We start from the raw sequence: 911,664 nt of genomic DNA, 5'->3' as shown, positions 1-911,664 counted from the left end.
TGCCTTTGGCCCGCGCCACCTGCTGCGGCGTTCCCTTCGCCACGATGGTGCCCCCTGCCCCGCCTGCGCCAGGCCCGACATCAATCACCCAGTCCGCCTGTGCAACCGCGCGCATGTCATGCTCGATCATCACCACCGTATTGCCCGCGTCCACAAGCCGCTGCAGCTGCACCAGCAGCCTGTCCGCATCCGAGGCATGCAGGCCGGTAGTGGGTTCGTCCAGCACGTACAGCGTGCGCCCGCGTTGGCTGCGCTGCAGTTCGGTGGCCAGCTTGATGCGTTGCGCTTCACCACCGGAAAGCTCGGTGGCCGGTTGGCCGAGCCGCAGGTAGCCCAGCCCGATCTCCTGCAGCAACTGCAGCGGCCGGGCAATGGCCTCTTCCTCGCTGAAGAACGCATGCGCCTGGTCAACCGTCATCTGCAGAACCTCGGCGATGTTGCGGTCATTCCATTGCACCTTCAGCGTGGCGTCGTTGTAACGGGCGCCGTGGCAGGTGGGGCACGGCGCATAGACGCTGGGCATGAACAGCAGTTCGACACTGACGAAGCCCTCGCCTTCGCAGGTCTCGCACCGACCCTTGGCCACGTTGAACGAGAAGCGACCCGCATCGAAACGACGGCGGCGCGCGGCGGGTGTCGCGGCGAACAGCTTGCGTACGTGATCGAACAACCCGGTATAGGTGGCCAGGTTGGAGCGTGGCGTGCGGCCGATGGGCTTCTGGTCGACCTGCACCACCCGCTGGATGGCGTCCATATCGCCTGCCAATGTGCCCCGCGTCGTTTCAATCACGGTCGGTCCGTCGGTGGGCGCGCTATCGGCGCTGTCGTCCGCGGGCTCATGCCCGAGGTGCAGCAGCAACAGCTCGGGCAGCGCCTGCGCCATCAGGCTGGACTTGCCGGAGCCGGAAATACCGGTCACCGCCGTCAGCAGCCCCAGCGGCACCTGCGCGTCCACGCCCCGCAGGTTGTGGCGGTGGATGCCCTTCAATTCCAGCCAGCGGTTGGCGCTGCGCTGTTGGCTGGCGGGTGCGGGCACCTGGTCGAACAGATACTGCGCCGTGCGCGACTCCTGGATCTGGCGCAGGCCGTCCGGCTCGCCACTGTAGAGGACCTGGCCACCGTGCTCGCCCGCCTGCGGCCCGACATCCACCAGCCACTGCGCGCGGCGCATCAGCTCCAGATCGTGTTCAACAACGAACACCGAGTTGCCGCCGTCGCGCAAGCGCTCAAGCGCGTCGTACAGCGCCTGGCTGTCGGCCGGATGCAGGCCGGCCGAGGGTTCGTCGAGCACGTACAGCACGCCAAACAGCAACGAGCTGAGCTGCGTGGCCAGCCGCAGGCGCTGCAGTTCGCCCGCCGACAGGGTTGGCGTCGCACGGTCCAGCGAGAGATAGCCCAGGCCGAGGTCACGCAATTGGCGTACCCGCGCCATGACCCCGCCTGCCAAGCGTTGTGCCGCCAGGCGCTTCTCTTCAGACAAGGCCGAGGTCAGGCGTACGTCCGGAGCGCCCTCGTGGGTCGCCTGGCCACTCGCGGCCCTCCGGGCGCGATCGCGGGGTGTCGCGCTCCTGCTGGTGCGAGCGCCCTTGCTGTGCGCGCCGAAATCACCTTGTGCGATGGGCTCCAGCAGCGCCGCCAGCTGGTCCAGCGGCAGCCGCATGAACTCACCGATATCCACGCCGGCGAAGGTGACCGAGAGTGCCTCCGGCTTCAGGCGTTTTCCGTGGCAGGCCGGGCACAGCCTGCCTTCCATGTAGCGCGAAACGCGCTTGCGCATCAGCGCACTCTGGGTGTTGGCAAAGGTGTGCAGCACGTAGCGGCGCGCGCCGGTATAGGTGCCCATGTAGCTGGGCTCCTGCTTGCGCTTGAGTGCGGCACGGGTCTCTGCGGGCGTGAAACCGGCATAGACCGGCACGCTGGGCGCTTCCTCGGTGAACAGGATCCAGTCCCGGTCCTTCTTCGGCAACTTCTTCCATGGCACGTCGATGTCGTAGCCCAGCGAGACCAGGATGTCGCGCAGGTTCTGGCCATGCCAGGCCGGCGGCCAGGAGGCGATGGCGCGCTCGCGGATGCTCAGCGAGGGGTCCGGAACCATCAGCGCTTCGGTCACTTCGTAGACATGCCCCAGGCCATGGCAGGTGCTGCAGGCACCCTGTGGCGTGTTGGGCGAGAAGTCCTCGGCGTACAGCATGGGCTGGTTGGCCGGGTACGCACCGGCACGCGAGTACATCATGCGCACCAGGCTGGACAGCGTAGTCACGCTGCCCACCGATGAACGTGCATTACTGGCGCCGCGCTGCTGCTGCAGCGCTACTGCCGGCGGCAACCCGTCGATGGCATCCACGTCCGGCACGCCCGCCTGGTCGATCAGGCGCCTGGCATACGGCGCAACGGACTCGAAGTAGCGCCGCTGCGCTTCGGCGAACACGGTACCGAAGGCCAACGATGACTTGCCCGACCCCGACACCCCGGAAAACACCACCAGTGCATTGCGCGGAATGGAGACGTCGACATTCTTGAGGTTGTGTTCGCGTGCACCACGCACCTCGACGCAGCCGCTGGCGGCGGCAGCACATGACGACTCACCAAAGGGGGTGTTGGACATCGTTACGATCCTGCAGGCAGTGAGCGGCGCGCTTCAGGGCGCCCAGTGGTGCATTTTCGCTGCTACCGGGTGAATGTGGCGAGGGTGAGCGCGGTCTTGGCGCTCATGATCCGCCGTGGGCGCCGCCACGCCATCAACCTAGACCCGCAATGCCTCCAGCACCAGGCTGAACGCCGGGGAAGGCTGCCGTCGGCTGGGGTAGTACAGGTGATAGCCGGGGAACAGCGGGCACCAGTCCTCCAGCACCCGCACCAGGCGGCCGCTTTCCAGATGGGGCGCCAGCTCATCAACGGGCAGGTGCACCAGGCCCAGGCCGTCAAGCGCGGCATCGACCATGTGCGGTGATGTGCTGAACACCAGCGGGCCATCCACGCGCACATTGATCTCGCGACCCTTTTTCTCGTACTCCCACACGTACAGTCCGCCACTGGTGGGTAGGCGGATGTTGATGCATCGATGACCGGTCAGATCGCCCGGCGCCTTCGGCGTTCCATGTGCAGCGAAGTAGGCCGGCGTCCCTGCGGTGGCCATGCGCAGGCGTGGGCCGATGGGCAGGGCGACCATGTCCTTGTCGATGGATTCGCCAAGGCGAACACCGGCGTCGAAGCGGTCGGCAACGATGTCACGCAGTGCATAGCTGACGTCGAACTCGATGCGGATGTCCGGATAGCGGTGCAGCAGCGGCATCAGCTTGGGCAGCAGCACCGTGCGCAGTACGTGGTCGCCGCTGGTGATCCTGACCTGCCCGGCCGGTGTGTCCCTCAATGCAGTAAGAGCTTCGAGCTCCATTTCGATGTCGTCGAAGTGGTTGCCGATCGACTGCAGCAGGCGCTCGCCGGCCGTGGTCGGCGAAACGCTGCGCGTCGTGCGCGTCAGCAGCCGAATACCGAGACTCTCTTCCAGGGTCTTGATGGCCTGACTCAGTGCGGACTGGGTAACCCCGAGTACACCTGCCGCACGGGTGAAGCTGCCCTCCCGCGCTACGGTCACGAAAGCCAGCAGGTCATTGAAGTTGCGTCGTGCCATGCGTGCAGTGTGTCACAGGGATTGATTAGCGCAACTAATTGACCCATTCGAAATTGATTATCTAATCAAACGCCAGCGTGTGGTCCAGACTGGCCCCCTCCCCCACCACGGGAGGTCCGGCCGCCGGAGCCTTCCGCCGTTGTCGCCCTTCTGGGCCTGGAAACCTTCATGAGTTCACTCAATCTCCCCCCGGCTGGGGCAGGCATGGCCGCGCCTGTCCGCTCGGCATCCCCCAGGGAATGGGGCGCGGTGTTGGCCCTGTCACTCGGCGCCTTCGCGCTGGTCGCTTCCGAATTCATGCCGGTCAGCCTGCTGACGCCCATCGCCACCGACCTGCAGGTCAGTGAAGGCCAGGCAGGCCAGGCGATCGCGGTGTCCGGTGCATTTGCACTGGTCACCAGCCTGCTGGTCTCGCCACTGGCCGGGCAGCTGGACCGCAAATGGCTGCTGCTGGGCCTCACTACCGCAATGATCCTCTCGGGAACGCTGGCGGCACTGGCGCCCAGCTTCCCGGTGTTCATGCTGGGCCGTGCGCTGATCGGCGTGGCCATCGGTGGCTTCTGGGCCATGTCGGCGGCCACCGCCATGCGCCTGGTTCCTTCGCACCAGGTGCCCCGTGCACTGGCCATCGTCAACGGCGGCAACGCGCTTGCCACGGTCATTGCAGCGCCGATGGGCAGCTACTTCGGCGCCATCATCGGTTGGCGCGGCGCGTTCTTCTCGCTGGTGCCGGTGGCTGTGGTGGCCCTGTTGTGGAAGATCGCCGCGCTGCCATCGATGAAGGCGACCGCCGGGCGCGCTTCGTGGAATGTGTTCGCGCTGTTGAAGCGCCCGCCGGTGGCGTGGGGCATGGTGGGCGTGAGCCTGTTCTTCATGGGCCAGTTCTCGCTGTTCACCTACCTTCGCCCATTCGTGGAAGCCACGCTGCACGTATCGCCTTCGACGTTGTCACTGTTGCTGCTGTTGATGGGTGCTGCGGGCCTGGCCGGCACGTTGTTGATCGAGCCCTTCGTGCACAAGGCACTCTTCCGCACACTGGTGCTGCTGCCCGCACTGATGGCCGTGGTGGCTGGGTGCATGATCCTGCTCGGCAACACGCTGCCGAGGGTGGCGGTGTTGTTCGCCCTGTGGGGCCTGCTTGGCACGTCGGCGCCCGTGGCCTGGTGGTCGTGGCTGGCCCGCACTTTGCCCGATGACGGCGAGGCCGGTGGCGGCCTGATGGTGGCCGTGGTGCAGATGGCCATCGCCATCGGTGCGACCGTGGGCGGCCTGCTGCTGGACCACCAGGGCTACCGCGCCACGTTCTGGTTCAGCGCTGTCCTGCTGCTGGGCTCGGTGGTCACCTTCTGCATCGCGGCGCGCTCGGCGCAGCACCATCGCCTGCCTGTGCATCCCTGAAGGAGTCCCCCATGCACTACAGCTCCCTGGGCCGATCGGGCCTGAAGATCAGCCGGCTGGGTCTTGGCACCATGAACTTCGGCGAGCTTGCCGACGAGCCAACCAGCTTCGCCATCATGGATGCCGCCGTGGACGCTGGCATCAACTTCTTCGACAGCGCCGACGTCTACGGCGGACCGCAGTCGCCGGACATGGCGCAGGGCTTCGGCGTATCGGAAGAGATCATCGGGCGCTGGTTGAAGCGCGGTGGCAAGCGTGACGGGCTGGTACTGGCGACCAAGGTGTACCAGCCGATGGGGCTGGGCCCGAATGATCGCCGGTTGTCGGCGTACCACATCCGCCGCGCCTGCGAGGCCAGCCTGCGCCGGCTACAGACCGACCACATCGATCTGTACCAGATGCACCACGTGGACCGGGCCACGCCATGGGAAGAAATCTGGCAGGCCATGGAACAGCTGATCCGCGAAGGCAAGATCACCTACGTGGGCAGCAGCAACTTTGCCGGCTGGGACATCGCCACCGCACAGGGCGTGGCCACCGCGCGGCACGCTTTTGGCCTGGTGGCCGAGCAGAGCCTGTACAACCTGACCCAGCGCACGGTGGAGCTGGAAGTAATCCCGGCACTGCGCTACCACGGGTTGGGCCTGATCCCCTGGAGCCCGATCGGCATGGGCCTGCTGGGAGGCGTGCTGAAGAAGGTCGCCAATGGCCGACGCGCTACCCCGCACCTCCTGCAGCGTATCGAACAGCTGCGCCCGCAGCTGGAAGCGTATGAAGCGTTCTGCGATGAGCTGGGCGAGGCGCCCGCCGACGTGGCGCTGGCCTGGCTGCTGCACAACCCGGTGGTGACCACCGCGCTGAGCGGGCCGCGCACGGTGGACCAGCTTTTGCAGAACCTGAAGGCCCCTGCCCTGAAGCTCTCAGATGCCTCACTGGCTCGACTGGATGCGATCTGGCCTGGCCCCGGTGGCGAGGCGCCCAATGCCTACGCCTGGTAATCCCCCAACTCCTGGAGTACTCCCCATGTCCATGCTTCTCGGCACGTTGATATCCATGGCCGCGCCTGCGACCGGCAGCGGCCCGGCCGGCGGCAATCTGAGCATAACGCCTGCTGGCAGCGCATCGTCCGTGGCGGGCCCCGCTGACTACTTCACCGGCAACGTGCGCATCGATGACGGCTTCCAACGCCCTGCGCCGGCCCGGGTTGGAGGTGCGACGGTCACCTTTGAGCCCGGCGCACGCACGGCCTGGCACACCCACCCGCTGGGCCAGACCCTCATCGTGACCGCGGGCGTGGGCTGGGTGCAGCAGTGGGGTCAGCCACGCGAGCAGATCCGTCCGGGGGACACCGTGTGGATCGCCCCGGGCGTGAAGCACTGGCATGGCGCAAGTGCCACAGTGGCGATGACCCACATCGCGATTGCCGAGGCGGTGGAGGGCAGCCCGGTGACGTGGCTGGAGAAAGTAAGCGACGAACAGTATTCGGAGATGAGCGAATGAGGACGCTGCTGCTTTCTCTGGTCCTCGCGACCATCCCCTTCACTGCAATTGGACAGGACATGACCCTCGGCGCCGACAACTTCTATCGAAGCACCCAGCTCATCACCGAAAAAGTGCACTTCAACAACCAGTACCACATGCAGATCGTCGGCAATCTGTACGTACCGAAGAACCGCAGGCCTGGGCAAGCATTGCCCGCCATCATCGTGGGCCATCCCATGGGTGCGGTGAAGGAGCAGAGTGCGGATCTCTACGCACAGAAGCTGGCTGAGCAAGGCTTCGTGACCCTGGCTATCGATCAGTCATTCTGGGGTGAAAGTGCGGGCGAGCCGCGCAATGCGGTTGCGCCGGACATCTATGCCGAAGCCTTCAGCGCAGCCGTCGACTACCTGGGCACGCAGCCACAGGTGGATCGCGAACGGATCGGCGTGCTTGGCATCTGTGGCAGTGGCAGTTTCGTGATCAGTGCGGCCAAGATCGACCCGCGCATGAAAGCCATTGCTACTGTCAGCATGTACGACATGGGCGCTGCGAACCGCAGTGCCCTCAACCGCTCGCAGAGCGTTGAGCAGCGCAAGGCCGTGATTGCTGCCGCCGCGCGCCAGCGTTGGATTGAAGCCGAGGGCGGCGCCACACAATACACCTCTGGCACCGTGCATGTGCTTGAGGCAGACACCCATCCGATCCAGCGCGAGTTCTACGACTTCTACCGAACGCCGCGTGGCGAATTCACGCCGGCCGGCTCATCACCGCAGCTCACCACCCACCCGACGCTGACCAGCAACGTGAAGTTCATGAACTTCTATCCGTTCAACGACATCGAGACCATTTCGCCGCGTCCGATGTTGTTCATTGCAGGTGATCAGGCGCATTCAAAGGAATTCAGTGAGGAGGCCTACCGGCTGGCGGGACAGCCGAAGGAACTGCTGTGGGTGAAGGGTGCGGGCCACGTGGATCTGTATGACCGGACCGATCTGATTCCGTTTGCAGCGCTGGCGGCGTTCTTCCGGAAGAGCCTGGACGGAAGCATGTGACAGGCCGACGCCCCTGCCCTCACCCTGTCCGAAGCATCGCCACCAGCAACCCCATCAGGGCACTCCCCGCCGCCAGACTCAGCCACACCTTTCCAACACTGCGGGCGCTGAAGACGCCCACAGCAACGGCAATCAACAGCACGAACCCCAGCAGTGAACTGGCGAGGACCGAAACGGACGTCCTTACCCCCACCAGCGCGGGCAACAACAACGCCAGTGCCGAAGCGGTAACGGCGGTGAACACGTAGCCGCCCAGCGAGGCGGCCAGCACACGGCTTGCCACCTGCCAGCGATAGGCCGCTTCCCACCCGGCCGGAGGCTTGGCAGGGCGCGCCGCCTCCGGCGCCCGTGGCCAGCGGCGCTGCAGCATCACGGCCACTCTGGCCAACATCAGCCCGAATGCCAGTGCGACCAGCTCCACGCCGGCCTGCTGCCATGCGCCCCGCTGCAGGTACATCAGCAGCCCCTGCCCGGTGGTTGCCAGATTCACCAGCGGCAGCGCCAGGCACAGTGCTGCGGCCAGCCACAACTGCTCGATCCAGGCCAGGCGCGGTGGGCGCCACAGTGCGTGTAGCACCGAGGCCGCGCAGGTCAAAAGGAAAATGCGTATTTCCCACGCACTGCGACCGCTCATTTCCAATGGCAGCAACCGATTGCCATACAGGTAGACGATGCTTGCCAGCGCCACCCCAGCCAGCGATGCGACGTTGAACGCTTCCACGCAGCGGTAGATGCCCGCCGTGGCCGCGCCGAACTCATGCTCGCTGCGCTTGCGCCGCTTGATCGAGAACAGCAGCGTGCCGATGGCGATCATCGCCGTGCCGAGCAGGCCGCTGATGAAGTACAGCCACTTCATCGGCCAGCCGCCGAAATCGGCCTTGTGCAGTGCTTCGATCGTCTCATGCACCTGCACCGCGCCAATCGCATGCGGGTGTGCGCCATGCTGTTGCAGCAGCGTGCCGCTGGCAGCATCGAACGCCGCCCGGCTGGCCTCGGTCAGCAGATGCCTGTCCGCACCCCCCTCGGTCTTGCGACCGATCACCTCCACCACGCTGTGCACGGTGCCGGGCGCCTGGATCACGATCAATGCCGGCGGCTGCCCGCTGATGGCCTGCGCGCGTGCCAGCAGGTGCTGCAGGTCCGGCAGTTGCGCGGTGGATACCAGGATGCCTGGCGGAGCCGGCTGCGCAGGCGACAGCTCGGCTTCGTAGCGCGCATAGGCATCATCGGCATCGCCATAGGCCGCATGCACCGGCCACGGCAGATAGCTGCTGTAGAAGAAGGTCAGCCCGGTGTAGCCGATCATGAACAGGAACGGCAGGGTCAGCACGGCACTCAGGTTGTGCGCATCCAGCCAGCTGCGCTGTCCCTTGCCCGGGCGGAAGGTGAAGAAGTCCTTGAAGATGCGTTTATGCACCACCACGCCGGACACCAGCGCCAGCAGCATGCAGGCGGTGATCCAGCCGACCAGCCAGTAGCCGGCCATGCCGCCGTGCAGGGTGTAGTGGAAGGACATGAAGTGGCGCCCGCCTTCGGTTTCCCGAAGACGAGGTGGAGGCTGTGGCATGCCGGTGCCGGCATCCACCCAGCGTTCGTGCGCGGCGCCGTCGCTATCCTCCCATGACAGCTCCAGTGGCCAGCCCTGCTGGACAGGCCAACGGATCTGCCATTCCCGGGCATCGGCGGCGTTTGCAGCCAGCCAGTGCTGCGCACGTACCGCCTGCATTCCCGTGTCCACCGCCGGCGAGGAGACCGGCACGGGGCCGGCCTCCATCCATCGCGTGATCGGCTCACGGAACACGCTGAGCGTGCCGGTCAGGAAAATCGCGCACAACAACCAGCCACAGGTGAGGCCGCACCAGGTGTGCAGCCACGACATGCTCTGCCGGAAGCCCGCTTTCATGCCTGCCCCGTGGCGGGCAGGCCGTTGCCCCGCCGGTTGCGGAAGATCACAGCGAGCCGCGCAGCGTCAGCATCACATTGCGGGGTTCGCCAAAGAAGTTGCCGCGGCGGATCTGGCTGATCATCGCGTAGTAGCGGGTGTCGAACAGGTTGGCCACGTTGACGCCTACGCTCCAGCGCGGATTGATCCGGTAGCCGGCGCGCAGGTCCCACACGGCACGTCCCGCTGCGCCCATGCGCCAGTCCGGGTCGTCGTAGGCCGGATAGGAGTAGCTGCTCTGTGCCGATACACCACCGCCCACAGAGAACGCGTTCCACTTGCCCGGCAGCTGGTAGGACGTCGACAGGCGCAGCAGGTGGCGGGGCGTCTCGGCGCTGATGGTCGCGCCCTCATCGTCGCGGCTGGTGACGTGGGTATAGCCCGCCATCATCTGCCAGCCCGGCGCCAGTTCGCCGCTGGCCTCCAGCTCAAAGCCCTTGCTGCGCAGCTTGCCGCCATTGCGGTAGCAATCGGACGACGCCAGCGAGCCACGGCAGCTGCCCGGGTCGGATTCGTCCACCACGGCGTTGCCGGTCTTGCGGATGGAGAACACTGCGGCGGAGACATTCAGGCGGCCATCGTTCAACTCACCCTTCACGCCCAGCTCGTAGTTGGCGCCGATGGCCGGATCCAGCACCGAGCCGGACGCGGTGACGTACGAGCTCTGCGGCTGGAACGTATCGGCGTAGCTGGCATAGACCGACCATTGCGGACCCAGGTCGTAGACAAGGCCGGCGTACGGGGTGAATTCGTGCTTCTGTTCGTAGTCGCGGCTCTTGGCGCCGGTGAAGCCATCGCTGGACTGGTACTTCACCCAGCTCAGCCGGCCACCCAGCGTGAGGTGCAGCGGTTCTGCCAGCTGCAGGCGCAGGTTGCTGTACACGCCGCTCTGCTGGGCGCGGGCGTTTTCTGACCAGTCCCACGCGGGCTGCAGCGGCTGCGCGATGGCGCTGTGGTCGGGTGCGTAGACATCAATCGGCACGTCGATGGCCAGGTCCGCCGAGCTCTGGCGGGTACGCTGGCGCGACCACATCGCGCCCAGCAGCAGCTGATGGCTGCGGCCGAAGGCGTCGAAACTGCCGGTGGTGTGCAGGTCGATGCCATCACTACGCACGCGCGAGCGGTTGAAATAGATGTCATAGAAGCGCGAACCGATGCCGGTGGCGCGATCCACCCCGCCCAGCGGAACCGCAACACGCTGGTCCAGGTCCGACTCGGTGCGGTTCACCGACAGGCGTGCCTTCCAGCGTTCGTTGAAGCGGTGCTCCGCCTCTGCAAAGGCTTCGTCGACGGAGCCCTCCTGCCGGTTCCAGTCCTGGATGAGCGAGGTGGAACGCTTGATGTCCAGCGCACCGCCATCGGTGTAGCGCGGCAGGCCGAACAGCCAGTAGCCGTCGGTGTCACTGGCCTGATGGCGCAGGCCGAAGGTCAGCGTGGTATCCGTGCCCAGATCGGCATCGATCACCCCATAGGCCACCGGCGTCTTCGATGAGGTGCCCCGCTGGAAGTAGTCGCGATCCTGATAGGCGGCGACCAGTCGGCCGCGCACGCTGCCGGTAGCATTGAGCGGGCCACCGCCATCCACCTCGACGCGGTAGTTGTCCCACGAGCCCACGGTTGCGGCCAGATCCAGATGAGCCTGGTCGCGCGGGCGCTTGCGCACCATGTTGATTGCTCCGCTGGGGTCGGCCGCACCCAGCATCATGCCACCGGCACCGCGCAGCACTTCAACGCGCTCCAGCACCGCGGTGTCGATCGGCAGCCAACCCACGGGGGCATACACGATGCCGGCCACGCCATCGACCAGATAGTTGCTGTCGTCCACGGTGAAGCTGCGGATCGAGAACTTGTGGTTGCCGAAGTTGCGGGCGGTCTTGGTCACACCCGTGGTCTGCGCCAGCGCCTCGTCCAGCGTGGTGAGGTTGCGATCGTCCAGCTGCTGGCGGGTGATCACGCTGACCGACTGCGGGGTCTGGCGGATGCTCTGTCCCAGCTTGCCCAGGCTCAGTTCACGTGCCGTGTAAGCGCCATCGCTTGGGGCATTGGCGGTCACGTTCACCGTCTGCAGGGTGGTCTGGGTGTCTTTGCTGCGCGCAGGTGCTGCTGCGTCCTGCGCCAGGGTGAACACGCCCGGACGCGTGGCATTGACACGCACCCCACTGCCCTCCAGCAGGCGCGCCAGTGCTTCCTGCGGCGTGTAGCTGCCGGTCAAGGCCGGGGCGCGACGGCCCGCCACCGCCGATTCGCTGAACAGCACCTGCTGCCGGGACTGCTCGGAAAAGCGGCGCAGTGCGGCATCCAGCGGTTGCGCCGGAATATTGAACTGCACGCGTGCAGCCGGCTGCGACTGTGCAATGGCCGGCGCTGCCAGCGCGCTGGAAATGCACAGTGCCAGCAACGGCAGCCGCTTGGCGTGTACCCCCGTAGAGAACGCGCCAGCAACAAGTGCGCGCTTGATCTTCATGTACCCCATTACCGCTCCATCATGCTTGGCCGCTACTGGCCTCACTGGGGTAAACGGAAAATGGCGGTGGGGTGGGAACCCGCGCCGGAAGAAATTTTCGTTTCGGCGTCAGCGGGTCACAGGCCGTTCGTCGATGCGGTAGCCGCCCTGGGCATTGCGGGTCACCTGCACCGGCAACAGATCCGGCAGTGCTTCCAGGAAGGTGGCCGGGGCATCGGTGGCTGCGTAGCCGGAGACCGGCAGGAACTTCAGCCCTGGCTGGCCCAGCGTGACGGGGTGGCCCAGATACTGCCCCACCTCCTGCGCCACTTCGTCCAGCGGCGTGCGCCGGAACACCAGGCGCCCGTTGCGCCAGCCGCCAATGCTGTCTGCACTGGCGGCAATGGAGCGGTAGGCGGCTGTGAGCGTGGTAACGGCCAGGCCCTGTTCGGCGTGCAGACTGACAGGCGCGGTGCCTTCGGCGCGATCCGGCTGCACCCGCACGTGCCCATGCAGCACCTTGACCACGACTTCGCCCGGCCCATTGCGCACATTGAAGGCCGTGCCGACCACCGTCACCCGGCTGCGCTGGGCATCCACGGTGAAGGGACGGTCGGCCGCCGGGGCGACCTCGAAGAACGCCTCGCCCTGGCTGAGCACCACTTCACGGCGGGATCGATAGAAATGCACGGCCAGCGTGCTGCGTGCATTGAGCGAAATCCGTGAGCCGTCCGGCAATTGCAGATCACGTATCTCGCCCGCGCCGGTGGCCACGTCCTGTACGTAGCTGGGCGCGGCGTACCAACCGTAGCCGACGTACCCCAAGGCCAGCATCGCCACGGCCGCAGCCGCCGCAACGCGTGGCAGGCGCCACGATCGTGCACGCCGCGCCGCCCTGCCCCGCCGTAGAGCGGCAGGTGCAGGTACTGCTGGGGTGATCACCGCATGCGCGTCCGAGGCCAGTACGGGGCGTGGCAGCTGGCCCAGGTCGTGCCAGGTTCTGGTCACATCGGCGAACGCCTGTCGATGTGCTTCGCTCCCGGCCAGCCAGTGCTGCAGGGCCGCCTCGTCCTTCGGTTGCCAGTCCGCATCCTGCCGCCGTACCAGCCACGCGGCCGCCGCCTCATGCAGGGCAAACGGGTCGGAACCTGCGGCAGAAGGGAGATCGGTCATCGGCAGGGAAAATCAGCATCGATGGCAGGCGCCAACGCCTCGCCCGCCTTGGTCGGACGATGCAGCTCCTGCATCTGTGTCAGAGACGCATAGCGTACCCGCACTTCGCAGTAGGCAACCGCTCGCGACAGGTGCTTGACCACCATGCGGCGGGAGATCTGCATGCGAGCGGCCACGTCCTCCTGGGTCAGCCCATCGAAGCGGCAGAGCACGAAGGCCTCGCGTTGACGTTCCGGCAGCTCGGCCAGTGCCTCTCGAAGGCGTTCCAGGCGCTGCCGCTGGGCGCTGAGCTGCAACGGGCACTGTGATTCATCGCTGGCCATGGCGTGGCCAGCCTCCTCCGCGTCTGCCAGCGGCAAGGTCTGAAGGCGTCGCCCAGCATGATGCTCGCGGTATTCGTCGGCCACGGTGTTCATCACCGTCCGGCGAAGGTAGGCGCCCTGTTGATCGCAGGATTCCAGTGCAGGGCATGCCGCAATCCACTTCACCGCACCGTCGTGCAGGGCGTCCTCACCGTCCGCACCTCTGACGCGTGCAAGACCACGGAGGATGGGTCCGCGCCAGCGGGCATAGGCTTTCGCAAGGAGGTTCCCGCCCGTTGGCAAGGCGTCTTCAGGAATGCCCGGCTCTGTGGAGGAGGCCTGTTCCGCGTTGCTGTCCGTGCCCCGGCCTAGCGTGGACACATCACCCTCAGGGCAAATGCCTGCGGTCTGCACAGGTGGCGCGGGGAATTCACGTTGGGAGCCGGAGTTCTGGCCGCCATAGGCGACGGAAGGGGTTGGATGCCGCAAGTGTAGTGAGAGTCATTTGCAATTGGAACTCCCCTGGCCCGCTCTTGCCGTAATGCGAAGGCGAATCCAGGTCGTGCGGGGATCAACCCGTCCAGCGCACGCGGATATCCGTTACCGCCCGTTACGAAACGTACTGTCCAGTCGCTGCGCTTCAGCCCACCGCGCTGAGTGCACGGACCGAACATGCGCCATCGCCAGCGCGGAGCAACTGCTCCTCCAACGCTTCCATCGCGGGTGTCCGGACGGCCGCACTGCGCATCAGCCGGAAGCTCGCGGCGGGGAGCACAGGAAGCCCCAATCCACTGCCCGCAATCATCAGGCCATCCTGGATGTCATCCTGAAGAGCGACAGTGATGGCGAGCCCGGACTTCGCAGCCGATCGCAGGCCCTGCTGGTTCGCCGAGGTAAAGGTGACGCGCCATTCCAGGCCGGCTTCAACAAGTGCTCCGATGCACACGTCGCGGTGCATGCACGGGCTGGGCGCGAGTGCGAGTGGCAGCGCCTTCTCCGGTTCGTACTCAAATCCCGAGCCGATGGCCCAGACGAAACGTGTCCGCCTCAGAACCGGCCACTCAACGCCCTCCCGCAGGAACAGGTTCACCGCCAGGTCGAGTGTTCCCGCCTGTATCTGTTCGTTCAGTGCCCCATAGGACTCCACGACTACATCCAGCCGCACCGCGGGGAACCTGCGGGAGAAGCGCGACAGCATTGCGGTCAGCCGGTCGCCGGCATAGGTCTCTGGCACACCCAGGCGCACTGCCCCGGTAACAGGAGCCCTCTGGAACCGGCGAACCAGCAGGCTCTGGGCAGCAAGAATCTGCTCGGCATGTCGCAGGAAGTCTTCGCCGTCTTCGGTGAGTGTCACGCTTCTCGTGGTCCGTTTCAGCAAGGCGCTGCCCGCCTGCTCTTCCAGCTTCCGGATCTGGTGGCTGATGGCGGATTGGCTGAGATTCATGCGCTCACCCGCCTTGGTGAAGCCGCCAGTCTCTACGACGGCGACAAAGGCACGCAGCAGGTCGGGGTCAAAGAACACCGGGGCAATCCATGATGAGGATTGATCAATTCTATTAAATCAAATCATTTTTATCATCATGGAAGTCCCTCCAAGATGGCCGCTCACTTGAAACGCGCAGCTGCAGTCGACCCGGCAGTGCGCCAGATCCCGGACCTGCCTGAGGAGACCCATGACTTCCCTTTCACCTGCCGCTCGAGACCGCCTGACGCTTTCTGCGGCGTGCTTGGCTTCCCTGATGTTCGGGCTGGAAATCTCCAGCGTGCCGGTCATCCTGCCGATTCTGGAGACAGAGCTTGGCAGCAGCTTCAGCGGCCTGCAGTGGATCATGAATGCCTACACCCTCGCCTGCACGACGGTGCTGATGGCGGCTGGCGCGCTGGCGGATCGGTACGGGCGCAAGCGCATCTTCGTGATCAGCCTGTTGCTGTTCGGCATCACATCCCTGGCCTGCGGCCTTGCTCGAAGCGGAATGGCGTTGATCGTGGCTCGATCGCTGCAGGGTGCGGCGGGAGGCGCAATGCTGGTCTGCGTGTTTACAGTGCTTTCCCATCAGTTCAGTGACTCCGCACAGCGCGCCAAGGCCTTTGGCATCTGGGGCGTGGTCTTTGGCATAGGGCTGGGTTTCGGACCGGTCATTGGTGCTGGCGTTGTTGTCATCAGCAGCTGGAGCTGGGTGTTCCTGGTGCATGCGCCCCTGGCAGTGGGCGCGACAGCTCTCGCCGTTCTGGGCATCCGGGAATCGCGGGCGCCAAGCCAGCGGAAACTGGACCTTGCAGGAATCGTCTCGCTGTCAGTGGCCGTCTTTTCCTTCACCTGGTACATCACCCAGGGCATTCCTGCAGGCCTTGAAAGCGCCTCTTCCATGGCGGCCGCTCTGGTTGCCGTCATCAGCCTGACGGTATTCATCGCGGTCGAGCGCAGGGTGCCGGACCCGATGTTCGATTTTTCCATCTTCGGCAACCGGCGCTTCTCGGGCGCATTGCTGGGCTCGATGGGCATGAACTTCAGTTTCTGGCCACTGATGGTGTACCTGCCACTGTTCTTCCAGCACGGACTTGGCTACTCAAGCATCGCGACCGGCCTGTCTGTCCTGGCATACACATTGCCGTCGCTGCTGCTGCCGCCTTACGGCGAGCGTCTCGCTGTGCGCTTCGGGCCTGAGCGCGTGATCCCCGTCGGGATGTTTGCCATGGGCGGCGGGATGCTCATGATGGCGATCGGTGCAGGCGCGGAAAACGCGAGCTGGCTGACCCTGCTGCCAGGCTGCATTCTTGCGGGCTCGGGCCTGGGGGTGATCAATACGCCCATCACCAACACGACGACCAGTTCCGTGCCCAGCGACCGCGCTGGCATGGCATCCGGCATGGATACCAGCGCCAGATTCATCAGCTTGGCCATCAACATCGCCGTGGTGGGGTTGATTCTGGTGAAAGGTACTTACTACGCACTTGAAACGAACCTGCCCGGGGGCGATCCTTCGCATCTGCGATCGCTTGCCGAGGGGTTGTCCGCTGGTACAGCGCGCCTGGATGGGCTGACGGCCGCGGCCCAGGTTGTGTCCAGCGACGTTGCGCACCAGTCGCTGCTTTTCGGCTATCGGCTTGCCATGGCCTACGCGGGCGCATGTGCCTGTGCCCTGGCCGTAGTCAGTGCGCTTACGTTCCGGGGCGATCATCCCGGGCCCACATCGTCCGCCGGGGAATCGAAACTGCCAGAAGACATCTGAGGATTGAGCAGAACATGCTGCGCCCATCCGTGCGGCGCCCCTTCGTAAAACTGGCCACGGTTATCGGCGGAATGGCAGAATGCCGTCAAGCCCGCCGCAACTTGATTGATGATGCGGCCGATGTTCTTTCGGGTCGGAAACAATCTGTGGCATGGAGGCAGGAGATGTCCATGATGCCGGGCAGGTTCTCAGCGAAGTTCGCGGCGCTCTTTGTTTTGATGGTTGCCGCCTGCACCTCCGTGCCCCCGCTGGCAGGTGCCAGGGAGGCCCGATCACCGGTCCTTGTCAAGCTCCCGCCTGAGCAGAGTGCGGTCCTTGCAACCGGGCTGCTAAGGGGAGTACTGCAGCCAATCAATGGCTGTGTCTACTTCGTGGACCCAGGTGGCACGGCTTATCTTGCGGCATGGCCCGATGGTTACTCGCTGGCCATGAGGGGAAACGTTCCCATAGGGGTGCAGGACGTACGATCGGGGAAAATGATGGCATTCGGAATCGCTGCATCATTCGGAGGAGGTCATGGAAATGATCTGCTCCGTTCGCGCCTTGCCGCGACCATCCCGGCGGGCTGCAGCGGCCCACTCATGACCATTCATTTGATACGCCAGGCAAAGGGGCAGCCATGACCCACATGTACGCGAGGGTATCCCTCCATGGACGGCCGCAAACGGCCGCCGGTTCATCGCAAGGCCGTTGATCCCCTCACCACGCACCGGCCCGTCATCACCAGCCGGCGTACCGGCAGCTCCGGCGCGCGCAGGCGCTCAAGCAACAGCGACATCGCTGCGCGCCCCATCTCTTCGACCGGCTGTTCGATCACGGTGATGCCCGGTTCGACCAGCTCGGTCCAGCGTTCGTTGTCAAAGCCCGCCAGCGCCAGCGCGTCCGGAATTGCCAGGCCTGCACTGCGGGCGGCCTTCAACGCTCCCATGAGCAGCAGGCTGTTGCTGGCGACCAGCGCCTCCGGCCGCGATGGGCCGGCCAGCCACTGATCGACCGTTGCAATGGCCGCTTCAGCCGTGGGCTCAACCTCGCGGTAATCCGGCTGAAGCCCATGTGTACGCATCGCAGCGAGATAGCCGTCGCGACGTTCGGCCGCCGTGGTGCTGGTGCTGCCGAACAGGCCGCCGATGCGGCGATAGCCGCGCGCGACCAGATGCTCGACCAGGCCCGCCATCGCGGCCGGATTGTCGAGCACCACGCTGTCGATCGATCCGCCGGGTGCGGCGCGGTCCACCAGCACCGTCGGATAGTCCAGTGTGAGCCGCTCCAGCCGGCCCACCGTGGTCCGGGTGGGCGCGAAGATCAGTCCACTGATGCGCTCCTCGTGCATCAACTGCAGATACAGCGCCTCGCGCTCGGGGTCCTCGTCGGTGTTGCAGAGGGTGACGCGCAGGCCTTCGCGATAGGCAACCTCCTCCACCGCTCGGATCAGCGCCGTGAAGAACGGGTTGCGGATGTCCGCCACGATCAGCCCGATGATGCCGGTGTGCCGGGCACGCAGGCGCCGTGCCTGCAGGTTGGGGTGATAGCCGGTCTGGCGGATCGCCGCCTCCACCCGGCCACGCACGGCCTCGCTGACCGGGCCGCCGCCGAGCACGCGCGACACCGTGGACTTGGAGACCCCCGCCACGCGCGCGACGTCGTTGATGCTGATGCTCATTGGAACCGTTCCCGGAAACTTTCACTGTTCGAGGCCGGATGGCCATTCAGGACAATGCTAACGCCAAAGGACTATTGGCTTTTTGTGCAGTGCACATTGAAATGATCAGTGGGAACGTTCCCAATACGCCACAGCACCCCCTTCCCGGAGCCCGCCTTGCAGCCCTTGACTACCCCTGCCCCCGTCAGCCGGGAATTGATCCGCCTGGATGCGCGGGCGCTCGACAAGGCCGACGCCATCGCCCAGGTGGCGCAGATGCTCGTCGCTGCCGGCTGCGTTGCGCCGGCTTACGAGGCCAGCATGGGGCGTCGCGAGGCGTTGGCGAACACCTTCCTCGGCCATGGCGTGGCCATTCCGCACGGGCTGGGCGAGGACCGTCACCTGGTGCGCCGCGATGGCATTGCCGTACTGCAGTTCCCGCAAGGCGTGGAGTGGAATCCGGGCCAGGTCACCCGCCTGGTGGTCGGCATTGCCGCCCAGTCCGATACCCACATCACCCTGCTGCGCCGGCTGACCCGACTGATCCAGGATGACGCAACGCTGCAGCGCCTGTTCACCACGGCAGATGCGAGCGAGATCATCAGTGCGCTGGCCGGCGATATTGCGACCACGGCCCCCACTGTGCCGGTGACTGACCTGGCCGACCGTTTCGACTGGACCATCGCCTATCCCAACGGGCTGCACGCACGCCCGGCCACGCGCTGGGCTGAAACAGCGCGCGGCTTCGCGGCCCGCGCACAGGTCCGCGCGGGCGATCAGGCTGCCGATGCCAAGAGCCTGGTGGCGCTGCTGCAGCTCGGGTTGCGCCATGGCGACGCGGTCAGCGTGTCTGCCGAGGGCGCCGATGCCCCTGCCTTGCTGGCCGCGCTGCGCAAGGTCATGGACGGGCTGGTGGCACAGGAAAGGGCCGATGCCGAGCGCGCGGCGCAGCGCAAGGCCGCGCCGGTTGCGGGCTGGAATCCGCCCGACGCACAGGCGGCGATCGTCGGCATCGGCGCCAGCCCAGGCCTGGCGATCGGCCCGGTGCATGTGCTGGCCAGCACGCATGCCGACGTTGCTGACCGCCCCACCCCGCTCGGCGAAGGCGGCGCACGCCTGCAGGAGGCGCTCAGCCGCACCCGCCAGCAGCTGGCTGCACTGCAGGACGACACCCAGCGCCGGCTCGGCGCCTCGGATGCGGCAATCTTCAAGGCGCAGGCCGCGCTGCTCGACGACACCGATCTGATTACCCGTACCTGCCAGCTGATGGTCGAAGGCCATGGCGTTGCGTGGTCCTGGCACCAGGCCATCGAGCAGATCGCCTCCGGCCTGGCGGCACTGGGCAACCCGGTGTTGGCCGCGCGCGCCGCCGACCTGCGTGACGTTGGCCGGCGCGTACTGGCACAGCTTGATCCGTCCGCGGCGGGTGGCGGCCTTGCCGACCTGCCTGCACATCCTTGCATCCTGCTCGCTGCTGATCTGTCGCCGTCCGACACGGCCAACCTCGATACCGGTCGCGTGCTCGGCCTCGCCACCGCGCTGGGCGGGCCGACCTCGCACACCGCGATCCTCTCGCGCACGTTGGGCCTGCCGGCGCTGGTCGCCGCTGGCGCGGAGCTGCTGACGATCAGCGCGGGGAGCGAGGCGATCATCGATGGCAGCAGCGGGCGCCTCTATCTGTCGCCGTCCGAGGCCGATCTCGCCTCGGCACGTGCGTGGATCGCCGAACAGCAGCAGATCCGCGAGCGTGAAGCGGCGCAACGCGCGCAGCCGGCACAGACCCCTGACGGCCACCGCATCGACATCGGCGCCAACGTCAACCTTCCCGAGCAGGTGCCGCTGGCACTGGAGCAAGGCGCGGAAGGCGTCGGCCTGATGCGCACCGAATTCCTGTTCCTCGAGCGCGGGAGCACGCCCAGCGAGGATGAGCAGTACGCCACGTACGTGGCGATGGCCAAGGCACTCGACGGCCGCCCGCTGATCGTGCGCGCGCTCGATATCGGTGGCGACAAGCAGGTCGCTCATCTGGAGCTGCCACGCGAGGAAAATCCGTTTCTCGGCGTGCGTGGCGCGCGCCTGCTGCTGCGCCGCCCCGACCTGCTGGAACCACAGCTGCGTGCGCTGTATCGCGCGGCGAAGGACGGCGCACGCCTGTCCATCATGTTCCCGATGATCACCTCGGTGCCCGAGCTGATCGCACTGCGCGCCATCTGCGAACGGTTGCGCGCCGCGCTCGAGGCACCCGAAGTGCCGATCGGGATCATGATTGAAGTCCCTGCCGCAGCAGCCCAGAGCGATGTGCTGGCGCGCCATGCCGACTTCTTCTCGATCGGCACCAACGACCTGACCCAGTATGTGCTGGCGATCGACCGCCAGAACCCGGAACTCGCGGCCGAGGCCGACAGCCTGCACCCGGCCGTGCTGCGCGCGATCCGCGCCACAGTGGAAGGCGCACGCCTGCATGGACGCTGGGTTGGCGTCTGCGGTGGCCTGGCCGGCGATCCCTTCGGCGCAATGCTGCTGGCCGGCCTGGGCGTGGACGAACTGTCGATGACCCCGAACGACATCCCGGCCGTGAAGGCACGCCTGCGTGGCAACGCGCTGGCCGATCTGCAAGCGCTGGCCACTACCGCGCTGGACTGCGAAACCGCCGAGCAGGTGCGTGCCCTTGATGGAGCGCACGCATGAGCGCCCAGGCCCTCACCGTTACCCTGAACCCGGCGATCGACCAGACCGTGCGGCTGGCGCACCTGCATCCGGGACAGGTGCATCGTGCCCACAGCTCCCGCGACGATGCCGGCGGCAAGGGCATCAACGTGGCCGCCTGCCTGGCCGATTGGGGCGTGCCGACCACTGCGATGGGCGTGCTCGGCGATGGCAACGACGGCGTGTTCAGCGCGTTGTTCGCCGAGCGCGGCATCGCAGACGCTTGCCTGCGCGTTGCGGGCCGCACCCGCACCAACATCAAGCTGGTCGAAGAGGCCAGCGGCGAGACCACCGACATCAACCTGCCCGGCCTGTCACTGTGTGACGCCGATCTGGACGCGGTATCGCGCCGGCTCGACGCCCTGCTCCAGCCGGACCAGCCAGTGGTGCTGTCCGGCAGCCTGCCGTCGGGGCTGCCAGCCGATGCATGGGCGAGACTGCAGGCGCAGGCGAGCGCCGCCGGTGCGCGCGTACTGCTGGACACCAGTGGCGACGCACTTGCCGCCGCGTTGAGCGGCGCACAGGGCGCACTGCCCTACGCGATCAAGCCCAACCGCCACGAACTGGAGGCCTGGACCGGCACGCCGCTGCCGGATCGCAGCGCCCTGCGGGCCGCAGGCCACGCCTTGGTCGAGCGCGGAGTCGCACTGGTAGCGATCTCGATGGGCACTGACGGCGCGCTGTTCATTGATCGCAGCGGCGCTCTGGTCGCGCGACCGGCGCGACTGGCACGCGGCAGCACGGTCGGTGCCGGCGATGCCATGGTCGCCGGCATTGCCGCCGCATTGCTGGAGCCCTCCCTGGATCTGACGGGTGGCGCCCGATTGGCGACGGCGTTCTCGATGAGCCGGCTGGAGAGCGGCGACGCGCGACGACTGGACCCGGCGCAGGTGCGCGCGTGGACCGGCGATGTACTGATCGAGCGGTTGGATTGAAACCCCTGCAGAGGGTGCTGCGGCTGGCCCGCCCCCTCCTGCAAGGACGAACCCGAAGAATTCCAGGAGTGCCCATGCAAGCTTCCACCGTAGTCATCGCCGCCGGCGAACGCAGCATCGAGGCGGTTCTTGCCGCCGAAGCGCTGCGTCGCGCTGCCCGCCAGCAAGGGCTCGAACTGGCGATCGAAATCCGCAGCGACCAGGGCGTGACCGGGGCACTGCCCGCCACGCAGGCCGCGGCCGCAACGCAGTTGCTGCTGGTGGGTGACGGCGAGGCGGATGCCGCACGCTTCGGCAACGCCCAGGTCGTACGCGCCAGCCTCGGTGAAGTGCTGGACGACCCGCTTGCCGTGCTGGCGCAGCTTGCCGCGACGTCGGCAACCGCGCCCACCGCGGATGCCGGCAAGCATATCGTCGCCGTTACCTCCTGCCCGACCGGCATCGCCCACACGTTCATGGCGGCCGAAGGCCTGCAGCAGGCGGCCAAGGCATTGGGCCACGCGATCCGGGTGGAAACCCAGGGCTCGGTCGGCGCGCAGGACGCATTGAGCGACGAAGAAATCGCTGCCGCCGACCTGGTGCTGATCGCCGCCGACCGCGAAGTCGATCTGTCGCGCTTTGCTGGCAAACGCCTGTTCAAGAGCGGCACCAAGCCGGCGATCAATGACGGCCAGAACCTGATCCGCAAGGCGCTGGCCGAGGCCGGCGTGCAGGCGGGTACGGCGGCTTCAGGCCGCACCACCGAAAAGGCCAGGGCCACCGGCCCCTACAAGCACCTGATGACCGGCGTGTCGTTCATGCTGCCGTTCGTCACTGCCGGTGGCCTGCTGATCGCACTGGCGTTCGCGCTCGGCGGCATCTATGCCTTCGACGATGCACACAAGGGCACGCTGGCCTGGTCGCTGTTCCAGATCGGCGCCAAGTCCGGCTTCATGTTGATGGTGCCGGCACTGGCCGGTTACATCGCCTACTCCATCGCCGATCGCCCGGGTATCGCGCCGGGCATGATCGGCGGACTGGTCGCGGTCAACATGGATGCAGGCTTCATTGGCGGCATCCTGGCCGGTTTCATCGCCGGCTACGGCGTGCATTGGATCAACCGTGCGCTGCGCCTGCCGCGCAGCCTGGAAGGCCTCAAGCCGGTGCTGATCCTGCCGGTGCTGGGCACGCTGCTGGTCGGCCTGTTGATGATGTACGTGATCGGCACGCCGGTTGCCGGGCTGCTGGCCTGGCTGACCGACTGGCTGCGCGGCATGCAGGGCAGCAGCGCGATTCTGCTGGGCCTGCTGCTGGGCGGAATGATGGCGGTGGACATGGGCGGGCCGGTCAACAAGGCCTCCTACGCGTTCTCCACCGCACTGATTTCCAGCCAGGTCTACACGCCGATGGCTGCGACGATGATCGGCGGCATGACGCCGCCGCTGGGTATCGCGTTGGCCACATGGCTGTTCAGCAACCGCTTCACTGCCGAGGAGCGTGGCACCGCCGGTGCCGCTGGCGTGCTCGGCCTCAGCTTCGTGACCGAGGGCGCAATCCCCTACGCCGCGCGCGACCCGTTGCGCACCATTCCGGCGCTGATTCTCGGCTCGGCCGTGGCCGGTGCGATCTCGATGGCCGCAGGTGTCGAGCTGAAGGTGCCGCACGGTGGTGTGTTCGTGCTGCCGATCCCGAACGCGGTCACCCACCTTGGCGTCTACCTGCTGGCACTGGTGGCCGGCGTGGCCGTCACCGCGGTCGCGCTGCGCGTCCTCAAGAAGCCGGTCACGGCTCCCACCCTGTAAACGGAACCTCGCCCATGACCTGCTCTTCCCGCCGCCTGTTGCCGGTAGCGATCCTGCTGGCCCTGCCGTCCGTGGCCGCAGCCGCCGACGCGAGCGACGTCTTCACCCCCAAGCTGGCGTACACCGGCGAAGCGGCTGCCACGCTCGACGGCGGCAAGCGCAGCGGCACGGCGTATGCCGGCCAGCTGATGTTCGGTGCCGACGTGAACCTGGATGCTGCGTTTGGCTGGCGGGGCGCGACGATCAAGGCCTACGGCATCAACCGCCATGGCACCAACCTGGCCAACAGCCGTACCGGCAACAGCACCTCGGTGCAGGAAATCTACGGCGGCCAGGGCACGCGCCTGGCCAACCTGACGCTTGAACAGAAACTGCTGAACGACCGTTTGGTGCTGGAAGCCGGGCGCAGCGTCGCCAACATCCATCACCTCGGTTCGGAGCTGTGCCAGTACTTCCAGGGTAATTCGGCCTGCGGCAACCCGACCTACGTGTTCCGCACCAGCAATTTCACCTGGTGGCCGGTATCGAGCTGGATGGCCGATGCCACGGCCTGGGTTACGCCCGATGTCTATGTGCGCGTCGGCGCCTACCAGGTCGATCCCAGCCAGGCCGAGGACGGCCAGCACGGCCTGAAATGGAGTACCAATCAGGCCACCGGCTGGATCGTGCCCTACACGCTCGGTTGGCGCAGCCCTGCTTCGGCGCGACTGAAAGCCCGCTACGAACTCGGTGGCTGGCAGGACAACTCGACCTATCTGGATCCACTGCGCGATGCCAACGGCACCCCGGCGCTGCTTAGTGGCCAGGACTACGCGAACCGCCGTGGTCGCTCCGGGGTGTTCGCCCGCTTCGAGCAGCAACTCACCGGGGATGGTGCTGGGCGCGGCCTGACCCTGTTCGGTGCGGCGCTCAAGGGCACCTCCGGCCAGCTGATCGAGGATCATTTCCTGCAGGCGGGCGTGGTGCAGAAAGGCACGTTCGCCGGCCGGCCGCAGGACAGCATCGCTTTCGTTGTGACCCAGCAGAAGTACAGCAGCATCGCCTTGGAGAACCTGCGCCTTGCCCGCGCCGCGGCCGGCGGTAGCGGCACGCCGCACGGGAGCCAGGTGATGATGGAACTGAGCTATGGCATCCAGCTCACCCCGCAGCTCCGGATCGCACCGAACCTGCACTACATCGTGCATCCGGACCAGTTCAACGAACCTGCCCGCCAGCGCGACCTGCCGAATGCGTTGATCGCCGGCATGCGGGTTGATTGGAGCCTGTAAGGACATCGGTGCCGGCCGGCGGCCGGCACCACCCTCCGGGGCTATTAACGGGGCTATTAATGTGACGCATCACGCCGGGGTGAGGCTCAGCCTGCGACCCCCAGCCCCCTCCCCGCTGCGTCCCGTCGCAGCGAGGCCAGATAGCGGCAGTACTTGCCGATGAAGAGGCCGGTGAATCCACCGGCAAGCAGCAGGTAGGCCGCACTGGCGCCGGCATTGGCGATCAATGACGGTGACACCGCGAATGCAACTTCGAAACCGTACTTCACCAGGAACGTGACCAGCAGCAGCGGCAATACGCTGTAGTCCGCGTTGCGCCAGAGCTTTCCGGTGGCGCCATCCAGGGTCAGCTTCACGTGGCCCAGCAGCAGCCACCCCAGTGCCGCGCCGGTGCCGATGCCGGCCAGCCACTCGCCCCAGGCGCTCCAGGACACTCCGTAGCGATGGCTGATCGACCAGGCGCCCCATACGGTGAACAGCGCAGGCACGACGGCCAGTTTCTGCAGTGACGTTTCGCCCGGCTTCATCGCGGCAATGCCGCGCGTGACCAGGAACGCCAGGAGAAGCCAGACCCACGCGGGTGTCTGCGAGACGATCTGCTGGAGCATGTTCACGAGCGGTCCCCTTGTGATGAGTGGTAGCGAGGTGTCCTCGCCATGGCGCTCACTATTGGCAATCACGCGGCCCGCGGCCAGTGACAGCTGTCAGTCTTCGGGTGTTACGGGGCGGTAGTCGGGCGCACCCAGGACGCTCTCGATCCAGCCCACATAGCGCGATACCCGCACGTTGTGCACCACCTGGCCATAGAAGCCGGCTTCAAGGGCATGCTCGGGGACGGCGCTGATCCACGAGCCCAGCCCCACCAGCTGCCACGCGCCGTGTTCGCCGATGACCAGCGGGCCGCCACTGTCGCCGTTGCCCAATACGCCTTCCAGTGGAAGCCCCTGTGGCGGGGCATCGAACCGATACCAGAGATAGCGATCATTGCCACCGGTAATGGTGTTGTATGCGCGCCGCAGCGATGTGCGATGCGGCCCGCCCGGCACCAGTCCAATCGCACCATTGCCAGTGGCGCCCTTTCCGATCAAGGCGGCGACCTGCGTGACCTCGGCACTGCCGCGATAGAGCGGCACGGGCTGCACATCGTTCACGGGGGCCGTGAGCCTGATCAGCGCAATGTCATCCGATCTGGCCAGGAACGCATGGATCTTCGCCGGGCTCCCCGTGGCCAGTGCTTCCTTGCCCAAGGCTTCCGGCATTCGCCTGTAGCCCGGATGCACGACCACACGTTCCACGCCGTAGTCCTTGCCGTTGATGGCGATGGTCTGCCCCATACCCTCCATCGGTGCGGCATGCGCTGCGGTCAGCACCCACTGCGGGGCGATCAGAACACCCTGCCCTTCACCCGGCATGTCGGCCAGGGCGGGAAATTCTGATCCCTCGATCCGGTAACGGGCATCGTCCACGTCGTGGCGGATGACTACGGCCCCGGCAGCAAGCGGCAGCGCGGCAAGCGCGAGGAACAGCCAGCGCATCATGGGTGCCTTCATCCTTGCGGTCAGTCGTTGCAGCCTAGCCGAACACGCCGGGCCAAGGGGAGGCATCCGACCAGACTCCCGTGTTCGACGACGAATGCGGGTGAACCTGCCCCGAAGCCGGGGCGGCCACAGGCCGTTAACAGCCCCGCTCTATGCTGGAGCCTCATTGGAGACCCATGAGGTACGCGGCATGACCAGACTGCACACCCTGATGTTGACCGGCTGCCTGTTGGCACTGAGCCCCCTCGCCTCCGCCGAGACCGTGAACCTGACCAACAGCGCCGACGGCGCCAATCGCGATGCGGGCATCGCGGCGGTCAAGAAGAAACTGCAGGACGCGTGCACCGACCGCAAGGGCTCGCCCGATGCGGCTTCGTTCGAGGTGGTCTTCGAGAAGACCAGCGAGAACCCGAACGTGCCCAAGCCGTACTACGTGGACGGCAGGATGAAGTGCGAACTGCCAGGCTGACGGGCCCAGCAGCGCGATCATCAATATGGCATCAGTCGCTGGCGGCCAGTGCGCGCCGCCGGTACCGCTCGATCCAGTCCAGTGATGGCGCAATGCCGCCGAAGGGGAAGAAGTGCGGGCTGACCGCGCCGTGGGCATCCGTCAGCCCACTCAGCAGGCGATCCACGAACACCTCCGGCCCCGCCGTTCCCAGCAGCCGGCCGATCGAGATGCCGTACCGCGCCAGCATCGATGCACTGGCACCCACGCCGCACATCGCGGCGTAGCGGGCCAGCCGCGCAATGCTGGCCGGGCCCGGCACGCCCACCAGTACCGGAACCGTGATGCCACGGGCGCGCAGCGCGTCCAGCCAGGCCAGCACGATATCGGCATCAAAGGCGAACTGGGTGATGATCAACGGCGCCATGCCCTGCGCTTCGATGGCCTGGCATTTGCGTTCCAACACGCGCCACCGATCCTCGGCGGTCATCGCCGGATGGCCTTCCGGATGCCCGCCGATGGCCACAACCTTGATGCTGTAACGCTCAAGAAGGCCGGTCTCGATGATCGAAATGCTGTCAGCAAACGGCCCGGCAGGCGTGGCCAGGTCACCGGCGATCAGCAGGCACTGCTCGACGCCGGCCTCGCTGGCGGCGCGTTCCAAGAACCGCGCAAGCGCCGCACGCGACCCGATGCGGCGGGCAGAGAGATGCGGCATCGGCTCGAAGCCGAGTTCGCGCACCGTGCGCGCGGCCGCCAGCCGGGCGTCGTCGTCCTCGCTCGCCAGGTAAGGGATCGAGATCGTCGTTCCCGGAGCGATGCGATCCGCTTCCGCGCGCAGTGCCTGCGTGGCCTTCGCGCTCACTTCCAGAGAAAACGCGTTGATGAAGGCTTCCGCCCGATCAGGCGCGCGTGCGGGCATCAACGGGCTCCGCCTGCATTGCCGGCGATCGGCGTGCTGTTCCGGGCCAGTTCGACGAAGGCCTGCAGATAGTCGATGCCGGTATCGGCCTCACGCGCCCCCAGGTAGATCTGCTTGGGAATGCCCTTCGCCCCCAGGCGCACCGGCACCACGTCCATGCGCGCGGCGTACTCTTCCACCAGCCAGCGCGGCATGGCGGCCACGCCGCGGCCGCTGGCCACCATCTGCATCATGATGTCGGTGGTTTCAATGGCCTTGTGGCGCCGCGGCGTGATGCCGGCCGGCAGCAGGAACTGGTTGTAGATGTCCAGGCGCTCGAACGGCACCGGGTAGCTGATCAGCACTTCCTGGCCGAGCTGGCGTGGCTTTACGTGATCCACCTTGGCCAGGGCGTGGCTCCTGGCCACCACCAGCACCTGCTCGTAGTCGAACACGGGCACGAACTTCAGGCCCGGCTTCAGCAGTGGATCGGGCGTGACCAGCAGGTCGATCTCGTAGCCGAACAGCGCGCCGATGCCACCAAACTGGAACTTCTGCTTGACGTCCACATCCACGTCCGGCCAGGCGGCCAGGTACGGCGAGACGATCTTCAGCAGCCACTGGTAGCAGGGATGGCATTCCATGCCGATGCGCAGTGCACCGCGCTCGCCCTGTGCGAACTGGCCCAGCCGCTCCTCGGCCAGGTCCAGCTGCGGCAGCACGCGATTGGCCACCGCCAGCAGGTACTGCCCGGCCTGGGTCAGGCGCAGGCTGCGGCCTTCGCGCAGCCAGACATCGGTGCCCAGCTGCTGTTCCAGCTTCTTCATGCTGTGGCTCAGGGCAGACTGGGTCAGGTTGAGTACGCCCGCGGCGGCGGTCAACGAGCCCTGCTGCTCGACCTGCTGCACGATGCTGAGGTGGATCCGTTCCAGCATGACGATGAATCCCGCTCATGGATTGGTGAAGTAATACCATTTTACGTCATGGAAGGGCATGGCTAGGATCGGGTCATGCCTTCGGTTGCCTGCCAGCCCGGTCACCTCGCCCGAAGGAGCTCCCTCCCCTGCTGAAAGCGAACAGATGACCCGCCCCCTCCGTATCGTCGCCGTTTCCGGCGGACTGCAGCGCCCCTCCAGGGCTGCAACCCTGGCCGAGCACCTGCTGGACCTGATCGGCGAGGACGTTGCCTGCGAACCGCACCTGATCGAGCTGGGCGAGCTGGCGCCGCAACTGGCCGGTGCGCTGTGGCGCTCGCAACTGCCTGCCAGCGTGGAGCAGCAGCTGGTGGCCGTTGAACAGGCGGACGTGCTGGTGGTGGTCACGCCGGTCTACCGCGGCTCGTACACCGGCCTGTTCAAGCACTTCTTCGATTTCATCCACCAGGACGCACTGGTCGACACCCCGATCCTGCTCGCCGCCACCGGCGGCAGTGAGCGCCACGCGCTGGTGATCGACCACCAGCTGCGGCCACTCTTCAGTTTCTTCCAGGCCCGCACCCTGCCCCTGGGCGTGTACGCCACCGACCGCGATTTCGCCGAGGGCCGCGTGCACAACGACGCCCTGATCCAGCGTGCACGGCTGGCGGTGCAGCGGGCGCTGCCTCTGCTTGCGCTGTCCCATCGTGCAGCGCCCGCTGCCGCCGAGGCCGCTGCAGTCCTCTGAATGCCGAATGCCAGCGACCTGCACTCGGATGTCACCCCCGCAACCCGGAACGCCGCCCATGACGACCGACACCTTCACTTTCAGCATCACGCGCATCCCCTTCAACGAGGACTACCAGCCCGCTGACGGCACGCGCATCACCACCAACTTCGCCAACCTGGCCCGTGGCGCATCCCGCCAGGAAAACCTGCGCAACACGATCAGCATGATCAACAACCGCTTCAACGACCTGGCGCACTGGGACAACCCGAGCGCGGACCGTTACGCCGTTGAGCTGGACATCATCTCGGTGGAGATGCACATCGATGGCGCCGATGGCAGCGATCCGTTCCCGCTGATCGAGGTGTTGCGCCCGACCATTGTCGACACGCGTACCGGCGCTCGCACCGAGGGCATCGTCGGCAACAACTTCTCGTCCTATGTGCGTGACTACGATTTCAGCGTGGTACTGCCGGCCAGCAACGAGGGCAAGGCGACCTTCGGCATTCCGGAAGGCTTCGGTGATCTTCACGGCAAACTGTTCCAGCACTTCCTGGAATCGGACGCCTACCGCGCCAATTTCAGCAAGGCGCCGGTGATCTGCATCAGCGTTTCCAGCAGCAAGACCTACCACCGCACCGAGAACCACCATCCCATCCTGGGCGTGGAGTACCGGCAAGGCGAGTTCTCCCCCACCGACCAGTACTTCGACAAGATGGGCCTGCAGGTGCGCTATTTCATGCCGCCGGGCAGCGTTGCGCCGCTGGCCTTCTATTTCCGCGGCGACCTGCTGGGCGACTACTCGAACCTGGAACTGATCGGCACCATCAGCACGATGGAGGCCTTCCAGAAGATCTATCGCCCGGAGATCTACAACGCCAACTCCGTGGCCGGCAAGGTCTACCAGCCCAGCCTGAAGCACCAGGACTACTCCTCCACCCGCATCGTCTACGACCGCGAAGAGCGCAGCCAGCTGGCGGTCAAGCAGGGTCGGTTCACCGAAGAGCACTTCATCAAGCCGTATCGCGCCGTGCTTGAACAGTGGGCTGCCCGCTGATCCATCGATTTCCCATTCGCCCCCAGGACACAAGACGCAATGTCGACGAAGAAACTGCTCCCCACCTCCACCGCCGGCAGCCTGCCAAAGCCCTCCTGGCTGGCAGAGCCCGAAAAGCTCTGGTCACCCTGGAAGCTGCAGGATGAAGGCCTGACCGAAGGCAAGCAGGATGCCCTGCGCCTGTCCCTGCAGGAACAGCAGCACGCCGGCATCGATATCGTCAGCGACGGTGAGCAGACCCGGCAGCACTTCGTCACCACCTTCATCGAGCATCTCAGCGGCGTCGACTTCGAGAAGCGCGAAACCGTGCGCATCCGCAACCGCTACGACGCCAGCGTGCCGACCGTGGTCGGCGCCGTGAGCCGGCCCAAGCCGGTGTTCGTGGAGGATGCGAAGTTCCTGCGCCGGCAGACCACGCAACCGATCAAGTGGGCCCTGCCCGGCCCGATGACCATGATCGACACCCTGTACGACGCGCATTACAAGAGCCGCGAGAAGCTGGCCTGGGAGTTCGCGAAGATCCTCAACGAGGAAGCGAAGGAGCTGGAAGCCGCTGGCGTCGACATCATCCAGTTCGATGAGCCCGCCTTCAACGTGTTCTTCGACGAAGTGAACGACTGGGGCGTGGCCGCACTGGAGCGTGCGATCGAAGGACTGAAGTGCGAGACTGCCGTGCATATCTGCTACGGCTACGGCATCAAGGCCAACACCGACTGGAAGCAGACGCTGGGCTCGGAATGGCGCCAGTATGAAGAGTCGTTCCCGAAGCTGCAGACCTCCAACCTCGACATCATCTCGCTGGAATGCCACAACTCGCACGTGCCGATCGATCTGATCGAGCTGGTGCGCGGCAAGAAGGTGATGGTGGGCGCCATCGACGTGGCCTCCAGCACGGTGGAGACGGCCGAGGAAGTGGCCAACACCCTGCGCAAGGCGCTGCAGTTCGTGGATGCCGACAAGCTCTACCCGAGCACCAACTGCGGCATGGCGCCGCTGGCCCGTGACGTGGCACGGGGCAAGCTGCGTGCGCTCAGCGAAGGGGCCAGGATCGTGCGCGAGGAGCTCTCGGCGTAACCGCTGCAAGCGATCTGCGTCCGGACCTCTGTGCGGGGTCCGGACGCATCTGCACTCAGCGCTTGCGCGCGCGCCGCTCGGGGCACTGCTTCGGATCGAACAGATCGTAGGTCTGCTTGATGGCCAGATTGCGGATCGCCCTGCGGTTTCCCTGCGCTGCAGCCTCACAGGTCCAGTAGATATCCTCATCCTGGTCCTTGGGCACCCCACGCCCGATGGAGTACAGGTATCCCAGCTCGGCCTGTGCAGGCGCGTAGCCCGCCATTGCCGCCTTGCGATAGAGGTCGGCGGATCGGGCCTCATCCTTCTCTACGCTGATACCCTTGGCATACATCAGGGCGAGCCTGGTCTGCGCCTCCACATCACCGCCATCGGCAGCCGCTGTGAATGCTTCAAGCGGGCCAAACGCGCCGGGCGTGTCCATCTCGGCACACCACACCTCGTTCTCCTTGCGATTCAGGCACAGCTCCAGACGGGCCTCCTTGACTCCCGCTAGGCCGAGCTCCTGCACGGCTGCCCTGGCATACCACTGCATGGCCTGGGCCTCGTCTTTCGTGAGGCCGGCGCGTCCCTTCTGATAGAGATTGGCAAGGCTGTACTGCCCGGCGGGCGAGCCGAGCTCAGCGGCTTGGCGGAGCCACAGGACAGCTTGGGCATCATCCTGCTGCGGGCCCAGGCCCTGCAGGTACATGATCCCGAGATCGGACTGTGCGTCCGCATTGCCCTGATCGGCAGCCTTGCGTACCCAGTGCAGGGCCTGAGCGGGATCCTTCGGCACGCCATTGCCTCGCAGATACAGCACACCCAGCATGGACTGTGCCGGCGCATAGCCCTGATCGGCCGCCTTGCGGTACCAGTCCGCTGCCTTCGCTGCGTCCCTGTCGACGCCTGCGCCGCGCAGATACCTGTCTCCAAGTTCATTCTGGGCTTCCGCGTTGCCGGCCTTCGCCGCAGCCATCACGCGATCCCGCTCCGCTGCGTTGTCATTGCCAAGTGCCGGCGTGCTGCAGGCCAGGGCAGCCAGCCCCGCACAGAGTGCAACGCGCCGCAGGGCGCCAATCCATTCTTCCGTGAACGTCTGCATTCTTGATCAACTCCAGATGGATGCCGCAGGTAGACCCGGCAGGTGCCTCGATCAGCAAGTGATCGAGGCTGGGGGCGGCATTATAGGTGCGCGCAGGACCACGTGGCCGAGGTTCTATCTGGGTAGCGGGCGTGCCTGCTCCTGCGCTCGCGACATCGCAGGGGTCCGTCTCAGCGCCAGCGCCTCCTTGATCCGGCCCATCTCACGCGACCCGGCCTCGGCCAGGCGGCGGGCCTGCTGCCGCTGCTCCCGCGTGAGCGCGGAAGGTGGTGGAGTACCGGCATCCAGCAGCCGCGCCACCGCATCGCGCAGCCGCAACTGCGGGCAGAGCCGGGCGGCGCACCAGCGTTCGGCGTAGCGCTTGGCCTGCCGCGCATTCGCGGCAGCCACCACCTTGGTCTGTGACATTTTCCGCGCGTCGAGGAACAGGCGGACACCGAGCACGGCATGCGGCACGACGTTGGCCACGCAGCGGCCGTTCCACCACAGGTCCCAGCGGTCACCGCTCTGCACCCAGCCGGAGGGCCGGCGGGTCGTCATGAAATCGGGAGGGCTGGAGGGCGAATGCATGGCCGGAAGAATACGGTCGGCCGTCGCATGGACTGAGATTGCGGAGTGGCGCTGGCAACCTCACAACGCTTCTGCCGCAGTGAAGCCCTCTTTACCACTCTGGGCCGAGCAGTTTCTCCACCTCGGTTTCGAGCCTCTTGGCGGCTTCCTCCTGCGAGGCCACCTTGATGCACAGCCCGGACTGGGCAGGCCCGGGGGACAGCCGGTAACGGTTGATGGTGCCGCCGCCGTCGCCATCCAGTTCCACCCGGGCCACCAGGGTTCGGCCATTGGCGTTGAAGGTCCAGTCCTGGTATTCGAACATCGTTGAGTCCACCGCAACGCCTTGAATGGCTCCCACCTTATGCGGGGTGGTGGTGAAGAACGCCCGAAGAAAACGTTTGCGGAGCGTGCGTGCCAGCGGCACGCGGCAAACAGCCGAGCCTGGGCTCGGCGCTACAGCCCAGGTGCGGCTCGCAGGGTATGATGCCGCCTTCCCCGAACCACCGTGATTGCAGCGGGCGCGTCCTGTTGAGGTACGCGTCGGCGCCACTGAGACACCCCGCCCGATGCTCGCTTCCTGCTCCTCTTTCCTCATCTGGGCGGCCGTGACCGTGGCGACCCTCGGCCTGCTGTTCCGGCCATTCCGCATTCCGGAGTACGTGTGGGCACTGGGGGCTGCTCTTCTGCTTCCACTGCTGGGAGCGGTGTCGTTCGGCACGACCTTGCACGCGGTGGCCGAGGGCCGCGATGTCTATCTGTTCCTGGTCGGCATGATGGTGCTGGCCGAGCTGGCCCGGCGCGAAGGCCTGTTCGACTGGCTGGCGTTGTACGCGGTCCGTCATGCGGGAGGCTCGGGACGACGCCTGTTCGACCTGGTGTTCCTGGTCGGCACGCTGGTGACTGTGTTCCTTTCCAACGATGCCACGGCGGTGGTGTTGACCCCGGCGGTCTACGCCGCCTGCAAGGCCGCCCGCGCCAACCCCCTGCCCTATCTGTTCGTCTGCGCCTTCATCGCCAATGCGGCCAGCTTCGTGCTGCCCATTTCCAACCCGGCCAACCTGGTGGTGTACGGCCAGCACATGCCCCCCTTGATGCAGTGGCTGGCGCAGTTCGCGTTGCCGTCACTGGCCGCGATCGGTGCCACCTATCTGGTGCTGCGCTGGGTGCATCGGCGCGAGATCGCGCAGCCGCTGGTGGCGGCGCCGGAGCATCGCCCGCTGACCGAAGGTGGCCGGCTGAGCGCGCTGGGCGTGTTGTTCACCGGCACCGTGCTGCTGGTGACGTCCGCACTGAATGGCCCGCTCGGCCTGGCCACGTTCTGCGCAGGCACGCTGAGTGTGGCAGTAGTGGCGATGCGCCAGCGGCGCAGTCCGTTGCCGCTGCTGCGCCATGTGTCCTGGGGCGTGCTGCCGCTGGTGGCCGGCCTGTTCGTGCTGGTGGAAGCAGTGGCCCAGACCGGTGTCATCCAGACGGCGGCCAGCGCGCTGCAGGCCGTTGCGCAGACTTCCCCACACCAGGCCAGCTGGCTGGCCGGTGGCGCGGCGGCATTGCTGAGCAACGTGGCCAACAATCTGCCGGTCGGCCTCGCCGCAGGCTCGCTGGGCCAGATGGCCGATCTGCCGGCACAGACCCGCGCCGCATTGCTGGTCGGCGTGGACCTGGGCCCCAACCTGTCGGTGACAGGCTCATTGGCCACGATGCTGTGGCTGGTGGCGCTGCGCCGCGAGGGCGAGCATGTCAGCGCGCTCGACTTCCTGCGCGTCGGCGCGCTGGTGATGCCGCCTGCGCTGATCGGGGCGCTGTTGCTGCTCTGATCGACGCAAGCGGCACGCAGATGCTAGAAGGCCACCTGCAGGCGGGTATTGAAGGTGGTCCCCTCGTCCCTGCCCTGCCCGGTGCCACTGCGATTGTGGGTCTGCCAGCGGATCGCTTCGAACATCACGCGGCTGAAATCGTTGAGATACCAGTTCGCGCCCAGCGTCCACGCATGCCCCGTTCCACCAGTGGGCAGCTCGGCATAGTCCACGTCCTCATAGCGGCCCTTCAACTCCCACGCGCCGGCACCGCCGCGGGTGACCGGATCGGCCACCTTCACCCGGCCCCATGTACCGGTCTTGCCCGAATAGGCCGGCATCGCACCGGCCAGGAACCAGCCGGCCGAGATCGCCCAGGCCTGATGGTCCAGATCGTAACGGCCGCTGGCGTCGGCGCCGCGCAGGTTGCGCGTGCCCCATTCGCCGGTCGCCCAGGCCGGGCCAAAGAAGCCGGCAAGCTCTGCGCCGTAGGCGGTGCTGCGATCAGCCCCCGACAAGGTGCCCGGCGCGATCTTCACCAGGTCGTTGAAGTGCCCTGCGATGGCCGAACTGCGAACGACGCCACTCGCGCCTGCGGCGATCTCCTCGTGGAAGGCCCAGGCGCCCAGGTGCACGGTGGCGCGGTCGCTGGCCACGGGATTCCAGTGCACGCGCGTGGCCCAGGTCTGGCTGTCGTTGTCGGTGCCTGCATTGTTGAGGTCATTGCCGGCCACCGACAGGCTGGCATGCCAACCCTTGCCGTAAACACGTTCAGTCAGGCCCACGCCGAACAGGCCGCGTTGCGGCAGCATCAACGTGCCCACGACGTTGCGGTCCTGGAACGGCGTGTTGGATGTGCTGCTGGAGCCGTCGATGCCGCGGTCGTTGAGGCGGTTGCCGACGGTGAGGTCGGCTGGCAACCCGAACAAGGTGTGATCCAGCGTGGCATAGACCGACTTCCAAGCCACTGCGTTGTCGGCGAAGTCGCCCTCCACCGCCCAGCCGAGGATGCCGTAGCGCCCTTCCGCACCCAGTCGCACCGAACGGATCTCGGTACCGGAAATGTTGCGATCGCCCACGGTGGCGCCGTCGGTACTGGAGGCATCGACGAACAGGCGTCCACGTGGGCGGAAAGCCACAGTGCCGTCAGCACTGCTGAATTCCGGGGCGCCCTTGGACCACGACACCTTGGGCAGCCTGGACTGGCTGGACTCCAGTGCGGCGACCCGCGCCTCCACTGCAGGCTCGGGCGGGGCGGGCCGCATGGCCGCAATGCCCTGTTCGCCCTCCACTGCCCGCAGGCGCGCTTCCAGCTGTTGGATCTGCAGTGCCTGCTGCTGCACCAGGCGTGACAGTTCTGCCTGGCTGAGGGGCACCGGCGGGGATGACACGGCCTGTGCACCTGCAGGGCCGCTGGCCAGCAGCAGGCCGAGCGCGACCGATAGCGCTGCGCGTGGCAGCACACTGGAGTGTTTCATGGGCTCTCTCTCCGGCCAGCCGGCCCCCTGGCCTGGCGCTGGCCTGTTGCGGTGATGCGGGGGAATGACGGGGAGGTGCGCGCCGCCGGATCAGGCCGGCGGCGCGACAGGCAGGCTCAGGCGGTCGTGCTCAGCTGGTGGCCTGTGCCTGGGCGTTGGGACGCCAGGTGATCAGCTTGTTCTCGACCACGTCCAGCAGTGCGTCGATGACCAGCACGAAGGCGGCCAGGATGATGATGCCGGCAAACACACCTACGGCATTGAAGTTGCCCTCGGCCTGAGCGATCAGGTAGCCGAGGCCGGCCGAAGCACCGAGGTACTCGCCGATGATGGCGCCGACGACGGCGAAGCCGACCGATGTGCGCAGCGAGGACAGGATCCAGCTGGCGGCCGCCGGGAAGTACACGTGGCGCAACAGGTCGCTGCGTCCGGCACCAAGGATGCGCGCATTGGCCAGCACCACCGGATTGACCTCGCGCACGCCCTGCATGGCGTTGAAGAACGTGGTGAAGAACACCAGGGTTACGGCCAGTGCGACCTTTGACCACAGACCAAGGCCCAGCCACAGCACGAAGATCGGCGCCAGCACCACGCGCGGGATCGCATTGAAGCCCTTGATGAAGGGATCCAGGATGCGTGCCGAGCGCCGGCTCAGGCCCAGCCAAACACCGCCGGCCACACCCAGCCCGGTGCCGATGATGTAGCCCAGCGCGGTCTCGGTCAGGGTGATGTAGACATGCTGGTAGAACGAGGTGTCGGACAGCCAGGTCCAGGCCTGCTGCACGATCGCCGTTGGCGACGGGAAGAAGAACGGATCGATCACGCCGAGCGCGATGCCGCCCTCCCAGCCACCGAACACGGCGACCACCAGGGCCAGTTGGATGAACTTGTCAGTCTTGGCGTGCATAGCTCTTCTCCACTTCACCGCGCAGGCAGGCCCAGATGTCGCGGTACAGGTCAGTGAAACGGTCATCCAGCTTGATCTCTGCGACGTTGCGCGGGCGCTCCAGATCCACATCGAAGCTGCGCACGACCCGGCTGGCCGGCCCGGACGACAGCACCACCACGCGGTCCCCCAGGGCAATGGCTTCTTCGAGGTCGTGGGTAATCAGGATCACCGAGCGCCGATCCTCCTGCCACAGGCGCAGCAGCTCGTTCTGCATCAGGTGGCGGGTGTGGATGTCCAGTGCCGAGAACGGTTCATCCATCAGGATCACCTTCGGCTCCACGATCAGTGCCTGCGCCATCTGCACGCGCTTGCGCTGGCCACCGGACAGCTGGTGCGGATAGCGATGCTCGAATCCGGTCAGGCCAACCTTGGCCAGCCAGGCATTGGCCTTGGCCTTGCGTTCGGCTTCGGCGACACCGCGGAAGCGCAGGCCCAGCTCGACGTTCTGGAATGCGGTCTTCCACGGCAGCAGTGCATCCTGCTGGAACAGGTAGCCCACCGATTCCTGCACGCCGCTGACCGCGCGGCCGTCGATGCTGACCTGCCCGCAAGAAGGCTTCAACAGGCCGGCCACGGAATTGAGGATGGTGCTCTTGCCGCAGCCGGTGGGCCCGACAATGGCGAGGAACTCGCCATTGCCCACCCGGATGTCGACATCACGGACGGCGGTGAATTCACCGAAGGACATGGTCACCTTGTTGATGGCGACCATGGTCTGTGCAGGCTCCAGCTGTGGCGCGCCGTTGAACTGGCGCACGGTGGCATTGAGGGCCATGGGATTACCTCCGCTTACGGTTGGGTTGCCGGCGCCGCAGCGTTGGCACGCTCGACGAAGGCATTGGTGTAGGTCCTGGAGAGATCGATGTTGGCGCTGGCCACATCCGTGTTGAACTCGCGCAGTACCTTCAGCGGTGTTTCCAGGTCGGCGGGGGTGAAACGGCCATCGCGGGTGAAGATCGCGCGCGCATTCTCCACGGCGCGTGCATAGGTGGCACGGTCGCCAGACACGTAGCTGTCCGGCAGTGCCGCAACGATGTCCTCGGCGCTGCTGTCGGCGATGAACTTCAGTGCCATCTGCTCGGCGCGGGCGATCTTCTCCGCCGCCTCGGGGCGCTTGTCGAGGAAGCTCTGGTTGGCATACATCACCGAGGTCGGATACAGGCCGCCATAGACCTGGCGGGCACCGTCGTCGCTACGTGCATCGATGATGATCCTGCCGACCTTGCGCTCGGTGATCAGGGTGGCGGCAGGGTCGTAGTTCACCAGCAGGTCGATCTTGCCCTGCTCCAGTGCGGCAACCGCTGCGGCGCCGGAGCCGACGCCGATCAGCGAGATGCTGTCGACCGGAATATCGTGTTGCGCCAGGAAATGGCGAACGAAGAAGTCCGACGACGAGCCGGGTGCGGTGATGCCCACCTTCTGGCCCTTGATGGTCTCCGGGCGTGCTGGATCGAAGGTTGCATTCTCGCGCCCCGCCATCACCAGGCCGGAGTTGCGCGAGAGCAGCACGAAGGCGACCACGTCCTTGCCCTTGGCCTGCATCTGGATGGTGTGGTCGTAGAAGCCGACCGCCACGTCGGTGGAGTTGGCCACGAGTGCCTGCAGCACCTTGGAGCCACCCTGGGCGAAGTTCTCGGTCTTCACTTCGAGGCCGACGTCCTTGAAATAGCCCTTGGCGTCGGCGATGAAGAACGGCAGGTTGTTGAGGTTGTAGGAGCCGACGCTGATACGCACCGGGGCACCTTCGCTGCTGCGTGCGGACGTGCCAGCTGCATCGCCGTCGGGCTTGCTGCACCCGGCCGCGGCCAGGCCCGCCGCGCACAGCGCGGCCATGAAGAACTGCTTGTACATCATCCCTCCCAGGAGTGAAGCATCTACGTTGTAATGGCAGACAGGCGCGCCTGCGCCGGCCGACCGCGTTCAGATCATGCCGCTGACGTCCATTGGCGGGCTTGGGTGGAACTGGCCACGGCAGATGCCGGCGTAGTCGCAAATACACGGCCCTCAAACAGGCGGCGTGCGGTACGCACCACGCTGGCAACCACTGGCGTGTCGCCCGAACTGCGACTGAGGCCCACCTCCAGGGCCCCGCTCGGATGTTCGAGGGTAATGCTGCCGGGCAACTGCACGCATCCGACCAAAGTGTGGGCCAGCGTGCCTGGGGTGACCGCCGCCGTGGCCAGGCCAACCGCGCCGGTGATCGCCAATGCGGTATGGCATTGGTGCGGCATGAAATAGCGCACCTGCATATCGCCCCCATGCTGCGGTGCCGACAGCAGCACCGGCTTCGGGATGACCTTGTTGCCGGCATCGGCGATGCCCATGCGGGTCCCCGCCTCGATGCGCAGCGCCTCCAGTCGCGCCAGCAGGGCGCTGTTCGCATTCAGCTCAACCGGCGAAGCATCACCGCGCACCCCCAGGTCTTCGGCGCGCACCAGCATCATCGGCATCGCGCAATCCACCAGGCTGACCGCCACGCCGTCAATGGTTTCCGCAGCATTGCCGCTGGGCAGCAGCTTGCCGGTACGGGCACCTGCCGCGTCAAGGAACGACAGCCGCACCGGCGAGGCCGAGCCCGGCGCGCCGGCAATGCGCGTGTCACCCCGATACACCACGGTGCCGCCAGGCGTTTCCACTGTGGCGATGATCAACTTGCCGGTATTGACGTTGTGGATGCGCACCTGCGTCTGCGGGTCCTGCGCCTGCACCAGTCCACGCTCGATGGCGTACGGACCCACGGCGGCCAGCATATTGCCGCAGTTCGGGGAGGTATCCACCACCTGCTGCTCCACCCGCACCTGGGCGAACAGGTAGTCCACGTCGGCCTCGGGCCGGTTGGAACGGTCGATGATGGCGACCTTGCTGGTAAGCGCGTTGCCACCACCGATGCCGTCGATCTGCAGCGGATGACCCGACCCCATCACTTCCAGCAGCAGGCGATCGCGCTCGGCGATGTCCGCAGGCAGGTCGCTGGCCAGGAAGAAGGGGCCTTTGGAGGTGCCGCCGCGCATGAGTACGCAGGGAATGCTGAGCAGATCGTTGGACATACGTGTGCTAGATTGATGCGTATAGGGGATGAATGACCCATCTGTGATTCGATACTGGCATGACGCCAATTGATCTGTGAATTGCTGATTTTTGGATGATTGATACCCAATGAGCATCAATTGCGAAATCCTGGATCTACGCGCGTTCCTGCTGGTGTCCGAGACCCGCAGCTTCCATCGCGCCGCCGAGATCCTGCATGTCTCCCAGCCGGCGCTCAGCCGACGCATCCAGAAACTCGAACAGGCCGTGGGGTCACCGTTGCTGGAGCGCACCACGCGCAGCGTCAGCACGACGGCGGTGGGCGAGAACCTGTTGCCGCTGGTGCGGCGCATGCTGGAAGAGTTCGATGGCTCGCTGTTCTCACTGCGCGGCCGCGAAGACACCCGCGGCGCGACGGTGACCATCGCCTGCCTGCCGACGGCAGCGTTCTACTTCCTGCCCAGCGTGATGGCGCGCTTCCATGAGGCGCATCCGAATGTGCGCTTCCGCATCCTGGACATTCCGGCCACCGAAGGCCTGCAGGCGGTCGAGCGTGGCGAAGTCGAGTTCGGCATCAACTTCATGGGCGCCAACGATCCCAATCTTGATTTCGACGTGCTCGCTGAAGATCCATTCGTGCTGGCATGTCGGCGCGATCATCCCCTGGCACGCAAGCGCAAAGTGGAATGGGCGGATCTGGCCGGGCACCAGCTGATCACCGTGCACCGCACCAGCGGCAACCGCACGCTGCTGGATGGTGCGTTGGCGCGTGAGAACCTCAAGCTCAGCTGGCACTACGAAGTGACGCACCTGTCCACGTCGCTGGGCATGGTCGAGGCAGGTATCGGCGTATCGGTGCTGCCGAAGATGGCCACGCCCGATGGTGATCATCCGAGTCTGGTGACACGTTCGATCGGCAACCCGGTGGTGTCGCGCACGATCGGCATCGTGCGCCGGCGGGGCGCCCTGCTCTCGCCCACTGCCGAGCGGTTCCTGCAGATGTTGATGAGCCAGTGGCGCGGTGATGCCTGAGCACGACGGCGGCCCTTGAACCTGCAGGAGGCCCGCATGCCGCCGCTGGCTCAGCGATCACTCTCCAGCTCGATCACCCGGTCAGCCGGGCTCACGATGCCGCGCCGATGGGTGATGGCCACGACGGTTACGTCATTCGCCAGTGCGCGGATGTGGTCCATGATCTCGCGTTCAGTGGCCTCATCCAGCGCGGAGCTGGCCTCGTCCAGGAACAGGATGGCCGGTTCGCCATACAGGGCACGGGCGATCGCGATGCGCTGGCGCTCACCACCGGACAACTTCAGGCCGCGCTCGCCCACCGTGGTTTCCAGCCCCTCGGGCAGTACTTCAATCAACGGCAGGATCGCAGCCTTGCGTGCTGCATGCCGCAGCCGATCATCATCACGCGCGCGCCCCAGCAGGATGTTGTCGGCCAGGCTTTCGTTGAGCAGGATGACATCCTGCGGAACCACCGCGACGGCGGCATGCCACGCCGCACGGTCGATCCGGGACAGGTCAACACCATCGACCAGGATCCGGCCACGCTGGGGATCGATCGACTTCAGGGCCAGCTTGAACAGCGTCGACTTCCCTGCCCCGGTCGGCCCGATCAGGAAATTGATGCCGCCACGTTCGGCCTCGAAGGACACATCGCTCACCCCGCGCCCATTGCCATAGCGGTGGCTGACCTGCTGGAACTCCAGGCGGCCGCCTTCCCCGGCGAAGCGCTGGGCATCGGCCACCTGCTGCTCCTCGGGCGCCGCCCACAGCGTTGAAAGCGGGCCCAGCATGCTCCAGGAGCGCGCGACGTCGTCGATCGAGCGGGCGATCATCTCGAATGGCATGTTGAGCTGGAGCAGCAGCAGGTTGAACAGCACGATGTCACCGATGCTGAGCGCGCCGCTCTGGTAGCGCGGCAGCAACAGCTGGAAGGTGACGATGAACTCGACCGCCAGGCCGGCGCCCAGCAGCGCGATGAAGCCGATGCGCTGCAGTACATAGGCACGCCAGCTGTCGCGCACCTCCTGGGCCTTCTGCTCGAAGCGCTGCACCATCCAGGCGCTGCCACCGAACTGCCGCAATGTCTCCATCGCATTCATGGCATTGCCGACGAAGCGGGCGTTCTGCTGCCCGGCCTCGACCGCGGCTTCGCGATGGATCCGCGCACGCCGGGTGGCAATCGCGGAAAGGGCGACAGCCACTGCGCCGTAGACCAGCACGATCAACACCACCTGCAGATTGATCAGCGCCCCCAGCGTGACCAGGGTCAGCACAATCTGCAGCGCACTGGGAATGAAGACCACCAATCCCAGCTGCACGACGATCTTCAGCGCCCCGCGGCCTTTTTCGCCAGCCACCTGCAGCTCGGCCGCGTTGTGGTCCAGGAAGAAACTGTTGGTCTTTTTCAGCAGGCGGGTGAAGTAGCGGGTGCTGGTGATGAAGCCAAGGTTCTCGCCACTGAGGAACGACAGGTACTGCACGGTGTTCTGCAGGGCGCTGCCAGCGCCAAGCATGACCGCATACAGCAGGAAGCCGCCCGCGAGGGCGCCGACCCCGTCGCTGGGCAGACGGTCGATCAGGCGCGAGAACAGATAGGGCGCCGCAACAGTGGCCAGGCTGGACAGCACGACACTGCTGGCGATCAGCAGCAACAGCCGACGATCAGTCTTCCAGTACGCACCCAGAATCTCCGCCACGGGGGGCGGAACGGCGTTCTTCGTCATCGGCCTCGTTCCAGCATGGGGTCGGCCCCTCTCCGTCGCTCGCCTGAATGATATGATATAACATCGCCATTCAGGAGCGGCGTGACCCTGCCGCAGGCCACACTCCAATGAGATCGATGGACCGGGGAATGACGAACGCATCCACTGCCATGGCGCGCGCGCGCCTGGCGATCAGCATCGCTGCAGGCTTGCTGGCCAGCCTGCCCGCACTGGCCCAGAACCCCCGCAATGACCGCGGCGCGAAAGCACAGGTCACACCGCCCGAGGCGCCGACCGCCACCCTGGACAAGGTGCTGGTGGTCGGCAGCAACATCCGCGATGCCGTTGGCGGCGGTGCATCGCCGGTGATCGTGATCGACAAGGAGGCCATCGACCGCACCGGCGTGGCCACCGTGCAGCAGCTGTTCGAGAAGCTGCCGCAGAACTTCGGTGGTGGCGCCAATGGTGCCAACGTCGCCAATCTCGGCGTCGACCGCGATACCGGCAACAACTTCGGCCAGGGCACCGCCCTCAATCTGCGCGGGCTGGGAACCGGCACCACGTTGACCCTGATCAACGGCCATCGCGTGACCTCATCGAACCGCTACCAGTACGTGGATGTCTCGCTGATTCCGCTCAGTGCCGTCGAGCGCGTGGAAATCCTCACCGATGGTGCCTCGGCCATCTACGGCACCGATGCGGTCGGCGGCGTGGTCAACATCATCCTGCGCCGCGACTTCACCGGGTACGAGACGGCTGTGCGCTACGGCGCTGTCACCGCCGGCAGCATGGAGGAGTACCAGGCATCGCAGTCGGCAGGCTGGTCATGGAATGGCGGCCATGTGCTGGCCAGCTATGAGTTCCTCAAGCAGAGCAACCTGCCGGCAGTGGACAAGGACTTTTCGAAGAACGTGCGGGTCAAGCCGTATGACCTCTACCCGGGATCCAAGCGTCACAGCCTGTATGTGGACGGTGTGCAGCAGCTCAGCGATGTGCTGACCCTGAACGTGACCGGCTCGTTCGCCAAGCGCGAGATGGACACCACCATTTCCGGCACCGCCGACGAAACCCGGTTGTTCCCGCACACGCGGCAGTTCGACCTGTTCGCCGGACTCACCCTGGATCTTCCACGCGGGTGGCAGGCGCGCCTGGATTCGGGGTTCGGCAGGAGCGATGTGTCCTATCAGCGCACCACCATCACTGGCAGCTCGGCCAGTACCGCGCCGCCCACGAATACCAACTCCGAATCGCGTTACCTGGACCTGGTCGCCGACGGCGAGCTGTTCAGCCTGCCCGCCGGTGGGGTCCGCGCGGCATTCGGTGCGGGCTACCGCCGCGACGGCTATGAACTGGTCGATCACCGCGGCCTGGAAAAGCCGCTCGACCTGCAGCGTACCGTGAGGTCCGCTTTTGCCGAGCTCAACGTTCCGCTGCTGAAGGATCTGCCGGGCGTGCGCAGCCTGTCACTGACCGCAGCAGCGCGCTATGACGACTACAGCGATTTCGGTTCCACGCTGAATCCCAAGTTCGGCCTGCTGTGGGAGGCGACCCAGGGGCTTTCGTTCCGTACCAGCTACGGCCGCTCCTACCGGGCGCCGGTGTACCAGGACATGCAGCTGAACAACACCGTGGTGGTGGCGAACGTGCCCAACCCAGGCGCGCCCGGTGGCAACACGATCCTGATGATGCTGTCCAATGGCAACCCGGATCTGGGGCCTGAGCGTGCCAAGACCTGGACCGGCGGCTTCTCGTTCGCGCCGCCGTCCATACCCGGCCTCAAGATCGACGCCAACTACTACCACATCGAATACGCCGACCGCATCGGCAGTGGCTTCGGCGGCAGCTTCCCGTCGCTGTTCCAGCAGTCCACCGCGCCCTACGCAGACATCCTGACCACCAATCCCACGCAACAGCAGATCCAGCAGGCGCGCCAGCTGGGCATCTCGGGCCTGGGCCTGTTTGTCTCACGCGTGGGGCCATACGCGCTGCCGGCTGGAATGGATGAGAGCAACAGCCAGGTGATCCTCGACAACCGCTTCCGCAACAACGCCTTTACCCGGCAGCGGGGTGTGGACTTCAGTGGGTCCTATGCCTTCGATGCCGGCCAGACCCACATCGCGGTGAACCTGGCCGGGCAGTACATCATCGAATCGAAGCGGCGCGTGACCAGTACCTCGCCCGAGGTGGATGCGGTGAACGCGGTGTACTACCCCGTGGATCTCAAGATGCGCGGCGGCATCATGCTCAGCCGGCAGCAGGCAGCGGGCGGGCTCTTCGTGAACTTCGTGGACAGTTATCGCGACCCTGCCAATGTCGCGCGGCCGCACGTCAGCTCCTGGACGACCGTCGATCTGAATCTCGCCTATCACTTCGGCCCATCGGCAGATACGCAGCGTGGCACATCGCTTGCGTTCAACGTGCAGAACCTGTTCGACCGGGATCCGCCGTTCATCGTCAACAGCATCAACACCGGCTATGACCCCACCAATGCAACAGCGCTGGGTCGCTTCCTGTCCATGACGCTGACGCACCGCTGGTAGGCCGCCGCATGCGCGCCGATACCCCTGCCCTGTCGCGGACCGTCATGGCCATCCAGCAGGCTCTCGCTGTCGCGGCAACCCAGCTTGCGCTGATGTGGCGCGAGCGGCGCGTGCTGTGGCTCGCCCTTGCCCTGTTGCTGATTGCGGGAGCATCGGTGCTGAGCGGTGCCGCACGCCTGACCCTGCAGGCGCAGGAGCGCCAGGCCGTGAGCGCGGAAGAGGCGCGGTTGTGGGACAGCCAGGGCACGATCGACCCGCACGGTGCCGCGCATGTCGGGCGTGCCATTCCGGCCCCCGTGCGGCCGCTGGCTGCACTGGACCCGGGGCTGACGGATTACCTGGGAACCTCGGTGTTCATCGAGGGCCACGCACAGAACCCGGCCCGGCACCGCGCGGTTGATGCCGGTACCGCACTCAGCCGCTTCGAGGGTTTCTCTGCAGCGTGGGCGCTGCAGGTGGTGGCGCCGCTGCTGATCATCCTGGCCGGGTTCGCGACACTGTCTGGCGATATTGCCCGCGAGACGCTGCGCCAGGAACTCGGCACCGGCGCCTCGGCGGGCGTGCTGATCTGCGGGCGCCTGATTGCCCTGGCGACTGCGTCGCTGCTGCTGGTGCTGGCCATGCTGCTGATCAGCCTTCCGGGGCTGTCCATCCAGTACGGCGGCGCCGCGGATCTCGCAGCCCTGCTTGCACTGGCTGCCGCCTACGTACTCTATCTGTTGGTGTTCTGCGCACTGACCGTGGGGGTCTCGGCGCTTGCAGGCTCCGCACGGACGTCACTGGTCGTGCTGCTGGGCTTCTGGGTGGTGTCCACGCTGCTGGTGCCGAGGGTGGCGCCTGCCATCGCCGAATCCCTGTACCCGACCCCTTCGGCACCGACGTTCAGGGCCAGCGTGACCGAGGAAGCGGAGAACGGCGCGGATGGCCACGATCCGGCCGACAAACGCCTCGATGCCCTGCGCGCAACGTTGATGGCGCGTTACCGGGTCGACAACGTGGACGACCTGCCGGTGAACTTCCGCGGCGTGGCCCTGGAGTTTGCCGAGGCCAACTCGACGCGCGTCTACAACCGCCACTTCGATCGCCTGCATGCCGCCTACCAGCAGCAGGACGCCACCCAGCGCCTGTTTGGCCTTGTCTCGCCGATGTTGGCGCTGCAGTCCTGGTCGCGCGCCTTTGCCGGCACGGATTTCCCGGCGCATCTGGCGTTCCTGCGTGGCGTGGAGGACTACCGCTATCGGTTGATCCAGGCACTCAACCAGGAAGTGAAGCTGCACAAGGCGCCGCAGGGCGGAAAGCATGTGGCCGACATCGCCGGCATCACCCGTTCAGTGCAGTACCGGCCGCCGCAACAGACCCTGGCCGGTACTGCTGCCGCGCAGCGCGGAAATCTCGTCATTCTGCTGGCCTGGCTGATGCTGGGCTGCGTGGTGGTGCTCATCTCCGCACGGAAGCTGGGGAGATCGCCATGAGCGGTGTGTCGATTGCCCGCTATGAGATCCGCCGACTGCTGCGTGATCGAGCGCTGCCGGTGCTGCTTGTCCTGCTGCTCGCGCTGGGTACCTACGCTGCATGGAACGGCCGCGCATGGGTGGGCCAGCGCGAGGCGGCCATCGCCCTGATCCAGCAGGAAGAACAGCAGACGAAGGAGCACAGCCGCGCATTCGTCGGCAAGGCGCCCTCGGTGCTGCCGCGTGCACAGCCGGTGCTTGCGCCCGGCGCCATGGCACCGCTGTCGATCGGCCAGGCAGACGCCTACCCCTACACCGCCGATGTGGTCGCGCTGGGCGATCCGACCCAGCTGCTCAAGCACGTCTGGGCCGACATCGGCAATCCAGCGGCACGGGCTGCGGGACGGTTCGACCTCGCCTTCGTCATCGTCTTCCTGCTGCCGCTGGTCATTCTCGTGGCCACCCACGATCTGTGGTCACGTGAGCGCGAGCGCGGCATCGCGGCGCTGGTGCTGTCGCAGCCGGTCTCGGCAACACGCCTGCTGGTGGTCAAGGTCCTGGCGCGCGGCCTGGTGGTGCTGTTGCCCGCGCTGGCCATCCTGCTGGTGGTGGCGATCGGGGCCGGAGCGCGCAGTCCAGAAGGCCTGGCCATGCTGGCGCTGACCGTCCTGCTGTACGGCGCCTTCTGGCTGGCCCTGGCACTGCTGATCGGCTGCCTTGCCCGGCGTACCACCGAGGCGGCCATCGCCGCCGGCGCGCTGTGGCTGCTGATCGTGGTCATGGCGCCGTCGCTGGCGCTGGCCACGGTGAACCTGATCGCGCCGCCGCCGTCACAGATGCAGTTCGCCACCGAAGTAAAGGCGATGCAGTCCGACATCGCCACGCGCCAGCAGCGCGAGCATGCGACGTCGGCGCCAGTGAATTCGCCGTCCGCCGTCATCTCCGACACTGTGCGCCAGGCCTACGCCGATCGGGTTGCAGCTGACCGGGAGCTGGCGCGCCTGATCGCCTCGCATGCGCAGGCCGAGGCCGCACACCGTCAGGTTCTGGACAAGGTGCGGCTGCTGCTGCCGGCCGTCGCGACACAGGACGCGCTCGACCGCATCGCAGGCTCGGATGCCGACCGCGCGCTCGACTTCCAGCATCAGGTCCACGGCTTCTGGCAGGCACGACGGCTGTTGCACAAGGACTATCTGGACCGTGACGCGCCGCAGACCCTTGAAGAGTACGACGCACTGCCCCGCTTCCAGTACCGCGAGCCTGTGGGCGTCGTCCAGCCCGGGGTCCTGGCCGATCTTGCTGCGTTGATCATTGCCACCCTGCTTGTCCTGCTTGCAGCCGGTGCATTGCGCAGCCGGCTGGCAACGCCCTGAGGAGACGTCCACATGCTGTCTGCAAAAAGCCTGGTCATGGAACACGGCGCACATCGGGCGTTGGATGACGTCAGTTTCGAGGTGAAGCCCGGCGAGATCTTCTGCCTGCTGGGCGCCAACGGCGCCGGCAAATCGACCACCATCAAACTGTTCCTTGGCTTTCTGAAACCCACCTCCGGTGCGGCCGAAGTGGACGGTCTCAGTGCGCACCGGCAGCCGCAGGAGGTACGCCGGCGGCTGCTGTACATCCCCGAGACCGTGGCGCTGTACGACGAGCTCACCGGCTATGAGAACCTGGACTACTTCGCCCGCCTGGCCGGTGTCGAGGAACGCTCGCCTGCGCGGCTGAAGGACGCGCTCAGGTCCGCCGGTCTGGCGACCGACGCATTCGGGCGACGCGTGGGCCTCTATTCCAAGGGCATGCGGCAGAAGGTCGGCATCGCACTGGCCATCGTCAAGGAAGCCAGCGCCCTGTTGCTGGATGAACCCACCTCGGGCCTGGACCCAACGGCGTCAGCCGAATTCCACGAGTTGATCGTGCGGCAACGCGATCGCGGCACGGCGATCCTGATGGCCACCCACGATCTGTTCCGTGCCCGTGAGGTGGCGACCACGATCGGCCTGATGCGGGCCGGTCGCCTGCGCAGGACGCTGGATGCGAGCACGATCACCGCGAACGATCTCGAGAGTCTCTATCTGGAAGAGATGAGCCGCAGCGCCTAGGCCACGGCGGCCGCCTGTGCGCCACGCTGGCCGGACCAGCGCCGCAGCCACGCTTCGATGTTGATCTGTGGGCCGAAGATGCCGAGCACCTGCGACGAGTGGTCCGGGCCGACCTGCTGGATGCCCGCATCGGCCAGCGCGCTGTCGAGATAGCCACGCCTGGCCAGCATTCCATCGACCAGCAGATTCCTGATGAAGTGCTGGTGCCCTTGGGTGACCGCCACGGAGTGATCATCCAGATAGGATTTCACCTTCCGCGACAGCAGCGCATCCGGCAACAGTCCCTTCATTGCACGCCGCGCGATGGTGCGGTCTTCCGCGTCCGCGATGAGCAGGTGCAGCGGAATGCGCGCGAACAGTTCGACAAGCGGCTGCGCACTGATCGGCGATACGCCATGCCAGTGGCCGGCACCTTCGAAGGGATCAAGGACGCTGGTCGGAAACACCATGCGGCCGATATGGGCCAGCTTGTAGGGTGATACGTGATGGCCCTGCGCCTGCGCATGCCGCAACCAGGCCGGCTGCAGGCCATCCTGTTCGGACAGGTCCACCCGCACCCATGGGCAGGGCTTTCCCCAACGACCATTGATGCTGGCCGGCCGCTTCAGCAGTCCCTGCACGACCGCATCCTTCAGCACGCCGTACAGTGAATCGCCGGACTGCGCGGTTTCGAAGGCGACCCGGAAGAAATCCCGGTCGATGCCGCGGCGCCAGGCATAGTCGATCGCAGCGGCGTTGCCCTTGAAGCGCAGGAACACCGCATCACCGCCGACACCGGTGAACTGCACGGTGTCACCGTCGAAGGCCACGTCACGGCGGTGGAGAAGATAGCCGGAACAATGCGCCGGCCGGGCCGTGCGTGGGAAGGCCATGATCTCTTCCAGCGCGCAGTGAGGCCGCCTTCGGTACTCGATGTATTCGCAACGCCTGCCCGAAGAATCACTGGCCCCTTGCACTGCCATCCGTGCGAACAGCCGTTCGTCGGCGCCAATGCCCTCATCGTAGTGATGGATGCACGTCACCTCGGGTGCAGACGGCGCCTGCAGCAGACCGGCCAGGATGATCGAGGAATCCAGCCCACCCGACAGCTGCAGCTGGATGCGCCGGTGCTGGCTGGCCAGTGCACCGATGCAGCCCAGCAGCGTGGAACGCGCCAGCGACACGGCTTCCTGAAGATCCTCGATCGGCGCGTCGCGGGCCAGTCGCACCACGTCCCACTGGCAGTAGCGGCCCACCGGCTCTCCATCGCGGATTGAAACCGCCTCGCCCGCTTCGACCGCCGTGACCTCCTCGAAGCCGGTCTGCAGGCCATCACGAAACGGGTACAGCAGCGAGTACGACAGGAAGGACCAGTCAACGCTGAAATCGCGCAGGCCCAGCATCAGGCAGTCTTCCATGTTGGAGAAGACCAGCGTCAACTGGCCCACCGTGGTCAGGTAGCACGGGATCTCCGCAGTGGGATCGCGCAGGACGAACCAGCTCGATGTTTCCTGCTGGAATCCGAACGCCACGTAGCGGCCCCAGTACTGTTCGATGATGCTGCGGCCCTGGCTGCTGCAGGCGGCATGCGCTGATGCGGCATCGAGGTCCACGCGAGCAGGCACGGCGCCTTCGCCGAACGTCTTGTGGAACAGCTTGCCCAATACCACCAGCGCGTTCGAGCGACCGCATTCGAAATAGCCGTGGTTGTCGCTCTGCACATGGATCGCCGCACCGTTGCCGTTCATCACGCAGGCGGTGCCAGGCAGCCTGGCGCCAATCCTTTCCACGATCCGTTCCGCCTGGGCCGTCGCGGATTCCGAGTGGGTGTTCCAGAGCACGGCGAGGTATCGGTACATGGCAGGTTTCGTTACAGCACCAGGATGGGAACCATCCGGCGCAGGTTGAAGGGAATGTCGGTCAGCACGTGATCGCCGTGCTGCAGCCAGCAGTGCGCGGCGAACGGCTGGGTTCCGACCGCGAACACCCAGGCCGGAACGATGCCGTACTTCGACAGGAATCCGTGCATTGCCAGGCAGTAGAGAAAGCACTCATCGGTCTTCCTGAAGGCCAGGGGTCGAAGCCAGTCGAACACCCGCACCCGTAGGGCCAGTTCTTCAATGCTCACCGGCCTGCCGTGGCCGCGATCCGCCCGACGGCGCACGGCCGACACCGTGGCACTGAAAGGAAGGACTGTTCTGCTGCAGGCGGCATAGGCGCACGAGGCGATGAATCGACGCAGGTCGCGCGCCATGATGGGTGGACGGCCACGCGGCGCGCCTTCGCGCGCCCAGTACCGTGGCAGCGCAATCGCGGGGCTGGCAGCGGATTTCCCCTGCTGCGGATCCGTGGTGATCAGGCGGCGGTCGATCAAGGCCTGCAGAAGCCTGGGGGCGCTTGCGTCATCGGACTGCAGGGGCCAATCGAGAACGAGCTTGCCAAGGCCTGCGGCGCCGCGTTTTTCAAGGGAAAGATACTTTCCCGTGGCCTGGTCCAGAATCACCATCGCATCGCCGGTGACACAGACGTGGGCGTGCTTTGACAGGAAATACGGGGCGGCAGCCTGCTCCATCATGCGCTCCTGCGCCGGAACCGGAGAAGCGGTGCATGCAGGGCATGCACCGCAGATGCAACATTGCGCGGTAGATCAGGGCGACGTGGTCGGGAACACGCCGTCCCACAACGTGCCGTGGTTGTGCGCCTTCGTTTCCGAAACCACCGAGCCCAGCTCGATCAGTTCGCCACCCACACCCTGATCCTCAGGGTTCTGCTGTCCTGCCACTACACCCAGCTCAATCAGCTCGTTCATGAACATCTCCTATCGTCAGTGGATGTACCCGCGCATTGCGTTGGATCGCGTTGCATTGGATACGGAGCAGCCAAGCCACCATCGCCGCCACATTGCAGGGCGATTGCCGCCAAGGCACCGAAATGTTACGATATAACATATTATTTTGGCGTGACGAATGACGCTGCCTGCCCGCTGTCGATGCGACCCATGAGAGGCAAGAGGGATGAACACCGAGATCAGTGATGACGGGCTGGATCCCACGCTTCTGCTGAAGGGGATGTTTCCCCTGCCGAAGTTCATCCGCTTCGTGCGGGAGCGTTGCCCGCCGGGCCGCTTCGACGAGGCTGCGCTGGTGGAGGACTGGCGGGCGGCGCGTGCCGAGGTGCTCAGGCTGCAGCAGGAGGAAGCCGGTGAGGCGGAAGCCATCAATGTCCATGCGTTGCCGGATGAGATGCTGCCGCTGGCTGAGCAGGCGCTGCGGCAACCCTCGATGCACCGCATGACGAGTGTTCTGCCGCGCAGTTGGCAGATGGTCGATATCGATCGACTGGTGATCTTCCAGGAGTGCATCAACCTGCGTCACATCGACCAGCTGGCGGCATCCCTGACCGCCTCGCCCACCGCGCAGGAGGTGATGCAGCTTGTCGCGCGAAGCGGCAGCCATGCACATCCGGAAGTGCGCTTCACCCAGTCCGATGGCAGCTACACCTTCGCGTCCACCTCGAACGACCTGCGTTTCCTCGATGTGGCGATCCTCGATCCGGCTGCCATCACCGACTACGAGCCGTTCGGCGCAGCCAGCCACGCCGTCGTCATCTATCTGGGTTTCAGTGACAACCTGATCAGCGCTACCCGGTTTGGCAAGCGCATGGTGCTGACCAATGGCTCCCATCGCCTGTACCTGCTGCGCCGGCTCGGGTTCCGCCATGCGCCCTGCCTCGTTACCGATGCCTCCGACAGCGACTTCAGCGAGGTTCTGCTGCCGGCAGCGGTCAAGCAGGATCGCGGATTCTACCTGTCTTCCCCGCGGCCGCCGCTGTTCAAGGACTATGTCGATCCCCGCCTGACCTGCGTCGTACCGGTCACCCGCAAGCACTACGCTCTGAGGGCCAAGCTCGACCTGCAGAGGATCACGGTTCCGGCGCTGTAATCCTGGGCCGAACCCTCCCTTTCCTGGGGCCACCTCGGCAGAGATGGCCGGATTGGTGAATCACCTGGCGGAACTGTCGAATGACGCCTGTCGGGTTGACCCATACGCTTCTCATCCTCAACCAGAGAGGATGTCAGCGTGATTGAACAGTCATGGGCTGCCGAACCCGCAGGAAAGGACGCTCCGATCGTCCATGTCCTGATGGGACTGATCTATGTCTGGCATAAGCGCGAACCGGGATCGGTACACGATGACGAGTAAGCGCCACCGTGCTGCCCGGCGTGGCTTTGGGGCGTAGGTACCAGCGTGGAGATTTCGATTGCGGGGCTGAGCGAGGTTGGGCCCGACTATCCGGACCGTGTCGATCTTCCGGTCATGGTGCTTGGGCTCGATCCCATTCCCGATGCCTGGGAAATGCCCTTCCATGCGCATCGGAAGGCACAGCTGCTGGTCGCCACGCGTGGCTTGATCATGCTGGAGACTGCAGCGGGCCTGTGGGTGGTTCCGCCACAGGGCGCGATCTGGATTCCCGGTGGTCTGTCCCATCGGGCCAGCAGCAGTGGACGGCCGCATGGCTTCGTGGTGTTCGTCGAACCCGGTGCTGTCCCGGGACTGCCGGCGCACTGCGCTGCGATGGCAATCACCCCGTTCATGCAGGCCCTGCTGGTGCGCGCATCCGCCCTTCCCCAGCACTATGAACCTGATAGCGCGCAGGACCGGCTGATGGCCGTGCTCCTGGATGAGCTGATCGCCGCGCCACCGGAGTGGCTCCATCTGCCCATGCCATCCGATGCGAGGTTGCGCCGGCTGGCCAATGCGATGCTGGACACGCCAGCCGAACGGGCAACGCTTGAGGTCTGGGCGAGCCGGATCGGAATGAGTGAGCGCAACATGTCGCGCCTGTTCTCTGGAGAAACTGGTTTGAGCGTAAGGCGCTGGCGCAGGCAGCTGCATGTGGTGGTGGCACTGCCGCTGCTGGCCAAGGGCCGGACAGTACAGGCCATCGCCGATGACCTGGGCTACGACAGTGCCGGGGCGTTCGTGACCATGTTCCGCAAGGCCGTGGGGGCACCACCCAAGCGCTTCCTGGCGGAACGAGGCACTCGGCAGCCGGTATCGGACGCCGACGATCAGCGGCCGCAGGAGCCACGTTGACGGATGCGGGAGCGCGTGTCTCCCGCACCGGCAAGGACTGCCCTTTCCTTCAGCGCTGGTAGTCCTTCAGGAACAACCAGGTGATCAGCGTGGCATCCGGCCCCTTCGGGTCGGTGAACGGCAGGCCGGACTGGCTGCCGCTCCACGCATGGCCCATGCCCTGCACCACATACTGCTGCACCAGCGTCCTGCCACCGTAGGCGTAGGTATCCACTGTGTACGCACGTCCACCCGGCACCTGGCCATGATAGGTGCTGGTCGGCACGTACTTCACCGAGTCGTTGTCCAGGCCGTCGTCGGCCAGATCATTGGTCTGCAGGAACTGGCGCACGGCCTGCTGGCCATTCACCGGATTGACGGTGAGATCGGCGCTGCCATGGAACACCAGCACCGGCAGCGGTCGCGGCGACGGCGATCCCGAGCACTGCCAGGCCAGACGACCATTGCTGTCCGGCGAATAGATGCTGCCAGCCAGCAACGCATAGGCGCTACCGGAAATCGTGGTCGCACCCTTGAACATGCCACCGGAATGGATGGCGCCGGCAGCGAACACATCCGAATAGCAGGCCAGCATGATCGAAGTCATCGCACCGCCTGCGGAAATGCCGGTGACATAGACCCGGTGCGGATCCACGCTGTAGCCCGCCTTCACCTTGTCCACGATGCCGGCCAGGATCGAGGCTTCGCCGCTGTCGCGGGCCTGGTTGATCGGCAGCTGCCAGTTCCAGCAGCGGGCCGGATTGGAGGTGACGTTCTGCCGGGGGTAGACCACAATGAACCCTTCGGTGTCGGCCACATCGTTGAAACCCGACGCCTCGCCCATCAGGTTCGGCCCGGTCACGCAGCCGTGCAGCACCAGCAGCAGGGGCAGTGGCTGGGCCGCGTCGTAGCCGGCTGGTACCCAGACCTGGTACTCACGGGCGCCGAACAGATTGCCGTACAGGCCGATATCCCAATGCCCGGCAGGGCCCGCGGCGAGCGCACTGCCCGCCGTTGCCAGCCAGGTGCACAGCACCAGCACTGTTGCCTTGATCGAATCGATTCCGGATTTCATGACCAGATCCTCATGCGTGAGTCGTGGATGAAGGAGTACCGGGGACCGCTTCCGGTTGGGGGCGCGCCCAGTATCCGCATCCACCGGCCGCTGCCGACTGGACCTAGGTCCACTCGCTGCCGGCCGATGACACCGCTAGCCTTGGCTGCAGGGGTGGCAATGGGCCATCCGCACGTTCATGCCTGGGGGAGGACCGAATGAAACGGAATTGTTTGAGTCTCATGATCGGCGCGCTGCTGGCCACGGGGCCGGTACTGGCACAGGACGCGCCGACGGCAGGCAGATCCGCTTCGCCGACCAACCTGGACAGCATCAAGGTCACTGCACGCAAGCGCGAGGAAACCCTGCAGGAAGTGCCGGTGGCCGTCACCGCCTTTACCTCGGAGGCGCTGGACAGGATGAATGTCCAGGACATCAGCGACCTGGACGCGCAGGTGCCCAACCTGACCATCTACGCGGCACGCGGCGCCAGCAGCACGGTCACTGCCTACATCCGTGGCATCGGCCAGTCCGACCCCACCTGGGGCGCGGACCCGGGCGTCGGCATCTATCTGGATGACGTCTACATCGCACGTCCGCAGGGCGCGCTGCTGGACGTGTTCGATGTCTCGCGCATCGAAGTGCTGCGCGGCCCGCAGGGCACGCTCTACGGCAAGAACACCATCGGCGGTGCCATCAAGTACATCTCGCGCGGCCTGCCGACCCAGACCGAGGGCTTCGCCCAGATCACCGTGGGCAACTACAGCCAGCTGGATGCAAAAGCGGCCATCGGCGGCCCGATTGGTGGTGCCGACAGTGGCCTGCGCGCCCGCGTGGCGGTGGCCAGCATGAACCACGACGGGTTTGGCGAGAACACCTTCAACGGCCAGCCGGTCAGCGACAAGCAGATCAATGCCGCGCGACTGAACGTCGGCGCGTACGCGGGCGATGACTTCGACGTGCAGTTCGCACTGGACTGGATCGATGACCAGTCCGGCATGCGCGGTTCGAAGATGCTGGCGCCCAATCCGTTCCTGCGCGCATACCCGCCGATGGACAGCCGCTATGACATCCGCTCGGGCATGCGCAACCTCAACAACGTGGAGAGCAAGGGTGCCTCGGCCACGGTGAACTGGCGGCCGAACGAGGACATTGCGCTGAAGTACGTGGTCGCCAAGCGTGAATCGGACAGCGAGGCCAACATCGACTTCGATACCGCGCCGGTCAAGCTGGCCGACGTGGGCGGCACCTATCACGACGACCAGGTCAGCAACGAGGTGCAGTTGAACTACGATGCCGGCGGCCGGGTGCGCGGTGTGGTCGGCCTGTACCAGTTCAGTGGCGAGGCCGGCGGGCAGATCCAGAACAACTACTTCAGTGCGCAGTTCGCCGACAACCAGGGCAAGGTGCTGACCGACAGCATCGCGCTGTACGCGGACTGGACCTTCGACCTGACCAGCAAACTCAAGCTGGATGTGGGCGCCCGTTACACCGACGAGGACAAGCGCGCGATCGTGCTCAACCGCCTCTACGCCGACCCGGGCTTCAGCCGGCCAGTGGCGGTGACCGCGGACTTCGACAAGAAGACCAACTTCAAGAACGTCTCGCCCAAGGTCTCGCTGGACTACCAGATCACCCCGGACATCATGGTCTACGGGCTGGCCACCCGTGGCTTCAAGTCAGGCGGCTACAACATCCGCGCCAACGCTGTGGCCGTGCCGCGCTCGGCCGAGCCGTTCGACGACGAGACCGTGGACAGCTACGAAGTCGGCAGCAAGATGGCCTTCCTCGACCAGCGCCTGTTCCTCAATCTGTCGGCCTTCTACAACAAGTACAAGGACATCCAGCTGTCAGTGTTCACCGGCCTGGATACCAATGGCGATGGCATCGACGATTCCTTCTTCGGCGACTTCACCAATGCCGGCGCGGGCACGGTCAAGGGCCTGGAAGTCGAATACCAGTACCTGCCCAGCCAGCACTGGCTGATCTCCGGCAACCTGGCCTGGCTGGACACCAAGTACGACGAGTACATGGATCGTGGCGTCAATGTGGCCAAGCAGATGAAGTTCACCAATGCACCGGAATTCTCCGGGGCGTTCAACGTGGAGTACCGTACCGAGCTGGCCAATGGCAGCAACCTGTCGGCACGGGTGAGCTACAGCTACCAGAGCGAAGTCTGGCCGACCACCGACCTGAGCCCGGTGATCAGGCAGAACGGCTACGGACTGGTCAATGCCGGTGTGATCTGGCGGCTGGATGATGCGTGGACCTTCTCGCTGCAGGGTACCAACCTGACGGACAAGGAATACCGCACCACCGGCTACAACATTCCTGCGGTCGGTACGCTGATTGGTTTCTATGGCCCGCCGCGCCAATATAGCCTCAGCGTCCGTTACGATTTCTAGAGCATCCGATTCGATTTCCAGGAAGCCCCTGCATGATGCAGTCTTACGTAGATCTGTACTGGAACAGTGACGATGGCCTGCGCCTGCACGCGCGTGACCATGCAGCGGACGCCGGGCAGGCGCCCCGCGGCACCGTGGTCTGCATTCCCGGCCTGACCCGCAATGGTGCCGATTTCGATGCACTGGCCGAGACACTCACCGCCGAGGGCTGGCGCGTGATCGCGGTCGATCTGCGCGGTCGCGCCGGTTCGGAGCGCGCACATGACCCCACCAGCTACAACCCGCGCACCTATGCGGACGACATGGTCGCGCTGCTGCGCTCGCAGAACATCGACAAGGCCGTGTTCGTCGGCACCTCGCTGGGCGTGCTGGTGACCATTACCCTCGCCTCGCGTGCGCCTGAGCGGATTGCCGGAGCGGTGCTCAACGATGCTGGCCCGAAGGTGCCACGCGAGGCGCTGGCACGGATCGGCAAGTACGCCGGCAAGCCGGTGCCACCGATGGATCTGGAGCAGGCCACGGCCTATGTGGCGTCGATCGGCAAGGCCGCGTTCCCGCGTTTCAGCAGCGATGACTGGCGAGCAATGGCGGTGCGTACCTTCCGCCCACGCAGCGATGGACTGCTGGAGCTGGACTACGACCCGGCGGTGATCCGAACGACGCGCCCTTGGCTGCTGTGGTTGCTGCGGCCGGTGCTGTGGCGTGCGGTACGCGGGCTGACCGCACGGGTGCCGGTACTGGTGGTGCGCGGTGCGCTGTCCGACATCCTGCCGGCCGATGTCGCGCGGCAGATGGCGGCCACCTCGGACAGCGCACGCCTGGTGGAAGTGCCGGACGTCGGCCATGCGCCGATGCTGTCCGAGCCGGAGGCGCGCGAGGCGATCCTGACCTTGCTGGAGCGTGTGGCGTGAGCATGGAGGACACCGGCATCGCCCTGCCTCCTGCTCTGCGGGCGTTGCAGCAATGGGCGGCCAGCGAGCGGGTGAGTGGCGTGAGCCGCGTGGACCAGGCGCGCATCGATGCCTTTGCCGACGCCACCGGCGACCACAACTGGATCCACGTCGATCCCGGCCGCGCGCAGGCGCAGCTGCCGGGCGGGCAGACCATCGCGCATGGTTTCCTGCTGCTCTCGCTCACCGTGCAGGACGATGTGGCCGCCCTCGCTGGCTTCCCCGGCATCGACCACGTGCTCAACTACGGCTTGAACAAGGTCCGCTTCCTGGCACCGGTGCCAAGCGGGTCCGGGGTGCGGGTACGCTCGCAGCTGGTGTCACTGGACGCGCGCCAGCCCGGCCAGTGGCTGCTGACCCAGCGCAAGGCCGTCGAACGGGTTGCCGATGGCGCGCTGGCACTGGTCGCTGAGCAGCTGTCACTGATCGTGGTCGCCCCCTAGCACCACCCTGCCCGGTTCTCTCCCTACACTGGAGCGATGTTGACGCCCTCCATCGTCCTCTTCGCCTGCATTGCATGGACCGCACTGCTGTTTGGCGTCGCGCTGTGGGGCGAACGCCGGGGGCATCGGCTGTCGAAGGCATGGCCGCTCATCTATGCGCTGTCGCTGGCGGTGCACTGCACCGCGTGGACCTACTACGGCGCGGCCTCGCAGGGCCTGCAATGGGGCTTCCCGATTCCACCCACCCTGGCCGGCATGGCGTTGATCTTTGCCTTCGGCCTGCCGTTCCTGCTCCGCCTGGGGCGGCTGGCCAAGCAGCACAACAGTGCCACCATCGCCGATCTGGTCGTCGCACGACTGCGTGCCGATCGCGGCCTCGGCTTCACCATCACGCTGGTGGCACTGTTCGGCATCATTCCCTACATCGCCCTGCAGTTGAAGGCTGTCAGCCAGGGCCTGGGCGCCCTGCTGGGCGATCGTTTCGCGCCTGCTGCCGCGCAGCTGGACATGTCGTTCTGGTTCGCGTTGACGATGGCCGCGTTCACCCTGCTGTTCGGTGCACGCAAGGCATCGGCCACCGAGCCCAATCGTGGCATCGTGGTCGCGCTGGGGCTGGAGTCGGTATTGAAGCTGGTGGCGCTGCTCGCCATTGGCCTCTATGCGGCGCTGTCGGTGCGCCAGGCGGGCACGCCGCTGCTGGAAAAGATGGCACAGCTGCCGCCGCCGGCCATCATGCCGGACTATCTCACCATGGTCGCGCTGGGCGCGATTTCCGCGTTTACCCTGCCGCACCAGTTCCATGTCGGTGTGGTCGAGCTGCGCCAGACCTCGGACCTGAGGACGGCACGCTGGATGTTCCCGGTCTACCTGCTGCTCATCGGGCTGCCGTCGGTGCCGATGGCGCTGGCCGGTGCCGCGCAGCTGCCCGCATCGGTGTCACCTGACCTGTACGTGCTGGCGCTGCCGCAGGCCGGTGGCCACCACCTGCTGGCGCTGCTGGCCTACCTGGGCAGCCTGAGCGCGGCCACCGGCATGATGATCCTGTCCGGGCTGACCCTGTCGATCATGCTCGGCAACCATGGCTTCGGCTCACGGTTGCTGGACGGCATTGCCGGCGGTGCCGCGGCAGCCGATCTGCGTCCACGCGTGCTGGCCTTCCGCCGTGCCGGCATCCTCGCCGTGTTCCTGATGGCGTGGCTGTACAGCCGGGCGATGAGTGACACCGAGGCACTCAGCGATTTCGGCCTGATGTCCTTCACCGCCCTCTCGCAGCTGGCGCCGGCGGTCCTGCTGGCGGTGTATCGCCCGCGCACGCCCTCCCCGGCCATCATCGCCGGCATCGTGCTGGGGTCGCTGGCCTGGTTGTGGCTGGTACTGCTGCCGATGGTGGTCCCTGCCACGCCCCCGGCCGCGGGCGCCGATGAACTGCACTGGCTGGCCGTCGTTTCGCTGCGCGTGCAGCCGGGGCACATCGCCCTCAGCATGGGCGCAAGCCTGGCGATCAACCTGTTGGCGGTTGTCCTGGTATCGCGGGCAGTGCGCCCATCGCAGCCCCGGCGGCGCGACGCGGTGGCTGCAGCTTCGTTGCGCAGGACCGCCGGACGCTTCCTCGGCCAGGAGCGTGCGCGCCAGCTGATGGAGGGGCCCGCCGGACAGATGCTGGATGACGACCGGGTCACTGCGGTCGAACGCGAGCTGACCGCCGTGGTCGGTGCGGGCATGGCACGCCTGCTGGTGGAGGCCGCTCGCGATGGCGGCACTGCGCCACTGGATGCGGTGACCCGTGCAGTTGGCGAAGCGACCCAGGTGCTGCGCTTCAACCAGCGCCTGCTGGAGGCGGCGCTGGAGAACATGAGCCAGGGCATCAGCGTGGTTGACGCACAGCTGCAACTGGTGGCGTGGAACAGCCAGTACGCGGCATTGTTCAAGTTCCCGCCCGAGCTGCTGCAGGTCGGGCAGCCGGTGGTCAACCTGACGGCGTGGGCACTGGCCGAACTGAAGATCGGCGACGGCCCCGGTGACTCCCGCGACAAGGCCTTGCTGCGTCGCGTTGCACACATGCGGCGTGGCACACCACACCTGTCCGAGCGGATCTTTCCTGACGACACCATCGTCGAGATCCGTGGCAACCCGATGCCGGGCGGTGGCTACGTGGCCACCTTCACCGACGTCACTGCGTTCCGCCGCGCCGAGGAAGCGCTCAAGCGCAGCAATGAAACCCTGGAGCGCCGCGTACAGGACCGCACCGCACGGCTGGAGCAGGCGGTGCACGCCGCCGAGCGTGCCAATGTGGCGAAAACGCGGTTCCTGACGGCGGTCGGCCACGACCTGATCCAGCCGCTGCATGCGGCACAGCTGTTGACCGATGCGATGTCGCAGCACATCGAATCGGAGTTCCTCGACAGCTTCCTGCGCCAGATCCGTGGTGCGCTGGACTCCACCGACGACCTGCTGTCCGGGTTGCTGGATATCTCCCGGCTTGAGGCGGGCGGGCTGGTCGCCGATCCGCGTCCGTTCGCGCTTTCGACCGTGCTCGATCCGCTCGCGCAGGAGTTCGCGGTGCTGGCGGCGGCGCGCGGGCTGCAGTTCCGCTACCTGCGGACCCGTGCCTGGGTCCACAGCGATCCGCTGCTGCTGCGCCGGGTGCTGCAGAACTTCCTCGCCAACGCCCTTCGCTACACCCGCCATGGCGGCGTCCTGCTGGGCGTGCGCCGCCAGGGGCACGCCCTGTCCATCGGCGTGCACGATACCGGCCCCGGCATCAGCGCCGAGCAGCAGGCGGCGGTGTTCGAGGAATTCCACCGCGTCGATCGCAGCAACGGCCAGGGCCTGGGGCTTGGCCTGACCATCGCACACCGCATCGCCGACCTGCTGCATGCCCCGTTGCGGCTGCACAGCACGGTGGACCGCGGCTCGGTGTTCTCCATCGCCGTGGCGCGGATCGCAGCACCAGCGGCACCGCGGATCGAACCGCCTGCCAGCGGCAGCAGCACGCTCAAGGGTATCCGCGTGCTGGTGGTCGACAACGATGCGGATGCGCTGGCGGCAATGCAGCAGTTGCTGCTGTCGTGGGGCTGCGACGTCATCGCGGTGCGTGATGCGGATGGCATCGGTTCGTCGGCGCGCGATGCGGCGCTGTGGCTGTTCGACTACCACCTCGATGACGGCGACACGGGTGTGTCACTGTTCACGCGGCTGGTTGCGGCGCACGGGGCACGGCCTACGGTGATCCTCAGTGCGGATACCGGCGGCGAGACCCGCGATGCCGTACGTGGCGCCGGTCTCTCGCTGTTGAACAAACCCTTCAAGCCACTGGCGCTGCGCTGGGCGATCAACCATCTGCTGACGGCCCGTTCCACAAACACGGCCTGACGAGTCAGGGGCTGCGCGACTCTTCGATCTGGCGGGAAGGGTCGGCCAGGCCCATTTCATGCAGCACCCGGATCGCCTGCGCACGATTGCGGACCCCGAGCCGTTCCATGATGCGGGTCATGTGCGCCTTTACCGTTCGCAGCTGCACCCCGAGCCGATCGGCAATCTGCTTGTTGAGCAGTCCCTCGGCCACCAGGCTCAGCACCCGGTACTGATGCGCGGACAGGCTGGCCAGCCGCGCAGCCAGATCAGCATCCTTGCTGAAGGGCACCACGCGTGCCACGGGCTCGCGCAGCAACGCCGGGATCCAGCGCTCACCATCCAGTACGGACTGCAGTGCCGCCTGCAGCTCGTTCAGGCCCGAACTCTTGGGCAGATAGCCAGCAGCACCCAGGTCGATGGCGCGGCGGATCACCTGCGGCTCTTCATTGGCCGAGACGATGATGATGGCCAGCCCTGGCTGCAGTGCGCGGATGGTGGCCAACCCAGCCAGGCCATGATTGCCCGGCATATGCAGGTCGAGCAGCATCAGGTCGATCTGTTGGCGTTCAAGCACCTCAAGCACGCTGTCCAGCGCGTCGGCCTCGCTGATCTGCAGATCGGCAACCGCCTCTTCGGCCGCGCGATGCAGTGCGGCGCGGAACAAGGGGTGATCGTCGGCAATGAGCAGGGTTGGCATGTCCAGGCGAGAGTAGCAAATCGTCCGCCTTTGGGAAGGCGTACCTAGGTACGCTGGCGTCACGCGGGCGTGCCGATAGTGTGGTGGCATGAAGGGCGTCATCCGATGCGTCGCCCACGAGGACTCACCATGTCATTCTCCCCTGCTCCCGACGCCTCCACCTGCCCGCTGCTGATCAAGCAGCTGCTGCACACACCGCTGGCAGTAAGCCCGGACCAGGAAATTGTCTACGGCGACTCGGTCCGCTTCGACTACCGGACGCTGCAGGCGCGCATCGGCCAGCTGGCAGGGCTGTTGACCTCGCTCGGGGTCAAGCAGGGTGACACCGTGGCGGTGATGGACTGGGACAGCCACCGCTATCTGGAGGCCTACTTCGCCGTTCCAATGATCGGTGCGGTGCTGATGATGGTGAACATCCGCCTGGCACCCGAACAGATTGCCTACACGCTCAACCACAGCGGCGCACGGGTCGTCCTCGCCAATCGCGAATTCCTGCCGATACTGCAGGCCATCGACGAACAGCTGCCGGACCTGCGCGTACGCGTTCTGTTGGATGATGCCGGCGGTCCACTGCCAGAGGGTTTCGTGACCGAGTACGAGGCCGGCCTGCGCGCAGCCTCTGCGGTCACCGATTTCCCGGACTTCGACGAGAACACCCGGGCCACGGTGTTCTACACCACCGGCACCACCGGCCTGCCCAAGGGGGTTTACTTCAGCCATCGGCAACTGGTCCTGCACTCACTGACGGGCATGGCGGCGCTGGGCAGTGCGGCCAACCAGGGACGCCTGCATCGCGGTGATGTCTACATGCCGATCACCCCCATGTTCCATGTGCACGCCTGGGGCCTGCCCTACGTCGCTACGCTGCTGGGCATCAAGCAGGTCTACCCCGGGCGCTACGTGCCTGCCCAGCTGCTGGCGCTGATCGCCCGCGAGAAGGTGACGTTCTCGCACTGCGTGCCGACCATCCTGCACATGCTGCTGGAACACCCGCTTGCGGCCGACACCGATCTCGGCAACTGGAAGGTGATCATCGGCGGTGCGGCCCTGCCGCGTGCACTGGCGCAGCGGGCTCTGGCTCGCGGCATCGACATCTTCGGTGGCTATGGCATGTCCGAGACCTGTCCGCTGCTCACGCTTGCCCAGATCGATGCGGACGCCGTGACGGATGCGGATGAGGTGCTTTCGCTGCGTACCAAGGCCGGCATTCCGGTGCCGCTGGTGCAGCTGCGCATCGTCGATCCGGACATGAACGACGTTCCCCACGATGGCATCGCCACCGGCGAGGTGGTGGTGCGCGCGCCCTGGCTCACCCAGGGCTACCTGCACGACCCGGATGCATCTGCAGCGCTGTGGGCAGGAGGCTATCTGCATACCGGGGACATCGGCAACATCGATGAAGGCGGCTACCTGAGGGTGACCGACCGCATCAAGGATGTAATCAAGACAGGAGGCGAGTGGATTTCCTCGCTCGCTCTGGAGGACATCATCGCCCTGCACCCGGCGGTCAGCGAAGTCGCAGTGATCGGCATCACCGACACGAAATGGGGCGAGCGGCCGCTGCCGCTGGTGGTCAGGATGCCCGGCACTGAAGTAAGCGAGGCGGAGATCATCGAGCTGATCGCAGCCCGCAGCCGCGCCGGGGATATCTCACGCTATGCGATTCCGGAGCAGGTCAGTTTCGTGGATTCGATCGAACGGACCAGCGTGGGCAAGATCAACAAGAAAAAGCTGCGTGGGCTGCATGATCCGGCGGCTGGCTTGGGCCGCGCGTGACGCTCGCCTGTTCGCCGACGTCACTGTTCGTCCGGCAAGGCGCGGAGTGGCGCCCCGGGTCGATGATCTCCTGGGGCGCCACTGTTCTGCAGCAGACTCGGATCGTGCCCTGACCAGGACAGGTCACGCTCAGTCGATGCAGGGCCCCTTCGCAGCAATCTCTGTGTTGGCCCCCTTCGCACTGATGCCGGCGGGGCCCTGGCATGCGTCAAAGCTGTACTTGATCAGCTTCCACGCCCCGCTCGACCACCGGTATGTCCACGACTCGGAGGCACCGCTCGGCAAGGTATTGGAGATCGAGATGACCTCGCCCTCCACTCCGCGTGCAGGCAATGGGACCGGCGGCCCCGCCGCGCCCGCGGGCTTGAGGTTGCCTGCAGGCTGATAGGTGTGCGAGATGGTCAGTTCGCCCGTCTGCAATGCGGGCGCATAGGCGGGTGAGTTCCGCTTGATCCAATCGACAATGTAGCCGGCTTCCAGCGAATCCGAAGCATACCTGGCCTTCGCAACCACAGTGGCGGACGTCGTGCCCGCAATCGGTCCCGCACTGACACTTGCGGCGGAGACTCCGCCCAACGCGATCACCAATGGCAACGCCACGCCCAACAGCGAGAACTTCATACCCTGCTCCTTGTGTGTATGCAGCTTTCCCAATGGGCCGTCGATGGCCCGGGGGCAGTGTAGGCATTGCGGGCAGGCCTGGCATCGGCGCAGTCATGCCCATTGCTCATATCCATCAGGCTCCGCGCATGATCCAGCGCGCCGATGGCCAGGGTGCTGATTGCATCACCTGCATCCGCACTGCCTGCATCAATGGCTGCCGGTCCGGCGCTACCACGCGGGAAGCGCCTTGACACCGAATCTGAAAAGCAGGTCACGCTTGCGGTCTGGATCGAGTTCGCTGTGATCCACGGTGCTCAGCGGCCAACGTTCGTACGTGCTGCACAGGCCGGCAGGTTCGGTCTGTGCGGACACATCCCTGGCCCAGTCGACGTCCCTCGGGTCGACACCCCGCTCAAGCCACCGCTCCACATCCCGGACAGTGCCATGGCGCAGCGCCGAATCGATGGCCAGCAGGCCGATCGCACGCCGCCCGTCCCCACGGGTCGCCTTGTTCCAGGCGGCCTCTGCGACGCCCTGCAGGAACCGGTATCGCTCTTCGGATACCGGCGGCAGGCCCTCATGGCCATGCCCCTCGATCACGTCGGTCCGCACCAGGCAGAGCAGCTGGGCCGGTGCCAGCGTCGGGTCGTTGGCGTCCAGTGCCGCCTGCAGAGCGGGGAGATCACCCTGCGCGATGGCCGGTTGCAGGCGCGCACGGTGTGCGCTCATCGCTTCCAGCTTCGCGTTCATGGCGGCCAGCTCCTGGCGCGACATCGCCGAGGGATCGAACCACGCCGAATCGCAGCCCGCGAAGAAGCTGACCGCGCTGACACCTGCGGCAAGCAACAGCACCAGCCCAAGGCCGATCCGTCTTACACCCACCCACCATGCAACCGCCGTAACCAGCGTGGCACCCAGCACTGCTGCCAATGCCGCGCACAGCAACAGGATCGGCAGCAGCATCATCACCCCCATCCCGGCGTACATGCCGCTCGGCCTGGCCAGCGGTACAAGTGCGCCGATCAGGTACATCAGCAGCGCCACGCCGAGCAATGCAGCGACTGTCAGCATCCAGCGACGGAAGGCTCCGAGCTGCAACGGCGGCCTGGCGGGATTGGGGGACGGGCTAGCCATGCGATCCTCTCCTTCGGAATTCATCCCTGTACGGCGCCCTGCGCGCACTCACAAGGTCAACAGCCACGCTTCCAGGGCCTGCGTATCGCGCATGTCGCCCTCGTAGCGATGATCCGGCACATGCGGTTCATTCGAACCCCGCACTCGCCCCCTGAAGACCTTCATCGGCACCGAGATCCTGGCCAGCCCGCTCGGCAGCCGTTCCGGTCGCACGTCCATGTAAAGACTGTCGGCCGAAGTCTCGACGCCGACCTGCACCGCGCCGAGCCGTTTCCACAGGTCCAGCGCATCCAGGCAGGCCGAGCCACAGGCAGCATCCGCCACGACCACGACCCTGCCCTTGCGCACAGGTGCGACCGGGCCTGCGGTGGGTGCTGCACCTGCGTTGGCCGCGTGTGGCTCGCGCCACAATGCCTCGCCCCTGCCCCTTGCCTGGGCCATTCCCGCCGTCACGGATTCCAGCATGCGACGCAGCGCCGGTGATGCGTCGGGCGCCTGTTCCAGCTTCTGCAGGAAGCCGCGAAGCTGGGCGATGTTGGCCTGGGAAGTCCGCCACTCCACCCAACTGTGGTCGGGCAGCGCGTCCACCGCGGCACGGCCCCAGATCAATCGCGCCAGTTCGATGCTCCATTGCGACGCACCGCCACTGTTGCCTCGCACGTCCAGCACAACCCATGGTGCCTGCTGCAGCGCTTCGGCTTTCGGAGCAAGCTGCTCAAGCAGCGCGGTCAGTTCCCTGAAGTTCTGCTCGGTCGGGTCGGCATTGAAGCTGCTGGTGGTGATCCAGTAACCGCCATCGGGCATCGCGTGCCAGCCGTTGGCCGGACGGACGCTGCGCCGGGTGTCAGCGAGCCGCTCCTTGCGCTGTGCAGCCTCCAGCGGTTGCCAGCGCAGTGCATAGGATTTCTCGCGACCATCCACCTGGAAAATGCAGGTGTGCAGTACTGGCACGTAAGGATTGCCCTGCTCCAGCAACACCTCGCCACCGCCATGGAGGCGGCTGGCCTGCAGGTTCCAGCGCCCGCTGAAGTCTCCGATCCGGCGCGCAGCCAGCGTCTGTGCATCGATGCCATCACACGACAGCAATCGCGCCCCCAGTGGCGGGTGAGCGGGGCCGCCGTCCACGGTCATGACCACCTGCGTGTCGCCATCGAAGCCGGTCAGGAAGCCGGGCCAGCGCGTCGGCAGCCCGGGGGCAGCGGCAAGCGTGTTGAGACTGACGTGGCCATCGTTGAAGGAGGCCGCATAGCCCTTCATGGCCCACCAGTAACCCGCGAAGCTCTCCGCCTTTCCAGTGCGGGAGCGTGCCAGTGCCAGGGCAGAGTCCAGCTGGGCGCCGAATCCGGGGTTCTGCCGATCAACGGCCCCTGGATGGCTGCCGCGCATCGCCGCATCGGCAGCCTCCAGATCCTTCTGCAGCGTACTCGGCCAGTCGATCGGCGCGTCCTGCGTGGCAGGTGCAGCCAGCACTGCACCCAGCAGCAGCCATGCAATGGCCATGGATTCATCCCTCTACCGGATCGACCTGCAGTCTCGCAGCTTTCCGCGCTGGCGTACCGTGCCCGCCGCAACGGGCACGGCACCACATCAATGCAGCGGCACCTTCAATACCGACGGCGCGTTGGTCGGCGAACTGAAGGTCACCGCCCCACCCAGCTGGCTGATGCCTGCATAGCGCAGGTCCACGGTATCAACCACCAAGGTCAGGCGGCTGCCGGCCGGTAGGTTCCAGCTGCTCGCTTCCAGCCGCAGGTCGAGCGTCTTCGGCTGGCCCGGCGTGGCACTGCGCAGCGTGTACGGCTTGTGGCTGATCAGCTGGCCGTTGCCCAGCACATCCTCGGCGTACAGGTAGGCATACAGCGTGGTATTGGCACGGCTGGGCGTGACCGTCAGGCGCACTTCCGGCGTACCGTCCAGCCGTTTGGCGCTCCACTGGATCGGCCCCTGCCAGACGCCGGCAGCACTGCGGCCAACAAACGGCACGTAGGCACCCGGCGGCAGATTGATCATCTGCAGCGCGCCGGAGGCCATCGCCACGCCGGAATTGGCTGCGGTCAGCAGCCCGCTGCCGATGCGGTAGTTCCAGCCAGTATTGCTGCCATTCTCGACCAGGCCACCGGTCGGCAGCAGCAGGCCAGAGGGTGCGGTCAGTCCGTAGCTGATGGCGCTCTTGCTGGTCGCCTGCCAATCCGGATAGCGGCTCCAGCTGCCCTTCTGTGACTTCAGCTGCACCGCCGGCTGGCGGTCGATGCCGTTGGCCACCGCCTTCAGATAATGATCGAACCAGTCGCCCACCTGGTCATAGACTTCATTGGGGATGCCCAGTGCACCGAACGCTTCGTTGAGCGCGTGGTCGCCGTGGCGCAGCTGCAGCTGCTTCGGGCCCTTCAGCCGGTTGAAGAAGTCAACCAGCTGGCCCGGCGGGAACAGGCTGTCGTTGAAGGCGTTGGCCAGGAACACCGCCGGCTGGTTGGCGTTGATCTCGTCGATGCTGGCCGCAGGACTGCGTTGCGCCGCCACTGGCAGCAGCGACTCCACGGCGCCCTGGTAGTTGCCGACCAGCACATTGCGGTTGATCGTGGCCAGCTCCGAGCCGGCGCGTCCGGTCACCAGTCCGGCCGCCACCAGCAGGGCGATGCCCTGTGCGCTGGGGGTGTCGTTGCTGTAGAGCGACGCCTGCAGATCAGCCCAGCCACTGAGCGCTGCCACGGCCTTGATGCGCGGATCGCGTGCCGCCGCCAGCAGGCTGGTGCCCGCACCGTAGGAGATGCCCGAAACGCCGATCCGGGCCGGGTCGGCGCGGGTGTTGTCCAGCGCCCAATCGATCAGGGCGCTGACATCTTCGACCGTGGCTGGCCCAGCGATGTCGATGCTGCCGCCGGATTCCCAGAAGCCACGCGAGCTGTAGCTGATCACCACATAGCCGCGCCGCGCCAGCGACTGCGCCACCCCCACGTATTCCACGCTGGGCACCGCCCAGCTGCTGGGCATCACCAGCAGCGGATAGCGCCCGCTGCCCGCGTCCTGCGGTTCGATGACGAAGGCCCCGAGAGGCGTTCCATCCCAGCTGGGAATGGTGCGGTGGGTGGTCTTGACCGTGGCGGCCCAGGCCGTCGGCGCCAGGCCGGTCAGCAGGATCAACAGCAGCAATACCTTGCGCATCGTCGTCTCTCCCCGTCGGTGGTGGTGCAACGGGTTGGACCGTACCAGTGCGAATGGTGGGTGGCACCTTGCGACGCAGCATGACGTTTGCTGCACGTTCGCAGCGGTTGTTGGCTGAACAGGGGGCGGAGGCCGCCCCCTGCCCCATCATCGCGTCACAGGTCCACGCCGAAGCCCATGCCTGCAGACTTCTCGCCATTGCTGAAGGCGCCACCCAGTGAGAAGGAGGCGCGTTCGCCGATGCGCTTGCCGTAGCCGATCGACAGCGCCTGCTCGCCCCCCTGGAAGCCGGCACCCACGGCAATACGACCACGCGGGCTCTGTGAGCCGGCAGCGTTGATGGCCATGTTCAACATCGCCGAACTCATCGCCCCCATGCGATCGATGCGCTGGTCCTGGTGGCGCAGGCGGCGCTCCATTTCCTGTTTCAACCCGTTGTTGTCCAGCGCGAACTGCGCCAGGCGCTGGTCGGTGTAGGCATTGGCCGTCGTCACCGCCTGCGCGGACTTGGTATCGGTATAGGAGTTGGCCGAAGAGAGCGTGGTTGCGCTGCTGGCATCGGTGTAGGCCTTCGAGGTCGTCACTGCCGCGGCGCTGCTCGCGTCGGTGTAGGCGTTGACGGAGTTGATGGTCGCGGTGGCCCGCGCATCGGCATAGCTGTTGGCCGAGGACAGCGTGTTGGCATTGGCGGTGTTCATCTGATTGAGGTTCACCGCATCGGTGCCCTGCGTGGCGGCGGCCACGTTGGTCAACTGGCGTTCGTTGCCGGCGCTGCCCACGGATACCGAATTGGCCCGGTCGGCGACGGAGCCATTGCCCAGTGCGACGCTGTCGTTCGCAGAAGCGATGGCACCATTGCCCACGGCGCTGCTGTTGTTGCCACTGGCTTCGGACAGGCTGCCCAGCGCGGTGCTGTTTTCGCCCGTGGCGTTGCTGCCAGCACCGGAGGCGGTGGAGAACGAGCCCGTCGCGGAGCTGCCGGAGCCGCTGGCACTGCTGAAGTCACCACTGGCAGTGGCGCTGTCGCCGATCGCCGCGCTGTTGGCGCCGGATGCCGAGGCGCCCACGCCCACGGCGGCGCTCTGGTCGCCAGAGGCGCTGCTGGCTGCACCGATCGCCGTGCTGCCGGTGCCGCTGGCACTGGCGCCGGTGCCGACGGCCGCCGACAGATCGCCGCTGGCATCGGCGCCATTGCCACAGGCCAGCGAGGCGGCACCACCGGCGCTGGCGCCGCCGTTGGACACGCCGCCGAAGCCATCGTCCAGCTGGCAGGTATCACCGGCCCACGCCGGTGCGGTTGCCATGGCCAGTGCCACGGCAAGGATGTGCTTGTGCATCGTCTTCACGGTACCCCCAAGGTCCATCAGGAAGGGTTCCCGGCAGGCGCCGGGAACGTTGGGAAACAGGCCGCCCCTGCACAGGGCGGCCTGGATGCTGCAGGCGCCTTACGGCGTTACGGTCAAGGCGACACGGACAGCAGTCTTCGGCGTGCTCGGGTCGTTGCTGCCGACACAGACGAAGCCTGAATAGCTGCCCGGCGCGAGGCCCCCGGCATTGATCTGCACCTGCGTGCTCTGGCTGCCGCCTGCGGAGATGCGGCCCAGGGCGCGGGTCGGTGTGCCGATCCAGCCGGCACCGCAGGCGTTGCTTCCGCCCAACCCATAGGCCAGCCCTGGGGCGCCGGTGGTGGCGGACCAGGCGCCACTGCCATCCGGGTTGATGATCGCGCTGCGGTACACGCTGTCGCCGCTGGTGGCGTTGAACCAGAACCAGCTGGTGGCCAGAGGCGCACGCACCGAGACCACCAGCCAGTAGCGGCCTGCGGGCAGGTTGACGTTCTGGCCCGCCGCGGCCATATCCAGGTTGATGGTGGCCAGCGTGGCTGACGTTCTTACGCCTGGGCCACTGACGGTGGAGGTATAGGTCCACAGTGCCACCTGCGGGCTCGATTCCGGATTGCCCTCCGGATTGCCGCCGACATCACGGAAGATCGACCAGTTGATGTTGGTCGATGTCGCCAGCGTGCCACCGTTGACGAAGCCGTCAGCGACGATACGGGTGATGCCGGTGGCCTCGCCCAGGGTGAAGTCATCTGCAGCGAGCTGTGCACGTGCACCCACAGACACGGCATCGGTGAAGCGTGTCGAGCGACGCCCGTTGGCGTTGTTTGCCGCCTGTGCGACCAGCGTGCGGGTACCTACTCCGGAATTGTCGATCTGCCACTCCAGCGGTGAGCCACCGGTATTGGCGATCTGCAGGTTCACCGCTCCGCTGCCACCGGTCGGCAGGGTCAGCGTGTTCGACGGCGGCGTGGCGGCAATCTGCGGCGGCGGCACCGACACAGCGATCGGCAGGCGCAGCAGTGGCTGGCTGGTATCCCCCCCCTGCGGCGCCAGGGTCAGCCTGGCAAAGCGCCAACTGCCATCGTTCGGTACCGAACCGGTGGTGACGATGATCCGCACCGACTTGCTCTCGCCCGGCGCCAGGGTGAACACCGATGGCGAGACGACCGCAGTCAGGCCCTGCACCTTCGCCGTCCAGGTCTGCCGGGTCGGCAGCACGTTGCGGAACACGCGGGTGAAGCTGCAGCTGTCGGGGCAACTGCGCTTGCCCAGGCTGGCGATGTTGAGCGACGACACTTCACCGCCATTGGCCGGATTGGCGCCCAGGAAGTTGGTCTTGGTCTCGTTCAGCACCAGGCCTGCACGCAGCGCCTGGTCCACCTGGATGCGGCCCGCGCCCATCGCGAATGGGTCGGCCGGAGTGACGCCGTCTTCTTTCAGCACTTCCTGGCGCGCGGTCATCATCAATGCCGAGCGTGTCTCCTGCACCGTCCAGTCCGGACGCGCCTGGCGCAACAGTGCGGCGGCGCCCGCGTGATGCGGCGATGCCATCGAGGTGCCGTCCATCAGGCCAACGGCGTTCTCCGAGCCGGTCACCTCGTTGCCCGCGATTACCGCCAACACGCGCACGCCCGGGGCGGTGACGTCAGGCTTGACCAGATCGAAGATCCCGGCCGGGCCACGCGAACTGAAGTCACCCAGCACGTCAGGCGTGTTGCTGATCTTGCTGGCCGGATAGGCGATGCCAGCGGTTGCGTTGTTGCCAGCGCTGGCGGCGAAGGTCCGCAGTGCATTGGCGTCCGACTGATCGATGGCGAAGGCGGGAATGGTGGCCCCCGCCACGTTGGGCAGGATGGGGGCCGGCTGGTTGTTGCCGATCAGCACGGCGATCGCACCCGCAGCGGCGGCGTTGTTGACCTTGTCGCTGAAGTTGCACGAGCCACGACGGATCACCGCAATGGCGCCCTGGAAGGTGTTGGCCGCGAACGGCGCGCACCCGTCGTTCGCGCTGTCGATGCCTGCACTGACGCGTAACGGCGTGGTCGCCGGAATCGGCGTTGCGAACGGCACGCCGCCCGAACCTTCGGTCAGCAGGATGGCGGTGAGCGCCGGCGGCACGCTGCCGGGGCCGCTGACCGCAGCGAACAACACGATGTCGCCGCGGCCATGCGTGGCCGCCGCGGTGCTGCCCGTCCAGGGCTCCAGATGACCCATCGTGTTCGGGCCCGGGCCGGAGTTGCCGGCGGATGTCGCCACGTAGATGCCGGCATCGGACGCATTGAGGAAGGCCAGCGAGACAGCTTCTCCCCACGGCGCGGTACCGCCGGCAATGGAGTAGTTGATGACGTCGACAACGCCATCGGCGAGGGCCTGGTTGACCGCTGCCAGCGTCGAGGTGTTCGGGCAGAAGCCGCGCCCGGTGGACACTTCGGTGTAGCAGGCGTCGTAGGCGATGATGTTGGCGCGCGGCGCAACGCCGGAAATGTGGATCTGGTTGCCCCGGTAGGACGCGGTGTGCGGGTTGCCCGCTGCAGTGGAAGCGGTATGGCTGCCGTGGCCGTTGGTGTCACCAAAGCCGGGCTCTTCGCGTACATCCGCAACGCCACACTGGTTGCCCGGCGCACCGCAGACAAAATCGTAGCCGCCGATCAGCTTGTTGTTGCAGCGGCCTTCGTCGATGCCACCCGGTGCGCAGGTGCCAAGATAGTTGCCCGCACCCAACGGATTGATGTGCTCGTAGCCATCCTCCGCACGGGCGGTGAAGGCCGGGCTGCCGAAGTTGATGCCCGAATCGATGACACCGATCACCACACCTTCGCCACGGAACGGCGTGGGGGTGCCGTTCCACAGCGCGGGTGCGCCGATCAGCCCCGGTCCGACATCGGTATCCTGCTCGTACTCCCGGTATTCCTCGACCAGCTCCACATCGGGAAGTGCGCGTACGCGCTCCGCTTCCTGCGGATTCATCTGCAGCACCGATGCGTTGATCGCATGCTGCATGCGCCGCTCGACCTTCACGCTGCGGCCCAGCGTGGCATTGATGCGGGCCTCGTGCTGTACCTGGCGATCCGCGAGGAAGCGCACATAGTCCTGTGAACGTGCCCCCCGCACCGCAATGCGCGGTGTCGGCGCATTGCCCGTGGCCGCCGCCGCGCGCGCGGCACTGGCGGACGGACGCATGCGTTCCGGTGCCGCGAGGCCCTGGATGTCCCCCTTGTAGGTGGCCAGCGGCTCCTCGCGATAGACCACGATGTAACGGTTGGAAAGTTCGGCGAAGCCGCTTCCCGGACCGGTCGCTGCAGGCCCGGCCGGATTGCCGGCGCGTGCATCCACGGAGGGATTGCCCGTCTTCGACTGGGCGCCGGTACTGCGTATGCCCACGGCTGCGGCGGCCAATGCAGCCCCCGCCACCAGGGTCAGTGCAACCCATTTGCTTCGTTTGATCCATGCATTGCGCATCGAATACCCCTTTTCATTGAAAGCCCGAGATGCACGCCGGCGTCAGCGCCGGCGCTGTGATGTCTGGTGCTTCAATTGCGGGTGCGGCGCGTAGTCCCCGACGCCTTGCACCCCGCTGCGCCCCGGCAGCAGAATCGACACTACCTCAAAATTTGACGTGGCGCACAGTTTTTCGTGACAACCGCAAGGCAGAGATCAGTACGCGAAAGTATGGATGCCTTCCTGCATTGCGTAGCTATGGCCTGGGCAGCCGAACCGGCACCGCGTTCGTTGTCCATCATTGAAGGGCAGCAGTGCCAAGTGCTATGACTGTCTGTGCCCATCAATGCACGGATGCCATGGACACTCTCCGCTTTGTACTGATCGCCTGCGCTGCCTGTGCGGCAGGACCGGCATGGTCCGTTGAATCACCGATCGCCGATGCGGACGCGAGTCGAATCTTCAGGGAAGCGCGGGCACTGTGCCAGGCCGATGGCGGACAGTTGTGGGGGCAATCCCTGTGCGGGCCGATGATGCTGGTTGATCCAGGGAGCCGGCAGGTCATCGCCTCGCACGCAGATGCACAGGGTGCGCTGAAGGCACGCGGCAACGTGTTCGCAGGCCAGCTTCCGGCCGATGCGATCGTCGCCAATACCGCCGTGGACTGGTCCGGCACACGCTGGACGCAGCTGCTCTGGCCATTGCCGCAGGACGCGTCCCGGCGCAGCACCCTGCTGGCTCACGAAATGTTCCATCGCCTGCAACCGGCGTTGCCCATCATCGCGCCGACCGAGGGCGGAAACGAACACCTCGACACGCTTGAAGGACGCTACTGGCTGCAGCTGGAATGGCGCGCACTGGTGGATGCGCTTGCGGCCACCGATGCAGTGGCGCAGCACACTGCGATGATGGATGCGCTTGCATTCCGCGCCGAACGCCACCGCCAGTTCCCTGCGACCGCGCAGGAGGAAGCGGCGCTGGAATTGAACGAGGGCCTGGCTGAATACACCGGCGTGGTCGTCGGCAACCCGTCGCCCGCGACACGCGTCCAGGCGGCGCTGCATGACCTCCGGGCGCACGTTGCTGATCGCAGCTTCGTCCGCTCTTTCGCCTACGCCACCGGCCCGGCCTATGGCCTGCTGCTGGACCAGGCGGCCCCCGGTTGGCGCAGCGATCTCGCCCACCACGCCCAGGATCTCGGCACGCGTCTGGCCGAAGCGACCGGTGCCCCTCCACAAACGGACGTGACCGCACTGCAGGCAGCTGCCGCGCGATACGACGGGCCAGTACTGCGCGAAGCTGAAACGCTGCGCGAACAGCAGCGCCTGGCGCAGCTGGAACACAATCGTGCGCGCTTCGTGACAGGCCCGGTGGTGCGCCTGGACCTGCGCAGCATGCGCATCCAGTTCAACCCCAACACGATGCAGCCGTTGCCTGGCCGTGGCACGGTGTATCCAACGATGCGACTGACCGACGTCTGGGGCAGCCTGGATGTCACCGACGGTGCGTTGATGCAGAGCGACTGGAAGGCGGTGTTCGTGCAGGCGCCCGCAAGTACTGAGCCGCCGCTGCAGGGGCCGGGATGGTCGCTGAACCTGAAACCGGAGTGGTCGCTGGTGCCGGGAACACGCAATGGCGACTACGTGTTGAAGGCGAACCCCTGACAACACCTGCAGGCATCGCGATGCTCTAGCACGCCTGCGTTTCAGCCACGCCCTGCTCCATCTGACACATCTCCAGTGCTTGCGCGCTGTCACAGCTTGGTCTTTTCGTCGTTCACCGAAAGACGACAGCTTGTGACGCTTACGACACCGCACGGCCTCCACGGCCCTGTCATCGCGGTCACGTCCCACCGCAATCCGCAGCACCCGTCTCCGCAACGTCCTCCCATGACTTCGCCCCGGCCCGGTCTTGGCGGACGGCTGCGCCCTGAACTTCTGCTGGAGAACCGCAATGCGCCTCGCAAGCTTCTTCTTCGCGTTCGTCCTCAGCGCCGTCGCCGGCGCAGCCCAGGCCCAGGTCGTCACCCTCAACAAGGGCGGCTTCGTGCTCACCTACGACTGCAGCATCCACAGCGCCACCCGCTACGAATACACGCTCACCGCAGACACCGGCTCGGAAGCGCGCCCTTCCAGCTTCTACAAGGACCCGGACCTGCCCGCCGGCTGCCTGGGCCAGACCAGCACGGCCTCGTATGCCAGCATCAAATCCGGCTATGACCGCGGTCATCTGGTGACCTCCAACCACATGGACTACAACGCGACCTACATCCGTCGCGCCAACTACATGACCAACATCGTTCCGCAGGTATCCAGCTTCAACCAGGGCATCTGGGTGAAGGCCGAGAACGTGGCCGAGTGCTACCGCGACATCGCGCCGGTGGATGTCTATGGCGGCGTGGTCTATGGCGATGCCTCCAATGACTACTTCCTGGCCAGCCACGGCATTCCCACGCCGGAGTTCTTCTGGAAGACGATCATCACCCGCGACCCGAACACCGGCACCGCCAAGGCGATCAGCTGGATCATCCCGAACGAAGCGAACCTGGGCAGCCTGGACAACTACCTCGTGACTATCGCCGACCTGGAAGAGCTGCTGGGCGCCAGCTATGTGGCCATCAACGCGCCGGCCTCGCTGAAGGCCATGCTGCCGACCACGACCTGGCCGCAGCCCGCGGGCTGTGATCTGAGCTGATCCGCCAGGACGCCCGACTCAGTGTGCTGGCGTTGCGAGCCGTCGCGACGCCAGCGTTCTGGCAACCCGGTACTGGGCAGCGCTGGCGGCCAGCATCGCCAGTGCCAACAGCGGCAGTCCGAACGGCCCAGGCACCTGCGCGATCATCAGCAGGACGCCAGACACGAGTATCACGATCAGCGAGGCCGTTCCAGTCAGCAGCGCTGCTGTGGCCAGCACGCGCCCCATTGCCGGAGCAGCGGAAGGCGTAATTCCGGTCACAACGCCCGCGGTTGAAGCCAGTGCCGCCAGCACCAACGTGAGCAGCAGAACGATCTGCAGCTCCAGCCAAAGGCCATCCCCCACCGTCGGGGAACCGGACTCCAGTGCCATCAGGCGAAGCTGCACGAGAATTGCTGGCAGGCACGCGCCACCGAGCAGCAGCATGCCGGCGCCCACCTGACTGGCGCTGACCACGCCGGTGTGCGGCCCCTGGATTGCGCGACCGCGTTGCAACAGGAGTGCGGGCAGCAGTGCGACCGCTGTCAGCAACAGCGTGTGCAGCAGTGAAGCGGCCACCACCCAGACCAGGGAATGTGCGTCCGGTGGGCCCATCTGCAGGTACATCCACACCGACAGATGATCCAGCACGATCAACATCAGGTAGAAGGACACGCCTGACGCGAGCGGATGCCGGATCCACAGTGCGCCTCCTCGCCCGAACAGAACGGTGGAAGCCAGCACGGCCGCCGCTGCGAAACAACACAGCCGGAACGCCAACGAAACCAGGGCATCGGCGAAGCCACTGGCCCCGATCTGCATGCCATGCCCGCGCGCCACGGCCATGCCTTCAATGAAGCCCGGCAGGAACAGGCTCAGCACGGACAGCTTCGCAGCCATTGCAAATACGACGGGATAGGCGCTGAAGAACAATCGCAGCCGGTTCAAGGCTCGCTCCTGTGCAACGGTATCGGTACGCAACCGTGGACAGTCTAGCGCTCTGTCCGGCAGCGTGCCCTGCCTGCGTGGCTATGGGAAAATGGCAGGCGCCCGCCCCTATCGCATGCCCCAGGAGTTGTAGATGTCCCGTTTTCCCTTCGATGCCGTGTTGTTCGACTGCGATGGCGTACTCGTTGATTCCGAGCCACTGGTGGCCCGCGTGCTCTCGGAAATGCTGACCGAACGTGGTTGGCCGCTGACCCCGGCGCAGGCCGGCGAGGTGTTCCTTGGCCAGTCCGTAGCCCATCTGGCGGGGCTGATCGAAGAGCGAACCGGCAAGCCGTTCACCGAGGAATGGCTGGAAGAATTCCGCCAGCAGCGCAACCGGGCGCTGGAGCGCGACCTGGTTGCGATCCAGGGCGCGCCTGAGGCCGTGCGCGCGATCGGCGCCGCCACCGGCGGCCGGATCGCCTGTGCGTCCGGCGCCGACCTGCACAAGGTGAAGCTGCAGCTGGGCAAGGTCGGCATCCTTGATGCCTTCGGTGCCTATGTGTTCAGTGGCCAGGACATGCCGAACACCAAGCCGCATCCAGATGTCTATCTGGCCGCTGCCGCAGCGCTGGGCGTGGACCCGAAGCGCTGCGCGGTGATCGAGGATACCGTGACCGGTGCAACGGCTGGCGTGGCAGCCGGAGCCACCGTATTCGGCTTCAGTGAGGGCGGTCCGCACCACAGCACGCCCGAAGCCCTGCGCGCTGCCGGTGCCAAGGTCATCTTCCAGCGCATGGAAGACCTGCCCGCCCTGCTTGCCGCCCACGCCATCGACGCCGTGGCCTGACGCGGCATCATCCCGCAGCGCCCAGCGAGGCGCTGCGGCGCTTGCCCGCGTAATGCAATGCAAACAGATACAGGCCGGTGAACAGCTGCAGGAACAGGGGGGGCAACGGCGAATACGTGAGCCACGCCGCAGGCTCGCCCTGCCCCATCCCACGGGCGACGAAGTTGGCGATCACCGCCAGGGTGAACACGATCGAGGTCCAGCGGTGCAGCGGCCGGGCCCAACGGCCGCGGCTCATTGACGGCGCCTCGCATCGGAGCGGGCTTCGATCATCTTCCAGCCGTTGCCCGAGGGGTCACGGAATCCGGCATCAATGGCGCCGAAGCGCTCGATCGGCTCCTGGGTGAACTCCACGCCCTGTGCCAACCATTGCGAGTAGCGCGCCTGGCAGTCATCCACGGCCAGCACCAGCGGTGGCATCGCCCCCTTGGCCACCAGCTGCTGCAGCGCCTGCGCCGTGGCAGCATCATGGGTCGGTGGCCCCGGCACGAACAGGCCCAGCTGGAAGCCGTCCTGGCCGGGGCTGCGCACGGTCAGCCAGCGATAGCTGCCATTGCGTACGTCGGTGTGTACTTCGAAGCCGAGCGTGTCGACGTAGAACGCAAGCGCTTCATCCTGGTCGCGTACGTACAGGCCGACCGTGTTCACAGTGTTCGTCATGGGACCTCCCTCAGGTGGGGCCCACGTTAGCAACGGCCTGGCGGCGGCGCTTCTCCAAAACTGCGATGTTGAGGTCGGGCCGCTGGGCGGCACGCGCATGGCACTCGGGCACTACGTGCTGTGGCTCCTGTGCTGCCCGTTCCCGCTCGCGCACGTTGCCGGGGCTGTCGCCGGTGATGTCTCGGAAGATACGGCCGAAGGTGCCGAGGCTGGCCCAGCCGGTCTGCGCTGCGATCTCGGTGACCGCCAGGTCGGTATCACGCAGCAGCGCCACAGCACGCTCGATGCGACGGCTGAGCAGGTAGCGGTGCGGCGGCAGCCCGAACGCCTGCTTGAACGAACGCGCGAAATGCGCCGGCGACACCGCACTGACCTCGGCCAGGCGCGCGACCGGCCACTCCTCGTGGCTGGCGCGGTCCATCCGGTCCTTGGCACGCAGCAGGCGTCGCAGCAGTTCGGGGCTCTGGTTCATCTGGCTCGCGTGGCCACACGGGGGCGTTGACCGAAGGGTGGGCGGAGCGCCCCGCCGCGTCAACCCGGCTCAACGCTGCGCCGGCAGCTCCAGCCGGTGCTTGCGGCACAGCCGGTACACCGTCACGCGCGAGATCTGCATCTGCCGCGCGCACTCGGAGACGTTGTAGCCGGTCTGGCGCAGGGTCTGCAGCAGTACATCGCGCTCGGCCTGGCCGCGGGCATCGTGCAGCATGGCGCTGGGCAGCGCCTGTACCGGCTCCCCCAGTTCCAGGTCACGCTCGCTGATCAGCTCGCCTTCGGCCATGATCGCCGCCCGCTGCACCCGGTTGAGCAGCTCACGAACATTGCCGGGCCAACCGAAACGCCGCATCGCCTGCAGCGCCATTGGCGAGAAACCACGCGCGCGCACGCTGTGGCGCAGCCGGAAGCAGCGCAGGAAGTGTTCGCCCAGCAGCTGCACATCAGCACCGCGTTCGCGCAGTGGTGGCATCAGCAGGCGCAGCACGTTCAGACGGTAGTACAGATCGCTGCGGAACCGCCCCTGTGCCACCGCCTGTTCCAGTTCCACGTGGGTGGCAGCCAGCACCCGCACATCCGCGCGCAACGACTGGCTGCTGCCGACGCGCTCGAAAGTGCCCTCCTGCAGTACGCGCAGCAGACTGGTCTGCGCCTCGGCGGGCAGGTCGCCGACTTCATCCAGGAACACCGTGCCGCCGTGCGCGGACTCGAACACGCCGATCTGGCGCTTGTCGGCGCCGGTGAACGAACCGCGTTCGTGGCCGAACAGCTCCGACTGCACCAGGCTGGCCGGAATGGCCCCGCAGTTGACCGCGATGAACGGCTTGCCCGCGCGACCCGACAGCGCGTGCAGCGCATGCGCCGCCAACTCCTTGCCAGTACCGGTCTCGCCAGTGACCAGCACCGGCAGTTCCACCGGGGCGAACTTTTGCAGCACTGCGCGCACCGCATGCAGCGCAGGACTCTCGCCAATCAGCGCACGCGGCCCTTGCCCGCCACAGGCCTCATCGATCGAGGGATCATCCGCATCGAACTGCTGGCGTATCGCGCACACCAGGTCCTGCAGCCCGAACGGCAGGGTGAACCGTGCAAGGCAGCGCTGCAGCAGGGGCAACCACGCCGGTGGTGTGACGCCGGCACCCGGTGGCAGAACCGCCAGCCACGGTAGATGCAGATGCTGCTCGATCCACGGCTCAAGCAAATGCAGGTCGGTGGCATCCAGATGGCGCAGATCCAGCACCGCAAGCAGTCGGTCACGCCCGCGCAAGCCGATCGCCATCGCAGGATCAGGGTGGATGCTGCGCACGTACCAGCCTGCAGCCGCCATCGCGCTGCGCTCGCTCGCCAGCGGCTGGCCAAACCAGAGCACGCAACGCGATGCAGAAACTTCCGGGACCGCTGCCATGCTTCCCCCAGCATCCGGACACCGTCGGCGGACTGTCAGCCAATCGCCGGCGTGCCGCCCTCCGCCGGGACCCCTACGGCCACCACGGCGGCCTTTGTTGGGCGGATGCTAGCGCCCCGCTAAACGGCGTTGCAATGAGCAGCGCGTCAAGAAATACGCACCTGAAGCTGCACCGTTGCACTCTGCGCCGGTCGCTGTAACAGGAATGCGACAGTCACCCCGCCGCCTTGCCCCGCAGCGCTTGGCGCTGCGGAATCCCAACATTTCTGCGACGCCGCTGTAACACACCGGGGCCACCCCATCGTGCCGTCGTTTTTCTCCCCGCTTGGCGCGCAGGAGTTTCGACGTTGGCACGGTTGATGCGTGGATCCGCCGCACCCATCGCGGGAGATCGGCATGGACGGCACCACCCTGATTCGTGGCTTGGCTGCGTCGCTGGGATTCACCCTGCTGGCGATCGTCACGAGCGCCTCCGCCTCCGGCGCACGCCAGGGCGTGAAGCCGCAGCCGGGCGAAATCGTCCTGTTGCGAGATGTCTCCGCGCGGCCGGCCTATCGCATGGCACCGCCGGGCATGGCGCTGATCGCCGATCCGAAGCCGCAGCGCGAAATCGCCGCTGCACTGGGAACGGGTGGCCCTGCCATCGGGATGGACGAACTCAGCGACGAGGACTACGCCGGAATGGGCGCGGGCCAGGCCAGGCCCCTGGCCGCACCTGGCGGCACCACGGTCGAACGGGTCACCCAGCAGGCCCTGGGCAGCACCCTGGGACGCAGCAGCGACGGCATGGTCGGCAGCAGCCTCGGCGGCGCCATGAGTGGACCGCTGGGCGCCGTCGGCAACAGTACCCGCGGCATTGCCGATACGGTGCGTGGCGCACTGGGTCAGTTCCCGCTGCAGGGCACGGCCCCGGCAGGTGGCAAATGAGGCGCCTGTGCTGGCTGCTGCTGGGGCTCGGGCTGGGTGCCACGCCCCTGCCGGCGATGGCCGACGACTACAGTGGCATGCTCGCGTACCTGGACGTGACCCGCATCGACGGCCGCGCCCTGGCCGGCTCGAGCGGGGCCATCGCCGTGAACCAGGCGGCGGGCGACCTGAACCTCCAGGCCAATCTGCGTGGCATCGCCCGGGGCGAACGCGCCGAGGTGGCGATCAGCACGCAACAACTGCAGCAAGGCAACCGGGTGCTGTCGGCACCGTTGGCTGCCTCCGCGCAGATCGGCGGTAACGCGCTGGCCGGTGCCAGCGGCATCGCTTCAATCAACCAGGCCAGCGGCATCGCCAACACGACGCTCAACGTCGTCAGCGCGACGCTGGCCCGACAGGGCATACGCGAAACCGACGACACGGCCCTGGCCGCAGAAGGTTCCGCGTTGGCAGGGGGGCGGGACGACGCCGGTCACGGCGTCGCGACGGGCACCCGCAGCGCCGGTGTAGCCAGCACCGCACTGCGGGGATTCGACGGGGTCCTGCAACTCAATCAGATCGCGGGCAGCGGCAACGACACGGCCAATGTGCTGGGCCTGGTCGTGCAGGACCGTCCGTGACAACCACCCACCGATGCACCACCCGATGAGAGAGAGGGCACCATGAAAGCGACCGTCAAACGGACCATGCTCGCCATGGCGATTGCCACTGCCTCGACCGCCGCTGCGGCCAATGGCTGGGACAACCAGAACGCCAACGCGAACATCAACCACAACCACACCGTCAGCGAAACCCGCAACGACGCCCACAACCATACTGACAACGACGTACGCAACCGCACCGTCAACGTCAATGTGCAGAAGCACAGCAACATCCAGGCCGACGAGCGCAAGGAAAAGAACAACCACGGCGTCGACGTGAACCTGGAGAAAGACCTGCGCCTCAGCACCGACGTCAATTTCTCCGGTGACCCGAACATCACCGGCGACATCGACCTCGACTCCGCGGCCATCGCGGTGATCGACAACCGCCAGTCGATCAGCAACAACGCCACCAGCAACAGCCTGGTCACCAACCGCGCTTCGATCGGTGACAGCGTCGGTGCCGGTGCCTCTGGCAATCTCGGCTTCAACGTGGTGTCCGGCGACAACAACGCCCAGGACAATGCCGCGTCGCTGTCCGCGGCCGACGCGTCCTTCAGCTTCGGCATGGCTGACGCCGAGGTGTTCGTCAACCAGGCTGGCTTCGGCAACGTCACCCAGAACTCGGGCGTCACCAATGCCGCCAGCCTCGGTGGCAATGCCTTCGGCGGCGCATCGGGCAACATCGGCGTGAACATCGCCTCGGGGAACAACAACGAGCAGAAGAACGCGCTCGCCGCCTCGGTCGCGACCACGGCGGTGGCGCAGTCGAGCATCAGCTCCAACCAGGTCTCCACCGGCAACACGGTCAGCAACGCCGGCTTCGTGAAGTCGTACACCGATACCGTGCAGGTCGGCATGCATGGCGGCGTCAGCGGCCTGACCCTGGCCTATGGCGCGGGCACCTACCGCGGTACCGGCAACGCCTACCAGATGGCCAACTACTACCTGGATACCTGGAATGGCGAGCTGCCGCACCCGGGTGGCAACAGCACCGGCCACATCGATCTGGACAACGAAATCCAGAACGCCACGATGAACCCGAATCGTCCGGGGGTCGGTGGCCTGGGCTTCGATACGCGTGAAAGCGGCACCAGCCAGTTCGTCGAACTGGGCGTGGCCGACCTGTACGCCAGCCTCAGCGGCACGGTCAGCACCACGCGCTGGGTGAACGTCGATGCCACCAATACCTCGGCATTGTCGGGCAGTGCCTTCTCCGGCGCTTCCGGCAACATCGGCGTGAACGTGGCGTCCGGCACCGGCAACCTGCAGGCCAACAGCCTGGCCCTGGCCGTCGCCCAGCCCAGCACCGGCGGCGGTGGTGGCAGCGGCGAGTAAGCGCAACGCCCCGGCCGTCCGCCAATGGCCGGGTTCCCGGGAGCCCCTGTTCCTCCTCCCCCTTGGGACAGGGGCTCCCCCCTGCTGCCGGAGAACGTGATGATCCTTTGCCGACGCTCACTGCGCCTGCTGCCCTGCCTGTTGCTGCTGGGTACGGCATCGGCATGGGCGGGCGATGTCCGCTTCAGTGGCGTGCTGCCCAACGGGGCACTGCTGCAGCAGAAGGTGGAGAGCATGCAGGAGCGGCGCTACCGCAACGTGGTGCGCCAGCACACCGACTACAGCTGCGGCGCGGCGGCTCTGGCGACGATCCTGCGCCATGCCTATCACCTGGATACCGATGAAGCAACGGTGATCGAGGGGATGATGGGGGTCTCCGATCCGGCGCTGGTGGCCGAGCGCGGCTTCTCACTGCTCGACATCAAGCGCTACGTGGAATCGCTGGGCATGCGCGGACGCGGCTACCGCATCGACGAGGCTCGCCTGCGCACCCTGCGCGTGCCGGGGCTGGTGCTGATGGACGTGCGCGGCTTCCGTCATTTCGTGGTGCTCAAGCAGGTTCGCGACGGTGTGGTCGAGGTCGCTGATCCCATCCTTGGCAACCGCAGCCTGGCGCTGCCCGAGTTCCTCGCTGCATGGCCATCGCGAGCGGTATTCGTGGTGATCGGCAGCGATTTCGATCGCAACACGGTTCTGCTGCAACCCAGCGAACGGCCAAGCGCCCGCGCGCTCTACGCGCGGCAAGGGCCGATCACCGATGCCGAACTGGTCGACTTCGGCTTCAGCCACGCCGACCTGTTCTGAAGGAGGTTCGACCATGTTCCGCCAACCGATGATGATGGCTCTGCTGCTGGCCTTCTCTTCCCTGCCCCTGCAGGCGGCAGAGGGCGCTCCCGGTCGCGGCCTGAAGGAAATTCCGGACCCGGAACTGAGCCTGATGCGGGGGCGCTACACCGTGGGTGGCAACAACGTTGCCTGGTTCGGGGTCACCATGGTGTCGCAGTGGCAGGCCAGCAACGGCGCGACGCTGCAGGGCAGCCTCACCCTGGGCATGGACTTCCGTGGTGGTGGCGCGCCGAAGCTGAGTTTCCAGCCCAGCGTGCATGTCACGGCAGCCGATGCGCCGCTGCCCGATACCCACGGACGCAGCATCGACAGCAGCGGCCTGGCCAACGCCAGCGGCCTGGTGCAGAGCGTGCAGGTGGCCGGCGATGGCAATGTCGCGCGCAACGTCACCACGCTGACCGTCCGCGAGGGTGGCGTGCCAGCCGTTCTCTCAGATGGCGCAGGCAACGTCACCGCGCAGCAGGCCGGCGCCAGCGCGACCGCCGTGCTGGAAGGCAACCAGGCACGCCTGCTGCTGCAGGTGGATGGCCAGGGGCTGGTGCAGCAGTGGATCCGCAATGGCAGCGTCGGCCAGGGTATCGCCCTCGCCGGTGACGGCCAGATCGCCAGTAACCAGCTGCGGCTGGAGCTGGTGCGCAACGCCGTGGGCAGCAACCTGCCGTTGAGCCAGAACGTGGCCCAGGCGATTGCGTTGAACCGCGGCATGGGGCCAGGCCAGTAACAGGGCCTGGCATTGGGGGAAACGCTCCACAACGCAGGACACCAACATGCACACCCTGATGAGGATCACCCCGTTGGCGCTGGCGGCGCTGGCGGGCACCGCCCTTGCCGCACCGCCGACGTCCGACGACGGCGCGGACGTGCAGGCCCTGGCCAACCAGCTGGAACAACTGAAGGCCAACTACGCACAGGAAGTGCGGCGGTTACGCGAACTGGACATGCAGGTGCAGGCCATGCAGGCGCGCTTGAGTGGGCGTACGGCGGCCATCGGGCAAGGATCGGCAGCGGGCACGGGCACGGGCACGGGCACGGCAGTCGAGCATGGCTCGACTCTACAGAGTGGTGCAGCCGTTCCGCCGGGCAGCGAGGGATACGCCAGCACCGCCGCCGAGGCGCAGCAGGCCAGGCAGGAGTCGCGGCGCAGCGTGGACGACGTGAAGCAGCAGCAGTCTGCGCTGTTCTCACGCCGCTTCACCATCGAGAACAGCCTCACCTACGCCCGCTACGACCGCAAGCAGCTCACCCTCAATGGCTTCCTGGCCCTGGACGCGATCTTCCTCGGCAACATCGCCATCGAGAACGTCGAATCCGATTCGCTCACCTACAACCTGGCCGCTCGCTGGGGCGTCAGCCCGAACCTGACTTTGAACCTGGACGTGCCCTACCTCGCACGGCGCACGGTGTACCAGAAAGGCGGCGCCGGCGGAGCAGCCGCCGCCATTGCACAGGAAGAGACCAACGGCAACGGCCTGGGTGATATCGGCCTGAGCGCGAACTACCGGTTGTTCGGCGAACGCGGCTGGCGCCCGGAGACCGTGCTCACCGCCGGTGTCACCGCCCCCACCGGGCGTGCGCCCTACGGCCTGGACTGGAAGGTGATCGAGCGCGATGACGACGACTACATCCGCTTCGCCGTGCCGCGCGAGCAACCCACCGGCAATGGTGTCTGGCAGGCCAACGTCGGCCTGTCGATGGTGAAGACCGCCGACCCGGCCATCCTGTTCGCCAACCTGGGCTACGTGCACTCGTTCCCGCGGGGCTTCAGTGACATCGACAGCAATCCGGACACGGTCAACCCGAGCGACGTGAAGCTGGGTGGTTCGGTGTACTTCGGCGCGGGCGTGGCATTCGCCTTCAACGAACGCACCAGCCTCAGCCTGTCCTTCAGTGACCGCATCAGTGCCCGCGCCTCCACCCGCTTCCAGGGCGGCAAGTGGATGAAGGTGATCGGCAGCGATGCCAACGCGGCATCACTGAACCTGGGCGTGACCTATGCGTTGAACCAGCACACCACGTTGGTGACGTTGCTCGGCATCGGGCTGACCCCGGATGCACCGGACTTCACGTTGGCGTTCAAGATCCCTTACATGCTCTAGAAATGAACTGAATGGTATCAATGGCCATGCTTCACGCGCCCCCATGCACTCAATCCGGCGCGGTTCTGGGTCATGATGGTCTTCCTTCCTGTCGCGTGGGTCGCACCATGTCCATCGGATTCATCGGTCTAGGCGTGATGGGGACGCCCATGGCCGTCAACCTGGCCCGCGCCGGGAACCGCGTACTGGCATGGTCACGCTCCAGCCGCAACGACGAGGCAGCGCGCTCGGCGGGCATAGAGCGCGCCGGATCCGTGCAGGAGGTATTCAACGCCTGCCACACGATCATCATGATGCTGGCCAACGATGAAGCCATCGACGCCGTGCTGCTGCGCGGTTCCGATGACTTCGACGCGCGCGTGCAAGGGCATCTGCTCATCAACATGGGCACAAGCTCCGCCGCCTACTCAAGGGCGCTGGCCGATCAGGTCCGTCGCGCAGGTGGGCGCTATGTCGAAGCGCCGGTCTCCGGGTCACGCCTGCAGGCCGAGGCGGCACAGCTGGTGGTCATGCTGGCAGGCAACGAAGCAGATCTGGCCGAGGCAGAGCCCTTGCTGGCCTCGTTGGGGCGGCAGATTGTCGCCTGTGGCGAGGTCCCGGCAGGCCTGCAGATGAAGCTTGCGGTGAACCTGTTCCTGATCACCCTGGTCACCGGTCTGGCCGAAGCCGTGCATTTCGCCGAGGCACATGGCATCGCGCTGGAGCGCTTTGCCCAGGTACTCAACGCCGGGCCGATGGCCAGTGAGGTTTCGCGGATCAAGCTGGACAAGATGATCCGCGACGACTTTACAGTGCAGGCTTCCATTACCGACGTGCTGAAGAACAGCCAGCTGGTGGCGGCAGCCGCCCGCAGCGCCGGCGTACAGGCGCCCTTGATCGAAGCAAGCGACGTGCTGTTCGCCCGCACTCAGCAGATGGGGCTGGGTGGGCTGGACATGGCAGCCGTCGTGCAGGCGATCCGGCAGGTCCAGGGCGCTGACAGCGGCGCTTGATACGGATTCATGTTCCGGCACCACAGCCGCCCCCGGCCGCTGCTATATTCAGCCAAGCTCGGCAGGCACGGTGCCTGCCCTCGAATCACAGGGAGTTGGACATGGGTCTGGTACAGGCGGTGAAGGGTGCGGTAGGCGGTGTGCTGGCCGACCAGTGGAAGGACTTCTACACCGTGCCGACGGGCCTGCCGTCCACGGCGGCCCTGTTCGCGGCGGTGCCGCAGGGCATCAATGCCGGCCGCGGTTCCAACACCAGCGGCTCGTCCAACATCATCACCAACGGTTCGAAGATCATCGTGCCGGAGGGCTATGGCCTGCTGCTGTTCCAGGACGGCGCGATCACGGCGTTTGTCGCCGAACCGGGCGGCTACGAGTGGCGTTCGGACGATCTCAACTCGCAGTCGATCTTCGCCGGAGACGGCCTGGTCAGCACCTTCATCAAGCAGAGCTGGGAGCGCTTCAAGTTCGGCGGCCAGCCGGGTTCGCAGCAGGCCGCGTACTTCGTCTCGCTGAAGGAGCTGCCGGACAACCGCTTCGGCACCCAGTCGGAAATCTACTGGGACGACGGCTTCCTCAATACCCAGGTCGGCGCGGTCACCCGCGGCTCCTACACGCTGAAGATCGTCGACCCGATCCTGTTCGTGAAGAACTTCGTGCCGGCCAGCTACCTGCAGCCGGGCCAGGTGTTCGATTTCACCGACCTGGACAACGCCGCCGCCAGCCAGCTGTTCAATGAAGTGGTCGGTTCGCTGGCTCCCGCCTTCAGCCTGTACACGAACGATCCGAGCAAGGGCAACCGCATCACCAAGCTGCAGCAGGACTCGCTGGGCTTCGCGCAGAGCCTGTCGGCCGCGGTCGAGCAGGGTTACCAGTGGAAGTCCGATCGCGGCCTGGCCATCGTCAAGACCGCCATCGTCTCGATCGAGTACGACGCCAATACCCGCGAACTGCTGAAGACCGTGCAGCGCGCCGATGCGCTGTCCGGTTCGCGCGGCAATTCCAACCTGCAGGCCAGCGTCGCCCAGGGCATCCAGTCAGCCGGTGAGAACGGCGGCGCGGCAGGCCTGGTCGGCGTCGGCATGGCCTCGGGCATGTTCGGTGTCGGCGGCATGCAGCAGCCGGTCACCCCGGTTGCCGACGATCCGGTCGCCAAGCTGAAGAAGGCCAAGGAAATGCTGGACCTGGGCCTGATCACCCAGAGCGACTACGACGCGCTCAAGGCCAAGGCACTGGGCCTGTAACCGGCAGGGCACGCAACCAACATGTCCGATCCCCGAAACGGCCCACCGCCGCTGCCCGGATCCGCGCCCGCGACGCCACCGCCCTTGCCGGCGGCGTCGTTGGACGGGCCGGGTTCGCCGCAGGACGTGCCTCCCCTGCCCGGCAGCTTCCCGCTGGACACCTCGACGCTGCCGCAGGCCATCCGCGATGAAGTGGAAGCGCCTGATCCGGTCGCCATCGATACTTCGGCCAGCGAGCTGAAGGACGGCCTCAACCGCTGCCCGAAGTGCGGCGCCACCGACATCCGGCCCAAGGCCGGTACCGATATCCTGGTCTGCCTGTACTGCCGTCACGAATGGCATGGTGCGCGGGTCGAGGAGGAGTTCGGGCTGGGCGAGGCCATCGACCAGCTGCGCGGCACCGTCATCGCCTCCGGCGCACGCGACATCGATGCCGACACCTCGGCGTTGATGACCTTCAAGTGCACGGGCTGTGGCGCCGAAGTCACGGTCAACACCGAGAGCACGATGACGGCGCGCTGCCACTGGTGCCGCCATGTGTTCGGCGTCAACGAACAGATCAGCAATGGCGCGGTGCCTGATGCGGTACTGCCCTTCCATATCAAGAAGGACGATGCGGTCGCGCGCATCCGCCAGTTCGTCGACAAGCGCCGGCTGTTCGCGCTGAAGGCGTTCAAGGAACAGTTCACCCCGGAAAACGTGGTGGGTGTGTTCCTGCCCTACATGATCGTCGACAGCAATGTCAGCGCGGCCGTGGCCGGCAAGGGCGAGATCCAGACCCGCCAGTACACGGTGGGCAGCGAAAAGAACAAGCGCACCGTGTATGACGCTGACATCTACCAGATCGAGCGCCAGGTCGACTTCACGGTCGATGATCTGCCGCTGGAATCGTCCGCAGAACGCGGCAATCTGGATATCCGCGCCAACACCAACAACATCATCAACACCATCCTGCCGTTCGATACCAAGAACGCGGTGAAGTGGAACGCCTCGTACCTGGCTGGCTTCACCTCGGAGAAGCGCAACCTGGACGTGGAGGCGCTGCGGCCACGATTGGAGGACCAGCTGCTGTCGATTGCTCGATCGCAGGTGGAGTCCTCGGTGCGCGGTTACAACCGCGGCGTGCGCTGGGAGCAGGAACAGCTGGAAGTGCATGGCACCCGCTGGGTGTCGATGTACCTGCCGGTCTGGCTCTACTCGTACCACCAGCCCGGCAAGAACGGCGGCATGCTGCACTACATCGCCGTGAACGGCCGCACCGGCGAGACCATGGGCAGCGTGCCCGTGCAGCAGTGGAAGATGCTGCTGGCGGCGCTGACGGCCGGCACGGTCATCGAAGCACTGGCAATCCTCATCCTGATGGCGACCTCATGAGCGACGATAGCGGCCTCTGGCTGTTGGCGGCAGGTCCGGCCGGCGCAACTGCGCTGTACTGGGCGCTGTACCGCTATTACCGCAACACCGACAAATCGCATTCCTTCGAACACGAAACCGAGGTGCAGGCGAAGCCGGTCACGGGCTCGAACCAGAAGGTCGGCCAGGTGCGCGGCACGGAGGCCACGCGCATCGAAGGCGACAACGTGTACCAGTACCGGATACGGGTTGCCAGGGTAAAGCCCGACCGGTAGGGCCAGGCCGTACCTGGCTGCGGCAATGCCGGCCGCTGGCCGGCATTGCCTCGTTCGCTTGACGTCACCGGGGAGCCGGCCAGCAGCCGGCACTACCCTCAGCCGGCCTGCCCCAGCCGCACCTTCAGCTGCTGGATCTCCTGCTCGCTGACCCCGATCGACTTCAGGTAGCCCTCCGCACCACCGTACTGGCTGTGCAGTGCCGCCAGGAACTGCTCCATGTTGTCCGGTGCGGTACCGGACATGCCAGCCATCTTGCGGGCGATCTGCGGGTTCTGCTTGATCAGCGCCATGATCTGCGCGTTCATCGCACTGTCCTTCGGCTGCCCTTCCAGATAGTGCGCGGAGATCGCGTAGTTGTGCACGATCTCGGCCTTCGGCACGCCTGCCAGGTCCAGCAGCAGGCCAGCGATGATGCCGGTACGGTCCTTGCCGGCCGTGCAATGGAACAGCACGGCTCCATCCTGTTGCGCGGCGATGCGCTGGAACACCTGCTTGAACTGCGGCTGGCTGTGGCCCAGCCACTGCACATAGGCTTCGCCGAGCGAATCGGGGAAGCTGGTCATCATCTTCTGCAGGTCCATCTTCTCCGTGCCCATCAGCGAGATGCGCTGGTAGTCGAAGCGATCATCCCTGGCCAGCAGGTCCGGTGACTGCGCTTCCTCATCGGCGGTGCGCAGGTCGATGTCCAGCTTCACGCCGGCCGCGGCCAGGGCGTCGCGGTCGGCATCGGTGAGGCGGCCGAGATCGGCGGTGCGCACGAACGCATCGGCCGGAATCGGGCCATGGCGGCCCTGCAGGCCGGCGAAGGTGCGCACGTTCCAGGCTCCCTGCAGCGGGATCACCCGCTGCGCGTCGGCAGCGACCGGCTTCACGTTGGCAGCGGCCGTCGGCTTTGCGGCGGTGGCCTGCGGTGCATCGGCAGCAATGGCGGTCACGGCCAGCGGCAGGCTGAGCATCAGGGCCAGGACAAGTTCGGTAGAGCGGTGCTTCATGGAGTTCTCCGTTCGAATCAGAAGTTGACGGCCACGTCCAGGCCGAAGGTGCGCGGGTCATTGAAGATGCCGGTCTGGCCCAGCGCCGGGCTGTTGAGCTTGTAGAACAGGTGCTGCTCATCCAGCAGGTTGCGTGCCCACAGCGAGAACGACATGGTGGTGCCGGTGCTGTTGACCGGCACATCCACCAGCGCCACCCGTGCATTCACCACGAACGAGCTGTCGGTCAGCATCTGGTCGTACTCGCTGGTGTAGTAGCCATCGGACCAGTTGCCGTCCACATGGAATTTCAGCGCCGAGAAGTTGGCGAACGGGACCAGATAGTCGACCGACAGGCTGCCCGCGTTCTTCGGCGCCAACAGCGGCTGCACGGTCACCTGCACGCCCGCACCGAACGGGTCGGTTGCTGTCTGCGCATCGATCTTCGTGTAGGCGTAGTTGAGGCCGAGCGTGAGGTTGTCGACCGGCATCACGTTGAACTCCAGCTCCGCACCCCGGGACTTGCCATCGCTCAGTGCATTGGTGGTGACCATGGTGGTGCGGGTTTCGCCGCTGTTCGGGTCGAACGGCAGCGAGAAGTCCATTTGTTTGTGCGCGATGGTCGAATCGAACAGCGCCAGGTTCAGGCGGGCGCGGTTGTCCCAGAACTGCGACTTGAAGCCGAGCTCGTAGGCGGTCACTTCTTCCGGACCGAACGCGGTGTAGTTGGTCGAGCGCGAGTTGGCACCACCGGCCTTGAAGCCCGTGCTGTACTTGGCGTAGACCATCGCGTGCTCGCCGAGGTCGTAGGCGATGTTGACCATCGGGTCGAAACGGCTCCAGCGGTCCTTGAAAGCGAGATTCGTCGCCGCGCCGTTGACGGTGTACAGACTGCCCTTCTTGTCGTCACGGGTGTAGCGACCGCCGGCAGTCAGGTGCAGGCGCTGCAGTGCTTCCGGCGTCCACGTGGCCTGGCCGAACACGCCCAGGCTGTCCGTCCACGCTTTGCTGGCGCGGTCGATGCGTACCCGCGAGAGATCCAGCGGGTTGGTCGCCGGATTCACAGTGTAGCTGTTGCCACCCGGCCCCCAGACCAGCATGTTCGGGGTCTGCGCATTGTCACCGGCAGTCTCGTGGTAGTAGAACGCTCCGCCGAGGAACTGCACCTGCGAGGTATTGCCGATCAGCTGGAATTCCTGGCTGTACTGGTGCTGATAGACCTGCGCCAGGCTGTAACGACCGAACGGCGTCCCTGCACCACCGTAAGCGGAAATCGCATCGACCAGGCCCATGTCGAACTGGCCCTGGGTGAGTTCACGGTATGAGCTGATCGACTTCAGCTCCAGGTTGTCATTCAGCGTCCACGACAGGTTCAACAGATGGCCGCTGGTACGCCCGATGTTGTCTTCCTGCGGTCCACCGAGGATAGCGCTGTCGCGGCGGTCCAGGCTGGCGCCGGCCTTCTGCAACGGGCTGAGGTACGCGCCCGGCACCAGCACCTGGGTGTGGTACGGCGTGGTGGCGTCGTAGGAGCGATCGAACGCGTACAGCAGCGAGAAGTCATCGCTCGGCTGCCACAGCGCACTCAGGCGTGCGCCGCGCTTGTCGTAGCTGTTGAAGTCGCGCTCGCCGCGCATCGGGTTGTCGGTGGTGCCGCCACGCTTGGCCTGCACGGCGTCGATCTTGAAGCTGACATCGCCCACCTTGGGCAGGTCCAGGTGCAGCGCACTGTTGTAGCCGCTGAAGTTGGACACGCCGGCGCTGACGCTGCCGCCGAATTCGCCGGTGGGTGCCTTGGTCACGATGCTCACTGCGCCGCCTTCGGTATTGCGGCCGAACAGCGTGCCCTGCGGGCCCTTCAGTACTTCAATACGCTCCACGTCGTAGAGCATGTTGCCCAGGCCCTGTGCGCGGCCCATGAACACCCCGTCGACGTAGATACCGACGCCGGCGTCGCGGGCCGGCTGGTTGGCGTCGCCGGAAGCGCCGATGCCACGGATGCCGATGTTCAGCGCCGAACTGCGGGTAGCGAACGGCGTGACCCGCAGCGACGGGATTGAGCCATCGGACAGGCTGCCCAGCGAAATCGCGCTGCGGTCCTTCAGCGCTTCGGCATCGACCACCGATACCGAGATCGGGGTCTCCTGCAGGTTGGTGGCGCGTTTCTGCGCGGTCACCATCACCTGGTCGAGGGCAACGACGGTGCGCGCGGCCTCGGCGGATGCCTCGGCGTCGGCACTGGGACTGTCTTCGGCATGGGCCAGTGCCGGCAGCGCGGCGGCAATGGCGAGGGTGAGCAGCGGGCGGTGCAGCAGGGCGTGGCGCATCGGACTCATTCGCGGAAGGAGAAGGCCGGCGCAGTCTGGGAGGCGGGAATTACAAATGAATGACCGTTCATTCACACCTTTTGTGACGTACTATCCCGCCTCTGGACGCCCCGACTTCACGCAATGACGCCGAAAACCGCCGTAGCCGTACCCGCTGACGCCCCTGCCGCCGCCCATGCCGAAGCCCAGCGCCGTCGCATCCTCGACGCCGCCCAGAAGTGCTTCATCACCCGCGGTTTCCATGCCGGCTCCATCGGCGATATCGCCGCCGAGGCCGAGATCAGCCAGGGGCTGATGTACCGCTATTTCGCCAACAAGCGCGCCCTGATCCTGGCCCTGATCGAACGCCAGCTGCGTCACGACCAGGCCTCGATCAGCGAGATGCCGGCGGCCTCGGATCTGGTCGATGGCCTGCTCGCTTGCTACCAGCAATGGGCACGCGGCGAGGTGCTGCCGATCCACGGCAATGCCATTGCCAGCGTGGCGCTGTATGCGGAAATCAACGCCGAGGCTCACCGCGACCCTGTGCTGGCCGAGGTGCTGCGCACCCACGACAAGCAGACCAGCGCCGCGATCCATGCCTGGCTGCGCCAGCGTGACCTCAATCTGGGCCGGCGCGTCGACGAGGAAGGCATCGCAGGACGCACCCTGCTGCTGCGGTTGCTGGTGGAAGGCCTGGCCATGCGTGCCGTGCGCGACCCCGACCTGCCGTCGGAACGGGTCCGCGCCCTGCTGGCCGATGCGATTGGTCGTGTAATGGAGTAGTGCCGGCCGCTGGCCGGCATCTGCAGTACCCCGGCGTCACGAAGTTGCCGGCCAGCGGCCGGCACTACCCAGCCTATGCAGCCCACCATTGCGGCTGCTGGCGGAAAGCTCCGTGATGCAGACGTTGCGTCGCCTGCCCGCCAATCGACCGGCATTACCCAACAGCTTCACCGCGAAGCCGCCACACTGCAGGCTTCTACCGCAACGTGAGCCTCAGTCGTGCTGGATGGGTTGCCCGAACATTGGAAGATTCTTCCCCGACAGTTCTACCAGCGTCCATCGACCGACGTTGCGCCGGAGCTGCTCAACAAGCTGCTCGTGCGCGACGATGGTCGCGCGGCGCGCATCGTCGAGGTCGAGGCCTATGCCGGCAGCATCGATCCAGCCGCACACTCCTACCGTGGGCAAACGCCGCGCACCGCCGCCATGTTCGGCGAGGCCGGCCATCTGTATGTCTACTTCACCTACGGCATGCACTGGGGCAGCAACGTGGTCTGCGGCGAAATCGGCGAAGGCGTCGCCGTCCTGCTGCGCGCGGCCGAGCCATTGACGGGGCTGGAGCGAATGCGTGAACTACGCCCCGCGGCCCGGCGCGACCACGATCTGGCCAGCGGTCCCGGCAAGCTCTCGCAGGCGTTCGGGCTGGACCGCAGCTTCGATGGCGCGGATCTGGTGACCGGCAGCCACGGCATTGTCATTGCCAGTGATGGCACCGCACCGCCACTCGACCCGGTCGTCGGGCCCCGTATCGGCATCACCCGTGCGGTGGACTTCCCCTGGCGCTGGCATGTTCGCGACCACCGTCACGTTTCGGCGCTTCCCCCGCGAGGGCTTCGCAAACCCTGACCGGGATGCGTCACGTCGGCATCACCCCGTCGTGGCGATACATAACGCGGTACGCACTAGCGTAGTGCCCGACAGCCGAAGCCGCCCTCGCCACCCTGCCCTGAAAAGCGCCATGGACGAAGCCGAACGACTGCTTGAACTCGACCGCCTGCACCTGCTCGACACGCCGCCAGAGCCTGTTTTCGATGCGATCGTCGCCGCCGCCCGTGCCGCCACCGGCATGACCATGGGGCTGATCTCGGTAGTGGCCGACGAGCGGCAGTGGTTCAAGGCCAACATCGGGCTGGAAGGCGTCAGCGAGACCGCACGCGAGATTTCGTTCTGCACCCATGCCATCCAGCAGGACACGCTGTTCGAGATTCCCGACGCGCGCCAGGACCCGCGCTTCGCCAGCAATCCGCTGGTCACCGCTGGTCCACGCATCCGCCATTACGCAGGCATCTCACTCGGCTCGGCGCACGGCGCACGCATCGGAACACTGTGCCTGCTCGACCCGATGCCCGGCGTGCTGTCGCCTTCGCAACGCGAACTGATGGTGCATCTGGCCCGGGTCACCACCCAGGTACTGGAGCAGCGCAGCACGCTGATGGCGCAGGTCGGCCAGGCCAAGGCCCTGCATCGCGAATTGAAGCGCAGCGAGGACTTCCTGGAGCGCACCAACCGCGCGGCGCGGGTGGGTGGCTGGGAAATGGACCTGGCCAGCAACGAGGTCCGCTGGACCCGCGAGACCAAGCAGATCCACGGCGTGCGCAGCAACTTCGAACCAACGCTCGAAACCGCGCTGTCGTTCTATCGCGAGGACAGCCGCAACATCATCCGCACAGCGGTGCAGCGCTGCATCGATGAAGGCATCTCCTGGGAAGTGCAGTTGCCGATGACCACCGCCGATGAACGGGCCATCTGGACCCGTGTGGTCGGCGGCCGGCAGCAGATCGATGGGCGGCCTCGGCTGGTCGGCGCCATCCAGGACATCACCGAGGAGCGCGCCGCGCTGGATGCACTGGAGGCCAGCGAAACCCGCTACCGGCGGCTGTTCCACTACAGCCTTGGCCTGATCTGCACGCACACGCTGGATGGCGTGCTGACCTCGGTGAACCCGGCAGCCGTGCAGTCGCTGGGATTCGATGAGAGCTACATGATCGGGCGCAGCCTGTGCGACCTGATGCCGCCGGAGAAGCGGGCCGCGTTCAAGGCCTATCTTGATCGCATCGCAGTCAACCACACCGATGCCGGCGTCATCGAGCTGATCGCCGCCGATGGTACCCGGCATTTCTGGGCGTATCACAACGTGCTCGACAACGAGGCCACCCCACCCTACGTGCTCGGCCATGCGCAGGACGTCACGGCGCTGCGGATGCAGGAACAGCAGTTGCGCGAGATGTCCTTCAAGGATCCACTCACCCAGAGCTACAACCGCCGCTTCCTGCCCCGCCTGGACGAACTGATCGACCAGCCTTGGGCCTGCCTGATGTTCGATCTGGATCATTTCAAGCAGATCAACGACACCCAGGGCCATGCGCGGGGCGACACGGTGCTGGTCGAATTCGCAGCCTTCCTGCGCTCGCCGCTGGGCGCGGCGGAGAACGTGGTGCGCATGGGCGGCGACGAATTCATGGTGGTGCTAACCGCACCGGAACCGGGTCGGTTGGCCGCGCTCGAGCAGTGGTATGCGCAGCAGGCTGCACAGTCACCCACACCGTTCTCACTGGGCGCGACCCATCACAGCCCCGGCGAGTCGGTGGCCGATACCCTGCAGCGTGCCGACAGCCGCCTGTATCGCGAGCGCGCACGCGTGCGCCAACATCCACGGCCAGCGCCCTGATACGCCCGCCGGTGTACCGGCGCCCCCGGCGTAGCGCTATGCTCGGCAGCGGCCACCGTCGGCCTGGGGGAACACGCATGATCCGCAGCGTCTGCCTGGCTCTGCTGCTGTTACTGCTTCCTTCCCTCACCCTGTCAGCGCCAGCACCTGCGCCGGTCGAAGCACGGGTGCCCTTCGTACCGACTCCCTTCGTTGGCAGCGACGGCCTGCGCCATCTGGCCTACGAGCTGCACATCACCAACTACTACGGCGACACCGGGGCGCTGCAGCCGCAATCGCTGCAGGTGTTCGGCGACGACGCCGAAACCCCGCTGCTGAGCCTGGATGCCCCTGCCCTGCGCCATTGGGTACGGCCGTCGCCTCCAGAGGATGGCGCCATCTCCATTGCAGCGGGAAAGCGCCTGGTGGTGTTCCTGTGGCTGTCCCTGCCAGCCACCGGTAACGTGCCGCACATCCTTCGCCACCGCATGCGGCTGGGCACCGAGCGCGGCGGCAGTGTGGAACTGGATGGCGCCCACGTTGCGGTCAACGCGGCGCCGGTGAGGACGCTCGGTCCGCCCCTGCAAGGCGGTCGATGGCTGGCCCATGAAGGGCCCGGCGCGGCGCAGTCACACCACTGGGGCAGCCTGGTGGCGGTGAATGGTGATCTGACCATTCCACAGCGCTTCGCGCTCGACCTGGTCGGCGTCGACGAACGTGGGCGCGCCGTGCGTCCAACGGCCCGGGATCTGCAGCACACCCACCATTCGGACTGGGTGGGTTATGCCGCCCCCGTACTGGCCGTGGCCGACGGCATCGTGCGTGCGGTCCGTGATGGGCAACCCGAGCATCCGCCGCTGACCGCGCAGCCGGAACCCGTTTCACTGACAGCGGATGGCCTGTTCGGTAACTACGTTGTCCTGGAAATCTCGCCGGGTGTGTTTGCCAGCTACGCCCATCTGCGAACCGGCAGCATCAAGATAGAGCCCGGGCAACGGGTCCAGCGCGGACAGGCGTTGGCCCAGCTCGGCCAGTCCGGCAATTCCGCCGCGCCTCATCTGCACTTCCAGCTTTCCAACAAGGCCACGTTCGAAGGCTCCGAGGGCATTCCGTACGTCTTCCAGGCCTTCGACGATTTCGGGCCTGAAAGCGAGGCGCAGCTGTTCGGCCAAGGGGAAGCCTGGAAGCACGGCATGGCCGTGCCACGTGAGAATCAGCTGCCGCTGAACGACATCGTCATTGCCTTCCCGCCACGCTGACACGTTCACTCCACCGCAAGAATGCTCCTGTAGAGCCGGAAAGCAGCCGAGCGCAGGCTCGGCTCTACAATGTCCTGCAGCGGCTGCGGCCGCTCGTGTAGAGCCGAGCCATGCTCGGCTTGCTGCTCGCAGCGCAGGATTCATCGTGGTCTGGCCGGAGAGCAGCCGAGCGCAGGCTCGGCTCTACAAGTCCTGCAGCGGGCCTGCGCCTACTCCGCTGCCAGCGCCTGGATCGGGTCGAGCTGTGCGGCACTGCGCGCCGGGAAGTAGCCGAAGCCAAGCCCGATCGCAGACGAACATGCCAGCGCGGCGAGCACCGGCCCCGCCGTGAACAGGAACGGCACACCCAGCGACAGCAGGCTGGACAGCGCCCCCACCCCGAACGCGAACAGCACCCCCAGCACGCCACCGAACAGGCAGATCAGCACCGCCTCGATCAGGAACTGGCGCAGGATGTCGCCCTGCCGCGCGCCCACCGCCAGGCGCACGCCGATCTCGCGCACGCGCTCCTTCACCGAGACCAGCATGATGTTCATCACCCCCACCCCGCCAACCACCAGCGCCACGGCGGCAATGGCGGAGACCAGCGCCGCCATGGTCTGGCTGGACTTCATCACCGCCTTGCGGATCTGGTCGGCGTTGTAGATGAAGAAGTCACGACGGCCATGCAACCGCTCCAGCTCGGCCCCCAGCGAGGCTTCGGCGGCGTTGGTGGGCACGTTGTCGCGCACGCGCACCGTGATGCTCTCCAGGCGCTCGCTGCCCAGCAGCCGCGAGGCCGCCGAGGTATACGGCACGTAGACCGTCGGGGTTGCACCGCCCGCGAACGCATTGGCCCCGACCACACCGATCACCTCCACCGGCATGCCGCCCAGCAGCACCGTGCTGCCGATCGGGCTGCCGCTGAACAGCGCTTTGGCCGCCTTCTGGTCGACCACGCCCACGGCACGGTGCGCATCCACTTCGGCGTCGGTGAAGAAGCGGCCGGCCTTCAGCCGCAGCCCACGCACGCGCGGCATGTCGGCGCCTACGCCCAGCACCTGGGTGTTGGCACGCCGGTTGCCTTGCAGCGCCGCCACCGATCCGCTCAGGTTCGGGCTCACGCTGTCCACGTAACTCAAGGCCGCAAGATGGTCCGCATCGCCCACCACCAGTGTCTCGATCTCCGCCGAGCGCGGGTCACCGAAATCGGCGCCCGGGAAGATCTCCAGCGTACTGGCGCCCAGTTCGTTGATCTGTGATTCGACCTGCGCCTGTGCACCCTTGCCCAGCGCAACCACAGTCACCACGGCCGCGACGCCGATGATGATGCCGAGCATGGTCAGCAGCGTGCGCAGGCGATGGGCCAGCATCGAGCGCACGGCCATGCGCGCGGCTTCGCGAACTGCGTCCATGCGTGCGCGGCGCTCGGTGACCTGCGACGCGCCGCATTCGGTCCCGGGAGTTTCAGCCGCAGCACGCGATCCCCGCTCGCCGCGGTCGGCCACCACCCGGCCGTCAGCGATCTCGATCACCCGCGCCGCGTTGGCGGCGATCGCTGCATCGTGCGTCACCAGGATCACCGTGTGGCCCTGTGCATGCAGGCGCTTCAGCTCGGCCATCACCTGCTGGCCACTGGCGTGATCGAGCGCGCCGGTGGGTTCATCGGCCAGCACGATCGCGCCGCCGTTCATCAGCGAACGGGCAATGGACACGCGCTGCTGCTGGCCTCCGGACAGCTGGCTCGGCCGGTTCGCGATGCGTTCGCCCAACCCCAGTGTTTCCAGCAGCGTGCGTGCACGGGCAGTGCGCACGTCCGCCTCCACGCCGGCATAGACTGCCGGCAGCGCCACGTTCTCGGTGGCACTCAGGTTCTCCATCAGGTTGTAGCGCTGGAAGATGAAGCCGAAATGCTCGCGGCGCAGACGTGCCAGCGCGTCCGGCGCCATCTGCTCGGTGGCCTCGCCGTTCACCCGATAGCTGCCCTCGGTCGGCCGGTCCAGGCAGCCAAGGATGTTCATCAGCGTGGACTTGCCCGAGCCCGAGGGGCCGATGATGGCGATGAACTCGCCGGCATCGATGCGCAGCGAAACGTCCTTCAGCACCACCACCTCGCCGGCAGCGGAGCGATAGGCGCGCGATACGCCATGCAGTTCCAGCAGTGCGTCGGCCATGCTCACATCCCCAGCAGGCTGGTCGGTTCGGATTCGCCGCCGCTGGGCGCCTGCCCGACCACCACGTTCTCGCCCTCGCGCAGGCCGGACAGGATCTGCACGGCGGTGGCGTTGCGCAGGCCGGTCGTCACCGCACGCTCCTGGGGGCGGCCCTTCGTGTCCACCACGCGCACGGTTCCGCGGCTGCCGTCCTTGCCATCCGAATCGGCCAGCGCCGTCAGTGGCACCTGCAGCGCGTTGGCGACCCGCGCCAGCTGCAGGGTCACCTTCACCGTCATCGAAGGCTTCAGCTTCAGGCCGGGATTGGCCACGTCGAACAGGCCGGCGTAGTACACCGCCTTCGGCGTCTGCGCAGAGCCACCCGCATTGCCGGTGGCGACGTCGGCAATCGAGGACGGCGCCGGTTCCAGCTGCTGCAGGTGGGATTCATAGCGGCGGCCGCTCGGCCCCAAGGTCGAGAACCACAGCGGTTGTCCCGGTGCCACCAGCTCGACGTCGGCCTCGGCGATCTCGGCGCGCACGGTCATCGTATCCATCTGCGCCAGCATCACGATGGTCGGCGTGGTCTGCATCGAGTTCAACGTCTGCCCGGCCTTGGTGACGATGGCCACGATGTAGCCGTCGCTGGGCGACACAATGCGGGTATAGCCCAGGTTGATCCGTGCGGTTTCGACCTGGGTCACGGCCTGGTCGATCTGCGCCTGCAGCGCGGCCACCTCTGAGCGTGCCGCATCGCGTGCCACGCGTGCGGCTTCGAAACCTTCCTGTGACACCAGGCGCGACGCCACCAGCTGCGACTGCCGCTGGTAAGCGCGACTGGCCTGCGCATAGCGGGCCTGGCTGGCGGCATGCTGGGCGCGCAGCGTGTTGGTGGCCGCCTCGGCACTGCGCAGCGCGATACGCTGCGGCTGCGAATCGACCTCGGCGATCAGGTCACCGGCCTGTACGCGTTGGCCCAGCACCACATGCAGGCGCTTGACCTGGCCGGACACCTGCGCACCCACCGCCACCAGCTCCTTGGGATGGACCCGGCCGACCGCCTGTACGGTCTTCTCCAGATCTGCCACCCTTGCCGGCGCGGTGATCAGCGCGGCATCATCGCCGCCGGCAAACGCCCACCATCCAGCGCCGGCGGCCAATGTGGCCACCGTAGCGGCAATGATCCAGGTCCTGCGGTTGCTCATCGAAACGCCCGGCTGCATGCAGTCGCCCAGTGCGACCGCCGAAACCGCAGTCTGGAAGCCGCGGATGGACGTTTCTTGGAGCCACTGTGGAGATTGCATGGAGGCGCGGCAGCCGTTCAGGCACCAGCCCCGCGCCTGAATGCTGCAGCCTGCGTCCACGCAATCTCGACACAATCTCGACCGAGTCTCCATCAACGGTCGCTAGCCTCGTCGGCCTCGCCGACTGCCCGCCTGCCGTGTCCCTTTCCCATCCAGACCTGCCACCCATCGATGTGCGCCGTGCCTACCTGGCGTGGTGTGCGCCTTCGCCGTGGTTGATCGCCGTCGTGTTGGCATCGACCACCAGCTGGATGCTGGCCGCGTCGGATCCGTTACCCCCGCTGCTGGCGGGCTTCGGGGCCGCCGCCCTGGTGGGGTTCCGCAGCGATGGGCCCGGTGGCACCGGCCGTTCCGGCGCTCTCGCGTCGCTGGCGCTGATGGGTCTGGCGGTCTGGGCGGCAACGCACCCGGTCGCCGACGTCACCCTGCATCTGCTGCTCGCCCTAGCCACTGTCGTGGTCGTCGCCCTGCTGGCACTGCGCCTGCGCGCCATCCTGGGCATGGCCTCGCGGCTGCAGGCCCGGGTAAACACCACCCCCATGGCATCGCGCTGGAGCAAGCTGCCGGCGGCGGCCTCCACCCTGGTGCTGCAGCAGCTGCGCGGTGCAGGTGCAGTGGAACCCAGCCTGCAGCGCACGCTGGTGCTGGCCACCCTGGCCTGGGCTGCCAACGAAGAGGCGCAGGACATGCAGCGCCGACGATGACCCTGCCCCTGATCCCACCCTTGCCCACCCTTGCCCCGAACCCGCAGCACGCGATGAAACACGATCTCCGTACCCGACAGGCACCCTTGGTGCTGATTGCCGAAGATGAGGGCGAAATCGCCGACATCCTCAGTGCTTACCTGGCCCGTTCCGGCCTGCGCAGCGCCCGCGCCGCCGACGGTGAGGCGGCACTCGCCAGCCATCGCCAACTGCGCCCGGACCTGGTGCTGCTGGATGTGCAGATGCCAAAACTGGATGGCTGGCAGGTGCTGAGCGAACTGCGACGGATCGGCAACACCCCGGTCATCATGCTCACCGCGCTCGACCAGGACGTGGACAAGCTGACCGGGCTGCGCGTGGGCGCCGACGACTACGTGGCCAAGCCATTCAATCCGGCCGAGATCGTCGCCCGCATCCAGGCCGTGCTGCGCCGGAGTTCCCGGACCGTAGTCGAAGCGCCCAACGGACTGATCCGCCAAGGGCCCTTCGAGATCGACCTGCGCAGCCACGAGGTGACCGTGCGCCATGGCGAGCAGGTGCACGAACTGAACTTCACCCTCACCGAGTTCCGGCTGCTGGTGCACATGGCGCGTGCGCCACGGCAGGTGCATGCGCGGGCCGATCTCCTGCATGCCTGCCTGCCCGAGGGCGACGCGCAGGAACGCACCGTCGACAGCCATGTCAGCAAACTGCGGCGCAAGCTGGAGGATGTCGGCGTGATCGGCATTCCCGCCACCATCCGCGGCGTCGGCTACCGCTTCCTGGACTGAATGATGAATCCCAAAGGCAAGAGCATCGGACGCCAGATCACGCTGTCCATCACGGTGGCCTCGCTGTGTTCGACAGTGCTGTCGATCAGCGGCTTCTACCTGTTCTATTACCTGATGGAGGTGTTCTACCCGCGCTGGTATGACGAGCCGGAAACGATCATGCCGTCCGGGCTGGAATGGCTGTGGATCGGATTGACCGCTACCGTGGTCGTCATCTTCGCCACACTGGTCGCCTCGCGCCTGACCCGGCGCATCATCACGCCGTTGAATTCGGTGGCCGAAAGCCTGCGCCGGGTCGCCAGTGGCGATCTGGAAGCGCGTGCACGCGGTGGTGATACCACGATGGCCGAAGCGGCCACGCTGGTCAGCGATTTCAACTCCATGGCAGAGCGGCTGAGCCGGATGTCGGAGAACCGGGTGTTCTGGAACGCCGCGATCGCGCATGAACTGCGCACGCCGATGACCATCCTGCGCGGCCGCCTGCAGGGCATCGCCGAAGGCGTGTTCGAGCCGGGCCCGGAGCAGTTCAACAGCATGCTCACCCAGTTGGAAGGCCTGACCCGCATCATCGAGGACCTGCGCGTGGTCAGCCTGGCCGAGAGTGGCCACCTGGATCTGCGCCTGCAGCGCAGCGATGTCAGCGTGCAGGTGGCCGCGGTGGTGGAAGCCATGTCCGAGGCACTGAACGAAAGCGGGTTCTCGGTAACGCTGGACGCGCGGCCGTCGCTGGCGGATTGCGATCCGGCGCGCATCCGCCAGGCGGTGCTGGCGCTGCTGGAGAACGCGCGTCGCCATGCCATTCCCTGCCCGCTGCGGGTGCGCGTCACGCTGGCGCAGGGTCATTGCACGGTGGCGGTGGAGGATGGCGGCCCCGGTGTGCCGGACGAACTGCGTGACAGCATTTTCGAAGCGTTCCAGCGCACCGACGTCTCGCGTTCGCGGCAGAGCGGTGGCTCCGGGCTGGGCCTGGCGGTGGTGCGTGCGATTGCCGTGGCCCATCACGGAACGGCGCTATGCCGGGCCACCGAACGTGGCGGCAGTTCGTTCGAGATCCGTTGGCCGGTGCATGCGCGCCGTTGAGGCGGTAGACACTGCCCTGGTAGCGGCCCACCTTGGTGGGCATTCGCATCGCTGAACGGCGCCGGTTCCTCCACGCAATCTCCATCGTCCCTCCATACCCGCTCCAAAGGGCCGCTGATACTGGGCGTGACCAGGGAGGCGGCAGGTATCCAGCCCCCTGCCCTGTCTCCACCTCGCCCAGGCACCCCCATGAAACATCCGCACGATCCGGCAGCCGCCGCCGGCAGCATCGGCCAGCAGAACGCGGCCGCCACCCTCAAGGCCATCCTGCGCACCTACCCCTGGCAGCTCACCGGCACCTTTTCGCTGGTGGCGCTGGAAAATGCGCTGCTGCTGGCCTATCCGCTGTTTGCCGGCTTCGCGGTGGACGCGATCATCCGCGGCAACATCGGCCACGCCATCTCCTACGCCGGCGTGGTGCTGCTGTTCTGGCTGGTCGGCGCCGCCCGCCGTGCGGTCGATACCCGCACCTTCACCCGCATCTATGCCGACCTGGCGGTGAACGTGGTGCAGGCGCAGCGCAGGCTGGGCCAGGCCACCTCCACCTCGGCCGCGCGCGTTGTACTGGCCCGTGAGTTCGTCGACTTCTTCGAGAAGCACGTGCCGATCATCGCCACTGCGCTGGTATCGATGTTCGGTGCGGCGGCGATGCTGCTGGCGATCGAACCGCTGGTGGGCGCTGCAAGCCTGGTCGCACTGCTGGGTGCATTGTTGCTGCTGCCATCGTTCGCACGCCGCAACGAACAGCTGCATGGACGCCTGAACAACCGGCTGGAACATGAGATCCGCCTGGTCGACCGGGTAAGTCCCTCGGTGCTGCGTCGCCACTACACCACGCTGTCGCGGCTGCGCATCCTGCTCTCCGATCGCGAAGCCGGTGCCTTCGTGGTCGTTGGCGCAGCGGCAGCGGTGTTGTTCGCTCTGACCATCGGCCGTCTCGCCACCACCGACGGAGTTACCCCGGGCCATGTGTACGCGGTGATGACCTACCTGTGGACGTTCGTCGGCAGCCTGGATGATGCACCGTCGATGGTGGATCAGCTGGCGCGGTTGAAGGACATCGGCCGCCGCGTCAGCCCCGGCATGGATGACACGGAGCACAAGGACGCCGCGTGACCGGTAGATGCCCACCTTGGTGGACACCGACGCATCACGGCGCCAACCAAGGTTGGCGACTACCGGGGCAACAGTGCCAACCAGGATTGGCGGTTACCTCGCGGAGGGACATCGGCCGCCGCGTCAGCCCGGGCATGGAAGATGCGGAGCACAAGGACGCCGCGTGACCGGTAGATGCCCACCTTGGTGGGCAACGATGTATCGCGGCGCCAACCAAGGTTGGCGACTACCGGGGCAACGGTGCCAACCAAGGTTGGCGGTTACCTCGCGGAAGGACATCGGCCGCCGCGTCAGCCCTGGCATGGAAGATGCGGAGTACAAGGATGCCGCGTGACCGGTAGATGCCCACCTTGGTGGGCAACGATGTATCGCGGCGCCAACCAAGGTTGGCGACTACGTTGCCGTGCGCCCGCACATCGCCAACGCACCGATGATCAACGCTTCCATGCTGCGGTCGAACTCGGCTTCCTGCGCCTTCCGATCCAACGGACGTCGCGTGGTATCCACCACCGCATGCCGCGAGTACACGGTGTCGGCCAACGCCACGGCGTGATAGGCCACGGTGGACAACAGCCACGCCGCCTGCTCCAGCGGCAGGCCATGCACGCGGCTGAATTCGGCATGGTGGCGCTGGATGCGCGCCAGCATCTCCGGTGTCTTCGCGCCGTGGCTGACCAGGAACGGCGCCAGGCCCGGATTCCCGTCCACCAGCGTCCGCAGTGAACGTTGGAACGCACGCAGATCCTCCTCGATGCTGCGCCGGCCAGCGGCATCCAGCGGCGGTGCCTGCCAACGCTCGAAGATCGCCTCGGCCACCAGCTCGCGCAGTGCCGCCAGATTCGCCACATGCTTGTACAGCGCGATGTGGCTGACCCCCAGCGCCGCCGCTACGCCCACGAAGCTCAGCCCCGGCAGCGTCATGGCAATACCGGCGTCGGCGATGCGCTCGCGGGTGATGCTGGGCGGCCGCCCACGGGCAGCGGTCTTTTTCGGTGCAGCCATGCGGTAACGGTTCCTGCGCGGTGCGCGGGCAAGGGCTGTCATGGTGGTCCGCAGCGACGCCGTGGTCAACGCGTCGCTGCAGTCCGTGGACAGGCCCCGGTTGCGGCGCGATCAATTTAGTTTACTATGATGTAACTAATTCGCATTTGCAGTGTCCAGGATCGTTGTCGATGTCCGCGTCCCCCACTTCAATCACCCCGGCCGGGCCGCTGCGCGGCGCCGACCATGATCGCGGCCTGCAGGCGCTGCAGGTCCAGGTGGTCGCGGTTGCACAGCCGTGCGCCAGCCTGCTGCGCCTCGTGGTCCAGCTGCCCGAGCGTGCAGAACTCGTGCCCTGGCAGCGTGCCAACACCGCCGTGCGCATCCAGCTTGGCGCCACGTTCGGCGATGTGTCACGGATCTACACCGTGCGCAGCGTGGATACGCAGACGCGCCGCTTCACGCTGGACGTGGTGCTGCACGAGGCGCCGGGGCCGATGCTGGCCTGGGTACGTGCGCTGCGCCCCGGTGATGCCTTCGATCTGAGCGGACCGCGCCCCCATCTGCAGGTACCGCAGCGCGAAGACACCTGCGCCCTGCTGTTCGCCGACCAAAGCGCCATTCCTGCCCTGTTTGCCCTGCTGCAGCAGTGGCCCACCGGACTGCATGCGCAGGCCTGGATCGCTTCGGATGATGCTTTTCCGGTAGACGAACTGCCCGCCATTGAAGGAATCCGCGTGCACCGCCTCGCCACCGGTGACGCGCCGTTGCTGCAGCAGGCGCGCCAACTGCGGCCGGAGCCCGGCAGCACGGTCTGGGCGGCCGGCGAGCGCGAGGAAATGCGTGCCCTGCGCCGCCACTTCATCGAAACGGTCGGCCTGCCACGCAGCGACGTTGCCGCGGCCGGCTACTGGAAACGTGGCGAGACCGCCACCGAGACCGACCAGCGTCGCCGCCGCAACTACGAGCGCGTGCTGGCACGCGGCGGTGGCCTGCAGGACCTCGACGACCTCGCCGACGATATCTGATCCACCCCGCAGCATCCGCGCCCTGCGCTTCGTTCCACCCAGCCACAGATCGCCCACGCACCTCGCGTGCAGCACTGCCACAGCGGCAGCGCCGTGCCCTCTGCCAGCCATTCCACAGCCCGCGTCGTCCTGCCCCTGCAGGTCACAGACGGCGCCGTGCTGGCCGATCGCACGACCCACCACACGAGAACCGCCATGTCCCTCCCCCTGCGAACCCTGCCCCTCCCACGCCGCTCGGCGCTGTCCCTGGCCGCCCGTGCAGCGTTGCTGCCCACCCTGTTGATCGCCATCGCCGCGCACGCCAACGATGCACCCGATGGCGCCCGCCAGTTGCCCACGGTGAACGTGCGCGCCGACAAGACCGCACCCACCGATGCCTATGCGGGTGGCCAGGTCACGCGCGGCAGCGGCGTCGGCCTGCTCGGCGAGCTCGACTTCATGGACACGCCGTTCAACACCACCCGCTACACCGCCGACTTCATCGACAACATCCAGGCGCCGGACCTGGTGCGGGTCATCGCACTGACCGACCCCAGCGTCTACAGCAGTGGCTCCAGCGGTGGCATCACCGACTACTTCAACATCCGCGGTTTCGGTGTCGCCTCGTCGGATATCGGCTTTGGTGGCCTGTACGGGCTGATCCCCTACTACCGCGTCACCCCGGAACTGGCCGAGAGCATCGAAGTGCTGAAGGGCCCGTCCGCGCTGCTCAACGGCATGCCGCCCGGTGGCTCGGTGGGCGGTGCGGTGAACGTGGTACCCAAGCGTGCAGGCGACACGCCGCTGACCCGCTTCACCGCCAGCTACGGCAGCGACGCGCAGTGGGGCGGTCATCTGGATGTCGGCCGCCGCTTCGGCGCGCACAAGCAGTTCGGCGTGCGCCTCAATGCCGTGCACCGCGACGGCGACACCGCCACCGACCACCAGCAGCACAAGACGCAGCTCGCATCGCTCGGCCTGGACTGGCGTGGTGAGCGCTCGCAGGTGTCGCTGGACCTGTTCAGCAGCCGCGACCATGTGGATGGCCTCAACCGTGGCGTCTCGCTGGCGCCCGGCCTGGCCGTGCCCCGCCCGCCGAAAGCCAACACCCTGTTCGCACCGGACTGGACCTTCAGCACCGTCAAGGACTCGGCCGCCGCGCTGCGCTGGTCGTTCGACATCAATGACCACCTGCAGGCGCATGCCAGCTACGGCCACGGCCATACCGATTTCGACTCCATCGCCAGTGCCACCACGCTGATCACCAACACCGCCGGCGACTTCCGCAACAACTTCGCCCACCAGCGCTTCATCTACAGCAAGGACACCGCCGAAGCCGGATTGTCGGCGCGTTTCCGCACCGGCGCGGTCGATCACGCGCTGGCCATCAGTGCAGCCTGGTACCACCACGACCAGACGTTCGGCTTCAAGCGCAACCTGCTGGCCCGCGATTGGGTAACCAATATCTACAACCCGCAGTGGGGCCCTGCCATCGACCGCAGCTTCAGTGATGCGTCGCTGCCGAAGACCGCGGAAGTGCGCACCACCAGCTTCGGCATCGCCGATACGCTGTCCTTCATCGATGATCGTGTGCAGCTGACCGTGGGCATCCGCCACCAGACCGTGCTGAGCGATACCTTCGACGGCAACACCGGAAAACGCACCGCACGCTACGACGCCAGCGCCAACACCCCGGCCGGTGCACTGCTGTTCAAGGCCAGCGACCGCCTGTCACTGTATGCCAATTACATCGAAGGCCTGAGCCAGGGCAGCACCGCCCCGGCAACCGCCGCCAACGCGGGCGACGTGTTCCCGCCGTTCAAGACCCGCCAGCGCGAGGTCGGTGCCAAGCTCGACTTCGGCCGCTTGGCCAGCGCATTGAGCGTGTACGAGATCGAAAAGCCCAGCTCCTATACCGACCCGACCACGAATGTCTTCTCGTTCGGAGGCCAGCAACGCAACCGGGGCGTGGAATGGACCGTGTTCGGCCAGGCCACCGAACAGCTGCGCGTGCTCGGTGGCATCGGCTGGCTGCAGCCGAAGCTGACCCGTACCCAGGGCGGTATCAACGAAGGCCGGCTGGCGACGGTCACACCGCAGTGGCAGGGCAAGCTGGGCGTGGAATGGGACGTGCCGGCCGTGGCCGGTCTCACCCTCACCAGCAATGCGGTCAGTATGTCCAAGGGCTATATCACTGCTGACAACAGCCAGTGGGTGGCGGGCCGCACCGTGTTCGATCTCGGTGCCCGCTATGCGACGCAAGCGGCTGGCCATCCGCTGGTACTGCGTGCCACCGTGCAGAACGTGACCAACAAGGCGTATTGGGCGGGCAGCCTCGGCTCGGGGCTGGGTACGCCACGCACCGCCCTGCTGTCGGCCACCGTCGATTTCTGATCCTCGTTTCAAGGGCACCCCGCCATTGCGCGTGGTGCCCTGGAGAAGTGCTTTGACCGTTTCCCGTACCGCCTCCGTGCTGACCTGGCTGCCCCTGGTCTCACGCATCATCGCCGCGTTGTTCGGCGGCTATGTGCTGGCCGCACTGTGCAGCATCGCGGCACTGGCGCTGCCCATCGATGGTCGCCAGGCCGTGTTCACTGGCATGCTGGCCAGCTTCCTGCTGTACGCCGGCGCCGTGGTCTGGGTGTTCGCGGTGCGCTCGGCGTGGCGCGCGTGGCTGGGCCTGCTCCTCGTCGCGTTGCCCTTGTGGTTGATCGCACAGACGGTCGGCAACGGAGGCGCTGCATGAGCACGGTCGATCGCACTCCGAAGCCACGCGGCATCCGCCAGACCATGTCCGACCTGCATATCTGGGTGGGGCTGCTGGCCGGATGGATCCTGTACGCGATGTTCCTCACCGGCACCGCCAGCTACTTCCGCGACGAGCTCTCGCGCTACACCCGCCCGGAAATCGCCACACCGTCCGTGTTGCCGGACGCCGCTGTGGTTGCGCAGCGTACCGTCACGGCGATCATGGCCGACACGCCTGCGGCCAGCCAGATCAACCTCAGCCTGCCGAGCACGCGCATGCCGTGGGTGTCGGCGATGTGGGCCAGCCCGGGCGGGCGTGGCCGGCATGGCTTCGACTCGGGCCTGTTCGACGCCAGCACCGGTGCACCGCTGCAGGCACGTGACACCGGCGGCGGCGACTTCTTCTATGCCTTCCACTTCAACCTGCACTACATGCCGGCGATGTGGGGCCGCTGGATCGTCGGCCTGTGTGCGATGTTCATGCTGGTCGCCATCGTCAGCGGCGTAATCACCCACAAGAAGATCTTCGCCGACTTCTTCACTTTCCGCTGGGGCAAGGGCCAGCGCTCTTGGCTGGATGGACACGCGGCGCTGTCGGTACTCGGCCTGCCGTTCCACTTCATGATCACCTGGAGCGGCCTGGTGATGCTGGCGGTACTGTACATGCCGTGGGGCCTGGCCAAGCTGCCGGACAAGCGCCAGCAGGCCGAGGTCGTCAGCGAGATGCGTCTGTTCCTGCTACCGCAGAAGGCCGCCGGCCACCCTGCTCCGCTCACCAACGTCGGTGCACTGGTGCAGCAGGCCGAGCAGCGCTGGGGAGCCGGCGCGGTGGGCAGCGTGCAGGTGCAGAATCCCGGCGACGAGAACGCACGCGTGGCCGTGGTGCGTGCGCAGTCCAGCCGTGTTTCGACCACCCCGAACTATCTGCTGTTCGACGGCAGCGGTGGGCAGCTGCTGCAGATCAAGGAACACTCGGGCGTTGCCGCCGATACCCAGGGCGTGCTGTATGGCCTGCACCTTGGCCGCTTCGCCGATGCCGCCCTACGCTGGCTGTACTTCATCGTCAGCCTGGCCGGCACGGCCATGGTCGGCACCGGGCTGGTGCTGTGGACGGTCAAGCGCCGTGCGCAGCTGCCTGATCCGCAGCGCCCCTACTTCGGCTTCCGCCTGGTCGAGCGTCTCAACATCGCCACCGTCGCCGGCCTGTCGGTGGCGATGGCGGCCTACCTGTGGGCGAACCGCCTGCTGCCCGTCACCATGGACGGGCGCGCGGCGTGGGAGGTGCATGCGTTCTTCCTGGCCTGGGCGGCCATGTTCGTGCACGCCACGCTGCGCACACCCAAGCGCGCATGGATCGAACAGTTCCTGCTGGCGGCGTTGCTGCTGGCGCTGCTGCCGGTGCTGACTGCGGTGACCACGCTGCATCCGCTGTGGCGCACGCTGGCCGCGGGCGACTGGGCATTCGCTGGCACCGACCTGACCCTACTGGCATTGGCCGCCCTGCACACGCTGCTGGCCTGGCGCACCTGGCGGCATGCGCCGAAGGTGAAGCGTGCACGGCCGTCTGCCGCGTCACGCACTGCGGCACCGGAGGCCAGCGCATGATCCACGTCATTCTGTTCGTGTTGTCGCTGGCCGCGTTCGCCTGCCTGGCACTGGCGATGGAGCGTCATCAGCGGGACGTATTGCGTCGTGTGCTGAGCGCGCAGGCAACCCAGCAGCTGCGCGCGATTGGCTGGGCACTGCTGGTGTTCAGTACCGTGTTTGCCATGCGCGGGTTGGGCGTGGGTTTCGGTCTGGCTGCGCTGTCCGGTCACACCAGCGTTGCCGCGGGCGTGGTGGTGTTGGCGATGGTGGTGCATGGGCGGTGGAATCGGTAGATGCCCACCTTGGTGGGCACCCATACACCACGGCGCCAACCAAGGTTGGCGGCTACCCGGGAAACGTATCGCGCTATGCCGGGAACGGCCGGGCGTCCAGCGTGATCTCGATGCGCTCCACGCCCTTGCCCTGGTTCTTCCGCTTCAGCGAGAGCGTGCCGATCTCTCCGGTACGGCGTGGATGGGTACCGCCACAACCCATCTGCGCGAACCCCTCCACCTGCCAGTAGCGACGGTGGTTGGTCTCATCGGAGAAGGCAGTGATGATTGGCATGTCGGCCGCAACCAGGGCTGCGGACCGGGCCTGCAACGCGTCAAACAACGCCGAAATGCTGCCATTCCGTGCGAAATCGATGCGGGCCTTGGCCGGGCCGATATGCGCGCCGACCTTGTCGATGCCCGGCTCCAACGCATACACCAGCTGCAGGATCATCTCTGCCGCGAAATGGTGGCGCATCAGGCCATAGCGGCGCAGGCCATCAATCTCGACCGCAACCGCATCGCCTGCAGCCAGGTCGTGCCCTTCGGGCAATCGATAGGCAATATCCAGGCCGTCCTTGCGGGCCTCCAGCACCGGATGGCCCCCAATGGACCCAGCGTCGCTCTCCTGGCCACCGGAGAACGCGAAGAAAATGGTTTCATCCAGCCAGATCTCATCACCCGAGACAGCACTGACCCGCGCCTCATGGCGCAGCCGATAGGGATCGTCCCAGAATGCCTTGATCGTCATCGTGACCTCCAATCCATGGACGCTAGCACGGTGCGGGCGTACGAACGCGTTGGCGGGAGCGTGAATGCCCGTGCGTGATGATCAACATGGCGGCAAACCATCGGCGGCTTCAGCTCTGGTAGATGCCCACCTTGGTGGGCAACGATGGAAGCCAGCGCCAACCAAGGTTGGCGACTACCGGGCCTGAGCGCTGTTGCTTTGGTAGATGCCCACCTTGGTGTGCACCGGTGGAAGCCAGCGCCAACCAAGGTTGGCGGCTACCGGGCCTGAGCGGCGTTGCTTTGGTAGATGCCCACCTTGGTGGGCAACGATGGAAGCCAGCGCCAACCAAGGTTGGCGGCTACCGGACCTGAGCGCTGTTGCTTTGGTAGCTGCCCACCTTGGTGGGCATTGGTGAAAGCGACGCCAACCAAGGTTGGCGGCTACCGGACCTGAGCGGTGTTGCTTTGGTAGCTGCCCACCTTGGTGGGCAACGATGGAAGCCAGCGCCAACCAAGGTTGGCGGCTACCGGGCCTGAGCGCTGTTGCTTTGGTAGATGCCCACCTTGGTGGGCACCGATGGAAACCAGCGCCAACCAAGGTTGGCGGCTACCGGGCCTGAGCGGCGTTGCTTTGGTAGCTGCCCACCTTGGTGGGCATTGGTGAAAGCAACGCCAACCAAGGTTGGCGGCTACCGGGAGCGATAGGTATCCATGCGCCGTTCGGCGCTACAGGAACTCCGCCATGCGCTGCAGTTCGTCTTCAAGCGCGCCACGAAATACCTTGTCGCGGGCCAGTGACTTGCCGGCGTAGCCCACGCTGGATGCCAACTCACCGTCGCGCACACTGAGATTGGCCCAGCCCACCACCTGGTCGTGCCACAGCACCGGCAGCGCGTAGTAGCCGTATTGCCGCTTCGGCGCAGGCGTGTAGGCCTCGAACTTGTAGACCCAGCCCCACAGCAGCTCGAAGCGGCGTCGGTCCCAGACCACCGGGTCGAACGGGGCCAGCAGCCGCACCTGTTCGTCCGGCGCATGCCGGCGCGAGCGCGGGTTCTCATCCGCCGGCCAGTACCAGGTGGTGCCGTCCAGCGTACAGCTGGCCAGCTGCTGCTTGGCCAGCTTCAATGCCTGCCGGGTCTGATCGGCCAGATGCGGTGCGCCGTAGCCCAGCAGGCGCACCAGGTAGGTCAGGCTGGCCGATGGCAGCGGCGCGTACTTGCGCACCACCAGGTCGATCAGGGCGGCGGCGCGTTCGATCTGCGCCTGCTCGCTGGCATCGGCTTCCGCGTGGTCGGCCACCGCGTAGATGCGGGTGCCGCTGTCGCGCCGCTGTACGCGCAGCAGGCCGCGATAGTGCATGCCGTCCAACAGGTGGGTGCTGGCATTGCTGGTGCCGCCCCAGTAGTTGGTCACCCGGCCATGCGCGAACGCCTGGTCGACCTCGCGCGGATGCACGCTGCCACGTTCGCGCACGAAGGCCAGCACATCTTCCGCGCGGCGCCGGGTCTCGGCATCCCATGCGCGCTTGGACACACGCGGATGCATCAACGCCAGATGCTCGCGCGGCAGGAAGCCGTAGTTCACCAGGCAATCTTCTTCCACCGGCAGGCGCGTATAGCGCCGCTCCAGATCACCGGCGCGGTAGTCCTTCACCCGGTGGCGCAGGGTCAGGTCCTGTGCGCGTGCCGGTGCGCGGATCGGGTCGGCCTGCACGAAGCCCAGGCGCCGGATCGCGGTCAGCAGCGTAGTCGGTTTGAACAGCGTACGCGCCACCGCATGGCGGCGCAGATCATCGAGGGTGGGCGTGGCAGGCATGGCCGCATTGTAGAGTCGAGCCATGCTCGACTGCATTCATCCGAAAGAGCAGTCGAGCATGGCTCGACTCTACAAGTTGCCATCCTCGTTCAACACCTCCAACGATCCGATCACCAGCGCACGCATGCCCTGCTTGAACTCGGTGATCACCTGGCCCTCTTCATCGTCTGCAATCCCATAGACCGTGTCGGCACCGGCAATGCAGTAGAACGCAATCGTGGCCAGCAGCCAGCGTGCCTTGTCCAGCGGCAGGCCGAACACCTCGGCCACATGCGCCTGGTGCGAGGCGATCTTGTCCAGCATCGGCGCGGTCGCCACCGAACGGCGCAACAGGTACGGCGGTAGCCCGGGGTGCGCTTTCACCACCCCGCACAGCGAATCGACGAACCCCAGCAGGTACGCCTGCAGCCCACCCGGCGCATCGGCCGAGGCGCGCGGAATCTGCCAGCGCTGGAACACCGTATCGGCCACCAGCCGCTTCAAGGCCTCCAGGTTGGCCACGCGCTTGTAGAGCGCGGCCTGGGTCACTGCCAGTTCGGCGGCCACGTTGGCCATGGTCAGGTTCGGCAGGCCCAGCTTGATGCCGATGTCGGCCAGACGATCGGGGGTGATGGTGGGCGGACGGCCGCGGGCCGACGCCGGGATCTCAGGGTGCATGTTCATACCGTAGCGAGGGTGCCAGCAAAGGGACCCTCTTGTCCGCTTCATATGGTTTAGTTTAATTTACTCAACTAATTCGGAATGCGTGTGGTTCGCAACCCCGCCGCCGTCCGCGATCGAGCCCATGGCTCACTTCCCGCCAGGTCCCCACCCAGCCGACAACCCTGCGCTGCGCCCTCCCCCGTGCTTGCCGTCAGCAGCGCGCCAGGCGCGTTCGCACCTGCGATTCACAGGAACCTGGCATGACCGTGTACCACCTTTCCTCTCCGCTGCAGCCCGCAGCGGCCGCCGCGACCCGCGTGCAGATGCATCCGCCGATGGCCCGGCGCTACCGGGTTTCGGCCCTGGCACTGGGGCTGCTGGCCTCGTTTGCTGCGCTGGCCGACTCCGCGCCGTCCACCCTGCCCTCGGTGCAGGTGCAGGAACAGCGCCGGGTGACCGGCGACTATGCCGGCGGCCAGGTGGCTTCCGGTAGCCGGGTTGGCCTGCTCGGCGACAAGGACTTCATGGACACGCCGTTCAGTACGGTCAGCTACACCGAAGCCTTCATCCGCGACCGCCAGGCCAAGGACCTCACTGACGTCATCGCCGCCACCGACCCGACGGTGTTCAGCAACGGCGTGACCGGCGCCTGGAGCGAGAACTACGCCATCCGCGGCTTCGCCTCCAGCACCAGCGATACCACCTTCAACGGCCTCAGCGGCATGGCGCCCTACTACCGCACCTCGCCGGAGATGTTCGAGCGCATCGAGGTGCTGAAGGGCCCGTCCGCCCTGCTCAACGGCATGCCACCGGGCGGCTCGGTTGGTGGCAGCGTCAACCTGGTGCCCAAGCGTGCCGGTGAGCAGCCGTTGCTGCGGATCAGCGCCAACTTCGCTTCCGACGCGCAATTCGGCACCCACGTCGATGTGGGCCGCCGTCTGGGCGCCGACAAGCAGTTCGGCATCCGCTTCAACGGTGCTTACCGTGATGGCGACGGTGCTGTCGGCAAGCAGAGCAAGAAGGTGCAGCTGGGTTCATTGGCGCTGGACTGGCGCGGCGAACGCGCCCGCCTCTCCGCCGATCTGTACAGCGCCGACGACCGCGTCGATGGCCCGGCCCGTGGCGTCGGCCTGGCACCGGGCGTGGCGATTCCGCGGCCACCGCGCGGCGACACGCTGATCAACCCGGACTGGGCCTATGTGGACAGCCAGGACAAGGGCGCGATGCTGCGCGGCGAGCTGGACATCAACGAACACCTGATGGCCTACCTGGCCTACGGCACCAGCAAGACCGACTACCGCTACAACGGTTCGATCAGCGCGCAGATCCTCAACCCGGCCGGTGACTTCACCACGGTGATGGGCCAGCTGGCGTTCGACATCAAGAAGCAATCAGGTGACGCCGGGCTACGCGGCAGCTTCCGTACCGGCCGCGTCGGCCACCAGTGGGCCGCCAACGTGACCCACTACCAGCACACCCAGAACGACTACGGCCGCCGCAGCGTGCCGGGCTGGGACTGGACCACCAACCTGTACAACCCGGCGTGGGGCCCGGCTGCGCCCTTCATCGCGCCGCATATCTCGCACACCGAGCTGCGGCTGGACAGCATCGGCTTCGCCGATACCCTCTCCTTCGCCGATGACCGCGTGCAGCTGACCGTAGGCGTACGCCGCCAGCAGGTGGTCAGCGAGACCTTCAATGTCGCCACCGGTGCGCGCACCTCGCGCTATGACGAGAGCGCCACCACCCCAGCCGCAGCCCTGCTGGTGAAGGCCACCGACTCGATCTCGGTCTACACCAACTACATCGAAGGCCTCAGCCAGGGCGCCACCGCGCCGATGACTGCTGCCAATGCCGGTGATGTGTTCGCACCTTTCCGCACCAAACAGAAGGAGCTGGGCCTGAAGCTGGACCTGGGCAGCTTCGCGCACACCTTCAGCGTGTACGAGATCAAGCGCCCGAGCAGCTACACCGACCCGGTCACGAATATCTTCTCGTTCGGTGGCGAACAGCGTAACCGTGGCGTCGAATGGGGCTTCTTCGGCTCACCGCTGGACGGCGTACGCCTGCTGGGTGGCGTGGCCTACGTGCAGCCGAAGCTGACCCGTACGGCGGGTGGTGTGAATGAAGGCCGCATTGCTACCGCCGTTGCGCAGCGGCAGGCGAAGCTGGGCGTGGAATGGGATGTGCCTGCGCTGGAGGGCTTGACCCTGACCGGCAATGCCACCGCGATGTCGAAGCAGTACATCAGTGCTGATAACCGCCTGTCGGTGCCGGGGCGTACGTTGTTCGATGTGGGTGCGCGCTACAACACCACGATGGCCGGGCGGCCGCTTGCGCTGCGCGCCAGCGTGAACAACGTGACCAACAAGGCGTATTGGGGCATGCCGTTGCTCTCCAGCCTGGCGCTGGGGGCGCCGAGGACGGTGCTGGTGTCGGCAACGATGGATTTCTGATCCGGGCGGCCTCCGTGCCCGACACGCCTCACCTGTAGAGTCGAGCCATGCTCGACTCCGATTTCCCCGATGAGTCGAGCATGGCTCGACTCTACAGAGAACCCGAATGCCGCTGGGCGTGGCGTAGTTCTATTCCGGGTGCAGGCGATAAACCGCCTGATTGGTCAACGCCAATGCGGCCAGCTTCAACCCCTCCATCACCCGGTCGCCCACGTAGTGCTCCGGGCCGCCGTTCTGCCGGGCGCGCTCGGCAGCCAACAGGATCTCGTTCACGATGCGCAGGCCCGCCAACGCGCCATCGGTATCGGCCAGCGCCAGGCAGCGGCCAGGCAGTTGATGGCGCTCGGGCCAGGGCTGGCCGTCGGCTGCGGCGCCGCGGCCAATCTGGTGTAGCAGGTTGATCAGGTTGTTCGGATCAGGCTTTGCGGCCTCGGCCTCTTCGGCATTGGCCGAGGCGTACTGGGCGCGCAGAGGGGGAATATCCGATGCGTTCATGACAGGTCTCCGTGCAAGGCATACGAGACCGCCGCGCTTAACAATGGCGGCGGACGGTACGTGGCTGGAAATCCGGTGGTCGCGTAAGCACTAACCGGCAGGTGGGTTTTCACCCACCTCCACGCACCGCCCGCCATAAAGCTCGAACGGAATGCCAGCCGACGCCGCACAAGGCGACGCCGGCTGGCGAGCGCAAACTACACGCGACCAACGGGGTTTCCAGGCCCCGGCCATCCTTTTTCGATGGCACCCCATCATGAGCACAACGGGGTGGCAGGCGCCAACAACCCAAGTGCAAAGACAGCAACGTTCACGCAGTGGCAGCATTGTCGCATATCGACAATCGAGCCGAAGATTCAACAACTTGCACCACGCCGATGACGGCATGCTTCACCCGCATCGGCATCGCGCATTCCTTGACCGCATCCGGCATTCAGGGACATGCCACATGCCAGTTCCGACATTACGCAAGCAGATGAGCAATCAACGCCAGTACCGCCAGATGCCCCACGTAGTATCCATAAAACGCCCAGCGCCAGCGCGGCAGTTGCCACGGCACCCGCGCCGCCAACAGCAACACAGGAACGGCCAGCAACGCCCAGCCGTTGTGGTTGGCCCAGCACACTGCAGCAAGCCCGATCAGCAGCAGCCACCACGCACCATGGCGGAACGCCAGCCATCCGAGCAGCACGAAGCCGACGCCCGCCCATTGGTAGTCCACCAGCATCGGCGCCATGCCCGCGGCCAGCAGCAACAGCAGTGGGCGATTGCTGGCCAGTGCATGCACTGCCACCGCAGCCAGGGCAAAAGTAAGCAGTATGTTGAGTGGCAACCAGGGACCGAAGGCAAGTGCATGCAGCGGTTGCGCGACCACGCCTCATACGGCCAGGCGACGGATCGACTTGCTCAGGTCTGCACCCGGCTGGGCGAGGTTGCAGGCCATTACCAGTGCAAACAGCGGGAACGCGATGCGCCCCAGTTCGCTGACCACCGGCACGTAGCCACCGAAGACCACCTTGGCCACGTGATCACCGGTCATGGTCAGCAGTGCGATCCACTTCAGCAGCTCGCGTGCGCCGCTGCCGAGGGTGAGGTTGAAGGTGGACGTCCCGGTCGTGGTCGCTTGCATCGCGGAAGCTTATGCGCATCGGCCAGCCCATTTCCAGCGCCGCGCAGGAGCCCGCCGCTGCAGGCGGCAGGCGGCGGCGCTATGCTGTCCGCCCCCGCTTGTGAGACGCCCACCATGCGTACCCTGTACCCCACCGTCGAACCCTACCGCGAGTTCACCCTGCCGGTGAGCGATCTGCATACCCTGCACATCGAAGAGTGCGGCACGCCAGAGGGCATCCCGGTGGTGTACCTGCATGGCGGCCCGGGCGCCGGTATCTCGCCCACCCATCGGCGCTTTTTCGACCCGGCGCGCTACCGCATCGTCTTGATCGACCAGCGGGGCAGCGGCCGCTCCACGCCGTTCGGCGAGCTGCGCGACAACACCACACAGCACCTGGTTGCCGACATCGAGAAGGTACGCGAGCACCTTGGCATCGAACGCTGGCTGGTCTATGGCGGTTCCTGGGGTTCAACCCTGTCGCTGGCCTATGCGCAGGCACATCCCGAACGCGCCACCGGCCTGATCGTGCGCGGCGTATTCCTCGGCCGCGAGATGGAAAACCGCTGGTTTGCGGAAGCCAACGGCGGTGCGCGCTGGATCTTCCCGGAGCGCTGGGACTGCTATGAGGCCTATATCCCGGAAGCCGAGCGTGGCGACATGATCGCGGCCTACTGGGCGCGCCTGGACAGCACCGATGAGGCCACCCGCATCGCCGCCGCGCAGGCCTGGCTGGGCTGGGAGGACAACGCCGCCACCCTGCAGCACGACGTGGATGCTGTTTCTACGGACGACCCGCTGGACACGCTGGCCAAGGCACGCATCGAAGCGCACTACTTCCGCAACGGCATCTTCCTGGAGCCCGACCAGCTGCTGCGCGACATCGACCGCATCCGCCACCTGCCCGGCGTGATCGTGCAGGGCCGCTACGACATCATCTGCCCGCCGCGCAGCGCCTGGGACCTGGCCAAGGCCTGGCCGGAAGCCAGGCTGGAGATGGTGACCTCGGGGCATAGCGCGAACGAACCGGCGACGGTGGATGCGCTGGTGCGCGCCACGGACGCGTTTGCTGATCGATTCTGAAGGCACGGGGTAGTGCCGGCCCCTGGCCGGCATCCCAGCGATCGCAGGTAGAGTCGACTGTCAGTCGACTGTCTTCGGCAGGAGACCGGAACCCCCGCGCTGCGCGCGATAGTCGACTAACAGTCGACTCTACCCAGCCGTCTCCGCACCGCCCCACGTGGTGAATGCCGGCCCACCGGCAGCTGGCCACCGTCCCCATTCTTCGCAACCCGCTTACAGTCCCGCGCAGAAGATCCGGCCATGGGCGCCACGGTGGCGAACCCAACCCTCTACAGGAGCACGCCATGACCGGTTTCCGCTACCTTCCTGCTGCCTTCGTCGTTGTCGCCGGCCTGCTGCTTGGGGCCTGCTCCAAACCGCAGGAGGCCAGCAAGGCCACTGCCGCCGAGGACGTGACCGAAGTGAAGCTGATTCCGTCCTATGAGTCGCTGGACAAGGACAAGGACGGCATTGTCACCCTGGCTGAAGTGGATGCCGTGGCACCCGACTGGGCCGAGCGCCTGCACGCCTGCGATACCGATCGCGACAAGAAACTGAGCCGCGGCGAGTACGACGTGTGCAAGCAGACCAGCACCGCGCATTGATTCCGTAATGCGCCATCGATTGGCGCGACGCGTACCCGGCTATACCAAGGTATAGCCGGGCTAACCCACGAGCCTCTAGGACTGCCCCATTCAGGGGCGGACAATAGCGCCACTGGCCAGGGCAATCCTGGCCGGCCCCTCCCCTCATGGAGACGCAGATGGACCCCGACCCTGCCGGGCGCACCGCGCCCCGTATGCCCGCCTGTTGCCCGTTCCTGGCGCCTGCCCGCCGGTCCCTGCCTGCCTGATTGACGGGGGATCGCCAGGTGCCGCCTGCCTGGAGATCGCCCCCATGTCCTACAAGATCCTCTACATCACCCTGCGCCGCCTGATCGGTGAGCGCGATGTTTCTGCCCTGCGCAGCCAGCTGCTGCAGCACGGCCCGGTCATGTTCGCCCGTTCGCTGTCGCTCGGCTCGCCCCGCGTAGTGGCCGACGCGCTGTCGCTGCTGCCGATCAGCGAGCGCATCAACGTGCTGCGCCACCTGCCCTACCCGCTGCGCGATGCGATGAAGCCGCTGTGCATTGGTGGCAGCCAGCGCCTGCACATGCAGCCGTGGTCGCCGGCGGTGCTGGCGATGCGCCACGCCTGATCTGTTCCATCCGTTCCGTTCGTGTTCCGGCCCCGGCCGGCTCTGACATTCGAGGAGAGTCCCATGAGCCTGCTCAACGCCTGGTTCAACGCCTTCCTGCGCAGCCGTCGCGCAGGCAATCTGTTCCGCCGCCGCGCGATGCCCGAAGCCGGCTTCGGCCCGGGCAGCGCCGAGGCCGCGCCGTTCGCGCTCACCACCGGCCTGGTCACCCTTGCCCAGCAGGATGAAACCCAGCTGTTGGCCACGCTGGAATCGCATGCCGATGGCCTCAGCCCGCATGAGGCCGAGGAGCGGCTGGCCACGCTCGGCCCCAACGAGGTGGATCACGAAAAGCCGCTGCCGTGGTGGCGGCACCTGTGGCAGTGCTACCGCAACCCGTTCAACCTGCTGCTGACCGTACTGGCGGCGGTATCCTGGCTGACCGAGGACATCAAGGCCACGATCGTGATCGGTGCCATGGTGCTGCTGTCCACGCTGATCCGCTTCGTGCAGGAAGGCCGCTCCAACCGTGCCGCCGAGCGGCTGAAGGCACTGGTCGGCAATACCGCACGCGTGCTGCGCCGCAATCCCGGCACCGAGGCGGCAGACGTGGCCGACCAGTACTTCGGTGCGCACCTGCACAGCCGTCGCCCGGCGCGATTGCTGGACCTGCCGATCCGCGAACTGGTGCCCGGTGATCACATCGTGCTGTCGGCCGGCGACATGATTCCGGCCGACTGCCGCGTGCTGACCGCCAAGGATCTGTTCGTGGCACAGGCGGCGATGACCGGCGAGTCGCTGCCGGTGGAGAAGTTCGCGCACCCGGGCGATGGCCTGGCCGGCCTGCTGGAGCAGCACAACCTGTTGTTCATGGGCACCAATGTGGTGTCCGGCACCGCCACCGCCGTGGTGCTGGCCACCGGCAACCGCACCTACTTCGGCACCCTGGCCCAGCGCAGCACCGCTACCGACCGTGCGCCCACCGCATTCCAGGCCGGCGTCAACAGTGTCAGCTGGCTGCTGATCCGCTTCGCACTGGTGATGGTGCCGTTCGTGCTGCTGATCAACGGCTGGACCAAGGGCGACTGGACCGAAGCGTTCCTGTTCGCACTGTCGGTGGCGGTGGGCCTGACCCCGGAAATGCTGCCGATGATCGTTACCTCCACCCTGGCCAAGGGTGCGGTGCTGTTGTCGCGGCGCAAGGTGATCGTCAAGCGCCTGGATGCGATCCAGAACTTCGGCGCGATGGAAGTGCTGTGCACCGACAAGACCGGCACCCTCACCCAGGACAAGATCGCGCTGGAACGGCACACCGACGTGTTCGGTCACGATTCGGAGGACGTGCTGAAGTTCGCCTACCTCAACAGCCACTTCCAGACCGGCCTGATCAACCTGCTCGACCGCGCGGTGCTGGAGCACGTGGAGCTGCAGAGCTCGTTGCGGCTGTCGCAGGACTACCACAAGGTGGATGAGATTCCGTTCGACTTCGAGCGCCGCCGCATGTCGGTGGTCGTATCCGAGCGCGAGGACCACCATGAGCTGATCTGCAAGGGCGCCGTGGAAGAGATGCTGGCGGTGTGCAGCACCGTGCGTGAGAACGGCCAGGACATGCCGTTGGACGAGCGCCGCCTGGCGCGGGTGCGGCAGACCACCGAGGAACTCAACGAACAGGGCCTGCGCGTGGTGGCGGTGGCCATGAAGGAGACCGCGGCCAGCCAGACCGCCTACTCGCAGGCGGACGAGTGCGGGTTGACCCTGGTCGGCTACGTGGCCTTTCTGGACCCGCCGAAGGAATCGGCTGCGCAGGCGCTGCAGGCGCTGGCCGCGCACGGCGTGGAAGTGAAGGTCTTCACCGGCGACAACGAACTGGTGACCGCCCGCGTCTGCGCACAGGTGGGGCTGGACGCGGACACCATCCTGACCGGCCCGCAGATCGAGCGCATGGATGACGGTGCGCTGTCGCGGGCGTTGCACCACCACCGCGTGTTTGCCCGCCTGACCCCGCTGCACAAGGAGCGCCTGGTACGCGAGCTGCGCGCACAGGGCAAGGTGGTCGGTTTCCTCGGCGACGGCATCAACGATGCACCGGCGCTGCGCGCGGCCGACATCGGCATCAGCGTGGATAGCGCGGTGGACATCGCCAAGGAGGCCGCCGACATCATCCTGCTGGAAAAGAACCTGATGGTGCTGGAGGAAGGCGTCATCCAGGGCCGGCGCACGTTCAACAACATGCTGAAGTACATCCGCATGACCGCCAGCTCCAACTTCGGCAACGTGTTCTCGGTGCTGGTGGCCTCGGCCTTCCTGCCGTTCCTGCCGATGCTGCCGCTGCAGCTGCTGGTGCAGAACCTGCTGTACGACATCTCGCAGATCGCCATTCCGTTCGACAACGTGGACGAAGAACTGGTGCGCAAGCCGCTGAAGTGGAACCCGGCGGACATCGGCCGCTTCATGGTGTTCTTCGGGCCGATCAGTTCGATCTTCGACCTGACCTGCTTCGCCTTGATGTGGTACGTGTTCGATGCACGCACGCCGGCCGACCAGGGCCTGTTCCAGTCCGGCTGGTTCGTGGTGGGCCTGCTGACCCAGACACTGATCGTGCACATGATCCGTACACCGAAGGTGCCGTTCCTGCAGAGCATCGCCGCACCGCCGCTGCTGGTGATGACCGGCCTGATCATGGCCATTGGCGTGGCCCTGCCGATGAGCCCGCTGGCCGGTTACTTCAAGCTGCAGGCCCTGCCGACCGGCTACTGGCCGTTCCTGGTGGCGATCCTGTTCGGCTATGCGGTGCTGACCACCGCACTGAAGAAGTTCTACATCCGTCGCTACGGCTGGCAGTAAGCGCCCGCCGCCTTGTCCAGGGAGAATCACAATGGACATCAATCCGAACCTGCCGGCGTTCAACGCCGGCGCAACCCTGAGTTCGCTGATCAGCCTGTCGGTGGCGTTCGTGCTGGGCACGGCCATCGGCCTGGAACGGCAGCTGCGCCAACGCACCGCCGGCCTGCGTACCAATACGCTGGTGGCAGTGGGTGCGGCGGTGTTCGTCGACCTGGCCGTGCGCTTCCATGACCTGTATGGCGGCCCGCCCTCACCGCTGCATGTGGTGGCCTATGTGATCTCCGGCGTCGGCTTCCTCGGCGCCGGTGCGATCATGAAGGACGGTGCGCAGGTGTCCGGCCTGAACACCGCCGCCACCCTGTGGGGCTCGGCGGCGGTCGGTGCCTGCGCGGGTATCAAGCTGCTGCCGGAGGCGGTGATGGCGGCGGTGTTCGTGCTGGCCGCCAACACCCTGCTGCGCCCAGTGGTGAACCGCATCCAGCGGCAGCCGTTGCCGGAGGCATTCAGCGAGGCGACCTATGCGATCAACGTGGTCTGCCAGCGCGAGCAGCAGGCCGAGGTGCTGGACCAGCTGTTGCTCCTGCTGGAACAGGCGCACTACCCGGTACGCGCGGTGGACCAGCGCCCGTTCGGCGAGCGCGACGTGGAGATCGAAGCGGTGCTGTATGCCACCACGGTGGATGCCGGTGAACTGGATGCGGTGCTGGCCACGCTGGCGACCACCCCCGGCGTGCTGCAGGGATTCTGGAACGCCAGCCTGGAGGAGTAGTGCCGGCCGCTGGCCGGCAACCTCATGGACGCCGGCAACATCGTGCACCGCTTGGTAGGTGCCGACCTTGGTCGGCACAGATCTATCAGATGCCAAGACTCCTGCCAGAGCCTGCCGACCAAGGTCGGCATCTACCAACAGCCCTCCTGCACCGCTTGGTAGGTGCCGACCTTGGTCGGCACAGACCCATCAGATGCCATGGCTCCTGCCAGAGCCTGCCGACCAAGGTCGGCATCTACCAACAGCCCTCATGCACCGCTCTGGTAGGTGCCGACCTTGGTCGGCACAGACCCATCAGATGCCATGGCTCCTGCCCAAGCCTGCCGACCAAGGTCGGCATCTACCAACAGCCCTCATGCACCGCTTGGTAGGTGCCGACCTTGGTCGGCACAATCCTGCAGCTGCCGGCCAGCGGCCGGCACTACCGGTCGGCATCCACCCGAGGCGGCTTTGCTATCCTTTCCCCCCACGCCCGGGAGCCGTTCCGATGCCATCGCTGTCGCCCCGTCGCCCGCTGGTGCTGCTGGCCCTGATCGTCGTGATGGCGGCGATCTTCCTGATCGATACCGTCACCGATTACGCCGTCGCCGCCGCCTGCTTCTACGCAGCGGTCATCCTCGCCGCATCGCGCGTACTGAGCGCGCGCGGGCTGATCACCCTGGCCATCGCCTGCATCGCGTTGACCGGGCTGAGTTTCTTCCTGACCCGCTTCGGCACCTACCGCATCGGCCTGGTCAACTCGGTGATCGGCATGCTGGTGATCGGCATCACCGCCTACCTCGCCCTGAACATGGAAGCGGCCAAGGCCGCCGTGCAGGAAGCGCAGGGCCGCCTGCTGCGGGTGGCGCGCGCGTCCACGGTGGGCGAGCTGACCACCTCCATCGCCCATGAAGTGAACCAGCCGCTGGCGGCCATCGCCAGCAGCGCCGAGGCCTGCCAGCGCTGGCTGGCACAGGACCCACCGAACGTGGACAAGGCGCGGCAGACCGTGGCCCGCATCCTGGCCGATGCGCATCGCGCCGGTGACGTGATCGCCCGTATCCGTGGCCTGACCCAGGGTGCCGCACCGGAACGGCGCGCCTTCGATCTGAACCAGGCCGTGGAGGAAATGCTGGCGCTGTCGCGCAGTGAACTGGACCAGCACGGCGTGGCCGTGGCCCTGCTGCTGGACGCCGACCTGCCACTGGTGCAGGCCGACCGCGTGCAGGTGCAGCAGGTGATCGGCAACCTGATCCTCAATGCGGTGGACGCGATGGAAGCGGTGCCGGCTGCTGATCGTCGCCTGTCGCTGCTGACCCGGCGTGACGGCCAGCGGGTCAGCCTCAGTGTGCGCGACCGTGGTGTCGGCCTGCCCGCCGATCACCCCGAGCGTGTGTTCGATGCGTTCTGGACCACCAAGTCGCATGGACTGGGCCTCGGTCTGAGCCTGAGCCGTTCGATGATCGAGGCCAACGACGGCCAGATCCGCGCCGAACGACCGGCAGGCGGCGGTGCCTGCTTCGTGTTCGACCTGCCCATCGCCACGGATGCTCCCCATGCGTAAGCCCGCTGCACCCATCACCGACCCGGCACCCATCGTCTACGTGATCGACGACGATCCGTCGGTGCGCGCCGCGCTGGAAGACCTGCTGGCCTCGATGGGCCTGCAGGTGCGGGCCTTCGCCTCCACCCAGGCGTTCCTCGAACACGAGCTGGAAGATGCACCGGCCTGCCTGGTGCTGGACGTACGCATGCCCGGCCAGAGCGGGCTGGAGTTCCATCGCACGATGGGCAGCCACGGCCTGCAGCTGCCGGTGGTGTTCATCACCGGCCACGGTGACATCGCGATGGGCGTCAACGCGATCAAGGACGGTGCCATCGAATTCCTGACCAAGCCGTTCCGTGACCAGGAACTGCTGGATGCGATCCACAAGGGCATCGAGATCGACCGCCAGCGCCGTCGCGACGGCGAGGCACTCGATGCCCTGCAGCAGCGCTGGAACACGCTCAACGCCGGCGAGCGCGAGGTGGTCGATGGCGTGGTGCGCGGCCGCCTCAACAAGCAGATCGCCGGAGACCTCGGGGTCAGCGAGATCACCGTGAAGGTGCGCCGCGCACAGGTGATGCGCAAAATGGGCGCGCGTACCCTGGTCGACCTGGTGCGGATGTATGACCGCTTGCAGGCCGGCAACAGCTGATTGCAACGCCGGCCAGTCCTACTCCGGGTCAGGCAGCGTGTACTGCAGCCGGTAGTCGTGGCGACCGTCGCTGATGGTGATCTCCAGCGTGCCGGTCAGGCCGAGCAGCCCTTCGCTGCCGGAATCGGGCACCACGATCACGCTCAGCTCCGGAACACCGCGGGTCATCACGCCGTTGTGCTGCAGGGTGAATGCACCCTCGCGCCCGGCCAGCGTGGCCCTCACCCGTTCCATCGCCACGTAGCCCGCCGAACCCTGCACCGGCGTGCGGAACGCCAGCATCTGGCCGACGCTGCTGCCCTGCAGGTCACCATGGAATGTCTTGTCGATGGACATCACCCCGATCGGACTGTCCTTGCCACCGATCGGCAGCAGCGTTACGTCAAAGGTGCCGCGTGCCTCGCCCTGCATCCTGCGCTCCCCCGTTGTTGGATGGAATGCTGCTACTTCTTCGTCGCCAGTACGATCACCCCGGCCACCACCAGGCCGATGCCGCTCCATTCCCGCAGGGTCGGACGTTCGCCCAGCAACAGATAGGCGAGCACGATCACCAGCACCACGCTGAATTTGTCGACCACCGCCACCTTGGCCAGCTCGCCACTCTGCAGCGCGCGGAAGTAGAACAGCCACGACGCACCGGTGGCCAGTGCCGAGAGCACCAGGAACAGCTGGGTGCGCCCGGGCAGCAGCAACGGATTGGACCACTTGCCAGTGACCACCACCAGCGGCAGGATCACCGCCGCCACCACCAGGGTGCGGATGGCCATGGCCAGGTCCGAGTCGACGCCCTTGACGCCCACCTTGGCGAACAGCGCCGTGAGCGCGGCGAAACAGGCTGACAGGCCGGCCCAGACCAGCCACTGCGGAACGTTCTGCATGCTGCGCCACTCCCGGTTCCCAGAGCACCCACTGCCCACGCTACTCCCATTGCCCGCCTGCGCAAGCAGTACCGGCCGCCGTGCGGATCAGGCGCGCTGCAGGCGCTGCTTCAAGCGCGTATCCATCAGCCCCACCGCCAGCAGCACCGCACTGGTCAGCCAACCGGCGGCCAGCAGATGGGTCTGCGGCAACAGCACGCCCAGCACCACCAGCGCCACGGCACCGAACAGATGCGACCAGGGCGCACGCCCATACACCACCCGCTTGTACAGGGCGCTCCCCAGCAGGTAGATCAACGGGCCCGCCACCAGCACGGTGGCGTACACCGGGGTGACCGCCGCGCCGGGATGATCCATGACCAGATCGTTGCCGACGGCCGTGGCGATGATGCCGGCGATCAGCAGTGCATGCACGTAGTGGAAGTTGGCGCCCATCCGACCGGGATCTTCGGCGTGGCTGATGGCCTCGGTGGCATCGTGGCTGGAGATGCCGAAGTACAGCCACCACATGGCGATGGTGCCGGCGAACGTGGCCAGCACCGCCGATACCACCTCCCCGCTCCAGTGCTCGACCTCACTGAGTACGCCGCCGGTGGCCAGCAGGGTCTCGCCCAGTGCGACGATGACGAACAGCTGGCAGCGTTCGGCCAGGTGGCCACCCTCGATGGTCCAGTCCCGGGTGTGCGAACGCCCCATGCCCGGGAATGCAAAGCCGAACATCGGCGAAATGTACTCGCAGGCCACCGCCATCGCCCACAACGCCAGCCGCAGAGGACCTTCGGCCGCAGCGCCCGCCAGCCAGAAGCAGGCCGAAACGCTCACCCAGGCCAGCATGCGGCGGAAGTTCGGCGCCAACGGATGATTGCGGCCAACCTCGAGCAGCACGAAGGCCGTTCGCCCGACCTGCATCGTGACGTAGGCACCGGCGAACATCCACGCACGATCGGCGAACGCCTCGGGGATGGATGAGGACATCAACAGCGCCAGCAGCATGGTGGCGAACAACAGGCCACGGATGCGTGGCGCCTGTGGATCAAACCAGTTGCTGACCCAGCAGGCGTATTGCCAGCCGAGCCAGACCGCGAACCACAGCACCAGCGTCTGCAGCACGCCGGCCAGATCCAGGTGGTGCAGCAGGTGGTGGCTGAGCTGGGTAACGGCAAACACGTAGACCAGGTCGAAGAACAGCTCTTCGTAGGTCACTCGGGCATGATGGCCATCGCGGTGGCGCAGCGCGGGCAGGCGCAGTCGGGGACTCATGGCACTCCTTCAGCGCGCCAGGCGCCAGTACAGGACACCGGCCAGCAATGCCGGCACCGCGAACACCAGCAGCAGGATCGGCAGCTCCTCGCGTACCGCATAGCCGGCCTTGCTGACGCCTACCCACATGTTGGCCACGGCCACCAGCAGCCAGGTGGCGATGAATGCGACCAGCGCGGTGGGCAGCTGCGAGCTGCCCACGCTCCAGAGATGGCCGAACAGCAGGAACACCCCCAGCAGCAGGATGCCCGCGGTGATCACCAGAAGCACATGCATGTATCGATCTCCTTGAGCCTGCAGGCAGGCTAGCCCGGGCCGATTCTGCGCTCCAGCCGATGATCGTGGCTTCACCTTCCAGCCGCCGCGAACAATCGGCAGGATCCGCCATACATGGCAAACGCGAACGGTTCCCATTAGTATTGCGTCATCGCGCAGGGATGCCTCCCCGCGCCCGCCCTTCGCCCTTGCTGCCCGTCCGGATGTCCCAGCTGCCCTCATCCCATCCGCCTGTGCTGCCACTGGTGTCTTCGCTGGTGCGCCACTACGAGGAACTGGTGGACTACCTGCGCCGTCGTTTCCGTTCGCCCGGACTGGCCCGCGAGGTGGTGCACGATGTCTGTGTGCGCCTGCTGGAGCGCCCGGCCGTGCCCGACGCACGGCAGCCGATCGCACTGCTGCGCCGGATCGCCCACGACGCTGCGGTTGATCGCTGCCGCGCCGAGGATCTGCGCCGGCATTGGGTGGAACCACGCGCCGAGCTGCCCGAAGGGGCCTGCCCCTGCCCGGGGCCCGAGCAGCAGGCCCATGGCCAGCAGGCGCTGGAGCGCCTGAGCGTCACCATTGCGCGGATGCCATGCCGGCGCCAGCAGGTCTTCATCCTGCACAAGATCCATGAACTGCCCCAGGCGGAGGTCGCGCAGCGAATGGGCATCGGCCTGAAGGCGGTAGAACGCCACCTGCGCCTGGCCATGGCCGACTGCCACCAGCAGGCCGCACGCTCATGAGCCGCGCACCCGAGCCCCCCGCGCGACCGCAGCCGTCGCAGGCTCCGTCCACCGACGAGGTGCTCGACCAGCATCGCGACGCCCTGAAGGAGCGCTTTCCGTTGCCGGACCCGCAGGTGCTCCAGCGTCGTCGCGGCGGCCGCACGGCCAGGGTTGTGCTGCCCGCACTTGGACTGGTGGTCACCGTCCTGCTGCTGATCGACCCAGCCTGGCAGGTGCAGGACCATCGCACCGCCGTGGGTGAACGTCGCGAACTGGATCTGGCCGACGGCAGCCACCTGCTGCTCGACGCCGGCACCCACCTGCAGGTGCGTCGTCATCTGCGTTCGCGGCAGGTGGTGCTGATGCAGGGGCGCGCACGATTCGAGGTGCAGCACTCGGGGTGGCGACGCTTCGAGGTGGACGCCGGGCCGGTGCATGTACGCAACTACGGCACGGTGTTCGACGTGGATCGCCAGGGCGAGCTGAGCGAAGTGACGCTCTGGCGCGGCGACGTGGGCGTGCGCGTTGAGGGCGGCACCAGCGAGCAGCGCCTGGCACCCGGGCAGCGCCTGCTGGCCCAGCCCGGGTCGATCTCTCCACCGGAAGCGATCGACCCGGACCAGGCCGACTGGACCCATGGCCGGCTGCAGTTCGATCACCTGCCGCTGGCCGAGGTGCTGCGGATCCTGCAGCGCTACCACGACCGTCCGATCGTGCTGGACGACCCGACGCTGGGCCCGCTGAAAGTCTCGGGTGTCTTCGATGCCGACCGCGCCGAGACCGCCGTGGCGTTGTTGCCGGACATCCTGCCGGTACAGGTGCATACGGCAGGCGATGGCAGCCTGCATCTGCGCCGACGCGATTGATCGGCATCACCAGGGTGGGTTGCGCGCCGTCCCATCCGGCAGGTGCTTGAACCCCTCCGAAGGACCCCGCATGACCCGCCCCGTTCTGCCCGCCGCCCTGCGCCGGCTGACCCCCACCCTGCTCGCCGCCTGCCTCTGCGCCGCACTGCCCGCTGCCGCGCAGACCACCGCGTCCGCGCCCGTGGAGCTGCATCTGCCAGCGGGTTCGCTGCAGGCCTCGCTCAACACACTGGCCCGTCATACTGGCATCCAGCTGTTGTTCGCGGCCGACAGCGTGAGCGGCCGCACGGCCCCGGCACTGGATGGCCGCTACACCCCGCGCGACGCGCTGCAGCGCCTGCTGGCCGGGCACGGTCTGACGCTGCAGGAGCGCTCGCCAGGCGTGTTCGTGGTGAGCGCCACCGCTGCGCCAATGAAAGCCAGCACCCCGGCGCGGACCACCGCCTCGACCGCGCCAACCTCGCTGGCCCGCGTCACGGTATCGGCCTCGACCGCGCGCATGCCACAGGGCGAGACCGCCATGCCGAACACCATCACCGTGCTGACCCGCGAAGACATTGCCCAGCAGCTGGCACTGGGTTCGGATGTCTCGCGTGTGCTGTCGTCGCAGATTCCGGCATTCGCACCGGCGCGCGAAAAGATGTCCAACTACGGCGAAACCATGCGTGGCCGCGGCATCCTGTACATGGTCGACGGCGTGCCACAGTCGACACCGCTGCGCGATGGCTCACGTGATTCCCACACCATCGATCCGGCGATGATCGAACGCATCGAGGTCATTCATGGTGCCAATGCGCTGCAGGGCATCGGCGGTACCGGTGGCATCGTCAACATCATCACCCGCAGCGCGCCCAGCGAGCCGGGCGCGTTCCTGCTCGACACCAACGTCAGCTACAGCTCTGCCCTGCCCCGCCGCAGCGATGACAATGGCCAGCGTGGTTCGGCACTGGTCGGCATGCGCGGCGAGCAGTTCGACCTGGTTGCCGGCCTCGCCTACGAGAAGCAGGGGCTGTTCCATGACGGCGAGGGCCGTTCGATCGGCACCAACGCGCAGGGCGAACTGATGGATTCAACCTCGTCGAACGTGTTCGCCAAGCTGGGCTGGAACATTGCCGAGGGCCACCGCCTGCAGTTGATGGCCAACCGCTACGAGCTGCGCGGGCTGGACAACTACCTGGCGGTGAACGGTGATTACCGCACCGGCCGCCCGACCCTTTCGGTGCCCGGCGACACTCCATTGGATCCGCCGATGAACCGCTCGCGTTCGCTGACCGTGGACTACAGCGCCGCTGAACTGCTGGGCGGCCGTTTCCAGGCACAAGCGTTCGCGGTCGACTTCGAAGGTCGCTATGGTGCCAGCCAGTGGGACCCGTGGGGCAATACCGGCGCCAATGCCGCCTGGGACCAGACCCAGAACGAATCGGACAAGCGCGGCTTCAAGCTGACCCAGAGCTGGACCCGCATTGCCGATACCACGCTGGATGTGACCCTGGGCCTGGACGGCCTGCGTGACCGCACCCACCAGGTGCTGCTGGCCAGTGGCATGAACTGGGTGCCGCAGACCACCTACCAGAGCCTGTCGCCACTGCTGCAGTTGCACTGGTGGCCAACCGACCATCTGATGCTGTCCGGCGGCCTGCGCTACGAAAAGGGCGAGCTGGACGTGGGCGACTACACCACCCTGCCGCGCTATGGCGCGCGCAAGGTGGCCGGCGGCAAGCCGACCATGAGCGAGACCCTGCCCAACTTCGGCGCGGTCTGGTACATCAACGATCGCCTCAATGCCTACGCTTCCTACTCCGAAGGCTACACCGTGGCCGACGTCGGCCGCGTGCTGCGCGCGATCAACCGCGACGGCCAGCGCGTCGACAATCTCATCGACCTGTCACCGGTGGTGTCGGACAACCGCGAGATCGGCCTGGAGTACGACGATGGCCGCTTCAGCGGCGACATCGCCTACTACACGTCCGAATCCAAGCTCGGCTCGGTGCTGATCTACGATCCGGGCATCGACGCCTATGCGGTGCAGCGCCAGGCCACCCGGGTGGAAGGCTTCGAAACCAACCTGCGCCTGCGCCTGGGCGACAGCCGGCTGGGCCTGGGCTACGCGCGCGCCAACGGCCGCTACGACGCCAACGTCGATGGGCGTCTCGACAGCGATCTGGCTGGCGTCAACATCGCGCCAAACCGGCTGACGGCATTCTGGGAACAGAACTGGACGCCGCAGCTGAGCACCCGCCTGCAGGCCAGCCATGCCTTCGACCGCGACTTCGACCTGCAGGGGGCACGCGTGGCCGAGTTCAAGGGCTACACCACCGTGGACCTGGTGGCCCGCTATACGCTGGACAAGCACGCCTTCACGCTGGGCGTGCAGAACCTGGCCAACAGGCAGTACATCAGCTACTACTCGCAGACCACGCCGTCGAACCCGAGCTACTTCTCCGGGCGCGGCCGGGTGCTGACGCTGGGGTGGCAGTACCGGTACTGAACCTGCACGGGGCCCGGGGCGGTGTCGCCCCGGGCCCAAGCCGCACGCCTCGGGTCACGCGGCATAGCGGCGCTCCCCCTGCAGCCAGGTCTCCATCACCTTCAGGTCGATGACCCTTGCCGGATCGATCATGAGCGGATCGCGGTCGAGGATGACCATGTCCGCATACTTGCCATGCTCCAGGCTGCCGACGATGTCGTCCACCCGGCATTGCCATGCCGCATCGATGGTCACCGCGCGCAGCGCCTGTTCGACACTGATGCACTCTTCCGGGTTCAACACTTCGCCGCCATCACGCATGCGGCGGTTCACCGCGTTGTCGATGTAGCGCAGCGGTTCGATGGTAGTGACGTTGAAATCGGAGTGCAGCGAAATGCGCAGCCCGCCCGCCAGCGCCGACCGGCAGGGATCGTAGAGATCGGCGCGCTGCGGGCCGAGGATGTTGTCGCGGAAGGCTTTCCCCCAGTAGTACACGTGTCCGATCAGGAACGAAGGCGAAACCTGGAGATCGCCCAGGCGCACGATCTGCTCAGGATGCAGCACGCTGCAGTGCTCGATGCGATGGCGATGATCGGCGCGCGGGGTCTTTGCCAGCACCGCCTGATAGACGTTCAGCGTGGTATCGATGGCCGCATCACCATTCGCATGGATTCCCACCTGCCAACCGAGGTCGTGGGCGCGCTGCACCCCGGCTATCAACTCGGCTTCGGTGTAGTTCAATGCCCCTCGCTTGTCCGAACCCAGATAGTTCTCGCGCTGATAGCCTGTCTGCGCCTGGTTGGAGCCATCGGACCAGAATTTGATACCGGTCAGGCGGAACCGATCATTGCCATCGCCCGGCCTGAGGCCGCGCTTGATCCAATCGTCCATCAGATCGGAGGTGAGGAATCCCGAGTAGCGGATGGGTGGATTCTTCGCCATCACTCCGTTGAGCACGTCCAGGTCCGTCGTGCCGCCGGTGCCAATGCCTGCGTCATGCAGGCTGGTGCAGCCGGCCTTGGTCGCGTCCGCGAACAACTGCTGGATCAGCTCGGTATAGCGTTCCGGGCTGGGCATCGGCATTACCGCCATGAACGGTTTCATCGCAGGAGATTCCTGCATGCGCCCCGTGAGCTTCCCGTGCGCTCGATCGTAGCGCCCCTGGTCGGGATCGGGCGTTGCATCGGTGACACCGGCTGCAGCGAATCCTTTCGTGTTGCTGTAGGCGATATGCCCATTGGACTCCAGCACGAATACCGGATTATGGGCCGCCACATCGTCCAGCGCCTGCATCGTGATGGCCTTGCCGGGCATCAGCGAGGGGTCGATGCCCTGCGCAACCACCCATTCGCCGGGCTTGCTCGCACTCGCGGCGGCACCGATCTTCGACAGCGCCTCGGCCAGCGTGCCGGTACTGAACGGCGTCACGTCCACCCAGTCGGACAGCATCGCCATCGCCGAGTGCATATGCGGATCAATGAAGCCTGGCAGCAGCGCCCTGCCGCGCAGGTCGATCACCTCGGTCTGGCGCCCCCGATGCAGCATGACCTCCTCGTGGCTGCCGGTGGCCAGGATCCGCCCCTGGCGAACCGCGACAGCCTGCACCTTGCCCTTGGGCCCGAGCGTATGGATCGGACCGCCATGGAAAATCCGATCCGCCGGCCCTGCCAGGTTCGGCGCAGGCGTAGCGGAGAACGCCGCCAGCGGTACGGCCGCCCCGGCCAGCACCGCCGCCCCCAACCCGACCATCCCGCCGAGAAACTCGCGACGTGCCTGCAGGAATGCTGCGGCCCCTGGATTGCACACAATGCACATGCGCCTGCTCCTTCCTTGTGGTCGCTGCAGGCTACCCCGTGCGATGCGAACACGTTGCGAACTGCATCGCCCTTTCACGGCAGTCTTTGCGCCAATATTCCGGCACCCGCAACCCCGGCTCATGGCAGGCATGAGGAATGATCGAAACGGCATCGGAAAGCACCGTGCTAGCCTCGATCCACCTTCCCGATATGCCTTTCACATGCGCCAGCACATGCTCGCCCTCACGCTTTCCGCAGTCCTCCCGATCGCCTACGCAACGGCTGCCGAAGCGCCACTGCCGCAGCTGCGGGCCTACACCGTGGACGCCTCGTGGCTGCAGCCGATGGCACCGCTGCAGATTGCCGACCACACCTGGCAGATCGGCACGCAGGACCTGACCGCCCTGCTGGTGCAGACCGCTGACGGCGCGGTACTGCTCGACGGCGGCATGCCACAGATGGCCGGCCACCTCATCAGCAACATGAAGGTGCGCGGCGTGGCGCCGCAGGACCTGCGGCTGATCCTGCTCAGCCACGCGCATGCCGACCATGCCGGGCCGGTGGCGGAGCTGAAGCGCCGTACCGGTGCCAAAGTAGCGGCCAACGCCGAATCGGCGGTGCTGCTGGCGCGCGGTGGCAGCGACGATCTGCACTTCGGCGATGGCATCACCTACCCGCCTGCCAGTGCAGACCGCATCGTCATGGATGGCGAAGTGATCACGGTGGGCGGCATCGCGTTCACTGCGCACTTCATGCCGGGGCACACCCCGGGCAGCACCGCGTGGACCTGGACCGATACCCGCGAGGGCAAGCCGGTGCGCATCGCCTACGCCGACAGCCTGAGTGCGCCGGGCTACCAACTGCAGGGCAACCCCCGTTATCCGCACCTGATCGAGGATTACAGGCGCAGCTTCGCGACGGTGCGGGCGCTGCCTTGCGATGTGTTGCTGACACCGCATCCGGGTGCCAGCAACTGGGACTACGCCGCCGGCAGCAAGGCCAGCGCCAAGGCACTGACCTGCAAGGCCTACGCGGATGCGGCCGAACAGAAGTTCGACGCACAGCTGGCCAAGGAAGCAGCCGGGGCCCGCTGATTCTGTAGAGTCGAGCTTGCTCGACTCTACCAAGAGCAAGCCGAGCGTGGGCTCGGCTCTACACGGGACGCGGCGCAGGGTGCCGGTCAGGACGACCGGCACCCGCGACCATCAGCCGCCCTGGCCGTGCTGCGCGAACGGCTCGGTGGTGCCATCGGTGCGTACCAGCTCGACGGTATACGGCTGCACGTAGCCGTCCGGCATTTCCATGCCCGGCGAACCGGCCGGCATGCCGGGCAGCACCAGCCCACGCGCCGCCGGACGTTCGGCCAGCAGTCGCTTGATGTCTTCGGCCGGGATATGGCCTTCAACCACGTAACCACCGATCTCGGCGGTGTGGCAGGAAGCCTTGCCAACCGGCACACCCAGCCGGACCTTGATCGGGTTCATGTCATCGGTATCGCGCACATCCACCTGGAAGCCTTCGGCCTTCAGGTGGTCGACCCAGATGCCGCAGCAGCCACAGCTGGCGGTCTTGTGCACGATGGCAATGGGCAGTGCCGGGTCCACCTGCGACGGGCTGGACTTGATCGGTGCGGCAGGGGCTTCGCTGGCAACCGGCGCGGCAGGCGATTCTTCGGCAGCGCGCGCGCAGGCGGTCGTGGCCAGTACGGTGCCCAGCAGCAGGCCGAGGGAGAGAGAACGGTTCATGGTGTTGATTCCTTTGCAGATGCGGGCAATGTGGCCCGCCGCCCACGCATCGAAGGCACAGGCAGGGTCGTAAGTAGGACGAGCAACTACGGCAGGCGCTTGAGGCCTGCAGGGAATCAACCGATGGGCGGCCGCAACGGATCCGGCAACGGCGGCGGTGCGCGTTGCTGGGCGCTGGCTGGTAAAGGTGCCTCACGCCAGGGTGACGCCGGCGTTCCGCTCAGGGTGGCCAGCATGCCGACGCTGGCCGGCGGGCATTCGCACTCATTGCCCTGGCAGACCGTAGATGCTGCCTCGTCACAGCACCCGGCCATGGCAGCGGAGTGCGGCGCGGCGCAGTGATCCGCATCGGCCGCCATGGCGTTCGACGATGAGGCAAGTGCCAGCGCCGGTGCATTCAGCACCAGGGCAACAAGCAACATCCATCGCAGCAGCAGGCCAGGCAGGTTCACCCGTTGATGATAGCCGATGCGCGCGTCACGCAATCACCGCCACCATTGCGCTCATCCGCACCGGGATCGACTTGGCCGCTGGGGTACCGCTGACCCGATCGTAATAGTCCAGCGGCAGCAGCGGGTTCAGTTCCGGGTAGTACCCGGCCAGGGCGCCGCGCGGCATCGGGTAGTCCAGTACGGTCAGGCCCTCGATGCGCCGCTGCACGCCATCACCGCAGATGGTCTCCAGGTAGACCAGCGCCTCCTTCTCCAGCCCGCGCGCCAGCCGATCCTCGATGTTCATGAACAGCACCATGCGATCGTTGTACACGCCGCGATAGCGGTCGTTGTAGCTGTAGATGGTGGTGTTGTACTGGTCGTGCGAGCGCACCGTGGCCAACCGCAGCATCTCGGGGTCGTCCACCGGCGCGTCCACGTCCAGGCCCGGCATCACCAGGATGTTGGCCTTGCCATTCGGCGTGGGCCACACGCGGCGGCGCGGTGGAATGTCCAGATGGAAGCCGTGCGGCTGCTGGATGCGCTCGTTGAAGCCGGTGTAGATCTCCGGGTACACCGCCGCGATCAGCTCGCGGATGGGGGTGTAGTCATGCATGCAGCCAGCCCAGTCGACCCTGCTGTGCGGCAGCGTGGCCATCGCCATGCGGCAGACGATTTCGACCTCGGGCAATACCTCTGCACTGACCGGTTCCAGCACACCGCGCGAGGCCGTAACGTTCGACATCGCGTCTTCGATGGTGACGAACTGCTCGCCGGCCGGCGTGACGATGCGCTCCGAGCGCGCCACCACCGGCAGGATCAGCGCATCGCGGCCATGTACCAGATGGCCGCGGTTGAGCTTGGTGGCGATGCCGACCGTCAGCTCCAGGCCGCGCATCGCCTCGTACGCACGCGGCGTGTCGGGCACCGCATGGATGAAATTGCCGCCCAGGCCGATGAACACCTTGGCGCTGCCATCCAGCATTGCCTCGATCGACTCGACCACGTGGTGACCATGCTCACGCGGCGGCTCGAAGCCGAACACCTGCTGCACGCGGTCCAGATAGGCCGGCTTGGGTTTCTCGTCAATGCCGACGGTGCGGTCGCCCTGCACGTTGGAGTGGCCACGGATCGGCCCGATGCCGGCACCGGGCTTGCCGAAGTTGCCACGCAGCATCAGCAGATTGGCCACCTGCTGCAGCAGGGTCGATCCATACTGATGCTGGGTCAGGCCCATGCCGTAGCAGATCACGGTGGCCTTGGAGCGGATGTAGATCTCGGCGCAGCGGCGGATCTGCGCCTGGGAGATGCCGGAGACCTGCACGATCTCCTCCCAGTGCTGCGCCAGCACATCCTCGCGCAATGCCTCCAGGCCTACGGTGTGTTCGGCCAGGAACTCATGGTCGAGCACACGCTCGCCCTGCGCCTCGCGTTCGAACATCACCTTCATCATGCCCTTGATCAGGGCCAGGTCGCCGCCGATGCGGATGTGCACGAACTCGCTGGTGATCTCGGTCGAACCGAACGTGGCCATCTGCACCACATCCTGCGGCTCGGCGAAACGGATCAGCGCGCGCTCGGGCATCGGGTTGACCGCCACGATCGGGATGCCGCGTTTGCGCGCCTCGACCAGGTTGCTCATCATCCGCGGCGAATTGGTGCCGGTGTTCTGGCCGATCACGAAGATCGCCTCGGCGTGCTCGAAATCCTGCAGCACGATGGTGCCCTTGCCCACCCCGATGGCCGGCGGCAGGCCGCGGCTGGTCGGCTCGTGGCACATGTTCGAGCAGTCCGGGAAATTGTTGGTGCCGAACTCGCGCACGAAGATCGAATACAGGAATGCAGCTTCGTTGGGCGTGCGGCCGGAGGTGTAGAACTCGGCCTGGTGCGGGCTGTCCAGCGCCTGCAGGTGGCGGCCGATCAGCGCGAAGGCGTCGTCCCAGCTGCACGGCACGTAATGGTCGGTCGCCGCGTCGTAGCGCATCGGCTCGGTCAGCCGGCCCTGCATTTCCAGCCAGTAGTCGGTCTGCGCCATCAGCTCGGTGACCGTGTGCTGGGCGAACAGCTCGCGGCCAGCACGGAACTGGGTGGCTTCCCAGGCCAACGCCTTGGCACCGTTCTCGCAGAATTCCAGTTTCTTGCGTTCGTCGGCATCGGGGAACGCACAGCTGGGGCACTTGAAGCCACCAGGCTGGTTCATCGCCAGCAGCGCCTTCGACCCCTTGCCGATCACGCTCTGCTGCAGCAGCACCTTGGCGGTAGCGCCGGCGGCACCCCAGCCACCGGCCGGCTGGTTGTAGGGCTTGTAGCGCGGCGGCTTCTGCTCGGACATGTTCGGGAACCTGGCGGGAGGAACACAACAACACACGTTTACTGCGGGCCAGCAGCCCTTTCGGCAGCCCGGCAAGCCCCACAGTCAAGCACGGCGCACGGCCCTGCGCCAGAGGCTGGCGCTGATTTCAGCACAGCGTGTCATGACAACGGTTACACCCGCGTCAGCGCCCGGCCACTGCGCTATTCTCGAAGCCGTGGGTGGTTCACCACCTGCGTATTTCCCTTGCCCGGACGCGCTGCATGCCTGACTCGACCCCGCCGCACACCCCGCCTGCCGGCACGGCGCAACGCCCGTTGCAGCGCTGGCGCAGCGAGGGGCACCAGCAGCAGGTCGACGTGGTGGCCGAGGAAGTACCGGTTGCACTGCGCTACAACGGCGCCGCCTTCGCGGTGATGATGGCCACCCCCTGCGATCTGGAAGACTTCGCGCTGGGTTTCTCGCTCAGCGAGGGGCTGATCACTTCGCCCTCGCAACTGCTGTTGATCGAGGTGCGTCCGCAGCTGGAGGGCATCGAGCTGCAGATGACCGTGACCGAGGATGCCCCCGGTGCCGATCTGGATCCGGCCAATGGCCGCCTGCTGCCCGGTCGCGGTGGCTGTGGCCTGTGCGGCACGCGCCAGCTGGAGGATGTGCTGCGGCCGCTGCCGCAGATCCGCGAGCGCCGCACCTATCCGCATGCCGCATTGCAGCGGGCACTGGCCACGCTGGCACAACATCAACCGATGAATGCGGTAAGCGGCTCCACCCACGCCGCCGCCTGGGCCGATGCCAGTGGGCGCATCGGCTGGGTGCGCGAGGACGTGGGCCGCCACAACGCGCTGGACAAACTGATCGGCGCCCTGCATCACAACGAGCACGCCATCGACGGTGGGTTGCTGGTGATTTCCAGCCGCGCCAGCTACGAAATGGTCAGCAAGGCGGTGCGCGCTGGTGCCAGCGTGCTGGCAGCGGTGTCGGCACCGACCGCGCTGGCGATCGACCTGGCCCGCAGCGCCGGCCTGTGCCTGGTCGGGTTCGCGCGGGAGAGCGGGTTCAATGTGTATACCCATCCCGAACGGCTGCAGGCGGACGACAGGTAGAACCGCCCCCCCCCGTCTGCTCCATTTCGACCGGCCCGGGCGGCCCACTGCCACCCGGGCCGAACCGCATCTCAGCGCAGCGCCACCTTCGGGAAGTCCACCGGCACGTCGAACGCGACGTTGACGTAGTTGGTGAACAGGTTGAGTGCCACATGGGCGAGGATCTCGACGATCTGCTCGTCATCGAAGCCAGCCGCGCGCAGCGCCTGCACGTCGCCGTCGGTGATCTGCGCACGTTGCTCGACCACCTTCAGCGCGAAGTCGAGCGCCGCCGAAGTGGCCGGATCGCTGGACTGGCCGATCTGCGCGGCGGCCATCTGCTCGCTGCTGGCGCCGGCCTTGCGGCCCAATGCCGTGTGCGCGGCGAGGCAGTACTCACAGGCATTGCGGTTGGCGATGGCCACGGCGATCTGCTCGCCCAGCAGCGGCGACAGGCGACCGCCGCCCAGTACGCCGAACGAACCCCACATGCTCTGCAGGGCGGCCGGCGAATTGGCCACGGCGCGGAACATGGCCGGGGTGGCGCCGAACGCGGCGTGGACCTGGCCCAGCAGGGCCTGGCGGTCGGCGGTGGTGTTGGCGGCATCGATCAGGGGGACACGGGACATGGTGGATCTCCTTGGGAAAGCGCCCGGGATTGGACGACCCGCTCATCCTAGGTAGACTCACTGGACGAATCAGGCCAAATCAGCCATACATTTTGTCCATACGTCCATGAGCATTCCCCTCGACGCCTCCGCGCCCGACCGCCTCTCCTCCCTGCTGGAACGCTTCCGGGTGCAGGCCGCGCTGTTCCACAGCGGCCCGCTGTGTGGACGGCAGGTGTTCGAGCCGCAACCCGGTCGTGCGTTCCTGCACATCCTGCGCCGGGGTGAAATGGAGGTGCGCCATCCCGATGGCGATACCGCGCTGCCGCGGTTGAAGATCGACACCCCCAGCCTGCTGCTGTACCCACAGCCGCTGCACCACGTGTTCTTCAATGCCCCACTGGATGGCCCGGACTTCACCTGCGCGACGCTCGATTTCGATGGCGGAGCGCGCAATCCCATCGTGCAGTCGCTGCCGCCGGTGATGGTGGTGCCGCTGGCCGCGATCACCGAACTGGACGACACCCTGCACCTGCTGTTCACCGAGGCCGACCGCCAGCGCTGCGGGTCGCGGCTGCTGACCAATCGCCTGTTCGAGGTGGCGCTGATCCAGGTCCTGCGCTGGGTGGTGGACCATCCTGATGCGGCGAATGTCAGCCATGGGCTGATGCGCGGGCTGTCCGACGCGCGGCTGGCACGCACGCTGGTGGCGATGCACCAGGCGCCGCAGGACGAATGGACACTGCCACGCATGGCGTCGACCGCCGGCATGTCGCGCAGTGCCTTCGCCGCGGTGTTCAAGGAGGTGATGCAGGCGACGCCGGCAAGCTATCTGCTCGACTGGCGGCTGAGCCTGGCCTGCGCACAGCTTCGGGCAGGCATGGCGGTCAAGCAGGTGGCGATCGAGGTCGGGTTTGCCGATACCGCATCGTTGTCGAAGGCGTTCCGCAAGCGGTTGGGGGCGTCGCCCAGGGCGTGGTTGGCGGCGACCGCAGCACAGGTCGGGTAAATGGGTGAGGGGTAGCGTCGACCGCGGGTCGACTATCGCGCGAAGCGCGGGATTTCGTTGTCTGACCGACGAGCAGTCGAGCATGGCTCGACTCTACAAGGGCGGTGACCCGTCGGGCTTCGCCAGCAGCCCCGCGATGCGTTCGGCCACCTGGGCGCGCACGCTTTCATCCAGCTGCCCTTCGTACATCGCTTCGTAGATCCACAGGCCATCGGCGGCCAGCCGCGCTACGAAATTGTCTAGCGCGGCCGGATCCTGTTCTCCGGCCGACGGCGGCAACGGCGCCCAGCGCCGCACTGCCGGTCCCCACGGGCGCTCGTCGGCGTCCGGGTCGGCGGATTCGAGCATGAACATCAGTTCGGCACGGGTGGCGCTCTGCGCCGAGACGCGCACGAAGGTCTGGTAGCGCTCCAGCGCCGATGCTTCCTCCGCACGCTTGCCCAGCAGCGTTTCCATCGACGTCTCCCAGGCCTGCACCAGATGCTCGTCGATGCCGCGCAGCAGCGCCTCGCGCGACGGGAAGTGATACAGCAGGCCGCCGCGGGTCAGCTTGGCCTCGGCCGCCACCGACTCGAAGGTCACCGCGCGCACGCCATCACGATTGATCACGTTGACGGCGGCGTCGAGGATGCGGTCGCGCTTGCTGGTTCTCATCGCGTCATTTTACGCGATCGGCCGCGCCCTCGCGGCTGCCGACGCGGCCGCGCAGCAGGCGCGCGATGATCGTCGCACCGAGCGCCAGCATCACCGTGATCACCAGCAGCACGATCTGGTAGCCGCGGTCATACGCGGCCGTGGCCAGCGCGAACCACTCGCCCTGCCCGCTTTCGCGTGCCACGTGCAGCGCCTGGGTGAAGCCTTCGCGGGCAAGCTCGGGCATATCGGCCGAGACCGGCAGGAAGGCGCCGTACATCGCCGCGCTCAAGCTGCCCAGAATCGCCACCGCCAGCAGGCCACCGAATTCGTAGGACACCTCTTCGACCGACGAGGCCATGCCTGCGCGGTGTGCCGGCACATTGTTGAGGATGGCGGTGGACGCCACCGAGATGGCCGAGCCCATGCCAAAGCCGGTAATGGCCATGCCAGCCACCACCCAGCCAAGGCCGTGCGGGAAACCGAACGCCACTACACCGACACCCACGGCGCCAGCCGCCAGACCACCACAGATCAGCGGACGCAGGCCGACACGGTGCAGGATGCTGCCGCCCAGCAGTGCACTCGGCAGGCTGCCCAGCGCCGCCACCGACACCAGCAGGCCCGCCTGCAGCGGAGTGAAGCCCGCCACCAGCTGGAAGCGCTGGGTGGTGACCAGCTGCAGGCCGGCCATCGCGAACAGGGTGAACACCGCCGACAGCGTGCCGGCCAGGAAAGCCGGATTGCGGAAGATCGCGAAGTCCAGCAGCGGGTACGGCAGCTGCTGCTGGCGGCGTGCGAACGCCGCGCCAGTGACGACGGCCAGCAGCAGCGCGCCTGCGCCCAGCGCATACGACGGCGGCGTAGCGATCAACGACTTGATTGCCAACACCAGGCCAGACAGTGCGGCCAGTGCCAGCAGCGAGGACACCATGTCCCAGGGGCGCGACGTGTCGCGCTGGCCCTCCGGCGCCAGCAGCAGCGTAGCGACGAAGGCCACCACCACCACCGGCACGTTGATCAGGAACACCGAGCCCCACCAGAAGTGCTGCAGCAGCCAGCCGCCGATGATCGGACCGAGCCCCGCACCGACGATCGCCACCGAACCCCAGATCGCGATGGCGATGTTGCGCTCACGCTCTTCGTGGAAGCTCAGGCCGATCAGGGCCAGCGTGGCCGGCATCATCGCCGCCGCGCCGACCGCCAGGAACGCGCGGGCAGCGATCAGCTGTGCGGCGCTATCGGCGAATGCCGCTGCCAGCGATGCAAGGCCGAACACGACCAGTCCGATCAGGAACATGCGGCGGTGGCCGATGCGGTCGCCGAGCGTACCCGCGCCCAGCAGCAGGCCAGCCATCACCAGCGGATAGGCGTTGATGATCCACAGCGCCTGGCCGGCACTGGCCGAGAGTTCCTCGGTCAGGGTGGGCAGTGCGGTGTAGAGCACGGAGTTGTCGAGCGTAACCAGCAGCAGGCCGGCGGCGACGGTGAACAACAGCGCCCAGCGACGGGCACGCGACAGGGCCGGAGCACCGGCCAGGGGCTGGGACAAAGCCATGGGAGAACCTGGTGGGGTGGAGTACAGCCATAACTATACAGGATGTCCTGTATAGTTATGATCCGAGAAATCAGTCGGTTCAGCTTTTGTAGAGGCGCGCTTGCTCGACTGAACCGCCAGCCAGGCATGGCCTGGCTCTACTGCGTCGGGCGACGCATGGCCCGGCCCCAGCGGGACGCGGCTAGCGGCAGTCTTCCGGCAACGCGGCAATCGCGGACACCACGGCTGCCTGCATGCCCTGCCCCACCGCCATGTCCAGTTCCCCGCCCGTTGCCCCATGCTGGCGCTGCAGTTCGTCCTCGCACAGCCCGCGCACCCGCGCACGGGCATTGGCGCGCAGGCTGCTGCACCGCCAATCGGTGCCGCCCAGCGGCAGTACCGAATACACCACGCTGTTGCAGGCATTCCCTGCGCGTTGCTGCAACGACAGGCCGCCGAAATCCCGCGGCTCAGTGCTGCGCTGCGGGTCGAAGTAGCTGTCCGGGAAGGTGCGCGCGTACTGCTCGATGTCCACCTCCATGCTGCGCCCACCGGCCAACGGCATCTGCAGCGGCTGGCCGCAGCGCGTGGCATCGGCGCGATGCTGGATGTACTGGTAGATCGGCCGGTCCAGCATTGGATCCTGCTGGGTCACCGCACTGACAGCGGCCAGCACCGGCAGCGATGCACGATTGGCCATGCGCGCCAGCAGCCCCGCCTGTGCCGGCACGCAGCGGTCGCGCAACGTGGCCGCCAGCAGGAACAGCACATCGTTGCGAAAAGCGTGGTCTTCGCCGAGACGTTGTTCGATGCGCTGGCTGGCATCGGCCGCGGGTGCCGGGAAGGCGATCGCCGGTGGCTCGGTGACGTCGGCGCGCAGGTGCCACCACACCAGCAACACCACGCTGGTGACCAACACCCCGGCAACCATGATCCAACGCGTGCGCATCAGTAGTGGATCGCCGTCAGTGTCGCCGCTGCGGCGTCGTAGGAAGCGCTGGCAATGTCCGCATCGAAGCGCTTCACCTGCAGGCGGCCGGCCAACCGGTACGGATCCCACAGGTCGCCCAGTGCGATCGGCGTGGCCAGGGTCACGTGGATGATCTGGTTCGGTGGCGGCGGCGGCACATGGATGCACGCACCGTAGAACGGCACGAACAGCAGTTCATCGACCAGGCCGGCATCGTTGGTACCCAGCGGCACCACGTAGCCATCCAGGTCCACGGCGCGGCCATCGGCAGCATCGACCACCTGCGAGGAGCCGAACTGTTTGGCGCGGTCCGGGCTGGAGTGGTCGATCTCCTGCCCCGGTGGCGTGCCCGAGCCGGTGTCGTCGATCAGCCCGCCCACCCCGTCCATGCCATTGCGTGACAGGCCGATCTGCGGCGGTGGGCGCTGGTAGGTCACTTCATCGGGCCGCAGCGCGTCCCAGCGATCGATGGGAGCCTCGGTCGTGGCCGGCCGCGCAGCGTCTGGTGCTGCGCTGGGGGCCATGGCGTCCCCACCCGCCTGCGCGCACCCCAACAGGCCCAGGCAGCAGGTCAGTCCGATCATGACACTACGGTTCATACGGCCTCAGCTGAGCGTCACGCATGGTGTAGGCCGAACCGGCCAGATCGTCATCCAGCCGTTCGGCACGCAGGGTGCCGGCCAGGAAGAACGGCGAGTACATGTCCGGCATCTCGATCGGGCGTGGCAGCACCACGTGCACGATCTGGTTCGGTGGCGGCGGCGGCACATGGATGCAGGCGCCGTAGTACGGCACGAACAGGAATTCGGTCAGGCGCCCGTCCTGTGCGTTGGCCAGCGGCACCACGTAGCCGGGCAGGCGCACCGGCCGCTGCAGTACGGTGTCCACGGTACGGAACGTACCGAACTGCGGCATGCGCCGGTTGCCGTTGTGCTCGACTTCCGGGCCCTCGCCGCGTTCCAGCGCGGCCAGCTCGTCCCTGGGCATCATCTGCAGCCAGTCCAGCTCCTGTTCTTCGGCGGCTGCCGAGGCATCGTGATCGACCACCGGTGACGGCGGCAGCGCCTGCACGCCGGTATCCACCGGGCGTTCGCAGGCGGTCAGCACCAGCAAGACTGGCAACAGCGGCAACCAGCGCATGCTCAGCCTCCCGGCGACAGGCCATCGGCCAGCGTGCGCCGATAGGCCAGCAGCGCCGGTACCAGCCCGGCCACCGCGCTGATTGCCAGCACGCCCGCGGCCCACGCCAGTTCGCGGCCATCCGGCCAGATGTGGGTGATCGACAGGCCGAAGTTGGCCAGCACATACGCGCGCCCGGCCAGGCTCGCCAGCACCAGCACCACGAGTGCCAGCACGCAGGCCACCGCACTGGTCGCCACCGCCTCCACAACCAGCAGGCAGGCGATGTAGCCCGGGCGTGCGCCGATGGCACGCAGCACCGCCATCTCGCGCCGGCGCTCCTGCAGCGTAGAGACCAGCAGCGCCACCAGCGAGACCATGCCCAGCAGCACCACCATCGCACTGATCAGTTGCAGTGCCCGCTCGGCGGTGCCCAGGGATTGCCACAGCTGCTGCAGGGTTACGCCGGGCAGGATCGCCAGCATCGCCTCGTCCGGGTACTCGTTGATCCTGCGCTGTACCGAGAACGTCGCGATGCGCGAATTCAGGCCGAGCATGAAGGCGGTGATGCTGGTCGGGGTCAGGTCGAGGTGGCGCGCCTGCTCGGCGCTGACGCTCTGGCTGCGCAGCTGCACACCAGAACGCCAGTCGACATGGATCGCCTCGATGGCCGGCAGCGAGACCAGCAGCGACGAATCCACTGGTGTGCCGGTGCGCTGCAGGATGCCGGCCACGCGGAACGGTTTGTCGGCGTGCGTGGCCAGGGTGACTGCGCCGGTGCCGTGCGCCAGCACGATCTCGTCGCCAACACCGACCTTCTGCGCGCGCGCCACCTCGGCACCGATCACTGCATCGTACAGATCATCGAATGGCCGCCCCTGCGCGAACGCAAGCGCATGGCCTGCGCCGTAGCGGTAGTGCTCGAAATAGCCACCACTGGTGCCGACCACCCGGTAGCCGCGCCAGGAATCGCCCAGCGACAGTGGCACCGTCCACTTCACCTGCGGCAGAGAGGACAGCTCCTGGTAGGACTGCCAGGACACGTTGTTGGTCGGGTCGCCGATATGGAACACCGAATACAGCAGCAGGTTCACCGGCCCTGATCGCGCGCCAACGATCAGGTCGGTGCCCGACACCGTACTGGCGAAGCCTTCATGCGCCTGCGTGCGTACACGCTCGACACCGAGCAGCAGCACGACGCTGAGGGCGATCACCAGCACGGTCAGGCTGACGCTCAACGCGCGGCTGCGCAGGCTCGCCCAGGCAAGTTCAAGCATGGGCGGCACCTGCGTGGTTGATTTCCGCCAGGGCGATGGTGCGGTCGAACAAGGGCTGCAGGCTGTCGTCATGGCTGACCACCAGCACCGTGGTGCCGGCGGCCTGGCATTGCACGGACATCAACTGCAGGAACGCGGTCGCGGCCTCGCGATCCAGTGCCGAGGTCGGCTCGTCGGCCAACAGCACCGCCGGCCGGCCGATCAGCGCACGTGCGGCCGCCACGCGCTGCTGCTGGCCGACACTCAGCGTACCGGCACGTCGCGGCATCAGCGCCGGGTCCAGCTGCAGCGCGCGCAGCAGGCGCTCGATCTCGGCATCCAGCGGACCGCTGATGCGTCCACTGCGCAGGCGCGAGAAGCGCAGGCCCATCGCGATGTTGTCGCGCACGCTGAGGAAGGGCAGCAGGTTGAACTGCTGGAAGATCACGCCCAGATGATCGGCACGGAAGCGATCCCGCGCCGCACCTCCCATGCCCTGCAATGCCTGGCCGGCCACCTCGACGCGGCCCTGGCTGGGCAGCAGCACGCCGGCCAGCAGGCCCAGCAGGGTGCTCTTGCCGCCACCACTGGCGCCGCGCAGCAGCACGCTGCTGCCCTGCGCGATGAGCAACCGGGGAATGTCCAGCACGGGCCGCGTTCCATAGCCGAACTGCACCTCGTCCAGCCTGATCACCGCCGCGCTGCTCACGGTGACAGCACCACGCGCAGGTTGTCCGTGGTCAGCACGGTGCGCCCCTGGCCACCGTCCGTCGCGGTGTTGACGATGACCTCGTGCAGGCCCGGGAACAGCTTGGGAAGACGCATCACCAGGGCACGAAGCGCTGCCGGATTCGCACAGTGGTACTGCAGGTTGGCACTGAAGCCGGCATGACGATGCTGCCCGGCCGTGGGCACGGCAACGGTCGCATCGAAGCCTTCGGCCCTGGCATCACCGCTGACCAGACGACAATGGGCCGCCGTGGGCAGGGTGACCCAGCTGCCGCTCTTCAGCACGGCGGTGGCACCTGCCAGCGATGCCTGCTCGGTTGCATTGGCCGGTGGGCGCTCGAAATCCACGATGCCGATGCCGGGCGCCTGCAGGGCGAATTCCAGCGTCTGCTGGTCAAGCGCGAGATCGACAGTGGCCTGGCCGTGCACATGTGCGCCCAGTTGGCGCACGTCATGGGCCTGCGCGGCGCTGGCGCCCAGCAGCAGGAAAAGAGCAGCAGGAAGCTTCATGGGGGAGACTCCAATTGTTACTATGTAACATAATGGACCACATCCCCCCGACCCCCGCAAGGGCTCTGGCCCAGCCGCCAACTTCGGCACGCTGGCATCCCCGTTTCGATCTGGCCGGTGCCTGGCTGTCACTGGCCTGCGCCGCCCATTGCATCGCCCTGCCCCTGCTGCTGGCCTTCGTGCCGGCCGCAATGATGGCGCTGCGCTCGTTCCAGCACCCCGGCCACGGCGTGATGACGCTGCTGTTGATGATGTCGCGCTGGGAATGGTTGTTCGCCTTGATGGCCTCGACGCTGGCGCTGGCCAGTACCACGGCCGGGCTGTACCGGCATGGGCGCGGGCTGCCGGTGCGACTGGCCGCAACGGGCGCCATCCTGCTGTTGTCGGCTTCGCTCTACCTGCCGCTGAAGGAATCGCTGCTCTGGCACGGCGTCGCCACGGCCTGTGGTGGCGTGCTGCTGGCATGCGCGCACATCGGCAACCGGCGGGCATTGCACGGCCACAGGTAGCGTTCCGAAGATGCCGGCCAGCGGCCGGCACTACCGTTCGTTGGAAGCGCAGGCCGTCTGCGCCGCACCACCACCGGTAGCGCCGGCCGCTGGCCGGCGCGCACCCCGCCTCCTCAGAAGCGGTACCCCACTTCCGCGCCGAAGATGCGTGGGCTGTCCACCGGGCCGTAGTAGTTGCCGTCGCGGCCGAAGGCCAGGTTGTCGAAGATCAGGCCGTTGATGCGGCGCTTGTTGGTCAGGTTCTGCACGAACACCCGCGCGCTCCACGGCCCGGTCTCATAACCCAGCTGTGCCCCCAGCACGACCACGGCCGGCTGGAACGCACGGTTGCGTTCATCCAGCGCGCTGGAGCCGGTGAACTGCGATTCCAGTCGCGCATAGACGCCCGAGTCGAACTGATAGCGCGCGGCCAGATAGCCAGTGTAGTGCGGCGTCAGCTTGACCCGCTTGCCATCCAGGTTCTGGTCCACGCTGACCCACAACCTGGTGTACTTCGCATCGACGTAGCCCACATTCGCCATCAGGGTGAAACCGGGCAGCACTTCGAACACGCCCTCCAGCTCGGCACCGCGCGAACGGATCGAGGCATCCGAACCCACGTAGTCCGACGAGATCGGGCGGCCGTTGGCATCGGTGGCCACCTGGATTTCCTGCCAGTTGTCCGAGGTGATGTGGAACAGCGCGCCGCCGATGTGGCCACGGCCGCCGGCCAGGTTCATCTTGAAGCCCAGCTCATGGCTCCACATGCGCTCGGATTCGTAGCGCAGTACCTTGTCGTTGACCACATCGCTCTGCGCCGCGGCCAGATTGAAGCCACCCGGAATATAGCCCTTCGCCGATGCCGCATAGAACGACAGATCGTCAGTGGCGTCGTAGCGCAGCGACACCCGCGGCAACGTGGCCGAGAAGGTGTGCGCCAGTGCGGCATCGCGATACAGCACGCGGCCACCGGCGCCCAGGTCCAGCGCACCGGCGCGCTGTTCGGTGGAACGCCGCGCCTGCTCATGGCGCAGGCCGGCGCTGGCGGTCAGCTTGGGCAGCCCCGGGAAGGTGTAGCTGGCGGTGGCGAACACGCTGTAGTCCACGCCCTTGGAGGTCTGCCGTGGCGCCAGGTTGTAGCTGTCCAGCCCATGCAGCGCCGGGCCGACGAAGGTGCCGAGGATCGAATCCTTGCTGTTGCGGTAGGTCGACACACCGGCCATCCAGGTCAGCGCCTGGTCGCTGGGCGAGCTGAAGCGCGCCTCGGCCGTCCATTCCTTCTTCCTGTCGTAGATGTGGCCGGCCAATGCCGGGCTGTTGGTCATGTCGAAGTCGTAGCCGGCCGAGGTCACCTCCTCGTCCCGCCAGGAAGCGGCCACGTCCAGCGTGCCGGCCTGCAGCTGCCACTGCGCACTGAGGCCGGCCGCCGTTTCATCCTTTTCGGTGCGTTTGGGCGCGTCGTTGATGTAGGTGAAATCGCCTGCACGCCGGCCACCATTGAGCGAGGCGCCGTAGGTACGGTTGTAGAGGCCGGTATCCAGCGGCAGGTACTCGTACTCGAACATGCCCGGTGCACGGGTGCGCAGATGGTAGGCCAGCGCATTCACCGAAACGTAGTCGCTGGGCCGCCAGCGCAGCTTGCCCTGCAGGTAGCCTTCACCCACCCTGCCGCGCGCACCGGAGGGCGTGAGGTTCTTCAGGTAGGCATCTTCGTCCGAGCCCATGAACGCCACCGAGCCGGACAGGCTGCCCGTCTTGCTCAGCGGCCCTGCCAGGAAGCCATCGAGAGCGGTGCCATTGCCGTTGCCGAACCAGGTGCTGCGCACGTTGATCTCGCCCTCGCGTGCATCAGCCGGGCCGCGTGTGCGCACCAGTACCAGGCCGGATTCGCTGTTGGCGCCGTACAGCGTGCCCTGCGGGCCGCGCAGCACCTCCACCGACTCCACCTGGTTGAGCACGGCATTGCTCAGTTCGCGGAACGGGATGCCGTCGATGTAGACCGAGGCGCGGTTGACCAGGAACGGATTGGACTCGATGCCGCGGATCGAGATGAACATGTTGCTGAGCTGGCCCATCGCATTGAACTTCACGTTCGGCGCGAGCTTGTCGAGATCACGGAATTCGGTGACACCTGCCTCCTTCAAGGCTTGCCGATCAAGCACCGTCACCGACAGATCGCTCTTCAGGTACGGGGTATCGCGCTTGGAACCGGTGACCCGGACACCATCAAGCGTGGCAGGGTCGGCCTGCTGGGCGAGCACGGGCATTGCAGGAATGAGCAGCGATGCCGCGACGAGCGCGGCGGCGGGCGTGGACGACTTCAACGGGGAACCTCGGCGAATGGAGTGGCGGACGCGCGAGCGGCGGCAGCGCGGGCAAGAGTGTTATCCTGTAACACTCACGCGGCGCCGCCACTCCATTTCCGGCAGTGCCGCTCCATTCCCGGATCCGTGATGCCCGCCCTCGCCGACCAGCTGCTGCAGGAAACCGGCCCGCAGGCCCCTGCGGCCTACGCCAGCGATGACGGTGCGGTGGTGCTGCTGCGCCATCGCTTCGATGCCAGCGAAGGTGAGATGGGACATCCGCAGCAACTGCGCCTGGGCATGGCCGTGGGCGGCGGCGGTCGGCTGCAGCAGCGCACCCTCAGCGGTCTTCTGCAGGCGCCGTGGCGGCCCGGCCAGTTCAACCTGGTATTGCCGGGAGAGTCTGGCACCTATGCCAGCCCTGCAGTCGATCTGCTCGGCATCGCCATCGATACCCGCATGTTGCCCCACGACGCGCCGACGCTGCAGCACCTGCAACCCCTGGCGGCGCGGCTGCACCGCGATCCGGTGGTGACTTCGGTGCTGCAGGCGCTGTGGTCCAGCGCACAGGCCGACGCCTGCCTGCCCGGCTTCCTCAAACATGGCGCGCAGGTGCTGCTGCACCGCCTGGGTCAGCTTGCCGGTCAGCCGTGCCAGGCGCGTGGCACGGTGTCCCCACTGTCGGCACGACGGTTGCGGCAACTGGAGGCCTACATCGACGCGCAACACGGCCAGGCGCTGACCGTTCCACAGCTGGCCGCTGCAGTGCAGATGGAGGCCGCGACGTTCAGCCGCGCGCTGCGTGCGGCCACTGGCCTGCCGCCCTATGCGTTCCTGACCCAGCACCGCATGCAGCGGGCGCGCGCCGAGCTTGCGCAGGGCCGGCGTGTCACCGACGTTGCGCTGGCCAGCGGGTATGCCAATCCCAGCAAGTTCAGCGCGGCGTTCCGGCGTGTGGTCGGTTGTTCGCCGTCGGCATGGATCGCGCAGTCACGGGCGCGGTAGTGCCGCCCGCAGGCCGGCTGCCAACATTACAAACCGGTAATGTCTAGGTCAGGGCCTCGAAAGGCGGTGGACGCCACCCTGCAGGCCACTTCCTCATCGGTGATCCGCATATGACCCGCTCCCTGTTCCGCGTCGCCCCGCTCGCCCTGCTGCTGTCCGGCCTTTCGGCCGCACCGCTGGCGCTGGCCCATCCCAGCCTGGTGCGTTCGACGCCAGCGGCCGATGCCACCGTGGCCCCGGCCAGCCAGATCGAGCTGCAGTTCAGTGAGAAGGTGATGCCGCGTGCCACCCGCATCGAACTGAGCATGGACCACGGCCGCATGAAGATGGCGATGCCGACCGCCGCGCAGGAGATCTCCGAGGACGGCCACACCCTGCGCGCGCGCTTTGCCAAGCCGCTGCCCGCCGGCAGTTACGCGCTGCAGTGGCGCGCGGTCGGCCAGGACAGCCATCCGATCACCGGCACCTACCGCTTCACCGTGAAGTAAGGCCATCGCTGTGGCCGAGCTTTCGCCATACGCGCTGCGGCTGGCGCTGTATCTGGCCCTGATGCTGCTGTTCGGGCGGATGCTGTTCATCCGCCCCGGACTGCCGCGCAGCGTCTCGCTGGCCCTCACTGTGGTGGCACTGGTGCTGGTCGGCATCGATGCGGTCACCCGATTGTCCGGCGTGCTTGGCATATCACCGGTCGACATCGATGGCGAGACAGCGCGCTGGTTTCTTACCGGTACGCCGGTGGGCAAGGCGGGACTGCTGCGCATCCTGGCCCTGCTGGCAATGCTGCCGCTGCTGGCAGTCAATCGCCCGGTGCAGGGCCTGCGCCGTCCTGCACTGCTGGCACTCTCGGCGGTGACCCTGGCCAGCCTCGCCTGGAACGGCCACGCCGCTGCTGGCGATGGGGTCGCTGGCAGGCTGCGTCTTGCTGCCGGCATCGTGCACCTGCTGGCGGCCGGCGCCTGGATCGGTGCGATCGCCGCCATCGTGCAGCTGGCACTGCGCCGCCAGGGCCTGCGCCTGCGCGAACGCACCCACGAGCTTTGGAAGGCCGCGCACGGCTTCGCCGTGCCCGGCACGATCATCGTCGCCCTGCTGGCGATGACCGGCACCTATACCTATGTCGATCTCGGCGGTTCCATACAGACCCTGACCGGCGCCGCGCATGGACGCTGGCTGCTGCTCAAGCTGGCGCTGGTGGGTGGCATGCTGGGCCTGGCCGCGCTGCATCGCTGGCGGCTGGTGCCGGCGCTGGCAGTCTCCATCCGTGGCGGCTGGCAGCCCAGGCCGCTGCGCTCACTCCGCCACAGCCTGGCCTGCGAATCGGTGCTGGCGCTGCTGGTGCTGGCCTGCGTCGCGGTGCTTGGCACGCTGGACCCGCTGGCATGACCGATCCGTTCCGGTGCGGGCCCAAGCTGCGATGATGGGCACACCATGAAACTGCTGATCGTCGAAGACGAACCCAAGACCGGCAACTACCTGCGCCAGGGCCTGATCGAGGCCGGCTACGTGGTCGACCTCGCCTGCAACGGTGTCGACGGGCTGCATCTGGCCGGTAGTGGCGAGTACCAGCTGGTCATCCTCGATGTGATGCTGCCTGGCCTGGATGGCTGGAACGTGCTGTCACGACTGCGCGCCGGAGGGTGGCAGACACCGGTGCTGTTCCTGACCGCTCGCAGCAGCATCGCCGACCGCGTGCAGGGCCTGGAACTGGGCGCCGACGACTACCTGGCCAAGCCGTTCGCCTTTGCCGAACTGCTGGCGCGCGTGCGCACCCTGCTGCGTCGCGGCCAGGCCGTGCCGCAGGCCGAACGCATCGTCATTGCCGACCTGGTGGTGGATACCCTGCGCCGCCGGGTGGAACGCGGCGGCCAGCGCATCTCCCTCAGCCAGAAGGAGTACACCCTGCTGGAGCTGCTGGCGCGCCGCCGTGGCGAAGTGTTGCCGCGGTCGCTGATCGCCTCGCAGGTATGGGACATGAACTTCGACAGCGACACCAACGTGATCGACGTGGCGATCCGCCGCCTGCGCGCGAAGATCGACGACGACTTCGATGCCAAGCTGATCGTCACGGTACGCGGCATGGGCTATGTGATGGAGGCGCCGGACGGCGGCGCCACGCCCGGCGGATGAGCCTGCGCTGTTCCATCGCGGTGCGGCTGACGCTGCTGTTCGCCACCGTGGCCACGCTGGTGCTGGCGGCACTGGGCGTGGCGATCTATGTCAGTGCCCGCCACGACCTGGTCGCCCAGGATTTCACCGAACTGGAAAACAAGGTTGCGCTGATCCGTGACCTGGCCGGCAATGGGCCCGCGCCGGCTCGCGGGCGGCGCCTGGCAGAGGCGCTGGGCCACCATCCGGACATCGCCTTCCATATTGTCGACGGGCGCGGCACCGTGCTGTTTTCCACCGCACCGGCACTGCTGCGCGAACACGCTCGCAGCCAGCCCATCGACACCACCCCGCGTCGGCACGACTGGATCCTTGCCGATGGCCGCTGCATGCATGCCCTGCACCTGCGCCAGACCCTTGCCGACGGCAGCCAGCTGGTCATCCTGCTGGCCATCGACGATGCCCGCCACGCCGACTTCCTGCAGCGCTTCCGCCACCTGCTGGCGATCGCGATCATCGGTGCCGCCGTGGCCAGCAGCCTGCTGGGGGGCTACGTCGTGCGACGCACGCTGCGACCGCTGCGCACGTTGGCCGATGAAGCCCGGCAGATCACCGCCGGCCGACTGCAGCGGCGCCTGAGCGCACGCAGCGCCCCGGCCGAGCTGGAACAGCTGGCGCAAACCCTGAACGGCATGCTGGCACGGCTTCAGCAGGATTTCGCGCGGTTGACCGAGTTCTCTGGTGATCTGGCCCATGAGCTGCGCACGCCGATCACCAACATGCTGACCCAGGTGCAGGTGGTGCTGGCCCACCCGCGCAGCAACGAGGCCTATCGCGAGACGCTGGCGTCCTGTGCCGAGGAGCTGCAGCAGCTGGCGCAGACCGTGGGCGACCTGCTGTATCTGGCGCAGGCCGAAGCGCCGGGGGCACTGCCTTCGCGCGAGCCGGTGGCACTGGATGCGGTGGTGGATTCGCTGCTGGAGTTCTACGAACTGCTGGCCGAGGACCGCCAGCTGAGCCTGCGCCGCGACGGCGTGGCGAGCGTGGAAGGCAACCGCTTGATGCTGCACCGTGCGATCGCCAATCTGCTGTCGAATGCGTTGAAGCATGCGGCGGCAGGCAGCGAAGTGCAGGTACGGCTGCACGAGGACGGCGGCCGCTGCCGGGTAAGCGTGCACAACGCGGGGGCACCGATTGCCAACGAAGCGCTGCCGCGCCTGTTCGACCGCTTCTATCGCGGCGAGCGTGGCCGCCACGAGGGCGCCGGCCTGGGCCTGGCGATCACCCGTGCGATTGCACAGGCACATGGCGGAACGGTGAGCGTGGCCTCCGACGACACCGGCACCGTGTTCGAGCTGGTGCTGCCCAGCGCAGCGGCCCGGTAGTGCCGGCCGCTGGCCGGCAACCTTGGCACATCAAGCGTGTTGCAGTTGCCGGCCAGCGGCCGGCACTACCTCATCTGGTCGAACACCCCGGCTACCCAGTCGATGAACACCCGCAGCCGCGGCGATGGCGTGCGGTTGCGCGGGTAGACCAGGCTCAACGGGCTCGGTGTCGGCGGTGTGTCCGGCAGCAGCTCGACCAGTTGCCCGCGCGCAATGTACGGATCCATCCGGTAGCGCGGCGCCTGGATGATGCCCAGCCCTGCCAGCGCGGCACCGAGGAAGGCATCCGCACCGGAAACACGCACCCGGGCCGGCAGTGGAACGTAACGCACCTGCGCGCCCTGCTGGAATTCCAGTGGAATCAGCTGGCCGGTGGCACTGGAGCGGTAGCCGACCATCTGGTGGCCTTGCTCCAGCGATTCGATGGTCTCGGGCACGCCGTGCACCTGCGCGTAGCCTGGCGAAGCCACGGTGACCTCGCGCAGCAGCGTCAACCGCCGCGCCGCCAGATCGCTGTCGGCCAGGGTACCGACACGCAGCGCCGCATCCACGCCCTCGCGCAACAGATCGACGTAGCGGTCCCCTTCGCTGACCTCCAGTTCGATCTCCGGGTAGCGCTGCAGGAACTCCGGCAGGCGCGGAAACAGCAGGTGCCGGCCCAGCGTGCCGTGCACTTCAATGCGCAGCGGGCCGCGCGGCGGCACGTCACGGAACGCGGCTTCGGCATCGTCCATGTCGGCGATCAGGCGCAGGCAACGGCCATAGAAGGCCTCGCCCTCCAGGGTGGGCACCACCAGCCGCGTGGTCCGGTGCAGCAGGCGCACGCCCAGCCGATTCTCCAGCGCCTTGATCGCGTCGGTCACTGTGGCCCGCGGCAGGCCGAGGTCCTCGGAGGCCCGGGTGAAGCTGCGGCGCTCGACGATACGGACGAAAGCGCGCATGGCCGTGAAGCGATCCATTATTCGGCTATCCGGATGATGTTGGCGGATTATGCATGATTATCCGGAACATGGATGTGGCGAAGATGGCCCTGCGCCACTCCGGCGTGCCTGCTGGACCGGATCATGCCCACCTCCCCCAATCGCATCGCCCTGGTCACCGGTGGTTCCCGCGGCATCGGTGCCGCCATTTCCCGGCGGCTCGCCGCCGATGGCCATGACGTGGTGATCAACTATGCCGGCCGCCGCGATGATGCCGAGGCACTGGCCGCCGAACTCAACGCCACCGGCGCACAGGCCATCGCGCTGCAGGCCGATGTGGCCGACCCGCAGGCGGTGCGCCAGCTGTTCGACGCCATCGAGGCGCGCTTCGGCGGTATCGACGTAGTGGTGAACAGTGCCGGCGTGCTGCAGTTGGCGCCGCTGGCCGACAGCGACGATGCCCTGTTCGAGCGGGTGATCGGGATCAATCTGAAAGGCGCCTTCAACGTGCTGCGCGAGAGCGCGCGACGGGTGCGCGACGGTGGCCGCCTGATCAGCCTGTCCACCAGCGTGGTCGGCATCAGACTGGAGCACTACAGCGTGTATGCCGCCAGCAAGGCGGCGGTGGAGACGATGGGCGCGATCCTCAGCAAGGAGCTGCGCGGGCGCAACATCACCGTGAATGCAGTGGCGCCCGGCCCGACCGCCACCGACCTGTTCCTGGAGGGCAAGTCACCGGAGCTGATCGAGCGGTTGGCGAAGATGAATCCCCTGGAGCGGCTGGGTACGCCGGAGGACATCGCCGGTGCGGTGGCCTTCCTGGCCGGTGCTGATGGCGGGTGGATCAACGGCCAGGTGCTGCGCGCCAATGGCGGGATGGTGTAAGGACCACCGGACTGGCTATGCTCGGCCAAACGGAGGGGGCACGCGCATGGAAAGGCCGGGCATCTGGTATCGACTCTGGATGATCACGTTTCTGCTGGGAGGCTTGTTGGCGCTGGCGACGCTGGTGCTGTGGTCCTCGCTGCGTGGCGACGTACGCAATCTGGCGATGGCGCTGATCTGGGTGCTGTGGGCACTGGCCACCCTTTGCTTCTTCCTGGGTGGCATCGCCGATGGCTTTACGATCTGGGGCGTCAACATCGCCAAGAAGGTATGGCGTGCTGAAACGCCAGGCCGTTTCTGGCTCTTCCACATCACCACGACGGTGCTGTGCGTCAGTTGCCTGGGCCTGTTGATCGTACCGATGATGATCGCCTGGCAGGGCGTGGCGCAGTAAGGCTGGCGGATCCGCTCGAGTCGTGGCGCTACTGTAGCCGAGCCCATGCTCGGCTGCGCTTCGCGCAGAAGCCAGAAGCCAGAAGCCAGAAGCAGCCGAGCATGGGCTCGGCTCTACACTATCGTCAGCCCGTCCGCGCCTCGCGGCGTCGGTGCACCCAGTAGTAAAGCGTCGGCAGTACCAGCAGGGTCAGCAGCATTGCCGACAGCAGGCCACCGATCACCACCACCGCCAGCGGCTTCTGGGTCTCTGCACCGATCGCATGCGAGGTCGCCATCGGCAGCAGGCCGAACATCGCCAGCAGTGCGGTCATCAGCACCGTACGCAGGCGCTGCAGCGAACCCTGCACCACCGACTGCAGCAGGTCCATGCCCTGCTCGCGCAGCTGGGCGAAGCGACTGAGCATCACCACGCCGTTCAGCACCGCCTGCCCGAACAATGCAATGAAGCCGATGGCCGCCGACACCGACAGCGGAATGCCGGTCAGCCACAGGGCCAGGATGCCGCCGATCATCGCCAGGGGAACGTTGGCCAGGATCAGTGCCGCGCTGCTGATGTCCTTGAAGGCATCGAACAGCAGCACGAAGATGATCAGCACCGACAGCGGAATCACCCAGCCCAGCCGCTTCATCGCACGCTGCTGGTTCTCGAACTCACCGGACCATTCCAGCCGGTAGCCTTCCGGCAGCTGCACGCTGGCATCCACGCGCTTACGCATGTCGGCCACCACGCTGCCCATGTCACGACCAGCGATGAAGATGCTGACCGCCTTGACCCGCTGTGCGTTCTCGCGCGAGATATTGATCGCGCCGCTGGCCATGCGGAAGTCGGCCACGTCGGACAACGTCACCGTGTGGCCATCGCCGATGCCCACCGGCACCGTACGCAGCCGTTGCAGGTCACGGTCGGCATCGTCCAGGCGCAACGTGATCGGGAACCTGCGGTCGCCCTCCCACAGCTCGCCGACCTGGCGCCCGCCCAGTGCAGTCTCGATCACTTCGTCGATGTCGCGCACGTTCAGGCCATAGCGCGCGGCGCGGTCGCGGTCGATCTCGATCTGCAGCTGCGGCAAGGAGCCATCACGGTCGATGAAGGCACTCTCCACGCCCTCCACGCCACGCACCTGGCCCAGGATCGCCTGCGCCTGCCGGTTCAGCACGTCAAGGTCCGAGCCACTGACCTTGATCACCACCTGGCCCTTGATCTGCGAGATGCTCTCCAGGATGTTGTCGCGCACCGGCTGCGAGATCGAGAACTCCGGCCCCGGAATTCGCTGCTCCAGCGTGCGCTGCAGGTCGCTCACCAGCTGCCGCTTGTCCACCCCCTTCGGCCATTCCTTCTCCGGCTTCAACGCCACCAGTGCCTCGATCTGGTTGGCGCCCTTGGCATCGGAGCCGTCTTCCGGCCGCCCCAGCTTGGCCACCACCGTCGATACCTGCGGGAAGGTTCCAACCAGCTCGCGGATGCGCCGCGACTGCTGCTGTGCTTCGGCCAGGCTGGTGCTGGGGTCAAGCGTGGCGGTCAGCCAGATCGAGCCCTCGTCCAGCTCGGGCAGGAACTCCGAGCCCAGGCGGGTACCCAATGCCAACGTACCCACCAGCAATGCGACCGCGGTCAGCACCACCGCACGCGGTCGGGCCAACGCACGCTCCAGGATCGGCCGGTACCAGCCGGTCAGGCGGTCCATCAGCGGATTGCCATCGCGCATGCGGTCCCGTCGCAGCCACCAGTAGCAGAACAGCGGCACCACGGTCAGCGCCAGGATCAACGCACCGATCAACGCCGAGGTCACCGAGTACGCCATCGGCGCGAACATGCGGCCTTCCTGGCGCTGCAGGGTGAAGATCGGGATGTGCGCGGCGATGATGATCAGCATCGAGAAGAACGTCGGCCGGCCCACTTCCGATGCGGCTGAAAGAATGGTCGAGAACCGTGTCTTCCGATCAGCCGTAGGTGGCAGCTTCGACAATCGCGAGACGATGTGCTCGGTGACGATCACCGCGCCATCGATGATGATGCCGAAGTCCATCGCACCCAAGGACAGCAGGTTGGCCGGCACGCCCCACAGGTGCAGGCCAAGGAAGGTCGACAACAGCGCCAGCGGCATCATCGCCGCCACGATCAGCGCGGCGCGGGCGTTGTACAGGAACAGCCACAGCACCAGGAACACCAGCACCGCACCTTCCAGCAGGTTGCGGAAGACGGTCTTCAAGGTGGTCGACACCAGCCAGGAGCGGTCGTAGAACGGCTCGATGCTGACCCCGGCCGGCAGCTGGTTCGCTTCGATCTCGGCGATGCGCGCATGCAGGGCGTCGAGCACGTCGGACGGATTCTCGCCCTTGCGCATCAGCACCATGCCGAACACCGCATCGTCATTGTCGTCCTGGCCGACCAGGCCCTGCCGTGGCAGGCCGGTATCGGCGATGCTGGCCAGGTCGCGCACCAGGATCGGCGTACCGCCGCGCTGCGCCACCACCACGTTGCCGATGTCACCCGGCGAACGCATCAGGCCCACGCCGCGGATCAGGAACTGCTGCTGGCCACGCTCCACGTAGCCGCCGCCGGCATTGGAGCTGCCTTTCTCCAGCGCCTCGGCGAATTCACCGAGGCTGATGCCGCGATCACGCAGCTTGTCCAGGTCCGGTTTGACCTGGAAGGTGCGCGCGAACCCGCCGAAGCTGATCACATCGGCCACGCCCGGCACGGTGCGCAGGCTGCGCTCCATCGTCCATTCCTGCACCGTGCGCAGCTGGGTCGGCGTCATGTGCGGGCCCTTGAGTACGTAGCGGTAGATCTCGCCCACCGCCGAACTCATCGCCTCCAGCTCCGGGGTCACGCCCTCCGGCAGCTCCACGCCCTGCAGGCGTTCAAGCACCTGCTGCCGCGCGAAATAGTCGTCGGCCTTGTCGTCGAAGGTCAGGATGATCATCGACAAGCCGAACTGCGTGTGCGAGAACACCCGCACCGAATGCGGAATGCCGGACAAGGCCACTTCCAGCGGCATCGTCACTTCGCGTTCCACCTCTTCGGCGGCGCGGCCCGGGTGCAGCGACACCACCGTCACCTGGGTGTCGGAGACGTCCGGGAAGGCCTCCACCGGCAGCACGCGGAACGCGGCGATGCCGCCGCCGATGAACAACAGCAGTGCCAGCATCACCATCAGCGGCTGGCGCAGGCAATAGGCAATCAGGCGATCGATCATGGGGCGGCATGCCCCGCGCCGGTGCTGGCGGCCGCTGGCGCGCTGTCGACCAGCTGCTGCAGCAGCAGGCCCCCTTCGACCACCACCCTGCTGCCAACCGCCAGGCCGTCACGCACCCAAAGTCGGCCGTCACCCAGCTCCTCGGCGTGCACGGCGTGGCGCACGTAGCGGCCCTTGCCCTCCTCCACGAACACCACCTGCTTGCCGTCGATCAACAGCACGGCCGCATCGGGCAGCGAGACGCCGCCCTCGGCCGGCAATGCTACCTGGGCACGCACGTACTGCCCGGCCTTGAAGCCCCGTGCGCGGTTGTCCAGCTCGGCGCGTGCCTGCACCACGCGGCGCTCGCTGTCGACGAAATCGTCCACATGCTGCAGGGTCGCCTGCAGCGGCTGGCCATCTGCGCCCGGCACGCTGACCGGCATGCCGGCCTTCAGCCGTCCTGCCAGGCTTTCGGGGATGTCCAGCAGCAACCACAGGCGGTCCGGATCGCCGATCACCGCCAAGGGTTGTTCACTGTCGGGGCTGACCGACATGCCCGGGCTCATCCGCCGCTCCACCAGCACGCCATCAATGGGCGCGCGCAGCGGCAGGCGCTGGTCCACACGCTGGCCATTGCCGTAGGCCCTGGCGAACGCGGTCGCGCGTGCATGATCAGCCTGGCTGCCAGCGAAATTCGCCTCGGCTTCATCCAGCTCACGGCCAGAGGCCACGCCCGCGGCATGCAGTTCACGGGTACGGTCCAGCTCCTTGCGCGCCTGCTGCAGCTCGGCACGGCCACGCACGCCCTCTGCCTGGGCCTGGCCGAACTCGGGCGAGGTGATCCAGGCAATCACCTCGCCGGCCTTCACGTTCTGCCCCGGCTGCGCCTCGATGCGCGCCACCTGACCCGGCAACGGCGTGTGCAGTGCGCTGGAGCGCGTCTCATCCCAGACCACCCGGCCCGGCAGCTGCAGGCTGGCGCTGGCGCCGGCGGTCACCGCCTCGCTGCGCAGCACGTCCAGCTGGCGGCTGTCGACGGGAAACTGGATCTGGCCCGCGCTGACCTGGGGCGCATCCTCGGTATAGGACGCTGGCTCGCGGCCACAGCCGCTCAGCAGGGCCAGCGCCAGCAACGCCGGCAGCACGGCATGTCGCGCCCGTGGGCGATGGGCGACGGTGGACTTCATCGGGATTCTCCTTCGGCAACGGATGTGGCGGCTTCCCAGCGCGCCAGGGCAATGGCATGGTCGGTGCGCGCCTCGATCAGCGCGCCCTCGAAGTCGCGCCAGCTGCGGCGCGCATCCAGCAGATCGGTCAGGTTGGCGGCACCGCGCCGGTACGCCAGTTCGATGCCCTGCACCGCCCTGCGTGCGGCGTCGGACTGCAGTCCCTCATAGTCGCTGCGGCGCTGTGCGGCGGACTGCGCGCTGGCCTGCAGCTGGTCCAGTTCGGCGCGTGCTTCGCGCTGCAGCACCTGCAGCTCCAGCGCGGCGCTGTCACGGTCGGCCTCGGCACGCTGGATCGCGCCGCGCGCGCGCGACGGCCCCCCCAGCGGAATGGTCAACGACACGCCCCAGGTAACACCGCTGATGTCCGTCGGCTCACGTTCGGCCTCCACACCCAGCTGGATATCGCGATGGCGCTCGCTGCGCGCCAGGGCCACGCCTGCGTCGGCCGCGACCAGGCGCGAACGCGCGGCACGCAGGTCGGCGCGCTGCTGCGGGTCGAACGCGCGTACATCGGCCACGCTGCTGGCATCCGGCCAGGGGTCATCGGCACTGAGGTCGCGGCTGTCATCACTGCCCAGCAGCAGGCCCAGCGCATGCCGTGCATCGCGCAGATCCAATGCTGCCTCGCGTGACGCGTCGGCGACGGCGAGGTCGTCCACCGCCAGCCGCGCGCGATCCACCGGTGCCATCGCCCCTGTCGCGACCTGCTTGTCGGCCGCCGCCATCTGCTCGGCCGAACTCTGCCGGTTGGCGTCGGCAATCTGCGCCCGCTCCTGCGCGCCCTTCAGGCCGAAATAGGCTTCATGCAGTGCCACCTGCTGGCGGCGCCGGGTATCGAGCATGTCCAGTCCGGCCACCGCCAGCAGCGCTTCCGCCTGGCGGACGCGCAATGCGCGCTTGCCACCGCGTTCCCAGGTCCAGCCCAGGCCCACGGTGCTGTCCACCCGCTTGTCCTGCCAACGTCCAGGGCCGATGCCGTGCTTGGGGCTGATCTTGCTGGTGCCGATCGACAGCTCGGTGGCCGGGCGCAGCGCCGCCGTCTGCGCGTCACCCTGCACCCCGCGCAGCTCCAGTGCCGCGGCGCGCAGGTCCGGGTTGTGCGCTTCCATTGCACGCTGCGCTTCTGCCAGGGACAGCGCCGAAGCCGCAGGCGCGCACAAAAGGGCGGCCAGCACGACCGCAAGACGAGGGGAGAAATTCATGCACGTCACGGTAAGGTGACGGACTTGCGCCAAACTTGCCCCAACCTTGCACGAAGCTTGCAATGCGAATCCTGCTGATCGAAGACGACGCCGCACTGGCCGATGGACTGATCCGTGCCCTGCAGGGCGCCGGTCATCTGTGCGACCACCTCCCGCGCGGGCTGCACGCGCCGGCCGCGCTGGCCAGTACCCCATATGACGTCATGGTGCTCGACCTTTCGTTGCCGGACGTGGATGGCCTCGACCTGCTCTCGCGACTGCGCAACGACGGCGCTACCCTGCCGGTGCTGATCCTCACTGCGCGCGATGGCGTGGAGGACCGCATCCTCGGTCTCGACCGCGGTGGCGATGATTACCTGGCCAAGCCATTCGCACTGGGTGAGCTGGAAGCCCGCCTGCGTGCGCTGTCACGCCGCCGCAGCGATGCGCCGGCACAGAAGCGACTCGGCCGGCTGTGCTTCGACAGCATCCGCAATGAAGTGCAGGTGGAAGGCCAGCGCATCGAGCTGACCGCACGCGAGCTGTCTCTGGTCGAAGCGTTGATGCAGCATCCGGGCCGCACCGTCACCAAGCAGCGGTTGTTCGATGCGTTGTACAGCTGGGACCACGAGGCCAACCTGTCGGTGATCGAGGTGCATGTCAGCCGCCTGCGCCGCAAGCTGGAACAGGCGCGCGCCGGCGTCGGCATCCGCATGTTGCGTGGCCTTGGCTACCGGCTGGAGGCCGTGGGTGACTGAGCGCGTGCACAGCCTGCGCGGCCTGCTGCTGCGACGCCTGTGGCTGCCGCTGCTGGTGCTGCTGCTGTGCAGCGCAGTAGGTTCGTTCGCGCTGGCGCGCTTCTACGCCGGCCAGGTCTACGACCGCTGGCTGCTGGACTCGGCGATGTCGTTGTCCGAGCTGGTGACCGTGCAGGATGGCCGCGCCTCGATCGAGATCACCCCGGCCGTATCGCGCATGTTCACCTGGGACACCGCCGACGAAGTGCATGGCGAGGTGGTCGACGCTGCAGGCGGGCGCCTGTATGGCGACCTGCCCGAAGCATTGCCGCGCCCGGCGAGCGCTGCCGCGGATGACGATGCGGTCTACTACGATGCCCGCCTGCGTGGGCAGCCGGTGCGCATGGTCGAAGTGGTGGTCAGCGCCGGGCCGGGCCATGACATCCGGTTGCGCGTGGCCGAGACGCTGCGCAAGCGTCACCGGCTGGAACGCAAGCTGCTGCTGACCAGCGTTCCGTTCCAGGCCGCGATCCTGGCACTGGCGGCGTGGCTGGCCTGGTCCGGCACCGGCGCCGCCGCACGCCACGCGAACCTGGTCGCACGGAAGCTGGCCAGCCCGCGGCCGGATCCATTGGCGCCGCTGGACCCGGCGCAGGAAGCTCCCCGCGAACTCTGGCCGGCGGTGGAGGCCTACAACGCCTTGCTGCAGCGCCTGGACGCGATGCAGGGGGCGCAACGCCGCTTCGTCAGCAACGCCGCACATCAGCTGCGCACACCGTTGGCGGCCATGCAGGTGGAGCTGGAGAGTTCATTGCGCCAGCACGATCCGCAGGCCCAGCAGCTGGCGTTGTCCGGCACGCTGGCCGGGCTGGCGCGGCTGCAGCACCTGGTCAACCAGCTGCTGATGCTCAGCCGTTCCGAAGACCCGCAGGGCAGCGCGCTGCCGCTGCAGCCGGTGGATCTGGCCGTGCTGGCACGTGGCGTGGTGGAGCGTTACGCCGACCGTGCGTTGGCGGCGGGCGTGGACCTGGGTTACGACGGACCCGACGACGGCGTGCAGGTACAGGGCGACCCGCAGCTGCTGCGCGAGGCACTCGGCAACCTGCTGGACAACGCACTGCGCTACGGTACCGTGCGTGGTGTGATCACCCTGGGCCTGCAGCAGAATGGCGAAGGCGTCCAGGCATGGGTGGATGATGACGGCGCCGGCATTGCCGAGGCCGAACGCGGACGCGTCACGGAACGCTTCTACCGGGCCAGCAGCGAAGGCGATGGCTGCGGGCTGGGTCTGGCGATCGTGGCCGAGATCGCACAGCGGCATGGTGCGACCCTGATGATTGATACCGCCCCGATCGGTGGCGCACGGGTGGGGTTGCGGTTTCGATCCCGCTGACGTCCTGCGTGCCCACCAAGGTTGGCACCTACCCGGTCACGCCACCCGGTAGTCGCCCACCTTGGTGGGCGCTGTTGACCTCCCGTGTGCCAACCAAGGTTGGCACCTACCAAAGCGGGATTCCTCGGGAGCATGGCTCGGTAGACGCCAACCTTGGTTGGCGCCGTTGACGTCCCGCGTGCCAACCAAGGTTGGCACCTACCAAAGCGGGATTCCTCGGGAGCATGGCTCGGTAGCGGCCAACCTCGGTTGGCGCCGTTGATGTCCCGTGTGCCAACCAAGGTTGGCACCTACCAAAGCGGGATTCCTCGGGAGCACGGCTCGGTAGCGGCCAACCTCGGTTGGCGCCATTGGTGTCCCGTGTGCCAACCAAGGTTGGCACCTACCAGAAGCGGGATCCCCGTACGCCAACTCGCAACCCATCACCGGCTCATCGAATACGGCGCCTGCGCGCCCTGCCCCGGCCAGTCCTTGTTCGGCTCGGCCTGCATGCTGAAGCGCAGCTCGCCACCGGCCAGGATCTCGTCATGGCGCAGGAAGGTGCGCTGTAGCGGCTTGCCGTTGAGGCTCACGCTGCCCACATAGGTGTGCCTGTCATCCAGCCCATCGGCCACGATGGTGAAGGTCTTGCCGTTCGGCAGTCGCATCGCGGTCTTCGGCAGGAACGGGCGCCCCAGGATGTACTCGCCCGAGCCGGGTGCCACCGGGTAGAAGCCCAGCGCGGTGAACACGTACCACGCCGACATCTGGCCGACGTCATCGTTGCCGGCGAGGCCATCGGGGCGGTCGGCGTACTGGGTGTCCATGATCTGCTTCAGGCGCGCCTGGGTGCGCCACGGCTGGCCGGCATACGAATACAGGTAGGCCACGTGGTGGCTGGGCTCGTTGCCATGCGCATACCAGCCGATCAGGCCGGTGATGTCTTCCATGTGCTCAAAGATGGATGGATCGACCTTGGCGTTGAACACTTCGTCCAGGCGCGCGAGCAGCTTGTCGCTGCCCCCGTGCGCGGCGGCCAGGCCGGCCACGTCCTGCGGCACGTACCAGGAGTACTGCCAGGCATTGCCCTCGGTGTAGTCGGTGCCGTAGCCACTGGCGCTGGGGTCGAATGGCGTGCGGAAGCTGCCATCGCGCTTGCGTGCGCGCATGAAGCCGGTGTCCTTGTCGAAGGCGTTGCGCCAGTTGCCGGCGCGCTTGTCGAAGGTGGCCGCAACATCGGTCTTGCCCATCGCCTGTGCCATGCGAGCAATGGTCCAGTCATCGAACGCGTATTCCAGCGTCTTGCTGGCCGCTTCGCCTTCCTCGTCGATCGGCACGTAGCCCAGCTCGCGGTACTGCGCGATGCCGTCGTAGGGACCGTAGTTGGCGGTCTCGACCATCGCCTTCAGCGCCTTGTCGGCGTCGAAGCCACGGATGCCCTTCACGTAGGCATCGGCGATCACTGGCACCGCGTGGTAGCCGATCATGCACCAGTCTTCCAGACCATGGAACGACCACACCGGCAGCATGCCGTACGGGCTGTGCTCATGGTGGGCCAGCATCGAATTGACGAAATCGCTGTTGCGCTGCTCCGGCTGCACCAGCGTCAGCAATGGGTGCAACGCACGGTAGGTATCCCACAGCGAGAAGGTGGAGTAGTTGGTGTAGCCCTTGGCCTGGTGAACGGCGTTGTCCGAGCCGCGGTACTGGCCATCGGCATCCATGAACAGCGTTGGCCCCAGCATCGTGTGGTACAGCGCGGTGTAGGCACTGCGCCGGGCATGTTCGGGGGCCTCGATATCCAGCACCGACAGCGCCTGCGTCCACTCCTGCCTTGCCTGCGCACGCACGCGGTCGAAATCGAAGCCGGCCACTTCCGCGTCGAGGTTGGCAATGGCACCGGCTTCGCTGACCGGCGAGATCGCCACCTTGACCACCAGCGGTGCGTCCAGCTTGCCGAACGCGAAGGTACCGACCAGCTGACGGCCTTCGATCTGCGCACGCTGCGCCGGATCCTTCTCGCCCGGCGGCGGGAAGCCCTTGTAGACGATGTCCTGCTCGGTGTTGTGCAGCTCATGCCCGGAAAGCGGCCGCGAGAAACGCATCGCGAAGTACAGCTGGCGGCCCGGCGCCCAGCCGCGCGTCTCGCGGAAGCCGGTCACGGTGCCATCGGCGCGCACCCGCACCCGCGACCACAGCACCTTGCCCGGGTAGTCGTACATGCTGGTGCGCATGTCCAGCAGCACCTTGGCATCGGTGCCCTTGGGGAAGGCATAGCGGTGCACGCCCACGCGCGCGCTGGTGGTCAGTTCGGCGCGCACCTTGTAGTCGTCCAGGGTGACCGCGTAGTAGCCCGGCTCAGCCTTCTCGTCATCGTGGCGGAAGCGCGACGCGTAACCGCTGCGCGGCTTTTCCGGGTCACCGCGCTCCAGGCCGGGATTGCCGGTGAACGGCATCAGCAGGATGTCGCCGAGGTCCGAATGACCGGTGCCGGAAAAATGCGTGTGCGAGAAGCCGACGATGCTGCTGTCGTCGTAACGGTAGCCGGCTGCCCAGCCATAGGCCTTTTCGCGCGGCTGGATGCGTGTGTCCGGGCTGAGCTGGACCATGCCGAATGGCACCGTGGCACCCGGGTAGGTGTGGCCTTCGCCACCGGTACCAATGAACGGGTCGACCGAAGCGTATGCCCTGTCGGCGGCCGTTTTGGCGGGAGCGGCCGACGCCAGGCCGGAAGCGAGCATCGCCGTGGCGGCGACAGCGATCAGGAGACGACGGTCCAGCGTGGGCATCGGCGTTTGGATCGATTCAGGTGGTTGCCGGATGCTAGCACCGGGCATCCCGTGCCGCATGTTGCAGTGCGGCCATCGGCCTTGCACCCGCTGCATGCCCTCGCGCGGCTGACGCCCGCAGGAAATGCGACCGGCCATGGCTCACCTCTACGGCTGTACCGGCACTTGCCGTGTACCCCGCCCCCTCCTACCCTGCGTCCACACCCGGGAGAGGACGCATGCTCATCCGCACTGCACGATGGATCGTGATGGCAAGCCTGCTGGGTGTCGTAACGCTCAGCCATGGCGCGCCGCCCACGCCCCCCGCCCCATCGCGTGCTGCCCAGGACGACTACACCATCCTGCGCCTGCTGGTCACCGACGACCAGGACCACCTGCTGCTGGAACACAACCGCAGCGGCTGGATGACACCCGCTGTACGCGCCAACCGCAAACAGAGCATCCAGCAGGCGCTGCAACAGCTCTCATCGGATCTCGGCCTGCAGGTATCGCCGTTCACGCTGGCGGCCATCTACAGCTATCGTTTCAACGAAGATCCGCCGGACCCAAGCCACGACGCGGTGTCGTTCCGGCAGCACTATCGCGCCACCCTGCGGGCCGGGCAGCCACCGGCGAGAACCGCGGACAAGGAATACCGGTGGGTGAGCCGCGACGAGGCAGCGACGCTGATCGGCATGGAAGCGCTGCGGATGGAAACCCTGCAGGTGCTCGATCACCCCGGAACGCTGTGGGGCGGTGCGTTCGAGCTGTCATTCAAGGGCGATGAGGCAACGGGCACCCGATTGATCGAACCGTTCTACCCGTTGCGGTGAGGTCAGCACCGACGGGATAGCGTCGGCTGCGTCTTGCGCGGCGCGGAACCGCCGCGCTCCGCGCGACAGCCGAGCATGGGCTCGGCGCTACGGCAGATCGATCGGCCTCGCTACGCCGCCAGTGCCTTCTGGATATCCGCCAACGGTGCGTTGGTCAGGTCCTTGGCGATATCGCCGAGCAGGCGTGCCTGGACCTCTTTGTGCAGCAACGGACGGATGCGGCCCAGCGTGGTCGGATCAGCGATCAACACCAGATGCGCATAGCGGTTCTTCAAGGCATCCTCGTTGAGCTGTTCGGCCACCTGCTTGGCGAACGTTGCCTCGTTGAGCTGCGAGACCGACATGTCCTTCGGCACTGCACCCGCAGGCCCCTGCCCGGACACGCCCTGCTCACTGATGTCCTGCAGACGCAGCTCGCCTTCCTGCTTCAGGGTCAACTGATGGTTGCTGCCCACGTTGGTGAACACCCGCGCCGAACCACCGTCGGCAACCACGATCAGCGTTCCTTCGGGAATCGTCCGCGCCATTGCATCCTCCATCAATCCAAAAAGTGGGTGTGCGCTCCACCTTATGCACGCCGATGTCACCAGAGCGCGTACAGGATGTGATTCCGTCATCGCAATCTGAAATCCGCCCTAAATTTGCCCGGAGGCCTGCCGCTATGGCCTCCATCATCGCGAGGAACCTCTGTGTACGCTGGCTCACTGTTCCACGTCTGCTTCGCCACCAGCCTGGCCATTGCCGGCTGCGCCGGTTGCATCCACCAGTTCCTGCAGGGCCAACCGTTCTTCGCCCTGGCCATCATGCTTTCGGTACTCACGATGATCGGCGCCGCATTGGTCACGCGGAAACTGGCACTGCCGGGCGCCCTGGCGATGGCCTGCACGGTGTTCGGCTTGATGGCGAAGTCGGCCTGAGCCTTCTGAACAGGCGAGATGGAACACAGCGTGCAGATCAGCCTGCTTCGCTGCATGCTCACGCCGATGCCGTTATGATGAACGGATGATCGACACGACCCACTACGTGACGGGCGCACCTGTTACGTGGGAAGCACTGCCGACCGGCGCTTCGCTTGCCACGAATGCTCCCGCCCTGCATTTCCATCGCCTCGCGCTGGATCCCGGCGGATGACGCCCGCAGGCCCACGGCCTGCCTTCCCCACACGCTGATGTGACACGCGGCTGCCAACTGCGCGACCGTTGTGATCCCGTTGCCGCGTTTCCGCCGTTGCGGCGGTGCTTTGCCGTGCGCGTGGCGTTGCGCCTGCACACGTTCCCCGGCCCCCACGCCGCCTTCCGATGCCCCTGCGCCACTTGCGCCTGCATCGCCGTTTCCGATTTCCGGGACACACCACGCCGCCCATTCCCCTATTCCATACCTACAAGGGAGCCCCCATGCAGGACACGCCCGAGGCACATGCCCATTTCGGCTGGTTCAAACGCCGCCGCCACCTGAAGGTCGATGAGATCACCGTCGTCGACAAGCCCATGCTCAAGCGCGCCGTGGGCGCCGCCGCACTCGGCAATGCCATGGAGTGGTTCGACTTCGGTGTCTACGGCTATCTCGCCGTCACCATCGGCCAGGTGTTCTTCCCGTCGAGCAATCCCACCGCACAGGTGATCGCAGCCTTCGCCACCTTCACCGTGGCATTCCTGGTGCGTCCACTCGGCGGTCTGGTGTTCGGCCCGCTCGGCGACCGCTATGGGCGCCAGAAAGTACTGGCGTTCACCATGATCCTGATGGCGCTGGGTACCTTTGCGATCGGCCTGATTCCTTCCTACGAGCGGATCGGCATCTGGGCACCGGTGCTGTTGCTGCTGGCGCGCGTGGTGCAGGGCTTTTCCACTGGCGGCGAGTATGGCGGTGCGGCCACCTTCATCGCCGAGTATTCCACCGACCGCAACCGCGGCCTGATGGGCAGCTGGCTGGAGTTCGGCACGCTGGGCGGCTACATCGCCGGCGCCGGTACCGTGACCGCGCTGCACATGCTGTTGAGCAGCGAACAGATGCTGGACTGGGGCTGGCGCATTCCATTCCTGGTGGCCGGCCCGCTGGGCCTGCTCGGCCTGTACATGCGCATGAAGCTGGAAGAGACCCCGGCATTCCGCGCCTTCGCCGAGGAAGCCGAGAAGCGCGAGCACGACCGGCCCGGGCTTGGCGCGCTGTTCCAGGTGCACGGCCGCCAGCTGCTGGTGTGCATGGGCCTGGTGCTGGTGTTCAACGTCACCGACTACATGCTGTTGACCTACATGCCCAGCTACCTCAGCGTCACCATGGGCTACGCCGAGAGCAAGGGCCTGCTGCTGATCATCATCGTGATGCTGGTGATGATGCCGTTGAACATTGTCGGCGGGTTGTTCAGTGACAAGCTGGGCCGCCGCCCGATGATCATCGGCGCCTGCATCGCGCTGCTGGTGCTGGCGATTCCGTGCCTGCTGCTGGTCGGCAGCGGCAACGACTGGATGATCTTCCTTGGCCTGATGCTGCTGGGCCTGGCGCTGGTGTGCTTCACCAGCTCGATGCCGTCCACGCTGCCGGCCCTGTTCTATACCCCGGTGCGCTACAGCGCGCTGTCGATCGCCTTCAACGTCTCGGTATCGCTGTTCGGTGGCACCACGCCGCTGGTTACTGCATGGCTGGTGGAACGTACCGGCGACCCGCTGGTGCCGGCCTACTACCTGATGGGCGCAGCGGTGATCGGCCTGGTCACCATGCTGTTCGTGAAGGAAACCGCGGGGCTGCCGCTGCGCGGTTCACCGCCGGCAGTCGGCAGCGACAAGGAAGCCGCCGCACTGCTGAAGAGCGATGTGCCAGTGACGGTGGACCCGAGCCTGCCGCCACTGCCGGAGGCTGCGGAACCTGAGCAGGTAAAGCCGGCCTGAGGCTCGGCGGAGCCGGCGTTGTAGAGCCACGCCCGCGCCCGGTTGCCTTACGGGGGATCAGCCGAGCGTGGGCTCGGCTCTACAACGCATGCGCCCTCAATCGCGCGCAGCGTTCAACTCCATCGCGCGCATTACGATGGGTTTGGCCCAGTCCGGCGTGTGCAGCAGTTCGGCCACCGAGACCGGGTATTGCAGCTGGCCATGTGCCATCGCCAGCACCGGCAGCGGTTCGACGCAGCCTTCGGCATCGGCGGGCGCGCTGTTGTCGTAGACATGCAGTTCGGCCAGGTGGGGCAGCAGTTCCAGCAGATTCTCGCGCGCCGAATCGAAGCGCGCATGGATCTTCTCCACCGGGATGTCATGGCCGCCGGCAGCCACCCGCGCCGCAACGCGGGCGATATGCAGCTCCACCGTGGCCAGGCCGCAGAACCAGATCGCAACGTGATGGCGTTCGCAGGCTTCGCGCAGCAGGCGGGGAATGGTGTTGCCGCCCAGCGTGGTCTCGAAGGCGAAGTCCGTGCCATCGGCCATGGCCTCGCGCAGGCGGCGGGTGCCTTCCTGCCAGGCCTCGGCATTGGCGTCAGGCAGCGGCCAGCCGGTCTCCACCAGGCGGCGGGTGAACGAATCGGGGTTGAACCAGCCCAGCCCTTCGGCTTCCAGCCAGGTGCCCAGCAGCGAACTCTTGCCGGCGCCGTTGACGCCGGCCAGCACCAGGATCCTCCCCATCGGTCAGAGCGGACGGCCGAGGGTGACCTTGCGACCGCGACGGATCGGCTGGCCGAGCACCTTGCCCAGCCCTTCCCCACGCTGCAGGCCGGCCAGGGTCTGGTCGAATTCGCTGCGCAGGCGCAGCAGCTCTTCGTTGCGCTCTCCGGCGTCTCCGCCAGCCGCCTTGGCCAGCAGCTCCTGGTAGGTGCGGATGTCGACGATCACCGCTTCGGGGTGATTGTGGTTGGTAATGACCAATGCCTGTTTCTCACGCACGGTACGCATCAGGCTCGGCCAGCCCCGGGTCTTCACCGACGAGGCCGGGGCCTTTTCAAGGCCAGGCAGATCCAGCGGCAGGGTCATGGCACGGCTCCAGGCGGCGACGGTTGTGGCCATTATGCCCAATTTGGCCCAATTGGGGATAAATGGACATTCAGCTGCCCGAACCGGGCCCCGACGCGCCCGGGGCATCGGTCTGCAGCAGGCTGTCACGCTCGCGCAGCGGGAAGCGGATCCAGGCATCCAGCCCCTGCGGGCCGAAGCGCAACTCGCCGCTGCCGGCCAGTTCATAGGGCACGCGCTGCTCGATCAGCGCCCGGCCCAGGCCACGCTGGCGTGGCAGCTCCCAGTCCTCCACCTCGGCATGGCGCTCGCACCAGTGCAGGCCCAGCCAGGGCTGCCCGGCCTGAACCTGCAGGTCCCAGGTCACCTCGATGCGACCGTCTTCATGGCTGAGCGCGCCATGCCTCAGGGCGTTGGTCGCCAATTCGTGGATCGCCAGGGACAGCACTTCGGCCGCCTTCGGTGGCAGCAGCACCTCCTCGCCCTGCAGGCGATAGGCGGCCGTGGCCGGCATCTGCGCTGCGATCTCCTCATCCAGCATGCCGCGCAGGCAGACCCCCGCATTGGCGCCACGGGTCAGCAGGCTCTGCGTGCGCGCCAACGACATCAATCGTCCGCACAGGCGCTCGGCATATTCGTCCACGCTGCTGACCGACGCGCGGGTCCGCCAGGCAATGGCGTGGATGGTCGACATGATGTTGCGCACCCGATGCTGCAGTTCGGCCAGCAGCACCGACTGGCGCTCGGTGGCGCGCTTGAGATCGTCGATGTCCACGGCAATGGCGAACACGCCGCTGACCTCGCCATCGGCATCGCGCAACGGCGCCGCAGCGACCCGCGTCCAGCGCGCGCGCCCATCATCATGCAGGTACTGGAACTCCAGCCCGGGCACCACCGTCTCGCCGCGCATCGCGCGGGCGATGGCGAAGTCGTCCGGCCCGATGAGGCTGCCGTCGGCATGCCAGCCCCGCCATCGATGCTGGTTGGCCTCATCGGTGGAAGGCACCTTGCCGCTGGGCAGATAGCCACGCATCTGGTCATTGGACAACAGCATGCGACCTTCAAGGTCGACGATGCACAGGCCCACCGGCAGCATCTTGAAGGCGAGCTCCAGACGGCGCTCGCTCTCGCGGCGACGCAACTCCTCGCGCTCGCGCGCTGCCTGCGCCACATGCGCGGCGGTGGTCTCGAACAGGGTCACCAGGACGCCATTGATGCGCCCTTCCTCACCACGGATCGGGCTGTAGGTGATGGTGAACCAGATGTCTTCCAGCCGGCCGTGGCGCGCCAGCGGGTACAGCTTGTCTTCGAAGGTGAGCGTCTCACCCTGCCAGACACGGGTATAGAGTGGGCCGTTGATGTGCCAGACCTCGGGCCAGCATTCACGGGTCGGCTGGCCGAGCCCGCCGGGATGCTTGTCGGCCAGGATCTCGGCATAGCCGTCGTTGTAGAGCTGCACCAGCTGCTCGCCCCACAGCACGATCATCGGGAAGCCGTGGGCCAGCATCAGGTCCACGGTGGCGCGCAGGTGTGGCGGCCACCGGTCCAGCGTACCCAATGGCGTGGACGACCAGTCGTGGCGGGCAATGCGGGCCGCCATGCCATCGTGGCGGGCATGCAGGCGCAGTGCGGGTGGCATCGCCCCGCGCGGTTCGGCAACCTGGAGACCTTCGATACGGCGCACCATGCGGCGCGATCAGGCGATGCCCGCAGAAGCCTGCGGCGTCGCCACCAGCCCGGCCAGCTGCTGGACCAGGGCTTCGATGTGATAGGGCTTGGTGCAGCGCGGGGCGGCAGCGAAACGACTGGGCAGATTGTCGTCGTAGCCGGAGGTCAGCAGGAACGGGGTGCCGGCCTCGGCCAGGCGGTCGGCCAGTGGATAGACCTGTTCGCCGCCCAGATTGATGTCCAGCAGGGCCACATCGATGGGATGTGCATCAACCAGCTGCCCCAACGCCTGCAGGTCACCGGCAGGCCCCACCACCTGCGCTCCCTTCAGTTCGAGGTAGTCGACCAGGAACATTGCAATGGCGAATTCATCTTCCGCCACCAGCACACGCAACCCTTTCAGGCCCTCTGGTTTGTTACCTGCTTCCAGCACGCCCTGCACTCCTCGATGCACGCGACCCGCCTGCGGTCGCCACGCGGGCAGGATGCGCGATCGGCCCTACAAGAGCGCGTGATGATCGATGAAGACTCCGCGCAGAGCGTATTCACTCCGTCGTTGCATGGACACCACTGGGCGCAGGCTCAGAACGCGCGCTCCCACTTCAGGCTGAGCAGGCTGCGGTCATGGCTGTACAGCCAGCCGACGTTGCTGTCGATGCGGGCGTAGCGCAGGCTCAGGCTGGGCACCAGCCCGGCCACGGCCAGGCGCTCGCTGCGCACGATGGCGATCAGGTTCTGTTCGTCGTCCTGCCGGCGCGCTTCCAGCAGGGGACTCCAGGCATCGTAATCGCGATGGCGCAGCGATATGAACACGGTGGCCGTGGTGCCGCTCCACTGCCGTGCCGCGCCCAGCCGCAGGCCGCGCTGGCGGTAGCCGTTGGCCGGGTCGGCAGCGCTGCTGTCGGTGACATCCAGCCCGGCAAAGACCGTCCAGCGCGGATTGAGCGCGCGGAACCAGGTGGCATACAGCGATGCCAGCTCGCCGTCGTAGTTGCTGGCCAGGCCCTGCTGGCGATACCGCTGGCGCTTCCAGTCGGCCTCCAGCTTGAGCAGGCTGCGTGCATCCAGGCCGTACTGCCATTCCCCGTGCACGCCACTGCCGCCCTGCAGCGCATGATTGCCCAGGCCCTGGTAGTCATAACTGGGGGCAAGCATCACGGTCTGCCGTGCACTACGCCAGCTGTAGCCCGCCTGCACGTTGGCATTGAGCTCGTTGTACGCACTATGCCCGCGCCATGCCTGACCGAAGGCAAGACCACGCACGTACAGCCCATGATGCCCGCCGAGTACCCAGCGCCGTTCCAGGCTGGCGTCGTAGTCGAGGCCCGCCGCGCGCTGTGCGTCGGGCAGTTTCCGTTCGATGATGCAGGCGTCGCCTACGCCGAACAGGCAGGTGCGACTGGCCGAGCTGCGGTTGATGTTGTCACTCCATGCCGGGCCGGCGGACAGCGCGCCTTTCCAGCGCTGGCGCGCCTGCAGGGCACCCAGGTAGCCGTCCACGCGGGCGCGGACGCCGGCCGTGGCTGGATCATCGGCATTGATGCCTGCAGCGATGGCCGTGAACAGCGCGACCGCATCACGATCGCGCTGGTCCTCGGCGTAGACGCGCGCCAGTTCAAGGCGGGCCGGTAGGAAGTCCGGCTGTGCCGCCAGCAGCGCTTCGTACTCCTCCGCCGCGCGGCGATGGTCGCCGGCCACCCGCGCCAGCGCCCCCTGCGCATAGTGGCGCAGCAGGGGATCATGCCACGGCAGTTCGATGTACTCCTCAAGGAACGCAGCGGCGGCCTGCCATTGCTGATGCTGCAGCGACAGGTAGAGCGCCTGGCCGAGATCATCGACGGTGCGCTCCACGCGCAGCGTCTGGCCGTCGATGGTGATGGTCGGCCGCTCGGACTCGGCCTGCTGCAGGCGCTGCTGGTCCTGCTGCTGGTGGCGCAGTTCGGTGCCCTGTTCAAGCACGCGTCGAAGGTCGTCCTGCTGGGCGCGCGCATCGGTGGCAGCCAACAGCAGTACGACAAGGAAGATGGAATGGCGCATGGTCGATCCGTGGTGGTGCATGCAGCGGGCCGAAGCAGGGACTGGCGGATCGCGGCTTGTCCCTGCCCTGCCCCATCAGGGGCGTGGCGATCAGTTCTTGCTGCCGCCGAAGGCGGTGTCGTACTGGCTGTTGCCGCTGAAGGTGGCGATACCGGCCAGGGCGGCCGCGTTGGCGCCGAAGAACTGGCCCTGGGTGGTGCCGGCAACGCTGCCGTTGGCGGTGGCCGAACCGGCGAACGACGCATTGGCGCTGTTGATGTTGGCGTTGACGTTGATCGCCAGGCCGCCACCGGTCAGGCCGCCGAGCAGCTTGCCGCTGCCGAAGTCCGCACGGAAGGTGCCCGACAGCAGGTTGCTGCCGTTGAACTTGTTCAGGCCCGCGACGCTGTAGGTGGCGACACCGGCCGGCAGCGTGGTGCCGGCACGGTCACCCACGAAGTAGACCTGGCGGTTGTTGAAGCCACCAGCGGCGCCATCCTTGGACCATTCGCCGAACCACACGTCACCACTGCCGACCTTGACGAAGTTGAAGTGGCCCATGCCGGAATGGCTGCCCGGGGTACCGGTGATCGGCATGGCCAGGGTGCGCACGGTGACGCCGTTGACGGTGGTCGGGGCCGAGTAGGCCGCCAGGCCCTGGAAATCGACCGGCTTGGCATTGGACACGGTACCGACGCCGATACCGGCCTTGCCGGCCGAGTGCGGGCCGCCGTTGACTTCCGACGCACCGACCTTGACGTACAGCTGCGCATCGGTCGCCGGGCTGGCAGCGCCGACGATGTCGGCCGCCTGCGCGGTACCGGCCAGGGCCAGCGCAGCGGCGACGGCCAGCAGGGAACGGTTGATCATTTTCATGGTATTGCTCCTTGGGTTGAGGGAACTACGGGTACAACACGAAGAGGAACGGCGGCGGATCAGTTGCGCTGACCGCCGAAGGACGTATCGAACTGGCTGTTGCCGGCGAAGGTGGCGATGCCGGTCACGGCACTGGCACCGGCGCCGAAGAACTGGCCGCTGCTGGTACCGATGATCGAACCGTTGGCAACGGCTGAACCGCTGAACGCACCGGTGCTGCGATCCAGCGTGGCGCTCGCGGCGAGCCTGTATCCGGTCCCGACCAGGCCGGCGGTGACGGTGCCGGTATCGAAATTCGCCCGCAACGCACCTTCCAGCACGCCGCTGCCGTCAAAGCGGTTGATGCCAGCCAGGGTGTAGGTAACGACGCCTGCTGGCAGCGAGGTACCGGCACGGTCACCGACGAAGAACACCTGGCGGTGATTGAAGCCCGCCTGCGCGCCACTGGATGACCATTCACCGAACCAGACATCTGCATTGCCCACCTGCACGAAGCTGAAGTGGCCCACGCCAGCGGCGGGGAACGGCAGGCCTGCGTCCGGGCCCAGCGTGCGGACCGTGGTCGCGCCACGCACCACCGTCGTGGCGTAGGGCACCAGGCTGGCCACGTCCACTCGTGCCGCGTTGGCATACGCCCCCAACGAAATGCCGGCGCGACCGGAACGGTGCGGACCGGCGTTGAGTGTCGATTCGCCGGCATTGATGTAATGGACGCCGTCCTGGGCCGGGCTCTGCCCGCCAGCGATATCGGCGGCCATGACCGGCATGGCGGCCAGCAGGCAGATCGAAAGTACAAGGGTGCGGTGCTGTTTCATGGATGCTTCTCCCTGTCGAAGGCGAACTCAGAAGCGCGCGGTGACGCCAAGCTTGATCGTGCGGCCCGGTGCAGGCAGCGTTGAGCGTGTTGCCGGGTCGACGTAGTAGCGGTTGCCGAGGTTGCTGCCGACCAGCTCGACGCTGGCGTGCTCGTTGAAGCGCCAGCGGGCGTAGGCATCCACCGTGGTGATGTTTCCCCAGGTGAACGGCACGTTCTGCCAGAGCAGGCTGCTGCCACCGGCGACCAGGCGGTCGCGGTAGGCCTGCAGGTCCGGATTGTCGTGCCGCTGGTAGTGCACGATGCGGCTGCCCAGTTCCAGACGCTCATCGAACAGGCGGGTGCCGAGTGACCAGTTCACCGACAGCTTCGGCGTGGCCTGGGTCAGCAGATAGCCGCTGACGAAGCCATCCTGGACGCAGTTGGGCACCCGCCCCTGGTCCGCATCCAGCCGTACCGCCGAGCTTTCATCGCAGACTTCGTTTTCAAGGATGCGGCTGATGCCCAGATCGGTGAAGAAGCGCCGGTTGTCGAAACGCGCCTGCAGTTCGAGGCCGCGGATGGTCTGCTTGTCGATGTTGTCGAACATGAAGTACGCATCGCGCTCGATCACGTTGCGGGTCTTGTGCACGTAGTAGGCCAACTTGACGTCGGCGTCGGCGGTATTGCCGAACAGGCTGGAAAGGTTGTGCACATACCCCAGCTCGTAGTTGTAGGCATGCTCCGGCTTGAGCGGATACAGCGGATTGAGGCTGCTGGAGAACGCAATGGTGCTTTCGAACATGCTGGGGAAGCGCACCGCCTCGCTGTAGCGCAGGTAGGCACGGGCGGCCGGCGAGAAACGCACCGTCGCCGAGAACGTGGGCAACCAGGCGTGATCGCGGTGCCGTTCATTGCGCCCGGCCACCGACTGCATCGCCCCGCCCCCGATCCTGCAGCGGATGTCGGTACCGAGCACCATCGGCAGCAGCCCGGGGATGGCAGCGACCTGGCCGTTGAGACAGGGATTGGTGGCCCGGCTGTAGTTGCCATTGGCATCGGGCAACCAGGGAATGCCGTGCTGGACCTCCATGGGTGTCTCGTACTTGCGCAGCAGGTCGGCCAGCGACTGATCGACGATCCAGCCCATGCCGATGCTGTTCCAGAATTCCCGCTCGCTCTCGATCGCGTCGATCTCGCCCTGCAGGCTGTCCGGGCGCGGCGGCAGTTCATTCACCCGGTACTGCGCTTCGCGCGGCACGATCGAGGTCGTCTGCAGTTCCGGGTGGGCCTGCAGGAAGTCGTCGAACGCCCAGTAACGGCTGTAGCGCACGCCGGCATTGAGGGTCAGGAAGTCGACCGGACGCCATTCCAGAGTGAGGTAGCCCTCGCCCTCCTGGCGACGGCCGGCACGCGGGTACATGCGCCAACCATCGGACGGGCCGAAATACGGGTCGCGCGAACCGAGCTTCTCGTATTGCCAGTTGCCGCCCAGGGTCAGGTCCAGGGTCGAATGCAGGGCGAAGCGGTTGCTCAGGGTCAGGCCGGTCCGGTCGTTGCTCGCATTCGCCAGCGCGGTGTTGCGCAGGATCGGGCTGGCACCGGCATTCCAGTCCGGATTGCCGGGGGCGAAGTTCGGGAAGCCGCCAGCGCTGTAGGTATCGCTGTCCGTCTCGGTGCGCCACAGGTTGGCGTAGAGGTCCAGCCAGCGGCTGCCGGCCGGCTGGAAGCGGTATTCCAGGTTCCAGGCATCGGACGCAACCCGGCTGAGCGGCCACTGGATGCGCCCATAGTCCGGCGCCGAGAGGATGCGCGACGGCATGATCTCGCCGTAGTGCGACAACGTGCGCCGCCAGGTGGCCTTCAGCTGCTGGTCGTCATTGATCTGCCAGCTGCCCTTGACCAGCCAGGACTCCTGTTCGCTGGAGGTATTGGGCACTTCATCGCCCGGTTTGAAGTAACGCGCCAGCGTGGTGATGTAGTCGATGCCCTGGTACTCGAACTGCTCACGCCGGTCCTGGTCGTAGTAGGCGCTGCCCTGGGTCCCGGAGAAATAGTTGCCGCGCTTGCGCCAGGCGTAGGCAGCCATCAGGTCGACGTTGTCGCCGCGTACGCCCAGTGCCAACCGCCAGGCCTGGTCTTCGCCATCGAAGGGGTTGTTGCCGCTGCGCGACTTCACCGGCACCACCAGGGTGCGGTCATCATAGGGCGAGTTCGGCGAGCCCTGCGGGAACCCCGGCACCGTGCGGTAATCCTCGCCGGTGTGCAGGCGCGGCAGGCGTGGCGCCACCGCATTGCTGCTGCCTTCGATCTTCAGCTCCCCGCCGAAGCGTTCGCCGGCAGCAACAATGTCGTCAACGTCGATGGTCTTGATCACCAGCGCACCACCGATCCCGCTGTGCACATCGCGCACCAGCCCTGGCCCCTTGATGACCTGGATGCCACCAATCAGGTTGGGATCGATGTAGTTGCGGTTGCTCACGCCGTTGTAGCCGCGCCAGACCGTGAGCGCCTGTTCGCCGCCGTCGATGCTGACCGGCACCCGCCCCGGCCCCTGGATGCCGCGGATGTTGATGTCCAGCGCGCCGCTGTTGCGCGCATCGCCACTGAACACGCCGACCAGATCCTTGACCACGTCGGCCGGGTTGGAGCCACGGTAGCGCTCCACCCGGTCGCGCCCCGAATACGCCGTGGTCAGGTCCAGCGCGAACACATCATCGTAGCCGCGCCGATCGCGGGCCTCGCCCCCTTCCGACTGCAGGCGACCGGCCACGTCCAGCGTCTCGGTCACCCGCACCCCTTCCCCTTCCCCTTCACCCGCCTCCGCTGCGGCCCGCAGGCTCCAGGTGCCGTCCATGCCGCGCTGCGCGCGCACGCCGCTGCCGCGCAACAGCTGCTGCAGGGCCTGCATCTGGCTGTACTCGCCTTTCACTGCACTGGAGCGGCGGCCTTCCACCAGGTCGCTGCGGAACACCACCTGCACGTCGGCCTGGCGGCCAAAGGCACGCACGGCATCAGCCAGTGGCTGCTCCGGAATGGTGTACTGGCGCAGCGGCGCGACGACCACCGGTTGCGCCTGCACGGCCGGCACCCAGGCCAGCGGCAGCAATGCGGTGGAGATGGCCAGGGCCAGGACGGTGGCGCGACGATGACAGGCGGATGCCGTGGACGGCATGGACAGGAACTCCTCAAGCGTGGCGGGACCACGGGCACATCCGGTGCCGGTGGTGTCTCTGGCTTGAGGAAAAACGGTGTTTCGCTCTGGCTATACCTCTATAGACAACGGGGCACTGCAGGTGCCCACGGTTTTTTCATGTTTTTTTCATGCGACCCGTTCATCCGGGTGCTGCGCGGGCCTCACCACAGCACCAGCGCGCCGCCGGGCAAGCGCTGCACGCGCAGTCCAGCCTGCGCGGCCACGGCATCAATGGCCGTCTCCGGTTGCTGCAGGTGGAACAGGCCACTGACCCGTACGCTTGCGCCCTGCCCGCCCAGTACCCAGACCGGGGCACGGCGGTAGCGCGCCAGATCGGCGATGGCCTGCGCGGCCGGCTGATCGTCGATCACCACCTCGCCACGCCGCCACGGCGCCATGGTCTCGCGATCTTCCAGCTGCACCGGCTGCAGCCAGCGACCGTCACGGAACACGCGTGACTGCCCCGCATGCAGGCGCTGTACGCTGCCATCGCCCGGACGCACGTCGACCACACCCTCGCTGACCTGGGTGGTGACCGTGGTATCCAGCATCGACACACTGAAGGCGGTACCGATGTCATGGACCAGGCCGCCCGCCGCCTCGACCTGGAACGGGCGCGCCTCGTGTGCCACCTGGAACCAGGCCTGGCCGCGCAGCAGGCGCAGGTGGCGCTGCTGGCCGTCGAACTCAATCGCCAGTGCGGTGCCAGCGTCAAGTACGGCGGTGCTGCCGTCGTCCAGCTGCACCACGCGCGGCGCATCACTGCTGCGCAGGTCACTGCGCGCCAGCAACAGCGCCTGCGGTGCGGCCGCGACCATCAGAACCACGGCGGCGGCGCTGGCCAACAGCCATGGCAGGCGACGGCGCGGTGCGACCGGACGCAATCCCTGGCGGTCGGCGGTCAGTTCAGGCAGCGCCGCCAGCACGTCGGGCCCGGCGGCATCCAGCCCCTGCCAGAAGGCCTGCTGCTGGCGCCAGGCCAGCGCATGGCGCGGATCGGCCTGCAGCCAGCGCTGCAGGGTTCGTTGCTGGCGTTCCGGCAGCGGGCCTGCACTGCACCGGATCACCCAGCGCAACGCCTGCCTGGCCTGACGCGGCGAGGGTTCGGACGTGGTCATGGTTGTGGCCTGCCGCACCGCGAACGGGTGCGCTTTCCTGTTGTGACAACGGCGGGCGCGATCTGCCCACGGCAAACGCCGGTCATCGGCGCGTTCCCTGTTGATGCTGCTGGATCAACAGCGCCGCGCGCAGCACGTGCTTGCCGACCAGGCTCTTGGAAATACCCAGCCGTGTGGCGATCTCGCGTTCGCTCAGGCCCAGGTAGCGGTTGAGCACGAAGCACTCGCGGACCTGCGCCGGCAGCGCGAGGATGGTCTGGGTGATCTCGCGCAGTTGTGCCTGGTCCAGCGCCTGGGCCTCGCCGTCGTGGCCCGCCTCGGCCATGTCGGTGGCGTACTCGGCCATCGCGCGCCGCTCGCGGGCGTCGGCCTGGCTGCGGTTGAGCGCATGGTGATAGGCCATCCGGTACAGATAACCGCGCGGCTCAAGGATCGGTGGATCACCGGGCACGCTGCTCGCCTTCAGGTACAGGTTCTGCAGGGTGTCCTCGGTACTGGCCGGGTCGAGATAGCGCGCGATGAAGCGAGACAACGCACGGCGCTCGCGGATCAGCAGCTCGACCAGCGCCAGGGCATTGGGAGACATAGGTGCCAAGGCCGGACCGGGGAATGATGGGCGTGATGGCGACGGTCCGGACGTGGATTGTGGGCTGCACGGCCGCAGGCGGCAAGCGAAGGCCGGTCGCGCGGCACCGGGATCATCCACGCATGGCGTGGATCTACCAGGCGGCGGCGGATCCAGTAGATCCACGCCGTGCGTGGATGCGGAGCCTACGGTTCGTCCAACGCCTCGAAACGCTCGGCGAGGTAATCGATCAACGCGCGTACCGCCGGCAGCAGCCCACGCCGCGACGGGAACACCGCATGCACGATGCCGTGTTTCGGCACCCACTCGGGGAGTACCGGCAGCAGCGCCCCGCTCTCCAGCTCATCGGTGATCATCATCCGCGGCAGCATCAACAGCCCGACCCCGGCCACCGCGGCTGCGCGCAACGCGATCATGTCATCGCTGACCAGGCGCGGGCGGTGATGCACGCTGGCCTGGACCTCGCCAGGCCCACTGTATTCCCACACATGCTGCTGACTGGGCGAGGCCAGATCGACAGTCGGCATCATCGCCAGGTCGGCCGGCACCTGCGGCGTGCCCAGCCGCTGCAGCAGCGCCGGGCTGGCACTGGTGCACCACACCCGGCGCGCCAGCACGCATACCACAAGGTCGCTGTCCTCCAGTGGCGGCGGCCGTACCCGGATCGCCACGTCCACGCCCTCGCCCACCACATCCACGCGGCGGTTGGTGGCGTCCAGCTGCACCGTCACCTGCGGGTGCAGGGCCAGGAAGTCGGCCAGCATCGGGCCAATGCGCGCGTGCAGGATCGCGATCGGGCACGCCAGGCGGATCGTGCCGCGCGGCTCGGCGCGCGACATCGCAATCGCTTCTTCGGCTGCTTCGGCCTCGACCAGCATCGCCTTGCAGTGGCGGTAGTAGTCCTGGCCGACCTCGGTGACCGAGAAACGCCGCGTCGAGCGCTGGATCAGGCGCACGCCCAACCGTTCCTCCAGCAGCGCGATGCGCCGGCTCAGTTTCGACTTCGGCATGGCCAGCGCCCGGCCGGCCTGCGAGAAGCCGCCGTGCTCGACCACCATGGCGAAGTAGAACAGGTCGTTGAGGTCGCAACGGCGGATATCAGCGATGAACACGGGGCGATCTCCTGTGGCGCAAGGCGCGCACCCATTGTTCACCAGATAGGACTATGACGGCAAATATTGGCGCCTACCGGCCCAATTGTCGCGGCGATATCGTCTCCTGCAACGAAGAACAGCGGCCGGCAGCCCCGGCCAGGAGATCGCCATGAAGCGTGTCACCGGTACCTACAGCGCCCCCCGCCCGCACTGGGTGGGCGACGGATTCCCCGCCCGCTCGATGTTTTCCTACAACACCCACGGCCAGCACCTGAGCCCGTTCCTGCTGCTGGACTATGCCGGCCCGTACAGCTTCGCGCCCAGCGAAACGCCGCGCGGCGTCGGCCAGCATCCGCATCGCGGTTTCGAGACGGTCACCATCGTCTATGAGGGTGAGGTCGCCCACCGCGATTCGACCGGGGCCGGCGGCACCATTGGCCCGGGTGACGTGCAGTGGATGACCGCTGCCTCCGGCATCCTCCACGAGGAATTCCACACGCCGGAATTCAGCAAGCGCGGCGGCACGCTGGACATGGTCCAGCTGTGGGTCAACCTGCCGGCGCGGGACAAGATGGGCGCACCGGGCTACCAGACCCTGCTCGACGCCGACATTCCCTCGGTGGATCTGCCTGAGGGCGCCGGCCGCGTGCGGGTCATCGCCGGCCGTTTCGACGGCCATGCCGGCCCGGCCCGCACCCACACGCCGATGGATGTCTGGGACATCCGCCTGCGGCAGGGTCGCCACGCCGAACTGCCGGTGGCCGATGGCCGCACGCTGGCGCTGGTGGTGTTGAAGGGCTCGGTCCGGATCAACGGCGGCCAGCCGGTCGGCGAGGCGCAGCTGGTCACCTTCGATCGCAGCGGCGAGGACGTGTTCGTCGACGCCGACAGCGACGCCACTGTGCTGCTGCTCAGCGGCGAGCCGATCGACGAGCCTGTGGTGGGCTATGGCCCGTTCGTGATGAACAGCCAGGCCGAGATCGCACAGGCGGTCAACGACTTCAACAGCGGCCGTTTCGGCCAGATCGCGCACTGAGCGCTTCCGCGCGGCGGGCGATGACCCGCCGCGCCAATGGGCAATCGCCCACTTTCCCCAGGAGACTGACCATGAGTACCCCCGCCAACTTCAACGGTGCGCGCCCGGTGATCGACCCGGACAACGCCGCGATGCTGCTGATCGACCATCAGAGCGGCCTGTTCCAGACCATTGGTGACATGCCGTTCACCCGCGTGCGCGCCCACGCCACCGCGCTGGCGAAGATGGCCACGCTGGCAAAGATGCCGGTGATCACCACCGCCTCCGTTCCGCAGGGCCCGAACGGCCCGCTGATCCCAGAGATCCACGACGCGGCCCCGCATGCCCAGTACGTGGCGCGCAAGGGTGAGATCAACGCCTGGGACAACCCGGAATTCGTTGCTGCGGTGAAGGCCACCGGCCGCAAGCAGCTGATCATTGCCGGCACCATCACCAGCGTGTGCATGGCCTTCCCGTCGATCGCCGCCGTGGCCGATGGCTACCAGGTGTTCGCGGTGATCGACGCCTCGGGCACCTATTCGAAGATGGCCGAAGAGATCACCCTGGCCCGCGTAGTGCAGGCCGGCGTGGTGCCGATGGACACCGCCGCGGCGGCCTCCGAGATCCAGCGCAGCTGGAACCGCGACGATGCCCAGCAATGGGCCGAGGTCTACACGAAGATCTTCCCGAACTACCAGCTGTTGATCGAGAGCTACCTGAAGGCGCAGGACGTGCAGAAGAACCACGAGCAGCTGGATTCGCAGCGCAGCTGAGCTGCCCCTGGGGTGCCGGCCCGCTGCCGGCACTCCTCCCAACCGGAGACCCATCATGTCCAGTGAACCGATCCGCGATCCGGCCAGCGACCACCTGCTGACCCCGCAGAATTCCGCCTTCATCATCATCGACTACCAGCCGGTGCAGGTGAACTCCATCGCCTCGATGGACCGCCAGCTGCTGGTCAACAACATCGTCGGCACCGCCAAGGCCGCTGTGGCTTACGGTCTGCCGATCGTGCATTCGACGGTCAACGTCAAGACCGGCCTGAACAAGCCGCCGATTCCGCAGCTGCGCAAGGTGCTGGGCGACTACTCCACCTACGACCGCACCACCATCAATTCCTGGGAGGACGTCGAGTTCCGCAAGGCGGTGGAGGCGACCGGCCGTCGCAAGCTGATCATGACTGCGCTGTGGACCGAGGCCTGCCTGACTTTCCCGGCCCTGGATGCGTTGAAGGAGGGCTATGAGGTGTATGTGGTGGTCGATGCCGTTGGCGGCACGTCACTGGCAGCGCATGATGCCGCGTTGCGCCGCATCGAACAGGCCGGTGGCCAGCTGATCAGCGTGCCGCAGCTGTTCTGCGAGCTGCAGCGCGACTGGGCCCGTTCGGAAACGGTACCGGCCTTCATGAACCTCTTCATTGAAACCGGTGGTACGGCGGGCATCCAGTTCTCGTACGATCGTACCGAGTGATTGGGTTGCGGCGCCGGTTCTGGCTGGCGCCGCCTTTGGGAGCAGTCGAGCATGGCTCGACGCTACAGACAGATGGAGAATGTGATGGCCTACGCGCGCATTGTTTCGACCGGCGACAACTACCTGCACCACATCAGCAATGGCAGCTTTGATGTGGATGCGGACGAACCCGCCTCACTGGGCGGCCAGGGCAAGGGCTTCGCGCCGTTCGATCTGTACCTGGCCTCGCTGGCGGCGTGCACCGCCATTACCCTGCGCATGTATGCGCAGCGCAAGGGCTGGGGGCTGGGCGAGTTCCATGCCGAGCTGCGTTCGGAACGCGACGAGGATGGACGCTTCCACGTGCACCGCGTGCTGCATGCCAGCGCCGAGCTGAGCGATGCGCAGTGGCAGCGATTGCTGGAGGTGGTGGAGAAGACCCCGGTGACGCTGGTGATGCGCGAAGGTGCGCGCATCACCAGTGAGCGCGGGGGCGCAGCGTAACCCCATCCACGCGTGGCGTGGATCTGCTTCAGCGCCGTGAATGCAGCACGGTACGCTGGCGCATGGCGTTGAATTCCTGCTCCACCTGCTGGATGTCCTCGGCCTGGAAGCCGGCCGCATCCAGCAGCTGGTCGGCGGCAGCCGCCGCCAGCGGATCATCGTCACGCTGGCGCCAGCAGCGCGCCGGCAGGAAATAGCCCACTTCGCTGCGCCCGCGCATGATCACCACCGGCCGGCCCGCATACAGCAGGAACTCGGCCAGGTGCTGGCGCAGGCCCTCCACTGAAACATAGGCCGGTCCAACACCCAGCATCTGGCTGGACGGTTCGGGACTCTCGAACAGCTTGCGACGGCTCATCCACTCCTCCTTTTGAACAACGCGTGGTCTCCTTTCCTTAGACGGGCGCATCGCTGCGCCCCCGCCACGCACTACGTGATCCGCATCACGCCCGCCACTCAGAACCCGGTGTTGAACTCCAGCTGGAACACGTCGATCGACAGCGGCGCGCCGGACACTTCCTTGGCCGCCATCCACTTGCCGCTGATCCAGCTGCGTGCATCCAGCGCGTAGGCGCCGCCCACGTAGTAGCCGCGGGCGTTGGTGCCGCCCAGGTGGAAGTTCGGATCGTTGTAGGCATCGGGCAGTGCGTCGGCCTCGATGTGCTTGTAGCCCAGCAGCGCCTGCCACTGGCCCTTCTCCTTCAGCTCGGTGGCACCGAAGGTGGCCTGCACCATCCATGCGGTGTCGCCACTGCGGAAGGTATCGATGCCGACAGTATCGCCGGCGCCGTAGTTGTTGACGATGCCGTTCTGGGCACGACTGAACATGGCCTGCTTGTCGTAGGCCAGGTTGCGGATGTAGTCGCCATCCAGGCGCAGACCGATGCCCTGCGCCAGCTGCGTGTCCCAGCGCAGGTTCAGCGTGGCCAGGCGGAAGGCCGAGGCCAGGCCGACATACTGCGGGGTCGGCGTACCGGCCGGATCCACCGGATTGCGCGCGATGTTGCGGATCAGCATCAGGGTGTTGCCCTTCTGCATGAACGCCGGGCGCGACCAGTCGGTGTCGCAGCCTACCGCGCCCGAATACAGCGAGCACGTTGAGGACAGGCGGCCGCTGATGTTCTTGAAGTCGTAGTAGCCCAGCGCGGCACGCAGCGCGTTGTCATCGTTGAAGCGCCAGTTCACGCCTACCTGGGCACCGGACAGCCACTTGTTCTCGTTCGGAGTCTTGACCTTGCTCTGGCTCGGCGAGCTGTCGGAGGTGTACTCCAGCGGCACCACCGCGAGGTTGCCGAACAGGTCGAGGTCGCCACCATCGAAGTCATACTTCAGGTTCGCGGCCAGGCCATCGAAGTTGAGATCGCTGGAGAACAGCGTGTCGCTGGTCCAGAACGGATTGCCGAAGCGGCCGCCACGCACCGTCACCCAGTCCGCCGGGCTGTAGGCCAGCCAGGCCTGGTCCAGCCACACGTCCTTCTTGCTCAAGCCGCCCCCCAGCTGCTCGGTGGTCGACACCGGGCCATTGCTGCTGCCGCTGGCCAGGCGCACGCCCGCCGTGGTGTGCTGGCCAATGGTGGCCTCGATGCCCAGGCGGGCACGGATGCGCCACAGGTTACGGCGGTCCTGGCGGGTGTTCAGCAGCGGCGGCAACTGCAGGTTGGTATTGGTGTTGGTGTCGAAGCCGTTGCCGGAGTTGATCGACGACCAGTTGCTCACGATGTCGCTGTTGCGCTCGGAGTAGAAGCGCGACTCGCTGCGCACACGCATGTCACCGGTGACCTTGATGCGCTTGGTCCACTCGGCCACTTCGTTGGGTGCCGCCCAGCCTTCCGACTTCGCCTGCGCCATCACGTCCTGGCGCACTTCGTCACGGATACCATCGCGCACGCTCTGCGGTACGTACGGCACGCGCACGTCACCGGCCTCCAGGGCCACGCCACCGCTCGCCGCGGTGCTGCCCGTGGTTGCAGTGCGCTGTGCGGCCGCCGCTTCGGCTTCGGCCTGTACCAGCAGTGCCTGGCCGTCTTCGGGTTTCAATGCACCGCTGGCGATCAGGCCCTTGATCAGCTTGACCATGGTGGTTTCGGCCGCCATCGCACCGGCCGGGGCGGCCAGGCTGAGCAGCACGGCGCAGCACAGCAGCGCCCGTCGGGCCGGCCGCGGGCGGCGGGAGTCGGTTCGTGCGCGGACGTGGTCGTTCATCACGGTTCTCATCGAAAGAAGGGAAATCATGGAAGTCGGAGTCAGGCCCCGGGCCGGCGGCCCTGGATCAGGACGCGGGCGGGGAAATCGAGTGACGGCGGCGGTGCCTGGTCAACCTTGCCGATGCGACGCAGGGCATCGAGCACGGCCGCGTCGGCCTCCTCGTTGCCACTGCCGCGTACCAGTTCGACCTTTTCCAAGCGGCCGTCGTTGGCCAGCCACACATTCACCTGCAGCTGGAACGCCAGGCGCTTGACCTTGTCGTCGCGCGAGATCGCCTGCTGCATCAGGTAGCCCAGGTAGCGGCCGTAGGTAGCGTTGCCGGCGCCACCACGGCCAACGCCGGACGAACCGCCACCACTGCCGGACTGGATACCGAAGTTGTCACCACCGGCCTGCGCGTCGGCATTCATCGTCACCGGATCGCTGTTATCCGGCGTCGGCGTCGGCTCTTCGGCCGGCGTCGGCTGATCCAGCGGCTCCGGTTCGGGCATCGTCTCTTCCGGCGGTGTCTCCGGCTCCGGTGGTTTTTCCGGGGGCGGCGGGGGCGGCGGCGGAGGGGGTGGCAGCGCCAGCATCGGCGGCTGCACCACCGGCCGACGGGTGCTGGCGGTGTCCTTGAACAACAGCCACCACACCGCGATGCCGAGCACCAGCAACGCGGCCAGCACCAGTGCCACGGTCACCAGCAACTGGCGACCGCGCATGCCGGGCTCCGGTCGAGGGGGTTGATGGGCCGTCATGCCTCAACCCTGCGCCTTGCCGGTGACCAGGCCGACCTGGGCCAGCTCCAGGCGCCGCAGCAGGTCCAGCACCTCGACCACGCGGGCGTACTGCACCTGCGCATCACCGCGCACGATCACCGGGAAATCCGGCGTGGTCGCGCGTTCGGTACGCAGCCGGTCTTCCAGCTCGGCCATCGTCACCGGGTAGGCATCCAGGAACACCTGGCCACTGGGGTCGATGGTGATCGCCTTGGTCTTCGGCTTTTCCAGGGCCACGCTGTTGCTGGCCTTCGGCAGATTGACCTCGATACCGGGGATGGAGGCGTTGCTGGTCAGGATGAAGATCACCAGCACCACCAGCAGCACGTCGACGAAGGGCGTTACGTTGATGCCCTTCTCGCGCTTCTTGATGCCGAACTTCGCCTTCTGGCCCATGGCGCGCCCCTCAGCCCTGGACCGCGGCCGGGCCGCGCCCGTCCTGCTCTTCGGCCAAGCGCGCGGCGAACTCGTCGATGAACACCGCCATGTCCGCGCCGATCGCTTCGGCACGCGCACCCAGGTAGTTGTAGCCGAACAGTGCCGGGATGGCGACGCCGAGGCCGGCAGCGGTACACAGCAGCGCCGCGGCCATGCCGGGCGCCACCGAGTTGATGTCCACTGCGCCGGCCATCGCCGCCACCACGAACACCAGCATGATGCCGATCACGGTGCCGAACAGGCCCACGTAGGGCGCACCTTCGATGGTGGTCGACAGCCAGTTCATGCGCCGCGCCATCGCCTCCTGCTCGCGCACCATCACCGCATCCATCGAGGCACGGATCGCGGCGATGGTGGCGCCACTCAGGTAGCCACTGTTGCCGTCGCGCTGGTGGCGCTGCTGCATTTCATCGATGGCCACCTGGTAGATGCGCCACAACGAGCCATCGTGCATCGCAGTCGGTGCCTTGCCCTGGCGATCCATGTCCGACAGGGTGCGCAGCGGCACGCCGGACAGCTTGCCGAAACTCTCGGTGAACACCGCATTGGCCTTGCTGGTACGGCCGAAGTGGCGGCTCTTGGCGATCATGATCGCCCACGACAGCAGCATCATCAGGCCAAGGATGGCGACCACCACCCAGGCATCGAACGGCATCGCCTTGAGGATGAAGGCGAAGTGGCTCTGGCCAGCCGACTGCTCGTCGGCACCGTAGCTGATCAGGCGTGAATCGGCGCCCTGCGCGGTGGCGTCGGCCAGCAGCAGCGCCGCCGGGCGTGCCACCCGCGAGACGCGCAGCTCATCCAGCGCTCCTTCGAAGTTGGCCAGCGGCTGCGCCGCACCCGGGGCATCGGCGCCGACCACCGGCGCGGTGCCCAGCGCCGGCAGCTCGCCGCTCAGCTGGGCCACCACACGGCCGTTGAGGTACAGCTGCAACGCGCCCTTCTCCGCCGTCAGCGCCACGTGCGCCCACTGCCCTTCCGGAATCGGCTGTGCAGGCGTGCTGCGCTGGCCGTTGAGCTGCACGAACGGCACCCGGTTCTCGATACCCAGCACCAGCTCGGACGCGCCATCACGACGGGCGTAGATCGCCTGCGCGGCATTGTTGCTGCCCGGCTTGATCCAGGCCGAGACGGTCAGCGGCGCACCCGCTTCCTGGGCCAGCGACGCGCTGGCGGGCAGTGGCAGCGGGCCCGCACCCAGCTGCACGCCACGACCGATCACCGCGCCCTCGGACGGCGGCACGACGGCGCCGGCGTTGTTGCCGTAAGCGGTGGTGTCGCGCGCCGGCGCATTGGCCTCGGCAAAGTGGTAGACCAGCGTGTAGTCCGGGTCGAACACCTGCTGGCCGTTGCCGCTGGCCGGTGCCTTCTCATTGCCGTAGTACATCCAGATCGTCTGCGGCGCGGCGGCGCTGACTGCCGGCACGTCCACCCAGACCAGGGCCAGGCCCAGCTTGGGATCGAACTGTTCGATCTGATGGGCCAGCACGGTGCGGCCATCGCCCAACACGAAGCGCAGGTCGTTGCCCGCGTCCTGGGTACCGTCGAAACCGAAGTTGCCGGTATGCAGGCGCAGCAGCAGCGGCGTGCGGCCCGGGTCACCGGCCAGGCCCGCGCCCTGCGGGCCGGCGTCGACGGTGATCGGCTTGCGGTACTTCCATTCGGCCTGCCACCAATTGGCATCGGCCGCAGCAGCAGGCAACGCAACCAGCGCGGCCAGCAGCAGCAACACTCGGGAAAGCAAACGGTCCATGCGAGGGGTCTCCGGAGAACGCATGTTCAAGGGATGGGTCAGTAACTGGTGCTGATGTTGAAATGCAGGCGCGGGTCGTCCTTGCGCGTGACCGGGCCATCGGCATAGGGCCAGGCGTAGTCCAGGCGCAGCTGCAGGTGCTCACCCAGGCGCAGCTGCGCGCCCAGGCCGACCGAGGCCAGGTTGTACTTGTCACGCTGTTCGGGCAGCGGCTGGCGCAGGCGCAGGTAGGCGGCGTCGGCAAAGCTGTAGACGCGCAGATCCGTGCCGCTCCACAGCGACCACGCCGGGGTACGCCATTCCAGGCTGGCCAGGCCGCCGTAGTCGCCGATCGCCTCGGCCGACAGATAGCCGCGCACGGTGTACATGCCACCGGCGGCGAACTGCTCGGCCGACACCAGCGGTGCGTCGGTCACCTGCAGCGAGCCGCGCGCGTACCACTGCCAGTCGTTGCCGAAGGTGTGGGTGTTGGCCACATCGGCCTTGAACGCGATGAAACTGGGGTCCGCCCAGTAGCGCTTCTGCCCGAATCCGATGGCATCGCTGCCATAGCCGAACAGGCGGCGGGTGCCGGCCACCAGCTGGGTGTTGATGCTCAACTGATCCTGCTCGCCCTGGCGCACACCGACAAACGCCAGGGTGATCGGCGCGTACTTCAGCGGCGTCTTCAGGCTTTCCTTGCCCATCTGCGTGTCTTCCTCGGTGTCCTTGAAGTCCACGCCGAGGCTGAGCTGGCGCCACCACTGGCTGCTGCCGGCCAGTCGATAGTTGAGCTTGAGACCGATCGAATGGCCGTTGCCGATCACATTGGTTCCGGTGCCGGTACCGACCTGTCCGCCCGCGTTCAGCACGCGGCTGTCGGACTTGTAGCCGGACGCTTCCAGGCTCCACGGCGTGCCCTCGAACGGCATCATGTACGAGGCCGAGAAGACCTTGGCCTGCTTGGTATCTTCCGGCGCCAGGTACACGCCGATGTTGGCGCTATGGCCGCGCTTCCACAGGTTGTCGTAGGCCAGCGATGCACTCAGGCGCAGCTTCTCGGTATCGGCGCTGTGGTCGTTGTTGAGCGCCGCGCTGGCACGCCACGGCGACTTCTCCTCGACCTGCAGGTCCACATCCATCGTGCCCGGCACCTGGCCCTCTCGCACCAGCGGCATCACCTGGCGACGTCCGCCTTCATTCAGCGCGGTCAGTTCCTTCTGCGCCTGGTCGAAGTCCGGCACCTTGCCCTCGGCAAGTGCCGGCACGCGTTCGCGGATGCGTTCGGGCGATTCGTGCTTCGTGCCTACGACCCGCAGCTGCCCGATCGGCGTCTGCTGCACCTTCAGCAGCACCACGCCACCACTGACCTGCTGCTCGGGCAGCTCGACGTAGACCGACTGGTAGCCTGCCTGCTGGTACAGCGCATTGACGGCATCGCGCGCCTTCTCGACATCGGCCAGGGTCTTGCCCGGGCCGAGGAACGGCTCCACCGCACGTTCGATCTGGCGCGGATCGAGCACGGTGTTGCCGCGCACGATGTATTCATTGATGTTCACGCTGGGCGCAGGCGCCGCGTCCTGCGCGAACAATGGCAGCGGCATCGCGGCCAGAGCCAGCACCAGCGGATGCAGGCGCAGCGGAAGGCGGACGGCTCGGCACGGAACAGGAGTCATCGAAGGCATCGCGTCGTATCGAAGGGAGTGGCCAGGGAGCGGCGCGTGGGTCTATCAACAGGACGTGTACGTCGCGTCAAAACCGCCAACAGTTTTGTGACAGTGCTGTCATCTTTTGACAGCGCCGGAACAGTTGCAGGCGGACACTGTCTTCGCCATACGTCTTCATTGCTGAGCGTCGGTTTTCGCAGGAGATTCAAGATGAGTGAGTCGTTGAAGGCGGGCCTTCGCCCTGCCCTCGCCCTTGCCTTGTTGCTGGCGTTGCCATCGGCCTGGGCCGGAGAGGCGAAGAAGCAGGACGATGCCGCACCCTGCATCGAAGTACAGGTCAACGGCGAGCGCATCCCCGCCTGGGAGTGCCTGCAACGCAAACTGGCCCCGGCGCCGAAATCGGCGAAGTCACCGGCGCTGCCTGAAGCCGAACGCCTGATGCGGCAGCCGGGCAACCAGCTGATGCAGTACAACCTGGAAGGCACACGACAGCGCATGGGCGATGCCTTTGGTCGTTCGGTGGAACCGCAGCGTCCGGCGCGTTGAGCCTGCGCAGCTGTAGAGCCGGGCCCGCGCTCGGCAGGATTTTGTAGAGTCGAGCCATGCTCGACTGTTCTTCCAGACGCAGCCGAGCGTGGGCTCGGCTCTACAGGGAGCCGGCGGGCACGATGCCATCGCTTGGCACCGGTGGCAGCGCGGGCACCGGCAGGCTGCGCGATTGCCCGGCCTGATTCAGTTCCACAGCGCTGGCGCTGATGCTGGCCAGTACCGTGCAGGGTCCGAGTCGTTGGCCGGGCGCATACGCTTCCGCTGGGCGTCCATCTACCGAGAGCAGGGCCAATGGCGCATGGTCACCCGCCATCACGCCCAGCACGACCACCTCGGTCTGCACCGCACCGGGAGACAGCAACCGCACCAGTGGCAGGCTGGCCACTGCATCGAACATCGGCCGTACCGGCGCCTCGGCATGCGCTTCGCTCGCCGCCGCCGCTGGCGCCACCGCAGACAGGGTGACGCTCCAATAGGCCACCACGGCCAGCAGCAGCGTCGCCGCCAGCAGGGTCAACATCCGATTCCGATCCCAGCGCCTGCCGTCCATGTTCCACATCATCGCCACGTTCGTGTCCGCCTACGCTAGCAGGTGCGGCTGACGCTTTTGTTTCATCATGCGGGCCTACGCTGGCACGCATCGGCAAGGGACAGGAGGCAATGTCGATGCGACGCATCCCGCGTGGTTTCACCCTGCTGGAACTGATGGTGGTGCTGGTGATCATCGGCATCTGCACGGCAGGCATCGGCCTGGGCCTGGGCAGTCTGCTCGACCCCGCGCGCCAGCTGCGGCAGGAAGGCGAACGACTGGCGCAGCGCCTGCAGGTGGCGCGCGACGAGGCCCGCATCGATGGCCGCCCCCTGCGCTGGCAGGCCGACGCCGCCGGCTATCGTTTCAGCCGCCTCGAAGGCAGCCGCTGGGTCACCGTTGAACGCGATGATCTGCTGCGTCCACAGAAGTGGCAGGCTGCAGGCATCGCGGTGCAGCCCACCAACGCCATCGAGCTGAGCCCGGAGTGGATCGGTACCGCCTGGGAGCTTGGACTGTCGCTGGACGGCCGCGCACTGCGTCTTCGTGATGATGGCAGCGGACAATTGCAGGTCGTGCAGTGAAGCAGACGGCGCGCGGATTCACCCTGATCGAGGTGTTGATCGCGCTGGCGATCGTATCGATTGCACTGGCTGCGGTGATGCGCTCGGTGGCAGTGGCGACCGACGATCAGTCACGGCTGCGCGACCGTCGCCTGGCGCTGTTGTGTGCGCAGGACCGCTGGCAGGAGCTGCGCCTCGCCGGGCAGCCGCCGCAGGATGCCCGGCAGCGCTGTGTGCAGGGACGCGGCAGCTTCCTGGTCCTGCAGCATCTGGGCACCGGCAGCGACGGGCAGCCGCAACTGGAATTGACCGTGGTGGCCGAAGATGCACCGCGACAGTCGCTGGCCCGGATGCAGCTGCCGTGGACTGCGACGCAATGAGGCGCGCCGTACGCGGCTTCACCCTGATCGAGGTGATGATCGCGATCACCATCATGGGCGTGCTGGCGCTGATCTGCTGGCGTGCGCTGGACAGCGTGGCCAACAGCGACCAGCGCCTGCGCCAGGCCGATGCCGAGACCACGACGGCGCTGCGCGTGCTGCAGCAGTTCCAGCGCGATATTGAAATGCGTGCCGACGATGCGCTGATGAATGGCGCAGTGCGCCCGGCAGATCGTCCGCAGCGATTGCTGCCCCCGTCGCTGGTAAGCGAGCGGCACCCGGATGGCAGCTTCGCGCTGGAAATCACCCGCAGTGTCGGCAGTGATGGGCGGCACTGGCAGCGGGTGCGCTGGTGGCGGCAGGGCAGCACGCTGTGGCGGGCCAGTGGCGCGGCTACAGACCGGTATCCCCTGCCCGCACCGGATCCGTCGAAGGGCCTTGCGGTGGCGCGCGATGTGCAGCGGTTCGAGGTGCGGGCGTGGCAGCCTGGAACGGGATGGGCCGTGTTGCCGAGCGAGGGCGATGTATTGCCGGCCACCGGACTTGAACTGCGGTTGGGCCTGCGCGATGGGCGTGGGCCGTTGAGTTACCGGCGGGTGCTGGAGCTTTAGGATTGGTTCGTGGCAATGCATCCACCTATGGCGTGGATCTACTGCCGAGCCTGTTCCTGCTGCGCGGCCTGCTCTGGTGGGTGCCGACCTTGGTCGGCACTGAAGCTGGCCAAGCCATCCACGCATGGCGTGGATCTACTGCCGACCAAGGTCGGCATCTACCGTGACACATGCGCGCGTCCCTCCTGCCGCCGGGTGCTCTCCTGCACCCGGCGGCGCTGTGTCGGTGGTCCTCACCGCTGATGGCCTCTCCCTGCCCTCCGTGCCGTCCTGGCTGGGGCCGCCACCGCTCCCTGGCGGCTGGCCCGATGCTGCAGCCCGATGCGGTGCACCGGGCAATGCGTGCCGACCAAGGTCGGCACCTACCGTGGCGTGCAATGCCTATCGGCGCTGCGTGCCGTCGTCGCGGCTGGCCTGCGGGAACTGGAACGCGCTGTTGGCGTCGTAGCCGCTGTTGGCAGTAGTGCCGCGTGCCGGCGGCGAAATGCTGCTGGTGCCACTGCCGAAACCGAGGATCTGCACGCTGATCACCGATGGCTGGTTGCGTCGTGCATCGTCCTGGCTCTTGCGCATCACGTCCTGTGCCGCCTGGCTGGCGCTGTTCGCCGCTGCACTGGCCGAAGCCAGCGCATTGACGTTCACCGTGGCCAGCACCGGCAGGCCCTTGCTCTCACCCTGCACCTGGATGTTGGCCGCGTTCAGCACCTGCAGCGCGGCGAGGTTGATGTTGCCCGAGACACGGATGCCTGCTTCGCCCGCATCGATGGTGCCCAGCGGCGCGATCAGGTCGACGTCGCCCGGCGGCACTTCGGCGATGGGGTTCAAGGTGGCGATGCCTGCGCCACTGGCGGGAGCCTGCGGCGACAGGATCACATTGCCCCAGCCGTCATAGACGCGACGCGGTGGCGTGTACAACAAGGTGGTCTGCGAACCGCGACCGGCATTGATGTCGCCCTGCTCCGACCAGGCCAGGATGTCACCGCCGAACGTCGTCATCACCCGCGACAGGCCCAGCAGCACGCTGTCTTGGCTGAACAGCCGGATGTCACCCTGCCCTTGGGTCACCAGCCCGGCACTGGCCGGTGGCACCACGCCCTGCACACCCACCACGATCTGTCCGCCCGGTGCCATCAGCTCGATATTGCCACCGGCTTCGGTACGTACGCCGGCGCCGCCATACATCAGGATATCGCCAGTACGGTTGATCGTTGCGCCATTGGCATCCTTGTCCGGCATCAGCGTGGCGATGGCCTCGCGGCCGCGCAGGTAAGAACCAACGCGTGGCCCATTCCGATCGTTGTACTCGCGGCCACCTTCGCGCAGCTCGGCGTAGTAGACCTGGCGCAGGAAGATCCGTTGCTGTTCGCTCGGCAACCGGTCGAACGCAGCCAGCGCCTCGGCGCCGTCGACGGCCAGGCCGAAGCGCTGCTGCAGCCACTGCTTCAACTCCTTGTCATAGATCTTCACCGCCTTGCCGGGCTGCGATGCCAGCGACTGCGCCGGATCGGCCAGGTTGGCCGGATCCAGGTAGCGCGTGCGCAGTGCATCGAAGTCAATGCCCTGATTGCCGGCAGTCACTGCGATGCTGGCACCGGGACGGGCATCGCCCTGGACGACGCCACCCAGGCTCACGATGCTTCCGGCCTCTTCCTGGCGCAGCTGCCGGCCCGCACTCACTTCAACGTTGCCGGGGCCGGCCACCGTCAGGTTGCTGCGGATGATGTCCCGGCCCGCCTCGATCCCGCTGATATCGGTACCGCTGGTGTTGAGCGCGGTGACGTTCGCATTGATCACGTCGCGACCGGCGCGCAGCTGTACGGCCGAGCCCGCTTCGTACCAGTCGAACAGTGTCCGGCTCTCCTCGCCGATGTTCCGCCTCAATTGCCTGCGCCCGCCGCTGCCCAACCCGATGATGTCACCGGCAACGGCATAGAAGCGGCTGGGCGACGTGGGCCGGGACGTCAGCGCACCCGTGGTCGGAGTACTGGGGCCGAACGCGAACAAGGGCAGGTTCGCCGACGGATCCGCTCCCTGCACCCCATCGTCGGAGAGATTGTGGCCGACCCGGGTCAGGCTGGCGCCCCGCTGGGCCATGAATGCAGGATCAAACGGACCAGGCAGGCGGGCGTCGCTACCGGAACGTGCAATGCCGGTGGCGTTGATCGCGGCATGGATCGAGCCTCCGGCCAGAACATCGAGCTGGCCGCTGGCCGAAGGCGCGAGCAGGATCACATCGCCCGTAGTCGCCCCTGGTCCGAGACCTCGAAGCGGGGCGCTGATGATGTCACCACTCGCTGCCACCGCGCTGAACCTGGACGGATACAGCCAGTAATTGATGCTGGCGGGAACGGATTGCTCGCGCAGCGCGATGCCTTCAGCGAACATGTTGCTACCGGTTGCATGCAGACTTCCGGCCAGGCTGGGTGCGAGATTTCCGCCTGCCGAGAACAGGTCCAGTGCCGTGCCTCGGGTCCAGAGCGAGAACCACGTCGTGCCAGCTGCATGCTGGCCATCGCCCAGAACCACGTCGTTGTAGTTGGCCGTCGGTACACGCCCTGCATCTGCGGCGCCACCGAGAACAATGTCACCACGGGCCTGCAGGCGGGCAGTGGAATCACCCAGAATGAGCAGGGGCCCCGCCATCGCCACCGGGGCGTCCGCCACGAACGGATCCATCAGGCCCAGCGTTCCGTAGCTGCTCTGTATCGCGCTGAGGCCACCGATGCGTGCCGCCTGCAGCAGGGTGCTGCCGCGCAGGTTGGTCACCGCGCCATTGAGATCCAGATCCTGCAGGAAACTCTCCGGCTGCTGCGCGCTGGCGCGCAGGCCAGGATTCAACGCACCGCCACTGCGCAGGGTCAGGTCGCCGCCACCGGTCAGATGCAGCTCACCATTGCTGACGCGCCCGGTCGACCCGACCGCAGCAACAATCGCGCTGGAATGAGGCGCGGTCAACAGCCCCAGGGCATTGCCCATCGGGTCGAGCACGCCCGCGTGGCGGCCCGCTTCCAGTGACAGATTGCCGCCTCCCAACGTGCCGAAGCCGGTGAACCCGACCATGCGGGGAGCTGCGTCCGCTTCGGCGCCCACGGTGCTGTACGTGCCGAAGTTGATCCACCAGCTCGTGGGTGTTGCCTGGACGCCTTCGGTGGTGCCCGTACCCTGCCGCCACAACCAGCCGCCCACGGCTGCGCTTGAATGCCCGGCCTGGTCGCGCTGCGCCGTACCGGATTCGGACCGGGCGGTCCAGGCGTCGCCGATGATGTCGCGTCCAGCTTCAACCCTGAGATCGCCGCCATGGTCGGGATACCACGCACGGTAACTGGCCAGCGCCGCATCATAGTTGCCCGACACCTGGTTCCTGCCCAGCAGCGAGGTGTGCCAGGGCGCAGCCGTACGCACCGGATTGAACTGGGGGTCGCTGCCATCGCCCAGTAGCGTCGGCGCACCTGCGGTGTACACGCCGAAGCCGGACTTCATGCGCACGTCCTGCGCGGCCAGCAGTGCCAGATCACCCTTCCCGGTACGCAGCACGCTCCAAGCCGGCGAGCCCAGGCGCTTGCCGTAGGTGGTCACCTCGGTCAGCGTGCCACCACCGTAGCAGTAGCCCATTGCCGCGCAGATCTCTTCCTCCGACATGCCCATCTCGGCGCCCAGTTCCGTAGCCGGGCGGCCGACCCAGGATTCATCGCCCCACCATGCCAGCGAGCCTTCCTTGTCCACCAGTCGCGGGGCGGGGCCGCAATTGGGTCCGGAGTCACAGACTTCGTTCTCGGTCAAACCCAGCTCCCGGGCCAGATCAGCCACGGGCTTCCCGACCCACGATTCGTCACCCCACAGATTCAGCGAGCCGTCCAAGGTGATCACGCGATCACCCTTCCATTCCGTCGTCGTGGTGACAGTGCCGATGGTGCTGTAGTGGCTGTCGGCCAGCACGATGCTGCCGTCGCTACCCCAACGGCGGGTACGCGGATCGGCAGCCGCCGTATCCGCACCGGCCACCGCGGTCAGATCCCACGAGGTGGTGCCGTCGGGCAGCATCGCCGCCAGCGCCCAGTTACGCCCCTGGCGCCCGCTGGCGTCGGCCGTTCGCAGCTTCACCGGCGCATCGCCGGCCAGCTCCACCTTGGTCATCGACGGGATGATGGCGCCGGCGTGCAGGTCCAGTGCGCCTGACAGCTTCATCGCCATCGGCAGCACGACGCCGGCCGGCCACACCTGTGCGGCCACCGGCGCCGGCGTGCGCAGCCGGAAGCCGGCGCCCAGGCGCGCACCCGCCTGCAACGACAATGCCTGGGCCAGCACGGTTCCAGCCGCAACCACCTCGCCACCCGCCGTCGTCACTGCTGCGCCCAGCACGGTACCGGCCGGCAGCAGCAACGGTCCCGACAGCCGCATCTCCGCAGGCAGCACGGTTCCGGCCGGCAGGGTCACGGCCTCGAAGGGCAGTGCATAGTTCAGCGTGGCGCCGGCACGGAATTCGGTGCCGCGCTGCAACTGGACACCCTCACCGGGCACGATCAGGTCGCCGCCGAACGCGGTGTTGGGCGTACCGCTACTGCGCCCTTCCAGCAGCACCCAGCCGTCCTCATCGGGATTGGCAGGCGGCGGCGCGAATCCATCGTTGATGCTGCCGTAGACGTTGATATCGCCTTCGGCGCGCAGCACCAGCGCTGCCGATTCACCGAACCCGCGCCGTGCCGGATCGGTCCGGTTCGACTGCGGTCCGTAGCGGTAGCCGGACAGATCGATATCGCCGGCCACGACCAGATCGCCACGCGGGTTGTCACTGCTGGTCCGCGCCACGATCTGCACGCCGGGGCGCAGGCGGTAGCTGCCCAGTGCGGCAGTGCGCTGCTGCAATCCCGCATTGGCCAGTGCGGCATTCATCCACTGGCTGTTGTCCGGGTCCACAACCGTGTCCAGCCAATGCTGGTTGATCACCTGCGGACGATGGCCATGCACGTCCGGAGCGCTTGCCAACGGCGCCGAATCATAGCTGCGGAAGGCGTTGACCTGGAGATCGGCGGCACCGGCGATGCGGAGTCCGCTGGCCACGTCAATCGCAGCGTCGTTGCTGCCCACGCGTGGCACGTTGAGCTTGACGCTGCCGCGTGCGCGGCCATCGTTCTGGCCAGGGCTGCTACCCGTGGCCACCGAGGTGCCGGCGCGCAGGTCCATCGATGAGGTCGCGCCCAGCTGCAGGCTGCCACTCGCCGAGGTCAGTTCGATCATCGCCCGGTTCGGGCTGTCGATGATCTTGCCGTAACTATCGACGCGCAAGGCGCTGCCATGCGCGTCCAATGTGCCGTCGATACGCAACACATCGCGGGCGGACAGGCGGATGCTGCCGACCTGTTCGCCACTGGCATCAATGCGGCCATTGACGAGCAGGCTGCCGCCATCGACGCTGATATCCACGTTGCGTGCCTTCACTTCATCGCCGATCACCAGGTCGCCTTCGCTCAACTGGAACGTCCGGCCACCGGTAATGCCACCGGCGGTAAGCCGGGTGTTCAGGCCGGAGAAGTCCTGCAACTGGCGTGCACGCACTACCAGCTCGCCGCCGTCGTAGGGCACTTCAGTGCCACCGGCGTCGTAGCGGCCGCTGGCTCCGCCAAGCAACGTGCCTGCCAGATCCACACGGCCGCCCTGCGCGCCCAGCGCAGCGACCGTCAAGCGGCCGCCGCGGTTGTTGCGGGCGGAAAGATCGATGCGCGACGCCGCGTCGGCAACGATGTCACCGTCACGGCTCGACAGCGCTACGTCGCCGCCCCAACTGTACTTGTCCACGTCGAACAGGCTGACCTTCCGCCCCGCCATGTCCAGCACTGCATTGCTGCCAAGCGCCACGCCCTGGCGGGCATTGGCTTCGAACCGGCCGGACGCCAGCGCCACCCGGCTGTCGATCACAACGCGTTCGGCCGTGATGGACAACTCCGCACCCAACGCATCGCTGCCCGCGGTTGCCGCAGCACCGCGCAACTGCACCGTACCGCCATTGCGGATTGCCAGCTGCGCGCCCGCACTGCCGGTCAGCAGCGGGGTAACGATATCCAGCGCGCCGCCGCTGAACTGCCAGCCGCTGCCTGCCACGTAATCGCCCTGCCGCTGGAAGACATCCAGACTGCCCTTGCCGGAGAACAACATGCGATCCGATGCTGCCAGGGTAACGCCGGCGAAGCCGAGCACCTGGCGATCCGCGGCCACCGACGAACTGGGCCGGGTAAAGGGCGCACGCCCCAGCTCCAGCGCCCTTGCATTGATTTCCAGCTGCCCTTGGCCAAGCCGGCCCACCATCGCCTCGCCGGCCGGCTGGGTCTGCTCACCGCCGGGCAACGTGGTGCCGGCCAGCGTACCGTCCCAGACCAGCGTATCGGCGAAGATGCGTGCGCGATCGGTAGCGGTGCCGTAACCGTGAATGGCCGGTGCGCCCAGCACCAGGCTGCGCAGGCTGCTGCGTCCGGTTGCGCCCTCACGGGTGTCCAGGTCCACGCTGCCGAAGACATTGATGGCATCGCGCGCGGTCAGGCTGAGGGCCTCCAGCGCCGGCGCGCCGGTGGCGGTGTTTCCCCGCAGCAATCGCTGCAACACCTCCTGGTTCATGGTCATGCCCGCCGGCAGGGCGCCGGCCGCCGCTGCCGCCGCAATGGCCTCGGCGCTGCCGAGATTGAGCGCCGACATGCCCAGGCCGAGCTGGCGCGTGCCGTAGCTCACCGAATCACCAATGTTCAAGGCACCGTCGGTGACCACATTGATGCTGCCTGCCGACAGCAACCGGGTCTGGCCATTGCAGTCCACCACGCATCCGCCGATGTCGATCGCCACCGGACCGGCGGCACTGCCGCCCTGCGCACTGAGCGCCGTCAAGCGCTGGTTGGACACGGCAAGCAGGCCGCCCGACACCAGATAGGGCGCCGTGGGCTGTGCCACGCGCGAGGTATTTGCCCCGGTCAAGGTATCGATCGAAGCGCCCTGCTCCACCAGGATTCCCTTGCCTCCGAACGCGGCCGACAGCAGCACTTCCTGCGCCGTCAGGTTGACTCCGTTGCGCACCACGATGTGCTGCGCCCTGCCCTCCAGCGAATGGGTCGTCGCGTCACGCCGCAGCACGCCGCCGATCAGCATCGTCTCCGGGCGGAACGCATTGAGCGCCGAGTCGAAGACGGTGGCGCCGCTACCGCTGCCGGCGCTGCCGCCTTCGGTGACAATCTCCAACATCGCGTCATTGGAGTTGAGCAGATTGACCGAAAGCGTGCCCCCGCGTCCGTCATTGCTGCCGGCGTTGAAGCGCGACACGCCTTGGAAGATCGCGGCTGGCACGCTCGAACGTCCGGCGCCCTCACCCAGTGCCAGGTTGAGGTTGCCGGCGTCCGTAGGCCGCCAGCGCAGCGCTTCGCCACGCCGTTCGGCCACGCCCTGTACGAACGTGCTGTAGGACGTTTCGTTGTAGTTGGCATGGCGGCGCACCGCTTCCGCTGGCGTCAGCACCAGATCGGTGAGCAGCGGCGACACTGCCCCGCCCAGGCTTTGCGCCCGGTGCCCGCTGACACGCCATGAGCCTGTGCCGGTCGCCACTGCCTGCCTGCTGCCGACGGCGCGTTCGGCGCCGACTTCGACGCGGAATGCGCCCTTCTGCAGTGCGTAGCTGGCCGGCAGCAGCGTGTAGGTTCCGGCCGGGAGGCCGGGGACCCCCGCAGGTATGACGATCTGCTGGCCGATGCGCGGGTCCGCGCTGCCATCAGCAATCGCCTGCGGCGCCTGCGTGCCAGAGCGTCCCGGCATGATCGCGTAGACCGCATTGTCACTGCCGCTGAAGCGGTAGCGCGGGTTCGCATCCGCCAGCGCATGCCGCAGGATGTCCACCGAGCCACCGCGCCCGGCCACGAATGCAGCGCCGGACAGCTCGCCTCCGCCGGACACGTCCAGCACGCTGCCCACCACGCCATCGACGGCGTTGGCGACGATGTCGATACCGATCGGGATGTTGGTCGAGCCGGGGCCCAGCACATCGAAGTCGGCACCGTTGCGGCGCCAGCCCACACCATCCACGGTACCGCCAAACGGCAGCTGCAGGCCGGCACCGCTCACCGACGTCACGCTGCCTGCAAGCAGGTCGACGCGGCTGGCCGCATCAGCGTTGAATTCCCTGCCACCCAGCTGCACATGGCCCCAAGGCGCCTGCACATTGCCGCCCTGCACCACCGTCGCTGCCACCAGCTCCAGGCTTCCGAACGCAGAGTCCGGTGCCGGTTGCGCGCCGCCTGCAATGCCATGGATGCGCAGTACGGCGTCGGGGTTCTGCCAGAACGGCAGGCCTGAAGGACCGATGTCGGGGACGCCCGCCACGATGCGTCCCTTGGCCCGGGCCGCCGGATACATGCGTGCGGCGCTGATATCGATCGAACCCGGGCTTGCCAGCGAGGACACGAGTGAACTGCTGGCGACCGGGGCCAGCAAGCGAATGTCGCCGCGGCTGCGCAGCGCGACCTGGTCAAAGCCCGCCAGCCAGGTGACGTCGCGCAGGTCAATCAGATCGGCACCCACCTCCAGGCGATGCTGGCGGCCGCTGTCGAACCCCGCTTCCTGCGGGCGCAACGTGCCTTCCCCGGCCGGCTGCCACCAGCGCCCCTGCGCAAGGCGGACATACGGCGCGTCCAGTTGCAGACGGTTGCCCTCGCTGTTGCCCGGGACGAAGCCGAGGTAACGCTCGTTCAAGCCCTGGAGGCGCAGGCTCTGGTCCATGCGCAGAGTGACATCTCCCTGGGCGCGGATATCGCCGAACAAGGCCAGATGATCGAAACCACCGGCCTCGATCTGCTCCACCGACAGTGCCGCATGGCCGTACTCAAGGCGTGCAGGCAGGTCGGTCGTCTGCGCGGCGTGCTGGGTCAGCGAGATCACCCTCGGCGCCAGCACTTCCTTGTTCATTGCCGTTCTGCCGTAGGTTCCGCCACCGAAGGCAACGCCGAGGGTGCCACCGCGCGCGCCGTCGCCGCCCGCTGCTGCGTCCAGGTCGCCCTGCAGGTACAGCGCATTGCCGGCGCGCAGCACGATGCTGCCGCCGTCGCTGTCCACCCGGGTGCGCCCGCTGCCATCAATGTCCAGCAGCGCCGAAGCACCGGACGCGTCCAGCCGCGCACCGCGCTCCACCACCACGAAGGTATCGGGCGGCAAGTGGCGTACGTTGTCCTGGTCTTCCCAGTCCAACGCCCCCCCGATCTCGATCGTTCCGCCCTTGCGCACCTGTCCGCGCAATGTCCCGCGCGCGTCGGGCAGGGAAACGCTATCGCCGCTCACGTCCAGCAGGGCGCCCTCGGCAATCGTCCAGCGACGTTCGCGGCGTTGATCGCCACGCACACCGGTCGGATCGAATGCCTCGTCCAGGTGGATACGGCCGCCGGCCGCCTTCAGACTGCCAGCCACGTCCAGGTTGCCGGCGCTGAACAGTTCGATCGACTGGCCGGCATCGACCTCGATCCTTGCGCCCTTGCCAACGCGCAGATCGGCCGTGGACAGCAGATGCCCTGCGCGCAGTGCCAGGCTCGCGCCGCCGCGCTGCGATACACGCCCGCTGGCCGGATCCGCCTCATACAGCGACGGCGTCCAGGCCTGAACGCCCTGCTCGCGGGCCAGTGCCTGCTGTGCGCCCTCGGCCAGGCGCAGCGCCGGTCGTTCCACCTGCAGCTGGGTACCTTCTTCAACCGTCAAACCGTTGTGCCCGGCGATGTCATAGCCGGCGAAGCCACTCCTGAACAGTGCTGACTGCAGTTGCAACGACGCCGCCGATGCATCCGTGCCAGGCGCGCCGATAGACACCGCACCGCCTGTTGCCAACGTGAAATTGCCGCTTCCATTGCCGAGCGCGCTGAAGCGTGCGCCATCGCCGATACGGATCCGCCCGCTGCCGTCGGTGGCAACCTCGGTGCTGGCCGCGAGCAGGCTGACACTGCCGCCCTTGCCTACGCGCCCTTTGCCACTGGCATCGATCGCGCCGCCGGCATCGACAAGAATCGCTGCCCCTTCACCCACACGGATGTCGTGACTGCTGTTGAAGCGCGTCTGTCCACCGTCGATCCACGCCTGCGCGGGGTCGCCATCCGGCGCAGCAAGCGCGTTGCTCCAACTGCCGCCAAGATCGATCCGTGCGCCCGCCGCAACATCCACCGCGCCGCGTCCGGACCTCAGCAGGGCCGAGGGCCCGCCGAGCGCCGGAAGCAGGTTGCCGGCCTCCACCTGCCCGCCGGCAATCTGCACCGTTCCACCGAAGCTGACGCGGCTTGCAGTGAGCCCAAGCCGACCGCCCTCCTGCAACCTGAGCGTGCCATCCAGGTCGATACGGCCCGCAGAAGCGAGGTCCACCTGCCCCCAACGCTGAGCGCTCAGGACCTCACTGTCCAACCACACGGTATTGCGCTGTGTTTCCCCGATCGGCGCCTGCAACGTCCATGACCGGGTGTCGGCCTGGAGCGCTCCGATGCGGATCTGCGAATCGAACACTGCACTTCGGCCGGTGTTGTCGAAACGCCCGAGCCAGAGCTGGGCGTTGCGGGCCGCCGCCGTCTGTGCCTGCGCGTACCCGTCCTGCCCCTGGTCGGGGCGGCGCGTCTGCTGCAGGCCCTGGAAGGCCACCGTATCCACCTGGCCCTGCAGGACAGCCGTGGGCGCCGAGATCAGCAGACGGCCAGCATCGCGTCCCACGATATAGCCATTGTCGAAACGCTGGGTGGGTGCCACCAGCGGATTGCGGAACGATTCGGTCACTCCCCACCGTTCCTGCTTCACTTCATAGCCCTGGTACAGACCGTCGTACAGCATCTCGGCCGGTGCATCATCAAGCCGGTACAACTGCCCGTCGCGGCCACGCAGCCAGCTCTGCTGCACCACGCCGGACTGCACATCCAGGCTGCCACCGGCCAGATTGATGCGCGAACCGGCGTGGCTGACGACTTCCTTGCCTGCCAGCTGGACGGTTCCACCCTGCGCTGCCCATTCGCTGATCGAATGCCCCTGATTGTCCAGGTAGCCCCCCACTTCCAGCAGGCCGCCGCCGGCATACCAGCGCGTACCTTCATAGCCGCCGGTACCGGCGGCGACTTCGGTCAACTGGCGGCGGTCGATCCACACCTCGCTGCTGATCAGCCTGCCGCTGTCACGGTTGTCTGGCGAATCGCGCAACTCATTGCCCTGCACCTTCACCTTGACGTTGTTGCTTTCCATCGCCACCTGCACGCCCACCGCACCGGAGACGTCCACGCGCGCGCCATCATCCAGATAGCTGCGCCGGCTGGCGTCGGCGATCACCTGGCCGCCGGTGGCCACCGCCAGCGCGCCGGCCTGGAAGTTCACATCGCCGCCGGAGACGACTTCGATGCGCGATTGCTCGCGGCGGTCCTGCAGGCGCGAGAGATTGTCGAAGGTGCCGCTGTTACTGGAACCGCGCAGCTTGTCCTGCTCGGTGGATTCCTTGATGAGCGCGTCGCGCTGGCTGTCCAGCGCCGTGCTCTTGCCATCGTCTTCCAGCAGTACTGCAGTGGTCGAGCCGGCAGCCAGGGTCACACTGCCCGCTGCATCGGACGCCGAGTTCAACAGGTGCACCGTACCGCGCTGATTCAGCGTGGTGGACGCGACTGCAACGCCAGCCTGTTCGACCCGGCGTCCAGCCAGGGTGATGTCACCTTCGCGCGCCTGGATCAGGCCACTGTTGCGAACGCCGCCCGCCGTGCTGTCAGCGATGAAGCGCGGGGCAATCTCATTGCCTCGGGTGGTGGACGCGGTGTTCTGGGCGGTGCCCATGCCGCGGCGGATCACGAAACTGTCACCGGCGGCGAGCTGGGCCTGGCCTTTTCGAGTCTCGATCTGTCCGGCGTTCTCCACACTGTGGCCGGCCAGCAGTACATAGCCACCGCCGCGGGTGGCCGTGGTCGGTTCGTGCGTGGTGATGCGTGCACCGCGCTCGACCATGACCTTGCCCACGGCGTCGGTCAGCGCAGAGGTGTTCGCGTCGGCACTGTACAGGCCGTGCTCACGGAACTGCGCGTCGCTGATGCGCGCCGCCGCCGCGACTAGGTTGCGGACATTGACCTGGCTGTTGTTGCCGAACACCACACCGTTGCGGTTGGCCACGAACACCGTGCCATTTGCCTTCAGCTGGCCAAGGATCTGGCTGGGCCTTGCGGTGGGATCATTGACCCGGTTCAACACGGCCCAGTCGGGGTTCTGCAGGAAATTCAGTGTGGTGTTGCCACCAATGTTGAAGGTTTCCCAGTTCAGGATCGCTTGGTCGGCTGTCTGCTCAATGTTGACCAGCACCCGCCCGTCGGCGGCCTGCGACTGGATCGCCTCGCGGGCGTTGATCCAGCCGCGGGTCAGCGGATTCTCGTCGACCTTCAGGCCATCCTTGCCCAGGCCATCGGCGACCACGAAGCCCGCCTCGCGGCGCGCCTGCCGTGCCTGTTCCTGCAGGCGCTGCTGCAGGGCGATGGCCTGCGCGGCCGTACCAAGGTTGTCGATCGACTGCTGCAGCTTCTGCCGTGCCGCATCCTGCTGCTGCGCGGGTAGCTGGAACTGGATCGGCACGCCATTGGGCATGCGCCCGCTCTGTGCCGCCGCGCCCTGCGCCGCACCGCGCTCGGCGAACCAGCCGGGGCTGAACGCCTGTTGGGCCTGAGTGGCCGGAGCCACCACGCTGCCCAGGGCCACTGCGACGGCCCAGGCCATCGGATGGCTGCGCCACAAGGCAGCAGGGAAACGGGCGGTGGGCGAATGCGGGTGCGACATCGGGGACCTCGTCAACCTGATGGGCCGCGTCGGCGGCGGCGTGTGTACGGATGGGCCTGCTCGAGGCACGCCCTGCACCTCATAGACGGTGGCGGCGGCGTGAAGGCGACAGGCGCATCACTGTCATGCAGCGGACATACGCAGAAGGCGCCGGCATTGCTGCCGGCGCCCTTGCGCATCTCCTGCACCTACAGAAGCAATGGCAGTTACAACGGACGACCGATGCCCGAGCAGGTGCCGGGATTGTTCAAAGCAGCGGGGTTGCTCGCGGCCACGAAACGCATACGGATCGCATCACGCCAGGCCTTGTTAAGCGGAATGAAATTGTGCGCGCCGATGGCGGCATCGTTCGGGCCCTGCTCGACGCCGTTGACCACGACACTGCCGTAGAGTCGCGAAAGCGCTCCGCGGACTCTTGCGGCCAACAGTACATCCTTGTAGCACTGCCCAAACAGGAGATTGGTGGTACCCACGATTGGATATCCTGAGCTTGGGTTGCCGAACACCGGCACCCAGTTCGCCGGACTCTCGGCAGCGGCACCGGACGGCGGCGCCACGGTATCCAGTGTCGCCAGAGTACTCACGTCCTTTGGAGAGAAGCCCTTGATCCGTGCAACTCGCGTGGCATCCGAGAGATCAAGAGACAGGTCTGGACCTGTGTATCCCATTGTCCCTTCGGTCGCCAGAATGGCGGCGTACACTGCCGCATCACCGGACGCCGGACCGGCAACAAAGTTCTCGGGAACACGAGTGAACAGATTGGCGAAGGTCGACTGCACCGAAAACGCCGGCACGCCGTTGGTCAGCTTCAGCGTAGTGCCGGATACGTCGGCCGGCTGGCAGGCGCTGGTCAGGAAGCGGGCCAGCAATTCAGTAGCGCCGCTACTCTCGCCACGGTAGACAACCCGAATGGTGCCGGTGCGGGCGCTGTCGATGCTCGACCAGTTGGTGATCTTGCCGGAGAATATCCCGCAGATCTGGGTGACCGACAGGTCAATCGCTGAACCAGGCTTGTTGAAGGGAATAATTACCGGAGCCAGCGCAACTGGAATCTGGATCAATGCCCCATAACGGTTGGGATCACCAGCCCGGTTGAAGGTGATGTTGTAGCCGTACAACTCGGTGCTGCTCAGTACCGCATCGCTGCCAGCAAAGTGGACAGTCCCCGTCGTCGAAAACAGTGATGGGTCATTGCTCAGGAATGCCCGCTTGCCGACGCCCGAGCCCCTGGGGGCATAGCTGAACGACGTCGGAAGAATGCTGTCCGGACTCCCTTGGTACAGGGCCGCGGGCATTGTCGCACCACCGCCCTGGACAAGAACCTGGGCATTCGCCTCTAGCGCTCCGACCAACACGCAACTGGCGAGCCAGAACGCCTTCAATAGCAAGTTCATGAGATTGGCAACTCCATGCCTTCTATAGGACGTGGCCGTTCATGCCGCAGTGCGCCGGCCTTGAGACCGGCGCACGCGGAAAACGTGGTTGATGTATCCGGCAGTTACAGCGGACGGCCGATTCCCGAGCAGGTGCTCGGATTGTTCACCGCACCGGCGTTGGTGGCGGTGGCGAAGCGAGCGCGGACGGCATCACGCCAGGCCTTGGTCAGCGGGATGAACTTGTGCGCGCGGATGGCGTCGTCGTTCGGACCCTGCTCCACACCGTTGACCACGGTGCTGCCGTAATGGCGGGTCAGGAAGCCGCGCACGTTGGCGCCCACGGTGGCGTTCTTGTAGCACTGGCCGAACACGAAGTTGGTGTAGCCAGCGATCGGATAGCCCGCGCTCGGGTTGCCGAACACCGGCACCCAGTTGGCGGGGTTCTCAGCAGCGGTGCCGGTCGGCGGCGCAGCGGTTTCCAGCGTGGCCTGCACGCTCACTTCATCCGGCGAGAAGCTCTTGACCTTGGCGACCTTGGTGGCATCGGTCAGGCTCGGGATGACGTCCGGGCCGACGTAGCCGACGCGGCCGTCAACGGCATAGACAGCGTTGTACAGCGCGGTGCCGCCGGTGGCCGGGGCAGCGACGAAGTTCGACGGCACGCTGGTGAACAGGTTGGCGAAGGTCGACTGCACCGAGAACGCCGGCACGCCGTTGGCCAGCTTCAGGTTGGTGCCCGACACGTCAGCCGGCTGGCAGGCGCTGGTCAGGAAGCGGGTCAGCAGTTCGCTGGTGCCGCTGCTCTCGCCACGGTAGACAACCTGGATGGCACCGGTACGGCCCAGGCCCGCCAGCTGGCTCCAGTTGTTGATCTTGCCGGAGAAGATGCCGCAGATCTGGGTCACCGACAGGTCAACGGCCGAACCAGCCTTGTTGAACGGAATCGTGACCGAGGTGGCCACCGACGGGATCTGCACCAGGGCGCCGTAGCGGTTGGCATCGCCGGACACGTTGTAAGTGCTGTTGTAGGTGTTCAGCTCGGTGCTGCTCAGCACCGAATCGCTACCGGCGAAGTGCACGGTACCGGTGGTGGAGAACAGCGCCGAGTTGTTTTCCAGGAAGGCCTTCTTGCCGGTACCCGAGCCGGTCACGGCGTAGCTGAAGTTGGCCGGCAGGATGCTGTCAGCCGAACCCTTGTAGAGGTCGGCCGGCAGCGAGGCGCCGCCACCGGTGACGGCAGTCTGCGCCGAAGCGGCACCGGCGGTGGCGAGCAGCGCGGTAGCAACCAGCGCGGCCAGGGTCTTGTACTTGTTCATGATCTTCTCCTGAAGGGTTTACTGCGAAGGGAAACACCAAGGGAGGAACGGTCACTACACGCCTGCTGCCGCCGAGGGCCTCCCAGCCCACTCTGCGGCGACGTGGCTATGCTGGTCCGCGCCGATGACAGGCCGCTTAAGAAACCTGTGGAAGATCGAAAAAAGGTGTGGAGGATTGTGTGGAGAAATCCAGGCATCAGTAGATCCACGCCATGCGTGGATGCACCGCATATGGCGCGCGTCGCGCAATCCGTCCACGCATGGCGTGGATCTACTGCACCAGCTGGTTCATTTCCATGATCGGCATCAGCACGGCCAGCACGATCGTCAGCACCACGCCGCCCATCACCAGGATCATGGCCGGTTCCAGCAGCGCGGTCAGCGCCATCGCACGACGCTCGATCTCGCGCGAGATCGTCTGCGCGGCGCGATCCAGTAGCGGCGCCAGCGATCCAGTCTTCTCGCCGCTGGCCACCAGGTGCACCAGGATCGGCGGATACACCTTCTGCACCTTCAGCGCAGCACCCAGCGCCGCACCTTCGCGCACGCGCGCAGACACGTCATCGGCACAGCGCGCCAGCAGCGCATTGCCAAGCGTCTGCCGCGCCGCCTCCAAGGCACGCAGCAGTGGCACACCGGCATCCAGCAGGATCGCCAGCGTCGAGGCAAAGCGCGCACTGTTCACGCCCAGCACGAAGCGCCCGACCATCGGCACCCGCAGCAGCATCGCGTCCCATCGCAGGCGCAGCTCGGGCTTGCGCAGGGCCAACCGCCATGCCACCACCAACGCAGCGATGCCGAGCCCTGCCCACACGCCCCAGCTGCGCACGAACGCGCTGGCGGCCAGCATCACCTGGGTCAGCATCGGCAGCGTCTGCCGCGCCTGCACGAACGCGGTCACAACCTGCGGCACCACGTAGCTGAGCAGGAAGATCACGATCGCCACCGACACCAGGCTGATCGCCGCTGGGTAGATGAAGGCGGTCAGTACTTTGGCCTGCAGCGCGTTGCGTTCTTCGATGTAGTCGGCAAGGCGCTCCATCACCCGTGCCAGGTCGCCGGAGTCTTCACCGGCGCCCACCAGCGCCCGATAGATCGGCGGAAAATCGCGCGGCCGCGCAGCCAGCGCAACGGTCAGGCGCTGGCCGGCACGCACGTCGGCGCGTACGGCGGTGAGTGCCTGGGCCACGTGCGGGCGCTCGGCCTGCTCGATCACCGCACTCAATGCAGCTTCCAACGGCAGGCTGGCGGCCAGCAGGCTGGCCAGCTGACGCGTGGCCCAGGCCAGCTCGCTGGCAGACAGTCGGCGGGCGCCCCAGCCACTGCCCGCACCGCGCGCCGCGCGGACCTGCACGGGTGTCAGCCCACGACCGCGCAGCAGCTGGCGTGCGCCGCGCGGGCTGTCGGCGTCCAGCTGACCCTTCTCGATGCGGCCCTGCGCGTTGGCGGCCTGGTAGTCGAACAGCGCCATGCAGGCCTCAGTCGTCGCCGGTGACGCGCAGGATCTCTTCCAGCGTGGTCACCCCGCTGTCGACCCAGCGCTGACCGTCCTGGCGCAACGTCCGCATGCCAGCACGTCGTGCCGCCTCGCGCAGCGCAGGTTCTCCCTGCCCTTCGTGGATCAGCGCACGCACGCGGTCGTCGACCACGAACAGTTCGTGGATACCGGTGCGTCCCCGGTAGCCGCTGTTGGCACAGGCCGCGCAGCCCACCGCACGCCACACGGCACGGCCCTCGTCGTCCACCTCGGCGCGCCGGCACTGCGTGCACAGCCGCCGCACCAGCCGCTGCGCCAGCACGCCGCGCAGCGACGAGGCCAGCAGGAACGGTTCCACGCCCATGTCGGCCAGGCGGGTCACCGCCGAGATCGCGTCGTTGGTGTGCAGGGAGGCCAGTACGCCATGGCCAGTCAGCGACGACTGCACCGCAATCTGCGCGGTCTCCAGGTCGCGGATCTCACCGATCATGATGGTGTCCGGGTCCTGGCGCAGGATCGCGCGCAGCGCCGTGCCGAAGCTCATGCCGATACGCGCGTTGACCTGGATCTGGCCGATGCCGGCGAAGTCATACTCCACCGGGTCCTCCACGGTGAGGATGTTGCTGGTGCTGCTGTCGAGCTGGCCCAGCGCGGCGTACAGCGAGGTGGTCTTGCCGCTGCCGGTCGGGCCGGTGACCAGCACGATGCCATGCGGCTGCCGGATCAATCCGGTGAACGTGGCCAGGGTGTCATCGGCCATGCCCAGGCGCTGCAGCTGCAGACGGCCGGCATCCTTCTCCAGCAGTCGCAGCACGGCGCGCTCGCCATGCCCGGTCGGCACCGTGGAGACGCGGATGTCCAACGGACGCCCACCCACCCGGATCGCGATGCGCCCGTCCTGCGGCAGCCGCTTCTCGGCGATGTCCAGGTGGGCCATGATCTTGATGCGCGACACCAGCGCCGCGTGCAGTGCGCGCCGTGGCTGCACCATGTCGCGCAGGGTACCGTCCACCCGGTAGCGCACCACCGAATGGGTCTCGAATGGCTCGATGTGCAGATCGCTGGCGCCATCGCGTGCGGCCTGTGCCAGCAGCGCGTTGATCATGCGGATCACCGGCGCATCGTCCTGTGCATCCAGCAGATCGGTGACCTCCGGCATGTCCTGCATCAGCCGGTCCAGATCCACTTCACTTTCAGCAGCCCCGACCACGGCAGCGGCATCGCCGCCGTCACGGTACTGCTCACCCAGCCGCTGCTGCCAGGTCGCGGCATCCAGCGCCTGGAACGGCAGTGGGCCATGCCGTCGGCGCAGTTCGGCCACGGCCCACGCCGCGGTGTCGGCGGTGCCCAGCAGCACCGACTCGCCGCCAACTTCGGACAGCATCACGCCATGGCTGCGCACCCAGGCGTACGGCAGTGGTGCGGCGGCACTCACGGCCCGATCACCAGTTCCGGCGTGTAGCCCAGCCCGCGCAGTTGCTGCAGCGCCGGGTCCAGCGTCGCCGGATCGCGCGGCAATCGCACGCGCAGGCGTTGCCCGCTCTCGCCGGGCGTCGCTTCGGCATAGGCCTGCAGGCCCAGTGCACGCACCTGCGCCACGCCCTGGCTGGCACGCGCCGGGTCCAGCCCCTGCGCGAACTGCACCAGCTGCGCATCGCCGTCACCGGACGGGTACAGCGCCGCCAGGCTGCTGTTCTGCAGCGGCTGGCCCTGGCCATCGCGTGCATTGCCCTGGCCGAGTACAGACAGGTCCTGCGGTGGCAGCTGCGGTGCCGACAGCGCCGGCAAGGCCCAGCTCTGTACCGGCTGCGCGCCGGCCTGCGCGTTGCGCATGTAGTCGTAGCGGTCGCGGGTCAGGCGCTGGCCGGCGGCCGGGTCACGCACCACGTGCGGGCGCAGGAACACCATCAGGTTGGTCTTGGCGCGCTTGCGCGTGTCGCTGCGGAACAAGGCACCCAGCACCGGGATCTTTCCCAGCCCCGGCACCGCATCACGGCCATGGCTGACGCTGTCTTCCAGCAGGCCACCCAGCACCATGATCTGGCCATCGTCCAGCAGCACGCTGGTATCCAGGGCGCGCTTGTTGGTGATGATGCCGGCCGTGCTGTTCGCGCTCTGCGCGTCGATGCTGCTGACTTCCTGGTAGATGTCCAGCTTCACCGTGCCGCCCTCGGAGATCTGCGGGCGCACCCGCAGCTTCAGGCCCACATCCTCGCGCACGATGGTCTGGAACGGGTTGTTGCTGCCACCACCACCGTCGGTCACGTAGCGGCCGCTGACGAACGGCACGGTCTGCCCGACCATGATGCTGGCCGCTTCATTGTCCAGCGTCATCAGGTTCGGCGTGGACAGGATGTTGGCACCGCCCTTGCTCTGCAGCGCGTTGGCCAACGCCTTCATGTTGAGGATCTGGCCGACGCCGGGCAGGTTGATGGTGCCGTCGATCACGCCGATCTTCAGGCCATCCTTGGGCAGCACGTCCAGGGTGGTGCGTGCGGTGGTGTTCAGCCCGCTGCCACCGGTGGTGCCGCCGAAGTGGGTGCCGCCGAAGGTGCGGCCATTGCCCAGCATCCACTGCACGCCCAGTTCGGCCGCGTCGGTCTGGTTGACCTCCACGATCAGGCTTTCCACCAGCACCTGTGCACGACGCTGGTCGAGCTGGTCGATCACCCGCCGCAGGTTGCGGTACACCGGCTCGGGGGCGGAGATCAGCAGCGTGTTGGTGGCCACGTCCGCCTGCACCGAAATGCCATTCTGGCTGAAGCCGGTGCTGCCGGCGTCGATCGGGTCGCGGCGGTTCGGGTCCAGCCGCTGCGATTCCAGCGCATTGCCACCGGTCTTGGGCTGCTGCGGCTGCGACGGCTGCGCCGGTGTGGCGCGGTTGGCGTCGCCGGGCAGTGGCGTGATGCCTTCGTTGCTGCCCATTGCCGGTGCATCGCTCTGCCCGGCCACCACGCCGCGCAGCACGCCGGCGAGCTGATTGGCCTGGGCATTGCGCAGGTAGACCACATGCAGGTTGCCGGACTCGTCCTGCGCGCGGTCCAGCTTCTCCACCAACTGCCGCGCCAGGCGCGTTCGGCCCGGGCTGCTGGAACGCAGCAGCACGCTGTTGCTGCGGGGGTCGGCCATCACCACCACCTTCTGGCTGGGCTCGGCGCCCTGGGCATCCAGCAGCGGCGCGACCATCGCAGCCACGTCCACCGCGATGCCCTGCTGCAGCTTCACCACGTCGGTGTCCATGCCGGCCGGTGTATCGACACTGGCGATCACCCGCGCAATGCGCTCCAGATTGTCGGCATAGTCGGTGATCACCAGGGTGTTGTTGCCCGGATTGGCAGTGATCGGGTTATCCGGGCTGATCATCGGCCGCAGCACCGCCACCAGCGCGGCCGCGTTCTCGTAGCGCAGCGCGAAGGTGCGCGTGGCGACCTCACCCCCTGCACCACCGGTGCCGACGCGCCCGCCCAACAGCTTGGCCTCGGCCTGCGGTACCACCCGGCTGACGCCGCCGTTCTCGACCACCGCAAAGCCACGCATGCGCAGCGCGCCCAGCAGCAACTGGTAGGCCTGGGTACGGCTGACCGGACCATCGGAAACCACGGTCATCTTGCCGGTCACCCGCGGGTCGACCAGGAACTGGCGGCCGGTGAACCGTGCTGCCATGCGCAGCACGCCACCGATATCGGTATCCACCAGGTTCAGCTGCACCGGCTCATCGGGGGCGTCCTGCGCCTGTGCCGGTGCAACAACGTGAGCGGCGCCCACGATCAGGGCCAGTACAGTGCTGCAGGCAAGGCTGCGCATCGCCCTCATGAATGGCCACCCGCAGTGAGTGCCATCACGATGTTTCCGGATATCCGTGCCGCCGGCATGTTCGCATCCCCTGTGCGTGTCAGTTGCAGCTGCTGCAGTTCGATGGCCGGATCGGCCAGCACGGGCAGCAGCCAGTTCCACAGTGCGTCAGCAGGTACGGCCTGCACCTGCAGGTGCCAACGCCCGTCGCGTGCTTCGACATGCAGTCCATCGGCGAGGCCGGCGGACTTGATTCCATTACGCAGCGCGGCCAGCGTCGGGCGCTGCCCCTGCACCTGCTGCTGGCGTTCGCGTGCACGCAGCAGCGGCGCCAGTGCGCGCGCCTGCGCCTGCAGCCGCGGCAGCTCAGCCTGCCAGTGCGCACGCTGTTTCAGCAGCGGCTCCAGCCAGAATGACCACAGCCCCGCTGCCAGCAGCGCCAGCACCATCACCCACAGCATCCAGCGGTCGCGCGGCGGCAGGTGCTGCCAGCGTCGCTGCAGACCGGCCACACCCTCGCCCAGGCGCACGGCTCTGGCGGTCACTGTCCGCCCCCGCTCACGCGCAGGCGTCCACCGGCCTCGCGCGCCAGCTGCAGGCCCTGCGCCTGCGCCGCCTGCTGCCACTGTTCCAGCCGCTGTGCGTCATCGGCTACCGCCTGCGCATCGGCGTCCAGCTCCAGTTCCAACTGGCCGGGTTGATAGTGCAGGCCGCGCACCTGGCCGCCCAACTCCGGAATCGCCTGCAGCATCGTTGCGACCTGCCGCTGCACCGGTGGCAACGGCGGCGCCGGCAACGGCACGGCCAGCGCGCGCCGCGCCTGCAGCACCGGGTCCACCACATCGGTGATCTCCGGAAAGTGCGAGCTGAACTGCCGCGCCATGTCCTGCTGCAACGCCTCGCCCTCGCTGCGCCAGCGCGAGACCTGCAGCTGCAGCCCAAGCGCAGCCAGCAACACCGCCGCCAATGCGAGGCCGATCGCCACGCGGGGTGCCTGCCTGCTGCGACCCGGCAGTGGCAACGACCACGCTGGCACGGGTCCGCACGCCTGCCGTTCATGCGCGACCACGGTGGCCGGCAGGTTCTCCGGCCACGCCGACGGCACGCTGTCGATCCACTGCACGGCCTGCACCCCGGATTGCTGAAGACGCGTCGCGAGCGACTGCAGCACCGCCGCTGTGTCGCGCCCACCGCACCACTGCACAAAACCACGATCGCGCCCGCAGCGCACCAGCAGATGCTCACCGGCAGCCTGCAGCGTTGCCTGGCCGTTCTGCCACGGCAGCAGCAGCGGCGTCGGATACAGGGCCTGAAGCTGCAGTGCGCACGAGGCCAGCAGCTGCTGCGCCTGCAGGACGGCCTGCTGGCCGAGCCAGGCCACCGGAACCGTGCCGTCCGCCGCCTGCGCACCGTGTGCCAACGCGACCTCCTGCAGGTCATCCAGTAGCATCGCCTCTACTTCGCCCTGCAGTGCGGCCTGCAGCCTGCGGCCCGACAGTGGCGGCAGCTGCAGTTCCAGCAGGATCAGGTCCTGCGGATCGAGACAGGCCAGCACCTCGGCCTGCGGATGACGTTGCCCGAGCACGGCCAAGCCCTCGCGGCCATGGGCCAGCACCGCACCCTTGTGCAACTGCGCCCACTCGACCGTACTGTCGGCGCGCAGGTGTTCCAGCGCCGGCAGGCGCACCCTCAGCTGCACGCTCATGCTCCAATCCTCGTCCACACACGCTGCACGCGCACACTGTCATCGCGGTACTCGCGCCAGATCAGGGCCCGGAAGTCGACCGCATTGCCATCGGCCTGTACCTGGCCGACGGCAAGGAACCACTCGCTATGAATGCCAAGCGGCACCACGGCCATCTGCGCGTTGCTCAGTTGCAGTCGATTGGCGATATCGCCGCGGTTGAGCAGCCAATGGCCACCGTCGCGCTCACCGAGCAGCGCCTGCAGGCGCCCCGGCTCCACGCCGGGAGTGACCGCCTGCAACACGCTGATGTCACTGGTGTTGGCATTGACCAGGGTCTGGGCCGGCAGCACCACGGTGCGCCGTGCCAGTGCCTGCACCGCCACTGGGTCGGCGCCCGCCAGGGCCTGCTCGATCACCGATTCACGCGGCAACGGCGCCTGCGCCTGCAGGTCGCCATCACGCAGCCGCGCCTGGATGTGATCGGCAGCAGATGCACAGGCACCCTGCCCCAGCCCCTGCCCGGCACACAGCGCGATGAACGCGCGCCGTGCCTCCGGGTCCGGCTTGCCATAGGCCAGCAGGTTGCGCAGGTTGAACATGGACTGTGCATCGACCAGCTGCAACTGCACCGGCAGCGGCGCCTGCAGCGTCAGTGGACGCGCCCAACGGCCGCTGCGCACCGTGGTCAACTGCTCCTTTACATCGTCACGCAGCTGCTGCGCCGCGCGCTCCAGGGTGGCATCGACCGCCATGCGCACCTGCGCACGCAGCTGGTCGCCACGCAGCGCACGCAGCTGTGCCGACTGCCGGGTCAGCAGTGCAGTGGCAATCACCGCCACCAATGCCACCACCAGCAGGGCGACGATCACCGCCATGCCGCGCTGGCGGGTGCACGGGACCGAACGCGTCCGGGCTGTCATCTGCACGCCTCACAGCTGCCAGGAGCCGATGTCTGCGTTCCCGGCGTCGCCACCGGGCTTGCTGTCCGCACCCAGCGAGAACACATCGATGTCGCCATGGGTTCCGGGAATCTGGTACTGGTACGGATGGCCCCATGGGTCATTCGGCAGGCGATCCAGATACGGTGTCACCGGCATCGCACCGCCGCCCTGCGGCGGCTTCACCAGCGCCTGCAGGCCCTGTTCGGCGCTGGGATAGCGCCCGTTGTCCAGCTTGAACAACTTCAATGCCTGCATCAGCGCCGCGATGTCCTGGCGCGCCGCCACCACGCGCGCCTGGTCGGGACGGTCCATCAACCGCGGCACGATCAATGCCGCGAGAATGCCGATGATCACCACCACCACCATGATCTCGATCAGGCTGAAGCCCTGCTGCCGAGCCCTGCGACCACCCACCTGCCTTGCCATTGTTCCGCCCTCGTCATCCTGGAAGAGACCGCTGCGCCATGGTCAGCGGTGCATGTGTCAGTACGATAAACATCCGCCTGCTATTCGCTGCGCGTGTGCCTGTGCAGGCGCAGCACGTGCCGCAGGTACACATGCAGACTCGAACAAGTGCTGCGGCACGCTGGCCAGCGCATCGTCGATGCAGCCGCGCAGCAACGGGTGCGCGCAGGCCTGCAGCAGGCGCACGCACTGCATCGGCGACCATGCGGTGCCATGGTCGAGGCCGATGAACATCCGGTAAGCCTGGTGGTAGCGCAGATCGTCGTACACGCGCTGCGCACTGTTGAGATCACGCACGACCACCAGCAACGCCGCACGTTGCAGCTGCCGCACATCGCCCGCGTCAAGCGGCAGCGCGTTCATGGCCGCTTCGGGCCAGGGCCGCAGCTGCAGATCGAGAGCGCGCCGCAGCGCGGCCAGCGGATGCGCGCTGCTGTCCAGTGCCGCCCAGCGCGCCGCATCGGCCCAGGCATCACTGGACAGCACCCAGACCCACGAGTGCCCATAGCGCTGCACGTTCACAGGCGTGTGCCGAGCCTGCTCCAGCGACTGGCTCAGGTGGCGATCCAGTTCCAGCATGCTGATCCTGCGACTATCTGCCATCGGCGCCGCCCGTGCTCCACGACGCGTGGTGCGTCGTACTCTGGAGAAGACGTCAGCAAGGCAGGTGAAGCGACAACGCGAATGCGTCTCTGTGCGCTGCGTGGCGCTTCATCAGCAACGTCATCGCAGCGTCATCTGCCTGCAGGCTTCGCGCTCCAGTCGCGGCGCTTCGCCCCCGCAACGGCGCGCCAGTATCGCCACATCGCTGCGTGCGGCGAACGTTGCCAGCGCATTGGACATATCCACGTCATCGCACCATGACGCCATCGCAACACGCAGCGCCGGCAGCTGCCAGCCATCCATCACGCCATGGGTGCCGGCCACGAACCAGTGCCAAAGACGATGGTGCTGCACCTGTTCGTGCAGTTGCACGAGATCGTCGATGCCGTGCATGCCCATCAGCAGCAGCACGCGCGCCATCGCCGCAGGCGGCAACGCACCGGTTTCAGCCAGCGGCAACACCTGCTGCTGCAGGCGCAACAGCATCGCCAGCGGGTGCGACTGCGGATCGAACTCCAGCAGAACGGCCTGTTGCTGCCATTGCGCATCGGATACCACGCACACCCACGGCGATCCATAGCGATGCACCATCAAGGGCCGTCGCTGCGTGGTTTCCAGCAACGCCGACAGATTGCGGCGCAGATCCAGCACACCGATGGTCTCGTTGCGCATCCTTGGCGTCTCCTTGCTTGCACCAGCCCTGCGCGGCGCGCACGGCCAGCGTCTTCATCTAACCAAGGACGGCAATGCCACCCGGAAAGCGACGCAGATCCAGCGACATCGTCAGTCGCAGCTGCTCCAGCGCCGCGTCCGGATCATCGATGCGGAAACGGCCGCTGACCGGGGCCCGCGCCAATGCCGATTCGCCCAGCAGCACCTTGCCGCGGCGGTAGCGGTTGATTTCATCCACCACCTCGCGCAATGGAGCGCGGCGGAACACCAGCATGCCCTCGGTCCAGGCGCTCACTTCCGAGGCCAGAGCTTCGGCCACCACGCCACTGAGGCGCTCGTCGTACTGGGTCTGCTGGCCCGCCTGCAGCTGCAGGCGGCCCTGCGGGTGCTCGATGCGGGCGCTGCCCTGCAGGCAGGTTACCCGTACCTGGCCGTGGGTGTTGCGGACGTCCAGGCGCACCGCACCTTCATCGGCAATCACGCAGCCCGGCCCCGCGAACAGGGCAAGGCGCAGGCCTGCCTGGGTTTCGATCGCGGCCTGGCCCTGCACCAGCTCGAAGCCTTCGCCCTGCGTGTCCGAACGACGGCGCAGGCTGCTCTGCGTATCCAGTTCGATCTTCAGCTGCGGCAAGGGCGCGATCTGCAGCCGTTCACCGGTGCCGGTGTGGAAATCGGCCGCCATCGCCGTCACCGAGGGCCACAGCCCCAGCGGCGGGCGGATCGCCGCCACCACCGCCAGGCTGGCCGGTGCGGCAATCGCGGCGCCCAGGAAGGCGCGCCGGCTCCAGCGCTGGGCCGGCGTCGGCGCGACCGGCTGGCGCGCTGCGGGGGGCAGCTGTTCGCCGGCCAGGCGTACCTGCTCCCATTGCCGGCGCGCACGGCCGAATGCTTCGCGATGACGCGGGTCAGCCTCGCACCACTCACGGAACCTGCGCCCATCGGCGGCGGTGGCCTCGCCCGAGGTCAGCCGCACCACCCACGCGTGGGCCTGACGCTCGACGGCATCCAGCGGGCGTTGCGGGCGATCGTCAGGATCCATGGGGGCTCATGCCGGACCCGCACGCTGCGGGGTTCTGCTCGGCGTCAAAGTGTAGACGGATGCCGCCGCTCAGAACCGCACCTGGCGCCCCTGCCCGCTGCGCTCGGCCAGGTAATCCTGGGCCGCCTTCAACTCACGCTGCACCAGCCGCAGCGACACGCCCAGCTGGTCGGCGACGTCGCGCTGCTGCAGGCCATCGACGCGGATCGCCAGCAGGATGCGGCGTCGGCGCTCGGGCATGCGCTGCAGCAGGCCGACCATGTCTTCCAGCGCGAAATCCAGCTCGGCCGCCTGCGCCGGGCCCGGTGCCGGGTCGGCCATCTCCATCAGCGTATCCACCTCTTCCAGGCTCAGCAGGCGGTGGTCGGCACGCTGGCGGTCGATCACCGTGTTCATCGCCATGCGCAACAGGTAGGCCGCGGGGTTCTGCACGGCATCCAGGCGGTCACGGCGCGCACTCAGGCGCATCCAGGTGTCCTGCAGCGCATCGCCGGCCAGCTCCTCCGAGCCCAGCTTGCGCACCAGCCGGCGCTTCAGCTCGTCGTAGGCCCCCAGAAGGTGGTCCATCAGGTCAACTGCCCCAGCCGTACCGTTGCTCATGTTCGAATCCTTGAAGTCATGGAAGGGGCGCGCGCCGGCCACAGTCGTGGTCGGCGCCGGAAGGACGGATCTGCAGGGTCACCGGCTGCGGCAGCGCAGCGGCATCGCGCGCCAGCACCAGGCCCTGCAGCGCCTGAAGCAGGCGCGCATCGCGGCGGGCACTGCCACTGCCGGACAGCAGCTCGGGCTGCTGCACCTGGCCCTCGCCGTCGACGTGGAAGCGCAGCGTTGCGGCATAGCGGCCGGGCGCGATCTCGGGGTCGTCACAGAACGCCGCACGCAGGCGCTGCTGCAGCCCGCCATAGCGGCGCCGACGCTCGGCATCCGGGAGCTCGGCGCCAATACCGGGTTCGGCTGCCGCGGGCGTGACCCGCCGCAGCACCACGCGCTGCTCGCCGATCACCTCGGCCTCGATACCGGAATCCTGCAGCAGCATCTGCAAGGCAGGCAGCGGCGCAAGGCTGGCGCGCAGCGCATGGCTGCTACGGCCCGCGGCAAGATCGCCCGGGTACATCACCGACCACCCGCTGATGACGCTGAAGCGCTCGACCGCCTGCTCCAGCGGCTGCGCGGGGATGTCGTAGGCATGAACACCGTCCTGCGCCACAGCGGCAAAGGACAGCAGCAGCCATGCGGCGATGGCCACCTTCCAAGTTCTGACCGCATGGTGTCCATTCAGCCCCCTGACGTAGAACACATGACCCTCGGCAGCGACAGCAGCTGCAGTGGACGCGCGCCACGACCGGAACCCCGACCCGCGCGCGACCAGCAAGCGGGCTCAAACCGTACCGGGGGCACATGTCATTGCGATGACCGCCGCCCACGGCCGACCGTCGGGCCAGCCTTCCTGGAGCCAGTCACGGATCAGGCATCAACGAATCGAACAGACCATGTCCTCCAGGCGTGGGGTCAGAGCCCGTTGCGCAGCAACGGGATCCAACCCCGTGCCGACCAAAACGTGTCGACCAAGGTCGACACCCACCAAGAGCGGCTAATGCACGCTGTTGCTTCGGCCGTTGCTCCTGACGTTGCCGGCCAGCGGCCGGCACTACCGCGGGTGCCGGGTGCAACCCGGCCGCCCCCCCCCCATCCTCAAAGCAGCAGCTGGGTGGTCTGCTTGATCCGCTGCATCGGGATCTCGGTCTTGGTGTTCTGCACCCCGGCAATCCGGTTCAGGTGCTGCATCTGGAACTGCCGGTAGGCATCAAGATCCGCCACCGCCACCCGCAGCAGGAAATCGCAGTCGCCCGCCATCAGATGGCATTCAAGCACTTCCGGGAAAGACTTGATGCTGTTGATGAAGTGGTTGGTGGTGTCCTCGTCCTGCCCGCGCAGCCAGACCCGCACGAACACCGTGAAGCCACGCCCCACCTTGGCCTCGTTCAGCAGGGCAACGTAGCGGTCGATGTAGCCGCCTTCCTCCAGCAGCCGCACCCGCCGCAGGCAGGCCGAGGGCGAAAGGCCCACCAGCCGGGCCAGCTCCAGGTTCTGCAGGCGTCCGTCACGCTGCAGGGCGTCGAGAATGCGGCGATCAAGGTTGTCGAGCTGGTACTGCATGGAATTTCACCGTTGGCGACATTGGCCGCATGGAATCTCAATATTCCCGAATCGAATGGCATCAACGCAACCCGATTTCGCGATCAGGCCGCTAGCATGGGCCACCCCCACCTCGTTGTGCCGTTCGATGGACGCCCGTACCACCCTCCCCCTGCCCGATACCTGCGATACCGCCCCGCGCGCCGAATTCCTGCGCGGCCTGCGCGCCGCCGTACCGGTGATGATCGGCTTCATTCCCTTCGCCCTGGTGCTCGGCGCCCAGGCCGCCCAGAAGGGCCTGAGCGCGCTGGAAGTGCCGCTGATGACCGGCCTCAACTTCGCCGGCGGCTCGGAGTTCGCCGCCGTCGAACTGTGGACCTCGCCGCCGCATATCGCGCTGATCGTGGCGATCACCGCGCTGGTCAACAGCCGTCACCTACTGATGGGTGCCAGCCTGGCCCCGCTGCTGCAGCACCTGCCGCGCCGCCGCGTGCTGCCGGCGCTGTTCTTCATGTGCGACGAAAGCTGGGCAATGGGCGTGGCCGATGCGCGCCGCCGTGCGCTCGGCTTCAGCCTGGCCTATTACCTGGGTGTGTCGGCAGGCCTGTACACGGTCTGGGTGGCCTGCACCGCGCTGGGCGCGATCGTTGGGCCGATGCTGGGCGACATCCACGCCTACGGCTTCGACATGGCCTTCCCCGCCGTGTTCCTGGTGCTGCTGCGTGGCATGTGGCAGGGCATGAAGGCCGCGCGCCCGTGGCTGGTCAGCCTGGTGGTGGCCGCTGCCACCTACCTGCTGGTGCCGGGTGCGTGGTACGTGGCCAGCGGCGCACTGGCGGGCCTGGCCGCGGCCTGGCTGCTGGCGGAGGACGCAGCATGATCTTCAACGGCCTGATCTTCAACGGCATGATCCACTGGACTTCGGTACTGACCATCGTGCTGATGGCCGCCGCCACCTACCTGACCCGCATCGTCGGCTTCCTCGCACTGCGCAACCGCACACTGAGCAAGCGCGCGGTAACGGTGATGGAAGCCGCGCCGGGCTGCGTGCTGATCTCGGTGATCGCGCCCGACTTCGTCGCCGACAAGCCCGCCGACCTCGCCGCGCTGGCGATCACCCTGCTGGCTGCCACGCGGCTGTCGATGCTGCCGACGGTGCTGATCGGCGTGGTCTCGGCGGGTGTACTGCGCTATCTGATGGTCTGACGCGCTCGCCGTTCCTGTAGAGCCGAGCCCATGCTCGGCTGCTGGCATTCCCGCTTGCCGCGTGAGCCGAGCATGGGCTCGTCTCTGCAGAGATTCTCCCTGCGACACCCGGTCGCAGCCGATCCCGGCATCCACTTGATCAATGTCAAACCGCCCGCCGCCGTGCGGGCGTATTTCTATGCAGGACCCGAACACGCCGGCGTTACCGGCATCCACAAGGACCCTGCGATGAGCTACACCCCCGACAACGCCCAGCTGCTGAATGCCATGCAGAACGTCATGGTGATCTCCACCACCGACCTGCAGGGCAACATTACCTACGCCAACGACCTGTTCTGCACGCTCACCGGCTTCGCCCGCGAGGAGCTGATCGGCCAGCCGCACAGCATCGTGCGTCATCCGGACGTGCCCAAGGCCGTCTACAAGGACATGTGGGACACCATCAAGGCCGGCAAGACCTGGACCGGCATCGTGCCCAACCTCGGCAAGGGCGGCGTGCTCTACGTGGTGGATACCACCGTGCAGCCGCTGTTCGATGCCGAGGGCAACATCACCTCGTACATCAGCATCCGCCGCGTGGTGAACGACCTGATGCAGAACTACGACCTGGTCGAGTTCAGCAAGGAAAAGTTCGACGACTTCTACGAGGCCGCGTGAACGCCCTCCCGACCAGTACGCCCTTCAGCCGCCTGCTGGTGGGTTTCGCGTCCGAGTCGGGCAATGCCCGCGCCCTGGCCCAGCGCCTGGGCGCGGACCTGCAGCCGCACGCGCCGCAGGTGCTCCCGTTCAACGATATCGACGTGGCCAGCCTCGGCCACGGCGATGTGCTGCTGGCGATCTCCAGTTCCTTCGGTGACGGCGAACCGCCAGCCAACGGCGAGCAGTTCTTCGAAACGCTGCGCCAGACCCCGACACTGAGTGGCCTGCGCTATGCGGTGTTCGGCCTCGGTGACACCGGCTACCCCAGCTTCTGTGGCTTCACCAAGGCGCTGGATGCCGCGCTGAGCGAGCGCCAGGCGCAGCCGCTGCTGCACCGCGTGGATGCCGACCTGGGCTACGAGCAGTTCTTCCAGCAATGGCAGCCAGTGCTGGGCCAGGTGCTGGACGGCGACGTGAACGCGGGCCAGGACCTGCACCTGCAGGTCACCGCCTATGGCGAAGACAACGCCTTTGCCGCCCCCATTCTGGAACGCCGCCGCTTGAACAGCAGCGAACCGGCCGCCTGGCACCTGCAGCTGGACATTGCCGGCAGTGGCATGGCGTACCGCGCGGGCGACACCCTGCACGTAGTACCCGAGAACGACCCTGCCCTGCTGCAGGCATTGGCCACCTGGTATGGCGACACTGCCGCCGTGACCGCCTTGCATGACCGCGAGCTGCGCCTGCTGAGCAAGGGCGTGCTGCGCGAACTGGCCAGGCTCGGCGGCAGCGAGCTGCTGAAGGGCCTGCTGAAGGTCAGCCAGAAACGCGAGCTGGAAGCCTACCTGCACGGGCTGGACCTGCTGGACGTGCTGCAGGACCACGCTACCCCGGACAGCGTGCCGCTGGCCCGCCTGCACGAGCTGCTGTCACCGCGCCTGCCGCGCGCCTATTCGATTGCCTCGCACCCCTGCAACGACCAGCTGAGCCTGTGCGTGCGCGAAGTACGCTACACCCTGCGCGGCCGCGAGCGCGTTGGCACAGCCACCGGCAGCCTGCTGCACGGTGGCGACCATGCCCGTGTGTACTGCCGCTCCAACCCCGGCTTCCATCTGCCCGATACCGGCGAAGCCCCCCTGTTGCTGGTCGGCACCGGCACCGGCATCGCACCGTTGATGGGGCTGATGCAGGAGCTGCAGGCCAGCGCCTGTGCGCGCGAAGTGCACCTGGTGTTCGGCGAGAAGCACAGCCAGCACGATTACCTGTACCGCGAACAGCTGCAGGACTGGCACACGCGAGGCGTGCTGGCCGGCCTGCATACCGCATTCTCGCGCGACGGCGCCGAAAAGGTCTATGTGCAGCATGTGCTGCAGCAGCGCGGCGATGACGTGCGCGATGTACTGGCCCGCGGCGGGCATCTGTACCTGTGCGGCAACAAGAGCCACCTGGAAGGCGCGGTGCGCGAGGCCATCGATGCCATCGGTGGCGAAGGGCGCTGGGACGCGCTGCGGGGCGAAGGCCGCACGCACTGCGAGTTGTATTGATCCATTCCACTGGATTGCACGAACGCTCGACTGGTAGAGCCGGCCGCTGGCCGGCTGCGCTTCGCACCATGAAGCTGCCGGCCAGCGGCCGGCACTACCAGACCGCTCTACATCGCCACGCCCACGATCACGCTCGACGCCTTGAACAGCGCTGCGGTACTGGCGCGGGTGATCACCGTCGGTGGCCAGGGGCACTGGGACACGCTACGAGGTGAAGGCCGCACGCACTGCGAGTTGTATTGATCCATCACCACTGGACCACACGAACCCTGGATCGGTAGAGCCGGCCGCTGGCCGGCTGCGCTTCGCACCACGAGCTGCCGGCCAGCGGCCGGCACTACCAGACCGCTCTACATCGGCACGCCCACGATCACGCTCGACGCCTTGAACAGTACTGTTGCCGTGCTGCCTTCGCGTAGTTCCAGCGCTGCGGTACTGGCACGGGTGATCACCGCCACCACGCTGCAGCCATGGCCGATGTCCACCACCACCTCGTCATTCACCGCGCCCTCGGTGATCCGCTCCACCGTGCCGGCGAACTGGTTGCGCGCCGAGTAGCGCGCGCCCTCGCCCTGCGCCACGATCACCGACGAAGCTTTCACCAGCGCATAGGCCGGCACGCCCACCGCCAGCCCCAGCGATTCCACGCTGCCATGGGTGATGGTAGCCACCAGCGCCAGGCCCGGTGCCACTTCGATCTGCACTTCATCATTCACCGCGCCGGTGGCCAGCGCGCTGACCCGGCCGTGGAACTGGTTGCGTGCACTGGTGATCATGCCGATTCTCCGGATCAGGGCCAGATCCTCGTCCAGCCCGGGGGTGGCCTGCAGCGACTGCAGGAACGTACGGTGCGCGCGCTCGACCTCCTCGAACCGCGCGATCAGCTTGTGGCCGCGCTCGGTCAGTCGCGCACCGCCACCACCACGGCCGCCCACACTGCGCGCGACCAAGGGTTCGCCGGCCGCGGTGTTCATCGCGTCCACCGCGTCCCAGGCGTTCTTGTAGGTCATGCCCATGCGCTTGGCGGCCTGGCTGATCGAGCCACACGCATCGATCAGGCCCAGCAGCGCGAAGCGTCCGCGGCCACCCACGCTCTGCCCGGCAATGCTCAGCCACAGGTTGCCCTGCAGCTCCAACGGCGGCTCGGCCTCACTCATCGTGCTTCGATCCCTGCGTTCGCGCGAGCGGCCAGTGTACGGCGTGGCCGCCCTGCACCGTGCTTGATATCGATCAAGGTGGCCGTGCCGGCCAGCGCCGAGAATCCCCGGGTCGGTCATCAAGTTGACCCCTGCCAACCGTTATATCATCTTGGATATAACGAACCCGAGGACTCGCGAGGATGCGTACCTGTCGTTTCGTTCTACCCCTGTCCGCCCTGCTGCTCCCGCTTGCCGCCACCGCGGCCGACACGGCCTCGCCGCCGGTGTTCACCCTGGGCACGATCGACGTGCATGCCGAGCGCGGCACGTCGCCCACCGTGGCCGAACGCAGCCTCGACGCCGAACGCATCCAGCAGCTCGACCGCAACACGGTCGGTGATGCGGTCAGCGTATTGCCGGGCGTGAGCCTGGCGCGCAACTCGCGCAACGAGGACATGGTCTACCTGCGCGGCTTCGATGCGCGCCAGGTGCCGGTGTTCCTCGACGGCATCCCGCTGTACGTGCCCTATGACGGCTACGTGGACTTCGGCCGCTTCACCACCTTCGACCTGGCCGAGATCCAGGTCGCCAGCGGCGGCGCCTCGCTGTTGTACGGACCGAACATCCTCGGCGGTGCGATCAACCTGGTCAGCCGCCGCCCCGAGCGCCCGCTGGAAGGCGACGTGCGGCTGGGCATCGCCGATGGCGGCGAGCGCAAGGCGGCGGTCAACCTCGGCGGGCGTCGTGGCGACTGGTACTTCCAGCTCGGTGCGTCGATCCTGAAGGCCGATGAGTTTCCGCTGCCGGATGGCTTCGTCGACTACAAGCGCGTACCCACCGACACCGGCAAGGACCGGCGCAATGCCTCGCGCGACGACCGTCGCCTGTCGTTCAAGCTGGGCTACACCCCGCGCGAGGGCGACGAGTACGCAATCGGCTACGCGCGCCAGGACGGCGAGAAGGACAACCCGGTCTACACCGGCACAGCGCGCAGCGGCATCCGCTACTGGCGCTGGCCGTGGTGGGACAAGGACAGCCTGTACTTCATCGGCAACACCCGCCTGGGCGAGCACACTACGCTGCGCACCCGCGTCTACCGCGATACCTATGGCAACGGCCTGGACGCCTACACCGACGGCAGCTACCAGGTGGCGATGGACAACAGCAGCTTCCCCAGCATCTACGATGACCGCACCGTGGGCGGCTCGGTGACCCTGGCCACCACGGCGCTGCCGCGCCAGGAACTGCAGTTCGCGATCCACTACAAGGAAGACCGGCACAGCGAGCGCAACCCGCACTCGCCGACCAAGGACTTCCGTGATGTCACCACTTCGGTCGCGATCGAAGACCGCATCGCGCTGACCGACACCTCGCACCTGCGCGTGGGCATCGGCCATGACCGTCGCGACGCCAAGCGCGTGTACTTCTGGCCGACCGGCAACACCAACGCTACCAACGCCGTGCTGGAGTACGTGCAGCAGCTGGCACCGGACCAGCAGTGGTACGCAAGCGCCGCGCGGCGCACGCGTTTCCCGACCATCAAGGACCGCTACTCGGCGCGCATGGGTGCGGCGCTGCCCAACCCGGACCTGAAGGCCGAACATGCCACGCATTTCGAAGTCGGCCTGCGTGGCCGCTGGTGGGACGGCGGCCAACTGCAGGCCGCCCTCTTCCAGAGCCGCATCGATGACCTGATCCAGAACGCGGTGGTGGCCTCGCGCGAATGTGGTGGCAGCACCTGCAACCAGGCGCAGAACATCGGCAAGGCCCGCCACCAGGGCGTGGAACTGGGCCTGCGCCAGCGCATCGGCGACGACTGGGACGTGCAGACCAGCTACACCTGGCTGCGCCGCACCAACCTGGAAGACCGCCGCGTGGCCCTGCTCGACAGTCCGCGCCAACGGCTGTTCATGGCGGTGGGCTGGCAGCTGCTGCCGCAGTTGAAGCTGCAGGCCACGCTGGAAGCCGAACAGGGCCGCAGGGTCAGCTACGCCGATGCCGCACGCCCGGTACGCGAGCTGCCCGGCTATGGCATCACCGGCCTGAAGGCCAGCTGGAGCCCGCGCGACGCCTGGGATTTCGACCTCGGCGTGCGCAACATCGGTGACAAATGGTACGAGCTGGCCGACGGCTATCCGATGCCGGGCCGCACCTGGTTTGCCAACGCCAACTGGAGGTTCTGAGCATGACCGCCATACAGGCCCCGCGCATTGCCGCGATCGTGCATGACCACAGCGGCGAGCCCGATGCCCTGCTGGCCGCGTTCGCCGCACGCCAGTTGGCCGCCGGCCACCGCGTGCGCGGGCTGGTGCACCTGCCGCACGAACCCACCGCCAACGGCAACAAGCGCATGGCACTGATGGACGTGACCGATCCCGGTTCGCGTTATCCGATCAGCCAGGCGCTGGGCCCGGCCTCCTGTGGCTGCAACCTGGACCCGGGCGGCATCGCCGATGCCAGCGTGGTGCTGCGCCGCGCGTTGCAGGACCACGCCGCGCTGGTCATCGCCAACCGTTTCGGCACGCTGGAATCGGAAGGCGGCGGCATGGCCGATGAGCTGCTGGCGCTGATGCTGGCCGGCATCCCGTTGTTGACTGCGGTGAAGCTGCCCTACCTCGACGCGTGGCACCAGTTCACCGGCGGCATGGCCGTCGAGCTGCCCGCCGATGACGCGGCGTTGCAGGCCTGGTGGGATGCCTGCCGGACCGCGCCGGAGGCCGCCGCATGAGGCGGCGCGCCCTGCTGCAGGCATTCGCGCTGGCACCGTTGCTGGTCGTCAATGCCAAGTTGCTGGCGATGCCGGCGCAGCGCGTGCTGCGGCTGGGTGCGCCCAAGGCCACGCCCAAGCGCGTGTTCGCGGCCGGTCCGCCGGCTGCGGTACTGCTCGCCGCCGTGGCACCCGAACGTCTGCTCGGTTGGCCGATGAAGGTATCGCCCGAAGCCCTGGCGCAGCTGCCGGCGTCGCTGCGCACGCTGCCGGTGGTCGGTCGCCTTGCCGGGCGCGGCAGCACGGTCAGCCTTGAACGCCTGCTGGCGATGCAGCCGGACCTGGTACTGGATGCCGGTGACTTCGATGCCAATTACCGCGACTCGGCCGAGCGGGTCTGGAAGCAGACCGCGATTCCGTTCGAGCTGATTGCCGGCCGCCTGCCCGATCATCCGGCGCAGCTGCGCCATGTCGGCAGGCTGCTGGGTGTTGCCGCACGTGGCGAAGCATTGGCGCAGGCGGCCGAAGCGCAGCTGGCACTGGTGCGTGAGGTGCTGGCGACGCGTCCCGCTGCGACGCGACCAACGGTGTACTACGGGCGTGGCAGCGACGGCCTGGAAAGCGGCCTGTCCGGCTCGATCAACACCGAAGTCATCGAGTTCTGTGGCGGCCGCAACGTAGCTGCCAGTGCCGGCGCCGGGGGCCTTGCCCGGGTGTCGTTCGAACAACTGCTGGCCTGGGATCCGGACGTGATCCTGACCCAGGATGCTGGCTTCGCCGCGCAGGCGGCACAGGACCCGCGCTGGCGCGCCCTGCGTGCCGTGCGCGAGCGCCGCCTGCACTGCGCACCGGTATTGCCATTCGGATGGCTGGATGGTCCGCCCGGTGTCAACCGCCTGCCCGGCCTGCCCTGGCTGCTGTCCAGGCTGCATCCGGGCGCAGTCCCCGCGCTGGCCCCGGCCGCGCTGCGTGCCCGCATCGGCACGCTGCATCAGCTGCTGTGGGGCCAGCCACTGCCCGCCGCGCTTGCACGCAGCCTGGATGCGAACGCCTGAACATGCGAACGCTTCCACGTTGGGCCTGGCATGCCGGTGGCTGGAGCCTGTTGCTCGCAATGCTGTTGCTGGCGTTCTCGGTCGGTCAGTTCCCGGTGCGCCCGGCGGCGCTGCTGAATGCCATCGGCTGGCAGCTGTTCGGCATCGGCGAACCCAGCGCGCCTGCAGTGCAGGCCGCGCTCTGGCACATCCGCCTGCCGCGCGTGCTCGCGGCCATGCTGATCGGCGCGGTACTGTCGGCAGCCGGTGCGGCCTACCAGGCCATGTTCCGCAATCCGCTGGTGTCGCCGGACATCCTCGGCGTCTCGGCCGGCGCGGGCCTTGGCGCTTCGCTGGGGCTGTTCCTCGGCCTGCCGATGCTGCTGGTGCAGGGCATCGCCTTCGCCGGTGGGCTGGGGGCCGTGGGCCTGGTCTGCCTGGTGGCAGCGCTGGTACGGCGGCATGATCCGGTCCTGGTGCTGGTGTTGGCCGGCGTTGCGGTGTCGGCACTGCTCGGCGCCGGCATCTCGCTGCTGAAGCTGCTGGCCGATCCGTACACGCAGCTGCCGTCGATCACCTTCTGGCTGCTGGGTGGCTTGAACGCGGTGGTCATCGACGACCTCAAGGTGACCGCGCCGCTGCTGCTGATCGGGCTGGTGCCGCTGGTGCTGCTGCGCTGGCGGGTGAACCTGCTCGGCCTGGGTGACGAGGAGGCCAGCGCGCTGGGTGTGGCGGTCACCCCGCTGCGCTGGACACTGATCGCCGCCGCCACGCTGTGCACGGCGGCAGCGGTGTCGCTGGCTGGCATCATCGGCTGGGTCGGGCTGGTGGTTCCACACATCGCGCGGCTGCTGGTCGGTGCTGATTTCCGCCGCCTGCTGCCGGCCAGCCTGCTGCTCGGCGCCAGCTTCCTGCTTGCCGCCGATACGCTGGCGCGCACCCTGGCGCCGATCGAACTGCCACTCGGCATCCTCACCGCCTTCGTCGGCGTGCCGTGTTTTCTGCTGGTGCTGGCACGCAGCGAGCGTCGCCCATGAATGCTGCGGCCCCGCTTCTGGAAGCACGTGGCCTGGTCATCGGCCATGCCGGCGTGGCACTGGGCGTGCCGTTTGCACTGTCGGTGCAGCCCGGCGAGGTGCTGTGCCTGCTTGGCCCGAACGGCTGTGGCAAGACCACCCTGTTCCGCACCCTGCTCGGCCTGCTGCCTGCGGTTCGCGGCGAAGTCGACCTGCAGGGCACGCCGCTGCGCGCGCATGATCGCGCCGCCCGCGCCCGCCGCATGGCGTACGTGCCGCAGGCCGCGCCGCTGCCCTTTGCCTGGCGCGTGCGCGAGGTGGTGGCCATGGGCCGCGCCGCGCACCTGGGCCTGCTGTCCGCACCCGGTCGCGCCGACGAGGCCATCGCCGATGACTGCCTGCGCGAACTGGGCCTGCAGGCGTTGGCGGACCGCACCGTCACTACGCTCAGTGGTGGTGAGCGCCAGCTGGTGCTGATCGCGCGCGCACTGGCCCAGCAGGCGCAACTGCTGGTGATGGACGAACCCACCGCCAGCCTCGACTTCGGCAACCAGCTGCGCATCCTCGATACCGTGCGCCGCCTGGCCGAGCGTGGCATCGGCGTGCTGCTGTCCACCCATCAACCGCAGCACGCGCTGCAGGTGGCCGACCGCATTGCGTTGATGTCCGCCGGTAGCCTGCAGGTGCTCGGTTCTGCCCGCGAGGTCGCAACGCCCGAGCGCCTCGCCACCCTGTATGGCGTCGATGCCACACGCGTCGCCGCCGCCCTGCCCGCTTCCGGAATTTCCACATGAGTACCCCGCTACCGACCCCGATCGACCACAGCGCACGCTACCGCCAACACCTGCAGGCCTGCGGCTTCCAGGCAAAGCCGGCCAGTGCCTGGGATGCGCGTGCCGCGCAGTCCAGCTGGAAGCGCCGCCACGATGACTACAGCGAGGCATTCCTCGACCGGCTTGATCTCAGTGGTGTCGCCACGGTGCTGGATGTCGGCTGTGGCCCCGGCCTGCTGAGCCTGCCGATTGCCGCACAGGTGGGCCATGTGCACGCGCTCGACTACAGCACCGGCATGCTCGACGGACTGCGCGCCGCGATCACCCGCGACGGCATCGGCAACATCACACCGTGGGCGCTGTCGTGGACCGACGACTGGGACGACGTGCCACGTTGCGATCTGGCCATTGCCTCGCGCTCGTTGATGGTGCCGGATCTGGAGGCCGCGCTGCGCAGGCTGGATGCGCACGCCCGCCAGCGCGCCTGCATTACTTTCGCCACCGGCCCTCGCGCCGGCGTACCAGAGCTGGCCGGGCTGCTTGGCCGTGACTGGGTGCCGATGCCCGACCACCGCTACCCGATCAACATGCTGCTGGACATGGGGCGCGAGCCGCAGGTGGATTACCTGCCCGAATCGGTACGTGATGTCGCACAGGATGCCGATGGCCTGGTGCGCCAGGCAGTAGAGCTGTTTGGTGCGTTGGATGCGGATGAGGAAGCACGCGTGCGCGCATGGCATGCTCGTTCGCCGCAGCACCGCTTCGGCATGGCGCCAACGCGACGCTGGGCGTTGATCCAGTGGGCGACGAACGGTTGAACCGGTAGAGCCGGCCGCTGGCCGGCTGCCCCGGATTCCGTGGTTGCCGGCCAGCGGCCGGCACTACCATCAGACGTAACCAACCATCGCCTGTACGTCACGGAACCCCTGAACCGGTAGAGCCGGCCGCTGGCCGGCTGCTCCGGAATCCGTGGTTGCCGGCCAGCGGCCGGCACTACCATCAGATGCAACCAACCATCGCCCGTGCGCCCATCACGGATCAACCGCCGACGATGCGGCCATCCACCACGCGTGCCACCTGATGGCCGAACATGGCCACATCCTGCGGGTCGTGGCTGATCAACAGCAACGGAATGCCAGTCTTGTCCAGCACGGTCTCAAGCTCCTGGCGCAGGTGCTGGCGCAGATCATGGTCCAGCGCCGAGAACGGCTCATCCAGCAGCAGCGCCTGCGGCTGTGTCACCAGGGCGCGCGCCAGTGCAGTGCGCTGGCGCTGTCCCCCGGATACCTGTGAGGGCAGCAGATCGCCCACCGTGTCGATGCGGAATGCGTGCAACCACTGCTCCACCGCTTCGAAGCGCTGCCCGGCGCGCGGATTCAACCAGCCCTTCTGCAGACCGAACGCCACGTTCTGGCGCACGCTCAGGTGCGGGAACAGCGCGTAATCCTGGAACACGTAGCCCAGCCGGCGGCGCTGCGGCGGCAGGTCCACGCCGGTCGCCGCGTCAAACAAGGTCTGCCCCTGCAGGCGCACGTGGCCCTGGCCCGGCCGCAGCAGCCCGGCCACCGCCTTCAGGGTCAGGCTCTTGCCGGCGCCCGAGGGGCCGAACAGCACTACCTGCCGCTGCGTGCACTGCAAAGCTACGTCCAGCATGAAATCCTGGCTGGCCGCCTGCAGTCGGCGCTGCACCTGCAGGTCAAGCCACATCACGCAGCTCCCGGCGACGCCCGCCCACCAACCGTGCGGCCAGCAGCAGGATCACGATGCACACCACCGAGGTCAGGATCACCAGCGCGTTGGCCTTGCCGTCCTGACCGGCCTGCACCGCCTCGTAGATGGCGATCGACAACGTCTGCGTGCGGCCCGGAATACTGCCTGCCACCATCAGTGTCGCGCCGAACTCGCCCATCGCACGTGCAAACGCCAGCAACAGGCCGGCGAGGATGCCACGCCAGGCCAGCGGCAGCGTGATGCGGAAGAACACCGCTGCTTCGGACACACCAAGCGTGCGTGCGGCCTGCTCCAGCTGTCCGTCCACTTCCTCGAACGCCGCGCGTGCCGGCTTGAACACCAGCGGCAGCGAGGCCACCGCCGCAGCGATCACCGCCGCCTGCCAGGTAAACACCAGGTTGATGCCGAACCACGACTGCAGCCACGCACCGATCGGTCCGTTACGGCCGATCAGCACCAGCAGGTAGTAGCCCAGCACCGTCGGCGGCAACACCATTGGCAGGGTCAGCAGTGAATCCAGCAGCTCACGGCCAGGAAATCGCCGACGCGCCAGCAGCGCACCCAGTGCCACGCCCAGCACCAGATTGATCGCGGTGGCCCAACCGGCCACCTTCAGCGACAACCACAGTGCGCTCCAGTCGAGATCCATGCCTCAGGGCTTGCCGAACCCATGTTTGGCCAGGATCGCCTGGCCCTGTGCGGAACGCACGAAGGCGGTGAAGCGCTTGGCTTCAGCCGGTTGCGCACTGGCCTTGGTCACCGCCAGCGGATAGGCGATACGCCCCGCCACAGGCACCGCGAAGGCGCGGCGCACGCGGTCGGGCATCGCCTGCGCATCGGTGGCATAGACGAAGCCGGCATCCACTTCACCGCGAGCCACGTAATCCAGCGACTGGCGCACGTTCTGCGTGGTGATGGTCTTGCCCTGCACCGACGACCACAGGCCTGCTGCTTCCAGCGCGCCCTTGGCATAGCGGCCGACCGGCACGCTGTCCGGGTTGCCCAGTGCGATGCGTTGCACGCCGGCACCGGCCAGGTCCTTCAAGGTACGCGGCGCGGCCTTGGCCTGCGGCGGCACCACCACCCACAGCGCATTCACCGCGAACACCTCGCGGGTACCGGCCGCCAGCAGGTCCTGCTGCTGGGCCTGGTCCATCGTGGCTTCATCGGCCGACGCGAACACATCCACCGGTGCACCACGGCTGATCTGCTGCAGCAGCACGCCGGACGCGGCGAAGTTGAAATCGACCTTGGTTCCCGGGTGCGCCTTCTCATAGGCGGCGCCCAGTTCGCGGAAGCTCTCGGTCAGGCTCGATGCCGCCGACACCGTCAGCTCGGCCGCCCAGGCCGGCAGCGTGGCCAGCAGTCCCAGCAACAACAGTCCAGCGCGCTTCATCGTCGGCTCCCGGCCAGGTTCAGTTCGGATCGGATTCGTCAGCCACCGCCAGCGCCGCCAGGCGCTCGGGCTGCAGCAGCAGGATCTCGCGCTGCTTCACCGCGATGATCCCATCATCGCTCAGGCGGCGCAGCACGCGGCTGGCGGTTTCCGGCGCCATCCGCAGGTAGTTGGCAATCTCGGTGCGTGCCATCGTCAGGTTGAAGCGCGTGGCGGAAAAGCCGCGGCGTGCGTAGCGCTCGGACATGTCCAGCAGGAACGCCGCCATGCGCTCTTCGGTACGGTGGTTGGCAGCCAGCGTGGCGACCTTGCCGATCTCCGCACTGAGCAGGCTGAACAGCTTGGCCTGCAGCCCCGGCATGCGCGTGGCCAGCAGGCTCAACTTGGGGAACGAGATGCGGCACAGGTGCACGGTGTCCAGCGCCACCGCATTGCAGGGGAAGCGCGAACCGTGGATCGCATTCAGGCCGATCACTTCGCCCGGCAGGCTGAAGCCCAGCACCTGCTCGTTGCCCTGGCTGTCATCGACGAAGGTCTTGACCATGCCAGCGCGCACCGCAGCGATCGAATCGAACGACTCACCGGCGCGGAAGATGTAGTCGCCGGCATGGAACGGGCCGACGTGGTCGACCAGCACATGCAGGTCGCCCAGCGCGGTCTTGTCGTAACCCTGCGACATGCAGGCATCGGAAAACGCACAGGTACTGCAGAAGTGCAGCGCGTCGCCATCATCGGCGGCGGCGGGGTTCGGCGTGGCCCGGCCGAGGCGACCCTGGGAAGGCGGAGTTGAAGACATCGGGGCAGGACTCAAGCGATGGCGGCCGCCGGCCGGAAGCATGCGGCCATCATACGCCACAGCAACCGCCCTTCTTCGGCCAGCCGCAGCACGCGTGCATCCCACTGCGCCCAGCCGCGCGCCAGCAGCGGCGACAGCGCCGGCAGCTGTTCGGCGAAGCATTCCTCGAACGGTTCATCATTGCGCCACTCGAAGGCGGCCGCATCGAGCGCATGATCGCAGGCGATGCTCTGTGCCACCTCGGCCGCCATCCGCTCGTCCTCGGACAGGATCAGGCCCGCGGCCACGCCCATGTGACCGGACTGCAATCGCGCCCGCCATTCGCCCAGCTCGTCCTCCAGCCGGTAGAACACTTCGCCGATCTGGCTGCAGGCGGACAGGCCAAGCCCGATGAAATCACTGCGGTCACGCCGTGGCACACCCGCCAGGTCGCAATGGCGCTGGCCGTCACCCGGCCCATGCGGGTTGGGCAGGTCGCCGCGCTGGTAGTGGTCACCACCGATCGGTTCGTAACCGGCCGCGCGCAGCAGCCGCCAGGCCTGCAGCCAGTGGGCCGCCGAGGGATCCCGCGGCAATGCACACGGCGCTGGCAACAGGATGCGCTCGGGCGCTTCGGCCAGCACCTCATGCAGACGCTCGATGAAGCCGATGTCCTCACTGGCGGGCACGCGCAGTTGGTAGTAGCGCGCGGTGAAGCCGACCTGCCGCGCCTGTGCCAGCAGGGTCGGCCCCGGCGCATCGGCACGGTCGATCACGTTCAGGCGGGTGCAGCCCACCGCCCGCAGCTGCGCCGGTGACAGCGCGCTGCCGGCGTCCAGCCGCACTTCCACCTGCGGGCGCGCCACCGTGCGCAGGTGCTGCGGCACGGCGTCCAGCAGCTGGCCCAGCTGGGGCGGTGGCAAGGTCTCGGCCAAGCCCAGCTGCAACACCATCGCCACCACTTCGCGGTCCTCGGCCAGGGCATCGGCCTGCAGCTGCAGGGCCAGCAGCAACGTGTCCAGATACGCCTGTGGCGGCACATCGCGCCCGCCACGACCGGCCTGGAAGCCGAGCGTCAAGCCACGCGGGATCAGGTGCTCGTTGCTGGCACGCACGGCGGCACGCCAGCCGCTTTCGCCAAACCCGGTGCTGAACTGGTCAGCCGCCGGAAACAGCACATGCCGGGGTTGCCGCAGCAATGCCGCCTGCAGCGCAGTGTCCTCACTCTCATCGACGTGGAAGCTCATGGCAGCCATCTTCGGGCGTTCCTCTTCGCGTGGCCCTGATTGAAATCAAGCGTGGCGCATCGGTGGGTTCATGCCGGCCAGCGGCCGGCACTACCCTTTCACCCGCTACCCGGTAGTGCCGGCCGCTGGCCGGCAACCCCCTCCACCCACCGCGCACCGTCCCGGTAGTGCCGGCCGCTGGCCGGCAACCCCCTCCACCCACCGCGCACCGTTCCGGTAGTGCCGGCCGCTGGCCGGCAACCCCGTTCACCTGCCGCGCACCCGCTCGGCCGCGGCCGCATCGATGGCTTCGGGCAGGTCGGTCTCGCGGTCGATCTGCGGGAAGTGACGGCGCTCCATGCGACGGATCGCAAAATGCATCCACGCCAGTGCAGCCGCCACCAGCACGAACAGCAGCATGAAACAGCTGCTCCAGATGCCCACGGCATCGTTCAATGCCCCGAACACGATCGGCAGGATGAAACCACCCAGGCCGCCGATCATGCCGACCACACCGCCCACCGCACCCACGTGCTGCGGGTAGTACACCGGAATGTGCTTGTAGACCGCCGCCTTGCCCAGCGACATGAAGAAGCCCAGCACGAACACCAGCACGGTGAACACCACCACACCGATGGCCAGATGGAAGTGGATCGGGCCATGGATGCCCTTCACCACGTACTCGGTATCCGGGTAGGCCAGCAGGAAGGTGCAGATGGCCGACACGCCGAAGGTCCAGTACATCACCCGGCGCGCCCCCATCCGGTCCGACATCCAGCCACCGACCACGCGGAACAGACTGGCCGGGATCGAGTAGCACGCCGCCAGCATGCCGGCGTGGCCCACGTCCATGCCGTAGGCGCCCACCAGGTAGTGCGGCAGCCACAGCGCCAACGCCACGAAACCGCCGAACACGAAGAAGTAGTACAGCGAGAACCGCCACACCTGCAGGTTCTTCAGCGGCGCCATCTGCTCGGCGAACGGCACCGGCTTCACGCCCTCGCGGCGACGCTGCTCCAGCGAGGGGTCTTCCTTGCTGAGGAGGAAGAACAACACCGCCGTGACGGCCAGCGCGACCGCCCAGACCTTGGCGACCATGGTCCAGCCGGCGGCCACCATCACCAGCGGCGCCAGCAGCTTGGTCACCGCCGAGCCGATGTTGCCGGCACCGAAGATGCCCAGCGCAGTGCCCTGCTTGCTGGCCGGGAACCACTTCGACACGTAGGCCACGCCCACCGAAAAGTTGCCGCCGGCAATGCCCACGCACAGCGCGGCGATCAGGAACTGGGTGTAGGTCTGCGCGTAGGTCAGCATCCAGGTGGCCACGGCGCCACACAGCATCACCAGCACCATCACCTTGCGGCCACCGAACTGGTCGGACCAGATGCCGAGGAAGACGCGACTGACCGAGCCGGTCAGCACCGGCGTGGCGATCAACAGGCCGAACTGAGTGTCGTTCAAACCGAGCTGCTGGCTGATCTGGATGCCGATGATTGAAAAGATCATCCACACCGCGAAGCACACGGTGAAGGCGAACGTGCTCAGCCACAGCGCACGTTGCTGCTGCCCGGCACTGGCGGGGGCAAGGGCCTGGTTCATGGGGTCTCCTCGTTCAATGGGGGTCAGCCGATATCCGCTTCGGCTTCGATCTCGTCCAGCCCGCGCACGGGGTAGCGTTCCTGCAGCTGCAGCAGGTAGGCCTGCACCTCGCGCTGGCGTACCTGCAGCTCCAGGTAATCACGCAGCTGCGGCAGCACCGCCTCGAACGGCTGTGGCTGGCCTTCCTCGCGAGCGTCGACGCAAACCACGTGGTAGCCCCAGCGCGATTCCACCGGGAAACCGGCCAGGCCCTCGCGCAGGCGGAACACCTGGCGGTCGAACTCCGGCGTGGTCTGCCCACGCTGCAACCAGCCCAGGTCGCCGCCCTCGCTGCTGGACGGGCAGCGCGAATGGCGCAGGGCGAAATCGGCGAACAGGTGCGGTGATTCCTTCAGCAGTCCGACCAGCCGCTCGCCTTCGGTGCGTGCGGCGAAGCGCCCGGCCACGTCGTCGGCCGGCGCAGCCAGCAGGATATGGCGCAGGCGCACGCGGTCAGGCGAGCGGAAGCGCTCCGGGTTCTGCTCGAAGTAGCGACGGCAGTCTTCGTCGGTCGGCACGCGGTCTTCGATCGCGTCTTCCAGCAGCTGCTGGATCAGCACTTCCTCGTCGCTGACCCGGTTGCCCTCCGGTGCCTGCAGGCCCAGCCGCTGTGCTTCCAGCCGCAGCAGCTCGCGCACCACCAGGGCACGTGCCGCTTCGGCGCGTGACTGTTCCGGGCGCATCGCCCGATGGTGCTGCATCTCGCGGGCGATATCGGCCTCGCTGATCGCGGTCTCGTCCACGAACAGCCGGCACGGTGCCGGCTGCCCGAGCGAGCGCGGCCCCTGCTCTGCCGCGTCGTGGTGGTGCGAATGCGCCTCGGCAGGCACCGGTGCGGCGGAGTCGATCACGGTGATCGGCAGGAATTTCGGCAGGCTGCCCATGGTTTACTCCCGCGGACCGTAACGCAGCGTGGCCTGGCGGCGGCGCACCACCTGGTAGGGCCGCCACAGGTAGCTGATCGGGATGCTCCACACGTGCACCAGGCGGGTGAACGGCGCGATCAGGAACAGGGTCAGGCCCAGGAAGATGTGCATCTTGTAGACCCAGCTGACGCCCTCGATGTAGTCGGCGGCACCGGCACGGAAGGTCACGATGTGCTGCGCCCATTCGGCCAGCTGCACCATCACTCCACCGTCGAGGTGGCCGGACGAGATGCGGATGCTGTACAGGCCCAGGCACAGCTGTGCGAACAGCAGCACCAGCACCAGGGTGTCACCGAAGCTGCCGGTGGCCCGTACCCGCGCATTGAACAAGCGGCGTACCAGCAGGATGCTGATGCCGATGAAGCACAGCGCGCCGAACACACCACCGACCACCATCGCCAGCATCTGCTTCTGCGACGAAGTGATGAAGTGCTCGTACACCGCGTGCGGGGTCAGCAGGCCGACCAGGTGGCCGCCGAGGATGGCCAGGATGCCGATGTGGAAGCAGTTGCTGCCGATCCGCATGCCCTTGTCCGAGAGCATCTGGCTGGAGCCGGTGCGCCAGGTGTACATGGCCTTGTCATAGCGCGCCCAGCTGCCGATCAGCAGCACCGCCACGGCGATGTACGGGTAGTACTGGAAGGCGAATTGATGCAGGGAGTAACTCATGGCTGGACCTCTCGATGCGAAGGACGGGCCGGCGAACGCACGGGTGGCTTGCAGTCTTCGGAGGGTGCTTCGGCGCCGAAGCGCACCGCCTCCTCCTCCCACAAGCGGTCCATGGCCTCGGCGGTATCGTCGCGGACTTCCTCGCTGGCACGCTGGCGCAGCGCCTGCAGATCGGCCTTGCCGTCACCGGCTTCGACCAGGATCTCGAACAGCACCCGGTGCGGCAGCTCACGCTCGGCGGCACGCGCCGCCAGCATCCCGGCGATATGGCCGATGTGATGCAGCCACTCGCGGGCCTCGCTGCCGGGGCGATGGGCGAGGAACTCCAGCAGCAGCGGCAGGTAGTCCGGCAGCTCGCGCGCATCCAGTTCAAAGCCGTTGCGGCGGTAGGTCTCGACCAGATCGACCATGGCCTGGCCGCGGTCGCGCGACTCGCCATGGATGTGTTCGAACAGCAGCAGGCTCATCGAGCGGCCACGGTCGAAACTGGCCAGCCACGCCGCCTGCGCATCCAGCGCATCGGTAGCCAGCAGCTGCTGCACGAAGCTTCGCAGCTGCTGGCGGCGGGCGGCGCTCAGCGCCGGGTCGTCGCAGGCGGCGAGCAGTTCCTCCCCGTGCTGCCACAGTTCTTCACGGGGGTAGTCCAGCAGCACCCCGACCAGCTTGAGCACGCTCATCACACCACCTCCTTGCGGCGGTGGTTCGGCCCCTTGTCCACCACGAAGGTGGTGCTCTTGCGCTGGCCGAACAGGTCGGCCGGGCTGTCACCGTTGCAGCCGTTGCCGAAGGTGAAGCCGCAGCCGCCGCGCTCGCCGAAGGCATCGTTGGCGTACTCGCGGTGGCCGGTCGGAATCACGAAACGGTCCTCGTAGTTGGCGATGGCCAGGTAGCGGTACATCTCTTCCACCTGGGCGATGCTCAGCCCGGTCTGTTCCAGCACCGCGGTGTCTTCCACGCCGTCCACGTTCTTGGCCCGGCGCCAGGCCCGCATCGCCATCAGCCGTTCCAGCGCGCGTACCACCGGCGCTTCGTCACCCGCCGTCAGCAGGTTGGCCAGGTAGCGCATCGGGATGCGCAGCGAGGCCACGTCCGGCAGCTCGCCGCTCATGCCCACCCGGCCACGTTCGGCAGCCGACTGGATCGGCGACAGCGGCGGTACGTACCAGACCATCGGCAACGTGCGGTATTCCGGGTGCAGCGGCAGCGCCAGCTTCCAGTCGATCGCCAGCTTGTACACCGGCGACTGCTTGGCCGCATCCAGCCAGCTGTCCGGGATGCCCTCCTTGCGCGCGGCGGCGATCACCGCCGGGTCGTTCGGGTCCAGGAAGATGTCCAGGTGGGCCTGGTAGAGGTCCTTCTCGGCGGCCACCGAAGCCGCCTCGGCGATGCGGTCGGCGTCGTACAGCATCACGCCGAGGTAGCGGATGCGGCCCACGCAGGTTTCCGAGCACACGGTCGGCTCGCCCATCTCGATGCGCGGGTAGCAGAAGATGCACTTCTCCGACTTGCCGCTCTTCCAGTTGTAGTAGATCTTCTTGTACGGGCAGGCCGAGACGCACATGCGCCAACCGCGGCACTTGTCCTGGTCGATCAGCACGATGCCATCTTCCTCGCGCTTGTAGATCGCGCCCGAGGGGCACGCCGACACGCACGCCGGGTTCAGGCAGTGCTCGCACAGGCGCGGCAGGTACATCATGAAGGTCTTCTCGAAGGCGCCGTAGATCTCCTTCTGCACCTGGTCGAAGTTGTAGTCGCGCGAGCGCTTGCTGAACTCCGAACCCAGGATCTCCTCCCAGTTCGGGCCCCACTCGATCTTCTGCATGCGCTCGCCACTGATCAGCGAGCGCGGCCGCGCGGTGGGCTGGTGCTGGCTGTCCTTGGCGGTGTGCAGGTTCTGGTAGTCGAAATCGAACGGCTCGTAGTAGTCGTCGATCTGCGGCAGGTCCGGGTTGGCGAAGATCTTGGCCAGCATGCGCCAGCGGCCACCTGCACGCGGTACCAGCTTGCCGGCGCGGGTACGCACCCAGCCGCCGTTCCACTTGTCCTGGTTTTCCCATTCCTTCGGGTAGCCGATGCCTGGCTTGGTTTCCACGTTGTTGAACCAGGCGTATTCGACGCCCTCGCGCGAGGTCCAGACGTTCTTGCAGGTGATCGAGCAGGTATGGCAGCCGATGCACTTGTCCAGGTTCAGCACCATCGCGATCTGTGCACGGACCTTCATCACACCACCTCCTTGCTGGCCGATGCCGAAGCACCAGCGGGCTGCTCATCGGTCGCTCCTGCGCGTCCTGCGCCCGCGACACTCGAACTTCCTTGTTCATCGTCCAGCCAATCGATCTTGTCCATCTTGCGCACGATCACGAACTCGTCGCGGTTGGTACCGCAGGTGCCGTAGTAGTTGAAACCGTAGGCCAGCTGCGCGTAGCCGCCGATCATGTGGGTGGGCTTGAGCACGATGCGGGTCACCGAGTTGTGGATGCCGCCGCGGGTCCCGGAAATCTCCGAGCCCGGCACGTTGATGATGCGTTCCTGGGCGTGGTACATCATCGCCATGCCCGGCATCACGCGCTGGCTGACCACCGCACGCGCGGCAATCGCACCGTTGACGTTGAACAGCTCGATCCAATCGTTGTCGACGATGCCGGCACTGCGCGCGTCGTCCTCGCTGATCCACACGATCGGGCCACCGCGCGACAGCGTCTGCATGATCAGGTTGTCGCTGTAGGTGCTGTGGATGCCCCACTTCTGGTGTGGCGTGATCCAGTTCAGCACAATCTCCTTGTTACCGTTCGGGCGCTGGTTCAGCAGCGGCTCCACCGTGCGTGTGTTGACCGGCGGCCGGTAGCCCATGAAGGCCTCGCCGAAGTCGATCATCCACTCGTGGTCCTGGTAGAACTGCTGGCGACCGGTCACCGTGCGCCACGGAATCAGCTCGTGCACGTTGGTATAGCCGGCGTTGTAGCTGACGTTGTCGTCCTCCAGGCCCGACCAGATCGGCGAAGAGATGATCTTGCGCGGCTGTGCCTGGATGTCACGGAAGCGGATCGCCTCGTGCTCCTTGCCCACCGCCAGGTGGGTATGCTCGCGGCCGGTGAAGGTCCCCAGCGATTCCCACGCCTTCACTGCGACGTGGCCATTGGTTTCCGGCGCCAGGTGCAGGATCACCTCGGCCGCGTCGATCGCGGTCGAAATGGCCGGGCGACCCTGGCTCACGCCCGCGTCGTGCACGGTGTGGTTGAGCTTGCCGAGGAATTCGACCTCGTGCTTCGTGTCCCAGCTCATGCCCTTGCCGCCGTTGCCCAGCGTGTCCAGCAGCGGGCCCAGCGAGGTGAACTTGCGGTACAGGTTCGGGTAGTCACGCTCCACCACCGTCATCGACGGCATGGTCTGGCCCGGGATGGCCTCGCATTCGCCCTTCTTCCAGTCGGCCACGCCGAACGGCATGCCCAGTTCGTTCGGGGTGTCGTGCAGGGTCGGCACCAGCACCAGATCCTTCTCCACGCCCAGCACGCCCGGCGCCATCTCGCTCACGGTGCGGGCGACCTCCTTGAAGATCTCCCAGTCGCTGCGCGATTCCCACGCCGGATCCACCGCCTTCGACAGCGGGTGGATGAACGGGTGCATGTCCGAGGTGTTGAGGTCGTCCTTCTCGTACCAGGTGGCCGTGGGCAGCACGATGTCCGAGTACAGCGCGGTGGTGCACATGCGGAAGTCGAGCGTGACCAGCAGGTCCAGCTTGCCTTCCGGTGCCTCGTCGCGCCACGTCACCTCCTCCGGCTTGATCGCCCCCATCTCGCCCAGGTCCTTGCCCTGCAGGCCATGGCGCGTACCCAGCAGGTGCCGCAGCATGTACTCGTGACCCTTGCCCGACGAACCCAGCAGGTTCGAGCGCCAGATGAACATCATCCGCGGATGGTTCTGCTGTGCATCCGGGTCAGCGAAGGCGAAGTCCAGCGAGCCGTCCTTGAACTTGCCCAGCGCGTAGTCGGCCGGGGCAACGCCCGCCGCGTCCGCCTCGCGTACCAGCTGCAACGGGTTGCGGTTCAGCTGCGGCGCACAGGGCAGCCAGCCCATGCGCACCGCGCGCAGGTTCAGGTCGGCGAGGCTGCCGCTGTACTTGCTGGCATCGGCCAGCGGCGACAGCAGCTCTTCCACCTGCAGCTTCTCGTAGCGCCACTGCCCGGTGTTGAAGTAGAAGAACGAGGTGCCGTTCATGTGGCGCGGCGGCCGGCTCCAGTCCAGGCCGAACGCCAGTGGCTGCCATCCGGTCTGCGGGCGCAGCTTCTCCTGGCCCACGTAGTGCGCCCAACCACCACCGGTCTGGCCCACGCAACCGCACATGATCAGCATGTTGATCAGGCCGCGGTAGTTCATGTCGTTGTGGAACCAGTGGTTCATGCCCGCGCCGACGATGATCATCGAACGGCCATGGGTCTTGTCGGCGGTACGCGCGAACTCGCGGGCGATCTCGATCACCTCGGCACGCGACACGCCAGTGATGCGTTCCTGCCAGGCAGGCGTGCCCGGCACCATGTCGTCGAAGCTCGATGCCACGTTGCCGCCGCCAAAGCCACGGTCCACGCCGTACTGGGCCAGCAGCAGGTCGTAGACCGTGGCCACCAGGGTCTCGCCACCGTCGGCGAGGGCCAAGCGACGCACCGGGATGTTGCGCTCAAGCACGTCGTCGGCCGGCGCGGCAGTCCAGCCATCGGTCTCGATGCCACCGAAGTACGGGAAGCTCACCGCTTCGATGCCCTCATGGCCATCGGCCAGGCTCAGGCGCAGGCGCGTCTCGGCGCCCTTGCTCTCCTTCTCCTCGATGTTCCACTTGCCCTTCTCGCCCCAGCGGAAGCCGATCGAGCCGTTGGGCACCACGATCTGGCCGCTGGTCTCGTCATAGGCCAGCGTCTTCCAGTCCGGGTTGTTGGCTTCGCCCAGCCCGCCCAGTTCACTGGCACGCAGGAAACGGCCCGGCACCAGGCGGCCGTCGTCGCGGCGCTCCAGGCGCACCAGCATCGGCATGTCCGAGTACTGGCGGCAGTAGTCCTGGAAGTACTGCGAGGGCGAATTGACGTGGAACTCGCGCAGGATCACATGGCCGAAGGCGAAGGCCAGCGCCGCATCGGTGCCCTGCTTGGGGTGCAGCCAATGGTCGGTCAGCTTGGCCAGCTCGGAATAGTCCGGGCAGATCGCCACCGTCTTGGTGCCGTTGTAGCGCGCCTCGGTGAAGAAATGCGCATCGGGCGTGCGCGTCTGCGGCACGTTCGAGCCCCAGGCGATGATGTAGCGGCTGTTGTACCAGTCGGCCGATTCGGGCACGTCGGTCTGCTCGCCCCAGATCTGCGGCGAGGCCGGCGGCAAATCGCAGTACCAGTCGTAGAAGGACAGGCAGGCGCCGCCCAGCAGCGACAGGTAGCGTGCACCGGCGGCGTAGGACACCATCGACATCGCCGGGATCGGCGAGAAGCCGACCACGCGATCCGGGCCGTACTGCTTCACCGTGTACAGGTTGGAGGCCGCAATGATCTCGTTGGCCTCTTCCCATTGCAGGCGCACGAAGCCGCCCATGCCGCGGCGGGTCTTGTACGAACGCGCCTTCTCCTTGTCCTCCACGATGCTGGCCCAGGCATCGACCGGGGCCTTGCTCTTGCGCGCTTCGCGCCACAGGCGCAGCAGCGTGCCGCGGATCAGCGGGTACTTCAGCCGGTTGGCGCTGTACAGGTACCAGGAATAGCTGGCGCCACGCGGGCAGCCACGCGGTTCATGGTTGGGCAGGTCCGGGCGCGTACGCGGGTAATCGGTCTGCTGGGTTTCCCAGGTGACCAGGCCGTTCTTGACGTAGATCTTCCAGCTGCACGAACCCGTGCAGTTCACGCCGTGGGTGGAGCGCACGATCTTGTCGTACTGCCAGCGGGCGCGGTAGCTGTTTTCCCAGTCACGGCCTTCGCTCTTGGCGAATCCGTGGCCATCGGCAAAGGTCTGGGGGCCACGCTTGAAGAACTGCAAGCGATCGAGGAAATAACTCATCGGGGGTCTCCCTTTGCGGACATCGGCATCGTGGCTGTGTGTGTCATCTGGCTGCGGTGCGTTTTCATGTCGTCAGCAGGGTGTCTCGGCACCGCGCCGGTAATACCACCACCAGGTCACGGCCAGGCAGGTGACGTAGAAAACAACGAATCCGTACAGCGCCATGTCGGGGCTGCCGGTCAAGGTGATGGACGAGCCGTAGCTCTTGGGAATGAAGAAACCGCCGTAGGCACCGATCGCACCGGAGAAACCGACCACCGCGGCCGACTCGATGCTGGCCTGGTGCGCGGCGGTAGCCTTGCCCTCGGCGTTGTCGTTGGCCGACCAGCGCTCATGCAGGGTGCGGAAGATCACCGGGATCATGCGGAAGGTGGTGCCGTTGCCGATGCCACTGAGCACGAACAGCGCCATGAAGCTGAGCAGGAAGCCATGGAAGTTCCCGCCCTGGCCGTGACTGGGCAGGAAGTGCAGCACGCCGAACACGGCCGCGATCATCAGCGCGAACACCCAGAAGGTCAGGCGTGCGCCGCCCCAGCGGTCGGCCATGCTGCCGCCCACCGAGCGCATCAGTGCGCCCAGCAGCGGGCCGATGAAGGCGTAGGCCAGCGGGTTCACATCCGGGAACTGGCTCTTCACCAGCATCGGGAAGCCGGCCGAGAAGCCGATGTAGGAACCGAAGGTGCCGATGTACAACCAGCACATCAGCCAGTTGTGCTTGCGGCGGAAGATCACCGCCTGCTCGGAGAACGACGAGCGGGCGCTGGTCAGGTCGTTCATGCCGAACCAGGCCGCGATGGCGCACAGCGCGATGGCCGGCACCCAGATGAAGCCGGCGTTCTGCAGGAACAACGGCGCCCCACCCTCCACCGTGGGCTGCGGTGCACCACCCAGCGCACCGAACACGCCCACGGTGATGACCAGCGGGATCACCGCCTGCGCCACCGACACGCCCACATTGCCCAGGCCGGCGTTCAGGCCCAGCGCCAGGCCCTGCTTCTGCTTGGGGTAGAAGAAGGAGATGTTGGACATCGACGACGAGAAGTTCGCGCCGCCGAACCCGCACAGGATCGCGATGGCCACGAACACCCCGTACGGCGTGGCCGGGTCCTGTACCGCAAAGCCGAGCCAGAGCGTCGGCGCCAGCAGCGAGGCCGTGGACAGCGCGGTCCAGCGGCGGCCACCGAAGATCGGAATCACGAACGAATAGAAGATGCGCAGCGTAGCGCCGGACAGGCTGGGCAGCGCCACCAGCCAGAACAGCTGGTCGGTACTGAAGTTGAAGCCGATCTTCGGCAGGCTGATCGACACCGCCGAGAACAGCACCCAGACCGAGAAGGCCAGCAGCAGCGAGGGAATCGAGATGACCAGGTTGCGGGTGGCGACCCGCTTGCCGGTGCGCGCCCAGTAGCCGGGGTCCTCCGGCGTCCAGTCGCTGATGACGCGACCCGGACGGGCAGTGCTGCGGACAACAGGATCGCTACCGACGGTCATACATGGCTCCAAGGCTGTGGAATGACGTGGGTACTGCGTTTCAAGTTGTGACCCGTCGTCATGCAGCCATTAGGCCGCGCAGCTACAACGACGGGGTTGATCTGGATCAATCAGGGGCAGGTTTCCACCGTGCCCCTGACAAATGTCAAACCGATGGTGCGGTGGTGCGGCGGGTCACCCCGCGCTGCCGCACGCTGTCGCGCACGTCCACATCGAACTGCAGCAGAAGCTGGCCGCCATCTTCCAGGGCAATGTCAAATGACAGCCCATCCCGGCACGGCAGCCGCGCCGCCAAGGCCTCGACTGCCGGGCGCGGCAGTACCAGGCGGCAGAAGGTGCCGCCATCGAGCAGCACCGGTTGATCACCGCCATGCAGCGACACCGCCATGCCCCAGCCCTCGATGCCGCCAAAGCGGGTCATGTTCTCGACCGATTCACCGGCCAGCAGGCGCGCCAGTTCGGCCTCGTCCAGGCGAAGCCGTACTGATTGATCCTGCAACTGCACTTTCATGACGCAACATCCTCCCATTGTTCGGGGGTATTGCAGTTGACCAGGCAGGCTTCGTCAACGCTTTCCAGCAGCAGCGCGTGCATCTGCAGGCGGCGCTGGAAGGCCTGTACCGAGCGCGGCCCGTCCGCATCATCCAGCATCGCGGCCAGCACGCTACGAGTGGCATTGTCCACATTCAACCGCATGGGAAAGGGATGCCCGTCAAAGATCGTGCATGCGCCCTGCCCCTCGGCAGCCAGCCGTTGCAGCAGCCGTGGCGCCAGCAACGGCGTATCCACCGCTACCACCCAGGCCGGGCTGTCGGGCATCTGCTGCATCACGCTGTGCAGTCCACCCAGGGGGCCGCAGCGCGCTACCTGATCGGGGATGCCGCCGAAGGCCGGATAGTCACCGCTCACCCAGACCCGACCGGCGCCAGCCTGCAGCAGCAGGCCACGCATGTGTTCCAGCAGGGTGCGCCCCTTCCACGGCAGCAGCGCCTTGTCGCGCCCCATCCGGCTGGACAGGCCACCGGCCAGCACGATGCCGTTGATGGTTCCATTCATGGTAGAGCCACGCCATGCGTGGCTGCAGCGGGCTCAATGCTGGTGGTCGTGCGCATGGTCATGGGCATGTGCGGGCTCGCTGTCCGCATGGCACAGGCTGCAACCCTCGCTCCACTCGCTGTCGCCGTCCTCGTAATGCTCCTGCTTCCAGATCGGGCACTGGTGCTTCACCACCTCGATCAACTGGCGGCAGGCACGGAACGCCTCGTCCCGGTGCGGGCTGCCCGCAGCCACCACCACCGCCACATCGCCAATGCCCAACCGGCCCTTGGCATGGGCCACATACAGCTTCAGCTTCGGACCGAACGTCGCCTCGACCTCCCCGGCCAAGCGCTTGAACTCGTTCAACACCAGCGGCTCGAACAGGTCGTAGGTGATCCCGGTCACCGGCCGGCCGATATTGACGTCGCGCACCTTGCCGATGAACACATCGATGCCACCGAAACCCGGATCGGACACCGCAGCGATGCCCTCGGCCGGATCGATCGCCGCCTGCGCGCGGTCCACCACCTTGGCGATGATCTTCTCGCTCATCGCTCAGCCCCCGCTTACCGGCGGCAGGATCGCCACCCGGCCATCGTCGGGCAGCGCTTCGTGGTCACGCAGCACGCGTTGCTGGTCGGCGAACGCCGAGTAGTCCAGCAGGCCAGCGCGGAAACCCGGCCAACGCGTCGGCAGCAGCTCGCGCAGCGCCTGGCGCAGATCGGCCACGGTGCCACCGGCCACCTCCACCGCGATCTCGCGGCTGGCATCCAGATCGGAGAACGCACCAAACAACTGCAGATTCACCTGTTTCATCATGACTCCTGGCTCGCCAGCTGCACCGGGTCATGGTGACCCCAGCCCTGCACGCGCACGTAGGTGCCAGCGTTGGCCAGGTCTCCCTCGGCCTCCAGCACCACCCAGGCGTTGGCCTGCAGCATGGACATCAAACGGAACGACTCCTGCCCGGACAGCACGCGCGCACTCAGGCGGCCCTGAGCGTCCACTTCCACCCGCGCACGCGCGTGGAAGCGCAGGCCCGGCGGCTTGCGCACGTCGGCCTGCAGCGGCAGCTGCAACACGGTTTCCGGTGCCAGCCCCAGCAGGCGCCGCAGCACCGGCTCGACGAAGAAGCGCTGGCCCACGGCGGCCGACACAGGGTTGCCGGGCAGACCGAAATACAGCGCACCATTGGGCAGCACCGCGAACAACAGCGGCTTGCCGGGGCGGATCGCTACCTTGTGGAACACGATGCGCGCACCACGTCCACGCAGCGCATCGGGAACGAAATCGTAGCGGCCGGCCGACACCGCGCCCGTGCTGATCAGCAGCTGCGCGCCGGCAGCCAGCGCGTCATCCAGCACCGCATTGAACGCCGCCACGTCATCACCCACCGTGCCCTGCCACACCACTTCGGCACCGGCGGCCTGCAGGCGGCCAACCAGATACGGCCGGTTGCTGTCACGAATCTGGCCGGATTCCAGCGTCTGCGCCGCCTCGGTCACCAACTCCTTGCCGGTAGCGATCACTGCCGCCTTCGGCCGCGCCACCACCGCCACCTGGCCCACGCCGATGGCATGCAGCAGGGTACGCGCATTGATATCCAGCACCTGCCCAGCCTGCAGCACGCGCTCGCCTTCGCGTACATCCTGGCCGCGCAGGCGCACGTTCTGGCCCGGCTTCACCGTGCCCTTCAGGGCGATGCGGGTCGGGCGGCCCTCCTCGCTGGCGAGGATCTCCACGTTCTCGACCGGCACCACCGTATCCAGCCCAACCGGCATGCGCGCACCGGTCATGATTTCCCAGGCACCCTCGCCACCTTCGGCGCCGGCATCGCCGGCCGCCTGCCAACCCTGCACCGCGAATTCGGTACCGGCTTCGAACGTCGTGCCGTTGGCGCGCAGCGCGAAACCGTCCATCGCAGAATTGTCGAACGGCGGCAGCGACTGCCCACTGATGATGTCACTGGCCAGAGTGCGGCCGCCGGCCTCATGCAACGGCAGGCGCTCGGCCGGCAGCGGCGTGGCCGCATCCAGCAGGTGCTGCAGGGCTTCGCTATAGGCAATCATCAGTGGCCACCACCATCGACCATCGCCAAAGCGTGGCCCAGCACCGGCGCCAGAATATCGAGGCACTGCGCCGCCGCCTTCGGGCTGCCCGGCAGTGCGAACACCAGCATGTTGCCCAGCTGCACCACCTCGGCGCGGCTCAGCCAGGCCATCGGCGTGTGCTGTGCGCTCAGTGCCCGCACCATCTGCGCCAGGCCATGCACCGGCCGTGCGTTCAAGGAACGCAGCGCCTCCGGGGTCAGGTCACGCGGGCCCAGCCCGGTACCGCCGGTGCACAGGCACAGGCGCACGCCCTCGGCGGCCAGTGCCTGCAGGCGGCCAGCCAACGGCTCGATGCCGTCGGGCAAGATCTCGGCGGCCACGACCTCACCGCCCAGCTTTTTCAGGCCGCTCACCAGGGTTGGGCCGGACACATCTTCATAGGTGCCCTCGCTGGCGCGATCGCTCAGCGTGATCACCGCGCAGGCCGCGCCCTCCAGCCCCTTCGGCGCGCGCGGCTTGAAACGCGCGCGCTCGGCATCGTCCATGCCATCCGGGTGCAGCCACACACCGCGCTTGCCGCCTTCCTTGAACAGCAGGCGGATGCCCTCGATGCGCAGGGCCGGCTCCACCGGCTTGCTCAGGTCGTACAGGGTCAGCAGCGCCGCGTTGACGCCAGCCAGTGCCTCCATCTCCACGCCAGTGCGCGCCTCGCTGGCGCACTCGCACCACACGCGGATCGCCTGCCGTTCCGGTACCGGCGCGCAGAACACCTGCACCAGTTCCAGCGGCAACGGGTGGCACAGCGGCATCAGCATCGAGGCCATCTTGGCGCCCTGCAGACCGGCAATCTCGGCCATCATCAGCGCATCGCCCTTGGGCAGGCGGCGCTCGACGATCAGCGGATAGGCCACCGGACCGGCATGCAGCTCGCCCACCGCCACCGCGCGGCGGCGGGTGATGCGCTTGTCGCGGACATCGGCCATGTGGAAGGCCGCTTTCAATTCCCCACTCATCGTGTTGCTCATCCTCCGATGGAGGCCAGGTGCGGGGTCAGCCCGGTCTGGCCCTGGTGCAGTCCATGCCCGGCCGCTTTCAGGCCGAGCTGCGTGGTGATGCGTGCCAGCAGCGCGTCGTGGTCATCGTCGCCCTGCAGCAGCGGGCGCAGCGGCACGCCGAACTCGCCGAACAGGCACAGCCGCAGGTCACCCTTGGCGGTCACCCGCAGGCGGTTGCAGCCCTTGCAGAAGTCACGCGAATACGGGGCGATGATGCCGATGCTGCCGCGATGGTCGGGGTGGCAGAACTCACGCGCTGGGCCGGCATCGGCCGCGCGTGGACGCTCGCACCAGCCGGCCGCCAGCAGCTGTTCGATCACCACGTCGGCGCGCAGGTGGTGGCGCTGGAAATAGGCCTCGTTGTCGCCGGTGCGCATCAGTTCGATGAAGCGCACGCTGAAGGGGCGGTCGCGCAGGTAGTCCATCCACTGCGGCAGCTCGTCGTCGTTCAGGCCGCGCAGCAGCACCGCGTTGAGCTTGATGGCCGGCAGGCCCAGCGCCTGTGCCAGGGCCAGGCCCTGTTCGATCTCCGGCAGGCGGTCATGCCCGGTGATGGTCTTGAACCGTTCGCGCTGCAGGCTGTCCATGCTCACGTTCAGCGCGGTCAGGCCGGCGCGATGCCAGCCCGGCAGGCGACGCGGCAGCAGCGTGCCATTGGTGGTGATGGCCACCTTGCGGATGCCCGGCACCGCCGCCACGGTGGCGATGATCTCGTCCAGGTCCTTGCGCAGGCTGGGCTCGCCACCGGTCAGGCGGATCTTGCTCATGCCCAACGCGGCAAACGCACGCACCAGGCGCGCGATTTCATCCACCTGCAGGAAGCGTGGGCGGCCATCGGCCTGGTAACCGTCGGGCAGGCAGTAGCTGCAACGGAAGTTGCAGGCTTCGGTCAGCGACAGGCGCAGGTACGGAAAGCTGCGTCCGAAACCGTCGGTGAGTTGGCTCATGGCTGGTCCACCTTGTTGCTCCACCGTCTTGCCTGTGCCCGGAACGGCCCGGAAACCCTCGTCTGCTGGAACGATTGCCAGAGTACGCGGCAGTCAGTTCCATGGGCATGACTTAAATCAATCGTCTTCGGCCCCGCGCGGCAGGCGTTATGGCAGCATGCGGCTTTCCGTGCAGCGGGCGTGTGACAACCCTCATGATGATGAACGATTTCCAGCAGCTGCTGCACGCCGCAGGCCAGCAGGCTGAACCGCAACGCTTGCTGTTCGTATTCGTGCGCGCCGAGCTGCCCGAATCGCCCACCAGCGACCAGCGCGACCGGCATGACCGCCGCGAGGGCGGCACCCTGTCGCCGGTGCTGTGCGTGGACAAGCTGCCGGCCGAGGTGCCCAGTTTCCTGGCGCTGGCGACCGAATCGACCACCACCGGCATCGAGTGGGATCTGGTGTTCGTGGCGGCGCTGGACGGCCGCGCCGGTTTCGCGCCCAACAGCGATGAAGCCGCTCGCCCGCTGCAGCTGATGGTCAACGCCATCCATGACGGTCAGATCGGCCGCTTCGCCGCCTTCGACCGGGGCGGCGAGCCTGTTCAGTTCTATTGAGCCACCAGCTGCAGGGTCAGGAAGAAGATCACCAGCACGGTGTTCAGCCCCCAGGCCACGGTCAGCCCGCGCGCGGCCACGCCCAGGTTGGGGTTGTGCGCAGTGGGCGCCGCCCGCCACACCGCCGGGATGATCCAGCCGGTATAGAGCAGCAACGCGGCGAACACCCCCAGCAGCAGCGACGTGCGCTGGTTGGCCAACGCCCAGAGGGCCACGGCCCACAGAATGTTGCTGGGAATGACGCCCTGCAGCCAGAACACACTCCAGAGCCGTGAACGCCCCGGGGTATCGGGCGCCGGGTGCAGGGAAGCGGTGGCAGTCATAAGTCTCCTTCTGGTTAGGAAACGTGCCTGACCAGCCTGCGCTTGGTGGCTGGGAACGTCAACCCGAGTCGCACGTCGCGCTTTGGCGCCGGCGGGACCCCGCCAGGCTCGACTCAGACTTGCGCGGAGCCTGTCGCTATCGCCCTTCCCCACCCGCACCCTTCCCTCCCCCAACCTCGACACCTGTCGCAGATTGCGCGGTTCGGGCGGATCACCACGCCAGCCCGCGCTGGCAGTGCTTAGCAGCGTGGGAGAATGCCGAAAGCGTCTCCAATCGAGTGATGTTTGCAACTCTTCTGATTGGCATTGCACAGCGCCAGGGGCTCAGATGGCGTGCCACCGGAAAAGGGTGGCCGGGCTTCGAATCCCGTGTTGGCTTTGAGTAAGTGCGCTTGCCAACCGGCGTCACCATGCGTGGCGCCGGTTGGCAATCCGTCTGCCGGCTATGGCGGGCGGTGCGTTGGGGGCGTTCGCGCCCGCCGGCTTGAAGCCAACCCGGATTCGAACCACGTACCGCCCGCCACCTTTCGGGTGGCGGCTACCGATTGCCCTGCACGGAGCCTTGCCATGAACAAATCGAACTTCCCGCACCTGCACGCCGACCACGGCACCACCCACGACGACGGTTCGCCACAGGCTGCGCCTGCAGTGGACAGGAACACCTTCATTGCCAATCTCAACCGCATCGGCTCCGGTGCGGCGGCCGATGGCCAACCCTGGCCGGAGCGGCATCAACTCCCCGGCCGCTGCCTGGCCCTGGCCGATGCCGATTGCGCGTTGAGCGGGTTGCGTGTGGTGCTGGAAATGCTGCTGGCGGCGGAGCGCACCCGCCAGAATGGCGAACCCGAGCAATACGTGGGCGACCGGCTGATGGAGGGGTTGGTACTGGCCTGTCAGTCGTTGTGCGCGCAGGCGGTGGGGCGGTTGCAGCCTGAAGGCTGATCGGCACCCGCTATCCGGAAGCGGTGATGGGCGCCCATGCACTGCAGGAAACGGTGATGCTGATCGACCAACGCAGTCAACACGTGGCGACCTGAGCGCGCAGCCACCACCGCAACTGAGTCACTGGCGGTGTGCTGCTCGCCATGCCGGCCACGCTTCAGCGATCACGCTCACTGCCGACCTCAGGAACAACAAGGCGATCACTGCGCCGACGACAATATCCGGCCAACCGCGCCCGGTCATGGCCACGCCACCTGCGGCCACCAGCACCCCCAGGTTCGCGGCCACGTCATTGCGCGAGCACTCGAACGTGCTCTTCATGTTGATGTTCAACCTGCGGAAACGCCACAGCAGCGCCACGCAGGTGAGGTTCGCCACCAGGGCAATGCCACCGAACACCAGCATCAGCGTGCTGGACGGTGGCACCCCGTTGACCAGCTTTCCGGCCACTTCGAACACGATGAACACGAAGAAGGCCAGGATCAGCAGGCCCTTGGCCAGCGCCGCGCCCGCTTCCCAGCGCGCGCCCCGGTTTACCGCCCACAGGCTCAGGCCATAGACGATGGCATCTCCCAGCATGTCGACCGCATCGGCCTGCAGGGCACTGGATCGCGCGGCAAGGCCCGCGCCGAACTCGATGAAGAACATCGCCAGATTGATTGCCAGCACCGCTACCAGCACCCGCCGCTGGGCGCTGTGCAGCGCTATCGATGCCAGCTCCTGGCGCTTGTGGCCGCAGCACTGGTCCATGGGGGCGCTCCGCCGGGCGTGCCCGGGCTTGAAATGAAAGGGAGCTGCCTTTATCAACCTTGTAGCCCCTACAAGGTCAAGCCCATGACAGCCCCACTTACCATCGGCCAACTGGCCCGCCACACCGGCACCAAGGCAGAGACCATCCGCTATTACGAAAAGATCGGGCTGCTGCAGCCGCCGTTGCGTTCGCAGGGCAACTACCGCTGCTACGGCGCGCAGGATCAACGGCGGCTGGCATTCGTGCGCCGTGCGCGCGAGCTGGGGTTCGCCATCGAGCAGATCCGCGAACTGATCGCCTTCGGCGAACAACGCGAGCACCAGTGCAGTTCGGTGGATGACGTGGTGAAGGCACACATTGCCGACATCGCGCGCAGGATTGCCGACCTGCAGGCGTTGCAGGGCGAACTGCAGCGGATGATCGGCAACTGCCCCGGCGGGCGCGTGGCCGACTGCCGGGTACTGGAAGCCCTGCAGCCTGCGCCGGCTAGCTGAGCAGGAACCGCACGCGATTCGGCACCCGCCTTAGACGCCGGTCGCTCCCGCCGCTTGCGCCAGCTCCGCCGCCAACGCATCGCCCTTGCGCTCGCTGTAACGGTCCACGAGGTAGTCTGCGCGGCCGCGGGTGAGCAGCGTGAACTTCACCAGTTCTTCGACCACATCCACCACGCGATCGTAGTAGGGCGAGGGCTTCATCCGTCCGACTTCGTCGAACTCCTGCCAGGCCTTGGCCACCGACGACTGGTTGGGAATGGTCAGCATGCGCATCCAGCGGCCCAGTACCCGCAACGTATTGACCGTGTTGAACGACTGCGAACCGCCGCAGACCTGCATCACCGCCAGCGTCCTGCCCTGGGTCGGCCGCACGCTGCCGTCTTCCAGTGGCAGCCAGTCGATCTGGTTCTTGAACACGCCGGTCACCGTGCCGTGCCGCTCCGGGCTGACCCACACCTGTCCTTCCGACCAGTGCGACCACTCGCGCAACCGCTGCACTTCCGGATGCCCCTTGTCCACGCTGTCCAGCAGCGGCAAGGCATGTGGATCGAACACGCGCGTTTCGCAGCCCAGATGCTGCAGCAGGCGTTCGGCCTCCAGTGCCAGCTTGCGGCTGAACGATTGCGGCCGCAGTGAGCCGTACAGCAGCAGGATGCGTGGCGGCCCCTGGCGTTCGGCCGCCAACCGCTGGTGATCCGGCTGGGGAAGTGAGGTTGCCCTCAGATGGGGCAGCGAAGGACTTGTGGTCGACTCATTCATTCGACTATTCTAGAAATATGGAAACATCAAATGCAATCGCTGCGCTCACCGCGCTCGGCCACGCCACCCGCCTGGCAGCCTTCCGCCTGCTGGTCGAAGCCGGCCCGGCCGGTCGCATGGCCGGCGACATCGCCGCAGCGCTCCAGGTTCCTCCCGCCACCCTCAGCTTCCACCTGAAGGAACTGGTACAGGCCGGCCTGGTCGAGAGCGAGAGCCAGGGCCGCCACGTCTGCTACCGCGCGAATTTCAGCGCAATGACCGGCCTGATCGAGTACCTCACGCACAACTGCTGCGCCGGTTCGCCCAGCGAACAATGCACCCCGTCAGGCAATCCCTGCAGCTGCTGATTCGGAAACGCCACCATGTCCCGCTCCATCCTGTTTCTCTGCACCGGCAACAGCGCCCGCAGCGTGCTGGCCGAAGCCACCCTGCGCGCATGGGGCGGCGACCGCTTCACGGCCTACAGTGCCGGCAGCCACCCGACCGGCCAGGTCAATCCGTTCGCGCTTGCACAGCTGCGCGCAGAAGGCATCCCGGTCGCGGGACTGCGCAGCAAATCCTGGGATGAGTTCGCTGATGCCGCCCCCATGGATCTTGTGATCACCGTCTGCGATGCGGCGGCAGCGGAAGCCTGCCCCGTGGTGTTCGGTGACTTCATCCGCAGCCATTGGGGCCTGCCGGACCCGGCCGAGGCAGAGGGCAGCGATGCCGACAAGGCCGCCGCCTTCGCCCGCGCGCATGCCATCGTGAAGGCACGCGTGCAGGCCCTGCTGGCGCTGCCCGGGCACGTGTGGCAAGACCGCGGAATGCTGCAGCGGGCACTGGACCAGATCGGCCACCTGCTGCCGGCAGCGCGCACGCCATGAGCACAGCGGCACCCATGGGCCTGTTCGAGCGCCACCTGACGCTCTGGGTCGCGCTGTGCATCATCACCGGCACGCTGCTCGGGCACTTCCTGCCCGTTGCTTTCGCCTCCCTGGCGGCGGCTGAAGTGGCCAAGGTCAACCTTCCGGTGGCGGTGCTGATCTGGCTGATGATCATTCCGATGCTGCTGAGGGTGGATTTCGGTGCGATGCGCCAGCTGGGGCAGCACTGGAAAGGCATCGGGGTGACGCTGTTCATCAACTGGGCGGTGAAGCCGTTCTCGATGGCGCTGCTGGGCTGGCTCTTCCTGCGCCACGTCTTTGCGGACTGGCTGCCCGCCGGCCAGATCGAGAGCTATATCGCCGGCCTGATCCTGCTGGCCGCCGCGCCTTGCACGGCCATGGTGTTCGTGTGGAGCAATCTGTGTCGCGGCGATGCCAACTTCACACTGAGCCAGGTGGCACTGAACGACGCGATCATGGTGGTGGCCTATGCGCCGATGGTGGCGCTGCTGCTGGGGCTGTCGGCCATCACCGTGCCGTGGGATACGTTGCTGCTGTCGGTCGGCCTGTACATCGTGGCGCCGGTGCTGGTGGCCGCGTTGCTGCGCCGCTGGATCCTGTCACGCCATGGCCAGCCCGGGCTGCAGGCGGCGCTGCGCCGGCTGGGGCCACTGTCACTGTCGGCACTGCTGCTGACGCTGGTGCTGCTGTTCGGGTTCCAGGGCCAGCAGATCGTGCAGCAGCCGCTGGTGATTGCGGTGATCGCGGTCCCGATCCTGATCCAGGTCTATTTCACCTCCGGCCTGGCGTACCTGCTCAACCGGCGCCTGGGTGTGGCGCACTGCGTGGCCGGGCCGTCGGCACTGATCGGCGCCAGCAACTTCTTCGAACTGGCGGTGGCGACGGCCGTGGGCCTGTTCGGTGTCCACTCCGGCGCGGCGCTGGCCACGGTGGTGGGGGTGCTGATTGAAGTGCCCGTGATGCTTTCGGTGGTGAAGATCGTGAACCGCTCACGCAACTGGTATGAGGCGCGCGAGCGCGCTTGAGGCGGCCATGCCGGAGGCGGCGGCGTCGCGCCCGAGCCGCCAGTTGCAGCGCAGTGGAAAGCGCCCTGCTGCGAAGGTGACAGTTCAGAAGTCCGTTCACGTTCCTTGATCCATACTCCACGGCACCACGCCGCATGCAGCGGCAAGGCCAGGAGGTTGCGATGAACACTGCACGCTTGTTCGCCATTGCGTTGACCACGGCTGCCGCGCTGGCCGCGGCACCCGCCTTCGCTGATCCGCCGCACCATGCGCGCGGCAACGGGCCACCGCCGCACGCCGGTGGCCCGCACAACCGTGATGCACCGCCGCCAGGCTGGCAGAAGAAGGCCTGGCGTCGCGGCGAGCGCCTGCCATGGGCGGAAGTGGACCGCCGCTACTGGGTGGACGACTACGCGCGCTATCACCTGCGCGAGCCGGGCCGCGACCGGCGCTGGGTGCGCCAGTCCGATAACGAGTACCTGTTGGTGGAGATCGCCACCGGCTTGATCATCGACGCGCTGCATCGCTGAAGCGACTTGCAGCTTCTCCACACGCGGCGAATTACCCCTGCGATGCGGCCCGGCATTCATGCTGGGCCGCAATGAGATGTTCCCGCACATCAACACCGCGGCAAAGAGCCCGATCACCAAAGAGCAGGCGGATGGATATCTCCCGTGTGCTCAGCCTACGGTGATGTCCAGCGCGACGTTGCGAGCACGCGATCAGAAGCATCCAGCTCCACCGACCAGGCTTCGGTATCCAGGCCCAACCGGTTCTCATACCACCATCGCTGCGCACAGCGACCACTGCATCCACTGCTTGCATAACAGGTAAAGGGAATACCGGCGTGCTCCACCACGTCAGGTTGCCCCAGCGCCCGAATGACCTGTGCCCTGCCCGCCCCGACCGGGACCAAGGCAAGCGCATGGCAATGCCTCGCCGAGATCGCCGAGCAACCGGCAATGTACGCCACGGACAGGCCGGCACCGGCCTGTTGCGCCGCCCAGCATCCGTGCTAGCGTGCGCCGTCAAACTCTCCATGAGGTGCAGGATGCGCAATGGAATGCGATGTGGCCTGGTCATGGCCTGCATGGCCCTCACGGCCGCCGCGGCGGCCGCATCACCGGCTGCAACGCCCGGTGATCGCAGCCAGGACTTCGTGCAGACACAGGCGATCGCCGCGCGCTGCCAGAAGACGCTGCCCGGCCTGAAACTGCAGTTGCAGGAGGGCCGCCAGCACTGGCTGTCGACGCTCGACGCTGCGCAACTGCAGGCCGCCGAGGCCTATGCCAGCAGCAAGGAAGGCAAGATTCTGGAAAAAGGCGTGGAACGGGATGCCTCCCGCGCATTCGGTCGCAATACCTTGTCCGCCGCGGCGACCTGCGTTGGCCTGCTCGCCGAATATGGCCCGGCTCATCCGCTGCCCGCCGGAACGGCAATGCCGGCCGACCGGGTGCAGCACTACATGCTGCACTTCGCGCCGATGGCGCTGGCCCGGCTGCAGTGCGCACGCCTGGAGGGCATCGACGTGACAGCCCAGCCCGATGGTTCGGAAACCTGGCAGTACCGGGCCTGCGGCCGGACCGAATCCGTTCGCATGGCCCCGCTCGGGCAGAGCTGGTCGATGAGCGATGCGGACCGCAATCGCCTGTTCGACGCGCTGACCCGATAGGTCGGACGGCATTCCACGGGGCCGCAAGGACGATGTTTCCACCCACCATCTGGACCAGGATGCGATCCATCCTTCCATTGACCGTCTGCACGGCGCTCAGCGCCTGCGGACTGGTGATGGACAGTTCGTTCGACACCCAGCAGCAGGCCATCGACGCCGACAGGGTGAACAAGGGATGGATTCCCGATTGGGTGCCCCACGAAGCGACCAACCTGCGTGAAGTACACGATCTGGATTCAAACACCAGCGCGCTGGCGTTCACCAAGCCCCGTGTGGTGCTGCTGAAGTTGCCTGCCGATTGCCAAGCGACCGCGTCCGGCGACAGCGATCCTGTTGCGTTCGATCGATACTGGTGGCCTGGCAACGCGACGCTCAGCGCGTCGTACCGCGTCTTTCGCTGCGCGCCAGAATCCGGAAAATCGGTCTTCGTCGCCATCAACAGGACCGAAGACCACGTGCTTTTCTGGCGAACTTACGCGCGGTGATGCGTTAGCGCCACCTCACTCCTCCCCAGGACGCCATGATGCCCAACGCACATGCACGCTTCGCCGCCCTCGCCCTCCTCCTCCCGGCGTGCCTGCCAGCCTACGCCGCGAAGAACGCTCCCGCCGACGTCAAGGCGATCGAACAGGTGGTCGAATCCTTCCGCACCTCGCTGATCAACAAGGACAAGCCGACCTACATGGGCCTGTTCTTCTCCGACAAACCGGAAGACATCGGCTGGCAGTTTGTCTCCGAGGATGTGCGCCTGCAGGACATCCGCAAGGCCAAGCCCGATGCGATCAAGGCACGGCGGATTCCCACCAACAACTTCATCGCGCTGATCGACGGCGTCGTTGCGTCGCCGAAACCGAAGGAGGAGACATTCTCCAACACGAAGATCGAGACGGATGGCGATGTGGCCTCGGTGTCGTTTGACTACAGCTTCCACGACGATGGGGTGAAGACCAACTGGGGCAAGGAGATGTGGCAGCTGATCCGCACCGAACAGGGCTGGAAGATCTTCTCGGTGGTCTATTCGATCCGCGATTCACGCAGCCCGGCCGAATAAGTGATCTGTCAGACTGGTGCCCACCGTTCGTCCATGCCAGCCAGACCCGATGACCCGGATTGCCGACCTCAACGCCGACCAGCTCGCCCACCACGCGCTCAACATCTTCATCGCCCAGGGCCGCCATGTGGAAGGCGCCCGCGTGATCTACCGTGCGCTGCAACTGGACCCGCATCATCCCGGTGTGCTGCGCTGCCTGAGCGATTTCCTGGCCCACCAGGGCACCGAGCCCTTCGCGGCGGTGACGCTGGAACACGCCCTGTCGGGTGCCGTTCCACTGAATGACGATGCGCGCCGGATGCTGGATGACCTGCGTTTCCTCGACATCTGGTCCTGGGGGTTTTCTCGGCACGTCTCCGGCGAAGCCAACCTCAGCGGTGAAGCCTTCCAGCAGCGCGAGGACTTCATCTTCGATGGCCCGGCCTATGCGGCTTTCCTCAACACGGTCACCGAGCCGGCCGGTTCGTTGCAGGGCGCCTTCCAGGCCGCAGTCCGTATCTGCGGGTTGATGTCGGGCCTGCTGCGCCATCCGCAGAAGGACAATCCAGCGTTCGATGATGTGCTGCGTTCCTCCGCCTTCATCGAGACCGAGGCATACCCGGCATGGCTGGCCTCGCCGACCGACGATCTGGATGCCCTCGACCAGGCCATCCAGGCGCAGCGCCAGGCCGGCTGAAGGAAAATCCAACGGGCGTCCGACGCTTTCCCGACGCCCGCCTGCACATCCTGTCGTGAGGTCAATTCATGGCAGAACCCGCATGCAGCCACCTCACCCCAGGGACAGCGGCAAGTACCCGCATGGCAAGACCGGCCTTCGCCGCATCTTCCACACGCTGATCCATTCGCGCGACGGTTTCATCGCCACCTTCCGTGGCGAAGCGGCCTTCCGGCAGCTGTTGCTGCTGCATGCACTGCTGATGGTCGCGGCGTTCGTGCTGGACATCAGCACGATCGAGCGGGCCGTGGTGCTGGCCGTCTGCTTCATCAGCCTGCTGGTGGAGCTGCTCAACTCGGCCATCGAAGCGGTGGTCGACCGCATCTCGTTGGACCACCACCCGCTGTCCAAGAACGCCAAGGACATGGGCAGCGCCGCCCAGACCACCGCGCTGCTCATGGTCGGCACGGTGTGGGGCGTGATCCTGCTGGGATAGCTCACGCCCGAGCCGCCGGCCATGACCCGGCGCGCCTCTGGACGGAGGTATTACTGCGCGGCCAGGGCGAAATCCAGACCCGCGCATACCGCTGCCACCTGGGCGTCGTTGCATTCCTGCGGGTTGGTGCGCGGGCTGTCCGGGTAGACCTCGGTGGTGGTGGCAAAGCGTGCGTCGGTGAAGCCGGCGCAGGCGCCGATCGAGCGCGACTCGCCCCAGACCACGCCCGGTGACTGCAGCGGCAGGCCGACCAAGTTGCCTTCGGCGTCGGCCGGGGCGATGTGGGTGACCGGGGCAACGGCGGTGATCAATGCCTTCTGGAATTCCGCCTGCGGATCTTCGCTGTTGCCGATCACGTAGAAGCCATCCGGAATGGTGTCGCGCTCGAACGGCTTGCCGTCGCGGGCGCAGCGCGCCGGATCGAACTCGTGCAGGTCGCTGTCGGTGGTCTCGTGCAGGTCCAGGTGCACCAGCAGGTTCGGCTTGCGCTCAGCCACCCAGCGCATCAGCGCGGCGGCCTCTTCGATCTGGCCGCCGTCACGGAAGCTGCGGTTCGGGTCGATGGCATCCGGGTTCCAGCGCTGGATGCGCTCGTAGCCCCACGGGCTGACGCACGGCGCCACGATCAGGTTCAGCCGGCCCAGGTAACGCTCGGCCTGCTGCTCCAGGAACTGCAGGGCGCCATGCACGCCGCTGGTCTCGTAGCCATGCACGCCGCCGGTGATCAGCGCGGTCGGCAGCGCCGGGTTCCAGTCGTGGTTGACCACGGCGAACAGCGGGTAATGGTCAGGTGCATAGTCCAACTGGCCGTACTGGATTACATCGAAGCTGTCGTCCAGGCGTTCAAGGGCGGCCACCACGTCGTCGTGGTAGCTGCGCTGGCGCTGCTGGCGGGCCCGCCACTGTGCGCGTTCCGCGTCGCCCCAGGGCTGTCCGGGGGTGCCGATCGGGTAGAACTGCGCAACAGTCATTGGGGAACTCCAAGGGTCGAACGGATGGGTGCAGCCGGTCATTCTAAGCCTTGTCGCGCCTGCGGGTCCCCTCCCCCGGCCCCGCCTTCATCCAGCCAAGGTCATCTGGTTGTAAAATCAACGGTTTTTGGCCCCTCACCCCTTGATGGCGAAAGCAGCGCAGCCGGTCCTGGGTGGACCGGAATTCCTCCGCCTGCTCGCCCGTCTCAGCGACGGCGCGATGCCGGCCAGCAGTCCCGCCCTGACCGATCGCCTCGGCCAGTGGGTGGACTGGAGCCGTGCCGTGGCCCTGTCCGGGGCCTTGGGCGGGCGCCTGCCCGAGCCGGGTGAGGCCACCGAAGCGGCCGGGGATGTGCTGGACGACTGCGCCCAGGCCCATGCCAGCCTGCTGGCCTCGATCAGCGAGGATGCCGAGGCCGAGCGCCTGCTCGACCTGGCCGAAGCCGCCGCCGCACCGAACTTCGCCTCGCTGCGCCAGCGCTACCGGGTGCTGCAGCAGGCGATCCAGACCGCCACCGGACGCCTGCGCGGCCGCCTGCGCGACCAGCTGGTGCAGGTTTCACCCGAGCTGGCACGGCTGGCCGAGGTCGATGCGGTGATGGAGCAGACCCTCACCCCGCGCGAGCACAGCCTGCTGGCCACTGCGCCGGCGGTGCTCGGCGCCCGTTTTGAACGCGTGCACGGCCAGCCCGGCTGGCGCGCGGCCTTCCGCCATGACATGCGCACCCTCCTGCTTGCCGAGCTGCAGCTGCGCTTCCACCCGATCGAAGGGCTGCAAGACGCCCTGCGCTCCCACTGACCAGAACACCATGTCCAGAACTGCTTTCCATGTCGTTGTTTTCCTTGTCGGCCTGCTGGCCGTGTGCTGGATCGGCATTGGCTACGTTTCGGTGCATCCGCTGGGTGCAGCGGTGGCGGCGATCATCGCGGCCTGCTACATCGCTGGCGGCGTGGAGCTGTACCGCTACCGCCAGGCCAGCAACGGCCTGCGCAGCGCACTGAGTGACCTGTCCAGCGCGAAGGAAAGCCTTGCCCCCTGGCTGGAACGCGTACCGGTGGGCCTGCGCAACGCCGTGCGCCTGCGCGTGGAAGGCGAGCGCACCGCCCTGCCCGCGCCGGTACTGACCCCGTACCTGGTTGGCCTGCTGGTGCTGCTGGGCATGCTCGGCACCCTGCTGGGCATGATGGACACCCTGCGCGGCACCGGCCTGGCCCTGCAGAGCGCGACCGACATGGCCGCCATCCGCGGCTCGCTGGCCTCGCCGGTCCAAGGCCTGGCGGTGGCATTCGGCACCTCGATCGCCGGTGTGGCCAGCTCGGCCATGCTCGGCCTGCTGGCGGCGCTGCTGCGCCGTGACCGCCTGCAGGCCGTGCAGCAGCTGGACCGTGCCATTACCGGCGACCTGCACCCGTACTCGCAGGCCTGGCAGCGCGCCGAATCGCTTCGACTGCTGCAGGCACAGTCCGCCGCGCTGCCCGCGCTGGTCGACCGCCTGCAGGCGATGACCAGCACCTTCGAACAGCACAGTGCGGCCGCCAATGAGCGCCTGCTGGCCGGCCAGGCCGAGTTCCTGACCCAGAGCCAGGCGCTGCAGGAACGCCTGGCCGTCTCGCTGCAGCAGTCGCTGCGCGAAGGCGCCGAGGCCAGCGCCGCTGCCATCGGTGGCGCGCTGCAGCCGATGGCCGAGAGCACGCTGGCCGGTCTGGCCCAGCATGGTGAGGCGTTGCACGCCCGTGTCGAGCAGGCGGTGCAGCAGCAGTTGTCTGGCCTGAGCGACGGTTTCGAACGCAGCCGCGTCGCCACCGAAGCCAGCTGGGCCAAGGTGGTGAGCGAGCAGACCCAGGCACAACAGGCGCTGGTGAGTGATCTGCGGCAGCACCTGCAGGCCTTCAGCGATGGCCAGGGCACCCAGGCCGAAGCACTGGTCGCGCGCATCGGCGAGCGCCTGCAGGCCGATGCCAGCGGCAATGCCGAGGCCTGGCGCGCCGCCGCCGAACAGCAGCAGGCATTGAATACCGCACTGGTCGAACGCCAGCAGCAGGCATTGCTGGACGCCAGCGAGCATCTGGACGCGCGTGCGCAGGCGCTGCTGCAGGCACTGGAACAGCACCACAGCGCCAGCCAGGCGCTGCTGCAGGATCACGAACTGCAGCGTTCGCAGGATTGGCAGGCCGCGCAGGCCGCCGCCGCGACCGCGCACGCCGAACTGCAGGCCAGCCTGGACAGCCGCGAGCAGCAGCGCCAGGCGCGCTGGGATGCGGTCAGCGCCGAACTGCAGCAGGCCCACGCCGCGCTGCAGGCCCAGCTGCAGGCCGGCGACGAACAGCGCCTGCAGCGCTGGAGCGATGCCCTGCAGCACGTTTCCACGGAGCTGGCCGAACGCCTGCAGGCCAACGGCGAACGCCTGGCCGCGCAGCAGCAGCAGGTCTGCGACACGCTGGCGGCCACCGCACAGCAGATCGGCGAAAACGGTCGCGCCCAGGCCAGTGCCACGCTGGCGGAAGTGTCCACCCTGCTGCAGACCGCGGCCGCTGCACCGAAGGCCGCCGCCGACGTCATCAACGAGCTGCGCAGCACGCTCTCCGAGAGCCTGGTGCGCGACAACGCGATGCTGGAAGAACGCGGCCGGCTGCTGGCCACCGTGCAGACCCTGCTCGATGCGATCAACCATGCCTCGCACGAACAGCGCACCGCCGTGGACGCGCTGGTCGGTGGTTCGGCCGAGCTGCTGGAACGCGTCGGCAACCGCTTCACCGACCATATCGCCGCCGAGACCGGCAAGCTGGATGGCATTGCCGCAGCGCTCAGCGGCAGCGCCGGCGACGTCGGCCAGCTGGCCGGCACCTTCGGTTCCGCTGTCGAGCAGTTCGGTACGGCCTCGGCTGAGCTGTCCGGCCGCCTGGAACAGATCGGCGGCGCACTGGATGCCTCGCTGGCCCGCAGCGACGAGCAACTGGCCTACTACGTGGCGCAGGCACGCGAGGTGGTCGACCTCAGCCTGCTGTCGCAGAAGCAGGTGATGGAAGAACTGCAGCAGCTGGCCACGCGCCGCGGCAAGGCCGGCAGCGCATGAGCGACGAGCTGGAGGTCGACGGCGGCTCACACGCCCCGATCTGGGCCGCCTTCGGCGACCTGATGTCGGTGCTGCTGGGCGCGTTCGTGCTGATACTGGTCGGTGTGGTTGCCGTGCAGCTGGAGCTGTCGCAGCGACTGGACCAGGAAGTGAAGCAGCGCCAGGCCGAAGCCAAGCGCCTGCAGACCCTGGAACAGGCGCTGGCGGGCCCGCTGGCCGCCGGTCGCGTGACCCTGGTCGATGGACGCATCGGCATCAGTGGCAGCGTGTTGTTTGCACTGAACTCGGACCAGCTGCAGCCGGAAGGCCAGGAGCTGCTGCGCAGCCTGGCTGCGCCGCTGGCCGCCTACCTGGGCACGCGCGAAGAGATCCTGATGGTCAGCGGCTTCACCGATGACGCGCCGGTGCGCGAAGGCAACCGGCGTTTCGCCGACAACTGGGAGCTGTCGGCACAGCGTTCGCTGACCGTGACCCGCACGCTGATTGCCGATGGCGTACCGGCTGACGCGGTATTCGCCGCCGCGTTCGGCAGCGAGCAGCCGGTCAGCTCCAATGCCAGCGAAGACGGCCGCGCGCGCAATCGTCGCGTGGAAATCGCGCCGATTCCCAAGCCCAGGGCCCCGGATGCCAAGTAAGCCGCCCGCACTGGAGGGCCTGCGCGCACTGGTGCGCGACCTCGATGCGGGGTCACGCTCGCTGCCGCATTACCCGCAGGTGCCGATGCTGCAGCAGGTGCAGCGCGAATGGTCGGAGCTGCGCAGCGAACTGCAGGTGCGCCGTTCGCTGCGCACCGAAGCCCCCGCCGATGGCGGCCCGCTGAACTCGGCGGTGCTGGTGCAGCGCATGCTGGACACGATGCAGGCAACCAGCCCCGGATACCTGCGCCACTTCATCGACTACGTGGACACCCTGTCCTGGTTGCAGGCGCTGCAGGATGGCGCCGCCAGCGGCGGTGATACCGCGAAGCCGAAGCGCACGCGCAAGCCGCGCTGAACACCGATTGGTAGTGCCGGCCGCTGGCCGGCAGCTGCACATTGCCAGATGGGTCCACGTGGCTGCCGGCCAGCGGCCGGCACTACACGTCCTGGTAGGCGCCTCACAACGAATGAACATGTCACCAGACAGTCATCTGTCTAGCGCACCATTTTCACGTTGACCCACGGCGCCTGCAGCGCCCGCTGGTCGCATCGGTTGTCTCCCCTTCTGAACTCCATGAGCTCCGCACCCCTGCGGTGGCTCGTGCCTGCCTGAGTGTCCGTAACATGACGAAGACTTTGTTGGCCGCTGCGCTGTCGATCGCGCTCGCTCCCGCGGCCTGGGCGCAGGATGCTGCCCCGACCTCCAGCTCGCCCTCCGCGACCAACCTCGATGCAGTCTCTGTGATCGGCAGCGGTGAAGCGCGCCAGGTGCAGCGCATCACCCGCGAGAACCTCGACATCCTGCCGCCAGGCACCAGCCTGCAGAAGACGCTGAACCTGCTTCCGGGTGTCAACGCGCAGTCGGCCGATGCGCTGGGCACCAACGAGCAGTCGATGACCCTCAGCCTGCGCGGCTTCAACTCCACCCGTCTCGGTTACACACTGGATGGCGTGCCGCTGGGCGATGGCGCGTACAACAACTACAACGGCCTGACCATCAACCGTGCGCTGATCAGCGAGAACATGGCCGGCGCCGAACTGGCGGTGGGCATCGGCAGCCTCGGCACGCCGTCCACCAGCAACCTCGGCGGCACCATTTCCTATACCTCCGACCGCCCGGCGCAGGAACTCGGCGGCCGCGTGGTGCAGACCTTCGGCAGCGATGCCAACCGCCGCACCTTCGTGCGCGTGGACAGCGGCGAGTACAACGGCTTCTCCGGCTACGTCTCCGGCATGAATGCCGTCTCCGATCTGTGGAACGACCAGACCGCCTACAACAAATCCACCACCAAGCAGTTCAACGCCAAGGGCGTGTGGAACTTTGGCCGCGGCCAGATCACCGGTTTCGTCGATACCTCGCGCACCACCCAGGCCGACTACTTCTACCTGTCCAAGGACGAGATGTCGCGCGGCCTGGGCTGGGACTGGGGCGGCTACGCGCCGGACTGGAACAAGGCGGTGGCCAAGGCCTACTGCAACACCGCCAGCTTCAATGCGAAGAAGTGCGACAACAGCGGCCCGGACAAGGATGCCGACGGTGCCTTCACCGCCGGCCAGATCCTGCGCGATGACAACCTGTACTACCTGGCCGGCGATTTCTTCCTGGCCGATGGCTTCAGCCTGCGGGCGCTGGCCTACCACCACGATGACCGTGGCGAAGGCCACAACTGGAACAGCGGCGCGTGGTCGAACAAGGGCACCGCGCAGGAGATCCCGATCATCTTCCGCAACACCATCTACACCATCGACCGCGATGGCGGCACGCTGTCGTTCGACTGGGAGCTGGGCGCACACCGCATCGAAGGCGGCGTCTGGTACGAGCGCAACGCCAGCAGCGCCGAGCGCTACCAGACCGCCGTGGACGGCCCGCGTGACCTGAGCGGCATGAATACCCTGCCCTCCGATGTGGGCGTGTTTGCCCAGCGCACCCGCTGGAAGACCCACCAGTTCTTCCTGAAGGACACCTGGCGCCTGCTCGATGACCGCCTGACCCTGGAGTTCGGCGCCAAGAGCCCGCACGCCACCTCCGATGCACAAGCACTGCCGGGCGATGCGAAGACGCCGATCTCGCCGACCTCCAACAACCAGTTCGCCACCGGTTCGTTGAAGGCCAGCAAGAATTTCCTGCCCAGCATCGGCGCCAACTTCCGCCTGGCCGAGCACCACGAGATCTTCGCCAGCTACGCCGAGAACATCGCCATGTTCCAGGGCGGCTTCAAGCTGGGCCCGCAGGCGGTCAGCCAGGCCACCTGGAATGCGCAGGGCAACCTGAAGCCGGAGGAGTCACGCTCGCTGGAAGCCGGCTACCGCTTCGTCACCGATACCCTGCAGGCCTCGATCGCGGCCTACAGCGTGCGCTTCGACAACCGCCTGCTGCAGTACAACCCCTGTGACTCGCGCCAACCGGTCGGCCCGACCTGCGGCAACCGCTTCTACAACGTTGGCGGCGTCGACAGCCGTGGCGCCGAGCTGACCGTGCTGTGGACCCCGAACGAGCACTTCAGCTGGTACACCTCGGCCTCGCTGAACCGTTCAACCTACGCCTCCAACTACGTGCAGGCCGGTGTCGAGCAGCAGATCAAGGGCAGGATCCAGACCGATACGCCCAAGCAGCTGCTGGCCACCGAGATCACCTGGCGCGACAACGGCTGGTTCGCCAGCCTGCGTGGCAAATACACCGGCGAGCGCTTCTACACCTACACCAACGACCAGGGCTTCGGTGGCTTCACCGTGTTCGATCTGGCCGGTGGCTATGACTTCGGCCAGGTCGGCTTCGCCAAGGGCATGCGCCTGTCGTTCAACGTGACCAACCTGACCAACAAGCGCTACGCCAGCAACCTGGATTCGAGCGTGTTCGCGCCCAGCGACCCGGCCGGCAAGCTGTATGTGTTCCATGCCTCGGCACCGCGCCAGGTGTTCGGTACGATCGACCTTCGCTTCTGATTGACCGCCCGGAGTCCACCGATGTTCGCGACCGCCCTGCTGCTGGCCACGCTCTCCGCCAGCGGATACTCCGCTCCCCACGAGGCCGCTGGCGCACCGCCACGCACCCTGCAGTTGGGCGGTCGTACCTACGTGGATAAAGGCCTGGTCGCCGCCGGGCGGCTGCCGGCGGGCACGGTGGACTTCCTCGGCGACACGCTGGGCTCGTTCTCGTCGCTGGCGGTACAGCCTGGCACCTGGAAGCGCACCGCCAGCGGCTACGAAGGCGTGCTGTGGACCCTGCCCGACCGCGGCCGCAACGACCCCGAGGCTGGCCTGTTCTACGACTACGCCGGCCGCGTGGAGCGCATGCAGCTGCGCATCGACATTGCCCCAGGCAAGCCCGGTGCGCTCGGCGCGCTGACGATGGTGCCCGACAAGGGCGTGGTACTGAAGGATTTCAACGGGCAGCCGTTCACCGGTGCTGACCCGGGTGAGCACACGATCACCCAGCGCGATGTGGTGCTGCCCTCGCCGGCCAGCGGCGCAGGCGCGGGCAAGGTCTCGCTGGATGCGGAATCGCTGCAGTTTACCGCCGATGGCCACTTCTACATCGGCGACGAGTACACCGCCAACGTCTACTACTTCGATGCGCAGGGTCAGCTGCAGGGTGTGATCGTGGCACCGCCCGCGATCAGGCCGCAGCGCGAGGGCAAGCCAGCGTTCGGTTCACTGGCGCCACCGCAGACCGGCCGCCGCAACAACCAGGGCGTGGAAGGCATGAGCCTTTCGCCCGACGGTACCCGCCTGTTTGTCGCCCTGCAGAGTGCAACGCTGCAGGACAGCGCGGAGGGCAATGCGGCCGGACGCATCAACACCCGCGTGCTGGTCTACGACGTGACGGTCTCGCCGACGCCACAGCAACCGATCGGCCATTACGTGATGGCCCTGCCCGCCTATGCACATGACGGCAAGGGCAAGCTGGACCGCACTGCCGCGCAGAGCGAGCTGCGCGCGCTGGATGCCCACCGCTTCCTGCTGCTGGCCCGCGACGGCAACGGTCTGGGCAAGGATGGCGACGACCCGATCGTCTTCAAGTCGGTGCTGCTGGTGGATGTGTCCGGTGCCAGCAACCTGGCCGGCAGCTCCTACGAAACCGGCACGACCTCGGTACTGGCTGATGCGGCGGACACCACGTTGAAGGCCGGCATCGTGCCCGCACGCAGCGATGAACTGCTGAACCTGCTCGACCGCCCGCAGCTCGCGCGTGCCGGCCTTGACCTGGACACCAAGCGCGGCCCGCATGTCGGTCTGCTCTCGGAAAAGTGGGAAGCCATGGACGTGCTGCCTGCCTTGGACCCGCAGCATCCCAACGACGTGCTGTTGCTGATCGGCAACGACAACGACTTCATCGCCCGCCACTGCCGCATGCAGGGCCAATCCTGCGACAGCCCGTACGACAACGACAACCGTGTACTGGTGTTCCGCCTGACGCTGCCCTGACTGCAACGGGTATTGCCGCAACCGTCTCGCTCGAAAGCCTGGTAGTGCCGGCCGCTGGCCGGCATCACGCCCAGACCGACCACGCATACGGATAATCGCCAATCTACCCAGCAACACCTGCGCGTACCGGACTCCCCACGATGTACAGCGCCTGCTCAGCCCTCACCGCAACGGATAGTGCCGGCCGCTGGCCGGCATCACGCCCAGACCGACCACGCATGTGGGTACTCGCCAATCTGCCCGGCAAGATCAGCGCGCACCGGATTCCCCAGGATATACAGGGCTTGCCGCGCCAGCGACTCCTCAGCCCTCACTGCATGATCGAAGTAGCCAGGCTGCCATACCGTACTTCGACGGCCAGCCAGGCGATTCAAGGCAAGCGCGCTCGACGACTTCATTCGGCGCGCAATGCCTGAAAGGGGACCTCCGCGCAGCTCGAACATCCAGTGGACGTGATCCGGCATGACGACCCATGCGAGTGACTGCACCAGCCCCCGACGTTCGATGTAATGGAACTGGTCGATTACACATGCCACTGCAGCTTCGCTTTCAAAGAGCCGGCGGCGCTGATGTGTGGCCGTTGTCAGAACGTAGACCTGACCGACAATGGAACGCCGGCCCAGGCGGAGGCGATGGCTGCTCATGCCCCATGGTGGAGCGATCATTGGGCGTTGAACGTCAGGCCATGCCTCGATGGATGTTCGGAGATGTCTGAAGTTGAATGAGGTTGCCGGCCAGCGGCCGGCACTACCGGGCCATGGGTTACCGGCAACTCACCCGCGCAGGGTGGCGCCGCCGTCCACGTACAGGTCACTCATCGCCACGTGCCCGGCCTGCTCGGAGAGCAGGAACATCACCGAATGAGCGATGTCTTCCGGGGTGGCCAGCTTGCGCAGCGGGATGCCGGCCTTGTACGTCTCCAGGCTGCCGGCGATCACCCGCTCTGCGCCATGCGCGTCCTGCCACATGCCGGTCTGCATCGGGGTCAGCGTTGAACCCGGGGCGACGATGTTGCAGCGGATGCCCAGCGGCGCCAGTTCCAGCCCGAGGCAGCGGGTGAACATCGTGGCAGCAGCCTTGGACGCGGCGTAGGCGGCCATGCCGTGCCGCGGCACGCCGGCGGCATTCGAACTGACGGTGACGATCGCACCCTGACCTCGCGGTGACATCACCCGCGCCAGCGCACGCCCGACATGGAACACACCATCGGCATTGACCGCGAATACCCGGCGCCAATCGGTATCGGTGGTCTCCGTAACAGCTCCCACATGCAGGACGCCCGCCACGCTGGCGGCGAGACCGATCGGCCCAATGCTGGCTTCCACACGATCCACCAGGGCGTCCACCGCTGCGCTGTCGGTCACATCGAGCGCAAATGCCTGTACACGTGCATCCATTACCACGGGCGCCTCGCGGTCGGTTGCCACCACCGTGCAGCCGGCCTCGGCCAACAGCCGTACCAGTGCCTCGCCGATGCCACCGGAGGCACCGGTCACCAGTGCCACGCGACCTTCAAAGCCGGTCAACTGCATGTTGCGATCTCCTGTTGCTCATCCCAGTGGCGCAGGCGCGCCGACAACCACGGTGCCAGCTGCGCCACCGCATCGCGGCCGGTCAGCTCGGCATGCAGGAACGGCAGTTCCAGCGCCTGCACCTTGCGCGCGTGCGAGCGCCACAGCGCGGACTGCAGCTGCGGCCGCGCCTGATGGTCCCGGCCAGCGCGCACGTGCACCAGCGTGCCGTCGAACGGTTGGTGGATGTGTTCGCGGATCAACCGGTTGGTGCCGGTCACCGCACGCACCACGCCATCGAGCACTACATCCGGCAGGCTGCCGAGCGCACTACCACCGCGACGCAGGAAGCCGAGAATGCGTTCACGGCTGTCCAGCTCCGGATGTGCATCCGGGTCATGGCCGGCAATCGCCAGCAGTGCGCGCAATGCGGCGATGGCATCGGGTTCCGGCTCAGCCCGCCAGCATTCGCTGGGGTAGGCGTCGAGCAGCACCAGTTCACCGACTTCACGGCCGATTTCATGCAGGCGCACCGCCATCGCCTGGGCGAGGATGCCGCCCACCGACCAGCCCAGCAGATGCACCGGTCCCTTCGATTGCAGCGTGATCACCCGCTGCACATAGTCATTGGCCATGGCTTCGACGCTGGACGGCAACGGTTGCTTCGGATCCAGCGCGGGCGACTGCAGGCCATATACCGGGCGTGCCGGCTGCAGGGCGCGCGCCAGCGTCCGGTAGTTCCAGGCGATGCCACCGGCCGGGTGCAGCACGAACAACGGAGTGGGCCCATCAGCGTCAGTCGCAGCCAGCGAGATCACCGGGCCCAATGCGTGGTCGGCCAGCGCCGGCGGTTCGCCAATGCGCGTCGCCAATGCGGCCACGGTCGGCTGCGCGAACAAGGCACCGAGGCCGAGGTCACAGCGCCAGCGTTGTTCGATCGCCAGCAGCAGGTGCACCGCGGACAGCGAGTCGCCGCCGAGGCTGAAGAAGTCCGCATCGACCGCCACGGGCGCTTCACGCCCGAGTGCCTGGGCAAACAGCACCGCCAGCTCCTGTTCCAGCGGCGTGCGCGGCGCCAGTCCGGCAATCTCGTTCTGCGGCGGCTTCGGCAACGCGTTGCGGTCGAGCTTGCCGTTGGCGGTCACCGGCCACTGATCCACGCCAACGAACGCCGACGGCACCATGTAGTCCGGCACGCGCGTGGCCAGGTGGCTGCGCAGCATCACGGCATCGGCAAGCGCCGCTGGCACATAGGCCACCAGCCGGGCATCGCCCGGCGTGTCCTGGCGCAGCAGCACTTCCACGCGCTCCATGCCCGGCAGCTCGCGCAGTGCCGCCTCGATCTCGCCCAGCTCGATGCGCAGGCCGCGCAGCTTCACCTGGTGGTCGCTGCGGCCCAGGTATTCGACTGCGCCGTCGCTCCGCCAACGCCCCACGTCGCCGGTGCGGTAGATGCGCTCCCCTGGCAGGAAGGGATCGGCCAGGAAGCGTTCGGCGGTCAGGTCATCGCGGCCGAGATAGCCACGCGCCAGCTGCACGCCGCCCAGATACAGATCGCCCGGCACACCCACCGGCAGCGGCTGCATCCGCGCGTCAAGCACGTACAGGCGTGTGTTCCAGACCGGGAAGCCGATCGGTACCGGCCGTGAGCGGTCCTGTGCAGAGGCCGGCCAGTAGCTCACGTCCACGGCCGCTTCGGTCGGGCCATACAGGTTGTGCAGTTCGGCCTGCATGCACCCATGGAAACGATCACGCAGCGATGCGTCCAGCGCCTCGCCACTGGTGAACACGCGGCGCAGCTGCAGGCCTTCGGAGGCAGGCGCGGCAAGGAACGCGTCGAGCATCGACGGCACGAAATGTGCGGTGGTGATGTCGTGGGCACGCACAAGCCGTGCCAGCTCGGTCGGATCACGATGCGCGTCCGGACCCGCCACCACCAGCGTCGCGCCGCACAGCAGCGGCAGGAAGAATTCCCAGACCGAAACATCGAACGTAGCCGGGGTCTTCTGCAGAACACGGTCATCGGAACGGATGCCGTAGTGCTCGCGCATCCACAGCAGGCGGTTGACGATGGCGCGGTGCTCGATGACGACGCCCTTCGGCTCGCCGGTCGAACCGGAGGTGTAGATCACATAGGCTGCATCGCTGGGCGCCGGATCGGCCCATGGTGCTGCGAAACTCAGCGCGGTCCATTGATCGGGGGCAAGCACCGGCACACCGTCCATTCGCGCAGATACCTCTGCCGCAGCCAGTACGCACGCCGGCTGCGCCGAGGAGAGAATGCGCGCGAGGCGCTCATCGGGATGGGCAAGGTCCAGCGGCAGGTAAGCGGCACCCGCACGCAGCACCGCCACCAGCGCGATCACCAGTTCCAGCGAGCGCGGCAATGCCACCGCCACCACACTGCCCGGACCGACCGCCATCGCGCGCAGTTGTGCCGCCAGCGCGAAACTCCGCGCTTCCAGCGTTGCGTAGTCCAGCGTGGTGTCGCCGAACACCAGCGCAGGCGCGTGCGGATCACGGTCCATGCCCTGCTGCAGCAGTTCAACCAACGTAGTCTGTGGCAGCGCATGCGCGGTGGCATTGAAGCCATGCACCACCTGCTGCGCCTCTTCGACGGTGGCCAGCGGCACGGCCTCGATCTCTTCAGCCTCCAGCGCCGCCGACACGAAATGCAGCAACCGCGCCGCGTGCGCCTCGACATCCTCGCGACTGTACAGCGCGGGATTGGCCTCGATCTCCAGATCCAGCAGGTGCTGGCCGTCTCCACGGAAGCCCAGCGTCAGATCATCCACCGGCCCGGTGCACAGCACCTCCAGCGTCGCCTGCACGCCGGTCAGTGCCAGTGGCTTGTAGAACGGCTGCACATTCACCAGCGGACCGTGCAGGCGCTGCTGCGCGCCGACCAGGCCCAGGTCCCGGCGCAACTGCTCACCGCGGTAACGGCCGTGCTTGCGGCCCTGGCTGAGCTGCCGGCCCAGGCCGCGGGTAAAGGCATCGACGCTGCCCTCACCGGCCGCCACACGCAGCGGCAAGACATTCATCACCATCGCCGGCACCCGCGCCGATGCGTTGCCGAGCCGCCCCATGTAGGGCATGCCCAGTACCACTTCATCGGCAGCGCTCATCCGCCGCAGGTACTCGGCCGACAACGCGGCCAGCACATCCGGCCAGGGCTGCAGCCAACGCACCGATGCCTGCAGCAGCCGCTCACGGAATGCAGCATCGAGCGGCTGCGCCCAGCGCAGCGCGTCGTCACTGGCCGCGAGCGTACCGGCCAGGCCCACGCCCGCCGGTGCGCCCTGCAACTGCTCGCACCACCACTGCCCCGCCTGCGCGCGGCGCGGGTCGGCGCGGTAGGCGGCATCATCGACCAGCACGCCCGCCAGCCCCGGCAGCGGCTCATCCGTACGACCGGCATACAAGGCGCACACGCGATCAGTAAACAGCGCCATGCCGTAACCATCCGCAGCCAGATGATGCACGCGCAGGTACCAGACCCATCGCTGCCCACCCAGATCGAACAACACCTGCTGGCTTATGCGGTCGCGGGTCGGATCGACCGCGCTGAGCCGGTCGGCCTGCATCAGGGCACGCGCCGCCGATGCCGGATCGGTCTCGCCGGATAGATCGCGCACTGACAGCAGCGGCACGTGCGACGGGTCATGCCACTGCAACGGCTGGCCATCGGCCCCCTCGGCAAAGCGCAGCGCGAAGGCCTCGGCTTCAACCGCCGCCCGGTTGGCAGCCGCCATGAACGCGGCCACGTCCAGCGGACCGTCGATCCACACCGCATGTGCGGTATTGAATGACGGATTGTCCGGTGCCAGCCGCTGCGCGAACCACAGTCCGGCCTGGGCCTCGGTCAGTGCCACCGGCGTGGCCAGCACAGCGACGTTCATGCGTTCTGCGCGGCCTGCAGCTTCTGCACCACACCCCACCACTGGCGCAGCGTGGTGCGTTCGGCCAACTGCGAGAACTCCAGCGGCAACCCGGTGTTGCCCCAGGCCAGGACCAGGCCCAGCATGCGCATCGAGTCCAGGTCCAGGTCGATCAGATTGTCGTCGTCACCGATCTCGGCCGGCGTGCACTCCAGCACGCGCGCAACGTCGGCACGCATCCGCTCCAGATCCAGCGCATCACCCGTGGCAGCCATCACAGCACCTCCAGCAGCTGATCGGTGGTCATCGGCACACCACAGGTGCGTGCGATCCAGTGCAGCGCCTGATCGTGATCGGCACGCGAGAAGTCCGCTACCGCATCGGCTGCGATGAAGGCCTCGATATCGCGCTGGAAGGCCTCGACCGCGGTCGCGGTGCAACCGATATGCGCGTACACGCCGGTGACCAGCAGCTGGTCGCGGCCACGTACCCGCATCAGCGTCTCCAGGTTGCTGCGCTGGAACGCGCTGTAGCGGTGCTTCACCAGCACATGCTCGCCCGGTTGCGGTGCCAGCGCCTCGATGATCGGCTCATGATCGGCACTGCGGCGCATACCCGGGCCCCACAGGTCGGCCTGCAGGCCACGGTCGCGGCGATCCTGGTCGCCATGCTGGGCGGTGTAGAACACCGGAATGCCGTGTGCGCGGCAATGCGCCAGCAGGCGCGCAATGTTGTCCACCGCCGGCCGCAGTGGCGCGTTTCCGGCATCGAACGCGGCCAGGAAGTAGCGCTGCATGTCGTGTACCAGCAGCGCGACACGATCGCGCTGCGGGCGCCAGGGCCCGCGCGCCAGCGGCAGTTCGGCAGCGGTCGGCAAGGAATAGTTGGTGATGCGGGGCAGCGCCATCAGCGCGTTCCTCCTGTCTGTTGCAGATGACGCGCACGCAGCTGCGCGCGCAGTTCGCGGCGGCTGATCTTGCCGACCGCGGTGGTATCGAAACTGTCGACGAACACGACCTGGTCCGGCACCTTGAACGCCGCCAGGCCGCGCGTACGCATCCAGGCTTTCAGTGCCGGCGCCTTGATCGGCTCCCCCTGCTGGATCACGAACGCGCAGCTGCGCTCACCGAGATACTCGTCAGGAATGGAGACCACGGCGGCGTCGAACACGCCGGGGTGGGCCAGCAGGTGATCTTCAATCTCCTCGGCGGAGATTTTCTCGCCCGCGCGGTTGATGTGGTCACCGGCACGGCCCTGCACCACCAGATAGCCGCCGGGCAACTGCTGCACGCGGTCACCGGTGCGGTAGAACCCATCGTCGGTGAACGAGCGCGCGTTGGCCACCGCATCGTTGTGGTAACCACGGATGGTGTACGGGCCGCGGGTCAGCAGATGACCCACTTCACCCTCAGTCACCGGCTGGTCGTGGTCATCGACCACGCGCACTTCGTCGTCCGGGCTGATCGGCCGGCCCTGGCAGGCCACGATCAGTTCCTCCGGATCATCCAGGCGGGTGTAGTTGACCAGGCCTTCGGCCATGCCGAACACCTGCTGCAGGGTACAGCCCAGGCCGTCGATCACGCGCCGCGCAGCTTCCGGCACCAGCTTGGCGCCGCCCACCTGCAGTACCTGCAGGCTGGACAGATCGTGCGGAGTGGTTGCCGCCGCCTGCGCCCACAGCAGCGCCAGCGGCGGCACCAGTCCGCAGCAGGTCACCTGTTCGCGGGCGATCAGCGGGAAGGCCGCATCCGGGCCGGGACCGGGGCTGAGCACCACGCGGGCGCCGGCATACAGCGCACCGAAGAAGCCGGGCGAACTCATCGGGAAGTTGTGCGCGGCCGGCAGCGCGACCAGGTAGACGCTGTCGCGGTCGATGCCGCAGAGGTCATTGCTGGCGCGGAACGAGTAGATGTAGTCGTCGTGCGTGCGCGGGATCAGCTTGGACAGGCCGGTGCTGCCACCGGAGATCTGCAGGAACGCCACCGACTGCGGGTCCGGGTCGGCCGGCAGCTCGCTGCGATCGCCCTGCAGCGCCTCCAGCGCGGTGAACTCCGCCGCATCGCCGTCGATGACCACGTGGCGCAGCGCCGGCACCTCGGCCTGCAGCGCCCGCGCCAGCCCGCGATGATCAAAGCCATCATGCAGGTCGGCAGTGATGTAGGCACTGGCCTCGGCCTTGTTGGCGAAGTGCACCAGTTCGGTGATGCGATGCGCCGGCAACGCGTATACCGGCACCAGGCCCGCACGGAACAGTCCGCATACGGTGGCGATGAACCCGGCAGTGTTGCCCAGCTGCACCAGCACCCGCTCACCCGGCTGCAGGCCGAGTGCCAGCAGGCCCGCGCCGATGCGTCCGGCTTCGTGCCACAGCTGCGCGTAGCTCAGGCGGACATCACCGGCGACCACCGCGATGTCATCCGCATAGCGTTCCGCGCGCTCGCGCAGGAACGCCGGGAAGGTCTCGCCACGCCAGTGGCCCGCCTCGCGATAGCGCGCCATCAGCGCATCGGGCCATACCTGCTGCAGTGGCAGGCGGGAGGAATCAGTGGAGGTAGTCATGCGGCAGGCTCGATGGCGGGCGCGGATTCATGGACACCCAGCGCGTTCAACAGGGCAGCGAACTTCGCTGCGGTTTCGGCGACCTCGGCCTCGGGCTGCGACTCGGCGACGATGCCGGCGCCGGCGTACAGGCGCAGCTGCGTGCCCTGCAGGCGTGCGCAGCGGATCGCCACGTACCAGTCGCCATCCCCTTGCGCATCCAGCCAGCCGACCGCGCCGGCATAGAAGCCACGCGGTACAGGTTCCAGCTCGCGGATGCGCTGCAGCGCCGCCAACCGCGGCGTACCGCAGACTGCTGGCGTGGGATGCAGCTGTGCCAACAGCTCGGCCGCCGATGTCTGCGGATCCTTCAGGGTGGCATGGATGCGGGTGCCCAGGTGCCACATGCTGGCGGTGGCATGCAGCACCGGCCGTGGCTGTGCATCGATGTGGCTGCAGTACGGTGCCAGGCCCTCGACGATGGCTTCGACCACGTGGCGGTGCTCGTCGTGGTCCTTGGTTGAAGCCAGCAATGCCTGCGCGGCACGCTCGTCCTCGATGGCATCGGCGCTGCGGCGTGCGGACCCGGCCAGCGGATGCGACAGCAGCTGCACGCCGCGCTTGCGCAGCAGCAGCTCCGGTGTTGCGCCGACCAGCCAGGCCGGTGCCTGCCCCAGTTCCACCGGCAGCGGCACCGCATAGGTGGCCACCGAGGGATCCGCGCCCAACCGCGCCAGCAGCACCTCCGGAGACAACGCCGCGCGGGTGCGTGCCAACAGGCTGCGCGCGAGCACCACTTTGTGCAGGTCCTGTTCGGGCGCGCGCAGCGCCGTCACTGCCGCGGCAACCGCGGCGGCATAGTCCTGCGCTGCGGGCTCCGCCTGCAGCGCGCCCTGCAGCGCCGGTGCCGCCTGCGGCTGCAACGGCAGCGCCGGCAGCAGGCGCTCGGGCTGGTACAACGCATCGTCGGCTCGCGGTTCGAACGGCACCGCACCCACCAGCAGGCCCGGACCGCCGCGCTGCTGGGCAAAGAATTCCGCAACACGCTCAGCCAGGGTCGCCAGCGCGCCACTCGGCAGCGTCGCCCGGCAACCACGTGCGTGCACGTGCTGGCCAGCATGCTGCAGCAGGAACAGCGACGCGTCATCGGTGTTTTCCGGCGCGGCCGACGCAGCCTCCGGCCACGCGCCCTGCATCAGGGAATCGTTCATGGGGTCTCCTTCATCCGATGCGCTGCAGCCAGCGCGCACAGCAACAGCAACAGCGCGCCGACCAGCAGGTAAGGCAGGCTTGGCCCGCCGCGATACAACAGCGTGCCGAGCATCGGCCCGGCCACCATGCCCAGCCCCTGCGCTGCCGCCACCGTGCCGGCGGCGGCGCCCTGCTCGTGCGCCTCCACCGCATCGGCGGCCAGCGCCTGGAACGAGGGGAATACGAAGCCCATGCCGAACGCGGCCAACGCGTACGCCGCCGGCAACTGCCAGGCCTGCTGCACGCCCGCCACCGAAGCGAAGCCGATGCCGGAAATGAGCGCGCCGAGGACGATCCAGCGGCGTGGATGTACCTCCAGCTTCATCACCAGTGCCTGCGCCAGGATCAGGCCGACGCCAACCGCTGTGAGTGCAATGCCGGCCATGCGCGCGCCGGCGGCCGCATCCAGGCCCAGGCGATCAATCGCGAAGAAGCCGACCGTCACCTGCGCGATGGTCACCGAAACCATCGCGATGAACGCTGCCAGCTGTGGCAGGCGCAGGCGCGGGTCGAGACGGCTCATCGGCGCGCGGCGCTGCGCGGAAGCACCCACCACCGGTGGCGTCGCTGGCAGCCGCCACGCCAGCAATGCCAGTGCCAGCAACGGCAGCAACGCGGCCACGTAGAGCGCCAGCGAAAGATTGGTATAGGCCAGCCAGCCGGCAGCGGCCGGACCCAGCACCATGCCCAGCGCGTTGGCACTGCCCAGCCGGGCGAGGAAACTGGCGCGCTGCCCGGTCGGTGCCTTGTCGGCAATCAGCGCAGCAGCCGTGGGCGGCACGGCCGCGTAGAACAGGCCGATCAGGCCACGCGCACCGACCAGCACCAGCACCGATACCAATACAGGCGGCACCGCCTGCAGGGCCACGTCGATGAACACCGCCAGTGCGATGTAGACCACCGTATAGGCACTCATCGCCAGCATCAGCACGCGCTTGCGGCCAATGCGGTCGCTGAGCTGGCCCCATGGGCGCGCCGCCAGCATCCACAGCACGCCGGCGGCGGTGACCGACAGGCCGGCATGCCACTCGGACAGGCCGAGCATGCGGACCACCGGACCGATCACGGCGACGAAGGACATCATCGCCATGGTGCCGATCAGGGCTGCCAACACCAGCGCCGGCAAGCCGGGAACGACGGGACGTGCGTGCATGGAACACCAGCCGTAACAGAAAGGGATCGCCGGGTGCCCATGCACCCTGCCGGCGTCAGTTCCGGTCAGGACCGGACGCCACCCTCAAATGATAACGGCTCGTATTTGCATTTGATACCCATTCTCTTGAATGGGCATGCAACAGTGGGTTCAGCGCATTGCACGCAGGCCCAGCAGACCACGGCGCTTGAACCACCACTCCAGCGGCAGCGTCACCAGCGGCGGGATCGCCGCCAGCAGCGCCAGGGCACTGGCCCACCACGGCCAGCGCAGGCGTATCGCCGCGAACAGGGTGACCGCCACGTAGACCAGGAAGGCCACGCCGTGCAGCGGTCCGAACAGCTTGACCAGCGCCACGTTGGCCATCGGGCCGTACTTCATCCACATGCCGATGAGCAGGCCGGCCCAGGTCAAAGCCTCGATGAAAGCGACCGCGGCGAACAGGCGTCCGGTCGGGTGCATGGGGGAACGTTGGGTCACGCGGGGCTCCGGCAGCGGGATATCAAATGCGAATGATACGCAGATGCGAACTGCATGTAGAGTCGAGCCGTGCTCGACTGCTGGAACGTGTCCACCAAGGTGGACATCTACCGGAGCACATCCGGCAGAACCTGCTCGCCGATCTCTCGCAGCACCGCGTCCATCGGTCGTCCGTTGTCGACCAGATTGAACATCACATGCGCCACGCCCTGCGCATGCACGCGCCGCAGATAGTCGCGCAGCCCGTCGCGGCCGACCTTCAGGCCCAGCGGCAATGGCTCGGCCGGCGCCTGCGGATCCGCCTGCAGGTCCAGCTGCATCGACTGCACGAACGGCTTGCTTGCCCCGCCGCGCTGCACCAGCGCCTGCTGCCACAGGCCGATGCGTCCTTCCTGCGCAACCTCCTCGCGGTGATAGGTGGCCCAACCTTCGGCCTCACGCGCGATCCACTGCAGGCTCTGCCGCGCGGTACCCACCACCAGCATCGGAATGCGCGTCGCCGGTGCCGGCAGCACATCGAAGCCACCGGTCGCCTGCAGTACGGCGGTCCGCTCATCGGCCTCCGGTGACAGTGCTGCGCGCAACAACGTCCAGCGCTCACGGAACGTCGCCGCCCTGCCCTCCAGATCCTCGCCGAACGCAGCAAATTCTTCCGGGCGGTCACCCGAACCCAGCCCGAGCACGAAACGTCCGCCACTGATCCGGTCCAGGCTCAGCGCCGACTTCGCCACCTGCAACGGCTGCCGCAGCGGCAGCACAATAGCTGCGCTGCCGACCACGATGCGCTCGGTCGCTGCAGCCAGCATGCCCAGCCACAGGAACGGGTCATCCAGCGCACTCGCTGTTGCATCCGGGCCCTGCGGCACCATCAATGGCACGTCGCGCGTCCATAGCGCGGCGAAGCCAAGATCATCGGCCAGCCGTGCGATGCGCCGCGCCTCGTCCAGGTCGGTCAGTCCATGCGCCGCAACCGGCGTCATCAGGCCCAGGCTCAGTCCTTGTTGAGGAAACAACGAAGCATGGGCGGGATTGAATTCACTCATGACGCCAGCTTAGCCTGCAGGTCTGCGGCAACGATGATGCGCCGCCCACTACAGGAAGAACACTGCATGCCAAGGATCCGCCCTGCCCACGTCGATGACCTGCCTGCGATCAGCGCGGTGTGCCTGGCCGCGTTCAACGAGGCAGTGGCGCCGTCTCTCAGCGCGGCCGGCATCGCCGCCTTCGGCAGTGTCGCAGCAGCCGATGCGTTTGGTGCGCGCCTGCAGGGTGACAACCACATCCTGGTGGCCGAACAGGATGCGCGCGTGGTCGGCGTGGTCGAACTGAAGGAGGGCCGGCACCTGGCAATGCTGTTCGTCGATCCCGCCTGCCAGGGCCAGGGCATCGGCCATGCCTTGCTCGAAGCCGTGCTGCCGCAGGTACGCGAGCCGGTCCTGACCGTGCGCGCCTCGCTCAACGCAGTGCCTGCCTACCTGCGCTATGGCTTTGTGCTGGATGGCGAGGTCGGCGAGATCAACGGGCTGGTATACCAGCAGATGGTGCGGGCAGCGGCCTGAAGGCATCCGCCCGGCAATGCCCGACGGGCGTCATGCCCTGCGGCACGCCTGTCATAAGCAAACTGAATCAGCAGGCTCCCCGGTGGTTCCTACAATGGCCTGTCACCCTGCCCTTCGAGATGCTGCCGATGCGCGTCGCGCTTTCCGTGTTGCTGCTGGCCTCGGCGCTGAGCGCCTGCACCCCGGCCCCGGTTCCAACCGCCAACTCCGCCGAGGCACCCGCACCGGCCACGGCCATCGCCTGGCGCCAGGGCGACGTCGATGATGCCTTCGCCGAAGCCGCCGACAGTGGCAAGCCGGTGCTGCTGTACTGGGGTGCCGTCTGGTGCCCACCGTGCAACCAGCTCAAGGCCGGCCTGTTCAAGGACCCGGCCTTCATCGCACTGACCAGCAAGTTCGTGCCGGTCTACCTGGATGGCGACGAGGAAGGTGCGCAGGCCTGGGGCGAGCGCTTCGGCGTGCGCGGCTACCCGACGCTGATCGTGCTGGACCCGCAGCGCAACGAAATCACCCGCGTCGCCGGTGGCAATGACGCCGCCGAACTGACCCGGGCCCTGACCGTCGCCGCAGGCCGCCGCAGTGCTGTTGCGGCCACCCTGGCCACCGCGCTGGCAACGCCGGACCGACTGGCCGCCGAAGACTGGCAGGTGCTGGGCGACTACGGCTGGGAAGTGGACGCCAACCGCCTGGCCGGCGAGCGCAGGAGCCAGGACGTGCTGCGGCAACTGTCCAAGGCCGCACCGGACGCTGCCCTGCAGCGTCGTTTCGCGTTGCTGGCCCTGGCTACAGCCGAAAAGCCCGATGCCTCGCCCACCGAAGTGCGCGAACTGCTGCAGGCGGTGCTGGCGCAGCCCGCCGAAGTACGCCGCAACCGCGAGCTGCTGGGCTATGCCGGCGCCAAGCTGGTGAAGCAGGCCAGCACAGGCCCGGCCACGTCCAACACCCTGGGCCAGCAACTGCTGGTCGCACTGGAGCGCGCCGATGCCGAGCGCGGTGACCGCGCCGACGATGCGTTGTCGCGTGCATTGACCGAAGTGTCGCTGGCCCGCCAGCAGCAACCCAAGGGCGCGTTGCCGGCGGCGCTGGTGGAACGGGTCAAGCAGCGCGTGGCCGCGGCCGATGCCGCCGCCACCGATGCGCATGCACGCCAGGCCACGATCAGCAGCGCGGTATATGCCCTGCGCGAAGCGGGCGATGACGCCGGTGCCGAGGCGCTGTTGCTGGCCGAGCTGAAGCGCAGCGAGCAGCCGTACTACTACATGCCCGAACTGGCCGAACTGGCCGAGCAGCGCGGCGACACCGCCGGTGCGCTGGAGTGGCTGAAGCGTGCCTACGACGGTGCACAGGGCCCGGCCACCCGCGTGCAGTGGGGCGTGCTGTACGTGGAAGGGTTGCTGCGGCTGGCCCCGGACGATGCGCCGCGCGTCGAGCAGGCCACTGCCTCGCTGATTGCCGAACTGGAAGCACAGCCGTCGGGCTACCACCAGCGCACCCGCCAGCGCTTCGAGCGCCTGGCCGGGGAGTTGAAGGCGTGGAGCGGCAAGCACCAGGGTGCGGAGACGCTGGCGCGATTGCAGCAGCGGATGCAGCAGGCATGCGGCGAGCAGGCGGATGGTGCATGCAAGGATTGGTTGAGTTGAGTTGATGAAAGCGCTGGCGGCTGGTTCGCCGGCCGGCGCTTTTGTTGATATCGGTTGTGGCGGGGGGAGGGACTGGCCGGGACACGCCGTAAACCCATCCTTGGGGGCTCGATGGCGCCATCCATGGCGCCAACGGTCCCGGCCAGCCCCTCCCCCCGCCACCGGACGGTTTCCTGTGAGCGCGGGCAGCGCATCAGCGCGCCGGTGAGGGTTCGGAACGCGGGTTCTGGTAGTGCCGGCCGCTGGCCGGCAACCCGACCTTCGCTGAACGCCGGCCAGCGGCCGGCACTACCATGCCTCCGTCTTGACCTCTTGATCTCTTGACCTCAACCAATGTTGAGGTGCGATAACAATCTCCCCACGGCCAGCCCTTCTGGCCTTCCCCACGGAGATTGCTTCGATGTCGTACTCGCTTCCCCCGCTCCCCTATACCTATGACGCCCTTGAGCCGCACTTCGATGCGCGCACGATGGAGATCCATCACAGCAAGCACCACCAGACCTACGTCAACAACCTCAATGCCGCCATCGAGCAGGCCGGCATCGCCGAGCAGCCGGTCGAGGCGCTGATCGCCAACCTCGATGCCGTGCCCGAGGCGCAGCGTGGCGCGGTCCGCAACAACGGCGGTGGCCACGCCAACCACAGCCTGTTCTGGACCGTACTCAGCACCAACGGCGGCGCACCCGATGATGAGCTGGCCGCCGCCATCGACCGCGATCTGGGTGGCTTCGATGCCTTCAAGGAGGCATTCACCAAGGCTGCGCAGACCCGCTTCGGCAGTGGCTGGGCCTGGCTGACCAGCGATCGCGATGGCCGCCTGCAGGTGGAAAGCAGTGCCAACCAGGACAGCCCGTTGATGGGCACGGCGGTCGGCCTGTCGGGCAATACCCCGATCCTCGCACTGGACGTCTGGGAACACGCCTACTACCTGCACTACCAGAACCGCCGCCCGGACTACATCGGCGCCTTCTTCAACATCATCAACTGGGCCGAGGTCGGCCGGCGCTACCGCCAGGCCCGGGCCTCATGAGCGGCGAGACACTGCCGTACGCCGGGCCGTGGGCGGGGGTCTTCCCCGCCCCGGCCCCGGTGCCGTCGGTCGAGATGCCGCCGCGTGCCCTGCGCCGGCTGCTCGGCCACTTTCCTACCGGCGTGGCCATCGTCTGCGCGCGCGATGCGCAGGGCAACCCCATCGGCCTGACCATCAATTCGTTCGTGCCGGTGTCATTGCAGCCGCCACTGGTGCTGTGGAACCTGGCGTTGCACGCGCAGAGCCTGTCCACCTTCCAGCGCGCCACCCGCTTTGCGATCAGCGTACTGGCGGCCGACCAGGAAGCACTGGCACGGCGCTTCGCCGATCCGCAGGTACGCAACCGCTTCGACGACCTGCCACTGCTGGACGACGACGAAGACGCGCCACCGCGCATCGCCGGTGCGGTGGCCCATCTCACCTGTACCCGCCACGCGCAGTGGCCGGTGGGTGATCACCTGCTGCTGGCCGGTCGCATCATCGCGGTACACGAGAGCGGTGGTGCGCCGCTGCTGTTCCACCGTGGCCGTTTCCAGCCCGGACCGGCCGAACTGCTGGTGGAGGTGCGCTGATGAACATCGAGGCTCTGGAATGCATGCTGGCCAGCGGCAAGGACGGCGCACTGCTGCGCTTCGGCCTGGGCAAGGGCTGGCTGGATGCCGGCAACCCGGTGCGCGCAGCGACCCATCTGGGCCGTTGCGTGGTCCTTGATCCGCAGTATTCGGCGGCATGGAAGCTGCTGGGCAAGGCCTGGCTGGCCAGTGGCCAGCCGCAGGCGGCGCGCGAAGCGTGGCAGCGCGGTATGAGCGTGGCCGGCAGCAAGGGCGACCAGCAGGCACGCAAGGAAATGCAGGTGTTCCTGCGACGCCTGGACCGCGATCAAGCGGCCCTGGCGAAAGCGGGCTGAGTCGATCAGCCCGCGTTGGCCGATGCCGGTGCGGACATGATGTCCGACATCGGCAGGCGGCGCGGCTTGCTCGGGAACGCGTGGCGCAGGATGCGCCAGACCACCTGGCCGAACTGGCGCGGCAGCGAGCCGTTGTTGTAGTGCTGGCCGTAGCGGCGGCAGATGTCCTTCACTTCCTTGGCGATGGCCGCATAGCGGTTGGCCGGCAGGTCCGGATAGAAGTGGTGCTCGATCTGGTGGCTGAGGTTGCCCGACAGCACATTGATCAGGAAGCCACCACTGATGTTCGACGAACCGCGCAGCTGGCGCAGGTACCAATGACCGCGCGACTCATTGCGCAGGCACTCCTTCGGGAAGGTTTCCGATTCAGCGGTGAAGTGGCCGCAGAAGATGATTACGTAGGTCCAGATGTTGCGCAGGCCGTTGGCGACCAGGTTGCCCAGCATCACGGTGAGGAAGAACGGACCGGCCAGCAGCGGGAAGAACACGTAGTCCTTCAGCACCTGGCGCAGCATCTTGCGCGCCACCGGACGGGTCTGCAGCCACATCGCACGGCTGCTCATGCGGCCCTTCATCCAGCGGCCCAGGCGCAGGTCCTGCGCGGCCACGCCCCACTGGAACAGCAGCGCGAAGATCGGCGCGATGATCGGCTGCAGCAGGTAGAACGGCTTCCAGCGCTGTTCCGGGAAGATGCGCAGCAGGCCGTAGCCGATGTCATCGTCCATGCCACGCACGTTGGTGTAGGTGTGGTGGCGGAAATTGTGGGTCTTGCGCCAGTTGTCGGCGGTGGCAACGATGTCCCACTCGTAGGTGTTGCCGTTGAGCTTGGGGTCGCCGGTCCAGTCGAACTGGCCGTGCATGACGTTGTGGCCCAGCTCCATGTTCTCCAGGATCTTCGACAGCGCCAGCAGCAGCGTGCCGGTGATCGCGGCCGGCCACAGCAGCGGCATCCAGAACAGTGGCGAGAACGCCGCCAGGAACAGCAGGCCACGGCCACCCACGCCGAACCAGCGCACGGCGGCGGCCACGCGGCGGATGTAGCGGGTATCGGAGGCGCCGAGGCTGCCGATCACGCGGTCGCGGATCGCGTCGAGTTCCTCGCCGAAGGCATGCATCTCGGCGGTGCTCAGGGCACGGTCGGTAGCGCGGGTCATGGCAGGCGTCCTCAGAGATCCAAAGTCAGGTCGGTGGTCGGTGCGCTCACGCAGATCCGTACCGGCTGCGCCGTTTCGGACTGCAGGTCGCCGGTGCGCAGGTGGCGAGTCGCACCACTTACACGGTCACAGGAGCAGGTGTTGCAGATACCCATGCGGCATCCATGTTTGGGCTTGATGCCATGGGCTTCGAGGCTTTCCAGCAGCGAGCGGCCACGCGGCACGCTCAGCTGGCGACCACTGCGCGCAAGCGTCAGCGACACTTCGCCTTCACTGTCGGCATCGCGAAGCGGCGCTGGCGGGGTGAAGGCTTCGGCCTGGAAACCGGCCACCTGGTGCGCCAGGCGCTCGCGCGCGGCGGCAACGAAGCCGTCCGGGCCGCAGGCCAGCACATGGCGCTGCGCCAACGGCGTGTCATCGCCGGCCACCTGCAGATCGTGGGTATCGATACGCGCGGCCGGTGCTTCGCCTTCTCGGGTGGTCAGCAGGTGCACGCGCAGGTTCGGGTTCGCTGCGGCCAGCGCCTGCAGTTCATCACGGAACTGCAGGTGGGCGGCGGTGCGTTCCCAGTAGAACAGGTCCACCGGCGCCGCCAGCGGGCGCTGGCAGGCCTCGCGCAGGAGGCTGCGCATCGGCGTGATGCCACTGCCGGCCGCCAGCAGCAGCACCGGCGCCGCGGCCGGCATGTGGAATTCGCCGAAAGCGGCATCGAGACGGAACAGTTCGCCCGGCTGCGCATGGTTGACCAGATGCTGGCTGACCCGCCCGCCATCGACCGCCTTGACGGTGATCGCCAGCTCGCGCCGACCCAGTGCGGTGGGACTGTAGCTGCGCTGCCACAGGCGTCCTTCAATCTCGACGCCGAGGGTGACGTGCTGGCCGGCACGCATGCCGGCCCAGTGCCGGTTGGTGCGCAGGACCAGGGTCGCCGCGCCCTCGCCGGCCGGCTCGCGCCGGACCAGGCGGGCCACTGGCTCGCGCAGGGTCCACAGGGGATTGAGCTGGCCCGCCCAGAAATCGAACAGCGACGGCGAGACCCAGCGGTACGGAGAGAACAGGGACGGACGGACGACAGCGCTCATGGGCGCACTATACGGGCGCACATACACCTGTGTATACATGTGTATATTGAACCGGATTGGGTATGATTCAGCCTCGTCCCACCGGAACCCCCATGGCCGCCGCCACCGCCTTGTCGACGCCCGAAGATGCCAACAGCCCGGCCCGCCGTACGGTGAGCCGCGAGGATCTGCTGGCTGCTGCCCTGAAACTGATCGGGCCGCACCGCAGCCTGTCCACGCTCAGCCTGCGCGAAGTGGCACGTGAGGCCGGCATCGCGCCGAACAGCTTCTACCGGCAGTTCCGCGACATGGACGAACTGGCCGTGGCGCTGATCGATGCGGCCGGCCGCTCGCTGCGCACCATCATCGGCGAGGCCCGGCAGCGCGCCACCTCCACCGCCACCAGCGTGGTGCGGGTCTCGGTGGAGACCTTCATGGAGCAGCTGCGCGCCGACGACAAGCTGCTGCACGTGCTGCTGCGCGAGGGCGCGGTCGGCTCGGACGACTTCAAGCACGCGGTCGAACGCGAGCTGCACTACTTCGAGGAAGAGCTGCAGCACGACCTGGTGCGCCTGGCCGCACTGGATGGCGCCGTACTGCATGCCCCGGAACTGGTGGCCAAGGCCATCACCCGGCTGGTGTTCGCGATGGGCGCCACCGCCATGGACCTGCCGCCGGAGAAGGATCCGGAGCTGGTCGAGCAGATCTCCACGATGATCCGCATGATCATCGTCGGCGCCCGTACCCCCGCCGCGTTCCGCCGCGGCTGATTCCTGCCCGATTGCCGGATCGATGGCGTCCGGCCCTGGCGGCAGACGCTGCGCTCCCCAGTGGGTCTTCACCTCGATTGTCGCAGCGCAGCGACGGACGCCCGCGCGCCCGAATGAACTGGATCACCCGTCACATATCTACATATGTGAATAGGGCTTCGCGTGGTTCCGACACGATCTTCATGACGCCCTCACCTGCCGTGCACTATTCCAGCACGGCGACCCATTCAGCTGAATACGTCAGTGAACGGCGTTTGAACCCAATCGGTGTCGCTGCAGACGTTTCAGATTAGTTGCATGGCCCAGGCAAGACCCGATCCGCACAGTGCCGCCTCCGGCCCTGCGGATGCAGGTCCCACCCAACGTTCCAAGGAGACACACCCATGCGCATGATGCAGTTCACGCCGTCGCTTTCTCTCCCCCACGCCTCCCACCGCCCGCTCAGCCTCGTCATTGCCTCGATGCTGCTTCTGGGTGCTGCGGGCTCACCCGTTTCTGCCCTTGCCGCAACCGTCAATCCCGGCCAGACAGTGACCGTAACCGCTGGAAGTCCTCTTGAGGGTCAGGTCTTCGCCGTAAATGGCGGCACACTGATTGTCCAGGGTGCCAGCACGTCCACGATCACGGGTCGCTACGCGAACAACGCCCCTGCCTCCATCGCGCTGCAGAACGCCACGGTCACCGGTGGAGGCATAAACAGCCTGGTCAACAGCAACGCCGTCATCCAGGACTCGAATATTGACGGCCGTATCACGCTGTCCACGACCGTGGGTGCTTCTGCGCTTCCACGCTCTCATGTGTCATTGATTCGAAGCACCGTCGCCGGAACAGGAGGCATCTCTTTCGCCGCATCGGCTGGTGGTCGCCTCGATAGCGAAGCCACCCTGTTCAACAGCCGAATTCTCGTCACCGGCGCCACGGTCAATCTCAACGCAGGGACGTCCGTCAAAGGGGATACCAACGGCATCTCCGTCAGCTACAACGGCGATACAAGATTTGCGGAGAACTTCAGCGAATGGGGACTGACAATCGATGGTTCCTCGGTCGCCGGAGCTGCGGGGAGCGCGATCCTCGTCACCCGCGGTAGCGGTGACGAGACCGTCCGCATCATCGCTCAGAACGGCGCCACGCTTACCGGCGGCAACGGCGTAATGATCGAAGCGCGTGACAACGCCCTGCTCGACTTCACCGCGCGCACCTCCATACTCAAGGGCGACATCACCATTGCCGATACCGCCACCGCAAAGATCAGCCTGCTCGACGGCCTCGACCTGACCGGCCGCATCCTCGGCCCGGCCGATGTCACCGTCGATCAGGGCGGCCGCTGGACGCTGTCCGGCGACAGCAACACCGGCAACCTCACCCTGGGTGCGGGCAGCGACATCTTCCTCGGTGCTGCGGGTACGGCGGCGTATCCGCAGCTGACCGTCAACGGCAACTACGCCGGCAACGGCGGCACCCTGCACTTCAACACGGTGCTGGCCGGCGACGACGCAGCAAGCTCGCGCATGCACGTGACCGGTGATACCAGCGGCACCACCCAGGTCACCGTCAACAACATTGCCGGCGCTGGCGCACAGACCGTCAACGGCATTCCGCTGGTGCAGGTGGACGGTGCCAGCAATGGCCACCTCGCACTGCAGGGCCGCGCCATCGGTGGCATGTACGAGTATTTCCTGCGCAAGGGCACACCCGGCGCGACCAACGGCAACTGGTACCTGACCTCGGCCTACACCGGCAATCCGTGCGACATCAATCCGGCGCTGCCGGAGTGCAAGCCTGTGGATCCGACCGACCCGACCGACCCGGTTGATCCGGTGGACCCGGAAGTGCCGGTCGACCCGGTCCCCGTGCTGCGTCCGGAGCCCGGCGCGTACCTGGCCAACCAGGCCGCGGCCGTGCAGATGTTCCAGCTGCGCCGCCATGACCGCGGCGAGCCCAGCTTCGACCGCGCCCGCATCGGCACCTGGGTGCGCGCCGGGCGTGACCAGCTGCAGGCGAACGTGGCCGGCCAGGTCGATGCCCGTACCCACATCAACACCCTGCAGCTGGGCAGCGATGTCTGGCGCTGGGGCGATGGCCGTGGCCAGGTCGGCGTGATGCTGGGCACCGGCGAGGCGACCACGCAGGCGGTGTCGACGCTGAGCGGTTATGGCACCCGCGGCAAGGTCAAGGGCAAGTCGGCCGGTGTCTACCTGGGTTGGGTGCAGGATGCACAGAGCAGTGCCGGCCTGTATGTGGACGGCTGGCTGCAGGCGGCACGCTTCGACAACGAGGTGCAGGGCGAAGGCATCGCCCGCGAGACCTACGATTCCAGGACTCGGAGCGCATCGCTGGAAGCCGGTTATGCCTGGGCCATCCGCAGCAGTGAGGCCAGCACGCTGTACCTGCAGCCGCAGGCGCAGCTGACCTGGACCGACTACGACGGCGACAGCCTGGTCGAAAACAATGGCACCACGGTCGAGGACGGCCGCGGCGGCGGCCTCAACAGCCGCCTCGGCGTACGCCTGTTTGGCCAGGGCACACTGCAGGGCAACCGCGTGCAGCCGTTCCTGGCGGCGAACTGGCTGCGTGGCCAGCGCGACGCGTCGATGCGCTTCAACAGCGAGTCGCTGAGCGCGAAGACGCCGGAGAACCGCTACGAGGTACAGGCCGGTGCCCAGCTGCAGCTGGGCCAGCGCTGGAGCGCATGGGGTGACCTGCGTGTGCAGCGTGGCGACAGCGGCTATCGCAACCACGGCGCCCAGGTCGGCCTGCGCGCCGCCTGGTAAGCCCCCTCGCCGCCCTGGGACCAGCCCGGGGCGGCGTCTCTCGATTCTCCATCGCACCCTGCCGGGCATGACATCCGGCAGGGTTTTGCTGACGCAATGTAATGTTATAACACTGTCGTCCGCGATGATCTGACCTGAGCCCTCGTCCTGATGATTGCCAGGACTCATCTATATAGCATTTGCTATATCTATGACCCTCTGCTTTCATATGCGTCAGCCAGGTCGCCCTCGCCGCCTTTCCTCTCCCAAGGACGACGCCCTCATGCCCGTTTCCAGACCCCTATCCCGCCGACTGCCTCTGGCTGCCGCCATCGCCCTGACCCTGCCGTTGCCCGCGCTGGCAGCCACACCGAAGCCGACCGAGCTGGACCGTGTGCAGGTCAAGGTCAGCACTGCTACCCGCAGCGAACGCCTGCTGTCGGACGTGCCGATCCGCACCGAGGTGCTGCGCAAGGAAGACATCGCGCTGCGTGCGGCCACCGACTTCTCGCGCGCCGCAGAGCTGATCAATGGCCTGCGCGTGGAAAGCAACTGCCAGAACTGCAACACCAGCGAAGTACAGCTGCTGGGCCTGCCCGGCGCCTACAACCAGCTGTTGTTCGATGGCATCCCGCTGCTGTCCACGTTGGGCAGTGTGTACGGCCTGGAACAGATCCCGGCAGGCTTCGTCGACCGCATCGAAGTGGTCAAGGGCGGCGGTTCGGCACTGTACGGCCCGGGCGCGGTGGCCGGAGTGATCAACCTGATCCCGCCGCTGCCGGCGCGCAGCGGTGGTCATGTACAGGCCGGCGTGGATGTACTGAAAGGCACGCCGCAGAAGAACGCCGACCTGCGCCTGGACCTGGTGGCCAAGGACGCCGATGCCGGGCTGTCGGTGATCGCCCAGCGCAACTGGAACAGTGGCATCGACTACAACGGCGACGGCTACACCGAGATCACCCGCAAAAATCTCAAGGTCGGCGGACTGCAGGCCTGGTACGCCCCCACGCCGGGCACACGACTGCGCCTGGACCTGCAGGTGACCGATGAAACCCGCCGCGGCGGCAACCGCCTGGACCAGCCGGAATACCTGGCCAACATCGCCGAATCGCTGGATACGAAGTACCGGCGCGGCAGCGTGTCGTGGGACCAGGAGATCAATGCCGACGTCGATTTCCGCCTGGCCTATGCCTTCGCCGACATCGACCGTGACAGCTTCTATGGCGGCCTGGGCGACGTGGTCACCGATCCGTCGGCGCCGGGCTATGACCCGTCGCAGCTGGACCCCAACGTGGCCGGCAGCGCGGCCTCGCGTTCGTGGCGCCAGTACGGCCGCACCCACAATCCGCTGCACTACATCGACAGCCAGTTGAACTGGCGGCTGGGCGCGCACGCGCTGGCCTTCGGCGTGCAGTACAAGCACGAGGCGCTGCGCGACGACAACCGCAGCGGTGACGGCCAGCGGCTGGCGGTGCTGGAAGACGCCACCTTCCACAACCTCGGCGCCTTCATCCAGGACGAGTGGAGCCTGCGCGACAACGTCGACCTGGTGCTGGGTGCGCGCGTGGACAAGAGCTCGGAGCTGGACAGCGCGGTGTTCTCGCCGCGCATCGCGCTGGCCTGGCAGGCCACGCCCAACCTGAAGTGGCGGGCAGGCGTTGCCACCGGCTTCCGTGCACCGGAGATCTTCGTCGAGGACGTACATGTCGATACGCTGGGTGGCGAACAGGTGCGCGTGCGCAACACCGACGGCCTGAAGGAAGAGCGCGCGTTGACCACCCTGTTCGGCTTCGACTGGCGATCGGACCCGGCCAATCCGGTGTGGAGCTGGGATGCCACAGCCTCGTATGCGCGCATCCGCGACACCTTCGCACTGGGCGAGATCCAGCGCGGCGATGACGGCCAGCTCAGCCAGCTGCGCTACAACGCGTCCGGTTCCAATGTGCTGGGCGCGGAAACCAACCTCGGCTGGCAGCCGTCGCCGCAGTGGCGCCTGACCGCGGGTGCCTCGTGGTACCGCTCGCGCTTCCGCGAACCGCAGCGCATCTTCGACGACACCGGCGACGGCGGCGACACCGTGATCGAAAGCCGCGACTATCTGAAGACCCCACGCTGGACCGGCCTGGCCCAGCTCAGCTGGATGCCGGCCGAGCCGTGGGAGACCTTCGTCGCGCTGCGCCACACCGGCCCGATGTCGGTGCTGAACAACCGGTTGGGCGAACTGCACCGCACGCGTTCATTCCTGGTGACCGACCTGGGTGCGCGCTGGCATCGTCACCTGGGCGCGCAGGCGCAGCAGGAAGTGTCGGTGGCCGCAGGCGTCAAGAACGTGTTCGATCAGCGCCAGAAGGATCTGGAAGTCGGCGCGCTGCGCGACAGCGACTATGTCTATGGGCCGCGTTTCGCGCGCTCGTGGTACGTCAACCTGCGCTATGCGTTCTGACCCACTACGAGCGTTGTTGCTGGCCTGTGCCGTGCTGCTGGCCGCACCGGCGATGGCTGCGGACCTGCATGCGCAGGTCTCGGCCTCGCTGATGCGGCCGGAACAGCGCTCGCTGCGGCCGATGCAGTGGCCATCGCCACCCAAGCTGGTGGCGTTGTACTTCGGCGCCGACTGGTGCGCGCCCTGCCATGCGTTCGTACCCACCCTGCGCAGCGTGCGTGACGCGTTGCGCGAGGCCGGCGCCGATACCGAAGTGGTGTACGTCAGCCTGGATGAGAGCGAGGCCGCGCTGCGCCGCTACATGCACGCGCAGGACATGCCGTGGCCGGTGCTGGACCCGCGCCGCGCCGCGCGCATGCCGGCACTGCAGGCGTTGGCGGGGCTGGCACCGCCGAATCTGGTGCTGATCGATGCCGACGGCGCCGTGCTGGCCAATGGCTGGCAAGGCCGGCGTTATGAAGGCCTGCAGCCGGTGTTGAAGGAATGGGCGAAGCAGGCGTGTGCGCAGCAGCAGGCCCGTTGTCCCAACGCCGGCATCCAATCGCGGTAGCGCCGGGCCATGCCCGGCGAAATGCGTGACGCAACATTACGGCCGCCGGGCATGGCCCGGCGCTACCGTTACGGCGCCTCGCCCTCGGCCTTGCGCACGAACGCTTCGAAGAGCGCCAGCGTCTGCTCGCTTACATGGTGCTCGATACCCTCGGCATCGCGCCGCGCGGTATCCGGGTCCACGCCCAGCGCCAGCAGGAAACGCTCCACTGTCTGATGACGCTGGCGACTGGCATGCGCCAGCGCCTCGCCTTCCGGGGTCAGGAACACGCCGCGGTACGGCCGCTGTACCACCCAGCCATCCCGGGCCAGCCGCCGCAGCATCTTCGCCACAGTGGGCTGGGCCACGCCCAGGCGGGTGGCGATGTCGACCTGGCGGGCCTCGCCGCCGTCGGCCAGCAGGTCCGAGATCAGCTCGACATAGTCCTCCACCAGCTCCATCCGGTGCGCCTCGCGCACTTGCCGGAAGCTCTCGACCTGGCGCTCGGCCTCGATCAAGGGGGTGCTTTTCAGCGATGTCGAATCGTCGGTCTTGCCCACGCCTGCGCCTGTCCTTCCGGTTGTTCCGGTGTTGAACCTGAATTCTGGACCAGTAACGCGATAAAGACGATTGTTTCACATTGCTAATGACTATAGCAGGAGCTATATTCGGAGCCATGAACACCCTGGCACCCCGCGACCCTTCGGCCTCCACTCCGGCCAGCCTGGGTGCGCTCAACGCCTCGGTGGCGGTGCCCGACAAGGGCCATTGGTGGTTCCGCCTGCTGGCCTTCCTCGGCCCGGGCTACATGATCTCGGTCGGCTACATGGACCCGGGCAACTGGGCCACCGACCTCGCCGGCGGTTCGCGCTTCGGCTACCTGCTGCTGTCGGTCATCCTCATTTCCAACCTGATGGCGGTGATCCTGCAGGCGCTGTCGGCGCGGCTCGGCATCGCCACCGGAATGGACCTGGCCCAGGCCTGCCGCGCGCGTTACCCCAGGCCGGTGAACCTGGCGCTGTGGGCGCTGTGCGAGGCGGCGATCATCGCCTGCGACCTGGCCGAAGTGATCGGCACCGCGATCGCGCTGAAGCTGCTGTTCGACCTGCCGCTGCTGTGGGGCGCGGTCATCACCGCGCTGGACACACTGCTGGTGCTGTTGCTGATGAACCGCGGTTTCCGTGCGCTGGAAGCCTTCGTGATCGCGCTGCTGATGGTGATCTTCGCCTGCTTCGTGGTGCAGATCGCGATGGCCGCACCACCGGTGATGGCGGTGCTGGGCGGCTTCATTCCGCGCGCGCAGGTGGTGACCGATCCGCATGCGCTGTACATCGCCATCGGCATCATTGGCGCCACGGTGATGCCGCACAACCTGTACCTGCATTCGTCGATCGTGCAGACCCGTGCCTACCCGCGCACCGATGAGGGCCGTCGCAGCGCGCTGCGCTGGGCGGTGACCGACAGCACCATTGCGCTGACCCTGGCACTGTTCATCAACGCCAGCATCCTGATCCTGGCGGCGGCGGTGTTCCATGCCAATGGCCGTTTCGACGTGGAAGACATCGAGCAGGCCCACCAGCTGCTGGCGCCGATGCTGGGCGTGGGCGCGGCGGCGACGCTGTTTGCGATTGCGCTGCTGGCCTCCGGCCTGAACTCGACGGTGACGGCCACGTTGGCCGGCCAGATCGTGATGGAAGGCTTCCTGCACCTGCGCCTGCCGCCGTGGCTGCGGCGGCTGATCACGCGGGCGCTGGCGATCATTCCGGTGGTGGTGGTGATCATGCTGTTCGGCGACCAGGGCGCGGTAAAGCTGCTGGTGCTGAGCCAGGTGGTGCTGTCGATGCAGCTGCCGTTCGCGATCATCCCGCTGGTGCGGATCGTGACCGACAAGGTGACGATGGGCGCGCTGGTGGCCCCGCGCTGGCTGGGCAGCATCGCCTGGGTGATCGCGCTGGTGATCGTGGTGTTGAACGTGAAGCTGCTGGTGGATACCTTCAGCGGCGCATAGCGCGAAATGCCTGGGACGCCGTTGTAGAGTCGAGCCATGCTCGACTCATCGCACACCGCACGAACAGCAGCCGAGCGTGGGCTCGGCTCTACAGGAAGCGGGGTCCACCCGTAGATCCACGCCATGCGTGGATGCCTTTACACGATGTGGGGTCAGAGCCCTTGCCTCTGGCAAGGGATCCGACCCCGCCATCTCCACGCTACAGATGCAACGCGATCGCGGCCTCGATCTGCTGCGGCGACTGGAACCCGGCCAGGCGGGTGCGTTCGTCGCCGTCACGGAACAGGGACAGCGTCGGCGTCTGCCGCAACCCCAGTCCCCTGAAGAACGCTTCACCCAGCACTTCCAGCTGCACGCGCAGCAGGGTGATGCCCTGCCCTGCACTGCTGGTCGCCACGCGGTGCAGCGACATCTCCAGCATCCGGCACCCCGGGCACTGGTCCTTGTGGAAATCCACCAGCACCCTCGGATGTTCGGCCAGCAGCTGCTGGAACTGCTCAGGCGTGGTGGCGTCGATGATCTGCATCGGTGTTGCTCCAGTAATGGGCCAGGACCGCGTCGGTCCAGGCCTCGATGGCCGCGGCATGGCGAACGCCATGCGGCATCTGTTCGATCTCCAGCGGCGGGTAGTCGCTGCGGAAGTAGCGGATCAGCCGGTGCACGGCGCCGCAGTAGTACTCCTGCCCCCACTGCGTTTCGCCGGTACCGAACACCGCCAGCTGCCGTGGCCGCTCGCCGCGCTCCGTAATACCGGCCACCCACGCCTTCATCTCCGCCGGCGTGCGGCCGGCGTTGTCGGTCCAGCAGCCCAGCAGCACCAGGTCGGCCTCATCGGCGGCCAGAGGCGGCGCCTGGCGCGGGTCGTCGGCCTCCTGCCAGTGCACCGCATGGCCCGCTGCGCGGCAACGCTCGGCAATCTGCCGGCCGAGCTCGCGGGTGTTGCCACTCAACGAGGCCACCACCAGCAGGATGCTCAGCGCTTCGCTGGGCTCAGAGGTCGTCGAAGCCGTTGTCGACGTTGGTCTTCTTGTAACTTGCATTGCGCATCTCGAAGAAGTCGGTCTTGGTCTCGGTAAAGTTGTCGGCGTAGGCCTTGATCCACGGCATCACGTTGTCGGTGGTATCGCTGTACAGGCGTTCGATGCCGAGCATGCCGGCCATCTTGTTGGCGCGGTACTTCACATAACGCGTCATTTCCTCCACGTCGATGCCGTCGATGCCATCCAGCACTTCCGACGACCACTGGGTTTCCAGTTCGATGGCATGCTCGAACGCCTGGTGCACATAGGCGGTCAGCTCGTTGGTCTGCAGCTCCGGGTTCTCGCCGATGATGGCGCGGATCAGCTCGCTGATGAACTTGGTATGCGCCAGCTCGTCGCGGTTGATGAAGCTGATGATCTTGCCGGTGCCGTTCATGCGGTTCTGCCGCACCATGTTGTAGAAGTAGGCGAAACCGGAATAGAAGTTGATGCCTTCCAGGATCGAGGACTGGATCAGCGACTTCAGCAGGGTCTCGGCGGTCTTCTCGCGCATGAAGTCGTCATACGCGCCCATGATCGGTGCGTTGCGCTTGATGATGGTCGGGTGGGTGCGGGCGATCTCGAAGATGCGGTTCTGGTTCGGCAGGTCGGTGATCGAGGCCAGCACGTAGCTGTAGCTCTCGTTGTGGATCACTTCCTGCTGGCCGATGATCGCTGCATTGGCATGCGCGGCGGGATCGGTGATGTACTCGGCCACGTTGTAGATGAAGCGGGTCTGCGGTGAGTCGAGCGTGGCCAGCAGGCCGATGATGGAGTCGTAGGCGTTCTTTTCGCGCGCATTGAGCTCGCCGTACTGGCGGGCATCGAGCTTCATGTCGACCTCGTCAGGAATCCAGAAGTTGGTCGACAGCTCCTTGTAGGCCCGATAGAACGACGGGTACGGGATGTCGTTCCAGTTGAGGATGCCGCTGGTGCGGCCGTTGATGATGCCGGTGCTGCGGTTGGGATGGCGCGGTTCGAGGATCTTGATGCGGTCGAGGGGGGTTGCCATGGGTTTCTGCCTTCGTTCTCTTTCTATCGTGTTGCCGGCCAGCGGCCGGCACTACCGTGGGTCGCCGGCGGTCAGCTGGAGCACCACTCGCATTCGCTGATGTCGATGTCGTTGGAGCGCACGTAGTAGGTGGTCTTCAGGCCCTCGCGCCAGGCACTCAGGTGCAGCTCCAGCAGGGTGCTGGCGCGGATCGTGCTGGGCACGTACAGGTTGAAGCTGATCGACTGGTCGACGTGGCGCTGGCGGCGCGCGTTCTGGCGCACGCTGGCGAACTGGTCGACCTTGTAGGCACCCTTCTCGTAGTACGGCCAGGTCTCCAGCGACAGGCCCGGAGCGGCCACCGGACGCCGGAAGTCTTTCTTTTCCTCGTAGTAGAACGCGCTGTAGATCGGGTCGATGGAGGCGGTGGAACCGGCAATCTGCGCCGTGCTCATGTTCGGCGCCACCGCCAGCAGCCAACCGTTGCGCAAGCCGTGCGTGGCCACCTCGCGGGCCAGGCTGTCCCACGCGGCGCCGCTGTAGTCGCGGTCACGGAAGTAGCGTCCGTTGTGCCAGTCGCTGCCGGCGAACATCGGGTAGCTGCCCTTCTCCTTCGCCAGCTGCGCGCTGGCCTGGATGGTCAGGAAGTTGATGCGCTCGTAGAGACGGTCGGCCAACGTTTCGGCATCCGGCGATTCCCATTGGATCGCCTGCTGCGCCAGCAGGTGGTGCCAACCGAAGGTGCCCAGACCGATAGCGCGGTATTTGCGGTTGGTGATGGTGGCCTGCGGCACCGGCAGCGCATTGAGGTCGATCACGTTGTCGAGCATGCGTACCTGGATCGGGATCAGGCGCTCCAGCACGTCGGTGGCCAGCAGGTCATCCGGCGCACTGATCGCACGTCCGAGGTTGATCGAGGACAGGTTGCAGACCACGAAGTCACCGGCGCGGCGCGTAGTCACGATCTGGTCGCCGCTGACGATCTCCTGGATCATCCGCGTCGGGCTCATGTTCTGCAGGATCTCGGTGCACAGGTTGCTGGAATAGATCATGCCCGCGTGCTTGTTCGGGTTCCTGCGGTTGACCTCGTCGCGGTAGAACAGGAACGGGTTGCCGGTCTCCAGCTGGCTGAGCATGATCCGCTTGAACAGATCGATGGCCTTCACCGTGCGGCGGCTGATGCGCTCATCGGCCACCAGCTCGGCGTAGCGGTCACGGAAGCTGCCAGAACCACGCTTCTCGTCGTAGAAGTCCTGCAGGTACCAGCCCTTGGCCTGCTTCACCTCGTGCGGATCGAACAGGTACCAGTCGGCGCGGCGTTCGACCGCTTCCATGAACAGGTCCGGCACGCAAACCGAAGTGAACACATCGTGCGCGCGCAGGCGCTGGTCGCCGTTGTTGAGGCGCAGGTCCATGAAGGCTTCGATATCGCGGTGCCAGATGTCCAGGTACACCGCCACCGCGCCCTTGCGCTGGCCGAGCTGATCAACCGACACCGCAGTGTTGTTGAGCTGCTTGATCCACGGCACCACGCCACCGGAGGAATTGGCCACGCCACGGATCGGCGCGCCGCTGCTGCGCACATAGCCCAGATAGGCACCCACACCACCGCCGTGCTTGGACACGCGGGCGATATCGGTGTTGGAGTCATAGATGCCCTGCAGGCTGTCGTCCACCGTGTCGATGAAGCAGCTCGACAGCTGGCCGCCCACCTTGCCGGCATTGGCCAGGGTCGGTGTGGCCACCGTCATGTACAGGTTGGACAGCGCCCAATACGCCTCGCCAACCAGCTGCATGCGCCGCTCACGCGGCTTTTCCTCCTGCATCAGGTACAGCGCGATGGTGAGCCAGCGCTCCTGCGGCAGTTCGTAGACCTCGCGGCTGCGGTCGCTGGCCAGGTAGCGCGTGGCCAGCAGGTACAGGCCGTTGTAGGCGAACAGGCGATCGCGTTCCGGATCGATCATCTCGCCGGCCTGCTGCAATTCTTCCTTCGAGTAGCAGCGCAGGATGTCGTTGCTGTAGATGCCGCGATCGGCCAGGCTTTCCTGCAGGCCCACGTAGGAGCCGTACTTCAGGCCCACGTCGTAGAAGCGGTTGCGGCTGGCGCGCTTGTACAGGCGACGCAGGTAGATGCGCGCGGCAAACCGTTCCCACTCGGGTGCAACCAGATCCACGCGCGATTCGGCCTCGCGGATCAGCAGATCGACCAGGTCATCGGCGCTGATGCTCGGTTTGCGTTCGACCATCGCCTGCACTACGCGGCGGTAGTCGCTCACATCCAGCTGCGGGAACTCGGCATGCACGGCGTCGATGCTGCGCTGCAGGCGCTCGGCCTCGAACGGCAGACGACGGTTGCCGGCCTCCTTGGTGATCCAGGTCGGCACGTGCTCGCCACCGGCGCGCAAGGCGTCGCCAGCGCCGGCCAGATCGGCCACGCGGAAGGTACTGTCGGTCATGGTGGTGAAACTCCAGGCTCGCACGCGCGTTGGCGGTCGATGCCATGGCGGCCCTGCACGCGATACCGGCGCACGGGGCGGTCGGGGTGGGATGCCAAAGCGCGGGAACACCAGATCGTCGGCAACAGCCTGCGCCTGCGGCCGGTATCCGGGCCGTGGGGGCGATCTGGGTCCGCACGATGGCGGCCGCGTCGACACGGCAAGCCTTCAGGGGCGGGCCGCGGGACGTTTGCTGCATGTCCGGCGGCGGCGGCTGACCGGGAGTGACGGACACAACATAGTGGGGATATTCCAACCCGTCAACACAAGATGCGGTAATCAATACCTGTCGCGACGATCAGTCGCAGGATGCCGTGTTGCACCTGCGGCGCCTTGTCGACAACGCCTGCGTCCCCAGTTCGGTACAACATCAACTTTCCCCGGAACACCGCCCATGCGCGCTGCCCTTTATTCTTCCTTCGGCGATCCGGCCGATGTCCTGGCCGTCGGCGAAACAACCCTGCCCGAGCCCGGCCCGGGCGAGGTGCGCATCCGCACCGTGCTGGCCTCGATCCACAACCACGACCTGCTGACCGTGCGCGGCCTGTATGGCTACAAGCCAACGCTGCCGGCGATCGGGGGCAGTGAAGCACTGGGCGTGGTCGATGCACTTGGCGACGGCGTCGACGGCCTGCAGATCGGCCAGCGGGTTGCCGCCGCCTCGGTACACGGCACCTGGGCTGAGGCCTTCATCGCACCGGCTCGCATGGTGATTCCGATGCCGGAGGCGATCCCCGACGAAATGGCCGCACAGCTGATCGCGATGCCGCTGAGCGCGCTGATGCTGCTGGAGTTCCTGCACGTCGAGGCGGGCCAGTGGATCGTGCAGAACACCGCCAACGGCGCGGTGGGCAAATCGCTGGCGATGCTGGCGCGGGCGCGTGGCGTGCATGTAGCCAACCTGGTGCGCAATGCCGATGCGGTCGCACAGTTGAAAGCGCTGGGCATCGATCATGTGTTCGACACCTCGGTGGACGGCTGGAAGGATCGCGTGCGTGAGGCGACCGGCGAAGCGCAGGCCGCGGCCGCGGTGGATTCCATTGGCGGCGACGCCAGCGGCGATCTGGTCGACCTGCTTGGCCACCACGGCACCCTGGTGTCGTTCGGTGTAATGAGCGGCGAGCCGATGCGCATTCCCGCCGGCGGCCTGATCTACAAGGAAGCCACGGTGAAGGGCTTCTGGGGCAGCAAGGTCAGCCAGGCGATGGCCGTGGAGGACAAGCGCCGGCTGGTTGGCGAGCTGCTGAAGCGTGCGGCGAGCGGCGAACTGACCCTGCCTGTGGAGCAGATCTTCGCACTGGACGACATCGCCCAGGCAGCAAAGGCCGGTGCGGGTTCGGGCCGCAATGGCAAGGTGCTGCTGCGGCCGTGATGGGCTGGCACTGCCTTCTGTAGAGCCGAGCCATGCTCGGCTGCTTTCCGGTCAGTGTGCGGAGCCGAGCGTGGGCTCGGCTCTACAGGAGGAGTGTGGACCAACGGTCCGCACCCACCGCACCGGTCGATAACAGGGCCGGTCATTTCGTTAAGAACCTGTGATGTATAACTGAATGCGCTTTCGTCATTGGAAGGCGCACGTGGCTGCGTGCGGTACTGACGGCTCCTCCCCCGTTTGGCGTTGTCGCTTCCATGTACCGCACCACCCTGAACCTGCTTGCCGGCGCGATCGCGCTGGGCCTCTCCGCCGGCGCTGCCGGCGCCGCTGAAACCGCCGACACCGGCAAGGACAGCACCACCCTCGGCACCGTGCTGGTGACCGGCTCCAACATCAAGCGCAGCGATACCGCCGGGCCCAACCCGGTGCAGATCGTCAGCCGCGAACAGATCGAACAGACCGGTCGTTCCACCCTCACCGACGTGCTGCGCAACCTGTCGGCCAATGCCGGCAACAGTTTCGACGAGCAGTACACCGGCAGCTTCGCCGCGGGCTCGGCCTCGATCGGCCTGCGCGGCCTGTCGCCGAAGAACACGCTGGTGCTGGTCAACGGCTACCGCGTCTCCAACTTCGGCTTCGCGCTCAACACCCAGGACACCTTCGTCGACCTCAATGCGCTGCCGATCAGTGCGGTCGAGCGCATCGAAGTGCTGAAGGACGGTGCCTCGGCGGTGTACGGCTCCGACGCCATCGCCGGCGTCATCAACATCATCCTGCGCAAGAACTTCCAGGGCGTGGAAGTCGGCGGTGGTTTCGGTACCGCCACCCAGGGTGGCCTGGACGAACGCAAGGCCAACCTGCTGGCCGGCTTTGGTGATCTGGAACAGCAGGGCTGGAACGTGCTGTTCGGGCTGGACCTGCTCAAGCGCGACCGCCTCGATGGCGATGACCGCGCCTATACCCGCAGTGGTGACTTCCGCGACAAGCCCGGTGGTCGCCTTGCCGGCTGGTCCACTGCCGGTGGTAATTGGCTGTCCAACCCACGCGCACCGCAGCCGTTCGCCAACTGCCCCGACGGCAGCCAGCTGCGCCCGTACAGCGACTTCGGCAGCACCCTGCCCGGCCAGGCCTGCGCTTTCAATGCCCAGCCGTTCAAGACCCTGCAGCCCGGCGCCGAGCGCCTGCAGGCGTCGTTGAGCGCGACCTACCGCTTCAATGACAGCATCGAAGCGTTCGCCGACGTCCTGTACAGCCACAACAAGGCCGACCAGATCTTCAGCGCGCCGCTGACCGTTGGTCCCGGCCTGCGCGCCTACAACCCGGCCACCGGTACCCTGATCGATGTGCCGGCGGTGCTGCCGGTCGGCCACCCGAACAACCCGGGCAGCACCCCGCTGCCGTTCGAGTACACCTTCTTCGACCTCGGCCCGCGCCTGAAGGACAACACCCAGGTGTTCTACCGTGCCCTGGCCGGCGTGCGTGGCAGTGGCGAGCGCTGGGACTGGGAAGTGGCGGCGCTGACCTCGCAGAGCGCACAGCGCGAGTACGTCGACAACTTCGTCAACCGTTACGCCTTCGAACAGATCCTGCGCGATGGCAGCTACAACTTCCTCAATCCGTCCAGCACGCCGGAGGCGCTGGATGCCCTGCGCCTGCAGACCAAACGCCCCGGCTGGTACAAGCTGCACTCGCTGAACGTGAAGGCGTCGACCACGCTGTGGGAGCTGCCGGCCGGTGCGGTCGGCTTCGCCTGGGGCGCCGAGTTCCGCAAGGAATCACTGGACGCGCGTACCAGCGCGCAGGTGCTGTCGGGCACCGAGCTGCGCCCGGCCATCAACGTGGTCAACGGCGAACGCCAGGTCAGTGCCGCCTACGCCGAACTGAGCGTGCCGCTGCACCGCACGCTGGAACTGCAGCTGGCCGGTCGCGGCGACCGCTACGATGACTTCGGCAAGGCGTTCTCGCCGAAGGTGGCATTGCGCTGGCAGCCGCTGGACAGCCTGCTGCTGCGCGGCTCGTTCTCGCGTGGCTTCCGTGCGCCGTCGCTGCCGGAGATCGCGCCGGGCCAGACCGTCAGCTACGGCTCGGTGATCGATCCGTTCGACCCACTGCAACCGGGTGGCAGCCGCGGCGTGACCAACATCCGCACCGGCAACCCGGACCTGAAGGCCGAGCGCTCGCGCAATTTCAACGTGGGTGCGGTGTGGTCGCCGGATGGCGATACCAGCATCGGCCTGGACTGGTACCGCATCGAACAGGACAACCTGGTCAAGCCTGACAGTGCGCAGTTCATCGTCGACAACCCGACCCTGTTCCCGGGCCGCGTACAACGCGAGAACGGACGCATCCAGTTCATCACCAACCAGTACGCCAATCAGGGCGAACTGACCACCTCGGGGCTGGACCTGGATGCCAGCCGTACCTTCCGCACCGACGGTTGGGGCAACTTCACCGTCGCCGGCAGCTGGACCCACCTGCTCAGCTTCAAGCAGCCGCTGGTGGCCGGCCAGGCGCCCTATGACGGCGCCGGCAACAACCGCCACGGCGCACTGCCCCGAACCCGCGGCACCACGTCGTTGAACTGGGCGGTGGGCGACTGGAGCAGCACGCTGAGCCTGCAGTACGTGAGTGGCTACGACCAGCGTGTGGCGACGGCCACCAGCAACCCGGGGTTGCGCGACCGCATCAAGCCGTATCACCAGTTGGATCTTTACGTGGCCTACGACGGTATTCCCAACACCACGCTGTCGCTGTCGGTGCTGAACCTGACCGACAAGGACCCGCCGTTCGACCCGGCCGGTGGCTCCAATGGTTTCGACATCAGCCAGTACAACCTGCGCGGGCAGTTCGTCTCGCTGGGGGCGCGCTACCGGTTCTGATGCGATATCGGGGCGGCGGTAATGCGCCGCCCCATTTGTGCTGCCGGCCAGCGGCCGGCACTACCACCGACCGCCGGGGGGATGCCCGGCGGTCGTGCATCAGCGGCTCAGGTGCAGGAACTGCAGGTGCCGTTCGTACTGGCTGATGATGTCGTTGATGATCTGCTTGCGGCTGTAGCCGACCAGGTCGTAGTCCTGGCTGCCTTCGAACAGGTGCACTTCAGCGCGGTAGTAGCGCTGGTTGCGCAGCTGCTGTGCGGCGAACGACGGCGTCAGGTAGCCACTCAGGATCACCCGGTACAGGAAGTCCTGCTGCTCGCCGTGGTTCACCGACAGCTCCATGTCGCCAGCCTCGAAGCGCGTCGCCACGTCCCAGCCCTGCCCGCGTAGCTGTTCGGCCACCGCTTCCATCGCCGGCTTCACCGTATCGTCCATGAAGCGGTAGACCTGGTCGCGCACCGGGAAGTGCATGGCCTGGCTCAGGCGCTGGCGCCAGCCCTGGTGGTGGCGGTCGTCACCGATCAGCGGCGAGGGCCGGTACTGCAGCGCGCGCTTGCGGTGCGATTCGTCACTGAAAGCGCGGGTCAGGCCCCACATCATCAGCAACAGCACCGCCGAGAACGGCAGCGAGGCCAGCACCACTGCCGATTTCAGCGCATCGATGCTGCCGGCCAACAGCAACCCAGCGGTCAGCACCGCGATCACCGTGCCCCAGAACACGCGCAGCCAACGCGGACCATCATCCTCCGGCGCCCCGCCATGCGAGGACAACGTGGACAGCACCACCGCGCCGGAATCCGCCGATGTCACGAAGAAAATGAAACTGACGAACACCGTCACCGCGATCACCGCCTTGCTCCACGGATACCCATCCAGCAGGGCATACAGCACGGTGGGTGGATCATCCACCGCCAGTTGCGCCAGTTGCTGCTGGCCATGGTGCAGCACCTGGTCCAGTGCACTGTTGCCGAAGATCGACAGCCACGCCAGGGTGAAACCGAGTGGAATCAGCAGCACGCCGAACACGAATTCGCGGATGGTGCGGCCACGCGAGATGCGCGCGATGAACAGGCCGACGAACGGCGCCCAGCCGATCCACCAGGCCCAGTAGAACACCGTCCAGCCGCCCAGCCATTCCGGTCGGCCGCCATAGGCGTACACGTCGAAACTCTTGCCGACCACGCTGCCAAGGTAGTCACCCAGGTTCTGCATCAGCGTGCTGAGCAGGTACTGGGTGGGGCCGGCGCACAGCATGAACAGCACCAGCGCGATCGCCAGCAGCATGTTGATGTTGGCCATCCAGCGCACGCCCTTCTCCACGCCTGAAACGGCCACGGCCACCGCCGCGCCCATCATGCTGACCACCAGGATGATCTGCACCAGGTTGGAGTGCGGGATGTTGAACAGGTGCGACAGGCCGGCGTTGAGGTGCAGCACGCCGAAGCCCATGTCGGCGCCGATGCCGAACACGGTGGCGACAATGCCCAGTGCGTCCACGGTGTAGCCGATCGGGCCATTGATGCGCTTGCCGATCAGCGGGTACAGCGCCGAACGCAGCGCCAGCGGCAGGTTGTGGCGATAGGCGAAGTAGGCCATCGCCATCGCAGCGAGTGCGAACACGCCCCAGCCATGCAGGCCCCAGTGCAGGAACAGCAGCTGCATGGCCTGGCGCGCGCCGGCCTCGCCCGCGGCCGGATCGCCTTGTGGCGGCTGCAGGTAATGGGTCAGCGGTTCGGAGACGCAGAAGAAGAACAGGGTGATGCTGATGCCGGCGGCGAACAGCATGCCGGCCCAGGAAAGGTAGCTGAACTCCGGCTCGTCATGGTCGGCGCCGAGCTTGATGCCACCGTACTTGGACAGCGCCACGCCGACCACGAACACCAGGTACAGGGTCATCGCCAGCAGGTAGTACCAGCCGACATTGAGTGCGGCCCAGTCCTGCGCCTTGACCAGAAGGCGGCCCGCACCGAGCGGGAACAGGCTGACAAACAGCGCGAACGCCACGACAACGATCGCCGCGAAGGCGAACACAGGTCGAAGGGTGCGCACCGGGGATTGTTGCGGCTCCAGTACTTCCATGGGGCGGCGTTCTCCGGTAGATCAAAGGGTTAGCCGACCGATTCTGGCTGAACCGCAGTGGACAGAGCATGAAGTTGCGGCCCGTGGTCGCAGGCCGCGCTGGCGATTCCGTGCTATCACGCGCGCGCACCGGTGCGTGCTGCTGCCCCGCGCTGCTGTGCTCAAGACATCACATGCACCGCGCACAGCTTGTTGCCATCCGGGTCGCGCAGGTAGGCCAGGAACAGCTGGCGCCCGGCCATGGTGCGGATGCCGGCCGGGTCTTCGATGGCGGTGCCACCATGGGCCACGCCCGCATCCTGCCAGCCACGCACCGCCTCGGCGCTGTCGAGGGTGAAACCAATCGTGCCGCCGTTGGCATGGCACGCCGGCTGCCCATCGATCGGTGCGGTGACGATGAACATGCGGCCGTCCTTGAAGTACACCAGCCGCCCCTTGTCATCGAAGACACCCGGACGGGCGCCCAATGCGATGAACAGGGCATCGTAGAAGCGATGCGCGACGTCCATATCGTTCGTTCCGACGGTGATGTGACTGAACATGCGGGCACTCCTTGTGGAAAGACCGCAGTGTCGGCGAGCCCGGCGGGCATCGCAAATGCACGCCTCCGGCCTGCTGCCACGTGCGCAGGGTTTGTCGTACACCGCTCGATCACCCCATAATGGGAATCATTCTCATTAATGATCGATGCCGATGGCCGTGCCCGCCGCCTCCAGCACCGCGCTGGCGGGGTTCTACCGCGAACACCATGGCTGGCTGCTGGGCTGGCTGCGCCGCCGCACCCACAACGCCGACTGCGCTGCCGACCTGACCCAGGACACCTTCGTGCGCCTGCTCAGCCGACGCGTCGATCCGTCCGAACTGCGCGTGCCACGCGCCTATCTCAGCACCATCGCGCACGCCCTGCTGGTCAACCACTGGCAGCGCGCGGACCTCGAGCGTGCCTACCTGGCCGCACTGGCCGCGCAACCGGAGCCAGTGCATCCATCGGCGGAAGAACGCACGCAGGCACTGCAACTGCTGCACGCCATCGCCGACATGCTGTCCGGTCTGGCCGAACGCCCACGCCGCGCGTTCCTGCTGGCACGACTGTCCGGATTGGGCTATGCGGAGATCGGCCAACAGCTGGGCGTGTCCGAGCGCATGGTCAAGAAGTACATGGCGCAGGCGATGCTGCATTGCCTGCGCCTGTCCGGCGATGCCACGGCATGAATGCCGCATTGGCCAGCCCGGCACTGGAGCAGGCGGCAGCGTGGTTCGCGCTGCGCCAACAGGGCTGGAGTGACGGCGACCAGCAGCGATGGCACGCATGGCTGCACGCCGATGCCCGTCATGCCGATGCGTGGCGCCGGGTCGAGTCGGTCTGGCAGTCCTTTGCACCCCTGTCGGCACCGGCTGCTGCCACGGCGCTGGATGCTGCCGGACGTCGCCGCCGCCGCGCGCTTCGCAGTCTCGGCGGCGCCCTCGGCATCGGCGCGGTTTCACTGCTGGGCCTGCATGGCCTGAAGGCGCAACGCGGCCTGCAGACGCAGCGCACCGTTGCCGGGCGCACCGGGCACTGGAGGCTGATTGATGGCAGCCAGTTGTGGCTCAACGCGGACAGCGAAGTCACCATCGACATCGGCAGCGGCCGCCGCGCCCTGCATCTGCTGCGTGGCGAACTGCTGCTGCAGACCGGCCACCATCCTGCATTCACCGGCCTGCCCCTGACCGTGCATGTGCCGGGCGCACGCCTGCAGCCGATCGGCACCCGCTTCGCCGTCGGTCGTGAGGCGCAGGCCAGCCGCTTGGATGTGTTCGAGGGCGCGGTGCGCTGCCTGCCGATGTTCGGTGCGGCGCTGGATGTGGCTGCGGGAGACGCGGTGCGGATCGGCCCGATGGGCGGGCTCACAACGGTCGCTGCCGATCCTCTGCGCGGTGACTGGCAGGACGGACGCCTGCAGGTACAGGACACACCTTTGATCCGTGTCATCGATGAGCTGGCCCGTCACCATCAGGGCTATCTCGGTTGTGATCCGGCGCTCGCCGCATTGAAGGTCACCGCGGTACTGCCACGCCTGGACAGCACCCAGGCACTGCATCTGCTGGCCCGCGCCCTGCCGATCCGTGTCGAGCAGCGCTGGCCGTGGTGGACCGTCGTGCGTCCGCTTTGAAATCGCGGTTCCCTTTTTGTGCGCTCACCGGGCACTACAAGGGAACCCATTGCGGATGTTGCCGCCCCCATGAAACTGCCCTGCCCCTCCCCTCGTCCCCTGGCCATCGCGCTGTGCCTGGCCCTGGCCTCCCCGTGCCTGTTGCCGGCCGCCCATGCACAAGACACTGCGGCCACTATCCGCTGGCAGATCCCGGCTGGCGCGCTCGACCGGGCCCTGACCGCATTCGGCCAGCAATCGGGCCTGTCCATCGCCGCCGACGCGCGCCTCACCCGCGGCCGCCACAGCAACGGCGTGCAGGCCACGCTCGGCGCGGATGCCGCGTTGGCGCAGCTGCTGGCCGGTACCGGCCTGACCTTCCAGCGTGATGCCAATGGCGTGGTGCTGCAGGCCGCACCCGACGCTGAAGCCGGCGTGCGTCAGATCGGCACGCTGCGCGTGGCCGGCCAGGCCAGCGAAGGTGCTTCGCCGTGGGGGCTTGCCGATGCCGATGCGGTCTACCGTGACAGCGGCTCGCGCGTGCACCTGGACCGCCAGCAGCTGGAACGCTTCCGCGGCCAGTCGATCGGCGACGTGCTGGCCGGTGCGGTGGGCGTGCACACCGCTGACGTTCGCAACGGCGGTGCGCTGGACGTCAACATCCGCGGCCTGCAGGGCCAGAACCGGGTGCCGGTGATCATCGACGGCGGCCAGCAGGCCATCGACGTGTATCGCGGCTATGCCGGCGTGCAGCAGCGCAGCTATCTCGACCCCGATCTGATCAGTGCGGTCAGCATCGAGAAGGGGCCGAGCCTGGCCGCCAATGCCGCCAGCGCGATCGGCGGCGTGGTCTACATGGAAACGTTGAACGTCGATGACATCCTCGATGATGGCCAGGCCTGGGGCCTGCGCGTACGCGGCGGCGTGGCCGACAACAGCATCGATCGCACCCGCACCTTCAAGCAGATCGCGCGCGGCAGCGACAACCGCAACAGCCTGCGCGACCCGCGCGACTGGAATGGCAGCGTGGCGTTCGCCCAGCGTGGTGAAGACTGGCAGCTGGTCGCGGCCTATGCGCGGCGCCGCCAGGGCAACTTCTTCGCCGGCAGCAACGGTGAGCATCGCTATGACAACCAGCACCTGTCCAGCGGCGGTACCGGCATGTCCAGCCAAGCGGTGTCCAAGCTCTTCCATCCGGGCGATGAAGTGCTCAACACGCATACCGACAACGAATCCGCACTGCTGAAATTCACCTGGACGCCCAGTCCGGACCAACGCCTGGAGCTGAGCCATCGCTACTTCAATTCGAGTTTCGGCGAGATCATGCCGTCGGCGATCGGACGCGTGGGTGAGTCCAATGAATGGGTGACCTACGTGGACAAGGCCAACACCATGTTCCAGTTCGAGCCGGGGAAAATGCGGGTCAACGCCACCTCGCTGCGCCACCGCTACCGACCCGAGGCACATCCGTGGCTGGACCTGAGCAGCACCCTGTGGTTCACCACCGCCACCAGCCGCATGTTCAACAGCAACATCGCCAACACGCCGCTGTTCAAGGACGTGCCCAACGACCAGATGCCGGACACGCTGGGCGAAACCTATGGCCCGGGCCTGCAGTCGGACGTGAAGACCCAGCGCTGGGGCGTGGACAGCAGCAACACCACGCGCTTCAGCAATGATCTGGGCGACTGGACGCTACGCTATGGCGCCTCCTTCCAGCACGAGGACACCGCGCCCAACTCACCGGTGCTGCCGGTGGATTTCAACAACAACCGCTACCTGCGCTCGGGCACGCGCCGCGAGGCCAGCGCCGTCGCCTCGCTGCAATGGCAGCCGTGGGACTGGCTGTCGCTGACCGCGGGCGGCCGCTTCACCGACTACCGCACCCGCGACCGCAACCGCGTCGCCTTCGTCAGCGAATCGCGTGACCTGCGCTACACCTTCGCGCGCCTGAGCAAGGGCGGCCAGCTGCTGCCGGGCTGGTACAAGGAGTGGTACCCGGATGCCCAGGGCAACTACACCTACGACTCGCTGCGCGCCACGCCCTATGGCGACAGCACGCTGGGCCAGGCCTACGATTTCGACGGCTTCATTCCTGATCCGCGCGGCGCCAACGGTTTCTATACCAAGCAGATTCCCACCGCCTGGGGCTACAAGCCGGCGATCCGCCGTTCCGGCCACGGCTTCGCGCCGTATGCAGAGGCGCGCTTCAACCTCGATCAGGACATGTTCTTCTACGTGAAGTACGCGCAGGGCTGGAAGATGCCCAGCCTGTTCGAGTCGACGCTGGGCAACAGCACCTCGGCGCCGGTGGCCGACCTCAAGCCGGAGAAGAACCGCTCGTGGGACATCGGCTTCAGCCTGCTCAAGCAGGACCTGTGGCGCGACGGTGACCGCCTGGCGTTCAAGGTGGCCTGGTTCAAGAACGATATCGACAACGCCATCACCCGCCGCTTCGATTCCAGCAACTGGGCGTTCTACGTCGACAACGTCGACAACTACACGGTGTCCGGCTACGAGCTGCAGTCCGGTTATGACGCCGGCATCGCCTACCTGGACCTGTCGGCCAGTTACTACCAGCGCGCGCGCACCTGCGACGCGGCCACCGCCAAGCGCCTGCGCGAAGACCCGTATGCGAAGTGGAGCAAGCTGGACACCACCCCGGACTGCGTGGACGGCGGCTTCGGCACCTCGTTCGTCAATGCACAGAACCCGCCGAAGTACTCGATCCACAGCACGTTGGGCTTCCGCCTGTTCGACAAGCGACTGGATACCGGCATCCGCCGCACCTACAACAGCGGCCCCACCCACGAACTGGACAAGCCCTGGAACACCACCGGCTCGACCGGCCTGCAGAACATCTACCTGCCCACCGCGATCTATGACTTCTACGCACGCTGGCAGTTCACCCCGCGCAGCGAAGTGGAGCTGGTGGTCAGCAACCTGCGCAACACCTACTACATGGACACGCTGGCGATGAGCCTGATGCCGGGCCCGGGCCGCACCACGCGGCTGAACTTCACCGCACGCTTCTGAGTGCTGCAGAAACAGCAACGCCCCGGGCAGATCATCCCCGGGGCGCTTGCTTGCGGCGGCTCACGCTCTGGTACATCCCAGCACGGCGACTCAGCACTGGTAGATGCCAACCTGGGTTGGCACAGTGACTCAGCACTGGTAGGCGCCAACCTTAGTTGGCGCAACGATGCATCACTTCGCGGTACTCAGCAGCAGCACCGCAACAGTGACCAGACCGATGCCGACCCAGCCGATCGGACGCAGGCGGTTGCCGAACAACAGGCGGCCGCAGGTGGCGGTACCGATCACGCCGATCGCCCCCCACATCGCATAGGCCGTGGCCAGATCCATGTAACGCACGGCCTGTCCCAGCAGGGCGAAGGCGATCCAGACCATGACGATCGCGCCGACGCCCCAGCGCCAGCGGCGGAAACCTTCCGACTTGGCCACCATCATGTTGGCGGCGACGTCGATCAAGGCCGAACAGATCACGAAAAACAGGGCCAGGGTATTCATCAGTGCGCCTCCCCGAGGGTGACGCAGACGATGCCGACCACCGCCAGCACCAGGCCGGCCAGCTGCTGCAGCGACAGGCTTTCACCAAAGACGGTGAGGCCGACCACGGTCAGCAGGGTCAGGCCGAGGCCCTCCCAGACCGCATAGGCCACGCCAACGGCGATACGGCGCACCGACTGCGCCAGGAAGAAGTAGGACAGCGCCAGCGCGCCGGCCATGATCAGGTAACCGGTCCAGCCGCCATCGCGGGCGGCATGGGCCATGAACGAGGTGCCGACCACTTCGGCGACGATCGCCACGGTCAGGCAGGCCCAGGCGACCAGCGCGCCACGGGCGGGAACAGTACGGGACATGTGAAGCTCCTTGCAGGGCGGGGACCACGCCGCCTCATCAATGGATCCACGCCGAGCGTGGAGGGTCCGGAACGCCCCGCAGACGGGGGCGACGGAAGCCAGTATTATCGTCTTTTACGGTGGTATCAAAATGGATTCCATCGACAGGAGCGATGGATCAATGCCCTACTCCCCTGAATCCCTGCAGGCCTTCGTAGAAGCCGCGGCGCTGGGCTCGTTCTCGGCGGCGGCGCGACGCCTGCACAAGACCCAGTCGACGGTCAGCACCGCCATCGCCCACCTGGAGGCGGACCTCGGCGTCAGCCTGTTCGACCGCAGCGGCCGCTACCCGCAGCTGACCGAGGCCGGGCGCCAGGTGCTCGGTCATGCCCAGGAAATCCTCGCCGCCGATACCCGCCTGCAGCAGTTGAGCGTGCGGCTGGCCGCCCCGGTCGAAGCGCGGCTGACCGTGGCGTTCTCCGACGTCTATCAGCTCGATCCGGAGCAGCGCGTGTTGCAGCGCTTTGCCGAGGCGTTCCCGGAGATCGAGCTGGAATGGCTGGATGCCGAGGGCGAGGACGTGCTCGAACTGGTGGGCAACGGACGCGCCGCGCTGGGCCTGCTGCCACGGCAGGAGCACTATCCGGATGGGCTGGTGGCACGGCCGCTGGCGCATCACAGCGAACTGTCGGTGTACGTGGCGCGCGAGCATCCGCTCGCCAGCGCTGGCCGTCGCGCCGCCGCTCAGCTGGCGCGGCATCGGCAGGTACGCTTGAGCGCCGAAGTCGACCAGGCGCGCGTGGTCACCGGCCTGGCCTGGACCGCCACCGACTACCTGATGGTGATGGAAATGGCCGAGGACGGCATCGGCTGGGCCGAACTGCCGCGGGCGCTGGTGCAGCGCTATGACCGCGGGCGGCTGGTGGAACTGGTACTGCCCGGCTGGCCACGGCGCATCCACAGCGACCTGCTGTGGCGCCGCGACACGCCTCCCGGACCGGCCGCACTATGGTGGGCCGACGCGTTGGGGTGAACCGAAGAAGGGGACGGAGGGGATTAAGTCGTTTGTGCCACAAACGACTTAATCCCCTCCGTCCCCTTTTTCAGTTGCCGGCCAGCGGCCGGCACTACCGGTCAACGATGGGCGAGCGCGTAATCCAGCGCCGAGCACACCGCCGCCACCTGTGCGTCGTTGCACTGCTCCGGGGTTGCGCGCGGGCTGTCCGGGTAGACTTCGGTGGTGGTGGTGTACTTCGCCCCGGTAATGCCGGCGCACAGGCCCAGCTTCACCAGCGGGTACTCGATCACGCCATGGGCCACCACCGGCGAACCGATGATCTCGCCCTTGTCGTCGGCCGGCGCGATGTGGGTGACCTTCTCCACCGCGGCGATCACTGCCTGCTGGAAGGCCGCCTGCGGGTTCTCGCTGTCGTCCACCAGATAGAAGCCATCCGGAATCAGGCCCGGCTCGAACGGCTTGCCGTCGCGCGCCGCCAGCGCCGGGCGGAACTCGCTCTCGTCGCTGTCGGTGGTTTCGTGCAGGTCGATGTGCAGCACGAACTGGCCCTTGATCGGTGTGATCAGCTCGATCAACGCGGTCGACTCACGGGCCGGGCCATCGACGCGGAAGTTGCGGTTCGGGTCGATCGCATCGAAGTTCCAGCGGTTGATGCGCTCGAAGCCCCACGGATTCACGCACGGCGCCACCAGCAGGTTGGCCTTGCCGGCATAGTCAGCAGCGTGCTTTTCGAGGAACTCCAGCGCGCCCATCACGCCGCTGGTCTCGTAGCCGTGCACGCCACCGGTGACCAGCGCGGCCGGCAGCGCCGGGTTCCAGTCGCGGCTGCGCAGGGCGAACAGGGTGTAGGTCTCGCCCGCGTAATCGAGCTGGCCATAGGCCACCTTGTCAAAGCGCGATGCCAGCGCTTCGATGCGCGGCAGCACCTCCTCGTCGTAGCGACGCAGGCGCTGCTGGCGGCCACGCCACACCTCCCGTTCCGCCGCTCCCCACGGCTGGCCAGGGGTTCCGACGGGGTAGAAGGCGGCTTGGGACATGGCAGATCTCAGCGAGTCAGGAAGCAATCGCTCACTCTACCACCGCGCCATCGGCATGACCCGGAGACGCATTCCATTGGCGAATGGAATCAGCAATAATTCTCATTTACGACCTTCCACAACCTGCACCGATGCCCATCAACGCCCTCCGACCGGCCCGCCTGCCCCTGGCCGCCACCCTCGCCCTGTGCCTGCTCCCGGCTGCCAGCGCCTTCGCCCAGGACAGTGCCACCACGCTGGACAGCATCCAGGTCTCCGGCAGCTGGCTGGGCACCGGCCTGCACGACAGCGTGAAGAGCTTCGCTGGCGCGCGCACCGTGGTGGACCGTCAGCGCATCGAAGCCAGCGGCGCGGCCAGCATCGGCGATGCCATGCGCCGCATCCCCGGCGTGCAGGTCACCGACAACTCCGGTACCGCCGGCAGCTCGGTGTCGCTGAACATCGGCGTGCGCGGCCTGACCGGGCGCTACTCGCCGCGCTCGACCGTGCTGCTGGACGGCGTACCGCTGGCGGTGGCGCCGTATGGCCAGCCGCAGCTGTCGTTCGCACCGACCAGCCTGTCCAACATCGAATCGATCGACGTGGTGCGCGGCGGCGGCGCGGTGCGCTACGGCCCGCAGAACGTGGGCGGCATCATCAACTTCAGTACCCGCGCCATTCCCACCGGTGCCGGCCTGCACGGTGAGGCCGGCGTGCGCTACACCGCCTACGACCATGGCGGCGGTGACAACACCCAGTACAACGCCTTCCTCGGCGGCACCGGCGACAACGGCCTGGGCGCGGCCCTGCTGTACTCCGGCCAGGACGGCCGCGGCTGGCGCCAGGGCAGCGATGACCGTTTCAACGACCTCGCGCTGAAGTTCGCCTACGCCATCGACGAGCAGCAGGAACTGCGCGCCAAGCTCTCCTACTACGATGTGCGCTCGCTGACGCCGGGCGGCCTGACCCGCGCCCAGTACGAGGCCGACCCGTTCCAGAACACCCGCCCCACCGACTTCTGGAAGGGCCACCGCACCGGCATCGACCTGGGCTACACCAACACCCTGTCGGCCAACAGCGAGTTCGAGGTGCTGGCCTATTACAACGAAAGCAGCCGTGCCAGCTCGCTGATCAACGCCGCCAATACCCAGCTGACCGTGCAGCCGCGCGACTACCGCGTGCTCGGCATCGAGCCGCGCTATACCCAGCGCCTGCACTGGGGCAGCACGGTGCATGACATCACCGCCGGCTACCGGTTCCTGCGCGAGCGCGGCAACGACCGCAGCTACACCGTCACCCGCCGCACCGGCGCGGCCAGCGCCACCACCCGCTTCGACAACGCCACCGACGCACACGCCTTCTACATCGACGACCGCATCGCGATCGGCCAGTGGCGGATCACCCCGGGCGTGCGCATGGAGTGGATCGACATGGACCGCCGCCAGGCGGGTGGCACGGCGACCTTCAGCAGCCGCAACGACAAGGCGCTGCCCTCGCTCAACATCGCCTACCTGCTGACCCCGCAGCTGACCGTGTTCGGCAACTACACCACCTCGTTCGGCCCGGTGCAGAACATCCAGCTCAATTCGCAGACCGCCAGCAACCCGCTGAACCCGGAAGTGGCCAAGACCACCGAACTCGGCGCACGCTGGCAGGACGGTGCCCTGCGCGCGGAAGTGACCGTGTTCAAGATGCGCTTCGACAACCAGATCCTGCAGGTGCCGGGCATCACCCCGCCAACCTTCCAGAACATCGGCGCCACCGACCACAAGGGCGTGGAGAGCGCGCTGGAGTACCACTTCGCCGAGGACAGTGCGCTGGCCGGGTTGGAGCTGTACGCCAACTACACCTGGACCAAGGCGATCCAGCAGTCCGGCGACAACCGTGGCCTGGACGTGCCGTTCTACTCGCGCGACACCGACAGCGTCGGCGCACGCTATGCACTGGCCGGCTGGACCTTCAATGTCTCCAGCACCCACCAGAGCGGCCAGTTCTCCGATGCGGCCAACACCTGGGCCGAGACCGCCGACGCGCGCGTGGGCCGCGTGCCGGGCGTGCGCCTGTGGAACGCGCAGGTGGCCTGGCAGGTGCCCGGGCTGGGCGACAGCGAGATCGCGCTGGGGGTCAACAACCTGGCCGACAAGCGCTGGTACACCCGCAACGTCGATGGCAACGCCGGGCGCATGGTGGCTGCGCCGCGCACCTTCTACGTGCAGGGCCGCTACCGCTTCTGACGCAGTAACCGCCCGATGCAGTGACGGCGGCGATCACGGTGGCGGCGTATCATGCCGCCACCATGTCATTGCCTGTTTCGCCATCGCGCCTGCATCTGGCCTTCCAGGGCCTGCGCCTGCGCCTGCGCGGCAGCGACTTGTGGTTCATTGCGCTTGCCCTGCTGGTCGGCCTGATCGCCGGCTACCTGACCCTGCTGCAGTCCGGCATCGCACGTTGGCTACAGGGCACCCTGTACGGGCTGGACGACGGCATGCGCCTGAGTTCCCTGCCCTCGCTGACCTGGACCGCGCTGCTGGTACTGCCACTGGGTGGCCTGCTGGTCGGCCTGGTCAGCCTGGCCGCGACCCGGCTCAAGCGGCCCCTGCTCGATGCGGTGGAAGCCAATGCCCTGCATGGCGGCCGCATGTCGATGCGCGACAACCTCATCGTGCTGACCCAGACCCTGCTGTCCAACGGCTGCGGCGCCTCGGTCGGGCTGGAGGCGTCGTATACGCAGATGGGCGCGGGCAGCGGCTCGCAACTGGGCCGGGTGATGCGCCTGCGCCGCAACGACGTGCGCATCCTGGTCGGCGCCGGTGCCGCCGGCGCCATCGCCGCCGCCTTCGGTGCACCGCTGGCTGGTGCGTTCTACGCCTTCGAGATCGTCATCGGCGCCTACACCCCGGCCGCGCTGGCCCCGGTGGCGGTCGCTGCATTGGCTGGCGCATTCGTCGCCGACCAGGCCGGCATCGAGGCCTACCTGCTGCCCGCCGCCTCGACGATTGATGTCGGCGCCGCCGACTACGCCATCTACGGGCTGCTGGGCTGCTGCTGCGCGATGGTCGGCATCGCGGTGATGCGGCTGATCGCCTCGATCGAGGGCGCGGTCAAGCGCAGCCCGTTGCCGTTGTGGGGCCGGCCGGTGGTGGGCGGCCTGCTGCTGATTCCGCTGGCACTGGCCAGCCCGCAGGTGCTGTCGTCCGGCCATGGCGCGCTGCACCTGGACCTGACCACGCATCTGCCACTGATCTGGATCGGCGGCCTGCTGACCCTGAAGTGCCTGGCCTCCGGCATCTCTCTCGGGTTCGGTTTCCGTGGCGGCCTGTTCTTCGCTTCGCTGTTCATGGGCACCCTGGTCGGCGCCTTGTTCGCCGGCCTGCTCGCCATGGCCACCGGCGTGCCGGTGATCGACGCCACCTCGGCCGCACTGGCCGGGATGGCAGCGCTGGCCGCCGCCGTGGTCGGCGCGCCAATGACCATGGCCATGCTGGTGCTGGAAGGCACCCACGACTTCCTGCTGACCAGCGTGGTGATGAGCGCGGTGCTGGTCTCCAGCACGCTGGTGCGGCAGTGGTTCGGCTATTCGTTCTCGACCTGGCGCATGCACCTGCGCGGCGAGACCATCAAGAGCGCCCGCGACGTGGGCTGGGTGCAGAACCTCAACGCCGGCCGGTTGATGCGCAAGGGCGTGGCCACCGCCTCGGCCGACCTCGACGCCGATGCCTTCCGCCAGCGCTTCCCACTGGGCTCGGGCAGCCGGGTGGTGCTGATCGACGGCGAAGGCCACTATGCCGGCATCGTACAGATCCCGCGCGTCTACGGCGACGGCGTGAAGCCGGAGACCGCGATCGGCGAGCTGGCCGAGAACCGTGACGTTTCGCTGTCGCCGGCCGCAGACGTGGTCAGCGTGATGCAACGCTTCGACCAGACCCAGGCCGACGAACTGGCCGTGGTCGCCGCCGACGGCCAGGTGCTGGGCGTGGTCTCCGAAGCCTTCGTACGCAAGCGCTACGCCGAGGAACTGGACAAGCGCCAGCGCGAACTGATGGGCGAGCGCGTCGAGGACGCCGACTGACCCCGCAAAAAGGGGACGGAGGGGATTAAGTCGTTTCTGGCCCCCTCGAAATCCACGTATGGCGTGGATCTACTGTCACCTCGACCGGGTAGACTCCGGCCATGCGCTTCATTGAAACCTTCCAGGCCGGCCCCTTCGCCGACACCGTGGTCAGCCTGCTGGCCGCCTTCGTGCTCGGCACGCTGATCGGCGCCGAGCGCCAGTACCGGCAACGCACCGCCGGCCTGCGCACCAACGTGCTGGTGGCGGTCGGCGCCGCCGCCTTCGTCGACCTGGGCATGCGCATCGCCGGCAGTGCCGAGGCGGTGCGGGTGATCTCCTACGTGGTCTCCGGGGTCGGCTTCCTCGGCGCCGGCGTAATCATGAAGGAAGGCATGAACGTGCGCGGCCTGAACACCGCCGCCACCCTGTGGTGCTCGGCGGCGGTCGGCAGCTGTACCGGCGCGGACATGCTGGCCGAAGGCGTGCTGCTGACCGTGCTGATCATCGCTGGCAACACCCTGCTGCGGCCGCTGGTGAATGCGATCAACCGCATCCCAATCAACGAGGCCGCCACCGAAGCGACCTACGAAGTGCGCCTGAGCGTGGATGCCGAAGCCGTGCCGCGCGTGCGCGAGCGCCTGGTCGATGCGCTGGAGGCCGCGCAGTATCCGGTCGGCGACGTACAGGTGGTCGAGCATGCCGACGCGCCCACCGATGTGATCGCGGTGCTGGTCAGTACCGCCGTCAGTGCCGACGAGCTGGACGTGGTGCTGGCACGGATGGAACACGTGCCGGGCGTGCTGCATGCCACCTGGGAAGTCAGCACCCGCGACTGATTCATCCACGCAGGGCGTGGACCTACCGAGGTCGCGGCGCAGCAGATCCACGCCATGCGTGGATGCTCGTCTCTCACCCACCCGCCATGCGCTGCTGTGCCCGCAGCAACTTGCGGAATGAACCGCACTGCCGCGCGTCCTGCGCTTCCGGGCAGGCCGCCGCACGTTGCAGGTGCCGGCGTACCCGCTGCAGCTGGCTGATCTGTTGCTGCAGCACATCAGCCTGCGCCAGCAGGGCCTCCCGGTCCAGCGTGAGGCATCCGCGCTGCGGCGGCAGCGATGCTCCAATCTGCTGCAGCGACAACCCCGCCGCCTGGCCGAGGCCGATCAGCGCCAGCCGCTCCAGCACCTGTTCGTCGTACTGCCGGCGCAGGCCACGACGGCCCAGCGACTGCAACAACCCGAGCTGCTCGTAGTAACGCAGGGTCGAGGCCGGCACGCCACTGCGCTTGACCACCTCGCCGATATCCAGTTCACGCACGGGCTTGACCTCAAGTGACCTTCAAGCGCCAACCTATGGGCAACTACCCGGCAGGACAAGGCCATGACCAGTACATCCCCCGTTGATCAGAATGCGCTCTGGAATGGCCCAGGCGGCCAGATCTGGGTCGCACAGCAGGCCATTCTCGACGGCCTGTTCCAGCCGATGGCCGACCTGCTGGTGGCCGAACTTCCGGATACCGTCACGCAACTGCTCGACATCGGCTGCGGTACCGGGGCCAGCCTGCTGGCCGCGGCCGCTGCTCGCCCGGCGACACACAGCACCGGCCTGGACATCTCCGCGCCGATGCTGGCGCTGGCCCGCCAGCGCGCCGGAGCGGCAGGACTGGACGCGGACTTCATCGTGGCCGATGCGCAGCAGCATCCGCTGCCCTCCGCGCACTTCGACTGGATCCAGTCGCGGCTGGGCGTGATGTTCTTCGAAGATACCGAGGCCGCCTTCGCCAACCTGCACCACGCCGCAACGCCAGGCGCGGGCCTGCGTTTCATCGCCTGGCGCAGTGCCGACGAGAACCCGTTCATGACCACGGCCGAACGCGCGATCGGCGATGCACTTGAGCTTCCGCCGCGCGTACCCGGCGCACCGGGCCAGTTCGCCTTTGCCGATGGCCAACACGTGCAGCGCCTGTTGCAGGCCGCCGGCTGGAAGGACGTCGAAGTGGTTGCGGTCGACCTGCCCTGTTCGATCGCCCGCGACGAGCTGCCAACCTATGTCGGCCAACTTGGCCCGCTGGGACTGGCGCTGCGCAATCTGCCCGAAGACCGCGCCACCTCGCTCCGGAACAAGGCTGTGGCGGGATTCACCCCGTTCATCGAGGGCGACCGTGTACGCGTGGATGCGGCGTGCTGGCTGGTCCGCGCCCGCGCCTGATACAAAAAAGGGGACGGAGGGGATTAGGTCGTTTCCGGCACTGCCGGGGCAAGAACGACTTAATCCCCTCCGTCCCCTTTTTCTTCTACAGCGCCTCGCCAGCGTCGGCCAGGCGCGACTCGATCAGCGCATACCACTGCTGGAGCACGTCGATCAGCATGTCCAGCTCGGCGTCGGTGCGCTGTGCACGGCCACTGCGCAGGCAGGCCTGGGCCTCCTGCAGCTGGGCCAGGAACCCGGCCACGGTATCGGCCTGCAGGATCAGCCCCGGCAGGCGCCGCCCGGGAATGCGTACCACGGCATGATTGCCGAGCTGGCCGTACACACTCAGTGTGGTTTCCGTCTTCATGGAAAGAGGCAGGAATTGGGCGTTCATCGCGTGCACCATGGAAAACCTGAGCCGCCGGCAGGCGCGGTCAACGGGGGAGACGTAACCACGTCCTGCCGACGGTCAGGGGGGACTCGGGATGCCGGAGCGATGCCCCGGCGCAGGAAACTCAGCGTGGCTGCGCCACCCCGGCGATCTGCACCCGCCGGTTCGGCGCCAGGCAGGCGATCAGCTCGCGACGGTTGCGCTGCTCGCACTGCACGATCGGCTCGGCCGCGCCGCGTCCTTCGGCACTGATGCTGGCTGCAGGCACGCCGCCCTGTACCAGCGCGCTGCGCACGGCGTCGGCGCGACGCTGCGACAGGGTCTGGTTGTAACTGGCACTACCGATCCGATCGGTGTAGCCGGTCACCCGGATCGACTGTACCTGCGCGGCTTCGCGTACCTGCGCCAGGATGCCCTGCACCGCCTGCTGGCCTTCAGCGCTGAGCACCGCGCTGTCGAAACCGAACAACGCATCGGCGGACAGGCGCAACGGCTGCTCCGGCAGCGGTGCCGGTGCCGGTGGCGGTGGCGCCGGAGGCCGCGGCGGGTCCAGCACCGCCGCACATGATTCAGGCTTCCAGTAGCCGCCCTGGGCGATGCCCTTGCTGTCGAAGCGGACCTGGAACTGGCAGGTGAAGTACTCCGCGCCCTGTGCGGTGCGGAAGTTGAACAGGTAGTTCCACTCACGCACGCCCCACATGCCTTCATTGAAATGCGGCGTGCCCAGCAGCGTGTACAACTGCCGCTTGGTCATGCCCGGCGCGAAGCGGCGCAGGTCGGCGACGTCGGGATAAATGCCTTCCTTCAGCGAGGCCTTCGAGGCCTCCGGGAAGTGCACGGCGGTGGCTTCGGCAGGAGCGTCGGCGGCCGGCGCATGGCTGCGGCAGGCGGCCAGCAGGCCCATCCCCAGGATCAGGCCCAGCATGGCGGCCATCTGGCCGCTGCGGGCGATGCGATGCTGTTTCATGTCATTCCCCCTATGGACGTTTGCGCGGTGCCGGGCCGCGCGTGCGGCCCGGCAACAGCGATCACCACTGGATGCCGGCACCGACGGCCACACCGGCCTCGCCACGGCTGTTGGTCGACCCGCTGAACTTGTAGATCCAGCGGCCTCCCTCGGAGACGCCGGAGATGCCCACCGCCACGCCCGACTCGCCGTTGTAGCTGCCGGCCGCGATCGAGGCCATGCTGCGGCCGGCCTCGCTGGGCTGCGGCAGCGCCGCGGTAGCCATCGCCGAAGCGATACCCGCCGAAGCACGGTTGTCGGTCTTGCGCAGGTCGCGCTCGAAGCCGCCCATGCGCTCGTCGGTGTAGGCCTTCGACCAGTCCAGGGTCTGCGCCATGCCCGACTTCAGCTGGTCGACGTTGACTGCATCGGTACCGGCGGTGCCGGCGGCGACGTTGCGCACCGTGGTCGGGCCACTGCTGGTGCTGCCCAGGGTGACGCTGTTGTAGTTGGTCGCGCCGTTCACCGTGGTGTCGTAGCGGATCGTGCCCTGCTGCGAAGCCTGCAGCTGGCGCACGTTGACCGCATCGGTGGCCTGCGAACCGTCGGCCACGTTGACCACCTGGCGTTCGGCGCCGGCGGCACCGACCGAGACCGTGTTGGCCCGGTTCGCCACCGAACCCGCACCCAGCGCCACCGAGTTGTCGGCCTGCGCCTGCGAACCATTGCCCAGCGCGGTCGAGCTGGCACCGGCGGCGGTGGAGCCTGCGCCACCGGCGGCCGAGTTGGCACCGCTGGCAGACGGATCGGCCAGGTTGTTGGTGTTGTTGGCACGGAAGCTGCCGGCCACGTTGGTGATGTTCTGGATCTTCTGGTCGGTGTACTTCTTCGACTCGTCGATGGCGTAGTTCACGCCGTTCTTCAGCTGGCCGACGTTGGTCGCGTCGTACGTATCGGAGCCATCGGCAACATGGGTGATCTTGCGCTCGCCGCCAGTGCTGCCGACCGAAACTTCACCGGCCGAGTTGCTGGCGCCGGTCTGGCCATACGCGCCGGTGTAGCCACTCTGTGCACCGACGCTGGCCACCGAACCGGCACCCAGGGCGACGCTGTTGCCGGCACTGGCGCTGGCACCGTTGCCGACCGCCACGCTGTTGGCACCGGCCGCACTGGCCTGCGGGCCGACCGCTACCGCTTCCGCACCCGCCGCCGTAGCGGCCGCTGCCGTCGAGTTCACCGCCAGGTAGGCACTGCCACCGCCGCCGTTGGTGATGCGCTGGTTGAGGACCTTCAGCGAGCCGTCCACCGCAGTGAAGGCGGCGGTGACATTGTTGTAGTCGCCGCTGGTGAAGGTGCCATCGGTGGCGATGCTGGAGATGCTGAACTTCGGCGCAGTCCACACGTTGGTGGTGCCGTTGTACGCGGTGGTGCCGCCGAAGTAGTTGGCAATGGTGCTGTTCGTGCTGAACAGCTGGTCGCCGGTGATGGCATCGCTGCTGCCAGCCTGGATGCTGCCGGCGGCGACGTTGGTGATCTTCACCGCACCAGTGCCGGCGCCCTTGAGCGTCACGCTGTTGAGTACGTTGCCAGCGCCATCGACGTCGTACTTCACCGCAAGCTTGTCGACCTCGCCGGTCTGGTCGGCAACGTTGGCCAGCGAATTGCTGACCGCGTCGAAAGCCGTACCGACGTCGTTGTAGCTGCCCTTGGTCACGGTGCCGTTGGCGGCGACGTTGTTGATCGAGTAGGTCGGTGCGGTCAGCACGCCGCTGGCGTTGACCGCCGCACCACCACCGAGGTGGGTGGCCACGGCCTGGTTGGCCGCAAACAGCTGGGCACCGTTGATGGCCTCGCTGCTGGTGGCACTGACCTGGCCCGGGCCGAGGTTGCGCAGCGTGGTGGCGGTGCCGCTCTGGCCCAGCGTGGCACTGGCGTAGTTGACGCTGCCGTCGCCGTTGAGGTCATAGCGCAGGGCACCCTGCTCCGACGCCTGCAGCTGGCCGACGTTGACCGCATCGGTGGCGGCGGTACCCGCGGCCAGGTTGGTGACCTGGCGTTCGGCACCGGCCGCACCGATAGACACGCTGTTGGCACGGTCGGCCAGGCTGCCGGCACCCACCGCGATGCTGTTCGCGGCGGTGGCGCGGGCATTGGTGCCGACCGCGATCGAATCGGCGCCACTGGCCAGGGCTTCGGTGCCGGTCGAGTTCACCCGCAGGTACTTGGTGCCACCGTTGCGGATATCGGTGATCTGCGTATTGAGGTTGACCAGCGAGCCGTCGACCGCCGCGAACGCATCGGTGGCGTTGGTATACAAGCCCTTGGCAATGGCGCCACCGGTGGAGATGGTGCTGATCTCGAACAGCGGCGCGGTGAAGGCGCCACTGGCCGGATCAAACGCTGCACGGCCGCCAAAGAAGCTGGCGATGGCGGCGTTGGTCGCGGCCAGCTGGCCGCCGTTGACCGCCTCCAGGCTGCCGGCGGTGACCGCGCCGCCGGCCAGGTTGCCGATGGTGGTGGTGCCGGTGCCCGCGCCAAGCGTGACACGACGGTAGTTCGGGTTGCCGCCAGCATCCAGGTCGTAGGTCACGGCGGCATCGGCCACGCCGTTGATCAGGCTGATCGCGCCCTTCAACTGCGCCACGTTGACTGCATCCGTGTTGACACTGCCGGCCGCGACGTTGGTGATCTGGCGCTCGCCGCCACCGGCGGTGCCCACCGACACTTCACCGGCCGAGACCTGCGGTGCGGTCAGCCCATAGGCGGTGTAGCTGGCCTGGGCCCCGCGCAGCGCAGCGGAGCGATAGCCCAGCGCGACCGAGTTGGCCTGGTTCGAGGTGGCCTCGGCACCGAGCAGGGTCTGCCCGTTGGCCGTACCCACCGCGCTGTCGCCGACGATCACCGAATGGCCCATGCGTGCGGCGTAGTCCGCGGTCGGCACGCCGGTCGGGTTGCTCGGGTCATTGGTGCCTGCACCCGGGAAGGCAACGTTGGCATCGACCTTCGGCAGTTCGTGCCGTGCATTGGCACCGATCACCACTTCCTTCGAACCGTTGGCGAAAGCACCGTCGCCCATCAGCACCTGGTAGTCCTGCGCTGCGTTGACGGCCCAGCAGGAAATGTCGGCCAGGGCGATGTCCAGGCACTTGGCCGCCCACGCCGGCGAGTCCTTCGGCAGCAGCAGGCCGAGCAGTCCACCCGGGTTGCCGTTGTTGATGTTGTAGATGTAGCTGTCGGAGGTGACACCACCGATCAGGGTCAGGTGCGAGCTGCCGCCAGTGACGGCACCGCCCAGGCCATTGAGCGTGCTGCCGACCGGCGACAGGTTCACCACCGGCAGGCCCAGCACGTTGACCGTCGAATAGGTCTGCATCACGTTGGCGTTGCTGAGCTTGAGATTGCCGTTGCTCAGGTAGCCGTTGCCGCCGAACAGGCTGGTGGTGGTCGGCCCGATCAGCTGGCCGACGTTGCCGACCAGCCCGCCGGTGCCGATGATCAGGCCCGCATTCGGATCAGCCGGAGCCGGCGCCTTCGGGCTGGTCGGTGGAATCGCCGAGGGCTTGGTCAGGCCGAGGCCGCTCAGCGTACCTCCGACCAGGCCGCCTACGGCACTGCCGAGATTGCCGATGGTGCCGTTGAGATTGCCGTTGAGCAGGTTGCCCACGGCGCTGCCGACGCTGCCAAGCGTGTTGCCCAGCAGGCCGCCCAAGCCCCCGCTGCTGCCGCCGGTAGCGCCATTGAGCACCCCGCCAACGGTGCTGCCCACCGCGCCCACCGTGTTGTTGAGCGTGCCGCCAACCGCGCTGCCGACGTTGCCGACCGTGCCGTTCAGTGCACCACCGACCGCACCGCCAACGGCACCGACAGTGCCAACTGCACCGTTGAGCGTGCCGCCCACTGCGCTGCCGACTGCACCAACGGTTCCGTTCAGCGCGCCGCCCACCGTACCGCCGACGTTGCCGACCGTGCCGTTCAGTGCACCACCCACCGCACTGCCAACGGCACCGACAGTGCCAACCGCACCGTCGAGCGTGCCACCTACCGCGCTGCCCACCGTGCCAACAGTGCCGTTGAGTGCACCGTCCACTGCGCCTCCGACGTTGCCGACGGTTCCATTCAGTGCGCCACCCACGGCGCCGCCGACGGCACCGACAGTACCAACCGCGCCGTTGAGCGTACCGCCCACTGCGCTGCCGACTGCACCAACGGTTCCGTTCAGCGCACCGCCCACCGTACCGCCGACGTTGCCGACCGTACCGTTCAGTGCACCACCTACCGCGCCGCCCACCGTGCCAACCGTGCCGTTGAGTGCACCGCCCACTGCGCTGTCAACCGTGCCGACGGTGCCATTCAAAGCACCGCCGACTGCACTTCCGACATTACCCACCGTGCCGTTCAGCGCGCCGCCGACTGCACTGCCAGCGGCGCCAACGACGCCGCCTACCAGGCCACCGACACCCAGCGCACTGTTCTGCGCCGCCACAGTGGCCTGGCCCGCCAGCTTGAGGTTGCGGTCGGCCACCACCTCCTGGCCGTCCGGTGCCTGTACGCGTACCTTGCCGGCCACGCCGGCATCGAAGGCGGCGGTGATCGCACGATCGTGGGTCTCGCCCGGCAGCTCTTCCTTGGCCGGCAACGTGACCGCCGCCGTTGCCCTGGCCTGGCCCCGGCCATCGACCTGGTGGCCCGCCACCTTCAACTGCGAATCAAGCGTGCCGTCAACCGAGGCCTTCAGGCCAGACACGGAGCCGGCGGATGCGCCGCTGATGGCGGCCGCCGCCTTGGCCCCGGCATCGATCGACGCCACCTGGCTGCCGGCGACACCGACATGGGCTTTCGCCCGCGCATCCGCAGCGACAGCGAGCGGCGCATGTGCGGACGGCGCAACCTGTGCCGCCAGCGATGCATCAACCTTCGCGCCATTGGCAGCCGCGTGACCCAACCCTACATTGGCACGGACATCGGCCGCCAGCGCCGGAACGGCAACTTGCTTCGGCGCGGCGTTCGCACCCAGCTTCACCTGCACCGTGGCCGGCAGCACGTCGCGCACCACAGGCAACGCGCTCGTGCTCAGCTGCAGGCCGACACGCGCATCAGCGCTGATTGCCGGGGTGCTCTGCGCCTGGCGCGAGGCGGCGGCCAACGCCACTTCGGCGTCGACCTTGACCGGCATCGGCTGCGCGTACTTGGCTGCGAGCGCCTGCAGGTCACGCAGCGATTGATTGGATTCGGATGCTCCCGCATGCCCGCTGGCCAGCGCGCACAGCAGGGCCAGGGCCAGAGCGGTGGGCATCAGCAGGGCACTGCGCGGATCGCGGGCGGCGCTGCCGCCGCTATCGCCGGTGGCCAGTTCCGAGGCCACAACCAGAGCATTGAGCTGGCGGTTCCATACACGCCGGTAGATGCGGTTCATGAGCATTTCCCCCGTAGGCGAACAACTGGAATGTCAGTGGACTTGCCGTTAGGCAGGTGACTGACATTTCAGCGTTTGCAACGGCGGCTGCGCACTTCATTCCGGCACGGCAATCGCGCATTCCGGCAAATCCACGGTCGGAATCGGCAGCCGGTTATGCAGAAGCGGCAACCATATCGGCAAGCGGATATGCAATTCCGGCAGGAACTGCCGGGAAACCCTTACGGGGCCTGGATCAGGCGGGCTGGCCGATCTGCGCGGGCGCGCGCATCAGCGTGTCACGCGGCAGCTCACCGAACACCTTGCGGTAGTTGTCGGCGAAACGCGACAGGTCCCACAGGCCACAACTGAGGGCGATGGCCTTGACCGAACGGCGGCTGGAATCGGCCATCGACAGGCTGCGGCAGGCAGCGCACAGGCGCAGCATCGACAGGTAGCGATTGGGCGAGGTACCGAACAGATCCTCGAAGGCGTAGCGCAGGCCGCGCTCGCTGACGCCTGCGGCATCGCAGATCTCGTTCATGTAGATATTGCGGCGCAGGTTGAGCCGCATGAAATTCTCCGCCCGCTGCGCGATCAGATAATGGGTGCGCCGTGCACGGCTGCATCCAGGCCGGTCTGCAGCACCGGCGCCGAGCAAAGCCTGCACGTGTTCGTGCAGCAGTTTCTCGGTTTCTTCCGGCTGCAGGTTCGCACCCTGCCCCAGTTGCAGGTGGAGCTGCTGGTAGTGCTGCGCAAGAGGCGTGCTTTCGCTGGCGAGATTGAACAACGACAACGCCTGGCCCGCCGGCGGCGTACTGCGAAGGCTCAGTTCGGTCAGCTTGCGTTGCACCCGCGCAACCGGCACCAGCATCAGGGTCATGTGCGTGCCCGGGCTCAGCGTGAACTCGCTGATGCCTTCCGGCATCACTGTCAGCGCCATGCCGGGGGTAAGCGGTACGCCGTGGCACCAGCTCAACGTTTCATCCGTTGCGTGCAGATACCCCAGCATCGCCCAGTCCGGTGGCAGCATGAAACGACCACGGCAATGGAACCCGCAGCTGATGCTGCAGAACAAGGCCTCTTCATGTACGCGCGACGCGAAGGCTGCCCGAGGGCCGTTGCCATCGAGCAGAAGCAGTTCGACATCACATACACGAAGCACGCCGCTCAGCGTCGCCAGGTCGATCGACCGCAGGCCGCTGTCGTCGCTGTCTCCTACCCCACCATCGACCATGACAGTGTCGTCCCCCCGTTGATCCGCCACACGGCGCGACCCCCACTGCCTGACAGGGCCACGCCATTCCAGGAACCGCCGCTGCTGCCGGGGCGGACGCGGCCAATGCCACGCAACCGCCCAGGAAAATACGAGAGCTTGAATACGAGTATGCCCGATAATCCATCCCGGTAAACCCGCAAGCCCCCGCTGAAGAAAACAGATACACAGGTGAAGAAAATGTCCCTGCCACTGGCACGGTTTTCGCATGCGCCGGCAGGCGGAATCACATTATCTGCACGTCGATGAATCGTTTTGCCAGGGAACGGATTTTCGTCACAGAAACCGACTGAAGTTTTAAGGTCCGACGATTTTCTGCCGAATTTGCATATAGGTTCCGGTTGCAGCCGGCCGCCATTCAGGCAAAGTCGATAACACGGTGATCCGGTCTTTGATAATGACCGCACCCAGGGGGACAGCATGACCATGCACGTATCGCTCGACACGTCGACCACCGGCCCCGCGCCGCGCGGTCGCGGTTGCGCGAACGACGTCCCACCTGGAGACAATCACCCTGCTTGAGCACAGCGGGTCCATCCCGCCGTGCCTCCTCCGCCAGGATGTGCGGAGGCCCACGGACGATCCCGGCGGAGCCGGGCCACCGCCCAACAGGTGTCCTGTAGCAGACAGGTAGAGGGAGACAAACGTCATGAACGCATCGATCCGCAAGTTCCTGAAAGAAGAAGATGGCGTCACTGCACTCGAGTACGGGCTGCTGGCCGCTGTGATTGCAGGTGTGCTGATCGCGCTGGGCAGCACGCAGATCCAGACGTTCTTCAGTACGCTCTTTGAGAATCTCACCAAGCTTGCCAACAAGGCATCAGGCACCACACCCGCCTGAGCCGCGTCCCAGGCTGGATCAGGGACAACAGCTGCTGACCGTCCACTGACGGACGATGGAGTGTGCGATGACACTGCTGGGATTGCTGGCCATCGGTGTATGCCTGCGGATCGTGATCAGCGATCTGTACGCCCGCCGGGTGCCCAACGCCTGGCTGCTGTCCGCGTCCGTCATCGCCATCGTACTGATCATCGCCGGCCAGTTCAGCGCGCCGCGCCTGCCGTGGGCTTCCCACGTTGCCGGCGCGGCGCTCGGCCTGGTCGCGCTGCTCCCGTTCTACGCGTTTCGCTGGATGGGCGCTGGCGACGTCAAATTCTTCTCGGTGCTGGGCCTGATGCTTGGCTGGAAAGCGCTGCTGCCGATCTGGATCGTCGCCAGCCTGGCGGCGGGCGCACATGCCGCACTGGTGCTGGTGTCGCGCCGGTTGGGCCCGGTACTGCCCATCGGCCTGCAGGCCCAGATGCACCGGGCGAGTTCGCAATGGCATTCGCACCCGGCGCTGCGCGGGATGCAGAGCGCCCGCCAGGGACGCCAGGGCATTCCCTACGCCGCCTACCTGGGAGTGTCCGCCATCGCTTGGGTCCTCATCAGCACGTACGGAGGTGTGGCATGAACATCCACAGTCCACGGCAGCAACGCGGCGTGGCCAGCATCGAGTTCGCATTGATGCTGATGCTGGGCCTGCTGCCGCTGCTGCTGTTCACCTTTTCCGGGGTCATGATCATGGCCGCGCAGCAGACCCTGGCGACGGCCTCGGCCGAGGGCGCGCGCGCCTCCCTGCGCTACGGCACCGCCAATGAGCGCCGTACTGCAGCCTGCGTCGCGGCCCGCAGCTCGATGCAGTGGCTGCTGAACTTCTCGGGACAGAGCGTCGACTGCAGCAACGGGGGCAGCAACGCCATCACCGTATCCGCTCAGGCCCCCTGCGCCGGCCTGGCCACGGCCCAATGCATGACCGTGACGGTCAGCTACGACTACGCCAGCCATCCCTTCCTGCCCGGCACCGCCACGCTCTACAAGTGGGTGATGACGGCTCCCATCCGCAGCATCGCGGTCGCGCAGCTCGACCTCGGCAGCGGCAACTGACGATCGCTGAAGGAGACGGTTCCATGCTCAAGTTGACCCGCATCGCCGCCGTCGCCCTGATCGGGCTGGCCGTGCTGCTGGCGGTGATCGCATTGATGATCGGGCACAAGCAGGCCACACCTGCCGCGGCCGCACCGGTCGCGCACAGCGAAGCGCAGGCGGTCACCGTGGTGGAAGCGGTCGCACGCCTGCCTGCCGGCGAGCCGATCAGCGCCAATGGGCTGCGCCTGGCGCAGCGGACCACGGCGGTTGCCGGTGCTGCCAGCAGCATCGCCGCGGTGGTCGGCAAGGTGCCGGTGCAGGATATCGCTGAAGGCACTGCGATCAGCAGCAGCGCACTGGCCCAGGGCTTCTCGCTGCAGCTTCGCCCTGGTGAGCGCGCGCTGGCGGTACCCGTCGACGAACTGGTCGGTGCCGGCAACCGCATCCTGCCGGGAGATTTCGTCGACGTCTTCCTCAACCTGCGCAACGCCCAGCCCAACGCCATCGGTCCGGCCGAAGCGGCCCAGACCCGCCTGCTGCTGTCACGCCTGCGCGTACTCAGCTATGGCCAGCAGGATATCGCCCCGGTTGCCAGTGATGCCGTCGCCAACACTGAAGGCGACACCCGCAACGATCCACGCGCTGCCGACATCACCGGCAACAGCAGCAACCACGCTGCGGGCAATGAAGCCACCCAGCCAGCGCGCAGCGCCGTGCTGGCCGTACCGGTGGCCGATGCCAACCGTCTGCTGCTGGGAGCGCAGCAGGGCAAGCTGTTCCTGGCCCTGCGCAATCCCGCCGACACCGGCCTTCCCGACCTCGCCCTGTTCCCCCAGGCGCGCGGCGTGATCGATCCGCTGCGCGGCCTCGACGCAGAACAGCAGCTCGCGCTGCAACGGCCGGAGAACAACGCTTTCGCAGGCATCGACGGCGACGCGCTGGCCGGTCGCGGCAACGCGCCTGCCCGCAGCACCCCGGATGCGCCCGCCCGCGCCCCGGCGCCTCGACGCAGCGCGCCACGCGGGTCCGCCGGCATCGAGATCATCCGCGGTGACAGTTCCACCCCTCGTGGTTCCCTTTGACCTGCATCGAGCGCATCCATGACCCAACGTCGCCACCGCCCACACCCCTCTCCCCGCCAGCGTTGGCTGGCCCTGCTGCTGGTGCTGCTGGCTCCGGCAACGAGTGTGGCCGCCGACGATCTGGTATTGCAGGCGCGTGAGCAACGCCCCTGGAACCTGCCGGCTGATCTGGAGCGGGTTGCCATCGCCGATCCCGGTGTCGCCGATGTCGTGATGCTGCGTGGGCGGCGCCAGGCATTGCTGGTCGGCAAGGCGCCGGGCACCACCACCCTGCTGCTCTGGCACCACAAGCAGGCCGAGCCACAGCGGTTGCAGGTACGCGTGCAGAGCGCGGTGCAGGGCGCGGCCGACGCCGGCACCAGCGGGCTGATGTTCACCCAGCAGGACAGCCAGGGCCTGCTCCAGGGCAGCACCGACAGCGTGCTTTCGCACATGCAGGAACAGAAGACCGCTGCCATGGCGCTGGGCAAGGATGGCCTGCTTGCCGACGCCTCTACCGTCAACAGTGGCGGCGTGGTCCAGGTCGAGGTCAAGGTGGTCGAGTTCAACAAGACCGCGCTGAAGCAGATCGGCATCAGCTTCCAGAACCGCAATGGCAACTTCGCCTATGGCTTCGCCCGACCTGGCGGCCAGCTGCCGGGCAATACCGGCATCCTGCCCGGCATGAAGGAAGGCAACTCCGGCAATGAAGCCGAATCGCCCATTTCCTCGGCCTTCCGCCTGGTGTTCGGCTCGACCAAGGGCCTGTGGAACGCCGATGTCGACCTGCTGCAGAGCAACGGCATGGCACGCGTGCTGGCCGAACCGACCCTGGTCGCCCTGTCCGGGCAGAGCGCCAGCTTCCTCGCCGGTGGCGAACTGCCGATCCTGGAGCCCCAGGGCCTTGGCACCACAACCATCACCTACAAGCCGTTCGGCATCGGCCTGACCGTGACCCCGACGGTGCTGGCCCCCAACCGCATCGCACTGAAGGTGGCGCCGGAAGCCAGTGATCTGGACTACAGCAACGCCATCGCCCTCAACGGCGTGCAGATTCCATCGATCACCACGCGCCGCGCCGACACCACGGTCGAGCTGGGCGACGGTGAGAGCTTCGTGATCGGCGGCCTGGTCAGCTCCAACGTCGTTTCCAACGTCGGCAAGATCCCGCTGCTGGGCGACCTTCCGATCATTGGCTCGTTCTTCCGCAACTTCGACTACAAGCGCCAGGACAAGGAGCTGGTGATCATCGTCACGCCACGGCTGGTCCAGCCGTTGGCCCGCAACACCGAGCTGCCGCTGCCTGGCGAGCGCGAGGCCAAGCCGCACCTGCCCGAATGGGGCGCGTGGCTGCTTGGCCCGATCAGCCAGGACCCGGTACCCGGCTTCTCACGCTGATTCCATGATGCCTGCGATACCACGCCCATGCCCTACGCCACCGCCCAGCCGCTGCATCCGCAAGGACCACCGATGAACCTGGTCCTGTACGGAATCGATCGCGAACTGCTGCCCCGGCTGGCGGCAAAGCTGCCGCCGACCACCACCCTGCACTGGCAGGACAGCAGTACCCCGACCTCTGCACAGGACCTGCAGCGAGGGCCGCAGAGCCTGGTGCTGCTCGACTTCCGCCCGGAGCATGCGGCCGCCTCAAGCGTGCTTGCACAGCAGCTGCAGCAGACCGAACCGGACCTGATGCTGGTTGCAGTCGGCGCCACCAGCGCAGGCCAGGTGGAAGGCGTGGTGATGGCCCTGCGCGTTGGACTGCGCGACGTGCTGGACCTGGACAGCGACAATATCGGCATCGAAGCAGCGTTGCGCCGGGCGCTGTCGCCACGGCCGGCCGCCGCAGCACAGCACGCGCACAAGGCACGCTTGATCGTGCTGCTGGGCGTGCGTGCCGGCGTCGGCACCAGCACCCTGGCCGCGCACCTGTCGGTGCTGGCACAACAGACGCGCGCGCTCGCCCAGGGCGAGGCCCTGCAGCAGGATGGCCTGCTGATGGAGCTGGCACAGCCTTCAGGCGATCTGGCGCTGTACCTCAACCTGGACAGCCGCTTCCACTACGAAGACGCACTGCGCAACGCCAGCCGCATTGATGCCACCCTCGCCCGCACCGCGATGGCACGTCACGATTCCGGGCTGGTCCTGCTGGACCGTGCGAGCGGTAGCGATGCGGTACCGCCGTCCGATCCCGGCGCGCTGCTGCAGCGCCTGCGCGGCGTCTTCGCCAGCGTGTTGTGCGATGCCGGTGGCTGCCCCTTGCGGCAGCTGCCACCGCTGCTGTTGGACCAGGCGGACGAGATCTGGCTGGTCACCGACGCTTCGATCGCGACCCTGGTGTCGCTCGACCAGGCCCTGAAGCATCTGGCCGGGCAACGCGAACGCGAAAAACGCCTGCAGCTGGTGATCAACCGCCACGACGACAGCAGCGGCATGAGCCCGGAGCAGATCGCGCGCCGCTTCGAGGTGCCTCTGCTGGCCACTCTGCCTGAGCGCCCGCGCGTGCGCCTGGCCGCAAGCCAGGGCCACCTGCTGCTGCAGGACGCGCCGCGCGACCCCTATCTGCGTGCCCTCGCCCCGCTCGTCTCGCGCCTGGACCCGGCGGCCTGCCCGGTCCAGGCGCAAGGCCTGCGGGAAAGACTCTCCCTTGCCCTGGGTGGATCGCAATGGAAGACAAGGTAACCCCGTTCCCGCATGCCGCCACCCGCCCGGTGCCGCCCGACAGTACACCGGGCCACCAGCCGTTCGCGCAGACCGAGCAGTACCAGAAGGTGCTGTCGGCCGCACATGAGCACCTGCTCAACAGCATCGAGGACGAGCGCATCGACATCGATTCCTGGGCCCCTGACACCATCGCCCGCTGGGTGCAGGTGCAGACCGTGGGCTTCATCCAGGAATGGCGCATTCCGATCAACGAGGAAGAGATGCAGGTGGTCGCCGAAGGGCTGGTCAAGGAACTGACCGGCTTCGGGCCGCTGGACGACCTGCTGCACGATCCGTCCATCGAAGACATCCTGATCAACGGCTTCAAGGACGTGCACGTCTCGCAGGGCGGCCAGCTCAAGCGCGCCACCCAGCGCTTCACCGATGACACGCACCTGCTGCGCATCCTGCGCCGCATCCTGGCCCCGCTCGGCCGCCGCCTGGATGACTCCAATCCGATGGTCGATGCGCGCCTGCCCAATGGTGGCCGCCTCAATGCGATCATCTCGCCACTGGCGGTGGACGGGCCGATGGTCTCCATCCGCAAGTTCCGCAAGGATCCGTTCACCCCCGACGAACTGTTGGCCAAGGGCACCTTCGATGCGCCGATGCAGGCCTTGCTGAAGGCCATGGTGCTGGGCCGCTGCAACATCCTGGTGTCCGGCGGCACCAGTTCGGGCAAGACCTCGCTGCTGAATGCACTGGCCAGCTACGTGCCCCCGAACGAGCGCGTGATCACCGTCGAAGATACCGCCGAACTGTCGCTCAACCACCCGCATGTAGTACGGCTGGAAAGCCGCATCGGCGGCGCCGAGGGCCACGGTGCGGTCAGCATCCGCGACCTGGTCCGCAACAGCCTGCGCATGCGCCCGGACCGTATCGTGGTCGGCGAGGTACGTGGCTCCGAGGTGCTGGAAATGCTGCAGGCGATGAACACCGGCCATGACGGCTCAATGGCCACCATCCATGCCAACTCGCCGCGCGACTGCCTGTACCGCATCGAGATGCTGGCCGGGTTCGCCGGGTTCCAGGGCAGCGAGGACAGCCTGCGCCGGCAGATCGCCAGTGCCATCGATTTCATCGTGCAGATCTCGCGCCTGGGCAGCGGGCGCCGTGTGCTGGTCTCGATCACCGAGATCACCGGCGTCAGCGACAACCTGATCACCACCCAGGAGATGTTCCGCCACGAGCTGCAGATCGACGGCAGCGGCAAGGAGACCGATCGCTGGATCGGGCTGGGCTTCCATCCGCATTCGCACAAGCTGGAGCCGTTCCGCCAGCAGCTGCGCGAATCGTTGTACGGAGACTTCTGAGCATGGGCACCGGCCTGCTGCTGGGCGTGTTGAGCATCATTTCGGTGCTGGTGGCGCTGGCGGTCTGGCTGTGGGGCACGGCCAGCAGCCGCGAACAGCGCCAGGCCTCGATGCAGCACGCCGAGCAGCAGCTGGCGCGTGGCAGTGCCGGCGGCGGGGTACCTGCCGGACCGTCCGTCACCGCGGCCAACGATCCTGCGCGACCCGCCGGCAGCGGGCGACGCGTGCTGCCACTGGACGGCCTGCTGCAGCGCGCAGGCCTGCAGACGGGTTGGAAGCTGCCGATCATGCTGCTGGTACCCGGCCTGGTGCTTGCGGTGGTGGCAACACTGCGGCTCGGCACCGCATGGATGTTCCCGCTGACCCTGCTGCTGTACCTGCTGGGCTGCTGGCTGTGGGTGATGCGGCGGACCACGAAACTGCGTGCGCAACTGCTGCACCAGTTGCCGGACTTCCTCGACAACCTGGTGCGGCTGACCGCACTGGGCAACAGCCTGCAGGCCGCGTTCCAGGTTGCGTCGATGCAGACCAGCGCGCCGCTGCGCGGCCTGCTGGACACCACGGTGCGCTTCGCGCGCAGTGGCATGGAGCTGGACCGCGCGCTCGCACAGGCCGCCCATCCCTATCGCATGGATGTGCTGAAGGTGCTGTCGGTAGTGATCGGTGTCAGCGTGCGCATCGGTGGCCGCTCCGACCAGATCCTCCAGCGCATGGGCGATTTCATGCGCGACCTGGAGCAGGCCCAGCAGGAGCTTTCAGCGACGACTTCGGAGACGCGCATGTCGGCCTGGGTGCTGGGCCTGCTGCCACCGGCCTGCGCCGTACTGATGGCGATCGCCAGCCCGGACTTCTTCCAGCCGGTGCTGCACGACCCACTCGGTCACAAGATCCTGTTGATTGCCTTGGGCATGGAGCTGGCCGGTGGCTTCCTGCTGTATCGCCTGGCCAAGTCGCTATGAACGACCACCACTCCCCTGGAGAAGACCGATGAGCGCCAGCGCCTGGTTCGCCCTCTCCCTTCTGGTACTGGCCGCCGGCGTCGCCCTGCTCGGTATCGGCGGCTGGATACGCAGCCATCGTGAGCAGCGTACAACGGCCACGCTGAAGACGGCCCTGCAGCCGCGCGAAGAGTCCCGTGACACCGAAGCTGCACGGCGCGATTCGCTGGGCTGGCTGGAACGCTTCGGCCGCGCCCTCAGTGGCGGTCGCCTGGAAACGGCATTGCTGGCCAATGAAGACCGCCTGCTGTTGGATCTGGCCGGGTGGAACACCCGCCGTGGTACCGCCATCTACCTCGGCCTGCGCCTGCTGCTGGCCGTGCTGGTGCTGGTGCTGGCGTTGACGTTCAGCAGCGTCACGGGGTGGGCCAGGATCATGATGATGATTGGTGCGCTCGCCGCGGGCCTGCTGCTGCCCAAGTTCATTCTCTCCTCCTGGGTAAAGCGGCGCCGGCGTGCGGTCGACAACGAGCTGCCGCTGCTGATCGACCTGCTGCGCCTGCTGCAGGGCGTGGGCTTCAGCATGGACCAGAGCCTGCAGACGCTGGGCGACAAGCTGCGCGATGCGCTGCCGGTACTCGGCACCGAGCTGCAGGAGGCCAACGTCGCCTACACCCATGGCCGCACGCGCGCGCAGTCGTTGCGGCGCCTGAGCGAAGTCTATGCCGACGATGACCTGACCAGCCTGATGCAGCTGATCCTGCAGGTGCACGCGCATGGCGGCGCGGTGCAGGAGCCGCTGCGGCAGTTCAGCATCCGGCTGCGCGAACAGCGTCGCAACACACTGAAGGAAAAGGTCGGCAAGCTCTCGGTGAAGATGACCGTGGTGATGATGCTGACTCTGCTGCCAGCGCTGATGCTGGTCCTTGCCGGCCCGGCGCTGGTCGCGCTGGCCACCACCATGTCCAAGATGGGATCGCCCTGATGCCTGCCCTGCGCACCTCCTGCCTGCTGCTTGTGCTCGCCGCCGCTGCCAGCGGCTGCGCGTCGACGACGCCGAAGTACCTGCGTGCACCCAGCCTGGCCGCACCCGAACCGGCGCCGCAGGACAGCCGCAACGCCTACCTGGAACTGATCGGGCGCATGCAGCTGCAGGGCGCCTGGTATGCCTCGCTGGCCCACGTGGACGCTTTCCGCCAGCGCTACGGCGATCCGCCGGCGCTGCGCCTGCTGCAGGCCGATGCGCTGCGCGAAACCGGCCAGGCCGACGCAGCGATCGCCCTGTACCGCGATCTTTCCAGTGGCCCCCAGGCCGCCGCGGCCGCACACGGGCTTGGCCTGATCGCCGCGCGCCGTGATGACGATGCCGGCAGTGAACAGGCGCTGGCCCGTGCCACGCAACTGCAACCGCTGAACACCGACTACCTGGGCGACCTCGGCTACGCGCGCCTGCGGGCCGGCCAGTTCGAACAGGCGCGGGAGCCGTTGGCCAAGGCGCTGGAACTGTCCCCGGGCAACGCCAAGGCCACCGCCAACCTCGCCCTGTGGGCCGTGCTGCGCGGCGATACCGCCACCGCCGAGCGCCTGGCCCAGCAGGCCAACCTCAACGAGGACACACGGCGCAGCATCCAGCAGCAGGCCGCGCAGATCCGCACCCGCCTGCAGCAGCGCCAGGCCACAACCGCAGCCTCGGCAACCGCCCCGCCACCGCCGCGTGCCGTCGCCAGCAGTACTGCAGGCAACACACGACTGGCCGTCGAGCCGCGCCGCGAGACCCGCGATGAGCGCGATCCGCAGCGCCTGCCGCCTTCGATGCTGGAACGCTTCAGCACCTCTGATCACCCGAACGGGAACACACCATGACCGCAACGCTCCTGACCCGACGCCTGTTGCCAGTGCTGGCCTGCCTGTTGATTGCAGGCACCGCGCAGGCGCAGCAACAGCCGTTGACCGGGCAGATGCTCGGCGGCAGCAGCCCCGCACCGGCCTCGCAACCGTTGCAGTCCGAGGCGCTGACGACTGTGGACCTGTCCGCGCCAGCCCCGCCGGCACCTGCCGCGATGCCGGCGGCGATCGCCGCCACTGATGCCGCCGCACCGGTGGTCCGCCCTGCACGCAGCCAGATCGGCGATACCGCCCGCAGCCTGTTCCGCCTGCAGGCATCGGGCCAGCAGGCCGGCCAGCGCCTGCCGATCCTCGGCGACCAGGCCACGTTGAGCTATGCCCGCTACATCAAGAGTTTCGAACACGAGATCCCGGACTTCTTTGAAACCGATGTCGCCAAGTCCAAGGGAACATCCTCATCCGGACGCTGAGGTAGGCCATGAAACGCCCACGCCAGTTCAGTTTCAACCGCCCGCGCGGTGGCATGTCGGTCACCATGATGCTGGTCATGCTGGCATTGCTGGCAATGCTGGGCCTGATCGAGATCGGCTACCTGTTCTGGGCCAAGCGTGACGCGCAGAAGGTCGCCGACCTGGCCGCGCTGGCCGGTGCGCAACGACTGGAGCTGTGCACCTCGGACAACAGCGACAACAGCGCAGCACGGCAGAGTGCAGTCACCCAGAACAAGTTCCCGGGCACCCTGCAGATCCGCTGCGGCAACTGGAGCGCCACACGCGCCACCACGAACCGCTTCATCACCAGCGTCGACGCCGCCAATCCGCGCAATGCGGTGCAGGTGGTCGCGCAGCGCAGCGTGCTGCCGTTCTTCGGCCAGAACACCAGCCTGCCCACCGTCAGCGTGCAGGCGGTAGCCCGACGTTCCGAACCGACTGCGGTATTCGCGGTCGGTTCGCAGCTGCTGCGCACCAATGGCGACTCGGTACTGCTGTCGACCCTGCGCCTGGTCGGCCTGGATGTCACCAACGCCACCGTGCTCTCCTATGACGGTCTGGCCCAGGCCAACATCACCCCGTCGGGCCTGCTCAAGGCGTTGAACATCCCGGTCACCGCCAATCTCAGCGTGGCCGACTTCAATCGCCTGCTGTCGGTCAACAAGATCTCGCTGGCGCAGCTGGTCGATGCCACGGCCACCGTGGTCGGCCGCGATACCACCGTGGGCGTGCAGCTGCGCGCCCTGTCCGACCTGGTCGCCACCCAGCTGGACATCAACAAGCTCAACATCGTGCTGGGCAGCCAGTCCGGCGGCGGTGGCCTGTTCGCGGAGGTTGTCTCACCCGATGGCACCGTCGGCAGCGCGCTGGAAACGAAGGTCAACGTGCTCAACCTGATCAGTACCGCCATCTCCATCGCCAACGATGGCAATGGCGTGGCGGTGAAGGGACTGGATCTGCTGGGCATCAACATCCAGGCCGGCGTGGTGGAGCCGCCCTCGATCGCCATCGGCGGCGTCGGCACGCGCGCGTACAACGCCCAGGTGCGGCTGATGGTAGACGTGGACAGCAATAACCTGTTCGCGGTGGGCCCGCTGCTGAATCTGCTCGGCACGCGCCTGCACCTGCCATTGCATGTCGATGTCGCCAATGCGATGGGCACGCTGACCGGCATCCAATGCGGCGCCAGCCCACAGAAGGCCACCATCCAGGTCGATTCGTCGGTGCTGCGCGCCTGTGTCGGCAATGTCGACCCGGCGCAACGCTTCTCCAAGAGCAATGTCTGCGACGCCACCCTGAAGAACGAGCAGTTGCTGAAGCTGCTCGGACAACCCTTGATCAATGACAAGATCACCCTGCCCGCCCTGACCAGCTCGCAGAAGCTGACTCTGGCCGCCGGCGAGACTGCATCGACCCGGATCAACCCGCTGGCAGTAGGCAACGCGGTGTCGGATCTGGTCAATGAACTGCTGCGGGTGCTGTCGGGCATGCTCAGCTCGCCCAAACAGGGCATGAGCGCCAACGACACGGCCAAGGCACTGGCCGACCGCTACCTGCAGGCGGCCTTTCCGCCCAACACGCGCTATGACGTCAACAAGCTGATTCCGCTGCTGCGCGATGGCGACCCCAGCCGGCAGCTGGCGCCGCTGAACAGCTGGAACGTACCCGGTGGCCTGCCCTACGCCTGCGGCCTGCTGAACCTGGTCACCTGCCACAAGGACGGGCCGGTCTGGGATGCGTTCAATGTCACCGTCACCGGCCAGGGCCTTGGCGTGCTCGACGGGCTGCTCGGCTCACTGGTCGGCGGCCTGCTGATCAACCGCTGCGACAGCCTGCTCGGCAACCTGATCGACTACAACGGCTGCGTGCGCAACAACCTGGCCTCGTACATCCAGACCGCACCGGCCGGCTTCCTCGATGGTGCCGGAGGAACAGGTGTCACCAACCCCGATGGCAGTGTCAGCTGCAGCGGGCTGCTGTGTACGCTGCTGAAGCCGATCCTGGCCGCGCTGCGCCCGGTCCTCAACAGTGTCGGCACCCTGCTGACCAACCTGCTGGCTAGCGTGCTGGGGCTGGAACTGGGGCGAACCGATGTCAACGTGCAATCGATCCAGTGCAGCGCCGCGCAGCTGGTCTATTGACCCGTGACGGGCGCCCTTGGCGGCGCCCGCGCCCATGCTAGACTCCCGGCGGGGAACCACCTTCATCTCAACCCACACTCATCCGTGGATGGTCTAGACATGCGAGAAACTTCAGGGGGCGCGGTCTTCGCCCGGCACGCGCGCGGCGCGGCACTGCTGGCCGTGGCCATGATGCTGGTGGCACCGGCGGCGATGGCTGCACGTGGCGACCGCGACGCTGCCGCCGAGCCGGCCACGCGCAGCGCGCCGGTGGTGCGCAACACCGTTGACGAGCTCAAGCAGCTGATGGATGCGCGCCAGCTGACCGAGCTGCGCACCACCTATAACGGCAACTACGGCGCCAGCCTGCTGTTCAACGCCAACACCCTGACCTACTACGTCGCGCTGTTCCAGGAGAAGAACTTCTGGCGGGTGATCAAGACCGACGCGGTGGACAACGCCGAACGTGTCTACCGCACCTTCGCGCAGCAGTCCGAGCAGCTGGCCCAGGTCTACATCGACACCACCCGCCTGGAAGCCGGCAAGCGCTACACCGAGCGCCTGGTGGCCTACAACGAAGAACGCCTGCGCACCCTGCAGCAGGAAATGGAACAGCAGCAGGCGCAGTCGGCGCAGGTCAGCGCCGCCCTGCAGCAGGCCCAGCAGCAGGCCGTGAGCCTCAGCACCGATGTGCAGAGCACCAACAGCCAGCTGGACGCCCTGCAACGCCGCATCCAGATCCTGCAGGCCGAACAGGGCAACCCGGAGCTGAGCCTGCCCAAGCCGGACAGCGTGCCCTCGCCGGCACCCGCCGCCGCCAGCGACGGTCGCTGAAGGCCAGCGCCCAGTAGTCCCGCACGACGGCGCCCCAGGGCGCCGTTGTCGTTTCCAGCATTACGGGATTCAGCGGCACGCGTCGTACACCGCGTCATCGAGCTGCCGACGCTGTACGAAGTCCAGGCGCTTGGCCTTGGCCAGCACCTTCCCGCGCTGCTGCCGCGCACGCTCACAGGCGCCGGGATCCGCGCTGATGGGTATCAGCGCGGCCCGTGCCCGTCCCACCCGCGCGGCACGAGGTCGAGCCGGAACCGCACTGGCCGTCCTGGCTGCCTCTGGCACCGGTCCACGCGACAGCGACGCCTCCGCCGGCACCTCCCAACGCCATTCCGCACGTCCCTGGCAGGGCGTCTGCTGGTACACCGCATGCGGTCCATCCACGCACTTGTAGACATTGCTCTGTGCCTGCGCTGCCGTGGCCAGCAGCAGGCACAACAGCGGGCTGCATCGCAGTCTCGGCATCGCGGGCTCCTCGACCAGGCTGCCGCCATCGTCGGCGCGGTGGCCGCTTCATGCCAGAGCGATATACGTCACAGCCCGGGCAATCCAGCACAGCCGTGCAAGCCGTCCGATGTGCGCTGCGATGTACTGCCGAAGGCACTGGCACCGCTGCCAGTACCTTCCCTCCCTTCCGCCAAGGAACCTGCAATGAGCAATTACGTCACCGTCGCCGATGGCGCCCGCATTTTCTACAAGGATTGGGGCAACGGCCAGCCGATCGTGTTCGCGCACGGCTGGCCACTGTCCTCTGATGCCTGGGACCCGCAGATGCTGTTCATGGGCCAGAACGGCTTCCGCGTGATCGCCCACGACCGTCGCAGCCACGGCCGTTCCAGCCAGACCTGGGACGGCAACAACATGGACACCTACGCCGACGACCTCGCTGCGGTCATCGAGACGCTGGACCTGAAGGACGCGATCCTGGTCGGCCATTCCACCGGTGGTGGCGAAGTGGCCCACTACATCGGCCGCCACGGCAGCAAGCGCGTGGCCAAGGTGGTGCTGGTCGGCGCCGTGCCGCCGCTGATGCTGAAGACCGACACCAATCCGGCCGGTACCCCGCTGGACGTCTTCGACGGCATCCGCAGGGGCACCGGCGGTGACCGCTCGCAGTTCTTCAAGGATCTGACCACGCCGTTCTTCGGCGCCAACCGCGACGGCAACAGCGTTACCCAGGGCATGCGTGATTCGTTCTGGCTGCAGGGCATGCTCGGCGGCGTCAAGGGCCAGTACGACTGCGTGCACGAATTCTCGGAGGTGGACTACACCGAGGATCTGAAGAAGATCGATGTGCCCGCGCTGGTGGTGCATGGCGATGACGACCAGATCGTGCCATTCGATGCCTCGGCCAAGCTGTCCTCGCAGATCATCAAGGACGCCGAACTGAAGGTGTACGCCGGAGCGCCGCACGGCCTGACCGTCACCCACGCCGACCGGTTCAACGCCGACCTGCTGGCGTTCGCACGCAGCTGATGTGCCGCGGCGGCGCCGTAATGGTGCCGCCGCCCCTTCGGTAGTGCCGGCCGCTGGCCGGCAACCCGATCATCCATCGCGATCCAGCGCAGCCGGCCAGCGGCCGGCTCTACCACGAGAACGTCAGATATCGCTGTGGTGGTGCGGGACACCGGTTTTCGGCAGCGGGTCATGCCCACCCACGAAGTGGCGCACCACCGGCGCACGTTCGCCACGATGCAGCCCGCGCAGCACTTCCTGGATCGCCTTGTCATCGGCTGTGATGCGTTCGTGCTGGCGCAGATGTTCCAGCCACGACGGGGTCACGAAATACTCCAGGTGGATGCCCGGGCTGGCCACGTCCTCCACCACACCCCAGACCACAGCGCCATCGCGGCGACGGATCGTGCCCAGTGCGCGCATCTGCGCCTGGAACGCGGCGCGATCAGCATCGTCAATGCGGTACTCGATGGTCACCAGCACCGGGCCGCGATCGTTGGATACCGGCACCGACAGTTCCGGTGCCGGCCAGTGTCCTGCCGGGCGCAGGTTCAGGTCTTCAGTACCGGCAATGCGCACGCGCCACACCAGCAATCCGCCGATCACCGCACCCGCGGCAGCCACCAGCAAGGCCAGCTCCGGCGAGGTGCGCTGCGCCAGTGCACCCCAGCTCAGGCCACCCGCCGCCATGCCAGCGGAAAACACCATGATGTACAGCGCCAGTGCACGCGCCCGTACCCACGCTGGCACTGCGGTCTGCGCGGCAATCTGCAGCGACGACAGCACGGTGATCCAGGCAAACCCATTGATCAGCATCACCAATGGCAGCACGTACCAGCTGCGGGTCAGCGCCAGCCCGACCAGGCTGAGCGCCAGCGACAGGGTGGCCAGCAGCACCAGCAGGTCACGGTCCATCTGCGCACGCAGCTTCGGCAGCAGCAACGCACCACCCACTGCACCGATCCCGATGCAGCCGAGCAGCATGCCGTACTGCCCCGCCCCACCCTGCATCTGGCCGCGCACCACCACCGGCAGCAGTGCATTCATTGCCGCAGCAAAGAAGAAGAAGCCGACCGACTTGATCAACACCGCCTGCAACCGTCCGGCACGGCTGGCATAGCGCAGGCCCGCCTTCAGGCCGGCACCGAAGCCTTCCGGCGGCAGGCTGGACTGCTTCGGGTCGCGCTTCCAGCCCCACACCACGAACAGCATCGCGGCGAAGGTGATGGCGTTGAAGCCGAACGCCCAGACCGCACCGAGCTGGGCGACGATCACGCCGCCGATGGCCGGGCCGATCGAGCGGGCGATGTTGATGCCGATCGAGTTCAGCGCCACTGCTGAAGCCAGCATCGGCTGCGGCACCAGTTCGGACACGATCGCCGCCTGTGCCGGCATCGCCATCGCCGCACCGCAGCCCATGCAGAAGGTCAGCAGCACCAGCAGTTGCGGGGTCAGCATGTCCATCGCGGTCAGTGCCGCCATCACCGCCGCGACCAGCAGCATCCAGCCCTGGGTGGCCAGCAGGTACCTGCGGCGGTCGACGATGTCGGCCAGGGTTCCGGCGGCCAGTGCCAGCAGCACGATCGGCACCGTGGTGGCCGATTGCACCAGGGCCACCATCAACGGCGAACCGGTACGCTCGGCCATCACCCAGGCGGCGGCCACGTCATTGACCCAGGTGCCGATGTTGCTGGCCAGGATCGCCAGCCAGATCGAGCGGAACATCCGGATTTTCAGCGGGGACCAGGCGCCTGCGGCCTGTGCGGAAGGTTGCGACGCGGTTGCGTTCACCATTGCCATGCTCCAACGATCGAGGCGAACAACGTGTCCTGGCCTCCGGCCTGCTTCAGCGCAGGACCGGCGTCGACCCAGGCCAGCTGCAGCTGCCATTGCCAGTGTTCGCCGGCCTGCCAGCGGGTTTCGGATTTGTACTGATTACCGATGCGGCGCGCGCCACCGGCGCTGCCCGGCAAGGCCACCAGCGGTGCCGGCGTGGTGTAGACCGCATCGGCGCGCCGATGCTTCCACGCCATCTGTACGCCCAGCTCCGTCGTCACCGCGTCGTGCAGGCGCAGGGTCAGGGTCGGCTGGATGTCCATCAGGTTGGCCGGGGCCAGCAGGCTGGCCTCGCTGAAATAGGCCGACTTCGGGAACAAGGCGTTGAAGGTTCCCAGCCGGCCGTCATGCAGGTTGCCATCGCCACTGGCGATGTCGGCCTTCAGCCCCAGCCGCGGCTGCAGCGGCAGGTTGGTCCAGCGCCACCCCGTATCGGTCGCCAGCGTCCAGGCGCGGATATCGAGCGTGCCGGCGGTCGTCCGCAGTTCACCGCCCTGCGCCACCAGCTCACTGTTCCAGTCCAGTACACCGGCCTGGCCGAACCAGCGCGTGCCCAGAGTGTGCCGACGTTCGGTACCGCTGCCTGCGGCGAAGCGCGCGCCGTCGCGGCGGTAGTCCAGCAGGTACATATCCCACTGTCCCGCACCCTGTCCACGTGCCGTGGTGGCATAGGCACCCCACAGGTGGGCGCCGTGTTCGCCGCGATCATCGAAGGCGCCCGGCCGGTTCTCCACCGGACGCAGCGCCATCAGATCCAACGTGCCGAAGCGGCCTTTCCAGCCTGCACGTGCACCGTCGAACGCCAGGCGGATGTTCGGCCCATCGCGCACCGACAGCAGCCGTGAGCTGCCATAGCCGGCTTCCTGCCGGCCCAGCTGCAGATGGAACGCGCCCTGCTGCCAGCGCCAATACGCCTGCTGCACATCCAGCGCGCTGCGGTCGGTACGGCCAGGGCCACCGGCCTTGCCACTTTCACCATGCACACCCAGCTGCAGCTTCGCCTGCCAGGTCTCTTCCACATAGGTGGCCGAGGCCAGCGCGCGCAGCAGGCCATAGCCATCCTCGCCACCGCCAATGCCGAACCGGCTCGGGTCGTAGTACAGCCCACGCACGCGCAGCGACGCCTCCCATTGCAGTTGGCCGTCGCCCGCGTCGCTGCAGCGGCCGCCGTCGCAGGCCTGCACCAGCGAGGGTGCGGCCAGCAGCGCCAGGCTCAGAACGCGAAGCACGAGCATCCCATCGCGCCCCAGAACGCGGTCAGGTCGTCGGTGGGTGCAGCATGCCGGGCCGCATGGCCGTGCGCGCCGTGGGTGCTGCAGGCCACACCGTGATGGTGATGGTGCGCGGCGGCCAATCCGGTGGCGGTACCGCCGACGTGGTAGCCACCGAACCTGTTGACCGGCGACCAGGTGGGCATCGCCGGCGGCAGCTGCGGCGCAAGCCCGGCATAGTCGGCGTCGGCATGCACGATGCGGCCACCGACCACGGTCAACACGCTGGTGATGTCGGCGATCTGCGCATCATCCACGCGGAAGAAATCGGCCGAGAGCAGGATGAAGTCGGCCAGCTGGCCGGCCTTCAGCGTGCCCTTGACCGCCTCGTCGCCGGAGAACCAGGCGCTGCCCTGGGTCCACAGGCGCAGCGCCTGCTCGCGTTCGAGCAGGTTCTCATCGCCATACAGGGCCAGCCCGCCCACGGTGCGTCCGGTCACCAGCCAGGACAACGCCACCCAGGGGTTGTAGCTGGCCACGCGGGTGGCGTCGGTACCGGCACCGACCGGCACGCCTTCGGCCAGCATGCGCTTGACCGGCGGTGTATGCCGCGCGGCCTGCACGCCGTAGCGCTCGACGAAGGCCTCGCCCTGGTAGGCCATGCGGTGCTGCACGGCGATGCCGCCGCCCAGCGCGCGGATGCGCTCGATGTTGCGCGGCGTGATCGTCTCAGCATGGTCGATGAACCAGTGCAGGCCATCGAACGGCACCTCGCGGTTGACCTGTTCGTACACATCGAGGATGCGGGTGATGCTCTCGTCGTACGTCGCATGGATGCGGAACGGCCAACGCTTCTCGACCAGCAGCTTCACCACATCGTGCAGTTCCGGCTCCAGCTCCGGCGGCAGTTCCGGGCGCGGCTCGTTGAACAACTCGAAGTCGGCCGCGGAGAACACCAGCATCTCGCCGGCACCGTTGTGGCGCAGCAGGTCATCACCCTGCCGCGGCTGCAGCATCTCGCTCCATCCGCGGAAGTCATCCACTTCCTTGCCCTTGTTCTGGGTGAACAGGTTGTAGGCGATGCGCACGGTCAGCTGGTCATCGCGGTGCAGCTGCTCGATGACCTGGTAGTCCTCGGGGTAGTTCTGGAAACCACCGCCGGCGTCGATCACCGAGGTGATGCCGAGCCGGTTCAGTTCGCGCATGAAGTGGCGCGTCGAATTGGCCTGGTACTCGATCGGCAGCTTCGGACCCTTGGCCAGGGTCGCGTACAGGATCAGCGCGTTGGGCTTGGCCAGCAGCAGCCCGGTCGGGTTGCCGAGCGAATCACGCACGATCTGCCCGCCCGGCGGATCCGGCGTGTCCTTGGTATAGCCGCAGGCGCGCAACGCGGCGCGGTTGAGCAGCGCCCGGTCGTACAGGTGCAGCAGGAATACCGGCGTATCCGGCGCGATGTCGTTGAGCTCCTGCAGCGTGGGCAGGCGCTTCTCGTTGAACTGGGTGGCGGTGAAGCCACCGACCACGCGCACCCACTGCGGTGCAGGCGTGCGGTCGACCTGCGCCTTCAGCATGTCCATGGCATCACCCAGCGAACGCAGGCCGTCCCAGCGCAGTTCCAGGTTGTAGTTCAGGCCACCACGTATCAGGTGGGTATGGCTGTCGTTGAGGCCAGGCAGCAGGCGCCGGCCCTGGGCGTCGATCAGGGTCGCTTCATTGCCCCAGCCACGCATGATCTCCTCGTCGCTGCCGACGGCAACGATGCGCCCTTCCTGCACGGCCAGCGCCTGTGCATGCGGCTGCTGTGGGTCAAGGGTGGTGATGCGGGCATTGCGGATGACCAGCGTGCTCATGCGACGCTCCTTGGAAGTGGAATCGAGTGCGGCACCGGCACGGCCGGCCAGGCCCAGCGCCACCGCGGCGCTGCCGGCCAGCACCACGTTGCGGCGGCCGTGATCGAGTGGATCGTGACTCATGCGAGGTCTCCCGGAAGGCGTTGGCCGTCCAGTGCCCAGGCGCCGGGCCCGGTCAGCGCGAGGGCCAGCAGTACCGTGGTCCACATCAACGGGTACTCGCTGCCGCCGCGCATCCAGAACCAGCCCTTGGGCAGGGCCAACAGTACGGTGAAGCCGATGAAGGCCGCCGCTGCAAGCGCGGCGACGCGGGTCTGCCAGCCCAGCAGCACGGCCAGCCCTGACAGCACCTGCAGCAGGGCCAGCAGCAGCGGCAGCGGTGCCACCGCTGGCAGGCCGAAGCCGCGCAGTTCGGTGGCGAAGCCGGCCAGCCCGGGGCCACCGAACCAGCCGAACAGCTTGCCCAGCGCGTGTGGCAGCAGGAATCCCCCGGCTGCCACGCGCAGCATCAGCAGGGCCAGGTCGAGGCCATGGCCAGCCAGCATGCTCAGTGCCCGCCTTCCTGCGCGCCGAACATGCGCTTGGCGTACTGGATGCCGATGCCATAGCCACCGGCGTGGTCGCGGGCGATGCCGGTGGTCAGGTCGTAGGTCTCACCACGCGCCCAGTCACGCTGCAGCTCCAACAGGTACTGCACGCTGGTCATCGGCACCGCACCGGCCTGCACCATGCGGGTGATCGCACGCTCGTGTGCTTCTTCGCTGACATCGCCGCAGGCATCGGTGATCACGTAGACCTCGAAACCCTGCGCCAGCGCCGACAGCGCCGGGCCGACGATGCAGACGCTGGTCCACAGGCCGGCAAGGACCAGGCGACGCTTGCCGATGCGGTTGATCTCATCGATCACCGGCTGGTCTTCCCAGGTGTTCATCGAGGTGCGGTCGAACACCGGCTGGCCCGGGAAGATCTCCGGCAGTTCCGGGAACATCGGGCCGGAGAACGACGCTTCGGCAACGGTGGTCAGCAGCACCGGCACGTTGAAGCCCTTGGCGCCCTTGCTGATCAGCGACACGTTGTTGCGCAGCGCGGAGATGTCGATGGTGTGGGTAGCGAATGCCATCTGCGACTGGAAGTCGATCAGCACCAGGGCATGGTCGGTAGGCGACAGCAGGGCCGGGGCGGGTGTGGCGGTGGCAAGGCTCATGGATGGACTCCGTTGGAAACACGATCAGGGGGCAACAACAGGGCGGCATCACCGGCCAGGTACTGGCCGGGGCTGCAGCCGGTCTCGGCGCGGAAGCTGCGGACGAAATGGCTCTGGTCGAAGAAGCCCAGCTGCTGCGCCAGGCAGGACATCGGCAGCTGCGCGACCGGCAACAACTGGCGCGCACGTTCGATGCGGCGACGGCGCACGTAGCGCAGCGGGCTTGCACCGGTGCCGCTGCGGAACAGGCGCACCAGATGGAAACGGCTGACACAGGCGGCCTGCGCCAGTTCGGTCACCCGCAACGGTTGTGACAGATGCTCGTCGACGTAGCGCAGGGCGCGCTGCAATGCCGCCGCCTGGTGCGGGGCCAGCGATGCAGCAGGCGAAGCCGACGGGGAAACAGTGGCCATGTGGGGCGCCGCGAAGGGGTGGCCCATGGTGCGTGTACGCCGGGCGATGCCCTACCCCCGTCGGTCGAGGCCAGCACCTACCCGAATGGGGGAGGCCGATGGCCGAGCCGGCGACGACCGAACAGCCGCGCATCCAGTGAATAGGCACCCGGGCCCAGCGCCAGCAAGGCCAGCGGCAACACCACCAGTGGCCACGGCAGTGCCTGTGCATACAGGCCCAGTGTTGCCGGCAGTACCGCCAGCGGCGTCAGTACGCCCAGCGCGAGCATTGCCACCGCCAGCAGGCACAGCGCCGACAGCCAGCCCGCGGCGTGCGTGCCCGGCGTGCACAACGCAGCAGCCACGCACAGCCGCAGCCACAGCAGGCCGATGCCCGGCCCGCGGTCGGGGAACATCACGAACAGGCGCTGCATGGCCGGGCTCCGCAGGATATGCCGGCGTGATAGCCGACCACGGCACCAGGCGCCTACCCCGATCGGGTCACCCGGAGCTGCCCCGCACCTGCCAGAATGCGCGCCATGCATGGCCGCCCCTTCTCGTTCCTGCGCCGCCTGCCGGCGCTGCTGACATGCCTGCTGCTGTGGACCGCCCTGCCCGCCCTTGCTGTGCAGCGACCGGCCGTGAGCAGCGGGTTGCCCGGCTACGAGCACACCGCGTGGCGGGTCGGCCAGGGTGCACCCGGTGACATCTGGGACATCAGCCAGGACCGTGACGGCCTGTTGTGGCTGGCCACCGGTTCGGGCCTGTACCGTTTCGATGGACGCCGCTTCGAACGGCAGGCGCCACCGGCTGGCACCCGCTACCCGTCCACCAACATGGTCACGTTGGAACACAGCGCCGATGGCGCACTGTGGATCGGCTACTTCCAGGCAGGCATCAGCCAGTTCGCGCGCGGCCAGCTGTACAACTACGGCCGCGGCCAGGGTGTGCCGGTTGGCGTGGTCCCGCACTTCAGCCAGGACCGCGACGGCCGGATGTGGGCGGCCATCAATGGAGGGCTGCGCGAGTTCGATGGCCAGCGCTGGCAGCCGCTGCCCGCGGGCACGGGGGTGCCGGAACACCGCGTGCAATGGGTGCTGCACGACAGCCGCGGCACCTTCTGGGTACTGGCCGACCTCAGGATCTGGATGCGCCCTGCAGGCCAGCCGCGTTTCGAGGACACCGGCATCGCCGTATCCCAGATGGCGACGCTGACCGAGAGCCCGCAGGGCGAAGTCTGGCTGGCCGACCGTGTGCGCGGCACCTCGCCGCTGGCCAACGCGCAGGGCCTGCTGCCGGACAGCGAACGCGAGGCGCGACGCCTGCCGGACCTGGTCGCCGCACGCCTGCAGTTCACTGCCGACGGCGCGTTATGGGCCACGATGAGCCCGCATGGCGGTGTCGCCCGGATCACCTTCGACGGCAGCCGCGCCGTGCGCATGGAGCGTTTCGATTCGCCGCACGGGCTGACCGCCACCTCGGCCGTGCCGATCATCGCCGACCGCGAAGGCAATCTCTGGGTTGGCACCAATCTCGGCCTCAACCGCTTCCGCGCGCGCAGCGTGCACACGCTGGCGGTCGGCCCCAGTGATCCCTATCGCTCGCTGGTGCGGGCCAGCGATGGGCGTGTGTACGGCTACGGCGAGGACCTCAAGCCGTACGACCTGCGCCGGCCACTGCTGGAAGGCAGCGCCGCACAACTGCAGGCGGCCGCGCGCCTGGCGCCCACGCCGATCTGGCAGTTCGACTGGGTCAACCTGGCACGCACGGTGGCTGGCCACACCACGCTGATTCCGCTGCCCGAGCCCTTCACCGGGCAACCGCTGCATGCCCTGCTGTTCGCCGATGACGACCAGGCCTGGGTCTGCACCGGTGAACGTGGCGTGCTGCATTATCTGCACGGCCAGTGGCAGCGCGAAACGCGCCTGCCCGAACAGGCCTGCTCATCACTGGCGCTGGATGCCAATGGCCAGCTGCTGCTCGGCTATGCCGACGGCCGGCTGCGCAGCATGGGCGCGACCCGCATCGAAACCTTCGACGCCAACCACGGGCTGTCGGTCGGCCCGGTCACCGCACTGCTACACCACGAGGATCTTTTGCTGGTGGCCGGTGAGGCCGGGCTGGCCGCCCGCATCGGCAATGGCCGCTTCATGCCGGTCAACACCGACATGGCCGGCGTGCTGGAGGGCATCACCGGCATGGTTGCCGATGCGCACGGTCACCAGTGGCTCAATGGCAGTCGTGGCCTGGTCCGGCTGGGGAGCGATCAGCTGCGACGGGCGCTGCGTACCGGGCAGCCGGTGACGCCACGCCTGTTCGATGCGGTGGATGGCATGCCGGGCATCGCCCTGCAGAGCGGGCCGATCGCCACCGCCGCGCTGGCCGATGACGGACTGCTGTGGCTGGCCACCAACCAGGGCCTGGCCTGGCTGGATACCACGCGCTCGCACATCAACACCATGGCGCCCAGCGTGCGCATCGGCGAAGTGCTGTACGGCAGCGCACACGAGCCCCTGCGTGACGGCCTGCGCCTGCCGGCCGGCACCAGCCAGCTGCAGATCGACTACGTGGCGCTGTCGCTGGCACGTCCGGAGCGCAACCGCTACCGCTATCGCCTGTCCGGCGTTGACGACGGCTGGCAGGATGCCGGCAGCAGCACGCGGGCGTACTACACCAACCTCGCCCCCGGCAACTACCGGTTCGAGGTGGAAGCCGCCAACGAAGACGGTATCTGGAGCACTACGCCTGCCAGCCGCAGCTTCCGCATCGCGCCCACCTTCATGCAGACCGTGTGGTTCAAGCTGCTGTGCGCAGCCGCGATCCTCGCGCTGCTGGTGATGGCGGTGCGCATCCGCAGCGGGCAACTGGCGGCCTTGTTCCGCGCACGCCTGCAGGAGCGCAACGGCGAACGCGAACGCATTGCCCGCGACCTGCACGACACCCTGCTGCAGGGCAGCCAGGGCCTGATCCTGCGCCTGCACGCGATCAGCCAGTCGCCGCAGACCCCGGACACGGTGCGCGGCCAGCTGGAATCGGCGATGCAACTGGCCGAGCGCAACCTGGCCGAGGGCCGTGAGCGGGTCAACGCACTGCGTGATGGTCCCTTCGCCGGCCGTGACCTCGCTTCAGCGCTGGCCGATGTGCATGCCGAGTACGCCGGGCATGGCACCAATCCACTGCGCCTGACCGTGGAAGGCGCAACCCCACCACTGCAGGCCGATGCCGCCGAAGAAGTGTTCCTGATCGGACGCGAAGCCATCCGCAATGCGTTGCGCCATGCCAACGCCAGCGCCATCGAAGTGGAGCTGTCATACGGCACGCGGTGCTTCCTGCTGCACGTGCGCGATGATGGCGTCGGCATCACCGATGAAGACGCCGGCCACGGCCATTGGGGGCTGCAGGGCATGCGTGAACGTGCACAACGTCTTGGCGCCGAACTGCAGCTGTGGACCCGGCCCGGCCTGGGCACCGAAGTGGCGCTGGCGGTCCCGGCACGGCGCCTGTATCACCGCCGTCCATCGCGCTGGCGCTGGCCCTGGAGTAAAGCAAACCATGACTGAGTCCCCTGCCCCGATCGGCGTGCTGGTGGTCGACGACCATCCACTGCTGCGCGACGGCCTGGCCGCCCTGCTGGGCGCACAACCCGATCTGCGCCTGCTCGGCGAAGCCGCCGATGGCGAGGAAGCCATCGCCTGCTACCAGCGGCTGCAGCCCGACGTGGTGCTGATGGACCTGCAGATGCCACGGCTGGATGGCGTCGAAGCGATCGTACGGATCCGCGCGATGGACCCGCGCGCGCGCATCATCGTGCTGACCACCTACCGTGGTGACGTACGCGCGGTCCGCGCGCTGCAGGCCGGTGCCAGCGCCTACCTGCTGAAGGACATGCTGCGTCACGAACTGATCGACACCATCCGCATCGTCGCCGGTGGCCGGCGAGCACCGATTCCGCCAGCGGTGGCGGCGAGCATTGCGGCGCATGTCGTCGAGGATCGGCTGTCACCGCGTGAAACCGAGGTGCTGCGGCACGTCGCCAGCGGGCTGTCGAACAAGCGCATCGGCGAGCGCATGCAGATTTCCGAGCAGACGGTGAAAGCGCACATGAAGAGCCTGATGGACAAGCTCGGCGTGGGTGATCGCACGCACGCGGTCACCCAGGCGCTGCGGCGCGGGATCATCAGCCTGGACGACAGCGGTCACGATTAGGGGGTTGTTCGGCAGGGCCTGCGGCCCTGCACCCGCGGTAGTGCCGGCCGCTGGCCGGCAACCTCAACAGCAACGGCAAAAGCGGGATTGGGCGTCCTGCCCAACCCGGCCGAGGCATGCCTCGGGCCCATGCGGCTGACACCCCGCACTCCGACACCGCCCCACCTTCGACAGGTTCACGCGGCTGTTGGTAGGTGTCGACCTTGGTCGAGACGATAGATCCACGCCATGCGTGGTTTCCGTTCAAGGCCATAGGGTCGGATCCCTTCCCGCCGGGAAGGGCTCTGACCCTGTCGATCACTGCGTCTTCGCCGCCTCGACATTCCACGCTGCGACCTTGGCCTTGGTGTCGGCCAGCATCTTGTCCAGCGCGGCGCGGTCATACACGTTGCCGCGCAGGATCACGCTGTCGATCTTTTCGGTGGCAGCAATGTCCTGCAGCGGGTTGGCGGTCAGCAGCACCAGATCGGCGGCCTTGCCCTGTGCGACACCACCGTAACGGTCCATCTGGCCGAACCAGGCCGGGCCGGAACGGGTTGCGGCCGACAGCGCCTGCGGTGCGCTCAGGCCCTCCTTCACAAACAGCTGCAGCTCCTGGTGCAGGGCGATGCCCGGGAAGTTGAACGAGTTGAGGAAGCCCGCATCGGTACCGGCGATGATCGTCACACCGGCCTCCTGCAGCATCGGCAGCACCGCCGCGACCTGGTGGTACTGCGCGTGGCGCGCTTCGATCTGTGCCGGCGTGGCCTTGGCCGCGCGGTCCACGCGCCACTGGTAGGTCGCGCGCAGGCCAGGGCCGATGTAGGCCAGGTACGGATCGTTGGCGTGGTCATCCTGGTCAAGGAAATCGAGGATGCGGCCCCCATTGAGGGTCGGGGTCACGAATACACCGCGCTTGGCGAAATCGCGGTAGGCGTGCATCGCCGTGTCACGGTCGAAGCTGGCGTCGAGGCGCCGGTTGGCTTCGGCGCGGTCGATGCGACCGGCACCGAAGTCGGCGGCGATCTGCGCTTCGTCCTTGCTGCCGGCCTTGAATGCGTAATCCAGATGCTCGATCGAGGCCAGGCCGGCATCGACCGCCTGCTCCACGGTCAGTGCCATCGGAATATGCCCCGAGGCCTTGAAGCCGGCCTTGCGCGCAGCACTGGCCGAGTACAGGAACAGTTCCGGCTTCAGCGTGCTGTCGGTGATCTTCACGAAATCAACCTTGTCGCGCTGCAGGCGGGTGATCGCCTTGTCGGAGTCAGCCTCGCTCCCCACCTCGATCGTGCCCTTCCAGACCGGCTTGATGCCTTCGATCTTCGCGCCCGAACTGAGCAGGCGCGGACCAAACAGCGTGCCCTTTGCGATCTCGCCGCGCCACTGCAGCACCTGCTCGGGCAGGTCACCGGAACAGTCGCGCACGGTGGTGATGCCGTGCGCGATATATAGCGGCAGCAGCGCCTTGTTCTCTTCGATCAGCGCCGTGCCACCGCCGAAATGCACGTGCATGTCCCACAGGCCCGGGATCAGGTACTTGCCCTTGGCATCGATCTGGCGGGCAGCGCTCCACTGGCTGCGCATCGTGGCGTCCGGGCCGACGGCGACGATGTCCTCGCCACGGATCACCACGCTCTGCCCAGCCAGGGTGCTGGCGTGCTCGACATCGACCACGGTGGCATTGCGGATCAACAGGTCAGCGCGCTCGGCGGCCGAGGCCGACAGCGGGGCCACCGCAAGGAGGATGGCAAGGGACAACGGACGGGAACGGAACATGGACAGCATCCTGGTGGGCACGCGCAGCGTGCAGGGTGGAAGGGGACGGTCTTCAGCGTGCCGCGCCGTGCTGGCGCAGCAGGGTTTCAATTCCGGTATAGCCGCGCTGGCGCGCGTGCGCCAGCGGCGTCACGCCGTCGCCGTCGGCCAGTTCGGGGTCGGCGCCGGCCTCCAGCAGCAGCTGCACGATCTGCACGTGGCGCGCGCCGCCGTCGCCGAGCAGGATGGCCTCCAGCAGCGCGGTCCAGTGCAGGCGGTTGACATGGTCCACAGCGACGCCGGCACGCAGCAGCGTGCGCACGGTGGCGACGTGGCCGCGCTCGGCGGCGGGAATCAAGGCGGTGCCGCCGTAGCGGTTGGTGCTGCGCAGGTCGGCGCCATGCGCCAGGGTCATCGCCAGGATCTCGTCCAGGCCGCGCGCACCGGCGTACAGATAGGCGCTGTCCTGCAGCGCATCCTTGGCATTGACGTCGGCACCGGCTTCGATCAGTTCACGCGCGGCATCCACGTTGTTGCCGTGCGTGGCCAGCAGCAGCGCGGTGCGGCCCTGGCCATCGCGCGCCTCCAGATCGGCGCCGTCTTCCAGCGCTCCGCGCACCGCCTCGGCATCGCCGCGGGTGGCGGCATCGCGCAGGCACGCATCCGCGTCGGCTTTGGACGTTGCGGTGCAGGCCGGGGTGACCATGGCCAGCAGGCACAACAGCAACACGCGCGTGAACGGCGTGGGCCAGCGAAGGGAACGATGGACGCGCATGACGGTGTCTCCTCATGGCCGTCGCCACGGAACGCCGGGCGACGGTAGCAACGGCCAGGCATTGCCGGCCCCTGCCCTGCATGGTAGAAGTCGGCCTGGGCATCCAGAAGTGAAATGTTCAAATGCAAGACAGTGCCAAATCGAATAGAACCCTGTTCGAACTGGACCTGCTGCGGGCGCTGGTGATGGTGGCCGACTGCGGCAGCTTCACAACCGCGGCCACGCGCCTGCATTCGACCCAGTCCACGGTCAGCCAGAAGGTGCGCCGGCTGGAGGAGCTGGCCGGGCATCGCCTGCTCGAGCGCGGCCACCGCGACGTGCACCCCACCGACGCCGGTCATACCCTGCTCGGCTACGCGCGGCGCATGCTCGACCTGAACGAGGAAATGGCACAGGCACTGGCCGGCGCTACCGTGGAAACCGCGGTGCGCATCGGTGTCCCCGAGGACTTCGTCAACGCACAGACCACGCGCATGCTGGCCGCTTTCAGCCGCCGCCACCCACAGGTGAAACTGGAGATCAGCAGCGGTCTCAGCCGCGACCTGGCGCACGGCTTCGACCACGGCGAGCTGGATCTTGTGCTGGTCAAGCAACGCCGCAACACGCGCCAGGCGGTGCACTGCCGGCGCGAGCCGATGCACTGGATCGACAGCCTGCGCAGCAGCTGCCTGCAGCAGGACCCGTTGCCGCTGGTCACCTTTCCGCCGCGCGGGTTGTACCGCGACGAGATGATCCACGCCGTGGAGGCGCTGGGCCTGCGCTGGCGCATCGCCTTCACCAGTTCGTCGCTGAGTGGCATCCAGGGCGCGGTGGCCGATGGCATCGGCATCAGCCTGCTGCCGCGCCGCGCGGTCACCCGCGATCACCGCATCATCGATGGCGAGCGCGAGCTGCCGGTGATCGACAACTACGAGATCGGCCTGCTGCATCGCGCCGATGCCGATGATGCGGTGCGTGCGCTGGCCAGCGAGCTGTGGCGCCAGGTGCAGCGCGAACCGGACTGACCACCGCACCAGAGGTAGTGCCGGCCGCTGGCCGGCAACCTCGACAGCCACATTGTCCAGCGCGGGCATGGATCTCGCGCATTGATCATCGATATCTGATCAGACCTGCCGCACCAGAGCACTACATCGCCGGCTACAGTGCCTGTTGTTTCCGTGCTCCACGGCGCCTTGCCATGTCCGACGAAATCCCCGCCCGCTTCGATCCCCTGCCCGCTGCCCTGCAGACACATCTGCAGCACCAGCGTTCGCTGATCGCTGCGCGCGTGGCCGCCGGCTTTCCGACGCTACCGGTGCAGTGGCCGCTGCCGGCCGCCACGCTGCAGCGCGTGGTCGATGCCGAGCTGATCGACCGCAACGACTGCGATGGCTGGGAAGCACTGGGCGTGGCATTCGGCGATACCCTGGCCCAGCGCGTGCCGGGCCTGGCCTGGATGCAGGTCACCGATGCCTGGGGCATTGATGCGGTGCTGCGTTATGCCGACAGCAGCCTGCAGATCGGCGCCAGCACGCTGCTGCTCAAGCGCGTCGAGCAGGGCGAGGTCATCGACATCGCCCATCTGCTGGCGTGGCTGGAAGAGTTCGTCGCCACCCGCGCCGACGACTACGTCTGAAAGGCCGCCGAGCATGGCTCGGCGCTACACGGGTTGGCCCGGCGTGGATCTACAGCCAGCGACCGTCGACCACTACGCGTCGTTCCACCGGCACCCCGGCCACAGCGGCCGGACCGTGATCGGCACGCGCCGCCACGAAAGTGGCCGGATGCCCTTCCACAAGACCGTACTGCGGCAGCCCGATCACCTGCGCGGCCTGGGTGGTCACCATGTCCAGCGCCAGCATCAGGTCGGCATCGGTATGGAAACCGGAGCGGTAGCCCAGCAGCATCGCCCGCTGCAGCAGGTCGCCGTTGCCATATGGCCACCAGCAGTCACGGATGTTGTCGTTGCCGGCAAACACGCGCACGCCGGCATCATGCAGCGCGCGCAGCGGCGGGAACGGATGATCACCCGGCGCGTTGCTCATGATCGCCACACCCGCCGTGGCCAGTGCTTCGCCCACCTGCAGCGCGCGCGCCAGCGGCACGTCACCCAGCGAATAGGCATGGCTGACCGCCACCCGCCCCTGCAGACCTGCCGCCCGCGTACGAGCAGCGATGCGCAGCAGCTGGGCCAGGCCGGTTTCGCCGGGCTCATGCAGGTGAATGTCCAGCTGCACGCCATAGCGCTCGGCCAGGCCGAACAGCAGCGCCAGCTGGCCTTCGGCATCGCCATCGAGCGTGGTGGGGTCGATGCCACCGAGCACCTCCACGCCAGTGGCAAGCGCCTGCTCCAGTACGGCGGCGGTACCCGGGCAGGACATCACGCCGGCCTGCGGGAACGCCACCAGCTGGACATGCATGATGTCGGCACAGCGCAGTGCGGCCTCGCGCACCGCTTCCAGATGACGCAGGCCGGTGCTGCCATCGATGTCGACATGGCAGCGCATCGCCACGGTGCCAAAGCCGCTGCACTGGCGGATCAGCGCCTCGGCACGATCGACCATCGGCGCCGCAGCCGCCACTGCCGCCTTTTCCACCGCCAGCCGCTCACGCAGGCTGTTCACCGGCTGATGCGGGTGCCAACGGTCGCCGACGAAGCTCTTGTCGAGGTGAATGTGGCCATCGACCAGCCCGGGCAGCACCGCGAAGCCCTTCAGATCGACGCATTCCGCCTCATCGGCAGGCGCAGCATCGCCATTGAGCCCGCTGATGCGGCCATCACGGATATGGAAATGCAGCGGTGCGCCATCGCGGTCAACGCCACCGTGGACGAACTGCAGGGTCATCGGGAACTCCAGGAAAGCCAGGACTGGCGCCATCCTGCGCCTCGACACAACCATCGGCCAACGAAATATCTGGATGGCACGCATTCACCAGAGCGATGAATGCCCCTGCGACCGCCGGTCGCAGCGACACCGTGCACACCGCTGAACGGGTACCATAGGCGCCTGTTTCCGCTGTGATGCCGCATGGGCCCGTCCGACCGCCACGATCGTCTCCGCCGCTGGCAGGCCGCGTCCCTGCTCGCCGCCGCGCCGATCGCCAGCCTGTCCGCCACTGATGCTGCGGCCGCTGCGCCGCTGCAGTCGCCGCCGGGCCAGCAGCGCATCGCCCCGGCTGCACTCGTCGAGCGCCTGCACCAGCGCGTGCTGTCCGGACAGAGCGCGACCGCCACCCTGGAACACTGGTGCGCCGAACATGGGCTGGCCGAACAGGCACGGGTCCGCGCGGTGCGCGTGCACGGCCAGGACAAGACGGCACCGGCCGACGTGCTGCAGGCACTGGGCGCGAAACCCGGCACCGACCTGCGCTATCGCCGCGTGCAGCTGGTCTGCGGCAGCCGCGTGCTGTCCGAGGCCGACAACTGGTACCTGCCTGGCCACCTCAGCCCGGCCATGAACCAGGTACTGGACAGCACCGACGAACCGTTCGGTCGCGTGGTCGGTCCGCTGGGCTTCCAGCGCCAGACCCTGGCCGACCAGACCTTCTGGCCGCCACGCGGGGAAGGCGACCACGGCGTGATCCTGGAAGTGCGCGCCCTGCTGCGTGACCGCCAGCAGCAGCCTTTCAGCTACGTCATCGAGTCGTACCTGCTGCAGGCGCTTCCGTAACGCGCCGTGGCGCCGGGCATCCGCCGGTGCTACGGGCCCGCCATGCCGTTGGCGGCCGGGTCCACCGAGAACACGAAACGCCCACCGTGCTGGTCCCTGCCCCATGTCATCGGCGCCGTGGCAAGGCTGTAGACCGGGGCTGCCTTGTCCATGCCGATTGCTTCGGACCAGGCGCTGAAATCCTCATCGGTGCGGCTGCGGATCTCGCCAACACACAGGCTGTAGCCGCAGGCAAGGGACACCAGCGTGCCGTCCTGGCCCATGAGACGGCTGGCGGCCGTCCTGTACAGGCGGGTCAGGTCCTGCACTTCGGGGTGGCCGGCCGCATCGCGCTCGAACTGGCTGATTGCCTGCGCGAAAGCCTTGTCGGAACCCAGCAGCGCCTCGCTCTTCTGCACGGACACCGCACCCTCGCTCAGCAGCATGCGCTCGCCCTCGAGGAAGTGCCCCTCCGTTCGCGCGGGCCCAGCGGCAGCCGTCGTGGCGCTCGATGCCGTTGCCGCGCGCGATGGCCCAGCGTGCTCCGCCGCCCGCGCGTGAGACTGCGCAGGCGCGGCATTGGCCACCTCCGTGGCATCGTCCACGCTGGCCGCCTGCTTGCCACTGCAACCTGTAACAGCCAGCACTGCAATCACGCTCCACACCCTGACATCCATGCGCATCCTCCTCCGGGTAGCGTCACAGCATGCCACGCACGCAGCGGCTGCACGGGTGCGCTGCACAAAGAAAAGCCCGGCAATACCGGGCCTTTCGTTCGCCTGCGGGATCAACGGAACCGGTAGTCCAGCTGCACCCAGTACTGGCGGCCATACGGATCGTAGTTGCCGACCGGATAGAACGGCCAGCCGCCTCCGTTCTTGTCCGCCGGTGGGCGGCTGTCACGCAGGTTGTTGACGATCACACCCACCGACAGATTCTCGCCGAACTGGCGGAACACGCTGGCGTTGTAGGTCATGTACGGCGCAATGCGGCCACTGCCATCGGTCTTCGGCAGCGAGCCGAAGCGGTTGCCGTACAGCGTGGTGGTCCAGTCACCCTGGTTCCAGGTGATGCTGCCGTTGGCCTTGCTGCGCCACTGGTAGTCGTCCAACGAATTGCGGATGTCACGCTCCGGATCATCGGAGAACTGTCGGTATTTGTGCTCCAGCACCACGGTGTAGGCCAGGCGCGTGGTGAAGCGGCCATAGCGGCCGGCATCGAAACGCCAGTTGCCCTTCAGGTCCAGGCCGCGAACCGATTCGGAGGCCGCATTGATCGGATTGATCAGCACACGGGTCACCTGGTCCGGCTGCACGGTGGCATTGGACGGATTGCGGATCACCCGCGACAGCGCGTCCTGGCACAGCGGCGAACCGATATCGCGCGCTTCGCCGCCCAGCGTGCGGCCCAGCCGGCAATCGGCCTCGTCGCGCAGGATACGGCTGGTATCGAGGCTGGTCACCTCGTTGTCGATGCGGATGTCGTAGTAGTCGGCACTGAAATCCAGCCCGGCCAGCGGCGACCAGACCACACCGAAGCCATACGACTTGGCCGTTTCCGGCTGCAGCTGCGCGTTGGCACGGTTGCTGTAGTCGATCGACAGGCCGTTGTAGTCGCAGTTGTCATACGACTGGCCGGCGGTGCGGCAGCGCCAGTAGTCGGTCATGCCCGGGTTGTAGCCACGGGTCTCGGTAGCGAACACGTAGTTCATGTCCGGCGCACGGAAGCTGGTCGCAGCAGAGCCGCGGATCAGCAGGCTCTCGATCGGGCGGAACTCGACGCCGAAGCTCCAGGTCGCCTTGCCGATGTGCTCGCCGCCGGCACGGTACTGGTCATAGCGTCCGGCCAGCGTGGTGGTCAGCGACTGCAGCAGCGGCAGCTGCAGTTCCACGCCCGCGGCGTAGCGGTCACGCTCGCCGCCGGCACCGATACCGGCGCTGGTGTTCCAGAACTCACCGGTTCCCAGCCGCGGGTCCGGGCGGTTGCGGTAGCCCTGGCTGCCGGCTTCGACCACCGCTGCCAACGCAGCGTCACCACCGGGCAGCGCGAACAGGCGGCCGTTGACGCTGGCGCTGAAGGTCTGCAGCCACGCCGCGTTGCGGCTTTCCTGGTAGCCGGACAGGCCCTGGTACTCCTCCGGCGTCAGCGGTTTGAACAGGCGTGCCGGGTCCGGTGCATAGATCTCGACGCCGTTGCGTACGCCCAGCTTCGGGCCAAGCAGGTATTCGTTGATGCCGGCCAGCAGCACCGGACGACGGGTACGGTTCTCGTAGCGCGAACGGCTGTAGACCGCTTCGTAGTCCCAGCCGCTGTCGCCGATCTGGCCACGCGCGCCGACATTGAACGACCACGAATTTTCCAGGAAACGGTTCGCGTTGCGCGGCAGGCCACCGATTTCTTCCGGCGCGAAGCGGCGGTACCAGCTTTCCAGGTTGCCGGTGGTCTGGTTGTAGAAGTAGTTGCGGGCCGAGGTCCAGGTAGGCGCACGGGTGTTGTTGGTGATGCGCGCACTGCCCACCGCCAGATCGGCGAACAGATCGGTGGTCTCGTTGACGTGGAAGGTCAGCAGGCCATAGCCGTTGAGGTTGCGCTTCTGGGTCTGCACGGTCCAGTAGCTGGCGGCGGCCTCGTTGCTGCCGCAGTACCACCCCTGGCGCGGGTTGTTGGCGCGGAACACGCTGCCGCCATAGATGCCCGACGCCGCGTCGCAGCCAGTGACGCCCGGATCGATGTTGCGACCGGTGGCGGCATTGCGGCGATAGGCGATCGCAGTCGCCTGCGGCGCCTTGCCGGCCGGATCATCGTCCAGCGAATCCATGAAGTCGCGCTGGCGCGCGTGGATCGCCTTGCGCACGTCGAACTCGAAGCCGAACAGCCCTTCCCAGCGCTCGCCGGAACTGCCACCGACCACCTGCACGCGCTGGTTGTCACCGCCGCCCTGCTGGGTGCCGCCGGCGCGCACGTTCACGTCCACGCCCTCAAAGCGGTCCTTGAGGATGATGTTGACCACGCCGGCGATCGCATCGGAGCCGTATACCGCCGACGCACCTGCCGCCAGGATCTCAATGCGCTCGATCAGCGCACTGGGAATGTTGGCCAGGTTGACCACGTTCACCGAGCCCTCGTAGGCCAGCGGGTAGTCGGCCTGGCGGCGGCCGTTGACCAGCACCAGCGTGCGGTTCGGGCCCAGCCCGCGCAGGTTGATGGTGTTGGCGGCCGGGGTGAAGGTGTTGCCGAAGTCCTCGCCCTGCACGTTGCCGGTGTTCTCGGTCAGCGCGCTCAGCGCATCGAACGCGTTGCGGTAGCCCTGCGCGTCGATCTGCTCGCGGCTGATCACCGTCACCGGCGACGGCCCTTCGACGCTGGCGCGTGGAATGCGCGAGCCGGTGACCTTCACTTCCTGCAGCGAGGTGGGTGCGCTTTCCTGCGCGAAGGCCGGCAACGAGACCAGCATCAGGGACGACAGCGCGAGCACCAGCGGACGCGGGCGCAGCGCCTTGTGAGAGGCGGACATGGGCTTCCTGGGGGAGTGGGTGGTGGTACGGGGCCAGCCGCCTGTGCGGCACATAACGATCCCGTAACGAAAGTGTCCTGAATGGGTGGTTTCAACGGAAATGACCAGCCCTGATGGGCTTATGCCTGAACCGAATCAGACCCGGCCCCAGGCCCGCCCCGTTTTTGCAATGTTTTGAATGGTCTGGCTCTGCAGGCGAGGCCATCGTTGCCGGGATGATGACCTCGTACCCGACCCCTACCCTTCCCCCCCTGCGCCCGGTGCTGCGCCGCCACCTGCTGCAGTTGCAGGCAGCGCCGGTCACCCTGCGTCCGTTCCAACGCACCGATCTGCCACGCTGGCGCCTGTTCGATGACCGCCGCCGGCGCGGCCGCCGTCACCCCGGCGGCATCGACGAGGAAGCCCGCTTTCTCGCCCACATGCATCGTTCCCGCCTGGAGCAGGACAACGACCAGCTGCTGCTGGGGGTGTTCGACGATGAACACAGCACGGTGCTGGACCAGCTGCACATCCGGCTGCAGTCGCTGCACGCGCGCAGCGCCGAACTGCTGTCGCTGCAGCATTGGCACCCTCATGCCGATGCCGCGCTGCGGGCACTGTGCCCGTTCCTGTTCGAGGATGTCGGCCTGCATCGCCTGTTCGTGATGCTGCCGCCGGACTGCAGCGCGCCATTCGCCAACGCGCTGCGAGCCTTCGGCTTCGAACAGGAAGGCGTGCTGCGCGACCATCATCTGGGCCTGGAGGGCTGGCAGGACCGCCAGTTGCTGGCACTGACCGCGCCGATGTGGCGCCGCCAGCATCCGGCGCTGGACTAGCGCACCCGCTCCAGCGCGTTGCCGGCACCGGTCAGCACCGAGCAGGCGTGGTCCTGCAGCTCTTCGGCGCTGGCCTCGTTGCCGGTGCCGGCGTCCACGCGGGTGGCCAGCAGGATGAAGCCGGGGCCACCCTGCACTGCATCCCGGCCAGCCACGACCAGGCTCCACTGGCCCACGTCGTCCACGCCTGCGAGGTCATGGGCCAGCAGATTGAGCGGATTCGCGGTCAGCTCCGCCCCCGGCAGCAGGCGTGCCTGGTACTGATGGCCGCGCAGCAGCACCGGCAGCGCTGCCCACTGGGTGCCCAGCTCACCGGCATGGGCCTCCAGTGCCTGCAGCACGTCGGCACGCAGGCAATCCACGTGGATATGCAGCTGATGCTGCGAGCGGCCATGCGGTGAATTCAGTGCCAGGCTGGCGACGCTGCGCGGCAGCGGTTGGCCCAGCGCCTGCTCGGTATGGCTGCGCGCCCGCCAGGCCGCCGCGAAGTAGTTCGGTGCCCCCCGCTGGTAGAGACCGCGGTTCTCGATCCCGCTGACCTTGTCCAGCGGCATCAACAGGAACTGGTAGTCGCCATGCGCATCCTTGACCAGCACATCGCGCCGATCCGCCGCCGTCTCCACGCGCAGGCAGTCGCCGCGCGGGCCCTCGGCGCCCCGGCAGTCACGCTCGATCAACCGCCACAGCGCATCGGAATGGGCCGGCGGCGGAGGCGTACTGGCACAGCCAGCCAGAACGGACAAGGACAACAGCAGCAACAGACGGGACACGGCACTCACATCGATGGCACGACCCACGGCCGCGCCGCCTAGTGTAGCCTGCGCCCTCAGCCAGGCAGCGCCTCCGGCGCCTCGGCTTTTTCCTCCACCTTGCCCGGCGTGTACTTGGTCGCGCCGAAGTACAGCACGCGCCACTGGCTCAGGTTGCCGATGAACCAGTGCGCCACCGAGTCATGGCCATAGCCATCGAAGAACGTCTCCACCTCCGGCGGCAGCAGCGTGGTGTTGTCCCACGACTCCAATGTGACGCGCTCGGCCATCGTCAGCGTCGCACCGCGTTCACGGCGCCGGCGCAGCCCGACGATCTTGCCCAGCATCGTGTCGTTCTCCTTCTCCAGCCCGCGGCGTTGTTTCCGCACGGCAGACAGCTCGTCATCGCGGGCTTTCAGTTCGTCGGAAACCCGGTTCCACTCGGCGGTCCTGTCCGCATTGCCCTGCTCGGCCAGATGCAGATTGTCATTGCTCCACGGGGACGGCAGCTGCGACTGGCGGCGACGCAGGGTCCGCACCTGTTCACGCAGCGCATCCTCGCGCGCGGCCAGGCGTTGCATCGATGGCAGCTTGTCACCGCGCGCCACGCGCACGCGCAGCCAGCGATACAGGAGCTCCATGTGCGAGGCCTGCACGTCTTCCATGCGTCCACGCTTGACCCGCACCGCCTGCAGATAGGCGTTGAACACCGCCTGCAGCTCAGGATCCTGCTTGTCGAACTCGGCCTTGACCTGATCTTCGAGGAGGCTGATCGGATTCAGCAGCACACCACCGGCCTGCGCCATGTCGTACATCTCGTTCAGTGCAAAGCGCGCGATGCTGTTCTGCCGCCCCTGATGCTGGGGGTCATAGCCCCCGCCCACGTCCGAATGCACGCCGGGGAACCAGATCTCCACCGTGTTGGCCGGATACAGCGCGTGCTCGCGGGTCGAATCCAGCGGGAACTGGCCGCGCAGTTCATGGGCAGCGGTCATGTGCACCGACTGCTCCACGATTTCCGGAACGCCCATGCCTTCGGCCCAGCCGGTATGGCCATTGCGGTAGTTCACCGCGGCCGCCGCCAGGCTCGGCCACACCGAGCACACCGTGTCGAACACGCCCATGAAGCCGATCCGCAGGGGGATGCGTTCGCGGTACAGCCAGGTGCCGTCAGCCTGCCGCCGGCAGCGCGCGGCGAGGTCGCGGGCGAACGCCCGTGCCGAGGCCGCCCCGCGCGAAAACCCCAGCACCGACACGCTGACCACCAGGATCCGCATCGGCTCCGGCTGGGTATCGATCAGTTCGTCCAGCGCCTGCAGCGCGAAATCGATGCGCTCGCGCCCCCCCTTGCCGATCGACAGTCCCAGCAGGCCACCGCTGTCACCGACTTCCGGGCATGGCGTCCCCACACCGGACAGGTACTGGCGCTTGCTGTTGGGTCGATCCCTTACATGCGCGTCGTAAAGGCGGGCGATGTTGGAAAGGGCCCGCTCTCCCTTGTCCTTGTCCAGTTCCTCCTGGCGATTGTTGCCGGTGCCGTCGAAGAACACGCTCAGGTGCAGGCTCTGGGTACAACCCGTGGTGGCGGCCTCCTTGTCGGGTACCGTTTTACACATCGCTTCCTGGCGGCGGCGACGCTCGGCATCGCTCAACGGGCGTGTGCCGCGGGCCAGCCGCGCCGTGCGCGCGGTGCCCTCGGCCTGGGCTACCGGATCGGGAGTGCCGGGCTCGAGATCCACCTGCCCCGGAATCGCGGTCGGATCAGTACTGGTCATGGTCCTTGTGCTCCTTCGGCACTGGCATGCGCCGCATATTCCATTTGTTGACACCCTTGTCCAGCAGCTCGGCCTCGACATGACCGTCCGGATAGAAATGCAGCAGCAACGTCGAGGGGTTCGGCGGATAGGGGGTCTTCAGCGGCACCACGGCCTCGCGTGGCACGCGGTGCCCTTCACTCAGGTAGCGGTTGGTCGCCAGGTCATAGCGATTGGCCTCGATCCAGCGCACGCGCACGCTGTCCGGCCCCTTGCCCTGCGGCGCCCGCGGGCCCATCCCGGAGCCGCCATTGGTGTACCCGTCCAGCCCGCCCAGATACTGCCCATCGACGCGCACGTCGGCGAGGTAGTACGGGCTGTAGTTGAACGCAAACAACGACATGATCGGCGTCTTGCCGCGTGCCATCGCCCGGCTGCAGCCCACGCCCATCACCAGCACGGCGATCACCGCCAGCATGCTCCACCACAGGTACTTGTTGCTCATCATCGCGATCCCGCTCCGTTCAATCCCAGCTTTCTTCCAGGGGCCAGACTTCGTCGCCGATATCGGCCGCGCTGCGCCGCCCGCTGGCGAAGTCCTGCAGGCGCTGCTGCCATGCCGGGTCCTCGCCGAGATCCGTACCGGCCAACAGCGCCCAGGTCGCCACCATCACCACGCGGCGGCTGTCTTCGATGCCGGCCGCAGCGGCCGTCGCCACCACGCGCCGAAAGAAGGTGTACCAGCGCGCCCGTGGCAGGCGCGCCAACAGCTCGGGGTCGGTCAGCTGGAAGTGGTCGATCAGGGTATAGGGGTAGCTGGCGTCGATCAGGGCACGCCGCTGCGGTGCCTCCAGCACCCACGGTGGTTCATGCGGATCCTGCGCGGCGTCGTGCAGATCCAGGTGCGCCCATTGCAGGTCGTGCCGCAGGTACCACCAGCGCTCCCCCAGCGCCAGGAATGCACGGCACTGCGGCTCATCGAGCACCTGCACCCACCAGGGCAGCACGCGTGCATCGAAGAAGCGCGCCAGGAACTCCTTGCCGTTGGGGTAGCTGGCATCCAGGCGCCGTTGCAGGCGCTGCTGCAGCGCCTCTGCGGTCAGGGTCGTGTCGATCAGGCTGAGCAGGCCCGGCGAGCGTGCCTGCGCAGCCGCCCGCTGCAGGAAGCGATCGATGTCCATGTCACGCGGCAGCCGTACCAGGAACACGCTGGCGTCCTCGCTGCCGTCGGCCAGCAGGCCATCAAACAACCGCAGCGGCGTCCACGGCAGCGTACGCAGCACCTGCGAGGGTTGGTCGCACTGCGCGCCATCCAGCAGCACGAAGCGCTGCGCTTCCGCTTCCAGTGGCGGCAGCGCGAGAGGTGGGAAATGCCAGTCCCGGGTCACGCTCAGCCTCCCTTCGGCGTCAGGGGCGCCGCGCGTTGCGCCGCCAGCAGCAGGCATTCCTTGCACACGGACTGCGGGAACACCGGCAGCGGGTAGCGACTGCCTCCCCCTGGCAGGAATGACTTGCGCCCCGCGTGCACCGTGATGCGCCCGGGCGCATTGAAGACGATGTTGCTGCCGCTGATGGTGATGCTGGCGCCCGCCGAGGTGGCCACATGGACGGTGCGGCCCGCTCCGAGTTCAACAGCGCCCTGGGCGCTGGCTGCGCGCAGCGACTGCCGCGACTGCATGCCCACACGATCCTGCTGCGCCTTGATATCCAGCACCTGCTCCGCACTGGCCATGGTCAAGGCAGGCACCGTTGCATCGGCGCCCTGCAGGGTTGCGGCGAGCACACCGATGGCCTGGCGGCCGTGCCAGCGCGCCTGCCCCATGACCGTCGCATCGCTGTGCTGGCCACTGCCCAGCACCAGGGTTTCACCCTGCGCCCACTGCAGTCCCTGGCCGGCCACCATCACCGCGCCGGCGGGGGCAGAGAGGCCAAGCAGCGCGTCGCCGCTATGCGGAACGGACCCTTCTTCCGCCTCCGCGCTGCGTTGAGGGGCGGCGCCGACCGCCGCCTGCATCGTCTCGCCGGGCACCGTGCTGCGTACGCTGGCCAGCAGTACAGGCAGCGGCGCGCGCGTACCATCCAGCCGGGAGTGCTGTGGCGACTGCGCCCCGAGATGCGACGCGGGCTGCACCGTCAGGTGGGTCGCCGCGGCGCGGGCCTGGCGCTCGGCGAGTGTCGCCAACTGCTGCAGCAGCGCCGCGGCCTGCGGGGCGGCTCCAGCCGGCTCCTCGCCACGATGCTGATAGGCATCCATCCAGAGCCCGCGTTGCCCGCGGACACTGCCCCAGGCATCACTGCGCAGTTCGAAACCCGTACCACGCAGGCTGCCGCGATAGTTGTCCGCCCGGTGCCGCAGATGACCCAGCGCCAGCGCCGTGGTCTGTTGGCTGCTGGCCAGCTGTGCGCCCAGCTGCTGGTCGCTGTCGTCGAACAGCAGGTGGTTCCAGCCCTCGCCCTGCCACTCGCGGGACTGAACGCCCCACAGCGCGCCGGCGTTCCGATGCGCCGCTTCGCCCGCCGCCGCCGCATGCCAGGCCGGTGCCTGGCCACCGCCCAGGTTGGCCTGCGCGCTGCCCCCTCCATCGCGTGCCTGCGCATAGGCCGAGGTGTCCAGCTCCGCGTCCGCCCCGGCCGGTGTCGGCGCGACCCCGGCCTCGCCGCGCCCGTTGTACAGCGCGCCCAGGACCAACGGGCGGTCGATGTCACCCTCGAGGAATCCGATCAGCACTTCCTGGCCGATACGCGGCAGGAACTGGCTGCCGACACCGGGGCCGGCATAGCGCTGCGCCACGCGCAGCCACGCACTGCCCGCATCACCCTGCTCGCCCTGGAAATGGAAACGCACCCGGATCCGTCCCAGCGCATCGGCATGCAGTTCACCGCCGTCACTGCCCTGCCCAGCCACCACAATCGCGGTCTGGTACCCGGGCGCCAGCGGTCGCGGATTGCGCCGGGCACCGGTGCCATCGTCCAGCACCGGGCGCCAGCGCTGCTCCCGCTGCAGGGCGACGAAATCCTGTGCATAGCCCTGCTCACGTGCCTGGCCAAGCAACGTACCGAACGGATCGGGCGCCGTATCCGCGGCCAGTGCATGGCGCAGGTCTGTCGGCAGATTGTTCACGCCCGCATGCTCGACCGTCACCAGCAGCAGCTCCGTCGGCAAGGCGCCCGGCGTGCCGGTCAGCACCCAGGCCTGTCCCGCATCGGCGCTGCGGACGCTGCCGCGCCCGCACCACTGGCGGGCCTGCGCGTCCAGCGCTTCCACCACCAGCCGCGCATGGTGCTGCAGCTCGGCCGCATCGGCGAAGGCGTGCGCCCCCACCGGATCGTAATCCTCCCTTGCCCCTTGCGCTGCAGCCTGCACCGGCAGCTGGCCGGCCAGCGAGCGCACGCTGCGGTAGTCGCTGCTGTGCAGCTGCACGTCGGTGCTCTGCAGGCGGCGCAGCTGCCCCAGCTGCTGCACGCCATCACTCTGCTCGGTGCCATCGGCGCGGTGGAAGCGGATGCCACCGGCTGCCTGCGACGCGGCGGCTTCCGGCAGCAGGGTCGAATCGGCGAACAGGAAAATGCCATGCCCCGCCGTTGCGTCCTCCGCCTCCTGCACGCACCAGCCCAACCCTTCTTCGGCCAGCAGCCGCTGTACGAAGGCCAGATCGGTCTCGCGGTACTGCACGCAGTAACTGCGGGGCCGTGAGCGGGACAGCATCCCGTCGACCTCATCGCTCCAGCGCCAATGGGCATGTTCGGGGTACGCCTGGAACACCGCATCCAGGATGTCGCGCACGCTCTGTTCCTGGAAAACACGGCTGCGGCGCGCCTGGTCGAGCCACCAGGTCCAGTCACGCAGGGTGACCCGGTAGCGCGCCAGCCCGCCATCGCTGCCCACGCATCGCGCATCGGCAATGACGCCGTGGCGCGGCCAGTCCCGGCCATCGGCCAGCCGTGCATGCAGGCACGCCGGTTGCCCAAGCCAGCCGGCCAGTGGCAACGACGCGTCCAGCGCAAGCACATCGATCTGCAGCTGCCGCCCTTGCGACAGGGCATCATGGCCCTGCCAATGGTCGACAACGACCGCCGGCGTGCCGGGTAGATCCAACCGATACAGGCGGCTGCCGGCCTCCAGGCCCGCTGCCTGCACCATGAGGTTGCGAATCGCTTCCATGGCGTTCCTACCGTTGCTGCCCCGGTAGCCGGAGGCAGGTCCTTCCCCTGTAGGACGACGGTAGCAGATGGAAAACCACGGCGCACGCCCGCACCGTCACGCCGGATTAACGTTCCGGATCAATAGGTTCCGTAGGAGACTTCCACCGCCACCGGCTTGCCCCCGTCCTGCACCGGTTGCAGGATGAAGCGGTCCAGCGCGCTGCTGTCATCACCCAGTGGCGTGCTGCGGAACTGCAGGCGATAGGTCGCCCCGGCCTGCACGCTGCCATCGGGCAGCAGCCGTGCGCTGGCCGGAAGCAGCAGCCCGCCCAGATCGCTGTAAGCCTCCGGCGCATCACTGAAACCGTAGTCGACGAGTTCATCGGTGCGACGCATTTCGTAGACCCGCGTCGGCCAGGGAGGTGCCGCACTACGGCCATTGCGCAGATCGGTCACCCATTGCTCCGGCAACTGGTAGACCTTGCGCAGCGCAGTGTCATCCAGCTCGGCACTGGCTACCTGCAGGCAACACACCACGCGCTTGCTCTCGCGGTCGTAGATCGAGAAGCGCGCATCGCGGGCCACGGCCGTGGGCAACAGCGCGAACGGAACGTCCCGCAATTCAGGCTCGGCACCATCGCGGGAACCGAGATTGCGCCAGCCGCCGAAGGTCGGCTCAGCGGCCTGCGCCAGCGGCGCAGCCAGGCAGAGAGCCAACGCCAGTCCACCGGCGGCGCATCCGATCCAGTTCTGCATGTCGTTCATCCATCGATGGCGTCAGGCCAATCAGTTTCGTGAGGATGCCATGAAGGTGGAGCGGTTGCCATGCCATGCGCTCCGGCCGGCGAGCCCGGCCTCGCGCCAACGCCGAAGCAACGGCGTGGACTCGAAGGAGTCTGCCTGCTCTGCCTCCAACCGACCTGGCTAGTACGTTCCGAACGGAACCTCGACCTCCAATGCCGCTCCTCCCTTGGCCGGTTTCAAGGTGTAGGTCTGGACACCGCCATCCCCATCGCCGAGCGATGTCTCCCGACGCTCAACCCTGTAGCGCTTTCCGGCGAGCTCCAGTAGACGGTCACCCACCACCCGCGCATCCGGTGGAAGCAACAGGCCGCCCGCCGCTTCGCGTTCCTCCTTGAAGGCATGGCTGCTCATAGCGCCCTGCACCTTCAACAACTGGACGTGCGGGCGATAGGGGGCCGCATCGAGATTCCAACCATTGGTCAAGTCAGTAATCCAGGGCCCTGGAATGTCGAAGCGATCCTGCAACTCACTTTCGCTTACCTCCCCCCCCTCCACCGACAGGCAACAGACAACCTTGTTCGCCTTGGCGTCGTAGATGGTCCAACGACTTCCCGTGGCTGCGGCGTGCGGCAGCATCGAGAAGTGGAACTGGTGTTCGAGATCAGTGTCGGAGACCCTGCGCCAACCACCGACTTCGGAAGACTGCGCCTGGCAGGCCGTTGCCATCAACCCAGCCACGACCAGCATGCTGATTCGGCCAGCCGTCGTGACCGCACACACGCCACCAGGCCGCGTGCACCAATCGATATCGTTACGGCGCCGCCAGCGCTGCGCGCCTAAAAGCCCGCCCCATTGAAATCCCTTCACTGTCCTTCGGACGCCATGTATGCAGTCTGGTGACCGGTAAAGCGGACACCGTCGAATCCGAAGCAGAAACGCCCGTCGTTGATTGAACGGTAAGCCAGTATCGCTCCGACCAGGCAGAACTGCTGCGCATCCACGGACGTTTCCACCTTCCCATAAGTGGTCGGCTCTCCTTTGCTGGACAAAGGGCCGGACAATGCGTCGATCGGCAACGGATAAACCACCCCGCTCCGGGCGTTGATGACGACCACCGAGCGCTGGAAGTACTCAGGCCATTCCTCCAGCTCCGCCACGATGTAGTGCCCGTTGAAGTTCGGCCGCTGCTCGGCGATCACCTTGTCGATCTGGGCACGATGACGATCATCACAGAAGTTGATCGGACTGCTCAGGAAAGCACACCCGGAATGAGGGGAGAGCATCTTGACGCCAGCATATCGTGCGTTGCCCGCTGTAGATGCAGGCACTTCCTTCGTCGTGGTAGCCGCCCCCGTCGGCGGCACAACTGCGGCCGGGTTCTCCGATGAATTCGGCTTCCCCGTGCAAGCGGCGGCCGAAAGAAGAAGGCCGAGCAACAGCACAGGCTGCAGTCCCCGCCAGACGCTGGTGTTGATCTTCATCATTTTTTGCTTTCCAGGATTTCGACAAGAAGCGCGCGAACCGCCGGCGTGGACTCCACGTTTGCCTTGTTCGCCAGCGACTGATGGTAGGACATGGTGCCGTCCGATATCGCTCCCGAGGCGATCTTGCGGCCCTTGGGAGCAGCGATCGACGCCCATTCCTGGGCCGCCGCCATCTGCGCATCATCCACGGTGCCCTTGCCTTCGATCACCAGACGCCCCAGTGCGCCATCACCTGCCTTGTACAGCAGGTACTCGCGGAACACCCGCTCCTGTAGTTCCGCATCGTACTTCTCGTTCCCGGTGAGGCCCAGCTTGGCCTTGGCAGCCTTGAGAGTTCCGAAGATGGTCTGGTACTTTCCGGTCGCGAACATGCGGTTGCGGTTGGTACCGTCCAAAGGCTCGGTTGCCAGGATTTCGTCGATGGTCTTCCCGGTCACTGTGCCGGCCGGAGGATTGCGGAAACTGAAACCGACCTTGCCCTCGGGAACATTCTTGGTGCCCGAGTTGTACGAATCGTATCCGCCTTCGCCATGCGCGATCAGATCACCGAGGCGCCGCACCAGGTCACCGTCGATGATCTTCGTCCCCAAGCCCATGAAATTGGAGATCATGGCCAGCGGATGGAAATGAAACACGTCCAGGCTCGAAGGGAAATCCTTCACCCCCTGCACGGTTTCCCACCATTGCAGCTTGCGGATCCGCACCTTCTCGCCCGCCCACTCGTTGCCTTGCGCCCGCATCATCATGGAATCAAGTTCGTCCCATTTCTGCATGCCACCGCCCCATTCGCTCTCATAGCGAGCGATCAACCTTTGCAGGTAGCGGGCCAGCAGTGGATTCTGCTGCGCGTGTTTCAACTCTGCCGGGCTCAGATCGCCATCGTTGTTGACGTCAATCAACTGATAGATCTTGCGATGAAGCGAGCTGCCACGGACGCGATCGGCCCGCATCTTGTGCTCCGCCTTCTCCTCGGGCCGCGACTTGGCCATCTGGAAAACCTTCCAGGCCATCAGGTCCAGTGGCGTCAGCTGACCTTCTTCCACGTACTCGAAGCACGGCCATGCCCACGGGGATTCCCAACGCGTCAGAGGATGATCCTTCTGACAAACCCATCCCGGCGCCTGATCAGTCGCCACCCACCACCAGCGATTACCCTTATCGTCAATCGCGATGAACTCTTTTCCAAGCGTGTCCAACTCGACGCGCGCGATCACGCGCGGCAGCTTTCCGGCAGGCGTCGTCTGGTTGCTGAGCTGCAAGGGATAACGGGTCCACGCGGGCAGGTCAGCATCAAGAGGCTTCCCTGCCGCCGCAGCGGGAACGCGTGCTGCTTCTGCCCAGAAAACGTCGTCGAGCTCGGTGAGTACCTCTCGGTCCGGCCACTTCCCCCCCACCTTCTCCGACTGCGTCCGTTCACCTGTACTGCTGACGTACCACCCGGTGAACATCCGGCCATCGGCGTAGCGCTTGGTTTTCTCGTTGTACTTTCCAAGCGCCTTTCTCGGCACCTGCTCGGCCACGGACTTGTGCAACTTTACCCAGGCCCCCTTCGGACTGTCGGCAGCGATCGCCACGATCGAACCTGCAGCCAGGGCGGTGTCGCTGGCGATGGGCGTGACCAGCTTGACGCCGACATCAAGCACCAGCATGTTGCGTTCGTTTTCAGGCCGCGTGGCCGCGTACGCGCGGCTGCGCCCGATGAAACCGGGCACATCACCGCCGCTGAACATCTCCAGATGCAGCATGCTGCGCATGCCCGGCGAAGGCGATGCGCGTGCAACACCAAAGGTCTGGTACTCACCGATCTGGCCGATGATATCGCCGGCCTTCACCGGGAATGGCTTGTCCAGTACCACCACCTGGTCCACCGGATCGGGCTTGTCAAACACCGCTTCCATGCGCGACAGATAAACCCAGCCATTTTCGGCCCCCGGCTTGACCTGTCCATCGACGGCTTCCGCAGCAATGATCTCGCCTTCGAGCAGCTCTCCAATGTGGCCCCAGACGCCCTTGCCCACCGCCTTCGTTTCGGTGAAGCGCACGCGAGCTCCCTGCCCCAGCATGCCAAGCAGCTTCCCGTTCGGCTCGGAACGGATGTTCAGCCCCTTTCGCCCCTTGATGGCAGGTGCAGCCGGCGCGCTCGCAGCCGTCGCCCTGGCCGCATCAGTGGCCGACGCCGAGGATGGCATCGACGCACCGGGTGTAGGCAGGCTGCCATAAGGCACGCGCTGTGGTGTCGCCTGCTCTGCGGCCGCCTCCAATCCGAATCCACGCTGTTCGACGCTCGCCTGACCACCTGCTTGCCCCTGGCCCCAGCCGCCTCCCAGCGGTGACTCGCCCAGGCCGAAGCCGCGATCACTGGAGAACGGAGAGCGTGGCAGCGCGAAGGGATCTGCCGTCGATTCTTCCTGCGGTGGCGGTGGCGGTGGCGGTGGCGGTGGGACCTTCTGCGTATCCTCGGCGGCAGAGGCGGTCACACGGTAGGTACTGTCGCCTTTCCAGTACTTCGCACGCGGAATCTTTTCGTCCTGCCGATAACCACGCCAATCCATCAGGTGCATGTACAGGCTGAAAAGGACCAGTGTTTCCGGCTTGCTCTCAGTCCGCTCCGGCGTCGCCTCCGCTTTGGGAACCTCGGTCTTCTTGCCCTTCTTTGCATCCTTGGCTGCCTCGGCCGCCGCTGCCTTCTGTGCCTCCTTGGCGTCCGCAGCAGCCTTCCTGTCCTCGGCCTGCATCTTCACGGCGATTGCCGAACGCATCTGCGCCGCGCGGGTCTGCTCCTCAAGGTCAGCCGTTTCATCTTCCGGCTGGCACGCCTTGAGCTGGGTGCTCTCGGGCAACACCAGCGTATGCCGCACCAGCGTGAAACCGGTGGAATACAACGCCTTCAGCTGATTCTCGCGGAACTGCACCGCGGGATAGGTTGAATCAAGCTTGTAGGCCACCACCTCACCGTCGGCGATGCAGCGCACGCCACTTTTCTCGCCGAGCTGCGTCGGCCCCTGCGCCAACGCATTGGCAGTTCCATCGCCGAAATGAATGCCACCGTGCCAGAGGCTGTTGCCGCCCACCGGATAGAACCCGTCCTCCGCGCCACGCATCGCATGCATGTAGGCGGCAAGACTGCGCGCCGGCTCACCATCCTTCAGCAGGAATGGATACCCGAACGCGCCGGACACGGCCTCTCCGTCCGGGAAATCGAAGGTCGCCGGATCAACCGTCTTGTGCAGCACCAACTTCCCGGACTCGGCGAACGGATGCACCTCGAAATGCAGGTGATTTCCCGAACTCACCCCACCCGTCATCCCGACCGGCCCGAGCGGATCGCCCTTCTTGACCTTGTCCTTCACCTTCAGCGGCGACGCAGCCGACATGTGCGCATACATCGTATGCACCACCTGCCCACGGATCATGTGCTCGACGGCGATCGTGTTGCCGTAGCCGTTCATCCATCCGGTATAGATCACATGCCCGTCTGCTGCAGCGGGAATGGGGGTACCTGCCGGTGCGGCCCAATCCTGCCCTTCGTGGCGCTTCACCGTACCCTGTGTCGGGTGCTTGCGGGCCTTCGACCAGTCACTGCTTACGCGGAACGGCGGGCCTGGGTTGTACGTCGGCATCGTGCTCTTCTCTATCCTTGATCAAGCCCAATCGGGCGTGCACATCAACTGCGACTTCTGCGTGTTGTCACCCTGGGGACCCAACTTCGGTCTTTCGCCACGCTGGCTGCGCTCATCCTCGGGAAAATCCGACCCCAACGACTTGCGCGCGCGCGCGCGCGCCTGGTCCAGCGGCAGGTCGATCAGGATGCCGATCGGGGTGGGCGCGGTTCCCAGATGGGCAACTACCCTTTCGACCGGCAGGCCATGAAAATCCGCCTTGACACAGAAGTACGCCATCCCGAACTCCTCATCGCGTTCGCAGGGTTCCGGCGCGTGCCTGGCCAGGTAAGGGTTGGCGGGCCGACCTGATTCAGCGCTGAGGTACCAGCCCTTCGGCTGGCAATCAAGCAACCCGTCGAAGAGCGTTTCGGTGCTGTCCGGGTCACCCGGCAGAGGCGCCTCACCCTCTGCGGCGCGTGCATCGGCCGCGATCTGCGCCTCGACCGCGGCCTGCGCCGAACGCGTGGCGTCCTCCTGCGCGCCTCCCTGCGGCGCCCCGTTTCCGCAGGCCGCCAGTGGCAGCAACAACGTTGCCAGCAGCAGTTTGGGCAACGCGACGGGCAGATGACGGTTGACCGGCTTGCCTGGCTTTCTCTGATTCATGGTTCGGTGCCTTTTCGAAGAGTTCCAGCAGTGATATCAGGGCATGCCATCCATCACCCCGAGAACCCGGTCAGTCTCCAGCTGGATGTGTCGCTCTGGCTCCAGTTCGGCAGCTCGGTCTTGAACTGGGCCGGCCCCAGGAAGGATTTCGTTCCTGCGTGCACGGTGATAACACCGGGGCATGCGAACGTGATGTTGCCTCCCTCAAGGGTGATGCTGGCGCCGCCACTGGTGGCGACATGCACGACCTTGCCCGCCTCGACCTCGACAACACCCTGCGCACTGGCGGCCCGCAGCGGTTGCCGGGCCTGCACATGGATTGCATCGGCCTGTGCCTGCACGTCCAGCTGGCCCGCGCCCGCGACGGCGGCCAGCGCCACCCCCTCCGCGCCCGTACCGGTGGCCGTAGCCAGCATGCCCATTGCCTGCGCGGCATGAAGGCGCGCTTGCCCCATCACGGTCATGTCACTGTGACCACCACTGGACAACAGAAGCCCTTCACCGCTGGACCACTGCAAAGATTGTCCGGCGACCTGCACGACGCCATCCGGCGCGGCCAGGCCCAGCAGCGGATCACCACTGTGCGGCACGCGCGTTTCACCGGGTGCGGGATCACGCTTGCTGGCCTGTTCCGTTGCCGGATCAAACGCCTCCCCGGTCAAGGTCGTGCGAACGCTCTGGAGAATGCCCGGCACAGGAGAGCGATCAGCTACCAGAGCTGAGCGTTGCCTGGCCTTCGCACCCTCCTGCATCGCCAGCGGGCTGGTCACGTGCTTGCGCGCGGCCTGGGTGAATCGCTCGCCCAGCGTCTGCAGCTGGGCCAGCAGCGCGGAGGGCTGCACCGCCTCGCCCGCGGGCGCGGACGATCGATGGCCATAGGCGGTGAGCCACACGCCCGCCGTCGCGCGTACCGCACCCCAGGCATCGCTGCGCAGTTCGAAACCGGTGCCACGCACGCTGCCGACAAAGTTGTCAGCCTGGTGCCGAAGATGACCCAGCGTCAGCTGCGATACCTGCTGGCTGCTGGCCAGCTGCGCACGCAGCTGCTGGTTGGAATCGTCGAACAACAGATGGTTGCTGCCTTCACCGCCATCCCATTCGCGCGAGCGGATACCCCACAGCGCACCGCCCTGGCGATGCGCCTGGTCGCCCGCGCCGGCCGCATGCCACGCCGGTGCCTGGCCACCACTGAGGTTGGCCTGCGCGCTGTGGCGTGCATCGCCGGCCTGGCCATAGGCCGACACGTCGCCCTGGCCACTGGCACCAGCGGGCGTCGGCACCACACCGGCCTCGCCACGCCCGTTGTACAGCGTTCCCAGCACCAGCGGCCGATCGATATCGCCATCCAGGAAGCCGACCAGCACTTCCTGGCCGATCCGCGGCAGGAACTGGCTGCCAACGCCAGGGCCGGCGTAGCGCTGTGCCACGCGCAACCAGGCACTGTCGTGAGCGCCCCCGCCCTGTCCCTGCTGGAAATGGAAGCGCACGCGCACACGGCCCTGGCTGTCCGCATGCAGATCCTTGCTGGTGCCGCCCTGCCCGGCCACTACCACGGCCGTCTGGTAGCCCGGCACGGTCGGGCGCGGATTCAGCCGGGCACCGGTGCCATCCAGCAGCAGTGGCCGCCACGGCGTGCTGCGTTCAACCGCCTCGAACCGGTTGCTGTAGCCCACCGCATCGGCCTGCTGCCACAGCGCCGCGTCGTCGCTCTCGGCCGGCGCGACACCGAACGCATCATCAAGGGTGCGCCGCAGGTCGGTCGGCAGGTTGTTGATGCCGGCATGGTCCACGGCAACCAGCAGCAGCTCCGGCGGTGTCGCGCCCGGCGCCTGCTGCAGCCGCAGCCAGGCCCCCGATCGCAGGCCACGCACGGTGCCCTGTCCGCGCCAGCGTCGGCTGTGTGCTTCGCGTGCCTGGGCCAGCAGCCGCGCCTGGCGCGAAGCGGCGGCACCATCGCTGAACGCGTAGGCACCCACGGCATCGAAATCCTCGCGCGCCGACTGGCTGCCACCGCCGTCCATCGGCGACTGGCCGGCCAAGGCACGTACCTGCCGGTAATCATCACTCTGCAGGCTGACCGTGGTGCTGGCCAGGCTCCGGCACATGCCGATGGCCTGCACGCTGTCACTGGCTTCGGTGGCATCACTGCGATGGAAACGCACGCCGGACCCGGCGCTGGTCGCATCCTCCGGCAACGCCACGCTGTCGGCGAAGATCTCCATGCCATTGCCGCAGGGAGCCTCTTCATCGGCGTACAGCCGCCAGCCCAGCCCCTCTTCGGCCAGCAGGCGCTGCAGGAAATCCAGATCGCTCTCGCGGTACTGCACGCAGTAGCTGCGCACGCGTTCGCCCAGGAAGTCGTCGACCCCCTCGGCCCAGCGCCAGCGCGCGATGTCCCCATGCCCGGCAAGAACCGCGTCAACGATCGCGCGAACGGCCTGCTCCTGGAACACACGGCTGTGGCGCGCGTGCTGCAGCCACCAGGTCCATGACACCAGGTGCAGACGGTAGCGGACCAGCCCACCATCGCCTCCAACCCGGGCGGCGTCGGCCACCAGTCCGCTGCGCTGCGATTGCCCACCGTCAGCCAGTTGCAGGGTCAATGTGGCGCGCGTTGCAGGCAGTGCCTCCAGGGCAGCATCCGCATCGGTGGAAAGCACGTCTACTTCGGTCCACGCGTGTTCGCCCAACGCGTCACGTCCACGCCAACGCTCCACGGTGCATGCCGTGAATGCGTCGGACTGCAGGCGATACAGACGCTGGGCGTCGCCAAGACCGGCGACCTGCGCCATCAGGTTGTTCAGCTGATCCATGCCATTTCCAGAGTGAAAGCCGCACGACTCTCGGGTGCGCGGCGTCGGTTTCCAGCTAATAAATCTACCAGATCGTGGTGTTCGTCAAAATCACGGCGCAAGATCGGGCAATGAACTGCGTTCTCCGTCACATAACTGACGGAATGCCGTATTCAGCTCCCGTGACTTTCCCTCATCCCGTAACCGCGTTCACATTCAACCGCTAGAATCGACCACAGTCCCCAACGAGACCTGCCATGCTGGATCAGGAAGCCCTGCTGGCCCCGATTTCCGAACACGCCCCGACCGGTGAAGACCTGTCATTCTCGGCCGAGTTCGATCGGATCATCGAAAACCGTCGTGCCGACGACCCGACCCTGGACCAGGGCGCGTGGCAGACCGACATCAAGTACGCCGACTGGAGCAGCGTACTGCGCGATGCCAACGATCTGCTGCAGACCCGGACCAAGGATCTGCGGCTGGCTGGCTGGCTCAGCGAGGCCGCCACCCAGCTGGAGGGATTCCAGGGCCTGGCCGCGGGCTACCGGGTCACCGCCGGCCTGTGCGACCGGTTCTGGGAAGAGGTGCATCCACAGGCACCGGACGGCGACTTCGAGGAACGTATCGGCAACCTCAGCTGGCTGCTGACCAATTCGCTGCAGTGGCTGCGGGCGGTGCCGATCATCGTCGCCCCACAGGGCCGCTTCAGCCTGGCCGATTTCGAGCACGCCCATGCCCGCGCCAACAGCAGCGAGGACGATGACGGCCGCCCCGGACTGGACATCCTCAATGCCGCCCGCCGCGATACCCAGCACGGGTTCTATCGCCAGCTGGCCGATGACCTGCCGGACTGCAGCCAGGCACTGGCCGAGCTGCAGGCTGCGGTCGACAACCGGCTCGGCCTGGATGGCCCCAGCTTCAGCGCGGTCCGCGAGCAGCTCGAGCATCTGCAGCGCACCGTACTGCGCTTCGCGCGCGAGGCGGGCGTGCTGCTCGATGGCGAGACCGGGCCGGCAGAGGACACGTTCAGCGGCACCGACTTCGCCGCGGATGCCCCGGCATTCGACCCGGCGCCGGTCAGCGCCGCCCCGCGTGGGCCGGCCGGTGCTCCGGGTTCACGCAAGGAAGCCCTGCAGCAGTTGCGCCAGGTGGCCGAGTTCTTCCGTCGTACCGAACCGCACAGCCCCGTGGCCTATCTGGCCGAGAAAGCCGCGCGCTGGGGCGAAATGCCGCTGCACGTGTGGCTCAAGCGGGTCATCAAGGACCATGGCACGCTGGAGCAGATGGAAGAGATGCTGGACGTGAACCCGGAAGACTGAGCGCTTCCGGGCCATCGAGCGGAGAGCGGGCCAGGCCCGCTCTCCGCGCGGTTACTGGATCTTGAATTCGATGCGACGGTTGCGCGCGCGGCCATCGTTGCTGGTGTTGTCCGCCACCGGCTCATCAGGCCCCTTGCCCAGCACGTCCATATGGCTGCCCGGGATGCCCTTGGACATCATGTAGTTCTTCACCGCCAGCGCACGCGCGTGGCTCAGGGTCAGGTTGGACTCGCGCTGGCCGACGTTGTCGGTATGGCCGATGATCAGGAAGCGGCTGTCGGGCATCTGCGCCATCTTGGCCACCATCTCGTCGAGGATGCTCATGCCGAACGGCGTGAGGCGGGCGCTGCCACTCTGGAACTCGATGATGCGGTTGGCCAGGGTCTGGTCCAGCACGTTCTGCTGCGATCCCACCTTCAGCGCGTTGGTGACCGTGTAGCTGGTGTTGCTGGCCAGGCTCAGGTCACTGGCGACCTGCTGGCGCAGGGCCTCGTTGCCGACCTCACCGCTGATCTTCACGGCCTGGCCGTTCACTTCCAGCTTGCCGGGCGACACCCGCTTCAGGCCAGGGTTGATCATGCCGGATACGTAATCGCCCCAGTTCGGCGGCGTGGCGATGGTCTCGACCTGGACGCGGTCGACAACGCGATCGGCCCCATAGACCGCGCGCAGGTTGTTGAGCAGCTTGGCCTTGGTTGCCTGGTCAGGCACCACGCCTTCGATCACCACCGGGCGCTCCGTGGTCGCCTGGGCTGCAGCCGGCGCGTTCTGCGCCGACAGTGGCGCGACGGCCAGCAGCAGCGGCAGCACGAGAGAAAGAGAATTGCACAGGCGCATCGTCAGGTTCCCAGGAAAGTCTCGCCGAACAGCTTGCGTGCGGTGGCCAGGGCCAGGTCGTCACGGTCGAGGAAGCTGCCGAAGCGGTTGAGGTTGTAGTCGCCGCGCAGGTAGTCGTCCACCCATTCCGAGTGCTGGATGCGGATCAGGAAGTCGCCGGCCTCGGCCGGGTCCAGCACCGCGCGCAGCACCTGGCGGTCGGCGCCGTTGAAGCCGACGATCATGCTCGGCGCGGCATCATTGCGGATCAGCACGGCCAGTTCGAAATCACCGCGGGCGACGAAGCTGGACAGCAGGTCGAGCCAGAATGCCGCCACCAGCGGGCGATAGGCGGGATCGCGGACCAGTGGGAACACCAGTGCCTTGTCGATGTTGACGTCACCGCCGCTGAGCACCGGCTGCAGCAGCAGGCCCAGGGCCGGCAGCACCTGGCGCAGCGCCACGTCACCATGGCCGGAATCGCGCAGGCGCTGCTCGAGGTCGGCGACCGTGGTGTTCTCCAGGAAATCCTGGAAGCTGCCGTTGTAGTCACCGGGATCGGTGCTGATGCTGAAACGCGCGTCGGCCAGCTGCGCCAGTGCCTGTGCGGCATCACTGTCCTGGTAGGCCTGGCGGGCGAGACGGGCCAGGCCCGACCACGCGTTGGACATCGCCAGCGGGCTGCGCCCGATGAACGGCAGCGGTTCCGGTGCATCCAGGCGCAGCGCCGACAGCAGCGGGAAGCGTCGCTCGGACGCATCGCGGCTGGCCAGGAAGTGACCGCACAACACCATCTTGCTGCGCGAGCCGAGGAAGGCGTAGTGGATCTCCGGTGCTTCGTCGTAGCGCTGCTTCCAGTCCGGGCTCTGGCTCAGCAGCTCCAGGCTTTCGCCGGCCCAGCGATCCAGCCAGCCCAGCAACTGATGGTTGTCGGCCGCACGCACAAAATCGCCACGCGATGGCACCTTGCCGAAGTACGACACACCGGCGCTGACCACGCGGCTCATCGGGCACCTCCAGCGGCCGGGGCCGGTGTCGCCGGCGCGGCCGGCGCGGCAGTGGGCACCGCCGGTGCGGCGGGTTCGCCACCGGCCACCCGTTCGGGCAACTGCAGGCCGCGCTGCCAATCACCGCCACCCTGCGCCGCTTCACCGGCGCGGCGCACGATGCGCATCTCAACCGGAACCGACACGCCATTGCCCGTCCAGGTGATGCGGCTGGAATCATCCAGGCGCTCGACCTGGCCGGCCGACATCAGGCGATTGACGCCGTTCGAGCCCGGCGCACTGAACACTTCCACCGTCCTGCCATCGCCGGTCACCGCCGTGATCTTCACGCCCGGCACCTGGCCGACGTTCGGGTACTGCATGGTGGTCCACTGCGGCGGCGTATTGCGGTAGCGCAGCACCTGGCCATCAATCTCGATGGTGTACTCCAGCGCACCGGCTGCCGGGGCCGGCAGGATCTCGAAGATCGTGGTGTCCTGCGCCGCACCAGCCGCCGAACCACTCACCCAGTTGCCATAGTTGGCCACCAGCTCGGCCGACAGGTTCACGCCCTGCCCGGCCCAGCGCCGGGTCTCCAGCAGCGGACCGCGCTGGATCACCAGCGTCCCCAGTGCCTCCTTGTTGAAGGCGGCGATGCTGCCGCTGGCGCCGAAGATGCCGGCAATGTCACTGGGTGCCGCATCGACATCGGAGTTGAGGTTGAACGGGTACTGCTGGCCGATGCGCGCCTTGAACGGATCGTAGACCTGCGCCTTCCAGGTCTTGTTGACCTCATCCTCGGTCGGCGCGATCAGCGTGCTGAAGGTCTGGGTCAGCGGTCGCAGCAGCAGCGGACGCAGTGCCTCGCGCTGTTTCTCGTCCAGCCCGGTCAGCACCTGCTCGTCCACCAGCGCCAGGCCCACGCTCAGCTCCGAACCCTCGTTGCTGAAGGTGTCCTGCATGAGCTTGCGGGTGCCGACGCCGATTTCGCCCTGGCTCTTGATCGCGTTCAGGCGGGCACGCAGCTTGGCCAGCGTCTCGAAGTACGCGGTGATGACGGCAGGCTGGTCACCGCGCTCGCTGGTCAGCCGTGCGATGCCTTCAAAGGCCTTGCCGATCGGGCCGACCGGCTGCGCCGCCGCCGTCGCCGCCGGGTCCTTGCGCAGGATGGTGCGCTGGAACCAGGCCACGAAGCCCTTGCGCGCCTTGCTGGAGCGTGCCAGCGCCTGCGGGTTGTCCCACACCGTCTCCTCGTTGATGCGCTCCAGCAGCATGCGCAACGGCGAGTTGCTGGCGTCGCCCAGCTTGTTGATGCGGCCGACAGCCTCGTCGAAGGTGCTGAACTCCGCCACGCTCAGACCCTGCAGGAACTTGGTCCACTCACGGGCGTAGTCGTTCTTGTACATGTTCACCAGCTCGCGCGAGACATGCTCCGGGCTGCCAGCCAGTGACAGGTCGCTCTGCTCGGTGGTGCCCAGCACCCAGTCGGTGGTGCTCAGCTGGGTATTGGCCGCCTCCTTGATCGCATCCTGCACATACTCCTCCCACGCCTTGCGCGAGAAGGCGCCGGAAATGGCGTAGCTGCCGTTGATCAGGCGGCCATTGCGCTCGACACCCACCAGGCTGTCGACCGTGGTGGTACCGAAACGTGCGCCGGCCCGCGCCTTGATCTGTGCATACACGCGCTCCATCGCCGGCTGGCCCTTCATCACCTGCCCCAGCGCCTGGCGCGTATCGGAGACCAGGGTGACCTTGTTCTGCACCTGCGGCCAACTCGGCTTGCCGGCCTGCGCCACGTAGAACGTCATCAGCTTCTCGGCCGCGCGGACCATTTCCTCGCGGCTCATCTGGCCGCGGTTGGCCTCCAGCCAGGTACGCCAGAACAGGGTCAGCTGCTGCGACAGGTGCGCGCCTTCCACGTACTTGGGATTACCCAGCATCAGGTAGGTCTTGAGCGCGTTGTAGGCATCGTTGGTGCTGGTCGGCGAGGCATTCTGGTACAGCACTTCGCTCTCGGCGGCGGTACTGTTGCCCTGCCCCAGCTTGTCGCGCTCGGCTACCACCTGGCCCAGGTAGTTCTCCAGGTTCGATACGGTGGGGGCCAGCATCACCTGCTGCATGCCGTGGTTGTACTCACGCAGCAGCTTCTCGCGGATCGCCGTGCCCTGGTACAGGCCGAGGTGGGTGGTGATGCCGCCCTCCTTGCCGTAACGGTCCAGCTGCTCCATGCGGTCCTGCAGCAGCAGGAGCGCGTCGATGCGCGACTTCAGGTCCATGCGGTCCTTCTGCACCCGCACGGCCTGGTCCAGATCCTTGGTCGCATTGGCCACCAGCTGCGCATTGGTCGTATACGACCAGGTCCACAGGCCCAGCGCCAACGCCAGCACGCCTACCGCGCCGAGGAACACGCCATAGCGCAGGCGGTTCTGATGGGGGCTGGAATACTGCCGCACCAGCTCCTTGTCAGCAAAGATCACCTTGCGGAACAGATCCTTGAGGAAGAACGCGGTGTGGCCGGTCGGCGCCTCATCGACATTGGAGCCGCGTTCCAGATTGAACTGGCGGCCGACACGCTCGGAAGCATGGTGCACCGAGCGCCCTTCCTGCAGCGCGCTGGAGAAGTAGAAGCCGCGGAACACCGGCTTGAACTGGTACGGATTGTCTTCGAACAGCGTGGCGATGAACGTACGCAGCGCCGGCTTGATGCCGACGAACTCCAGCGGCAACGACAGCAGGCCCGGCGACACCTCGCGGCCACGCTGCATCGCCATGTGGGTCAGGCTCATTTCCTTGATGCCTTCCGCCAGCTCATCGAAGTGGCTGTCGAAGGCGGCCAGTGCATCGCCCTGCTGCTGTACGTCGAACGGCAGCGTCGCGCCCCACACGTGCTCGCGCTCGCCCGGGTCCAGGTTGCGGAAGAATTCGCTGAAGCCGGCGATCAGGTCAGCCTTGGTGAACAGCACGTAGACCGGCGCGAACACTTCCAGCCGCTCGGTGATTTCCTGCACGCGCTGGCGCAGGTTCTTGGCCAGCTCGATCGCGAATTCCGGCTTGCTGCCGGAAAGCTCGGCCAGGCTGGCGGCGATGATCACGCCGTTGATCGGCGCGCGTGGACGGTTCTTCTTCAGCAGGCCGAGGAAGGTCAGCCATTCCATGCGGTCCTCGACGCTGACCGAGTAACGGCCGGCGGTATCGAGCACGATGCCATTGGTGGTGAAGTACCAGTCACAGTTGCGGGTGCCGCCGATGCCCTGCACCACGTTGCCGCGGTTGTCCTCGAACGGGAACTGCAGCCCGGAGTTGAGGATGGCCGTGCTCTTGCCGGCCGCGGGATTGCCGATGATCACATACCACGGCAGCTCGTACAGCGCGGCGTTGCCCTTCAGCACGCCCATCCGCGAGGACTTGATCTGCTTGACCGCGTCCATCATGCGGGTGCGCAGCGCCTCGGTATCGGCACGCTGCGCCGGCTGCGACGAGGCCACCGCCTTGTCCGCCTCGTCCTTGACCATCGCCTCCACCCGCTTGGCCGCACGCCGCGCGAGGATCCGCTTGATGCCCCAGACCAGCAGCGCCAGCAGCAGCAGGCCTGCCAGCACGACGGCCACCCAGATGCCTATCTGCCGCGCTTCGGCTTCACCGTAGTGGGCCAGCGCAGCGGCACCGACCAGGCCGATCACCATCCACAGACGGTAGTCGCGCAGGTAGTAGCTGAAATTGCTCAAACTCATGCAGGGATCCAGGGGTCAGGAGGCCGACGGCGCATCGGCCGGCAGCGTCGGGGAAGGAAGAGGGTCGACCAGGCCGAACAGGCGCTGCTGGTTGTCGGCAACGCCGAGCAGCAACACCGGTTCGGCCTGGCGTTGGAGTTGTGCATGGGCCAGCGCCAGCTGGGCGATCGGCAGCACCGGCCCCAGCTCGCCGGCACTGATCGCCAGCGCCAGGCTCTGCGGACTGAAATCGAGGTCGGGCGCCAGCGTCGCGGCGATGGCAGCGGCATCGACCATCAGGTCGCCGCGGTGATCGGCATCGTGCAGCACGAACTGCGCCTGCGCCGGCGCCTGGCCGAGGGAGGCATGCCAGTGCGTGGCCAGCGCCGCCAGCTGCCGGCGCTGCTCGGCCGGGCGCTGCGCTTCGATCTGTTCGGCACGCACCAGTTGCGGGCGCCACACGCGGCCCGCCCCGTCGTGCGCCAGCGCCCGGCTGGACAGCAGCACGCCGGCGGCGCCTTCACCCGGCACCCGGCCATCGGGATTCTGCGCGGTCGCCAGCACGCCCGAGGCCTGCCAGGCCGCGACGAGCGCGGAATCGATGAAGGAGGTGGCCGCCAGCACCAGGTGCCAGCGCGGCTGCCCCGTCGACAGCGCATCGATCACCCGCTGCAGATGCGGCCAGACTTCGCGGGCGCCATCCAGCGTGGTGACGCGCACATCGAAGCGGCGCGCATCCAGGCCTGCCAGGCGCGCCTGCTCCAGCAGCCAGTCCTGTGCCCAGTGGCGCAGCGGATCGGACCAGCTGCCGGGCACCAGAAGCTCGATGCTGAGTACGTTCTCCACGCGCTGTTCGTCGCGACGACGCAGCCCAGCCACCACCACTTCCTCAGAGGCCACGATCTCCGGCAGCACCGTGAACACGGATTCCAGCAGCTCTTCCAGCACCGGTCGCAGCAACGCCAGTGCGCGGCGTTCATGCGCCGCCGTGTCGATGCCATCCTGGCGCGCCTGCACGACCTCGAACTCGTCCAGGTCCTGGGCCGCGCTCATCCGCACCGGCAGGTTGTAGTTGTCACGGAAGCGCCCATCCAGCGAAGGGCGCGGTGGCGCAGCAGCCGTCGCCAGCAGCGCCGGCGCATCCAGATCCACGCCCAACCGAAGGGTGCCGGCAAGCAGCGCGACCGAAGGCGGCGCAGCGGACTGCGGATCGGCCGCCTCCTGCTTTGCAGCTGCCGCCTTGCCGTCATCAGACGTGGCCTTGTCCAGCGCCGATTCCGCGCCACGGCGCACAGCGCCGCGCAGCATGAAGCCTGCGCTGCTCAGCCCAACAGGCAGCAGGCCCAGGTAGGCCAGCATCTGCATGCCGGTCGGTACCGTGCCGCTGTTGCGCCAATAGAGAATCGTCGCGCCCCAGGTAGCGATGAACACCATCACCACCGACGCTGCCTTGCCCAGCCATCCTGCCATCAGTTGCCCTGCTCCATGCGCTGCTCCCGTCGACCGCGCCGATCAGCGCAGGCCGGTAGCGGCCTGCGAAGCCACCAATGTCGCCCCGCATCCGGTACGGTCACCGTCGCGCGCCACCGGTTGGCCGTCGATCATCACGGTTACGTCTCCACTGACGATCGTGGTCGTGCCATGCATCGCGCACACGGCACGGTCACCCACGCGCGCCACCGGCTTGCCATTGATGTCGGTCTCGCCAGTGCCTGCCACCACGCTGCCACCGTGGCTGAGCTTGTCACCAACGACAATAAATGGTCGTGCCATCCATCATGCTCCTTGATCCTGTGTGACCTGGCGCTCCATCGCCCCCTGTGCCCCGGCGACCCAGATCATCGCCATAACCATACCAGCACCACCGTGTGGTTATCACCCTTGGCGTGACAGCTCTTCACGCTTGGCCGCACGCGCCGCGCGGCAGCGGGATGTCATTTCCACGTGAACATAGTCCTTGATGCTGCGCCAGTTGCCGCCCCAGTCCAGCCCTGCCTGTTCAGCCAGTTCGCCGTACAGGAAGTAACCGCGCTTGGTCCACTCATCATTCATGTCCCACTGCAGCTTGCCATCACGGATCGGGGCGCTGTCCACGCCCAGGCCATACTGATGGCAGCTCTGCCACGCACCGGCCCGTGTCGCCTTGCCTCCAGCCATCAACTCGGCCTGGCGCTCAGGGCTGCGATAGCCCTCGATCAGCACCATCTCGTAGCCATACTGGCGCCGCATCACCTCGTAGATGGCCAGCACGCGCTGCTGCAGATCCGCATCGATCTGGTTCCACTTGCGGTCCGCCGTGACAATTTCAGGCCGCAAACGACGCACCTCGGCGGTCGTGAACACCTCCGGCGGCGGCGGCGGCGGCGGGGTCAGACGCTCGCCACGCAACAGCTGGGCCACCATCGAACTGGATTCCGCCAGATCATCGCCGCGAAAATCTTCCAGCACCACCGTCTGGCGTGTGACCAGTATCACAATTGGAGGAATCACCAGAGCGGCCGTGGCAATTGCCAGAATCGGCCAATGGCGCCGGATCGCGCTATGCGCCGCACCGGCTTCTTCACGAACCCCACTGCGTACCCGCGTGACGCCGTGACCGACCTTGTCACCGACCCGCCCGGCCCTGCGCCGGAATCCGCCGAACCGGCGCGCCAACGCCTGGCGCAGCGACTCCACCGTCTCAGGGAACAACAACACCCAGCACACCAGTGCCACAAGCAGCACGACGGCAATGGCTGCAACCACGATTGGCAACACTGGTCCTCCCTGACACGCGATCTGGTTGACGCCCCAACCGCTTTCACTAAGAATGCGAAAATTCGCTTCGGCAGATGCCGACTCAAACCAAGGGCTGGAAGCACTTGAATAATGGCGGAATCAACCGGCCAAGTCTGCTCTCAGGGGGAGCGCAGACCAAAGGCCAGGCCCCCAATGCGGGCCGTATTCTGGCAGACATGGAGGGCCGGCAGGCAACCGCGTCGCCTCGTGCTGCGCGTGTATCGTCTGGTGGCACCCGTCGCCTCGGGCTATGGCTGGGCATCGGCGCCGCCGTCGTCGCAATTGCCGGGCTTGCTGCGTGGGGCCTCTCCGGCAGCGCCGATTACCCCGAGCCCAGCGAGTATTCGCTGGCCCCGGATCCGGCTCACGCCACGGGGCACCCGGATATCCCCGCTACATCATCACGCGACGGTGCGGCCATGATCGTGGATGCGCCGCCTGCAGTGGGTGAGCCCGCGCTACCTGCACCCGCAGAGAGCATGACGCCCGCGCCTGCTGATGCAGCCGCGGCAGTCGCCACCCCCGCCACGGCAACAACAGGCACCAGCGCACGCAGCCCTGCAGCAGCGTCACGCAGCACGCGCGAGGCGCCGCGGGCCGGCACCCAGGGCAAGGGCGATGAAAACCTGCTCGGCACCCTGCTCGGCATCATCAAGGAAGAAGACAAGGCCAAGGGCAAGGCGAAGGCCAGTACCCAGCCGCAGAGCATGGATGACCTGATCGCGCAGATCGAGGCCGACCAGCGCAAGCGCACCGAGGACGAGCGTGCCGCCTTCGAGCGCGTGGCCAGCAAGAAGTCCGCGTCGACCGAGTCGAACATCCAGGCCCAGCTGCGCAGCTGCCCCAGCCCGACCTCGCTGAAGGGCGTGGATTGCCGCCGGCGGATCTGCGCCGCCGTGAGCGGCAAGGACCCGGCCTGCCCGGCGATGTAGTTGGTTTAGTAGAGTCGAGCCGTGCTCGACTCGGTTTTCCCCGTAGGCGCTTCCTGGTCCGCACACGCTGCGGCCATGCAGCCCTACCCACCACCTGCTTGATCAGGTACCGTCGGTTGCCCGCAGCAGCTGCTGCCGCACCTCATCGTTGCGGGCCTTCGCTGCAGCTATCGACTCCTTCCAGAAGCGCTCCATCTTCTCCGCGCGCCCTTCTGCATGATCGACCCGCCCGTACACAACGGGGGCGCGGAGTGGCGGCGTACCCGAAGAAGCCGCCGTGCGCCTGACGATGGACGCGGGCCAGACCGGCTTGCGGCACAGCTTCATCGCCAGGAAGCGGAACAGTGCCCAGGGCAAGGTGAGCGGCAGCGCGATCCACATCAGCCCTGAGCCGGCCGAAGACACATGAATGATGAATGCATTGCGGAAGCTCGGTGCTACCGAGGTGTAGAGCTGCAACGGCGGGAACGGGAGCGCGGAACGCCCCTCTTCCATGAAGCGCCGGATCATTTCCCAGTGCGCAAGCACGACGGCGGGGTTGGAGCCGCAATCCGACCCGACTGCGAAGGTGTGGACCACCTGATCGCCGCGCATCACTAGGCCCCTGAGATCGTAGGTATAGTCCTCGCCAGGTCCCGCAGGCTTGTCCCTGCCGATGATGAAGCGGACATCCGACCAGGGCGCCGACACCACCTTGTTGCGCCCACCCGTGAACACGTGCACCTGACGCGTAGCGCGATCAAAGCGGATGGGGTAGTACTGACAGCGGAAGATGTCTCTTCCGAGAAGCATCTTGTAGGCAAATGCGACGAAGCCGAGCATCAGAACACCCAGGACAGCGACGGTAATGGCCATCTCCGAGCTGACCGCCTTGCCTTCAGCCTGCATCGTCACCGTTGCATGCGCAATGGCCGAGACGAACAGTAGCGCCAAGCCAATAACGACAAAGCCCCACATCGCTGCCCATCCGCGATAGAGAAAATGCCGGTCAACGTACTCGATGCAATCGACATCGAGGTAGACAATGCCCTTATCCAGGGGCGCCAGCGTTGATGCATCAAAATTCCGGACATCGGCAGCGACTTCGTAGTTGTCCAAACGACGGTTGTTGCGATACCGCTGGGCGAGCCAGCCGGCGAACTGGCTCATCGCCCATCCTCCATGTGCATGAAAGCGAAGTCGCAGCTGGACCGCACCCGCTGCCCCGCTCTGTGTTGATCGACAATCATCCTAACGAGCGCTCGATCATGTAGATGATGCAGAGTCCCGCCCCAACGCCAGTTGCGGTACAGATCAGCGGCCATGTCTTCTCCAGGAAGCCAAGTCTGGGATTGTCCCGCCAATCCCGCTGCCAGCGATCCTTTCCAGTGACAGCACCATCATTTTCGATCTCATTCGGCCATACGGGAATACGGCAGGTGGACATTGCCACCCAACGTCCGATGGCAATGAAGCTGAAAGTCAGGCATGCGACCAGATGGAGCCATGGCCAGTGGATCAAGCCTGCGAATGTTCGAACCACACCAAATACAAAACCTTCCTTGCGATCATGAACTGGAATGCAGATTGGAACATCAGCGCAATTCCGGGCAACCACTTCATCATCGCCCTCCATGTACTGTCGGATGAACTCCCATAGCCCGAGCAGATCACGTCGGTCGCCCATATACACGTAGCCCACCGAGAACGTCTCAAGGACAGTCCTTCCATCCTCCGACAGGAAGTGAGCCCGTATGTCGTGCGTCTTTCCCAAGGGTGGCGTGGTCGCCTCACCAATGAAGAAGAACAATCGGTCCCAGTCACCAGTAGCGACCGTTCCGTCCTGGCGGAAGAAATGCACCTTGCGCCCCGTCCGATCAAGGCGAATCGGGTAGTGCGTCCATCGGAAGCACTCACTTCTAAACAACCACACGATACCCGCGAGAATGAACGATGAAACGGGAACGATGAAGGCCCAGAAGCACCAGAGGATCCATCGCTCCTCCTCCTTGAAAGGCTCCCCGAAGATGATCAGGTTGAACAGGAGATACAGCGACGTTGGAATCATCGCCAGCGCGCCGAGCACCGAGAGCCATACGTTGAAGCCCTTCACCGGATACCAACGGTCTACAAGCTCAAGGTAGGACGCACTGAATCTGATCACTGACAATCCGCTGCACGCCGGGATGCCAACGGGAACCGAGACCTTCAATTGCTCTCGCTCCTCATCTGCCGTCAATGAGCGATTTACCGCGAAGCGAAGGTTCCTTGCGTCGATTCCAGCGTAATCCATTGTGTCATTCCCCGATGGGATTCATTTACGTTCAAACTCAGGCGGCGCCATGACGTCCGTCTCGACCAGTCCAAGTGGGTCATCCGCGTCAACCGCACACGCCTCCTCTACCCACTGCGGCCAAACAGGCATGCGACAGGGTCGCAGGACCAGCCACCGGCAGAACACCAGGGGCAACAGCAGCGGCATCAGGATGAATCGGGCACTGAGCATGGCTGGCCCGAGGCTGGCCACCACAAACAGATAGCAGTTGCGCAATGACGGCACCACGGACAGGTTCATCTGCCGACCGTCGATAGTGTCGACCACTTCCGCAGGACCGTCCTCCATGTAGCGACGAAGGAACTCCCAGATCGCCCGTATCTTCAGCTCGTCATCGTAGTAGTGGCCGATAGCGAAGGTCCGCTTGACGACGTGATCCTCAATGATGCTGCAACGCAGATCACGCAGGAACTCCTCGCTGGTTCCTCGCCCGATGTAGAACACGGCCTCATCCCAACGGACGGATACGGCCCCCTCCTTCCCGCCGGTGAAGAAGTAGACCGTGCGGTTACGCCGATTGAATCTCGTCGGGTACCAGACGTAGGTGAAGAACTCGTATCGAAGGGTGATATGCCAGAACAGTGCGGGGGCGCCGATCACGCACGCAGCCACCATTGCATACATCACCCAGTCCCAGCCGTCTCCCTCAAGGTTGGGGATGACCACAGTGAAGAGAAGAAAGAAACCAAGCAGGAACAGCCCCAGCGTGCCAAGCAGGACCACGGTGGTCGATACCATGCCGCGCAGCCGGAAACGACGATCGATCAGATCGATGTAGGTCGAGTTGAAGCGGACCAGGCAGGCGCGCTCGGCAGGCGTCACGGATTGGGGGCTATGGGCATCGAAACGCGAGGCGTCCTCATGTGGAGAAAGCCCACGCCCCAGGGGAAACTCCCGCATCCATCCGGTGAACATCGAAACTCCTTTCAGCGTCCCCGGCGAGCATGACACGGGATTGAGTTACTGGGTGGCTTCGTGGCGTCATCGCGAGGGCTGCCCAAGTGCGCACCGTGCCCGGTTTGGATGAGCTGGCTGGGCAGGCGCGCCAGCGTGCGGGGCTGGGTCAAGGAAATCCACGCAGCAGAAGATCATGGCGGACCTGGCGCCGATCAAGGGAGACTCGTTTCTCATAGGCGACTTTGGGCCCGTGCACAACGTGGACAAACTGCCCTACCCCGGCGCAATGAATGATGACGCCCTCCGGAGGATCACGCTGGACGGCTTCTCGATCATGGCCCACAAAGTGTCGATTGAGGATTTTGATGCCTTCACAGACGCGTCTTTTCGCGCAAAGGTAGGCATTACGAAGATTGACGCTGATCTGTAATTTGCCGACTTCAAGGCTGCAGCCGGTGTGAAGTGACAGGACTTCATGGACTTCTGCACGTGGGCCGGGAAAGGATCATGCAGGAAGCTCACACTCCCAACCGGGGTGCATTGGAAATACGCGGCGCACGGAAGGCAAGATGGTTTTGTTCGCAACCAATACAGGAGATATCGATGATAGTCGCAATCTAGCGAGCCATTGCCAGCACGATGACGGCAGTGGAACATCTCTCGGCAAGTCCACTCCCAATCCGGCAAGACGGCACGACATGACAGACTGCGGCTATTAATGGGTACAGGACTGACACGAGGAAGAGTGCTCCGGGGGAGATAGCGGCAATCCTACCGACGGCACCGACAAGGCGCTCCTTTCAGCAAGTAGCGTAGCCGAGGACGCTTGCCGCGTCGCCTTTCGCAGCCATTTCATTCAACAGATCCGTGAACACGGCCAACATTCGTTGGCTCAAGAAAGGAGCTGAACGTGCGTAACCACCGACTGTGGCCTATTGCGATTCTTGCGCTTCTCCCCTTTGCCCCGAGCGCATGCGCCGGCAAGCCGGGTAACGCTACCCAAGCCGAAGCGAAAGCGGGTACGGGCGCGATCCTTCCACAGCAGATGGCTCAGGATCTAGTCCGAGTTAAGGGAGGAACCTTTCTGATGGGCGACTTCGGCCCTCAGCATAGCGCTGATAAGCTTCCATACAGCGGTGAGACCAACGACGACATCCTTCGCAGGGTGACGGTAGGCGACTTCTCGATCACAGCTCACAAAGTATCGATCGAGCAATACGATGCGTTCTCCGATAGCGTTGGACGCCCCCCAGTGGGCAATTCGGAGATCGACGCGGATCTCTATCGAAAGCATGTGAAAGCGTCAGCGGGCGTAAGCTGGAATCAGGCAGATGAATTTTGTGCTTGGTTTGGAAAGAAGATCGGAAAACGAGCCACACTGCCAACCGAGGCTGAATGGGAGTATGCCGCGCGTTCAGGCGGTGGAATGGTGGTCTACGCCACCGATAATGGCAGGATCGACGACGGCCGAAATGTCGCCAGCTTCGATCAGAACATGGATGGCAGTGCCGTTCCTCTTGGCAGGTTCCCCCCTAATCCTGCGGGCCTCTATGACATGATTGATCACGGCCACGAGTGGGTTCAAGACTGGCACGAGGCCAACTATAGCGGCAATAACCTGCGCGACCCCCAAGGTCCAAAGAATGGAAGCGAGAAGGTCGTTCGCAGTAGCACAAGCCAAGGCGGGGACTCGCTAGCGCTCGTATCGATGACCTTCACGCGAGCATCCCGCGTACCAGATGCACCAAAGCAAAAAGATCCCAAAGGAGTGGACATCGAGGCCAATCAGAACTACGGATATGGATTCCGATGCGTAGTCCGGGATTGAACATAATAAATGGTCGCTGCGCCTAGCCACTATTTCTCATCGACTAATAGCTTAAAGCACGTCGAACGGCATCTTCACTTGCTCATAAGCCTGCTTACTTTTACGAATCTCCGATCGCAGCCACCAGAATCAGAGCTCCTAGGGCGGCGGGGTAACTGGCAGTCTCAGCCAGCATTCAACAACCTCGGCGTGCCTGATGCACACGCATCGGAAGGAAGCGCCTCCCTTCAGCCGGTATGGCCACGAAATGATTGTCGCATCACTTGCTTGAGCCGCAACCGGGGCTTGGAGCCATGCCTCTGTAGGACGCCGAACGACGGCAAAATCCGCAGGTTCTCCGAGAGACGGCGAGCGATAGATCACACCTCTAGACAGACGGGCGCCGAATAGATGGGGAGAACGTGACCCACTGGATAGAGCCACCTAGAAGATGCGACGGTCAAAGCGATCCGGCGGCGACATGGTACCCACTTGGTATGTTACATACTCTGCTAATTTACAGTGCTCGGACAAGGGAAACCTTTATGTCTATGCTTTCACTTCGGACAGCCGTTCTGCTCGCCATCCTGCCGCTTACTACCACCGCATGCGCCAAGGAGGAAAGGCCATCTGCCCAAGTGGACCGCGGCTCCGGTGCAGCTACTCAGCAGAAGATCATGTCGGACCTGGTGTCGATCAAAGGAGGCTCGTTCCTCATGGGCGATTTTGGCCCCGTGCACAACGAGGACAAACTTCCCTACAGCGGTGCAATGAATGATGACGTTCTCCGGAAGATCACGCTGGACGGCTTTTCGATCATGGCCCACAAAGTGTCGATTGAGGATTTTGACGCTTTCACGGACGCTACAGGTCGCCCAAAGGTGGGTACTTCGAAGATCGACGCGACGCTTTATCGCGCTGATCCCAAAGCCGCTGCCGGAGTGAAGTGGCAGGATGCCATGGACTTCTGCGCATGGGCCGGGAAGGGGTCAGGTCGGAAGCTCACGCTCCCAACCGAGGCGCAGTGGGAATTCGCGGCGCGATCGGGCGGCAAAATGGTGGTATTTGCGACCGACTCAGGGAGTATCGATGATGGCCGCAATGTTGCGAGCTACTCCCAGTACGATGACGGTAGCGGAACTGCCTTGGGTAAGTTCCCTCCCAATCCTGCTGGACTTTACGACATGACGGACCATGGCTTCGAATGGGTACAGGACTGGTATGAGGAGAATTACTCCGGAGGTGACGCCCGCAACCCTACAGGCCCCCAAAATGGCATCGAGAAGGTCTTGCGCGGAAGCAGCAAACGCGGCGGCGATTCTCTCGTACACACATCAATGACTTTTGCGCGTGATCACCGCCCCCCCAAACCGGAGAAAATTCTAAACTCCGAGGGTGATGTGATTGATGCCAACCAGAACGCGAGCTATGGATTCCGTTGCGTCAGTCAGGACTGAGTGCTGAGAACTCCTTCCGGAAGTAGCAGGCGGGCGACAGAGTACTGTCGCCCGCCTCCCTTCAGGCAAGCTTGGTCTGATCGTCCCGGTCCAGCCAGAGCCCTGGGGGGGCCATTATTGATGGTACTGAGCGTGCCGGTGATGGTCGGCCGCGGATGCAGGTGTGCACCATGGCCGCCCTCGGTCTGCGGCCGGTAGCTCACCTCGGAGGGAATGGCCACGAAACGGTTGTTGCAGTATCCACTCGCGTCTGAAACGGGGCTTGGGACCACCCGTCTGTAGCGCTCCAAGCGACAGCAGAATCTACGGGCTCCCAGGCAGGCCGGGAGACGGATCGCGCCCATCGTGAGACGAATCCAAAGAGCGGGACAAAGGCATCACAAAGTGGATTGAGCGGCCCTGAAGATAGAGACAATCACATCCGTCTTGTCGCCACGTGGAATTCACTTGGCACACCACATCCGCTGCTAATATGCAGTGCTCGGCCAAAGGAATTCTTCATGTCTATGCTTTCACTTCGGACAGCCGTCCTGCTCGCCATCCTGCCGCTTACTACCACTGCATGCGCCAAGGATGAGAAGAAGCCTTCTGCTCAGATGGACCCCGGCTCCGGTGCAGCCACTCAGCAGAAGATCATGTCGGACCTGGTGCCGATCAAGGGAGGCTCGTTCCTCATGGGCGATTTTGGCCCCGTACACAACGAGGACAAACTGCCCTATAGCGGAGCAATGAATGATGACGTCCTCCGAAAGATCACGCTGGACGGCTTTTCGATCATGGCCCACAAGGTATCGATTGAGGATTTTGATGCCTTTACGGACGCGACTGGCCGCCCTAGGGTGGGTACCTCCGATCTCGACGCAAGGCGATATCGCGCTGATCTCAAAGCCGCTGCAGGAGTGAAATGGCAGGACGCTGTGGACTTCTGCGCGTGGGCCGGAGCGGCATCTGGCCGGAAGCTGACACTTCCCACCGAGGCGCAGTGGGAATTCGCAGCGCGCTCAGGCGGAAAGATGGTTGTGTATCCGACCGATACAGGCACAGTCGATGATGGCCGCAATGTCGCAAGCTATTCCCAGCACCAGGATGGTAGCGGAACCGCCCTGGGTAGGTTCCCCCCCAATCCCGCTGGACTGTACGACATGATTGATCACGGCTACGAATGGGTCCAAGATTGGTATGAGGAGACGTACTCTGGCGGCGACTCAAGAAATCCTTCCGGCCCAAAGAGCGGCACAGAGAAGGTCATCCGTGGGAATAGCAATCGCGGTGGTGATTCGCTCGCTTTGCTTTCAATGACCTTTACTCGCGATCATCGCCTTCCGGATCCTCCGAAGAATAAGGACATCGATGGCAGTGAGATCGATTCCAATCAGAACAGGAGCCACGGGTTCCGCTGTGTCTCCCAGAACTGAGGCCTGAGCACACCCGTCGGAGGCATTAGGCGGGCGGCAAATTTCTGCCGCCCTCCAGTGCTCATGCAAGCATAGTCTGATCGTCCCGCTCTAGCCAGAGTCCTGGGGGATCCATCATCGCGAACGTCGGTGCCTCAGTGCCGTCGAGCGCAGCCAATTGGACCGGGTCATCGATCGTCATGATCTGCGCTACTTCATATCCCTTCGGGAATTCATTGAGCAGCTTTGAGCGCTTTTCAAGAAATGACTGGAGATAGGAGTTTCCGACATCGCCGACCTTGTCGCGCGAGTGCTTGTTCATCGTGCCGAACACGTTAGGCAGATCATTGTTCAACGAGTAGCCGTAGTCGAGGAAGCGCACCACATCGCCTTCCGCCTTTCCTCCGTCAGGTCTACGCGCCCCATCGATCGTCATGTGCTGCATGACATTCATCCATTCCGGCCTGGACGTGACAGGCTGCAGAATATTCAGCACCGCCTGCTTATGCCCGGGAAGCGCGTGGATCTCGATGTCGCCCCAACCCGGAGAGAACTCAGGAAGATTGCGTGCATGTGATTCAGGGTAGTGCCGGGTAACAGCGTAGAGCAGCATCCCTCTGGTTTCCGGCGTCGCGTAGATGAGCCAATCTGGTTTGCTATTAATTCGATTTACAAGCGCGTCGCGAGCACTGGCCCGTTGTAGCCGCGCCTGCAGCGTATCGAAGCGCTCATTGATATCGTCCACGGTCTGAGCCAGAGCCTTACCCATATTGCTATCCTCAGCCACAACAATGAACAACAGCTTGGATAATGCTTCAAATGCAGCCTGCGCAATATAGGTAAGCCTGATAAATCCTGCGTGGGCCAACTGATAGAAGACCCATTTCACGAACTCCTTCATCCCTCCCACATCAACGGCAAACTCAACCGCGCCCTTAGCCCCTACCCCCCAGCACAGCCGCGCCGAGGCCTTGATGCGGAACCTTCCATTGTTGAAGAAGATATGCAGCTGAGCACTCGCGCCAGCGCCAGCGTTCACTGCGACATCCAGGGCGATCTTTGCGAAGCTGACGGGATCTTTCCGATCTGGCGGTAACCAGCGCAGATCTCCGGAAGGCGTGATTCCGCCTTCAACACCCGCAAAGACCTCCGCGTTGATGTGAACGCCGACGCCACTCTCCTTCGCTGCTGACTCGTTCATCCCGAACATACGGACCCTCCTGGGGTCCATCTGCGCTCGCGGCAACCCTCGCTGCGTATCGAAATTCTCTGCCAACGAATCAGAGCGATCACGCTGGACCGCAGTGGCAACAGGCTTTTTCTGCACATACTTGATTTCGGCGGAACCAGCCAAGGTTCCCTTCGCGCCAACGAATCCATACAGGTCGCAGGACAGGACAAACACAATAGCGCCAAGATCCACGTCGCCAAACTGCATCTGCCAGCCTTTGATGCTGGGCACGGAATAGCTATGGGTCCATTTCCCCTCAAAGAGAATCAACTTGGCCGACGCACTGGCCTCGGCCTTTGCAGAAGCAACACCCTTTGAAGGATCCCATGTTGCAGCACTGCTTGCCCCCGCACCTGCAACAAAGCGAAGCCACTGCGAAGCGCTCGCAACTTCGTATGAATCACTTTTCTTCACATGCTCGACGAACTCATTTCCGCCCGACTCGATGATGTCGAAGACGAACGGATCCATCTTCGTCTCGGCCTTCGCAGAGAGCGTGATCGTGCGGAGGGACTTCTTGAAGTCCGCCGCATCGAATGGCTTGGTTCCGGTGACCTCGTGCTTCCCCTCGCTGGAGCCACTGACCGGACCGCCTTTGATCTTGGTGCCGACGGAGGTGTTCACCGCCGTCGGAATGCCCATGATTCGACGCTTTTTGATTTCTTCGTATTTCTTGGCAGGAATGTAACGACGGCGCAGGCCCGATCGCTCCGCCATGTTGCCTCCTGCATGGCGCCCCTTGTCGTACGTCTCGAAGGTAACGACTTCCTTCAGGTCGGTCAGCTTCGAGAAGTTCTCATTGAGCATCTTCGCTACGTCGTCCTCTGCGATGCCCAACGCCTTTTCCGCGGCAGCGACCGCATTTGCATCCCGGCCCTGAAGTGCGTTGTCGAGATTGGCGCGCGATCGATGCAGGCCGGCCATGGTGTTTTCGATCATGCCGCTGAGCTCCTCGAACTCACTCCAGACATCCGGCGTCAGCAACAGCAGCTCCCGCGCCTCGGCGTTGAGGATCGCCGGTGCGCTGATCTTCCCGTCAACTCTCGCTGTGCGACCCTGCCCGGACTCGCTCATCGCAACCTGGCTCTTCATGCCAAGCACGTACAGTGTGGTGGATTGCCCCTTGATCAGTGGATCCAGCATATCCGTGCTACGGCCCACTTTTGTCCCACCGAGATTGAAGTGGAACCGGCGACGACCGTTGCAGCTGATGCGTGGCGTCATACCGTTCTTATCGGTATTGCCCTTTATGGGTCGGCCGGCTGCGTCAGTGCCAGCAACTTCACGTCCCTTTGCATCTACCGCATAGGCGAGATAGGGAGCATTTGGCACTGCCTTCTGGTCGGCCTGCATCTGGAACTTCACCCGGAAGTAGGGCTGCAGTTCAAGCGCGCACTGAATCGGCGCCATCGTCATGATAGTGCTGTTGAGCTGGAGCTCGACATCGTGCGACACCGCCTTCTTCTGGCGGCCCGCGAAATCTGGCTGCCCCCACTTGCGCTGATCGAAATCCCAGACTTCCAGCTGGAACCGAATCGTACTCGGCGGTAAATAGGGGACCTGAAATCCAGGTTTGACCCCCTTGTCCAGGGGATTCTGCAGCGGATTCGGCGTAGTGTTCACAAACTTCGTGAGACCCTGCGCGTCAGTTGTTCCATTGACGACTTCATTGCGATCGGGCAACTGCAGAATCCGATAGCGGACGTTCGCAGCCGGTCGTTGCTGGCCATTGTCAGCCAGGTAATAGAGTCTGAAGTTTCCAGTTGCCATGATCTCTTCCTTGTCGCGCCGCAGCGGTCTGCGCGCTTACGCTTCGTCGTTGAGGTAATAGCCTTCGTGCTTGGTTTCACCGTCGCCGACGAAGAGATGGATGTTCTGCGGGCCCTTGGTCACCACCTGCTCGGTTTCACCCTGCGCATTGGTAGTGCCTTCCCGCGTACTACCATCGGGCATCACAAGCACGTACGGTGAATTCGGCATTGGCTTTCCCGCGAAATCGCGAAGCACGTACTTGAGCTTGTAGGCGTCAGCTGGATTAGGAAGTACCAGCGGTGCGTTGACACTCGCCGGCCCCACCCACTCCCGCTGGCTCGCCTTGAATTCCACCTTTCCCGGCGCGCCCAGCTCGATGTTGTCGCCTTCGATGCGGATGTAGGCACCCGCCGCCGTCGCCAGCAGGTGCTTGCTCGGTGCCGACAGCTGCACGTCCGCTTCGGTACTGGCGATGCGCACCTGCGTCTTGGCCGCCACGATCGCCTGGTTCTTGTGCGCGCGCGCACTCACCTTGCCCTGTGCCGCGTGCAGCGCGATGCCGCGCTCCTGGTTCGGGCTTTCGCCACTGGGCTGCACGCCCGCGGCGTACAGCACCAGGCCGCCGGCCACGGCCATCGTCAGTGAGCCCTGCGTCATCCAGTTCAGCGCCACGCCGCTGGCCAGGGTGGTGTGGGTGCCGCTCACCCAGACCTGGTCGGCGGGGGTCAGGCTCAACACGCCGGCCACGCCACTGCCCAGCAGCACCGGTGCGCTCCAGCCGGGCGCTTCGCCGTCGCCGCCCGCGATGCTGCCCGCGGCACTGCCGCTGTGGGTGGCACGCAGCGCTTCCTGCAGCTCGGTCAGGGTGGTATCGACCGGCAGCTCTTTCGGGTCACTCGGCAGCTGCGCCTGCTGGTTGGCGGCCGATTCTGCCAGCTGCTGCAGCAGCTGCTGGCTTTCCTGCAGCTGGCTCAGTGCCTGCGGCGCCGCCATCTGAGGCGTGCCCTGCTCGGTGGTCAGCAGCAGCCCGCGGCCGGCGCGCAGCGCGCCCTGGGCCTGCGTGGCCAGCTCCACGCCGAAGCCGCGCTCGCCCTCGCGCACGTTGTCCTGGCCTCCCTTGAGGTGCCCCAGGGTGAGCGTGGTCTCGTGCTGGGTGGTGGACAGCTGCGCGCGGCCCTGCCCGGGCGTGTCGTCGAAGCGCAGCTGCTGATACCCACCAGTGCCGCCCTGGCTGTCGGCCAGCGCCTGGCTCTTGAAGCCGATATACACGGCCGCGTGGTCATTGCCCTCGAACCAGGCGGCGGCGTTGCCGGTGGCGTTGGCGCCACCGCCGTTGATCTGGTTGTGCTGCGCATCCTGCTGGCCACGGCCGTTGTAGACCGCACCGACCACTACCGGGCGATCGATGTCGCCTTCCAGGAACGCCACCAGCACTTCCTGCCCACGGCGCGGCAGCACCACGCCGCCCCAGTTGTCGCCAGCCCAGGGCGTCATCACCCGCACCCAGGTCCAGGCGCCACCGTTGGCCGGTGCATTGTCATCGCCACCGGGGTGGGCCTGGCCGCTGCTGGCGTTGCCGCCGCGCTGCCACGGGAACTGCACCTTGATGCGGTGATCGCGGTCGGACAGCAGCGGGTCACCGTCGCTGACCACGATGGCACTGAGCGTGCCGGTGATGGTCGGCCGCGGATGCAGGTGTGCACCATGGCCGTCCCCAGTCTGTGGCCGGTAGCTCACCTCGGAGGGAATGGCCACGAAGCGGTTGTCGTAGAACGCGGCGGACACGTCATCGGGCGCATCGCCATAGGCCAGCCCGGACAGTGCGCCAGGCAGCGTCGGTACGGTGACGCTGGCCGGTCCGAGGGTCTGTTCCAGCGCGTCGAACACGTCGGCATCCAGGTTGTTGCGCGCCTGGTGCCGCACCGACAGGCACAGGAACGACGCGTCCTCGCCCACCTGCGGATGCTGCGACAGGCCGAAGCGCGCGCCCGGCGCCAGCGCTCGCCACTGGCCGGCGCCTTCGATCGTGTGCGCGCGCACGCGCAGCGCATCCAGGTGCTGCTGTGCGCGACGCTGGCCGCGGGCGTTGTCCTGCCAGCCATACGGGCCGCAGGTGTCGCGGTCGACGATGCCCAGGTCGTTGCCCTGCCCGGCCTCGGCACTGGCCTGGCGGCGTTCCAGGGTGCGGTAATCCCAGGTCGCACGCTCGACCTTGCCCGGCCGCCAGCGGTGCGCGGTCGACCACTGCTGCACGCTGTCGCTGCGCTCGCTCTCGTCACGGCGGTGGAAGCGCACGCTGCCCAGTTCGGCCGTGTCATGGCTGTGGTCGACCAGCACCAGGGTGTGCGTGCCGAAGTCCGCGCTGCCGGGCTCGCCGGCATGCTCGAACCAGTAATAGATGCCCTCTTCGGCCAGCAGGCGCTGGACGAAGGCCAGGTCGCTTTCCTGGTATTGCGTGGTCAGGCTGCGCCGCGCGTACTGGCTGGCGTCGCCCAGCGACCAGCGCCAGGCCGGTGCCAGTCCGCCGTAGTCGGCGAACAGGTCCTCGACGATCTCGACCACGGTCTTGTCGTGGAAGACGTAGCTGTCCACCCGCTGCGAGAGGAACGCCAGCCACGGCTGCAGGCGCAGCCGGTAGCGGGCCAGGCCGCCATTGCTGCCCAGCCGCTCGGCGGCGGTGATACGGCCATGCAGCGGACGCAGGCTGCCGTCGGCCTGCTGCAGCTGCAGCAGCGCGCCCTGCCCGATCAGCGGCGCCAACTGCAGGCCGGCGTCCAACGACAGGGCGGTGATCGTCCACTGGAAACCGATGCCGTCGATCTGCTCGACGCCATCCAGGGTTTCGGCCACCAGCACGTCGCTCCCCAGCGACGTGTGCAGCCGCAGGAAGCGCTGTGCGTGCGAAGGGCCGGCCAGCGCGGCCCGCAGGTTGTTTACCAGATCCATGGTGCTTCCCCGGCTTCCCGTGCTTCAAGGTGGTCTGCATGCGGCATGCGCATCGGTGTACTCCGCTTCCCGCTTCCGCGCGGCCTGCGCCCCTGCAGGGGCGACAGGCACGCACGGCCATCAGGCAGCCTGGACGATCTCTTCCAGCTGCAGGCGCACGCCTTCGCTGATCTTCAGGCGGTAGTCGCGGCCACCGGCGGTGATCTGCAGTTCGCGCACGTTGCTCACCAGCTGCGGCTTGCCGACCACCGGGGCATCCATGTGGATGCGCCAGGAACCGCGGCTGATCTGCGCGGCGATGTTGCGTGCATCCTGGCGGGCGGCCGGCACGGCGGTGTCCAGCAGTTCGATCACGTGCTCCGGGCGCAGGCGGTTCCAGGCACGCACACGGTCCAGTTCACGACCCAGGCCCAGTTCCAGGCTGTCGCAGTGGTTGAGGGCGGCTTCGCGGTCAAATCCATAGAATTCCATAGCGTTCTCCTTTTGCTCAGTGTCAGGACACTTTGTATTTGAAGTCACCCTTCTTGCCGGCGGTGACCTTGATGGCGTTGATCCGGTTCCCCTCGGCCATTGCCGCCAGCACGCTCTCGGCGATTTCCGGCAGCAGGGTTCCGTTGAGGATGTGGTCAACGTTGCGCGCACCCGAGTCCACTTCGGTGCAACGTGCAAGCACGGCCTCCACCAGGCTGTCGTCCCAGCTGAAGGTGGCCTTGTGGTTGGCGATGACGCGGTCGCGGATGCGGCCGAGCTTGAGCGTGATGATCTGCGCCAGCACGTCATCGTTGATGGGGTAGTACGGCACCACCTTCAGGCGGCCCAGGAAGGCCGGCTTGAAGGTGCGCATCAGCACCGGGCGCAACGCATCGGACAGCGCTTCGGCACCCGGGATCTCTTCGGCCGGCTTGTTCAGGCAGGCCTGCATGATCTGCGACGAGCCGATGTTGGAGGTGAGGATGATGAGGGTGTTGCGGAAGTCGATCTCACGACCTTCGGCATCATCCATCATGCCCTTGTCGAACACCTGGAAGAACATCTCCAGCACGTCCGGATGGGCCTTCTCGACTTCGTCCAGCAGCACCACGCTGTAGGGATTGCGGCGCACGGCCTCGGTCAGCACGCCACCTTCGCCGTAGCCGACGTAGCCAGGCGGCGAGCCCTTCAGGCCGGACACGCTATGTGCTTCCTGGTACTCGCTCATGTTGATGGTGACCAGCTTGCGTTCACCGCCGTACAGGATGTCGGCCAGCGCCAGCGCGGTCTCGGTCTTGCCGACGCCGGACGGGCCGACGAACATGAACACGCCGCGCGGCTTGTTCGGATCTTCCAGCTTGGCGGTGGCGGTGCGCACGCGCTGGGCAATCGCGTCCAGCGCATGATCCTGGCCGATCACACGCTCGACCAGCAGGTTGCCCAGCGTGCGCACGGTACGGATTTCGTCCTTGACCATGCGTCCGAGCGGCACGCCGGTCCATGCCGAGACGATCTCGGCCACGACGGTGCCATCCACCTGCAGCGGCACCATCGGGGTCTCGCCCTGCAGCTCGCGCAGCTCGGCCTGCAACCGCGCCAGTTCGGCGTGCTGCGGCGAGAGTTCCGGCTTGGCCTTGCCACGCTTGGCGGCCGGCTTGGCCACGGCGACATCACCGTCGCCCTCGTCACTGGCCGGCTCGGCCTCACCCGACGCGGCTTCGCCCTGCTCCATCTGCTGGCGCAGTGTGGCGATGCGGCCGGCCAGGTCACGTTCGCGGCCCAGGCGTTCTTCATTGCTGGCCAGCACGGCCTGCGCTTCGGCCTGCTGCGCATGCAGTTCGGCCAGGCGCTCCCCATGCTGGTCACTGCCGCCAGCGGTCTCGCGCTGCAGTGCACCGATCTCCGCCTGCAGGCGGTCCAGGTGCTTGCGGGTGTCTTCGATGATGGCCGGCGTGGCGCTCTGCCCCAATGCCACCTTGGCGCACGCGGTATCGAGCACGCTCACCGCCTTGTCCGGCAGCTGGCGACCGCTGATGTAGCGGTGCGACAGGCGCACCGCCTCGGTCACCGCCTCATCCAGCACGCGGATGTTGAAGTGCGATTCCATCAGCCCGACCATGCCGCGCAGCATCGCCGCGGCCAGTGCCTCGCTCGGCTCCTCGACCTTCACCACCTGGAAGCGACGGGCCAGTGCGGCGTCCTTCTCGAAGTACTTCTTGTACTCGCTCCAGGTCGTGGCAGCGATGGTACGCAGTTCACCACGCGCCAGCGCGGGCTTCAGCAGGTTGGCTGCATCGTTCTGGCCGGCAGTACCGCCAGCACCGATCATGGTGTGGGCTTCATCGATGAACAGGATGATCGGGTGAGGGCTCTTCTTGACCTCGTCGATCACGTTCTTCAGGCGGTTCTCGAACTCGCCCTTGACGCTGGCACCGGCCTGCAGCAGGCCCATGTCCAGGGTGTGCAGCTCCACGCCCTGCAGCACGTCCGGCACATCCTTGTCGGCGATGCGACGGGCCAGGCCCTCGACCACCGCGGTCTTGCCGACGCCGGCTTCGCCGGTGAGGATCGGATTGTTCTGGCGGCGTCGCATCAGGATGTCGATCACCTGGCGGATCTCGCCATCGCGGCCGATCACCGGATCGATCTTGCCCTCGCGCGCACGCTGGGTCAGGTTGGTGGTGAACTGATCCAGCGCCGGCGTCTTCGACAAGCCGCCCTTGGCCTCAGCCGGCGCCGCGTCGTCGCCCTCGCCGGCTTCACCGCCGGCCGAAGCATCGGCGAAACGCACGGTCTGGACCGCTTCCTGCGAGCCCTCGGTGAGCTTGGCGAAGTCGTGCTTGAGCTCATCGCGCTTGAAGCGCACGAACAGCTTCGAGCCACGATAGGCCAGCTGGGCCAGATCGGGCTCGGTCAGCAGCGCCAGCAGCAGGTGGCCGCTGCGGATGCGGGTGGTTTCCGAGTCCAGCGAGGCGATCAGCCAGGCGTGCTCGAACAGCTTCGGAATGTGCTGGGAGAACACCGGCGTGCGGCTGTTGCCGGTCTTGAACTGGCTGATCTCATCATTGAGATCGCGCTCCAGCGACTCGGGCAGGATGCCGCTGCGCCGTGCGATCAACACGAAATCGCTCTGCGGCTGCTCGAGCAGCGCCAGGAACAGGTGCTCCAGGTCGACCTCGTAGTTGCCGCGCGCCATGCACAGGTTCGCAGCGCGCTCGGCCGCCTGGCGGCAGGTGTCGTCCAGCTTGCTGATCAGGGTTTTGAGGTTGATGCTCATGCGGAAACGCGCACTCCTTGCTGGAACCGTTCGGGGGCCGGCGGCACCAACACCACCGGCACGATGTCATTGCAGCGTGTGGATGCCATACGTGGTGTCCTCACGCGGGGTTGCCTGTGGCGCGGTGCACAGGTAGCTGTCCCAGCCCAGGCGCACACCGCCGCCCATGCCGAGTGAACTGCCCTCCACATCTTCCGCGCGCAGGACCAGGCGCACTTCGTATTCGAGGATGCCGCCGGTCAGCAGCGACAACCACTTGGACAGCGCTTCGGCCGCACTGCCGCCCGGCAGGAAGGCATCGAACTGGTCACGGCGCAGCGGGCCGATGCGCAGTCGCAGGCGCAGGTCGCGCTGCCAGACGCGATCGCCGGCCAACGCGCTGGCGCCCAGCACGGCATTGGCCTGGCCCAGCCGCGTGGCCTGCCCGGTCGGGACCCGGTACCACGCGCCCACGAACTGCTCCAGGTGCAGCGGCACCTGGAAGTAGTCCGACAGCACGCGCTGCATCAGCGCCGCCGACACCGGTCGCTGGCGCACTGCGCCCGCGTAATAGGCCACGGCCTGGTCGAAGATCTCGCCCTCGCCTTCGTGCAGGCGGTCGCGCAGCTCGCTCATGCCCATGCCGAGCAGCGACAGCACCAGCGGCAGGAAGCGCTCGCGGCGATCCAGCTCGTACTGCAACGCCAGGCGATGCTTCTTCCAGGCAGCGTAGTGCAGCGATACCGCACGGGTGGAGAAGATGTCCAGGAACGCACGCGCGGTCCGGTCGCGCTGGTACAACTCCCGAAGCTGCAGGGTTTCGGTGTAGTGCAGCGGCAAGGCGCCGGCGGTGCCGAGCAGGCCCATGAACTGCGGGGTCAGGTGGACTTCAGCCAGCTCCTCGCCATGCAGGGCCTGTTCGATGGCCTCGCGATCCTGCAGCCGCTCGCCCTTGAGCGAATACACTTCGCCCTCGGCCGACAATTCGGTGGCCGGGAATCCGAGCGACAGCGAGTTGCGGAACCGCACGCGCATCGGCACGGCCTGGCCGGGCTTGACGCCCTGCCGCTGGAACACCTGCTCAAGCAACCGCACCGCCTGGAAGAACTGGAAGCGGTGCGGTTCGGTGAGCAGCTGCTGGGCTACGCCAGGATCGATTCGCCGCTGCGCGCTGGGCATCGGACGATCTCCTCCCCGCTGTCGCCGGAAACCAGCACCAGTCGGGTAAAGCTGTTGGCATGCACGTAGAGTGCGAAGAAGTGGTCCATCACCTGGGCGAAGGCGGCCACACCGGTGCCCACGAAATGGGCTTCATTGATCGTCAGGCGGATCTCCAGGCCGCGCACCACCGAGGCGAACTGGCGGCCGTGCATCCAGGTGGTCACCGGCGTCTGCTGCAGCTCGAGGATGCCGTCGATCTGCCGCGCCGAGACGTTGCTGCCGGACAGGTCGTACAGGCGCAGCATCTCCTTCAGCGCAGGCAGGCCACTGGCGGTCAGCGACAGCTGGTTCAACGACAGATGCGAGATCAGGCGCCACTGGGCGTTGCGGCCGTGACGGAAACGCAGCGGCTTGGTCGGCTTGCGCAGCAGGCTGATCGCCTTGGCCGGGCTGCCACCTTCGATGCTCAGGTCACCGCCCGCCACACCGAAGGCCAGCTGGTTGGGCAGGTCCCGGTTGTTGCAGGTCAGTTCCAGGCTGACCGTATCGGTCTGCGGCAGCACCGGGTTGAATGACAGGTCGACGAAGCTGATCTCGGTCTCGAAGCCCGGGCTCTGCCGCGCCACGTCCTCGTCACGGCGCGCCACCCAGTACTGACCGGTGCGCTCGGGGTCTTCCCCGTGATGCAGCGAATAGAACGGGCGGAAGGCCTGGATCAGCTCACCCTGCGGGGTCTGCCGGATGCGATGCACCGAATCGATTGAGTGCACTTCATAGGCGAACGCGCGGCGGGCATCGGCCAGCACCGGGTAGTTCACCGTACGATGGGTGACACGGATCGGCTCGCCACTGGTGCGGAACAGATTGACGATGGGCGTGCACCCCAACCGCACGTTGTGCACACCCAGCTCGTCCAGCACCATCGTGTTGCCACGGTCCTGGCCGTGCGCCTGCAGCACCAGATGCAGGGTGAAACGGCGGCTGGCACCTGCCGTCACCGAGGGCAGGTGCAGGTCGACGAAGCCGAACTTCTCCGGATAGGCGAACAGCTCGGTCAGCAGGCGATAGGCAGGATGCGAACGCGCCGGGAAATCGATCAGCGCCTCGTCATCGGCAAACCCAACCGCGCTCAACGGCACCTTGTCGAGGCGGCGCCAGCGACCATCCCCGTCGGACTCGACGTATGCCGCCTTCACCCCCAGCATCAGCGCATCACGCAGGGCCGCGCGCACCGAGGGCTCGCCATCGAGGAACAGGCGCAGGTGATCGGTTCCCAACTGGTGGAAACCCAGCTGATCGGACAGCAGCTGGAACCCCATCGAGATCTGGCCACCGGTTCCGGCCGGCAGCGTCGTGGCCATCGGTGCATCGGCCACACTGCGGTAGACCACCTGCTGCACGCCGATCGGCGCGAGCACGACGTCGTAGGCAGTGCGGAACTCGCACGGTACGCCACGCACCGGCCGGCTCTGCAGGGCGGTGCCGCGTGGCACGCGCACCGGCGCACTCAGCTTGGATGCCACCCCCTCCAGGTCGAAATGGGCAATCGAACAGGACGGGAACGGCCGCAGGTAGTGCGGATAAAGCACGTCCAACAGCGCGTCGGTGAATTCGGGATAGTCATCTTCGATGCGCTTGGACACGCGCGCACTGAGCAGCGCGAAGGCCTCGATCAGGCGCTCGACATGCGGGTCCTGGCTGCCCTCGGCGGAGAGCTGCAGGCGACCGGCAATCTTCGGGTAGCGCTCGGCGAACTCGCGCCCGTAACGGCGAAGGTAGCCAAGCTCGCGTTCGTAGTAAGGCAGCAGGTCCTGCATCAGGCGGCCTGCGTGCGGCGTGCGCGGGTGACCTGGTACTGCAGGGTCGAGGGTTGCAGCATCGCGTCGAAGCTGACCGGCTCGCGTGCAGGCTCCAGGTCGAGCAGCGCATGGATGGTGAAATGCAGCCCACCGGCGAACTGGTTGCCCGCGTCCAGATGGACGTTGACGTTGCGCAGGCGGCGCTCATGGCGCGCCACCGCCTGCTCCAGCGAGCGGCAGATGGCGGCACGATCGTAGGCGTTGGCCAGGCTCATCGCGGAGAAGTCCGCCAACCCGTAGGTCAGCAGCGATTGCCGGCAATTGGGGAATTCCTTCATGTCGCCTTCCTGGAACGCGGCGCGCGAGTTCAACAGCCCCTCCAGGTCGCGGGCGATGGATTCCTTGTACTGCTCCAGCGAGACGGACTTGAATACCGGCCCGGCGCCCGGTTGCTTGGGGGCGTCGTCGAACAGTTTTTCCAGCAGGCTGGGTTCGAGTCCCTTCATTGGTCGATCCACTCAGGTTCGGCATCCGTGCGGGCGGCAGCGGTGCAGCAAAGGCAAGGCCGCTCCTGGCCCTGCCCGGCGATCAGACTGCGATGGCGCACGAGGCGCCATCGCAGCGACACAACATCACACGGTGTAGTTCGGGATGTTCTTGGTTGCGCTCCACTGCGCCACGGTCTTGCCACCAACTCCGCCTTCCGGCTTCTGCTGCTGGTAAGTCCACTTGATGGCGCCGAAGCTCAACTGAACAACTTCCTGCGGCATGCCTTCCTTGTCCACGGTCGTGGTGACGCGGTGGACCAGCACGTTCAGCAGCTCGACCGTGTAGTAATTGATCGCGTTGCCGTCCTTGTCGGCGCGCATGAACTGGATCTGCGCCTTCGGGAAGGTGGTGCCGTTGGAGGCGGCCTGGTTGAGGGCCGTGGAGGCGAGGTCGATCGACTTGGTGATTTCGATCGGGGACAGGTTCACGCGGGCTGCGGTGGTGCCGCCGGAGGTCGACGCGGTGGCCGAACGCGGCTGCAACAGATCCTGCGAGAACGACTGGATTTCGATCCAGTCCTTGTGCTTGTCGTCGTGCGACTCGCCCTTGATGGTGTCAATCGAGAGGAAAGCGTGCTGCATATCTGGTCTCCTAAATTCCGTTCTTCCGTGAGATTTGATGTGCCAGGCGCGGGCCTGGCGGTTAAGGGGGGCTACGCCCTCTTGAAATAAGCGTCACTGCAATCCGGGGAGCGGACTCCCCTGGACGCTTCAGTTACAGCAAATCGTTACGACTTTTTCGCGGACGCCGGCAGTTCGGCGACCAGACGCAACGAAACAGACAGCTCATCGAGCTGGAAATGCGGCCTGATGAAGGCCACCGCGCGGTAGACACCAGGCTTGCCCGGCACCTCCGAAACCTGCACAGAGGCTTCACGCAGCGGGAACTGCGCCTTGGCTTCCTGCGAAGCGTTGTCGTCCAGCAACACGTACTGGGCGATCCAACGGTTCAGGAATTCCTCGACGTTGCCCGCCGAAGCGAAGCTGCCGATCTTCTCGCGCATCATCGCCTTGAGGTAATGGGCGATACGCGAGACCGCGAAGATGTACTGCAGCTGGGCAGACAGGATCGCGTTGGCATTGGCCGAATCGGTGTTGTACTTCTTCGGCTTCTGTGCCGACTGTGCGCCGAAGAACGCGGCGTAGTCGGTATTCTTGCAGTGCACCAGCGGCATGAAGCCGAGGTCACTGAGTTCCTTCTCACGACGGTCGGTGATGGCCACCTCGGTCGGGCACTTCAGCGCCACTTCGCCGTCGTCGGTACGGAAGGTATGGGTCGGCAGATCCTCGACCAGGCCGCCACCTTCCACGCCGCGGATCGCTGCACACCAGCCAAAGCTCTCGAACGCCTGGGTCAGCCGGGCGCCCATCGCGTAGGCGGTGTTGCACCACAGGAACTTGCTGTGGTCGGCCGCTTCGATCTCTTCGACGAAGTTGAAACCCTCGACAGTGGTGCCGTCCTTCGGGTTGTACGGCAGGCGCCCCAGGAAGCGCGGCATGGTCAGGCCGACGTAGCGGCTGTCCTCGCTCTCGCGGAACGACTTCCACTTGGCGTACTCGACCGTGTCGAACACCTTGGCCAGGTCGCGCGGCTTGCCCAGGTCGGTGAACGTCTCCAGGCCGAACATGCCTTCGCTGGCGGCGGAGATGAACGGCGCGTGCGCGGCAGCGGCGACGTGCGACATCTGCTCGATGAAGTACATGTCCTCCGGCTGGCGGCCAAGGAAATAGTCACCGATCAGGGCGCCGAACGGCGCACCACCGAAGGTGCCGAACTCCTCTTCATAGACCTTCTTGAACAGCGCGCTCTGGTCGAAATCGATGGCCGACTTGAAGTCCTTGACCAGATCCTTCTGCGGCGAATTGAAGACCTTGATCTTCATGTTCGGGCCGGTGGAGGTCTGCTGGCACAGGTAGTGCAGGCCCCGCCAGCTGCCTTCCAGCTTCTGGAAGGCTTCCGCATGCATGACCGCGCTGAGCTGCTCGGAAATGATCCGGTCGATCTCGGCGATGCGTGCATCAAGGGTGAGGTTGAGGTTGTCGGAGACCACCACGGTACCGTCCAGGACTTCCTTCGCCAGCGCGGCGATGATGTCCTTGGCACGATCATGTTCGGTCTGCGACTTGGCGACCTTGCTCTTCTCGACGATCTGGTCGAGCAGGCCCACCTCTTCGGCCACGGCGGCCTGGGTGGCCAGTTGGCTGGCTTCGGCTGACATCGATCAGTCCTCCTTGGTCACGCCGAGCTTCTTCAGCTGCTCGGTGTTGTTGAGCACATCGGTCAACAGGTCTTCCAGCTTCTCGTTGCCCGCCAGCTTGTTGCGGAGATCGGCCAGCTTGGTGCGCGACTCGAGCAGGCGCCGCAACGGTTCGATCTGCTGGACCACCGCCTCGGGGCGGAAGTCGTCGATGGAATTGAACTTCAGCTCGACGCCGAACTCGCCACCGTCGTCGCTGATCTTGTTCGGCACGCGATAGACCGCGCGGGGTGCGACGCCTTCCATCACTTCATCGAAGTTGTCCAGATCGACATTGACGAACTTGCGATCCTTGACCTTCGGCAGCGGCTGTTCCGGATTGCCACTGAAATCGCCCATCACGCCGACCACGAACGGCAGTTCCTTCTGCTCGATCGCGTCACCCTTCTCCACATCGTAGGTGAGCTGGACGCGCGGCGGGCGGATCTTCTGCAGCCGCTTCTGGATGCTTTCCTTCTTGGCCATGAGTGTCTCCTGACTGGGGCCGGTTCCGGATCAGTTGCCGATGTTCTGGAACGGATCGGAGGTGTTCGAGCGGGCAGCGGGCTTGGCCGGCTGCGTCGCGGCGGGCTGGGCAGCGGCGGCGGGAGCCGCGGCACGGCCTGCACGGGCGCGGCTGCGCGGCTTGGGCTTGGGCGTCGGGTCGAGAATGGCGTCACCCATGGTGTTGCGCAGGGTGGTGGCCAGGGTCTGCGCTTCCTTGCGTGCGGTGTCCGACGCCAGTGCGCCACGGCCCTGCAGGCGGGTCAGCGACTGGTTGGCGACACGGAAGCCGGCGACGGTGATCACACCATCGGCCACCAGATCATTGGGATCGCGCTGGAGTACTTCCTCGGCTGCGACGATCGCGCGGGCGTACTGGCCCTGGTCGAACTGCAGCTGTGCGATGCGTACCCACGGCTCCTTGCGCGTCGGGTCGGCCTTGGCCGCCAGTTCGAACGCACTGATCGCGGCATCGGCGCCGCCAGTGGTGACCTGTGCTTCGGCGTTGCTCAGCGTCGTTTCGAACGGCACGACCTCGGCCTTCTTCGGCGCCGATGAGCAGGCCGCCAGGCCCGACAGCAACATCAGCGCGAACATCGGCCGGTACACAGCCTTCCCCATTGCCTTCACTTCCATAGTGATCCCTCGTCGAAATTAGTTCCTCAAGGAAGCCGAATCTCCGCCGATACAACGCACGGGATTCCTGCCCCTGTCGGCGGCAGTGTACATTCGCGAATACGCGTCGGTATAGTGAATTTCGTCAAGAATATGGCGAATTTGATAGACACAACCTTCACATCCCGATGTGATATCCGCGAGCAGAAAGTACTTATACGCTCAATTTTCGCCCCGCATCCCGAGCCGACCGACCGCACATGAATGCGCAACTTTTCTCATCCCATCGCGTGATATCCGTCACGATTTTGTCCCTGGTCATGTCCACGTCCCTGACCGGTTGTGCCAGTGACAGCAAGCTGGGCAAGGCGATGGACAAGACCCTCCAGGCCGTGGGCATCCGCGAGGGCAAGCCCGAGGCGCCCCCCACCATTCCGCTGCGCCTGTACGCCGGCAGCAACCTCAACGCCGGCAACGACAAGCGGGCGACGGCCGCGGTGGTCAAGGTCTACCATCTGCGCAGTCTGCAACGCTTCGAACAGGCTCCCTTCAACGCTTTCCTCGACCAGGCCGGCGAGCAGGCTGCACTCGGCGCGGACCTGCTTTCGGTCAACGAGGTCGTACTGACCCCGGGTGCCCGGCAGGAATTGTCCGAGCAGCTGAGTGAAGGAAGTGCAGTGCTCGGCGTTGTCGCCCTGTTCCGCGCTCCGGCCGAGAATCGCTGGCGGCTCGCGTTCGACACCAAGGGCAAGACGCTTCCGCAGGATGGCGTCACCATCGGCGTCCATGCCTGTGCCCTGACCAGCGACAGCAAGGCGCTGTTGACACGTATCTCCGGTGATCCAGGCAGTCTTGCATCCATCCGTTGTGCAGGCGCGAAGAAGTAGCATCGCGCCGGAATTCTGGCACTCGAATTCATCGATGCGATAGTATCCTCAGCGCAACGATTGCCCTGTTCGTTTGAATGTGCGATGAGATTCACATTTTCACATTACTGAAAGGGCATGCGCCACTGCGGGGCGCGAGAACGTCGGAACCGACCCGCAGCGGCGACTTTTTCAAGCTATTTCCAAGGATTGAACGTGGCTTATGTAAGCAGGATGTCGAAGGTTCTCTGGGGTGAAGGCCTGTTCCTGCGCCCCCAGCACTTCCAGCGCCAGGACGCCTACCACGAAGCACGGCTGCAGGATCTCTCGCAGACCCTGCACCCCTATGCATGGGGTGCACGCCGGGTGCGTTTCGATCCACATGCACTTTCCGGTGGCACGCTGCGCCCACTCGATCTGTCGGCGGTGTTCCCCGACGGCGAGACCTACGATGCGCCCGCGCACGACGGCCTGCCCGATGCGGTATCGCTGCAGGAGCTGCCGCCAGGCGTACAGTCCACCGTCGTCTATCTGGCACTGCCGCTGCTGCGCGATGATGGCGCGAACTGTGCCGATGCCGAAGGCACGGTTCTGGCCCGTTACCGCCAGGCCAACCGTGACACGCAGGACCTGTTCACCGATGCGGTCGAAGCCGAGCTCGCCTTCCTCAGCAAGGCAGTGAAGCTGCTCACCGACGATCAGCCGCGCGACGCCTACGCCACGGTGCCGATCGCGCGCGTGCGGCGCACCTCCAGCGGCGGCTTCGAGCTGGACGATGAGTTCATTCCGCCGTGCGCCCAGTTGCAGGCGTCACCGTTCCTGCATCGCGAACTGCGGGCGGTGCTCGATGCCCTGCAGGCGAAGGTCGATGCACTGTATGGCCTGCACCGGCAGACCTCGCAGAACATCATCGAATTCCGCTCCGGCGACATCGCCTCGTTCTGGCTGCTGCACACCATCAACAGCTCGTTCAGCGCGCTGGCGCATCTGCTGCACCATCCGCAGCTGCACCCCGAGCGCCTGCACCAGGAGCTGCTGCGCATGGCCGGCGCACTGCTGACCTTCTCCAATGCCTACCAGCTGGGCGATCTGCCGGTATATCGCCACGACCAGCCGGAAGCCCCCTTCCGCAAGCTGCTGGAGATCGTGCGCACCCTGCTGGATACCGTGATCTCCACCCGCTATTTCAAGATCGCGCTGAACGAGGTGAAGCCGTCCTATCATCTTGGCCGGCTCGATTCGCAGCGCATCGACGGCAATGCCTCGTTCTACCTGTCCGTCTCCGCATCGCTGCCGGCGCAGGAGCTGATCCAGAGCGTGCCGGTACGTTTCAAGGTCGGTGCGCCGGACGATGTCGAGAAGTGCGTGCTGTCCGCGCTTCCGGGCGTGAAGCTGACCCACGCGGCGCAGGTGCCTGCGGCGATCCCGGTGCGCCCGGGCAGCCATTACTTCGAACTCGACGCACGCGGTGCGCTGTATGAGCGCATGCTCAAGGCGCAGTCGTTGATGATCTACGTGCCGGCCGGTATTGCCGAACTGAAGATGGAACTCGTGGCGGTGACCTCATGATGAATTCCCCCCTGCCCCCGACGCCGGGCCCGATGCCCTCGCTGACCGCCAATGGCGCGATGGTCAACCCGACGCCGCAGGCGGCCAATCCGCAGAGCCTGCAGGACCTGATGGCCGACGGCTTCTACCTTCTGCTGCTGCTCAAGCGCGGCCAGCTGCCACACGATGCCGAGAGCTTCGTGCAGACGGTGCAGAAGTTCCTCGATGGCGTGGAACGCAATGCCATGCGCATGGGCGTGGCCTCGGAAGATGTCTACGCTGCCAAGTACGCGTTCTGCGCGGCAGTGGACGAGGCGATCCTGTCCCAGCCGTCGCCGCTGCACGAAACCTGGGAACGCAACCCGCTGCAGCTGCGCCTGTTCGGCGAGCATCTGGCTGGCGAACACTTCTTCGATCGCCTGGAAGAACTCCGGCGCCAGGGCGCCGCGCGCCTGCCGTCGCTGGAGGTCTACCACTATTGCCTGTTGATGGGCTTCGAAGGCAAGTACCGCCTGGAAGGCACCGAGAAGCTGGGCTACCTGACCGCGCGCCTGGGCGATGAGATCGTCTACCTGAAGGGCAAGCGCCACGGCTTCGCACCGCATGCACTGCCACCGGACAACGTCCGCCACAGCCTGCGCCGCGTGGTGCCGTTGTGGCTGCCGGCCGTGGTGGTGGGCTGCTTCGGCATTGTCGCCTTCTTCGGCATGCGCACCTACCTCGGCCACGAAACCGGCCAGCAGCTGGCCGCCTACAACGACGTGGTGCAGATGCCCGAGCGCACCGCCCACATCACGATCACCCTGCCATGAGCCTGATGATATGGACATCCCAAGCTCCTCACTGCTCGCATCCCTCGCTTCGCTGTCCCACCGCGAACGCCTGATCCAGCTGAAGGGGCCTGAGGAAGGCCTGGTCGTCGAACGCTTCGAAGGCATCGAATCGGTGTGCGGCGACAACCGCCTGCAGATCGACTGCCTGTCCACCGACGCGTTCCTGGACCTGGAGCCGTGGCTGGAACAGCCGCTGACCCTGCAGCTACGCCAGGCCGACGGTTCGCTGCGCCAGTGGCACGGGCTGTGTACCGAGGCTGCGCAGCTGGGCAGCGATGGTGGCCTGGCCCGCTATCGCCTGATCCTCGAACCGTGGACCGCGCTGCTGCGCCTGCGCCGCAATGCGGTGATCTTCCAGGATCTGGATACCCGCGCCATCTGCGAACAGATCTTCGCCGACTACCCGCAGGCCCTGTTCCGCTTCGACGTGCAGGCCGAGCTGCCGGCACGCGCGATCACCACCCAGTACCGCGAGACCGACTGGGCCTTCGTCACCCGGCTGCTGGCCGAAGCCGGCCTGGCCTGGCGCATCGAGCAGGCGCAGGACGACGATGCCGCACACACCCTGGTGGTGTTCGAGCCGGGCGCCGAGCTGCCCGACGCAGGCCGCGTGCGCTTCCATCGCGCCGACATGGCCGAGGCCAGCGACGGCATCACCGCCTTCGCCGAGCGCCAGCAGCTGGTGCCCAACGCCAGCACCGTGGCCAGCTGGCACAGCGAGCAGGTTGGCGCCGTGGCCGCGCACTCCAGCGCCGATGCCGGCACCCTGCCCGCACTGGAAGTCTACGTGCAGCCGCGCGCCGGTCGATTCGCCCAGGCCGGCTGGGCCGACGCCGAAGCACAGGCACGGCTGGACGCGCTGCGCGTCGGCCAGGTGCTCTACAGCGGCAGCGGCAGCGAGCGCCAGCTCGGCGCCGGCAGCACCTTCACCCTGGCCCAGCACCCGCAGCACGAAGGCCAGGCCTTCCAGTTGCTGGCCGTGCAGCATGTGGCCCTGAACAACCTGGACCAGGGCATCGCCGAACTGCTGGACAGCACCGCGCTGGAACGTGGCGCCTACCGCAACAGTTTCCTGGCCACTGGCAGCGGCGTGCCGTTGCGCGCCCTGCCGCAGGACCGGCCGACCCTGCATGGCCCGCAGACTGCACGCGTGGTGGGCATTGCCAACACCGCCGTGACCCCCAACCGCGAGCACCAGGTACGCATCCAGTTCGGCTGGCAGCGCGGCAGCAGGCCCAATCCCGGCGGCCTGACCGACACCGGCAGCGCCCAGCCCGGACACGCTCCCGGCGACCACACCAGTGGCAGCTGGGTGCCGGTGGCCGAGTGGGTGGCCGGCCCCAACTGGGGCACGGCCTTCCTGCCCCGCGTGGGCAGCGAAGTACTGGTGGAATTCCTGCACGGCGACATCGACCAGCCGCGCATCACCGGCCAGCTCTACAACGGCGAAGTCGCTCCGCCCTTCGGCGGCGGCATCGACGAGAACGCACGCCACCCCGGCGTACTCAGCGGCCTGCACACCCAGGCCCATGACGGTAGCGGCACCCAGCAATGGGTGATCGACGACACGCCCGGGCAGCTGCGCACGCGCCTGCACAGCTCACTGGCCGACAGCCGGCTGGAGCTGGGCTACCTGATCGCGCACCAGGACACCGCCCGCGGCACGCTGCGTGGCGAGGGCTTTGAACTGGCTACCCAGGGCTGGGGCAACGTGCATGCCGGCGAAGGCCTGCTGCTGTCGGCCAGCCTGCAGGAGCGCGCGGCATCCACGGTGATGGACAATGCCAGCGTGGTGGCCCAGCTGAAGGGCGCCGAGCGCAGCCTGGAACAGATGCAGCAGACCCTGGCGCAGCAGCAGGTGCCGGGGTTGGCGGAGTTCGAGCGCACCAAGCAGCTGCGCGAGCAGATCGACCCGAAGGCGCAGGGCCGCTTCCAGGGCGATGTGAACGGGCAGAGCGCGATGAAACCCGGCAGCGATGGCCGCAGCGCCGGTGACCAGCCGGTGGAACGGCTGGGCACGCCGCTGCTGCTGGCCGAGGCACCGCACCATGTGGCCTGGACCACCCCGGCCAGCGCGGTGGCCTACGCCGGGCAGAACCTGCAGATGACGGTGCAGCAGGACCTGCACGTCAGCGCCGGCGAGACCATCGCCACGGTGTCCGGCGAGCACGTCTCGCTGTTCGCGCAGAGCGGTCCGCTGCGGGTGATCGCCGCGCAGGGCCCGGTCAGCCTGCAGGCCCACGACGGCGAGCTGGAACTGCTGAGCGATCAGGCGTTGACCATCACCGCCACCGACGACCGCATCGACGTGCTGGCGCAGACCAAGGTGGTGCTGCAGGCCGGCAGCAGTGCGATCACGCTGGAGGGCGGCAACATCACCTTCAGCTGCCCCGGCGAGTTCAAGGTCAAGGCGGGGGAGCATCCGTTCATGGGGGGAGGCAGCACCCCGGCCAGCCTGCCGCCGCTGCCCGCTTTCACGATCAAGCCTGATCCGGGCCGCACCTTCGAAAGCACGTTCGCCTACGACCAGCTGCGCAGTATCGCCGAGCAGTCCACACCGGTCGAGTTCGTCATGATGATGGCGCCGACCTTCGGCTTCGATGTTCCGGCGCGGACCTACATGAAGCTGCAGGACGCGCTGAAGAATGGCAGCCTGCAGGCACCCGAACACAAGGTGATGGCCGGCGCGCCCTACCCGGCCGACTACGACAACAGCAAGCGCATCATCCGCGTGAACAGCATGGCGGCAGACCGCGCGGCGACGACCATCGAGGCGTCACGCGAACTGCTGGCGGTGCTGCTGCATGAGTTCGGGCACCACGTTGACAACGTGCTGCGCAATGATCTGGCGGAGAAGGATGCGAACGGCAAGCCGACCCTCGCTGCGGACAGCGGCAAGGAAGAAGGCACTGCACTCGCCTATCGCCTGGCGTTCTTCGACCTGGAAGGCACGCACGAAACCGAGTATGCGCAGTACACCTCGCCCGAGTTCAACGGTGCGTTGAAGGTGAACTATGCGGAAGTACAGGCTGCACTGAAGCAACAGGGGCCCGTGGCCCAGGAAACCAACAAGAGCGAGGATGGGCGCTACGAGGGGTTCAGTGCGGGTGATGGCCAGAACCATGACAAGCGACCCAGCGAGTCGTTTGGGCATCGATCGATTGAGGCGGTGCTGGGCAAGGTCGGCTTCAGCCGCGCTGAAATGAACGCGATCTATTTCGGCAACTGGCTGCGCGACTACTCGCAGCTGCTGGATCCGAAGATCGTGCGTCCACCGAATCTCCCAAAGGATCTTGGAAAGCACATCTCCCGATCTGCATTGACAAAGGTTGTCGACGTCCTGGCTGGCAGCGAGTTCTACGAACTGCGTCGAGGAAACTATCGTAACTACGGCGTAACCACTGAACGATTGGGCGTGTATCGTCCCAGCGAACACATCGACAATCCCAAGAACATCAAGCCGTCGCCTCCGGACCCCAGAACCATCGATCCGGACTTCGAGCCATGGGTTACGCCTGGCAGCGATCTGCTCAAGATCGACCCAGACCGATCGATGAAGCGCTACATCATCCGTTCCAGCGAATTCATGGAGGCCGAGCTTCGCAAGGCCATGTCATTGGGAATGACACCTGATGGCATGCGTCACTTCGGTTCGGCACTTCATGTGCTTGAGGATTACTTCGCCCATTCCAATTTCTGCGAACTGAGCCTTCGAAAGCTCGGGCATGGCAAGGTGCTGCCCTGGACTGCAGCGGCAACTTGCAAGCATTCGTACCCAGTCGTCACCGGCATGTTCGGCTCCACCGATGTGATCGCCAGCCTGGCCGAACCCATCGCACACAAGGTCTTTGGCATTGAAAGCTGGGAATTCAAAGCCAGCAAGCCCGGTGATCGCTCGGACGGCGAGAAGATCATGCTGATACTGCTGTCGGAACACAGTGACAAGAGATACTACGAAGCCTTCGAGAAGTTCCTCAAACTTCGTGATCGCATCGCAAGCATTCCAGGCCATGAGTATCTTGAACGTGCTGGCTGGATTGCCAGCGCCCCGATGCGCCTTGTGCTGAACTCATACAACTTCGTGTACCAGCAACTGCTGTTGCTGGTGGGCAACAGCGTTGACGATGCCCAGACCATGTTCGACTCTGATCCGAACAAGAATGGATCTACGGACCCCAGCCACTCCCAGCTCGCCAAGGATCACGATGTGCACCCCTTGCATACGCTCGCTGCCACCCTGGCCAGCAGCGCGGTGCAACAAGTGGGAGCTGCCATGTACAAGCACTGGCGAGGAATGCCCACGACCAGTCCGGCCACGATCGCAAAGTCCTACCTGGTGCACCCGCAAGACACCTCCTGGCAGGATGGACTGGTGGGCGCCTGGGCGAAAAAGCACCCTGCCGACATCCGGCGTGCTGCGTCAGCGACCGAGCTTGAGCACTTGCATGAGGAACACGGCAAGCACGCTCTGGAGGAAATTCGCCGGGTGGGTCGCTATGGATCCAAGAGTTGGGACTACATCACCAAGTTCTACGAAGATCTGTTTGGTGAAAAGAATCAGGTGAAGCCAAAGAAATGATCAGGAATCTCTTTCTTGCCTCGCTTCTCGTCCTTGGCTTCGGCGCGTGCAGCGATGCCCAGACAGCAGCTCCCGCGCGTGGCGAGGCCAATGCAGCGCCGCATCTCGCACTCAACGAAGACTATGTCGAGTACAAAGGGAAACGCCTGACCTTCAAACAGGACCTTGCCGCATGGGAAAAGGTACTTGGACCCACGCACCGCAATGCGCTTTCGGAGGCATCGGACATCGTCGTCTGGGACGATCTGGGCATCCGCGTCTATACGAACTACCCCAAGGACCTGACGGTCCGCACCGTCGCCGTCACCCTGAAGGGCCTGCCGGAGGACTCGCTGGCCTACATCGCACCGGGGGAAGGCGTTCGTCCCCGCGCCGACTACAAGGGAGCTGTCTCGGTCAGTGCGGTGAAAGTGGACAAGAATACCCGGGTCGGGGACATCGCGCGTCTGAGCAATGATCGGCTGCGCATCGACTGCAGCCGCGGCATCGATCTCTGCACGGCAAGCCGCAAGGATGACCGGTTCAAGGATGTCAGCACGTACTTCGGCGTCGACGATCGTCGATATGACAGCATCCCTTATGAGATCGAGTTTGGTCCAGGACGTGATGGCACCCGCTGAGCCCAAGCGTACGGCGACGGCTCTCTTCGCGACCAACTCACGACGTTTTCTGGCGATAGCGCTTTCATCGCTCTTTGCCCCATGCAGCGCCGCACCTCAGGATGAGCAGCCGAAGCAGAAGCCAGCGGCCATTTTCGAGAATGGCTCGATCCTCATCGGCTCACAGCGCGTTGAACTTGGCGCCCCCGTCAGGGCATGGATTGCCGTCCTTGGTAGCGACTATCGCTTCGCCGATCCTGAGTTACCGATCATGATGATCTGGGATGAACTGGGGATCGCTGCCTACACGGGCCCAACGAAAGAACATCGCGTCAACTCAGTCTCATTCGTCCTCCGTGTCCCTCCTAGGTCATCTGGCGGCTATGAACCTCCAGGAGAAGGAATTCAGCCACGCAAGACTTTTTCGGGTGCGGTCTCGTTCTCGGGCACTCCTGTGAACAATACGACGCAGGTTGATGACATACCCCGACTGAGCGGAGGTTTACTGGAAGTACACTGCAGCCAGGGAATTGCCCTCTGTAGCGCGAACAGGACAGATCAGGCGAAGCTGGATTACTCCTTCTATTTCTCCGTGGACGATAAGCGCTACAGCAGCTACATATACAAACTCAACATCGAGAAAGACGACGCTCCAGATTGAGGAGGCACGGAACCACCTTCACAAGCAGTGACCACTCGGCCTCATCATCGACAGCGGGCAATTCAACGGCGACATGAAGATCTGCGACATCCCGGCCGCCCGATGCACGATGTTTGAGATTCACTGCAGCGAGGGCATCGGCACATGCATCAGAAATCGGGTTGATGGCACTACTCGTGGCTGCTCCATCTACTTCAGGGCTGACGAAAGGCGATACGATCACCTCCCGTACACCATCGAAGTCAGCCGCGAGACCAACTGATGTACGCTGCGGTGCCATCGAGAATCCTCCTGATTTCGTTTTCTGTGCTTGCATTTGCTGCCTGCGATGCCAAGCATGCCCCGGGCTCAGGCGAAAGCAATGCAGCCCCTCTGGCTTTCCAGGATGACTACGTCAAGTACAGCGGACAGCGCCTGGATTTCACTCAGGACCTGTCCAACTGGATCAACGTGCTTGGCCCCAACCATCGCACCGCGTTTCCCGATGACCCTGGCATTGTGGTCTGGGACGATCTGGGCATCCGTGTCTACACCAACCATCCCAGGAATCAACGTGTGGTCACAGCATCAGTCACCCTTCGCGGAGAACCCGAGGATTCGCTGTCCTACATTCCACCAGGCGAAGGCGTTCGACCTCGCCAGGACTATGCCTACTCCGTTCTGGTCAACGGTGTCCGCGTAAACAAGGGCACTCGCGTAGGCGACATCGCACATCTGAGCGGAGGTCAGCTTCGCATTGACTGCAGCCGCGGCATAAGCATCTGTGGCGCGAGCAGGAACGATGAAAAGTTCATCCAGATGAAGATGTATTTCGGAGTGGATGACCGACGGTACGACAGCACCCCCTATGTCATCGAATTCGGCCCTGGCAGCAACCCGGCTCATTGAAATTCATCAAGTACGATCAAGACGATAGTGTGCAGTCGTCAGTGGCACGAGGATCTCTTCGACAGGTGGATCTGAGAAGAAGATGCCTCGGACATCGTTGTCTGGGACGACCTGGGCATCCGTGTCTATACGAACTACCCAAAGGATCTGACGGTCCGCACCGTCGCCGTCACCCTGAAGGGCCTGCCTGAGGACGCGCTGGCCTACATTGCGCCCGGTGAAGGCGTTCGTCCGGGTAAGGACTACACGGGCACTGTCGCGGTCAGTGGCGTGAAAGTGGACAGCAATACACGTGTCGGGGACATCGCGCAGCTGAGCAATGATCGGCTGCGCATCGACTGCAGCCGTGGTATCAATCTCTGTACCGCAAGCCGCAGGGATGCCCGATTCATCCATGTCAGCACCTACTTCGGCGTCGATGATCGTCGTTATGACAGCATCCCGTATGAGATCGAGTTTGGCCCGGGGCGTGATGATGCGCGTTGAACCCGCGGTTTCGCCGACAGGTTCCTCTCGTTTCACGCTGCTGTTCGTATTCATACTGACTGCGGCCGGCTGTGGTTCGCATCACGTGCCATCGGCGTTCATGACCACGCCATCGCTACCCGAAGCGGAACTGACAGAGCTCTACCCTGGCACACTGCTGAAGCAACTGGCTTTCAAGGACGTAGACGGCCCGGGCCTGCTGCTGCTTTCGCGCAGCGCGCAAGCATTGCCGGCGCAGGGCGACGCAGGACCGCTGGATCAGATCACGCTGCGTGCAGAGCTGTTCCGGCGCACCGATGAGGCGAGTCCTTGGGTTTCGCGCTGGAGCGTCGAAGATCCGGTTCAATGCGAAGGCCTGGATCTGGAGGCCGGCTATTTCCTGGATCAGGTGACAGCCACCGACCTGGACAACGACGGCCGAGCCGAGTTGACGCTGGCCAGCCACAGCGTCTGTGGCGGCGGCATTGACCCGCAGCAGCTGCGCATCGGGCTTCGCCAGGGCGAGCAGTACTACGAGGTGCGCGGCGAATCGCTGGTACACGTGGAAGGCGATGAACCTTTCGGCGGCGAGCGTCAGAACGATCCTGCGCTGGCATCAGCTGCGGCGCCGTTGCGTGCGCACATCGACAGCGTGTGGGAAGCGATCAAGCGCGGGAGTTCGCCGTGACCGTGCCATGGTGCCAGCGCCTGCATCCGCCCGTGCTCCTGCTGGTGCTTTCGGCTGCCGCAAACGCCGCCATCGCGCGCACGCCGCCGCCCAGTCCACTGCAACGCGCCTGCGCGGCCGACATCGAGGAACGTATCGAGCTGCGGTTCGCGGACGGCAGGCATGTAAGCGCCTGCGTACCTGGCGTCGGCGACGGCTGCGCGTACGGCAGCGGGCAGACCACGCTCGACGCTACGCCCGACCTCAACAACGATGGTCGCGCCGACGCAATCCTCACCCACTTCGGCAGCAGCTACGGTGACATCGACGTCACCCATAAACTGGTGCTGGCGCAGTGCCCGGACGGAACCTATGCGCGCCTGCTGGAGGGACGGTTCACCACGCTGGCCGCACCTCCGGCACCGCATCCGGCGTGGCCGGCGCTGGAGGCATCGCGTGACTGTCCGGGCGGCCGGGAAACGATTGCACTGCACTTCGAGCGGGCTGCCGCCCGCTACCGCGGTCCGGAACACTTCGATCCCGACAATGCCTGCACACGCTGAACGACACGGCTTGATCCAGCGCATGCCGTCGCCACGGGCGCGGTGCTATCGTGGCGCCATCATGCCCTCAGGAGTTGCACCCATGAACCGATACCGTCCCACCCGCCTTGCCCTGGCCGCCCTCGCCTCGCCCCTGTTGTTGGCCGCCTGTGTCAGCACGCCAGGCCCGGAGGTGAAGGGCACGGGCCGCTGTAATGCCAGCCAGCTGGGCTGGGCGATCGGCCAGCCAGCCAATGAACCCAACATCCGCCGACTGTCCAGCGAAAGCGGTGCCGGCCTGGTCAACCCGATCGGCCCCAGCACCATCACCACCAAGGACATCCGCCAGGACCGCCTGCGCGTGTACGTGGACAAGGACAACATCATCACCGCGACCCGCTGCGAATAAGCACCGCCACAGGTTTCTGTAGAGCCGAGCCTACGCTCGGCTGCTCTCCGGTCAGGCCGCACGGAAAGCCAGCCGAGCGTAGGCTCGGCTCTACAGGGTTCAGGGTTCGGTATACCCTGCGCAATCCGGCAGCGCCTGGTCGGGGTGGAACACCCCATCACTGAAGCGGAACAGCCGCGTGTAGCTGCACGCTGGGTCCTGCTCGGTGCGGAGGTCCTTCTTCTTCAGCGGCCCTTTGGCCAGCGAATCCTCGAAGCGCGAGACACCGGCCGGAAACCGCGTGGCCACGGTCTGGTAGCGCAGTACCGGCATACCCTCGGCCGCCGTCTCCAGCCCCAGCTTTGCCGAGAACCCATACTCATCGTGGCAGGCACCGGCACGCTGCTTGATGTCCTGCTCGCTGAAGCAGGCGCGGATCATCGCACTGCCCAGCCACGGCACGGTCAGCACGTCGTCGTCCACCTGGATGTCGTCCTGCAGGTGGCGCACGCGTGCCAGCTGCAGCGTGGACGCATCGGCACCGCCGCCGGAATACATGCTGCTGAACGAGACGATGCCTCCCACCAGTACATTCTGGCGGGCCCGCTGCTGCGGGTCGGTCACAGGCTCGTCGCTGCCAACGCCTGGGGCCAGCCGCACGATCCACGGCCACAGCTTCAGATCGCTTTCCTGCGGCACGTCGATGCTGACGTGATAGGTGTGTGGCGTGCGCTGGCCCGGCACCTTCTCAAGTACTTCCAGCACGGTCGGCCGATCACCATCTTCGGTGACCGGCTGCACGCGCACGCACCAGGCACGATCGAGGGTGCAGTCATAGAGCCCCGCTGGTCCCGTCTCATCGGCGACCAGCACCTGCCCCAGCGGCTCCATCACATTGCCGGCAGCGTCACGCTGCTGCGGCAGGATCGAGCCCTGCGCCAACACCAGCGCCGGGGTGGCCAGCAGTGCAGCACACACGGTCGTGCGGGCAACGATGGGGGGCATGGGCGGCTCCTGCGGTTGGGATTCCGATGGTAACCGTTGCCCGGGCAGAGTCGAGCCATGCTCGACTGCTGTCTGTCGGGAAGAGCAGCCGAGCATAGGCTCGGCTCTACAGTAAGGACACGTTGTATCCGTCAATGCCCATTACAGTCGCAGCCACCCCACCCTCTCGCCTTCGACGTCTGGCCGATACCGGGATTGAACGTATTGCTCGGGTCCAGCTGCTTGTAGAACCCGGCCAGTGCCGGCTTGGCCGGGTACAGGTGGCCGACGTTGTGCTCGGCCGGGTACTCGGCGCCGCGCTGGTCCAGCAGTGCCCACATCGCGTGCTCGATCGCCATCGGGTCTTCGCCCTTGCGCGCGATGTAGTCCTGGTGGAACACGTGGCACAGGAAGTGCCCGTAATACAGCTTGTGCAGCAGGCGGCCATCGATATCGGCCGGCAACTGCTCGAACCAGTCGGCGTCATCGCGACGCAGGGCGATGTCCAGCGCCACGATGTCCTGCACCTGGTTGCGATGCACTTCGCGGTAACGCACCGCCGCGCCGGCCACGGCGAAGCGATGCAGGAAGGCCTTGCGCCCCTCATCGGCCGTGCAGTGGAAGTAGCCGCCCTCATGGTCGGTAAAGAAGCCGCGCAGCCAGGCCTCGGTGTCCGCTGCGTCCTGCGCGGAGACCTTCAGCAACAGATGATGCTCGTAGCGCTGGCGGAACTCGCCCATGCGCTTGGGCAGGTGCGAGGGCAGCAGGCCGGTCAGCACCTGCATCACCCGGTCGGTCACGCCGCGCAGGCCCAACCGCTCGAACCAGCCATCGACGCGGCTCTTCAGTGCGAAGGCGGCCGGCACGCGGGCGGTGCCAAGGCGGTCGATCAACAGGAAGCTGTCCTTGCCGTAGCGTTCGCCGATGTCATAGGCATCGCGGTGGATGTACTCGCCGGCAATCGGCAGGCGTTCGAAGCCGGTCAGCAGCTGGCGCCGGATCGCGGTGAGGCTGTCGGTGCTGTTGCTGCCGATATAGAAGACCTCTGCCGCCTCCTTCTCGAAGGTGTCCAGGCGCACCGCGAACACTGCCAGCTTGCCGGCAGATCCCGCTGCCTCGAAGTGGCGGCTGGGGTCGGCATTGAAGCGTGCCGGCGTATCGGCATCGACCCGGCGCACTTCCTCGGCGTAGCGCGGATCGGAGGCGGCACGGCCGTCACCGTCACTCACGTCGGCAGCACGGTAATCACCCGCCTGCAGGCGCTGCAGGATCTGCTCGGGCGTATCGCCCAGCGCGATGCCCAGATGGTTGACCAGCTGCAGCTGGCCCTGCGCATCGACCTGCGCATACAGTGCCAGCTCGGTGTAGGCCGGGCCACGGCGCACCAGCGCGCCGCCGGAGTTGTTGCAGATGCCGCCCAGCACCGAGGCGCCGATGCAGGACGAGCCGATCACCGAATGCGGTTCGCGGCCCAGTGGCGCCAACGTCTGCTCCAGCCGGTCCAGCGTCGCGCCGGGCAGGCACAGCACCTGCCGGCCTTCGTTCAACAGCTGGATGCCGGTCAGGCGCAGCGTGCTGACCAGCACGATCGGACGCCCATAGTCGTTGCCATCCGGGGTCGAGCCACCGGTCAGGCCGGTGTTGGCTGCCTGCAGGATGATCGCCGCCCCGCCCTGCACCGCTGCCTGCAGCACACGCCACAATTCAAGCAGCGTGCCCGGGCGCACCACCGCCAGCACCGGGCCGTCACCGAAGCGGTAGCCACGGCGGAAACGGCGGGTGGCCTTGTCGCCGGTCAGTACGTGGCGGCTGCCGACCGCAGCGCGCAATTGCGCCAGCACGGCATCGTGGCCACTCACGGCAGGTTGACCAGCGAATCGCGGCCGATGTCAGCGATGCGGCGCGCACCGGTCAGTGTCATCGCCACGCGCATCTCCTTGGCGATCAGGTCCAGCAGGTTGACCACGCCAGCCTCGCCCTGCGCTGCAAGCGCATAGACGAAGGCACGGCCCAGCAGCACGGTGTCGGCACCCAGCGCCAGCATGCGCACCACGTCCAGGCCAGTGCGGATGCCGGAATCGGCGAGGATCTTCAGGTCGCCCTGCACCGCATCGGCAATCGCCGGCAATGCACGCGCGGTGGACAGCACGCCGTCGAGCTGGCGGCCACCGTGGTTGGAGACCACGATGCCATCGGCGCCGAACTTGACCGCATCACGTGCGTCATCCGGGTCGAGGATGCCCTTGATCACCATCGGGCCCTGCCAGAACTCGCGGATCCACTCCAGGTCCTTCCACGAAATGGAGGGATCGAAGTTGCTGCCGAGCCAGCCGATATAGTCCTCCAGCCCGGTCGGGTTGCCACGATAGGTGGAGATGTTGCCAAGGTCGTGCGGGCGGCCGAACAGGCCCACGTCCCACGCCCAGTGCGGATGGGTGATGGCCTGGCCGATGCGGCGCAGCGAGGCATTCGGTCCACTCATGCCGGAGTGGGCATCGCGGTAGCGCGCACCCGGCACCGGCATGTCCACGGTGAACACCAGGGTGGTCACCCCAGCGGCCTGCGCCCGCTCCAGCGCATTGCGCATGAAGCCACGGTCGCGCAGTACATACAGCTGGAACCACATCGGCCGCTGGATGGCCGGTGCCACTTCCTCGATCGGGCACACCGATACGGTGGACAGGGTGAACGGGATGCCGCGGCTGTCGGCCGCGCGCGCCGCCTGTACTTCACCGCGCCGGGCATACATGCCGGTCAGGCCGACCGGGGCCAGCGCCACCGGCATCGCCAGTTTTTCGCCGAACAGCTCGGTTTCCAGGCTCAGGTCGGACATGTTGCGCAGGATGCGCTGGCGCAGCGCGATGTCGGACAGGTCGGAAACATTGCGCTTCAGCGTGTGCTCGGCATACGCGCCGCCATCGATGTAGTGGAACAGGAACGGCGGCAGCCGGCGTTGCGCTGCGGCACGGTAATCGGTGGAGGCGGAGATGATCATGGGGTCAACCGTGTGGGGAAGGTAGACGCGAGGCCCGCGCACGCCGGGCTTCGTTGTCATCGAGGGTGCGCAGCGTGGTGTGCACGAACTCGAGATGGGCATGCGCGGCGGCGCGCGCGCGTTCGGGGTCGCCGGCCAGCACCGCGTCCATCATCTCGCGGTGCTGGTCGGACAACGGCGAGAAGGTCCTCGCCGAGGTGTAGAGCTTTTCGCGGCTCTGCGAGATGTTGGTCTGCAGCAGGTCGAACAGGCCGCGCATCACCTGCAGCAGCACCAGGTTGTGCGAGGCCTCGGCGATGGACAGGTGGAAGGCCGCGTCGGCCTCGGCTTCACCGGTGGGATCGTCCTTGCCGTGCGCGTCCATCATGGTCTGGAAGGCCTGCGCGATGCGTGTGCGATCCTCATCGGTGGCGCGCAACGCTGCATGCCAGGCGGTGGCACCTTCCAGCGCGTGGCGGATCTCCAGCACGTCGAAGCGGTATTCCGGGTCGCCCTGGAACAGCGGCAGGTACGGCGCCAGCGGTTCATCCAGCGCCTGCCGCGCGCGCGCCGCGGGTTCGGCCACGTAGGTGCCGCCACCGACCCGTGCGGTCAGCAGGCCCTGGCTGGCCAACTGCGCGATGGCCTCGCGCAACGACGTTCGCGAGACCCCCAGCTGCACCGCCAGGGTGCGTTCGGCCGGCAGCCGGTCGCCCGGTTGCAGCCGCTGTTCCTGCACCAGGCCGCGCAGCTGCGCGGCCACCTTGTCCGAAATACGTTGCGTGCTCATGGTGCCATTGTGGCCCGAAGCGCGCAGCGGGTGGTCGGCTGACCGTGCATGGCTCAGGGAATCATCCAGGTCAGCCAGTAGGCCTGCGCCAGGGTGATCAGGCCGACCATGGTGGTGAAGATCAGGCTGTGCTTGACCGTGAAACGGAACAGGTCCGATTCCTTGCCGGCCAGGCCGACCGCGGCGCAGGCAATGGCGATCGACTGCGGCGAAATCATCTTGCCGGTCACGCCGCCAGTGGTGTTGGCTGCCACCAGCAGCACGTCGGACACGCCAATCTGCTGCGCGGTGGTCGCCTGCAGTGCTGAGAACAAGGCGTTGGATGAAGTATCCGAGCCGGTCAGGAATACGCCCAGCCAGCCGAGGAACGGCGAGAAGAACGGGAACGCGTCACCGGTATGCGCCAGTGCCAGCGCCAGCGTCGCCGACAGGCCCGAATAGTTGGCGATGAAGGCAAAGGCCAGCACCATGCCGATCGAGTAGATCGGCATGCGCAGCTCACGCACGGTCTCACCGAAGGTCTGCAGCGCCGAACGGGCCGGCATGCGCAGCGCGATGATCGCGATCACCGCGGCCAGGATGATCGAGGTGCCGGTGGCCGAGAACCAGTCAAACTTGTAGATCGCCTCGTAGCTGAGCGGTGCATCCACGATCGGCGGCATCTTCTGCACCATCTGGTCGAGGCCCGGCACCGGGATCTTCAGCACCCAGCTTTCCAGCGGGCCGCCCGCCGCGAACAGCGACTTGAACGGCTTGATGCTCCACAGCGTGACCATCGCGGTGAGGATCAGGAACGGCGACCATGCCTTGGCGACCTGGCCGACGCTGTAGCGTGGCGCTTCCAGTGCCTGTGCAGCGGCCTCGGCGCTGGTTTCGGTGTCGAAGCGGAAGATCCGCACCGGCTTCCAGCGGCGCAGGAACAGGGTCAGGCAGACCAGCGATGCCAGTGAGGCGGTGATGTCCGGCAGTTCCGGGCCAATGAAGTTGGAGGTCAGGTACTGCGCGATGGCAAACGAGCCACCGGCCACCAGCACCGCCGGCCAGGTTTCCTTGATGCCACGCCAGCCATCCATGATCGCCATGATCCAGAACAGCACGATGAGGGTCAGGAACGGCAGCTGGCGGCCGGCCATCTGGCCGATCTCGAACGCGTCCAGGCCGGTAACCTGCCCGGCCACGATGATCGGAATGCCCATTGCACCGAACGCCACCGGCGCGGTGTTGACGATCAGGCACAGGCCGGCGGCATACAGCGGCTTGAAGCCCAGCCCGACCAGCAGTGCCGCGGTGATCGCCACCGGCGCACCGAAGCCGGCCGCGCCCTCCAGGAAGGCACCGAAGGCGAAGCCGACCATCAGCATCTGCAGGCGCTGGTCTTCGGTCACCGACAGGATCGAGGCACGGATGATGTCGAACTGCCCGGTCTTGACCGAAACCTTGTAGAGAAACACCGCGCCGATGATGATCCAGGCGATCGGCCACAGGCCATAGACGAAGCCGAAACCGGCCGCGCCCAGCGCCTGGGTCAGCGGCATGCGGTAGAACAGCAGGGCCACGCCGAGTGCGATGGCCACGGTGATCGTGCCGGCCAGCCAGCCTTTCATCCGCAGCACGGCCAGGGCGATGAAGAAGAACGCGATCGGCAGCAGCGCGATCAGGCTCGACAACCACAGGTTGCCGGCGGGGTCGTACAGGTGTTGCCAGGGCTGCATGAAGGCTCTCGACTGGGGGCGGGATGTGCTCCACCGCACGCGATGGGTCGCCGCGGCCGCCGATCATTGGTGCTACCAATAATGATACCGATCAGACCACGTGCAGCGGATTTAACCGCCACTCCGGCGAAGCGCCTATTAGACCATAGGGCTAGACGCCATATTGGTCAGACCATTTCGCGATGTAAGGGTCAGAGCCCCTGCGGGGATCTGACCCTGCCTGGGCCCTTGGGGTCGGATCCCCGCAGGGGCTCCGACCCCACTCCGCGTCAGATCTTCTTCTCCAGCCGCCGCATCACCGCCAGCACCAGCACGCACAGCACGCTCACCCCGATGGCAACCACGTACCTGCCGATGCCCACGGCGATGCCGATTGCTCATCTCGCGCTCGACGCCGAGCAGCATTGCTGCGGCCTCGCGCAGCAGGATCGAGACATCCTGGGTGAGTTGCATGGGCAGGCTCCGGGAGTTTCCCGGAGCGTCGCGTGGCACCCGTGGCACAGAGCTGAAGGCCACACCACAGCCCGTTCACCCGACAGCGCCGGGCCGTGTCCAACGCCTGCGCCATCTGTGATCAACGCATCACTGCGCCAGGTAGCCACCATCAATGGCGTAATAGGTACCGGTCGCGAACGAGGCGTCGTCGCTGGCCAACCAGGCCACCAGTGCCGCTACTTCCTCGGCCGTGCCCAGCCGCTTCAGCGCATGCCGCGCTTCCAGTGTCGCGCGCACCTTCGGATCCATCTTCTCCAGCAGCGGCGTGGTGATGAAACCCGGGCCGACCGCATTGACACGGATGCCATCTGCGGCATGTTCCCAGGCTGCGGTCTGGGTCAGGCCGACCACGCCGTGCTTGGCCGCTACATACGCGGTGGAACCGGCATACCCCACCTGGCCCAGGATCGACGCCATGTTGATGATGCTGCCACCGGAACCCGCCGCACGCATCGCCTGGATCTGCGCACGCTGGCACAGGAATACGCTGGTCAGGTTGACGTCGATCACCCGCTGCCATCCGTCCACCGGATAATCACCACTGCTGGCCGCCGGCCCACTGATGCCGGCGTTGTTGACTGCGACATGCACGCCGCCCAGTTCCTTCACCGTGCGCTGCACCGCCGCTTCGACGGCGGCATCATCGGTCACGTCCAGCGCGACGCCGATGGCCTGCACGCCGCTGTCCTGCAGCTGTGCCACCGTGGCATCCACCGCGCCCTGCTTCAGGTCCCAGACCGAAATACGCGCACCGGATGCGGCGAGGGTCTGCGCGACCGCCAGGCCAATGCCGGATACGCCGCCGGTCACGATCGCGGTCTTGCCGGTGAGCTGGTAATCGATCATCTGCATTCTCCATCTGTGGGGGTATCGATGCGGCCTGCCGCCGCCAACGCCTCACGCTACGCCTTCATCCGTGATGACACGGACGACAACGTGTCCGCAGGCGATCGTTCCACCCATGGAACCTCAACTGCAGTTGATGTATGGAATTGCGTACGGATATGCATGCAGAACGCCGCCGTATGTTCCACGGAAGATTCAACTTGGCCATATTGACCAATCGTTTTGACCATCTCGAAATCAAATGCGGGTGAATCAAGGCGACAATGGGAAACGTTTCCAGTTTCTTCGACACACTCATTCCAATCTGGCGTTTCCCCAGCCATCCAGCGTGCCGTCGCCACCGCATCGCAGCGGGTCTGCACAGGCCACGACCGGTACTGCATCTGCAATGCAGAGCGCATGGGCGAGGTACTGCCAGCGTCCACCTCCTGCGCACGTGCCGAGCAATGTCCCGATATTTCACTTTCGCCGATTACCGCCGCTTCGGCCATCGCCATGGCTTTGATTACCGCGCCGATCCGGAACACCTGCGCGACGATCAGTGGGCCGGCCACGGCGAGGTCAATGAACAGTTCCTGCGTGGCGGCATGAGCCTGATCGCGTCCGACGTCCATAATCGTTTCCCGTATGTGGCCACTGCCCAGCAGAGCCCCGGGTTGGCCATCCGGGTGATGCTGCAGGGGCAGGTCGACGTCCGCATTCCGCGACGCGGCGGCTTCACCCTGCGCGCCGGCACCGCCATGACCGCGCACCACCGGGAACAGGTCGAGATGACCGGCTCACATCCCGGCGAAACGCGCATGCGCGGCGTCAGCGTGATGGTGCCGGGCCAGATCGATCCGGATCTGTTCCAGCTGCCGCAGCTGGAAACAGCGCTCAATACCCACCTGGAATGCCGCCACTGGGCGATTCCGCACACCCTGCTGCCGGTGCTGGGCCAGCTGTTCGACAGCCCCTGGCAGGACGGCATCGATGCGCTGTGGCGCGAAGGCGTGGCCCTGCAGCTGCTGGCCGTCGGCCTGCAAGCCGAAGATCTGCAGACCGACCACGTGCGTACGCTTCGCGCGGGCCAGCGCGAGCGGCTGGAGCGTGTCCGCGCTTATCTGCACGATGATCCCAGCCATGCCCACAGCCTGGTCGAACTGGCCCAGCTGGCCTGCATGAGCCCGAGCTCGCTGCGCCGCCACTTCGCCCAGCAATACGGCTGCTCGGTGTTCGACTACCTGCACGAACAGCGCATGCGCCATGCCGAACAGGGCCTGCGCGAGGACGGCTGGACTGTCGAGCAGGCTGCGGCCGCCAGTGGTTACCGCCACCCCAGCAACTTCGCGGCTGCATTCCGCAAGCGTTTCGGCCTGGTACCCAGCCGCTGGCGCACCGGGCCCTCAAAGGTCGGATAGCAGCTTCTGCTTCACGCCATCGCGGATGCCGGCCAGCGGCCGGCACAACCGCAGCCGCCTGAATCGACCTTCCATGGCTCCGCTCTGGTAGGTGTCGACCTTGGTCGACACGCGCTGGAAGCGATCATATTCCCGACACATCTCTGCGCATGTCGCATATGCCCATTGCCGCCAAAGATGGGCCGCGCCATCGTAGTAAGGCTGACTACAGGGACTTCTCGTGGACAATCGAGATCAACCAAGCACGCCTTACTTCATCCGATGCATCCAAAGTCCATGGCTACCCGAGACAGGCGCGCATGAGGACGATCTACGCAGCTTTCAGGCACATTGGAGCGAGGCAGCGATTCCAGAGGAATTCATGCTGCTCCTGCGTTGGTCAAACGGTGGGCGCTGCGTGTTCCCTCATGCTTATGTCGACCTATGGTCCATCGCCACCATCATTCAGCTCAACCGCAGCTACCAGATCCGTCGTTATCTTGGCGACTACCTGATGGGCATTGGAACGGACGGTGGATCGACGCTCATCGCGCTCGATCTCTGCCCACTCAGTCGCGGACAGATCATCTCATTCGATCTGGGCGATCTCGACATCAGCCGGGGAAAGCCCATCGCCGAATCAATTGCCGAACTCTTTCGGAAGTTCGACAGTGGGCTGCTGACGAGCGACAACCTTTATCCTTGAGCATAGAAACGCCGGCCAGCGGCCGGCACTACCGCGGCCGCCGGGTATCGCGCACCCGGCGTACCTCATCAAACTCAATACACCGGCAGATCGATGTAACTGGCCTGCGCCGCGCTGTGCCAGACCCGCTGCGTGGCCTTCTGGTAGTCGCCCGGTTTGGCCAGGTAGATGTTCGGCACGTAGGTCTGCGGGTTGCGGTCGTACAGCGGGAACAGGCTGGACTGCACCTGCACCATCACCCGGTGCCCCTTCTGGAAGGTGTGGTTGGCGTTGGGCAGGTCGAAGCGGTACGGCAGCACCTGGTTCGCCGCCAGCGGCTTCGGATCACTGAAGCTTTCGCGATAGCGGCCACGGAAGATCGCCAGCGACACCGGCAGCTCGTAGCCGCCCATCTCCGGCGTCGACGCTTCCTGGTCCGGATACACGTCGATCAGCTTCACCACCCAGTCGCTGTCGGTGCCGCTGGTCGAGGCCTGCAGGTGCACCACCGGCGCGCCGCCGATGCGCAGCGGCGCGGTCAGCGGTTCGGTGATGAAGGTCAGCACGTCCGGGCGGCCATCAACGAAGCGCTGATCCTTGACCAGCCAGGTGGTCCACATGTCGCGGTCACCGAAACGCACCGGACGCGGCACGAACGGCACCGGCTTGGCCGGGTCGGACACGTATTCCTCGAAGTCGCCCTCGCCCGCCGCCGGTGCCTGGAACGCCAGCTTGCCGCCGGCACGCAGGTACAGCGGCTTGCTGCTGGCAGCACAGCCCTTGTCGCAGCTGCGTGGCCAGCCCTTCAGGCGATCCCAGTGGTTCTCGCCGGTGTTGTAGATCAGCACCGGCGGCGTATCCGCCTTCGGCGCACCGTCCACCAGGTACTGGTCAAAGAACGGCTTGAGCACATCACGGCGGAACTGCAGCGCGGTATCGCCATCGAACTTCAGCGCGCCCAGCTCGCTACCGCTGTAGTTCACCTGGCTGTGCCGCCACGGTCCCATCACCAGGTAGTTGCGGTTGTTGCCGCTGTCGCGCCCTTCCATTGCCTGGTAGGCGTGGTTGGCCCCCCACATGTCCTCCTGGTCCCACAGGCCCTGCAGCCACATGGTCGGCACCTTCAATGGCGTCTTCGCCATCACCGCGTCCAGCGCCTGGCCCTGCCAGAAGCCGTCATAGGCCGGGTGCTCCACCAGTTTCTTCCACCAGGTCAGCTGGTCCACGCCGGTGAAACGCGCGTAGTCGCCGGCCGAACCGATGCGCAGGAAGGTGCTGTAGTCATCGTAGCCGAGGCTGGGCAGCGGCGTGCCCTTGCCGCGCTTCTCGGTCTGCATCGCGAAGTAGTTGAAATTGACCTGGCGGAACGCGCCGTAGTTGAGCCAGTCGTCGCCCATCCAGCCATCCACCATCGGGCTCTGCGGCGCGGCCACCTTCAGCGCCGGGTGCGGGTCGGTCAGCGCCATCACCACGGTGAAGCCCTCGTACGACGAGCCGAGCATGCCGACCTTGCCATTGCTCTCCGGCACGTTCTTCACCAGCCAGTCGATGGTGTCCCAGGCGTCGGTGGAGTGGTCCACCTTGGTGTTGTTCAACGGCCCGCGCAGCGGCCGGGTCATCACGTAATCGCCTTCGGAGCCGTACTTGCCGCGGATGTCCTGGAATACGCGGATGTAACCGCCATCGACAAACACCTCGTCGCCCTGCGGCAGCAGGTCGCGCATGCGCGGCGAATCACTGCGGCTGGCGCGGCCAGCGGCATCGTAGGGCGTACGGGTCAGCAGGATCGGCGCATTGCGCGCGCCCTTGGGCACCACGATCACCGTATACAGCCTGGTGCCATCACGCATCGGCACCATCACCACGCGCTTGTCGTAGTCACGACCGACATCGGGGGCAACGAAGGGCTTGCCGCTGATGTCCGGGGTCATCGGCGGGGTTTCGGCGGCCAGCACGGTGCTGGACAGGCAAAGGGCGATGGCTACAGCAACGGCACGTACACGCATGGAGACCCCTCCCGGCAGGAAAGCCTCAAGCCTACTCCTGCCTTGTACCGTGAAGTGTGGGCGGGCTTTGCATTCTGCGGTGGATGCAGGCAGGACTGATGGCACATGTGCGACCAGCTGCTGCGCCCGACGGCAACCGGTCGTGCCGGCCGATCAGGCCACCGGCACTTCGTGTAGCGCCAACCAGCGCCAACGGCCATCTTCCTGCCGCAGCACCGCCAGCGATTCCCGCCATGTGGGTACGCCGCCATCGATCGAATGCCCTTCGCGATAGCGCAGCACCGCCAGCGGTGACGGCGCTTCCACCGCCTGCACGGCTTCGATGGAAATCTGCAGCCCCGGCCGCGCGCCATGGCCACCCGCGAACAGTGCCTGCACGGCATTCCGATCCAGCCTGCGGCCACCGATACCGACCATGCTGAAGTCCGCGCAGAAATGCGCCATCAGATCATCCAGCACGTCGGTGCCGACGTCGGCACGGAACCAAGCCTGCAGCTTGTCGTGCAAGTGGTGGACTTCATGTTCTGCGGTGGTATCCATCAAATGTTCTCCGGTTGCGAAAGAGTGAGCAACTGCGGCCGGCGCAGCAACGCCATCGGCAGCAGGGTCAGTACAGCAGCCAGACCCAGCGCCACGCCGGTGGCATGGGCCGGCAGCCATTGCATGGCCAATGCCAGCAGCAGCGCGATGGCCGCGGTACCGAGGCAGAAGCTGAGCTGGCGATTGAGGTTCCAGAGTGCGCTGGCATCACCCAGCGCCTCGCCCTCGACCCCATGGAAGGCCAGCGTCTGCGCGGTGCTGCTGCACAGGCTGCCGCCGGCGCCCATCAAGGCAAACAGTAATGCTGCAATGGCAAAGACCAGGTGTGGTAGCAGCGCCATCAACAGCAGGCCGCCAGCCTGCAGGAGCATGCCCGTACGCAGTACCGTGGCCGGGCCGAAGCGGGCCAGCAGGCGCTTGCTGGCCGTGATCGCCATGGCCGAGGCCAGCGCCCAGGGCAGCATCAGCGCGCCGATGCGCGCGGCACTGTAACCAGCCTGGTGCAACTGCAGCGTGCTGACCAGCTGGCTGCCGATGAATACACCGGGTACTGCCAGGTAGACCAGCATCGCCAGGCGCAGGCCGCGATGGGATAGCAATGACCAGCGCAGCAGGGGTTGCGCCTGCTGCCGTGCATGCCGCAGGTGGGCCGCCGCCAACAGCAATGCGATCAGCAGCAGTACGGCGCCGGCGGCCCGATGGCCGGGTTCACCCAGCCAGGTCAGCGCCAGCAGCAGTGCGCCCAGCGCCAGCATCGCGGTGGACAGCGCATAGGCCTGCAGGCGTGGCGCACTACGCGCGCCATCGGCCGGCATCCACGCCAGCACCAGTCCAATCGCCACCACGGCCAGCGGCAGGCTGGCCCAGAGCACACCGCGCCAGGACAACCACTGCACCAGCAGCCCACCGAGCGCGGGCGCCAGTGCCGGTACCAGCAGCGCCACCAGCAGGATGCGGCGGGTCAGCGCGCCACGCTGGTCGGGCGTGCACTGTCGGTACGCTGCCGCCTGTGCCACCGGAATCAGCAGGCCACCGGCCAGGCCCTGCAGCAGGCGCCAGCCCAGCAGCCAGCCGATACCCGGTGCTGCGCCGGCCAGCGCAGCGGCAACCGCGAACAGCAGCAACGCCACCAGCAGCAGGCGACGCTCACCACAGCGCGCGGCCAGCCAGGGCGCCAGCGGAATCACCACGCTCAGGCCCAGCATGTAGGCGGTGCCGACCCAGGCCAGGGTGCTGATATCGGCGCGCATCTCCGCTGCCAATGCCGGATAGGCCACCGTGGCGATGAACATGTTGACCAGATCCAGGGCGAACACCAGCAGGAAGATCGCCTCATGGCGCAGGCGGGGGGACGGCATCGGCGGCGCTCCAGCGGGGAAGCGGCCAGCATGCCGTCCGGACCTTGTTGGAAAAACACGACGGCAGCTGCAACACTGTCAAACCTGTTTTGACAATGGATCATCATGGTCAGCCTCGATCGCTTCGATATCTTCCGCGCCGTGGTCGAGGCCGGCAGCCTGACCGCCGCCGCCGATCGCCTGGGCCTGAGCCGCGCGGTGGTCAGCTTCAACCTGAAGCGGCTGGAACAGGAGCTGGGCGTGACCCTGTTGCTGCGCAGTACCCGCCACCTGGCCCTGACCGATGCCGGCGAGCAGTTCCTGCAGCACTGCGTGCAGGCGCTGGATGCAGCGCAGGCGGCGATCGATGCCGCACGCCGCGACCAGCATCAGCTGCAGGGTGTGCTGCGCCTGACCACCACCCCGGAGTACGCACAGCTACGCCTGATTCCCGCACTGGAAGCCTTCCGTGCGCGGCATCCGGCCCTGCAGTTGCACCTGTCCACGTCGCCCGCGCCGGCCGACCTGATTCCCGAACGCTTCGACCTGGCGATCCGCCTCGGCCGTCTGCCCGATTCGGGCCTGCACGCCAGCGAACTGGAACGCCACCCACTGTGCGCGGTGGCGGCTCCGTCCCTGCTGGCACGCCTGCCCTCTGCCGATGCTGCCGATGACCCCGTGCAGCTGGGCACCCTGCCCCGCCTCGGCTACCCGCGCCTGGCCGACGTGCCGGTGATCGCGCCCGACGGCAGCGACGCCTTGTTTGCCACCAACCCGGGCAATGCAGTGGTGCGCGTGGATGGTGCCAGTAGCCTGCGCGCCTTCGCCGTGGCCGGCGCCGGGGTCACCGTGCTGCCACGCTGGCTGATCGAGGACGACCTGGCCCAGGACCGGCTGCGCCCGGTGCTGCGCCAGCACCGGTTCCCGCAGCAGAGCGTGTACGCGGTCTACCCGCACAGCACGCAGCCCTCACCGAAGGTGCGGCAGCTGATCGATTTCCTGCGCGGGTGGTTCGCCACATGAAAAGGGGACGGAGGGGATCAAGTCGTTTATGCATAAGCGACTTGATCCCCTCCGTCCCCTTTTTCAGACACGGCCCTGTGCCGGGCCGTGTCTTCAGGCATCAGCGCAGCACCTGCTCCACCAGCTGTACATCCACCGTCTGCAGCGGTTCGGCGGCATTGCGCGACAGCTGTACCTGGTAACTGCCGCCGTCGATCTTCCACTGGCGGGCCTGCGCATCGTAGTGGGCCAGGGTCTTCGGCTCGGCTTCGATGCGGATGCGACGCTGTTCGCCCGGCTGCAGGGTCACCTTGTCGTAGCCGATCAGGCGGATCGGCGTGGTGCTGCCGGCCGGCAGCTTCAGGTACAGCTGCGCGACGTCGGCACCGGGGCGCTTGCCGGTGTTGCGGATGTCGACGCTGGCGACCAGGCGCGAACCCTCCACGCTCACCTTCAGGTTTTCATAGGCGAAGGAGGTGTAGGACAGGCCGTGGCCGAACGCGAAGGTCGGGGTCAGGCCCTTGGCCGCCATCCACTTGTAGCCGACGTTGGCGCCTTCGATATCGAAATCGAACACATCGCCGAACGGCTTGGCCGGCTTGAAGCCGAGGCCGTCGATGTGCGGGCGCGGCAGCTGCGATTCGTCCGTCACCCAGGTCACCGGCAGGCGGCCGGATGGATTGACCTGGCCGGTCAGCAGCGCGGCAATGCCTTCGCCACCGCGGATGCCCGGGTACCAGGCCTGCAGCATCGCCGGCACCTGCGCCAGCCACGGCGTGCGCACCGGGCCGTTGGTTTCCAGCACCAGCACGGTCTTCGGGTTGGCCTTGGCCACGGCCGAGATCAGGGCGTCCTGATTATCCGGCAGCTGCATGTCCGGCAGGTCCACCGATTCGGCCGCCCACTGGGTGGCGAACACGATGGCCACGTCGGCCTGCGCTGCTGCCTTGGCCGCAGCGGCGGCGTTGGTGCCGTCCACATACTCGATGGTTGCATCCGGACGCGCCGCACGCAGCGATTCCAGCGGCGAGGACGGGTGGAAGATCACCGGGCCCGGCCAGGTGGTCGGCAGCACGCCCGGCACCGCGTTGGTGCCCTTGGCGGTCACGCCCACCATCGACGAACCACCGCCACCGATCACGCCCTTGTCGGCATGGCCGCCGATGATGACGATGCGCTTCACGCTGTCGGCCAGCGGCAGCAGGTTGCCTTCATTGCGCAGCAGCACGCTGCCTTCTTCCACTGTGCGCTGGGCGACGGCGAAACCGGCCTCGGCGTCGACCTTCTGGTGCTGCGGCGGGTTGTCGAAATTGCCGTGCAGGAACATCGTGCGCAGGATGCGCGCCACCATGTCGTTCAGACGCGCCTGCGGCACCACGCCACCATGCACGGCCAGGCGCAGCGGTTCGTCAAAGAACACTGCCGCATCGAACACTTCACCGGCCGACTGCTGGTCCAGGCCGGCCAGCGCCGCCTTCGAGCCACTGTGCACGCCACCCCAGTCGGACATCACGAAACCAGGGAACTTCCATTCCTGCTTCAGCACCTGGTTCATCAGGTAGCCGTTCTCGCAGCCGTAGGTACCGTTGATCTTGTTGTACGAGCACATCGCCACGCCCGGGCGGCCGGCGTCCAGCGCGATCTCGAAGGCCAGCAGGTCCGACTCGTGCATGGCCTGTTCGCCGATGCGCACGTCGTGGAAGTTGCGGCGGGTCTCCATGTCGTTCAGCGCGAAATGCTTCATCGAGGAGATCACGTGCTGGCTCTGCACGCCCTGGATCAGCGCGCCGACCATCGAACCGGCCAGCAGCGGGTCTTCGCCGGCGTACTCGAAATTGCGGCCGTTGCGCGGGTCGCGCTGCAGGTTGACGCTGCCCGACAGCAGGATGTTGAAGCGCTGTTGCCACGCTTCGCGGCCCATCGTTGCACCACCAGCGAAGGCGACTTCGCGGTTCCAGCTGGAGGCGGTGGACGGGCCCGACGGCATCGCCGTGGCGAAGTCGCCCGGGCGGATGCCGCCTGGATTGGTCACGCCGACGCCGGCATCGGCCGACTGCTGCGATGGAATGCCCAGCCGCGCCACGCCCGGCACGAAACCGGCCGACCCGACCGCGCCTTCCGGCAGCGGGCCACCGTCCTTGCCCAGCCCGAAGTAGCTGTGCAGCATCTGGAACTTCTCATCCTCGGTCATCGCCTTCAGCAGCAGCGCAGCGCGCGCATCGGCATTGAGGGTGGTGTCCATCCACGGCGTTTCGCCGTGCTTGTCGGCGGCATAGGCCAGGGTCAGCAGCGTGGCACGCAGGGCGCTGCCTTCCACCTTGAACGGCGCGCTGCTGGCGGCCTGGAAGCCGTCGCTGAAGTAGCTGGCATCGGCTTCCAGGGCAACGCGTGCCGGGTCGAAGCCGGCCGCTTTGGCCGATTCACCGGCCACCGCGCCGAGCAGCACCGCCGGTGCGCCCAGCCGCGAACGCGTGACCAGCGCCGGCAGCTGCGCGGCACCTGCACCAGCATCGGTGTAGACCGCCACGGTGTGGCGGCCATCGTCCAGGCGCAGGTAGTTCAGGCCCGGCTGGTCGGGGCCGGATTCAGCAGCAATCGGCAGCCGGGTCAGCACGGCCTGGCCGCGCTGGGTCTGGCCATCGTCCTTGCCCGCAGCAATGAAGCGGTACGCGTAGCCCAGGCCATCGGCCAGCACCTGCAGCGGATCGACCTGGCCGATGCCGCGCTGCACCTGGCGCACGCTCACCGCGTCCACCTGCAGAGTCTTCAGCTGGGTGGCCAGGGCCGGCATCGCCTCGGCGGTCGGGGCCTGTTCCAGGGTCAGCACAGTGAACGCGGCGGGGTCAGCCCAGGCCGGAGCGGCCAGTGCGGCAGACAGGGCCAGGGACAGTGCAAGCGGCTTTGTAAACGTTTTCATCGACAGGCGTAATTCCGTTGCCAAGGCAATCGGTCCAGGGAAAGTGCCGCCGAAGGGTGCAGCGTTCATGCCGCGCAGGGGTTGCCAGGCAACGTCCCGCAGGCTGAAGGACGGGCCGGTCTGCGCCTGGGACCCTCCTCCCGGCGTGACAACCTGCCTGTCCGGGCCGCGCAGGGCGACCCAATCATGTGAAGATTGTGCGAGGGCGTTCACACCTGTCAACAGGACCTAAGTCACAGGCTGACCCCAGCCACTGGTTATCAGGCCATCACCGGCGGTCATCAGCGCGCCGCGCGAGGCTGCTGATAATGAGGGTCCCTGGCCACGAACCGAGCCCATGACCGTACATCGCGACTTCGACCATCTCTGGCGCGACCGCTGTGACACCTCCAGCCAACGCGCGCCGCGCGTGCTGATCCGGGTGTTCGTGGCCCCGGGTGAGCTGGAGCGCAGCGTGGCGTTCTACGAGCAGTTGCAGGGCGTGGTGGCCGATGCGGGGTTCCCGTTTCCGGAGGCCGGCCTGCGTCTGGCGATGGTCGGTGCGTTCCTGTTGATCGAGGGCAGCGAGGCGGCGCTGGCGCCGTTCACTTCGACCACGGGAACGCTGCTGGTCGACGATGTTCGGCCCTATCACGACAAGCTGGTGGCGGCTGGCGCTGAAATCATCTTCCCGCTGCAGGTGGTCCCGACCGGGGCAGCGTTCAATGCGGTGCATCCCGATGGCACGGTGGTCGAGTACGTGCATCACCGGCCGGATCCGCAGGGGCGGTGAGGGTGCGCGCGGCCGGGCTGCGCCCGGCACCCGCGGTAGTGCCGGCCGCTGGCCGGCAACCTCAGAAGCAACAGCCGAAGCAACAGCGGGCTCCTGTGGGGTGGCGGGGTGGGCCCGGTTGCGGGGGACGGCGCAAGTACGTCCATGTAGCCTCGGTCGCCGCATCCATGCGGCTCACGCCCCCGCAACCGGATCCACCCCGCCTTCGACAATTCCCTGCACGGCCTGCTGTAGAGCCGAGGCGATGCTCGGCTGCTCTTCGTTCAACTGTCGGAATATTCGATTTCGATGGAGATTCATCCACGCATGGCGTGGATCTACAATTCCTCCATGTCCTCTCCCGTCCTGCCCTGGAATGGCACGCTGCTGCTGGATGCTCACGTGGCCGTGCTGCAGGGCCACGCTGGTGGCAGCGATACGCACGCGCACTACGCCCATCAACTGTTGCTGAGCGACGGCGCGCCCTGGCAGGTCGAGGTCGATGGCGTGCAGCAGCAGGGCCAACGGCTGTGGCTGCCGTCATTCCAGCCGCACGCAATCCTGTCGGCGCCGGAAGCGGGCTGCACGGTGTTCCTTGAACCGGCACATGCCGATCCCGGGCAGATCCAGCAGCACCTGCACGCGCTGCCGGGCAACGCGCTGGCGCTGCACGACTGGTTGCCACGGCTGAGCCGCCCGCAACCGCTGGACCGCCGCGTGCAGGCAGCGCTGTCCCGTATCGCCGAGCACCTGCCCGGCCCGGTGCCGGCTGCTGATATCGCCGAGGCGGCACATCTGTCGACCAGCCAGCTGCATCGGCGCTTCCAGTCCGATCTGGCGGTGACCCTGCGCGGCTGGGTGCTGTGGCAACGGCTGCGCCGCGCGCTGATGCATCATCTGCGCGGGCACAGCCTGACCGACAGCGCGCATGCGGCCGGATTCGCCGACCTGGCCCATCTGTCACGCAGCCTGCGCCGCATGTTCGGCATCGGTGCCGCACAGCTGCAGGGCCTGCAGCTGCAGGCGGCCTGACACGGCCGATCATCCGCGCCTGCGCAATCCTTCCGGCAACTCCGGCACCTCGCCATGCGGCAGTTCGCGGAACGGCGCCAGCAGCTGCCCGGGATAATCACGCGGATAGTCCGGTTGGCTGCCGATGCCGAGGTCGCGTTGCTGCAGCCGATAGCCGGGCGCATCGAAGGCGGTCCCCAGCAGATGATCCCAGACAGTCAGGAACAGGCCGAAGTTGACGTCGCCGGCGGTGCCGTAACGCATGTGGTGGAAGCGGTGCAGCGGTGCCCAGGCCATCACCCGGCCCAGCACGCCCGGGCGCATGTCCACGTTGGAATGCTGCAGCAGCAGCTGGATGGCAATGGCGAACGCCAGCACCGCGGCCACCGGCATCGGCAGGCCCAACAGCAGCAGCGGCAGCACGCCGCCGACTGCTTCGGCCGCCTGGTGCAACGGGTGCTTCATCAGGCCATTGAAGCCGTACATGCGGGTGACGCTGTGATGTACCGCGTGCAGCCGCCACAGCCAGCCGATGCGATGGCTGGCGTAGTGCACCAGGGTGATACCGAGATCGGCGCAGATGATGGCCAGCAGCACCTGCAGCGCGAATGGCCACTGCAGCGGCCAGGCCTGCCACGGAATGATGGCTGCCAGCAGCGGCACCGCCGCGATCGACAGCAGATTCAGGCTCTCGTTGACCAGCGCATGCAGGGTGTCACGCAGGCTGTCGCCGTGGTCATGGTTGAACGCAGGGTCATAGGGCCACACGCGTTCGGCGGCGAACGAAATCGCGATGGCGACCGCCAGCAAGGCCAGCAGCCATAGCGGATCACCGTGCAGGTGGCCGACCCAGACGACGGCAGCAGCGACGAAGCCCAGCAGGAACAACGGGGCATACAGGCGGAGCATCCAGTGCTTCATGGGCAATCCGGAAAGTGAGGGGCCTTCATGCTGGCGCGGCGTATGGGGCGCCGGCTTGAACAAACGGCGCAAGCGCGTGCTGCGGGTGGATGCCGAGCTTGGTCGGCACCGTGTTCCTGCATCCACGCATGGCGTGGATCTACCGACTCGCTCCGCCTTCCCACATCCACGCATGGCGTGGATCTACAATGGCGCCCTCATCGCGCCCGGGACCGGCATGGATTCATTCAACCTGATGCGCGCCTTCCGCCGCATCGTCGAACGCGGCGGGCTGGCCCGCGCCGCCGAAGACCTGGGCATGTCGCCGGCCGGGCTGAGCAAGCAGCTGCGCACCCTGGAAACGCACCTGGGCGTGGTGCTGCTGCAGCGGACCACGCGGCGCATGAGCCTGACCGAGACCGGCCACGCCTATTACCGCGAATGCTGCCGCCTGCTCGACGAGCTGGATGCATTGGAACGTGGCATCGCCGAACAGCGTGGCGACGTGGCCGGACGCCTGCGCGTGAACGCACCGCAATCATTCGCACTGAGCACGCTGTCGCCGCTGCTGCCGCGCTTCCTGCAGCAGCACCCGCAGCTGTCGCTGGACCTTGTGATGGAAGACCGCCTGCTCGATGCGGTGGGCGAAGGTTTCGATGTGTCGCTGCGGTTGCGTGCCGAGCTGGACGACTCGCGGCTGGTGGCGCGCCGCCTGGCCTCGCTGCAGCAGGTGCTGTGCGCTGCCCCGTCCTACCTGCGGCAGCATCCGGCACCGCAGGCGGTGGACGATCTGCAGGCGCACAGCGTGCTGGCCTACAGCCTGTCCGACTCGCCCGGCAGCTGGCCGCTGCTCGGCCCCGACGGCCAGGTGACCATCACCCTGCCGGCGCGCGTCACCGTCAACAACAGCCTGCTGCTGCGCGACCTGCTGGTGGCCGGCATGGGCATCGGCGCCCTGCCCTCGTTCCTGGCGGCACCGGCGCTGGCCCGTGGCGAACTGCAGCAGGTGCTGCCCGACCACCGCTATCCACCACGCTTCGTGCATGCGGTCTACCCCACCTCGCGCCACCTGCAGCCCAAGGTGCGTGCCTTCATCGATTTCCTGCACGCCGAGCTGCCCGGCTGCGCGGGCCTGGATTCGTAACCGCCAGCGAAAACTGAGCTGCCCGCGGCGCGCTGTTTCAGACGCGCCGCGCTGCCTACTCTGCCGCCTCCCCTCTCACCGATGGCAGGCAGATGTCTTCCGTTCCTTCCCCCGCCACCGCCGCGCCGGCGGTCGATTTCTTCCACGACGTGGTCTGCGGCTGGTGCTTCGTGCTGGCCCCGCGCCTGCAGCAGGTCTCCGCCGAACTCGGCATCCAGGTGCGTCACCGCAGCTTCGTGCTGCAGGACTCGCGCGCGCAGATGGTCGAGGTGTTCGGCTCGATGGAGCGCGCCAAGGCGATCATCCTGCGCCACTGGACCGACTGCGCCGCGCATGAAGACACCGCGCGCATCGATATCGAAGGCATGCGCGCACAGGACTTCGAGTATCCGTCCGGCTGGCTCGGCGCACTGGCCTGCCAGGCCGCCGGCGTGCTCGGCGGCAATGATGCCCATGGCGCGATGTTCGACGCGGTGCAATGGGCGCACCTGCACCAGCACCGCAACATCGGCGATGCCGAAGTACTGCTGGATATCGCCGAAACGCTGGGCCACCCACGTGGCGCCTTCGCTGACCACATGCATGGCGACGCAGTGCGCCAGCGCGTGCAGGCCGACCGTGCCGACGCCGCTGCCCTCGGCATCCGTTCCATTCCCACCGTGATCGGCGGCAACGGCCTGCGCCTGCAGACCCTGCCGCTGCCGCAACTGCGCCAGGCCCTGGCGCACCTGGTCGCGGCCTGAGCCGCACCATCCCCACCCCAAGGAGATTCCCCATGACCCCACGTACCCTGGCCACCGCGCTGGCCCTGCTGCTGGCCGGCACCGCCGCTTCCACCACCGTGTCCGCGCACGAACGCGTTCCCTCCGGCCAGCAGGTCGGCACCAGCCCCTGGGGGCCGAAGGACGAGATCGGCCGCCTCAACCTGATCACCGAGGCCTCGCGTGCGGCGATCCTGTCGCGGGTCAGCGGCGGCAAGGCCTATGACCTGGCCACCGAATACTACGTCGGCATGCCCAGCTGGCAGGATGCCGGCGACCCGCACTACCAGTTCTGGATGACCCACACCCCGCGCGGCACGGTGATGGATGATCCGATGGGCGTGGGTGAAACCATGAACCTCACCCGCAGCTACACCGGCACCGCGTTCTCGATGTACAGCCACACCGGCACCCACATCGATGCGCTGAACCACTTCGGCATCCACGGAAAGATCTGGAACGGCTTCGAGGCCGACAAGCACCTCGGTGACCGTGGCTGGAATGTCACCGGCATCGAGAAATTCCCGCCGCTGATCGCGCGTGGCGTGCTGATCGACGTGGCCGGCGCCAAGGGCGTGGACATGCTGCCTGACAGCTACCGCGTCACCCGCCAGGACCTGAAGGATGCGCTGGCACGCCAGCGGGTGAAACTGCAGCAGGGCGACATCGTGCTGATCCGCACCGGCCGCATGCGCCTGTTCGAACAGCCGAAGGCGTACATGGCCAACCCGCCGGGCATGGGCCTGGACGCGGCGCGCTTCCTGGTGGAGGACAGCGGCGCGATGATCGTCGGCGCCGACAACCTCAGCTTCGAGACCTTCCCCTCGGAGGTGTCCGACGACTACGTGCCGCTGCACACCTACCTGCTGGCCCAGCAGGGCGCGCCGATCATCGAGCTGGTGGCGCTGGACGAACTGGCCCGCGACAAGGTCTACGAATTCGCCTTCATCGGCGGCCCGCTGAAGATCCGCGGCGGTGATGCCGCGCCGCTGCGCCCGGTCGCGCTGCCGGTGCGCCCGTAACCGGGGCCTGCGGGGGTGCCGCCCCTGGTCGGCATTCCGTCCCATGCCGGGTGGGTGCCGACCTTGGTCGGCACTCCTTTACCCCTTCAGCAACCTGAAACCCGACCTTCCGATTTCATTAGTAATTCTACTCACAAGGCGAGTAGCATGTCCGGTCTCAGCCCCTGATACCGGCCCGTCGATACTCGCGCCATGCCCGCCGTTTACGCCCGCTCCTGCCGCTTCCAGCCCGCCCGGCGCCTCCCTTGGAGGACCGGCTGATGGGTGCCGTCGTCGCCCTCGACCGGCTGCTGGACGGGCGCCAGCTGTGGCGCGGCCCGGCTCGCCAGGGACCGGCCAGCGACCACCTGGCCAGCGGTCACCCGGCACTGGACGCACGCCTGCCCGGCGGTGGCTGGCCGGCCAGCGGGCTGTGCGAGGTGCTGCAGGCCGCGCCCGGCGCGGGCGAGCTGGCCCTGGTCTGGCCGGCGCTGGCGAAGCTGAGCCAGCGCGACCGCCCGATCGTGCTGGTCGCCCCGCCCTACCGCCCGCATGCCCCGGCCTGGGCTGCAGCCGGGCTGGACCTGGCCCAGCTGCAGATCATCCACGCCGCGCCGAAGCAGGCGTTGTGGGCTGCCGAACAGTGCCTGCGCTCGGCCGCCTGCGCGGCGGTACTGTGCTGGCCACACCAGGCCGACGACCGCTCACTGCGCCGCCTGCAGGTGGCTGCCGACAGCGGCCAGTGCCTGGGCTTCGTGTTCCGCGAGGCGCAGGCAGCGCGCAACCCCTCCCCGGCCAGCCTGCGCCTGCAGCTCGACCACGGCCAGGTACGGGTGCTGAAGTGCCGTGGCGGCCTGCCACCCGCACAGCCGTTGCCACTGGCCATCGCCCACTGAGGCCGCGCCATGCATTGGGCCTGCCTGTTGTTGCCGCAGCTGGCGCTGGACAGCGTACTGCGCCTGCAGCCGGACCCGCAGCGGCCACTGGTGCTGCTGCAGGGGCCGGCACAGCGCCGCGTGCTGCGTGCGGTCAGCCCGTCGGCACGCGCAGCGGGGTTGCGCCCGGGCATGCTGCTGTCGGCTGCGCAGGTGCTGGTGCAGGACATGCACCTGCACGACTACGACCCGAACGCCGAACAGCACACCCGGCAACTGCTGGCCAGCTGGGCCTACGCCTACAGTTCGCAGGTCAGCCTCGATTTCCCGCATGCACTGGTGCTGGAGATCGGCGCCAGTCGCGCCCTGTTCGGTGACTGGCTGACGATCGAGAAGCGCCTGCGCGGCGAACTGCATGAGCTTGGTTTCCGCCATCGCCTGGTGGCCGCACCCACCGCGCATGCCGCGCGCGTGCTGGCCAACGTCCACGACGGCCTCGGCATCGATGCGCAGCAGCTGCCAGCAGCACTGGCGCAGCTGCCGTTGCCGCGTTGCGGCCTGCCCAGCGACGCGGTGACCGTGCTCGGTCGTTCCGGGCTGCGCACGCTGGGTGCGGTGCTCGAACTGCCGCGCGACAGCCTGGCCCGGCGCTTCTCACCCGAGGTACTGCAGCAACTGGATGCGCTGCGCGGCCTGCCCACCGCGCCACTGCGTTACTACCAGCCACCGGACCGTTTCGATGCGCGCATCGAATTCGAATACGAGATCGAATCCAGCCAGGCCCTGCTGTTCCCGCTGCGTCGCCTGCTGCTGGACCTGGCCGCGTTCCTGTGTTCGCGCGATGGCGGCGTGCAGCGCTTCGACCTGCATTTCGAGCATGACCTGCTGCCGGCCAGCGTGCTGACCATCGGCCTGCTGGCACCCGAGCGCGATCCCGCGCTGTTGTTCGAGATCGCACGCAACCGCATGGAAGCGTTCGCCCTGCCGGCCGGCAGCCGCGCACTGCGCCTGCAGGCCGAGCAACTGCCACCGTTCGTGCCCGCCGCGCGTGACCTGTTCGATACCCGGCCGGCACAGGCGATGCCCTGGAACCAGCTGCGCGAGCGCCTGCGGGCGCGGCTGGGCGATGACGCCGTGCAACCGCTGGCGGTGCAGGCCGACCATCGCCCCGAACGCGCCAATGGCACCCAGCCCGCGGCCAAGCCTCCATCGTACTGGCCGCTGCGCCCCGGTTGGCTGCTGGACACGCCGCAACCGCTGCGTGATCCCCGCCTGCGTATCATCGCCGGGCCGGAGCGGATCGAATCGGGCTGGTGGGACCAGGCCGATGCGCGCCGCGACTACTACGTGGTGGAAACCGCACACGGCCAGCGCGGCTGGGCGTTCCGCACACGCAATGATCCGCATGCGCCGTGGATGCTGCACGGCTGGTTCGGCTGAGCCGTCATGCACAACGAACTGCCCGGCTACGCCGAACTGCACTGCCTGTCGGCCTTCAGTTTCCAGCGTGGCGCCTCGATTGCCGAAGAACTGTTCGCGCGCGCTGCCGGCCAGGGCTACCGCGCGTTGGCGATCACCGACGAATGCTCGCTGGCCGGCATCGTGCGTGCCTGGCAGGCGGCGAAGACGCATGGCGTGGCGCTGATCGTCGGCGCCGAATTCCAGGTCGAGGACGGGCCGAAGCTGGCCCTGCTGTGCACCGACCAGGCCGCCTATGCCGGCTTGTGCCAGTTGATCACCACCTGCCGGCGGCGCGCAGCCAAGGGCGAATACCGCTGCCTGCGCGAGGACCTGCTCGGCCTGCCTGACGGCCTGCTGTGCCTGTGGCTGGACCGGCAACCAGCGGCCACCGAACTGGAACTGTTGCGTGCCGGCTTCGATGATCGGCTGTGGTTGGCGGTGGAACTGCACCACGAACACGACGACGCACGCCGCCTGCAGCAGCTGCAGGCCTTCGGCGAACGCCACCGCCTGCCGCTGGTCGCCAGTGGTGATGTGCACATGCACGTGCGCCGCCGCCGCGCCCTGCAGGACACGCTGACTGCGATCCGCCACCGCTGCAGCGTGGCCGAGGCCGGCTGGCGCCTGTTCCCCAACGGCGAGCGCCACCTGCGCCCGCGTACCGCGCTGGCCCAGCTGTATCCACCCGAATTGCTGGCCGAGACCCTGCGCATCGCCGAGCGCTGCCACTTCACCCTGGAGCAGCTGCAGTACACCTACCCGCGCGAGCTGGTGCCCGAAGGCCACGACCCGGACAGCTGGCTGCGCGTGCTGGTCGAGCGTGGCATCCCCTGGCGCTGGAAAGGCGGCATCGAACCGGCACAACGCAAACAGATCGAGCACGAACTGGCATTGATCCGGGAGAAGAACTACGCCTCGTACTTCCTCACCGTGCAGGACATCGTGCGCTTCGCGCGCAGCCAGGACATCCTCTGCCAGGGTCGTGGCTCGGCGGCCAACTCGGCGGTGTGCTTCGTGCTGGGCGTGACCGAGATCGACCCGGCGCGCAGCAACCTGCTGTTCGAGCGTTTCATCTCCGCCGAGCGCGACGAGCCACCGGATATCGATATCGACTTCGAGCACGAGCGCCGCGAGGAAGTGCTGCAGTATGTATTCAAGCGCTATGGCCGCGAGCGCGCCGCCCTGACTGTGGTGGCGATCAGCTACCGTGGCCGCAGCGCGATCCGCGACGTGGCCCGCGCGCTCGGCCTGCCGATGGACCAGGTCAACGAATTGGGGGCGGCGATGGACCACTGGGGCGGCCACGTACCGTTGCCGGAGACCCTGCGCGAGCGCGGCTTCGATCCGGACACGCCGTTGATGCAGCGCCTGCTGGCACTGACCACCGAACTGATCGACTTCCCCCGCCACCTGTCGCAGCACCCGGGTGGTTTCGTGATCTCCGAGCACCCGCTGTCGACGCTGGTACCGGTGGAGAACGCAGCGATGGCCGACCGCACCGTCATCCAGTGGGACAAGGACGACCTCGATGCCACCGGCCTGATGAAGGTCGACTGCCTGGCGTTGGGCATGCTCACCGCCATCCGCAAGTGCCTGGCCATGCTGCAGCAGCATGGCCTGCACGAAGGACGCATGGATGCGATTCCCGATGAAGACGGCCCGACCTACGACATGATCTGCGCCGCCGACACCATCGGCGTGTTCCAGATCGAGTCGCGCGCGCAGATGGCGATGCTGCCGCGCCTGCAGCCACGCGAGTTCTATGACCTGGTGATCGAGGTGGCGATCGTGCGCCCTGGCCCGATCCAGGGTGACATGGTGCACCCCTACCTGGAACGGCGAAGGATCCTGCGCGAGCAGGGTCCTGACGCGTTGAACGATCCAGACAATCCACTCTATCCAGCGCGGCTGGAACGCGTGTTCGCGCGCACCCTCGGCGTGCCACTGTTTCAGGAACAGGTCATGCAGTTGGCGGTGGAAGCGGCCGGCTACACGCCGGGCCAGGCCGATGCCCTGCGCCGCTCGATGGCGGCGTGGAAACGCCGTGGCGGCCTGGAACCGCATCGCGAGAAGCTGCTGGCCGGCATGCTGAAGAACGGCTTCAGCCGCGAATACGGCGAGCACCTGTTCGAGCAGATCAAGGGATTCGGCGATTACGGCTTCCCGGAAAGCCACGCCGCCAGTTTCGCCCTGCTGACCTATGCCAGTTGCTGGCTGAAGTGCCATCACCCGGCCGCGTTCACCGCCAGCCTGATCAACAGCCAGCCGCTGGGCTTCTACAGCCCCGACCAGCTGCTGCAGGACGCGCGCCGGCATGGCATCCGCGTGCTGCCGGTGGACGTGCGCCACAGCGACTGGGACTGCACGCTGGATTTCGGCAAGGGGCCGGCGGCGATCCGGCTCGGCCTGCGCCTGGTCGATGGCTGCAACGAACCCGCCGTGCAGGCCATCATGCGTGAACGTGCGCGGCGCCCGTTCGACGATGTGGGCGACCTGTGCCAGCGCACCGCCCTGGATCGCCGCCAGCAGGGCCTGCTGGCCGATGCCGGTGCGCTGCGTGGGCTCAGCGGCCATCGCCATCGTGCACGCTGGGATATCTCCGGCGTGGAGAACCGGCTGCCGCTGTTCGACCAGACCCGCGCCACCGCCGAAGCCCGCGTGGCGCTGCCCCTGCCCAGCGCCTGGGAAGACATGCAGGCCGATTACCGCAGCACCGGCACCACGCTGGGCCGCCACCCGATCTCGTTCCTGCGTGCGCAACTGCGCGGCCGCGGTTGCCTGGATGCCGCACAGCTGGCAGACCACGGCCATGGCCGACGCGTGCGCATCGCCGGCCTGGTACGCATGCGCCAGCGCCCACAGACCGCCAGCGGTGTCACCTTCCTCACGCTCGAGGACGAGACCGGCATGGTCAACGCTGTGGTCTGGCGGCACCTGGCCGACCGCCAGCACCGCGTACTGGTCGACACCCAGCTGATGCAGATCGACGGCCGCCTGGAACGCGTTGATGGCGTGCAGCATGTCATCGTGCAGCGCATGCACTGCCTGGATGAACTGCTGCAGGGACTGCGCAGCCACAGCCGCGATTTCCATTGACGATACACAACGTCACACAACGAACTGGCCATTGCCGGTCCGCATCCGCTATCGTCGGCACATCCAAGGAAGGACGACGCCATGCCCCGCGCACTGCTGCTGACCACGCTGGTGGTCTCGACCCTCGCCCTGCTTGTTTCCGGCTGGACCGCCTGGAGCCTGCATCGCAGCCAATCACCACAGCGCATCATCGAAGCACGCGGGCTGGTCATCCACGATGCAAGCGGCCAGCCGCGGGTGATCCTCGGTGCACCGGTTCCCGATCCGCTCAGCCAGGGCCGTACCCAGGGGCCGCGCGCCACCGCCTTGTCCGGCCTGATCCTGCTCGGCCCCGACGGCTCCGAACGCGGCGGCTACGGCACCAGCGACCGCGGCGGCGAAGCCCTGCTCACCCTGGACGATGCCACCGGCACCACCGAAGTGTTCAAGGTCGTCGCCAACCCCGACCGCGGTGCCAGCCTGATGGTCAAGCACCAGAACAACACCGGCGCCATGCTCACCTCCTGGCAGGGCAAGCCGGAGCTGATGTTCGTCGATGACAGCGGCCAGTCCTACTACGTGCGCCCGGGCGCGAACGCCGCGCCCTGATCCGCTTCTGCAGGGTCGAACCATGCTCGACTACCGTCATGTAGAGTCGAGCCATGCTCGACTGCTTCTACCAACAGCAGCCGAGCATGGCTCGGCTCTACAAAGGCGAAGCAAAGCCGAGCATGGCCCGACGCTACAGACCGCACACCGCCGCCAGATCATCGGCCAGCTGCCGCAGCTGCGCCGATCCCAGCGCCGCACACGTAATGCGCAGGCCATGTCCCGGCGCTGCCACCGCGAACACTTCGCCTGCGCGCACATGCCATCCGCGCGAAGCCAGTGCCAGCACCTGCGGATGGCTGTCGGTTGGCAACGGCAGCCACAGGTTCAATCCTTCCATCGGTTGCGGTGTCGGCACGCCCCGCGCACGCAGCAGTTCCTGCAGCGACTGCAGGCGCTGCTGGTAACGCTCACCTGCCGAGGCGATCTTCGCCCGCTGCGTCGCCGACGCCAGCACCGAAGTCGCCGCATCCTGCAGCAGATGGCTGACCCAGCCGGTGCCGGACGCCAACCGCAACCGCAACCGCGATGCGGTCTCCTCATCGCAGGCCAGCCAGGCCAGCCGCAGGTCCGGACCCAGTGGCTTGGACAACGAACGCAGCACGGCCCAGCGACGACCATCCAGCGGCAGCACCGAGTGATAGGCCTGCTGCGAAAGCAGCGCGTAGTGATCGTCGATCAGCACCGCCACCTGCGGGTAGGCCGCCAACAGCTGCCGCAACGCCCGCGCCCGCTTCGCATCCAGGCTGGCCCCGGTCGGGTTGTGCGCGCGCGGGGTCAGCAGCACCGCGCGTGCGCCAGCCTCCAGTGCCGCACGCAGCGAATCGACCTGCATGCCATGCGCGTCCACCGCCACCGGCAACGGCGCATGGCCCACCGCATTGAGCACGTTGAGGCTGCCGAGGAAGCACGGATCCTCCACCGCGATGCGATCCCCCGGCAGCAGCCACGCCGCCAGCAGGCGTTCGATGCCGTCGACCGCGCCATGGGTCAGCTCCAGCGCATAGCCCTCCGGGCAGTCCGCATCCAGCGAGGCGCGTGCCAGCGCCTGCAACCTCGGGTCGACCGTGCCTACGCCGTACAAACGCGGCGCTGCCGGCGCCAGGCGCAGGTTCGGCAGCAGGCGCGGGTCCGGGTTGCCACCGGCGAGGTCCTGCAGGGCCAGCCCGGGCGTGCTGCCCTCGCGCGCCAGCGTAGGCGGTAATCCGCGCACCACCGTGCCACGACGGCCCGCCGTGCTGGCCAGGCCCGCCGCATCCAATCGCTTGTAGGCAGCGGCCACCGTATTGCGGTTCACCCCCAGCTGCTCGGCCAGTTCACGCACCGGCGGCAGCACGCTGCCGGCCGGCAAGCGGCCCTTGCCGATGCCGTCGCGGATGCTGTCGAAGATCGACTCGGCGCTATGCCCGATGATTTTCATTTTGTCCTATGCCAAAATATATCTTGTCCTGTGCCAGTGTATCCCACCCTGGCCACCCTGCATTGGAGGTGCCCGCATGCCCCTTGCCGCTGCCGACTGGCCCGTCGCCCAGTCCGTTGAACAGATCGCCGCCAACCTGGTCACGGTGCGCCAACGCATCGCCGATGCCTGCGCACGTGTCGGCCGTGACCCGGCCAGCGTGCGCCTGCTGCCGGTCAGCAAGACCGTCGATGACGCCCGCATCCGCATGGCGGTGGCCGCAGGCTGTCACGAACTGGGCGAGAACAAGGTGCAGGAGGCGCAGCGCAAGGCCGAAACAATGGCCGACCTGGGCGTGCACTGGTCGGTGATCGGCCATCTGCAGACCAACAAGGCGCGCTACGTGGCACGCTTCGCCAGCGAGTTCCAGGCGCTGGACAGCCTGCGCGTGGCCGAGGCCCTGCAGCAGCGCCTGCAACTGGAAGACCGCACGCTGGATGTGTTCGTGCAGGTCAACACCTCGGCCGAGCCGAGCAAGTATGGGCTGGAACCCGACGCAGTCGAGGCCTTCGTGCAGCAGCTGCCGGCCTTCGATCGCCTGCGCGTGCGCGGCCTGATGACCCTGGCCATCTTCACCCCCGAGGTCGAGCGCGTGCGCGCTTGCTTCGTGCGCCTGCGTGACCTGCGCGACCAGCTGCAGCGCGTCGCCCCGCCCGGCCTTGACCTGTCGCAGCTGTCGATGGGCATGTCCGGTGATTTCGAAGTGGCCATCGAGGAAGGTGCCACCGTGGTCCGTGTCGGCCAGGCCATTTTCGGCGCCCGCGCCACCCCGGACAGCTTCTACTGGCCGAACAGCGGAGCCCCGGCATGAAGCACGCGGTTGTGCTGCAACACGTTGCCTTTGAAGACCTCGGCACCCTGCAACCGTTGCTGCTGGCCCAAGGCTGGCAGCTGCAGGTGCTGCAGGCCGGTATCGACGCGCTGGACTCCGCCGCAACAGCCGACCTGCTGGTGGTGCTGGGCGGCCCGATCAGCGTCAATGACACAGCGACCTATCCCTTCGTCACCGACAGCATCGCCCTGCTGCAGCGCCGGCTGCAACAACAGCGGCCGACCCTGGGCATCTGCCTGGGTGCACAGCTGATGGCCCGTGCACTCGGTGCCAGTGTCGCTCCCAGTGGCGGCAAGGAGATCGGCTTTGCGCCACTGCTGCTGACCGATGAAGGCCAGCGCTCGCCGCTGCAGGCCCTGCAGGGCATTCCCGTGCTGCATTGGCATGGTGAGGCCTTCGAACTTCCGGCCGGCGCACGCCGCCTGGCCAGCACGCCGGCCTGCCGCCACCAGGCCTTCGCCATCGGCCATCACGCGCTGGCCCTGCAATGCCATCCGGAACTGGACGCGCGCCAGTTCGAGCGTTGGCTGATCGGTCACACGCTGGAGCTGGCCCAGGCTGGCATCGATCCCAACGACCTGCGCGCGCAGGCGCGTCGCTATGGCGCACCACTGGCCGCGGCCGCCACCGCAATGTTCGACCATTGGCTGCAGGACCTGCCGGAGACACCACGATGAACTACCGATTGCAGATCCACCGCGATGGTGCCCACTGGGGCCACTTCGACTGCAGCGGCCCCGATGCCCTGCAGCGCATGGACAGCATCGCCGCGCAGCTGCCTGCAGACCAGGGCTTCCAGTTGAAGCGGCAGAAGGGCGTCGGTGAAGAGCGCATCCTGTCCAGCAATGCCGATGGCCTGCGTGTACTGGCCGCGCAGATCCAGTACCGCGATATCTGACGATCGTCAAGGTAGAGCCGGCCGCTGGCCGGCACTGGAATCTGCCGGCCAGCGGCCGGCACTACCCCGGCTGTTCGCCCGCGTGCGAAGCTTCACCGATGTTGACCCTGCAACGCGGCAACCATCGCGGGCTGCTTGTCGCCCCGCGCTGGCCCTCCACCCATATCCAGATCGAAGCAGAGGTGCTGCAACGCCTGCTCGATGCGCAGGCACTCCTGCCCACCGAACTGCGCCTGCTGCTCACGCGCGGCTTCGAATCACGCCACAGTCGCCTCGGTGGGTTCCGCCGCGCGGTGCGGCGGCTCGGCATTGCGGTGTTCCGCACCTGCTACCCGCAGCGCCGCGATGAAGTCGATGCCATCTTCGGTGCCAACGGTCACGACATCGATGGCCGTCACGTCGATATCTCCATGGTGTTGCACGGCCAACGACTGCGGCTGCTGCCACTGGGCGTGTTCACGCCACCCAACTGGCAGGCGCGCCGCGTCAGCCGCCATGCCTGGGCGGTCGCGCAGGTGAAGCACAGCCTGCAGCACTGCGGCTTCCAACTGCACCCCAACCCGACCGAAGCACTGCAGATCCATTGCGACTACCTGCCCCGGTAGTGCCGGCCGCTGGCCGGCAGCGGTACGCTGCACCACCCGCCATAGGCTGACGCACGCCCTCATGCAGGCGATACTCCCACCATGTTCGACGTACCTGCCCACCTGCATGGCGTCGCCTGCGATCTTCAGCAACGGCTCGATCGCATCCAGGCGCAGGCCAGCAACAACGACTACCGGCTGCTGATCGATGGAGAAGCACTGCGCTTCCCCGATCGCATCTACGCCGACGCTACGCGCCTGGAACGCCTGGCATCTTCCCTGCTAGGTGATCACCGCCTACTGTGCCTGTGCCTGGCCACCCGGCATCCCGATGGCTTCCTGCGACAACGGGCTGTTGAGGCATTGGGGCAGGCATCGGTGCCGTGGGTTCTGGCATTCCACCTGGCGCTGCTCAGCGAGTATGTCGAAGAGATCGCGCTGACGATCGACCATCATGCCCGGAAGATTGGCCTGGCCGCCTACGCACCCTTGGCCCGCGAGAACGCCGCCTTCTTCGAACGGTGTATGCAGCGTGCCGCAAGCTATTGGAATGCCTACCACCGGCAGCGGCATCCAGCGCTGCGCACGTTTCCCGCCCACCGCTTGCTGCTGGAGATACGCAGCGCCAGCCGCGCGGGCTGATCGGCCATCCAATGCATCGGCCCCGCACTACAGATGCAAATGATTCTCTTTTGCTGTAAGGTGCAGCCGCTGCCCTTGCCGCCGCGGGCTGTTCCCTTTCCCAGTTGTCGCCCGCCCCGTGTCCACGCCTGTCGAACCGACGGATGTCGCGCAGCTGTGCGCGGCCCATTACCGGCCGCTGCACGCCCATGTCCGCCGCAAACTCCCGCAACGCAGCGACGCCGATGACGTCGTCCAGGAAACCTGGCTGCGTGTCGTCAAGGTCGCCGCCAGTGGCCTGCTGAGCAATGGCCGCGCGTACCTGTACCGCGTTGCCCACAACCTGATTGCCGACCATTACCGGCAACGCCAGCGCCGTCGCGAAGAAGCGCTGGATGACACACAGCTGCATGCCATCGCCGATCCTGCGCCGCTGCCTGAACAGCGCCTGCTCGACGCCGAACAGCTGCGCCATCTCGATGCAATCGTCGCCGCGCTGCCGCCGCGCTCGCGCCAGGTCTTCCTGCTGGCGCGTGTGGAACAGATGGCTCTGGCCGAGATCGGCCGCCAGCTGGGCATCAGCCGGCAGACCGCGCACGGCCATCTGCTCCGCGCCCTGGTCGCCCTGCAGCAGGTACCGGGTGCATGAGCCAGGACGCGATCACACGCGAAGCCGCCCGCTGGTGGCTGGATGGACACGATGGCACCCGCGACGAGAACGCGTTCGACCAGTGGTGCCGGGCCGATCCGCGCCATGTTGCGCAGTACCAGCATCTGCAGCAGCTGTGGCAGGCCGGTGCCACGTTGCCCAGCCTGCAACGGCAGCAGCAGCGCAGGCAACGCCGCCGCCTGCGCGAGGCCGGCATTGCCGTGCTGTTGCTGTGCGCGCTCGGGCTGTACAGCCGCCACGCCTCGCCGCCGGCCGCGCAGGTACTGCGCACCGCCGCTGGCGAGATCCGTGATGAAGCCCTGCCGGACGGTTCGCATGTGCTGCTGTCGCCGGGAAGCGAAGTCCATGTGCGCGTCGATGCACAACGCCGCCAGCTCCAGCTGCAGCGCGGCCAGGCCTGGTTCCAGGTCGCTGCCGATGCCGATCGGCCATTCCAGGTGCATACCCCGCAAGGCACTGTCACCGCACTGGGGACCGCATTCGATCTTGCCGTGCAGGGCGACAGCAGCGTGGTCACAGTCACCGAGCACAGCGTCCGCGTAGAGAGCGGCACCGCCAGTGCACAGGCCAGCGAGGGTCAGCAGATACGCTTCAACGGACACGCGCCTTCTGCTGCACATCCTGCAGACGGTGGCGTCCTGGCCTGGCGCGAGCGGCGCCTGCACTGGGTTTCGGCCCCTCTGGCCGACGTCACCCAGGGCCTGGACCGCTGGCACGGCGGGCATACCTGGATCATCGGTGCACGGCTTCGCCAACAGCCAGTCACCCTGCTGGGCAATGCCGAGGGTGCCGCCAGCAATCGCGACCAACTGGCCATGCAGCTGCATGTGCGGGTACTGCGCCTCGGCGCGGGTGTGCAGGTGTGGCTGCCGCCACGCTGGGAGCAGCGCGGTGCACCCTGACATCCGGCCCAGCACTGCGTCTACCCAGGATGACGACGCCCTGCGTCAGCCCCTGGAGCCCCCGATGCTGTGCCCCCGCCCCCTTGTCCTCGCCCTGTCGCTGGCCTGCGCCAGCACCGTCCCACTGCTGCCCAACAACGCCCACGCGCAGGCCGCCACGCGTTCCTACGATCTGCCCGCCCAACCGCTGGCCGCCGCACTGGACGCCTACAGCCGGCTGACCGGCGTCGATCTGGTGATCGGCTCGGCGCTGCCTGCAGGCCATGCCGCGCCTGCCCTGCGCGGAGACTTCGACGATGCACAGGCGTTGTCGCGCCTGTTGGCAGGCAGCGGCCTCCGCCCACGCTTCATCGATGCGCGTCGCGCCACGCTGGAACCGGCACCTGCCGAACGCAGCGATGGCAGCCGTCGTACCGGTCCGCTGCGCGTGCAGGGCACGACCGCGCACGCCCATGCGCCTGGCACTGGTGCCAGCCAGTATGTACCGGCCACCCGTGATGGCTTCGCTCCCACGGTCGGCAGCGAACGTTTGGCAATGGCCGAACGCCAGGAAGGCAACAGCCTGCTGCGTTCGATGCCGGGCACCCACAGCTTCCATTCGCGCAGCCAGCCCGGCCTGCAGGTCAACATCCGCGGCATGACCGGTGCCGGCCGGGTCAACACCATGATCGACGGTGTCACCCAGACCTTCCGCAACAACGCCGGGCATGGCTCGGGCGGCCCATTCGCCTATGTTGACCCGTTCCTGCTGGCCGGCGTGGACGTGCAGCGCGGTGCGGTCGCCGGTGGTGATGGCGCCGGCACGCTGGCCGGCAGTGCCAACTTCCGCACACTGGACATCGACGATCTGCTCGGCGAAGGCCGCGACTGGGGCCTGCGTGCGGGCTATCGCCATGGCAACAACGGCTATGGCAGCGGCCGCACCTTCGCCGGTGCGTGGCGCCACAGCGAGGACGGCGGTGACCGCCAGTTCGGCCTGCTCGCCGCCGCCAGCAGCAGTCGCAGCAGCGAGTACGCCACGGCGCGCGGGCAGAAAAACAATGCCGACCCCGGCAGCCAGCAACCCAGCAGCTGGCTGTTGAAAGCGCGCCTGCAGCCCAGTGACCAGCATCGGCTCGACCTGAGCCACATGCGTTACGAAAACGACTTCTACCACAACTATCCGTGGCAGATTTCCGCGCGCAACCAGCGCGCCAGCTACCACTACACGCCCTATTCGCCGTGGATCGACCTGCGTGCGACGTTTGCCAGCAACAAGACCCGGCTGTTCTACCCGCCGGTGGAGGACTCCAGCTACATCGGCCGCCGCACCCACAGCAGCCTGAGCAGCTGGACCGTGGACAACACCAGCCGCTTCGACATCGGTGCACTGCAGGCACGCTGGAACACCGGTATCAAGCACCAGTCGGACATCTACGTGGCCGACACCCCTGTCCTGCGTGGCGCCAATCCGCAGGGCCGCAGCCAGCTCGACAGTGTATTCAGCACGCTGGAGCTGCAGTACGACATCTATGCCCTGACCGCAGGACTGCGCCAGGACCGCTTCGGCATCCGTGGACACATCCCGGTGTGCTCGGATGTGCCCGGCCAGTGCGCGGAGATCAATGGCGGCGACATCGACGTGCGTCGCACCGAGCGCGCACTCAGCCCGAGCCTGGCGGTCTCACTGCAGGCCACCGATTGGCTGCAGCTGTTCGCCGAGGTCTCGCGCACGTCGCGGCCGCCGCGCGTGCAGGAAATGTTCTTCGAGAAGATCCCGCTGGAGGACGCCAGCGTCGCCGACGGCATCGGCGCCAATCCGTTCCTGCGCCGCGAGCGCTCGCGCAACCTGCAGTTCGGCGCCAACCTCAGCACCGACTCGCTGCTGGTCGACGGTGACCTGGCGCAGCTGCGGGTCACCCGCTTCGACAACCGCATCCGCGACTACATCAAGCCGCAGTACCTGCTGATCGTGCATCCGCCGGAAGTGGAACCGTTCGTGGTGCCGATCGACAGCGATCCGCAGCTCACTGCCTGGACCGATGTGCTGGACGCCGACGACTTCAGCGCCACCACGCGCTGGATGAACCACCCCGGCGTGGTGCGCATGCGCGGTATCGAGCTGGAGGCGCACTACGCCAGCGAGCACTACCACGCCACGCTGAGCTGGACCCGCTCGCACACCAGTGCGCCGGCCATCGAGTTCGTCAACCTGGAAGACATCACCGCCCTGCCCGACCGCTACTGGACGCTGGACGTGGGCGGCCGCTGGTGGCAGCAGCGCGTGCAGGCCGGCCTGCGCGCCGAGTACTCCGGCCCGACCGAGGAAGGCTACGACTTCTTCCAGACCCGCAAGACCGGCGGCACCGGCGTGCTGCTGGACTTCTACGCCAGCTTCAAGCCCCAGCCGAACACCACGCTGTGGCTGAACATCGAAAACCTGCAGAACAAGGCCTATGACAACAATGCCTCGATCGACAGCATCTTCAGCCCGATCCTGGACCGCGGCAACGGCCGTGGCCGCACCATCTCGATGGGCGTCAATGTCGCGTTCTAGCCGCCACTGGCTGCCGCTGTGCCTGCTCGCGCTGGCGTCGATGGCCAGCGCGCAGCCGCTGCCCGGCAAGGTGGTCGACCTCGCCAATGGCCGGATCCTGGACGAATCTACGTTCGTACAACGCACTGCCGCCGCCCAGCGGTTGCTGCTGGGTGAACGGCATGACCTCGACAGTGATCATGCCGCCCAGCGCTGGCTGCTGCAGGCGTTGCAGCAGCAGCGCCCGCAGGGTGCCCTGGTGCTGGAAATGATTGCCAGCGAGCGCCAGCCGCGCCTGCAGCGGGTGCAGCGCTGGCTGGCCAAGGGCAACCATGCCGACGGCACGAGGCTGCAGGAGCTGCTGGACTGGGATGCGCGCTGGCCGTGGGCTGCCTATGGCGGGCTGGTGCAGGACGCCACCGCTGCCGGCATCCCGTTGTTCGGTGGCAATCTCGCGCGCGCCGAGGTCAACGCGCTGTTGGCATCGACCAGGGCGGTACAGTTCCCCGTGGCCACTGCGCGGCAGCGCCTTGCGGAGGTGGTGCTTGCCCAGCACGCAGAGGCCGCACCGATGCTGGATGGCATGTTGGCCGTGCAGCAGGCCCGCGACACACGGATGGCACGGGTGCTGCTCGATGCACCCGCACCGGCGCTGCTGGTTGCCGGGCGCTGGCATGTACTGCGCGGCACCGGAGTACCAGGCTACCTGACTCTGGACGTACCAGCACTGGTGATTGCGCTCGCCTCACCTGGCGAAGCCATCGATGCGTCTGACGCCGACCTGCTATGGGTGCTGGACGATGAGTGAGCGCGGCCAACACTGGCAGGCGATCGCGATCAGCATCGGCCTGCACCTGCTGCCCTTGCTGCTGCTGGTGCACTGGGTGGCCACGCCCCCCTTGCTGCCCCCGCCGGAACAGGACGTGCGCATCAGCCTGCGCCTGCTGGCACCGGCCACACCTCCGCAACCGGTCGAGGAACGCCAGGCCGATACCCCCAGCCAGGCGCAACAGGCGCGTGCGTCGCAGCCGACCAAGTCGCCCCCTCCGCCGAAACCCGCCGCCGCGCGCGAGGGCGAGTTGGCCGCCAGCGAAACGGGCGGGACGGGTCGAAAGCCGCTGCCGGTCGCCCCGCCTGCGGCCGCGACCGATGCAAGTCCCGCACCGGCATCGATCACGGCCGCGCCGCCCGCTCCAGACGCGCCGCCGGCGGACTTCCAGGCCGGCGCCGCCAGCGACCAGTGGGAAGCCCGCCTGATGGCGCGGCTGGAACGCTACCGCTACTACCCCGCCGTCGCACGCTCGCGCCGGCAGCAGGGGACGGCCTGGGTCAGGGCCAGCATCGACCGCGAAGGTCGCCTGCTGGCCCTGCGGCTGGAGCAGTCCAGTGGCCAGCCGATGCTCGATGACGGCGCGCTGCAGACCTTCCGTCGCGCGCAGCCGCTGCCGCCCATTCCCTTGGAAATGAAGGCACCCCAGGAACTGGTGGTACCGGTGGAGTACTACCTGCGCTAGGCGCTGAGGGCCTCCGCCTTGATGTCGGGAATTGCGAGGCAGTCTGCGACCTCAACTCCGGTTGAGGTCAAATGGAACTGGCGCAACAGAGTAGTCCGCCATGTGCAACGATCGCGCCCACGTGCAGGGCCGAGCCCATGCTCGGCTGCTCAGCGCGAATGGCAGCCGAGCATGGGCTCGGCTCTACCGTTCCCCGCTTACGTCCATGCTGGGTCTGCCGTGAAATCGATGGTCAGCCAGAACGTACTGCCACGGGCGTCCAGCCGCACCGCGATCTCGTCACGCATCGCATCGACCTCGCCCGCTGAGCCCAGCGGCGTGGCCGGGTCGGCCAGCACGTGGATCTCGATGAAGCGCATCCGCCCCATCTTCGCCACATGGCTGGTGAAGCCGGCATAGCCGTGCTCGGCGACAAACGCCTGCATCACCTGCTGCACGCGTCGGTCCAGATCATCCGGCGCCACCTGCAGCACTTCGCGCATGGCCTTCCACGCGCTGCGCGCCGGCACCGGCAGCACCGCCAGACTGATCAACGCCAGCACGATCGAATCCAGGTACGGCACCCAGTGGTGCCACTCACCGCCGTGCAGGATCAGCGCCAGCACGAAGGCCAGCACCACCGCCAGGCTCATCAATCCGCCCAGCAGCCAGCCGCGCACGTCCAGCCACAACAGAGCAGAGCGCAGGTGCCGCGCACGCTGCGCGACGAATGCCGCCATCGCCAGGTTGCTGGCACTCAGCAGTGCCGCCCACCACAGCGCGGGCCCGAACTTCACTTCGTGCCCGCCCGTCGTCAAACCAATTACCGCGTTGGCCAGCGCATACACGCAGGCCAGCGACAGGATCACACCGCCCAGTGCCTCGACCATCGGCTCAAGGTGCCAGTAGCCATACTGGAAGCGCGGGCTCTGCTCCCGCGCCACCAGCCGCAGCACCGACAACGACACCAGGGTCAGGGCGACGTCGACCAGGCTGTACACGCCGTCGAACAGGATGGCCTGCGATCCCACCAGCAGGCCACCGCCGAAGCCGACCGCGCTCACCGCCAGGGTGGCCCCGATCGAGAACTTCAGGATGCGTTGCTCGCGCGCGGTATCCATCGTTCGCCGAAGGGCCGACCGTTGCGGGTCAGGCCTTCAGCACCTCCACCTTGTACGAAACCACATCCCCCTCCTGCTCGATGATGAGACCGTGCACGTCCGACTCGAAGCCCGGGAAACGAGCATTCTGCTCGCGGGCGATGCGCAGCGACTGGATGATCGGCTCGTCGCTGTCACCGAAACGCTCGCCCGGCATGATGGTCGGGATGCCCGGCGGGTACGGCACCAGCATGGTCGCCGCAATGCGGCCACTGATCTGCTCGATGTCGACCCGCTCGATCTCGCCCTTGACCAGGTGGTTGTAGGCATCGGCCGGGGTCATCACCGGCGTCGGCAGGTCCACGTACATCTCACGCATCACCTTGGCCACGGCGAATTCCTGGTTGAACGCATGCAGCGCGTCACACAGGTCACGCAGGCCCCAACCGGCGTAGGCATTCGGATAGTCGGCGGCCAGGGTCGGCAGTGCTTGGCTCAGCGGCGCATTGCGGTCGTACAGCTCCTTGAACGCCATCAGCTCGGTCACCAGGGTGCTCCACTTGCCCTTGGTGATGCCCATCGAGAACAGGAACAGCACCGAGTACAGGTTGGTCTTCTCCACGGTGATGCCGCGGCCCCACAGGAACTTGCTCAGCACCGCCGCCGGGATGCCCAGCTTGCCCATGCTGCCGTCCATCGCCAGGCCCGGGGTCAGCAGGGTCACCTTGATCGGGTCGATCAGCACATAGTCGTCGACCAGGTTCTCGAAGCCATGCCAGTGCGCATCCGGCTGCAGGTACCACTCCTCGCGCTTGGCCACCAGCGGCGCTGGCGTATCGCCCTTGTCCAGGCTGCGCTCGACCTGGGTCGGCTGCCACACGCTGAACCACCAGTCATCGCGCCCCAGGTCATCGCGGACGTGCAGCATCGCGCGGCGGAAGGCGATGGCCTCGTCGTGCATTTCCTGCACCAGCGAACGGCCAGCATCGCCTTCCATCATCTTCGAGGCCACGTCGCAGGCTGCGATCACCCCGTAGTGCGGGCTGGTCGAGGTGTGCATCATGAACGACTCGTTGAAGCGCTCGGCATCCAGGTTGCGCTGCGCCGAATTGCGCACGTGGATCATCGACGCCTGCGAGAACGCCGCCAGCAGCTTGTGGGTCGAATGCGTGGTGAAGATGATCGCATCCTGCTCACGCGGCTTGCCCTTGGCCATGCCGTAATGGTTCTCGTAGAACGGGTGGAACGCGGCGTAGGCGTACCAGGCTTCGTCGAAATGCAGGAAATCGACCGCGCTGCCGATCTCGTCGGCGATCTTCTCGGCGTTGTAGCACAGGCCGTCGTAGGTCGAGTTGGTGACCACCGCGATGCGCGGCTTGGAGCCAGCCTTGTTGGCCTGGCTGGCCAGCGGGTTGGCAGCGATGCGCTGCTGCAGCGACTCCGGCGTGAACTGATCCAGGCTGATCGGACCGATGATGCCGTGCGCATTGCGGCTGGGGGTGAAGTACACCGGCACCGCACCGGTCATGATCAGCGCGTGCAGCAGCGACTTGTGGCAGTTGCGATCGACGAACACCACGTCACCGCGCGCCACCGTGCCATGCCAGACGATCTTGTTGGCGGTGGAGGTGCCGTTGGTGACAAAGAACGTATGGTCGGCACCGAAGTTGCGTGCCGCCTCGTTCTCGGCGTCCTTGATCGGGCCGGTGTGATCGAGCAGCGAACCCAGCTCCGGTACCGAGATCGACAGATCGCTGCGCAGGGTGTTCTCGCCGTAGAACTGATGGAATGCACGGCCGACCGGCGACTTGGTGAACGCCACGCCGCCGGCGTGGCCCGGCGTATGCCAGGAGTAGTTCGACTCGGCTGCATGGTGGATCAACGCCTTGAAGAACGGCGGCAGCAGGTTCTTCATGTAGTCTTCGGCCGCGCGCATCACCTGCCGCGAGATGAAGCTCTTGGTATCTTCGAACAGGAAGATGAAACCGTGGATGTACTTGAGCAGCTTGCTCGGCACCTTCTCGATGGTGCGGCGCTCGCCGTACAGGAACACCGGCAGGTTGGCGCGGCGTGCACTCTGCTCGCGCAGGAAGGCGGTCAGGCGCTGGAACTCGCCATCCACCTCTTCACTGCCGTCGATCGAGATCAGCACCGCCGAGGCCGCTACGTAGGTGCGGGCACCGGCGCGGGCATCATCCAGGTTCAGGCCGCACAGCACGCGCTGGTCGTTGCTGCGCAGCTCCTCCACCAGGGCGCGGATCAGGATGCCGCCGATGCGCGGCGACTCGTAGTCGTTGTCGATGACAATGACCGGATAGTCCAGGGACTTGAAGTACACGTTGATTCTCCTTGTCTAACTCAGGAACGCTGGGCGCCGGCGCTGATCGCCGATGCCTCGCGGGCGCGCTGCCGCTGCTGGCGGCGCTCCTCGCTGAAGAAGGGATAGAACACGGTGATGAACAGCACGAACAGGAAGGCGTACTGCACGATGGTTCCCGACGAGCCGTAGATCGCCCACAGGCAGTACACGACGGTCAGGCTGGTCAGGGTCCAGAACGCACCGGTGTGGACCAGGGTGTGCGAACGCTCGACCACGAAGTAGCAGGCCACGCACGAGTAGATGTAGGGCAGCAGGGTCAGCACCACCGCCGCCGAGGTGATCACGTCGAACTGTGCAGACGCGGTCTCCGAGGTGGAGGTGACCAGCACCGCCAGCGTCATCAGCACCGCCACGATCAGCACGCCCTTGACCGGCACGTCATCCTTGTTGGTCTTGCTGAAGATGCTCGGGAACAGGCCGTCATCGGAGGCTGCCTTGGCGCTCTGTGCGGTCAGCAGGATCCAGCCGCCCAGCGAACCGGCAGCACCGATGAAGGCACAGAGGCTGACCAGCGCACCGCCCCAGCCACCGACGGCCTTGGCGGCAGCCAGTGCGAACGGCGCATCGGACACTTGCAGCTCGCCATTGGGCACCATGCCCATGATCACCGAGGAACTGGCGATGTAGGCGATCGCGGCCAGGAACACACCCGCCAGGGTGGCGCGGGCCACGTTCTTTTCCGGATTCTCCACCACGCCGGCGGTGACCGAGGCCGATTCGACGCCGATGAAGGCCCACAGGGTGAGTGCCGCGGCACTGGAGATCGCGCCGAAGTTGGATTCACCCGACACGTTGTAGGCGCCCTTGAAGATGTCGGCATCGAAGAAGAACCAGCCGAAGATGGCGATGCCCAGGATCGGCACCAGCGCGAAGCTGGTGGTGACCGTCTGCACGCGGCTGACGAAGGCCGGGCCGATCATGTTGGCGAAGCTCAGCGCCCACACCAGCACCAGCACCGCGATGCAGCGCACCAGCGGCTCGGACAGGATCGGGAAGAAGTAGCTGAAGTAGCCCACCGCCGCGATCGGGATGGCAACGTTGCCGATCCAGTTGGCGAACCAGTAGATGGTATTGGTCTGGAAGCCCATGTAGGGCCCGAACCAGTCGCGCGCATAGGCATAGGGACCGCCGGCCTTCGGTGCCAGCTTGCCCAGCTTGGCGAAGACGAAGGCCAGCAGCAGCGCACCGGCGGTGGTGATCAGCCAGCCCCAGATCGAGGCGGTGCCGATCTTGGCCAGACTGGACGGCAACAGGAACACGCCTGAGCCCATCATGTTGCCGGCGACGAGGAAGGTGGCTCCGACCACCCCGATTTTCTTTGCTTCTGCCATGACAATCTCCTGTACTGGCATGAGCCCGGTACAACCGGGCGTGGGGACGGTTACGCTGGCGTACGACCGCTGGCGCTTATTTGATGAAGTTGTATTGCAGGCTGCCCTGCACCCGGACCGTGTCGCCGCGCGCGCCCCCCTGCTGTTCCAGGCGGCCGTACAGCAGCTCCATGCCCATCGTCCACGACGGCGCCGGGCTCCAGATCAGGTTGAACACGCCGTAGCGGCTCTGACGGAATGCGTCGGCCGCCAGTGCGGCATTCCGCTCCAGGGTCAGCTGGCCGATGATCAGGTTCGAACGCCACAGCCCGGACCAGTAATGCGTGTAGCCAATGAACCCACCGTGCAGGTCCAGCGCATCGAGGCGGCCATCGGCACCAACCACTGCGTCCAGTCCGGAACCGGTCAGGTCGGCGGTATAACGGCTGAGGCCGCGCCCGCCGAGCGCACCGAACAGCAGCAGGTCGCGCTCGCCCACCGAGGCCGAACCGCTGAGTTGCAGGCCACCGGCCATGCGCCGGTCGCGCTCGCCATCGCCGTCATAGGCCAGGCTGCGTGCCACTGCGCCAAGCTGCAGGTGGCCCCAGTCGCGCTCCATGCGCGCAGTCACCGTCACATCCGGCAGCCGGTTCACGGCGGCGCGCTCATCGCTGGCACCGGCCAGTTCGGTCTTCGGATCTTCGGCGGCGACGGTCAGGGTGTTGCCCTTGCCCATCGCGAAACTGTGGTGGATACCTGCCACCAGCAGGTAGCCGGCACCGCCGGGACCTGCGAAATCCAATGTATCGGGCAGGCTGTCCGGATCCATGAAGCTGGAGTAGCCGTAACCGGCGTAGGTATTGCCGAGCTGGCCATAGGCATGGCGCAGCCGGAATTCGTAGCCGTCACTACTGCCGAAGAAGTCGTTCTCCAGGTAGAAGCGCAGGTTGCCGTGCGTGGTCGGACGTCGCGCCTCGAAGCTGAAGCGGGTCTGCTTGGCATGGATGTTGAAGTTCGAGACATCACGATGACTGCCACCGACCGGCATCGACGAGGGAATGAACTGATCCTCATCCCCCGCTGCACGCGAATCGGCGATGGCATCCAGCTTGGCGTAGCCGCCGATACGGATCACCGTGTCAGTACCCGGAATGGCGAAGAAGCCCTTCAGATCCGGATCGGTCGGGCCGGCCGCACTGTCCGGTCGCGACGCGGCGGTGGACGGATCGGCCACCGACTCACGCTGCGGCAGCACCGGCTGTGCCACGCCCGGTACCTGCGTGGGGTGCAGCAGGTTGGCAGTGCTGGCAGGCGCGACCACGGCGGCGGGTGCCTGCGCGGTGGCAGGCCCAACGGTTGCATCGTGCTGCTCAAGGCGGTCCAACCGCTGCTGCATGCCCTCCAGCGCCTGCCGCATGGCCGCAATCTCGCGACGCAGCGCCTGTGCGTCCTCCTTGTCATCCGCCTGCGCATACGCCGGCGTGATCGCCAGTGCGGTCACGCAGGCCAGGCTCAGTACCGCCACGCGCATTGCATCCTCCCTGGACGACCCCTGTTCGCAGCACGCAGACGGGGCGCACGCATGCGCCGCTCCGGCCTCGCGCTGCCGTTGCTGGAAATGCGGATACTGCGTCGACGACACCGGCCAGCCTGCGCATGGCAGGCAACAGGACGATGACACTGCCCTGCCCGCACCGATGTCGACGCCATCAAGGCCGCGCTGCCAGAGAGGTGGCGACCGCAGCGGTCTGGGTAACAAGCACAGGGTGAGAGTGTCGTGAATGGCTGAGCCGACCGGCCCCGATCAGGGCCTGGCGAGCGCGGCATCCATTGCGCGTTGACGCTGTATTCCATGCGTCACAGGCTAATTCGCCTGTCGTTTTTGGCCTTGATTGGAATCAAGGCGCGAGGATTGATGTCAGTCACTATTCAGACGTGACGACGAACAGGTGATGCGCAGGCCGAAGCATCGATCCTGATCACGGAAAGCAACAGGCCCGCATGCTGCCATGCGGGCCTGTGGGTCATTCACGATGGGCGGCGCGACTCAGCGCGGGCCCAGCACCGTCTGCAGGTCTGTACCCTGCGGCAGGCCGGCGCGACGCTGCACCTGGCCCTGTGCGTCCTGGAACAGGATGCCCGGCGTGCCCTGGAAGCCCATCTCGATCATCAGCACCTGATTGGCGTCGAGCTTGCCAGCGATCTCGCGGCTGATGTTCGGCAGCGCCTTGATGCCACCGCGATCAAAATCGTGCTCGTTCTGCAGCAGTGCTGCACTCGGGTCACGCGCGGCGAGGATCGCCGCGGCCTTGGCCGGGCTGTCCTCGCGGATCACGCCAACCATGATGTGACGCAGCTGCACCTTGCCGGCATCAACCCACGGCCGTGCCGCTTCCCAGAACTTGTGGCAGTACGGGCAGTTGGCATCGCTGAAGGTATAGACCACGCGCGGCGCGTCGGCCTTGCCATCACGTACCCACGCACTGGCTTCCAGCTTGGTCCACATCTTGGCCGACATCGGCGCGGCGACCAGCTTCTCGACGGCCTCGGCGGCCACGTCGTTGCCCTCGGCATCGAACAGGCTGCCTACCAGTACGTGCTTGCCGTCGGCGGTGACGTAGGCCGCGGCCGGTTGCTGGCCGCCCACCACACCCGCAAAGCCGCGCAGGCCACCCGGTGCATCGAACTCGGCAACGACCTCGAAACCGTGCTTCTCGATGCCCTTCAGCACGGCCGGACGGTCGCCCTTGGTGGCAGCGGCCGGAGCAGTTGCTGCCGGGGCCGTCTTGCCCGGCGGGGTCTGGGCCTGGCTGCAGGCGGCCAATGCCAGCATGACCGGCAGCAACAGCACCGCCGGAGCGATGCGCATGGAAGTCGACAACATGGGAACTCCGTAGTGAGATGCCCGCGCAGGCTACCGCAGCCGGCGCAGTTTGTGTTCAAGGCCGGCCGCAGTCAGTTCGCCCAGGTGCAGTTCACGCAGGCGCCCATCGGCACCGAAAAAGAGCGTGGAAGGATACGCCTGCACGCCGAGCACGGTTGAAGCGGCAGCGTCATCATCCAGCAACACGTTGCCCAGCATCAGTCGTTCGCTGGCAAGGAAACCCTGCACCTCCTCCAGGGTTTCGCCCTGGTTGAGGAATACGAACTGCACGTCATCATGTGCCTGTTGTGCCGCCGCCAGCACCGGCATCTCACGGCGGCAGGGCCCGCACCATGTGGCCCACAGATTCAGCACCAGCGGCTTGCCGCGGAACTGCTGCAGATCGATACGATCGCCTTGAAGGTCCGCCACCTGCAGCGCCGGCAACGGCATCTGCCGCTCCTGCCAGGCCGACAGCAGCAGGCCACCACCCGCCCAGAGCAGCACGCCAATCAGAGCGCTGGCCAGCACCGGCGCACGCAGCGCAGGCCACCGCCGCAAGCGCCACAACCCCCAGGCCAGACCTGCCACCAGCACCACCGCCAGGTGATAGCCGCCGTCGGCGATCTGCAGAATGCCCCAGGGCGCCTCGCGGTAGAGCGCGAAGTTCAGGGCGACAAAACTGATGCGGCCACACAACAGGCCGATCAACAGCATGTCCAACACCATGCTTGCTGCCGATGGCAGCGGCGCTTCGCCTTTCCTGCGTGGCCACAGACGGGCAACAGCCATGGCCAGCAACATGCAAACGAGGATCAACACTACCGGCATGGGAACCGGTCCAACACTCGACATCAGCCCACCTGCTCAATCGTCCACTGCCTGCATGGTCGAAGCGTCGCGCCCAGGTTGCAAGCGCTGCCCGACATCAGGCATCAGGCGGCACTTCGGCCCAACTGCACACCCGACGGTGCCTGCAACCCCCGCAGGCTGCCTGCAACCGAGGGCATCAGGGGCCGCTCACGCCGCTTGCTGTTGACGTGGCGGCGATAGTTGGCCGGTGTCATTCCCACGATACGAAGGAACAGGCGACGGAAAGCGCTCTGATCGGCATAGCCCACGCCCCAGGCGACTTCGTCGATGCCGCCCCCCTGCTGCAGCAGGGTCTGGGCCTTGGCAATGCGCAGCCGCTGGCAGTATTCGATCGGGCGCAGACCGGTAGCCCGAAGAAACCGTCGCTGCAGCGTGCGCGGCTCCAACCCGGAAACCTCGCAGATCGCAGCCAGGGTGGCACCTCGTGCCGCAGTGGTATGCAGCCACCGCTGCGCCTTCAGCACGTCGCGATCACCATGAGCGAAATTGGCACTGAAGCGCTCCAGGTCCTGCTGGATCGGCGCCGGCACGGTGATGCCCAGCTGCTGTGCGACAGCGCTGGCCACGCCCTGCCCATGCAGCCGGTACAGCAGGCGCAGGCCGAGGAAGCGCCACGCCTGTGATCCTCCCACCGTCAGCAGATCGCCATCATCCACCAGCGCCCGCTCACTGGGCACCCAGCTCGCGGCCTGCGCCTGCAGGCCCGGATGACGCCCCAGATCAGGCCCGCTTACCGTGCGCCCCGCCAGCAACCCGGCGCGCGCCAGCACGCTGACCCCGTCGCTGGCGGCGGCCAGCAGACTGCCACCGTCGTAGTGCGCGCGCAGCCAGTCCAGCAGCACTTCCTCGGCACGCAGGCAGGCACCTGCGCTGATCTGGCCGGGAACAGCGATCACCGCCGGAATGGCTGCATCGAGCATTTCCGCACCGGCGATGCGATGTACGCCAGTCTGGCTGGCCGGCACGATCCAGCGTGTGACCACCACGCGCTTGAACGGCCGACGCTGCTGCTGGGCCAGGCGATTGGCGACGTGCGCCATCTCCGCCAGCACCGAAGCGGCGGACGGATCGCCTCCGGGATACTCGACCACCGCGACCTCGACGAATCCCTCGTTCCTGATTCCATCCACTGACCACCTCCTCGGTTCGTTGCAGGCCATCGAATGGCCGGTTCAGGCGAAGGGTAGGAACTGGTCCAGCGGCAGGGCTATGAAGAAAGTTGCAAAGTGCGCTGAATACGCACATCGCTGCAAAGCCTTGACTCTCGACCAGACTCAAGGCTTCACAATGGCCGGCAGCCCCCGCAGGAATCCGCCATGAACATTGGACAACTGGCCCGCCAGGCAGGCGTGCCGATCGATACGGTCCGCTACTACGAACGCCAGCAGCTGCTGCCGACGGCGGCCCGCTCGGCCGGGGGTTACCGCATCTTCGGCGAGCCGGATCTGCGCCGGCTGCGCTTCATCCGCCGCGCCAAGGCACTGGGCTTCAGCCTGGAGGAGATCGGAGAACTGCTCGCGCTCAGTGATCGCCACCAGCAGGACATGGGCAGCGTGCGCGACACCGCGCAGGCCCGCCTGCAGGACATCGCACAACGGATGGCCGAACTGCAGCGCATGCACATCGCGCTGTCGCAGCTGGTCGACGCCTGCCCCGGCCATGGCGCGCTGGACCAGTGCCCGATCCTGGCCGCTCTGACCGACGACACCACGGCCGCAGGCGACTGACATCGGCGTCGCAACACGCGTGAAGAAAAGTGCAACAAATGCTTGCCAACCCCCTGGGGCAAGGCTATTATTTCGCTCCTCAGCGACGTGGGGCCATAGCTCAGCTGGGAGAGCGCCTGCATGGCATGCAGGAGGTCAGCGGTTCGATCCCGCTTGGCTCCACCAATCTTTCGGCATTAGGCCGTCGAAAGGTCGCTAAAGAACATTGATGAGAATTGCGTCCCCATCGTCTAGAGGCCTAGGACATCACCCTTTCACGGTGGCGACCGGGGTTCGAATCCCCGTGGGGACGCCACTCATCACGAACAACGAGGACCCGGCCGATAACCGGGTCTTTTTTGTTCACCGCCTACCGGCATTCAGCTTGTGGCGTTGCGGTTCCCCTGCCCTCGTGGCTGCGGTTGAACCGGAACGAAAAAAGTTCAAAAAAGACTTCCACAAACGTGAACACGCAGGTATGATAGGCGGCTCGGTAACACGGGGCCATAGCTCAGCTGGGAGAGCGCCTGCATGGCATGCAGGAGGTCAGCGGTTCGATCCCGCTTGGCTCCACCACTTTCGACATTAGGCCGTCGAAGGTTCTACAACTTGAAGTTTTTCGTGCGTCCCCATCGTCTAGAGGCCTAGGACATCACCCTTTCACGGTGGCGACCGGGGTTCGAATCCCCGTGGGGACGCCAGTTTCAAAACGGACTCTGCTCCCGGCAGATCATCCGGAGTTTCATGGGGCCATAGCTCAGCTGGGAGAGCGCCTGCATGGCATGCAGGAGGTCAGCGGTTCGATCCCGCTTGGCTCCACCACTTCGACATTAGGCCGTCGAAGGATCTACAACTTGAAGTTTTCGTGCGTCCCCATCGTCTAGAGGCCTAGGACATCACCCTTTCACGGTGGCGACCGGGGTTCGAATCCCCGTGGGGACGCCAATTCTTTAAAACCCCGGCTTCGGCCGGGGTTTTTCTTTGTCTGCGATCTGCCATCCAGCCCGCCCCCATCCACGCAGGGCGTGGATGGCTTCATCCTCGACCACACCTCAGAACCGGCGATACATCCCGATCGATGCCGGCGCGGTGGGCGCGAAGCCAAACTGCGCATACAACCGGTGCGCTTCACCATCGGCAAGCAGGCTGACGTACGCCGATGGCGGCAGGTTCGCCTGCATCCAGCCATCCAGGCGACGCATCACTTCCTTGCCCAGGCCCTGCCCCTGCAGCCGCGGCAACACGGCGATATCGCAGACCTGCAGGTGGCAGCCACCATCACCGACGATGCGCCCCATCGCTACCAGCTCACTGCCCTGGTACGCACAGACACCAAACAGCGTATTGGGCAGTGCGCGCGCTGCGGCCTCCTGGCTCTTGGCACTGAGGCCCGCCAGCACGCGCAGCTGGCAGTAGTCCTCGACCGTGGGCACGGCCTCGCGGAACTGGCAGGCGACGGAATCGTTCATGCGGTATCTCCCTGTAGGTCGGGCTATCCTGCCGCATCCACGTCGCAGCTGCTGCGACCCATGCCGGCAGAACATCCATGTGCTATTCCGCCCTGATCCGCGCCGACTACGCCAAGCTGGTCCGCGAGTTCGGCGCCATCCTGTCGCTGGAAGATTTCGCGGAGCTGTACGCGCATGATCCCGGCAAGAAGCGCCCGAAGACGCCCAAGGCCATGGACGACGGCTTTGCCGCTGCGCGCACCGAGCAGGGCCGCGACATCGTGGCAAAGATCCAGCAATGGCACGCGCAGGAACGTCACGATCTCGAGGCGGAGCTGGCGCGCCAGCGCGAACGACGCGATATCGCCAACGCCACGCTGGCGACCCGCCCCACCCAGAAAGCACGCAACGACCTGCGCGTGGCCGGCAACCGCATCGATCGTGCGCAGGCTCGGCTGGAAGACCTGCACCGGGTACAGCTGCTGCCGCGTGACAACCGCATTTTCCCCGGCACCTACGCACCGGTGATGGTCAGCGAGGGCGGCAAACGCGTGATCAAGCCGATGCGCTACCAGTGCCGGCTGCCGGACAAGCCCGCGCGCAACGACGTGCTCTATCCGGGCACCTACAACGCGCGGCGCGACAGCCTGGAAGGCTATTGGCGCGGCGCGTTCGGCCTGCGTCATGGCGTGGTGGTGGTGCAGGCGTTCTACGAGCACGTCCCCCGACATGCCATCGCCGGGCGCACGCTCGACGCCGGCGAGAAGGAAGATGACGTGGTGCTGGAGTTCCGCCCCGATCCACAGCGTGACCTGCTGTTGGCCTGCCTCTGGGCCGAATGGGAGGGCCCGGAAGGTCGCCTGCTGTCATTCGCCACGATCACCGACGCGCCTTCGCACGACGTCGCCGCTGCAGGCCATGATCGCGGCGTGGTGCCGATCCGCAGGGAGCACCTGGACGCCTGGCTCAATCCCGATCCGGATGACCTGGCCCGGCAATACCGGATTCTCGACGCCCGTGAGGACGTCCGCTATGTGTACGAGGAAGTGGGCTGAACACTGCGCGCAGATGAAAAACCCCGCCTGGGCGGGGTTCCTGGATCAGGGATTGCCGCCGCACATCGCCTCTTCGCAGAAGGCCTGTTCCTGCAGGCATTGTTCGACCTCACCGCCCCGTGCGATACAGCTCTTGTAGAGCTGGAAACAGGGCTGGCCGCACCACGCGGCAGAGGCCGTACCACCGAAGACCGCCATCGAAAGGACACCCGCAGCAACCATGCGCTTGATCCACTTCTTCATGCCACTCTCCTTGTAGGCCTGAGCATTCAGGCCAGAGCAGCATACGCTCGTGGTCTCCGCCAGAGCCAGTCAGGCCTTGACCCGGGAGCGACCCACTGCGCGCACCAGCGCCTGGCACAGATCCGCCGACAGGTACGGCTTGACCAGCAGCACGCCGGTCAGCATCGACGCTGGCAGCTGCTCAGCCAGCATCCCGGTCGCCAGCACGAACGGCACGCCACGTGCCGACAACGCTGCGGCCACCGGTTCGCTGGTCTCGTTCCGCGCCAAGCGGTAATCGAGCAGCGCCACGTCTGGAGAGCTTTCCTGCAGGAGCCGCAGCGCCTCGTCCACACTCGCTGCAAGCCCGACCACGGTCGCACCGGCGTGCACCAGCTGCATCTGCAGCAGTGCGGCACTCATCTCGTCGTTCTCTACCACCAGCACCCTCAGGTCCTGCAACACTGTCATCGGCTACTGCTCCTGGAGGCATTCAAGCCGCCGCAGTATAGCCACCACAGAGCCGAAGCCGACAGGAAGCGCCCTGTTTGGCCTTGCCTCTATGAAAGGCCTGCCAACCTCGGTTACACTCGCACGCTGCCTGCCGGTGTGGCGGAATGGTATACGCAGCTGACTCAAAATCAGCCGGGGGTAACCCCATGAAGGTTCGAGTCCTTTCACCGGCACCACAGCATCAAAGGCCAGGTCCTCGACCTGGCCTTTTGCTTTTCCAGGTCCGGGGCGGCCACACTGCCCGGCATGCCTGCCTCGCGCCTGCCGTCACTTCCAGACACCCTGCCCGCACGCCTGCGCGCCCTGCGGGTGGATGATGCGGTTGCATGGTCCCGCTACCTCTCTCTACCAGGCGTGATCGAACACACCAGCTGGGGCGACATCTCCGAAGCTGCATTGCGCCAGCAGATCGCCAGCTACCGACCTGCGTCCCCCGACCCGCGCTGGGCGCTGGTGGATGCCCACGATCGCTTGATCGGCACCTTCGGCCTGAACGGAATCGATCTCCAGCATGGCCGCGGCGAGCTGGCCTATGACCTGGACCCGCACTGGCAGGGACAGGGGCTGGCCACGCAGGCGGCGCGCGCGGTGCTCGACTGGGGCCATGCGGTACGGTCGCTGACGCGCATCCAGGCGACCGTCCTGGACAGCAACGCCCGCTCGATCGCCGTGCTGGAACGCCTCGGCATGCAGCGCGAAGGGCTGCTGTGCGCCTATCGCAAGGTGCGGGGCCATCCCCGGAACTTCTGGATGTACGCCCACCTTGAAGGCACCGTCGCGTCACCCCTTTGAAATACAACTGCGACTTCTGACAAGGTTGTCACTAGACGCAGCGCACACTTTTCTTGCCAGCCTCACGTACATCTGCCTATCGTGATCCTGCCGGATCCGGGGGCGGGGGAATGCATGACGTTGCGTGCTGCACTGTTTTTTCTGGTCACGCACGCGCTCGTCATTGCCTTGATCGGCCCCCAGGACCCGGTGGGCTCCTATCTTCTGCTGATCACCGCTCCTCTGTTGGCCGCACTGGCCTGCCTGAGGCGCGCACGGGACAGCCAGGCCGCCTGCAAGTGGCGGATGCTGGGCGCCGCCGTCGCCCTGTTCTCGCTTGCATTGCTGGCCCTGCTGTACCGCAACCTGGCTGGCCTCGACCCTGCGCAGATGACCGCGTCATCGTTGATCCTGTACGTGTTCTACCGGATTCCACTGACCTACGTGGCCGCCAGCCCGGGCGGCGGGAATCGCTACATCCGTGCCGTGGACCTCGGGATCATCGCGCTGCTATGGCTGCTGTACTACGGGCATACGCGGGCGATGGCGCCACTGAACACCGCCTTGTGGACGCAGTGCCTGAACACCATGAGCAGCGTGCAGAACAGCCTGGTGTTCTGCTTCGCACTGATCCGTTTCCTGGCCGAGGACAATCCGGACCGCCGCGATTTTTTCCGGACGCTGACGATCTACGCGCTGGGCTACTTCCTGCTGGCCTTCTACATCAATACCTATCAGCCGCAGGTGCCCGACGGCAACTGGGGCGACCTGCTGATCAGTGGACTGTTCGTACTGCTGGCGGTCATGGCCGGCAACAACCGCCGCCCAGCGGTGCCGGTATCGCGCAGCCTGCGGCGCATCGTCGATGCCGGCGTGCCGCTGATGCTGCCGTTGCTACTGATGATGGTAGCGCTGCTGGTCGCACGCCTGCAGCCGACCCTGGCCACGGTCGGCTTCATCGGCGCCCTGCTCGGCTATGCGCTGCGCAGCGTGCTGAGCCAGATCGAAATCCAGCGCCAGCGCGATGAGCTGGAAACGCTGGCCCGGCGCGATCCGCTGACCGGGCTGGGCAACCGGCGCAGCTTCGATGAATCGCTTGGCGCGGCCCACCGCCGTGCCCGCCGCCAGGGCCTTGGCCTGGCCGTGCTGATGATCGACATAGATCACTTCAAGCGGCTCAATGACACCTACGGTCACCCTGAAGGTGACCGCCGCCTGCGCGCTGTTGCGGCGATTCTCGACGGCTGCCTGCAGCGCGGCGATGACCTGCTGGCCCGCTACGGTGGCGAGGAGTTCATTGCCGCCCTGCCCTCATCCGATACCTCGCACGCGCTGGATCTGGGCGAACGGCTGCGCGCTGCTGTCGAACATGCAGCACTGCCTGCCCCGCACGGCCATGTGACCATCAGCGTCGGCGTGGCCTGGCAGGCTGCCGGCGACGAGCGCGAGCCGGATGACCTGGTCGACCGCGCCGACCAGGCCCTGTACCGGGCCAAGCACGCCGGCCGCAACTGCGTGCAGCTCGCCCCGGACGCGACGACCGAGGAGGAGGCTGACGGACGCCGTGCCTAGACCGCGTGCAACGCGGCCACCCCGTGCGGATGGCCACCCCCGCCCTGCACACGGAAGCTCGCCACGGTCTGCAGCAGCTGCGCCGATTGTTCCTCCATGCTGCGTGCCGCCGCCGAGGCCTCCTCGACCAGAGCCGCGTTCTGCTGGGTACCCTGGTCGATCAGATCGACCGCATGGTTCATCTGCTGGATGTCATCGCTCTGCTGCTGCGAGGCGGTGCTGATCTCGGTCATCAGGTCGCTCACCCGGCGGACGTTGGTCACGATCTCATCCATGGTGCGGCCCGCACTCTCGACCTGGGCAGTGCCGGCTCCCACATTGGCAACCGACTCGTCGATCAGGTGCTTGATCTCCTTGGCCGCGCTGGCCGAGCGCTGTGACAGCTCGCGGATCTCGGTGGCGACCACGGCGAAGCCACGGCCATGTTCGCCCGCACGTGCCGCTTCCACCGCTGCGTTCAGCGCCAGGATGTTGGTCTGGAAGGCGATGCCATCGATCACCCCGATGATGTCGACGATGCGTCGCGAGGACGCGTTGATCACCGCCATCGTTTCGACCACCTCGTGCACCACGCTGCCGCCACGCGCAGCGACATCGGCCGCGCCACCGGCCAGCTGGCTGGCCTGGCGTGCGTTGGTGGCGGTGCGCTGCACGGTCTCGGCCAGGCCCTTCATCGACACCGCGGTCTCCTCCAGCGAGGCGGCCTGCTGCTCGGTGCGCTGCGACAGGTCACTGTTGCCCTGCGCGATTTCGGTCGCGCCCACCGCAATGGTGTCGGCGGCGAACTTGATCTGGCCGATGATGGCGGCCATCGCCTCGACCAGCGCGTTCACGCCCTCGCACAGCTCCGCGATCGAACCCTGCTTGTCCGTCATCGCAACGCGTCGGGTCAGATCGCCCTGCTTGGCAGCGGCCACCACTTCCCGGGTCTGCGCCACGGCGCGCTGCATGGCCTGGTTCTCATGCACCTGCGCGGTGATGTCGGTTGCGTACTTGACGACCTTGAACGGCTTCCCGTTGAGGTCGAGGATGGGGTTGTAGGAGGCCTGGATCCAGACTTCGCGCCCGCCCTTGCCCAAGCGGCGATACTGGCCGGCATCGTATTCGCCACGCCCGAGCTTCTCCCAGAACCGGCGATACTCATCGCTGCTGCGATGGCCCGGCTCGACGAACAGCGAGTGGTGCTGCCCACGCACCTCATCCAGGCTGTAGCCGGTGACGGCGAGGAAGTTCTCATTGGCCGAGAGGATGCGCCCGTCCATGCCGAATTCGATCACTGCCTGCGATTTGCCGATCGCCGCCAGCTGCCCGGCCGAATCGGCCGCCTGCAGTTTCTGCGCGGTGATGTCGGTGGCGAACTTGACCACCTTGTACGGGCGTCCCTGACGATCCAGGACCGGGTTGTACGACGCCTGGATCCAGATCTCGCGCTGGCCCTTGCCGAAGCGCCGATACTGTCCGGCGTCATATTCGCCGCGCCCCAACCGCGCCCAGAAGTCGCGGTATTCGGCGCTGCGCGCCTGCTCGGCATCGACGAACAGTGAATGGTGCTTGCCCTGGATCTCCTCCAGCCGGTAGCCCATCGCCTGCAGGAAATTGTCGTTGGCCTGCAGGATGGTGCCATCGAGCGCGAACTCGATGACGGCCTGCACGCGATGCAGCGCCGCGACCTGCGCTTCCAGTTCGGCGCGGTCGGTTACCGCCGGCTCGGTGCGGGTGCGCTGATGCGGAGCAAGGGCGCCCAGCAGCGCGCGCCACGGCGACCAACGGGTATGCAGCTCGGCCGGCGCCTGCGCGCCCGCCGTGAAGCCTGGAATGAGCATTGTCTGATCCTCGGTGTCCGGTAAGCGGTTGCGACCCGACGGGCGGGATGCCCGGCGGCAACTTCAGTTGCTTGGGACTACAGGTACCGGCAGGCACCCCTCGAGCGGCTGGCAAGAACGTCTGGTGCGGGTGCGATCGGCATAGGCAACGGCGGAACACACAGCGCGGACCGCCCATCGGGGGCAGCCTGGGGTCCTGCAGCGGGTGACTGGAGCGGGATCCAGAGGGGATATCGGCGATGGGGTTCGGGGCTTTAGCGGGATTCCGCGACGTCCGTCGCAACTCCATGCATGCGCGCAGGAATGCGATAGACGATTGCCGTGTACTTCACTTCCTGCTCACGCGCGACGGGCACGCCCCCCAGGGATTCGGCCAGACGCCGGCTCGGCGCGTTCTGCTCGGCCACCGGATAGCGGAATGCCGCGCATCGCAGGCGCCCGGAAGCCCACGACCACACCGCCGCCACGGCTTCCCGGCCGTAGCCCTGGCCATGCATCGCTTCATCGATCCAGATGCCGAGTTCTGGTTCGGCGTCCATGGTTCGATGCAGGCCGGCCAGACCAAGGAAGGCGCCATCGTCACGTCGGCGGATGACAAAGGTGATGTCCGTCCCCTCGGCGATGGTGGGCAACCACGCCTGCCAGACCGCACTGAAGGCCTCCTCCGACGGCGGCGGCTCGAAGGCCATGTAGCGTGTCAGCCCCGGCGTGATCGCTGCGAACACCTCATCGGCATCCTCCGCCGTGAAAGGCCGCAGGCACAACCTCGCACTTTCGATCACCCGGTTGCCTGAGGTCATGTCCTGCACCACGATTTCATTGCATCCAGCCTCGCTCATGAGGCGCGTGCAACGCAAGCCGAAAGGGCCATGACCAACGGGGGATTCCCGGACGCCGGGAAACGGCCAGCATGCAGTGACCTGAAGGATGTTCACGGACACGGAGATCACATGCTTGCACGCTTGGCCAGCTACCTCTTCCTGGGACTGTGCAGTACCGGTGCCCTGGCTGCCGATGCCGCCTATCGGCCGTCCTTCCATCCCGACCAGCTGAAGGGTCCGCCTGCCGGTCGCCCGAACGAGGTCCTGGTGCTGGGCAGCCCGCACCTGTCCAGCCTGCCGAAGACCTTCAAGCCAGCAATGCTGGAGCCCCTGCTGCAGCGACTGCAGGCCTGGCAGCCAACGGTGATCGCGGTGGAGAACCTGTCCGGCCTGCAGTGCGACTTCATGCGCCGCAATCCAGGCCGCTACGCCGGAAGTGTCGAGGACTACTGCGTCGATCCAGCACCGGCGCAGGCCGCGACCGGCCTGGACGTTCCCAGCGCCAATGCCGAGATGGAACGCCTGCTTGCGGACTGGCCGAGCGAACCCAGCGCCGCCCAGCGGCGCCGATTGGCCGCGGTTTTCCTCGCTGCGGGCGAGAACGGTTCGGCCGTCGTGCAGTGGCTGCGGTTACCCAGTGAAGAGCGTCGTGCCGGTGACAGCCTGACCCCTGAACTGGTGCGCTACCTCGACACCCGCATGGCCAAGCCGAACGAAGTGGGCATGGTCGCAGGCGTACTGGCCGCACGGCTGGGCCTGGAACGGCTGTGGTCGGTCGACGACCACACCGCGGATTCGCCCACGCCGGCATCCCGGAAGAAGGCCTACGCTGCCGCCATCAGGGCCGCCTGGGACAATCCCTTCGTCGAGACGCGAATGGCCGCTGACGAGCAACTCGAAGCCAATCTCGACAAACCCGAGGGGCTGCTCGAGATGTATCGCGCGTACAACAGCGCGGACGCCGCGATGATGGCCTACAACAGCGACTTCGGTGCGACCCTGGTCGAGCCGTCGCCGGAGGGCTTCGGCCGCAACTACGTGGGCTACTGGGAAACCCGCAACCTGCGCATGGTCGCCAACATGCGCGACGTACTCGGGCAACAGCCGGGTGCGCGCATGCTGACCATCGTCGGCGCCTCGCACAAGGGCTACTACGAGGCGTACCTCAACCTGATGCACGACGTGCAGCTGGTCAGTTCGGATGAAGTGCTGCGTTGAAGCCAGGCGCGGATCGCAGGGATGATGGCGGTGCCCTCAGCGCCATCATCCTGCGCCCTTCCTGCCTGCCCGCCACAACACGAGACTGGCGCCGCCGATACAGGACAGCGTGAACACCAGCAGGGCGATGGCACCGCCCTGCAGGACCGGCAGCAACGCCTGCGCGTGCAGATCGTCGCGCACTTCTTCCAGGCGCAGGCTGGCGGCCAGCGCCAGGCACCAGCCGACCATTGCCGGGGCATACGCCCGCAGCGCAACCGGGCTCCAGACTTTCATGGGATCAACTGCTCGAGTGGGGATGCGCGCAGTATTCGCGCGCGTCCTCTCACAGCCTGAGATCAGCCTTCGGCGGTTTCGGAATCATCGCTGGGCAGCTCGCTGGCCTCGCCCTGCACCTGCACGTTGTTGCGACCCAGCGCCTTGGCCCGGTAGCACTGGGCATCGGCAGCGGCCACGGCCTGATCGACGCTCATCCCACCGGCCAGCGGCGCGATACCGATGCTGGCGCCGACCCGCAGCCGGTCCTGGTCCCACGGAATGGAAAGAGATGCCAGCGTGTGCAGCAGCTCAGCGCCGATGCGGGCAGCGCGTCGCGGCGTGCACCCGGACAGGATCACCGCGAATTCGTCGCCCCCCAGCCGCGCCACCACGTCCGAATCGCGCACGCCGTGGCGCAGCACGCTGGCCACTGCCCACAGCACGGCATCGCCGGCCAGATGGCCCCAGGTGTCGTTGACCGGCTTGAAGCGATCCAGATCGATGTACATCAACGAGGCCGCCTGGCCGGTGCGCTCGACGCGGGTGATGGCCTGCTGCAGGTGCACCTCGAAACCGCGGCGGTTGCTCAGCTCGGTCAGCGGATCGATCTCGGCCAGGTGGCGGGCTTCGCGCTGGCGTGCACGCTGCTGGGTGTCGTCGCGCAGCACCCAGACCGCGCCGCGCACGTGGCCTTCGTCATCACGCAACCAGGCGCGGGTCAGGTCCACCGGTACGGTGGCGGTGCCGAGGCGAAGCAACAGATCGGCATGCAGGTCCACCGCATTGCTTTCCGGGTCCAGCAGTACCGACACGTCCAGTACCGAGCCGGGCGCGTACTCGGTGGTCAGCGCCAGTACGTCCTGTACCTTGTGTCCGGCCAGCGACAGCGCACCATCGCCCGCCAGCGTGCGCACCGCTGCGGCATTGGCATAGTCGATGCGGCCATCGAGGCTGACGCTGAGCACCAGGTCGGCCACTGCATCCAGCGTGATGCGGCTGCGTTGTTCACTCTCGAACAGACGCTGCTCACTGCTGCGCTGGGCGGTGATGTCCTGGATCTGCGACACGAAATGCAGCGGCTCGCCGTGCTCGTTGCGCACCAGCGATACCGACAGCCGCGCCCAGATGATGCGTCCGTCGCGGTCGAGATAGCGCTTTTCCAGGTGATAGTGGCTGCGTCGTCCGGCCAGCAGGTCCTGCACCAGGGCCAGGTCGGTCTGCAGGTCGTCGGGATGGGTCAGCCGCTGGAAATCGACCTGCAGCAGTTCTTCGCGCGGATAGCCCAGGATCCGGCACAGCGCGTCGTTGACGTCCAGCCAGCGCCCTTCCAGCGACACCAGTGCCATGCCCAGTGCGGCGGAGGTGAACGCGCCCGCGAACTTCTCCGCCGACAGCCGTGCTTCGGCGCGCGCCTGCAGGATCTCGGTAATGTCGATGGCCATGCCGACGTAGCCGATGCGTGCTCCATCGGCGCTCTCCATGCGGCTGATCGACAGGCGCACCTGGCGTGACTGGCCATCCTTGCGCAGCAGCGTCCACTGCCGCGAGTAGGTCTGCCCGTCGGCACGCGCGCTCAGCGCCTCGAACACGCCAGGAAGATTGCCATCAGCATCGGCCAGCGGTTGCAACCAGGCTTTCAGTTCGGCCGGATCGTGGAAGGCATCGAGGCGGCGCTGGCCGACCACCTCCGGCGCGGTGTAACCGAGCAGGCGCTGCGCGCCGGTATTGAACAGGGTGATGGTGCCGTCGGTATCGGTGGCGATCACCGCCACCTCGTCGGACGCATCGACCACCGCCTGCAGGCGCTGGCGGGTCTCGGCGGCGTCCTGCCGGGCCTGCTGCAGCTCGGTGACGTCGGCATGGGCGCCGGCCATCCACAGCGGCCTGCCCTGCCCGTCCCATTCGAAGACGCGGCCGCGGTCCTGGATCCAGATCCACTGGCCATTCTTGTGGCGCATGCGCAGCAGGCAGGCGTAGTTGTCGCTGCGCCCTTCGAAATGGTCGTCCAGCGCCGCGTCGGACAGCGCGATGTCATCGGGATGGACCAGCTTCAGGAACGTCCTCTGGCAGATCGGTTCCAGTTCTTCCAGGCGGTAGCCGACGATCTCGGCCCAGCGTGCGTTGACCCGCATCTCGCCGGTCTGCACGTTCCATTCCCAGGTACCCGCAGCGGTGCCATCGATGATCATCGCCAGCCGGCGGCGTTCTTCGGCCAGCTCCTGCAGGCGCCGCTCGAGCAGCCCGTTGCCGTTGTTTCCCTGGCCCGCCATCAATCCGGCCCCCTGCCGGCGCGGGCAGGCGCCGACCGCAGCGAAGCGCTGCAGCCTGCGACGAAGACGGCGGGTCGTGCTGGCGTCATGGCCCTCCCCAGCGACAGCGGGGAGGCCGAACGCCCCCCTCAGGCGCAAGTGTGCGCAATCACGGGGAAAACCGACAAGTCCCCCGCCCCGGATCAACCGTGACGGGGGGCACGATCTTCAGCTGCGCTTGGCCCGGGCGAAGGCCTCGGCCAGGGCATTGTTGGCCGGTGGGGCCGACGGGCCGGGGCGGCCGCCATTGCCCTGGCCGCGGTTCGGCCCACGGTTCTGCCCGCCGGCGTCGCGGCGCGGCCCCTGACCCTGACTGCGCTCATCGCGCTGGCCCGGGCGGCTGGTGGCCTGGCCGGGGGTGTCGTCCAGGCGCCGGGTCAGGGCGATGCGCTTGCGCGGCACGTCCACCTCCAGCACCTTGACCTTGACGATATCGCCGGCCTTGACCACGTCGCGCGGGTCCTTCACGAACGTATCAGAGAGCGCCGAAATGTGGATCAGGCCGTCCTGGTGAACGCCGATATCGACAAAGGCGCCGAAGGCCGCGACGTTGCTGACCACGCCCTCCAGCACCATGCCTTCGCGCAGGTCCTTGATGTCCTCGACGCCTTCGGCGAAGCGCGCGGCCTTGAACTCCGGACGCGGATCGCGGCCCGGCTTCTCCAGTTCCTTGAGGATGTCGCGCACGGTCGGCACGCCGAAGGTGGCATCGGTGAACTGCTCGGCCTTCAGGCCACGCAGGAAGCTGCCGTCACCGATCAGCGCCTTGATCGGGCGCGCGGTGCTGGCCACGATGCGCTCGACCACCGGATAGGCTTCGGGGTGTACCGCCGAGGCGTCCAGCGGCTGGTCGCCATCGGCGATACGCAGGAAGCCGGCGCACTGCTCGAAGGTCTTCTCGCCCAGGCGCGCGACCTTCAGCAGGTCCTTGCGACGCTTGAACGGGCCGTTGTCGTCACGATGGCGCACGATGTTCTCGGCCACCGTGGCCGACAGGCCGGACACCCGTGACAGCAGCGCGGCCGAGGCGGTGTTCACGTACACGCCGACCGCGTTCACGCAGTCCTCCACGCGCGCATCCAGCGCCCGGGCCAGGCGGTACTGGTCCACGTCGTGCTGGTACTGGCCAACACCGATCGCCTTGGGCTCGATCTTCACCAGTTCGGCCAGCGGATCCTGCAGGCGGCGCGCGATCGACACCGCGCCACGCAGCGACACGTCCAGCCCCGGGAATTCCTTCGCCGCGAACTCGGACGCCGAGTACACCGACGCACCCGCCTCGCTGACGACCACCTTCTGCAGCTTCGGGTTGGCGACAGCCTTGATCGCTTCGCCGGCCAGCTTGTCGGTTTCGCGGCTGGCGGTGCCGTTGCCGATCGCGATCAGTTCCACGTTGTGCCTGGCGCACAGCTGCTTGATCGTCTGCAGCGACTGCTCCCACTGGCGGCGCGGCTCGTGCGGGTAGATGGTGTCGGTGGCGACCAGCTTGCCGGTGGCATCGACCACGGCGATCTTGCAGCCGGTGCGGATACCCGGGTCCAGGCCCAGCACGGTCTTCGGGCCAGCCGGCGCGGCCAGCAGCAGATCCTTCAGGTTGTCGCCGAACACCGCGATGGCTTCGGCTTCGGCCTTTTCGCGGGCCTGGTTGAAGAGGTCCAGCAGCAGATGGGTGTGCAGCTTGGCACGCCAGGTCAGGCGACAGGCATCCAGCAGCCAGCGGTCGGCGGCACGGCCCTGGTCGGCGATGCCGGCCTTGCGCGCCACGCGCCCTTCGGCGTACTGGTGGCCAGCCTCGGCGTCGCTGCCCGGGTCCAGTTCCAGGAACAGGATTTCCTCGCGGCGCGCACGGAACAGCGCCAGCAACCGGTGCGAGGGAATCTTCGCCAGCGACTCGGCGTGTTCAAAATAATCGCGGTACTTGGCGCCTTCGGTTTCCTTGCCCTCGGCCACGCGCGCGCGGATCACGCCGGTCTCGCCCAGCCAGGTCCGCAGCTCACCGACCAGCGCGGCATCTTCGCCCCAGCGCTCCATCAGGATCGCGCGGGCGCCTTCCAGCGCGGCCTTGGTGTCGGCCACGCCCTTGTCGGTGTCGACGAAACCGGCAGCAAACACCTGAGGGTCCTGCGTCGGGTCGCCCAGCAGGCCGTCGGCCAGCGGTTCCAGACCGGCCTCGCGGGCGATCTGGGCGCGGGTACGGCGCTTGGGCTTGTACGGCAGGTACAGGTCTTCCAGCCGGCTCTTGGTATCGGCGGCCAGGATGTCATTGCGCAGGTCGTCGCTGAGCTTGCCCTGCTCGCCGATGCTGGCCAGCACCGCCGCGCGCCGGTCTTCCAGTTCGCGCAGGTAGGTCAGGCGCACTTCCAGGTTGCGCAGCTGGGTGTCGTCCAGGCCCCCGGTCACTTCCTTGCGGTAGCGCGCGATGAACGGAACGCTGGCGCCTTCGTCGAGCAGGCCGACGGCGGCACGTACCTGGGCGGACTGGGCACCGATCTCGTCGGCGATGGTCTGGGCGATCTGCTGGGCGAGCGCGCTCTGGGCGTTCTTGGCGTCGTGCATTGCTTCAGGTCTGTGCCGCGTTTCGGGAAGACCCCATTCTGGCAATCCACGACGGAGCCGGACAAGGCATTGACAGGGGGCGAGGTTCAGCGGCGAGGCCGGAGTGGACGCCGGCATCCTGGCGAAGAGAGGGCTCGGACTGGCCCTGGGCTGGGATGCCGGCGCGGGCGCACGATGGTGGGCGCGCCCTGCCGCGTGTTGCGAAGGTCAGCGGTAGTGGCGGGCGGCGCGCTGCATGACGATGTCGTCACGCATGCTTTCCAGGGCCATCAGGCGGACCTTGCCGACACCCTGCAGTTCCATGAACCGCTCCGTGTAGAACTCCGGCCCCAGCGCGGTGTCGGCGCGGGATTTGCTGAAGCCGTAGGGCACCACGCCCTTCTCGCCATCCTTGCTACCACCGACATAAAGAACGATTGCCATGTGATGTATTCCTCCAAATTGCTACTGCGTACTGCACTCGATGAGCGATGCTGCGAGCTCATCGAGGGAGAGCTTACCGCGCCGAACCTGACTGGAACGTCACGAAGGCTAATGACGATCGGTTGCATGCAGATGACTGCGGGATCGCAGCAGAATGCTTACGGATCTTTAACTTCCGGCTAACGAATCCGCGGGGGATTCCCGCCAACGGCGCAGCCCCTCGTGGGTGGTTTGGTTGGTCGCGGAAAGCCGGTTTCCTGTGGGCTGGCCGGGAGGGTGGGTAGGCCGGGGACGCCGTGAACCCATCCATGGGGGCTTGGCCGCGGCATCCATGCCGCGGACACCCCGGCCTACCCACCCTCCCGACCGCTGACAGATTTCGGTGGCCTGCCACCCACGGAGAAGAAAAAAGAAGATCAAAAGCAATGGCAGCCTGGCTGGCCGCTTTTTGTAGAGTCGAGCCCACGCTCGGCTGCTTTCAGGCCAGTCCGCGAAGCCGAGCGCAGGCTCGGCTCTACACGAGCAAGCGCAGCGCGCGACCCGCTTTTGTCGTTCTTTTTCTTCTCCGTGGCTGGACGCGCACGGAAACTGTCAGGGGCCGGGCGGGGTGGGTTCGCGGGACCGTTGGCGCCATGGGCCCGAGGCATGCCTCGGGCGGGTTGGGCAGGACGCCCAACCCCGGTCTTGCCGTGTGCGCAGGACAGCGCACACGAGCAAGGCGCCATCGAGCCCCCAGGGACGGGTTTACGGCGTGTCCCGCGAACCCACCCCGCCCGGCCCAATCGCATGAAACGCATTCCGCGACCACCCACGAGGGGCTGCGCCGTTGGCTGGAAACTACGGCCACCAGCCGTGCCCGAACCGGGCGAAATGATCGGCCGCGCGCTCGAATGGATTGCGCGCACTCACCCCGCCGCACAGCACGTACACCGGCAGGTACAGCGGCCCCAGCACCATGTACTGGTACACGTGCGCGCGTTCGTGGTCGTCCAGCCGGATCAGCGGCTCTACGCCCCACCCCGCCTGGTGCGCATAGGTGCGGCAGGAAATGCCCAGGTCATGCCCGGTGTGCAGGATCACATTGCCCAGGGTGATCGCCCCACCCGGCCCCCACGGCCAGCGATCGAACACCAGCGCACAGTCACGGCTGCTCCAACGCAGCGTCGCCCCGCCAAGCATGCCGGCCAGCCCGCCGATCACACCGAACAGGGAATTGGGTGACGTCCACACCGCGCCCAGCACCTGCAGCGCGCGCAGCCAGACCGGCCAGGGCTCCGGAGCGGTCTTCAATCGGCCTCGTTCGGCATCAGCAGCCACAGGATCAGGTAGACCAGGATGCCAGGGAAGGCCGCCGAGCCGATCGAGACCAGCACGAACACGATCCGCACCAGCGTGGGGTTCCAGCCGAAGCGGTGGGCGATGCCGCCCATCACGCCGGCGATCATGCGGTCGTTCAATGAACGTGACAGCGTGCGCGGCGTGGTGTTCATGGCAGTTCTCCTAGGCTACGGGAAAAGGCAGTCGAGCATGGCTCGACTCTACACCGCCCCCATGTCTACGGCGTGCGGTGGCGCAGGGCCTGCAGGCGTGCGCCGAACCAGGCGGCTGCGGTCTGTTCAGGCTGCCCCGGGCACTGGATGCGATAGGGCTTGCCGCTCATGCTGCTCTGGCTGGCGGCGCGCTCGATGAACTGCTCGGCGCTGTCCACCATGTCCTTCTTCAGCAGGTAGTCGTACTTGCGCTGCAGGTGCGCGCGCGCATCGCTGCCGTCGTACCAGCTGCCATTGCGCTGGAACCGGCATTGGGAGCCGTCCAGGCTGGAGATCAGCTGGGCGATCTCCCGCCGTGCATCCGCACTGGGTGCGGCCTGCGCAACAGGGGCAGCCACCAGCAGCGTGGCAAGCAGCAACGAAATCCTTCGCGACATCATCATTCTCCATGCAGTCGAGCATGGCTCGACGCTACAAAAACGAAGCAGGCCTTACGCGTCGCGCGCCTTCAGCCAGCCATCGATCGTGGCCGGCACTTCGCGCTGCGCGCGGCCGGACACGTAGATGCCGATATGGCCGCCACGGAAACTGGACTCGGTGTAGTCCTCGGTGCCCAGGCGTCCACGCATCGCGCGCGAGGCATCCGGCGGCACCAGATGGTCCTGCTCGGCATAGATGTTCAGCACCGGCAGGGTCACCTGCGACAGATCCACCGCTTCCTCGCCGATCCGCACCGTGCCGTTCATCAACCCGTTGCCCTGGTAGAACTGCTTGATGAAGTCGCGGAAGGCCTCGCCCGCCAGGTCCGGTGAATCGAAGATCCACTTCTCCATGCGCAGGAAATCCTCCAGCGCCGCCTTGTCATCGAGGATGTCGAGCAGGCCCACGTACTTCTGCACGTTCAGGCGGAACGGCTTGAGCATCAGGTAACTGGCATTCATCAGGTCGGCCGGGATGTTGCCCAGCGTGTCCACCAGCAGGTCCACGTCCACCTGCTGCGCCCAGTGCGAGAGCATGTTGTCGGCGGTGTGGAAATCGACCGGGGTGACCATGGTGATCAGCTTCCCCAGCTTCTGTCGGCGCAGCGCGGCGTAGCACAGCGCGAACACGCCGCCCTGGCAGATGCCGAGCAGGTCGACCGGTCCACCACTGCGCGCGCGCAGCGCATCGACCGCGCCATCGATGTAGCGCAGCAGATAGTCCTCCAGGGTCTGGAAGCGCTCCGAGCGATCCGGGTAACCCCAGTCCAGCACGTAGACGTCCTGCCCCAGCGCCAGCAGCTTCTGCACCAGTGAGCGATCGGCCTGCAGGTCGACCATGTACGGCCGGTTGACCAGCGCGTAGACGATCAGCAACGGCGTGCGGCGGGTCGGTGCCTGTTCGCCGACGAAGCGGTACAGCACCACCTTGCCGTCGCGCCAGACTTCCTCGCGGGCGGTGACGCCATAGTCCACGTCTTCCACCTGCGGCAGCAGCTTCAGCCCTTCCATCAGCTTGCGCTGCATGGCCAGGGTTTCCTGCATCAGGTCATCGGCGTTGAAGCCCAGCGGTCCTTTCATCGGTCACGCGTCCGCGTGGAAGTACGGGGCGCTGCCTTTGGTGCCGCCTTTTTCGCAGCCGCCTTCTTTGCCGGCGCGGCCTTCTTCGCGGCCTTGCGCGCGACCGGCTTCACCTTCGCCGGCGCCGGCTGTGCCACCGGATCGACCTCGCCCGCACCGGCCATGGCCACCACCTGTGCCTGCAGGCGACGCAGGCTGCGCTCCAGCTCGGCGATGCGGCGGTGCGCGGCGTCCATCTCGCTGCGGGTCGGCAGGCCGATCCGTTCACTCATCTGTTCCACCTCGCGCTGCAGGCCGGCGCGCAGCCGCATCTGTGCGTTGCCCAGCGCGGCGTACACCTGCTGGAACGGCTCGGACATGGCGACCTTGGCATAGGCCTCCTCGGCCACTTCGATCCACAGGTCGAACATCGCGCGGGCGCTGGTCAACTGGCTGCCCGGCTGCTCGTGCTCGGCCAGGCGCTGCTCGAACAGCGCGAAGGCCTCGTCCAGCGCCTGCTTGATCTGATCGACATAGGCGCGCGAATGCTGCTGGTATTCCTCCTGCGCCCGCAGCAGCGCCTGCCAGCGCGCCTGGTGCTCACGACCGGGCCCGAACGCCGGGCTCTGCAGCCACGGGCCGGCCTGCAGCTGGAACTGCTGCAGCCAGGCGGCAAACTCCGGTACAGCGGCGCCAGCGTGGGTGCTGCCACGGGCCCCCTGCAGCATCCACTGCAGCATGCCATCGCCCTGCCCCTGCACCGCCTCGCGCCAGGCCTGGGCCACGTCGGCGCTGCTGGCGTCGCGGCCGGCGAAACGCGCGGCGACTTCCTGCATGGTGCCGTACCAGCTGCCCGCCTGTTCGCGGAAGCGGCGCACGGCATCTTCCGGCGCACCCTGCCCCTGTTCGGGCAGCAGCTGGCCCCACCAGTCGAACAGCCGTTGCCAGCTGCCAGGGTCATCGCCAGCCGGCGCACCGGGCGTGGTCGCATGGCGCAGGGCATCGCCCCAGGCGCCGAAGTACTGCCGGGCCAGGGTTTCGAAATCGCTGCTGCCGGCGTCGTGGGCCGAGCTGGTCATCGCAGGCCTCCGCAGGGCTGGCTCATGGCTTGGGGATACGCAGGGTCTTGCTGATCATCAGCGACCCGGACAGGGCGAACAACAGCACCATTGGGTGCAGCTGCCACGGGCCGATCTGCCACTGGCCGAACCAGATGTTCTGGCCGATGGCATCGGTACCGGCGGCGATCGCCAGCACGATCACCAGCACCAGGCTGGTCGGAATCGGGGTGCCCTCGAAATACGTGACCTTGCCCTCGTCGCCGGCCAGTGCCTCGGCGGTGACGTTGTAGCGCGCCAGGCGACTGACACCGCAGCAGACGAAGTAGCTCAGCACCAGCCAGTCCCAGCCGCCCTGCATGCCGCAGGCGTAGGCCAGCGCCGCCGGGGCCACGCCGAAGGAGATCACGTCTGACAGCGAATCCAGCTCGCGGCCCAGGGTGGAACTGGACTTGCGCCAGCGCGCGATGCGCCCGTCGAGGGCGTCGAAGATGAAGGCCAGCGGGATCAGTGCCATGCCGAACAGCAGGTAGCCGCGCTCGCCGTCCTGCAGGAAGCGCATCGCGGCAAACACCGCACCGGTGCCGCAGAAAGCATTGGCCAGGGTGAACCAGTCGGCCAGCTGGAATTCGCGCAGCATCGAGAAGTGACGTTTCATGGGGTCTCACGGAGCATCAAGGCCCACAGGTTACCGCGAGCGCCGCCGCTGGCGACAGCGGCGGCAGGGTCCATCCTTCACCGCTCCCTCACCCGCCCTCACCAGCGGTGAATTTTTCGCCACCCATCTTGACAGCCTAGGGGGGTGGCGCCTGTCGCGGCTTATCCACAAAGTTGCCCACGCGTAATCCACACCCCCTGTGGACAACCAGATCTCACCGACTGCGACGCTGGACATTTCCTCATCACCCCGCGGCGGGGTTTCCCTACTTCCCAAGCCACAACGTCAGCGCTATGGTCAGCGGCGGACCCGCCGCCGCCACGTCCGAAACCCTGCAACGGACGATGATGATGCTGGATGCTTCCACCCTGGCCGCGCAGCTGCGGCAGCCCCATGGCGAGGCCGCGCTGGCGGTGGCCGACTCGATGAACCGCAGCAATGGCGCGCTCAACCTGGCCGCGATCGGGCTGCTGGCCGTCGGCACTGGCGAACGGGTCCTGGAGATCGGCCCCGGCAATGCGGCGTTCGCGCCGCTGATGCTGCAGGCCACCGACAGCCACTATCTGGGTATTGAGCTGTCCACTGCCATGGTCGAGGCCGGCAACCAGCGCCTGGCCAGCGCCGGGTTGGCCGAGCGTGCCGCGATGCGACACGGCGACGCCCATGCCCTGCCAGTCAGCGATGCCGCGATGGATGCGGCGCTGGCGGTCAATACCCTGTACTTCTGGCCGAACCTGGCCCCAGTGCTGGACGAGTTGGCGCGGGTGCTGCGCCGGGGCGGCCGCCTGTGCGTGGCCTTTGGCGATGCCAGCTTCATGCGCAGCCTGCCATTTGCTGCCGACTTCCAGCTGCATGAGCTGGACGCGGTGGAGCTGGCGCTGCGTGTGTCGGGCTTCCGCGTCTCGGCCTGGCGCAGCCACCGCGAAATCGCGAGCGGCAATGACGGCCAGACCCGCGAAAAGCACTTCCACCTGCTGCTGGCACAGCGGCGCTGAAATGGTAGAGCCGGCCGCTGGCCGGCTGCCCCGGCATTCCGGATTGCCGGCCAGCGGCCGGCACTACCCAGCCTGCATTCGCCGCCAGCGAGCAACACAGAACACCTGCATCACCAGTGGCCGGCCCACCGCAGCCGCCGCAACGACGGTGATCCGACCGCGTGGTAGAGCCGGCCGCTGGCCGGCTGCCCCGGCATTCCGGATTGCCGGCCAACGGCCGGCACTACCCAGCCCGCACCCGCCGCCAGCGAGCGAAACAGAACACCTGCATCACCAGTGGTCGGCCCACCGCAGCCGCCGCAACGACTGTGATCCGACCGCGTGGTAGAGCCGGCCGCTGGCCGGCTGCCCGGACCATTCCGGGTTGCCGGCCAGCGGTCGGTATTACCCGCCTTGCACCCGTCGCCGCCAACGCGCGAAGCAGAACACCTGCATCACCAGCATGGCCACCAGTCCCAACGGCCACGCCCACCACAGCCCCGGCAGCCCATGCCGCGCCTGCAACCACACCGCCAGCGGCAGCTCCAGCAGCAGTACCGCCGCCATGCCCAGCAACGCTGGCAACATCACCGTGCCACTGCCTCGCATCACTCCGACCAGCACCGTGCTGCCCCCCATCGCCAGCACGCCCCATACCACCGTGCGCAGCTGCGATGCGGCCAGTTCGCGCACCTCTGCGGCCGCCAGAATCAGCCCGGTCAGCCAGGGTGCCAGCGCCACAACCAGTACCACCACCGCGCTCAGCATTGCCAGTCCAAGCAGCACGCCGGTGCGAGCGATGGCGGGCAGCCGTGCCGTACGCCCTGCGCCCATCGCATGCGCCGCGAGGATGGTGGCGGTAATGCCCAGTGACATCGCCGGCAGCTGCACCCAGCTCATCAACTGGTTGACCGCACCATAGGCGGCCGTGGCCGTGTAGCCGTAGCGGTTGATCCAGCCCAGCAACACGATCTCGGCAATGGCCAGACTGAGCATCTGCAACGAGGACGGCACGCCGATGCGCAGCATCGCGCGGATGATCGCGCCATCGAAACGGATGGTGCGCAGCAGCTCATGCCCCGGCGCCAAGGGGTGCCCCATCCGCTGCCAGCGCCACATCAGCCAGACCAGGGCCAGCAACGAGGCGAATGCCGCCGAGACTGCCGCACTGGCCGCGCCCAGCTGCGGCAGGCCCGCCCAGCCCAGGATCAGCAGCGGCGTGCACAGCAGGCCGATCGCCGTGGCCAGCAGCAGCGCATGCAGTGGCGTCGTTGCATCCCCCACTGCGCGGCTCACGGCAGTGGCCAGCCACAACAGGAAGAACACCGGAGGCCCCAGCAGCAGGACGCGTGCATAGACAATGGACTCACTGAGGACCGGCGCCGGCGTACCCAGTGCCGCCAGCAGTTGTGGCGCGAAGCCGCCGCCCACGGCCATCACCAGCACCGACAGCAGCAGGATCAGCGCCACCGCGCTGCCAGCCACCGCGCGTGCCTGTTGCGGGCGGCCCGCGCCCCAGGCCTGGCCGATCAGCACCATCGCGCCCGTGGCCAGGCCCATCACCAGTGCCAGCAGCAGGAAGAAGACCGGGAAGAACGCAGCGGCTGCAGCCACTGCCTGTGTGCCGAGCAGATGGCCGAGGTAAATGTTGTCCAGCGTGCCTGCGGCCAGCTGCAGCGCGTTGGTCAGCAGCATCGGCAACAGCAGGGTCAGGTAGGTGCGCCACAGTGGTGGTGCAACCGGGGGCGTCGGATGTACAGGGGTGCTCATGGGAGTCTCTGGGCAAGGCGCCGCCCTGCCCGGCGTTTCCGCCAGCAAAGCAAGCACAGGGGAAGCGGGCCGTGGCCCGCGGTCAGGTGGCGCCGTCGCTCAGCAACGGCGCGATGGCTCAGCCGCCAGCGTCTTCGAAGGCCAGGCGCAGGGCGTGGGCGCACACATCCGCGGGCCAACTCCGCAGCGCCGCTTCCAGGCCCGCGCGGTCATGCGCGAACAGGACACGGATCGCCTCCTCGAAACCCGGCAGGTCACCGGCGATGGTCTGCAGGAAGTGATAGGTACGCTCGCTGTGGCGGCGCTGGCGGTCCTTGTCGGCACCGGCACGGCTGGCCGCTTCCACCAGCCGGCGAAGCACCACCGAGGCCCCACCCGGCTGTTCGGCCAGCCACGCCCAATGGCGTGGCAACAGCGTCACTTCGCGGGCGACCACGCCCAGCTTGGGGCGGCCACGGCCACGCGGGGTTGCGGGCGCCTCTTCGGCAGTGACGTCGGCATCCGTCTCCACGGCGGCGGGAAACGCTTCGTTTACCCGCGCCAGGAGTTCTGCGTCACTGCCGCGCGTATCGAAATCGCGAGTGCGGCCAGTGGCGTTGTCGAACACCAGCAATGGTCCGGCAGCGTTGTCGGCGCGCAGTTGCTTCAGCGCCAGCGCGGCCACTTCCGGGGTACCGGAAGCGACCAGGCGATGGCCGTCGAAACAACTGAAGGGAGGGAGTCGGGACGCAGGCATGGCAATGGCATCAGAAGCGATGCGCAAATATTGCCCGGGTAATTTGATCCCGTCAATATTGCCCGGGTATTAATTTGCCAGAAGAGCGTACCAACCAAGGTTGGCAGCTACCCGATTTCCCGGTTCACAGGCGGCTGAAGGACCAGCTCACCATGCGCCCGTCCTTGTACGGCATCACGCCGTGGAACGGGCGCGGGTCGGCGTCGAACACCAGCGGCAGGAAGTTGCGGTCGCCCTCCCACATCGGCAGGGTGTCCAGCTTGTCCAGGTCCACCCACTCCAGCGTGCCTTCGTGGTTGCCGCCGTGCGGGGTGCCCTCGAATCCATCGATGACGAACACGAAGCCCAGCCAATCCTCGCCGTGCTTGCCGAAGCCTGGCCAGCTGATGGTGCCGCGCAGGCGCATGCCGGTGCAGTCGATGCCGGCTTCCTCGGCGATCTCGCGGCGCATGCTGGCCGCCACATCCTCGTCCGCTTCGATCTTGCCGCCCAGGCCGTTGTACTTGCCCAGGTGGTGGTCACCGGGACGGGTATTGCGATGGATCATCAGCACCTGGCGACGATCAGGCGACAGCACATAGCCCAGGGTGGCGACGATCGGGGTGTACGGCATGGGGCAGCATCCAGCGGCAGGTCAGCCGTGGATTATGGCCGATCAGCGCACCAGCGACAGGCGGCGCTCGGCAGGTGTGCCAGCACCGTCGGGATCGCGGCGCAGGGTGGCCACGCCGTGGCCGCGCTCGGCCAGGTACTCCAGCCACTTGCCGAGGAAGGTGTTCATCCGCATGCGGTGGCTTATCAGCTCCGCCGGCGGCGGATACAGGCCCATCGTGTCCTGCCAGCGGCGGCCCACGTAGCAATGGGTGGTCTCGGCCTGGCGCGCGTCACGGTACAGGCGCACATAGGCCGACGGATCCGGCTCGCCGGTGACCGGGTCGGCCAGGTCGTAGGTCAAGCGCAGTTCCACCGTGTAGCGGTGGCACTCGATCACGTCCAGGCGCACGTCCAGGCCGTCGCCGATCGAGGAAATGTAGCTGCCCGCCACCAGTCCGGCCGGTTCGAACAGGCGCACCAGGTGGCGGTAGTTTTCCGCGTACAGGCCCATGAGCCAGCTCAGCCGGCTCAGGCGGGGAATGCGTTCGGTGCGGGGCAAGGCTCGGGCCATGGGTCGATCCTACACGTTGGTGCTTCAACGTGGGGGCGCGCACGTGCAAGCCAACCCCTGGGTAGTGCCGGCCGCTGGCCGGCAGCCCTGCATCGCAGCCGAGGGTTCATCGAGGAGCCGGCCAGCGGCCGGCTCTACCAGCTCTGAGGGTCAATACAGCTCGCGCTGCAGCCCCAGCGTGGCCAGCACCTTGCTGGAAATCTCCTCGATCGAGGTATGGGTGGTGCTCAGGGTCGGAATCCGCTCCATCTGGAACATCACCTCCGCTGCAGCCACCTCGCGCTTGCAGGTGTCCAGGTTGGCGTAGCGCGAGTTCGGGCGCCGCTCCTGGCGGATCTGCTGCAGCCGGTCGGGATCGATGGTCAGGCCGAACAGCTTGCGCCGGTAGGCACGCAGCCGCGGCGGCAGGCGGTCGCTTTCCAGGTCTTCGTCGGTCAGCGGGTAGTTGGCCGCGCGCACGCCGTAATGCAGGGCCAGGTAGATGCAGGTGGGCGTCTTGCCGGCGCGCGACACCGCCACCAGGATCACGTCGGCATCGTCGTAGTTCACCGCGATGCCGTCGTCATGGGTCAGGGCGAAGTTCATCGCGTTGATGCGGCGGTGGTAGGTATCGAAATCGACCATGCCATGGGCCTGGCCGACCCGGGCCAGGCGCGGGGTGGCCAGTTCGCGCTCCAGCGGTTCGATGAACGGCGCGAACACATCCAGCATCAGCGCGCCGCTGTCGGCCAGGATCAGGCTCAGGCTCTGGTCCACGCAGGAGTTCACCACGATCGGCCGGACCTGGTACCGCTCCCCTGCCGCCTGGATCCGGGCACAGGCTTCACGCGCTTTTTCGGGGTCGTCGACAAACGACATGCGATCAGTAATGAAGCTGAACCCGGAGAACTGGGTGAGCAGGCTATGCCCAATGGTTTCAGCGGTGATACCGGTTCCATCGGAAACGTAGAACACCGGACGGATGGTCGACATGCGCGCTTTTACCCCCTACGAAGCCTAAAAAGGCCGCCAGCACAAGCTTGTGCCGACGGTACTCTGCCCGGCATCATATCGGCTTCTTCCTACGGACGCGGCCATTCCAGCCCGCCTCGGGCGATGGCCAAACGGAGCATCGCGCTTGAACGAGAACATCCTGTGGTTGCACGAACTGCGTCTGGCCGATCTGGCCCGCGTAGGCGGCAAGAATTCGTCGCTGGGCGAGATGATCGGCAACCTGGCCGGTCTGGGCGTTTCGGTGCCGGGCGGTTATGCCACCACCGCTGAAGCCTTCAAGGACTTCATCGCGCACAACGATCTGTCCAAGCGCATCTTCGACAAGCTGGCCACGCTGGACGTCGAGGACGTCAACGCGCTGACCGCAGCGGGCAAGGAAATCCGCACCTGGGTGATCGATGCCCCGCTGCAGCCGCAGCTGGACCAGGACATCCGCACCGCCTACGCCCAGCTGAGCGCCGACAACGGCGGCGGCGACGTGGCCGTGGCCGTGCGTTCCTCGGCCACCGCCGAGGATCTGCCGGATGCCTCCTTCGCCGGCCAGCAGGAAACCTTCCTCAACGTCACCGGCGCCGACGACGTCGTGCACAAGGTCAAGGAAGTGTTCGCCTCGCTGTACAACGACCGTGCCATCGCCTACCGCGTGCACCACGGCTTCAAGCATGAAGACGTGTTCCTGTCCGCCGGCGTGCAGCTGATGGTGCGTTCGGGCGTCGGTTCCTCCGGCGTGCTGTTCACCCTGGACACCGAGTCCGGCTTCCGCGATGTGGTGTTCGTCACCTCGTCCTTCGGCCTGGGCGAAATGGTCGTGCAGGGCGCGGTCAACCCGGACGAGTACTACGTCTACAAGCCCACCCTGCAGGCCGGCAAGCCGGCGATCCTGCGCCGCTCGCTCGGCAGCAAGGCCATCCGCATGGTGTATTCGGATGTTCCGGGTGAGCGCGTCAGGATCGAGGACACTCCGGTCGAACTGCGCACCACCTTCTCGATCAGCGACGAGGACGTGCAGGAACTGTCCAAGCAGGCGCTGGTCATCGAAAAGCACTACGGCCGCCCGATGGACATCGAGTGGGCCAAGGACGGTGTCAGCGGCAAGCTGTTCATCGTGCAGGCGCGCCCGGAAACGGTGAAGTCGCGCAGCCATGCCACCCAGATCGAGCGCTTCGCGCTGACCGAAAAGGGCGGCAACGTGCTGGCCGAGGGCCGCGCCGTCGGTGCCAAGATCGGTTCGGGCGTGGCCCGCGTGGTCAAGACGCTGGACGACATGAACCGCGTGCAGCCGGGCGACGTGCTGATCGCCGACATGACCGATCCCGATTGGGAGCCGGTGATGAAGCGCGCTTCGGCCATCGTCACCAACCGTGGTGGCCGTACCTGCCACGCCGCGATCATCGCGCGCGAGCTTGGCGTGCCGGCCGTGGTCGGTTCGGGCAACGCCACCAAGGTCATCGAAGATGGCCAGCTGGTCACCGTCAGCTGCGCTGAAGGCGATACCGGCTTCATCTACGAAGGCAAGCTGGGCTTCGAGCGCACCACCACCGATCTGGGCAACATGCCGCCGGCACCGCTGAAGATCATGATGAACGTGGCCAATCCGGAACGTGCCTTCGACTTCGGCCAGCTGCCGAACGCCGGCATCGGTCTGGCCCGCCTGGAAATGATCATCGCCAGCCACATCGGCATCCACCCGAACGCGCTGCTGGAATACGACCGCCAGGACGCAGCGACGAAGAAGAAGATCGACGAGAAGATCGCCGGCTATGGTGATCCGGTCAGCTTCTATGTGGACCGCCTGGCCGAGGGCATCGCCACCCTCACCGCCTCGGTCGCACCGAACGCCGTGATCGTGCGCCTGTCGGACTTCAAGTCCAACGAGTACGCCAACCTGATCGGCGGCAGCAACTACGAGCCGCACGAAGAGAACCCGATGATCGGCTTCCGCGGCGCCAGCCGTTACGTCGACCCGAGCTTCTCGGCTGCCTTCGCGCTGGAGTGCAAGGCCGTGCTGCGCGTGCGCAACGAAATGGGCCTGGACAACCTGTGGGTCATGATTCCGTTCGTGCGCACCCTGGAAGAAGGCCGCAAGGTCATCGAGGTGCTGGAACAGAACGGCCTGAAGCAGGGCGAGAATGGCCTGAAGATCATCATGATGTGCGAAGTGCCGTCCAACGCACTGCTCGCCGATGAGTTCCTGGAGATCTTCGACGGCTTCTCGATCGGCTCCAACGACCTGACCCAGCTCAGCCTGGGCCTGGACCGCGATTCCTCGATCGTCGCGCACCTGTTCGACGAACGTAACCCGGCAGTGAAGAAGCTGCTGTCGATGGCGATCAAGTCGGCACGTGCCAAGGGCAAGTACGTCGGCATCTGCGGCCAGGGCCCGTCCGATCATCCGGATCTGGCCGAGTGGCTGATGCAGGAAGGCATCGAATCGGTGTCGCTGAACCCGGATACCGTGGTCGATACCTGGCTGCGCCTGGCCAAGCTGAAGGCCAACGGCTGATGCCGTGATGGCCACAGGCTGACGTCGTGTTCATCGGCGTCGGCCGATACTGCTGCTGCACGCAAGCCCCGCCTCTGCGGGGCTTCGTGTTTCTGGCGTCCATGTACGCCCTGCCCCGCGCAGATTCCCCCGCAGCAAAGGACTTCCGCATGATCGCCGCAGCAGCACCCGCCCCCGCCGCAACACCCTGGTTCCACTCCCTCGATTGGGAACGCCTGCTGGAGACCTACGGCGTGCCATTGTTGGCCGCGATCGTGGTGCTGCTGGTCGGCATGTGGGTGGCACGACGCCTGTCCAATGCGATGCCACGCGCCACCGCGCGCATGGGCGTGGACCCGATGCTGGGCAATTTCCTGCGCAACGTGGTGTACGCCGCATCGCTGGTGATCGTGGTGGTGCTGGCGATCGGCACGCTGGGCGTGCAGATCACCCCGCTGCTGGCCGTGCTTGGCACCGCCGGCCTGGCGGTAGGCCTGGCGCTGAAGGATTCGCTGTCCAACATCGCCTCGGGCGTGATGCTGGTGACGCTGCGCCCGTTCCGCGTCGGTGATGTGGTGACGGTGGCCGGACAAACCGGCACGGTGCGCGAAGTGCGCATCTTCCAGACCGTCATCACCGGTGCCGACAACCAGCACACCACCATTCCGAACACGTTGATCACCGCTGCGCCGATCATCAACCTGACCGCCGAGCCGACCCGCCGCGTCGAACTGGTGGTGGGCATCGGCTATGAAGACAACATCCAGCTGGCGCGCGACACCGCGCTGGCGCTGATGAAGGCCGACCCGCGCGTGTTGCAGACGCCGGCACCGGACGTGGTGGTGTACGAGCTGGGCGCGCACGCGATCAATCTCGGCATCCGCTGCTACGTGAAGTCGGCCGACTGGTTCGGTACCAAGGTCACGCTGCTGGAACAGCTCAAGCTGGGCTTCGACAAGGCCGGCATCAACATCCCGTATCCGCAGCAGGACATGCACCTGTACCTGCATGGCAAGGATGGCGGCGTGGTCGAGGCCGACGCGCTGGTGCGCGACAAGCCCTGATCCGACACAGAAATGCCGGCCAGCGGCCGGCACTAGCCTGCCCCGCGCGCCCCGGTAGTGCCGGCCGCTGGCCGGCAGCCTCCGGGATCAGGCGGCGACGCTTTCTTCCAGCGTTGGGTAATCGGTGAAGCCGATCGCGCCTCCGCCGAAGAACGTCGCCCGATCCGGCGGGTTCAATTCCGCACCCAGACGCAGGCGCTCCGGCAGATCCGGGTTGGCGATGAACGGGCGACCGAAGCCGATCAGGTCGGCCCAGCCTTCCGCCAGTGCCTGCTCGGCGCGCTCGGCGGTGTACTTGCCGGCGTAGATCAGGGTGCCCGGGTAGATCAAGCGCAGCGCCTGCTTGAACGCCACCGGCATCAGCGGTGCATCGTCCCAGTCGGCTTCGGCGATGTGCAGGTAGCCCACGCCCAGCGCACCCAGCAGGTGCGCCGCGGCCAGGTAGGTAGCCTGCGGCGTATCGTCCACCGCGCCCTGCAGCGTCGTCAGCGGCGCCAGACGAACACCGACGCGGTCACCACCGGCTACTGCAGTCACCGCCTGCACGACCTCGCGCAGGAAACGCAGCCGGTTCTGCAGCGAGCCGCCATAGCCGTCGCTGCGCTGGTTGGCCTGCGAGTCGATGAACTGGTTGATCAGGTAGCCATTGGCCCCGTGCAGCTCAACGCCATCGAAGCCGGCGGCCAGCGCATTGCGGGTGGCCTGCGCGTAGTCGGCGATGATGCCCGGAATCTCGGCCTCGGCCAGCGCGCGCGGCATCGAGTGCTGGATCATCTCGCCCACGCCCGCTTCCGGGCCTGCGCCGGTGGGGTCGACAAACACCTTCACGCCCTCGGCCAGCAGCGCCGACGACGACACCGGCGCGGCACCATCGGGCTGCAGGGCCACGTGCGAGACCCGACCCACATGCCACAGCTGGGCGTAGATGCGGCCACCAGCAGCGTGCACGGCGTCGGTCACCTGGCGCCAGCCCTGCACCTGCTCCGGGCTGTGGATGCCCGGGGTCCAGGCATAGCCCTGGCCCTGCGGGCTGATCTGGGTACCTTCGCTGACGATCAGGCCGGCGCTGGCCCGCTGCGCGTAATAGGCAGCCATCTCGGCAGTGGCAACGTTGCCGCCTGCCGCGCGCGAGCGGGTCATCGGCGGCATCACGATACGGTTGGGCAGGGTCAAGGCGCCCAGGCGGTGGGGGGTGAACAACATGGCGGCGATCTCTTGCGGGGGGGAGTGACCGCAAGGATGGGGATGGATGCCACAGCGCAACAGGCGGATCGTGGCAAAACAGTTGTGCCTTGCAGGCAAGGATGGCGTGGCCAGGGGTCAGAGCCCCGTCCTGCGGAACGGGATCCGACCCCGCGCGCAACCGGGGTCGGATCCCTTTGCAACGCAGAGGGCTCTGACCCCGAAGCCGGCTACAGCGTGGGCTCGATCAACGCCCCGCCATGCGCCACGCGGTCATAACAGGTGCGCACCACGTCTTCGCCGTACTTGATCTCCAGCCGGCGCACGATGAAGTGGCCGCGCGCCATGTCCTGGTAGTAGTCGGTGAACATGGTGTTCAACGTCGCACCGGCGGCCGCACCCACAATCGGCACCGCCTGTGCGGCGAATTTCTCGGTGACCACCACGCCGAAGCGCGCGGCCACCTTCTCCACCATCTTCGCCAGCAGCTTGCCGGCTTCCTTCGGCGCCACGCCCAGGGTGAGGTCGCGGCCGGTCACCACGCGCCCGGCCAACTCGGCCGACAGGTGGCGCATCACATCGGTGGTGAAGCCGCGGGCCAGGTAGTAGCCGGTCTCGCTGGCATCATCGCGCGGCGAGTTGCCGCCCAGCGCGAACACCTCCAGGCAGGCCTGGCGGGTGCTGAACTCGGACAGGTCGAAGCCCTCGCTACGGGCCACGTCGGCTACCGCACGCATCATGATGGTGGTCGATACCGGCAGCTCGATGAACAGCGCGGCAAAACCAAAGGCGCCACCCACCGCACCGGAGGTCGCTGCCGCCAGCTTGTGCCAGCGGGTGGATGCCCCCTTGCCGGGCGTGTTGTCCATGCTCCACAGCGCCGCCTGCGCCGACTTGGACAGTGCTGCCTGCACCGCACCGTGGATGCGGCCGGAGACCGCCTTGGGCAATGCCTTCACCGCGAACTCCAGTGGCGTGCCGACCAGGTTGGCCATGCGCGCGGTCAGGGTCGGTGCTTCCAGCAGGGTCACCGCCCGCTGCAGGTCAGACCAGTCGCGGGCGTCGTGGGCAATGTCGGGGGGGAGCAGGATGGGCTCGTTCATGGCGCCGATCTTAGCGCCAGGGAGTTGAACGGAGGGTAGTGCCGGCCGCTGGCCGGCAACCTGATACACGTCACGCAGGCCGCTGAATTGCCGGCCAGCGGCCGGCACTACCAGTTCGCGTGTCACCCGGTAGCGCCGGGCCATGCCCGGCGGCGGCGTTCAAGCAGTCGGCAGGCCCGACAGCGCGCCCATGAACTGGCGGTAGTGGCGCAGCTCGGCGATCGAATCGTGCACGTCGCTCAGTGCGGTGTGGTTGCTGTTCTTGCCCACGCCGGCGGCCACGTTCGGCGCCCAGCGCTTGGCCAGTTCCTTCACCGTGGACACGTCCAGATTGCGATAGTGGAAGTACTTCTCCAGGCGCGGCATCTGGCGGTGCAGGAAGCGGCGGTCCTGGCAGATGGAGTTGCCGCACATCGGCGACAGGCCGGCCGGGATCCACTGCGCCAGGAAATTCACCGTCTGTGCCTCGGCCTGGCCGAGGGTGGTGGTGCTGTCCACCACGCGCTGCCACAGGCCCGAACGGCGGTGCTGGTTGCGGTTCCACTCGTCCATCGCTTCCAGTGTTTCCAGCGGGTGGTGGATGGCAAATTCCGGGCCTTCGGCCAACACGTTGAGCTGGGCATCGGTGACAACGGTCGCGATCTCGATGATCGAATCATTGTCGGTATCCAACCCGGTCATCTCCAGGTCGATCCAGATCAGTCGTTCGTTGGCCGCGCCGTTGTCCGCCATGTGTCGCCTCGCTGCTGGGCAGGCGCGCGGCCTACCGGTGGTGGAAAGAGGCGCCCATCATACCCGTTCGCCCCTCAACCCTCGCCGCCGTGGTCTTCCAGCAGCAGCGGTGGCTTGCCACGCTTGGCGCGGAAATAGTTGGTCAGGCGCATGCTGGCGTCCTTGGCCAGCACCCCGCCGTGGATCTCCACCCGGTGGTTGTGGCGGGCATCGCCGAGCAGGTCGAACACGCTGCCGCAGGCACCGGTCTTGGGATCGCTGGCGCCGTAGACCAGCCGCGAGACACGCGCATGCACGATCGCCATCGCGCACATCGCGCAGGGCTCCAGGGTCACGTACAGCGTGCTGCCAAGCAGGCGATGATTGGCCAGCCGCTTGCCACCGGCACGCATGGCCACGATCTCGGCATGTGCGCTTGGGTCGTGCGAGGCGATGTTGAGGTTCCAGCCCTCACCCAGCAGTTGGCCGTCGGCGCCCACCAGCACCGCCCCCACCGGAATCTCATCGAACTCGCGCTGCGCGCGTTCGGCCAGCGCCAGCGCATGGCGCATCCAGTGTTCGTCGGCGTCGTGCACCGGTACACCCAGGGCATCGGTCATGGCGGTTCTCGTGTGTCTGCAGGGCCAGGATGGCCGCCGGGGCCGCATTGTACGCCCGGGGCCGTGCAGGCGCCGCTAACGCGCGTCGAAGCGCTCGCGGGCCGCATCCAGCGCCGGGAAGTTGTGCTCGGCCCAGCGGTCCAGGGCGGACAGCGTCTCGACCAGGCCGCGCGCAACCTCGGTCAACCGGTACTCGACATGCATCGGCTTGCTGCCCAGATCGCAGCGCTCGACCAGGCCGTTGCGCTCCAGTTGGCGCAATGTCTGCGTCAGCACTTTCTGCGAGATGCCTTCGATCTTCCGCAGCAGCGCGCCGTTGCGTTGTGGGCCCTGCGCCAACGCTGGCAACAGCAGCATCACCCACTTGCCGGAGATCAGTGCCAGCGCATCGCGCGCCGAGCAGTCGGCGGCATAGACATCACCGGGATAGGCCATGGTTACCTCAAGGTACGTAATTGCGACAGTTCGCCGGCATCGCGAGGATGGTCGCACACTCCAACACGCCCTCTGCTCATGCGCGCCCTGATCCTGCTGGCCCACCCCGAACCCCGTTCCTTCAACGCCCACCTTGCCACGCAGGCCGCCGAGCAGTTGCGGCAGGATGACCTGCAGGTGAACGTGATCGATCTGTATGCGCAAGGCTTCGACCCGTTGGAAGCCGCGCACCACCATCCTCAACGCCTGCAGCCTGGCCGCTTCGATGCCCAGCGCGAACAACGGCACAGCGCCGAACAAGGCCAGCTGCCTGCCGAGGTGCAACGCCATCTGCAACTGCTGCAGGCCACCGACCTGCTGATCCTGCAGTTCCCGCTATGGTGGTTCGCTGCACCGGCCGCCCTCAAGGGCTGGCTGGACCGCGTGCTGGTCTACGGGCCGATGTACAACAGCCGCCAGCGCCACGAACACGGCGTGATGCGCTGCAAGCGTGCATTGCTGAGCGTCACCACCGGCTCATCGGCACGGGCCTGCGCGATCGACGGCCGCGAGGGCGATACCCGGCTGCTGCTCTGGCCGCTGATGTACAGCCTGCGCTATGTTGGCTTCGACGTGATGGAACCGCATGTGGTGCACGGCGTGCGTTCCGGACTTCCGCCAGACCGTGTGCAGGCGCACGACGAGGCACTCGCCACGGCTGCCCGCGACTACCGCGAACGGCTTGCCCGGTGGTCGCAGTGGCCGACCGTGCCCTTCAATGACAGCGAGGATTTCGAAGAAGGTGTGGTGCTGCGCGCGGAAGCACCTGCGTTCAGCCCCTTCATCCGCCATCGCGATGCGGGATGACGCCGCGCCTGCACGCGCTACCGGAAAGCCTCATACTGCACGCTCCTGCTAAGCACCTTGGTGAACACATGACCACCCTGCGCCCCTCGCGCGCCGACGATGGCGCCGCCCTCGTCGCACTCTGGCGTCGCGCCGTCGACGCCACCCACGACTTTCTCAGTGCCGAAGACCGCCAGGCCATCGATGCCGAAGTGGCAGGCTTCCTGCCGCAGGCGCCGATGACCGTCGCTGTCGATGCACGGGACCAGCCACAGGGCTTCATGCTGATCGACGGCAGCCACATGGAAGCGTTGTTCATCGATCCCGACGTGCGCGGCACTGGTATCGGCCGGCAGCTGCTGCAGCACGCACTGGCGCTGCACCCGCAGCTGAGCACCGACGTCAACGCACAGAATGCGCAGGCCGTAGGCTTCTACCTGCGCATGGGCTTCGTCGAAACCGGTCGTTCGCCACTGGATTCGCAGGGCCGCCCGTATCCCCTGATCCATCTCCGGCACAAGGCCTGACATCCGTTGGCAGCAGCCGCGTGCTAGCGTGGCTGCTTTCGATCAAGGAACGCCGTGCATGGATGGTGCAAAAGCCCTGTTGACCCTGTTTGCGCTGGGCATCAGCCTGGTCTGGATCCTCGTGCCGTTCGCCATCTTTGCCGTGCGCAACCTGCTGCGCGAGGTACTGCTCGAGCAGCGCCGTACCAACGCACTGCTCGAGCATATCGGCGGCTACCGGATTCCAAAGCCGCAACCCGAACCGACCGTCTGGCGCGCGCCCTGAGCGGGAACGCGCCAGGCGTGGATCAGGCCGTCGCCTCGAACGCCGGTGAGTACTGCACCTCGCCCTGCGCCAACGGAGGCTGCAGGCAGAGTGCCTGGAAGTACTCCGCCGGCACACCCGGCAGCACCAGGCCCGGCTCGGCACGGAAGCCGAAGCGGCCGTAGTACGCCGGCTCGCCCAGCAGCACGCAGCCCTGTGCGCCCCGCTGCTGCAGGGCTTCCAATGCTGCCCGCATCAACGCCGCACCGATGCCCTGCCCCTGCCATTCGGGCAATACCGAGATCGGCCCCAGGCCAAACCAACCGCGACTGCCATCGCTGATCGATACCGGCGAGGCCGCCACATGGCCGGCCAGGTGTCCATCCACCTCGGCCACCAGTGAAACCGCCAGCTCGCCGCGCACGCGAAGCGCATCGACGATGAACTGCTCCGTGTGGCTGCTGTGTGCCGCGTTGGCAAAGGCAGCGCGGGTCAACGCATGGATGGCGGCGATGTCAGCGGAATTTTCGGTACGAAGAATGTAGTTCAAGGGACACCTCGGTCGACGCGGCATTGCCGCGCCATGGAAACACAATGGAAAAGAAGCGATGCATCGTGCATCAGCGATTGTCCAGCTGCGGGCGCACCGCGACCAGTCCGGCACGATTGATCCGGTAGGGGCGGCCATCGTACGAACTGATCAGGCGCTTGTTTTTCAGCTTCCTGAAGACGGCCAACGTGCAATCGCTCAGCAGCAGTCCTTCACGGTTGAAGCATTCGACACCGCGCACGCGGCCTGAGCCATCACGGCTGCAGGCAATGCAGCCACCCTGGGCAAGGACGTGCAGCGTCCTCTGCTCCGCTCGGGAGATATTCATGGAAAGAGAGATCCTGCGTAATCGGAAATGCGGACGACACGGGCTGCCAACAGCGCCCGGCCAAGGAACCACGCATTCGATAACCGCTCCCGGAAGACACACGGGAAGGGTTATCCGATGACGACACTCTCCAACATGAAAAACCACACTCGGTAGACACCTGCAGCTTGCAGGTGGCGTCACACTAACCAGCGCTCCACGGCCAGTCAACGCCCTGGCGCGAAAGCCGGGTGATAATCGAGCCTCCACCTGCAGGACGCGAACATGGACTGGGTTGCCCAGGCACGCGCATTGGCCACCGAAGCCCACGCAGGGCAACAGGACAAGGCCGGCCATCCCTATATCGAGCATGTGGCACGAGTGGCGGCGGCGATCCGCGACGATGACATGGCCAAGGCCGCAGCGTGGCTGCACGATGTGGTCGAGGACTGTCCGGACTTCGCTGACCGGATGCAGGCGTTTCCACCGCCGATCCGCGACACGGTCAACCTGCTCAGCCGCCACAGCGCGCAGGATGCAACCCACTATTACGCACGCATCCGTGAACATCCATTGGCCTTGAAAGTGAAGCTGGCCGATATCGCGGACAACGCCCATCCAAGGCGCCTGCGGCAGCTGGCCCCCGCGCTGGCCGAGCGCCTGCGCGGCAAGTACAGCATGGCCCTCGCTGCACTGGGCCAGCGTCAATCGTCGTCGGATGCGGGGAGCGGAGCCACGCCGCAGCAGCGCCTGCAGCACCTGATGGAGGCGGCCTGCTCGCTGGAGCAGTGTGTTGGCGGACCTGGATCCACCACGGGCACCCGCGACACGTCACTGTCCGCACACCACGCGGCCCTGATCAGGGTTCGCGACATCGTGCTCGCCGAGCTGGAAACGCAGATGGAACCCGTCGCGTTCGCCATCTGGAGCGACATGCATATCCGGGCCTGACCGGCCGTGGACTCCACCGGCCGAACGCTGTTTCTTGGCAGCATGCGGTGATCCCTGCTGCGTTGCAGCAGTACAATGCCCGGCTCCCCGCCCCCATCGCGCCCCCGCATGAGCCCCAACTCTTCCCTGGCTGCGCGGCTGACGCCCCGTCAGCGCACCCTGATCATCCTCGCCCTGTCACTGGGCGGCTTCGCCATCGGCACCAGCGAGTTCGCCAGCATGGGCCTGATGCTGGAAATCAGCCGTGGGCTGTCGATCTCCGAAACCCAGGTCGGCCACCTGATCAGCGCCTACGCCATCGGCGTGGTGGTCGGTGCGCCGATCCTGGCCTTCGTCGGCGCCAGCTTCCCGCGCCGCAAGCTGCTGCTGGCGCTGATGGGCTTCTATGCCATTGGCAATCTGGCCAGTGCGCTGGCCCCGAACTACGGCACGATGCTGGTGGCACGTTTTGTTGCCGGCCTGCCGCACGGCGCCTACTTCGGCGTAGCAATGCTGGTCGCAGCGGCGATCAGCCCCGCCGGCCAGCGCGGCCAGGCGATGTCGCGGGTGCTGCTGGGCCTGTCGATCGCGATCCTGGTCGGCAATCCGCTGACCACCTGGCTCGGCCAGCAGCTGAGTTGGCGCACCGCCTTCGCCCTGGTCAGCGTGCTGGCCATTGCCACCGTGGCGATGATCGCGCGCTTCCTGCTGCCGGACCCGGATGAGGTGCGAACCTCGCCGATGCGCGAACTGCGCGCGTTCAATACCACCCAGGTGTGGCTGGCACTGGCGATCGGTGCGGTCGGCTTCGCCGGTATGTTCTGCGTGTTCACCTACCTGGCACCCACCCTGGTGCAGGTCACCGGCGTGGCCGAATCGTGGATGCCGCTGGCGGTGGGCGTGTTCGGCATCGGCGCGATCATCGGCAACATCGCCGGTGGCTGGCTAGTGGACAAGTTCCACTTCAAGGCCGCCGCCGTGGTGCTGCTGTGGTCGATCGTGATGCTGCTGCTGTATCCGCTGGCCGCACAGTCGGTGTGGACCATCGGCCCGATGATCATCACCGTCGGCACCATGGGCGCGCTGGCTGCGGTGCTGCAGACCCGCCTGATGGACGTGGCCGGCGAGGCGCAGACCTTGGCCGCCGCCTCCAACCATGCCGCCTTCAATACCGCCAATGCACTCGGCCCGTGGCTGGGCGGCATGGCGATCAGCGCCGGCTTCAGCCCGGCCAGCACCGGCTACGTCGGCGCGGCCACCGCCATCGGCGGCCTGCTGCTGTGGTGCGTGGCGGTGATGCTGGACAAGAAGCGCAAGGCCGCCGTCGCCTGCAGCCACTGACTACCGTGCCGGGTCGTCAGTCGCCACCCCTGCGGCGGCGGCGATCCGGTCGCAGCATCGCCACATCGCCCGCCGCCAGCGTCGGCCGCGCCAGCTCACCACGCTTCACGCGGTCCAGCACCCGCCGCGAATTGGCGGCGCAATCAATGCCTTCCGGCCGCGCCTGGATGTCTTCGATCAGGGCCAGCAGGTGCGTCCGGCTCTGTGCCAGCCGCAACTGCAGCGCCTCGATGTCGACCACCTTCTGCTGCAGCATCGTGATCAGTGCATCGTGCTGCCACTGGCCCATGTCCGGTGGCAGCAGCGCGCGGATCTCGTCCAGGCTGAAGCCTGCGCGCTGTGCACCGGTGATCAGCTCCAGCAGCAGTACCGCCTGCTCCGGGTAATCGCGGTACCCATTGGCCTGGCGCTGCACTGTCAGCAGTCCGGCGTCCTCATAGAAGCGGATCCGCGACGCTGCCAGGCCCGTGAGGCGGGCCAGCTCACCGATCTTCATCTGCCTGAATCCTCGACATTGGAACCCGTTGACCTTCAATCAAACTTGAAGGTTAGCGTAGCGCCATTCCCCTGTCCTGGAGCTGTCCGATGTCGCTGTTCTCGCCCCTGGCACTGCCTTCCGGTGCCGTCATCCGCAACCGCATCGCCAAGGCGGCGATGGAGGAAAACATGGCCGACGACGATCACGCGCCTTCGGCCGCGCTGCTGGAGCTCTACCAGCGCTGGGCCGACGGCGGCGCCGGCGTGATCATCACCGGCAACGTGATGGTCGATGGCCGCGCCATGACCGGCCCGGGCGGCGTGGTACTGGAAGACGATCGCCACCTGGAGCGCTTCATCGCCTGGGCCGACACCGCGCGCTCGCGCGGGGTGCAGATGTGGATGCAAATCAACCATCCCGGGCGGCAGATGCCGGCCGCCCTCGGCCAACCGGCATTGGCGCCTTCGGCGGTCCCCTTGGACATGGGCGCACTGTCCAAACAGTTCGCGCCGCCGCGGGCGATGACCGAGGCGGATATCGAAGACGTGATCGCCCGCTTCGTCCGCAGCGCCGAGCTGGCCGAACGTGCCGGTTTCAGTGGTGTGGAGATCCATGCCGCGCACGGCTACCTGCTCAGCCAGTTCCTGTCGCCACTGTCGAACCGTCGCGAGGATCGCTGGGGCGGCAGCCTGGACAACCGTGCACGCCTGCTGCTGGAGATCGTGCAGGGCGTGCGCGCGGCGGTGTCGCCCGCCTTCGCAGTGGCGGTGAAGCTCAACTCCGCAGATTTCCAGCGCGGCGGCTTCTCGCCCGAGGATGCGCGCGCCGTGGTGGAGATGCTGGCGCCACTCGGCGTGGATCTGGTCGAGCTGTCCGGTGGCAGCTATGAAGCACCGGCCATGACCGGCGCCGCGCGCGACGAGCGCAGCCTGGACCGCGAGGCCTACTTCCTGGAGTTCGCGCGTGAGATCGCCACGGTGGCGACGATGCCGCTGATGGTCACCGGCGGCATCCGCCGCCGCGCGGTGGCCGAGCAGGTACTGGACAGCGGCATTGCGATGGTCGGCATTGCCACCGCGCTGGCGATCGAGCCGGATCTGCCACACCACTGGCAGCAGGGCCGCGACCAGGTGCCCGCGTTGCGCAACATCAACTGGCGCAGCAAGCCGCTGGCGGCCAGCGCACACATGGCGGCGGTGAAGTACCAGTTGGCTCGGCTGAGCCGCCGCCGCCCCACCGCGCCGGGTGTCTCACCGGTATGGGCACTGCTGCTGGCACAGGCGGCCGGTAAATGCCGGACCCGCCGCTACCGGCGCTGGATCGGTGCACGCGCGGGCGGCTACTGAGCGGGCAGGCTTCTCATCGTCGAAGCGATGCTCCACCATCTGCACGATCGGCGGCAATCCGTCGCCGGTCGCAGCACGCAGAAGGAACCACCGTGGCAGCAGGACCAACCAGGAACCGCGAAAAGCTGCTCGATGACCTGCTCTCGCTGGGCCGCAACTGGGCACTGGCGATCGCCATCGCCGGTGCCGGTGCAGCGGTCCATTACAGCGAGTCGGTGTACGAAGCAGGAATCTGGCGCGGCCTGCTGCCCACGATCTGCTTCCTGGTCGCCATCGTCTGGATCGTGCTCAGCATCATCCGCTTCGACCTGACCATCCAGCAGCACTTCGAGCGGAAGCTGTCGCGCTGGCTCAGCCGCCTGCTGTATGTCGTGCTGCTCGGCACCGGTATCACCGCCGTGTTCTTCGTCACCGAGCTGGCGGAGAACAACCACATCGCGCGGATGTGCGACTCGGTGGCCAACGAACCCGGCAGCCGCATCCACAGGTCGGCCGAATGCCAGCGCCTGTACCAGCACCGCGCGGCCTACCGGCAGCGGCTCGAGTCGGCCGAGGGCGAGTTCGACTGAGGACGTCGCGCTGCATGCGTTTGACGCACGCGAAGAACACACGGCGTGGATATGCGGTCGGGCACAGTAGCTGCGCCACCCCTTCCGTGTGACAACTCCGGCCCGCATGCTCCACCACCCCGCCCCTGCCTGCCACGATGCCGTTGCCCTGCAGGCGGGTGTACTCGGCGGGGCACTCGGCGTGGCGCTGTTCAAGGCGATCGCCCTGTCGGTACTGACCAACGGCTCGTTGATGGCGACGGGATTGTGGCTGCTGGCCTGCGCCCTGCTGGGCGCCTGGGCGCTGGCCGCCTACCTCGCGTGCCTTGCGCTGAGCCGCCGCGTCTTCGTGCTGATGCTGGCACTGTGCGCGGTGCTGGTGGTCTGCATCGCCTGACCACGCAAGTGCCCGACTATCACCAAAACGTTACAAAATAACAAGTGCGATCGGTCGGATTGTGCGTGCCCAGCATCACGGATTGGAATGCCATGGCCGCTCCGGCATCACCCCGAGACCACCCATGACCCTGCAGCCCCTGTACCGCGCCGCCCTGACCGCCATCGCCCTGGCATCGCTCAGTGCCTGCGCCACCTATGACGACAGCAACATGCACCAGGCCTGCCAGGAATCGCCGCACCTGAAGGATCTGCCGCGCGACGTGGCCGCCCGCGAGAGCCGTTGCAACAAGGGCATGGAAGTGTGGTCGAGCGAGCGCAAGGGCAGTGACCGGCCGATCGACCTGAGCGGCAAGAAGAAGGATCTGTAATCGTGGCCGGCGCAGCCTGCACGGCTGCGCCTTCACCGTGAGGGTCAGGCGGCCATCCCGAACCAGCGCTGCAACGCCTGGGGCAACCCCGTCTTATCACCGCCCGCGTCGCAGGCCCAGGCGACGATGCCATCGGGGCGGACCAGAACCGCGCCCAGCCCCAGCACGCCCTCCTGCTCCGACATGATGCATGGAGGGCGTTGCGGCAAGCATTCAACAGCCTGCAGCAACGGAGCCCCTGCCTCGAACACCAGCAGCGCGCCCTGCCCTGCCCTCAGCACCTCCCCTGGGCGGCGGCCATCGGCCAGCAGGACGTCCGGCACGCTGCGACCGACCAACGGATGGCCATCGCCCAGATCGAGCTGCTGGGCAACGCCCCAGACCCGTTCGGCCAGATAGGTCGCACCATCACGGGTGTCGGCCAGATCCGCCATCACCGTCGCCAGCGCGCGCGCGCCAGTCCCCGGACGCATCAGCGCAACCTGCGCGCGTGACCAGTCCAGCACTCTGGCGCCGATCGGATGGCGTTCGGCCTGATAGCTGTCCAGCAGTGCCTCATCAGCATCACCCCGCACCACGGCGGCCAGTTTCCAGCCGAGGTTCATTGCGTCACCGATACCGAGGTTCAACCCCTGCCCGCCCAAGGGCGAGTGCATGTGCGCGGCGTCACCGGCCAACAGCACGCGGCCGTTGCGATAGGCCGTGGCCTGGCGTGCGGCATCGGTCCAGGTGGTGGCCAGATGCAGCGCGGTGATCGTTGCATCGCGGCCGGAGACCCGACGCAGCAACGCCTGCGCGGCATCCTGGTCGAGCACGGTCCGATGACCAGCACCACCGTCGAAATCGGCCAGCGCCAGCACATCCGGTGGATTGAAATTGCACATGCCGTGCGCGGTGCACTGGCGCCCCGGCGTGAGCACCGACGGATCTGCCAGCTCGACCCGCAGCGAATGGCCGGTGAACTCCGGCTCGGTGCCAGCGAAGCTGAAGCCCGACTGCTTGCGCACGGTGCTGCGCGCGCCATCGCAACCGACCAGCCAACGGCCGTATACCCTGCCGCGTCCGGTCTGCACCGCAACCTGCGCCTCCTCCGCTGTCACCGCCTGCACTGCGCAACCGCGGTCGATGCGTACGCCCAACCCGCTTGCCCGCTCGGCCAACACCGCCTCCAGCGCCTGCAGCTCAATCGCCATCTGCACCCCCACCGGCGTTGGCAGTCGCCAGCGCCAACGCTCGATGTCCACGTTGTCCAGCGCGAACGGGATGCCAGCGAAATGGCCACCCAGCGGCCGCGGCTGCGCCAGCCAGTGAGCCGTGCCGGGTGGTGGTGCGCCCTTGTCCGGTTTCAGCACCTGGCTGGCGGCGACCGCGTCCAGCAGACCGCGCCGGTCCAGCGCTTCCAGCGTGGGCGCGTTCAAACCGCGCAGTCCAAAGGGCAGCCGCTTCAGCGGTGATTCGGGCACCTCGGCCTGCTCCAGCACCGCGACCGAACACCCGGCCAGGGCCAGTTCGCAGGACAGGAACAGACCGACCGGGCCAGCGCCGGCAATCACGACGTCGTACACCATGGGAATTCCTTGTGAGCACCGGGCCGGCGCTCTGTAGATTCGAATGTTACACTCGGTGTACGTTTCAACAAGTGAACCGCCCATGACCCCGCCTCCGGGCCGCCGCGAGCAGCGCAAGGCCGAGACCCGCCAATTGATTTCGGACGTCGCCACCGAACTGATCATCCGGCACGGCTTCGAAGCCGTGTCCATGTCCGGGATTGCCGAGGCCGCCGGGGTCTCGCGCAAGACGGTCTTCAACTATTTCGCCAGCAAGGAGGACCTGGTGTTCGACCGCGACGAGGAAGCGCGGGCGCTGCTGCGCGAGGGCATGGCGGCGCGCAGCGGCCTGACTCCACTGGCCGCCTTCCAGTCACTTGTCCGCGAACTGCTGGACCGTGGCCATCCCCTGCTGCGGATCAATGCCGGCGCGGCCGCCTTCTGGGCCACCGTGGCCGGCAGCCCGGTGCTGGTCGCGCATGCCCGCCGATTGCAGGCCCAGCTGACCGATGACCTCGCACAGTTGATGGCGGTCTCCGCAGGCCGGGACACCAATGACGCAGAAGCCCGACTGGCCGCGGCCATGCTGATGGCATCAATGGTGGCCGCCTATGAGAAGGGACTGGCCAGCCAGCTGCAGGGCGAGGATCCGCGCGAGGCCATGGTGCAGGTGATCGTGCGTGGTGCCACCGGCGTGCTGGCGGCCCTCGCCGGCACCCCCTACACGGACCCACACGCACGTCCATAGCGCATGCGGGGGATAGGTCACGAAGTGTTGCAAATGCTAATCTTTCTCATTTGCAGCCATGCCAACCCCCCCCCCATGCCCCATCCAACAGCCTTGCAGCGCGCCCTGTGCCTTGCGTTTACCCTGCCCCTGGCCCCGCTCGCGCAGGCCGCCGAGCCCCAGACTGCCGCCCCCAGGGACCTGGACAAAGTGGAGGTCCGCGGCCGCGCCCAGACGCTGTACCGGGTGGACGATGCGGCGGTCGGCACCCGCACCGATACACCACTCGAGCAGGTTCCACAGTCGATCCAGGTGATCCCGCGCGAGCTGATCGACGACCAGGCCGCGCGCCAGGTGACCGACCTGTACCGCAGCATCAGCGGCATCAGCTTCTTCAGCTATGCCGGGGTGACCCTGCGCGGATTCCGCCAGGAGAACGTGCTCTATGACGGCCTGCGCGGTGACCCGTATGCCGGCTTTTCGGTGCCGCAGCTGTTCAACATCGAGCGCGTGGAAGTACTGAAGGGTCCGGCCGGTGCCTTGTATGGCGGCGGCGATGCCGGGGGTGTCATCAACTATGTGACCCGCAAGCCCAGGGCCACCGCCGAACGGCGCATTGAAGTGCAGCTGGGCAACAAGAACTTCCGTGCCGGCTCGATCGAAGGAACCGGCCCGCTGAACACCGCCGGCACCGTTCGCTACCGTGCCGGCCTGTATGCCGACGGCGAACAGGGCCTGCGCTGGAATGCCGACAGCGAGAGCGTGATCGGCGATGCCTCTCTGGCCTTCGACATCGGCCGGACCGGCGAGTTGGTGCTGCAGTTCACCAACATCACCCAGGACCTGGGCGGCAACCGCTTGCGCGGCGTGCCGGTGAACGATGCAGGCACCTTCCTCACCGATCGCCGCTGGAACCACAACGAGGCCAGCGACTTTCTCGACATGCGGGCCAAGGTGGCGCTGGCACAGTATCGCTTCGCGCCACGCGACACTCTGGACGTGGATTTCGCCGCCCGCTGGTTCAGCAACAACGAACACCAGATGTACCACGAGCCGATGGGACTGATCGATCGTGACCGCGATGGTGTGGCCGAGTGGATGACGCGCCAGCTGCGCAACCAGATCCGCGACAACGAGGCGTTCACCGCCAACGCCAATGCGGTCTGGAGGATCAACACCGGCGCGGTCGAGCACAAGGTGCTGTTTGGCGCCGATGTGTACCAACTGGATGCGGATTTCACTGCGCAGACCGCCAACAGCGCCGACCTTGCGCGCGGCGCCGGGCCGGTACGCGGCATCGATCTGTTCCACCCGGTCTATGGGGCCAGCACCTGGCATGACTACAACCTGGGCGCCCTGCCCTGGCGCAGCACCTCCACCCGCAGCACGCGCCACGGTGCCTACCTGCAGGACGAACTGGCGCTGACCGCACGCTGGCATGTGCTGGCCGGGTTGCGCTGGGATGGCTTCAAGGACGACGACCGCATTGGCCGCAGCAGTGTCGATGGCAGCGACCTCAGCTGGCGCCTGGGCAGCACGTTCACCGTCCGCGACGGCTTGAACATCTACGCCAACGTGGCCAGCGGTTTCGTGCCGCAAAGCGCGGCCAACCAGAATCCCGCTGCCGGCGGCCCGTTCGATGCCGAGCGCAGCAAGCAGTGGGAGGTCGGGATGAAATCCCTGTTGGCCGATCGCGTGACCTTGAACATGGCGGCGTACCGCATCGACCGCAGCAACATCGTGCAGGCCACCGGTGAAGTAATGGGCGGGGTGAACCAGCTGGCCGCGCTTGGGCTGGTGCGCAGCACCGGCATGGAACTGGACCTGCTGGCCGATGTCACCGAGCGCTGGGTGGTGAACCTGACCTACGCCTACAACGACGCACGGGTGAAGGACGCCGGCCCGAACGGCATCACCAATGCCTCCGGTGGCCGCTTCGCCAATGCACCGCACAACAAGCTGGGGTTGTGGACCCGCTACGACCTGCCGGCGATCAACTCCGCCATCGGCTTTGGCGCCGATCATGTGGACGAACGCGTGAGCCTGGATGGACAGACGGTGAAGGCCCATACCGTGTTCGACATGAGCTGGAAGACCACGTGGAAGCAATGGCAGTTCCAGGCCAACGTCAAGAACCTGTTCGACAAGGTGTATGCCGCCAGCGGCTTCATCGAGCGCAACGGGCACTTCCCGGGCGAGCCGCGGCGGGTGTATGTGCAGGCCGCCTACAGCTTCTGAAAGGGCGCCCCTGTGGCTGAGCCCACCAAAGGCAAGCGGTCATTGCGTGACACGGGTTCACCCGTTTCCGAAACCTCCGATGCTTCCAGTCACTTGTGCGCGACCACCTCCGCCTATAGCGTCGCCGTTGCCCAAGGAGGGCTGTCAAAGGAGTGGAACATGAAGATGGGATTCAAACTGTCTGTTGTTGTCACCGCCATTGCACTGACGCTTGGAATCGGCAGCGCGACCGCTCAACCGGATCGCTGCCGCCCTTGTCACGACGCTTATAGTGATTGCCTGGCCGCCGGCAAGGGCGAGAAGGTGTGTTACCCCGCGTTCGTCGCCTGCATGGCGAAGGGCAACTGCGGGCTCCCGTAACCGAAAGCCAGTTTCTGACGCCGCTCGCAGAGCGCACCGAGGGGAGGTGGCAACCCACCTCCCCTTCGAGCGTCAGTGCGAGCATGCCACCAGCATCGAGCGGGTGGCCATCTGGGTGGAGGTGAACCCATTCTTGTTCGCCACGGCAATGGTGTTGCCGTCGTCGCCATCCTTGCTGAAGACCACATAGCCTCCTGGGCACATCTGACCAGCCTTTTCGTAGCAGCCATTCCAGGAACTGGAACCGCTGCAGTCGATGGAAACGCCACGGCGTCCATCGGGGGAGACGGTCATCCTGGCGTTGGTGCAGCCGCCCAGCGCGGCAACGAACAGCAGCGGGACAAACAACTTCATGGACACTTCAAGGCCTAGGGATCAGCGAACGGGCGCCAAGGCTGGCGTGCCCGGATTGCGGGAACCTTGCGCCAAGCGGCCCTTAGTGTCACCGGATGCCCTGAAGGCACGCCATGTTCACGCAATGTTCCTGTAATACGGTGCCGGCCCGTGCCGAAGCCGGCCTGGCGCCCCCGTTCCCGACCCACTCCCGCCGATGCACATCCTGCTGATCGAAGACGAATCCGAACTGGCCGCTACCTTGAAGTCCGCCCTGCAGCGCGAGCGCTACGTGGTGGACCTGGCCAGCACCCTGGCGATGGCCCGCGAAGCAGCCCTGCTCGGATCGCACGACCTGGTGTTGCTGGACCGCACCCTGCCCGACGGTGACGGGCTGGGATTGATTTCACTGTTGCGTGAGCGCAACCCCGGGGTACCGATCATCGTGCTCAGCGCGCTGGGGCAGTTACCGGACCGCATCGCCGGCCTGGATGAAGGGGCCGACGACTACCTGGCCAAACCCTTCGCACTGGAAGAACTGTTCGCGCGGATCCGTGCAGCCGGGCGCCGGCCGAGCGGCATGCAGGTAGAGCCGGTGAGCATCGGCCGGCTGCTGTTCGACCCCGCTTCGGGCGAGGCCAGCGTGGGCGGACAGCGGCTGGAGCTTCCGCGCCGCGAGATCCGCGTGTTGGCGGTCCTCGCCCGCCGACTGGGCCGCACCGTGCTGCGCGAGTCCATTGAAATGGCGGTGTACGGCTTCGACGACGGCATCCATTCCAATACGCTGGACTCGCATGTCTCACGCTTGCGGCGCAAACTGGCCGACGCGGGTGCGAGGGTGGAAATCCATGCCATCCGGGGTGTCGGCTATCTGATGCGGGAAACGAAGTAATGGCGCTTCGACCCTCACTGAAGCGCCCGCTGATCGTCAAAACGCTGATCTACCAGCTGCTCGCACTGCTGGTGGCGTTCTTCGCGCTGCTGATGGTGCTGGTGCGTGTCGACAGCGGCGGCTACTACACCATCCAGACCTTCGCCCCGGTGGCGGCAGAGGCCGTTCACCGCGACAGCAAGGGCGAACTGTATGTGGAACACACACCGGAGCTGGACGAACTGCTGAAGATCGTCCCCGGCGCGTGGTTCATCGCCGAGGATGAACATGGGCACCATGTGACCTTCGGCGACGTTCCGCCTGCCTATGCCTCGCTGGTCGGCGCCCTCGACGGCATTCCCTACGGCGACCTGCGCGGACGCGGCCGCAACGATGGCCTGGCCACGGTGATACGCCAGCACAGCGGTCCGGCCGGCAAGCTGACCATCATGGCGCATGGCGAAACCGATACGCTGACCTGGCAGATGGCGTTGGCTGCACACATCATCACCCTGCCGATCTTCCTGCTGCTGGGCCTGGCCACCATCATCCTGACCCCGATCATCGTGCGTCGCGCTCTGGCCGGCGTGGAACGCATCGCGCAGGAAGCACGCAACATCTCCGCCAGCCGCCGTGGCATCCGCCTGACAGAGACCGCAGTGCCGGTAGAGATCGCCCCCCTGGTGACCGCGGTGAACGAAGCGCTGGACCGCCTGGACGAAGAGCACGAACGGCAACGCCGCTTCATCGCCGCCGCCGCCCATGAACTGCGCACGCCGATCGCCATCCTGCGCTTGAAGATCGATGCGACCGATGATTCCACCTCGCGCAGCCTGGCCGTGGAAGTCGCTCGGCTGGCAACGCTGGCCGAGCAGCTTCTCGACCTGCACCGCATGGAAGAAAATGGCCCGAAGGACTCCCTCAACCTGGCGCGCGTAGCCAAGCGGGTCGTCGCCGATCTGGCCCCCCTGCTGATCCAGTCCGACAAGACGGTCGCCCTGGCGGTGGAACCGAATTTCCCGGTACTGGGCGAGGCAGGCGCCATCGAACGTGTGCTCTCCAACCTGGTGCTGAATGCCGCCGAGCACGGTGGGCGCCATATCATCGTGCGCGTGCAGGGCAGCAGCCTTGAGGTGGAAGACGATGGCCCCGGCATTCCGGTCGACCAGCGCGAACGCGTGTTCGAACCCTTCCAGCGCCTGCGCCCCCGGCAGACAGGCGCCGGATTGGGCTTGAATCTGGTGCGGCAGGTGATGGACCGCCACGGCGGCCACGTCACGATTCTGGATGCACCCGCTGGCGGTGCCCTGATCCGCGTCGAGTTCCCGCTGCATCCAGGCGTCACCGGTGCGCCGGCGCCGGCGCACTGAGCGCCTCCCCCACGTGGATGACTCTCGGCTGTCCAGGCGCAGCGGTCGCGGTTGAGGCGCAAGGTTGCGGCAATGTTCGCTGCCCAGCATTCAGGTGAGTGGCACCCCTGAGGGTGCTGCGTCCGGATCTGACAGGAAGCCTGCATGTGACCCAGGGAGCTCCTCCACCGTCCTCTTCCACGCGCACTGTGCCACCGCGGAATTCGCCGGGCCTTACGTCTGCCGCATGGAATCGTCGCCCACGCTCTGGCCCCGCGCTCGGCCTGCAACATTGGCCACTGTGGCTGCGGACAGTTCCCGAAGTCGAGCGCACCGGCATGCTGCTGCGGCTGTTCGGCGCATTGTTCCTGCTGCTGCCCGGCATTGCGCTGGTGGCTTCAACGTATCGGCACACGAGTGCAGCGGCGACCGCTGCCGTATTCCTGTTCGTCGCCGTGCATGCCGCCCTGCATGGGCTGGCAGCATGGCGAGCGGCAACCTCGCGCCCAACGCCACCGCTGCTGCGCGCTCTGGATAGTCATGCCGCCGGGGCAATGATTGCCAGTGCGCTGCCGATCGCCATCGGTGCAGGCATGACGAAGCTGCCGGTTGCAACGTTCTTCTGGTTGTTGGCCGGCGCGGCGAGTCAACTCTGCGGTGCGCGGCTGGCAAGCCACCGCCTGCGCAATGCGCTGCTGGTTCTTGGTAGTGGCCTGCAGTTCATCGCCGCAGCACTGCTCGCCCTTCCTGCCGCAAGCTGACACGACGATAGACCCGCAAGGTTCACGCAATCCAGCGCATCGAGACTCGACAGACCTCCACTTCTGCCACGACAGACGTGCACTTCTTCTGTCGCGAGGACTACCGATGACCTGTCTCCCCTGGATGCTGCGCCGATGAGCGCCGTACCGCGCAAGCGCCGTCGTGCGCTCATCATTGCTGTCGCCCTGCTGTGCAGCGCGCTGATTCTGTTTGCCTGGCTTCGGCCCGCACCGCCACCACAACTGCAGGTTGCACCGGTCGTTCGCGGCAACATCGAACAGGTGGTGGAGGCCACTGGCACGCTGAAGCCCTCGCGACTGGTAAGCGTGGGTGCACAGGTTTCTGGCCGCATCGACACCCTGCATGTAAAGCTGGGCGACAAGGTGCGAGCCGGCGACCCCATCGCCGATATCGACTCGCGGACCCAGCGCAATGCACTGCTGAGCGCCCGGGCCGCACAGCGCACCGCGCGTGCCAACCGCGATGCGTTGGCCACCGACCTGCGCCAGCTCGAGCTGACACTGCATCGACAACGGCAGCTGGTCGCGTCGCAGCTCGTGGCACGCGCCGAGGTCGATGCGGCCAAGGCCAGGGTCGATGCCACCCGGGAACAGATCGCCGCGCTGGAAGGTGAGATCGTGCAGCGGCAGACCGACGTGGATATCGCGCAGACCAACCTCGAGTACACCCGCATCACCGCCCCCACCGACGGCACCGTGCTGGCCGTGGTGGCGCGCCAGGGGCAGACCGTGAACGCGGTACAGAGCGCGCCGACCATCGTGATGCTGGGAAACCAGGACGTGATGACGGTATACGCGGAGATTTCCGAGGCAGATGTCGTGCATACCTCCATTGGCCAGGAAGCGTTCTTCACCATTCTTGGCGACGCAGGACGTCGCTACAGCAGTAGGCTACGCGACATTGCACCGGCTCCCGAATCGATCACCAACGAAGACACCTCTGGCTTCGCTCCGGCAGGTGCTTCGGCGGGCGCCAGCCGCACCGCCATGTACTACAACGGCCAGTTCGACGTAGACAACGCCGATGGCCGCCTGCGCAGCTACATGACGGCGCAGGTACGCATCGTGCTGGGGCGCGCCAAGGGCGTGCTGACCATTCCCTCGGCCGCGCTGGGTGCGCGCGCCACTGATGGCAGTTACAGCGTGCAGGTACGCGGCGCGGATGGCCACCCGGCCCTGCGCCGCATCATCACCGGGCTGGACGACCAGATCAACGTGGAAGTGCGCAGTGGCCTGCAGGAAGGCGAGCAGGTGGTACTGGCGCAGACCGGCGATGCTCCCGCCACAGCCGCCGCGCAGCCATGATGGACGTGACGCAGGACGCACCACTGCTGCGCGTGCGCGGCATCCGCCGTGAATTCGCAGCCGGCGAACAGACCCTGGTCGTGCTCGACGGCATCGACCTGGATATCCGCGCCGGTGAGCTGGTGGCCATCGTCGGCCAATCCGGCTCGGGCAAATCCACGCTGATGAACATTCTGGGCTGCCTGGACCGGCCCTCGGCCGGCGCGTATCAGATCGCCGGTCGCGAGACCGCGCAGATGTCACCGGACGAACTGGCCGAACTGCGCCGTGAGCACTTTGGCTTCATCTTCCAGCGCTACCACCTGCTGACCGACCTGACCGCGCTGGGCAACGTGGAAGTTCCGGCGATCTATGCGGGGATGCCGGCTGCCACGCGCCACGCCCGCGCGGCCGAGCTGCTGGCGCGGCTTGGCCTGGGCGAGCGCCTGCAGCACCTGCCTGGCGAACTGTCAGGCGGCCAGCAGCAGCGTGTTTCGATTGCGCGCGCACTGATGAACGGCGGCGCGGTGATCTTCGCCGATGAGCCGACGGGCGCACTGGATACACATTCAGGCCAGGAGGTGATGAAGATCCTGGGCGAGTTGCATGCCGAGGGCCATACCGTGGTGCTGGTCACCCACGACATGGCCGTGGCCGAACATGCGCAGCGCATCATCGAAATCCGCGATGGCCGCATTGTCGATGATCGTGCCACGGGCAGGCTCCTGATGGCAGGAGCGCCGGCGACGGCCCTGCCGCAGCGCAGCGAAGGCAGTGGCTGGCAGGCCATGCGCGACCGCTTCGGCGAAGCCTTCCGCATGGCCCTGCGCGCGATGAACGCGCACCGCATGCGTACCTTCCTGACCATGCTCGGCATCATCATCGGCATTGCATCGGTGGTGGCGGTGGTGGCGCTGGGCACCGGCGCACGGCAGGCCATCCTGTCCAACATCTCCTCGCTGGGCACAAACACCATCGAGATCTATCCGGGCTCCGGCTTCGGCGACGTGCACGCCGCACAGGTGGAAACCCTGACGCCCGGCGACAGCATGGCGCTGGCCGGGCAGCCGTTCGTGGACAGCGCCACGCCCGGCGTCGCCAGCAGCGGCACTACCCAGCGCGGCAACCGCTCGGCCAACGTGCAGATGCAGGGCGTGAGTGAGCAGTACTTCCGCGTGCACGGCTTGAAGCTGGGCGAAGGCGCCTTCTTCGGCCCACCCGCCGTGGCAGGCTACCAGCAGGTGGTGGTGATCGATGCCAATACGCGTGCACGGTTCTTCGCAGCACAGGAAGACCCGATCGGCCAGACCCTGCTGCTCGGCAATGTTCCGGTGCGGGTAGTGGGCGTGGTGAAGAAGGACGCCGGCGCCGTCGGCGACGCCTCACTGCTGCGGGTGTGGCTGCCCTACACCACCACGATGGCGCGCATGCTGGGGCAGAGCCATGTGTCTAGCATCACCGTGCGCGTCTCCGATGCAATCAGCATGGAAGTGGCCGAGCGGGCCATCGGGCGATTGCTCGCACGCCGCCACGGCAGCACCGATTTCTACATGAGCAACAACGCCCAGATCCGGCAGTCCATCGAACAGACCACCGGCATCCTTACCATGATGATCAGCTCCATCGCCGCCATCGCGCTGGTGGTGGGTGGAATCGGGGTGATGAACATCATGCTGGTGTCGGTGACCGAGCGCACACGCGAGATCGGCGTGCGCATGGCGGTGGGCGCGCGACGCAGCGACATCCTGCAGCAGTTCCTGATCGAATCGGTGCTGGTGTGCCTGCTCGGCGGAATGCTCGGTATCGGCGTAGCCCTGGCGCTGGGCGCCGCGTTGGAGCTGGCCAACGTGGGTTTCAGCCTGGTGTTCTCTGCCAATTCGATTCTGGCCGCCTTCGCCTGTTCCAGCCTCATCGGCATTGGTTTCGGCTTCCTGCCCGCGCGGCGCGCCGCCCAGTTGGATCCGGTGGAGGCGCTGGTTCAATAGCCACTGCACTGCCTGCAGTGGCGGCAGGTTCGCGCAATGTCTGCAGGGTCTACTGCAGCTACCGACAATGTCCGCACAGGAGCTTGACGATGTTCATGAAACCAGGAAGAGCCGCGCTGTTGCTGGCGGCGGCTGCGAACCTGTTGGTGTTGTTGCCTTACTCCGGCGACGCCCATGCGCAACGCGGCGACCGCTACAGCCCGCAGTGGAACCAGGACTACCGTGACCGCGATCGTGATGCATGGGAGCGCCGTGAGCGTGAGCGCGAACGTGACCGGGAACGCGAGCGCCGCCACGAGGCCAGGACAACCGGCGTAGTGGTGGGTGTAGTGGGCGCGGCGGTGGTGGCTGGTGTGATTGCCGCAGCCGCCAAGCGCGAACGCGAGACCCGCGAGCGCGCCGACTACTGCATACGCCGCTACGGCAACTATGACCGCCGCAACGATACCTACCGCAGCGCCGACGGCTACACCTATCCCTGCCGCTGACTGCCCCCAAGGAAAAGGAACCCATGACCAGGACCACATTGTTGATTGCACTCTGTGCTGCCCCGTTGCTTGCCGCAGCCGCACCGGCCGACCGTGGACAGGGCTATATCGATTCCACGTTCACCGCGATGGACGCCAACAAGGATGGGCACGTCGACAAGGCCGAGTACGCGAGATTCCAGTAGGAACGTTTCAGCAGACAGGCCGATTCGATCGACGTCGCGTTCAAGGAAATGGATGCCGACAAAGACGGAAAGATCAGCAGGAAGGAAGCCGCGGTGGTGCCGGAAATCGCGAAGTGTTTCGCGGGGCTGGATACTGATGGCGATGGCTATCTGTCGCTGAAGGAGATGCAGCAGGCGATGGTGGCCGCACAGACGGCAGATGCTCCGACAAGGTAGCGCCCCGATACGGGTAGCTGCCCACCATGGTGGGCCAAGCGCCTGATCGCGCTTCATTACCGGATGCCACGTCGCATCGCTTTGGTAGGTGTCCACCTTGGTGGGCACGACTCCGTCACCACGCGCGAGGACCCGAACGCCCACCAAGGTGGGCATCTACCAGGTAGCGCGACGCTCAGCGCACCTTGTACAGCACCGCCGCACCGGGGCGCGGCTCGAACGCCGGAACCGTCTGCTGGGTGAGGGCCGCGCCCTTGGCATCCCACACCAGCGTTTCCACCGGGTATTCATCCTTGCGGGTCATCTGATCGATCTTGGCGACAACCACCGTCGCAGCAGCCGGCACCTCCGGATTCCAACCAAATACACCAATGCGGCCGTAGAACACCGCGGGTGCAGAGGCATCCAGCCGGCGGTCCGGGCACATCACCAGCCCACGATCGAGCATGACCCGCAGTGCGCCGACCGGCACCTTTTTCACTGCAGGCGTGGTGCGCTCGTTGCTGTGGCCGGGGCAGACATTGGCAGCGCGGGTAACCATGTCCTCGGCCACCTGGCGGTCGGATTGGGCGAAGGCTGCGGCCGGGATCAGGCAGAGGCCGAGCAGTACACGCGTGGACGTCCGGGTCATTGCAGGTTCCTGTGATGGATGCCAAGCGAACTTAGCAATGCCTGTCCTCCGAGTTGCAAAGACCACGTGATGCTGCAGGCCAGCCCCACGCAGCCTGCGTCTTCACTGAACCAGGCAGCGTTTCACCTGCCGCGACTGCACGTGGCAGGCGTTCACTACTGCTGACGCAGCAGGTTCCGGATCGCCTAACGGATCCGGCCCGGCGCCCGTGCCAGACGCATGATCCCGTCCGGTGGAATGACGGTGCCATCGTCCATCACGATAAGCATGTCAGAGACTTCGCCCTCGTGCCCCTGCTTCGCAGTGGTCACCAGGATATTCAATGGATCCGTCCGGATATCGTAGCCGCCACCGATGTGCTTCAAGGTTCCGATTTGGTTCCAATCAATTTCCATGGCCAGCTCTTGGATTCAGGCATTTCATGATGCCATGCGCCGGGTGGTTGGGCGAGCTGAGATAGACGGCATCTGGATGCGCCCTTCCCTCTAGTGAAAGACCCCATGCAACGTCAAGGCCCCTTATCATGCGGGCTTAGGGGCTCTACATGGCCGGTTGACGCTTGCAAGGCAGTACCTGGATGTCTATGGAATGGCGCCCCTCGGGCTGGGGCCAACGCGTGACACGCTCGCCACACTGGCGGTTGCGGCTGGATGGCGAATGCATCGAGCTGAACATCGCAGGCCAACAGTACCGGCAGCGCGTGGATGACGATCACAGCGTGCAGGTCATTCCTGGGCTTTTCTGGGCCAGCGTTTCATTGCAGACCGACAGCGGTTCCGTGTCCGTGGGCGGCCTGCCCAACGGGCAAGCGTCCCAGCTTGCAGCGGCTGTGCGGACCCTGCTCTTCGCGCGCAGCACGCGTGGGCGCAAGGGCCTGTTCGAGGACATCCTCGAGCAGATCCAAGCCTGGTTGAGCGCGGCGGACGCACTGACTGATCGAGGTCACGCCAGCCGACGCTGGATCACCCATGAGCAGCAGCAGGCGTTGCTGGCTGATCGGCCCGCCCTGCCGCTCTCCCCGGATGAGCTGGAGAGTCTGTTCCTCGATGCGAACGTGCACGGCGACCTGCGCTCCAGCCGCCATCTGGTTGCGCTTGAGGCACTGAATGACTGGCATCTGGATTGGCCCGCCATCTGGGCCGACGCCAACGCGACCATGGCAACGCGTGAGCAGGTGCTGGCCAAGGACTTCCTCGACCGGGTCGAGAGCAAGCCCCTGACCGAGGAACAGGCCCGCGCCGTCATCTGCTTCGACAACCGCGTGCAGGTCGTGGCCGCGGCCGGCTCCGGCAAGACCTCCACGATGGTCGCCAAGGCGGCCTATGCCATCGACCGCGGCTTCGTCGAACCCGAGCGGATCGTGATGCTCGCCTTCAACAAGGACGCTGCCAAGGAGCTGGAGGAACGCGCGCAGCAATCCTTCGACCGGCTCGGCATGGGCGATACCGTGGTGGAGGCCCGGACCTTCCACGCCCTGGGCCTGGCCATCATCGCCAAGGCAACGGGACGCAAACCCGACATTCCGGAATGGGCCATCGACGCGACGCAGGGCTTCAACAAGCTTGCCGAACTGGTGGACGACCTGAAGGACCGCTCGACCCACTTCCGCACCCAGTGGGATATGTTCCGCCTGGTGTTCGGGCGCGATCTTCCGCCGTTCGGTGTCGAAATGATGGCCGATGGCTACGACCGCGATGGCACGCCCTATATCCGCACACTGCAGGGTGAGCGGGTGAAAAGCCTGGAAGAGTGCGTCATCGCCGACTGGCTGTTCTACAACGGCGTGACCTACGACTACGAACGGCGCTACGAATTCGATACGGCGACCGACACCCATCGCCAGTATCGCCCCGATTTCTATTATCCGGACGCCGGGCTGTATCACGAGCACTTTGCGTTGGATGCCGGTGGCCGGCCGCCAAAGCATTTCGCCAACTACGCAGAAGGTATGCACTGGAAGCGCGAGCAGCATGCAGCGCGTGGCACGGCTCTTGTCGAGACCACCTCGTATGGCCTGCGCAGCGGAGACGCCCTGCGCCATCTGGCCGAGAGGTTGGACGAGTCCAACGTCGAGCTCGACCCGAACCCGGACCGCGAGCTGCCCGACCAGGGCGCCAAACCAATGCCGGACGCAGACCTGATCGGCTTGATGCGCACTTTCATTGCCCATGCCAAGAGCAACTGCCTGACGCTGGACGCTATGGCCGCGCGCCTGCGGCAGATGCCCGAAGACCAGTTCAAGGAACGCTACCGGCGCTTCCTGGAAATCGCCGGGCCGGTTTTCCAGGCCTGGGACGAGGCACTGGCGGACGAGCGTGGCATCGACTTCGAAGACATGCTCAACATGGCGGCCGGGCTGCTGGAACAGGGTCACTATGCATCGCCCTACGATCTGGTGATGGCGGACGAGTTCCAGGATGCCTCGCGGTCCCGCGCCCGCCTCTGCCGCGCCCTGGTCAGCCAACCGGGCCGCCACCTGTTTGCGGTGGGCGATGACTGGCAGTCGATCAATCGCTTCGCCGGCGCCGATGTTTCGGTGATGACCGGATTCCGCGAGTGGATGGGCCATGGCCAGGTGCTGAAACTGGAGCAGACGTTCCGTTGCCCGCAGGCGCTGTGTGATGTGTCCAGCCGCTTCATCAGCCGCAACCCCGCGCAGATCACCAAGGAAGTTCGCTCTGCTGCGCCGGCAATGGGCCCGGTGCTGCAGGCGTTCCAGATGAACCGCCGTGAGGAGGTGCAGGATGGTGTTCGCCAGTACCTCGCCAAGCTGCACCAGCAGCTGCTGTGCGGGGCCGTTCCACAAGGTCGCACTGGGCGCGTGACGGTCTTTGTCCTGGGGCGCTACCGCGCGGATCGGGGTGCAGTGCCTTCGGATTGGAAGACGGCCTTCGGCAGCACAATGGACGTCGAGTTCCTGACCGCACATCGATCGAAGGGGCGCGAGGCGGATTACGTGATCCTGCCGGGCATGATCAATCGCAGCTTCCCGAGCCTGAGGTCGGATGATCCGGTGCTTTCGCTGGCGATGCCGGAGGGTGATGCCTACCCACTGAGCGAAGAGCGACGCTTGTTCTATGTCGCGCTGACGCGGGCGCGACGGTCGGTGGCGATGTTCACGCTGCAGGGCAAGCACTCGCCATTCCTGGATGAACTGGTGAAGGACGGGGCGGTGGAAGTGACCGCGATTTCAGGCGCGGCCATCCACGAAGAGCGCTGCCCGGTGTGCAAGGTGGGGGTGTTCGTGGACCGGAATGGACCGCATGGCGCTTTCAGATCGTGCTCCAGCTATCCGTTGTGCCATAACAAGCCGAACGGTGGGCGTCGTGAGTCCGGGCCATCTGACCTCGTCCGATGGGCTTCACTGAGATAGAGACGTCAGGAAGATGGCAGCCCAATTCATGACGGGGCAATATCAGAAGGGGCGCCCCGCCGAAGCGAGGCTCCTTTTGCGATGAATCAAGGCGAGCAACGGCCGTGTGTGGCGGTGTCGATAGTGCCCGAGGGGTTCTGCAGAAAAGACTGCCGATTCATGCGAACCCATCTCTGCACCAAAAAGGGCTCGAAGCCTTGCAGCTCCGGATAAGGCTTGAAAGGCTGGGCCAGGATTGCGTCAGCCTCTTCGGGATAGCTCGCAAAGTAGCGAAACTTCGAACCTATGCGTGCCCCCATGCCCACGCCCATAGCGCTGTCAACATCGCGCTCGAACGCTTCAATGGGCTGCGCCCGGTAGCGGACGGGCAAGCCCAGACCTGCTTGAATGCTCGCTGCGAGTTCGGCGCCATCCATGCTTTGCATGCCCGCGATACGGAAGTCGCCGGTCGCGCCCCGCTCCAGAAGAGTGATCGCTGCACGCGCGCAATCGTCCGCTGAAGTCCAAGCGATCCGCTGTGACGCCGGAATCGGCGGTGCAAAGACGCCTTCCTGGATGATCTCTCTTAGCGCAGATGGCTTCAGCAGATTGTCCAGATACATGGTGGGCCGCACGGTTGCAAAGGCCAGCCCGGCATCTCTTAAAGTACCTTCGACACGTGAGTTGCCGACAAAGCTAGGCTCCGTGCAGGGTACTGGTCGACTGGCACTGGCGAGCTTAAGCACCATCGACTGCAACTCTGCGTTACACAGGGCAACTGCCGCATTCCGCGCATGCTTCACCATCGCGTCTGCCGGACCAGTTGGGACCTGAAGCACTGCGTGACGGATTCCAGCGCTGGCCGCTCGCATAGCGTCAACGCTATCCAGGTCCGCCTCAATCCATTCGACATCTGGCAAGGGAATTCCTGAGATGCGAGATTTGTCGCGCACCAGCGCGCGCACCGAGAAGCCACGTGCCAGTGCGGCGCGGACTACGGCACTGCCCTGCACTCCAGCAGCCAAAAAGACAAGAACAATGGGTTTGTTGGGCTCGACGGACATGGACTCACTCCTTAAGAGAAGTCTGAACGAGCCGAATCAAAGTCGTCGGCACCGGACAGACCCGTGGAACGCACAAGGCGCGGGACTGTCGGGGACCACACGAAGGCGTGGTCAGAGCTCTCCTGATTCAGTGAGAGGGCTTGGGCCTACCCAGACCAAGCCTGCCGTTTCGACCGCAGGAGCATAGCACCGCCACCCATCACGCAGCCACGTCTCAGAGACAATCGTTGGAGCAATTAGCCACTCCTGCTCGAAGTAGAGTTAGCGCCCCCTGATTTGCGGCGGCCGCCGACGCAGCCCCATCACCGTGGCCGGTCGCCCCTCGCATCGCCCCTTCCGATCCGCAAAGGCTGGTCGAGCCGCTGGAATGGCTCCGGGAAACCCGCCATAGCCTCTCGATGAACGAGGTTGGCACGACCCTGGAAACGAAAAAGCCCCTGTTTCCAGAAGCTCTTTGAAATGATTGGCGGAGAGAGTGGGATTCGAACCCACGGAAGGTTTAACCCTTCGCCGGTTTTCAAGACCGGTGCCTTAAACCGCTCGGCCATCTCTCCAATCGGGTCCCGGATGCCCGGGCAGCGGCGTATTCTCGCACGTGAACGGCATTTGCCCAAGACCACCCTTGCCCCTGCCCTCCGCATCCGGCACGGTGGGGCCTCCACTGCAATCGGAGCCGCCATGGCCCATCTCGATCTGGCCAACCTGCGCACCACCCTGCTGGATGACACCCAGTTGGCTGCGGTGGCCCTGCACCGCACCTTCGCCGGGCACCTGCCGGTCAGCAGCGGGCACCTGGTGGTCTGCGATCCGCTGGTCCAGGCCGAGGCACCCGCGCTGGCTGACTACACTGCCCCGCTGGGCCGGCACCCGGTCGAAGTCATCGTGCATAGCGGCCGCCCGGCGCTGGCCGTGGTCTGGTTCAAGCCGCGCCAGTTGCTCACCGCGTCCGCCCTGCACTGGCAGATGGCGCGCTGGACCACGCAGGACCTGACTGGACTCGATGAGGACAGTTTCATCGGCTACCCGGTCGACGCCGGCATCGGCTGCTTCATGGATACAGACACCCAGCGGGCGCTGCTGACCCTGATCGAACAAGCCGATGGCGACGAAGACAACACGTGGTCGGATGCACTGATCGACCACGAGGGCCTCGATGAAGGCGCCGAGTACCGTCCGTGGGGCGAAGACTCACCTCACGGCCTGGTCGTATTCACCAGTGGCTGGGGCGATGGCGTCTATCCCAGCTACTGGGCGCTGGATACGTCCGGCACTCCAGTCGCGCTGGTCACCGATTTCCTCTGCATCGAGGGCGGTGATGGGCGCGACGAGCGCGAGATCGCCGATCAGGCCTACCGGGACAACCTGCCACCTGCGGAAGCCGAGGCGCTGGCCAGGCTGGTAGCTGCCGTGGAACGGGACGACGTAGAGGCACTGCGCACCCTGCTGAAGGACGCGCCGCAGCGCGCCAACCAGATCGAGCCGGGCTGTGGCGGCACCGCAATGTTCGAGGCGATCCGCCTGGACCGTCCGCAGGCATTGCGGGTGCTGCTGCAGGGAGGTGCATTGCCGGCGATGCCCGAGCGCCTGCACATGAGCAAGGTCACCAGCTACCTGGACTACGCGCGGTTCCTGAAGAAGCCACGCAGCGCAGAGTTGATGGCGGTGCTGGAAGCGCCCGTCGTTGCAGCCGAACCGCCACCGGCCGCGCCGCGACGCCGCAGCTTCTGGGACCGGCTGTTCGGCCGGAAGTGATCGGCGCCGGAAAACAACAACGCCGGGCATGGCCCGGCGCTACCGTTCAGCGCTCTCAGCCGGCATCCACCGCCAGCGCACCCAGTGCACTGGCCTTGATCCGCTCCTTGGCCTTTTCACAGGCGCCACCGCAATCCAGGCGCGAGGCCTCCAGCTGCGGCGGCAGGTGCTCGGCCAGGAAGTCGATGAACACGCGTACCGCCGGCAGCAGGCCGCGGCGCGAGGCGAACACGGCATGGCACACGCCCTGCGGCAGCGACCAGTCCGGCAGCACCACTTCCAGCTCGCCGTTGCGCACGGCGTCGGCGCAGACGGTTTCCGGCAGCATGGTGATGCCGAAACCGTCCTTCACCATGCTCTGCAGCAGCGGGAAGTCGAAACCGGCCACGCGCGGCTGCAGGTCGACCCGGCGCACTTCGCCTTCCGGGCCATGCAGCTCCCAGCGCTGGCGCGCTTCGTCTTCGCTGATGCTCAGGGTGACATGCTGGGTCAGTTCTTCCGGGTCCTTCGGGCGGCCGGCGCGGTCCAGGTACTTCGGGCTGGCTACCAGCAGCTCCTGCACCTGGCCGAAGCTGCGCATCACCAGGCTGCCGTCGTCGTCCAGGCGCGAACGCACGCGCAGGGCCACGTCGTAGCCTTCATTGATGATGTCCACGCGGCGGTTGCTGATGTTCAACTGCAGGCGCACCTTCGGGTACTGCTCAAGGAACTTGGGCAGCAGCTTGGGCAGCTGCATCTGCGCCAGCGACACCGGCACGCTGGCGCGCACCACGCCGCGCGGTTCGGCGCTGAGGCGGTCCACCACTTCGCGGGCGGCCTGTGCTTCGGCCAGCATCGTCTGCGCATGGCGGTGCACGCTGGTGCCCACGTCGGTAACGGCAAAACGACGCGTGGAGCGCTGCAGCAGGCGCACGCCCAGGTCGGTTTCCAGCTGACTGATGCGGCGGCTCAGTCGCGACTTGGGAATGCCCAGCGCGCGCTCGGCGGCGGCGAACCCGCCGTGGTCGACCACCATCGCGAAGTAGTACAGATCATTCAGGTCATGCATGCCCGAGTTCCATATCTAGAACAATACGTGGCATTCAATCACCTTTATTCCGTCTTTGCAACAACCTATCGTTCTCTCCGTCGGCGGGGCCACCCCGCCCCTTCCTCCCAGAACATAGGTGACTGCCATGAAGCTTCTGCATCTCGACGCCAGCGTGCTTGGCGACAACTCCGTCTCGCGCCAGCTGTCGGCCGCCGTGGTCGCCCGCTTCACGGGCCAGATCGACGGCCTGCAGGTCGATTATCGCGATCTTGACGCCAATCCGGTACCGCATCTGCGCAGCAGCTCGCTGGCCAAGACCGATGCCGCCGAGGCGACCGACGCTGAACAGGTGATGCAGCAGTTCCTGGAGGCCGACATCGTGGTGATCGGCGCGCCGATGTACAACTTCAGCATTCCGTCCACGCTGAAGGCCTGGATCGACCGCGTGGCCGTGGCCGGCCGCACCTTCAAGTACACCGAGAACGGCCCGGTGGGCCTGGCCGGTGGCAAGCGGGTGATCATCGCCAGCAGCCGCGGCGGCATCTATACCGACTCGCCGGCCGACTTCCAGGAGCCGTTCCTGCGCCAGGTGTTCGCCTTCATGGGCATCAACGAAGTCGAATTCGTGCGTGCCGAAGGCATCGCCTACTCGCCGCAGCACCGTGAAGACGCCATTGCCGGCGCGCTGGCAGCACTGCCGTCGCACGCAGCGGATGAAGCCGTCGCTGCGTAACGCGTTCCAACGTTCAGCGCCCCTCTCTCCTCGTCTGGGCGCTGAACGCGGGCCGGGATCCCCTCCCCCATCCCGGCCCACCCTGGCGGCCCCGCTTTGCGGGGCCGTCTTCTTTTGGACGCGCTAGGCTTGCGGCATGGACTACATCGTGACGACTGCGCACCGCAGCGAGTTTCCGCACCCGATCACCCTGCGCCGCGGGCAGGCGCTGGTGGTGGGCGAACGTTATGAAGGCCCCGAGGGCTGGGATGACTGGTTCCTGTGCGAAGCCGAGGGCCAGCAGCCCGGATTCGTGCCGGCGCCGGTGATCGGCCGCGATGCGCAGGGTGGCGCGTTTGCCACGGAAGATTACTGCGCGCGGGAACTGGATGTGGATCCCGGGCAGGTGCTGCGCGGGCAGCGCACGCTCAATGGCTGGGCGTGGTGCGTGCCGGAGACGGGCGAACCGGGCTGGGTGCCGTTGGAGAAGGTGCGGGTTGTGGGGTGATTGCGCGGTACATCCACGCATGGCGTGGATGTAGCCCGCATTGTAGATCCACGCCATGCGTGGATATGGTGCCATGCAAGCATGGCACCCACCGAAGCCAGAGCAGTGCCGTGCAAGCATGGCACCCACCGAAGCCAGAGCAGTGCCGTGCAAGCATGGCACCCACCAGAGCCAGAGCAGTGCCATGCAAGCATGGCACCTACCCCATCGACTATCAGCCGATGGTTTCCAAGCCACCCATGTACGGGCGCAGCGCTTCCGGTACGGTGATGCTGCCGTCGGCGTTCTGGTAGTTCTCCATCACCGCGATCATCGCGCGGCCCACCGCCACGCCCGAACCGTTCAAGGTATGCGCCAGTTCCGGTTTGCCAGTGGCCGGGTTGCGCCAGCGGGCCTGCATGCGGCGGGCCTGGAAATCACCACAGTTCGAGCACGAGGAGATTTCGCGGTACGTCTCCTGCGACGGCAGCCAGACTTCCAGGTCGTAGGTCTTCACCGCCGAGAAGCCCATGTCGCCGGTGCACAGCAGCACCTTGCGGTACGGCAGGCCCAGCTTTTCCAGCACCACTTCGGCGCAACGGGTCATCCGCTGGTGTTCGGCGTCGCTGTCCTCCGGGCGGCTGATCGAGACCAGCTCGACCTTCTCGAACTGATGCTGGCGGATCATGCCGCGCACGTCGCGGCCACCGCTGCCGGCCTCGGCACGGAAGCACATCGAGTGGGCGGTCATGCGCAGCGGCAGGCGCTCGGCGTCGACGATCTCGTCGCGCACGATGTTGGTCAGCGGCACTTCCGAGGTCGGGATCAGGTAGCGCGTGGAATCACCCACGGCGGTCTTGAACAGGTCGTCCTCGAACTTCGGCAGCTGGCTGGTGCCACGCAGCGAATCGGCGTTGACCAGCAGCGGCACGTTGGTTTCCTCATAACCGTGCTCGCCGGTGTGCAGGTCGACCATGAACTGGGCCAGGGCGCGGTGCAGGCGCGCGATCGGGCCACGCAGCACGGTGAAGCGCGAGCCGGACAGCTTGGCGGCGGTCTCGCCGTCCAGCCAACCGTTGCGGGCGCCCAGTTCGACGTGATCGAGCACCTTGAAGTCGAACTGGCGCGGGGTTCCCCAGCGCGCCTGCTCGACGTTGTCGTTCTCGTCGGCACCGGCAGGCACGTCATCGGCCGGCAGGTTCGGAATGCCCATCGAGATCGCTTCGATCTTCTCGCGCAGCTCGTCCAGCGCCACTTCCGAGGCCTTCAGCTCGTCGGCGAAGGCAGCGACCTCGGCCATGATGGCCGACACGTCCTCGCCCTTCGCCTTGGCCTGGCCGATGGCCTTGGAACGGCTGTTACGCAGGCTCTGCAGCTCCTGGGTCCGCACCTGGATGCGCTTGCGATCGGCCTCCAGGGACTCCAGGGCAGACACGTCGAGCTCGAAGCCGCGGCTGGTGCGCAGGCGTTCGGCGAGGTCGGCGGGCTGGTGGCGGAGCAGGGCTGGATCAAGCATGGCAGGTGTCGTGGTGGGTATCAGGGATGGGATTATCGCTTGTTATACGGATTTCTGCCGCCCGGTTCATTCCCGGCGTGGCAGAATCGGGCTATTCCGTACTGGTCCGGTCCATGTCTGCACCCCGCTCGTCGTCCGCCAAGTCGTTCACTGTGCATATCCCGCGCAACGCCCTGAAGATCGCCGGCATCGCCTTCGGCGTGGGCATGCTGCTGTTCGTGCTGGTCTGGCTGACCGGCCGTGACAAGGAGTTCTTCCGCGCCGACCCGGCCGCACAGACCCCGCAGGAAACCGCCCAGGTCGAGCCCCTGCCGGAACCCTTGGCCGCTGCAGCCGGTTCCAGCGACATGCCTGACGCCAAGCCGGCACCGGTGGAGGAGGAAGCGCCGAAGCTGGTCGAAACCGCTCCGCCGCCACCCGCCCCGATCGCCGAGCCGGCCCCGGCCGCCCCGGGCGCGGCGCCGGCCGCGACCGGCAACAGCCAGCCGATGCCGATTGCTGGCCAGTCACCGCCGCCGTCATACCCCGCCGCCGCCCTGCGCGCAGGTGAAACCGGCACGGTGGTGGTACGCGTGGATGTGGATGCCACCGGCTACCCGAACAACGCCACGGTGATCCAGCGCAGCGGCTCACGCGAGCTCGACCGTGCCGCCACCGATGCCGTGCGCCGCTGGCGCTTCACCCCGGCGCAGAGCAATGGCCAGGCCGTGCCCGGCAGCATTGAAGTACCGTTCGACTTCAAGACGCAGTAACTGAACGCTTCCCGGCAGGCAAACTGAACCCTGCCGGTGGCGTTGACGCAACGCTGACACTTCTCGTCCATGGCTCGGGCAACACTTCCCACGTCGTCAGTTGACGGAAGGAGTTTGCGATGACTGCCACCACCCACGAAGACCTTCATTCGCCGCAGCTGCAGCAGGATTCGAGCGTGCAGCACAAGCCCACGTCGCCCTGGATGTGGATCGCGCTGATCGTGGCGATGTTTGCAGCCGCCCTGCTGTGGCTGCGCCATTCCAACCAGGAGGATGTGGCGCCGGCACCGGTCGGTGAGCGCATGTTGCCCGCCCCTGAGCAGGCTGCGGCGACCGATGCAGCAGCACCTGCAACGCGCCAGGCTGCACCAGCCTCCCGCCAGCACAAGGCCGCACCGGCGATACGCAATCGCGAAGCGCGCCCGCTGGCCAGCAACCGCATGCCCACCTACCCCGCTGCCGCACTGCGCAGTGGCGTGCAGGGCAGCGTGATCGCCAGCCTGAATGTCGATACCCGTGGCAATGTCGCCAACGCTGCGATCGTTTCGCGCAGCGGCGAGCGCAGCCGCGACCTGGATCGTGCGGTGCTCAGCACCGTGCAGAACTGGAAGTTCCAGCCGGCGATGCAGGAAGGCCGTGCAGTAGCAAGCGTGGTGCGGGTCCCGGTGGATTTCCGCACCGAGCAGCGTTGATCGCGGACGAGGGGTTCGTGATGTTTCGACGGAGGCTTCGGCCTCCGTCCTTTTATGCGGAGAAGCGTGCCGACCAAGGTCGGCACCTACCGGGTGATGTGAGCATGCCAACCAAGGTTGGCACCTACCGGGCGATATGAGCGTGCCAACCGAGGTTGGCACCCACCGGGTTGCGTCATCCGCCGGGCGTGGCCTTTCAGGCCAGATTGAACCCGGCGCTGCGCGCCAGGCCATCGAAGTCCGGGAAGGACGTAGCGACGTTGGCGATATCGTTGATGCGCACTTCGCCGTCACTGATCTGGCCGGCGATGGCGAAGGCCATGGCGATGCGATGGTCACCGTGGCTTTCGATGGTCCCGCTGCCCAGGCGCACACCGCCGTGCAGGGTGGCACCGTCTTCGGTTTCGTCCACCTGCATGCCCAGCGCGCGCAGGCCGGTGGCCATCGCGGCAAGGCGGTCGGATTCCTTCACCCGCAGCTCGGCCGCACCGCTCACCACGGTCTGGCCTTCGGCGGCGGCGGCGGCCACGAACAGCGCCGGGAACTCGTCGATCATGTCCGGCACCAGTGCTTCCGGAATGCGTGCCCCCTTCAGCGGAGCGTAGCGCACCACCAGATCCGCCACCGGTTCACCGCCCTGCTCGGCCGGATTCTCTTCGGTGATGTCCGCACCCATCAAGCGCAGCGCGTGCAGCAGGCCGGTGCGGCGCGGGTTCAGGCCGACCTGCTTCAGGCGCAGCTCGGAGCCGGGAATGATGCTGGCCGCAACCAGATAGAACGCGGCCGAGGAGAAGTCGGCCGGCACCACGATGTCAGTAGCGCGCAGGCGCTGACCACCACGCAGGCGTGCCTTGCCGGGCGAGAATTCGATGTCCACGCCGAACGCGGACAGCATGCGCTCGGTGTAGTCGCGGGTCGGGTGCGGTTCGGTCACCTGGGTTTCGCCCTGCGCGTACAAGCCGGCCAGCAGTACCGCCGACTTGATCTGCGCACTGGCCACCGGCGAGGCGAAGTCGATGCCGTGCAGCGATTGCCCGCCATGCACGTGCAGCGGCGGCGTCCCGTCGTCCTGGGTGTCGATCTTCGCGCCCATCTGCGACAGCGGGCCGGTGACACGGCGCATCGGGCGGCCGGACAGCGACTCATCGCCGATCAGCGTGCAGTCGAACGCCTGGCCCGCCAGCAGGCCGGCCAACAGGCGCATGCCGGTACCGGCGTTGCCGCAGTCCAGCGGCGCATCCGGCGCCTTCAGGCCGTCGATACCCACACCATGCACGATGCGCTGCGACGGGCTGGGGGTTTCGATGCGCACGCCCAACTGGCCGAAGATGCGCGCAGTGGCGCGGGTGTCTTCGCCTTCCAGGAAACCTTCGATATGCGAGGTGCCATCGGCCAGCGCGGCGAACATCACCGAGCGGTGCGAGACCGACTTGTCGCCGGGAATGGTCAGGCTGCCCTGCAGCGGCTGGCCCTTGCGGGCGATCCAGTGTTGCGCGTTGCTCATCGTTCGATCATTCCGTAAACGCCAGCAGCGCCGGCGATGCATCAGGGAGCGGCGGCCGTGGCCGCCGCGGCAGCACTCAGGGCACGGCCACCGGGTAGGAGCCCAGCACCTTGATCTGCGCCGAGTGCGCTTCCAGTTCGGCCAGCGCCGCCTGCATCGGCGCATCGTCGATGTGGCCGGCCAGGTCGATGAAGAAGCCGTATTCCCACTTGCCGTGGTGCGACGGCCGCGACTCGATGCGGTTCATGCTGATGCCGTGGCGGGCGAACGGGCTGAGCACGTCGAACAGCGCACCGGGCTTGTCATGGATGAACACCAGCACCGACGTGCGGTCGTGGCCGGAGGTCGGGAAGATGTTGCGGCCCACCACCAGGAAGCGGGTGGTGTTGTCGGCATCGTTCTGGATCGGCTTGGTGACCACCTTCTTCAGGCCGTACACGTGGCCGGCGCTCTCGCCACCAATGGCCGCCGCGTCGTCGGCGTTGCGCGCACGGCGCGCACCTTCGGCGTTGCTGGATACCGGAATCTTCTCGGCCTTCGGCAGGTTGGCGCGCAGCCACGCCGAGGTCTGCATGAACGACTGCGGGTGCGCGTAGATGCGCTCGATGTCCTCGATCCGGCCACTGCGCGACATCAGGTACTGCTGCACGCGCAGTTCCACTTCGCCACAGATCTTCAGGTTGGAGGTCAGGAACATGTCCAGGGTGATCTGGATGGTGCCCTGCCCCGAATTCTCCACCGGCACCACGCCGAAATCGGCGTTGCCCGCTTCCACTTCCTGGAACACTTCTTCGATGCTGGCCATCGGCAGGCCCAGCGCGGAGCGGCCGAAGTGCTTGAGCACGGCCTGCTGGCTGAAGGTGCCTTCCGGGCCGAGGTAGCCGATCTTCAGCGGCTCCTGCTGGGCCAGGCAGGCCGACATGATCTCGCGGTAGACGTGCACCAGCAGCTCATCGCTGAGCGGGCCTTCGTTGCGGTCCACCACCATGCGCAGCACCTGCGCTTCGCGCTCGGGGCGGTAGTAGTCGACGGCGGCGGCGAGCTTGCCCTTGGCCTTGCCGACCTGGTGGGCGAAACGCGCGCGCTCGGCGATCAGGCTCTGGATGTCGCGGTCGATCTGGTCGATCTTCGAGCGCACATCGGCCAGCGCCAGCGGCGCCAGGGTGGGTGCCGGGTTCGACGCGGCCTTGGACTTGCCCTTCGCCCTGGTGGGCGCGCTGTCCTTGGCCGGTTCGGCCTTCTTCGGCGCCTTCTTGCTGGATTTGCTGCTTGCCATCGGAATTCCTTGTTGCGGGGCACGCACCCGACGGTGCGCGCCGTTCATTGCTCAGCCGTGACGCTGCTGGAAATCGGCCATGAAGGCGACCAGCGCCTCGGCCCCGGCCAGCGGCATGGCGTTGTACAGCGAGGCGCGGATGCCACCCACCACCTTGTGGCCCTTCAACGCCAGCAGGCCGGCGGCCTTGGCTTCGGCGACGAAACGCGCATCGAGCTCGGCACTGGGCAGGAAGAACGGGATGTTCATCCGCGAACGTGCCGCGTGCGCCACTTCATTGCGATAGAAACCGCCGGAGCCGTCAATGGCGCCGTACACCAGCGCGGCCTTGGCGGCATTGCGCTTGGCAAACTCGGCCACGCCGCCTTCGGCCAGCATCCACTTGAACACCAGGCCAGCCAGATACCAGTTCCAGGTCGGCGGGGTGTTGAGCATCGAATCGCGGGCAACGTGCGAGCGGTAATCAAAGATGTCCGCACGCGGCTGGCCGCTGCGCTCGAGCAGGTCGCGGCGGATGATCATCACCGCGATGCCGACCGGGCCCAGGTTCTTCTGCGCGCCGGCGTAGATCACGCCATAGCGGCGCACATCCAGCGGTTCACTGGCGATGGACGAGCTGAAGTCGGCGATCAGCGGGACGCTGCCGGTGTCGGGCACATCACGGAACTCGACGCCGTGGATGGTCTCGTTGGCGGTGATGTGCACGTAGGCGGCATCGGGTGAGAGCTGCCAGTCGGCACGCGGCGGCAGCGTGCGGTAGCCATCGGCCTCGCTGCTGGCGGCAATGTTGACGTCGATGTAGACACCGGCCTGCTTGACCGCGGTCTTGCCCCAGTGGCCACTGACCACATAGTCGGCACGCTGGCCGGGGGCGGCGAAGTTGAGCGGGATCAGCGCCTGCTGGGTGGTGGCACCACCGGACAGGAACAGCACCGCATAGTCTTCGGGGATATCGAGCAGGCGACGCAGGTCGGCCTCGGCCTCGGCGGCCACGGACATGAACTCCGCACCGCGATGGCTCATTTCCACGATCGAGGCACCGGTACCGTGCCAGTCCAGCATTTCCGCCTGCGCCTGGCGCAGGACCGATTCCGGCAAGGTCGCAGGGCCGGCACTGAAGTTGAACGCGCGCGTCATGTCACACCTGTGGGGCAAGACCCCTAGTATGCCGCAGTGCACCAGCCTTGCGGCCTAGTGCGGCAAGGGAAATTTGGTTTCATTGGAATCCATTGGCCGCCAGCACGGCGCCGGTAGTCGCCGACCTTGGTCGGCGTACGCCGCAGGCGTCACGCCCACCGGAGAAGCGTGCCGACCAAGGTCGGCACCCACCAAGGCGGCTCCAGCGGATTCAGATCACCGCGCGCCGAACCAGAGCAGCAGGCTGAGCAGTGCGGCCAGCAGCAGCGCACTCACCAGCAGCCACGGCCAGCGCCGGACCTTGCGCGGCGCGGCCGGCAGCACCGGGGTCTGTTCGGCCTCCTGGCTGGACTCGTCTTCCGCAGGCAGCGGACGCCGGCGCGGGTCGTGCGGCACTTCCAGCACGAACCGGTGCTGGCCATCGAACACCACCTGGTCGCCCGCCTGCAGCCAGCAGTGGCGCACGGCCACGCCATTGACCCGGGTGCCGTCGGCACTGCCCAGGTCACGCAGCAGCACGCGCTCGCCGTGCACTTCCACGCGGGCATGCTGTTCGGCGAACGCAGGATCGTCGATGGCGATGTCGGCGTCGTTGCCGCGGCCGATCAGGCGGGCCCGCGACAGGGTATAGCTGCGCCCATGGTGCAGCCCGCCGACGCCGCGCAGCAGCCGCTGCTGCTCATCGGAGCCATCGTCGTTTTTCGGTGCGGGCGCCTGCAGCAGGCTCTCGACTTCGCCCTGCAGGACCATTTCCACGCCATCCACGTACACCGCATCGCCTGCACGCAGCAGGGCCATCCGGCGAACCGGGCGACCATTCACGTGGATGCCGCGGATACCGTTACCGACCTGCAGCCAGAGGCCGCGATCATCCATGCAGAACTGCGCCAGCAGAAGGGCACCGTTGCCGGCATCGCCGAGCCGCACACTACCGTTGGCCTGGCGCACGATGCGTTGCACCCCGGGCCGCAGCGGCTGGTCGGGCTGTTGTTGTTGACTGAAGTGAACAAGCAGGTTCTGCACGCGGCGCAGCCTAGCAGGTTGGTCGCCAACGAAGAAGAACCCACGATGAGTGCTTGGCGCGAAGGCCCTCGATGCGCACAATGCTCGCCCTCTATTGATCATCCCCGCCCTGCGCCAGGAGCCCGTATGTCCACCATCGATGTCCGCCACGCCCACGCCCTGCCCGACGCACAGGCGCGCGCCGCGATCGAACAGGTTGCCGCCAAGTTGTCCGAGCGCTTCGGCCTGAAGTCGTCCTGGACCGCCGATGTGCTGAACTTCTCCGGCAGCGGCGTGGACGGTGCGATCGAACTGCAGCCGGGCGCCGTGCGCGTCACCGCCAAGCTGGGCTTCCTGCTGTCGGCGATGAAGGGCATGGTCGAAGGCGAGATCCAGCGCGTGCTAAAGGAAAAGCTGGGCTGAACCCCGGCGGCGGCCGTCACGGCCGTGCAACGCCATCGCGCGCTACTCTCGGGACAGGCCCAACTCCCACGGGAAGTGCGATGAACCACTACGAAAACGACGACCGCCGCAACGACGACGCCTCTTTCGGTGACCAGGCCGAGCGCTTCTCGCGCAAGCTCAGCGATTCGGCCCAGCAGGTCTGGCTGGCAGGCCTGGGCGCCCTGGGCCGTGCACAGGCTGAAGGCAGCCGCTTCTTCGATGGCCTGGTGAAGGAAGGCGAGGCCTGGGAGGCCCGCCGCCGTGAACGCCACGGCGAACAGGGCCCGGGTTGGCGCGACAACGTCGAAACCTCGCTGGACGAGGCCCGGGAGAAGGCCTCCGGCACCTGGAACAAGGTTGAAAAGGCCTTTGATGACCAGGTGCAGGGCGTGCTCAAGCGCCTGCATGTCCCCACTGCGGACGAGGTGACCGCGCTGGAGGCCCGCATCGACGCCCTGCATGCGCGCCTGGCCAAGCTGGAGAACCGTGCCGCTTCGGGCGCCGATGCTCCCGCCCCGGGCAGCCATCAGTCGCCCGACAGCGTGCCCTGAATGCCATTGTTGCAATGCAATAAATTTTGATTGACAATCGCGAGCAACCCGCCAATCGCTTCGGCTGCCGTTTGTTCCCTCCCCTCACGGCTTCAGGATTGGCGGGTTTTTCGTGTCCGCCGTATACCGATCTGCGCGCGCCATCACGTTTCCTGTCAGGAACCTCCTGACCCAGCGATGCGGCACGACCTTTACACTGTCGTCCTCCGCATTCGCCCCTTCCGCGCACCTCCTGCATGCTCCCTTGGATCCTGGCCCTGCTGTCGGCCCTGCTTACCTGTTCCCTGGCCGTTGTCTATCTGTGGTGGATCAAGCGGCGGCAGAAGGAGATGCAACTCGGCCTGCAGGCCTTGGCTGGCATGCACTGGCGCGAATTCTCCGTGCTGGTCAAACGCATGCTGCGCGAACAGCGCGGCCTGCGTGAACTGAACGACCCGGCCGAGGAGTCCCGCGAGCCGAGCAGCGACTTCCTGCTCAGCGATGGTCCCAACCAGTGGCTGGTGTCCTGCAAGCACGGCCTGGCCTACCGCATCGGTACCGCCGCAGTGAACGAACTGGGGGCGGCCGCGCGCCTGGCCGGCGCCAAGGGCGGCGTGCTGCTGACCGAGGGCCGGATCGAACGCGACGGCCGCAGCGCCGCCGAGAAGCAGGCCGTCGAGGTGCTGGACGGCCCGCGCCTGTGGCCGTTGCTGCAGCCCTATCTGCCGGCAGAAATCGAAACCCGTGTGCGCGCCAGTGCCCGCCATGAAGCCCTGCGCCGCATTGCCATAGCCGCGCTCGCCGCGGTGACGCTGGGCCTGCTGGTGGGACTGAGCCTGCAAGGGCTGCATGTGCAGGACGCTCCGCCCGTTGCCGAGGAGACGGGCGCCCCCGCGCCGGTTGCGCCTGCGGTTGAAGCGGCGCCCGAACTGGCGCCGGCCCCCGCCACCACACCGCCGACCACGGCGCCTGCGCCGACGCCCTCAACCGATGCGCGCAGCAATCCCAACCCGGATGCCGCCACGCTCGAGCGCTTCCAGGCCGATCTGTCCCGTGCCTTGGCTGGCAAGCCCGGCATCGCCAGCGGTGTCTGGCTGACCCGGCAGACGCTGGCGATCAACCGCACCGGCGAGCTGGACGCGGTGTGGCCGCAGGTCTGCGAGGAAGTGCTGCACTACCCCGCCCTGCGTAACGTGCGCATCCAGCTCAACGCCCGCCCTGGCGTGGATGAGCCCGTACGCTGGCGGCAGTGCGCTACGTATTGATTGGGGTGTCTGTAGATCCACGCCATGCGTGGATGCCTCTGTAGCGTCGAGCCACGCTCGACTCATCGCGCATCGCGCGAACAGCAGCCGAGCATGGCTCGGCTCTACATGGCGCCTGCTCAGCCCAATGCCGCGAGATGGGCGATGTAACTGGAGCGCGATTCACCCGCCGCTCTGGCCTGCGCATCCAGCCTCGCCAGGATCCGGCGTGGCAGGCTGATATTGACCCGCTCGATAGTGTCGTCCAGTAGAGCCGGATCAATGCAGATGTACGCAAGAATCCAACGGATGTCCTTGGATGCCTCGGCGGCGATTTTCTGCGGTGCCGAAGGTGTCGGAATCGAGCGTCCCTCATCCAGGGCCGCATCAATCCAGGCGAGCGCGGCCTCTTCCGCCGCAGTGAGCGCATCATCAAGCGTGTCGGCCGCCGAGAAGCACCCCGGCAGATCCGGAACGACCACACCCCACGCGGTGCGCTCATCACCTGCCTCGATCAAGACTGGATATCGCATGGGCCCTCCTACGTCAGTCCTGCGAGCTTCCGCAACGCCTGCACCAGCCCTTTGCCCAGATCCTTCCTTGGGTGAGGCACGGTGATGATGTGAGGGTGCTGCGGGTGCACGAATACATGATGGGATCCGCGAATCCGGCGACAGGTCCAACCTGCCGCCTCCAGATCCCGGATGAGATCCCTGCTCTTCATGCGGGGACGATACACATCGTACACACGCCCCGACAGAGTTCAAGGCGACAGCGTGTCCCGAGCGGGGTCGACCCTACCTTGCCCCAGGCGCGAAGCGCGCCACCAGGTCCCAGGCGTCGCCGAGGAACACCTGACGCACACGGGTGATCGGCTGCTCACCGCGCCAGGTCAGGCGCTCGATCACCAGACAGGCGGTGCCCGGCTTCACCTCCAGCAGCTTGGCGGTGGCGGTATCCGCGCCCCAGGCACTGATGCGGTGCTGGGCACGGGTCCACGAGACGTTCTGCAGCAGCCAGCTGCCCGGCGCGGTGGTACTGAAATCGACCTCCAGCACCTCGGGCACGCCCACCGGGCTGATCAGGCGGTGCTCCAGCGCCAACGGACGGCCATCGGCCAGGTGCAGGCAACGCATCGCCAGCAGCGTCTCCTGGCCCGCCAGCTCCACTTCACCGGCATTGCCAGCGTCGGCCAGGCGCAGCTCGCGCTGCAGCAGACGATAGGCGTACTGATGGCCACGCGAGCCGACCTCCATCGCGATGTCGGGAATCTCCAGCGCCACCTGCTCCAGGTGCGGGGGCTGCCGCGCCACGAACGAACCGGCGCGGCGGCGCCGCTCGATCATGCCGCTCTCGGCCAGCGCGGTCAGCACCTTGTTCACCGTCATCCGCGAGCAGCCGTACTGCTCCATCAGCTCGTGCTCGTACGGAATACGGAAGCCCGGCGCCCACTCTCCGCTGAGGATGCGGCTTTCCAGATCGCTGCGGATACGCTGGTTGAGCGTGGCGGACTTGCTGGCCTTCACGTGATGGGATCTCGGTGGCGGGATGCGATCAGCCCAGCACGCCGCGCAGGGCGGCAGCGAAGGCGCTGGTGATCGCCTCGCGCTGCAGGTGGCGGCCGTCGGCCACGCACTGGCGGCCATGGCGCCAGACCGATCGCAGCGCGCCATTACGTGCGGCGAACACCCAGCTGTCAAGCCATGCGTCGTCCTGTCGCGCCTGTAGCGCGGGGTGTGCGGCATCCAGCTCGACCAGGTCGGCACTGGCGCCGACCTGCAGGCCGGCGGCCACGCCCAGGGCCTGTGCACCGCCGTGCAGTGCGCCCTCGAACAGGAAGCGGCCGGTGCTGCGGGTGGCATCCGGTGCCAGCACATTGCGCCCGCGCAGGGTCAGGCGTTGGCCGTATTCAAGCAGGCGCAGTTCTTCGGCCGCATCAATCAGCACATTGGAATCGGAACCGACACCGAAGCGACCGCCCTCGCGTGCGAACGCCTGCATCGGGAACAGGCCATCGCCCAGATTGGCCTCGGTGATCGGGCACAGGCCAGCCACGGCCTGGCTGGCCACAATGGACGCACGCTCGTCGTCGGTGATGTGGGTGGCATGCACTAGGCACCAGCGCGCATCCACCGGCGCATGGTTGTACAGCCACTGCACCGGGCGCTGGCCGCTCCAGGCCAGGCTGGCCTCCACTTCGCGTACCTGTTCGGCGATGTGGATGTGCACCGGGCCGTCGGTAAGCGGCAGCAATGCACTCAATTCCTCGCCGGTAACCGCACGCAGGCTGTGCGGGGCAATGCCGAGCACCGCATCGGGCAGCGCGGCCAAAGACGGCTTGGCGGCGTCCAGCAGCTGCGCAAATCCCTCTACGTCATGGATCAGGCGTCGCTGCGCGGGGTTCGGTGCCGCCCCGCCGAAATCGGCATGCGCATAGAACACCGGCAGCAGGGTCAGGCCGATGCCGGTCTGGTCGGCCGCCGCCGCAATCCGCGCGCTCATCTCGGCACGGTTGGCATACGGCCGGCCGTCAGCATCGTGGTGCAGGTAGTGGAATTCACCGACGCGGGTGAAGCCGCTTTCCAGCATTTCCATGTAGGCCTGGGCGGCGATGGCCTGCACCGCGTCCGGGCGCAGATGGGCCAGGAAGCGATACATCAGCTCGCGCCAGCTCCAGAAGCTGTCACCGTCGCCGCCGCCGATCTCGGTCAGCCCAGCCATGCCGCGCTGGAAGGCGTGGCTGTGCAGGTTGGGCAGGCCCGGCACCAGGATGCCGACGCGGGTGTCGCCGTGCTGGGCGCCCTGCCCCGTGTGGATCGCCGTGATGCGACCGTCCTGCACCTGCAGGCGGACATCACGGGCCCAACCTTCGACCAGCAGGGCGTGGGCGGCATGGAAACTGTGCGGGGAACGCGAATCGGACATGGCTGGACAACCCGAAATGGACACCTATATTGTATAGACATATAAGCACAGCCGCGTTGTGGATGCCATGCACGTCGATACCCTCTGGTCCAACGTTCACCTGATCACCCTCGATGGCGAGGGGCTGGGTGTCATCCGCGATGGCGTACTGGCCTGCGCCGACGGTCGCATCGTCCATGTGGGTACCGCCGGCAGCGATGCCCAGCTGCAGCCGACCACCCGCATCGACGGTGAAGGCCGCTGGATCTCGCCGGGCCTGATCGACTGCCACACCCATCTGGTCTACGCCGGCAACCGCGCCAACGAATTCGAGCAGCGCCTGCAGGGCGTCAGCTATGCCGACATCGCCCGTGCCGGCGGCGGCATCGTCTCCACCGTACGCGCCACCCGCGTCGCCACGCCGGAACAGCTGGCCAGCGAAAGCCGGCCACGCCTGCTGGCGATGCGCGCCGAAGGCGTGACCACCCTCGAGATCAAGTCCGGCTACGGCCTGACCCTGCCCGACGAACGCAAGCAGCTGCAGGTGGCGCGCGCGCTGGGCGAGGAATGCCGGGTCAACGTGGTGACCACCTTCCTCGGCGCGCACGCGATTCCGCCGGGCCGCGAAGCACAGGAGTACACCGACGAGGTGTGCAACGTGATGATCCCGGCCATCGCCGCCGAAGGCCTGGCCGAAGCGGTGGATGTGTTCTGCGAGAACATCGCCTTCTCGCCGGCGCAGGCGCGGCAGGTCTTCGAAGCAGCGCGCGCCAACGGGCTGGCGGTGAAGATCCACGCCGAGCAGCTGAGCAACCAGCATGGCGCCGAACTGGCCGCCAGCTTCGGTGCCCTCTCGGCCGACCATATCGAACACCTGGACGATGCCGGCATCGCCGCGATGGCGGCGGCCGGCACTGTCGCCGTGCTGCTGCCCGGTGCCTTCTATTTCACCCGCGATACCACCCTGCCGCCGATCGCGGCGCTGCGTGCGGCCGGCGTGCCGCTGGCGCTGGCCACCGACAGCAACCCGGGCACCTCGCCGCTGACCAGTCCGCTGCTGGCGATGAACATGGGCGCCACCCTGTTCCGCCTGACCGTGGACGAATGCATCGCCGGCTTCACCCGTGAAGCGGCGCGCGCGCTGGGCCATGGCAACCGCATCGGCCGCCTGGCCGTGGGCCTGGACTGCGACCTGGCGATCTGGGACATCGACGCCCCCGCCGACCTGGTCTATCGCATTGGATTCAACCCGCTGCACGCGCGCGTGGTGCGCGGACAGCCCGACCTGCCTGCCTCCTGGAGCAACACATGAGCAACACCCTGGTTCTTCGCCCCGGCCATGTCACTCTCGCCCAGTGGCGGCAGGTCTATCGTGGTGCGCCGCTTGCACTGGACCCGGCCGCGCTGCCGGTGGTGCGCGCCAGTGCGGCGGCCGTCGCCGCCATCGTCGCCAAGGGCGCGCCGGTGTATGGCATCAACACCGGCTTCGGCAAGCTGGCCAGCGTGCGCATCGAGCGCGAAGACCTGGCTACCCTGCAGCGGAACATCGTGCTTTCGCATGCGGCCGGTGTGGGCGAGCCGATGCCGGCCAGCGTGGTGCGTCTGATGATGGCGCTGAAGCTGGTAAGTCTTGCCCAGGGCGCTTCGGGCGTGCGCGAGGAAACCCTGCTGCTGCTCGAAGCGATGCTGGTCAAGGGCGTGCTGCCGGTGGTACCCGCACAGGGCTCGGTGGGTGCCTCGGGTGACCTGGCACCGCTCTCGCACCTGGCCAGCGTGATGCTGGGCGTGGGTGAAGCCTTCGTCGGTGACGAACGCCTGCCGGCGGTCGATGCACTGGCACGCGCCGGTTTGCAGCCGATCGAGCTGGGCGCGAAGGAAGGCCTGGCCCTGCTCAACGGCACCCAGTTCTCCACCGCCTATGCGTTGGCCGGCCTGTTCGAGATCGAGACCGTGTTCCAGGCCGCGCTGGTCACCGGCGCGCTGTCGGTGGAAGCGGCCAAGGGTTCCGACACGCCGTTCGACCCGCGCATCCATGCCATCCGCGGCCAGCGCGGACAGATCGCCACTGCGGCCACGCTGCGCACGCTGATGCAGGGCTCGGACATCCGCGAATCGCACCGCGACAACGACGTGCGCGTGCAGGACCCGTACTGCCTGCGCTGCCAGCCGCAGGTGATGGGCGCAGCGCTGGACATCCTGCGCCAGGCCGCAACCACGCTGGAAATCGAAGCCAACGGCGTGTCCGACAATCCGCTGGTGTTCACCGACACCGGCGAAGCACTGTCCGGCGGCAACTTCCACGCCGAGCCGGTCGCCTTCGCCGCCGACATGCTGGCGATGGCGGTGTGCGAGATCGGTTCGATCAGCGAGCGCCGCCTGGCGATGCTGGTCGACCCGGCGCTGTCCGGCCTGCCGGCGTTCCTGACCCCGCGCCCGGGCCTGAATTCCGGCTTCATGATTCCGCAGGTGACCGCCGCCGCGCTGGTCTCGGAAAACAAGCAGCGCGCCTACCCGGCCAGTGTCGATTCGATTCCGACCTCGGCCAACCAGGAAGACCATGTGTCGATGGCCGCGCACGGTGCGCGCCGCCTGATGCAGATGGCCGAAAATGCCGCCAACGTGATCGGCATCGAGCTGCTGGCCGCTGCGCAGGGCTGCGACTTCCACGCGCCGCTGCGCTCCAGTGCCGCGCTGGAATCCGTGCGCGCCACACTGCGTGCACAAGTGCCGATGCTGGAAGAAGACCGCTACTTCCACCCGGACATGGTGACCGCCACGAACCTGGTGCGCAGCGGCGCGCTGGCACAGGGTTTGGCGGAGCTGCTGCCGACTGTGGAACCGCAGGCATGAATGTCCATCCCGAATGGCTGACGGTGCACGAAGGCGATGCCCCGCTGATCGTCAGCTTCCCGCATACCGGCAGCGAGCTGCCGCACGACCTGATCGGCGACTACCACTCGCCGTGGCTGGCCCGTCGCGACGCCGACTGGTGGGTGCACGAACTGTACGACTTCGTGCGCGGCATGGGCGCGACCACGGTGCGCTCGGCGATCTCGCGCTCGGTGATCGACCTCAACCGCGATCCCAGCGGTGCGTCGCTGTACCCGGGTCAGAACACCACCGGCCTGTGTCCGCTGACCACCTTCGACAACCAGCCGCTGTACCACGCCGGGCGCGAACCGGATGACGCGGAAATCGCCCGTCGCCGCGACACGTATTTCCTGCCCTACCACGATGCATTGGCTGCGCAGATCACGCGCCTGCGTGCACGCCACGGCACCGTGGTGGTGTATGACGCACACTCGATCCGCTCACATATCCCGCACCTGTTCGAAGGCGAGCTGCCGCAGTTCAACCTCGGCACCGCCGGCCCGTCCGGCGCACCGGACACGTCCTGCGACAACGCCTTGAGCGATGTGGTGGAGAACCTGCTGAAGATCAGTGGCATGAGCCAGGTGCGCAACGGCCGCTTCAAGGGCGGCTGGATCACCCGCCACTACAGCAACATCGCCGGTGGCGTGCACAGCCTGCAGATGGAACTGGCCTGCCGCGGCTACATGCACGAACCCCTGCCGGACCAGGTGGACGAACACAGCTGGCCCACCCCGCTCGACCCCGATCACGCCGCACCGCTGCGCCACACCTTGGCGCAGGTGCTCAACGCCTGCCTTGAATTCGCTACGAACCGGAGCGCCGCATGACCCGCAACGACCCGACCCGCACCATTGCCGCGCCGACCGGCACCACGCTCAACGCCAAGAGCTGGCTGACCGAAGCGCCGCTGCGCATGCTGATGAACAACCTGCACCCGGACGTGGCCGAGCGCCCGCAGGAACTGGTGGTGTATGGCGGCATCGGCCGCGCCGCGCGCGACTGGGAGAGCTTCGATGCCATCGTCGAGACGCTCAAGCGTCTGGACGATGACCAGACCCTGCTGGTGCAGTCGGGCAAGCCGGTGGGCGTGTTCCGCACCCACGCCGATGCACCGCGCGTGCTGATCGCCAATTCCAACCTGGTGCCGCGCTGGGCCAACTGGGACCACTTCAACGAGCTGGATAAGAAAGGCCTGGCCATGTACGGCCAGATGACCGCCGGCAGCTGGATCTACATCGGCGCGCAGGGCATCGTACAGGGCACCTACGAGACCTTCGTGGAAATGGGACGCCAGCACTTCGGTGGCGACCTGACCGGGAAGTGGCTGTTCACCGGCGGCCTGGGCGGCATGGGTGGCGCGCAGCCGTTGGCTGCCGTAATGGCCGGCGCCTCCTGCCTGGCCGTCGAGTGCCGCAAGAGCAGCATCGACATGCGCCTGCGCACCGGCTACCTGGATACCTGGACCGACAACCTGGACGAAGCGCTGCGCCTGATCGACGAGTCGTGCAAGGCCGGTACGCCGAAGTCGGTGGGCCTGCTCGGCAATGTGGCCGACGTGCTGGCCGAACTGCTCAAGCGCGGCGTGAAGCCGGACCTGCTGACCGACCAGACCTCCGCGCACGACCCGGTGAACGGCTACCTGCCGCAAGGCTGGACGGTCGAGCAGTGGGATGAGAAACGTGTCTCCGCGCCCAAGGAAGTGGAGAAAGCCGCGCGCGCGTCGATGGCCAACCACATCCGCGCCATGCTCGGCTTCCACGCGCTGGGCGTGCCGACCGTGGACTACGGCAACAACCTGCGGCAGATGGCACTGGAAGAAGGTGTGGCCAATGCCTTCGACTTCCCGGGTTTCGTGCCGGCCTACATCCGCCCGCTGTTCTGCCGCGGCATCGGCCCGTTCCGCTGGGCCGCACTGAGCGGCGACCCGGAAGACATCGCCAAGACCGATGCCAAGGTGAAGGAACTGATTCCGGACAACCCGCACCTGCACCGCTGGCTGGACATGGCTGCCGAGAAGATCAAGTTCCAGGGCCTGCCGGCACGCATCTGCTGGGTGGGCCTGGGTGACCGCGATCGCCTCGGTCTGGCCTTCAACGAAATGGTCGCCAACGGTGAACTGAAGGCACCGGTGGTGATTGGTCGTGACCACCTGGACAGCGGCAGCGTGGCGTCGCCAAACCGCGAAACCGAAGCGATGGCCGACGGTTCGGATGCGGTGTCCGACTGGCCGCTGCTGAACGCCCTGCTCAACACCGCCAGCGGCGCGACCTGGGTGTCGCTGCACCACGGCGGTGGCGTCGGCATGGGCTTCTCGCAGCACGCCGGCATGGTGATCGTCTGCGACGGCACCGAGGCCGCGGCCAAGCGGATTGGCCGCGTGCTGTGGAACGACCCGGCCACAGGCGTGATGCGCCATGCCGATGCAGGCTATGAGATCGCGATTGATTGCGCGAAGGAAAAGGGACTGGATCTGCCGGGCATCCTGGGCTGATCGTAGGGGTGCCGGCCAGCGGCCGGCACTACCGGAAACGTAGGGTAGTGCCGGCCGCTGGCCGGCTCTCCCTGATGCGGGAATCGGTGCCCTTGACCCGCTCTCCCGCCGTGACCAACATGCGCCATCACCGCCGACGGATCACCGCGATGTACCGCACCCTTGCTGCCGCATTGCTCTGTGCCCTCTTCGCCGTTCCGATCGCTTCTGCAAGTGGCGCTCCCGGCACTCTCTCTGCTCAGCTCGACACCCAACTGCAGGCCAACCGCGAGCGCTACGGCATCGCCGGCCAGGCGGTACTGGTCGCGCACAATGGCCAGGTGCTCTACCAGGGCGCCAGCGGCGAACGCGATCCCGCTGCCCATGTGCCTGCCACTGTCGACACCATCTTCGCCGCGCAATCCATGGCCAAGCTGCTGACCAGCACACTGGTGATGCAGCTGGTCGACCAGGGCAAGGTGGATCTGGACGCACCGGCCAGCCGTTATGTTCCGGACCTACCGACGGCATGGCAGGCGATTCACGTACGCGATTTCCTCAACCACAGCTCGGGTATCGGCGAGTATTACGACCGGGTGGACAACCGCTGGGTGAGCAAGGGCTACACCGGAGTGGCGCCTAACCTTGGCGCTGCACTGAAGGTGGCCGGCGCGACACCGATGCAGTTCGTCACCGGCAGCCGAGTGCAGTACACGCAGGCCAACTACCTGGTGCTGACCGCCTTGCTGGAAGCGCATTACGGCAAGCCCTACCCGGCCATCGCGCGCGAACGCATCCTGCAACCGCTGAAGATGACCAGCACCTCATGGGGCGTCACCAGCGTCCCAGCCACGCGCGCGGCAGTGCCTTACATCGGCAAGGACGGCCAACTGCAGCCGGCCAATGAAGACCCCTGGCCGAACTACGGTTGGGGCCACGCCGACCTGCAGACCACCGTGGGCGACATGAACCGATTCCTGCAGGCGCTGGCGACCGGCAAGCTGCTGCGCACGTCCACGCTGGAAACGCTCTGGCAGCCGCAGAAGCTGAGCGGCGGCGGCAGCAATTTCTTCTCCACCGGTTGGGACACCACCCGCAGCGACGGCTACACCCAGGTCGGCCACGATGGTGGCACCCGCGTGCGGGCACGGCTGGCCTACAAGGGCACGCTGGCCAACGGCTACTGGGTGTTCGTGTACCTGACCAACGGCAGCGCCCGCAATGTCTGGTCGAGCACGCTGGTCGAGAGCACGATGGCGGTGGCCGCACCCGAGGAGTTTCCGCATGCGGCGTTGTCCGAGCGACTGATCGCGTATGCGCTGGATGACAGCGCTGGCGCGGCCGAAGCTGTGCATCGCTGGCTGCGCGACAGCAACAAGGTTGCTGCCAGTGAACTGGAACGCGCGATCAATGCCGATGGTTACGCGATCCGCGAGAGCCTCGGGGCACGCAAGGCAGTAAAGGTATTTGCTCTCAACACCGAGCTGTATCCGGATTCGGCAAATGCGTGGGACAGCCTGGCGGAATGCCATGCGGCGCTGGGTGAGAAGGAAGCGGCCGATCGGCTGTATGCAAAGGCCAAGGCGCTGGCGAAGCCGGCTCTGTAGAGTCGAGCCGTGCTCGACTCCGGGACACAGAGGCAGTCGAGCAAGCTCGACTCTACAAGGAGCGCGGGCGGCCATACGCCGCCGATGGGTGACGTACCGCCCGCGACCTGTTAACTTGCGCGCCACTTTCGTGGTTTACAGCATTCCCGTATGTCGCTCTCGTCGTACCGCCCCACCCGATCACTGCTGTCCCTGGCCGTTTCCCTCGGCCTCGCCTCCACCGCCGCAGCCGCCCCGCAGGCCACCACGCTGGATGCGGTGCAGGTCACCGCCGCCGATGCCAGCGCCCAGGCGCGCGAGGCGCTGAAGCGCGTACCCGGCGCCAGCAACGTCATCGACGTGGCCAAGGCGGACAGCCGGCTGTCCAGCAGTGCCGATGTGCTGGCCTACCAGCCGGGCATCAGCGCGCAGTCGCCGGGCAACGAAGGCACCAAGATTTCGATCCGTGGCTCAGGCATCAACCGGGGCCCGGGCGCGCATGCCTCGGGTATTGCGGTGTCGATCGACGGCCTGCCACTGACCGGCCCGGGCGGCACGCCCTACGAGCTGCTGGAACCGCTGTGGCTGTCCCGCGTGGAAGTACTGCGCGGCGCCAACGGCTTCGAACGCGGCGCGTTGGCGCTGGGCGGTGCCATCGATTACGTCAGCCGCAGCGGGCGTGATTCGGCGGGCGTGCAACTGCACTACGAAGCCGGCAGCCGTGGCTACCAGAAGCGCGGCATCAGCTGGGGCGGCGTCAGTGGCGATGTCGATTACTTCCTGGCCTACACCGATACCGAGTTCGACGGTTACCAGCGCCATGCGCGCGGCGATGGCAAGGGCGCGATGGCCAACATCGGCTGGCAGATCACCCCCGACCTGCAGACGCGCTTCTTCGTGCGCTACCGCGAAACCAATCACGAAACACCCGGTCGCCTGACCCGCGACCAGATCCGCAACGACCCGCATGCGGTCAACCCGGCCAATCTGGCCATCGATGCGCGTCGCCCGCAGCCGGGCAGCACGTGGCTGGGCAACGTCACCACGCTGCAGATCGATGAGGATTCCTCGCTGCAGGCCGGGCTGGTCTACCACACGTACCCGATGGACTTGAACGAGAGCCTGTACCGCCAGCAGTTGGACTACGCCAACCTCAACGCCACGCTGGACTACCGCCATCGCCACCGGCTGTTCGGCCTGGACAGCGAAACCACGGTCGGCCTTCGCGTCACCCACGATCTGGACGCCGATGTGCGCGAGTCGCTGCGCTTTGCCAGCAACGGCTACGCCGCCGGTACGCGCACGCGTGACTTCCGCCACCACGGCACCGACAGCACGCTGCACGTCGGCAATACCCTCACCTTGAACGATCGCCTGCGCATGCAGACCGGGCTGGCACTGATCAACACCCGCCGCGATGTGCAGGTGACCTGGCCGAGCAGCGGCGGCCGCCTGCGCGACCGCGACTGGGACTACGCGCCCCGACTGGGCTTCACCTGGCAGCACAGCGCGCAGACCCAGTGGTTCGGCAACCTCAGCCGCTCAGTGGAAGCACCGCATCCGTGGTCGATGATCTGGGGTTCCAACCAGTACTTCGGGCCGGGCAATGGCCCGTCCACCGGCCGCCAGCGCGCGCCGGTACCGATGCAGAACCAGACCGCCACCACGCTGGAACTGGGCGCGCGCGGTGACGCGGCGCTGGGCCGCTGGGAACTGACCGGTTACTACGCACACGTGAACCACGAACTGCTGAGCGTCGAGCTGCAGCCGGTGCCGAACCTGTTCATCGCCGAGAACAACGCCAGCCCCACCGTGCACCGCGGCATCGAAGCCGGATTGGACAGCACGCTGTGGCAGGCAGCACCGGGCCGCCTGTCCTTGCGCCAGGCGTACACCTTCAGCGACTTCCGCTATCGCCACGATGCGCGTTTCGGCAGCAACCGCCTGCCCGGCCTGCCGCGCCACGCCTACCAGGCCGAGCTGCGCTTCGATCACGCCTCCGGCCTGTACGCTGCGCTCAATACCGAATACGCCTCGCGCATCGCCGTCGACTACGCCAACAGCTACTGGGCCGACAGCCGTGTGATCTTCGGCAGCCGCATCGGCTACGACGCACCCGGTGGCCGCTGGCAGGCCTGGGCGGAGATGCGCAACATCGGCAACCGCCGCTACGCCGCCACGGTCACACCGGGCTACGACGATGCCGGCAAGGATGTCGCCCGCTCGACGCCGGGCGAAGGTCGTGGCGTCTATGCAGGCGTGCGCTTGCGCTTTGACTGATGACCGCAGGCGGCGCCGGGTGTGATCCGGCGCCCTCTGCCCCTCTCGTCAATGGGCGTACTTCCAGGGCCGCAGTACGCGGCCATCCCATACGCCGCCCAGACCTCGTTCCGGGGGTTCGCTCATCCAGCGTCCCTGTTCCCGATGCAGTACGACCAGCTCCCGGTAGACGAAATCGACGGAGCACGAATCCCAGGCGACGGCGATCATGGCCCACCGCCCATCGCCGCTGAAAACGGGCCGGGTCAGATGGACGAACTGATCATACGGATGGGACGGCTGCTGCGCCGTTGATGCGCACCCGCGCTCCCGCAGCGCTCGAAGACCTTCGGCATCCATCCGCTGCGCACCGGCCAATGCGGCTGCGGGTACTGGCGCGGGACGGCGATTGGCAGGAACCAGATCCGCCTGCAGCTGCAACCGCAGCGCGTGGATCTGCGGCGGCCACCGGTCGTCCAGCGGCAGGACCAGATCATCCACCTCCTGGCAGGTGGAGGCACTGCTGCCCGGCCAGCAATAGGGCAACGTCTGCTCCATCACGTAGATGTCCTGCCCCACCGGGTCGGTCAACTGCGGCTGCTCCTGCGGGCGCCATCGATCGGCGGGGGCGGACGGCGTCTGCGGTGCGGTGGGCACGCCGCTCGACGGCAATGGCAGAGCCGGCGTCGGCTGCGGCACTGGCGGGGCTGGAAGACGGAATGGAGGACCCTGCCGAATCACCAGCGCCATCGCCTCAGCCTGCATCTGCGCGGTTCCCAGGTTGACCGGCGGCGGACCGATTTCCTGCTGCCACCTCGGGCGCAGGCTGCAGATTCCGGCCATGAGAGCCAAAGCCGACAGCGCCGCCGCCAACGACGCAATGCGTCGCCAGACGATCCGTTGTTGGCAGTCACGGTCCGGCTTGAACGAGGTATCTGTCATCACGACTCCGGTAACGCGGGCCACAGGCCGTGGCCAAAGCTCATATAGCGGACAGGCTCCACTCGAACACGCTCCCATCCGCCCTTTCTGCGGTGCAGAAGGTAGAGGACGCGCATCGCCGTTCCTCCACTGCACAGATCCGAGGCGATCGATGCCATTGCCCAGTTCCCATCCAGGCTGAACACAGGACGCTGCAGATAGACAACGCCCAGATCCGGCTTGCCCGGGCCACCCGTGCATCCCTCGACGCCGCGTGCGCGCCGTTGCTGAAGCTCGTCCCACGTCATCCGTTGCGCTCGCACATGCGCAAGCTCAAACGCGAGGTCAGGTACGCGTACAGCCCGGCGGTTCGCAACCTGCAGCATCGCCTCCAGATGCTGCTGAAGTTGAAAGGACGCCGCACTGTCATCATCGCGCCACTCGACGACGCTGTGACGAACCTGGCAGACCGGGACGGGGTCTCCTTCACCGCAGGAAGGCGCAGTCCATTCCATCACTGCAAATGGCATGTCGGGTTCCCGGTCGCGCGGCTCGAAGTGTGCTGGCGCGACATCTGCCAGTGGCACCTCCGCGATCGCGAACCCACTGTTGCCGGTCAGCATCGCGGAGGAGACTGCCTTCATTGGAATCGGCGGTACCGGCGGCTTTCCTGGCGGTGTCGGTCGCAGGTCGATGAGCTCTGCCATCACCTCGGCCTGCATCCGTGCCGTTCCCAGGTTGATCGGAGGCGGGCTGACATCCTGCCGCCACTGTGGGCGCACGCTGGCCAGCAGCGCTGCGCCAGCAGCCACGAACAGGACGACCGCTGTCGTCAGGATGCGCTTCCGTGCAATGCGCTGTCGCATGAAGCTCCTCGAAGAAATGAAGCAGGTTGGGATATCGGCCGGGAACGTGGCGCTACAGCGCTTGAATGACCTGCAGCAGGTGGGTCGCTCCTGGCGCCAGCGCCTGCGCAAGCCAACCCAGCACAGCAAAGAACAGCAGCAGGCCGAGCAGCGGCCAGATCGTGTGCGTCACGCATACCCGCCACCATCCCTGCTCCTGCATGCCCTGCATGCGCCGGTACAGGCCACCGGCGATGGCGGCGTCCACCAGCAGCTCGGCCATCAGCACCGGCGCCGACCACACCACCCACACGCTGGCCAGCAGGACGGTCGTCACCAGCGCGACGATGCCGAGGATTGCCAGCAACGGCAGGCCCGCTTCGTCTTCGACCAACCCGGCCAACGGCAGCTCTCCGGCATCGCCGCCACTGGCCGGCGCTGACTCATTCCACGAAGCTGACGCACCGCCACCTCCGGAACGGCCGCCGACGCCGCTCCACGGTGATTCCACGGCACTTCCGCGAGGCGATGGGCTGCCACTGCCCACATCCGGCGACAGGCCATCCAGCACGTTGTCCCAGCGCCAACGGATCCAGATCCACATCAGCAGCAGGAACACGCCATAGGCCAACAGCACGGCCATCGGATAGCGAAGCAGCATTGCGTCGATACCGGCCAGACGCAGCAGATGCGAGGCAAGGAAACCGGCCGCACCGGTCAAGGCCACGATCAATGCCATCTGCAGGCGCGGCCAGCCGCGTTGCTGCAGATGCTGCCGCGCGCGCACGACTTCACTGCCGCGGTTCATCGGCAACTTCAACGGGCTGCGTGAAAAGAAACGGGTGCGTTTCATCGGCGCCAACGGATGCCGCGGATCGTGCAGCGTGGAAGCTCGAAAACCTGATACTGCATGCGGACATCCTTGCCGGGCACGCGTAAGCGGTGGTGGGCGGATTCTACCGCGGGCAGGTCCGCTGTCCAGACGGCGGACCTGTGCGGCCGTTCCTCAGCTGCGGTCGATGATCCGCACGATGTGACCGTCCTCAAAAGCAAACTCGCTGCGTCCCTGCAGGGCCAGTTCCGTGCCCGCGCCGGGACCATCTGGAATGTCCTGCGCGAACACGCCACGCCAGCCGATGCTGGCCAGCGCCACATCATCCTCGAACGTCAGCTCAAGCAACCGCTGCTCGCGCTCGTGGAACATCTGGGCCGATTGCCGCGCCAGTTCGCCGAAGGCATCGATGCCTTCGGTGACCATCGTCAGCTGGCCACCGCTATGGTTTTCGAAGCGAACGTTGTGCGCCAGCACCGCCAGCATGGCATCGATGTCGAAGCGGTTGTAGGCCAGCAGGTAGCGCTCGATCAGGTAGCGGCAGTGCGATTCGTCCATGGCGGCGTCCAGTCAGGGCCTGCGCCGAGTCTCCCGCGACCGTGCAGCCGGATCAAGGCGGCGCAGCGGCTTTCAGCAACTGCGCGGCCACCTGGTCGAACGGGGCGATGTCCTGCAGTGCGCGGCACATCGCCACCGCACCTTCCACGCTGGCAATCACCAGGCTGGCCAGGCCCGCCGCCGCTGCCGGGTTGTGACCTTCGGCGACGAACGCCGCCGCCAGGTGGCCCTGCCAGCGCGCGAACACTTCGGCCGCAGCGGCACGCGGCTGGCTGGGCATGGCCTCCACCGGCTCCTCCACCGCAGCGGCCAGCACCGGGCAGCCAGCGCGGAAATCGGTGCGCAGCAGGCGCTCGCGCCACATTGCCAGGAACTGCTGCAGGCCCTGCACCGCCCCGCCCGTCAGCAGCTCCACCAGCAACGCTTCGACCTTGTCGCCGGCCATATGGGTGGCACGCGCCAACAGCTCCTGCTTGCCGCCGGGAAAGTGGTGGTAGGTGGAGCCCAGCGGTGCCTCGGCCAGCTTGGTGACCTCACGGATGCTGGTGGCATTGAGACCCACGCGCGCCAGCATCTGTGCCGCAGCATCAATCACGCGTTGTGGCGCATCAGAGGGACGCGGGCTCACGGCAGGCTCCTTGCCAGGACAGTCGTCATAGATTAGCGTACCGGCGATTCTATAACAGTCGTCATAACCATGAATCTCTGGTTCCGCCTGCTCCATCTGCTGCTGTGCAGCCTGTTCCGGCCCAAGCTGGAGGCGCCGTTCGGGGTTTCGCGGCTGCAGTTCCGGGTACTGCCCAATGACCTGGACAGCAACCTGCACATGACCAACGGCCGCTACTGGAATATCTTCGACCTGGGCCGGCTGGACCTGATCCTGCGCATGGGCCTGGGCCGGGTGGCGCTGCGCGAGAAGTGGGCACCGATCGTCGGTGCCGGCACCATCCAGTTCCGCCGCGAACTCAAGCCATTCCAGCGCTTCACCCTGGAAACGCGGCTGGTCGGCTGGGTCGGTTCGCGCGGCATCATGGAGCAGCGCGTGCTGATCGGCGCCGAACAGAAGATCGCCACGCGCGCGCTGCTGGTCACCGGCATCTACGACCGCCGTGCGCGGCAGTTCCTGGGTATGCCGAAGATGATGGAAGCGATCGGCGTGGTCGCCCCGCCGTCGCCGCCGCTCAGTGCGGCCGCCGAGGCGCTGCTGGCGGCCGATGCCGCATTGAAGCAGGACGATGCCTGAGGCGCGTCAGCCCACCTTCGGCATGTTCTTCGTCACGCAATGGATGCCACCACCGCCACCGGCGATGGCATCGATATCCACCTGTTCGATCACGCGGCCGGGATACATGTCTTCCAGTAGTTCACGGCAGAATCCATCGGCTTCGTCGTCTCCGAACTGCGGTGCGACCACGGCGCCGTTGATCGGCAGGTAGTTGATGTAGCCCATCGCCAGATCGTCGTTGTCGCGGGTATGCACGTTGTCGCGTCCGTCCAGCGGCGGCGGCAGCGTATGCACCTGCAGGCGACGGCCGTCGGCATCGGTGGCCCCGCGCAGGATCTGCAGGTGCTCGCGGGTCAGGTCGTAATCGTAGGACTCCGGATCGTTGTCCAGATTGGCGATCACCACGCCCGGGCGTACGAAGCGCGCATAGAAATCCACGTGCGCATCGGTGATGTCCTTGCCGGCGATACCGGGCAGCCAGATCACCTTGCGCAGGCCGAGGTGGTGCTTCAGCTCGGCCTCGATATCCGCGCGCGACCAGTCCGGATTGCGGTTGCGGTTGACCCAGCAGCTTTCGGTGAGGATGGCCGTGCCCTGGCCGTCGACTTCGATGCCACCGCCCTCGCCCACCAGATCGCTTTCCAGCAGCGTCGCACCGGTCACCTGTGCCAGCCACGGCGCCACCGCGCCATCGTTGCGCGCGCTCTGCTTGCCGCCCCAGCCGTTGAAGTTGAAGTCGACCAGGCCCAGCCCGCCCCGGTCATTGGTGACGAAGCAACCACCGTAATCGCGCACCCAGATGTCATCCAAGGGCACGTCCAGGAACTCGATGTTGTCGCGGCCGCAGCGGTCCTGCGCCTGCTTGAGCTGTGCAGGGCGGCACAGCACGCTGACCGGCTGGTGGCGTGCGATGGTGCGGGCCAGCCGCGCCACGGCGGTGTTCACCGCATCGGCCTGCGCGCCCCACACCCTCGGTTGCGCGGCGAAGGCCAGGAACACGCGTTCCTGCGGCCCGTGCTCGTCCGGCATGCGCCAAGTCCCCGCACCTGGCCCTGCTGCGGATACGCGACCCGGCAGCCCGGCCAGGCCCAGAGCGGCCAAGCCGCCAAGGCCGGCGGCGCCCGCCAGTTGGGTGAGGAAGTGACGACGGTTGCTCATGACGGGCTCCAGGGCCGGTGCGGGATGGGCGCTATGCTGCCCTTGCCGACACATAAGAACAAACGATAGATTCAGCCAACAATTGAACAGTTTTACTTATCAGAATGCTCAAGCACTGGCCACCGCTGAACGCCCTGCGGGGTTTCGAGGCTGCCGCCCGGCTCGGCAGCTTCCACCGTGCGGCTGAGGAACTGCACCTGACCCAGTCGGCCATCAGCCAGCAGATCCGGGGCCTGGAGGCATCGCTGCAACAACCACTGTTCTTCCGGCAAGGCCGCAGCGTCACCCTCACCGACGCCGGCATCGACCTGCTGGAAACCACCCAGTCCCTGCTGCGGCAGCTGGCCAGCGGCATCCGCCGGCTCGATCAGTACCGCAAGCCGAATCAACTGATCGTCAACACCAGCCCGGCCTTTGCTCGCCATTGGCTGGTGCCGCGCCTGGCCAGCTTCCATCGCCTGCACCCCGGCGCCGACCTGTGGCTGCTGACCAGCGAGGATGCACCGGACATGACCACGCAGACGCTGGACGTGGCGGTGCGTGACGACCTCGACTCACAGGCGCAGTGCCAGCATCGCGTGCTGCTGCAGGACCGTCTCTATCCAGCCTGCCATCCGGCGCTGCTCGCCACACCGGTACAAGAACGCCTGACCCTGCATGGCGAGCGCGAAATGGACTGGAGCCAGTGGCAGGTACAGGGGGGCGCCGATGTCGGCCAGCGCCGCGAGGGCATGAACTTCTCCGAGCCTGGCCAACTGCTGGATGCCGCGTGCGAAGGGCTCGGTATCGCGCTGGTCAGCGAGCTGCTGGCCGCACGCGCCTGCGAACAAGGCCTGCTGCAAGCCCTGGATGAGGCACGCGTGCGCGGTCCGCGCTGGAGCTGGCTGATACACGAGGACAGCACAGCCGATCCGCTGGTGATCAGCTTCTGTGACTGGCTGCTGGCGAGCCTGCCCGCTGACGCTACTTCTGCTGCAGCGCGCGCTTGACCGCCGCCTCGGCCAGCGGCGCCATCACCGCATAGCCCTTCGCCGTGGGATGCACGCCGTCGTCGGCCAGTTGCGGGTCGAGCCCGCCAGCCGCATTGGCCATCGGCGTGTAGTAGTCCAGATAGACCAGCTGCTTCGCATCGGCATAGCGCTTCAATGCCGTGTTCAATGCACGCACCTTGGGCGCAGGCATTGTGCCCGTCAGCCACGGGTAATCGCTGACCGGCAGCACCGATGCCAGCACCACACGAATGCCATGTGCGCGGGCCAGGTCCACCATCGCGTGCAGGTTGTCTTCGATCATCGACTGCGTGGAGGGGCCAGTGTTGCCGGCAATGTCGTTGGTGCCGGCCAGGATCACCACCACCTGTGGCTTCAGTGCCAGCACGTCCTGCGGGAAACGCACCAGCATCTGCGCCGTGGTCTGGCCGCTGATGCCGCGGTTGAGCCAGCCCTTGCCGGGGAAAAACGCTTCGCTGCCTTCCCTGCCCCAGCCTTCGGTGATCGAGTCACCGAAAAGCACCACGCGTGGTTGCCCTGGCACAGCGGCACGCAATCGTGCGTTGGCGTCGCGGTAACGCTGCAGTTCCGGCCAATCGGCCAGGCGCTGCTGCATGAAGCGCACCTCATCCGGGCGCAGGCGATCGACAGGCTCCACCAACAACGGATTGATGGCGGGCGCATCGGCCGCCACCCCATGGGCGCTCAGCGCGATACCGAGGGCAACCGCGGCCAGGCCGCCGGACAAGGAACGCATCGGGTCTCTCCCTTGAATGTCCGGGCCAGTCTAGCGCGCGGCCCCGCGCTCAGCGTGCCGCCGACCGCGCCGCCACACCGGTCACCTTGGCCGGCATCCACATGCCCGGCGTCCATCCGCTGGCAGCCAGGATCGTCTTCGGGTTGTCCTGCTGGATCAGCGCACGTACCGCATCGCGCTTGTCCTTGGCCTGCAGGTAATAGGCCTTGGCGATGCGGTAACCCACCCAGTACCCCAGGTCATAGGGCTCCTGCGAACCGGGCTTGTAGTTGTACAGCCACGGCGACAGATCGGTGCTGTCCACATCCAACGCGAAGGCGCTTTCGATATGCACTTCCCGGCCGCGCGTCCACGCCGCATGTCGCCCATTGCCGACGTTGCCGGAAATCAGTTCGGTGATGAACTCGGCGATGCCTTCGCCCAGCGACACGCGCAGCACTGTTGCCCGCGGATCTCCCGGCTCGAAGTCGATCAGGCCGGTCTGCTGGATGTGCACGTACTCGTGTGCGATCACGTGCACGAAGCGGTCCTGCACATTGGGATTCATGAAGTCGGCCGCGCACAGCGCTTCCAGGCCGATGATCACGCCGCTTTTCGAGGTCAGCCCGACCGGCCGGCCGCGGCCCACCGCGATGGTCACCGGCGGGAACCGGGTCTGCGGGTAGATCGCCTGCAGGTTGGAAAACACCTGCGTCAGGCGTTGTTTCACCGCGGGCAGTTCGGCCAGGCAGTTTCGTCCCTGAGCATACAGCTCGGGCTGGCTGGCGATGGACTCGGCAATGCGTTCGGGCGTGACCCGGCGCGCCTTGGCCAACTCCGCCAGGCCAGCCGACCCTTCGGCCAGGTATCCACGCAGCTGCGCAACATTGGGCTTGCCGCCGGCGCTGTCATAAAGTGCATAGAAACGACTGACATCCTCGGTGAGGATCTGCGGCCCTGCCGGTACCGCCGCCGTGGCCACACCCACCGCCCCGGCACAGGCCAGGGCCAACAGGCCGCGCAGGATCGTGGACATCGCTCCGTCCTTGGTGGAGTGCATGCGAAGCGCGCAATCTATCACTCCACCCAGCCCGCCGCAGCAGTCGGATGCGGGCGCCCCTCCGCTGTGCCAGACTCGCTTCGGCACCTGCCATGGAAGATGGAGCACCGCACGATGATGATCGTTCCCGCGTACTGGGCCGAAGCCCGTCTGCAGGCCCGCTTCCGCGGCCGGCCGGTGGTCGTGCGCCGCTTCGGCTGGTCCGACGAAAGCCCTGCCGAAGCTCAGGCGCACGCCGACCGCCGTGCCAACGAAGCGCTCAACGCCATCCTTGCAGGGCAGGCGCTGCCGCGCCGCGAAGTGCGCAGCAACTACGGCGTGGAGGGGGTGCCGATCCGCGAGCAGATCGTACGGCGCGACGGCGATGTCATCATCACCCGCAACAGCTACGGGGCGCTGTGCCTGAACACACCGGACGTACTGTTTGCCGACATCGACCATGCGCAACCACCCGCGGGCTGCGTGATGCCCGCTCTCATCGCCGCGGTGCTGCTGTTCGCTGGCGCCATCATCGGCACCCTGCTGTGGCACTGGCTGGTGGGACTGGTATTGGGTGTGGCGGCCGTGGTGCTGGTGAACACCGCGATGCTGATGCAGCGCAAGCGCCGCCTGGCCGCAGCCGGCGGCGCCGAAGGCGTGGCCCTGCAGCGGGTCGCGGCCTTCAGCGAACAGCATCCGGAGTGGCACCTGCGCACCTACCGCACGCCGGCTGGCCTGCGCGTGCTCGCCATGCATGCCACGTTCTCGCCCGAGGACGAGCAGCTGCAGGCGTTCTTCAAGGCACTGGGCACCGACCCCCTGTACGCACGCATGTGCCGGCTGCAGCACTGCTTCCGTGCGCGACTGACCCCGAAGCCGTGGCGCGTGGGCCTGAAGTACCGCATCCGCCCGCCGGTGGCCGCGTGGTCAGCCGAACAGGCCAACAACCCGGATCGACTGGCCTGGATTGCCGAGTACGAAAAGAAGAGCGCCGGCTTCGCGGCCTGCGCCTATCTGCGCAGCTTCGGTGATGCCACCCAGGTGCATGCCAAGGCCGAGCACGTGCGCGAGCTGCATGATCGTTTGGCGCACGCGCAGGACCGTTTACCGCTGGCGTGAGTGCGGCAGACGCTCAGTCAGCGCCCTGCACGAACGGCTGCCCTGCCAGGGTAGTGCCCAGCCGCACCGCGACCTGCTGTTCGCCCTTTTCAAACATCGTTGCGCACTGCTTTCCGCCTTTCTGGCATCCGACTTCGGGAAAGCCTTCCAGTGACTCCGGCGCGCCCTGCGCCGGCTTCGCCTGCCAGCCGGCGGCGTCCAGCAGGCGCTTGGCCTTGGCGTAAGGCATGCCGGCGATGATCCCCAGCTGCGCCAGCTCGGCAGGCAGCGGCTGAGCACTTGCAGTTGAGACCAGGACCAACGACAACGCTGCAGCAAGAAGGATGGCTTTCATTGCATCGACCCGGGACGGACTTACACGATCAGACTAGACCATTTTCATGGCCCGCGAATGTGCCGGTAACACGTCGTTACCGAGTCTCCACAGTTGATTGCAGAGCACTTCAATCTGTTTACAGGCGAACAAGCAACCGAGCACGGGCTCGGCTCTACAGGATGCAGGAAGGCCGCCCTGGGGCGGCCTTCCTGTGCCCTTACTTTGCGTTCTTCACGTAGGTGTCGAACCAGTTAAGCATCTCCGACACCAGCTGCTCGTTGGACTCCAGCGCGGTGTACCAGTGCGGTTCGTTCGGCAGCATCACCAGGCGGGTGGTGCCGCCGTTGCCACGAATGGCCTGGTACAGCTTGCGTGACTGGAACGGCTCGGTGCCCGGGTTGGCGTCGTCCTCACCATGGACCAGCAGCAGCGGCAGCTTGATCTTGTCGGCGTAGAAGAACGGCGAGGCCTTCAGGTACACGTCCTGCGCCTGCCACACCGAGCGACGCTCGTTCTGGAAGCCGAACGGGGTGAAGGTCTTGTTGTACGAACCGCTGGTCGCCACGCCGGCCTTGAACAGGTTGGTGTGCGCGATCAGGTTGGCGGTCATCAGGCCGCCGTGGCTGTGACCGGTCACGCCGATGCGGTTGCGGTCGACCACGCCCATGTCCACGGCCTTGTCCACGGCCGCCTTGGCGTCGGCTTCCAGCTGCTCCAGGTAGGTGTCGTAGGCGTTCTTCGGGTCACCCACGATCGGGAACGAGGCGTTGTCGATGATCGCGTAGCCGGCCAGCAGCATCAGGCGGTACGGCTGCAGACGGGTGAAGGTCTGCTGCGAACCGGACACCTGCCCCGCCTGCGCGGCGTTGGCGAAGTCGGCCGGGTAGGCGTACAGGATCGCCGGCACGCGCTGGCCTTCCTTGTAGCCCGGCGGCGTGTACAGGGTGAACGACAGGTCCACGCCGTCGGCACGTTTGTAGGTCACCAACTGCTTCTTGATCTGGCGCACTTCCGGGGTCGGGTCGACCAGTTTGGTCAGCGCGGTCGTGGTCGACGCGAACTGCGCCTCGCCGGCCTTCGCATCGGCCACTGACTCACCCTGCTGACGGATGAAGGCGTTCGGCGGATCGATCACCGACTGGTGCCAGGTCAGGTAGCGGCCCGGCGTGTTGCTGAAACCGAGGAACTGTTCGTAGGCATCGGCACTGCTGCGGAACAGACGCTCGCTCTTCAGCGTGCCCAGGTCCAGGCGGTCCAGGAACGGGCGGTCGCCCTGCGGTGAGGCGCCACGGCCGCTGAGGAACACATGGTTGCCGTCCTGGCGCACGACCTGCGCGCCATTCGGCAAACGCGTGAAGACCAGATTGCCGGGGTTGCCGTACAGCTCATCGCTGGACATGTCCCACAGCAGGCGACCTTCCTTCTTCGGCTGGTCCACATCGACGACGCGGGTCTGCATCCAGTGACGGTTCTCGTCGTTCTCGTACTGGAAGGCCACGGCCGGATCGGCGGTCCACGCAAAGCCCTCAAAACGCTGCGCGGTGCGCGTGATTTCGGTCGGCTTGCCGTTGAACGGGGCCTTCAGCATCAACACGCGATCGCGATGCGGCACGCTGACCTTCCAGTCGCCCTTGTCCAGCGCTTCGGCATAGACCAGGGTGGCCGGATCGGTGGCACGCCAGTCGAAACCGCGCGGGCCTTCCGGCACGCCGTGCACCGGCACGCGGTCGGCCAGCGGCAGGCTGGCGATCGGCGTGCTGCGGCCGTTGCTGATATCCAGCACCGCCACATCATTGGCGAAGCGCTGGTAGGTCACGGCATGCGAGTACGGTGCCTTGATCGACTCGGTCAGCACATGCACGCCATCGGGCGCGGCGCTGACCTCGTTGAACAGCGCCGGCTGCCCGACCGGGCGCACGCTGCCCGCGGCGGTATCGACCACGGCCAGCTGCGAGGCACCGTAGTAGGCGAACAGTTTTTCGTCATGCACGCTGGTCAGCGTGTCGCGGGCCTCGTAGGTGCTGCTTTCGCCGCTGCTGCCCAGCGACTCCTGCGCATCCGGGCCAGTCGGCACACCACCATTGGACGGCGCCGGGCCCTGGTTGGCCGGCACCAGTTTCACCAGCAGGTTGTGGCTGCCGCCCAGCCACTGCACGGTGTTGCCGAAGATCGGGTTCAGCTGCACGTTCGGCACCTGCTTCACCTGGCCGGTGGCGGCATCGCCGACCCACAGCTGCACGCTGGTATCGACCGCGTTCTGGAAGGCGAAATGGCTGCCGTCGGCCGACCACAGCGCGCCGGTGGCGCAGCCCTGCGGCAGGTTGACCTTGGTTTCCTTGCCGCTGCCGATATCAACCAGGGTGAAGTCGGCCACGCAGGCCGGAATGCCATAGCCACCGGGGGTGTCATGGCGGCTGCGGTTCTTCGGCTCCAGGCGCACGCCGGCCAGCTTCAGGTAGGGCTGGGCCACGCGGCTGATCGACGGGTAGGTCTGCGCGGTGGTCAGCAGCAGGCGTTGGCCGCCCGGGGCCACGTTCGGTGCCGGCGGCGGCGGTGCCTTCAGCACCTTGAGCAGGTGTTCCGGCGGCTTCGCGTAATCAGCGAAGGCCGGGCCAGCGGCCAGCAGGCCGACGGTGGCAACGGCAACAGCCGCCGCCAGAGAGGTTCGACGGATCAGCATCCTTATCCCCTGGGGTGTGAATGGGCGCCCGAGGACGGGCAAGGGCCCGAATCTAGCACCGCAGGAGGCAACGGGAATGGGCCGGAAGGACTAGTGGCCGGATGGGGCAAAGTGGGACGCACGCGGAGAGGCCGGCGATGGGCCGGCCCCTGCCAGGCGTGGCCTGTCATCACTGCTGGGCGTGCAGATCCCAGGCCGTCAGGTAATCGGGGTCGACCACGATCATGCCACTGTTGCGCATGCGGTACTCGCCGGGCTCGGCCCGCTGGTACTGGTCGAGCATGGGCGGCAGGTAACGCTCATGACCATCGCCTTCGTCGGCCAATACCACGCCTTCGTCGGCACTGATGCGCAGCACGGTGCCCGCGTACTGCTCCAGACCCTGCACCTGGCCGTCGCCACCATAGCGGGTGACACCGACCAGCACGACCTTGCCGATCATTTCCTCGGCCTTGGCATCGTCCAGTGGGGGCAGCATGGGATTGAATTCGTCGCTCATCGGTGCACCTCCAAAGCCTGTGGGGATAGCGTGGATTCGGCGGCCCCACGTTGCCAGCGTCGATGGCAACGCAGGGATCTCTCTTGGGGCGCAAGTCCCTGGATCGCAGGACCAACCGGGCAACGCCGGGGCGCGATGGGTGAAAGGTGTCTGGGACTGCGGGGGACGGCCATCCGTACCGATGGCGTGACCGTGTCAGGTCAAGGTCAACACCACGCGTTGCGTTGCATACACGGTGAAGCGTGACAGCTGCACTGTAGCGGCATGAGGGCCTCCTGTTGAAGGTCACACGCGGGTGTGTTGCTCCGTTGGAACGAATGCTGCCACTCTGCGCGGAAGGAACAAGTGAAGATTGCGGGCGACCTGTAAAAGGTGGTTCGCGTGGTACCCGTTCATTAAGCTGGCGCCCCGCTCTGCTGAGGCACGCCTGCCCCGGCGCCACGCTAGAATGCGCCCATGCGCACCGTACATGCCCTCCGCTACATCACCCCCTTGCGGGAAGGTGGCTCTCTGCCCGCTGTGGTCGAGACCGATGACGACGGCATGGCCGTGCTGAAGTTCCGTGGCGCCGGCCAGGGCCCGAAGGCACTGATCGCCGAGCTGATTGCCGGCGAAATGGCACGTGCTCTGGGCCTGCCGATTCCGGAAATCCTGTTCGTCGAACTGGACCGCGAGTTCGCCCGCACCGAGCCGGACCCGGAAATCCAGGAACTGATCCGCGCCAGCGAAGGCCTGAACCTGGGCCTGGACTACCTGCCCGGTGCGATCAACTACGACCCGGCAGCAATGCCGGTGGACGCCGACCTGGCCTCGCGCATCGTCTGGTTCGATGCATTCACCAGTAATGTCGATCGCACCACGCGCAATCCCAATCTGATGGTGTGGCACCGCAGGCTGTACCTGATCGATCACGGCGCGGCGATGTACTTCCATCACGACTGGGCCAACGCCGGAGATGCCTGCGAGAAGCCCTTCGTACTGATCCGTGACCATGTGCTGCTGTCGTTCGCCAGCCGCATCGCCGAGGTGGATGCCGAACTGGCCGCCCGCCTGACCGATGCCGAGATCGAGCGGATCGTCGGCCTGGTGCCGGACAGCTGGCTGGTCAACGAGCCGGCATTCGACAGCCCGCAGGCCTATCGCCAAGGCTACATCGATTATCTCAAGCACCGCCTGAAGGTTCGTGCGGTGTTCGTGCAGGAGGCCATCCGTGCCCACGCTGCACACGTATGACTATGCAGTCATCCGCGTGGTACCGCGGGTGGAACGCGAAGAGTTCATCAATGTCGGGGTGATCGTCTCCTGCCCGGGCGCGCGTCATCTGGAGGCGGCCATCGAAATCGATCCGGCACGCCTGCACGCGTTCGCGCCGGCGCTGGACCAGGACGCGCTGCAACCGTGGCTGGATGCGATCGTGGCAATCTGCCGCGGTGATGCCAGCGCCGGACCGATCGCGCAGCTGCCGGCGCGCGCGCGCTTCCATTTCCTCACCGCCAAGCGCAGCTCGGTCGTGCAGATGTCGAGCACGCATGTCGGTCGCACGGCAGACCCGGCGGGTGTGGTGGAACACCTGATGACGAAGATGGTGCGTGTGCCGGAATGACCGGCACGCATCGCGATCAAAGCGGCACCCGTCGCGCGATGTAGTTGACCACGTTACCGATCGCATCCGGATCGACATTGGCCAGCCCAACGATCACATAGCCCTGTGCAGGCAGCACCACGATGGCACTGTTGGAGCCGGGCGCACCGCCTTCATGGCCGTACTGGTGCTCCCTGCCCTCGCCCTGCACCACGAAACCATAGCCGTACCAACGCTTGTGGTTCTGCGCCGTGGTGGCCTGCTGCAGCAATGCAGGTGAGACCAGCGTTCCGCTGCGCAGCGCCTCGGCGAACTTCAGCATGTCGGTGGCCGTGCTGTAACCGCCACCGGCGGACATGCCGCGCCAGGGCAGCGACTTCGTTTCACGGACCCATTGCCCATCCTTCTTCGTATAGGCGACGGCGCGCTGTGGCACCGTCACTGTTTCCGGTTCGAAGCCGGTGCCGGTCATGCCTGCCGGGCGCAGGATGTGTTGCTCCACATAGGCGTAGTACGACTGCCCGGAGACGGCCTCGATGATCCGCCCAAGCACGATGAAGCCATAGTTGGAATAGCTGTCCTGGCTGCCAGGCGTGAACTGCGGCGCGTCCTTCGCGAAGCGCTGCACGTAGTCATCCAGCGTCTTCAGCGAGGCCGAATACTGATCGAAATCATCACCGAAGAAATCGCCCAGACCGCTGGTGTGGGTCAACAGCTGGCGAACGGTCACCTCATCGGCAACGGCCTTGTTCGGATAGTCCGGCAGGTGCCTGCCGATCGTATCGTCCAGCCCCACCGTGCCGGCCTGCACCAGCTGCAGGAGGGCCACGGCGGTGAACATCTTGTTGGACGAGGCCAACCGGAAGCGTGTGCCCGCATCCACCGGAATCCCGCCTTCGCGATCCGCCTCGCCACCGCGCCAGTCCAGCAGCACCTCGCCGTTACGTGCCACCAGCAATGCGCCCGACAGCGCGTCCTGTGCACGCAGTGCCTCCAGCTTCGTTTCGGCATCCGCCATCAGGGCAGGCAACGCAACACGCCCTGGCTTGTACTTGTCCGGCGTTTCAGTACCTTCGATCTGGAACTGCTTCAGGTGCGCCGGATTGTCCGGGTCCATGCTGGCCGTCACCCACATCGCGCGTTCGTTCAGCTGGCCCAGCACCAGCAGCTTCGCCCGGTTGGGCGTGCTCTGGATTGTTTCCAGTACGCGCAGTGGGCCGGTACTCCCGCGGAACTCGAGATAGTCCCTGGGGCCGCTGCCCTCCTTCTTCGCGTAGGTATCGGCGAATGCCTGCAGATCCTCGAGGCTGCCGGCATTGAAGGCTGCCAGCCAGTCATCGATGGCGTCCTGCGCACGTGGATGTGCACGCTCGGCAGAGGTTGCGCCTACTGCTGGAAAAACCGGGGTAGCCATCAGAACCGAACAGGCCAGCGCATTGCAGAGAAACAAACGTCCAACCGCCTTCATGGCCGTTCCTTTGCGGGATCCTTGGATGCATCCTAGACCAAGGCTGCGTCCGCCGCATCGGCGCTAGGGACTCTGGCGAAACACCTCAACCGTTACATTGAATGCCTCGATGCGATGCCATTCACTCTGCGCGTGCGGCAGGGATTCCACGCCCATGCCGATCTGGTACCTCACCGCGTCCGGACCTTCGCGCCAGTAATAGGGTTCACCGCTGCTCCAGCCACAGCAGACGTAACGCAACGCCGGCAGGCCGAACGTTGCGTGCAGGAAGGCTTCGATCTTCGCTGCCCCGGCACCCGCAACCCGGTAGTGGGCTTCCATCGGCTTGATGTAGGACGCATCGTCCTGACTGCAGCCGATGTATTCCAGTCCCTCTGGTTTCCGTCCCATTGCCTGCAGGAAGTCCTGGCAGACCGTGTCAGGTCGGGCCAGGCCTTCAGTACGACCGTGTGCTTCCCACTCCGCCAGCGCCTGCGCTGGATGCTCGGCAGCTGGCAATCCGGTGGTGAGCAGCAATGCGGGCAGCACCAGGGGCAGAACGCGCGCGGCACGTTGTGGCCAATGAAACGACATGAGGGCGCGATCCTTCGCAGTTGATGGCAACCATGCTACCCGATGGCCTCGCTATCGCCGCGCCATGCTCTGTTCGCTGAATCGCGCCACGCAGAAGTCCAGGAAGCTGCGCAGCTTGGGCGTCAGCTGGCGGTCGCGCGGATACACCAGGTTGATCCACGTCGATACCGGCACATGGTCCGGCAGCACTTCCACCAGTTCACCACGCGCCAGTGCGGCGGCAAGCATTTCGTAGGGCTGCAGGATCAATCCCAGCCCTCCCACGGCCGCAGTCAACAGCGGTTCGGCCTGGTTGACCATGAAGCGGCTGGACACCGGTACGGTCAGCACGCTGCCATCGACATCGCGGAAACTCCAGCGCGTGCGGATGACCGAATGCGCGAAGCCCAGGCACTCGTGCCGGCTCAGGTCATCGGGATGGGTAATGGCCGGGCGCGAGGCCAGATAGTCCGGCGAGGCACACAGGACCAGTGGATACGGCCCCAGCCGTCGTGCCACCAGCCCGCTGTCGGCCAGGTCACCGGTACGGAACACCAGGTCGTAGCCGTCCTCGACGATGTCCACCAGGCTGTTGGACAGGTTCAGATCGACCTGCACGTCCGGGTACTGTTGCATGTAAGCCACCACCGCCGGGCCCAGCGCGTGCACGCCGAAGGTGACCGGCGCACTGATGCGCAGGCGCCCCATCGGCCGCCCGCGCGCCACTTCAGCCAGCTGCTCGGCCCCCTCCACTTCCTCCAGGATCACCCGCGCCCGCGCCAGGTAGGCCTGGCCGAAGTCGGTCAGGCTCTGCTTGCGCGTGGTGCGGTTGAGCAGGCGCACGCCCAGGTGGAGTTCCAGCGACTGCACGTGTTTGCCGACCAGCTGCGGCGACAGGTCCAGCGCGTCGGCAGCAGCGGCGAAGGAGCCGACCTCGGCCACTTTCACGAAGGTACGCAGGGGAGCGATCAGGTCCATTGCAAACAATTGTTTTTCAATGAAACCCAAGATTACCCCTTATTCTGGATGCAGGCCACGCGCACAGTAGGCCTCACCTTTCCGCCGGCCTCAGCGCTGGCCTTGTCCAGGAGCCCCCATGAGCCAGATTGTCCGCATCCACGAATACGGTAACGCCGATGTACTGCGCATCGACAACATCGACGTTCCCGCCCCCGCCGCCGACGAAGTCCAGATCCGGGTCAAGGCCATCGGCCTGAACCGCGCCGAGGTGATGTTCCGCAACGGCGCCTACCTGCAGGAGGCGCAGTTCCCCAGTCGCCTCGGCTACGAAGCGGCCGGTGTGGTCGAAGCCGTCGGCAGTGCCGTGAGCGGATTCACCACAGGCGATGCGGTCAGCGTGGTGCCGCCACTGGATATCGCGCGCTGGGGCACCTACGGCGAACTGGCCAACGTGCCGGCACGACTGGTGGTCAAGCATCCGCAGGCATTGGACTTTGAAACGGCCGCCGCAGTGTGGATGCAGTACGTCACCGCCTGGGGGGCGCTGTTGGAGCAGGCGCACTTGTCCGCCGGAGATTTCGTCATCATCACCGCTGCCAGCAGCAGCGTCGGACTCGCCGCGATCCAGATCGCCAACGCGGTGGGCGCCACGCCGATCGCGGTAACGCGAGGCCCGGGCAAGCGCCAGGCCCTGCTCGACGCCGGTGCCGCCCATGTCATCGCCACCCAGGAACAGGATCTGGTGGCCGAAGTCGCGCGCATCACCGGCGGTGCCGGCGCCCGCGTGGTGTTCGATCCGATCGGTGGCCCGCAGTTCGTACCGCTGACCGAAGCCATGGCGCGTGGCGGCATCCTGCTGGAGTACGGCGCGCTGAGCAGTGAACCCACCCCGTTCCCGTTGTTCAACGTGCTGGGCAAGTCACTGACGCTGAAGGGTTACCTGTACTCGGAAATCGTCTCCGACGATGCCGCGCTGGCACGTGCCAAGGCCTTCATCGTCAACGGCCTGGACCAGGGCACGCTGGCGCCGAAGATCGCCAAGGTATTCCCGTTCACGCAGATCCAGGACGCACACCGTTACCTGGAATCGAACGAGCAGATCGGCAAGGTGGTAGTGACGGTGTGATCCAGCGTCATGCAACGGGGGCGGCCCACCGCCTCCAATGCGGTTACCTCGGCAACGCAAACGCCATCACGTAATCGCCGTTCGGGGTTTCCATGAAATGGTGGCCGCCGGCCATGATCACCACGTACTGGCGCCCGCCCTGCTCGTACACCATCGGGTTGGCCTGGCCACCGGCAGGCAGCTTGGCGTGCCACAGTTCCTTGCCGGTCTTCAGGTCGATGGCACGCAGCAGATCATCGGTGGCGGCGGCGATGAAGATCAGGCCGCTGGCGGTCACCACCGAGCCGCCATTGTTCGGCGTGCCGATCTCGATCGGCAGGCCGGAGCGGATGCCGAAGGGTCCATTGCCACGTGCACTGCCGAACGGGCGGTCCCACAGCAGTTTGCCGGTGCGCAGGTCGATGGCACGGATGCCACCATAGGGCGGCTGCTTGCACAGCAGACCGGTGAACGGCAGGCGCCAACCGGCATTCACCTGGATGGCATAGGGCGTGCCCACCTGTGGGTCGCCCGCGCCCTCAGCGCCGCCCTTGTCGAACCGGATCTTTTCGCGCGGCAGCCAACCCAGGCGATCGGCCTCGGCACGCGGCACCAGCCGGTTGTAGTTGGGCATGTCGTTGTAGTTGGCCACGATCACGCCACGACGCGTATCGATGGACACGCTGCCCCAGTCCGAGCCGCCGTTGTAGCCGGGGTACTCGATGGAATGGCGGTCACTGCTCGGCGGCGTGTAGAAACCTTCGTAGTAGGCCTTGCGGAACTGGATGCGGCAGACCAGCTGGTCGATCGGGGTGATGCCCCACATGTCGCGTTCGGTCAGCTCATGCTCGCGGCGCAGCGTGTGGTACAGCGAGAACAGTTGCGTGGGCGAGCGCTGCTCGGGTTCAACACCACCGATGGGCACCTTGCGCTCCTCGGCAGCACTCAGCAACTGGCCGTTGCGGCGGTCGAGGATGTAGATGTCGCCCTGCTTGGTCGGCAACAGGATCGCCGGCACTTTGCCGGCAGCGGTCGGGTAGTCGATCAGGCTGGCCTGCGAACCCAGGTCGTAATCCCACACGTCCTTGCGCACCGCCTGGAAATGCCAGGCCGGCTTGCCGGTGGCCACGTCGATCGCCACCAGCGAGGTCGAGTAGCGATTCTGGTTTTCCGTGCGCGAGCCGCTCCAGTAGTCGCCTGCGGAGTTGCCCAGCGGCAGGTAGACCAGGCCCAGCGCCTCATCACCGGTGGCCGTGGTCCACATGTTCGGCGTGCCGCGCGTGTAGGTCTGCTCGCGCGGTGGCAGGCCGTTGTGCTCGGGCTGGTCCATGTCCCACGCCCAGCGCAGCTTGCCGGTGATCGCGTCGTAGGCCTGGATCACGCCCGACGGCGCGTCGCGGCGCTGACCATCCAGCACCTGGTGACCGGTGACGATCACCCCGCGCACGATCGCCGGTGGCGAGGTGATCGACACGTAGCCGGGCGGTACCTCGCCCATGCCCAGGGTGATATCGACCTGGCCGTTGTTGCCGAAATTCGCGCAGGGACGGCCGCTGTCCGCATCCACCGCGATGATACGGCCGTCCAGCGTGCCTTCGATGATGCGCGCCCAGCAGGCCGGACGCGTGCCCGGCGCAGCACTGCGGGTGACGCTGGGCGGTGGTTCCGGCAGCGCCAGATCGGCCGCGGCATCGGCCAGCGTGGCATCGGCAAGGACCGGCGTGCTGGGCTGCTCGTAGTAGCTCACACCACGGCAGGCGGCGGTGTACGGGATCGAAGCGTCCTTCACCTTGGGGTCGAAGCGCCACAGCTCCTTGCCACTGGCGGCATCGAGCGCGATCAGGCGGTTGCGCGCGGTGCACAGGTATAGGCGGTCGCCGATCTTCAGCGGCGTGGTTTCCGCGCCCCAGCGCTTCTTCGGCATATCCCCGGTGCGGAACTGCCAGGCCGGTTGCAACGTGGCCACATTGGCTGGCGTAATCTGCTGCAATGGCGAGTAGCGGGTGCCCGCATTGCTGCGTCCCCACGCAGGCCAGTCGCCATCCGCGGGCTGGTCGGCCGGCTGCAGGCCCGTGGTATCGCGCGTAGGTTCCAGTCCGGCACTGACTGCGCCTTCCGGGAACGGCTGGTGCCCGTCCACTTCGCCGTGCGGCGCGAACGCCAATCCGAAGGCGGCCACGAACACCAGCATCAGCACGCCCGCCGTGCTGCGCGACAGGCGTTTTGAAACCGGCTCGCGCAGGGTCGGCGCCAGCAGCGCCAGCACGATGCCGAGCGCGGTCACCAGCCCGAGCCGCGGTACCCAGCGCCAGTAGTCGCTGCCCGATTCCCACCAGGTCCACAGCAGCGTGCCGATGAACACCAGCGCGTACAGCAGCGCGCCGCTGCGGCGGTTGCCGAACAACTGGATGCCACTGACCAGCAGGCCGAGCCCGGCAATGGCGTAGTACGCCGATCCCCCCAGGCTGAGCAGCCACGCACCCAGGCCGCCGATGGCCAGGCCGAGCACGACCAGCAGCAGCGACAGCACGGTAACGAGGGGATGCCGGGAAGCGCGGACGGGGGCAGTAGCGGACTGCGGCGTGGCGGACATCGTCGATCTCCGGGGGCAGCATGCGCCGTTATCCCACCGCCGACGTGAAGCGCGCGCGTATGTGCGGCACCCGGATACGACGACGCCGGCACAGGGCCGGCGTCGTCGGGTACCTCAACCTGATGGCAGGATCACTCCTGCGCGGCGTCCTCGCTGCTGGCAGCAGCCGGGGTGCCGTCGGTCGCGGCCGGGGTGGCGACAGCCACCTCGTCCTCGTCCTCGTCGATCGAGGCATCCATGCGCTCCACCGCCTGCAGCTTCTCGTCCTTGGACAGGCGGATCAGGGTCACGCCCTGGGTGTTGCGGCCGACGCGGCTGATTTCCGAGCCACGCGTACGCACCAGGGTGCCGCCATCGGAGATCAGCAGGACTTCGTCGCCGGAGCCCATCAGCACCGCGGCGACCAGCTTGCCGTTGCGCTCGGTGGTCTGGATGCCGATCACGCCCTGCGTACCACGGCCCTTGCGCGGGTAGTCCGGCAGCGGGGTGCGCTTGCCGTAGCCGTTCTCGGTGGCGGTGAGGATGTACTGCACGCTGGCGTCATCGGCGCCGTCGATCACCGCATCGCCATTGGCGGCGGCTTCCTCGACACCGTTGTCGTCCTCGTTGTCGTCCTCGATGCCACCGGCACTTTCGGCCACGATCAGGCTGACCACTTCCTCGCCGGCCGGCATCTTGATGCCGCGCACGCCGGTGGCGGTACGGCCCATCGAGCGGACCTTGTCTTCACCGAAGCGCACGGTCTTGCCGTTGGAGGCGAACAGCAGGATGTCACGCTCGCCATCGGTCAGGCCGACGCCGACCAGGGCATCGCCCTCGTCCAGGTTGATCGCGATCTTGCCGCGGGCCAGACGGAAGGCAAACTCGCCCAGCGGGGTCTTCTTGACCGTACCGTTCTTGGTGGCGAAGAACACGAACTGGCCATCGGCGTATTCACGTACCGGCAGCACGGCCTGAACGCGTTCGCCCGGCTCCAGCGGGATCCAGTTGATGATCGGACGGCCGCGGGCATTCGAACCGGCTTCGGGCAGCTGGTACACCGGCAGCCAGAACACCTTGCCCGAGCTGGTGAAGGTCAGCAGCGTATCGTGCGTATTGACCAGCCACAGCTGTTCGATGAAATCCTCTTCCTTGGTCGCTGCCGCACTGCGGCCACGGCCGCCACGGCGCTGTGCGCGGTACACGCTCACCGGCTGCCGCTTCACGTAACCGGCATGCGACACGGTGACCACCACGTCTTCCGGCGCGATCAGGTCGAGGATGTCCAGGTCTTCTTCGCTGTGGCGGATTTCGGTACGACGCTCGTCGCCGAACTCGGCCTTGACGTTGACCAGCTCCTCGCGGATCACCTGCAGCAGGCGGTCGGGATCTTCCAGGATGTGGATCAGCCCGGCGATCACTTCCAGCAGCTGCTTGTACTCGTCGGTCAGGCGGTCCTGCTCCAGCCCGGTCAGGCGGTGCAGGCGCATTTCCAGGATCTGGGTGGCCTGGATCTCGGTCAGCTGGTAGCCGCCCTCGATCAGGCCCACGCCCTTGGGCAGGTCTTCCGGACGCGAGGCTTCGGCACCGGCGGCACCCAGCATCGCACCGACCAGGCCCGGCTCCCACACGCGCGCCAGCATGCGCTCGCGTGCTTCATTCGGGTTCGGCGAGGTCTTGATCAGCTCGATCATCTCGTCGATGTTGGCCAGCGCAACGGTCAGGCCTTCCAGCACGTGGGCACGGGCGCGCGCCTTGCGCAGCTCGAACACGGTGCGGCGGGTGACCACTTCGCGACGGTGGCGGACGAACGCCTCGAGCATCTGCTTGAGGTTCATCAACTGCGGGCGGCCATCGACCAGCGCCACCATGTTGATGCCGAACACCGATTCCATCTGCGTCTGCTGGTACAGGTTGTTCAGCACAACCTCGGCAGATTCACCGCGCTTGATCTCGATGTAGATGCGCATGCCGTCCTTGTCGGACTCATCGCGCAGCTCGCTGATGCCTTCGATCTTCTTTTCCTTGACCAGCTCGGCGATCTTTTCGATCAGACGCGCCTTGTTCACCTGGTAAGGAATTTCAGTGACGATGATCGATTCGCGACCGTTGTCGGCCACTTCGATATCGGCCTTGGCACGGATGCGCACGCGGCCACGGCCGGTGCGGTAGCCGGCGACGATGCCGGCGGTACCATTGATGATGCCGGCGGTCGGGAAATCCGGGCCCGGGATGTACTCCATCAGGCCGTCGACATCGATTTCCGGGTTATCGATCAGCGCGATGCAGGCGTTGATCGATTCGCTCAGGTTGTGCGGCGGGATGTTGGTGGCCATGCCCACCGCGATACCAGCCGAACCATTGACCAGCAGGTTCGGGAACCGGGTCGGCATGACCGTCGGCTCCAGTTCCTTCTCGTCGTAGTTGGGCTGGAAATCGACGGTTTCCTTGTCGATGTCGGCCATCAGCTCATGCGCGAGGCGCGACATGCGCGCTTCGGTGTATCGCATCGCCGCGGCGGAGTCGCCATCGATCGAGCCGAAGTTACCCTGGCCATCGACCAGCATGTAACGCAGCGAGAACGGCTGTGCCAGGCGCACCAGCGTGTCGTACACCGACTGATCGCCATGCGGGTGGTACTTACCGATGACGTCACCGACGATACGCGCCGACTTGAAGTAGGGCTTGTTGCTGTGCGCGTTGAGTTCGTTCATCGCGAACAGCACGCGGCGATGCACCGGCTTGAGGCCATCGCGCGCATCCGGGAGCGCGCGGCCCACGATCACGCTCATCGCGTAATCGAGGTAGCTCTTGCGCATCTCGTCTTCCAGGTTGACCTGGATGATTTCCTTGGCGTTTTCTGCCATTCGGGTTCCGTTGTCTGGTAGCGGTCCAGTCCGGCGCAGCCCTCTGCGGGAGGGGGTCGTGCCGGAACCTCGATTCAACCTGTGGATACTACCACAACAGGCCGTTTCCCGCCTCCCTTTACGGAGATTTTACCGGCACAAATCAGGAACTTAGGGGGTTGCCGGCCAGCGGCCGGCACTACCGGGGGCGGAGGTCACGCTGCCCCTTCCCCTGTGCCTCAACCGCCGAAGGCGGCGCGCATGTTCTCGGTGGTCGGGTTCAGGATCACCCCGCGCTCGGTCACGATGGCGTCGATCAGCTCGCCCGGGGTGACGTCGAACACCGGGTTCCAGGCGGCAATGCCCTCGGCCACGGTGCGGGTACCGCCCACGCCGTAGAGTTCGCCCGGATCTCGCTGCTCGATCTCGATCTGGCTGCCATCCACGGTCTCCATGTCCACGGTCGAGGACGGCGCCACCACCATGAATTTGACACCGTGGTGGCGGGCGGCGATGGCCAGCTGGTAGGTACCGATCTTGTTGGCGGTATCGCCGTTGGCGCAGATGCGGTCTGCACCGACGATCACCCATTGCACCGCACCGGCCTTCATCAGGTGCGAGGCGGCGGAATCGGCGATCAGGGTGGCGTCGATGCCATCCTGCTGCAGTTCCCATACGGTCAGACGTGCGCCCTGCAGCCACGGACGGGTCTCGCCGGCGAACACGCGGGCGATGCGGTGCTGGGCCATGCCGGCACGGATCACGCCCAGTGCGGTGCCGAAGCCGGCGGTGGCCAGCGAGCCGGTGTTGCAGTGGGTCAGCACGCCACTGCCGGCCTCGATCAGGCCCGCGCCCAGCGCGCCCATGTGGCGGTTGGCGGCCAGGTCTTCCTCGGCGATGGCCTGCGCTTCCGCTTCCAGCAACGTCTTCCAGTCGGCGCCGGCGGCGTTCAGGCAGCGGCGCATGCGTGCCAGCGCCCAGGCCAGATTGACGGCGGTCGGGCGCGATGCGTTGAGGCGCTGCAGCGCCGGTTCCAGCTGCTGCAATGCATGCGCCCCATCGGCGGCCTGCACGTCACGTGCGGCCAGCACCACGCCCCAGGCCGCGGCAATGCCGATCGCCGGCGCACCGCGCACGGTCAGCGCGTGGATGGCGGCGGCAACCTCGTCACTGTCATGGCAGACCACATGCTCGACAACGAACGGCAGCTTGCGCTGGTCCAGCAGTTGCAGGGCATCGCCGGTCCACAGGATCGGGCGGATGTGGTCGTAACGGGCGTAGTCGATGTCAGAGGCAGTGTTCATGGGCCCATTGTAGGGCCACGCCCCACGTGGTTGGAGCCCGCCCGGACTCAATTCACCGAGAATTCGGCGCGGCAGCCGCCATCCACCCAGATCCCGTTGCGGTTCCAGCCCCAGGTGCTGCCTTCCTCGCACGGCGTGCTGGACAGCTGCTCGGAGACGACGGCACCGACCGAGATGCTGGCCCCGCAGAACCGGCGCTTCTTCGACTTCGATTCGCAGGTCAGCCGGCGTGGCACATCGACGAAGCGGCCGTCATCGTCGGCCACCTCGAAATCTCCCTGGCAGCCGCGGCTGGTCCAGACTTCGTTGCGCTTGTAGCCCCAGCCCTGCCCTTCCCGGCATGGCAGTGCCGACAGCTGCCGCAACAGACGCACGGGGGCACCGTCGAGGCGCACCGGGCAGCTCTGCGGACGACCATTGGATTCGCAGCGCACCACGCGGCGGACCAGGCGCTTGCCTTCGTTCGCGGCCGCTGCGGCACCCGCGGCACGGCGCGCGCGGAACTCGGCGCGGCAGCCCAGGGTGACCCACACGCCACTACGGTCGGTGCCCCACTCGCTGCCACGGATGCAGCTGCTGTTGGAGAGCTGGCGCACAAGATCGACGCCGTTGCTGACATCGATATCGCAATGCACCCAGCCCATGTCGCGCGATTCGCAGGTCACCACTTCGCCGTCATAACCCACCTGCTGGGCAGACGCCGACGACGGCAGCCAGGCACCCCACAACGCAATGGAGTAGACCGGTACCGCGACGACCGCAAACCACTTGACCAATGCCTTCCCCAACAGGAGTGGACGAATTCCGATGCCAGTGTCCCGCATCTGCCGTGATAAGAGCATCATCCTGCTTACCGAAGCAAGCACGGAAACGCGGCAATCCGTTCAGTCTTCGATATTCAGAAAACCGCGAAGATCAGGCGTGGGCGAAGTCATAGGCCAACACGTCGGCGATGCGCGGCGTGCGATTCATCGCCATCAGCAGCCGGTCCACGCCCACCGCCACGCCGGCGCAGGCCGGCATCGAGGGCAGCGCAGCCAGCAATGCTTCGTCCAGCGCCGGCTGCACCTGGCCGCGTTCGTGGCGGCGCTGCAGGTCACGCTGGAAGCGCGTGCGCTGCTCCTGCGCGTCGTTCAGTTCGTGATAGCCGTTGGCCAGCTCCACCGCGCCCAGATACAGCTCGAAACGCTCGGCCAGCGGCGGCGTGCCGGCACGGATGCGGGCCAGCGCCGCCTGGCTGGCCGGCCAGTCGTGGACCACGGTCATCACCGCGTCATCGAAGTGCGGCTGGATGCGGTGGGTCATCAGCAGATCCAGCCAATCGTCGCGGGTCAGCCCGACCGGGTCGATGTGCACCTCGCCCAGCGCGTTACGCAGCGCGGTCTCATCGGCCTCGAACGGGTCCACGCCCACATGCTGCTGGAACAGCTCGCGGTAGCTGAGCACGCGCAGGGTCGCACTGCGCCCGACCAGGGCCAGCGCCTGGCCGACCAGCTCGGCGGTCTCCTGCACCAACCGGTGGTGGTCCCAGCCGACCCGATACCACTCCAGCATGGTGAATTCCGGGTTGTGGCGGCCGCCGGCCTCGCCGTTGCGGAACACCCTGCCCAGTTCGTAGCAGTCGCCCACGCCTGCCGCCAGCAGTCGCTTGAGCGGATACTCCGGCGACGTGCGCAGCCAACGGCGACGGCCACCGGCATCGACATGCCCGGTGAAATCGGTATGGAAGCTGTCGATGTTCGGCTCGGTGTTGCCTGCCACCGACAGGATCGGTGTTTCCACCTCCAGCACATCGCGCTCGGCGAAGAAGCGGCGCACCAGCGCATTGAGTGCGGCACGCTGCTGCAGCGCGCGCAGCAGGGCCTCGCTCACAGGATGCCCTCCGGGCGCGGATGATCCAGCGGCAGGGTCAGCAGATCGCGGGTGTCATCGATGTAGCCACTGGCCAGGTACAGGCGTCGGGCCAGTTCGTTGTGGTGGTTCACTTCCAGCCGCAGACGGCTGACGCCACGCCCGCGAGCGCGCTGTTCGCAGATGGCCAGCGCCTGCTTGCCGCGGCCGCGGCCGCGCGCGCGGTGGCTCAGGTACAGCTCATCCAGCAGCATGAAGTGGCCGCCCTGCTCCAGGCTGAAGCCCATCGCGATCACCGCGTAGCCGACCACCTCGCCTGCCTTGTCCAGCCACAGCAGCACTTCGCCATTGCGCGGGTCGGCCAGCAGCGCATCCATGCCGCGACGCACGCGCGCATCATCGAAGTCGATCCTGTCTTCGGCGTAGAACTCGCGCATCAACGAGATCAACAGGTCCTCGTCGGCACGGGTGGCCAGGCGGAAATCCAGCAGGGCGGTCTGCATCGGTGTTCCTTTGTCTTTCATGCCGGGCGCGGGGCACCCGGCGGGGTCATCATTCGTGTTCAGCGAGATAGGCCAGCAGGCGGTCTTCGTCCCACACCGGCACGCCCAGCGATTGCGCCTTGTCCAGCTTGGAGCCGGCCTCGGTACCGGCCACCACGAAGCTGGTCTTCTTCGACACGCTGCCGGAAACCTTGGCACCCAGCGCTTCCAGGCGTTCCTTGGCGGCATCGCGGGTGAGCTGGGCCAGGGTGCCGGTCAGCACCACGGTCTGCCCGTCCAATGGGCCGGCCACGATCTCGGCCAGCGCCGGCGCCTTGGCCAGGATCTGCTGCATCGCCTTCTCGGCCGCCAGCAGCATCACACCATGGCCATCGGCATCGAGCCACTCAGCCAGGCCGCGTGCAGTGTCGTCCGGCAGGCCGGCGTTGACGAACTGGCCATGCTCGGCGTCGAGCACGGCCTGCGCGCCCGGAAGCACAGCCACCAGCTTTTCGGCACGCAGGCGGGTGATGCCAGGGATCTCCGACTCGACCAGCAGCTGCGCCAGATCCAGGCCCTCGCGCAGCTTGGCGCTGGGCGCATGCACATCACTGATGCGCACCTGGCCGACCTGCAGCAGGTCATCGATGGCCTGCTGGTTGCCCTGCTGCTCGAAGAAATGGCCAAGCGAACGCGCCACTTCGCCACCGATGTCCGGCACACGCTTGAACAACGGCCACGGCAGGTGGCGGATCAGCTCCAGGTCACCGAACCACTGCGCCAGCGCCTTGGCCGTGCTCTCGCCCACGTGCTCGATGCCAAGCGCGAACAGCAGGCGCTCCAGCGTGGCCGCACGGCTGGCGTCGATTGCCGCGATCAGGTTGTCGGCCCATTTTGTGGCGATCTTCTTCGTGTTCCATTCGAAGCTGGCCGGCTGCGCCAGCGCCTGTGCGCGCCAGCCCGGATCGTTGCCATCCAGCTTGAGCACCGCATTGAGCACCGCACCACTGCCTTCGGCGGGCAGGTGCAGCTTCAGCGCAGCGGCCAGTGCCGACGGATCCTCGGCATCCAGCACCAGCTTCAGGTGCAGCAGCTGGTCGCGGTTGAGGCGATACAGATCTGCCACGCTCCTGACGATGCCGGCGTCGACCAGGGTTTCGATGTACTTGTCGCCGAGGCCGTCGATATCCATTGCACGACGCGAAGCAAAATGGGCGATGGCCTCCTTGCGCTGCGCCGGGCAGGACAGCTCGCCCGAGCAGCGCCACGCCGCCGCACCTTCCTCGCGCACGATCTCCGAGCCGCACACCGGGCAGCGCGTCGGCATCTGCCACGGCGTGGTGCCCTGCGGGCGGCGGTCGAGAATGACGCTGACCACTTCCGGAATCACGTCACCGGCGCGGCGCACGATTACGCTGTCGCCCACGCGCACATCCAGGCGTGCGATCTGGTCGGCGTTGTGCAGCGTGGCATTGGACACGATCACGCCGGCCACCGCCACCGGCGCCAGTCGCGCGACCGGTGTGGCGGCACCGGTGCGGCCGATCTGGATCTCGATCGCCTCCACCGTGGTGCTCTGTTCCTGCGCGGGGAATTTGTGCGCGATGGCCCAGCGCGGCGCGCGCGAAACGAAGCCCATCGCCTGCTGGCCGGCACGGTCATCCAGCTTGTACACCACGCCATCGATATCAAACGGCAGGCCATCGCGGCGCTCACCGATGTCGCGGTAGTAGCCCAGCAGGCCGTCGGTGCCTTCCACCACCTTGCACAGCTCACTGACCGGGAAGCCCCAGGCACCAAGCTGGGCCAGTGTGCCCGAATGAGTATCCGGCAGCTCGCCGCCCTGCACTTCGCCAGTGCCGTAGGCGAAGAAACTCAGCCTGCGCTGCGCACTGATCTTCGGGTCGAGCTGGCGCAGCGAACCGGCGGCGGCATTGCGCGGGTTGGCCAACACCTTGCCGCCCTGCAGCCGCGCACGTTCGTTGTAGGCCTCGAAGTCGGCGCGGGCCATGTAGACCTCGCCGCGTACCTCCAGCACATCCGGCCAGTCCTTGCCGTGCAGGCGCTTGGGAATGTCACCGATCTCGCGCAGGTTGGCGGTCACGTCCTCGCCGGTACTGCCATCGCCACGGGTCGCGCCCAACACGAAATGCCCGTCTTCGTAGCGCAGGCTGATCGCCAGGCCGTCCATCTTCGGCTCGGCCGAGAACCGCAGGCTGCGACGACCCAGGCGCTCATCGATGCGGCGCACGAAATCGGCCACCTCCTCATCGCTGAAAGCATTGGACAGCGACAGCATCGGCACCGCGTGGCGCACTTCCGGGAAGCGGCCGGAGGGGCGCGCACCGACCTGCTGGGTCGGGCTGTCGGCACGGGCCAGTTCCGGGTGCTCGCGCTCCAGCGCTTCCAGCTCGCGCACCATGCGGTCGTAGTCGACGTCGGGGATCTCCGGCGCGTCCAGCTCGTGATAGGCGCGGTTGGCCTGGGCGATCTGCCGGCGAAGGTCTTCGGCGCGTTCGGCGGGGCTGGGGCTCATCGGGATCCGGTGGTTCTGGGATGGCCGGGGATTCTACCGCGCCCGGCTGTCAGCCCCTGTAACGCCGCCGCCTTTTGTAGAGTCGAGCCAAGCTCGACGGGTCCTCCCTCGCTCTGGCAGGCGCCATCCACTCCCCCGCCCTGGTACGTGCCATCCACTCCCCCGCCCTGGTACGTGCCAACCACTCCCCGCTCTGGTACGTGCCAACCACTCCCCGCTCTGGTAGGTGCCAACCTTGGTTGGCACATCTGCAGTCAAGCATGATTCGACTCCACAAAAAGCAGCTTCTCGCACATGCCCACCGGCGCTAGCGTGCGACGGTCGCCCTTCGGAATCCTACCCGTGCCCCTGCCCGCTTCCCGTCGACGCTTCCTGCAACTGGCCGGTGCCGGCCTCGCCGTCGCCGGCAGCGGGCTGCCGCAGTTTGGCCAGGCCCAACCCGCGACAGCCGCCGCCCCCGCCCCTGCCGAAGGCGCCGTACTACTGAACTTCAATGAATGCCCGTACGGCCCCTCGCCCGCAGCCCAGCAGGCGGCGCGCGACAGCATCGCCAGCTGCGGCCGCTACCGCTTCGAACTGGCGGGCCAGGTGCGCGATGCCTTTATTGAACAGGCACGCATTCCGGCTGATCACGTGCGGCTGTATCCAGGTTCCAGCGAGCCGCTGAACCGCGCCGCCGTGCTATGGACCGGCCCGCAGGCGGGGCTGGTAGTGGCCGACCCGACCTTCGAGACGCTGGGCGAGGTCGCCGCCGCACACGGTGCACACGTGCAGAAAGTGCCGCTGCGCGAGGACGGTGCACACGACCTGCGTGCGATGGCCGCCGCCGCACACGCACGCCCGACCGGGCTGCTGTATGTCTGCAACCCCAACAACCCGACCGGCTCGATCAGCCCGCCGGATGAGCTCGCCTGGCTGCTGGCCCACAAACCCGCTTCCACCCGCGTGCTGGTCGACGAGGCCTACCTGCAGTACAGCGAGCAACCCAGCCTGATCACGCAGGTAGCGCAGCGCGATGACCTGATCGTGCTGCGCACGTTCTCCAAGCTGTACGGCATGGCCGGCCTGCGCCTGGGCGCGGCGGCCGCACATCCCGACCGTCTGCGCGAACTGGCCAGCCTGGGCGACAACCCGCTACCCGTGCCGGCACTGGCCGCTGCACTGGCCAGCCTGCGCGATCCGCAGTTGATTCCGCAGCGCCGCCTGCAGAATGCCAAGCTGCGGCAGGCCACCATCGCGTGGCTGGGCAAGCGTGGTTTCAGCTGCCTGCCGTCGGAAGCGAACTGCTTCGTGGTCGACGTGCAACGCGATGGCAGCGCGTTCGCCAAGGCGATGGCGGACAACGGCGTGGTGATCGGACGCAGCTGGCCGATCTGGCCACAGCGCGTGCGCGTGACCGTCGGCACCGAGGAGGAAATGGCCGCGTTCCGCAGGGCATTCGCAAAGGTGGCCGGCGTACCGGCCTGACCCTGTTGGTGGGGGCGAACCTTGGTTCGCCCTATCCACGCATGGCGTGGATCTACTGTTGTGCGTGCCGACCTGGGCCCCTGTAGAGTCGAGCCATGCTCGACTGGGGCTTACCCGGGGATCCGCAAGTCGAGCATGGCTCGACTCTACAGAAAGGCATTTATCAACAAAGGGCCCGGTCACGATGGCTTGGTCGGTCGCTCCAAGCTTGAGTCGAGCATGGCTCGACTCTACAGTTGGGGGCTTACCAGCGCGGGGTCTTGGTCAGCGGCGGGGCCTGGTGCTGGCGGTCGTAGGCGCGCAGCTCGTCACGGATGTGCGCGATGCGCTGGCGGCCCAGGGCATTGCGGCTGTCATCCAGCACCACGCCATCCAGCAGTTCAGCCATGCGCTGCACGGTCGGCAGCATCTTCTCCCAGGCGTCCAGCGCGGTCAGCGGCGCTGGCAATGTCAGGAAGAAGGCGATCGCCGGCGTTTCCATGGCACGGATGTTGGCCATGTCGAAGCTGCCCGGCTTCATGATGCTGGCCATCGAGAAGATCGGGCCGCGCTCGGGATGGCCTTCCACCAAGCGGTGGAACACGTTCATGTGGCCGAACACCAGGCCGGTCTTCTCGGCCGCCACCACGATGTCTTCGCCACGCAGCTGTTCGCCGGCCCGGGCGGCCACGAACAGCGAGACGATCTTGTCGAAGTCCTGGGTGGCGCGCTTGCCAAGGTCGCTCGCGCCGGGGTCGGTTTCGCCCAGGCCCAGTTCCGCCTGCTCGCCTTCGCCGGGCATGCCCGGTTCGACGCGGCCCTCGGCCACGGCGACGCCGTCTTCGCCCAGTACCGGCTCGCGGCGCTCGCCGCTGGTCGGTTCCGCGCCTTCCACGCGACGCCCCTGGGGCTTCTTTTTCGGACGGCCAAACAGGAAGATCGCGGCGATCAACAGCAGGCCGGCGGCCAGGATGCCGATGCGCAACAGTGCCGTGTCGGACATTCGATAGGTTCTCCGGCTAGTTCATTCAGGTAACTAGGATGGCACGTCAGGCCGCGCCCGCCAATCGCGCGGCTTCTTCCAGGTCCACGCTGACCAGGCGGCTGACGCCCGGCTCGCGCATGGTCACGCCCGACAGCTGGTGCGCGGCCTCCATCGTCGCTTTGTTGTGGCTGACGAACAGGAACTGCACCTTTTCGCTCATTTCCTTGACCATGTTGGCCAGGCGGCCGACGTTGGCCTCGTCCAGCGGCGCGTCCACCTCGTCCAGCAGGCAGAACGGCGCGGGGTTCAGCTGGAAGATGGCGAACACCAGCGCCACCGCGGTCATCGCCTTCTCGCCGCCGGACAGCAGCGAGATGCTGGACACGCGCTTGCCCGGCGGACGCGCCATGATGGTCACACCGGTGTCGAGCAGGTCTTCACCGGTCAGTTCCAGGTAGGCGTGGCCGCCACCGAACAGGCGCGGGTACAGCGCCTGCACGCCAGCGTTGACACGATCGAAGGTGTCCTTGAAACGACCGCGGGTCTCGCGGTCGATCTTGCGGATCGCATCTTCCAGGGTTTCCAGCGCCGTGGTCAGGTCGGTGTGCTGCGAATCCAGGTAATCCGAGCGCTGCGAAGCCTCGCCGTACTCGTGGATGGCGGCCAGGTTGACCGGCTCCAGCCGGCGCATGCGGCCATCGATCTGGTGCACGGCCTGCTCCCAGTCACCCAGGCGGGCGTCCTCGGGCAATGCGTTGAGCACGTCCTGCAGTACGAACCCGGCCTTCTCCACCGCGCCCTGCAGGGTGTCCGCGCTGAGCACCAGCGCCTGCTGGTCCAGCTTGCGCTGCGAGATACGCTCGCGCTGGGCCAGCGCCTGTTCGTCGCGCTGGTGGCGGGTCTGTTCGTAATTGCGCAGCTCGGCGTCGATGCCATCGAGCAGCGTGCGCGCCTCGGTCAGCACGCGATCGGCCCGCACGCGCTCTTCCAGTGCATTCTGGTGCTCGGCCTGCAACGATTCGACCGGCGAATCACCTTCGTCCAGCTGTGAATGCAGTTCGCCCAGTCGCGAATCCAGCTGCCCGCGCTGGGTACCCATGCGTTCCAGCGCCTGGCTCAGTGAAGCCAGCTGCGCCCGCTGCGATTCCAGGGTCAGCGCCAACGAGTGCGAGCGCTCGCGCACCGCTCGCGCGGCGTCTCTGGCCAGGTCGCGGGCTTCGGTCAGCTGGCGGCGCTCACCCTCCAGCCGCTGCCGGGTCGATTCCAGGTCGCCCATGCTGCTCACCGCGTTCTCCAACCGCGAACGCGCTTCACGCGCCTGCTCGTTGTTGGCTTCCAGCGTTTCCTGCAGCTGCTTCAGTTCACCTTCGATGCGGTCGATGCGCGTGCGCGCCGCCTCCACCTTGCCCTGCTGGCCCTGCAGCTGGCCAGCCAGTTCAGAGACCGCACGGTGGGCCTGGTACAGCGCACGCTGCGCGTCTTCGCGCTGCTGCTCGGCGGCCTGCAACTGCTCACGGAAACCACTCAGCTGTTCTTCCAGCTCGGCTTCGCGATCCTGCAGTTGCTCGATCTGCTCGCGCAGCTCGTTGATCTCACGTTCGCGCAGCAGCGCGCCCTGCTGGGCCGCACCGGAGCGCGATACTCGCAGCCAGCCCTGGCCCAGGCGCTCGCCGCTCTGGGTGATGATCGAATCGCCTTCCGGAAGACTGGCCTGCAACACCTTCGCCTCGGACAGGTCCTTGACTGCGTGCAGGTGCGCCAGCAGGCGACGGATCGCGGCCGGGCCACGCACGTGGGCCGCCAGCGAGGTCGGCGCGACCTTCAGGTCCGCGCCATCGTTGGCAACCAGCGCGATGTGGCCCTCGCCCAATTCGCCGAGGGCATCGACCAGGCTCGCCGGATCATCAACCAGCACGCCTTCGATCAATTGGCCGAGCGCGCTTTCCACCGCGTTCTCCCAGCCGGCATCAACGTCCAGGCGTTCGCCGACACGCGCCGCCGAATCCAGTCCACGCGCCTTCAACCAGGCCACGGCCGCGCCCTGCTCCTGGCCCAGCGCGGCCTGCTGCAGGGTTTCCAGCGAAGCCAGGCGACCGCGCAGGCCGTTGGCCTGCTTGCGCAGTTCGGCCAGTTCGTTCTGGCCATTGCGCTGCTGTTCCTGCACCGTCGCCACGCCCTGCTTGCGCAGCTCGACGTCTTCGCTCAATTCATCCAGCGCGGTCTTCTGCGTGTCGTGCTGCAGGTGCAGCTGCTCGAAGGCTTCTTCCAGCGCGTCCACGTCCAGCCCGGCGCGCTCGGCGGCCAGGGCCTCGCGACGCCGGTCAGCGTCGAGGATCTGCTTGTCCAGGTAGTCCACGCGCGTGCGCTCGACATCGCCGGCGCGCGACGCCTCCGAACTCTGCGAGGTGTGCTGCTCCCAGCGCTGCTGCCAGCTGGCCAGCCGGTCCTCGGCCTCGCGCAGGCTTTCCTGCTTGATCTCGTTCTCTTCCTGCAGTTCTTCCAGCTGCGGGGTGGCCGCCTCGACCGCCTCGCGCAGCACCATCAGCTTGGCCTCGTCACCACTGATGTGCTGGCCCAGTTCGGCCAACGCCTGGCGGGTCTCGTCGCGCGCCTTGTGCAGGCGCTGCGACAGCTCGCGCTGGTGCTGGATCTGTTGCTCCAGGCGCGCCAGCGTGCTGCCGACCTGGTAGACCGCAGCCTGCGCGGTGTTGAGCGCGTCGGCGGCCTCTTCGCGTCGAACGCGCGAGGTCTCGATGCGGGCCTCGGCGTCACGCTGATCGGCGATCAGCTGCTGCAGTTTGGTCTCTTCCTGCGACAGCCCTTCGCGCAGCTTGGACAGGCGACCGTCCAACCCGCGGAATTCCAGGGCCTTCCACTCGGCATCCTTGACCCGGCGCTCTTCCTGCAGCGCCTGGTACTGCTCGGCCTGCTTGGCCTGGCGCTTGAGGTGTTCGAGCTGCTTGCTGATCTCATCGCGCAGATCGCCCAGCCGGTCCAGGTTCTCGCGGGTGTGGCGGATGCGGGTCTCGGTTTCCTTGCGGCGCTCCTTGTACTTGGAAATGCCGGCCGCCTCTTCCAGGTACACGCGCAGGTCTTCCGGGCGCGCCTCGATGATCTGGCTGATCATGCCCTGTTCGATGATCGAGTAGCTGCGCGGGCCCAGACCGGTGCCGAGGAACAGGTCGGTGATGTCGCGCCGGCGGCATTTGGTGCCGTTGAGGTAATAGTTGCTGGTGCCGTCGCGGCTGACCGTGCGCTTGACCGAGATTTCGTTGAACGAGGCGTACTCGCCCGAGATCGTGTGGTCCGAGTTGTCGAAGATCAGCTCGACGGTGGCCTGCGAAACCGGCTTGCGGGCATTGGAACCGGAGAAGATCACGTCGGTCAGCGAGTCGCCGCGCAGGCGGCTGGCCGAGCTCTCGCCCATGACCCAGCGCACGGCGTCGATGATGTTCGACTTGCCGCAGCCATTGGGCCCCACCACGCCGGTCATGTTGGTCGGCAGGTGCAGGGTGGTCGGATCGACGAACGACTTGAAGCCGGACAGCTTGATCGTGGAAAGACGCATAGGGGTTCCGGACTGGGGCCGGCAAGCGGCCTGCGTTTACCCTCCAAGTCATTGATCCTGCTGGGATCGATGCCCGTGGAACGGGTGTGACGCCCTGAGTATACCGATGTGGCCGTGTTCTACGTATGGGCGTGGAACACTGTCCAGTCCCACCCCGTCATCCGGACGTGGCCCGACGCCACGAAACGGGGCCATAAAACAAAACGGGCACCCTTGCGGGCGCCCGTTCTGCGGTGATGCCAGGCCTTGCGGCGTGGGATCAGGCTTCGGCGACGACGACGACCTTGACGGTGGTCTCGACGTCGGCGTGCAGGTGGACCAGCACGTCGTATTCGCCGATGTTGCGGAAGGCGCCTTCGCCCAGGATGACTTCGCTCTTGCTGACCGGCAGGCCGGCAGCGGTGAAGGCATCGGCGATTTCGCGGGCGCCGACCGAGCCGTACAGCTTGCCTTCGGTCGAAGCGTTGGCCGGGATGGTCACGCTCGCGCCTTCCAGCTTGGCCTTGCGGGCGTCAGCGTCGGCGTGGATGGCCTGGGCCTTGGCTTCGTATTCGGCGCGCTTGGCTTCGAACTCGGCCTTGTTGCTCTCGGTGGCCGGAACGGCCTTGCCCTGCGGCACGAGGAAGTTACGGCCGTAGCCCGGCTTCACGTCGACCAGGTCGCCCAGGTTGCCGAGGTTGGTGACTTTCTGCAGGAGGATCAGCTGCATGGTATTGCTCCAGATGAGTTATTCGTTAGCGAGGCGATACCCCGCAACAAAGGCTGTCCGAATAGCTGGCACAGCGGGGGCGGCACCGGGCCGCCCCGCCGGGCATCAGACGTCGTGGTTGTCGGTGTACGGGATCAGGGCCAGGAAGCGAGCGCGCTTGACAGCGGTCGCCAGCTGACGCTGGTACTTCGACTTGGTACCGGTGACGCGGCTCGGCACGATCTTGCCGTTCTCGGTCAGGTACTGGCGCAGGGTGTTGAGATCCTTGTAGTCGATCTCCTTCACACCTTCAGCCGTGAACTTGCAGAACTTGCGGCGACGGAAGAACTTGGACATGGGAAGGCTCCTTAGGCGGCGGAAGCGGCGTCGTCGCCGGCTTCGTTGTCAGCGGTGGTGGTGGACTCGCCTTCTTCGTCGTCACGACGACGGCGCTCACCGCGCTCCGGCTTGTCACCCTTCTCGTCCTTGCTCTTCATGATCAGCGACTGCTCGGTGTCAGCCTCGTCACGCTTGATGACCAGGTTGCGCAGCACGGCGTCGTTGAAGCGGAAGCTTTCGGTCAGCTCGTTCAGCACGGCCTGGTCGGCTTCGATGTTCAGCAGCACGTAGTGGGCCTTCACCAGGTTCTGGATCGGGTATGCCAGCTGGCGGCGGCCCCAGTCTTCCAGACGGTGGATGGTGCCGTTGCCGTTCTCGACCAGCGACTTGTAGCGCTCGATCATGGCCGGGACCTGCTCGCTCTGGTCCGGGTGGACCATGAACACGATTTCGTAATGACGACTCATGTTTTTTCTACCTTTCGGATGTGGCCTCGCGGCCGGACAGCCCCCCGCCGTTGATACCGCGGTGGGGCAAGGATTCCCGCCAGGGAGGCAGGAAGCCGCGCATTATGGCGCAGATGAGGGGTGCCGGGCAACCGGCGGGTCACAGGGCAACCTGAACCGGGGCGCAGCCCCCATGCCAACCCAGGTTGGCCGCTACCGGAGCCCCGCATAGTCCACGAACCCGTCTGGATTCACCCGAGGTCGACGTGAAGCCGATGCTGGCCGCATTCCAGGCACTGGAACAGGCAGCCGATCATCTCCCCGTCCCGGCTCAGGTGCGCCAGCACCCAGTCGGCGTCGCGCGGGTTGACCTCAACCACGTCGGGCCGGACCTGGTCGAGGATGGACTGGAGGTCCTCGCTACCGGCGTAACCGAGGAAGGCGCAGGGCCGCTCACAATGGCTCAGCCAGACCGATTGCTGCCAGGACGAGTAGCCCGGGGTGCGCTCGCAGATCTCCAGCAGCAGCTCACGGGCGATGGTCGGCGGCGGATCGGCCGGATCCGGGGATACCCCTTCGATATCGCTCCAGCCGGTGAATTCACCCTCGTAACTGGCCGCTGCCCTGCCATCGGCGATACACCAGGGGCACAGGTAATCGGGACCCAGAACGGAGTAGAACGGCCCCCGGTAGCGCAGTGTGCGCGGCTGACCACAGCAGTCGCAGACCCCGTCGACCTCTTCGAAGGAGAGGGCGTAGGCGTTGGGGTGATAAATGAAAAGCGGTCGTTCCATCCGTGGATCCCTTCCCTGCCGACCAAGGTCGGCATCTACCACCGCCCGGCCATGCCCGGCGGACGCCAGAACCAGCCCTCAGGCCTTGTCGGCGTCGGTGGTGAAGCTTTCACCGCAGCCGCACTCGGCCGTGGCATTGGGGTTGCTGAACGTGAAGGTCTCGCTCAGGCCGTGCTTGCCGAAGTCGATCACGGTGCCGTCCACCAGCGCCAGGCTCTTGGCATCGACGTAGATCTTCACGCCATCCTGGTCGAACACGGTATCGCCCTCGCGCTCGTCGCGGGCCAGGTCGGTGATGTGACCCCAGCCCGAGCAACCGGTCTTGGTCACACCGAAACGCAGGCCCAGCGCGCCGGGGGTCTGGGCGACAAAGCGCTGCACGCGCTCGAAGGCAATGGGGGTCAGGCTGACGGCCATGGGGCTACTCCAGAGGTACGGGGACATTATAAGGAGCCGTTGCCACGAAAAATGCCTCGCAAGCAGAACGCTGCAACCGGTAAACTCCCGTGTTCACAGATCGAGTCGATCAGCAGAGGATTCAAGTCATGACGGTGGTCAGCGTTGAACATGCGCTTGCCGGGAAGATCCCGGAAGGCGGCGAAGTCACGGTACGCGGATGGGTGCGCACGGTGCGCGGTTCAGCGAATCTGGCTTTCGTGAATGTGAGCGACGGCTCCTGCTTCGCGCCGATCCAGGTCGTGGCCGGCGACAGCCTGGCCAACTTCGATGAGATCAAGCGCCTGACCAGCGGCTGCTCGGTCATCGCCACCGGCACCCTGGTGAAGTCGCAGGGCAAGGGCCAGTCATTCGAGATCCAGGCCAGCACGCTGGACGTGGTCGGCTGGGTCGAAGACCCGCTCACCTACCCGATCCAGCCCAAGCCGATGTCGCCGGAGTTCCTGCGCGAAGTGGCGCACCTGCGCCCTCGCACCAACCTGTTCGGCGCGGTCACCCGCATCCGCAACTGCCTGGCCCAGGCCGTGCACCGTTTCTTCCACGAGAACGGCTTCAACTGGATCAGCACCCCGATCATCACCACCTCCGACGCCGAGGGCGCCGGCCAGATGTTCCGCGTGTCCACCCTGGACATGGTGAACCTGCCGCGTGACGAAAAGGGCGCGATCGACTTCAGCCGCGACTTCTTCGGCAAGGAAACCTTCCTGACCGTGTCCGGCCAGCTGAACGTCGAGGCCTACTGCCTGGCGCTGAGCAAGGTCTACACCTTCGGCCCGACCTTCCGCGCCGAGAACAGCCACACCACCCGCCACCTGGCGGAGTTCTGGATGATCGAGCCGGAAATCGCCTTCGCCGACCTGGCCGAAGACGCGCGCCTGGCCGAAGAGTTCCTGAAGTACCTGTTCCGCGCGGTGCTGAACGAGCGTGGCGACGACCTGGCCTTCATCGCCGAGCGCGTGGACAAGAACGCGATCACCAAGCTGGAAGACTTCATCAATGCGCCGTTCGAGCGCATCGACTACACCGATGCGGTCAGCCTGCTGCAGAAGTCCGGCAGGAAGTTCGACTTCCCGGTCGAATGGGGCCTGGACCTGCAGACCGAGCACGAGCGCTGGCTGACCGAAGAACACGTCGGCCGCCCGGTGGTGGTAACCAACTATCCGGAGCACATCAAGGCCTTCTACATGCGCCTGAACGACGACGGCAAGACCGTTGCCGCGATGGACGTGCTGGCCCCGGGCATCGGCGAGATCATCGGCGGCAGCCAGCGCGAAGAGCGCCTGGACGTGCTGGACGCGCGCATGGCCCAGTTCGGCCTGGATCGTGAGCACTACAGCTGGTATCGCGATTTCCGCCGCTATGGTTCGGTGCCGCACGCCGGCTTCGGCCTGGGCTTCGAGCGCCTGGTGGTCTACGTCTGCGGCCTGTCCAACATCCGCGATGCGATCCCCTACCCGCGCGCCCCGGGCAGCGCGGACTTCTAAGCCCCACACGACCACGGAGGTACCGCTCCCATGACCCTGTTCTTCGCCCTCTGTTTCGTCGGCGTTGCAGTGGCCGGGTTCAGTGCCTTCGTGATCTTCTGGCCGCTGACCCTGGTGCACGTACGCGACCGCCATCCGGCGCTCGCCGAGCGCTTCGGCAGTGGTGCCTTCCTCAAGCCCGATGCCCTGGCCTGGCTGCTGCGCCGTGACTATCGCCAGCAGCCGGACCGCTCGCTGTCCGGGCTGGCGACGCCGGCCTGGGTATCGCTGCTGACCCTGCTGGCCGGACTGGGCATGGCCGCCCTGCTCTGGCTGGCCTCGCTCTGGTAACACATCCATGAATGACATCACCGCCTCGCGCGACAGCTGGTGGCTGGCCAGCCTCGGCAACACCCTGATCTGGGCGCGCCTGCGCGTGCGCCCGGCCGGCACCGCCGAAGTGCTCGACAGCGATGGCAACACGCTGAGCTATGACAGCGAAGACACCGCGCGTTCGCAGCTGTTCGACGCCGAATTCGTCGAGTACGACGGCCTGGACGAGGAAGACGCACTGGTGCGCGGCTTCAGCCTGCACGAAGTGCAGCCGCCGCAGGCCGACAGCGATGAGGGCCTGCGTGGTCGCATGATCCAGTCGCTGGGCGGGCGCGCCTGACCCCTGCATGTTCACCCCGCGCGCCTTCGCCGAGACCGATCTGCTCTGGCTGGACCGCCTGCTGGCGCGCGACCCGTTCGTTACCGTGCTCACGCCCGGCAGCGATGGCCTGCCGGAGCTGACCCGGATGCCGGTGCTGTACCGGCGTGACGGCGACCAGATCGAACTGCGCGGCCACTGGGCGCGCGCCAACCCGCAGTCGCGCCACCGCGGCGCGGCCAAGGTACTGATCGATGGTCCGCATGGCTACGTCTCGGCCAGCTGGTATCCGGACAAGGAACCCGCTGCGCGGGTACCCACCTGGAACTACGCCGCCGCCGAGCTGCGTGGCCATCTGCAGACCTTCGACGATACCGAGGCGCTGGCCGAACTGGTCGGCGCGATCAGCGACCGCTTCGAAGCCAGTGTCGGCCAGGCCTGGCAGTTCGATGCCACGCGTGCCGAACATGGCCCGGAGCTGCGTGCCATCGTCGGCTTCCGTTTCCAGGTCGAACAGGTGCAGCTGAAGCTCAAGCTGAGCCAGAACCATCCCGATGCCAACCAGCGCGCCGTGATCGCCGAGCTGGAACAGCTGGGCACCCCCGCTTCCACCGAGTTGGCGCAGTGGATGCGCTGGCACCGCGAACAGGCCGCCCGCAGCGACTGAACGCCCCAGATTCCCGCAGCGCCGCAGCCGGATGGTTGCGGCGCGCCCCCACCCGACGCCAGGGACCCATACATGAAAGACATCCACAAACTGCTGCAGAACAACCGCGACTGGGCCGACCGCATCGAGAAGGAAGACCCCGAGTTCTTCCACCAGCTCGCCAAGCAGCAGCACCCCGAGTACCTGTGGATCGGCTGTTCCGATTCGCGTGTGCCGGCCAACCAGATCATCGGCATGGCCCCGGGTGAAGTGTTCGTGCACCGCAACGTCGCCAACGTGGTCGCGCACACCGACCTGAACTGCCTGAGCGTGGTGCAGTACGCAGTGGACCAGCTGAAGGTGAAGCACATCCTGATCGTCGGCCACTACGGCTGCGGCGGCGTGCATGCCTGCCTGCACAACACCCGCGTCGGCCTGGCCGACAACTGGCTGCGCCACGTGGGCGATGTGATGCAGAAGCACACCGGCATCCTCGATGCGATCGAGACCGACGAGCTCAAGCACGCACGCCTGTGCGAACTGAACGTGATCGAGCAGGTGGCCAACCTGTGCCGCTCGACCATCGTGCAGGACGCCTGGGCCCGCGGCCAGAAGCTGATGGTGCACGGCTGGGTCTACAGCCTGAAGGACGGACGCGTGCGCGAGATGGGCATCGACGTCGGTTCGCAGGAAGAGCTGCAGCCTGCGTATGAAAAGGCCCTGTCCTACGTCCCGCGCAAGGGCAAGCGCGACTGATCCCTGACGGATGACCACCATGCTCGCTTCGCCGATCAACCTGCACGCCTGGATCGAAGAAAACCGCCACCTGCTGAAGCCGCCGGTGGGCAACAAGATGATCGATAACGGCGATTTCATCGTGATGGTGGTGGGCGGGCCGAACTCGCGTACCGACTACCACTACGACGAAGGCCCGGAGTGGTTCTACCAGCTCGAAGGCGAGATGGTGCTGAAGGTGCAGGAAGACGGCGCGGTGCGCGACATTCCGATCCGCGCCGGCGAGATCTTCCTGCTGCCGGCAAAGGTGCCGCACTCGCCGCGGCGCCCGCCCGGCGGTGTCGGCCTGGTGGTCGAGCGCAAGCGCCTGCCGCATGAGATGGACGGCGTGATCTGGCACTGCGAGCGCTGCAACCATAAGCTGCACGAAGAATTCTTCCCGCTGCAGAACATCGAGACCGACCTGCCCAAGGTGTTCGCGCGTTACCACGCCAGCCTGGAACTGCGAACCTGCAGCCAGTGCGGGCATGTGGACCCGCTGCCGACGCCAGCGGCGGGCTGAGCCATCGAACGGTAGTTGCCCACCTTGGTGGGCGCTTGCCCGCTCCCGCTCTGGTAGATGCCCAACTTGGTGGGCGCTTGCTTGTACGTGCGCCAACCAAGGTTGGCGACTACCGGGTCATGCAGCACCGGCGTTGGGTTGGCAGCTACCGGGCCATGCCCCAGGCGCTACACTGGCGATCCCGTTGCAGCCTGTTGCCCGACCATGTCCGACCTGCTCAGCCGCACCCACGCCATTGCCTTGGACGCCGCCGATCCGCTGCGCCCGCTGCGCAATGAATTCCTGATTCCGCGCCACGGTGGTGGCGAGCAGACCTACTTCGTCGGCAACTCGCTGGGCCTGCAGCCGCGTGGCGCGCAGGCGGCCGTGCAGGAAGTGATGAAGCAGTGGGGCGAGCTGGCAGTGGAAGGCCACTTCACCGGCCCGACGCAGTGGCTGTCCTACCACCGCCTGGTGAGCGCGCAGCTGGCCCGCGTGGTCGGTGCGCTGCCCAGCGAGGTGGTGGCGATGAATACGCTGAGCGTGAACCTGCACCTGATGATGGTCAGCTTCTACCGGCCGACGGCCGAGCGTCCGGTGATCCTGATGGAAGCCGGCGCATTCCCGACCGACCGCCACGCAGTGGAAGCACAGATCCGCTTCCATGGCTTCGACCCGGCCGAATGCCTGGTGGAAGTGCAGCCGGACGAAGCCAATGGCACGATCTCGCTGAACGCCATCGAGGGCGCCATCACCGAATACGGCCCGCGCTTGGCGCTGGTGTTGTGGCCCGGCGTGCAGTACCGCACCGGCCAGGCCTTCGACCTGGATGCGATCACCCGCGCCGCACGCCTGCAGGGCGCACGCATCGGCTTCGACCTGGCGCACTCGGTCGGCAACCTGCCGCTGCGCCTGCATGACGTGGCCCCTGATTTCGCCGTGTGGTGCCATTACAAGTACCTCAACAGCGGCCCAGGCGCGGTTGCCGGCGCCTTCGTGCACGAGCGCCATCACCGCGACACCACCCTGCCGCGCTTTGCCGGCTGGTGGGGCCATGAGGAATCCACCCGCTTCCAGATGGCACCGCAGTTCACGCCGGCCATCGGTGCCGAAGGCTGGCAGCTGAGCAATCCGCCAATCCTCGGTCTGGCGCCGCTGCGCGCCTCGCTGGACCTGTTCGAGCGCGCCGGCATGGAGGCGCTGCGCAGCAAGTCGCTGGCACTGACCGGCATGCTGGAAGCACTGGTCCGTGCGCGCCTGTCCGGCGTGCTGGACATCATCACTCCGGCCGAGCCGCAGCGCCGTGGCTGCCAGTTGTCGCTGCGCGTGATCGGTGGCCGCGAGCGCGGCCGTGCGCTGTTCGAGCATCTGCGCGGCATCGGCGTGCTCGGCGACTGGCGCGAACCCGACGTGATCCGCATCTCGCCCACCCCGCTCTACAACCGCTACCTGGACGTGCACCACTTCGTCGAGGAAGTGGAAGCCTGGGCCGGCCTCTAAGTCGGCCCCTCCCCTACTGCTGGACAGTTCGTTGATCGCACACGCTTCCCGCTCGTTGAGCATTATCGGTGCCGGCCTCGCCGGGTCCCTGCTGGCCATCCTGCTGTCACGCCAGGGCTGGCGCATCACCCTGTACGAACGCCGCGGCGATCCGCGCGTGGCCGACTACGAGAGCGGCCGCTCGATCAACCTGGCGTTGGCCGAGCGTGGGCGCAACGCACTGCGCCAGGCCGGCGTGGAAGACGAGGTGATGGCACGTGCGGTGATGATGCGCGGGCGCATGGTGCATCCACGCGACGGCGAGCCGCAGCTGCAGCGCTATGGCCGCGACGACAGCGAAGTGATCTGGTCGATCCACCGCAGCGACCTGAACACCACGCTGCTGGAGCTGGCCGAACAGGCTGGCGCCACCGTGCACTTCCATCGCCGCCTGCACACCGTCGATTTCGATGCGGGTTACGCACGCTTCATCGATGACCGTGACGACAGCCCGCACGATATCCGTTTCGACACCCTGATCGGTGCCGACGGTGCCGGTTCGGCACTGCGTGCGGCGATGAACCGGCGCGCGCCGCTGGGCGAGGACATCGCCTTCCTCGACCACTCCTACAAGGAGCTGGAGATCCCGCCGGCTGCCGATGGCAGCTTCCGCATCGAGCGCAATGCGCTGCACATCTGGCCGCGCGGCCACTACATGTGCATCGCCCTGCCCAACCACGAAGGCACCTTCACCGTCACCCTGTTCCTGCCCAACCAGGGCGATCCCAGCTTCGCCACGGTCAATACCGGGGCGCAGGCCGAGGCGCTGTTCGCGCGCGAGTTCGCCGACACCCTGCCGTTGATCCCGAACCTGCGCGCGGACTGGGAGCAGCATCCACCGGGCCTGCTTGGCACGCTCACCCTGGAACGCTGGCACCAGCAGGGCCGCGCGGTGCTGATCGGCGACGCCGCGCATGCGATGGTGCCGTTCCACGGCCAGGGCATGAACTGCGCGTTCGAGGACTGCGTTGCGCTGGCCCGCCACCTGATGGAGGCGGATGATCTGGAAGGCGCGTTCGCCGCGTTCGAAGCCGAGCGCAAGCCGAATGCACGTGCCATCCAGCAGATGGCACTGGAGAACTACCTGGAGATGCGTGACCGCGTGGCCGATCCCGCCTTCCTGCTGCAGCGCGAGCTGGAACAGGAACTGCAGCGGCGCTGGCCGACCCGTTTCGTACCGCACTACACGATGGTCACCTTCCTGCACACGCCGTACGCCGAAGCGCTGCGCCGCACTGATCTCCAGCGCGAGATGCTGGTGGCGGCCACCGCAGGTCACGATTCACTGGACAACATCGACTGGGCCGCACTGAAAGCACAGATCCACGCCCAGCTGCCGGTCCTGGAGGGCGCGCACTGATGGCTGACAGCTTCCTGTTCTACGACCTGGAAACCTTCGGGCAGGACCCGCGGCGCACGCGCATCTCGCAGTACGCCGAGATCCGCACCGACGCCGACCTCAACGAAATCGACACCCCGGTCAGCTTCTTCGTGCGCCCGGCCGATGACCTGCTGCCCTCGCCGATGGCCACCCTGGTCACCGGCATCACCCCGCAGCAGGCACTGGCCGAGGGCATCAGCGAGGCCGAGGCCTTCGATCGCATCAACGAGCAGCTGTCGCGCCCCGGCACCTGTGCGCTGGGCTACAACACGCTGCGCTTCGACGATGAGTTCGTACGCTACGGGCTGTTCCGCAACTTCCACGATCCATACGAACGCGAGTGGCGCAACGGCAATTCGCGCTGGGACCTGCTGGACATGCTGCGGCTGATGCGCGCGATGCGCCCGGATGGCATCCAGTGGCCGTTGCGCGAGGATGGTGCCACCTCGTTCAAGCTCGAACACCTGGCCGAAGCCAACAACGTGCGCGAAGGCGATGCGCACGAAGCGCTGTCCGACGTGCGCGCCACCATCGGCATGGCGCGGCTGTTCAAGCAGTCGCAGCCACGCCTGTGGGACTACGCACTGAAGCTGCGTGACAAGCGCTTCGTCGGCAGCCTGCTGGACGTGGCCGCGATGAAGCCGGTACTGCACATTTCCATGCGCTACCCGGCCAGTCGCCTGTGCGCGGCCCCGGTGCTGCCGCTGGCCGCGCACCCGACCATCAACAACCGGGTGATCGTGTTCGACCTGGATGGCGAGATCAACGACCTGCTGGAACTGCCGGCCGAGGTGATCGCGCAGCGCCTGTACATGCGCGCCAGTGAACTGCCCGAAGGCGTGGCGCGGGTGCCGCTGAAGGAAGTGCACCTGAACAAGGTGCCGGCGCTGATCGCCTGGAACCACCTGCGCGCCGATGACCACGCACGCCTCGGTCTGGACGTGGCCGCGATCGAGGCCAAGGTGGAACGCCTGCGCGCGTTCGCCCCGCAGCTGGCCGAGAAGGCCCGGCAGGTCTACAACCAGCCCCGCGCCGCCACCGTGGCCGACGTCGATGCCTCGCTCTACGACGGCTTCCTCGGCAATGGCGACAAGCCGCTGCTTGCGCTGGCACGCACCACCGCGCCGGAGCAGCTGGCCGCGCTGGAAGGCCGCTTCCGCGACCCGCGCCTGCCGGAGCTGCTGTTCCGCTACCGCGCGCGCAATCATCCCGACAGCCTCGCGCCGGCTGAACGCCAGCGCTGGCAGGATTACCGCCGCCAGCGCCTGCTCGGAGACGGCGGGCTGGGCGAACTCAACCTGCCCCAGTACCAGCAGCAGCTCGATGCACTGGCCGCCGAAGCGCCCGACGATGCGCGGCGCCAGGCCCTGCTGCAATCGCTGCGCGACTGGGGCCAGCACCTGCAGGAGACCTTGTGAGTACCTATTTTTCGGACGCCAGCTTCAAGTTCCTGCGCAGCCTGGCGCGGCATAACGACAAGGCATGGTTCAACGACCACCGCCAGCAGTACGAAGACCACGTGCGGCAGCCGTTCCTGCGCCTGCTGGGCGACCTTCAGCCGGCGCTGGCCGAGGTCAGCGACCACTTCCGCGCCGATACCCGCGGCGTCGGCGGCTCGCTGTTCCGCATCCATCGCGACGCGCGCTTCTCCAACGACAAATCCCCGTACAAGACCTGGCAGGGTGCACGCCTGTTCCATGAGCGCCGCCGCGAGGTGGCCGCGCCCTCGTTCTACGTGCACCTGCAGCCAGGCGAGAGCTTCGTCGGTGCCGGCCTGTGGCATCCGGAACCGGAGACCCAGCGCCGCGTGCGCCATTTCATCCTCGACAACCCCGGCAGCTGGAAGGCCGCCGCGCATGCACCGGCCCTGCGCAAACGCTTCGACTTCGAGGAGAGCGAAAAGCTGGTGCGGCCGCCGCGCGGCTTCCCGGCCGACTTCGAATTCATCGATGACCTCAAGCACCGCAACTGGGTGATGTGGCGCTCGCTGGACGACGCCACCATGACCGGCCCGCGCCTGCTGTCCACGCTGGGCAAGGATCTGGCCGGGCTCGGCCCGTTCGTCGACTATCTGTGCGCCGCGCTGGACCTGGAGTTCTGATGCCGTTGGCACAGCAACGTCGCACGCTGGGCCGCACCGGCCTGGCGGTTTCGCCGGTGGGCCTGGGCTGTTCCGGCTTCTGGGGGCATCGCCGCTTCCCGGAACAGTCGGCCGCGCTCGTGGTCGAGCATGCACTGGCACAGGGCGTGAACCTGTTGGACACCGGCCACAACTATTCCGGTTTCCACGCCGAGCCGCGACTGGGCCGCATCCTGCGCCCGTTGCTGAAGCGATACCCGCGCGAGTCGCTGGTGATTTCCAGCAAGGGCGGCACACTGACCGGCCAGGCCGGCGTCAGCGGCGCCGAGCAACGCAATTTCTCGCCGGCAGCCATCACCGCCAGCTGCGAGGCCTCGCTGCGCAACCTCGGCCTGGATTACCTGGATATCTACCAGCTGCACGGTGCCAGCCAGCACGACATCAACGATGACCTGCTGGCCGCACTGCAACGCCTGCGCGAACGCGGGCTGATCCGGCACACCGGCATCAATACGCACACGGCATCGACCCTGCGCTGGATGATCGACCATCCCACGCTGTTCGACGTGGTGCTTCTGGACTACAACGCCCTGCAGCAGGACCGTGAACCCCTCATCGACCAGTTGCACGCGGTGGGCATCGGCGTGCTGGCCGGCACCGTGCTGGCGCAGGGCCATCTGCTGCCACCACGCCCGCGCCTGCCACGACCGGCGGATGCCTGGTACCTGGCCAGGGCCTGGCTCAAGCCGAGCAGCCGTCAACTGATGCGCAGCGCACGCAATATGCGGAAGGCACTCGCCGCCATCCGCAGCCAGCGCCCGGCCCAGACCGCGTTTGCCTACGCGCTCGGCCATCCCGGCGTGGCCAGTGGCATCCTGGGCACCACCCGCACCAGCAGCCTGGACGAAGTGCTGGCGACGCGGCTTGAGGCACTGACCGCAGCCGAACGCCAACAGCTGGTGAGCGCCTTCGGTGATGGCCGCGGATCACCCAGTCATTGAGTCTTCACCCCATGCTGCTGCGGTTGCGGCAGTCTGGGCGGCATGAAGAAACTCACCGCACTCGTTGTGCTGCTGGTCCTGGCCTTGGCCGCCTGGTGGTTCGGCGGCCCGTACATGACCGTCAATGGCCTGTCCAAGGCCATTGAGCAACGCGACACCGCGCGCCTGGAGCGTTACGTCGATTTCCCGCGCGTGCGCAGCAGCCTGCGCGCGCAGCTCAATGACTATCTGGTGCGCCAGGCCGGCCCGGATGTGGCGGCCAGCCCGTTCGGTGCCCTGCTGTACGGGCTGGGCGACCAGCTTGGCGGCGCCGCAGTGGAAACCATGGTGACCCCGACCGGGATCGGCGCGATGCTGCAGGGCCACGTGCTGTGGAAGCGTGGCCGCAATGAACTACAGGGCGGCGATGCCTTCGGCCCGACCGAACCCGCGCGCCCGCTGAAGCATGCCGAACATCATTTCGAAGCGCTGGACCGCTTCGTGATCGATGTCGATCGCGGCCCCGGCCAGCCCCCCTTGAAGGTGGTGCTGGAACCGCAGGGCCTGCGCTGGAAGGTGGTGGACCTGCAGCTGGGGATGTCCGGCAGCCCGTGACGGGTCATGCCCTTCGATGGCGCTGCTTTCGGTAGGTGCCCACCTTGGTGGGCACGGATGCGCGCCAACCAAGGTTGGCGACTACCGAGACATGGCGCTCTGGTAGATGCCCACCTTGGTGGGCATGGATCCAGGACGGCGCCAACCCAGGTTGGCAACTACCAGACCCTACCCCTCGTTGGCGACACCATGCGGTACGTGGCCGGCGGCCACATGCTCGCGGGCGCTGTCGATGTTGTGCTGCGAATCATCGAAGAAGATGTCGGCACCGAACGCCTGCAGGAACGGCCCCTTGTGGCGGCCGCCGAGGAACAGCGCCTCGTCCAGGCGCACGCCCCACTCGCGCAGGGTGCGGATCACCCGCTCATGCGCCGGTGCCGATCGCGCGGTGACCAGCGCGGTACGGATCGGCGCACTGTCGCCGGCCGGGAACACTTCCTGCAGCGTGTGCAACGCCGACAGGAAGCCACGGAACGGCCCGCCGCTGAGCGGCTCGCGGGCCCGCTCGCGCTCGTGGCGGCCAAAGGCTTCCACGCCCTGCTCGCGCGAAATGCGCTCACTCTCGTCACCGAAGATCACCGCGTCACCGTCGAAGGCGATGCGCAGCTGACCGGCCGGGCGACCGGTATCGATCTGATCGGCCGCCGCGGCGGCGGTTTCGCCCGGCGGCTTGGGCAGGATGGTCGCCGCCGCAATGCCATGGCGCAGCGCGCTGCGCACCGATTCCGGGTTGGCCGACAGGAACAGGTCGGTGCCGAACGGCTTCACGTACGGCCAGGTCGGCTCGCCGGCGGTGAACGTCGCGCGGATGATGCCCAGGCCGTAGTGCTGGATCGAATTGAAGATGCGCAGGCCGGTATCGGCCGAATTGCGCGACAGCAGGATCACCTCGACCCGCGGATTCTCCGGGCTGGCACCCTGGTTCAGCGCCAGCAACTTGCGCACCACCGGGAAGGCCACGCCGGGGCCGAGGATATCGTCCTCGTGCTGGCGCTGGAATTCGGCATAGGCCGCCACGCCATCGCTCTCGAACAGCGCGTGGCTTTCCTCGAGGTCGAACAGGGCGCGCGAGGTCACCGCGACGGTCAGCAAACGGGGGGAGTTGTCGCCCATCGGTGGGGGTCCTTCAAGCGGTCGGCGGGGCCGGCCGCCTATTGTCGTCAAAAAACGAACTGTTCGCTCAGGATCCGGTCTTCCAGGTTGTGCTCCGGGTCGAACAGCAGGGTCACGCGGCGGTCCTTCGACTCGCGGATGGTCACCTCGACCACGTCGCGGGTCTCGTGCGAATCCGCTGTGACGCTGACCGGGCGCTTGTACGGATCAAGCACGCGGAAACGCACCTCGGTGTCGGCCTTGAGAATCGCCCCGCGCCAGCGGCGCGGCCGGTACGGGGCCAACGGCGTCAGCGCGATGGTGTGCGAGCCCAGCGGCAGCACCGGACCGTGTGCGGAATAGTTGTAGGCGGTGCTGCCGGCCGGGGTGGCCACCAGCACGCCGTCACCGATCAGTTCGGCCACGCGTTCCTGGCCGTTGAGGTCGATGCCGATATGCGCGGCCTGCCGGGTCTGGCGCAGCAGCGACACATCGTTGTAGGCCAGCGAACCGGTACTGGTGCCCGACTCGGTCAGCGCCACCATTTCCAGCGGGCGCAGGTTGGCCGGTTCGGCACGGGCAATGCGCGCCTGCACGTCGTCGTCGCCACGGTACTGGTTCATCAGGAAGCCGACCGTGCCCAGTTTCATGCCGAATACCGGCTTGCCCAGGTGCCCATGCCGGTGCAGGGTCTGCAGCATGAAGCCATCGCCGCCCAGTGGGCACAGCACGTCGGCCTGTTCCGGCGCGTGGTCGCCATAGCGCGAGACCATCGCCGCGCGGGCCATCTGCGCGGGCTCGGTGGTGCTGGCCAGGAAAGCGATGCGGGGGGTGTCGCTCATCAGCGCGGCAGATCCGGAAGGGCTGGGCAAAGCATACCTCGCCCCCCGGACAGCGCAACCGCAGGCCGGATGGGGCACCCTCATCCAACTCAATGAAGGTTTCAGCGGTGCAGCAGGATCGAGCCCTTCCCGGCGACAGCAACGACATCTCGATATCGTCCGATAGGCTTCTCATACCACTCTCATGACCATTGATGTGCCGATCAGGTTCGCCTGGCACACCCAGCGTTGGCGCAGGCCCGCAGGGCACGTCGCGGATCGGCCGTCTATCCAAGAGAGAGCCCATGAGAATCCACCACCTCGCAATCGCCCTGGCGGCGTTGCTGCCAGCAGGCAACAGCCTCGCGCAGTCCGGTAGCGCCCACCTGACACCCAGCAGGATCAACTACCAGGAGCAACTACCTGACAGGTACTCCCATGTGGATTTCACAGTAAGCGCCAAGGACTGGATGGAGCGGGCACGGCTGCGTTCACATCAGTCCCAGCCAGGGGAAATGTCCTTCTTGATCTCCAACGCCGCTGGCAAAGACCAGAACTTCGAACTCATCGGAAAGTTCTCGCATCTGCCACCGGATGCCAACCGCATGATCATCCCTGCCTCGAAATGGGTGGACCTGGACAAGCGCGAACAGGGATGGGAAGTCATCGGCGACGTACGGGAGTTGATTCCTCACAATACCGAGCGCTGGTGGGTGCCCGCCATGGGCCGCAGATTCATCACCAAAGTCTCGCTGTACGACGGCCAGTGGGCCGGCGAGATCGGGTTGCCCAGCCAGCCCAATCTTCCCTATGACACGATTACCGTCACCAACCATGCGACGTGGCCTACCCGGATCATGGGCAACAACACGCTGTTCCCCGATGCGCAGATGAAGCTGGGGACCGGTGATGTGCATCACTTCGTGTTCGACCCGAACCATCGCAAATGGAAGCTTGATTACGCGACCCTTGTTCCGGTCAGCATCGCCAGGCATATGGACAAGCCCGATGCGCCCCGAACGGTAGTTGAGGTTACACCGGAAGATTCGCACAGGTCACTGCGTCTCCCTGACGTGGCCAGCGATCGGGATCGTCGCACCGTCTCCGTGCATCCGGCGCTCGATCGTTCCATTGCACTGATCGCCCGGAACATCTTCGATCACGCCACCACCTACTGGATGCTTGCGCCTGGCCAGTCGATGGAGCTGGTCTATATCGATGATGGCGGCGTGGGCAGCGGCCAATGGCACCCGCTGCTCTATCCGATCCAGCACTTCGATGCTGATACGCTGCCGGGTGGGCGCCTCGACAAGGCCCAGACGATGCTCACCTGGATTACGAGCAAGGGCAGGAACGTGAGCTTGCCCCACGTTTCAGCCTGGATGACGGAGCATGCGCGTATCGAAGTGGTAAACACCGACCCCAATGCAAGCATCAAGGTCACGGGCAACAGGGTCGACACTCTCAAGCGCCGCGAGCAGGCGTCTTTCCGCTTGACGAGGGTCAACGGCCGGCTCGACTGGGTCCGCGAAACCGACACCATCGACGTCACTCTGGTGGGCCCTCCGGGTCCAGGCCGGCCGGACGAAGACATCCTTGTATTGATGCGCGAGAACCTCAGGAAGACCAACGAGGCCTTGCAGAACTCCGGCGCAACGTTCCGCCTGCGTGAAGCAGTCGCAATGAATTACAGGGTACCTGCCGGAATGCCCACCCAGGCCATTCCGGAATGGCTGGCACAGCAGCCCGACTTCGAGTACGTGGTCGGCCTGCTCCGCTCAGATGGCCTGTACTACGGTGGTTTCGCCGACGGCTGCAGTGGCTCCCATCATTCTGCAGAGGCCATGCGCTTCGTGATCGCGACCAATGTGCTGTGCTCAACCGACGTCCTGCGCGAGGAAGTTGGCAAGGCCCTGGGCATGAAGATCAACGCCAAGCAACCGGTACCGGTCATCGGCTCGGGCAACGCACTGCCCATGTATCCAACCAGCACCCGCATCCTGGAAGACGGCAGCCGTGCCATCAACCACGGGCAGCGCGACGAGGTGCTGTACATGAATGGTGTCGCCGCAGACGTTGCCCGATACAGCGACAGCCTCAGGCCGTAACTCCAATACCCGGCACTGATCCAAGCGGTAGTGCCGGCCGCTGGCCGGCGCTACCCGTCCCAGGCATGCGCCGCAAAACAAAACGGCCCCGCTTTCGCGGGGCCGTTCTGTTCAACACACGCCGGGCATAACCCGGCGGTACATCACTTACGCACCATGTGCAGCGAGCTGGCCCAGGCGCTGGACCGCGACCGAGACGGTCGGGTAGTCCAGGGTCTTCTGCTCGGCCAGTTCGGCCAGCATCGCCAGGGTGAAGCGCAGGCTGTTGTCGTCGCGACCCATCCAGGCCGCCACCTTCGCTTCAGCACTGCCACCCTTGGTGCCCAGCACCTGGCCGGCCAGGTTGCGGTGGTTGGCGGCCAGTTCGTCACGCAGCACGCCACGTGCCACGGCGTGCCAACGGCCATTGACCTCCAGCGCGTCGACCTGCTCGAACAGCCACGGCAGCTGCAGGGCATCGCCCAGGCGGAAGTGGACCTTGGACACGTCCACCGGCTTCAGCTTGCGGGTACGGGCCAGTTCGATGATGTCGAACGCCGGCTCCAGGAAGTGCAGTTCGGCCAGCTGCTGCGCCAGGGCGGACGGCAGGCCCTTTTCCTTCCACTCGGCCACCAGCGCTTCGTAGGTCGGACGCTGCGAATCCGGCAGCACACCCGACGCAACGCGGATGTCGTTGAACGGACCCTGGTAGCGGTTGACCGCTTCGGTGATGCCCGGCATCGCACCTGGGCGCGACAGCAGCCAGCGCACGAACGAGCGCTGCAGCTTCCAGATCACTTCCAGTGCGTCGATCTGCACCGACTCCGGCACCTTGCCGTCGAGGGCATCGATCTGCGCCCACAGCGCGCGTGCATCCAGCGTTTCACGGCTGATGGTGTAGGCCTTGGCGACCTCGGCGATCGAGCGGCCGGTGTCTTCCTGCATGCGCATCAGGAAGGTGGCGCCCATGCGGTTGATGGTCTGGTTGGTCACGGCCGTGGCGATGATTTCGCGCTTCAGGCGGTGACGCTCCATCGCGTCGGCGTACTTCTTCTGCAGCGGGGTCGGGAAGTAGCGCTGCAGTTCCTTGGACAGGTACGGATCTTCCGGAATGTCCGAATCCAGCAGCTGGGCGAACGCCACCAGCTTGGAGTAGGACAGCAGCACCGACAGTTCCGGACGGGTCAGGCCCTGGCCGCGTGCCTTGCGCTGCGACAGCTCGGCATCGGACGGCAGGAATTCGATCTGGCGATCGAGCAGGCCCTGCTGTTCAAGCGTACGGATGAAGTGCTGCTTGGAACCCAGGCGCTTGACCGCCATCCGCTCCATCAGGCTCAGCGCCTGGTTCTGGCGGTAGTTGTCGTTGAGCACCAGCTCGGCGACTTCATCGGTCATCGAGGCCAGCAGCTTGTTGCGCTGCTCGACGGTCAGCTTCTTGGCCCGCACCACATCGTTGAGCAGGATCTTGATGTTGACTTCATGGTCGGAGGTGTCGACACCGGCCGAGTTGTCGATGAAGTCGGTGTTGAGCAGCACGCCGGCCTGGGCAGCTTCGATGCGGCCCAGCTGGGTCATGCCCAGGTTGCCGCCCTCGCCCACCACCTTGCAGCGCAGCTCGCCACCGTTCACGCGCAGGGCGTTGTTGGCTCGGTCGCCGACATCGCTGTGCTGCTCGCTGGCGGCCTTGACGTAGGTACCGATGCCGCCGTTCCACAGCAGGTCGACCGGTGCCTTCAGGATCGCGCTCATCAGGTCGTTCGGCGACAGCGCCTTGACGTTCTCGTCCAGGCCCAGCACTTCACGCACCTGCGGGGTGATCTCGATCGACTTCAGGCTGCGCGGGTACACGCCGCCGCCCTTGCTGATCAGCTTGGCATCGTAGTCCGCCCAGCTCGAACGCGGCACGGTGAACAGGCGCTCACGTTCGACGAACGTGGTGGCTGCATCCGGGTTCGGGTCCAGGAAGATGTGGCGATGATCGAACGCAGCGACCAGGCGGATGTGGCGCGACAGCAGCATGCCGTTGCCGAACACGTCGCCGGACATGTCGCCGACGCCGACCGCGGTGAAGTCCTGGCTCTGGCTGTCACGGCCCAGCGCACGGAAGTGGCGCTTGACCGACTCCCACGCACCGCGTGCGGTGATGCCCATGCCCTTGTGGTCGTAACCCACCGAACCACCGGAGGCGAATGCATCGCCCATCCAGAAGCCGTGCGCGATGGCCAGGCCGTTGGCGATGTCGGAGAAGGTCGCGGTGCCCTTGTCGGCGGCCACCACCAGGTACGGATCGTCCACGTCATGGCGCACGACATCCACCGGCGGCACGATCTTGTTGTTGACGATGTTGTCGGTGATGTCCAGCAGGCCCTGGATGAACAGCTTGTAGCAGGCCACGCCGTTGGCGAAGATCGCGTCGCGGTCGCCGTTCACCGGCGGGGTCTTGGCGAAGAAGCCGCCCTTCGCGCCGACCGGCACGATGACGGTGTTCTTGACCATCTGCGCCTTGACCAGGCCCAGCACTTCGGTACGGAAGTCTTCACGACGGTCCGACCAGCGCAGGCCACCACGGGCGACCGCGCCGAAGCGCAGGTGGGTACCTTCCACGCGCGGGCCGTAGACGAAGATTTCGCGGTACGGGCGCGGCTTCGGCAGGTCCGGCACCAGCGCCGAATCGAACTTGAAGCTGATGACATGGCCGTGCTGGCCGTTGGCATCGGTCTGGTAGTAGCTGGTACGCAGTGTCGCGTCGATCACGCCCATGAACGAGCGCAGGATGCGGTCCTCGTCCAGGCTGGACACGCGGTCCATCAGCTTCAGCAGCGCATCGCGCGCGGCCTGCATCTGCGCGTCGCGGTCACCCTTGCGGGCGTCGACCACGGTCTTGAGCACCTTCAGGGTGGCGTCGTCGCCAGCGGCCAGTACATCGAAGTGCGCCTTCAGCTGGGCCTGGCCGGCAGCGATGTCGTCCTTGCCTTCGTGGCCGGTGGCCGGATCGAAGCGGGCTTCGAACAGCTCGACCAGCAGGCGGGCCAGCAGCGGGTAGCGCGCGAAGGTGCCTTCCACGTAGGCCTGCGAGAACGGCACGCCGGTCTGCAGCAGGTACTTGCAGTAGCCACGCAGCATGGCGACCTGGCGCCAGTGCAGGCCAGCGGCCAGCACCAGGCGGTTGAAGCCGTCGTTCTCGGCATCGCCGTGCCAGACGCGGGCGAAGGTCTCGCCGAAGGCTTCATCGACGCTGGCGGCATCGATCGCGCCGGCGGTCGACTCGACCTCGAAGTCCTGCACGTACACCGGCGCGTTGTCGACCGACAGGCGGTACGGACGCTCGGCGATCACGCGCAGGCCCATGTTTTCCATCATCGGCAGCGCGTCCGACAGCGGAATGTCGTCCAGCTGGCGATACAGCTTCAGGCGCAGGCCATCACCGCTTTCGCGCGGCACGGCCTGCAGGCTCAGGCGCAGGTCGTCCGGGCCGGTCAGGGCATCGAGCTGGCTGACATCGTTGGCGGCAACCGCGGTGCTGTTGTCTTCGATGTAGCCGGCCGGCAGTGCCTTGCCGATACGGGCGGCGATGCGCAGGCCTTCGGTCTCGCCGTGGCGGGTGACCAGCGCTTCGCGCAGGTCGTCCTGCCAGTTGCGCAGCACCTGGGCCAGCTTCTGCTCCAGTTCGGCGGTATCGACGTCGAGCATTTCACCCGGCTTCGGGCGCACGATCAGGTGCACCTGGGCCAGCGGCGATTCGCCCAGCACCACCGAGCTGTCCACGTATTCGCCATGCAGCGCTTCCTTCAGCATCGCTTCGATGCGCAGGCGCACGTCGGTGTTGAAGCGCTCGCGCGGCAGGTAGACCAGCGCGGAGATGAAACGGCTGTACTTGTCACGGCGCAGGAACAGGCGGCTGCGCACGCGCTCCTGCAGGCCCAGCACGCCCATGGCGGTGCGGAACAGTTCGTCCTCGCTGGACTGGAACAGTTCTTCGCGCGGCAGGGTTTCCAGGATGTGGCGCAGGGCCTTGCCGCTGTGGCTGGCCGGGGCCAGGCCCGACTGCTTCATCACGTGCTCGTGGCGCTGGCGCACCAGCGGGATTTCCCACGGGCGACGGTTGTAGGCGCTGGAGGTGAACAGGCCAAGGAAGCGCTGCTCGCCGATGATCTTGCCCTTGGCGTCGAATTCCAGCACGCCGATGTAGTCCATGTAGCCGGCGCGGTGCACGCGCGAACGGGCATTGGTCTTGGTCAGGATCAGCGCGTCCTTCAGGCCGGACGTGGCGTTCAGGCCCTGCGCGGCCAGGGTCTTGACCGGACGGGCGGCGGACTTGTCCTTGCCGCGCATCAGGCCCAGGCCGGTGTCGTTCAGCGGCGCCAGCACGTCTTCCTTGCCCTGCTTCTCGACGCGGTACTCGCGGTAGCCGAAGAAGGTGAAGTGGTTGTCGGCGGCCCAGCGCAGGAATTCCTGTGCTTCCTTGCGCGAGGCGGCATCGACCGGCAGCTGGCGGCTGCCCAGGTCGTCGGCCAGCGCCAGTGCCTTGTCCTTCATCGGCTGCCAGTCGCGCACGATCGCACGCACTTCGTCCAGCGCCTTGTTGATGGCCTGCTCGATGGCGGCCATGGCTTCGGCCGGCTGGCGGTCGATTTCCAGCAGCATCACCGACTCGGCATCCCCCTCGCCGACCTTGACCAGCTTGCCGGCCTTGTCGCGGGTGAAGCGCAGCACCGGGTGGCCCAGCACGTGGACGCCCACGCCCTGTTCGGCCAGCGACATGGTGACGGTGTCGACCAGGAACGGCATGTCGTCGTTGACGATCTGCAGCACGGTGTGCGGCGATTCCCAACCATTGGCCTTCGCGGTCGGATTGAACACGCGGACGTTGGCCTTGCCGGCCTTGCGGGCACGGGCGAATTCCAGCGTCTCAGCCGCGAGAGCGGCCCACTCTTCAGCGCTGTGGTGCGGGAACTCGTCCGACTCCATGCGCTTGTAGAAGTCAGTGGCGAAGGCCACCGCTTCGGCCTGTGCGGCCGCGGGGTAACGCTTGCGCAATGCCGTGTACACCGGCTCCAGGGAGAAACCAGCGGTCACTGCGACCTCCGACTCTGCTGGTTTGGTCTTGTTTTTCACGGTCTTGGCTGCGGTTTTTTGCGGTTTCATGGCAGAGCGATGCGCTTGCTCAGTTGGGAAAATGAAATTGTAGCCCTACCGCACGAAAAGGCCTTGCTGCAGGACGGAATAAGTAGATTCGGGTTTGCTGCGGTTTAGACGCCTATTCAGTTCGCACCGGTATGGTCCTGGCACCCACTTCAGCACTGCCGACAGGATCGGCAAAGCGTGTTACCGGAAGACACACGCGGCGACGCCGATTCGATTCCACAATCCTGAACTGGACGGTATAGTCCACCGCGTGAACCCGGCCTACCTCCCCGTCGCCCTCGACGCACGCGATGAGCGCGTGTTCGATGCCGTGCGCGAGCTGTTGGCCCAGCAGGGCATGCAGATGAGCATGGACGCGGTGGCCCAGCATGCCGGCTGTTCCAAGCAGACCCTGTACTCGCGCTATGGCAGCAAGCAGGAACTGCTGCGCCGGGTGATGCAGCGCCATGTCGGCCACGCCACCGGGGCCATGGTTCGTGCACTCCGCAGTGACGACCTGCGTGCCAGCCTGCTCCAGTTCGCCACCGACTTCCTGGAGCATTTCAACCAACCGCACGTAGGACAGGCCTGTCGGCTGATCGCCGCCGATGCGTCACAGTTTCCCGAAGAGGCGCGTACGCTGTACCGGCATGGCGCCGGCGCGTTGACGCTTCATCTAGCTGAATGGATTGAAACCGTTTGCATGCAAGGCCAGCTCCGGCATGACGACCCGCACTTCATGGCCGAACTGCTGCTGAGCATGATCGCCGGTCAGGATTTCGACAAACAGCGCTTCCATACCCCCCATCGCGATGACGCGCTGCTGCGTCGGCGTTGGGCAGAGTTCTCCGTCGACAGCTTCCTGCGCGCGTTCGCGCCACAGCCGTCGCCGGCCCCGTCTACAAACCAACCCCGGAGTTCCTCCTGATGACCGCCCCACTCCGCACCCTTGCCTTGACGTGCGCCGTTGCTGTCGCTCTGGCTGCCTGCAAGAAGCCGGAACAGCAGATGCCCCCGCCGCCGGAGGTGGGCGTGATCGACGCCAAGCCGCAGACCCTGCCGCTGCAGCGCGAGCTGGTCGGCCGCCTGTCGCCGTTCCGCAGCGCCGACGTCCGCGCACGCGTGCCCGGCGTGCTGCTCAAGCGCGTCTACCAGGAAGGCTCGCAGGTCAAGCAGGGCCAGACCCTGTTCCTGATCGACCCGGCGCCGCTGCGTGCCTCGCTCAACGCCTCCGAGGCGCAGCTGGCCTCGGCCCGCGCGACCTACGCCAATGCCAAGGTCGCCGCCGACCGCGCACGTTCGCTGGCCCCGCAGCAGTTCGTCTCCAAGGCCGACCTGGACAATGCCGAATCGGCCGAGCGCACCGCGCTGGCCGCGGTCAAGCAGGCCGAAGCATCGGTGACCTCCTCGCGCATCAACCTGGGCTATACCGAAGTGACCGCACCGATCAGCGGCGTGGCCAACAAGCAGCAGGTCACCGAAGGTGCGCTGGTCGGCCAGGGCGATGTGACCCTGCTGACCACCGTCGACCAGCTCGACCCGCTGTACGTCAACTTCTCGCTGAGCGTGGACGAGTTGACCCAGCTGCGCGCGCAGCAGGCCAAGGGTGCGCTGGCGCTGTCTGGTGACGGCAAGGCCACGGTCAACGTCAAGCTGGCAGACGGCAGTACCTACAGCGAACCGGGCACGCTGGACTTCTCTTCGACCACGGTCGACCCGGCCACCGGCGCGGTGTCGCTGCGCGCGCTGCTGCCGAACCCGCAGCAGATCCTGCTGCCCGGCGCCTTCGTCAGCTTCCAGGCCAACCTCGGCGAGCGCAACAACGCCTACCTGGTGCCGCAGCAGGCGCTGCTGCGCGACACCACCGGCGGCTACGTGATGGTGGTCGGTGCCGACGGCAAGGTGGTGCGCAAGAACGTGAAGACCGATGGCGCGCAGAACGGCAACTGGCTGGTCAGCGACGGCCTGGCCGCCGGTGACAAGGTGATCGTGGCCGGCGTGCAGAAGGTCAAGGAAGGTGCGCCGGCGGTGGCCAAGCCGTGGACCCCGGGGCAGGACGCCAACGGCAAGCCTGCCGCAGGCGGCGCCGCTCCGGCGGGCGCAGCACCGGCCGCAGGCAAGGCACCGGCCGACGCGGCCAAGCCTGAGCAGGCCGATGCGGCCAAGCCGGCCGCCACCGATTCGAACAAGCAGTAACGGGAACCTTCCGTCATGCCTAAATTTTTCATCGAACATCCAGTCTTCGCCTGGGTGGTTGCGATCCTGATCTCGCTCAGCGGCGTGATCGCGATCCTCAACCTGGGCGTGGAGTCCTATCCCAACATCGCCCCGCCGCAGGTCACCGTCTCGGCGACCTACCCGGGCGCCAGTGCGGACACCACCGAGAAATCGGTCACCCAGGTGATCGAGCAGCAGCTGACCGGTATCGATCACCTGCTGTACTTCAGCTCCTCGTCGGCCTCCAACGGCCGTGCGCAGATCACCCTGACCTTCGAGACCGGTACCGATCCGGACATCGCCCAGGTGCAGGTACAGAACAAGGTCTCGCTGGCCACGCCACGACTGCCTTCGGAAGTAACCCAGCAGGGCGTGGTGGTGGCCAAGGCCAACGCCGGCTTCCTGATGGTGATCGCGCTGCAGTCCGATACGCCGGCCATCAACCGTGACGCCCTGAACGACATCGTCGGTTCGCGCGTGCTCGACCAGGTCTCGCGTATCCCCGGCGTCGGCAGCACCCAGCAGTTCGGTTCCGAGTACGCCATGAACATCTGGCTGAACCCGGAGAAGATGCAGGGCTACGGCCTGTCGGCCAGCCAGGTGCTGGCCGCGGTGCGTGCGCAGAACGTGCAGTTCGCTGCCGGTGCGCTGGGTTCGGACCCATCGCCGGAAGGCCAGCACTTCACCGCCACGGTCTCGGCCGAAGGCCGCTTCAGCTCGCCGCAGGAGTTCGAGAACATCATCCTGCGCGCCAACGCTGACGGCTCGCGCGTGCTGCTGAAGGACATCGCCCGCGTTGCCTTCGGTGCCAACAACTACGGCTTCGACACCCAGTACAACGGCAAGCCGACCGGCGCCTTCGCCATCCAGCTGCTGCCGGGCGCCAACGCCCTGAACGTGGCCGATGCGGTACGCGCCAAGATGGATGAGCTGCAGCCCAGCTTCCCGTCCGGGGTGACCTGGTTCTCGCCGTACGACAGCACCACCTTCGTCAAGATCTCCATCCAGGAAGTGGTCAAGACACTGTTCGAAGCAGTGTTCCTGGTGTTCCTGGTGATGCTGATCTTCCTGCAGAACTTCCGCGCCACGCTGATCCCGACCCTGGTCATCCCGGTGGCCCTGCTCGGCACCTTCCTGGGCATGTGGATGATCGGCTTCACGATCAACCAGCTGACCCTGTTCGCGATGGTGCTGGCGATCGGCATCGTGGTCGATGACGCGATCGTGGTGATCGAGAACGTCGAACGCATCATGACCGAGGAAGGCCTGGCGCCGAAGCCGGCCACGCAGAAGGCGATGACCCAGATCACCGGCGCGGTGGTGGCGATCACCGTCGTGCTGGCCGCGGTGTTCATCCCGTCCGCCCTGCAGGGTGGTGCCGCCGGTGAGATCTACAAGCAGTTCGCGCTGACCATCGCCATCTCGATGGCGTTCTCGGCGTTCCTGGCACTGGGCTTCACCCCGGCGCTGTGCGCGACCTTCCTCAAGCCGACGCACAACGACAACCCGAACATCGTCTACCGCACCTTCAACAAGTACTACGACAAGATCAGCCACACCTATGTGGGCCACATCACCTCGGCGGTGCGCCATGCGCCGCGCTGGATGATCCTGTTCGTGGTGCTGACCGCACTGTGCGGCTTCCTGTTCACCCGCATGCCGGGCAGCTTCCTGCCGGAAGAAGACCAGGGCTACGCGCTGGCGATCGTGCAGCTGCCGCCGGGCTCGACCAAGGGCCAGACCAACGAAGTGTTCGCGCAGATGCGTGGCATCCTGGAAAAGCAGGATGGCTATGAAGGCATGCTGCAGGTGGCCGGCTTCAGCTTCGTCGGTTCCGGCGAGAACGTGGGCATGGGCTTCATCCGCCTGAAGCCGTGGGAGGAACGCAAGTTCACCGCGCCCGAGTTCATCCAGAACATGAACGGCGCGTTCTACGGCATCAAGGAAGCACAGATCTTCGTGGTCAACCTGCCCACCGTGCAGGGCCTCGGCCAGTTCGGCGGCTTCGACATGTGGCTGCAGGACCGCAGCGGTGCCGGCTACGAGCAGCTGACCCAGGCGCGCAACATCCTGCTTGGCCAGGCTGCGCAGAAGCCCGATCATCTGGTGGGCGTACGCCCGAACGGCCTGGAAAACGCCCCGCAGCTGCAGCTGCATGTCGACCGCGTGCAGGCGCAGTCGATGGGCATGTCGGTGTCGGACGTGTACAGCACCATCCAGCTGATGCTGGCCCCGGTGTACGTCAATGACTTCTTCTACGAAGGCCGCATCAAGCGCGTGACCATGCAGGCCGATGGCCCGTATCGCACCGGCCAGGAGTCGCTGAAGAGCTTCTACAGCCCGTCCAGCCTGACCACGAATGCCGACGGCACCAACGCGATGATCCCGCTCAACACGGTGGTCAAGTCCGAATGGGTGTCGGCACCGCCGTCGCTGAGCCGCTACAACGGCTACTCGGCGATCAACATCGTCGGCTCGCAGGCCCCGGGCACCAGCTCGGGTGAGGCGATGCAGACCATGGAGAGCATCGTCAACGACGACCTGCCGGCCGGCTTCGGCTACGACTGGTCCGGCATGTCCTACCAGGAAATCCTGGCCGGCAACGCCGCGACGCTGCTGCTGGTGCTGTCCATCGTGGTGGTGTTCCTGTGCCTGGCGGCCCTGTACGAAAGCTGGTCGATCCCGGTGGCGGTGCTGCTGGTCGTGCCGCTGGGCGTGCTCGGTGCACTCGGCCTGTCGATGCTGCGCGGCCTGCCCAACGATCTGTTCTTCAAGATCGGCCTGATCACCGTGATCGGCCTGGCGGCGAAGAACGCGATCCTGATCGTGGAGTTCGCGGTGGAGCAGCGCGCAGCAGGCAAGAACCTGCGCGATGCCACCATCGAAGCGGCCCGCCTGCGCTTCCGCCCGATCCTGATGACCTCGTTCGCGTTCATCATGGGCGTGATCCCGATGGCGATCTCCACCGGCGCCGGCGCCAACTCCCGCCACGCCATCGGTACCGGCGTGATCGGCGGCATGCTGTTTGCCACCCTGCTCGGCCTGCTGATGATCCCGGTGTTCTTCGTGGTCGTCCGCCGCATGCTGGGTGACAAGCTGGATGAACCGTCCAAGGAGTTCATGGAACGCCAGCGCGATGCGGAAACCGCCCACCGTCCGGATCGTTGATCCGGTGGTGAGCTGAAATGAAAAGGCCCCGGAGCGATCCGGGGCCTTTTTCATTCGTGCCATGAAGCCGGTAGTCGCCGACCTTGGTTGGCGCCGCTGGATCCATGCCAACCAAGGTTGGCGCATGCCAAGCCGGCGTCTCAGCGCAGCAGCGCAACCACCACGCATACCACCACGAGAGCCAATGCAGCCCATTGCATCGGCACAAAGAAGAAATGATGGGGTGCAGCCATACCCTTCTGCCGGGGCGCACGGTTGAGCCACAAACCCAGCAATACGTTCACCGCTGCGCCGATGCCTGCACCCAACAGAACCTGGGGCAGCGGCGTGTTGCCTCTGGAGCCTTCATGCGGAAAGAAGTACGCCAGCAGCAGGATGGCTGCAATCGGCGTCACCAGCGTCATGAATCCCCAACCTCGATAGATCATCTTTGCAGACCGCGTAAAAACCGGCTTGCATTGGACCAGATCGGGTATCGCTCGGCCAAGAAGACCGTGTATCCACGCATGGCGTGGATCTACTGGCCGCGCCGCCGTTGCAGCGGCGCGGCCGGTCGAACTCAGCGCAGCCCGGTCTCGTTGCGGGCGATCACCAGGCGCTGGATCTCCGAGGTGCCTTCGTAGATCTCGGTGATCTTGGCATCACGGAAGTAGCGCTCCAGCGGCATTTCCTTCGAGTACCCCATGCCGCCGTGGATCTGCACGGCCTGGTGGGTGATCCACATCGCCGCTTCCGAGGCCGTCAGCTTGGCCACTGCCGCTTCGGTGCTGAAGCGCTTGCCCTGGCCCTTCACCCACGCAGCGCGCAGGGTCAGCAGCAGCGCTGCGTCCAGCTTGCACTTCATGTCGGCGATCTTCGCCTGGGTCATCTGGAAGGTGCCGATGGCCGCGCCGAAGGCCTTGCGCTCCTTCACGTATTCCAGGGTCGCTTCATACGCGGCCCGGGCGATGCCGATGGCCTGCGAGGCGATGCCGATGCGACCGGCATCGAGCACACTCATGGCGATCTTGAAGCCTTCGCCTTCCTGGCCCAGCACATCCTCAGCCTGTGCCACGTAATCGTTGAACTCGATCTCGCAGGTGGCCGAGGCACGAATGCCCAGCTTCGGTTCGGTCTTGCCACGGCCGAAGCCCGCCTTGTCGGTATCGATCAGGAATGCGGTAATGCCGCGCGCGCCCTTGTCCGGCTCGCTCATCGCGAACAGCACGATGTACTTGGCCACCGGGCCAGAGGTGATCCAGCTCTTCTTGCCGTTGATGACGAAGGTGCCATCGGCCTGCTTCACTGCACGGCAGCGCATGGCGGTGGCATCCGAACCGGACTGCGGCTCGGTCAGCGCGAACGCGCCGATGGCCTCGCCTTCGGCGATGGCACGCACATACTTCTGCTTCTGTTCCTCGGTACCGTGGGTGAGGATGCCGTTGCAGAACAGCGAGTTGTTGACCGACATGATGGTCGAGTGGGCAGCGTCGGCGGCGGCGACCTCCACCATCGCCAGCACGTACGCCACCGGGTCCATGCCCGCGCCACCGTATTCGGTCGGCACTTCGATGCCCATCAGGCCGTTCTCGCCCAGCAGGCGGATGTTGTCCAGCGGGAACTCGCCGGTGCGGTCATGGTGCTCCGCGCTCGGGCCGATCTTCTCCTGCGCGATGCGCCGCGCCACGTCCTGCAGCATCAACTGCTCTTCAGTAAAGCTGAAATCCACAACACCCTCCCGGGTACATGAAGTTATGGGCCGCGCACCGCGCGCCCAGGTGCCTCGATTGTACCGGGGCCCGCCAGTTTCCGTACGCCAGCGACTTGACCGCGGAAGGCCTTCTCGGCGAATATATCTCTATATCGCGATAGGTAGATATTTATGGATCTGGAAGATTGGTCGACCCGCCTCAAGGTGTTCGCCGATGCGACCCGCGTGCGCCTGCTGGCGCTGCTGGAGCAGGAAGAGCTGACCGTGGCCGAACTGTCGGCAATCACCCGCCTGGCGCAGCCACGCGTGTCCACCCACCTGGCGCGCCTGAAGGAAGCCGGCCTGGTCCGTGACCGCCGTGCCGGCGTGTCGGCCTATTACCGCTTCGACGAGGCCCAGCTGGACCCGGCGCAGCGCGCATTGTGGCATGCCTTGAGCAACGGAAGCGACGACCCGCTGCTGCGGCAGGACGCTGAACGTGTTGCCGCCGTGCTGGCCCACCGTGCCGCCGACCAGAACTGGGCCGACAGCGTGGCCGGCGACATGGAGCGCCACTACTCCCCGGGCCGCACCTGGGAAGCCCTCGCGCGCACTGCGTTGCCGCTGCTTGAAACCGGCGACGTGCTCGACATCGCCTCCGGCGACGGCGTGCTGGCCGAACTGGTCGCCCCGCATGCCAAGCGCTACATCTGCATCGATACCAGCGCGCGCGTGGTTGCTGCCGCCAGCGAACGCCTGCGCCGCCTGCCCAACGTGGAAGTGCGCGAGGGCGACATGCATGCCCTGCCCTTCAAGGACGGCAGCTTCGACCTGGTGGTGCTGATGCACGCGCTGACCTACGCCAGCAAACCGGCGCAGGCGGTCACCGAAGCCGCGCGCGTGCTGCGCCCTGGCGGCCGCCTGCTGCTGTGCAGCCTGGCCCGCCACGAGCACAAGGCGGCGGTGGAGGCCTACGGCCACGTCAACCTCGGCTTCAGCGACAAGGAACTGCGCAGATTCGTCGACAAGGCCGGCCTGCAGGTATCCAGCCTGGAGACGGTTACCCGCGAAAAGCGCCCGCCGCATTTTGAAGTGATTTCACTGATCGCCAACAAGCCCTGACGCCGAGACCGCCATGTCCGCCCTGCCCTGGCTGCATCCTGATCGTGCCAACGCCCTGCTCGACGCCCTGCGTGAGCGGATCCTGATCATCGACGGCGCAATGGGCACCATGATCCAGCGCCATGGCCTGCAGGAAGACGACTACCGTGGCGAGCGCTTCGCCGGTGGCTACGATCATGTGCATGGCCCCGCTTGCGACCACGCCGTGCAGGAAGGCCATGACCTGAAGGGCAACAACGATCTGCTGCTGCTGACCCGGCCGCAGGTCATCGCCGACATCCACACCGCCTACCTGGACGCCGGTGCGGATCTGGTCGAGACCAACACCTTCAACGCCACGTCGGTCAGCCAGGCCGACTACCACCTCGAGCACCTGGTGTACGAGTTGAACAAGGCCGGTGCTGCGGTCGCCCGCACCTGCTGCGACGCCGTGGCCGCAACCACGCCGGGCAAGCCGCGCTTCGTGATCGGGGTGATCGGCCCGACCAGCCGCACCGCCTCGATCAGCCCCGATGTCAACGATCCGGGCTTCCGCAACACCAGCTTCGACGAACTTCGCGACACCTATCGCGAAGCCATCGAAGGCCTGATCGACGGCGGCGCCGACACCCTCATGGTCGAGACCATCTTCGACACCCTCAACGCGAAAGCCGCGTTGTATGCACTGGAAGAAGCCTTCGATGCGCGTGGCGCACGGTTGCCGGTGATGATCTCCGGCACCATCACCGATGCATCGGGACGCACCCTGTCCGGGCAGACCGCCGAGGCCTTCCACGCGTCGCTCGCGCATGCGCGTCCATTGTCGATCGGTCTGAACTGCGCGCTGGGTGCCGATGCGATGCGCCCGCACGTGGAAACCCTTTCGCAGGTCGCCGACTGCTACGTCAGCGCGCACCCCAACGCAGGCCTGCCCAATGCCTTCGGCGAGTACGACGAGACGCCCGAGGACATGGCCAGCACTCTGCGCGGTTTCGCCGAGGATGGCCTGTTGAACCTGGTCGGTGGCTGCTGCGGCTCCACCCCTGACCATATCCGCGCAATCGCCGAGGCCGTAGCCGGGCTGCCGCCGCGCGCCCTGCCCCGTGTCCAGGAGCAGGCTGCATGAATGTCGCCGCCACCGTTCCGCACTTCCCGCCCTATTGCTGCTGAGCCGACGCCTGCCATGACGCCTGTCCGCCCTACCCGCCTGTCCGGCCTGGAACCGCTGGTCATCACCCCGGACCTGTTGTTCATCAACGTCGGCGAACGCACCAACGTGACCGGCAGCGCGCAGTTCCGCAAGCTCATCAAGGAAGGCCGCTACGAAGAAGCGGTGGACGTGGCCCGCCAGCAGGTGGCCAGCGGCGCGCAGATCCTCGACGTCAACATGGACGAGGGCCTGATTGATTCGGAAGCGGCGATGACCCGCTACCTCAACCTGATCATGTCCGAGCCGGACATCGCCCGTATTCCGGTGATGGTCGACTCCTCCAAGTGGAGCGTGATCGAGGCCGGCCTGAAGTGCCTGCAGGGTAAGAGCGTGGTCAATTCGATCTCGCTGAAGGAAGGCGAAGCGCTGTTCCGCGAGCACGCACGCAAGGTGCTGCGCTACGGTGCCGCAGCGGTGGTGATGGCTTTCGACGAAAGCGGGCAGGCCGATACCTGTGCACGCAAGGTCGAGATCTGCACCCGCGCCTACCGCATCCTGGTTGACGAGATCGGCTTCCCACCGCAGGACATCATCTTCGACCCGAACATCTTCGCCGTCGCCACCGGCATCGAAGAGCACGACAACTATGCAGTGGACTTCATCGAAGCCACCCGCATCATCAAGCAGACGCTGCCGCACTGCCATGTGTCCGGTGGTGTTTCCAACGTCTCGTTCTCGTTCCGTGGCAATGAAACGGTTCGCCAGGCCATCCACTCGGTGTTCCTGTACCACGCCATTGCCGCCGGCATGGACATGGGCATCGTCAACGCCGGCGCGATGCCGATCTACGACGAACTGGAACCGGAACTGCGCGAGCGCGTGGAGGATGTGATCCTCAACCGCCGCAGTGATGCCACCGAGCGCCTGCTGGAGATCGCCGAGCGCTACAAGGGCAAGAAGGGCGCGGCGAAGACCGAAGACCTCGCCTGGCGCGACAAGCCGGTGGCGCAGCGCCTGGCGCATGCGCTGGTGCATGGCCTGGATGCCTTCGTCGAGGAAGACACCGAGCTGGCCCGGCGGGCCTCCAGCCGCCCGCTGGACGTGATCGAAGGTCCGTTGATGGATGGCATGAACGTGGTCGGCGACCTGTTCGGCGCCGGCAAGATGTTCCTGCCGCAGGTGGTGAAATCCGCGCGCGTGATGAAGAAGGCCGTGGCCTACCTGCTGCCCTACATCGAGGCCGAGAAGGCGCGCAGTGGCGACACCGCCAAGAGCAACGGCAAGATCATCATGGCCACGGTGAAGGGTGATGTGCATGACATCGGCAAGAACATCGTCGGCGTGGTCCTGGCCTGCAACAACTTCGAGGTGGTCGACCTTGGCGTGATGGTGCCGGCGCAGAAGATTCTCGATGCCGCGCGCGAGCACAACGCCGACCTGATCGGCCTGTCCGGGCTGATCACTCCCTCGCTGGAGGAGATGAGCCACGTCGCCCGCGAGATGGAGCGCCAGGGTTTCAACCTGCCGCTGCTGATCGGTGGAGCGACCACCTCGCGCGCGCACACCGCGCTGAAGATCGACCCGCACTACAAAGCGCCTACGGTGTGGGTGAAGGACGCCTCGCGCGCGGTCGGCGTGGCCCAGTCGCTGATCTCGCGTGACCTGCGCGAGGCCTTCGTCGCCGCCAACGAGGCCGACTATGCCGAGATCCGCGCGCGGCATCGCAACCGTGGCGATGCCAAGCGCCTGGTTTCGCTGGAACACGCGCGTGGGCAGAAATTCCAGGGCGGCTGGGACAACTACATGCCACCGGCACCGGACCAGCCCGGCCTGCACGTATTCGACGACTACCCGCTGGCCGAACTGGTCGACTACATCGACTGGACGCCGTTCTTCCAGGCCTGGGAGCTGGCCGGCAAGTTCCCGGCCATCCTCACCGACGAGATCGTCGGTACCCAGGCCAGCGATCTGTACAAGGACGCCCGCGCGATGCTCGAGCGCATCGTCAGCGAGAAATGGCTGACCGCCAAGGCCGTATTCGGCCTGTGGCCGGCCAACAGCATCGGCGACGACGTGCGCGTGCAGCACCCGCTGGGCGAGACGACGCTGCACTTCCTGCGCCAGCAGGTGGACAAGCCGGCCGAGCGCCCGGACTTCTGCCTGGCCGATTTCATCGCCCCGGCCGACAGCGGCAGGCAGGACTGGATCGGCGCCTTCGCTGTCACCGCCGGTATCGGCATCGACGCGCATGTCGCGCGCTTCGAGGCCGAGCATGACGACTACAACGCGATCCTGCTGAAGGCCCTCGCCGACCGCTTCGCCGAGGCGTTGGCCGAGCGCCTGCACCAGCGCGTGCGTACCGAATTCTGGGGCCATGAGCGCGCCGAAACGCTGGACAATGAAGCCCTGATCGACGAGCAGTACCGTGGCATCCGCCCGGCGCCAGGGTACCCGGCATGCCCGGAGCACAGCGAGAAACGGCGCCTTTTCGACCTGCTGCAGGCCGAAGCCAACGCCGGCATGGAACTGACCGAGAGCTTCGCGATGCTGCCTACGGCAGCCGTTTCGGGCTACTACTTCAGCCATCCGCAGAGCCAGTACTTCGTGGTCGGCCGCCTCAGCCGCGAGCAGGTCAGCGACTACGCCCGGCGCAAGGGCGTGGATCGCGCCCAGGCCGAGCGCTGGCTCGCCTCCAACCTCGACTACGACCCCGAATGACACAAAAAAAAGGGGACGGAGGGGATTAAGTCGTTTGTGCCGCAAGCGACTTAATCCCCTCCGTCCCCTTTTTGCTTCATCATTCCGCGATGACTGTCCCCGTTGCCCGGCTCTCCAGCTTCTACCTGTTCTATTACGCGGCACTTGGCGCGTTCACTCCGTACTGGAGCCTGTTCCTGACCGCGCGCGGGATGAGCGTGACCGCGATCAGCGTGATGATGGGCCTGTGGTATGCCACGCGCGTGGTCGCGCCCAGCACCTGGACCTCGCTGGCGGCAGCCTCGCCACGGCCGATCCGCCTGCTGCGCATCGGCTGCATCCTGACCCTGATCAGCTTCGCCGCCTTCCTGTTGCCCTTGCCGCAGCCATGGATGTACCCGGCGATGGTGGTGTTCTGCTTCTTCTACAACGCGGTGATGCCGCAATTCGAATCGATTACCCTCACCCATCTCGGCAGTGACAGTCATCGCTACGGCCTGATCCGGGTCTGGGGCTCGCTCGGCTTCATCGCCGTCGTCACCCTGTTCGGGTGGCTGATTGAAGGCGACGGCACGACCAGCCACGCCGGGCTGCTGCCGTGGATGATGCTGCCACTGTTCGTCCTGCTGGTCGCATCCGCCTTCAGCAACCACTACGCACGCGGCATCGGCAAAGCCGAGGGCGACGCCAGCGGCTTCTGGCAGATCGTGCGGCGGCCGCCAGTGTTGGCGTTCTTCCTGGCCGCCTTCATGGAACAGCTCTCGTTCGGGCCGTACTACACGTTCTTCTCGGTCTACATGGACCATCACGGCTACCGCACATCCACGCTCGGCCTGCTGTGGACCATCGGCGTGGTGTTCGAAGTGGGTGTGTTCTTCACCATCGGCCGTTTCTTCCGCCGCTACGACGCCAGCTGGATGCTGCTGATCGCGCTGGTCAGCTCCTGCCTGCGCTGGGCGGTGACCGCATTGTTCCCGGAGAACCTGCCGGTGATGCTGCTGGCGCAGACTGCACACGCGCTCGGCTTCGCCGCCTTCTTCGCCGCAGCCATGCAGATGCTGGCGACCTATTTCCCGGGCCGCCTCAACGGCCATGGCCAGGGCCTGCTGTATGGCTTTTCGTCCGGTGTCGGTGGCGTGTTGGGCGCGCTCATTGCCGGCCAGCTATGGAAGATCGATGATGGCCGCACGGCGTTCCTGGCCGGCAGCGGCTTCGCCCTGGTCGGCGCCCTGCTGTGCTTCTTCGCCCTGAGCCTGCCACTGATCCGCGCGAAACGGCGCCGTCGCGCGCACTGACCATGCGCAGGATCAGCGCTGCAGCAGCACCCGCTGCAGCGACGGCAGCAGCACCCGGTTGCCGTGCGCGCTGAGGTGGTCGCCATCGAAGAACAGCGGCCGGCCATCGCGCTGCGCCGGGCACAGCACGTCGTCGCAGAGCACCGGCATCGGATCCCAGAGCACGCCACCCGGCAGGCCATCAGCCACCTTCCGCAGGCTGCCCAGCATCGGCGCCCGCAGCGTCTCCATCGCCTCGCGCGTGCTGTCCAGGCCGTTGCGGCAGATCTCGTTGCGCGCGTTGAAGCGGTCCGAACAGCGGTAGGGCGGCGCCGGCAATACCGGCTTGGGGGCCTCCAGTACGATGTGTACGCCGCGCTCGGCCAACGGCTTCCACTGAAGGATCGCCTCGGCCACGTCGGCCTCACGCCCTGCGGCGGCTTCCGGGGTCAGCTCGCCCGCCAGCTGTGCCTGCGCGTCGAACAACACAAACTGGTCGGACAAGCGCGGTATCCGCAGTGAGACCAGTACAACGGCATCACCTGGCTGCGCTCGCCGCGTGACGTCGGCGAGCACTGCTGCGTCGAAATCACTGCAACCGGCACCCGCGCCACGCCACTTCTGCAGGCTTACCTGCGGGCATCCACCCCGTCCGTAGAGGACGACCTCCGAGCCGGTCTCAAGTGCCAGCCGCTGCAGTAGCTCGATGTAGGCCATCGCATGCGAATCACCGGCAACGAAGACCCGCTTCGGCGCGCCCGCCGACAGCGGCCGTTCGCAGGCCCCGCGGGCATAGGTCCGCATGCTGCCACCTTCGAAGCGTCGCTTGGTGGCCACCAGGCTGCAGTCGGGATAGTCGCCTGCCACGCTCTTGCCGTTGGGATACCAGTCGGCCGGATGCCGGCTGACCGTGCTCAGTGATATCCGCGGCGCTTGCAGGTACATCAGGGTCTGGGTGCCAGCCGCCACCAGCAGCACGGCCGCGCCGGCCAGCACCCAACGCCCCGGGCGCAGACGCTGCGCCAATCCGCCACGGAATGGTTGTTCCACCCAGCGCCACGACAGCCACGACAGCAGCAGCACCAGCGCCAGCGCAGCGGTCATCTGCAACGGTGTCTGCAGGCCCACGGTCCAGCGCATCAGCACGAACACCGGCCAGTGCCACAGATACAGTGAGTACGACAGCAGGCCGATGTAGCGCATCGGCCGACTGGCCAGCAGGCGTGCCACCCAGGCCTGCGGATGATGATGCAGCGCCCAAAGCAGACCTGCGGCAGCGAAGGTCGGCAGCAGACCATCGGGCCACGGCGAATGCCCTGCCCGTGCAGTCCACAACGCCCAGCCCAACAGCGCCAGTGCCGCCAGCGCAAGCAGCGAAAACACGGGCGCGGCGCGCTTCAGTGCCGCCCCCGTCACTGGATCCAGCGATTCGCGCACATGCAGCAACTGGAACAACAGCACGCCAACGCCCAATTGCCACAACCGCGTGCTGGTGGCGTAGAACGCCCACGACGGCGGCACCTCGCGCAGGCCCAGCATAGCGGCATGCAGCAACGACGCCGCACTGACCACGGCAAACAGGCCCAGGCTGATCCAACGCCCACGCACGCTGCGCGCCCAGGCAAGGAACAGCAGCGGGAACAGCAGGTAGAACTGCTCCTCCACGCCCAGCGACCAGGTATGGGTGTAGGGATTGAATTCGGCCCTGGGCGCGAAGTAATCGTTGCCGATCAGCGCCAACACCCAGTTGCTGAAGCCGAAGAATGCCATCAGCCCGGTCTTGTCACTGGCCTCGCTGAGCCAGGACTCGGGAATGAACAGCACGCTCGCCACGGCGGTCAACAGCAGGCAGCTGATCAGCGCAGGTGCGATGCGGCGGATACGGCGCGAATAGAAGCGCAGCATCGACTGCCACAGCGACAACGGCGGCAGCCGGTGTACCGAGGCGCTGACCACGAAACCGGAGATGACGAAGAACACGTCTACGCCGGTGAACCCGCCCGGCAACCAGGCCGGATCAAGATGGAACACGATGACGGCCAGCACGGCGATCGCGCGCAGGCCGTCGATGTGCGGCACGTAGCCACGACTTGGATCAGCGCTCATCCGTTCCCCCAAGGACGCGGCGGCAATGCACCGCAGCGCTCACGCATTTACCAGACCAGGTCGTCCGGCACCTGGTATTGCGGGTCCGCGTAGGGATCTTCCTCGGCCGGCGCATTCGGATCGACCTTCAGCGCCACCGATGCGGCGAACACTGCCTCGGACTGTGCCAGCACCTCGGCAGTCACCAGCAGGTAACGACCATTGAGCTGGACCACGCCCAGTTCACCGGCGTTGAGCGCGGTCAACTGTTCGGCAGTCACATAGATGCGCTTGATCTTGCCGCCATACGGGAAGTGACGGGCAATGTCCGCCGCTTCGGCATTGAGGCTCTTGTCCTTCAGCAGTTCTTCCAGCTTGGCCTTCGCCTCGCGACGCACGCGCGCTTCTTCCTGCTTCAGACGCTCGGTCTCGATGCGCTCTTCCTTCTCCCGCTGCGCGCGGATGGCATAGGCCTTGGCCAGGTCCATCTCTTCGGCACTGCGCGGCTTGCGCGGGCCGTGCTGGCCCTGGCCACGCTGACCACCGGGCTTGCCCGGACCACCATGGCCCTGCCCACGGCGCTCGCCGGGCTTGTGCTCGCCCTTGCCGGCGCCCTGCGGCTTTCCATTGCCATTGCCACCCTTGCCCTGCGGGCGGCCATCGCGGCGGGGGCCATCATTCTTGCGCTCGGGCTTGGGCGCCGGCTTGAAGCCCAGGCCCATCAGCTGGTCGCGGAGGGTATCGCTCATAGGATTCGGATCAGTAGTGCGGCGGCGGCGGTTCGCTCGCCGGATCGGAAGAATTGAGTGCGTTGCGGACCTTGCCCAGGTCTTCCAGCAGCACGCGCAGCACATCGGCGTTGCGCATGCCCTGCATGCGGGCGTCCGCCAGCGCATCGCTCAGTTCGGCCAGCGCCTGCTCCTGGAAGGACACGCGCATTTCCAGCTCGACCAGGCGCGCTTCCAGCGCCTGCTCGCGTTCGGACGGTAGATCAGACATGCAGCGAACGTCCCCGGCCGATGCCGTAGTAGGCCAGGCCTGCAGCTTCCACTTCGGCCGGTTCGTACAGGTTGCGCCCGTCGAACACCGCCGCATCCTTCAGCTGCTCGCGCAACTTCTGGAAGTCGGGGCTGCGGAACTGCTTCCACTCGGTCACCACGACCAGCGCGTCGGCACCCTGCAGCGCTTCATCGGCACTGTTGCAGAACACCAGGTCATCGCGTTCGCCGAAGATGCGCTGCGACTCGTGCATCGCCTCCGGATCGTAGGCACGCACCGTCGCACCGCCTTCCCACAGCTGCGCCAGCAGGCGACGGCTGGAGGCTTCGCGCATGTCGTCGGTGTTCGGCTTGAACGCCAGGCCCCATACGGCAAAGGTCTTGCCGCGCACGCCTTCGTCCTCGCCCTTGTCGTAATGGCGCTGGATGAGGGCGAACAGATGGCCCTTCTGCGCATCATTGACCGCCTCCACCGCGTTCAGCAGCTTCGGCTCAAGGCCGTACTGCTGGGCGGTGCGGGCCAGCGCCTGCACGTCCTTGGGGAAGCACGAGCCGCCGTAACCGGCGCCCGGGTAGATGAAGTGCCAGCCGATGCGGGGATCCGAACCAATGCCCTGGCGGACCTGCTCGACGTCGGCACCCACGCGTTCGGCGATATTGGCGATTTCATTCATGAACGAAATCTTGGTCGCCAGCATCGCGTTGGCCGCGTACTTGGTCAGCTCGGCCGAACGCACATCCATTTCCACCACGCGGTCGTGGTTGCGGTTGAACGGCGCATACAGGCGGCGCATCACCGCCACCGACTCTTCGTTCGTCGCACCGATGATGATGCGGTCCGGGCGCATGCAGTCCGCAACCGCATCGCCTTCCTTCAGGAATTCCGGGTTGGACACCACGTCGAAGGCGATGTCCGCGCCACGCGCGGCCAGCTCTTCGGCAATGGCGGCACGCACCTTGTCGGCGGTGCCGACCGGCACCGTCGACTTGTTCACCACCACGGTCGGCACGCTCATGTGCCGACCAATGGTCCGGGCTACGGCAAGCACGTATTGAAGATCGGCACTGCCATCCTCGTCCGGCGGCGTACCAACGGCGATGAACACCACCTGGCCATGATCGATGGCGGCCGCGGCATCCGTGGTGAACGCCAGCCGCGCTGCGGCATGGTTGGCCTTCACCATCGGCTCCAGGCCGGGTTCATAGATCGGAATGATGCCCTGGTTGAGGCCATCCACCTTGGCCTGGTCGATATCGACACAGACCACCTGATGACCAACATCGGCCAGGCAGGTACCGGTCACCAGTCCAACGTAACCGGTACCAAAAATCGCAACGCGCATATCCGTATTCGCTCCTGGATGACTTACGGCAGAACGCCCAGCAGCTCGACGTCGAACGTCAGGGTCGCGTTCGGGCCGATCGGGCCACCCGGGGTGCCATTCTCGCCATAGGCCAGGTTGCCCGGGATCCAGAAGCGGTACTTCGAACCGACCGGCATCAGTGCGACGCCTTCAGTCCAGCCCTTGATCACCTGGTCCAGACCGAACTCGGCCGGCTGACGGCCATAGGAGCTGTCGAACACGGTGCCGTTGAGCAGCTTGCCTTCATAGTTCACGCGCACTTTGCTGCTCGGCAGCGGGCGCTCACCGCTGCCCGGGCGGATGACCTGGTACTGCAGGCCCGACGCGGTGGTCACCACGCCCGGCTGGGTCTTGTTCTTGGCCATGAACGCATTGCCTTCCTCACGGTTGGTCTGCGCGGCGGCGGCAGCCTTGGCCTGCATTTCAGCCTGCTTGCTGCCCATGAAGGCCTGGATGGTGGCGGTCGCGTCGGCTTCCGTCATCTTCGGCTGACCCTTGCTCAGGCCGGTGCTGATCGCGTCAAACAGCGAGGCGACGTCGATGTCGTCCTTCAGCTGCGCCAGCGACGGGCCTACCGAGTAGGAACCGATCATCTGCGACACCTTGACGCGGTCGACCTTCGGCGGCTCCGAACCCGGCGCCATGCCCGGCACCTGCTGGCCGCTGCGGGCCATCACGACCTGGCGCAGCGCGGCATCGGTGGCCTTGGCCTGTTCCTGGGTGATCTGCGGCTGCAGGCCTTCGAACGAACGCTCCACAGCGGTGCGCAGGGCGGCAACGTCGATCTCATCGGCGATCGGGGTGAACGACTTGGCCACGTCCAGGCCGATGGCGTAGCCGAGCTTCTGCTTGGGGGAATTCAAGGTTGCGGTCTCCTTGGCGGCTGCGGGGGCAGCCGGTTGTTGCGACAGAGCGACACCCGAAGTGCCCATCGCCAGAATCAGAACCGACGCCGCGGCGCCGCGCATTCCCATCTTCATTCGCTGCATTCCTGGAAGTGTCTGGGCGCCGACGTCGGCGCGAAAAGAAACATTGTCGCACGCATGCCGTCGATGTCGAGGCATCCGTGCCGGATATCAATGCGTGGCCGCTGCGGCCAGCGCCTTGTCGATGGCAGCCGTCAGCTGCGGATCGTCCGGCGTCACCTTGCTGGCGAACTGGGCGATGACCTTGCCGTCGCGGCCGACCAGGTACTTGTGGAAATTCCAGCCCGGCGCCACGCCGGTGGCCGCGGTCAGGCGCTGGTACAGCGGCGTAGCCTCCGCACCAACCACATGCACCTTCTCGAACATCGGGAACTTGACGCCATAGGTCAGCGTGCAGAAGTCCTGGATCTGCTTCTCGTCACCCGGTTCCTGGCCCTTGAAGTCGTTGGACGGGAAGCCCAGCACCGCGAAACCCCGGCCTGCATAGCGCTTCTGCAGCGCCTCCAGTCCTTCGTACTGCGGGGTGTAGCCGCATTTGCTGGCGGTGTTGACCACCAGCAGTACCTGGCCGTGGTAGCGCTGCTGCAGGTTGACCTGCTGCTTGCTGGCCAGCGGCCGGTAGTCCAGGTCGAGCAGATCGGCCGCCAGCGCGCTGGCGGAACCGGCGACGCCGGCCACCAGCAGGGCCAACAGGGACAGGCCGCGCAGGCGGCGCGGGGAAACGGTCGACAGGGGCATCAGGAGGGGTCCGCAGTAGCCATTCACTAGGCCCGGCCACTGCCGGCCGGGAATCGGCCGAACTATAGCACCGGGCTTCGGCGCCCCTGATGGCACAGGCCCATCCGGGCTTTGCGCGGCGTGGCGATTGCACTGCCCGGGCGCCATCGACGGCGCCGCGATGACATAGCATGGACATCACTGAATGGAAGGCTGGCCTGGATCAGCATCTGCGACAGTTTTATTTCCCTTCCAAATCAATTACATAAATTGAAGTTTCAGTCATCTGACCACCCCTGCCATCAGTTGGGGCCGGCAAGGGGTTGCACGCAGGCGTGCCGGTGTTATAGTTGCATACAACACCAGTCACCTGAGACAGGGGGAAGCCATGAACGCCCGGATCCGTCGCAACCTCACCGCACCCGCGGCCGCTGCTGTTTCGACCCTGATCGTGCTGGCCTGGTTGGCCGCGCCCAGCCTCCCCGACTCCGCTGACAGTGCGCAGGACGCGACCGCCTCTCCGGCAGGGAACGCCGATCCCTCCCCCCCCTCTCCCCCGCGTCGGCTGCACAGCTCCCTGTCCATGCCGTATTTCTCGTTCGCACAGCCGCTGACCCCACGGAGCTGAATATGAGCGACATCCAGTGGAGCGACGGCGCTCCCATCTACCGTCAGTTGAAGGAGCGCGTGATCGCCATGATGCTCGACGGAATCCTCAAGCCGGGCGACGCCCTGCCTTCGGTGCGCCAGGTGGCCGCCGACTACCAGCTCAACCCCATCACCGTTTCGCGCGCTTACCAGGAACTGGCTGACGAAGGCCTGGTCGAGAAGCGCCGCGGCCTGGGCATGTTCATGACCGAGCAGGCGGCCACGCAGCTGCGCAGCAGCGAGCGCGACCGCTTCCTCAACGAAGAATGGCCGGCGGTCCTGGAACGCATCCAGCGCCTGGGCCTGAGCCTTGATGAATTGCTGCCCCAGGGGAAAGTCTGATGAATAGCACTGCAAGCGAATCGGTCATCACCGCCCGAGGCCTGCGCAAGGCCTACAAGACCACCGTTGCCCTCGACAATGCCAGCTTCAGCATTCCGAGCGGGCGCATCGTCGGCCTGATCGGCCCCAACGGCGCCGGCAAGACCACTGCACTGAAGGCCATCCTTGGCCTGACCTCGGTGGAAGGCGACCTGAGCGTGCTCGGCCGCGACCCGCGGCTGCACCGCGACGAACTGATGAAGGACATCTGCTTCATCGCCGACGTCGCCGTGCTGCCACGCTGGCTGAAGGTCCGCGAGGCGATCGATTTCGTCGCCGGCGTCCACCCGCGCTTCGACCGCGCCCGTTGCGAACGCTTCCTGGCCAACACCAAGCTGCAGCCGAAGCAGCGCGTGCGCGAGCTGTCCAAGGGCATGATCGTGCAGCTGCACCTGGCACTGGTGATGGCCATCGATGCCCGCATCCTGGTGCTGGACGAGCCCACCCTGGGCCTGGACATCCTCTATCGCAAGGAGTTCTACCAGCGCCTGCTGGAAGACTATTTCGACGAACAGAAGACCATCATCGTCACCACCCACCAGGTGGAAGAGATCGAGCACATCCTCAGCGACGTGATGTTCATCCGTGATGGACGCATCGTGCTCGATGCGGAAATGGACGAGGTCGGCCAGCGCTACACCGAACTGCTGGTCAATGCCGACCAGCTCGAAACGGCCCGCGCGTTGAAACCGATCGACGAGCGCAGCCTGGCGTTCGGCAAGACCGTGATGCTGTTCGATGGCGTGCCGCGTGCCCAGCTCTCCACCCTCGGCGAGACCCGCATCCCGGGCCTGGCCGACCTGTTCGTCGCCATCATGAAGGGGACCTACGCATGAATGCCGTCAACCACCCCGTCAGCCCGCTGGGCACCCTGCGCTGGCTGCTCAAGCGCGAGTACTGGGAGAACCGCGGCGGTTTCCTGTATGCCCCGCTGATCGCCGGCCTGATCTCGCTGGTGATGAGCACCGTCGGCATCGCCTTCGGCCTGTTCGCGCTGAACCGTGCAGCGCGCAACGGTGCACTGCATGTCGACGGCGAAAGCGTGAACGTCAACGGCCTGGACCTGGCGCTGCTCACCCGCAACATCGACGGCAAGGATCTGGCCGATCTCGGCAATGGCCTGGACCTGACCCTGGTGCTCAGCTCGGCGTGGCCGTTCCTGGTACTGGCCTTCGTCGTGTTCTTCTACTGCCTGGGCGCCCTCTACGACGATCGCCGCGACCGCAGCATCCTGTTCTGGAAGTCGTTGCCGCTGTCGGATACCCAGACCGTGCTGTCCAAGGTGATCAGCGCACTGATCGTGGCGCCGCTGATCGCAGTGATCGCCGGCATCATCACCATGTTCGGCTTCATGCTGATCATCAGCATTGTCGCGCTGGTGCACGGTGGCAGCCCGATGGCGCTGATCTGGGGGCCGGCCAGCCCGCTGACCCTGGCCGCCGGCCACCTCGCCTGGATTCCGGTCTATGCCCTGTGGGCCCTGCCCACCGCCGGCTGGCTGCTGCTGTGCTCGGCCTGGGCCAAGAGCAAGCCGTTCCTGTGGGCGGTGATGCTGCCGCTGTTTGCCGGCGTCATCGTCAGCACCACCAAGATCATGCCGCTGGTCGGCCTGAGCACCGGCTGGTTCTGGCAGAACATCGTCGGCCGCCTGCTGCTGGGCGGCGTACCTGGCATGGACCTGCTGTATCGCCTCGGCGCCAACGAAGCGTCGCGCCGCGACCTGGACTCGGTGGTCAGCCTGATGTCCCCGGCCTCGCAGCTGAAGTCGCTGGCGATGCCGGAACTGTGGATCGGCGCCGCTGTCGGTGCAGTGTTCATCTTCCTCGCCATCCGCCTGCGCAAGCGCGCCGGCGAGATCTGATTCCATCCACCCGGAGGCACCACCCATGCGTTCCCTGCTCGCCTGTACTGCGTTGTTGCTGTTGCCGCTGTCGGCCCTGGCCGCCGATGCCCAGAACTGCAAGTTCACCGCTGCCCGCACGTTGAAGCTGGACCTGGCCGGTGCCAAGGCGGTGGTGTTCGAGGTCAACCAGCATGACCTGAAGATCACCGCCAGCGCCGGCGGCGGTCAGCTGGAAGGGCGTGCCTGCGCCTCCAGCCAGGAATGGCTGGACCAGCTGGTACTGGACCAGCGCAGGGTCGGTGACAAGCTGGTGGTCAGCCTGCGCCGCGAAGGTCGCTCGCCCAGCATCAGCATCGGCAACAGTTACGCCTGGCTGGACGTCCGCGGCAGCGTGCCGGACAACCTGCCGCTGCAGCTCAAGGTCGGCTCGGGCGATGCCAGCGTGGAGAACGCGCAGTCGCTGAGCGTGGACGTGGGTTCCGGTGATGCCGTGGCCCGCGGCACCCGTGGCAGCATCCACGCCGCGGTGGGTTCGGGCGACCTCAACATCGATGGCGGCACTTCATTGAACCTGCTGTCACTGGGCTCCGGCGATGTCAACGTGCGCAACATCAGCGGTGATGCCAGCACCGGTACCGTGGGCTCCGGTGACCTGAAGATCACCGATGTGCGTGGCAACGCGCGGCTGGACACCGTGGGCTCGGGCGATATCGAGTTCAAGCGGGTGAAAGGCAGTGTCGAGGTGGGCGTGGTCGGCTCCGGCGGCGTCGACCTGGCCGACATCGGCGGCAACGTGCACGTCCGCAGCCACGGCTCGGGCGACATCCAGGTCGACGGCGTAGGCGGCAGCCTGACCGTCGACCACAGCGGCAGCGGTGACGTCGATCATCGCAATGTCAGCGGCAAGGTCACCCTGCCGCGCAGCAAGTAATCCTCTTCCAGACACCTCCAGGGGACCACCATGAACCTGTTGCGCCTGTTGCCTGCCACCCTGCTGTGCCTGCCGCTGATCGCTTGCGGCGGCACCTCGTCCTCGTCCGACAAGACCGTCGGCAAGAGCGTCGCCGAAGCCACCAGCGGCGTCGGCCAGACTGTCAAGGAAGCCATGGACGATGCCCGCAAGGACATCGCCCAGGGCAACATCAAGATCTCCGCCGACCAGCAGCCACGCGCGGAAATCACCCCGGATGGCCGCCTGCTGATCGCGGGCAAGGAAATCACCGCCAACGACACCCAGCGCCGCCACCTGCAGGAGTACCGTGGCCACGTGGTGGCCATCGCGATGGACGGCATGGATGTCGGCCTGGCCGGCGCCAAGCTGGGAGCCAATGCGGCCGGTGAAGCACTGAAGGGCATCTTCAGCGGCGACAGCGAAGGCGTGGAGAAGCGCATCAACGCCGAAGCCGCGAAGATCGAGGCGCAGGCCAAGCGCATCTGCGAACGCCTGCCGGCGATGCTGGCCAGCCAGCAGGCCCTGGCGCGCGAGCTGCCGGCCTTCAAGCCGTACGCAACGATGGACCAGAGCGACGTGGACGACTGCGGCAAGAACAACTCGGTCACGTTCTCGAAGTGAGACAAATCAGCGCACCCGGCCGGTCGTGGTGTTCCACGGCCGGCCGCGTCGCACTGGCCGGCTTACAATGGTGGCCCCGGATGCCCCCGAACCGAATGCCATGAAGAAGTTGTTCCTGCTGCTGGTCGCCCTGCTCTGCCTGGGCCTGGCCGGCTGTGACAAGGATTACCGCAACCATCGCGCCGAGCGCGGCAAGCCCAAGATTTCCGTCAGCGACGGCATGGTCACCGTGCGCCGCCCGCCGGCACCGAACATCATCATCCTCGGCGATGGCACGATGAAGGTGGACGAGATCCAGATTCCGCTGGACGACGGACAGAAGCAGATGCTGCAGACGATGTTCGGCAAGCTGCAGGTACTGCGCCAGAACACCCTGGTGGCCGCGCCGGCCGATCCCAACATGCAGCCGGTGAAGATCCAGCCGCCGGAAGGCATGGAGGTGATTCCGGCGGACCTGGTCCAGCGCATCCCGGAGTTCAAGGATTACACCGACACCTTCGGCAACATCGTCGCCGACCGTCGCTGAAAAAAAACGCCGCCCAAAGGGCGGCGTTTCTGCTTTCTGTAGAGTCGAGCCATGCTCGACTCCGGAACAACAGTCGAGCATGGCTCGACTCTACAACCGGCCGATCAACCGCCGGCGCCGCCGCCACCGGCCTGGATGCCACCGGCAGTCAGCGCGGTGGGGTCCAGCAGGCGGCGCAGCTCGGCTTCTTCCAGGCCACTGTCCTCCAGCGCCACATCCAGCACCGGGCGCTGTTCCTTGTACGCACGCTTGGCGATCGCAGCTGCCTTCTCGTAACCGATGATCGGGTTAAGTGCAGTGACCAGGATCGGGTTGCGCGCCAGCGCTTCGGCAACGCGGTCCTCGCGCACCTTCAGCCCGGCGATCGCACTGTCGGCCAGCAGGGTGGACACGTTGGCCAGCAGGCCGATGCCATCAAGCAGGTTCACCGCGATCAGCGGCAGGGTGACGTTGAGCTGGAAGTTGCCGGTCTGGCCGGCCACGGTGATCGCGGTGTGGTGGCCGATCACCTGCGCGCAGGCCATCACGGTGGCTTCCGGAATCACCGGATTGACCTTGCCCGGCATGATCGAGCTGCCCGGCTGCAGTGCCGGCAGTTCGATCTCGCCCAGCCCGGCCAGCGGACCGGCATTCATCCAGCGAAGATCATTCGCGATCTTGATCAGCGCCACCGCCAGTGCATTGAGCTGGCCGGACAGTTCGACCGCATCATCCTGCGCGGCCAGGCCTTCGAACTTGTTCTCGGCGCTGTCGAACTTGAAACCGGTCTGCTGCTTCAGCGCCTTGGCTACCTGTGCGCCGAAACGCGGATCGGCGTTGATGCCGGTACCGATCGCGGTGCCGCCCAGCGGCAGCCGGCGCACGCGCTTGAGGCTGTCTTCGATGCGCTCCTGCGCCGAGGCCAGCTGCGCCGACCATGCGCCGAATTCCTGCTCGAAGGTGAGCGGCATTGCGTCCATCAGGTGGGTACGGCCGGTCTTGACCACCTTGCGCAGGCTGCGGCCCTTCTTGTCCAGGGTCTTGCGCAGGTGCACCAGCGCCGGCAGCAGCTGCTCATGCGCGGCCAGTACCGCCGACACGCGCAGCGCAGTCGGAATCACGTCGTTGGAGCTCTGGCCCTGGTTGACGTGGTCATTGGGGTGCACCGCGGTCTTGCCGGCCTTGCCAGCACGATTGGCCAGGGTGGCGATGACCTCGTTGGCATTCATGTTCGAGGAGGTGCCCGAACCGGTCTGGTAGACGTCGATCGGGAACTGCGCGTCCCAGTTGCCGGCGGCCACTTCGGCAGCAGCGGTCTGGATGGCCTTGGCCACATTCTTCGGCAGGTGGCCCAGCTCGGCGTTGACGCCGGCGGCGGCGCCCTTGACCAGGCCCAGGGCGCGGATGAAACCGCGCGGCATGCGCTGGCCCGACACCGGGAAATTCTGCACGGCGCGCTGGGTCTGGGCGCCCCACAGGGCGTCCGCAGGTACCTGCAGCTCGCCCATGCTGTCGTGTTCGATTCTGAAACCCTTGCTTGCAGCTTTGCTCATTGCATCAACTCCGCACTACTTCAGTTGGGGAAAGGGAAGCGGCGGCTGGCAGGGTGTCGCTTCCCGGGCTGGCGGCTGCGCCCACGATACTCCCTTGCCGATAGCGTGGGATGACGAGGACGGGCCAGATCGTTCCGTCTGCACGGCCGATCTGCACGCGCAAGGGGTAGTGCCGGCCGCTGGCCGGAAATCCATGGAGTCGTGGGCCGGGCGTGGTTGCCGGCCAGCGGCCGGCACTACCTCACCGGCACGTCGTAGAATATGGCCCCCGCCGCTCGCCCCAGCCCTGCCGACATGTCCGATTCCGCCCTGCTCGCCCTGTCCCCGCTCGATGGCCGCTATGCCGGCAAGGTTGACGCCCTGCGCCCGATCTTCTCCGAGTACGGCCTGATCAAGGCCCGCATCACGGTCGAAGTGGAGTGGCTGCTGGCCCTGGCCGCCGAACCGGGCATCGTCGAGCTGGCCCCGTTCTCCGACGCGGCCGTCGCCCGCCTGCGCGCCCTGGCCGCCAGTTTCAGCCCGGCCCAGGCCGCGCGCGTGAAGGAGATCGAGCGCACCACCAACCATGACGTCAAGGCGGTGGAGTACTTCATCAAGGAACAGCTGAAGGACGACGCCGAGCTGGCCCCGGCGCTGGAATTCGTGCATTTCGCCTGCACCAGCGAAGACATCAACAACCTCAGCTACGGCCTGATGCTGGAACAGGCGCGCCGCGAGGTGCTGCTGCCGACCCTGGACGGCATTGCCAGCACCCTGCGCAGCCTGGCCCACGCCCAGGCCGGCCAGCCGATGCTGTCGCGCACCCACGGCCAGACCGCCTCGCCGACCACCCTGGGCAAGGAGCTGGCCAACGTGGTCGCCCGCCTGGAGCGCCAGCGCAGGCAGATTGCCGCGGTCGAACTGACCGGCAAGATCAACGGCGCAGTGGGCAACTACAACGCCCACATCGCCAGCTACCCGGACGTGGACTGGCCGGCCTTCGCCGAGCGCTTCGTGACCGGCCTGGGCCTGGTGTTCAACCCGTACACCACGCAGATCGAGCCGCACGACAACATCGCCGAGATCGGCGATGCCGCACGCCGCGCCAACATCATCCTGATCGACCTGGCCCGTGACATCTGGGGCTACGTTTCGCTGGGCTACTTCAAGCAGCGCCTGAAGGAAGGCGAAGTCGGCTCGTCGACGATGCCGCACAAGGTCAATCCGATCGACTTCGAGAATGCGGAAGGCAACTTCGGCATTGCCAATGCGCTGTTCGAGCACTTCAGCGCGAAGCTGCCGATCAGCCGCTGGCAGCGTGACCTGACCGACTCCACCGTGCTGCGTGCACTGGGCACCGCGTTCGGCCACAGCCAGGTGGCGCTGGATTCGCTGGCCAAGGGCCTGGGCAAGCTGGAAGTGAACCCGCAGCGCCTGGACGCCGATCTGGACGCGGCCTGGGAAGTGCTGGCCGAAGCCGTGCAGACGGTGATGCGCCGCCACGGCCTGCCGAACCCGTACGAGCAGCTGAAGGCGCTGACCCGTGGCCAGGGCATCACCGCCGAGTCGATGCGCGCGTTCGTGCAGGGGCTGGAGCTGCCGGCGGATGCGAAGCAGCGCCTGCTGGAGATGACCCCGGGCAGCTACACCGGTCTGGCCGAGTCGCTGGCGAAGAAGATCTAAGGGGTTTCCTTTGCGGCGGCGGCCGCGGGCGCTGCCTGCGGCAGGCAACTGCAACAGCAACATCAACGTCAAGAGCGGCTCTGGGTTTTTGCCGTGCTTGGCGGGGCGGGTTGGATTCGCGGGACACGCCGTGAACCCGTCCTTGGGGGCTCGATGGCGCCATCCATGGCGCCAACGGTCCCGCGAACCCAACCCGCCCCACCTCTGACAGATTCCCGGTGACGGATCGAAGAGCATTGGGTTGTCGGGACGGAATTTGAAAGAGGGACGCGGCTTCGCCGCGTCCCTCTTTTGTTTTGGCATGAGCAAGCGCAGCGCGCGACCCGCCGTTGCCTTTGATCTTCTTCTTCCATTCCGTGGCGGGCCGCGCAGGAAACTGTCAGGGGCCGGGCGGGTGGGCCATGCAGGGGCGTTGGCGCCATGGATGGCGCCATCGAGCTTACAAGGACGTACTTGCAGTGCGGTGGTCAAGTTCTTCTGGACACTCCCAAAGGGAGTTCAGGCCACCTGCACTTCACGGAGCGCAGGTGGCACAAGGCCGTTGGCACTGTGCAGCCGACGGTGGTTGTACCAGTTCACAAATTGTTCGATGTCTGCTGCAGCCTCCTGTCGAGTGGGGTATTTGGAGTAAAGCCATTCCCCTTTGAGGGTGGCGAAAACCCGTTCCACTACCGCGTTGTCCCAGCAGTTGCCCTTTCTGCTCATGCTTTGGGTGATGCCGTTGTCACGCAGGATCTGGGCCATGGCGTGGCTGGTGTACTGCCGACCTTGATCGGAGTGGAAAAGCAGTCGTCCGTTGGGATGACGTTGATTCAGCGCTCCGCGCAGGGCTCTGACGGCCAGCCAGGCATTCCCTTCGTGGGAATGGGCCCAGCCCACGATCCGGCGGGCAAACAGGTCCACCACAACGGCCAGATAAAGCCAGCCCTGCTGAGTCGGGATGTAGGTGATATCCCCGGCCCAGACCTGGTTGGGTGCCTCCGGATTGAATTGACGTTCCAGCACGTTGGGTGCCGTCAGCGCCTGGGGTCCCAGGCTGTGGTACTTGTGCCGCCGGTGCTGTCGCGCCTTGACGCCGGCCCGGCGCATCAGCGTCCGGGCGCGATAGCGACCCACCGGCAGGCCGCGATTGGTCAGCTCCCTGGCCATCTTGCGAGAGCCACAGCTCCCCCGATGGAATTTATGAATGCGACGAACCAGATCAACCTGGGCCAGCAGCTCGCGGTCGATGCGGGGCTCCCGATGCAGCCAGGCGTAGTAGCTGCTACGGGGATAGTCCATCAACTGGCACACCAACCGGATCGGAGCGGCCTTCCCCAATTCCTGGATCACTTGTTCCGGTGATCGCTGTCTCGAATGAAGAAGGCGATGGATTTTTTTAGCAGGTCGCGTTCCTCCTTGAGCCTACGATTCTGGGCCTCCAGCTCAGCGATTCTGACCTGCGCATCTACTGGCGGCGCCTCAGCCAGCGGGTCATGTTTTCGACGCCATTGCTCGATCCAGCGCCTCAGCGCTGTTGGGCCTACATCCAGCAGCTGGCAGACGTCTCTGACTGTCTGCCCCTCTACAACGACAAGGCGAACCGCCTCATCCCTCATGCCCTGAGTGATCTGTTTTGCCATGGGTCTACCTCGATGCTTGAGATTGATCCTATCGAGTGTCCAAGTTGATTAGACCACCGCACAGCGTCCCCTGCATGGCCCACCCGCCCGGCCAAGCGCGGCTTTTGATTCTGAACCACCCCGCCACGAGGGGCTCCGCCGTTGGCCGGACACCCCGCGACAAACCCGCGCACGTGCGCAATGCCCACGAACGGCGGACAATGGAGATCTCAGGCGGCCCGCCGTGCCGCCCCTCCCGCTTTCCGCTGCAAGGATTCCCCCATGGCCGCCCGCAAGTCCTCCGCCCCCCTGATCGAAGTCACCGCCCGCCCCGGCCAGCCGCTGGGCATGGCGCCGGCCACCTTCCTGCGCGACTTCTGGCAGAAGCGCCCGCTGCTGATTCGCAATGCCTTCCCGGACTTCCAGACCCCGGTGCAGCCGGAAGACCTGGCCGGGCTGGCCTGCGAGGAAGGCGTGCTGGCACGCCTGATCGAGCACGACAAGACCCAGGACGGCTGGCGCGTGCGCACCGGCCCGTTCCAGGAAGACGTGTTCCCCGCCCTGCCCGACCACGACTGGACCCTGCTGGTGCAGGACGTGGACAAGTGGGACCCGGACGTGCGCGCCCTGATCGAGCACTTCCGCTTCCTGCCGCGCTGGCGCATGGATGACGTGATGATCAGCTTCGCCGCCACCGGCGGCTCGGTCGGCGCCCACGTCGACCAGTACGACGTGTTCCTGCTGCAGGCCCATGGCCACCGCCGCTGGCAGATCGATGCCAGCGAATCGATCAAGGGCAAGCAGCCGCCGCTGGGCTTCCGCCCGGACGTGGAGCTGAAGCTGCTGAAGGTGTTCAAGCCGACCCACGACTGGGTGCTGGCGCCGGGTGACATGCTGTACCTGCCGCCGAACGTGCCGCACCACGGCGTGGCCGAAGACCCGTGCCTGACCTTCTCGTTCGGCATGCGTGCGCCGTCCTCGGCCGAGCTGATCAGTGACTACCTGGACACCCTGATCGCGGATGCCGACGAGAACATCCGCTACCAGGACGCCGACCTGAAGGTGCCGGCCGATCCGAACGAAATCGACACAGTGGCGATGGCACGTGTGATCACCGCCCTCAACGCCATCCGCATGAACGACCCGGACAAGCTGGGTGACTGGTTTGGTCGCTTCATCACCACCTACCGCGCCGCCGGCGAAGTGATGGCCCACCAGGCCGCACCGGCACAGGAAGAAGTGGTCCAGGCCCTGGCCTCGGGCCTGCTGCTGCAGCGCCACCCCTGGGCCCGCCTGGCCTGGCGCCGGGCCAAGCGCGGCGCCAGCCTGTACGTCAGCGGCCAGGACTTCGCGCTGCCGGTGAAGGACGCGCAGCGCCTGGCTGGCGCCGAACAGCTGGACGCCGCCGCCTATCGCGGCCTGTCCGACAAGGGCCGTGCCGTGGTCCAGCAGCTGCTGGTCGGCGGCGTGTTCCAGCTGATCGACCCGAACGAGATCTATGACGCCGAAGACGAGGACGACGGCGAGGATGCCGTGGTGCTCGGCGAGGTCGTCGAAGGCCGCGACCGCGTGGATGCGATCGACGCCGACGCGGTGTCCGACGATGTCCACTCCGTGACCGTACACGACGACGGCATCGAGGTCATCGTCAACTTCGAGGACGACGAGGAAGACGACAGCGGTGCTGGCCGCGCCTGAGTCGCCACCATGATCCGGGTCCAGCAGGTCAGCCACGCCGATGCCCACGTTGCCATCCACGAGGTGCGCCAACGCGTGTTCGTGCAGGAACAGGGCATCGCCGCCGAGCTGGAACGCGATGCGCTGGACCCGGTCAGTGCCCATGTGCTGGCGCTGGACACTGACAATCAGCCGGTCGGCACCGGCCGGCTGGCCCCGGATGGCCGCATCGGCCGCATGGCGGTGCTGGCCAACCATCGCAGCCACGGGGTCGGCGAGGCCCTGCTGGAAGCACTGGTGGAGGCCGGGCGCCGGCTCGGCCTGGCCGAGCTGCATCTGCACGCCCAGCTGCCCGCCCGTGACTTCTATGCCCGCCAGGGTTTCCTGCCCGAAGGCGAGGTGTTCGAGGAGGCCGGCATCGGCCACCAGCAGATGCGCCGCCGGCTGGGCGCGGCCAGCGCCATCGACAGCCGCGCCGAGGCGGTGGCCATCACCACGGCCATCATCCACCGCGCCCGTCGCCAGCTGTGGCTGCACAGCCGCCAGCTGGACCCCGGGCTGCTCGACGCGCCCCCGGTACAGACCGCCCTGCGGCGCTTCGTCACCGCCCGCCACGACAAGCAGCTGCGGGTGATCGTGCACGACGCCGCCGCGATCGCCTCTGCCGGGGCACCGCTGCTGGCGCTGGCCCAGCGCCTGCCCAGCGTGATCCAGTTCCGCGAGGTCAGCGATCCGGTCGACCGTGCGCTGGCCTCGGCCTGCCTGCTCAACGATGCGGGCGACTTCTACTTTCGTCTGATCGGGCATCGGCTCGACGGTGAGGCCGGGATCGCGCTGCCGGCACGTTCGCAGCCGTTCGAGCAGCAATTGCAGCGCGTCTGGGACCGTTCGCGTGATTGCAGCGAACTGCGCGCGCTCGGCATCTGAGCGGAGCTGGCTGACTCAACCTGTCTGGAAGCGGCACCGGGGGACGCGCGATACCTCCGGTTGTGCCCCTTCGTGTCCGGTTGGGGGTACAATTTGGCTGTTTGAACGCGCCCGCGCAGGGCTATTCATCTTCCTGCCGGGTCCTTCTGAAGCCATACCCCACAAAGCGAATCAACACCCTCCATCGTGGACAATCAACTGAAGCAGTTTGCGCAATCTTCGCAACTCGCCGGCGGCAACGCCTCCTATGTCGAGGACCTGTACGAGCAGTACCTGGTCTCCCCGGATAGTGTCGATCCCAAATGGAAAACCTACTTCGACGGCTTCAAGGGCCGCGAAGCAGGTGACATTCCGCACTCGGCCGTCATCTCCCACATTGCGGACGCGGCCAAGGATGCGCTGAAGGCCGGTACCGGCAACGGTGCAGGCGACGAGCGCGAGCGCAATGTCGGTCGTCTGATCACTGCCTACCGTTCGCGCGGCCACCTGGACGCCCGCCTCGATCCGCTGGGCCTGGCCGCACCGGTCAACACCCCGGACCTGGGCCTGCCGTTCCACAGCCTGTCCGATGGCGACCTCAACAGCGAGTTCAGCACCGGCGGCGTCGGTGGCCAGCCGCGCATGAAGCTGCGCGACCTGCTGGCACGCCTGAAGGCGACCTACACCGGCTCGATCGGTGCGGAGTTCATGCACATCTCCGAGGTCGAGCAGCGCCAGTGGATCTACAAGAAGCTGGAACTGGCCGGTGGCAACTACCAGCTGGACGCTGACACCCAGCGCCGCACGCTGGAGCGTCTGACCGCGGCTGAGGGCCTGGAGCGCTACCTGCATACCAAGTACGTCGGCCAGAAGCGCTTCTCGCTGGAAGGCGGCGACTCGCTGATCCCGATGATGGACACCATCATCCGCAGCGCCGGCAAGGATGGCGTCAAGGACGTGGTGATCGGCATGGCCCACCGCGGCCGCCTGAACGTGCTGGTCAACACCCTGGGCAAGAACCCGCGCAAGCTGTTCGACGAATTCGAAGGCAAGTTCGAGCACGACGAGCACGCCTCGGCCGGTGACGTGAAGTACCACATGGGCTTCTCCGCCGACGTCGCTACCGACGGCGGCCCGGTGCACCTGGCGCTGGCGTTCAACCCGTCGCACCTGGAAATCGCCGACCCGGTCGTGGCCGGTTCCGTGCGTTCGCGCCAGGAGCGCCGCAAGGACACCGCGCGCAAGCAGGTCATGCCGATCCTGATCCACGGCGACGCGGCCTTCTCCGGCCAGGGCGTGGTCATGGAACTGTTCCAGATGTCGCAGGCCCGCGGCTTCGCCGTCGGCGGCACCGTGCACATCGTGGTCAACAACCAGGTCGGCTTCACCACCTCCAACCCGCTGGATACGCGTTCCACGCGCTATGCCACCGACGTGGCGAAGATGATCGCCGCCCCGGTGCTGCACGTGAACGGCGATGATCCGGAAGCCGTTGTGTTCGCCGCACAGCTGGCCTTCGAATTCCGCCAGAAGTTCGCCAAGGACGTGGTCATCGACCTGATGTGCTACCGCCGCTGGGGCCACAACGAGGCCGACGAGCCGGCGATCACCCAGCCGCTGATGTACCAGGTGATCCGCAAGCACGCCACCACCCGCGAGATGTACGCCGAGCAGCTGGAAAAGGCGGGCGTGATCGCCGCCGGTGCCGGCAAGGCGATGGTCGATGCCTACCGCGAGAAGCTGGACGCCGGTGAAGTGACCACCGAGCTGGCCAAGGTCGAGAAGACCCCGCCGACCAGCCCGCTGTTCGTCGATTGGCCGAAGCTGCTGGAAGGCAAGCTGTCCGACCCGATCTCGACCAAGGTCGAGAAGAACAAGCTGGTCGAGCTGGCCAAGCTGATCAACACCATTCCGGACGAAGTGCAGCTGCACTCGCGCGTGGCCAAGGTCTACGACGACCGCCGCAAGATGGCCGCCGGCGAGATCCCGGGCGACTGGGGCTTTGCCGAGAACCTGGCCTACGCCACCCTGCTCGACGAAGGCAGTGCCCTGCGCCTGGTCGGCCAGGACGTGGGCCGCGGTACGTTCACGCACCGCCACGCGATCCTGCATGACCAGAAGACCGACAACTACTACATGCCGCTGCGGCAGCTGGTGGATTCGCCGGAGAAGGCCACCGTCATCGATTCGCTGCTGAGCGAAGAAGCGGTGATGGCCTACGAGTACGGCTTCTCCACCACCGATCCGAACACGCTGTGCATCTGGGAAGGCCAGTTCGGCGACTTCGCCAACGGTGCCCAGGTCGTCATCGACCAGTTCATCGCCGCCGGTGAGGCCAAGTGGGGCCGCATCTCCGGCCTGACCCTGCTGCTGCCGCATGGCTATGAAGGTCAGGGCCCGGAACACAGCTCGGCGCGCCTGGAGCGCTTCCTGCAGCTGTGCGCGCTGGAGAACATGCTGGTGGTGGTGCCGTCGACCCCGGCGCAGGCCTTCCACATGCTGCGTCGCCAGCAGCACCTGACCACCCGCAAGCCGCTGGTGGTGATGTCGCCGAAGTCGCTGCTGCGCCACAAGCTGGCCGTGTCGACCCTGGACGAACTGGCCAACGGCGAGTTCCAGCACCTGATCGGCGACGCCAACGCGGACGCCAAGAAGGTCAAGCGCGTGGTGCTGTGCTCGGGCAAGGTCTACTACGACCTGCTGGAAGACCAGACCAAGCGTGGCCAGGACGACGTGGCGATCATCCGCGTGGAGCAGCTGTACCCGTTCCCGCGTGCGCTGCTGGCTGCCGAACTGAAGAAGTACGGCAAGGCCACCGATGTGGTGTGGACGCAGGAAGAACCGCAGAACCAGGGTGCGTGGTACCAGATCCGCCACCACCTGCAGTTCTGCCTGGCCGATGGCCAGAGCCTGCACTACGCCGGTCGCGCACGTTCGGCTTCGCCGGCTGCCGGTCACATGGCTGACCACGTCCGCGAACAGCAGCAGCTGGTCGCCGACGCACTGGTCAACCCGTTCAACGACACGTTCGCTGAATAATCCTCCCCCTATTTAGAAGACAAACCAGGAAGCTCCCGCAATGGCCACCGAAGTCAAAGCCCCGGTACTGCCCGAATCCGTCGCCGACGGCACCATCGCCACCTGGCACAAGAAGGTGGGCGACGCCGTCAAGCGCGACGAAAACCTGCTTGACCTGGAAACCGACAAGGTCGTCCTGGAAGTGCCGTCGCCGGTCGACGGCGTGCTCAAGGAAATCAAGTTCGCCGAAGGCTCGACCGTGACCTCCAGCCAGGTCGTGGCGATCATCGAGGAAGGCGCCGTGGCTGCTGCCCCGGCCCCGGCCGCTGAAGCCGCTCCGGCTGCTGCCGCTGCCCCGGCCGCCGCTGCGCCGGCCGCTGCCGCCGCTCCGGCCCCGGCTGCCAAGTCGGCCGCCGACGCGCTGCCGCCGGGCGCCCGCTTCACTGCCATCACCGAAGGCGTGAACCCGGCCGACGTCGACGGCACCGGCCGTCGCGGCGCGGTGACCAAGGAAGACATCGTCAACTTCGCCCGCAACGGCGGCGCCGGCAAGGCCGGTGGCGCACGTCCGGAAGAGCGCGTGCCGATGACCCGCATCCGCAAGCGCATCGCCGAGCGCCTGATGGAGTCGAAGAACTCCACCGCCATGCTGACCACCTTCAACGAAGTCGACCTGTCCAAGGTCTCGGCTGCGCGCAAGGAACTGCAGGACGAGTTCGTCAAGGCACACGGCATCAAGCTGGGCTTCATGAGCTTCTTCGTGAAGGCCGCTGCCAATGCCCTGCAGCGCTTCCCGCTGGTCAACGCCTCGATCGACGGCGACGACATCATCTACCACGGCTACTCGGACATCTCGATCGCCGTGTCGACCGAGAAGGGCCTGGTCACGCCGGTGCTGCGCAACGTCGAGCGCATGTCGTTCGCCGACATCGAGAAGACCATCGCCGACTACGCCAAGAAGGCCCGTGACGGCAAGCTGAGCCTGGAAGAACTGCAGGGTGGCACCTTCACCGTGACCAACGGCGGCACCTTCGGTTCGCTGCTGTCGACCCCGATCATCAACCCGCCGCAGAGCGCCATCCTGGGCATGCATGCCATCAAGGAGCGTCCGATCGCGCAGAACGGCCAGGTCGTGATCGCGCCGATGATGTACCTGGCGCTGTCGTACGACCACCGCATCATTGATGGCAAGGACTCGGTGCAGTTCCTGGTGGACATCAAGAACCAGCTGGAAAACCCGGGCCGCATGCTGTTCGGCCTGTAAGAAACCTCCCGCCCCTCCGCGCCTGCGCGGAGGGGTTCTGGTAATGCATCAAGGAATAATTCAATGGCTGAACAATTCGACGTCGTCGTCATCGGTGCCGGCCCGGCCGGTTACCACGCTGCCATCCGCGCGGCCCAGCTGGGCCTGAAGACCGCCTGCATCGACGCAGCGCTGGGCAAGGACGGCAAGCCGGCGCTGGGCGGCACCTGCCTGCGCGTGGGCTGCATCCCGTCCAAGGCGCTGCTGGATTCCTCGCGCCAGTTCTGGAACATGGGCCACATCTTTGGCGACCACGGCATCAGCTTCAAGGATGCCAAGATCGACGTCGAAGCGATGGTTGGCCGCAAGGACAAGATCGTCAAGCAGTTCACCGGCGGCATCGGCATGCTGTTCAAGGCCAACAAGGTCGCCGCCTACTACGGCTTCGGCGAACTGCAGCCGGGCAACGTGGTCAAGGTCACCCAGCATGACGGTTCCATCGTCGAGCTGAAGGGCACCAACGTCATCATCGCGGCCGGTTCGGATTCGATCGAACTGCCGTTCGCCAAGTTCGACGGCGAGACCATCGTCGACAACGTCGGCGGCCTGGACTTCACCGAAGTGCCGAACCGCCTGGCCGTGATCGGCGCCGGCGTGATCGGCCTGGAACTGGGCAGCGTGTGGAAGCGCCTGGGCGCTGAAGTCACCATCCTGGAAGCGCTGCCGGAGTTCCTGGCCGTGGCCGACGCCGAAGTGGCCAAGACCGCTGCCAAGGAATTCAAGAAGCAGGGCCTGGACATCCGCCTCGGCGCCAAGGTCTCCAAGACCGAGATCACCGGCAAGGGCAAGAAGAAGGAAGTCGTTGTCACCTACACCGACAGCGAAGGCGAAAAGACCCTGACCGTGGACAAGCTGCTGGTGGCCGTTGGCCGTCGCGCCGCCACCAAGGGCCTGCTGGCCGAAGGCACCGGCGTCAAGATCAACGAGCGCGGTCAGATCGAAGTCGACGCGCACTGCCACACCGGCGTCAACGGCGTGTGGGCGGTCGGCGACTGCGTGCGCGGCCCGATGCTTGCGCACAAGGGCTTCGAGGAAGGCATCGCGGTGGCTGAGCTGATCGCCGGCCTGCCGGGCCACGTCAACTTCGACACCATCCCGTGGGTCATCTACACCGAGCCGGAGCTGGCGTGGGTCGGCAAGACCGAAGCCCAGCTGAAGGCCGAAGGCATCCCGTACAAGGCCGGCAGCTTCCCGTTCGCCGCCAACGGCCGTGCCGTGGCGATGATCGAGCCGGCAGGCTTCGTGAAGATCCTGGCCCATGCCGAAACCGATCGCATCCTCGGCATGCACCTGGTCGGCGCCAACGTCTCCGAGCTGGTGCACGAAGGCGTGCTGACCATGGAGTTCAGCGGCTCGGCCGATGACCTGGCCCGCATCTGCCACGCCCACCCGTCGCTGTCGGAAGTGATCCACGACGCAGCGATGGCGGTCAGCAAGCGCGCCATCCACAAGGCGAACTGATCGTTCGCCGGGTAATGCCGGCCGCTGGCCGGCATGGCTGGATACAAAGAACCCCGCCTCGGCGGGGTTTTTTGTTGCCCGCAACCCTGCCGGGCAGCTTGACGTCCGCACGCTCCGGCTCCCCGCCAGTAGCGGGCTCACGCTGATCCTGACGCACTGCCCGCAACGGCCGTGGCCAGCTCCCGCATGAAGACCTGCGTTGCACGCGATGCGCGACCCGCCGGCGAACAGACCAGGCCAAACACGCGACGGATCCCCGGCTGCACCGGCAGCACGCGCAGGCCGTGGAGATCATCCGGCAACGTCGATTCCGGCACCAGCGAGACGCCCAGCCCCTCGCGCGCCAGCACGCACGCGCTGGCCCAGTCGCGCACGGTCACTCGTACGTCGCTCAGCTGTAGACCAGCGTCCGCCATCAGGCGCTGACCGTTCACCGCACAACCCCCTGTTGCGAGGATGAAGGGTTCGCCCGCCAGCTCGCTCAAGGCCACCCCGCTTTCGGTGGCGCGGCGCCCCAGCGGATGCGTCTGCGCGAGCACCGCCATCCACCCGTCGCTGCCCAGCATCAACGGCGCGCGATCTGCAGCGGGGTTCATCACCACGCCGGCGTCGACCGTGCCCGATTCGAGCCAGCGCTCAACCTCCTCGTCCGTACCCTCCACGATCACCACCTCGATGCCCGGGTGGCGGCGCTGGAAATCCCGCAGCAGCGCTGGCAGCACGCTGGAAACGAGTGACGGGAAGGTCGCCAGGCGGATGCGTGCACCACTGAACCCCTGGCTGTCATCGGCCAGCGCGCGGATCGCCTGCAGGCCTCCCAGCATGATGCGTGCGTGTTCGATCACCCGCTGCCCGAGCGCAGTGATCTCGACCTGACGCCGCTCGCGCACGAACACCGCAAACCCCAATGAGGACTCCAGCTGGGCCAGGGCCTGGCTGGCACCGGACTGGCTGATGCCGACCCGGTCAGCGCCGCGCGAGATGGTTCCCTCGTCGGCCACCGCAACCAGCAGGCGCCAGTGGGCAAGATTCATCATGACAGGCAGTAGCCCAGCTTATGGGAGAAAAATCGAAGATTGATTTTACCGGATACCGCTCGCACAGCAGACTGCCTCGCACCGGCTGACCCGGCCGTCCTTTCTCCCTCGAGACCCTCCATGAAGCTGTACTACGCACCGTACACCTGCTCGCTGTCGCCCCATATCGTGCTACGTGAACTTGGCCTCCCCTTCGAGCTGGTCAAGGTCGACAACGCCAGCAAACAGACCGCCGATGGTCGCGATTTCCGCACCATCAACCGCAAAGGCTATGTCGCGGCGCTGGAGCTGGATGACGGGCAGGTGCTGACCGAAGGCCCGGCCATCGTCCAGTACCTGGCCGATCTGAAACCCGGATGCACGCTGGCCCCACCCGTCGGCAGCTGGGAGCGGGTACGACTGCAGGAATGGCTGAACTTCGTGACCAGCGAGTTCCACGCCGGCTCGGCGCCGCTGTTCAACGCCGATCTGCCGGAAGCGGCCAAGGCCTTCTTCCGGCAGAAGCTGTTCAAGCGTTTCGACCTGCTGCAGGAGACGTTGGCAACGCAGGACTTTCTCATGGGACCAGACTTCAGCGTCGCCGATGCCTACCTTTTCACGGTGCTTGGCTGGTGCCGCTTCTTCTCCATCGATCTGGCGGCGTGGCCGGCGCTGCCTGCCTATGCCCGCAGGATCAACGCACGACCGGCCGTGCAGGCGGCGCTACGCGCAGAGGCCGCGTGATGTGGAGCCGAGCACAGGCTCGGCGCTACACCTTTCCAGCCGGCTTCTTTGGTGGATCCTCACAGACCCGGTGCTGCACCACCGTCTCGCCGACCTTCCATTCCTTCGCGACCCTGCAGCGCTCCTTGGATTTCTGCACAGAGACCGCTGCAGCGTTCGCCTCGTCAGCCGCAGCAGTCTGCTGGCGTTCCAGCCACACCGAGGGCGGCGCTGGAGGTGTGGCCAGTACCGGCCCCGCAAGCAGGACCAGACCCACCAGCAACACCGTCCTCATGCAGCCACCGCCCGGCCACCGAGCAGGCGCGCCGGCAGCATGAACAGCGCGCGCAGGAGCGCGAACAGCGCCGAGAAGGTGATGCCGACCAGGCGGAACGGCAGGCTCAGCAGCCACACGAACGGCCAGGCGATCAGGGCGAGGATCGCCAGCGGCCAGCACAGCACGAACAGCAGGCACCACACACCGAGCGCGAACAGGGTCTTCATCACGGTCTCCTTGGGGCGGCACCCTGCCGCCTGCGGACACCTTGGCGCCCCGCCCTGTCCGCCCGCAAACGGTTTGCGACGAAACCCGGGCTGGGGGCGATGAAACCGATTGCGGGGAAACCGGAGATTCAGGAGGTTGCCGGCCAGCGGCCGGCACAACCGCAGGGATTTACACCGGGACCGCGCCCGGACGGCCGTGGGTCACCTGGAAACGCGCCGCGGTGCGCACCGCAGCGTCCGCACGCAGCACGCTGTCGGCGAAGCGCAGTTCCGCATCCACGGTCTGCCGGTTCAGCTGCAGCTTCCACCAGCCACGGCGGTCGCCGTCGAAATAGCGGATATGCGGATTCTGCGGAATCGACGGCCCGTAGTACGGGCCATAGGGCGTATCGTCGCCGCCACTGCTGATTGCCGGGGCGATGAATTCGGTGGCCACGACCGGCGCACTGGCCGCGTCGAAATCCAGCTTCAGATCGTTGACGAAAGAGGAATGCCAGTCACCGCCCAGCACGATGGCATTGCCCTGCCCGCCCGCCTGCATCGCCTGCAGCAACCGGTTGCGTGCGGCGGGATAACCATCCCAGGCGTCATTCCAGAAGCGCTCGCGTGGCGTGCCGCCGTCCAGCCGCAGCTGCGCCATCAGCAGCTGCTGCACCACCACGTTCCAGCGCGTGCCCTGCGCGGCGGCCATCGACTGCGCGAACCACGCTTCCTGGCCCACGCCAAGCATGCTCATGCGCGGGTCCAGTGCAGCGTCACAGCGCGGCGACTCGCCCACGCCACAGGGATTGGCCGGGCGGAACTGGCGGCAATCGAGCAGGGTCAGCTGTGCCAGGTCACCATAGCGCAGCCGCCGATGTACGCGCAGGCCGCCATTGCCCGCAGGCGTGCTGCGCATCGGCAGGTGCTCGTAGAACGCGCGGTAGGCTGCCGCGCGACGCACGATGAAGTCCTCGGTCGATACGCCGGGCTTTTCCGGGTGGATGCCGGAGTAATCGTTCTGCACCTCGTGGTCGTCCCAGATCACCGCGAACGCATGTGCGGCGTGCGCGGCCTGCAGATCCGGATCGAGTTTGTACAGCGCGTACTGGTCACGGTAGCGCTCCAGGCTGACGGTCTCGCCACTGAAGCGTTGCGCATCCAGCGCGCGACCACGCGCATTCTGCAGCGGGCTGTACTCGTACAGGTAGTCACCCGCGTGGAGCACCAGGTCGACATCGCTCTGTGCGATATCGCGCAGCACCGGGTAGTAGCCACTGTTCCAGGCCTGGCAGGTGCACAGGGCCAGCCGCAGCTGCTGCAGTTGCGTGTCCAGCAGCGGCGCGGTACGGAAGTGGCCGACCGCGCTTTCCTCGTCACCGTCGCAGGCAAAACGGTAGTAGTAGTCGCGGCCTGGGCGCAGGCCGTTGACCTCCACGTGCACCGAATGGGCCAGCTCGGGCACCGCCGCCGCAGTCCCCCGCTGCACCAGCCGGCGCATGCCGGGGTCTTCGGCCACGAACCAGCGCACCGGTACCGCCCGTGACGGCATGCCGCCGCCATTGAGCGGGTCCGGTGCCAGCCGCGTCCATAACACGGCCCCCTGTGGATCCGGATCACCGGCGGCGACACCGAGGGTGAACGGATCACGCCCCAGCCGCGGCCGTGGGCCGGCCGTGGCCAGCCCCGGCATCGCCGCCAGCGCGATCGCCGCCCCCGTGCCCTGCCACGCCATGCGCAGCAGGCGACGACGGCTTTCCGGATCGACAGGCCCGCGCATCAGAAGCGCACGGTAGCGGTGGCCATCACCTGGCGCGGCGCGCCGACCTGCATGGTCGCCAGGCTGCGGGTCGGGTCGGCGGCGTAGGTACCGTTGGTGTTGATCGAGGACAGGTAGCGCTTGTCGGTCAGGTTGGTCAGGTTCAGCGCTACGGTCAGGTTCTGCGCCGGGCCGAGCTTGCCGAAGTCATAGGCCACCGAGGCGTTGACCAGCCAGTAGCTCGGCACCGACACATCGTTGGTATAGGTCACGTAGCGCTTGCCGACGTGGTTGGCGGCCAGGCGCAGGTCCCACGGGCCCGGGGTCCACGCCAGGGTGCTGGCGAACATCCATTCCGGGGTGTCGACGGTCGTCTTGCCGCGGGTTGGCACCACGCCGTTGTTCACGTAGTCGTTGTCGTAGGTGCTGTCATTCCAGGACAGCGCATTGGACCAGGTCAGGTCCTGCATCGGCTTCAGCTGCAGGGTCGCCTCGGCGCCGCGGCTGGTCACCGAACCGACGTTGGAGAACAGTGCCGGGCAACCGAGGATGCCCACGCACTGCGCGATGGCCAGCAGACGGTTGTCGAACTTGACGTCGTACACCGCCACCGAGGCTTCATAGCCGCGGCCGTAGCCACGCCAACCGAGCTCGATGGTGCGCGACTGTTCCGGCTTCAGGTTCTTCGCGCTGGCATCGAAGGCGGCCTGCGGCACATTGAACGGGCTGCCCACGCCCAGCGCATAGGCGGCGATGTTCTTGGCGAACGAACCGAAGATCTCGTTGCCTTCGTTGAGCTTGAAGTTGAAGCCGGCCTGCGGCAGCAGGCCCTTCTTCGAGGTCAGGCTGCTGTTGTTGGCATAGCTGCCCAGCGGCGTGCGCACGCTGGTGCGGGTGTGCGGCGACTTCGCACCGATGTCGATGGTCAGGCGGTCATCGAACAGGCGGAAGCGGTCCTGCACGTAGAACTGGCGGGTGATGGTGGTGTAGCGCTGGTGCCACACGCGCTGGTCCGGGTTGCGCAGGAAGAAGTCGTCGGTGATCGGGCCGTCGATGTAGTAGAAGTTGCGCTGCACGCTGTGGCCGTTGTCCTCGTACCAGAGGCCCGCTTCCAGTTCGTGGCCACCGACGTTCCAGGTGAACGCCGAGGTCACGCCGGTACGGTCGATCGCGTACTCGGTGGTGCGGATCGAGATCGGAATCTCACGGCTGGTGCCCGGGTTGGACGGATTGGACGGGCTGAACCAGTGGCCCTGGCCACGGTTGCTGTGGTTGTAGACATTGACCTTCAAGCGCATCGACTCGTTCAGGCCGAAATCGCCGGCAATGCTGGACAGGTCATCGTTGCGCAGGCCGTGGCCCGAGTAGTACGCATCCCACGGGCTGTTGACGCCGCCGCTGAATTTGCCGCGTGCGGCGGCGACGGCGCGATCCCAGTCCGGCGCGTAGTTGTCCCAGTCCCAGCCGAGGCGATCGATCATCTCCAGCGACAGATCCTGGTAATCGGCCTCGACGCGGCGCGAGGCGTTGAACAGCGCGGTGATCTTGCTGTCCGTTCCGAAGTTGTAGGTGGCCTTGCCGTTGAACTGCTTCAGCTCCTGCGAGCCCTTGCCCTTCCACTTGTCACCTTCCGAATACACACCGGACAGGTAGGCAGCAAAGCCCTGGTGCTCACCGGTCTCCAGGCGCGCATAGCTGCGGCGTGCGCTGTCACTGCCAAAGCTCTGTGCCAGCACGACCCCATATTCGGTGGACGGATCGATCGAGTAGAACTGGAACACGCCGCCGAGGTTGCTGGTGGACGGCGTACCCAGTGCGCCGATGCCGGTGGAGACCTCCGCACCGCCCAGGTTCTCGCTGATCACCGCGCGGCTGATGTGCAGGCCGTTGCTGTTGCCATAGGCCATGTTGCCCAGCGGGATGCCATCAAGGGTGTAGCCCAGGCGGTTCTGGTTGAAGCCACGCAGGCTGATGGTGGTGGACCATTCGTAAGCGCCGGTGGCATCGGCCGATTCGAAATGCACGCCCGGCTTGGTCGCAAGCAGCTTCAGCGGATTGGCACCCGGCGGCAGCACCTTCATGTCCTCGGCGGTCACGCGCTGCACCTGGCGCGCTTCACCGCGGCCGATCACCGAGATCGAGTCAAGGGTGGTAGCCGACTGCGCGTCGGGGGCGGGGGCGGTTTCAGCGACAGCCAGCGACGGCAGCGAAGCACAGACCAGCAGGGCCAGCAGATTGCGGCGGAGCGGAGCGTGGGACGGCATGGGGGCGGATTCCTTGGGCACGCTGGACGCCGAAGGGCGGCGTCGAAGGGCAGCAGCGGCGGAATCGTAGAAGCGTCGCGTTACATGTCATTTACACGCCACATACGGACGTTTGGCGTTTCGAATGGTTTGCCGGCCGTGGGGGTGGGCCGGCCAGCAGCCGGCACTACGGTTATTCGAATGAACCGACCGAATCGTGGGCCAGGTTGTCGAAGCGGGTGTACTCGCCGAAGAACTTCAGCTTGCACGAACCGGTTGGGCCACCACGGTGCTTGCCGATGATGATTTCGGCCAGGCCCTTGTCCGGCGAATTCTCCTTGTTGTAGTAATCGTCGCGGTAGATGAAGACGATCATGTCCGCATCCTGCTCGATTGCGCCCGATTCGCGAAGGTCGGCCATCACCGGGCGCTTGTCGGTACGCGTTTCCAGCGAGCGGTTGAGCTGCGACAGCGCGATCACCGGCACGTGCAGTTCCTTGGCCAGGCCCTTCAGCGAACGCGAGATCTCCGAGATTTCGGTCGCGCGGTTTTCGCTGTTGCCCGGCACGCTCATCAGCTGCAGGTAGTCGATCACCACCAGGCCCAGGTCATGTTCGCGCTTGAGGCGGCGGCACTTGGAGCGCAGCACTTCCGGCGACACGCCCGGCGTGTCGTCGATGAAGATCTTGGTTTCCTTCAGCATCTTGATCGCGCTGGTGACGCGGCTCCAGTCCTCGTCTTCCAGCTGGCCGGTACGCAGGCGCTGCGCGTTGATGCGGCCGTTGGAGGAAATCAGGCGCATCGCCAGCTGCGATGCCGACATTTCCATCGAGAACACCGCCACGCCCTTCTTCGACTTGATCGCCGCGTACTCGGCGATGTTCAGCGCGAAGGTGGTCTTGCCCATGGCCGGGCGCGCGGCGAGGATGATCAGGTCGGTCGGCTGCAGGCCGGAGGTCATCGCATCGAAATCGTTGTAGCCGGTCGGCAGGCCGGTGATGTTGCCGCCGTTCTCGAAGCGACTGCGCAGCTCTTCGAAGGCATCCTTCAGAGCACCGGGCATCGCCACGAAATCGGTACGGCCGCGTGCGCCCTGTTCGGCGATGGCGAACACGCTCTTTTCCGCCGACGCCAGCAGCTCGCTGCTGTCACGGCCCTCGGGCTGGAAACCGTCGTTGACGATGTCGGTGCCCACCTGGATCAATTGCCGCAGCACCGCCTTGTCACGCACGATCTCGGCGTAGGCCACGATGTTGGCCGCCGACGGCGTGGTACTGGCCAGCTCGATCAGATAGGCACCATCGCCCACCAGTTCCATCTTGCCCTGCGATTCGAACCACTCGCCCAGGGTCACCGCATCGAACGGCCGCTCGCGTTCGGACAGCTCGCGGATCGCGCGGTAGATCATCTGATGATCACGGCGGTAGAAATCGCCTTCGGTCAGCTGGTCATTGACCCGGTCATAGGCCTCCGGGGCCAGCATCAGGCCACCCAGCACCGCCTGTTCGGCTTCCACCGAATGGGGCGGCACCCGCAACTGGTCGATGCGCGACTCGTCGCGATCACGATCGCGATCAAAGCCATCACCGCGCTCTCTGCGGTTGGAACGGAAGCCGGGGCGAGCGGACATGCTGCGGTGTTTCCTGCAAAAGTGGGCCAGACGAGTGTAGGCATGCGCCGACCCCGGCGGCCATGGACAAGCCTGTGGATAAGCCGTGGAGAAACGGGGGATATCCGCCAGTGCCTGTCCACTCTGGCGTGGGGGCGTCGCAGTGCCTGCGACGGGCGCCGTTGCGACGCCCGAGCGGGTCATTATCGCAGATCAGGCGATCAGGGTCGGACCCCATGCAACGTACGGGCTCCGGCCCGCCCCGCTGGACGTGGGGTCAGAGCCCGCCACTGCGCGACGGGATCCGCCCCTTGGCATGGCTGGGTCGGATCCCTCTGCAAAGCAGAGGGCTCTGACCCCCTCGGTCTCAATCGCCCTTGACGTGAACAGCGATCAGCGCCAGGAACCGGTCCACATAGCCCTGCAGGAATTTCTGCGTGCCCTCGTTGTGGATCGTGCCGTCGGCATCGATCAGACCGTCCTTGAAGTGGATGAATGCCTCGGGCTGACCCAGCACATGCATGTCCAGGAAGGCCAGGCTGTTGCGCAGGTGCTGCTGGGCCACAGCGGTGCCGATCTGGCCGATGGAGGCGCCGATCACCGCCGCCGGTTTGCCGGCAAACGCGCTGTCACCATACGGGCGCGAGCCGATGTCGATGGCGTTCTTCAGCACGCCCGGCACCGACCGGTTGTATTCCGGGGTCACGAACAGCACCGCATCGGCGGCACGGACCTGGTCCTTCAGCCGGGTACCCTGCGCCGGATACTGGCCATCGAAGTCCTGGTCGTACAGCGGCAGATCACCGATCTGCACGTACTGGAAGCGCGCACGGTCACCGGCAATCTTCTCCAGCGCATGGGCCAGTTTGCGGTTGCAGGAATCCTTGCGCAGGCTGCCGACGAACACGGCGATGGTGGGGACGGACATCGGGACATACTCCTCACGGTGCGGGAGGCCCAGCCTAGTCGCCGGGCCCTTGCATGCCGGTGAAGATCAGCCGCCGGTCACGCCCGCGCGCACCTGCCGCCAATGCGCCTGCCAGGCCTGGAACATCAGCACGTTCCACAGATGGGTATGCCACTTGCGTTGGCCGCCGAGGAACTGCTGCCACAGCGGCTGTACCGCGGCAGCCGACAGCACGCCCTCACGCTCCAGCCGTGCCGGCTGCAGCAGGTCTTCGGCCCACGGCCGCAGGTCGCCCTTCAGCCAGTCACTGACCGGCGCGCCGAAGCCACGCTTGGGCCGGTGCACCATCGACTGCGGCACATAACGGCCCAGCACGCGCTTGAGCAGCACCTTGCTGGTGGTTTCACTGCGCTTGAAGCCCAGCGGCAGCGACCAGGCGAACTCGGCCACGCGAGAATCCAACAGCGGTGCGCGGGCTTCCAGGCTGACCGCCATCGAGGTGCGGTCGACCTTGCACAGCAGGTCATCCGGCAGGTAGGTCACGTAATCGGCCAGCATCATCGCATCGGCCGGTGTGCCGGCACCGTGCAACGGGTCGGCCAGGTCGTAGAAGCTGCCCGCGGCCTGCGCCCCGGGCACTGCCGCCGCCGGGTCGCGCCAGCGCGAGATGCGGTTGCGGTACACGTCACCGATGCCACGCGCGCCGGATTCTGCCAACAGCGCGGCCAGGCCGCCGGTACGCGAGGCCTCGCCCTGCTGCTGGGAGCGCGCGCCCATCCAGCGCCGCAGCGGCCCCGGCACGCGTCCCAGCATCTGCCAGTTGCGCAGCGCGCGCACATAGCGGGTATAGCCGAAGAACAGCTCGTCGCCACCATCGCCGGACAGCGCCACGGTCACACCCTGCCGCGCCAGACGGGCGACCAGCGCGGTCGGTACCTGCGAGGCATCGGCGAAGGGTTCGTCGAACATCGCCGGCAACTGCGGTACCACCGCCAACGCATCGGCACCGCTGACGTAGAGTTCGGTGTGGTCACAGCCCAGATGCGCGGCCAGCTCCTTGGCCAGCGGCGCCTCGTCGTGGCCCGAACCGGTGAAGCCAATGCTGAAGCTGTGCACCGGCTGTCCGCTCTGTGCCTGCATCAGCGCGGCCACCAGCGACGAATCGGTACCGCCGGACAGGAACACGCCCACCGGCACGTCGGCCACCATGCGCAGCGCCACCGCGTCGCGCAGCAGCCCATCCAGCTGTTCCTCGGCCTCCTCGATGCGGCCCTGGAACGGCGCGGCCAGCGCCGCCTGCATGCGGGCACGCGCATCCCAGTACGGGCGCTGCGCCTGCTCCGGGCGATGCGCGGCCGCACCCGCCGCTACGGCTTCGACGTCCAGGCGCAGCACGCGGCCCGGCATCAGCTTGTAGCAGCGCTGGTGGATGCTGTGCGGTGCCGGAATGTAGTCCAACCGCAGCAGCAGGGTCAGGGCGTCACGGTCGATGTCGTTGTCGAAGGCCGGGTGCTGCCACAGCGCCTTCAGTTCCGAACCGAACACCAGCGTGTCGCCGGCCCAGCCGTAGTACAGCGGCTTCTTGCCGACACGGTCGCGGGCCAGCCACAGGCACTGCTCCTGGCGGTCCCACAGCGCAATGGCGAACATGCCGTTGCAGCGCTGCAGGGTGTCTTCCATGCCCCATTGCAGGATCGCTGCCAGCAGCACTTCGGTGTCGGAGTGGCCACGGAAAACATGCCCCAGCGGCTCCAGTTCGGCACGCAGGGCGGCGAAGTTGTAGACCTCGCCGTTGTAAGCCATCACGTAGCGACCATCGGACGAGGCCATCGGCTGGTGGCCCAGCGGCGACAGGTCGAGAATGCTCAGGCGGCGATGCGCCAGCGCGATGCCGGCCGTGGCGTCGACCCAGCTGCCGCCATCATCCGGCCCGCGGTGGTGCAGCGCCTCGCCCATGGCCAGGACCTGCGCCTGCAGCACCTCGGCCGACGCCACCGGCGCCGGCAACAACATTCCCGCCAATCCACACATGCATCAGGGTTCCTGCGCCAGTTCAAGGGCGGCGCCAATCACTGCATTGTCGCTTGGAAGCCCGAACATTGCTGCCCCCGCCAACGGGGTATAGGTATCGGCACCACAGACCCGGCGCAGCGGCAGGTGGCCGAAGCCAGCCTCGACCAGGACGGTGACCACGCCCTCGCCCACCCCACCACTGTGGCGGCCCTCGTCCAGCACCAGCACCCGTCGTGCGCTGGCGGCCTGCGCGGCGATGAAACCGGCATCCAGCGGCACCAGCCAGCGCAGGTCGACCACCCGCACCTGCCAGCCCAGTTGCTGCTCGATCGCCCGCGCCGCGCGCAGCGCCATCGGCACGCCGTTGCCATAGGTGTAGACCACCAGGTCGCCCGCCTCCGGCGCATAGACCCGGCCCTCGCCCGGTACCAGCGCCTGGCCCTGGGCGGGGTAGTCGAACAGCCACTGGCCATCGCCCGGCGCATGCAGGTCCTTGCTCATGTACAGCGCGATCGGCTCCAGGAACACCGCCACCCGCCCGTCCACCCGCGCCAGCGCGGCCAACGTGCGCAGCATCATCACCGCATCGTCGCCGCGCGACGGGCAGCCGACCACCAGGCCGGGAATGTCGCGCAGCGCGGTGATCGAATTGTCGTTGTGGAAGTGGCCACCGAAGCCTTTCTGGTAGCCCAGCCCGGCCACCCGCACCAGCATCGGGTTGCGGTATTGGTCATTGGAGAAGAACTGCAGCGAGCACGCTTCGCCGCGCACCTGGTCGATGGCGTTGTGCAGGTAGGCCAGGTACTGGATCTCGGGAATCGGCAGCATGCCCATGTTGGCCAGGCCCTGCGCCATGCCCAGGATCATCGTCTCGTCCAGCAGGGTGTTGAACACCCGGCGTGGGCCGAAGCGGCGCAGCAGATCCTTGGTGACGGTATAGACACCGCCCTTCTGCGCGACGTCCTCGCCGAACAGCAGGCTCTGCGGATACTTCGCCAGCAGTTCCTGCAGCCCATGGTTGATCTGGATGGCGAGGTGCCGAGGTGGCTGCCGCTCAGGCAGGGTCTCCGCACCGCCATACAGCGCTTCGCGCGCATCGGCGGGCACCTCGCGCCGCGCCTCGGCCTGCACCGCCGCCGGCGTGTACGGCGCCAGCGGCGCCATCACCTCCTGCAGCGACTGCAGCGTCGGGCGGCCCTCGGCATCCGCCGCCGCGGCCATGCAGCGCGCGCGCATCGTTTCGTAGGCGACCTCGATGGCGGCCGCATCCATCCAGCCCGACTCCATCGCGATCTGCGCCGAGCGCAGCAGCGGATCCTGCGCCTCGGCCGCGCACAGCTCCGGCAGCGCGCGCCATTCCACTTCAAAGTCGGTGCCGGCGTGGCCCATCAGGCGGGTGGTGCGCAGATGCAGGAAGGTGGGCCGCCGCGTGCGCCGGCAGTGCTCCACCGCCGCCTGCACCTGGGCGTGCCCGGTGGCCAGGTCGAGACCATCAGCGAAGAAATAGTCGAGCCCCGGCTGGCGGCTGAAGCGCTCGGCAATCCAGCCTTCCGGCGTCTTCACTGAAATGCCCAGCCCGTTGTCCTCGCAGACGAACAGGATCGGCGCCGGCAGCTTCTGGTAGGCCGACCACATCGCGGTGTTGAACGCGGTCTGCGCGGTGGCATGGTTGGCCGAGGCGTCGCCGAACGAGCACAGCACGATGCTGTCGGCCGGGATCGGCAACGGCTGCCCCAGACGCTTGCCGCTCTCGATGGCCAGCGCGGTGCCCAGCGCTTTCGGCAGGTGCGACGCGATGGTCGAGGTCTGCGGCAGCACCCACAACGGTTTGCTGCCCCACACCTTGTGGCGGCCCCCGCTGGCCGGGTCATCGGCGCTGGCGGCGAAAGACAGCGCGGCATCGCGTAGCGGATCGATGCCCGGCACCTGGCGCGAACGCTCGGCCATGAAGGCACCGGAGCGATAGTGCAGGAAGGCTGGATCGGTATGCCGGCAGGCCCGCGCCAGCAGCGCGTTGCCCTCGTGGCCGGAGGAACCGATGGTGTAGAAGACCTTGTTCTGAACGCGCAGCACGCGTGCCATCAGGTCCAGCTGGCGGCTGGCCAGCTGCGAATCGAACAGCTCGCCAAACGCGGCGGCAGTGAGCGTGCTGCCCGGCAGGATCGGCGCATCCGGTGCCGGGCGCGGACGCGGGGTGCCGCGCCAGCCACGCACCGCATCGAGGAAGTTGACGTCGCACACTTCGGCGCGGTTGAGCACGCGCATGCGTGCGGGAATCGGATCTGGAACCACAGCGAACATCGAACACCCTCCGTGTCGTTGTTGCATTCCGCCCGGCGTTGGCCAGGCGCTACCCTGTGGGGGTCACCCTGGTGAGAGTCACGCAGCCTCGAATCGCGAGCGCACTTCGGCAGTCACCGCCGGCATCGGCAGGAAACGCGGTTGTTCACGCACGCGCTGCAGCCAGCCACGCACTTCCGGGAATGGCTGCAGGCTGATACCACCCTCGCCTGCGACGTCGGTGTAGGCGAACAGCGCGATATCGGCGATGCCATATCCGCTGCCGGTGAACCACTGCGCTTCGCGCAGATGTTGCTCCATTACTGCCAGCGCGGTGGCGGCGCGCTCGTGCAGGCGCGGCAGTTCGGCGCGGCGCGGTGAATCAGCGGGGGTCCAGCCACGGATGAAGCGCGCCACTGCCACGCAGGGCTCGTGCGTGTACTGCTCGAAGAACATCCAGCTCAACGCCTGCGCGCGCTCCCAACCGTCGCTGGGCAGGTACGGCGTGCCCTCGGCCAGCCAGAACAGGATCGCGTTGGATTCGGTCAGCACGCGGCCATCGTCGCGGACGATCAGCGGCACCTTGGCATTCGGATTCAACGCCAGGAATTCGGGGGTGTGGGTCTGGCCGTGGGCACTGTCCACTTCCATCCAGCGGTAGCGGCTGCCTAGCTGCTCCAGCAGCAGGCGGACCTTGTGGCAATTGCCCGAGACCGACATGCCATGCACCGTCAACGGGACGCGCTCTTCCACCATCGCCTGCTCCATCGGATCCGGCCGGCGGCCGGCTGCGTGCAGTCTGGCAAGCGCGCCGGTGAATGCCAAGCGCGGGTGCAGCATGGCAACACGGTCGTGCCGGCCGCCGGCCGGCAATCGCACGAATCTGCCGCAACGCGGTTGCCGGCCAGCGGCCGGCACTACCGGGCAAGGCTCAGCGCGCGCGCTGCCGCCACTGCTCGCGCGACTGGCCCCAGATCTGCATCGGCTTGTCGTTGTACGGCGGCGGCAGCTCCCCCATCCGCAGCAGCGTGCTGCCGAGCTTGCGCGCGACCGCCCGCGAGTTGTCGTTGTTCTCGGCGATGGTATGGATCACCTCGTCCCATCCGAGCGTGTCGAATGCCCAGTCGATCGCGGCGACTGCGGCTTCCGGCGCATAGCCCCGGCCCCAGCTGGCATGGCGAATGCCCCAGCCGACCTCGGTACCGGGCCAGTCCTGCGGTTGCCACGGACCCATCCGCCCGATCCAGTCACCGCTGGACTTCTCGATCACGCTGAACATCGAGAAGCCGAACAGCTGCCAGGCACCGGCCAGGCTGCAGAAACCGCGCCAGGCCACCGACGGCGGCTGCACGCCACCGAGGGTGCGCATCGTTTCCTCATCAGCGCAGAACGCCAGATACGGTTCGTAGTCCTCGCGCAGCAGCGGGCGCAGGATCAGGCGCTCGGTTTCGATGCGCAGGTCGAAGATGCTCATGCCGGCTCCATGTCGAAGGAAGCGTCCATGATGGTGGATTCACGCCCCGCGCGGATGAATTTCGCCGGCTGCAACGAAACGGGCCAGCATGAGCCGGCCCGTCAGGTACTGCATGCTGCACCTGGATTACTGACGCGTAGCGGCGGCAGTGGCACCGGCAGCAGCGGTCTGCGTGACCAGCTGGCCGTCGACCACCGGCAGGCGATCGCTGGCCGGCTTGTTGTCCATGCGCACGGTCTTCTCGGCGCCATCGTAGCGGTAGGTCACGTTGTAACCCTTGACCACATCGGTATTGCCCATGGCGATGCGGTTACCCGGCTTGCTGGCCATGCGCATGGTGCCGGTGGTGCCGTCCTCGTTGCGGTAGGTCACGTTGTAGCCGGTGACGCGGCTCGACTCGGAGGTCGCGGTCTCGGTGTGGCACTGGCGCTCGGTGCGGTTGACCACGCGGCCACCCACATGGCGCTTGTCGATCTGGTTGCCGATGAAGCCACCGGCCACCGCGCCGGCCGCAGTGGCCGCCTTCTTGCCATTGCCGCCGCCGACCTGGTTGCCGAGCAGGCCACCGACCACAGCGCCAACCACGGTGCCGCCCACATTGCCATCACGCTCCGGCAGGCGTTCCTGCACCATCACGTCCTGGCAGACCTCATGCGGGGTCTGGGTGGTGGAGGTCTCACGCACCGCATCGGTGCCGATCACGGTGGCATACGCCTTCTGCTTCTCGGTGATCGGGTCGACCTTCAGCACGTCGGCGTATTCCAGGCCGCGCGGCGCGGACGGATCCAGCTTGTCACCACGTGCGCCATCGTCGGCGGCGTTGCCATCGACCAGGCGCGATTCACCATTGGGGGTTCCGGCGCTGATGGAATCGGGCGATTTGTCGCCACTCTTCATGAAGGCGGCAGTGGCGATGCCACCGACCAGCAGCGCGCCCGCTGCGACCAGGACAGTTGTAGTTGTGCTTTTCATGACCTGCTCCTTGCGGACCATCCGCAACGTTCTCGGGCCAGATTGCAGCATGCGCTGCCTGAACGGAATCTCCACATTTCCTGCTCATTGCTGTAACCCATTCAGCATCGGGAAATGCTGGGCCCGTGGTAGCGTTTGCATATTCCCCACGAGGATTCCCGCCATGGCCAACCCGATGCTGCTGCCGGTACTGCAATGGGCGCGCCGGCTGCGCTACCCCACCCTGTTCAAGCTCACCGCGGGCCTGTTCGCGCTGACCCTGTTCATCCCGGACCCGATTCCGTTCGTCGATGAGCTGGTGCTGGGCTTCGGCACCCTGCTGCTGGCCAACTGGAAGAGCCGCAACGCCGCAACACCTCCGCCGCTGGAACAGCGTTGAGCGTGCTGGTCGACAGCCACTGCCATCTGGACGCCAGCGAGTTCGACCATGACCGCGCCGCCGTGGTCGAGCGTGCGCAGGCGGCTGGGGTGCGCCTGCAGGTGGTACCGGCGGTGACCGCAGCCAGCTGGCCGAAGCTGCGCGAGGTCTGCCGGCAGGCGCCGGGGCTGTACCCGGCCTACGGCCTGCATCCGATGTTCCTGGCCGAGCACCAGCCTGGGCACCTGCCGCTGCTGCGCGAGTGGATCGAACGCGAACGCCCCTGCGCGATCGGCGAATGCGGCCTGGACTTCTTCGTCGAAGGACTGGATGCCGAGGTGCAGCAGGCGTATTTCATCGGCCAGCTGGAACTGGCCCGTGAATTCGAGCTGCCGGTGATCGTGCACGCGCGACGCGCGGTGGATGCGGTGATCGCCGCCATCCGCCGCATCGGCGGCCTGCGCGGCGTGGTGCACAGCTTTTCCGGCAGCCCGGAACAGGCCGCGCAGCTGCACCGGCAGGGCTTCCTGCTCGGGCTCGGCGGCCCATTGACCTACGATCGCGCGCAGCGCCTGCAGCGGCTTCTGCGCGAAATGCCGCTGGAACAACTGCTGCTGGAGACCGACGCGCCCGACCAGCCTGACGCCGGCATCCGCGGCCAGCGCAACGAACCGGCGCGGCTGGCAGTCATCGCCCGCCACGTGGCCGCGCTGCGCGGGATGGAGCTGGACGCGGTGGCCCAGGCCACGACGGAGAACGCGCGGCGGTTGTTCGCGCTGCCGGCAATGTAACGGTAGGTGCCGGCCGCTGGCCGGCATCTGCGCTGATTCAATCATTCCGGAGTTGCCGGCCAGCGGCCAGCACTACCGTCACGCGTCGGCCTGATCCTCGACCACTTCAGCCTTCACCTTCTTCGGCTCCAGCAGCATCTCCAACGCCTTGCCGACCGCTGCGAAGGCGAACGCGCCGGTGATGTGGGTCGCTGCGCCCAGGCCGGCGCCGCAGTCCAGCTTCAGCGCCGCATCGGCGCCCAGGTTCGGGCGGATGCCGCAGACACTGCCATCGGCCTGCGGGTACTTCACGTTCTCCAGCGAGTACACCGCCGGCACGCCGAAATAGCGCTTGGCATTCTTCGGGAAGTTGAACTCGCTGCGCAGCTTCTTGCGGATCAGCGCCAGCATGGCGTCATGCTCGGTGCGCGAGACATCGCGGATACGCACCAGGGTGGGATCGGTACGGCCACCGGCAGCGCCCACGGTCAGCAACGGCAGCTTGCGGCGACGGCACCAGGCGATCGTCTCGACCTTGACCCGGAAGCTGTCGCAGGCATCGATCACCAGGTCGAAGCCACGGTCCAGCAGTTCGGCCATGTTGGACACGGTCAGGAACGCCTGCACGGCATCGACCTCGATATCCGGATTGATCGCACGGCAACGCTCGGCCATAGCCTCGGCCTTGTTGCGGCCGTAGTTGCCCTCCATCGCCGGCAGCTGCCGGTTGGTGTTGGACACGCAGATGTCATCGGCATCGATCAGGGTCAGGTGGCCGACCGCTGAACGCGCCAACGCTTCCACCACCCACGAGCCGACGCCGCCCATGCCGACCACCGCCACGCGGCTGCCCTGCAGGCGCTCGAGTGCGCCCACGCCATACAGCCGTTCGATGCCGGCGAAGCGTTGTTTGACCTGTTCGTTCATCCCGCTATTTTAACGTGCAGGCGCCGGCACCCGCAGTACGTCGGCATCGAACCCACCGTTGCACGCCCGGAGAGCCCGCCATGAACGCCAGCCCGCCCCGCCGCCTGTCCACTGCCCATCGCTACCTGTTCGTGCTGTGCCTGGGCCTGCTGATCGGCCTGATCGCCACTGTGATGGTCAGCCGCGCCCTGCAGGCGCGTCGCGACCCGTTCCCGGACAGCCTGATGCAGGTAATGCAGCGGCAGTCGCAACTGCTGCAGCAGGCCCAGCAGCAGAACCGCTGCAGCCTGGCTGACAGTGTGCCGCGGCTGCAGGCCATACGCCTGCTGTCCAATGACCTGGACCTGGCCTTTCCCGGGCTGAAGGACAGCACGCAGTTCCAGCAGCACGCCAGCCAGCTGCGCGGCAACCTCAACGCCGCACTGGCAGCTCCGCCCAGCGACTGCAAGGCACTGGCCCAGGTGGTGGAAACCCTGCAGGCCGACTGCCGCGCCTGCCACCAGGACTTCCGCTGAGCCGCATTCATCCTGCAGCCGGGCAAGCCATGCACGGTTGGCGCGTCGTTCACGTTCGAAAGGAGAGGATTCGTCCACCCTGCTGCATGACGCAGTACCACCCCAGACACCCGCCTTCACGGCCAGGAGATGCCCCATGAAGATCCAGCTCATCGCCGCCACTGCCATCGCTACCCTTGCTCTGGCTGGCTGTGCCACCCCCGGCGGCTACGGTGGCGGCGGTTACAACAACGGCTACAACAATGGTGGCTACGGCAACAACGGCGGCTACAACCAGGGCCGCTGCGCCGACTGCGGCATCGTCACCCGCATCAACACCGTGCCCTCGGGCCGCACCGCGCCCAGCGCGACCGGCGCGATCCTCGGCGGCATCGTCGGCGCCGTGGCCGGCCATGAAATCTCCGATCACACCGGTGGCAGCCGTGGCAACAAGAACATCGCCGCCGCCGCAGGCGCAGTCGGTGGCGCCCTGGCCGGCAACCAGATCCAGAAGAACGTGACCAGCGATACCTACGACATCAGCGTGCGCATGGACGATGGCCGCACGATCGTGGTCAACCAGCGTGACCTCGGCGGCATCCGCGAAAACACCTATGTCCGCGTGGTCAACGGCAAGGTCATCCTGCGCTGATCCGCACCGGGCCATGCGCAAAGAAAAAGGCCCGCTTGCGCGGGCCTTTTTCATGCCGACGGGCGGCGGGTATTACACCGGCTGCACCTTGTCAGCCTGCAGGCCCTTCTGGCCCTGCACGACTTCAAAGCTCACAGTCTGGCCTTCCTTGAGGCTCTTGAAGCCCTGGGTCTCGATGGCACGGAAGTGCACGAACACGTCCTCGCCATTCTGCCGGCTGATGAAGCCGAAGCCCTTCGCATCATTGAACCACTTTACGGTACCGGTCTCGCGATCAGCCATCTCACTAACTCCCTTTGACTCTCTCTTGTTGTTGGAAACGCCTGGTGGGCGGCTGACAAGCAAGGGGGAAGCGAGGTGCATCGATGCAGCGGATCGGGAAGATCTTGCTTCATCAGGCCACGATCCACGGTGACCTTGCCAAGCTCAGCGACTGCAACTTAACCCGCCCAAAACGAAAAATCAACTGGCAAAATCTTTCACTGTCAACCCCAAAACGGCCACCATACGGGACAGCATGGGACTCTCATTCATCTTATATCTGCTAGCGGTCATTTTTGTCCTCGTCGGCATCGCCGGAATCATCCTCCCGGCCCTGCCCGGCATCCCGCTGGTGTTCATCGGGCTGCTGCTGGCGGCCTGGGCCGACGGCTTCGCCCATGTCGGCTGGCCAACCCTGGTCGCGCTGGGTGTGCTGACCCTGCTCTCGCTGCTGCTGGACGTGCTGGCCACGGTGGTGGGTGCGCAGCGGGTCGGCGCCAGCCGCAAGGCACTCTGGGGCACCTTCGTCGGCAGCATCGTCGGCCTGTTCTTCATGCCGATCGGCCTGTTTGCGGGACCGCTGGTCGGTGCCCTGCTCGGCGAGTACTGGCATACCCGCGAACTGGGCCGCTCGACCAAGGTCGGCCTGGCCACCTGGCTCGGCATCCTGCTCGGCCTGGCGTTGAAGCTGGCGGTGGTGATCGCGATGCTGGGCCTGTTCGCCTTCGCCTGGTTCCTGTGACTGGCGCAGCCTTCACGCCACGCGCACGCGGTGGCCGTGCATAAACCGTGGGGGCTGGCCGCGATCCGGTACAGCCGCCACACTGTGCGATCCCCGTATTCACCGAAGGGCCTGCTGGAATGACCCTCCCCCCGCTGCTTCCCCGCCTTGCGCCGCTGGCGCTGGCCCTGGCCAGTGCCCCGCTGGCCGCGCAGGAATTCGTGCCCAGCACCGATACCTCGCCGGCCGCTTGCGCGGCCATCACCACTGACGCGGCGCGCCTGGCCTGCTATGACCGCCTGTTCGCGCATACGCCGCAGGCCACGGCCGCCGCCGATGCCGCTGCCGAGGCGGCCGCGCAGGCCCGTCGCGAAGAACGCCAGACCGCACGCGTGAGCCAGGGCGAAGAGAAACTGCGCGAGCGGGTCAGCGACCTGTTCCGCCCCGCTGCGCCGGACAGCGCGCTGGCCAATGCCGGCCGCGGTTCGCTGTTGGACAGCCGCTGGGAGCTGGCCGAAGACTCCAAGCTGGGCCCGTTCCAGCTGCGTGCGTACAAGCCGGTGTACCTGCTGCCTGCGTTCTGGACCAGCGACCGCAACACCACACCGCATTCGCCGAATCCGGCCAACACGGTCACCACGCCGCAGGTGCTGGACAGCGCCGAACTGAAGTTCCAGATCAGCTTCAAGACCAAGATCGCCGAGAACCTGTTCGGCGACAATGGCGACATCTGGGCCGGCTACACCCAGAGCTCGCGCTGGCAGGCCTACAACGGCGAGGATTCGCGCCCGTTCCGCGAAACCAATTACGAGCCGGAAGTGATGATGGTGTTCCGCAACGGCTACTCGATCGGTGGCTGGCGCGGCCGCATGACCGGCATCGCGCTGAACCATCAGTCCAATGGCCGCGCCGATCCGCTGTCGCGCAGCTGGAACCGGGTGATGCTCAACATCGGCCTGGACCGCGAGAACTGGGCGCTGGTACTGCGCCCGTGGTATCGCATCCCGGAAACCCGCAGCGACGACAACAATCCGGATATCGAGGACTACATGGGCCGCGGTGATGCGACCCTGACCTGGAACCGCAACGGCCACGAAGTCTCGTTGATGGCACGCCATTCGCTGCGCACCGGCAGCCGCTCACACGGTGCCCTGCAGCTGGATTACGGCTTCCCGATCAGCAACCTGCTGCGCGGCCACGTGCAGATCTTCGACGGCTACGGCGAGAGCCTGATCGACTACAACCACAAGGCCACCTACGTGGGTGTGGGCGTGTCCCTGCTGGAGTGGTTCTGATGGACGTGACGATCTGGCACAACCCGGCCTGCAGCAATTCGCGCGGCGCATTGAAGCTGATCCGCGATGCAGGCTTCGATCCTATGGTGATCGAGTACCTGGGCACTCCACCGGACGTGGCCACGCTGCGCCAGGTGCTGGCCGAATCCGGATTGAGCGCACGCGATCTGGTGCGCAGCAAGGAAGTGCAGTTCGCCGAACTGGGACTGGAAGAGGCCGACGATGCCACGCTGCTGGCCGCGATGGCCGCACACCCGCGGCTGATCAACCGCCCCGTGGTGCGCACGCCCAAGGGCACCCGGCTGTGCCGTCCACCGGAAACGGTGCTGGAGATCCTCTAAGCCCGCCCTACTTTTGGTAGAGCCGAGCCATGCTCGGCTGCGGTTCGCGTGCTACCCATGAATGCAGCCGAGCATGGCTCGGCTCTACAGAACGGGTTACCGCCAGTCGGTGATGCCTTCGCGGCGGTACACCTCGGCGAACGCCGGGCGCGCCTTCATTGTCGTGGCGTGCGCCTTCAGCACCGGCCAGGTGTCGCTGGGCCTCGGCATGTTGCGCGACCAGCGCATCAGCATCACCAGCATGTAGTCGACCACGCAGGGGGCGTCGCCCAGCAGATGCGGTCCGTGCGCCTGCAGGTGCGTGGCCACATGCTGCCAGGCCGCCTCAAGGCGCTGACGGGCCATCTCGCGGCTCGCTTCGATATTTGCCTCGCCCGCCATTTCGTGCGGATAGAACCAGGCCCGATAGGCCGGCTGCAGCGTATTGGCACACCAGAACATCCAGCGGTAGGCATCGGCGCGCTGCGGCGTACCCAGTGCCGGCAGCAGGTTGGCTTCCGGATGGCGGTCAGCCAGATACAGTGCGATCGCCGCCGCTTCGGTCAGTACCAAGCCATCGATCAGCAGCGTCGGCACAACGCCGGCCGGATTCAGCGCCAGGTACTCCGCCGACTTGTGCTCGCGCGCGTCGAAATCCAGCAGCACCAGTTCGTGCTCGATACCCAGCTCGATCAGCAGCCAGTGCACTACCAGCGCGGCGGTACTGGTTGAACCATACAGCGTGGTGCTCATGCGGAAGATCCCGTGCAGGTGGATCGGCCGATTATGCGCCCACACGGGCGGTCACTGCTCAGCCGCAGCGGCTCATGCAGGTATCGCGGCCTTCGCTACAGGACATGATCGGCGTGCGTATCGCGCAGTCGTGCGTCTTCAGTTCACAGGAACGGCGCAACTCGGGGTTGGCAACGTCCTTGCAGCGCTTGTCTGGCGCCGGCACCATCTGTTGTTCGCAGCTGAAGTCGTTGCTGCCGACACTGCCCCGCGCCATGCAGCTGCGATAGTCGGCCTGGCACTGCATGCGGCACTGCGAGGAGGCGGAGAAGTCCGCACCTTCATAGGATGAGGTTGTACTGCAGCCGGCCAGGGCCAGCAGGATCGCAACGGCGATGAATCGATGCAGGCCCATGAACACGTCCTGTGTGAGGTCGCGCCGAGCCTAGCAGAGCAGATGCTGCAGGTTCGTTAACCCTCACCACACAACAACGGCGCCATACGGGCGCCGTTGCTTGAACCGGATGCGCGGCAGGATTACTCCACCACCACCGGAATCTTGCCGATGCGGGCCTGCCATTCGCGCGGGCCGGTCTTGTGCACCGATTCACCGGTGGAATCCACCGCCACGGTCACCGGCATGTCCTGCACGGTGAACTCGTAGATCGCTTCCATGCCGAGGTCGGCGAAACCGACCACCTTGGCCGCCTTGATCGCCTTGGACACCAGGTAGGCCGAACCACCGACAGCCATCAGGTAGGCCGACTTGTTGTCACGGATCGCCTCGATGGCCGCCGGGCCGCGCTCGGCCTTGCCGACCATGCCCAGCAGGCCGGTCTGTTCAAGCACCTGACGGGTGAACTTGTCCATGCGGGTCGCCGTGGTCGGACCAGCCGGGCCCACCACTTCGTCGCGCACCGGATCGACCGGGCCGACGTAGTAGATGAAGCGGCCCTTCAGATCGACCGGCAGTTCCTCGCCCTTGTTGAGCATGTCGACCATGCGCTTGTGCGCGGCGTCGCGGCCGGTCAGCAGCTTGCCGTTCAGCAGCAGGGTCTGGCCCGGCTTCCAGCTGGCCACATCTTCCGGCGTGATCGTGTCCAGGTCCACGCGGGTGCCCTTGGACGAATCGTAGGTCAGCTTCGGCCAGTCCTCCAGCGACGGCGGGTCCAGCATCACCGGGCCGCTGCCATCCAGGGTGAAGTGCGCATGGCGGGTGGCCGCGCAGTTCGGGATCATCGCCACCGGCAGGTTGGCCGCATGGGTCGGGTAATCGTTGATCTTGATGTCGAGCACGGTGGTCAGGCCACCCAGGCCCTGCGCGCCAATACCCAGCGCGTTGACCTTCTCGTACAGCTCCAGGCGCAGCTCTTCAATGCGGTTGGACGCACCACGGGCCTGCAGCTCGGTGATGTCGATCGGCTCCATCAGCGCTTCCTTGGCCAGCAGCATCGCCTTCTCGGCGGTGCCGCCGATGCCGATGCCGAGCATGCCCGGCGGGCACCAGCCGGCGCCCATGGTCGGCACGGTCTTCAGCACCCAGTCGACGATGGAATCGGACGGGTTGAGCATGGCGAACTTGGTCTTGGCTTCCGAACCACCCCCCTTGGCGGCGACGATGACGTCGACGGTGTTGCCCGGCACCACCTTGACGTTGACCACGCCCGGGGTGTTGTCCTTGGTGTTGATGCGCTTGCCGGCCGGATCAGCCAGCACCGAAGCGCGCAGCTTGTTGTCCGGGTGCATGTAGGCACGGCGCACGCCTTCATTGGCCATGTCTTCCACGCCCATGGTGGCGTCGTCCCAACGCACGTCCATGCCGATTTCCAGGAACACGGTGACGATGCCGGTGTCCTGGCAGATCGGACGGTGGCCTTCGGCGCACATGCGCGAATTGATCAGGATCTGCGCCATCGCTTCCTTCGCGGCCGGCGACTCCTCGCGCTCGTAGGCGGCGGCAAGGTTCTTGATGTAGTCGACCGGGTGGTAGTACGAGATGTACTGCAGCGCGTCGGCGATGGACTGGATGAGGTCTTCCTGCTTGATCGATGTCACGACTTGCTCGCTTGCTGGAGGCTGGCGGGGGTAATCCCCCCATTTTACCCCCTCCCCCGGCCGCAGGATCACAATCTCGGGGTCGGATCCCCTGCTAGGGGCTCTGACCCCACACTCCCTGTCACGCGTGCTCCCTTCCCGGCGTCCTGGTCGACATGAACCCTGAAACCGCATTCCAGACCCACCGCCCGCGCCTGATGGCCCTGGCCTACCGCCTGCTCGGCAGTCGCGCCGACGCCGAAGACGTGGTCCAGGATGCCTGGTTGCGCTGGTCCGGCGCCGACCCGGCGGCCGTCCGCGACCCCGAAGCCTGGCTGGTCACCACCACCACCCGGCTCGGCCTGGACCGGCTGCGCGCAGCCAAGCGCGAGCGCGTGCACTACGTCGGCCCGTGGCTGGCCGAGCCACTGGCGGTCACCCTGGAGCCCGACCCAGCGCCCGGCCCCGCCCAGCTGCATGCGTTTGCCGACGATGTCTCGGTGGCTTTCCTGACCCTGCTTGAACAGCTCGGCCCCGAGGAACGCGCCGCCTTCCTGCTGAAGGAAGCCTTCGACCACGATTACCGTGAGATCGCCGACCTGATCGGCCACAGCGAGGCCAACTGCCGGCAGCTGGTGCATCGTGCCCGGCAGCGCCTGCAGGCCGGGCGGCCGCGCTTCAACGCCGACGCCAGCCAGCACCGGCAGCTGCTGGCGCGCTTCATGGACGCCTCGCAGCGCGGCGACAGCGAAGCGATCCAGGCCCTGCTGCACGCCAACGCGCTGCTGGTTTCCGACGGCGGTGGCGTGGTTACTGCGGCGGTGCGGCCCCTGCTGGGCGCCGAACGCATCGGCCGCCTGTTCTGGGCCATCGCCCGCCACGGCGCGGTGCATCCTGCCCGGCTGGGCTATGTCAACGGCGAACCGGCGATCCTGCGCTTTGTCGGTGATCGCCTGCACTCGATCACCACCATCGAAGTGGTCGATGGCCGCATCGCCAACGTGTACAGCGTGTTGAATCCGGAAAAGTTGCCGGACGTTGTCACGCGCGGTGACGGCACGGCGTCCTTGTAATGAAAGGCGGCCATCGTGGCCGCCGTGGAGCCGAAAATGTCCGACCACGCCTCTCCCCGCGTCCCTTACACCCGCCTGGCCGCCGAAGCCTTCAAGGGCCTGCTGGCCACCAGCCAGGCGGTGCATGACAGCTCGATTGATCCGACCCTGATGGAACTGGTGTTCCTGCGCGTGTCGCAGCTCAACGGCTGCGGCTATTGCATGGACATGCATGCCACCACGCTGCGCAAGGGCGGCATCGAGCCGCGCAAGCTCGATACCCTGCCGGCCTGGCACGAAAGCCGCTTCTTCGATGCACGCGAGCGTGCGGCACTGGGCTGGGCCGAGGCACTGACCCGGCTGACCGACGGTGCACCGTCGCAGGCGGCATTCGATGCACTGGCACCGCACTTCGATGAGAAGGGCATCAGCGACCTGAGCATGGGCATCGCGGTGATCAATGCCTGGAACCGGCTGGGCGCGGGCTTGCTGCCGCCGCTGCCGTAAGCCGAATGAGGCATGGGCAACACTGTTGCCCATGCCTCAATTCCAATGAACAGTGGTAGTCGTAGCCGAGAACCCACAAGAACGTCGCTATGGGAAAACTGCCCACCCCCGTGCTGAAAGCGCTGCGTGACTATTACCAATCGGACGACCCCAAACCAGACGACGTGCTCCGCCTGCTGTCGCTTCATGACCTTTTTGCACCCAAGTTCCGGGTCGATCACGACACTGCAATAGGGGATTTAATGAACGTCTTCAGCAAGATCCTGAAAGATCATGTTGTGGACAACTTCATCTTGGGCGTAGCTGAAAATTCACCGTCGCTCAGAGCAGGTCTATCGGCCTACTCCTTCATGATCAACTTCCCCGCTCACACCTTCGCAAGCGATGACGGCGTCGTCTGCAATATCTGCGGAGAGTTCAGGGAGGTTACCGTCGACCCAACCTTCATAAACGCCATCCGCTTTCAGGCCGGCTGCATGGTAGGGAATTCACCAACTCACCTGACGCACTTCTTGATTGAACACTCCAGGACACCAAGGCGTACTCCCAGTAGCCTGACCAAGTTGTCAAGAATTCTCCAGGAAATCAGAAACACTAGTGCAGACGACACGCCCAACACACTACAACGCAGCATCCGCAGAATTCCTGGGGTGCAAATGAGCGTCTATGAGGCACGTGGCTTGCTTACTGCCTTGGGTCATGCGGGAATTCTTCAATCCGGGGCACATCAAGGCCTGGCTCAGGCATTCGTCAATGCGGAAACCGCACCTCGAAAGCACCATTCGTCGGATTGGGGTTACCCCATTTCGTTCTGGACAGGCGCTGATGGGCTGAATGACGATGCCTTGCGCTATTGGTTTTCGAGCTATCCCGAGCTACTGGATGGTCTGATCCAGCCGCGTTAATGCCACCCATTGCCGCACTCCCTTGTGGGGTCAGAGCCCTTTGCGCCGCAAAGGGATCTGACCCCGGCGCGGCCACACGGCTGCCCTGACCCCATCTGCACGCATCAGGCGCGCACAATACGCACATGCCTGCTACCCCCACCGCTGGCGCTGCCGCCGCGAAGAAACCCAGCCTGCGCCAGCGCTTCAGGGCGATGCGCAACCTGCCACCGTTCCTGCGCATGGTCTGGAAGACCAGCCCCGCGCTCACCCTGGCCAGCCTGGGGCTGCGCCTGATCCGTGCGCTGCTGCCGGTAGCGATGCTCTACGTCGGCAAGCTGATCATCGACAGCGCCCTGCACCTGAGCCAGCACGATGCCGGCTTCCCGCCGCTGGGCGAGGCACTGTCCAGTGGTGTGCTGAATCCACTACTGGGCCTGCTGGCGCTGGAATTCGGCCTGGCCATCGCCTCGGATCTGCTCGGCCGCCTGGTCAGCTACGCCGATGCCCTGCTCTCGGAACTGTTCGCCAACGTCACCAGCATCCGGTTGATGGAACACGCGGCAACGCTGGATCTGGAGGACTTCGAGGACCCGGACCTGCAGGACAAGCTGGACCGTGCGCGACGCCAGACCATGGGCCGGATGAACCTGATGAGCCAGTTGTTCGGCCAGGTACAGGACGCGATCACCGTGGCCAGCCTCGCCGTCGGCCTGCTGGTCTACGCGCCGTGGCTGATCCTGCTGCTGGCGCTGGCCCTGGTGCCGGCCTTCATCGGCGAATCGCACTTCAACGCGGCCGGCTACAGCCTCAACTTCCAGTGGACGCCGGAGCGCCGCCAGCTCGACTACCTGCGCCAGCTCGGTGCCAGCGTGGAAACGGCCAAGGAAGTGAAGATCTACAACCTGCACCGCTTCCTGGTGGAGCGCTACCGGCGCCTGTCGGTGGCGCTGTTCCAGGCCAACCGCGCCCTGGCCCGGCGCCGCGCGTTCTGGGGCACGCTGCTGGCCGCACTGGGCACGCTGGGCTACTACACCGCCTACGCCTACATCGCCTGGCGCACGGTGCGCGGCGATTTTTCGATCGGCGACCTGACCTTCCTCGCCGGCAGCTTCCTGCGCCTGCGCCAGCTGCTGGAGGGCCTGTTGATCGGCTTCTCGCAGGTGGCCAGCCAGGCGCTGTACCTGGATGACCTGTTCTCGTTCTTCCAGATCCAGCCGGAAATCCACTCGCGTGAAGGTGCGGTGCGCGTGCCGCAGCCGATCCGCCAGGGCTTCGTGTTCGAGAACGTCGGCTTCCGCTACCCGGATGCCGAGCAATGGGCAGTGCGCCACCTTGATTTCCAGCTGCAGGCCGGCGAAGTACTGGCGCTGGTCGGTGAGAACGGCGCCGGCAAGACCACGCTGGTGAAGCTGCTGGCGCGGCTGTACGAACCGGACGAGGGCCGCATCCTGCTCGATGGGCGCGACCTGCGCGACTACGACCTGGACGACCTGCGCGCCAACCTCGGGGTGATCTTCCAGGACTTCGTGCGCTACAACCTCAGCGCCGGCGAGAACATCGGCGTCGGCCAGGTCGAGGCGATGGACGATCAGGCACGCATCGCCGACGCCGCGCGGCGCGGCATGGCCGAGGAAGTGATCGACGACCTGCCTGGCGGTTACAACCAGCTGATCGGGCGCCGCTTCAAACAGGGCGTGGACCTGTCCGGTGGCCAATGGCAGAAGATCGCCATCGCCCGCGCATGGATGCGCAATGCGCAGGTGATGATCCTGGATGAGCCAACGGCGGCGCTGGATGCGCGAAGTGAGTTCGAGGTGTTCCAGCGGTTCAGGGAACTGGCGGATAATCGCACCGCAGTGCTGATTTCCCACCGTTTCTCCTCGGTACGCATGGCCGATCGCATCCTGGTGCTGGCCGATGGCCGGATCGAGGCCAGCGGCACCCATGAGCAGCTGATGACACAGGGCGGCCGCTACGCCGAGCTGTTCGAACTGCAGGCGGCCGGCTACCGCTGAGAACGCCTCTCGTTCCGCCTAATGAGAACCCGTCTCATTTGAGATAGAATCACCCCCGACGACTTCCGATAGATACGCCCATGTCCTCCGCTTTTGGCGCCGAAACGGTGCTTGAGGTCCGCCACTGGACCGATGCCTACTTCAGCTTTACCCTCACCCGCGACAGCGGTTTCCGCTTCGAGAACGGCCAGTTCGTGATGATCGGCCTGGAAACCGAGGCGCGGCCGCTGCTGCGTGCGTATTCCATCGCCAGCGCCAACTGGGAAGAGCACCTGGAGTTCTTCAGCATCAAGGTCCAGGACGGCCCGCTGACCTCGCGCCTGCAGCACATCAAGCCGGGTGACAAGGTGCTGGTCGGCAAGAAGCCCACCGGCACTCTGCTGATCAGCGACCTGCACCCGGGCAAGAACCTGTACCTGCTGGGCACGGGCACCGGCATGGCGCCATGGCTGTCGGTCATCAAGGACCCGGAAACCTACGAGCGCTTCGAGAAGGTGATCCTCTGCCACGGCGTGCGCTACGAGAAGGACCTGGCCTACCGCGATTACTTCGAGAAGGAACTGCGTGAGCACGAATTCCTGGGCGAGATGATCGGCGACAAGCTGCTGTACTACCCGGCCGTCACCCGCGAGCCGTTCGCCAACCAGGGCCGCCTGACCCAGCTGATGGAAAGCGGCGAGATGCAGCGCACCCTCGGCCTGCCGGAACTGAGCCCGGAAAACGACCGCGCGATGATCTGCGGCAGCCCGCAGATGCTGGCCGACCTGCGCAGCGTGCTCGATGCCCGTGGCTTCCAGGTCTCGCCGCGTATCGGCCAGCCGGGCCATTACGTGTTCGAGCGCGCGTTCGTCGAGAAATAAGGCTGCAACGGTAGTGCCGGCCGCTGGCCGGCTCTCCGTGCGCTACGGGATTGCCGGCCAGCGGCCGGCACTACCACCCTTCACAGCAGCGCTTCGATCTCGTCGCGCAGCTGCTCCGGCCTGGTGGTGGGCGCATGCCGCGACGCCACCTGCCCCTGGCGGTCGACCAGGAACTTGCTGAAATTCCACTTGATGCGGGCACTACCCAGCAGGCCGCGCTTCTCGCGTGACAGCCATGCCCACAACGGATCAGCCCCCTCGCCGTTGACCTCGATCTTCTCCGACAGCGGGAAGCTGACCGGGTAGTCCAGCGAACAGAACTGGCGGATCTGCGCGGCGTCGCCCGGTTCCTGCGCACCGAACTGGTTGCATGGGAACCCGATCACCACCAGGCCACGCTCGCGATACTCCTGCCACAGCTGTTCCAGCCCGGTGTACTGCGGGGTGAAGCCACAACGGCTGGCGACATTGACCAGCAGCAACGGGTGCCCCTGGTACCGGGCCAGCGCCTGCGGCTGGCCATCGAGGTCGCGGAAGCTGAAATCGTAGGCAGTGGTCATGGCAGCGGGCCGTGGGCGGTGAATGCATGGTACCCGCGCCCGGCCCCGGCAACATGCCTTTTGACACAAGTGCGGGCGCGGCCGGCCGGGTTACCCTCGGGCCCTTGTTTGCCTTACCGGAGTTCCTACCTTGACCACTCGCCTTGCCCTTGCCGTGGCCATGTCCCTCGGCCTTGCCCTGCCCGCCTTCTCGGCCGGCGCCGCCACCCCGGCTGCCAGCACCCATGCCCAGCAGGCCAATCCGTTCTTCGCCGAAAGCCCGCTGCCGCTGCACTTCCCGCAGTTCGACAAGATCAAGGACAGCGACTTCGCCCCGGCCTTCGACGCCGGCATGGCGCAGCAGCTGAAGGAAGTGGAGGCGATCGCCAACAACAAGGCCAAGCCGACCTTCGACAACACCATCATCGCCCTGGAAAAGAGCGGTGACATCCTCGACCGTGCGACCACCGTGTTCTTCAGCCTGGTAGGCGCCGATACCAACGACACCCGCAAGAAGCTGCAGGCCGACTACTCGGCGAAGTTCGCCGCGCACAGCGATGCGATCGCGCTGAACGGCAAGCTGTTCGCCCGCATCCAGGCGCTGTACGACACCCGCAGCCAGCTGGGCCTGGACGCCGAAGGCGTGCGCCTGGTCGAGAAGTACTACGACAACTACGTGCGCGCCGGCGCCAAGCTGTCCGAGGCTGACAAGGCCACGCTGAAGGCGATGAACGCCGAGCTGGCCAACCTGGGCACCAAGTTCAGCCAGAACGTGCAGTCGGAAGTGAACGCTTCGGCGATCACCGTCGACGACGTCAAGGAGCTGGACGGCCTGTCCAAGGAGCAGATCGCTGCCGCCGCCGAAGCCGCCAAGGCCCGTGGCCTGGAAGGCAAGTACGTGATCACCCTGCTCAACACCACCGGCCAGCCGCCGCTGACCAACCTGGCCAACCGCGCCCTGCGCCAGAAGATCTACGAAGCCTCGACCACCCGCGGCAGCCGCGGCGGTGAGTTCGACAACACCGCGCTGGTCTCGCGCATCATGCAACTGCGTGCCGACAAGGCCAAGCTGATGGGCTTCCCGAACTTCGCTGCCTACAACCTGACCAACCAGACCGCCAAGACCCCGGAAGCGGTCAACGCAATGCTGGGCAAGCTGGCTCCGGCCGCCGTGGCCAATGCCAAGCGCGAAGCCGCCGACCTGCAGGCGATGATCGACAAGGAACAGAAGGCCGCGCGCAAGCCGACCTTCCAGCTGGAACCGTGGGACTGGGCCTTCTACAGCGAGAAGGTGCGCCAGGCCAAGTACAACTTCGACGAGTCGCAGCTGAAGCCGTACTTCGAGATGAAGAACGTGCTGGAGAACGGCGTGTTCTACGCCGCCGGCCAGGAATTCGGCCTGACCTTCAAGCAGCGCACCGACCTGCCGGTCTACCACGATGACGTCACCGTCTACGACGTGTTCGACGCCGACGGCAGCCAGCTGGCGATCTTCATCTTCGACCCGTATGCACGTGCCTCCAAGCGCGGCGGTGCGTGGATGAACTCCTACGTCTCGCAGTCCAAGCTGACCGGCTTCAAGCCGGTGGTCGCCAACCACCTGAACATCCCGAAGCCGCCGGCCGGCCAGCCGACCCTGCTGACCTGGGACGAGGTGAACACCACCTTCCACGAGTTCGGCCACGCCCTGCACGGCATGTTCTCCAACGTGAAGTACCCGTACTTCTCGGGCACGTCGGTGCCGCGTGACTTCGTCGAGTTCCCCTCCCAGGTCAACGAGATGTGGTCGGACAACCCGCTCATCCTGAAGAACTACGCCAAGCACTACCAGAATGGTTCGGCGATGCCGCAGGCACTGCTGGACAAGGTGCTGGCAGCGGCCAAGTTCAACCAGGGCTTCGCCACGACCGAGTACCTGGGCGCAGCCATGCTTGATCAGCGCTGGCACCAGATCGGCGCCGACCAGGTGCCGGCCGCCAAGGACGTGATGGCCTTCGAGCGCGCCGCGCTGGAGAAGGACGGCATCTACTACGCGCCGGTTCCGCCGCGCTACAAGACCCCGTACTTCAGCCACATCATGGGCGGCTACTCGGCCGGCTACTACGCCTACATCTGGTCGGAAGTGCTCGATGCCAACACCCAGAAGTGGTTCAAGGACAACGGCGGCCTGAGCCGCAAGAATGGCGATCACTTCCGCGCCACCCTGCTGTCGAAGGGTGGCAGCGTCGACGCGATGCAGCTGTTCCGCGATTTCGCCGGCCACGAGCCGCAGATCGAACCGCTGCTGGAAAAGCGTGGCCTGACCGGCGCCGGCAACTGATCGCCCGCGCGGTAGCCTGAAACGAAAACCGCCCGGGAGACCGGGCGGTTTTTTGTTGTGATTGGGGTCAGAGCCCTTCTCTGCGAAAAGGGATCTGACCCCGGGGTCGGATCCCTTTCCGCGGAACGGGCTCCGACCCCGCTCCGGCTTCATCGTGGCGCCACGTATCCACCCGGCACGCCTTCCGGCGACAGCACCAGCTGCCACAGCTGCGCGTGCCGGCAACGGAAGGTGGCCATCGACCCGGCCAGGTAGAAGCGCCACATGCGCCGGAAGTGCTCGTCGTAGCGCGCATCCAGCCGCGGCCACGCCGCTTCCACGTTGCGCCGCCAGGCCTGCAGGGTCAGGTCGTAATCGGTACCGAAGTTGTGCCAGTCCTCCAGCACGAAGCGGCCCTCGAACGCCTTGGTGATCTGCACCGCCGATGGCAGCATCGAGTTGGGAAAGATGTAGCGCGCGATCCACGGATCGGTACGATGCCGCGAGATGTTGGTGCCGATGCTGTGCAACAGCAGCAGTCCGCGCGGCGACAGGCAACGCTTGGCCACCTCGAAGAAGCTGGCGTAGTTCTTGTCGCCAACGTGCTCGAACATGCCGATCGAGAAGATCGCATCGAACGGCTCGTCCAGCTCGCGGTAGTCCTGCAGGCGGATCTCGATGGGCAGGCCGGCGCACAGTTCGCGCGCGAACTCGGCCTGTTCCTGCGAAATGGTCACGCCGACGCCGCTGACACCATAGCGCTCGGCGGCGAACTTCAGGGCTTCGCCCCAGCCACAGCCGATGTCCAGCACACGCTGCCCCGGACGCAGGCCCAGCTTGCGGCAGACCAGGTCGAGCTTGGCCTCCTGTGCGGCGTCGAGGTCATCGGCATTGCGCCAATAGCCGCAGCTGTACACCAGGCGCTGGCCGAGCATGGCCTGGTAGAGATCATTGCCGAGGTCGTAATGACGGCGACCGACTTCGTAGCTGCCCTGCCCCACCTGCAGGTTGAACAGCCGCGCCTTCAGCGCATCGGCCACTTCGCGCCAGCCGTGCACCCGTTCGTCCAGGTGCGCCTGCATCAGGTGGACGAGGAATTCATCCAGGACGTTGGCATCCCACCAACCGTCCATGTAGCTCTCGCCGAGGCCGAGCGAACCGTGCGCCATGACCCGCGCGAAGAAGCGCGGGTCATGCACCTGGATATCCTGTGGCTGGGTACCGCCGATGCGGACCCCGGCTTCCTGCAGCAGGCCGGCGACCCGCTCCTGCAACCCTGTATCCACGCCACCTCCTCGACTGCGGTCAACCGCGTGCGAACAGCTCCACGTAGTCCTTGGCCACGTGCGGCAACAGCACCGCCGCCGGCACATCAGCGGTCTGGGTGCCGTCCGAGTATGGACCCACCTGGTACGGCGGGAACACAAAGCGCAGCGCGGTGATCTGCCCCTTGTCGTCGGTCAGCGGCTGGAACTGGCTGAAATTGTCGGCCTGCGGGCCAGTACCGTCGGCGATCATGCGCGATGCGTTGCGCAGCGATTCCTGCAGCTGGGCCGGGTCCATGTCCTCGCCGCTGAGGCGGGTGGCCACGCGTTCGCGCAGCTGGTCGGCGACGAAATCGCTGATCGCCTTCCAGCCCTTGGCATCGGCCACCAGCTTCTCGGCGCTGAGCATCTGCTGATGCTGCGGCAGCCACACGAAGCGGGCCACCAGCGGCTCGCCATGGGCGCCACCGGTGTAACGGCTGCCATCGGCACTGACCACCACCAGCTGCGGGGTTTCCAGCAGCTTCTCGAAGCTCAGCGACAGCTCGTAGGGCATGGTCGGCTTGTCGTTGCCGAGTCCGTCCAGCGCCTGTTGCAGGTCACTGCGCGCACTCGTCGCATAGTTCTGCAGCGCGCGCGCCAGGCCCGGGTAACGGTCGATGCCGGCCGGATAGCTGATGCCTACCACTTCGCGCTCGTTGTTCTCGATCACGTCGCGCAGGTCCAGCGGCGCTTCCGTGGCCGGCGTTTCACCTGCGGCAGTGGCCTCGGCGGCAGGCGCCGCATCGGTCGCCGGTGCCGGCTCGCTCTCACGCTGGCAACCGGCCAGCAACAGCACGCCCACCACGCCGGCCAGCACGCTGCCGCGCAATGGCCGGTTGTTTCCAATCTTCATCGGGATCCCCTGTTCATGTTTGTACATCATCGCCTGCCATGGCTGAAGCGTGACCCGCTGGCGTTCAGCCAACGAGCAGGTCGTGGTACTCCTCGTGCCGCTGCAGGAAGGCCTCGGCGTAGGAACATGCCGGCACCACCTTGTACTTCTGCTCGCGGGCGAAACGCAGTGCCACACGGGTCAGCTCACCGGCAATGCCACGGCCGGCGATCGGCTCGGGCACCTCGGTGTGGGTGATGACCATGCGCCTGCGCTTGATCTGGTAATCGAGCACCGCCAGCTGTCCACGCACACGGGCGGTGAAGCGGTGGTTGGCCAGGTCGTGTTCGACCTCGTAGGCCAGACCGGGGGGCGTGACCGAAGCCATGGAACTGTCTCCTGCGGCGACTGCGTGGATGGTGCGCAGCCGGGCGCCATGATCGCGTGAAGCCTGAACAGGGGCAAGTCCAGTGCGTTCACGTCAGTTTTCGACCCTCAAGCTGGAGGGCCAGCGGCCGCTATCGCCTGTGGAGGGGTCCGGCCAGGCTGGCACGGCCCTTGCGACCGATGATCATGCGCACCACCGTGGAGGCCCCGATGCACCCCAGCGATCCCCATTCCGATACCGACCGCGCCCTGCTGGAGGGCCTGCTGCAACTGGCGGTGGAAGGGCAGACCGAAGAGCAGGATTTCCAGCGCATCGGCGAGGAAGTGTTCGCCCGCCTGCTGGACACCTACGGCCAGCAGACCGCAACCTGAGCCTGCCGGGGCGGATCGCTGCCGATCCGCCCCGCTCCCGCCATCAACCGCCGCCGAGGCGGAAGGTCGGGTTGGAAAGTTCGCGCAGGAAGTGGGTGAAGATGCTCGGCTGCATGGCCAGCATGAAGATCACGCCGAACGCCGCGCCTGCCAGGTGCGCGCTGTGGTTGATGCGGTCACCGCCGCGCTTGTCCATCCAGATGCTGTAGCCGACGTAGAACGCGGCGTAGACGATGGCGGGCGCCGGGATGAAGAACACCAGGATGATCGACCACGGCTTGATCAGGATGAAGGCGAACAGCACCGCCGACACCGCCCCGGACGCACCGAGGCTGAGGTAGTTCGGGTTCTTCTGGTTCTTCAGGTAGCTGGGCAGGATCGAGACCAGCAGCGCACCGATGTAGAACGCCGGGTAAGTCAGGTAACTGCCGGTCAGCTGCACCATCACGCTCTCGATGAATCCCCCGAAGAAGAACAGGGTGATCATGTTGAAGATCAGGTGCGACCAGTCGGCGTGGATGAAACCATAGGTCACCAGCCGGTCGTACTGGCGGTGACGGTCGACGGCTGGCGGCCACAGGATCAGGCGGTCGGCCAGCTTGCGGTTGTTGAACGCCATCCACGACAGGAGGGCGGTGATGGCGATCAACAGCAGATTGACGGGGGTCATGTCAGGCTCAGGCGCTACGGTAGTTGTCGACCATACGATAGCGTTTCGCGTACCAACCGAAGGCCAACGCCGCGACGAAGGCGAAGCCGGCGAAGAAGAACATCAGGAACGCCGCTTCGCTCAGGCCTGTGCCGGCGATCTGGTGGGTCACCGTGTCGTTGCGCACCGCCGCGTTGGACAGCAGCACCCACAGGTTGCCGATGGTGGTGGTCAGGTTCCAGAAGCTCATCACCACGCCCTTCATCGCCTGCGGCGCCTGGCTGTAGGCGAACTCCAGGCCGGTGGCCGAGACCAGCACCTCGCCGAAGGTCAGCAACGCGTACGGCAGCATCTGCCAGAAGATCGACATGGCGTTGCCGCCGTCCATCACCACCTGGATGCCGCCCACCACGATCCAGGCCAGGCCACTGAAGGCAATGCCGGCGGTCATGCGGCGCAGTGCGGTCGGCTCGAAGCCGAAGCGGCGCAGGGCCGGGTACAGCACCAGGTTGTTGAACGGAATCAGGATCATCACCAGCAGCGGGTTCAGTGCCTGCATCTGCGAGGCGGTGAACCAGCTCGGCATCTGCATCTGCTGGCCCTGCAGGACCCAGGTCGAGGCCTTCTGGTCGAACAGCGAGAAGAACGGCGTGGTCAGCGCGAAGATCACCAGCACGCGCAGCACCGAGCGCACGCCCTCCACGGCTTCGGCCGGATGCTGGCCACGGGCGCGGTCCAGCTGCAGCCAGGTGCCACCGCCGATGCCCGCCAGGATCGACACCAGCGCAAGGCACAGGCAGATCACGATGCCCAGCGAGCCGACCAGGCCGAACGAGGCCACTGCCAGCACCAGGCCGAGCACGGCGATCACCAGGCCCGGACGGCCCTGGCCGGCCACGCGCGCGGTCAGCGCGGTGCGTACCACGTTGGCGAACGAATGCGGATCCTTCGGCGGCAGTGGCACCAGCACGTAGCGCTTGCGGCCCAGCCAGAACACGAAGGTGGCGATGAACATCAGGATGCCCGGGATGCCGAACGCCCACTGCGGGCCCCAGTTCTTCAGCACCAGCGGGATCAGCAGCGAGGCGAACAGCGAGCCGAAATTGATGATCCAGTAGAAGGCATCGAAGACGACCTTGGCCAGGTGCTTGTTGCTCTGGTCGAACTGGTCACCCATGAACGAGGCCACCAGCGGCTTGATGCCACCGGCGCCGAGCGCGATCAGGCCCAGGCCGAGGAAGAAGCCTTCGCGGCTGTTCTCGAACAGCGCCAGGCACAGGTGGCCGGCGCAGTAGACCAGGCTGAACCAGAGAATGGTGTGGTACTTGCCGAAGAACTTGTCGGCCAGCCAGCCACCGAGCAGCGGGAAGAAATACACGCCGATCATGAAGCTGTGCATGATGTCCTTGGCTTCACCGGCACGGCCTTCCGCCGTGATTTCCTGCAGCAGCAGCGAGGTGATCAGGAACTGCACCAGGATGTTGCGCATCCCGTAGAAACTGAACCGCTCGCAGGCCTCATTGCCGATGATGTACGGAATCTGGCGCGGCATCTTTCCTTGGCCGGCGATGGGGGCGACTGCGTCGTGGCTCATCCTGTAAGGCATTCCTGCAAAGCGAAAGGCGCAAGGTTACCGGAACCGGGGCTTGCGAAGCACGCTGCAGGGCTGCATGACAACGGTGCCAATCCATGGCAGGCCGTTCTGGCCCTGCCGGAAGTCACGGCACCTGCACGACAAAAGCGTAAACTTATCGTTATGCGCCCCCTCGCCCTCGCCCGCCTCCTGCTCAGCTGTCTCGTGCTGCTGCTGGCGTTGCAGGCCCAGGCGCGGCCGCAGGCGCCGGCCGCCACTGCCAGTGACAACGAGCCCCGGCAACTGACCGTGGCCGCGCTGGAACTGCCCAGCCGTGATGATGCGCATTGGAAGCAGCGCCGCGAGCAGGTCGCGCAACTGCTGACCGAGCTGCAGCCGGACGTGATCTCGGTGCAGCAGGTGCTGCAGCAGCAGGGCCGCAATCCAGCCTGCTGGCTGGCCAGCCGGCTGCGCTACAGCTGCGACTTCGTCACCGCTGACCCTCCCAGCCAGCCACTGCGGCATGGCAACGCCATGCTGACCCGGCTGCCGGTCAGCGAAGACGGGGTGACCCTGCTGCATCCTCCCGGCACCTTCAGTGCGGCCGGAATGATGCGCCTGAAGCTGGGCGAGGCGCTGGTCAACATCTATGTCGCGCGGCTGCGCCCGGACCCGGACGAGGCCACCGCCCGCCAGCACCAGACCAGCGATCTGATGACCTGGATCGGCGCCACCTCCGAGGGCATGCCGAGCCTGATCGCCGGCGATTTCTCGGCCAACACGGTGGAACTGGTGCGCAGCACGCCGGGTTTCCAGCCGGCCCGGCGCAATCCCGGTGGCCGTGCAGACCCGCCTGCGGCCAGCGGCGGCGGTGCGAGTGGCCATGGGCTGGACGTGCTGTTCCAGGTCAAGCACTTCGGCGGCATCCGCCAGCAGCCGATCCTGCTGCCGGCCGACGGCGACCTGCCCGGCCTGCGCCTGGGCGTGATGGCGACCCTGCGCCTGCAGGGTGATACGGCCACTACCGAATGAATCCTGCAACAGAAAAGGCCGGGGTCTCCCCCGGCCTTTTCAGTTCATCCCGTTACCGCGATCAGGCGATCGCTTCCTGGTAACGGCGCTCGACTTCGTTCCAGTCGATGACGTTGAAGAACGCGCCGATATATTCCGGGCGGCGGTTCTGGTACTTCAGGTAGTACGCGTGTTCCCACACGTCCAGGCCGAGGATGGGGGTGTTGCCTTCCATCAGCGGGCTGTCCTGGTTGCCGGTGCTCTCGACCACGACCTTCTTGTCCGGGGTCACACTCAGCCACGCCCAGCCGCTGCCGAAACGGGTCAGCGCCGCCTTGGTGAAGGCATCCTTGAACTTGTCGAAGCCGCCCAGGTCCTTGTCGATGGCCTTGGCCACGTCGCCCACCGGGTTGCCGCCGGCGTTCGGGGCCATCACGGTCCAGAACAGCGAGTGGTTGGCATGGCCACCACCGTTGTTGCGCACCGGGCCCTGCAGGTTCTCCGGCAGCGACTTGAGCTTCTTCACCAGCTCTTCGACCGGCAGGTCAGCGTACTCGGTGCCTTCCAGCGCCGCGTTGACGTTGTTGATGTAGGTCTGGTGATGCTTGGTGTGATGGATTTCCATCGTCGCCGCATCGATATGCGGTTCCAGCGCGTCGTAGGCGTAGGACAGCTTGGGCAGGGTGTAGGCCATGATGCATCTCCTGATTGCGAGGGCACCCGACGATGTCGGGCGGTGCGCGGTGAATGATGGGGACAGACCGCCAGATTACCAAGGGGGATGTAAAGGAAATTGCGTCCTGCCAGTGAGCACGACGGCAATTGTTACGCATCAGTGACGCAGCGATCTCCTCATGCACCGTGCAGCGCGCAGGCGCTACAGTGCGTGCACCACCCTCGCCCGCCCCTGCCCATGCGCAACCCCCGGCTGCTGATCACCGCCATCGCCCTGCTGCTGCTCGGCCTGGTCGCCAACCATTTCCTGCAGCGGCCACCGGCGCCGCAGTTCGCGCCGGACCTGCAGGGAGCGCCTACGGCACGGGCGCCTGCCACGGCCACGCCCGGCAAGGACAACGGCCTGCCCGCGTTCCTGCCGGCTGAAGCGCGCCAGACCATCGCCCTGATCCAGCGTGGTGGCCCGTTCCCGCATCGCCAGGACGGCAGCACCTTCGGCAACCGCGAACAGCAGCTGCCGCAGCGCCCGCGCGGCTACTACCGCGAATACACCGTCGACACCCCCGGTGCGCGTACCCGCGGCACGCGCCGCATCGTCACCGGTGGCGATCCGCCGGAGGCGTGGTACTACACCGACGATCACTACGCATCGTTCCGCAGCTTCACCGTGCCAGCCCAGGGAGCGCAGCAATGAGCCACGATGATTTCGGCCTCGGCCTGCATGACATCAACAACGCTGGCGTCTACGCCATCGACAGCGACGACATCGGCGCACTGGCCGCGGCGATGCGCGATGCCGGACTGAAGGTGATCCGCATCGATCTGGAAGGCGTGGCCGACAAGCGCACCCTGCTGGCCCGGCTGGCCGCACAGATGGATTTTCCGGCAGGCTTCGGCGGCAACTGGGATGCCCTGTCGGACAACCTGCGCGACCTGCAGTGGCTGCCGGCCAACGGCTACGCGCTGTTCCTGGCCGACGTGGACACGTTGCGCGCCTCCACGCAGAAGGACTTTGACACGTTGCTGGACGTGATGGACGAAGCCAGCCGCGACTGGGTTGGCCGCGACGTGCCGTTCTGGGTGTTCCTGTCGCAGAGCGCGTGACGTCATCGCCCAGGTAGAGGCCGACCCTGGTCGGCGCACGTGCTCCGGTAGATGCCGACCTTGGTCGGCGCTTCTGTGCCAACCAAGGTTGGCACCTACCAAAGCGCGAGCCGGCCAGCAGGTCGGCCGTGACGTGCGGTTCTGGGTGTTCCTGTCGCAGAGCGCGTGAGGTTACTGCCCTGGTGGATGCCGACCTTGGTCGGCATGCGCTGATGCCTTGGCAGAGACCGACCTTGGTCGGCGCTTCTGTGCCAACCAAGGTTGGCACCTACCAAAGCGCGAGCCGGCCAGCAGGTCGGCCGTGACGCGCGGTTCTGGGTGTTCCTGTCGCAGAGCGCGTGAGGTCACTGCCCTGGTGGATGCCGACCTTGGTCGGCATGCGCTGATGCTTTGGTAGAGGCCGACCTTGGTCGGCGCTTCTGTGCCAACCAAGGTTGGCACCTACCAAAGCGCGAGCCGGCCAGCGTGTGGGGCGCGGCCCCCCTGCCTAGCGGCTCCCGTTATCTTCCTGCAGCTCTTTCTTGAACGGAATGTCCGGCGGCGGTCGTGCCACCGCCGGCTGGTCCTGCATGTTGGGGTTGGTCAGGCCACAGCCACCACCGGCCTGCAGGATCGAGATCACGCAGGAGATCTTCGTGCTGGTACCCGGCAATGGAATCTCCATCGCCTTGACGCCCTTGCGCACCCACTCGGCCAGCAGCGATTCCTGCGGCACCCAGTACTTGTCGAACGACGTGGGCGTGTAGTCGTACGGGGGGCGCTTCAACCAGGTGCCCGATTGCGCGATGCGTTCCTTGCTCCAGCCATCGTTGGCGCCACCGGGCGCACCGCGCTCGGCACGACCCTCGCCCTCCTGGCCCGGCACGCGGACGCTGCCATCGGCATTGAACAGGCCACTGCCCTTGCCGCTGGTACTGGCCTGGCGGGCGCCAGTGGCGGCGCCGTCATGGCTGCGGCTCGATGCACCCCAGTCATCGCCCTTGGCGGGCGTGGCCCAGTTGCCCGGATCGGGGGCCGGGCGCGCTCCAGCCTGGGCCGGGGTCGTGCTGGATGCAGCAGGCCGCGCGGCGCTGCTGCTCGCCTGCGTCGCGCTGCCATTGGCCGCCGGCGCGGGCGTTGACGCGGGTGCATTGCCACTGGAAGACGAAGGGGCTGCCACCGGTGCCGAGGCTACTTCGCGCTCGCGCACCTGTACGTCACGACCCGCCGGCGCATGCACTGCCGGTTCACGACCGGCGACGGTCGCCATCCGCACCTGCGGATCAACCACCGCCTGCACTTCACGCTCGCGCACCTGTACGTCCCGCTGCGGCACGCGCACCTGCACATCGGCCGTGCGCAGCGGCTGCGACACCGCCGGTGCATCGACCGTACTGACTTCGCGCTCCTGCACCGGGATGTCACGCAGCTGCGGCGTCCGCACCGCGATCTGCGGCGCACGCATCGCGGCTGGGGTTGGCGGCGCCTGCACCGGTTGCACGCTGCGCTCGCGCACCGTGGGTGTGGTGTCATGCGGCACGATGCTGACCTCGGTGCGCGGCACGCTGACCGGCGGCACCACGAAATCCGTGCTGGCCTGCGCCACTTCGGTGGCCTGCACCGGCGACGGTGGCGGGGCCGCAAGCGGGGCCGGCTCGACTTCGGCCGGCGGCGACGGCACGCTGGCTGCCGGTGCTGGAGTCGGTGCGGGCGCAGGCGCCGACGCGGCCGCAGGACGCGGCTCAGGTGCAGTCGCAGCCCCCGCTTCCCGGCCGGCGGCAACCTGGCCGGCCGGTGCCGCCGCAGCCGCCTCGGCACCCGGCTGATCGCCCCCACCTTCCTGGGTGGCGCGACCGACGAATTCCACCTGCACACGCTCGCCTTCGGCGCCCTCTGCTTCCGGTGCCGTGGTGCGGATCACCGCCACCCACAGCAGCAGCATGAAGAACAGCAGGTGCAGCAGCGCGCTGGCCAACGCCGAGGTCCAGCGCATCCAGCGCTGATCGCGCGGCGCAGCATCCCAGTCCTGCCAGAACAACCGGCGCAGCGCCTGCCAGGGTGACAGGCGAGGCGATTGGCCCGGCGGTCCTGGCAGCGGGCGTGGCAGCAATACCGCAATCACTTCGCGGGCGTGGAACGGCCGCGGCAGCGGGCCCAGCGAGCGCAGCCACAGCGCCCAGCCATAGGGCAGGCGCGTGGTCTTCTCGAGGACGGCGCGTGGCTGCTGGCGGGCCAGCAGCAGTTCGATGAGTTGCTCGGCCCGGGTCAGAGGCACGCGTCAGCAGTCAGGCGACGTTGCCGCGCGGGATGTAAGGCGCGTGGCCGCTGTCGTGGTCGGTCGCGTCGCGCACGGCGGTCACGCCCGGCACGCGACCCATCAGGGTCTTCTCGATACCCTGCTTGAGCGTCACGTCGGCCATGCCACAGCCCTGGCAGCCACCACCGAAGCGCAGCAGCACCACGCCGTCGGCCGAAACCTCCTGCACGGCCACCTTGCCGCCATGCGAGGCCAGCTGCGGATTGACTTCGTTCTCCACCACCCAGTGCACGCGCTCGACCAGCGACGCGGCATCGCCGGGGGCCTCGCCCTTGATGCGCGGCGCCTTGATGGTCAGCTGCTGGGTACCGGCGGTGCCGGCGACGATGTCGATCTCGGCGCCATCGAGCCAGCCGACGCTGCTCGCATCGACGTAGAGGGTGAAGCCATCGCAGTCCACCGCCCACTCGTCACCGAGCAGGTCGGTCGGTTCGGCGAACTCCAGCCGGGCATCGGCGCGCGGCGTGCCAGGTTCGACCGCGCTCAGGCGCACGCCCATGCCGGGCACGCCCTCGCGTTCGATCAGCTTGCGGAAATGGGTCTGGGCAGTGTCGGAGATCTGGATCATCAGGCTATTCTAGCCAAGTAAGCGTCAGCCGCTCATTCGGTTTATACACCGTCCGGCGCATTGTTCAGTCAACACGAGGTGGAGATTCCCATGGCCGACCTGATTCCACTGGCCCAGGCCCGTTGCGTGCCGCGCAAAGGCAGCGACCACAAGCTTGGCGAAGCCCGCCTGGCCGAACTGCTGCCGCAGATTCCCGGCTGGGAGCTGAGCGAGGGTGGCCAGGCCCTGCTGCGCACCTTCCGCTTCAAGGATTACTACGCCACCATGGCCTTCGTGAACGCGCTGGCCTGGATCGCACACCGCGAGGACCACCATCCGGACCTTGGCGTGCACTACGACCGCGCGGTCGTGCGCTTTTCCACCCACGACGTGGGTGGCCTGAGCGAGAACGACTTCATCTGCGCGGCAAAGACTTCGGCCCTGACGGAGCAACTGCCATGAACGTACGTTTGCTGAGCCTGTCCCTGATCGCTGCGACCGGCCTGGCCGGCTGTGGCGCGTCCGAACCGCCGGCACCGCCACCGCCGCCGCCGACCGAAGTGGCCGCGGTGAAGACGCCGCCGCCGCAGTACCCGCTTGAGCTGGCCTGCATGGGCGTGGGTGGCACCACCACCTTCAAGGTGACCATCGGCACCGACGGCAAGCCGAGCGAAGTGGCTCTGCTGACCGGCGCCGGCAACCCGCAGCTGGACGAGCTGGCCAAGACCGCCGTGCAGGGCTGGCAGTTCAATGCCGCCACCCGCAACGGCCAACCGGTGCCGGCCACCATCCAGGTGCCGGTCAGCTTCAACCCGCCGCAGCCGAAGCCGGACCAGTGCTTCGCCATCGAAGAACGCCTGCGCCGCGGCGGCTGATCGCGCACACCCCGACGAGGCCAGCCGACGCCCGCCTCGCCCTCGCCGCCCCGGCACTGCCCGGGGCGGTTGTCTGTTGACCAGGACCGCGTCGGTAGATGCTGCAGATTCCCCCCGAAAACATCTGGATCGCGCTGGCGGTCACCCTCGCGGCCGGCCTTGCCACCGCGATCGGCAGCCTGTTGGTACTGTTCTCGCGCCGCCCCAACCCGCGCCTGCTGGCCTTCGGCCTGGCCTTCGCCGGCGGCGCGATGGTCTATGTGTCGCTGTCGGAGATCCTCAACAAGTCCATTGCGTCGTTCGCCCTGGCCTATGGCGAGCGCACCGGCTTCACCTACGGCACCCTGGCCTTCCTGCTGGGCGTGATCGTGATCGTGCTGATCGACCATTTCATTCCCAATCCGCATGACAGCCTGGACAAACAGGACCCGGCGTTCCGCGAGAACAGCCGCGAGTACCTGAAGCGGGTTGCCCTGCTGACCTCGATCGCGATCACCGCGCACAATTTCCCGGAAGGGCTGGCGACCTTCTTCGCGACGCTGGAAAGCCCGTCGGTGGGCATGCCGCTGGCCTTCGCCATCGCCATCCACAACATTCCCGAGGGCATTGCGATTGCGGTGCCGGTGTACTTCGCTACCCAGAACAAGTTCTATGCGTTCAGCGCCAGCCTGCTGTCGGGCCTGGCCGAACCGGTGGGCGCGGCGCTGGGCTACTGGCTGCTGTCCGGGTCGTTGTCGCACGCCACCTTCGGCTGGGTGTTCGGGCTGATCGCCGGCGTGATGGTGTTCCTGGCGCTGGACGAACTGCTGCCGGCGGCCAAGCGCTATGCCAAGGGCCACGAGACGGTGTACGGGCTGGTGGCAGGCATGGGCACGCTGGCGATCAGCCTGGTGCTGTTCAAGTGGTGAGGGAGTTGCGGCCCGCCCTGTAGAGTCGAGCCATGCTCGACTGCTCTTCGGCCGGGGCGCGCGAAAAGCCAGTCGAGCATGGCTCGACTCTACAACGGGAGCGCCGGGCACGGCCCGGCGCCAGCTTCAGCGCAGCCGGTCCAGCGCCTCGACCAGCTCATCGGCCAGCGGCGCGTTCAGCACGTACGGGCTCTTGCCGTCGTCCAGCGCGAACTCCAGCGAGGCCGCGTGCAGGAACAGGCGCTTCAGCCCGATCTGCTCACGAAGCCGCTTGTTGACCGCAGGATCGCCGTACTTGTCGTCACCGGCCACAGGATGCCCCAGATGCTGGGCATGCACGCGGATCTGGTGGGTACGGCCGGTCTCGATGCGGACTTCGCAGTAGGAATGACCACCGCGACGCTCCAGCACACGGAAGTGGCTGATTGATTCCTTGCCGATCGCATTGACCTGCACATGGCGCTCGCCGCCCTGGCGCAGGCCCACGTGCAGCGGCGCATCGACCGTCATCACGCCGTCGGGCATGCGCCCGGCCAGCAGGGTCAGGTAGCGCTTGCGGATGCCGGCGCCGTGATCTTCACGCAGCAGCGCCTGCAGTTCGCTCAGCGCGGAGCGCTTCTTGGCCACGATCAGCAGGCCCGAGGTGTCGCGATCCAACCGGTGGACCAGCTCGAGGGTCTGGCCTGGGCGCAGGGCGCGCAGGGTCTCGATGGCACCGAAACTGATGCCGCTGCCGCCGTGGCTGGCCACGCCGGTCGGCTTGTTCAGGGCCAACAGACGGGCATCCTCGAAGACGATGGCCTGCTCCAGGCGGCGCATGAACGCCTCCGGCGGACCGGCCTTGTCTCCTTCCTCAGCGAGACGAACCGGCGGCACACGCACCTCGTCACCGGCCTCCAGCTTGCGTTCGGCCTTGGCGCGGCCGCCGTTCACCCGCACCTGGCCGCTGCGCACCAGCTTGTAGACCAGGCTGCGCGGGGCACCCTTCAGCTGGCCGAGCAGGAAGTTGTCCAAGCGCTGGCCTGCGCGGTCGGCGGGAACGGTGATCATGCGCACGGAAGGCTTGTCGCCAGCGGGTTTGGTGGGGTCTTGGGCGGTCATCTGGCTGTTTATTCTGTTACACTCGGGGGGCGAGATAAGGGATTGATTTCGTTGGAAGTTACTCAGGGCCAGAAGCCCAGCTTTCGACGAATCCGGCACAGTGCGCGACCACCGCCCGCGGGGCGGCCATGTTAGCGGCTCACCGGCCTTCCCGGCCATCGCCGGATGCCTGACACGCAACCGTGCTGAACATGTCCCGCGTGGCGCTCCAGCCTGGCTGACAGCTGCCTGCGGCCTGTAACACCCCAAAACCCATAAGAGTGAAGCGCTCCCGCGGCCTGCCGTGGTGTCGTAGCGCTGGAAACCCAAGCCGCCCTCCCCGCGCTTGCGCGAATGGGCGGCGAACCGTGTCCAGAGGCGAAACCCCATGGCGTTCCGCGCGGTAGCCGCTTGCGAGGAACGCAACAATGAAGCGAATGCTGATCAACGCCACGCAGGCTGAAGAGCTGCGTGTTGCCATCGTGGATGGCCAGTCGTTGTATGACATCGACATCGAACAGCCGTCGAAGGAACAGAAGAAGTCCAACATCTACAAGGGCCGGATCTTCCGCATCGAGCCCTCGCTGGAAGCCGCCTTCGTCGAGTACGGCGGTGGCCGCCATGGCTTCCTGCCGCTGAAGGAAATCTCCCGCGACTACTTCCAGGCCGGTGTCGACCACAACAAGGCCGGCATCCGCGAGCTGCTGAAGGAAGGCCAGGAGATCGTCGTCCAGGTGGACAAGGAAGAGCGTGGCAACAAGGGCGCCGCCCTGACCACGTTCATCTCGCTGGCCGGCCGCTACATGGTGCTGATGCCGAACTCGCCCAGCGCCGGCGGTGTCTCCCGTCGCATCGAGGGCGAAGACCGGGCCGCGCTGAAGGACGCCCTGGACAAGCTGAACATCCCCGACGACATGGGCGTGATCATCCGTACCGCCGGCGTCGGCCGCGATGCGGAAGAGCTGCAGTGGGATCTGGACTACCTGCTCAACGTCTGGCGCGCCATCGCCGAAGCCGCGCTGAGCAAGCCGGCCCCGTTCCTGATCTACCAGGAATCGCGCCTGATCGTGCGCGCCCTGCGTGACTACCTGCGCGCCGACATCGGCGAGATCCTGGTGGACACCGAGGAGATGTACGAGCACGCCCGCGAGTTCATGCAGCAGGTGATGCCGCAGACCCTGCGCAAGCTCAAGCACTACAAGGACGACATCCCGCTGTTCAACCGCTTCCAGATCGAATCGCAGATCGAAGGCGCCTACGAGCGCAACGTGCGCCTGCCGTCGGGCGGCTCGATCGTGGTCGACCAGACCGAAGCGCTGACCGCGGTCGACGTGAACTCCTCGCGCGCCACCAAGGGCAGCGACATCGAGGACACCGCGTTCCAGACCAACCTGGAGGCGGCCGAGGAAGTGGCCCGCCAGCTGCGCCTGCGTGACCTGGGCGGCCTGGTGGTGATCGACTTCATCGACATGGCCTCCAACAAGCACCAGCGCGAAGTCGAGAACCGCCTCGCCAACGCGCTGAAGTACGACCGTGCCCGCGTGCAGGTCGGCCGCATCTCGCGCTTCGGCCTGCTGGAAATGAGCCGCCAGCGCCTGCGCCCGAGCCTGGGTGAATCCAGCCAGATCGTCTGCCCGCGTTGCGACGGCCACGGCCGCATGCGCAGCGTCGAGTCGCTGTCGCTGTCGATCATCCGCGTCGCCGAAGAGCATGCGATGAAGGAGAACACCGGGCAGGTGCTGGTGCAGGCCCCGGTGGAGATCGCCAACTACCTGTTGAACGAAAAGCGCAGCGCCCTGCGCGAGATCGAGCAGCGCCACGAGGCGCCGATCGTGATCGTCGCCGACGAGCAGCTGCACACCCCGCACTACACCGTCACCCGCCTGCGCGAGAACGAGCTGGGTGAAGAGAGCAACAAGCCCAGCTACCAGCGCGGCACCCCGCGCAAGCTGCCGGTGCACGCGCTGACCAAGGGCCAGCTGAACATCCCGCCGCCGGCGGTGACCCAGGTCAAGCACACCTCCCCCGCCCCGGTGCGCGAGGAAGTGGAACCGGCCGCAGCGGCCCCGGCTCCGGTCGCTGCAGCGCCGGTGGCGCCGGCCCCGGCGGGCGGCGTGATCGGTTGGCTCAAGCGCGTGTTCGGTGGCGAACCTGCCCCCGCGCCGGCGCCGGCAGCCCCTGCTGCACGCCAGCAGCAGGACGGCGGCCGCAAGGACCGCAACAAGGATCGCAACAAGGACCGCAAGGATCGCCGCGACGACAACCGTGGCAATGGTGGCAACGCCAACGCGCAGCAGCAGAAGGACGGCGGCAACCGCAAGGACCGCGGTGAGCAGCGCAGCAAGGACGGCCGCAACGGCAACAACGGCAATGCCCAGCAGCAACCGCAGCAAGGCAAGCAGAAGGAGCCGCAGCAGAAGGATGGCCAGCCGCAGCAGCAGAGCAAGCCGCGCAACGAGCAGCAAGGCCAGAACCAGAACCCGCAGCAGCCGAAGCTGAAGCAGCCGAAGCAGCCGCGCCCGCAGCAGGACGGTGACAAGCCGGCCGAGAAGCCGCAGCGCAACGCCGCCGAAGCACCGGCCGAAGCCGTGACCGCGGCTGCCGCCGTGGCCGCCACGGCGGTCGCCGCCAATGCGGTGACCGCGCAGGAAGCAACCGCGCCGGTTGCTCCGGTGGCCGCCGCTCCGGCAGAAGCCGCAGCACCGGTCGACACGACTGCCAACACCGCCAGCGAAGCCGAGGTGGTTGCGGTTGCCGGTGAAGAGGCTGCAACCGACGCCAATGGCGAGCAGACCGGCGAAGGCGCGACCCGCCGTCGTCGCGGCCGTCGCGGTGGCCGTCGCCGTCGTCGCGGTGGCGCCGAGAATGCCGCTGGCAGCGACGCCCTGGGCGATGACCAGGACGATGGTGACGAAGGCGATGACGCCGATGGCGCCGAGCCGAACGTCGACAACATCGCCGGCACCACGCCGGTCGCTGCTGCGCAGCCGGCCCGTTCGCAGCCGGAGTTCGACTTCGATGATGACGTCGAGCCGACCGCCGACGCCGCGAAGCCGGTCCGTGCCGCCGCTGCCGTTGTCGCCGCGCCGGTCGCAGTGGTGAGCAGCGCCGTGGTCGAAACCGCCGCGCCGGCCGTGGCCGAAACGCAGGCCCCGGTGGAAGCCGCTGCCAAGGCTGAAGCGGTGTCCTCGCCGGTGCAGACCAGCATGCTCGATGCCATCGACGCCGCGACCCCGGTCCAGCCGGTGGCCGTTGCGGCTCCGGTAGCGGACACAAAGCCGGCGGCGGCTGAGGTTGCCCCGGTCGTTGAAGCCGCTCCGGTGGTCGAGGTGAAGCCGGTCGTGGTCGAGGCGGCACCGGTGGTGGAATCGAAGCCGCAGGTTGTTGAAGCAACCCCGGTGGTTGAAACCAAGCCGGTAGCCAGTGAGATTGCCCCGGTGGTGGAGGCCGCCCCGGCCGTTGAAGCCACGCCGGTCGTCGAGACTGCGCCGATCGTCGAACAGCCGGTCGCTCCGGTGGCGGTCGAAGCCGCGCCGATCGAAGCCGCTGCCCCGGTGGCCGAAGCCGTGGTGACGCCGTCGATCGATCCGGTCGCCGATGGCCATGCCGACGCTGCAGCCCAGGCTGCGGAAGCCAAGGCCGATGAAGAAGACGAAGAGACCGCCAAGCGCACGCCGCCGGCGAACTGATCGCACGTTGATTGCGTGAAAACGAAACGGCGGGGATCAATGATCCCCGCCGTTTCTGTTTGTGCCTCGGACGCGTGCAGCGCTCTGGTAGAGGCCAACCTTGGTTGGCGCCGTTGTTGGAGCGAACGCGGACACGCCCGTGCCAACCAAGGTTGGCAGCTACCGGAGCGTGCTCCGTCAGGGTTTCGGTGCGAACTGCAACCGGGTCCACACGCCGTAGTGATCGGAAGCCCAGCGACCGCTGTCGTCGGGCTGGTCAAACAGGAGTTTCGCCTCGCGCGCGACCATCTCGTCCTGCTGGAAGAAGATGTGGTCGATCCGCGAGGGCGCCTGGTAGTAGTGACGATTGAGCGTACTGACCCCGGCCAGGTCGGTATTGACGTGCACGCTGCCGTAGCTGTCGCCGTAGTGGCTGCGCAGCTCGCTCAGGTCACCGGCATCCACCAGCGCATTGAAGTCGCCGGCGATCACCACCGGCGCACCGGCGGACGTTGCAGTGATGAAGCGCAGCAGGTCCTCGACCTGGCTGCGACGGATGCGCTGCCCACTCTCGTCGTTGCGCTCGTTCAGATGCGTGGCGTAGACGTTCACCGGCGTGCCGTCGACGTCGATGCGCAGGTGAGCGACCGTGCGGTAATCATTCAATGGCTGCAGCAGATGATCGCCCTGGGCAAGGATCGGGCGGCGGCTCAGCAGCGCGTTGCCGTAGCGCTTGGGTGCCCCGACCGGATCGGTGGACACGAACACATACCTGTAGCCGAGTTGGCTGGCCAGCCATTGCGCCTGGTTGCGCACGTTGCGGCGCTGGATCACCTCCTGCAGCGCGATGGCATCGGGCTGCAGGCGCTTGAGTTCGGCCAGGATGGTGCGGCGGCGGCTCGGCCAGTCCTCGCGGTCATGATGCAGGTTGAAGGTGACCATGCTCATGCCTGGCGCACTGGCCACCTCAGCCACCTCAGCCGGCGCAGCGGTGGCCGCAGGCGCCACCGCCATCACCCCAACCGGCAATGCCAGGGCAATCGCCAGTCCCAGGGCGCGCACCGTCATGCGCGCCCTCGCCCCCTGTTGCTTCATCGTTACTGCCCCTTGCGTTCCGCGCGGCGCACCGCGCTCGGCACTTCGATCTCGACCCGCGCCGGCAGCTGGTGCACGTGCAGTTCCTTGTTGATCCACTCGGCGGCTTCGCCATTGACCGTCGCCTCGCCCGGATCACCCGCGTACGGCCATGGCAGCACCACGCCACCGACCGGCGGCACCAGGCCCGGCTGCACCTCCAGCACCAGCTGCTTGTCGCTGCGCTGCAGCCGGTAGTTCAGCTGGCCCTGCGGCGTACGCAGGCCCTGCACGGCGATGCCCTCACCCTGCAGCCATGACGACGGCACACCGGCGGCCAGCACCAGCGCATCGTCCATGTCGCGGTTGTAGGCAAACATGTCCAGCGCCGAGCGCACGAAGTCCGAAGCCACCCAAGCGTGTGGCAGGTCGCCAACAAAGAACGGCTTCCGCGGCGTACGCGAAACCACCTCGGCCCACTGGTTCCAGGCCTGCGGTACGCGGTCCTTGAAGAAGAACTCGGTCGCCTGCCAGGCGCGGTCGCGCCAGCCCAGGCGTACGAACGCAGCCACGTTGCGCCATTCGTAGGGCGTGTAGTCCTTCCACTCGCGCTTGCCATCGCGACGCGCCACGAATTCCTTCCAGTAGCGCTCGAAGGTTGCGTCCAACGCCTGCTGCGGCAGGCGATCCTGCTCGCCCCCCGGGGCCAGCGCAATGGTGGTCGAAGTCGCATCGAAGTCGCCCAGCTCGGCCGAGCCCGGCAGGTAGTCGATGTTGTGCTGCTGCATCGCCGACAGCAGCGAGGCCTGCAGGTCATCACGGAACTGGTCACGCGATTCGGCGATCTGCATCGCCTCGACCTTGCCCAGCTGGGTCGCCAGCAGCGCTGCATCCTTATAGCCACGCAGCGCCCAGAAGTTGTCCCAGTACGAGTGCATCGGCTTGGCCGAATAGCCTTCGTGGCTGATCGAGGCCGGCATCATGCCGTAGAAGGCCGGGTTGCGCGCGCGGTTCTCCTCGGTGCGTTCGCTGGCACGCAACTGCTCCATGTAGCTGTAGGCACCCTGCACGTGCGGCCACATCAGCTCGGTGAAGGTGCTGTCGCCGGTATAGCGCCCATACTCGGCGATGCTGTAGATCAGCTCGCCATGGCTGTCGTTCTCCGGCACCGGGTCGCTGCCGCGCGCATCGACGCAGCACGGCACCTTGCCGTTCTCGAACTGGTAGGGGGCATACCAGTTGATGTAGTCACGCACGGCGTCGCTGCGGCCCATGCGCAGCAGGCCTTCTGAAATCATCGCGCCGTCGCGGATCCAGCTGCGTGCGTACGAACGCGTGCCCGGCTGCAGGCGCGGACCGACCCGCGAGATCAGCATGTGCGCGACTGCCGTGCGCAGGGTGTCGACCAGCGGCTGGCCTGCAGCGGGCACCTGCAGCGAGACCACGCCCAGCTTCTGCCGCCACTGCCCGGCCACCTGCGCCTGCGCCTTGGCCACGTCCAGCGCCTTCGGCGCCCAGCCACCGGTCTGCGGCAGCACCACCGCCACCTCGCGGCTCTGCCCGGGCTCGAGCTTGATCGTATAGATCAACGCGCCCGACGCCATGCCGGTGCTGTCCTTCACTGCAGTGGTGGCCGGATACTTTCCGTCCGCCAGATGCATCGCATCGAGCTTGCCATCGAACGTGCTGGCAAAGCGCGCGTCCGGCACCTGCAGCGGGTAGATGCGCGGCTCGCCGTTGACCCGCACCAGCTGATCGCCCACATCCAGTGCATCGATGCGGCTGAAGCCACCGACGGTGTTGAGGAACTGGGTCGGGGGATTGACCTGCCACGGACGGATCGCCAGCGCCAGGATGTATTCGTGTGCGACCTTGTCCGGATTGCTCAGCCGGTAGCGGCCGATCAGCTGCGCGCGCTCCGGCGTGCCCTGCACGAAGCAGGTCACCGCCAGGCCGACCTTCTCATGCACCCAGTCAACGTTGGCGATCGGCAGGTAGTGATCCTGCAGCGACTGGGTGATGGCCACCTTCGACCAGTCCAGCAGCTTGCCGTCGAGGCGGATGAACGGCTCGATGCTGAAGCTGCCCTTGGCCGGCTCCAGCGCGCCATCCTCGCTGATCAGCGCCTGTTCCTGGCCGCCATCGAGGCCGAGCAGGGTCCAGTACGGCTGTTCGCCCACATAGGCACGCGGCAACGACCCGCGCGGCAGATCGGCCGCCACCGAGGACAGGAATGCGTTCGGCGTGGCCGCGAAGGCCAGCGGCTTGAGCGCGATGTCACGGATGCCGTAGCGCCAGTTCGGGCCATCCTGCAGATCGAAGCGCACGTAGCGTGCATCGGTATCCGGCAGTGCCAGCCAGTCACGGCCACCGGCACCACTGGTGACTTCGCGCACGGTACGCCAGTCACGGCCATCCTCCGAAGTCCGCACGGTGTAGCGGCGCGCCTCCAGGTTCGGCAGCCAATCGATCACCGCACCGCCGATCTCGCGGCTCTTGTGCAGGTCCAGGCTGATGGTCTGCTGCTTGACGCCACCGCTGATCCAGAACGTATCGCTCTTGCCGTCGATCATGCGGTCCTGCAGCGCGGTGGCGGTATCGGCGATCACCGACGGCACCAACGCCGAGTCATCCTGGGCTGGCAGGCCCTGCAGGGTCAGCTTGTCGAAGCACACGGTGCCGCGGCCGCCGACCTTGCTGTAGATCGTGAACTCGACCGCGGCGCTGCGTGCCATCTCCTTTTCGGGCGAAGGCCCCCACGCCTTGTCGATCTGGCGGCGGCGGTACTCGACCGGCGTCCACGCCCTGGGGAAGCTGTAGCCGGGCCGGTTGACCCACCAGACGTTGTCGCCGCTGGCATCGATCAGCTTGAACTGCAGGTCGTTGCCCGGTGAATCACCGCGCATCTGGAAACCGAAGCGGTAATTGACCGGGTATTCGATGTTGAGCGCGCGGCGGATGCCGACGTAGCCGGAGACATCGTGGAAATCGTAGTCCAGGCACAGTGCACGACCGCCGCCGGCGCCACTGACCGGTCGCAGCGATCCGCTGACCTGGTCGGACAGCACCAGCTTCCAGGCGCCGATGTCGTCGAAATCGTCCAGCACCTTCGGTGCCGGCAGCGCCGGAGGTGCGGCGATCGCCAGGGAGGTCCACAACAGGCCCAGTCCAACGGCGATCGCTCGCTTCATCCTTTGACGCTCCCCAACAACAGACCTTGGATGTAGTACCGCTGCAGCACCAGGAACAGTGCCAGCACCGGAACCACGGTGACCACCGCGCCGGCCATCATCATTTCCACGTCCATGATGTGCTCGCGCGAGAGGGTGGCCAGCGCCACCGGCAAAGTGTAGTGCTCCTGGTCGGTCAACACGATCAACGGCCACATGAAATCGTTCCATGCACCCATGAAGGTGAAGATCGCCAGGGTCACCAGCACCGGCTTGAGCATCGGCAGCACGATCTGGAAGAAGATCCGCAGCTCCCCTGCCCCGTCGATCCGCGCCGCCTCCAGCAGTTCGTCCGGGATCGACCGCGCATACTGGCGCACCAGGAAGATGCCGAACACGCTGGCCAGCGCCGGCACGATCACGCCGCCGAAGCTGTTGACCAGGCCCAGCTGCTTCATCAGCAGGAACAGCGGCAGCATCGCCACCTGCGCCGGAATCACCAGCGCCGCCATCAGCACCTGGAACAGGCGCTCGCGGCCGACGAAGTTGAGCTTGGCGAAGGCGTAGCCGGCCATCGTGTTGAGCAGCAGCGAACCCAGGGTGATGCCAACCGACACCAGCAGGCTGTTGGCGAAGTTGCCGCCCATGCCGGTGCGCGCGAACAGCTCATGGTAGTTACGCGTGGTGATGCTGGACGGCAGCAGCGGTGGTGGGAAGTGGGTCGCCTCGCCCTGCGGCATGAACGAGACCGAGAGCATCCACAGCAGCGGTGCCAGGCTTAGCAGGGCCAATACCAGCAACGCACCATTGATCATCCACGGGTACCAGCGCGACTGGCCGATTTCACGACTCATACCAACTGCCTCTTGCGGCCGAAACGCAGCATCACGGTGGTCACCGCCAGGATGATCAGGAACAGCAGGAACGCCACTGCGGAGGCGCGTCCCAGGTTCCACCACTTGAAGCCTTCCTCGAACATGAAATACAGCACGCTGACGGTGCTCTGCAGTGGGTCGCCGCGGGTCATCACGTACGGCTCGGCGAACAGCTGGAAGTAGCCGGACACGGTGATCACGCCGACCACCAGCAGCACCGGGCCGAGCATCGGCAGGGTGATGTGCAGGAACTGCTTCCAGCGCGAGGCACCGTCGATGCGTGCGGCCTCGTACAGGTCATGCGGGATCGCCTGCAGGCCCGCCAGGAAGATCACCATGTTGTAGCCGAAGTTCTTCCAGACCGCGAACAGCATGATGGTCGGCATCGCCCAGTTGGGATCACCCAGCCAGTCGATCGGGCTGATACCCAGGTGGCCCAGGCCGTAGTTCACCAGGCCGTAGCTGGTATGGAACAGATAGCGCCAGATCACCGCCACCGCCACCAGCGTGGTCACCACCGGCGCGAACAGCGCGGTGCGGAACAGCGCCTTGAAGCGCGCGGCCGGCGCATTCAGCAGCATCGCCGCGCCCAGCGATACGCCGATCGACAAGGGCACGCCGATCAGCACGAAGTAGGTGGTGTTCCACAGCGACTTCCAGAACATTGGCGTCTGCAGCAGATCGATGTAGTTGCCGAGGCCGACGAAGCGCAGGTTGCTGCTGTCAGCCAGGGCATACAGGTCGAAGTCGGTCACGCTCAGCGCCAGCGCCGAAGCCACCGGCAGGCCGAAGAAAACACCCAGCACGATCAGCGAGGGACCGGCAAAAATCCAGCCGGCAAGTGAAGTACGTTTCATTGCGCGCTCCCGGCGGCCACGGCACTGCTCGATCGCGGCGACGGCACGCGCTGCTGCAGGCGTTGTTGTTCATGCATCCAGCGGCGCTTGGCCAGCACCTTGTCCACGCGCTGGTCCAGCTCTTCCACGGCCTTGTCCTGCGCCAGGCCACCGCGCACCACCTTCTCGGTGACGATGCGCATTTCCTGCACGATGCGCTCCCATTCCAGCACCTTCGGCGTCGGCCTGACCCGCTCCAGCTGGTCACGGAACGCGGCCGCCAGCGGATCGTTGGCCAGCGATGGCGCATTCCAGGCGCTGCGGCGCGGCGGCAGGTCACCGATGATCGAATGGAAGCGCGCCTGGATTTCCGGTCGCGACAGGAACTCGATCAGCTTCCAGGACGCTTCCTTCTGCTGTGACTTGCGGAAGATCACCAGGCTGGTACCACCGGCGATACCGGCACCCGGGCCATCCGGCCCCGGCAGCGGCGCGGTGCCCCATTGCCCTTCCAGTTCCTTGGGCTGCAGTTTCTTGAACTCGCGGATGTTCCACGGGCCGGAAATGTAGAACACGTTGAAGCCGCGGAAGAACTCATCCCAGACATTGGAGATCTGCGTCTCGGACATTTTCGGCGCCCAGCCCTGCTCGAACATGTTGGCGTAGAAGGCCAGCGTGCGGCGGAACCCCAGGCTGGCGAAATTGCCGCGGGTATCGTCGTCGCGCAGCAACGGATCGGGCTGCTGCAGCGCCAACGACAGCTGTTGCTCGAACTCGTTGATCGGCATCAGCACCGCATAGCGGTTCGGGCCCTGCATGCGCTTGATCGCCGCCATCTGTTCGTCCCACTCCTGCCAGGTCCGCGGCGGGTCGTCATAGCCGGCCTTGGCCAGCAGGTCCTTGCGGTAGTAGATCAGGCGGGTATCGACATACCACGGCACGCCCACCAGCTCGCCATGGATCACGTTGGTGTCCCAGATGCCCTGGAAATAGTCCTTCGGGTCGACCACGGACGAACGCTGCACGAACGGCTGCAGCGGCGTCAGCGCGTCGAGCTCAGCGAACTCCGGCACCCAGGTGTTACCCAGCTGGCATACGTCCGGCAGGCCATCGGCGGCGAACGCGGTCAGCAGTTTCTCGTGCGCAGCCGTCCACGGGATGTTCTGCACATCCACCTTGATGCCCGGGTTCTCCGCCTCGAACTCATGGATCAGCTCACTGACCACCTCGGCTTCTCGCCCCATCGCCCAGAAGCGCACGGTGGTGGTGCCCGGCTCGGTACGGGCGCAGCCGGCCACGGCCAGCGCGGCCAGGGCAGGCAGCGCCCAGCGGCGCAGGCGGTCGATCCAGTTCGGCATCGGGTTACTTGCCCTGGCCTGTGGTGCGATTGGCATTGTTCTTCTGTTCCTGCGCGGCAGCCGCGCGTGATTCGGCGATACCCACCGCGCGTGCCGCCGCGGCCTTTTCGTCTTTCTGCAGTTCCAGCGGCTGGAACGAACCTTCCGGCGCCAGCCAGCCACCGCTGAACCCGGCCCGTTCCAGGCCCTTGCGGATGTACGGGTTCTTCTTCATCACTTCCCAGACGAAGTCATCGCGGTAGTTGGCGATCATGGTCAGGATCGGACCCTGGTCGATGGCGATGTAGTCGCTGGCGACCCAGCCGCGATCGGGCACCAGGCGGCCGGTCTTGATCGGGATGTCGTAGTTGAAACTGGGGTTGAACGAATCCAGGAAGCCGTAACTGGAATAGATGTAATCGCCGAAGCGCTTGTGCATCTCCAGCGTGGCCGGGATCACCTGCTCGGGGGCGAACACCACCGAGGCGATCGCAGCGGTGGGGGCGATGGTGCCGTCATCGAAGTTCTCACGGAGGCCGGCGCCGCGCGAAGAGTAGTGGCGGAACTGGCGCTGCTCGCCACGGTAGTCCTGCGTGGTGTTCTGCGGCCCGTCGCTGGCGGTCAGGCCCCACACGTTCTCGCCATACTCCTTCCACTGCATCGGGTTGGCGATGGCGTACTCGCGTTGCGCCAGCGCAGCCGAGCGGCTGTTGAGGAAGTAGGTGCTGCCGCGCTCGCGCATGTACGCGTCCTGGATGTCGCGGAAGTCGATCCAGACGTGGCTGTACTGGTGGCCGAACAGCGGGCCGAAAGACAGGTATTCCTGGCCCTGGTAGACACCCCAGTCGTTGTCGTAGGTGCGCGTCCACACCGTCCATGCGTCCGGGCTGACCGGGTGCGTCGGTGAACCCAGGGCAAGGATGTAGACCATCATCGCCTCGTTGTAACCCATCCAGTCGTGGTCGATGAAGCCGCTCTCCGGGAACCAGCCCATCGAGATCAGCGGCGCACGCTGCTGCAGCCACGGCCAGTCGACCTTCTTGTAAAGCGTATCGGCGATCTGGCGGATTTCCTTCTCGCGCGGATCGTCACCGTCGTAGTACGACTGTGCGAACAGCACCCCCATCATCAGCAGCGCGGTATCCACCGAGGACAACTCGACCCAGCTGTCGTAGCGACGGCCTTCCTGCATGTCCAGGAAGTGGTAGTAGAAGCCCTTGTAACCGGCCTTGCCGGTACGTTGCGGGCCCATCGGCACGTCGCGGAAGAACTTCAGCGTGGTCAGCGTGCGATCGATCGCCTGGTTGCGGCTGACCCAGCCGTTCTCGATGCCGATCGGATAGGCGGTCAGCGCGAAGCCGACCGAGGCGATGCTGGCGAACGGCCGCGAGGGATAGCGGTCCGGGGTCAGCCCATTGATCTCGTTGGTGGTATCCCAGAAGAACTGGAAAGTACGTCGCTCGATGTCATCGAACAGCGGCGGCAGCTCCGGCTTCATCGGCCGTGGTGGCGCATCGGCTTCGATCAGGATCACCGGCGGCCGCGGCTTGGCAGGCTCCTGCTGGGCCGGCTGGCAGGCAGCAACGGCCAGGCTCAACGCCGCGGCGGACAACAGATGGCGTGCCTGCATGGCGCGATTCCTCCGGTGGTCTGATCGATGGGAAAGCATAACGTCCAATGATCTGAAATCGTTTACAAGCTGCGCTCTTAAAAAACCACGAAAAACGTGGTTTGACACCGCGATCATTGCCCACGCCGCTGCCCCCTGCCCGGCAGCGGCGTGGGCAATGGACCGGCACGGGGCCGGCCATTGCCATGTATCCATTCAGCCGATGCCGCCGGCGGAGCGGCGGCATCGGGGTGTTGCTTCAGGCGGGCCCGCTTAGAAGCGGAAGCCCACTTCGGCCTTGATCTGGCGCGGAGTACCGATGATGTCGCCGGTCTCGTTGTAGCTGACCAGCAGCTTGCCGTCACTCTTCACGTAGTTCAGCTTGGAGAAGTTGTCGAAGTTGAGCACGTTGATGATGTCGATGCGTGCATACAGCTCGGTATCGCCCGCCAGCTTGAAGGTCTTGGTCGCCTGCAGATCCAGCGAGCGGTAGCCGAAGATCTTGCCGCCGAGCAGGAAGTGGCCATTGCCCGACGGCGTGCCAGCAGCCGGGGTCGGCATGCAGTTCGAATTGCCGGCCTGGGCGATGCAGGCCCAGTCGTTGCCCGGGGTCGGCGTGGCCAGGGTCAGCTTTCCACCAAAGGTGATGCCCCAGAAGCCATCATACGAGCCGGTCACCACCAGACGGTGGCGCGGCGCGCCATTGGACTTGATCGTCGGGTATTCACCGATGGTGCCGCGATCGAACGAGTAGTGCTCGTTGATGTTGCGGTTGTGGCGGGCGTTCGTCCAGGTGTAGGCGATCGAGGTACCCCAGCCGCTTTCCTTGCTGTACGGCTTCTGCGCCGACAGCAGGATCTGGGTGGAGCGGGTCTTGATGCCCTGCTGGCCGATGACGAGGCTGCCAAAGCCCGGGATGTTGCAGCCCCACGGCTGACCGTAGGTCGGCTCTTCAGCGCCGCACAGCATCTGGTTGTCGAAGAAATTGCCGTTGTGGAAGCGGTTGCCCAGCGTGTAAGCGAAGCCGTCGTAGGTCAGCGTGCGCGAAATCGTGGCATCGGTCAGCCACTCGCCGATCTGGTTGCTCATGCCGAGGCTGAACTGATCCGCGTACGGCACCTTCATGTTGTTGTTCAGCAGATCGACCTCCATGCCTTCATTGCTGGTGGAGCCCAGCAGCGCCTGCACGTTTTCGATGCCGTTCAGCAGATTCGGGTTCCAGTCAAAGCATGGCGGCTGACCATACATGCAGCTGCCTGTGGCCGGGTTGCGGAAATTCACGGTCGGCTGCGGGAGCGCCAGCTTGGTGGTCTCCAGGGCCAGATTGTCGAACAGGTCACGGTCGTAGGAACGGCCGGCGCCACCGTGGATCACGTGCTGCTCGTCGGCGTTGACGTCATACGAGAAGCCCAGGCGCGGCTGCCAGGCGTTCTTGAAGTTCTTGCGGTTGTGGCCGGTGCTGATGTAATCGTTGACGTCCAGGCCGCTGAGCGCCAGCGTCTGCGCATAGGTCTGGGACACCCCCGGCGGTGCGTGCGGATCCTGCGAGTTCAGCGCCTTGACCACTTCCGGCGGCGTGACGAAGTCCGTGTAGACCGGGTTCTTTTCGTAGTCCCAGCGCAGGCCGATGTTCAGCTGCAGGTGGTCGTTGACCTGCCAGTCGTCCTGGATGAACAGACCGATCTGCTTGACCTTGGCGCGCACTTCCGACGCGACACCGGTGACACCGGTGCTGGTCTTGGTGAACTGCGCCTTGTACGGGATATCCGAAGGGAACGCCGGGTTGTCGATGGTGTAGAAGAACTGCGGATTGATCTGCGCCGCGTCGGAGGCGTACAGGTCGATCTGCTTGTACTTGGCACCCATCTTGACGGTGTGGTCGCCCGCCCACTGCAGGCCATCCAGGGTCAGGTTGTCCTCGATCGCCCAACCCTTCTGGCCTTTCACCTGGGAAGACAGCGCATCTGCTGCACCGATCTGTACCAGAGTCTTTTCCACCGGGCGGTTCCGGTTCTTGTCACCAAAGTCCGGCGCGGTGTAGACGATACCGTTGCCGTAGGTCAGCGGCAGCGGATTGTTGAACGCCTCTTCATGGGTGACCATCAGCTCGTTGTAGAACCGCTCGCCGCTGTGGTTCCAGCGCAGCGCATAGCGACGGTCGGTGTTGTCCACCACCTTGCCGTGCACCTTCGCGGTCTGGTCGCTGAACTGCTGCTGGTTCTCGTCGCGGTCCTGGAAGGTCAGTTCGATGCGATCGTTGTCGGTCGGCTCGAAGTCGATCTTGGCGAAGATCAGGTCCTGCTGGAACGGCTGGCTGGCCGGGCCGAGGCCCGCAGCGCCATCGGCGGGCAGATGAGCGGCCGCCGAGCTCACCGCACCATCCGGCGCGATGGTCACCGGCAGGTCGAAGCGCTTGGCTTCATAGGTAACGAAGAAGTGGGCCTTGTCCTTGATGATCGGACCACCCAGCGCGAAGCCGTACTCCTTCTCGGCCGAGTCTTCCTTGCTCTTGCCCGGCTGGCGTTCGGCCGGGGTCATCGCACGCATGTTGTCGTTGGTGTAACGGTAGAAGGTTTCGCCCTTGAACTCGTTGGTACCCGACTTGGTCGCGGCGGTGATGGCGGCGCTGGAGACCTGGCCGTACTCCGCCTTGTAATTGCCAGTGATGACCTTGTATTCACCGATGGCCAGCTGCGGGAACGGGTTGCCGGCGCTACCGGACTGGCCGGAGATGCCGCCCCCCTTCACGTAGCTCTTCTGGCCGACGCCATCGATGTAGACGTTGGTGCCGTCAGAGTTGGTGGCACCGCCGCGCAGCGAGGTGTTGCCCTTGGCATCGCGGGTGAAGATCATGCCCGGCACCGCGTCGGCGAACTCCAGGAAGTTGCGCGAGACCTGCGGGGTGGTCTGGATCTGCTGCAGGCTGACGGTCTTGCCGACTTCGGAGGTGCGCACTTCCTGCAACAGGGTCGGCGCGACAACGTTGACGGTGTCCAGGTTGGTGGCTGCGGTCGTACCCGGGGTGCTGCTGGCCGCGCCGGCAAAGTTCAGGGTAGCGGTCGAGGCCACGGTGACGGTGACCTTCTGCGACTGACCGTTGGCGACCACGTCATAGGTGCCCGGGTCCAGGCCCATCAGCGAGTAGCTGCCATCGGCACGGACGGTGCCGCGACGGACGGTGCCGGTGGCTACGTTGGTGGCGGTGACTTCGGCGCCGGCCTGGGCGCCGGCAACCTGGCCGCGCAGGCTGGCATTGGCCGACTGCGCCATGACGTTCGGAGCAGCGGCCAGCATCAGGCAGCTGACCAGTGCAGTGCTCAGCAGCCGGCGTGCCGGCGTGCGGAAGGTGGTGTGCATCATCAACTCAATCTCCGGGTGGCGGTGACCGCTCGCGCGGTCCCTGCGATCAATCAAAAAAGAAGGAACGCCTCTGGCTTCAACGGCCCGATGGCGGAGTGGTGGAATCGCGAACTATCAAGCGGGGAACCAGGGTCTGCTTGTCCCCTGTCCCATCCGTGGAGGTGCCGTCCATCAACTGCAGCAGGCGCGTCATGGCCCGATCGCCGAGCTCGGCGATGCTGACCTGCATGGTGGTCAGCGACGGGTGGACGAAACGCGCCAGTGGAATGTCATCGAAACCCGCCAGTGCGACGTCGGACGGCACATGGACACCTGCCTGCGTGAACGCATACAGGCAGCCCAGGGCCATCATGTCGTTGGCGGCGAACACGGCATCGGGCAGCGCTCCGGCTGCCAGCAACTCCTGACCGGCGCGATGGCCGGAAGCTTCGTCGAAATCACCGGGCAGCTCGATGCCTTCGGCGTCACTGCCGAAAGCCGCCAGCGCGTCACGGAAGCCACGCAGGCGCTCGCGCGCGTCGAAGTTGAGGTCCGGGCCAGAAATGAAGGCAATGCGGCGGTGGCCGGCATCCAGCAAGTGGCGGGTCATCGCCATCGCGCCGGCGTGATCGTCGATGCTCAGCACCGGGTGGTCCTGCCCGGGCAGATAAGTGTTGATCAACACCGTCGGCAGCGACTGCGGCAGGTTGTCGGTCAGGAAGCCCGGGCTTTCGGCATAGGGCGAAAGCACCAGCAGGCCGTCGACGCGGCCGCGCATGGCACGCAGGGCCGCGCCCTGCTGTTCCTGGTCGCCGTGATAGCTGGACACCAGCAGGTGCTGGCGGCGGCTACGGGCGACGTTGTCGATGCCACGCATCAGCTCGGAGAAGAATTCGCCGTACAGGTCGGGCAGGACCACGCCCACCGTGTTGGTGCGGCGGCTGCTTAGGCTGCGGGCGGCGGCGTGCGGGGTGTAACGCAGCCGTGCGGCCACCTCCAGCACAAGCTGGCGGACCGGTTCGGCGACATTTTCATGCCCGTTGAGCGCGCGGGAAACCGTGGCCACGGAGACCCGGGCTTCGCGAGCGACGTCTTTGATTGTGATAGCTGCCTTGTTCACGAAGCCGCCCTCCACGGCTTGGACCTACCAGCATTGGCGCGGAATGTAAGCGTTTCCATCTGGGCTTGTAAACAGTCCGTTAGGCGAATGTCCCGAAATGGACATGGAAATCTGTCCATGGCGAGGCCCCGCAGGGACCTGCCAGGACAGCGTGGGACAAGGGCTCAGCCTTGTTCTGACGGGGTCTGGGCGTGGATGGACAACGCGTGGATATCGGTCTCCATCATCGACCCCAGCGCGGCGTAGACCGCGCGGTGCCGGGCCAGCGGGCCCAGTCCGGCGAAGCGTTCACTGACCACATGGACGTTGAAGTGGCCGCGACCATCGCGCGCGCCGGCATGACCGGCGTGGCGATGGCTGTCGTCCTCGATCTCGAGCACGCTCGGGGCCAGCGCCTGCTGCAGCGCGTCACGGATGCGCTCGATCCGCCCCGCGTTCACGGCAGGACCTTGCGGAACGGGCGTACCTGTACGCGGGTGTAGACGCCAGCAGCCACGTATGGGTCGGCATCGGCCCAGGCCTGGGCCTGCAGCAGCGACTCGAACTGCGCGATCACCACCGAACCACTGAAACCGGCCGGGCCCGGGTCTTCACTGTCCACCGCCGGGCAGGGCCCGGCCAGCAGCAGGCGCCCTTCGTCGCGCAGCGCGTGCAGTCGCGCCAGGTGTTCCGGCCGCGCCTGCAGCCGCTGCGCCAGCACATCCTGGCCGTCATACCCTTCGATCACATACCACACCGGCATTTCCTCGCTTGCGTTGTCGGGTGCGCAGATTCTAGCCAAAGCGGCCCCCGCCCCGGCCCAGCTGGACACTGGCGCGACAAAGGCTTACCCTAAGCTCCATTGCACGTGGCTGGATGCAGCAGCCCGTCGGTTTTTGCGGCCAACGCAGCCCCCGACGACCGTCCCGCTGCTTCAAACCGGACCACCCGGCCGGGCCACGTAGACGACCTCCCCGTAGTTTTGTCGCTGCCGTTCCCTGCGGCGCGTCCTGCTGTTTGATATGTGTGGAATCGCGCCGATCCCGGCGTGTCTGGTGCCCTGGGGCTCCGTGGCGCAGGCCCGGCGAACCCGGTGCCGCGACTGGTCCGTTGCAATCCTGATGTCCATTAGATGACTTCCGAACTCGCGCTCGACGCGAACCCGCCAACCCGGCCGCCCGCCCCCCAGCAGCAGGAAATGCCGCTGGCCGTGGTGCATGGGCAACCGGTCCTGCAGATTCCGCAGGACCTGTACATTCCGCCGGATGCGCTGGAAGTCATCCTGGATGCCTTCGAAGGCCCGCTGGACCTGCTGCTGTACCTGATCCGCCGCCAGAATCTGGACGTACTGGACATTCCCGTCGCCGAGATCACCCGGCAGTACGTGGAATACATCACCGTGATGCGCGAGCTGCGCTTCGAGCTGGCCGCCGAGTACCTGGTGATGGCTGCGATCCTGGCCGAGGTGAAGTCACGCATGCTGCTGCCGCGCCCGGTCAGCGAGGAAGGCGACGAAGCCGACCCGCGCGCCGAGCTGGTGCGCCGGCTGCAGGAGTACGAACGCTTCAAGCAGGCCGCCGAGGATATCGACGCCCTGCCCCGCCAGGACCGCGATACCAGCCTGGCCCATGCCTTCATGCCCGAACGCGCCGCGGTGAAGCTGCCGCCGCCGGTGGACCTGAAGGAAATGCTGCTGGCCCTGCACGACGTGCTCAAGCGCGCCGAGCTGTTCAGCGGCCATGCCATCAAGCGCGAAGCACTGAGCGTGCGGCAACGCATGGGCGAAGTGCTGGGACGCCTGGAGGACGGCAAGTTCTATCGTTTTGAAGGGCTGTTCACCGCCGAAGAAGGCAAGCTGGGCGTGCTGGTCACGTTCCTGGCGGTGCTGGAACTGGCCAAGGAACAGCTGCTGGACATCGTCCAGGAAGAACCGCTGGCGCCGATCTACGTGAAGTCACTGGCCGCCGGCAACACCAATGCCCCGCTGCAGTTCAGCAGCGAGTTCGACGACAACGACGCCGCCAACGAGAACGAGTGAGCGCTGACTGCCGATGGACCAAACGCTGATCAACCGCATTGTCGAAGGTGCCCTGCTGGCCTCCAGCCAGCCGCTCACCCTGGCCCAGCTGAAGGACCTGTTCCCGGAAGAGGAACCGGCACCACCGGGCAGCATCGAACGTGCGCTGGAACGCCTGCGCGAAGCCTGCGAAGGGCGTGGCGTGGAACTGGTCGAGGTCGCCTCCGGCTTCCGCTACCAGGTCACCGGCGAAGTGCATGCCTGGATCAGCCGGCTGTGGACCGAACGCAAGACCCGCTATACCCGTGCCACCCTGGAAACACTGGCACTGATCGCCTACCGGCAGCCGATCACCCGCGGCGAGATCGAGCAGGTGCGTGGCGTGGCGGTCAGCAGCAACATCATCCAGGCACTGGAAGAACGCGAATGGATCCGCGTGGTCGGCCACCGCGACGTGCCCGGCAAGCCGGCACTGTTCGGCACCACCAAGGGCTTCCTGGATTATTTCGGCCTGAAGCGATTGGATGAGCTGCCGCCACTGTCGGAACTGAAGGACCTGGGCGAGCTGGAACCCCAGCTGTCCCTGGACCGCGATGCACCGGCGGCGGCAAGCGCCGATGGTCCTGACATCTCGGCCGGCGCCGAAGGCGCTGCCGCGAACGATGATGCCGGCCAGGCCGGCAGTGACACCCCTGATTCCGTCGATGCAGCCCCTGCGTCGGCCTCCGATGAGCAAGCACCTTCGCCCTTCGATGATGGGCACCCCGATTCCGCGCCGGGCGAGCGCGCGGTGCCAGTGAACGAACGCGAAGACAACGCCGTCGCGATGACGACCGTGGCTGTTGACCAAGCCGATTCCGAACCAGAGGCCGACCTCGAAACCGTCGGCCGGAGCAAAACTGATGAGTGACACCCCTCGCAAGCTGTCGTTGAACAAGCTTTCGCTGAAGCGCGAAGCCACCTCCGAACAGTTCAAGTTGGAAGAACGCCTGCACAAGGTGCTGGCCCAGGCCGGCCTTGGCTCGCGCCGCGCGCTGGAACAGCGCATCGCCGAAGGCCTGGTCAAGGTCAACGGTGAAGTCGCGCAGACCGGCATGTCGGTCAAGAGCGGCGACAAGATCGAACTGGATGGTCGTGGCTTCGTCGCCACCGCCCTGGCCGAGCCGTCGCGCGTGCTGGTCTACAACAAGCCGGAAGGCGAAGTAACCACCCGCGATGATCCGGAAGGTCGCCCGACCGTGTTCGAGTCGCTGCCGCCGCTGAAGGGCGCGCGCTGGATCGCGATCGGCCGCCTGGACATCAACACCACCGGCCTGCTGCTGGCCACCACCGACGGTGAACTGGCCAACGCCATGATGCACCCGTCGTTCGAGGTCGAGCGCGAATACGTGGTGCGCGTGCGCGCGCCGGAAGGAGAGGAAAAGGTCTCCGACGCCATCGTCGATCGCCTCACCCGTGGCGTGGCCCTGGAAGATGGCCCGGCCAAGTTCGACGAGATCGAACGCATCGGCGGCACCGACTCGCACGACTGGTTCCGCGTCGTGGTGAAGGAAGGCCGCAACCGCGAAGTGCGTCGCCTGTGGGAGTCGCAGGGCTGCCAGGTCAGCCGCCTGAAGCGCACCCGCTATGGCAAGGTGAGCCTGCCGCGCGAACTGGCCCGCGGCCATTCGGTGGAACTGGGCACCGCCCAGGTGGAAGCCCTGCGCGCGCAGCTGAAGCTGGAAGAAGGCGCACCGTCGGCACTGACCCTGCAGCCGGTGATCGGCCAGCGCCGCGCCGCCAAGACCACCGTGCGCGTGCGCGAAGGTGGCCGCGGCAACGCCTACGTCAACGGTCACAACACCGCTGACGAAGGCCGCGAGCTGCGTCGTTTCGACAACGTCCGCGAAGACCGCGGCCGTGGCCGCGGTGGCAAGGGCGGCGGCTTCAAGGGCGGCCTGACGGTCAGCGGCGAAGCGGCGGCCAAGCAGTCGCAGAAGCCGTTCAAGCAGCGCGCCCAGAAGAACGATCGTTCGCTGCCGGAAGGCAATCCGGCGGCGTTCCGCACCTGGTACGTGCCGGATGGCGTGAGCACCGGCCCGAGCGGCCATCGCAATGCCGGTCCGGGCGCACGTGGCCCGGGTGCCCGTGGTCCGGGCGCAGGCGGCCAGGGCCGTCCGTACGGCAAGCCGAAGGGTCCGGGTGCTGGCGCCGGTGGCGGCCAGGGCCGTGGCGGCTTCGGTGGTGAAGGTCGTGGCGGCGCAGGCGGCCAGGGTCGTCCGGCCGGTGCCGGCAACCGCTCGCAGGGCCAGGGCAACAAGCACCCGTACGGCCATCCGGGCAATGCCCCGAGCTTCCCGTCCGACCACGCCACGCCGGGCTTCAACCCGTATGGCAGCCCGAAGCCGGCGCAGGGCGCCCGTCCGGGCGGTCGCGGTCCGGGCGGCGGCAACCGTGGTCCGGGCGGTAATCGCGGTCCCGGTGGTCCGGGTGGCAACCGTGGCCCGGGTGGCCCCGGCGGCAACCGTGGTCCGGGCGGCCCGCGCCGCAGCGGCCCGCGCGGCGGCTGATCAGCAGCGACGTTGAAATGAGTTGAAATGAAAAGCCCCGGCGCAGGCCGGGGTTTTTTTTGAAAAGGGGACGGAGGGGATTAAGTCGTTTTTGCATCAAAGGGGCGAAAGCGACTTAATCCCCTCCGTCCCCTTTTGCGTGGCGCTGGAACGCGGCTGGCGTGGTGCCGGTCATGCTGCGGAAGAAGGCGATGAACGGGCTCTCGGCGGAGAACCCGGTGTCCTGCGCCACATGCGCGACGCGATGGCCGAGCAGCAGCAACTCCATGGCTCGCATCAGGCGCCATTGCTGACGCCAGGCCTGATAGCCCATGCCGGTATCACGCTGCATCAGCCGGCCGACGGTACGCACGCTCAGGTCCGCACGCGCGGCCAGCTCGCCCAGTTCGGGCGGCAGCTGCTCGGCCAGCGGCAGACAACGTGCGATCCGCGGATCACGCGGCAGAGGCAGGTCCATCGGCGCCACCGGTGCAGCGGCGATCTCCAGCACGCACAACGCCAGTTGATGGTGTGCGCGCGACGACTGCCAGTCATGGTTGAACGGTGCCTGCGCGATCGGCTCCAGCAAGGCCTGCAGCAGCGGGCCCACGCTGATGATCGCAGGCTGCTGCGGCAGTTGCGCCGATAACGCGACATCAAAGTACAACGAGCGGTAGTCGACCGCCTGGCGCATCTGTGCACGATGAAGCAGACCGCCCGGAATCCATGCCGCGCGCGACGGTGGCAGCAGGCTGATGCGATCTCCGTAGGTCAAGCGCGTGCAGCCCTGCCGGGTGTAAAGCAACTGCGCACGTGCGTGCCGGTGCCAGCCCGAATCATGGTCGGCCAGCGAAGAGGCGATACCCAGCACGGGCGCACTCCAGGCGTCTGCGTCGAATCGCGCATCCGGCTGCAACCACGCCATGACCGATTTCCTACATTTCCTGACAGGACCTACAGAGTGCGCCAACAGGGCCGCGACCACAATGCGCGCCCCTGTTTCCGGAGTGCCCGCATGCCGCGCCGCCTTCTACTGCTCACCATTGCTCTGCTGATGTTCCCGCAGCTGGCGCAGACCTTGTACAGCCCTGCCCTCGCCAGCCTGGCCGAACGCTTCGCGTTGCCACCCAGCGCCGCCAGCCAGGCAATGAGCCTGTACCTGTTCGGCTTCGCTGCAGGCGTGCTGCTGTGGGGGCGCCTGGCCGATCGTATCGGTCGTCGCCCTGCCCTTCTCTGTGGCCTCGGCGTCTTCGCAGTGGCTGCACTGGGCGGCTTGATGGCTCGCAGCTTCGGCCAGGTGCTGCTGGTCCAAGCGTTGGCCGCAGTCGGCGCCGCCGCCGCTTCGGTGGTCACCCAGACCGTCCTACGTGATCGTCTGCGGGGGCCGGCATTGGCGCAGGCGTTCTCGTGGATCGGCATGGCGCTGGCATTGAGTCCCGCGATCGGGCTGGCACTGGGCACGCTGCTGGTCGCTGCAAACGGCTACGCGGGCGTGCAGGCCGGGCTGCTGGTGGTCGTCGCCCTGCTGATGGCCGGGTGCACATGGGGGCTCCGCGAAAGTCGCGCCGCCGAAGGGGTGCACACGCCATTGCTGCCACTGCTGCGGCAACTGCTCCGCGATCGCTGGATCTGGTCGCAGGCACTACTGGTGATGGCGTTCAACGTGGCGATGTACAGCTGGTACGCACTCGGTCCATTCGTGTTCGCGCGCCAGCATTGGCCAGCCACCTGGTTCGGCGCCAGCGGCGCGGTGCTGGCACTGGGCTCGGCACTGGGCGCGTGGGGCAATGGCCGCCTGCTGCGTGCAGGCGTTGCCGCAACCACGCGCATCCGCATCGCCGTAGGCCTGGTCCTGACGGGAGGCCTGCTGGCCACGCTGCTGGATGATCACCCTGCCCTGGTCGCGGCGATGGTGCCGGTGGTGACGGGCTTCGGCCTTGCCATTCCCAATGTGCTCGGCCAGGCTCTGCGCGGCTATCCGCATTGTCTCGGCAGCGCAGGCGCGCTGTTCGGCCTGCTCTACTACCTGTTGATCGGCGCGGCAATGGCGCTGGTCGGTACGCTGCAGCTGCTGGCACCGACCCTCATCGCATGCGGCCTGCTGGCGCTGTGGCTGCAGCGGGATCGGCCAGTCGACAGCGGAAGGCCTGGCTGCCGATCGTAACGATGAAGGACCCGCTCCTGCTGCCACGTGGGCAGCAGGGGCCCCGGGGTCCCTGCCCCGGGGTCTGGATCAGCAACAACCGATTACTGGACGTTGATCACTTCGTCCATTGGTGCGAGGAAGTTGCCAGGGCTGTTGCGCGACGCCGAGATCACATAGGTCCCGGGTGTTGCGATGGTCGCGGTGCAATGGCGGATCGGCGTAGTGTTGCCACCGTCGTAATTGTCATTGGTATGGCACAGGAACTGGCCATTGGCATAGACCGAGAAATTACTCGTTCCATCCACCTGGCCGCCCCCTGTGATGTAGATTTCCGACGGCGAGCCAGCCACACGCGGCAAGGTCCCGATCTCGAACCTGGCCGTCACGGGATGTGGCAACAGGCTTGGACAGGACACGACGATTCCGCTGTCGGACAGGCAGACTTCGGCGTGGGCGATCGCGGGCGTGGCGATGAGGGCCACGAGCAGCACGGACGTTCTGAACTCCATTCCAGCGTCTCCAATGATCCCAGCAGAATCGCTGGGACGTCCCTGTTAGGCATTGCGGGGTTACTGCAGGGTCAAGGAAACGTAAATGCCTGCGCGCCCACAGCGTCGGATGGCTGCAGGATCCCCTGTGGGCGGCGCGTTGCACGCCTCCACTGCCGTTGGCACCCATCCCTGCCCGATGACTTCATGTCGATGCAGGATGCTCACCGCCGCGCGGCACTTTTCCGGCGCGTATCGACGCTCACACCGCATGTTAGGAATTGCTGCAAACACGAGGCATTGTGCGCCACGCCCGGAATTCACATCAGGGCGCTGGCTATCGTGCGCGCTCTCCCACACCAGGCAGATGCCCATGATCACCATTACCGCCGAACAGGCCCGCGCCAACGCCGATGCCGCCAAGCGCCCGATCGAACAGTTCTACCGCGACCTCGACAACTCGATCCAGATCGGCTCGGAGAATGGCCGCCGCTATCTCGTGTTCGGCTTCAGCCAGGTGATGGCCAGCGAGCAGCTTGTCGAAGACGTGACCGCACAACTACTCAAGAATGGTTTCGGTGTCGAACGGTTGTTGAGCGATTCCGAACAGCACTACATCCGCATCAGCTGGGACACCGCGGAGCCGCGCAGGCTCAACGCCGGCTGATAGTGAACGCGGTGCCGTCCACGCCCAGGTCCCAGCCCTTGCCCGTGCCGGACAGGGCCAGCGAGATATCGCCCTTGGTCATCACCTGCGCATTGCTGGATTTCACTGCGCCAGCGTGAGCACCCACCGAAGCGTAGGTCCCCAGCAGTTCGTTGAGGCTGACCGCACCGGTAAAGCTGCCACGCCCGTTGGTGATCTTCGACTTGCCCACGGTCAGGCCGCCGCCCTTCATCTGGATGCGCACCGGCATGCTGGCGCCGTTGCTGCAGGTGACCGTGCCATTGCCGGAGGCGGTCTTGTAGATCAGCGACCAGCCGGACAGGTTGTAGCGCAGCTGGCAATCGAGGTTGCCGGCGGCGTGCGCGGCCGGAGCCAGCGATGCGGCGGACAGGGCCAGCAGCAGGGCGAAGGACGTGTTCATGGCAGGACTTCCAGTTCGGTCGGACTGGCGGCGAATCTAGCAGCGCGCGCGTGCACGTTGGATGCAGGCGCGCGCGCTGGTGCGGCGGCGTTCAGGCCGTCGCTCAGGCCTGCTCGTCCAGATGGAAGGCATCGGCATCAAGCATCGCCGGGAAGCGCGCGCGATGGGCGGCCAGCGCCTCGGCCGAAATGGTGGTGGTGACCACCTGTTCGCGCTCGCGGATTTCCACCTGCGGCTGGCCGAGGAAATCCAGCACCGCGCTGTCACCCGCGTAATGCAGCTGGTTGCCATCGACGCCGACACGGTTCACCGCGGCAACGAAGCACAGGTTCTCGATCGCCCGCGCACGCAGCAGGGTCTTCCACGCATAGGCGCGCGCCGACGGCCAGTTGGCAACGAAGATCTGCAGGTCGAAATCCAGCTGCTGCGGACGCTCCACGTTGTAGCGGTTGCGGCAGAACACCGGGAAACGCAGGTCGTAGCAGACCTGCGGATTGATCCGCCAGCCTTTCCATTCCACGCTCAGGCGCTCACGGCCGGCGGCATAGCGTTCGTGTTCACCGCCGTAGCGGAACAGGTGGCGCTTGTCGTAGTACTGCAGCCCGCCATCGGGCGTGGCGAACAACAGGCGGTTGTAGACGCCCTCGCCCTCGCGCAGCTGCACGCTGCCGATCACCGCCGCGTTCAAGGCCTTGGCCTGCTCGCGCACCCAGGCCACGGTCGGACCGTCCATGCCTTCGGCCTGGGCGATGGCGTCGTTGGAGAAGCCACTGGTGAAGGTCTCCGGCAGGATCACCAGGTCGGTGCTGCCGGCCAGCGGTGCCAGCAACGCACCGTAGTAGGCGCGGTTGCCCGCCGGGTCGTGCCAGCGGGTGTCGCCCTGAACGAGGGAAATGCGCAGGTCCGGCATGTTCAACCCTCCGCTCACAGCAGGCGCAGGCGTTCGATCGCCGCGTCCATGGTCGCTTCGTTCTTGGCGAAGCACAGGCGCACCAGGCGCTGGCCGGCCGGCGGATTTTCGTAGAACGGCGACAGCGGAATGGCAGTGACGCCCTTCTCGATGGTCAGCCACTTCACGAACTCATGGTCCGGCAGGTCGCTGATGGCCGAGTAGTCGACCAGCTGGAAATAGCCGCCCGGCACCGGCAGCGCCTTCAGGCGGGTGCTGGCCAGCTGCTCGCGGAAGCGGTCGCGCTTGGCCTGGTAGAACGCGCCCAGCTCCAGGTGGTGTTCGGGCTCGTCGCGGATCATCGCGGCGAAGCCATACTGCGCCGGGCCGAAGCTGGTGAAGGTGTTGTACTGGTGCACCTTGCGGAACTCGGCGGTCAGCGCCGGCGGGGCGATCGCATAGCCGATCTTCCAGCCAGTGCAGTGGTAGGTCTTGCCGAAACTGGAGATGACGAACGCGCGCTCGCGCAGTTCCGGGTAGCGCAGCGCCGACTCGTGGCGGCGACCGTCATAGATGATGTGCTCGTACACCTCATCGGAGATCAGGTAGATCTGCGTGCCGCGCAGCAGCTCCGCCAGCGCCTGCATGTCCTGCGCCGACAGCATCGCACCGGACGGATTGTGCGGGGTGTTGACGATAAGCATGCGGGTACGCGGGGTGATCGCCGCACGCACGCGGTCCCAGTCGACGGCGAAGGTCTGCGGATCCAGCGACACATGCACGGCCTTGGCGCCGGCCAGATCGATCGCCGGTTCATAGCAGTCATACGCCGGGTCGAGCACGATCACTTCCTCGCCCGCACGCACCACGGCATGGATGGCATTGAAGATGGCCTCCGTGCCGCCGCTGGTGACGGTGATTTCGCTGTCCGCGTCGACCTGCGCGCCGTAGCAGTCCAGCGCCTTCTGCGCGATGGCCTGGCGCAACGGCGCCACGCCGGTCATCGGCGGGTACTGGTTCAGCCCGGCGGCCATCGCCTTGGCGGTCTCATCGATCAGGCGCTGCGGTGCGGAAAAGTCCGGGAACCCCTGTCCGAGGTTGACCGCGCCGTGTTCGGCGGCGAGCTGGGACATCACGGTGAAGATCGTGGTACCGACCTTGGGCAGCTTGGTGGTGGGTTGCATCGGCCTGGGCTGTGGGGGAACAAGGGATCCGAGTTTACGCAATCCGCGCGACGGTAGTGCCGGCCGCTGGCCGGCAACCTCGGCCCACGCGACTGGCCCCCTGGGGAATTGCCGGCCAGCGGCCGGCACTACCACGGGCATTCACCGCTACAATTGCCGCCGCACTCCGGCATGAAGACCTTTGCCCCTTGAACACCCCTGCATTGCTGGCCGCCAGCGGCCTGAGCTTTTCCCGCAATGACGAGCCGGTGTTCGGCCCGCTGGACTTCCATGTGGACGCCGGCGAGGCCCTGCTGGTGCAGGGCGGCAATGGCGCCGGCAAGACCACCCTGCTGCGCGTGCTGGCCGGCCTGGCCCGGCCCGGCGCCGGCCAGGTGCGGATCGACGGCAAGCCGGCCAGCAATGCCGAGCGAGCACGCTACGTGGCCTACCTCAGCCATCTGCCGGCCTTGAAGCCAGACCTGGACACGCTGGAGAACCTGCATTTCCTGTGTGGCCTGCACGGCCGTCGCGCACGGCAGATGCCGGGCAACGCGCTGGCCATCGTCGGCCTGGCCGGTTATGAGGACACCCTGGTGCGGCATCTGTCGGCCGGACAGAAGCGGCGGCTGGCACTGGCGCGCATCTGGCTGTCACCGGCGCCGTTGTGGCTGCTCGACGAACCCTATGCCAACCTCGACCTGGAGGGCATCACCCTGGTCAACCGGATGATTTCGGCGCACCTGCGTGCCGGTGGCGCGGCGCTGGTCACCACCCACGGCGCCTACGCCGCACCGCCGGTGCGCACCCGCCAGCTCGACCTCGGCGGTGCCGCATGATCGCGCCGGGTACCGAGCCGGGCCTGTGGCAGACCGCAGCGGCCCTGCTCAAGCGCGACCTGCGCCTGCTCTGGCGCCGCCGCGGCGATGCGCTGCAACCGCTGCTGTTCGCGGTGCTGGTGGTGGTGCTGTTCGCCCTCGCCCAGGGCCGCGAACCACAGCTGCTGGCCGCCACCGCCGGCGCGGTGCTGTGGCTGGCCGTGCTGCTGGCGGGCCAGCTGTCGCTGGATTCGCTGTTCCGCTCCGACGCCGAGGACGGTTCACTGGAACAATGGCTGCTGGCGCCGGTACCGCTGGCGTGGCTGGTGCTGGTGCGCGTGCTGCTGCATTGGGCCACCACTGCACTGCCGTTGATCGTGGTCAGCCCGCTGCTGGCGGAAATGCTGCATCTGCCGCATGACCAGCTGCCGATGTTGCTGGCATCGTTGCTGCTGGGAACGCCGTTGCTGAGCCTGATCGGTGGCGTGGTCGCCGCGCTGACCGTAGGCATCCGACGCTCTGGTATTCTCGTGGCGTTGCTGTCGTTGCCGCTGTATGTGCCGGTGCTGGTGTTCGGCGCTGGCAGTCTGGCGGCAGCCGGACGCGGACAGGATCCGGTCGGTGCGCTGCTGATGCTGGGCGCCGGCCTGCTGGTCGCGCTGGTGCTGGCACCATTGGCCACCGCCGCTGCAATACGTATTTCTCTGAGTTGACCGAGCTGAGAGCCAATCCACCCCTGCTGGATAGCCGCCACGCATGAATCCGATTGTCCGCTGGTTCCACCAACTCGGTTCGCCTCCCACGTTCGACCGTTTCGCTGCCCGCTGGTCGCGAGTGTTCTACCTCGCGGCGGTGCCGGTGCTGCTGGTCGGCATATGGCAGGCGCTGCTGGTGGTGCCGCCGGAAGCCAAGCAGCTGGACAGCTTCCGCATCCTCTACATCCACGTGCCCAGTGCCTGGATGAGCCTGTTCGTGTTCGCGCTGATGGCGCTGTATGCGGCCATCGCGCTGATCTGGCGGATCAAGGTCTGCGAGATCCTGGCCATGGCCTGCGCACCGATGGGTGCCGGTTTCACCCTGATCACCCTGTTGACCGGCAGCATCTGGGGCAAGGGCACCTGGGGCACCTGGTGGGACTGGGACCCGCGCATGACCAGCGAGCTGGTGCTGCTGTTCCTGTACCTGGGCGTGATCGGCCTGTACCACGCCATCGAGGACCGCCGCAGCGCCGCGCGCGCGGCCGGGCTGCTGGCCATCGTCGGCGTCAGCCTGCTGCCGGTGATCCGCTACTCGGTGGACTGGTGGGGTGGCCTGCACCAGCGCCAGTCGATCAACGTGTTCGGTGAATCGGCGATCAGCAGCGCGATGATCGCGCCGCTGTGGTGGATGGTGATCGGCACCAAGTTCTGGTTCGCCGGTTCGGTGCTGGCCAAGGCCCGCGCTGACAATCTCGACCGCGAGGCCGGCAAGGCCTGGGTCGGCGGCCGCGTCGATGCCGCACGCCCCTCCCGGGAGGTCCAGCCATGACCCACCTGCCCTATGTGATCGGCGCCTACGCCGTGTTCGTGCTGGTGCTCGGCGCCGACGCCATCGGTTCATGGCTTCGCCTTCGCGTGGCGCGTCGGCTGGCACTGGCCCGGCAGCAACGGCAGCAGACCCGCGCCGGCAGGCAGGACGCAGCGGCGCCGTTGTCGACGGAGCTGGAACGATGACCCCGGTACAGCGTCGCCGCCTGGTCTGGGTGCTGTTGGCCCTGCTCGCCTCCGGCCTGGCCACCGCGCTGGTGGCGATGGCGCTGGAGCGCAACATCGCCTACCTGTACACGCCTTCGGAAGTGCTGCGCGGCGATGTCGATGCGCAGTCGCGCTTCCGCCTCGGCGGCATGGTGGTGAAAGGCTCCTTCAACCGACCGGTCGGCTCGCTGGAGGCCCGCTTTGAAGTGACCGACGGCGACGCGCAACTGGCAGTGACCACGTCGCGGATCCTGCCGGACATGTTCGCCGAAGGCACGGCGGTGGTCGCCAGCGGCCGACTGCAGGACGGCACCTTCGTCGCCGACGAAGTGCTGGCCAAGCACGATGAAAAATACGTGCCGAAGGAAGTGGCCGACAAGATGGGCGACGCCCATCGCAAGCACGACGTGCCGGTGACGGCACCCGAGGTGCGCTGAGTGCTGCCCGAACTGGGTCAGATCCTGATGTTGTGTGCGTTGCTGGCCTCGCTGCTGCAGGCCGGCCTGCCGCTGGTCGGCGCGCAGCGCAACAACGCCGCATGGATGGCGGTGGCACGGCCAGCCGCCTTCGCACAGCTGCTGCTGCTCGCCGGCGCCTTCGCGGTGCTCACCGCTGCGTTCGTGCAGCAGGACTTCTCGGTGCGCTACGTGGCCGAGAACTCCAATTCGCTGCTGCCGATGATCTACCGCTACTCGGCGGTGTGGGGTGCGCACGAGGGCTCACTGCTGATGTGGGCGCTGGTGCTGGCGCTGTGGACCGGCGCGGTGGCGCTGTTCTCGCGGCACCTGCCGGCCCCGGTGCAGGCACGGGTACTGGCGGTGATGGGCGTGGTCAGCGTCGGCTTCCTCGCCTTCCTGATCTTCACTTCCAACCCGTTCCTGCGCCTGAACCCGGCACCGCTGGAAGGCCGCGACCTCAATCCACTGCTGCAGGACCCCGGGCTGATCATCCACCCACCGATGCTCTACATCGGGTATGTCGGCTTCGCGGTGCCGTTCGCATTCGCCGTGGCGGCGCTGCTGGAAGGTCGTATCGACGGACGCTGGCTGCGCTGGACGCGGCCGTGGACCAACGTCGCCTGGGGCTTCCTGACTCTGGGCATCGCGCTGGGCAGCTGGTGGGCCTATTACGAGCTGGGCTGGGGCGGCTGGTGGTTCTGGGACCCGGTGGAAAATGCCAGCTTCATGCCCTGGCTGGTCGGCGCGGCACTGATCCACTCCCAGGCGGTCACTGAGAAGCGCGGCACCTTCGGCAGCTGGACCCTGCTGCTGGCGATCGCCGCCTTCGCGCTATCACTGCTGGGCACCTTCCTGGTGCGCTCCGGCGTGCTGACCAGCGTGCATTCGTTCGCCGCCGATCCGTCGCGCGGCCTGTTCATCCTGGTGTTCCTGTCGGTGCTGGTCGGCGGCAGCCTGCTGCTGTACGCGCTGCGCGCCAGCCAGCTGAGCGTGGACGCCGACGATCCGCGCCGTGGCTTCACCGCCACCTCGCGCGAGACCCTGCTGCTGGCCAACAACCTGCTGCTGGCCACCGCCTGCGCGATGGTGCTGCTCGGCACGCTGTACCCGCTGCTGGCCGATGCGCTGTCGCTGGGCAAGATCTCGGTCGGCCCGCCCTACTTCGGCAGTCTGTTCCTGCTGCTGATGGCACCGATGATCCTGCTGCTGCCGTTCGGCCCGCTGGTGAAGTGGCAGCGCGACCAGCCTTCGCGCGCGCTCGCGCTGCTGGCACCGTGGCTGGGCCTGGCGCTGCTGCTGGGCGCGCTGGCCTGGTGGCAGGCGCCGCAGAACGGCTGGAAGGCCGGTCTCGGTGTCGCTGCCGCGGTCTGGGTCGGCTTCGGTACCGCACGCTTCGTCTGGCAACGACTGCGCGGCAACGGCCGCTTCACCGCCGAGATGCTCGGGATGATCGTCGCCCACGCCGGCATTGCCGTGTTCCTGGCTGGCGCGCTGCTGGTGGAAGCCCTGAACGTGCAGCGCGAAGTGGCGTTGGCACCGGGCCAGCAGGTGGTGGTCGGCCGCCACGAAGTACGCTTCGAGGGCGTGGACCATCGCGAAGGCCCCAACTTCATCGCCGACCGTGGTCACCTGCGCGTGTTCCGCGACGGCCGCGAGCTGGCGCTGCTGCATCCAGAGAAGCGCCAGTACGCCAGCGGCGGCCAGGTGATGACCGAGGCCGGCATCGATGCACGCTTCGATGGTGATGTCTACGTGGCATTGGGCGAGCCGCTGGGCAACAATGCATGGGCGGTCCGGGTGCACATCAAGCCGTTCGTGCGCTGGATCTGGCTGGGCGCGCTGCTGATGGCCCTGGGCGGATTCATCACCGCCGCCGATCGCCGTTTCCGTCGTCCGTAGGAGTTCCCATGTCCGAGTCCCCCGCCCCGCGCCCCTCCCGCCCGCTGCCGCCGGTAGCCATCGTGATCGGTGTGCTGTTCTTCTTCGGCCTGCTCGGGCTGATGATCTACGGGGTGATGAAATCGGGTGACCCGCAGCGCGACGTACTGCCATCTGCCCTGATCGACAAGCCGGCGCCGGCGTTCGCCCTGCCGGTGCTGCACGATCCCGAGATGATCGTGCACAGCGACGACCTGCGCGGCGCACCCTACCTGTTGAACGTCTGGGGCAGCTGGTGCGCGGCCTGCCGCGAGGAACACCCGGTGCTGACCCGGTTCGCCGAGAGCAAGCGCGTGCGCGTGATCGGCTACAACTGGAAGGACGATCCGACCGACGCGCTGCACTGGCTGGAACAGCTGGGCAACCCGTTCATGGTCGTGCTCAGCGACGTGGAAGGCCGCACCGCGATCGACTGGGGCGTGACCGCCGCACCGGAAACCTTCCTGGTCGATGGCAGCGGCATCGTGCGCTGGAAGTACAGCGGTGCGATGACCCAGCGCGTGGTCGACGAGAAGCTGATCCCGGCACTGGAGAAGATCGAGAAGGCCCAGGGCAATGCCGGCAGCACGCTGCACACGGCGCCCTGAGCCCATGCGCTGGCTGCTGGCGCTGCTGCTCCTGATGCTGCCGCTGGCCGTGCTGGCCCAGCAGCCGCTGCACGATCCGCAGCCGTTGCAGTTCCGCGATGGCGCCGAGGAGCGCCGCTTCCATGACCTGGCTGCGCAGCTGCGCTGCGTGCAGTGCCAGAACCAGTCGTTGGCCGACTCGAACGCGCAGATCGCCCAGGACCTGCGCCGAGAGGTGCTGCAGCTGATGCAGCAAGGCCACGACGACGCCCAGATCAAGCAGTTCCTGGTCGCCCGCTACGGTGAGTTCGTGCTCTATCAACCGCCTCTGCAGCCGGGCACCTGGCTGCTGTGGGGCGGTCCGCTGCTGGTGCTGGGCGCCGGCGCGCTGGTGGTACTGGGCATCGTCCGCCGCCGTGGCCGCACGGTCGCCGCCGCCCCCGCCAACAAGACCGATGAAGGAGACGGATGGTGAGCCATTGGCTGCCGATGCTGGCCGGGCTGGTGGCCGCACTGATGGCGGCGCTGGTGCTGTGGCCGCTGCGCCACCACGGTCGCCGCAGTTTCGTGGTGGGTGTGCTCGCGCTGGGCGTGGCCGGTGCCTGCCTGTATCTGCTGGTCGGTGATCCGCGTGCAGCACAGGTACAACCGACGCCTTCGGTGGCCACCCTGCGCGATGGCGTGCAGGCCCTGCAGGATGCACTGAAGCGAGACCCGCAGCGGGCTGATGGCTGGGCGCTGCTGGGCCGGTCGCAGGCCGAACTGGGCAACGCCGCAGCCGCCGCGGACGCCTTCGCGCGTGCCGCCGCTCTCGCCCCGGAAGACCCCGGCGTGCTGGTGGAAGCCGCGCAGGCACGTGCGCAGGCCGATGCCGGCAAGCAGTTCGATGACACCGCGATGGCCTGGTTGCAGCAGGCCCGTGCACAGGCACCCGATGCCGAGCGCGCCAGCTGGCTGCTGGGCATCGCCCTGCGCCAACGCGGAAAGAACGCCGAGGCTGCCGACGTCTGGAGCGGCCTGCTGCCACGGCTTGAGCCCGGCGCCGCGCAGGCGCTGCAGGCGCAGATCGCCATCGCCCGCGAAGCCGCCGGCCAGACGCCCGATGCTGCCGCTGCGGCGCCACCAGCGCTGCTGCAGGTGCGTGTGCAGCTGCCTGCGCTCAAGGACGCCGAGTGGCCCGCCAGCACCCAGGTGTTCGTACTGGCCCGCGCCGTAGGCGGACCGCCGATGCCGGTGGCCGCACGCAAGCTGCCCCTGGCCGGTTTCCCGGCCACGGTCGGGCTGGGTGACGGTGACAGCCCGATGCCGACCGCACCGTTGTCCGCACATCGCGAAGTGGAAGTGCTGGCACGCATCTCGCGCAGCGGCAGCGCCAATCGCAGCGAGGATGACCTGCAGAGCACGCCAGTGAAGGTCAGCCTGCCGCATGAGGGCGTGGTGGAGCTACGGTTCCCGTAACACACCCCACGGTAGTGCCGGCCGCTGGCCGGCAACCCCATGAACGTTGATGCGCCCGCATGGTTGCCGGCCAGCGGCCGGCACTACCGGGTGCATCGTCGATGGAAACCAGCGTGTCGCCAGCTCCACATACGGCCCCGCTAGAATGGTTGCATGACCGAATTCATCCCGCCCGGCACCCGCTTCCACGCCCTGCCCTCGCCGTTCCCGTTCAAACGCGGCGGCGCCCTGCACGGCGCACGCGTGGCCTACGAAACCTGGGGAACGCTGGCCGCCGACGCCAGCAACGCGATCCTGATCGTGACCGGCCTGTCGCCGGATGCACACGCCGCGGCCAATGACGCCAACCCCGCAGCGGGCTGGTGGGAAGGCATGGTCGGCCCCGGCAAGCCGATCGATACCCACCGCTGGTACGTGGTGTGCGTGAACTCGCTGGGCAGCTGCAAGGGCTCGACCGGCCCCGCTTCGCTCAACCCGGCCAGCGGTGAGCCCTATCGTCTGGACTTCCCCGAACTGTCGATCGAAGACGGCGCACGTGCCGCCATCGAAGTCGTGCGTGCACTGGGCATCGAGCAGCTGGCCTGCGTGATCGGCAATTCAATGGGCGGTATGACCGCGCTCGCCGTGCTGATGCTGCATCCGGGCATCGCGCGCAGCCATGTCAACATTTCCGGCAGTGCGCAGGCGCTGCCGTTCTCGATCGCGATCCGCTCGCTGCAGCGCGAGGCGATCCGTCTCGATCCGCGCTGGAATGGTGGTCGCTACGACGATGCCGAGTATCCCGAGTCCGGCATGCGCATGGCGCGCAAGCTGGGCGTGATCACCTACCGCTCCGCACTGGAATGGGATGGCCGCTTCGGCCGCGTGCGGCTGGATTCGGACCAGACCGACGACGATCCGTTCGGTCTGGAATTCCAGGTGGAAAGCTATCTGGAAGGCCACGCACGGCGCTTCGTGCGCTTCTTCGATCCCAACTGCTATCTGTACCTGAGCCGCTCGATGGACTGGTTCGACCTGGCTGAGTATGCCGACGGCGACGTGCTGGCCGGGCTGGCGAAGATCCGGGTGGAGAAGGCACTGGCCATCGGCGCCAACACCGACATCCTGTTCCCGGTGCAGCAGCAGCAACAGGTCGCCGACGGCCTGCGTGCCGGCGGTGCCGATGCGCGCTTCGTCGGATTGGACTCGCCGCAGGGCCATGACGCCTTCCTCGTCGATTTCGAGCGTTTCGGCCCGGCCGTGCGCGGCTTCCTCGACGCGCTGTAAGTGGCATGGCGGCGTAACCTCGCGCTGGCCGCGTTCGGCGCGTTGATCGCGCTGATGATCAGCGGCGTGCTGCCGCTGTGGCTGGGTGGCTGGTGCCTGCTGGCCAGTGCAGTGTCGTTCGCGCTGTATGGCCACGACAAGCGCGCGGCACAGCGAAAGCAATGGCGGATCCCGGAACGAACCCTGCAGTTGCTGGCTTTTGCCGGGGGCTGGCCGGGTGCATTGCTGGGCCAGGCGCTGTTCCGCCACAAGCATCGCAAAGCCGAATTCCAGTGGGTGTTCTGGCTGTGCGTGCTGGCCAACGTGGCCTCGATCGCGGTGATGCTGCGCGAGTTCTCGCGGTAGCCGTTGGAATGGGTAGTGCCGGCCGCTGGCCGGCAACGTCGTGATGTTCGACGCGGATGCGTGGTTGCCGGCCAGCGGCCGGCACTACCGAGATGTTTTCACCCTTCGCGCTCCAACACGCCATCACGCAACCGGTACTGCGCATCGACCACGCCGTCGGGCAGGTCGTCGTGGGTGATCATCAGCAGGCTGCGCCCGTCCAGCAATCCGGAAAGATCCTGCAGCAGCGCGCGCGCGGTATCCACGTCGAGGCCTTCGGTCGGTTCGTCCAGCAGCAGGATCGGCGCATTGCGCAGCAGCGCGCGCGCCAGCGCCAGACGTCGTGCCTGGCCGGCCGACATCGTCGCGCCGTTCTCGCCCACCCAGGTCTGCAGGCCACCGTTGCGCTCGGCCCAGTCGCCCAGGCGCACGCGACGCAACACCGCCCACAACGCGGCGTCACTGGCGTCGGGATCACCCAATCGCAGGTTCTCGGCCACGCTGCCGGCAAACACCGGCGCGTTCTGCGGCAGCCACGCCAGTTGCCGGTGCCAGTCGGCCTGGGCGAAATCACGCAGGTCGCGGCCACCGTAGGTCAGCCGTCCCTGCTGCGGATCCCATAGCCGCAGCAGCAGGCTCGACAGCGTGGTCTTGCCACTGCCGCTGTCGCCGCGAATCGCGATACGCTCGCCCGGCGCCAGGGTCAGCTGCAGGCCGGACAACACCGGCCGCGCCGCACCGGGCCACTGGAAGTGCAGGTCATCCCAGTGCACGCGCGCGGCCTGCGGCACTGCCTGCGGCACCTGCGGGTCCTCCACCGTCGGCGGTTGCTCGACGATGGCCTGCAACCGATCGGCGGCAATGCGCCCGGACTGCAGCGACTGCCAGGCCAGGCCCATGCCGGCCCACAGCTCGATCAACGCCACGGTCAGGAACACCAGGCCCGCGGCCATCTCCGGCGCGATGCGCTGCTGTTCGGCCGCATGCAGGGCCAATGCCAGCATCGCCACCAGGCCCAGCCCGGCGACCAGGCCATGCAGGGTCGAGGCCGCGATCAGGCGCCAGCGCCGACGACGATCCCGCGAGGCCAGCTGCTTGGCGGCCACACGCACCTTCAGCTGCCAGGCCGCATCGGCATGCAGCGCAGCCAGATCACCGGCCCCTTCCAGCCCTTCGAATGCAGCGGTGCGCAACGCAGCGCGGTGCGCGGCACGATCGGCCTCTTCGTCGTCATGGCCACGCACGCCCAGCCAGGGCACACCGAAGGCGATCAGCAGCGCCAGCACCGCCAGCAGTACCGCTGCCGAGGGCAGGATCAGCGCTGCCGAGGCGACCGCCACCAGTGACAGCGCACCCAGCGCCACCAGCGGCCCGATCGCACGCACCAGCAGTCCATCCACTTCGCCGATGTCTCCCAGCAGGCGCGCCAGCAACTCGCCGGTACGCGTGGCCCCCAGCCGCGCCGGTGCCAGTGGCAGCGCGCGGCGGAAGAACCACACGCGCAGGTCGCGGGCGATGCGCAGGGTGGCATCGTGGCCGACCAGCTTTTCGAAGTAGCGCGACACGATGCGCGCCATGGTCAGGCCACGGATGCCGGCCGAGGGTGAGAAGAAATTGAAGCCCTGGCCGAGGCCGGCCGCACCGGCCAGCGCAGCCGCCGTGAGGAACCCACCGGACAGGCCGAGCAGCGCCGTGCCGGCCAGCATCGTGGTCCACAGCAGCAGCATGGTCAGCAACAGGCGCGGCCGGTGGCGCAGGAACACCGCGCGCAGCGAATCAGGCGAACGGCTCATGCGCGCACCGCCTGTGCCGGTTCCACCAAGCGGCCTTCCGGCAACAGCAGGCAACGGTCAGCCCACGCGATCACCGCGGGGCTGTGGGTGGCGACCACCACGCTGCGGCCACGTGCATAGGCGGCCAGGCTGCGCAGCAGCGCCGCTTCGGTATCGGCATCGAGGAACGCGGTGGGTTCGTCCAGCAGCAGCACCTGCGGATCGCGCAGCAACAGGCGGGCCAGGCCGATGCGGCGTGCTTCGCCACCGGACAGGCCGAAGCCGCGTTCACCGATCACCGTGTCCAGCCCCTGCGGCAGGCGCTGGGCAAACTGCAGGACCTGCGAGGCCTCGGCCACCGCGCGCAGCCGCGCATCGCTGGCACCGGGATCAGCCAGGCGCAGGTTGTCGGCGATGCTGCCGTGGAACAGGTACGGTCGCTGGCTGGCATAAGCCACCTGCACGCCGGGCCGCAACTGCAGCTTGCCGGCGCGCGGTGGCAACCAACCGGCCAGCGCCTCCAGCAGCGTGCTTTTGCCCGATCCGCTGGGACCGACCAGGGCCAGGCGCTGGCCCGGCTCCAGCAGCAGGTCCAGATCCTGCAGCACATCCTGCGGCGCGCCCAACGGGCGCAGCACCAGCCCTTGTGCCTGCAGCGGCGGCAAGGCGGCCTCGGCCGGCTCTACCGCCAGCGGTGCAACCTCGTTCTCGATCAGGCCCTGCTCATCGGGCAGCGACTGCAGCAGGCGCTCCACTTCGGCGGCGGCGGCCAGTGCATTGGCGCGATCATGGTAGTGCGCGGCCAGCCGTCGCAGCGGCGCATAGAATTCCGGTGCCAGCAGCAGGCAGAACAGCCCCGCACCCAGTGTCGGCACCGCTGCATGCAGCGACATCATGCCCAGATAGCTCAGGCCCAGGTACAGCGCGACCATCGCCACGCTCACCGAGGCGAAGAATTCCAGCACCGTGGACGACAGGAACGCGATCCGCAGCACCTTCAGCGTACGCACGCGCACGCCTTCGGCGGCCGCCTCAATACCCTCCAACTCGGCGTCACCGCGGCCATACAGGCGCAGCAGGCCCAGGCCCTTGATCCGGTCGGCGAAATGGCCGCTCATGCGCGCCAGCTCACCCAGCTGTGCGCGCCCGGCCGCTTCAGCGCCCCAGCCCACCAGCATCATGAAGAACGGCACCAGCGGCGCGGTGAACAGCAGGATCAGCGCCACCACCCAGTCGACCCAGGCGACCGCGGCCAGGATCAGCAGCGGCACCACCACCACTTCAGTGCGCACCGGCAGGAAGCCGCTGTAATAGCTCTCGATCGCATCGCCGTGATGCAGCATCAGTTCGCCCAGTTCGCCGGTGCGGCGCTGCCGCAGCCACAGTGGGCCGTGGCCCAGCAGGCGTGCGAACACGCGTTCGCGCAATGCCAGGCGTGCGGCGTCGGCCACGTCACCGGCGGCGGCCTGGGTGGCGCTGCCCAGCAGGGTGCGCAGCACCAGGATCACCGCCAGTCCCGCCAGCACCGGTAGGCCCGATGCCAGCGGCGCGCGCTCCACCAGCACCTGCTGCACCAGCCAGGCGATGGCGGCAGCCTGGCCGATCAACAGTGCGCCGGACAGGCTGATGCACAGCGCGGCCAGACGCTGGCGGCCCCGGGCGGAGCGTGCCAGATCGGCCAGCCAGGCCGTGCGGACACGCCGCTGGCGGGCGGTTTCAGCTTCCGGGGACAGGCCGTCAGGGGTCGTTTCGGCAGCGCTCAAGAGGTCTTCACGGGCAACGGGGGAGACACGGCATTGTAGGCGCAGGCAATAGCCCGCCCCTGCGGCCGGCGGTCGCAGTCTTCATCAGGTTCGCATACGATCCCTTCGCACACCTGTTCATACATTGATCTGGATCAAGGCTGTTTGAAGTAGTCGGTCACATCATTCACGTCGTAGACCACCCTTCCCGCCACCTGCAACGGCACTATCCAACGAGGTAGCCAGGCCATGATTGATCAGACAGTCGTAGAACTGTCGCGGCTGCAATTCGCGCTGACCGCGATGTACCACTTCCTATTCGTACCGCTCACCCTCGGCCTGTCCTTCATGGTGGCCATCATGGAGAGCGTGTACGTGATGACCGGCAAGGAGATCTGGCGCAGGATGACCCTGTTCTGGGGCGTCCTGTTCGGCATCAACTTCGCCATGGGCGTCGCCACCGGCATCGTCATGGAGTTCCAGTTCGGCATGAACTGGTCCTACTACAGCCACTACGTGGGTGACATCTTCGGTGCGCCGCTGGCCATCGAAGGCCTGATGGCGTTCTTCCTGGAAGCCACCTTCGTCGGCCTGTTCTTCTTCGGCTGGAACCGCCTGACCAAGGTCAAGCACCTGATGGTGACCTGGCTGATGGCGCTGGGCACCAACCTGTCGGCCATCTGGATCCTGATCGCCAACGGCTGGATGCAGAACCCGACCGGTGCGGTGTTCAACCCGGAAACCATGCGCATGGAAGTCGTCGACTTCATGGCCGTGGTGTTCAACCCGGTGGCACAGGCCAAGTTCGTGCACACCGTCAGCGCTGGTTACGTGACCGGTGCGGTGTTCGTGATGGCGATCAGCGCCCTGTTCCTGCTGCGCAACAAGCACAAGGACCTGGCCCGTCGTTCGTTCGCGGTGGCCGCAGCCTTCGGCCTGCTGTCGTCGCTGTCGGTGGTGGTGCTGGGTGACGAGAGCGGTTACGCCGCCAGCGAACACCAGAAGATGAAGCTGGCCGCGATCGAAGCGATGTGGGAGACCGAGCGTGCACCGGCCGACTTCACCGCCTTCGGCATCCCGAACCAGGAAACCCACCAGAACGACTACGCGGTGAAGATCCCGTACCTGATGGGACTGATCGCCACCCGTTCGTTGAACCAGCCGATTCCGGGCATCCTGGAACTGGTCGAGCGCGCCGAACACCGCGTGCGCGGCGGCCAGCTGGCCTACGGTGCGCTGGAACGCCTGCGTGCGAACAAGAACGACGTTGAAGCGCGCGAGATGTTCGACCGCCATTGGCAGGACCTGGGCCATGGCCTGCTGCTCAAGCGCTACCGCGATGACATCCTCAACGCCACCCCGCAGGAAATCTCGCAGGCGGCGATGGACACCGTGCCGCGCGTGATGCCGCTGTTCTGGACCTTCCGCGTGATGGCCGGCCTCGGCTTCTACCTGATCGCCTTCTTCGCACTGGCCTTCTACTACTCCTGCCGCAACAACTTCCAGGACAAGCGCTGGTTCCTGCGCCTGGCCCTGTGGACGCTGCCGGCACCGTGGATCGCGATCGAATGTGGCTGGTTCGTGGCCGAATACGGTCGCCAGCCGTGGGCGGTCGACGGCGTGCTGCCGACCTTCTATGCGGCGTCGGGCCTGGCCCTGCATGAAATCGTGCTGACCCTTGCCGGCTTCACCGCGATCTACACCGCGCTGATCGTGGTCGAGATCAAGCTGATGCTCAAGGCGATCCGCAAGGGTCCGGACGAGGTGCTGCCGTCGCTGCAGTCGCCCCAGCCGCATGCTTCCCACAATGCCTCGGCGCCGGCCGCCGGCCAGGCCTGAGGCAGGAGAACCAAGATGGATTTCATTCTTCTGGACTACACCACGCTGCGCGTGATCTGGTGGCTGCTGCTCGGCATCCTGCTGATCGGTTTCGCCGTGATGGATGGTTTCGACCTGGGCGTGGGCACCCTGCTGCCCTTCGTCGCCCGCAACGACGCCGAGCGCCGACTGGTGATCAACACCATCGGCCCGGTCTGGGAAGGCAACCAGGTATGGCTGGTGCTCGGTGGCGGTGCGATCTTCGCCGCCTGGCCGCCGCTGTATGCGGTCAGCTTCTCCGGGTTCTACCTGGCGATGTTCGTGATCCTGTTCGCCCTGATCCTGCGTCCGGTCGGCTTCAAGTTCCGCAGCAAGATGCCCAGCGAACGCTGGCGCAACACCTGGGACTGGGCGCTGTTCATCGGTGGCTTCATCCCGGCACTGATCATGGGCGTGGCGGTGGGCAACGTGCTGCTGGGCGTGCCGTTCCACTTCGATGACAGCATGCGCATCTTCTACACCGGCTCGTTCTTCGGCCTGCTGATGCCCTTCGCGCTGCTGGCCGGCCTGCTCAGCGTGTCGATGCTGGTCGCCCACGGTGCCGCCATGCTGGTGCTGAAGACCGATGGCCCGGTGGCCGAGCGTGCGGCCCGCTTCGGCAGCATCGCCGCGATCATCGCCTTCGTGCTGTTCGCCGTCGGTGGCGCCTGGGTGGCCTTCGGCCTGCCGGGTTACCAGATCACCTCGCAGGTGGTCACCGATGGCGCCACCAATCCGCTGCTGAAGACCGCCGAACTCGGCGCCGCCGGTGGCTGGATGCGCAACTACAGTGCGATGCCGGCCACGATCCTGGCCCCGCTGCTCGGCCTGGCCGGCCTGCTGGCCAGTGCGGTGCTGCTGCGTGCCCGTCGCGGCGGCCTGGCCTTCATCGCCTCCGGAGCTGCCATCGCCGGCATCATCCTGACCGTCGGCTTCGCCATCTTCCCGTTCCTGCTGCCGTCCTCGAGCCAGCCCACCTCCAGCCTGACCGTGTGGGATGCCTCGTCCAGCCACCTGACCCTGTGGATCATGCTGCTGGCCACGGCGGTGTTCCTGCCGATCATCATCGGTTACACCACCTGGGTGTACCGCGTGCTGAAGGGCAAGACCACCACCGAAGAGATGGGCAACAACCCGAACGCTTACTGAGTGCCGATGTGCCGGCCCAGGGTCGGCACATCCGCTGGACAAAGGAGACTGATCATGTGGTATTTCGCCTGGATTCTCGGTGCCGGCCTCGCCTCGACGGTGGCCATCCTCAACGGCATGTGGTTCGAAGCCCGCGAGCAGAACCGCATCGAGAAAGAAAATCGTCGCTGAGTTGTAAAAAAACCTTGCCGCCTTGGCCTTCACACGGTATCTTAGGCGGCTCCTTCGGGGTGTAGCTCAGTCTGGTAGAGCGCTACGTTCGGGACGTAGAGGTCGCAGGTTCGAATCCTGTCTCCCCGACCACTCATGTGGTCGCATTGAAGCCTGGTGAAGTCGTCCAGGCTTTTTTGTTCCCTGAAGTGGCACTGCTTCGGCAGTGTGAAGAAAACAGCATTTACCCCTTGCCGCCATCGGGGTGAATCGCTAGAATAGGCGGCTCCCTTCGGGGTGTAGCTCAGTCTGGTAGAGCGCTACGTTCGGGACGTAGAGGTCGCAGGTTCGAATCCTGTCTCCCCGACCACTTCGGTGGTCACCAAGAAGCCTGGAAGACGACAGTCCTCCGGGTTTTTTTGTGCCTGGCGCTTGGGGGCCCTGCCTGTGAAGCGCTGCAACGGGGCAAGGCAGCCGCCCTGCCCCGCCACACGGCCCGGAGTCAGCAGGGCCGCACGTTAAGGCTGGCATACAGGCCCAGCGCGCGACTGGCCTGGATCAGGCCCTCGATCACGCGGTCGCCCACATCCTGGTCTGGCCCGCCGTCCTGTCGCGCCCGCTCGGCAGCCAGCAGAATGGCATGCACGGTGCGCAGCCCGGCCAATGCACAATCGGCATCGGCCAGGGCCATGCACCGGCCGGGATTGAGCTGGCGTTCGGGCCAGGGCCGTCCATCGGATGCGCCTCCGCTGTCGATGCCGCGCAACTGCGCGACGAAGGTGATGGGCTCGCCAGCGGTATCGGCATTGGCCGATGCCACGCCGGGCGGCGAGACGGAAACATCAGAGGTCTTCATGGGCATTCTCCATGCAAGGAACACGGTGATGCCGCCGCAGAAAAGCGGCGGGCGATACGTGGCTGCAAAAACCCGGCTGACTTAGTTCGGGCGGATGTGCTTGCGCACACCCCCACGCACCGCCCGCCATGGAACGCGAACGGAATGCCAGCCGGCGCCGCGCGAAGCGACGCCGGCTGGCAAGCGTATACAACAAGTCAGCTCGGGTTTTGCAGTCCCGGCCACCCTTTTCCGGTGGCATGCGAAGGTGTAAACGCCAACGCACGATGCGCCAATGGGCAAACGCGCCACTGCAACAATTCGTACGATTCGCGACATTCTTGCACAGCGCCTGAAGTCGTCCAGAACCAAGGGAGCGTAAAGGCTCGGCAGGTGTTAAGCCGCAAGCGCCGTTGTGCCCTGCAGCAGGATGGGGGTCGTGCGGATTGCGTCACCCTGCGCGCGGCGGAAGCGCTTCGCGTGTGGGTGAGGGCTGGCCGTGCTCAGCCCTTGAAGTGCGGATCGGTCACCGGCAACAGGTCGCGGCTGGCCAGATCCCTTTCGAGCCGATGAACGCGCTCAACCTGCGTGTCATCACAGGGATCAAATACGCCTGGAACCGAGACGATCACCGTGCCCAGGCCGTCGACGGCATGGACAGCGTGCGCGTCCGGAAGCTGTGTATGGTCAACCTGAGCTGGAACGAATCCCATCCAGCCGAAGAACTCCCGATACCCATACAGGCGCCTGTCCAACTGGTAGCAGATCAATTCGCCTTCAGGCGATCTTGCCTTGACATCGGTACATGCGAACTCCGGCTGGATGATCTTGACCGATTCAATCATCGCGTCAAGCATGATTGAGGAGATGTCCTCTCCAAAGGGCTCAAGCCCTTCAATGCTTAAACTATGCACCCCAAGGCCGGGACGCAGGCTGAGCACAACTACTCCGGGCTCACGCCAGTCACGGTCATTGTCTACGTTGGCCAGCAACAGTGACGCGCCAAACCCCTCAAAACCCCCGAATCGCCTACGCGTCTTCTCGATACCCCGCTCCATCCTGTACAGCATTGCAGCAGAATCTTCCAAGGCAATGTACGCTTCCTTTCTTCGCGAGGGCAACGCATACCAGCGTTTCATCAAAGGGTGCAGGCGGGCCAATCTTTCCGTCAGCTCCAAGGTCTTGCTCAGCACTTCTTCCGGTGTACGGGAGACAGCCGATGTGCGTAGATTTATTTGAGCATCAAGGATCATATGCGTGTTCTTCAACCCTTGAGGTTGGGATCTGTCACCGGCAACAGGTCATAGCTGGCCAGATCCATTTCGACGCGGTGCACTTTTTCCACCTGCGCGTCGTCGGTGGGATCAAACACGCCCGGCACCGAGACGATCACCGTGCCCATGCCATCGACCGGGTGAACGGCATGCGCGTCGCGTATCTGCGCGTGGGTGATCTGCGCGGGCACGAAGCCCATCCAACCAAAGAACTGCCGGTGTTGATACAGGCGTCGGTCTATTTGATATGTCACAAGGCCTTTCTCGGGCGCTCTGGACTTTACATCAACGCACGCGAAGGTGGGCCTTACTACCTTCACCAGCTCGACCATTGCCTTCAACATGAGATCAGGGGTATCCATTCCAAATGGCTCGATCCCATCGAGACGAAACTTGTTGAATCCCGTTGTCGGATTTAAACCGAATACGATCAGGCCAGGCTTACTCCAATCCCGGTCGTTGCTCACGTTTGCCAAGGTCAGTGAAGCCCCAAGCCCCTCAAAATCGCCGAAGCGTCTACGCGCTTCATCTACATCCTGCCCCATCTGCTCTATGAGCGTGTCCGTTTCATCGAGAGAAACATACTTGCCTTTGCGGCTCGAGGGCAGTGCAAACCAGTTCCTGAGCGATGGATGGAGTGGATCCAGAGCTTTGGTCGCCTGCGCAGCCAAGCGCAGCACCTCCTCAGCGGACCTGCCAACAGGCGTCGTTCGCAGATTAGCTTGAGCACTAATAATCAAGCGAATTCTCCAGGATAGGGTTCGTACTTGCAGAGAGCGGGATCGAGACCGGCGAAGGTGATCCCTGCTTCCATCGCCCGCGCCTGCATAAAGCACCACATTAGCCCCCCTTGTGGTTCAGCAATACTTATGGCGGCGCGCTGCCTGATCATTTGATTGCCCCAGGGCTCAAATATTCTCCTTTCTACGAACCCGTACTTACCCCTTCCGTTCTCGTCCAGAAACTGCTCATACCTCCCCTTCGCCTCCACCACCGTGCAGTCCTTCAACCAGAACCCATCAAACTCGCAGGCGTTGAAATGCCATTCCTGCACGGTGCGTGAGAACCCATCGCGCTCAAGGTAGTCAAACAACGTATCCACCGAGAATAGCCGCCGATCAGGATCCGCCATGTCGGCGACCATGAAACCAAAGCGCAGCGGCGCCGAGCGCAGGTTGGCGATGTACAACTGATATTCGTAATTGATCAGGTTGCTTTGGGTGACATAGCGCGGGGTGAGAGGCGGACCGATGAACCCCTCCTTCAGCAGGCACTCGTTGCACGCGGTCTCGTCAGGCATCTGCGAGCAGTCAACCTCCCGCGCCTTGGCGGTCGGCTCGGCGCGCGCATCGGGCTTGGCTTCACCACGCACCCGCTGCTGGATTCCGTACACGGCATCGCGGATGCCATCGACCACATCGCCGGTGGTCGGCCCGCCGTAGGGATCCACCGGGTTGCCGTCTTCGTCGACGGTGCCGGTACCGCCTCCCACGCCTGGCCCCAGCCAGGGCCGGGGTCCGATGATTCTGGTGCCCATGATTGCTCCTAGTACCCTGCCAGATTCGACAACAGATCCGCCGCCGCCAGATTCGGGTGCTCCGCGTTACGTATCCACAGGTCCACCGCAGGGACGGCCCGCAAACCGCACGCCCATGCCACGTCCGCCCTCACCCAGCGCACCAGCACCGGAAGGTGCGTGATGCGCAGCACATAGGCTGCATGGTCATGGCTTCGCACCACCTCATCCATCAATGCGCCATCGCTCAGATGACCGACCCTGCCGGAGTTCTCCTCGCGAATCTCCCGGCACAACAACGGGAAAAAAGTGGAGGGGTCAGGCAGGCGCAGCAGGGCCTCCTGTTCCTCGCTGATCTCAAACATCAACCGGTCTCCGCTGCATACAACGCGTCACGTTCCAGGGCGTAGTGCTGGCCCAGCATCTGGAAGCGCCACTGCCGCAGCGGGCCCATCAGCTGCCTGCGCTGCTGCAGCGTGAAGGCCCGCTGCAAGCGCAGGAACACGCGACCATCCCAGTAGCGCAGCAGCGCCAGCTTGCCGCTGGGGCGGCGCAGGTCCAGGCAGGCTTCCAGGTGCTGGAACACTGCTTCAAATCCAGCTTCGCTGCTGAGCCAGGCCACGACCGGCTTGTTCATTTCCAGCGCGCGCAACCATCCATCCACCGGGGTCTGGTGCTGCGCGGGCAACTGGATCAACCAGGGCCCGAGGCTGGCATGCGCAGCCTCGGGCTGGCGTGCCAACAGGGGCCGGTGCGGCAGGTCCTGGGCGTACCAGGCCAGCGCCTTGGCCGTGTCGGCATAGGCCGCTGCATCGACAATGACGTATCGGTTCATTCAGCGCCCCAGGAAGGTCGCGCCGGAGCGCGAGGCGGCCAGCAGGCATGCTTCGCACACGGGCGGCTTGCCGGCCTGCGGCAGTACGGGCAACGGGGCCAGATCCGAAGCAGCAGCGACGTGGCTGACGCCGTCAGCCACGCTGCCTCCCCCGCCCATGTCCACATAGACCCGGGATTGCCTGCCGGCAATCAGCGAGCAGCCGCATGAGAGCCTGTCGCCGTGGCGCGCGACGGGCTGGCCTTCAAACGTCAGCGTGATGTCGCCGCTGACGATGGTGGTCACGCGCTGGTGCTTGGGGCAGGTGGCTTTGTCGCCCACCCGCGCAACGGCCATGCCCTCGATGTCGGTAACCGGGGAGCCGGTGATGACCCTGCCACCGCCCGTGGTTGCGTCACCCACCACAATCAACGTCCTTGCCACCCTGCAATCCTTCGGCCATGGATGTGGCCCGAACCTAGCAACGCCCCACACCCCCTGCACTTCAATGCGGCGTCCATCGCGGCGTGCCTGCCGCGGCCAAACGCGCGCAGGAGTCCGCAACGCAAGGGGTTGGCTGGATCACGGCGCCTACCCAGGCCGCACCGGCCGCCCTCACCCGGCTATGCAGATCGCGACAAATCGCGCCAACAGAACCTCACCTCGCCAGCCACGTACAATGGCGCCCTCCCCCACCCACCGCGCCGGCACAGCCCGGTGCGGCGCTGCATGCCAAGACGCGGCGTGCGACACCTGCAAGGACCACCGATGAGTTCCTCCACTTCCGATTCACCGTCGCTGCTGCACGGTCGCGTCCTCGCGTTCGCCGCGATCCTGCTGGCCGCGATCAACCTGCGCACCGCGGTCACCTCGATCACCCCGCTGCTGGACGTGCTCGGCCAGCAGTTCGGTTTCGGCACCACCATGACCGGCGTGCTGGGCATGCTGCCGACCGCCTCGTTCGCGCTGTTCGGTGTGGCCACGCCGGCACTGGCGCGGCGCCTCGGGCTGGAGCGCACCACGCTGCTGGCGATGGTGATGGCAATGGCCGGCCTGCTGCTGCGTTCCAGCGCCGGCAATGTCGGCACGCTGCTGTTCGGTTCAGTGGTGGCACTGGCTGGCATGGGCATCGGCAACGTGGTGGTGCCGCCGCTGGTGAAGCGCTATTTCGCCAACAAGGTCGGCACCATGAGCACGCTCTACATCAGCGTGCTGCAGCTGGGCACGATGCTGCCGGCGCTGCTGGCGGTGCCGGTGGCCAACGCCGCGGGCTGGCGCGTGTCGCTGGGCATGTGGGCGCTGCTGGCGCTGGCCGCTACGCTGCCGTGGCTGCTGCTGGCCAAGCGCGCGCCGAAGCCGCAGGCCGACGCCACCGATCCAACCGCGCAGCCGCACGGCAAGGTCTGGCGCACGTCGCTGGGCTGGAGCATGACGCTGATGTTCGGCATGACCTCGCTGATGACGTACTCGATGTTCACCTGGCTGCCGCGCATCGTGGTCGAGGCCGGTGGCACGCCCGCGTTCGGTGGCGTGATGGTGGCCGTGTTCTCGGCCCTGGGCCTGCTGCCGTCGCTGGTCATTCCATCGATGGCGGTACGCATGCAGAACCCGTTCCCGCTGGTGCTGATCGGCTTCTTCTCGTTCGTGATCGCCTTCACCGGGCTGCTGCTGGCACCGATGAAGGCGCCACTGCTGTGGGCCTGCCTGCTCGGCGTTGGCCCGTCCACCTTCCCGCTGGCGCTGACCCTGATCAACCTGCGCACCCGCACCCCCACCGGCTCGGCAGCGCTGTCCGGCTTCATGCAGGGCGTGGGTTACAGCTTCAGCTGTCTGGGCCCGTTCCTGGTCGGCTGGCTGCACACGGTCAGCGACGGCTGGACTCTCCCGTTCAGCTTCCTGTTCGGCTGCGCCACCCTGATGCTGTGCGCCTCGTGGGTGGCCTGCAAGCCACGCAAGCTGGAAGATCTCTGGTGATCGTCCGGGGCCGCCTGCCGGCCCCGACCCTCCCTCATCAGCCTTCACGCGCATTTTGACGCCGGGCTGACAATTCCGGGCGGATAGTGCCCACGAATGCCCAACCTTGCCGCGTGCCGGCATCGGGCATGGGGGCGGCATCGCCGCCCGGGCCACCACTCGGTGTGCGGGGGACTCTCGTTTCAGACAAGACATTGCAGGTCGCTGTCCGGGTTGTACCCGCCCTTCCGGGCGGCATGCACGAAGGGAGTGACGCGGGCCACGGCCACGCCAAAAGCTGGCATGTGATGTGCGTCACACTTTTACAGGTTGTCTGGTTCGGAAGCCAAGGGGGTCCCCAATGGTTGTCCACCGTCGGCTGGCGTTCTGCGTCGGCCTTGCCTGCACCGCCCTGGCCTGGGCCAGCAGCGCCGCCCCGCCCGACCGCGAGGCGGCCCTGACCGAGATCGGCCGCTACCGCGACCAGGCGCGTTGGCTGGATGCCCTGGGCGCGATCGAACGTGCCAGCCAGCAGCAGCCCAACGACGACCTGCTGTTCAAGCTGCGCGTGCTGACCCTGGGCGACATCGGCAATGCCTGGCGCGCCTGGGAGCTGTACCAGCAGCGCCCTCAGCTGTTCGACGATGCACAGAAGCAGCGCCTGGAAGGCGACTACCTGGCCAAGCTGGTGGTCTGGAGCCTGGCCTACAGCAGCAGCGAGGACAGCCGCCTGGAAGAGGCCGAATCGACGCTGGCGCGCATGCAGCGCTACTTCGGCGGTGAAGGTACGCCCTCCGCACAGGCTCCGCTGCGCATCCGCATGGACCGCCTGATCCTGCTCAACCGGCTGGGCCGCCATGCACAGGTCCGCGAGGAAGCCCGGGCACTGCAGGCCGAAGGCCACCCCCTGCCCGACTACGTGCTGCCCGCCGTGGGCGATTCGTTGATGGGCACCCTGCACCCGGAGGAGGCCATTCCGGTGCTGCAGGCCGCGGTGGCCGGCGACCCGACACGCGATGCCTCGCATTCGGAACTGGCTTACGCCTACCTGGAAAGCGAGCAGCAGGAAAAGGCCATCGACCTGCTGGAGGCATGGCGCGACAAGGAGCCGGCGTGGCGCTGGAGCAACGGCAAGTCACCGTATGCGAACTGGTCGCGCTACGAGGCCGATCTCAACCTGGCGATGGTGCGCGCGTACAGCGGCGACCTGCCGACCGCACAACGCGATCTGGAATCGATGGTCGACATCGCACCGGGTAATGGCGGCCTGCAGAGTGCGTTGGGCAGCGTGTACATGATGCGCGGCTGGCCACGCAGGGCACTGCAGCGCCAGCAGATGGCACACGCGCTGGACCCGCGTGACATCGAACCGCGACTGGGCATGGAAGAGGCCTACGTTGCTCTGCAGCGCGACGACCTGGCACGGCCGCTGCACGATGACCTGATCGCGCGCTACCCCACTCAACCGGCGGTCGAACGCATGGACCAGGCCTGGCGCGCGCATCGCGGCTGGCAGCTGAAGGCTTGGACCGACATCGGCCGCAGCTCCGGTGGCGGTGGCACCTCACCGTTGGGCAACAACGATCGCCACTACGGCGTGGAAGTGGAAACACCGATCCTCGACGACCGCTGGCGGTTGTTCGCCCTCGCCGACCGGCGCTCGACCGACTTCCAGGACCAGCGCATCGATCCGCTCTGGCTCGGTGCGGGCGTGCGTTACCGCTTCGGGCGGCTGGATGCAGAAGCAGCGGTGCTGCGCGCCAACGACCACATCGGCGATACCGGGCTGCGCGCCGGCGTCGGCTGGCAGTTCAACGACTACTGGCATGCTGGCGTGGTGGCCGCGCGCAATGATCCGGAAGCCTCGATGCAGGCGCGCGCAGCCGGCATCACCGCCGACAGCGTGAGCGCGCAGGTGGACTACCGGCGTAGCGAGCTCACCCACTGGATGTTCGGCGCCAGCCGCTTCCGCTACGACGATGGCAACCATCGCGAGCTGTTCAGCACCGGCCTGGAACAGCGCCTGCTGACCCGCCCCCGCTGGCTGATCGATGGCCTGGCCAGTGCCTACACCAGTCGCGGCAGCCGCGACGATGCGCCCTACTTCAACCCGAAACGCGACCGCATGGTCGAGATCGGCCTGCGCATCGACCAGCAGCTGTGGCGGCATTACGAGCGCCACTTCCGGCATCGGCTGACTGTCTCGCTGGGTGATTACTGGCAGGACGGTTTCGGCAGTGCACTGGTGCCGTCGGTGTCCTACATGCATGAGTGGCAACTGGGCCCCGGCCGCGTGTTCGAGTACGGCGTGCGCTGGTCACGGCCGGTCTACGACGGCCATCGCGAACGCCATATCGGCTTCGAAGCCGCATTGCGCTGGGGAGACTGACATGGCCCGCATCCTGCGACTGATCGTGCTCCTGCTGCTGGCCAGCGTGCCGCCGGCGTTCGCGCAGCAACCCCTGCATCTTGATGCGATCGACAACGGCCTGCTGATCCTCAGCTACCACGACATCCGCGACCAGGTGGCCGCCAAGGGTGATGCCGATACCTATGCGGTGAGCACGCAGAACTTCGCCGCGCACCTGGACTGGCTGGGCGCACATGGCTACCACCCGGTATCGCTGTCGCAGCTGATCGAGGCCTCGCAGGGCCGCGCCACGCTGCCGCCCAAGCCGGTGCTGCTGACCTTCGATGATGGCCTGCGCAGTGTCTACGACAAGGCTTTTCCGCTGCTGCAGGCCTATCGCTACCCGGCCCTGGTGGCGGTGATCACCGACTACGTCGACATGGCGCCAGCGCGCACCATCGATTACGGCTACCGCCCGTTCGGGCATGACGACTTCGTCACATGGGCGCAGCTGAAGCAGATGCACGACAGCGGCCTGATCGAAGTGGCCAGCCATACCGATGACCTGCACCACGGCGTGCTCGCCAATCCGCAGGGCAATTCCACGCCGGCGGTGGTCACCCGCATCTACAGTCCGGCCACGCACAGCTACGAAAGCGAGGCGCAGTACGAGCAGCGCCTGCGTGCTGACCTGTCGCGCAGCGTGCAGCGCATCCAGCAGCATCTGGGCGTGCGCCCGCGCGCCATCGTCTGGCCATATGCGGCGTACAACCAGCTGAGCAACGACATCGCCGAGCAGCTGGGCATGCCGGTCTCGTTCGACCTGGAGGGTCGCAGCACGCCGGTGGCCAGCGACCTGCACGGACTGGCGCGGTTGCTGGTGAGCGACAACCCGACGGTGGAAGGCCTGGCCTATGAACTTCGCCGTGATGTCGCACTCGACGGTATCCGCGCCCTGCAGATCGATCTGGACGATGTGTATGACCCCGATCCGGCGCAGCAGGCGCGCAATCTCGATGCATTGATCGAGCGGGTCAAGCGCATCGCGCCGACTCACGTCTACCTGCAGGCCTTCGCGGATCCGGACGGCAACAACACTGCCGATGCGCTGTACTTCCCCAACCGCCACATGCCGATGCGGGCGGACCTGTTCAGCCGCGTCGCCTGGCAGCTGAAATCCCGCGCGGGCGTGAAGGTCTACGCGTGGCTGCCCGTGCTCGGCTTCGAGCTGCCCGACCCGGTGCAGCGCCAGGCGTTGGCGATCCACAACGGTGATGCAGATGGCATGTACCGGCTGGACTTCACCAACCCGAAGGCGCGCCAGATCATGCTCGACATCTACGAGGACCTGGCGGTCAACTCGTACTTCGAGGGCCTGCTGTTCCATGACGATGGCTACCTGCGCGACACCGAGTTGCCCAGGCTGGCGGCCGGCGATGGTGGCAGCGCCCGCACGCAGGCATTGATCGACTTCACCCTGGCACTGCGTGACAGCGCGCAGCGCTGGCGACCGAAGCTGGCCACGGTGCGCAACCTGTATGCCGAGCCGGTGCTGCGTCCACAGAGCGAGGCCTGGTTCGCGCAGCGCCTGGACCTGTTCAACAAGGCCTACGACCAGACCGCACTGATGGCGATGCCGTGGATGGAAGGCAGCAAGCACCCCGAACGCTGGCTCGACCAGCTGCTGGCCGCAGTGCGCGTGCACGACCGGCAACTGCAGCACACGCTGTTCGAGCTGCAGACCGTCGATTGGCGCAGCGGACAGCCGATTCCCGCCGAGCGCCTGCGTGCGCAGATCCGCCAGCTGCAGGCGCAGGGTGTGCACCACTTCGCCTGGTACCCGGACGATTTTATCGCCGACCAGCCCTCCACCCGTGATGCCCGCGCGGCAATGTCCGCCGGCAACTTCCCGTACCCGGAGAAGTGACATGGACATGCATCCGTTGCTGCAGGTCCTGTTCCAGTTCGCCTTCTACTACCCGATGGTGATGGCGTTCTTCTGGATGTCCGGCGGGCTGTATTACTACTTCCGGCGCGAGCGCCACTCTCGACCGCGCAACGATCCGCCGCTGATGGTCGATCCTCCCTTCGCCAGCCTGCTGATTCCCTGCCACAACGAGTCCGCGAACCTCGACGACACGCTCGGCGCGGCACTGGCGCAGCGCTACCCGGCCGACTATGAAGTGATCGCCATTGATGACGGCAGCAGCGATGACACCGGCGCGAGGCTGGATGCGCTCGCTGCGAAGCATCCGCGGCTTCGCGTGCTGCACCTGGACCGCAACCTGGGCAAGGCCAACGCCCTGCGCATGGGCGCACTGGCGGCGCGCTCGGAGTACCTGGTGTGCATTGACGGCGACGCGATGCTGGAAGAACACGCGCTGCACTGGATGATCTGGCATCTGGTCAGCGGCAACCGGGTCGGTGCCGTCACCGGCAACCCGCGCATCCGCAACCGCTCCACCCTGCTCGGTCGCCTGCAGGTGGCCGAGTTTTCCTCGATCATCGGCATGATCAAGCGCGCGCAGCGCGTGTATGGACGCATCTTCACCATCTCCGGGGTGATCGCCGGCTTCCGACGCACCGCCCTGCACCAGGTCGGCTGGTGGTCCGATGACATGGTGACCGAGGACATCGACATCAGCTGGCGCTTGCAGCGCGCGCACTGGGACATCCGCTACGAGCCCAACGCACTGTGCTTCATCCTGATGCCGGAAACGCTGAAGGGACTGTGGCGGCAGCGACTGCGTTGGGCGCAGGGCGGCGTGGAGGTGATGCTGCGCCATGCGCGCTCGCTGCTGCACTGGAAGGAGCGGCGCATGTGGGGCGTGCTGCTGGAGTACGTGCTGAGCGTGATCTGGGCCTACACCATGCTGTTCATCGTGCTGCTGTGGGCGCTGGGCAAGTTCATCGAGCTGCCGCCACAGCTGCATATCGCCAGCCTGCTGCCGGAGTGGCATGGCGTGATCCTGGCGATGGTCTGCCTGCTGCAGTTCGCCAGCAGCCTGATCATCGACCGGCGTTACGAAACACAGATTGGACGCAACTACTTCTGGGTCATCTGGTACCCGATGGCGTACTGGCTGATCAGCCTTTCCACCACCCTGGTGGCGCTTCCCAAGACCCTGCTGCGTCGTCGCAGCAAGCGCGCCACCTGGACCAGTCCTGATCGGGGTATCCGATGAACGCACAACACCCGTCCAACCGCTTCGACTCGCGGATGATCCGCAAGCCACACCATCAACCGCGCTTCCAGCGCACTGCCTGGGGGTTCGTCACGCTGGCGTTCTGGGGCTTCTACTTCTACCTGTGGGCGCCCTTGGTCACCCTGCTCTCGTGGCTGATCGGCGGCCAGCTGGCCTGGCGGCAGCTGTACGAACGGCAAAGCCAGTTCGATCCCTATGTGCTGGTGGCACTGCCGCTGATGCTGTTATGTGCCAGCGTGCTGCTGATCGGCTGGGCCGAATACAACCGCGCGCGCTTCCGTGGCCACGAGCGACGCCTGCCGCGACCACTGGCCAGCCTCAATGAAGTCGCGGCCGATCTGGGTGCCAGCACCGGCCTTGCCGAGCGCCTGCTGGGCTGCAAGGCCGCCACGCTGCACATGGACGATCATGCGCGGCCGATCGGCATCCGCCGGGAAGTGGTGTAACTCGATTGCCCTGGGTGCCGACCTTGGTCGGCACTTGCTTTGGTAGATGCCGACCTTGGTCGGCGCTTGGGCCTGGTGGGTGCCGACCTTGGTCGGCACCGGGGTCTACCGCGAAGAGCATCCACGCATGGCGTGGCTCTACTTGCGGGTCTGCCCTTCGCCGCGCACAACGAAGCGCTCGACGGTGAGTGCCTCCAGCCCCATCGGGCCATACGCGTGCAGGCGCGTGGTGGAGATGCCGATCTCGCTGCCCAGGCCCAGCTGGCCGCCGTCGGAGAAACGCGAGGACGCATTGACCATCACCACCGCCGAGCGCAGTGCGTTGACGAAGCGCTCGGCATGGCCGGCGTCTTCGGTGGCGATCACTTCGGTGTGGTCGGAGGTATAGGTGCGGATGTGCGCGATAGCCGCATCGAGGTCGTCGACCACGCGCACCGCCAGCACCAGATCGAGGAACTCGGCGGCATAGTCGTCTTCGGTGGCGGCGGTGCTGCCCGGCAGCAGCGGTTGCGCCAGTGCATCGGCGCGCAGCTGCACACCCCGCTCGCCTAGCGCCTGCGCCACGCGCGGCAGGAACGATTTGGCCACGTCGTGGTGTACCAGCAGCGTCTCCAGCGAGTTGCAGGCTGCAGGGCGGCTGCATTTACCATCCACCAGCAGGTCAATGGCCTTGCCGAGGTCGGCACTGGCATCCACGAACAGGTGGCAGACGCCCTTGTAGTGCTTGATCATCGGCACCCGCGCATGCTCGGCAACGAAGCGGATCAGGCCTTCGCCGCCTCGCGGAATCGCCAGATCGATCAGCTCATGCAGCTGCAGCAGTTCCAGCATCGCTTCGCGGCGCAGGTCGGTCAGCACGGTCACCGCCGCCGGCGGTACGCCGTTGGCCTTCAATGCGCCGGACAACGCTTGGGCGATGGCGGTGTTGGAGTGGATCGCCTCGGAGCCTCCGCGCAGGATCACGCCATTGCCGGCCTTCAGGCACAGGGCGGCCGCTTCGGCGGTCACATTCGGGCGGGCTTCGTAGATCATCGCGATCACCCCCAGCGGAACGCGCACCTTCTGCACACGGATGCCGTTTGGACGCACATCGTCGCGGGTGACCTGGCCGACCGGATCGGGCAGCGCAGCGACCTCACGCACGGCTTCGGCCATCGCGAACAGGCGCGCCGGGTCCAACGCAAGGCGATCAAGCATGGCCGTGCCAACGCCCTTGTCGCGCGCGGCGGCGAGGTCACGCGCATTGCCGGCCAGGATCAGCCCGGCATTCACTTCCAATGCCTGTGCCATGGCCAGCAGCAGCGTGCGGCGGGCCGCACTGTCGAGGTCGGCAACGATCTGGGCCGCGTCACGGCAGGCACGCGCCTGCGCTTCGATTTCGCTCATCGGGGTGTCCTTCAAACCGGTCATGGCAGTACCAGATCGTCGCGATGGACGACACTGCCACCGTAGTTGTAGCCCAGCACGGCCTCGATGTCGCGCGAATGGCGACCGGCGATCCGGCGCACATCATCGGCGGCGTACTGGCTGACGCCGCGGGCGATGCAGACACGGCCCTGTGGTGCATTCCAGCACACCTGCACCATATCGCCACGGCGGAACGCGCCTTCCGCACCGGTGATGCCGCCGGGCAACAGCGATGCACCCTTCTCGCGCATGGCCTGTGCCGCACCGGCATCGATCACGATCGCGCCTTCGGTCAGCGGTGCATGCCGCAGCCAGTGCTTGCGGGCCGCCTCGCGGCTGCGCGCGGCGTGGATGCGGGTGCCGAACAGGCGGTCCTGCGCCAGTGCACGCACCACGTCGCTGCTGCGGCCGTTGAAAAGGTAGGTCTCGATGCCGAGACGACCCGCCTTGGCCGCCGCCTCAAGCTTGGTCCGCATGCCGCCGGTACCGGCGCGCGAACCTGCGCCACCGGCCATCGCCAGCACATCGTCACTCAGTTCCGGCACGTCGTGCAACGGCCGCGCATCGGCCACGGTGCGCGGGTCCGCGCTGTACAGTCCGTCGATGTCGGTGGCAATGAACAGCGCATCGGCATCGACCAGCGCAGCCACGGTTGCCGCCAGGTTGTCGTTGTCGCCGAGCTTGAGTTCGTCCACCGACACGGTGTCGTTCTCATTGACCACCGGCAACGCGCCCAGCCGCAGCAACTCATTGAGCGTGGCACGTGCGTTGAGGTAGCGGCGGCGGTTGCGCAGATCGTCGTGGGTCAGCAGCACCTGCGCCACCGGGCGCTCGAAGAAGCGCTGCCAGAGCCCGATCAGCTGGGCCTGGCCGAGCGCAGCCAGCGCCTGCCGCGCCGCCATCGCCGCACCGGGCTCATCAGCCCGGGGAAGAATCGCGCGGCCAGCGGCGACCGCGCCCGAGGACACGATCACCACCTCGCGTCCGGCCAGCACGTTGGCCGAGACGAACTGTGCCAGGCCCAGTGCGTGGCGTGGCGACAGGCCGCCGCCATCGGCCGCCAACAGGCTGCTGCCAACCTTGAGCACCGCACGCCGCCACGGCGGCAGCGCCTGTTCGGGGAACGGCGAGGCGACGGTGGCGGCGTGCAGGGTCATCAGTCAGTGTCTCAGCGGGTGTTCCATTCGTGCACGGTCAGCTCGGAGGCCTGCATCGTCACCAGCGGATCGGTGGCGACGATGGCCTGCGCCTGTTCCAGGCTCTCGACGTTGCACAGCACATAGGCACCACCGCTGCCATCGGCGAAACCGCCAGTCAGCTGCAGCTTGCCTTGTGTCTGCAATGCATCGAGAAAGTCACGGTGCGGCTGCACGGCGGCCGCGTTGAAATCGGGCCGGCGCATGGCCAGCACCAGGTAGACGGTGCCGGCCATCAGGTCAGCGCCTGCCAGCGTGCGCGCAGTTCGTCCAGGCGCAGGTCGGCGGCCGAACCCGGCGACACGCGTGCGGCCAGGCTGCCCTCCGGGGTGCGTCCCTGCCCTGCACTGTCGGCGCCGGCAGCTGCGGCCTTGTAGGCCTCGCGGAACGGCACGCCGGCCACGGCCGCTTCCACGGCCACGTCGGTGGCATACATGCCCGAATCGATCGCCGCACGCAGCCGGTCGTCACGCCATTCCAGGTTGGCCAGCAGCGCCGGCAGCAGCTCCAGCGCGGCCAGGCCACGGCCGAAACCGTGGAAGATGGCGCCCTTGGACGACTGCAGGTCACGGTGATAACCGGACGGCAGCGACAGCAGCTGTTCGATCTCGGTGCGTGCAGCGGCGACACTGGCGTGGGTCGCACGCATCAGTTCGATCACGTCCGGGTTGCGCTTGTTGGGCATGATCGAACTGCCGGTGGTGTACTGCGCCGGCAGCGCGACGAAGCCGAACTCCGCGCTGGTGAACAGCGACAGGTCCCAGGCAATGCGACGCAGGTCCAGCGTGGCGCCCCCCAGGGCTTCCAGTGCGGCCAGCTCGAACTTGCCGCGCGACAGCTGCGCGTAGATCGGCGAAACCTGCATGCGCGCAAAGCCCAGCGCCGCCGTGGTGTGCTCGCGGTCCAGCGGCAGATTCACACCGTAGCCGGCAGCCGTGCCAAGCGGGTTGGCGTCGACCAGCGCATGGGTACCCCGGGCACGGATGGCATTGTCGATGAAGGCCTCGGCCCATCCGGCCCACCACATGCCGGCCGAGGACACCACGGCGCGCTGGATATGGGTGTAGCCGGGAATCGGCAGGTCCTTCTCGGCCTGCGCACGGTCCAGCGCGACCTTGGCAACTTCTGCGCTGAGCTGGGCCACACGCTGCAGCTTCTCCTTCAGCCACAGACGGGTGGCGACCAGGATCTGGTCATTGCGGCTGCGGCCGGTGTGGATCTTGCGGCCGGCATCGCCGAGGCGTTCGGTCAGGCGCGCTTCGATCGCCGAGTGGCCATCTTCGTACTGCGTGTCCAGCACGAAGCGGCCTTCACGGAAGTCCTGCGCCAACACGTCGAGCTCGCGCAGCAGGCCGGCCAGTTCATCGGCGCTGAGGATGCCGATGTGCTGCAGGCCCTGCGCATGCGCGGCGCTGGCGGCGATGTCATGCAGGAAGAACTCGCGGTCGAGGATCACGTCGTCACCGGCGAGGAAGGTCTGGATCTGGGCGTCGACGGCGACGCCGGGCTTCTGCCAAAGAAGGTCTGCCATGGGGGCTCCGGAATACGTGTTCAGTGCGGGATCGACGTCAGTTCGTCGATGCCCAGCGCGAGGTTGAGGTTCTGCATGGCCTGGGTGGCCGCGCCCTTCAGCAGGTTGTCCAGGGTCGCCACCACCACCACCCGCTTGCCGCCCGGGGCCAGGGTGAAGCCACCGACCTGGGCACCGTGGCGGCCGGCGATGCGGCTGACCCACGGCGCTTCATCCACCACCTCGATCAGCGGTTCGCCCGCATAGGCCTGCTGGAAACGCTCGACGATCTGTTCGCGGGTCTGCACGCGGTTCAGCCACAGGTTGGCGGTGAGCGTGATGCCACGGAAATGCGGCGCGACGTGTGGCATGAATTCAACCGCCACGCCCAGCTGGACCGACACTTCGCGCTCGTGCACGTGGTTGGTCAGCGCATACGGCATCAGGTTGTCGGCCAGCAGTTCGACGTTGTTCTTGTCCGACGGCGTGGTGCCGGCGCCGGAATAGCCGGACACACCGAAGCACTGCGGCGGACCGGCCAGCAGGTCCAGCAGCGGATGCACCGCCAGCTGCATCGCCGTGGCATAGCAGCCCGGGTTGCTGATGTGCTTCTGGCCGTTGTAGCGGCCGCGGGTCAGCTCCGGCAGGCCGTAGTACCAGCTGTTGTCGAAGCGGTAGTCGGCCGACAGGTCGACGATGACGGTGTCCGGCTTCGCCGCGTCCAGTGCGGCCACGAACGGTGCGGCCAGGCCGTTGGGCAGGGCCAGGATCACCGCGTCCACGCCCTTGGCGGCCACGGCGTCAGCGTCCAGGTTCTCGTACTGCAGCTCGCCCTGGAATTCCGGATGGTGGTCGGACAGGCGCTGCCCGGCGCGTTCGCGCGAGGACACGAAGGCCAGCTTCAGCCGCGGGTGCGCGGCCACCAGCTTGATCAGCTCGGCGCCGGTATGGCCACGGGCGCCGACGATGCCCAGGGTGAAAGTCGAATCGTTCATGCGTGGCTGTCCAGGCGGTGCTGCAGGTGGCGCTTCACGCCCTGCCATTCCGTATCGATGATGGAGAAGATGACCGTGTCGCGCGGCGTGCCGTCGGCATGCCGCTTGTGGTTGCGCAGCACGCCGTCCTGCTTGGCGCCGAGGCGGGCGATGGCGGTGCGCGAGGTGAAGTTGAACCAGCTGGTTTCCAGCACCAGGCTGATGCAGCCCATGGTTTCGAAGGCGTGCTGCAGCAGCAACAGCTTGGTTTCGGTGTTGACGCCGGTACGCTGCACGCGCGGTGCATACCAGGTGTAGCCGAGGCTGAGTTTGGGCACGCCGGCATCCATGTCGTAGAAGCGGGTGGTACCCACGATGTCACCCGCCGCATCGAGGATCACGAACGGCAGCACCTTGCCTTCCACCTGCGCCTGCAGCGCGGCCTGCACATAGTGCTCGACCCGCTCCGGCGAAGGCACCTGGGTGTACCAGAGCTGGTCCAGGCCACTGCCCTCCACGGCGGCGCGCAGGCCAGGCACATGCTCGGGCTGCAGCGGTTGCAGTGTCACGTGCTGGCCGCGCAGGGTGGGAATCGTAGTCCAGTGATCGGAATGGTCCATCATTCAGCCCTGCAGGCTCGGTGCGCGCTGGGCGCAGTGGTCGACATAGGTGCTGATCCGGTCGATGCCATCGGCGCCGTACCAGAACACCTTCCAATGGCCCTGCTTGTAGCAGCCATCGGATTCAGCATAGTAGAAATGATTGATCGGGTTGCCATTGCGCGAACGCCAGAACAGCTGCGGCGTTTCATCCCGCATCACGTTCCACACCGCGCGGCCGAGGCCTTCACCCTGTGCATCATCGAGCACGGCGAACTTGTCCAGGTACACGCCCTCGGCTTCGTCGGTGAGGATCACCGCGGTGCGGTAGTTCTCGCTGACATAGGCGCGCAGCAGCTTGGTCTTCTGGAAATAGTCAGGCACCAGCGTGCGGCCGAAGCTGGATTCGATCAGGCCCTTCAGCCGCGGCAGGTCCAGCTCGTTCCACGCGGTGGCGCGCAGCACCTTCTCGCCCTTGCGCACCAGCGTGCCCGAGCCCTTGTGGGTGAACAGTTCCTTGGCCAGGTCCGCCGGGCGCGTGATCGACACCGACGATTCCAGCGGCAGGCGGTCGAGCAGATCCTTGATCTGTTCGATCTTCACCTTCATGCCGCCGTGGATCCAAGGCTGCGCGATCAGGTGGTCGTACTCGGTGGACAGGTTGATCGAATCGATCACGCTGCCCTGCTCGTCCAGCAGGCCGCCGGTGCCGGTCAGGAAAATGATCTTGTACGGCTGCAGCTCCTGCACCAGCTCGTTGGCGGCGAAGTCGGCATTGACGTTGAGGATCTGGCCACCGGCGGTTTCGCCCAGGCTGGTGATGACCGGAATCGAACCGGCGCGCAGGCTGGCTTCGATCGGCGCCAGGTTGACCCGCTTCACTTCACCGACCAGGCCGTAGGTGTCCACGTCCAGGTACTCCGCCTCGAACACGCCACCGGTGATCGAGGTGGCGCGCGCGCCGTTCTGCTGCAGGGCTTCGACCAGGCGCAGGTTGGACTGCTGGAACACCCGGCGCACGATCGCCAGCGCTTCCGGCGAGGTCACGCGCAGACCGTTGACGGTCTGCTTCTCGATGCCGGCGGCCGACAGTTCGGCATCCAGCTGCGGGCCGGCGCCGTGCAGCACGATCGGGGTCAGGCCGACTTCCTGCAGGAACGACAGCGAAGAGGTCAGCGCGTCGAGGTCGTCGCGCAGCACCGCGCCGCCGACCTTGACCACGGCAAAGCGCTTGGCGTCCAGCTGCGAGAAGCGCTTGAGGTACTGGCTGATCTCCTTCGCGCTGGCCATGCTGGAAAGCAGGCGCACGATGGTCTGGCGGGTCTGGCGGTGGGGCTGGAGGGCAGGAGACATTTCGGTTTCGTCACAGGCGGCGGTCGCCGCGTTGCAGTTCCACCCGGCCAGGGCCGGGCGGCGTTGTGGGGTCGATCAGGCGCCGGCGGCGATGATGCGGTGCACGGCGTCGGTGTAGCGCTGCAGCTGGTCCAGCGTCACGAACTCATCGGCGGTGTGGGCCTGGGCGATGTCGCCCGGGCCGAACACCAGCGTGGTGTAGCCAGCAGCGGAGAACAGCGAGGCTTCGGTCCAGAAGTCCACCGCGTTGCCGATCGGCAGCTCCAGCGCATCGGCCACGTCGCGCGCCAGCAGGCGGCGGTTCTCGGCCTCGGCGATGTCACCGGCCGGCAGGCTGGGGCCACGGAAGGTCTCGGTGAACAGTGCCGCTTCCGGTTCGGCGAAGCCGGCGAAAGTGGCGAGCAATCCATCGATATCCATCGACGGCAGCGGACGGAACCCGAAACGCACTTCGGCGGCCGGCGCGATCATGTTGGCCTTGATCCCGCCTTCGACGCGACCGATGTTGAAGCGCAGGCCGGTGAGGCCACCGAAGCGTGCCGAGGCCAGCGATTCCACATGGTCCAATGCGCGGTTGCCCCAGCGCATGGCCTGGTGCAGCGCGCTGGCGGCCGCATCCTGCTTGCCCGAAGCGTGCCCGGCGCGGCCGGCGAACTGCATCAGCACCGAACTGATGCCACGGTGCGCCAGCACCGCTTCACTCATTGTCGGCTCCGCCACCAGCACCGCTTCATACGGCAGGCCACGGGCCAGGAACGCGGCGATGCAGCGCGGATCGTTGGCTTCCTCGTCGCTGGAGAACAGGAACGCGGCATCGCCATCACTGGCATTGGCCGCGGCCACCAGCGCGGCGGCGGCGCCCTTGATGTCACACACGCCCAGGCCGACCACACGGTCGTCCAGGCGCCGCATCACGTGCGGGTCTGCACTCCAGTGCGGCGAATCCGGCACGGTGTCCAGATGCACGTTGAACAGGTACTTCGGCGTGCCGCGCACGGCGTACAGGCTGACCGCACCGGCGCCATGGTCGATCACCTCGACGTTGAAGCCGGGCAGGTTCGCGCGCAGGTAATCGAAGATGCCACCGGTGGTGATCGCACGCGGCGGGTTGCGGGTGTCGAAGGACACCAGGGCCTGCAGGTGATCGAGCGTCTGTTCAAGCATGAATCAACAATCCTGGTAGTGCCGGCCGCTGGCCGGCAACGATGTCGGTGGTGAGTGCCGGCCAGCGGCCGGCACTACCGTCACAGGTCAACCGCGGTTGACCTGCGCGTAAAGCGTCGAGCTCATGCCGAACAGCTTGATGAAGCCCTCAGCCTCCTCCACGCCCCAGTCGGCCGACTGCGCGTAGGTGGCGCCCTTGGTGTTGAGCAGGTGCGGCGACTTCACCGCCACTGCATCGACGCGGCCGCCGCGGGTTTCCAGCACCACTTCGCCATTGACCTTGGCCTGCGAGGACTTCAGGAAGGCCTCGATGTCGGTCTTCAGCGGGTCGTGGTAGAAGCCTTCGTACACCAGCTCCACCCACTTGCGCGCCACGTCCGGCTTGAAGCGGTTCTGCTGCTTGGTCAGCACGGCGTCTTCCAGCGCGCGATGCGCGGCCAACAGCGAAACCAGGCCCGGGGCCTCGAACACGATGCGACCCTTCAGACCAATCACGGTGTCACCGGTGTAGACGCCGCGGCCAACACCGTAGGGGGCGAACAGCTTGTTGAGCTGGGCCAGGATCTGGTCGCCCGGCAGCGCCTTGCCGTTCAGTTCGACGGCTTCGCCCTCAACGAACTTCAGAGTCACGGTCAGCGCCTGTTCCGGCCACTCGCTGCGCGGTGCGCACCAGCCGCGGGCGCCCTCGCCCGGGGCTTCCCAGCGGTCGATCTCGCCGCCGGACATGGTCAGGCCCAGCAGGTTCTCGTTGATGGTGTAGGCCTGCTGCTTGGCACGCACGCCGAAGCCGCGTTCTTCCAGGTACTTCTGCTCGTAGGCGCGGGTCTGGGTGTGTTCCTTCTGGATCTCGCGGATCGGCGCGATGATCTGGTAGTCGCCCAGCGCCTTCACGGCCAGGTCGAAGCGGACCTGGTCGTTGCCCATGCCGGTGCAGCCGTGGGCGATGATGTTGGTGCCCAGTTCGGCGGCACGCTTCAGCGCGGCATCGACGATCAGGTAGCGGTCGGAGACCAGCAGCGGGTACTGGCCCTGGTAGCCTTCGCCGGCCCACACGAACGGCTTGACGAAGCCTTCCCAGATGGCCGGGCCACCGTTGACGGTGACATGGCTGGCCACGCCCAGTTCGGCGGCGCGCTTCTCGATGAAATCGCGCTCTTCATCATCCACGCCGCCGGTGTCGGCGAACACGGTGTGCACGTTGTAGCCGCGCTCCTGCAGGTACGGCACGCAGAAGCTGGTATCCAGGCCGCCGGAGAAGGCGAGAACGACGTCTTTGTTGCTCATGGGGATCAGGTCCACTTGGGGGATGGGAATTCGGTAGAGCCGACCGCTGGTCGGCTGAAATGTTGGATGCGCCGCTGCGGGAGCAGCCGACCAACGGTCGGCTCTACCCCTTGTTTGATTCAGCGCCCGGCAACCGCCGCCATGATCGCCTTCTGCACGTGCAGGCGGTTCTCGGCTTCGTTGATGGCGATGCACTGCGGCGAATCCATCACCGCATCGGTGGCCTTCACGTTGCGGCGCAGCGGCAGGCAGTGGCTGAACACACCGTTGTTGGTCAGCGCCATCTTCCGCTCGTCCACGATGAAGTGCTTGAACTGGTCGCGGATCGGCTTTTCCGGTTCCCAGTTGCCGAAGAACGGCAGCGCGCCCCAGCTCTTGGCGTAGACCACGTCGGCACCGGCGTAGGCGCTGTCGATGTCATGGCTGATCTTCAGCGAGCCGCCGCTCTCGGCCACGTTCTGCTCGGCCCAGCCCATGTAGCGGTCGTCGAGGATGTAGTCGGCGGTCGGGCACAGCAGGGTCACGTCCATGCCCATGCGGGTGGCGATGGTCAGCGCCGAATTGGCGACGGCGGTGTTCAGCGGCTTGGGGTGGTAGGTCCAGGTCAGCACGTACTTCTTGCCGCGCAGGTCCTGGGTGCCGAAGTGCTCCTGCAGGGCCATGATGTGGGCCAGCTCCTGGCACGGGTGGGTGATGGTCTCCATGTTGATGACCGGCACCGGCGAGTACTTGGCGAAGCTGTTGAGGACGATGTCCTGGCGGTCGTAGGCCCAGTCGATGAACTTGGGGAACGCGCGCACGGCGATGATGTCGCAGTAACGGCCCAGCACCTTGGCCACTTCAGCGATGTGCTCTTCGGTATCGCCATCCATCACCGTGCCGAGGTTGAACTCGATCGGCCACGCATCCTTGCCCGGCTGCAGCACCACCGCGTGGGCACCCAGCTGGAACGCACCCAGTTCAAAGCTGGTGCGGGTGCGCATGGACGGATTGAAGAACACCAGCGCGATCGACTTGCCCTTGAGCTGGTCGCCGAGCTTGTTGCGCTTGAACAGCGCGGCCTGGGTCAGCAGCGCGTCGAGATCGCTGCGGCTCCAGTCCTGGGTGTTCAGGAAGTGCTTGGGGGACATCATCTTTCCTTGCGTGGCGGCGCCGGGTTCGACGCGGTGGAAGGGAAAACAGGAACCAAAGGTGGAACGAAAAGGTTGCAGTTGCAGCTTTCAGAACGCGAAAACGAAAAAACCCAGCCGGCGGGCTGGGTTTTTTTCGGACGAACAGCAAAAAGCTCCGGTTACCCAGCGAGGATGTGGGGTTCCGGTCGACGCGCACGCGAGGTCATGCCCGACGCCTGTCGGGCTGCGCTGCTGTCGTGCTGGAAGTCGGTGAGCTTCATGGTCATCCATCTTTGCATGCGGCCGGGGCCGGCGCAAGGGGCCGGGGTCGCAGAATCAGGGATTGCTGGCAGTGCCCTGCTCGGGGCCGACCCAGGGAGTGATCGACACCCGGATCTTCAGCCGGTTGCCGGGGTCTTCCGGCAGCCGCGAGCGGTACTTGGTGCCCTTGTAGACGTAGTCCACGTCGTAGGCGATGGGCCGGCGGAACTCACGCCCCACCGGCACGATGCGGCAGTCGCGGGTCAGCATCGGGCCGTTGTTGGCCGGCGCTGGCGCCGGCGTCTCGACGGCAGTCTCCTCGGAGACCTCTTCATCGCTGCGCTTGAACATCGAGCGCACCGAGTCCCAGAAGCGGCTGATCCGTCCCTTGTCCTCGACCGGCTCTTCACCGGTGACATTGACCGGGGCCAGGGTCCGGGTCGAGATCGGCTCGCAGTGTTCTTCGGTCCGCGTCGCGCGCAGGGTCTGGAACACCGGCTCGACGTTCAGCACCTGCGCATAGTCGAACTTCACGTTCTCGACGATCACCACCCGGTTGCGCGGCTCGGCCTCCTGCGCCTGGGCCACGGCAGCCGTCGCCGACAGGCAGGCCAGGGTCAGCAACGCGGTGGATTTCATTGGCGACGGGAGCAAGGACACGGCAATAGTGTAGGCAGTGGCGAGCGCAAGGGGCTGAACATTACCCGTCCGCGCCGCTCCTGCCCACCCCACCCCGGGTGGAGCTGGCGTCCACCGGTGGCAATGGGTGCCCCCAAAGGGGGCCGACACGTTCTAAAATCTCAGGCTTGTCCCCCAGCCACAGCCCCATGACCCTGCGCCTGCACAACAACCTGACTCGCCAGCTCGAACCGTTCACCCCGCTCGACCCGGCCTGTCCGACCCTGTATGTGTGCGGCCCGACGGTCTACAACTACGTGCACATCGGCAACGCCCGTGGCCCAGTGGTGTTCGGGGTGCTGGCCGACCTGCTGCGGCGCCGTTTCGGCGCGCTGCGCTACGCGCGCAACATCACCGACGTGGACGACAAGATCAACAACGCCGCGCGTGAGCAGGGCGTGCCGATCAGCACCATCACCGACAGGTTCGCCGCCGCCTACCGTGAAGACATGGCCGCGCTGGGCGTGGTGCCGCCGGACATCGAGCCGGAAGTGACCGCGCACATTCCGCAGATCATCACCATGATCGAGCAGCTGATCGCCAATGGTCATGCCTACGCCGCCGAAGGCCACGTGCTGTTCGCGGTGGCCAGCTTCGAAGGCTACGGCAAGCTCTCGCGCCGCGACCCGGAAGAGATGCTGGCCGGCGCCCGCGTCGACGTGGCCCCGTACAAGCGCGACCCGGGCGATTTCGTGCTGTGGAAGCCGTCCAGCGACGACCTCCCTGGCTGGGCGTCTCCCTGGGGCCGTGGCCGCCCGGGCTGGCACATCGAGTGCTCGGCGATGGCCGCCGCCCACCTGGGCGAGACCATCGACATCCATGCCGGCGGCGTCGACCTGCAGTTCCCGCACCACGAGAACGAGCTTGCGCAGAGCGAGTGCGCCCACGGCGGCAAGATCTTCGCCCGCTTCTGGCTGCACAACGGCATGCTCAACTTCGGCGGCGCCAAGATGAGCAAGTCGCTGGGCAACATCGAACGCGTGCACGACCTGGTCCGCCAGCACCCGCCGGAAGCGCTGCGCCTGGCCCTGCTGTCGGCCCACTACCGGCAGCCGCTGGACTGGTCCGATGGCCTCATCGAGCAGTCGGTGCGCACCCTGGACCGCCTGTACGGCACGCTGCGCGAGCTGGCGTCGGTCGAGGCCGTCGTGGCGATCCCGGCCACGGTCGAGGCGACCCTGGATGACGACCTGAACACCCCGCAGGCACTGGCCGAAGTGGCCCGCATCGCCGCAGATGCACGCCGGGCCACCGACCCGGCCGAACAGGCGCGCCTGAAGGGCGAGCTGCTCGGTGCCGGCCTGGCCCTGGGCCTGCTGCAGGCCGATCCGGCGCAGTGGTTCGGCACCGCGGCCAGCGATGACGGCGAAGATGCCCGCATCCAGGGCCTGATCGACGAGCGTGCCGCCGCCAAGCAGGCGCGCGATTTCGCCCGTTCCGACGCCATCCGCGACCAGCTGGCGGCCGAGGGCATCGTGCTGGAAGACACCCCGCAGGGCGTGCGCTGGTCGCGCAAGCGCGGCTGACCACCCTGCCCCGTGGCCGGTCCGCCGGCCACGCTCCACTGTAGAGACTGTTGTGACTGACTCCCCGTTCCCGCTTGAACCCACCGCCGCCGAGGCCCAGACCGCCATCGCCGAGGAATTCGGCTTCTTCGGCGACTGGTCCGAGCGCTACCAGTACCTGATCGACCTCGGCCGCAAGCTGCCCGCCTTCCCGGACGAATGGAAGACCGAGGAGCACCGCCTGCTCGGCTGCCAGTCGATGGTCTGGATCGTGCCGGAAGGCAATGCGCAGTCGCTGCGCTTCCACGCCATCAGTGATTCGGCCATCGTTTCCGGCCTGATCTTCCTGGCCCTGCGCGTGTACTCCGGGCGCTCGGCGCAGGAGATCCTGGATACCGAGCCCAGCTACATCCAGGACATCGGCCTGGCCCGCCACCTCTCGCCCACCCGCAGCAACGGCGTGGCGGCGATGCTGGCCTTCATCCGCGAGACCGCGCAGGCCCAGCTGCAGCGCGACCCGTCGTGAGCGAACCCGCCACGGCCGAAGACACTGCGCTGGGGCTGCTGTCCCGGCCCGGTTTTGCCAAGCTGCTGGCCTACCGCATCTTCGCGATGCTGTCCTACCAGGTGGTCGCGGTCACCGTCGGCTGGCACATCTACGAAGTCACCCGCAATCCGTTCTCGCTGGGCCTGGTTGGCCTGGCCGAGGTACTGCCGTTCTTCTGCGTGGCGCCGTTCGCTGGTTATCTGGTCGACCACCTGCCACGCCGCCGGCTCGGCATGGTCGCCTGCTCCGGGTTGATCGCCACCGCGCTGGTGTTGACCGGCGTGGCCAAGGGCTGGCTGCCGTTCGAAGGCGTGTGGCCGATCTATGCGGCCATTGCGCTGACCGGCATGGTCCGCGCCTTCCTGTCGCCAATCTACAACGCACTGTTCGCCCGCGTGCTGGCCCGTGACCAGTTCGCACGTGGCGCTGGCCTCGGCGCCGTGGTGTTCCAGGCCGGCATGGTGGCCGGTCCGGCATTGGGCGGCGTGCTGGTCGGCTTCGGCGGCAAGGGCCTGTCCTACGCGGTGGCCACGGGCTTCGCGCTGGTGGCGATGGCCTGCCTGGCCACGCTTAAGGTGGAAGAACCGGTGCATACCGGCCCGGCCGCCCCGATCTTCAAGAGCATCGCTGAAGGCGCGCGCTTCGTGGTCGGCAACCGGATCATGGTCGGGGCGATGGCGCTGGACATGTTCTCGGTGCTGCTGGGCGGCGTGGTGGCGATGCTGCCGGCGTTCCTGCACGAGATCCTGCACCACGGCCCGGAAGGCCTGGGCATCCTGCGCGCAATGCCGGCGCTGGGCTCGGTCTGCGTTGGCCTGTGGCTGGCGCGCCACCCGCTGCACCGCAATGCCGGCCGCGTGCTGCTGTTCGCGGTGGCCGGCTTCGGCCTGTGCGTGATCGGCTTCGGGCTGTCGCAGCACTTCTGGCTGTCCGCGCTGATCCTGCTGTTCTACGGGGCCTTCGACGGCGTCTCGGTGGTGATCCGCTCGACCATCCTGCAGCTGGCCACGCCGGAAGAAATGCGCGGCCGGGTGTCGTCGATCAACGGCATCTTCATCAGTTCGTCCAACGAACTGGGCGCGTTCTATGCCGGCACGATGGCGAAGCTGCTCGGCCTGGTGCCGGCGGTGGTGCTGGGCGGGTTCGCAGTGCTGAGCGTGGCCGGGATCACCGCGTGGAAGAACCCGACGCTGCGGAAGCTGAATCTTCGCGACCTGCAGTGAGCCTGTAGAGCCGAGCCCATGCTCGGCTGCGTATTTCCGTGCGCCCACGCGCCGATAGCGCCAGGCCATGCCCGGCGGGCTCTTTCCGTGACCGCGGTGGGGTGTCACTTTTCTTTTCACGCGAAAAGAAAAGTAACCAAAAGAAACGCGCCGCCATCCGCGAGCCGGCGCTGCGCGCCGGTACCCTGCGGTGCTCGGCTCGCTACAAGGCGGACCCAACAGCCGCGAGCGCACGCATGACCGCCCTTGGTAGAGCCAAGCCATGCTTGGCTGCTTTTGCTTTTGCTCTTCCTTGCCCTCCGCCTTCGCCCCGAGCCGGGCATGAGCTCGGCTTTACAGCAACCGCGCACGCAGGAAACCGTAGAGAGCCTGCGGGTGGGGGCGGGCAGGACCGTCCGCGGCATGGATGCCGCGGCCGAGCTTACAGGGATGTACTTGCAGCGTGTCCTGCCCGGCCCCGCCCGCAGGCTCCCTCCTATACCTGGAAGGCGCCGTTCTACCCAGCCAACCACACCCAACAAAAAACCCGGCCTCGGCCGGGTTTTTCGCATGACCAGACAACGATCAGGAATCAGTCGCCCTGCTGCTTCTGCAGGTGCTCCCAACGCTCCTGGGCGTCGATGGTGCGCTCGGCGGTCAGGCGCGCTTCCAGGCGCTCCAGGCCGATTTCTTCGCCGGTGTCGACGCAGTAACCGTAGTCGCCGGCTTCCAGGCGCTTCAGGGTGCTGTCGATCTTGCCGATCAGCTTGCGGTAGCGGTCACGGGTACGCAGTTCCAGCGAGTTCTCGGTCTCGCGGGTCGCACGCTCGGCTTCGTCGCCGATGTCACGCACTTCCTCGCGCAGGTTCTCGATGGTCTGCTTGGACTCTTCAACCAGGTCCGCACGCCAGTTCTGCAGGCGCTGACGGAAATATTCCTGCTGCAGCGGGCTCATGTATTCCTCTTCCGAGGACGGCTTGTAGCCAGCCGGCAGGATCGGGCGGCCGGTGGCCTCGTCGGTCTTGTATTCGACCACCTTGTACTTGCTGCGCGGGGCCGGTGCCGCCGAGCGGGCGGCGACGGCCACGGCAACCTTGCCGACAGGGCGCGACACGGTCTTCGGGGCGGAATCGGATTTCACGGCGGTTTTGGCAGGCGATTTCGAAACGGGCACGGGATTCTTGGATTGCGGGGCCTTCGAAGCAGCAGGAGCGGCGGCCGGGGCCGGCTTGGGGGCCGGTTGGGCTGCTGCCACTGCCACGGTCTTGGCCGGGACAGGCTTGGCCGGAGCCGGCTTGGGGGCAGGCTTCGGTGCGGACTTCACTACGGGGGCCGGGGTCGGCTTTGCGGCCGGCGCGGCAACATTCTTGGTGACTTTCTTTACAGCGGCAGGCGTGGCCGCCGGTTTAGCCGCAGCAACCTTCTTCGCTGCAGGCTTGGCAACCGGCTTGACCGCAGCCTTCTTCACCACCGCCTTCGGCGCCGGCTTGGCTGCTGCCTTCTTCGCTACCGGCTTGGCGGCGGCCTTCTTCACCGGCGCGGCCTTGCTGGCAGCCTTCTTCACCACCGGCGCCTTCTTGCTGGCAACGGCAGGTTTGGCCTTGGCCGGCGCGGCGGCCTTCTTCGCCACCGGCTTGGTTGCCTTGACCGGCGTTTTCTTTGCGGTGGCCTTCCTGGCCGCCGGTTGCGAGGATGCTGCCTTGGTCGCCGGCTTGCTGGCCGGTTTCCTGGCAACGGGCTTTGCCGCCAACTTCTTCACAACAGGCTTGGCGGTTTTCTTGGCGGCCGTTGCGGCCTTCTTTGCAGTTTTTTTAGCAGCCACGAAACGCTCTTCCTTGGATTCCCCGGGGCCCGGGAAAGCGGGCCTTTATAGCCTACCCGACCCGCAGCAGCAACCTCGGCACCCTGCTCCATTCAGTCCTGGAGTCAAGGCGCCCAAGGGGCAGTCCGACGAACACGGACCGCCTTGCGCGGTACGGAACCTGGCCAGCACCCGAAGGTACTGGTACCGGTCGCAGGCCATCGGCGACATGCGACCAACGGCCCATCCTGCACAAATGCGGCCTTCATGCCAACTGGCATAAGATGACTGGGTGATCTCGCGCCTGCTCATTGCCCTGCTGCGCTTCTACAAGCGCTTCATCAGCCCCTTGCTGGGGCCACGCTGCCGTTTCGTGCCGAGCTGTTCTGAATACGCGATGGACGCCATCTCGCGGCACGGCCCGCTGCGCGGCAGCTGGCTGGCTGCGCGCCGGCTGGGCCGCTGCCATCCGTTCCATCCTGGCGGCTTCGACCCCGTGCCCGAGTCTCCCAACGCCCCCTCTTGCCGTTGCACAGGAAAACACTGACATGTCCTCCACCCTCATCACCAACGCCCGCATGGTCAACGAAGGCCGCACCTTCGACGGCGACCTGCGCATCGAGAACGGCCGCATCGCGCAGATCGGCAGTGGGCTGGCGCCGCGCGACGGCGAACAGGTGGTGGACGCAGCCGGGCGCTGGCTGCTGCCCGGCATGATCGACGACCAGGTGCACTTCCGCGAGCCGGGCCTGACCCACAAGGGCGACATCGCCAGCGAATCGGCGGCGGCCGTGGCCGGTGGCCTGACCAGCTTCATGGACATGCCCAACACCAACCCGCCGACGCTGGATTCGACCATCCTCGAAGCGAAGTACGAACTGGCGCGCGGTCGCGCCTGGGCCAACTATGGCTTCTACCACGGCGCCAGCAATGACAATCTGGACGCCATCCGTGCGCTGGACCCGAAGAAGGCGCCCGGCGTGAAGGTGTTCATGGGTGCTTCGACCGGCAACATGCTGGTCGACAACCCGGAAACGCTGGACGCGATCTTCCGCGAATGCCCGACGCCGATCATCACGCACTGCGAAGACACGCCGATGATCGATGCCAACCTGAAGGCCTTCCAGGAGAAATATGGCGACGCGCTGACCCCGGACATGCATCCGGACATCCGTTCGCGCGAGGCCTGCATCAAGTCGACCCGCCTGGCGATGTCGCTGGCGCGCAAACACGGCACCCGCCTGCATGTGCTGCACATCTCCACCGCCGATGAGCTGGCGCTGTTCGAGAAGGGTCCGCTGATCCGCGCCGACGGCAGCCGCAAGCAGATCACCGCCGAAACCTGCGTGCACTTCCTGCATTTCGCGCGCCCGGACTATGCGACCAAGGGCAACCTGATCAAGTGCAACCCGGCGATCAAGGAAGTGTCCGACCGCGAAGCGATCACCGCTGCGCTGGCCGACGACGTGCTGGACGTACTGGCCACCGACCACGCGCCGCACACCTGGGAAGAGAAGCAGAAGCCGTACGCGCAGGCACCGTCGGGCCTGCCGCTGGTGCAGTACGCGCTGGTGGCCGCGCTGGAACGCGTGCACGAAGGCAAGCTGACCCGCGAGCAGGTGGTGCAGAAGTTCGCCCACGCCCCGGCGCAGCTGTTCGACGTGGAAGAACGCGGCTTCCTGCGTGAGGGCTACTTCGCCGACCTGGTGCTGGTCGAGGACGTGCCGTTCACCGTCAAGCGCGAGGACGTGCTGTCCAAGTGCGGCTGGTCGCCGTTCGAAGGCACCACCTTCCGTTCGCGCATCGCCTCCACCTGGGTCAACGGCCAGCAGGTGTGGGACGGCAGCAAGCTGGTGGGCGAGCCCGCCGGCCAGCGCATGACCTACGACCGCTGATGCGTCCGGCACTGATGATCGGGGCGCTGCTGCTGGCCGCGCCCCTGTTTTCCGCCCCCTCGGCGCAGGCACAGGATGGCATCGGCAGCCTGATCGACAGCCGCGTGGTGTTTCCGGCCAGCGCGTCGCAGGGCGCGCTGGTGATCGGCAAGGTGCCCGCCGGCAGCCGCGTGCAGTACGCCGGCCGCCAGCTGCGGGTGAGCGGCTATGGCAGCGTGGTGTTCGGCATCGGCCGCGACGAGAAGGGTCCGCTGCGCGTGCAGGTGCAACGCCCTGATGGTGGCAGCGAGACCGCGACCATTGCGGTGACCCCGCGTGACTGGCCCACCGAGCGGGTCAACGGCGTGCCGCCGAAGACGGTCAACCCGCCGCCGGCGATTGCCGAGCGGATCAAGCGCGAACAAGCACAGGTGACCGCCGCGCGTGCCCGCGATGACGACCGTACCGACTTCACCCAGACCTTCATCTGGCCGGTGCAGGGCCGCATCAGCGGCCGCTTTGGCAACGCACGCGTGTACAACGGACAGCCCGGTGCCGGTCATTCCGGCATGGACATCGCGGTACCGACCGGCACGCCAGTGAAGGCGCCGGCCGCAGGCATCGTCACCTTCGCCGGCCCCGACCTGTACCTGACCGGCGGCACCCTGCTGCTCGACCACGGTTTCGGGGTCAGCTCCAACTTCCTGCACCTGTCGCGCATCGACGTGAAGGTCGGCGACCGTGTGGAACAAGGCCAGGTGATCGCTGCGGTCGGCGCCACCGGCCGTGCCACCGGCCCGCACCTGCACTGGGGCATGAACTGGTTCGATACCCGAATCGATCCGCTGCTGGTGCTGGAACGCAAATAACGGTCGTGCCGGCCGCTGGCCGGCAACCCCATGATCTTCGCGGCGAATCTGGATGCTGGCCAGCGGCCGGCGCTACCGTGATGTTTCGACGCATGGAAACAAGGAACGTTGCATGCCCGCTACGGGTGATATCCACGTCGTCCACAACGCACGCCTGGGCGCCTACGTGGCCTACCAGCTCACCCACCAGAATACGGAGGACGGCAGCTTCGCCATCCTGGCACTGGACTGGGTGGGCAGTGCCCTGCCGGATGCCGCCGCCATTGCAGCCATGCAACCTGCCCGCTTCAGCCCGTTCCGTGCGGCGCCAGGAATCCTGCACCGCTGGGTGGGCAAGCGCGTCCCACGCGATTTCCGGCAGGTGGGCTGGCGCGAGCCGCTGATCGCCGATCGTCCGAGGACTTATGGCAGCTGGCCCGATGGCGCCGAATGGATCGGGCAACGCAAGTGGGATGCGCTGGATGCCGATGCTGTGCGCGCATTCCACGCCGCGATGTCCGTGCCGCAAGACCAGAGCGTGGTACTGGAAAGCGATGCCTTTCCGGTGCGTCGCTGCACCCGCCAACTGGACAGCGCGACCCTGAACCGTGCGCCGTCACTGTCTGTATTCGATGCCCTGCCGCTGCTCACCCAGCTGGAGATCAGCACACCGGTGCCGGGCCTGCTGCCGTGGCTGCGTACACGGCCGTTGATCCATACCTTGCAGATCAGTGGCCAGCAGGAGACTGAGGTCGATGTGCGAGGAACCAGGCTCCTGCAGATGACGATCGATGTCACCGGCCTGCGCTCGCTCCACCTCAACCCGCAGCTGGATCGCCTGACGCTGATCGGCAGCATCGATCCCGCGCTGATCATCCACGCCGAGGACGAGGGCCGCTGGCTGACCCTCATCAGCACCGATCCGCTGCTGCCAGACCTGGGCCTGGCGCAGCTCGGTGAGCTGCAGCTGCGGGAGGTACGCGAACTCGACGCCGCACGCATCGCCCAGCAGTTCCCGCAACTGCAATCGCTCGCGATCAACGGCGCCCCCTGCCTGCTGCATCAGCTGCAGTGCCTCGGCGATCTGCAGCAGCTGCATACCCTCAGCGGCAGCGATCTCTTTCCGCCTGCTGGTTCGGTGTTTCCGGCACCGGAATGCTGGCCGCGCTTGTGCCGGCTGTGGCTGCACAGCCTACCGGCCGACCTTGGCACCGCCATCAGGAAGGCCTACAAGGGCGAGGCAGCAAGAGGCCTGGATCTGGACGTGGGACAACTGCGCAAGGCCGAATGGCTGGCCGCCAACCTGGACAACCCGTTCCGCGACTGGGACGGCAGCGCGCACATCAGCGCCGCGCAGGCAGGCAAGGCGGCGGCGCTCTATCGCAAGGCGTACACCGAGGCGCTGAAGGTGACGACGGCTGACGCCGGCACAACCGAATTGACCACGGCGCTGGCACAGATCGGCCGCCAGTACACCGAAGGCTTCAACGCACTGGATCGCCGCAGCGGCTTCATCGAAACCGAGGAACGCGAGCAGATCTACATGGCGTGGATGGGCATCATCGATGCCGTGGAAGCGAAGCGCACACTGGGCACGATGCCGCTGCAGCGCGACGTACTGCGCGAAGCAATGAACGAGGTCAGGACGTTCTGAGGCGCCCTGGAAGGGTAGCGCCGGCCGCTGGCCGGCAACCCCATCAATCCTGCATCGCCCGGGCTGCCGGCCAATGGCCGGCACTACCACGGCAATCAATCAGCCGCGCGCAGCCCACCACACACGCAGCAGCGTGCGTACCGGCGTGGCTTCGATCGGCTTGCCTGCCGCCTGCGCGGCCACACGGGCACGCGCCAGGCTGGACCACACGCGGCGCGGGCGCGGGCCGGGCACGCGGCTGCCCCAGCCCTTCAACAGATGCTGCGCCCAGCGCTGTGCGGCCGTGCTGGCATCACCGTCCAGCAGGCTGCGCGGCACACCGGCTACGCCGGCATCCTGCAGGCGCTGGGCCAGGGTCTGCAGCTGCACCGCACGGCCGGCGCCGGTGCGCGGCTTGTCAGCGAACAGGGCGGCCTCCACCGCAGCCACGGCTTCAGCGTAATGGGCCAGCGCGCGCTCGGCGCCGGCCGCATCCAGCGCGACCGTGCGCGCTTCAACCAGATCCGGAAGTGCTTCGGCCAGCTGCGCCCACGGCGCACGCACCGGCTCCAGCAGGCGGCCCAGCGGATGGCGCGAACGATGCGCGGCCCAGCTGCGCAGCTCCTCGCCCCACCATGCCAGCTTGGCGTCGGCCGGCAACGGGTCGCCGCTTGTGTTGAGCATGTCGTCGAATTCCTGCAGCAGCGCGAACCACGCCACCGCAAGCTCGCGTTGCGATTCGGCCACGAACGGGGCGGCCACCGACCATTCCGGCCAACGGCTGCGCCACTTGTCGAGGAAACTGTCCAGCGCGGTACTGCTCACTACGTGATTCCTTACGGCTGGGCCGGGGCTGCCGGCCGGGTCGGCCAGAGACTGGCCAGTTGCAGAAGTTCGGCGTTCTCGACCAGCACGTCGGCCTGCCAGGCCAGCGGATCGTCGCTGTGCAGGCGGTAGCCCCACAGCGCCGCCACCGACGGCATGGCGGCGGCACGTGCCGCGATGATGTCGCGCTCGTCGTCGCCCACGTACACACAGTCTTCGGCGGCGATGCCGATCGCCTGTGCGGCGTGCAGCAGCGGCAGCGGATGCGGCTTGCGTTCGGCCAGGCTGTCACCACCGACCAGCACCGCACAGCGCTGCTGCCAGCCGTGCTGCGGCAGGATCAAGCGCGCCAGGTATTCAGGCTTGTTGGTGACAATGCCCCACACTGTACCGGCGTCGTCCAACGCGGCGAGCATGCCGGCCACGCCATCGAACAGCATCGCGTGCTGGCCGATCAGTGCTTCGTAGCGCTGCAGGAATTCCGGGATCAGCGCGTCACGTGCGGCTACGTCCAGTTCCGGGAACGCAGCCGAGACCATCGCCCGCGAGCCCTTCGACACCACCGGGCGCAGCGCGGCCGGATCGATGGGTGCGCGGCCGCGCTCGGCCAGCATCGCGTCGCAGGTGGCGACGAAGTCCGGTGCACTGTCCAGCAGCGTGCCATCCAGATCGAACAGCACCGCACGCGGGAAGCGGGCCGCGGTCATGCCGGCTTGACCGCGTAGGTCAGGTAGTTGATGTCGGTACGGCTGCTCAGGCGCGCATGGTTGCGCCACGGCTCGTAGGCCATGCCACTGACATCCACCAGTTGCATGTCGGCCTCGCGCAGCCAGCGCGCCAGCTCGGCCGGCTTGATGAATTCCTGGTAGTGGTGCGTGCCCTTGGGCAGCAGCCGCGCCACGTACTCGGCGCCGACGATCGCCACCGCGAAGGCGGCGGCGGTGCGGTTGATGGTCGACAGGAACAGGTGACCGCCCGGCTTCAGCAGGCGCTTGCAGGCCTCGATGATCGCGCCCGGATCGGGCACGTGTTCGAGCATTTCCATGCAGGTGACCACATCGAAGCTGCCCGGCTGCTCGGCGGCCAGATCTTCGGCAGCCTGCACCCGGTAATCGACCTTGGCGCCGCTTTCCAGCGCATGCAGGCGCGCGACCTTGACCAGTTCCGGGGCCAGGTCGATGGCGGTGACGTCAGCCCCGGCCTGCGCCAGTGCTTCACTCAACAGGCCACCACCACAACCGATGTCGAGCACGCGCGCACCGCGCAGCGGCACGCGATCGGCCACGTACTGCAGGCGCACCGGGTTCAGCGCATGCAGCGGCTTCTGCGGGCCGTCAGCGTCCCACCAGCGGTTGGCCAGTGCGGCGAACTTGTCCAGCTCGGCCTGATCGAAATTGGAGGAAGCGTGGGGGGCAGTCATGAGGGAGTCCTTGCGGCGCCGGGGTTCAGGCGCGGATATGACGGATGCGCTCGCGCCACTGGCGCGCGTTGGCGATGATGCCCGGCAGATCCATGCCGACCAGCTCGCGCTGCACCAGCTTCGGCTTGCCGGCAATCCAGACGTCGCTGACCTGCTGGCGGCCGGTGGCATACACCAGCTGCGACAGCACGTTGTGCAGCGGCTGGGTTTCCAGCGCGGACAGGTCGACGCAGACCAGGTCGGCCTGCTTGCCGACTTCGATGGAACCGATGCGGTCGCCGAAGCCCAGTGCGCGGGCGCCACCCAGGGTGGAGGCGCGCAGCGTGGTCGCCGCGTCGAGCGCGGTCGCATCGTCGGCCACGGCCTTGGCCAGGATCGCCGCGGTGCGGTTCTCGCTGAACATGTCCAGGTCGTTGTTGCTGGCGCAGCCATCGGTGCCGATCGCCAGGTTCACGCCGGCGCGCTGCAGGGCGCAGGCCGGGCAGAAACCGGAGGCCAGCTTCAGGTTCGATTCCGGGCAATGCACCACGCTGACGCCACGTTCGGCGCACAGGTGGATTTCCGCATCGGTCAGCTGGGTCATGTGCACCGCGATCAGGCGGTCGTTGACCAGGCCGAGCCGATCCAGCCGCGCCAGCGGGCGCTGGCCGTGCAGCTTGATCGAATCGTTGATCTCCTGCGCGGTCTCGTGGGTGTGCAGGTGCACCTGCATGTCGAGCTGGTCGGACAGCATCCGCACCCGCTCGAAGTTGGCATCGTTGACCGTGTACGGCGCATGCGGCGCGAACGCGGTGCCGATCAGCGGATCGGTGCGCCACTGGTCGTGCAGTTCACCGGCCTTGGCGAAGTATTCGTCGTCGGTCTTGGCCCAGGCGGTGGGGAAATCGATGATGACCGCGCCCACCAGTGCGCGGAAACCGTGCTTCTTGTAGACCGCGGCCTGCACGTCGCCGAAGAAGTAGTTCTCGTTGGCACAGGTGGTACCGCCGCGCAGCATCTCGGCGATGGCCAGGGTGGTGCCGTCGGCAACGAATTCGGGGCCGATCACCGCCGCTTCCACCGGCCAGATGTGCTGCTGCAGCCAGGTCATCAGCGGCAGGTCGTCGGCGACGCCACGCAGCAGCGTCATCGGGTTGTGCGTGTGCGCGTTGACCAGGCCCGGCATCAGCGCAGCCTCGGGGCGACTGACCACCTGGGTGGCACGGAACCGCGCACGCGCCTCGGCACGCGGCAGGATGGCCACGATTTCACTGCCACGCACGGCAACGGCATGGTCTTCCAGCACCACCGCATGCGGCTCGATCGGAACGACATAACCGGCTTCGATGAGCAGGTCGCAGGCTTCGGGGAGGTGCGGGCTATCGCTCATGCGGGCTCACTGGCTGGGGGTGGCGAGATACTTCTGGGGGACACGCCCCTGAGTCAGGGGCTGCCGCGAAGCGGCGGGGTCTGGAGACTCGTGAAGCGGGGCCCATGATCTGCCGAAGCAGATCATGGGAGCGCCAGCGCGAATGCGATGGCGCGTACCCGGCCAGCGGCCGGCACTACAGTAGGGTCGGCCTACGGCCGGAGCCTTATTTGACGCGTGCGGAGTATTCGCCCGAACGGGTGTCGACGCGGATCACTTCGTCCTGGTTCACGAACAGCGGCACGCGGACCACCGCACCGGTTTCCAGGGTGGCCGGCTTGCCGCCGCCGCCCGAGGTGTCGCCACGGACGCCCGGATCGGTTTCGGTGATCTTCAGTTCAACGAAGTTCGGCGGCTGCACGAAGATCGGCTCACCGTTCCACAGGGTGACCACGCAGGACTCTTCGCCCTTCAGCCACTTCTCGGCGCCGCCCATGCCGGCCTTGGTGGCCTGGACCTGCTCGAAGGATTCCGGGTCCATGAAGTGCCAGTACTCGCCGTCGCTGTACATGAAGTTCATGTCGGTATCGACGACGTCGGCTGCATCCAGCGAGTCGGTCGACTTCATGGTGACTTCCTGGGTACGGCCGTCCTTGATCAGGCGGTACTTCACGCGGGTGAAGGCCTGGCCCTTGCCCGGCTTGACGTATTCGGTGTCGATGATGACGGCCGGTTGGTTGTTGACCAGGATCTTCATCCCGTTCTTGACGTCGTTCATGCCGTAGCTGGCCATGCGTAAACTCCTGAGTGGCAAAAACGCCGCGGGTGCGGCGAGCCGTTAGAATGGAAAGCCCACCGGATGCCGGTGGGCGACTGTTTTTCTGCCCCCATGATAACCGCAGGCCCCCTCTCCATGCAGCTTTCCGCCTTCCCACGGCCCCAGTCGCCAGGTGCGCCCGCGCGCTGGCAGCAGCTCTGGCGCCAGGCGCTGCGTGACCCGCACGCCCTGCTGGCCCGGCTGCAGCTGGACCCGGCCGCGCTGGGCGTCTCGGAGGCGGCCATGGCCCAGTTCGCGCTGCGCGTGCCCGAGGGCTTCGTGGCGCGCATGCGCGTGGGCGATGCGGCCGACCCGCTGCTGCGCCAGGTGCTGCCGGTCGACGAGGAAATGCGTCCGGCACCCGGGTTCAGCTTCGATGCGGTGGGCGATGGCGCGGCCAAGAAGGCCACCGGGGTCATCCAGAAATACCGCGGTCGCGCCCTGCTGGTCGCCACCGGCAGCTGCGCGATCAACTGCCGCTACTGCTTCCGCCGCCACTTCGACTATGGCGCGGAAAACGCCGCCAAGGGCGGCTGGCAGGAGGCCGTAGCCGCCATCGCCGCTGACCCGGACATTGACGAAGTGATCCTGTCCGGCGGTGACCCGCTGTCACTGGCCACGCACAAGCTGGTGGAGCTGACCGACGCCCTGCGCGCGATTCCGCATCTCCGCCGCCTGCGCATCCATACCCGGCTGCCGATCGTGCTGCCGGAGCGCGTGGACGAGGAGCTGCTGGCCTGGCTGGGCAGCCTGCCGTGGCCGCTGGCGATCGTGGTCCATGCCAACCATGCCAACGAATTTGACACCAGCGTGGACGCGGCAATGGGCCGCCTGCGCGGCGTCGGCGCCCAGCTGCTGAATCAGGCCGTCCTGCTGCGCGGGGTCAACGACAGCGTGCAGGCCCTGCAGGACCTGAGCGAGCGCAGCTTCGCCGCCGGCGTGCTGCCCTACTACTTGCACCAGCTGGACCGGGTCGAGGGCGTGGCCCACTTCGAAGTGGACGACAGCCAGGCCAAGGCGCTGATTGCCGGCCTGACCGCGCGCCTGTCCGGCTATCTGATCCCGAAGCTGGTGCGCGAACTGCCCGGCGACCCGAGCAAGCGCCCGGTGTAACAAAAAAGGGGACGGAGGGAATTAAGTCGCAAATGCACAAGCGACTTAATTCCCTCCGTCCCCCTTTTTTGCCGGCTACAGACCCGACTCGATCATCCGTACCACTTCAGTGGCGGTCACCGGATGGCTCAGCCAATAGCCCTGGCCCAGATCGCAACCGCGCTGCGCCAGCAGCTCGAACTGCGCCTGCTGTTCGATGCCTTCGGCCACCACCGTGATGCCCAGCGCATGGGCCATTGCGATGATCGCCGTGGTCAGGGCCAGGTCGTCGGGGTCACGCTGCATGTCGGCCACGAAGCTCTTGTCGATCTTCACACCATCCACCGGCACCTGGCGCAGGTGGCTGAGCCCGGAGAAGCCGGTACCGAAATCGTCCAGCCACACCTTCACGCCGGTGCGGTGCAGCTTGTCCAGCAGCTGCGCGGCAACCATCTCGTCGCCGATCACGGCGGTTTCGGTCAGTTCCAGGTGCAGGCGCGACGCCGGCAGCCCGGACTCATGCAGGCATTGTGCGACCAGTGCCGGCAGTTCGCCGCCACGCAGCTGCCGCGGTGACACGTTGACCGACACGAACAGATCATCGCCGGCCGCCCCACGTGGCCACTGCGCGGCCTCCATGCAGGCCGCACGCAGCACCTTCGGGCCGATGATCTCGATCAGCCCGCTCTGCTCGGCCACTTCGATGAACACCGACGGCGGAATCGTGCCCAGGGTGGGGTGCTGCCAGCGCAACAGCACTTCGACGCCGATCATGCGGCGGTCACGCATGCGGAAGATCGGTTGGTAGGCAAGACGCAGCTCGCCACGCTCCCAGGCCCCGCGCAGCTCCTGTTCCATGTGCACGCGGCGCTCGACCGCATGGTCCATCGCCCGGCTGTAGTAGCGGTAGCAGTTCTTGCCGGCCATCTTCGCCTGGTACATGGCGATGTCGCCGTTCTTCAGCAGCGTGGTCGCATCGGCAGCATCGTCCGGGAACAGGGTCACGCCGATCGAGGTGCCAAGGAACAGTTCCCGGCCCTGCACCACCAGCGGCTTGCCCAGCTCGCGTACCAGCACCTCGGCCAGCAGCCGTGCGTTGGCCGCCACGTCGCCATCTCCGACCAGGATCACGAACTCGTCGCCGCCGAAACGCGCCAGCAGGGCCTCGTCGCCCCCGGCCTCGGTGACCGCGCGCCCGATACGCTGGGCGAACTGCAGCAACGCCTCATCGCCGGCTTCATGGCCGAGGGTATCGTTGACCCGCTTGAAGTCGTCGATGTCGGCAAACAGCAGGCCCAACCGATGATTGGACGCGCGTGCGGCCATCAACCGGTGGTCAAGGGCCTCGCGGAACGCCAGTCGATTGGTCAACCCAGTCAATGCATCGGTATAGGCCATGCGCCGGACCTCGCGGTCGTGGCGGGCGATCGCATCGCGCATGCGGGCGAAGCCGCGCACCAGTTCGCCCACCTCGTCATCGCGCGTGTTCTCGGCCAGCGGCGCCTGGTAGTCACCGGCTTCGATGCGCCGTGCGGCCGCGGCCAGGTCACGGATCGGTGCGACCAGGGTGCGCTGCACATACAGGATCACGGCCACACCGATCACCACCAGCAGACCCAGCATCAGCAGCAGCCAGCCCAGGTGGCGGCTGCCGGCCTGCTGCAGGCGTTCGCCCAGGGTCGCGTTGGCTGCCTGCTCGCGCTGCTGGACCTCATCCAGCGCCATGCCGACGCGGACGCCGCCAATGCGCTGGTTGCCGATCATGATCGGCATCGCGTTGTCGAGCACCTTCGGTGATTCCTGCACCACCAGCGCCTGTGCAGCGGCGGCCCTGGGGGCCAGCGGATCGGCCATGGGCTGGCCGAAACCGGATACCTCGATCGAGCCGTCATGCACCAGCCGGCCACGTTCGTCGAACACCAGCACATAACGCACTACCGGCTGTCGCGCGGTGCCGCGTACCAGCGCACCGACCTGGTCCAGATCGCGGTAGTACAGGGGATTGGCCAGCGAATCGGACAACTCGCGCGCCATCGCTTCGCCACGGCTGCGCACGCTGCGGTCGAACAGTTCATGGATGACACCACCACTGAGGCTGCGCACCTCACCCTGCATGGCCGTCTGGCGCCCCAGCAGCACCGCCAGGATCGCCACCACCACCACCATTGCTCCGCCCATCGCCAGCAGGAACCGGGCCTGCATCCCCGAGCCGAGCCACTTCATTCCACTTCCATCCGCACGCGCGTCAATCCTTGTTTCAATTCATCCAACCGCTGCTGCGCATGCGCATCGACGCGGTGGAAACCGGAAGTGCCAAAAAAACGATGCAACGCTCCCTGCGCCTGTGGATCACTGGCCGCCTGCAGCAGCACTTCCTGCAGGCGATCACGCACCCGCGGCTCGAGGTCGGCGCGGACCATCTCCACCGCACGCGGGTAGGGTTCGGTGCGCAGCAGCTCACGGAAGTCGCGGCGGAACGCAGCCGGCACCCGCCGCTCGTCATTCCAGTCCACGCTGCTCACCGCCCCCACATCGACCACGCCCTTGTGCACGAAGGTCGCGATGTTCAGCTCGCTGCGCGCAAACACATAGCCCACGCTGTCCCGCCCTGGCATGTCCCAGGTACCCGCCAGGATCTGCGGCGACAACCCTTGCTGCAGCAGGGTCATCACCGGCACCAGGTAGGCGCTGGTGGACGCCGTGTTCTGCAGCGCCAGGCGGTGCCCGCGCAGATCCTGCACGCGCTGGATCGGGCTGTCGCTGCGCACGAAGAACACCGTCTGGTACTCGCGCACGCCATTGCGCTCGGTCAGCAGCAGGGGCCGTGCGCCACTGCGCTGGCCCAGCGCCACCGCCGTGCCCGACGTTTCCGTGACCCAGTCGACCCGCCCCCGCCGCAGATAGCTGGCCATCTGCTGTGGATCACGTGCCATCAGGATCCTCCCCTCCTTGATGCCAACGTCGTGCATGCGCGCCACCACGTAGTCCAGCAATGGCTGCAGCTGCTCGTAGTGCGCCTTGGGATCATCGCTGATCCGGCCCAGCACCAGCACCGGGTCCGGTGCTGCACGCACCGTCCCGGCCAGCAGGACCATGGCCAGGCTCAGCAGTCCCCCCTGCATTGCCTTTCGCAGACCCGACACAGGCATCATCCCCCCTGGGTATCCGGACAGACTACCCGAAAAAATGAGAACGTCGTCAGCTGTCCTTGTTGCCCGCCTGGGCCAGCCGCGCCATGCGCTGGGTGTCGGCAAGGATGCCGCGCAGCAGGCGCACTTCCTGCTCGCTGGGCTCGCTGCGCAGGAACAGGCGGCGCAGCTTGCGCATCGCCGACTCCGGGGCGCGGCCCTTGTGGAAATCGATCTCGTCCAGCGTGTCGCCAAGCTGGGCGAAGAAGCTCTCCATCTGCTCGTGGCTGGCCGCCTGCTCGCGGAAGCCCGGTTCGGCGTCGGCCGCAGGCTGCGCACCCAGCAGCTGCATGCGCGTTTCATAGGCCAGCACCTGCACCGCGGCAGCCAGGTTGAGCGAGCTGAACTCCGGGTCGGACGGGATGTGCACCGCTGCATGGCAGAGCTGCAGTTCCTCGTTGGTCAGGCCGGTGCGCTCACGGCCGAACACCAGCGCCACCTCGGCGCCCTCGCCGGCCTTGGCCACCGCACGGGCAGCGGCATCGGCCGGCAGGTACTCCTCCAGCTGGACGCGGCGGGCACGGGCGGTGCAGCCCAGCACCAGACGGCAGTCAGCCACGGCCTCGGCCAGGGTGGCCACCACCGGGGCGTCCCCCAGCACGTCTTCGGCACCGGCCGAGCGGCGGAAGGCCTCCTCGTCCAGCGGCTTTTCGGGGGCAACCAGCACCAGGCGGGCCAGGCCCATGGTCTTCAGGGCGCGGGCGGCAGCGCCCATGTTGCCGGGGTGCTGGGTACCGACCAGGACGAATCGGAGGCGGGTGGCGGCAGGAAACTGGGACATGAACAGGGAAAAGGTCGAGCTGGACGATGACCAATGGTAAACTGTGCGGCCGGCCACTGCGCCGGACCCGCTCTTTTCCCCCGCCAGTCCATCTCTTCTGCCTTTCCGGGAGCCCACGCCATGCAGAAACCCGCCGTAACCGTCATGGTCAAGGCCGCCCGCCTCGCCGGCAACGTCCTGTTGCGCAACATCAACAAGCTCGAGGCACTGAACGTGGTGCAGAAGGGCCGGATGGACTACGCCAGCGAAGTGGATGCGGACGCGGAAAAGGTCATCGTCAAGGAACTCAAGCGCGCTTACCCGGACTACGGCATCTTCGGCGAAGAAGGTGGCGTGCAGGGCGAACGCCGCCAGATGTGGGTCATCGACCCCCTGGACGGCACCAGCAACTACCTGCGCGGCGTGCCGCATTACTGCGTGTCGATCGCCCTGGTCGAGAATGGCGAGCCGACCGATGCGGTCATCTTCGACCCGCTGCGCAATGAACTGTTCACTGCCAGCCGTGGCGCCGGCGCCGTTCTGAACGACCGCCGCATCCGCGTGGCCGACCGCAAGGATCTGGAAGGCACGATGATCCACACCGGCTTCGCCCCGCGCGAACGCAGCCGCGCCAGCGCTCAGCTGAAGTCGGTCGACACCCTGCTGGTCCAGGCCGAGGACATCCGCCGCACCGGTTCGGCCGCGCTGGACCTGGCCTACGTGGCCTGTGGCCGCGCTGATGCCTACTTCGAAGCCGGCGTGAAGGCATGGGACATTGCTGCCGGCCTGCTGCTGGTCCGCGAGGCGGGCGGCAAGGTCTGCGACTTCAAGGGCGCGACCCTGGGCCGCATGGACAACCGTGGCCCGGAGACCCACCAGATCGTGGCCGGCAACCTGAAGGTGGCCGAGTCGCTGCAGAAGGTGCTGGTGAACACTGGCTACGCGGCGGAGTTCGACGCGAAGTTCTGAGGTTCCGTGTAAAGCGGTTCATGGAGACGGCACCTGCGAAGGTGCCGTTTTCGTTTGTGCGCCGACGCATGGGTAGCGCCGGGCGATGCCCGGAGATCATTTCCGCGACCGCGGAGGCGTGTCACTTTCTTTGCACGAGCAAAGAAAGTGACACCTCTCCGCAGGCGCGGAAACGATCCGCCGGGCACGACCCGGCATCCGCAATGCATCCCGCAAACAAAAACGCCCGGCACGAGGCCAGGCGTTCCTGCACAACCGTGGAAGTACGGAGGCTTACGCCGCCGTCGACGCCCGCAGCGCGGCGATGCGCTCTTCCAGCGGCGGGTGGCTCATGAACAGCTTCTTCGCCGTCGAACCGGCAATACCGAACGCCGCGATCTGGGTCGGCAGCGTGCTCTGGCCGTGGTTGAGCTGCAGGCGCTCCAGCGCGGCGATCATTTTCTGGCGGCCGGCCAGCGAGGCACCGCCGGCGTCGGCGCGGAACTCGCGGTGGCGCGAGAACCACATCGAGATCATCGTTGCGAACAGGCCGAACACCATCTCCAGCACGAACACGATGATGTAGTACGCAAAGCCGCGGCCGCCGCCTTCGCGGTTGCCCGACAGTGCGCTGTCGATGATGCCGCCGACCACGCGGGCCAGCACGATCACGAAGGTGTTCAGCACACCCTGCAGCAGGGCCATGGTGATCATGTCACCGTTGGCGACGTGGGCGATTTCATGGCCCAGCACTGCTTCGGCCTCGTCTTCACTCATGTTGTGCAGCAGGCCGGTGGACACCGCCACCAGCGCATTGTTGCGGTTGGCACCGGTGGCGAAGGCATTGATCTCCGGGCCTTCATACACGGCCACTTCGGGCATGCCGATACCGGCCGCCTTGGCCTGGCGCTCGACAGTAGCCAGCAGCCAGCGCTCGGTCTGGTTGCGCGGCTCGGTGATCACCACCGCACCGGTGGAGCGCTTGGCCATCCACTTGGACAGCAGCAGCGAGATGAAGGAGCCACCGAAACCGAAGATGCCGGCCATGATCAGCAGGCCGCTCATCTTGCTGGGGTCGGTTCCCAACAGCGACATCACGATGCTGGCCAGGATCAGCACGGCAAAGTTCGTGGCCAGGAAGAGGGCAATACGGGTGAACATGGGAAATTCCGGCTCGGAAGGGGTCGATATCGATCAATTTGCGGTGCGGTCAGCTTGAATTCAAGCGCCAACCTGACCGACGATTCAGCCAGCATGACCTCCCCCATTCCCTGCGGCCGCTTCGCCCCTTCGCCGACCGGCCTGCTCCACCCCGGATCCCTGCTCGCCGCCTTCGGCAGCTGGCTGCTTGCCCGTCATCATGGCGGCCTGTGGCGGCTGCGCATCGAAGACGTCGACCCGCCGCGCACCGTGCCCGGTGCGGCGGAATCACAGCTGCAGGCGCTGGCCGCGTTCGGCCTGGTCCACGATGGCCCGGTACTCTGGCAGAGCACGCGCGGCGAGGCCTACCAGGCCGCGCTGGATGAACTGCTCGCCAGCGACCAGGCCTTTGTCTGCCACTGCAGCCGCAGCGACCTTGCCGCCGGCGGCGGCATCCATCATCGCTGCGTCGCCCGGCAACCACGACCGGACCCGGCCGTCCGCTTCCGCGTGCCGCCCGGCAGCCTTGTGCACTTCGACGATGGCCTGCGCGGCCCGCAGCAGCAGGACGTGCATGCCGAGGTCGGCGACTTCGTGCTGCGCCGCGCCGATGGCTGCTGGGCCTACCAGCTGGCGGTAGTGGTCGATGACGCCGCGCAGGGGGTGACCGAAGTGGTGCGCGGTGCCGACCTGCTCGACTCCACCGCGCGGCAGATCCTGCTACAACAGGCATTGGGCCTGGCGGTGCCGCGCTACTGGCACCTGCCGCTGCTGCTGGATGCGCCGGGCCACAAACTGTCCAAGTCACTGGCGGCGCTGCCGGTGGACAGCGCACGCCCGCTGCCGGTACTTCGCCAGCTCTGGCAGCTGCTCGGCCAAGCCCCTGAGGCGCTGGCGCAGGCACGCGATCTGGACGCGCTGCTGGCCGCCGCTCGACAGGCCTTCGACCCGGCGCGGCTGCCGCGTGCCGACATCCTGTTGCCCGCCGGCGCACTTTCCGCGCCGATGTTGCAGAATCCCCCTTCCCCCACCTGATACCCGGACAGCATTCCATGACATCTCGCGTCGCACTGGTCACCGGCGGAACCGGCGGCATCGGTACCGCCATCTGCCAACGCCTGGCCGACCAGGGCCACCGGGTCGCCACCAACTACCGCGACGAGGCCAAGGCCCGCGCCTGGCAGCAGGCGATGACCGAACGCGGCTACAGCGTGTCGATCTTCCCGGGCGATGTCTCCGATCCGGACAGCGCCGAAGCGCTGGTGCGCGCCGTCGAGGCCGAACTGGGTCCGGTCGAGATCCTGGTCAACAACGCCGGCATCACCCGCGATACCACCTTCCACCGCATGCGCGCGGACCAGTGGCACGATGTGATCAACACCAATCTCAATTCGGTGTTCAACGTCACCCGTCCGGTCATCGAGGGCATGCGCCGCCGCGGCTGGGGCCGGGTCATCCAGATCAGCTCGATCAACGGCCTGAAGGGCCAGTACGGCCAGGCCAACTACGCGGCGGCCAAGGCCGGCATGCACGGCTTCACCATCTCGCTGGCCCGCGAGAACGCCGGCTTCGGCATCACCGTCAACACCATTTCGCCCGGCTACGTCGCTACCGACATGGTGATGGCGGTGCCGGAGGAGGTGCGTGCCAAGATCATCGCCGACATCCCCACCGGACGCCTCGGCAAGCCGGAAGAAATCGCGTACGGCGTCTCGTTCCTGGTCGCCGACGAAGCCTCGTGGATCACCGGTAGCAACCTGGACATCAACGGCGGCCACCATATGGGTTGGTAGGCCGCGCAGCGGGCCCTCGCGGCGAACGCCGCCGGCCCCTGCCGATGGTCATGCTGCGCAACACGCAACCCCTTGTTGCGCAACATGATCGCCGCCGAAAGCCAAGCCTGGCGGGGGCTGAGGCGGTTGCAACGGCTGCTGCACTGCGCCATGCTGCGCGTCTACTGTGACGAGTACCGCTTCATGGCTGCGACCCGCATCATCAAGAAGTATCCGAACCGCCGTCTCTACGACACCGAGATCTCCAGCTACATCACCATCGAGGACGTGCGCCAGCTGATCCTGGACGGTGAAGACTTCGAAGTCCGCGACGCCAAGAGCGGCGACGACCTCACGCGATCGGTCCTGCTGCAGATCATCGCCGACCAGGAACAGGACGGCGAACCGATGCTGTCCACCCAGCTGCTGAGCCAGCTGATCCGCTTCTACGGCGACTCCCTGCAGGGCTTCATGGGCAATTACCTGGAGCGCAGCATGCAGGTCTTCCTCGACCAGCAGCAGCAGTTCCGCCAGCAGATGGGCAACCTGCTGGGCCAGACGCCGTGGGCGATGATGAACCAGCTGACCGAGCGCAACCTGGAGCTGTGGCAGGAATTCCAGCGCAACATGGGCACTGGCTTCGGTGGCCCGCGTCCAGGCGGCACCGGAACCGGAACCGGCGCAGGTACCGGCAACAAGCCGAACGAACCGGGCACCGGCACCGGCGGCAAGACCCGCCGCTGAGCTGCTGCAACGGCTGATACGAAAACGGCGCGCCCCTGGCGCGCCGTTTTGTTTGGTCTCGCGCCAACGATACGTCAGCGTTTCGCCTTGCACCCCGTGCATACGCGCTCGACCTTGTAACCCTTCGCCTTCAGCTTCTCGACCACGCCGTCGTTGCCCAGCAGGTGCAGCGTGCCCACCACCACCAGCGTACCGCCCTGCCCGGCCTGCAGGTACGGCAGCAGTTTCGGCACCCAGGCGTCATTGCGGCCGGTGTTGATGCGCTGATACAGCTGCGGATACTGCTGGCGCATTTCCGCCGCCATCCGGGTCCACAGCACGCGCTCGTCACCGCGGCGCCAGGCGTCGTGCAGCTGGCGTGCCTGCTCGTCGGCCTTGCCGGCCTGGTCCAGCGCTTCGGCCAGCATCTGCCGCTGTTCCTGCAGCGTCATTCCGTCGAGCATGCCGATCTGGGTGTCGATGTCTTCCAGTCCCGCAGTCTTGCGCCCGGTCTTCTGCGCACGCTCCATGAAGTGACGGTCCAGGCCCAGTGCCGGGTCCAGGCCCAGCTTCTGCATCTGCCCGACCGAAATGCTCAGGCCAACAAACCACGGCTTCATCCCCTGCATCTGCGCCAGCGGCAGCTTGTTTTCGGTGGCGAACACCTGCAGCTTCTGCCAGGTCGCAGCATCCAGATCGCGCTTGAGCTCGCTGCCATCGGTGCGGACCGCGGCCTGCACCATGCGGCTGGCCAGCTGCGGCGACTGCATGTCTTCCGGCGACAGTTCGAACACGACCCGCTGCGAGGCTTCGAACGCCTGTTCGACATCGGACGACAACGGGTAGTCCTGCGGCTTCAGCAGGTGGAAGGAACCGAGCAGGTAGAGGCGCGAATCGCCCTGGCCGGTCACTTTCCACAGCAAGGGCACCGGCGGCTTGGCCGCCGCTGCGCCAGCGGTATCGGCTTGCACGGTACGCGCTGCAACCAGCGGTGCCAGCGCACAGGCCACCAACAGAACGGCGGCACGCAACAGGGATCTGATCGGCATATCAGCCTTCTCCTTCAGGCAGGTGGTAGGCCTTCTCGCCCGCTTCCACGCGCAGGTCCAACCGGTTTTCCGGCGGCGCCAGCGGACAGGTCGCATAGGGGGTGAATGCACACGGCGGGTTGTAGGCATGGTTGAAATCGATGCGCACGGTGCCATCGGCAGCGGGTGCATCGGTATCCAGGTAGCGACCGGCCGGATAGCTGCCGCGGCCGCTGGTGCGATCGGCAAAGATCAGGAACAGCGGCTGCCCCGGCGCACCGATCGCCTCCAGCCGCCAGCTGCGGCCATCGCGCTGGAACTCGACCGCGCCGGCATTGGGCATTTCGGTGGTCAGGCCGGTGATGTCGACGATGGGCAGGGTCTTGCCCGGCGGGTGCGCGATGAAGCGCGCCTGCACCTGCCAGTCCGGACCACCCGGCCAGTACTCCAGGCCACCGAAATCGCGACGTGCCGGCGCATCGGCATGCTTGACCCGCAGCGCATCACGCGGACCACGGCGGATGATGCTCAGCAGGCCCTTGCCGCCATCGAAGGCGAGCAGCGTCGGCTGCGGATCCTTGTCGGTGTCGACACGGATGCGGCCGCGCACCGGCTGCCCGTCGTGGCTGACGTCAACGCCGGCCTCAGGTGTAAACCACCACTGCGTCCCTTCGCGGCGCAGCAGGCCCAGCTTGTCCGGCCCAACCGCGAGGCGGATGCCATTGGTCGCGCCGCTGCCGACGAAGTGCGATTTGTTCTGCAGCCAGTGCAGGCCGACCAGCGCCGTCCAGCCATCCGGCCGGGTCAGGTCCTGGTAGCGCGCTACACGCCATTGCTGCTGCCCGGCCGCGTAGGCAGGATCTTCAGCGGCCGTCGGCGCCGGCGGTGTTGCCGGGCTGCAGGCGGCCAACACCACGGCGGCCAGCAGGCCCGCCATTCCCCGATAACGCATCGATGCTCCCCTCAACGTCCGCGCAGGAACCAGCGGTCGATCTCCGCCAGCGAAAAACGGGCCCAGGTCGGCCTGCCGTGGTTGCACTGGCCGGACCGCTCGGTGATTTCCATGTCGCGCAGCAGCGCGTTCATTTCCGGCACGGTCAGCCGCCGGTTGGCCCGCACCGCGCCATGACAGGCCATGGTCGACAGCAGCTCATCGCGAGCACTGGCCACGCGCCGGCTCTGGCCGTGTTCGCGCAGGTCGGTCAGCACGTCGCGCAGCAGCCCTTCCGGTTCCGCATGCGCCAGCAGCGCCGGAATGCTGCGTACGTGCAGCGATCCCGGGCCGGCACGGGTCACCTCGAAGCCGAGTGCGGCCAGCGTTTCGGCTTCGCTTTCAGCGGTATCCGCTTCGCGCTCGCCGACCGCCAGCGTGATCGGCACCAGCAACGGCTGCGACTGCAGGCCGATTCCATCGTGTGCGTTCTTCAGGCGCTCGTAGCCGATGCGCTCGTGCGCCGCATGCATGTCGACCACGATCAGGCCTTCTGCATTCTCGGCCAGGATGTAGATGCCGTGCAGCTGCGCGATGGCATAGCCCAGCGGCGGTACGCCTGCGTCGGCACTGGTGACCGGCAGCCCGTTCTCGGTGGGCATCGGTGGCAGTGCCGCTGCACGCTCGGCACCGGCCGGCGTGGCATACAGCGCGGCATAGGCCGCCGGTGCATCGGCCACCTGCAGGCCCAGTGGCTGCTGCGGTCGCCACCCGGAGAATCCACCGCCCCCGCCCGAGCCGGCACCGGGTGCCGGACCGCGCACCAGCCCGAAACCAGAGGCGCCCGCGCTCGATGCCATCGGAGCCATGGCTGCATCGACCGGATGCGCGGGGCCGGCACCGATGTCCTGCGCCGACATGCCGGCACGGGTGTCGGCCAGCGCATCCTTCAGGGTGCGGTAGACGAAATCATGGACCAGCCGCGAGTCGCGGAAGCGCACCTCGTGCTTGGCCGGGTGCACGTTGACGTCGACGCGGGTCGGGTCAAGCTCCAAGAACAGCACATAGGCCGGTTGGCGGCCGTGATACAGCACATCGCCATAGGCCATCTTCACGGCGTGGGCGACGCTGCGGTCGCGCACCGAGCGACCGTTGACGTACAGGTACTGCTGGTCGGCACTGGCCCGCGAATAATGCGGCTGCGCGATCCAGCCGTGCAGCCGCAGGCCGGCACCGCTGTGATCCACACGCACGGCCTGGTTGGCGAAATCCTCGCCCAGTGTTTCGGCCAGGCGCGCATCGGAATACAGATCGCCCGGCTTGTAGCGGCGCGAGGCCTTGCCGTTGTGCGACACGCGCAGTTCGACATCCGGCCGCGCCAGCGCCAGTGAACGCAGCCATTCTTCGATATGGCCCAGTTCGGTGCGTTCTGCGCGCAGGAACTTTCGCCGCGCCGGCACGTTGTAGAACAGCTCGCGCACTTCCACCGTGGTGCCGGGCGCATGCGCGCGCGGGGTCACTTCGCCGATCTTGCCGCCTTCGATCTGCAGTGCCGAACCATGTTCGTCATGTGCGCGGCGCGAGGACAGGGTGAAGCGGCTGACCGATGCGATCGAGGGCAGCGCCTCACCACGGAAGCCGAGCGTGGCCACCGATTCAAGATCGTCCAGATCGGCGATCTTGCTGGTGGCGTGGCGTGAGACCGCCAGTGGCAACTGTTCCGGTGCGATGCCACTGCCGTTGTCACGGATGCGGATCAGGCGGACACCGCCCTCCTCAAGGTCGATATCGACGCGGCTGGCGCCGGCGTCGATCGCGTTCTCGACCAGTTCCTTGACCACCGACGCAGGACGTTCGACCACTTCACCTGCGGCGATCTGGTTGATGAGGATCTCCGGCAACGGCCGGATCGGGCGCGGATGGGTAGCAGACGTCATGCGGGGATGATAACGGAGCGGCCGAGGGTAGAGTCGAGCCATGCTCGACTGACGGGCTACCGGGAAGGCCCAGTCGAGCGCCGCTCGACTCTACAGAAAGCAGTAACCCGCCTTCGGCGGGTTACTTGCTGCCGCCGGCCATGGTGCCGGCTGCGTCGATCTCGGCCTGGGCGCGGGCCGCGTACAGCGTGCCCGGCGGCGGCTGGCGGCTGAAGAAGGTGTGCACACCATCCAGCACGGCCCCGGCGATCTTGCGCTGGTAGGCCGGATCGATCAGGCGGCGCTCTTCATCTGGATTGGAGATGAACGCGGTCTCCACCAGCATCGCCGGCATGTCCGAGGTGCGCAGCACTGCGAAGTTGGCGCGCTCGATGTTCGGCTTGTGGTTGTTGCCGATCCGCTTCAGGCCGCCCAGCACATGGCCGGCCGCATCCTCGGACGCCTTCATGTAGCCGCTCTGGGCCAGGTCCAGCAGCACGTTGGCGAGCGTGCCTTCGGTCTGCTGCAGGCGCACGCCACCGACCAGGTCGGCCGCGTTTTCCTTGTCCGCCAGCCAGCGGGCGCGCTGCGAAGAGGCGCCCTTGGTCGACAGCACGTACACCGACGAACCGGTGGCCGAACGGTTTTCCGCCGCGTCGGCATGGATCGAAATGAAGATGTCGGCCTTGTTCGCACGCGCCTTCTGCGCACGCATCGGCAGCGGGATGAACACATCGCTGTCGCGGGTCAGGTAAGCCTTCAGGCCCGGCGTCGCGTTGACCTGGCGGGCCAGCTCACGCGCCACGGCCAGGGTCACATCCTTCTCGCGCTTGCCGGTCGGGCCGATCGCACCGGGGTCCTGGCCGCCGTGGCCCGGATCGATGGCCACCACCAGGTGGCGCATGCCGGCCTGCATGCGGATGCGCGAGGCATCGCTGGGCATGGCCGGACGCGGTGGCACCACCGTCGTCGGAACCGGCGCAGGCGCAGTGGCCGGCGGCGTGGTTACCACGGCGGCGGTACGCTGGCCGGCAAGGATCGCAGCCGGCGATGCGGACGGCGTGCTGCTGGCAGCCGTACCCGCTGCCGCGACCTGGGCCGGAGCGGTGGACGGCGCCGGGGTCGGCGTGGCCGGTGTGGCAGCGGCGGCGCTGGCCTGCTGCTGTACCTGCGCGGTCAACAGTGCGGTGGCGCGCGCGGCGTCGTTGCGCGACTGCGCGCTCTCGGCCGGCGTCGGTGCGGGCGTGCTGGCAGGGACCTGCGGCTGTACCGCCGGCGTCGCCGCAGGACGACTGGCGGCCACGGCAGGACCATCGCCCGGCCATTCGATCACCAGCTTGGATTCATTGCCCTCGCGCTGCATCTGCGGGCGGAACGGCGCCACCGATTCAGCGAGGTCGAAAACGACACGGAAAGTGCCCGGCACCGGCTGTCCGGTACGCACCGCCGTGACCACGCCCTGCGCGGCCGGCATCTTCAGGTTGCGTATGGCGCTGGAATCCGGGAAATCGACCACCAAGCGGTTCGGACCGGCCAACGACAGGGTCTTGTAACCGCCACTGCCGACCAGCGAGATCTCGGCACGGGTGCCGGTAGCGCCGGTATTCAGCAGGACCTGGCGGACTTCGCCGGCCCACGCACTGACGCTCGCCAGACCCAGTCCGACGGCGGCACAGATGGCAATGAGACGGTTCCCCGGGCGCATGGCTCAGGATTCAATCACCGCGCTGAACGGAATGCAACACCTTTTTCCTTAATAATCCGTAACCTGCCGGTGTTTGTTCTCGTCAGCCGACAGAAATGGCCTGCAAGTCGCCCCCTTGGGGGAGCCGTTCCAGCCATTCATGTCCGATGTCGCTGGCCCCAGTGAGACGGGCGCGACGCCCCTGCCCCTCGATCTCCAGCGCCACCACCAGGTCGGTCGGCGGCAGCGCGCCAGCGCCGCGTTCCGGCCATTCGACCAGCCACAACACCGCGCTGCCCTCGTCCAGCCCGAGGAAATCGAGCTCGCCGGCCTGGCCGATCCGGTACAGGTCCAGATGCCACGCCTCGCCACCGCTGGCCAGTGGGTAGCGCTCGACCAGGGTATAGGTCGGGCTGCGGATCGCGCCCTGCACGCCCAGCGCGCGCAGCAGCGCGCGGGCCGTGGTGGACTTGCCGGCGCCCAGGTCGCCGCGCAGTTCGACCAGCGCCTGCGGTGGTCGGGTGGCGGCCAGCCACTGCCCGAGCTGTTCGGTGGCATCGCTGTCGGCAAGAAAGAAGTCGGTCATGGAGAGAGGTCCGGGTTGGCCAGTCGCCGCAGCGGCGCCAGCAGGTCAGTGGGAAGCAGGCCACGCGCGCCGTCGGCGGCCGCAGCATCGCCGGCGAGCGCGTGCAGCAACGCGCCAGCCGCAGCGGCGTCGAAGGCGGTCAGGCCCTGCGCACGCAGGCTGGCGATGATGCCGGTGAGCAGGTCGCCCATGCCCCCCACGGCCATGCCGGGATTGCCCGCAGCAATCAGCCGTGGCGTCTGCGCGGGTGCCGCCACGATGCTGCCCGCGCCCTTCAGCACCACCACGGCGTGGAAGCGCTCGGCCAATGCCTGTGCACTGCCATAGCGATCAGCCTGGATGTCAGCGGTGCTGCACCCGAGCAGGCGCGCGGCCTCGCCCGGGTGTGGCGTGAGGATCGCGTGCGGCAGTGCGCGCGGATCCTTCGCCAGCAGATTCAGTGCATCGGCATCAACCACCAGCGGCTTGTCACACGCCAGCACCCGTGCAAAGAGTGCGCGCGCCCACTCGTCCTGGCCCAGCCCGGGGCCGATCGCCACCACTCCGGCCCTGTCCAGCAGCGCCGGCAGCGCGTCACCATCTTCCAGCGCGTGGGCCATGGCCTCGGGCAGGCGCGCCAGCAAGGGGCCGACGTGATCGCGACGGGTGCCAACGCTGAGCAGGCCCGCGCCAGCACGCAGCGCCGCCTCGGCAGCCATCACGACCGCGCCGCCACTGCCGTGGTTTCCACCGATGCAGAGAACGTGGCCCGATTCTCCCTTGTGGGTATTGGCGCGTCGCGGTGGCAGCAGCACCGGCAAGCGGTCGCCCGTCCAGCGCTGCGCGCTGGCGTGGACACCGTCCCAGGCCTGATCAGGCAGTTCAAGTGGCGCCAGCCGACGCTGGCCCACCTGTTCCAGGGCATCACCGGTGTACAGGCCGCGGTGACACGCGATGAACTGCAACGTGACAGTGGCCTTCACCGCCACGCCGGGCACACAACCGCTGTCGGCATCAACGCCACTCGGCACATCCATCGCCAGCACCGGCCGTTGCGCCGCATTGAGGGCCTCGATCAGAGACTGGGCCATGCCGGCTGGCGCCCGGTCCAGGCCAAGCCCGAACAGTGCGTCTACATAGACCTCGGCAGCCGGCAACTGACCGTCGAACGCAACGATGCAGCCGCCTGCCGCGGCAAATTCCGCTGCAGCCTGCGCCGCCAGCGCCGTGGCGGGCGCCGTGCCGGGCAGCGTGACCACCTGTACCTGCCGCCCTGACCGCACGGCATGGCGGGCCAGCACGTAACCGTCGCCACCGTTGTTGCCGGCACCGGCCAGCACGCATAGCTGGAGGGCTTCCGGCCACTGCTGCAGGAGGCACTGCCAGCCGGCCAGACCGGCCTGGGCCATCAGGCTCCAGCCACCATCACCGGCCAGCGCCGATGCGCGTCCATCGAGCGCGCGCGCTGCTGCGGTATCGAACAGAAGGGAAAGATCGGGCATGCAGGGATTTTATACTGGTGCGCATGTCCCCCGTCCCCGCCCCCGTCGATCCGGCCCAGGCCGTGCAGCGCATCCGCGAACTGGCCCGTGCGCATGGCTTCCAGCGCTGCGGCATCGCCGGCATCGAGCTGGGCGAGGATGAGGCGCATCTGGCCGACTGGCTGGGCCAGGGCCTGTACGGCACGATGGACTGGATGGCGCGCCACGGCACGCTGCGTGCGCGGCCGGCCGAACTGCTGCCCGGCACCGTGCGGGTGATCTCGGTGGGCATGGACTACAGCCACAAGGACGACACCGAAGCCTGGGCGACCTTGGCCGATCCCGGCCGTGCCTACGTGGCCCGTTACGCGCTGGGCCGCGACTACCACAAGCTGATGCGCAACCGCCTGCAGAAGCTCGCCATGCAGATCAACGATGAGGTGGCGCCGCTGGGCTACCGCGTTTTCGTCGATTCGGCACCGGTGCTGGAACGCGCACTGGCGCGCAACGCCGGGCTCGGCTGGATCGGCAAGCACACCTGCCTGATCGACCGTCACGGCGGTTCCTGGTTCTTCATCGGCGAGATCTATATCGACATCCCCCTGCCGATCGACGTGCCGGCCACTGCCCACTGCGGTACCTGCACGCGCTGCATCGATGTCTGCCCCACCCAGGCCATCATCGGACCGCAGCGGCTGGACGCGCGGCGCTGCATTTCCTACCTGACCATCGAGCACGACGGTCCCATTCCCGAAGACATGCGGCCGCTGATGGGCAACCGCATCTACGGCTGCGACGACTGCCAGCTGGTCTGCCCCTGGAACAAATTCGCCAAGCGCACCGACGAAGCCGATTTCCGCGCGCGCAACAATCTCGATATCGCGCGCCTGGACCAGTTGTTCGCCTGGGATGAAACCGAGTTCCTGCGCCGTACCGAAGGCAGCCCGATCCGGCGCAGCGGCCATGAACGCTGGCTGCGCAACATCGCGGTGGCGCTGGGCAACGCGCCGACCACGGCAGAGACGCTGGCCGCGCTGCATACCCGCGTCGATGATCCCTCGCCGTTGGTGCGTGAACACGTGCAGTGGGCGCTGGGCCAGCACGCGGTGCGCTGACGTGCGATCCTGAGCCCCCGTTCCGCCCGCAGCACGCCGTTCCCATGCAGCCACGCAACAACGACATCCTCACCCCCAGCCAGCTCAACACCCTGGCCCGCGACCTGCTGGAAGGCAGCTTCCCGGCGATCTGGGTCGAGGCCGAACTGGGCAGCGTGGCGCGCCCTTCCTCCGGGCACCTGTATTTCACCCTGAAGGACGCACGTGCGCAGCTGCGCGCGGCAATGTTCCGGATGAAGGCGCAGTACCTGAAGTTCGTGCCGCGCGAAGGCATGCGCGTGCTGGTGCGCGGCAAGGTGACCCTGTACGACGCCCGTGGCGAGTACCAGATGGTGCTGGACCACATGGAAGAAGCCGGCGAAGGCGCGCTGCGCCGCGCCTTCGAGGAGCTGAAGGCACGGCTGGAGGCCGAGGGCCTGTTCGACCCCGCACGCAAGCGGCCGCTGCCGGCGCACGTGCAGCGCCTGGCAGTGATCACCTCGCCCACCGGTGCCGCCGTACGCGACGTGCTGAGCGTGCTCGGCCGCCGCTTCCCGCTGCTGGAAGTGGACCTGCTGCCGACCCTGGTCCAGGGCAGCAGTGCCGCCGCGCAGATCACCCGCCAGCTGCAGGCCGCCGACGCCAGTGGCCGCTACGACGTGATCCTGCTGACCCGCGGCGGCGGCTCGCTGGAAGACCTGTGGGCCTTCAACGATGAAGCCCTGGCCCGAGCGATCGCCGCCTGCAACACGCCGGTGGTGTCGGCGGTGGGCCACGAGACCGACTTCAGCCTCAGCGACTTTGCCGCCGACCTGCGCGCACCGACGCCGTCGGTGGCGGCCGAACTGCTGGTACCCGACCAGCGCGAACTGGCCCTGCGCCTGCGCCGGACTGCAGCGCGCATGGTGCAGCTGCAACGGCATGCGATGCAGCAGGCGATGCAGCGCGCCGACCGCGCCCTGCTGCGCCTGAACGCACAGAGCCCGCAGACGCGGCTGGACCTGCTGCGCCGTCGCCAGCTCGATCTGGGTCGGCGCCTGCATGCCGCCTTCAACCAGCAACAGGAACGCCGTGCCGCGCGCCTGCGCCATGCGGCGGCAGTGCTGCGCGGGCATCATCCGCAGCGCCAGCTCGACGCGATGCAGCGCCGCCTGGCAGCCCTGCGCGGGCGCCCGCAGATTACGATGCAGCGCCTGCTGGAACGCGATGCACTGCGCCTGCGCGGGCTGGCGCGTTCGCTGGAAGCCGTCAGCCCGCTGGCGACCGTGGCGCGTGGCTACAGCATCCTGACCCGCAGCGATGATGGTGCCCTGGTGCGGCACGTCGACCAGGTGCAGCCTGGTGACGCCCTGCAGGCCCGTGTTGGCGACGGCGTGATCGAGGTGCAGGTCAAGTAAAGGGGTGTTCGGCAGGGCTGCGCCCTGCACCTGCAGAAGCGTTCAAGCAACAGCAACAGCCGAAGCAACAGCCAAAGCTGGTATTCCGTGGGATGGCGGGGCGGTGTGGCTGTGCAGGACACGCCGTAAACCCATCCATGGGGGCTCGATGGCGCCATCCATGGCGCCAACGGTCCTGCACAACCACACCGCCCCGCCTCTGACAGATTCCGGAGGCTGTTGGTAGTTGTCGACCTTGGTCGACACGGTAGATCCACGCATGCGTGGATGAAAGCTGTCAGATATCGAATCAATTCGGGGTCAGATCCGTTTTCCGTAGGAAAACGGATCTGACCCCAAGCCATTCCGACAGATCGCGAGAAACTGTCGAAGGCGGGGCGGGTCCGGTTGCGGGAGTGTCCGCGGCATGGATGCCGCGGCCAAGCCCCCATGGACGGGTTTACGGCGTCTCCCGCAACCGGACCCACCCCGCCATCCCACGGAATGCACGCTGTTGCTGTTGCTGTTGCTGCTGCCGGCCAGCGGCCGGCACTACCGCGGGTGCAGGGCGCAGCCCTGCCGAACAACCCTTTACTTTGCCTGCTCGCAGAATTTCTGCCGGTACTCGAGCGCCTTCGGCATCAGTGCCTGCAGGTTCTGGATACGGGTACCCGGATTCGGATGGGTCGAGGCGAACTCCGGCGGTGACTGGCCACCGCTGGCCTGGCCCATGCGCTGCCACAGCGGCACCGCCTCGCGTGGATCGAAGCACGCCGCTGCGGCCAGCATCAGCCCCACTTCATCGGCCTGCGTCTCGTGGCTGCGCGCATACGGCAGCAGATACCCATAACCCATCGCCGACATCATCATCTGTTGCTGCTGTGCATCCATGCCGCTGGCGGCGCCGGCCATCTGCCCGATCTGGGTCAGCTTCTGCTGGGCCATGCGCTGTGCACCATGGCGCAGCAGTGCATGGGCGATCTCGTGGCCCATCACCACCGCCATCGCATCGCGCGTACGCGCCACCGGCACCAGCCCGGTGTAAACGGCCATCTTGCCGCCCGGGAGGCAGAACGCATTGGCCTGCTCGGACGGGATCACATTCACTTCCCACTGGAAATCCCGCGCGAAGTGCGCCGGCTGCACGCCATGCTCCTGTGCCAGCGCGGTCTCCACCACGTCGACCTTGGCGATCAGCCGCTGGGCGATGTCGCGCACGTCGCGCGCGATCGGTGCGTTCGGATCCATCGGCCGTTCCTGCGACAGGATCTGCTGGTAGGCCTGCAACCCCAGCGCCGTCTCCTGGCGCGCGTCCAGGCTGCTGTCGATCATCACCTTCTCACCGGTATAGGGATCGACCGTGCGGTTGGAAAACCAGTAGAACACCGCGTAGCCGGCAGCCAGCAGCAACACCCACCAGCGGATGTTGCCGAACAGGCCGCGCCGTTGCGGGCCTTGCGGCGAGCGGGAGAAGGGATCATTGCGCATCGGGCGGTCTTCCGGCAGGTCCCGCCGGCTGGCGGGCACGGCGCAATCTTAGTGCGCCGATGCCCGCAGCGGGTGAAGCCCGGCGCCGCTCAGATGCCGCGTACCAGGCGGAAGCCGATGCGCGCGTTGGTGGTGTCCGAATCCTGGGACTGCCGCCAGGCGGCACGGGTCTGCTCCGGCGCATTGGCCCAGTTGCCGCCGCGGATCACCCGTGCGCGGCAACCCGGGTTGAACCAGGCGGCACCGTCAGACGGCGCGCGCCGGTAGCTGGCATGCCAGCAATCGGCCACCCACTCGCTGAGGTTGCCACCCATGTCGTGCAGGCCGAAGGCATTGGCCTGGAAACTCCCTACCGGAGCCGGCCCCCACCAGCCATCGCCATAGCCGATGAAGGCGTTGTGCCAATGCCGGCCCGAAGGAGAAACGTCCTTGCTGCCAGTGAAGTTGCCGCTGCCAGGCGACGGCGTGCCGGCATCGCCCCACGGATAGCGGCCGCTGCTGCCGGCGCGCAGTGCATATTCGAATTCGGCCTCACTGGGCAGCCGGTAGCTGCGCCCGGTCTGCTCGGACAGCCACGCCGCGTAGTTCTCGGCATCGCGGATGCTGACGTGCATCACCGGCGAATTGGCCATCGCGCGGCCACCGTCGTAGTCCGAGCGCCAGTCCACGCCGCTGCGGCGGATGAAGTTGCCGCTACGCTCGTCATAGACCACCGAATGGCCCCGCCGGGTCGCGCGCGGGCGCGCATTGGATGCCTTCACGTAGCGTTCGAAATCGCTGACCGTGACCTCGGTGATCGCCATCGCGAAGCCACGATCGAAGCGCACATAGTGCGAAGGGCGCTCGGAATCACTGGATCCCGGTTCGGCATCACCGGCACCCATCTGGAAGCCGCCATGTGGCACCACCACCATCTGCGGCCCGCGCCCGCCATCGCGCATGGCATCGCTGAACACCTGCCCCGGGCGGAAGCTGCCGTAATGGGTAGCCAGGTCGATGCGCTCCCGCAGCTGGCCCACCACCGCGTCGCCCGGCAGCGCGATGCGCAAGGCCTCGGCCAGCTTCTCGCGGGCCGGCTTCAGGCCCTGCGGCGTGGCCAGGTCACGCAGACCGTCATCGCGCAGCTGCAGCAATGCCGCCGCACGGATCTGCTCGATGCGCTCGAACGCGTCGGCGATGGTCGGCGACGAATCGCGCACCTTGCTCGCTTCGGCCAGCCAGGTGCCGGCGCTGGCGAAATCGCGCGTGCGTGCAGCGTCCTCGGCACGGCGGATCAACCCGCTTTCGGCTGCGGCCAGTCCCTGCCGTGCGCGGCTGTTGTCCTCATCCAGTGCCAGTGCCTCACGGAAGTTGCCGATGGCCCCATCCCCGTCTTCACCGATCCGGTCCGAGCGCAGGTCCTCTTCGCCGGCGCGGTTGTAAGCCACCACGCGCTGGGCAAGCTCCACCCGTCCCTGCAGCGCACGCACCTTTTCGTCCTTTGGCGCCAGCGTCAGCAACACCAGCGCCTGGCGGCTGGCCTCGGCCAGCGCCTCACGCTGCTTCAGCGGCCGCACCAGCAGGGCGTCGGCCTGCTGCTGCAGGCGCTGGCGGGCACGTTGCAGGCCCAGCCGGGCCTGGCGGTCATCCGGGTCCTCTTCCTGCACGGCCAGCCACAACGGAATGGCGGCATCGGCATCCTCGTAGAGCCGGCCGTCGGCAAAGGCCTGTTCGGCCGCACGCCGCAACTGGGCAAGGCTGCGGCCCTGCCGGTCGACCCTGGGGGGCGTCCACTGCTGCACATCCTCGGCGGCATCCTCACCGCCGATGGTCACGCTGCCCTGCCCGGCCTGTGGGCTGGCATCGGTGCCGGTTTCGACATCCTCGGCCTGCCGCGTGGCCCCACTGGCCGCCCGGTCCGCCGTCGCGGGCGGCGACGGCGTGCAGCCGGCCAGGGCGACGGCCAGCGCGGTGCACAGCACGGGCGACAACGGAAAACGCAAGCAGAGCCTCCTTCGGCACGGACGCGGATCGACGTTAGGCTATTCTCCCCTGCCTGAGCAAACCCGAGTAGTAGGCCCTGACCCGTGGCAACCTGGATCACCACCCCCGCCGAGCTGGATGCGTACTTCCAGCAGCGCCCGACCCGCATCGGCCTGGACACCGAATTCATCCGTGAACGCACCTTCTGGCCGCAGCTGGCGCTGGTGCAGATGGCCGTCGGCCAGGACATCCTGCTGATCGACCCGCTGATTCCGGGCATGCCCGAGGCGCTGGCGCCGTGGCTGGCCGATGAATCGATCATCAAGGTGATGCACAGCGCCAGCGAAGACCTGGTCGCCTTCAAGTGGGCCTGCGGCGTACTGCCACGGCCGCTGTTCGACACCCAGATCGGCGCCTCGCTGGCCGGCATCGGCGGTGGCATGGGCTACCAGAAGCTGGTGGCGGAAATCACCGGCGTCGCACTGGCAAAGGGTGAGACCCGCTCGGACTGGATGCGCCGACCGCTGTCGGAGTCGCAGCTGCAGTACGCCGCCGACGACGTCGAACACCTGTTCGCACTGCACGACGCCATCGATGCCAGGCTGCAGGCGCTGGGTCGCCAGCAGTGGCTGCGTGACGACGGCGAGCGCCTGCTGGCCAGCGTTGCCAATGACGAGGACCGCTGGCCCCACCTGTCGATGCGCTCGGCACAGTTCCTCGACGCCGCCGCACAGCATCGCCTGTTGCGCCTGCTGCGCTGGCGCGATGTGCAGGCGCGCAGCAGCGACCGCCCACGCAGCTGGATCCTGGACAACGAACTGGCCGCCACGCTGGCACGCACGCCACCGGCCGATGCCGCCGCGCTGGGCCAGCTGTTCGAGCAGTTCCCGAAGGCACCGCGCAAGCTCGCTGGCGCCGTGTGGCAGGCGCTGGAGACGCCGCTGGCCGATGAGGCCGACGCCCCGCTGGCGCTGCCGGCCAACGACAGCAACAAGCAAGCGCTGAAGAAGCTGCAGGATGCCGTGGCCGAACGCAGCCGCGAGCTGGGACTGCCGGATGGCATCCTTGCCTCGCGCAAGCACCTGGAAAGCTATCTGGAACGTCGCCAATGGCCCGCCGCACTGGCCGGCTGGCGCCAGCAGGAACTGGAGTCACGCCTGCAGGCGCTGCTGCCGGCACGCTGACACTGCGGGCGCCGGCACTGCGCCGGCGCCCGCAACACACAGAATGAGCATCTGCCACGCTTGCCGACGCGAGCGCGGGACTGTCCAATAGCGTCCCCGCCAATGTTGGATTGCATCAGATGACAAATGGAGTTGCGAAGGACGGCCTCTCCGCCGAGGACCTGGCGTGGCGCACAGGGGCGCGCGCTGCCTTGCAGGCGAAGCGCTACTCCGAACTGGACGCGCAGCTGGCGCCGCACGAACAAGCCTGGCTGGGCGGCGAACGGCCACTCCCCGGCATCCGCTGGCGCCTGCGCAACCTGCAGGATCCCACCCTGACCCTGGATGAGCGCCTGCAGCAGGCACAGCAGTGGGTCGCCGCCGCCCCCCACAGCTACTACGCCCATCTGCGCCTCGGTGCCTGCTGGGAAGAAGCGGCCGGTGCCCTGCGCAGCGCCGATGTGGCCGCGCTGGTGGAAGACAGCCAATGGCTGGCGGCGCAGCTGGCCCGCGATCATGCCGTGCATGCCTACCTGCAGGCGATTCCGCTGTCGCCACGACCTGCGTTGGCGCTGGATGGCATCAAGCGCATCACCAGCTACCTGCGCGAACCGAACTGGCTGCGTGCGCTGCAGGCCGGGGAGCCCGCCGCATCCGATGACGCCGCGCTGGCCGAGCACTACCCTCAAGCCTGGCCACAGGCATTGCAGCTGCTGTCGCGCTTCGGTGCGCCGTTGCAGACGCTGCCGGATACGCTGCCCCCGTTGCTGCGCGAGCGCAGCCAGGACGATTTCGACGCACCGCTGGCGTACTGGATGCGCCTGGTGCTGGAGCAGCGCCCGGACGATCTGGCCACGCTGGAAGACACCCTGTACTTCCTGTACCCGCGCTGGGGCGGCAGCCATGAGGCGATGGAAAACTTCATCGAGGGTGGCTGGTGCCGTGGCCTGGAACTGGCGCAGAGCAACGCGCTGCGGTGGCACAAGGAGCAGGACTGGATGGGCGATCTGCCCCAACGCGAGGATGCCGACGCCGTGGCCGCGCACGAGCGCGCATACGCGCAGATCCTCGACTGGCACCTGGACCGCAACCTGCGCGCGCAGGTGCTGGCCCAGCGTGCCGGGCTGCGCTACCGGCTTGGCCGCGTTGAAGACATCGAAGACGTCGTGCAGTGGGATCCGCACCACATGCAGGCCGTGCTTGAAGATCTGCAGCAGGCATGGGCACTGGACCGCGATGTGGTCCTGCATGAGGGGCTCAGCAACCTCGAGGCCTGCACCTGGTTCGCCCATGTCGACGGTGCCGAAGCACTGTTCGCACAGGTGGTGGACTATGCCGCGCGCGAAGGCGATTCGGCGATCGGCCTGCTCTGGGCCGCTACCGCCATCGAGCATGGCCTGCTCGGCCAGGCCAGCGACCCGACGCGCGCCAGTATCCTGCTGCAGCGCGCGTTGAAGCTTGCGCAGCAGGACAACACCTCGGCGGTGACGTTCGCCGCCAACCTGTTCTGTGATGTTTCGCAGGCCGCGGGCCTGTCACTGCTGCAGCGCATGGCTGAAACCGGTGACGCTGGTGCGATGTCGGCGCTGTGCGACCTGTACAAGGGCCGCCTCGGTGGCCGCGACCAACCGCAGTTCGCCGATGCGGAAAAGGCCGCCTACTGGCAGGAGCGTGCGGTGGAAGGCGGCGACCTGATCGCCACCTACAACCTGGCCGTGCGCCTCGTCGCCGCAGGCGGCGCGGAGAATGAAGCGCGTGCGCGCGAGCTGTACCTGCGCTGCCTGGATGAGGCCGAGGCCGGCGAGCGGGTGTGGGGCCCGACCTGCCGCAACCTGGCCTGCCTGGCGCTGGATGGCCAGAATGACGCGCACAAACGCGAAGCGGTCGAGCGCGCATTGATTCCGCTGTGGTGGCGCGGTGACGACGACGACAAGCTGTGGGCATCAGGCTACCTGGCCGACATCTACCACGTCGGCAACGGCGTCCCGGCCAATGCATTCCTCGCCCTGACCTGGCTGCAGCGTGCCAGCGAGATCGATCCGGAGTATGTGGACGTGGTGCGCATGGCGCCGCTGATCAACGGCGAGGGTCGCTGGTTCGGTGCCAGCCGCGCACGCAAGCAGCAGGAACAGGACCGCCAGCAGGTGGACAGCGCCACCTGGGCCCTGACCTTCGGCCAGCGCAGCCAGGACAGCAACCTCACTGCGGTCTGAACCAACGAAAAGGGCGGCCCGGTAATCCGGGCCGCCCTTTTCATTCCAGCAGCGCGATGGCGGGACGACCCGCCACCGCGACAGCGCATTACCAGTTCATGTTCAGCGAGACACCCACGGTGCGCGGCTCGTTGTAGACCGCGGCCATGTAGTTCTCGATCACACCCTTGAGGTTCTTCTCGTTGGTGATGTTGCGCGCGAACAGCGCCACTTCGTAGGCACCGTAGTTGCCCGAGTAGCCGATCTTCAGGCCACCCTCGAAGTCACCCTTGGAGTTGAACTCCTTGCTGTCGTACAGCACGAAGCTGGTGTAGCCCTGCTTGTTCCAGTCGGTGGAGACGAACATGGTGCCGGCATCGCTGACCGGGAAGTCATAGCGGGCGGCCAGGTTGACGTTGTACTTCGGCGCGTTCGGCAGCGGGTTGCCGTCGATCTGGGCGAAGGTGTTGGCACCGACCTTGATGGTCGGGTCATTCACCGTGCACACCACCTGGCCGTTGAGGCCGCAGACCTGCGCATACACGCGCTTGTCCTTGATCTCGCTGTGCAGCAGGCTCAGGCCGGCGCTCAGGGTCAGGTTCGGGATCGGGCGCAGCTCCATGTCGGCTTCGAAACCGTAGGCCTTGGCCTTGTCGGCGTTGAACAGCACGCCGTTGCCGTCCGAATCGTTGCCGTTGAGCTGGATGTCGTTGACGGTGTAGGTGAACGCGGTGGCGTTCAGGCGCAGGCGGTTGTCCCACAGGCTGCTCTTCACGCCCGCTTCCCAGGACAGGATGGTCTCGGAATCGGCGGTGGTGAAATCGGCATTGAACACCGCCGAACGGCCCTGGATGGTCGGGCCGCGGAAGCCGCGTGCGACCTTGGCGTAGACGCTCACGTCCGGCGTGATCTGGTACATCGCGCTCAGATCCCAGCTCGGGGTGGTATCGGACATCTTGACGTCGGTGCGGCCCTTGTAAGTGACCACGCCGGCGGCGGTATCAGCGGTCTTCAGCAGACGGGTGTGCTTCTCGTCCTTGGTCTGGCGCAGGCCGGCGGTAACGGTGAACTTGTCGGTGAAGGCGTAGCTGATCTGGCCGAAACCGGCCCACGAGGTGTTCTTGTTGCGCAGGCGCACCCAGTTGTTCGGGTTGCGGGCCGCGCCCTGCAGGAACCACGCGCGCTGGTAGAAGTCGGTGGTGTCGCTGCCGTTGAAGTAGAACGCACCGGCCTGCCACTGCAGCGCGCTGTCGTCATGGCTGGCCAGGCGGAACTCCTGGGTCCACTGGTCCAGGTCGCGGATGCGGCCCATCGACTGGCCGTAGCCGTTCGGCACGCCGTTGACCGGGAAGTTCACCGCTGCACCGCCGTCGGTGTCGCCGCGGCTGTAGCCGGAGGTGGTTTCGTAGGCGGTGATCGAGGTGAAGTCGATCGCGCCGAAGTCGTAACGCGCCTTCACCGAACCACCGTAGGTCTTGTAGGCCTGCGGGTTGTTGTCGGCTTCGTCGTAGGCGACCTTGTCGCGCGGCACGTCGGTCTTGTTCGAGCCCTTGGTCAGCGCACCGCGCAGGAACAGGGTCGAGGTGCCTTCGTAATCACGGGCGTGGGCCGAGGCCAGGATCGAGAACTGGTCGCTCGGGGTCAGCAGCAGCTGCGCACGCACGTTGCGGTCATCGAAGCCGCCCATGGCGTTCTTCTTCGGGCTGACCGTGCCGTCGGCGCTCGGGCCCTTGTAGGTGTTGTCGACGTAGTCATCGCGGTGCTGGTACAGGGCCGACACGCGGAACGAGGCGATGTCGTTGATCGGGCCGCCGAAGCCGCCGTCGATCGACACGCTGTTGTAGGTCGCATAGCTGGCGCTGACGCGGCCGGTGTAGTCCTGGGTCGGCTTCAGGGTATCGAACTTGATGATGCCGGCGGTGGTGTTGCGTCCGAACAGCGAGCCCTGCGGGCCGCGCAGCACTTCCACCTGGTCCACGTCATAGACCGGGTTGGACTTCAGCACCACGTGTTCCAGCACCACGTCGTCCTGGATGATCGACACCGGCTGCGAGGCACCCAGGTAGAAATCGATGTTGCCCAGGCCGCGGATGTAGAAGCGCGGGAAGATGCGGCCGGTGGTGGTTTCCGCATACAGGCTCGGCACGCGGCCGGACAGTGCCAGCAGGGTGTCGTCGCCGCCGGCGGTGAAGTCGCGCATGCGCTCGCCCTGCACCACGCCGACCGAGACCGGCACTTCCTGCAGGTTCTGCTCGCGGTGTTCGGCGGTCACGGTGATCGTGTCCAGGCCGGTCGGGGTCGGCGCGCTATCCTGCGCGGCGGCACCGAAGCTGCCGACCAGGGCCAGGCCAGCACAGGCCAGGGCCAGCGGGTGGCGGCGGAAGGAAACGAAGGAAGACGACATACCCGACAGGCGGCGGGAATCGGAATGGGAGGGCATGAAATGCTCTGAGGAGGCGTCCGTGCGGCCTGCGCGAGCCGGGCGGCAAAAAGGAGGATAACTGCGCAAGCCGCCATTATCCCCCAAATTGTTACGATTTCGTTGCGCAGCACCCAAACCCGGCGAAACAAGCGGTTTCGGCACAGTCAGCCTGCACCGCCTGGGGTCAGATCCGTTTCCCAAGGGGAAACGGATCTGACCCCGGATCTCAGGGCAACGGGGTCAGCGCGATATCGACCATCGCCAGCAGTCGCTCGCGGCTGATGCCGTCGCGGGCCTGCACCGAGATGCCGTGCAGCACCGTGGCGAAGTGATCGCCCAGCGCCTGCACCGCCACATCGCCGGCCAGCTGCCCTTCGGACTGCGCCTGCTGCAGGCGCGCGATGATCGCCGCCGTACGCTGGCGACGATGGCTGGCCAACCAGTCCCGTACGCCCTCGCCATCGGGCGAGACGCTGCTGGCCGAAGACACCACCAGGCAACCGTGCGGCCGCCCACGCCGGGTGTAGGTCAACACGGCGTCACGCAGCATGGACCCGATCGCCTCGCGCAGCGTTGCCTGCTCCAGCGCGCGCGGCGCGAAGCCGCCCTCGCCGTCCTCGTACAGCGCAACGGCTTCGCGGAACAACTGCTCCTTGCTGCCGAACGCGGCGTAGATGCGTGCAGAGGCGATGCCCAGTGCCTCGACCAGTGCCGACATCGACGTGCCTTCATAACCGTGCTGCCAGAACAGCAGCATCGCCTTGCGCAACGCCTGGTCCCTGTCGAATTCGCGCGGTCGCCCTGCCATCTGCCTGCCTGCTCCAGTGAGGCGCGCAGTGTAACGCGGGTGTTGACCGCCGCGAGGGTCGCGCCTATTCTTTGTTGATCGACAAACAATTGGAGAAACACATGCAGACCCTCAAGGGCCCCAGCCTGCACCTGGCGCAGTTCGCCGGCGACCAGGCCCCGTTCAACAGCCTCGCCGGCATTGCCGCGTGGGCCGCCGGCCATGGCTTCAAGGCCTTGCAGATTCCCGCGTGGGATGCACGCCTGTTCGACCTGGCCACCGCCGCCGACAGCCAGGACTACTGCGATGACATCCGCGGCACACTGGCCGAGCACGGCCTGCAGGTCAGCGAACTGACCACCCACATCCTCGGCCAGCTGGTGGCCGTGCATCCGGCCTACGACGAACTCTGCGATGGCTTCGCCCCGGAAGCACTGCGCGGCAATCCGAGGGCGCGAAGCGAATGGGCGCAGCAGCAGCTGCACCTGGCCGCCCGTGCCTCGCGACGGCTCGGCCTGCAGGACATGGGCACCTTCTCCGGCTCGTTCGCTTGGCCGTACCTGTTCCCGTTCCCGCAGCGCCCGCCGGGCCTGATCGACGCGGCGTTCGACGAACTGGCACGACGCTGGCGGCCGATCCTCGATACCTGCGAGGACAACGGCATCAACCTCTGCTATGAGATCCATCCCAGCGAAGACCTGCATGACGGCACCAGCTTCGAGCGCTTCTTCGAACGCGTCGGCCAGCACGAGCGCTGCCGAATCCTGTTCGATCCCAGCCACTTCGTCCTGCAGCAGCTGGACTACCTGGAGTACCTGGACATCTATCACCCGCTGATCCGCATGTTCCACGTCAAGGATGCGGAGTTCCGCCCCAGCGGCCGCCAGGGCATCTATGGCGGCTATGCCGACTGGACCGAACGGGCCGGTCGCTTCCGCTCGCTGGGCGACGGCCAGGTCGATTTCAAGTCGATCTTCTCCAAGCTGGCCCAGTACGACTACCAGGGGTGGGCGACGCTGGAGTGGGAGTGCTGCCTGAAGGACCAGGAAGCCGGTGCACGCGAAGGCGCTGCATTCATCCGCGACCACATCATTCCGGTCACCGACAAGATCTTCGACGACTTCGCCGGTGCACCGATCAGCACCGCGCAGATGCAGCACATGCTCGGCATCGCCTGAGCCCCCACGGAGCACTCCCCCATGACCACTTCTCTTTCCGCTGGCACTGCCGGCGACGCTTCGCTGCGCCACCACTACCTGCGCATCGACGGCCAGCGCGTGCATTGCGTGTCCGCCGGCCACGGTGAACCGGTGCTGCTGATTCCCGGCTGGCCGCAGACCTGGTACGCCTGGCGCCACGTGCTGCACGCGCTGGCCGAAGCCGGTTTCGAAGCCATCGCCGTCGACCCGCCCGGCATCGGCGAATCCGACCGCCCCGCCCATGGCTACGACACCGGCAGCGCCGCTGCCGTCCTGCACCAGACCATGCTGGCGCTGGGCCACGATCGCTACCAGGTGGTCGGCCATGACATCGGCATGTGGATCGCCTATGCACTGGCCAGCGACCAACCGCAGGCGGTGCGCCAGCTGGCCGTCACCGAAGCGGTGATTCCCGGTCTGGCCCCGGAACCGGGCATCTTTGCCGCACCGGCCGACAACATCTTCCTCTGGCACTTCATGTTCAACCAGGTGGCCGACCTGCCCGAGGCACTGATCAGTGGCCGCGAGCGCGCCTACCTGGAATTCATGTTCGATCGCTGGTCGTACCGCCGCGATGCGGTGGCCGCCGACACCTACATTGCCGCCTACAGCCGTCCGGGCGCATTGCGCGCAGGTTTCGCCTGGTATCGCGCGATTCCGGAGACGATCCGCCAGAACAAGCAGCGTGCGCAGCGCCGCCTGCCAATGCCGGTACTGGCCATCGGCGCCGAACACGCCACTGGCGATGCGCCGATGCTGACCCTGCAACCGCATGCCGATGATGTGCGCGGCAGCATCGTGCCGGGCTGCGGCCACTTCATCATGGAAGAAGCGCCGCAGGCGTTCCTTGCACAGCTGCTGCCGTTCCTGCAGGAGGCACGCCATGCTGCTTGAACCGGCGCTGCAGGAGTTCGTCGACGCCGTCGCCGCCCATGCGCTGCCGGAAGACCTGCGCGAACTGCGGGTGATCAGCGAAAGCGCGCTGCCACAGTTGCAGGGAGCACCACAGGCCGTCGCACACGTGATCGAGCACACGGTAATCGCGCGCGACGGGCATGCGTTGGAGCTGCGTTTCTACACGCCGGAAGGGCTGCCCGATGGACCGGTACCGGCTCTGCTGTTCGCCCACGGTGGCGGCTGGTTCCAGTGCTCGCTGGCGGTCTATGACGGCCCCTGCCGTGCGCTGGCCAATGCCAGCGGCTGCGTGATTGTCGCCGTCGGCTACCGGCTGGCGCCGGAGCACCCATTCCCGGTTCCACTGCATGACGTCGCCGACGCCTGGCAGTGGTTGCAGGCCAATGCGGATCGCCTCGGCCTGGACCCACAGCGCCTGGCAATCGGTGGCGACAGCGCCGGTGGCAACCTCGCAGCCGCCTGCTGCCTGCTGCTGCGCGAACGGGGCCTGCCGCAACCGTGCCACCAGTTGCTGCTGTACCCGGCGCTGGATGCTGGCATGGGCAGCGATTCCTACCGGGACTACGCCACGGGCTATTACCTCAGCGCTAAACTGATGCAGCGCTGCTGGCAGGCCTATCTGGGTGGTCTGGCCCAACCGCCGGCGCTGGCCTCGCCCGCCCACGCAACCGACCTGCAGGGGCTGGCACCAGCCACCATCCTCAGCTGCGAGCACGACCCGCTACGCGACGAGGCCGAGCAGTACGCAGGGCGGCTGCAGGCGGCAGGTATCGACTGCACGCTGGAACGCCTGCCCGGGATGATCCACGCCTGCATCCACCTGCGCACGGTCAGTTCCAGCACTGACGCAGCGGTTCAGCGCGCGGGCGCCTTGCTGCGCCGGGCCCTGCACTGAACCGGATTGGGACGGTGGCAGGCCTTGTGCCGCCGCCGTCCCGGCCCGGCGCTTGGCAAGCCCGGCAGGCAGCGCTACACTGAAACCCTGCCGTGGGGCCATAGCTCAGCTGGGAGAGCGCGTCGTTCGCAATGACGAGGTCAGGAGTTCGATCCTCCTTGGCTCCACCACCATTCAGAAGAACCCGTAGATCTCCGTGATCTGCGGGTTTTTTCTTTTCAGCGCCCACGGTTCAGGCCGGATCCAGGCCCCCGTCCTTGCGCTGCGGGCTGCGCGAATGCGCATCACGCACCTGTTCATCACGCTGCGCTGGCCTGCGCTTCGCCACGTCATCCTGCTTCCGGTCCTGACGGCTTTCCTGCACGCCCTGCTTCGGGTCGCCCTGGTCTTTCTCGCGCTCACTCATCCATCGCTCCTTCGCCGGCGGGGCGCCGACGCTAGCCCTACCCTAGAGATCGCCGGGTAATCTGCAGGTCGGTCCTACGCCAACAGCGTGTGCAGCTGCAATCCTGATTTCGCCGATGCCCCCCCCCACTCAGGTACGGGTGATCGACACCCCACCCTCCACGCGCATCGCGCTGCCGGTAACGAAACTGCTTTCATCGCTGGCCAGGAACAACGCGGCATTGGCGATCTCTTGCGGCTCGGCGAGGCGCTTGAGTGCGTGCAGCGAGCGCACGAAGTCGCGGGCATCGCCGGTCGGTGCGGCCTGCCGGCCCATTTCGGTATCGGTGCCACCGGGCAGCAGTACGTTGCTGCGCACGCCGCGCGCACCGTATTCGGCAGCGATCACCTGACTCAGTCCGATCAGCCCGGCCTTGCTCGACGCATAGGCTGCCATGCCCGGGAATCCCACGGTGTGGCCGACGAAGGTCCCGACGAACACCAGCGAGCCGCCGCCACGCGCAATCAGTGCCGGCAACTGTGCGCGTGCGGCATGGAAAGCGGCATCCAGATTGGTGGCCATCACCTCGCGCCAGGCGTCCAGCGGGAACTCCGCGGCCGGTACACCGGGGCCGAGCATGCCGGCATTGTTGAGCGCGACATCCAGGCCGCCGAAGGACTGCTGGGCCAGATCGACCAGCGCCTGCGCCGTGCCTGGGTCGGCCACGTCGGCAGCATGCACTACCACTTCCCCACCGGCGGCGCGGATCTGTTCGGCCAGCGCCTGTAGCGGTTCCAGCCGCCGTGCATTGAGCACCAGCTTTGCCCCTTCGGCGGCGAAGCGCAGCGCGCTGGCGCGGCCGATGCCGGCGCTGGCTCCGGTGATGAGGGCGATCTTGTTGTTCAGGCGCATGATCGTGGTACCGGTGGTGAAGTGGCCGCCACGATGCCGCGCCTTCGGCCCGTCAACACTCCGTTTCCGGGCCTCACAGATGGGTGCAGGAAACGGAGTTTCCGCAGGACCGGCACGTGCCAGAATCCGGCCATGGACAGCACCGCCTCCCCCACGATCGACGCCCGCATCGAACGGGTCTGCCGCCACCTGCAGGCCAGCCTCGACGAACCCTCGCTGCAGGAACTGGCCGATATCGCTGGCTGCAGCCCGACGCGCCTGCATCGCCTGTTCAAGCAGGCCACCGGGCTGACCCCCAAGCAGTACGCGGCCGCGCTGCGCGCTGACCGCCTGCGCACCGGGCTGGAACAACAGGAACGCATCACCGACGCCTTCCACGATGCTGGCTTCGGTTCCAGTGGACGCTTCTACGAGAACGCACCGAAGTTGCTGGGCATGACGCCCAAGCAATGGCGCGCAGGGGGGCGCGGCGAAGTCATCCACTTCGCGCTTGCCGAAAGCTCACTGGGCAGCGTGCTGGTGGCCAGCAGCGGGACCGGCGTGGTCGCGATCCTGCTCGGCGACGATCCGGAGACACTGCTGCAGTCATTGCAGCAACGCTTCCGCCAGGCCGAACTGGTCGGCGCCGACCAGGGCTATGAGCAACTGGTGGCACAGGTGGTAGGCCTGGTCGAGGATCCTTCGCGAGGCGCCACGCTGCCGCTGGATATCCGCGGCACCGCGTTCCAGCAACGGGTGTGGCAGGCGCTGCAGCAGATCCCACGTGGGCAGACCGCCTCGTATGCGGATATCGCCGCGCGCATCGGCGCGCCGCGCTCCAGCCGTGCCGTAGCACGTGCCTGTGCAAGCAACCCGCTGGCGGTGGCCGTGCCCTGCCACCGCGTGGTACGCCGCGATGGCGATCTCTCCGGTTATGCGTGGGGCGTAGCGCGCAAGCGCGAACTGCTGCGCCGGGAAAAGGCCTCGACTGCCTGACGTGGGTGCCGACCTTGGTCGGCACGCCCAGCTTCCGGTAGGTGCCGACCTTGGTCGGCACGCCACCAAGCCCTCAATCCAGCTTCACCACCAGCTTGCCGAAGTTGTGCCCCTTCAGCAGCCCGAAGAACGCCTCCGGCGCCTTCTCCAGCCCTTCCACCACATCCTCGCGGTACTGGACGCGGCCTTCGCGCAGCCATCGCGGCATCTCGCGTTCGAAGTCCGGCCACAGGTGGTTGAAGTCGTGCACGATGAAACCACGCACGGTCAGGCGCTGGCGCAGGATCTGGCTGAACAATGCCGGCAGGCGATCAGGGCCGGGCTGCTCGACGCCCCGCTCGTTGTAGGTGGCGATGGTGCCGCAGACCGGAATGCGGGCGAAGTCATTGAGCAGCGGCAGCACCGCATCCAGCACATGCCCGCCGACATTCTCGAAGTACACATCGATGCCCGCAGGCACCGCTGCGCGCAGCTGCGCGGCGAAATCAGCGGCGCGATGATCCAGCGCCACGTCCACCCCCAGCGTCTGCAGATAGGCGCGCTTGGCTTCGCCACCGGCGATGGCGACCACGCGCGCGCCCTGCAGCTTGGCCAGCTGCGCCACAGTCGCGCCGACCGGCCCGGTCGCGGCGGCCACCACCAGCGTCTCGCCTGGCTTCAGGCGGGCGATTTCATGCAGGCTGGAATAGGCCGTGAAACCGGGCATGCCATACACGCCCAGCGCCGTACTCAGCGGCAGTCCGGCCGGATCCAGGCGGCGTCCCAGCGCCTTGGCCGACAGCACCGCGCGGGTCTGCCAGCCACCCGGCGCCAGCACCAGCTCACCTGCGGTTACGCCCTCGGCCTTGGATTGCAGCACCTCGGCCACGGTCTGTCCTTCCATCACCGCGCCCACCGCCACCGGCGCGGCGTACGACGGGCCCTCGTCCATGCGTCCACGCATGTAGGGGTCCAACGACAGGTAGCGGTTGCGCAGCAGCACTTCGCCATCCGCCAATGCCGGCAGCGCAGCCTGTTCCAGGCGAAAGTTGGCCGCGCTTGGCGCTCCCTGCGGACGCGACGCAAGCACGATGCGGGAGGTGGTCGAGGGATCGGACATGGCCAGGTCTCTGCTGTTGCCAGCATCAGGAAAGGACTGCCGACACTACGCCGCGACGATCCCCGATGGCGGCCACGAAAACAGCGTTCCATTGCCCGGACCCGCGCGGGTCCGGCGCAGCCCCTGCCCTTGCAGCATTCGCGCCTGCGGCGACCCGCTGATTTCCACGGCAGACGATGATCGATTGGCCACGCCCGCCCCACAACGGAGGATCAAGCACTTGCGAGCGCGCAGACGGCAATGTGAAGAAATCTTGGCGAAACGCTTGCCGAAGACTGCCGACCTCCGTAATATACGCCTCCTTGGCAGCGACCTCGCTGCTACGAAACATGTGGCCGAGTAGCTCAGTTGGTAGAGCAGGGGATTGAAAATCCCCGTGTCGGCGGTTCGATTCCGTCTTCGGCCACCACTTTCGAAGGCCTGCAGAAATGCGGGTCTTTTTTTCCGGAAACCGGGTTTGATCACGGTTGCCACACAATTTGGCCGAGTAGCTCAGTTGGTAGAGCAGGGGATTGAAAATCCCCGTGTCGGCGGTTCGATTCCGTCTTCGGCCACCATCTTCAGAGACCTGCAGAAATGCAGGTCTTTTTTTTGTTCGCACTCCGCGCAAGCGGCGGCCACACCACCCGGTTGACGAAACATTTACACCGGCATGTGCAGCGGCACCTACGCTCCAGACTCCTGCCTGGAGCCTGCCGATGCCTCTGCGCCCCGCCCTGCTCGCCTGCCTGCTGCTGGCCGTCTTTCCGGTGATCGCCGCCGAACCGGTGCGTGCAGTCGACACGCTGGACATCGACCGCTATGCAGGCCAGTGGCACGAGATCGCGCACCTGCCGGTGTCGTTCCAGAAGCAGTGTGTCGGCGAGATCACCGCCAACTACGGGCTGCGCCGCGATGGCCGCATCAGTGTCACCAATGCCTGCCGCAACGGCGATGGCGAACGCGTGGTTGCTGAAGGCGTGGCGCGCCCGGTTGCCGGCCATCCCGGCCAGTTGCAGGTGCGCTTCGTGCCGGACTGGCTGAGCTGGGTGCCACTGGTCTGGGCCGACTACTGGGTTCTGGCACTGGACCCGGACTACCAATGGGCGCTGGTCGGTGAACCGGACCGCAAGTACCTGTGGATTCTCTCGCGCCTGCCGGAAATGGATCGCGCCCGGTTCGAACAGCTGAAAGAAAAAGCCGAAGCCATGGGCTACGACCTCGGACCACTGCGCCTGATGGCTCCGTTGCGCGATACGGCCACCGATTGAACCGCGCCGCAATCCGGCGCACCACGCGCGCTCGATCCGGCGCCGCGCACGCCCGTCCGCCATCTTCACGCGCTACCCTCTGCGACGGGGCGCCACAGGCGCTCCAAACAACCATACGCCGTAGTATGCTTATCCAACGCACCCCTCCAGAGGACCTGCGCCCATGCTCCACCGCTTCCGTATCGCCTTGATCGTCCTGTGCACCCTCGCCCTTGTTGCCTGCAACAACGGCATCGTCAAGCGTGTTTCGGAACCGGCGGCCAGCCTGCAGCAGCTGACCGTGCGCGCCGACGGCAACTGGACCGTGGCCCTGCGCCTGCAGAACTACAGTTCCATGCCGATGACCTTCGATGATGTCGCGCTGGTGCTGACTGTCGGCGACAGCGAAGCCGGCGCCCTGATGGCCAAGCCCGGCATCTCCATCGGCGGCACCTCCGCCGACGTCATCAATGTCGACCTCGTGCCCAGCTCGGCCGCACGCCTGGTGGTGGCCGACGCGCTGGCCGGCAACCGCACCCTGGCCTATGGCCTGAAGGGAACGGTGGCGGCCACGCCGCAGGAAAAGAAGCAGCGCAGCTTCGACATCAGCAGCCGCAGCACCCTCAACCAGGCCCCCGGCCTGCCCGGCGTACTGCGCTGAACCCGCCTTTCGTCGCGGCGCCCGGCGCCGCTCTCCCCTGCCCTGATCAAATCGAGACGTACCGATGAGCAGCTACACCGCCCCGCTTTCCGACCTCCGTTTCGCCCTGCACGACGTGCTCAAGGTCGAACCCCTGTTCGCCCGCCTGGGCTTCACCGACGCCACCGCCGACGTGGTCGATGCCGTGCTGGAAGAAGCCGGCCGCTTCAGCGCCACCGTGCTGGCCCCGCTCAACAGCGTCGGCGACGAGATCGGCTGCGTGCTCGACCAGGCCACCGGCGAAGTGACCACCCCGCCCGGCTTCAAGCAGGCCTACGACCAGTTCGTCGATGGCGGCTGGACCGGGCTGACCGCATCGCCGGAGCTGGGCGGCCAGGGCCTGCCGCACACCCTGGGCGTGCCGCTCAACGAAATGATCAATGCCGCCAACCTGGCGTGGGGCAACTTCCCGCTGCTCTCGCACGGCGCCATCGAAGCGCTGAAGCAGCACGGCGAAGCCTGGCAGCACGAGGCCTTCCTGAAGCCGCTGATCGAGGGCCGCTGGACCGGCACCATGTGCCTGACCGAACCGCACTGCGGCACCGACCTGGGCCTGCTCAAGACCAAGGCCGAGCCGAATGCCGATGGCAGCTATTCGATCACCGGCACCAAGATTTTCATCACCGCCGGCGAGCATGACCTGACCGGCAACATCGTGCACCTGGTGCTGGCCAAACTGCCCGACGCTCCTCCGGGTGCCAAGGGCATCTCGCTGTTCGTCACCCCGAAGTTCAAGGTCGACCGCGAGGGCAACGTCGGCGAGCGCAACGCACTGCGCTGCGGCTCGATCGAGCACAAGATGGGCATCAAGGGGTCGGTTACCTGCGTGATGAACTTCGATGGTGCGCAGGGTTACCTGGTCGGCCAGCCGCACAAGGGCCTGCAGGCCATGTTCACCATGATGAACACCGCGCGCCTGGGCGTCGGCCTGCAGGGCATCGGCCTGTCCGAGCGCGCCTACCAGAACGCACTGAAGTACAGCCGTGAGCGCCTGCAGTCGCGCGCCCTGAGCGGCGCCAAGTTCCCGGACAAGCCGGCCGACCCGATCCTGGTCCACCCGGATGTGCGCCGCATGCTGCTGACGGTGAAGTCGCTGGTCGAAGGCAGCCGCCTGCTGGCCCTGCACGCCGCCACCCTGATCGACGTCGCCCACCACGCCGAGGATGCCGCCGAGCGCGAGCGCGCCGACACCCTGGTGAGCTTCCTGACCCCGATCTCCAAGGCCTGCCAGACCGAATGGGGCATCGAGAACACCTACAACGCCCTGCAGTGCTTCGGTGGCCACGGCTACATCCGCGAGCACGGCATGGAGCAGCTGGCCCGCGATGCCCGCATCACCACGCTGTATGAAGGCACCACCGGCATCCAGGCGCTGGACCTGATTGGCCGCAAGACCGCGTCCAGCCAGGGCGCCGGCCTGAAGTTGATGCTGGCCGAGATCGAGGCGTTCGCCAAGGCCAACGAGGGCAACGAAGCACTGGCCGAGTTCATCGGCCCGCTGCGCGCCAAGGCCGCCGAGTGGGGCAAGCTGACCCTGGACGTGCTGCAGCGCGCGGCCGCCAACCCGGACGAACTGGGCGCAGCCAGCTACGACTACCTGTTCTATTCGGGCTACGTGGTGCTGGCTTACTGGTGGGCCCGCAGCGTGGCGGCCGCCGATGCCAGCGCGCACGGCGCCGCCTTCGCCCAGGGCAAGCGCGAGACCGCACGGTTCTACTTCACCCGCGTGCTGCCGCGCACCCTCGCCCACGCCGCCGCGATCCAGGCCGGCGCCGCCCCGCTGATGGCGATGGACGACGAGCGCTTCGGCGCCTGAGCCGGGCTGCGCCCGGCACCCGCAGAAGCCAAGGCTGGAGCTAAAGCAACAGCAACAGCTGGCCTCCTGCGGGATGGCAGGGCGGGTCCGATTGCGGGGGACGGCGCAAGTACGTCCTTGTAGCCTCGATCGCCGCATCCATGCGGCTCACGCCCCCGCAACCGGACCCATCCCGCCTTCGACAGATTTCTGCTGCTGGTAGGTGTCGACCTTGGTCGACACGGCAGATCCACGCCATGCGTGGATGCGGGGTCAGAGCCCTTTCCTGCGGAAAGGGATCCGACCCCAGCCTGACAGCCCGCCCCACAATCCCTCTGGAGAAAAGCCCCCTTTTGTTAAAGGGGGCGCGCCGGCAGGCGCGGGGAATAGGTGGAATACGTGGACCTGAATGCTGACGATTTGCGTATCGCCAACCGGCGATACACAAATCGTCAACATTCAGGTATAAGCTGTTCTCCCGATGGAGACAGACACTACACGCTTGGGTCTGATCGAAGCCGGAGCTCCGTTTTCTGCTCCGGGCGCCGAAGCATCGCCCAACGCCACGACGCTGCATCGCCCCGGTTCGGTCCGGCTGCTCTCGCTGGATGCCCACGGACGCGTACTGGACTGGATCACCTGGCAGGATGCGGCCTGCCTCTACGCTCGTGAAGCCGTGGCCTGGACGCTGGGCGATCCGTGCCTGCACATCCACGGCGGTACCAACCGCTTCAGCGGCCTGCAGAGCGGCATGGACCTGCACCCGATCATCGCCGCCCGCGGCCACGCCCGCTCCCGCGCGATCGACCCCACGCCGAACCTGACCAACCCGGCCCTGTTCGCCCGCGACGCGCACCTGTGCATGTACTGCGGCCAGCAGTTCAACCGCCCCACGCTCACCCGCGACCACGTCATGCCGCTGTCCAAGGGGGGCCTGGACTGCTGGGAAAACGTGGTCACCGCCTGCTTCCACTGCAACTCGCGCAAGAGCGACCGCACCCCGCAGCAGGCCGGAATGCCGTTGCTGGCGGTGCCTTACCGGCCCAGCTGGATCGAACACCTGATCCTGTCCAACCGCAACATCCTGGCCGACCAGATGGCCTTCCTGAAGGCGCAATTGCCCAAGCGCTCAAAACTGAGCACCTGAATCGCTGAAAATGCAACCCTCACCGTCCTGTCACGGGCGGCGGCGTTTGCTTGCCCCACCCCCGTTTGAGGGCGAAAATGGGCGTTCAGAACAAGTGCGAACATGATGATCGACTCTGCCCGCTATCCCCGCCTCGCGCGCATCCAGACACCGGATGACCTGCGCACGTTCGACGAATCCGAATTGAGGGCGGTCGCCGACGAACTGCGCGCCTACCTCATCGAGTCGGTGGGCAAGAGCGGCGGCCACTTCGCCGCCGGCCTGGGCGTGATCGAACTCACCGTGGCCCTGCACTACCTGTACCAGACTCCGCAGGACCAACTGGTCTGGGACGTCGGTCACCAGACCTACCCGCACAAGATCCTGACCGGTCGCCGCGACGAGATCCACACCGTCAAGCAGAAGGACGGCGTCGCGCCGTTCCCGAAGCGCGAAGAGAGCGAGTACGACACCTTCGGCGTCGGCCACTCCTCGACCTCGATCTCGGCCGCACTCGGCATGGCCATCGCCCGCCAGTCCGAAGGCGACAACCGCCAGGTCGTTGCAGTGATCGGTGATGGCGCAATGACCGCCGGCATGGCCTTCGAAGCGCTGATGCACGCCGGCGGCATGGAGCCCGAGCCGAACCTGCTGGTGATCCTCAACGACAACAACATGTCGATCTCGGAGGCGGTGGGTGGCCTGACCAAGATGCTCGGCCGCGCCACCGGCAGCCGCACGCTCAACGCGCTGCGCGAAGGCGGCAAGAAGATCCTCGGCGACAAGAAGAACAACCCGGCGCGCTTCGTGAAGCGCTGGGAAGAACACTGGAAGGGCATGTTCGTGCCGTCCACGATGTTCGAGGAAATGGGCTTCCACTACACCGGTCCGATCGACGGTCACGACATGTCCGCCCTGCTGTCCACGCTGAAGACGCTGCGCGCCTCCAAGGGCCCGAAGCTGCTGCACGTGATGACCACCAAGGGCAAGGGCTACGAGCCGGCCGAAGGCGACCAGATCGGTTACCACGCCGTCGGCCCGTTCGATCCGGACAAGGGCCTGGTGGCCAAGGCCGGTGCCAAGAAGCCGACCTACACCGATGTATTCAGCGACTGGCTGTGTGACGCCGCCGCCGCCGAGCCGCGCCTGTACGGCATCACCCCGGCGATGCGCGAGGGCTCCGGCCTGGTGCGTTTCAGCAAGGAATACCCGCAGCGCTATTTCGACGTGGCAATTGCCGAACAGCACGCGGTCACCCTCGCCGCCGGCATGGCCACCCAGGGTGGCAAGCCGGTGGTGGCGATCTACTCGACCTTCCTGCAGCGTGCGTACGACCAGTTGGTGCATGACGTGGCCATCCAGGACCTGGACGTGCTGTTCGCGATCGACCGCGCCGGCGTGGTCGGCCCGGACGGCGCCACCCATGCCGGCAACCTCGACCTGAGTTTCCTGCGCTGCGTGCCGAACATGGTGGTGATGGCACCGTCCAACGAAGCCGAGTGCCGGCAGATGCTCAGCACTGGCCTGCAGCATCCGGGCCCGGCTGCCGTGCGCTATCCGCGCGGCACGGGCACCGGCGTGGCCGCCGGCACCGACCTGTCGACCCTGCCGATCGGCAAGGGCGAGCTGCGCCTGCAGGGCAGCCGCGTGGCACTGCTGGCCTTTGGCAGCACCGTGGCGGCCGCCGAACAGGTCGGGCGCGAGCTGGGCCTGAGCGTGGTCAACATGCGCTTCATCAAGCCGCTGGACCGCGAGCTGGTGCTGGCCGTGGCCGCCCAGCACGAGGGCCTGGTGACGATCGAAGACAACGTGGTGGCCGGTGGCGCCGGTTCCGGCGTCGGCGAGCTGCTCAACGCCGAAGGCGTACTGCGCCCGATCCTGCATCTGGGCCTGCCAGACAGCTATCAGCACCACGCCAGCCGCGAGGACCTGCTGGCCGAGGCCGGCATCGATGCGGCGGGCATTCGTGCGGCAGTGCTCAAGCGCTGGCCGCAGCTGGCTGCAGGCACCCCGCCGCTCAGCGCGGCGGGCTGAAGCCGATCACACGTCCATGGATCCACGCATGCCGTGGATCTACTGTGGAGCAGAGGCCCATCCACGCCATGCGTGGATGGCAGCCCCCGGGAAATGATCCGGGGGCCCCCGCCCTCAGCCGTAACTGACCGCTTCCACGAACGCGCCGCTGGCCTCCACCCGCACCGCAGCGCGCTGCCCGGTGTCGACAAAGTGCAGGCGTGCGAGGGTTTCAGCGAAATCGAAGGCCCGGGCACCGTCGCGGAAATCGATCGGCTCCGGCCGGTCCGGATGCAGCACGCGCCATTGGCGCTGTTCGCATTGCAGGCGGATCAACATGCGGCTCACTCCTTGAGGCAGCGTATCGACGGTGGGCGGGACACATGCGCCGTCTGCGGCAGGCATCCTGCGGCAGGCATCGGCGCGACGAGTCAGGCGCACACAGAGGTGCGCCTGATCGCAGAAGATACGACGTTCAAAATGTGAGCTCTATCAGATTATTCTGATTTTTGAGGGGCGCGCTCAATTCACCTGGAACTGGGCCCGGCAGCCATCGCTGACCCAGATACCACGGCGGTCCCAGCCCCAGGTCTGGCCCTCGATGCAGGCGCTGCGTGAATCCTGGCGGACCAGGCGCACGCCACGACGGATGCGGGCATCGCAGTACTCCTGGCGGTGGCCGTTGGAATGGCAGGTGATCACCTCACCTCCGCCCCAGCCATTGCCACCGTTGCCCCAGCCGCCTCCGTTACCCCAACCACCGCCACGGCGGTACTCGCCGACAAATTCGGCGCGACATCCCTGGGTCACCCACACTCCATAGCGCGATTGGCCCCAGGTTTCACCCTCCACGCAGGGCGAGCCGGACAGTTGGCGGATCATCCGCGCCCGGCCTTCCAGGCGGCACTCGTTGCTGCGGTTCTTGATCGATTCGCAGCGCACGATGCCGCTGCCTTCGCGGCTGCCGTAGCGGTCATCGTCATAACCGTAGCCATAGCTCTGCGCCTGGGCGCCGCCCGCAGCGGCCAGCATTGGCAGCAGGGTGCAGGCCAGGGTGCGCCAGGTGAGTGCCTTGCCCATCGAAATCTCCGGATGAATACGATGGCGCAAGCATCCGGGATTCATGAGGCGGCGCACAGGGGGGTACGCGGCGGCGGTTTTTCCCCATTCAAACAACCCAACCGTGGCTGACTGCGCCACGGCCGGTGGCGTCAATCTCCGACGTGGAGCGCATCCACCGTGCTGCCGAGTGCCTCGACCCGCACCGTGCTGCGCTGGCCGGTACGACGGTGGTGCTCGAGGGCCAGCGCGGCGGCCGCGTCAAAGGCATCGGCGCCATGGGCATAGCAGGTGGCGACACGCGCCTGCGGATGCAGCACGGACCAGCGCTGGGCGGTGCATTGGACGGTAATGACCATGAGGGGCTCCTGCGGATGGAAGGATGCAGTGGCAGGCGGACGGGCCACATGCCGGTACACCATCAGGCTAGCGACCGCCTCCGGTTTGGCCCATCAGACTTGTACGAAAATGCCGTGCCCTGCGGTCAGCCCTTGCCTGCCCTCACATCCCTGAGCCCGTTTAGCCTGTTCTTTCCGTGATCCTTGTCACGGAGTCAGCAGGACTTCACACTATCGTCACCAACAGGGGCCCCTTCCACATGCGCACCTTCTTCTCACAGCAGCGTTGGACGCTGCTGAAGTTCTACTTCGTAGCCAGCTACCTGGTGCTGATCGAGGAACTGATCCGCGCTGCCATGCACTGAGCGCTTGCTGCAGGGCTATTTGCGACAGACACTGTCGCTTTAGGCACGGAGCCCGCTCGATGAAAGCGCTTCTTCTGATTCCAGTCCTGCTGGTGCTGTCCGCCTGTGCCAACCAGCATCAGGCCGCTGCACGTGCCGATACGGCGGCCACTTCGCCTGCCATGCCGAAGGTCGGCGGCGATCGCGATGCCCACGGTTGCATCGGTTCGGCCGGCTACCAATGGTGCGAGCACAGCCAGCGCTGCGAACGCCCTTGGGAACTGGCGCAGGCGCAGGGTCTGGCGAACACCGCCGAAGCCATCGATGCCTACTGCGCGAAGCCGGCCAGCCCGGCGCGCAAGTGAGCCGCGCGCACCATGGCTGAGCTGAGCCCGCTGCCCACCCTCGCCCCTGGCCGCTACCGCCATTTCAAGGGCGGCGAGTACGAAGTGATCGACATCGTGCGCAGCAGCGAGACGCTGGAGCCACTGGTGCTGTATCGCGCGCTCTATGGCGAAGGCGGCCTGTGGGTGCGCCCGTACCCGATGTTCGTCGAACAGGTACCGGGCGAACACGGACCGCAGCCGCGCTTCGCACGCATCGACGGTTGAATCCACGCTGCCGGCCACGGTCGGCAGTTACGGCGCGGCGGTGGGCCTGCGCTACAATCGTACCGTCCAGTCGGTTTCTTCCCGCCATGTCCGCATCCCCCTCCCGTTCGCGCCGCAAGGCGCCCGACAGCGTGCGCCAGTCGCTGCTGCAGGCCACCATCGAAGTGATCGGCCAGCAGGGCCTGGCGGCACTGACCGTGCAGGACGTCGCACATGCCGCAGGCGTCAGCAAGGGCGCGCTGTTCCATCATTTCAGCAGCAAGCAGGTACTGGTCGACGAGGCCATCGGCGCGCTCATCGGCGAGTTCGAAGCACGGGTGCGCGCCCTGCTGCAGGAAAATCCGGTGGGGCATGGCAGCTTCAGCCGCGCCTATGTACAGGCCAACTTCGAACACCTGCTGCAGCAGGAACAGGACAACGACATCGGCCTGACCCTGGGCAACCTGATGGAACCCGGCCTGCTGGTGCACTGGCGCACCTGGAAACGCGCGATGCTGGCCGAATTCCCCGACGAAGCCAACGATGCCCGCCTGTATGCAGCGCGCTGTGCCGCCGATGGCTATTGGGCCACCGCTTACGGCCGACCGCTGGACGAGGAAGAACGCATCAACGCATTGGCCATGGCCGAACAGGCCCTGAAACTGTGCGACCCGCTGTGAGTCGGAGCCTGCGATGAATCCCTACGCCTATCTCGCCGCCGCAATCGTGCTGGAAGTGATCGCCACATCTCTGCTGAAGGCATCCGACGGCATGAGTCGACTGGCACCGACGCTGGGTGCGCTGGTCGGCTACGGACTGTGCTTCTACCTGCTGTCGGTGACCATGAAATCGATACCGACCGGCATTGCCTACGCCATCTGGTCCGGCGTCGGCATCGTGCTGATCTCGTTGATCGGGCTGGTGGTGTTCAAGCAGCGCCTGGATCCGCCGGCGCTGATCGGCATCGGCCTGATCTGCGCCGGCGTGCTGGTGATCAACCTGTTCTCGCGCAGCAGCGCACACTGAGCATGCTGCTGCGCGATCAACGCTAGCTGACCTTCTTCGCTACGGTCATGCCGAGCAGGAACAGCACCACCGCGATGATGATGCCGGCCCAGAACAGGAACTTGGCGATGCCGACGGCGGCGCCGGCGATGCCGCCGAAGCCGAGCACGCCCGCAATGACGCCGATGATGGCGAAGATGATGGCCCACTTGATCATGTCAAACCTTTCCCCGTGGGGACTGCGTACTGGATGATCAGGCTAGGCCGTAGCCGATGCGGCAGTCGTGAACAGGCCGCGTGCGCGGCGTGAATCAGCGCGGGCGGAAACGCAGCAGGGCCACCGCGAAGGCCAGGAACACGCTGCCCACCAGGCGCTCGAACCAGCGCCGCGCGAAGGGTTTGGCCAACCAACGGCGCAGGCCATGGCCACCGGCGGCATACATCACGTACCAGAACAGTTCGCAGCCAGCGAAGGTGGCGACCAGCACGCTGTACTGCAGCGCCTGGCCACGCGACGGGTCGACGAACTGCGGCAGGAACGCCGCAGCGAACAGCAGCAGCTTGGGATTGCTCAGGCCCACCAGAAGGCCACCACGGAACACCTTCCACGCGCCCAGCGACGCCGCAACCGGCAGCGCGGCATCGACCGTCACCGGTGGTGCCGGCCGGCAACTGTCACGCCATGCCTTCAGGCCCAGCCAGGCCAGATAGGCCACGCCCAGATAGCGCAGCACCTCGAACAGCATTGGCGAGGAATGCAGCAGCGCACTCAGGCCTGCTGCGGAGGCCGCCAGCACCAGCAGCATCGCCAGCAGGCAGCCAGCCATCGCCGGCACGCTACCGCGAAAGCCGAGCCCGACGCTGCGACCGAGGATATGCAGCATGTTCGGCCCCGGCGTACCACACAGAACGAACACCGTGGCGAGGAACCACCACCAGGTATGCAGGGCCATATCGGACATCTACTTCAGAAGATCCCACCAGCATAGAGTGCGCCTGCAGTGCGCGGCACATACAGCACAACGTGGATACGGTGGTTACAGATCCCGCCATCGGCAATCGGATGCCATCTGTGCTGCAATGAGGGCTCCTGGCATGGAGCTGTGCATGAAGACCCTTGGCCTGATCGGCGGCATGAGCTGGGAAAGCTCGGCGCAGTATTACCGGCTCATCAACGAGGACGTGCGGCAGCGCCTCGGTGGCGCACATTCGGCGCAGCTGCTGCTGTGGTCGGTCGACTTCGCCCCGATCAAGCAGCTGCAGCATGACGGCGACTGGGATGCGCTGGGCGACCACATGGCCGACGCTGCACGGCGCCTGCAGGCCGGTGGCGCCGATCTGCTGCTGATCTGCACGAACACCATGCACAAGCTGGCCGATCGCATCGAGGCTGCCTGCCCCGTCCCGCTGCTGCATATCGCCGACCCCACCGCCCAGGCCATCGTGCAGGCAGGCGCTCGCAAGGTGGGCCTGCTCGGTACCGCCTTCACCATGGAACAGGACTTCTACCGCGGCCGGCTGCAGGAGCGCTTCGGGCTGGAGGTACTGGTACCCGAAGCCGATGATCGTCGCAGCGTGCACGACATCATCTACCAGGAGTTGATTGCCGGTGTGATCCGCGAACGCTCGCGGCAGGTCTACGCCGACGTGATCGCGCGCCTGGTGGCGCGCGGTGCCGAAGCCATCATCCTGGGCTGTACCGAGATCATGCTGCTGGTAGGGCCGGAGGACAGCGCCGTGCCGCTGTTTGATACCACTGCACTGCATGCGCGGGCTGCGGTGGACGCGGCGCTGGCGTGAATCGATGCGCGCCGGAGCGCGGGATCAGTCCGCGCCCTGCACTTCCAGCGCGGTGATGAGCCAATCGACCACCGCCTGCGAATCACACAGGAAGAAGATGGCATCACCGGAGCGCGCTTCGGTGAGCAGGCGATAGACGGTGATCGCCACCGCCGACTGATTGGCGATGAACACTTCCGGGCTGCGCGGCCCCTCGCTGTGGCCGGCAACCGCGTGCAGCGCCTTGCGTGCGGCCACGGTCGCTGCCGGGTCCGCGCTACGGGTCAGTTCCGGCCCGCGCAGCCCCCAGGCAATGAACACATGCTTGCCCTTGAACGTAGTGTCCAGGACCCGCACCTCGGCGCCGCCTGCGTCGGCCGAGCGATGAATGACGGTACTGCTGATCAACGCAACCCCCTGTGGTCGTCGTGGTCCGCGCATCCTCCCTCACAGGCCGCCCGCACGCCAGTGACGGCAGCCACAGGCTGCGCCGACAGGCGTGGAAGACATGTAAGAAGGTGTAAACCGATGCGATCGGATGTGCAGCGATGATACGGGATGTAAGCCTCTGCATGGGCCGGTGCGCACTACTAAATCCCTACTGAGCCAGTTCCGGAACGATGCGTTCCGACGCCCCCGTGCTGGGTCATTCTTGCCGCCCGAATCCCCGCCCGAGGCTCCCCCATGACCCTTCGCCTGCTGCTGCCGATCACCGGCGCCGCCCTTGCCCTGCTGCTGGCCACCACCACCGTGGCCGCCCAGGACTACGACACTGATCACATTCCGGCGCTGCGCTGCGAATCCCAGTTCAACAAGACCGCGCAATGCCCCATCGAGGGCCCGATGCGCCTGGCCAGGCAACTGTCGGTCACCCGCTGCGTGGAGAACCAGAACTGGGGCCAGAGCCGCCGCACGTTGTGGGTGACCGACGGCTGCCGCGCCGAGTTCGTTGCCGACGGCTATGGGCGCGGACGCTGGCCGGGCCGCGGCAGGGACCGTGACGATGATGGCGAGCGCCTGGTCTGCGAGTCCTACGAAAAGAAGGACAAGGAATGCCGTATCCGTGTGCGCCACGAGGTGCGCCTGGTCAAGCAGAAGTCGGTGACGGCCTGCATCGAGGACCAGAACTGGGGCTGGGACCGACGCGGGATCTGGGTCAGCGACGGCTGCCGTGCCGAGTTCCGGGTGTATTGACTGCCGAGCACGCGCTGGTTGCGGCGGGTGCGACTGCGCCTGCGGCAGAGCCGATAGACTGGGCCCTCCTGTCAGGAGCCCGATCATGCCCGCTGCGACCGTGCTGCGCGTCCGCGACGCGACGCCAACCGATGCCTCTGCGCTGATCGCACTCGACAGCGTGGCGGCAAGCGACCCTCGACGGGCGGAACAGATCGGCGAGTGGTTGGCGCAGGGCAACGTGCATGTTGCCGAACAGGAGCGCGAGATCGTCGGCTACATGACCCTCCATGAGCACTTCTTCGGCGAAGCCTTCGTCGAAATGCTGATGGTCGCGCGCGAGCGGCGCAGCCAGGGCGTCGGCGCCGCACTGCTGCGGCACGCGATCGCACAGCGTGGGCAACGCAAGCTGTTCACCTCGACCAATGCCTCCAACATCGCCATGCAGCGCCTGCTCGTTGCATCGGGCTTCATCGACAGCGGCATCGTGCATGGACTGGATGACGGCGACCCGGAGCTGATCTACCGCTTTGCCGGCAGCTGATCGAGATACGCGGTCACCTTGGTGTCCAGCAGATCCATCAGCACGGGATCCATGCAGCGATAGTCGTCGGGAACATCGAGGCAATGCAGGCGCTTGTGTTCCAGCAGGCGAGCGTATGCGGCCTGCAGTCGATGCTGATGCTTGGCCTCCATCACGAAGATGACATCGGCCCAGCGGATGTCCGCCGGGTCGATGGGGTGTCGTGCATGCGGGCTGGTGCCGGCCGACCGCGCAGTGAAGCCGGGCCGCCGTCGCCACATGGCTTCGGCGGTCGGGCTGCGCAGCTGGTTGCGGCTGCAGACGAACAGCAGGTTGATCATTCCTGTTCCTGCAGTTGGCGGGCGCTGAGCACTGGATAGGTGAAGCCCAGCTGGCGTGCGCGCGCAAGCTTGGCATCGCGCGTGTACAGCAGCTTCCAGTTCTTCTCGGGCTTGTAGCTGTAGGCGGTCGTGGCGCGGTCGCCACCACGGTTGCGGGCCTGGCTGCGACGCCAGGCACGGTTTCTTGCAGATTCCATGATGTTTTCTCGTGAGTACCGGGTTCAGCAGCCGCGGTAGTACGAGTGGCGCGCAGCATACACCGCGCGCACAAAAAAGCCCACGCATCGCTGCGCAGGCTTCTTGATTCATCACAGTGGTCGGGACGGCCGGATTCGAACCGACGACCCTCTGCCCCCCAGGCAGATGCGCTACCAGGCTGCGCTACGCCCCGACTGATGCTGCGATGTGCCCGCCAGTGCGGCGGGCCGTGAAGTATAGCGGATTACGATGGAAATGGGATCAGCGGCGCAACAACTGCAGCACTTCTTCCAGCTCCATGCGCACCTGCTTGATGATCTGGTTGCTCAGCGCCGATTCCTCGCGGGCATCGGGGCCATCCAGACGCAGGCGTGCACCACCGATGGTGTAGCCCTGTTCGTACAGCAGGCTGCGGATCTGCCGCACCATCAGCACGTCGTGGCGCTGGTAGTAGCGGCGGTTGCCTCGGCGCTTGGCCGGCTCAAGGCTGGGAAACTCGGTTTCCCAGTAGCGCAGGACGTGCGGCTTGACGTCGCACAGCTCGCTGACCTCACCGATGGTGAAGTAGCGCTTGGCCGGGATCGGCGGTAGTTCGCGGTTACTGCCCGGATCCAGCATAAGCTTCCACCCTCTCCTTGAGCTTCTGGCCCGGACGGAAGGTGACCACCGTACGGGCGGAAATCGGAATTTCCTCGCCGGTCTTGGGGTTGCGACCCGGGCGCTGGTTCTTGCGCCGCAGATCGAAATTGCCGAAGCCCGACAGCTTCACCTGACGTCCCTGTTCCAATGCTTCACGCAGCACATCGAAAAACGCGTCGACGAATTCCTTGGCTTCCCGCTTGTTCAGACCGACTTCGTCGAACAGCTTTTCCGCCATCTCCGCCTTGGTCAATGCCATTGCCTGCTACCCCCGAGTGCTGCCCGCTCAGCCGCGGATCCGGGCGTGATGTTCACGCTCGATGGCAGTGACCGCCTCGGCCACCACCGCATCCACGTCGCGGTCCGTCAGAGTGCGCGACTTGTCCTGCAAAATCAAGCCCATAGCGAGACTCTTGAATCCCGGCTCGACGCCCTGGCCGACGTAGCGGTCGAACAGGTTCAGGTCGCGCAGCAGCGGACCGGCGGCCTGGCGGACGGTGGCCGCGAGGTCGGCCCAGGCCACCTGTTCAGGCACCAGGAATGCCAGGTCGCGACGCACTGCCGGGAAGCGCGACAGCTCGCCGGCACGCGGCAGGCGGCGGGCGGTCAGCGGCTCCAGGTCCAGCTCGAAAGCATAGACGTCGGCTTCGATGTCCATTGCCTTGGCCAGGCGCGGATGAATCTGGCCGATCCAGCCGATCGCCACACCATCACGGAACACCTCGGCTGAGCGGGCCGGGTGGCCGTAGGCACGGGCCGACGGGCGGAACTCCAGTACCGCACCACTGGCAGCGGCCAGCGACTCCAGGTCGCCCTTCAGGTCATGGAAATCGACCTTGCGGGCCGGCAGGCCCCACTGCAGTGCCTGTGCATCGCCACAGACCGCAGCGGCCACGCGCGGGGTCTCCAGCGGCGCCGGCCGGCTTTCGCCGAGCGACGCGTCGCCGGCCTGCTGGGCGAACACGCGGCCCAACTCGAACAGGCGCACGCGGCCGATCTGGCGGGCGGCATTGCGGCCCAACGTGGCGACCAGGCCTGGCAGCAGCGACGGGCGCATCACCGCCAGTTCGGCCGACAGCGGGTTGGCCAGCGGTACCAGGCCGTCGCGCAGCTGCCACTGGCTCAGCAGCGCATCGTCGACGAAAGCGAAATTGACGGTTTCCTGCTGGTCACGGGCGATCAGCTGGCGGCGCACGCTCAGCGCGTCCAGCTGGATCTCGCTCGGCATCGCCACGCGCGAGGCGCCGCCCGGCAGCGTGGTCGGGATCTGCTCGTAACCGTGGATGCGGGCCAGCTCTTCGATCAGGTCTTCTTCGATGGCGATGTCGAAGCGGCGGCTCGGCGCCGTGACCTGCCAGCCGTCGGCGGTGGCAACCACGTCCATCCCCAGCGCGCGCAGGATGCGCTCGACTTCCGCATCGTCGACGATGATGCCGAGCACGCGGGTGATGCGGGCGCGGCGCAGCACGATGGTTGCCGGCTGCGGCAGGTCGGCCTCACGCACGGCCTCGGTGACCGGCGCCGGGGTACCGCCGGCCAGGTCCAGCACCAGGCGGGTGGCGTACTCGATGGCGGTACGCGGCAGTGCCGGATCGACACCACGCTCGAAGCGGTGGCCGGCATCGGTGTGCAGGCCCAGCTTGCGGCCACGGCCCATGATCGCGGCCGGCGCGAAATGCGCGGCTTCCAGGAACACGGCAGTGGTGGCGTCGGTGACGCGGGTGTCGAAGCCCCCCATCAGGCCGGCCAGGCCGACCGCGCGATCGGCGTCGGTGACCACCAGGAAGCTGTCGTCCAGCGCGGCATCGCGGCCATCCAACAGCTTCAGGCTCTCGCCGGCACGCGAACGACGCACGGCGATGCTGCCCTGCAGGGTGTCGAGGTCGTAGGCATGCATCGGCTGGCCGAGCTCGAGCATCACGTACTGGGTGATGTCGACCAGCAGCGAGACCGGGCGCACGCCACTGCGGCGCAGGCGCTCGGCCATCCACAGCGGGGTCTTGGCGGCGGCGTTGACACCTTCGATGACGCGGCCCAGGTAACGCGGTGCTTCGGCGCCGGCGTCGAGCTGGATGGCCAGCTCACGGCTGCCGATGGCGGGAATCGCCTCGGCGGTGAAATCCAGCACGTCGCTGCGGGTGGCCGCGGCGACGTCGTAGGCGATACCGCGCAGGCTGAAGCAGTCGGCGCGGTTCGGGGTCAGCTTGATCTCGATGCTGGCGTCCGGCAGGCCCAGGTAATCGACCAGAGCCTGGCCGACCGGTGCGTCATCCGGCAGTTCCAGCAGGCCGGAGGCATCGTTGTCCAGGCCCAGCTCCTTCGCCGAGCACAGCATGCCGTTGGACTCGACACCGCGCAGCTTGGCCGGCTTGATCTTCAGCTCGCCAATCTGCGCGCCGACCATCGCCAGCGGCGCAACCAGGCCCGGACGTGCGTTCGGTGCGCCGCACACGATCTGCAGCAGCTCGCCCTGCCCGGCATCGACCTTGCACACCTGCAGGCGGTCGGCTTCCGGATGGCGTACGGCGTCGACGATGCGCGCCACGACCACGTGCTCGAGGCCTTCGCCCAGCGCGGTCACTTCTTCCACTTCCAGGCCGATGGCGGTCAGCACCGCACTCAGTTCATCGCGCGAAGCGCGGGTCGGGACGTGGCTGCGCAGCCAGTTTTCGGAGAATTTCATGGTGTCACCCTGGTGGGCCCGGCGCATGCGCCTGGGCCTGCGTTGTTGAGTCCGCCGGGCATGGCCCGGCGCTACCTGATGCGTTACGCGAACTGCTTGAGGAAGCGCACGTCGTTCTCGAAGAACGCGCGCAGGTCGTTGACGCCATAACGCAGCATCGCGAAGCGCTCCACGCCCATGCCGAAGGCGAAGCCGGTGTAGCGCTCCGGATCGATGCCGACGTTGCGCAGCACGTTCGGATGGACCATGCCGCAGCCGAGCACTTCCAGCCAGCGGGTGCTGCCATCGGGCTGCTGCCAGGCGATGTCCACTTCCGCGCCCGGTTCAACGAATGGGAAGTAGCTGGGGCGGAAGCGCATCTCGAAGTCGCGCTCGAAGAACGCGCGCACGAACTCGGCCAGCGTGCCCTTCAGGTCGGCGAAGGTCGAATGCTCGTCCACCAGCAGGCCTTCCACCTGATGGAACATCGGCGAATGGGTCTGGTCGCTGTCGCTGCGGTACACCTTGCCGGCGGCGATCATGCGCAGCGGCGGCGCGTGGTCGCCCATGTAGCGCACCTGCACACCGGAGGTATGCGTGCGCAGCAGGCGGCCGTCGCCGAAATAGAAGGTGTCGTGCATGGCGCGCGCCGGATGGTGCGGCGGGAAGTTCAGCGCCTCGAAGTTGTGCCAGTCGTCCTCGATCTCCGGCCCTTCAGAGAGCTCGTAGCCCAGCCGGCCGAAGATGCCGGTGATGCGCTCCAGGGTGCGGGTGATCGGATGCAAGCCGGCGCGGTCGCCATTGCGGCCCGGCAGGGTGATGTCGATGGCTTCGGCAGCCAGGCGCGCGTCCAGTGCCGCGTCTTCCAGCAGCGCCTTGCGCTCGCCCAGCGCGCGGGTCAGCGTGTCGCGGGCCTGGTTGATCGCTTCACCGGCGGACTTGCGCTCGTCGGCCGGCAGGGCACCGAGCTGCTTGAGCTGCGAGGTGATGCTGCCACTCTTGCCAAGCAGGGCCACGCGCAGCTGTTCCAGCACGTCGGGGCTCTGTGCGGCGGCCACATCGGCCAGCGCCTGGGTGGTGAGGGATTGGATGTCGCTCATGGGGGGCCGGAACTCCAGTCGATCTGCCATCGCGATGCGCGAAGGGCCGACCCCTGTCGCCACCGCCGTCCCTGCGCTGCCGCTGTGGCCTCGCCGGGACCCAAAAAAGAATGGGGAAGGACTTGCGCCCTTCCCCATGCATTGCCTTGACCTGACACCGTTCCGAGTGAACGGTTACGGCATCGGGAAGGACTTATGCCGCCAGCGCGCCCTTGGCCTTTTCGGCCAGCGCGGTAAAGCCGGCTGCGTCGTGCACGGCGATGTCAGCCAGGACCTTGCGATCCAGGGTGATGCCGGCCTTCAGCAGACCGTTCATGAAGCGGCTGTAGCTCAGGCCGTTGATGCGGGCAGCCGCATTGATACGGGTGATCCACAGCGAACGGAAGTTGCGCTTCTTCTGCTTACGGCCGATGTAGGCGTACTGCTGTGCCTTGATGACCGCCTGCTTGGCGACGCGGAAGACCTTGCGACGGGCGTTGTAATAGCCCTTGGCGAGATCCAGGATTTTCTTGTGGCGGCGACGCGCCTGTACGCCACGCTTAACTCGTGCCATTTTTCAGTTCCTCAGAGGTAAGGGAGCATGCGGTCCAGACGGCCTGCGTCTTCTGCACGGACATGGCCCGTCTGACGCAGATTACGCTTACGCTTGGTCGCTTTCTTCGTGAGGATGTGGCTACGGTTGGCGTGGCCGCACTTGTACTTGCCCGAGGCGGTCTTGCGGAAACGCTTGGCCGCTGCCCGGTTGGTCTTGATCTTGGGCATTGCAATGTCCTTGATGGGATATGACCCTGGTTTCTGACTGATCTGGCGGCGGCCTGGGCCGCTCTTTCCGTCCTGCCATGATCGGCGTACGACCCGTCCTGGGTGGGTCGAGCCGGGCATGATACAGGCAAAACCGCCCTGCCACCAGCCCCTGCAACCCGTTTACCGGCACTGCACCGGCCTGCCGCAAAAGACAAAGGGACGCCGACGGCGTCCCTTTACCCTGAACCATTCAGCCAGGCGCCCCGGAAGGCGGCCCGTCAGGCCTCAGGTCTTCTTCTTCGGCGCGATCATCATGACCATCTGACGCCCTTCCAGGCGCGGACGGGATTCAATGACGATGTCCTCGCCCAGATCGGTCTCGATCCGGTTGGCCATTTCGCGGCCCAGTTCCTGGTGGCTCATTTCACGGCCACGGAAACGGATGTTGACCTTGATCTTGTCACCATCCTCGAGGAACCCGCGCATCTTGCGCAGCTTGATCTGGTAGTCGCCCTCGTCCGTGACCGGACGGAACTTCACTTCCTTGATCTCGACCTGCTTGGTCTTCTTCTTGGCCTCGCTGGCCTTCTTCTGCGCTTCGAACTTGAACTTGCCGAAGTCCATGATCTTGCAGACCGGCGGATCGGCCTGCGGCTGGATTTCGACCAGGTCCAGGCCTTCATCTTCGGCCATGGACAGCGCTTCGTCGCGCGACAACACGCCGATCATTTCTCCGTCACTGCCGATCACGCGGACGCGCGGCACACGGATTTCCTGATTCTTGCGGTTCTGTTTGTTGTCAGGGGTGCTGATATTACGTTCTCCCAAGGGTATCGAACCGGTCCGGGTGCCTGTGCCCCCGGACCGGACCTTTGCTTACGCGCCCTCGGCCTGGAGCCGCTCGATGAAGGCCTGCAGGCTCATGCTGCCCAGGTCTTCGCCAGAACGCGTACGCACCGCCACAGCCCCATTTTCCTTCTCGCGGTCACCAATGACCAGCAGGTAGGGCACGCGCTGCAACGTATGCTCGCGGATTTTATAGCCGATCTTCTCGTTACGCAAATCCGAGCTGACGCGGAAGCCTTGCTCCGCAAGGGTTTTGGTCACGCCCGAGACGTACTCGGCCTGAGCGTCGGTGATGTTGGCCACCACCACCTGGGTCGGCGCCAGCCAGGTCGGGAACTGGCCGGCATGGTGCTCGATCAGGATGCCCAGGAAGCGCTCCATCGAGCCCACGATGGCGCGGTGCAGCATGACCGGGTGCTTCTTCTGGCTGTTCTCGTCCACGTACTCGGCGCCCAGGCGGCCCGGCATCATGAAGTCGACCTGCATCGTGCCCAGCTGCCAGGTACGGCCGATCGCGTCCTTCAGGTGGTACTCGATCTTCGGGCCGTAGAAGGCGCCCTCGCCCGGCAGCTCCTGCCACTCCACCCCGTTGCTGGACAGTGCCGAGCGCAGCGCGCCCTCGGCCTTGTCCCAGGTGGCGTCATCGCCCAGGCGCGATTCCGGACGCAGCGCGATCTTGACCTGGATCTCATCGAAGCCGAAGTGCTGGTAGACCGCCAGCGCCTGCTGGTGGAACGCGGTCACTTCCGCCTCGACCTGGTTTTCCGTGCAGAACACGTGGCCGTCGTCCTGGGTGAAACCACGCACGCGCAGGATGCCGTGCAGCGCGCCGGACGGCTCGTTGCGATGGCAGGCACCGAACTCACCGTAGCGGATCGGCAGGTCGCGGTAGCTGTGCAGGCCCTGGTTGAACACCTGCACGTGGCCCGGGCAGTTCATCGGCTTGAGCGCGTAGGTGCGCTTCTCCGATTCGGTGAAGAACATCGCGTCCTGGTAGTTGTCCCAGTGGCCGGATTTCTGCCACAGGCTCACGTCCAGGATCTGCGGGCAGCGCACTTCGCCGTAGCCGGTCTTGCGGTACACCTTGCGCATGTACTGCTCGACCACCTGCCACAGCGCCCAGCCCTTCGGGTGCCAGAACACCAGGCCCGGCGCTTCTTCCTGCAGGTGGAACAGGTCCTGCTGCTTGCCGATGCGGCGGTGGTCGCGCATCTCGGCTTCTTCGATGCGCTTGATGTACGCCTCGAGCTGCTTCTTGTCGGCCCAGGCGGTGCCGTAGATGCGCTGCAGCTGCTCGTTCTGCGCGTCACCGCGCCAGTAGGCGCCGGAGATGCGGGTCAGCTTGAAGGCCTTCAGGAAACGCGTGTTCGGCACGTGCGGGCCGCGGCACATGTCCACGTATTCCTGGTGGTAATACATGCCCATCGCCTGGATGTCGTCGGACATGTCCTCGATCAGGCGCAGCTTGTAGTCCTCGCCACGGGCCTTGAAGATCTCGATCACTTCGGCGCGCGGCGTCACCTTCTTGATGACGTCGTAGTCCTGGGCGATCAGTTCACCCATGCGCTTCTCGATCGCGGCCATGTCGTCCGGGGTGAACGGGCGCTCGGAGTAGATGTCGTAGTAGAAGCCCTCGGCGATCACCGGGCCGATCACCATCTTCACGTCCGGGTACAGCTGCTTGACGGCGTGGCCGACCAGGTGGGCGCAGGAGTGGCGGATGATCTCAACGCCCTCCTCGTCCTTGGCGGTGATGATGCGCAGGCTGGCATCGTGGTCGATGACGTCGCTGGCATCGACCAGCACGCCATCCACGGCACCGGCGATGGTGGCCTTGGCCAGGCCGGCGCCGATCGACTGGGCGACCTCCATGACGCTGACGGGATTTTCGAATTCGCGGCGGCTGCCGTCGGGAAGAGTAATGTTGATCATCGCAGTGGCTTCGTGCGGGGCCCGCTGGGCGGGCTGGAAAGCGTTCCCGGGGCGGCGCCCGGGCAATAAAAAAGCGCCGCGAGGGCGCCTGGAACACAGGGCCTTCGGGGGCAGGTCAACAGTGGGCGGTGGTAGTGCTCATGTCGCACGCTCGGCCGGCGCTGGGCGCGGGCCACCTTGTTCCAGTCAGGGTTCTGCGATGATCTTAAACCAGCCCGGCGGAAAGCCCAAGGGCTACCGTACGGTCCGCTGAATGGGCCTCGCTGGCGGGGGGAAATTGCAATGATTACCATGTCGCCGCAGGTCGCCCCGTGCCAGCCTGCCCGCTTTCCCCCAGGACCCCGTGATGCGCCACCCGCTCCGACCGGCTCCCGCCGGCCCCGCCCGTGTCCCGCGTTCGCCGGCCCGCCGCCGCGCCGGCTGCCCGCGATGATCACCGTCGGCCTTTCCACGCTCGGCTTCTGCAGCCTGGGCATGCTGGCGGCGATGTTCTCGGCGCTGGCCTTCTATGCCGCCTCGCCGCACTGTCGCTGGCCACGCCTGCGCCGTGCCGGCCGCCTTGGCCGCCAGATCGGCCTGGTCGCTGCCGCTGCCGCGCTGTGGCTGTGGATGGCCGAGCTCGGCTTCGCCGCTGGCCTGGTGGCGATGCTGTGCACCTGGATGCTGGCGGCGATGCTGCTGCCGGCGCTGGCCGCCTGGCACCGCCCCGGCGCGGAGTCGCCCTGATGTGGCCGCGCGCCTTCGCCGGCATCGTGGCCGGCTTCTTCCTGGCCGCCGCCGCGACCGGGCTGGTGACCTGGTTGCCTCCCGGGCCGTGGCAGAACGCACTGGTGCCCAGCCTGATCACATTCATCCCGCTGTGGATGCTGGCCGCCCTGTGGGCGTTCAGCTTCCGCAGCGCGCTGCGCGCCTGGGTGACACTGGTCGGCAGCGCTGCGGCCGGATTCGCCGTGCTGACGCTGCTGCGCCTGACCGGCGTGGTGCAATGAGACCCACCCCATGAAGTTCAGCTCACAGACGCTGCGCACATTCACCACCCTGCACACCTGGGTCGGCCTGGTTGCCGGCTTCGGCCTGTTCGTGGCCTTCTACGCGGGTGCGCTGACCCTGTTCCACCACGACCTGCCGCTGTGGCAGACGCCCGGTGCAGCCACCGCACTCCCCGCCGGCCTGGACGACGCGCAGTACCTGCTGGAGGACGTGCTTGCCGCGCATCCGGAAGCGCGCCGCCACGTCGGCATGACCTTCCCCGGCACCGAACACCCGCAGCCACTGGCCTACTGGCAGACCGATGACGGCAGCTGGCGCTACGCCTGGCCGGGACAGATCACCGGCAGCCCGACGCCGCCACAGACCGGGCTGGCCGAACTGGTCAACGAGCTGCATTACAGCCTCGGACTGCCGGTGGCCGGCATCTACGTGATGGGCATCGTCAGCCTGCTGTATGGCATGGCACTGCTGAGTGGCCTGGTGATCCACCTGCCAAAGCTGTTCGGTGATCTGTTCGCACTGCGTCCGGGCCGCAACCTGAAACAACTGTGGCAGGACGCGCACAACGTGATCGGCGTGCTCAGCCTGCCCTTCCACCTGATGTTCGCGGTCACTGGCGCCCTGCTCTGCCTGGTGTTCGTGCAGATGGCCCTGCTCAACCCGCTGATCTACGACGGCAAGGCCCTGCAGGCGGTACCGACCGCAATGGACACCGCGCCCGTGCGCGACGCCAGCGGCATCCCGGCACCGCCGGGCAGCCTGCGCGTGCTGCATGCACGCGCGCTTGAAGTGGCCCGCGCACAGGGCGTGGCCAATTTCGAACCGGCCTACCTGAAGCTGGCCAACGCCGGCGATGCCAACGCCACCATCGAGATCACCGGCGAATCCACCGGAACGCTCGGCCCGCTCGGCGCGGTGGCACTGGACGTGGCCACCGGCAACGTCCTGGCCTCGCAGCTGCCCGGCCAGCGCGACGCCAACCACGCCACGCTCAGCGCGGCCTATGCCCTGCACTTCGGCGAGTTCGGCAACGGCGTAGTGGTCTGGCTGTACTTCCTGCTCGGCCTTGGCGGTGCCTTCCTGTTCTACTCCGGCAACCTGTTGTGGATCGAATCGCGGCGCAAGCGTCGCCAGCCGCAGCAACCGCGTGCCGGGGTGAACATGGCACGGGCCACGGTCGGCGTCTGCATCGGGCTGTGCGTTGCGATTTCGGTGGCGTTCGTCACCGCACTGGTGCTGGAGCGGCTGGCACCGTCCGCGGTCGACCACGGCATCCGCTGGGCCTGCTTCGGCAGCTGGGCGGCCTGTGCGCTGTGGGCCGCGCTGCGACGCCCGGCGCAGGCCGCACGCGAACTGCTGTGGGCGGCGGCGATCAGCACCGCGCTGGTGCCGATCCTGCATGGCGCGCTCAATGGTGACTGGCTGTGGCGTGCTGCTGCGCGTGGCCACTGGCCGCTGTTCTGGGTCGATGCCATCGCGCTGGCCATGGCCTTCGGCTTCGCCCGCCTGGCAGTGGCCAGCCAACGCCGCGCCCGCAACGGCGATCCCAACAGCGTCTGGGCCAACTGAGCCGTCGCCGGGCATGACCCGGCGCTACCGAAGGTCCGCCGGATCCGGGTAACGACTCACTTCGATCAGGTTGCCATCCGGGTCGCGGAAGTACACCGATTCGATCGGCCCCAGCGCGCCAGTACGTGCGACCGGCCCCTCCTCCACTGCAACGGACTGCGCCTGCAGGTGGGCCAGCACATCGGGCGTCGCCGTGCGCGTGACCAGGCACAGATCGGCGCTGCCCGGCGTGGGCCGCAGCGCATGCGGTTGCAGCGGGGCGCTGGCCGGATGCAGGTTGATCTTCTGCTGGCCGAACTGCAGTGCGGTACGACCGGCGCCGAAGCGCACGACCTGCATGCCGAGCACGCGCTGGTAGAAATCACAGCTGCGTTCGATGTCGGCGACGGTGAGGACCAGGTGGTCCAGGCGTTCGAGATGGATCATGCCCGCAGCGTAGCGCTGCGGACGTGGCGGTAGTGTGCGGTGTCGGGCCGATGACGTTGCGGCATTGCGCCAGGCATGACCCGGCGCAGCCAGGCGAGGTTCAATCGCCGATGCGTGCCTTCTGCCAGGGACCCAGCATGGCGTTGAGCAGGCTCGCCTGTTCGTCGTCGCCGGTCAGCTCCCACATGAAGACGCCGGCCAGGCCCTGCTCACGGGCGAACTGCGCACGCAGGCCGATCGAGCGCGGGTCTTCATAGCTGATGAAAACCTTCTGCTCGGTGTTGTACAGCCACGGGCTCTGCGCCTGTGCTTGCCAGTGCTTCGTCCAGCCCGGCTGGTCGAGATAACGCGCCTTGATCACCCGCCAATCGCCGGCATCGGCCAGTGCGCTGTAGGCCTGATACAGACCGTCCGGTGCATCGCCGGTGACCTTGAAGCCGCGCCCGTAGAACGGCACACCCAGCACCAGCTTGTGGGCTGGCACCCCGCGCTCGCGGTAGTACTGCACCGCGCCGGCGACGTTGTTCCAGCGCCGCAGTTCCGGCGCCAGCGGATCGGTCGGCACTTCATGCAGGGGCGCATTGAAGGTCGACACCGATGAGAAACCGGTGCCCATGTCGTAGCTCATCAGGTTGATGAAATCGAACACCTTGGCCAGCGCCGGCAGGTCATAGCTTGCGGCTGGATCGTAGGGGCCATCGGTCTGCAGGCGACCGGCGGCCAGTGCGGCGGTCAACAGCATCGGCTGCCCCGCCTTGCGTCCATGCGCATCAAGGGCCACGCGGAACGCCTGCGCGAGCCGGGTCAGATTGGCGCGGTCCTGCGGACGGTGTGCCAGCTCCTTCGGCCCGCCACTGACCGGGAACTCCCAGTCGATGTCCACGCCATCGAAACTGCCAGCATGACGATCGAAGAACAGCGCCATGCATGAGTCGACCAGGCGCTTGCGGCTGGCCTCGGTCAGCGCTGCATCGGAGAATCCACCTGCCCCCCAGCCACCGATCGAAATCAGCGTGCGCAGATGCGGGTGCGCCTTCTTCAGCTCGGCCAGCGCCGCGAAATTCTTCGGCGCTTCCGCGCCGATCGTGCAGCGGCCGTCCTCGATGGTGGAGAACGCGTAGAACAGGTGGGTGAGGCGCTCGGCCGGAATGCTCGACACCGGGTAGCGCTCGGCCGAACCACCGGGGTAGTAGGCACCGAAGATCGGCGGCTGCGCGGGTGCCGCATGCACGGCAATGGGCAAGGCACCGGCAATCAGCACGGCAAGGGCAGCCACGGTCTGGCGGAACATGGGATCTCCCGGTTCGAAGGCGCAGCCACGTTAGCAAACGGATGGGGCTGTGGGACGGTTGTCGTGGCATGTCGTCCAGTGGACAGGTGCATCCCGCCGAATGGCGACAACGCGCCAGTCATGCAACGACCCTCATGCACTGCAGCAGGACACGCGCCGACGCCGCGTTCGCGGGCTCGCGCATCGGCTAAGGTAGCCGCGGACCTTCAACCGCGCATGGACATGAGCACCGACCACGACAACCTCGACGACAGCGACCTGCTGGACGACGAAACCCTCGACGAAGGCCAGGCCCTGGAGGCACGCGCCTACGACGCGTTCCACGAAGGCGACCTGCAGCAGGCGGTGGCGCTGTTCGGCGAGCTGATCGCACTCGCCCCCGAAGTGCCGTACCTGCATTACATGCGCGGATTGGCGCACAAGTATCTGCGCGACTGGGCAGCCTCACTGCAGGACAACCTGCGATCGGAGCAGCTGCGCGGCGAGTTCGATGTCGCCACTGCCTGGAATGCCGGCATCGCCGCCACCGGCGCCGGTGACTGGGCCGAAGCACGCCGCCAATGGGCCCGCTGCGGCATCACCCTGCCCGAGGGCGAAGGCCCGATCGAGGGCCACTTCGGCGTGGCCTGCGTGCGCCTGGCACCGTGGTCGGATGCCGAAGTGGTGTACATGAGCCGCATTGATCCGGTGCGTGCACGCATCGACAACGTACCGCTGCCCGAAAGCGGCTTCCGCTTCGGCGACATCGTGCTGCACGACGGCGCATCAACCGGCCATCGCACCTACGGCGAGCGCCAGGTGCCGGTGTTCAACGCGATGCAGCGCCTGCAGCCATCATCGGACATGGCGACCTTCACCGTGTTCGTGCAGTGTGATTCGGCCGATGACATCGCTGCCCTGGAGGCCATCACGCTGCCCGGCATCGGCATGGTCGAGGACTGGACAGCCACCGTGCGCCGGCTGTGCCGTCGCTGCAGCTACGGCACGCCGCACCAGCATGGTGATGAGGCGCCAGATGAAGACCAATGGAGACGCGAACGTGACCTCGGCGTGGCCGCACAGGGCCGGACTGCGGTGGAAAAGCTCATGGCTGTGTGGGTCGCTGCAGCCCCCGGCCGGGTGCTGGAGGCCATCGAACAGCGCGAGCACCCGATGAGCGACCCGGAGCCAGGCCAGGTCTGGTGGCTGGGTGAGGACGAAGAAGACGCGTAAGTGCAAGGACCAACGGTCCTCATCCACAGGATTACAGGCAAAGAAAAAGCGGGCCGAAGCCCGCTTTTTCATTTCAGCGATTCCAGAAGCGTGTCAACCAAGGTTGACATCTACCGTAATCGACCGGAGGTCGATTACTCGGCGCTGACGGCGTCGCCTTCTTCCACGGCCTTCATCGACAGGCGGATACGGCCCTGCTTGTCGACTTCCAGCACCTTGACCTTGACCACATCGCCTTCCTTCAGCACGTCGCCGACCTTCTCGACGCGATCGCTGGAGATCTGCGACACGTGGACCAGACCGTCCTTGCCCGGCAGGATGGTGACGAACGCACCGAAGTCCATGATCTTGGCGACCTTGCCTTCGTAGATGCGGCCCGGCTCGACGTCCGAGGTGATCTGCTCGATGCGGGCCTTGGCGGCCTGGGCAGCGATGGCATTGACCGAAGCGATGACGATGGTGCCGTCATCCTGGATGTCGATCTGGGTGCCGGTTTCCTTGGTGATGGCCTGGATGGTCGAACCACCCTTGCCGATCACTTCGCGGATCTTGTCCGGGTGGATCTTGATGGTCAGCAGGCGCGGTGCGTAGTCCGACAGCTCTTCACGCGGAGCGGTCAGGCCGTGGGCCATTTCGCCCAGGATGTGCAGACGGCCAGCCTTGGCCTGCTGCAGAGCCTGCTTCATGATCTCTTCGGTGATGCCTTCGATCTTGATGTCCATCTGCAGGGCGGAGATGCCCTCAGCGGTACCGGCCACCTTGAAGTCCATGTCGCCCAGATGATCTTCGTCACCCAGGATGTCGGACAGGACGACGAAGCGCTCGCCTTCCTTGACCAGACCCATGGCGATACCGGCAACCGGCGCCTTCACCGGCACGCCGGCGTCCATCAGGGCCAGCGACGAACCGCAGACCGAGGCCATCGACGAGGAACCGTTCGACTCGGTGATTTCCGAGACGACGCGGATGGTGTACGGGAAGGCTTCCAGCGACGGCATGACAGCCAGCACGCCGCGCTTGGCCAGGCGACCGTGGCCGATTTCGCGGCGCTTCGGGCCCATCATGCGGCCGCACTCACCCACCGAGAACGGAGGGAAGTTGTAGTGGAACAGGAAGTTTTCCTTGTACTCACCGGCAACGGCGTCGATGACCTGGCCGTCACGGGCGGTGCCCAGGGTGATGGTCACGATGGCCTGGGTTTCGCCGCGGGTGAACAGCGAGGAACCGTGGGTACGCGGCAGCACGCCGGTCTTCACGGCGATCGGGCGGACGGTGTCCAGCGCACGGCCGTCGATACGGACCTTGGTGTCCAGCACCGAGTCACGCATGGTGCGGTATTCCAGCTCGCCGAATTCCTTCGACAGCTCGGCCGGATTCCAGCCTTCAGCGGCAACGCGGCCAGCCAGGGTTTCGACCACGTCCTTCTTGATCGCCGAGATGGCGTCACGGCGCTGCAGCTTGTCACGCACCTGGAAGGCTTCGCCCAGGCGCGGGCCGATGGCTTCCTTCAGGGCGGAGATCAGCGCGTCGTTCTTGGCCGGGGCTTCCCAGGTCGACGGCTTGGTGCCGGCTTCGACGGTCAGCTCGTTGATCGCGTTGATGACCTTCTGCATTTCGCGGTGACCGAAGGTCACGGCGCCCAGCATCACTTCTTCGGACAGCAGCGCGGCTTCGGATTCGACCATCAGCACGGCGTTGGAGGTACCGGCGACAACCAGTTCCAGCTGCGAGTCAGCCAGTTCGCTGACGGTCGGGTTCAGGATGTACTCGCCGTTCTTGTAGCCGACCTTGGCAGCGCCGATCGGACCCATGAACGGGGTGCCGGCCAGGGCCAGAGCAGCCGAGGCGCCGATCAGGGCCGGGATGTCACCGTCCACGTCCGGGTTCAGCGACATGACCGTGGCGATGATCTGCACTTCGTTCTTGTAGTCTTCCGGGAACAGCGGACGGATCGGACGGTCGATCAGGCGCGAGATCAGGGTTTCCTTCTCGGTCGCACGGCCTTCACGCTTGAAGAAACCACCCGGGATACGGCCGCCGGCGTAGAACTTTTCCTGATAATCGACGGTCAGCGGGAAGAAGTCCTGGCCTTCGCGCGCGCTCTTGGCGGCGACGGCGGTGACCAGCAGTACGGTGTCGTCCATCTTGACGATGACGGCGCCGCTGGCCTGACGGGCGACTTCGCCGGTCTCAAGCGTGACGGTGTGCTTGCCGTACTGGAAGGTTTTGGTGATTTTTGCCACGGAGGGTGTCCTTGGGGATGCTGTCTGCGAATTTGGACCGTCGGCGACCCTTGCCGCCAGCGGGTGGCCGGATCGTTCCGGCCTGAATCGGGGATTGCGGTGCTACAAAACAAAACCGCGGCGCATCGCTGCGCCGCGGGGGATTCGTTGCTTAGCGACGCAGGCCAAGCTTCTCGATCAGGGCCTTGTAACGCTCGACGTCCTTCTTCTTCAGGTAGTCGAGCAGGCTGCGACGGCGGTTGACCATCTGCAGCAGGCCGCGGCGGCTGTGGTGGTCCTTCTTGTGGGTCTTGAAGTGGCCGGTCAGCAGTTCGATGCGGGCGGTCAGCAGTGCAACCTGGACTTCCGGGGAGCCGGTGTCAGCCGAGCTGCGCTTGTTGTCTTCAATGACCTTCTGGGTGTCGATCGACATTTCTTTTTTCTCTGTGATGCGTGGCCGGCAGGAACGCGCTTCGCGCACCGCCAGGCTCGCCGTGGACTACGAGGATGAAACCTGCGCGAGGCAGGCTGCCGGAAAACGGCCGCGAAATTGTAACGGTCGGGGACTTCCGGGACAAGGACCGGGGCTGAACCGCCCGGCCCAGGTCAGAGGTTGAAACGACGCTGCGGGGCCAGCAGGCCACTGTCATCGACCTGGCCCAGGCCCTGGACAGCATCGTCCGGGCCAAACACGGCCACCAGGCCATGCGGCCAGGACAGGTCGCGCTGGCGCTGGCCGACGCAGAAGCGGTGGGCCTGGTCGGCATCGAGGTCGACCCGCGGGTATTCAGCCAGGCCGGCCGCCAGCGGCAGCAGCAGCGCGTCCATGCCGGCCTCGTCGCCCGCCTCGACCATCGCCCGCAGTTGATCCAGCGTGACCATGGCAGGCTCGCGGAACGGCTCGACCCACAGCCGGCGCAGCGCGCTGATGTGGGCGCCACAGCCCAGGCTTTCGCCGAGGTCGCGGGCCAGGCTGCGGATATAGGTGCCGGAACCACAGGTCACGCGCAGCCGCAGCCGTTCCGGCTGCTGCTCCAGTACCTCGATGGCATGCACCTGCACCTCGCGTTCCGGCGCTTCGATGACGTCACCGCGGCGGGCCTTCACATACAGCGGCTCCCCACCCTGCTTCAGCGCCGAATAGATCGGGGCACGCTGGCGGATGTTGCCGGTCAGCGGCACCAGCGCCGCCTGTAGGGCCTCGGCACTGATCGCCGGCACCGCGCGCTGCAGCAGCACCTGGCCTTCGGAGTCATCGGTGTCGGTGGTCTGGCCCAGCATGATCTCGGCGTCGTAGGCCTTGGCCGAGCCGAGCAACAGTCCGGCAATCTTGGTCGCCTCGCCGAAGCACAGCGGCAGCAGGCCGGTGGCCAGCGGATCGAGGCTGCCGGTATGGCCACCCTTTTCGGCACGGAACAGGCGACGGGCCACCTGCAGGGCGGCGTTGGAGCTCATGCCGGTCGACTTGTCGAGCAGCAGGATGCCATCCAGGCGGCGGAACTGAATTCGGGTCATGACAGGATTTTGTAGAGTCGAGCCATGCTCGACTGCTGCAGCGCGGTCTGCATCAGACATCGCGCAGCCGGAATGCAACAACGCCGGGCATGCCCGGCGTCGCGCGGTTATTCTTCGTCGCTCTCGCGACGCTTCTCGGCGGCCAGCGTATCGGGCAGGTCGCGCAGGATGTTGTCGATGTGTTCACCACGGTCGACCGAGTCGTCGTAGTGGAAATGCAGCTCCGGCACGTGGCGCAGCTTCATCGCTCGGGCCAGGTCCATGCGCAGGCGATAGCCCAGCTCCTTCAGGCCGGCCACGGCTTCAGCCGAACGTTCCGGCATCAGCGCAGTGACGAATACCTTGGCATGGGCCATGTCGCGGGTGATTTCCACGTCGGACACGCTCACCGAGGGCAACCCGTGCTCGCGCACGGCGTTGTGCACCAGGGTGCCGAGTTCACGGCGCAGCTGGGCGGAGACACGGTCGGTTCGATGGAAAGTCTTGGGCACGCGGTCGGGCTCTCGATTCAAATGTGACCCGACCAAGGTCGGGTCCTACCAGGAGGAGCGGCCCGACCTTGGCCGGGCCCCACCAGGGGGCGGACCGGCCCGTGAGGGCTGGTCCGTTGCAGCAATTACAGGGTGCGCGGCACTTCGATACGCTCGAAGCACTCGATCTGGTCACCCGGCTTGACGTCGTTGTAGGCCTTCACCGCGATACCGCACTCGGTACCGTTGCGGACTTCCTCGACGTTCTCCTTGAAGCGACGCAGCGATTCCAGCTCGCCCTCGAAGATCACCACGCTGTCGCGCAGCACGCGGATCGGCTTGTTGCGCTTGACCACGCCCTCGATGACCATCGAACCGGCGACGGCGCCCAGCTTGGAGCTGCGGAAGACGTCGCGGACCTCGGCGATACCGATGATCTCTTCGCGGATCTCCACGCCCAGCAGACCGGAGGCCACCTGCTTCACCTGGTCGATCACGTCATAAATGATCGAGAAGTAACGCAGGTCAACGCCGTTGGATTCGATGATGCGACGGGCCGAAGCATCCGCACGCACGTTGAAGCCGATGACGGTGGCCTTCGAAGCGGCCGCCGAGTTGGCGTCCGACTCGGTGATGCCGCCCACGCCGGAGTGGATCACGTTGATGCGGATGTCTTCGTTGGACAGCGCGACCAGTGCCTGGCTCAGGGCCTGCACCGAACCCTGCACGTCGGCCTTGATGACCAGGTTGAGGACCTGCTGGCCCTCGCCCTTGCCCAGGGTCGCCATGATGTCTTCCATGCGGCTGCCGGCGGTGGCGACCAGGCGCGATTCACGGCGCTTGGTTTCGCGCTGCTGGGCAACGTCCTTGGCCAGGCGCTCGTCCTCGACGACCACGAAATCGTCACCCGCTTCCGGCACGCCGGACAGGCCCAGGACCTGCACCGGGATGGACGGGCCGGCAAACTCCGGCTGCTTGCCGGTTTCGTCGAACAGCGCACGCACGCGGCCGTACTGGATGCCGCACACCAGATAGTCGCCCTTCTTCAGGCGGCCCTGCTGCACCAGCACGGTGGCGACCGGGCCACGGCCCTTGTCCAGCGACGATTCGATCACCACGCCCGAGGCGCGGCCTTCGTCGACGGCCTTCAGTTCCAGCAGTTCGGCCTGGATCGAGATGGCGTCCAGCAGGTCGTCGATGCCCAGGCCGGTCTTGGCCGAGATCTCCACCATCTGGGTATCACCACCGAAGTCTTCGGCCACGACCTGCTCGGATAGCAGTTCGTTCTTGACCCGCATCGGGTCGGCGTCGGACTTGTCGATCTTGTTGATCGCCACGATCAGCGGCACACCCGCCGAACGGGCGTGCTGGATCGCTTCCTTGGTCTGCGGCATGACGCCGTCATCGGCGGCCACGACCAGCACCACGATATCGGTCAGCTTGGCGCCGCGCGCACGCATCGAGGTGAATGCCGCGTGGCCCGGGGTATCCAGGAAGCTGATCACGCCCTTCGGCGTATCCACGTGGTAGGCACCGATGTGCTGGGTGATGCCGCCGGCTTCGCCGGTGGCGACCTTGGTGCGGCGGATGTAATCCAGCAGCGAGGTCTTGCCGTGGTCGACGTGGCCCATGATGGTGACCACCGGCGGACGCTGGGTGGCTTCGCCCTGGTTTTCACCGGTCGAGGCCAGCAGTGCGTCTTCGGCGTCGTTGTCGTTGGCACGGATCGCCTTGTGGCCGAGTTCTTCGGTCACCAGCGCGGCGGTGTCATGGTCGATGGACTGGGTGATGGTGGCCATCACGCCCATCTTGAACAGCGCCTTGACCACCTCGCCGCCCTTCAGCGCGAGCTTCTGCGCCAGGTCGGCCACGGTGATCGTGTCGCCGATCGCCACTTCACGCACCACCGGCGCGGTCGGACGCTCGAAGGCGTGCGGACCTGCATTGTTGCCACCGCGCGACATGTCGCGACGGCCACCGGCCTGGTTACGCCCGCCCGGACGACCACGGGTGTTGCTGTTGTTGCTGTTGCCACGACGCGCGCGGTCGGCAGCCGACAGGTGCATCTGGCCGGCGAAACGGTCGCCCGGCCCACGCTCGTTGCGCGGAGCGCTGCGGTTGTTGCGGTCGTCGTTGCGCGGCGGCGGCGGAGCGCTGCGCGGCGCAGCCGGAGCGGCGGCCGGAGCACGCGGCGGGCGCGGTGCGGTTTCATCGATCGGAGCGCGCTTGGGCTTGCTGGCAGCCAGCGCCTCGGCAGCCTTGGCGGCGGCCGCAGCTTCCTCGGCGGCCTTCTTCTCGGCCTCTGCGCGTTCCTTGGCCGCAACCTCTTCCTCACGGGCACGGACGATGGCTTCGTCGCGCAGACGATCCTTCTCGGCCAGGGCCTGCTGTTCGGCGAGGTTGCGCGCACGCGACTCTTCCAGCTTGCGCAGGATGTCGGCGCGCTCTTCGTCCGGGGTCATGGCGCGAGCACCATCCTTGACGTAGGTACGCTTCTGGCGCACCTCGACATTCACGGTCGTCTTGCTGCGACCGGAGCTGACCGTCACTTCCTGCTGTTTCCGGCGGTTGAGCGTGATCTTCTTTGCGGACTGATCCGTCTCTTCCGGGGCCTGCTCGGGCTTGCCATGCGAACGACGAAGGAAGCCCAGGAGCTTCACCTTCTCGGTACTGGTCACGACCTGGTCGGGACCGCTGAACTTCATGCCGGCACCGGCCAGCTGTTCCAGCAGTTTTTCGACCGGCGTGTTGACCAGTTCGGCAAGCTTGCGGATGGTGGTTTGCTGCGACATTCGGATCCTATGATCTTGTGGGCGCCCCCCCGCATCTGGAGGTGGCGCGGATTCTACGCCCTGAGCGGCTCAGGGCCCTGTTCATTGCCGGCTCATTCGCCGCGTTCCAGTCGGGCGATCTCCTCGGCACGCGCGGCCAGGATCAGCGCAGCGGCGCGCGCCTGGTCCAGCCCTTCGATGCCGAAGTCCATGACCTCGTCGGCGGCCAGGTCGGACAAGTCCTCACTGGTGCGCACGCCGTGGCCGGCCAGCGCATACGCGGTGGCTTCGTCCATGCCCTTCAGGGACAGCAGGTCCTGCGCCGGCTGGCCGTCTTCAAGGCCTTCCTCGACTGCCAGGGCCTCATTGAGCAGCGCATCGCGGGCACGAGCGCGCAGCTCTTCGACGATGTCTTCGTCGAAACCTTCCACGGCCAGCAGTTCGCCAACCGGGACATACGCGATTTCCTCGACGGTGCCGAAGCCTTCGCTGACCAGGATGCCGGCGATCTCTTCGTCCACTTCCAGCTTGTCCATGAACAGCTGGCGGGCCGAAGCCTGCTCGGCCTCCGACTTGGCAGTGACCTGGTCCTGGGTCATCACGTTGAGCTGCCAGCCGGTCAGGCGGCTGGCCAGGCGCACGTTCTGGCCGCCCTTGCCGATCGCCTGGGCCAGGCGGTCTTCAGCGACAGCCAGGTCCATAGAGTGCTTGTCTTCATCGACGATGATCGACTGCACTTCGGCCGGCGCCATCGCGTTGATGACGAAGTTGGCCGGGTTGTCGTTCCACAGCACGATGTCCACGCGCTCGCCATTGAGCTCGTTGGACACGGCCTGCACGCGCGAACCGCGCATGCCGATGCAGGCACCGATCGGATCGGTGCGCTGGTCGTGGGCCAGCACGGCGATCTTGGCGCGGTCGCCCGGATCGCGGGCGCAGGCCTTGATTTCCACCAGGCCCTGGCCGACTTCCGGCACTTCCAGCTTGAACAGCTCGATCATGAATTCCGGGGCGGCGCGGCTGATGAACAGCTGCGGGCCACGCGGTTCCGAACGGACTTCGGCCAGGTAGCCGCGCACGCGGTCACCGGCGCGCAGCACGTCGCGCGGAATGCCCTTGTCCTTCGGGATGAAGCCTTCGGCGTTGCCACCGAGGTCGACATAGATGTTGCCGCGCTCGGCGCGCTTGACCACGCCGGTGATCAGCTCACCCACGCGATCCTTCCATGCATCCACGACCTGCTGGCGCTCGGCTTCGCGCACGCGCTGGACGATGACCTGCTTGGCGGCCTGGGCAGCAATGCGGCCGAAGTCCGGGTTCTCGATCTGCTCTTCGATGTAGTCGCCGACGTCCACGCCTTCGGCTTCATCGACGGCGTCCATCAGGCGGATCTGGCGATCCGGCGATTCCATGACCACGTCATCGGCCACCACTTCCCAGCGGCGGAAGGTTTCGTAGCTGCCATCCTTGTGGTCGATGACCACGCGGGTCAGCACTTCCTCGTCGGGATAGCGCTTCTTCGCTGCCGAGGCCAGGGCGGCCTCGATGGCATCGAAGATCACTTCACGCGGCACGCCCTTCTCGTTGGCGACCGCGTCGACTACCAGCAACAGTTCCTTGCTCATTGGCTCACTCCGCGCGCGGCTTCTTTGCCGCCGGCTCGTTGGAAGAAGAATTCGTGTTCGGCTTCGGACGCTTCGGTGCCGGGCCGGTCGGCTTGCTCGGGGCCAGCCCCAGCGCCACCCAGTCGGGCATGATCCGTGCCTTGTCGATGTTGTCGGCCGACACGACCACTTCGGTCCTGTCGACGATGAAGGTGATGGTGCCCGCGGCCTCGTCGGTCGCTTCGATGCGGCCCTGCAGGCGACGGCGATTGTCCTGCGGCAGCTTCAGCGTGACCTTGGCCGATTCACCCTGGTGGCGGGCGAACTGCTCCAGGTTGAACAGCGGGCGGTCGACGCCCGGCGAGGACACTTCCAGCGTGTAATTGCCGCTGATCGGGTCTTCGACGTCCAACTGCGCCGACACTTCGCGGCTGACCCGCTCGCAGTCGTCGACATTGATGATGCGCTCGGGCTGTTCAGCCAGCGGCACGTCGATGTAAAGGCGCAGGGTCGCACCGCCGGGGGCCGGCAGATACTCAACGCCCAGCAGCTCCAGGCCCAGCGACACAACGGTCGGGGCGAGCAGATTCGCGATGTCGGTTGCCTTGTCGCTCACAGCCTGCCTTGATCTCTTGGTTGGGTGCCGGCCTTGGCCGGCGTGAAAACATGACGCCCCGGAAACGACAAAGGGCCCGCTGGGCCCCTTTTCCGGAAAGACTCCGGTGACTGGATTCCGGTTGCAACCTGCAGTGCCTGCCGGTTGCGGCCCTCCTTCCGGGTCCGGGCTCCCGCTGGGAGGCCGCCTTCAGGGGTACTGCTAGGTCGCTGATGATAGCGACTGCACCGCGCTGGTGCAAGGTGCGGACCCGGGGTCAGATCCCTTTTCCACGGGAAAAGGGATCTGACCCCAATCACGCAGAAACGATGCAGACCCCAAAGAAAAACGCCCTCGAAGCAGGACTTCGAAGGCGATCTCTTTACTTGGTAGCGGGGGCAGGATTTGAACCTGCGACCTTCGGGTTATGAGCCCGACGAGCTGCCAGACTGCTCCACCCCGCATCAGAAGCGGAATTATGAGGCATAACTTCTAAACCTGCAAGCTTTTCCTCATTCATCGAACTGGTTGGCGCCGATTCGATGTGTTGGTAGCGGGGGCAGGATTTGAACCTGCGACCTTCGGGTTATGAGCCCGACGAGCTGCCAGACTGCTCCACCCCGCACCGGAAGTGTTTGAACTGCTGCCCTGCTCTTTCGAGGAGGGCTACCGCAACGATGTTCTGGCTGAACCGCTGCAGTGACAACTCAGGCTGCGCATATTACACGAATCGCGCAGCTTTGTGTCAACTTTTATGCAAGATGCGCAAATGCCTGCTGGCACCAGACCATGATCGGGTTCCAGGCCAGGCCCAGCGCCAGCAGCGCCAGCGCGTTCACGCCCAGCACGAGGCCCAGCACGCGGTCGTTGCTGCGCGGCATGGCCTCGCCCACCGGCTCATCGAAGTACATGACCTTGATGACGCGCAGGTAGTAGAAGCAGCCGACCACGGCACACAGCACGCCAAGGATGGCCAGCCACAGCAGGCCCCCGTTGACGGCCGCGCCCAGCACCGCCAGCTTGGTCCAGAAGCCCAGGAACGGCGGGATGCCGGCAAGCGACGCCATGATGCACAGCACCAGGCCGGCCATCCACGGGTTGCGGGCGTTGAGGCCCTTGAAGTCTTCGATGTTCTCGGCTTCGAAGCCGGCACGCGACAGCGCGATGATCGCGCCGAAGGCGGCGGTCGACATGATGGCGTAGGCCAGTGCGTAGAACAGTGCGGCGGCATAGCCCTGCGAACCGCCACCGGCAATGCCCATCAGCAGGAAGCCGATGTGCGAGACGGTGGAGAACGCCAGCATGCGCTTGAGGTTGCTCTGCGCGATGGCCATCAGGTTGCCGATGACCAGCGAGACCGCGGCCAGGCCGGCGATCAGCAGCTGCAGTTCGGTCGACAGCGGGCCCACGCCCATTTCCAGCAGGCGGTACGCCATGCCGAACGCGGCCAACTTCGGTGCCGAGCTGATGAACAGTGCGATCGGTGCCGGGGCACCCTGGTACACGTCCGGCAGCCACATGTGGAACGGCGCGGCACCCAGCTTGAAGGCGACGCCAGCGATCATGAACACCGCACCGGTGATCAGCAGCACGCGCTCTTCCGAGTGCGGGATGGCCTCGCGGATGACGTCCAGGTGCAGGCTGCCGGTGGCGCCGTAGATCAGCGACATGCCGTACAGCAGCAGGCCAGAGGCCAGCGAACCCAGCACGATGTACTTCATCGCCGCTTCCGAGGCCAGGCCGTTTTCGCGGTTGCTGGCGACCAGGGCGTAGGAGCACAGCGCCAGCAGTTCCAGGCCCAGGTAGACCATCAGCAGGCTGCCGGCCGAGACCAGGATCATCATGCCGGCGGTGCCGAACAGGATCAGCACCGGGATCTCGCCCTGGAACAGGTTGCGGTCACGCAGGTAGCGCCAGCCGTAGACCAGGGTCAGGCCGCTGAGCAGCACGATCCCGGTCTTCATCACGTCCGCGGCGGTATCGCGCACGAACATGCCATGGAAGACCTCCCCCTGCCCGCCCACGCCGGTGGCCAGCATGAACAGCACCACGGCCAGCGCAGCGAGCGAGAACAGGTGGGTGACGATCTTGTTCCGGTTGCTGACGAACAGGTCGAGGATCATCAGGGCGAAGGCGCTGCCGATCAGCACCAGCTCGGGAGCGAGCGGTGGCAGGTCAGCGGCGGTCAATGGCAGCAGCGGCGAGGTGGTCATCATCAAATCCTGGAATTACAGCAGCTTGCTGGATGCGATCTGCATCGCCAGCTTCGCGATCGAGGGCTCCATCAGGTCGGTCAGCGGCTTGGGGTAGATGCCCAGGGCCAGCACGCCGATGGCGAACACGCCCAGCACCAGCCATTCGCGGCCGTTGATGTCCTTCAGTTCGGCAACATGGCTGTTGGCCACTTCACCGAAGAAGATGCGCTTGTACAGCCACAGGGTGTAGGCGGCGCCGATGATCAGGGTGGTGGCCGCGCCCAGCGCGATCCACGGATTACGCTGGAAGGCCGACAGGATGACCATGAACTCGCCGACGAAACCACTGGTACCCGGCAGGCCCGCGTTGGCCATGAAGAACAGCATGGCGAAGGTGGCGAACCACGGCATCACGTTGACCACGCCGCCGTAATCGGCGATGCGGCGGCTGTGCATGCGGTCGTACAGCACGCCGACGCAGGAGAACATCGCGCCCGACACGAAGCCGTGCGAGATCATCTGCACCATGGCGCCCTGCAGGCCCAGGCGGGCGGCATCGGCGTTGCCGGCTTCACGCACCAGCCACAGGGCAATGAACGTGCCCAGGGTGACGAAGCCCATGTGCGCGATCGACGAATAGGCGATCAGCTTCTTCATGTCGTCCTGCACCAGGGCGACGAGGCCGACGTAGATCACCGCGATCAGCGACAGCGCGATCACCAGCCACGCCCATTCCTGCGACGCGTCCGGGACGATCGGCAGGTTGAAGCGCAGGAAGCCGTAGCCACCGATCTTCAGGGCGATGGCGGCCAGGATCACCGAACCGGCGGTCGGCGCTTCCACGTGGGCATCCGGCAGCCAGGTGTGGACCGGGAACATCGGCACCTTGACCGCGAAGGCGATCAGGAAGGCGAAGAAGATCCAGGTCTGTTCCTTGGCCGACAGCGGCAGCGCGTACAGGTCGGCCAGCTGGAAGCTGCCCCCCTTCATGTACAGGTAGATCAGCGCCACCAGCATCAGCACCGAGCCGAGGAAGGTGTACAGGAAGAACTTCAGCGCGGCGTAGATGCGACGCGGGCCGCCCCAGACACCGATGATCAGGAACATCGGGATCAGCATCGCCTCGAAGAACACGTAGAACAGCATCGCGTCCGTGGCCGAGAAGATACCGACCGTGACGCCTTCCAGGATCAGGAAGGCGGCCACGTACTGGTTGACGCGCTTGTCGATGGCGCTCCAGGCGCCGATCAGGGCAAGCACGCTGACCAGGGTGGTCAGCAGGATCAGCGCCACGGCGATGCCGTCCACGCCCAGGTTGTAGCCGATCTTGTACGCCGGGATCCAGGCATGGGTCTCGACGAACTGCAAACCGTCGATGCCCGCGTTGTAGCCGCTCAGCAGCGAGAGGCTCGCCACGAACGTCAGCACCGCTACGCCCAGCGACGCCCAGCGGGCGGTCTGCGCATCACGGATCGCAAGGATCAGGGCACCACCGATGATCGGCAGCCAGATGAGGACACTGAGTAGAGGCCAGTTCGACACGTCTTCTTATTCCGTACAGGTCATCAACGCAGGTAATGCATCAGCACGCCCAGAAGGGCAATCAGGCCGATGATCATCGCGAAGGCGTAGTGATAGAGGAAACCGGATTGGGTACGACGCAGCACGCCGGCTGCGACGTCCACAACACGTGCCGAAAGATTGACCACGCCGTCGACGATGTTGCTGTCGATCCAGCGTGCGACCTTGCCCAGCTTGACGCTGCCACCGGCAAAGCCATCGATCCACAGCTTGTCGAAGCCGTACTTGTTTTCCAGCACCGACACCAGCGGGGCGAAGGTCTTGCGCGCCTTGCCCGACAGGTCCGGCTTCCACAGGTAGAACAGTGCAGCCAGCAGGAAGCCCGCCAGGGTCAGCCAGAACGGCGGCAGCATCATGCCGTGCAGCGCGAACGCCACCGGACCATGGAACTCTTCGCCCAGGAAGCCAACGGTGTTCTTGGCCGGATCGTAGAAGTTCACGATGCCGGTGAAGAACGTCTGCGCCTGGCCCTTGATGGCCTCGTGCGCATGGTGGCCGGCCCAGTCGGTGCCGTGCAGCATCGGACCGATGCTGAAGAAACCGATGGCGATCGACGGAATGGCCAGCAGGATCAGCGGCAGCGTCACCACCCACGGGGTTTCGTGCGGCTCATGCGCACCGTGGCCATGGCCGTGGTCGTCATGGGCATCGCCGTGGTGGGCGTCGGCGGCGTGGTGATCGTCATGGCCATGGCCGTGATCATCATGCGCGTCGCGGAAGCGCTCCTTGCCGTGGAAGGTCAGGAACAGCAGGCGGAAGCTGTAGAAGCTGGTCACCAGCACGCCACCCAGCACTGCCCAGTAGCCATAGGTGGCCACCCAGCTGTTCTGCATGTGGGCGTGGATCTCGGCCGCCTCGATGATGGTGTCCTTCGAGTAGAAGCCGGAGAAGAACGGCGTACCGACCAGGGCCAGGGTACCGATCCACATGGTGACGAACGTGATCGGCATGTACTTGCGCAGGCCGCCCATCTTGCGCATGTCCTGCTCGTGGTGCATCGCGATGATGACCGAGCCGGCGCCCAGGAACAGCAGCGCCTTGAAGAAGGCGTGGGTCATCAGGTGGAACACGGCGGCCGAGTACGCCGACACGCCCAGTGCAACCGTCATGTAGCCCAGCTGCGACAGCGTGGAGTACGCGACGACGCGCTTGATGTCGTTCTGCACGATGCCGATCAGGCCGGTGAAGAAGGCCGTGGTGGCACCGATGAACAGGATGAAGTTCAGCGCGGTCTGCGACAGCTCGAACAGCGGCGACATGCGGGTGACCATGAAGATACCGGCGGTCACCATCGTCGCGGCGTGGATCAGCGCCGAGATCGGGGTCGGGCCTTCCATCGAATCCGGCAGCCACACGTGCAGCGGGACCTGGGCCGACTTGCCCATGGCACCGATGAACAGGCAGATGCAGATGACGGTGGCGATCGACCAGATCACCGGCTCGTTCAGCAGCTGCATGCCGAACAGGGTGCCGTCCCAGATCTGCAGCTGGGCGCGCGGGTCAGCCAGCATGCCGGCCTGCGAGAACACCTGCGAGTAGTCCAGGGTGCCGAACACCCACAGCACGCCGGCGATGCCCAGCAGGAAGCCGAAGTCACCAACGCGGTTGACCAGGAACGCCTTCATGTTGGCGAAGATCGCGGTCGGGCGCTTGAACCAGAAGCCGATCAGCAGGTACGACACCAGGCCCACCGCTTCCCAGCCGAAGAACAGCTGCAGGAAGTTGTTGCTCATCACCAGGGTGAGCATCGAGAAGGTGAACAGCGAGATGTAGCTGAAGAACCGCTGGTAGCCCGGATCGTCCTGCATGTAGCCGATCGTGTAGATGTGGACCAGCAGCGACACGAAGGTCACCACCACCATCATCATCGCGGTCAGCTTGTCGACCATGAAGCCGACGTGGGCCGAGTACTGGCCGACTTCGAAGAACGTGTAGATGTTCTGGTTAAACGGCTGCGCGCCGCCCCAGAGCAGCTGGTAGAGCGTGTACATCGACAGGCCGCAGGCCACCGCGACGCCGAGGATGGTGATGGTCTGCGCGCCGAAGCGCTTGACCTGGCGACCGAACAGGCCGGCGATGATGCTGCCGAACAGCGGTGCAAGCACCACTGCGATCAACAGACTCTTGGAGAGAGTGATTTCCATCTGTGGATCAGCCCTTCAACGAATCGACTTCGCCGACATTGATCGTGCGGCGGGTACGGAACAGGGTCACCAGGATCGCCAGGCCGATGGCGGCTTCCGCGGCGGCGACGGTCAGGATGAAGAACACGAACAGCTGGCCGGACGGATCGCCCAGCTGACGCGAGAAGCCGACGAAATTGATGTTCACCGACAGCAGCATCAGTTCGATCGACATCAGCAGGACGATGACGTTCTTCCGGTTGAGGAAGATGCCGGCCAGGCTGATGGCGAACAGCACCGCGCCAAGCGCAAGCATGTGGCCAAGGGTAATCACGGCTGGGTCTCCTCGCCGGCGGCCGGCTTGCTGTTGCTGTGCACGACCGGTGCTTCGGCGCCCATCTTGACCATGCGCAGGCGCTGGCCGGCCTTGACCATGGTCTGCTCGCCCGGGTTCTGGCTCTTCACGCCGGTACGGCGGCGCAGGGTCAGCATCACGGCGGCAACCACGGCCACGGTCAGGATGACCGCGGCGAACTCGAACGGCAGCAGGTACTCGGTGAACAGCGTGCGCGCCAGCCAGGTGACGTTGGAGCTGTCGGCGGCGACCGCGGCGGCGTTGTCGGCCGGGAACGGCGTGACAGAGCGCGCCTTGACGCCGATCAGGATCAGCATCTGCGCCAGCATCGCCACCGCGACGATGAGGCCGACCGGCAGGTAGCGCACCCAGCCCTCACGCAGCTTGGTGGGGTCGATGTCGAGCATCATCACCACGAACAGGAACAGCACCATCACCGCGCCGACGTAGACCAGCACCAGGGCGACGCCGAGGAACTCGGCACCCACCAGCAGCCACACGCAGGCAATGGAGAAGAAGGTCAGCACCAGGCAGAGCACGGCGTGAACCGGGTTGCGTACGCTGATCACCGCACCGGCCGAAACCGTTGCCGCGATGGCGAACACCCAGAAAGCGATATTTACCCAATCCATCTCTCGACCTCAGCGGTAAGCGGCATCGGCGGCGCGACGCTCGGCGATCTCGGACTCGAGACGGTCGCCCAGGGCCAGCAGCTGCGGCTTGGTAACGATGTTTTCGCCACGATTCTCGAAGTGGTACTCGAGGATGTGGGTTTCGACGATCGAGTCCACCGGGCAGCTTTCTTCGCAGAAGCCACAGAAGATGCACTTGAACAGATCGATGTCATAGCGCGTGGTACGGCGGGTGCCGTCTTCGCGCTTGGCCGAGTCGATGGTGATGGCCAGCGCCGGGCACACCGCTTCGCACAGCTTGCAGGCGATGCAGCGCTCTTCACCGTTGGGGTAACGGCGCAGGGCGTGCAGGCCACGGAAGCGCGGCGACTGCGGGAACTTCTCCATCGGGTACATCATCGTGTACTTGGGCTTGAAGCTGTACTTCAGCGTCAGCCAAAGGCCACCCAGGAGTTCGAGCAGCAGCAGGCTCTTGAAGTAATGGGTAATCCTGTTCATCACTTAGACGCCCTTTTGAATCACGCCGAAGAACACCATGACGGCGGTAACCGCGATCCACAGAATGGCCAGCGGGATGAAGACCTTCCAGCCCAGGCGCATGATCTGGTCATAGCGGAAGCGCGGGAAGCTGGCACGGAACCAGATGTAGGCACTGGCGAAGAAGAACACCTTGACGAACAGCCACGGTGCACCGCCCTTCCAGATCCAGTCGACCAGCGGCGAGACGTCGCCGAAGTTGACCCAGCCCTGGATGGGGCTCAGCCAGCCGCCGAGGAAGAAGATCGAGATCAGGAAGCTGATCAGGATCATGTTGGCGTATTCGGCCAGGAAGAACAGCGCGAACGCACCGCCCGAGTACTCGACCATGTGGCCAGCGACGATTTCCGATTCACCTTCCACCACGTCGAACGGCGCGCGGTTGGTTTCGGCAACGCCCGACACCCAGTAGATGACGAACAGCGGGAACAGCGGCAGCAGGAACCAGTCGAAGAAACCGGAATTGCCGGCCTGCGCCATCACGATGTTGCTCAGGTTCAGGCTGCCCGACGCGATCATCACGCCGACCAGGGCGAAGCCCATGGCGATTTCATAGCTGATCATCTGCGCCGAGGCGCGCATCGCACCCAGGAACGCATACTTCGAGTTGGATGCCCAACCGGCCAGGATGATGCCGTAGATGCCCAGCGAGGTCATCGCCAGCAGGTACAGCAGGCCGGCGTTGGCGTTGGACAGCACGATCTGCGAATCGAAGGGCACCACCGACCAGGCTGCGAAGGCCGGGGCCAGGGTGATCAGCGGGGCCAGCAGGTAGATCGCCTTGTTGGCGCTGCTCGGCTGGACCACTTCCTTGAACAGCAGCTTGAAGACGTCGGCGAAGGCCTGGAAGATGCCCATGCCCACGTACATCGGGCCGTGGCGGACGTGCATCCAGCCGATCAGCTTGCGTTCCCAGACCACGTAGAAGGCCACCGAGATGATCACCGGAACGGTGATCACCAGGATCTTCAGGATGATCCAGATCAGCGCGCCGATGTCACCAAGGCCAAGCAGCCACTGGTGCAGCGGATCGACCGCGTTCAACAGCAATTCGTTCATGCAGCCACCACCGTTACGCGAGCGGCACCCAGCGGCGCGGTCGCGCCGTGGCCCGATTCAATCCAGACCGAACCCGCAGCGACGCGGGCGTCGACCACCACCGGCAGGGTGGCCTTGCCGGCATCGGTGCCGACCTTGGCCATCTGCCCTTCCTGCAGCTGCAGGCGAGCGGCATCTTCAGCGTTCAGCACGATGCGCGGGGCGTTGTTGAGCGGATGCGACTGCAGCGCCGGGGCGCGACGGACCACCGCATCGGTGCGGTAGATCGCGGCGGTCGAAGCCACTTCCAGGCCTTCGCCGGCAACCACCGGCTGTGCCGAGGCGGCAACGGTGACCGACACCGGGGCCAGGCTGGCGCGCAGGCCGGCCAGGTCGGTGAAGTCGAAACCGGCTACCGCCAGCTCACCGCCCAGGGCGCGCAGCACGCGCCAGCCCTCACGGGCCTCGCCCGGCAGCTTGCCGCCGGCACGCGCCGACTGCTCGCGACCATCGAGGTTGGTCAGGGTGGCGTCGATTTCCGGCAGCGCACCGATCGGCAGGATCACGTCGGCAACGTCGCGGGTGGAGACGCAGGCGAACTGGCTGAAGGCCACCACCTTGGCGCCGACCAGCGCCTTGCGCGCGGCGGGAGCGTCGGCGAAGTCCAGACCCGGCTCCAGGCCGTACACCACGTAGGCCTGGCGCGGCTGCGCCAGCATTGCGGCGACGTCCTTGCCGGCCGGCAGCACACCTGCGCGGGTCAGGCCAACGGCGTTGGCACCCTGCGGGATGCGGCACAGCTTGGCACCGGTCGCAGCGGCGAAGTCACGCGCGGCGGCGCGGATCGCGGCAGCCTGCGGATGGTTTTCGGCGATGCCACCGACGATCAGCACGGTGTTGTTGCCGCCCTGCACTGCCGAACGCAGCTCGGCGTTGGCCAGTGCGTCGACGAACTTCGACGGCGCGACGATCTGCTTGCCGGCGATACTGAAGGCAAAGTCGAAGTCCACCGGGTTGACGACGTGGATCTTCGCGCCGTTGGTGGTCTGCGCCTTGCGCAGGCGGGCGTGCAGCAGCGGCAGTTCGTGGCGGATGTTGCTGCCCAGAACGACGATGCGGTCGGCGCCTTCGATCTCGGCGAGCGGCAGGCCGAACACTTCGGCGGTTGCGGCGTCGGAGAAATCGCGGTTGTTGATGCGGTGGTCGATGTTGCTCGAGCCCAGGCCCTTGGCCAGGCGGGCCAGCAGCGCGCCTTCCTCGTTCGAGGTGGACGGGTGCACCAGCACGCCCAGGTTGTCGCCCTGGTTGGCCTTGAGGATCTCGGCGGCCGCGGCCAGGCCTTCGGCCCAGCTCACTTCCTTCCACTCGCCATTGACCTTGCGCAGCGGCTTGACCGCACGGTCTTCGCTGTACAGGCCCTGGTGCGAGTAGCGGTCACGGTCGGACAGCCAGCACTCGTTCACGGCTTCGTTGTCGCGCGGCACGGTGCGCAGCACTTCGCCGCGACGCACGTGCAGGAACAGGTTCGACCCCATCGCGTCGTGGTAGCCCAGCGATTCGCGCGCGGTCAGTTCCCACGGGCGGGCGCGGAACTGGAACACCTTGTTGGTCAGTGCGCCGACCGGGCAGACGTCGACGACGTTGCCGGACAGCTCGGTGGTCAGCGGCTTGCCGTCGAAGGTACCGATCTGCAGGTTCTCACCGCGGTACATGCCACCCAGCTCGTAGGTACCGGCAACGTCGGCGGTGAAGCGGACGCAGCGGGTGCACTGGATGCAGCGGGTCATCTCGGTGGCGACCAGCGGGCCCATGTCCTCGTCCGGCACCACGCGCTTGCGCTCGTTGAAGCGGCTGACCGAACGGCCATAGCCCAGCGACACGTCCTGCAGCTCGCACTCGCCGCCCTGATCACAGATCGGGCAGTCCAGCGGGTGGTTGATGAGCAGGAACTCCATCACCGAGCGCTGGAACTTCAGTGCCTTTTCGCTGCGGGTGGCGACCTTCATGCCGTCCATCACCGGGGTGGCGCAGGCCGGCGCCGGCTTCGGCGACTTCTCCACGTCCACCAGGCACATGCGGCAGTTGGCGGCGATCGGCAGCTTCTCGTGGTAGCAGAAGCGCGGAATCGAAATGCCGGCCTTGTCGGCCGCCTGGATGATCATCGAACCCTTGGGCACGACCAGCGACTTGCCATCGATTTCGATGGTCACGTGGTCCGGTGGCACGTTCGGGTTTACGGGTTGCGCGCTCATGCGGCGGCTGCCTCCACCTTCTTGCCGTCAACCATCGAATGACCGTTGACGATGTAGTACTCGAATTCGTCCCAGAACTGGCGCAAGAAGCCCTGGATGGGCCATGCAGCCGCTTCACCGAACGCACAGATGGTGTGGCCTTCGATCTGGCCGGCCACCGCCTTCAGCTGGTGCAGGTCTTCCATCGTGGCCTTGCCGGCGACGATGCGCTCCAGCACGCGGTGCATCCAGCCGGTGCCTTCACGGCACGGGGTGCACTGGCCGCACGATTCCTTGTGGAAGAACTGGCTGATGCGGCAGGCGAACTTGACGCAGCAGACGCTGTCGTCCAGCACCACGATCGCACCCGAACCCAGGCCGGAGCCCAGCGCACGGATGGTGTCGTAGTCCATCGGCAGATCCTTCAGCTCGGCCGCGGTCAGTACCGGCATCGACACGCCGCCCGGGATCGCGCCCTTGAGGGTGCGGCCCGGACGCAGGCCACCGGCCATTTCCAGCAGGTCGTGGAACTTGGTGCCCAGCGGCACTTCGAAGTTGCCGCCGTTCTGCACGCAGCCGGACACCGAGAAGCACTTCGGGCCGCCATTGGCGGTCAGGCTCAGGCCCTTGAACCACTCCGGACCGTTGCGGATGATCGCCGGCACCGAACCGTAGGTTTCGGTGTTGTTGATCGTCGACGGCTTGCCGTACAGGCCGAAGTTGGCCGGGAACGGCGGCTTGTAGCGCGGCTGGCCCTTCTTGCCTTCCAGCGATTCCATCAGCGCGGTTTCTTCGCCGCAGATGTACGCGCCGGCGCCCAGCGCACCGTAGATGTCGATGTCCACGCCCGAGCCCATCACGTTCTTGCCCAGCCAGCCGTTTGCATAGGCATCGGCCAGGGCCTGCTCGAAGTGCTCGAACGGCTCGTGGTGGAACTCACCGCGCAGGTAGTTGTAACCCACGGTCGAACCGGTGGCGTAGCAGGCGATCGCCATGCCTTCCACCACCGAATGCGGGTTGTAGCGCAGGATGTCGCGATCCTTGCAGGTGCCCGGCTCGGATTCGTCCGAGTTGCAGAGGATGTACTTCTGCATGTTGCCCTTGGGCATGAAGGACCACTTCAGGCCGGTCGGGAAGCCTGCGCCACCGCGGCCGCGCAGGCCCGAGGCCTTGACCATCTCGATGACCTGCTCCGGCGGGATCTTCTCTTCGAGGATCTTGCGCAGGGCGGCGTAGCCACCGGTCTTCAGGTAGCTTTCGTACGACCACGGGGTGTCGTAATGCAGGGTGGTGTAGACCACCTGGTGCGGCAGCGGCGCGGGGCCGACCGGACCCTTGGATTCGTGGTGATGTGCCATGCCCTTACTCCAGCCCGTCCAGCAGCTCGTCGACCTTTTCCAGGGTCAGACGCTCATGGTAGTGACCGTTGATGACCATCATCGGCGCGCCACCGCAGCCGGCCAGGCACTCTTCCTCGCGCTTGAGGTAGACGCGGCCGTCCGCGGTCGATTCACCGTGCTTGATGCCCAGCTTCTTCTCGCAATGGCGGACGATGTCCTCGGCGCCATTGAGCCAGCAGCTGATGTTGGTGCAGATGGCCACGTTGTTGCGGCCCACCTTCTCGGTCTCGAACATCGAGTAGAAGCTGGCGACCTCGTAGGCCCACACCGGCGGCAGGTCCAAGTACTTGGCCACGCCGGCGATCAGTTCGTCGGTCAGCCAGCCCTGGTTCTGCTCCTGGGCCGCATGCAGGCCCTGCAGCACGGCAGAGCGCTTGCGGTCCGGCGGGAACTTGGACAGCCAGTGATCGATGTGAGCGCGGGTCTTGTCGCTCAGCACCACCATCGGGTCGACGTCGCGCGCCGCCTCGAAATTACCTGTCGCCTTCATCGGCCGACCTCAGCGAAATGCATAACGTGAAATTCCAGAAACTGCGGCGCCGGCTTGCGCCGGCTGCCTGCAGCGGGCGTTGGCGTGGCGGACGGCATTACCGGTCAACCTCGCCGAACACCAGGTCGTAGGTGCCGATCATCGCCACCACGTCGGCCAGCATGTGGCCGCGCACGATCGAATCGATCGAGGACAGGTGGGCGAAGCCCGGTGCGCGCAGGTGCACGCGGAACGGCTTGTTGGCGCCGTCGGAGACCAGGTAGCAGCCGAACTCGCCCTTGGGCGCTTCCACTGCCGCATAGGTCTCGCCGGCCGGCACGCAATAGCCTTCGCTGAACAGCTTGAAGTGGTGGATCAGCGCTTCCATGTCGTCCTTCATGTCCTCGCGCTTGGGCGGAGCGACCTTGAAGTTCTTGACCATGACCGGGCCGGGGTTGGCCTTCAGCCATGCCACGCACTGCTTGATGATGCGGTTGGACTCGCGCATTTCGGCAACGCGGACCAGGTAACGGTCGTAGCAGTCGCCTTCCTTGCCCAGCGGGATGTCGAAATCGACGGCATCGTACTTGGCATACGGACGCTTCTTGCGCAGGTCCCAGGCGATGCCCGAGCCGCGCAGCATCACGCCGGTCATGCCCCACTGGTGGGCCAGTTCCGGAGTGACCACGCCGATGCCGACGGTACGCTGCTTCCAGATACGGTTGTCGGTCAGCAGGGTTTCGTATTCGTCGATGCGCTTGGGGAACTCGACGGTGAAGTTCTCCAGGAAGTCCAGCAGCGAGCCCTCGCGCGAAGCATTGAGCTGCTTCAGCGCCTTGCCCTTGTGCCAGCGCGATTCCTTGTACTTCGGCATGTGGTCCGGCAGGTCGCGGTAGACACCGCCCGGACGGTAGTACGCCGCGTGCATGCGCGCGCCGGAGACCGCTTCATAGCAGTCCATCAGCTCTTCGCGCTCGCGGAAGGCGTACAGCATCACCGCCATCGCACCCAGGTCGAGCGCGTTGGAACCCAGCCACATCAGGTGGTTGAGGATGCGGGTGATTTCGTCGTACATGGTGCGGATGTACTGCGCACGCTCCGGCGCCTCGATGCCCATCAGGGTCTCGATCGCGCGCACGTAGGCGTGCTCGTTGCACATCATCGACACGTAGTCCAGGCGATCCATGTAGCCGATCGACTGGTTGAACGGCTTGGACTCGGCCAGCTTTTCGGTACCACGGTGCAGCAGACCCACGTGCGGGTCGGCGCGCATGATGGTTTCGCCGTCCATTTCCAGGATCAGGCGCAGCACACCGTGCGCGGCCGGATGCTGCGGGCCGAAGTTCATGGTGTAGTTGCGGATTTCCTGCCGTGCTTCGGCCGGATTGCTCGCGAACGCTTCGCGGGCCTGGTGGAACTCGCTCACTTCACTGCCTCCTGCGCGCGCTCACCTTCTGCGGTCTGCAGACGGGCGTCGTCGCGGATCACGCGCGGCACACCGACACGCGGCTCCACCGAGGTGACCGGTTCATAGATCACGCGCTTCTTTTCTTCGTCGTAGCGGACTTCGACATTGCCGATCAGCGGGAAATCCTTGCGGAACGGATGGCCGACGAAACCGTAGTCGGTCAGGATCCGGCGCAGGTCCGGGTGGCCTTCGAAGATCACGCCGTACAGGTCGAACGCTTCGCGCTCGAACCAGTTCAGGCCCGGCCAGATGCCGGTCAGCGAGGACACTACCGGCAGCGCTTCGTCAGGGGCGAAGCAGCGCAGGTGCATCATCAGGTTGTGCTGGTACGAACGCAGCTGGGCGACCACGGCAAAGCGCTGGGTCGGCATGTGCTGCGGGCGGGCACCATCGGCACCGTTTTCCTCGGTGGGGAACTCGCCCCACGCGAAGCGGCCCTGGGCCTTGCCTTCGACGCCACGACTGAAGCCCTGCGAGGACACGTCGGCGGTGTCCCATTCGTCGGAGCCATAACCGAGGTAGTCGACGCCGCAGAGATCCACGGCCTGCTCGAAACCAAACTCGTCACGCAGCGCCAGGGCGGTGGCGTGCCACTCGGCGGCAGGCACTTCCAGCGTCACTTCGCCGCGGGGTTCGACCACGATGACCTTCGCACCTGCGAAACGTGCGGAGAGTCGGTCGATGAAGGATGCTTGCTCTGCCATGGGGGCTTGGCGCGCTCTTGTCAGGTGAAGGGGTCAGCGGGCGATGGTCTGTGTACGCCAGATCTTCTTCTGCAGCTGCAGGATCCCGTACACCAGCGCCTCGGCGGTCGGCGGGCAGCCCGGGACGTAGACGTCCACCGGCACCACGCGATCACAGCCGCGCACCACAGAATAGGAGTAGTGGTAATAGCCACCGCCGTTGGCGCAGCTACCCATCGAGATGACCCACTTCGGGTCCGGCATCTGGTCGTAGACCTTGCGCAGCGCCGGGGCCATCTTGTTGACCAGGGTGCCGGCCACGATCATCACGTCGGACTGACGCGGCGACGGACGGAACACCACGCCGTAGCGGTCAAGGTCCAGGCGCGCGGCGCCGGCGTGCATCATCTCGACCGCGCAGCAGGCCAGACCGAAGGTCATCGGCCACATCGAGCCGGTGCGCGCCCAGTTCAGCAGTGCGTCGACGCTGGTGGTGACGAAGCCCTTTTCCAGCAGCGGGTTGTCGCCTTCCGGCCGCAGGATGTCATCAACCCGGCCTTCCGGCGACGGGTTGTTCATGAGGCCATCGAGAGTCTGAATCACTCCCATTCCAGCGCTCCCTTCTTCCAGACGTAAATGAAACCGAGGAACAGCATGCCGACGAACAGGCCCATGGTGATGAGCGAACGGGCACCCAGCTCCATGAAGACCTGGGTCCACGGCACGATGAAGATGATTTCCAGGTCGAAGACGATGAACTGGATCGCGATCAGGTAGTAGCGCACGTCGAACTTCATGCGCGCGTCTTCGAAGGCCTCGAAGCCGCACTCGTACGGCGACAGCTTTTCCAGATCGGGGCGGCGGGGACCGAGGAATCGACCAACCAGCATCAGCGTAATGCCGATACCGGTGGCAACGATCAGAAACAGCAGAGACGGCAAATATTCGGCCAGCACAGCGATTCTCTCTTGCCTCTGCCGCTGCGCCTGCAGGCGCTTTGGCATGGGGGAGTGGACGGGAATCTGCCTGGCGCCTTGCGCGCCAGACGAACCCGCTTTACTTACAAATGGTGCCCAAGAGGGGACTCGAACCCCTACGACTTGCGTCGCTACCACCTCAAGGTAGTGCGTCTACCAATTCCGCCACCTGGGCAAACGATCACATCAGACTATCTTCCCGATGCGCCGCGTATTGTAACCGGCTTCAGCGTTTCTGGGAGCCTTCCGAAGGCTTTTCTTCACCAGAAACCGAAGATTCCGCCTGAGCCGGCACATTCGCAGCCGGAACCGGGGCGGCCGGGACCGCATCGGCCTTCGGAACGGCCGGCAGCTCGCCCGCCGGAGCCGCCGGAGCGACTGCCGCCGGGGCGGACATCAGACCCAGATCCTGGTCGGCCGCCGGGCGGCTGCCATGACCGGCATACCAGGCCATGAAGAGGCTGATGCCGAAGAACACGACAGCCAGCCACTTGGTCGACTTGGACAGGAAGTTCGAGGCGCCGCGCGCACCGAACACCGTACCCGAGGCACCGGCACCAAAGCCCGAACCCGCCGCCGCACCCGAACCACGCTGCATCAGGATCAGCGCGATCATGGCCACAGCGACCAGCACGTAGACGACATTGAGGATCAACATCAGCATTGGAAACCGCCCTCGGACAATACTTCTAGGATTAGTTCGCGGCCGCCGCCCTTGCGATGGCCAGGAAGTCCGCGGCCACCAGGGAGGCGCCGCCGACCAGCCCACCATCGACATCCGGCTGCGCGAACAGTTCCCCGGCATTGTCGGGTTTCACGCTACCGCCGTAAACAATGGGCAGTGAATCAGCGATTCTAGCATCGATACGCGCGACTTCGCCACGGATGAACGCGTGCACCTGCTGCGCCTGCTCCTTGGTCGCGGTACGGCCGGTACCGATGGCCCAGACCGGCTCGTAGGCGACCACGGCCTTGGCGAAGCCGGCTGCGCCGACCAGTTCCAGCACCGGCGCCAGCTGGCTGGCGATGACCGCTTCGGTCTGCCCGGCCTCGCGCTGTTCTAGGGTCTCGCCCACGCACAGCACCGGCACCAGGCCGGCGTGCTGGGCGGCGGCGAACTTGCGCGCGACCAGCTCGCTGCTCTCGTGGTGGTACTGGCGGCGCTCGGAATGGCCCACCAGGCCATAGCGGCCGCCGACCTCGACCAGCATGGCCGCGCAGACCTCGCCGGTGTAGGCGCCCTTCTCGTTGCTGCTCACATCCTGCGCGCCAAAGGCCAGGCCGGTATCACCAAAGTCCTCGACCAGCTCGCCCAGGTACGGCAACGGCGGCAGGATCACCACGTCCACCCCCTCCAGCGGCAGCCCGGCAGCGACCTGCCCCAGCAGTTCATTGGCGAATTGACGGCTGCCATGCAGCTTCCAGTTTCCGGCGACGATCTTGCGGCGCATGAGCGGGTGGCTCCTGTGTGAAGTCAGCCGGTCATGATACCCGCTACGGCAAAAATCCGTTTCCGTGTAAGCGGTTACATGGATTTTCAGCGAACGGCGCAGCCCCTCGTGGCGGGTGTGGGGTTGGTCGCGGATCGCCCGGTTGGATTGGTGAGCTTAGCCGGGCGGGTGGGGATGCCGGGGGACGCCGTAAACCCGTCCCTGGGGGCTTGGCCGCGGCATCCATGCCGCGGACACCCCCGCCATCCCCACCCGCCCGGCCTCTGACACATTCTGGCGGTTCCGCCCGCCACGGAAAGAAATAAGAAGAGCAAAAGCAAAAGCGGCATTGCGGGTAGCTGCCGGGGTCAGATCCCTTTTCCTGCGGAAAAGGGATCTGACCCCTACCCCACACGCATGGCGTGGATCTACCGTGTCGACCAAGGTCGACACCTACCGGGAATCGCGATTTACCCACCGTCACCAGGAAACTGTCGGGGGTGGGCGGTGTGGGTTGGCAGGACCGTTGGCGCCATGGATGGCGCCATCGAGCCCCCAGGGACGGGTTCACGGCGTGTCCTGCCAGCCCACACCGCCCCGCCAAACCAGCAGAAACCCAGAGCCGCTTTGGCTTTGGCTTTGGCTTTGGCCTCTGCAGGTGCAGGGCGGCAGCCCTGCAAAGAAAAAGGCCGCCTTTCGGCGGCCTTCTCACTCATTACTTCAGCTTGATCTCGCGCAGGCGTTCCTCGAGGAAGCCGTGCGCGGTGATCGCCTCCGGGTACCGGCTCGGGTTCTCCGGGGTGATGCAGGACGGCAGCACGTCGATCAAGTAGTCGGGGTTCGGATGCAGGAAGAACGGCACCGAGTAGCGCGGCTGGCGCGCCAGGTCACCCGGGGGATTGACCACGCGATGGATCGTCGACGGATACACGTGGTTGGTCAGGCGCTGCAGCATGTCGCCGATGTTGACCACGATGGTGTCCGCGTCCGAGGTGAACGGCACCCATTCGCCCTCGTGCGACTGCACCTCCAGGCCAGCGGCACTGGCACCGACCAGCAGGGTGATGAAATTGATGTCGCCATGGGCGCCGGCGCGCACGTTCGGGATGTCGTCGGTGGTGATCGGCGGGTAGTGGATCGGGCGCAGGATCGAGTTGCCGAAGTTGGTCTTGTCGGCGAAGAAGTCTTCCGGCAGACCGATGTGCAGGGCCAGCGCAGACAGCACGCGCGACCCCAGGTTGTCCAGCGCCTGGTACAGGCCGTAACCGCGCTCACGGAAGCCCTCGACCTCGGTCGGCCACAGGTTCGGCGCCATCACGTCACGGTACTTCGAGTCATCGGCGATTTCACGGCCGATGTGCCAGAACTCCTTCAGGTCGAAATGCTTGGAGCCCTTGGCGGTCTCCACGCCGAACGGGGTGTAGCCACGGGCGCCGCCGCTGCCGGCCACGTGGTACTTGCGCTTGACCTCTTCCGGCAGGGCGAAGAAGGCCTTGAAGGCATCGTAGGCCGCATCGATGTCGGCCTGCGGGATGCCGTGGTTGCGGATGCCCGCGAATCCCCATTGGCGGTAGGCCGCGCCCAGCTCGGCCACGAAGGCCTCGCGGTCGCTGTCAAAACGGGTGATGTCGAGGGTGGGGATCTGGCTCACAGCGGTTCCTGGCTTGTCGTTGGGTCTGGGGGGCCAGCGCATTCATGGCCCGCCTGAACATTGTGACAGATCGCCCGGCGAACGCGACTCGATACAAGGAAACAAACCGATACAATGCGCGACCCGCGCGCATTTAACGAATCCATTACGTTGCCGGCGCGCCGCCCTCCCGCGCCGCCTCAACCCGCCAGCACCATGCCCACAGCCCCTGCCCCCGCTGCCACCTCCTACGCAGGCCCCGCCCGCCGCTGGCGCCGCCTCGCATGGTGGTCCCTGTTCGTCATGGGCAATGCATTGCTGGCGATGATGATCACCCTCGGCAACGTGCCGCTGCGCGACAACCCGGGCGGCAGCCTGGGGCTGGCCTATCTGGCGATCGCCCTGCCCGGCCACCTGCTTGCCTTCGGCGCGCTGGCCGGCCTGCTGCCGCTGCTGCTGGGCCTGTGGCAGCGCAGCGCGCGCACGCTGAGCATCAGCGCCGTGCTGCTGCAGGGCCTGTGGCTATGCCTGTTGCTGGTTGATGCGAAGGTTTTCACTCTGTATCGGTTCCACCTCAATGCCATGGTGGTGAACATGGTGTTCGGCGGCGCGCTGCAGGACCAGGTCGCGTTGTCCTGGAAAACCTGGCTGCAGGCCGGACTGCTGGTCGCCGCCATCTTCGCCGCCGAAGGCATCCTCGCCTGGGCCTGCTGGAAGCTGCTGCCTGCCGCGCCGCGCCGGCGGCGGGTACTGCAGGCCTGGGCGGTGGTCGTTCTGCTGATGGCCGGTGGCCAGGTGGCCACCGCCTACTACGATGCGCGCGGCGACCGCGACGTGATCGCCCAGTGGAACTACCTGCCCTGGGCGCAGCCGATCACTGCCAAGAGCTTCATGCGCAGGCTGGGCGTGGTCAGCGAGCAGCAGGTCGGCCTGCCCGATCCACGCCATGCGCAGCTGTTGTACCCGCTGCAGCCACTGCGCTGCCAGAATCCACACCGGCCGAATGTGCTGATGGTGGTCCTGGAATCACTGCGCCACGACGCCCTCACCCCGCAGATCATGCCGAACACCTCGGCACTGGCGCAGGACGCGCGCGTGTACGACCGCCACTTCAGCACCGGCAATGCCACCCGCTACGGACTGTTCGGCCTGCTCTACGGCCTTCCGGGCGGCTACTGGCAGAGCATGCTCGACGAGCAGCGCGGCTCGCAGTTGTTCAAGGTGCTGGGCCAGCAGGGTTACGACCTGCATCTGTACGGCAGTGCGCCGATGTACAGCCCAGAGTTCGACCGCACTGTGTTCGCGGATGTCCGCGACCAGCTGCACCAGGGGCCTTCCGAGCTGGGTTCGGAAGGACGCGACCGCAGCATCGTGGACGCGCTGCGGAAGGACATCCGGACCAGCCAGGCCGCGCACACGCCGTGGTTCGGGTTCGTCTTCCTCGATTCCACCCACGCGCCCTACCACATGCCCCCCGGCTACCCGCCGCTGGCGACCCCGATGGCGAGGGAAATCGACGTCATGAAGTTCGGCCCGGACCACGACCCGACCCCCGAACTGAACAAGTATCGGACGGCCGTGCACTACGCCGACAGCCTGGTCGGCACGCTGCTGGACGATCTTCGCGCGCAGGGCCTGGACCAGGACACGATCGTGCTGGTCACCGGCGACCATGCCGAGGAATTCAACGACCTCAAACTGAATTACTGGGGCCACAACGGCAACTTCTCCGACTACCAGCTGCAGGTACCGTTCGTGCTGCACTGGCCCGGAAAGGGCAATGCACATGAAACGCGCATCAGCTCGCACGAGGACTGGGTGCCGACCCTGATGCGCCACGCATTGGGCTGCGAGAACGCGCTCACCGATTTCAGTACCGGCCAGGACCTGCTGGCCGAACCTGCGGGCGAGCGCGCGCTGGTGGTGGAAAGCTGGTCGCAACGGGCCGTCCGCCATGGCAACGCCATCTACGTGTTCGACAAGTTCGGCAACGCGACCTCGCTGGACCTGCACTACCGCCCACTGCCGCAGCAGGCCCCGGATGCCGCTGCCGTCCGTACCGCATGGGAAGCGTTGACCCGCTTCCGCAACCGCTGACCACAGAGGATGGTTTCCATGAAACGCGCACTGCGCATCCTGCACACCGAAGCCGCCAGGGGCATGGGGGGCCAGGAGATCTACATCTTCCGCCACATGCAGGTGATGCGTGCGCGTGGCCATGAGGTGTCGCTGCTGTGCCAGCCCGATGCACGCCTGGCCCAGCTGGCTCGCGATGATGGCTTCACCGTACATACCCTGCGCATGGGAGGCCTGACACGGCTGCTGCGCGGCATCTGGTCGGTATCGCGCCTGGTGCGCCGCGAGCGCTATGACGTGGTCAATACCACCAGCCGCCGTGACGCGCTGATCGCTGCCGCCGGCGCGCGCCTGGGCGGTACACCGCTGGTGGTGCGCTCGCGCCACCTGATGAGCCCGGTCAACTCGCTGCTCACCTATACCCGCTTGCCGCACCGCATCATCACCGTCAGCGACTTCGTCAAGCAGCTGCTGGTCGACCGTGGCATCGCCGCAGAGCGTATCGGCATCGTGCCGCCCATGGCGACACCGGCCCGCTGGGATGGCACCGAACGGGGTGATCCCTGGACAAGACTGCAGGACACCCGCGCCCAGGTGCGTGCCGAACTCGGTTTCGCCGAGCGCGACATCGTGGTCGGCTGCGTGGCCGTGCTGCGCGAGCCCAAGGGCCATGCCGAACTGCTGCATGCCATTGCGCCGTTGTGCAAGGCCAACCCCGACCTGCATCTGGCCGTGGTCGGCGACGGCGAGCCGGTGATGGGCCGCCTGCAGGCCCTGCGCGGCGAACTCGGGCTGGAGCGCCAGGTGCATCTGCTCGGCTTCCGCAGCGACGCCCACCGGCTGATGGCCGGTTTCGACATCTTCGCCCTGGCCACCCACAAGGAGGCTTCGGGCACGGTCTTCCTCGAAGCCGCGCAGGCGGCGCTGCCGATCGTCTCGCACCGCGTTGGTGGCGTACCTGAAATGCTGGTGGAAGGCAGCAATGCCATCCTCACCCGGCTGGGCGATGACGCCGCCCTCACCGGCGCGTTGCGCCTGCTGGTGGACGATCCGGAACGCCGGCGGCAGATGGGCCGTGCCGGTTGGGACTGGATCCGCAGCACTGCGCGGTTCAGCGCGGCCGGCCATGGCGAGGCCACCGAAAATTACTACCTCCAATGGTTGAAGGAGCTGGGTCATGGCTAATGCCAGAACCGTACCGGTGCTGATGCACCACCATGTCAGCAACTCTCCGGGCATGATCACCGTCTCCCCTGAGAACTTCGAGAGCCAGATCGCCTGGCTCGCACGTACCGGCTGGACATCGCTGACGCTGGACCAGTACGCCGACTTCCTTGCCGGCAAGCCGGTACCGCGCAAGTCGATCGTGATCACGTTCGATGACGGCTACCTGGACAACTGGGTCTACGCCCATCCGATCCTGCAGAAGTACGGCATGCATGCGGTGGTGTTCGTGGTCACCGGCTGGATGCACGAAGGACCGGTACGCCCGCACGCCGGCATCGAAGGCGCGGAGCTGCCGGTTACGCCGGAGCACCGTGCCTGCGAAGACCTGATCTACAAGCAGGGCCGCAGCGACGAAGTGATGATGCGCTGGAGCGAAGCACGCGCGGCGATCGAAGCCGGCACGTTCGAGGTCCACTGCCACACCCACAGCCACACTCGCTGGCTGAAGCGTGACGACCTGGATCGTGCACAGCGCCGCGAAGGCATCAGCGGTGACCTGGCGATGGCCAGGCAGACGCTGCTGGAGAAGCTCGGCGAAGTCTCCGACACGCTGTGCTGGCCCTATGGCGACTTCGACGATGACTACATCGAAGTGGCGCGCGAACAAGGCTTCCGCTACCTGCATACCACCCATCCGTTCGGCCGCAACGTGGTCGGTGGAGATCCGGAGCGCATCTACCGCTTCGCGATCCGCAACCGCCCGGCCAGCTGGCTTCGCAAACGCATCGCCTGGAGCTACAACCCGCTGATCGCACCGATCTTCAACGGCTTCAAGGCCCGGCAGAAGAAGATGGTGCCGGGCCCGTAAACGGCGCGAATGCACCGATCCCGGCGATCGGGCAGCACCCGATTCTTGAATGGATTCGAAGGAACAGTGAAGGCAATGAACGTACTGGTGACCGGCGGCGCTGGCTATATCGGCTCGCATGCATGCGTCGAGCTGCAGCAGCAGGGGCACGATGTCGTCATCGTGGACTCGCTGTGCAACAGCGACGCCGGTGTCGTCGAGCGCATCGGGCGGATCACCGGCACGGCGCCAGTGTTCGTGCAGGCTGACATCCGTGATCGACCGCGCATGACCGCCCTGATGCAGCAGCATGCGATCGATGCCGTGCTGCACTTCGCGGCGCTCAAATCCGTGGGCGAATCGCAGAAGGTGCCCCTGCAGTACTTCGACAGCAACATCAGCGGCACGATTGCCCTGCTCGGTGCGATGCAGGATGCCGGGGTGACGCTGCTGGTCTTCAGCTCCTCCGCCACCGTGTACGGCAACCAGGAGCACTGCCCGGTGGCCGAGTCCGCTTCAACCTGTGCGATGACGCCCTATGGCCGCACCAAGCTGGTGGTGGAGCAGCTGCTTGCAGACCTGATCGCCACGGGCCAGGACCTGCATGTGGCGACGCTGCGCTACTTCAATCCCGTCGGCGCGCATGGCACGGCATTGATCGGCGAGCTGCCGCACGGGACACCGAGCAACCTGATGCCCTACATCGCGCAGGTTGCGGCCGGACTGCTGCCGGAAGTCCAGGTCTTCGGTGATGACTATCCGACCCGTGACGGCACCGGCGTACGCGACTACATCCATGTGCAGGATGTAGCCAATGCCCATGTACTGGCCCTGCAGTTCCTGCGCGATCAACGACGCAGCATCACGCTCAACCTCGGCACCGGCCAGGGCCACAGCGTGCTGGAGCTGATCCAGGCGTTCGAGCAGGTCACCGGGACACGGATTCCGTTCCGCATCGTCCCGCGACGCAATGGCGACATCGCGGTCAGCTTCGCCGACGCCTCGCTGGCGCTGCGCGAGCTGGGCTGGAAGGCCCGTCACACGCTGGCCGACATGTGTCGCGACACCTGGAAGTGGCAGAGGGAAATGCCGACCCAAGCGCCAACGTCACGCCCGTGAACGAAACACCGCACCAGCCTGCGCCATGACGCAGGCTGGTTCCATCGGTCAGAAGAATCGCCCGTAGACGACCTGCACGATCTCGCCGTTGCCCGTGTTTATCAGCAGCGCATCGGGCCCATAGCGCACCCATTCAAAGCCCATCGGCGGCATGTCCAGGCCGAACAGCCAGAAATCGTTGAGGATATAGTCGCCGACCCAGTAGGGGCGCGGCAGGATCTGTCCGTAGTGCCAACGCTGGTAGGCGTAGCCGACCGGCGGATGATAGGGGCCGATGCGGAAGGCATGGTCGGCACGGAAATTGTGCCGGTAGTCTTCGCGGAACGCTGGGCGCGCATTACCCAGTTCGCGCGGGCGCTCCATCCGCGGGTAGCCCCACGGCGCCCGCAGGGGCTCTTCGCGTGGCGCGGACATGTGCGGCCCTCCTTCGGGCCGGCGTTCTGCGCTGGCAATGGAGACACCGCCCAGCAGCGGCAGCACCAGCAGCGCACCTGCCAGCAGGCGGCGGCTGTAGCGCAGTGAGGTGTTCATGGTCATGGTCCTTGCAACGAAGGAAGAAGGATGGAGCGTGCTCCGCTCCGACCGGGTCCCCACCTGCGCATGGCGTGCGTCGATGCAGGGATCCTGATGCCGGGGATACGCCGCGCATCGTTCAAAGCGCGTCACAAAGCGCACAGCAGCAGCTGAACGTGATCGCAGGTCGCGATCGGTTCAGCCAGTGGTGCTGGAAAGCGACATGGCCGCAGAAGCGGCCATGTCGGGGTGCCAGGTTGTACCGTCGCCAGCCTCAGGCGGCGGCGTCGCGCACCGCAGCGGACAGGCGGTCCAGCGTGTCCTGCATCAGCGTTGCATCATCGGCCTCGACCGTGACCCGCACCACCGGCTCGGTACCGGACGGGCGCAGGAATGCACGACCACGACCCGCCACCGATTGCTGCGCGACGGCCAGCGCGGCCTGCACGCTTTCAGCCTGCACCGTGGCCTTTGCCGAGACATTGCCCAGCCGCACGTTGACCGTCTTCTGCGGCACCCGCACCAGCCCCTTCAGCGCCTGGCGCAGGGTCTGCCCGCTGTTGCGCAGCGCCACCAGTACCTGCAGCGCGCTGACGATGCCGTCACCGGTGGTGGCCCGGTCCAGGCACAGCAGGTGGCCGGAGGCTTCGCCGCCGAGCACGCCACCACCTTCGATCAGCGCCTGGTGCACGTAGCGGTCACCGACGTTGCTGCGCAGGAACGGAATCTGCAGGTCGGCGAAGGCCTTCTCCACACCGTAGTTGCTCATCAGCGTACCGACCACCGGACCGCGCAGGCGACCTTCGTCCTTCCACGCGCGCGCCAGGATGTACAGCAGGTCATCACCGTCGACCGGATTGCCCTGGTCGTCGGCCATCAGCACACGGTCGCCATCGCCATCGAAGGCGATGCCGAGATCGGCGCGGGTTTCGCGGACCTTGGCCGCCAGGTTGTCGATATGGGTGGAGCCCACGCCGGCGTTGATGTTGACGCCGTTGGGCTCGGCACCAATGCCGATCACCTCGGCGCCCAGTTCGCGGAACAGCAGTGGTGCGATCTGGTAGGTGGCGCCGTGCGCGCAGTCCAGCACCAGGCGCACGCCACGCAGGTCGAATGCACGCGGTACGCTGGCCTTGCAGAATTCGATGTAGCGACCGACCGCCTCACGTGCACGCGAAGCTTTGCCCAGCTTCTCCGATTCGGCAGTGGTGAACGGAACGTCGAGCGCCGCTTCCAGGGCCAGCTCGGTGGCATCGTCGAGCTTCTCGCCCTGGGCGGAGAAGAACTTGATGCCGTTGTCGTAGTGCGGGTTGTGCGAGGCGCTGATGACGATGCCGGCATCCACGCCCAGCGTGCGGGTCAGGAACGCCACCGCCGGGGTCGGCATCGGCCCCAGCAGTTGCACGTCGGCACCGGCGGCGACCAGGCCAGCTTCCAGTGCCGCTTCGAACATGTAGCCGGAAATGCGGGTGTCCTTGCCGATCACCACGATCGGCCGGCGCCCATCCTGGCCGCGCTGCGCGACCAGGACACGGCCCAGGGCGTTGCCCAGGCGCAGCACGAAGTCGGCCGAGATCACGCCCTGGCCGACCCGCCCACGGATGCCATCAGTACCGAAGTACTTGCGGCCTCCCATCAAGCCACCTCCGGCGCCGGCTGACGGCCCAGCATTGCCAGCAGATCGGACAGGCGGTCGCGCATTTCGCGGCGGTCGCAGATCTGGTCGATGGCACCGTGCTCCAGCAGGAATTCCGAGCGCTGGAAGCCTTCCGGCAGCTTCTCGCGGACGGTCTGCTCGATCACGCGCGGGCCGGCGAAGCCGATCAACGCCTGCGGTTCGGCGATGTTGATGTCGCCCAGCATCGCGAACGAGGCCGACACACCACCGGTGGTCGGGTGGGTCAGCACCGAGATATACGGCAGGCCGGCTTCACGCAGCTTGCCCAGCGCGGCCGAGGTCTTGGCCATCTGCATCAGCGAGAACAGGCCTTCCTGCATGCGCGCACCGCCACTCTGCGAGAAGCATACGTAGGGGGCACCGATCTCGACCGCCGTTTCCGCGGCCAGTGCAAAACGCTCGCCCACCACCGAGCCCATCGAGCCGCCCATGAAGGCGAAGTCGAAGGACGAAGCCACCAGTGCGCGGCCCTTGAGCAGGCCACGCATGGCAATCAATGCGTCGTACTCGCCGGTATTCTTCTGCGCGATCTTGATGCGCTCGCTGTACTTCTTCTGGTCCTTGAACTTGAGCAGGTCGGTCGGGCCCAGGCGCGCACCGATCTCGGTGGTGCTGTCGGCGTCGAACAGGGCGGCCAGGCGCGCGCGCGCGCGGATCGCCATGTGATGGCCGCACTTCGGGCAGACTTCCAGGTTCTCTTCCAGTTCCGGACGGTACAACGCGCTGCCGCAGTTGCTGCACTTTTCCCACAGGCCCTCGGGGACACTGCGCTTCTTGCTGGGGGTGTTGTCGGTGCGGATGCCGGACGGCATCAACTTGCTGAGCCAACTCATGCGGGAGGACACTTCCGTTCAGGGCGGCCCAGGGGCCGCAAAGGCGGACAGTCTAGCTCCGCTTTCCCCGCCCGTGCACCCCCTTGCCGGCCACGGGGCAGCTGGAAAAAACCATGCTGGGACGTACGTTTAGGTGCGGGGAAGTGCCAGCCGCTGGCCGGCAACCCTTGTCGCACACGCGGCCCAGGCGTGTGCCGGCCAGCGGCCGGCACTACCCCTCAGGCGTCCAGCGCCTGCCGCAGCGGGGCGAGGAAGGCCCGGGCGCGCTGCGCGGCCTCTTCCGCCGAGCCCGCTTCGGCCAACGCCGCCACCAGCGCGCTGCCCACCACCACGCCGTCGGCCTGGCGGGCCATGGCCGCAGCACTGTCGGCATCCTTGATGCCGAAGCCCGCCACCACCGGCACCGACGCACGCGCGCGCAACGCCTGCAGGCGGGCACTGGCGGCATCGCTGTCCAGTCGCTCGGACGCACCGGTGACACCGGCAAAGCTGACGTAATAGAGATAGCCACGGGCCAGCGCCAGCAGCTTGTCGGCACGCGCCTCGCTGGTGGTCGGCGACGCCAGCAGGACCAGCGCCAGGCCGGCCGCATCGAAGGCCTGCTGGGCCTCGCCCGCTTCTTCCGGCGGCAGGTCGACCAGCAGCACACCGTCCACGCCGGCGTCCACGGCGGCCTTGGCGAAGGCCGCGTAACCATGGATCTCCACCGGGTTCAGGTAGCCCATCAGCACCACCGGAGTCTGCGCATCGCGCTCGCGGAACTGCGCCACGGCCTGCAGCACATAGCGGCTGCCGGCCCCCCGCGCCAGCGCGCGCTCGGAGCTGCGCTGGATGGTCGGGCCATCGGCCATCGGGTCGGAGAACGGCACGCCCAGTTCGATCACGTCGGCGCCGGCGTCCACCAGTGCGTGCATGACCGGCACGGTCGCTTCCAGCGAGGGATCACCCGCCGTGACGAAGGGAATCAGCGCCTTGCGCTGCTGCTCGCGCAGGCGCTGGAAACAGGCATCGAGTCGGGAAACAGGCATCTCAGGCACATCCTTCAATCAGTTCAATCGCATCGCTGGTCCCCCAGTACATCTGGATGACCCTCCCTTCAAACAGTTCCACGCGGATGCCAAGGGCCGAGCCCGGGTCCTGCCAGGTGAGGTACTCGCCCTGCTCGCCATCGTAGGCATGCGGGCTGGACACGGGCGGCTTCGGAAACCGGGCAACCGCTTGGGCACGGGTCATGCCGACGCGCAGGCCAAACGGGCCCGGCTGCTGGGTCGGCGCCCCGCTCTCCGGATCCAGGCCGAGGTCGAAGCGGACCACGCGATCTTCATCGGTCATCATCGACACGCCGGGCGGCAGTCCCTTGCCGTCGTAGTACTCGCAACTGCCGCCCATCGCTTCGACGGCCCCTTGTGCCGTCCACGGCCCGAATGCCTTCAGGTCCGTCATGTGCTGGCCGATCAGCACCTCGCCGGCATGGTCCAGCGCCACCGAGGCCACCGCCGGTGCGTCATCGCTGTCCGCATCTTCCACAGACGGCGGATCGTCGATCGGCGTGCGCGCCATCGGGTCGAGGTCATCATTGGCGGCGGGCTGCTGCGCCGGCTGCGTGGTGGCCTTGGCGGCCGGCGCCAGCACCGGTGGCTCCGGCGGCTGGCACGCGGCCAACCCAAGCGCCAGCAGCAGCACGCCGCTGTTCCGCAGCCGCGCGCTCACAGTACCAGCCCTTCGCGCGCAGCGATGGTGTGCACGTCCTTGTCGCCACGGCCGGACAGATTGCACAGCACGATCTGGTCACGCGGTCGCTCACGCGCCAGCTTGATCGCCTGTGCCAGCGCATGGCTGGATTCCAGTGCCGGCAGGATGCCCTCGGTATGCGCCAGCAGGTGGAAGGCCTGCAGCGCTTCCTCGTCGGTGATGCCGAGGTAGCGTGCGCGGCCGGTATCGGCCAGGAACGCGTGCTCCGGGCCGACACCCGGATAGTCCAGGCCGGCTGATACCGAGTGGGTCTCGATGATCTGGCCGTCGTCGTCGCACAGCACATAGGTGCGGTTGCCGTGCAGCACGCCCGGCCGACCCGCCGCGATCGATGCAGCGTGGCGCCCGGTGCTGATGCCATCACCGGCGGCTTCGGCACCGACGATCTCGACCTGGCGATCGTTGAGGAAGGCATGGAACAGGCCGATGGCATTGCTGCCGCCGCCGACGCAGGCAGTAATCGCATCGGGCAGGCGACCGTACTCGGCCAGCATCTGCTCGCGCGCCTCGCGGCCGACGATGGCGTTGAAGTCGCGCACCATGCGCGGATAGGGATCCGGACCGGCGACCGTACCGATGATGTAGAAGGTGTCCTGCACGTTGGTCACCCAGTCGCGCATCGCTTCGTTGAGCGCGTCCTTCAGGGTGGCCGAGCCGGAGGTGACCGGCACCACCGTCGCGCCCAGCAGCTTCATGCGGTAGACGTTGATCTTCTGCCGCTCGATGTCGGTGGCGCCCATGTACACCACGCATTCCAGGCCCAGCCGCGCGGCAACGGTGGCACTGGCCACGCCATGCTGGCCGGCACCGGTCTCGGCGATGATGCGCTTCTTGCCCATCCGCGCGGCCAGCAGCGCCTGGCCGATGGTGTTGTTGATCTTGTGCGCGCCGGTGTGGTTCAGGTCCTCGCGCTTGAGCAGGATCTGCGCACCGCCGACATGATCGCTCAGGCGCTGGGCGTGATAGATCGGGCTCGGCCGGCCCACGTAGTGAGCCAGGTCACGGTCGTAGGCGGCCTGGAATGCCGGGTCCTGACGGGCCTGATCATAGGCCTGGGCCAGTTCCTGCAGCGGGCCGACCAGGGTTTCGGCAACGAAGCTGCCGCCGTAGCGACCGAAGTGGCCCTGGACGTCGGGGAAGGCGTGGTAGTCGGCAATGGGGGAGGCAGACATGGATACGACCGGTGGTTCAGACAGGTGGATACTCTAGCGCACGGGTCGTGACCGGAAAATGGATATTATCTGGCGCATATCGTCAGGAAATCTCACATGAGTCGTTCCCTGCTTCCGCCGCTCAATGCGCTGCGTGCGTTCGAGTCGACCGCCCGCCTGGGCGGGGTTGGCCGCGCCGCGCAGGATCTGCATGTCACCCACGGTGCGGTCAGCCGGCAGCTGAAGCTGCTGGAAGATCATCTGGGCATGGCCTTGTTCCAGCGAGCCGGGCGCGGGCTGCGCCTGACCGCTGCGGGCACGCGCCTGCAGGCAGCGTGCAGCGAGGCCTTCAGCGGCATCGAGGACTGCGTGCGTGAACTGCGGCGGCCGGCGGCAGCGCAGGCGCTGGTGCTGGGGTGCAGTGGCAGCGTGCTGGCGCGCTGGATGATCCCGCGCCTGCCTGCCCTGCAGGCCGCCCTGCCAGGTGTGCGCCTGCAGTGGTCGGCGCTGGATGGCAGTTTCACCGAAGCGCAGGCCGCACTGGATGCGGTGCTGCTGCTGGCGCAGGGGCCATGGCCCCGTGGCTGGCAGGTACGCGAACTGGCACCGGAGCGGGTTGGCGTCGTGGTGGCCCCCTCGCATCCGGCGGCGCAGCGCCTGCGGCAGGTACCGCCCACGGCACTGCTGCCGGAAACACTGCTGTACACCAGCTCTCGGCCACAGGCGTGGCCCGCGTGGGCGCAAGCGCACGACCTGGATCCGTCGAAGCTGCAGCTGGGCACCGCCTTCGAGCATCTGTACTACCTGTTGGAGGCGGCGGTGGCCGGGTTGGGCCCGGCGATCGCACCGGAGCCACTGGTGGCCGAAGACCTGGCTGCGGGCAGGCTGGTCGCACCGTGGGGATTTGCCCCCACGGGCGGGTTCTGGGTGCTGGCGCGGCCAGAAGGACAGGCCGATGCGCGCGTGGAGGCGCTGGCCGACTGGCTGGGCCAGCAACTCCGCTGACAACAAAAAGGGGACGGAGGGGATTAAGTCGCAGGTGGCACAAACGACTTAATCCCCTCCGTCCCCTTTTTTCAGCTGGCGGTCGGGGTGGCCAGCCGCTGCTGCAGGTCCTCGCGCAGGCGCGACAGTTCCACCTCCGCCTGCTGCCGCTGCTGCATGCCTTCGCGATGGATGCTGCGCACTTCCTCGACCGTGGCGATCAACTGATCGTGCACGTGGCGCAGCGTGGCCACGTCGATCACACCGCGCTGGTTGCTGCGTGCGGTATCCACCGACGCCTGGCGCAGCAGGTCGGCATTGCGGCGCATCAGCTCGTTGGTGGCATCGTCGATGGCGGTGGACAGCTCGACCGCGGCCTTCTGCTCGCCGAGCGAAAGCTGGATGGCGAACTGGCGCTTCCACGACGGGATGGTGATCTCGCGCACCGTGTTGAACTTCTCGATCAACTGCAGCGCGTTGGCCTGGATCAGGCGGATCATCGGCAGCGACTGATCGGCGGCGTGCTGCATCAACTGCAGGTCGGACACGCGCTTTTCGATCAGGCGGATCGCGTTGTCCACTTCGCTCTGGCGGATGCGCTGCTGCGGATCCTCACTGCCCTGCCCGGCCAGCTGTTCGGCCTGCAGTTCGGCCAGGCGCTGCTTGCCGGCGGCGGCGTACAGGCCGAGCGCATGGCGTTCTTCGCGGACGATGTCATGCATGCGGTCGAACTCACCCACACGCTTGCCCATCAGTACCTGCTGCGCGCCGACGTCTCCCAGCAGCTGTTCGATCTGCGCATTGGTGTCGCTGAATTTCTGCACCAGCTCACCCTTGGAGGCGCGCAGGCGATCGATCAGGCCACCAATCAGCGGCACCCTGGACCGCTGCGCGACGCCGTCGAGCTTGAGGCTGCGCGCGATGCGCACTACTTCACCCAGCTTTTCGCCGCTGGCGTCCAGGTCGCGGTTGCGCACCTGGTCCAGCAGCTGGCTCGAGAACGCAGCCGTGCGGCTGGCGGCATCGCGACCGAACACCTGCAGGCTGCTGGGGCGCAGGTCATCCAGTTCACGGCGGATCTCGGCGATGCGCGGCAGATCCTCGTGGGCCAGGCCAAGTGCCTTCAGCGTGCCTTCGTCGAGCGTGGAAACGGCGGTGTTGGCGGGCACCAGCGTGCCGGGGCTCTGAGTGTCCTGGATCATCGGGCGATCTCCTTGCAATGGGTAAGCGGCGGCGGCCGATTCAGCGCAGTCTAGCCTGAGCGGCCGCAACCTCGTCATCGATCTGGGCGTGCAGCGTGGCAGCCTTGCCGGCCAATGCAGCGCCCGCGGCGGCCTGGTCGGCCAATGCGGCCTGTCGCCAGGCCGGCAGCAGGACATCATGGATGCGCGCGAAGCGTTGCAACAGCACGTCGTCCTGGTCCTGCAGCAGCTGCCATTGACCGGCTTCCAGACGACGCAGCGTCGCCAGCCGTCGCAGGTGATCCCGCCGTTGTGACAGCGCGGCCTGGCCGGCGGCATCCAGCTGCGTCAGCCGCGACGTCGCCAGCTCGGCCCAGGCGTCCAGCGCCGTGGCCGCCGCTGAATGTTCGGCGATGGCCATGGCCCGCAGCTGCACGTGCTGCTGCAGGTGCTGTGCCTGCTCGCGTGCCTGCAGGGCCAGCACGCCCAGCTGCGACTGCAGCGCACGCCCTTCCGCCTCGCGATCGACATCACGCCCCAGCAGGCGCCCCCACCAGCTCTCTCGCTGCCGGATACGCGTCGGGTTGTCGGCCTGCAGGGCCAGCGCGATGCGTGCCAGTGCCGCCACCAGGCCCTCGCCCGCACCCGGTGGCAACGCGGTCTCGCACCGCGCCAGCGCCTGCAGCAGCGGTGCACCGTAATCGGCCAGCACGGCCACCTCGGCGGTGTCCGGCAGCATCGGTGACGGCAGTGGCGCCTGCATGGTCACGGCAGCGGCGGCGGCTGCGGCTGCGGTGTCAGCGTGGCGACGTCTTCGTTGTCATCCGGCGGCAACGACTCGCCGTAGAAGTGGCGCATCAGGGCTTCATCCAGCGCACGCTCTTCCGGCGTCGTGGCGCGGCGCACCCGCGCGCGCTGCGGCACCGCACTGCCAGGTCCGCCGCGCTCGACCTGCTGGCGCGCCCAACCGGCGAACGCGGCCAGGGTCTGCGACACTTGTACCTGCTGCGCCTGCGATGCCGCCAGCAGTTCCACCAACGGCGCAAGGCCGGCCTGCAGGTCCTCGGCCAGCAGTGTGGCCGGGCTGCTGGGTGCAGCAACGACCGGCATCGGTGCCGCGGGCACCGGCCGCGCTTCGGAAAGACGCTGCAAGGCATCCAGCAATGCCGGCCACGGTGCCGGATCTGCAACGGCAGTCACTTCCGGTGCGGCCGGAGGCAACTGCAACGCGCTGGCGATGTCAGCCAGCTGCGCCACTACACGCCCACCGACATCGCTGTCGTCGGCACCCATCGCCTTGTTGCGCAGGAAATCGCGCTTGATCTGCGCCCAGCGCTGCGCCTGCGTGTCATCCAGTACGCCGCGCAGTTCGGCCAGCTTCAACAGGTTCTCCTCGGCACCGGTGGTGAGCAGCTGTGCCTCGCCCAGGTAGTGGTCGGAGATCAGCTGCTGCAGCTCCTCCTCGTTCATCACCGGCGAGATCTTCTCGGCCAGCTTGTTCATGTTGCGGTAGCTGCCCTGCAGGCGGAACGGCGGTTCGGTGCGGTAGCGATCATCCTGCGCGGCACTGGCGATGTACTGCTGGTTGACCCGGTAGACCACGTCGCGCACGCGCAGCATGCGCTGCAGGGTGGCAGTGATCTCGTTGATCTCGGCGCTGCTGTAGGCATGGCTGAGGCCATTGGTCGAGACCTCCTTGCCCATCGCGCGCTCGACCAGCACGTACAGGTCGGCCATGTCACGCGTGGCCAGCGGCGCCAGCACCGGGTTGGAGGTCAGGCTGTTCTCGATGTAGCTGAGCGTGAAAGCGGCTTCCATGCCACCGAGCACGTCGCCGAGGTTGTAGATGTCGGCACGGTTGGCCAGCATGTCGGGAATCTTGAACACCTCGCCGGACTCGGTATACGGGTTGCCGGCCATCACTACGCAGAACTTCTTGCCACGCATGTCGTAGGTGCGGGTACGGCCGCGCCACACGCCTTCGATGCGGCGGGTGCCATCGCACAGCGAAATGAACTTCTGCAGGAACTCGGGATGGGTGTGCTGGATGTCGTCGACATACAGCATGGTGTTGTTGCCCATCTCCAATGCCAGATTGAGCTTCTCCAGCTCCTGCCGCGAGGTTGCGTCCGGTGCCTGGGCCGGGTCCAGCGAGCGCACCTCATGACCCAGCGCCGGACCGTTGATCTTCATGAAGACCAGGCCCAGGCGGTGCGCCACGTATTCCATCAGCGTGGTCTTGCCGTAGCCCGGGGGCGAAATCATCATCAGCAGGCCCATCAGGTCGCTGCGCTTGTTCTCGCCCACCGTGCCCATCTGCTTGGCCAGGTTGTCACCGATCACGCCCAGGTAGACGTCGTTGATCAGCTTGTTGCGCACGAACGAAGACAGCGGCCGCGCCTTGAACTCGGAAAGCCGCAGGGTCTCGCGCTCGCGGCCGATGATGCCCTGGCGCAACGCCTGATAGGCATGGAATGCCGGCACGAAGTGACGCAGGTGCTGCTGCAGGCGTGCCAGGAAATCGTCCAGTGACAACGCAAGCGTGCCATTGCCGATGCGCGCATGCTCGCCGAGCAGGCCATTGACCTCCACCCGCAACGCAGCGTCGCTGGCACGGGTGCGCAGCTGGCGCTGCACCAGGAGCAGTGCCGCCGCTTCATCGACATAGCCGGCATGCATGGCGTACGCCGGCGTTCCCGCAAGTGCACGCAGCCATTGCCTGGCCAGTGCCCAGCGCGTGGCCAGCGGATCCTGGCTGCGCTGCAGGGCACGCTCGACCGCTTCACGCTGCCCTGCCTGCTCCAGCTGTTGCGACAGTGCCTCCAGCAGGACCAGCGCATGGCGGCTGCTGCTGAACACCGGCTCGCCCGCCGCCAGCTCTTCACCCAGATAAGCCGCCGCAGCCTCTGCGACATCGGCATCGAAAGGCAGGGCATGGGACTGCGCATAGGCCGACAGCGCTACGGCCATCTCCGCACGCAAGGCCTGGCGTCCCTCGTCGGATCCGAACAATCGCGCCAGTGCCTCGGCGCCGGCCTGCCGCGCTGGCCATTGTGCCACCGCCTCACGACGCTGCTCGGCCGCCCAGAACAGCAGTGCCAGCGCACGCACCTGCGGCAGGTGGCGCAGGCTGCCCGCGGCCTGCTGCAGCGGCAACAGTGCGCGCAGGATCAGCGCGGCATCGTGGTCATGGATGCCGCGCTCGTAGCCTTCGCGGTAGCGCGGTGCGGCGAACGCACGCACGCGCTGGTCCAGCGCTTCGGGCGTGGCGACGTCGTGCTGCAGCGTGGCCAGGTCAAGGCCGTCGCGTCCCTCCTGCGCGGCCATCAGCAGGCTGCCGGCCAGATACTCGCCGCGATACAGCGTGGGCGATTCCGAGTCCAGGGTGACTGGCCAGAACGGCCTCAGCGCATCCAGCTCCGGATCGTGCAGGGTCTCAAGGAAGTCCGTGCCGGTCAGGTGGATCGCCAGCGTGTCACCACGCGGCAGCAGGGTCAGGTCCAGCGCCTGGGTGTTGACGCTGAAGCGGTGGCGCGGTCCAAGCCGCACCACGTTGCCGCCGGCTTCGTACAGATCACTTCGGTCGCGCAGCTGGCGCACCGCCTGGTCCCGCACGCCCTTCAGCCGCGCCTCGATGTCGTCGGCCTTGACGTTGTCATGCAATGCGCGCAGGCGTTCGGCCAGCTCACGCAGCTTGAGGATCAGTGGATCGCCAGCGAAGAATGCGTTGAGCTCATCGGCGGTAGCGAAGCGCTCGGTGCGCTTGGCCAGGCCATCGAGAATGCGGTTGGCCGCGTCCAGCACCGAGCGCGCCTTGCGCTGGCGGTCATCCAGCAGCGCCTGCTTGTGCGTCTCGAAGGCTTCGACCAGCTCCTCGCGCTTGCTCAGGATGTCACCGAGGAACTGCTCATGCTCGCCGAACTGGCTCTCCAGCTCTTCCAGCTGCACCAGCAGGCGCGACAGCTGCTCGTCGGCGCGCTCCGGATCGGTAGCCAGGGCCAGCGCGCTGGTGATCGACTGTGAGAACAGCGCGAACTGTGCGGCGAACTGGGCCACGGCTTCGGCCGAACCGAGCGATCTGCGGCGCTGATCGGCGCGCGCACGCGCCTGGTTGAGACGCCCGTACAGCACTGAGATCGACTCGACCACACGGGTACGGGCGGTGGCATCGTCCACCTTCAGGCCGGCCATCAGCTCGGACAGCATGTCCAGGTCGGCCGCCATGCCACGCAATCCTTCCAGCTGCTCGTCCAGCTGGCGGGCACTCTGTGCCTGCTGGGCCGCGTCATCCAGCGCCTGCAGGCGCGCGGTCAACGGCGCCAGCGCGGCATCGCCAGCGAGGAAGTCACCCGTGGCGGCGCCGACGCGATCCTGGGCCTCCACCAGTTCGGCCGTCATCGTCTCGATGCGTGCGGTGTCGATGTAGCGCAGCTCGCGGATGGTCAGCAGGCGTCCACGCAATGCGGTGATTGCGTTGAGGGCCTCGACGAAGGCCTGCACCTCGTTCCAGTTCTGCGGCTGCAGGCGGCCCAGCAGGGCTTTGTGCGCGGCCTCGGCCTCGACCATCGCCTGCGCCGACTGCTGGCGGATCGACTGCACCTTTTCGTATTCGTCCAGCACCGATTCGCCGGTGGCGCTGATCTGCCGCAGCAGCGCCTCTGCACCATCGCAGGCCGCGTCGCCCAGCCAGTGGTGGGCATCGAACAGGCGCCGGGTGTCGGCCACCAGGCGCTGGTAGCGCTGCACCGACACGTCCTGGCCATCAATCTCGCGCGCCAGGTTGAACAGGTTGGAAATGCCACGCACCAGCTCGGCGTTGCCGATGCGGCCCATGAAGGTGTTGCCGGGCGGTCGGCTGGCAGCAAACTCGTCACTGCTGAACGGGGTCTGCCAGACCTGCATCGGGTGGATGCGGGTCGGTTCGTTGCCTTCGGCATGGAACAGCACCATGCGCCCGTCCTGCAGGAAGGCGTAGCCATGGCCGAACACCGGGTTCTGCAGCACGCGCTGGATGGTGTTGTAGACGAACAGCGCCGAGCGCCCACCCTCGCGCTCGTAGAAGATGTACAGCACATCCTCGCCATTGGGCGAGCGGATGCTGCGCTTGAACTGCATGCCGGCCATCGAGGCGTCGAACGCCTTGTGCTCGCCACCCTGCAGGTAGTAGCCGCCCGGGAAGATCACGCCGTGGTCCTCAGGCAGCTGCACGCAGGCCTGCACGATCGCATCGTTGCGCACGATGCCGCCGGTCAGCGTGTTGTAGATCAGGCCCCGCCACTCCGTCTCGCGGTACGGCAGCACCTTCAGCAGCACCAGCGAGCCCACCCGGGCGAATTCGAACTGGGCGTCGTCCAGCGACTGCGTGCTGTCCTCCACCGGTTCGCTGTAGATGCCCTGCCCGGTCTCGGTGTTGTTCTCGACCTTGATGGTGAGATCGCCGCCGGTAGTCTCCACGAACAGGGTGTCGAGGATGTTCAGGTGCGAATGGCGACCATTGACTGCCAGGTCGCGGGTGGCCTTGGTCCATTCGAAGTCGAACGGCGGCGGCAGCGCGATGTCACGCTCGCCGCGCGCATCCAGATAGGTCAGCTCGCCATCGCGCGACAGTGCCCAGCGGAACACGCGCACATCGCTGCTGCGTTCACCGATCTGGAACGAGGCCAGCAGCTTGTCGCCCACCACGATCAGCTGCAGCAGGCGTGCGTGCTTGTAGTAGGCGTACAGCTCGTTGAAGTCGTGCACGAAGCCGGGCTGGTCGAGGAAGCTGCCCTTCAGCTCCAGCGCGGCCACGTCGTAGCCATCGCTGCCCTGCACCAGCCGGTACAGGCCGAACACGTCCTCGATGCGGGTCTGGGTCTTCAGCCCGATGAACACGTTGTAGCCGAACAGCAGGCGGTCAGGACCCACCTGCACGATGTCGCGGCCGACGCAGTTGTTCTCGCTGCGGATGCGGAAGCGCCCAGCCACTTCCAACCGGCTGTCACCGAATTCGGCCAGGCGCTGGCGGTTGAGCGTTTCGGCCAGGCTCTGCAGGCGCTGGCCCTGCTCGGCCAGGCGGCGGCGCAGGACTTCGTAGGCACCGCCCTGGGCGACGGCCTGGTCGACGGTGGTGCCGCCGGCCTCCGGCGCGGTGGTTTCGGCGGACGGATGGGTTTCAGACATCAGCAGGCTTCCAGCTCACGGGCGAACGGCCGCGTGTGCGGCCGGCACGGACGGGCGATGGCCACGGCGGCCACCGCCCCATGCATCAACGGGCGCTGTCGACCACGGTGGCCGACACGGTCGGCACAGCGTCGGCATCCTCGGTGATCTGGCGCGGGGCCGGTTCGGCCACGGCCACGCCCAGGTAGCGCTGCATCAGCTCCTGCACGATCGGGCTCTTGCCGGCGAAGCCTTCGATCGACTTGCCCAGCGAAACCGCCTTGACCAGATTCTCGAACATGCCGCCGTCGCCGCCGACCAGATCGATGTCGGCATTGCGCAGCGCACTGGCGATGACGTTGGCGTTCTCGCGCGAGACTTCCTTGCCGGCTTCGATCGAGGCCAGCGCCTGCTTCAGGCTGTTGTCCAGCATCATGCGGAACTCTTCGTGGCCACGTGCCTGGTCGCTCAGCGAGGCGATGGCCTCGAACTTGCGCACCAGGCCTTCGGCCTCGGCCAGCAGCTTCTTCTGCACCACGCCGGCTTCGGCATTGCCCAGCGATTCGGTGGCAGTGGCACGGGCCAGGCCCATCTTCTCCTCGCCCTGTGCCTGCGCCTGCAGGGTCTGCGCCAGCACCTGGGCCTCGTTGCTGCCCTGCTTCAGGCTGGCTTCGGCCTTGGCTTCGATCACGCGGGCCTCGGCGATGCCGACCTTCTCGATGGCCAGCGCGGAGGCTTCACGCACCTGCGCTTCGGCCAGGCCCGGCGCGGCCTGCTCGGCGCGCAGTGCGTCGGCCAGCAGTCGCTTGGCTTCGGCCTGCTTGCCGGCCGCTTCGTGTTCGGCCTGGGCCAGCGTGGTCAGTTCCACCGCGCGGTGCTTGGAGGCGGTTTCGCGTGCCTGCGCTTCCTTCACCTCGCGCACCAGCGATTCCTGCGCCTTGGCTTCGGCTTCCAGGATCAGCACCTGCTTCTGGCGGTCGGCCTCGGAGACCTCGCGCACTTCCTTGATGCGCTCCTCTTCCTGGGCCACGGTCTTGTCGATGGAGATGCGTTCGCGGGTGATGTTGGCCACATCCATCTTGCCCTGCTCGACCACCTTGTCGCGCTCCACGCCCTGCAGCTGCACTTCGCGGTCGGTGGTGACCTGCTCCAGCTGGCGCGCGCGCTCCACGCGCTCGGCCTCGATGGCCACGGCGCGCTGGCGGTTCTGCTCGGCCACTTCCACTTCGCGCAGGCGGTTCTGGTCGCGGATCTCGATCAGCTGCTGTGCTTCGATGCGGGCGTTCTCGGACAGCTGGCGCTGTTCTTCCTGCACCTTGGCGGTCTCGGCTTCCTCGCGGGCACGGATGGTCTCGATCTCGCGCTTCTGGCGTGCTTCGGCTTCGGCCTGCTGGCGTTCCAGCGCCAGCAGCGCTTCACGTGCCTCCACGTTCTTCTTGGTGATGGCGAGCTTTTCGTTCTGTTCCAGCTCGTTGGTCACCACGTTCTGCGCGGCGGTCAGCTCGGTGATCTTGCGGATGCCCTGCGCGTCGAGAATGTTGAACTGGTCCAGCAGCGACTTCGGCGTCTGCTCCAGGTAGTCGATCGCCACGTCTTCCAGCACGTAGCCATTGAGGTCGTTGCCGATCACCGCGATGATCTCGTCGCGGAATTCCTGGCGCTTCTCGAACAGTTCGGTGAAGTCGAACTTCTTGCCAACCGTCTTCAGCGCTTCGGAGAACTTGGCGTTGAACAGCTCATCGACGGCGTGCTTGTCCGACGCACGGTCGGCACCGATGGCCTTGGCCACGCGCAGCACGTCGGCCTGGGTCTCGTTGACCCGCAGGTAGAAGGCCACGGCGATGTCGGCACGCATGTTGTCGCGGCAGATCAGGCCCTCCTTGCCGCGGCGATCGATCTGCAGGGTGATCAGGCTGATCCGCATCAGCTCGGCGCGGTACAGCACCGGGATGATCAGTGCGCCAGTGAAATGCACCTTGGGCGTGGAGCTCATGTCGTTGACGATCAGGGCCACACCCTGGTCGACCTTGCGGTAGAAGGCCTTGAACAGGCCGGCCAGGCCGAGCAGGCCGACCAGCAGGACCACCACGCCGATCAGGAAGGGGGCCATGGTTGCCAATGTCATCAGTGATTCTCCTTGTTGCCCGGAAGCAGGTTGTCCTGGAAATCGAGGGCGACCGCATCAGCGCGGACCACCCGGTAATAGTGTTGTTCGGCCATGTGCTCGACCAGCACGATGCGCTCTCCACGCTGCAGTTCGATGTCGCTGCGCACCTGCAGCACCAGCCCGGCACCACCGTCGTCGAAGGTGGCGTGACCGCTGCGGGCATCCACCCTGGGCGAGGCGACCACGCCGGTCCGTCCCAGCAGCGAGGCCTGCGCCACTGGTCGCAGGCGCAGCAGGAACCGGCGGATGGGCCGCAGCAGCAGCGCGGTGACCGGCACCGCTGGCAACGGCGCCAGCACGGCCACGACCGCGCCGATCGACCAGCGCAGCAGGTCGGGCAGCGGCAGCAGCACGAACAGATGGATGAAATAGGTGACGATCCAGGCGAAGAAGCCCAGCAGCGTCACCACCAGCATGAGCGGCACCCCGCCCAAGCCCCAGCGCGCCAGCAGCGCGGACAGGCCCTGCAGGTCGTGGTGATCGCCATGCAGCGCACCATCGGCGCCGGCATCGCCGAACCCGTCATCGACCAGGCCGAACGCCGCCAGCGCCCAATACAGCACCGCCACCGCCAGCACGATGCTGTACGGCAGGGTCGGGAAACCGAACACGACGGTGAGGAATTCCTGCATCGCTTTGCCTTCCTGGGCTGTGGGCGGCGCTCGCCCGTTCGGGACGCGCAGAGCGCGCCCCGTCGATCCCCGCGCCGGCCCTCTTGGCAGGCGCGTTGGCTCCATCCTATGTGAAGAATGCGTGCAGGCTCAAATCTGGCCGCAAATCACGACAAAGGGTGACGCGTATCACTCCAGAACCGTGCAGTCCGCGCGGCGCACTTCTTCGACGAAGGTGCGCATCTTGTACCCGTCCTTGATGCCCGGCTCCAGCTCGATGCCACTGGAGACGTCCACGCCCCACGGCAGCGTGGCCAGGACGGCGTCATAGACGTTTTCCGGGTTCAGGCCACCGGCCAGCAGGAACGGCCGGTGCAACCCGGTCGGAATGCGGCCCCAGTCGAACGCTACGCCGGTACCGCCACCACCACCCGGTGCGTGGCTGTCGAACAGGAAGCCAGCGGCGCTGGGATAGCGCAGCTGCAGGGTGCGGGCGTTGACCTCTTCACGCCCGCCCATGGCGATCGCCTTCAGGTAGGGCATGTTGAAGCTGCGGCAGAAGCTCTCGTCTTCCTCGCCATGGAACTGCAGCAGGGTCGGACGCACCGTGCGCAGCACCTCGCGCACCTCTTCCTTGCTGTTGTTGCGGAACAGCGCCACCACGTCGACCATCGGCGCGATCGCCTGGCGCATCGCGCGGGCCTCGGCCGGCGCGACCCGGCGGCTGCTCTCGCGGGCAAAGATGAAGCCCACCGCGTCCACGCCCAGTTCACCGGCCAGGCGGACATCGCCGGCACGGGTCATGCCACAGAACTTGATGCGTGTACGGTAGTAGGAGCGGCTCATAGCGTGACCTCGGCGGGCAGATGCCAGTTGTCGGGGTACAGGGGCCCAAGGAACACCAGGCCCTGTGGCGGTGCGGTGGGGCCAGCTACGGTGCGATCGCGCCCGGCCAGCAGTTCGGCGATCCATTCCACCGGCTTTTCGCCGCTGCCCACCAGGATCAACGATCCGACGATATTGCGGACCATGTGATGAAGGAATGCATTGCCCTGCACGGCGACCTCGATCACCTCGCCCTGGCGGCTGACCTGCAGTGACTGCAGTTCACGCCGGGCATGCAGCGCCTGGCACTGCACCGAACGGAACGCGCTGAAGTCGTTCTCGCCGAGCAGGGCCTGGCCGGCCGCATGCATCAGGGTCTCGTCCAGCGCCCGGCGCTCCCAGCTGAGGGTCTGGCGCTCCAGCGCCGGCCGCACTTCACGGTTGAGCAGGCGGTAGCGGTAGCGACGCGCACGCGCCGAGAAACGGGCATGGAAATCATCGGCCACCGGCACGCACCAACGCACTGCGATCGAGCGCGGCAGGCGGGTGGTGGTACCCAGCATCCAGGCGCGCGGATCGCGCACCACGTCGGTATCGAAGTGGACGACCTGGCATTGGCCATGCACACCGGCATCGGTGCGGCCGGCACAGACCACCTGCAGTGGCGCGTCGGCCACCGACGACAGGGCCTGCTCGAGGCTGGCCTGCACGCTGGGACCGCCCTCGCCCAGGTTCTGCCAGCCCCTGAAATCGCTGCCGTCGTACTCGACGCCAAGCGCGTAACGCATGTGCTACCTCGATGTTGCGGGTGGGCGGCGCTCAGGCCGGATCGCGTTCGGACCAGACCGCCAGTTCGTTGCCACCGGGCTCGACGAACTGGAAGCGGCTGCCGCCGGGGAAGGAGAACACCGGGCGCACGATCTCGCCACCGGCATCACGCACCGCCGCCTCGATCGGCGCCAACTGGTCGGCGTACAGCACCAGCAAAGGCGCGCCGCTGTCACTGGCCCGTTGCGGCTGGCCGCGGAAGAAGCCGCCCTGCAGGCGGCCATCGTCGAAAGCGGTGTAGTCGCTGCCATAGTCGACGAACGACCAGCCGAACACCTTCTCGAAAAAGGCGCGGCTGGCGGCCGGATCACTGGAGGCGAACTCTACGTAGTCGATGCGGCGCTCGCGGCTCATGGCACGGTCCTTGTCAGCAGGTTCGGTCACGGCAGGCGCGCCAGCAATTCGCGCGCCTGTGCCTGGCTGTGCAGGTCGCCGCCTTCTGCGACCTCCAGCAGCAGGGTACGCGCAGTCTGCGCGTCGCCCAGGTCGAGATAGGCGATGGCCAGTTCCAGGCGCTCCTGGCCCGCACGGGGCGACCAGCCAGCGTCGGTGCCCGCCGCCGCGGTGATCGGCGCGGCATCCTCGTGATGCGGGGCATCGATGCCGTCGCGGTCGATGGGCGCCTGATCGATGGCATCGACCGGAGCGTCGACGTCATGCGTTTCTGCCGGCAGATCGAACACGCCACGGAACTGCGGTTGCTGTTCGGCATGCAGCGCATAGTCCGGCACACCGATGTCGGCCGGGGCTTCCGGTGCAATCGGTTCATCCTGCACCGGCTCGACAACGACACCCTCGCTGCTGGCGGTCGCGGGTTCGTCCCAGCGCGGCAGATCGGTCACCGCCTCGGGCAGTACGACCACGTCTTCGTCACGCAGTGAGTCAGCCCGCCACTCGGGCGGCGCCACGGGGTCGGTGATCGGATCGACTGCGGCTTCGGCCTGCACCTCGGGCTCGCTCGCCCAGGCCGGCATCGCCGGCTCGTGGCGGCCGCCATCGGCTACCGCCGACGACCATGAAGACTGCTCGGCCAGCGTATCCAGCGCCGCGCCCGCCGGCACCGCAGCCGTCAGGCCCGCGGCATCGTCTTCTTCACGCAGCGGCGGCAGCGGCGACGGCTTGCGACGGCGCAGCAGCCAGGCCACACCGGCCGCCAGCAGCACCACCGGCAGGCCCAGCCAGTACCACGGCGTCACCGCGTCACGGGCCCCCGGGGCCTGCGCCAGTCGCTGCTGCGCGGCCGCCAGGTCGTTGTCCTTCATCGCGATCAGCGACTGCTGCTGTTCCTTCAGCTTCTCCAGATCGGCCACGCGCTGCTTCAGCTCGCCGATCTCGGCATCGCGGGTGGCGATGTCTTCACGCGCCTGGCGCAGTTGTTCGTTGCCCAGCATGTCACCCTCGCTGCCGGCAGCGGTGCCGGTGGTTGTGCCCGCATGCGCGGCGTCGGACGCCAGCGCCGGAGCGATCTCAAGTCGTGCGCCATTGGCCGCAGCCGGGGAAGAAGCGCTCGTGGTTGCCGCCCTGGCGACCGGTGCGACCGTTCCCGCCGGCTGCGGAACGGTACGTGCCTGCCGCCATTGCGCGGCGTGCTCGCGCACCAGCGCAGCGGCCTCCGCCGCATCCACGGCGGCCAGCGCATCGCTGCCCGGCACACGCAGCACCGCGCCCTGCTTGAGCAGGTTGACGTTGCCACGGATGAAGGCTTCGGGATTGGCTCGCAGCAGGGCGATCATCGCGCGGTCGCGGCTGACCTGGTTGCCGCGCGCCACCGCACTGGCGATCTGCGAAAGGGTCTGACCGCGCTGCACGGTGATGCTGCCATCAACCGGAGTCGCCGCTACCGGTGAAGGTGCCGCACGCGGCCGTGCCGGTGCCGGTGGTGTCGCTGCAGCGGCACGGGTCGGCACATCGGGTGCCTCCGTTGCAGACACGGGCGCCGGCTCGCGGGCAATCATGTTGGAAAGCGTGCCTGCCGGGGCAACGATCTCCGGTTCGGTTACTGCCAGCGCACTGGACGGTGCATCAACCAGCGCCGAATACTCGCGCACCAGCCGGCCCTGGCCCCAGTCGGCCTCGATCAGGAAGCTCAGCGACGGGGTCTCGACCGGCGCCTGCGAAGTCACCCGCACCACCGCCCTGCCCTGCGCATTGCGGGTCAGTTCGAACTGCAGTTCGCTGACCAGCCCGGTCGGCCGCTGCAGGCCGACACGCTCGAAGGTGACCGGTGAGGCCAGCGCGACGCGCAGGTTCTCCAGCTCGGACGGATCGGCCGAGACCACCGGGATTTCGGCCAGCAACGGCTGGCCCGGCTTGGACAGGACCCGGATGTCACCCAGGCCCAGGGCAAACGCCGAACTGCTGGCCAGGGCCAGCAGCGCGGCGGAAAGATAGCTGAGCGGGCGCTTTGCGCCCTTGGCCCGTTTATTCATGGGCGACACTATAAAGCGTGCGGACCAAGGTCCGCACCCACCGGAAAGACCCTTGAGGTAGTGCCGGCCGCTGGCCGGCAATCCCTTCAGCTGGTGGATCAGGGCAATGCCGGCCAGCGGCCGGCACTACCGACAAGCAGTCGAGCATGGCTCGACGCTACATAACCGGAGATCAGCGCTGCTCGGCGGCGACCAGTTCGGCCAGCTGCACGGCGTTCAGCGCCGCACCCTTGCGCACGTTGTCCGACACGATCCACAGGTTCAGGCCGCGCGGATGCGACAGATCTTCGCGGATGCGGCCAACGTACACCGCGTCGGTGCCCGAGGCGTGGGTGACCGGGGTCGGGTAACCACCGGCCTCGTGGCGATCCACCACTTCGATGCCCGGCGACTGCTCCAGCAGCGCACGCGCTTCGGCGACGGTGACCTTGTCGCGGGTCTCGATCGCCACCGACTCGGAGTGGCCGTAGAACACCGGCACGCGCACCGCGGTCGGGTTCACCAGGATGCTGTCGTCGCCGAGGATCTTGCGGGTCTCCCAGATCAGCTTCATCTCTTCCTTGGTGAAGCCGTTGTCCTGGAAGTCGTCGATGTGCGGGATCAGGTTGAAAGCGATCTGCACCGGGAAACGCTGCGGATCGATTTCCTGGAAGCTCAGCAGCTGGCCGGTCTGCTTGCCCAGCTCCTCGGTTGCCGAACGGCCACCGCCGGACACCGACTGGTAGGTGGAGACGTTGATGCGCTCGATGCCGTACTTGCGGTGCAGCGGCGCCAGTGCCACCAGCATCTGCATGGTCGAGCAGTTCGGGTTGGCGATGATGCCACGCGGACGGTTGGCGACCTGCTCCGGGTTGACCTCGGACACCACCAGCGGCACGTCATCGTCGTATCGGAACGCCGAGGAGTTGTCGATCACCACCGCACCGGCAGCCGCGAACTTCGGTGCGTATTCCTTGGACACGCTGCCACCGGCCGAGAACAGGGCGATCTCGACGCCGGTCGGATCAAAGGTGGCCAGGTCCTGGACCTTGACCTTCTGGCCGTTGAATTCGATCTCACCGCCGGCCGAACGCTCGGAGGCCAGGACACTCAGGGTACCGACCGGGAAACCACGCTCGGCCAGGATCGACAACATGGTCTCGCCGACCGCACCGGTGGCACCGACGACGGCGACGTGGAAACTGCGCTGTGCATTGCTCATGGGGGAAACTCTCACGAAAACGGGGATGGGAAAAAACACGCACGACAGCTGGGTTCGGGGAACCTCCTCAAGCGGGGCGCACGGAGGTTCCCTATCGTTTCCCGGTTTTTTTGCCCAGAGTCACGCGCGCGGCCATCGCCGCGTCAGCGTTGATCGCGCTCGGCATGCGCGACGGGCCGCCGTCCAGGCCGAGCCCGGCAACCAGATTATCCACGGCCAGCTGTACCATCGCCGTGCGCGTAGCCAGCGAGGCGCTGCCGATGTGCGGAGTGAGCACGACGTTGCGCAGCGCCAGCAGTTCGGGGCGTACCTTTGGCTCGCCTTCGTACACATCCAGACCCGCTGCAGCAAGGCGGCCGTTGGCCAGCGCATCGGCCAGCGCGATCTCATCGACCAGGCCGCCGCGGGCGATGTTCACCAGCGTCGCCGACGTCTTCATCTTCGCCAGCGCGGCGGCATCGATCAGGTGGTGCGAGGCAGGGGTATACGGCAGCACCAGCAGCAGGTGATCGGACTGCGCCAGCAGCGTGTCCAGGTCCACATAACGGGCCCCCACCTCCGCTTCGGTCGCGGCCGGCAGCTGCGAACGGTTGTGGTACAGCACCTTCATGCCGAAACCGTGCGCGCCGCGACGGGCGATGCCCTGGCCGATGCGGCCCATGCCAAGGATGCCCAGCGTGCTGCCGTGGATGTCGGCACCGAGCATGGTCTGGAACGACCACTGCTGCCACTGGCCCTCGCGCAGCCAGCGCTCGGACTCGGTGATGCGGCGCGCGGTGGCCATCAGCAGTGCGAAGCCGAGATCGGCAGTGGTTTCGGTCAGGACATCCGGCGTGTTGCTGGCCAGGATACCGACCGCACTGAGCGCGTCGACATCCAGGTTGTTGTAGCCGACACCGACATTGGCGATCACCTGCAACTGCGCGGCATCGGCCACCTGCGCTGCGCCGATGCGCTCGTTGAGGGTGATGATGGCGCCGTCGGCGCTGGCCAGCTGCTCGGCGATCTGCTCGGGCGACCAGGCGGTGACGGTGTCGGTGCTGCGCAGCTGCACGCGATCGCGCAGCGGCGCGATGGCCGCGTCGATCAGCGGCTGGCTCACCCACACGGTCGGCCGCGTGTCAGCCATCGATCTGCCCGGGAATGCGCGGGGTGATCGTGCCGACATCGCCGCACTGCGCGCGATGGCGCAGCGCCTGGTCCATCAGCACCATCGCCACCATCGCCTCGGCGATCGGGG

813 protein-coding genes, 17 tRNA genes and 1 pseudogene (2 of these 831 only partly in view) are annotated in these 911,664 nt (G+C 66.6%); 375 read left to right on the top strand and 456 right to left on the bottom strand.

Annotated features, from left to right (window positions below; translation table 11 throughout):
• Together VPH47_RS10075 and VPH47_RS10070 are read right to left on the bottom strand one after the other, a co-directional pair.
• A protein-coding gene (locus VPH47_RS10075) for an excinuclease ABC subunit A (protein ID WP_368850691.1) crosses the window boundary here: on the bottom strand, positions 1-2,605 show its 5' portion. The gene continues 44 nt to the left of window position 1, outside the view; the window shows 2,605 of its 2,649 coding nt (coding positions 1-2,605); it begins with the start codon at positions 2,603-2,605; the stop codon falls past the left edge of the window.
• 138 nt (positions 2,606-2,743) lie between these two features.
• On the bottom strand, positions 2,744-3,631 hold the full coding sequence (locus VPH47_RS10070; RefSeq protein WP_368850690.1) for a LysR substrate-binding domain-containing protein: 888 nt from the start codon (positions 3,629-3,631) through the stop codon (positions 2,744-2,746).
• A 168-nt stretch (positions 3,632-3,799) separates the two neighbouring features.
• On the opposite strand from VPH47_RS10070, the gene VPH47_RS10065 reads away from it, so the two are divergent.
• The 4 genes from VPH47_RS10065 to VPH47_RS10050 are packed head-to-tail and all read left to right on the top strand — an operon-like array spanning position 3,800 to position 7,563.
• Positions 3,800-5,029: an MFS transporter gene (locus VPH47_RS10065; RefSeq protein ID WP_368850689.1), complete on the top strand. Its 1,230-nt coding sequence runs from the start codon at positions 3,800-3,802 to the stop codon at positions 5,027-5,029.
• Between the two features lie 11 nt (positions 5,030-5,040).
• Positions 5,041-6,027 (top strand): aldo/keto reductase, encoded by a 987-nt coding sequence (locus VPH47_RS10060; protein WP_368850688.1) that lies wholly within the window; start codon positions 5,041-5,043, stop codon positions 6,025-6,027.
• Positions 6,028-6,082: 55 nt separating this feature from the next.
• On the top strand, positions 6,083-6,529 hold the full coding sequence (locus tag VPH47_RS10055; RefSeq protein ID WP_368851581.1) for a cupin domain-containing protein: 447 nt from the start codon (positions 6,083-6,085) through the stop codon (positions 6,527-6,529).
• Positions 6,526-7,563 carry an alpha/beta hydrolase gene (locus VPH47_RS10050; protein ID WP_368850687.1) on the top strand — a complete coding sequence of 346 codons (1,038 nt, stop codon included), beginning with the start codon at positions 6,526-6,528 and terminating at the stop codon, positions 7,561-7,563. The genes VPH47_RS10055 and VPH47_RS10050 overlap by 4 nt, the downstream gene beginning before the upstream one ends.
• 19 nt (positions 7,564-7,582) lie before the next feature.
• On the opposite strand, the gene VPH47_RS10045 is transcribed toward VPH47_RS10050, so the two are convergent.
• The 5 genes from VPH47_RS10045 to VPH47_RS10025 all read right to left on the bottom strand — a co-directional run bounded on the left by VPH47_RS10045 (position 7,583) and on the right by VPH47_RS10025 (position 14,945).
• The gene (locus VPH47_RS10045) at positions 7,583-9,466 is read right to left on the bottom strand and encodes a PepSY-associated TM helix domain-containing protein (protein WP_368850686.1); all 1,884 of its coding nucleotides are present in this window, start codon (positions 9,464-9,466) and stop codon (positions 7,583-7,585) included.
• A 46-nt stretch (positions 9,467-9,512) separates the two neighbouring features.
• Entirely contained in the window at positions 9,513-11,969 is a 2,457-nt protein-coding gene (locus VPH47_RS10040; protein ID WP_368850685.1) for a TonB-dependent siderophore receptor, read from the bottom strand.
• Positions 11,970-12,077: 108 nt separating this feature from the next.
• The gene (locus tag VPH47_RS10035; RefSeq protein ID WP_368850684.1) at positions 12,078-13,121 is read right to left on the bottom strand and encodes a FecR domain-containing protein; all 1,044 of its coding nucleotides are present in this window, start codon (positions 13,119-13,121) and stop codon (positions 12,078-12,080) included.
• The gene (locus VPH47_RS10030) at positions 13,118-13,804 is read right to left on the bottom strand and encodes an RNA polymerase sigma factor (protein ID WP_368850683.1); all 687 of its coding nucleotides are present in this window, start codon (positions 13,802-13,804) and stop codon (positions 13,118-13,120) included. The genes VPH47_RS10035 and VPH47_RS10030 overlap by 4 nt, the downstream gene beginning before the upstream one ends.
• Before the next feature lie 259 nt (positions 13,805-14,063).
• Complete coding sequence (locus VPH47_RS10025; protein ID WP_180858931.1) at positions 14,064-14,945, bottom strand: LysR family transcriptional regulator; 882 nt, start codon at positions 14,943-14,945, stop codon at positions 14,064-14,066.
• Between the two features lie 151 nt (positions 14,946-15,096).
• Between VPH47_RS10025 and VPH47_RS10020 the strand changes: the two genes are divergently transcribed.
• Positions 15,097-16,653 carry an MFS transporter gene (locus VPH47_RS10020; protein WP_368850682.1) on the top strand — a complete coding sequence of 519 codons (1,557 nt, stop codon included), beginning with the start codon at positions 15,097-15,099 and terminating at the stop codon, positions 16,651-16,653.
• Positions 16,654-17,329: 676 nt separating this feature from the next.
• Here the strand turns inward: VPH47_RS10020 and VPH47_RS10015 are convergent.
• Positions 17,330-18,313, bottom strand: coding sequence for a LacI family DNA-binding transcriptional regulator (locus tag VPH47_RS10015; RefSeq protein ID WP_110712379.1), 984 nt, complete (start codon positions 18,311-18,313; stop codon positions 17,330-17,332).
• A gap of 156 nt (positions 18,314-18,469) precedes the next feature.
• Here VPH47_RS10015 and ptsP point away from each other — a divergent pair, with 156 nt between their 5' ends.
• From ptsP to VPH47_RS09995, 4 genes are all read left to right on the top strand, one after another.
• Positions 18,470-20,980, top strand: coding sequence for a phosphoenolpyruvate--protein phosphotransferase (gene ptsP / locus VPH47_RS10010; protein WP_368850681.1), 2,511 nt, complete (start codon positions 18,470-18,472; stop codon positions 20,978-20,980).
• On the top strand, positions 20,977-21,933 hold the full coding sequence (locus tag VPH47_RS10005; RefSeq protein WP_368850680.1) for a 1-phosphofructokinase family hexose kinase: 957 nt from the start codon (positions 20,977-20,979) through the stop codon (positions 21,931-21,933). The genes ptsP and VPH47_RS10005 overlap by 4 nt, the downstream gene beginning before the upstream one ends.
• Before the next feature lie 74 nt (positions 21,934-22,007).
• Positions 22,008-23,714, top strand: coding sequence for a PTS fructose transporter subunit IIC (locus tag VPH47_RS10000; RefSeq protein ID WP_180858926.1), 1,707 nt, complete (start codon positions 22,008-22,010; stop codon positions 23,712-23,714).
• A 14-nt stretch (positions 23,715-23,728) separates the two neighbouring features.
• Positions 23,729-24,982 carry a carbohydrate porin gene (locus tag VPH47_RS09995; RefSeq protein WP_368850679.1) on the top strand — a complete coding sequence of 418 codons (1,254 nt, stop codon included), beginning with the start codon at positions 23,729-23,731 and terminating at the stop codon, positions 24,980-24,982.
• Between the two features lie 86 nt (positions 24,983-25,068).
• On the opposite strand, the gene VPH47_RS09990 is transcribed toward VPH47_RS09995, so the two are convergent.
• Positions 25,069-25,596: a DUF6622 family protein gene (locus tag VPH47_RS09990; protein ID WP_368850678.1), complete on the bottom strand. Its 528-nt coding sequence runs from the start codon at positions 25,594-25,596 to the stop codon at positions 25,069-25,071.
• 90 nt (positions 25,597-25,686) lie between these two features.
• On the bottom strand, positions 25,687-26,520 hold the full coding sequence (locus tag VPH47_RS09985) for a trypsin-like serine protease (RefSeq protein WP_368850677.1): 834 nt from the start codon (positions 26,518-26,520) through the stop codon (positions 25,687-25,689).
• Positions 26,521-26,710: 190 nt separating this feature from the next.
• On the opposite strand from VPH47_RS09985, the gene VPH47_RS09980 reads away from it, so the two are divergent.
• Positions 26,711-26,989: a hypothetical protein gene (locus VPH47_RS09980; RefSeq protein WP_350259211.1), complete on the top strand. Its 279-nt coding sequence runs from the start codon at positions 26,711-26,713 to the stop codon at positions 26,987-26,989.
• A 31-nt stretch (positions 26,990-27,020) separates the two neighbouring features.
• On the opposite strand, the gene VPH47_RS09975 is transcribed toward VPH47_RS09980, so the two are convergent.
• Both VPH47_RS09975 and VPH47_RS09970 read right to left on the bottom strand, forming a co-directional pair.
• A complete protein-coding gene (locus VPH47_RS09975; protein WP_368850676.1) occupies positions 27,021-27,890 on the bottom strand; it encodes a methylenetetrahydrofolate reductase in 870 nt (289 codons plus the stop codon).
• Positions 27,890-28,804 (bottom strand): LysR family transcriptional regulator, encoded by a 915-nt coding sequence (locus VPH47_RS09970; protein WP_368850675.1) that lies wholly within the window; start codon positions 28,802-28,804, stop codon positions 27,890-27,892. Before VPH47_RS09970 ends, VPH47_RS09975 begins: the two co-directional genes overlap by 1 nt.
• 145 nt (positions 28,805-28,949) lie before the next feature.
• On the opposite strand from VPH47_RS09970, the gene msuE reads away from it, so the two are divergent.
• Genes msuE through VPH47_RS09955 form a run of 3 tightly spaced genes read left to right on the top strand, consistent with a single transcriptional unit; the run spans position 28,950 to position 31,641 of the window.
• On the top strand, positions 28,950-29,531 hold the full coding sequence (msuE, locus tag VPH47_RS09965; protein ID WP_368850674.1) for an FMN reductase: 582 nt from the start codon (positions 28,950-28,952) through the stop codon (positions 29,529-29,531).
• A 58-nt stretch (positions 29,532-29,589) separates the two neighbouring features.
• Complete coding sequence (locus tag VPH47_RS09960) at positions 29,590-30,567, top strand: DUF1852 domain-containing protein (protein ID WP_368850673.1); 978 nt, start codon at positions 29,590-29,592, stop codon at positions 30,565-30,567.
• A gap of 39 nt (positions 30,568-30,606) precedes the next feature.
• On the top strand, positions 30,607-31,641 hold the full coding sequence (locus VPH47_RS09955) for a methionine synthase (RefSeq protein WP_049401536.1): 1,035 nt from the start codon (positions 30,607-30,609) through the stop codon (positions 31,639-31,641).
• A 55-nt stretch (positions 31,642-31,696) separates the two neighbouring features.
• Here VPH47_RS09955 and VPH47_RS09950 read toward each other — a convergent pair whose 3' ends face one another.
• From VPH47_RS09950 to VPH47_RS09940, 3 genes are all read right to left on the bottom strand, one after another.
• On the bottom strand, positions 31,697-32,725 hold the full coding sequence (locus VPH47_RS09950; protein ID WP_368850672.1) for a tetratricopeptide repeat protein: 1,029 nt from the start codon (positions 32,723-32,725) through the stop codon (positions 31,697-31,699).
• Between the two features lie 114 nt (positions 32,726-32,839).
• Positions 32,840-33,295, bottom strand: a complete 456-nt coding sequence (locus VPH47_RS09945) for a hypothetical protein (protein WP_164160391.1) — start codon at positions 33,293-33,295, stop codon at positions 32,840-32,842.
• A 91-nt stretch (positions 33,296-33,386) separates the two neighbouring features.
• Positions 33,387-33,599, bottom strand: coding sequence for a hypothetical protein (locus VPH47_RS09940; RefSeq protein ID WP_121503314.1), 213 nt, complete (start codon positions 33,597-33,599; stop codon positions 33,387-33,389).
• 244 nt (positions 33,600-33,843) lie between these two features.
• Between VPH47_RS09940 and VPH47_RS09935 the strand changes: the two genes are divergently transcribed.
• A complete protein-coding gene (locus VPH47_RS09935) occupies positions 33,844-35,091 on the top strand; it encodes an arsenic transporter (RefSeq protein ID WP_368850671.1) in 1,248 nt (415 codons plus the stop codon).
• 23 nt (positions 35,092-35,114) lie between these two features.
• Here VPH47_RS09935 and VPH47_RS09930 read toward each other — a convergent pair whose 3' ends face one another.
• The 5 genes from VPH47_RS09930 to VPH47_RS09910 all read right to left on the bottom strand — a co-directional run bounded on the left by VPH47_RS09930 (position 35,115) and on the right by VPH47_RS09910 (position 40,544).
• Entirely contained in the window at positions 35,115-36,548 is a 1,434-nt protein-coding gene (locus tag VPH47_RS09930; protein ID WP_368850670.1) for an OprO/OprP family phosphate-selective porin, read from the bottom strand.
• Positions 36,549-36,678: 130 nt separating this feature from the next.
• On the bottom strand, positions 36,679-37,455 hold the full coding sequence (locus tag VPH47_RS09925; RefSeq protein WP_006367989.1) for an ABC transporter permease: 777 nt from the start codon (positions 37,453-37,455) through the stop codon (positions 36,679-36,681).
• A complete protein-coding gene (locus tag VPH47_RS09920) occupies positions 37,439-38,272 on the bottom strand; it encodes an ABC transporter ATP-binding protein (protein ID WP_180846785.1) in 834 nt (277 codons plus the stop codon). The genes VPH47_RS09925 and VPH47_RS09920 overlap by 17 nt, the downstream gene beginning before the upstream one ends.
• Positions 38,273-38,286: 14 nt before the next feature.
• Positions 38,287-39,348 carry an ABC transporter substrate-binding protein gene (locus VPH47_RS09915; protein ID WP_153855374.1) on the bottom strand — a complete coding sequence of 354 codons (1,062 nt, stop codon included), beginning with the start codon at positions 39,346-39,348 and terminating at the stop codon, positions 38,287-38,289.
• A gap of 74 nt (positions 39,349-39,422) precedes the next feature.
• Complete coding sequence (locus VPH47_RS09910; RefSeq protein WP_368851580.1) at positions 39,423-40,544, bottom strand: 4-oxalomesaconate tautomerase; 1,122 nt, start codon at positions 40,542-40,544, stop codon at positions 39,423-39,425.
• A 109-nt stretch (positions 40,545-40,653) separates the two neighbouring features.
• Between VPH47_RS09910 and VPH47_RS09905 the strand changes: the two genes are divergently transcribed.
• Positions 40,654-41,556, top strand: a complete 903-nt coding sequence (locus VPH47_RS09905; protein ID WP_368850669.1) for a LysR substrate-binding domain-containing protein — start codon at positions 40,654-40,656, stop codon at positions 41,554-41,556.
• Positions 41,557-41,606: 50 nt separating this feature from the next.
• Here the strand turns inward: VPH47_RS09905 and VPH47_RS09900 are convergent, their stop codons facing one another.
• Positions 41,607-43,259: an ABC transporter ATP-binding protein gene (locus VPH47_RS09900; RefSeq protein ID WP_368850668.1), complete on the bottom strand. Its 1,653-nt coding sequence runs from the start codon at positions 43,257-43,259 to the stop codon at positions 41,607-41,609.
• Positions 43,260-43,387: 128 nt separating this feature from the next.
• Between VPH47_RS09900 and VPH47_RS09895 the strand changes: the two genes are divergently transcribed.
• From VPH47_RS09895 to VPH47_RS09880, 4 genes are read left to right on the top strand one after another with little or no spacing between them, the layout of a single operon-like run.
• Positions 43,388-45,778: a TonB-dependent receptor plug domain-containing protein gene (locus VPH47_RS09895; RefSeq protein ID WP_368850667.1), complete on the top strand. Its 2,391-nt coding sequence runs from the start codon at positions 43,388-43,390 to the stop codon at positions 45,776-45,778.
• Positions 45,779-45,786: 8 nt separating this feature from the next.
• Positions 45,787-47,250, top strand: coding sequence for a DUF3526 domain-containing protein (locus VPH47_RS09890; protein WP_368850666.1), 1,464 nt, complete (start codon positions 45,787-45,789; stop codon positions 47,248-47,250).
• Complete coding sequence (locus tag VPH47_RS09885; RefSeq protein ID WP_368850665.1) at positions 47,247-48,602, top strand: ABC transporter permease subunit; 1,356 nt, start codon at positions 47,247-47,249, stop codon at positions 48,600-48,602. The genes VPH47_RS09890 and VPH47_RS09885 overlap by 4 nt, the downstream gene beginning before the upstream one ends.
• A gap of 12 nt (positions 48,603-48,614) precedes the next feature.
• A complete protein-coding gene (locus VPH47_RS09880; RefSeq protein WP_153855380.1) occupies positions 48,615-49,325 on the top strand; it encodes an ABC transporter ATP-binding protein in 711 nt (236 codons plus the stop codon).
• Here VPH47_RS09880 and VPH47_RS09875 read toward each other — a convergent pair.
• The 3 genes from VPH47_RS09875 to VPH47_RS09865 form a co-directional block, all read right to left on the bottom strand.
• Complete coding sequence (locus VPH47_RS09875) at positions 49,322-51,163, bottom strand: asparagine synthase-related protein (protein WP_368850664.1); 1,842 nt, start codon at positions 51,161-51,163, stop codon at positions 49,322-49,324. The two genes, VPH47_RS09880 and VPH47_RS09875, sit on opposite strands and share 4 nt — an antisense overlap.
• Positions 51,164-51,174: 11 nt before the next feature.
• The gene (locus tag VPH47_RS09870; RefSeq protein WP_368850663.1) at positions 51,175-51,879 is read right to left on the bottom strand and encodes a lasso peptide biosynthesis B2 protein; all 705 of its coding nucleotides are present in this window, start codon (positions 51,877-51,879) and stop codon (positions 51,175-51,177) included.
• A gap of 72 nt (positions 51,880-51,951) precedes the next feature.
• Entirely contained in the window at positions 51,952-52,113 is a 162-nt protein-coding gene (locus VPH47_RS09865) for a hypothetical protein (protein WP_012511114.1), read from the bottom strand.
• Positions 52,114-52,318: 205 nt separating this feature from the next.
• On the opposite strand from VPH47_RS09865, the gene VPH47_RS09860 reads away from it, so the two are divergent.
• Positions 52,319-53,245, top strand: coding sequence for a hypothetical protein (locus tag VPH47_RS09860; protein WP_368850662.1), 927 nt, complete (start codon positions 52,319-52,321; stop codon positions 53,243-53,245).
• A 471-nt stretch (positions 53,246-53,716) separates the two neighbouring features.
• Positions 53,717-54,400, top strand: coding sequence for an AraC family transcriptional regulator (locus tag VPH47_RS09855; RefSeq protein WP_258011492.1), 684 nt, complete (start codon positions 53,717-53,719; stop codon positions 54,398-54,400).
• Between the two features lie 49 nt (positions 54,401-54,449).
• Here the strand turns inward: VPH47_RS09855 and VPH47_RS09850 are convergent, their stop codons facing one another.
• The gene (locus tag VPH47_RS09850) at positions 54,450-55,454 is read right to left on the bottom strand and encodes a PHB depolymerase family esterase (protein ID WP_368850661.1); all 1,005 of its coding nucleotides are present in this window, start codon (positions 55,452-55,454) and stop codon (positions 54,450-54,452) included.
• A 221-nt stretch (positions 55,455-55,675) separates the two neighbouring features.
• Between VPH47_RS09850 and VPH47_RS09845 the strand changes: the two genes are divergently transcribed.
• The 4 genes from VPH47_RS09845 to VPH47_RS09830 are packed head-to-tail and all read left to right on the top strand — an operon-like array spanning position 55,676 to position 62,603.
• On the top strand, positions 55,676-57,838 hold the full coding sequence (locus tag VPH47_RS09845; RefSeq protein WP_368851579.1) for a TonB-dependent receptor: 2,163 nt from the start codon (positions 55,676-55,678) through the stop codon (positions 57,836-57,838).
• Between the two features lie 32 nt (positions 57,839-57,870).
• A complete protein-coding gene (locus tag VPH47_RS09840) occupies positions 57,871-58,749 on the top strand; it encodes an alpha/beta fold hydrolase (RefSeq protein ID WP_197612041.1) in 879 nt (292 codons plus the stop codon).
• Positions 58,750-58,751: 2 nt separating this feature from the next.
• On the top strand, positions 58,752-59,231 hold the full coding sequence (locus VPH47_RS09835; RefSeq protein WP_368851578.1) for a MaoC family dehydratase: 480 nt from the start codon (positions 58,752-58,754) through the stop codon (positions 59,229-59,231).
• A 36-nt stretch (positions 59,232-59,267) separates the two neighbouring features.
• Positions 59,268-62,603 carry a PAS-domain containing protein gene (locus VPH47_RS09830; RefSeq protein WP_368850660.1) on the top strand — a complete coding sequence of 1,112 codons (3,336 nt, stop codon included), beginning with the start codon at positions 59,268-59,270 and terminating at the stop codon, positions 62,601-62,603.
• A gap of 4 nt (positions 62,604-62,607) precedes the next feature.
• On the opposite strand, the gene VPH47_RS09825 is transcribed toward VPH47_RS09830, so the two are convergent.
• A complete protein-coding gene (locus VPH47_RS09825; RefSeq protein WP_153855390.1) occupies positions 62,608-63,282 on the bottom strand; it encodes a response regulator transcription factor in 675 nt (224 codons plus the stop codon).
• Positions 63,283-63,411: 129 nt separating this feature from the next.
• On the opposite strand from VPH47_RS09825, the gene VPH47_RS09820 reads away from it, so the two are divergent.
• Positions 63,412-65,058 carry a fatty acid--CoA ligase gene (locus VPH47_RS09820; RefSeq protein WP_368850659.1) on the top strand — a complete coding sequence of 549 codons (1,647 nt, stop codon included), beginning with the start codon at positions 63,412-63,414 and terminating at the stop codon, positions 65,056-65,058.
• A gap of 129 nt (positions 65,059-65,187) precedes the next feature.
• Here the strand turns inward: VPH47_RS09820 and VPH47_RS09815 are convergent, their stop codons facing one another.
• The 6 genes from VPH47_RS09815 to VPH47_RS09790 form a co-directional block, all read right to left on the bottom strand.
• On the bottom strand, positions 65,188-65,679 hold the full coding sequence (locus VPH47_RS09815; protein WP_164160365.1) for a hypothetical protein: 492 nt from the start codon (positions 65,677-65,679) through the stop codon (positions 65,188-65,190).
• Between the two features lie 210 nt (positions 65,680-65,889).
• Positions 65,890-66,795, bottom strand: coding sequence for a hypothetical protein (locus tag VPH47_RS09810; protein WP_368850658.1), 906 nt, complete (start codon positions 66,793-66,795; stop codon positions 65,890-65,892).
• A gap of 48 nt (positions 66,796-66,843) precedes the next feature.
• On the bottom strand, positions 66,844-68,295 hold the full coding sequence (locus tag VPH47_RS09805; RefSeq protein ID WP_368850657.1) for a hypothetical protein: 1,452 nt from the start codon (positions 68,293-68,295) through the stop codon (positions 66,844-66,846).
• Between the two features lie 87 nt (positions 68,296-68,382).
• On the bottom strand, positions 68,383-69,957 hold the full coding sequence (locus VPH47_RS09800) for a CocE/NonD family hydrolase (protein WP_368850656.1): 1,575 nt from the start codon (positions 69,955-69,957) through the stop codon (positions 68,383-68,385).
• Between the two features lie 155 nt (positions 69,958-70,112).
• Positions 70,113-71,294: a YadA-like family protein gene (locus tag VPH47_RS09795; RefSeq protein WP_258012005.1), complete on the bottom strand. Its 1,182-nt coding sequence runs from the start codon at positions 71,292-71,294 to the stop codon at positions 70,113-70,115.
• Positions 71,295-71,402: 108 nt separating this feature from the next.
• Positions 71,403-74,759, bottom strand: coding sequence for a S8 family serine peptidase (locus VPH47_RS09790; protein ID WP_368850655.1), 3,357 nt, complete (start codon positions 74,757-74,759; stop codon positions 71,403-71,405).
• Between the two features lie 509 nt (positions 74,760-75,268).
• On the opposite strand from VPH47_RS09790, the gene VPH47_RS09785 reads away from it, so the two are divergent.
• Together VPH47_RS09785 and VPH47_RS09780 are read left to right on the top strand one after the other, a co-directional pair.
• Positions 75,269-76,402 carry a hypothetical protein gene (locus VPH47_RS09785; RefSeq protein ID WP_368850654.1) on the top strand — a complete coding sequence of 378 codons (1,134 nt, stop codon included), beginning with the start codon at positions 75,269-75,271 and terminating at the stop codon, positions 76,400-76,402.
• Between the two features lie 289 nt (positions 76,403-76,691).
• Positions 76,692-77,432 carry a DNA/RNA non-specific endonuclease gene (locus tag VPH47_RS09780; protein ID WP_180858907.1) on the top strand — a complete coding sequence of 247 codons (741 nt, stop codon included), beginning with the start codon at positions 76,692-76,694 and terminating at the stop codon, positions 77,430-77,432.
• An 18-nt stretch (positions 77,433-77,450) separates the two neighbouring features.
• On the opposite strand, the gene VPH47_RS09775 is transcribed toward VPH47_RS09780, so the two are convergent.
• Complete coding sequence (locus tag VPH47_RS09775) at positions 77,451-78,359, bottom strand: hypothetical protein (protein ID WP_368850653.1); 909 nt, start codon at positions 78,357-78,359, stop codon at positions 77,451-77,453.
• Positions 78,360-78,492: 133 nt separating this feature from the next.
• Between VPH47_RS09775 and VPH47_RS09770 the strand changes: the two genes are divergently transcribed.
• A complete protein-coding gene (locus VPH47_RS09770; protein WP_368850652.1) occupies positions 78,493-79,188 on the top strand; it encodes an HAD family hydrolase in 696 nt (231 codons plus the stop codon).
• Positions 79,189-79,195: 7 nt separating this feature from the next.
• On the opposite strand, the gene VPH47_RS09765 is transcribed toward VPH47_RS09770, so the two are convergent.
• From VPH47_RS09765 to VPH47_RS09750, 4 genes are all read right to left on the bottom strand, one after another.
• The gene (locus VPH47_RS09765) at positions 79,196-79,426 is read right to left on the bottom strand and encodes a hypothetical protein (protein ID WP_180846831.1); all 231 of its coding nucleotides are present in this window, start codon (positions 79,424-79,426) and stop codon (positions 79,196-79,198) included.
• Positions 79,423-79,848, bottom strand: coding sequence for a VOC family protein (locus VPH47_RS09760; RefSeq protein WP_197612049.1), 426 nt, complete (start codon positions 79,846-79,848; stop codon positions 79,423-79,425). Before VPH47_RS09760 ends, VPH47_RS09765 begins: the two co-directional genes overlap by 4 nt.
• A 10-nt stretch (positions 79,849-79,858) precedes the next feature.
• The gene (locus VPH47_RS09755) at positions 79,859-80,320 is read right to left on the bottom strand and encodes a helix-turn-helix domain-containing protein (protein ID WP_368850651.1); all 462 of its coding nucleotides are present in this window, start codon (positions 80,318-80,320) and stop codon (positions 79,859-79,861) included.
• 69 nt (positions 80,321-80,389) lie between these two features.
• Positions 80,390-81,745, bottom strand: coding sequence for a sigma-54 interaction domain-containing protein (locus VPH47_RS09750; protein WP_368850650.1), 1,356 nt, complete (start codon positions 81,743-81,745; stop codon positions 80,390-80,392).
• Between the two features lie 396 nt (positions 81,746-82,141).
• Between VPH47_RS09750 and VPH47_RS09745 the strand changes: the two genes are divergently transcribed.
• The 10 genes from VPH47_RS09745 (at position 82,142) to VPH47_RS09700 (ending at position 91,454) form a co-directional block, all read left to right on the top strand.
• Positions 82,142-82,672, top strand: coding sequence for a hypothetical protein (locus VPH47_RS09745; protein WP_368850649.1), 531 nt, complete (start codon positions 82,142-82,144; stop codon positions 82,670-82,672).
• On the top strand, positions 82,669-83,292 hold the full coding sequence (locus tag VPH47_RS09740; protein ID WP_368850648.1) for a hypothetical protein: 624 nt from the start codon (positions 82,669-82,671) through the stop codon (positions 83,290-83,292). The genes VPH47_RS09745 and VPH47_RS09740 overlap by 4 nt, the downstream gene beginning before the upstream one ends.
• Before the next feature lie 42 nt (positions 83,293-83,334).
• A complete protein-coding gene (locus VPH47_RS09735; RefSeq protein ID WP_368850647.1) occupies positions 83,335-84,651 on the top strand; it encodes an adhesin in 1,317 nt (438 codons plus the stop codon).
• Positions 84,652-84,750: 99 nt separating this feature from the next.
• Positions 84,751-85,455 (top strand): C39 family peptidase, encoded by a 705-nt coding sequence (locus VPH47_RS09730; RefSeq protein ID WP_368850646.1) that lies wholly within the window; start codon positions 84,751-84,753, stop codon positions 85,453-85,455.
• Positions 85,456-85,468: 13 nt separating this feature from the next.
• Positions 85,469-86,218 carry a hypothetical protein gene (locus VPH47_RS09725; protein WP_368850645.1) on the top strand — a complete coding sequence of 250 codons (750 nt, stop codon included), beginning with the start codon at positions 85,469-85,471 and terminating at the stop codon, positions 86,216-86,218.
• Positions 86,219-86,264: 46 nt separating this feature from the next.
• Positions 86,265-87,593 (top strand): transporter, encoded by a 1,329-nt coding sequence (locus tag VPH47_RS09720; RefSeq protein ID WP_368850644.1) that lies wholly within the window; start codon positions 86,265-86,267, stop codon positions 87,591-87,593.
• Positions 87,594-87,613: 20 nt separating this feature from the next.
• Positions 87,614-88,585 (top strand): NAD(P)-dependent oxidoreductase, encoded by a 972-nt coding sequence (locus tag VPH47_RS09715; RefSeq protein ID WP_368850643.1) that lies wholly within the window; start codon positions 87,614-87,616, stop codon positions 88,583-88,585.
• A gap of 101 nt (positions 88,586-88,686) precedes the next feature.
• Entirely contained in the window at positions 88,687-89,826 is a 1,140-nt protein-coding gene (locus tag VPH47_RS09710) for an SPFH domain-containing protein (protein ID WP_368850642.1), read from the top strand.
• A gap of 21 nt (positions 89,827-89,847) precedes the next feature.
• The gene (locus VPH47_RS09705) at positions 89,848-91,200 is read left to right on the top strand and encodes a TFIIB-type zinc ribbon-containing protein (protein WP_153855411.1); all 1,353 of its coding nucleotides are present in this window, start codon (positions 89,848-89,850) and stop codon (positions 91,198-91,200) included.
• Positions 91,197-91,454, top strand: a complete 258-nt coding sequence (locus tag VPH47_RS09700) for a hypothetical protein (RefSeq protein ID WP_049422212.1) — start codon at positions 91,197-91,199, stop codon at positions 91,452-91,454. Before VPH47_RS09705 ends, VPH47_RS09700 begins: the two co-directional genes overlap by 4 nt.
• Before the next feature lie 98 nt (positions 91,455-91,552).
• Here VPH47_RS09700 and VPH47_RS09695 read toward each other — a convergent pair whose 3' ends face one another.
• On the bottom strand, positions 91,553-92,449 hold the full coding sequence (locus VPH47_RS09695) for a tyrosine-protein phosphatase (protein WP_368850641.1): 897 nt from the start codon (positions 92,447-92,449) through the stop codon (positions 91,553-91,555).
• A 17-nt stretch (positions 92,450-92,466) separates the two neighbouring features.
• On the bottom strand, positions 92,467-94,755 hold the full coding sequence (locus VPH47_RS09690; protein WP_204353077.1) for a TonB-dependent receptor: 2,289 nt from the start codon (positions 94,753-94,755) through the stop codon (positions 92,467-92,469).
• 123 nt (positions 94,756-94,878) lie between these two features.
• On the opposite strand from VPH47_RS09690, the gene VPH47_RS09685 reads away from it, so the two are divergent.
• From VPH47_RS09685 to VPH47_RS09670, 4 genes are all read left to right on the top strand, one after another.
• Positions 94,879-95,520: a TetR/AcrR family transcriptional regulator gene (locus VPH47_RS09685; protein WP_368850640.1), complete on the top strand. Its 642-nt coding sequence runs from the start codon at positions 94,879-94,881 to the stop codon at positions 95,518-95,520.
• A 219-nt stretch (positions 95,521-95,739) separates the two neighbouring features.
• Positions 95,740-96,366, top strand: coding sequence for a DNA-3-methyladenine glycosylase (locus VPH47_RS09680; RefSeq protein ID WP_368850639.1), 627 nt, complete (start codon positions 95,740-95,742; stop codon positions 96,364-96,366).
• A 112-nt stretch (positions 96,367-96,478) separates the two neighbouring features.
• Positions 96,479-98,188, top strand: a complete 1,710-nt coding sequence (locus tag VPH47_RS09675; protein ID WP_180853876.1) for a diguanylate cyclase — start codon at positions 96,479-96,481, stop codon at positions 98,186-98,188.
• A 77-nt stretch (positions 98,189-98,265) separates the two neighbouring features.
• The gene (locus tag VPH47_RS09670; protein WP_368850638.1) at positions 98,266-99,426 is read left to right on the top strand and encodes a M23 family metallopeptidase; all 1,161 of its coding nucleotides are present in this window, start codon (positions 98,266-98,268) and stop codon (positions 99,424-99,426) included.
• A 209-nt stretch (positions 99,427-99,635) separates the two neighbouring features.
• Here the strand turns inward: VPH47_RS09670 and VPH47_RS09665 are convergent, their stop codons facing one another.
• Together VPH47_RS09665 and VPH47_RS09660 are read right to left on the bottom strand one after the other, a co-directional pair.
• Positions 99,636-101,579 carry a MacB family efflux pump subunit gene (locus VPH47_RS09665; RefSeq protein WP_368850637.1) on the bottom strand — a complete coding sequence of 648 codons (1,944 nt, stop codon included), beginning with the start codon at positions 101,577-101,579 and terminating at the stop codon, positions 99,636-99,638.
• 2 nt (positions 101,580-101,581) lie between these two features.
• Positions 101,582-102,763: an efflux RND transporter periplasmic adaptor subunit gene (locus VPH47_RS09660; protein WP_368850636.1), complete on the bottom strand. Its 1,182-nt coding sequence runs from the start codon at positions 102,761-102,763 to the stop codon at positions 101,582-101,584.
• Between the two features lie 236 nt (positions 102,764-102,999).
• Between VPH47_RS09660 and VPH47_RS09655 the strand changes: the two genes are divergently transcribed.
• From VPH47_RS09655 to VPH47_RS09640, 4 genes are all read left to right on the top strand, one after another.
• Positions 103,000-103,566, top strand: a complete 567-nt coding sequence (locus tag VPH47_RS09655; RefSeq protein WP_368850635.1) for a hypothetical protein — start codon at positions 103,000-103,002, stop codon at positions 103,564-103,566.
• Positions 103,567-103,619: 53 nt separating this feature from the next.
• Entirely contained in the window at positions 103,620-104,336 is a 717-nt protein-coding gene (locus VPH47_RS09650) for a response regulator (protein ID WP_121503629.1), read from the top strand.
• Positions 104,337-104,339: 3 nt separating this feature from the next.
• Positions 104,340-105,416, top strand: a complete 1,077-nt coding sequence (locus VPH47_RS09645) for an ATP-binding protein (RefSeq protein ID WP_049421674.1) — start codon at positions 104,340-104,342, stop codon at positions 105,414-105,416.
• Between the two features lie 189 nt (positions 105,417-105,605).
• Positions 105,606-106,532 (top strand): ABC transporter six-transmembrane domain-containing protein, encoded by a 927-nt coding sequence (locus VPH47_RS09640; RefSeq protein ID WP_153855419.1) that lies wholly within the window; start codon positions 105,606-105,608, stop codon positions 106,530-106,532.
• Positions 106,533-106,925: 393 nt separating this feature from the next.
• On the opposite strand, the gene VPH47_RS09635 is transcribed toward VPH47_RS09640, so the two are convergent.
• Positions 106,926-107,534, bottom strand: coding sequence for a TetR/AcrR family transcriptional regulator (locus tag VPH47_RS09635; RefSeq protein ID WP_153855420.1), 609 nt, complete (start codon positions 107,532-107,534; stop codon positions 106,926-106,928).
• A gap of 170 nt (positions 107,535-107,704) precedes the next feature.
• On the opposite strand from VPH47_RS09635, the gene VPH47_RS09630 reads away from it, so the two are divergent.
• The 5 genes from VPH47_RS09630 (at position 107,705) to VPH47_RS09610 (ending at position 113,148) form a co-directional block, all read left to right on the top strand.
• Positions 107,705-108,541: a siderophore-interacting protein gene (locus tag VPH47_RS09630; RefSeq protein ID WP_368850634.1), complete on the top strand. Its 837-nt coding sequence runs from the start codon at positions 107,705-107,707 to the stop codon at positions 108,539-108,541.
• Positions 108,542-108,736: 195 nt separating this feature from the next.
• Complete coding sequence (locus VPH47_RS09625) at positions 108,737-110,914, top strand: TonB-dependent receptor (RefSeq protein WP_368850633.1); 2,178 nt, start codon at positions 108,737-108,739, stop codon at positions 110,912-110,914.
• Between the two features lie 52 nt (positions 110,915-110,966).
• The gene (locus tag VPH47_RS09620; RefSeq protein WP_032129500.1) at positions 110,967-111,266 is read left to right on the top strand and encodes a DUF3649 domain-containing protein; all 300 of its coding nucleotides are present in this window, start codon (positions 110,967-110,969) and stop codon (positions 111,264-111,266) included.
• On the top strand, positions 111,263-112,873 hold the full coding sequence (locus tag VPH47_RS09615; RefSeq protein ID WP_368850632.1) for a PepSY-associated TM helix domain-containing protein: 1,611 nt from the start codon (positions 111,263-111,265) through the stop codon (positions 112,871-112,873). Before VPH47_RS09620 ends, VPH47_RS09615 begins: the two co-directional genes overlap by 4 nt.
• Complete coding sequence (locus tag VPH47_RS09610; protein ID WP_121503367.1) at positions 112,870-113,148, top strand: DUF3325 domain-containing protein; 279 nt, start codon at positions 112,870-112,872, stop codon at positions 113,146-113,148. The genes VPH47_RS09615 and VPH47_RS09610 overlap by 4 nt, the downstream gene beginning before the upstream one ends.
• Positions 113,149-113,221: 73 nt before the next feature.
• On the opposite strand, the gene VPH47_RS09605 is transcribed toward VPH47_RS09610, so the two are convergent.
• From VPH47_RS09605 to VPH47_RS09595, 3 genes are all read right to left on the bottom strand, one after another.
• Positions 113,222-113,878, bottom strand: coding sequence for a hypothetical protein (locus VPH47_RS09605; RefSeq protein ID WP_368850631.1), 657 nt, complete (start codon positions 113,876-113,878; stop codon positions 113,222-113,224).
• A 707-nt stretch (positions 113,879-114,585) separates the two neighbouring features.
• Positions 114,586-115,698 (bottom strand): crosslink repair DNA glycosylase YcaQ family protein, encoded by a 1,113-nt coding sequence (locus tag VPH47_RS09600; RefSeq protein ID WP_368850630.1) that lies wholly within the window; start codon positions 115,696-115,698, stop codon positions 114,586-114,588.
• A gap of 45 nt (positions 115,699-115,743) precedes the next feature.
• On the bottom strand, positions 115,744-116,337 hold the full coding sequence (locus VPH47_RS09595; RefSeq protein ID WP_368850629.1) for a TetR/AcrR family transcriptional regulator: 594 nt from the start codon (positions 116,335-116,337) through the stop codon (positions 115,744-115,746).
• A gap of 239 nt (positions 116,338-116,576) precedes the next feature.
• On the opposite strand from VPH47_RS09595, the gene VPH47_RS09590 reads away from it, so the two are divergent.
• Complete coding sequence (locus VPH47_RS09590; RefSeq protein WP_368850628.1) at positions 116,577-118,772, top strand: TonB-dependent receptor; 2,196 nt, start codon at positions 116,577-116,579, stop codon at positions 118,770-118,772.
• 129 nt (positions 118,773-118,901) lie between these two features.
• On the opposite strand, the gene VPH47_RS09585 is transcribed toward VPH47_RS09590, so the two are convergent.
• Entirely contained in the window at positions 118,902-119,267 is a 366-nt protein-coding gene (locus tag VPH47_RS09585; RefSeq protein WP_368850627.1) for a hypothetical protein, read from the bottom strand.
• A gap of 463 nt (positions 119,268-119,730) precedes the next feature.
• Positions 119,731-120,396: pseudogene (locus VPH47_RS09580) on the bottom strand (TraX family protein).
• Positions 120,397-120,510: 114 nt separating this feature from the next.
• On the opposite strand from VPH47_RS09580, the gene pip reads away from it, so the two are divergent.
• The 7 genes from pip to VPH47_RS09545 all read left to right on the top strand — a co-directional run bounded on the left by pip (position 120,511) and on the right by VPH47_RS09545 (position 128,403).
• A complete protein-coding gene (pip, locus tag VPH47_RS09575) occupies positions 120,511-121,458 on the top strand; it encodes a prolyl aminopeptidase (protein WP_368850626.1) in 948 nt (315 codons plus the stop codon).
• Positions 121,459-121,742: 284 nt separating this feature from the next.
• Positions 121,743-122,042 carry a hypothetical protein gene (locus VPH47_RS09570; protein WP_153855436.1) on the top strand — a complete coding sequence of 100 codons (300 nt, stop codon included), beginning with the start codon at positions 121,743-121,745 and terminating at the stop codon, positions 122,040-122,042.
• A gap of 292 nt (positions 122,043-122,334) precedes the next feature.
• Positions 122,335-122,634 carry a hypothetical protein gene (locus tag VPH47_RS09565; protein WP_088026117.1) on the top strand — a complete coding sequence of 100 codons (300 nt, stop codon included), beginning with the start codon at positions 122,335-122,337 and terminating at the stop codon, positions 122,632-122,634.
• A 63-nt stretch (positions 122,635-122,697) separates the two neighbouring features.
• Complete coding sequence (mgtA, locus tag VPH47_RS09560) at positions 122,698-125,457, top strand: magnesium-translocating P-type ATPase (protein WP_368850625.1); 2,760 nt, start codon at positions 122,698-122,700, stop codon at positions 125,455-125,457.
• A 31-nt stretch (positions 125,458-125,488) separates the two neighbouring features.
• On the top strand, positions 125,489-126,226 hold the full coding sequence (locus VPH47_RS09555) for an MgtC/SapB family protein (RefSeq protein ID WP_014037331.1): 738 nt from the start codon (positions 125,489-125,491) through the stop codon (positions 126,224-126,226).
• 487 nt (positions 126,227-126,713) lie between these two features.
• Positions 126,714-127,769 (top strand): ATP-binding protein, encoded by a 1,056-nt coding sequence (locus VPH47_RS09550; protein ID WP_350259261.1) that lies wholly within the window; start codon positions 126,714-126,716, stop codon positions 127,767-127,769.
• On the top strand, positions 127,762-128,403 hold the full coding sequence (locus VPH47_RS09545) for a response regulator transcription factor (RefSeq protein ID WP_153855439.1): 642 nt from the start codon (positions 127,762-127,764) through the stop codon (positions 128,401-128,403). Before VPH47_RS09550 ends, VPH47_RS09545 begins: the two co-directional genes overlap by 8 nt.
• Before the next feature lie 18 nt (positions 128,404-128,421).
• Here the strand turns inward: VPH47_RS09545 and VPH47_RS09540 are convergent, their stop codons facing one another.
• The 4 genes from VPH47_RS09540 to VPH47_RS09525 form a co-directional block, all read right to left on the bottom strand.
• The gene (locus VPH47_RS09540) at positions 128,422-128,814 is read right to left on the bottom strand and encodes a DUF3224 domain-containing protein (protein WP_368850624.1); all 393 of its coding nucleotides are present in this window, start codon (positions 128,812-128,814) and stop codon (positions 128,422-128,424) included.
• 32 nt (positions 128,815-128,846) lie between these two features.
• Positions 128,847-129,281, bottom strand: coding sequence for an EamA family transporter (locus tag VPH47_RS09535; protein ID WP_049427888.1), 435 nt, complete (start codon positions 129,279-129,281; stop codon positions 128,847-128,849).
• An 87-nt stretch (positions 129,282-129,368) separates the two neighbouring features.
• Positions 129,369-130,541, bottom strand: coding sequence for a low temperature requirement protein A (locus VPH47_RS09530; protein WP_368850623.1), 1,173 nt, complete (start codon positions 130,539-130,541; stop codon positions 129,369-129,371).
• A 9-nt stretch (positions 130,542-130,550) separates the two neighbouring features.
• Positions 130,551-130,817 carry a hypothetical protein gene (locus tag VPH47_RS09525; RefSeq protein ID WP_368850622.1) on the bottom strand — a complete coding sequence of 89 codons (267 nt, stop codon included), beginning with the start codon at positions 130,815-130,817 and terminating at the stop codon, positions 130,551-130,553.
• 203 nt (positions 130,818-131,020) lie between these two features.
• On the opposite strand from VPH47_RS09525, the gene VPH47_RS09520 reads away from it, so the two are divergent.
• From VPH47_RS09520 to VPH47_RS09510, 3 genes are all read left to right on the top strand, one after another.
• A complete protein-coding gene (locus tag VPH47_RS09520; RefSeq protein WP_368850621.1) occupies positions 131,021-131,545 on the top strand; it encodes an RNA polymerase sigma factor in 525 nt (174 codons plus the stop codon).
• Positions 131,542-132,393 carry a FecR family protein gene (locus VPH47_RS09515; protein WP_368850620.1) on the top strand — a complete coding sequence of 284 codons (852 nt, stop codon included), beginning with the start codon at positions 131,542-131,544 and terminating at the stop codon, positions 132,391-132,393. Before VPH47_RS09520 ends, VPH47_RS09515 begins: the two co-directional genes overlap by 4 nt.
• 70 nt (positions 132,394-132,463) lie before the next feature.
• Positions 132,464-134,881, top strand: coding sequence for a TonB-dependent receptor (locus VPH47_RS09510; RefSeq protein ID WP_368850619.1), 2,418 nt, complete (start codon positions 132,464-132,466; stop codon positions 134,879-134,881).
• Positions 134,882-134,935: 54 nt separating this feature from the next.
• Here the strand turns inward: VPH47_RS09510 and VPH47_RS09505 are convergent, their stop codons facing one another.
• The gene (locus VPH47_RS09505; protein ID WP_368850618.1) at positions 134,936-136,600 is read right to left on the bottom strand and encodes an amidohydrolase; all 1,665 of its coding nucleotides are present in this window, start codon (positions 136,598-136,600) and stop codon (positions 134,936-134,938) included.
• A gap of 277 nt (positions 136,601-136,877) precedes the next feature.
• On the opposite strand from VPH47_RS09505, the gene blaL1 reads away from it, so the two are divergent.
• Positions 136,878-137,750, top strand: a complete 873-nt coding sequence (gene blaL1, locus VPH47_RS09500; protein WP_368850617.1) for a L1 family subclass B3 metallo-beta-lactamase — start codon at positions 136,878-136,880, stop codon at positions 137,748-137,750.
• A gap of 111 nt (positions 137,751-137,861) precedes the next feature.
• Here blaL1 and VPH47_RS09495 read toward each other — a convergent pair whose 3' ends face one another.
• The 3 genes from VPH47_RS09495 to VPH47_RS09485 all read right to left on the bottom strand — a co-directional run bounded on the left by VPH47_RS09495 (position 137,862) and on the right by VPH47_RS09485 (position 141,164).
• The gene (locus tag VPH47_RS09495; RefSeq protein ID WP_106468162.1) at positions 137,862-138,401 is read right to left on the bottom strand and encodes a DUF411 domain-containing protein; all 540 of its coding nucleotides are present in this window, start codon (positions 138,399-138,401) and stop codon (positions 137,862-137,864) included.
• A gap of 116 nt (positions 138,402-138,517) precedes the next feature.
• Positions 138,518-138,853, bottom strand: coding sequence for a hypothetical protein (locus tag VPH47_RS09490; RefSeq protein WP_368851577.1), 336 nt, complete (start codon positions 138,851-138,853; stop codon positions 138,518-138,520).
• Between the two features lie 25 nt (positions 138,854-138,878).
• Entirely contained in the window at positions 138,879-141,164 is a 2,286-nt protein-coding gene (locus tag VPH47_RS09485; protein WP_368850616.1) for an FdhF/YdeP family oxidoreductase, read from the bottom strand.
• Positions 141,165-141,406: 242 nt separating this feature from the next.
• Between VPH47_RS09485 and fdhD the strand changes: the two genes are divergently transcribed.
• Positions 141,407-142,246 (top strand): formate dehydrogenase accessory sulfurtransferase FdhD, encoded by an 840-nt coding sequence (fdhD, locus tag VPH47_RS09480; RefSeq protein ID WP_368850615.1) that lies wholly within the window; start codon positions 141,407-141,409, stop codon positions 142,244-142,246.
• Between the two features lie 71 nt (positions 142,247-142,317).
• Here fdhD and VPH47_RS09475 read toward each other — a convergent pair whose 3' ends face one another.
• A complete protein-coding gene (locus tag VPH47_RS09475) occupies positions 142,318-142,854 on the bottom strand; it encodes a carboxymuconolactone decarboxylase family protein (protein WP_368850614.1) in 537 nt (178 codons plus the stop codon).
• Between the two features lie 106 nt (positions 142,855-142,960).
• Here VPH47_RS09475 and VPH47_RS09470 point away from each other — a divergent pair, with 106 nt between their 5' ends.
• Positions 142,961-143,842 (top strand): AraC family transcriptional regulator, encoded by an 882-nt coding sequence (locus tag VPH47_RS09470; RefSeq protein WP_368850613.1) that lies wholly within the window; start codon positions 142,961-142,963, stop codon positions 143,840-143,842.
• A 93-nt stretch (positions 143,843-143,935) separates the two neighbouring features.
• Here VPH47_RS09470 and VPH47_RS09465 read toward each other — a convergent pair whose 3' ends face one another.
• The 8 genes from VPH47_RS09465 to VPH47_RS09430 form a co-directional block, all read right to left on the bottom strand.
• Complete coding sequence (locus VPH47_RS09465) at positions 143,936-144,496, bottom strand: TetR/AcrR family transcriptional regulator (RefSeq protein WP_153855452.1); 561 nt, start codon at positions 144,494-144,496, stop codon at positions 143,936-143,938.
• Positions 144,497-144,500: 4 nt separating this feature from the next.
• On the bottom strand, positions 144,501-146,033 hold the full coding sequence (locus VPH47_RS09460; RefSeq protein WP_110712474.1) for an MFS transporter: 1,533 nt from the start codon (positions 146,031-146,033) through the stop codon (positions 144,501-144,503).
• Positions 146,034-146,214: 181 nt separating this feature from the next.
• Complete coding sequence (locus tag VPH47_RS09455; protein ID WP_368850612.1) at positions 146,215-146,961, bottom strand: hypothetical protein; 747 nt, start codon at positions 146,959-146,961, stop codon at positions 146,215-146,217.
• Positions 146,961-147,581 (bottom strand): DUF3299 domain-containing protein, encoded by a 621-nt coding sequence (locus VPH47_RS09450; protein ID WP_368850611.1) that lies wholly within the window; start codon positions 147,579-147,581, stop codon positions 146,961-146,963. Before VPH47_RS09450 ends, VPH47_RS09455 begins: the two co-directional genes overlap by 1 nt.
• On the bottom strand, positions 147,571-148,122 hold the full coding sequence (locus tag VPH47_RS09445) for a DUF3299 domain-containing protein (protein ID WP_368850610.1): 552 nt from the start codon (positions 148,120-148,122) through the stop codon (positions 147,571-147,573). The genes VPH47_RS09450 and VPH47_RS09445 overlap by 11 nt, the downstream gene beginning before the upstream one ends.
• Positions 148,123-148,124: 2 nt before the next feature.
• A complete protein-coding gene (locus VPH47_RS09440; RefSeq protein WP_368850609.1) occupies positions 148,125-149,378 on the bottom strand; it encodes an ABC transporter permease in 1,254 nt (417 codons plus the stop codon).
• Positions 149,371-150,066 carry an ATP-binding cassette domain-containing protein gene (locus VPH47_RS09435; RefSeq protein WP_368850608.1) on the bottom strand — a complete coding sequence of 232 codons (696 nt, stop codon included), beginning with the start codon at positions 150,064-150,066 and terminating at the stop codon, positions 149,371-149,373. Before VPH47_RS09435 ends, VPH47_RS09440 begins: the two co-directional genes overlap by 8 nt.
• Complete coding sequence (locus tag VPH47_RS09430) at positions 150,063-150,596, bottom strand: DUF2796 domain-containing protein (protein ID WP_368850607.1); 534 nt, start codon at positions 150,594-150,596, stop codon at positions 150,063-150,065. Before VPH47_RS09430 ends, VPH47_RS09435 begins: the two co-directional genes overlap by 4 nt.
• Positions 150,597-150,628: 32 nt before the next feature.
• On the opposite strand from VPH47_RS09430, the gene VPH47_RS09425 reads away from it, so the two are divergent.
• Positions 150,629-151,105, top strand: a complete 477-nt coding sequence (locus VPH47_RS09425) for a MerC domain-containing protein (protein ID WP_368850606.1) — start codon at positions 150,629-150,631, stop codon at positions 151,103-151,105.
• Positions 151,106-151,218: 113 nt separating this feature from the next.
• On the opposite strand, the gene VPH47_RS09420 is transcribed toward VPH47_RS09425, so the two are convergent.
• On the bottom strand, positions 151,219-153,351 hold the full coding sequence (locus VPH47_RS09420) for a TonB-dependent receptor (protein WP_368850605.1): 2,133 nt from the start codon (positions 153,349-153,351) through the stop codon (positions 151,219-151,221).
• A gap of 186 nt (positions 153,352-153,537) precedes the next feature.
• Here VPH47_RS09420 and VPH47_RS09415 point away from each other — a divergent pair, with 186 nt between their 5' ends.
• The 5 genes from VPH47_RS09415 to VPH47_RS09395 all read left to right on the top strand — a co-directional run bounded on the left by VPH47_RS09415 (position 153,538) and on the right by VPH47_RS09395 (position 157,883).
• Positions 153,538-154,392: a helix-turn-helix domain-containing protein gene (locus VPH47_RS09415; protein ID WP_368850604.1), complete on the top strand. Its 855-nt coding sequence runs from the start codon at positions 153,538-153,540 to the stop codon at positions 154,390-154,392.
• Positions 154,393-154,502: 110 nt separating this feature from the next.
• Positions 154,503-154,880, top strand: a complete 378-nt coding sequence (copC, locus tag VPH47_RS09410; protein WP_153855462.1) for a copper homeostasis periplasmic binding protein CopC — start codon at positions 154,503-154,505, stop codon at positions 154,878-154,880.
• A 10-nt stretch (positions 154,881-154,890) separates the two neighbouring features.
• Positions 154,891-155,775 carry a copper homeostasis membrane protein CopD gene (copD, locus tag VPH47_RS09405; protein WP_368850603.1) on the top strand — a complete coding sequence of 295 codons (885 nt, stop codon included), beginning with the start codon at positions 154,891-154,893 and terminating at the stop codon, positions 155,773-155,775.
• Between the two features lie 45 nt (positions 155,776-155,820).
• Positions 155,821-156,519, top strand: coding sequence for a heavy metal response regulator transcription factor (locus VPH47_RS09400; protein WP_110712486.1), 699 nt, complete (start codon positions 155,821-155,823; stop codon positions 156,517-156,519).
• The gene (locus tag VPH47_RS09395) at positions 156,516-157,883 is read left to right on the top strand and encodes a heavy metal sensor histidine kinase (protein ID WP_368850602.1); all 1,368 of its coding nucleotides are present in this window, start codon (positions 156,516-156,518) and stop codon (positions 157,881-157,883) included. Before VPH47_RS09400 ends, VPH47_RS09395 begins: the two co-directional genes overlap by 4 nt.
• 65 nt (positions 157,884-157,948) lie before the next feature.
• On the opposite strand, the gene VPH47_RS09390 is transcribed toward VPH47_RS09395, so the two are convergent.
• Entirely contained in the window at positions 157,949-158,842 is an 894-nt protein-coding gene (locus VPH47_RS09390; RefSeq protein ID WP_368850601.1) for a LysR family transcriptional regulator, read from the bottom strand.
• 105 nt (positions 158,843-158,947) lie between these two features.
• Between VPH47_RS09390 and VPH47_RS09385 the strand changes: the two genes are divergently transcribed.
• The gene (locus VPH47_RS09385; protein ID WP_164161888.1) at positions 158,948-159,688 is read left to right on the top strand and encodes an SDR family oxidoreductase; all 741 of its coding nucleotides are present in this window, start codon (positions 158,948-158,950) and stop codon (positions 159,686-159,688) included.
• Between the two features lie 79 nt (positions 159,689-159,767).
• Positions 159,768-160,082 (top strand): hypothetical protein, encoded by a 315-nt coding sequence (locus VPH47_RS09380; RefSeq protein WP_032129447.1) that lies wholly within the window; start codon positions 159,768-159,770, stop codon positions 160,080-160,082.
• A 124-nt stretch (positions 160,083-160,206) separates the two neighbouring features.
• Here VPH47_RS09380 and VPH47_RS09375 read toward each other — a convergent pair whose 3' ends face one another.
• The 3 genes from VPH47_RS09375 to VPH47_RS09365 are packed head-to-tail and all read right to left on the bottom strand — an operon-like array spanning position 160,207 to position 165,697.
• Positions 160,207-163,284: an efflux RND transporter permease subunit gene (locus tag VPH47_RS09375; RefSeq protein WP_180853942.1), complete on the bottom strand. Its 3,078-nt coding sequence runs from the start codon at positions 163,282-163,284 to the stop codon at positions 160,207-160,209.
• Positions 163,281-164,453 carry an efflux RND transporter periplasmic adaptor subunit gene (locus VPH47_RS09370; RefSeq protein WP_368850600.1) on the bottom strand — a complete coding sequence of 391 codons (1,173 nt, stop codon included), beginning with the start codon at positions 164,451-164,453 and terminating at the stop codon, positions 163,281-163,283. Before VPH47_RS09370 ends, VPH47_RS09375 begins: the two co-directional genes overlap by 4 nt.
• A complete protein-coding gene (locus VPH47_RS09365) occupies positions 164,450-165,697 on the bottom strand; it encodes a TolC family protein (protein WP_368850599.1) in 1,248 nt (415 codons plus the stop codon). The genes VPH47_RS09370 and VPH47_RS09365 overlap by 4 nt, the downstream gene beginning before the upstream one ends.
• A gap of 62 nt (positions 165,698-165,759) precedes the next feature.
• Between VPH47_RS09365 and VPH47_RS09360 the strand changes: the two genes are divergently transcribed.
• Positions 165,760-166,434: a response regulator transcription factor gene (locus VPH47_RS09360; RefSeq protein WP_071227978.1), complete on the top strand. Its 675-nt coding sequence runs from the start codon at positions 165,760-165,762 to the stop codon at positions 166,432-166,434.
• Positions 166,427-167,806 carry a sensor histidine kinase N-terminal domain-containing protein gene (locus VPH47_RS09355; RefSeq protein ID WP_368850598.1) on the top strand — a complete coding sequence of 460 codons (1,380 nt, stop codon included), beginning with the start codon at positions 166,427-166,429 and terminating at the stop codon, positions 167,804-167,806. The genes VPH47_RS09360 and VPH47_RS09355 overlap by 8 nt, the downstream gene beginning before the upstream one ends.
• A gap of 422 nt (positions 167,807-168,228) precedes the next feature.
• On the opposite strand, the gene VPH47_RS09350 is transcribed toward VPH47_RS09355, so the two are convergent.
• On the bottom strand, positions 168,229-170,574 hold the full coding sequence (locus VPH47_RS09350) for a GH92 family glycosyl hydrolase (protein ID WP_368850597.1): 2,346 nt from the start codon (positions 170,572-170,574) through the stop codon (positions 168,229-168,231).
• A gap of 248 nt (positions 170,575-170,822) precedes the next feature.
• On the opposite strand from VPH47_RS09350, the gene VPH47_RS09345 reads away from it, so the two are divergent.
• Entirely contained in the window at positions 170,823-171,386 is a 564-nt protein-coding gene (locus tag VPH47_RS09345) for an NUDIX hydrolase (RefSeq protein ID WP_368850596.1), read from the top strand.
• A 110-nt stretch (positions 171,387-171,496) separates the two neighbouring features.
• Here the strand turns inward: VPH47_RS09345 and VPH47_RS09340 are convergent, their stop codons facing one another.
• On the bottom strand, positions 171,497-171,913 hold the full coding sequence (locus VPH47_RS09340) for a host attachment protein (RefSeq protein WP_049448044.1): 417 nt from the start codon (positions 171,911-171,913) through the stop codon (positions 171,497-171,499).
• 162 nt (positions 171,914-172,075) lie between these two features.
• Here VPH47_RS09340 and VPH47_RS09335 point away from each other — a divergent pair, with 162 nt between their 5' ends.
• The 3 genes from VPH47_RS09335 to proP all read left to right on the top strand — a co-directional run bounded on the left by VPH47_RS09335 (position 172,076) and on the right by proP (position 174,268).
• A complete protein-coding gene (locus VPH47_RS09335) occupies positions 172,076-172,303 on the top strand; it encodes a hypothetical protein (protein WP_121503426.1) in 228 nt (75 codons plus the stop codon).
• A gap of 85 nt (positions 172,304-172,388) precedes the next feature.
• Positions 172,389-172,517, top strand: a complete 129-nt coding sequence (locus VPH47_RS09330) for a hypothetical protein (RefSeq protein ID WP_256202341.1) — start codon at positions 172,389-172,391, stop codon at positions 172,515-172,517.
• A gap of 263 nt (positions 172,518-172,780) precedes the next feature.
• Entirely contained in the window at positions 172,781-174,268 is a 1,488-nt protein-coding gene (gene proP / locus VPH47_RS09325) for a glycine betaine/L-proline transporter ProP (protein WP_110712498.1), read from the top strand.
• A gap of 96 nt (positions 174,269-174,364) precedes the next feature.
• On the opposite strand, the gene VPH47_RS09320 is transcribed toward proP, so the two are convergent.
• The 11 genes from VPH47_RS09320 to VPH47_RS09270 all read right to left on the bottom strand — a co-directional run bounded on the left by VPH47_RS09320 (position 174,365) and on the right by VPH47_RS09270 (position 186,683).
• Positions 174,365-174,994, bottom strand: coding sequence for an AAA family ATPase (locus tag VPH47_RS09320; protein ID WP_110712499.1), 630 nt, complete (start codon positions 174,992-174,994; stop codon positions 174,365-174,367).
• A 3-nt stretch (positions 174,995-174,997) separates the two neighbouring features.
• The gene (locus tag VPH47_RS09315) at positions 174,998-175,339 is read right to left on the bottom strand and encodes a type II toxin-antitoxin system prevent-host-death family antitoxin (RefSeq protein ID WP_110712500.1); all 342 of its coding nucleotides are present in this window, start codon (positions 175,337-175,339) and stop codon (positions 174,998-175,000) included.
• 70 nt (positions 175,340-175,409) lie between these two features.
• Positions 175,410-177,005: a sensor histidine kinase gene (locus tag VPH47_RS09310; protein ID WP_368850595.1), complete on the bottom strand. Its 1,596-nt coding sequence runs from the start codon at positions 177,003-177,005 to the stop codon at positions 175,410-175,412.
• A gap of 9 nt (positions 177,006-177,014) precedes the next feature.
• Positions 177,015-177,419: a response regulator gene (locus VPH47_RS09305; RefSeq protein WP_110714327.1), complete on the bottom strand. Its 405-nt coding sequence runs from the start codon at positions 177,417-177,419 to the stop codon at positions 177,015-177,017.
• A gap of 149 nt (positions 177,420-177,568) precedes the next feature.
• On the bottom strand, positions 177,569-179,023 hold the full coding sequence (locus tag VPH47_RS09300; RefSeq protein WP_368850594.1) for a porin family protein: 1,455 nt from the start codon (positions 179,021-179,023) through the stop codon (positions 177,569-177,571).
• Between the two features lie 90 nt (positions 179,024-179,113).
• A complete protein-coding gene (locus tag VPH47_RS09295; RefSeq protein ID WP_368850593.1) occupies positions 179,114-179,878 on the bottom strand; it encodes a Slam-dependent surface lipoprotein in 765 nt (254 codons plus the stop codon).
• A gap of 59 nt (positions 179,879-179,937) precedes the next feature.
• Positions 179,938-180,693 (bottom strand): Slam-dependent surface lipoprotein, encoded by a 756-nt coding sequence (locus VPH47_RS09290; protein ID WP_368850592.1) that lies wholly within the window; start codon positions 180,691-180,693, stop codon positions 179,938-179,940.
• A 27-nt stretch (positions 180,694-180,720) separates the two neighbouring features.
• Positions 180,721-183,846 (bottom strand): TonB-dependent receptor, encoded by a 3,126-nt coding sequence (locus VPH47_RS09285; RefSeq protein WP_368850591.1) that lies wholly within the window; start codon positions 183,844-183,846, stop codon positions 180,721-180,723.
• Between the two features lie 182 nt (positions 183,847-184,028).
• A complete protein-coding gene (locus tag VPH47_RS09280) occupies positions 184,029-184,985 on the bottom strand; it encodes a FecR domain-containing protein (RefSeq protein WP_368850590.1) in 957 nt (318 codons plus the stop codon).
• 82 nt (positions 184,986-185,067) lie between these two features.
• A complete protein-coding gene (locus VPH47_RS09275) occupies positions 185,068-185,571 on the bottom strand; it encodes an RNA polymerase sigma factor (protein WP_153855480.1) in 504 nt (167 codons plus the stop codon).
• A 185-nt stretch (positions 185,572-185,756) separates the two neighbouring features.
• The gene (locus VPH47_RS09270) at positions 185,757-186,683 is read right to left on the bottom strand and encodes a LysR family transcriptional regulator (protein ID WP_368850589.1); all 927 of its coding nucleotides are present in this window, start codon (positions 186,681-186,683) and stop codon (positions 185,757-185,759) included.
• A gap of 151 nt (positions 186,684-186,834) precedes the next feature.
• On the opposite strand from VPH47_RS09270, the gene VPH47_RS09265 reads away from it, so the two are divergent.
• The 4 genes from VPH47_RS09265 to VPH47_RS09250 all read left to right on the top strand — a co-directional run bounded on the left by VPH47_RS09265 (position 186,835) and on the right by VPH47_RS09250 (position 189,633).
• Positions 186,835-187,701, top strand: coding sequence for a pirin family protein (locus VPH47_RS09265; RefSeq protein WP_368850588.1), 867 nt, complete (start codon positions 186,835-186,837; stop codon positions 187,699-187,701).
• Between the two features lie 71 nt (positions 187,702-187,772).
• Positions 187,773-188,453: a hydrolase gene (locus tag VPH47_RS09260; protein ID WP_368850587.1), complete on the top strand. Its 681-nt coding sequence runs from the start codon at positions 187,773-187,775 to the stop codon at positions 188,451-188,453.
• A gap of 55 nt (positions 188,454-188,508) precedes the next feature.
• Complete coding sequence (locus tag VPH47_RS09255; RefSeq protein WP_368850586.1) at positions 188,509-189,150, top strand: hydrolase; 642 nt, start codon at positions 188,509-188,511, stop codon at positions 189,148-189,150.
• Between the two features lie 84 nt (positions 189,151-189,234).
• Positions 189,235-189,633 carry an OsmC family protein gene (locus VPH47_RS09250; protein ID WP_368850585.1) on the top strand — a complete coding sequence of 133 codons (399 nt, stop codon included), beginning with the start codon at positions 189,235-189,237 and terminating at the stop codon, positions 189,631-189,633.
• Between the two features lie 28 nt (positions 189,634-189,661).
• On the opposite strand, the gene VPH47_RS09245 is transcribed toward VPH47_RS09250, so the two are convergent.
• From VPH47_RS09245 to VPH47_RS09220, 6 genes are all read right to left on the bottom strand, one after another.
• Positions 189,662-189,991, bottom strand: a complete 330-nt coding sequence (locus VPH47_RS09245) for a hypothetical protein (protein ID WP_005409871.1) — start codon at positions 189,989-189,991, stop codon at positions 189,662-189,664.
• Positions 189,992-190,089: 98 nt separating this feature from the next.
• On the bottom strand, positions 190,090-191,835 hold the full coding sequence (locus VPH47_RS09240) for a putative porin (RefSeq protein WP_368850584.1): 1,746 nt from the start codon (positions 191,833-191,835) through the stop codon (positions 190,090-190,092).
• 41 nt (positions 191,836-191,876) lie between these two features.
• On the bottom strand, positions 191,877-192,542 hold the full coding sequence (locus VPH47_RS09235; RefSeq protein ID WP_049399763.1) for a cell envelope integrity protein TolA: 666 nt from the start codon (positions 192,540-192,542) through the stop codon (positions 191,877-191,879).
• A 39-nt stretch (positions 192,543-192,581) separates the two neighbouring features.
• Positions 192,582-192,995 carry a biopolymer transporter ExbD gene (locus VPH47_RS09230; protein WP_005409874.1) on the bottom strand — a complete coding sequence of 138 codons (414 nt, stop codon included), beginning with the start codon at positions 192,993-192,995 and terminating at the stop codon, positions 192,582-192,584.
• Between the two features lie 10 nt (positions 192,996-193,005).
• Positions 193,006-194,790, bottom strand: coding sequence for a DUF2341 domain-containing protein (locus tag VPH47_RS09225; protein ID WP_368850583.1), 1,785 nt, complete (start codon positions 194,788-194,790; stop codon positions 193,006-193,008).
• A gap of 38 nt (positions 194,791-194,828) precedes the next feature.
• Positions 194,829-196,445, bottom strand: coding sequence for a ShlB/FhaC/HecB family hemolysin secretion/activation protein (locus VPH47_RS09220; protein ID WP_110712512.1), 1,617 nt, complete (start codon positions 196,443-196,445; stop codon positions 194,829-194,831).
• A gap of 201 nt (positions 196,446-196,646) precedes the next feature.
• On the opposite strand from VPH47_RS09220, the gene VPH47_RS09215 reads away from it, so the two are divergent.
• On the top strand, positions 196,647-196,982 hold the full coding sequence (locus VPH47_RS09215; protein WP_049399766.1) for a hypothetical protein: 336 nt from the start codon (positions 196,647-196,649) through the stop codon (positions 196,980-196,982).
• Between the two features lie 100 nt (positions 196,983-197,082).
• Here the strand turns inward: VPH47_RS09215 and VPH47_RS09210 are convergent, their stop codons facing one another.
• Positions 197,083-197,547: a general secretion pathway protein gene (locus VPH47_RS09210; RefSeq protein WP_180862749.1), complete on the bottom strand. Its 465-nt coding sequence runs from the start codon at positions 197,545-197,547 to the stop codon at positions 197,083-197,085.
• A gap of 104 nt (positions 197,548-197,651) precedes the next feature.
• Between VPH47_RS09210 and gspH the strand changes: the two genes are divergently transcribed.
• The 3 genes from gspH to VPH47_RS09195 are packed head-to-tail and all read left to right on the top strand — an operon-like array spanning position 197,652 to position 199,068.
• Positions 197,652-198,098, top strand: a complete 447-nt coding sequence (gene gspH / locus VPH47_RS09205; RefSeq protein WP_049462512.1) for a type II secretion system minor pseudopilin GspH — start codon at positions 197,652-197,654, stop codon at positions 198,096-198,098.
• On the top strand, positions 198,095-198,457 hold the full coding sequence (gene gspI / locus VPH47_RS09200) for a type II secretion system minor pseudopilin GspI (protein ID WP_368850582.1): 363 nt from the start codon (positions 198,095-198,097) through the stop codon (positions 198,455-198,457). Before gspH ends, gspI begins: the two co-directional genes overlap by 4 nt.
• Complete coding sequence (locus tag VPH47_RS09195) at positions 198,454-199,068, top strand: prepilin-type N-terminal cleavage/methylation domain-containing protein (RefSeq protein ID WP_368850581.1); 615 nt, start codon at positions 198,454-198,456, stop codon at positions 199,066-199,068. Before gspI ends, VPH47_RS09195 begins: the two co-directional genes overlap by 4 nt.
• A 381-nt stretch (positions 199,069-199,449) precedes the next feature.
• On the opposite strand, the gene VPH47_RS09190 is transcribed toward VPH47_RS09195, so the two are convergent.
• The 16 genes from VPH47_RS09190 to VPH47_RS09115 form a co-directional block, all read right to left on the bottom strand.
• Complete coding sequence (locus VPH47_RS09190; protein ID WP_368850580.1) at positions 199,450-211,848, bottom strand: filamentous haemagglutinin family protein; 12,399 nt, start codon at positions 211,846-211,848, stop codon at positions 199,450-199,452.
• Positions 211,849-212,054: 206 nt separating this feature from the next.
• Positions 212,055-213,242, bottom strand: coding sequence for a substrate-binding domain-containing protein (locus tag VPH47_RS09185; RefSeq protein WP_368850579.1), 1,188 nt, complete (start codon positions 213,240-213,242; stop codon positions 212,055-212,057).
• Positions 213,243-213,346: 104 nt separating this feature from the next.
• Complete coding sequence (locus tag VPH47_RS09180; RefSeq protein ID WP_368850578.1) at positions 213,347-214,540, bottom strand: substrate-binding domain-containing protein; 1,194 nt, start codon at positions 214,538-214,540, stop codon at positions 213,347-213,349.
• Positions 214,541-214,811: 271 nt separating this feature from the next.
• Positions 214,812-216,011, bottom strand: a complete 1,200-nt coding sequence (gene gspF, locus VPH47_RS09175; RefSeq protein ID WP_368850577.1) for a type II secretion system inner membrane protein GspF — start codon at positions 216,009-216,011, stop codon at positions 214,812-214,814.
• A 7-nt stretch (positions 216,012-216,018) separates the two neighbouring features.
• Entirely contained in the window at positions 216,019-217,452 is a 1,434-nt protein-coding gene (gene gspE / locus VPH47_RS09170; RefSeq protein ID WP_368850576.1) for a type II secretion system ATPase GspE, read from the bottom strand.
• The gene (gene gspD / locus VPH47_RS09165; protein ID WP_368850575.1) at positions 217,449-219,830 is read right to left on the bottom strand and encodes a type II secretion system secretin GspD; all 2,382 of its coding nucleotides are present in this window, start codon (positions 219,828-219,830) and stop codon (positions 217,449-217,451) included. The genes gspE and gspD overlap by 4 nt, the downstream gene beginning before the upstream one ends.
• Entirely contained in the window at positions 219,827-220,354 is a 528-nt protein-coding gene (gene gspM, locus VPH47_RS09160; RefSeq protein ID WP_032128120.1) for a type II secretion system protein GspM, read from the bottom strand. Before gspM ends, gspD begins: the two co-directional genes overlap by 4 nt.
• A complete protein-coding gene (gspL, locus tag VPH47_RS09155) occupies positions 220,351-221,514 on the bottom strand; it encodes a type II secretion system protein GspL (RefSeq protein ID WP_368850574.1) in 1,164 nt (387 codons plus the stop codon). Before gspL ends, gspM begins: the two co-directional genes overlap by 4 nt.
• Positions 221,511-222,416: a type II secretion system minor pseudopilin GspK gene (gene gspK / locus VPH47_RS09150; protein ID WP_125893666.1), complete on the bottom strand. Its 906-nt coding sequence runs from the start codon at positions 222,414-222,416 to the stop codon at positions 221,511-221,513. Before gspK ends, gspL begins: the two co-directional genes overlap by 4 nt.
• Positions 222,417-222,425: 9 nt before the next feature.
• Entirely contained in the window at positions 222,426-222,863 is a 438-nt protein-coding gene (gene gspG / locus VPH47_RS09145) for a type II secretion system major pseudopilin GspG (protein ID WP_110712520.1), read from the bottom strand.
• A 57-nt stretch (positions 222,864-222,920) separates the two neighbouring features.
• Positions 222,921-223,481, bottom strand: a complete 561-nt coding sequence (locus tag VPH47_RS09140; protein ID WP_232527985.1) for a hypothetical protein — start codon at positions 223,479-223,481, stop codon at positions 222,921-222,923.
• Between the two features lie 144 nt (positions 223,482-223,625).
• Positions 223,626-224,177 carry a hypothetical protein gene (locus tag VPH47_RS09135; protein ID WP_368850573.1) on the bottom strand — a complete coding sequence of 184 codons (552 nt, stop codon included), beginning with the start codon at positions 224,175-224,177 and terminating at the stop codon, positions 223,626-223,628.
• A gap of 58 nt (positions 224,178-224,235) precedes the next feature.
• The gene (locus tag VPH47_RS09130) at positions 224,236-225,216 is read right to left on the bottom strand and encodes a DUF4880 domain-containing protein (RefSeq protein WP_368850572.1); all 981 of its coding nucleotides are present in this window, start codon (positions 225,214-225,216) and stop codon (positions 224,236-224,238) included.
• A 69-nt stretch (positions 225,217-225,285) separates the two neighbouring features.
• Entirely contained in the window at positions 225,286-225,816 is a 531-nt protein-coding gene (locus VPH47_RS09125; protein ID WP_032128154.1) for an RNA polymerase sigma factor, read from the bottom strand.
• 16 nt (positions 225,817-225,832) lie between these two features.
• Complete coding sequence (locus VPH47_RS09120; protein WP_368850571.1) at positions 225,833-226,513, bottom strand: TonB-dependent receptor; 681 nt, start codon at positions 226,511-226,513, stop codon at positions 225,833-225,835.
• Between the two features lie 395 nt (positions 226,514-226,908).
• Positions 226,909-227,373, bottom strand: coding sequence for an Lrp/AsnC family transcriptional regulator (locus tag VPH47_RS09115; RefSeq protein WP_368850570.1), 465 nt, complete (start codon positions 227,371-227,373; stop codon positions 226,909-226,911).
• A gap of 127 nt (positions 227,374-227,500) precedes the next feature.
• Between VPH47_RS09115 and VPH47_RS09110 the strand changes: the two genes are divergently transcribed.
• The 4 genes from VPH47_RS09110 (at position 227,501) to VPH47_RS09095 (ending at position 230,741) form a co-directional block, all read left to right on the top strand.
• Positions 227,501-228,232, top strand: coding sequence for an AzlC family ABC transporter permease (locus tag VPH47_RS09110; RefSeq protein WP_014037422.1), 732 nt, complete (start codon positions 227,501-227,503; stop codon positions 228,230-228,232).
• A gap of 11 nt (positions 228,233-228,243) precedes the next feature.
• Positions 228,244-228,558, top strand: a complete 315-nt coding sequence (locus tag VPH47_RS09105; RefSeq protein WP_368851576.1) for an AzlD family protein — start codon at positions 228,244-228,246, stop codon at positions 228,556-228,558.
• 228 nt (positions 228,559-228,786) lie between these two features.
• Positions 228,787-229,215: a PAS domain-containing protein gene (locus VPH47_RS09100; protein ID WP_032128130.1), complete on the top strand. Its 429-nt coding sequence runs from the start codon at positions 228,787-228,789 to the stop codon at positions 229,213-229,215.
• The gene (locus tag VPH47_RS09095; protein WP_368850569.1) at positions 229,212-230,741 is read left to right on the top strand and encodes a sulfite reductase flavoprotein subunit alpha; all 1,530 of its coding nucleotides are present in this window, start codon (positions 229,212-229,214) and stop codon (positions 230,739-230,741) included. Before VPH47_RS09100 ends, VPH47_RS09095 begins: the two co-directional genes overlap by 4 nt.
• Positions 230,742-231,091: 350 nt before the next feature.
• Here VPH47_RS09095 and VPH47_RS09090 read toward each other — a convergent pair whose 3' ends face one another.
• Positions 231,092-231,898 carry a TOBE domain-containing protein gene (locus tag VPH47_RS09090; protein WP_368850568.1) on the bottom strand — a complete coding sequence of 269 codons (807 nt, stop codon included), beginning with the start codon at positions 231,896-231,898 and terminating at the stop codon, positions 231,092-231,094.
• A gap of 182 nt (positions 231,899-232,080) precedes the next feature.
• On the opposite strand from VPH47_RS09090, the gene VPH47_RS09085 reads away from it, so the two are divergent.
• The 6 genes from VPH47_RS09085 to VPH47_RS09060 are packed head-to-tail and all read left to right on the top strand — an operon-like array spanning position 232,081 to position 238,228.
• A complete protein-coding gene (locus tag VPH47_RS09085; protein WP_368850567.1) occupies positions 232,081-234,063 on the top strand; it encodes a TonB-dependent receptor plug domain-containing protein in 1,983 nt (660 codons plus the stop codon).
• Positions 234,064-234,065: 2 nt separating this feature from the next.
• Entirely contained in the window at positions 234,066-234,608 is a 543-nt protein-coding gene (locus VPH47_RS09080) for a DUF2478 domain-containing protein (protein ID WP_368850566.1), read from the top strand.
• On the top strand, positions 234,605-235,642 hold the full coding sequence (locus VPH47_RS09075; RefSeq protein ID WP_368850565.1) for an ABC transporter substrate-binding protein: 1,038 nt from the start codon (positions 234,605-234,607) through the stop codon (positions 235,640-235,642). The genes VPH47_RS09080 and VPH47_RS09075 overlap by 4 nt, the downstream gene beginning before the upstream one ends.
• 2 nt (positions 235,643-235,644) lie before the next feature.
• Entirely contained in the window at positions 235,645-236,658 is a 1,014-nt protein-coding gene (locus VPH47_RS09070; RefSeq protein ID WP_368850564.1) for a FecCD family ABC transporter permease, read from the top strand.
• Positions 236,655-237,431 (top strand): ABC transporter ATP-binding protein, encoded by a 777-nt coding sequence (locus VPH47_RS09065; protein WP_368850563.1) that lies wholly within the window; start codon positions 236,655-236,657, stop codon positions 237,429-237,431. The genes VPH47_RS09070 and VPH47_RS09065 overlap by 4 nt, the downstream gene beginning before the upstream one ends.
• Positions 237,428-238,228 (top strand): class I SAM-dependent methyltransferase, encoded by an 801-nt coding sequence (locus VPH47_RS09060; protein ID WP_368850562.1) that lies wholly within the window; start codon positions 237,428-237,430, stop codon positions 238,226-238,228. Before VPH47_RS09065 ends, VPH47_RS09060 begins: the two co-directional genes overlap by 4 nt.
• Before the next feature lie 220 nt (positions 238,229-238,448).
• Here the strand turns inward: VPH47_RS09060 and VPH47_RS09055 are convergent, their stop codons facing one another.
• The 19 genes from VPH47_RS09055 to moaA form a co-directional block, all read right to left on the bottom strand.
• On the bottom strand, positions 238,449-239,117 hold the full coding sequence (locus VPH47_RS09055; protein WP_248857794.1) for a sulfate/molybdate ABC transporter ATP-binding protein: 669 nt from the start codon (positions 239,115-239,117) through the stop codon (positions 238,449-238,451).
• The gene (gene modB / locus VPH47_RS09050) at positions 239,107-239,790 is read right to left on the bottom strand and encodes a molybdate ABC transporter permease subunit (RefSeq protein ID WP_005413347.1); all 684 of its coding nucleotides are present in this window, start codon (positions 239,788-239,790) and stop codon (positions 239,107-239,109) included. Before modB ends, VPH47_RS09055 begins: the two co-directional genes overlap by 11 nt.
• A 3-nt stretch (positions 239,791-239,793) precedes the next feature.
• Positions 239,794-240,537 carry a molybdate ABC transporter substrate-binding protein gene (gene modA, locus VPH47_RS09045; protein ID WP_368850561.1) on the bottom strand — a complete coding sequence of 248 codons (744 nt, stop codon included), beginning with the start codon at positions 240,535-240,537 and terminating at the stop codon, positions 239,794-239,796.
• Positions 240,538-240,556: 19 nt separating this feature from the next.
• Positions 240,557-241,333 carry a helix-turn-helix domain-containing protein gene (locus VPH47_RS09040; protein ID WP_012511268.1) on the bottom strand — a complete coding sequence of 259 codons (777 nt, stop codon included), beginning with the start codon at positions 241,331-241,333 and terminating at the stop codon, positions 240,557-240,559.
• 11 nt (positions 241,334-241,344) lie between these two features.
• Complete coding sequence (locus tag VPH47_RS09035) at positions 241,345-242,559, bottom strand: coproporphyrinogen III oxidase (RefSeq protein WP_125895822.1); 1,215 nt, start codon at positions 242,557-242,559, stop codon at positions 241,345-241,347.
• A gap of 246 nt (positions 242,560-242,805) precedes the next feature.
• Complete coding sequence (locus VPH47_RS09030) at positions 242,806-244,137, bottom strand: nitrate/nitrite transporter (RefSeq protein WP_248857798.1); 1,332 nt, start codon at positions 244,135-244,137, stop codon at positions 242,806-242,808.
• A gap of 23 nt (positions 244,138-244,160) precedes the next feature.
• Positions 244,161-245,060 carry a peptidylprolyl isomerase gene (locus VPH47_RS09025; protein WP_125426472.1) on the bottom strand — a complete coding sequence of 300 codons (900 nt, stop codon included), beginning with the start codon at positions 245,058-245,060 and terminating at the stop codon, positions 244,161-244,163.
• 3 nt (positions 245,061-245,063) lie between these two features.
• A complete protein-coding gene (gene narI, locus VPH47_RS09020) occupies positions 245,064-245,771 on the bottom strand; it encodes a respiratory nitrate reductase subunit gamma (RefSeq protein ID WP_010485313.1) in 708 nt (235 codons plus the stop codon).
• Entirely contained in the window at positions 245,768-246,448 is a 681-nt protein-coding gene (gene narJ / locus VPH47_RS09015; protein ID WP_164080095.1) for a nitrate reductase molybdenum cofactor assembly chaperone, read from the bottom strand. Before narJ ends, narI begins: the two co-directional genes overlap by 4 nt.
• Entirely contained in the window at positions 246,448-247,992 is a 1,545-nt protein-coding gene (narH, locus tag VPH47_RS09010; protein WP_012511273.1) for a nitrate reductase subunit beta, read from the bottom strand. Before narH ends, narJ begins: the two co-directional genes overlap by 1 nt.
• A complete protein-coding gene (locus VPH47_RS09005; protein ID WP_368850560.1) occupies positions 247,992-251,798 on the bottom strand; it encodes a nitrate reductase subunit alpha in 3,807 nt (1,268 codons plus the stop codon). The genes narH and VPH47_RS09005 overlap by 1 nt, the downstream gene beginning before the upstream one ends.
• Positions 251,799-251,870: 72 nt before the next feature.
• Positions 251,871-253,289, bottom strand: coding sequence for a NarK family nitrate/nitrite MFS transporter (locus VPH47_RS09000; RefSeq protein ID WP_180855510.1), 1,419 nt, complete (start codon positions 253,287-253,289; stop codon positions 251,871-251,873).
• 145 nt (positions 253,290-253,434) lie between these two features.
• Positions 253,435-253,800: a hypothetical protein gene (locus VPH47_RS08995; RefSeq protein ID WP_368850559.1), complete on the bottom strand. Its 366-nt coding sequence runs from the start codon at positions 253,798-253,800 to the stop codon at positions 253,435-253,437.
• Positions 253,797-254,345 carry a molybdenum cofactor guanylyltransferase gene (locus VPH47_RS08990; protein ID WP_197611963.1) on the bottom strand — a complete coding sequence of 183 codons (549 nt, stop codon included), beginning with the start codon at positions 254,343-254,345 and terminating at the stop codon, positions 253,797-253,799. Before VPH47_RS08990 ends, VPH47_RS08995 begins: the two co-directional genes overlap by 4 nt.
• Before the next feature lie 33 nt (positions 254,346-254,378).
• Positions 254,379-254,879 carry a molybdenum cofactor biosynthesis protein MoaE gene (locus tag VPH47_RS08985; RefSeq protein WP_368850558.1) on the bottom strand — a complete coding sequence of 167 codons (501 nt, stop codon included), beginning with the start codon at positions 254,877-254,879 and terminating at the stop codon, positions 254,379-254,381.
• A gap of 3 nt (positions 254,880-254,882) precedes the next feature.
• Positions 254,883-255,143, bottom strand: a complete 261-nt coding sequence (locus VPH47_RS08980) for a MoaD/ThiS family protein (protein WP_049462752.1) — start codon at positions 255,141-255,143, stop codon at positions 254,883-254,885.
• Positions 255,143-256,396 (bottom strand): gephyrin-like molybdotransferase Glp, encoded by a 1,254-nt coding sequence (glp, locus tag VPH47_RS08975; protein ID WP_110712543.1) that lies wholly within the window; start codon positions 256,394-256,396, stop codon positions 255,143-255,145. The genes VPH47_RS08980 and glp overlap by 1 nt, the downstream gene beginning before the upstream one ends.
• Positions 256,396-257,391 carry a bifunctional molybdenum cofactor biosynthesis protein MoaC/MoaB gene (gene moaCB / locus VPH47_RS08970; RefSeq protein ID WP_368850557.1) on the bottom strand — a complete coding sequence of 332 codons (996 nt, stop codon included), beginning with the start codon at positions 257,389-257,391 and terminating at the stop codon, positions 256,396-256,398. The genes glp and moaCB overlap by 1 nt, the downstream gene beginning before the upstream one ends.
• Before the next feature lie 8 nt (positions 257,392-257,399).
• On the bottom strand, positions 257,400-258,380 hold the full coding sequence (gene moaA, locus VPH47_RS08965) for a GTP 3',8-cyclase MoaA (RefSeq protein ID WP_368850556.1): 981 nt from the start codon (positions 258,378-258,380) through the stop codon (positions 257,400-257,402).
• A 194-nt stretch (positions 258,381-258,574) separates the two neighbouring features.
• On the opposite strand from moaA, the gene VPH47_RS08960 reads away from it, so the two are divergent.
• A complete protein-coding gene (locus tag VPH47_RS08960; RefSeq protein ID WP_094000758.1) occupies positions 258,575-258,979 on the top strand; it encodes a ribonucleotide reductase subunit alpha in 405 nt (134 codons plus the stop codon).
• Here the strand turns inward: VPH47_RS08960 and VPH47_RS08955 are convergent.
• Positions 258,973-259,302 (bottom strand): hypothetical protein, encoded by a 330-nt coding sequence (locus tag VPH47_RS08955; protein WP_368850555.1) that lies wholly within the window; start codon positions 259,300-259,302, stop codon positions 258,973-258,975. The genes VPH47_RS08960 and VPH47_RS08955 overlap by 7 nt on opposite strands.
• A gap of 567 nt (positions 259,303-259,869) precedes the next feature.
• Between VPH47_RS08955 and VPH47_RS08950 the strand changes: the two genes are divergently transcribed.
• Positions 259,870-260,244, top strand: a complete 375-nt coding sequence (locus VPH47_RS08950; RefSeq protein WP_368850554.1) for a hypothetical protein — start codon at positions 259,870-259,872, stop codon at positions 260,242-260,244.
• 120 nt (positions 260,245-260,364) lie between these two features.
• Here the strand turns inward: VPH47_RS08950 and VPH47_RS08945 are convergent, their stop codons facing one another.
• Positions 260,365-260,994, bottom strand: coding sequence for a cation transporter (locus VPH47_RS08945; protein ID WP_180855515.1), 630 nt, complete (start codon positions 260,992-260,994; stop codon positions 260,365-260,367).
• An 84-nt stretch (positions 260,995-261,078) separates the two neighbouring features.
• Here VPH47_RS08945 and VPH47_RS08940 point away from each other — a divergent pair, with 84 nt between their 5' ends.
• Complete coding sequence (locus tag VPH47_RS08940; protein ID WP_153855514.1) at positions 261,079-261,489, top strand: helix-turn-helix domain-containing protein; 411 nt, start codon at positions 261,079-261,081, stop codon at positions 261,487-261,489.
• Between the two features lie 30 nt (positions 261,490-261,519).
• Here the strand turns inward: VPH47_RS08940 and arsH are convergent, their stop codons facing one another.
• Positions 261,520-262,248 carry an arsenical resistance protein ArsH gene (gene arsH, locus VPH47_RS08935; RefSeq protein WP_368850553.1) on the bottom strand — a complete coding sequence of 243 codons (729 nt, stop codon included), beginning with the start codon at positions 262,246-262,248 and terminating at the stop codon, positions 261,520-261,522.
• A gap of 17 nt (positions 262,249-262,265) precedes the next feature.
• Here arsH and VPH47_RS08930 point away from each other — a divergent pair, with 17 nt between their 5' ends.
• The 9 genes from VPH47_RS08930 (at position 262,266) to VPH47_RS08890 (ending at position 268,013) form a co-directional block, all read left to right on the top strand.
• On the top strand, positions 262,266-262,595 hold the full coding sequence (locus VPH47_RS08930; RefSeq protein ID WP_065723473.1) for a helix-turn-helix transcriptional regulator: 330 nt from the start codon (positions 262,266-262,268) through the stop codon (positions 262,593-262,595).
• Between the two features lie 15 nt (positions 262,596-262,610).
• Positions 262,611-263,114, top strand: a complete 504-nt coding sequence (locus tag VPH47_RS08925) for an arsenate reductase ArsC (RefSeq protein ID WP_368850552.1) — start codon at positions 262,611-262,613, stop codon at positions 263,112-263,114.
• A 14-nt stretch (positions 263,115-263,128) separates the two neighbouring features.
• Entirely contained in the window at positions 263,129-264,160 is a 1,032-nt protein-coding gene (arsB, locus tag VPH47_RS08920) for an ACR3 family arsenite efflux transporter (RefSeq protein WP_368851575.1), read from the top strand.
• Positions 264,161-264,321: 161 nt separating this feature from the next.
• On the top strand, positions 264,322-264,669 hold the full coding sequence (locus tag VPH47_RS08915; RefSeq protein WP_032129966.1) for an RcnB family protein: 348 nt from the start codon (positions 264,322-264,324) through the stop codon (positions 264,667-264,669).
• 560 nt (positions 264,670-265,229) lie between these two features.
• Positions 265,230-265,811 (top strand): hypothetical protein, encoded by a 582-nt coding sequence (locus tag VPH47_RS08910; protein WP_368850551.1) that lies wholly within the window; start codon positions 265,230-265,232, stop codon positions 265,809-265,811.
• Between the two features lie 59 nt (positions 265,812-265,870).
• The gene (locus tag VPH47_RS08905) at positions 265,871-266,296 is read left to right on the top strand and encodes a hypothetical protein (protein ID WP_368850550.1); all 426 of its coding nucleotides are present in this window, start codon (positions 265,871-265,873) and stop codon (positions 266,294-266,296) included.
• Between the two features lie 35 nt (positions 266,297-266,331).
• A complete protein-coding gene (locus VPH47_RS08900; protein ID WP_368850549.1) occupies positions 266,332-266,862 on the top strand; it encodes a nuclear transport factor 2 family protein in 531 nt (176 codons plus the stop codon).
• A gap of 49 nt (positions 266,863-266,911) precedes the next feature.
• Positions 266,912-267,538 (top strand): hypothetical protein, encoded by a 627-nt coding sequence (locus tag VPH47_RS08895; protein ID WP_368850548.1) that lies wholly within the window; start codon positions 266,912-266,914, stop codon positions 267,536-267,538.
• A gap of 82 nt (positions 267,539-267,620) precedes the next feature.
• Positions 267,621-268,013, top strand: coding sequence for a diacylglycerol kinase (locus VPH47_RS08890; protein WP_008265627.1), 393 nt, complete (start codon positions 267,621-267,623; stop codon positions 268,011-268,013).
• Positions 268,014-268,063: 50 nt separating this feature from the next.
• On the opposite strand, the gene VPH47_RS08885 is transcribed toward VPH47_RS08890, so the two are convergent.
• Positions 268,064-268,984 (bottom strand): M14 family metallocarboxypeptidase, encoded by a 921-nt coding sequence (locus VPH47_RS08885; RefSeq protein ID WP_014037468.1) that lies wholly within the window; start codon positions 268,982-268,984, stop codon positions 268,064-268,066.
• 145 nt (positions 268,985-269,129) lie between these two features.
• On the opposite strand from VPH47_RS08885, the gene VPH47_RS08880 reads away from it, so the two are divergent.
• The 6 genes from VPH47_RS08880 to VPH47_RS08855 all read left to right on the top strand — a co-directional run bounded on the left by VPH47_RS08880 (position 269,130) and on the right by VPH47_RS08855 (position 277,121).
• Positions 269,130-269,783 (top strand): DUF3348 family protein, encoded by a 654-nt coding sequence (locus VPH47_RS08880; protein ID WP_088026226.1) that lies wholly within the window; start codon positions 269,130-269,132, stop codon positions 269,781-269,783.
• Between the two features lie 10 nt (positions 269,784-269,793).
• A complete protein-coding gene (locus tag VPH47_RS08875; RefSeq protein ID WP_368850547.1) occupies positions 269,794-272,058 on the top strand; it encodes a DUF802 domain-containing protein in 2,265 nt (754 codons plus the stop codon).
• The gene (locus VPH47_RS08870) at positions 272,055-272,693 is read left to right on the top strand and encodes an OmpA family protein (RefSeq protein ID WP_097047766.1); all 639 of its coding nucleotides are present in this window, start codon (positions 272,055-272,057) and stop codon (positions 272,691-272,693) included. The genes VPH47_RS08875 and VPH47_RS08870 overlap by 4 nt, the downstream gene beginning before the upstream one ends.
• Complete coding sequence (locus VPH47_RS08865) at positions 272,611-273,051, top strand: DUF2894 domain-containing protein (protein WP_343126103.1); 441 nt, start codon at positions 272,611-272,613, stop codon at positions 273,049-273,051. The genes VPH47_RS08870 and VPH47_RS08865 overlap by 83 nt, the downstream gene beginning before the upstream one ends.
• A gap of 269 nt (positions 273,052-273,320) precedes the next feature.
• Positions 273,321-275,639, top strand: coding sequence for a TonB-dependent receptor (locus tag VPH47_RS08860; protein WP_368850546.1), 2,319 nt, complete (start codon positions 273,321-273,323; stop codon positions 275,637-275,639).
• Positions 275,640-275,660: 21 nt separating this feature from the next.
• Entirely contained in the window at positions 275,661-277,121 is a 1,461-nt protein-coding gene (locus VPH47_RS08855) for an esterase-like activity of phytase family protein (RefSeq protein ID WP_368850545.1), read from the top strand.
• Positions 277,122-277,318: 197 nt separating this feature from the next.
• On the opposite strand, the gene VPH47_RS08850 is transcribed toward VPH47_RS08855, so the two are convergent.
• The 10 genes from VPH47_RS08850 to VPH47_RS08805 all read right to left on the bottom strand — a co-directional run bounded on the left by VPH47_RS08850 (position 277,319) and on the right by VPH47_RS08805 (position 288,978).
• Entirely contained in the window at positions 277,319-277,765 is a 447-nt protein-coding gene (locus VPH47_RS08850; protein ID WP_368850544.1) for a transposase, read from the bottom strand.
• A gap of 129 nt (positions 277,766-277,894) precedes the next feature.
• Complete coding sequence (locus VPH47_RS08845; protein ID WP_368850543.1) at positions 277,895-278,653, bottom strand: 2,3-dihydro-2,3-dihydroxybenzoate dehydrogenase; 759 nt, start codon at positions 278,651-278,653, stop codon at positions 277,895-277,897.
• Entirely contained in the window at positions 278,644-282,534 is a 3,891-nt protein-coding gene (locus tag VPH47_RS08840) for an enterobactin synthase subunit F (protein WP_368850542.1), read from the bottom strand. The genes VPH47_RS08845 and VPH47_RS08840 overlap by 10 nt, the downstream gene beginning before the upstream one ends.
• Positions 282,531-282,788, bottom strand: coding sequence for a phosphopantetheine-binding protein (locus tag VPH47_RS08835; RefSeq protein ID WP_368850541.1), 258 nt, complete (start codon positions 282,786-282,788; stop codon positions 282,531-282,533). The genes VPH47_RS08840 and VPH47_RS08835 overlap by 4 nt, the downstream gene beginning before the upstream one ends.
• Positions 282,788-283,420, bottom strand: coding sequence for an isochorismatase family protein (locus VPH47_RS08830; protein WP_368850540.1), 633 nt, complete (start codon positions 283,418-283,420; stop codon positions 282,788-282,790). The genes VPH47_RS08835 and VPH47_RS08830 overlap by 1 nt, the downstream gene beginning before the upstream one ends.
• Positions 283,420-285,072, bottom strand: coding sequence for a (2,3-dihydroxybenzoyl)adenylate synthase (locus VPH47_RS08825; protein WP_368850539.1), 1,653 nt, complete (start codon positions 285,070-285,072; stop codon positions 283,420-283,422). Before VPH47_RS08825 ends, VPH47_RS08830 begins: the two co-directional genes overlap by 1 nt.
• On the bottom strand, positions 285,069-286,262 hold the full coding sequence (locus VPH47_RS08820) for an isochorismate synthase MenF (RefSeq protein WP_368850538.1): 1,194 nt from the start codon (positions 286,260-286,262) through the stop codon (positions 285,069-285,071). The genes VPH47_RS08825 and VPH47_RS08820 overlap by 4 nt, the downstream gene beginning before the upstream one ends.
• Positions 286,259-287,455: an MFS transporter gene (locus tag VPH47_RS08815; protein WP_180855587.1), complete on the bottom strand. Its 1,197-nt coding sequence runs from the start codon at positions 287,453-287,455 to the stop codon at positions 286,259-286,261. The genes VPH47_RS08820 and VPH47_RS08815 overlap by 4 nt, the downstream gene beginning before the upstream one ends.
• A gap of 150 nt (positions 287,456-287,605) precedes the next feature.
• Positions 287,606-287,917, bottom strand: coding sequence for a DUF3817 domain-containing protein (locus VPH47_RS08810; protein ID WP_110712565.1), 312 nt, complete (start codon positions 287,915-287,917; stop codon positions 287,606-287,608).
• Positions 287,918-288,042: 125 nt separating this feature from the next.
• Positions 288,043-288,978: a TIGR03571 family LLM class oxidoreductase gene (locus VPH47_RS08805; RefSeq protein ID WP_368850537.1), complete on the bottom strand. Its 936-nt coding sequence runs from the start codon at positions 288,976-288,978 to the stop codon at positions 288,043-288,045.
• A gap of 66 nt (positions 288,979-289,044) precedes the next feature.
• Here VPH47_RS08805 and VPH47_RS08800 point away from each other — a divergent pair, with 66 nt between their 5' ends.
• From VPH47_RS08800 to VPH47_RS08780, 5 genes are all read left to right on the top strand, one after another.
• Positions 289,045-289,494 carry a GNAT family N-acetyltransferase gene (locus tag VPH47_RS08800; RefSeq protein ID WP_368850536.1) on the top strand — a complete coding sequence of 150 codons (450 nt, stop codon included), beginning with the start codon at positions 289,045-289,047 and terminating at the stop codon, positions 289,492-289,494.
• 119 nt (positions 289,495-289,613) lie between these two features.
• Entirely contained in the window at positions 289,614-291,134 is a 1,521-nt protein-coding gene (locus VPH47_RS08795; RefSeq protein ID WP_368850535.1) for a thioredoxin family protein, read from the top strand.
• A gap of 400 nt (positions 291,135-291,534) precedes the next feature.
• Positions 291,535-292,164 (top strand): superoxide dismutase, encoded by a 630-nt coding sequence (locus tag VPH47_RS08790; RefSeq protein WP_368850534.1) that lies wholly within the window; start codon positions 291,535-291,537, stop codon positions 292,162-292,164.
• Positions 292,161-292,736 carry a flavin reductase family protein gene (locus tag VPH47_RS08785; protein ID WP_368850533.1) on the top strand — a complete coding sequence of 192 codons (576 nt, stop codon included), beginning with the start codon at positions 292,161-292,163 and terminating at the stop codon, positions 292,734-292,736. Before VPH47_RS08790 ends, VPH47_RS08785 begins: the two co-directional genes overlap by 4 nt.
• The gene (locus VPH47_RS08780; protein WP_368850532.1) at positions 292,736-293,071 is read left to right on the top strand and encodes a tetratricopeptide repeat protein; all 336 of its coding nucleotides are present in this window, start codon (positions 292,736-292,738) and stop codon (positions 293,069-293,071) included. The genes VPH47_RS08785 and VPH47_RS08780 overlap by 1 nt, the downstream gene beginning before the upstream one ends.
• Positions 293,072-293,076: 5 nt before the next feature.
• Here the strand turns inward: VPH47_RS08780 and VPH47_RS08775 are convergent, their stop codons facing one another.
• Complete coding sequence (locus VPH47_RS08775; RefSeq protein ID WP_368850531.1) at positions 293,077-294,225, bottom strand: fatty acid desaturase; 1,149 nt, start codon at positions 294,223-294,225, stop codon at positions 293,077-293,079.
• An 11-nt stretch (positions 294,226-294,236) separates the two neighbouring features.
• The gene (locus tag VPH47_RS08770) at positions 294,237-295,307 is read right to left on the bottom strand and encodes a ferredoxin reductase (RefSeq protein WP_368850530.1); all 1,071 of its coding nucleotides are present in this window, start codon (positions 295,305-295,307) and stop codon (positions 294,237-294,239) included.
• Between the two features lie 92 nt (positions 295,308-295,399).
• Here VPH47_RS08770 and fabR point away from each other — a divergent pair, with 92 nt between their 5' ends.
• The 4 genes from fabR to VPH47_RS08750 all read left to right on the top strand — a co-directional run bounded on the left by fabR (position 295,400) and on the right by VPH47_RS08750 (position 301,799).
• The gene (gene fabR, locus VPH47_RS08765) at positions 295,400-296,056 is read left to right on the top strand and encodes an HTH-type transcriptional repressor FabR (protein ID WP_005409961.1); all 657 of its coding nucleotides are present in this window, start codon (positions 295,400-295,402) and stop codon (positions 296,054-296,056) included.
• A 797-nt stretch (positions 296,057-296,853) separates the two neighbouring features.
• Positions 296,854-298,827, top strand: coding sequence for an autotransporter outer membrane beta-barrel domain-containing protein (locus VPH47_RS08760; protein ID WP_368850529.1), 1,974 nt, complete (start codon positions 296,854-296,856; stop codon positions 298,825-298,827).
• Positions 298,828-299,089: 262 nt separating this feature from the next.
• Complete coding sequence (locus tag VPH47_RS08755) at positions 299,090-301,249, top strand: TonB-dependent receptor plug domain-containing protein (RefSeq protein WP_368850528.1); 2,160 nt, start codon at positions 299,090-299,092, stop codon at positions 301,247-301,249.
• Entirely contained in the window at positions 301,239-301,799 is a 561-nt protein-coding gene (locus VPH47_RS08750; protein ID WP_350259332.1) for a thioredoxin-like domain-containing protein, read from the top strand. Before VPH47_RS08755 ends, VPH47_RS08750 begins: the two co-directional genes overlap by 11 nt.
• 68 nt (positions 301,800-301,867) lie before the next feature.
• Here VPH47_RS08750 and mntR read toward each other — a convergent pair whose 3' ends face one another.
• Positions 301,868-302,338, bottom strand: a complete 471-nt coding sequence (gene mntR / locus VPH47_RS08745) for a manganese-binding transcriptional regulator MntR (RefSeq protein ID WP_006372477.1) — start codon at positions 302,336-302,338, stop codon at positions 301,868-301,870.
• A 116-nt stretch (positions 302,339-302,454) separates the two neighbouring features.
• Here mntR and VPH47_RS08740 point away from each other — a divergent pair, with 116 nt between their 5' ends.
• Complete coding sequence (locus VPH47_RS08740; RefSeq protein ID WP_350259333.1) at positions 302,455-303,786, top strand: Nramp family divalent metal transporter; 1,332 nt, start codon at positions 302,455-302,457, stop codon at positions 303,784-303,786.
• 199 nt (positions 303,787-303,985) lie between these two features.
• On the opposite strand, the gene VPH47_RS08735 is transcribed toward VPH47_RS08740, so the two are convergent.
• From VPH47_RS08735 to VPH47_RS08720, 4 genes are all read right to left on the bottom strand, one after another.
• Entirely contained in the window at positions 303,986-304,312 is a 327-nt protein-coding gene (locus VPH47_RS08735; RefSeq protein WP_032130003.1) for a thioredoxin family protein, read from the bottom strand.
• Positions 304,284-304,763 (bottom strand): flavodoxin, encoded by a 480-nt coding sequence (locus VPH47_RS08730; RefSeq protein WP_049423104.1) that lies wholly within the window; start codon positions 304,761-304,763, stop codon positions 304,284-304,286. The genes VPH47_RS08735 and VPH47_RS08730 overlap by 29 nt, the downstream gene beginning before the upstream one ends.
• 13 nt (positions 304,764-304,776) lie before the next feature.
• On the bottom strand, positions 304,777-305,817 hold the full coding sequence (locus VPH47_RS08725) for a ribonucleotide-diphosphate reductase subunit beta (protein WP_097047783.1): 1,041 nt from the start codon (positions 305,815-305,817) through the stop codon (positions 304,777-304,779).
• Positions 305,818-305,888: 71 nt separating this feature from the next.
• A complete protein-coding gene (locus tag VPH47_RS08720; protein ID WP_368850527.1) occupies positions 305,889-308,252 on the bottom strand; it encodes a ribonucleoside-diphosphate reductase subunit alpha in 2,364 nt (787 codons plus the stop codon).
• 433 nt (positions 308,253-308,685) lie between these two features.
• Here VPH47_RS08720 and VPH47_RS08715 point away from each other — a divergent pair, with 433 nt between their 5' ends.
• The gene (locus tag VPH47_RS08715) at positions 308,686-309,663 is read left to right on the top strand and encodes a zinc-binding dehydrogenase (RefSeq protein WP_153855543.1); all 978 of its coding nucleotides are present in this window, start codon (positions 308,686-308,688) and stop codon (positions 309,661-309,663) included.
• Between the two features lie 254 nt (positions 309,664-309,917).
• Entirely contained in the window at positions 309,918-312,542 is a 2,625-nt protein-coding gene (locus tag VPH47_RS08710; protein ID WP_368850526.1) for a TonB-dependent receptor, read from the top strand.
• A gap of 99 nt (positions 312,543-312,641) precedes the next feature.
• Here VPH47_RS08710 and betT read toward each other — a convergent pair whose 3' ends face one another.
• Together betT and VPH47_RS08700 are read right to left on the bottom strand one after the other, a co-directional pair.
• Positions 312,642-314,621 (bottom strand): choline BCCT transporter BetT, encoded by a 1,980-nt coding sequence (betT, locus tag VPH47_RS08705; RefSeq protein WP_006450256.1) that lies wholly within the window; start codon positions 314,619-314,621, stop codon positions 312,642-312,644.
• A 161-nt stretch (positions 314,622-314,782) separates the two neighbouring features.
• The gene (locus VPH47_RS08700) at positions 314,783-315,163 is read right to left on the bottom strand and encodes a VOC family protein (RefSeq protein WP_110712580.1); all 381 of its coding nucleotides are present in this window, start codon (positions 315,161-315,163) and stop codon (positions 314,783-314,785) included.
• A gap of 151 nt (positions 315,164-315,314) precedes the next feature.
• On the opposite strand from VPH47_RS08700, the gene VPH47_RS08695 reads away from it, so the two are divergent.
• From VPH47_RS08695 to VPH47_RS08685, 3 genes are all read left to right on the top strand, one after another.
• Positions 315,315-315,833 (top strand): sigma-70 family RNA polymerase sigma factor, encoded by a 519-nt coding sequence (locus VPH47_RS08695; protein WP_368850525.1) that lies wholly within the window; start codon positions 315,315-315,317, stop codon positions 315,831-315,833.
• Positions 315,830-316,774 carry a FecR domain-containing protein gene (locus VPH47_RS08690; RefSeq protein ID WP_368850524.1) on the top strand — a complete coding sequence of 315 codons (945 nt, stop codon included), beginning with the start codon at positions 315,830-315,832 and terminating at the stop codon, positions 316,772-316,774. Before VPH47_RS08695 ends, VPH47_RS08690 begins: the two co-directional genes overlap by 4 nt.
• A gap of 69 nt (positions 316,775-316,843) precedes the next feature.
• Positions 316,844-319,789, top strand: a complete 2,946-nt coding sequence (locus VPH47_RS08685; protein WP_368850523.1) for a TonB-dependent receptor — start codon at positions 316,844-316,846, stop codon at positions 319,787-319,789.
• Between the two features lie 171 nt (positions 319,790-319,960).
• Here the strand turns inward: VPH47_RS08685 and VPH47_RS08680 are convergent, their stop codons facing one another.
• Together VPH47_RS08680 and VPH47_RS08675 are read right to left on the bottom strand one after the other, a co-directional pair.
• The gene (locus tag VPH47_RS08680; RefSeq protein WP_110712584.1) at positions 319,961-320,284 is read right to left on the bottom strand and encodes a multidrug efflux SMR transporter; all 324 of its coding nucleotides are present in this window, start codon (positions 320,282-320,284) and stop codon (positions 319,961-319,963) included.
• On the bottom strand, positions 320,284-320,637 hold the full coding sequence (locus VPH47_RS08675) for an SMR family transporter (protein ID WP_010485170.1): 354 nt from the start codon (positions 320,635-320,637) through the stop codon (positions 320,284-320,286). The genes VPH47_RS08680 and VPH47_RS08675 overlap by 1 nt, the downstream gene beginning before the upstream one ends.
• 160 nt (positions 320,638-320,797) lie before the next feature.
• Here VPH47_RS08675 and VPH47_RS08670 point away from each other — a divergent pair, with 160 nt between their 5' ends.
• A complete protein-coding gene (locus VPH47_RS08670) occupies positions 320,798-321,649 on the top strand; it encodes a LysR family transcriptional regulator (protein ID WP_164161994.1) in 852 nt (283 codons plus the stop codon).
• Positions 321,650-321,750: 101 nt separating this feature from the next.
• Here VPH47_RS08670 and VPH47_RS08665 read toward each other — a convergent pair whose 3' ends face one another.
• The gene (locus VPH47_RS08665; protein ID WP_368850522.1) at positions 321,751-322,671 is read right to left on the bottom strand and encodes a M14 family metallocarboxypeptidase; all 921 of its coding nucleotides are present in this window, start codon (positions 322,669-322,671) and stop codon (positions 321,751-321,753) included.
• 131 nt (positions 322,672-322,802) lie between these two features.
• Between VPH47_RS08665 and VPH47_RS08660 the strand changes: the two genes are divergently transcribed.
• From VPH47_RS08660 to VPH47_RS08650, 3 genes are all read left to right on the top strand, one after another.
• A complete protein-coding gene (locus VPH47_RS08660) occupies positions 322,803-324,884 on the top strand; it encodes a TonB-dependent receptor family protein (RefSeq protein WP_368850521.1) in 2,082 nt (693 codons plus the stop codon).
• Between the two features lie 62 nt (positions 324,885-324,946).
• Positions 324,947-326,719, top strand: a complete 1,773-nt coding sequence (locus tag VPH47_RS08655) for a chloride channel protein (protein ID WP_368850520.1) — start codon at positions 324,947-324,949, stop codon at positions 326,717-326,719.
• A gap of 101 nt (positions 326,720-326,820) precedes the next feature.
• Positions 326,821-327,537 (top strand): MgtC/SapB family protein, encoded by a 717-nt coding sequence (locus tag VPH47_RS08650; protein ID WP_005409984.1) that lies wholly within the window; start codon positions 326,821-326,823, stop codon positions 327,535-327,537.
• Between the two features lie 73 nt (positions 327,538-327,610).
• On the opposite strand, the gene VPH47_RS08645 is transcribed toward VPH47_RS08650, so the two are convergent.
• On the bottom strand, positions 327,611-328,018 hold the full coding sequence (locus VPH47_RS08645) for a MerR family transcriptional regulator (protein ID WP_368850519.1): 408 nt from the start codon (positions 328,016-328,018) through the stop codon (positions 327,611-327,613).
• Positions 328,019-328,081: 63 nt separating this feature from the next.
• On the opposite strand from VPH47_RS08645, the gene VPH47_RS08640 reads away from it, so the two are divergent.
• Positions 328,082-328,909, top strand: a complete 828-nt coding sequence (locus tag VPH47_RS08640) for a class I SAM-dependent methyltransferase (RefSeq protein WP_368850518.1) — start codon at positions 328,082-328,084, stop codon at positions 328,907-328,909.
• Between the two features lie 85 nt (positions 328,910-328,994).
• Here the strand turns inward: VPH47_RS08640 and VPH47_RS08635 are convergent, their stop codons facing one another.
• The 4 genes from VPH47_RS08635 to VPH47_RS08620 form a co-directional block, all read right to left on the bottom strand.
• The gene (locus VPH47_RS08635; RefSeq protein WP_019659952.1) at positions 328,995-329,285 is read right to left on the bottom strand and encodes a hypothetical protein; all 291 of its coding nucleotides are present in this window, start codon (positions 329,283-329,285) and stop codon (positions 328,995-328,997) included.
• A gap of 121 nt (positions 329,286-329,406) precedes the next feature.
• Positions 329,407-330,249, bottom strand: coding sequence for an OmpA family protein (locus tag VPH47_RS08630; RefSeq protein WP_153855553.1), 843 nt, complete (start codon positions 330,247-330,249; stop codon positions 329,407-329,409).
• Positions 330,250-330,310: 61 nt separating this feature from the next.
• The gene (locus VPH47_RS08625; protein WP_368850517.1) at positions 330,311-335,641 is read right to left on the bottom strand and encodes an ESPR-type extended signal peptide-containing protein; all 5,331 of its coding nucleotides are present in this window, start codon (positions 335,639-335,641) and stop codon (positions 330,311-330,313) included.
• A 235-nt stretch (positions 335,642-335,876) separates the two neighbouring features.
• Positions 335,877-336,857 carry a helix-turn-helix domain-containing protein gene (locus tag VPH47_RS08620; RefSeq protein WP_110712594.1) on the bottom strand — a complete coding sequence of 327 codons (981 nt, stop codon included), beginning with the start codon at positions 336,855-336,857 and terminating at the stop codon, positions 335,877-335,879.
• 688 nt (positions 336,858-337,545) lie between these two features.
• Between VPH47_RS08620 and VPH47_RS08615 the strand changes: the two genes are divergently transcribed.
• The 13 genes from VPH47_RS08615 to VPH47_RS08555 all read left to right on the top strand — a co-directional run bounded on the left by VPH47_RS08615 (position 337,546) and on the right by VPH47_RS08555 (position 350,110).
• Positions 337,546-337,737 carry a Flp family type IVb pilin gene (locus VPH47_RS08615; protein WP_049448369.1) on the top strand — a complete coding sequence of 64 codons (192 nt, stop codon included), beginning with the start codon at positions 337,546-337,548 and terminating at the stop codon, positions 337,735-337,737.
• A gap of 67 nt (positions 337,738-337,804) precedes the next feature.
• On the top strand, positions 337,805-338,350 hold the full coding sequence (locus VPH47_RS08610) for a prepilin peptidase (RefSeq protein ID WP_164161986.1): 546 nt from the start codon (positions 337,805-337,807) through the stop codon (positions 338,348-338,350).
• Positions 338,347-338,823, top strand: coding sequence for a TadE/TadG family type IV pilus assembly protein (locus VPH47_RS08605; protein WP_110712596.1), 477 nt, complete (start codon positions 338,347-338,349; stop codon positions 338,821-338,823). The genes VPH47_RS08610 and VPH47_RS08605 overlap by 4 nt, the downstream gene beginning before the upstream one ends.
• Positions 338,824-338,846: 23 nt before the next feature.
• A complete protein-coding gene (cpaB, locus tag VPH47_RS08600) occupies positions 338,847-339,887 on the top strand; it encodes a Flp pilus assembly protein CpaB (RefSeq protein ID WP_368850516.1) in 1,041 nt (346 codons plus the stop codon).
• 18 nt (positions 339,888-339,905) lie between these two features.
• Entirely contained in the window at positions 339,906-341,264 is a 1,359-nt protein-coding gene (locus VPH47_RS08595; protein ID WP_110712598.1) for a type II and III secretion system protein family protein, read from the top strand.
• A 27-nt stretch (positions 341,265-341,291) separates the two neighbouring features.
• Positions 341,292-342,548: a fimbrial protein gene (locus VPH47_RS08590; RefSeq protein ID WP_110712599.1), complete on the top strand. Its 1,257-nt coding sequence runs from the start codon at positions 341,292-341,294 to the stop codon at positions 342,546-342,548.
• Positions 342,533-343,882 carry a CpaF family protein gene (locus tag VPH47_RS08585; protein ID WP_368850515.1) on the top strand — a complete coding sequence of 450 codons (1,350 nt, stop codon included), beginning with the start codon at positions 342,533-342,535 and terminating at the stop codon, positions 343,880-343,882. The genes VPH47_RS08590 and VPH47_RS08585 overlap by 16 nt, the downstream gene beginning before the upstream one ends.
• 2 nt (positions 343,883-343,884) lie before the next feature.
• A complete protein-coding gene (locus VPH47_RS08580) occupies positions 343,885-344,841 on the top strand; it encodes a type II secretion system F family protein (RefSeq protein ID WP_110712601.1) in 957 nt (318 codons plus the stop codon).
• Positions 344,842-344,869: 28 nt separating this feature from the next.
• A complete protein-coding gene (locus tag VPH47_RS08575) occupies positions 344,870-345,805 on the top strand; it encodes a type II secretion system F family protein (RefSeq protein WP_110712602.1) in 936 nt (311 codons plus the stop codon).
• The gene (locus tag VPH47_RS08570) at positions 345,805-346,683 is read left to right on the top strand and encodes a Flp pilus assembly protein TadD (RefSeq protein ID WP_110712603.1); all 879 of its coding nucleotides are present in this window, start codon (positions 345,805-345,807) and stop codon (positions 346,681-346,683) included. Before VPH47_RS08575 ends, VPH47_RS08570 begins: the two co-directional genes overlap by 1 nt.
• Entirely contained in the window at positions 346,680-347,135 is a 456-nt protein-coding gene (locus VPH47_RS08565) for a DUF3613 domain-containing protein (protein ID WP_312590824.1), read from the top strand. The genes VPH47_RS08570 and VPH47_RS08565 overlap by 4 nt, the downstream gene beginning before the upstream one ends.
• 8 nt (positions 347,136-347,143) lie before the next feature.
• Complete coding sequence (locus VPH47_RS08560) at positions 347,144-349,297, top strand: TadG family pilus assembly protein (RefSeq protein ID WP_368850514.1); 2,154 nt, start codon at positions 347,144-347,146, stop codon at positions 349,295-349,297.
• A gap of 99 nt (positions 349,298-349,396) precedes the next feature.
• Positions 349,397-350,110, top strand: a complete 714-nt coding sequence (locus VPH47_RS08555) for a DUF2968 domain-containing protein (protein WP_153855561.1) — start codon at positions 349,397-349,399, stop codon at positions 350,108-350,110.
• Between the two features lie 69 nt (positions 350,111-350,179).
• On the opposite strand, the gene VPH47_RS08550 is transcribed toward VPH47_RS08555, so the two are convergent.
• Positions 350,180-350,575: a hypothetical protein gene (locus tag VPH47_RS08550; RefSeq protein ID WP_153855562.1), complete on the bottom strand. Its 396-nt coding sequence runs from the start codon at positions 350,573-350,575 to the stop codon at positions 350,180-350,182.
• A gap of 186 nt (positions 350,576-350,761) precedes the next feature.
• Here VPH47_RS08550 and VPH47_RS08545 point away from each other — a divergent pair, with 186 nt between their 5' ends.
• Positions 350,762-351,586 carry an alpha/beta fold hydrolase gene (locus VPH47_RS08545; RefSeq protein WP_368850513.1) on the top strand — a complete coding sequence of 275 codons (825 nt, stop codon included), beginning with the start codon at positions 350,762-350,764 and terminating at the stop codon, positions 351,584-351,586.
• A gap of 123 nt (positions 351,587-351,709) precedes the next feature.
• Here the strand turns inward: VPH47_RS08545 and VPH47_RS08540 are convergent, their stop codons facing one another.
• The 7 genes from VPH47_RS08540 to VPH47_RS08510 all read right to left on the bottom strand — a co-directional run bounded on the left by VPH47_RS08540 (position 351,710) and on the right by VPH47_RS08510 (position 358,492).
• On the bottom strand, positions 351,710-353,359 hold the full coding sequence (locus tag VPH47_RS08540; RefSeq protein ID WP_110712609.1) for an MFS transporter: 1,650 nt from the start codon (positions 353,357-353,359) through the stop codon (positions 351,710-351,712).
• The gene (locus VPH47_RS08535; RefSeq protein ID WP_368850512.1) at positions 353,353-354,636 is read right to left on the bottom strand and encodes an alginate export family protein; all 1,284 of its coding nucleotides are present in this window, start codon (positions 354,634-354,636) and stop codon (positions 353,353-353,355) included. The genes VPH47_RS08540 and VPH47_RS08535 overlap by 7 nt, the downstream gene beginning before the upstream one ends.
• Positions 354,615-356,462 carry an amidohydrolase gene (locus VPH47_RS08530; RefSeq protein ID WP_368851574.1) on the bottom strand — a complete coding sequence of 616 codons (1,848 nt, stop codon included), beginning with the start codon at positions 356,460-356,462 and terminating at the stop codon, positions 354,615-354,617. The genes VPH47_RS08535 and VPH47_RS08530 overlap by 22 nt, the downstream gene beginning before the upstream one ends.
• A 119-nt stretch (positions 356,463-356,581) precedes the next feature.
• Positions 356,582-357,007 (bottom strand): DoxX family protein, encoded by a 426-nt coding sequence (locus VPH47_RS08525; RefSeq protein WP_049398467.1) that lies wholly within the window; start codon positions 357,005-357,007, stop codon positions 356,582-356,584.
• 2 nt (positions 357,008-357,009) lie between these two features.
• Positions 357,010-357,666: a hydrolase gene (locus VPH47_RS08520; protein WP_110712612.1), complete on the bottom strand. Its 657-nt coding sequence runs from the start codon at positions 357,664-357,666 to the stop codon at positions 357,010-357,012.
• Positions 357,663-358,079: a helix-turn-helix transcriptional regulator gene (locus VPH47_RS08515; protein ID WP_368850511.1), complete on the bottom strand. Its 417-nt coding sequence runs from the start codon at positions 358,077-358,079 to the stop codon at positions 357,663-357,665. The genes VPH47_RS08520 and VPH47_RS08515 overlap by 4 nt, the downstream gene beginning before the upstream one ends.
• A gap of 77 nt (positions 358,080-358,156) precedes the next feature.
• Entirely contained in the window at positions 358,157-358,492 is a 336-nt protein-coding gene (locus VPH47_RS08510) for a hypothetical protein (protein WP_110712614.1), read from the bottom strand.
• Positions 358,493-358,588: 96 nt separating this feature from the next.
• On the opposite strand from VPH47_RS08510, the gene VPH47_RS08505 reads away from it, so the two are divergent.
• Together VPH47_RS08505 and VPH47_RS08500 are read left to right on the top strand one after the other, a co-directional pair.
• Complete coding sequence (locus VPH47_RS08505; RefSeq protein ID WP_368850510.1) at positions 358,589-361,618, top strand: triple tyrosine motif-containing protein; 3,030 nt, start codon at positions 358,589-358,591, stop codon at positions 361,616-361,618.
• Positions 361,611-362,264: a response regulator transcription factor gene (locus tag VPH47_RS08500; protein ID WP_153855567.1), complete on the top strand. Its 654-nt coding sequence runs from the start codon at positions 361,611-361,613 to the stop codon at positions 362,262-362,264. Before VPH47_RS08505 ends, VPH47_RS08500 begins: the two co-directional genes overlap by 8 nt.
• A gap of 297 nt (positions 362,265-362,561) precedes the next feature.
• On the opposite strand, the gene VPH47_RS08495 is transcribed toward VPH47_RS08500, so the two are convergent.
• Positions 362,562-364,019, bottom strand: coding sequence for an amidohydrolase family protein (locus VPH47_RS08495; RefSeq protein WP_368850509.1), 1,458 nt, complete (start codon positions 364,017-364,019; stop codon positions 362,562-362,564).
• Positions 364,020-364,071: 52 nt separating this feature from the next.
• Positions 364,072-364,773, bottom strand: a complete 702-nt coding sequence (locus VPH47_RS08490; RefSeq protein ID WP_368850508.1) for an ankyrin repeat domain-containing protein — start codon at positions 364,771-364,773, stop codon at positions 364,072-364,074.
• Positions 364,774-364,895: 122 nt separating this feature from the next.
• Between VPH47_RS08490 and VPH47_RS08485 the strand changes: the two genes are divergently transcribed.
• Both VPH47_RS08485 and VPH47_RS08480 read left to right on the top strand, forming a co-directional pair.
• Positions 364,896-365,777 carry a LysR substrate-binding domain-containing protein gene (locus tag VPH47_RS08485; protein WP_110712619.1) on the top strand — a complete coding sequence of 294 codons (882 nt, stop codon included), beginning with the start codon at positions 364,896-364,898 and terminating at the stop codon, positions 365,775-365,777.
• Between the two features lie 173 nt (positions 365,778-365,950).
• A complete protein-coding gene (locus VPH47_RS08480) occupies positions 365,951-366,388 on the top strand; it encodes a DUF3806 domain-containing protein (RefSeq protein ID WP_153855570.1) in 438 nt (145 codons plus the stop codon).
• A 49-nt stretch (positions 366,389-366,437) separates the two neighbouring features.
• Here the strand turns inward: VPH47_RS08480 and VPH47_RS08475 are convergent, their stop codons facing one another.
• Complete coding sequence (locus VPH47_RS08475; protein ID WP_368850507.1) at positions 366,438-367,598, bottom strand: amidohydrolase family protein; 1,161 nt, start codon at positions 367,596-367,598, stop codon at positions 366,438-366,440.
• Positions 367,599-367,781: 183 nt separating this feature from the next.
• On the opposite strand from VPH47_RS08475, the gene VPH47_RS08470 reads away from it, so the two are divergent.
• The gene (locus tag VPH47_RS08470) at positions 367,782-368,423 is read left to right on the top strand and encodes a hypothetical protein (protein ID WP_153855572.1); all 642 of its coding nucleotides are present in this window, start codon (positions 367,782-367,784) and stop codon (positions 368,421-368,423) included.
• Between the two features lie 29 nt (positions 368,424-368,452).
• On the opposite strand, the gene VPH47_RS08465 is transcribed toward VPH47_RS08470, so the two are convergent.
• Together VPH47_RS08465 and VPH47_RS08460 are read right to left on the bottom strand one after the other, a co-directional pair.
• Entirely contained in the window at positions 368,453-369,079 is a 627-nt protein-coding gene (locus tag VPH47_RS08465; protein ID WP_368850506.1) for a hypothetical protein, read from the bottom strand.
• A 110-nt stretch (positions 369,080-369,189) separates the two neighbouring features.
• Positions 369,190-371,916, bottom strand: a complete 2,727-nt coding sequence (locus VPH47_RS08460; protein WP_368850505.1) for a TonB-dependent receptor plug domain-containing protein — start codon at positions 371,914-371,916, stop codon at positions 369,190-369,192.
• Between the two features lie 215 nt (positions 371,917-372,131).
• Between VPH47_RS08460 and VPH47_RS08455 the strand changes: the two genes are divergently transcribed.
• Positions 372,132-372,731 carry a GNAT family N-acetyltransferase gene (locus VPH47_RS08455; protein WP_197611905.1) on the top strand — a complete coding sequence of 200 codons (600 nt, stop codon included), beginning with the start codon at positions 372,132-372,134 and terminating at the stop codon, positions 372,729-372,731.
• On the opposite strand, the gene VPH47_RS08450 is transcribed toward VPH47_RS08455, so the two are convergent.
• The 11 genes from VPH47_RS08450 to VPH47_RS08400 form a co-directional block, all read right to left on the bottom strand.
• Positions 372,728-373,501, bottom strand: coding sequence for a CDP-diacylglycerol diphosphatase (locus tag VPH47_RS08450; RefSeq protein WP_197611904.1), 774 nt, complete (start codon positions 373,499-373,501; stop codon positions 372,728-372,730). The genes VPH47_RS08455 and VPH47_RS08450 overlap by 4 nt on opposite strands.
• A gap of 56 nt (positions 373,502-373,557) precedes the next feature.
• On the bottom strand, positions 373,558-375,255 hold the full coding sequence (locus VPH47_RS08445) for a DUF2235 domain-containing protein (RefSeq protein WP_164161587.1): 1,698 nt from the start codon (positions 375,253-375,255) through the stop codon (positions 373,558-373,560).
• Positions 375,242-375,739, bottom strand: a complete 498-nt coding sequence (locus VPH47_RS08440; RefSeq protein WP_368850504.1) for a hypothetical protein — start codon at positions 375,737-375,739, stop codon at positions 375,242-375,244. The genes VPH47_RS08445 and VPH47_RS08440 overlap by 14 nt, the downstream gene beginning before the upstream one ends.
• Positions 375,740-375,758: 19 nt before the next feature.
• Complete coding sequence (locus VPH47_RS08435) at positions 375,759-376,622, bottom strand: DUF4123 domain-containing protein (protein ID WP_368850503.1); 864 nt, start codon at positions 376,620-376,622, stop codon at positions 375,759-375,761.
• A gap of 2 nt (positions 376,623-376,624) precedes the next feature.
• Entirely contained in the window at positions 376,625-379,396 is a 2,772-nt protein-coding gene (locus VPH47_RS08430) for a type VI secretion system Vgr family protein (RefSeq protein ID WP_368850502.1), read from the bottom strand.
• A 119-nt stretch (positions 379,397-379,515) separates the two neighbouring features.
• Positions 379,516-380,133 carry a decarboxylase gene (locus VPH47_RS08425; RefSeq protein WP_368850501.1) on the bottom strand — a complete coding sequence of 206 codons (618 nt, stop codon included), beginning with the start codon at positions 380,131-380,133 and terminating at the stop codon, positions 379,516-379,518.
• Between the two features lie 168 nt (positions 380,134-380,301).
• Positions 380,302-380,868, bottom strand: a complete 567-nt coding sequence (locus VPH47_RS08420) for a hypothetical protein (RefSeq protein ID WP_368850500.1) — start codon at positions 380,866-380,868, stop codon at positions 380,302-380,304.
• A gap of 116 nt (positions 380,869-380,984) precedes the next feature.
• Positions 380,985-381,605, bottom strand: a complete 621-nt coding sequence (locus VPH47_RS08415) for a hypothetical protein (RefSeq protein ID WP_368850499.1) — start codon at positions 381,603-381,605, stop codon at positions 380,985-380,987.
• Positions 381,602-385,225 carry a M23 family metallopeptidase gene (locus VPH47_RS08410; protein WP_368850498.1) on the bottom strand — a complete coding sequence of 1,208 codons (3,624 nt, stop codon included), beginning with the start codon at positions 385,223-385,225 and terminating at the stop codon, positions 381,602-381,604. Before VPH47_RS08410 ends, VPH47_RS08415 begins: the two co-directional genes overlap by 4 nt.
• A 21-nt stretch (positions 385,226-385,246) precedes the next feature.
• Positions 385,247-385,870: a hypothetical protein gene (locus VPH47_RS08405; RefSeq protein WP_180846300.1), complete on the bottom strand. Its 624-nt coding sequence runs from the start codon at positions 385,868-385,870 to the stop codon at positions 385,247-385,249.
• Between the two features lie 53 nt (positions 385,871-385,923).
• Positions 385,924-388,683, bottom strand: coding sequence for a type VI secretion system Vgr family protein (locus tag VPH47_RS08400; RefSeq protein WP_258015038.1), 2,760 nt, complete (start codon positions 388,681-388,683; stop codon positions 385,924-385,926).
• Positions 388,684-388,919: 236 nt separating this feature from the next.
• Here VPH47_RS08400 and tssA point away from each other — a divergent pair, with 236 nt between their 5' ends.
• Complete coding sequence (gene tssA, locus VPH47_RS08395; protein ID WP_110712636.1) at positions 388,920-389,981, top strand: type VI secretion system protein TssA; 1,062 nt, start codon at positions 388,920-388,922, stop codon at positions 389,979-389,981.
• A 51-nt stretch (positions 389,982-390,032) separates the two neighbouring features.
• Here the strand turns inward: tssA and VPH47_RS08390 are convergent, their stop codons facing one another.
• The 6 genes from VPH47_RS08390 to VPH47_RS08365 form a co-directional block, all read right to left on the bottom strand.
• Positions 390,033-390,818, bottom strand: a complete 786-nt coding sequence (locus VPH47_RS08390) for an OmpA family protein (protein WP_110712637.1) — start codon at positions 390,816-390,818, stop codon at positions 390,033-390,035.
• A gap of 2 nt (positions 390,819-390,820) precedes the next feature.
• Entirely contained in the window at positions 390,821-391,804 is a 984-nt protein-coding gene (gene tagF, locus VPH47_RS08385) for a type VI secretion system-associated protein TagF (protein WP_110712638.1), read from the bottom strand.
• Positions 391,801-395,514, bottom strand: a complete 3,714-nt coding sequence (tssM, locus tag VPH47_RS08380; protein ID WP_197611897.1) for a type VI secretion system membrane subunit TssM — start codon at positions 395,512-395,514, stop codon at positions 391,801-391,803. Before tssM ends, tagF begins: the two co-directional genes overlap by 4 nt.
• 15 nt (positions 395,515-395,529) lie before the next feature.
• Entirely contained in the window at positions 395,530-396,963 is a 1,434-nt protein-coding gene (locus VPH47_RS08375) for a hypothetical protein (RefSeq protein WP_368850497.1), read from the bottom strand.
• 42 nt (positions 396,964-397,005) lie between these two features.
• Positions 397,006-397,266: a PAAR domain-containing protein gene (locus VPH47_RS08370; protein WP_368850496.1), complete on the bottom strand. Its 261-nt coding sequence runs from the start codon at positions 397,264-397,266 to the stop codon at positions 397,006-397,008.
• Positions 397,267-397,368: 102 nt separating this feature from the next.
• Positions 397,369-398,250 (bottom strand): M15 family metallopeptidase, encoded by an 882-nt coding sequence (locus VPH47_RS08365; protein ID WP_248857913.1) that lies wholly within the window; start codon positions 398,248-398,250, stop codon positions 397,369-397,371.
• Positions 398,251-398,750: 500 nt separating this feature from the next.
• Here VPH47_RS08365 and VPH47_RS08360 point away from each other — a divergent pair, with 500 nt between their 5' ends.
• Positions 398,751-399,203 (top strand): hypothetical protein, encoded by a 453-nt coding sequence (locus tag VPH47_RS08360; protein ID WP_248857915.1) that lies wholly within the window; start codon positions 398,751-398,753, stop codon positions 399,201-399,203.
• A 102-nt stretch (positions 399,204-399,305) separates the two neighbouring features.
• On the opposite strand, the gene VPH47_RS08355 is transcribed toward VPH47_RS08360, so the two are convergent.
• The 3 genes from VPH47_RS08355 to VPH47_RS08345 form a co-directional block, all read right to left on the bottom strand.
• A complete protein-coding gene (locus VPH47_RS08355) occupies positions 399,306-400,352 on the bottom strand; it encodes a DUF6708 domain-containing protein (RefSeq protein WP_368850495.1) in 1,047 nt (348 codons plus the stop codon).
• A 76-nt stretch (positions 400,353-400,428) separates the two neighbouring features.
• The gene (locus VPH47_RS08350; protein ID WP_368850494.1) at positions 400,429-401,475 is read right to left on the bottom strand and encodes a DUF6708 domain-containing protein; all 1,047 of its coding nucleotides are present in this window, start codon (positions 401,473-401,475) and stop codon (positions 400,429-400,431) included.
• A gap of 21 nt (positions 401,476-401,496) precedes the next feature.
• Entirely contained in the window at positions 401,497-402,432 is a 936-nt protein-coding gene (locus tag VPH47_RS08345; protein WP_368850493.1) for a DUF6708 domain-containing protein, read from the bottom strand.
• A gap of 175 nt (positions 402,433-402,607) precedes the next feature.
• On the opposite strand from VPH47_RS08345, the gene VPH47_RS08340 reads away from it, so the two are divergent.
• The 4 genes from VPH47_RS08340 (at position 402,608) to VPH47_RS08325 (ending at position 407,093) form a co-directional block, all read left to right on the top strand.
• A complete protein-coding gene (locus VPH47_RS08340; protein ID WP_368850492.1) occupies positions 402,608-402,844 on the top strand; it encodes a hypothetical protein in 237 nt (78 codons plus the stop codon).
• A 480-nt stretch (positions 402,845-403,324) separates the two neighbouring features.
• Positions 403,325-404,242: a formylglycine-generating enzyme family protein gene (locus VPH47_RS08335; protein ID WP_368850491.1), complete on the top strand. Its 918-nt coding sequence runs from the start codon at positions 403,325-403,327 to the stop codon at positions 404,240-404,242.
• A gap of 524 nt (positions 404,243-404,766) precedes the next feature.
• On the top strand, positions 404,767-405,678 hold the full coding sequence (locus VPH47_RS08330) for a formylglycine-generating enzyme family protein (protein WP_368850490.1): 912 nt from the start codon (positions 404,767-404,769) through the stop codon (positions 405,676-405,678).
• 500 nt (positions 405,679-406,178) lie between these two features.
• Positions 406,179-407,093 carry a formylglycine-generating enzyme family protein gene (locus VPH47_RS08325; RefSeq protein ID WP_368850489.1) on the top strand — a complete coding sequence of 305 codons (915 nt, stop codon included), beginning with the start codon at positions 406,179-406,181 and terminating at the stop codon, positions 407,091-407,093.
• A 61-nt stretch (positions 407,094-407,154) separates the two neighbouring features.
• Here the strand turns inward: VPH47_RS08325 and VPH47_RS08320 are convergent, their stop codons facing one another.
• From VPH47_RS08320 to VPH47_RS08270, 11 genes are all read right to left on the bottom strand, one after another.
• Positions 407,155-410,073: a DNA repair protein gene (locus VPH47_RS08320; RefSeq protein ID WP_368850488.1), complete on the bottom strand. Its 2,919-nt coding sequence runs from the start codon at positions 410,071-410,073 to the stop codon at positions 407,155-407,157.
• 36 nt (positions 410,074-410,109) lie between these two features.
• Complete coding sequence (gene tssI / locus VPH47_RS08315) at positions 410,110-413,001, bottom strand: type VI secretion system tip protein TssI/VgrG (RefSeq protein WP_368850487.1); 2,892 nt, start codon at positions 412,999-413,001, stop codon at positions 410,110-410,112.
• Positions 413,002-413,121: 120 nt separating this feature from the next.
• Positions 413,122-413,472: a hypothetical protein gene (locus VPH47_RS08310; RefSeq protein WP_008268344.1), complete on the bottom strand. Its 351-nt coding sequence runs from the start codon at positions 413,470-413,472 to the stop codon at positions 413,122-413,124.
• Positions 413,473-413,494: 22 nt separating this feature from the next.
• Positions 413,495-416,248, bottom strand: a complete 2,754-nt coding sequence (tssH, locus tag VPH47_RS08305; protein ID WP_368850486.1) for a type VI secretion system ATPase TssH — start codon at positions 416,246-416,248, stop codon at positions 413,495-413,497.
• Between the two features lie 66 nt (positions 416,249-416,314).
• On the bottom strand, positions 416,315-417,406 hold the full coding sequence (tssG, locus tag VPH47_RS08300; RefSeq protein ID WP_110712663.1) for a type VI secretion system baseplate subunit TssG: 1,092 nt from the start codon (positions 417,404-417,406) through the stop codon (positions 416,315-416,317).
• Positions 417,370-419,205: a type VI secretion system baseplate subunit TssF gene (tssF, locus tag VPH47_RS08295; protein WP_153856123.1), complete on the bottom strand. Its 1,836-nt coding sequence runs from the start codon at positions 419,203-419,205 to the stop codon at positions 417,370-417,372. The genes tssG and tssF overlap by 37 nt, the downstream gene beginning before the upstream one ends.
• Entirely contained in the window at positions 419,205-419,693 is a 489-nt protein-coding gene (gene tssE / locus VPH47_RS08290) for a type VI secretion system baseplate subunit TssE (protein ID WP_057496761.1), read from the bottom strand. Before tssE ends, tssF begins: the two co-directional genes overlap by 1 nt.
• 126 nt (positions 419,694-419,819) lie before the next feature.
• Positions 419,820-420,317, bottom strand: coding sequence for a type VI secretion system tube protein Hcp (locus VPH47_RS08285; RefSeq protein ID WP_006465355.1), 498 nt, complete (start codon positions 420,315-420,317; stop codon positions 419,820-419,822).
• A gap of 146 nt (positions 420,318-420,463) precedes the next feature.
• Positions 420,464-421,954 (bottom strand): type VI secretion system contractile sheath large subunit, encoded by a 1,491-nt coding sequence (tssC, locus tag VPH47_RS08280; RefSeq protein ID WP_110712666.1) that lies wholly within the window; start codon positions 421,952-421,954, stop codon positions 420,464-420,466.
• A 3-nt stretch (positions 421,955-421,957) separates the two neighbouring features.
• Positions 421,958-422,458 carry a type VI secretion system contractile sheath small subunit gene (tssB, locus tag VPH47_RS08275; RefSeq protein ID WP_110712667.1) on the bottom strand — a complete coding sequence of 167 codons (501 nt, stop codon included), beginning with the start codon at positions 422,456-422,458 and terminating at the stop codon, positions 421,958-421,960.
• A 30-nt stretch (positions 422,459-422,488) separates the two neighbouring features.
• Positions 422,489-423,097 carry a tetratricopeptide repeat protein gene (locus VPH47_RS08270; protein WP_228756418.1) on the bottom strand — a complete coding sequence of 203 codons (609 nt, stop codon included), beginning with the start codon at positions 423,095-423,097 and terminating at the stop codon, positions 422,489-422,491.
• Positions 423,098-423,351: 254 nt separating this feature from the next.
• Between VPH47_RS08270 and tssJ the strand changes: the two genes are divergently transcribed.
• From tssJ to VPH47_RS08240, 6 genes are all read left to right on the top strand, one after another.
• Complete coding sequence (gene tssJ, locus VPH47_RS08265) at positions 423,352-423,978, top strand: type VI secretion system lipoprotein TssJ (RefSeq protein ID WP_368850485.1); 627 nt, start codon at positions 423,352-423,354, stop codon at positions 423,976-423,978.
• Between the two features lie 213 nt (positions 423,979-424,191).
• Positions 424,192-425,526, top strand: coding sequence for a type VI secretion system baseplate subunit TssK (gene tssK, locus VPH47_RS08260; protein WP_368850484.1), 1,335 nt, complete (start codon positions 424,192-424,194; stop codon positions 425,524-425,526).
• Positions 425,523-426,317: a type IVB secretion system protein IcmH/DotU gene (icmH, locus tag VPH47_RS08255; RefSeq protein ID WP_180846291.1), complete on the top strand. Its 795-nt coding sequence runs from the start codon at positions 425,523-425,525 to the stop codon at positions 426,315-426,317. Before tssK ends, icmH begins: the two co-directional genes overlap by 4 nt.
• Positions 426,318-426,327: 10 nt before the next feature.
• Positions 426,328-430,917, top strand: a complete 4,590-nt coding sequence (tssI, locus tag VPH47_RS08250; RefSeq protein ID WP_368850483.1) for a type VI secretion system tip protein TssI/VgrG — start codon at positions 426,328-426,330, stop codon at positions 430,915-430,917.
• Complete coding sequence (locus tag VPH47_RS08245) at positions 430,914-431,537, top strand: hypothetical protein (protein WP_180867530.1); 624 nt, start codon at positions 430,914-430,916, stop codon at positions 431,535-431,537. The genes tssI (VPH47_RS08250) and VPH47_RS08245 overlap by 4 nt, the downstream gene beginning before the upstream one ends.
• Positions 431,524-432,177, top strand: a complete 654-nt coding sequence (locus VPH47_RS08240) for a hypothetical protein (RefSeq protein ID WP_368850482.1) — start codon at positions 431,524-431,526, stop codon at positions 432,175-432,177. The genes VPH47_RS08245 and VPH47_RS08240 overlap by 14 nt, the downstream gene beginning before the upstream one ends.
• Here VPH47_RS08240 and VPH47_RS08235 read toward each other — a convergent pair.
• Positions 432,146-432,457 carry a hypothetical protein gene (locus tag VPH47_RS08235; RefSeq protein ID WP_368850481.1) on the bottom strand — a complete coding sequence of 104 codons (312 nt, stop codon included), beginning with the start codon at positions 432,455-432,457 and terminating at the stop codon, positions 432,146-432,148. The two genes, VPH47_RS08240 and VPH47_RS08235, sit on opposite strands and share 32 nt — an antisense overlap.
• Here VPH47_RS08235 and VPH47_RS08230 point away from each other — a divergent pair.
• Entirely contained in the window at positions 432,439-433,065 is a 627-nt protein-coding gene (locus VPH47_RS08230; protein ID WP_368850480.1) for a hypothetical protein, read from the top strand. The two genes, VPH47_RS08235 and VPH47_RS08230, sit on opposite strands and share 19 nt — an antisense overlap.
• 6 nt (positions 433,066-433,071) lie before the next feature.
• On the opposite strand, the gene VPH47_RS08225 is transcribed toward VPH47_RS08230, so the two are convergent.
• Positions 433,072-433,605 (bottom strand): hypothetical protein, encoded by a 534-nt coding sequence (locus VPH47_RS08225; protein ID WP_368850479.1) that lies wholly within the window; start codon positions 433,603-433,605, stop codon positions 433,072-433,074.
• 46 nt (positions 433,606-433,651) lie between these two features.
• On the opposite strand from VPH47_RS08225, the gene VPH47_RS08220 reads away from it, so the two are divergent.
• The 3 genes from VPH47_RS08220 (at position 433,652) to VPH47_RS08210 (ending at position 435,148) form a co-directional block, all read left to right on the top strand.
• On the top strand, positions 433,652-434,218 hold the full coding sequence (locus VPH47_RS08220; RefSeq protein WP_368850478.1) for a M949_RS01915 family surface polysaccharide biosynthesis protein: 567 nt from the start codon (positions 433,652-433,654) through the stop codon (positions 434,216-434,218).
• Positions 434,215-434,760 carry a hypothetical protein gene (locus VPH47_RS08215; RefSeq protein ID WP_368850477.1) on the top strand — a complete coding sequence of 182 codons (546 nt, stop codon included), beginning with the start codon at positions 434,215-434,217 and terminating at the stop codon, positions 434,758-434,760. The genes VPH47_RS08220 and VPH47_RS08215 overlap by 4 nt, the downstream gene beginning before the upstream one ends.
• Before the next feature lie 82 nt (positions 434,761-434,842).
• Positions 434,843-435,148, top strand: coding sequence for a hypothetical protein (locus VPH47_RS08210; protein WP_180867510.1), 306 nt, complete (start codon positions 434,843-434,845; stop codon positions 435,146-435,148).
• A gap of 99 nt (positions 435,149-435,247) precedes the next feature.
• On the opposite strand, the gene VPH47_RS08205 is transcribed toward VPH47_RS08210, so the two are convergent.
• From VPH47_RS08205 to VPH47_RS08180, 6 genes are all read right to left on the bottom strand, one after another.
• The gene (locus VPH47_RS08205) at positions 435,248-436,132 is read right to left on the bottom strand and encodes a hypothetical protein (RefSeq protein WP_110712676.1); all 885 of its coding nucleotides are present in this window, start codon (positions 436,130-436,132) and stop codon (positions 435,248-435,250) included.
• Positions 436,133-436,263: 131 nt separating this feature from the next.
• Positions 436,264-437,970, bottom strand: coding sequence for a D-lactate dehydrogenase (gene dld / locus VPH47_RS08200; RefSeq protein WP_368850476.1), 1,707 nt, complete (start codon positions 437,968-437,970; stop codon positions 436,264-436,266).
• Positions 437,967-439,106: an FMN-dependent L-lactate dehydrogenase LldD gene (lldD, locus tag VPH47_RS08195; RefSeq protein ID WP_197612258.1), complete on the bottom strand. Its 1,140-nt coding sequence runs from the start codon at positions 439,104-439,106 to the stop codon at positions 437,967-437,969. The genes dld and lldD overlap by 4 nt, the downstream gene beginning before the upstream one ends.
• A 4-nt stretch (positions 439,107-439,110) precedes the next feature.
• Positions 439,111-439,875 carry a transcriptional regulator LldR gene (gene lldR, locus VPH47_RS08190; protein WP_248857946.1) on the bottom strand — a complete coding sequence of 255 codons (765 nt, stop codon included), beginning with the start codon at positions 439,873-439,875 and terminating at the stop codon, positions 439,111-439,113.
• A 53-nt stretch (positions 439,876-439,928) separates the two neighbouring features.
• A complete protein-coding gene (gene lldP / locus VPH47_RS08185; RefSeq protein WP_110712679.1) occupies positions 439,929-441,587 on the bottom strand; it encodes an L-lactate permease in 1,659 nt (552 codons plus the stop codon).
• 582 nt (positions 441,588-442,169) lie between these two features.
• Positions 442,170-442,928 (bottom strand): SDR family NAD(P)-dependent oxidoreductase, encoded by a 759-nt coding sequence (locus tag VPH47_RS08180; RefSeq protein WP_368850475.1) that lies wholly within the window; start codon positions 442,926-442,928, stop codon positions 442,170-442,172.
• 446 nt (positions 442,929-443,374) lie between these two features.
• On the opposite strand from VPH47_RS08180, the gene VPH47_RS08175 reads away from it, so the two are divergent.
• Entirely contained in the window at positions 443,375-444,328 is a 954-nt protein-coding gene (locus VPH47_RS08175; protein WP_110712680.1) for an AraC family transcriptional regulator, read from the top strand.
• A 220-nt stretch (positions 444,329-444,548) separates the two neighbouring features.
• Positions 444,549-445,013, top strand: coding sequence for an SMI1/KNR4 family protein (locus tag VPH47_RS08170; protein WP_368850474.1), 465 nt, complete (start codon positions 444,549-444,551; stop codon positions 445,011-445,013).
• A gap of 74 nt (positions 445,014-445,087) precedes the next feature.
• On the opposite strand, the gene VPH47_RS08165 is transcribed toward VPH47_RS08170, so the two are convergent.
• The 3 genes from VPH47_RS08165 to VPH47_RS08155 form a co-directional block, all read right to left on the bottom strand.
• Positions 445,088-446,998 (bottom strand): CocE/NonD family hydrolase, encoded by a 1,911-nt coding sequence (locus tag VPH47_RS08165; protein ID WP_164162921.1) that lies wholly within the window; start codon positions 446,996-446,998, stop codon positions 445,088-445,090.
• Positions 446,999-447,151: 153 nt separating this feature from the next.
• Positions 447,152-447,538, bottom strand: a complete 387-nt coding sequence (locus tag VPH47_RS08160; protein WP_368850473.1) for a DUF4440 domain-containing protein — start codon at positions 447,536-447,538, stop codon at positions 447,152-447,154.
• Complete coding sequence (locus tag VPH47_RS08155) at positions 447,538-448,896, bottom strand: MFS transporter (RefSeq protein ID WP_368850472.1); 1,359 nt, start codon at positions 448,894-448,896, stop codon at positions 447,538-447,540. Before VPH47_RS08155 ends, VPH47_RS08160 begins: the two co-directional genes overlap by 1 nt.
• A 105-nt stretch (positions 448,897-449,001) precedes the next feature.
• Between VPH47_RS08155 and VPH47_RS08150 the strand changes: the two genes are divergently transcribed.
• On the top strand, positions 449,002-449,898 hold the full coding sequence (locus VPH47_RS08150; protein ID WP_110712684.1) for a LysR family transcriptional regulator: 897 nt from the start codon (positions 449,002-449,004) through the stop codon (positions 449,896-449,898).
• Positions 449,899-449,998: 100 nt separating this feature from the next.
• On the opposite strand, the gene VPH47_RS08145 is transcribed toward VPH47_RS08150, so the two are convergent.
• On the bottom strand, positions 449,999-452,794 hold the full coding sequence (locus VPH47_RS08145; RefSeq protein WP_368850471.1) for a beta-glucosidase: 2,796 nt from the start codon (positions 452,792-452,794) through the stop codon (positions 449,999-450,001).
• A 337-nt stretch (positions 452,795-453,131) separates the two neighbouring features.
• Between VPH47_RS08145 and VPH47_RS08140 the strand changes: the two genes are divergently transcribed.
• The gene (locus tag VPH47_RS08140; protein ID WP_049429041.1) at positions 453,132-453,566 is read left to right on the top strand and encodes a VOC family protein; all 435 of its coding nucleotides are present in this window, start codon (positions 453,132-453,134) and stop codon (positions 453,564-453,566) included.
• A 306-nt stretch (positions 453,567-453,872) separates the two neighbouring features.
• Positions 453,873-454,577 carry an AraC family transcriptional regulator gene (locus VPH47_RS08135; protein ID WP_197612268.1) on the top strand — a complete coding sequence of 235 codons (705 nt, stop codon included), beginning with the start codon at positions 453,873-453,875 and terminating at the stop codon, positions 454,575-454,577.
• 9 nt (positions 454,578-454,586) lie between these two features.
• Here VPH47_RS08135 and VPH47_RS08130 read toward each other — a convergent pair whose 3' ends face one another.
• Positions 454,587-455,477 (bottom strand): sterol desaturase family protein, encoded by an 891-nt coding sequence (locus tag VPH47_RS08130; protein WP_180854600.1) that lies wholly within the window; start codon positions 455,475-455,477, stop codon positions 454,587-454,589.
• A gap of 172 nt (positions 455,478-455,649) precedes the next feature.
• Here VPH47_RS08130 and VPH47_RS08125 point away from each other — a divergent pair, with 172 nt between their 5' ends.
• The 7 genes from VPH47_RS08125 (at position 455,650) to VPH47_RS08095 (ending at position 464,382) form a co-directional block, all read left to right on the top strand.
• Entirely contained in the window at positions 455,650-456,600 is a 951-nt protein-coding gene (locus VPH47_RS08125; RefSeq protein WP_197612269.1) for a LysR family transcriptional regulator, read from the top strand.
• A gap of 92 nt (positions 456,601-456,692) precedes the next feature.
• Entirely contained in the window at positions 456,693-457,343 is a 651-nt protein-coding gene (locus VPH47_RS08120; RefSeq protein ID WP_368850470.1) for a DsbA family protein, read from the top strand.
• Between the two features lie 32 nt (positions 457,344-457,375).
• A complete protein-coding gene (locus tag VPH47_RS08115) occupies positions 457,376-458,383 on the top strand; it encodes a cyclase family protein (RefSeq protein WP_164162816.1) in 1,008 nt (335 codons plus the stop codon).
• 260 nt (positions 458,384-458,643) lie between these two features.
• Positions 458,644-459,258, top strand: a complete 615-nt coding sequence (gene imuA / locus VPH47_RS08110) for a translesion DNA synthesis-associated protein ImuA (protein WP_368850469.1) — start codon at positions 458,644-458,646, stop codon at positions 459,256-459,258.
• Between the two features lie 9 nt (positions 459,259-459,267).
• On the top strand, positions 459,268-460,677 hold the full coding sequence (locus VPH47_RS08105; protein ID WP_368850468.1) for a DNA polymerase Y family protein: 1,410 nt from the start codon (positions 459,268-459,270) through the stop codon (positions 460,675-460,677).
• Between the two features lie 6 nt (positions 460,678-460,683).
• Positions 460,684-463,794, top strand: a complete 3,111-nt coding sequence (locus VPH47_RS08100; protein WP_368850467.1) for an error-prone DNA polymerase — start codon at positions 460,684-460,686, stop codon at positions 463,792-463,794.
• Positions 463,795-463,875: 81 nt separating this feature from the next.
• Positions 463,876-464,382, top strand: coding sequence for a hypothetical protein (locus VPH47_RS08095; protein WP_019336451.1), 507 nt, complete (start codon positions 463,876-463,878; stop codon positions 464,380-464,382).
• A 133-nt stretch (positions 464,383-464,515) separates the two neighbouring features.
• Here the strand turns inward: VPH47_RS08095 and ptsJ are convergent, their stop codons facing one another.
• Complete coding sequence (ptsJ, locus tag VPH47_RS08090) at positions 464,516-465,802, bottom strand: transcriptional regulator PtsJ (RefSeq protein WP_368850466.1); 1,287 nt, start codon at positions 465,800-465,802, stop codon at positions 464,516-464,518.
• Positions 465,803-465,878: 76 nt separating this feature from the next.
• Between ptsJ and VPH47_RS08085 the strand changes: the two genes are divergently transcribed.
• The 10 genes from VPH47_RS08085 to VPH47_RS08040 all read left to right on the top strand — a co-directional run bounded on the left by VPH47_RS08085 (position 465,879) and on the right by VPH47_RS08040 (position 474,377).
• Positions 465,879-466,652, top strand: coding sequence for a YggS family pyridoxal phosphate-dependent enzyme (locus VPH47_RS08085; protein ID WP_110712693.1), 774 nt, complete (start codon positions 465,879-465,881; stop codon positions 466,650-466,652).
• On the top strand, positions 466,649-467,350 hold the full coding sequence (locus tag VPH47_RS08080; protein WP_110712694.1) for a glutamine amidotransferase: 702 nt from the start codon (positions 466,649-466,651) through the stop codon (positions 467,348-467,350). Before VPH47_RS08085 ends, VPH47_RS08080 begins: the two co-directional genes overlap by 4 nt.
• Positions 467,347-467,571 (top strand): hypothetical protein, encoded by a 225-nt coding sequence (locus tag VPH47_RS08075; RefSeq protein ID WP_110712695.1) that lies wholly within the window; start codon positions 467,347-467,349, stop codon positions 467,569-467,571. The genes VPH47_RS08080 and VPH47_RS08075 overlap by 4 nt, the downstream gene beginning before the upstream one ends.
• Before the next feature lie 98 nt (positions 467,572-467,669).
• On the top strand, positions 467,670-468,176 hold the full coding sequence (locus VPH47_RS08070; protein WP_110712696.1) for a hypothetical protein: 507 nt from the start codon (positions 467,670-467,672) through the stop codon (positions 468,174-468,176).
• A gap of 81 nt (positions 468,177-468,257) precedes the next feature.
• The gene (locus VPH47_RS08065) at positions 468,258-468,797 is read left to right on the top strand and encodes a hypothetical protein (protein ID WP_368850465.1); all 540 of its coding nucleotides are present in this window, start codon (positions 468,258-468,260) and stop codon (positions 468,795-468,797) included.
• Between the two features lie 118 nt (positions 468,798-468,915).
• Positions 468,916-469,425, top strand: coding sequence for an RNA polymerase sigma factor (locus VPH47_RS08060; RefSeq protein WP_164080209.1), 510 nt, complete (start codon positions 468,916-468,918; stop codon positions 469,423-469,425).
• Positions 469,422-470,348, top strand: a complete 927-nt coding sequence (locus VPH47_RS08055; RefSeq protein ID WP_110712699.1) for a FecR domain-containing protein — start codon at positions 469,422-469,424, stop codon at positions 470,346-470,348. The genes VPH47_RS08060 and VPH47_RS08055 overlap by 4 nt, the downstream gene beginning before the upstream one ends.
• Positions 470,349-470,412: 64 nt before the next feature.
• A complete protein-coding gene (locus VPH47_RS08050; RefSeq protein ID WP_197612275.1) occupies positions 470,413-472,884 on the top strand; it encodes a TonB-dependent receptor in 2,472 nt (823 codons plus the stop codon).
• Positions 472,871-473,671, top strand: a complete 801-nt coding sequence (locus VPH47_RS08045; RefSeq protein WP_180847330.1) for a ChaN family lipoprotein — start codon at positions 472,871-472,873, stop codon at positions 473,669-473,671. Before VPH47_RS08050 ends, VPH47_RS08045 begins: the two co-directional genes overlap by 14 nt.
• On the top strand, positions 473,664-474,377 hold the full coding sequence (locus VPH47_RS08040) for an energy transducer TonB (RefSeq protein WP_368850464.1): 714 nt from the start codon (positions 473,664-473,666) through the stop codon (positions 474,375-474,377). The genes VPH47_RS08045 and VPH47_RS08040 overlap by 8 nt, the downstream gene beginning before the upstream one ends.
• Positions 474,378-474,574: 197 nt before the next feature.
• On the opposite strand, the gene VPH47_RS08035 is transcribed toward VPH47_RS08040, so the two are convergent.
• The 7 genes from VPH47_RS08035 to VPH47_RS08005 form a co-directional block, all read right to left on the bottom strand.
• Complete coding sequence (locus VPH47_RS08035) at positions 474,575-475,477, bottom strand: cation diffusion facilitator family transporter (RefSeq protein WP_368850463.1); 903 nt, start codon at positions 475,475-475,477, stop codon at positions 474,575-474,577.
• 28 nt (positions 475,478-475,505) lie between these two features.
• Complete coding sequence (locus tag VPH47_RS08030; RefSeq protein ID WP_368850462.1) at positions 475,506-477,794, bottom strand: Orn/Lys/Arg decarboxylase N-terminal domain-containing protein; 2,289 nt, start codon at positions 477,792-477,794, stop codon at positions 475,506-475,508.
• 20 nt (positions 477,795-477,814) lie between these two features.
• The gene (gene adiC / locus VPH47_RS08025) at positions 477,815-479,167 is read right to left on the bottom strand and encodes an arginine/agmatine antiporter (protein ID WP_197612278.1); all 1,353 of its coding nucleotides are present in this window, start codon (positions 479,165-479,167) and stop codon (positions 477,815-477,817) included.
• A gap of 76 nt (positions 479,168-479,243) precedes the next feature.
• A complete protein-coding gene (locus VPH47_RS08020; protein WP_368850461.1) occupies positions 479,244-480,677 on the bottom strand; it encodes a DcaP family trimeric outer membrane transporter in 1,434 nt (477 codons plus the stop codon).
• Positions 480,678-481,193: 516 nt separating this feature from the next.
• Positions 481,194-482,030, bottom strand: coding sequence for a thiol:disulfide interchange protein DsbG (gene dsbG / locus VPH47_RS08015; RefSeq protein ID WP_110712706.1), 837 nt, complete (start codon positions 482,028-482,030; stop codon positions 481,194-481,196).
• A 30-nt stretch (positions 482,031-482,060) separates the two neighbouring features.
• A complete protein-coding gene (locus VPH47_RS08010; protein WP_110712707.1) occupies positions 482,061-482,864 on the bottom strand; it encodes a TlpA disulfide reductase family protein in 804 nt (267 codons plus the stop codon).
• Between the two features lie 80 nt (positions 482,865-482,944).
• Positions 482,945-484,012, bottom strand: coding sequence for a GlxA family transcriptional regulator (locus VPH47_RS08005; protein ID WP_110712708.1), 1,068 nt, complete (start codon positions 484,010-484,012; stop codon positions 482,945-482,947).
• 186 nt (positions 484,013-484,198) lie between these two features.
• Here VPH47_RS08005 and VPH47_RS08000 point away from each other — a divergent pair, with 186 nt between their 5' ends.
• The 7 genes from VPH47_RS08000 (at position 484,199) to VPH47_RS07970 (ending at position 485,533) form a co-directional block, all read left to right on the top strand.
• A complete protein-coding gene (locus VPH47_RS08000; protein WP_110712709.1) occupies positions 484,199-484,609 on the top strand; it encodes a heavy metal-responsive transcriptional regulator in 411 nt (136 codons plus the stop codon).
• Positions 484,610-484,698: 89 nt separating this feature from the next.
• Positions 484,699-484,774, top strand: a tRNA-Ala gene (locus VPH47_RS07995).
• A 54-nt stretch (positions 484,775-484,828) separates the two neighbouring features.
• Positions 484,829-484,904, top strand: a tRNA-Glu gene (locus VPH47_RS07990).
• A 184-nt stretch (positions 484,905-485,088) separates the two neighbouring features.
• Positions 485,089-485,164, top strand: a tRNA-Ala gene (locus tag VPH47_RS07985).
• A gap of 49 nt (positions 485,165-485,213) precedes the next feature.
• Positions 485,214-485,289: transfer RNA gene (locus tag VPH47_RS07980), tRNA-Glu, on the top strand.
• Positions 485,290-485,334: 45 nt separating this feature from the next.
• Positions 485,335-485,410, top strand: a tRNA-Ala gene (locus tag VPH47_RS07975).
• A gap of 47 nt (positions 485,411-485,457) precedes the next feature.
• A tRNA-Glu gene (locus VPH47_RS07970) sits at positions 485,458-485,533 on the top strand.
• A 107-nt stretch (positions 485,534-485,640) separates the two neighbouring features.
• Here VPH47_RS07970 and VPH47_RS07965 read toward each other — a convergent pair.
• Positions 485,641-486,057 carry a GNAT family N-acetyltransferase gene (locus tag VPH47_RS07965; RefSeq protein ID WP_153856087.1) on the bottom strand — a complete coding sequence of 139 codons (417 nt, stop codon included), beginning with the start codon at positions 486,055-486,057 and terminating at the stop codon, positions 485,641-485,643.
• Between the two features lie 77 nt (positions 486,058-486,134).
• Between VPH47_RS07965 and VPH47_RS07960 the strand changes: the two genes are divergently transcribed.
• Complete coding sequence (locus VPH47_RS07960) at positions 486,135-487,091, top strand: SOS response-associated peptidase family protein (protein WP_368850460.1); 957 nt, start codon at positions 486,135-486,137, stop codon at positions 487,089-487,091.
• 45 nt (positions 487,092-487,136) lie between these two features.
• Here VPH47_RS07960 and VPH47_RS07955 read toward each other — a convergent pair whose 3' ends face one another.
• Together VPH47_RS07955 and VPH47_RS07950 are read right to left on the bottom strand one after the other, a co-directional pair.
• Positions 487,137-487,334, bottom strand: coding sequence for a hypothetical protein (locus VPH47_RS07955; protein ID WP_010484956.1), 198 nt, complete (start codon positions 487,332-487,334; stop codon positions 487,137-487,139).
• Between the two features lie 69 nt (positions 487,335-487,403).
• Entirely contained in the window at positions 487,404-487,784 is a 381-nt protein-coding gene (locus VPH47_RS07950; protein ID WP_110712712.1) for a response regulator, read from the bottom strand.
• A gap of 132 nt (positions 487,785-487,916) precedes the next feature.
• Between VPH47_RS07950 and VPH47_RS07945 the strand changes: the two genes are divergently transcribed.
• The 3 genes from VPH47_RS07945 (at position 487,917) to VPH47_RS07935 (ending at position 490,169) form a co-directional block, all read left to right on the top strand.
• A tRNA-Leu gene (locus tag VPH47_RS07945) sits at positions 487,917-488,002 on the top strand.
• A gap of 70 nt (positions 488,003-488,072) precedes the next feature.
• Positions 488,073-488,618, top strand: a complete 546-nt coding sequence (locus tag VPH47_RS07940; protein WP_368850459.1) for a GNAT family N-acetyltransferase — start codon at positions 488,073-488,075, stop codon at positions 488,616-488,618.
• Between the two features lie 114 nt (positions 488,619-488,732).
• A complete protein-coding gene (locus tag VPH47_RS07935; protein ID WP_368850458.1) occupies positions 488,733-490,169 on the top strand; it encodes a GGDEF domain-containing protein in 1,437 nt (478 codons plus the stop codon).
• Here VPH47_RS07935 and VPH47_RS07930 read toward each other — a convergent pair.
• Both VPH47_RS07930 and VPH47_RS07925 read right to left on the bottom strand, forming a co-directional pair.
• Positions 490,166-491,992 carry a methyl-accepting chemotaxis protein gene (locus tag VPH47_RS07930; protein WP_110712715.1) on the bottom strand — a complete coding sequence of 609 codons (1,827 nt, stop codon included), beginning with the start codon at positions 491,990-491,992 and terminating at the stop codon, positions 490,166-490,168. The two genes, VPH47_RS07935 and VPH47_RS07930, sit on opposite strands and share 4 nt — an antisense overlap.
• Positions 491,993-492,246: 254 nt before the next feature.
• Complete coding sequence (locus tag VPH47_RS07925) at positions 492,247-492,831, bottom strand: GNAT family N-acetyltransferase (protein WP_368850457.1); 585 nt, start codon at positions 492,829-492,831, stop codon at positions 492,247-492,249.
• A gap of 111 nt (positions 492,832-492,942) precedes the next feature.
• Here VPH47_RS07925 and VPH47_RS07920 point away from each other — a divergent pair, with 111 nt between their 5' ends.
• Positions 492,943-494,031, top strand: a complete 1,089-nt coding sequence (locus tag VPH47_RS07920) for a DUF5694 domain-containing protein (RefSeq protein ID WP_164162578.1) — start codon at positions 492,943-492,945, stop codon at positions 494,029-494,031.
• A gap of 45 nt (positions 494,032-494,076) precedes the next feature.
• Here VPH47_RS07920 and VPH47_RS07915 read toward each other — a convergent pair whose 3' ends face one another.
• The 10 genes from VPH47_RS07915 to VPH47_RS07870 form a co-directional block, all read right to left on the bottom strand.
• Complete coding sequence (locus VPH47_RS07915) at positions 494,077-494,307, bottom strand: hypothetical protein (RefSeq protein ID WP_094000872.1); 231 nt, start codon at positions 494,305-494,307, stop codon at positions 494,077-494,079.
• A gap of 62 nt (positions 494,308-494,369) precedes the next feature.
• Positions 494,370-496,559 carry a PAS domain S-box protein gene (locus tag VPH47_RS07910; protein ID WP_368850456.1) on the bottom strand — a complete coding sequence of 730 codons (2,190 nt, stop codon included), beginning with the start codon at positions 496,557-496,559 and terminating at the stop codon, positions 494,370-494,372.
• A gap of 207 nt (positions 496,560-496,766) precedes the next feature.
• Positions 496,767-499,154, bottom strand: a complete 2,388-nt coding sequence (locus VPH47_RS07905) for a Tex family protein (RefSeq protein ID WP_368850455.1) — start codon at positions 499,152-499,154, stop codon at positions 496,767-496,769.
• 207 nt (positions 499,155-499,361) lie between these two features.
• Positions 499,362-499,577, bottom strand: coding sequence for a hypothetical protein (locus VPH47_RS07900; RefSeq protein ID WP_006452005.1), 216 nt, complete (start codon positions 499,575-499,577; stop codon positions 499,362-499,364).
• A gap of 837 nt (positions 499,578-500,414) precedes the next feature.
• Positions 500,415-500,867, bottom strand: a complete 453-nt coding sequence (locus VPH47_RS07895; protein WP_368850454.1) for a hypothetical protein — start codon at positions 500,865-500,867, stop codon at positions 500,415-500,417.
• Complete coding sequence (locus VPH47_RS07890) at positions 500,864-501,067, bottom strand: PspC domain-containing protein (RefSeq protein WP_010484929.1); 204 nt, start codon at positions 501,065-501,067, stop codon at positions 500,864-500,866. The genes VPH47_RS07895 and VPH47_RS07890 overlap by 4 nt, the downstream gene beginning before the upstream one ends.
• A gap of 65 nt (positions 501,068-501,132) precedes the next feature.
• Positions 501,133-501,504, bottom strand: coding sequence for a YfeK family protein (locus VPH47_RS07885; RefSeq protein ID WP_107379795.1), 372 nt, complete (start codon positions 501,502-501,504; stop codon positions 501,133-501,135).
• A gap of 54 nt (positions 501,505-501,558) precedes the next feature.
• The gene (locus VPH47_RS07880; protein ID WP_049444628.1) at positions 501,559-502,626 is read right to left on the bottom strand and encodes a class III poly(R)-hydroxyalkanoic acid synthase subunit PhaC; all 1,068 of its coding nucleotides are present in this window, start codon (positions 502,624-502,626) and stop codon (positions 501,559-501,561) included.
• The gene (gene phaE / locus VPH47_RS07875; RefSeq protein WP_110712720.1) at positions 502,623-503,684 is read right to left on the bottom strand and encodes a class III poly(R)-hydroxyalkanoic acid synthase subunit PhaE; all 1,062 of its coding nucleotides are present in this window, start codon (positions 503,682-503,684) and stop codon (positions 502,623-502,625) included. Before phaE ends, VPH47_RS07880 begins: the two co-directional genes overlap by 4 nt.
• Positions 503,685-503,706: 22 nt before the next feature.
• Positions 503,707-504,321 (bottom strand): phosphatidylcholine/phosphatidylserine synthase, encoded by a 615-nt coding sequence (locus tag VPH47_RS07870; protein WP_014647547.1) that lies wholly within the window; start codon positions 504,319-504,321, stop codon positions 503,707-503,709.
• 344 nt (positions 504,322-504,665) lie between these two features.
• Between VPH47_RS07870 and VPH47_RS07865 the strand changes: the two genes are divergently transcribed.
• Complete coding sequence (locus VPH47_RS07865; RefSeq protein ID WP_368850453.1) at positions 504,666-505,316, top strand: class I SAM-dependent methyltransferase; 651 nt, start codon at positions 504,666-504,668, stop codon at positions 505,314-505,316.
• 384 nt (positions 505,317-505,700) lie between these two features.
• Here the strand turns inward: VPH47_RS07865 and VPH47_RS07860 are convergent, their stop codons facing one another.
• The 5 genes from VPH47_RS07860 to VPH47_RS07840 all read right to left on the bottom strand — a co-directional run bounded on the left by VPH47_RS07860 (position 505,701) and on the right by VPH47_RS07840 (position 509,938).
• Positions 505,701-507,065 (bottom strand): MATE family efflux transporter, encoded by a 1,365-nt coding sequence (locus VPH47_RS07860; protein WP_368850452.1) that lies wholly within the window; start codon positions 507,063-507,065, stop codon positions 505,701-505,703.
• A gap of 118 nt (positions 507,066-507,183) precedes the next feature.
• Positions 507,184-507,801: a DUF2239 family protein gene (locus VPH47_RS07855; protein ID WP_110714339.1), complete on the bottom strand. Its 618-nt coding sequence runs from the start codon at positions 507,799-507,801 to the stop codon at positions 507,184-507,186.
• 124 nt (positions 507,802-507,925) lie between these two features.
• The gene (locus tag VPH47_RS07850; RefSeq protein ID WP_049462146.1) at positions 507,926-508,414 is read right to left on the bottom strand and encodes an 8-oxo-dGTP diphosphatase; all 489 of its coding nucleotides are present in this window, start codon (positions 508,412-508,414) and stop codon (positions 507,926-507,928) included.
• 42 nt (positions 508,415-508,456) lie between these two features.
• Positions 508,457-508,966, bottom strand: coding sequence for a DUF1249 domain-containing protein (locus tag VPH47_RS07845; protein WP_049398213.1), 510 nt, complete (start codon positions 508,964-508,966; stop codon positions 508,457-508,459).
• A gap of 150 nt (positions 508,967-509,116) precedes the next feature.
• Positions 509,117-509,938: a pyruvate, water dikinase regulatory protein gene (locus tag VPH47_RS07840; protein ID WP_110712723.1), complete on the bottom strand. Its 822-nt coding sequence runs from the start codon at positions 509,936-509,938 to the stop codon at positions 509,117-509,119.
• Between the two features lie 145 nt (positions 509,939-510,083).
• On the opposite strand from VPH47_RS07840, the gene ppsA reads away from it, so the two are divergent.
• Complete coding sequence (gene ppsA / locus VPH47_RS07835) at positions 510,084-512,462, top strand: phosphoenolpyruvate synthase (protein ID WP_368850451.1); 2,379 nt, start codon at positions 510,084-510,086, stop codon at positions 512,460-512,462.
• A 149-nt stretch (positions 512,463-512,611) separates the two neighbouring features.
• Positions 512,612-513,505 (top strand): mechanosensitive ion channel family protein, encoded by an 894-nt coding sequence (locus tag VPH47_RS07830; RefSeq protein WP_110712725.1) that lies wholly within the window; start codon positions 512,612-512,614, stop codon positions 513,503-513,505.
• 87 nt (positions 513,506-513,592) lie between these two features.
• Here the strand turns inward: VPH47_RS07830 and VPH47_RS07825 are convergent, their stop codons facing one another.
• From VPH47_RS07825 to VPH47_RS07805, 5 genes are all read right to left on the bottom strand, one after another.
• Positions 513,593-514,708 (bottom strand): alkene reductase, encoded by a 1,116-nt coding sequence (locus VPH47_RS07825; protein WP_110712726.1) that lies wholly within the window; start codon positions 514,706-514,708, stop codon positions 513,593-513,595.
• Positions 514,709-514,917: 209 nt separating this feature from the next.
• Entirely contained in the window at positions 514,918-515,790 is an 873-nt protein-coding gene (locus VPH47_RS07820; RefSeq protein ID WP_368850450.1) for an EcsC family protein, read from the bottom strand.
• A gap of 159 nt (positions 515,791-515,949) precedes the next feature.
• Positions 515,950-516,522 (bottom strand): oligoribonuclease, encoded by a 573-nt coding sequence (gene orn / locus VPH47_RS07815; protein WP_110712728.1) that lies wholly within the window; start codon positions 516,520-516,522, stop codon positions 515,950-515,952.
• A gap of 74 nt (positions 516,523-516,596) precedes the next feature.
• Positions 516,597-517,121 carry a tRNA adenosine(34) deaminase TadA gene (tadA, locus tag VPH47_RS07810; RefSeq protein ID WP_110712729.1) on the bottom strand — a complete coding sequence of 175 codons (525 nt, stop codon included), beginning with the start codon at positions 517,119-517,121 and terminating at the stop codon, positions 516,597-516,599.
• Between the two features lie 75 nt (positions 517,122-517,196).
• Positions 517,197-517,556 (bottom strand): helix-turn-helix domain-containing protein, encoded by a 360-nt coding sequence (locus VPH47_RS07805; RefSeq protein ID WP_153856070.1) that lies wholly within the window; start codon positions 517,554-517,556, stop codon positions 517,197-517,199.
• Between the two features lie 78 nt (positions 517,557-517,634).
• Between VPH47_RS07805 and VPH47_RS07800 the strand changes: the two genes are divergently transcribed.
• The 3 genes from VPH47_RS07800 (at position 517,635) to VPH47_RS07790 (ending at position 519,173) form a co-directional block, all read left to right on the top strand.
• Positions 517,635-518,402, top strand: a complete 768-nt coding sequence (locus tag VPH47_RS07800; RefSeq protein ID WP_153856069.1) for an NAD(P)H-dependent oxidoreductase — start codon at positions 517,635-517,637, stop codon at positions 518,400-518,402.
• 68 nt (positions 518,403-518,470) lie between these two features.
• On the top strand, positions 518,471-518,908 hold the full coding sequence (locus VPH47_RS07795; RefSeq protein ID WP_153856068.1) for an acetyltransferase: 438 nt from the start codon (positions 518,471-518,473) through the stop codon (positions 518,906-518,908).
• 58 nt (positions 518,909-518,966) lie between these two features.
• Positions 518,967-519,173 carry a hypothetical protein gene (locus tag VPH47_RS07790; protein WP_153856067.1) on the top strand — a complete coding sequence of 69 codons (207 nt, stop codon included), beginning with the start codon at positions 518,967-518,969 and terminating at the stop codon, positions 519,171-519,173.
• A gap of 22 nt (positions 519,174-519,195) precedes the next feature.
• On the opposite strand, the gene VPH47_RS07785 is transcribed toward VPH47_RS07790, so the two are convergent.
• Both VPH47_RS07785 and VPH47_RS07780 read right to left on the bottom strand, forming a co-directional pair.
• On the bottom strand, positions 519,196-519,702 hold the full coding sequence (locus VPH47_RS07785; protein ID WP_368850449.1) for a GNAT family N-acetyltransferase: 507 nt from the start codon (positions 519,700-519,702) through the stop codon (positions 519,196-519,198).
• A 70-nt stretch (positions 519,703-519,772) separates the two neighbouring features.
• Positions 519,773-520,030, bottom strand: coding sequence for a YjhX family toxin (locus VPH47_RS07780; protein WP_197612289.1), 258 nt, complete (start codon positions 520,028-520,030; stop codon positions 519,773-519,775).
• Positions 520,031-520,294: 264 nt separating this feature from the next.
• Here VPH47_RS07780 and VPH47_RS07775 point away from each other — a divergent pair, with 264 nt between their 5' ends.
• Entirely contained in the window at positions 520,295-520,960 is a 666-nt protein-coding gene (locus tag VPH47_RS07775; protein ID WP_368850448.1) for an HD domain-containing protein, read from the top strand.
• Positions 520,961-521,068: 108 nt separating this feature from the next.
• Positions 521,069-522,280 (top strand): MFS transporter, encoded by a 1,212-nt coding sequence (locus VPH47_RS07770; RefSeq protein ID WP_368850447.1) that lies wholly within the window; start codon positions 521,069-521,071, stop codon positions 522,278-522,280.
• 16 nt (positions 522,281-522,296) lie between these two features.
• Here the strand turns inward: VPH47_RS07770 and VPH47_RS07765 are convergent, their stop codons facing one another.
• A complete protein-coding gene (locus VPH47_RS07765; RefSeq protein ID WP_153856064.1) occupies positions 522,297-522,776 on the bottom strand; it encodes a MerR family transcriptional regulator in 480 nt (159 codons plus the stop codon).
• An 89-nt stretch (positions 522,777-522,865) separates the two neighbouring features.
• On the opposite strand from VPH47_RS07765, the gene VPH47_RS07760 reads away from it, so the two are divergent.
• The 4 genes from VPH47_RS07760 to VPH47_RS07745 all read left to right on the top strand — a co-directional run bounded on the left by VPH47_RS07760 (position 522,866) and on the right by VPH47_RS07745 (position 525,419).
• Positions 522,866-524,104, top strand: a complete 1,239-nt coding sequence (locus tag VPH47_RS07760) for an NADH:flavin oxidoreductase/NADH oxidase family protein (protein ID WP_368850446.1) — start codon at positions 522,866-522,868, stop codon at positions 524,102-524,104.
• Between the two features lie 92 nt (positions 524,105-524,196).
• Complete coding sequence (locus VPH47_RS07755; RefSeq protein WP_180847881.1) at positions 524,197-524,673, top strand: hypothetical protein; 477 nt, start codon at positions 524,197-524,199, stop codon at positions 524,671-524,673.
• 106 nt (positions 524,674-524,779) lie between these two features.
• Positions 524,780-525,049, top strand: a complete 270-nt coding sequence (locus VPH47_RS07750; protein ID WP_197612292.1) for a hypothetical protein — start codon at positions 524,780-524,782, stop codon at positions 525,047-525,049.
• 124 nt (positions 525,050-525,173) lie between these two features.
• The gene (locus VPH47_RS07745) at positions 525,174-525,419 is read left to right on the top strand and encodes a hypothetical protein (RefSeq protein WP_110712742.1); all 246 of its coding nucleotides are present in this window, start codon (positions 525,174-525,176) and stop codon (positions 525,417-525,419) included.
• A gap of 44 nt (positions 525,420-525,463) precedes the next feature.
• Here VPH47_RS07745 and VPH47_RS07740 read toward each other — a convergent pair whose 3' ends face one another.
• A complete protein-coding gene (locus VPH47_RS07740; RefSeq protein WP_368850445.1) occupies positions 525,464-526,987 on the bottom strand; it encodes an FAD-dependent monooxygenase in 1,524 nt (507 codons plus the stop codon).
• 82 nt (positions 526,988-527,069) lie between these two features.
• On the opposite strand from VPH47_RS07740, the gene VPH47_RS07735 reads away from it, so the two are divergent.
• The 3 genes from VPH47_RS07735 (at position 527,070) to VPH47_RS07725 (ending at position 530,291) form a co-directional block, all read left to right on the top strand.
• Positions 527,070-527,714, top strand: coding sequence for a TetR/AcrR family transcriptional regulator (locus VPH47_RS07735; RefSeq protein WP_110712744.1), 645 nt, complete (start codon positions 527,070-527,072; stop codon positions 527,712-527,714).
• A 75-nt stretch (positions 527,715-527,789) separates the two neighbouring features.
• Positions 527,790-529,931: a TonB-dependent siderophore receptor gene (locus VPH47_RS07730; protein ID WP_368850444.1), complete on the top strand. Its 2,142-nt coding sequence runs from the start codon at positions 527,790-527,792 to the stop codon at positions 529,929-529,931.
• Between the two features lie 159 nt (positions 529,932-530,090).
• Complete coding sequence (locus tag VPH47_RS07725; RefSeq protein ID WP_153856059.1) at positions 530,091-530,291, top strand: hypothetical protein; 201 nt, start codon at positions 530,091-530,093, stop codon at positions 530,289-530,291.
• 72 nt (positions 530,292-530,363) lie between these two features.
• Here VPH47_RS07725 and VPH47_RS07720 read toward each other — a convergent pair whose 3' ends face one another.
• Entirely contained in the window at positions 530,364-530,645 is a 282-nt protein-coding gene (locus VPH47_RS07720; RefSeq protein WP_368850443.1) for a hypothetical protein, read from the bottom strand.
• A gap of 196 nt (positions 530,646-530,841) precedes the next feature.
• Here VPH47_RS07720 and VPH47_RS07715 point away from each other — a divergent pair, with 196 nt between their 5' ends.
• The 8 genes from VPH47_RS07715 (at position 530,842) to VPH47_RS07680 (ending at position 537,784) form a co-directional block, all read left to right on the top strand.
• The gene (locus VPH47_RS07715) at positions 530,842-531,516 is read left to right on the top strand and encodes a response regulator transcription factor (RefSeq protein ID WP_368850442.1); all 675 of its coding nucleotides are present in this window, start codon (positions 530,842-530,844) and stop codon (positions 531,514-531,516) included.
• On the top strand, positions 531,516-532,865 hold the full coding sequence (locus VPH47_RS07710) for a sensor histidine kinase (RefSeq protein WP_368850441.1): 1,350 nt from the start codon (positions 531,516-531,518) through the stop codon (positions 532,863-532,865). The genes VPH47_RS07715 and VPH47_RS07710 overlap by 1 nt, the downstream gene beginning before the upstream one ends.
• 317 nt (positions 532,866-533,182) lie before the next feature.
• Entirely contained in the window at positions 533,183-533,605 is a 423-nt protein-coding gene (locus VPH47_RS07705) for a hypothetical protein (RefSeq protein ID WP_368850440.1), read from the top strand.
• Positions 533,606-533,740: 135 nt separating this feature from the next.
• Positions 533,741-534,931: an efflux RND transporter periplasmic adaptor subunit gene (locus VPH47_RS07700; RefSeq protein WP_368850439.1), complete on the top strand. Its 1,191-nt coding sequence runs from the start codon at positions 533,741-533,743 to the stop codon at positions 534,929-534,931.
• Positions 534,931-536,895 (top strand): MacB family efflux pump subunit, encoded by a 1,965-nt coding sequence (locus VPH47_RS07695; RefSeq protein ID WP_368850438.1) that lies wholly within the window; start codon positions 534,931-534,933, stop codon positions 536,893-536,895. The genes VPH47_RS07700 and VPH47_RS07695 overlap by 1 nt, the downstream gene beginning before the upstream one ends.
• Positions 536,896-536,984: 89 nt before the next feature.
• Complete coding sequence (locus tag VPH47_RS07690) at positions 536,985-537,383, top strand: hypothetical protein (protein WP_110712751.1); 399 nt, start codon at positions 536,985-536,987, stop codon at positions 537,381-537,383.
• Between the two features lie 23 nt (positions 537,384-537,406).
• On the top strand, positions 537,407-537,568 hold the full coding sequence (locus VPH47_RS07685; RefSeq protein WP_368850437.1) for an EF-hand domain-containing protein: 162 nt from the start codon (positions 537,407-537,409) through the stop codon (positions 537,566-537,568).
• Between the two features lie 27 nt (positions 537,569-537,595).
• Positions 537,596-537,784 (top strand): EF-hand domain-containing protein, encoded by a 189-nt coding sequence (locus VPH47_RS07680; RefSeq protein WP_368851573.1) that lies wholly within the window; start codon positions 537,596-537,598, stop codon positions 537,782-537,784.
• Positions 537,785-537,959: 175 nt separating this feature from the next.
• Here the strand turns inward: VPH47_RS07680 and VPH47_RS07675 are convergent, their stop codons facing one another.
• A complete protein-coding gene (locus VPH47_RS07675) occupies positions 537,960-538,415 on the bottom strand; it encodes a hypothetical protein (RefSeq protein ID WP_368850436.1) in 456 nt (151 codons plus the stop codon).
• 185 nt (positions 538,416-538,600) lie between these two features.
• Complete coding sequence (locus VPH47_RS07670; RefSeq protein WP_197593876.1) at positions 538,601-538,810, bottom strand: hypothetical protein; 210 nt, start codon at positions 538,808-538,810, stop codon at positions 538,601-538,603.
• Between the two features lie 188 nt (positions 538,811-538,998).
• Between VPH47_RS07670 and VPH47_RS07665 the strand changes: the two genes are divergently transcribed.
• The gene (locus VPH47_RS07665; RefSeq protein ID WP_368850435.1) at positions 538,999-541,788 is read left to right on the top strand and encodes a UvrD-helicase domain-containing protein; all 2,790 of its coding nucleotides are present in this window, start codon (positions 538,999-539,001) and stop codon (positions 541,786-541,788) included.
• An 86-nt stretch (positions 541,789-541,874) separates the two neighbouring features.
• Here the strand turns inward: VPH47_RS07665 and VPH47_RS07660 are convergent, their stop codons facing one another.
• Together VPH47_RS07660 and VPH47_RS07655 are read right to left on the bottom strand one after the other, a co-directional pair.
• On the bottom strand, positions 541,875-542,831 hold the full coding sequence (locus VPH47_RS07660) for an SDR family oxidoreductase (RefSeq protein ID WP_110712756.1): 957 nt from the start codon (positions 542,829-542,831) through the stop codon (positions 541,875-541,877).
• A gap of 464 nt (positions 542,832-543,295) precedes the next feature.
• Positions 543,296-543,385 (bottom strand) — tRNA-Ser (locus VPH47_RS07655).
• Positions 543,386-543,509: 124 nt separating this feature from the next.
• On the opposite strand from VPH47_RS07655, the gene VPH47_RS07650 reads away from it, so the two are divergent.
• Complete coding sequence (locus VPH47_RS07650) at positions 543,510-544,583, top strand: DUF4241 domain-containing protein (RefSeq protein WP_368850434.1); 1,074 nt, start codon at positions 543,510-543,512, stop codon at positions 544,581-544,583.
• Positions 544,584-544,638: 55 nt separating this feature from the next.
• Here the strand turns inward: VPH47_RS07650 and VPH47_RS07645 are convergent, their stop codons facing one another.
• Positions 544,639-545,631 (bottom strand): LysR family transcriptional regulator, encoded by a 993-nt coding sequence (locus VPH47_RS07645; RefSeq protein WP_005410175.1) that lies wholly within the window; start codon positions 545,629-545,631, stop codon positions 544,639-544,641.
• A 127-nt stretch (positions 545,632-545,758) separates the two neighbouring features.
• Here VPH47_RS07645 and VPH47_RS07640 point away from each other — a divergent pair, with 127 nt between their 5' ends.
• Both VPH47_RS07640 and VPH47_RS07635 read left to right on the top strand, forming a co-directional pair.
• On the top strand, positions 545,759-546,346 hold the full coding sequence (locus tag VPH47_RS07640) for an FMN-dependent NADH-azoreductase (protein ID WP_014037684.1): 588 nt from the start codon (positions 545,759-545,761) through the stop codon (positions 546,344-546,346).
• A gap of 136 nt (positions 546,347-546,482) precedes the next feature.
• Complete coding sequence (locus VPH47_RS07635; RefSeq protein ID WP_368850433.1) at positions 546,483-546,833, top strand: ligand-binding protein SH3; 351 nt, start codon at positions 546,483-546,485, stop codon at positions 546,831-546,833.
• Between the two features lie 214 nt (positions 546,834-547,047).
• Here the strand turns inward: VPH47_RS07635 and serS are convergent, their stop codons facing one another.
• Positions 547,048-548,328, bottom strand: coding sequence for a serine--tRNA ligase (serS, locus tag VPH47_RS07630; RefSeq protein ID WP_014647612.1), 1,281 nt, complete (start codon positions 548,326-548,328; stop codon positions 547,048-547,050).
• 113 nt (positions 548,329-548,441) lie between these two features.
• Here serS and VPH47_RS07625 point away from each other — a divergent pair, with 113 nt between their 5' ends.
• Positions 548,442-549,080 (top strand): energy transducer TonB, encoded by a 639-nt coding sequence (locus VPH47_RS07625; RefSeq protein ID WP_110712765.1) that lies wholly within the window; start codon positions 548,442-548,444, stop codon positions 549,078-549,080.
• Positions 549,081-549,199: 119 nt separating this feature from the next.
• The gene (locus VPH47_RS07620) at positions 549,200-549,772 is read left to right on the top strand and encodes an energy transducer TonB (RefSeq protein WP_153856023.1); all 573 of its coding nucleotides are present in this window, start codon (positions 549,200-549,202) and stop codon (positions 549,770-549,772) included.
• Between the two features lie 196 nt (positions 549,773-549,968).
• Here VPH47_RS07620 and aroA read toward each other — a convergent pair whose 3' ends face one another.
• From aroA to VPH47_RS07600, 4 genes are all read right to left on the bottom strand, one after another.
• Complete coding sequence (gene aroA / locus VPH47_RS07615; RefSeq protein WP_110712767.1) at positions 549,969-551,276, bottom strand: 3-phosphoshikimate 1-carboxyvinyltransferase; 1,308 nt, start codon at positions 551,274-551,276, stop codon at positions 549,969-549,971.
• 76 nt (positions 551,277-551,352) lie between these two features.
• Positions 551,353-552,552: a prephenate dehydratase gene (pheA, locus tag VPH47_RS07610; protein ID WP_094000930.1), complete on the bottom strand. Its 1,200-nt coding sequence runs from the start codon at positions 552,550-552,552 to the stop codon at positions 551,353-551,355.
• Between the two features lie 51 nt (positions 552,553-552,603).
• On the bottom strand, positions 552,604-553,689 hold the full coding sequence (serC, locus tag VPH47_RS07605) for a 3-phosphoserine/phosphohydroxythreonine transaminase (RefSeq protein ID WP_368850432.1): 1,086 nt from the start codon (positions 553,687-553,689) through the stop codon (positions 552,604-552,606).
• Positions 553,690-553,905: 216 nt separating this feature from the next.
• Entirely contained in the window at positions 553,906-554,712 is an 807-nt protein-coding gene (locus tag VPH47_RS07600) for an FHA domain-containing protein (protein WP_132810424.1), read from the bottom strand.
• A 126-nt stretch (positions 554,713-554,838) separates the two neighbouring features.
• Here VPH47_RS07600 and VPH47_RS07595 point away from each other — a divergent pair, with 126 nt between their 5' ends.
• From VPH47_RS07595 to VPH47_RS07585, 3 genes are all read left to right on the top strand, one after another.
• A complete protein-coding gene (locus VPH47_RS07595; protein ID WP_005417302.1) occupies positions 554,839-555,114 on the top strand; it encodes a polyhydroxyalkanoic acid system family protein in 276 nt (91 codons plus the stop codon).
• A gap of 80 nt (positions 555,115-555,194) precedes the next feature.
• Positions 555,195-555,686: a phasin family protein gene (locus VPH47_RS07590; RefSeq protein WP_110712770.1), complete on the top strand. Its 492-nt coding sequence runs from the start codon at positions 555,195-555,197 to the stop codon at positions 555,684-555,686.
• A gap of 236 nt (positions 555,687-555,922) precedes the next feature.
• Entirely contained in the window at positions 555,923-556,930 is a 1,008-nt protein-coding gene (locus VPH47_RS07585) for a restriction endonuclease (protein WP_164161289.1), read from the top strand.
• A gap of 119 nt (positions 556,931-557,049) precedes the next feature.
• Here VPH47_RS07585 and VPH47_RS07580 read toward each other — a convergent pair whose 3' ends face one another.
• From VPH47_RS07580 to VPH47_RS07565, 4 genes are all read right to left on the bottom strand, one after another.
• On the bottom strand, positions 557,050-557,442 hold the full coding sequence (locus VPH47_RS07580; protein WP_134951390.1) for a type II toxin-antitoxin system HicB family antitoxin: 393 nt from the start codon (positions 557,440-557,442) through the stop codon (positions 557,050-557,052).
• An 8-nt stretch (positions 557,443-557,450) separates the two neighbouring features.
• Entirely contained in the window at positions 557,451-557,633 is a 183-nt protein-coding gene (locus tag VPH47_RS07575) for a type II toxin-antitoxin system HicA family toxin (protein WP_107433137.1), read from the bottom strand.
• A gap of 73 nt (positions 557,634-557,706) precedes the next feature.
• Complete coding sequence (gene hutC, locus VPH47_RS07570) at positions 557,707-558,435, bottom strand: histidine utilization repressor (RefSeq protein WP_071227499.1); 729 nt, start codon at positions 558,433-558,435, stop codon at positions 557,707-557,709.
• Between the two features lie 28 nt (positions 558,436-558,463).
• A complete protein-coding gene (locus VPH47_RS07565; RefSeq protein WP_368850431.1) occupies positions 558,464-559,834 on the bottom strand; it encodes a formimidoylglutamate deiminase in 1,371 nt (456 codons plus the stop codon).
• A 67-nt stretch (positions 559,835-559,901) separates the two neighbouring features.
• On the opposite strand from VPH47_RS07565, the gene hutI reads away from it, so the two are divergent.
• The 6 genes from hutI to VPH47_RS07535 all read left to right on the top strand — a co-directional run bounded on the left by hutI (position 559,902) and on the right by VPH47_RS07535 (position 569,023).
• Positions 559,902-561,125, top strand: a complete 1,224-nt coding sequence (gene hutI / locus VPH47_RS07560) for an imidazolonepropionase (protein WP_368850430.1) — start codon at positions 559,902-559,904, stop codon at positions 561,123-561,125.
• Positions 561,122-562,663: a histidine ammonia-lyase gene (gene hutH / locus VPH47_RS07555; RefSeq protein WP_368850429.1), complete on the top strand. Its 1,542-nt coding sequence runs from the start codon at positions 561,122-561,124 to the stop codon at positions 562,661-562,663. Before hutI ends, hutH begins: the two co-directional genes overlap by 4 nt.
• Entirely contained in the window at positions 562,660-563,514 is an 855-nt protein-coding gene (hutG, locus tag VPH47_RS07550; protein ID WP_180847857.1) for an N-formylglutamate deformylase, read from the top strand. The genes hutH and hutG overlap by 4 nt, the downstream gene beginning before the upstream one ends.
• A complete protein-coding gene (hutU, locus tag VPH47_RS07545; protein ID WP_049399643.1) occupies positions 563,511-565,178 on the top strand; it encodes a urocanate hydratase in 1,668 nt (555 codons plus the stop codon). Before hutG ends, hutU begins: the two co-directional genes overlap by 4 nt.
• Before the next feature lie 149 nt (positions 565,179-565,327).
• Positions 565,328-566,764 (top strand): serine hydrolase domain-containing protein, encoded by a 1,437-nt coding sequence (locus VPH47_RS07540; protein WP_368851572.1) that lies wholly within the window; start codon positions 565,328-565,330, stop codon positions 566,762-566,764.
• Between the two features lie 150 nt (positions 566,765-566,914).
• Positions 566,915-569,023 (top strand): TonB-dependent receptor family protein, encoded by a 2,109-nt coding sequence (locus tag VPH47_RS07535; protein WP_368850428.1) that lies wholly within the window; start codon positions 566,915-566,917, stop codon positions 569,021-569,023.
• A gap of 48 nt (positions 569,024-569,071) precedes the next feature.
• On the opposite strand, the gene VPH47_RS07530 is transcribed toward VPH47_RS07535, so the two are convergent.
• The 5 genes from VPH47_RS07530 to VPH47_RS07510 all read right to left on the bottom strand — a co-directional run bounded on the left by VPH47_RS07530 (position 569,072) and on the right by VPH47_RS07510 (position 572,786).
• A complete protein-coding gene (locus tag VPH47_RS07530) occupies positions 569,072-569,944 on the bottom strand; it encodes a hypothetical protein (protein WP_368850427.1) in 873 nt (290 codons plus the stop codon).
• Entirely contained in the window at positions 569,944-570,789 is an 846-nt protein-coding gene (locus VPH47_RS07525; protein WP_368850426.1) for an energy transducer TonB, read from the bottom strand. The genes VPH47_RS07530 and VPH47_RS07525 overlap by 1 nt, the downstream gene beginning before the upstream one ends.
• A 52-nt stretch (positions 570,790-570,841) precedes the next feature.
• Positions 570,842-571,621, bottom strand: a complete 780-nt coding sequence (locus VPH47_RS07520) for a hypothetical protein (protein WP_368850425.1) — start codon at positions 571,619-571,621, stop codon at positions 570,842-570,844.
• Between the two features lie 153 nt (positions 571,622-571,774).
• Positions 571,775-572,158, bottom strand: coding sequence for a nuclear transport factor 2 family protein (locus tag VPH47_RS07515; protein WP_368850424.1), 384 nt, complete (start codon positions 572,156-572,158; stop codon positions 571,775-571,777).
• A gap of 52 nt (positions 572,159-572,210) precedes the next feature.
• Entirely contained in the window at positions 572,211-572,786 is a 576-nt protein-coding gene (locus VPH47_RS07510; RefSeq protein WP_368850423.1) for a TetR/AcrR family transcriptional regulator, read from the bottom strand.
• Between the two features lie 69 nt (positions 572,787-572,855).
• On the opposite strand from VPH47_RS07510, the gene VPH47_RS07505 reads away from it, so the two are divergent.
• Entirely contained in the window at positions 572,856-573,401 is a 546-nt protein-coding gene (locus VPH47_RS07505) for a thioesterase family protein (protein ID WP_012511531.1), read from the top strand.
• Between the two features lie 6 nt (positions 573,402-573,407).
• Here the strand turns inward: VPH47_RS07505 and VPH47_RS07500 are convergent, their stop codons facing one another.
• Positions 573,408-574,541 (bottom strand): agmatine/peptidylarginine deiminase, encoded by a 1,134-nt coding sequence (locus VPH47_RS07500; protein WP_368850422.1) that lies wholly within the window; start codon positions 574,539-574,541, stop codon positions 573,408-573,410.
• Between the two features lie 104 nt (positions 574,542-574,645).
• Between VPH47_RS07500 and VPH47_RS07495 the strand changes: the two genes are divergently transcribed.
• Positions 574,646-575,530 carry a LysR family transcriptional regulator gene (locus VPH47_RS07495; protein ID WP_368850421.1) on the top strand — a complete coding sequence of 295 codons (885 nt, stop codon included), beginning with the start codon at positions 574,646-574,648 and terminating at the stop codon, positions 575,528-575,530.
• On the opposite strand, the gene VPH47_RS07490 is transcribed toward VPH47_RS07495, so the two are convergent.
• Together VPH47_RS07490 and VPH47_RS07485 are read right to left on the bottom strand one after the other, a co-directional pair.
• A complete protein-coding gene (locus VPH47_RS07490; protein ID WP_368850420.1) occupies positions 575,505-576,287 on the bottom strand; it encodes an SGNH/GDSL hydrolase family protein in 783 nt (260 codons plus the stop codon). The genes VPH47_RS07495 and VPH47_RS07490 overlap by 26 nt on opposite strands.
• A 49-nt stretch (positions 576,288-576,336) precedes the next feature.
• Positions 576,337-577,302 (bottom strand): DUF2268 domain-containing putative Zn-dependent protease, encoded by a 966-nt coding sequence (locus VPH47_RS07485; RefSeq protein ID WP_368850419.1) that lies wholly within the window; start codon positions 577,300-577,302, stop codon positions 576,337-576,339.
• A gap of 138 nt (positions 577,303-577,440) precedes the next feature.
• Between VPH47_RS07485 and VPH47_RS07480 the strand changes: the two genes are divergently transcribed.
• Positions 577,441-578,424 carry a hypothetical protein gene (locus VPH47_RS07480; RefSeq protein ID WP_368850418.1) on the top strand — a complete coding sequence of 328 codons (984 nt, stop codon included), beginning with the start codon at positions 577,441-577,443 and terminating at the stop codon, positions 578,422-578,424.
• Positions 578,425-578,437: 13 nt separating this feature from the next.
• Here the strand turns inward: VPH47_RS07480 and VPH47_RS07475 are convergent, their stop codons facing one another.
• From VPH47_RS07475 to VPH47_RS07465, 3 genes are all read right to left on the bottom strand, one after another.
• Positions 578,438-578,758: a hypothetical protein gene (locus VPH47_RS07475; RefSeq protein WP_368850417.1), complete on the bottom strand. Its 321-nt coding sequence runs from the start codon at positions 578,756-578,758 to the stop codon at positions 578,438-578,440.
• A gap of 199 nt (positions 578,759-578,957) precedes the next feature.
• Positions 578,958-581,420, bottom strand: a complete 2,463-nt coding sequence (locus VPH47_RS07470; RefSeq protein WP_153856007.1) for a prolyl oligopeptidase family serine peptidase — start codon at positions 581,418-581,420, stop codon at positions 578,958-578,960.
• A gap of 169 nt (positions 581,421-581,589) precedes the next feature.
• On the bottom strand, positions 581,590-581,919 hold the full coding sequence (locus VPH47_RS07465; RefSeq protein ID WP_153856006.1) for a hypothetical protein: 330 nt from the start codon (positions 581,917-581,919) through the stop codon (positions 581,590-581,592).
• Between the two features lie 456 nt (positions 581,920-582,375).
• On the opposite strand from VPH47_RS07465, the gene VPH47_RS07460 reads away from it, so the two are divergent.
• Together VPH47_RS07460 and VPH47_RS07455 are read left to right on the top strand one after the other, a co-directional pair.
• Positions 582,376-583,152, top strand: a complete 777-nt coding sequence (locus VPH47_RS07460) for a HipA family kinase (protein ID WP_180854831.1) — start codon at positions 582,376-582,378, stop codon at positions 583,150-583,152.
• A complete protein-coding gene (locus VPH47_RS07455; RefSeq protein WP_005417377.1) occupies positions 583,130-583,522 on the top strand; it encodes a DUF3037 domain-containing protein in 393 nt (130 codons plus the stop codon). Before VPH47_RS07460 ends, VPH47_RS07455 begins: the two co-directional genes overlap by 23 nt.
• A 16-nt stretch (positions 583,523-583,538) precedes the next feature.
• Here VPH47_RS07455 and VPH47_RS07450 read toward each other — a convergent pair whose 3' ends face one another.
• From VPH47_RS07450 to VPH47_RS07440, 3 genes are all read right to left on the bottom strand, one after another.
• The gene (locus VPH47_RS07450) at positions 583,539-584,969 is read right to left on the bottom strand and encodes a serine hydrolase domain-containing protein (protein ID WP_368850416.1); all 1,431 of its coding nucleotides are present in this window, start codon (positions 584,967-584,969) and stop codon (positions 583,539-583,541) included.
• Positions 584,970-585,032: 63 nt separating this feature from the next.
• Entirely contained in the window at positions 585,033-585,485 is a 453-nt protein-coding gene (locus VPH47_RS07445; RefSeq protein ID WP_368850415.1) for a DUF4952 domain-containing protein, read from the bottom strand.
• Positions 585,486-585,593: 108 nt separating this feature from the next.
• A complete protein-coding gene (locus VPH47_RS07440; RefSeq protein ID WP_153856003.1) occupies positions 585,594-586,499 on the bottom strand; it encodes a LysR substrate-binding domain-containing protein in 906 nt (301 codons plus the stop codon).
• 118 nt (positions 586,500-586,617) lie between these two features.
• On the opposite strand from VPH47_RS07440, the gene VPH47_RS07435 reads away from it, so the two are divergent.
• Entirely contained in the window at positions 586,618-587,607 is a 990-nt protein-coding gene (locus VPH47_RS07435; protein WP_180859952.1) for a zinc-dependent alcohol dehydrogenase family protein, read from the top strand.
• Positions 587,608-587,650: 43 nt separating this feature from the next.
• Here VPH47_RS07435 and VPH47_RS07430 read toward each other — a convergent pair whose 3' ends face one another.
• The 7 genes from VPH47_RS07430 to ligA form a co-directional block, all read right to left on the bottom strand.
• Positions 587,651-590,179, bottom strand: coding sequence for a membrane-bound PQQ-dependent dehydrogenase, glucose/quinate/shikimate family (locus VPH47_RS07430; protein WP_368850414.1), 2,529 nt, complete (start codon positions 590,177-590,179; stop codon positions 587,651-587,653).
• Positions 590,180-590,310: 131 nt separating this feature from the next.
• Positions 590,311-593,025: a DNA gyrase subunit A gene (gyrA, locus tag VPH47_RS07425; protein ID WP_153856000.1), complete on the bottom strand. Its 2,715-nt coding sequence runs from the start codon at positions 593,023-593,025 to the stop codon at positions 590,311-590,313.
• A gap of 218 nt (positions 593,026-593,243) precedes the next feature.
• Positions 593,244-594,308, bottom strand: a complete 1,065-nt coding sequence (gene mtnA / locus VPH47_RS07420; protein WP_368850413.1) for an S-methyl-5-thioribose-1-phosphate isomerase — start codon at positions 594,306-594,308, stop codon at positions 593,244-593,246.
• 47 nt (positions 594,309-594,355) lie between these two features.
• The gene (locus VPH47_RS07415) at positions 594,356-595,084 is read right to left on the bottom strand and encodes a DUF3011 domain-containing protein (protein ID WP_110712801.1); all 729 of its coding nucleotides are present in this window, start codon (positions 595,082-595,084) and stop codon (positions 594,356-594,358) included.
• 139 nt (positions 595,085-595,223) lie between these two features.
• Entirely contained in the window at positions 595,224-596,180 is a 957-nt protein-coding gene (gene epmA, locus VPH47_RS07410; RefSeq protein WP_110712802.1) for an EF-P lysine aminoacylase EpmA, read from the bottom strand.
• Positions 596,177-596,662: an N-acetyltransferase family protein gene (locus VPH47_RS07405; RefSeq protein WP_368850412.1), complete on the bottom strand. Its 486-nt coding sequence runs from the start codon at positions 596,660-596,662 to the stop codon at positions 596,177-596,179. The genes epmA and VPH47_RS07405 overlap by 4 nt, the downstream gene beginning before the upstream one ends.
• 49 nt (positions 596,663-596,711) lie before the next feature.
• Positions 596,712-599,183 (bottom strand): NAD-dependent DNA ligase LigA, encoded by a 2,472-nt coding sequence (gene ligA / locus VPH47_RS07400; protein WP_368851571.1) that lies wholly within the window; start codon positions 599,181-599,183, stop codon positions 596,712-596,714.
• A gap of 336 nt (positions 599,184-599,519) precedes the next feature.
• Between ligA and VPH47_RS07395 the strand changes: the two genes are divergently transcribed.
• Positions 599,520-600,644, top strand: a complete 1,125-nt coding sequence (locus VPH47_RS07395; RefSeq protein WP_368850411.1) for a pyridoxal phosphate-dependent aminotransferase — start codon at positions 599,520-599,522, stop codon at positions 600,642-600,644.
• A gap of 244 nt (positions 600,645-600,888) precedes the next feature.
• Here VPH47_RS07395 and zipA read toward each other — a convergent pair whose 3' ends face one another.
• From zipA to VPH47_RS07360, 7 genes are all read right to left on the bottom strand, one after another.
• Entirely contained in the window at positions 600,889-601,626 is a 738-nt protein-coding gene (gene zipA / locus VPH47_RS07390; protein ID WP_110712806.1) for a cell division protein ZipA, read from the bottom strand.
• Between the two features lie 46 nt (positions 601,627-601,672).
• Positions 601,673-605,176: a chromosome segregation protein SMC gene (gene smc / locus VPH47_RS07385; protein ID WP_368850410.1), complete on the bottom strand. Its 3,504-nt coding sequence runs from the start codon at positions 605,174-605,176 to the stop codon at positions 601,673-601,675.
• A gap of 259 nt (positions 605,177-605,435) precedes the next feature.
• Positions 605,436-605,885 carry a 50S ribosomal protein L9 gene (rplI, locus tag VPH47_RS07380; RefSeq protein WP_014037734.1) on the bottom strand — a complete coding sequence of 150 codons (450 nt, stop codon included), beginning with the start codon at positions 605,883-605,885 and terminating at the stop codon, positions 605,436-605,438.
• 105 nt (positions 605,886-605,990) lie between these two features.
• The gene (gene rpsR / locus VPH47_RS07375; protein ID WP_002804494.1) at positions 605,991-606,221 is read right to left on the bottom strand and encodes a 30S ribosomal protein S18; all 231 of its coding nucleotides are present in this window, start codon (positions 606,219-606,221) and stop codon (positions 605,991-605,993) included.
• 11 nt (positions 606,222-606,232) lie between these two features.
• On the bottom strand, positions 606,233-606,670 hold the full coding sequence (gene rpsF, locus VPH47_RS07370; RefSeq protein ID WP_049445625.1) for a 30S ribosomal protein S6: 438 nt from the start codon (positions 606,668-606,670) through the stop codon (positions 606,233-606,235).
• 230 nt (positions 606,671-606,900) lie between these two features.
• The gene (locus tag VPH47_RS07365) at positions 606,901-607,443 is read right to left on the bottom strand and encodes a CbrC family protein (protein WP_368850409.1); all 543 of its coding nucleotides are present in this window, start codon (positions 607,441-607,443) and stop codon (positions 606,901-606,903) included.
• Between the two features lie 78 nt (positions 607,444-607,521).
• The gene (locus VPH47_RS07360) at positions 607,522-607,860 is read right to left on the bottom strand and encodes an iron-sulfur cluster assembly accessory protein (RefSeq protein WP_006376495.1); all 339 of its coding nucleotides are present in this window, start codon (positions 607,858-607,860) and stop codon (positions 607,522-607,524) included.
• 128 nt (positions 607,861-607,988) lie between these two features.
• On the opposite strand from VPH47_RS07360, the gene asnS reads away from it, so the two are divergent.
• The 12 genes from asnS (at position 607,989) to VPH47_RS07300 (ending at position 618,531) form a co-directional block, all read left to right on the top strand.
• On the top strand, positions 607,989-609,383 hold the full coding sequence (asnS, locus tag VPH47_RS07355) for an asparagine--tRNA ligase (RefSeq protein WP_153855995.1): 1,395 nt from the start codon (positions 607,989-607,991) through the stop codon (positions 609,381-609,383).
• Positions 609,384-609,413: 30 nt separating this feature from the next.
• The gene (locus tag VPH47_RS07350) at positions 609,414-609,713 is read left to right on the top strand and encodes a hypothetical protein (protein ID WP_005417403.1); all 300 of its coding nucleotides are present in this window, start codon (positions 609,414-609,416) and stop codon (positions 609,711-609,713) included.
• Positions 609,714-609,720: 7 nt separating this feature from the next.
• Entirely contained in the window at positions 609,721-610,035 is a 315-nt protein-coding gene (locus VPH47_RS07345) for a hypothetical protein (protein WP_006453002.1), read from the top strand.
• Positions 610,036-610,042: 7 nt separating this feature from the next.
• Complete coding sequence (locus VPH47_RS07340) at positions 610,043-610,681, top strand: FMN-binding negative transcriptional regulator (protein ID WP_368850408.1); 639 nt, start codon at positions 610,043-610,045, stop codon at positions 610,679-610,681.
• Positions 610,682-610,753: 72 nt separating this feature from the next.
• Positions 610,754-611,416, top strand: coding sequence for a carbonate dehydratase (gene can, locus VPH47_RS07335; RefSeq protein WP_014037740.1), 663 nt, complete (start codon positions 610,754-610,756; stop codon positions 611,414-611,416).
• A 19-nt stretch (positions 611,417-611,435) separates the two neighbouring features.
• A complete protein-coding gene (locus VPH47_RS07330; RefSeq protein ID WP_368850407.1) occupies positions 611,436-611,957 on the top strand; it encodes a 3-hydroxyanthranilate 3,4-dioxygenase in 522 nt (173 codons plus the stop codon).
• 204 nt (positions 611,958-612,161) lie between these two features.
• Positions 612,162-613,436 carry a kynureninase gene (gene kynU / locus VPH47_RS07325; protein ID WP_110712811.1) on the top strand — a complete coding sequence of 425 codons (1,275 nt, stop codon included), beginning with the start codon at positions 612,162-612,164 and terminating at the stop codon, positions 613,434-613,436.
• Between the two features lie 31 nt (positions 613,437-613,467).
• Positions 613,468-614,835 (top strand): FAD-dependent oxidoreductase, encoded by a 1,368-nt coding sequence (locus VPH47_RS07320; RefSeq protein ID WP_368850406.1) that lies wholly within the window; start codon positions 613,468-613,470, stop codon positions 614,833-614,835.
• Complete coding sequence (gene sbcB, locus VPH47_RS07315; RefSeq protein ID WP_368850405.1) at positions 614,835-616,274, top strand: exodeoxyribonuclease I; 1,440 nt, start codon at positions 614,835-614,837, stop codon at positions 616,272-616,274. The genes VPH47_RS07320 and sbcB overlap by 1 nt, the downstream gene beginning before the upstream one ends.
• Positions 616,271-616,957, top strand: coding sequence for a DUF2461 domain-containing protein (locus VPH47_RS07310; RefSeq protein WP_110712814.1), 687 nt, complete (start codon positions 616,271-616,273; stop codon positions 616,955-616,957). The genes sbcB and VPH47_RS07310 overlap by 4 nt, the downstream gene beginning before the upstream one ends.
• The gene (locus VPH47_RS07305; RefSeq protein ID WP_368850404.1) at positions 616,957-617,937 is read left to right on the top strand and encodes an aldo/keto reductase; all 981 of its coding nucleotides are present in this window, start codon (positions 616,957-616,959) and stop codon (positions 617,935-617,937) included. The genes VPH47_RS07310 and VPH47_RS07305 overlap by 1 nt, the downstream gene beginning before the upstream one ends.
• 42 nt (positions 617,938-617,979) lie before the next feature.
• Positions 617,980-618,531, top strand: coding sequence for a DUF2939 domain-containing protein (locus tag VPH47_RS07300; protein WP_368850403.1), 552 nt, complete (start codon positions 617,980-617,982; stop codon positions 618,529-618,531).
• Between the two features lie 168 nt (positions 618,532-618,699).
• On the opposite strand, the gene VPH47_RS07295 is transcribed toward VPH47_RS07300, so the two are convergent.
• Complete coding sequence (locus VPH47_RS07295) at positions 618,700-619,644, bottom strand: 5'-nucleotidase (RefSeq protein ID WP_005417414.1); 945 nt, start codon at positions 619,642-619,644, stop codon at positions 618,700-618,702.
• Between the two features lie 47 nt (positions 619,645-619,691).
• Entirely contained in the window at positions 619,692-620,465 is a 774-nt protein-coding gene (locus tag VPH47_RS07290) for an NAD kinase (RefSeq protein ID WP_006376667.1), read from the bottom strand.
• Between the two features lie 284 nt (positions 620,466-620,749).
• On the opposite strand from VPH47_RS07290, the gene VPH47_RS07285 reads away from it, so the two are divergent.
• The gene (locus VPH47_RS07285; RefSeq protein ID WP_368850402.1) at positions 620,750-622,552 is read left to right on the top strand and encodes a hypothetical protein; all 1,803 of its coding nucleotides are present in this window, start codon (positions 620,750-620,752) and stop codon (positions 622,550-622,552) included.
• Positions 622,553-622,699: 147 nt separating this feature from the next.
• Here the strand turns inward: VPH47_RS07285 and VPH47_RS07280 are convergent, their stop codons facing one another.
• Positions 622,700-627,676, bottom strand: a complete 4,977-nt coding sequence (locus VPH47_RS07280) for an NAD-glutamate dehydrogenase (protein ID WP_368850401.1) — start codon at positions 627,674-627,676, stop codon at positions 622,700-622,702.
• A gap of 250 nt (positions 627,677-627,926) precedes the next feature.
• Between VPH47_RS07280 and VPH47_RS07275 the strand changes: the two genes are divergently transcribed.
• The 3 genes from VPH47_RS07275 to VPH47_RS07265 are packed head-to-tail and all read left to right on the top strand — an operon-like array spanning position 627,927 to position 633,040.
• Positions 627,927-628,583 (top strand): TetR/AcrR family transcriptional regulator, encoded by a 657-nt coding sequence (locus VPH47_RS07275; protein ID WP_110712819.1) that lies wholly within the window; start codon positions 627,927-627,929, stop codon positions 628,581-628,583.
• Positions 628,583-629,851: an efflux RND transporter periplasmic adaptor subunit gene (locus VPH47_RS07270; RefSeq protein WP_368850400.1), complete on the top strand. Its 1,269-nt coding sequence runs from the start codon at positions 628,583-628,585 to the stop codon at positions 629,849-629,851. Before VPH47_RS07275 ends, VPH47_RS07270 begins: the two co-directional genes overlap by 1 nt.
• Before the next feature lie 15 nt (positions 629,852-629,866).
• Positions 629,867-633,040: a multidrug efflux RND transporter permease subunit gene (locus VPH47_RS07265; RefSeq protein WP_368850399.1), complete on the top strand. Its 3,174-nt coding sequence runs from the start codon at positions 629,867-629,869 to the stop codon at positions 633,038-633,040.
• Between the two features lie 140 nt (positions 633,041-633,180).
• On the opposite strand, the gene VPH47_RS07260 is transcribed toward VPH47_RS07265, so the two are convergent.
• On the bottom strand, positions 633,181-633,444 hold the full coding sequence (locus tag VPH47_RS07260; protein ID WP_080355173.1) for a hypothetical protein: 264 nt from the start codon (positions 633,442-633,444) through the stop codon (positions 633,181-633,183).
• Between the two features lie 155 nt (positions 633,445-633,599).
• Positions 633,600-634,748 carry an acyl-CoA dehydrogenase family protein gene (locus VPH47_RS07255; protein ID WP_097049561.1) on the bottom strand — a complete coding sequence of 383 codons (1,149 nt, stop codon included), beginning with the start codon at positions 634,746-634,748 and terminating at the stop codon, positions 633,600-633,602.
• 153 nt (positions 634,749-634,901) lie between these two features.
• On the opposite strand from VPH47_RS07255, the gene VPH47_RS07250 reads away from it, so the two are divergent.
• The 4 genes from VPH47_RS07250 (at position 634,902) to VPH47_RS07235 (ending at position 640,952) form a co-directional block, all read left to right on the top strand.
• The gene (locus VPH47_RS07250) at positions 634,902-635,831 is read left to right on the top strand and encodes a metalloregulator ArsR/SmtB family transcription factor (RefSeq protein ID WP_053450235.1); all 930 of its coding nucleotides are present in this window, start codon (positions 634,902-634,904) and stop codon (positions 635,829-635,831) included.
• A 13-nt stretch (positions 635,832-635,844) separates the two neighbouring features.
• Positions 635,845-636,936, top strand: coding sequence for a homocysteine S-methyltransferase family protein (locus VPH47_RS07245; RefSeq protein WP_350259433.1), 1,092 nt, complete (start codon positions 635,845-635,847; stop codon positions 636,934-636,936).
• Positions 636,937-636,993: 57 nt separating this feature from the next.
• Complete coding sequence (gene metH / locus VPH47_RS07240) at positions 636,994-639,678, top strand: methionine synthase (RefSeq protein ID WP_368850398.1); 2,685 nt, start codon at positions 636,994-636,996, stop codon at positions 639,676-639,678.
• Positions 639,679-639,767: 89 nt separating this feature from the next.
• The gene (locus VPH47_RS07235) at positions 639,768-640,952 is read left to right on the top strand and encodes an MFS transporter (protein ID WP_180854817.1); all 1,185 of its coding nucleotides are present in this window, start codon (positions 639,768-639,770) and stop codon (positions 640,950-640,952) included.
• Positions 640,953-640,964: 12 nt separating this feature from the next.
• On the opposite strand, the gene VPH47_RS07230 is transcribed toward VPH47_RS07235, so the two are convergent.
• The 6 genes from VPH47_RS07230 to VPH47_RS07205 form a co-directional block, all read right to left on the bottom strand.
• Entirely contained in the window at positions 640,965-643,037 is a 2,073-nt protein-coding gene (locus VPH47_RS07230) for an acyltransferase family protein (protein ID WP_368850397.1), read from the bottom strand.
• A gap of 47 nt (positions 643,038-643,084) precedes the next feature.
• Complete coding sequence (locus VPH47_RS07225) at positions 643,085-643,765, bottom strand: DUF2058 domain-containing protein (protein WP_110712826.1); 681 nt, start codon at positions 643,763-643,765, stop codon at positions 643,085-643,087.
• Positions 643,766-643,775: 10 nt separating this feature from the next.
• Entirely contained in the window at positions 643,776-644,015 is a 240-nt protein-coding gene (locus VPH47_RS07220; RefSeq protein WP_049445667.1) for a SlyX family protein, read from the bottom strand.
• A complete protein-coding gene (locus VPH47_RS07215) occupies positions 644,008-645,357 on the bottom strand; it encodes a UDP-glucose/GDP-mannose dehydrogenase family protein (protein WP_164161226.1) in 1,350 nt (449 codons plus the stop codon). Before VPH47_RS07215 ends, VPH47_RS07220 begins: the two co-directional genes overlap by 8 nt.
• Positions 645,358-645,380: 23 nt before the next feature.
• The gene (locus VPH47_RS07210) at positions 645,381-646,358 is read right to left on the bottom strand and encodes an FKBP-type peptidyl-prolyl cis-trans isomerase (protein WP_110712828.1); all 978 of its coding nucleotides are present in this window, start codon (positions 646,356-646,358) and stop codon (positions 645,381-645,383) included.
• Between the two features lie 96 nt (positions 646,359-646,454).
• Positions 646,455-647,042: a glutathione peroxidase gene (locus VPH47_RS07205; RefSeq protein WP_110712829.1), complete on the bottom strand. Its 588-nt coding sequence runs from the start codon at positions 647,040-647,042 to the stop codon at positions 646,455-646,457.
• 609 nt (positions 647,043-647,651) lie between these two features.
• On the opposite strand from VPH47_RS07205, the gene VPH47_RS07200 reads away from it, so the two are divergent.
• The 6 genes from VPH47_RS07200 (at position 647,652) to VPH47_RS07175 (ending at position 651,992) form a co-directional block, all read left to right on the top strand.
• Entirely contained in the window at positions 647,652-648,011 is a 360-nt protein-coding gene (locus tag VPH47_RS07200; RefSeq protein ID WP_006453095.1) for a GntR family transcriptional regulator, read from the top strand.
• On the top strand, positions 648,011-648,886 hold the full coding sequence (locus VPH47_RS07195) for an ABC transporter ATP-binding protein (RefSeq protein ID WP_110712831.1): 876 nt from the start codon (positions 648,011-648,013) through the stop codon (positions 648,884-648,886). Before VPH47_RS07200 ends, VPH47_RS07195 begins: the two co-directional genes overlap by 1 nt.
• Positions 648,883-649,911, top strand: a complete 1,029-nt coding sequence (locus VPH47_RS07190; protein WP_110712832.1) for an ABC-2 transporter permease — start codon at positions 648,883-648,885, stop codon at positions 649,909-649,911. Before VPH47_RS07195 ends, VPH47_RS07190 begins: the two co-directional genes overlap by 4 nt.
• Before the next feature lie 25 nt (positions 649,912-649,936).
• Complete coding sequence (locus VPH47_RS07185; protein WP_110712833.1) at positions 649,937-650,824, top strand: DUF4097 family beta strand repeat-containing protein; 888 nt, start codon at positions 649,937-649,939, stop codon at positions 650,822-650,824.
• A 30-nt stretch (positions 650,825-650,854) separates the two neighbouring features.
• Positions 650,855-651,466, top strand: a complete 612-nt coding sequence (locus VPH47_RS07180; protein ID WP_153855980.1) for a hypothetical protein — start codon at positions 650,855-650,857, stop codon at positions 651,464-651,466.
• Positions 651,467-651,566: 100 nt separating this feature from the next.
• Complete coding sequence (locus VPH47_RS07175) at positions 651,567-651,992, top strand: hypothetical protein (protein ID WP_368850396.1); 426 nt, start codon at positions 651,567-651,569, stop codon at positions 651,990-651,992.
• 104 nt (positions 651,993-652,096) lie between these two features.
• On the opposite strand, the gene VPH47_RS07170 is transcribed toward VPH47_RS07175, so the two are convergent.
• Positions 652,097-653,524, bottom strand: a complete 1,428-nt coding sequence (locus VPH47_RS07170) for a class II fumarate hydratase (RefSeq protein WP_368850395.1) — start codon at positions 653,522-653,524, stop codon at positions 652,097-652,099.
• A 294-nt stretch (positions 653,525-653,818) separates the two neighbouring features.
• Between VPH47_RS07170 and purB the strand changes: the two genes are divergently transcribed.
• Positions 653,819-655,186, top strand: coding sequence for an adenylosuccinate lyase (gene purB / locus VPH47_RS07165; protein WP_153855977.1), 1,368 nt, complete (start codon positions 653,819-653,821; stop codon positions 655,184-655,186).
• A gap of 498 nt (positions 655,187-655,684) precedes the next feature.
• Here purB and VPH47_RS07160 read toward each other — a convergent pair whose 3' ends face one another.
• Both VPH47_RS07160 and VPH47_RS07155 read right to left on the bottom strand, forming a co-directional pair.
• Positions 655,685-656,518 carry an IS3 family transposase gene (locus tag VPH47_RS07160; RefSeq protein WP_368850394.1) on the bottom strand — a complete coding sequence of 278 codons (834 nt, stop codon included), beginning with the start codon at positions 656,516-656,518 and terminating at the stop codon, positions 655,685-655,687.
• The gene (locus tag VPH47_RS07155; protein ID WP_197612727.1) at positions 656,515-656,808 is read right to left on the bottom strand and encodes a transposase; all 294 of its coding nucleotides are present in this window, start codon (positions 656,806-656,808) and stop codon (positions 656,515-656,517) included. Before VPH47_RS07155 ends, VPH47_RS07160 begins: the two co-directional genes overlap by 4 nt.
• A gap of 261 nt (positions 656,809-657,069) precedes the next feature.
• Here VPH47_RS07155 and VPH47_RS07150 point away from each other — a divergent pair, with 261 nt between their 5' ends.
• From VPH47_RS07150 to lpdA, 5 genes are all read left to right on the top strand, one after another.
• Complete coding sequence (locus tag VPH47_RS07150; RefSeq protein ID WP_153855976.1) at positions 657,070-658,485, top strand: cupin domain-containing protein; 1,416 nt, start codon at positions 657,070-657,072, stop codon at positions 658,483-658,485.
• A gap of 9 nt (positions 658,486-658,494) precedes the next feature.
• Positions 658,495-659,391: a GNAT family N-acetyltransferase gene (locus tag VPH47_RS07145; protein ID WP_110712838.1), complete on the top strand. Its 897-nt coding sequence runs from the start codon at positions 658,495-658,497 to the stop codon at positions 659,389-659,391.
• Between the two features lie 186 nt (positions 659,392-659,577).
• The gene (locus VPH47_RS07140; protein ID WP_368850393.1) at positions 659,578-662,409 is read left to right on the top strand and encodes a 2-oxoglutarate dehydrogenase E1 component; all 2,832 of its coding nucleotides are present in this window, start codon (positions 659,578-659,580) and stop codon (positions 662,407-662,409) included.
• A gap of 40 nt (positions 662,410-662,449) precedes the next feature.
• Positions 662,450-663,652, top strand: a complete 1,203-nt coding sequence (sucB, locus tag VPH47_RS07135; protein ID WP_014037775.1) for a dihydrolipoyllysine-residue succinyltransferase — start codon at positions 662,450-662,452, stop codon at positions 663,650-663,652.
• Between the two features lie 63 nt (positions 663,653-663,715).
• Positions 663,716-665,152: a dihydrolipoyl dehydrogenase gene (gene lpdA / locus VPH47_RS07130; RefSeq protein ID WP_008264626.1), complete on the top strand. Its 1,437-nt coding sequence runs from the start codon at positions 663,716-663,718 to the stop codon at positions 665,150-665,152.
• A gap of 137 nt (positions 665,153-665,289) precedes the next feature.
• On the opposite strand, the gene VPH47_RS07125 is transcribed toward lpdA, so the two are convergent.
• Positions 665,290-666,189, bottom strand: coding sequence for a LysR family transcriptional regulator (locus tag VPH47_RS07125; protein WP_153855974.1), 900 nt, complete (start codon positions 666,187-666,189; stop codon positions 665,290-665,292).
• Between the two features lie 120 nt (positions 666,190-666,309).
• On the opposite strand from VPH47_RS07125, the gene gstA reads away from it, so the two are divergent.
• Positions 666,310-666,912 (top strand): glutathione transferase GstA, encoded by a 603-nt coding sequence (gene gstA / locus VPH47_RS07120; RefSeq protein WP_110712841.1) that lies wholly within the window; start codon positions 666,310-666,312, stop codon positions 666,910-666,912.
• Between the two features lie 25 nt (positions 666,913-666,937).
• Here the strand turns inward: gstA and VPH47_RS07115 are convergent, their stop codons facing one another.
• From VPH47_RS07115 to VPH47_RS07065, 11 genes are all read right to left on the bottom strand, one after another.
• Positions 666,938-667,186, bottom strand: a complete 249-nt coding sequence (locus VPH47_RS07115) for a hypothetical protein (RefSeq protein WP_110712842.1) — start codon at positions 667,184-667,186, stop codon at positions 666,938-666,940.
• Positions 667,183-667,395, bottom strand: a complete 213-nt coding sequence (locus tag VPH47_RS07110) for a hypothetical protein (protein ID WP_286073875.1) — start codon at positions 667,393-667,395, stop codon at positions 667,183-667,185. The genes VPH47_RS07115 and VPH47_RS07110 overlap by 4 nt, the downstream gene beginning before the upstream one ends.
• Before the next feature lie 169 nt (positions 667,396-667,564).
• Positions 667,565-669,154 (bottom strand): alkaline phosphatase, encoded by a 1,590-nt coding sequence (locus VPH47_RS07105; protein WP_368850392.1) that lies wholly within the window; start codon positions 669,152-669,154, stop codon positions 667,565-667,567.
• Complete coding sequence (locus VPH47_RS07100; protein ID WP_197611409.1) at positions 669,154-671,397, bottom strand: TonB-dependent receptor; 2,244 nt, start codon at positions 671,395-671,397, stop codon at positions 669,154-669,156. Before VPH47_RS07100 ends, VPH47_RS07105 begins: the two co-directional genes overlap by 1 nt.
• A gap of 172 nt (positions 671,398-671,569) precedes the next feature.
• A complete protein-coding gene (locus VPH47_RS07095) occupies positions 671,570-673,006 on the bottom strand; it encodes a replicative DNA helicase (protein ID WP_110712845.1) in 1,437 nt (478 codons plus the stop codon).
• Positions 673,007-673,352: 346 nt separating this feature from the next.
• Positions 673,353-673,913, bottom strand: coding sequence for an NADPH-dependent FMN reductase (locus tag VPH47_RS07090; RefSeq protein ID WP_110712846.1), 561 nt, complete (start codon positions 673,911-673,913; stop codon positions 673,353-673,355).
• A 66-nt stretch (positions 673,914-673,979) separates the two neighbouring features.
• The gene (asnB, locus tag VPH47_RS07085; RefSeq protein ID WP_164162678.1) at positions 673,980-675,923 is read right to left on the bottom strand and encodes an asparagine synthase (glutamine-hydrolyzing); all 1,944 of its coding nucleotides are present in this window, start codon (positions 675,921-675,923) and stop codon (positions 673,980-673,982) included.
• A gap of 3 nt (positions 675,924-675,926) precedes the next feature.
• On the bottom strand, positions 675,927-678,206 hold the full coding sequence (locus tag VPH47_RS07080) for a thiamine pyrophosphate-dependent enzyme (protein WP_368850391.1): 2,280 nt from the start codon (positions 678,204-678,206) through the stop codon (positions 675,927-675,929).
• A 78-nt stretch (positions 678,207-678,284) separates the two neighbouring features.
• Positions 678,285-678,941 (bottom strand): glutathione S-transferase family protein, encoded by a 657-nt coding sequence (locus VPH47_RS07075; RefSeq protein ID WP_110714347.1) that lies wholly within the window; start codon positions 678,939-678,941, stop codon positions 678,285-678,287.
• 175 nt (positions 678,942-679,116) lie between these two features.
• A complete protein-coding gene (locus VPH47_RS07070) occupies positions 679,117-679,659 on the bottom strand; it encodes a GNAT family N-acetyltransferase (RefSeq protein WP_032129637.1) in 543 nt (180 codons plus the stop codon).
• A 126-nt stretch (positions 679,660-679,785) separates the two neighbouring features.
• Positions 679,786-680,631, bottom strand: a complete 846-nt coding sequence (locus tag VPH47_RS07065) for a glycine zipper 2TM domain-containing protein (protein WP_368850390.1) — start codon at positions 680,629-680,631, stop codon at positions 679,786-679,788.
• A gap of 163 nt (positions 680,632-680,794) precedes the next feature.
• Between VPH47_RS07065 and VPH47_RS07060 the strand changes: the two genes are divergently transcribed.
• Entirely contained in the window at positions 680,795-681,010 is a 216-nt protein-coding gene (locus VPH47_RS07060; RefSeq protein ID WP_110712850.1) for a DUF6116 family protein, read from the top strand.
• Entirely contained in the window at positions 681,007-681,780 is a 774-nt protein-coding gene (locus VPH47_RS07055; protein ID WP_368850389.1) for a TatD family hydrolase, read from the top strand. The genes VPH47_RS07060 and VPH47_RS07055 overlap by 4 nt, the downstream gene beginning before the upstream one ends.
• Before the next feature lie 78 nt (positions 681,781-681,858).
• Here the strand turns inward: VPH47_RS07055 and VPH47_RS07050 are convergent, their stop codons facing one another.
• Entirely contained in the window at positions 681,859-682,686 is an 828-nt protein-coding gene (locus tag VPH47_RS07050) for a ThiF family adenylyltransferase (RefSeq protein WP_164161912.1), read from the bottom strand.
• 80 nt (positions 682,687-682,766) lie between these two features.
• Between VPH47_RS07050 and VPH47_RS07045 the strand changes: the two genes are divergently transcribed.
• Positions 682,767-683,201 (top strand): cytochrome c, encoded by a 435-nt coding sequence (locus VPH47_RS07045; protein ID WP_153855968.1) that lies wholly within the window; start codon positions 682,767-682,769, stop codon positions 683,199-683,201.
• A 136-nt stretch (positions 683,202-683,337) separates the two neighbouring features.
• Positions 683,338-683,832, top strand: a complete 495-nt coding sequence (locus VPH47_RS07040; protein WP_110712854.1) for a glycine zipper 2TM domain-containing protein — start codon at positions 683,338-683,340, stop codon at positions 683,830-683,832.
• A gap of 72 nt (positions 683,833-683,904) precedes the next feature.
• Here VPH47_RS07040 and VPH47_RS07035 read toward each other — a convergent pair whose 3' ends face one another.
• Positions 683,905-684,114, bottom strand: a complete 210-nt coding sequence (locus VPH47_RS07035; protein WP_010486802.1) for a cold-shock protein — start codon at positions 684,112-684,114, stop codon at positions 683,905-683,907.
• Between the two features lie 235 nt (positions 684,115-684,349).
• On the opposite strand from VPH47_RS07035, the gene VPH47_RS07030 reads away from it, so the two are divergent.
• The 3 genes from VPH47_RS07030 (at position 684,350) to arsC (ending at position 686,450) form a co-directional block, all read left to right on the top strand.
• Entirely contained in the window at positions 684,350-684,835 is a 486-nt protein-coding gene (locus tag VPH47_RS07030; RefSeq protein ID WP_110712855.1) for a DUF456 domain-containing protein, read from the top strand.
• Positions 684,836-684,954: 119 nt separating this feature from the next.
• Positions 684,955-686,109, top strand: a complete 1,155-nt coding sequence (locus VPH47_RS07025) for a phospholipase A (protein ID WP_019337376.1) — start codon at positions 684,955-684,957, stop codon at positions 686,107-686,109.
• Positions 686,109-686,450 (top strand): arsenate reductase (glutaredoxin), encoded by a 342-nt coding sequence (gene arsC / locus VPH47_RS07020; protein ID WP_368850388.1) that lies wholly within the window; start codon positions 686,109-686,111, stop codon positions 686,448-686,450. Before VPH47_RS07025 ends, arsC begins: the two co-directional genes overlap by 1 nt.
• A gap of 96 nt (positions 686,451-686,546) precedes the next feature.
• On the opposite strand, the gene VPH47_RS07015 is transcribed toward arsC, so the two are convergent.
• The 3 genes from VPH47_RS07015 to VPH47_RS07005 form a co-directional block, all read right to left on the bottom strand.
• The gene (locus tag VPH47_RS07015) at positions 686,547-687,182 is read right to left on the bottom strand and encodes a glutathione S-transferase family protein (protein WP_368850387.1); all 636 of its coding nucleotides are present in this window, start codon (positions 687,180-687,182) and stop codon (positions 686,547-686,549) included.
• A gap of 58 nt (positions 687,183-687,240) precedes the next feature.
• Positions 687,241-687,576, bottom strand: coding sequence for a hypothetical protein (locus VPH47_RS07010; protein ID WP_110712858.1), 336 nt, complete (start codon positions 687,574-687,576; stop codon positions 687,241-687,243).
• A 122-nt stretch (positions 687,577-687,698) separates the two neighbouring features.
• Positions 687,699-689,216, bottom strand: coding sequence for a fumarate hydratase (locus VPH47_RS07005; RefSeq protein WP_006377486.1), 1,518 nt, complete (start codon positions 689,214-689,216; stop codon positions 687,699-687,701).
• 155 nt (positions 689,217-689,371) lie between these two features.
• On the opposite strand from VPH47_RS07005, the gene VPH47_RS07000 reads away from it, so the two are divergent.
• The 5 genes from VPH47_RS07000 (at position 689,372) to VPH47_RS06980 (ending at position 694,516) form a co-directional block, all read left to right on the top strand.
• Entirely contained in the window at positions 689,372-690,268 is an 897-nt protein-coding gene (locus tag VPH47_RS07000; protein WP_368850386.1) for an RNA polymerase sigma-70 factor, read from the top strand.
• 36 nt (positions 690,269-690,304) lie between these two features.
• Positions 690,305-690,754: a carboxymuconolactone decarboxylase family protein gene (locus tag VPH47_RS06995; protein ID WP_012511595.1), complete on the top strand. Its 450-nt coding sequence runs from the start codon at positions 690,305-690,307 to the stop codon at positions 690,752-690,754.
• Positions 690,755-690,843: 89 nt separating this feature from the next.
• A complete protein-coding gene (locus VPH47_RS06990; protein WP_368850385.1) occupies positions 690,844-691,659 on the top strand; it encodes a hypothetical protein in 816 nt (271 codons plus the stop codon).
• 125 nt (positions 691,660-691,784) lie between these two features.
• Positions 691,785-693,656 carry an ABC transporter ATP-binding protein gene (locus tag VPH47_RS06985; protein WP_368850384.1) on the top strand — a complete coding sequence of 624 codons (1,872 nt, stop codon included), beginning with the start codon at positions 691,785-691,787 and terminating at the stop codon, positions 693,654-693,656.
• A gap of 80 nt (positions 693,657-693,736) precedes the next feature.
• Positions 693,737-694,516, top strand: a complete 780-nt coding sequence (locus VPH47_RS06980; protein ID WP_046984352.1) for a ferredoxin--NADP reductase — start codon at positions 693,737-693,739, stop codon at positions 694,514-694,516.
• Positions 694,517-694,596: 80 nt separating this feature from the next.
• On the opposite strand, the gene VPH47_RS06975 is transcribed toward VPH47_RS06980, so the two are convergent.
• Positions 694,597-695,076 (bottom strand): glutathione peroxidase, encoded by a 480-nt coding sequence (locus VPH47_RS06975; RefSeq protein ID WP_197611420.1) that lies wholly within the window; start codon positions 695,074-695,076, stop codon positions 694,597-694,599.
• A 130-nt stretch (positions 695,077-695,206) separates the two neighbouring features.
• Here VPH47_RS06975 and VPH47_RS06970 point away from each other — a divergent pair, with 130 nt between their 5' ends.
• Positions 695,207-697,375, top strand: coding sequence for a M3 family metallopeptidase (locus VPH47_RS06970; RefSeq protein WP_368850383.1), 2,169 nt, complete (start codon positions 695,207-695,209; stop codon positions 697,373-697,375).
• Between the two features lie 149 nt (positions 697,376-697,524).
• On the opposite strand, the gene cfa is transcribed toward VPH47_RS06970, so the two are convergent.
• The 3 genes from cfa to VPH47_RS06955 are packed head-to-tail and all read right to left on the bottom strand — an operon-like array spanning position 697,525 to position 699,881.
• Positions 697,525-698,640 carry a cyclopropane fatty acyl phospholipid synthase gene (gene cfa / locus VPH47_RS06965; protein ID WP_110712866.1) on the bottom strand — a complete coding sequence of 372 codons (1,116 nt, stop codon included), beginning with the start codon at positions 698,638-698,640 and terminating at the stop codon, positions 697,525-697,527.
• 19 nt (positions 698,641-698,659) lie between these two features.
• Entirely contained in the window at positions 698,660-699,541 is an 882-nt protein-coding gene (locus VPH47_RS06960) for a DUF3298 and DUF4163 domain-containing protein (RefSeq protein WP_110712867.1), read from the bottom strand.
• Positions 699,542-699,578: 37 nt separating this feature from the next.
• On the bottom strand, positions 699,579-699,881 hold the full coding sequence (locus VPH47_RS06955; RefSeq protein ID WP_006455911.1) for a GNAT family N-acetyltransferase: 303 nt from the start codon (positions 699,879-699,881) through the stop codon (positions 699,579-699,581).
• 185 nt (positions 699,882-700,066) lie between these two features.
• Between VPH47_RS06955 and VPH47_RS06950 the strand changes: the two genes are divergently transcribed.
• On the top strand, positions 700,067-700,252 hold the full coding sequence (locus VPH47_RS06950; protein WP_153855960.1) for a hypothetical protein: 186 nt from the start codon (positions 700,067-700,069) through the stop codon (positions 700,250-700,252).
• Between the two features lie 43 nt (positions 700,253-700,295).
• On the opposite strand, the gene VPH47_RS06945 is transcribed toward VPH47_RS06950, so the two are convergent.
• A complete protein-coding gene (locus tag VPH47_RS06945) occupies positions 700,296-700,922 on the bottom strand; it encodes a rhomboid family intramembrane serine protease (protein WP_180846708.1) in 627 nt (208 codons plus the stop codon).
• 7 nt (positions 700,923-700,929) lie between these two features.
• Positions 700,930-702,495, bottom strand: coding sequence for an oligopeptide:H+ symporter (locus VPH47_RS06940; protein WP_197611423.1), 1,566 nt, complete (start codon positions 702,493-702,495; stop codon positions 700,930-700,932).
• A gap of 162 nt (positions 702,496-702,657) precedes the next feature.
• On the opposite strand from VPH47_RS06940, the gene VPH47_RS06935 reads away from it, so the two are divergent.
• Positions 702,658-703,506, top strand: a complete 849-nt coding sequence (locus tag VPH47_RS06935; protein ID WP_368850382.1) for an endonuclease/exonuclease/phosphatase family protein — start codon at positions 702,658-702,660, stop codon at positions 703,504-703,506.
• A gap of 61 nt (positions 703,507-703,567) precedes the next feature.
• Here VPH47_RS06935 and VPH47_RS06930 read toward each other — a convergent pair whose 3' ends face one another.
• Positions 703,568-704,179 carry a superoxide dismutase gene (locus VPH47_RS06930; RefSeq protein WP_005410310.1) on the bottom strand — a complete coding sequence of 204 codons (612 nt, stop codon included), beginning with the start codon at positions 704,177-704,179 and terminating at the stop codon, positions 703,568-703,570.
• Positions 704,180-704,398: 219 nt separating this feature from the next.
• On the opposite strand from VPH47_RS06930, the gene VPH47_RS06925 reads away from it, so the two are divergent.
• Complete coding sequence (locus tag VPH47_RS06925; RefSeq protein WP_110712872.1) at positions 704,399-704,854, top strand: ribonuclease domain-containing protein; 456 nt, start codon at positions 704,399-704,401, stop codon at positions 704,852-704,854.
• Positions 704,851-705,264: a barstar family protein gene (locus tag VPH47_RS06920; protein ID WP_368850381.1), complete on the top strand. Its 414-nt coding sequence runs from the start codon at positions 704,851-704,853 to the stop codon at positions 705,262-705,264. Before VPH47_RS06925 ends, VPH47_RS06920 begins: the two co-directional genes overlap by 4 nt.
• 487 nt (positions 705,265-705,751) lie before the next feature.
• On the opposite strand, the gene VPH47_RS06915 is transcribed toward VPH47_RS06920, so the two are convergent.
• The gene (locus tag VPH47_RS06915) at positions 705,752-707,518 is read right to left on the bottom strand and encodes a hypothetical protein (RefSeq protein ID WP_368850380.1); all 1,767 of its coding nucleotides are present in this window, start codon (positions 707,516-707,518) and stop codon (positions 705,752-705,754) included.
• 10 nt (positions 707,519-707,528) lie between these two features.
• A complete protein-coding gene (locus tag VPH47_RS06910) occupies positions 707,529-708,128 on the bottom strand; it encodes an NfuA family Fe-S biogenesis protein (protein ID WP_153855957.1) in 600 nt (199 codons plus the stop codon).
• Positions 708,129-708,218: 90 nt separating this feature from the next.
• Here VPH47_RS06910 and VPH47_RS06905 point away from each other — a divergent pair, with 90 nt between their 5' ends.
• From VPH47_RS06905 to zupT, 3 genes are all read left to right on the top strand, one after another.
• A complete protein-coding gene (locus VPH47_RS06905; RefSeq protein WP_100440645.1) occupies positions 708,219-708,569 on the top strand; it encodes a 4a-hydroxytetrahydrobiopterin dehydratase in 351 nt (116 codons plus the stop codon).
• Complete coding sequence (locus VPH47_RS06900; protein WP_368850379.1) at positions 708,566-708,982, top strand: energy transducer TonB; 417 nt, start codon at positions 708,566-708,568, stop codon at positions 708,980-708,982. The genes VPH47_RS06905 and VPH47_RS06900 overlap by 4 nt, the downstream gene beginning before the upstream one ends.
• Before the next feature lie 98 nt (positions 708,983-709,080).
• A complete protein-coding gene (zupT, locus tag VPH47_RS06895) occupies positions 709,081-709,890 on the top strand; it encodes a zinc transporter ZupT (protein WP_014037815.1) in 810 nt (269 codons plus the stop codon).
• Between the two features lie 126 nt (positions 709,891-710,016).
• Here the strand turns inward: zupT and VPH47_RS06890 are convergent, their stop codons facing one another.
• A complete protein-coding gene (locus tag VPH47_RS06890) occupies positions 710,017-710,991 on the bottom strand; it encodes an RluA family pseudouridine synthase (protein ID WP_110712877.1) in 975 nt (324 codons plus the stop codon).
• 407 nt (positions 710,992-711,398) lie between these two features.
• Between VPH47_RS06890 and VPH47_RS06885 the strand changes: the two genes are divergently transcribed.
• A complete protein-coding gene (locus VPH47_RS06885; protein WP_368850378.1) occupies positions 711,399-714,659 on the top strand; it encodes a ribonuclease E/G in 3,261 nt (1,086 codons plus the stop codon).
• Between the two features lie 177 nt (positions 714,660-714,836).
• Here VPH47_RS06885 and VPH47_RS06880 read toward each other — a convergent pair whose 3' ends face one another.
• The 10 genes from VPH47_RS06880 to VPH47_RS06835 form a co-directional block, all read right to left on the bottom strand.
• The gene (locus tag VPH47_RS06880; protein ID WP_180866313.1) at positions 714,837-715,733 is read right to left on the bottom strand and encodes an endonuclease/exonuclease/phosphatase family protein; all 897 of its coding nucleotides are present in this window, start codon (positions 715,731-715,733) and stop codon (positions 714,837-714,839) included.
• Between the two features lie 2 nt (positions 715,734-715,735).
• Positions 715,736-718,903, bottom strand: coding sequence for a discoidin domain-containing protein (locus VPH47_RS06875; RefSeq protein ID WP_368850377.1), 3,168 nt, complete (start codon positions 718,901-718,903; stop codon positions 715,736-715,738).
• Positions 718,900-719,736: a carbohydrate ABC transporter permease gene (locus VPH47_RS06870; protein WP_110712881.1), complete on the bottom strand. Its 837-nt coding sequence runs from the start codon at positions 719,734-719,736 to the stop codon at positions 718,900-718,902. The genes VPH47_RS06875 and VPH47_RS06870 overlap by 4 nt, the downstream gene beginning before the upstream one ends.
• The gene (locus tag VPH47_RS06865) at positions 719,733-720,614 is read right to left on the bottom strand and encodes a carbohydrate ABC transporter permease (RefSeq protein ID WP_005410323.1); all 882 of its coding nucleotides are present in this window, start codon (positions 720,612-720,614) and stop codon (positions 719,733-719,735) included. The genes VPH47_RS06870 and VPH47_RS06865 overlap by 4 nt, the downstream gene beginning before the upstream one ends.
• Entirely contained in the window at positions 720,611-721,951 is a 1,341-nt protein-coding gene (locus VPH47_RS06860; RefSeq protein ID WP_368850376.1) for a sugar ABC transporter substrate-binding protein, read from the bottom strand. The genes VPH47_RS06865 and VPH47_RS06860 overlap by 4 nt, the downstream gene beginning before the upstream one ends.
• Positions 721,952-721,955: 4 nt before the next feature.
• Positions 721,956-723,560 carry a glucoamylase family protein gene (locus VPH47_RS06855; RefSeq protein ID WP_049442664.1) on the bottom strand — a complete coding sequence of 535 codons (1,605 nt, stop codon included), beginning with the start codon at positions 723,558-723,560 and terminating at the stop codon, positions 721,956-721,958.
• Positions 723,561-723,812: 252 nt separating this feature from the next.
• Entirely contained in the window at positions 723,813-726,899 is a 3,087-nt protein-coding gene (locus VPH47_RS06850; RefSeq protein ID WP_110712883.1) for a TonB-dependent receptor, read from the bottom strand.
• Positions 726,900-726,975: 76 nt separating this feature from the next.
• Positions 726,976-728,013 (bottom strand): LacI family DNA-binding transcriptional regulator, encoded by a 1,038-nt coding sequence (locus VPH47_RS06845; protein WP_110712884.1) that lies wholly within the window; start codon positions 728,011-728,013, stop codon positions 726,976-726,978.
• A gap of 149 nt (positions 728,014-728,162) precedes the next feature.
• Positions 728,163-728,438, bottom strand: coding sequence for a BolA family transcriptional regulator (locus VPH47_RS06840; RefSeq protein WP_164161930.1), 276 nt, complete (start codon positions 728,436-728,438; stop codon positions 728,163-728,165).
• Complete coding sequence (locus tag VPH47_RS06835) at positions 728,435-728,734, bottom strand: YciI family protein (protein WP_032129789.1); 300 nt, start codon at positions 728,732-728,734, stop codon at positions 728,435-728,437. Before VPH47_RS06835 ends, VPH47_RS06840 begins: the two co-directional genes overlap by 4 nt.
• A 375-nt stretch (positions 728,735-729,109) precedes the next feature.
• Between VPH47_RS06835 and VPH47_RS06830 the strand changes: the two genes are divergently transcribed.
• From VPH47_RS06830 to VPH47_RS06820, 3 genes are read left to right on the top strand one after another with little or no spacing between them, the layout of a single operon-like run.
• Positions 729,110-730,015, top strand: a complete 906-nt coding sequence (locus VPH47_RS06830; protein ID WP_106550038.1) for a ScpA family protein — start codon at positions 729,110-729,112, stop codon at positions 730,013-730,015.
• 13 nt (positions 730,016-730,028) lie between these two features.
• Positions 730,029-730,904 carry an SMC-Scp complex subunit ScpB gene (scpB, locus tag VPH47_RS06825; RefSeq protein ID WP_368850375.1) on the top strand — a complete coding sequence of 292 codons (876 nt, stop codon included), beginning with the start codon at positions 730,029-730,031 and terminating at the stop codon, positions 730,902-730,904.
• A complete protein-coding gene (locus tag VPH47_RS06820; RefSeq protein WP_110712888.1) occupies positions 730,897-732,543 on the top strand; it encodes a pseudouridine synthase in 1,647 nt (548 codons plus the stop codon). Before scpB ends, VPH47_RS06820 begins: the two co-directional genes overlap by 8 nt.
• Positions 732,544-732,658: 115 nt before the next feature.
• On the opposite strand, the gene VPH47_RS06815 is transcribed toward VPH47_RS06820, so the two are convergent.
• Positions 732,659-733,447 (bottom strand): helix-turn-helix transcriptional regulator, encoded by a 789-nt coding sequence (locus VPH47_RS06815; RefSeq protein ID WP_110712889.1) that lies wholly within the window; start codon positions 733,445-733,447, stop codon positions 732,659-732,661.
• A gap of 90 nt (positions 733,448-733,537) precedes the next feature.
• On the opposite strand from VPH47_RS06815, the gene VPH47_RS06810 reads away from it, so the two are divergent.
• On the top strand, positions 733,538-734,686 hold the full coding sequence (locus VPH47_RS06810) for an MFS transporter (protein ID WP_368850374.1): 1,149 nt from the start codon (positions 733,538-733,540) through the stop codon (positions 734,684-734,686).
• A gap of 83 nt (positions 734,687-734,769) precedes the next feature.
• On the opposite strand, the gene VPH47_RS06805 is transcribed toward VPH47_RS06810, so the two are convergent.
• Positions 734,770-735,177 (bottom strand): hypothetical protein, encoded by a 408-nt coding sequence (locus VPH47_RS06805; protein ID WP_153855950.1) that lies wholly within the window; start codon positions 735,175-735,177, stop codon positions 734,770-734,772.
• A 352-nt stretch (positions 735,178-735,529) separates the two neighbouring features.
• Between VPH47_RS06805 and VPH47_RS06800 the strand changes: the two genes are divergently transcribed.
• Positions 735,530-735,823: a hypothetical protein gene (locus VPH47_RS06800; RefSeq protein ID WP_197611437.1), complete on the top strand. Its 294-nt coding sequence runs from the start codon at positions 735,530-735,532 to the stop codon at positions 735,821-735,823.
• Here VPH47_RS06800 and VPH47_RS06795 read toward each other — a convergent pair.
• From VPH47_RS06795 to VPH47_RS06785, 3 genes are all read right to left on the bottom strand, one after another.
• Complete coding sequence (locus VPH47_RS06795) at positions 735,810-736,244, bottom strand: hypothetical protein (RefSeq protein WP_110712893.1); 435 nt, start codon at positions 736,242-736,244, stop codon at positions 735,810-735,812. The genes VPH47_RS06800 and VPH47_RS06795 overlap by 14 nt on opposite strands.
• Before the next feature lie 103 nt (positions 736,245-736,347).
• Positions 736,348-737,154 carry an amidohydrolase gene (locus tag VPH47_RS06790; protein ID WP_368850373.1) on the bottom strand — a complete coding sequence of 269 codons (807 nt, stop codon included), beginning with the start codon at positions 737,152-737,154 and terminating at the stop codon, positions 736,348-736,350.
• A gap of 14 nt (positions 737,155-737,168) precedes the next feature.
• Positions 737,169-738,317 carry a pyridoxal phosphate-dependent aminotransferase gene (locus VPH47_RS06785; RefSeq protein ID WP_049423978.1) on the bottom strand — a complete coding sequence of 383 codons (1,149 nt, stop codon included), beginning with the start codon at positions 738,315-738,317 and terminating at the stop codon, positions 737,169-737,171.
• 188 nt (positions 738,318-738,505) lie between these two features.
• Between VPH47_RS06785 and ccmA the strand changes: the two genes are divergently transcribed.
• The 11 genes from ccmA to VPH47_RS06730 all read left to right on the top strand — a co-directional run bounded on the left by ccmA (position 738,506) and on the right by VPH47_RS06730 (position 746,878).
• Positions 738,506-739,135: a heme ABC exporter ATP-binding protein CcmA gene (gene ccmA / locus VPH47_RS06780; protein WP_005413987.1), complete on the top strand. Its 630-nt coding sequence runs from the start codon at positions 738,506-738,508 to the stop codon at positions 739,133-739,135.
• A complete protein-coding gene (gene ccmB / locus VPH47_RS06775) occupies positions 739,132-739,827 on the top strand; it encodes a heme exporter protein CcmB (protein WP_032129785.1) in 696 nt (231 codons plus the stop codon). The genes ccmA and ccmB overlap by 4 nt, the downstream gene beginning before the upstream one ends.
• 43 nt (positions 739,828-739,870) lie before the next feature.
• Positions 739,871-740,641 carry a heme ABC transporter permease CcmC gene (ccmC, locus tag VPH47_RS06770; protein ID WP_368850372.1) on the top strand — a complete coding sequence of 257 codons (771 nt, stop codon included), beginning with the start codon at positions 739,871-739,873 and terminating at the stop codon, positions 740,639-740,641.
• Positions 740,638-740,826, top strand: coding sequence for a heme exporter protein CcmD (gene ccmD / locus VPH47_RS06765; protein WP_005410342.1), 189 nt, complete (start codon positions 740,638-740,640; stop codon positions 740,824-740,826). Before ccmC ends, ccmD begins: the two co-directional genes overlap by 4 nt.
• On the top strand, positions 740,823-741,284 hold the full coding sequence (gene ccmE, locus VPH47_RS06760; protein ID WP_014647764.1) for a cytochrome c maturation protein CcmE: 462 nt from the start codon (positions 740,823-740,825) through the stop codon (positions 741,282-741,284). The genes ccmD and ccmE overlap by 4 nt, the downstream gene beginning before the upstream one ends.
• Entirely contained in the window at positions 741,285-743,204 is a 1,920-nt protein-coding gene (locus VPH47_RS06755) for a heme lyase CcmF/NrfE family subunit (protein ID WP_368850371.1), read from the top strand. It abuts the gene before it with no gap.
• Between the two features lie 8 nt (positions 743,205-743,212).
• Complete coding sequence (locus VPH47_RS06750) at positions 743,213-743,830, top strand: DsbE family thiol:disulfide interchange protein (protein WP_093999914.1); 618 nt, start codon at positions 743,213-743,215, stop codon at positions 743,828-743,830.
• 4 nt (positions 743,831-743,834) lie between these two features.
• Positions 743,835-744,284: a cytochrome c-type biogenesis protein gene (locus VPH47_RS06745; RefSeq protein WP_110712898.1), complete on the top strand. Its 450-nt coding sequence runs from the start codon at positions 743,835-743,837 to the stop codon at positions 744,282-744,284.
• The gene (locus VPH47_RS06740; RefSeq protein WP_368850370.1) at positions 744,278-745,267 is read left to right on the top strand and encodes a tetratricopeptide repeat protein; all 990 of its coding nucleotides are present in this window, start codon (positions 744,278-744,280) and stop codon (positions 745,265-745,267) included. Before VPH47_RS06745 ends, VPH47_RS06740 begins: the two co-directional genes overlap by 7 nt.
• Before the next feature lie 153 nt (positions 745,268-745,420).
• Complete coding sequence (locus VPH47_RS06735; protein ID WP_368850369.1) at positions 745,421-746,533, top strand: homoserine O-acetyltransferase; 1,113 nt, start codon at positions 745,421-745,423, stop codon at positions 746,531-746,533.
• Positions 746,534-746,878, top strand: a complete 345-nt coding sequence (locus VPH47_RS06730) for a DUF1294 domain-containing protein (RefSeq protein ID WP_164161169.1) — start codon at positions 746,534-746,536, stop codon at positions 746,876-746,878.
• A 98-nt stretch (positions 746,879-746,976) separates the two neighbouring features.
• On the opposite strand, the gene cydC is transcribed toward VPH47_RS06730, so the two are convergent.
• Positions 746,977-748,650 carry a thiol reductant ABC exporter subunit CydC gene (cydC, locus tag VPH47_RS06725; protein ID WP_368850368.1) on the bottom strand — a complete coding sequence of 558 codons (1,674 nt, stop codon included), beginning with the start codon at positions 748,648-748,650 and terminating at the stop codon, positions 746,977-746,979.
• Complete coding sequence (gene cydD, locus VPH47_RS06720) at positions 748,647-750,392, bottom strand: thiol reductant ABC exporter subunit CydD (RefSeq protein WP_368850367.1); 1,746 nt, start codon at positions 750,390-750,392, stop codon at positions 748,647-748,649. Before cydD ends, cydC begins: the two co-directional genes overlap by 4 nt.
• 228 nt (positions 750,393-750,620) lie before the next feature.
• Here cydD and VPH47_RS06715 point away from each other — a divergent pair, with 228 nt between their 5' ends.
• The 5 genes from VPH47_RS06715 to VPH47_RS06695 all read left to right on the top strand — a co-directional run bounded on the left by VPH47_RS06715 (position 750,621) and on the right by VPH47_RS06695 (position 753,897).
• Positions 750,621-752,210, top strand: coding sequence for a cytochrome ubiquinol oxidase subunit I (locus tag VPH47_RS06715; RefSeq protein ID WP_071229725.1), 1,590 nt, complete (start codon positions 750,621-750,623; stop codon positions 752,208-752,210).
• Between the two features lie 15 nt (positions 752,211-752,225).
• Entirely contained in the window at positions 752,226-753,377 is a 1,152-nt protein-coding gene (gene cydB, locus VPH47_RS06710) for a cytochrome d ubiquinol oxidase subunit II (protein WP_110712904.1), read from the top strand.
• A 54-nt stretch (positions 753,378-753,431) separates the two neighbouring features.
• On the top strand, positions 753,432-753,548 hold the full coding sequence (cydX, locus tag VPH47_RS06705) for a cytochrome bd-I oxidase subunit CydX (RefSeq protein WP_005410354.1): 117 nt from the start codon (positions 753,432-753,434) through the stop codon (positions 753,546-753,548).
• Positions 753,549-753,603: 55 nt separating this feature from the next.
• A tRNA-Pro gene (locus VPH47_RS06700) sits at positions 753,604-753,680 on the top strand.
• 140 nt (positions 753,681-753,820) lie between these two features.
• Positions 753,821-753,897 (top strand) — tRNA-Pro (locus tag VPH47_RS06695).
• Positions 753,898-754,029: 132 nt separating this feature from the next.
• Here VPH47_RS06695 and VPH47_RS06690 read toward each other — a convergent pair.
• The 7 genes from VPH47_RS06690 to VPH47_RS06660 form a co-directional block, all read right to left on the bottom strand.
• Entirely contained in the window at positions 754,030-754,389 is a 360-nt protein-coding gene (locus VPH47_RS06690) for a hypothetical protein (RefSeq protein ID WP_368850366.1), read from the bottom strand.
• Positions 754,390-754,865: 476 nt separating this feature from the next.
• Entirely contained in the window at positions 754,866-755,615 is a 750-nt protein-coding gene (locus tag VPH47_RS06685) for a hypothetical protein (protein WP_368850365.1), read from the bottom strand.
• A gap of 11 nt (positions 755,616-755,626) precedes the next feature.
• Complete coding sequence (locus VPH47_RS06680; protein ID WP_368850364.1) at positions 755,627-756,376, bottom strand: hypothetical protein; 750 nt, start codon at positions 756,374-756,376, stop codon at positions 755,627-755,629.
• The gene (locus VPH47_RS06675) at positions 756,373-757,173 is read right to left on the bottom strand and encodes a Tox-REase-5 domain-containing protein (RefSeq protein ID WP_368850363.1); all 801 of its coding nucleotides are present in this window, start codon (positions 757,171-757,173) and stop codon (positions 756,373-756,375) included. Before VPH47_RS06675 ends, VPH47_RS06680 begins: the two co-directional genes overlap by 4 nt.
• Before the next feature lie 8 nt (positions 757,174-757,181).
• Positions 757,182-757,517, bottom strand: coding sequence for a hypothetical protein (locus VPH47_RS06670; RefSeq protein WP_368850362.1), 336 nt, complete (start codon positions 757,515-757,517; stop codon positions 757,182-757,184).
• Positions 757,517-757,987, bottom strand: a complete 471-nt coding sequence (locus VPH47_RS06665) for a DUF4123 domain-containing protein (protein ID WP_164161183.1) — start codon at positions 757,985-757,987, stop codon at positions 757,517-757,519. Before VPH47_RS06665 ends, VPH47_RS06670 begins: the two co-directional genes overlap by 1 nt.
• The gene (locus tag VPH47_RS06660; RefSeq protein ID WP_197611446.1) at positions 757,988-758,410 is read right to left on the bottom strand and encodes a PAAR domain-containing protein; all 423 of its coding nucleotides are present in this window, start codon (positions 758,408-758,410) and stop codon (positions 757,988-757,990) included.
• 324 nt (positions 758,411-758,734) lie between these two features.
• Here VPH47_RS06660 and VPH47_RS06655 point away from each other — a divergent pair, with 324 nt between their 5' ends.
• From VPH47_RS06655 to pgaD, 5 genes are all read left to right on the top strand, one after another.
• Positions 758,735-759,940, top strand: coding sequence for a CynX/NimT family MFS transporter (locus tag VPH47_RS06655; protein ID WP_368850361.1), 1,206 nt, complete (start codon positions 758,735-758,737; stop codon positions 759,938-759,940).
• 340 nt (positions 759,941-760,280) lie between these two features.
• Complete coding sequence (gene pgaA, locus VPH47_RS06650; protein WP_368850360.1) at positions 760,281-762,308, top strand: poly-beta-1,6 N-acetyl-D-glucosamine export porin PgaA; 2,028 nt, start codon at positions 760,281-760,283, stop codon at positions 762,306-762,308.
• A gap of 1 nt (position 762,309) precedes the next feature.
• Positions 762,310-764,196, top strand: coding sequence for a poly-beta-1,6-N-acetyl-D-glucosamine N-deacetylase PgaB (gene pgaB, locus VPH47_RS06645; RefSeq protein ID WP_368850359.1), 1,887 nt, complete (start codon positions 762,310-762,312; stop codon positions 764,194-764,196).
• A 1-nt stretch (position 764,197) separates the two neighbouring features.
• The gene (gene pgaC / locus VPH47_RS06640; RefSeq protein ID WP_110712913.1) at positions 764,198-765,454 is read left to right on the top strand and encodes a poly-beta-1,6-N-acetyl-D-glucosamine synthase; all 1,257 of its coding nucleotides are present in this window, start codon (positions 764,198-764,200) and stop codon (positions 765,452-765,454) included.
• Positions 765,451-765,921 (top strand): poly-beta-1,6-N-acetyl-D-glucosamine biosynthesis protein PgaD, encoded by a 471-nt coding sequence (pgaD, locus tag VPH47_RS06635; protein ID WP_110712914.1) that lies wholly within the window; start codon positions 765,451-765,453, stop codon positions 765,919-765,921. Before pgaC ends, pgaD begins: the two co-directional genes overlap by 4 nt.
• A gap of 138 nt (positions 765,922-766,059) precedes the next feature.
• On the opposite strand, the gene VPH47_RS06630 is transcribed toward pgaD, so the two are convergent.
• From VPH47_RS06630 to VPH47_RS06580, 11 genes are all read right to left on the bottom strand, one after another.
• Positions 766,060-767,331, bottom strand: coding sequence for a glutamate-5-semialdehyde dehydrogenase (locus tag VPH47_RS06630; protein ID WP_368850358.1), 1,272 nt, complete (start codon positions 767,329-767,331; stop codon positions 766,060-766,062).
• A complete protein-coding gene (proB, locus tag VPH47_RS06625) occupies positions 767,328-768,485 on the bottom strand; it encodes a glutamate 5-kinase (protein WP_110712916.1) in 1,158 nt (385 codons plus the stop codon). Before proB ends, VPH47_RS06630 begins: the two co-directional genes overlap by 4 nt.
• 11 nt (positions 768,486-768,496) lie before the next feature.
• Positions 768,497-768,760 (bottom strand): YciI family protein, encoded by a 264-nt coding sequence (locus tag VPH47_RS06620; protein ID WP_153855932.1) that lies wholly within the window; start codon positions 768,758-768,760, stop codon positions 768,497-768,499.
• A complete protein-coding gene (argH, locus tag VPH47_RS06615; RefSeq protein ID WP_368850357.1) occupies positions 768,760-770,055 on the bottom strand; it encodes an argininosuccinate lyase in 1,296 nt (431 codons plus the stop codon). Before argH ends, VPH47_RS06620 begins: the two co-directional genes overlap by 1 nt.
• 20 nt (positions 770,056-770,075) lie before the next feature.
• On the bottom strand, positions 770,076-771,029 hold the full coding sequence (argC, locus tag VPH47_RS06610) for an N-acetyl-gamma-glutamyl-phosphate reductase (RefSeq protein ID WP_153855930.1): 954 nt from the start codon (positions 771,027-771,029) through the stop codon (positions 770,076-770,078).
• On the bottom strand, positions 771,026-771,628 hold the full coding sequence (locus VPH47_RS06605; protein ID WP_368850356.1) for a GNAT family N-acetyltransferase: 603 nt from the start codon (positions 771,626-771,628) through the stop codon (positions 771,026-771,028). The genes argC and VPH47_RS06605 overlap by 4 nt, the downstream gene beginning before the upstream one ends.
• Positions 771,629-771,631: 3 nt before the next feature.
• The gene (locus VPH47_RS06600; protein ID WP_032129401.1) at positions 771,632-772,960 is read right to left on the bottom strand and encodes an acetylglutamate kinase; all 1,329 of its coding nucleotides are present in this window, start codon (positions 772,958-772,960) and stop codon (positions 771,632-771,634) included.
• 75 nt (positions 772,961-773,035) lie between these two features.
• Positions 773,036-774,124 carry an acetylornithine deacetylase gene (locus VPH47_RS06595; RefSeq protein ID WP_110712918.1) on the bottom strand — a complete coding sequence of 363 codons (1,089 nt, stop codon included), beginning with the start codon at positions 774,122-774,124 and terminating at the stop codon, positions 773,036-773,038.
• Positions 774,125-774,211: 87 nt separating this feature from the next.
• Positions 774,212-775,408: an argininosuccinate synthase gene (locus VPH47_RS06590; protein ID WP_110712919.1), complete on the bottom strand. Its 1,197-nt coding sequence runs from the start codon at positions 775,406-775,408 to the stop codon at positions 774,212-774,214.
• 119 nt (positions 775,409-775,527) lie between these two features.
• Positions 775,528-776,538, bottom strand: a complete 1,011-nt coding sequence (locus tag VPH47_RS06585) for an N-acetylornithine carbamoyltransferase (protein WP_014037861.1) — start codon at positions 776,536-776,538, stop codon at positions 775,528-775,530.
• Between the two features lie 318 nt (positions 776,539-776,856).
• The gene (locus VPH47_RS06580) at positions 776,857-777,420 is read right to left on the bottom strand and encodes a hypothetical protein (RefSeq protein WP_110712920.1); all 564 of its coding nucleotides are present in this window, start codon (positions 777,418-777,420) and stop codon (positions 776,857-776,859) included.
• 188 nt (positions 777,421-777,608) lie between these two features.
• On the opposite strand from VPH47_RS06580, the gene cysS reads away from it, so the two are divergent.
• Genes cysS through VPH47_RS06565 form a run of 3 tightly spaced genes read left to right on the top strand, consistent with a single transcriptional unit; the run spans position 777,609 to position 780,734 of the window.
• Complete coding sequence (gene cysS / locus VPH47_RS06575) at positions 777,609-778,985, top strand: cysteine--tRNA ligase (protein ID WP_110712921.1); 1,377 nt, start codon at positions 777,609-777,611, stop codon at positions 778,983-778,985.
• Between the two features lie 52 nt (positions 778,986-779,037).
• The gene (locus VPH47_RS06570) at positions 779,038-779,490 is read left to right on the top strand and encodes a SufE family protein (RefSeq protein WP_005410372.1); all 453 of its coding nucleotides are present in this window, start codon (positions 779,038-779,040) and stop codon (positions 779,488-779,490) included.
• On the top strand, positions 779,487-780,734 hold the full coding sequence (locus VPH47_RS06565; RefSeq protein WP_049401154.1) for an MFS transporter: 1,248 nt from the start codon (positions 779,487-779,489) through the stop codon (positions 780,732-780,734). The genes VPH47_RS06570 and VPH47_RS06565 overlap by 4 nt, the downstream gene beginning before the upstream one ends.
• A 571-nt stretch (positions 780,735-781,305) precedes the next feature.
• On the opposite strand, the gene dksA is transcribed toward VPH47_RS06565, so the two are convergent.
• Positions 781,306-782,535, bottom strand: coding sequence for an RNA polymerase-binding protein DksA (dksA, locus tag VPH47_RS06560; protein ID WP_110712923.1), 1,230 nt, complete (start codon positions 782,533-782,535; stop codon positions 781,306-781,308).
• 271 nt (positions 782,536-782,806) lie between these two features.
• Here dksA and yidD point away from each other — a divergent pair, with 271 nt between their 5' ends.
• The 4 genes from yidD to VPH47_RS06540 all read left to right on the top strand — a co-directional run bounded on the left by yidD (position 782,807) and on the right by VPH47_RS06540 (position 786,890).
• Positions 782,807-783,061: a membrane protein insertion efficiency factor YidD gene (yidD, locus tag VPH47_RS06555; protein ID WP_014037867.1), complete on the top strand. Its 255-nt coding sequence runs from the start codon at positions 782,807-782,809 to the stop codon at positions 783,059-783,061.
• A 1-nt stretch (position 783,062) separates the two neighbouring features.
• Complete coding sequence (locus VPH47_RS06550) at positions 783,063-784,409, top strand: dihydroorotase (RefSeq protein WP_049442773.1); 1,347 nt, start codon at positions 783,063-783,065, stop codon at positions 784,407-784,409.
• Positions 784,409-785,257, top strand: coding sequence for a M23 family metallopeptidase (locus VPH47_RS06545; protein WP_008267322.1), 849 nt, complete (start codon positions 784,409-784,411; stop codon positions 785,255-785,257). Before VPH47_RS06550 ends, VPH47_RS06545 begins: the two co-directional genes overlap by 1 nt.
• 112 nt (positions 785,258-785,369) lie before the next feature.
• The gene (locus VPH47_RS06540) at positions 785,370-786,890 is read left to right on the top strand and encodes a hypothetical protein (RefSeq protein ID WP_368850355.1); all 1,521 of its coding nucleotides are present in this window, start codon (positions 785,370-785,372) and stop codon (positions 786,888-786,890) included.
• Between the two features lie 99 nt (positions 786,891-786,989).
• Here the strand turns inward: VPH47_RS06540 and VPH47_RS06535 are convergent, their stop codons facing one another.
• The 5 genes from VPH47_RS06535 to efp all read right to left on the bottom strand — a co-directional run bounded on the left by VPH47_RS06535 (position 786,990) and on the right by efp (position 791,255).
• Positions 786,990-787,694, bottom strand: a complete 705-nt coding sequence (locus VPH47_RS06535; protein WP_071229708.1) for a squalene/phytoene synthase family protein — start codon at positions 787,692-787,694, stop codon at positions 786,990-786,992.
• Positions 787,695-787,705: 11 nt separating this feature from the next.
• The gene (locus tag VPH47_RS06530) at positions 787,706-788,401 is read right to left on the bottom strand and encodes a phosphoglycolate phosphatase (protein WP_368850354.1); all 696 of its coding nucleotides are present in this window, start codon (positions 788,399-788,401) and stop codon (positions 787,706-787,708) included.
• On the bottom strand, positions 788,398-789,114 hold the full coding sequence (gene ubiG / locus VPH47_RS06525) for a bifunctional 2-polyprenyl-6-hydroxyphenol methylase/3-demethylubiquinol 3-O-methyltransferase UbiG (protein WP_368850353.1): 717 nt from the start codon (positions 789,112-789,114) through the stop codon (positions 788,398-788,400). The genes VPH47_RS06530 and ubiG overlap by 4 nt, the downstream gene beginning before the upstream one ends.
• A 25-nt stretch (positions 789,115-789,139) precedes the next feature.
• The gene (locus VPH47_RS06520) at positions 789,140-790,483 is read right to left on the bottom strand and encodes a TRZ/ATZ family hydrolase (protein ID WP_014037873.1); all 1,344 of its coding nucleotides are present in this window, start codon (positions 790,481-790,483) and stop codon (positions 789,140-789,142) included.
• Between the two features lie 205 nt (positions 790,484-790,688).
• Complete coding sequence (efp, locus tag VPH47_RS06515) at positions 790,689-791,255, bottom strand: elongation factor P (protein ID WP_005410381.1); 567 nt, start codon at positions 791,253-791,255, stop codon at positions 790,689-790,691.
• 120 nt (positions 791,256-791,375) lie between these two features.
• On the opposite strand from efp, the gene epmB reads away from it, so the two are divergent.
• Positions 791,376-792,392 carry an EF-P beta-lysylation protein EpmB gene (epmB, locus tag VPH47_RS06510; protein ID WP_368850352.1) on the top strand — a complete coding sequence of 339 codons (1,017 nt, stop codon included), beginning with the start codon at positions 791,376-791,378 and terminating at the stop codon, positions 792,390-792,392.
• Positions 792,393-792,467: 75 nt separating this feature from the next.
• Here epmB and VPH47_RS06505 read toward each other — a convergent pair whose 3' ends face one another.
• The 3 genes from VPH47_RS06505 to VPH47_RS06495 are packed head-to-tail and all read right to left on the bottom strand — an operon-like array spanning position 792,468 to position 796,340.
• Positions 792,468-794,594 carry a bifunctional diguanylate cyclase/phosphodiesterase gene (locus VPH47_RS06505; protein ID WP_110712930.1) on the bottom strand — a complete coding sequence of 709 codons (2,127 nt, stop codon included), beginning with the start codon at positions 794,592-794,594 and terminating at the stop codon, positions 792,468-792,470.
• Complete coding sequence (locus VPH47_RS06500; RefSeq protein ID WP_110712931.1) at positions 794,591-795,523, bottom strand: phosphate/phosphite/phosphonate ABC transporter substrate-binding protein; 933 nt, start codon at positions 795,521-795,523, stop codon at positions 794,591-794,593. Before VPH47_RS06500 ends, VPH47_RS06505 begins: the two co-directional genes overlap by 4 nt.
• A 46-nt stretch (positions 795,524-795,569) precedes the next feature.
• Positions 795,570-796,340 (bottom strand): RNA methyltransferase, encoded by a 771-nt coding sequence (locus VPH47_RS06495; RefSeq protein ID WP_010486603.1) that lies wholly within the window; start codon positions 796,338-796,340, stop codon positions 795,570-795,572.
• 120 nt (positions 796,341-796,460) lie between these two features.
• Here VPH47_RS06495 and VPH47_RS06490 point away from each other — a divergent pair, with 120 nt between their 5' ends.
• On the top strand, positions 796,461-797,288 hold the full coding sequence (locus VPH47_RS06490; RefSeq protein WP_005410386.1) for an inositol monophosphatase family protein: 828 nt from the start codon (positions 796,461-796,463) through the stop codon (positions 797,286-797,288).
• A gap of 273 nt (positions 797,289-797,561) precedes the next feature.
• On the opposite strand, the gene htpX is transcribed toward VPH47_RS06490, so the two are convergent.
• A complete protein-coding gene (gene htpX / locus VPH47_RS06485; protein ID WP_180855208.1) occupies positions 797,562-798,428 on the bottom strand; it encodes a protease HtpX in 867 nt (288 codons plus the stop codon).
• A 93-nt stretch (positions 798,429-798,521) separates the two neighbouring features.
• Between htpX and gluQRS the strand changes: the two genes are divergently transcribed.
• The 3 genes from gluQRS (at position 798,522) to phaR (ending at position 800,923) form a co-directional block, all read left to right on the top strand.
• A complete protein-coding gene (gene gluQRS, locus VPH47_RS06480; RefSeq protein ID WP_368850351.1) occupies positions 798,522-799,442 on the top strand; it encodes a tRNA glutamyl-Q(34) synthetase GluQRS in 921 nt (306 codons plus the stop codon).
• Between the two features lie 17 nt (positions 799,443-799,459).
• Positions 799,460-800,200, top strand: a complete 741-nt coding sequence (gene phbB / locus VPH47_RS06475; protein ID WP_049423910.1) for an acetoacetyl-CoA reductase — start codon at positions 799,460-799,462, stop codon at positions 800,198-800,200.
• A gap of 183 nt (positions 800,201-800,383) precedes the next feature.
• Positions 800,384-800,923, top strand: coding sequence for a polyhydroxyalkanoate synthesis repressor PhaR (gene phaR, locus VPH47_RS06470; RefSeq protein WP_032130258.1), 540 nt, complete (start codon positions 800,384-800,386; stop codon positions 800,921-800,923).
• A gap of 74 nt (positions 800,924-800,997) precedes the next feature.
• Here phaR and VPH47_RS06465 read toward each other — a convergent pair whose 3' ends face one another.
• From VPH47_RS06465 to VPH47_RS06440, 6 genes are all read right to left on the bottom strand, one after another.
• Positions 800,998-801,951, bottom strand: a complete 954-nt coding sequence (locus VPH47_RS06465; protein WP_368850350.1) for a TraB/GumN family protein — start codon at positions 801,949-801,951, stop codon at positions 800,998-801,000.
• A 1-nt stretch (position 801,952) separates the two neighbouring features.
• Entirely contained in the window at positions 801,953-802,882 is a 930-nt protein-coding gene (locus tag VPH47_RS06460; RefSeq protein WP_368850349.1) for a DUF1684 domain-containing protein, read from the bottom strand.
• Between the two features lie 11 nt (positions 802,883-802,893).
• Positions 802,894-804,798: a DNA mismatch repair endonuclease MutL gene (mutL, locus tag VPH47_RS06455; protein ID WP_153855923.1), complete on the bottom strand. Its 1,905-nt coding sequence runs from the start codon at positions 804,796-804,798 to the stop codon at positions 802,894-802,896.
• 121 nt (positions 804,799-804,919) lie between these two features.
• Complete coding sequence (locus tag VPH47_RS06450; protein WP_110712938.1) at positions 804,920-806,482, bottom strand: N-acetylmuramoyl-L-alanine amidase; 1,563 nt, start codon at positions 806,480-806,482, stop codon at positions 804,920-804,922.
• Between the two features lie 82 nt (positions 806,483-806,564).
• Entirely contained in the window at positions 806,565-807,047 is a 483-nt protein-coding gene (gene tsaE, locus VPH47_RS06445; protein WP_110712939.1) for a tRNA (adenosine(37)-N6)-threonylcarbamoyltransferase complex ATPase subunit type 1 TsaE, read from the bottom strand.
• The gene (locus VPH47_RS06440; RefSeq protein WP_110712940.1) at positions 807,044-808,528 is read right to left on the bottom strand and encodes an NAD(P)H-hydrate dehydratase; all 1,485 of its coding nucleotides are present in this window, start codon (positions 808,526-808,528) and stop codon (positions 807,044-807,046) included. The genes tsaE and VPH47_RS06440 overlap by 4 nt, the downstream gene beginning before the upstream one ends.
• A gap of 23 nt (positions 808,529-808,551) precedes the next feature.
• On the opposite strand from VPH47_RS06440, the gene queG reads away from it, so the two are divergent.
• Complete coding sequence (gene queG, locus VPH47_RS06435) at positions 808,552-809,622, top strand: tRNA epoxyqueuosine(34) reductase QueG (RefSeq protein WP_368850348.1); 1,071 nt, start codon at positions 808,552-808,554, stop codon at positions 809,620-809,622.
• 44 nt (positions 809,623-809,666) lie between these two features.
• On the top strand, positions 809,667-810,998 hold the full coding sequence (gene xseA / locus VPH47_RS06430) for an exodeoxyribonuclease VII large subunit (protein WP_368850347.1): 1,332 nt from the start codon (positions 809,667-809,669) through the stop codon (positions 810,996-810,998).
• A 570-nt stretch (positions 810,999-811,568) separates the two neighbouring features.
• Here the strand turns inward: xseA and VPH47_RS06425 are convergent.
• Positions 811,569-812,465, bottom strand: coding sequence for a M48 family metallopeptidase (locus VPH47_RS06425; RefSeq protein ID WP_088026614.1), 897 nt, complete (start codon positions 812,463-812,465; stop codon positions 811,569-811,571).
• An 89-nt stretch (positions 812,466-812,554) separates the two neighbouring features.
• Positions 812,555-814,447 (bottom strand): formylglycine-generating enzyme family protein, encoded by a 1,893-nt coding sequence (locus tag VPH47_RS06420; protein ID WP_368850346.1) that lies wholly within the window; start codon positions 814,445-814,447, stop codon positions 812,555-812,557.
• Positions 814,448-814,531: 84 nt separating this feature from the next.
• Between VPH47_RS06420 and rnd the strand changes: the two genes are divergently transcribed.
• Both rnd and VPH47_RS06410 read left to right on the top strand, forming a co-directional pair.
• Positions 814,532-815,611, top strand: coding sequence for a ribonuclease D (rnd, locus tag VPH47_RS06415; protein ID WP_368850345.1), 1,080 nt, complete (start codon positions 814,532-814,534; stop codon positions 815,609-815,611).
• 119 nt (positions 815,612-815,730) lie between these two features.
• The gene (locus VPH47_RS06410; RefSeq protein ID WP_368850344.1) at positions 815,731-817,803 is read left to right on the top strand and encodes a DUF4034 domain-containing protein; all 2,073 of its coding nucleotides are present in this window, start codon (positions 815,731-815,733) and stop codon (positions 817,801-817,803) included.
• Between the two features lie 88 nt (positions 817,804-817,891).
• On the opposite strand, the gene VPH47_RS06405 is transcribed toward VPH47_RS06410, so the two are convergent.
• On the bottom strand, positions 817,892-820,222 hold the full coding sequence (locus VPH47_RS06405; RefSeq protein WP_014037894.1) for a TonB-dependent receptor: 2,331 nt from the start codon (positions 820,220-820,222) through the stop codon (positions 817,892-817,894).
• Positions 820,223-820,430: 208 nt separating this feature from the next.
• Positions 820,431-821,012 carry a TetR/AcrR family transcriptional regulator gene (locus VPH47_RS06400; RefSeq protein WP_110712947.1) on the bottom strand — a complete coding sequence of 194 codons (582 nt, stop codon included), beginning with the start codon at positions 821,010-821,012 and terminating at the stop codon, positions 820,431-820,433.
• 101 nt (positions 821,013-821,113) lie between these two features.
• Here VPH47_RS06400 and VPH47_RS06395 point away from each other — a divergent pair, with 101 nt between their 5' ends.
• From VPH47_RS06395 to VPH47_RS06380, 4 genes are all read left to right on the top strand, one after another.
• Positions 821,114-822,169 carry a sugar phosphate isomerase/epimerase gene (locus tag VPH47_RS06395; protein ID WP_153855917.1) on the top strand — a complete coding sequence of 352 codons (1,056 nt, stop codon included), beginning with the start codon at positions 821,114-821,116 and terminating at the stop codon, positions 822,167-822,169.
• Positions 822,170-822,190: 21 nt separating this feature from the next.
• Positions 822,191-823,084 carry an alpha/beta fold hydrolase gene (locus VPH47_RS06390; protein ID WP_368850343.1) on the top strand — a complete coding sequence of 298 codons (894 nt, stop codon included), beginning with the start codon at positions 822,191-822,193 and terminating at the stop codon, positions 823,082-823,084.
• Positions 823,074-824,000 (top strand): alpha/beta hydrolase, encoded by a 927-nt coding sequence (locus tag VPH47_RS06385; RefSeq protein WP_368850342.1) that lies wholly within the window; start codon positions 823,074-823,076, stop codon positions 823,998-824,000. The genes VPH47_RS06390 and VPH47_RS06385 overlap by 11 nt, the downstream gene beginning before the upstream one ends.
• A 94-nt stretch (positions 824,001-824,094) precedes the next feature.
• Positions 824,095-824,170, top strand: a tRNA-Ala gene (locus VPH47_RS06380).
• 62 nt (positions 824,171-824,232) lie between these two features.
• Here the strand turns inward: VPH47_RS06380 and VPH47_RS06375 are convergent.
• On the bottom strand, positions 824,233-824,406 hold the full coding sequence (locus tag VPH47_RS06375; RefSeq protein ID WP_368850341.1) for a hypothetical protein: 174 nt from the start codon (positions 824,404-824,406) through the stop codon (positions 824,233-824,235).
• A gap of 129 nt (positions 824,407-824,535) precedes the next feature.
• A complete protein-coding gene (locus VPH47_RS06370; RefSeq protein ID WP_368850340.1) occupies positions 824,536-825,297 on the bottom strand; it encodes an SDR family oxidoreductase in 762 nt (253 codons plus the stop codon).
• Positions 825,298-825,429: 132 nt separating this feature from the next.
• On the opposite strand from VPH47_RS06370, the gene VPH47_RS06365 reads away from it, so the two are divergent.
• Positions 825,430-826,272 carry a bifunctional transcriptional activator/DNA repair enzyme AdaA gene (locus tag VPH47_RS06365; RefSeq protein ID WP_368850339.1) on the top strand — a complete coding sequence of 281 codons (843 nt, stop codon included), beginning with the start codon at positions 825,430-825,432 and terminating at the stop codon, positions 826,270-826,272.
• Between the two features lie 73 nt (positions 826,273-826,345).
• Here VPH47_RS06365 and VPH47_RS06360 read toward each other — a convergent pair whose 3' ends face one another.
• Complete coding sequence (locus VPH47_RS06360) at positions 826,346-827,371, bottom strand: NADP-dependent oxidoreductase (RefSeq protein ID WP_368850338.1); 1,026 nt, start codon at positions 827,369-827,371, stop codon at positions 826,346-826,348.
• A gap of 333 nt (positions 827,372-827,704) precedes the next feature.
• Here VPH47_RS06360 and VPH47_RS06355 point away from each other — a divergent pair.
• The 7 genes from VPH47_RS06355 to dxs all read left to right on the top strand — a co-directional run bounded on the left by VPH47_RS06355 (position 827,705) and on the right by dxs (position 834,255).
• A tRNA-Phe gene (locus tag VPH47_RS06355) sits at positions 827,705-827,780 on the top strand.
• A 72-nt stretch (positions 827,781-827,852) separates the two neighbouring features.
• Positions 827,853-827,928, top strand: a tRNA-Phe gene (locus tag VPH47_RS06350).
• A 141-nt stretch (positions 827,929-828,069) separates the two neighbouring features.
• Positions 828,070-828,621, top strand: a complete 552-nt coding sequence (locus VPH47_RS06345) for a lipocalin family protein (protein WP_153855911.1) — start codon at positions 828,070-828,072, stop codon at positions 828,619-828,621.
• Positions 828,622-828,784: 163 nt separating this feature from the next.
• Positions 828,785-829,261 carry an LEA type 2 family protein gene (locus VPH47_RS06340; protein WP_368850337.1) on the top strand — a complete coding sequence of 159 codons (477 nt, stop codon included), beginning with the start codon at positions 828,785-828,787 and terminating at the stop codon, positions 829,259-829,261.
• A 64-nt stretch (positions 829,262-829,325) separates the two neighbouring features.
• Entirely contained in the window at positions 829,326-831,116 is a 1,791-nt protein-coding gene (locus VPH47_RS06335; protein WP_180846244.1) for an acyl-CoA dehydrogenase C-terminal domain-containing protein, read from the top strand.
• Between the two features lie 460 nt (positions 831,117-831,576).
• Positions 831,577-832,242 (top strand): HNH endonuclease, encoded by a 666-nt coding sequence (locus VPH47_RS06330; protein ID WP_019336875.1) that lies wholly within the window; start codon positions 831,577-831,579, stop codon positions 832,240-832,242.
• A gap of 105 nt (positions 832,243-832,347) precedes the next feature.
• Positions 832,348-834,255 carry a 1-deoxy-D-xylulose-5-phosphate synthase gene (gene dxs / locus VPH47_RS06325; RefSeq protein ID WP_110714350.1) on the top strand — a complete coding sequence of 636 codons (1,908 nt, stop codon included), beginning with the start codon at positions 832,348-832,350 and terminating at the stop codon, positions 834,253-834,255.
• 114 nt (positions 834,256-834,369) lie between these two features.
• Here dxs and VPH47_RS06320 read toward each other — a convergent pair whose 3' ends face one another.
• The 3 genes from VPH47_RS06320 to VPH47_RS06310 form a co-directional block, all read right to left on the bottom strand.
• Entirely contained in the window at positions 834,370-834,573 is a 204-nt protein-coding gene (locus tag VPH47_RS06320) for a hypothetical protein (RefSeq protein ID WP_005410416.1), read from the bottom strand.
• Between the two features lie 183 nt (positions 834,574-834,756).
• A complete protein-coding gene (locus VPH47_RS06315) occupies positions 834,757-835,314 on the bottom strand; it encodes a DUF3011 domain-containing protein (RefSeq protein WP_197611477.1) in 558 nt (185 codons plus the stop codon).
• 131 nt (positions 835,315-835,445) lie between these two features.
• Positions 835,446-835,652, bottom strand: coding sequence for a hypothetical protein (locus tag VPH47_RS06310; protein WP_197611478.1), 207 nt, complete (start codon positions 835,650-835,652; stop codon positions 835,446-835,448).
• A 403-nt stretch (positions 835,653-836,055) separates the two neighbouring features.
• On the opposite strand from VPH47_RS06310, the gene VPH47_RS06305 reads away from it, so the two are divergent.
• The 4 genes from VPH47_RS06305 (at position 836,056) to VPH47_RS06290 (ending at position 837,591) form a co-directional block, all read left to right on the top strand.
• The gene (locus VPH47_RS06305) at positions 836,056-836,340 is read left to right on the top strand and encodes a hypothetical protein (protein WP_180846247.1); all 285 of its coding nucleotides are present in this window, start codon (positions 836,056-836,058) and stop codon (positions 836,338-836,340) included.
• 12 nt (positions 836,341-836,352) lie between these two features.
• Positions 836,353-836,586, top strand: a complete 234-nt coding sequence (locus tag VPH47_RS06300; RefSeq protein WP_111117902.1) for a DUF1653 domain-containing protein — start codon at positions 836,353-836,355, stop codon at positions 836,584-836,586.
• 86 nt (positions 836,587-836,672) lie between these two features.
• Entirely contained in the window at positions 836,673-837,245 is a 573-nt protein-coding gene (locus VPH47_RS06295; protein ID WP_111117901.1) for a TetR/AcrR family transcriptional regulator, read from the top strand.
• A gap of 13 nt (positions 837,246-837,258) precedes the next feature.
• The gene (locus VPH47_RS06290) at positions 837,259-837,591 is read left to right on the top strand and encodes an SMR family transporter (RefSeq protein WP_164137569.1); all 333 of its coding nucleotides are present in this window, start codon (positions 837,259-837,261) and stop codon (positions 837,589-837,591) included.
• A 22-nt stretch (positions 837,592-837,613) separates the two neighbouring features.
• Here VPH47_RS06290 and VPH47_RS06285 read toward each other — a convergent pair whose 3' ends face one another.
• Together VPH47_RS06285 and VPH47_RS06280 are read right to left on the bottom strand one after the other, a co-directional pair.
• Positions 837,614-837,787, bottom strand: a complete 174-nt coding sequence (locus VPH47_RS06285; RefSeq protein WP_006380555.1) for a DUF1328 domain-containing protein — start codon at positions 837,785-837,787, stop codon at positions 837,614-837,616.
• A gap of 94 nt (positions 837,788-837,881) precedes the next feature.
• On the bottom strand, positions 837,882-838,523 hold the full coding sequence (locus VPH47_RS06280; RefSeq protein WP_032128667.1) for a LysE family translocator: 642 nt from the start codon (positions 838,521-838,523) through the stop codon (positions 837,882-837,884).
• A 154-nt stretch (positions 838,524-838,677) separates the two neighbouring features.
• Here VPH47_RS06280 and VPH47_RS06275 point away from each other — a divergent pair, with 154 nt between their 5' ends.
• A complete protein-coding gene (locus tag VPH47_RS06275; protein ID WP_110712971.1) occupies positions 838,678-839,370 on the top strand; it encodes an aspartate/glutamate racemase family protein in 693 nt (230 codons plus the stop codon).
• Between the two features lie 24 nt (positions 839,371-839,394).
• On the opposite strand, the gene VPH47_RS06270 is transcribed toward VPH47_RS06275, so the two are convergent.
• The gene (locus tag VPH47_RS06270) at positions 839,395-839,790 is read right to left on the bottom strand and encodes a hypothetical protein (RefSeq protein WP_100435043.1); all 396 of its coding nucleotides are present in this window, start codon (positions 839,788-839,790) and stop codon (positions 839,395-839,397) included.
• A gap of 243 nt (positions 839,791-840,033) precedes the next feature.
• Here VPH47_RS06270 and VPH47_RS06265 point away from each other — a divergent pair, with 243 nt between their 5' ends.
• Together VPH47_RS06265 and VPH47_RS06260 are read left to right on the top strand one after the other, a co-directional pair.
• Positions 840,034-840,543: a DUF3011 domain-containing protein gene (locus VPH47_RS06265; protein ID WP_197611481.1), complete on the top strand. Its 510-nt coding sequence runs from the start codon at positions 840,034-840,036 to the stop codon at positions 840,541-840,543.
• A gap of 85 nt (positions 840,544-840,628) precedes the next feature.
• Positions 840,629-841,066 (top strand): GNAT family N-acetyltransferase, encoded by a 438-nt coding sequence (locus VPH47_RS06260; RefSeq protein ID WP_110712973.1) that lies wholly within the window; start codon positions 840,629-840,631, stop codon positions 841,064-841,066.
• On the opposite strand, the gene VPH47_RS06255 is transcribed toward VPH47_RS06260, so the two are convergent.
• From VPH47_RS06255 to thrS, 11 genes are all read right to left on the bottom strand, one after another.
• Complete coding sequence (locus VPH47_RS06255) at positions 841,045-841,386, bottom strand: low molecular weight protein tyrosine phosphatase family protein (protein ID WP_164161547.1); 342 nt, start codon at positions 841,384-841,386, stop codon at positions 841,045-841,047. The two genes, VPH47_RS06260 and VPH47_RS06255, sit on opposite strands and share 22 nt — an antisense overlap.
• A complete protein-coding gene (locus VPH47_RS06250) occupies positions 841,383-841,583 on the bottom strand; it encodes a hypothetical protein (protein WP_014037933.1) in 201 nt (66 codons plus the stop codon). The genes VPH47_RS06255 and VPH47_RS06250 overlap by 4 nt, the downstream gene beginning before the upstream one ends.
• A 117-nt stretch (positions 841,584-841,700) precedes the next feature.
• Positions 841,701-841,777 (bottom strand) — tRNA-Pro (locus VPH47_RS06245).
• Positions 841,778-841,845: 68 nt separating this feature from the next.
• Positions 841,846-842,202, bottom strand: coding sequence for a MerR family transcriptional regulator (locus VPH47_RS06240; RefSeq protein ID WP_005410431.1), 357 nt, complete (start codon positions 842,200-842,202; stop codon positions 841,846-841,848).
• Positions 842,183-842,482, bottom strand: a complete 300-nt coding sequence (locus tag VPH47_RS06235; RefSeq protein WP_005410432.1) for an integration host factor subunit alpha — start codon at positions 842,480-842,482, stop codon at positions 842,183-842,185. Before VPH47_RS06235 ends, VPH47_RS06240 begins: the two co-directional genes overlap by 20 nt.
• A 27-nt stretch (positions 842,483-842,509) precedes the next feature.
• Complete coding sequence (pheT, locus tag VPH47_RS06230; RefSeq protein WP_368850336.1) at positions 842,510-844,906, bottom strand: phenylalanine--tRNA ligase subunit beta; 2,397 nt, start codon at positions 844,904-844,906, stop codon at positions 842,510-842,512.
• A gap of 83 nt (positions 844,907-844,989) precedes the next feature.
• A complete protein-coding gene (locus VPH47_RS06225; protein ID WP_110712975.1) occupies positions 844,990-845,985 on the bottom strand; it encodes a phenylalanine--tRNA ligase subunit alpha in 996 nt (331 codons plus the stop codon).
• A gap of 193 nt (positions 845,986-846,178) precedes the next feature.
• Positions 846,179-846,538, bottom strand: a complete 360-nt coding sequence (rplT, locus tag VPH47_RS06220; RefSeq protein ID WP_006380762.1) for a 50S ribosomal protein L20 — start codon at positions 846,536-846,538, stop codon at positions 846,179-846,181.
• 11 nt (positions 846,539-846,549) lie between these two features.
• Positions 846,550-846,747, bottom strand: coding sequence for a 50S ribosomal protein L35 (rpmI, locus tag VPH47_RS06215; RefSeq protein ID WP_005410436.1), 198 nt, complete (start codon positions 846,745-846,747; stop codon positions 846,550-846,552).
• 267 nt (positions 846,748-847,014) lie between these two features.
• Positions 847,015-847,542 carry a translation initiation factor IF-3 gene (infC, locus tag VPH47_RS06210; RefSeq protein ID WP_074725076.1) on the bottom strand — a complete coding sequence of 176 codons (528 nt, stop codon included), beginning with the start codon at positions 847,540-847,542 and terminating at the stop codon, positions 847,015-847,017.
• A 63-nt stretch (positions 847,543-847,605) separates the two neighbouring features.
• Positions 847,606-849,507, bottom strand: a complete 1,902-nt coding sequence (gene thrS, locus VPH47_RS06205) for a threonine--tRNA ligase (RefSeq protein ID WP_049401217.1) — start codon at positions 849,505-849,507, stop codon at positions 847,606-847,608.
• 429 nt (positions 849,508-849,936) lie between these two features.
• On the opposite strand from thrS, the gene VPH47_RS06200 reads away from it, so the two are divergent.
• Genes VPH47_RS06200 through VPH47_RS06190 form a run of 3 tightly spaced genes read left to right on the top strand, consistent with a single transcriptional unit; the run spans position 849,937 to position 852,066 of the window.
• Positions 849,937-850,233: a hypothetical protein gene (locus VPH47_RS06200; RefSeq protein WP_110712976.1), complete on the top strand. Its 297-nt coding sequence runs from the start codon at positions 849,937-849,939 to the stop codon at positions 850,231-850,233.
• On the top strand, positions 850,233-850,496 hold the full coding sequence (locus VPH47_RS06195; protein WP_110712977.1) for a hypothetical protein: 264 nt from the start codon (positions 850,233-850,235) through the stop codon (positions 850,494-850,496). Before VPH47_RS06200 ends, VPH47_RS06195 begins: the two co-directional genes overlap by 1 nt.
• 10 nt (positions 850,497-850,506) lie before the next feature.
• Entirely contained in the window at positions 850,507-852,066 is a 1,560-nt protein-coding gene (locus tag VPH47_RS06190) for a PepSY-associated TM helix domain-containing protein (RefSeq protein WP_368850335.1), read from the top strand.
• 24 nt (positions 852,067-852,090) lie between these two features.
• Here VPH47_RS06190 and VPH47_RS06185 read toward each other — a convergent pair whose 3' ends face one another.
• Together VPH47_RS06185 and VPH47_RS06180 are read right to left on the bottom strand one after the other, a co-directional pair.
• Positions 852,091-852,492 carry a VOC family protein gene (locus VPH47_RS06185; RefSeq protein ID WP_093999845.1) on the bottom strand — a complete coding sequence of 134 codons (402 nt, stop codon included), beginning with the start codon at positions 852,490-852,492 and terminating at the stop codon, positions 852,091-852,093.
• Between the two features lie 100 nt (positions 852,493-852,592).
• The gene (locus tag VPH47_RS06180; RefSeq protein ID WP_368850334.1) at positions 852,593-853,783 is read right to left on the bottom strand and encodes a glycoside hydrolase family 18 protein; all 1,191 of its coding nucleotides are present in this window, start codon (positions 853,781-853,783) and stop codon (positions 852,593-852,595) included.
• A gap of 222 nt (positions 853,784-854,005) precedes the next feature.
• On the opposite strand from VPH47_RS06180, the gene VPH47_RS06175 reads away from it, so the two are divergent.
• Entirely contained in the window at positions 854,006-854,995 is a 990-nt protein-coding gene (locus tag VPH47_RS06175) for a hypothetical protein (protein WP_368850333.1), read from the top strand.
• Positions 854,996-855,129: 134 nt separating this feature from the next.
• On the opposite strand, the gene pnp is transcribed toward VPH47_RS06175, so the two are convergent.
• The 27 genes from pnp to VPH47_RS06040 form a co-directional block, all read right to left on the bottom strand.
• Positions 855,130-857,238, bottom strand: coding sequence for a polyribonucleotide nucleotidyltransferase (gene pnp, locus VPH47_RS06170; protein WP_032128652.1), 2,109 nt, complete (start codon positions 857,236-857,238; stop codon positions 855,130-855,132).
• 151 nt (positions 857,239-857,389) lie between these two features.
• A complete protein-coding gene (rpsO, locus tag VPH47_RS06165) occupies positions 857,390-857,650 on the bottom strand; it encodes a 30S ribosomal protein S15 (RefSeq protein ID WP_005410445.1) in 261 nt (86 codons plus the stop codon).
• 173 nt (positions 857,651-857,823) lie between these two features.
• Positions 857,824-858,732 (bottom strand): tRNA pseudouridine(55) synthase TruB, encoded by a 909-nt coding sequence (truB, locus tag VPH47_RS06160; protein ID WP_110712981.1) that lies wholly within the window; start codon positions 858,730-858,732, stop codon positions 857,824-857,826.
• Positions 858,733-858,839: 107 nt separating this feature from the next.
• A complete protein-coding gene (gene rbfA / locus VPH47_RS06155) occupies positions 858,840-859,223 on the bottom strand; it encodes a 30S ribosome-binding factor RbfA (protein WP_005410447.1) in 384 nt (127 codons plus the stop codon).
• A gap of 125 nt (positions 859,224-859,348) precedes the next feature.
• On the bottom strand, positions 859,349-861,994 hold the full coding sequence (infB, locus tag VPH47_RS06150) for a translation initiation factor IF-2 (RefSeq protein WP_032128650.1): 2,646 nt from the start codon (positions 861,992-861,994) through the stop codon (positions 859,349-859,351).
• Positions 861,995-862,086: 92 nt separating this feature from the next.
• Entirely contained in the window at positions 862,087-863,598 is a 1,512-nt protein-coding gene (nusA, locus tag VPH47_RS06145) for a transcription termination factor NusA (RefSeq protein WP_005410449.1), read from the bottom strand.
• 4 nt (positions 863,599-863,602) lie between these two features.
• Positions 863,603-864,193 carry a ribosome maturation factor RimP gene (gene rimP, locus VPH47_RS06140; protein ID WP_368850332.1) on the bottom strand — a complete coding sequence of 197 codons (591 nt, stop codon included), beginning with the start codon at positions 864,191-864,193 and terminating at the stop codon, positions 863,603-863,605.
• A gap of 366 nt (positions 864,194-864,559) precedes the next feature.
• Positions 864,560-864,636, bottom strand: a tRNA-Met gene (locus VPH47_RS06135).
• An 84-nt stretch (positions 864,637-864,720) separates the two neighbouring features.
• Positions 864,721-864,797, bottom strand: a tRNA-Met gene (locus VPH47_RS06130).
• 127 nt (positions 864,798-864,924) lie between these two features.
• Positions 864,925-866,385: an NADH-quinone oxidoreductase subunit NuoN gene (gene nuoN / locus VPH47_RS06125; RefSeq protein WP_032128648.1), complete on the bottom strand. Its 1,461-nt coding sequence runs from the start codon at positions 866,383-866,385 to the stop codon at positions 864,925-864,927.
• Positions 866,386-866,400: 15 nt separating this feature from the next.
• Positions 866,401-867,909 (bottom strand): NADH-quinone oxidoreductase subunit M, encoded by a 1,509-nt coding sequence (locus VPH47_RS06120; RefSeq protein ID WP_049437087.1) that lies wholly within the window; start codon positions 867,907-867,909, stop codon positions 866,401-866,403.
• 23 nt (positions 867,910-867,932) lie between these two features.
• A complete protein-coding gene (gene nuoL / locus VPH47_RS06115; protein WP_110712983.1) occupies positions 867,933-870,092 on the bottom strand; it encodes an NADH-quinone oxidoreductase subunit L in 2,160 nt (719 codons plus the stop codon).
• A 7-nt stretch (positions 870,093-870,099) separates the two neighbouring features.
• Positions 870,100-870,405, bottom strand: coding sequence for an NADH-quinone oxidoreductase subunit NuoK (gene nuoK, locus VPH47_RS06110; RefSeq protein WP_005410454.1), 306 nt, complete (start codon positions 870,403-870,405; stop codon positions 870,100-870,102).
• Positions 870,402-871,058, bottom strand: a complete 657-nt coding sequence (locus VPH47_RS06105; protein ID WP_075677133.1) for an NADH-quinone oxidoreductase subunit J — start codon at positions 871,056-871,058, stop codon at positions 870,402-870,404. Before VPH47_RS06105 ends, nuoK begins: the two co-directional genes overlap by 4 nt.
• A 9-nt stretch (positions 871,059-871,067) precedes the next feature.
• Positions 871,068-871,556, bottom strand: a complete 489-nt coding sequence (gene nuoI, locus VPH47_RS06100) for an NADH-quinone oxidoreductase subunit NuoI (protein WP_006381128.1) — start codon at positions 871,554-871,556, stop codon at positions 871,068-871,070.
• Positions 871,557-871,559: 3 nt separating this feature from the next.
• The gene (nuoH, locus tag VPH47_RS06095) at positions 871,560-872,654 is read right to left on the bottom strand and encodes an NADH-quinone oxidoreductase subunit NuoH (protein WP_006381129.1); all 1,095 of its coding nucleotides are present in this window, start codon (positions 872,652-872,654) and stop codon (positions 871,560-871,562) included.
• Complete coding sequence (gene nuoG, locus VPH47_RS06090; RefSeq protein ID WP_110712984.1) at positions 872,651-874,885, bottom strand: NADH-quinone oxidoreductase subunit NuoG; 2,235 nt, start codon at positions 874,883-874,885, stop codon at positions 872,651-872,653. Before nuoG ends, nuoH begins: the two co-directional genes overlap by 4 nt.
• Entirely contained in the window at positions 874,882-876,222 is a 1,341-nt protein-coding gene (gene nuoF / locus VPH47_RS06085; protein ID WP_005410459.1) for an NADH-quinone oxidoreductase subunit NuoF, read from the bottom strand. The genes nuoG and nuoF overlap by 4 nt, the downstream gene beginning before the upstream one ends.
• 4 nt (positions 876,223-876,226) lie before the next feature.
• A complete protein-coding gene (nuoE, locus tag VPH47_RS06080) occupies positions 876,227-876,754 on the bottom strand; it encodes an NADH-quinone oxidoreductase subunit NuoE (RefSeq protein WP_180846260.1) in 528 nt (175 codons plus the stop codon).
• A gap of 97 nt (positions 876,755-876,851) precedes the next feature.
• A complete protein-coding gene (locus tag VPH47_RS06075) occupies positions 876,852-878,159 on the bottom strand; it encodes an NADH-quinone oxidoreductase subunit D (RefSeq protein ID WP_110712985.1) in 1,308 nt (435 codons plus the stop codon).
• Positions 878,156-878,905, bottom strand: coding sequence for an NADH-quinone oxidoreductase subunit C (locus tag VPH47_RS06070; RefSeq protein WP_005410462.1), 750 nt, complete (start codon positions 878,903-878,905; stop codon positions 878,156-878,158). The genes VPH47_RS06075 and VPH47_RS06070 overlap by 4 nt, the downstream gene beginning before the upstream one ends.
• Positions 878,906-878,938: 33 nt before the next feature.
• The gene (locus VPH47_RS06065) at positions 878,939-879,493 is read right to left on the bottom strand and encodes an NADH-quinone oxidoreductase subunit B family protein (protein WP_005417936.1); all 555 of its coding nucleotides are present in this window, start codon (positions 879,491-879,493) and stop codon (positions 878,939-878,941) included.
• Positions 879,484-879,840: an NADH-quinone oxidoreductase subunit A gene (locus VPH47_RS06060; RefSeq protein WP_008265012.1), complete on the bottom strand. Its 357-nt coding sequence runs from the start codon at positions 879,838-879,840 to the stop codon at positions 879,484-879,486. Before VPH47_RS06060 ends, VPH47_RS06065 begins: the two co-directional genes overlap by 10 nt.
• A 111-nt stretch (positions 879,841-879,951) precedes the next feature.
• Positions 879,952-880,036 (bottom strand) — tRNA-Leu (locus VPH47_RS06055).
• 51 nt (positions 880,037-880,087) lie between these two features.
• Positions 880,088-880,525, bottom strand: a complete 438-nt coding sequence (gene secG / locus VPH47_RS06050) for a preprotein translocase subunit SecG (RefSeq protein ID WP_164161536.1) — start codon at positions 880,523-880,525, stop codon at positions 880,088-880,090.
• Between the two features lie 31 nt (positions 880,526-880,556).
• Positions 880,557-881,312 carry a triose-phosphate isomerase gene (gene tpiA, locus VPH47_RS06045; RefSeq protein ID WP_368850331.1) on the bottom strand — a complete coding sequence of 252 codons (756 nt, stop codon included), beginning with the start codon at positions 881,310-881,312 and terminating at the stop codon, positions 880,557-880,559.
• A 694-nt stretch (positions 881,313-882,006) separates the two neighbouring features.
• Complete coding sequence (locus tag VPH47_RS06040; RefSeq protein WP_368850330.1) at positions 882,007-882,984, bottom strand: isopenicillin N synthase family dioxygenase; 978 nt, start codon at positions 882,982-882,984, stop codon at positions 882,007-882,009.
• 153 nt (positions 882,985-883,137) lie between these two features.
• Between VPH47_RS06040 and VPH47_RS06035 the strand changes: the two genes are divergently transcribed.
• From VPH47_RS06035 to galE, 4 genes are all read left to right on the top strand, one after another.
• Positions 883,138-885,018, top strand: coding sequence for a DUF3413 domain-containing protein (locus VPH47_RS06035; protein ID WP_368850329.1), 1,881 nt, complete (start codon positions 883,138-883,140; stop codon positions 885,016-885,018).
• Positions 885,019-885,036: 18 nt separating this feature from the next.
• Entirely contained in the window at positions 885,037-886,182 is a 1,146-nt protein-coding gene (locus VPH47_RS06030) for a glycosyltransferase family 4 protein (protein WP_180846263.1), read from the top strand.
• Complete coding sequence (locus VPH47_RS06025; RefSeq protein WP_014037956.1) at positions 886,175-887,032, top strand: polysaccharide deacetylase family protein; 858 nt, start codon at positions 886,175-886,177, stop codon at positions 887,030-887,032. The genes VPH47_RS06030 and VPH47_RS06025 overlap by 8 nt, the downstream gene beginning before the upstream one ends.
• A gap of 75 nt (positions 887,033-887,107) precedes the next feature.
• The gene (gene galE / locus VPH47_RS06020; protein ID WP_368850328.1) at positions 887,108-888,130 is read left to right on the top strand and encodes a UDP-glucose 4-epimerase GalE; all 1,023 of its coding nucleotides are present in this window, start codon (positions 887,108-887,110) and stop codon (positions 888,128-888,130) included.
• Between the two features lie 48 nt (positions 888,131-888,178).
• On the opposite strand, the gene VPH47_RS06015 is transcribed toward galE, so the two are convergent.
• The 6 genes from VPH47_RS06015 to trpB all read right to left on the bottom strand — a co-directional run bounded on the left by VPH47_RS06015 (position 888,179) and on the right by trpB (position 894,078).
• A complete protein-coding gene (locus VPH47_RS06015; RefSeq protein WP_110712992.1) occupies positions 888,179-888,661 on the bottom strand; it encodes an RcnB family protein in 483 nt (160 codons plus the stop codon).
• Between the two features lie 256 nt (positions 888,662-888,917).
• Positions 888,918-890,279 carry a phosphoglucosamine mutase gene (glmM, locus tag VPH47_RS06010; protein WP_368850327.1) on the bottom strand — a complete coding sequence of 454 codons (1,362 nt, stop codon included), beginning with the start codon at positions 890,277-890,279 and terminating at the stop codon, positions 888,918-888,920.
• The gene (accD, locus tag VPH47_RS06005; RefSeq protein WP_005410473.1) at positions 890,279-891,154 is read right to left on the bottom strand and encodes an acetyl-CoA carboxylase, carboxyltransferase subunit beta; all 876 of its coding nucleotides are present in this window, start codon (positions 891,152-891,154) and stop codon (positions 890,279-890,281) included. Before accD ends, glmM begins: the two co-directional genes overlap by 1 nt.
• Before the next feature lie 218 nt (positions 891,155-891,372).
• The gene (gene trpA, locus VPH47_RS06000; RefSeq protein ID WP_368850326.1) at positions 891,373-892,182 is read right to left on the bottom strand and encodes a tryptophan synthase subunit alpha; all 810 of its coding nucleotides are present in this window, start codon (positions 892,180-892,182) and stop codon (positions 891,373-891,375) included.
• A gap of 1 nt (position 892,183) precedes the next feature.
• On the bottom strand, positions 892,184-892,864 hold the full coding sequence (locus VPH47_RS05995) for a hypothetical protein (RefSeq protein WP_368850325.1): 681 nt from the start codon (positions 892,862-892,864) through the stop codon (positions 892,184-892,186).
• The gene (gene trpB / locus VPH47_RS05990) at positions 892,861-894,078 is read right to left on the bottom strand and encodes a tryptophan synthase subunit beta (protein WP_368850324.1); all 1,218 of its coding nucleotides are present in this window, start codon (positions 894,076-894,078) and stop codon (positions 892,861-892,863) included. The genes VPH47_RS05995 and trpB overlap by 4 nt, the downstream gene beginning before the upstream one ends.
• A 96-nt stretch (positions 894,079-894,174) precedes the next feature.
• Between trpB and VPH47_RS05985 the strand changes: the two genes are divergently transcribed.
• Complete coding sequence (locus VPH47_RS05985) at positions 894,175-895,062, top strand: LysR family transcriptional regulator (protein ID WP_368850323.1); 888 nt, start codon at positions 894,175-894,177, stop codon at positions 895,060-895,062.
• Between the two features lie 71 nt (positions 895,063-895,133).
• Here the strand turns inward: VPH47_RS05985 and VPH47_RS05980 are convergent, their stop codons facing one another.
• From VPH47_RS05980 to aroC, 12 genes are all read right to left on the bottom strand, one after another.
• Positions 895,134-896,243, bottom strand: coding sequence for a toxic anion resistance protein (locus VPH47_RS05980; protein WP_368850322.1), 1,110 nt, complete (start codon positions 896,241-896,243; stop codon positions 895,134-895,136).
• A gap of 40 nt (positions 896,244-896,283) precedes the next feature.
• On the bottom strand, positions 896,284-896,985 hold the full coding sequence (locus VPH47_RS05975; RefSeq protein WP_368850321.1) for a hypothetical protein: 702 nt from the start codon (positions 896,983-896,985) through the stop codon (positions 896,284-896,286).
• Between the two features lie 2 nt (positions 896,986-896,987).
• Entirely contained in the window at positions 896,988-902,384 is a 5,397-nt protein-coding gene (locus tag VPH47_RS05970; protein ID WP_368850320.1) for a DNA repair ATPase, read from the bottom strand.
• An 85-nt stretch (positions 902,385-902,469) separates the two neighbouring features.
• A complete protein-coding gene (locus VPH47_RS05965) occupies positions 902,470-904,488 on the bottom strand; it encodes a hypothetical protein (protein ID WP_180846267.1) in 2,019 nt (672 codons plus the stop codon).
• On the bottom strand, positions 904,488-905,162 hold the full coding sequence (locus VPH47_RS05960; protein WP_110713002.1) for an OB-fold-containig protein: 675 nt from the start codon (positions 905,160-905,162) through the stop codon (positions 904,488-904,490). Before VPH47_RS05960 ends, VPH47_RS05965 begins: the two co-directional genes overlap by 1 nt.
• Before the next feature lie 168 nt (positions 905,163-905,330).
• Complete coding sequence (locus tag VPH47_RS05955) at positions 905,331-905,987, bottom strand: phosphoribosylanthranilate isomerase (RefSeq protein WP_049429515.1); 657 nt, start codon at positions 905,985-905,987, stop codon at positions 905,331-905,333.
• Entirely contained in the window at positions 905,984-906,754 is a 771-nt protein-coding gene (truA, locus tag VPH47_RS05950) for a tRNA pseudouridine(38-40) synthase TruA (protein ID WP_110713003.1), read from the bottom strand. Before truA ends, VPH47_RS05955 begins: the two co-directional genes overlap by 4 nt.
• A gap of 31 nt (positions 906,755-906,785) precedes the next feature.
• Positions 906,786-907,148 carry a VOC family protein gene (locus tag VPH47_RS05945; RefSeq protein WP_093999948.1) on the bottom strand — a complete coding sequence of 121 codons (363 nt, stop codon included), beginning with the start codon at positions 907,146-907,148 and terminating at the stop codon, positions 906,786-906,788.
• Positions 907,149-907,174: 26 nt separating this feature from the next.
• Positions 907,175-909,223: a FimV/HubP family polar landmark protein gene (locus VPH47_RS05940; protein WP_368850319.1), complete on the bottom strand. Its 2,049-nt coding sequence runs from the start codon at positions 909,221-909,223 to the stop codon at positions 907,175-907,177.
• A gap of 172 nt (positions 909,224-909,395) precedes the next feature.
• On the bottom strand, positions 909,396-910,424 hold the full coding sequence (locus tag VPH47_RS05935) for an aspartate-semialdehyde dehydrogenase (RefSeq protein WP_110713006.1): 1,029 nt from the start codon (positions 910,422-910,424) through the stop codon (positions 909,396-909,398).
• Positions 910,425-910,515: 91 nt separating this feature from the next.
• Positions 910,516-911,553 (bottom strand): D-glycerate dehydrogenase, encoded by a 1,038-nt coding sequence (locus VPH47_RS05930; RefSeq protein WP_248858056.1) that lies wholly within the window; start codon positions 911,551-911,553, stop codon positions 910,516-910,518.
• Positions 911,546-911,664, bottom strand: partial view of a chorismate synthase gene (gene aroC / locus VPH47_RS05925; protein WP_005410486.1) — the final stretch only. The gene runs 985 nt beyond the window's last position; 119 of the gene's 1,104 nt are visible here — the last part of the coding sequence; its start codon lies beyond the right edge, outside the window — the gene reads right to left on this strand; the stop codon is at positions 911,546-911,548. Before aroC ends, VPH47_RS05930 begins: the two co-directional genes overlap by 8 nt.

The sequence above is a fragment of the Stenotrophomonas sp. WED208 genome (assembly GCF_040984485.1).
Classification (GTDB): domain Bacteria; phylum Pseudomonadota; class Gammaproteobacteria; order Xanthomonadales; family Xanthomonadaceae; genus Stenotrophomonas; species Stenotrophomonas riyadhensis.
This window is presented reverse-complemented; position numbering and strand designations above follow the sequence as displayed.

What these genes read in the sequence shown, in the direction of transcription:
- VPH47_RS10070 (WP_368850690.1), bottom strand. Translation starts at nt 3,631, where the DNA reads ATGGCACGACGCAACTTCAATGACCTGCTGGCTTTCGTGACCGTAGCG.
- VPH47_RS10065 (WP_368850689.1), top strand. Translation starts at nt 3,800, where the DNA reads ATGAGTTCACTCAATCTCCCCCCGGCTGGGGCAGGCATGGCCGCGCCT.
- VPH47_RS10060 (WP_368850688.1), top strand. Translation starts at nt 5,041, where the DNA reads ATGCACTACAGCTCCCTGGGCCGATCGGGCCTGAAGATCAGCCGGCTG.
- VPH47_RS10055 (WP_368851581.1), top strand. Translation starts at nt 6,083, where the DNA reads ATGGCCGCGCCTGCGACCGGCAGCGGCCCGGCCGGCGGCAATCTGAGC.
- VPH47_RS10050 (WP_368850687.1), top strand. Translation starts at nt 6,526, where the DNA reads ATGAGGACGCTGCTGCTTTCTCTGGTCCTCGCGACCATCCCCTTCACT.
- VPH47_RS10045 (WP_368850686.1), bottom strand. Translation starts at nt 9,466, where the DNA reads ATGAAAGCGGGCTTCCGGCAGAGCATGTCGTGGCTGCACACCTGGTGC.
- VPH47_RS10040 (WP_368850685.1), bottom strand. Translation starts at nt 11,969, where the DNA reads ATGAAGATCAAGCGCGCACTTGTTGCTGGCGCGTTCTCTACGGGGGTA.
- VPH47_RS10035 (WP_368850684.1), bottom strand. Translation starts at nt 13,121, where the DNA reads ATGACCGATCTCCCTTCTGCCGCAGGTTCCGACCCGTTTGCCCTGCAT.
- VPH47_RS10020 (WP_368850682.1), top strand. Translation starts at nt 15,097, where the DNA reads ATGACTTCCCTTTCACCTGCCGCTCGAGACCGCCTGACGCTTTCTGCG.
- VPH47_RS10015 (WP_110712379.1), bottom strand. Translation starts at nt 18,313, where the DNA reads ATGAGCATCAGCATCAACGACGTCGCGCGCGTGGCGGGGGTCTCCAAG.
- VPH47_RS10005 (WP_368850680.1), top strand. Translation starts at nt 20,977, where the DNA reads ATGAGCGCCCAGGCCCTCACCGTTACCCTGAACCCGGCGATCGACCAG.
- VPH47_RS10000 (WP_180858926.1), top strand. Translation starts at nt 22,008, where the DNA reads ATGCAAGCTTCCACCGTAGTCATCGCCGCCGGCGAACGCAGCATCGAG.
- VPH47_RS09995 (WP_368850679.1), top strand. Translation starts at nt 23,729, where the DNA reads ATGACCTGCTCTTCCCGCCGCCTGTTGCCGGTAGCGATCCTGCTGGCC.
- VPH47_RS09985 (WP_368850677.1), bottom strand. Translation starts at nt 26,520, where the DNA reads ATGATGCGCTGGCTGTTCCTCGCGCTTGCCGCGCTGCCGCTTGCTGCC.
- VPH47_RS09980 (WP_350259211.1), top strand. Translation starts at nt 26,711, where the DNA reads ATGACCAGACTGCACACCCTGATGTTGACCGGCTGCCTGTTGGCACTG.
- VPH47_RS09975 (WP_368850676.1), bottom strand. Translation starts at nt 27,890, where the DNA reads ATGCCCGCACGCGCGCCTGATCGGGCGGAAGCCTTCATCAACGCGTTT.
- VPH47_RS09970 (WP_368850675.1), bottom strand. Translation starts at nt 28,804, where the DNA reads ATGCTGGAACGGATCCACCTCAGCATCGTGCAGCAGGTCGAGCAGCAG.
- msuE (WP_368850674.1), top strand. Translation starts at nt 28,950, where the DNA reads ATGACCCGCCCCCTCCGTATCGTCGCCGTTTCCGGCGGACTGCAGCGC.
- VPH47_RS09960 (WP_368850673.1), top strand. Translation starts at nt 29,590, where the DNA reads ATGACGACCGACACCTTCACTTTCAGCATCACGCGCATCCCCTTCAAC.
- VPH47_RS09955 (WP_049401536.1), top strand. Translation starts at nt 30,607, where the DNA reads ATGTCGACGAAGAAACTGCTCCCCACCTCCACCGCCGGCAGCCTGCCA.
- VPH47_RS09950 (WP_368850672.1), bottom strand. Translation starts at nt 32,725, where the DNA reads ATGCAGACGTTCACGGAAGAATGGATTGGCGCCCTGCGGCGCGTTGCA.
- VPH47_RS09945 (WP_164160391.1), bottom strand. Translation starts at nt 33,295, where the DNA reads ATGCATTCGCCCTCCAGCCCTCCCGATTTCATGACGACCCGCCGGCCC.
- VPH47_RS09940 (WP_121503314.1), bottom strand. Translation starts at nt 33,599, where the DNA reads ATGTTCGAATACCAGGACTGGACCTTCAACGCCAATGGCCGAACCCTG.
- VPH47_RS09935 (WP_368850671.1), top strand. Translation starts at nt 33,844, where the DNA reads ATGCTCGCTTCCTGCTCCTCTTTCCTCATCTGGGCGGCCGTGACCGTG.
- VPH47_RS09930 (WP_368850670.1), bottom strand. Translation starts at nt 36,548, where the DNA reads ATGAAACACTCCAGTGTGCTGCCACGCGCAGCGCTATCGGTCGCGCTC.
- VPH47_RS09925 (WP_006367989.1), bottom strand. Translation starts at nt 37,455, where the DNA reads ATGCACGCCAAGACTGACAAGTTCATCCAACTGGCCCTGGTGGTCGCC.
- VPH47_RS09920 (WP_180846785.1), bottom strand. Translation starts at nt 38,272, where the DNA reads ATGGCCCTCAATGCCACCGTGCGCCAGTTCAACGGCGCGCCACAGCTG.
- VPH47_RS09915 (WP_153855374.1), bottom strand. Translation starts at nt 39,348, where the DNA reads ATGTACAAGCAGTTCTTCATGGCCGCGCTGTGCGCGGCGGGCCTGGCC.
- VPH47_RS09910 (WP_368851580.1), bottom strand. Translation starts at nt 40,544, where the DNA reads ATGTCCAACGATCTGCTCAGCATTCCCTGCGTACTCATGCGCGGCGGC.
- VPH47_RS09905 (WP_368850669.1), top strand. Translation starts at nt 40,654, where the DNA reads ATGAGCATCAATTGCGAAATCCTGGATCTACGCGCGTTCCTGCTGGTG.
- VPH47_RS09900 (WP_368850668.1), bottom strand. Translation starts at nt 43,259, where the DNA reads ATGACGAAGAACGCCGTTCCGCCCCCCGTGGCGGAGATTCTGGGTGCG.
- VPH47_RS09895 (WP_368850667.1), top strand. Translation starts at nt 43,388, where the DNA reads ATGACGAACGCATCCACTGCCATGGCGCGCGCGCGCCTGGCGATCAGC.
- VPH47_RS09890 (WP_368850666.1), top strand. Translation starts at nt 45,787, where the DNA reads ATGCGCGCCGATACCCCTGCCCTGTCGCGGACCGTCATGGCCATCCAG.
- VPH47_RS09885 (WP_368850665.1), top strand. Translation starts at nt 47,247, where the DNA reads ATGAGCGGTGTGTCGATTGCCCGCTATGAGATCCGCCGACTGCTGCGT.
- VPH47_RS09880 (WP_153855380.1), top strand. Translation starts at nt 48,615, where the DNA reads ATGCTGTCTGCAAAAAGCCTGGTCATGGAACACGGCGCACATCGGGCG.
- VPH47_RS09875 (WP_368850664.1), bottom strand. Translation starts at nt 51,163, where the DNA reads ATGTACCGATACCTCGCCGTGCTCTGGAACACCCACTCGGAATCCGCG.
- VPH47_RS09870 (WP_368850663.1), bottom strand. Translation starts at nt 51,879, where the DNA reads ATGATGGAGCAGGCTGCCGCCCCGTATTTCCTGTCAAAGCACGCCCAC.
- VPH47_RS09865 (WP_012511114.1), bottom strand. Translation starts at nt 52,113, where the DNA reads ATGAACGAGCTGATTGAGCTGGGTGTAGTGGCAGGACAGCAGAACCCT.
- VPH47_RS09860 (WP_368850662.1), top strand. Translation starts at nt 52,319, where the DNA reads ATGAACACCGAGATCAGTGATGACGGGCTGGATCCCACGCTTCTGCTG.
- VPH47_RS09855 (WP_258011492.1), top strand. Translation starts at nt 53,717, where the DNA reads ATGCTGGAGACTGCAGCGGGCCTGTGGGTGGTTCCGCCACAGGGCGCG.
- VPH47_RS09850 (WP_368850661.1), bottom strand. Translation starts at nt 55,454, where the DNA reads ATGAAATCCGGAATCGATTCGATCAAGGCAACAGTGCTGGTGCTGTGC.
- VPH47_RS09845 (WP_368851579.1), top strand. Translation starts at nt 55,676, where the DNA reads ATGATCGGCGCGCTGCTGGCCACGGGGCCGGTACTGGCACAGGACGCG.
- VPH47_RS09840 (WP_197612041.1), top strand. Translation starts at nt 57,871, where the DNA reads ATGATGCAGTCTTACGTAGATCTGTACTGGAACAGTGACGATGGCCTG.
- VPH47_RS09835 (WP_368851578.1), top strand. Translation starts at nt 58,752, where the DNA reads ATGGAGGACACCGGCATCGCCCTGCCTCCTGCTCTGCGGGCGTTGCAG.
- VPH47_RS09830 (WP_368850660.1), top strand. Translation starts at nt 59,268, where the DNA reads ATGTTGACGCCCTCCATCGTCCTCTTCGCCTGCATTGCATGGACCGCA.
- VPH47_RS09825 (WP_153855390.1), bottom strand. Translation starts at nt 63,282, where the DNA reads ATGCCAACCCTGCTCATTGCCGACGATCACCCCTTGTTCCGCGCCGCA.
- VPH47_RS09820 (WP_368850659.1), top strand. Translation starts at nt 63,412, where the DNA reads ATGTCATTCTCCCCTGCTCCCGACGCCTCCACCTGCCCGCTGCTGATC.
- VPH47_RS09815 (WP_164160365.1), bottom strand. Translation starts at nt 65,679, where the DNA reads ATGAAGTTCTCGCTGTTGGGCGTGGCGTTGCCATTGGTGATCGCGTTG.
- VPH47_RS09810 (WP_368850658.1), bottom strand. Translation starts at nt 66,795, where the DNA reads ATGGCTAGCCCGTCCCCCAATCCCGCCAGGCCGCCGTTGCAGCTCGGA.
- VPH47_RS09805 (WP_368850657.1), bottom strand. Translation starts at nt 68,295, where the DNA reads ATGGCCATTGCATGGCTGCTGCTGGGTGCAGTGCTGGCTGCACCTGCC.
- VPH47_RS09800 (WP_368850656.1), bottom strand. Translation starts at nt 69,957, where the DNA reads ATGCGCAAGGTATTGCTGCTGTTGATCCTGCTGACCGGCCTGGCGCCG.
- VPH47_RS09795 (WP_258012005.1), bottom strand. Translation starts at nt 71,294, where the DNA reads ATGCACAAGCACATCCTTGCCGTGGCACTGGCCATGGCAACCGCACCG.
- VPH47_RS09790 (WP_368850655.1), bottom strand. Translation starts at nt 74,759, where the DNA reads ATGCGCAATGCATGGATCAAACGAAGCAAATGGGTTGCACTGACCCTG.
- VPH47_RS09785 (WP_368850654.1), top strand. Translation starts at nt 75,269, where the DNA reads ATGATGCTGGTTGATCCAGGGAGCCGGCAGGTCATCGCCTCGCACGCA.
- VPH47_RS09780 (WP_180858907.1), top strand. Translation starts at nt 76,692, where the DNA reads ATGCGCCTCGCAAGCTTCTTCTTCGCGTTCGTCCTCAGCGCCGTCGCC.
- VPH47_RS09770 (WP_368850652.1), top strand. Translation starts at nt 78,493, where the DNA reads ATGTCCCGTTTTCCCTTCGATGCCGTGTTGTTCGACTGCGATGGCGTA.
- VPH47_RS09765 (WP_180846831.1), bottom strand. Translation starts at nt 79,426, where the DNA reads ATGAGCCGCGGCCGTTGGGCCCGGCCGCTGCACCGCTGGACCTCGATC.
- VPH47_RS09760 (WP_197612049.1), bottom strand. Translation starts at nt 79,848, where the DNA reads ATGACGAACACTGTGAACACGGTCGGCCTGTACGTACGCGACCAGGAT.
- VPH47_RS09755 (WP_368850651.1), bottom strand. Translation starts at nt 80,320, where the DNA reads ATGAACCAGAGCCCCGAACTGCTGCGACGCCTGCTGCGTGCCAAGGAC.
- VPH47_RS09750 (WP_368850650.1), bottom strand. Translation starts at nt 81,745, where the DNA reads ATGGCAGCGGTCCCGGAAGTTTCTGCATCGCGTTGCGTGCTCTGGTTT.
- VPH47_RS09745 (WP_368850649.1), top strand. Translation starts at nt 82,142, where the DNA reads ATGGACGGCACCACCCTGATTCGTGGCTTGGCTGCGTCGCTGGGATTC.
- VPH47_RS09740 (WP_368850648.1), top strand. Translation starts at nt 82,669, where the DNA reads ATGAGGCGCCTGTGCTGGCTGCTGCTGGGGCTCGGGCTGGGTGCCACG.
- VPH47_RS09735 (WP_368850647.1), top strand. Translation starts at nt 83,335, where the DNA reads ATGAAAGCGACCGTCAAACGGACCATGCTCGCCATGGCGATTGCCACT.
- VPH47_RS09730 (WP_368850646.1), top strand. Translation starts at nt 84,751, where the DNA reads ATGATCCTTTGCCGACGCTCACTGCGCCTGCTGCCCTGCCTGTTGCTG.
- VPH47_RS09725 (WP_368850645.1), top strand. Translation starts at nt 85,469, where the DNA reads ATGTTCCGCCAACCGATGATGATGGCTCTGCTGCTGGCCTTCTCTTCC.
- VPH47_RS09720 (WP_368850644.1), top strand. Translation starts at nt 86,265, where the DNA reads ATGCACACCCTGATGAGGATCACCCCGTTGGCGCTGGCGGCGCTGGCG.
- VPH47_RS09715 (WP_368850643.1), top strand. Translation starts at nt 87,614, where the DNA reads ATGGCCATGCTTCACGCGCCCCCATGCACTCAATCCGGCGCGGTTCTG.
- VPH47_RS09710 (WP_368850642.1), top strand. Translation starts at nt 88,687, where the DNA reads ATGGGTCTGGTACAGGCGGTGAAGGGTGCGGTAGGCGGTGTGCTGGCC.
- VPH47_RS09705 (WP_153855411.1), top strand. Translation starts at nt 89,848, where the DNA reads ATGTCCGATCCCCGAAACGGCCCACCGCCGCTGCCCGGATCCGCGCCC.
- VPH47_RS09700 (WP_049422212.1), top strand. Translation starts at nt 91,197, where the DNA reads ATGAGCGACGATAGCGGCCTCTGGCTGTTGGCGGCAGGTCCGGCCGGC.
- VPH47_RS09695 (WP_368850641.1), bottom strand. Translation starts at nt 92,449, where the DNA reads ATGAAGCACCGCTCTACCGAACTTGTCCTGGCCCTGATGCTCAGCCTG.
- VPH47_RS09690 (WP_204353077.1), bottom strand. Translation starts at nt 94,755, where the DNA reads ATGCGCCACGCCCTGCTGCACCGCCCGCTGCTCACCCTCGCCATTGCC.
- VPH47_RS09685 (WP_368850640.1), top strand. Translation starts at nt 94,879, where the DNA reads ATGACGCCGAAAACCGCCGTAGCCGTACCCGCTGACGCCCCTGCCGCC.
- VPH47_RS09675 (WP_180853876.1), top strand. Translation starts at nt 96,479, where the DNA reads ATGGACGAAGCCGAACGACTGCTTGAACTCGACCGCCTGCACCTGCTC.
- VPH47_RS09670 (WP_368850638.1), top strand. Translation starts at nt 98,266, where the DNA reads ATGATCCGCAGCGTCTGCCTGGCTCTGCTGCTGTTACTGCTTCCTTCC.
- VPH47_RS09665 (WP_368850637.1), bottom strand. Translation starts at nt 101,579, where the DNA reads ATGGCCGACGCACTGCTGGAACTGCATGGCGTATCGCGCGCCTATCGC.
- VPH47_RS09660 (WP_368850636.1), bottom strand. Translation starts at nt 102,763, where the DNA reads ATGAGCAACCGCAGGACCTGGATCATTGCCGCTACGGTGGCCACATTG.
- VPH47_RS09650 (WP_121503629.1), top strand. Translation starts at nt 103,620, where the DNA reads ATGAAACACGATCTCCGTACCCGACAGGCACCCTTGGTGCTGATTGCC.
- VPH47_RS09645 (WP_049421674.1), top strand. Translation starts at nt 104,340, where the DNA reads ATGAATCCCAAAGGCAAGAGCATCGGACGCCAGATCACGCTGTCCATC.
- VPH47_RS09640 (WP_153855419.1), top strand. Translation starts at nt 105,606, where the DNA reads ATGAAACATCCGCACGATCCGGCAGCCGCCGCCGGCAGCATCGGCCAG.
- VPH47_RS09635 (WP_153855420.1), bottom strand. Translation starts at nt 107,534, where the DNA reads ATGGCTGCACCGAAAAAGACCGCTGCCCGTGGGCGGCCGCCCAGCATC.
- VPH47_RS09630 (WP_368850634.1), top strand. Translation starts at nt 107,705, where the DNA reads ATGTCCGCGTCCCCCACTTCAATCACCCCGGCCGGGCCGCTGCGCGGC.
- VPH47_RS09625 (WP_368850633.1), top strand. Translation starts at nt 108,737, where the DNA reads ATGTCCCTCCCCCTGCGAACCCTGCCCCTCCCACGCCGCTCGGCGCTG.
- VPH47_RS09615 (WP_368850632.1), top strand. Translation starts at nt 111,263, where the DNA reads ATGAGCACGGTCGATCGCACTCCGAAGCCACGCGGCATCCGCCAGACC.
- VPH47_RS09610 (WP_121503367.1), top strand. Translation starts at nt 112,870, where the DNA reads ATGATCCACGTCATTCTGTTCGTGTTGTCGCTGGCCGCGTTCGCCTGC.
- VPH47_RS09605 (WP_368850631.1), bottom strand. Translation starts at nt 113,878, where the DNA reads ATGACGATCAAGGCATTCTGGGACGATCCCTATCGGCTGCGCCATGAG.
- VPH47_RS09600 (WP_368850630.1), bottom strand. Translation starts at nt 115,698, where the DNA reads ATGGCTCGACTCTACAATGCGGCCATGCCTGCCACGCCCACCCTCGAT.
- VPH47_RS09595 (WP_368850629.1), bottom strand. Translation starts at nt 116,337, where the DNA reads ATGAACATGCACCCTGAGATCCCGGCGTCGGCCCGCGGCCGTCCGCCC.
- VPH47_RS09590 (WP_368850628.1), top strand. Translation starts at nt 116,577, where the DNA reads ATGACCGTGTACCACCTTTCCTCTCCGCTGCAGCCCGCAGCGGCCGCC.
- VPH47_RS09585 (WP_368850627.1), bottom strand. Translation starts at nt 119,267, where the DNA reads ATGAACGCATCGGATATTCCCCCTCTGCGCGCCCAGTACGCCTCGGCC.
- pip (WP_368850626.1), top strand. Translation starts at nt 120,511, where the DNA reads ATGCGTACCCTGTACCCCACCGTCGAACCCTACCGCGAGTTCACCCTG.
- VPH47_RS09570 (WP_153855436.1), top strand. Translation starts at nt 121,743, where the DNA reads ATGACCGGTTTCCGCTACCTTCCTGCTGCCTTCGTCGTTGTCGCCGGC.
- VPH47_RS09565 (WP_088026117.1), top strand. Translation starts at nt 122,335, where the DNA reads ATGTCCTACAAGATCCTCTACATCACCCTGCGCCGCCTGATCGGTGAG.
- mgtA (WP_368850625.1), top strand. Translation starts at nt 122,698, where the DNA reads ATGAGCCTGCTCAACGCCTGGTTCAACGCCTTCCTGCGCAGCCGTCGC.
- VPH47_RS09555 (WP_014037331.1), top strand. Translation starts at nt 125,489, where the DNA reads ATGGACATCAATCCGAACCTGCCGGCGTTCAACGCCGGCGCAACCCTG.
- VPH47_RS09550 (WP_350259261.1), top strand. Translation starts at nt 126,714, where the DNA reads ATGCCATCGCTGTCGCCCCGTCGCCCGCTGGTGCTGCTGGCCCTGATC.
- VPH47_RS09545 (WP_153855439.1), top strand. Translation starts at nt 127,762, where the DNA reads ATGCGTAAGCCCGCTGCACCCATCACCGACCCGGCACCCATCGTCTAC.
- VPH47_RS09540 (WP_368850624.1), bottom strand. Translation starts at nt 128,814, where the DNA reads ATGCAGGGCGAGGCACGCGGCACCTTTGACGTAACGCTGCTGCCGATC.
- VPH47_RS09535 (WP_049427888.1), bottom strand. Translation starts at nt 129,281, where the DNA reads ATGCAGAACGTTCCGCAGTGGCTGGTCTGGGCCGGCCTGTCAGCCTGT.
- VPH47_RS09530 (WP_368850623.1), bottom strand. Translation starts at nt 130,541, where the DNA reads ATGAGTCCCCGACTGCGCCTGCCCGCGCTGCGCCACCGCGATGGCCAT.
- VPH47_RS09525 (WP_368850622.1), bottom strand. Translation starts at nt 130,817, where the DNA reads ATGCATGTGCTTCTGGTGATCACCGCGGGCATCCTGCTGCTGGGGGTG.
- VPH47_RS09520 (WP_368850621.1), top strand. Translation starts at nt 131,021, where the DNA reads ATGTCCCAGCTGCCCTCATCCCATCCGCCTGTGCTGCCACTGGTGTCT.
- VPH47_RS09515 (WP_368850620.1), top strand. Translation starts at nt 131,542, where the DNA reads ATGAGCCGCGCACCCGAGCCCCCCGCGCGACCGCAGCCGTCGCAGGCT.
- VPH47_RS09510 (WP_368850619.1), top strand. Translation starts at nt 132,464, where the DNA reads ATGACCCGCCCCGTTCTGCCCGCCGCCCTGCGCCGGCTGACCCCCACC.
- blaL1 (WP_368850617.1), top strand. Translation starts at nt 136,878, where the DNA reads ATGCGCCAGCACATGCTCGCCCTCACGCTTTCCGCAGTCCTCCCGATC.
- VPH47_RS09495 (WP_106468162.1), bottom strand. Translation starts at nt 138,401, where the DNA reads ATGAACCGTTCTCTCTCCCTCGGCCTGCTGCTGGGCACCGTACTGGCC.
- VPH47_RS09485 (WP_368850616.1), bottom strand. Translation starts at nt 141,164, where the DNA reads ATGTCCGAGCAGAAGCCGCCGCGCTACAAGCCCTACAACCAGCCGGCC.
- fdhD (WP_368850615.1), top strand. Translation starts at nt 141,407, where the DNA reads ATGCCTGACTCGACCCCGCCGCACACCCCGCCTGCCGGCACGGCGCAA.
- VPH47_RS09475 (WP_368850614.1), bottom strand. Translation starts at nt 142,854, where the DNA reads ATGTCCCGTGTCCCCCTGATCGATGCCGCCAACACCACCGCCGACCGC.
- VPH47_RS09470 (WP_368850613.1), top strand. Translation starts at nt 142,961, where the DNA reads ATGAGCATTCCCCTCGACGCCTCCGCGCCCGACCGCCTCTCCTCCCTG.
- VPH47_RS09465 (WP_153855452.1), bottom strand. Translation starts at nt 144,496, where the DNA reads ATGAGAACCAGCAAGCGCGACCGCATCCTCGACGCCGCCGTCAACGTG.
- VPH47_RS09460 (WP_110712474.1), bottom strand. Translation starts at nt 146,033, where the DNA reads ATGGCTTTGTCCCAGCCCCTGGCCGGTGCTCCGGCCCTGTCGCGTGCC.
- VPH47_RS09455 (WP_368850612.1), bottom strand. Translation starts at nt 146,961, where the DNA reads ATGCGCACGCGTTGGATCATGGTTGCCGGGGTGTTGGTCACCAGCGTG.
- VPH47_RS09450 (WP_368850611.1), bottom strand. Translation starts at nt 147,581, where the DNA reads ATGAACCGTAGTGTCATGATCGGACTGACCTGCTGCCTGGGCCTGTTG.
- VPH47_RS09445 (WP_368850610.1), bottom strand. Translation starts at nt 148,122, where the DNA reads ATGCGCTGGTTGCCGCTGTTGCCAGTCTTGCTGGTGCTGACCGCCTGC.
- VPH47_RS09440 (WP_368850609.1), bottom strand. Translation starts at nt 149,378, where the DNA reads ATGCTTGAACTTGCCTGGGCGAGCCTGCGCAGCCGCGCGTTGAGCGTC.
- VPH47_RS09430 (WP_368850607.1), bottom strand. Translation starts at nt 150,596, where the DNA reads ATGAAGCTTCCTGCTGCTCTTTTCCTGCTGCTGGGCGCCAGCGCCGCG.
- VPH47_RS09425 (WP_368850606.1), top strand. Translation starts at nt 150,629, where the DNA reads ATGGACCACATCCCCCCGACCCCCGCAAGGGCTCTGGCCCAGCCGCCA.
- VPH47_RS09420 (WP_368850605.1), bottom strand. Translation starts at nt 153,351, where the DNA reads ATGCCCGTGCTCGCCCAGCAGGCCGACCCTGCCACGCTTGATGGTGTC.
- VPH47_RS09415 (WP_368850604.1), top strand. Translation starts at nt 153,538, where the DNA reads ATGCCCGCCCTCGCCGACCAGCTGCTGCAGGAAACCGGCCCGCAGGCC.
- copC (WP_153855462.1), top strand. Translation starts at nt 154,503, where the DNA reads ATGACCCGCTCCCTGTTCCGCGTCGCCCCGCTCGCCCTGCTGCTGTCC.
- VPH47_RS09400 (WP_110712486.1), top strand. Translation starts at nt 155,821, where the DNA reads ATGAAACTGCTGATCGTCGAAGACGAACCCAAGACCGGCAACTACCTG.
- VPH47_RS09395 (WP_368850602.1), top strand. Translation starts at nt 156,516, where the DNA reads ATGAGCCTGCGCTGTTCCATCGCGGTGCGGCTGACGCTGCTGTTCGCC.
- VPH47_RS09390 (WP_368850601.1), bottom strand. Translation starts at nt 158,842, where the DNA reads ATGGATCGCTTCACGGCCATGCGCGCTTTCGTCCGTATCGTCGAGCGC.
- VPH47_RS09385 (WP_164161888.1), top strand. Translation starts at nt 158,948, where the DNA reads ATGCCCACCTCCCCCAATCGCATCGCCCTGGTCACCGGTGGTTCCCGC.
- VPH47_RS09380 (WP_032129447.1), top strand. Translation starts at nt 159,768, where the DNA reads ATGATCACGTTTCTGCTGGGAGGCTTGTTGGCGCTGGCGACGCTGGTG.
- VPH47_RS09375 (WP_180853942.1), bottom strand. Translation starts at nt 163,284, where the DNA reads ATGATCGATCGCCTGATTGCCTATTGCCTGCGCCAGCCGCTGATGGTG.
- VPH47_RS09370 (WP_368850600.1), bottom strand. Translation starts at nt 164,453, where the DNA reads ATGAAGTCCACCGTCGCCCATCGCCCACGGGCGCGACATGCCGTGCTG.
- VPH47_RS09365 (WP_368850599.1), bottom strand. Translation starts at nt 165,697, where the DNA reads ATGAATTTCTCCCCTCGTCTTGCGGTCGTGCTGGCCGCCCTTTTGTGC.
- VPH47_RS09360 (WP_071227978.1), top strand. Translation starts at nt 165,760, where the DNA reads ATGCGAATCCTGCTGATCGAAGACGACGCCGCACTGGCCGATGGACTG.
- VPH47_RS09350 (WP_368850597.1), bottom strand. Translation starts at nt 170,574, where the DNA reads ATGCCCACGCTGGACCGTCGTCTCCTGATCGCTGTCGCCGCCACGGCG.
- VPH47_RS09345 (WP_368850596.1), top strand. Translation starts at nt 170,823, where the DNA reads ATGGCAAGCCTGCTGGGTGTCGTAACGCTCAGCCATGGCGCGCCGCCC.
- VPH47_RS09340 (WP_049448044.1), bottom strand. Translation starts at nt 171,913, where the DNA reads ATGGCGCGGACGATTCCCGAAGGAACGCTGATCGTGGTTGCCGACGGT.
- VPH47_RS09330 (WP_256202341.1), top strand. Translation starts at nt 172,389, where the DNA reads ATGATCGACACGACCCACTACGTGACGGGCGCACCTGTTACGTGGGAA.
- proP (WP_110712498.1), top strand. Translation starts at nt 172,781, where the DNA reads ATGCAGGACACGCCCGAGGCACATGCCCATTTCGGCTGGTTCAAACGC.
- VPH47_RS09320 (WP_110712499.1), bottom strand. Translation starts at nt 174,994, where the DNA reads ATGGGGAGGATCCTGGTGCTGGCCGGCGTCAACGGCGCCGGCAAGAGT.
- VPH47_RS09315 (WP_110712500.1), bottom strand. Translation starts at nt 175,339, where the DNA reads ATGACCCTGCCGCTGGATCTGCCTGGCCTTGAAAAGGCCCCGGCCTCG.
- VPH47_RS09310 (WP_368850595.1), bottom strand. Translation starts at nt 177,005, where the DNA reads ATGGTGCGCCGTATCGAAGGTCTCCAGGTTGCCGAACCGCGCGGGGCG.
- VPH47_RS09300 (WP_368850594.1), bottom strand. Translation starts at nt 179,023, where the DNA reads ATGCGCCATTCCATCTTCCTTGTCGTACTGCTGTTGGCTGCCACCGAT.
- VPH47_RS09295 (WP_368850593.1), bottom strand. Translation starts at nt 179,878, where the DNA reads ATGAAAATGATCAACCGTTCCCTGCTGGCCGTCGCCGCTGCGCTGGCC.
- VPH47_RS09290 (WP_368850592.1), bottom strand. Translation starts at nt 180,693, where the DNA reads ATGAAACAGCACCGCACCCTTGTACTTTCGATCTGCCTGCTGGCCGCC.
- VPH47_RS09285 (WP_368850591.1), bottom strand. Translation starts at nt 183,846, where the DNA reads ATGCCGTCCACGGCATCCGCCTGTCATCGTCGCGCCACCGTCCTGGCC.
- VPH47_RS09280 (WP_368850590.1), bottom strand. Translation starts at nt 184,985, where the DNA reads ATGACCACGTCCGAACCCTCGCCGCGTCAGGCCAGGCAGGCGTTGCGC.
- VPH47_RS09275 (WP_153855480.1), bottom strand. Translation starts at nt 185,571, where the DNA reads ATGTCTCCCAATGCCCTGGCGCTGGTCGAGCTGCTGATCCGCGAGCGC.
- VPH47_RS09265 (WP_368850588.1), top strand. Translation starts at nt 186,835, where the DNA reads ATGAAGCGTGTCACCGGTACCTACAGCGCCCCCCGCCCGCACTGGGTG.
- VPH47_RS09260 (WP_368850587.1), top strand. Translation starts at nt 187,773, where the DNA reads ATGAGTACCCCCGCCAACTTCAACGGTGCGCGCCCGGTGATCGACCCG.
- VPH47_RS09255 (WP_368850586.1), top strand. Translation starts at nt 188,509, where the DNA reads ATGTCCAGTGAACCGATCCGCGATCCGGCCAGCGACCACCTGCTGACC.
- VPH47_RS09250 (WP_368850585.1), top strand. Translation starts at nt 189,235, where the DNA reads ATGGCCTACGCGCGCATTGTTTCGACCGGCGACAACTACCTGCACCAC.
- VPH47_RS09245 (WP_005409871.1), bottom strand. Translation starts at nt 189,991, where the DNA reads ATGAGCCGTCGCAAGCTGTTCGAGAGTCCCGAACCGTCCAGCCAGATG.
- VPH47_RS09240 (WP_368850584.1), bottom strand. Translation starts at nt 191,835, where the DNA reads ATGAACGACCACGTCCGCGCACGAACCGACTCCCGCCGCCCGCGGCCG.
- VPH47_RS09235 (WP_049399763.1), bottom strand. Translation starts at nt 192,542, where the DNA reads ATGCGCGGTCGCCAGTTGCTGGTGACCGTGGCACTGGTGCTGGCCGCG.
- VPH47_RS09230 (WP_005409874.1), bottom strand. Translation starts at nt 192,995, where the DNA reads ATGGGCCAGAAGGCGAAGTTCGGCATCAAGAAGCGCGAGAAGGGCATC.
- VPH47_RS09225 (WP_368850583.1), bottom strand. Translation starts at nt 194,790, where the DNA reads ATGGACCGTTTGCTTTCCCGAGTGTTGCTGCTGCTGGCCGCGCTGGTT.
- VPH47_RS09220 (WP_110712512.1), bottom strand. Translation starts at nt 196,445, where the DNA reads ATGACTCCTGTTCCGTGCCGAGCCGTCCGCCTTCCGCTGCGCCTGCAT.
- VPH47_RS09215 (WP_049399766.1), top strand. Translation starts at nt 196,647, where the DNA reads ATGAGTGAGTCGTTGAAGGCGGGCCTTCGCCCTGCCCTCGCCCTTGCC.
- VPH47_RS09210 (WP_180862749.1), bottom strand. Translation starts at nt 197,547, where the DNA reads ATGATGTGGAACATGGACGGCAGGCGCTGGGATCGGAATCGGATGTTG.
- gspH (WP_049462512.1), top strand. Translation starts at nt 197,652, where the DNA reads ATGCGACGCATCCCGCGTGGTTTCACCCTGCTGGAACTGATGGTGGTG.
- VPH47_RS09195 (WP_368850581.1), top strand. Translation starts at nt 198,454, where the DNA reads ATGAGGCGCGCCGTACGCGGCTTCACCCTGATCGAGGTGATGATCGCG.
- VPH47_RS09190 (WP_368850580.1), bottom strand. Translation starts at nt 211,848, where the DNA reads ATGTCGCACCCGCATTCGCCCACCGCCCGTTTCCCTGCTGCCTTGTGG.
- VPH47_RS09185 (WP_368850579.1), bottom strand. Translation starts at nt 213,242, where the DNA reads ATGAACTTGCTATTGAAGGCGTTCTGGCTCGCCAGTTGCGTGTTGGTC.
- VPH47_RS09180 (WP_368850578.1), bottom strand. Translation starts at nt 214,540, where the DNA reads ATGAACAAGTACAAGACCCTGGCCGCGCTGGTTGCTACCGCGCTGCTC.
- gspF (WP_368850577.1), bottom strand. Translation starts at nt 216,011, where the DNA reads ATGGCGCTGTTCGACTACCAGGCCGCCAACGCGCAGGGCCGCATCGAG.
- gspD (WP_368850575.1), bottom strand. Translation starts at nt 219,830, where the DNA reads ATGAGGGCGATGCGCAGCCTTGCCTGCAGCACTGTACTGGCCCTGATC.
- gspL (WP_368850574.1), bottom strand. Translation starts at nt 221,514, where the DNA reads ATGAGCGTGCAGCTGAGGGTGCGCCTGCCGGCGCTGGAACACCTGCGC.
- gspK (WP_125893666.1), bottom strand. Translation starts at nt 222,416, where the DNA reads ATGACAGCCCGGACGCGTTCGGTCCCGTGCACCCGCCAGCGCGGCATG.
- gspG (WP_110712520.1), bottom strand. Translation starts at nt 222,863, where the DNA reads ATGGCAAGGCAGGTGGGTGGTCGCAGGGCTCGGCAGCAGGGCTTCAGC.
- VPH47_RS09140 (WP_232527985.1), bottom strand. Translation starts at nt 223,481, where the DNA reads ATGCTGGAACTGGATCGCCACCTGAGCCAGTCGCTGGAGCAGGCTCGG.
- VPH47_RS09135 (WP_368850573.1), bottom strand. Translation starts at nt 224,177, where the DNA reads ATGCGCAACGAGACCATCGGTGTGCTGGATCTGCGCCGCAATCTGTCG.
- VPH47_RS09130 (WP_368850572.1), bottom strand. Translation starts at nt 225,216, where the DNA reads ATGGATCCTGACGATCGCCCGCAACGCCCGCTGGATGCCGTCGAGCGT.
- VPH47_RS09125 (WP_032128154.1), bottom strand. Translation starts at nt 225,816, where the DNA reads ATGAGCAACGGTACGGCTGGGGCAGTTGACCTGATGGACCACCTTCTG.
- VPH47_RS09115 (WP_368850570.1), bottom strand. Translation starts at nt 227,373, where the DNA reads ATGCAGTACCAGCTCGACAACCTTGATCGCCGCATTCTCGACGCCCTG.
- VPH47_RS09110 (WP_014037422.1), top strand. Translation starts at nt 227,501, where the DNA reads ATGGACGCCCGTACCACCCTCCCCCTGCCCGATACCTGCGATACCGCC.
- VPH47_RS09100 (WP_032128130.1), top strand. Translation starts at nt 228,787, where the DNA reads ATGAGCTACACCCCCGACAACGCCCAGCTGCTGAATGCCATGCAGAAC.
- VPH47_RS09090 (WP_368850568.1), bottom strand. Translation starts at nt 231,898, where the DNA reads ATGAGTGAGGCCGAGCCGCCGTTGGAGCTGCAGGGCAACCTGTGGCTG.
- VPH47_RS09085 (WP_368850567.1), top strand. Translation starts at nt 232,081, where the DNA reads ATGCGTACCTGTCGTTTCGTTCTACCCCTGTCCGCCCTGCTGCTCCCG.
- VPH47_RS09080 (WP_368850566.1), top strand. Translation starts at nt 234,066, where the DNA reads ATGACCGCCATACAGGCCCCGCGCATTGCCGCGATCGTGCATGACCAC.
- VPH47_RS09075 (WP_368850565.1), top strand. Translation starts at nt 234,605, where the DNA reads ATGAGGCGGCGCGCCCTGCTGCAGGCATTCGCGCTGGCACCGTTGCTG.
- VPH47_RS09070 (WP_368850564.1), top strand. Translation starts at nt 235,645, where the DNA reads ATGCGAACGCTTCCACGTTGGGCCTGGCATGCCGGTGGCTGGAGCCTG.
- VPH47_RS09065 (WP_368850563.1), top strand. Translation starts at nt 236,655, where the DNA reads ATGAATGCTGCGGCCCCGCTTCTGGAAGCACGTGGCCTGGTCATCGGC.
- VPH47_RS09060 (WP_368850562.1), top strand. Translation starts at nt 237,428, where the DNA reads ATGAGTACCCCGCTACCGACCCCGATCGACCACAGCGCACGCTACCGC.
- VPH47_RS09055 (WP_248857794.1), bottom strand. Translation starts at nt 239,117, where the DNA reads ATGTGGCTTGACCTGCAGGTGCAGCGCCGACTGCAGGCGGCCAGCCAG.
- modB (WP_005413347.1), bottom strand. Translation starts at nt 239,790, where the DNA reads ATGGATCTCGACTGGAGCGCACTGTGGTTGTCGCTGAAGGTGGCCGGT.
- modA (WP_368850561.1), bottom strand. Translation starts at nt 240,537, where the DNA reads ATGAAGCGCGCTGGACTGTTGTTGCTGGGACTGCTGGCCACGCTGCCG.
- VPH47_RS09040 (WP_012511268.1), bottom strand. Translation starts at nt 241,333, where the DNA reads ATGTCTTCAACTCCGCCTTCCCAGGGTCGCCTCGGCCGGGCCACGCCG.
- VPH47_RS09035 (WP_125895822.1), bottom strand. Translation starts at nt 242,559, where the DNA reads ATGAGCTTCCACGTCGATGAGAGTGAGGACACTGCGCTGCAGGCGGCA.
- VPH47_RS09030 (WP_248857798.1), bottom strand. Translation starts at nt 244,137, where the DNA reads ATGAACCAGGCCCTTGCCCCCGCCAGTGCCGGGCAGCAGCAACGTGCG.
- VPH47_RS09025 (WP_125426472.1), bottom strand. Translation starts at nt 245,060, where the DNA reads ATGGGCAGCCTGCCGAAATTCCTGCCGATCACCGTGATCGACTCCGCC.
- narI (WP_010485313.1), bottom strand. Translation starts at nt 245,771, where the DNA reads ATGAGTTACTCCCTGCATCAATTCGCCTTCCAGTACTACCCGTACATC.
- narJ (WP_164080095.1), bottom strand. Translation starts at nt 246,448, where the DNA reads ATGAGCGTGCTCAAGCTGGTCGGGGTGCTGCTGGACTACCCCCGTGAA.
- narH (WP_012511273.1), bottom strand. Translation starts at nt 247,992, where the DNA reads ATGAAGGTCCGTGCACAGATCGCGATGGTGCTGAACCTGGACAAGTGC.
- VPH47_RS09005 (WP_368850560.1), bottom strand. Translation starts at nt 251,798, where the DNA reads ATGAGTTATTTCCTCGATCGCTTGCAGTTCTTCAAGCGTGGCCCCCAG.
- VPH47_RS09000 (WP_180855510.1), bottom strand. Translation starts at nt 253,289, where the DNA reads ATGACCGTCGGTAGCGATCCTGTTGTCCGCAGCACTGCCCGTCCGGGT.
- VPH47_RS08995 (WP_368850559.1), bottom strand. Translation starts at nt 253,800, where the DNA reads ATGAAAGTGCAGTTGCAGGATCAATCAGTACGGCTTCGCCTGGACGAG.
- VPH47_RS08990 (WP_197611963.1), bottom strand. Translation starts at nt 254,345, where the DNA reads ATGAATGGAACCATCAACGGCATCGTGCTGGCCGGTGGCCTGTCCAGC.
- VPH47_RS08985 (WP_368850558.1), bottom strand. Translation starts at nt 254,879, where the DNA reads ATGAGCGAGAAGATCATCGCCAAGGTGGTGGACCGCGCGCAGGCGGCG.
- VPH47_RS08980 (WP_049462752.1), bottom strand. Translation starts at nt 255,143, where the DNA reads ATGAAACAGGTGAATCTGCAGTTGTTTGGTGCGTTCTCCGATCTGGAT.
- glp (WP_110712543.1), bottom strand. Translation starts at nt 256,396, where the DNA reads ATGATTGCCTATAGCGAAGCCCTGCAGCACCTGCTGGATGCGGCCACG.
- moaCB (WP_368850557.1), bottom strand. Translation starts at nt 257,391, where the DNA reads ATGAGTGGGGAATTGAAAGCGGCCTTCCACATGGCCGATGTCCGCGAC.
- moaA (WP_368850556.1), bottom strand. Translation starts at nt 258,380, where the DNA reads ATGAGCCAACTCACCGACGGTTTCGGACGCAGCTTTCCGTACCTGCGC.
- VPH47_RS08960 (WP_094000758.1), top strand. Translation starts at nt 258,575, where the DNA reads ATGATGATGAACGATTTCCAGCAGCTGCTGCACGCCGCAGGCCAGCAG.
- VPH47_RS08955 (WP_368850555.1), bottom strand. Translation starts at nt 259,302, where the DNA reads ATGACTGCCACCGCTTCCCTGCACCCGGCGCCCGATACCCCGGGGCGT.
- VPH47_RS08950 (WP_368850554.1), top strand. Translation starts at nt 259,870, where the DNA reads ATGAACAAATCGAACTTCCCGCACCTGCACGCCGACCACGGCACCACC.
- VPH47_RS08945 (WP_180855515.1), bottom strand. Translation starts at nt 260,994, where the DNA reads ATGGACCAGTGCTGCGGCCACAAGCGCCAGGAGCTGGCATCGATAGCG.
- VPH47_RS08940 (WP_153855514.1), top strand. Translation starts at nt 261,079, where the DNA reads ATGACAGCCCCACTTACCATCGGCCAACTGGCCCGCCACACCGGCACC.
- arsH (WP_368850553.1), bottom strand. Translation starts at nt 262,248, where the DNA reads ATGAATGAGTCGACCACAAGTCCTTCGCTGCCCCATCTGAGGGCAACC.
- VPH47_RS08930 (WP_065723473.1), top strand. Translation starts at nt 262,266, where the DNA reads ATGGAAACATCAAATGCAATCGCTGCGCTCACCGCGCTCGGCCACGCC.
- VPH47_RS08925 (WP_368850552.1), top strand. Translation starts at nt 262,611, where the DNA reads ATGTCCCGCTCCATCCTGTTTCTCTGCACCGGCAACAGCGCCCGCAGC.
- arsB (WP_368851575.1), top strand. Translation starts at nt 263,129, where the DNA reads ATGGGCCTGTTCGAGCGCCACCTGACGCTCTGGGTCGCGCTGTGCATC.
- VPH47_RS08915 (WP_032129966.1), top strand. Translation starts at nt 264,322, where the DNA reads ATGAACACTGCACGCTTGTTCGCCATTGCGTTGACCACGGCTGCCGCG.
- VPH47_RS08910 (WP_368850551.1), top strand. Translation starts at nt 265,230, where the DNA reads ATGGCCCTCACGGCCGCCGCGGCGGCCGCATCACCGGCTGCAACGCCC.
- VPH47_RS08905 (WP_368850550.1), top strand. Translation starts at nt 265,871, where the DNA reads ATGCGATCCATCCTTCCATTGACCGTCTGCACGGCGCTCAGCGCCTGC.
- VPH47_RS08900 (WP_368850549.1), top strand. Translation starts at nt 266,332, where the DNA reads ATGATGCCCAACGCACATGCACGCTTCGCCGCCCTCGCCCTCCTCCTC.
- VPH47_RS08895 (WP_368850548.1), top strand. Translation starts at nt 266,912, where the DNA reads ATGACCCGGATTGCCGACCTCAACGCCGACCAGCTCGCCCACCACGCG.
- VPH47_RS08890 (WP_008265627.1), top strand. Translation starts at nt 267,621, where the DNA reads ATGCAGCCACCTCACCCCAGGGACAGCGGCAAGTACCCGCATGGCAAG.
- VPH47_RS08885 (WP_014037468.1), bottom strand. Translation starts at nt 268,984, where the DNA reads ATGACTGTTGCGCAGTTCTACCCGATCGGCACCCCCGGACAGCCCTGG.
- VPH47_RS08880 (WP_088026226.1), top strand. Translation starts at nt 269,130, where the DNA reads ATGGCGAAAGCAGCGCAGCCGGTCCTGGGTGGACCGGAATTCCTCCGC.
- VPH47_RS08875 (WP_368850547.1), top strand. Translation starts at nt 269,794, where the DNA reads ATGTCCAGAACTGCTTTCCATGTCGTTGTTTTCCTTGTCGGCCTGCTG.
- VPH47_RS08870 (WP_097047766.1), top strand. Translation starts at nt 272,055, where the DNA reads ATGAGCGACGAGCTGGAGGTCGACGGCGGCTCACACGCCCCGATCTGG.
- VPH47_RS08865 (WP_343126103.1), top strand. Translation starts at nt 272,611, where the DNA reads ATGCCAGCGAAGACGGCCGCGCGCGCAATCGTCGCGTGGAAATCGCGC.
- VPH47_RS08860 (WP_368850546.1), top strand. Translation starts at nt 273,321, where the DNA reads ATGACGAAGACTTTGTTGGCCGCTGCGCTGTCGATCGCGCTCGCTCCC.
- VPH47_RS08855 (WP_368850545.1), top strand. Translation starts at nt 275,661, where the DNA reads ATGTTCGCGACCGCCCTGCTGCTGGCCACGCTCTCCGCCAGCGGATAC.
- VPH47_RS08850 (WP_368850544.1), bottom strand. Translation starts at nt 277,765, where the DNA reads ATGAGCAGCCATCGCCTCCGCCTGGGCCGGCGTTCCATTGTCGGTCAG.
- VPH47_RS08845 (WP_368850543.1), bottom strand. Translation starts at nt 278,653, where the DNA reads ATGCAGTTGACCGGCTTTGAAGGTCGCGTGGCACTGGTGACCGGTGCC.
- VPH47_RS08840 (WP_368850542.1), bottom strand. Translation starts at nt 282,534, where the DNA reads ATGAACGTCGCTGTGCTGGCCACGCCGGTGGCACTGACCGAGGCCCAG.
- VPH47_RS08835 (WP_368850541.1), bottom strand. Translation starts at nt 282,788, where the DNA reads ATGGCTGCCACGGGTGATGCGCTGGATCTGGAGCGGATGCGTGCCGAC.
- VPH47_RS08830 (WP_368850540.1), bottom strand. Translation starts at nt 283,420, where the DNA reads ATGGCGCTGCCCCGCATCACCAACTATTCCTTGCCGACCGCTGCCGAA.
- VPH47_RS08825 (WP_368850539.1), bottom strand. Translation starts at nt 285,072, where the DNA reads ATGACTACCTCCACTGATTCCTCCCGCCTGCCACTGCAGCAGGTATGG.
- VPH47_RS08820 (WP_368850538.1), bottom strand. Translation starts at nt 286,262, where the DNA reads ATGAACGATTCCCTGATGCAGGGCGCGTGGCCGGAGGCTGCGTCGGCC.
- VPH47_RS08815 (WP_180855587.1), bottom strand. Translation starts at nt 287,455, where the DNA reads ATGCACGCACGTCCCGTCGTTCCCGGCTTGCCGGCGCTGGTGTTGGCA.
- VPH47_RS08810 (WP_110712565.1), bottom strand. Translation starts at nt 287,917, where the DNA reads ATGCACCCGACCGGACGCCTGTTCGCCGCGGTCGCTTTCATCGAGGCT.
- VPH47_RS08805 (WP_368850537.1), bottom strand. Translation starts at nt 288,978, where the DNA reads ATGAGTGAATTCAATCCCGCCCATGCTTCGTTGTTTCCTCAACAAGGA.
- VPH47_RS08800 (WP_368850536.1), top strand. Translation starts at nt 289,045, where the DNA reads ATGCCAAGGATCCGCCCTGCCCACGTCGATGACCTGCCTGCGATCAGC.
- VPH47_RS08795 (WP_368850535.1), top strand. Translation starts at nt 289,614, where the DNA reads ATGCTGCCGATGCGCGTCGCGCTTTCCGTGTTGCTGCTGGCCTCGGCG.
- VPH47_RS08790 (WP_368850534.1), top strand. Translation starts at nt 291,535, where the DNA reads ATGTCGTACTCGCTTCCCCCGCTCCCCTATACCTATGACGCCCTTGAG.
- VPH47_RS08785 (WP_368850533.1), top strand. Translation starts at nt 292,161, where the DNA reads ATGAGCGGCGAGACACTGCCGTACGCCGGGCCGTGGGCGGGGGTCTTC.
- VPH47_RS08780 (WP_368850532.1), top strand. Translation starts at nt 292,736, where the DNA reads ATGAACATCGAGGCTCTGGAATGCATGCTGGCCAGCGGCAAGGACGGC.
- VPH47_RS08775 (WP_368850531.1), bottom strand. Translation starts at nt 294,225, where the DNA reads ATGACCCGCGCTACCGACCGTGCCCTGAGCACCGCCGAGATGCATGCC.
- VPH47_RS08770 (WP_368850530.1), bottom strand. Translation starts at nt 295,307, where the DNA reads ATGAGCGCTGTCGTCCGTCCGTCCCTGTTCTCTCCGTACCGCTGGGTC.
- fabR (WP_005409961.1), top strand. Translation starts at nt 295,400, where the DNA reads ATGGCCGCCGCCACCGCCTTGTCGACGCCCGAAGATGCCAACAGCCCG.
- VPH47_RS08755 (WP_368850528.1), top strand. Translation starts at nt 299,090, where the DNA reads ATGCCCGTTTCCAGACCCCTATCCCGCCGACTGCCTCTGGCTGCCGCC.
- VPH47_RS08750 (WP_350259332.1), top strand. Translation starts at nt 301,239, where the DNA reads ATGCGTTCTGACCCACTACGAGCGTTGTTGCTGGCCTGTGCCGTGCTG.
- VPH47_RS08740 (WP_350259333.1), top strand. Translation starts at nt 302,455, where the DNA reads ATGAACACCCTGGCACCCCGCGACCCTTCGGCCTCCACTCCGGCCAGC.
- VPH47_RS08735 (WP_032130003.1), bottom strand. Translation starts at nt 304,312, where the DNA reads ATGCAGATCATCGACGCCACCACGCCTGAGCAGTTCCAGCAGCTGCTG.
- VPH47_RS08725 (WP_097047783.1), bottom strand. Translation starts at nt 305,817, where the DNA reads ATGGCAACCCCCCTCGACCGCATCAAGATCCTCGAACCGCGCCATCCC.
- VPH47_RS08720 (WP_368850527.1), bottom strand. Translation starts at nt 308,252, where the DNA reads ATGACCGACAGTACCTTCCGCGTGGCCGATCTGGCCGGCGCTGGCGAC.
- VPH47_RS08715 (WP_153855543.1), top strand. Translation starts at nt 308,686, where the DNA reads ATGCGCGCTGCCCTTTATTCTTCCTTCGGCGATCCGGCCGATGTCCTG.
- VPH47_RS08710 (WP_368850526.1), top strand. Translation starts at nt 309,918, where the DNA reads ATGTACCGCACCACCCTGAACCTGCTTGCCGGCGCGATCGCGCTGGGC.
- betT (WP_006450256.1), bottom strand. Translation starts at nt 314,621, where the DNA reads ATGGAAGTACTGGAGCCGCAACAATCCCCGGTGCGCACCCTTCGACCT.
- VPH47_RS08700 (WP_110712580.1), bottom strand. Translation starts at nt 315,163, where the DNA reads ATGTTCAGTCACATCACCGTCGGAACGAACGATATGGACGTCGCGCAT.
- VPH47_RS08695 (WP_368850525.1), top strand. Translation starts at nt 315,315, where the DNA reads ATGGCCGTGCCCGCCGCCTCCAGCACCGCGCTGGCGGGGTTCTACCGC.
- VPH47_RS08690 (WP_368850524.1), top strand. Translation starts at nt 315,830, where the DNA reads ATGAATGCCGCATTGGCCAGCCCGGCACTGGAGCAGGCGGCAGCGTGG.
- VPH47_RS08685 (WP_368850523.1), top strand. Translation starts at nt 316,844, where the DNA reads ATGAAACTGCCCTGCCCCTCCCCTCGTCCCCTGGCCATCGCGCTGTGC.
- VPH47_RS08680 (WP_110712584.1), bottom strand. Translation starts at nt 320,284, where the DNA reads ATGAATACCCTGGCCCTGTTTTTCGTGATCTGTTCGGCCTTGATCGAC.
- VPH47_RS08675 (WP_010485170.1), bottom strand. Translation starts at nt 320,637, where the DNA reads ATGTCCCGTACTGTTCCCGCCCGTGGCGCGCTGGTCGCCTGGGCCTGC.
- VPH47_RS08670 (WP_164161994.1), top strand. Translation starts at nt 320,798, where the DNA reads ATGCCCTACTCCCCTGAATCCCTGCAGGCCTTCGTAGAAGCCGCGGCG.
- VPH47_RS08665 (WP_368850522.1), bottom strand. Translation starts at nt 322,671, where the DNA reads ATGTCCCAAGCCGCCTTCTACCCCGTCGGAACCCCTGGCCAGCCGTGG.
- VPH47_RS08660 (WP_368850521.1), top strand. Translation starts at nt 322,803, where the DNA reads ATGCCCATCAACGCCCTCCGACCGGCCCGCCTGCCCCTGGCCGCCACC.
- VPH47_RS08655 (WP_368850520.1), top strand. Translation starts at nt 324,947, where the DNA reads ATGTCATTGCCTGTTTCGCCATCGCGCCTGCATCTGGCCTTCCAGGGC.
- VPH47_RS08650 (WP_005409984.1), top strand. Translation starts at nt 326,821, where the DNA reads ATGCGCTTCATTGAAACCTTCCAGGCCGGCCCCTTCGCCGACACCGTG.
- VPH47_RS08640 (WP_368850518.1), top strand. Translation starts at nt 328,082, where the DNA reads ATGACCAGTACATCCCCCGTTGATCAGAATGCGCTCTGGAATGGCCCA.
- VPH47_RS08635 (WP_019659952.1), bottom strand. Translation starts at nt 329,285, where the DNA reads ATGAACGCCCAATTCCTGCCTCTTTCCATGAAGACGGAAACCACACTG.
- VPH47_RS08630 (WP_153855553.1), bottom strand. Translation starts at nt 330,249, where the DNA reads ATGAAACAGCATCGCATCGCCCGCAGCGGCCAGATGGCCGCCATGCTG.
- VPH47_RS08625 (WP_368850517.1), bottom strand. Translation starts at nt 335,641, where the DNA reads ATGAACCGCATCTACCGGCGTGTATGGAACCGCCAGCTCAATGCTCTG.
- VPH47_RS08620 (WP_110712594.1), bottom strand. Translation starts at nt 336,857, where the DNA reads ATGGTCGATGGTGGGGTAGGAGACAGCGACGACAGCGGCCTGCGGTCG.
- VPH47_RS08615 (WP_049448369.1), top strand. Translation starts at nt 337,546, where the DNA reads ATGAACGCATCGATCCGCAAGTTCCTGAAAGAAGAAGATGGCGTCACT.
- VPH47_RS08610 (WP_164161986.1), top strand. Translation starts at nt 337,805, where the DNA reads ATGACACTGCTGGGATTGCTGGCCATCGGTGTATGCCTGCGGATCGTG.
- VPH47_RS08605 (WP_110712596.1), top strand. Translation starts at nt 338,347, where the DNA reads ATGAACATCCACAGTCCACGGCAGCAACGCGGCGTGGCCAGCATCGAG.
- cpaB (WP_368850516.1), top strand. Translation starts at nt 338,847, where the DNA reads ATGCTCAAGTTGACCCGCATCGCCGCCGTCGCCCTGATCGGGCTGGCC.
- VPH47_RS08595 (WP_110712598.1), top strand. Translation starts at nt 339,906, where the DNA reads ATGACCCAACGTCGCCACCGCCCACACCCCTCTCCCCGCCAGCGTTGG.
- VPH47_RS08590 (WP_110712599.1), top strand. Translation starts at nt 341,292, where the DNA reads ATGCCCTACGCCACCGCCCAGCCGCTGCATCCGCAAGGACCACCGATG.
- VPH47_RS08585 (WP_368850515.1), top strand. Translation starts at nt 342,533, where the DNA reads ATGGAAGACAAGGTAACCCCGTTCCCGCATGCCGCCACCCGCCCGGTG.
- VPH47_RS08580 (WP_110712601.1), top strand. Translation starts at nt 343,885, where the DNA reads ATGGGCACCGGCCTGCTGCTGGGCGTGTTGAGCATCATTTCGGTGCTG.
- VPH47_RS08575 (WP_110712602.1), top strand. Translation starts at nt 344,870, where the DNA reads ATGAGCGCCAGCGCCTGGTTCGCCCTCTCCCTTCTGGTACTGGCCGCC.
- VPH47_RS08570 (WP_110712603.1), top strand. Translation starts at nt 345,805, where the DNA reads ATGCCTGCCCTGCGCACCTCCTGCCTGCTGCTTGTGCTCGCCGCCGCT.
- VPH47_RS08565 (WP_312590824.1), top strand. Translation starts at nt 346,680, where the DNA reads ATGACCGCAACGCTCCTGACCCGACGCCTGTTGCCAGTGCTGGCCTGC.
- VPH47_RS08560 (WP_368850514.1), top strand. Translation starts at nt 347,144, where the DNA reads ATGAAACGCCCACGCCAGTTCAGTTTCAACCGCCCGCGCGGTGGCATG.
- VPH47_RS08555 (WP_153855561.1), top strand. Translation starts at nt 349,397, where the DNA reads ATGCGAGAAACTTCAGGGGGCGCGGTCTTCGCCCGGCACGCGCGCGGC.
- VPH47_RS08550 (WP_153855562.1), bottom strand. Translation starts at nt 350,575, where the DNA reads ATGCCGAGACTGCGATGCAGCCCGCTGTTGTGCCTGCTGCTGGCCACG.
- VPH47_RS08545 (WP_368850513.1), top strand. Translation starts at nt 350,762, where the DNA reads ATGAGCAATTACGTCACCGTCGCCGATGGCGCCCGCATTTTCTACAAG.
- VPH47_RS08540 (WP_110712609.1), bottom strand. Translation starts at nt 353,359, where the DNA reads ATGGTGAACGCAACCGCGTCGCAACCTTCCGCACAGGCCGCAGGCGCC.
- VPH47_RS08535 (WP_368850512.1), bottom strand. Translation starts at nt 354,636, where the DNA reads ATGCTCGTGCTTCGCGTTCTGAGCCTGGCGCTGCTGGCCGCACCCTCG.
- VPH47_RS08530 (WP_368851574.1), bottom strand. Translation starts at nt 356,462, where the DNA reads ATGAGCACGCTGGTCATCCGCAATGCCCGCATCACCACCCTTGACCCA.
- VPH47_RS08525 (WP_049398467.1), bottom strand. Translation starts at nt 357,007, where the DNA reads ATGCTGGCTGGCCATGGCCTCGACCTGGCCCTGCTGATGCTGCGCGTG.
- VPH47_RS08520 (WP_110712612.1), bottom strand. Translation starts at nt 357,666, where the DNA reads ATGAGCCTTGCCACCGCCACACCCGCCCCGGCCCTGCTGTCGCCTACC.
- VPH47_RS08515 (WP_368850511.1), bottom strand. Translation starts at nt 358,079, where the DNA reads ATGGCCACTGTTTCCCCGTCGGCTTCGCCTGCTGCATCGCTGGCCCCG.
- VPH47_RS08510 (WP_110712614.1), bottom strand. Translation starts at nt 358,492, where the DNA reads ATGCAGCGCCTGTTCGTGATGTTCCCCGACCGCGGGCCGGGCATCGGC.
- VPH47_RS08505 (WP_368850510.1), top strand. Translation starts at nt 358,589, where the DNA reads ATGCGCGCCATGCATGGCCGCCCCTTCTCGTTCCTGCGCCGCCTGCCG.
- VPH47_RS08500 (WP_153855567.1), top strand. Translation starts at nt 361,611, where the DNA reads ATGACTGAGTCCCCTGCCCCGATCGGCGTGCTGGTGGTCGACGACCAT.
- VPH47_RS08495 (WP_368850509.1), bottom strand. Translation starts at nt 364,019, where the DNA reads ATGTTCCGTTCCCGTCCGTTGTCCCTTGCCATCCTCCTTGCGGTGGCC.
- VPH47_RS08490 (WP_368850508.1), bottom strand. Translation starts at nt 364,773, where the DNA reads ATGCGCGTCCATCGTTCCCTTCGCTGGCCCACGCCGTTCACGCGCGTG.
- VPH47_RS08485 (WP_110712619.1), top strand. Translation starts at nt 364,896, where the DNA reads ATGCAAGACAGTGCCAAATCGAATAGAACCCTGTTCGAACTGGACCTG.
- VPH47_RS08480 (WP_153855570.1), top strand. Translation starts at nt 365,951, where the DNA reads ATGTCCGACGAAATCCCCGCCCGCTTCGATCCCCTGCCCGCTGCCCTG.
- VPH47_RS08475 (WP_368850507.1), bottom strand. Translation starts at nt 367,598, where the DNA reads ATGACCCTGCAGTTCGTCCACGGTGGCGTTGACCGCGATGGCGCACCG.
- VPH47_RS08470 (WP_153855572.1), top strand. Translation starts at nt 367,782, where the DNA reads ATGGGCCCGTCCGACCGCCACGATCGTCTCCGCCGCTGGCAGGCCGCG.
- VPH47_RS08465 (WP_368850506.1), bottom strand. Translation starts at nt 369,079, where the DNA reads ATGGATGTCAGGGTGTGGAGCGTGATTGCAGTGCTGGCTGTTACAGGT.
- VPH47_RS08460 (WP_368850505.1), bottom strand. Translation starts at nt 371,916, where the DNA reads ATGTCCGCCTCTCACAAGGCGCTGCGCCCGCGTCCGCTGGTGCTCGCG.
- VPH47_RS08455 (WP_197611905.1), top strand. Translation starts at nt 372,132, where the DNA reads ATGATGACCTCGTACCCGACCCCTACCCTTCCCCCCCTGCGCCCGGTG.
- VPH47_RS08445 (WP_164161587.1), bottom strand. Translation starts at nt 375,255, where the DNA reads ATGACCAGTACTGATCCGACCGCGATTCCGGGGCAGGTGGATCTCGAG.
- VPH47_RS08440 (WP_368850504.1), bottom strand. Translation starts at nt 375,739, where the DNA reads ATGAGCAACAAGTACCTGTGGTGGAGCATGCTGGCGGTGATCGCCGTG.
- VPH47_RS08430 (WP_368850502.1), bottom strand. Translation starts at nt 379,396, where the DNA reads ATGGAAGCGATTCGCAACCTCATGGTGCAGGCAGCGGGCCTGGAGGCC.
- VPH47_RS08425 (WP_368850501.1), bottom strand. Translation starts at nt 380,133, where the DNA reads ATGCAGAACTGGATCGGATGCGCCGCCGGTGGACTGGCGTTGGCTCTC.
- VPH47_RS08420 (WP_368850500.1), bottom strand. Translation starts at nt 380,868, where the DNA reads ATGCTGGTCGTGGCTGGGTTGATGGCAACGGCCTGCCAGGCGCAGTCT.
- VPH47_RS08415 (WP_368850499.1), bottom strand. Translation starts at nt 381,605, where the DNA reads ATGATGAAGATCAACACCAGCGTCTGGCGGGGACTGCAGCCTGTGCTG.
- VPH47_RS08410 (WP_368850498.1), bottom strand. Translation starts at nt 385,225, where the DNA reads ATGCCGACGTACAACCCAGGCCCGCCGTTCCGCGTAAGCAGTGACTGG.
- VPH47_RS08405 (WP_180846300.1), bottom strand. Translation starts at nt 385,870, where the DNA reads ATGAATCAGAGAAAGCCAGGCAAGCCGGTCAACCGTCATCTGCCCGTC.
- VPH47_RS08400 (WP_258015038.1), bottom strand. Translation starts at nt 388,683, where the DNA reads ATGGATCAGCTGAACAACCTGATGGCGCAGGTCGCCGGTCTTGGCGAC.
- tssA (WP_110712636.1), top strand. Translation starts at nt 388,920, where the DNA reads ATGCTGGATCAGGAAGCCCTGCTGGCCCCGATTTCCGAACACGCCCCG.
- VPH47_RS08390 (WP_110712637.1), bottom strand. Translation starts at nt 390,818, where the DNA reads ATGCGCCTGTGCAATTCTCTTTCTCTCGTGCTGCCGCTGCTGCTGGCC.
- tagF (WP_110712638.1), bottom strand. Translation starts at nt 391,804, where the DNA reads ATGAGCCGCGTGGTCAGCGCCGGTGTGTCGTACTTCGGCAAGGTGCCA.
- tssM (WP_197611897.1), bottom strand. Translation starts at nt 395,514, where the DNA reads ATGAGTTTGAGCAATTTCAGCTACTACCTGCGCGACTACCGTCTGTGG.
- VPH47_RS08375 (WP_368850497.1), bottom strand. Translation starts at nt 396,963, where the DNA reads ATGGCAGGATGGCTGGGCAAGGCAGCGTCGGTGGTGATGGTGTTCATC.
- VPH47_RS08370 (WP_368850496.1), bottom strand. Translation starts at nt 397,266, where the DNA reads ATGGCACGACCATTTATTGTCGTTGGTGACAAGCTCAGCCACGGTGGC.
- VPH47_RS08360 (WP_248857915.1), top strand. Translation starts at nt 398,751, where the DNA reads ATGACGCCCGCGCCTGCTGATGCAGCCGCGGCAGTCGCCACCCCCGCC.
- VPH47_RS08355 (WP_368850495.1), bottom strand. Translation starts at nt 400,352, where the DNA reads ATGAGCCAGTTCGCCGGCTGGCTCGCCCAGCGGTATCGCAACAACCGT.
- VPH47_RS08350 (WP_368850494.1), bottom strand. Translation starts at nt 401,475, where the DNA reads ATGGATTACGCTGGAATCGACGCAAGGAACCTTCGCTTCGCGGTAAAT.
- VPH47_RS08345 (WP_368850493.1), bottom strand. Translation starts at nt 402,432, where the DNA reads ATGTTCACCGGATGGATGCGGGAGTTTCCCCTGGGGCGTGGGCTTTCT.
- VPH47_RS08340 (WP_368850492.1), top strand. Translation starts at nt 402,608, where the DNA reads ATGGCGGACCTGGCGCCGATCAAGGGAGACTCGTTTCTCATAGGCGAC.
- VPH47_RS08330 (WP_368850490.1), top strand. Translation starts at nt 404,767, where the DNA reads ATGTCTATGCTTTCACTTCGGACAGCCGTTCTGCTCGCCATCCTGCCG.
- VPH47_RS08325 (WP_368850489.1), top strand. Translation starts at nt 406,179, where the DNA reads ATGTCTATGCTTTCACTTCGGACAGCCGTCCTGCTCGCCATCCTGCCG.
- VPH47_RS08320 (WP_368850488.1), bottom strand. Translation starts at nt 410,073, where the DNA reads ATGGCAACTGGAAACTTCAGACTCTATTACCTGGCTGACAATGGCCAG.
- tssI (WP_368850487.1), bottom strand. Translation starts at nt 413,001, where the DNA reads ATGGATCTGGTAAACAACCTGCGGGCCGCGCTGGCCGGCCCTTCGCAC.
- VPH47_RS08310 (WP_008268344.1), bottom strand. Translation starts at nt 413,472, where the DNA reads ATGGAATTCTATGGATTTGACCGCGAAGCCGCCCTCAACCACTGCGAC.
- tssH (WP_368850486.1), bottom strand. Translation starts at nt 416,248, where the DNA reads ATGAGCATCAACCTCAAAACCCTGATCAGCAAGCTGGACGACACCTGC.
- tssG (WP_110712663.1), bottom strand. Translation starts at nt 417,406, where the DNA reads ATGCCCAGCGCGCAGCGGCGAATCGATCCTGGCGTAGCCCAGCAGCTG.
- tssF (WP_153856123.1), bottom strand. Translation starts at nt 419,205, where the DNA reads ATGCAGGACCTGCTGCCTTACTACGAACGCGAGCTTGGCTACCTTCGC.
- tssE (WP_057496761.1), bottom strand. Translation starts at nt 419,693, where the DNA reads ATGAAGGGACTCGAACCCAGCCTGCTGGAAAAACTGTTCGACGACGCC.
- VPH47_RS08285 (WP_006465355.1), bottom strand. Translation starts at nt 420,317, where the DNA reads ATGCAGCACGCTTTCCTCTCGATTGACACCATCAAGGGCGAGTCGCAC.
- tssC (WP_110712666.1), bottom strand. Translation starts at nt 421,954, where the DNA reads ATGTCAGCCGAAGCCAGCCAACTGGCCACCCAGGCCGCCGTGGCCGAA.
- tssB (WP_110712667.1), bottom strand. Translation starts at nt 422,458, where the DNA reads ATGGCCAAGAAGGAAAGCATCCAGAAGCGGCTGCAGAAGATCCGCCCG.
- VPH47_RS08270 (WP_228756418.1), bottom strand. Translation starts at nt 423,097, where the DNA reads ATGGGGAAGGCTGTGTACCGGCCGATGTTCGCGCTGATGTTGCTGTCG.
- tssJ (WP_368850485.1), top strand. Translation starts at nt 423,352, where the DNA reads ATGAATGCGCAACTTTTCTCATCCCATCGCGTGATATCCGTCACGATT.
- tssK (WP_368850484.1), top strand. Translation starts at nt 424,192, where the DNA reads ATGTCGAAGGTTCTCTGGGGTGAAGGCCTGTTCCTGCGCCCCCAGCAC.
- icmH (WP_180846291.1), top strand. Translation starts at nt 425,523, where the DNA reads ATGATGAATTCCCCCCTGCCCCCGACGCCGGGCCCGATGCCCTCGCTG.
- tssI (WP_368850483.1), top strand. Translation starts at nt 426,328, where the DNA reads ATGGACATCCCAAGCTCCTCACTGCTCGCATCCCTCGCTTCGCTGTCC.
- VPH47_RS08245 (WP_180867530.1), top strand. Translation starts at nt 430,914, where the DNA reads ATGATCAGGAATCTCTTTCTTGCCTCGCTTCTCGTCCTTGGCTTCGGC.
- VPH47_RS08240 (WP_368850482.1), top strand. Translation starts at nt 431,524, where the DNA reads ATGGCACCCGCTGAGCCCAAGCGTACGGCGACGGCTCTCTTCGCGACC.
- VPH47_RS08230 (WP_368850480.1), top strand. Translation starts at nt 432,439, where the DNA reads ATGTACGCTGCGGTGCCATCGAGAATCCTCCTGATTTCGTTTTCTGTG.
- VPH47_RS08235 (WP_368850481.1), bottom strand. Translation starts at nt 432,457, where the DNA reads ATGGCACCGCAGCGTACATCAGTTGGTCTCGCGGCTGACTTCGATGGT.
- VPH47_RS08225 (WP_368850479.1), bottom strand. Translation starts at nt 433,605, where the DNA reads ATGAATACGAACAGCAGCGTGAAACGAGAGGAACCTGTCGGCGAAACC.
- VPH47_RS08220 (WP_368850478.1), top strand. Translation starts at nt 433,652, where the DNA reads ATGACCACGCCATCGCTACCCGAAGCGGAACTGACAGAGCTCTACCCT.
- VPH47_RS08210 (WP_180867510.1), top strand. Translation starts at nt 434,843, where the DNA reads ATGAACCGATACCGTCCCACCCGCCTTGCCCTGGCCGCCCTCGCCTCG.
- VPH47_RS08205 (WP_110712676.1), bottom strand. Translation starts at nt 436,132, where the DNA reads ATGCCCCCCATCGTTGCCCGCACGACCGTGTGTGCTGCACTGCTGGCC.
- lldD (WP_197612258.1), bottom strand. Translation starts at nt 439,106, where the DNA reads ATGATCATCTCCGCCTCCACCGATTACCGTGCCGCAGCGCAACGCCGG.
- lldR (WP_248857946.1), bottom strand. Translation starts at nt 439,875, where the DNA reads ATGAGCACGCAACGTATTTCGGACAAGGTGGCCGCGCAGCTGCGCGGC.
- lldP (WP_110712679.1), bottom strand. Translation starts at nt 441,587, where the DNA reads ATGCAGCCCTGGCAACACCTGTACGACCCCGCCGGCAACCTGTGGTTG.
- VPH47_RS08180 (WP_368850475.1), bottom strand. Translation starts at nt 442,928, where the DNA reads ATGATCGATTACCAGCTCACCGGCAAGACCGCGATCGTGACCGGCGGC.
- VPH47_RS08175 (WP_110712680.1), top strand. Translation starts at nt 443,375, where the DNA reads ATGTCCCGATATTTCACTTTCGCCGATTACCGCCGCTTCGGCCATCGC.
- VPH47_RS08165 (WP_164162921.1), bottom strand. Translation starts at nt 446,998, where the DNA reads ATGCGTGTACGTGCCGTTGCTGTAGCCATCGCCCTTTGCCTGTCCAGC.
- VPH47_RS08160 (WP_368850473.1), bottom strand. Translation starts at nt 447,538, where the DNA reads ATGGATACCACCGCAGAACATGAAGTCCACCACTTGCACGACAAGCTG.
- VPH47_RS08155 (WP_368850472.1), bottom strand. Translation starts at nt 448,896, where the DNA reads ATGCCGTCCCCCCGCCTGCGCCATGAGGCGATCTTCCTGCTGGTGTTC.
- VPH47_RS08150 (WP_110712684.1), top strand. Translation starts at nt 449,002, where the DNA reads ATGGTCAGCCTCGATCGCTTCGATATCTTCCGCGCCGTGGTCGAGGCC.
- VPH47_RS08145 (WP_368850471.1), bottom strand. Translation starts at nt 452,794, where the DNA reads ATGAAAACGTTTACAAAGCCGCTTGCACTGTCCCTGGCCCTGTCTGCC.
- VPH47_RS08140 (WP_049429041.1), top strand. Translation starts at nt 453,132, where the DNA reads ATGACCGTACATCGCGACTTCGACCATCTCTGGCGCGACCGCTGTGAC.
- VPH47_RS08135 (WP_197612268.1), top strand. Translation starts at nt 453,873, where the DNA reads ATGGCGTGGATCTACAATTCCTCCATGTCCTCTCCCGTCCTGCCCTGG.
- VPH47_RS08130 (WP_180854600.1), bottom strand. Translation starts at nt 455,477, where the DNA reads ATGAAGCACTGGATGCTCCGCCTGTATGCCCCGTTGTTCCTGCTGGGC.
- VPH47_RS08125 (WP_197612269.1), top strand. Translation starts at nt 455,650, where the DNA reads ATGGCGTGGATCTACAATGGCGCCCTCATCGCGCCCGGGACCGGCATG.
- VPH47_RS08120 (WP_368850470.1), top strand. Translation starts at nt 456,693, where the DNA reads ATGTCTTCCGTTCCTTCCCCCGCCACCGCCGCGCCGGCGGTCGATTTC.
- VPH47_RS08115 (WP_164162816.1), top strand. Translation starts at nt 457,376, where the DNA reads ATGACCCCACGTACCCTGGCCACCGCGCTGGCCCTGCTGCTGGCCGGC.
- imuA (WP_368850469.1), top strand. Translation starts at nt 458,644, where the DNA reads ATGGGTGCCGTCGTCGCCCTCGACCGGCTGCTGGACGGGCGCCAGCTG.
- VPH47_RS08105 (WP_368850468.1), top strand. Translation starts at nt 459,268, where the DNA reads ATGCATTGGGCCTGCCTGTTGTTGCCGCAGCTGGCGCTGGACAGCGTA.
- VPH47_RS08100 (WP_368850467.1), top strand. Translation starts at nt 460,684, where the DNA reads ATGCACAACGAACTGCCCGGCTACGCCGAACTGCACTGCCTGTCGGCC.
- VPH47_RS08095 (WP_019336451.1), top strand. Translation starts at nt 463,876, where the DNA reads ATGCCCCGCGCACTGCTGCTGACCACGCTGGTGGTCTCGACCCTCGCC.
- ptsJ (WP_368850466.1), bottom strand. Translation starts at nt 465,802, where the DNA reads ATGAAAATCATCGGGCATAGCGCCGAGTCGATCTTCGACAGCATCCGC.
- VPH47_RS08085 (WP_110712693.1), top strand. Translation starts at nt 465,879, where the DNA reads ATGCCCCTTGCCGCTGCCGACTGGCCCGTCGCCCAGTCCGTTGAACAG.
- VPH47_RS08080 (WP_110712694.1), top strand. Translation starts at nt 466,649, where the DNA reads ATGAAGCACGCGGTTGTGCTGCAACACGTTGCCTTTGAAGACCTCGGC.
- VPH47_RS08075 (WP_110712695.1), top strand. Translation starts at nt 467,347, where the DNA reads ATGAACTACCGATTGCAGATCCACCGCGATGGTGCCCACTGGGGCCAC.
- VPH47_RS08070 (WP_110712696.1), top strand. Translation starts at nt 467,670, where the DNA reads ATGTTGACCCTGCAACGCGGCAACCATCGCGGGCTGCTTGTCGCCCCG.
- VPH47_RS08065 (WP_368850465.1), top strand. Translation starts at nt 468,258, where the DNA reads ATGTTCGACGTACCTGCCCACCTGCATGGCGTCGCCTGCGATCTTCAG.
- VPH47_RS08055 (WP_110712699.1), top strand. Translation starts at nt 469,422, where the DNA reads ATGAGCCAGGACGCGATCACACGCGAAGCCGCCCGCTGGTGGCTGGAT.
- VPH47_RS08050 (WP_197612275.1), top strand. Translation starts at nt 470,413, where the DNA reads ATGCTGTGCCCCCGCCCCCTTGTCCTCGCCCTGTCGCTGGCCTGCGCC.
- VPH47_RS08045 (WP_180847330.1), top strand. Translation starts at nt 472,871, where the DNA reads ATGTCGCGTTCTAGCCGCCACTGGCTGCCGCTGTGCCTGCTCGCGCTG.
- VPH47_RS08040 (WP_368850464.1), top strand. Translation starts at nt 473,664, where the DNA reads ATGAGTGAGCGCGGCCAACACTGGCAGGCGATCGCGATCAGCATCGGC.
- VPH47_RS08035 (WP_368850463.1), bottom strand. Translation starts at nt 475,477, where the DNA reads ATGGATACCGCGCGCGAGCAACGCATCCTGAAGTTCTCGATCGGGGCC.
- adiC (WP_197612278.1), bottom strand. Translation starts at nt 479,167, where the DNA reads ATGGCAGAAGCAAAGAAAATCGGGGTGGTCGGAGCCACCTTCCTCGTC.
- VPH47_RS08020 (WP_368850461.1), bottom strand. Translation starts at nt 480,677, where the DNA reads ATGCGCGTGGCGGTACTGAGCCTGGCCTGCGTGACCGCACTGGCGATC.
- dsbG (WP_110712706.1), bottom strand. Translation starts at nt 482,030, where the DNA reads ATGTTGTCGACTTCCATGCGCATCGCTCCGGCGGTGCTGTTGCTGCCG.
- VPH47_RS08010 (WP_110712707.1), bottom strand. Translation starts at nt 482,864, where the DNA reads ATGTCGAGTGTTGGACCGGTTCCCATGCCGGTAGTGTTGATCCTCGTT.
- VPH47_RS08000 (WP_110712709.1), top strand. Translation starts at nt 484,199, where the DNA reads ATGAACATTGGACAACTGGCCCGCCAGGCAGGCGTGCCGATCGATACG.
- VPH47_RS07965 (WP_153856087.1), bottom strand. Translation starts at nt 486,057, where the DNA reads ATGAACGATTCCGTCGCCTGCCAGTTCCGCGAGGCCGTGCCCACGGTC.
- VPH47_RS07960 (WP_368850460.1), top strand. Translation starts at nt 486,135, where the DNA reads ATGTGCTATTCCGCCCTGATCCGCGCCGACTACGCCAAGCTGGTCCGC.
- VPH47_RS07955 (WP_010484956.1), bottom strand. Translation starts at nt 487,334, where the DNA reads ATGAAGAAGTGGATCAAGCGCATGGTTGCTGCGGGTGTCCTTTCGATG.
- VPH47_RS07950 (WP_110712712.1), bottom strand. Translation starts at nt 487,784, where the DNA reads ATGACAGTGTTGCAGGACCTGAGGGTGCTGGTGGTAGAGAACGACGAG.
- VPH47_RS07940 (WP_368850459.1), top strand. Translation starts at nt 488,073, where the DNA reads ATGCCTGCCTCGCGCCTGCCGTCACTTCCAGACACCCTGCCCGCACGC.
- VPH47_RS07935 (WP_368850458.1), top strand. Translation starts at nt 488,733, where the DNA reads ATGACGTTGCGTGCTGCACTGTTTTTTCTGGTCACGCACGCGCTCGTC.
- VPH47_RS07930 (WP_110712715.1), bottom strand. Translation starts at nt 491,992, where the DNA reads ATGCTCATTCCAGGCTTCACGGCGGGCGCGCAGGCGCCGGCCGAGCTG.
- VPH47_RS07925 (WP_368850457.1), bottom strand. Translation starts at nt 492,831, where the DNA reads ATGAGCGAGGCTGGATGCAATGAAATCGTGGTGCAGGACATGACCTCA.
- VPH47_RS07920 (WP_164162578.1), top strand. Translation starts at nt 492,943, where the DNA reads ATGCTTGCACGCTTGGCCAGCTACCTCTTCCTGGGACTGTGCAGTACC.
- VPH47_RS07915 (WP_094000872.1), bottom strand. Translation starts at nt 494,307, where the DNA reads ATGAAAGTCTGGAGCCCGGTTGCGCTGCGGGCGTATGCCCCGGCAATG.
- VPH47_RS07910 (WP_368850456.1), bottom strand. Translation starts at nt 496,559, where the DNA reads ATGGCGGGCCAGGGAAACAACGGCAACGGGCTGCTCGAGCGGCGCCTG.
- VPH47_RS07905 (WP_368850455.1), bottom strand. Translation starts at nt 499,154, where the DNA reads ATGCACGACGCCAAGAACGCCCAGAGCGCGCTCGCCCAGCAGATCGCC.
- VPH47_RS07900 (WP_006452005.1), bottom strand. Translation starts at nt 499,577, where the DNA reads ATGGCAATCGTTCTTTATGTCGGTGGTAGCAAGGATGGCGAGAAGGGC.
- VPH47_RS07890 (WP_010484929.1), bottom strand. Translation starts at nt 501,067, where the DNA reads ATGAACACCACGCCGCGCACGCTGTCACGTTCATTGAACGACCGCATG.
- VPH47_RS07885 (WP_107379795.1), bottom strand. Translation starts at nt 501,504, where the DNA reads ATGTCGCGAAGGATTTCGTTGCTGCTTGCCACGCTGCTGGTGGCTGCC.
- VPH47_RS07880 (WP_049444628.1), bottom strand. Translation starts at nt 502,626, where the DNA reads ATGAAAGGACCGCTGGGCTTCAACGCCGATGACCTGATGCAGGAAACC.
- phaE (WP_110712720.1), bottom strand. Translation starts at nt 503,684, where the DNA reads ATGACCAGCTCGGCCCACGACGCCGGCAGCAGCGATTTCGAAACCCTG.
- VPH47_RS07870 (WP_014647547.1), bottom strand. Translation starts at nt 504,321, where the DNA reads ATGAAACGTCACTTCTCGATGCTGCGCGAATTCCAGCTGGCCGACTGG.
- VPH47_RS07865 (WP_368850453.1), top strand. Translation starts at nt 504,666, where the DNA reads ATGATGATGCTGGATGCTTCCACCCTGGCCGCGCAGCTGCGGCAGCCC.
- VPH47_RS07860 (WP_368850452.1), bottom strand. Translation starts at nt 507,065, where the DNA reads ATGAGCACCCCTGTACATCCGACGCCCCCGGTTGCACCACCACTGTGG.
- VPH47_RS07855 (WP_110714339.1), bottom strand. Translation starts at nt 507,801, where the DNA reads ATGCCTGCGTCCCGACTCCCTCCCTTCAGTTGTTTCGACGGCCATCGC.
- VPH47_RS07850 (WP_049462146.1), bottom strand. Translation starts at nt 508,414, where the DNA reads ATGCCGTACACCCCGATCGTCGCCACCCTGGGCTATGTGCTGTCGCCT.
- VPH47_RS07845 (WP_049398213.1), bottom strand. Translation starts at nt 508,966, where the DNA reads ATGGCCCGAGCCTTGCCCCGCACCGAACGCATTCCCCGCCTGAGCCGG.
- VPH47_RS07840 (WP_110712723.1), bottom strand. Translation starts at nt 509,938, where the DNA reads ATGTCGACCATCCGTCCGGTGTTCTACGTTTCCGATGGAACCGGTATC.
- VPH47_RS07830 (WP_110712725.1), top strand. Translation starts at nt 512,612, where the DNA reads ATGATCGCCGCAGCAGCACCCGCCCCCGCCGCAACACCCTGGTTCCAC.
- VPH47_RS07825 (WP_110712726.1), bottom strand. Translation starts at nt 514,708, where the DNA reads ATGTTGTTCACCCCCCACCGCCTGGGCGCCTTGACCCTGCCCAACCGT.
- VPH47_RS07820 (WP_368850450.1), bottom strand. Translation starts at nt 515,790, where the DNA reads ATGAACGAGCCCATCCTGCTCCCCCCCGACATTGCCCACGACGCCCGC.
- orn (WP_110712728.1), bottom strand. Translation starts at nt 516,522, where the DNA reads ATGGCGGACAACGGCGCGGCCAACGAACGACTGATCTGGATCGACCTG.
- tadA (WP_110712729.1), bottom strand. Translation starts at nt 517,121, where the DNA reads ATGACCGATGCCCTGGGTGTACCGGTGCACGACGCCGACGAACACTGG.
- VPH47_RS07805 (WP_153856070.1), bottom strand. Translation starts at nt 517,556, where the DNA reads ATGGCCTATCCCGGTGATGTCTATGCCGCCGACTGCTCGGCGCGCGAT.
- VPH47_RS07800 (WP_153856069.1), top strand. Translation starts at nt 517,635, where the DNA reads ATGCGCGCCCTGATCCTGCTGGCCCACCCCGAACCCCGTTCCTTCAAC.
- VPH47_RS07795 (WP_153856068.1), top strand. Translation starts at nt 518,471, where the DNA reads ATGACCACCCTGCGCCCCTCGCGCGCCGACGATGGCGCCGCCCTCGTC.
- VPH47_RS07790 (WP_153856067.1), top strand. Translation starts at nt 518,967, where the DNA reads ATGGATGGTGCAAAAGCCCTGTTGACCCTGTTTGCGCTGGGCATCAGC.
- VPH47_RS07780 (WP_197612289.1), bottom strand. Translation starts at nt 520,030, where the DNA reads ATGAATATCTCCCGAGCGGAGCAGAGGACGCTGCACGTCCTTGCCCAG.
- VPH47_RS07775 (WP_368850448.1), top strand. Translation starts at nt 520,295, where the DNA reads ATGGACTGGGTTGCCCAGGCACGCGCATTGGCCACCGAAGCCCACGCA.
- VPH47_RS07770 (WP_368850447.1), top strand. Translation starts at nt 521,069, where the DNA reads ATGAGCCCCAACTCTTCCCTGGCTGCGCGGCTGACGCCCCGTCAGCGC.
- VPH47_RS07765 (WP_153856064.1), bottom strand. Translation starts at nt 522,776, where the DNA reads ATGAAGATCGGTGAGCTGGCCCGCCTCACGGGCCTGGCAGCGTCGCGG.
- VPH47_RS07760 (WP_368850446.1), top strand. Translation starts at nt 522,866, where the DNA reads ATGTCGCTGTTCTCGCCCCTGGCACTGCCTTCCGGTGCCGTCATCCGC.
- VPH47_RS07750 (WP_197612292.1), top strand. Translation starts at nt 524,780, where the DNA reads ATGCTCCACCACCCCGCCCCTGCCTGCCACGATGCCGTTGCCCTGCAG.
- VPH47_RS07745 (WP_110712742.1), top strand. Translation starts at nt 525,174, where the DNA reads ATGACCCTGCAGCCCCTGTACCGCGCCGCCCTGACCGCCATCGCCCTG.
- VPH47_RS07740 (WP_368850445.1), bottom strand. Translation starts at nt 526,987, where the DNA reads ATGGTGTACGACGTCGTGATTGCCGGCGCTGGCCCGGTCGGTCTGTTC.
- VPH47_RS07735 (WP_110712744.1), top strand. Translation starts at nt 527,070, where the DNA reads ATGACCCCGCCTCCGGGCCGCCGCGAGCAGCGCAAGGCCGAGACCCGC.
- VPH47_RS07730 (WP_368850444.1), top strand. Translation starts at nt 527,790, where the DNA reads ATGCCCCATCCAACAGCCTTGCAGCGCGCCCTGTGCCTTGCGTTTACC.
- VPH47_RS07725 (WP_153856059.1), top strand. Translation starts at nt 530,091, where the DNA reads ATGAAGATGGGATTCAAACTGTCTGTTGTTGTCACCGCCATTGCACTG.
- VPH47_RS07720 (WP_368850443.1), bottom strand. Translation starts at nt 530,645, where the DNA reads ATGAAGTTGTTTGTCCCGCTGCTGTTCGTTGCCGCGCTGGGCGGCTGC.
- VPH47_RS07715 (WP_368850442.1), top strand. Translation starts at nt 530,842, where the DNA reads ATGCACATCCTGCTGATCGAAGACGAATCCGAACTGGCCGCTACCTTG.
- VPH47_RS07710 (WP_368850441.1), top strand. Translation starts at nt 531,516, where the DNA reads ATGGCGCTTCGACCCTCACTGAAGCGCCCGCTGATCGTCAAAACGCTG.
- VPH47_RS07705 (WP_368850440.1), top strand. Translation starts at nt 533,183, where the DNA reads ATGCTGCTGCGGCTGTTCGGCGCATTGTTCCTGCTGCTGCCCGGCATT.
- VPH47_RS07700 (WP_368850439.1), top strand. Translation starts at nt 533,741, where the DNA reads ATGAGCGCCGTACCGCGCAAGCGCCGTCGTGCGCTCATCATTGCTGTC.
- VPH47_RS07695 (WP_368850438.1), top strand. Translation starts at nt 534,931, where the DNA reads ATGGACGTGACGCAGGACGCACCACTGCTGCGCGTGCGCGGCATCCGC.
- VPH47_RS07690 (WP_110712751.1), top strand. Translation starts at nt 536,985, where the DNA reads ATGTTCATGAAACCAGGAAGAGCCGCGCTGTTGCTGGCGGCGGCTGCG.
- VPH47_RS07685 (WP_368850437.1), top strand. Translation starts at nt 537,407, where the DNA reads ATGACCAGGACCACATTGTTGATTGCACTCTGTGCTGCCCCGTTGCTT.
- VPH47_RS07675 (WP_368850436.1), bottom strand. Translation starts at nt 538,415, where the DNA reads ATGACCCGGACGTCCACGCGTGTACTGCTCGGCCTCTGCCTGATCCCG.
- VPH47_RS07670 (WP_197593876.1), bottom strand. Translation starts at nt 538,810, where the DNA reads ATGGAAATTGATTGGAACCAAATCGGAACCTTGAAGCACATCGGTGGC.
- VPH47_RS07665 (WP_368850435.1), top strand. Translation starts at nt 538,999, where the DNA reads ATGGAATGGCGCCCCTCGGGCTGGGGCCAACGCGTGACACGCTCGCCA.
- VPH47_RS07660 (WP_110712756.1), bottom strand. Translation starts at nt 542,831, where the DNA reads ATGTCCGTCGAGCCCAACAAACCCATTGTTCTTGTCTTTTTGGCTGCT.
- VPH47_RS07650 (WP_368850434.1), top strand. Translation starts at nt 543,510, where the DNA reads ATGGCCCATCTCGATCTGGCCAACCTGCGCACCACCCTGCTGGATGAC.
- VPH47_RS07645 (WP_005410175.1), bottom strand. Translation starts at nt 545,631, where the DNA reads ATGCATGACCTGAATGATCTGTACTACTTCGCGATGGTGGTCGACCAC.
- VPH47_RS07640 (WP_014037684.1), top strand. Translation starts at nt 545,759, where the DNA reads ATGAAGCTTCTGCATCTCGACGCCAGCGTGCTTGGCGACAACTCCGTC.
- VPH47_RS07635 (WP_368850433.1), top strand. Translation starts at nt 546,483, where the DNA reads ATGGACTACATCGTGACGACTGCGCACCGCAGCGAGTTTCCGCACCCG.
- serS (WP_014647612.1), bottom strand. Translation starts at nt 548,328, where the DNA reads ATGCTTGATCCAGCCCTGCTCCGCCACCAGCCCGCCGACCTCGCCGAA.
- VPH47_RS07625 (WP_110712765.1), top strand. Translation starts at nt 548,442, where the DNA reads ATGTCTGCACCCCGCTCGTCGTCCGCCAAGTCGTTCACTGTGCATATC.
- VPH47_RS07620 (WP_153856023.1), top strand. Translation starts at nt 549,200, where the DNA reads ATGACTGCCACCACCCACGAAGACCTTCATTCGCCGCAGCTGCAGCAG.
- aroA (WP_110712767.1), bottom strand. Translation starts at nt 551,276, where the DNA reads ATGAGCAACGCGCAACACTGGATCGCCCGCAAGGGCCAGCCGCTGCAG.
- pheA (WP_094000930.1), bottom strand. Translation starts at nt 552,552, where the DNA reads ATGGCAAGCAGCAAATCCAGCAAGAAGGCGCCGAAGAAGGCCGAACCG.
- serC (WP_368850432.1), bottom strand. Translation starts at nt 553,689, where the DNA reads ATGACGCGCGCGTTCAACTTCAGTGCCGGCCCTGCGACCTTGCCGGAA.
- VPH47_RS07595 (WP_005417302.1), top strand. Translation starts at nt 554,839, where the DNA reads ATGTCCACCATCGATGTCCGCCACGCCCACGCCCTGCCCGACGCACAG.
- VPH47_RS07590 (WP_110712770.1), top strand. Translation starts at nt 555,195, where the DNA reads ATGAACCACTACGAAAACGACGACCGCCGCAACGACGACGCCTCTTTC.
- VPH47_RS07585 (WP_164161289.1), top strand. Translation starts at nt 555,923, where the DNA reads ATGCTCCCTTGGATCCTGGCCCTGCTGTCGGCCCTGCTTACCTGTTCC.
- VPH47_RS07580 (WP_134951390.1), bottom strand. Translation starts at nt 557,442, where the DNA reads ATGCGATATCCAGTCTTGATCGAGGCAGGTGATGAGCGCACCGCGTGG.
- VPH47_RS07575 (WP_107433137.1), bottom strand. Translation starts at nt 557,633, where the DNA reads ATGAAGAGCAGGGATCTCATCCGGGATCTGGAGGCGGCAGGTTGGACC.
- VPH47_RS07565 (WP_368850431.1), bottom strand. Translation starts at nt 559,834, where the DNA reads ATGTCCGATTCGCGTTCCCCGCACAGTTTCCATGCCGCCCACGCCCTG.
- hutI (WP_368850430.1), top strand. Translation starts at nt 559,902, where the DNA reads ATGCACGTCGATACCCTCTGGTCCAACGTTCACCTGATCACCCTCGAT.
- hutH (WP_368850429.1), top strand. Translation starts at nt 561,122, where the DNA reads ATGAGCAACACCCTGGTTCTTCGCCCCGGCCATGTCACTCTCGCCCAG.
- hutG (WP_180847857.1), top strand. Translation starts at nt 562,660, where the DNA reads ATGAATGTCCATCCCGAATGGCTGACGGTGCACGAAGGCGATGCCCCG.
- hutU (WP_049399643.1), top strand. Translation starts at nt 563,511, where the DNA reads ATGACCCGCAACGACCCGACCCGCACCATTGCCGCGCCGACCGGCACC.
- VPH47_RS07540 (WP_368851572.1), top strand. Translation starts at nt 565,328, where the DNA reads ATGTACCGCACCCTTGCTGCCGCATTGCTCTGTGCCCTCTTCGCCGTT.
- VPH47_RS07535 (WP_368850428.1), top strand. Translation starts at nt 566,915, where the DNA reads ATGTCGCTCTCGTCGTACCGCCCCACCCGATCACTGCTGTCCCTGGCC.
- VPH47_RS07530 (WP_368850427.1), bottom strand. Translation starts at nt 569,944, where the DNA reads ATGACAGATACCTCGTTCAAGCCGGACCGTGACTGCCAACAACGGATC.
- VPH47_RS07525 (WP_368850426.1), bottom strand. Translation starts at nt 570,789, where the DNA reads ATGCGACAGCGCATTGCACGGAAGCGCATCCTGACGACAGCGGTCGTC.
- VPH47_RS07520 (WP_368850425.1), bottom strand. Translation starts at nt 571,621, where the DNA reads ATGAAACGCACCCGTTTCTTTTCACGCAGCCCGTTGAAGTTGCCGATG.
- VPH47_RS07515 (WP_368850424.1), bottom strand. Translation starts at nt 572,158, where the DNA reads ATGGACGAATCGCACTGCCGCTACCTGATCGAGCGCTACCTGCTGGCC.
- VPH47_RS07505 (WP_012511531.1), top strand. Translation starts at nt 572,856, where the DNA reads ATGAATCTCTGGTTCCGCCTGCTCCATCTGCTGCTGTGCAGCCTGTTC.
- VPH47_RS07500 (WP_368850422.1), bottom strand. Translation starts at nt 574,541, where the DNA reads ATGAGCAACCGTCGTCACTTCCTCACCCAACTGGCGGGCGCCGCCGGC.
- VPH47_RS07495 (WP_368850421.1), top strand. Translation starts at nt 574,646, where the DNA reads ATGCTCAAGCACTGGCCACCGCTGAACGCCCTGCGGGGTTTCGAGGCT.
- VPH47_RS07490 (WP_368850420.1), bottom strand. Translation starts at nt 576,287, where the DNA reads ATGCGTTCCTTGTCCGGCGGCCTGGCCGCGGTTGCCCTCGGTATCGCG.
- VPH47_RS07485 (WP_368850419.1), bottom strand. Translation starts at nt 577,302, where the DNA reads ATGTCCACGATCCTGCGCGGCCTGTTGGCCCTGGCCTGTGCCGGGGCG.
- VPH47_RS07480 (WP_368850418.1), top strand. Translation starts at nt 577,441, where the DNA reads ATGATGATCGTTCCCGCGTACTGGGCCGAAGCCCGTCTGCAGGCCCGC.
- VPH47_RS07475 (WP_368850417.1), bottom strand. Translation starts at nt 578,758, where the DNA reads ATGAAAGCCATCCTTCTTGCTGCAGCGTTGTCGTTGGTCCTGGTCTCA.
- VPH47_RS07470 (WP_153856007.1), bottom strand. Translation starts at nt 581,420, where the DNA reads ATGCTGATCCGTCGAACCTCTCTGGCGGCGGCTGTTGCCGTTGCCACC.
- VPH47_RS07465 (WP_153856006.1), bottom strand. Translation starts at nt 581,919, where the DNA reads ATGAGCGACGAATTCAATCCCATGCTGCCCCCACTGGACGATGCCAAG.
- VPH47_RS07460 (WP_180854831.1), top strand. Translation starts at nt 582,376, where the DNA reads ATGCGCACCGTACATGCCCTCCGCTACATCACCCCCTTGCGGGAAGGT.
- VPH47_RS07450 (WP_368850416.1), bottom strand. Translation starts at nt 584,969, where the DNA reads ATGAAGGCGGTTGGACGTTTGTTTCTCTGCAATGCGCTGGCCTGTTCG.
- VPH47_RS07440 (WP_153856003.1), bottom strand. Translation starts at nt 586,499, where the DNA reads ATGGACCTGATCGCTCCCCTGCGTACCTTCGTGAAAGTGGCCGAGGTC.
- VPH47_RS07435 (WP_180859952.1), top strand. Translation starts at nt 586,618, where the DNA reads ATGAGCCAGATTGTCCGCATCCACGAATACGGTAACGCCGATGTACTG.
- VPH47_RS07430 (WP_368850414.1), bottom strand. Translation starts at nt 590,179, where the DNA reads ATGTCCGCCACGCCGCAGTCCGCTACTGCCCCCGTCCGCGCTTCCCGG.
- gyrA (WP_153856000.1), bottom strand. Translation starts at nt 593,025, where the DNA reads ATGGCAGAAAACGCCAAGGAAATCATCCAGGTCAACCTGGAAGACGAG.
- mtnA (WP_368850413.1), bottom strand. Translation starts at nt 594,308, where the DNA reads ATGAACACTGCCTCTGACATCGACTACGCCCGTTACGACCACATCCGC.
- VPH47_RS07405 (WP_368850412.1), bottom strand. Translation starts at nt 596,662, where the DNA reads ATGCAGACCGCCCTGCTGGATTTCCGCCTGGCCACCCGTGCCGACGAG.
- zipA (WP_110712806.1), bottom strand. Translation starts at nt 601,626, where the DNA reads ATGTCCGACACGGCACTGTTGCGCATCGGCATCCTGGCCGCCGGCCTG.
- smc (WP_368850410.1), bottom strand. Translation starts at nt 605,176, where the DNA reads ATGCGTCTTTCCACGATCAAGCTGTCCGGCTTCAAGTCGTTCGTCGAT.
- rplI (WP_014037734.1), bottom strand. Translation starts at nt 605,885, where the DNA reads ATGCAGCTGATCCTCCTGCAGAAAGTCACCAACCTCGGCAACCTGGGC.
- rpsR (WP_002804494.1), bottom strand. Translation starts at nt 606,221, where the DNA reads ATGTCCAAGTTCTTCCGTCGCCGCAAGTTCTGCAAGTTCACGGCTGAA.
- rpsF (WP_049445625.1), bottom strand. Translation starts at nt 606,670, where the DNA reads ATGAGTCGTCATTACGAAATCGTGTTCATGGTCCACCCGGACCAGAGC.
- VPH47_RS07365 (WP_368850409.1), bottom strand. Translation starts at nt 607,443, where the DNA reads ATGGAACGACCGCTTTTCATTTATCACCCCAACGCCTACGCCCTCTCC.
- VPH47_RS07360 (WP_006376495.1), bottom strand. Translation starts at nt 607,860, where the DNA reads ATGGCCGTCAGCCTGACCCCCATTGCCTTCGAGCGCGTGCAGCGCTTT.
- asnS (WP_153855995.1), top strand. Translation starts at nt 607,989, where the DNA reads ATGACGGTGGTCAGCGTTGAACATGCGCTTGCCGGGAAGATCCCGGAA.
- VPH47_RS07350 (WP_005417403.1), top strand. Translation starts at nt 609,414, where the DNA reads ATGACCCTGTTCTTCGCCCTCTGTTTCGTCGGCGTTGCAGTGGCCGGG.
- VPH47_RS07345 (WP_006453002.1), top strand. Translation starts at nt 609,721, where the DNA reads ATGAATGACATCACCGCCTCGCGCGACAGCTGGTGGCTGGCCAGCCTC.
- VPH47_RS07340 (WP_368850408.1), top strand. Translation starts at nt 610,043, where the DNA reads ATGTTCACCCCGCGCGCCTTCGCCGAGACCGATCTGCTCTGGCTGGAC.
- can (WP_014037740.1), top strand. Translation starts at nt 610,754, where the DNA reads ATGAAAGACATCCACAAACTGCTGCAGAACAACCGCGACTGGGCCGAC.
- VPH47_RS07330 (WP_368850407.1), top strand. Translation starts at nt 611,436, where the DNA reads ATGCTCGCTTCGCCGATCAACCTGCACGCCTGGATCGAAGAAAACCGC.
- kynU (WP_110712811.1), top strand. Translation starts at nt 612,162, where the DNA reads ATGTCCGACCTGCTCAGCCGCACCCACGCCATTGCCTTGGACGCCGCC.
- sbcB (WP_368850405.1), top strand. Translation starts at nt 614,835, where the DNA reads ATGGCTGACAGCTTCCTGTTCTACGACCTGGAAACCTTCGGGCAGGAC.
- VPH47_RS07305 (WP_368850404.1), top strand. Translation starts at nt 616,957, where the DNA reads ATGCCGTTGGCACAGCAACGTCGCACGCTGGGCCGCACCGGCCTGGCG.
- VPH47_RS07300 (WP_368850403.1), top strand. Translation starts at nt 617,980, where the DNA reads ATGAAGAAACTCACCGCACTCGTTGTGCTGCTGGTCCTGGCCTTGGCC.
- VPH47_RS07295 (WP_005417414.1), bottom strand. Translation starts at nt 619,644, where the DNA reads ATGGGCGACAACTCCCCCCGTTTGCTGACCGTCGCGGTGACCTCGCGC.
- VPH47_RS07290 (WP_006376667.1), bottom strand. Translation starts at nt 620,465, where the DNA reads ATGAGCGACACCCCCCGCATCGCTTTCCTGGCCAGCACCACCGAGCCC.
- VPH47_RS07285 (WP_368850402.1), top strand. Translation starts at nt 620,750, where the DNA reads ATGAGAATCCACCACCTCGCAATCGCCCTGGCGGCGTTGCTGCCAGCA.
- VPH47_RS07280 (WP_368850401.1), bottom strand. Translation starts at nt 627,676, where the DNA reads ATGAAACCGCAAAAAACCGCAGCCAAGACCGTGAAAAACAAGACCAAA.
- VPH47_RS07270 (WP_368850400.1), top strand. Translation starts at nt 628,583, where the DNA reads ATGACCGCCCCACTCCGCACCCTTGCCTTGACGTGCGCCGTTGCTGTC.
- VPH47_RS07265 (WP_368850399.1), top strand. Translation starts at nt 629,867, where the DNA reads ATGCCTAAATTTTTCATCGAACATCCAGTCTTCGCCTGGGTGGTTGCG.
- VPH47_RS07260 (WP_080355173.1), bottom strand. Translation starts at nt 633,444, where the DNA reads ATGACGCTGGTGACGCCGATTGCAGCCATCCTGCTGCTGGCGTACTTC.
- VPH47_RS07250 (WP_053450235.1), top strand. Translation starts at nt 634,902, where the DNA reads ATGGATCTGGAAGATTGGTCGACCCGCCTCAAGGTGTTCGCCGATGCG.
- VPH47_RS07245 (WP_350259433.1), top strand. Translation starts at nt 635,845, where the DNA reads ATGTCCGCCCTGCCCTGGCTGCATCCTGATCGTGCCAACGCCCTGCTC.
- metH (WP_368850398.1), top strand. Translation starts at nt 636,994, where the DNA reads ATGACGCCTGTCCGCCCTACCCGCCTGTCCGGCCTGGAACCGCTGGTC.
- VPH47_RS07235 (WP_180854817.1), top strand. Translation starts at nt 639,768, where the DNA reads ATGACTGTCCCCGTTGCCCGGCTCTCCAGCTTCTACCTGTTCTATTAC.
- VPH47_RS07230 (WP_368850397.1), bottom strand. Translation starts at nt 643,037, where the DNA reads ATGAGCGCTGATCCAAGTCGTGGCTACGTGCCGCACATCGACGGCCTG.
- VPH47_RS07225 (WP_110712826.1), bottom strand. Translation starts at nt 643,765, where the DNA reads ATGAGCGATACCCTCCGCGACCAGCTGATGGGCCTGGGCTTCAAGCCG.
- VPH47_RS07220 (WP_049445667.1), bottom strand. Translation starts at nt 644,015, where the DNA reads ATGTCTGATCTACCGTCCGAACGCGAGCAGGCGCTGGAAGCGCGCCTG.
- VPH47_RS07215 (WP_164161226.1), bottom strand. Translation starts at nt 645,357, where the DNA reads ATGCGCGTTGCGATTTTTGGTACCGGTTACGTTGGACTGGTGACCGGT.
- VPH47_RS07210 (WP_110712828.1), bottom strand. Translation starts at nt 646,358, where the DNA reads ATGAAGATGGGAATGCGCGGCGCCGCGGCGTCGGTTCTGATTCTGGCG.
- VPH47_RS07205 (WP_110712829.1), bottom strand. Translation starts at nt 647,042, where the DNA reads ATGCCCCTGTCGACCGTTTCCCCGCGCCGCCTGCGCGGCCTGTCCCTG.
- VPH47_RS07200 (WP_006453095.1), top strand. Translation starts at nt 647,652, where the DNA reads ATGAGCGACATCCAGTGGAGCGACGGCGCTCCCATCTACCGTCAGTTG.
- VPH47_RS07195 (WP_110712831.1), top strand. Translation starts at nt 648,011, where the DNA reads ATGAATAGCACTGCAAGCGAATCGGTCATCACCGCCCGAGGCCTGCGC.
- VPH47_RS07190 (WP_110712832.1), top strand. Translation starts at nt 648,883, where the DNA reads ATGAATGCCGTCAACCACCCCGTCAGCCCGCTGGGCACCCTGCGCTGG.
- VPH47_RS07185 (WP_110712833.1), top strand. Translation starts at nt 649,937, where the DNA reads ATGCGTTCCCTGCTCGCCTGTACTGCGTTGTTGCTGTTGCCGCTGTCG.
- VPH47_RS07180 (WP_153855980.1), top strand. Translation starts at nt 650,855, where the DNA reads ATGAACCTGTTGCGCCTGTTGCCTGCCACCCTGCTGTGCCTGCCGCTG.
- VPH47_RS07175 (WP_368850396.1), top strand. Translation starts at nt 651,567, where the DNA reads ATGAAGAAGTTGTTCCTGCTGCTGGTCGCCCTGCTCTGCCTGGGCCTG.
- VPH47_RS07170 (WP_368850395.1), bottom strand. Translation starts at nt 653,524, where the DNA reads ATGAGCAAAGCTGCAAGCAAGGGTTTCAGAATCGAACACGACAGCATG.
- purB (WP_153855977.1), top strand. Translation starts at nt 653,819, where the DNA reads ATGTCCGATTCCGCCCTGCTCGCCCTGTCCCCGCTCGATGGCCGCTAT.
- VPH47_RS07155 (WP_197612727.1), bottom strand. Translation starts at nt 656,808, where the DNA reads ATGGCAAAACAGATCACTCAGGGCATGAGGGATGAGGCGGTTCGCCTT.
- VPH47_RS07150 (WP_153855976.1), top strand. Translation starts at nt 657,070, where the DNA reads ATGGCCGCCCGCAAGTCCTCCGCCCCCCTGATCGAAGTCACCGCCCGC.
- VPH47_RS07145 (WP_110712838.1), top strand. Translation starts at nt 658,495, where the DNA reads ATGATCCGGGTCCAGCAGGTCAGCCACGCCGATGCCCACGTTGCCATC.
- sucB (WP_014037775.1), top strand. Translation starts at nt 662,450, where the DNA reads ATGGCCACCGAAGTCAAAGCCCCGGTACTGCCCGAATCCGTCGCCGAC.
- lpdA (WP_008264626.1), top strand. Translation starts at nt 663,716, where the DNA reads ATGGCTGAACAATTCGACGTCGTCGTCATCGGTGCCGGCCCGGCCGGT.
- VPH47_RS07125 (WP_153855974.1), bottom strand. Translation starts at nt 666,189, where the DNA reads ATGATGAATCTTGCCCACTGGCGCCTGCTGGTTGCGGTGGCCGACGAG.
- gstA (WP_110712841.1), top strand. Translation starts at nt 666,310, where the DNA reads ATGAAGCTGTACTACGCACCGTACACCTGCTCGCTGTCGCCCCATATC.
- VPH47_RS07115 (WP_110712842.1), bottom strand. Translation starts at nt 667,186, where the DNA reads ATGAGGACGGTGTTGCTGGTGGGTCTGGTCCTGCTTGCGGGGCCGGTA.
- VPH47_RS07110 (WP_286073875.1), bottom strand. Translation starts at nt 667,395, where the DNA reads ATGAAGACCCTGTTCGCGCTCGGTGTGTGGTGCCTGCTGTTCGTGCTG.
- VPH47_RS07105 (WP_368850392.1), bottom strand. Translation starts at nt 669,154, where the DNA reads ATGCGCGGGCCTGTCGATCCGGAAAGCCGTCGTCGCCTGCTGCGCATG.
- VPH47_RS07100 (WP_197611409.1), bottom strand. Translation starts at nt 671,397, where the DNA reads ATGCCGTCCCACGCTCCGCTCCGCCGCAATCTGCTGGCCCTGCTGGTC.
- VPH47_RS07095 (WP_110712845.1), bottom strand. Translation starts at nt 673,006, where the DNA reads ATGTCCGCTCGCCCCGGCTTCCGTTCCAACCGCAGAGAGCGCGGTGAT.
- VPH47_RS07090 (WP_110712846.1), bottom strand. Translation starts at nt 673,913, where the DNA reads ATGTCCGTCCCCACCATCGCCGTGTTCGTCGGCAGCCTGCGCAAGGAT.
- asnB (WP_164162678.1), bottom strand. Translation starts at nt 675,923, where the DNA reads ATGTGTGGATTGGCGGGAATGTTGTTGCCGGCGCCGGTGGCGTCGGCC.
- VPH47_RS07080 (WP_368850391.1), bottom strand. Translation starts at nt 678,206, where the DNA reads ATGTTCGCTGTGGTTCCAGATCCGATTCCCGCACGCATGCGCGTGCTC.
- VPH47_RS07075 (WP_110714347.1), bottom strand. Translation starts at nt 678,941, where the DNA reads ATGGTGGAAGAGCGCGTCCCGTTGACGGTGCATGGCATGTCGGTCTCG.
- VPH47_RS07070 (WP_032129637.1), bottom strand. Translation starts at nt 679,659, where the DNA reads ATGAGCATCTTCGACCTGCGCATCGAAACCGAGCGCCTGATCCTGCGC.
- VPH47_RS07065 (WP_368850390.1), bottom strand. Translation starts at nt 680,631, where the DNA reads ATGAAAAGCACAACTACAACTGTCCTGGTCGCAGCGGGCGCGCTGCTG.
- VPH47_RS07060 (WP_110712850.1), top strand. Translation starts at nt 680,795, where the DNA reads ATGGCCAACCCGATGCTGCTGCCGGTACTGCAATGGGCGCGCCGGCTG.
- VPH47_RS07050 (WP_164161912.1), bottom strand. Translation starts at nt 682,686, where the DNA reads ATGAACGAACAGGTCAAACAACGCTTCGCCGGCATCGAACGGCTGTAT.
- VPH47_RS07045 (WP_153855968.1), top strand. Translation starts at nt 682,767, where the DNA reads ATGAACGCCAGCCCGCCCCGCCGCCTGTCCACTGCCCATCGCTACCTG.
- VPH47_RS07040 (WP_110712854.1), top strand. Translation starts at nt 683,338, where the DNA reads ATGAAGATCCAGCTCATCGCCGCCACTGCCATCGCTACCCTTGCTCTG.
- VPH47_RS07035 (WP_010486802.1), bottom strand. Translation starts at nt 684,114, where the DNA reads ATGGCTGATCGCGAGACCGGTACCGTAAAGTGGTTCAATGATGCGAAG.
- VPH47_RS07030 (WP_110712855.1), top strand. Translation starts at nt 684,350, where the DNA reads ATGGGACTCTCATTCATCTTATATCTGCTAGCGGTCATTTTTGTCCTC.
- VPH47_RS07025 (WP_019337376.1), top strand. Translation starts at nt 684,955, where the DNA reads ATGACCCTCCCCCCGCTGCTTCCCCGCCTTGCGCCGCTGGCGCTGGCC.
- arsC (WP_368850388.1), top strand. Translation starts at nt 686,109, where the DNA reads ATGGACGTGACGATCTGGCACAACCCGGCCTGCAGCAATTCGCGCGGC.
- VPH47_RS07015 (WP_368850387.1), bottom strand. Translation starts at nt 687,182, where the DNA reads ATGAGCACCACGCTGTATGGTTCAACCAGTACCGCCGCGCTGGTAGTG.
- VPH47_RS07010 (WP_110712858.1), bottom strand. Translation starts at nt 687,576, where the DNA reads ATGGGCCTGCATCGATTCATCGCCGTTGCGATCCTGCTGGCCCTGGCC.
- VPH47_RS07000 (WP_368850386.1), top strand. Translation starts at nt 689,372, where the DNA reads ATGAACCCTGAAACCGCATTCCAGACCCACCGCCCGCGCCTGATGGCC.
- VPH47_RS06995 (WP_012511595.1), top strand. Translation starts at nt 690,305, where the DNA reads ATGTCCGACCACGCCTCTCCCCGCGTCCCTTACACCCGCCTGGCCGCC.
- VPH47_RS06990 (WP_368850385.1), top strand. Translation starts at nt 690,844, where the DNA reads ATGGGAAAACTGCCCACCCCCGTGCTGAAAGCGCTGCGTGACTATTAC.
- VPH47_RS06985 (WP_368850384.1), top strand. Translation starts at nt 691,785, where the DNA reads ATGCCTGCTACCCCCACCGCTGGCGCTGCCGCCGCGAAGAAACCCAGC.
- VPH47_RS06980 (WP_046984352.1), top strand. Translation starts at nt 693,737, where the DNA reads ATGTCCTCCGCTTTTGGCGCCGAAACGGTGCTTGAGGTCCGCCACTGG.
- VPH47_RS06975 (WP_197611420.1), bottom strand. Translation starts at nt 695,076, where the DNA reads ATGACCACTGCCTACGATTTCAGCTTCCGCGACCTCGATGGCCAGCCG.
- VPH47_RS06960 (WP_110712867.1), bottom strand. Translation starts at nt 699,541, where the DNA reads ATGTACAAACATGAACAGGGGATCCCGATGAAGATTGGAAACAACCGG.
- VPH47_RS06955 (WP_006455911.1), bottom strand. Translation starts at nt 699,881, where the DNA reads ATGGCTTCGGTCACGCCCCCCGGTCTGGCCTACGAGGTCGAACACGAC.
- VPH47_RS06950 (WP_153855960.1), top strand. Translation starts at nt 700,067, where the DNA reads ATGCGCACCACCGTGGAGGCCCCGATGCACCCCAGCGATCCCCATTCC.
- VPH47_RS06945 (WP_180846708.1), bottom strand. Translation starts at nt 700,922, where the DNA reads ATGACCCCCGTCAATCTGCTGTTGATCGCCATCACCGCCCTCCTGTCG.
- VPH47_RS06940 (WP_197611423.1), bottom strand. Translation starts at nt 702,495, where the DNA reads ATGAGCCACGACGCAGTCGCCCCCATCGCCGGCCAAGGAAAGATGCCG.
- VPH47_RS06935 (WP_368850382.1), top strand. Translation starts at nt 702,658, where the DNA reads ATGCGCCCCCTCGCCCTCGCCCGCCTCCTGCTCAGCTGTCTCGTGCTG.
- VPH47_RS06930 (WP_005410310.1), bottom strand. Translation starts at nt 704,179, where the DNA reads ATGGCCTACACCCTGCCCAAGCTGTCCTACGCCTACGACGCGCTGGAA.
- VPH47_RS06925 (WP_110712872.1), top strand. Translation starts at nt 704,399, where the DNA reads ATGCGCAACCCCCGGCTGCTGATCACCGCCATCGCCCTGCTGCTGCTC.
- VPH47_RS06920 (WP_368850381.1), top strand. Translation starts at nt 704,851, where the DNA reads ATGAGCCACGATGATTTCGGCCTCGGCCTGCATGACATCAACAACGCT.
- VPH47_RS06910 (WP_153855957.1), bottom strand. Translation starts at nt 708,128, where the DNA reads ATGATCCAGATCTCCGACACTGCCCAGACCCATTTCCGCAAGCTGATC.
- VPH47_RS06905 (WP_100440645.1), top strand. Translation starts at nt 708,219, where the DNA reads ATGGCCGACCTGATTCCACTGGCCCAGGCCCGTTGCGTGCCGCGCAAA.
- VPH47_RS06900 (WP_368850379.1), top strand. Translation starts at nt 708,566, where the DNA reads ATGAACGTACGTTTGCTGAGCCTGTCCCTGATCGCTGCGACCGGCCTG.
- zupT (WP_014037815.1), top strand. Translation starts at nt 709,081, where the DNA reads ATGCTGCAGATTCCCCCCGAAAACATCTGGATCGCGCTGGCGGTCACC.
- VPH47_RS06890 (WP_110712877.1), bottom strand. Translation starts at nt 710,991, where the DNA reads ATGACCGCCCAAGACCCCACCAAACCCGCTGGCGACAAGCCTTCCGTG.
- VPH47_RS06885 (WP_368850378.1), top strand. Translation starts at nt 711,399, where the DNA reads ATGAAGCGAATGCTGATCAACGCCACGCAGGCTGAAGAGCTGCGTGTT.
- VPH47_RS06880 (WP_180866313.1), bottom strand. Translation starts at nt 715,733, where the DNA reads ATGAAGCAACAGGGGGCGAGGGCGCGCATGACGGTGCGCGCCCTGGGA.
- VPH47_RS06875 (WP_368850377.1), bottom strand. Translation starts at nt 718,903, where the DNA reads ATGAAGCGAGCGATCGCCGTTGGACTGGGCCTGTTGTGGACCTCCCTG.
- VPH47_RS06870 (WP_110712881.1), bottom strand. Translation starts at nt 719,736, where the DNA reads ATGAGTCGTGAAATCGGCCAGTCGCGCTGGTACCCGTGGATGATCAAT.
- VPH47_RS06865 (WP_005410323.1), bottom strand. Translation starts at nt 720,614, where the DNA reads ATGAAACGTACTTCACTTGCCGGCTGGATTTTTGCCGGTCCCTCGCTG.
- VPH47_RS06860 (WP_368850376.1), bottom strand. Translation starts at nt 721,951, where the DNA reads ATGCCGAACTGGATCGACCGCCTGCGCCGCTGGGCGCTGCCTGCCCTG.
- VPH47_RS06855 (WP_049442664.1), bottom strand. Translation starts at nt 723,560, where the DNA reads ATGCAGGCACGCCATCTGTTGTCCGCCGCGGCGTTGAGCCTGGCCGTT.
- VPH47_RS06850 (WP_110712883.1), bottom strand. Translation starts at nt 726,899, where the DNA reads ATGATGCACACCACCTTCCGCACGCCGGCACGCCGGCTGCTGAGCACT.
- VPH47_RS06830 (WP_106550038.1), top strand. Translation starts at nt 729,110, where the DNA reads ATGACTTCCGAACTCGCGCTCGACGCGAACCCGCCAACCCGGCCGCCC.
- scpB (WP_368850375.1), top strand. Translation starts at nt 730,029, where the DNA reads ATGGACCAAACGCTGATCAACCGCATTGTCGAAGGTGCCCTGCTGGCC.
- VPH47_RS06820 (WP_110712888.1), top strand. Translation starts at nt 730,897, where the DNA reads ATGAGTGACACCCCTCGCAAGCTGTCGTTGAACAAGCTTTCGCTGAAG.
- VPH47_RS06815 (WP_110712889.1), bottom strand. Translation starts at nt 733,447, where the DNA reads ATGGCGTGGTTGCAGCCGGATGCGCGATTCGACGCAGACGCCTGGAGT.
- VPH47_RS06810 (WP_368850374.1), top strand. Translation starts at nt 733,538, where the DNA reads ATGCCGCGCCGCCTTCTACTGCTCACCATTGCTCTGCTGATGTTCCCG.
- VPH47_RS06805 (WP_153855950.1), bottom strand. Translation starts at nt 735,177, where the DNA reads ATGGAGTTCAGAACGTCCGTGCTGCTCGTGGCCCTCATCGCCACGCCC.
- VPH47_RS06800 (WP_197611437.1), top strand. Translation starts at nt 735,530, where the DNA reads ATGATCACCATTACCGCCGAACAGGCCCGCGCCAACGCCGATGCCGCC.
- VPH47_RS06795 (WP_110712893.1), bottom strand. Translation starts at nt 736,244, where the DNA reads ATGAACACGTCCTTCGCCCTGCTGCTGGCCCTGTCCGCCGCATCGCTG.
- VPH47_RS06790 (WP_368850373.1), bottom strand. Translation starts at nt 737,154, where the DNA reads ATGCCGGACCTGCGCATTTCCCTCGTTCAGGGCGACACCCGCTGGCAC.
- VPH47_RS06785 (WP_049423978.1), bottom strand. Translation starts at nt 738,317, where the DNA reads ATGCAACCCACCACCAAGCTGCCCAAGGTCGGTACCACGATCTTCACC.
- ccmB (WP_032129785.1), top strand. Translation starts at nt 739,132, where the DNA reads ATGATCGCGCCGGGTACCGAGCCGGGCCTGTGGCAGACCGCAGCGGCC.
- ccmC (WP_368850372.1), top strand. Translation starts at nt 739,871, where the DNA reads ATGAATCCGATTGTCCGCTGGTTCCACCAACTCGGTTCGCCTCCCACG.
- ccmD (WP_005410342.1), top strand. Translation starts at nt 740,638, where the DNA reads ATGACCCACCTGCCCTATGTGATCGGCGCCTACGCCGTGTTCGTGCTG.
- ccmE (WP_014647764.1), top strand. Translation starts at nt 740,823, where the DNA reads ATGACCCCGGTACAGCGTCGCCGCCTGGTCTGGGTGCTGTTGGCCCTG.
- VPH47_RS06750 (WP_093999914.1), top strand. Translation starts at nt 743,213, where the DNA reads ATGTCCGAGTCCCCCGCCCCGCGCCCCTCCCGCCCGCTGCCGCCGGTA.
- VPH47_RS06745 (WP_110712898.1), top strand. Translation starts at nt 743,835, where the DNA reads ATGCGCTGGCTGCTGGCGCTGCTGCTCCTGATGCTGCCGCTGGCCGTG.
- VPH47_RS06740 (WP_368850370.1), top strand. Translation starts at nt 744,278, where the DNA reads ATGGTGAGCCATTGGCTGCCGATGCTGGCCGGGCTGGTGGCCGCACTG.
- VPH47_RS06735 (WP_368850369.1), top strand. Translation starts at nt 745,421, where the DNA reads ATGACCGAATTCATCCCGCCCGGCACCCGCTTCCACGCCCTGCCCTCG.
- cydC (WP_368850368.1), bottom strand. Translation starts at nt 748,650, where the DNA reads ATGAGCCGTTCGCCTGATTCGCTGCGCGCGGTGTTCCTGCGCCACCGG.
- VPH47_RS06715 (WP_071229725.1), top strand. Translation starts at nt 750,621, where the DNA reads ATGATTGATCAGACAGTCGTAGAACTGTCGCGGCTGCAATTCGCGCTG.
- cydB (WP_110712904.1), top strand. Translation starts at nt 752,226, where the DNA reads ATGGATTTCATTCTTCTGGACTACACCACGCTGCGCGTGATCTGGTGG.
- cydX (WP_005410354.1), top strand. Translation starts at nt 753,432, where the DNA reads ATGTGGTATTTCGCCTGGATTCTCGGTGCCGGCCTCGCCTCGACGGTG.
- VPH47_RS06690 (WP_368850366.1), bottom strand. Translation starts at nt 754,389, where the DNA reads ATGCCCATGAAGACCTCTGATGTTTCCGTCTCGCCGCCCGGCGTGGCA.
- VPH47_RS06685 (WP_368850365.1), bottom strand. Translation starts at nt 755,615, where the DNA reads ATGATCCTTGATGCTCAAATAAATCTACGCACATCGGCTGTCTCCCGT.
- VPH47_RS06675 (WP_368850363.1), bottom strand. Translation starts at nt 757,173, where the DNA reads ATGGGCACCAGAATCATCGGACCCCGGCCCTGGCTGGGGCCAGGCGTG.
- VPH47_RS06670 (WP_368850362.1), bottom strand. Translation starts at nt 757,517, where the DNA reads ATGTTTGAGATCAGCGAGGAACAGGAGGCCCTGCTGCGCCTGCCTGAC.
- VPH47_RS06665 (WP_164161183.1), bottom strand. Translation starts at nt 757,987, where the DNA reads ATGAACCGATACGTCATTGTCGATGCAGCGGCCTATGCCGACACGGCC.
- VPH47_RS06655 (WP_368850361.1), top strand. Translation starts at nt 758,735, where the DNA reads ATGAGTTCCTCCACTTCCGATTCACCGTCGCTGCTGCACGGTCGCGTC.
- pgaA (WP_368850360.1), top strand. Translation starts at nt 760,281, where the DNA reads ATGGTTGTCCACCGTCGGCTGGCGTTCTGCGTCGGCCTTGCCTGCACC.
- pgaB (WP_368850359.1), top strand. Translation starts at nt 762,310, where the DNA reads ATGGCCCGCATCCTGCGACTGATCGTGCTCCTGCTGCTGGCCAGCGTG.
- pgaC (WP_110712913.1), top strand. Translation starts at nt 764,198, where the DNA reads ATGGACATGCATCCGTTGCTGCAGGTCCTGTTCCAGTTCGCCTTCTAC.
- pgaD (WP_110712914.1), top strand. Translation starts at nt 765,451, where the DNA reads ATGAACGCACAACACCCGTCCAACCGCTTCGACTCGCGGATGATCCGC.
- VPH47_RS06630 (WP_368850358.1), bottom strand. Translation starts at nt 767,331, where the DNA reads ATGACCGGTTTGAAGGACACCCCGATGAGCGAAATCGAAGCGCAGGCG.
- proB (WP_110712916.1), bottom strand. Translation starts at nt 768,485, where the DNA reads ATGACCCTGCACGCCGCCACCGTCGCCTCGCCGTTCCCCGAACAGGCG.
- VPH47_RS06620 (WP_153855932.1), bottom strand. Translation starts at nt 768,760, where the DNA reads ATGGCCGGCACCGTCTACCTGGTGCTGGCCATGCGCCGGCCCGATTTC.
- argH (WP_368850357.1), bottom strand. Translation starts at nt 770,055, where the DNA reads ATGGCAGACCTTCTTTGGCAGAAGCCCGGCGTCGCCGTCGACGCCCAG.
- argC (WP_153855930.1), bottom strand. Translation starts at nt 771,029, where the DNA reads ATGAACGATTCGACTTTCACCCTGGGCATCGTCGGCGCCCGTGGCCAT.
- VPH47_RS06605 (WP_368850356.1), bottom strand. Translation starts at nt 771,628, where the DNA reads ATGGACCATTCCGATCACTGGACTACGATTCCCACCCTGCGCGGCCAG.
- VPH47_RS06600 (WP_032129401.1), bottom strand. Translation starts at nt 772,960, where the DNA reads ATGTCTCCTGCCCTCCAGCCCCACCGCCAGACCCGCCAGACCATCGTG.
- VPH47_RS06595 (WP_110712918.1), bottom strand. Translation starts at nt 774,124, where the DNA reads ATGCTTGAACAGACGCTCGATCACCTGCAGGCCCTGGTGTCCTTCGAC.
- VPH47_RS06590 (WP_110712919.1), bottom strand. Translation starts at nt 775,408, where the DNA reads ATGAGCAACAAAGACGTCGTTCTCGCCTTCTCCGGCGGCCTGGATACC.
- VPH47_RS06585 (WP_014037861.1), bottom strand. Translation starts at nt 776,538, where the DNA reads ATGTCCCCCAAGCACTTCCTGAACACCCAGGACTGGAGCCGCAGCGAT.
- VPH47_RS06580 (WP_110712920.1), bottom strand. Translation starts at nt 777,420, where the DNA reads ATGAAATCCACCGCGTTGCTGACCCTGGCCTGCCTGTCGGCGACGGCT.
- cysS (WP_110712921.1), top strand. Translation starts at nt 777,609, where the DNA reads ATGACCCTGCGCCTGCACAACAACCTGACTCGCCAGCTCGAACCGTTC.
- VPH47_RS06550 (WP_049442773.1), top strand. Translation starts at nt 783,063, where the DNA reads ATGTCCTCCACCCTCATCACCAACGCCCGCATGGTCAACGAAGGCCGC.
- VPH47_RS06545 (WP_008267322.1), top strand. Translation starts at nt 784,409, where the DNA reads ATGCGTCCGGCACTGATGATCGGGGCGCTGCTGCTGGCCGCGCCCCTG.
- VPH47_RS06540 (WP_368850355.1), top strand. Translation starts at nt 785,370, where the DNA reads ATGCCCGCTACGGGTGATATCCACGTCGTCCACAACGCACGCCTGGGC.
- VPH47_RS06530 (WP_368850354.1), bottom strand. Translation starts at nt 788,401, where the DNA reads ATGACCGCGGCCCGCTTCCCGCGTGCGGTGCTGTTCGATCTGGATGGC.
- ubiG (WP_368850353.1), bottom strand. Translation starts at nt 789,114, where the DNA reads ATGACTGCCCCCCACGCTTCCTCCAATTTCGATCAGGCCGAGCTGGAC.
- VPH47_RS06520 (WP_014037873.1), bottom strand. Translation starts at nt 790,483, where the DNA reads ATGAGCGATAGCCCGCACCTCCCCGAAGCCTGCGACCTGCTCATCGAA.
- efp (WP_005410381.1), bottom strand. Translation starts at nt 791,255, where the DNA reads ATGGCCAGCTACGGCATGAACGACGTCAAGAACGGGATGAAGATCCTG.
- epmB (WP_368850352.1), top strand. Translation starts at nt 791,376, where the DNA reads ATGCAGCTTTCCGCCTTCCCACGGCCCCAGTCGCCAGGTGCGCCCGCG.
- VPH47_RS06505 (WP_110712930.1), bottom strand. Translation starts at nt 794,594, where the DNA reads ATGAAGTGGCTCGGCTCGGGGATGCAGGCCCGGTTCCTGCTGGCGATG.
- VPH47_RS06500 (WP_110712931.1), bottom strand. Translation starts at nt 795,523, where the DNA reads ATGATGCCTGTGTCGGGTCTGCGAAAGGCAATGCAGGGGGGACTGCTG.
- VPH47_RS06495 (WP_010486603.1), bottom strand. Translation starts at nt 796,340, where the DNA reads ATGTCCCAGTTTCCTGCCGCCACCCGCCTCCGATTCGTCCTGGTCGGT.
- VPH47_RS06490 (WP_005410386.1), top strand. Translation starts at nt 796,461, where the DNA reads ATGCAGAAACCCGCCGTAACCGTCATGGTCAAGGCCGCCCGCCTCGCC.
- htpX (WP_180855208.1), bottom strand. Translation starts at nt 798,428, where the DNA reads ATGTTCACCCGTATTGCCCTCTTCCTGGCCACGAACTTTGCCGTGCTG.
- gluQRS (WP_368850351.1), top strand. Translation starts at nt 798,522, where the DNA reads ATGACCTCCCCCATTCCCTGCGGCCGCTTCGCCCCTTCGCCGACCGGC.
- phbB (WP_049423910.1), top strand. Translation starts at nt 799,460, where the DNA reads ATGACATCTCGCGTCGCACTGGTCACCGGCGGAACCGGCGGCATCGGT.
- phaR (WP_032130258.1), top strand. Translation starts at nt 800,384, where the DNA reads ATGGCTGCGACCCGCATCATCAAGAAGTATCCGAACCGCCGTCTCTAC.
- VPH47_RS06465 (WP_368850350.1), bottom strand. Translation starts at nt 801,951, where the DNA reads ATGCCGATCAGATCCCTGTTGCGTGCCGCCGTTCTGTTGGTGGCCTGT.
- VPH47_RS06460 (WP_368850349.1), bottom strand. Translation starts at nt 802,882, where the DNA reads ATGCGTTATCGGGGAATGGCGGGCCTGCTGGCCGCCGTGGTGTTGGCC.
- mutL (WP_153855923.1), bottom strand. Translation starts at nt 804,798, where the DNA reads ATGACGTCTGCTACCCATCCGCGCCCGATCCGGCCGTTGCCGGAGATC.
- VPH47_RS06450 (WP_110712938.1), bottom strand. Translation starts at nt 806,482, where the DNA reads ATGCGCCCGGGGAACCGTCTCATTGCCATCTGTGCCGCCGTCGGACTG.
- tsaE (WP_110712939.1), bottom strand. Translation starts at nt 807,047, where the DNA reads ATGACCGACTTCTTTCTTGCCGACAGCGATGCCACCGAACAGCTCGGG.
- VPH47_RS06440 (WP_110712940.1), bottom strand. Translation starts at nt 808,528, where the DNA reads ATGCCCGATCTTTCCCTTCTGTTCGATACCGCAGCAGCGCGCGCGCTC.
- queG (WP_368850348.1), top strand. Translation starts at nt 808,552, where the DNA reads ATGTCCCCCGTCCCCGCCCCCGTCGATCCGGCCCAGGCCGTGCAGCGC.
- xseA (WP_368850347.1), top strand. Translation starts at nt 809,667, where the DNA reads ATGCAGCCACGCAACAACGACATCCTCACCCCCAGCCAGCTCAACACC.
- VPH47_RS06425 (WP_088026614.1), bottom strand. Translation starts at nt 812,465, where the DNA reads ATGCGCAATGATCCCTTCTCCCGCTCGCCGCAAGGCCCGCAACGGCGC.
- VPH47_RS06410 (WP_368850344.1), top strand. Translation starts at nt 815,731, where the DNA reads ATGACAAATGGAGTTGCGAAGGACGGCCTCTCCGCCGAGGACCTGGCG.
- VPH47_RS06405 (WP_014037894.1), bottom strand. Translation starts at nt 820,222, where the DNA reads ATGCCCTCCCATTCCGATTCCCGCCGCCTGTCGGGTATGTCGTCTTCC.
- VPH47_RS06400 (WP_110712947.1), bottom strand. Translation starts at nt 821,012, where the DNA reads ATGGCAGGGCGACCGCGCGAATTCGACAGGGACCAGGCGTTGCGCAAG.
- VPH47_RS06395 (WP_153855917.1), top strand. Translation starts at nt 821,114, where the DNA reads ATGCAGACCCTCAAGGGCCCCAGCCTGCACCTGGCGCAGTTCGCCGGC.
- VPH47_RS06390 (WP_368850343.1), top strand. Translation starts at nt 822,191, where the DNA reads ATGACCACTTCTCTTTCCGCTGGCACTGCCGGCGACGCTTCGCTGCGC.
- VPH47_RS06385 (WP_368850342.1), top strand. Translation starts at nt 823,074, where the DNA reads ATGCTGCTTGAACCGGCGCTGCAGGAGTTCGTCGACGCCGTCGCCGCC.
- VPH47_RS06375 (WP_368850341.1), bottom strand. Translation starts at nt 824,406, where the DNA reads ATGAGTGAGCGCGAGAAAGACCAGGGCGACCCGAAGCAGGGCGTGCAG.
- VPH47_RS06370 (WP_368850340.1), bottom strand. Translation starts at nt 825,297, where the DNA reads ATGCGCCTGAACAACAAGATCGCCCTCATCACCGGAGCCAGCGCCGGC.
- VPH47_RS06365 (WP_368850339.1), top strand. Translation starts at nt 825,430, where the DNA reads ATGGACAGCACCGCCTCCCCCACGATCGACGCCCGCATCGAACGGGTC.
- VPH47_RS06360 (WP_368850338.1), bottom strand. Translation starts at nt 827,371, where the DNA reads ATGTCCGATCCCTCGACCACCTCCCGCATCGTGCTTGCGTCGCGTCCG.
- VPH47_RS06345 (WP_153855911.1), top strand. Translation starts at nt 828,070, where the DNA reads ATGCCTCTGCGCCCCGCCCTGCTCGCCTGCCTGCTGCTGGCCGTCTTT.
- VPH47_RS06340 (WP_368850337.1), top strand. Translation starts at nt 828,785, where the DNA reads ATGCTCCACCGCTTCCGTATCGCCTTGATCGTCCTGTGCACCCTCGCC.
- VPH47_RS06335 (WP_180846244.1), top strand. Translation starts at nt 829,326, where the DNA reads ATGAGCAGCTACACCGCCCCGCTTTCCGACCTCCGTTTCGCCCTGCAC.
- VPH47_RS06330 (WP_019336875.1), top strand. Translation starts at nt 831,577, where the DNA reads ATGGAGACAGACACTACACGCTTGGGTCTGATCGAAGCCGGAGCTCCG.
- dxs (WP_110714350.1), top strand. Translation starts at nt 832,348, where the DNA reads ATGATCGACTCTGCCCGCTATCCCCGCCTCGCGCGCATCCAGACACCG.
- VPH47_RS06320 (WP_005410416.1), bottom strand. Translation starts at nt 834,573, where the DNA reads ATGTTGATCCGCCTGCAATGCGAACAGCGCCAATGGCGCGTGCTGCAT.
- VPH47_RS06315 (WP_197611477.1), bottom strand. Translation starts at nt 835,314, where the DNA reads ATGGGCAAGGCACTCACCTGGCGCACCCTGGCCTGCACCCTGCTGCCA.
- VPH47_RS06310 (WP_197611478.1), bottom strand. Translation starts at nt 835,652, where the DNA reads ATGGTCATTACCGTCCAATGCACCGCCCAGCGCTGGTCCGTGCTGCAT.
- VPH47_RS06305 (WP_180846247.1), top strand. Translation starts at nt 836,056, where the DNA reads ATGAAAGCGCTTCTTCTGATTCCAGTCCTGCTGGTGCTGTCCGCCTGT.
- VPH47_RS06300 (WP_111117902.1), top strand. Translation starts at nt 836,353, where the DNA reads ATGGCTGAGCTGAGCCCGCTGCCCACCCTCGCCCCTGGCCGCTACCGC.
- VPH47_RS06295 (WP_111117901.1), top strand. Translation starts at nt 836,673, where the DNA reads ATGTCCGCATCCCCCTCCCGTTCGCGCCGCAAGGCGCCCGACAGCGTG.
- VPH47_RS06290 (WP_164137569.1), top strand. Translation starts at nt 837,259, where the DNA reads ATGAATCCCTACGCCTATCTCGCCGCCGCAATCGTGCTGGAAGTGATC.
- VPH47_RS06285 (WP_006380555.1), bottom strand. Translation starts at nt 837,787, where the DNA reads ATGATCAAGTGGGCCATCATCTTCGCCATCATCGGCGTCATTGCGGGC.
- VPH47_RS06280 (WP_032128667.1), bottom strand. Translation starts at nt 838,523, where the DNA reads ATGGCCCTGCATACCTGGTGGTGGTTCCTCGCCACGGTGTTCGTTCTG.
- VPH47_RS06275 (WP_110712971.1), top strand. Translation starts at nt 838,678, where the DNA reads ATGAAGACCCTTGGCCTGATCGGCGGCATGAGCTGGGAAAGCTCGGCG.
- VPH47_RS06270 (WP_100435043.1), bottom strand. Translation starts at nt 839,790, where the DNA reads ATGCGCGGACCACGACGACCACAGGGGGTTGCGTTGATCAGCAGTACC.
- VPH47_RS06265 (WP_197611481.1), top strand. Translation starts at nt 840,034, where the DNA reads ATGACCCTTCGCCTGCTGCTGCCGATCACCGGCGCCGCCCTTGCCCTG.
- VPH47_RS06260 (WP_110712973.1), top strand. Translation starts at nt 840,629, where the DNA reads ATGCCCGCTGCGACCGTGCTGCGCGTCCGCGACGCGACGCCAACCGAT.
- VPH47_RS06255 (WP_164161547.1), bottom strand. Translation starts at nt 841,386, where the DNA reads ATGATCAACCTGCTGTTCGTCTGCAGCCGCAACCAGCTGCGCAGCCCG.
- VPH47_RS06250 (WP_014037933.1), bottom strand. Translation starts at nt 841,583, where the DNA reads ATGGAATCTGCAAGAAACCGTGCCTGGCGTCGCAGCCAGGCCCGCAAC.
- VPH47_RS06240 (WP_005410431.1), bottom strand. Translation starts at nt 842,202, where the DNA reads ATGCTGGATCCGGGCAGTAACCGCGAACTACCGCCGATCCCGGCCAAG.
- VPH47_RS06235 (WP_005410432.1), bottom strand. Translation starts at nt 842,482, where the DNA reads ATGGCATTGACCAAGGCGGAGATGGCGGAAAAGCTGTTCGACGAAGTC.
- pheT (WP_368850336.1), bottom strand. Translation starts at nt 844,906, where the DNA reads ATGAAATTCTCCGAAAACTGGCTGCGCAGCCACGTCCCGACCCGCGCT.
- VPH47_RS06225 (WP_110712975.1), bottom strand. Translation starts at nt 845,985, where the DNA reads ATGAGCGACATCCAATCCCTCACCACCCAGGCGCTGGCCGATGTGGCC.
- rplT (WP_006380762.1), bottom strand. Translation starts at nt 846,538, where the DNA reads ATGGCACGAGTTAAGCGTGGCGTACAGGCGCGTCGCCGCCACAAGAAA.
- rpmI (WP_005410436.1), bottom strand. Translation starts at nt 846,747, where the DNA reads ATGCCCAAGATCAAGACCAACCGGGCAGCGGCCAAGCGTTTCCGCAAG.
- thrS (WP_049401217.1), bottom strand. Translation starts at nt 849,507, where the DNA reads ATGATCAACATTACTCTTCCCGACGGCAGCCGCCGCGAATTCGAAAAT.
- VPH47_RS06200 (WP_110712976.1), top strand. Translation starts at nt 849,937, where the DNA reads ATGATCACCGTCGGCCTTTCCACGCTCGGCTTCTGCAGCCTGGGCATG.
- VPH47_RS06195 (WP_110712977.1), top strand. Translation starts at nt 850,233, where the DNA reads ATGTGGCCGCGCGCCTTCGCCGGCATCGTGGCCGGCTTCTTCCTGGCC.
- VPH47_RS06190 (WP_368850335.1), top strand. Translation starts at nt 850,507, where the DNA reads ATGAAGTTCAGCTCACAGACGCTGCGCACATTCACCACCCTGCACACC.
- VPH47_RS06185 (WP_093999845.1), bottom strand. Translation starts at nt 852,492, where the DNA reads ATGATCCATCTCGAACGCCTGGACCACCTGGTCCTCACCGTCGCCGAC.
- VPH47_RS06180 (WP_368850334.1), bottom strand. Translation starts at nt 853,783, where the DNA reads ATGTTCCGCCAGACCGTGGCTGCCCTTGCCGTGCTGATTGCCGGTGCC.
- VPH47_RS06175 (WP_368850333.1), top strand. Translation starts at nt 854,006, where the DNA reads ATGAGCACCGACCACGACAACCTCGACGACAGCGACCTGCTGGACGAC.
- rpsO (WP_005410445.1), bottom strand. Translation starts at nt 857,650, where the DNA reads ATGTCGATCGACACCCAGAAGGTCATTGAAGACAACAAGCGCAGCTCG.
- truB (WP_110712981.1), bottom strand. Translation starts at nt 858,732, where the DNA reads ATGACCCGAATTCAGTTCCGCCGCCTGGATGGCATCCTGCTGCTCGAC.
- infB (WP_032128650.1), bottom strand. Translation starts at nt 861,994, where the DNA reads ATGTCGCAGCAAACCACCATCCGCAAGCTTGCCGAACTGGTCAACACG.
- nusA (WP_005410449.1), bottom strand. Translation starts at nt 863,598, where the DNA reads ATGAGCAAGGAACTGTTGCTGGTAGTCGACGCGGTCGCCAACGAGAAG.
- nuoN (WP_032128648.1), bottom strand. Translation starts at nt 866,385, where the DNA reads ATGACCACCTCGCCGCTGCTGCCATTGACCGCCGCTGACCTGCCACCG.
- nuoL (WP_110712983.1), bottom strand. Translation starts at nt 870,092, where the DNA reads ATGGAAATCACTCTCTCCAAGAGTCTGTTGATCGCAGTGGTGCTTGCA.
- VPH47_RS06105 (WP_075677133.1), bottom strand. Translation starts at nt 871,058, where the DNA reads ATGGATTGGGTAAATATCGCTTTCTGGGTGTTCGCCATCGCGGCAACG.
- nuoI (WP_006381128.1), bottom strand. Translation starts at nt 871,556, where the DNA reads ATGAACAGGATTACCCATTACTTCAAGAGCCTGCTGCTGCTCGAACTC.
- nuoH (WP_006381129.1), bottom strand. Translation starts at nt 872,654, where the DNA reads ATGAACGAATTGCTGTTGAACGCGGTCGATCCGCTGCACCAGTGGCTG.
- nuoG (WP_110712984.1), bottom strand. Translation starts at nt 874,885, where the DNA reads ATGAGCGCGCAACCCGTAAACCCGAACGTGCCACCGGACCACGTGACC.
- nuoF (WP_005410459.1), bottom strand. Translation starts at nt 876,222, where the DNA reads ATGGCACATCACCACGAATCCAAGGGTCCGGTCGGCCCCGCGCCGCTG.
- nuoE (WP_180846260.1), bottom strand. Translation starts at nt 876,754, where the DNA reads ATGAAGGCGACAGGTAATTTCGAGGCGGCGCGCGACGTCGACCCGATG.
- VPH47_RS06070 (WP_005410462.1), bottom strand. Translation starts at nt 878,905, where the DNA reads ATGGCAGAGCAAGCATCCTTCATCGACCGACTCTCCGCACGTTTCGCA.
- VPH47_RS06065 (WP_005417936.1), bottom strand. Translation starts at nt 879,493, where the DNA reads ATGGGAGTGATTCAGACTCTCGATGGCCTCATGAACAACCCGTCGCCG.
- secG (WP_164161536.1), bottom strand. Translation starts at nt 880,525, where the DNA reads ATGCTGATGTTGATCCTCAATGTCGTCTACGTGCTGGTCGCTGTGGCC.
- tpiA (WP_368850331.1), bottom strand. Translation starts at nt 881,312, where the DNA reads ATGCGCCGCAAGATCGTCGCCGGAAACTGGAAGCTGCATGGCAGCCGT.
- VPH47_RS06040 (WP_368850330.1), bottom strand. Translation starts at nt 882,984, where the DNA reads ATGCGCTGGCCCCCCAGACCCAACGACAAGCCAGGAACCGCTGTGAGC.
- VPH47_RS06035 (WP_368850329.1), top strand. Translation starts at nt 883,138, where the DNA reads ATGCCCACAGCCCCTGCCCCCGCTGCCACCTCCTACGCAGGCCCCGCC.
- VPH47_RS06030 (WP_180846263.1), top strand. Translation starts at nt 885,037, where the DNA reads ATGAAACGCGCACTGCGCATCCTGCACACCGAAGCCGCCAGGGGCATG.
- VPH47_RS06025 (WP_014037956.1), top strand. Translation starts at nt 886,175, where the DNA reads ATGGCTAATGCCAGAACCGTACCGGTGCTGATGCACCACCATGTCAGC.
- galE (WP_368850328.1), top strand. Translation starts at nt 887,108, where the DNA reads ATGAACGTACTGGTGACCGGCGGCGCTGGCTATATCGGCTCGCATGCA.
- VPH47_RS06015 (WP_110712992.1), bottom strand. Translation starts at nt 888,661, where the DNA reads ATGAACACCTCACTGCGCTACAGCCGCCGCCTGCTGGCAGGTGCGCTG.
- glmM (WP_368850327.1), bottom strand. Translation starts at nt 890,279, where the DNA reads ATGGGAGGCCGCAAGTACTTCGGTACTGATGGCATCCGTGGGCGGGTC.
- accD (WP_005410473.1), bottom strand. Translation starts at nt 891,154, where the DNA reads ATGAGTTGGCTCAGCAAGTTGATGCCGTCCGGCATCCGCACCGACAAC.
- trpA (WP_368850326.1), bottom strand. Translation starts at nt 892,182, where the DNA reads ATGCCTGTTTCCCGACTCGATGCCTGTTTCCAGCGCCTGCGCGAGCAG.
- trpB (WP_368850324.1), bottom strand. Translation starts at nt 894,078, where the DNA reads ATGTCTGCCTCCCCCATTGCCGACTACCACGCCTTCCCCGACGTCCAG.
- VPH47_RS05985 (WP_368850323.1), top strand. Translation starts at nt 894,175, where the DNA reads ATGAGTCGTTCCCTGCTTCCGCCGCTCAATGCGCTGCGTGCGTTCGAG.
- VPH47_RS05980 (WP_368850322.1), bottom strand. Translation starts at nt 896,243, where the DNA reads ATGATCCAGGACACTCAGAGCCCCGGCACGCTGGTGCCCGCCAACACC.
- VPH47_RS05975 (WP_368850321.1), bottom strand. Translation starts at nt 896,985, where the DNA reads ATGCAGGCGCCACTGCCGTCACCGATGCTGCCGGACACCGCCGAGGTG.
- VPH47_RS05970 (WP_368850320.1), bottom strand. Translation starts at nt 902,384, where the DNA reads ATGTCTGAAACCCATCCGTCCGCCGAAACCACCGCGCCGGAGGCCGGC.
- VPH47_RS05965 (WP_180846267.1), bottom strand. Translation starts at nt 904,488, where the DNA reads ATGACATTGGCAACCATGGCCCCCTTCCTGATCGGCGTGGTGGTCCTG.
- VPH47_RS05960 (WP_110713002.1), bottom strand. Translation starts at nt 905,162, where the DNA reads ATGCAGGAATTCCTCACCGTCGTGTTCGGTTTCCCGACCCTGCCGTAC.
- VPH47_RS05955 (WP_049429515.1), bottom strand. Translation starts at nt 905,987, where the DNA reads ATGAGCCGCTCCTACTACCGTACACGCATCAAGTTCTGTGGCATGACC.
- truA (WP_110713003.1), bottom strand. Translation starts at nt 906,754, where the DNA reads ATGCGTTACGCGCTTGGCGTCGAGTACGACGGCAGCGATTTCAGGGGC.
- VPH47_RS05945 (WP_093999948.1), bottom strand. Translation starts at nt 907,148, where the DNA reads ATGAGCCGCGAGCGCCGCATCGACTACGTAGAGTTCGCCTCCAGTGAT.
- VPH47_RS05940 (WP_368850319.1), bottom strand. Translation starts at nt 909,223, where the DNA reads ATGAATAAACGGGCCAAGGGCGCAAAGCGCCCGCTCAGCTATCTTTCC.
- VPH47_RS05935 (WP_110713006.1), bottom strand. Translation starts at nt 910,424, where the DNA reads ATGAGCAATGCACAGCGCAGTTTCCACGTCGCCGTCGTCGGTGCCACC.
- VPH47_RS05930 (WP_248858056.1), bottom strand. Translation starts at nt 911,553, where the DNA reads ATGGCTGACACGCGGCCGACCGTGTGGGTGAGCCAGCCGCTGATCGAC.